The sequence below is a fragment of the Apolloniradiicaulis salifontis genome, assembly GCF_053756655.1.
The window spans coordinates 1,971,914-2,872,064 of sequence record NZ_CM132387.1 but is presented as its reverse complement, the minus strand read 5'-3'; the positions used below and the strand labels follow the sequence as shown (position 1 = coordinate 2,872,064).

Sequence of the window (900,151 nt, the reverse complement as noted above, 5' to 3'; positions counted from 1 at the left end):
TGCGGCTGGTCTCGGGGCTGATCCTGGACGCCGCCGAGGCGCGGGCCTCCGACATCCATATCGAGCCGGGAGCAAGAGAAGCGATCGTGCGCCAGCGCGTGGACGGGGTCTTGCGCGAAACCGGGCGGATCGCCGCCAGCCAGGCGCTGGCGGCTGTGTCGCGCATCAAGGTGCTGTGCGATCTCGACATCGCCGAGCATCGCCGCCCCCAGGACGGGGCGCTGCGCTTTCCGGTGGCCGGACGCACCATTGATCTGAGGGTGTCGGTGATCCCCACCGAGCATGGCGAAAGCCTGGCGGTGCGCCTGCTGGACCCGACAGCCGGCCTGCGCGATCTTGAGGCGCTGGGCTTTGCGCCGGCGGTGACGGCGGCGCTGCGCAACGCGCTGGCCCGGCCCAACGGGCTGGTGCTGGTGACCGGCCCCACCGGCAGCGGCAAGACAACCACGCTTTATGCGGCCCTGCGCCATCTTTCGGGCGGCGAGCGCAAGATCCTCACCATTGAAGACCCTATCGAATACCGGCTCTCCGGCGTCTCCCAGTCTCAGGTCAATCCGGCCATCGGGATGGATTTCGCCCGCGCCCTGCGCAGCTTCCTGCGCCACGATCCCGACGTCATCATGGTGGGCGAGATCCGGGACGCCGAGACCGCGCGCGTCGCGGTTCAGGCCGCCATGACCGGCCATCTGGTGCTCTCCACCCTTCACACAAACGACGCGCCGGGCGCGGTGGTGCGCCTGGCCGATATGGGCGTGGAGCCCTACCTGCTCGCCGCGACGCTGGCCGGCGCCTTCGCCCAGCGCCTGGTGCGCACGGTCTGCGCCGACTGTGGCGGCGCCGGCTGCGGGCGCTGCGCCGGTTCAGGATATGCCGGGCGCGTCGCGATCGCGGAAGGCTTCGTGGTGGACGACGCAGTGCGCGCCCTGGTGCGCGATGGCGGCGGCGGCGAGACCCTGCGCACGCATCTCACCGCCCGCGGCTTTGTCTCCATGGGAGAGGACGCGCGCGCCAAGGCGGAGGCGGGCCTGACCACACGCGAGGAGGCGGCGCGCTTCGCCGGCGCCTTTGATGAGTGAGGCCGCCGCCCGCTGGCGCTATGTCGCCCAGCACGCCGACGGGCGCACGCTTCGCGGCGAGGTGGAGGCGGAGAGCGAAGCCGCTGCCGCCGCGCGCCTGGCCGGGGAAGGTCTGACCCCGGTGCGCCTCACCGCAAGGCGGGGTCCGGCGCTGGAAAGCGGGTCGGAGCGCTTAAGCGAAGCGCGGTTCGCCGGGCTCATTCGAAGCCTTGCTGATCTCACCACCGCCGCCGTGCCCGTGCGCGACGCTCTGGCGGCGCTGAAAGCGCGCGCCCGCCATCGCGGCGAGGCGGCGCTGCTCTCGCGCGTGCTGGAGAAAGTCGAAAGCGGGACGAGCCTGTCTCAGGCGCTGAAAGACGATCCCGCCGGCGCGCCGCCCCTGGTCCCTGCGATGATCGCGGCGGGTGAGGCCTCGGGCCGCCTCGGCCCGGTGCTGGAGACGCTTTCAGCCGAGCTTGAAGCAAGGGTGGAGACCCGCAAGGAGCTCACAAGTGCGCTCCTCTACCCGTTCGCGATTCTCATCCTTTTTATCCTTACGGTGTTTTTCCTCAGCTACTGGGTCCTGCCCGAGTTCGAGACGCTGTTTCGCGGCGCCGGCGCGCCGCCGCCGGAAACCGCCTTCGTTCTGGCCGCCGGCGCTCTGGTGCGCACGGCGGGGCCGTGGCTGCTTCTGGCCGGTCTCGCGCTTGTGCTCGCCGCCGGGCGGGTGATGGCGCGCCGTCCCGAGATCGCGGCCCGCATCGCCGACCGCACGCCCTTATTGTCGGGGGTGCGCGCCAAGCTGGATGCGGCCCGCTTCGCCAGGACCCTCGCGCTTCTTCTGGATAATGGCCAGCCCTTCGCCCGCGCCGAGCAGGTGGCCCGCGCGCTTGTCGCGTCTCCGGCGCGCAAGGCCCGGCTGTCCGCGGCCGCCGCCCTCATGCGCGACGGGGCGGGCCCGGGCGACGCGTTTGAGAAAACCGGCGCCTTGCCGGACTCCATGCTCGACCTGATCAAGCTGGGCGAACGCACCGGCGGTCTCGCCTTGCTTCTCAACCGCGCCGCGCAATTGTATGAAACCGAGGCGCGGCGCACGGTGCGGCGCGGGGCCGATTTGCTGGGTCCCGCCCTGATCGCGGTGCTGGGCGTGGTGATGGCCGGGCTGATCGGCTCGGTCATGAGCGGTGTCCTGAGCCTGAACGAGGTGGTCTATTGATGGCGCGCAAGACTTCGGATCGATCCTGCGAGGCGGGCTTCACCTTGTTCGAGCTTCTGGTGGTGCTGGCGATCCTCACCCTTCTGGCGGCCATCGTGGCGCCGCGCGTGATCGGGTATCTGGGCCGGGCCAAGGCCGATGTGGCGCGCTCGCAAATGTCCAACATCGTCACCGCGCTGGAGCTCTACTATCTCGATATCGGCGGCTATCCCCGCGAGGACCAGGGCCTGCCCGCCCTTGTGGCCGCGCCTGAAATCGACGGCGAACCGCTGGCCGCCTGGCGCGGGCCGTATCTGGGCGACGAGACCGCGCTGACCGATCCGTGGGGCGCGGCCTACATGTATGTCTACGATCCCGAAACCGACCGGGCGCGAGTGGTGAGCTATGGCCGGGACGGCGAGCCGGGCGGAGAGGGCGAAGATGGCGATCTCCTCGCGCAGTGATGCAGGCTTCACCCTGCTGGAAATGCTCGTCGCGCTGGCCATCGGCGCTGTGGCCGCCGGCGCGCTGGCCGGGCTTACGCGCACGGTCTCGCCGCGCCTTGAGCTGACCCAGGCCGCTGAACAGATCGCCGGGGATTTCACTCGCGCCCGCGCCGAGGCGCGCCGCACAGGGCGGGCGGTGGAGGTTCGCCTGACCGAAGACGGCTATGGCATCGCGGGGCTGGACCTTGAAGAATCCTGGCCGGTCATTCTGGTCTCGCAGCCGGACCGGCTGGTGTTTCAGCCGGTGGCCGGCGCCAGCATGAGTCCGGCCTCGAGCCTTGTCCTTGAACATCGCGGCGCACGCGTCGCCATCGAGATCGCCGCAGTCAGCGGCCGTGTCCATGTCCAGATCCTCGACTGATCAGGACGGCTACGCCCTCACCGAGGTGCTGGTGGCCGCCGCCATCGCCGGCGCCGTACTGGCCGCCGGGATGAGCGCCTTCGCCAATAGCGCGCAGAGCCTGCGGGCCAGCGGCGAGGCGCGCGAATCAGGGCTCGTTGCGCGCAATATCGAGGCGCGCCTGCGCGCCGGCCTGCCGCCGCGCCTTGCGGTGGAGGGCTATGACGGCTGGAGGGTCGCGCTCATCCCGGCCAACCTGCCCGCCCACCCGGACACCGGCGCGGTGATGAGCCAGGTGCGCATCACCGGTCCGGGCCGCGCCGACCATGTCTTCCTGTTGGTCGAGGACGGGGTGGGGCGAAACCCATGACGCGCGAGGCCGGATTCACCCTGACCGAGACGCTGGTGGCGGTGGCGCTGCTCGCCATGATCGCCGTGGCCGCGACACCGGCGGTGCGCGGCGCGGTGTCGGCGAACGCCCGGCTCACGCAGGCGGCGGGCGAGGCCGAAGCGCATTTGCGCGCCGAACAGGTCTTGCGCGATCTCCTGGGCGTGGCGGTGCGCGCCGACTTCGCCGACGAGGCCGCGTTCACGGGCGATTCGCGCGGCTTCAGCTTTCTCGCGCGCCCCGGTGGCGGCGCGCCGCTGAGCGTACGGGTGGCGGCGAGCCGATCAGGTCTGGCGCTGACGGCGGCGCCCTGGCCGGGCGGAGCGACGTCCAGCGAGACCCTGACGGGTCCGGACGCGGCTCTGGCGATGCTGTATTTCGGAGATCCGCATGGGCTTGGAGCGCCGCGCTGGTTCGACGCCTGGCCGGGACCGGCGCCGCCGCGCCTGGTGGTGGTGGACATGGCGACGGGGCCCGATGGCGCGGTGCGGCGCATGGAGATCGCGGTGGGCGCGGGCGCGGACCTCGCCTGTGATTATGATTCCGGGCTGCAGGCCTGCCGGGAGGGCGCATGACGGCGATGACATCGGCCAACAAAGCCGCCCGCAGCGCCGGGGCGGTCTGGGGCTGGGCCCTGCGCGAGACCGGCGCGAGCCTGCCGGGTGCGTTCGCGCATCTGGGCGCCACCGGTCGCGCAAAGCTTGTCCCGCTGGACCGGCAGGGCGAGCCCGGCCCGGCCCAGGGCGCGCGCCGGTCGCTGTTTGCACATTGGCGCCATGGCGGGGCGCCGGGCGGGCGTCTGGTGGTGCTGCTCAGCCCGGAAGCGGTGCTGCGCCGCACGCTCACCTTGCCGGCTGAGGCGGCGGGAGATCTGGAGCAGGCGGTGCGCCTGCGCTTTGCCGCGATCTGCCCGATCCCGCCGGAAGACGCGTCCTTTGCGGTGACCTCACGGGGCTGGTCGCCTGATGGCGCGCTGACCGCCGAGATCGCCATAGCCCGTCGAAGCGACCTTGAAAAAGCGGTGGCGGCGGCGTCTTCGCGGGCCGGCGACTGGACCGTGGCCGCCGATTTCGACGGGCAGGGCCCCGCGCTTGTCTTTGCTGAAGGCGCGCCGAAAGGCCGGCCCAGCCGCTGGCTCATGGCGGCCCTGGCGCTGGCGGGTCTGGCGGCGGCCTGGACCGTAGCCGACGCAAGCCTCAGTGCTGGAATTTCCGGTTTCGAAGCGGCGCGCGCCGATCTTCTAACCCAGTCGCGGGCGCTGCAGGAGTCGGCGCCGGACGCCGAGGCTGCGGCGCGCCTTGCGGCCTATCCAAGCCTTGCCGCGGTGCTCTCCGGCGTCGCAAGCGCTGAAGCGCGGCTGCCCGAGGGCGCAGCGGTGGAGCAGGTGCGCGTCAATCAGCGCTCCGGCCTGATCATTCTGAGCGATGGTGAAGCCCTGGCGCTGGACATTGCGGAGCTGCAGCCATGATCGCCCGCCTCTCCCTTTTGCCCCTGGCCGCCCGGCGCGCCATCGCCGTGTCACTGGTGATCCTCGGCGTCGCCGCGCCGCTGCTTGTTGCCTTGGTTCTGGTCCTCTCTCTCGTTGAACGCAGCGCCGCGCGCGGCGAGGTGATGGCCGAGACCACCCGCCTCCACGCTGCGCTGCAGGATCGCCTCGACGCGCTTGGTCCGTCCGGTCCGGCGCCCGCCCGGACCGCCGACATGGCCCAGACCGCGTTGATCGAGACCGCTGCGGGAATCGCTGGTGAGTTCAGTGACGCGCCGGTGAGCTTCGCCATCGGCGCGCCCCAGGAGGCGCGTCTTCGCGGCGTATCGGAAATCCGTCTGGAGATCGCGCTCACCGGCGCGCCGGACGCGGTGGCCGACGCGCTGGCCCGGCTTGAAACGCGCGAGGCGCGGGTCTTCCTGTTCACACTTTCCGCAGTGGACGAAGATCTGGTGCAGGCGCGAATTGTCCTGGTCCGGACGGTTCAGGAAGCGGGTCAGGATTCAGCCCGGGAGTCCGGGTCATGACCCTTGATCGGTTTTCACTGGCCTGCATCGCCGTCGGCGCGATTGGCGCCGCTGCTGCGCTTGGTCTTCTGGTCACGCCAACACCTGAGCCGCCGCGTGTGAGCGCGCCGAACCCCGCCACTGCGCCGCAGGTGGACGCGTCGGCGCTGGCCGCGCTCACCGCCCGCCTCGCGCCGCCGCAGGACGCGCCCGAACCCGGCGCCCCGGCGGACAGGATCGCCCTTCGCCTGATCGGTCTGGTGCAAAGCGATGAGGGCCGGCTCGCCGTGCTCAGCGACGGCGCGCGCACCTACACGGTGCGCCCCGGCGACAGCGTGTCCGGCTATGAGGTCCTGGAGCTCGACGCCGACGGGGTGCGGCTTCAAACGCCGGACGGGGCGGTCAGGCTGCGCCTGGGCGGCGATCGGGGATGAGCGGGCGGCGATGCAGTCGTTCCTCCCTTGCGATGCGGCGCGCCGTGGTGGCGGCGGCGGGCGGCTTGGGTTAGGGTGCGCCATGAGGTGCCGGGTCGGGACATGTCCATGAATTTTCGTGCAGATACGCTTGGCTGGGCGCTCGCCGCCTTGCTGCTGTCCGCATGCGCGGCCGGCCCGCTTGCGCCGGCGCCCGGCGCCGCGCAGCCGTATTCCGACCCTGCGCCCGCACCTCGCGCTTCCATGGAGCCCGCGCCCGCATCGCCCGCGCTCGTCACCCCCGCGGGCGAGGCGATCCCCGATGATCCAGCCCGCCTTGTGTATTTCGATGATCGCCGCGGCGGACGCCTGCCGGGGGGCTTGAGCGAGCGCGACTTTCAAACCCGCACCCTCGGGCTCGATTTCGTCGATGCGCCGGCCGCCGATGTCGTGCGCGCCGTGATCGGCGAGGCGCTGGGCGAGCCGGTGTCGGTGGCGTCCAATATTTCCGGGCGCATCACCCTCACCGCCCCTGAGCCCGCACCCGTGCGCGCGGCGCTGCAGGCGCTTGAGGCGGTGCTGGCAGAATCCGGCCTGGCGCTGGTGGAACGCACCGACGGGTTTCTTCTGACCAGCGCCGATCAGGCCGCCCAGGGCGCGGCCCGTCCCGGCGCGCGGCTGGGTTTCGGCGCGCGCATCACGCCGGTGCGCCACACCACCCCCAATGCGCTTTTGGCGCTGATCGAGCCCTTCATCACGCCGTCAGTCTCGGTGAATGCTGACGATGAAAGCGGGCTTTTGATCCTCACAGGTCCCGGTCCGGACGTGGCGGCGGCCGCCGAAGCGGCGGCGCTGTTTGATACGCCGGCCCTGTCTGACCGGGTGTTCGGCCTGTTCGAGCTGCGCTTCGCCGATGCGCGCACGGCCGCCAGCGAGCTGGACGCGGTGCTGACCGCCAGCGGGATGACGCCGGGCACGGCGCGCATCCTGCCTCTGCCGCGCCTGAACCTGCTGTTTGTGGCGACCCGCACGCGCTCCCAGTTTGATGATGCGCAGGCCTGGCTGACCCGGTTCGACCAGCCCTCGGGCGGCGATGAGCGGCGGCTGCGCTATTATGTGGCGCGCAACACGCCCTCCACCGCGCTGGCGCGCCAGATCACCGCGGCCTTCGCCGGCGGCGAGACCGCAGCCGGCGCGGCGGGACTGCCCAGATTCGCCGGCGCGGCGGAGGGCCAGGCCGGGCAGGCGCCTGGGCAGGACGGGGGCCAGGATTCAGAGCAGGGTTCTCGCCTCACCGTCATCGCCGACGAGCTCAACAACGGGCTGATCATCCGCGCCACCGATCAGGAATATCGCGAGATCGTCGATCTTGTGGACCGCATGGACGTGATGCCGCCCCAGGTGCTCATCGAGGCGACCATCGCCGAGGTGCGCCTCACCGATGCGCTAAGCTTCGGGGTGCGCTGGTTTTTTGAAACCCGCGGCGGCGAGGGCGACGGCACGATCGGGTTCACAAACGATTCAGAAGGCGGCGCCGGTCCGGTCTTCCCCGGCTTCAACTACGCGTTTGTGGGCGCCGATATCAATGCGGCCCTGAGCGCGCTCAACGCCGTCACTGATGTTTCCGTGCTCTCGGCGCCGTCGATCATGGTGCAGAACAACCAGACCGCAAATCTGCAGGTGGGCGACGAGGTGCCCATCGTCACCCAGACCGCCCAGTCGGTCACCGATCCAGGCGCGCCCATCGTCTCCACCGTGGAGCTGCGCGAGACCGGCGTGATCCTGCAGGTCAGCCCGCGCATCAACGCCAGCGGCATGGTGGTGCTCGACGTGATGCAGGAAGTGTCCAGCGTGCGGCCGAACAACACGTCCGGCATTGATTCGCCCACCATCCAGCAGCTGCGCTTCACCTCCACCGTGGCGGTGCGCAGCCGCGCCACCATCGCGCTGGGCGGGCTGATTCGCGAAAGCGAGACCACCAGCGGATCCGGCGTGCCGGGATTGAGCCGCATTCCGGGGCTCGGCGCCGCCTTCCGGTCGCGCTCCACCACCACCGAGCGCTCCGAGCTGGTGATCTTCCTGACCCCGCGCATCATCAATTCCGATGACGACCAGAGAAGCGCCCTCAATGATCTGCGCCGCGACATGCGCGCGCTCGAGGCCCGTCAGCCCGGCCTCTTCGATCAATGAAGCCGGCGGCGCGAGAGCAGGGCTCCGCGCTGGTCTTCGTGCTGTGGATCGCGCTTCTGGTCTCGATCCTGGCCGCCGGCGCCGCGCTGGCCGTGCGCGCCCGCATCATCGAGACACGGATCGAGGACACCGTGATGCGCGAGCAGGCGGCGCTGCGCTCCGCCCTGGATCTCGCCGCCTTCCAGATCGCGCTGGAGGGCCGCGCCAGCGTCAGCGTGTTTCCGCGCACCGTCTCGATGAACGGTTTCACGATTGAAACCGCGCTTTCCACGACCCACGGCCGGATCGACGTCAACCTGGCCGACGACACCGCCTGGATGCGCCTGTTCGCCGCCGTCGGCGCCGGAGAGGGCGTTTCTCGGCGGCTCACCGACCAGATTCTCGACTGGCGCGACAGCGACGCCGCTCCCCGCCCTTTCGGCGCCGAGCGTGACGCCTATGACGCCCGGCCCGGCGCCCGCATCGGCGACCGGCCGTTTCTGGATATCCGCGAGCTGACCCTGGTGCTCGACATGACGCCGGCGCGGCTGGCCTGCATCGCGCCGTATCTCACCGTGCAAGGCGGGACCGGCCCGATCCAGGGCGCCCCGTTGTACGGGCTGGAGCCGCCGGCGGGGGCGGACGGCATCCGGGTCTCTCTCACCGCGCGCCTTGTTAAGCCGGACGGTCCGGGGCGGGCGATGACGGGGCTCGCCCAGTTCGGCGCGGCGCGGGCGCGGCCCTTTGAATGGGTGAGCTTCACCGGGGATGACGGGCTGGACGCGGTCTGCCCCGAGGGCGCTTTCGGTGCTTGAATCAGGGGCGAATTCAGCGGTGCGGCGTGGTTCCTTGGCGCGCTGATTGAGGTATGGTCGCGGGTGAATATCCGGGGCGGAACAGGACTTGTCCGATATGGGAGATCTCATTCTCACCTCGCGCAAGGCGCGCATGGTCTGGGCTGTTCTGCTTGTGGCCCTTCTGGCCTATCTGTTCTGGACCCAGTCGCGCTATCCCAGCCTTGATGAGAAGGCGATGATGAGCGGTGCGATCCAGCTGGAGGATCCGCTCAGCTTTGAAGCGCTGATCCCGCTCCTGCCCGAGCACGGCACGCTGGAACGTATCGGCATCTCCACCATCAACTGGATCAAGACCAATCAGAAGGGCATGACCTTCGGCGTCCTGTTCGCCGCGGCGTTCCTAACGCTGCTGGGCTATCTGCGCCGGCGCAGTTTTTCGGGGCCGTTCGCCAATTCGCTTTACGGCATGTTTCTGGGCGCGCCGCTGGGCGTATGCGTGAACTGCGCGGCGCCCATCGCCAAGGGCCTCTACTCCGGCGGATCCAGGGCCGAGACGACGCTCTCGGCAATGGTCGCCTCGCCGACGTTGAACATCGTGGTGGTGACCATGGCGTTCTCGCTTCTGCCCTTCTACATCGCGGTGACCAAGATTGCGCTTTCGATCGGGGTGATCCTTCTGGCGGTGCCGATCCTGTGCCGCTTCATCCCGGAGGAACGCCTGCAGAAGGCCGAGTTCAGGGAGCCGGCGGCGCCCACGGCGCCGGCGGCGCGCATGGACATCGAGGCGCAGCCGGGCGAAAGCGTGTTCGACGCCACCTGGCGCTTCGGCCTCGATTACGCGAAGAATCTCTGGTTCATCCTCTACACCACCGTGCCGCTCATGCTGCTGGCCGGTTTTCTCGGCGCGGTGGTGGCGACGCTGTTTCCGCTGGAAACGCTGGCCGGGCGCGAATTCGGCCCGCTGGGTCTGGCGTTCGCGGCCGTGGTGGGCGTCATCATGCCGGTTCCCATCGGGTTTGACGTGGTGGTGTCCGGCGCGCTTCTGAACGGCGGGCTGGGGCATGGCTACATCATGACGCTGGTGTTCACGCTGGGCTCGTTCTCCATCTACTCCTTCTTCATCGTGGGCGGCTCGGTGGGCTGGCGCGCGGCGGCGATGCTGGGCGCGGTGATCATGGCGCTGGGATTCCTGGCGGGTTTGGGCGCGCAGGCCTGGTATTCCCATCAGACCAGCCGGGCGCTGGACATGCTCACCGTGTCCGAGCTTCTGGTCCCGTCCGCTCACGCGGCGTCCTACGAGTTTCAGCCGGTGTCCGGCGTGCAGGCCGGCGCCGCCGGACCTGCAGGGCCAGGCGCTGTGAGCGTTGAGGCCTTCCCGTTCAATCCGCGTTCGCCGGCCGGCGATACGCCGTTTGTGCGCCAGGAAGCCTGGCGTGTGGGCATCGATCACGGCATCGAGTTCACCATGGCCGACATGTGGCCGCCCTTCTGGGAGGGGCGCTCGGTCTCCAGCGGCGATATCGACCGGGACGGCGATCTGGATCTGGTGTTCGCCAGCGATTCCGCGGGGTTGCATGTCTACGCCAATGACGGGGCGGGCCGGTTTGAGCGGGTGGCGCTCGATCTAGGGCCCATCGCCGATATGGCGGTGTTCAACGCCGCCCTGGTGGATCTGGACAATGACGGATTTCTCGATCTGTTCGTGACCACGTTTCGCGAGGGAATGTTCATCATCCCCAACGTCAACGGCGCGCTGGATCTGTCCGCCCGGCGCATGGTTGCCAATCGCGAGGACGCGGTGATGGCGCTGTCGCTGGCGTTCGCCGATATCGAGGGCGACGGCGATCTGGACGTGGCGCTGGGCAACTGGGCGGCGGGCTGGTATCGGCGCGTTCCCGGCGAGGAAAGCCGCAACCGCATCCTGTTGAATGAGAACGGCGTGCTGGACGGATCGTCCTATCGCGACCTGCCGGGCCTGCCGGGCGAGACGCTGTCCATGCTGGTCTCCGACCTTGATCAGGACGGGGCCGCGGACCTGGTCGTGGGCAATGATTTTGAAATCCCGGACTATTTTTACTTTGGCGACGGCGAGGGCGGACTGACCGCCGTGACGGCCCAGGATGGGGTCATCCCCCACACCACCACCACCACCATGGCGGTTAAAAGCGCCGATCTGGACAATGACGGTCGTTTTGAAATCTACACCGCCCAGATCGCCGGGCGCTCGTCCGGGGTCTCCGACCGCCTCACCATGCAGCCCTTGTCGCGCTATTGCGACGGCGTGGAGCGCGAGAACGATCTTGAGACCTGCACCACCAATATGGCGATCAAGCGCTGGTACCGGTCCGGGCACAGCTTCAATCCCGGCTACGCCTCGCGCTGCGCGCAGATGGAGGGCGTCTATCGCGACGAATGCCGGGCCATGCTGGTCAAGGACATAGCCATTCAGCGCCGCGACGCCTCCCTGTGCGCCCTGACGCCGGAGACCCAGCCACGAATCCGCCAGCTCTGCGAAGTGCATTTCCAGCCTTCACGCCCGATATCGGCGGAAGAAGCCAATGCCGGAATTGCGCAGATCCTGGGGCGCAACGTGCTCCTGGTGCGCGGTGAGGACGGGATCTATTCCGATGAGGCCGAGGCGCGCGGCGTCGAGGTGGGCGGCTGGAGCTGGGACGTGAAGATCGCCGATTTCGATTCGGACGGCTGGCAGGACATCTATATCGTCAACGGCACCTGGGTGCCCAACGAGGTGAGCCCGTCCAACATCTTTCTGCGCAATGACGGGACCGGACACTTCACCGAGGAGACCGAAGCCTTCGGTCTGCAGGACTTCATGATCACGGCGGCCTCCATCTCGGCGGATTTCGATCACGACGGTGATCTGGATATTCTAACCGCGCCGGTGAACGGGCCGCCGGCCCTGTTCACCAACACTAGCCAGACAGGGCGAACCATCGCGTTCCGCCTGGAGGACGCGGTGGGCGTGCGTGACGGGATCGGCGCGCGCGTGGCCATCGAGACCGCAGCGGGGCTTCAGGTGCGCGAGCTCCAGTCCGGCGGCGGATTCATGGCCTATGAGGCGCCCATCGCCCATTTCGGTCTCGGCGAGATCGACCGGGTCGATCAAGTGACGATACTCTGGCCGGATGGAACTTCAAGCGTGTTGGACAACGGCTTCGACGCGGGCGCCCTTTACGTGGTGCGCCGCGGCGCGGGCGACGGGGAGGGCGCGTAGTGGATGTGCGAATTCAATCGGGCCTGATCGCCGCTGGTGCGGTCGCCGCCGGGCTGGCTTTGGGGTGGTTCCTGTTCGGCCAGGAAGGCGAGCCCGCGCCCGGGCCGGAGCTGGACGGCATGGCGGCGGCCGAGGCCGCCTATGAGGCCGGCGACATGGCCGAGGCCTATGAGCGTCTGCTGCCGCTGGCCGAAGCCGGCGACGCGGTGGCCATGCAGCGCGTCGGCTTCATGTTCGCGGAAGGCCTTCACGTGGAGCAGGACGTGGAGGTCGCTCTGGACTGGCTGGAGCGCGCCGCGAGCGCCGGCGCCGGCGAGGCGGCGCGTCTGGCGGGCCGGCTGCTGCGCGAGCAGGGCGAAGCGTCAAGCGATGTGCGCCAGCAGGCCGATCTGTTCGACCGCGCCGCGCAGTTCGGCGATGTGCAGGCCCAGGCGGTGGCCGGCTCCTATTACCTGCAGGGCGCGCTGGGGCGGACCGCCGATCTTGATCGCGCGCGCCAATGGCTCACCGCCGGCGCCGAGGCCGGCGATCCGCGCGCGCAAAGTAATCTTGGCTATATGTACGCCACTGGAACCGGGTTTGAGACCGACCTTGAAGCGGCCCGCCTCTGGTATGGCCGCGCCGCCGAGCAGGGTCTGGTGCGCGCGCAGGCCGCCTATGCGCTGATGCTGGAGACCGGGAGGGGCGGCCCGGCGGATCTTCCCGAAGCGCTCGGGTTTTACGTCAACGCCGCCGAGGCCGGGCACGCGCCCGCCATGGCGAAGCTCGGCGAGTTCATCGCGAACGGCCAGATGCAAGCCTCTGAGGGCGGAAACGGGGCGGCGTACCTCGCCGAAGCCGCTGCGCTGGGTTCAGGGGCTGCGCTGGCCCGGCTTTCAGAGCAGGCCGCATCCGGTGACGCCTCCGCCGCCACCGCTCTGGCCGCGCTTTACGGGGCGGGCCGCGGGGTTCCCGAGAACACCGTTCGGGCGCTGGAGCTTTACACGATCGCCGCCGAGCGCGGCGAACCGGCGGCTCAACTCGCCCTGAGCGGGGCGCTCGCCGCCGGGCGCGGGGTGGAGCTTGATTATGTGGAGGCGCATAAATGGGCCAATCTGGCGGCGGCGCAGGGCTATGCCCCGGCGCTGGAGGCGCGCTCGGCGCTGGCCGATCTCATGACGCCGGACCAGCTCGCAGAGGCCCAGGCGCGCGCCAGCGCCTGGACCGCATCCGGCGAACAATAGCATGCGCGCCCGCCTCGCCTTTCTGGCCGTCGTGATCGCAGGCTTCGCGCTGGCCTCCACCGGCGCGCAGGCGCAAGGCGACGGCTGGGCGTCCGCGGTGGACGCGGCGCTGGAGGCGGGAGATCCGGTCCGGGCGACCTCGATCCTGGAGGCGGCGGCGCAATCGGGCGACGTGCATGCCCAGACGCGGCTTGGCGATCTCTTGCGCCGCGGCGACGTGGTCAGTCAGGATCTTCGCGCCGCCGCGCAATGGTATCAGCGCGCCGCCGACCAGGGTCACGCCCCGGCTCAGAACGCGCTGGGCCGGCTGTATTTTGAGGGCGTAGGCCGGGCCGCAGACCGGGAACGGGCGCTTGAGCTTCTCGCCGCCGCCGCCCTTCAGGGATCGCCCGGCCATGGTCAGGACTATGCGCTGGCGCTGGAGGCTGCGGACCGTCTCGAGGCGGCGGCGCAGTGGTATGCGCGCACCGCCGATCTTGGCCATGCGCCAGCCATGACCAGCCTGGGGGTTCTGGCGCTGGACGGGCGCGGGATCGAGCAGGACGAGGCCCGCGCGCTCGCCCTCTTCACGACGGCGGCCGACGAGGGCGATGCGCGCGCGCAAAACAATCTTGGCTTGATGTATGTGCGCGGCGCCGGCGTGGCGCAGGATTATGAGCGCGCGGCGGGATTGTTTCAGGCCGCCGCCGATCAGGGCCTGTCCCAGGCGCTTGTGAATCTGGCGGTGCTTTACGAAAACGGGTTCGGCGTGGCGCTCGATGAAGCTGAAGCGGTGCGGCTTTATCGCGACGCCGCGCGCTTTGACGTGACGGGGCTGGACGGCTTGCTCGCCGATCTCGCCGTTCCGTGGCCGGACCGGTTGGCGGCGTTCGATCCTTCGCCGGATGCGGCGGGGCGCGATGCGGCCGCCGCGGCCGCCGGCGATCCGGTGGCGCGTTTTGCGCTGGGATACCGCTTCTCGATCGGGGCCGGGCGACCGGTGAATTTTCCCGAAGCGGCGCGCCTGTATCGCGCCTCGGCCGAGCAGGGCTTCGCCGCGGCGTCGCTGAATCTGGGCCTGCTTTATATCCGGGGCCTTGGCGTGCCGCAGGACTATGTCGCCGCCTATGGCTGGCTGGTGCGCGCGGCCGCGGCGGGAGAGCCGGGCGCAGCGGCGCTCCGCGATGCGCTGTTCGCACGCATGAGCGAGGCGCAGCGGGCGCTGGCCTCCGAGCAGGCGTCCACGGCGCCACGAGATTAAACGTGCAATCATCTGTTTGCTGAGCTACCCTCCGGCACGGATAATAAGGTTTTCCATGTTGAATCGTTTGGGTATTCGCCTCTCAGGGGCTATCACGACCGGGTCTGCGAGCTTGCTTGCAGCGATGGTCGCCTGCGCCGCGCCGGCTTTTGGCCAGGAGCAACTGGACGCCGAGCCGCGCTTCGCCGGGGAACGTCTCGTCTTCACCGTATCGGGCTCCTACACCAATTATGTGCTCAGCGTGTCCGGGCCGGAAAGCTATTATGCCCAAATTCAGGGCGCGCGATCGGCGCCAACCTTGCGGCTGCGCGATCACGGCGCGGTTCCCGACGGGCTGTACCAATGGCAATTGAGCGCCGCCACGACCCGGACGGTTCCCGGCGCGGCGCGCATGGACCAGACTTCAAACGGACGCGAGCCCGGCGCAGGAACGCCGCGCATCGGCGCCCAGACCTCCGGCGCCTTCCGCGTGGAAGACGGCCGGATCATGATTTTTGATGACCTGCCCGAGCCCGCGCCTGGCGCCGGCGAGGGCGGTTAAAACGGGGGACACACCATGTCGAAATTCTTCAATGCGCGCACTGCGCTCGCCGGATTCGCGGCCGCCGCGGCTCTGAACGCCGGCGCCCAGGCCGACCAGGTGTTCGCTGATGATCTGATTGTCCAGGGCAGTTTTTGCGTTGGAACGGACTGCGTGAATAACGAGAATTTCGGCTTCGACACGATCCGGCTGAAAGAAAACAATACGCGCATCGCATTTGATGACACCTCCAATTCCGGGTCCTTCCCCAATGTCGATTGGGAGCTGCAGGCCAACGAATCGGCCAATGGCGGGCAGAACCGGTTCGCCTTTATCGATCGCACGAACGGCCGTACGATCTTCGTGATGGAAGCGGCCTCGCCGAACAATTCGCTGTACATCGACAGCACCGGCAATATCGGCATGGGCACCTCCACCCCGGCGCTCCCGCTTCATGTGGTCGACGGAAACAGCCCGGCCCTGCGCCTCGAGCAGGACGGCTCGTCCGGTTTCACCGCTCAGACCTGGGATATCGCCGGCAATGAGGCGAACTTCTTCGTCCGCGACGTGACCAATGGCAGCCGCCTGCCGTTCAAGATCGTTCCTAACGCGCCGACCAACTCACTCTATGTCGCTGCGAGCGGGGATGTCGGAATGGGCACCCAGTCGCCGGCGGCGGGCATGCACATCCAGCGCAGCACCGGCGGGTTCGCGTCCATGCTCAGGATGCAAAACGATGGTCCCATGGCCATGATCATGGATAATAACGGCTCTAACGCTGTCGAGTGGCGCATGGGTATGGGCCTGACCGGCACCGAACTTCTCCTCGTAAGCCCGGACGGCCCTGGAGAGGAGTTCGCGTTGACCACCAGCGGCGATCTGAGAATTCTTGGCAACTTCATTTCCGGCGGCCAGACCCTGACTGTTCCCGACTATGTCTTCGAGGCTGACTACGACCTGCGCACCCTCGCCGAGGTCCAGGCTTTCATCGAAGAGAACGGCCACCTGCCCAACGTGCCCTCCGCCGCCGACATTGCCGAGAACGGCGTGAATTTGAGCGAGATGCAGATGCTTCTCCTGGAGAAGGTCGAAGAGCTGACGCTCTACACTCTGGCCCAGCAGGAGCAGATCGACGCAATGTCGGTGGAGCTCGCCTCGGTCCGCCAATAGCCGGTAAACTCTCTAGCGTCGCGCCCCAGTACATTCGAACCAGCGTGCCGAAACGGACGTTTGCGGCCCCTAATCGAGGCGTCTGAAAGTTTGGCTCCTAATCCGTACTCCTTGATGCCTGCGCGTCAGTTCTGGCGCACCGGCGTCGCCGATCCGGGGCCGTTCGGCCTGGACGACCTGCACCGGCCGCGCTTCGGCCTGAGCCCGCGCGACCGGATCATGACGGTGGGATCGTGCTTTGCACAGAACATCAGCAAGGCGCTGCGCCGTGAAGGGTTCCACTGGCTCGTAACCGAGCCGGCGCCGCCCGGCTTGTCGGCGGAATCGGCGAGGCGCTTCGGCTATGACATTTTCACGGCCCGCACGGGCAATGTCTACACCAGCGCGTCTATGAAGCAGTGGGTCGAACGCGCCCTTTCCGATACTGATTTCGACGACGAGATCTGGCGCGAGGCGAGCGGGCGCTTCCGCGATCCGCTCCGCCCGACGGTGGAACCGGACGGATTCGCCAGCGAAGCCGAGCTGCGCACGGCGCGAACGCGGACCTTCGGCGCGCTGCGCGCCGCGTTCGCCGAGGCCGACGTTTTGATCCTGACCCTGGGGCTGACTGAAGCCTGGCGCCATCGCGACACCGGGCTGCTCTATCAGATGTGCCCGGGGGTCCAGGGCGGCGAATTCGACCCGGAAATCCACCGGCACGTGAATTTTCGTTTTGACAAAGTAATGGCCGACCTGGAGGCGGTTATCATCCGCCTTCAAACCTTCAACCCGACGCTCAGGATCATCCTCACCATCTCGCCGCAGCCATTGACGGCGACTGCGGAGGACATGCACGCCCTTGTGGCGAACGCCTACACCAAATCGGTTCTGCGCGCGGTCGCCGGCGAAGCTGCGGTGCGCCACGAGCGTGTGGACTATTTTCCCAGCTACGAAATGCTCGCCTCACCCTCCATGCGGGGGATGTTTTACGGTCCGAACATGCGCACGGTCGAACCGCCGGGCGTCGACTTCGTCATGTCGCATTTCTTCAAAGCTTATTGCGGCGGCGAGACGTCTTGGCGGGGCGCGCCGCGGGCCGGGGCGCAGCGCGACGAGGCCGAGTGCAACGAGATGATTCTCGACTTCTACAATGCAAACTGAGCTGTTTTTTGTCGGAGATTCCCATGTCTGCGCGCTCGCAGAGGCGGCGACGGCGCGCGGTGTCGCCTGGCGCGGCGGGCCACTGGGCGCCGGCAAGCAGCTTCTAGAGCCGTTCTGGCGTGTGGAGGGCGGCGAGTTTGTCTTCACCGGACCGGGCGCGGCGCAGTTGACAGACCGGTTCCGGCCGCTTCTGAGCTTTGACGGCCCGATCGTATCGACGATCGGGGTCAACACCCGACGGTTCGTGAGAGATTTCGCACACTGGGCGGAGCGGCTGGGCGCTCCGGCCTCGCCGGATGCGGTCTCCTCCGCCACGCTCGAGGCTCTGGTCGCCGACTCCCGCCGCACAGCGCTTGAGTTCTATGCCGTTTTGGCCGCGCACGGGCGCACAGTCTACTCGGTCGCAACGCCGCCGCGGATCAGCCGGGACTATCTGGCGCTTTGCAAGGCGTTTGAAACGCGGTTGACCGAGGACCTCAAAGCGGCTGGCGCCAACCCGCTGGATGTGGGGGAGGCGGCGGATGAGGACGGTCTTCTGCGCGCGCAGTTCGCCTCGCCTGCCGATGAAGCGCACGCCGGTCGCGCCTTTGGCGAGCTTGTGCTTGACGCCCTGGCGCGCCGGCTCTGACCCCGTTCGAGCGCTACGGCCGGCTTGAGGGGGGGGCGATGATCTCGAGCAGGGCGGATCGCCGGTGACCAGTTCAGGGTCGAGCCCGGCGCGCGCAAACGCGTCGAGAGTGACATGTGCCTCGTCCGGGAACTGATCGACGGCGCCTATGAGCGTCGTTTCGAGCCGGCGGCGGGCTCCTCTTGGAGCGGCGACCTGAAGCGCGGCGGTTGCGATGAGGGCGACAAGCCTGACAGGCCCCTCTCACCCGTGCTGGACTCTTCAAGACCGGCTCGGCCTGACTGCGATCTGGATCGGGCGAGCGATCAGGTCGCGAAAGGTTTGCGTCACTTGGTTCAGGCGACAGGTCCGGGATAAAGACCGGTCAGTTCCCGCGTCGACTTGAAGGCTGCGTAGATCACCGCGCGCTGTTCGGCCGTTACCTCGGAGACCGTCATGTGCACCTTGCGCCGGTAATCCGATTTCGCACGCGATTGCAGCTTGAAGTCCGGGATCCCGAGATCCGCTGCAAGCGCCCCGAGGTCTTCACTCAACCGTTCATACGAGAGCACACGGTCGACAAGCAGCCGTCCGGGGACGTCTGGATCCTCGTACTTCACCGCATCAAGAGGGAAGGAGCCCGCGCGGACATATGAGTCCCAAGTCAGCGCACTGCGCGCGTCGGCGTTCAGGCCCGATTCGTCATCACGATTCTTGAGCATGTGAAAGTGCGACAGGCACTTTTCGACCGGTTCGCGCTCGACACAGAACTTGAAAAACCCGTCAAAGATCTCAAGCCCGAGCGCGGCGCGCACCTCGCTCGCTCGCATGTGGTTGCGGAAACGCGGCGCGTCGTCCCGGTTCTGGAAATTCCGCGGCGTGTGCCCAGGCACGGGCGGAAGCACGGGTGTGACAATCGCTTCGGCTTCAATCCGCCGCGACAGATCGACCTCGATGGAAGTGCCGGCCGTCTTGCGGGTTTTTATAAAAATAAACCGATGACGAAAACTAACGATGGTCAATCTGCGTCTCCAGCTTTCGAGTTCAGAAGACGAATAACCATGGAAAAATCAATCTGCAAGACAGAAGGGTGTGCGCCGAGATGGAGAAAGAACGATAAGCGGCCACCGCATTCTCGAACGCGCTGGAAGTCCTGATTTATTCCGAACTCAAGCCTGGAGCGACCCGCCTGAGCGCGAGAGGCCGGCTCCGGGTAGCCTCATCTGACATCGCCACCCTATGGTGAGAACAGGTCTGTCCGTCCCGACACCTGAGCGCCGGGCTTCAGCGCGGCTCTAACGCCATGCTCGGCCGTCATTCTCGATTTACATCACGGCGGCGCATCAACTGGTCAGGCCGCTGACACAGATTCCTGTGTCCCGCCTGTCAGGCGCGCGCCGACAGCCAGACCAGCGAGACCCCTCAAGGATTATCGAAGAGGTACGCCATGTGCTCGGCCCGGAAGTGAGCGAGCTGGAAGCCAAGCGCTCCGCCTTAGGACGAGCCCCGGCGCTCACCTGCGGCGACGGCGCCGATGCGCTGGCCCTGCCGCTCGGAGCGCTCGTGCTCGACGTGCTGGCGCGCGAGATCGAAGACTCCTCGCACCGCTAAGCCGACCGGCGCTATTGCGCCGCGGGGCTGTCGGGGCCGCGTCGGGCCGTGGGCGCACTTCCGTCAAAATAGCTTTCAAACACGGGCCAGAGATGGGCCGAAACGCGCCGCCCCATGACCAGCCCCTCCACATTGTCAGCTGCGATGTGATAGCCGCCATAGAGCCGGGAGACCCCCGCCCTCTCGGCGGTCTCGGTGAAGGTCTCAAAGCGCAGGGTGACCGGGACTTCATGGCCAGGCTCGGTCAGCGAGCCGGCCATGAGATCCACCTGGTAGCCGAAATCATCCGAACCGGTGAAGCGGCGCAGCGTCTCGGCTGCAGCCGCGCTCACGGTTGAATGGCCCGACGGATAGCCGGCGAAGGGCGGTGTGGGAAAGTCGGCCGGAGAATAGGGATGCCAGCGCGAGGCGGGCAGATCCACCGTGCCCGCACCCGGTCCGCCCCAGCCGGCGATGGCCTCCTCGCCAAAATAATGGCGGACCAGCGTCCAGGGGCGCGAGGTGTCGTAGTAGATTTTCGACTCCCAGCTGGCGATGAAGGCGTCCATGGCCGTGTTGGCGACAGCGAAATACATCTTCACGTCCGTATCCAGATCATTGCCGTCGCGGCACGACACGATCTGGGACATCTGCAGCCAATGGCCTGACTGACCGGTTGAGCCGGGCCCGTCGCGCATGAACTCCACCAGCGCCTTTTGTTCGGTGGTCAGTTCCGCGTTCATGCGGGCGACCTCTTCGGTCTCGGCCATGAGCTGTTCGCCGTCCACAAGCGGTGGGGGCGGGGCGCGGAACTGGTCCGCGCGCTCGAGGCCGAAGGGCGCGACCCGGTACCAGTGCGGGGTCAGCCATTGCTGGACCGCCACGCCGCCCCTGCCGTCGCTGGCCGGGATCGGTTGCCAGCGGTCGGGATCCACGACGCGCTCGGGCCCGTTCACCGGTCGATACATGGTGTAGTCTGAATAGGGCTCGCCGCTGGAGCCGCGCTCGCTCCCGCTCTGGTTTGCGCCGTCGCCGCGGCGCGCCTCCAGCACCGCCTCGGCGGCGAGGCGGCCAACGCCCTCGGGCCGCAAGGCGTCGCGGGTGACAAGCTCGGGATCCAGTCCGGCGCGGGCGAAGGCGTCGAGAATCACGCCCGCATCATCGGGAAACTGATCAAGCCCGGCGACCAGCGTGGCGTACGCGATGGCGATGCGCTTGTTCTCATCGGTGCGCTCGGCCTCCGGCTGGCGCAGTTCGCCGCCATATTGCGTGCCCACGGCCACCGGGTCGTAGGCGGCCCAGGCGTCGAACACGGCCGTCTGAACGATCGCCATCTGGCGCGACAGGATGGTCGGGCGCGCGCCGACACGACTCACCTCGCCGGCGGCCGCCCCCAAGGTCGTGTCCAGCCATGCATGGGCTGCGCTCGGGGTGTAGCCCTCGGGCGCAATGGCGGCGCAGGATGTCTCGGTGCTTGCGCCGCCGGCCGGGGCGCTGACCTGAAGGGCGGCGAATGCTGCGCCGGCCGCGAGTGTGACGATATCCATGATCTGACCGTGCCGCGTTTCCTGAAGGAGAGTGTTCTATCGCCGCCCGCAAATCCTGACCACCTTGAAGCCGGCTCCGGTCACGCTTCGTCACCATTCGTGATTTACGTCGCGGCGGCGCATCAAGTAATCGGACCGCTAACGCAGAGTCCGGCGACGCGCCCGTCAGGCGCGCGCCGAAAGCCAGACCAGGGAGAGCCCGCCATGATCCCCTTCATCGACCTCGCCGCCCAGCGGGCGCGCATCAAGGACCGGCTGGAGCCGATGATCGCCAGGATCATCGAAGAGGGACGCTATGTGCTCGGCCCGCAAGTGAGCGAGCTGGAAGACAAGCTCTCCGACTTCGGACACGCCCCGGCGCTCACCTGCGGCAACGGCACCGACGCGCTGGCCCTGCCGCTCATGGCCTGGCGGCTGCGCACCGGCGACGCGGTCTTCGTGCCGAGCTTCACCTTCGCGTCCACCGCCGAGGTCGTGCCCTGGCTCGGCGCCACGCCGATCTTCGTGGATATCGATCCCGACACCTACAATATGGATCCCGAAAGCCTGAAGCGGGCGATCGAGTGGGTGAAGACCCAGCCCCAGCTGAAGCCGCGCGCGGTGATCGCGGTGGATCTGTTCGGCCAGCCTGCGGACTATCCCGCGATCTCCGAGATCTGCAAGGCCGAGGGCATGATGCTCATCGCCGATAGCGCCCAGGGCTTTGGCTGCACGCTGAACGGCAAGCATCCGGTGGAATGGGCCGACATCGCCACGGTGAGCTTCTACCCGGCCAAGCCGCTGGGCTGCTATGGCGATGGCGGCGCCATGCTGACCCGCGATGAAGACCTCATGGCGATGCTGAAATCCCTGCGAAATCACGGCGAGGGCGAGGAGCGCTACGCCTATGCCCGCATCGGCATGAATTCGCGCCTGGATACGCTGCAGGCGGGCGTTCTGCTGGCCAAGCTGGAGATCTTCGCTGATGAGATCGAGGGCCGTAATCGCGTGGCGCGCGCTTACGCCGAAGGTTTCGGCGATGTGGTGAAAACCCCGGCCGTGATCGATGGCGGGGTGTCGGTCTGGGCGCAGTACACGATCGAGGTGGATGACCGCGACGCGTTCCGCAAATCGCTGGCTGATTCAGGCGTTCCTACGGCGGTGTATTATCCCGTGCCGATCCACCACCAGGCGCCCTATGCCCGCTTCCCCACCGTGCCCGGCGGACTGCCGGTCACCGACGCGGCGGCCGGGCGCGTCGTATCGCTTCCCATGGACGCCTATGTGGAGGGCGAGCGGCTTGAAACCGTGATCAATGCGGTGCGCAAGGCGGTCTAAGACCGCGGCGCGCCGCTAGCTCGCTTTCGCGCTGGCGTCGCGCCAGCGGGTGAACCAGTCTGTGAACACTGCGATCCCGGCGTCCAGCGAGGTCTGCGGGGTGGGGCCATAGAGGGCGTCGAACGCGCTGGTGTCGGCCCATGTGGCGCTGACGTCTCCCGGCTGGGAGGGCGCGTGACGGACCCGCGCCGTCAGCCCCAGACCCTTTTCCAGCGCCGACACGAGAGATAGCGTGTCCACCGGCGACGAGCCGCCGATATTGAAGATCCGCGCCCCGGGGCCGGGATTATCATCCAGCAGCTTGATCAGCGGTGCGATGATGTCGTCGATGAAGGTGAAGTCGCGCGTATTGCGGCCGGCGTTAAACAGCTCGATCGTCTCGCCGGCGATCATCTTCTCTGAAAAGCTGAAATAGGCCATGTCCGGGCGACCCCACGGTCCGTAGACGGTGAAAAACCGCAGGCCTGTGGCCGGCAGGGCGTAGAGATGGGCGTAGGTGCTGGTCATCAGCTCGTCGGCGCGCTTGGTGGCGGCGTAGAGCGAGACCGGGGCGTCCACGGGATCATCCTCGCGAAAACCCCGCCGCGCCGGGCGCTCGCCATAGACCGAGCTGGAGCTGGCGTAGACCAGATGCTCAAGTTCTGGCCCAAGGGCGCGCGCGGCCTCGAGGACGGACAGGTGTCCGCTCACATTCGAGTGGGCGTAGGCGAACGGGTTTTGCAGCGAATAGCGAACGCCGGCCTGGGCGGCCAGGTGCAGGATCCGCGTAAAGCCGTGATCGAGCACAAGGGCGCGCACCTTTTCATGGTCGGCCAGGTCAAGGTGCTCAAAGGAGAATCGCTCGAACCGGGCGAGCTCGGCCAGACGCGCGTGTTTCAGCGACACATCGTAAAACTCGGTGAGACAATCCACGCCGACAATCGTCTCGCCGCGCTGCAACAGCGCGCGTGCGGCGTGGAACCCGATAAAACCGGCCGTGCCGGTAACCAGAATCGCCATGAAGCTCGCGACTTTCGCTGTTGCAATCGTGCGCACAATGCCCCGGACCGGCCGCGTTTGTCACGCCGTGCGCTGCGCGCGCCCGCGCTGTCTTGCATTACCAAGGCGATGCGCCATGGTGAGCGCGCCTGAACGCACCCGACCGCGCCTGAACGCGCTCGGCCACGACGACGCCGGAGGAGACTGTCAGCCATGAGCGCGCCCGCCTCCATCGCTGTGCTGATCGTCGCGTATCGCAGCCGAAACACGATTCCCCAGGTGATCGCGGCGCTGAAGCGTCAGAGCGTGCAGGCGGCGCGCGTGCGCGTGCTGGAGAACGGCTCGCCGGAGCCGGAGCGCGTGGACGCCGCCGGCCTGCCGGACTTTGTCGAGCTTGTGCTGAGTGAGACCAATCTGGGCTTCGCCGCCGGCAATAACCGGCTGGCCAAGGGCGTGGAGGAGGACTGGCTGCTCCTGCTCAATCCCGACGCCTTTCCTGAAGCCGACATGATCGAGCAGCTCCTGGCCGCCGCGGCGCGCCATCCGGGCGCGGCTCTCTTCGGCGCCACTCAGCTGGCCCATGGTGCGCCGGGCGTTCTGGACGGGGCGGGCGATGTCTATCACTTCACCGGCCTGCCCTATCGCGGCGGCTACGGGCTGGCGATCGACCCGCCGGAGGAGGGCGAGGTTTTCGGGCCTTGCGGGGCGCTCACCCTTGTTCGCCGCGAGGTGTTCGAGGCGCTGGGCGGCTTCGACGAAGACTATTTTTGCTATGTGGAGGACGTGGATCTGGCGTATCGCGCGCGGCTCGCCGGCCATCACGCGATCCAGGTGAGAGACGCGCGCGTCAGCCATATGGGTTATGCCAGCTCCGGGCGCCGGTCTGAATTCGCCACCTATCACGGCGCGCGTAACCGCTTCTGGACCTTCTTCAAGAACACACCGGCGCCGCTTCTGCCGCTTCTGGCGCCGGTGCACCTGGGCGTGACGCTCCTGCTCTGGCTGTCAGCGGCGCGCTTTGGCCAGTTCACCTTGTTCGGAAAGGCCATGGCCGACGCGCTGAAGGGCTGGCCGCGGCTGATGGAGAAGCGCCGCGCGGTGCAAGCTGGGCGCACCCTCTCGGCGCTGGAAACCGCGCGCCTGTTCACTTGGACTCCGCAGACGCTTGTGACACGGGCGCCCGATGTGAGGCCGGTCCAGGACACGCGGCCCTGAACCCAGCAGTCTTCGAGACGACGAGGGTTGGATGCACGCCGGCACAGTTCTATACCTCGCCTTATCGGGATCGAAGGCGAGGAGAGTCCATGGCGGCGGTGAGCGAGCAGACGGTGACATCGGTCAAGCATTACACGGACCGGCTTTTCGCCTTCCGCGTGACGCGTCCGCCAAGCTTCCGCTTCCGCTCCGGCGAGTTTGTCATGCTGGGCCTCACCGTGGAGGGCAAGCCGCTCTTGCGCGCCTATTCGGTGGCGAGCCCCAGCTGGGACGAGGAGCTGGAGTTCTTTTCCATCAAGGTGCCTGACGGCCCGCTCACCTCGCGCCTTGAAAAGATCGAGCCGGGTGATTCGGTCCTTTTGGGGACCAAGGCGGTGGGCACGCTGGTGCTGGACGCGCTCACCCCGGGCAAACGGCTCTACCTGCTTTCCACCGGCACCGGAGTCGCGCCCTTCGCCTCGATCATTCGCGATCCCGAGACCTATGAGCGCTATGAGCAGGTGATCCTCACCCATACCTGCCGGGAAGTGGCCGAGCTTGAGTATGGCCGCGAGCTGGTGGACGCCGTGCGTGCCGATCCGCTGGTGGGCGAGTTCGCAGGCGGCAAGCTGGTCTACTACCCGTCGGTTACGCGCGCGCCGTTCGAACGCACCGGCCGGATCACCCAGCTCATCGACGAGGGTGTGATCTTTGAAGAGCTCGGCGTGCCGCCGCTAAACCCCGATGAAGACCGGGTGATGATCTGCGGCTCGCTGGAGATGATCGAGGATTGCAAGATCCGCTGCGAGCGCGCCGGCCTCACCGAAGGCTCCAACGCCCGCCCCGCCGAATACGTGGTGGAGAAGGCGTTCGTGGGGTAGTTCAGTTTAGCGGCGGGGCGGGTGCGGCGACATGTTGACCTTTGCCTACGGGCCGATGAATTCGGGCAAGTCCGCGCAGCTATTAAAAGACGCGTTCCAGTATAAGCGCATCGGCAAGCCGGCCCTGCTCTTCACCTTCGACGCTGACGGCGAAGCGGCCACAGGCGCCGTCATCGCCTCGCGCATGGGCCTCAAGGAGCCGGCGGTGGGTTTCAACTCCGCCACCGGGTTCTCAGCCCTGGTGCGCGCCCGCCTCGACGCCGGCCCGGTGGGCCATGTCTTCATCGATGAGGCGCAGTTTCTCAGCGCCGGCCAGGTCTGGGAGCTGGCCCGGATCGGCGACGAGCTGGACGTTCCAGTGAGCTGTTTCGGCCTGCGCACGAATTTTCGGGGCGAGCCCTTCGCCGGTGCGGTGGCGCTCATGGCGATCAGCGACGCACTGCGCGAGCTCACCGCCTTTTGCCATTGCGGCCGGAAGGCGATCCTGAACGCCCGCCACGGCCCGGCGGGCGGAGTGTTGCTGGACGGTCCCGAACTGGACACCGACAAGTCGAAATACGAGCCGGTCTGCCGCGTCCATTTCCGCCAGATGGCGAAGGATCCGGCCCGCCGCTGATCCCACGCCGCTGATCCCCCGCCCGGCCTTGGTCAGGCGCCGCCATGGTCAGGGCCGCGCCTGCGCGCTATATGCGGCGGCCTGAAGGGAGCCCCTATGCGCATTGCATTTTTTGGAGACGTGGTCGGCAAGTCGGGCCGCGAAGCCGTGGTGGATCATCTGCCCGGCCTGCGCGATCGGCTGAGGCTCGATTTTGTCGTCGTCAACGCCGAGAACGCCGCCGGCGGGTTCGGCATCACCGAGCGCACCGCCATGGAGCTTTATGACGCCGGCGCCGATGTGCTGACGCTCGGCAATCACGCCTGGGACCAGAGCGAGGCGCTCTCCTACATCTCCCGCGAGCCGCGCCTCTTGCGCCCGGTCAATTACCGCGAGGGAGCGGCGCCGGGCCGGGGCGCCTCGCTTTACGACCTGCCCGACGGACGGCGCATCCTGGTGATGAACGTGCTGCTGCGCCTGTTCATGCAGGCGCTGGAGGACCCGTTCGCGGCGGTGGAGAAGGAGCTGGTCTCCTGTCCGCTGGGCCAGGTGGCCGATGCGATCCTGGTGGACATGCACGGCGAGGCCACCAGCGAGAAATGCGCCATGGGCGTGTTCTGCGACGGGCGCGCCAGCATCGTGGTGGGCACCCACACCCATGTTCCCACCGCCGATCATCGCATCCTGCCCGGCGGCACCGCCTATCAGACGGACGCCGGCATGTGCGGCGATTATGACAGCGTCATTGGCATGGAGAAGGACGAGCCGGTGAACCGCTTCGTCACCGGCATGCGCGGCGGGCGCTTTGTCACCGCCAGCGGTGAAGCCTCGGCATGCGGCCTGTTTGTGGAGACCGACGACTCCACAGGGCTCGCCGTGCGCTGCGAACCGATCCGCGTGGGCGGCCAGCTCTCCGAGCTGATACCGGCGGCCTGAGCGGCCCCTAAAGCCGTTCGCTCAGCCAGCGCAGATGATCCTCGATGAAGCTGGCGATGAAGAAATAGCTGTGATCATAGCCCTCCTGGCGATGGAGGGTGAGCTTCTGACCGGCCGCCTTGCAGGCGGCCTCCAGAAGCTCCGGCTTCAGCTGCTCTTCCAGAAACCCGTCGGCGAGGCCCTGATCCACCAGGATGCCGGCCTCGCAGCGCTTGCCGTCCTCGATCAGGGCGCAGGCGTCATAGGCGCGCCAGGCGCCGCGGTCGGGACCAATATAGGCGGTGAGCGCCTTTTCGCCCCAGGGGCAGTTCAGGGGCGAGGCGATGGGCGCGAACGCACTGATCGCCTTGAACAGATCCGGACGCTTCAGGCCCAGCGTCAGGGCGCCGTGCCCGCCCATGGAGTGGCCGGTGATGGCGACGGCGTCCAGATCCAGCGGCGCGGCGCTGGCGGCGGCCTTCAAGAGCTCGTCTGTGACATAGCTTTCCATGCGGTAGTGCCGGCTCCAGGGCGCTTGCACTGCGTCCACATAGAAGCCCGCGCCGGAGCCGAAATCATAGCTGTCATGCTCGCCGGGAAGATCGGTTCCGCGCGGCGAGGTGTCCGGCGCCAGAAGCGCCAGGCCCAGCTCGGCGCACACGCGCTGGGCGCCCGCCTTGTCCATGACATTGGCGTGGGTGCAGGTCAGCCCGGAGAGATACAGCACCACCGGAACCGGCCCGTCTTCAGCCGCGGGCGGCAAATAGAGCCCGAATGTCATGTCCGTGCCGGTCGCCTTCGAGGCGTGGGTCCAGACCTGCTGGCGGCCGCCGAAACAGCGGCTTTCAGATTTCATCTCCATACGGATCGTCTCCTCATTTGCCGCGCTTGATGTCCTGGAAGACGCGCTCCAGAGCGTTCAGAAAATCGGACCGGTCGCGGGGCGAGAACGGCTTGCCTCCGCCCCCCTCCATGGTTCCGGCGCTGCGCAGATCGCTCATCAGATCGCGCATGGCGAGCTTTGAGCCGATGGATTGCGGATCGAAGATCACGCCCTTGTGGTCCAGCGCTTTGCCGCCCGCCTTAAGGCAACGATCTGCCAGCGGAATGTCCCCGGTGACGCAGATATCGCCCGGTCCGATATGCTGCGCGATCCAGTCATCGGCGGCGTCGGCGCCCTCGGGCACGATGACCAGCTCCGCCCACGGGCTTTGCGGTCGGCGCAGGCCGCCGTCGCAGACGAGCTTCACCTGCGTTTCGTGGCGCTCGGCCACGCGAATCGCCTCGTCCTTCACCGGGCAGGCGTCGGCGTCGATGAACAGGGTCAGGGCTTAAAACTCCACCACGGACCGGATGCTCGTCCCGGCGTGCATCAGGTCGAACGCTTCGTTGATGCGCTCCAGCGGCATCTTATGGGTGATCAGGGAATCGATATCGATCTTCCCGTCCATATACCAGTCCACGATCTTGGGCACGTCGGTGCGCCCGCGCGCGCCGCCGAAGGCCGAGCCCTTCCAGACCCGCCCGGTGACCAGCTGGAAGGGGCGGGTGGAGATTTCCTGACCGGCCTCGGCCACCCCGATGACGATGCTCTCACCCCAGCCGCGATGGCAGCATTCCAGGGCCTGGCGCATTACGTTCACATTGCCGGTGCAGTCAAAGCTGTAATCGGCGCCGCCGCCGGAGATGTCGACAATCGCCTCGACCACCTTGTCGGCGCCGATTTCGGACGGGTTGATGAAGTCGGTCATGCCGAATTTCTCGGCCATGGCGCGCTTATTCGGATTGATGTCGATGCCGATGATTTTGTCGGCGCCCACCATGCGGGCGGCCTGGATCACGTTCAGCCCGATCCCGCCGAGCCCGAACACCGCGACGTTCGCGCCCGGCTCAACCCCGGCGGTGAAGATCACCGCGCCGACCCCCGTGGTCACGCCGCAGCCGATATAGCAGACCTTGTCGAAGGGCGCGTCCTCACGGATTTTCGCAAGCGCGATCTTCGGCATCACCGTGAAATTGGAGAACGTCGAGCAGCCCATATAATGGTGCAGCTTTTCTCCGTTGAGCGAGAAGCGGCTGGTGCCGTCGGGCATCAGGCCCTTGCCTTGCGTGGCTCGGATCGAGGTGCACAGATTGGTCTTCTGCGACAGGCAGCTTTTGCACTGGCGGCATTCCGGCGTGTAGAGCGGGATCACGTGATCGCCGGGCTTCAGCCCCGTCACGCCCGCGCCCACCTCGCGGACGATCCCGGCGCCCTCATGGCCCAGGATGGAGGGAAACAGCCCCTCGCTGTCCTTGCCGTCCAGGGTGTAGGAATCGGTATGGCATACGCCCGTGGCCATGATCTCCACCAGCACTTCGCCGGCTTTGGGTCCGTCCAGATCCACCTCGTGAATCTCAAGCGGCTTGTTGGGGGCGAAGGCGATGGCGGCGCGGGTTTTCATAGGGCGTGGCTCCGTAGGTGTGACGCGCCAGACCATAGGCCGCGCATCGATGAGCACAACCCGGGCCGCGACAGCAAGGCGCAGCGGCGCGCACCGTCTTGCTTTCACGTGCCGATGCGCCAATGGTGCGGTCGCTGCGGCAATCTTGATGGTGAGGACCCTGAAACCATGACCGAGCTGACCCCGTTCGACGCCCTGCTTCTGGAAAACGTGCATCCGGACGCTGACTCCGCCTTGCAGGGTCTCGGCCCTGTTTCGGTGCGGCGCACGGTGGGATCGCCGGCCCCTGAGACGCTCCTCAAGGAGGTCGCTTCGGCCCAGGTCATCGGCATCCGCTCGCGCACCCAGATCACCGATGAGGTGCTCGAGGCGGCCAAGCGTCTGGAAGCGGTGGGGTGTTTTTGCATCGGCACCAATCAGGTAGATCTGGAGGCTGCGGCGCGCCGGGGCGTGCCGGTGTTCAACGCGCCCTTCGCCAACACTCGCTCGGTGGCCGAGCTGACCATCGCCAGCGTGATCATGCTGATGCGCCGCATCCCGGAGAAGATGTTCGCGATCGAGCGCGGCGAATGGCTGAAGACCGCCGACGGCGCAAACGAGGTGCGCAAGAAGAAGCTCGGCATTGTCGGCTACGGCAATATCGGCGCCCAGCTGTCGGTGATCGCCTCGGCCATGGGCATGCACGTGTATTATTTCGACATCGAGCCCAAGCTCGCTCACGGCAATGCGCGGCCCATGGAGAGCCTTGATGCGCTATTGTCAGCATGTGATGTGGTGACGCTTCACGTGCCCTCCACCGCGCGCACCAAGAACCTCATCGGCAAGGCGGAGATCGCCCGGATGAAGCAGGGCGCCTATTTGATCAATCAGGCGCGCGGCGATCTTGTGGACGTGGACGCACTGGCGAGCGCGCTGAAAGCAGGCCACCTGGCCGGCGCCGCTGTGGACGTCTTTCCCGTGGAGCCCAAAGGCAAGGAGGATCGCTTCGACAGCCCACTGGTCTCCTGCCCCAACGTCATCCTGACGCCTCATATTGGCGGGTCCACCGCCGAGGCCCAGCAGGCGATCGGCACGGATGCGGCCACCAAGCTCGCCAAATTCCTCTACCAGGGCGCCACCAGCCACGCGGTGAATTTTCCCCAGGTGGAGCCGGGACCCATCGGCGAGGGCCGGGTGCGCGTGATCGTGCCCCACATCAACAAGCCCGGCTTTCTGCGCCGCCTCAACGAGGCCGCCGAACAAGCCGGCGCAAACGTGGCCGCCCAGTATCTTCAAACCGACGGCGAGTACGGCTACGCCATCGCCGATCTGGAAGGCGCACCCCGGGACGTGCTCGACCGGGTGCGGGCGCTGGACGGCGCCATCCGGGCGCGCATCATCTACCCGGTCGTGCGCTGATCAGGGGTTCGCTGAGCGCTAGACCAGGCCGCCCCGGCCCGTGGCCTTCCAGTCGGCCAGGAAGGCGGCCAGCCCGATATCGGTGAGCGGATGCTTGTAGAGCGCGTCGAACACCTTGGCCGGGATCGTGGCCGCATCGCAGCCGGCGAGGGCGGCCGCCTCCACATGGGCCGGAGAGCGTAAGGACGCGGCGAGGATCTCGGTTTCAAAGCCGTACTGGTCGTAAATCGTCCGGATCGCGTGGAGCAGCCCGATTCCGTCTGCGCCGGCGTCTTCGATCCGGCCCACGAAAGGCGAGATATAGCTCGCTCCGGCTTTCGCCGCGAGCAGCGCCTGATTGGCCGAGAAGCACAGCGTCACATTGGTCTGGACGCCTTCGCGGGCGAAGGTGTTGCAGGCGCGAAGGCCCTCCACGGTGAGCGGAAGCTTGACCACCACGTTCGGGGCGATGGCCGCAAGCTTGCGGCCTTCAGCGATCATCCCATCATAATCGGTCGCCACCACTTCGGCGCTGATCGGACCGTCCACGGCGTCGCAGATCGCCTTCACGCGCTCGAATACATCGGCGCCGGACTTGGCGATGAGTGACGGGTTGGTGGTGATCCCGTCGATCAGGCCGGACCCCAGACGCGCTTCGATTTCGCTGATGTCTGCGGTGTCGAGGAAGATCTGCATGGCGCGCTCCGGCCTTGTTCGAATGATGTCGTGGCCGATATAGACATGAAGCATAACAATTTGGCAAAGCCGCACATTTTTAATGCGGGCGACGGCGACGGCGGCGCGGGATCATGATCGACGCAGTAAAACGGGCGATCCACCGGATCGCGCCGCGGCCTCTGGTGAATTTCCTCTGGAATGCGGCCAGCGACACGAAGGACCTGCCGGTGCGCCTGCGCGATCCCCGCCCGCGGCCGTGGCGGATCGTGCACAATATCGGCGGTGGCGATTTCTACGGCGCCGGGGAGCGCCTGTTTCAGCAGGTTCGCGGTGCGGCCGGGCTGACGCCCAGCGATCATGTGCTCGATATCGGATGCGGTGCGGGCCGCCTGGCCGTCCCGGTCTGCGCCTATCTTGACGAGACAGGCGCCTATACCGGGTTCGACATCGTGCGTTCGGGCCTCATCTTTGCGCGGCGCGTGGCCCTGGGGCGCTGCGCGATCCGCTTCGTCCACGCCGACCTGACTAATCGCGAATACGGCCAGACCGGGTCGGACGCCGCCGGTTATCGCTTCCCTGCTGATGACGCCTGCATCGATCTGGCGGTGGCGACCTCGCTCTTCACCCATGTGGAGCCGGAGGTCGCCGCAGCGTATCTCAAGGAGGCGGGCCGCACCTTAAAGCCGGGCGGGCGGATTTTTCTGACGGCGTTCCTCGTGGACGAGGCGGCCAAGGCGGCCCTGGCCAAGGGAGTCCCGCGCCTTTCGCTTCAGCCCTATGGCGAGGCGGCCTGGGCTGCCGATCCGCGTCATCCGGAACGGGCGATCGGCTTTGACGCCGCAAGTTTTGACGACTGGTGCGCGCAGGCCGATCTGGCGCCGGTGCGCGCGCTGGAGCCCGGCGACTGGCGCGAGCCCGGCCCGCGCGGGAAATTTCAGGACGTCGTGGTTCTGAAGAAGCTCTAGCGTCCGGCGGCGAACACCAGCTCGCGCACGGTGCGCAGAAGGATCACCCCGTCGCGCCAGAGCGACCAGTTGCGCGCATACCAGTCGTCCAGCCGGGCGCGCTCCTCAAACGTGGTCTTGTTGCGTCCATTGACCTGCCACAGCCCGGTCAGTCCGGGGCGCATGCGCTCATAGGCGTCCAGCGACGCGCCATAGAGCGCGCGCTGGGACAACAGCATGGGGCGCGGCCCGATGAGGCTCATCTCACCTTTGAGGACATTGATCAGCTGGGGCAGCTCATCAAGGCTGGAGCGCCGCAGGAACCTGCCAACCGGCGTGATGCGCGGATCGGGATCGAGCTTTTGATAGGCGTCCCACTGGGCGCGCTTGTCCGGGTCGGCGGCGAGCAGGGCGCACAGGCGCTCCTCGGCGTCCACGCTCATGGTGCGAAACTTGTAGCACTGGAACACCGCGCCGCCGCGCCCGGCGCGCGCCTGCACGAAGACGGCCGGTCCGCCATCGCGCCGGATCAGCCAGGCTATGACGGCCAGCGCCGGGCTGAGCACGGCCAGGGCGAGCGCCGACGCGACGACGTCAAAGGCGCGCTTGGCGGCCTGGGCCAGCGGGCGGTGCAGGCTGTCGGAGACCCGTATCACCAGCCCGTCGGCCGGCGGAGCGTCCAGAAGGTCGATCTGCTGGGTCGGGATGCGCCCCAGCGCCGGGCGATAATAGAAATGTGCGCCGCGCGCGCTCAGCCGACCGGCGATCCGGCTGGCGGCGCCCTGGTGCTGCGCATCGGGGGCGAGAAATACGGTCTGGCCCGCCAGCGCGTCCAGGCGCGCGCCAAGCTCGGCGTCGCCCAGCAGCGCGAAACTGGCCAGATCAAGCGTCTGCGACACTGTCAGCCCGTGCCCGTCATTGCAGTCCAGAAGGGCGCTTGTATCGGCGGCGCCGGAGCGCGGCGCGATGAGGATCACCGGCTCGAACCAGTCCGAACAGGCCTTTAGTCCTTCGCGCGTGGCGAACCGGCCGGCCAGGATCAGCACCGGCGCCAGCAGCCATTTGGTGATGGAGCCGGTGTCGAGCCCGGCTTCGCCCAGAGCCAGCTGCGCGGTGGACACGATGAGGATCGCCATCACGCAGGCAAGAACCACCGGACGAATCTGGTCGGCGAGGGCCTGGCGGTTGCGGTAATGGCCCTTGGCGCGCAGGAAGGCGGTGAGCCCGAGAGCGCCGGCCAGGGTGAGCACGAGCCATCCGCGCGACGGCGCATCGCCGAGGACGAGATTGACCGCCATCCCGGCATAGCTGGCCAGAGCCAGCGCGGTCAGATCGCTCCAGAGAAAGGCGCGGGCGCCGGTGCGCACACCCGAGCGCGTTTCGGTCTGATAATGAATTGCTTCACTTCGGGACGTCATGGCGGCCTCACCCGGTGTCCGGACGCGTTCTGCGCCGGCTGAGGGTGGGGTCATGCAGGATTTGTTCCGTCAGGCCGGCCCCGCCTTTGAGCCGGCCTTGGCGTGCAGGGTCTTGCCGCTGGAGCGTAAGAAGAGGCAGGCGGCGATCGCCAGGCTGAGGGCGCCATGGTGCCATTCCTGCCAGACGCCGTAGCCCAGCATTGTCATCACGAACCAGGCCGAGGTGCTGAACGCGATCCCCGCCGCCACAGCCGGGTCAAGCGGCCGCCGGGCGAGGCTGCGCCCGGTCAGCAATAGCGCGGCGGCGGCAAGCCCTGCCCCCAGCGCTCCGGTCTCCAGCCAGATATGCAGCGCGCCGTTATGGGGGTGAAGCGGCATCAGGTTGAGCGTGTATCCGCGCAGCATCATCTCGGCGTCTATGACGCGAGAGGCGTCCAGCCCATGCCCGAACAGGGGCGCTTCGGGGAGCCGGGACAGGGCGTAGTCCCAGATTTCCAGGCGTTGATGCCAGGACAGAGGTAAGGCGTTCGCCACCGAGTCCGGGGTCGAGGCGACGACCGCGCCCAGAATCAACGGCGTGAGCGCCACCAGGCCGGCGGCGGCGTAGAACAGGACGGGCAAGGCCTGGTGCGGGCGCAGGAACGCCGCGGCGCCAAGCGTGCAGCCCGCCGCCATGGCGACGATATTGGCCTCCACGCCAAAGCTCACAGTGCTCAAGGCTGCGCTCAGGGCTACAAGACCGGCGGGCGCGCGCCACCCGGCGCGCCAGAGCCAGATCGTCATGGGCCCCGCCAGAAGAATGAAAGCGCTGGCGCCGCGCGACAGCACGCGGTGAGCCAAGGCGAGCGCCTCGGACGGCGTCTCGCCGCTCACGGACACCTGGACAAACTGGCTGACAGGCGCGCCGAGGACGCTTTCGGCCAGAAAAAACACCGCCACCAACAGCGTGATGATGGCGGTGTACGCTGCAAAGCGCACACGGCGGGTATCGTCCAGACGCGCAATCCCGAACGGGACCAAAAGAAAGAGCGGCGTCAGCAAAAGCAGTTTGACCGCCTGGTCGGGCCGCCCATAGGGCGACCATAAAAGGCTCATCGCCGCCAATGCCATGAAGGCGAAAAACGCGATCAGAGCCGGCGGCCGCGCCCTCACGACCAATAGCGCGGGCAGGAGCAGCAAGGGCGACCACATAAGCCCGATAAACCCGATCGAGCTCGACAAGCCAAGCCCGCCGGCGCCCATGAATATCCCGCTGAAAAAAATCCAGAAAAAGAACACGGCGACGGTATAGAACCGGATCATCCGCCCGCCGCTCATGAGCGATGGGCCTTAAGCTCGGCTGCCGCTGCGTCCGGGGCGGCGTTCCAGCAGATCAGTTTGGGGCCGGATGTGGTGACGCGCGCCGCGCCCATATGGCCGGTCTTCACCTTGGCCTGTGCGGTCGGCGCGCCGGCGCCGGCCAGCAGGGCGTGAAAATAACGCAGGATCCCGTTGGAACTCACCAGTAGGACCGTGTGATCCTCGCCGCGATTGCGGGTCGCCGCGGTGTAGATCGCCTTCGCATTGGCTTCGATCTGCGCCGGGCCCGGCGACCAGCCCGCGTTCACGGGCGCGATGGAGCGCTCGCGCCACGCCTCGATGGCGCTCGCGCCCCAGTCTCCTTCGATCTCGGCGTCGGATTTTCCGCCCCAGACCCCGTAATCGATTTCCTTGAGGCGCTCATCAATCTCGATGTCGCTGGAAAACCCGCACGCTTCGGCGGCCAGGGCCGCGCCGGTGCGCGTGCGCTTCAGCGGGCCGGCGAGGATCCGGTCGGGGACGATCCCCGCCTCGCTCAAGGCCCGCCCGATGGCGCGCGACTGGTCCAGACCCTTGTCCACCAGGGCCAGGTCTTCCCTGGCGCCGACCCAGACGGGCGTGTCTTCAGGACCGAACGTGTTGCCGTGTCGGGCGAGGATCAACAGCATGGCTCAGACGATCTCCCCTTCGCGGGCGATGATGTCGGCGGCGATCTCCGCGTCGCGCGGGGAATCCACGCTCCAGGGCGTGCGCCCATGGTACTCGGTGAGCACGATGCGGATGGGAATCCCGTTCTCCAGCGCACGCAGCTGCTCCAGGCTTTCCGTGCGCTCCAGCGGCCCGGGCTCCAGCGCCACGAGACGCTCCAGCGCGCTGAAGCGATAGGCGTAAAGCCCGATATGCTTATAGATCGGCGTTCCCGCGTCTTCGCGGCGGAAGGGAATAATCGTCTTGGAAAAATACAGCGCGTTCATGGCCTTGTCGAAGACCACCGTGGTGCCGCCCACCTCGCCGACGGCCTTGGCGCTGGCGAGCTTGGCGTAGGCGTCCTCGGTGAGCGCCACCGCCGGCGTGGCCAGATCCAGCGTCTGATCCTCGGCCATGGCCCGCGCCGCCGCGTCGATCACCCAGGGCGGGGTGAGCGGGGCGTCGCCCTGCAGATTGACGATGACGTCGCCGGGCCGGGCGAAGGCCTTCACCGCCTCATAAGCGCGCTCGGTGCCGTTGCGGCAGCTCTCCGGCGTCATCACCGCCTCGCCGTGGAAACCCTCTACAATGTCGCGAACGCGTTCATCATCGGTGGCCACCAGAACCCGATCAACGGAGGGCGCCGCGGCGGCCAGGCGGCGCACCCGCTCCACCATGGGAACGCCTGCGATCTCATGCAGCGGCTTGCCCGGAAACCGGGTCGAGCCATAACGGGCGGGGATCACGGCGATGACGGTCATGGGCTCGATTCCGATGAGGCGGGTCAGGCGTGTCTGATTGCCACGCTTCATCGCAAAGCGCAAAGCCGCGCGAGACCTTTGCCCGGCGCGCGATCCTGAGGTAGAACGCCCGCCTTCGCGCGCAGGACGGGCCTGCAGCGCGACATGCGCCGTCGCTTAGGGAGTTTCACGCATGGCCGGCCACTCGAAATGGGCGAACATCCAGCACCGCAAGGGCCGTCAGGACAAGGCGCGCGCCAAGCTGTTCTCGCGCCTGTCCAAGGAAGTCATGGTGGCGGTGAAGATGGGCGGGCCTGACCCGGACATGAATCCGCGCCTGCGTCTGGCGATTCAGAACGCCAAGGGCCAGTCCATGCCCAAGGACAATATCGAGCGCGCCATCTCCAAGGCGGCCGGCGGCGATGTGGAGGAATATTTCGACATCCGCTATGAGGGCTTCGGCCCGGCCGGGATCGGCGTCATCGTGGAGGCCTCCACCGACAACAAGAACCGCGCCGCCGCCGAGGTGCGCACCTCGTTCGCCAAGAATGGCGGCAATCTGGGCGAGACCGGCTCGGTGAGCTTCATGTTCGACCAGGTCGGCGAGATCCGCTTCCCGCTCTCGGTCGCCGGCGAAGAGGCCATGCTGGAGGCCGCCATCGAGGCCGGCGCCGAGGACGTCCAGCGAGAAGACAATGTGGACGATGACGGCGAGCCCGCGTCCGAGCATGTGGTGTTCTGCGCCCGTGAAGATCTCGCCGAGGTCGCCGCCTCGCTGCAGGAAACCTTCGGCGAGGCCACCAGCGCCAACATCATCTGGCGGCCCCAGACTCTCATCGAAGTCGAAGGCGACAAGGCCGCCACGCTGATGAAGCTCATGGAGGCGCTGGAGGATCTGGACGACGTTTCGCGCGTCTTCGCCAATTTCGACATTTCCGAGTCCGAGATGGAGAAACTGAACGGATGATTATTGCGGTCGACGGCCCGCTGGCGTCCGGTAAAGGCACGATCGCGCGCGCGCTGGCGGCGCGGTTCTCTCTGCCGCATCTGGACACCGGAACGCTCTACCGCGCCGTTGCGGTGGCGCTCCTGGACGCTGGTCAGCCGCCTGAAAATGCGCAGGCCGCCGAGGCCGCCGCGCGCGCGCTGGATCTCAACGCCATCGACGAGCAGAAAATCCGCACCGCCGGCGCCGGGCAGGCGGCCAGCGTGGTGTCGGCGCATCCCGCCGTGCGCGGGGCGCTTCTGGATATCCAGCGCGATTTCGCCATGCAGGGCGGCGGCGCAGTGCTGGACGGGCGCGATATCGGCACGGTGATCGCGCCGGGCGCCGAGGTGAAGCTGTATGTCACCGCCAGCGAGGAGACCCGCGCCTGGCGCCGTCAGGCGGAGCTCGTCAATCGCGGCGAGGAGATCACCTTTGAGCAGGTGCTCGGTCAGCTGCGCCAGCGCGACGCCCGCGATTCCAGCCGCGCCGACGCGCCGCTGCTCAAGGCCGATGACGCCATCGAGCTGGACACCACCACCATGACCATCGACGAGGCCGTGAAGGCCGCGATTCAAATTGTCGAAGCGCGCCGGGGCTAGCCTTGCCGCGTGGCCCCGCCTAGCGTCGGGGCATGTTTAAACCGCCCTCCAAAGCGGGTTTCGGGGTTTCCGGCGCCCATGGATCTCCGCTGGTGGCGGCCCGTGACACGCTGCGCCTGCTCATGGAAGCGTTTGAGGGTGGCGTTCGGGTGTTTGACACCGCGCCCGCCTATGGCGCCGGCGAGGCGGAACGCCGCCTCGGCGCCGCGGTCGCCGCCCTGGGGCGTGACCGCGTTTTCATCACCACGAAAGCCGGACTGTTCAGCTCCGGCCTTTCCGGCCGGCGGCGCGATTTCAGCCCCGACGCCGTTGAGGCCAGCGTTCTGGCGAGCCTCGATCGGCTGGGCGTTGCGGGCGTGGATATGCTTTTTCTGCACGGGGCGGGCGCCCATGAGCTGACGCCGGCGCTTCTGGACCGGCTGGACGCGTTGCGCCGGGCGGGCGCGTTCGCTCATCTGGGCGCGGCGGGGCGCGGGGCGGAACTGGACCCGGTCCTCGCCGATCCGCGATTCCAAGCGATCATGGCCCCGGTCCATCCGTTTCTGGACGACGCAGAAACCGCAAGGATCGATCGGGCGCACCTGGCGGGCAAGGCCGTATTCGCCATCGAAACCGCCGGCGATGCGCCGCCGGTTCTGCGCGCTCCACGGCGGCTCAGTGATGTCTATGCGGCTGCAAGAGGGCTCAAGGGGCGCCTGATCGGCGCGCCAGGCCGGGGACGGGTCGCTCCGACGGCGGGGCTCGCCCGGGCGTTGCGGCGTGACGGCGTGTCCTGTGCGCTGTTCACCACCACGCGCCGCAGCCACCTGGCCGAGAGCCTGAAGGTGTGCGGCCTTGCTACACAGGATTGAAAAAAATTAGCGACGGGCGGCAATTGGCTTGACGGGTCTTGAAGATTACAGCCAACATATTGTCGGCATTCGCTTATTGCGCGCAGAAAAATCCAACGCGGACGAGCTGCCGTCCGCCACGAATTCCAGGGGAAATGACATGACCAATCTTCGCAAACACTGGCTTTCCGGTGCGGCTGGCTGCGCCCTCGTGCTGGCCCTGGCGCCGATGGCGGCGGCCGATGAAGCTGGCCTCGCGGGACCCGAATCCGGGTCGCAGGCGGAGACCGGGCCCTATGTGGGCTCGCCGGTGGGCGCAATGACGCCGCGCATTATCGTGCGCGACGATCTGGGCGCGAATTTCGCCGAGGCGCTGAACAATTCGGTGGATGCGGACGACACCTGGGGCGCGGTGACGCAAATCTTCCTTCAGAACAACGCCACCGGCGGTGTGTTCCTGAACTGCACCGGGACTCTGATCAATCCGCGCACCGTGCTTACCGCGGCGCACTGTTTGAACAACAGTTCGTCGGAAGCCTACGGCCTGCCCGGCCAGGCTCCGCTGACCATGCTCATCGGCTTCGGACCTGACACCCAGGCCTCCCTGTTCAACTATCTGGGCACCGGCGCGTCCTTCAGCCAGGGCGGCGTCGCCAGCTCCACCGACGTGATCATTCATCCCAGCGCCAATCTGGATAATGGCGCGCTGCCCTTCCCCTGGGCGGATGTGGCGATGATCGCGCTGAACGAGCCGATCACCGGCGTGCCCACCATGGGCATGCTGTTCTCGCCGCTGACCGAGCTGACTCACGTTATTCAGGTGGGCTATGGCAGCAAGGGCACAGGCCAGCTCGGCGTCATTCCCAGCGGCGCGATCAGCGGATCGGGCGGCCCGTCCGTCTTCCGGCGTCTGGAAGGCGAAAACGAGCTTGGCATGATCGGCTCCCCGGGTGATCTGATCGACGGGGTCTTCCCCGCCTTCGCGCCCTCGACGCAGACCCTGGGTCAGGTCAGCCAGACCATGTACTGGACCGATTTCGACCGGCCGAACCGGGGGGCTGACGAAGGCCTGTGCACCTTCACCGGCGTCAACATCAACTGCCCGACGCTTGCGGCGGTGCAGTCCATCGACTGGTTCACCGGCGACGCCCTGCCCAACGAGGTGGCCACCGCGCCGGGGGATTCCGGCTCTCCGCTCATCGGCGACCAGCTCACCGATTTCCCGATCATTCTCGGCGTTCTGTCGGGCGGGTACGACTTCTTCGGCATCAACAGCGCTTACGGCGATATCAGCTTCTACAACCCGCTCTTCCCGTTCTTCGAGTTCATCAGCGCCAACACGCCCTACAAGTATGTCTCCACAGTGGGCGGCGACGGGGACTGGTTCGACCCCACCCACTGGACCCAGGATCTTGATCCGAATTTCTATGTCATCAACGGTGACGGCGAGATCGTGAACGGCCTTCCCGAGGGCTCTGAAGACGGCGTCTACGCCTCGAGCCCGAAGATCGGCGACGTGCTGGGCAATGACGTGTCCGGCAATGACGATAGGCCTACGCCGTTCCTGCCGCCGCGCACCGATGGCGCTCCGGTTCCCGTGGCGGCGTCCGGCGAAAGCTTGTCCGCCGGCGTTGCTTCGCCAGACGCGCGCCCCGGCGGCGCGCAGGTGGGCGTGGTGAACTACACGGCGTCCGACGACATGGGCCAGGGCGTCGCGAGCAAGGCCGATGTCGCGTCGGCCGGCCCTGCCGCCGCCGGCGACATGACCACCCAGGACGCGCCGGGCTTCGGCAATAATCTGCCGCGATCCTCGGTCCTGCAGGGTCCGGGCTCCACCGGCTTCGTGCCGAACAACACCGACGGAACCCCCGGCACGGCGTTTGAAAACCCGGCCATGTATTTCGACGTCAGCTTCACACAGGCCGGCACGACCACCCTGTCCGGCGGCGGCGCCTTTACGGGTGTCGAGGTGGATCAGGTGACGCTCATGAACGGCGGCGCGACCCTGTCCATCGAGAACGGCGCGGAGCTGACCTCGCTGATCGGCGTCAATGTGCTTCTGGGCACGCTGAACGTCCGCGCGGACTCCGCGATCATTACGCCGCTCCTGATCAACGATCTGGGGATCGTCACCGGCAGCGGCGTTTTCGCCACCGACCTCTTCCTGAACCGCGGCGGCCTGGTGGATCCGCTCTCCTCGCCGGACGCCTTTGGCGGCAATAACGCGATCACGCCCGGCGGCGAGATCTTCATCCTCGGCAATTATATTCAGGGCGCCCAGGGTGTGACCAAGCTTGACGTCCTGGCGCCCAGCGGCACGCCGTTCGCCATGGACAGACTGACGATTTCCGGCGCGGCCCTGCTCGACGGCACTCTCATGGTCACCGCCGATCCCACCATCGCCACGCGGGGCGCGACCTATACCGGCATCACCGCCGGCGCGGGAATAATCGGCGCGTTCGCCAATGAAATGACCCGGTACTCGGCTACCTTGTCGTTCGACGTGACCTATGGCGCGAACGCGGTGACCTTCGAAGCCGTCGCGGCTGATTACGCCGATGTGATCGCGGGCGGGGATGCAAACGCCGTGGCGCTGGCGGGCGCGCTTGACCGCACGACCAGCCCGGACACCGTTCCGTCTGGTGAGTTTGGAACTGTCGTGTCTTCGCTCGACGCATTGTCCAGCGCGTCCGGTCTCGAGATGGCGCTGGCTTCCATGTCGCCGCGCCAGACCTTCGTGCTCGACCAGCTGGGCCTGAACGCGTCGCGCAGCCTGACCGCGACACTGTTCGAGCGAACCCGCGCCGCGCGCAATCTCGGCGGCGCCTCTCCGGGCGGCCTCGCCATGCGTACGGACGACGCGCCGATCCTTCTGGCCAGCGCGGGTCAGTCCATGAGCCTGCCGGAGGGCGAGAACCGGATCCTTCCTTCGAACATGAACGCCTGGATTTCCGGCGATGTCGTGTTCGCCGATGATGTGGACCCGGCTGTTTCGGGCGACGTGCAGACCGCGCTCGTCAGCGGCGGCGTCGAGGCCCGCCTGAGCGACGCCCTTGTCGCCGGCGCGGCGGTGACCGGCGGCTGGTTCAACGGCGATGACGACCTGCACCGGTTCGACGGCGACAGCCTCGGCGTGTCCGGCTATGTCGGCTACGCCAAGGGCGTGTTCTACGCCAGCGCCCAGGCCGGTCACTTCCGGCACGGGTTCGAGATGGAGCGCCCGGTGTTCACCGGCGCGGGTCTTGGAACCGCGTCGGGCGATACCGACGGCAGCCAGACCTTCGCCGGACTGGAGGCCGGTCTGGGCTTCGCCATGGGTGAGCGCGGCTCGATCGGCCCGGTGGCGCGCCTGCGTTACGCCGATATCGAGATCGACGGCTACACCGAGACCGGCGCCGGGGGGTTCGGGGCGGTGATCGCTGATCGCACCTTTGACCAGACCACGTCCAGCCTGGGTCTGTCGGCGTGGTTTGAACTGGGTGAGAAGGCGTTTCTCACCACAGAAGCTCTCAGAATGGCGCTCATCGACGGAGACGCCGCCCAGACCGTCACGGCGAGCCTTGTGGCCCAGCCCGGCGCCATCTTCTCCGTGACAGGCGTGGCGCCGTCGGAGGAGTGGGTGTCGCTCAGCCTTGGCGGGGGGTACGAGCTGGCGCCGAACCTGATCCTGCAGGGCCGGTACACGATCGACACCGGTCAGGTCGAAGCCAATTACGAGCAGGCCAGCGTGTCGCTGAGCTTCCGTTTCTAGCGCTCACCAGCCAAAGGCTTCACGTGTTCGTGCTGCGTTCGCCATCCGGCGGCGCAGTACGGCGCGGGGCCGATGGACGCATGGTGAGCGAGGGGTTAAACCGGACTCAACCGGGGGCGCGACACCGGGGGGCGCGAACCAGCGGAGGGTCGGCGTGAGAGCATTGATTGCGGGCGGAGCCCGCTGCGCGGTTCTGGCGGCGGCGCTGATGGCGGCGGCAAGCCCTCTCGCGCTTGCTCAGGCTTCGTTCTCCGGCGCGAATTCCACAGCGACAGGGCAGGCCGACCAGGTCTATCTGGAGGCCGACGTGCTCGAGCAGCGCAATGGCGAGGGCGTTTATATCGCCCGCGGCTCGGTGCGCATGGTCTCGGGCGTGCGGATCATCCAGGCCGATGAGATCATCTACAACACTGCGACCGGACGCGTGACCGCGCGCGGTGATGTGCGGATCTACGAGGGCGATCAGCCGGCCCAGTTCGCTGACGAGGTGGTGCTCGACGACGCCATGAGCGAGGGGGTCGCCTACGGCTTCGCCACGCTGCTGGAAAACAATGGACGCGCTGCAGCGGCGTCGGCCCTGCGCCGCCCGGACGGATCGGTGGAGATGGCCGACGCCTATTACACCGCTTGCGAGCTTTGCGAGGACGGCGGCGCACCGACCTGGCGGCTGCGCGCCGACCGGGTGGTCCGCGATCTGGACGACGACATGATCTATTACCGCGACGTCCGGCTGGAAGTGGCCGGCGTTCCGGTGATCTATTCGCCGGTCTTCGCCCACGCCGACCCCAGCGCCGAGCGCAAGTCGGGCTTTCTCCTGCCCAGCGTGGACATCTCCAATCGGCTCGGCCTGAGCTATCAGCAGCCCTATCTGTTCGCGATCAGCCCGTCCCAGGACCTGGTGGTGGCGCCGCGGGTTATGAGCGAGGTGGCGCCGCTTCTGGAGCTGGACTACCGCAAGCGTTTCTACTCCGGCATGGTCGATATAGAGACCAGCCTCACCTACGAGCAGGAATTTGATCAGGACGGATTTTTCGGACCGGAACAGTTGCGCGGCCACATCTTCGCGGAGGGATTGTTCGCCATGTCCCCCGAATGGCGCTGGGGCTTCGGCCTGCAGGCGGCCAGCGAGGATCTCTATCTGCGCCGGTACGATTACAGTGAAGAACCCGATGAGAGTTCAGGGTTGTTCGAGTTTGAGGGCACGCGCCAGCTGATCAGCCAGCTATTCGTGGCTGGCAAGGGCGATTTTTATTACACAGACGTCTCTGTGGCCGCTTTCGACTCGCTCTTCGACGGCTTCAACGATGACCGACTGCCCTACATGGCGCCGTACTGGCGCTTCGCGGCGGACGGTGAATTACCATTCCAGCTTGGCGATTTCGACGTCTTCGCCAATTCTGTGAATTTGCGCCGGGATCTTGGCGACGATTATACAAGGGTGAGCGTCGGCGCGGACTGGTCGCGGCCGATCATTGCGCCGGGCGGCGTGCGGATCGAGCCTTTTGCGACCGGGCGCGCCGACGCGTTCCGCGAGAACCGCGCCGTCCCGGGTGCGCCGGATGAAACGCGCAATTTCACGCGCGTGCGCGGCGCCGCGGGGGTGGACGTGTCCTATCCCTTCGTACGTCCGGGCGAACGTTTTGACGTCATCGTCTCGCCGCGCAGCGCGCTCATCGCCAGCAATGGCGGCGACCCTGAGGAGCTGCCGCTGTTGCAGGACGCAGTAAGCTTCGATTTTTCTCGAGGCTTCTTGTTCAATCCGGTGCGCGCACCGGGGTTTGATGTGTTCGAGGACGGCGTCCGGGTGGACGCCGGCTTTGAGGTCGAGTTTGACGACCGGCGAGACGTTTACGGCCTGGATGTGTTTGTCGGCCGCAGCTATAGACTCGCAGGCGGTGACGAGCGGTTCGGTCCGGCTAGCGGAGTCTTTGAAGACGAGTCCGATTGGGTTGCTGACGTGGAGTTTAATATCGGCTGGTTCGAAGCCGGCGTGGGCACGCGTCTGGACTCCGTCGATTTCGACATCAACCGGATCGAGGGGGAGGTCGGCTTCGAGGTGTGGCGGGTCGAGGCCGAAGTAAACTATCTGCAGCTTTCAGATGAAGCGTCTCCCATTCAGACCCAAGAGCTTGAATGGCAAACGCGATTGGACCTGACGCGAGAAATCACGGCTTTTTATGACGGCACCTATGACCTCACTCTGGACGAGGACCGGGCTCAGTCCGCCGGCTTCATGTACCGCGATGACTGCACGCAGCTAAGGGTGTACTGGGAGCGTGAGAACATCAATGTGGGCGTCGGCAATCTGGGTCCGTCCAATTCGGTGAAGTTCGAGATCATCCTGTTTACACTGGGCGGGGTGGCCGAGACTTAAAGCCGGCCTATTCTTCCCAGGCATGGATCAGAGCGATTTGTTTGCAGACCCGGCGCAGCGCGCCCTGCCCGAGCCAAGCCGCCAGGCCGGCCTTGAACGGCTCAAGGCCTTCACCTCGGCCATGGCGCGCCATTACGCCGCCAAGCGCAATTTCGATTTCGGGCCGGATGACCGCTCCAATGTCTCCGGCTTGAGCCCCCATGTGCGCCATCGGCTGGTGTCCGAACGCGAGCTGGTGGCCGCCGCGCTGGACCGTCACGGGCTCGACGCGGCGGAGAAATTCATCCAGGAGGCGTGCTGGCGGACCTACTGGAAGGGCTGGCTGGAGCTGCGCCCGTCGGTTTGGGACGCCTATCGCAACCAGGTGACGCACGATCTCGCCGCCCTGGAAAAGGACGGCGCGCTGCGCAGCCGCTATGAGGACGCGGTCTCCGGGCGCACCGGTATCTCATGCTTTGACGCCTGGGCGGTTGAGCTCATAGAGCACGGCTATCTGCATAATCACGCCCGCATGTGGTTCGCCTCGATCTGGGTCTACACGCTGAACCTGCCCTGGGCGCTGGGCGCGGATGTCTTCTATCGCCATCTGATGGACGGGGACGCAGCCTCCAACACGCTGGGCTGGCGCTGGGTGTGCGGGCTGCAGACGCCGGGCAAGACCTATCTGGCGCGCGCCTCCAATATCAATAAATACACCGACGGCCGCTTCTCGATGCAGGGCTATGACCTGGCCTCGAACGCGCCGCCCCTGGCTGACGATCCCGGCCATCCAGACCCGGTTTCGCTGAAACCCGGCGACCGGCCGGACCCGGACGCGCCGGCGCTGATCCTGGTCCATGACGAGGACGGGTGTGCTGAGAGCTGGGGTATCGACGGGCTGGATGTGCGCGCAATTGCGAGCCTTGACGCAATCGAGCAGCGCAGCCCGCTGGACTCCGGCGAGTGCGCCCGCGATTTCACCAAAGCCGCTCTGCAGGATGCCGGGACGCGCGCGGCGGAGCATTTCCAGGCGGATTTCACCGCCTTCACCGAGCTTGACGATCTCATCGAGCAGGCCCGCGCCGCCGGGGCGCGCCAGATCGTTACCCAGCGCCCCCATACGGGTCCGCAGGCCGAACGCCTGGCCGCGCTTCAGCCGCGTCTTGAATCGCAAGGGATCACGCTGGTGGGTCTGCGCCGCGACTGGGACCGGGCGTTTCACCCCCACGCCGACCGCGGCTTCTTCAAGGTTAAGAAGAAAATTCCCGCCGTGCTGGGCGAGCTGGGCCTGATCACCAAAGGATAACACCGGCCCGAGAGTGACTTTTAGCGCGCACACGGCTAACCCATAGATGATGGGTTCGGAGTTCGCACATGCAGGATGAATTGCTCGGCAAGCTGAAGGCGCTGGCCGAGCCGACTCGCTTGCGCATCGTATCGCTCCTGGCGAACGGCGAGATGACGGTGAGCGAAATCATGCAGGTGCTGGGGCAGAGCCAGCCGCGCGTGTCGCGCCATCTGAAACTGCTGGCCGATGCAGGCCTGTGCGAGCGCTTTCCCGAGGGCGGCTGGGTATTTTACCGCCTGGTGCGCACCGGCGCGGTCTCTCGCCTGGCCGCGGTGATCGAGCAATTCACCGACACCAGCCATCCCCAGGTCCAGCGTGATCGCCAGCGTCTGGCCGAGATCAAGCGCCTGCGCTCCAAAAGCGCGGAGCGCTTCTTTGAGGCCGCCGCCCAGCAATGGGCTCATATCCGCTCGCTGCACTTCTCTGAAGCGGCGGTGGAGGCGGCGTTGATCGCCATCGCCGGCGAGCGGCGATTCGCTCAGCATGTGGACGTGGGCACCGGAACGGGGCGGATGCTGGAGCTGTTCAGCACCATCGCCGCGGACGGGATGGGCGTCGATCTGTCGGTGGAGATGCTCCATGTGGCCCGCGCAAAGCTGTCCGAAGCCGGGCTCGCCAGTCGTTTCGTGCGCCAGGCCGACGCCACCGCCATTCCAGTGGAGGACGGCTCGGCCGATCTGATCACCCTGCACCAGGTGTTGCATTACCTTGAAGACCCGTCCGCCAGCTTGAGCGAATGCGCCCGCGTTCTGGCGCCGGGCGGGCTGCTTCTGGTGGTGGATTTCGCTGAGCATCGCCATCACGCCCTGCACGCCGAACATCATCACCGCCATCTGGGATTTTCGCCCGCCCAGGTGACAAGCTGGGTGGAGCGGGCGGGTCTGGAGCTTGAGGTCCTGCAGGCGCTGGAGCCGGAGGGTATCGAGGGCGGCCTGACCGTGCTCATCTGGGCGGCGGTGAAACCTCAAGAAAGCGAGTCCGGCGATGACGCCTGAAGCCCTGAAGTCCGACGCCGAGCGCTTGCGCGCCGCCGACATGAACGCTCTTTTCGCCGAGCCCGGACGCGGCGCCGCGCTGCAGTTCGCCGCCGGGGGGCTCACCCTCGATCTACGCCGCCAACGCCTGGACCTGAAGGCCTGGGCCGCGCTGCAGGAGCTGGCCGCGAGTCATCATGTCATCGACCGCCTGCGCGCGCTCTACGCCGGCGACATCGCCAACCCAACCGAAGGCCGCGCGGTGCTGCACCCGGCCTGCCGCAATCCGGGGCTTCTGGCCGACACCGCGCTCACCGATCGTCTGACGGCCGCCCGGGCCCGCACCCGCGCTTTCTCGCAAACCCTGGACCGCGACGACGTGTTGGACGGTCACCCGGTCCGGCGCATCGTCAATATCGGAATCGGCGGCTCCGATCTCGGCCCGCGCATGGTCTATGACGCGCTCAAGGCGTTCCGCCGTCCCGGCATGGAGGCGCGCTTTGTCTCCAATCTGGATCCGGCCGATCTTGACGACGCGCTGGAGGGCGCGGATCCCCGGACAACGCTGATTCTTGTGGTGTCGAAGAGCTTCACCACCCAGGAGACCCTGATGAATGCGCGCGCCGCCCGCGCCTGGCTCGCGGCGGCCCTGGGCGAGGCCGGCGCGGACGCGCGCTTCGCCGCCGCCACTGCCGCGCCGGACAAGGCCAAGCAATTTGGTCTGGACGAGGCGCGCATCTTCCCGTTCGAGGACGGGGTGGGCGGACGCTATTCGCTGTGGTCGCCGGCGGGGCTCAGCCTGGAGCTGGCGTACGGGCCGGACGGATTTGACCAGCTGCTCGCCGGCGCCAAGGCCATGGACGACCATGCCGTAAGCGCCGCGCCCGACATCAATATGGTGCTGGCCAAGGGGCTGGCCGATGTGTGGAACCGGGCCGGGCGCGGCCTGCCTTCGCGCTGCGTTGCGGCCTATTCGTCACGGCTTGAGCGTCTGCCCGCCTATCTTCAGCAGCTGGAGATGGAATCGCTGGGCAAATCGGTGCGCGCCGACGGGACCGTACAGCCTTACGGCCATAGCGGTGCGCTGGTCTGGGGCGGGCGCGGCTCGGATCTGCAGCACTCGGTCTTTCAATGGCTGCACCAGGGCCAGGACGAGTCGCCGGTGGATTTCATCGCCGTCGCCGATCCTGAATTCACCCGCGACGAGCGCGCCCGCGCGCTCAACGCCAATCTCGCCGCCCAGGGCGCTGCGCTGACGCAAGGGCGCACGGGCGATGGCGACATGGCCGCCCACAAGGCGATTCCCGGCGGTCGCGCCAGCCAGACGCTGATCCTGCCAAGGCTCGATCCGTACAGCCTGGGCGGTCTGATCGCGCTTTACGAGCACAAGGTGTTCGTGGAGTCGGTGCTCTACGGCGTGAACGCCTATGACCAGTACGGGGTGGAGCTGGGCAAGGATCTTGCGCGCGCCTTGCTCGCCGGCGACTCTGGTTCACTGGACGCGCCGGCCAGGGACATCGCCGGACGCATCGGGGTGACACCTTGAGCGTCCGCCCGCCTGGCTCTGTGGCGACCGTCAGCCTCTGGTGATCGAGCCGTCTTCGGCGATGTGAATCCCGCATTCGGTCTTGTCTTCATCGGCCCAGCGCCCGGCGCGCGGATCGGCGTCCGGGTCGACGACCTTGGCGGTGCACGGCACGCAGCCGATGGAGGGATAGCCCTGCGCCACCAGCGGATGGGCAGGCAGGTCGTGACGCTTGAAATACGCCTCGATGTCTTCGCGCGGCCAGTCATAAAGCGGGTTGAGCTTCATCTTGCCGTCCTGAACCTCCACCCGTGGCAGGGCGGCGCGTGTCCCGCCATGGTGGCGCTTGCGCCCCGAAATCCAGACCTTGTAAGGCCGAAGCGCCTTGATCAGCGGCAGGGTCTTGCGGATATGGCAGCACATATCGGTATTGCGCTGGTGGAGCGTCCCGTCCGGATCGTCGGCGGCCAGATGGTGGGGGTCAGGCGTGAGCGTGACGATGTTCGTCAGCCCCAGCCGGCCCGCCAGCGTGTCGCGATAGGCCAGGGTTTCGTCAAACAGCTTGCCGGTCTCAAGAAACAGGACCGGCGTGTCCGGCGCCGTTTTCGAGATGAGATGCAGAATCACAGCGCTTTCCGCGCCGAAACTGCTGACCGCGCAAATCTCGCCGGGATAGATGCCGGTGAGCGCCCGCTTCAGCGCACCTTCGGCGTCGAGGCCGTATAGCGCTGCTTCGAGCGCCTGGGCGCCGGCCTCCAGAGCGAGGCGGTATTCCGACTTCAGCGGTGTCATCAACGGATCCGGGCTGTGGGCGAGGTCAGGCTTAACCTCACCGTTCAGCGCATTGTGATCAAGACCGGCACGCCGCACGTGCGAAAAGCAGCGCAGCGCCGCCTTGATCGCGGCGCGCTTTAAGGCCAGTTAGGCGCTATGGCGCTCGGGCCGGTCCTGGCGGGTCCCGTTCGATTCGCGCCGAGGCAAGCGAATCCCTGTACGCCTGACCGCACGCCTGACTGCGCCGATCCACTCCCACGAGGCCGCTTCCCATGTCCCAGACGCTCGATCCCAAAGCGATCAAACCCCTCGCCGGCGCCGTGCGCGCCCTGTCCATGGACGCGGTGGAGAAAGCCGGGTCCGGACATCCCGGAATGCCCATGGGCATGGCCGACGCGGCGACGGTGCTCTGGACGCGGCACATGAAATTCGATCCGGCTGATCCCGAATGGCCCGACCGGGACCGCTTCGTGCTTTCGGCCGGTCACGGCTCCATGCTGGTCTATTCCATCCTGCACCTGATCGGGGTGGAGGGCGTGACGATGGACGAGCTGAAGAATTTCCGTCAGCTCGGCTCCAGGACCGCCGGCCACCCCGAGTTCGGCCTCTGCCCCGGCGTGGAGACCACCACCGGCCCGCTGGGCCAGGGCATTTCCACCGCCGTAGGCATGGCGCTGGCCGAGCGGATGATGAATGCGCGCTTCGGCGATGATCTTGTGGATCACCACACCTTCGTCATCGCTTCCGACGGGGATTTGCAGGAGGGGATCAGCGAGGAGGCGATCTCCATCGCCGGTCACCTGAACCTTAACCGGCTGGTGGTGCTTTGGGACGATAACGAGATCTCCATCGACGGCGCGACGAATCTCTCCGACACGGTGGACCATTGCGCCCGCTTTGAGGCCTGCGGCTGGAGCACGATCAAGGTGGACGGTCACGACCCGGTGGCCGTCGACGAAGCGCTGACCAAGGCGCGCAAGAGCGACAGGCCGGTGCTCATCGCCTGCCGCACCCAGATCGGGTTCGGCGCGCCCACAAAGGCGGGCACCGCCGGCTCCCACGGCGCAGCGCTGGGAGCCGCCGAGGTCGAGGGCGCGCGAAAAGCGCTGGGCTGGACTTACGGCCCGTTCGAGATTCCTGACGCAGTCTATGAGGGCTGGCGCGCGGTCACGGTCTGTGGCGCCGAAGCGCGCGATCTCTGGGAGCAGCGCCTGAAGGACAGCCCCCATCTGGAAGACTTCATCGCCCAGATTTCCGGCGAGCCGCCCCACGCCGCCATCGAGGCTCTGAAGGGCCATGCCAAGCGGATGCTCGCCGACGCGCCGGCCATGGCGACGCGCGCCGCGTCCGGCGCCGCGATCGAGAGCTTCTGGCAAGCCTATCCGGGCCTGATCGGCGGTTCGGCGGATCTGACCGGCTCGGTCAACACCCGCGCCAAGGGCCACAAAAGCGTCAGCCGCGACGCCTATGACGGGCAGTATGTGCACTGGGGCGTGCGCGAGCACGGTATGGCCGCGGCCATGAACGGCATGGCGCTCCATGGCGGGCTGCGGCCCTATTCGGGCACCTTCCTGGTGTTCTCCGACTATTGCCGCCCGGCGGTGCGCCTGTCGGCGCTGATGAACCAGCCGGTGATCTATGTCTTCACGCACGACTCCATCGGGCTTGGCGAGGACGGACCCACCCACCAGCCGGTGGAGCATCTCAGCGCCCTGCGCTCGATCCCCAATCTCGCCGTCTATCGTCCCGGTGATGCAGTGGAGACGGCCGAAGCCTGGATCGCCGCGCTGGAGCGCACGGACGGTCCCACGGCGCTGGTTCTGTCGCGCCAGAAAGTCCCGCACCTGCGCACCGATGACGGCGCCGCGAACCTGTCAAAGCGCGGCGCCTATGTGCTGCGCGAGGCCGAGGGCGCGAAAGTCACCCTGATCGGCACCGGGACAGAGCTTCACCTTGCTGTTGAGGCGGCCGAGGCGCTGGCCGCCAGGGGCGTGCCCGCCCGCGTGGTCTCGGCCCCCAGCGTGGAGACCTTCCTGGCCCAGGATCCGGCCTATATCGAGCAAGTGGTCCCGGGCGGCCTGCCGTGCGTGGTCGTGGAAGCGGCGCTGCGCTGGGGCTGGGACGCGGTGATCGGGCGCGAGGGCGGCTTTGTCGGCATGACCGGCTTCGGCGCCAGCGCCCCGGCCGAAGCGCTTTACGAGCATTTCGGCATCACTGCGGCGCGCGTGGTGGAAGAAGCGCTGAAGCGGGTCTAGCGGGCGCTGCGGCCCACCTTCTACCGGCCCGGCGCGCCGTCGCCGCCTTCTTCCTCGTCCACTTGCGGAGGGTCGGCGATGAGCTTGCCGGCTTTCAGGTCCACATGGGGGACGGCTTCGCGTGTAAACGGGATCAGCAAAGTCCCTTCAAGGCTGGCCACCTCCAATATGTCGCCGGCGCCGTAATCCTGCACGGACTTCACCTTGCCCAGCGGCTCGCCCTGGAGGGTCTCCACCGGCAGGCCGATCAGATCGGCGTAGTAGAACTCGTCCTCCTCCAGCGCCGGCAGCGCGTCGCGCGGCACGTAGAGCTTGGTGCTCTTCAGCGCGATGAGCTGTTCCCGGGTGAGGCGCTCCTTGAAGCGGGCGACGGTGAACCCTTTGGCGCCGGGACGCGCGCTCACCGGCGTGAACAAGACCGCGCCGGTCTCGTCGAGAAACGGGCCATAGCTGCACACGGCGTCCGGATCGCCGAAGACTTTGAGGCGGGCCTCGCCCTTCACCCCCTGGGCGCCGGCGATGGCGGCGATGACCACAAGGTCGCGCTTGGTCATGATTGCTCTTGTCCGTCCTGCTTGACTGTTCGCCGTGATCAAACCGAAGCGCGCGCCAAGGTCAATCTTTGCCGCTCTAATCGCGCAGCGCCGCGCGGACCTTCTGCGCGAGCGCTTTTGCCTCGTCGCCGCGGGCGCCGCCCTTGCGCCAGGCCATGCCGATGGCGCGCCCGGCCACGGGCGGCGTGAACGGTCGGATCGTCAGATCCAGCCGGTCGGCGAGCCCTGCGTCCACGGCGAGGCGTGGCAGGAGCGTCGCGCCAAGGCCGGATTTCACCATCTGCACCAGGGTGTGAAGGCTGGTGGCGGCGAAGTCGGAGCGCGCGGCGTTTTCATCGGCCCGGCTCGCCGAGCAAACCGCGATGGCGTGATCGCGCAGGCAATGGCCGTCTTCCAGTAGCAGCAACGACTCGCCGGCCAGCGCTTCGGGGGTCATCGGGTCCACACTGGCGAGGCGATGCTCGGGCGCGCAGGCGAACAGAAACTCGTCCTCGATAATGCTTTCGGTCTCGATCCCGGCCACGTCATAGGGCAGGGCGATCAGTGCGGCGTCGAGGCGGCGCTCTTTCAACGCCTCCACCAGGCGGTGGGTGAGGTCCTCGCGCAGGAACAGCTCGAGCCGGGGCAGGTCGGTGCGCAGGGCCGGCAGAATTCTTGGCAGCAGGAAGGGCGCGATGGTGGGAATCACCCCCAGCCGGAACGGCCCGGCCAGCGGCTCGCCGGCGGCGCGCGCTGCGTGGACCAGATCTTCGGCCTCGGTCAGAACGATGCGGGCGCGCTCCACCGCCGCCTCGCCGGCGGGGGTGAGCGTGGCGCCGCGGGCGCCGCGCTCCACAAGGGTCGCGCCCAGTATCCCCTCCAACTCCTTGATTCCCGCCGACAAGGTCGGCTGGGTCACGAACGCCGCCTCGGCGGCGCGGGAGAAGGAGCCGTGATCGGCCAGGGTCTGGAGGAATTTCAATTGCCGGAGCGTCGGGAGGATATTGGACATAGGTATAGAGATATCCGATACGTCACCAAGAAACAATCCATTAGCTTTATGGTTCGAAGACCGGCATATACGGCGTCGATGGTGAACGGGACGCCGGAGTCAGGCGTTGTCGAACCACCACAAAGCGCCGCCCTAAGGCGCATCACACGGTTCAGAAGACAGGAGATGAAACATGCTGGGTATTGGCGACAAGCTTCCCGAATTTGAAGTCGTCGGCGTGAAGCCGGGCTTTAACAATCACGAAGAAAACGGCGAATCCGCGTTCGAGCCGATCACCGACAAGTCGTTTGAAGGCAAGTGGAAGGTCATCGTCTTCTACCCGAAGGATTTCACCTTCGTGTGCCCGACCGAAATCACCGCCTTCGCCAAGCTGAACGACGAGTTCGCCGACCGCGACGCGGTCGTGATGACCGGCTCCACCGACAACGAGTTCTGCAAGCTGGCCTGGCGCCGCGAGCACCCGGACCTCAACAAGCTGAACCAGTGGCAGTTCGCCGATCCCACCGGTTCGCTGGTGGACGCGCTGGGCGTGCGCTCGCCTGAAGGCGTGGCCTATCGCTACACCTTCGTTGTGGATCCCCACGGCGAGATCCAGCACCTCTATGCGAACAATCTCAATGTCGGCCGGAATCCGGAAGACACGCTGCGCGTTCTCGACGCGCTGCAGACCGACGAGCTGTGCCCGTGCAACCGCGCGGTGGGCGGCGACACGCTCGCGGCCTAAGCCTGATCCGCGACGGGCGGCCCGGCGTTTCGCGCCGGGCCGCCTGACGCGGCCCGTCCCGCCTTCGCCTCGCGCCGTCAGGTATGCGAGGCGAGCGCTGGACCGGCCGTTCAGCCTCCCCCTCCGACCGCCGCCGTCTGTCCCAACTGTCCGGCGGCACGTGGATGGCTGGTCCAAACACTCTTCCGACATGCCAAGGAGACGTCTGATGAGCCTCGAAGCGCTGAAGAATCGCATTCCCGACCACGCCAAGGACATCAAGCTGAACCTGTCCTCGCTGGCGCGCGAAACCGTGCTGGACGACCAAAAAAAATACGGCTGCTTTCTGGCGTCGGCCTATGCGATCGGCGATCGCGAAGTGCTCGCCGACCTGATGGCCGAGGTCGAGGACAAATTGTCCGCCGAAGCGATCGCCGGCGCCAAGGCGGCCGCCTCGATCATGGGCATGAACAATGTGTACTACCGCTTCGTGCACCTGGCCAAAGCCAGCGATTACAAGACCCTTCCGGCCAAGCTGCGGATGAACATCATCGCCAATCCGGGCGTCGACAAGGTTGATTTCGAGCTCTGGTCGCTCGCCGTTTCCGCCATCAATGGCTGCGGCATGTGCATCGACGCCCACGAGGCCGAGCTGCGCAAGGGCGGGCTGTCCTCCGAGCAGGTCCAGGCCGCGGTGCGCATCGCTTCGGTGGTCAACGCCGCCGCCGCCATCGTGCGCGCGGAAACCGCCCTGAACGGCTGAATGTTTCCTGACTGAACCGACCTAAAGCCCCGCCGGCGCGTCCGGCGGGGTTTTTCTTTGCCTGATGAGAGGGAAAGCGGGGGGCCGGGCGAGCGGCCCCGCCGCTTACTCCTGCTCGTCGTCAGCGGCGTCCCAGACCTCGCCGAGATATTCGCCGGAACCCGCCACCGCGCCCACGGGACGATAGCCTTCCGTGCTTTGCGGCGCCGCGCGCTTTGGAATGCGATAGGCCGCATAGGCGGCCAGACAAGCTGCGATGGCGGCCAGGTAGAGGGCGAAGCCATCGGGTCCGATCCAGCCCATGAACGCCCCTGCCCCGATGGGCCCCAGCACCGCGCCGGCGCCGTAGACCATGACCAGCGTGCTGGCCGACGCCGTCATCTGCTCGGGCTTCAGCCAGTCATTGGTATGCGCCAGCGACAGCGGATAGATCGTTAGCGCGAGGCCGCCAGCCACAAACCCGGCGGTGAAAAGCGCCACGCCGCCGAGCGCTGCGGCCGGGACGAGGGCCAGGGCGGCGATGGCGGTGAGACCGGCGACCCCGGCGATGACCCGGCGCCGGTCCATGCGGTCAGACAGCTTGCCGACCGGCCACTGGAACGCCGCCCCGCCGACCATGATGGCGGCGACGAACACCGAGATCGCCGCGATATCAAGGCCGAGCCGGCGGGCATACACCGCGCTCATGCCCAGAATGATCCCGTTGGCGAGCCCTGCGCCGAAGCAGCCGGCCACGCCCAGCGGGGAAACTCCAAAGAGTTTTGTGAGGCTGAGCCGTTCCACATCGATGACCACGTGCGGCTGCGGCGCGGAGCTTAAGAGAATTGGGATCAGCGCTGCGGAGATGATGATGGAAGTGATCACATAGAGCGCCAGACCAGTGGTCGGCGCCGTGTTCATCAGGAGCTGCCCGCCGGCGAGGCCTGCATGCTGGACGATCATGTACACCGCCAAAAGCCCGCCGCGATAGTCATTGTCGCTCTGGCGGGCCAGCCAGCTTTCGGCCACCACGTAGAGCCCGGCGAAGCTGAAGCCGGTGATGAAGCGCATGAGCGCCCACAGACCCGGCTCGATCGCCAGGCCATGAATCAGGATGGCGATGGAGCCCGCCGAGGCGAGGGCGGCGAAGGTGCGGACATGACCGACGCGGGCGATGAGGCGTTCCGCCCCCAGCGAGCCGAGCATGAACCCGGCATAGAAGCACGTCATGACAAAGCCGGTCACGGCGCTGGAAAAGCCTGAATCCTCCGCCACCACGCCCAGAAGCGTGCCCTGCAGCCCATTGCCCGCCAGTAGAAGCGCAATGCCCAGAAGCAACGCCCACAGCTGAAGTGTCGCGCCGATAAGGCCGAGCCGGGGTCCCTCGCTGTCAGACGCCATGGCGGACCTTCCCTACATCTCGCCCGGGTCCGAGCGTCGATGCCGCGGGCGGGGGGTGTCAAACACTTTCAGGCCGCGCGCTGTAATCAGGACACGCGCTGTAACGGTGAAAAGCCCGCCGCAAGAGCGACCGCGGACACCACCGCTTCAGGCTAGTCATGGCGGGTCGTTCGGGCTGTTTCGCGGCTTGCTTTGACTTGTGCAAAAAATTCCGTATTCTGAGAAATATGAGCGATGCTTATCATAACTCTGAAGCGGATCGGCGCGATCAGGACGGCGGGCGGGCCAAGCGCGCTTGGCGCTGGTTCTCCGCGCGTACGATCCGTTCGGCGGAGCGGTATCGCGACATGGGCTGGGCCATGGTGGTCCGGCGAGCGGCCATGGCCGTGGCCCTGATCGCGATTTCGCGCATCGACCGCGGCTTCGCGCTGTCGCCCTGGCTTCTGATCGGGGGCGGGATATGGCTTCTGGTCCTGATGCGCATCATCGCGCTGAAGGCCTTTGACGCCGGCGCCGCGCCAAGGCGTTGATTTATACCCGGCGAGGCTTACGCTGCCGCTCCAAAGCGGGATAACGCCGGGGAGAGTTCAGATGAAATGGTGGTTCGGCGTCGCGCTGTGGCAGCGCGTGCTCGGGGCTCTGGTCCTGGGCGTGATCGTGGGGCTGGCGGCCTCGAACCTGTTCGGCATGGAGGCGGCCGCCGCCTGGCTCGAGACCTATTTCAAGCCGGTGGGCGATCTGTTCATCCGCCTGATCCGCATGCTCATCGTGCCGCTGATCCTGACCACGCTGGTGGCCGGAGTGGTGGCGCTGGGCGACCCGGCCAAGCTCGGCTCGATCGGGATCAAGACGATCCTTCTGTATTTCGCCACCACCTTCTTCGCCAACATTATCGGGATCATTTTCGGCCTGGTGTTCAAGCCCGGCGAGGGCGTCGATCTGGGTGGAGCAGACGCTGTTCCGGTGTCCACCGAAAGCGCCAGCCTTGTGGACCGCCTGCTCACCATCGTGCCGGAAAACCCCGTGGCGGCGCTGGCCGACGGCGACGTGCTGGCGGTGATCTTCTTCGCGGTTCTTCTGGGCGTCGGCATCCTTATGGCCGGCAAGGCGGGCAAGATGGTGGGCGATCTGTTCACCCAGGCCGCCGACGTGGTTCTGAAGATCACCCATATGGTGATGGAGGTGGCCCCCTTCGGCGTCTTCGCGCTGGTGAGCTTCACCATCGCCGAGCAGGGGCTGGAGGCGCTGCGCGCCATCGCGATCCTCATCGCCGCAGTCTATCTCGGGCTCTTCACCCATGCGGTGCTGGTCTATGGCGGCATCATCCGCTTTGTCCTGAACCTGCCGGTGCTCAATTTCGTGCGCGGCATGCTGGACGCCATCGCGGTGGCCTATTCCACCGCCAGCTCCAGCGCCACCCTGCCCGTGACCATCGCCAACGCCAGCGAGAATCTCGGCGTGAAGCGCTCCATCGCCGGCTCGGTCCTGCCGCTGGGCGCCACGATCAACATGGACGGCACGGCGCTCTATCTGGGCATTCTGGCGCTCTTCACCGCCCAGGCTTTCGGCTATGACCTCACCCTGGCCAATTACGTGCTCATCGCCTTCACCGCCGCCATCGCCTCCATCGGCGCGGCTGGCATTCCGTCTGCGGGCCTGTTCCTGCTGGCGATCGTGCTGCAGACTTTCGACGTGCCGCCAGAGCAGATCGCCATCGTGGTGGGCTTCATCCTGCCGGTGGACCGCATCATGGACATGGCCCGCACGGCGCTGAACGTCACCGGCGACGCCACCGTGGCCGTCACCGTGGCCAAGTGGGAAGGCGAGCTCGACGAAGACCTGTTCCGCCACCCCGCCGACACGCCCTACACGCCCAAGGCCCCGCCGCCGGAAATGGCCGACGCAGACCGGGATTAGCGTGGAGCGCGCGACGCGCCGACCCCTCTGCGGAACCGTCGCCGGTTCAGGCGCGCATGCGAGGTTCTTCGGGGTATTTGCTCAAACCTCCCCATCGTTCCATGCTGGAGGAAACCGCAAGGCGCTCAGGGCGTGTCAAGGACGGGCCTTCGGCCCGCCGCTCCGCGGCGACCGGGCTTTACCCCGGTCATCCTTGACACGCCCTGACGCTTGCGAAAATGGCCGGCATGGAACGATGGGGCGGCGGGGTCGGTCGCTCAAATTCTTCGGCGGACCGCGCGGAGACCGTCCATGGGCGCGCCGTGAACCGCTGGCCCCCACGCAGCGTATGAAAACACAAGCAACGGAGCCCCGCCATGACCCTCGTCCGCATCCTCTCCGCCCTCGGCGGCCTCGCCCTGCTCGCCCTCATCGTCTGGGCCATGGCCACCGCCGGTCAGTCCCTCACCGAAGCCATCGCCTGGCTCGTCAGCGAGCCCTGGGGCGTGGTGAGCCTGTTCGATCTCTATCTGGGCTTCTTCCTCATCGCCGTGCTGATCTGGATCCTGGAACCCAACAAAGCCATCGCCCTCGCATTCATCCTCCCCCTGCCGGTGCTGGGCAATGTCTGGGCGGCGGTGTGGGTGGCGTGGCGACTGGCGCAGGTTGTGCGGGGGCGGGTGAGCGCGGAATGAGACGCAAATATACTTGCAGATTCAAAATGTGATTTTGAATTTGCAGGGATGTTTGGCTAGCGCTTGCCTCACTATTGTCTGGACGCTCCGGCAATTTTTTGCCTGGATGCAGAATGATTTGGGGTTGGAATGGTAAACAGTGCCGAAGGTCGTCCTAACACAGCGCGCTGATAGCGGTTACGACGATGTGCCCGGCGAGCGGTATCACTTTCCGCGCCAGTACCTCCGCGCCGCAGAGGAAGCGTCCGGCGACGGCTGCCTCTTCTATGAGCCCCGGCGTAACAGCGGGCGTTTGGTGTACTGGGCGTCGGGACGGATCACTTCAGTTTATCCGGACCCAGCCAAGCCTGACCATTTTTTCGCGGATATTGCGGAGTTCCTTCCGTTTCCTGAGCCAGTCCATTTCGAAAGGGCTGACGGTGGCTACTGGGAGTCGAAGCTTGATCGCGGTGATGGTCAGCCAAGCCGCGGTGCGATGGGCTGGTCGATCCGCCGCATCCCAGAACATGAATTCGATCTGATCTTGAAAGCTGGCTATGCACCCGCTCTGGGTGTCGCAAACGATGTTCAAGCCGATCAATCAGCTTGGGGTGTTCAGGAAACCCAACTCGATTTCGAGCGCCCGGTATTTGAGCAAATTTCGCAACGGCCCTTTCGAGATCGCGTGTTCGCTACACAGGTTCGCAACGCTTATGATTCACGCTGCGCCGTAACAGGTCTGAAGATTATCAACGGTGGCGGCCGTGCTGAGATGGAAGCGGCTCATATTAAACCTGTCGCCGCGCTGGGACCGGACTCGGTTCGCAATGGCCTTGCGCTCTCCCGCACTGTCCACTGGATGTTCGATCGCGGCCTGCTGAGCATCGGCGACGATTTCAAGCTGTTGAAGGCGAAACCGCACCTACCCGACGGAACCGAACGCCTGTTTGATCCGAGCGGATATGTTCATGTGCCGGAAGCGACGCGCGACCAGCCTAGCCGTGCGTTTCTGCGATGGCATCGCGAAAACTGCTTTAAGGGGTAAGGCATGACTGATTTCAATGCATGGCGCACCGAAGCGGACGCGTTGCTCAAGCAATACTACGCACTCGACTTTAATGATGCAGGATTTGACGACGTCTACGTGCGTGATGCTTGGAAGAGCGGCGAAGCCCCGGATGAATTTATCGAGCGTGTCGCGTCAAAGTACGATCTCGATCCAGTCAGCGGCGGCTACTTCCTCACCCCCTAATCCTGATCCATCTTCAGCGCCGCGATGAACGCTTCCTGCGGGATTTCCACATTGCCGTACTGGCGCATCTTCTTCTTGCCCGCTTTTTGCTTGTCCAGGAGTTTGCGTTTGCGGGTCACGTCGCCGCCATAGCATTTGGCGGTGACGTCCTTGCGCATGGCGGCCAGGGTTTCGCGGGCGATGACGCGGCCGCCGATGGCGGCCTGGATCGGGATCTTGAACATGTGCCGGGGGATCAGCTCTTTGAGCCGTTCGCACATGCCGCGGCCGCGCATTTCGGCGCGGGTGCGGTGGACAATCATCGAGAGGGCGTCCACCGGCTCCTCGTTCACCAGCACGGTCATGCGCACCAGATCGCCTTCGCGGTACTCGATGAACTGGTAGTCGAAGCTGGCGTAGCCGCGGGTGACGCTTTTCAGCCGGTCATAGAAGTCGAACACCACCTCGTTGAGGGGCAGCTCATAGACCAGCATGGCCCGGGCGCCGGCATAGGTGAGCTCTTTCTGGATGCCCCGCCGGTCTTCGCACAGCTTCAGAACGCCGCCCAGATACTCGTCGGGCACCAGGATGGTCGCCTTGATCCAGGGCTCTGAAATGCTTTCAATCTTCACCGGGTCCGGCATGTCGGCGGGGTTGTGCAGATCCAGCGACGAGCCGTCGATGAGCTGCATGGTGTAGACCACGGACGGCGCGGTGGTGATCAGGTCCACATTGTATTCACGCTCAAGACGCTCGCGGATGACCTCCAGGTGAAGGAGCCCCAGAAAGCCGCAGCGGAAGCCGAACCCCAGCGCCGCGCTGGTCTCCATCTCGAAGCTGAAGGAGGCGTCGTTGAGCGCCAGGCGCTCCACCGCGTCGCGCAAATCCTCAAAGTCGGCCGCGTCCACCGGGAACAGGCCGCAGAACACCACCGGCACGGCCGGCTTGAAGCCCGGCAGCATGGTGGTGGTGGGGCGCTTCTCCTCGGTGATCGTGTCGCCGACGCGCGTATCGCGCACCTGCTTGATGGAGGCGTTGAGAAAGCCGATTTCGCCGGGACCCAGATCCGGGCGGTCGGTCTTTTGCGGCGTGAACACGCCGACGCCGTCCACGTTATAGTTGGCGTTCGTGCCCATCATGCGCACGCGCATGCCCTTTTTCAGGGTGCCCTCGATGACGCGCACCAGGCAGATCACGCCCAGATAGGTGTCGTACCAGCTGTCCACCAAGAGCGCTTTGAGCGGCGCCGCCGGATCGCCGGCGGCCGGCGGGGGCAGGCGCTTCACGATGGCCTCCAGCACGTCCTCGACGCCCAGGCCCGTCTTGGCGCTGATCAGAACCGCCTCGGAGGCGTCGATGCCGATCACATCCTCGATCTGCTGCTTGATCCGGTCGGGCTCTGCGGCGGGCAAGTCGATCTTGTTGAGCACCGGAACGATTTCCAGGTCCACATCGATGGCCGCATAGACGTTCGCCAGCGTCTGGGCCTCGACGCCCTGGGCCGCGTCCACCACCAGAAGCGCGCCTTCGCAGGCGTAGAGCGAACGGGAGACCTCATAGGCGAAGTCCACGTGGCCGGGCGTGTCGATGAGGTTCAGGACATAATCCAGCCCGTCCTTGGCCGTGTAGTTCAGGCGCACAGTCTGGGCCTTGATGGTGATCCCCCGCTCGCGCTCGAGCTCCATATTGTCGAGCACCTGCTCCTTCATCTCACGGTTGGTCAGCCCGCCGGTGACCTGGATCAGCCGGTCGGCGAGCGTGGATTTGCCGTGGTCGATATGGGCCACGATGGAGAAGTTTCGGATGCGGGAAGGATCAGTGCTCATGGAGGCGGAGTTAGCACTGCAGGCCCCGTGCGCCAAGCAGGATCGGCGGTTTGCGGGCGGCGCCCCGGCGCGGCTCAGGCGCCGCCCTTGCGGATCGTGTCCATTTCAGCGCGCAGCTCGTCCTCCCAGGGGCCCAGGATCTCCTTCACCCGCGCCACATAGGCCTCGTTTTCATGGGCGGGAACGCCGGTGGTGTAGACCTGCGCGGTGTGCAGCATGGCCCGCCGGTCGGTCCGGTCGAAGGCCTTTGCCATCTCAAGGGCGGTTTCGTGCTCGACCCCCAGCGCCTCGAAGGCGGCGCGCCCCATGCGGATCGAGCTGTCATAGACCTCACGGATGATGTCCCGGCAGCCGGCCTCGTACAGCTCGTAAACATGGTCGCGATCCACCGCCCGCGCCATGACGTGCAGGTGGGGGTAGGTCTTCACCGCATAGGCGGCCAGCTTGGTGATCTGCTCCTTGCCGTCGATGGCGATGATCAGAAGCTTCGCGCGCTCCACCCCGGCGGCGGTGAGCAGATCAGGGCGCGTGGCGTCGCCGAAATAGGCGTGCAGGCCGAAGCGGGCGAGAATGTCGATCTGGCGCGAGGAGTAGTCCACCACCGTGGTCTGATGGCCGGCGGCTTTCAGCATGCGGTTTATGATGCCGCCCATGCGCCCGTGCCCGGCGATGAGGATTTCGCCCGGCTCCTCGATCGTGTCCGCCTCGCGCCCCGCGCCGGAAAAGCGCGGCGCGATGAGCCGGTCGTGCAGAATGAATAGAAGCGGGGTCAGCATCATGGACATCGCCACGATCAGCGACAGCCGGTCGGCCAGAGCGTCGGGCATGACATTGCTGGCCACGGTGAAGGATAGCAGCACGAAACCGAACTCGCCCGCCTGCGCCAGACCCAGCGCCAGAAGCCAGCGATCAGACCCATTGACGCCGAACAAACGCCCCAGCCCTAGAAGGATCACCGCCTTGAGGGCGATCAGGCCGACCACGCCGCCGATCAGCACCATCGCCTCGTCGGCCAGCAGCATGAAGTCGATGCCCGCGCCCACCGTCATGAAGAACACGCCCAGCAAGAGCCCGCGGAAAGGCATGATGTCGGACTCAAGTTCGTGGCGGTATTCGCTGTTGGCCAGCACCACGCCGGCCACGAAGGCGCCCAGCGCCGGCGACAGGCCCACCAGCGCCATCAAAAGCGCGATCCCCACTACGATCATCAGCGCCGCGGCGGTGAACAATTCGCGCAGCTGGGCGCGGGCGATGAAGCGAAACAGCGGCCGGGTCAGCCAGCGCCCGCTCAGAACGACCGCAGCCACGGCGGCGATGGTGACAAGGGCGGCCTGCCAGCCATTGAGATGGGCGACGAGGCTGAGCCCCGCGCCGTGATCGCCCACTCCTGCGTGGGAGGCCGCGTCGGCGCCGATCCCGGTCAGTTCAGGGATCGCCAGCAGGGGGATGAAGGCGAGCATGGGGATGACGGCGATGTCCTGAAACAAGAGCACCGAAAAGCTCGACTGGCCGCCATCGCTGCGCATCAGCCCGCGCTCGTTCAGCGTCTGCAGGACGATCGCGGTGGAGGACAGAGACAGGATGAACCCGCTCGCCAGGGCCAGAGGCCAGCTTAAGCCGAACCCCATGAGGATGCCGGTCACGGCCAGAATCGTCAGACTGACCTGCAGCCCGCCAAGGCCCAGAAGCCGGGTGCGCAGCGCCCACAGGCGTTCGGGCTCCAGCTCCAGGCCCACAAGGAACAGCATCATCACCACGCCGAACTCGGCGAAGTGCTGGATGGAGACGATGTCCACCCCAAGCTGGCCCAGAACCGGGGCGATGGCGACGCCGGCGATGAGATAGCCGAGCACCGATCCCAGCCCGAATCTGGTGGCGATGGGTACGGCGATCACGCCCGCGATCAGGAAGATGAACGCCAGCATCAGAAAATCGGTCATGCCCAGCCCCGGTGCGCCATGTTTGAGATTAAACCCAGCCTAGCCGAGCCGCCGGGCTTCGTCGCGTCGCAATTGTGGCGAACGGATCTGCGTATTCGCGCCTGAAGATAGCCTCGACCCATCCCGAGGTGAGCATGCGTTCACTTAACACATACAAAAATCCAACCGCAGCGAAGGGTCTTTACGCGCGCCCCTGAATACGCTCAATTCAAGGCGCGGGCGAGGGTCGATTTATGAGAATCGGGACGACGATTAATGATGACCTTAAGTCGACTGGTGTATGTGAGCACCGCCAGTCCCGCCCTCGACCTGACGGCGATCGAGAGCATTTGCGCCATCGCGAACACGCGCAATTCAGCCAGCGGCGTCACCGGGCTGCTGGTCTATAACGGCGCCAACTTCATGCAGCTGCTTGAAGGTCCGCAAGACAATGTGGACGCCGTGTTCGAGTCCATCCGCCGCGATCCGCGTCACCATGGCGTGGTGCGGCTACTGGCCGAGCCCGCCGAGGGGCGTGTCTGCAGCCGCTGGGCCATGGCGGCCCAGGCGATTTCGCTGCCGGGCCGGCGCAGCGAGGGCATGTCGGCGTTTGCAATCGACACCCCGGCGCTGGATGAGCGCTATCTCTGCGACATGCCGCAGACGCTGCGCGGATTATTCCAGAGCTTCAATACGATGAGTGTCGGGCGCGTCGCCTCCTGATCGCGCCGGTAATCTCTGCTTAACCCTTCCGCCCAAACCCTGCCGCAAAGCGCGCGCAGGGTCTGGCCGTCTTTCAGATTCCCCGGAGATATTCCCATGCGTTTCGCGCCCGTTTTCGCCGGCCTCGCCGCGCTTGGTCTGACCGCCTGCGCCTCCAGCAGCGCGCCTGCGCCCGAGTACGGCCAGCCCAGCGCCTATCAGGAGCCCATCGACACCTATTCGCGTGACGAGATGGTGGAGGCGACCGCCGACTTCTTCGGCGTCACCGCCGAAGCCGCCGCGAGCGCACTGGAGCGAGTCTTCGCCGATCTGGGCCGTCCGGTGGGCTATATCGCCGGTGAAGAGCTGTCGGCCGCCGCCGGGGTCGGGCTGCGCTATGGCGAGGGCTATCTGACGATGAAGGGCTCAAGCGAGCAGCAGAAAGTCTATTGGCAGGGCCCGTCGGTGGGCTTTGACGCTGGCGGCAACGCCAGCCGGGTGTTCACCCTGGTCTACCGGCTGAACGATGTGGACCGCTTGTATCAGCGCTTTCCCGGCGTTGAAGGCACGGCCTATCTGGTGGCGGGAATGGGCGTGAACTATCAGCGCGCCGACGATATCACCCTGGCGCCGATCCGCTCCGGCGTCGGCCTGCGGGCGGGCGCGAACATGGGCTATCTGGCCTATTCACGCCAACGTAACTGGGTACCCTTCTAGGCGCGCAAGCCCCGCTTTTCCTCGCCATCCAAGCATCCGCCCGTTAAGCTGGCGGCACGCGGCGGGGGGCGCGAAGGAGGCGAGCTGACATGACGAGTGCGACCCAGATCGAGCTGTTCGCCGCCGGGCTCGTATTCGGGCTGGCGGCGGCGCTGCTGGCTTATATTCTGCGCCGCTGGATCTGGCAGCTCGTCGCCGGGGCGTTGCGCGCATTCGCCTTGCCCTTCCGCCCGGTCCTGCGTGTGTTCGGCCGCAGCAAGCGCGCCGCGCCCGTCGCCACGCCGGCCACCGGCGCGGCCGCCGCGGCGGTGTCGGGCCACACGACCCTGACAGAAGCTGCGCTGGGCGATGATTTCGACCACGAAGAAAGCTTCATCCAGCGCCAGGGCGTTTTCTTCAAATGGCTGATGGTGCGCGTGGGCTTCATGCGCATGCCCGAGGAGCTGACTCGTGAAACCGCGCAGGAGTACAGACGGCTCGCCAGCGGGTTTCTGGGCGGGCGCGTGCCCATCGACGCCGATCCGCGTGCGCTCTTCGAGGACATCGAGGGCGCGGTGATCGCCCGCCAGTTCCAGGAGAGCGATTCCGGCGTGCTTTACCTGCTCGATCAGAGCCGCAAGCTGATGAACGCCAATGTGCGCAAGCTCGCGGTCTGGTTCTCCTGCATTCTCGGCGCGGTGCTGCTGGTCAATATTCTCGCCAATGACGCGGGGCTCGTGCAGCGCCTGGGCCTCTTCGCCGGCGTCAGCGACGATGCGCTGGTGAGCTCGGCCCAGCTCACCTCGCTGGTGGTGGGCGCGGGCAGCTGTCTTCTGGCGGCCATGGTGATGTGGGCGCTCTACTACGCCGAATATTCGCCCTATCAGCGCAACACCGCCCGCGAGATGGCCAATTTCCTGACCCGCTATCTGGCGCGGGTGAATGATCACTACCGCACCGCCGTGGGCAAGGCGAAATCGCTGACCGTGGGTCAGGAGCGCGATTCCAAACAGCTCGCCGAGGAGGCGCAGCTCTGGATGCTCAATATCAGCTGGATCGCGTTTCGGGTCTTCTTCGTGGAGACCTATGTGCGCAACGTGGTGTTCCAGATCCGGCGTAATTCGCACTATTATCTGGTCTTCGTGCCCACCGGGTTCCTGGTGGCGCTGGCGGTCGTTCTGTCGGGGCTGGCCGTTTTCACCGACCGCGCGCCCTTTGACACCATTCTGGCGCTGGGCTGGGTGTTTGCGGTGTTGTTCGTGCTGGTGGTGGCGCTCTACGCCTTCTTCCTCATCAACGCGATGAAGGCGCTTCAGGAAATAGATCAGGGTGAGTGGATCAGCTTCCACACGCTGCGCCTGGACGCGGTGATGGCCGAGATCGTCGGCAAATACGCCGAGGATGTCGGCTACTGGAAGAATCGCGTCGGGGGCGGGCTCTAAAGCGCAATCTGAAAAGTGGGAACCGGTTTTCAGACAGATTGCGCGTTGGAAAATCGGGCGCGCAATCTGAAAAGTGGGAACCGGTTTTCAGACAGATTGCGCGTTGGCTAGTTTTCCTCGGCGCTCCGCTTGCGCCGCGCCTGACCGCCCTTGCGGCCGGCTTCGCGGGCGCGGTCTGATCCGGCGGTGAATTTGCCCGGCGATTTCAGGCCGCCCTTGCGTCCGGCGGCGCTGGCGGCGTCGCCGCCCGGCTTGAAGCGTCCCGACGATTTCAGCCCGCCCTTGCGTCCCGCCTCCCTGGCGCGGCTCGCACCGGCGGTGAACCGGCCGGAATTCTGGGTTTCTGTGGACTTTTCCATGGGGATCGCCTCACTGCTTGACGCAATAACCCCCAAAGGCCCGCCTCGGTTCGATCGATCCGGGCGCCTGATTGCAGCAGGCGCGGCGCGGGCGGGCCCTCAGGACCGCCGGCCGACCACCCTCAGCTCCGGCCACACCGCCCGCATGCGCTGACTTTTCTTTGCAAAATCAGCCGTGTCGGCCTGCGCGCTCGCCGGTGCGATCTCCATGGCGAACACGGCGTCGAGCCCGCGCGGCGCCAGCAGTGTGTGCGCTCCGTCCGCCCCACGGCGCAAGCCCACCATATGGGCGGCCGCGGCGTAATTGGCGATTCCGTCTTTTGTGGATTGGTAGGGCGGCTTGGCGTAGCCGAACCGGCTCTCAAACCACAGATGCACGCGCGCCTGGTTACGCACCTCCACCGGCTTTGGAATATCGGCGAAGGCTGACGCGCAGCGCTGGATAACCGCGTCCTCGGCCTCAAAGGAGAGATCGGTGGCGTCGTGATAGGCCAGATCATAATCCTTCACGCCATGGCCGGGCGGACGGTCTGTGAGGGCGTTCCAGACATTCTGATAGACCGCCCCGGCCGCCAGAGCCCAGTCGGGCAGGTTCAAGCCGCCTGATCGCGCGAGGATCGCCTCGGCGATCGGATCGGCGCGCACGGCCTCAATGAGGAAATCGCGCTGGTCACAGGGAGCGATCTTGCGCATGGGCGTCACGCTCTCCGATACCGGTCCCGCTCAACGGAGCCGCGCCCCGCTCTAGCTTCTAAGGCTCGCCCCGACCTTCTCGCCCGCCTTGACGATCTTCGCGGCGACCGCCTCGATATCCTTGTCGGTGAGCGTCTTGTCGGCGGGCTGAAGGGTCACTTCCACCGCCAGCGATACCTGGCCCTCCGGCACGCCCTTGCCGGTATAGACGTCGAACAGCGCAGCGTCGGTGATCAGCGCCTTGTCGGCGCCCTTGATCGCTTTCAGCAAGTCCGCCGTCGGCATATCGGCGGGGGCGAGAAAGGCGAAGTCGCGGCGCACCGGGTTGAGCTCGGGGATCGTCACCGCCGGGCGGGCCTTCAGCGCCTTCTTCTTGGCCGACGGCACAGCCTCCAGGAACACTTCAAAGGCGAGAACCCGCCCGTCGATATCAAGGGCCTTGAGGACTTTGGGGTGAATCTCGCCGAACTCGGCCAGGACATTGGGGCCAAGGCGCAAAACGCCCGAGCGCCCCGGATGCCACCAGGCGCGGGCATCGGCGCTGATCTGCACAGTGTCGGCGGGGCCGCCCGCCGCGGCCAGCGCCGCCAGGGCGTCGGCCTTGGCGTCGAACACGTCCGGCGCGGCCGCCCCGCGCCAGTCGCGCCCGGCGACCACGCGGCGCACGCCGGCGATGACGGTCTTCTGACCCGTGGGGCTGTCATCAAGATAGATCGGGCCAGCCTCGAAATAGCGCGCGTCCTCGATGGCGCGGTCGGCGCTTTTCTGCAGCGCCTTGAGCAGATGGATCAGCGCGCTGGGGCGCATCACGTCCAGCTCTGAACTGATCGGGTTGGCGAGCGTCAGGCCCTTGCCCGCGCCGCCGAACAGATCGGCTTCGTCATGGCGGCAGAACGACCAGGTGATCGCCTCCTGATAGCCGCGCAGCGCCATGGCCCGGCGCGTGGCCCGCACCCGGTTCTGCAGCTCCGTGGCGGGCGCCTCGAAACGCTCGCCGTCCATGCGCTTGAAGCTCACCACCGGCAGGCTGTCATAGCCTTCGATGCGGGCGATGTCCTCGATCAGGTCGGCGCTCTGCGAGCAATCGCGCCGCCAGCTGGGAACCGACACCGTCCAGGGCGATCCGCGCTCTACGCCGAATCCCAGCGAGGTGAGGATCGCCTCGATCCGGTCTTGGCTCAGCTGAAGCCCCAGAAGCTTGCCCACACGCGCCGGGTCCAGCGCGATGGGCGCCGGACGCGCCGGGGCCTCGCCCGCTACCGTCACCTCGCTGGCGGTTCCTCCGCCGTATTTCACGATCAGCGCGGTCGCAAGATGCAGGCCGTCCAGCACGCTTTCCGGGTCGACGCCGCGTTCAAAGCGATACTTCGCGTCGCTGTCGATCCCGGTCTCGCGGCCCGTGACGCGAGTGATCGCCGGATCAAACCAGGCGCTCTCGATGAAGACCTCGGTGGTCTCGCCCGTGCAGCCGGAATGCTCACCGCCCATGATTCCGCCCAGGCCAAGCGCGCGCGCATCGTCGGCGATGACGCAGTGGTGCGCGGCCGGAACGTAGTCCTTGCCGTCCAGAGCCTGGAAGCTGTCGGACTCGCCTTGGCCGTGGCGCGCTCGGATCACATCGCCAATCTTGGCGCGGTCATAGACGTGGAGCGGGCGGGCGCGATCAAAGGAGACGTAATTCGTTACGTCGGCCAGAAGGTTGATCGGCCGAAGGCCAATGGCGATCAGGCGCTGCTGCAGCCAGTCCGGCGAGGGTCCGTTCTTCACGCCGCGGATCACCCGGCCGGCGAAGATCGGGCAGGCCTCTGGCCAGTCGAGTTCTAGGCTCACCGGGCACGGACCTTCGCCCGCGATTGGCTCCACCGGGCCGGTCTTCAGCGTCCCCGCGCCGGCGGCGGCGAGGTCGCGCGCAATGCCATACACGCCGAGCCAGTCAGGACGGTTGGGGGTGACCTCAAAATCAATGACCGGGTCATCAAGGCCCAGCGCTTTCGCCGCCGGGGTGCCCACTGCCCAGTCGCCGTCAAGATCGGCGATTCCGTCATGGTCCTCGCCCGCCTCGATCTCCTTGGTGGAGCACAGCATGCCATGGGACTCGATCCCGCGAATCTTGCGGGGCTTTTTATCCAGCGCGAAGTCGAGGCCGGGGATGTATGTGCCCAGCGGCGCATAGATCGCCGTCATCCCCGCGCGCGCATTGGGCGCGCCGCACACGATCTGCTTCTCGCCGTCCACCGTGTCCACGGTGCAGATCCGCAGACGGTCGGCGTCCGGATGGGGCTGCGCGGCTTTCACATGGGCGACCGTGAAGGCGGAGAGCTTTTCGGCCGGATTGTCGATCTCCTCGATCTCCAGGCCCGCCATGGTCATGGCCTCGGCCAGATCATCGATGGCGAGATCGGTGTCGAGATGCTCGTGGAGCCAGGAGAGGGTGAATTTCATGACGGTTCGATCCGATGGACATTCAAAGAGTTAAAGACGGCTGGCGGGGTGGGCATCGCAGGACGAACCTTGAAGAGTTCGCGCGCGCTCACCGCTAGCTCAGCCCCGTCGCCAGATTGGCCTGCAGCAGCGGGCTGAAGCCATAGTGCGACAGCCAGCGCGGGTCGGGCTCGAAGAAGGGTCTGAGATCGCTCATGCCGTATTTCAGCATGGCGAGGCGATCCACGCCCATGCCGAAGGCGAAGCCCTGATATTCTTCCGGATCAAGCCCGCAGGCGCGAATCACATTGGGGTGCACCATGCCGCAGCCGAGGATCTCCATCCATTTATCGCCACTGCCCACCTTCACCGCTTCGCCGACGCGCTCATAGCGCACGTCCATTTCCGCGCTGGGCTCGGTGAAGGGGAAGTGGTGGGGGCGAAAGCGCGCCACCACCTCGTCGGTCTCGAAGAAGGCCGCCACGAAATCCATCAGGCAGCCTTTGAGGTGGCCCATATGGGTCCCCTTGTCGATCACCAGGCCTTCCACCTGATGGAACATGGGCGTGTGGGTCTGGTCCCAGTCGCAGCGATACACCCGGCCCGGCGCGATGATCCGGATCGGCGGCTTTTCGCTCATCATGGTGCGGATCTGCACCGGCGAGGTGTGGGTGCGCAGAACCTTCGGCGTCTCGCCTTCGGGCGCCGTCATGAAGAAGGTGTCATGGGTGTCGCGGGCCGGGTGGTCGGGCGGAAAATTCAGCGCCGTGAAGTTATGAAAGTCGTCTTCCACATCGGGACCCTCGGCGACCTTGAAGCCCATGTCGGCGAAGATCACGGCCAGCTCTTCCATCACCTGGTTCACCGGGTGAAGCGAACCGGCTGGCTCGCGGCGCACCGGCCGGGTGACGTCGACGGTTTCACTTTGCAGGGCTTCGTTCAGCGCGGCGTCTTCCAGCGCGGTCTTTTTGGCGTCTATGGTCTGGGCCAGCCGGTCCCTCAGACCGTTCAGCGCCGGGCCCATGATTTGGCGCTCCTCCGGGCTCATCTTGCCCAGCTCGCGCATTTTCAAGCTGACCTCGCCCTTCTTGCCCAGGGCCGCGACACGCACCGCATCCAGCGCGGCGAGGTCTCCAGCCGCCTCGATCGCGTGGGAGAGGCGGGCTTCGAGCTGATCAAGATCGGCGGTGGCGGTCATGGCGTGCATCCGTAACAGAATCGAGGCGTGGGGCGTGTCTTAGACGAGGGGGCGAGGGGAGGAAAGTGCGCGGCGCGCGGCCGCCGGGTGGCTGCGCCGGGGATTCAGGTCAAAACGAAAAACGCCCGCCCGGGAGTCCCAGGCGGGCGTTGTCGCAGAGCGTCTGCGCGAAGGTCGCGCTTAAGCTTCCAGTGCCGCTTTCGCCTGGCTGACCAGCGACGCGAACGCCTCCGGCTCGTGCGTGGCGATGTCGGACAGGACCTTGCGGTCCAGCTCGATGCCGGCCTTGTGCAGGCCGTTGATGAAGGTGGCGTAGGTCAGGCCGTTCAAGCGGGCGCCGGCGTTGATGCGCTGGATCCAGAGCGCACGGAAGGTGCGCTTTTTGACGCGGCGGTCGCGATAGGCGTACTGACCGGCCTTCTCAACCGCCTGGTTGGCGACGCGGAACGTATTCTTCCGGCGGCCATAATAACCTTTGGCCTGGTCGATGATCTTTTTCTTGCGGGCGTGACGGGCGGGACCTGAGGACACACGGGCCATGGGTCGCTCTCCTTATATCTTGAGAACCAACCGCTTAGCGGCTGTAGGGCAAATAGCTGCGCTTGACGATTTTCGCGTCCGGCGCGGCGAGCACGTCGGTGCCCCGCTTTTGGCGGATCTGCTTCGGCGTGCGCTTGATCATGCCGTGGCGCTTGCCGGCCTGGGCGGCCATGACCTTGCCCGTGCCCGTGACCTTGAAGCGCTTTTTGGCGCCCGACTTGGTCTTCAGTTTCGACATTTCGCTCTCCTTGTTCAGGCGGCCGGCGAACCGGTCGTCTTCAGCGTTCAGGGCCGCCCGGCATGTCGTGGGCCGGGTAGGCCGTCAAAAGTGGAGCGGGGGTTATACGCGGGTGCGCGCAAAACGCAAGCGCTCCCCCCCGCTGCAAGGCTCCGGCGCTACTGCGCCTCTTCGATGATCAGCACCGCGTCTTCGGAGACGCCGCTGGAGAAGGACCCGACCCAGATATCATAGACGCCCGAATCCCCGGAGAGATCGAGCCGCGACAGAAGGCCCTCGCCGCCGTCATCGTCGCAGATCCAGTCGCCGTTCGGCAGATTCACCGCTAGCGTTGTGTCGGCGTCGGCCTGCGTCGAGACGCTGAACGGACCGCCGGCCCAGCTCAGCTCCACGCTGGGCGCATTGGTGTAATTGCCCGCGCACCAGGCCTCGCCGGTGTTGACCGGCTCGGCCGGCCCGCCCGCTATGACGTCGATGCGGCCCATGTCCGGGGCGAAGCCCGGCTCCAGCGACAGGGTCGCGCCCAGAGCAGGCAGACTAAAGTCCATCATGCGCGTGCTCGGGTCGGCGCCGCCAGCGATTTCGGAGACATAAATCGTCGCCGGTGCGGTCTCACCGCCGGAGAACGTGCCCGCATAGATGTCGTAGATCCCGGCGCGGGGCGCGTCATAGCTCAGCGAGGGATTGAGATCGCCCAGCGAATCGTCGTCGCAGGTCCAGGCGCCGTCCGGGCCGTTCACCGCCAGCGTTGTGTCGGTGTTGCTTTCCATGGAGATGAAAAGCGGACCCTGGCCGTCATAGGTGATGCGCAAGGTGGGCGTGCGCGTGGCGTAGCCGGGGCACCAGCCGCCGCCCATGCCGCTCTCGCCGATGGCCATGGCGATGTCCATCGCGCCGCCGGCCTCCACCGCGTAGCTTGCGGGATCGGGCATGAAGCCGGCGGCCAGCTGATGGGCCCCGAACACCGGTTCGCCGGCCACGTCCAGGCGGCGATCCACGCCGCCAAAGCCGATTTCCGAGATCGAAAGGGTGGCCGGAACGCCGTCCGATTCCCGGTCGTCATAAAGACCGGCGAAAATCGTGTAGCGGCCCGCCTCGGGCGCTTCGATCATCACGCCCGCGTCGGCGCCCACCGCGTCGTCATCGCACAAAACCTCGCCGCCGGGCGTAATCACGCCGATAGTGGTGTCGGCGTCGCTGCTCAGGCCGATGAAGAGCGGCAGGGCGCCGCCGCGATAGTCCAGCGTCGCCGCCGGCGCTTCGCTTGTACGCCCGTAGCACGACAGGTCCAGGCCGGACATCCGGGCGGGGCCGCCCGCCGTGACGTCCAGGGTCTGTGGGTCATTGCGGAAGCCGCCGGCCAGGCGCACGGTGTGCGCGGCGGGCAGGCTCGGGTTGGCCGAGACGATATAGGGGTTTTCGGTGTTGAACGCGTCGGCGGATGCGTTCAGCCACACCGGGGGATAGCCCTCGCCGGCGCCGTACGTGCCGATCCAGACCTGGTAAAGGCCAGGCGTGGCGGCGTCGAAGACCACGCCGGGATTGAACTGCCCGGCGTCGTCGTCCGAACAGCTGATCTCGCCGTCAGGACCGCGCACCGCCAGGGTGAGGTCGATGTCCGACCCGGCGGCGATGTAAAGCGGTCCGGACCCGCTCACATCGATCGCAGCGCTGGGCTCGATTGTGGAATAGCCGAAGCAGCCAAGCCCCTCCAGGCTCAGCGCACCGCCGGCGCGCGCCGGCAGGCTCGCCGCCGCCCCGTCAAAGCCCAGAACGCCGAATCCCGGCTCTCCGCCATGGGTCTGGGCATGGGTCTGGGCCGAAGCGCCGGCCGATATGGCGATCGCCAACGCCGATGCGCCGGCCAGTTTGAGAAATGTCATGATCTATCCCCCTGTTAATAATGCGCGCCTTTGGCGACACCCTGGATGTAACAGGCCGGACCCTTGAGGCGAAATTGCGCCAAAGGCCCGGCCCGTTTCCGGCGATTGCAAGAAAAGCGGTCCGCGCAAGGCGAAACGCACTTTCGCGGCCTACCAGTCGACGCCGAGCTCGGAGATGTTCAGCGTCGTATTGGCCTGGCTCGAGCCGTAGGTGCCCACATAGATGTCGTAGGTTCCGCTGGCGCCGCCGCTGAACGACAGCGCAGCGTTCGCCCCGGACGCGCTGTCGTCATCGCAGATCCAGTCGCCGCGCGGCGTGTTGATCGCCAGCGTCGTGTCGCTGGAGCCGGTGGTGTAGATGTACAGGCTGCTCGACCCGTCATAGCGCAGCTCCAGCGTCGGCTCGCGGGTGATATAGCCGCGGCACGAGCTGTTGATCGCGCTGGAGGCCTGGATCGGCCCGCCCGCCAGAACAAAGCGGCTTTCGGGGTCCGGCAGGAAACCGCCGTTGAGCGAGACCGTCCCGGCGCGGGCGGGGGCGAAGATGTCGACGCTGGACCCGCCGGTGTAAGCGCCGCCGGAGCCGCCGAGATCCGGCTCGCCGAGTTCGGAGATATAGAGAGTCGCCGGAGCGGTGCTGTCGCCGAACGTGCCGACCCAGATGTCGTACTCGCCCGAGCGCGGCGCATCCCACCACACAAGCGGGTTAAAGGCGGCCTCTGCGCTGTCGTCATCGCAATACCAAAGGCCGTCCGGTGCGCGCACCACCAGGGTGGTGTCCGCCTGGGAGTCGGCCGTCAGGTAAAGGGGCAGGGACCCGGCCGAATAGCTAAGCGATACGTCGGGCGCACCGGCGATATTGCCGTAGCATGATCCGCCGGGATAGTCCGACGCGCTGTTTGCGCCGCCGGCTGTCAGGCTGACCGAGCGCGGATCATTGGCGAAGCCGGCGGTGAGCGAGAGTGTCCGATAAGTGGGAGGCAGGCGCCAATCCGGTCCCGAGCCCTGGCCCGCGCCCATGGATCCGGTATTGGCCTGGATCAGCCCGCCGGCATTGGTGTTTCGGGGCGGGGTGTAGGTGCTGCTGCGCGTGTATTCGTCCAGCTCTGAGATGAACAGCGTCGCGGGAACGCCGCTGCCGCGCGAATATGTGCCGACCCAGACATCATAACGGCCTGAAACCGGCTGGTCGAAGCGCAGCATCGGGTTGAGCGCGGTGCGGGCGCCGTCATCATCACACCACCAGCTACCATTTGGATCGTTGATGATCAGCGTGGTGTCGCGGTCGGAATCGACGCTGAAGATCAGCGGCAGCGAGCCGGCCTGGTAGCTCACCGAATAATCGGGCGCGTTCGCGATGAAGCCGTTGCAGTTGGAAAAGCGCGAAGACGCGGCGATGGAGCCGCCGGCGGTCAGATTGCGCTGATGCGGATCAGGCGAGAAGCCGGCGCGCAGCTCGGTGCCGCCGAAGGCGGCCGGGCGCGTCCAGTCCTGGGCCTGCGCGCCGCTCAACGCGGCGGCGGCGAGACCCGCGGCGAGAAGAAGGGTTTTGAAGCTCATATGATCCCCCAGTAATCAAAAATAGCCGCCGGAGCATCGGCGGCGATGGACGCGCGCGGCCCCGTGGGGCCGCGCGCACCCGGCCGGTGTTACTGGCTGGACAGCTCGGACACGTAGAGCGTGGCGTTCTGAAGGGTGGCGCTGGCGTAGGTGCCGACCCAGACGTCATACTGGCCAGACGACGGCGAGCCGAAGCGGATCGAAGGATTGACGCCGTTGCCGCTGTCGTCGTCGCAATACCAGCGGCCGTCCGGCGCGTTGATCACCAGCGTGGTGTCGACGCCCGAGGCCACCGAGAAGATCAGCGGGAGCGAACCGGAGGCATAGTTCACGCGCACGTCCGGCGCATCCGCGATATAGCCGCGGCAGGAGTTGGATACGTTGCTGGCGGGGATCGAGCCGCCCGACTGCAGGTTCACGGCGCGAGGATCATTGTTGAAGCCGGCGCTCAGATTGAGCGTGCCGTAAGCCGGGTTGAGGCTGAAATTCTGGGCCGAGGCGATCGAAGTCAGCCCGGCGGTGAGCGCAGCAGCGGTGATGATGGTACGAAGCATGGAAAATGTCCCCTAGTTTTGATGAATGCCCGGACGTAGAGCCGGCGTCTCACCATGGCCCAGGAAAATAAGGGCGGGAATGGGACAAACGCCTGTTTTGGGAATTTTTTTGGAGGTTATCACCTTCGACGCGCGCGGTTCTCGCGCCGAGGCGGTTTTCTGAACAGGACCTGAACGGAGTAGGTTGTAATTTCGCCTCGCGCCATCCCCGGTCACCCGGTCACCTGGTCACGTCATGCTGTCACGGCGGGCCGGCCCGGGTCTAGTACATCCCCGGGCGGGCGGGCCGCAGACGCGGCGATGCGCGCGCATGGCGCTAACACTCCGACGCAGCGGCGTAAGCGGCCTCGACCAGACGCCGCGCGGCTTCGCGCCGGTCTATCTCTCCAGCGTCGGCGAACCCGTCCGGCGCGGCCTGGAACGCCAGACGCAGCTGATCAAGCGCCGGGCGCGCCGCTCCGGTCTCCAGGAGATGCAGACCATACGCCGAGCGCGCCCGCGCCCCGGCGGTCCCGCCTTCGGCCGGCGACCCAGCATAGATCGCAACCGCCTGTGCGTGGGCGTCTCCGGCCCTTGCGGCCTGCCCGGCCTGGCTCCGCGATTCCGCCGCGTTCTCAAAGGCCAGGGCCGTAAGCGGATGATCCTCCCCCAGCGCCGCGATCGTGTTCTGAAGCAGGGCCTCCCGGCGTTCCAGGGCCTCGTCGAAGCGTGCGCCCTCGAACAGGGCGGACGCTGCGTTGAATGCGGCGAACAGCGTTGCGGGATGGCCGCCGCCCTGAAGCCCGGCGCGCGTGCGGGCGATGGCGTCGAAGACCTGCGCAGCCTCAAGCGGCCGTCCAAGGCGATCCAGCGCCACGGCGCGGACCTCGGCGGCGAACAGGCGCTGCAGGGGCTCGCCGTCAGGAGACCGCTCCAGCGCCGCCTCGCTCAGGCGCAGAGCCGTCTGCGGATCACCGCCAGCCAGCTGCGCCGAAGCCATGGACGCGAGAAGCCCCGGCGCCTCGCTGCGCCCCTCCGCCTCGGCCAGCTCATAGGCGTCCACGAAGCGCCGCGCCCCGCCCTCGATTTCGCCGGCGCGCAGCGACGCTTCACCCATAAGGGTGAGGACAGCGATCGGATCATGGCCCTGCGCGCGGGCGGCCGCCTGAAGCGCACCCGGAGCATCGCCCAGCCGCAGACGAGCCGTAGCCAGCAGGAACGCGGCCTCTGAACGCAGCGCGGCGTTTGGCGCGGCGGCTTCTGCGGCCTCGGCCTGGCGCGCCGCCTCGGCGAACGCGCCTGTGTCGATCAGCTCGTAAATTCCGGAAAGGCGGGCCTGCATCCGCACGACTTCAAACGGTGACGGCGCGCTCTGAACACCCTGGCCGCCAGACAGGGCCAGCGCCAACGCCAGACCGCAGGCGATCACCGGACCGGTTCGACGTCGCGTGCCGCGCTGGACATCGGACCCGATCCGCTCAGCTGGATTTCGAGCTTTGCGGTGCGGACTTCCGACGACTGCGAGGCTGCCCATACGACGCCGCCGCCACGGCCCAGCGCGGCTTCGATCTGCTCGCCGGCTCGTGTGCATCGCACGTCGCCGGCGCCGTCATCAATGACGAGCTGGACCTCAAACTCTACGCTCAGGGCGAGCTCTATCGCACGGACGCCGTCTCCGGAAATCCGGTAGCCGGCTTCAGGGCCGGGGATGAAGCCCGCGCAGCCTTGACCGGCTCCGTCGATCGGGACGCCGCCACCTGCGTAGATCATACGCTCCACCAGCGAGGCCGTGGCGATGACAGGCGCGGGTCCCGGCGGGGGAGGAGGCGGCGGAGGCGAGGGCGCCATGGGCGGAGGCGGTGGAGGCGGCTGCACGGTTTCACACGCCGAAAGCGTCACAGCCGCCGCGACCGTCCAGAGCGCCAGGGCGCGTAAGGTGAGCCGGCGCGCCATCAGCGCGGCGCCATCACCATGATCATCTGGCGGCCTTCGAGCTTGGGCTCGAGCTCCACCTTGGCGATGGTTCCAAAGTCATCCCTGACCCGGTTCATCACCACCATGCCGCGGTCCTGGTGGGCCATTTCGCGTCCGCGGAAGCGCAGCGTGACCTTGACCTTGTCGCCTTCCTCGAAGAACCGGGTCATCGCCTTGGTTTTGACCTGGTAATCGTGGATGTCGATGTTCGGACGCATCTTGATTTCTTTGACGTCCTGGGTCTTCTGCTTCTTCTTGGCCTCGGCCTTTTTCTTCTGCTCCTGATATTTCAGCTTGCCGTAATCGACGATCTTGCAGACCGGCGGATTGGCGTTGGGACTGACCTCCACAAGGTCCAGCCCCGCCTCCTGGGCGGCTTCGAGAGCGGCGTCCAGGGGCATTTCCCCCTGCTTTTCGCCATCTGCATCGATCAGAAGCACTTTGAGAGTGCGGATTTCGCGGTTGATGCGCGGGCCTTCCTTTTTCGGCGGCGGCGCGGCGTGCGGACGTCGGGCTATGCGTCTTCTCCTTCGGCGACTGACAGAAAATTTCGAACGCGCATCATAACTGAAATGTTGCGCGCGGCCTAGCAGATATCCTGATCAGGCCTAGCAAATCAAGGTGCTCAGGCGGCGGACTGCGCAGCCGGCCACAGAGGTGCTGAGGGCTGGCGATCAGGCAAACGCTGAAAGGGCCGTCATGCGGCGCGGGCGTCGCCGTCGAATCCGCCGGCGCAGCGCATGGCCTGTACGGCCTCCGGCGCGCTGATCTGGGCCAGTGTCGGGGCGTGCATCAGGATCGTCGGCAGGGGGCCGCGCGGCGCGGTTTCTATGGGCGGCGTGTCGCCGGGATGGAACAGCACCGCCGGAGAGCCGGCGGCCACCAGCAGGTGCAGCAGCGGCACGTCTTCACCAAAGGCGCACTGGGCCTGGCGGCCAAGCCCGGCCAGCTGCACCAGGTTCGCCCGGCCGGTGAGATCGCGCGCGCCCGGCGTGATGTGGGCGACATAGCGTCCAAGCTCGCGCGTGGACGGTCCGCCCACGATCACTGGCTCGACGCCCTTTTCGATGAGCTGGTGCGCCAGCGAGGCCCAGCGTTCCTTGGGCCAGCGTGTGGGCGGCGGGCTGTCGTCGCCGGCGGGCGCGAACAAGGCGTAGCGCCCCTGCAGCCCGAAATAGGCCGGGTCCAGCGTACGCGAGCGCTTGGCCACGAAATCGACCCAGTCCAGCTCCGGCGGCGGCGCCTCACCCAGGCGATAGACCGTGTTTGCATAAAGACCCGCCGCGGCCAGGCGCGTCGCCGCCAGGTCCAGCGGATGGCCGGCGGCCTTGGGGTCCGGCGCCAGATCAATCCATTTGGCCTTGGAGAACCGGGCGGCGCGCCGGATCTTCTTGCCCGCATCGCCTGATCCCAGATCATAGATCAGGTCAAAGTTCGAATTGCGGGCCGCTTTCATGCGCTCGAAAAAGCCCTGGCCCGCCGCCTGGTGCAGGGTGGGCTCCATGGCGTTAAAATACGGGCAGTGTTTGAGAAGGCTCTCGAAATCCTCGCCGGTGAGCAGGGTGATGCGCGCCTTGCGGTGATAGTCGCGAATTCGTTTGGCGGGCGCGAGCATGCGCACCATGGCGGCCAGGTCGCCGTCATGGATCACGAGGATTTGCTCTTTGCCGTCCTGACTGAACATGGCGCTACTCTAAAAGCTCCCGATAGACCCGCAAGGTGGACTCTTGCAGCTGCGCTGTCGAAAAGCGCGTGGTGATGCGTTCGCGCCCCGCCGACGCAAGTTTCGTGCGAGCCTCGCCGTCCAGCGACAGCGCCGCCAGCACGGCCTTGCGCCAGGCCTCTGTGTCGGCCGGCGCGGCGCGCCAGCCGGTTTCTCCGTCGGACACCGCCTCGCGCGCGCCGCCATGGTCGGCCGCGATCACCGGCGCGCCCATGGCCTGGGCTTCCGCCGCCGTGCGCCCGAAGGCTTCAGGCTCCATGGACGGACACACAACCAGGTCAGCGGCGAGGTAAACCGCCGGCATGTCCGTTTCATGGCCGGGCAGGACAAGGCTCACGCCGGCCTCATGCGCCGCGCGCTCCAGCCCGGCGCGGTAGTCGTCGCGCCCTTGCGCGTCGCCGGGGCAGACCAGGCGCACCGGGTGCAGCGTCTCAAGCCGGGTCAGCACGTCGATGAAAAACGCCTGGCCCTTCCACCGTGTGAGGCGGCCGGGAAGCACGATCAGCGCCTCGCCCGGCTGCACGCCCCAGCGCGTTCTGAGCGCTTCGGTGCGGGCCGGATCCACGGCGGCTGGATCAAAGCGGGAAAGATCGACACCGCGCGCGATCACCCGCAGCCGGTCCTCGCCCACGCCATGCTCTGTGCGCACATGGTCTGCGATGAAGATTGAGTTGGCGATCACCCGGTCGCCCGACGCCATCACGGCGTTATACCGGCGCTTCAGGGCGGAGCGGGCGTTATAGGCGCCGTGATAGGTGGTGACGAACGGCTTTCGGGTGCGCCGCGCCGCCCATCTGGCGCTCCAGGCCGGTGCGCGCGAGCGGGCGTGGACCAGATCAACGCCCTCAGCCCGGATAAGCGCCGCCAGACGCGCGGCGTTGCGCCAGAGGGCGAGCGGGTTTTTGGTCTTCATGTCCAGGCGCACAAGCTCGCCGCCGGCGGCGTGCAGCTCATCCTCCAGGCGCCCGCCGCAGCTGGCTACGATGCAGCGCCCGCCGGCGCGCGTTATCGCTTCGGCGACCTCGATCGTGGTGCGTTCGGCGCCGCCGGCGTCGAGCTCCGGGATGACCTGCAGTATGTTCACATCAGTCCTTCACGGCCCGCTTGCCTGAAGGGGCGGGCGGGTCACATAACCGCCATGCCCCCAAATCGCCAACCGGAAAGGTGTCCGCCATGCCAGATCCCGCCCGTCTTGACCGCGGCGACGGCCATCATCTCAGCTATGTGCGCCGCCCCGGCGGGGCGGCGAATGGGGCTCCCGGCGTCATGTTTCTGGGCGGTTTCGCCTCGGACATGGGCGGGACCAAGGCGATGCATCTGGACGCCTGGGCGCAAAAGGCCGGACGGGCCTTCCTGCGGTTTGATTATTTCGGCCATGGCGCATCTTCGGGCGCGTTCGATGACGCCACGATCAGCCGCTGGCGCGAGGACGCGCTGGCGGCGCTGGACCAGCTCAGCGACGGGCCGCAAATCCTGGTGGGATCGTCCATGGGCGGATGGATGGCGCTGCTGGCGGCGCTGGCGCGGCCGGAACGGGTGAAGGCGCTGGTGCTGATCGCCCCGGCGCCGGACTTCACCGAAAAGCTCATGTGGGCGGGCCTGCCCTTCCATGTGAAGCAGGCGATCGAGACCGAGGGGCGCTGGGAGCAGCCCTCGCCCTATGGCGGCAAGACCGTGATCACCAGGAGGCTCATTGAAGACGGCCGGCGCTGGTCGATCCTGGATGCGCCCATCGGGATCGACGCCCCGGTGCGCATTCTTCAGGGCTGGCGCGATCCGGACGTGCCGTGGAACCACGCCGTGCGCCTGATGGAAGCGATCAGCGGCGAGGATGTGGAGCTTCACCTGTCAAAGGCTGGCGATCACCGCCTGTCGGGCGAGGCCGACCTGAAGCGCCTGGTGGAGGTGATCGAGGCGCTAAGCTAGCCGCCCTGCTGAAGGATCGCCGCGAGGCCTTCGCGCCAGCTGGGATAGGCGGGTCGCCAGCCCAGCACCGCCTTGGCTCTGGCGTTGGAGACGCGCCGGCATTCGGAGAAGAAGCTCGCCTGCATTTCGCTCGCCTTATCGGGGTCGAAGGCGATCACCTCCGGCGCCGGCGCGCCGAGCATTTCGGCGGCGCCGCACATCACCTCGGCCTGGCTTGACGGATGGTCGTCGGCGAGATTGAACGCGCCGGCCGCTTCGGGCCGCTCCAGCGCCCGGATCAGCACCGAGGCGATATCGTCCACATGGACGCGTGAAAAGACCTGGCCGGCCTTGTCGAACACGGGTCCGTCGCCGCTGCGCACGCGGTCCAGCGCGCTGCGTCCGGGGCCATAAATTCCCGATAGCCGGAACAGGCGCGCGCCGCGCGCGCTCCAGGCGGCCTCGGCCTCGGCCCGGCGCACGCTGCGCGGCTGGCCGGGGGTGACAGGATCGCGCTCGAACGCCCACCCCCCCTTGCGGTCGCCATAGACGCCGGTGGTGGACAGGTAACCCAGCCAGGTCTCGCCAAGGTCCGTGTCCTGCAGGGCCGGGAGGAAAGGATCTCCGGCCTCGCCCGGGGCGGCGCTGAAGAGGATCGCGCCGGCCTCGCGGGCCGCCTCGCGCAACGCCTCGGCTCCATTACGCTCGCCTGGATCGGCATGAACCGCAGTGTATCCAAGCTGCTGAAGTCTTGCAGCGGTGTCAGGGCTTCGCGTGCTCGCCAGCACCCGCCAGCCCGAGGCGGCCAGCCGGGCGGCTGTGGCCTCGGCGACATAGCCGAAGCCTGCAAACAGGATGGAAGGGGTCTCGGCCATGGCAATATGCTCCGTTCGTCCCTAGGCTTAACCGAGCTTGCCGATTTGAGGAACCGCGCCCATGACCCTCACCGCCCGCCATCTCTTCGCCGCAGCGGCGCCTGCAGCCGCTATCGCCGCGCTTTGCACCGCCGCTCCGGCGAGCGCTCAAGCGCCGCTGGAGCCCGATCAGCGCCACCGCGCCTGCATCCAGGCGATCGCCGTGGACGCCGAGGCGGCCTATGAAGAGGCGCTCGCCTGGCGCCATCAGGCCGGCGGCTGGCCGTCCGAGCATTGCGTTTCGCTGGCGCTGATCGCGCTGGGTCAGGCCGAGGACGGCGCAGATCGCCTGCGCGCCGCCGCAGAGGGCGCGATCTCGGCCACGAATCGCAGCCGGGCCATCATGTTCGGCCAGGCCGGCGACGCGTATCTGGAGGCCGGGCTCAGCGAAAAGGCCCTCTCGGCGTTTTCGCGCGGGATCGATTTTGACGAGACCGATTCCGGTCTGCGCCGGGGGCGGGCCGAAGCCGCCCTGGCGCGCGAAAATTATGAAGCGGCCGAAGACTATGCCGGCGAAGCCATCGCGGTGGACGCCTCCGACGCCGAAGCGCACCGCCTGCGCGGCGAGGCGCGCCTGGCTGCAGGCGATCTCAACGGCGCGGAAGCCGACATGCGCAACGCCCGCACCCTGGCGCCGGAGAATATTGATGTGCTGTTGCTGCGCGGCCGGATCAATGAGGCGCGCCGACTCGGCACGATTGTGACGCTGGATTAGCGCTTTGGCAGCACTGCTCAAAGCCAGCTGCTAACGTACAGAAATCATTCATAAATAAGCGCACATGCTCTTGTCTGCGGGCGCGCTTGAGGTCAAGCTTTTTTCAGTCCCGCGCGACTTGAAGGAGCAGGCTGATGCGCAGCGATAGAGATTTTCTGATCGCCTTGAGCGGGGCCAGGCTGACCACGGCGGAGGTGTTCTATCATCTGCCCGATCATCCCGGCCTGATACAGACCTTCCTGTGGCAGACCTATGATCAGGCGCCGGATTTTCCCCGCCTCATGAAGTTTCTCGATTTCTGGCGGCGCGAGATCGAGGCGGTGATCCACTCTGTGCGCGTGGCCCATTGCGACATGATCAAGCCGGCTGAATGGCGCGGCGCCGATGTGGAGCTGCGCCTGCATTAGGTCACGGGCTGAGGCTTATAGGGGTCAAAGCTTAAGGGGCCAGCGAGGCGCCGCAGCGCCGGCGCGCCTCCACATCGATCCGCACCAGCTGTCCGGCAAGCGCGCCAAGATCGCGAGCCTCCAGCCCGGCGGCCTGCAGCCGGTCGCCGCGTGGCTGCGGCTCGTTGGCCAGGGACAGAAAATCGAACCCCGCCTCGCTGAGATCGCGCCGGGCCAGGCGTACAAGGCAGCGGCAGCCATAGCTGGAGCCGCCGCGAATTCGGCAATCAGCCTCAACCCGGTCCGCCGGCGTCTCACGGGAGAGGGCGTAGACGTCGGCGCCGGGGGAGGACCCTGGAGACGAGCCGCTCCAGTCAAAGCGTGGACCGCTTTCAGTACCGGGCCGCCGCGTGTCGAACGACCCGCCGGTGCTCCCCGACCGGATCACCACGCGGCCCGGCTGGCCGGCGGAGGGCGCGCGATCAAGGACATCGCCTTCGCCGAACTCGTCATAGAGCGAACCCGGAGTGGTCTCGATGCGGCCGGTGGAACCGCTTCCTGTCTCGGCGTCAGATCCGCCTCCCGCCCAGGGCGCGGTGAAGCCGCCGCCGAGCAGGTTCCAGCCGATCACGCCGGCCGCGGCGAACAACGCCAGGGCGGCGGCCAGCACGAAGGAGCGCATCGCCATGTCCATGTCCCGCCTCCCCTCCAGATGCCCGGCAGCACGCCGCCTTCCAATCGCGGTGAATATTAACCATACTCATGATCGGGGACCTTGTCACAACGGAGACAGATCCATGTTTCGAGTTTTCGCCGCCATGGGCGCCGCGGCCACACTGGCCGCCTGCGCCGCGCCGACGCCGTATCAGAGTGCGCAAACAGGCGCTTACGGCTATACCGAGCAAGCCATCGAGTCCGATCGCTACCTGGTGAGCTTCAACGGCAACTCGCTGACCGACCGGGAGACGGTGGAGACCTTCCTGCTCTACCGCGCTGCGGAGCTGACGCTGGAGCGCGGTTTTGACCATTTCACCACCGTGCGCCGGGACACCGAGGCCGACCGCCGTTTTGTGGGATCAAGCGATCCATTCGGTTCGCGCTATTCCAGATTCGGCTTTCATTACCAGTACTTCCATCCGCGCTACGGCTGGTATGGCTGGCATGATCCGGTCTGGAATGATGTGAATGTGCGCGAGGTTTCGCGCTATGAGGCCCAGGCCGAGATCGTGCTGGGCCGCGGTCCGGCGCCGGACGATCCGTCCGCGTTCGAGGCCCGCGAAGTGGTCGCCAATCTCGGCCCCCGCGTCACCCGGCCCGAGGTGAACTGAGCCGCCCAGTCTCGTGGAGGCGGGCGTTTTGGTCCTGAAGCCGTTCATCAACCCGCCGGCGTTTCGCCGGCGGGTTTTTCATGGGCGCCGCCTTGGTCCTGCGCCAGGCGCCGGACGCAAAAGCGGGCCGCTTGCGAGTGAAACGGCCCGCTTTCAGGGTCAGACTTTTGTTAAACGCGTTTGGCGGCGATCAGAACTCCGCCACCAGTCCCACGGTCACCGCGCGCGGGGCGCCGGGGCGCAGTCCGGCGGGCCGGCGGCCGGCCAGATAGGTTTCGTCGAACAGGTTGCGGACATTCAGCCGGCCCTCGATGCGGTCGGTGATCGACGCCCACAGCGCCAGGTCGGCGAGCCAGCGGCTGTCCAGTCCGGTCCCGGCGGGGATCGCTCCGGAGCCGGCCTCAGTGCGCACCTCGTCCACCCAGTTGGCGGCGATCTCCGCCCCGAAGCGGTCGAACGCGACGCCGATGGCGGCGTAGACCTGATGCTCTGGGATGTCAGGGAAGGAATCGCCTGCCTCCACCACGCCCCAGGGGCCGTATCCGGAGGAGAAGCTGTTCTCGAACTCGGCGTCGGTGAAGGTGTAGGCCAGGCGCACCGGGATCGCGAAGCCGGCGCCTATCTGTGCGCCGATATCGGTCCGGGCGGTGAGCTCCAGGCCCCGAACCATCGCCTGGCCGCCGTCGAACTGATCGCCGATGACGCAGCCGCCGCCGGTGGAGTTGGTGCAGGTCCCAATGATATTTTCATAATCATTGAAGAAGCCGACCGCCTCCAGCGATCCGAGGCCGGCGGCCCAGCGCGCGCCCAGCTCGTAATTGACTGAGTCTTCCGGCTCCGCCGTGGCCGAGCCCGGGGCTGGCGGAGAATAGCCGCGGTGGACGCCGCCGAAGATCGACAGGGTTTCGGTGACGGCGTAGCGCGCGCCGAGGCCCGGCGCTACCCAGTCGACGGAGTTCTCGGTCACGGTCGGCGCGCCGGCGCGGGCGGTATCGCCGCCGCCCCAGTTTTCGCGCTTCAGGTCCACGGTTTCAAACCGGACGCCGGGAACCAGGGTGAGCGCGCCCCAAGTCATGTCGGCCTGGGCGAAGGCGGCGAAGGCGTCGGCGCTGTCGATGCGGTTGCTGTCTGTGCCGGGCGTGTCTTCGCTGGTCAGAAGGATCTCGCCGTCCACGGCCTGGAAGCGCTCATTCCACTGGAAGCGGTCCATCTGGTCGTAATGGGCGCGTCCGCCGATGCGCCAGCGGGTTTGCGACCCGAACACCGCCGCGTCGCCGGCCAGTTCCGCCTGGGCCCCTTGCGCGTAGTATACGCGGTTATTGTGCTTCACCAGGAGCGCGCCGGGAGCGCTGGTGAATCCGGCCGGGGCCTGCAATACGCGGAACTCGGCGGCGTTGGCGGCCGGATCGTCCAGGATCGCCGAGATCGACACCGCGCCGCCCGGTCCGGCGCCGTCGGCGTCCACCCGGTCGGCCTTGAACCAGTCGCGGGAAAAATCGGTGCGGTAGACCACGGCGGTGAGGTCCATGCCGTTCTCGAACGCGCCGGCGTAGCGCAGGCTCAGCTCGCTATGGTTCGTGTCCATCTCGTCATGGACGCTGCCGGCGTAGCGGGCGAAGGGGCTGCGCGCGTAGTCGGCCTCGGTGAGGCCCAGATAGGTTTCGTTGGACAGCTCTTCGGAGACCTGGCCCTTCAGCTCGAAGGCGTGGTCGGCGCCGAAGGCGCGCGTCTCCAGGCGCAGGCGGCCGGTAAAGTCGAGAATGTCGAAGCCGGTGTCCCGGTCCTCATAGTTCTCGATGGTCTTGAACCCGTCGGCGTGGTCATAGAAAGCTTCAAAAAGCCCGCCCACGCTGGTGTTCGGGGCGATCTCGCCCATGCCGCCGATCCAGCCATGGATGGTGCGCTGGTCTTCCTCGCCGTATTCCAGCTCCAGACGGCCGGCCAGATCCTCAGGCACCGGCGTCGCCAGCAGATTGACCGAGCCGCCCTGGGTCTGCGGGCCGTAGCGCACGCCCGCCGCGCCCTTGACGATCTCCACTCCGGCCAGGCGCCCGGCATGGGGGAAGTAATAGGCCGCCGGCGCCGAATAGGGGGCCGGCGCGATGAGGACGCCGTCCTCCATCAAGGTGATCTTGCCGGAGCGATCAAGCCCCGCGCCGCGCAAGCCGATATTGGGGCGCAGCCCGTAGCCGTCCTCCTCCTGCACATAGACGCCGGGCACGGCGCGCACGATGCGGGTGATGTCGGAATAGGCCTGCAGTTCCAGATCCGCCTGGGTCAGCACGTCCGCTGATCCCGGCAGATCATCGGGATCGCCCTGCAACCCGATCACGGTGATCACCTCGGGAAAGGCCGGATTGGCGGCGGCCGTCTCGCCGGCGCTCTCGCCGTTATCGGCGAAGGCGGCGGACGACAGGACGGCCGCGGAAACCGCGGCGCTCAGGACAGTGCGAAAACGCATTGGAAAAACCCCTCAAGGCTCGGACATGGCGCCGACTCGAAACCCGAACCGACTGTAAATGAGAATAGGTTGCATTTACCGAAGGCCTGGCGCGTCCGCAAGAGCGAATGCGAACAGGTCGCAGTCGCGAGATCGGGACGTGCAGGATCACCGCGGGCGAATGCGACGGTCTTGGCGCTGGCTAAAGCCGGCGGCGGCGTCGTAACGTGACGCGGGGAGGCCACAGATGCTGTTACGCCGTGTGTCCGCGCACATCCGCAAGCAGGAATGGACCGCGCTCGGGCTTGATTTCCTGATCGTCGTCCTTGGCGTGTTTCTCGGCCTGCAGGTCAACGCCTGGAACGCCGAGCGGCAGGACCGCGCGGACGAGCAGATCTTCCTGGAGCGCCTGCACGATGATCTGATGCAGAGCGACGCGCTCACCAGCCGCCTGCGGGACGTCCGGCTTCGCCGCGCGTCCATCCTGGTCTCGGCGACGGATATCGTGTTCGAGCTGACGCCGGGAGACGCGCTGAGCCAGGGTCAATGCATCGTGATCGCGTCGTCACACTATTACAATTTCGCGGCGCCCGAGCTTCCCACGGTCACCGAGCTGGTCAGCGCCGGACGCATCAAGATCCTGCGCGACGAGCCGTTGAGAACGGCGCTGGTCGCGCTTCAGCAGACCCGCGACTCGCTCATGCACATGATTTCAATCCAGGCTCTGGGCGCCGTCGACCTGGCCTCGCGCTATCCGGCGCTGATACAGGCCGAGCCGTATTTCGACGAGGCGTCCGGCGAGGTCGTGCAGCGCTTCCAGTGCGACGTGCCGGCCATGCGCGCCGACCAGGGCTTCCTCAATGATTTGAGCGCCGCCACCGATCGCAACGACGCCTTCCGCCGGGACGCGCTGGCCCCGTGGAGCGAGCAGTTTGACGAGGTCCACGCCCTGGTGGATGCGGCGCTGAGCGTCACGCACCTGAACGCGGACGAAACCTGACCTGCGCTCGCGTCAGCGACGGTCAGCGCCACGGCGAACCAGTTCTGGGTGCGTACGGCGTGGGTGATGCGCGACAGGATCATGGCGCTCTCTCCAATTTCAGCGTCGAGGCCCGGCGCACAGGGATTTCAACGTACGGCTCCAATGGACGGCTCAGCGGCCCTGCTCGGCTTCGATGGCGGCGACAAGCTCACGCGCGTTGCGGCCCCGATTCTCCAGGACGATGACCGCCACCTCCTGGGTCGACATCCAGAATGTCAGGTCCTCTCGCAGACGGGGGTCGCCGGTAAGACGCTCCAGCGTCGCCGCGACATCCGGCGCCTGCGCCGGGGGGTCACAATCGACAAAGGTCTGGATGGCGTCGCCATCGGCCGCGAAGCAGGAGGCCCAGAGATAACGCTGCAGGGACAGCGGGATCATCCCACGCACGCGGGTGCGGTAGCTCGAGGTGTCGGAGAGCGCCGGGTTTGTGGTGTTGGTGTAGTACTGGGTCACCGCGCTGCGCAGCGCCTCGTTCGCGATCAATCCAAGCTCGCCGGCGCTGGTCAGCTCCAGATAGGTGCTGTTGATGATCGGCCGTCCGCTCATCTGGCTGGCGTTCCAGAACGCCCGGACCAGCCGCCAGTCGGCCTCGACCGCCCCGGTGGCGCCTGTGGCGGCCAGGGCCTGCTCGCCGTTTTCGAGCACCAGCAACCGAAACCTGCGATCACCCTCATAGAGCCCGGTGTCGATGGCCAGATCGAGCTGGAAACGGTCAAGATAGGCCTCGGCGCGCGCCTGGCTGGCCTGGTCAGCGTTCCAGGCGGTGACCTGAAAACCGATCACCACACCGGCGATGACGATGAAGAACTCGATCACTACCGCGAACCAGTTCTGGGTGCGCACGGCATGGGTGATGCGCGACAGGATCATGGCGCGGGCTCCCGGGTCACGCCGACCGTTTCAATGCGATTGCGCCAGTACTCATTGTTGCCCTCTTCGATAAGGGCTTCATTGGCGCGCTGACGCAACAGGCCGACAAGCTCCGGAGAGGCCCGCAAACGCGTCGCCAGCGCGGAAACGGCGGCTTCGTGCCCGCTCAGGTCACACGGCCCGGACAAAAGCGCAGGGATGCGGTCATACTGGCCAAACTCCAGATCACGCGGCTCGGCGCAGTCGGCGCGCAGCACCTCGTACAGCGGCCTGTCAATCAGACGAAAGAAGGCAAAGCGATAAGGGCGGGTCGGGTCCTGAAACCTTACGACGTCGAGATCAGTCTCATAATATTCGACCGCCAGGTTTCGCAGCACATTGTCCGCCACCAGATTGATATCGCCGGTCGATACAAGCTCTTCATAGGTCGCCCTGATGACAGGATATCCGAAGGTCTGCGTTGCGCGGAACGCCGCGATCACCAGCGCTTCGTCATCGCTTTCGCCCCTGCCTTCAAGCATCCCGGCGGCGCGCATCGCATTGTCGGAAACCTGCCCGTAATACACAGTCGCCCCCGTAACGCGCCAATGCTCGTCACGAAAATCATCGAGCAGCCGCGCGGTCATGACCTCCGCCTCCGCCCGCTGCGCTCTGTCTACGGTCCAGGCCTGAATCTGAAAGCCGATCACCACACCGGCGATGACGATGATGAATTCCAGCACCACCGCGAACCAGTTCTGGGTGCGTACGGCGCGTGAGATGCGCGAGAGGATCATGGGGCGTATCCGAGGTCATCAAGACGATCACGAACGCGCCGGTCTATCGCCTGCAGGTCGCCAATCAGAGACTCCACACGGTCTTTGATCTGTCTGCTGAAATAGGCGCGGTAAAGCACCGCGTTTCCAAACCGGCGATCGGTCAGAAGGGACGCATCCATCGTCAGCGGCTCGCCCGGCTGCAGCCAGGGTATCGAGTCGCGGTTGTGTTGCGGCAGGAAGGTCGGCCCCATATCCACGAACTCGATCAGTAACGGATCGGAAAACCGGTAGGTGACCTGATACTCGTTATCGATGGTGACCCGCGCCGCGTCATAGGCGCTGTCGAGCGCCTGGAGGGCGGCCACAAGGTCTGGATCGCCAATCAGATTGAGCCGGCCCGAGCCGACGAGCGTGTCGAAGGTCGTCTCGTTGACGCGCAAGGCGGACAGAAAGAACAGACCGTCCGCAATCAGGCCAGCCATCTGGTCGGGATCCGGGTCGGATTGACCGCGATGAACGTCATACAGCGCCTCAAGCGCCGATTGCTGATCGGCCAAAAGCCCATTCATGCCTTCCAGACTGGCCAGCGAAAGCCTCACATCGTCCGTGAGCGCCAGCAGATAGCGGGCCTCCTCAGACCGCGCCGCTCGCCCCTCGTTCCAAGCATTGATCTGAAAGCCGATCACCACGCCCGCGATGACGATGACGAACTCCAGCGCCACGGCGTAGTAGTTCTGTTCGCGGATCGCCTTGGAGATGCTTTGCAGGATCATCGCCCAGCCCCTGTTGTCAGACCCAGTTCTTCTTCAAGCGCCGTTTTCATTGAGCTTGACCCCGTTTTCGGGCCACGGGGAGTTGGAAGATCCCCGTGTCTGAGCTTGACCCCGTTTTCGGGCCACGGGGAGTTGGAAGATCCCCGTGTCATGGCGCCAGGGCGGGCTGCGTGAGCCCTGACGCTTTTCGTGCCTCCGCAGGCGTTCGGTAGCCGATGGCGCTGTGCGGACGCTCGGTGTTGTAGTCTCTACGCCATCGCTCGCATTTTCCGCGGGCGTCGGCAAGATTCATGAACCAGTGGGCATTAAGGCATTCCGCGCGAAACTTGCCGTTCAGGCTCTCGATGAACGCGTTATCCGTAGGCTTGCCGGGCCGGGAGAAGTCGAGCTCCACCCCATTCGCATAAGCCCATAGATCCAGATCGCGCGAGATGAACTCGGGACCCTGATCGACGCGGATGGACTTGGGATGCCCGTGGCTGGCGCAGATGCGCTCGAGCACGCCGACGACGTCCGCGCCGGTGAACCGCTCGCGAGGTTCGATCGCCGGGACATACCGGGTATACGCATCGATCACGGTGAGGATCCGCAGCCGGCGGCCGTCGTAGAGTTGGTCATGAACGAAGTCCATCGCCCAGACCTCGTTGGCCGTCACCGGATCCGATCGCCCCTCTCGGAGCTTCGCCTTCACCTTCCGCTTCGGCGTCTTATTCCTCAGCTGCAGTCCCATCTCGCGATAAAGGCGATAGACCCGCTTGGCGTTCACCGCCCAGCCTTCCCGCTGAAGCAGGACGTGGATACGCCGGTAGCCGTAGCGAACCCGGGTCTCAGCGATCTCCCGGATGCGCTGGCGAAGCTCTTCCTGGGAGCCGCGCTGGGACTTGTACTGGTAGGTCGAACGATCGGCCCTGAGAACCTGGCAGGCGCGTCGAACGCTGACCCGCCAGGCCGCACGCAGATGATCCACCAGCTCTCGCCGGCGCGCGGGCCTCAGAGCTTTCGGCGCAGAACATCCTGAAGCATCTCCTTGTCCAGCGAGAGATCCGCCACGATCCGCTTCAGGCGACCGTTCTCTTCCTCAAGCTGCTTCAAGCGCTTCATCTCCGACGGCATCAGACCGCCATACTTCTTTTTCCAGTTGTAGAAAGTGGCTTGGCTGATCCCCGCTTTGCGGCAGACCTCTTCCACACGCGTGCCTTCTTCGGCTTGGCGCAGAATGAACGCGATCTGCGCCTCAGTGAATTTTGACCGTTTCATCGGCCTTCTCCTCGTACCAGCAGCCCAAGCCGCTAAACGAGAATTTTCCACTTTTCCGTGGCCGAGAAAACGGGAAGCAGGTCACGAACGATAACCACATAGTCAGTAGCGATAAGGTCCGCGGCGTTCACAATGGTCCTGGACGTGTCGGCGTACTCGCGCAGCTGTACTCTGAGTTCCGCATCACGCAAAAGCTCCAACCGTCCGGCGGAGAGCATTTCCTGAAAGCTGATCGGTGTCGCCTGAGGCAAGCGAAAGAACATTGCATCATTCAACAACAAACCTGCTTCCGCATCAGACATAGCGTCTTGTTCGTCCTCTATGCGATTCAATAATTCATCCAGCTTGACCGTATTGCTGTAGTATCCACGGTTCTGCTCGAGCGCGAGCGCGCGTGTTTCCAGGAAATCGATTTCAAGACGTTCCAGCAAGGCGGCGGCCTGATTGCGATCCTGACGCGCCTCATTCCAGTTCGAAACCTGCAGACCGGCGAACACACCGAGCACTACGATCAGGAAATCCAGCGCCACAGCGACCCAGTTCTGGTCCTTCACATGCCGACCAAGACGACGCAGGCTCATGGAGCCTCTCTTTCCAATTGGCCCTGGATCGCTTCGATGCGAGCCGATATGCGCAGGCGCCACATACTGTAAAGGGTTTGCACGAAGACCAGTTGTTCGGCCGCGTTGATAAAGGCTTCGTCGCCAGCCATCTCTTCGAAATCAAACGCGCCAATGGGCGGAACAACCTCGCCGAATTCCAGCGAGTTTGGAAAAAAGGGTGCGCCTAGATCATACTCGAACGCGGCCGAGAAAGGCTGCTGAAATCCCAGAGCCTGAGCAACGTAGTAGTCGTGCGCCTCACCGAAGCGATCAAGGAAATCCTCGTAGGCGACGAGCGCATTCAGCAAATCCTTGTCGCTCAAAATATTGGCGCGCCCTGAAGACAATAGCTCGGTGAAGGTGCCTGAGCGATCACCGCTCGTCTGGAATGTTGGCCCAAGGAACAACGCACGCCTGACTACAGGAACTTCATCGTCAGAGAGTTCGCCCGCCCTCAGGGCGCGCACTAAAGTCGTGAGGTCAGAGGCGAGCGTTTGATGAAAGACCAAACTCCGATTGGCGTCCATTCGGATTCTTTCGAAATCAGTACGGATGCGTTCGATAACTCTGGCTTCCTCCGCACGCTCCTGCCGCCCCTCGTTCCACGCATTGATCTGAAAGCCGATCACGACACCTGCGATGACGATGACGAACTCGGTCGCCACGGCGAGCCAGTTCTGCGTTTTGAACGCGCGGGTGAGATTGTCGAGGATCATGGCGGCGGCCTACTCAGCGCCGGCGTCGGGGGGCGCAGCGTCCGGCATCATCGCCCGCAGCCGCTCGCGCGCTTCGTCAAAGCGGGCGTGCATGCGCGGGGTCCGCACTTCGCCATAGGCGGCGCGGGCGCGGGCCTCGGCCACGTCGATGGCGGCGATCAGGTCGGCTGCGGCGGCTGCGCTGGCGGCGGGATCGGTGGAGCCCACTTCGCCGATCCAGATGGGGGAGGAGTGGGCGAAGGGGCGGGCGTGCATTGTGGGCCAGCTGTCGGCGCCGGGATCGCTGGCGAAGGCGCGCACGGCGATCCAGCCGCCTTGGGGCAGATCCACATCGCCGGTGAGGGTGCGGCTCTCGCCGGCCGCGACGCCGGCAAGGCGCGCCACGATCTCGCCATTGACGAGGACCTCCACGGTATCGACGGCCACGGTGCTGGCGAGCTCTGCGCTCCAGCTGGCCGGGCCGGCTTGCGTCACATCGCCGGGCCGGGCGCCGTCGGCGAGCGAGAATACGAGCGCCGGGCCGGTGGTGACGAAGCCGCGCCCGGCGATTGCGGCGGCGTTTATGGCGGCGGCCGTCTGCTCCGCGCCGTCCAGGCGCACATAATTGCGCCCCGTCCCCATGGCCGGCGTGCGGTGAAAATCCACCCAGCCGTCCGTGCCCGACATGGCGGCCACCGGGCGTCCGATATTGAGCAAGCGATACCAGAGCTCTGAATTGCCCAGCGGGCTCGTCCAGGCGCACACCAGCTCCAGCCCCATGCGGCTCGCCAGAACGCCGTCGGACGCCAGCTCCAGCGGGATTCCGGCGGACGCGAGATCATCAAACGGATCCGCGTCCGAGCCCAGCGGGTGCACATAGGTGGCGAAGGCGCCGATCTCGTCGGCATAGGCGAACACGTCGCCATTGGTCAGGTTCGGATCGCCCAGCGTGGGGTTATTGGGCCCCCAGAACCAGGGCGCAAAAGGCGTCTCCACCCCCAGAAGGCCCACATGGCCATGAAAGTGCGAGCGGATTTCCTGGCCCTGCTCGATGATGGCGCCGTCGCCCATGGTGATGTCGCCGACGATGCCGCGGTCGATGCGCCGCTCCCAGCGATTCCAGGACATGGGCGTCAGAAGATCGAGATCCTCGCCTGCGCTCACCAGAAGCGCATCGGCGTGGGTCGCCCGGTGATGGCCGTCGCCATTGAGATGGACGTGGTGGTCGGCAGAGGCGTAGCCGGCCGCGTCGGCGTCCCAGACAGGCTCAAGGATGAGCGAGGCTTCAGCCTCGCCGCCGCCGCGGACCCGGACTTCAGCGCGCGCCACGGCGTTCATGGGGCCGCGCGCAGCCAGAACCGTGTAGCGCCCGGCCGGCAGGGTGAGGCGGGCTTCGCCGTCGATGTAAAAATAGCTCCGCCCGGTCTGGGGGTCGAAATAGGTGGCGCCGTCAGGGTTCGCGGCCGGATGACCGTCCGCGCCCACGATTGACACGCGCGCCGGGGTGGGCGCGCCGTCCGCGCCCGTGACGGAGACGCTCAGCGTTCCCACGCCGGCGCCGTAATCCCAGCGCGCGATCTCCAGGGGTTCCGGCTCGCCGCCATGGGTGGCGATGCGCCGAAGCTGGAAGCGGCGCTGATCATCGGCCTCGGTGTAGAAGATATGGTCGCCGTCGGCGCTGAAGGCCGGGGTGAGGGCGTAGGGGTCGCCCTCGGTCAGTCGGTGGCGCACGCCGGGCTGGTCCAGATCCAGCGTCCAAAGATGATAGGCGTTATCGATGGGCGCGCTGTAGACGATGAGGTTTCCGGCTGGATGGGCGTCGGCGGTGAGGTGATAGGTCAGAGTCTCGCCGTGGACGATTTCATCGCCGCCGGCCAGGAAGTCGCGCACCCGCAAGGTCCGCGACGCGCCGTTGGCGGCCAGATACATCACGCCGCCGCCGGGCAAAGCCCGGGCGTTACGCTCCACCTGGCGCAGATCGGTGATGCGCTCCTGCGCCCCGGTCTCCAGATGGCGGCGCATGAGGCTGAGGCTGCCGCTCTCTCCGGAGGTAAAGAACAGATAGGCGCCGTCGGCGGAAAACTCCGGATCGATATCGATGGCCGGGGTGTTGATGACGGTCTCCGCGCCGCTGGCCACATCGCGCACCACCACCGCCGTCTCGGCGCCGAAATCGCGCACGAAGGCGAGATGCGTCCCGTCCGGCGACCAGCGCGGGCGGGCGTCGACGCCGGCGCCGGACGTGACGCGCTCGGCGGTCAGATCTTCAAGGTCCAGAATCCAGATCCAGCCGTGCGCCGCGAAGGCGAGGCGCGTCCCGTCGGGCGCCGGCGCCGGATCGATGGGGCCGCCGGACAGGATCGGCAATTCATGCTGTTCCAGATAGGTATGGTGGCCAAAATCCTCCAGCTTGGGATAGCGATGGTCCCACTGGGCCGGCGCCGGCGCGGCGATCATGGCGATCAATCCGGCGCTGGCGGCTGCGCCCGCGATCAGCTTGGTGACGGTCATGGCGTGTCTCCCCCTTGAACGCGGAGCCCGTGGCCCGGTTCGCTTATGCCGGAGCCTAGCGGCGCGCGGCGCAAAAGACCAAGCCTATGAGGGCGTCCCGTCCCAAACCCGGCCACCGGCTGCGGGAGCCTTTCCGGCCGGCGCCAGCATTTGAATCTTCGGGCCGTGGCGCCCATGTGTTAAAAACATAGAGCGGCGGCGCCCTGGCCGACGCCAAGATTTGTCTGGAATCATGTGCTGTAGAGTCTGAAAAATACTCGAAATGGAGAATTTCGAAATCTTTTGCGTTCCGGCTGACTCTTTTCACGATCGCCATTTCGTTACACAACGCTGGACCAGGCGATCGCTCAGGCAAAACGCGACGCCGCCACCGCCGTCCGAGCCCCTTAATCGCGCTTCGCCCTGAAGCGCCGCCGCCGCCAGAACCGGTATTGCTTGAATGAAACTGTTCGAATGCCCCATCTGCAGCCAGCGGCTGTATTTTGAAAACACGCGCTGTGAGCAATGCGGCTGCGTGCTCGGCTATGTGGCTGAGCGCGAGGAGCTCACGGCGCTGGGCGCCATGGGGGGGCCGCTCTGGCGTGCGCTGGACGACAAGGGCGGCAAGTTCCGCTTCTGCAACAACGCCGCCTGGGACGCGTGCAACTGGCTCATCGAGGCCGACGAGCCGGGCGATTACTGCCGCGCCTGCCGGCTGAACCGCACGGTGCCCGATTTGAGCGATACCGATAATCTCATGCGCTGGCGCGTGCTGGAGCGGGCCAAGCACCGCCTTGTCTACTCGCTCCTGGCGCTGGGTCTGCCCCTGACCGACCGGTTCCGCGATCCGGTCAGCGGGCTGGCCTTTGATTTTCTCGCCGGCTCGCGTGAGGACGGCGCCGACACGGCGGTGATCGGCCACGCCAACGGCGTCATCACCATCGCGGTGGAGGAAGCCGACGACGTTCAGCGCGAGGCCAATCGCAACGAGCTCTCCGAGCCCTATCGCACTGTGCTGGGCCATTTTCGCCATGAGGTCGGCCATTATTACTGGGACCGGCTGGTGACGCCGGGTGTGCTGCTGGACACGTTCCGCAATCTGTTCGGCGATGAACGCCGGTCCTATTCAGACGCTCTGGCCGCCCATTATACGAACGGTCCGCCGGACAACTGGCGCGCCAGCCATGTCAGCGCCTACGCCAGCGCCCACCCGTGGGAGGATTTCGCCGAGACCTGGGCCCACTATCTGCACATTGTCGATACGGTGGAGACCGCGTCATATTTCGGCATGCGGCTGGATCCCGACGCCGGGCGTGATCTGGACGGGGAGGCCGCGACCCGGTTCGCAAACGTCGATCCGAAGGATTTCGACGCCCTCATCGCCGCCTGGGCGCCGCTCACCTACGCGCTGAACTGCCTCAGCCTCAGCATGGGCCAGCGCGAGCTGTATCCCTTCGTCCTGGCGCCGGCGGCGCTGGGCAAGATGCGCTTCGTGCACGGGCTGATCCACGCGCCGGCTCAGGCCGGTGGCGGTTTCACCGCTCAATAAAAAAGCCCCGCAAGCCTTGGGCTCGCGGGGCTCTTTTCAGCTTCTGCGCCGTCCTTATTTCGGGGGCATGCGCGCGCCGGCGTCCAGGCGGACGCATTCGGCGTTGATATAGTCATTGCTCACCATGAAGGCGACGAGATCGGCGTATTCAGCCGGGGTGCCGAAGCGCTGCGGGAACTGCAGGTTGGCGGCCAGATTGGTTTTCACCTCCGGCGGCATCTGCTCGTAGATAGGGGTTTCAAAGAAGCCCGGCAGGATGGTGTTCACGCGCACGCCTTCGCGGGCGAGATCGCGGGCCATGGGCAGGGTCATGCCGTAAATCCCGCCCTTGGAGGCGGAATAGGCGACCTGGCCGATCTGGCCGTCCTGGGCGGCGACCGAGGCGGTGTTGACGATGACGCCGCGCCCGCTGTCGGTGGGATCCAGCTCCAGCATGCCGGCCGCGGAAATGGCGGCGCAATTGAAGCTGCCGATAAGGTTGACGTTCACCACCAGCGCGAACTTGTCCAGCTGGTGCATGACAATGTCGCCCTTGGAAGAGCGGCGCGCGGTCTTCTCGGCCCAGCCGATGCCGGCGCAATTGATCAGGATGCGCTCCTGGCCGTGGGCCTTGCGGGCGATTTCAAACCCGGCCTTGACGCTTTCGGGATCGGCCACATTGACCTTGGCGAAGGCGCCGCCGATTTCCTTGGCGACTTGTTGGCCGCGCTCTTCATTGAGGTCGAAAAGCGTGACCTTGGCGCCGTCGGCGGCCAGGCGGCGGGCCGTGCCCTCGCCCAGTCCCGAAGCCCCGCCGGTGACCACCGCTGCGATACCCTTGACGTCCATATGCTCCTCCAGAGGCTTTATGCGGCGCGTCCGCGCGCCGGTTGAAGGCAGACATAGCCGGTGGGGCGCGGCGTGAAAACCCGCCGCGCCGTCACGCCGCTCGCCCTTATGTCCGGTTCTAGATTCAGGCCTTGAAGATGCGGGCGATGTAGAACCCGTCCAGCCCGCCCTGATCGCCCCACATGTCGGGCCTTGTGCGCACCGCGCCGTTGATGATGGCGCGCTCCAGGCCGGGCATTTCCTCGGGGCGGACCAGATCAAGCCTCGCCTCGGGCGTGCGCTTCAGGAAGGCGGCGATCTGATCTTCGCCCTCCTCGCGCTCCAGCGAGCAGGTGCAATAGACCATCCGCCCGCCGGATTTCAGCATGGCGAAGCCGGCGTCCAGCATTTGTGACTGGATCGGCCCCAGCGACTCCACATCGCCGGGCTGCTTGGCGAAGGCGGCGTCCGGGCGCCGGCGCAGCGTGCCGGTGGCCGTGCACGGCGCGTCCAGCAGCACCGCGTCCACCGGGGCTTGCGGGCGCCATTTCAGGACGTCGGCGTCGATCACCGTCGCGCGAAGGCCCGTGCGCGCCAGGTTCTCGGTGACGCGTGTGAGCCGCTTGGCCGAGGCGTCCACGGCGAGGGTCGTGGCGCCGGATGCGGCGATCTGCAGCGTCTTGCCGCCGGGCGCGGCGCACAGATCGGCGACGGTTTCGCCCAGCTGCGGCGCCAGAAGCCGCACCGGCAGCGCAGCCGCCGCGTCCTGCACCCACCAGTCGCCGGACTCATAGCCGGGAAGGCCCTCCACCGCGCCGATCTGGTCGCGGCGCACGGTTCCGGTGGACAGCACCCGCCCGCCGATGGCTTCAGCCACCGCGGCGGTGTCGACGCCCGGCTTACAGGTGAGATCCAGCGGCGGCGGGCCGGAGCGGGCCTTGGCCATCTCGCGCGCGATCTTGGCGCCATAGACCTGCGTCCAGCGCTCGGCCCACCAGTCGGGAAGATCGTTCAACGGATCGGCGGTGCGAAGGGCGTGACGGCCGACCTCTCCGCCCACTTTTCGAAGCACCGCGTTGGAGAGATTTTTATACCGCTCCGTCTCCTCGTCCTGGGCCATGAGCGAGACCCAGGCGTCCACAGCCGCGTGGGCGGGGGTGTCCAGGATCAGCTGCTCGGCCGCGCCCAGGCGCAGGATCATGCGCGCTTTGAGCGCATATTTGGGCAAGGGCGTCGTGAGAAATTGCGCCAGCGCGGCGTCCAGCGCATGGGGCCGGCGCACGCCGGCGGCGGCGATGGCGCGCGCAAAGGCGCGGTCGCGCGCCTCAAGGCGCTTCCATTCGGGGCGCCCGGCAAGGCCGGCGTCCAGCGGCGTGCCCTTGGACACGACCCCCATCACCGCGGCGAGCGCCGCAGCCCGGGGGCCGAGATTCTTGGTGGATTTCGATTTGCGGCGCTCAGCGCCCTGAGGTGTCTCGGTCATGGCGCGGCGCTTAGCACGGGCCGCGCCTTCGCGCGAGAGCGCTCACCTTGACCGAAGGCAGACGCGGGCACCCGGCCCGGTTCCTCAAACGGCGGCGAAACGTCAGGTTAGAGCGGCGGCTCGGCGTCGCGGCGGAACCAGCCGGTGATCGCCAGACGCGGCCGCGGGGCGTAGGGCGCGACCACGCTGACGGCATGGGCCCGAGGGACCTTGAAGATGGCGAGCCTGTTGAATCTCGGGGTTATTCCGGCGCTGATATCCCCGGATGAATCGAGCAGCTGCAGCACGCCGCCAAAATCCGCGCACCAGTCTTCGGTGAGGTTCAGCACGAAGGCGGCGCTGCGATCCTTGCCTTCGGCGGCGTCGTCATGGGCGGTCAGGAAATGTCCGGGCCGGTATCTGGTGAGCTGGCAATCGGCGAAGCGGATCGCCGCATCGCCGGTCACCGCCCGGCCCAGATCGACAAAGGCGTCAGACGCCACCAGCGCAGCCGCCGCCTTGAGCACCGGATCAGTGAGCACGCCGCGCCGCCCGCCTTCGTAAAGGTTCAGCTGATCAAAGAGATAGCAAAACCCCGCCTGGGCCTCGCGGGCCACCAGTTCATCAAGCGCGGTGCGCCGGGCCGGATCCAGCCGGTCGATTTCGGAGGCGATGAATTCGCGGTGGCGACCCTCGATCACCGTGACCAGATTCCAGCCGTCATAGCGCAGCGCCGCGTCGCGCAGGCGCCGGGCGCTGGGGCGGGTGAGGACCGGGCTGAGCGTCGCATAGCCGAGCTCGCCATAGCGCGCCGCGGCCGCAGCGGCGTCGACATCCGGATTGAGCTGCAGCGCCTGTGTCATGGTGCTGCGTTACCCAACGGCGCGCGCACTTGCAAGCATCGCCCGGACCCGCAAAGCGGCGGTCAGCCTGCAGCGCCAGCCGTCGCAGGGGTGCTACCCCTCGCGCTCAAGCTTGCGCTTTTCGCTGGCGCGGATTTTCACGCTTTCGCTTTTCAGCTGGCCGCAGGCGGCGAAGATGTCGCGGCCGCGCGGGGTGCGGATGGGCGAAGCGTAACCGGCGCGGTTCACGATCTCGGAGAAGGTCTCGATCGTGTCCCAGTCCGAGCACTCATAGGGGCTGCCGGGCCAGGGATTAAACGGGATGAGATTGATCTTTGACGGGATGCCCTTGAGCAGATTGACCAGGGCGCGCGCCTCCGCCGGGCTGTCATTGACGCCCTTGAGCATGACGTATTCGAAGGTCACCCGCTTGGCGTTGGAGATGTCGGGATACTGGCGGATCGCCTCCAGCAGGATCTGGATCGGGTATTTCCTGTTCAGCGGCACCAGCTCGTCGCGAAGCGCGTCATTGGTGGCGTGCAAGGATATGGCCAGCATGGCGCGGGTGCGCTCCCCCAGCTCGACGATCTTCGGGACCACGCCGGAGGTGGACACGGTGATGCGCCGGCGCCCGATGGCCATGCCTTCATTGTCGGCGATCACGTCGATGGCGTCGGCGACGGAGTCCAGCGTGTAGAGCGGCTCGCCCATGCCCATGAAGACGATGTTTGTGATCCGCCGGTCCTCGTTGGAGGTCGGCCATTCCTCCAGGTCGTCGCGGGCGATCATCACCTGCTGGACGATCTCGGCGGCGGTGAGATTGCGCACCAGCTTTTGCGTGCCGGTATGGCAGAAGGTGCAGGTGAGCGTGCAGCCCACCTGGCTGGAGACGCACAAGGCGCCGGACCGGCCGACGCCGGGGATGAACACCGCTTCGGCCTCCACGCCGGGCGCAAAACGGATCAGGTATTTGCGCGTGCCGTCGACACTCACCAGACGTTCCACGATCTCAGCCCTCGCCAGCGTGAATTTGCGCTGCAGAACCGCGCGCAAATCCAGCGACACGTTGGTCATCTGATCAAACGAGGTGGCGCCGAAATTATAGATCCAGCGCCAGAGCTGGTCGGCGCGCATCTTGGCCTTCTTCTCATCGACGCCGGCATGGTCGATGAGCGCCTGGCGCAGCTCGGCGCGCGTGAGGCCGGCGAGCCCGATGAGCTCGGGCTCGGCGGGCCGGGAGGAGAGGTCGAGTTTGATGGCTTGCGAGGTCATGGCGCACACATACGCCAAATACGCCGGTTTCGCGAGAGGGGTGAGCGCCGGTCCGCGCAGCGGATCAATCGATCCGGGGGATCTATTGAAGGCGGCGAACGGGCCGGCAGGCCCAGGGAAGGCCGCGGTCGGCGTAGCCGATCAATCGACCCGGTGGGTCGATTGAAGCGTGCGAACGGGCCGGCAGGCCCAGGAGGGCGCATTCAGCCCGGTTCACCCTCCCGCAGCCAGCCGGTCATCGCAAGGCGCGGGCGCGGCGCGAAGGGCGCCACCGCGCTCACCGCGTGGGGCCGCGGGACGGAGAACAGAATCAGCCGGTTAAAGCCGGGCACGAGGCCGCGGCGGACCTCGCCGTCGGGGGTGAGAAGGTTCAGCACGCCGCCGAAATCGGCGCGCCAGTCGCTGCACAGCTGCAGGACATAGGCGGCCACGCGCCGTTTTTCGGGAATGTCGTCATCATGCTGCGAAAGAAAATGACCCGCCTGGAACCGCGTCAGCTGGGCGTCTGCGAATCTGATCTGCTCATTCCAGCAAACCTTGCGCGCGAACCCCAGAAACTCACGGCTCCGCACCAGGTCCAGCGCGCCTTTGAAGGCGGGCGGCGGCGCACGCCCCTCCCGCCCGGCGTCGTAGAGCGCATAGGTCTCGTAAAGATACTGAAACCCGGCGCGGGCCTCGTCTGCGACCAGCTGCTCGAAGCGTGCGCGCTGGTCAGGCGCCAGTGCGGCCATGGCCGCCGCGTCGAAATCGCGGTGCTGGTTCTCGATGCGTGTGACCAGATTGAAGCCGGGCGCGGCGATCATGGCGGAGGCGAGCGCTGCGGCGCCTTCAAAATCCAGGGCGTTCTCGATCACCGCGACGCCGGTGCGCGCGAAGGCCTTGGCCGCTTTGGCCAGGCTGATGTCCGCATTGAGCGATAAGGCGGGGCGGCGTGTTGCGGCGTCAGCAGGCATGGCGCGACCGCAGCAGCGCGCGCCCGGCCCCGCAAGCCGCTTGCGGTGAACCGCCGTCGGCGCGCGGCGAGCGGCGGGAAGGGCTCGCCTGCGTATAACGCGGTGCGCGGCCTTGCCATTCCGCCTTGCGGCGCGTTTCCTTGCCGCCATGAAACTCACCCTGCACCCCCTCTCCGACAAACCCGTTCCCGTGCGCCCCGCCGACAGCCGGCGCCGGTGGATGGACGCCACGCCGGAAAGCTTCGCCTATCGCTGCCTGCCGCTGGCCGCCGCCAACCAGCATGGCTGGGAGGTGTTCACGCCCACCGGCGTCACAGCGCGCTGGACCGGCGGCGACCGGGTTGAGGATGTCCAGGTCGTGCTTGACGATCCCATGGCCATGCACAAGCCGGGCTCGGCCATGGCTAATTTCGGCTCCGGCATCCTCACCTTCGAGATGGGGTTTTTGATGCGCACCCCGCCGGGCTGGAATCTGTGGGTTTCAGGGCCGGTGAACGGCGTGAAGGACGGAATCGTCGGCCTTGGCGGCGTCATCGAGACCGACTGGAGCCCCTACTCTTTCACCATGAACTGGCGCTTCACGCGGCCGGGCGAGGTGCGGTTTGAGGCCGGTGAGGCGATCGCCCATTTCTTCCCCGTGCGCCGGGATCTGTTTGAGCGGATCACGCCGGAGATCAAGTCGCTGCACACCGATCCCAAGGCGCTGAAACAGATGGAGATCTGGCGCGAAAGCCGGTCTGATTTCGCCGGCCGGCTGAAATCGGGCGACCAGGCCGCCGCCGAGGAGAAATGGCAGAAGGGCTATTATCGCGGCCTCTATCCCGACGGCGCGAAGGGCCCTGGCGATCACAAGATCAAGATCCGCGTGCCGGACTTCGCGCCGGCTGCGGACACGCCGAAAAAGCGCCGGCGCTGATCCAGGTGAAGGAGCAGTCATGATCAAGGCTGGTTTTAGCCGGGTGCTGACGCTGGCCGCCGCCGCAGCGCTGTCGGGATGCATGGCGGGCGATTGCGAGACGGTCGTGCTGGACACGCTGGCCTCTCCCGACGGCGCCCATGACGTGCGCGTCTGGAGCCGGACCTGCGGAGCGCAGTCGCCGCCCACATTCCAGTTTGAGCTGGTGGAAGCCGGTGCGCCGCAGCGCGATATCGCCCGGCGCGAGCAGGTCTTCCTGGTGGGGCGGGGCGTGCGCGAGGATTATGGCTTAAGCTGGCGCGCGCCGGGCGCGCTCACCGTCGAGCTGCGCGTCGGCGCGGATCAGGTGCTCAAGCAGGAGCCGGATCTGGCGGTCGGCGACCGCACAGTCGTGATCAGCTATGGGGTGATCAGCTATCCCTAGCGCCTATTTGCGCGCCAGCGGCCAGGCGAGCTCGCGCGCCGTGCTGGCGGGGGCCATGTTCTCGATGCCGAATTCTTGCGGATAGGTGCGGGTGATCTTCGCGGTGCCGAACAGCACGTCCCAGAAGAACAACAGATTTCCGTAATTGCCCTTGTAGTGGGTTGCGCCGTCGCCCGCGTGCAGGCCGTGATGGGCCGCATGGGTGGCGGGCGTGGAGATCGTGCGCTCCACGACCCACATGACCGGGGCGAGGGCGGGAATCCTGTACAGCGGCGCGTCCCACCGCCAGCTGGAATGAGCGGCGAAGATCACCGCCATTTTCACGATCAGATAGACCGCATAGACCGGGTAGAAGCCCAGATGCACCAGCACCGCCGACGCCCAGATGCCCGGCATGAGCATGTAGTAGAAAAGATTGTTCCGGTAGGCGATCCGCACGCTCATATAGCCGCCCGAGTGGTGGGCGCGGTGCAGATTATAGAGCAGCGGGACGCTATGGCTGGTGCGGTGCCACCAGTACTGGGTCATGTCGTCGGCCACCAGAAGGATCGCCACCATCGCCCACCAGGGCAGGAAGGCGAGCGCGCCCGCGCTGCCCGGGCGGATCAGCTCCACCAGCAGGGGCGCCAGGAAGAAGATCGCCGGCACGGTGATGAGCACGATGGTGAGGCTGGAGACCGTTTCGATCACCACGTCGCGGCGCGACGCCCTGGGCGCGCCGGAAAAGCGGCCCAGCACGATCTCCAGCAGAGCAAAGCCCGTAAAGATCGCCGGTACGACTAGTTTTTCACTCACCACGGTGCGGCTCCTTAATTGACAGCCGGTCGAGACTGGACCCGCGCGGTCATAACGTCCAATCGTAATTTGGCCATTTAATATTCGTTTTTGTGATAGCATGGCTCCCATGTTGAGCCTGAAAAGCGCCCGCTTGTTCGTCGCCGCCGCAGAGCGGGGCACCGTTTCCGCCGGAGCGCAGGCGATTGCGGTGTCCCAGCCGGCCGCCACCAAGATCCTCGCCCAGCTTGAAGCGTCCCTGGGCGGCGCGCTGTTCGAGCGCACCGGGCGCCGGCTGGCGCTCACCGCGCTGGGCGCGGCGATGCTGCCGCGGGCCCGCACCCTGGTGCAGACGGCCGCCGACATGGAGGGTGAGGCGGGGCGCTGGCGCACCGGCGGGGCCGGGGCGCTGACCATCGGAGTGGGGCCCAGCGTTGAGTACAGCTTCCTGCCGGGCGCGGTGGCGCGGCTTTATCAGACCGGGCGCGACATCGCGCTGACCGTGCGGGCGGGCCCGGCCGCGCGCCTGATCGAGCAGCTGCGCGGCGGAGAGCTCGATCTGGTGGCGGCTGATATCGGCGCGGTGGAGGGACCGGATGATCTGACCCTCACTGCTTTGCCTGAAGAGGGCGTCGCGGCGTGCGTTCGCGAGGGTCACGCCTTGCTGGACGCCGGCCGGGACGTCGATCCCGGCCGCTATCCGGTGGCGAGCGCCACGCCGCCGGGCCGCCTGGCGCTCGGACCCATGCCCTTTGGTCTCGCGGCGGCGAGCCTTGTCTGCGACGACTACATCACCCTGGCGCGGGCGTGCGCGGCGTCGGACCATGTGCTGGTGGGTCCGCAGACCGTGATCGCGCGGCTGTGCGCCGATCATGCGCTGGTGCGCCTTGAGTTCGGGGGGTCGCCCGTGGTGCTGCGTCCGGGGCTGATGCGCCGGGCGAGCGCACCGGCGGATCCGGCGCTGGACGCGCTGTGCGCGGCGTTTCTTGCAGCCGGGCGTGATCAGGCGGGCGCGCGCTAGTCCGAGCCGTCCTCTTCCTCGCCCTCTTCATCGAACATCAGGAGGTCGGCCGGCTGGCAATCCAGCTCGCGGCACAGCGCTTCCAGGGTGGAGAATCGCACCGCCTTGGCCTTGCCGGTCTTCAGAATGGAGAGGTTGGCCATGGTGATGCCCACCCGGTCGCACAGCTCGGTGAGAGACATGCGGCGCTCGAGCAGCATCCGGTCCAGGGTGACGCGAATCGGCATTGCGTCCTCCTAGATCGTATATTTTTGTTCGTCACGAAGGCGGGCGCCCTCGCGGAAGATTTCGGCCAGCACGAAGAACGCCAGCACCGCGAACCAGGCGCCCAGATTGAGGGAGAATTCCGGCACCACGCGCCCGCCGCCCTGCACCGGCTGACCCGACAGGGTGAACACCAGCGAGATGACGCCGTGGCTGGCGTATTGCAGGACCTGATACACGCCGATGCCGATGGCTATGGCGCGCAGATTATTGGCGTTTTCGGGAACGAAGGGGTCGCCGCCGATGAGGGTTTTGAAAATCCGGCGCAGCCGGTCAATGATGAAGATCAAGGCTGCGATCGCCACCACCGCCATGGGCAGGGCGAGCACCACGTCCATGGCGAGGAATTGCGACAGGCTGTCTGGAAGACCGTCGCCGAATCCGGCGAGGCGGTAGAGCCCGGTGAAGACGATGAGAACGATGATGAGGCTTGCAAGGCCCAGAAACGCCCACAGAATATAGAAGGCGGCGTCCAGGAGGAGCTTTAGTATCGAAGCCAGAGATCCCGGTCCGAGCGTTCTCATGCGCCCCCCAATAGTCGTTTCTACGCGTCGGGGCCTTGAAGGCCGGCCGCTTCGGCGCCGCGGGGGAGGAGCGGTGCGTCTCGAAGCAGACCGGCCTTTTCGGCCTTCATGTCGGTTACGCCATCAGCGGGCTGAGGGCGGCGACCATGCCGGCGAACACGCCGGCGACCAGAACCAGATTGATCACCGTCGCAAACGTCGCGTGACCGTTGGAATTGTTAGACCTGACCATCTCTTACTCTCCTAAGCTGTTTTGTCGACCAACCATTACGGCGCATCCGATCTTTCTTGCCGGTCTGTCGCCGGAGCCGTTCGGGGTGTTCCCGTCCGCCTCGAGACTGTATGTAGGGGATCTCGTATCGGGACGCAACAAAAATATATCGAAAAACGATATTAATTTTTCGAAAGGCGATATGTTCAATCAGCAGGGACGATATGCATGAATGTCTTCACACGCGCGCAGGCCTGGGCGATCGCAAGCCATAATGCGGGCAAGATCAAAGAGATAGCCGAGCTTATCGAGCCCTTCGGGCTGGACGCGAAAGGCGCCGATTCGCTGGGCTTGCCCGAGCCGGAAGAGACCGAAGACAGCTTTATCGGCAATGCGCTTTTAAAGGCGCGGGCCGGCGCGGCGCATTCCGGGCTGGTGGCGCTGGCCGATGACAGCGGGCTTGAAGTGCACGCGCTGGGCGGTGCGCCGGGCATCTATTCGGCGCGCTGGGCCGGTGAACCGCGCGATTTCTACGCCGCCATGGACAAGGTGCGCGCCGAGCTGGAGGCGAAGGGGGCCACGGATTACTCCGCCCGCTTCGTCTGCGCCCTGGCGCTGGCCCACCCGGACGGCGAGACCCGCGTCTATGAGGGCGAGGTGCGCGGCGCGCTCACCTTCCCGCCGCGGGGCGAGCAGGGTTTCGGCTACGATCCGATCTTTATTCCGGACGGGTTCGACATCACCTTCGGCGAGATGGAGCCTTCGAGAAAACACGCCATGAGCCATCGCGCCCATGCCTTCCGCCTTCTGAAAGCGGACCTGTTCTCCGCGTGAGCGCATCTCACGAAGACCGGCTGGGCCTTTATATCCACTGGCCCTACTGCGTGCGGATCTGCCCGTACTGCGATTTCAACGTCTACAAGGCGGCGAACGCGGACGGGGACGCCCTGTTCACCGCGATGCTGGACGATCTGGCGCGCTGGCGGGAGATCACCGGGCCGCGGCGGCTTGCAAGCGTTCATTTCGGCGGCGGCACGCCGTCTCTCATGACCCCGGCTCAAGTGGGCCGCCTTCTTGAGGCTGCAGAGCATCTCTTCGGCCTGGAGCCCTGCGCCGAGATCGGGCTGGAGGCCAATCCCCGTGAGGCGGCTGCGTTCAAGGGCCTCGCCGGCGCGGGGATCGAGCGGCTGTCGCTGGGCGTGCAGGCGTTCAGCGACGCCGATCTCAAACGCCTGGGCCGCGATCACGGCCCCGACGAGGCGCGCCGGGCGATCACCCTCGCGCAAGGCGCCTTCGCCCGTGTCTCCATCGACATGATCTATGCGCGCGAAGGCCAGACGGTGGACGGATGGCGCGGCGAGCTCGAAGAAGCCATCGCCCTGGGGCTCGACCATCTCTCGCTTTACCAGCTCACCATCGAGCCGGGCACCGCCTTTGAGCGGCAGGTGCGGCGGGGAACGCTGAAAGCGCCCGGCGAGGACCTCGCCGCGGATCTGTTCACCCTGACGCAGGAGATGACCGAAGCGGCCGGCCTTGGCGCCTATGAAGTGTCCAACCACGCCAGAGGCCGCGCCGCGCAGTCGGTCCATAACCGGCTCTACTGGGAAGGCGCCGACTGGATCGGGATCGGTCCCGGCGCCCATTCGCGCCTGGGCCGCGCCGACCGGGGCGGACGCGTCGGCTATGCGGCGGCGCTGAAACCCGCCGCCTATATCGCGGCGGCGACGGCGGTGAGCGGCCACGACGAAGAAGAGCTGAGCGCGCGGGACGAGGCGGTGGAGCGCATCCTCATGGGGATCAGGCTGGTGGAGGACGGGCTCGACGCGCAGCGCGTCGCGGCGATCACGGGTTACGCACCGGACGCCGGCGCCGTTGAGCGCCTCTCAGCTCAGGGCCTGATCGAGGCCGGGCCGGATCGCCTGCGCCTGACGGGCAAGGGCCGGATCTACGCCGATGCGGTCGCAGAAGCGCTGATCCCCGATTGAGCAGAGGTCGCGGCGGCGCCGGTCCCGGCCGGCGCGGCTAGGACCGCTCGTCCGGCTCCACGTCCACCGGCCGCGAGAACGGGTCGAGGTCGAAGGCGCGGGGCGCGGGGTCGAGCACTTCAAACCCGTCGCGGCGCACGGTGTAGACCGCCAGACCGCGCTCGATCGTGCCGTCGGGCCGCAGGCGGAATAGCCCGTCCACGCCCACAAAGCCGTCAGGATCGGTGAGGCGTTCGTCCGTGAAATCGCCTTCGGCGGCGAACAGGGCGGCCAGCGACGCCGCATCATAACCGAGTCCGGCCAGGCGCGACGGCGTTTCTCCGAACGCGTTCTCATAGACCTGTTCAAAGCGGGCGCGCGCGCTGGGATCGGGGCCGGCGAACCAGCCATTGGCCAGGGCCGGTTCACGGGTCAGGGCCGGATCGCGCCACAGCCCGGTGCCGATGAATTTCACCAGGAAGGGGTCGATGTCCTCATACACCAGGACGGGCGCAAGAATGCGCAGCTGATCGCCGCCCTCGGGCAGCAGCACCACCTGGAAGGGCGAGGCCTCAGACGGGGTCCAGTTGCGCCCGGTCATGGTGGCGGCGCGGGCGGGGTCCAGCCGCTCCACTCCGGTCGAGGCGAGTCGGGCGGCGGCCTCGGTCATGGCGCTGACCCCGCCGTCATAGAAGGCGGTGGCCACCAGGCCCCGGTCAAACACCCGTGTCCGGGTGCGCGGCTCTGCATCCTCCGGCGCGTCTTCGGGCAGGGGCAGACGGACTTGCGCTTGAACCGGCTCCGGGTTTTCGCCCAGCAGCTCATCGATGGTGCGGCGATAGGCGTCGTTCGCCACCTGGCCGTAGGCGGTGTTCGGCCCGATGAAGGCGAAACGGTCCGCGCCCAGACCCGCCACATATTCGGTGATGCGCCTGACTTCTTCGTCGGGCGGGAAGCTGAGCAGGTAAACGCCGTCGCCGGCGATGGTGGCGTCGGTGGTGAAGGTGATGACCGGGACGCCGGCGCTGCGCGCTTCTTCGCCGGCGGCCGCCGCCGCGGCGCTGAAGAGCGGGCCGATGATCAGATCGGCGCCGTCGGAGATCGCCGACCGGGCCGCTTCGCGCGCGCCTTCGCCGGTGCCGCCGGTGTCCTTTGGCAGCAGCACGAGGGCGTCGCCGGCGCGTTCAAACAGCGCCAGCTCGGCGGCGCGCAGGATGCGCGAGGCTTCACGCCGCGCCGCCTCTGAACTCGCTGAAAACGGCAGCAGCAGGCCGACGCGGGTGAGGGGCATGCCGCGAAGATGGGCCGGGGTGTAGGCGCGGTCGGCCAGATCCACCGGCACGGTGATCGGCTCGGGCGGGGCGCCGACCACGGGGCGTTCGGGAATCGTCTGCACCGGGGTGGCGGGTCCGGGCGCGCTTTCGCAGGCCGCCAGCGCAAGCACGGCGAGCCCCAAAACGCCGGCCGAGAGCCGGGACGCGAGGCGCCTTGGCGCAAGCGCGTGCTTGAGCGATGCTGCAACGGTCATGTTGGTCCCCTCGACAGTCCGGATGCGCCGCGCCCCAGCGCTGCGCGAAGTTACCCGCGCCGGCGCGCGCGGGCAACCGTTCGGGGCCGCGCCATGAGGCCTGTTTTATGAGCCGCCCGCCCTCAGCTGCGAACCGCGCCCGCAAGCGCCGCCGTGCGGAATGGCGTGGACGCGCTGCAGAGCGCCTGTGCGCGCTGCGCCTGACCTTGAGCGGCTGGCGGGTGATCGACCGCCGCGCCCGCACGGCGGCGGGTGAAATTGACCTGGTGGCCGTGCGCGCCGATGTCTTGTGCTTCATCGAGGTGAAGGCGCGCGCCGACGCTGAAACCGCGCTGGCCGCCGTGTCGCCGCGCCAGCGAGAGCGCATGCTGCGCGCCGGGTCGCTGTGGCGGGCGCGCCATCGCCGCTTCGCCCATCTTCAGCCGCGTTTCGACCTGATGGTGGTGACGCCCTGGCGTTGGCCCAGACGGATCGAGAGTGCGTTCGAAGCCGAAACGCGCGGCGCCCTCGACCTGATCTAGGCGGGCGTCGTCAGGGCCGAAGTCTGAACGCCGCATTTACCTTTTTTCAGCCTCGCGGGGCGATGCTGGGCGCGATCTCCCGTTCAGGTCTCGCCTCGCCCCCGACCGCCATCTTCTGGAGCGCCCCGCCATGGTTCGCACGCCCCTCTTCGCCGTCCCTCTCGCCTCGGTCTTGCTGACCGCTTGCGCCGCGCTGGAGCCCGGCCGGTCGATGGGCCGCCAGCTGGACGATTTCAACGCCTCGCTCGGCGTGAAGTCGGCGATGCTGCGTTCTGAAGGCTACGCCCTTGATCAGGTGGACGTGGAGATCACCGAGGGCGTGATGCTGCTGTCGGGCTCCGCGCCGCGCGACGCCGACCGCATTTTCGCCGAATGCCTCGCCTGGTCGGCGCCGGGCGTGCGCTCGGTGGTCAACGAAATCGAGGTGGGCGCCTGGCGCGGAACCCGCGAGCTGGCGCAGGATTCGGTGATCACTCAGCAGGTGCGCGCCCGCCTGGTGCAGGACCCCGATGTGCGCGCGCTCAACTTCAACATCGAAACGCGCCAGAGCGTCGTCTATCTGCTGGGCTATGCACGCGACCGCGCCGAGGCCGACCACGCCGCCCAGCACGCCGCGCGCGTCCCGGGCGTGGAGCGCGTGGTGGATCTGGTGCGGGTCACCGGCGAAACCCCCGAACTGCCCGCTCGCGGCGCCTTGCAGGCCGAGGCCTGCGACGCGGTGGGCGGCGCGCCCCTGCAGCCTGGCGCTCCCGTCCTGGACCAGCCGATCCCGGCGCCGTCTTCATCGCCCCAGCTTCTCGGCGAGCCGGATGCGTCCGCCGCCCGGAGCGATCCCGCCCCGGCGGCCAGTCCGGCGCAGCGGGTCTTCGAGCCGCGACTCGACCGTACCCAGCCGTCCGAGCCGGCGCGGCGACCCTCTTCTGACGCGATGCCCTTCTAGAAAGGTCGCCTGTGGGTTGACCGCGGGCCTTTCGCATGTTTCCTTAATGTTCCACTCCCTGTGGATAACTCCGGGGGCGTGGAAGATTTTGTTGAGCATGAATATTGAACGGAGACAGGGATGGGCAATCGCACTGCGTCCGCTGCGTTTGAAGGCGCCGAGGCCCGTCCTGTGGATGTTCAGGTTCAGCTGACCGGCGGCAATGTGGCCTTCACAGTTGTGGGTCTGGCCGACAAGGCGGTGGCCGAAAGCCGCGAACGCGTGCGTGCGGCTTTTGCGGCGATCGGGCTTTCGCTTCCCAGCAAGCGACTCATCGTCAATCTCGCCCCGGCTGATCGGCCCAAGGAGGGCACCCATTACGATCTGCCCATCGCGCTGGGCCTTCTGGCGGCGCTTGAGGTGCTGCCCTCGCGTGAGATCGCCGATTATCTCGTCATGGGCGAGCTGGGCCTGGACGGCTCCATCGCACCGACGCCGGGGGCGCTTCCCGCGGCCATGCTGGCCGCCAGCCAGGGCAAGAGCTTCATCTGCCCTGAAGCCAGCGGGCCCGAAGCCGCCTGGGCCGGCGGCGATCTGGCGATCCTGGCCCCGGGCTCGCTGATACAGCTGATCAATCATTTCAAGGGGTCCCAGTCTTTGTCCCGGCCCGCGCCCGGCGATCTCATCGACGGCGGGCCGGTGAAGGATCTAAAGGACGTGCGCGGGCAGGAGACCGCCAAGCGCGCCCTGGAAGTGGCGGCGGCGGGCGGTCACAACATGCTCATGGTCGGGCCGCCGGGGTCTGGAAAGTCCATGCTGGCCGAGCGCGCGCCCGGCCTGTTGCCTCCGCTGGACGCCAAGGAATTGCTGGAATTGTCCATGATCCAGTCGGTGGCCGGGCTGGTGGAGCGCGGCCGGCTGTCGCGCACGCGCCCGTTTCGCGCGCCGCACCATTCCGCCTCCATGGCGGCCATGGTGGGCGGGGGAAGCCGCATCAAGCCGGGCGAGGCGTCCCTGGCCCATCACGGCGTGTTGTTTCTCGACGAGCTGCCGGAGTTTCATCCCCAGGTGCTCGACAGCCTGCGCCAGCCGCTGGAGACCGGCGACATCGCCGTGGCGCGCGCCAATCAGCGCATTACGTTTCCGGCGCGCTTCCAGCTCATCGCCGCGATGAATCCCTGCCGCTGCGGCTGGGCGGGTGAGAACGGCGAGGCCTGCGCGCGCGGACCCAAATGCGCGCAAGGCTATCAGGCGCGCGTCTCCGGCCCGATGATGGACCGGATCGATCTGCAGATCGACGTGCCTCCGGTGACGCCGGCCGATCTCGCCTTGCCGCCGGCGCCGGAAGGCACCGCGGAAGCCGCTGCCCGCGTGGCCGCGGCGCGCGAGGTTCAGGCGGCCCGCGGCGGGCTCAACGCCCGCCTCGGCGGGGATCGTCTTGACACCATCACCGCCCCGGACGCGCCCGGCGCCGCGCTCCTGTCCAAGGCCGCCGAAGCCATGGGGCTCACCGCAAGGGCCTATCACCGCATTCTGCGCGTGGCGCGCACCATCGCCGATCTGGACGGCGCGGACGGCGTGCGCCGCATCCATATCGCCGAGGCGTTGAGCGCACGGCGGGCGCGCACCACTGGTCAGGCGGTGTCTCGCCCCGGTGCTTTTACGGGCTCTTCGGCGCGACCCCGCCTGGACGGCGCGCTTTAATCGCCGAAATCGCCAGCCGGGCCGGGGAAGACCACCGGGGTCGCCGCGCCGTCAGGGGCCACTGCGGAGACGCCGAAGAAGTAATTGTCGATGACGAGGTTCTCCAGCACGTAGGTGTCGGTGAGCCCCACCCACCGGCTATGTGTCCATTGCGGCGCGTCCGTCAGGCGCCAGTGGACCCGGTACCCGGCGAGATTCGACGCAGCTTCACCTTCGGGCAGAGTCCAGCTGAGGCTGGTGTCCGCGCTCACCGCGCCTTCAATGGAGACGTCCGCCGGGATCGGCGGCGCGCCGGCCAGAAGGGCGAGCGTCGCGGCGTTCAGGCTGGTGGCCTTGGCGGCGTAATCAAAGTCCACATAGTCGACCGTGTCGCCGAAATGGCGCCCGTCCTCCATGCGGATATCCTGATGCTGGCGATCATAATGCTCGTGCGTCTCCATCAGGCGCACGCCGGGCATGCCCGCATCGTTGAACGGGCGGTGGTGGCCGCCGCGCCCGAACCGGTCGAGGCGATAGACCATCATCACGTCCAGATTGGTGAGATACTGATCGGCGACGCTGTCAATATAGCGAGCGAGATTGCGCGACGGCGAGTCGACCTCCCCGCCAGTGAAGCGCCGGATGCGCGCCTCGCGTTCGGTTTCGGTCGCCCGCGTGCCTTCGGAGAACACCCGGATCGAGCTGTTGTCGATGACGCCGTCAATACCGGCGATATTGCCGATCATGTCGTTATTGAGCACCGCCTTGATGCGCCAGCCTTCTTCAAGGGCGTAGCGGGCGAGAATCTCGCCGCCGAACAGGCCCTGCTCCTCGCCGGCGAGGGCGGCGTAGACGATCGTTCCGGCGAAGGACCGCCCGGAGAGGACGCGCGCGGCCTCGATCGCTCCGGCGACGCCGGACGCGTTGTCATTGGCGCCGGGGGAGTCGATCTCGGCGTCCATGACGTCGCTGGCCCGGCTGTCGATATCTCCGCTCATCATCACCACCCGGCCGGGATCCAGGGTCCCGCGCTGGATGGCGATGACCGACACCACCTCCACCGGGTCAGGGATACGGCTTTCGCCCTCCACCGTTTCGGACACGTAGCGCACTTCAAGACACCCGCCGCACTCGGCGGAAATCCGCTCGAACTCGTCGAATATCCAGCGCCGCGCCGCGCCGATCCCGCGCGTGTCGGAGTCTGTTTCCGACGCGGTGTGACGCGTGCCGAAGGCGGCCAGCGTGCGAATGTCTGATTCGATGCGCTGGGCGGAGACCGCGTCGACAATGTCGTAGACAGCCGGAACTTCGCCCGGCGGCGGCGCGTCCTGGGCGTGCGCGAGCGAAGCGCCCGCACTGGCGAAGATGGCGGCGGACAGGACGTGTCTGAGCATGATGAAAGGCTCCCTCGGTCTGATTTCAAGCGCCATAGGGACGCCGGGCCGCAGTGAGGTCAAGTGCGGGGGTGGGGATGCGCCGGCGGCGCGGCCCACCCCTCTGATCGGCCTTCTGCGTCCAGTCTTCCTTAACGCTGATGAGGCTAAGTCTCCTTCACCATGAATGAGATCAGCGATCCTGAAGACACGCGCCGAAGCGCGCCGCCGGACGCGGACGCCGTGCTGGACGCCATGTCCGAGCTCGTGCTCGTGCGCGACTCGGCCGGGCGGGTGGTCGGCGTCAATCGGGCGTTTCTGGAGGCTTTCGGCGGCGAGAAGGCCGACTGGATCGGGCGCTGGTTCGCCGTCGCTCCGGCGTTCGGCGACGACGGGGCCGCAAGGCGCTATGACGCGGCCATGCGCACGCGTTCAGGTCCCGCCTGGATCGAGTGGTCGGAAACGCCCACGAGCGGGGGTGGCGCGGTGGCGGTGGGCCGCGATGTCAGCCAGGAACGCAATGCGCGCGCGGAGGAAAGCGAAGCGGCGCGCGGCAAGTCGATCTTCTTCGCCTCGGTGACCCATGAGCTGCGCACGCCGCTTTCCGGGGCCCTGGGCGCGGCGGCGCTGCTGGAGGAGACCGGGCTGAAGCCCGATCAGGCGGCCTATCTGGATGCGGTGCGCTCCAGCGCCGCCCACGCGCTTAATCTCATCGATGATATTCTCGACATCACACGGCTGGAGGCGGGGCGTCTGGATCTGCGCACCGAGCCGGTGAGCCCGCGCGCCCTGATCGAGGATGTGGCCGAAATCCTGGCGCCGCGCGCCGCCGAGAAGGGCTTGAGCCTGGCTCACGCCATCGACGCGGCGACGCCCGAACGGGTCGAGGCGGATCCCGCGCGCCTGCGCCAGGTGCTGTTTAATCTGGCCGGCAACGCCGTGAAATTCACCCAGACCGGCGGCGTGCTGATCGGCGCGGAGATGGCGGACGGGCGTCTGCGTCTCACCGTGCGCGACACCGGGCCTGGCATTTCCAAGACCGATCAGGCGAAGCTGTTTGAATATTTTGAGCGTGGCTCGGCCGAGCGCACCGCCGCGCCCGGCGCCGGAATCGGGCTGGCCATGGTGCGCCGCCTTGCCGAAGCCATGGGTGGCAGCGTCGGGGTGCGCTCCGAGCCGGGCAGAGGCGCTCTGTTCTGGTTCGAGGCGCCGCTGCCGGCCGCCGCGCCGCCGCCCGCGGCGCGCCCGCTGGCGGGCCGGATCACGCTGGCGGCCAGCGGCGACATGATCCTGCGCGACTCCCTGCGCCGTCAGTGCGCAGCGCTTGGCGCCACCAGTCTGGACGCCGCCGACCGCGAGTCTGCGCTGCGTCTTGCCGCCGGGGCGCCCGGCCCGGTCACCGTGCTGCTGGACGAGGCCTGGGCCGATATGGCCCGCGCGATCAAGGCTTCCGCGCCCGGCGCGCGCGTGCTCGCCGTGGCCCAGCCGCGCACCAAGGATCAGTTCGCGCCCGATCAGCGCCCGCCGGAATTTGACGGCTGGCTGGTGGCGCCGGTGCGCCTGGCCTCGCTGGCGCTCTACGCCGCCGGCGCCGGTATCGCCGAGCCGCCGCCCGCCGCCGGGTCGCCGCGCCTCGCCGCTCAGGGCGAGGGCGGCGCGTTCAAACCGCTTACGGGCCTGCGCGTGCTGCTGGCCGAAGACGATCCGGTCAACTCCATGATCGCCAAAACCGTTCTGGCGCGCCTGGGGGCCGAAGCGGTCCATGTGGTGGACGGTCGCGCCGCGGTGGAGGCGGCGTCCGGCGGCGGGTTTGACGCCGCGCTCCTGGATTTGCGCATGCCTGAACTCGACGGCCAGGGCGCCGCGCGCGCGATCCGGTCGCTGCCCGGAGCCCGCGCCGCCCTGCCCATCGTCGCGCTCACCGCCAACGCCACCGAGACCGACCGCGCCGAATGCCTGGCCGCGGGCATGGATGATTTCCTCACCAAGCCGCTGGATCCCGACGCGCTGGTGCGCGTCCTCATCGGCTTGTGCGGGGATCAGAACCGGGCGAACGTGGGCTGACGCGACGCAGAGAGCATTTCATGACCGAAGAGACGACAGCAGGCGGCGCCCCGCCGAGGCCTGGATGGCGAGCCGTCCTGAAAGGGCTGACAAATCCCCGTGTCGCGATCATGCTTGCGCTGGGTTTTTCGTCGGGACTGCCGTTTCTGCTGACGGGCAACACTCTTGGCGCCTGGTTGCGTGAAGAAGGTACGACGCTCACGGCGATCGGGTTTATCGGCTGGGTCGGCTTCGCCTATTCGTTCAAATTTCTCTGGGCTCCGATTCTCGACCGTGCACGCCTTCCCGGGATCGGCCGCCTGGGCAAGCGCCGAAGCTGGATCCTGATCGCCCAGATTTTTGTCGCCGCCGGGCTTATCGGGATGGTGTTCGCCGGACCGCAGGCCGGGCTTGTCACGTTCGGCGCGCTGGCGCTGGTGGTGGCCTTTGCGTCCGCCACCCAGGATATCGCTGTCGACGCCTGGCGGATCGAGGCTGCGCATAGCGACGAAGAGCTGGCGCTGCTATCGGCCGGCTACCAGCTCGGCTATCGCGCGTCTCTGCTGATAACCAACGCGCTTATCTTCATTGTGGCCGCAAATGTCGGCTGGGAACTTAGCTACACCGCCATGGCTGCGCTCATGCTGGTCGGCATGGCCGCTGCGCTTATGGCCTCTGAACCAGATCCTCAGACCAGCGCCGTTGCGCAGGCGGCCGGCGTCCCGATGGTTGAAGCCCCTCTGTGGACGCCTCGCGGCCTTTATGAGGCGATCATCGGTCCGTTCGCAGCGTTTCTTCAAACCCACGGGGGCAAGGCGGTTCTGCTCCTCGCTGCAGTCAGCCTTTACCGAATGCCCGACTTTGTCATGGGTCCCATGATCAACCCGTTCTATCTGGATCTGGGCATCACCCGTGAAGAGATCGGCGGCGTGCGTGCGACCGTGGGTCTGATAGCCACCTCTATCGGCGTGGCGGCCGGTGGTCTGGCGGCGTTTCGTCTCGGGTTCACACGGACTCTCATCATCGGTGCGTTTCTCGCTCCCGCTTCAAACCTTGGATATACCGTCATGGCGGCGACAGGCGGCGGGCTGACCAATTTCGCGGTCGCGTTGTTTGTGGAAAACCTGTCCGAGGGATTTGCGGGCACCGCGCTGATCGCGTGGATGTCGAGCCTTACCAGTTTCGGCTACGCCGCCACGCAGTATGCGCTGTTGTCTTCGTTTTACACGCTTCTGGGCAAATTCCTGAAAGGGTTCTCCGGCGTCGCCGTTGAGACCATGGGACAGGCCATCGGGCTCATACCCGCCTATGGAGCCTTTTTCGCTTTGACTGCAGCGATCGGGATTCCGTCTGTCCTGGTCTCAATCTGGGCGGCGCGGGCGCACGGCGACGCGCGCGAAGCCAAAGGTTTGAGTCGATAGGTCCCGCAGTAACCTTCGTCATCATCGCCATGCGCTGGCGCAGAGCGCGGGTCATGGCGAAACACGAACCGCAGAACCGCTAGTCCTCGTCCGCCTCCCCGTTCGCCCCCGACAGATCGTGGGCGGCCAGGGCGGCGAGGGTCAGAATGTCGGCGACGCCGGCGCCCAGGCGCGCAATCTGCACCGGCTTTTCAAGGCCCAGCAGCATCGGTCCGAGAACGGTGGCTCCGCCCGCCGCGCCCATGAGCTTGGTGGCGATGGAGGCGGAGTGGATCGCCGGCATGATCAGCACGTTCGCCGGGCCGGACAGGCGCGAGAACGGGTAGAGCCGGCGGTGATCGGGATCCAGCGCCACATCGGCGTTCATCTCGCCTTCGTATTCAAAATCGGTCTCGCGCGCGTCCAGCGCCGCCACCGCTTCCTGGATCGCGTCGGCCCGGTCGCCGGACGGATTGCCGAAGGTGGAGTAGGACAGGAAGGCCACGCGCGGATCGACGCCGAAGCGCCGGGCCGCCGCCGCCGTCTCGCAGGCCATGTCGGCCAGCGCGATGGGCGAGGGAAATTCTGTGACGTTGGTGTCGGCGATGAACAGGGTGTGGCCCTGGGAGAGCACCAGGCTCATGCCCATCACTCGCTCATTGGGCTTGGGGTCCAGCGCCAGCTGCACGTCGCCCAGCGCCTGGGCGTAGTTGCGCGTGGTGCCGGTGACCATGCCGTGGGCGTTGCCTGTGGCCACCATGCACGCGGCGAAGACGTTGCGGTCATTATTGACCAGGCGCTGCACGTCGCGGCGCAGATAGCCCTGCCGCTGCAGGCGTTCATAGAGGAAATCGCCATAGTCGGCGTTGTTGTCGGACAGCCGTGCATTGACGATTTCGATGGCGTCCTGGGGAACGCCCAGAAGGCGCATGTTCGCCTGCACGGTTTCTTCGCGGCCAATGAGGATGGCGCGTCCCAGATCCTGATTCTGGAAGGCGTGGGCGGCGCGGATGACGGCCGGCTCCTCGCCCTCGGCGAAGACGATGGTCTTGCGCGGGGCCGAGCGGACCTCGTCCTGAATCGCCTGCAGGATCGCCGCGGTGGGATCAAGCCGGCGGGCCAGCGCCGCCTTGTAGCTCTCCATGTCGGCGATGGGCCGGCGCGCCACGCCGCTCTCCATGGCGGCCTGCGCCACATAGGGCGGCACATGGCTGATCAGGCGCGGATCGAACGGCGCCGGGATGATGTAGTCTCGCCCGAAGCTCGGCCGGGCTCCATGATAGGCGGCGGCCACCTCGTCGGGCACGTCCTCGCGCGCCAGCTCGGCCAGGGCGCGGGCGGCGGCGATCTTCATCTCTTCATTGATGGTGCGCGCACGCACGTCCAGCGCGCCGCGGAAGATATAGGGAAAGCCCAGGACATTGTTGACCTGGTTTGGATAGTCGGACCGGCCCGTGGCCATGATGGCGTCCGAGCGCGCCTCGGCGACTTCTTCCGGGGTGATCTCCGGATCGGGATTGGCCATGGCGAAGATGATTGGGTCGGCGGCCATGGATTTCACCATGGATTTGGTGACTGCGCCCTTCACCGACAGGCCGATGAAACAGTCGGCGCCGTCCAGCGCCTCGTCCAGCGTGCGCGCCGGCGTGTCGGCGGCGTGGGCGGACTTCCACTGGTTCATGCCTTCGGCGCGGTCCTTGTAGATGACGCCCTTGGTGTCGCACAGGATCGCATTGTCATGGGCGACGCCCATGGCTTTCAGAAGCTCCAGCACCGCGATGCCCGCCGCGCCGGCGCCGTTCACCACGACTTTCAGATTCTTGATGTCGCGCCCGGTGAGCTCGCAGGCGTTGATGATTCCCGCCGCCGAGATGATCGCCGTGCCGTGCTGGTCGTCATGGAAGACCGGCACGTCCAGGGCTTCGCGCAGGCGCTCTTCGATGATGAAGCAATCGGGACCCTTGATGTCCTCCAGATTGATTCCGCCGAAGCTGGCGCCGAAACGGCGCACGCACTCATAGAAGGCGTCGGGGTCTCTCTCGTCGACCTCGATGTCGATGGCGTCCACGTCAGCAAAGCGCTTGAACAATACCGCCTTGCCTTCCATCACCGGCTTGGACGCCATGGCCCCGAGATCGCCCAGGCCCAGGATCGCGGTGCCGTTGGAGATCACCGCCACCATGTTTCCCTTGGACGTGTAATCGTAGGCGAGGTCTGGATCGGCTGCGATCGCCTTCACCGGGGCGGCGACGCCCGGGCTGTAGGCGAGCGAGAGATCGCGCTGCGTCGCCATGGGCTTGGTGGCCCGCATGGCGAGTTTTCCGGGCTCGGGATAGCGGTGGAAGTTCAGCGCCTCTTCATCATCGACACGGGGCGGGCGGCGATCGGTCATGCGTGAGGCGTCCTGTGAGCAAGGCGTTTGGCGGGACGTCCAACCTAACGCTCTGGACGCCTTTGACAATGCGGTGCTTGCGCCGGGATCGGCGGGATCAGGAGCGATGCAGGCCGGTCCTGCGCCCGGGGTTCGGTCGGGGCGGGGAGGCGTCACCTGCGCCCAGCTGTTGAAAACCGGCTCTCCGGGCCGTTCTCGCGACACTGACGGCGCAAGAGCCCGCTTGCGGATCGGCCTTGCCCGGCTAGGCTCTCGCCATGACTCGTCCCGCCGATCCCGACACGCTTCATCAGCGCGCCTTTCCGACACCGGACGGGGCGACGCCGATGATGGTGCAGTTTCTCGAGCTTCGCGCCGAGGCGCCGCTGGACGCGCTGCTGTTCTACCGCATGGGCGATTTTTACGAGCTGTTCTTTGACGACGCGGTGCGCGCCGCCGAAGCGCTGGACATCGCGCTGACCAGGCGCGGCGAGCATCAGGGCGAACCGATTCCCATGTGCGGCGTGCCGGTCCACCACGCCCAGACCTATCTGTCGCGCCTGATCAAGGCCGGCTTCAAGGTGGCGGTGGGCGAGCAGATGGAGGACCCGGCCGAGGCGAAGAAGCGCGGCGCCAAATCGGTGGTGCGCCGGGCCATCACCCGCATCGTCACGCCGGGCACGCTCACCGAGGACGATCTGCTGGAAGCGCGATCAGCCAACCGGATCGCCGCTCTCGCCCGTCTCGCCACCGGAGAGACCGCGCTCGCCTGGGCGGATGTCTCCGACGGGACCTTCCAGTCCACGCCCGCCTCGCCCGAGGCGCTGGAGGCCGAGCTTGCGGCGCTGGGCCCCAGCGAATTGCTGTGCCTGGACGACGAGGCCAAGACCGCCGAGGCGCTGGCGCCCATGGCGGTTGTGACGCCGCGCGCGCGCGCCAAGTTCGACGCCAATTCCGCCGAGCGGCGGCTGAAAGCGCGCTTCAACGTGCAGAGCCTTGAAGCGTTCGGCGAGTTCTCCCGCGCCGAGATCTCGGCGCTGGGGTGCTTGCTGGATTATCTCGAGCTGTCCCAGGCCGGCGCTCCGGCGCGCCTGACCCCGCCCAGGAGCCAGCCGGCGGGCGCGGCCATGGCCATTGATCCCTCGGCGCGCGCCAGCCTTGAAATCGAGCGCACCTTGCAGGGTCAGCGCAAGGGCTCGCTTATCGATGCGGTGGACCGCACGCTCACCGCGCCGGGCGCGCGCCTGCTCGCTGAACGCCTGGCACGCCCGAGCATGGATCTCAAGGAAATCAACGCCCGCCTCGACGCGGCGCAGTATTTTCTCGACGACCGGGCGGTGCGCACCGGCGTGTGCGAGCGGCTGAAAGCCGCCGGTGATCCGGCGCGCTGCCTCACACGGCTGCTTCTGGGCCGCGGCGGACCGCGCGATCTGGCTCAGCTTGCGCGCGCCCTGAAAGAAGGCGAGCGCCTGATCGCGGGGTTTTCCAGGGAGCGCCTGAACCCGCCGCCGCCGGCGGTGGATGCGTGCCTTGATGCTTTGTCGCTGTCGGCGCGGCCTGATCTTGCGGGCCTGGTGGAGGACGTGGCGCGAGCGCTGGGCGACGAGCCGCCGCTGCTGGCGCGCGATGGCGGGTTCGTCGCGCCGGGCTGGTCGGCGCCGCTGGATGAGGCGCGCAAGCTGCGCGATGAAAGCCGGCGCGTGGTGGCTGGCCTTCAAAACACCTACGCCGATCAAAGCGGAATCGCCTCGCTGAAAGTCAAACACAACAATGTGTTGGGCTATTTCATCGAGGTCAGCGCCAAGAACGCCGACGCGCTCATGGGCGCCGAGCCTTTCATCCACCGCCAGACCATGGCCAACGCGGTGCGCTTCTCAACGCCGGAGTTGGGGGAGCTGGAGGCGAAGATCGCCCAGGCCGGCGAGCGCGCGCTCGCCATGGAGCTGGAGATCTTTGAAGGTTTCCGCACACGGATCGAAGGCCTCGACGCCGCGATCCGGGCGGCGGCGCAGGCGCTGGCCCATCTCGACGTCGCGGCGGCCACGGCTGAATGGGCGGCTGAGCACGGCGCCTGCCGGCCGGTGGTGGACGACACGCTGGGCTTTGAGGTCGAGCAGGCCCGCCACCCGGTGGTGGAGCGGGCGCTGAAGCGCTCCGGCAAAGGGCGTTTCACCCCCAATTCCTGCACGCTGGACGGGGCGGGGACGTCCGGCGACCGGCTGATGCTTGTGACGGGTCCGAACATGGCGGGCAAATCGACCTTCCTGCGCCAGAACGCCCTCATGGCGCTGATGGCCCAGGCGGGGCTCTACTGCCCGGCGAAATCGGTGCGGATCGGGCTTGTGGACCACCTGTTCAGCCGCGTCGGGGCGGCGGACGATCTGGCGCGCGGGCGCTCCACCTTCATGGCGGAAATGATCGAGACCGCCGCCATCCTCAATCAGGCGGGTCCGCGCGCCCTGGTGATCCTCGATGAAATCGGGCGCGGCACGGCCACGTTCGACGGGCTCTCCATCGCCTGGGCGGCGGTGGAGCATCTTCATGCGGTCAACAAGTCCCGCGCGCTCTTCGCCACCCATTATCACGAGCTGACCCGGCTGGTGGATGAGCTGGACGGGGCTGGAAACCTGTCGCTGAAGGCCAAGGAGTGGAAGGGCGATCTGGTCTTCCTGCACGAGGTGCAGAAAGGCCCCGCCGATCGCTCCTACGGCGTTGAGGTCGCCAAGCGCGCCGGTCTCCCGGCGGCCGCCGTGGCGCGCGCGACCGAAATTCTGGGCCGGCTGGAAGCCGATGGAGCGCCCGCCGCGGCGCTGGCCGATCTGCCGCTCTTCTCGGCCAGACCGCCCGAGCCCGTCGCCAAGCCCAGCGCCGTCGAGACGCGCCTTAAAACCATCGACGTGGATAATCTCTCCCCCCGCGAAGCGCTGGACCTGATCTATGCGCTCAAAGGGATGGTGTAGCGGCGCTCTTGTCCTCCCCCATCAAGGGGAGGGACAGCGGCTATTGCTCCCAACCTCCCTCATCCTGAGGAGTCTTTTTCGTAGAAGAAGCCTTTAAAGGACGCTAAGCGCTCAATCCTGCGGGATCCTTCGAGGCTCGCCCTTGCGGGCTCGCACCTCAGGATGAGGGGCGATAGAACGCCGTCCATCCGTCCGCCCGCTTACGGACAACCCGCCGCTACCGCCGATGCTTATCCCGGATCGCCTGCATGTGGGTCATGGCGCGGGGTTTGCCCTTGCCGCCGCAGAATTTGTATTCCTGCGTGCCTTCGCTCACCACCACGTCGGTGTCCAGAAGCGCGGTGGTGGCGTAGGTGAAGCCGGCGGGCAGTTTCTTGTAGATCTGGGTGAAGTCCCTGGCCGCCGTGGCGTCGTGCAGGGCCTTGATGGAGTCGATGACGAAATAGGTGTCCTGAAAATCGCTGATGACATAGTCGGTGCGCATCACCCGCTCGGGCACCATCTTGATGCGGTGGGGGCTGTCGGAGTAGAGCGAGAAAAGGGTCTCGTCCGGGCTTGAGAGGATGCCGGCGCCGTAGACGCGCAGCTCGCCCTCTTCCTCGATCAGGCCGAATTCCACCGTGTACCAGTAGATCGCGCCGAAATTTTTCAGCCGGTTGAACTCGATGGCGCGCCGTCCGCCGGCGCCGTAGGCCTGAATGTAGTCGGCGAAGAACGGATCCATGAGCATGGGCACATGGCCGAACACGTCGTGGAAGATGTCCGGCTCCTGCAGGTAGAAGAGATCGTCTTCAACGGCCGTGTATTCGATCTCTTCGGGCGCGCGGCCCGTGTTGGCCTCGCGCACCTTTGCGGTCTTCGGCTTGCCGCCGCGGATAAAGGCGCCGGCGGGAAAGCGGCGGTTTTCCAGATGCCAGAAGAACACATTGTCGGGGATCAGCTCGGGCACGGGGATCACCGTCCAGCCGGTGGCCGGCTCCAGGATCGCGTTGATATCCGCAAAATCCGGAACGCCGTCCTTGAACAGGTGCTCGAGCTTTTCAAACCCTTTCATGAAGTCCGTGCAGGCGCGGCCGGGCAGCATCTTGCGCTGGTTTTCAAACAGGATGCGCCAGCGGCCGTGCTCTGCGCTTGTGTACTCAGGCTGCCGCTTCAGCCGCCAGCCTTTGGGCTCGAAGTCTTCATCGGCCAGGCGATACCCTTCCGGGCGGATCGCATAGCGATGCAGCGCGCCGCCCGGCCCGGTGAGGCCTTCGCCGGCCTCTTGGCTGAGCGGATCGAAATAGGCCTTCCCCATGTCGGGGATGGCGGTTTCAATGGGGCTGGCGTCGTCGGGCATGGCGGCCTCCTGCGCGTGAGGGCGGCGGATTGTCGGCTGCGAGATGTATCGCCTAGTGTGCCCAAAGACCAACGCGACATAAAGCGATTGGCTGCGCGACAGCCCGGGAGCATGCCATGACGAGCGCCTTCACCTTCACCACCGTGCCGAAAATCCTGTTCGAGCCCGGCGCCGCCGCCGATCTGGCCAAGACCGCCGCGCCGGCGCTGAACGGCGCCAAGCGGGTGCTGTTCGTGACGGATGCCGGCGTGAAGAGCGCAGGCCTGGCCGACGGCGCATTGGCGGGGCTTAAAGACGCCGGGCTCGCCGTCCATGTCTATGACAAGGTGGTCGCCGATCCGCCCGAAAGCGTCATTCATGAGGCGGTGAAGGAGGCGCGTGAGTTCGGCGCGCAGGCCGTGATCGGGTTTGGCGGCGGCAGCCCCATGGACACCGCCAAGGTGGTCGCAGTGCTTCTGTCCGGCGAGCAGGATCTGGCGTCCATGTACGGCGTGCAGCAGGTGCGCGCCAGCCGTCCGCCGCTGATCCTTCTGCCCACTACATCGGGCACGGGCAGCGAGGTGACGAATGTCGCGGTGCTCACCACCGGCGCCACCAGCAAACGTGGGATCGCGGCTGATCCTTTGTATGCGGACATGGCGATTCTCGATCCGGACCTGACCCTTGGCCTGCCGCGCCACCCAACCGCCTATACCGGCATCGACGCCATGGTTCACGCCATCGAGGCCTTCACCAATCGCCGCGCCAAGAACCCGGTCTCCGACGCGCTGGCCCTGGCGGCGCTAAAAAAGCTCCACGGATCGATCCTGAGGGCCTGCGAGGATGGATCGGACGCCGAGGCGAGGGGCGACATGCTGCTGGGGGCGATGCTGGCCGGTCAGGCCTTCTCCAACAGTCCCTGCGCGGGCGTGCACGCCATGGCCTATCCGCTGGGCGGGATGTTCCATGTGCCCCACGGGCTTTCCAACGCCGTCGTCCTGCCGCCGGTGCTGCGGTTCAACGCGCCGGAGGCTGAAACTCTGTATGCGGAGATTTCCGCCCATCTGGGTCTGAAGCCCGGCTCTTCCGGCCTGATCGCCGAGATGGACCGCATCGCCGAAGCCGTCGGCATCGAGCGCCGCTTGAGCGAGCTGGGGATCAGCCACAATGACGTGCCGGCCATGGCCGAGGACGTGGCCGCAAACGACCGTCTCCTGCCCAACAATCCGCGCGAGATGACCTATGACGCCATCGTGGCGATGTATGAGGAAATATTGTGATGCACCCGCTTGCCTTCGCACGGCAGGACGCCGCCAGCGCGATAACGTTACGCACCGAGCCCGGGGGGCGCGACGATCGCATCGTGCAGTTGGCGCTGGAGCGCATGTGCGTGAGGGTCGGACTGGCGCTGGCCGACGCGCAGAAGCTCCAACCGGACCTGAAGGACCGTGTCCTGTCCCTGCCGCTCTTCCTCGATATGAAGGCATGGCTGTCGCGGCGGACACGCGCGTCCCGCACGGAAGACATCGCGCCCGCGCTCGACGAATTTCCCGCCCTGGTCGCCACGCTGGACGCGGTCCTCCAGGACACCCCATGACCGACCGCCCGCGCGCCACCCGCGCCGACTTCTCCACGTTTGAATCCATCGAGACGCGCTGGGCGGATAACGACGCCTACGGCCACGTGAACAACGTGGTCTATTACGGATTCTTCGACACGGCGGTGAACCGGCGTCTGGCCAAGGCGGGGCTTCTGGACATCGAGCACGGCGAGACCATCGGCCTCGTGGTGGAGACCGGCTGCCGCTATCACGCGCCGGCGGCGTTTCCTGAAGCCCTGGAGGCCGGGGTGAGGGTGGCGCGCCTTGGGACCAGCTCAGTGCGCTACGAGCTCGCGATCTTCAGGGCGGGCGAGGATCAGGCGGTGGCCGAAGGCTTCTTCGTCCATGTCTATGTGGACCGGCGGACCCGCCGCCCGAAACCGCTGGATGCGCGCTGGCGCGAGACGCTTGAGGGCTGGGTTAGCTGAAACGCAGCACCGCCATCATCGCCAGCGCCGACACCGCGATCGCCAGAGCGACGAGGCTGAGCACGTTGGCGTTTGTCCGGGTGAGGGCCAAAGCGTCGGTGTCGCGCCCCGGCGCGCGCGCCGGCTTCGGTTTCGGCCGATCGAGCGCATGGGCGATCTCGCGCAGGGCGGCGCGGGGATGGTCGAAGCCTGCGCCGGCCCGGGTGAGGCGTTGCAATTCCCGCCAGGGTCTGTCGCCCTGGTCGCCGTGACCTGGATGGGCCTGCACCGCCAGGACGGCGAGCCGGCGGGCGGCCCGGCGCACCGGCTCGCGTCGGACGGCGCGTATCTCCAGCGTCGGCAGGATGAGCAGCAGACCGATGATCATGGGCAGAACGGCGGACGCGGCCGTGTTGCGCCAGCCCTCCAGATCAAGGGCTGCGCTGACCCAGATGGACGCCGCCGCGCCGATCACGGCGGTCACCACATAGCCCTCGCCCCGCAGCAGAAACAGCCAGCGCAGGGTCTGCGCCTCGGCGGCGATCGCGTCGACCAGGGCGGGGTCCGCCCCGGCGCTTTCAAGCCGGTTCAGCTCCTTCGGCTTCAGGCCTCGCTCGAACATCGCCGCCTCCCTTGAGGGCGTATATGCCGCAACCGGGCGCGTCCCGCAACGCCGCGCCCTTGGCCCGCGGCCCGGCGCGCGGTATCGAGAAGCCATGCGCCAGATCGAACGCCCCGCCCTGCTGATCCTCGCCGCCGTGCTCGCCTTTGGTCTGCTGGGCGCCGCAATCGTGCTGTGGGGCCTCCGGTGAACGAGGCGCCCGCTCCGCAGCCCGGCCCGGAGCCGACCCCGGAGCCGACCCCGGCGCAGGCCCTGCGCGAGGCGGTGGAGGCCGGCCGGCTGCAGCCCGATGAAGGCCAGGCCGAAGCGGCGGAACGCCTGACGCGTCTGAGCCAGGAGATCCAGCGCTGGAAGGGCGGCAAGTCCGGCCTGTTCGGCCGCAAACGCGAAACGCCGCGCGGGCTTTATCTTTACGGCGGGGTGGGAACGGGCAAGTCGCTGATGATGGACATGTTCTTCGACGCCGCGCCCATTGAGGCCAAGCGCCGGGTTCACTTCCACCAGTTTCTCCATGAGCTGCAGGCCCGCCTCACCAAAGAGCGACAGCGCAAGGACCGCGATCCTGCGCCCAAAGTCGCCAAGGCCATTGCGAAGGAGACCCGGCTTCTCTGCTTTGACGAGCTGCAGGTCACCGATGTGGGCGACGCCATGATCCTGGGCCGCTTGTTTGAAAACCTCTTTGCTGAAGGCGTTGTCATGGTGGCGACCTCCAACCGTCATCCCACCGAGCTCTACAAGAACGGGCTCAACCGTCAGCTTTTCGAGCCCTTCATCGATCTGATGGTCGACACGCTGGATGTGATGAAGCTGGATTCCGGGCGCGATTACCGGCTGGAGCGGCTGGAAAGCGCGCCGGTGTATCACGCGCCGCTGGGGCCGGACGCCAGGCGCTCCATGGACGAGACGTTCGCGCGGCTGACCCTGGGCGCGAAGGCGCATTCCTGCGACCTCGCCGTTCAGGGCCGCACGCTGCACATCCCGCGCGAGGCCGCCGGCGTGGCGCGCCTCACCTTTGAAGCGCTGTGCGCCCGGCCGCTGGGGGCTGCGGATTACTTCGCGCTGGCGCAGACCTTTCACACGGTGATGATCGACGAGACGCCGCTGCTCACCACCGACAAGCGCGACCAGGCCAAGCGCTTCGCCACCCTGATCGATCAGCTCTACGAGATGAAGACCAAGCTGGTGATGAGCGCGGCGGCCGAACCGGACGCCCTCTATCCGGAGGGCGATTACGCCTTCGAGTTCCAGCGCACGGTGTCGCGCCTCATGGAAATGCGCAGCCACGAGTATCTGGCGGCGGAGCGAAAGAGCGACGCGGCGGGCGAGGACTGAGCGCGCCTGTCCGCCTGTTCGCCAGCGGGGGAATTGCGCTCCGCCTCGCACGGCGCTAGACCACGCGCAGGATATTGCGCACGCGAAGGCGCGCGCCCCCACCTGACTTGGAAGAGGTTTCCCATGGCTCGCAAGAAGATCGCCCTCATCGGCGCCGGCATGATCGGCGGAACGCTGGCTCACATCTGCGCCCGCGAGGAGCTGGGCGACGTGGTCCTGATGGATCTCGCCGAGGGCACCGCCAAGGGCAAGGCGCTGGATATGTGCGAAGCCAGCCCGGTGTTCGGCAAGGACAGCCACCTCACCGGCGGCTCGGTGAACGATTATGCGCCCATCGCCGGGGCCGATGTGTGCATCGTCACCGCCGGCGTGCCCCGCAAGCCGGGCATGAGCCGCGATGACCTCCTGGAGATCAATCTGAAGGTCATGAAGGCCGTGGGCGAGGGCATCGCCAAGCACGCGCCGGACGCCTTCGTGATCTGCATCACCAATCCGCTGGACGCCATGGTCTGGGCGCTGCGCGAGTTTTCCGGCCTGCCGCCCCAGAAGGTCGTCGGCATGGCCGGCGTTCTGGACTCCGCGCGCTTCCGCTGGTTCCTGGCCGAAGAGTTCGGCGTCTCGGTGGAAGACGTCACGGCCTTTGTGATGGGCGGCCACGGCGACACCATGGTGCCGCTGACGCGCTATTCCACCGTGGCCGGGATTCCGGTGCCCGACATGGTCAAGATGGGCTGGACCACCGACGCCAAGATCGACGCCATCGTGGACCGCACCCGCAAGGGCGGCGGCGAGATCGTCCAGCTTCTGGGCAATGGCTCGGCCTTCTACGCGCCGGCGGAAAGCGCCGTGGCCATGGCGAAATCCTACCTGCTGGACAAGAAACGCGTCCTGCCGGCCGCCGCCAACCTCACCGGCCAGTACGGGCTCGACGGGATTTATGTGGGCGTGCCCATCGTGATCGGCGCCGGCGGCTGCGAGAAGATCGTCGAAATCGATCTCAACGCCGACGAGCAGGCCATGTTCACCCATTCGGTGGACGCGGTGAAAGAGCTCGTCGCCACCTGCAAGACGCTTGATCCCAGCCTCGCCTAGGGTCCGACCGCCGCGGTGAAAACCAGAGCCCCCGGACCGAGCCCGGTCCGGGGGTTTTTCTTTATGCGCGCCTCGTCCAGCATGACGCGGCTCAACCTTCAAAAGGAGCCTTTTCATGGCCCTCAACATCGCTGTTCTTGGCGCCACCGGAGCGGTCGGCGCTGAAATGCTCACCATCCTGGCCGAGCGCCTGTTCCCGGCTGACACCGTTCACGCGCTCGCCACCCGCAAATCCATGGGGCGCGAGCTGTCCTATGGCGACCGGACGCTCAAAGTTAAGGACGTCGACACGTTCGATTTTTCCTCCGTCGATCTGGTCCTCATGAGCGCGGGCGGGGACGTATCGAAGGAGTGGGCGCCGAAAATCGCCAAGGCCGGCGCGCTGGTGATCGACAATTCCAGCGCCTGGCGCATGGACCCGGACGTGCCCCTGGTGGTGCCGGAGGTGAATGTCGACCAGGTGAGCAAGCGCCCGAAGAAGAACATCATCGCCAACCCCAATTGCTCCACCATCCAGACCGTCGTGGCGCTCAGCCCCATTCATGAGCGCGCCGGCATCGTGCGGGCGAGCTGCGCCACCTATCAATCGGTCTCCGGCGCCGGCAAGGAGGCCATGGACGAGCTTTGGACCCAGACCCGCGGCATCTTCGTCAATGACGAGGTCACCCCAGAACACTTCCCCAAGCAGATCGCCTTCAACGTCATCCCGAAAATCGACGTCTTCCTGGAGGACGGCTCCACCAAGGAAGAGTGGAAGATGATGATGGAGACCAAGAAGATCCTGGATCCCAGGATCAAGCTCTTCGCCACGTGCGCGCGGGTGCCGGTCTTCGTGGGCCACTGCGTCGCCGCCCATCTCGAGCTGGAGCGCGAATTGAGCGCCGAGGACGCCCGCAATCTCTTGCGCGAAAGCCCCGGTCTCATGGTCATAGACCGCGCCGACGAGGACGAGCCCCAGTTCATCACCCCGGTGGAGAGCGTGGGCGAATTCGCCACCTTCGTCAGCCGCATTCGCAACGACCCCACCGTGGAGAACGGGCTGGCCATGTGGATCGTCTCCGACAATCTGCGCAAGGGCGCGGCCCTTAACGCGGTGCAGATCGCGGAAGCCTGCGTCAATGCGGGGTGGCTTAAAGGCCGCTAGACGAGCGCTAACCAAGGCGCGGCGGCGCGCCTAGCGCGCGCCGCCGCGCTCGGTCAGCCAGACCCAGAAGCTTAACACCACGGCGGTGGCCGAGATGATCGTCATGATCGTACCGGGCACGAAATTGGCGTAGCCGGCCAGATCCACGAAAACGAGATAGCCCACGTCCAGCAAGCCCCCGATCATGCCGGTGACCCAGATTGCGGTGAAATTTTTTCGCCAGATGAACACCGCACCAAGAATCGTCGCAGCGCCGCCCCAGGCCAGATTCCAGGCGTGCTGGTTGAGCACCCCGCCCACCGCGGCGGGATAGTCCAGCGCCAGCGTTTCAGGATCGACCCCGTCGGCGATCGCCTGGAAGCCGGATGTGGTGTCGCCGCCGAGGATCAGGATCCCGGCCAGCATGTGCACCAGCCCCCAGATGATCCAGAGGATCGTGGCGGCTTTCAATGCGAGGGCTTTGGTGGGAGACATGGGCTGATCCTTGCGTTTTTAGCGAAGCGTCGCGCAACCGTCCGCAATGAGGTTGATAGAGTCAACTAAAATGAGGCCCGATGCCTGACCGACACGAGCTCGCCTATCTGGTGGACCGCTTCATGCGCCGCATGGAGGCGGGGGTGCACACGCGCGCCCTCAAGTTTGACGAGGAGCGCGTGGGGCCGTTCGGGGGCATGGTGCTCATGGCGGTCGCCGACGCGCAGCCCGTGTCGATCCACGCCCTGACGCACCAGCTCGCCCGCGACAAGGCCCAGATGACGCGCACCATCCAGCGCCTGGAGGTGAAGGGCTTTGTAAACCGCGAAGCCAGCCCCGAGGACGGACGCGTGAGCATTTTGCGCCTGTCGGAGAAGGGCGAGGCGCTGGTCACGACCATCAAGGCCAATGTGGCCGAGGTGCTGGATGATCTCCTGGCGCCGCTCTCGGCCAGCGAACGCGCCGCTTTCCAGGCCATGCTCAAGCGCGTCTGAACGCCGGGCGGTCGCGCACGCCAAAACCGCCCGCCGCACATCGTGCGCGAGGTGATGAGTGTGGCGAGGGCGGCGCGGGAGGATCCAGGCCGTTTCTCTTTRTGTWTTTGGAGGCCGGATACGACCCCCGCGCCGCTGAGGTGATTTTTCGGTCAGCGGGACTCAACGGAACCTCCCCGTCTACCCGTAACCCGCCGCTTTGCGGACCGGTGCGTTAGCCGGAACTCACTCGGGACACCCCGTCATTCCCGCCCGAACAGGACGCTCCGGAGCGGCCTCGCCTGCGAGATGACGGGGGTGATTATGGGGGAGGCGAGAGTGGGGNCGGATAAGTTCTACGCTGTCATCCCGGCCAAGCCCGCCCCGCGGGCGCAGAGCCGGGACCTCAAGCCGTTGAAACCCGGAAGCTTCATCTGCAATGTGTGAGGTCCCGGCTCTGCGCGCTGACGCGCTCCGGCCGGGATGACAGCGGCGGATAAAGCACCGGCGAGGCCGCACTGGGTCCCCGCTTTCGCGGGGATGACGAAAGGGGGGCGGTCTGGNAGAGCCGTTGAAGCTGGATGCMGCCCGAACCGACATCGCCGGTTCCCGGTTTCATCCCCGGCGCAAAGCCGGGGGGAAGACCGGGATCTGCGGCGCATGGAAGCGAAACGCAAAGCCAGCCTGGCCGCCTGCACAGCGCCAGACCCAAAAAGCGCGGTAGATCCCGGTTCCGCCCCCGGCGTAAAGCCGGGGATCGGACCGGGAACCGGCTCGCTCATGCGCTTGAAGGCGTGCGAGCGGTGAGGCCGCTCCAGGTCCCCGCTTTCGCGTGGATGACGACGGATGAGGGTCGCGAGACCGGCGCTTAATCGAGCGCCTTCACCACTTGCTCTGTCATCTTCTTGGCGTCGCCCAACAGCATCATCGTGTTGTCGCGGAAGAAGAGCGGGTTTTCGATTCCCGCATAGCCCGACGCCAGCGAGCGCTTGATGAAGAAGACGGTTTTCGCCTTCCACACCTGCAGCACCGGCATGCCGTAGATCGGGCTTGAAGGATCGTCCTCGGCGGCCGGATTGGTGACGTCGTTGGCGCCGATGACGAAGGCCACGTCGGCGGTGGAGAACTCGCTATTGATGTCCTCCAGCTCGAACACCTCGTCATAGGGCACCTGGGCTTCGGCCAGCAGGACGTTCATGTGGCCCGGCATGCGGCCGGCGACCGGGTGGATGGCGTAGGACACGTCGACGCCCTCTTCCTTGAGCATCGCCGCCATTTCCTTCAGGGCGTGCTGGGCCTGGGCCACCGCCATGCCGTAGCCGGGCACGATGATGACCTTGCCGGCGTTCTTCATGATGAAGGCGGCGTCTTCCGCCGAGCCCTGCTTCACGGTGCGGTCGATATCGGCGGCCGCCGAAGCGCCGCCGCTTTCGCCGCCGAAGCCGCCCAGCAGCACCGAGATGAAGGAGCGGTTCATCCCCTTGCACATGATGTAGGAGAGGATCGCGCCGGAAGAGCCCACCAGCGCGCCGGTGATCAGAAGCGCGGTGTTCTCCAGCGTGAAGCCCAGCGCCGCCGCCGCCCAGCCGGAATAGGAGTTCAGCATGGACACCACGACGGGCATGTCGGCGCCGCCGATGGGGATGATCAGCAGCACGCCGAGCACTAGGGCGATGACGGTGATGATCCAGAAGGCGGTCTTGTTGTCGCCGCCGCTGGCGGTGAGGAAGGCGATGAAGACGAAGACCGCGATCCCGAGCGCCAGGTTCAGCCAGTGCTGGCCTTTGAACACGATGGGCGCGCCGCTCATCATGCCCTGCAGCTTCATGAAGGCGATGACCGAGCCGGAAAACGTGATCGCGCCAATGGCCACGCCCAGCGCCAGCTCCACCAGGGAGAGCGCCTTGAGCCCGCCTGACGGCGCGGAGATGTTGAAGGCGCCTGGCTCGTACAGCGCCGCCGCGGCCACCAGGACCGCGCACAGGCCCACCAGCGAGTGGAAGGCCGCCACGAGCTGGGGCATCGCCGTCATGGGGATGCGCTTGGCGATCACCGCGCCGCCGCCGCCGCCGATGGCCACCGCGCCGGCGATGAGCAGCCAGCCCAGCCCGTCCAACTCAATCATCAAAAGCGTGGTGATGACCGCCACGGCCATGCCGGCCATGCCGAGATAATTGCCCTGGCGCGCGGTTTCAGGATTGGACAGCCCGCGCAGGGCCATGATGAACAGGATCCCGGACACGAGATATAGCAGGGCGGCGATATCGACGGACATGAGACTCCAGCTCCAGGCGAGGGATCAAGCGGCGAGGGGTGACGAAAGGGTCAGGACTTCAGGACTCAGACGAGGCCGGCTTGGCCGGCCTTTCCTTCTTCTTGTACATGGCGAGCATGCGCTGGGTGACCATGAAGCCCCCGAATATGTTCACGCTGGCCAGGAGGACCGCCATGGCGCCGGCGCCCTTGCTGAACAGGCCCGCATCGGTGGTGGCCGCAGCGCCCGCGCCGATCAGCGCGCCGACGATGATCACCGAAGAGATCGCGTTGGTGACGCTCATCAGCGGCGTGTGCAGCGCCGGGGTCACCGACCACACCACGTAATAGCCCACGAAGATCGCGAGCACGAAGATCGCGACGCGGAAAATGAAAGGGTCGACGGTGGCGGCGACTTCCATGGCGGGGCCTCTCTGGCGGCTTATTCGGCGGCCTGCGCGCTCTGGGGCGCGAAGGCGTCGGTGTCGGGTTCGGACGTGGAATTGATCACGATGCACGCCGACAACATGGCGATGGCGGCGACGGCGATGGCGAATTGCGCGATACGCTTTTTCATGGGCGTCAGGCTTTCTCGAAGCTGGCGTGGACGACCTCGCCGTCGCGGGTCAGCGCCATGCCCTTGATGATGTCGTCATCCCAGTGCGGGGCGAGCTTGCCGTCCTCGCCCATGAGAAGCGGGGCGAGATTGACCAGGTTCTTGGACAAAAGCTGGCTGGCGTCAGCCGGCAGGCGGCCGGGCAGATTGGTGTAGCCGGCGATGGTCACGCCCTTGTGGACGATCACCTTGTCGGCTTCAGTCAGTTCGCAATTGCCGCCATTGGCCGCGGCGATGTCGATGATCACGCTGCCCGGCTTCATCGCCTCCACCATGGCCTTGTCGATGAGGCGCGGGGCGGGGCGGCCGGGGATCAGGGCGGTGGTGATCACCACGTCCTGCTTTGCGATATGGGTGGTGATCAGCTCGGCCTGCTTGGCCTTGTAGGCGTCGCTCATTTCCTTGGCGTAGCCGCCCGCTGTTTCGGCGGCCTTGAACTCTTCATCCTCCACCGCGACGAATTTCGCGCCGAGGCTGGCGACCTGCTCCTTGGAGGCGGGGCGCACGTCGGTGGCGCTGACCACCGCGCCCAGGCGCCGGGCCGTGGCGATGGCCTGCAGGCCCGCCACGCCGGCGCCCATCACGAAGGCCTTGGCCGCGGCGATGGTGCCGGCGGCCGTCATCATCATGGGAAAGGCGCGCCCGTAAAGCTCGGCCGCCTCGATCACGGAGCGGTAGCCGGCCAGGTTCGACTGGCTGGAGAGCGCGTCCATGGACTGGGCGCGGGTGATGCGCGGCGTGAATTCCATGGCGAAGGCGTTGACCTTGGCCGCGGCGCACGCCTTGGCGAATTCAAGATCGCCGTGGGGCTCCAGGAGCCCGATGACAGCCGCGCCGTCTTTCAGCTTTTCAAGGGTGGCCTGGTCGGGCCGGCGCACGCAGAACAATGTGTCCGCGCTTTTCAGCGCTGCGGCGCGCGTGGCCAGCGTGGCGCCGGCGTCTTCATAGGCGGCGTCGGAAAAGTTGGCGCCTGCTCCGGCCTTTTTCTCAACCGTCACCTCAGCGCCGGCCTTGATCAGCGCTTTTACGGTGTCAGGTGTGGCCGCGACCCGGTTTTCTCCGGCGCGGGTTTCGGCGAGGACGGCGATAAGCATCAGTCGATCAGCCCCAAACGTGCGATGTCATACGATCCGAACATGGCCGAAACGACGGCGAAGGCAAAGGGGTAATCGGGATGAAGCGCTGGGAAACAGTCAAAAGACTGATAAAAAACGCGCCTCAGCCCATGAGGGAGGTGAGGAATCCAGCGATAACGGTGATCACCACCAGCACGCCCAGGCTTGTCCAGTAGAGCACGCCCTGCTTGGTGAAGACGCCGCCGATCCCGCCGATCACTCCGGTGAGGATCAGGGAGCCGAACCAGCCGCTTCCGGCGGCGAAAACCAGAGTGAGATAAATCACCACCAGGGCGAGCAGCAGCGAGGCGTAAACCGATACGCGCATGACCGAATCAAAGGTCTTCTTGTGCTCGGAAATATCCATCTGACCGCGGGTGTATTCGTCAGCCATGTCGCCCTCGACTGTCTTCAAATGTGAACGTGAAGCGGCCCTTATCACGCAGGCCCCGCCCCGCCAAGACGCCAGCGCTGCGGCGAATCGCGCTTTCAGCGCGCCCTCAGCGCGCCCAGGCCTCGATCAAGGCGTCGATCGCCGCCACCGTGGCCAGCGGCTCGTCCAGCACCAGATGGTGGCGGGCGTTGGACACCGTGACGAAGGGCGAATCGACAAACACCGACTTCATATAGTCCCAGGTCTCCGCCTGCATCAGCGAGGAGTGCTCGCCGCGCACGAAGGCCAGCGGGCATTTGAGATCGGCGAAAGCCTGCTCGGGATCGCGGCGCTCATAGGTGAGCTTGGCCCAGATCCCCGGATCAAACCACCAGGTCCAGCCGCCGGCTTCAGCTTTCAGCGAGCCGCGCGCGATATGATCGACCAGCCAGACAGTGTCGCAGGGTTGTTCGGGCAGCAGGCGGAACCGCGCGAGCGCCGAAGCCAGATCGTCATAGATCCTGCCGCCGCGCTTGGGCGGGGCGCCTTCGCGCTGCTTCTCCGGTTTGCGGATCGGGCTGTCGAGAATGATCGCCGCTTTCAGCCGGTCGCCGAAGCTTGTGGCGGCTTTCAGCGTGACGAAGCCGCCAAAGCTGTGCCCGGCGAAAATCGGCGCGCCCGCCTGGCAGGCGCCGGCGTCCTCGGCGGCGGCCATGGCCGCTTCGCCATGGCTTTCCAGCGTGTAGGTCTCGCGCCAGCTTGATTCGCCCATGCCTGGAAGGTCGGGCGCCACCACGCGGCGGCCCTGGCGGGCCAGGAAGGGACCCAAGCCGTCCCACCAGCCCTTGTGGGCGGTGCCGCCATGGATCAGCACCAGACCTGGCGCCCCGCGCTCCCCCCACGCCTTCCAGACGATCTCGCCGCCCTCGAACGGCGTGCGGCCGAACTCGACGGAATCGTTCTGGGCGTCTGCAAACCAGGCGGGCGCAGCGAGCGGTTCGCCGTTCAATTCGGCGAGCGGCGGGGGAAGACGGTCGGGTTTGGGCTCTGGGCGGGCGGGCTTGGTCATGGGGCTCAAATCTCTTGAGTAACAACCCGCCCTTAGTGCCCGCTCATGGTGCGGCGCGTCAAATGGCCGGCGCGGCGCATCCGGCGCGAAGCCCGCCTTCAGCGCGAATTATCAAGGTTGTGCATTGTATTTACTTCGTGTCAGAGTGCGCTTCTTCTTTTTCTGGAGACAAGCCATGGGTCCCAAACAGGTCAACAACCGCATGCGCATCTACTTCCGGAACGCGTTCAAGAATGGAGCGCCGTGGGCGGACATTGAAGATCAGGTCGTCGCCGAGCGTGTTCAGGGCGACATCAATACCCTCAAGGACGTTCTCGAGGCGATCCTTTTCAAGGCGAGCAATACGCCGCCGAAACTCGATTTCAGCGGGTTCGACCTTCAAAAGGTGTTGACCGCGCTCAAGGACCAGAAGCTCAAGGACGCGCAGTACACGTTCGCGAGCTATTGCGTCGTTCACTTTTCTAGGCGGAGCGGATCATGAGCCTTCCTGCGGTCGCTCTTGTCGTCGCGCTCGCCGTTTTGGATGACGAGCCGCCGCTCGCGGTGTTGAGCAATTCACAGTGCCATGAGAGCCAGCCCGCCTCGTTCGAGACGCTTGTTCAGGCCTGGATGAAAGCGAGCAGGATCGAGTCGTCCTATCTGCTGCTCGGCGGTTCGCCGCAGATGGTCCCCGGCGCCTTGGAGCGATGCGTCAGACCAGACATTCTGGAAGCCGCCACCGGCGAAAGCTGGAATGTTTGCAGTCGTTTCCTCGCCGTGGAGTCGCTCGCTGACGCTCTGGTTTCAAATCCTGTCCAGATCGGCCCGGATGGTGAACGGCGTCGCCTGGTCTCCATCACCGGGCGTCGGTTCGAAGACGCCATGACCCTGTTCAGCCATCCTGAGGATTTCGAGATCCGGTGCGAGGCTCCCGACGAAACATCCGATGAGCCCGATGATGACGATGCTCCTGCCTGGACAGGCCAATGGCGCGTCGGGCTGGACGCCGACGCGCTGGCCCAGGCCAGCCGCGCCACGCGTAAATTCGCCACCCTCGCCTTCACCGACAATCGCGAGACCAATATCGAAGTCATGCAGATCGACGCGGCGCTGGGCCGGGCATGGACCCATTCCAGCCGGGCTCTCGGCGTTCTGGCGTATGGCGCGGTGAACCGCACCGAGTCCGACGATGCTGCTGCGGATGAAGACAATCTGGTCACCTTTGGCGGGCGTGTGACCTATTTGCGTGACCGGTCCAGGATCGGCGTGGCGGACGGCCGGGTGCGCCACGACACGCGGTTTGCGCTGGACCTGTCCTATCTCACCGATGACGAGCTCCGGGCTGAGGGCTTTCGGACGCGGGCGATCCTGTCGCCGGGTCTGGATCTGCCCGGGTATCGCTTCTACACCCCGCTCCAGAACGGCTCGCCGGCGGAGTTCGCCTGGACCCTGGACTTGAGCGTCCTCGATTATCTCGAAATCGACGAGCTGGGCGAGGCGTTCGCGGCCTCGGCGGTCGACACCTCGCGCTACGGGGCCGATTTCAACATCTTCTTGCGTCCAGCAATGACGCTGGCGATCGGCGTGCCGACATTCTCGCTGGGTTACGGCGTCCGCGAACCGTACCGGGGCGATGAACCGCATCTGTCCATGTTCACCGCCTCCCTCGACCTGTCGCCGTCCAAGACCAGTCCGTTCAGCGTCGGGATCTCCTATTATGACGGCGAAGAGTACGACACTCTAAAGACGCGCGAGGAGTGGATCATCAAGCTGGGTTACCGCTACTAGGCCCGCTAACCTCGCGTTTACCCTAACCATTTCTCACCGCGCCCTACACGTGATCTTTACAGAGCCTGTCCCATAACGGGTCGCATCAAAGGCGAGGGCGGTTTCGCCGGGCACGGAGAAAACTCCGGTCCGGCGAAGAACCAGGCCGCCCCGTAGCGACCGAAAAGGCGTGGGTGAGATGGCGAAGACCGTATTGATCGTGGATGACGATCCGACCCAGCGCCGCCTGTTGCAGGCGGTGCTGGAAAAGCAGGGGCATTTTGCGCAAGTCGCCGAGGACGGCGAGGCGGGTCTGGCGGCTGTGAAGCGCGGCGGGATCGACGTGGTCATGCTGGACATGATCATGCCGGGCATGGACGGGATTGAGACGCTGGAGGCGATCAAGGCTCGCGAGCCGGATCTTCCCGTCATCGTGCTCACCGCCCATGGCGGCATCGAGACGGTGGTGAAGGCCATGCGCGCCGGCGCGGGGGATTTCTTCGTGAAGCCCGCCAGCCCTGAACGCATCGCGGTCTCCATCCGCAATGCGCTTAAAGTCAAGGATCTCTCCGGCGAGGTCACGCGCCTGAAGAAGACCAAGTCGGGCCAGCTGGGCTTTTCCGACATGATCGCGGGCGCCCCGGCCATGCGCCAGGTGGTGCGCCTGGGCGAGCGGGCGGCGAAATCCAATATTCCGATCCTGATCCAGGGTGAAAGCGGCGTCGGCAAGGAGCTGGTCGCCCGCTCCATCGCGGCCGCTTCAGACCGCGCCGGCCGGCCTTTCGTGGCGGTGAACTGCGGCGCGATCCCGGAAAATCTGGTGGAAAGCACGCTGTTCGGCCACGAGAAAGGCGCCTTCACCGGCGCCGTGGCCAAGCATCTGGGCAAGTTCCAGGAAGCCGACGGCGGGACCCTGTTCCTGGACGAGATCGGCGAATTGCCCCTGGAGATGCAGGTGAAGCTGCTGCGCGCCCTGCAGGAGGGCGAGGTTGATCCCGTCGGCGGCAAGAAGCCGGTGAAGGTGGATGTGCGCATCGTCTCGGCCACCAACCGCGATCTCACCGAACAGGTGAAGACCGGCCGGTTCCGTGAGGACCTGTTCTACCGCCTCAATGTCTTTCCCATCGACGTGCCGAGCCTGGCCGAGCGCCGCGACGACATTCCCGCCCTGGTGCGCCATTTCATCGCCCGCTTCAACGCCCAGGAAGGCAAGAGCGTGCTGGACGCCACGTCCGAGACGATGAATCTGCTGAGCAGTCATGAATGGAAGGGCAATGTGCGCCAGCTTGAGAACGCGGTGTTTCGCGCCGTGGTCCTCTCAGACAGCGATTATCTGACCCTGGAGGACTTCCCGCAGATTTCCGGCCTCAACCCGACCCTGCGCGAGGACGCTCCCGTCGCCGCCGCGCCGGACGCCGCGCCTGCGGCGGAACCGGACGGCTATGATCGGCCGGCTGCGGCGCCCCAGGGAAGCGATACGAGCGAAGAGGACGACTTCCCGGTCGAGATTCTCGACGCCGGCGGCCATCTGCGTAGCCTTGAAAGCATCGAGCGCGATCTCATCGCCTTCGCCATCGAGACTTATTCAGGCCGCATGGCCGAGGTCGCCCGGCGCCTGGGCGTCGGCCGCTCCACGCTCTATCGCAAGGTGCGCGAATACGAGCTGGACGTGGACAATTTCCGCGAGGCCGGGTGAGGGACGCGCTGGCGGCGTCCCTAGCCGTCCGCGAGGGTCGCGAGCTGTCGGCGTAGCGCTGTGTCACGGTTCAGGCGGGTCACCTGGGCCGTGATTTCGCGGTCTATTCGCTCCAGAACCGGCTCCAGCGCGCCGCTTGCGGCGAGTTCGGATAGAAATGGTGACTGGCGCAGGGCGCCTGCGTCCCGAAAGCCCAGATTGATCGCGGTCGTGAGGGCGGCCAGCGCCTCCTCGGTCCGCCCTGAGGCGGCCAAGGCTTCGGCCAGGTGAACGGAGTCGTCAGGCCAGCTCGACGGCTCTCCAGATGTCAGCGGCTGCGACTCCGTGAGTTCTTGTGCCTGACCGGACAGGGCCGCAAAGGCGTAGCGCTCGAAAAAGGCCGCATCGCCTGCGTATTCAAGCGCGTCCAGCGCCGCTTGCACTCGCCCGCGCATCAGGAAGGCGCGCGCAGACAGGCGGGCCAGCTCCCCGGTCGCCTCGGCGCCGCCCGCGCTTTCGATCAGCCCAAGAGCCGCGTCGGCGTCTCCGCGCGACAGCGCGGCTTCGGCCAGGCCCGCAGCGACAACCGGATGACCGGGATTCAGGCGCCGGGCGCGCGCCTCGAACTGACGCGCCAGCGGGTCCTCCCCCAGGAGTCTGAGGGTCCGCGCAATTTGCAGATCGACATAGAGATTGCCGGCGTTCGCCTGTGCGGCCGCGACATCCATGACCAGCCCGTCATAGAGCTGACCCCTGACCGTTAGAAGATAGGCGGCGCTGGACCGCGCTGCGCTGTCGCCGGGATCAAGGGCCAACGCTTCGCCATAGGCGGCGAGCGCCTCATCAATGCGGCTTTGAGCATCCAGAGCGTAGCCCAGCGCATGCCAGGCCGCAGACCGGTCCGGGTCAAGCTCAAGGGCTGACCGGGCCAACGCTTCGGCCTCGCCGGCCCGCTCGCCACCAAACTTGGTGGCCTCGGTTGTCAGCGCAAACGCCAGGGCGGTGAGTACGCGGCTATCGTCCGGAGCTTGCGCCCTTGCCTGTTCAAGAAGGGCGATCGCCTGGGCGGCGCTGGCGGGATCCTGCAACGACAGGCGCGGGCGGGCCCTGGCCAGCAAGTCATCAACGGCGCCGGGCTCGGCTGCCGTGACATTCGCGCCTGGCTCCTCACCGCCACGGCCTAACACTGCAACCGCGCCGGCCATCATGAGTGCGCCGATGATCGCCGCGCCAGCCCAGAGCGATGCTCGCCTGGGACCCGACGCCGGGGCCGGCTTGGCGGGCTGAGCGGGGGCTGCGACGGGGGTGATGTCCGCGATCAGCGCATAGCCGCGCCCCCGCACCGTGCGGATATAGCGGGGGGCCTTGGGATCATCCTCGAAGGTGCGCCGCAACATGGCGATGCGCTGGGCGATCGTGTCATCGCTGACATGGGCCAGATCCCAGGCGGCTTGCGCGAGGCGGGCCTGATTGACCGGCTCGGGCGCGTCAGCGGCCAGGACGCCCAGCACCTGCGCGCTGAGCGCGGGCAGGCTGACGACATCGCCGTCGCGCGATAGCCGTCCGGAGGCGGGGTCAAACAGCCAGTCGCCGATCTGCAGGTGTGTGTGAGCGTTCGCCACGCTTTCAGCCAGCCTTCAGGTTTCTTCAAACACTTTCGAGTGACCGGTCACGCAATCGGCTCCAGCACGGTCGCCCTTAATAGCTATCGTGAACCTGGAGCCCCGTCATGCCTGGAATGCCATCTCTTATCGCCACAGCCGCAGCGTCCGCGCTGCTGTCCGCCAGCCCGGCCCTCGCCGATATCCAGTGGACCCCGGAGCGCGAAGCGCAGGTGCGCGCCGACATCGAAGCGGGGACCTATGGAACGGTGACAAGCGTCCTGATCCTGCACAACGCCGAGCCCGTGTTTGAAGCCTATTTCAACGGCGCGGACGCCCAGACGCTTCATGATACCCGCTCGGTCACCAAGACGATCACAGGCCAGATCGTTGGCCTGGCGGTAGCCGATGGGGTGCTGAGCCTCGATCAGCCGGTCGCGCCGCTGTTTGAAGACATTCAACCCTTCCAGAACCCCGATCCGCGCAAGGAGGCGATTACGCCGCTGGACCTTCTCACCATGTCCGGCCCGCTGGAGTGCAATGACTGGTCTGAATTCTCCCGCGGCAATGAAGAGCGCATGTATCTGGTTGAAGACTGGAGCCGCTTTTTCTGGGACCTGCCCGTACGCGGCTATCCCTCCTGGGCCACGCCGCCGAGCGAGGCCGAATATGGGCGCAGCTTCTCCTATTGCACCGCCGGCGTTCAGGTTTTGGGCGAAGCGGTCGAACGGGCCACGGGGCGGTCGGTGATGGAGTACGCTGAGCAGCGCCTGTTCGCGCCGCTGGGCGTCGACGCGTTCGAGTGGGCCGTAACTGCGAGCGGACGGCCCCATCTGGGCGGCGGTCTGCTGCTCAATTCGCACGGTCTGGCCGCTTTCGCCGAGCTTCAGCGCACGGGTGGAATGGCCCATGGTCGGCGCATCCTGCCTGAAAGCTGGACGGCCCAGTCCGTCACGCCGCAGGGCGCTCTAAGTGAAGGCGGCGGCTTTGAGTACGGATATCTGTGGTGGCTGGACGAGCGTGAAAGCGCCGCGGGTCCGGTTCGGCTGGCCATGATGAACGGCAATGGCGGCAATCGGGTGTGGATCATACCCGAGCACGGCCTGACGATCGTCCTGACCAAGACCGATTTCAACACGCCGACAATGCACCGGGAGGCGTTTCAGTTCTTCCAGCAGGTTATCGCTCCGGCGCTGACGCAGTAATGAGGCGGGACGGGGGAGGGGCAGGGCGGTGTGCGCCCGCTCAACCCTCGTCCTTGCCGCCGTCGATCACCCTGAATTTGGGTTTGCCGCCCTCTTTGGGGCCGTCCTTGGCGCGGTCGCCGTCGACGATGGAGAGGCCGCGGCGGATGCGGCCGTCTTCTTCCAGGGCGCCGAGCGGATCGATTTCGGGTTCTGGCGCTTCGGGCTCGTCGATATCGGCGTTGATGTCGCGGCTGCTGGCGCGCCTGGGAGCGGACTTGCCGCCGAACCCTGAGCCCTTGGACTTGAAGCTGGAGCCGCGCTTGAAGCCGGAACCGCCCTTGCCCTTGGCCTTCTTCTCGATCTCCTTGAGCTTCATGATCTGCAGGCGCGACAACGCCTCGCCGTCCTCGCCCAGCGTGGGATCGGCGAAGGCCGAGCCATAGGTGGACAGGCGCTGCTCCACCGAGGTCATGAACTCGGTCTCCCAGTCTGAAAGCTCCACGCGGGCGGCCTTGGCGGCGTCCGGATCATCGGTCTCCGCCTTGGCGATGGCGCGCTCCACCGCGGCCTGGGCCCGGCGGATGCGGGTCATGGCCTTGCGGGTGGCTTTTTCATCGATCTCGCGCGCCATGGCCGCAGGCCCTATTCGCCGATCGCGCCGAGATAGAGCTCCAGCAGCGCTTCCATTTCCTCGCGCTCGTGGCGGTCCTGCTTGCGGATGGAGACCACCTTGCGCAGCACCTTGGTGTCATAGCCGAAGGATTTGGCCTCGGCGTAGACTTCCTTGATGTCGGCGGCGAGGCTGGCCTTTTCCTCCTCAAGGCGCTCGATGCGCGCCACGAACTGGCGAAGCTGTTCGCGGGCTGCCGCGCCGATGGCGTCGGATTCGTCTTTCTGGGGCGTATTGGCGGCGGCGGCGAAATCGGCCATTGAAGGCTCCTCTTTAAAGCGCGCGTATTCCTGAAAGTGTCCCCACCGATTATGCGAGCAAGGGCCTGAGGGGCAAGCGCCGGCGCCGGAGGGATCGCGCTATCTTGCACATCTAGCCGGCGCGCGCGATCACGTCGTCCACCGCCTGGCGCACCGCCTCGCCATGCCAGTGGTGCAGGTTATGGCCCGCGCCCTCGATGAGGCGCAGCTCGCCGTCGGGCAGGGTCTCGGATACAGGCTGTGCATGGCGGCTGGTCAGCACCACGGTGTCGTCCGGCCCGGCCAGCAGGATGACGGGCTGCGTGATCTCGCCATAGCGCTCTTCCTGGGCTTCCAGGCTTTCATTGACCCGAGCCATGTCGGCGGCGTTGGCCCGCCAGGGGCCGGGGCGCAGAATGAGCGGGATTTGCGCCTGCTCGATATAATTGTCCGGGACAGGCTCGGGCGAAAACGCGCTCGCAACCCCGGATTCAAGGCTGCCCGGCCCCACCGCCGGAACGATGGCGCGGGTCATGATTGTTCCAAGCACCGGCCAGGTGGTGAGCTCGTTGTAAAACGCGGCGTCGCCCACATTGGCGCGGATCGCCGGAGCGATCAGCACTGCGCCCTGTGTGCGCTGCGGATGGTCCATCATCAGGCGCAGCGTGATCGCCGAGCCCCAGCTATGGCCGATGATCGTCGCCTTTTCGATCCCGATCTCGGTCATGAAGGCTGCGATCAGCTCGGCCTCGCGCTGCGGGGTCCAGTCGCCGCCGCCTCCGGGCCGCTCGCTCCAGCCCAGGCCCGGGCGATCCAGCCAGACCACGCGGTAGGTGGATAGATCCTCGCCCAGCGCCAGCCGCGGCTCTTCCAGATTGCTCGACGCGCCGTGGAGGACCAGCACCGGAGATGCCCCTTCACGGCCGGTGATCCGGTGATGCAGCCGCACGCCGTCCACGGTCACAAACGCGCCGCCTGGCGGGAAGCGGCCGGCGATATCGCCGGACTTGCCCGATCCGCTGGCGCAGGCGGCCAGCAGCAAGAGGCACGGCGCGGCGATCACCGCGATCAGCACATAGGTCATTTTCATGGCTCTAAAGGGTTCCTAAAGCGCCCGCCCTGCGATCTCGCGCTGAAGGCGTGCGGCGGCCGCGCGCGCGGCAGGGTGGAAGGGATGGCGGGCCAGCGCCTCTTCATAGGCCTCCAGCGCCGCTTCGCGCGCCTCGGCGGTCTCCAGCGCCCGGCCCAGAAGGGCCCAGGCGTCGAACCGGTCCGCATCAAGGCTCACCGCGATGTTCAGGGCCTCCAGCGCGAAATCCCAGTCGGAGCGCCGGGCCGCGAGCTCGGCGGACGCGACCCAGGCTTCGGCGTAGTCGGGCTCCAGCCGGCGAAGGTGGAAATAGGCGCGCTCTGCGGTGGCGTCGTCGCCGGCCTCCAGCGCGGTTTCGGCCCGTTGCAGCAGGAGATCGGCGGCCGGGCCGGCCTGTTGGCGCCAGAGAGAGCGCACCTCGCCGGCGAGCTCCTGCGCGCTTTGCTCGTCATCGGCGGCGGCCAGACGCTCAAGCCGGCTTTCAAGGCGCGCCCGGGGATCCTGATACTGCGCCCGCGCGCGATCGCTCTGCGGCGCCGGGCTGCGGGGCAGATCAATCACCGGCGGCTGCGCGGCGGCCAGGAGAAGGGCGGCGAGAACGCTCATTCAGGCAAGGATAAAGCGGATATGGCGACGGGCAAGCGCGGCGTCAGCCTGCGCTCAGGCCGGGCGCTGGACCGTCAGGCCGCGCGCGCCGAGCTCGCGACGCACCTGGGCGGCGTTTTCAAACACCACGCCTTGAAAACCGGCCGCTTTCGCCGCCTCGATATTGTCGGCGCGGTCATCGATGAAGATCACGTCGCGCGGCGCATGGGCGATGCGGGTCTTGGTCAGCTCAAAGATCGCCGGATCGGGCTTGACCAGCTTTTCCTCGCCGGAGACCACATGGGCGTCAAAACGCGCAATGGCCGGATAGGTGGAGAGGATGTGCGGCCATTTTTCCGCCGGCAGGTTGGTGAGCGCGTATTGGGGGACGCCCGCGCTCTCCAGCGCCTCGACGATGGCTTCCATGCCCTCGATCCAGCCGTCGAACATGTCCGGCCAGCGTGTTTCCCACGCGCAGATCAGCTCGGCCTTGTCCGGATGGGCCTCGATCAGAGCCTTGCGGTTTTCGGACATGGGTACGCCGGCGTCGTGGCGCTGGTGCCACGCCATCGTGCAAACGCCGCCGAGGAAAGCCTCGACGGCGTCTTCATCCTGCAAAAGCTCTCGGTAGACGCGGGCGGGATCCCAGTCGACCAGCGTATGGCCGAGATCCCAGAGAACCGCGCGAACCTCGCGCACGCTAGCCGGCGCGGGCTTTGAAGCGGGGATTGGTCTTGTTGATCACATAGACCCGGCCGCGACGGCGCACGACCTGGCAGTCACGGTGGCGGTTCTTGAGAGAACGGATGGAGCTGCGCACTTTCATCGTCGTCGCCCTGAATTTAAAAAGCCCCGGCGGCCGGGGCGGAAAACGGTCAAGAGCAGGCGATCTACCGGCGTGGCGGGCCGAAGTCAACGCGGCGCAGCTGAATTCAGCACGAAAAACTGACTCTTCACCCACTCCCTCTCATGGGCGGAGCGCGCTAGAGTGTGCACCGGGGCGCAGATGAAACGAGGCGGTTGATGATTTCCACCCTGATGCGGAATGCGGGTCTGGCGGCGCTGGCGATCGCCTGCGCCAGCTGTGCGGGCGTGCCTGCGGCTACGGCGAGCGAGGGCGCTGCGCGCAGCGGCGCAGCCACAGCCGCGGCCACAGCGACGGTGCAGGCCGAGGGCTTTGACGCCTGGCTTTCAAGGTTTCGCACAGAGCTTGCCGATGACGGCGTCAGCGCGGAGATCATCGCCTCCATGCTGGACGGGCTTCAACCCAATCCGGTGGTGCTGGAGCGCGACGCCTATCAGCCTGAATTCGTCCGCCCGGTCTGGCAGTATCTGCAGGGCGCGGTGAGCGAGCAGCGCATCTCGCAGGGCCTTGCGGCTCAAGGGCGGGTGCTGTCCACGCTGGAGGCGATCGAGGCCGAGTACGGCGTCGACAAGGACATCCTCACCGCCATCTGGGGGCTGGAAAGCGCCTACGGCGCCATCCAGGGTAATTTCGACATCGTGCAATCGCTGGCCACCCTGGCCTGGGACGGCCGACGCCGCGATTTCGCGGAGAGCCAGCTGAAAGCCATCGCCCAGATGATCGCGCGCGGCTACGCCACCCGCGAGCAGCTGGAAGGCAGCTGGGCCGGCGCCATGGGCCAGACCCAGTTCATCCCCACCACCTATATGGAACGCGCGGTGGATTTCGACGGCGACGGCCGGCGTAATATCTGGGACAGCGAAGGCGACGCGCTGGCGTCTGCGGCCAATCTTTTGGCGCGCGCGGGCTGGGATCGCGGCGCGCCGGTGGTGGAAGAGGTCATCCTGCCACAGGGTTTTGATTTCGAGGCGTGGTCTGAACGCGCGCGCCTCAGCGTCTCGCAATGGGCCGCCCAGGGCGTCGCCCCGGCCAGCGGATCGTTTGACGGGGTCGAGGCGCTGCAGGCGCGCATCCTGTTGCCGGCGGGCGGAGGCGGGCCGGCCTTCATCGCGTTTTCAAACTTCGACACGCTTCTTCGCTACAACAATTCCACCAGCTATGCGCTGGGGGTGGGCTATCTGGCCAAGGCGCTGGAAGGCTCCGGCGCGCTGCCGGGCGGCTGGCCGGAAGGCGATCCGCCGCTGGGCCGCAACCACGCCCGCGATCTGCAGGCCGCCCTCACGGCGCTGGGCTTTGATACTCAAGGCATTGACGGCGTGGTGGGCCCTAACACCCGCAACGCCCTGCGCGCCTTCCAGCAGTCCAAGGGCCTTGAGCCGGACGGCTACGCCGGCGCCGCCGCTTACGAACAGGTGATCGGATCGCCGCCGGTGGCCGAGGAGGACTAGGGGCGGAGATCGCGCTTCAGCCTTAGACCACCGGCCCCTCATCCTCGTCGCGCTGCAGGGTCGCAACCGCGGCCCGCACGCGGGGGTGAAGCAGGGCGAGGAGCAGGGCGACAAGCGCAAGCACGGCGTTGAGCAGGAACGGCGCGGACGGGGTGACGGCCTGATACAGCCACAGCCCGGTCACCGGCGCGATGAGGAAGCCGAGCCCGGCGGTGGCGGTGGTGAGGCCGGCGGCGCGGCCCTGCTCGTCGGTGTTCACCGCCAGCGAGGCGCCGGCCGTAAAGCCGGAGCGGGCCAGGCCGAACCCGAAGCTGTTGAAGATATAGCCCAGCACGATGGCCGCGTAATTGCCGGCGAAAACCATCTCCACATTGCCGATGATCACCAGCCCGGCCCCCAGCGCCATGAGCACGCGAGGGCTGGTCTTCAGCGCCGGGATCACCACAAGCTGGGCGAAGACGAGCGCGGCCGCGCCGGCGGTGAGGGCGACCCCGGCCAGCTGCAGGCCCTCCGACGGGGTCTTGTCCAGGCGATCCATGACATAGAAGGACAGCGCCTGAAGGCTCGCCGCCTGGGACATCCAGAGCGCGCAGCCGAACAGCATGAAGGCGGTCAGGCGCGGATCGGCGGCGAATTTGAACTGCACCAGCGGATTGATCGGCCGACCCTGGCGTTTCGGCGGCGTCTTTTCCGGCAGATAGCGGTTCACGCTCACCGCCGCGAGACCCACAAGCACCGCCACCAGCCCCATGAAGGCGGCGATGCCGATACGCTCTGAAAACGCGGCCGCCAGCGCCGGCCCGATGACGCTGCCGAGGCCAAAGGCGGCGGTGAGACCGGCCAGCGCCTCGGTGCGCTCCTGGGGCGAGGTGCGGTCGGCCACATAAGCCTGGGCGCATGGGTTGGTCGCCGAACCCAGCCCGCCGAACAGGCAACGCGAAAGCGCCATGGCGAAAATCGCGGCCATGGGCGGCAGGATCGCCTGCTGTCCCGCCCAGGCGCCCGCGGCGAACACCAGGCAGGAGAAGGAGAACGCCGACAGGCCCAGCGTGATCAGCGGCTTGCGGCCCCAGCGGTCCGACAGCGCCCCCCAGACCGGGCTCATGAGCAGAAACAGAAGCGCGGAGACGGTGTAGATCGCGCCGACCCAGACCTCGGCCACGTCAAGCTCGCGCGCCAGGGGCGGCAGAATCGCGAACAGCATGGAATTGCCCACCGCCGTGGCCATGAGACACACGAAGAGCAGCCGGAAAGCGCGCCGGCGCACGTCAGGCGATGAGGGCGAGTCGGGGTCGTAGGGAGCGTTCACGAATTCCGGGATACGCCCATCGCCGCGCCGCGTCCACTTGCAGCGTGACCGGGCTCAAGTCGCCAATTGCCAATCGCGCGACACCGGAGTTAACTCTGTTCCGGGAGGACGCGACATGGCGGGCTGGGCGCTTGCTGCTGTTGTTCTGGCGATGCAGGCGGGCGCTGATCCGGCGACGGGCGAGGCTCCAATCCCTGATCCGTGCCTGGCCGGCGTCCACGGTTCCCCGGCGGAGCTGATCGACCTGCGCCCGGTCGAGCTGCCCTATGCGGGCGTCGACGATGTCGAGGGCGCCATCCCCACCGTAGACGTGATCGATCCGTGCGGTTTACGCTTCGCTGATTTGAGCGGGGTGTGGACCTTTAACGGATACCAGGCCGTGGCCTATCACGATTTGCGCACGGGCCGGTTCCGCCTGCGCCTGACCCATGTGCCCTACGACCAGCCCTATTTCGAGACCTGGGCCATGCGGTTCGGCTTTCCGGTTCTTGACGGGGTGGTCGGGCCGCAGGCGGAGGCGATTCATCTATCCCTCAACCAGCTCTACCCGCCGTCGGTGCGCACGTCCTGCCCGGACCAGTACCAGACCTATATGGGCTATCTCTCCGTCCGCCTCGGCTATGACGAGCGGGGCCGCACCCTGCTGTCGGTCACAAGGCCCTATACACAGATCGATGGCGCCTGCGTGGAGACGCTCCAACGCTTTGTCACCGACACCATCGTGCGCACCGGCTTCGAGGGCGAGCCATGAATCGGGACTTCAGAAATCGGGCGCTGATCATCGCTGCGCTTGTCGCCGCGATCGCGCTGCTCTGGCTGGTGATGCGCCCCGGTGAGGACCCGTCCGTTGATCCTGAGCAGCTGGACTTGCTCGATCTGCTGCGCGCCGCAGAGGCCGAGGCCGCCTGGCCGGGCCTCGACGTGGAGAGCGCTGCCGCCGAGCTGGGCTCGCCGGAAGCTGCGGCGGCTTTCCTGCAGTCCCACGTGGTGCTGCAGGATTACGCCGGGCGCTTTGCTGCGCCGGGCGATGTGCTCCTGACGCGTGGCGCCAACGCCGAGGATCAGGCGGTCTTGCTGAGCGCGCTGGTCGAGGCCATGGGCTTTGAAACTCGTTTGAGCCAGGCGCCCTGGCCGGCCGGACCCGTTCCCCGGCTGATCCCGGCCGCCCGCGAGCGCCCTGCTCACCAGGCGGTCCTGAGCCATCTCGGGATTGACGCGGCCGATAGTCTTGAGCGCCGGCTGAGCGAGGGACGCGCGCTCGCCGATGCATTGCGCGGCGAGGTCGAGACCGCCCATGCGATCCTTTCAGAAACGCTCCAACTCGCCGGGCCAGCGACGTCCAGCGCGCGACCGGACCGCCGGCTTGTGGTGGAGTATCGCAGCGCCGCAGGGCCGTGGATCGCGCTTGATCCGGTGCTTGGCGAGGCCGCCCGGCCCGGCGCACCGGTCAGCCCTGAGGCGCTGGAGCCGGTCATCGCCCATCTGGACCTGATTACGGCGGAGGGCGCGCGCCGCCGGCTTCTCGATTTCGAGTTGTCGTCGTCTCAGGAAGCGCGCCTGAGCTTCCTGCCGGCCGCCGGCGCCGCGCTATTCCTGGAAGGCGCCCCGGATCCATCACGGGTTCCGCTCTGGCGGCCGGTCATCCAGCAGGGCGAGCGCGCGGAGGCCGGCTTGCCGTTCACGCCGGCGGGGCGGCCCGCGCCGGAGCCCGACAGCGCTGTCGGCGCTGTCCCCGCGCCGGTCCTGAGTAGTGCTGAAATTGTCGATATCGACCTCACGGCCTGGCCGGAGGTGGCGCTAACGGTGGTGACAGACGCGCTCCCGCAAACGATCTGGCGCGCCAGCCATATCGCCCTGACCGAGAACGGCGCACCGGTGCGGGCCCGCGTTGAAGCGCCGCCGCAGCCGCCACGGGATGTCTCCCTCGTCACGGACGTGTCTCCCTCCATGGTGGAGGCAGGACGCATTTTCGTGGCCGGCGAGGTCGGACGCGCCCTGATCGCCCGCACGGTGCGGCCCCAGGCCGTCGCTGCGGCGACCGCGGCCGGCTCTGCGGCGACCCAGCGAAACCGCAGCATCTTCTTTACTCCGCAGCACGCCATCAATGACTTCGAGACCGGGCTGACCATCCGGCCAGGCGATGATTTGACCGGGCCGATAGGCGCTCCTGGCGATCCGCGCTACGGCCCGATTGATGTGGTGGTGCTCACCGACGGGCAGGTGGATGACGCGCAGATCGAGGCGCTCAACGCCCTGCGCGATGGCGACCGGCGCCGCATCTTCGCGGTCGTGCCCGCACTCGAGGCGCCGCGATTCACGCCGGCTGTGGACCGGGTGTTCATCCTGCCCGAAGACGAGGCGGGCGCAGCCGACCTGGGGCGCGCCATCGCCGCCGCCATCGGTTCGCGCCTGACCCTCAGCTTCGTCGCCGAGCCGGGGCCGGTGGACGAGCCGCGCGCCCTGTCGTTGCGGTTCGTCGCGGCGGATGTGGTCGCCGAAGGCGCCTACGCTGCGCCGGCTGCGCCCGAAGGACGCGCCCGTCTGGCTCTTTCCCTGACGCGGGCCGGGGCGCCGCTTGGTGAAACGCGTACGCTGGCCGAGCTGGGCGGCGATGAGGCGGGCTGGAGGCTCATGGGCGAACACGCGCTGTTCGTCAGCGGCGGCCGGTTCGACAGCGCCGCCGTCATGCGCGCCTTTTATGGCCATGAGCGCTTCGTCTTCGAGACAGGGCTTGAAGACGCCGCCGCAGCGCCGCCCGCCGGCCCGGACGCCGACATGCTGGCCGCCGCCGGCCAGATGACCGGCCTGACCCAGGCCGGCGCATCCGCCGCGCTGGCCGGAGACCGCCTTCAAGCGCTGCTGATCAGCACAAGCCCGACACGGCGCGCAGGCGACCTGGTCATCGCCACCCGCATCGATCTGCTCTCCGATGGCGGGCTCGGCGCAGCGGGCGGAGCACGGGCCGGCCTCGCGGCGGCGGCGGCCGAGGCCGCGCTGCTTGGAACCCGGAGCGTGAACGCCAGCCTGGCGGGTCAGTCCCGCGTGACGATCGATCCGCGCACGCCCCTGCCGCAGGGGTGGCCGGAGGCGGTGCTGGAAATGCTGCGCGGCACGCAGCGAACGCTGGTGGCGTCTGAGGATGGCCGCGAGGGCTGGCTGGTGGAGGCGGACGGTCATGTGACGGCGCGTCTGTTCGAGCCGGCCGCCAAGGGCGCTTCGGTGGAGCGCATCGCCGCTGAGTTCAGCGAGATTCGCACCGCTCTCGGGCTCTCGGGCGCGGTCTCCAGCGGACTTTTGTCGCCCTATGGCGTGTCCGGCGCAAAGGTGGGGGCGTTGTTCGCGATTCTGGATTTCGACGTGCGCCTGTTCTGCGCGTCGTCGGTGATGATGGGCTTTGTGAACGAGGAGATCGAGGGGGTCGGCGACGAGGACGAAGACTGGCTGGCCTACGCCCAGGAGGAGTGCGAGATCAAGCTCGACGCCCCAGTCTATGATCTGGTGAGCAGCGTGGCCGGCAGCGCGGTCCGGGGCGAGCTGGGCGACCGGGTCACCAATTTCGTCAAGCTGAGGAGCGCGTGGGGCGCGACTCATGGCGGGGAAGTGGTGGTGAACACCACGGCGGGCCTGACGATCGACTATCTTTCATCGCTGTCGGAAACGGCCGAGGCGCTGGAGGCGCGAAGGCCTCAGCCGCTACCGGGTCGGGTCGAAGCCCTGGCGCGGGCGGCCGCCAGCCCTGAATGAACCGCTAACGCCGCGCAAACCGGGCCTTAAGCATCCCGTGTCTATAACCGTCCCGTAATCGGACGCGCCCGGTTCAAGGAGAGCGGAAAAATCCGCCGGCCGGGCGCGCCATCCAGAACGGGTGTGGTGGGACATGTTTCAGATAATCGGCCTTGTGGTGGTCTTCGGCATGGTGTTCGGCGGGTTCACCCTCGCCGGCGGGCATTTTGACATCATCGTGAAGGCGCTGCCCTTCGAACTGATGATGATCGGCGGCGCGGCGGTGGGCGCCTTTCTGCTCGGCAACGCCTTTGGAACAGTGATGCAGACGCTGAAGGATTTCGGCAAGCTGATCTCAGGCTCCAAGTGGAAGCAGCAGGATTATGTGGACCTTTTGACCTTGCTGTTCCAGCTGACCAAAACGATGAAGACCAAGGGCGTCATCGCGCTGGAAAGCCATATCGAGAAGCCTCACGAAAGCTCGATCTTCACCGCCTATCCGCGCATCATGAAGGACCATTTCGCGGTCCACTTCATCTGCGACACGCTGCGCATGATGACCATGAACCTGGAGGATCCCCACCAGGTCGAGGACGCCATGGAAAAGCAGATCGAGAAGCACCACCACGAAGCCGCCGGCCCCGCCCATGCGCTGCAGACCATGGCCGACGGCCTTCCGGCGCTGGGCATCGTGGCCGCCGTGCTGGGCATCATCAAGACCATGGGCGCCATCGATTCTCCGCCGGCGGTTCTGGGCGCCAAGATCGGCTCGGCCCTGGTGGGCACCTTCCTGGGCGTGTTCCTCGCCTATGGCATGGTGGGCCCCATGTCGGCGCGCCTTGGCCAGATCTATGAAGAGGAATCGATCTTCTACAAGATCATCCAGGCGGTGCTGGTCGCTCACCTGCACGGCAACGCCGCCCAGATCAGCGTCGAGATCGGCCGCGGCAACGTGCCCAGCGTCTTCCAGCCGAGCTTCGCCGAGCTTGAAGAAGCGGTCTCCAACGTTCAGGCCGCCTAAAGCGCTCCGGGACGTTCGGGCGCTCCGGCGCCAGCGCCACCCGCAACATTGACGGCTCCTTGGGCGTTGTTCTCTTCAGCAACGTGCAAGGAGCCGTCATGCGTTCAACGCTTCAGATTTTAGGGCTTTCCGCCGGGGGCGGCCTCTGCGCTCTCATCCTTTCCGCGTGCGGCGACGCCGGTGACGACGACGCCCGGCGCGCCGCGCAGGAGGCGGGCGACGCCGCCCAGAGCGCGGGCGAGGCGGTGGAGCAAAGCTGGGAGAGCGGTGAGGACGAGCGCGCCGCGCTCGCCGAAGACGGCGCCGCGCTCGCCGAAGAGAGCGGCGAACGGTTGAAGGCGGTCACGGCACGCGTGCGCAGCGAATGGGACGAGACGCGCTCCGAGCGCGAGGCCGTCCTTGAAACCGCCGGCGATCACGCCGCCGCCGCCGGCTCGGCGGTGACTGAAGGCTTTGATGCGGCGGTGGCCGCCTATACCGAAGGCCTGCAGGCCCGCCGCCAGGCGTCAGACGCGGCCCCTGATCCGTGCGTCGCCCACGATAGGGAAACCTGTAACCACACCGAGGAAGAGCACGCCCGCTGCAGGCTGGAACAGCAATAGCGGGCGGGCGTCCGACTCAGGGGACCGAGCCCCACTCCGGCGCATCGGGTATGGCTGGCGGGGACTGTTCGAACGGTTCACTGACCGCGTACCAGAAATCATACTCCGGCCAGCGCCACTCGGCGGGAGGATTGGCGACGATGCGATATCGGGGCTCAGCCTGGAACGCGCCGCACGCTGACCTTTGACGGCACAATTCCCATGGCACATAGCTGACCGTGAGGGTCTGTCCGGCGGGCAAATAGCTTGCCATCGGCGCGAGCGCGCCAGGCGAGACGCGCTCGGCGTGAATTCGCCCGATCAGGGCCGCGACACGCGCGTCTGGGCGCTCGTTGCGCGCCTCCATCAACGCCATGGCCATATTGCGTTCGCGCTCCGCCGTCGTTTCGCCCGGCGCCATGAAGGCGAGAAGGTCGATATCCTGGCCGGCCGCCTTCAGATCCCGCATCCGGATGAGCAGGTCGAGCATGGCCTGGCTCGCCCGCCCGTCGCGCAGGCTCCAGTGGTGGATGGAAGTCAGGGCTTCAAGCGCCGTTTGCGAGCCGTCAGACGCCATGAACGCGTCGAGCGCGGGCTGGGATTCGGCCTCCATTTCAAGACCTGCGATCACTGGCGCGGCGCCGCTCAGAGCGCACACCAACTCTGCGAAAAAGCGCGGGGCCTGGCGCGTGCCGTGCCGCTCTCCGACGATGACGAAGGGCTTGGCGTGGCGATCAAGCAGATGCCCGCTGAGGATCGGCTCGCAGGGCTGAGCCGCGCCCGCCGCTCCGACCAGCGTGGCGAACGCAAGCAACGAGACTAATCCCGTCATGATCGGCTTATGACGCGCACATTGCAGCGCTGTGCTGTGCGACCCTTGATGCAATCGGATCATCAGTCTCCGTATCCCGTGCGTCCATTACTAAGCGGGGTTGCATTCAGAAAAAAGGGTTCGACCGACCGTGTCCACTGCGAAATCAAACACGCCGCAATCGAGGAAGGAGCGTTCAATGCGACGACGCTGCACGCTGGAAGACGATTAGCGAAATCGAGCTGAGCCGTCAGGGCGCCGCCTTGATACCGCGTGGCCTTCGCGACACACTTTGCTGTCTCACGGCGGCTTGCGGTCGGTGCGCTCTTTCCCGCAGTGACCCTATGGGTTAACCACACCCTCCCTCGGCGGCGCCGTCCGCCGTGCAAAGGAGAGTTCGACCCGTGCGATCAAAGCTGAGCTGAAAGCGGCGGCCTTCGTTTGAAGGCGGCGAGCGCCGCGCCCACCGACCCTGCCGCCGATGACGGCGCACGGGCGACCTGTGCAAAACCCTCGCCTTGACGCTCTCAGATCATACCGCCGGTGATGCAAACCGCGCGTTTTACGGGTTACTTCCATGTCTGATTTCGACGACGACGCGCAGCCCCGCGCCCGCGTGCTTTCCAATCTTCAGGTCATCGCCTTTCTGATGCGCCAGTGGCGCCGGCGCCCGGTGGCGTTCGGCTTCGTGATCGGCTTCACCTCCATTGCAACCCTCGCCGACATTTTCGTGCCCGTGGCCGCCGGCGCGCTCATCGATGCGATCGCGGGGCCGGGCGCCGACCGGCAGGGCGATGCGCACTGGATGGCGCTGGCGGCCTTTCTGGGCCTGGCGCTGACGGTGAACGTGGCGCGTCAGTTCATGGTGCGCACCGAGATTCCGTTCTCCAGCGCCAACATGGCCGACATGACCACCGAGGCCTTCGCCACGGTGCAACGTTTTTCGGTGGACTGGCACGCCAACACCTTCGCCGGCTCGGTGGTCCGCAAGGTCACCCGCGGCATGTGGGCCTATGACACGATCACCGCGACGCTCTGGTTCGGGCTGGTCCCGTCGGTGGCGGTGATGCTGGGCCTGTCTTTGTACATGGCGTTCAACTGGCCGCTGGTGGGAATTTATGCGCTGAGCGTGATGGCGATCTTCATCACCGCCTCGGTGCTGCTGGCGACCTATTACATCCGGCCCCAGAACATCATCTCCAACGCCCGCGATTCAGAGCTTGGCGGCGCCATTTCCGACGCGGTCTCCGGCATCGCGACCGTGAAGAGCTTCGGCGCGGAAACGCGCGAGGATCAGCGCTTCCATGACCTCGCCTGGGTGTGGCGGCGCGAGACCAAGAAGACCTGGACGCGCTTTGTGAACACCTGGCTGGTGCAGATGGCGGCGGTGCTGGCGCTGCAGGCGGGTCTCGCCGGCATGCTGGTGCAGCAATGGACCCAAGGGACGGCCACGGCGGGCGACGTCACCTTCGCCATCACCGCTTTCCTGATGATGGCGGGCTATATGCGCCGCTTCGGCGAAGAGGTGCAGAACGTCCAGCGGGGCCTTGATGAAATTCAGGACATCGCCCTGTTCTCGCAGATGGCTGAGCAGATCGCCGACGCGCCCGGTGCGCCGGCCTTCAAGCCCGGGCTCGGCGGGCTTGGGCGTGGCGAGATCGTGTTTGACCGGGTGCGATTCACTTACGGCGGGCAGGACCGGCCGCTCTATGAGGACTTCACCCTGACCATTCCCGCCGGCGAGAAGGTGGCGCTGGTGGGTCCCACGGGGTCTGGCAAGTCCACCTTCGTCAAGCTGGTTCAGCGGCTCTATGACGTGGATTCCGGCGCCATCCGGATCGACGGTCAGGACGTGCGCGCCGTGACCCAGGAGAGCCTTCGCGCCCATATCGCCCTGGTGCCCCAGGACCCGGCCCTGTTTCACCGCACGATCGCGGAGAACATCGCCTACGCCCGTCCCGGCGCCAGCCTTGACGAGGTCATGGAGGCGGCCAGACGCGCGCGCGCCCACGCCTTCATCGAGCGTCTGCCCCTGGGCTATGAGACGCTGGTGGGCGAGCGCGGGGTGAAGCTGTCCGGCGGCGAGCGTCAGCGTGTCGCGATCGCGCGGGCGATCCTGGCCGATGCGCCGATCCTGATCTTCGACGAGGCGACGAGCTCTCTGGACAACGAGACCGAGCGCGATGTCCAGGCGGCCATGGAGGACGTGACGCGCGGCAAGACCGCCATCGTCATCGCCCATCGCCTGTCCACGATCCGCGATGCGGACCGGATCCTGGTGTTCGAGAACGGGCGCATCGTGGAGCAGGGCGGCCATGACGAGCTGGCCGAAGCGAACGGTGTTTACGCAAGGCTCGCGGCGCTGGCGACGACTTGAGCCGGACCGGCTAGACCATGGCGGCGGCGGCGATCAGATCGACGATCAGGACGATCCCCGCCGCCGCGGCGGCCAGCCCCGGCGACAGGCCGAGCGCGCCATGGGCCACGCGCCAGTGCACGAAGAGCCGCACGATCTGATAGAAGGCCAGAAGCGCGCCGACGAGTTGCGCGTTGGCGATCCCGGCCATGTAAAGCGCCCAGATCAGCGCCTGGACGTGGAGCAGCACGAAGACCGTCCAGTTGTGCACCACCAGCCAGGCGAAGAAGCGCTCGCGAACGCCCATCAGCTGGCAGACCGCAAAGGCGACCAGCGGAAACAGCAGCCAGAACCGGGCCCAGATCACCGCCATCTCCACCGGCGTGACGAAAGCCGCCGCCCCGCCGCTGGCGGGGTTTTCGGCCATGAAGAAATTCGCCGACGCGATGAGGAACCAGAAGGCGGGAAACGCCAGCGCGACTCCGGCGAAGGAGGCCACGACGCCGGGCTGGGTGGGGTTGAAATAGCGAGTCCAGTCAGGCTTGAACGCCATGAGCTGGAACACGCCGCGCACGCTCCGGCGCGCCTCGATCAGCAAGGACGGGCCGGGCGGCGTGGGCGGCGTGGGCCTGGCGGGGTCGCTCACGCGCCGAAGACTTCAAAATAGCGCGTGAGCACCCGCTCATAGATTTCGGCCAGGTTGGCGATGTCGGCGGCGGGCACGCGCTCGTCGATCTGGTGCATGGTGGCGCCCACCAGGCCGAACTCGGCCACCGGGCAGTAATCCTTGATGAAGCGCGCGTCCGAGGTTCCCCCGCCGGTGGTCAGCGCCGGCTCATGGCCGGTGACTTCGGCGACGGCGGCTCTCAAGAGATCGGTGAACGGGCCGGTGCGGGTGAGGAAGGACTCGCCGGTGACCTTGAGATCCAGCGCCACCGTGCCCGCGAAGCCGAACCCGGCGGCCTTCGCCTCGTCCTCGATCCAGCGCTTGAGATCCTCGCCCTTGTGGGCGGTGTTGAAGCGGATGTTGAACTTCGCGCTCGCGGCGCCGGGAATGACGTTATGGGCGGTGTTGCCCACATCGATCGTGGTGACCTCCAGATTGGAGGCCTGAAAATGGGGCGCGCCGGTGTCCAGCTCGCGTGCGGTGAGGCGGGCCAGGAGGTCCATGAGCACGGGGATCGGGTTTTCCGCCTTGTCGGGATAGGCCACATGGCCCTGGCGGCCGGTCACCGTGACGACGCCGTTCAGAGAGCCGCGCCGGCCCACCTTGATCGTTTCGCCGAGCACTTGGGGGTTGGTGGGCTCGCCCACCAGGCAGTGATCGAGCTTTTCGCCCTGTTGCGTGATCGCCTCCAGAAGGCGCTTGGTGCCGTTGATCCCGGGGCCTTCCTCATCGCCGGTGATGAGAAAGGCGATGGAGCCCTTCGGCGCGCCGTGCGCCTCCAGATAGGACGCGGCGCCGGCCACCATGGCGGCGATCGCGCCCTTCATGTCCGACGCGCCGCGCCCCCACAGCATTCCGTCTTTCACCGCGCCGGCGAACGGCGCCTCCGTCCACTGATCCACCGGGCCGGTGGGCACCACGTCGGTATGGCCGGCGAAACAGAACACCGGCGCAGCGGTCCCGAGCCTGGCGTAGAGATTGTCCACCTCGTCAAACTTGAAGCGCCTGCAGGTAAAGCCCAGCGCCTCGAGCGCGCCCTGAAGCGTCTCCAGCGCGCCGTCGTCAGCCGGCGTCACGGACTCCGCCTGAATGAGCTTGCAGGCCAAGGGGAGTGGATCTGTAAGGGGGGTGCGTGTCTCGGTCATGGGGGTGATTTAGGCGGTTTGACGCTCCGGCGCCATGGGGTGGCGCCCAAGAACCGCGCCTTGTGGAAGCCGGCGTGCGGAATCGCCCGCCGGCATCTGATCAATGATCACCGCCCTCAACGCCGCCAAAGGCGCCAAGGGATACTCAAATCCGCTTCCGCACAGCGCCTATCCTTATGAGGTGAGGGACGCGCGCAGAATTGGAATGGCGGGGATCAAGCTGGGTCCTGAGGCCCACAAGCGGCTCGAGGCGGCGGGCCAGGATGGGGCTGAGAGACCTGGCTCAGAACCATGAAACGGGACGGGAGTGCGGCTGCAAAGCGGCGCCAGGCCGGTGTTCACTCGCGAGCTCCCGCGCCCGCCGGGCCGCCAAGGCGGCCCGGTACCACTCGGACCCGTTTGTTTGTAGGGCTCAATCCTTATAAGGATCAGATAATCGGGAGCCTTGGAGTGGCGGGACGCATGCTGGGTTCTGAGCCGCACAAGTGGATCGAGGCGGCGCGCCTTGAGCTGGCCGAAAACCGGCCGACAATGATGAATTGGGCCTTGAGCGCGGCTGCAAAGCCGGATCCGGCAGGTGTTTATCAGCGGGCGCCAGCTTCTACACCGACTCTGGCTCCAATACCGGCTCCGGCGGTGAGCCCGACAATACACACGTCAGTTTCCTTATAAGGCGAGATTCTTATGAGATGAACATGAGGAGATTTTGAATGGTCTGGATCACCTTTGACCTTGCAGCGCGCACGCGGATCGTGGCCGCGCGCCTCGACCGGGCTGAGAAACGGCCCGCAATGATGAACTGGGTCGCAATAGCGACTGTAAAGCCTGGCCTGGCAAGTGTTCATCACCGGGCTCCGGCGAAAGCCGCCAGGCCGGTCCGATCAGGCTCAGAGTTGCTCCCTTATAAGGTTTGATCCTTGCAGCTGGTCCTTATAAGGTGGTGGCAATTGGGAGATGTGGAATGGCTGGGATTACGCTGGATCTTGAGGCGCACAAACTGATTGAGGCGGCCCGCCTTGATCTGGGTGAAACCCAGCTCAGTATCATAAAGCGGGCTTTGAGAGTCGCTATAAGGCCGGGGCCGGGATCCGCGCCTCAGCGGGCTTCAACCCCACGCGAGACCGGAAAATACCTTATAAGGCTTGGGGAGCGCCAGTCATTTGCAGGAAGCCAGAAGCAGGCATACCTCACGCTCCTGACCTGGTTGAGCGAGCGCTCACCGGGCTTGCTTGACGCGCTTGCCCACTAGGAGACCCGGCGCGGGCGCCGCATTGTCGCGCGTTCACCGCAAGCGCTTTACCCCCGTAAAGGTCTCGACCGCTACGCCGAGGCGCTCTGCGACGGCTGGTGGGCGGACCTCAATCTTTCAAAAGCCCAGAAACAGCAACGCCTTAGGATCGCGTGCCGGCTGGCGGGCGTGTCCTACGGCCCCCATGGCGAGGCCGACGCCGAGATCTGACGCCTCAGGCCTGCGCGAGGCCTTCTGGATCATCAAGCAAGCGCGCCGGCGCGCCGCCGGCCATAATCGCCTCGCCGGCTTCCAGAGCCTTCAGCGCGCGGTCGGTGCGGATCAGCGCCAGGGCGACGCCCCCGGCGCTGGAGGTGACCACGCCCAGCGGGGTTTCGCCCGCCGTCACCGCATCGCCGGGCGCCGGGGTCTCGCTGTCAAAGCCTAGGCGCAGGGTGCGCTTTCTCACCCCGCCCTTGCGGTGCATGCGGCTGGCGACTTCCTGGCCGACAAAGCAGCCCTTCTTGTAATCCACCCCGCCGAGCCGGTCGTGATTGACGTCGGTGGAGAACACCTCCCCGGCGCCATAGTCGGCGCCGAATTCGGGCACGCCCGCCTTGATGCGGGCTGCGTGGTAGGCGTCGGCCTCGTCGCCGGGGCCGCCGGCTGGCACGATGGCGCGAAGGCCGAGCGCAGGATTTCGCGGATCCGGCGCGGCGGCCAGCGCCACGGTCTTCAGTTCGGCTTCGCCCTCGCCCCGTGCAGCGGCGACAGCGAGATCGCCGCGCAGGGTGATCTCGGCTTTCGCGCGCAGGCGATAGAGGCTGAAGCGCTTCACAAGGCCGGGCGCTTCGCTCAAGGGCGCGTCGATGAGGAGCCCGCCGTCGCCGTCATCGAACACTATGAAGTCGGCCAGCACCTTGCCCTGCGGGGTGAGCAGGGCCGAAAACAGCGCCCCGCCATCGCCGAGGCCTTCAGGGCCCCTGGTGATGACGCGCTGCAGAAAGCTGCGGGACTCCTCGCCTGTGATCGCGATGACGGCCCGGGCGGGGTGGGTGGTGAGAAAATCGTGCAAACTGTGTCTTTCAGACGTCAAATGCTGCGGTTAGGGTTTCGTTAGGGAGCAACTGGGGGGGAAGACCATGTTTCTCAAGCGCCGAAAGGCCGAACCGGCGGCGAATGCGATCATTTCACAGATTTCGCTGACGCGCGCCGGATTCTCCAGTGAGACCATGCGCCCTGAATTTCGCACGTTGCTGACCGAGCAGCGCCTGGATATGGGCGTCGCCGCCGCGGCCGCCGGGCTGGGCTCCGTGCTTGAAGTGCTGCAGCGCGCGCGCCATTGGGCCGCCGTGCGCATTGAAGGCAAGCTTTTGAAGAAAATCGAAGCGGTGTCACCCAGCGTGCTGTTCGACGTGGAGAAGAAGCTGGTCTTCACCTCCGCGCTCACCAAGGAAGCGGTGGCCTATTACAGCTTCCTGTCCGAGGCCCGCGAGGCGCTGAACCAGGCCGCCATAGCCGGGGACGAAGACGCTCAGGCGGAGATTCGGGTGCTTATCGTCAGCGGCATGCTCGCCTTTCTCTCCGCCATTCAGGCTGTCTATATCGAGTATGAAAGCTTTTTCGGTCGCGGCATCTATGATCGCAACGCAGAGAAGCTCACATCCCTGACGGTTGACGACCGGCGCGCCATAGAAGGCTTCTATTCCCGCTTCGACCTTGCGGTGGCCCGGATGGCGCGACTTTTCGAGCGGGAGATCCCAGCGGCGCTGTCGCGCGACACCGTCGCGCTGTCCGACGTCATCGGCTGGGTCAACGGATTGTCCGAATGCATCGTCGCGCTGATAGAAAGCGCCCAGCTGGTCATTGACGGATAGACGAGCCTGCGTCCTCTGGCGCGATCGGGGCGAAGCGGCTAAAGCCGGACGCCCATGACCCGTATTCTGTTCATCACCGCCACGCGCATCGGCGATGCGATCCTGTTCTCCGGCCCTCTGGCGCACCTGCTGGAGGCGCACCCCGACGCGCGCGTCACCGTGGCGTGCGGCCCGCTGGCCGCGCCCCTGTTCGAGGCCGCGCCCGGTGTGGACAAGGTCATCGCGATGGCCAAGAAGAAGGGCGGCGGGCACTGGTTCGATCTGTGGCGCGCGGCTTTGCCCACGCGCTGGGATCTGGTGGTGGACATGCGTGGCTCGATTACCAGCTGGGGCCTGCGGGCGGGCGCGCGCAAGGTGAACCGGCGCCGGCCCGGCCGTGAGCACGATCACCGGGTGCGCGAGGCGGCCGCCGTTTTGGGCCTTGATCCGCCGCCTTCACCGAAGCTCTGGATCTCGGACGACGCGCAGCGCGCCGCCGTCACCCATCTGCCCGAAGGCCGGTCCGTGCTGGCGGTCTCTCCCGCGGCGTCGGCGCGCTATAAGGAATGGGCTCCGGAGCGCTTCGCCGCGCTGATCGACGCGCTTGCAGGACCGGACGGCGCGATGCCCGGCGCGGTGGCGGCGCTGTTCGGCGGGCCTGGCGACGAGGCGACGGCGAAAGCCGTGAGCGCCGCGTGCCGGCACGCCGACATCATCGACCTCACCGGCAGGCTCTCCCTGCCTGAAACCGCCGCCTGCCTGTCGCGGGCGCGCCTGTTTGTGGGAAATGATAGCGGGCTGATGCACATGGCGGCGGCGGCCGGAACCCCGACGCTGGGCCTGTTTGGTCCCACTGATGAGCGCATTTACGGGCCGTGGGGGAACCGGGCGCGATCCATCCACGCCGGCGAGACGGCCGATGAGAACGCCCGCGGGACGCTGCGTCATTCAGAGCAAAGCCTGATGGGCGCGCTGGAGACGGGTGCGGTGATCGACGCGGCGCGGGCCCTTCTCGCCGACACCGCCTGAGCGTCCGCGAGAGGTCTCGAGCGACAAACGCCGGAGCGAGGTCAGGCCTCACCCCGGCGCATCAGCGTCTACTCGCCCTCGGTCATCGTTTCGCCCATCATGGCGTCGCGGACCGAGCGGAACTCGTTGTCTGCGTACCAGTTGGGCCAGTCTTCTGAGTCCGTCACCTGGCGGGCGACGTCGTACATGAGCTGTGTGGACTGCACGAAGCCGCGCATGTCCCATTCGCCTTCATACTCGTCGGCCGGCTTGTGATAGCGCTCGGCGCGATAGCCGGCTTCGACCTGGGCGCCGTACTCGGCGCCGCGTTCGGCGTGGATGGAGCCTGAATCCGCATACAGCATCGGCACGCCGCGGCGCGCCAGCGTCACGTGGTCTGAGCGGTAGTAATACCCGGCTTCCGGGTTGGGATCGGCGGTGAGGCTCATGCCGATCTCGCTCGCCTTAGCCTCCAGGATATCTTCAAGCTCTGAGGAGCCGCGGCCGATCACCACGATGTCTTCAGTCGGGCCGATGGGCAGCATGCCGTCGAAATTGAAGCCCGAGACCGTCTGGTTCAGCGGCACGAGCGGCTCCTGGGCGTAGTATTCGCTGCCCAGAAGGCCCTGCTCCTCGGCGGTGACGGCCACGAAGATCACCGAGCGTTCCGGCGGCGTTTCAGCCGACGCGAAGGCCTGGGCCAGTTCCAGAACGGCGGCCGTGCCCGACGCATTATCCACCGCGCCGTTATAGATCTGGTCGTCGCCGGCGAAGTTCAGCCGCTCGCCGATATGGTCCCAGTGAGCCATGAACAGCACGTATTCATCGGGGCGCTCAGACCCCTCCACCATGCCGGCCACATTGCGCGAGGTGAGTTCGCGAAGCTCATTGATCAGGGTCGCGGACAGCTGCGCGCCCTCTATGGCCACCGGTTCGAAGTCCGGCGAGGCGGCGGCGGCGGCCAGCTCGGCGAAGTTCAGCCCGACGCTGTCGAACAGGGTCTCGGCGACGCTCTCCTGGATCCAGGACTGCACGTCCACGAAATCATTGGTGGCGCCGGTGGCCAGGATGAATTGCGGGCCGGACCAGCTGGAGCGCACCGTGCCCCAGCCATAGCTGGCCGGGTCTGTCTGGTGGACGATGATGGCGCCCTCCGCGCCCTGGCGGGCGGCCTCTTCAAACTTGTAGGTCCAGCGGCCGTAATAGGTCATCGCCTCGCCGTTGAAGATGTCGCCGTCCGGATTGGCGTAGCCGGGATCGTTGATGAGCATGACCACGGTCTTGCCCTCCACGTCGACGTCCTCATAGTCGTTCCAGCCATATTCCGGCGCCACGATCCCGTAGCCCACGAACACCAGGTCGCTGGGGTTCAGGATCACGCCGGCTTGCGGGTTCTGGCTCCAATAGGTCACGTCACCGCCCACCTGCAGGCCCATGGGCGCGCCGTTGACGATGATCTCGTAGGTGGACTGGTCTTCCTGCAGCGTGGATTCGATCAGCGGGACCGGCTGGAACCAGCCGCCGTCCTCGCCCGCGGGCTGCAGACCGGCGCGCTCCATCTCCGTGGCGATCCAGTCGGCGGCGGGCTCGCCCTTGTCGCTGGCCGGGGCGCGTCCGCCGAAGCGGTCATCGGCCATGACTGCGATGCGGTAGGCGAAGTCCTCGGCGGTGATGTCGTCGCTGGTCTCGGAATGGTAGGGCCAGCCGGCGTTCTGGGGCACGGTGTAGGCGATGCGCGCGCCGTCCTCGCTGACCTGCGCACCGGCGCCCGGCTCGGCGTCGGGGGCCATGGCGGATTCGACCGCGCCGGAGTCCGGCTCGGCGGTCTCATCCTGGGTCACAGACTGGGTCTCCGGGGCGGTCTCCGCCACGTTGGTTTGCGCGTCGCCGGCGTCCGGTCCGCACGCCGTCAGCGCCAGGCCGGCGGCGGCGCTCATCAAGGCAAAGCGTAACATTATAACTCTCCTCGTAAAATTCGATTGCGAGAGAGCACCAAAAACCGGACGCGAGGGCAAGGGGGCCGGGTTATAAGGACCGCCCCGTCAAGACCGGGCGCGCCGCCGCTTCACCGTCCGAAGGCGCCTATTCTGCGGCGTCGCCACGCGCCTCGCTCTCATCGTCATCCGCCTCATCCTCGCGCCCATCATCATCGGCCTCCATCGGGCCCAGCAACGCGACGGTCTGATCGGTGGGAAGCTCATCGACGGTGCGCAGCTTGCGCGACATGACCCGCGTGCGCTGGTCGACACTGTCAAGGTGGTTGCCGGCCTCCTGAAGCTTCTTTTTCACCTTGCCGATAAAATCGCCGAACTTGTTGAATTCAGTCTTCACGGCGCCGAGCACCTGCCAGACTTCGCTCGACCGCTTCTCGATCGCGAGGGTCCGGAAGCCCATTTGAAGGCTGTTGAGGAGCGCGGAGAAGGTGGTCGGGCCAGCGACAATGATGCGAAAATCGTTCTGGAGCCGGGCGGCGAGTCCGGGCCGCCGCAGGACTTCGGCGTAAAGCCCTTCGGTGGGCAGATACATGATTGCAAAGTCGACCGTGTCCGGCGGCGATATGTATTTTGAGGAAATTTCCTTGGCCGAGGCGACGATGCCGCGCTCAAGCGCCACGGCGGCGACCTCGACCTCCGCCGGATCACCGCGCTCGGAGGCGGTGACAAGACGGTCATAGTCCTCGGTGGGAAACTTGGAATCGACGGCGACCAGGGTCGGCTTCCCGTCGTCATCCTTGCCGGGCAGGCAGATCGCGAACTCGACACGCTCGGCCGAATTCGTCTTGATCTGCGCGTTCTCCTGGAACTGGTCGGCGGTGAGCATGTCGGAAATGAGATTTCCAAGCTGCACCTCGGCCCAGGTTCCCCGGGTCTTCACATTGGTCAGCGTCCGCTTCAGGTCGCCGACGCTGCCTGCGAGCGACTGCATTTCGCCAAGGCCTTTGTGGACGCTTTCAAGGCGCTCGCTGACCTGCTTGAACGACTCCCCCAGACGCTTCTCGAGTGTCGACTGAAGTTTCTCGTCGACGGTCTGGCGCATCTGGTCGAGCCGCTTGCCGTTGTCTTCGCGCAGCTCTTTGAGCTTCTCATCCAGCTGGGACTGGATCGCTGACTGTTTGATCTCCAGGCGCTCAACCAGCTTGTCCCCCTGGTCTGAAAGCGACTTCTTCAGATCCGCTTGGGCTCTGGACGCCTCAGTCAGCCGTTCGGACATGAGCTTCCCGAAAGTCTCCAGCTGCTCTTTTTGGAGCTCGCGCAGCTCTTTGAACTGGCGGGCATTTGAATCGGTCAGACTGTCCATCTTGCGCTCTAGTGATTCGCGCTGAGCCGCCGCCGCTTCGCCCAGCTCCTTGCGCAGCGCTCCGGCGTCCTCGCGCGCCCCGCGCCCAATCGGATCCAGAGAGGTCGCAAGCAGTGCACGGAAGTCTTCCAGCGGAAGTTTGGGCGCGGGGGGCTTGCGCAACAGAACAACAACCAACAGCACGACGGTGACGGCGTTTGCCGCCCCCAGCACGATCAATCCAAGATACAGCTCGTTCATCGCCTCGCCTTCGCACCTTCAAAAAAGAACGAAACATGACCCTAGCGGATTCGCGAGCGGCGCGCGCCTTGCATTTCACCCTGTAAGCAGCCCCAGAGGATGAGCGCGATGCGTCTGTTTGAGACAGCTCTTGGCGAACTCGGCGTCCGTGATCGGGACGCGTGGCGTGATCTGGCCCATCAGGACGGCGCCCTGACGAGTCCCTACCTCCTGCCTGACTTTGCTGATCTGGTGAACGCCGAACGCGGCGATGTGCGCGTGGTGATCGCCGAAGAGAACGCTCGCCCCGTGGGGTATTTCGCCTTTCATGGGCCGGTGGGCGGCATTGCGCGGCCCGCCGGCGCGCCGTTGTCGGACTATCAGGGGTTCGCCGCCGCGCCGGGGTTTGCAGTCGAGCCGGGCGCTCTTCTCAAGGCCATGGGGGCGCAGGCGCTGGTCTATGACAACTGGGCCGGCGCCGCGCCGGGGCGCGCGCGGTCTCGTGGCGGCTCGGCCGTGATCGATCTGTCGGGCGGGGCCGACGCCTGGCGAGATCGCCGGCGCGCCCTGTTCAAGGATCACTTCAAGAAAACCGCCCGCCGGCGGGCCAAGGCCGAGCGGGAGTTCGGCCCCGCGCGCATCGTCTTCGGCGATCCCGACGGCAAGCGCTTTGACGCCTTGCGGGTGATGAAGGGCGGCCAGTATCGCGCGTCCGGACTTTATGACGTGTTCGGGCGTGGCTGGACGGGCCGGGTGTTTGAACGCGCCGCCCAGCGCAGCTTCGGTCCCCTGCGCGGCCTCATGGCTTCGCTCTATTTCGGCGAGCGTCTGGCGGCGGTGGAGATGGGGGTGCAGGCCGGGGGTGTCTATCACTCCTGGATTCCCGCCTATGACAGCCGCTTCGCCAGCGTGTCGCCGGGCCTGCTCCTTCTGGAAGGGATCATCGCCAGGGCCGAGGGCGCCGGGATCACCCGCATCGATCTGGGCAAGGGCGAGCATGACTACAAAAAATACTACGCCGATTATGAAATTCCGCTAAGCGCGGGCAGGGCGCTGAGCCCGGGGCTCGCAGGGGCGCGCGTGGCGGTCTGGGAGATCGCCGAGGCCGCCGGCGCGATGCTGCCGGGCCGTCTGGGCCAGGCGCCGGCCAAGCTGCGCCGGCGCTGGGCGCAAAGCGCGGCGGTGGCCCCCGCCTACGCCCAACGTTTCGCGCTTATGGCCGAAGCCGTCGCCGCGGCGCCGAAGCGCATGGGCGCTTAACGCCAATCAGCCCCCACCGGTCGCATCAGGGTCCTGGCGGAAAAGTTCGGGCCGCAAGGGCGGCGCTTGCCGGGGAAACCAAATATTAGCCCTGCCGGGCTATGCTCCCTCTACGGTTCCAATGAGTCACGAAGGTGGGGCGATGTCCCGGATGCGTCTTCTGATCCTGGCCGCGGCGGCGCTTTGCGCGGCGTGCGGCGTCGCCGCCGGGGCGCTCTCGCTCCTGGGCGGGGCGGTGGATCAGGCCGTGGCCTTCACCTGGCCGGGGCTCGCCGGCGCGATCGGTCTCGCGCTCATGGCGCCGGGCAAGGCGGCTGACTTGCCGGTCGATTAAACCAGCCGGCTAAAGCACCCGCTTCACCGCCGCGTCCCAGCCGGCCAGGAGGCGTGTGCGAAACGCGTCGTCGATCTCCGGGCTGAACCGCCGGTCGGCCCGCCAGCACCCTCTCACATCCTCGATGCCTGAATAGACACCCGCGCCCAGGCCCGCGAGGAACGCCGCGCCCCAGGCTGTGCTTTCCGCGTTCACCGGGCGCACGGCGTCAAGCGCGCACAGATCTGAAAGCCGTTGCATGAAGCCGTCATTGACCGCCATGCCGCCGTCCACGCGCAGCTCGGCGATGTCCACCCCGTCGGCGGCCATGGCGGTGAGCAGGTCGCGGGTCTGATAAGCGGTGGAATCAAGCGCCGCGCGCGCGATTTCGGCCCGGCCCGAGCCGCGGTTCAGCCCCACGATCGCCGCCCTGGCGTCCGGGTTCCAGTGCGGCGCGCCAAGGCCTGAAAAGGCCGGCACCAGATAGACGCCGCTGTTGGGCTGGGCGTCCCTGGCCAGCGCCTCGATCTCGCCGGCGCGCGCAATGATCCCCAGCCCGTCGCGCAGCCATTGCACCGTGGCGCCGGCCGACAGCACCGAACCCTCCAGCGCGTAAAGGCTTTTCCCGTTCAGCCGCCAGGCGGTGGTGGAGAGCAGGCGGTTTTTCGACCTCACAAGGGTCTCGCCGGTGTGCACGATCATGAAGGCGCCGGTGCCGTAGGTGGATTTCATCTCGCCGGGACGAAGGCAGGCCTGACCGATGGCTGCGGCCTGCTGATCGCCGGCGGCGCCGCAAATGGGAATTGCGCGCCCGAAGATGGATTTGTCCGTCTCGCCATAGCGCCCCGCGCTGTCGACGATTTCCGGCAGAACGCTCCTTGGGATATTGAACAGGCGTAACAGATCCTCGTCCCAGTCGGCGGCGTCCAGAGCGTAAAGCGCGGTTCGGCTGGCGTTGGTGGCCTCGATCACATGGAGCTTGCCCCCGGTGAGGCGGTGGATGAGAAAGCTGTCCACAGTGCCGAAGGCGAGCTTGCCGGCTTCGGCTTTGGCGCGGGCGCCCGGCACGGCGTCCAGAATCCAGGCGAGCTTGGTGGCGGAGAAATACGGATCCAGCACCAGCCCGGCCCGCTCGGTCACCAAGCTTTCAGCGCCGTCGGCTTTGAGCCGCGCGCAAATGTCCGCCGTGCGCCGGTCCTGCCAGACGATGGCGTTATGGATCGGCCGGCCGGTCTCGCGGTCCCACACAAGGGTGGTTTCGCGCTGATTGGTGATGCCGATGGCGGCGGTCTCGTGGCCGGCGCCGTCGGCGCGCTCCAGCGTGCGGCGGGCGGTGGACAGCACCGTGGCCCATATGACTTCCGGGTCATGCTCCACCCAGCCGGAGCTTGGATAGATCTGCGCAAACTCCTCCTGGGCGCTGGATATCACCTCGCCTGTGGTGGAGAAGGCCAGCGCCCGCGACGAAGTGGTGCCCTGATCGATGGCGAGAAGCGCTGTGCGGGCCATGGTCTAATCTCCCCGGTTCGTTATGTTTGGCCTGAAGCTAGGCTATTGCGCGCTTTAGGAGAACGCCGAGATGAGCTTTACGACCGCGACGCTGACCTCGCCTACCGGCGCCGCCCTGTGCGTGCGCACCTGTGCGCCCGCCGGAGATATAAAGGGCGTGGTGCAGATCCATCACGGCCTGTCTGAACACGGCGCGCGCTATGAGCGATTCGCCGAGTGTCTCGCCGGGCGCGGGATCGCGGTGATCAATCACGACCATCGCGGCCATGGCTGGACCACCGCAGACGACGCCCCGGACGGCGTGTTCGCGGCGAAAGACGGTGCGGCGGCGGTGATGGCGGACGCGCTTGCGGTGGAGGATCACGCCCGCCAGACCTGGCCGGGCCGCCCGCTCATCGTGTTCGGTCATTCCATGGGCGGGGTGATCGCCATGAATCACGCCATGGCGCGAAAGGGCGAGCTGGCGGGCCTTGCGGTCTGGAACGCCAATCTGGCGCTCGCCTCGCGCGCCGGTCTGATGCGCGCCGTGCTGGGGCTGGAGGGCCTGTTCAAGAAAAAGACCGATCCCGCCCTGTGGCTGGATGCGCTCACTTTCAAGACCTGGGGCAAGCAGGTGAAGGGCGGCAAGACCCGCTATGACTGGCTGTCGCGGATTCCGGAAGAAGTTCAGGCCTATGTGGACGATCCCAAATGCGGGGCGCCGGCCTCGTTCTCGCTGTGGGCAGATCTGATCAAGCTGACCGAGCAGGGCGAGGACGAGCATCGCCTGCGCACGGTGCGCACCGATCTGCCGGTCCATCTGGCCGCGGGCGGCGATGATCCGGCCACCGACAAGGGCAAGGCGGTGAAGACGCTCGCTTCGCGGCTCTACAACGCCCGTTTCACCGACGTGACCATGCGCTTTGATCCGGCGGGCCGCCACGAAACGATCAATGATCTGGGCCGTGAAGCCGCCATGGACGACTTCGCCGACTGGGCCGAGCGGGTCTTCGCGCAGGCCGGGTAGGGGGCCGCCCCCTACTCCGCCGCCATCGCGGCGGGTTCCCGCGCGGGGCTCCAGCTGGTGTGGCGCAGGGCGCGGCCGAGGGTGCGGCGGCCGGCGTCCCTGGCGAAGCCCTTAGGTGAAAAGACCTGCTCGCCGCCCACAAAGACCGCCGCCACCACGCCTTCGGAGCGGTTGACCATCTGCTCGTGCTGATACTCCTCACGCCAGATGAAGCGGGAATTGGCCTCGCTGTCATAGGCGGCAAGAGCCAGCGGATCGATGATGGCGAGATCCGCCCGGTCGCCGATCTCCATGGTCCCGGCGTCCACGCCGATAAACTCGGCGGGCTCTGACGTCATGCGTTTCACCTGGCTGGCGACGCGGGCAAGGCCTTCGCTCTGGGCGATCTGCAAGCCGCGCAGATTGCCGTCATAGAAGGCCATATTGGTGATGTGGGCCCCGCTGTCGTTGAAGCCGGGCAGGATTTGCGGGTGGTGTAAAAGATCGCGCAGGATCTTCGGATCGCGATTGGCCGAGATCGTCCACCAGCGCAGCCCGAGATCGTATTCGCGGAACAGGTGCAGCATGAAGCCGGGTTCGGTGAGCGCGTCCTCGCCCATGGCCTCGAACGCGGCGCGCTCGTCGGCGGTGCGGGCCTTGCCGGGATCGGTGCGGAAGGCTTTCGCCCGGTCAAACACCGCCTGGAAGGTTTCGCCGGTCCAGATGTCCGGCCCGCCGGAATGGAAGACCATCTCCTCAAGATCGCGATCAAAGGCGAGCGTCTCGGCCTTCATCAGGCGTTTCAGGCGGTTCAGGCCGAACCCCGTCTTGCCGGTCATCCACATGTCCGCGAAGCGGCGGCGGAAGGCCGGATCGTCGATGCAGGCAAGGCGCCCGGTGCGGTCCTCAAGATCCAGCGCGTTCAACTCGCGCAGGGCCGGAAGCTCCTCGGCCAGCGGGTTGATGGGGCCGTCCCAATACACCTTGAACGGTGCGGCCAGCGCCTGGAAGCGGAAACGCCCGTTCAGCAGTTTCGAGTTGAGCACGGCGGTGAGCAACAGGGCGAGCTTGCGCAGCGAGCGGTTGGCGGCCACGTCCAGGGCGGCCACCGCGGTGATCTTCAAAGGCTTGCCATGGAGCAGGCCGGAGGTGAGCAGGAAGTTGCGGATCACCGCCGGCGGCGAGTTCTTCGGCGGGGTCGCTTGCCACAGCCGGTCATGGCGGCGCAGAATGCTGGTGAGCCGTTTCAGCTCCCTGTATCCGCCGAACTGGCTGGGGATCTTAACTTTGCGGTTCGGATCCTCGGAGAGAAAGTGGAAGGGCAGGGCGTCGGTGGAGAAGCCGGGATAACCCTCCTCCATGGCCATCTCCAGAAGGCCCTCCATGCGTTTGAGATCGTCCTCGGTCGCCTTGCGGCTTACAGAGCCGCTCAGGCCCATGGCCTCGCAGCGCAGCATGGAATGGGGAATCATGGGGATGACGTTGCAGCCCAGCGGCAATTCATCGAGATGGGCGTAATATCCAGCTGAGCTGGACCAGGTCGCCTTGTCGGCCAGCGCCCGCAGCACGGGCTTCGGCATGTTCTCCACCCGCGCAAAACAGTCCACCAGCGGGTCTTCGCCATTGCGCCGCTGGGCGCCGTAGGCGAGCCCCAGCGAGCAGTTGGACATCAGAACCGTGGTGGTGCCGTGGCGCACGGCTTCTTTCAGGGCCGGGTCGAACTCCACCTCCAGATCAAGATGGGTGTGGATGTCGAGAAGCCCCGGCGTCAGCCACAGGCCGTCGGCCTCCACCACGTTTGCGGCGTGCTCGGGCTCGAGCCCGGCTCCGCGTGCGGCGATGCGGCCCTTGGCGATGGCCACGTCCTCGACGCGGCCCGGCGCGCCCGTGCCGTCAAACACAAGAGCGCCGCGTATGAGCGTGTCCCAGCGCTGCGCCATGACCCGTCTCCTCCCATGTAAACCTGCGGCGGTGGTCCGCCGTCGCGCCTGATCTGTCGTCAAGTCGTCGCAATAGCGGACTGGAAATCGAGGAAGGCGTCAAGAACCTCTGCGGGGGCCTCCAGCTGGGGGTAATGGCCCACATGGGCCAGCAGGACGGTGTCCGGATTGGGCACAAGCTTTTGATAATGCGCCACCATATGGGCCCCGGACACCGGATCCAGCGCGCCGTCGATCACCCGTAGCGGGACGGGACTTTGTTGAAGCGCGCCCACCCAGCGCTCGCGATGCTCTCGCCGCTCGGCGATATAGCCGATGAGCTTGTGGCCGATGCGTTTGAGCGAGCCGTTGGTGTTCATCATCGTCCAGAAGGCGTCGAGCTCGCTCGCCTCGGGGCGCGTATCCGGCCCGAACACCTCGCAGAACCCGGCCTCGAAACGCGCCCGGGTCATGGCGCGCGACAGCAACGGCCCCAGCGGGGAATGCAAAAGGCGCTGGGTGAAGGTGGCGCGGTGCTGCTCGGGAAACAAGCCGCCATTGAGAAAACAGATCGACAGGATCTCGGCGCCGGCGGCCGCGCCGCGCTCGATATGGCGGGCCAGCAATTCCTGGGCGACCGTATCGCCATAGTCGTGGGCCAGGATATGGCAGGCCTCCACTCCCAGCCTGTCGAGAAAGGTCTCGTGGAGATCGGCCTGATCCATGATCGAATACTCATAGGCGGGCGGCTTTTCGGAAAACCCGAACCCGATCATGTCCAGCGCCGCCACCCGGTAGCGCTGGCACAGCGCCTCCCATTGACAGGCCCAGTCCCAGCTGGCGGTGGGAAAGCCGTGGATCAGCAAAAGCGCCGGCTTTCCCGCGTCGGTCCAGTCGCCGCCGGTGCGGTGGAAAATCTCGTGGCCGCGATAGCCGAAGGTCTCGCCGCCGGCGCGCCAGTCCTCAAGCGATATGGGGATCGCCATGTCATCCTCCCTGAGGCCGTCTGATGCGGCCTTGCGTGGTAAGGGCAGGATAGGCTGTGGAGGCCGCCCTGTCGCGGGCTCGCGCGATGAATTCAGGCTTCGGGAGCCGGGCTCACGCGCAGGCGCGGCAGCGCGGTGCGGCCGGATCGATTTCCAGGCGCTTCTCGCCGATGGCTTCGCCGCACTCCACGCACCAGCCGTACTCGCCCTCCTTGATGCGATGGAGCGCCGCGTCGATGCGGCGCAGCTCACCGGCGCGCCGTGCGTCGGCGGCCTTGGCCATGGCCTGGACCTGAAGGCTGTCCTGACGCGATAACCGGCCCACCGATTGCTGGTCGAGGCTCACCGGTTTGCGGTCTTCAGCCGCAGTCTGCGACAGCGCCAGAAGCTCGTCCTTAAGCGCAATTAATCTTGCGTGCGCCGTCTTTTCCTGTTCCGTCATGGGGTAAGGTCTATCATCAGGGCCGGTCACTATCAGGAATGTCCGCGCTGTGCATGAGCATTTCAAACGCCTCGCCGCCTATAACGCCTGGGCCAACGCCCGGCTCTATGACGCGGCCACCGCGCTTAACGATTTTGAGCGCAAGCGCGATGTGCGCGGCTACTTCCAGAGCCTGCACGGCACGCTGAACCACATGCTGGGCGCAGACCGGATCTGGCTGCGCCGCCTCACCGGCGAGGGCGAGGCGCCGAGCGGGCTGGATGAGATCCTGTTTGCTGACTTCAACACGCTGCGCGAAGCGCGCGAAGCGGAGGACAAGCGGCTCTCCGCCTATATCGCCGGCCTGGACCCGGCCGGGTTCGAGACTGTGGTGGCGTATCAAAACACTCGCGGCGAACCCAAGACGCTGCCGCTGAAACTCATCCTGACCCACCTGTTCAATCACCAGACCCATCATCGCGGTCAGGCGACCCACATGCTGCGCCAGCTTGGCGTGGCCGAGCCGCCGGCGCTGGACCTTTTGTATTTCGCGCTGCCCAGCGCCTAGCGGGTCGTGCGAGCTCAGGTGGAAAGCCGGCGCCCTGTCTCCTGCAGCCAGGCCGCGACGCGCTTTTTGTTCACGTTGAAATCATATTGGCCCATGACCGCGCGCGAGTAGAGGCACAGTCCGGTCCCCTCAGGCGTATCCACCGCCTGCGCTGTGACGAAATCTGGAAAGCCGAACACGGCGCTTTTCTGCACGATCTCGATCTGGCCGCCGCTCTCGCGGGTCAGCGTCGTGCGCGGCGCGGCGAGGGCGATCTCGCGAAACGCCTGCATCACCGCGTCCTGGCCGGCTGGAAAAAGCGGGCTTTCCTGATCCGGGGCGGCTTGGGCCCTGAAGCCGGCGGGCAGGACCAGCCAGCGGCGCGGGCGTGTGTCGGGGGTCAGCGTGGCGAAATCGATGGGAAAGGGCTGGTCGGCCATGCAGGCGTCTCCGTTTTTGATGCGCTTCAGGTCACATAACCCGCGCGCACGGCTTTATCAGCGCAGCGCAACACCCTAAAGAGGAAGTCAGGCTGCCGGAAGGGATGACGGGCGATGAGCGAATACGCGCTTGAGCTGGAGGGGCTGTCGAAGAGTTTCGGCGGCAAACCGGCTGTGAAAAACGTGACCTGGAGTGCGCGCCGCGGCGACATCACCGGCTTTCTCGGCCCCAACGGGGCGGGCAAGACCACCACGCTGCGCATGGCGCTGGGCGTGATCACGCCGGATGCAGGCACGGCGCGCCTGTTCGGCAAGGCGCCCGACGCCGCCAGCATGGACAATGTGGGTTTCCTGCCCGAAGAGCGCGGCGTCTATCGAAAGATGCGCGCCGAGGACGTCATCGTGTTCTTCGCCCGCCTCAAGGGCGTACCCGCTGACGAGGCGCGCCGCCGGGCCCGCATGCTGCTGGAGCGCTTTGGCCTGGCCGAGGCGGCCAAAAAGAAGGTCAAGGAGCTGTCCAAGGGGATGGCCCAGAAGGTCCAGATCATCGCGGCCATCGTCCACGAGCCCGATTTCATCATTCTGGACGAACCGTTTTCCGGGCTTGATCCGGTCAATCAGCAGCTTCTCGAAGACATTATCCGCGAGCAGGCCGAGGCGGGGCGCACGCTGTTGTTCTCCACCCACGTAATGGAGCACGCCGAGCGCCTGTGTAACCGCATCGTGCTTATGGCGCGCGGCGAGAAGGTGTTCGACGGCTCGGTGGAGGAGGCGCTGGCGCGGGTGCCGCGTCAGGTCGTTCTGGCCGCTCCGCCGGGAGAGCCCATGGCCGAAACCGTGGCGGCGTTCGGCGATCTGGAAGTGCTGGAAGAAAGCGCCGCCGAGACCGTCTGGCGCCTCACCCTGAAATCGGGCGCCGACGCCCAGGCGGTGCTGCGCGCCCTGGTGGAGGCCGGGGTGAAACTGACCCGGTTCGAGCCGCGCCGTCCGCATCTGCACGACGCCTTCGTGGCCCTGGTGGGCGATGAGCGCGCCGGCGACGTCACCGACCGCCAACCTGCCCTGAGCGAGGTCTGATCCCATGCGCGCAAGTTATCTCATCGCCCGGCGCGAATATCTGTCCTACGTGGCCACCTGGGGCTTCTGGCTGTCGATCCTGGCCGTGCCGGTCTTCGCCGCCATCGGCGGCGCTCTCCCGGGCCTCATACAGAATTCCCAGCCCACGCGCTATTTCACGGTGGTTGACGAGACCGGGCAGGGCCTTGATCAGGTGATCAGCGACAGCCTGGAGGCGCAAAGGCGCGAACAGGTCCGTGACCGGCTTGAAGCCATGGTGGCGACCATGCGCGGCGAGGCGGCGGCGCAAGAGGCGCTCGCGGTGTTCGATCAGGATCCGGACGGGTTGAGCTATCTTGACGAGGCGGCTGCGCAGGCGGGCCTGGGCGAAGCCGGCGCCGCGCTGGGCGGCGAGCGGCGCGATCGCATCATGGTCGATCCGCCAGCCCGCGATATCCAGGCGCTGCGGCCCTACCTCACCGGCGCGCGCACCATCGACACGCCCGAAGGCGACCGCGCGCTCTTCGCCGCCCTCATCCTTCGTCCTTCGGCCACGACGCCGGTGGAGATCGAATACCACTCCACCAATGTCACCAGCGACGGGGTCAGCGACGCCGTGCGCGGGGTTCTGCGCACCCATTTTCGTGAGGCGGCCTTCATGGAGCGCGGCCTTACGCCGGATGAGCTGGACGCCGTCATGGCGCTGAACCCGGTGGTGATCGAGATCGACGCGCGTCCCGGCGCCCAGGCCGGGGCCGAGGTGACGCGGGCCGACCGAGCGCCTTTCTATGTGGCCATCGCCATCGCCTTCGTGCTGTGGCTGGCCGTGTTTTCGGTGGCCAACATGCTCCTGACGAGCCTTGTTGAGGAGAAGGGCGGCAAGATCATCGAGCTTCTGCTCTCCACTGCGCGCTTCCATGAAATCCTGATCGGCAAGCTGGCGGGCGTGGCCGGGGTCTCCATCACCCTGTTCGCCATATGGGGCGCGGTGGGCGGCGGTCTGGCGCTTCTGGGCGGGGCGGTCCTGGCGACCATGAATCCGGCGATCGCCGAGCTCATCGCCAGTCTCTTTGATCCCGGCCTGCTGCTCGCCGCATTGTTCTTCTTTGCGGCCGGCTATCTGATGTACGGGGCGATTTTCCTGGCCATGGGCTCCTTGTGCGACACGCTGCAGGACGCCCAGACCCTCATGGGTCCGGTGATCTGGATGCTTCTGCTGCCCATGTTTTTCCTGTTCTTCTCCATCGAGGCCACCGATTCGGTGCTGCTGCGGGCGGCCAGCTGGTTCCCGCTCTGGACGCCTTTCCTGATGATGGCGCGCCTGCCGTCCGATCCGCCGCTCTGGGAGCTGGCGGGCGCCAGCACCCTGATGGTCTTCACGACCGTGCTGGTGGTCTGGGGCGCGGCGGCGGTGTTCCGCCAGGGGGCGCTGCGCCAGGCGGACGCCGATTCGGTGCGCCGCTTCTTCCGCCTGAAAAAGAAAACCGCCTAGGCGGTCGCGCCCGCCTCGCCGCATCCGCCGGTCGCGCCTTGTGCGCGATCGGCGCAAGGCGGCGGCCGTCAGATACGAAAAAACGCCGCGCTGAAGCCTCAGCGCGGCGTTTTTCATCTGGATTGCGACCGGCGCAAGGCGCTTTCGCGCCTTTTAGGTCAGCTGCTGGCGCGGCGCCTAGCGGCGCGGGCTGCCGGTGGCCTTCTTCGGCAGCAGGCCCTCGCGCTGGGCGCGCTTGCGGGCCAGCTTGCGAGCGCGGCGGATGGCCTCGGCCTTCTGGCGCGCACGCTTCTCGGACGGCTTTTCGTAGTGGTTGCGGCGCTTCATCTCACGGAAGGTGCCCTCCCGCTGCATTTTCTTTTTCAACGCCTTGAGCGCTTGCTCAACGTTGTTATCGCGCACGACGATCTGAACGATGGTCTTCTCTCCCTCGGTTCTTCGGGCTCAGGCGTTTAATCCTGACAATGTAACACACGCGAAGGACCGATGGGGTGCCCCGTCGGATTTCGCGCCGGGTCGCTTCAACAGAGGCGGGCGATCTACCAGAGCATGGCGAGGCTGGCAAGCCGTCATCACCGTTTCGGCCTTCTGTCGCGCGCCGTCTTGAGACATATGTTAGCACCAAGCGGGCGCTCGCGCGCCGTCAATCGTCACCGATCCTGGAGAGCCTCATGCTTCGACCCGCCAAAACCTTGCTTGCACTGTTCTTCGCCGTGGCGCTCACCGCGCCGGGCGTCGCTCAGGACGTGACCGAAAGCGAGCAGGAAAACTTCACCGTCGAAACGCTGGCCCAGGGCCTGGCCTATCCCTGGTCACTGGCCTTCCTGCCGTCGGGCGAGATGCTGGTGTCGGAACGCGAGGGCGCCCTGCGGGTGATCACCGCAGAGGGCCTGCGCGAAGCCGCCGTCACCGGCCTTCCGGGCGATTTGCTGGCGGAGCGCCAGGGCGGCCTGCTCGATATCGTCCCGGCGCCGGATTTTGCAGAAAGCCGGTTTTTGTACTTCACGTATTCAGAAGGCACGGTGGAGGCCAACCGCACCGTGCTCGCCCGCGGGCGGCTGAACGAGGACCTCACCGCGCTCAGCGATGTGGAGGATTTGTTCAAGGTCAATTTTGAAAAGGCGCGCGGCTTCCATTTCGGCGGCCGCATCCTGTTCAATTCTGACGGCACGTTGTTCGTCACGCTGGGCGATGGCGGCAGTTACCAGGACGAGGCCCAGAACCCGCAAAACCATCTGGGCACGGTGGTGCGCCTTAATCTCGACGGCTCGATCCCGCAGGATAATCCCGTGATCGAAGGCGCCGCGCCGGGTGTGTATTCCTACGGCCACCGCAATGTGCAGGGGATCGGGCGCCATCCAGAAACCGGCTCTGTGATCGCCCATGAGCATGGCGCGCGCGGCGGCGACGAGGTGAACGTGCTGCGGCCCGGCGCCAATTACGGCTGGCCGGAAATCACGTACGGAATCAACTATAACGGCTCCGTCATCACCGAGGATCGCGAGGCCGAGGGGATGGAGCAGCCGATCTGGTACTGGAATCCCTCCATCGCGCCGGCGGGGCTCGCCTTTTATGACGGCGACGCCTTTGCAAACTGGCGCGGCGATCTCTTCGTCTCGGCGCTGGCCGGCATGACGCTGCAGCGCCTGGAGATGGACGGCGACCGGGTGATCTCCACCGAAGACCTGCTTACGAGCCGCGACCAGCGCTTCCGTGACGTGCGGGTGGGCCCCGACGGCGCCGTCTACGTGCTGGTGGACGATCTGGAAGGCGACGTGCTGCGGCTCTCCCCGGCGGAGTAGGCCCAGCCCTTCGCCCCTAACCCTTGGCCACCGCGCCGAAAATCATGGTGAGGCGGGCGCGCATGAGCGCGCTCGCCGAAAACAGGTCAAGATCGTTCGTCACGCACCGGCGCAGCACCGCCAGATAGGCGTCCTGCAGGAACGCCACGAGATCGTCCAGCGAAACGCTCTCGTCGATCAGGCCCTGGGAGGCGGCGCGCTCCAGCGCGTCGCGCACCGGGCGCCAGGCGATATCGAGATTGGCGTAGAAACTCTGAAAATCATCGCCCTGTCCCAGCCAGCAATGACCCAGCATCGCCGCCATCAGATCAAGATCGGCGCAATGGCGCGCCAGATGCTGCTCCAGAAGGGCGCCGACGATGTCGCGCGCGCCGCCGGACAGGCTGGCGGCCAGGGTCTCGCAATCGGCGCCCAGGCGCTCGAAGTCCTCGCGCATCACCGCGTTGAGCAGCCCGATCTTGGTGGAGGCCGCGTTCAGCACCGTGCCCGGAGACACTTTGGCTGAACCGGCTATCGCTGCGATCGTCGCGCCTTCATAGCCGCGCCGGTGGAAGACTTCGCGGGCCGAGGCGAGCACGGCGCGGCGTGTCGCTTCCTTGCGCTGGGAGCGCTTGGTGATTTGCATGTCCATAAATCGCCTCGGGCTTTTCAAAATCCGCACTGGCGGCGCGGGCGTCGCGTACGGTACTCTGCGCCACACGACGAACCAAGTGTGCAAAGCTGCGCGCCTACGTCGCAGGCGTGTTCGGGGCTGGAGTATGGTGGCCGCCATGACGCTTGAGGCTGACATCATCATCGCGGGGGCCGGCGCGGCGGGGCTCAGCCTGGCCGGCGCCCTGGCCCATCCCGCCTTGCGGTCGCGGGTGCTGGTGCTGGAGCCGCGAACGATCGTGACGAACGGACGCCATTGGGTTTTTCCCGCCGAGCCCGGCCACGCCCTGTCCGGCCATGTCACCGCCAGTTTCGATGCGGTGAGCCTGGGCGGCCGCGCCGCGGCGCCTTTGTCGCGGGTGCGTCTGTTCCATGTGCCGGCCGAGGCGGTGCAGGCCGCCGCGCTGGAGCGCATGGCCGGATCACCGGCCTTACGCCTTGAGGAGAAGGTCCGCATTGACGGCGTGGTCAATGAGGGACGCTCGGTGCGCGTTGAAACCAGTCTTGGCGCGGCGCGTGCGCGGCTTTTCGTCGACACCCGCCCGGTCCATGGCGGGGTCGTGTCGGCGCGCGCCTGGACCCAGATCGCCTGGAGCGCCGCTGTGCGCGATGTGGACGCCGCACCGGGCTTCACCCTGTCCGCTGCGTTTTGCGACCATGGCGGCGTCGGGTTTGACCAGACGCTGGTGCTGCCGGACGGCGAGGTCCTGATCGAAGTGGTGCGCCTGGCCCGCCCCGGTGATCAGGGTGACGGGGTGGAGGCGCGCCTCGACGCCCGCCTCAGGGCGCTGGGCGTCAATCACACCGCTGTCTTCAAGCGCCGCCTGGTGGCGCCGCTGGATCCCGGCGAAGCCGACACGCTTCGCGGCGCGGTGCTGCAAGCGCGCGCCGGCGCCGGGGGCCTGCGCTTTGGTCCGGGCGTCGAGGCGCTGCGCCTGACGCGCTGGGCCGAGGCGGCGGCCACGCGCTTTTACAGCGGCGGCAGGATGACGGCTCCGCCCGGACCGCGCCGGTTCGCCCGCGCAGTAACGCGCAAGCTGTTGCGGCAGCTTGAAAGCGGGCCGGAGCCCGCCGCTCTGTGGCTGAACGCCATGCTGGCGCGGCTCTCTCCGGACGCGGGTTTGCGCTTCCTCGCCGGAGCGCCGCGCTGGCGGCGCCGCGCAGATCCGTTTGAACAGCGCCGGAAAAGCGCATGAGCGCGGCCGGCCCCAGCCGCGAGATCGCCGATTTCCTCACCGATCCAGCGACCCATGACGGCGCCGCCGTGGACACGATAGAGACCCATGGCGCGGTGGTCGTGCTTGCCGCAGACACCGCCTACAAGCTGAAAAAGCCCGTGGATCTGGGGTTCTTCGACTTCACGACAGTGGAAAAGCGCCGCGCCGCGCTTCAGGCCGAGCTGGATCTCAACGCCCCGGCGGCGCCGCAGATCTATCGCCGGCTGAGCTGGATCACACGCGGGCCGGCCGGCCTCGCCCTTGACGGGCCGGGGCAGCGGATTGAGCCGGTGCTGGTCATGGCCCGCTTTGATCAGGACGCGCTCTACAGCCATATCGCCAGAGCGGGCGGGCTCGACCTTGTGGAGGCGCGCAAGCTTGCGGCCATGGCGCGCAAGATCCATGGGCGCGCCAGCGTCAGTGAGGATCGTGACGGTCATGGCCGCATCCGCCGCGTGCTCGATCCGCTCATTGATCGGCTGACCGCTGCGGCGCCGGACGCCGGCTGTGTCGCCGCGGTCGCCCGCAATCTTGAAGCCGCCTTCGGCGATAGCCGCAAGGTGCTGAACACGCGGGCGGAACGGGGCTTTGTGCGGCGCTGCCATGGCGATCTGCACCTCAACAATATCGTCCGCCTGAACGGTGAGCCGGTTCCGTTCGACGCGCTGGAGTTCGACGAAGAGCTGGCCACCGTGGACGTGCTCTACGATCTCGCCTTTCTGATCGCCGATCTGGCGCGGCTGGGCTTGCGGGCCGAAGCCGCCGCGCTGGCCGGTCAATATCTGGCGGGCGAAGAGGCGGGGATCGGCGCTGCGGGCGCCGTGCTGCTGGACCCGTTCTGCGCCGTGCGCGCTCTGGTGCGGGCGCTGGCCAGCTTCACCCGCGACGGCGAGGACAGCGAGGAAGGGCGCCAATGGCTTGATCTCGCTGCTGATTTCGCCCGCCCTCGCCCGGCGCGCCTGGTGGCTGTGGGGGGGCTTTCAGGGTCTGGGAAGTCAACGCTGGCGGACGCTCTGGCGCTGGAGCTGGGCGGGCCGGCGGGGCTTTGGGTGATCAAGTCGGACGTGGAGCGCAAGGCGGCGCTGGGGCTCGACTGGAACGACCGGATCCCGCCTGATTCCTATACCAGACAGGCGGCGAGCGCGGTCTATGAGCGCCAGAGGGCGAAGGCGCGCGCGGCGCTGGAGGCGGGCGCGCCGGTGATCCTCGACGCGGTGCATCTCAACCCCGAGGACCGTGACGCCGTCGTGGAACTGGCCCGTTTGACCGCGAACCCGTTCATCGGGATCTGGCTCGACGCCGACCGCAAGATCCTGCGCGACCGGGTGGCCGCGCGCACCAATGATCCCAGCGACGCCGACATCGCCGTGGTGGACAAGCAGACCGCCTGGGACCCCGGCGAGATCACCTGGCCGCGCCTTGACGCAAGCCGGGGCCGCGAGGCGGTGCTGGACGCGGCGCTGCGCCTGGTGAGCGATCACTCACCGGGGCGATAGACGCTCACGGCTGCGGCGCGCACATCGGCCTCGCTCATGGGAACCCGGCGCATGTCCTGGGCGGCGAACATCTCCATCTGATCATCATAATGGGGCGAGGCCGGGTCCTGGCTGGCGCCGAACTGGTGCACCGCAAAGACCTCGGGAAGCTCCGCGCCCGGCGCCCATTCGGCCAGCATGTACAGCCCGTCGCCGGACGCCATGCGCAGGGTTCCGGTGTCTTCATCGATGATGGAGTTCACCGCACGCAGCGTGTCCGGTCCGCCCGCCAGCGCGATGCGCGCCTGACCGCGATGGAGGAAATTCACCTCCCGCCAGGGCGGATCGATGCGGCCGTGATGCTCGCGCAAAAGCGTTGCAGACCGCTCCAGCGCCTCGCGGATCGCGGCCTCGCTCACCTGCGCGAAATCCTGCGCCTGCCCATAGAGCTGCAGGGCCGTCATGATGGCGAGCCCGGCGTTCGTGTTGGCAAGATCGGTGTCCCGGTCCCAGGCCCCGATCGTGTCGGCGGCGGGCTGAAGCTCATCGCTCCAGTCCATGGCCGCGATGCGCGCCTGCATCCGCCCGGCATAGCTTTGAGGATCGTAGGCGGTGTCGTGTTTCACCGCGAGCAGGTCTTCGCGCGACACGGTCTCCAGCCCCGCCATGAGCGAAACGGCGCGGCGTCCCCGATTGGTCATGCGGGTCTCGATCCCGTAGCGCGCCGGATAGTCGGCGGCGTCCGGGTCGTCATCGGTGGTGGTGACGGTGAAGGGCGAGTGATTGGCGTCCAGCACATAGCCGGCGGCCGGGTCGATCATGTGCGGCATGGCCTCGAACGGCTCGAACCCCCGCCAGATCAGCTCGGAGCGGTCCCCCGGCAGGGTGTCTTCCCAGTCCACGCCGTCAATATCGGGCCGCGCGGGCATGCGGGCGAGATAGTAGCGCGCGATGCGGCCGTCGCTTGTGGCGACGATGCGGTTGGTGTTGCCCATGGCGCCCTGGCGCACGGCGGCCTCGAATTCGGCCAGCGTGCGCGCCCGCATCATGTTGTAGGCCTGCTCGATGAAGGCGATATCGCCCATGGTGGCGTAGCGGATCGCAAAGGCGCCGCTGTCGGTCTCCAGCACCGGGCCGTGGTCCGACCAGTGCGCGGGCCGGGTGACCCGCCAGGCGAAGGGGCCGAACAGCCGCACGGTCATGGAGGCGGTGCGCGTTTCAAACGCGCGGGTCTCACCGTCCAGCACATAGCCGTCGCCGTCGCGCACCAGTTCATAGACGTCGATGAGGTCTGGATGGTTGATGGTGGCGGCCTGGGCCAGGCCCGGATTGACGCCCAGATGCACCGCCGGCGCGCCGGGGAACATGCCGCCGGCGACGTTGAGGCCCTCTCCCGAGATCAGATGGCCTTCATACCAGGCCAGCGCCCCGTCCACCGGCTGGTGTGAGTTGATCATGATGCGCGCCGCGCCGTCGGAGGATTTTGACGGCGCCACCGCAAATGCGTTGGAGCCAAGCTCGGTGGCCGGGCCTTGCTGCAACATCACCTGCAGCGCCTGACCGCGCGTGGGATCAACCTCCACGTCGGGGGCGGCGAGCGCCGCCAGCACGTCGCCGAGCCCGTAGAAGAGCGGCGAGAAGAAGCCCGACAGCGCCGCAATGTCCTCGCCCGTCACCGGAAACAGGTCGGTCTCCGCTTCGCTGATATGATGGGCGGCGTAGAGATTGAGCCCGGCGGCATAGCCCTCCAGCACCGCGCGGGCGCCGGGGCTGAGCGCGCCGTACTGGGCCGCCACATCGTCGCGGATGCGCAGGAGCTGGACGATATAGGCGGTGCGCGCCTCGCTCTCGTTTTTCGCCAGCATTTCCGCGCCCAGGCCCGCCCGCAGGGACTCCTGAATGGTCGCGAAATCATCCTCGGCATGGGCCCAGGCGATGGCGAAGGCGGCGTCGGCGTCGGTCTCGCCGATGACGCGCGGCACGCCCCATTCATCGCGCGTCACCTCGGCCGAATAGGCGCCCGCGGCCGCGATCGCGGCGTCCGGGTCAAAGTCCCGTGTGTGCAGCGGCGACAGCCGAAGGCCGGCGGCGAACAGTCCGGCGATGACAAGGGCGGCGACGACCCCTGCGCCCAGCGCGATGCGTTTCATGATTGAACCCTCCCCGGTTTGACCGCGAGCGTACAGGGCTGAAGAATTTGAGCAATGGGTGTGGGGGCTGTGCGCGACTTATCCGCCCCCCGGATTCCTTGGTGTAGGATCTGAGCGAACTACAGCCTTGGCGCGCGGCGATAAATCGGATTCACTCTGGCCCATGGCTGACGATCACGCACCTTCGGTATCTCCGGAATATTTCATCAAGAAGTGGGGCCCTTCGAAGCTGAAGGAGCGCTCCGCCGCGCAGGAGCATTTCCTGGACCTGTGCCATCTGCTGGGCGAGCCGACCCCGGCGGAGATCGACCCGAAAGGGGAGTTCTATTGCTTTGAGCGCGGCGCGGCTGACCTGCTTCCCGTTTTCTCGGCCACGGAAAAGTGGAAAATTCTCGTTTAGCGGCTTGGGCTGCTGGTACGAGGAGAAGGCCGATGAAACGGTCAAAATTCACTGAGGCGCAGATCGCGTTCATTCTGCGCCAAGCCGAAGAAGGCACGCGTGTGGAAGAGGTCTGCCGCAAAGCGGGGATCAGCCAAGCCACTTTCTACAACTGGAAAAAGAAGTATGGCGGTCTGATGCCGTCGGAGATGAAGCGCTTGAAGCAGCTTGAGGAAGAGAACGGTCGCCTGAAGCGGATCGTGGCGGATCTCTCGCTGGACAAGGAGATGCTTCAGGATGTTCTGCGCCGAAAGCTCTGAGGCCCGCGCGCCGGCGAGAGCTGGTGGATCATCTGCGTGCGGCCTGGCGGGTCAGCGTTCGACGCGCCTGCCAGGTTCTCAGGGCCGATCGTTCGACCTACCAGTACAAGTCCCAGCGCGGCTCCCAGGAAGAGCTTCGCCAGCGCATCCGGGAGATCGCTGAGACCCGGGTTCGCTACGGCTACCGGCGTATCCACGTCCTGCTTCAGCGGGAAGGCTGGGCGGTGAACGCCAAGCGGGTCTATCGCCTTTATCGCGAGATGGGACTGCAGCTGAGGAATAAGACGCCGAAGCGGAAGGTGAAGGCGAAGCTCCGAGAGGGGCGATCGGATCCGGTGACGGCCAACGAGGTCTGGGCGATGGACTTCGTTCATGACCAACTCTACGACGGCCGCCGGCTGCGGATCCTCACCGTGATCGATGCGTATACCCGGTATGTCCCGGCGATCGAACCTCGCGAGCGGTTCACCGGCGCGGACGTCGTCGGCGTGCTCGAGCGCATCTGCGCCAGCCACGGGCATCCCAAGTCCATCCGCGTCGATCAGGGTCCCGAGTTCATCTCGCGCGATCTGGATCTATGGGCTTATGCGAATGGGGTGGAGCTCGACTTCTCCCGGCCCGGCAAGCCTACGGATAACGCGTTCATCGAGAGCCTGAACGGCAAGTTTCGCGCGGAATGCCTTAATGCCCACTGGTTCATGAATCTTGCCGACGCCCGCGGAAAATGCGAGCGATGGCGTAGAGACTACAACACCGAGCGTCCGCACAGCGCCATCGGCTACCGAACGCCTGCGGAGGCACGAAAAGCGTCAGGGCTCACGCAGCCCGCCCTGGCGCCATGACACGGGGATCTTCCAACTCCCCGTGGCCCGAAAACGGGGTCAAGCTCACGGCCAAGGAAGGCGGCGGCGACGGCTGGGCGGATGTCTGGAAGCGCCACCATTTCGGCTGGGAGTACAAAGGCAAGAAGAAAGACCTCGACAAGGCCCAGGACCAGCTGCGCCAGTACGCCGTGGCGCTGGAGAACCCGCCCCTGCTGGTGGTGTGCGACACCGACCGCTTCATCATCACCACAAATTTCACCAACACGGTGCAGGAACGCCATGAGCTTTCGCTGGAGGATCTGCGCGACGCTTCGAAGCGCGACCTGCTGAAGGCGGTCTTCTCAGACCCGAACAAGCTGAAACCCGGCAAGACCCGCCAGGCGCTCACCGAAGAGGCCGCCGGCGCCTTCGCGGCGCTGGCCACCCGCCTGCGCGAGCGGGGTAATGATCCCGAGCGCGTCGCCCATTTCGTCAACCGGCTCGTCTTCTGCATGTTCGCCGAGGACGTGGACCTGCTGCCGAAAAAGATGTTCCAGCGCATGCTGGAGCAGTGCGAACACGCGCCGGAGGATTTCGAGGACAACGCCCGCACCCTGTTCGCAGCCATGCATGCAAAAGAGGCGAAGAACCGCCGCGTCGGGTTTGAAAGCGTGCACTGGTTCAATGGCGGCCTGTTTGATTCCGACGCCGTGCTGCCGCTTGAGAAAGCCGATATCCAGACGCTCCTCACCGCCGCCAAGCTCGACTGGTCGGAGATCGACCCCTCCATCCTCGGCACGCTGTTCGAACGCGGGCTGGACCCGGACAAGCGCTCCCAGCTGGGCGCTCACTATACCGACCGCGACAAGATCATGATGATCATCGACCCGGTCATCAAGGAACCGCTGGAGGCGGAATGGGCGAGCGCGAAAGCCGAGATCGAGGCCGAGCTGGCCAAGGCGCAGACCGCAAAATCGAAGACCGCCCGCTCCGCCGCCCGCAATCGCGCGGAGAAGGTCCATTCGGCCTTCATGGAAAAGCTGGCGAAATTCCGGGTGCTCGATCCGGCCTGCGGCTCGGGCAATTTCCTCTATCTGGCGCTGCTCACCCTGAAGGATATCGAACACCGCGCCAATCTGGAGGCGGAATCCCTCGGCCTGCCGCGCGGCTTTCCCCGCGTCGGGCCGGAATGCGTGCGCGGGATCGAGATCAACCCCTACGCCGCCGAGCTCGCCCGCGTCTCGGTCTGGATCGGCGAGATCCAGTGGATGAGGAAGAACGGCTTTTCCGCCAATACGAACCCTGTCCTGCGCCCGCTGGACACCATCGAGAACGCCGACGCCCTGGTGGTGGAGCATCTGGACCGCGAGGACTGGACGGAGAAGCAATGGCCCGAAGCCGACGTAATCGTGGGGAATCCGCCGTTCTTGGGCGGGAAGCGGATGCGGAGCTATCTCGGCGACAACTATGTTGACCGGCTTCGCCAAATCTTCTCGGGGCGCCTGCCCAAATTTTCCGATCTTGTTTGTTACTGGTTTGAGAAGGGTTTTGCCGCTCTGAGTTTAAAGCGTGCCGGGCGGGTCGGCTTTGTTTCGACCAATTCGATAAGAGGGGGTGCGAACCGGAAAATATTGGAGCGGATCGTTGATGGCGCAAAAATATATAATGCTTGGGCCGACGAGCCATGGGTAGTCGATGGTGCGGCGGTGAGAGTTTCCTTGATCTGCTACTCTCTCCACGCAGAAAATTCGACATTAAATGGTTCTGCCGTCGAGGCGGTATGGGCGGACCTAACCGGTCAATCGGGCACGTCGCAGACGGATATTACCAAGGCAGTCGTGCTGCGTGAGAACGCTGCTCGTTCATTCATTGGTTTCCAGCCTTCTGGAGAATTCGATGTAGATGGCGATACCGCGCGGCGGTTTCTAACCGCGCCGACAAATCCGAACGGTAGGACCAACTCTGAAATACTCACGCCTTACTGGAATAGCTATGAGATTATCAGACGCCATCGTGATCGATGGATCATTAATCTAAATGTTCACGACGAGGCTGATGCGTCAGCATACGAGCTGCCCTTCGAGCACCTTTCGCGGGTGGTCAAACCAGCGCGCACAGAAAACAATGTTAGAAATCCGCGGGACTCAGAATGGCTTCAGGATAATTGGTGGCGCCACTGGAGAAGCAGGCCTGAACTCTTCGAGGCGGTCAGGCCACTTAGCCGGATGATCGTTACACCACTTGTCTCAAAGCATAGAATTTTCCGCTTTTCTGAAACTAACATCACGCCGTCTAACCTTGTGGTAACGATCGCCCGAGACGACGACACCACCTTCGGAATCCTCCACTCCCGCTTCCACGAACTCTGGTCGCTGCGCATGGGAACGTGGCTCGGTAAGGGCAACGACCCGCGCTACACGCCGACCACCACGTTCGAGACCTTCCCCTTCCCAGAAGGCCTGACCCCGGACCTTCCCGCCGCTGACTACGCCGAGGATCCGCGCGCCCAGAAAATCGCGGCGGCGGCGGCGCGGCTCAATGAGCTGCGGGAAAACTGGCTGAACCCGCCCGATCTGGTGCGCCGCGAGCCGGAGGTGGTGGCCGGCTATCCCGACCGCATTCTGCCGGTGGACGAGGCAGCGGCGGCGGTGCTGAAGAAGCGCACGCTCACCAATCTCTACAATCAGCGCCCCGCCTGGCTCGACCACGCCCACCGGGCGCTGGATGAGGCGGTGGCGGGCGCCTATGGCTGGCCCGCCGACCTGTCGGACGATGATGTGCTGGCGAAGCTGTTTGCGCTGAATCAGGCGCGGGCGGGGAAGGCATGATCATCACGGAGAGTTTTCCTGGCGATCACGCCGAGGATGTGAAAGACGTCCAAAACGATGCGTATGGCGATGCCGTTGGCCTGATCGCCAGCCGGGCTAGCAACGCGTATCTCTTCGCCTGCCGAGTGCTTGATGTGAGCGACGATTTTTCCGACGCCCTTTTTGAGAAACGCGGCCATTTCGATCACCGCGACGTCCAGGACCTGCACGATATCCTCGCGGCGATATGGCGATACTCAACATCCAGGACTGATCCAGCACTGCCGTTCCCGGAGCTGGCGCCGGAGAGGGTTTTAGAGGAATGGATGTCCTGGCTTTCTGAACAACTCGATTTTCTGGAAACGGAAGTCATTTGGGTTCGCAGCGTCGCTCAAGCAGGCGCAGGACTAAGAAGTGATCCCATTGGTGAACGCCTGAGGCCAGCGCTCGAGATTATTTGGGAGCGTTACCGACACCTCGCGCCATTTCTAGACGAATGGCACGCAAAGCGATTTCCTGAACACTATGAATGATCGAGACGCCATGACCGACATCGACACCATGCCGGTGGACGAGGCAGCTGCGGCGGTGCTGAAAGAGCGCACGCTCACTAATCTTCACAATCAGCGCCCGGCCTGGCTCGACCACGCCCACCGGGCGCTGTATGAGCCGCTGGCGGGCGCCCATTGCTGGCCCGCCGACCTGTCGGACGATGATGTGCTGGCGAAATTGTTCGCGCCCAATCAGGCGCGGGCGGGTAAGGGGTAAGGCGGACCGCCTGACGGAACCCCGCCCCCGCCTCGTTCGCTAGATAAGGCCAAGCAAAAAGCCGAGGTCCGCCATGGTGTCCGCCATCCTCTCCAACCGGTATGTGGCCGCGGTGCGCCGCGCGGCGACGGATGCGGGGCAGGAGAATTTGTCCTTCATCGCCGGGGGTGTGGCGTTTTTCGGCTTTCTGGCGATCTTTCCCGCCCTTGGCGCGTCGATCATGATCTGGGGCCTGATCGCAGAGCCGGGCGAGATCGAAACGCGCCTGGCGCGCTTTGGCGAGATGATGCCGCCGGCCGCATGGGAGGTGATCTCCGGCCAGCTGGAACGCATCGCCGGCGGGTCCGGCGCGGGGCTGGGCCTGGGCGCCGGGATCGCGCTGCTCGTGGCGTTCTGGAGCGCGGCGAAGGGGGCGCGCGCCCTGATCGCGGCGATGCATTTCTCCTATGGCGAGCGCGACACGCGCGGGTTTATCAAGAGCAATCTGGTGGCGCTTCTGTTCACCGTCGCCGGCATTCTTTACGCCGTGACGACGCTGATCCTGGTGGGGGCGATCCCGGCCGTCCTGGCGGCGGTGAGCCTTGGGACGCTGGCTGAAGCGGGCGTGGAGGCGGCGCGCTGGGTGATCGCGGTGGCGCTGTTCGCGCTGGCTTTAAGCGCGCTGTATCGCTGGGCGCCGGACCGAAAGCGCAAGCCCGGCTGGAAATTGCTGGCGCCGGGCGCGGTGGCGGCCACCCTTTTGTGGATCGTCGCCAGCTTCGGGTTCTCGCTCTACACCGCCAATTTCGCCGACTATAATGCGACCTTCGGGGCGCTGGGCTCGGTGGCGGTGCTGATGCTGTGGATGTGGATCAGCGCCTTCATCGTGTGCTTCGGCGCAGTGCTGAACGCTGAGCTGGAGCCGGGCGGGCGCCCTTGACCCCATGGACCGCCGCGCCGATGCTCGCCGCGCTTTGAACCAAGGAGGGGCGGCGTGGACGACTATATCAGGCAGGCGATCCGGACGATTCCAGACTACCCCAAGCCGGGAATCATGTTCCGCGACGTCACCACGCTGCTGGGTGATGCGCGCGCGTTTCGCGGCGCCGTGGACGCCATGGTCTTTCCCCATGCCGGCGCCAAGATCGACAAGGTCGCCGGGATCGAGGCGCGCGGCTTCATTCTGGGCGGCGCCGTGGCCCACCAGCTCTCTGTGGGCTTCATCCCCGTGCGCAAGAAGGGCAAGCTGCCCCACACCACCCTGTCCCAGACCTATGAGCTGGAATACGGCGTCGACGAGGTGGAGATCCACACCGACGCCGTGGCGCCCGGCGAACGCATCCTGGTGGTGGACGACCTGATCGCCACCGGCGGCACGGCCGAGGCCGCGATCCTGCTGCTGCGCAAGGCCGGCGCCGAAGTGGTCGGCGCCAGCTTCGTCATCGATCTTCCCGATCTTGGCGGTACGAAGCGCCTTGACGCCATGGGCGTGAAGTCGGCCTGCCTCACGGCGTTCGAGGGCGATTAGGACCGGCGTTGGACTCTGCGGAGAAACGGCGGATATTGAAGCCATGCAGACCCGCGCCTCCCACATTCTGGTGGTCGATGACGACGACCGCATCCGCGAGCTTCTGACGAAGTTCCTGCGCGAGCGGGGCCTGCGCGTCTCTGCGGCGCCGGACGGCGAAACCGCGCTGGCGCTGCTGTCCCAGATGCGCTTCGATCTGGTGATCCTGGACGTGATGATGCCGGGCGTGGACGGCTTTAAGGTTACTGAAACCGTGCGCGAAAGCTCTGATACGCCGATCCTTCTGCTCACCGCGCGCGGCGAGCCGGAGGACCGCATCAAGGGGCTGAGTCTTGGCGCCGACGATTACCTGGCCAAACCCTTCGAGCCCGAAGAGCTGGTCTTGCGCGTGGAGGCGATCCTGCGCCGGGCGCGGCCGCGGCGCAAAGGCCCCAGAGAAGTGCGCTTCGGGCCGTGGGGGTTCACGCTGTCCACCGGCCAGCTGGTGCGCGAGGGCGCGTCGGTGCGCCTCACCGGGGGCGAAGCGGCGCTGCTCACCGCGCTCGCCAGCGAGCCGGGCGAGCCGGTGTCGCGCCTCACCCTGTCGGAGCGCGCCGCCAACGGCGCCGGCGAGCGGGCGGTGGATGTGCAGATCACGCGCCTGCGCCGCAAGCTGGAGACCGATCCCAAGGCGCCTGTCTGGGTGCAGACGGTGCGCGGCGAAGGCTACAAGCTGGTGGCCGAGCCGGTGACCGCCGGCGATCGGCGGGCCTAGGCCATGCGGCTGTCCATCAAGCGCTATCTGCCCACCGGCCTGTTTCAGCGTTCGCTTTTGATCATCGTGCTGCCGGTGGCGCTGATGCAGGTGGCGGTGACGTGGGCGTTCTTTGAACAGCACTGGCAGACCACCACCGCGCGGCTGTCGGAGAGCGTCGCCGGCGACGTGGCCATGGTGGTGGCGCTTTATGAGCGCGCCGGCCCGTCCGGGTTTGACGAGATCGCGCGCACGGCCTTCGACACGACGGGCCTCAGCGTGGACCTGCGCGAGGACGAGGCCCTGCCGGCGAGCCGGCGCACGGCGTTCTTCCGGGTGCTGGACCGCACGCTGCGCAGCGCCCTCTCGGCCCGGCTCAACGATGCGTTCTGGTTCGACACCACGCGCTATCCTGAATATGTCGACATCCGCGTGTCGGTGGATGGCGACGTGCTGCGCTTCATCGCCGTGCGCGACCGGGTGTTCGCCACCACCGGGCATATCTTCGTAATCTGGCTGTTCGGCGCCAGCCTGCTGCTGACGGCGGTGGCGATCATCTTCATCCGCAATCAGGTCAAGCCGATCCGCCAGCTCGCCGAGGCCGCCGAGGCGTTCGGGCGCGGCCAGGATCTGGAGCGTTTCAAGCCCGCCGGCGCGCGCGAGGTGCGCCAGGCCGCGCTCGCCTTTATGGACATGCGCGGGCGGCTGAAACGCCATATGGAGCAGCGCACCCAGCTGCTCGCCGGCGTCAGCCATGATCTGCGCACGCCGCTGACGCGCCTGCGCCTGCAGCTGGCCATGATGCCCGCCAGCGACGAGCGCGAGGCGGCGAGGCGCGACATCGCGGAGATGGAGGCGGCGCTGGAGGAATATCTCGCCTTCGCCCGCGGTCAGGCCGGCGAGGAGCCGGGCCGGGTGGACCTGGTGGTGCTGTGCGAGACCCTGGGCGACGACGCGGCGCGCGAGGGCGTGGATCTGCAGCTGGATCTGGAGGAGGGGCTCAGCGTGCACGGGCGCGAAAACGCCCTGAAGCGCGCCCTCGCCAACCTGGTCCAGAACGCCGCCGCCCACGCCGGGACGGTCACCTTGAGCGCCCGCCGCAACGGCCTGCGCGCGGATATCTGCATCGATGACGACGGTCCGGGCATCGCGCCGGAAGCGCGCGAAGAGGCGTTCCGCCCGTTCAGCCGGCTTGATGAAAGCCGCAACGCCAACCGCACCGGCGTCGGCCTGGGGCTCGCCATCGCCCGCGACACGGTGCGCGCCCATGGCGGCGAGCTGCGCCTGGAGCATTCACCTCTGGGCGGCCTTCGGGCCCGGGTCAGCCTGCCGATCTGAGGCTGGCCCGCCGCTTGCGTCGCGCTTCAAGATCGTGACTATGGCTGGCCGGGGAGCGCCAACATGAAACATTTTCTGGGCTTTGCACTGGCGGCGATGTTGACGCTGGCCGCATTCGCCGCGAGCACGGCGGCGCCGGCGAGCGCGCAGGCGCTGGGCCCTGAGGGCCGCGTCTACGCCGTGGAGACGCAAGACGGGCGCTATAACGCCCAGTTCCGGCGCGGCGGACGCTATGAGGACAGCCGCGGCGCCACCGGCTTCTGGCAATTTGACGGGCGGACGCTGTGCGTCATCGTGCGGCCTCCGCGCGGCATGGAGTACGAAACCTGCATGCCCTGGCGCGATGTGGGTGTGGGCGAGCGCTTTGAAAGCCGCGCCTGGACGCCCGACGGCTCGCCGGCGCGGATCACCCGCGTCGAGTAGGCGTTACAGAGCGGGGCTGCAGTGTTAAGCTTTGGGTAACGCATCGGTCGGGGGGGCCGGAGCGAGCCATTCGAGGGATTTCACCATGGGCCGTATTCTCGGGCGCACCGCCAACGCCACTTTCACGATCTTCTTGTCGTTCGTTCTGTCCTACGTGATGCTCATCGCGCTGGCCCTGCTCTATCCCGAAGGCCTGAACTGGATGGTTCAGCGCGCCAAGGAATTCGAGGCCGTGATCGTCCAGCCCGACATTCCGGTCCAGTACCGGGTCTGGCTCGATCTGCTGATCGAGGAGGGCGCGATCCTCCTGCTGTTCTTCACGGTGTTCGCCCGGATCATCCTGGCCATCGTGCTGTCTATGCTCACCGCGGCCGTGCCGTCCTCCATGAAGGGCGGGCGCTAGGGATCACGGCGTCCGGCGCGGCTCGCGCGGCAGGGGCGTCGGCGCGAGACCCGCATAGAGGCGGTAAAGCGCGCACTAGAGCTATTTCGGTCGATTCTGATCGACCAATATCGCTCTAACTCTTTGGCTTGTCGCCTTTTCGAACCGCGAAACCGGTACCCACTTTCGCTGAAAATGCTCTAGCGGAAGGGCGGCTCGTCAAAGCTTCGAAGCTTGCGCGAGTGCAGGCCCGCCGAGCCTTCACGCTTGAGACTCTCCACCGCCTCGATCCCCGCCGCCAGGTGCTCGCTGACGCTTTTCTGATAAAAGCGATTGGCCGCGCCGGGCAGTTTCAATTCGCCATGGAGCGGCTTGTCCGATACGCATAAAAGCGTGCCGTAGGGCACCCTTAAGCGAAATCCGTTGGCGGCGATGGTGGCGCTTTCCATGTCCACGGCGATGGAGCGCGACTGGTTGATGCGCCGCGCCTCCTGCAGATAGCGCAGCTCCCAGTTCCGGTCGGCGTAGGTGACCACCGTGCCGGTGCGAAGGCGGCGCTTCAGCGCCTCGCCGGAATCGCCGGACACCGTCTCCACCGCCTTTTGCAGGGCCACCTGGATCTCCGCGATGGGCGGGATCGGGATCTCCACCGGCAGATCCTTGTCCAGCACGCTGTCATATCGAAGATAGGCGTGAGCCAGGACATAGTCGCCCAGCCGCTGGGAATGGCGAAGCCCGCCGCAATGGCCCACCATCAGCCAGCATTCAGGCCGCAGCACGGCGAGATGGTCGGTGATCGTCTTGGCGTTGGACGGTCCCACCCCGATATTCACCAGCGTGATGCCGCGCCCGTTGGGGGCGACCAGGTGATAGGCCGGCATCTGGAAGCGCCGCCACGGCGCGGCCGCGATCTCTCCGACGGGATCTTCGGAGTCCGCGGTGACGCGCACGAAGCCGGCGGCGGACAGGGCCTCGTAGTCGTTATCGCCCTTCAGTTGCTCGGCGGCCCACTCCACGAAGGCGTCCACATAGCGGTGATAGTTTGTGAACAGGATGAAATCCTGCACATCCTCGCTGGGCGTGCCGGTATAATGCTTGATGCGCTGGAGCGAATAATCGGTGCGCGCCGCATCGAACAGCGACAGGGGACGCGGGACCCCCGGCAGGCTAGGCCGGTCGCCATTGGGCAGGGCGTCGTCCACCATGGCCAGATCGGCGTAGGGGAAGTGGCGCACCAGCTCGGCCGGGCTCGCCGCATCCATGTCGAGGCCCTCAGCGCCGTCCAGCACGTAGGAGAAGGGGATCTCCTGGGTGGACAGGCCGGTCTCGATCTTGATGGGGTATTCACCGGCCAGAAGCTCGATCTGCTCCACAAGATAGCGCCGGAAGCGCGCCGGATTGGTCACGGTGCGCGCATAGACCCCGGCTTCGGAGAACTTGCCGAAGGCCCGGCTCACCGGCGGCACGGCGCCTTCGGGCAGATAGGTGATGCGCAATTCCGGATAGGAGAACGCGCCGGCGTAGCGCTCGGCCTCGCTGGGCGGCGGTCCGCCGTCCAGATAGATTTTCAGCTCGTCGCGCAGGGCCGTCACCGAGCCCTCATAGAGCTCGGCCATGCGCTCCACGGCTTCCTGGGCTGTTGCGGCCTTCTTGAAGGTCTTGGCGACCGCTTCTGCGGAAACGAGGCTGGCCGAGCTCACCTAGTCCTCGCGCTTCACGAACGTCACGGTGAACAAAGGATCGCCGTTGAAGGCCGGCTTGGTGTCGCCGTTCTCTTCGATGGAGTGGAACACGGTGGGCTCGATTCGCCCTTCCATGCGGTATCCGCGCTCGGACATGCGTCCGCGGTGAAATTCCAGCGCTGCGGCGGAAAAGGTCTTCGCCAGGAAGGTGATGCGGTGCGGTTCGTCGGCCATGGTGAGCCTCCTTTCAAATCAGTCATCCCTCGCTGGATAGCCGTTTCCAGGCCCGGTTTAAAGCGCGGCGCGCGCGAGAAGTTCACTCCAGGGTCAATCCGCGCCGCAGCGTCCGCCGGTGAGCCGCGCCACGACGGCGGGATCGGCGTCGGTTTGCGCCGGCTCCAGCTCCAGTGCGCACGCCATTACGGCGTACAGATTGACGTTCTCGAACGGCGCGGCGCTTATCCCTTGGTCAAAGCGCGGACCGGCGCCGATGAAGGTCGCGGCCATCTCGGGTGCTGCGTTGTCATAGCCATGGACGCCGGGATAGGGCGCGCGGGGGGAGGTGACGAGGCTCGGCGCACTCAGCGCCCAGCCCACATCGGCCAGAACGAACAGGTCCGGGCCGCGCGTGGGGTGATCGAAGCGGAAGCGGTCCGGGGTTTCGCCGCGCCGCCAGACCTGCATCCGGGGATGGGCGCCGTTCAACGCGTCATGGGCCGCATCGATGGCGGCGGGCTCCCCGAACATCGTCACGAAAGGACGAAGGCCGGCGCCGTGGCGGCCCTCCATCTCAGGGGCGTGGAGGCTGTCGAAGTCGATCAGCTCATCGAGTGCGATGGTCTGGTCAAAATCCAGCTGCGCCATGCCGTGATCGGAGACGACCATGATGTTCGTGGTTTCAAGCAGGCCCCGCGCGCGCAGGCCCTCCACCAGCTGGCCCACATAGCCGTCCACCTCGGCCACGGCCTGCGCGGTGCGGGCGTCCTCGGGGCCGAAGGCGTGACCGGCGGTGTCCACCCGGTCGAAATACACCGCGGCGAAGCGCGGACGTTCATCGGCCGGACGATCAAACCAGGACAGCACCGTATCGACGCGCTCCTGATAGGGCTTTTCATGCTCATAGGGCGACCAGTCAGTGGGCCGCACGCCGTCGATGGCGGTCTCAGATCCCAGCCAGAACATCACACCGGTGGCCAGGCCCTGGCGCTCCGCGGTGATCCAGATCGGTTCGCCGCCCCACCATTTGGGATCGCTGGTGGAGATCCCGTTCACAAACGTCTCGCCGGTCCCGGAGTCGTAAGGCGCGTTGGTCACCATGCCGTGGGTCTCCGGATAGAGGCCCGTGGCGATGGAATAAAAGTTCACGAACGTCACCGACGGCATGACCGGGATCATCGCCTCGGCGGTCGTTCCGCGCGCCGCCAGCGCCTGCAGATTGGCCGCGCCGTAGCGCTCCACCATGTCGGGTCGCAGGCCGTCGAGCCCGATCAGGAGCACGCGTTCCGGTTCGGACGCAGCCCGGGACGGCGTGGCGTGCGGCGCTTGCGTAACGCAGGCGGTGAGCGCGAGGGCGGCGCAGAGCCCCGCAACGGTGCGTAAAGCGGTCATCATCGAATCCCCATTCTGACCAGGGCCGTGATAGGCGGTCGAGGTGACCTCTCTGTGACAATTGCGATCTGGCCGCAGTGCAGCAAAACCGCTATGCGGGTCGTCACTTTCCCCAACAGGACCAACGCCCATGACCGCCCCCCGCCTCTATGACTGGACCGTGATGAAATTTGGCGGCGTGTCCGTCGCCGATCCCGCGCGCTGGACCACCATCGCCGCGCTGGCGAAGGTGCGCCTTCAAGACGGCGGCAAGGTCCTCATCGTCCATTCCGCGCTGGCCGGCGTCTCCAACGCCCTCGAAGCGCTGCCCGGTGAAGCGCTGGCGGGGCGCGGCGAGGCGGCGGCCGACGCGGTCAAGCAAATCCATCGCGACTTCGCCGCCAAGGCCGGGCTCGACGCCGACGCGCTCCTGTCTGCGGCGTTTGAAACCCTGGACCGGCTCAGCGCCGGGGTGGCGCTGATCGGCGAGGCGAGCCCGCGCGTGCGCGCTGAAGTTCTGGCGCTGGGCGAATTGATGGCGAGCCGGCTGGGCCTTGCATGCCTTGAAGCCGAAGGCCTCACCGCGTCCGGCCTTGACGCCCGCGAGGCGCTGGCCGCGCAAAATGACGGCGAGGACGCCCGCGCCTATCTCGATAACGCCGTGTCCGACGCTGCGGACAGTGAGCTTGCAGAGCGCCTGTCCGGCGAGACTCTGGTGCTCACCCAGGGCTTCATCTGCCGCAATGGGCGCGGCGAGACCTGCCTTCTGGGCCGGGGCGGATCGGACACCTCGGCGGCCTATTTCGCCGCCAAGCTGCAAGCGCAAAAGCTGGAGATCTGGACCGACGTGCCGGGCCTGTTCAGCGCCGATCCGCGCCTCACCGCCGGGGCGCGCCATTTGCGGGCGCTGTCCTATGAGGAGGCCCAGGAGATCGCCACCATGGGCGGCAAGGTGCTGCATCCGCGCTGCATCGGCCCGGCCCGGCGCGCCGGCGTGCCCATGGAGGTGCGCTCCACCCTGCGCCCTGATCTTGCGGGCACGGCCATCACGTCCGAGCCCGGCGACGACGCGCCGCGCCTGAAAGCGGTGTCGGTGAAATCCGGCGTGCGCCTGGTGGTGATGGAAGGCTCCGGCATGTGGCGCCAGGCGGGTTTCCTGGCCGAGGTGTTCGCCGCGTTCAAGGCGGTGGGCGTGTCGGTGGATCTGGTCTCCACGTCGGAAACCAACATCACCGTGAGCCTTGATCCCGATCCCGGCCTTGATCAGGCGCGCCTGTCGCGCCTGAGGGCGGCGCTGGAGCCTTTGTGCCGGGTGAAGATCATCGAAAATGCGGCCGCCGTGAGCCTTCTGGGCTATGGCATAAGGCGCATCCTGCACCAGCTCGCCCCGGCGCTGGAGATGTTCCAGGACAAGCCGATCCTTCTGGTGAGCCAGGCGGCCAACGACCTGAACTTCACCGTGGTGGTCAATGAGAGCGAGGGCCGCACCCTGGCCGCGCGCCTGCATGAAGAGCTCATCGGCCCGGCGCCGGAAGGCCCGGTCTTTGGCCCCAGCTGGTCGGAGATTCAAGGCCCGGCCCGCAATCGCGAGCCCCGCCCGGATCCGTGGTGGATGGGCAAGCGCGACGCGCTTTTGAAAGCCGCGCCGCAAACCGGCGGGCTTTATGTCTATGACCTCGACACCGTGCGCAATCGCGCCGGCGCCGTGGCGGGGCTGAAGAGTCTCGACCGCGCCTTCTACGCCATGAAGGCCAACAACCATCCAGACGTGCTGCGCACGATCCGCGAGGCCGGTTTGGGGTTTGAATGCGTGTCGCCGGGCGAGATCGCGCGCCTGCGCGAAACCTTCCCCGATCTTCTCATGGACGAGGTGTTGTTCACCCCCAATTTCGCCCATCGCTCCGAATATGAGGCGGCGCGGGCGCTGGGCGTCAATCTCACCATTGACGGGCTTCATCCGCTCACTGAATGGCCCGACGTGTTCAAGGGCGCGCGGGTGATCCTCAGGATCAATCCCGACCGCGCCCGCGGCCACCATGAGCATGTGAAGACCGCCGGCCCGAAGGCGAAGTTCGGCATTCCGCTCGCCGCCCTTTCCGACGCGCGCGAGGCCGCGGCGAAGGCCGGCGCCACGGTGGTGGGTCTGCACGCCCACGCCGGATCCGGCGTCACCGAGCCGGGACACTGGCGCGAGATCGGCGCGATCCTCGCCAAGGCCGCCGAAGGGTTCTCAGATGTGGAGATCCTCAATGTGGGCGGCGGGCTCGGCGTTCCCGAAAACGCCGACGCGCCGGCGCTGGATCTGTCAAAAGTGGACGAGGATGTGGCGACGCTGAAACGCGCCCATCCCGGCTACCAGATCTGGATGGAGCCGGGCCGCTATCCGGTGGCCGAGTCCGGCGTGCTCCTGTCGCGCGTCACCCAGGTCAAGCACGCCTTCGGGGCGCGCTTCATCGGGCTGGGCACCGGCATGAACTCGCTCATCCGCCCGGCGCTCTATGGCGCGCGCCACGAAATGGCGAACCTCACGCGGCTGGGCGAAGCGGCCTCGGGCCTCGCCTCCATCGTGGGTCCGATCTGCGAAAGCGCGGACCTCCTGGGCGCCGAACGCCTGATGCCGGAAACCTTCGAAGGCGACGTCATGCTGATCGCCGAAGCCGGCGCCTACGGCGCGGTGATGGCCTCGCGGTATAATCTGCGGGAGCCGGCAGGGGAGACGGTGATTTTGGGCGGCGGCTGCCCCCTCCCCTTGATGGGTGCGGTGTGATGACGAGCGCCTGTTCTGCAAAGGCAGGCGCCGCCACCCCTCCGCCCCGCGCTGACGCGCGGCGCACCTCCCCCATCAAGGGGGAGGACAGAGGCGTAGAGTCCAGCCAGAACGCACCAAGGCTCAAGACAGACGCTGCGCTCCTGTCCCTCCCCTGGATGGGGAGGGTGGGCGCGCCGGTAGGCGCGGTCGGGTGGGGTGAGATCACGGGCGCGAACACTCATGAGGTTGGCGCAACCACCCCCTCCTCCGTGCGCTTCGCCGGGCGTTCGCCTGTTCGATCGATCCCCCGGATCAATCTTGGCAGGCTCACCCCCTCCCCCCATCAAGGGGGAGGAAAAGGCTCGCCGCTATTCCACGCCGGGCCGGGTCTTCGGATCGAGCTGATCGAGCGCCTGCAGAAGCGCAGCGGTGTGGACGGGAAGCCCGGTCTCGTTCATGCGGGCCAGCACCGCGTCGCAGGCGCGGTCCAGTGCGCTTTCCCACTCTGCGCGCACGGCGTCGGCGTCGGTCTTGTCCGGGGCGGCGTATTCGCGCCATTCAAAATAGCTCGCCAGCACCCCGCCGGCATTGGCGAGAATGTCCGGCGCGCTCCAGCGGCCGCGTTTTTCCAGCACGGCGTAGCCGCGGCGCGTCACCGGGGCGTTGGCGATCTCCACGATGGCTGACGCTGCGACGTCCTTCGCGCAGCGCGCCGTGATCACGTCGGAGCGCGCGGCCAGCACCAGCACATCGGCGTTGATCTTCAGAATGTCGATGGGATCGGCCGGATCGCCCACGCGGCCCGTCTTCGACTTACGCGCGTCAAGCTCCTGCGCATCGATCCCGTCAGGATCATGGGCGAGACTTCTGGAATCGGCGGCGGCCACCAGTGTCGCGCCGTCTTTCAGCGCCGCCTCCACAAAGCCGCGTGCGCCCTTGCCATAGCCGTGGATGGCGATGCGCGGCTTTTGCGCCCCGCCGCATTCGCGCGCAAGGCGGCGATAGACCCGCCAGGCGCCTTCGCCCGTGGCGCCGGCGCGAAGCGCCAGCCCGCCCTTGTCCGCCGGCAATCCGGTCACGGGGGCCCTTGAGTCGCCCGGCCTGATTCCCAGCGCCTGCGCCATGGCGGCCATCTCGTCCGGCCCTGTCGCCACGTCCGGCGCCGGCACGTCGCTGTCCGGGTCGATCACGTCCTTGAAGGCGAGGGCGTAACTGGCGGCGATCTCGGCTTTCTGCTCGTCGGAGAGATCGCCCGCGTCGACCCGCACCGCGCCCTTGGCGCCGCCGAAGGGCAGGCCCAGAAGCGCGCATTTCAGGCTCATGAGGAGCGCCAGGCGTTCAGCCTCGTCCATGTCGGCGTCGGCGGAAAACCGCACGCCGCCCTTGGTGGGCTCACCGGCCTGGGCGAAGCGCACGCGGAACGCGTCCAGCTTGCCGTCCGGGCCGTCTATCTCTGCCTCCAGCCGGTCGCTGGGCGCGTCCAGCATCTTCACCGCGGCGCGGATCTTGTCGTCGCCATGGCTCCTGGCGATGTGGTCGATGCGCTTGCGGGCGTCTTTCAAGGGATCGTAGGCGATCATGGCGCTCTGTCTTTTGTTGCGACATCCTATAACTGGCGCTGTCGTGGGGAGTTTCAAATCGGAAGCGGCGCACCGGCGCCCGTTTGCGTTTTCCCGCCCACCTCGCTTAGGGTCGCGGCCTCAAACATTTCGGGGAGCGAACATGCTGAAATCCTTCATCACCGCGCTGGGCGCGGCGCTGGTTCTCACCGCGCCGAGCCTGGCGCAGGACGCCGAGACACGCGCGGCCGATATTCCTGAGCCGCGCAGCTGGGAAAGCCGGGGCGAGATCACCGCCAACGGCGAGCGCGTGCGCTACCGGGTCGTCGCCGGCGAGACCTATCTGCGCAATGATGACGGAGAGCCCACCGGCTCAATCTTCTCCACCGCCTATATCAAGGACGGCGAGAACGATCCGCGCACGCGGCCCGTCGCTTTTGTGTTCAATGGCGGGCCGGGTTCGGCCTCGCTGTGGCTTCACATGGGCGTGATCGGTCCGAAACGCGTCGTGCTGCCCAGCGAACCGCCGGGCGATGACGGCGCGGCGCCGTTCGACGTGCGCGACAATCCTGAAACTTTGCTTGGCGAGGCTGATCTGGTGTTCATCGATCCGGTGGGCACCGGCTGGAGCCGGGCGCTGGGCGACACCGACGCCGCGGAGGAATTCTGGGGCGTGGACGAGGACGCCGCCTCCATCGCCGAATTCATCCGCCGCTGGCTGGCGGAAAACCGCCGCTGGGCCTCGCCGAAATATCTTGTGGGTGAAAGCTATGGCACCACGCGCATCGGCGCGCTGATGCGCCAGCTGGAATCGGGGTGGAACGACGTGTCCATCAACGGGGTGGCGCTGATCTCCACCGTGCTGGATTTCAAGCTCGACCACACCGCGCCGGGCAATGATATCGGCTATATCGGGCTGATGCCCGGCTACGCCGCGGCGGCCTGGTATCACGAGCAGATCGACCGCAGCGCTTGGAATGGCGACTACGACGCCTTCCTCGATGACGCCCGCGCCTTCGCCACCGACGAGTACCTGCCCGCTCTGGTGCGCGGCGCCACACTGCCGGCGCAAGACGAGCAGCGCGTCATCGCGCGCCTGTCCGACTTCATCGGCCTGTCGGAGGACTATCTGCGCCGGGCCAATATGCGGGTCTCGCTGTCGAATTTCCGCACCGAGCTGTTGCGCGATCAAGGCCTCAGCGTCGGGCGTTTTGATGCACGCTTCACCGGGATCGAGCCGGACGCCATCTCCGACAGCCCCGAAGGCGACCCGTCGGGTTATGGCATCGACGGCGCGTACACTGCGGCGATGCTGGACTATTTCACCCGCGATCTCGGCGTCGACATCACCGAGCCATACACCACGCTGGGCGGCGTGCGCGAATGGAACTGGGACGCCGGTCCGGCGGGCGGCGACAATTCCTATGTCAATGTCTCGCCCTGGCTGGAGCGGGCCATGCGCCAGAACAGTGATCTGCGCGTACTGGCGGCGAACGGGATCTATGATCTCGCCACGCCCTTCTTCGCCACCGAGATGACGTTCAACCGGCCCGGCTATGACCAGGACCGGGTAACGTTCACCTATTATCCGGCCGGCCACATGATGTATCTGCACCAGCCGAGCATCGAGCAGCTGGGCCAGGACCTGCGCGACTTCGTCGAGTAGGCTCATAAGCCACAGGAAAAGGGCGCTGGCGGACATCCGCTCAGCGCCTTTTTTGTGTCTGCGGGCGGGCGTCAGTCCTCGCCCAGGCGGAACAGGGCGTCGTCATAGGGGACGCCGGTTTCAAACCGGGTCCAGTAGATCTCGTTGGCCTTCACGCCGTCATAATACAGCCGCACCCGGCCCGGCTGCAGCCAGCCGCCGTCCTCATTGCGGTAGAACTGGGAATAAATCCGCTCATGCCAGCCGCGCGGCGTGTCAAAGCCGACCCGCACCACGGAAAAATCGCCTTGGCGGATATTGAACAGCGTCTCGCCGCCGGCCGGATCGTTCACCTGCACGGTATAGGCCGGCGCGCCGTCCACATAATCGTCGGGCAGGCGATCAACGCCATAGCCCGCGTCCAGCGCGTGGCGGATTACTCCAAAGCCGAAATTTGACGCCCAGCGCTCTGAATCCGCGTCCTCTTCGACGCGGCCGTTCTGATCATAGGTGTGACGGCCGTCAAAGGCGATCTGGAAGACCGGCTCGCCGTTCGCCAGGCCCTCGATGCGCACCCGGCCGTCGGCGGCGTGGGCGGCGTCTTTGGAGACCGGATAGACCCGCCACATGCAATAGGGCTCATAGCGCACGAAATCTTGCGACCCGCGCCAGAACAGGCCGTAGCCCTCCATGAAGAGGCTGTCCGGATTGACCCACGCCTCCCCGCCGGCGGCCTCATAGGCGGCGGCCACGATCTGAGGCCCTGTGAGCGCATCAGGCTCGGTCACGGGCGGCGCTTCGGCGAGGGCGCCTGCGCCAGGGTAAACGACCCCGCTGGCGAGAAGGACGAGACAGGCGGCGATGCGGATCATGGCGGCTCCCCGGATTATTTTCGTGCAAGGCCCTTGCCTCGCATGGGTCTTAAAATGGTATACCATTTCAAGACGGGGTCGGCGAGACGGCCCGCGCCATATTCTGGGGAGATTTCATGAAGCTGTTGCGCTCCGCCACGCTCACCGTGGCCGATCTGGACGCCGCCATCGCCCGCTACCGCGATTATCTTGATTACACCGTGGTCCATGAAGGCGAGATGTCCGCCGACCTCGCCGCCTTTCTGCATGCCCCGAAATCTGAAGGCGCGCGCTATTGCGTCATGCAGCCGGCGTCGGGCGTGGAGATCTATCTGCGCCTGGTGGAGCAGCCGAGCGTGGCGGGCTATACGCCGCTCACCAGCTATGGCTGGGCCGCTATCGAGGTCTGCGTCCAGGACGTGCTGGCCGCCCATGAGCGCATCAAGCTCTCGCCCTTTGAGGTGATCGGCCCGCCGCGCGAGATCGAGGGCCTGCCCGCCATTTATCCCATGCAGATCAAGGGTCCGGACGGGGAGATCGTCTATCTCACCCAGATTCGCGATAATCTGCCGGCCTATGATCTGCCGCGCGCCGCTGCGCCCATCGACCGGCTCTTCATCCTGGTGGTGGGCTGCTCGGACATGCACGCCAGCCTGAAATGGTTCGATGAGACGCTGAATTTCGAGACCGGGCGGGTGATGGAGATCGAATATCACATGCTCGCCGACGCCTACGGCACGCCGCGTAGCGAGATGCACACCATCGCCACCGGCATTCACGGCCGCGACGTGTTCCTGGAGCTGGACCAGTATCCAAAAGCGGCCACCGCGCGGCCCAAGCATGCCGGCATGCTGGATCCCGGCGCGGCTCTGGGCGGCTTCCTGCATCCTGATTTCGACAGCCTGAAGGGCTGGATCAGCGAACCCGCGGCGCGCGCCGAGGCGCCCTATAACGGCAAGCGCGCCGGGATTCTTCAGGGTCCGGACGGATTGCTTGTGGAGGTGGTGGAGCTTTAGCGGCGCGCTGCGCTCTCAAAATCATCGTGAATTCCAGGACAAGCGCGCAGATCCGGGACCTCGTCCATCCTCCGGCAAGAGGTCCAGGCTCGGCGCCCTTGCAGGGCTTGGCCGGGAATTCACAATTGCAGGATGGGCTATCGGATGCACCAGATCGTTCTCAAACACGCCATCGACCACAAGCCCCGCGCGGATGATTTCGAAATCATCGATGCGCCGCGTCCCGCCTGCCCGGACGGCGGCGTGGTGGTGAAGCTCTCCCATGTCTCCATGGACCCCTATGTGGGCGCGCGCCTGCGCGGGCGGCACATGGGCGAGCCTGCGCCGAAACCGGGCGAAGAGGCGATCCCCGGCCATGGCGTCGGCGTGGTGGTGGAGAGCCGCAGCGATACGGTCGGCGAGGGCGACGCCGTGCATCTGATGGCGGCGGGCTGGCGCGAATACGCCGCCGCCGACGCGGGCGCCGTGAGACAGATCAACACCGAGACAATTGCGCCCCAGGCCTATCTCTCCGTTCTGGGCATGCCGGGCCTCACCGCATGGGCGGGGATGACGCAGCTGGCCCGCGTGAAGGCAGGCGAGACGGTGCTTATCGACGCCGCCGCCGGCGCGGTGGGCGGAACCGCAGGTCAGATCGCCCGGGCTCGCGGCGCGGCGCGCGTGGTCGGGATCGCCGGCGGGGAGCAGAAATGCGCGCTGGTCACGGACACCTACCGCTTTGACGCCTGCATCGACTACCAGGCGCCGGGCTGGGAGGATGCGCTGAAAGACGCGCTGGGCGGGAGGATCGACGTGCATTTCGAGAATGTCTCTTCGGATATTCTCAATCTCGCCCTGACCCGGATGAAGCCCTATGGCCGGGCGATCCTGTGCGGTCTGGCGGCCCATTATCAGACCGGCCAGCCGGGGCCGGGCATCAATTTCGGGCCGATCATCGGCGCGCGCGCAAGCCTTCACGGGCTGGTGGTCTATGATTTTTATGACCGGTGGGACGTCTTCACCGAGGAGATCGCCCCCTTTGTGCGCACCGGAGAGATCACCATCGCCGAGGATGTCGCGGCGGGTCTCGCCGCCGCGCCCGAAGCGTTTGAACGGCTCATGGACGGGCGTAATCGCGGCAAGGCGCTGATCGCCCTTTGACGGCCCGCCGGCATAGCTGGGGCGTGCGCGGCGCGGTGCGCGTCAAGGGCCGGGCCGTGCATTACCGGCGTGCGGGCAAGCCCGGCGCCCCGGTGGTGATCCTCCTTCACGGGTCCCCGGAAAGCGCTTCGGCGCTGTTCGCGGTGGCGGCCGCGCTTGAAGGCCGGTTCGACGTCATCGGGTTTGACACCCCCGGAAACGGACTTTCGGACCCCTTGGACGTGTCTGATCCATATGCGGACGATTATGCGCGCGCGCTGTTCGCCTTCATGGATGTGATGGGGGTTGAGCGCGCCGGGCTTTACGGATTTCACACCGGCGCCGGCACGGCCATGAGCGCGGCGCTTCTGGCGCCTGAGCGCGTCGCGGCGCTGGCGCTTGACGGCTATGCGGTCTGGACCCCGCAGGAGCGAGACGACCTGCTGGCGCGCTACTGCGTGGTTCACACACCGGTGTGGGACGGGTCGCATCTGGCCCGAATCTGGGCGCGGCTCGAAGAGCAGCTGATCTTCTTTCCGTGGAACACGCCGCGCCTTGATGCGCGTATGGACCTGGCGCCCACCCCAATTGAAGTCCGCCTGCGCCGTTTGCGGGACTGGCTGACGGCGTGGGAGAGTTATCCAGCGCCCTACCGCGCCGCCTTCAATCGCGACGGCCATGTGGGGCCGGATCGCACAGGCGTGCCGACGCTTCTGGGCGCTCAGGCCCGTGATCCTCTGTCCACGCATCTTGTCCGGCTGAGCGACTTAAGCGGGGCCGTTCGGGTCGCCAGCTGGGGCGAGGACCGCGAGCGCGCGCTGAGCGAGATCACGGCCCATCTGTCGGCATATCCCGGCGCGGCGGCCAAGACGCCAGAGCTTGAAACCAAAGCCGGCGATGCAGAGCTTCTCGCCAGCCTCGCCCGGCCCGCCGTCCGCCCTGGCTGGAGTCCGGACGACCATGGCGGATTTCTGCTCAAGCTCTGGCGTGATCTGCGGCTGGAGGCGATCGCCGCCGCGCCCGGTCAGGCGGCGTTGGACGCGGCTCTGGACCCGCTCACGCTGCACCGGCGCGTCACCGCGGCGATCCAGGCCGAAACCGGGCTCTGAGAGCGTTAGCCTGCGATGCCGTCGAGCTCGTTCAGGCTTAAGGCGAGGGCGAGGTTTTGCACCGCCTGCACCGCGGCGCCTTTCAAGAGGTTGTCGAGCGCACACACCATCACCGCATTCAGCCCGTCCGGCGACAGGGCGAACCCGCCGATCACCGCGCCCGGCCCGTTGGCGCCGTCGATGATCTCCGGGATGGACTGGGAGATGCGTAGAAGCGGCTCGCCGTCATAGGCCTTGTGGAACGCAGCGCGCAGGCCGGTCTCGTCCATGGGCTTTTTCAGCGTCAATTGGGCGGTGACGCTCAGTCCGCGGAAAAAAGCGGCCACATGGGGGGAGAAGCGCACGTCCGCGCCCAGATGGCGGGCCATCTCCTGCTCGTGCAGATGGCCGCTCAAGCCATAGGGCATGAGATTGTCCTTGAGCGCCGAGGTGTCGTTCTTGCGGCTGGGGCTGGTGCCGGCGCCGGAATAGCCCGAGACGCCGAACAGATGGGCGGCGCCTTTCAGTTTTTTGCGGACCGGATGGACGCAGAGCTGGCCGGCGGTGGCGTAGCAGCCCGGATTGGAGATGCGGGTGGCGCCCGCCAGCGCCTTGCGGCCGTAAAGCTCCGGCAGGCCGTAGGTCCAGCCATCGTCAAATCGATAGTCCGCCGAAAGATCGACGATCACGGTCTCCGGCGTCGCGGCGTCCAGAGCCGCCACATAGGCCGCCGCCTCGCCGTTGGGCATGGCGAGAATCACCGCGTCGGCGCCGCGCGACGCGATCTCTTCCGGGGTCAGGGCTTCGAACAGCAGGCCCGAGGGGCCGTCCGGCGCCAGGCTGGTGACCGGCTCGCCGGCCATGCCCCGCGACACCGCGAAGTCCAGCGCCATATCGGTGCGCCGGCCCAGAATGGCGATCAGCTCGCGCCCGGTATGGCCGCGCGCGCCCACAAGACCGATGCGTTTCATCACGACTCCTTAAGGGTCGGTGCCAGGCCTGCAATCTGCTCCATCATGGCCGGCATGCGCGACAGATCGGTTTCGCCGCGCTGGAACACCGTCCAGCGGCCAATCTTCACCGCGCCGTCACAGGCGTTGAAATAAAACTCATTGACCGGGTTGTCGCTGCGCGAGCGCCAGTAAAGGCGCGGCGCGTAGGCGATCAGGCGCTTCCACACCGCCCCGCCCAGGCCCTCTCCGCGGGCCTCGTCCAGCACCGCGAACTTGTCCAGATACACCGCGCCGTCCAACCGCGCGGTGATCGCGGCGGCCCGGTAATTCTCGGTGACGAAGGCGTGGTCGAAGTCCAGCTGGTCGAAATAGCCCGGCACCGGCTCGCGCCCGAAGCTCTCCTTGATCAGCGCGGCGGCGCGCGCCTGGTCGAGATCGGCCTTGCGGTCAATGTCCAGCATGCGCTCGCCCCGGCGCACCAGCGTGCCGGCGCCGGCGTGGGTGAAAAGCTCCTTGGCCAGCTGGTCGGGCCGCGTGATGGACACCGAACTCGACAGCGGCAGATCATCCAGCAGGCGCTTGATCTCCTGAAGCTTCAGCCGCATCCCGCCCGACACCCAGTCGGCGGCGAAGAGCTCGTCCTGATCGGTGGCCAGATTGATGGAGGAGATCGCCTGGCCCTTCACGTCCAGAAGCGCGCCGGTCCCGGTGAGAAACACGATCTTGTAGGGCTGCAGCGCATGGACCAGCGCGCGCACCGCGCTGTCGGCGTTGACGTTCACCAGCTTGCCGTCGGCGGTGTCGCCCAGGCATCCAAGGATCGGCGCCTGGCCGGCGCGCGCGGCGGCGGCGACCTGTCCCAAGCGCACCCGTGTGGGCTCGCCCACGCGGCCCAGCTGGGCCTCGTCGATAAGCTCGGCTTCAAATACGCCCGACGGCACGGCGGCGGCGCGGCCGCCGGCGTCGCGCACGGCCTGCACCAGCTTCAGATTGGTGGCGGTGAGGGTGTCGCGCACCACGCCCATGGCGGCGTCCGGGGTTATGCGAAGCCCGTCGCGGCGTTGTTCAGGAAAGCCGGCGGCCTCCAATGCGGTGTTCAGCTGTGGTCCGCCGCCATGGACCACGACCGGCGCCAGACCCACCGATTGCAGGAAGGCGAGGGCGGCCGCCAGCGCGTCCAGCTGCTCCTCGATGATCGCGCCGCCGACTTTCACGACCGCGAAGCGTTCCTGATCCAGCTGCGCGAACCGGTTGAGGTATTCGCGGATCTCCTTGCCGTCGCGCATGTTGGAGAGCAGCTGCACGATGGCCGCGCGCACGGGGGCGCGCTCAGGCGCCTTTTCGGGCGTAGGCCTGCCGGTCAAGGGCCTGTCTGGCACGGTCATGCCGGTCATGGGGCGGCGTCCTGGACCAGGCGCTCCATGATCGCTTTCTGGACATGGAGCCGGTTCTCCGCCTCCTCAATCCCCATGAAGGCGGGGGAATCCACCACTGCGTCGGACATCTTCACATTCCGGCGCATGGGCAGGCAGTGGCTCGCGACGGCGTTGTCGGTGAGCGCCATCTTGGCCTCGTCCACCATAAATCCGGCGCCCTTGGCCCGGTAGGCGGTCTCGCCGCCCCAATTACCGTAGAACGGCAGCGCGCCCCAGCTTTTGGCGTACACGGCGTGGGCGCCGCCATAGGCTTCCTCCACATCGGTGGTGACGGTGAAGTGGGATCCCGCCTCTGCACAGAAGCGCGTGGCCGCGCTCATATAGCGCTCGTCCAGGCGGTAGACTTCGTCGGGGATGAGCAGCCGCACATTCATGCCGAATTTCGACGCGATCAGCAGCGCTGAATTGGCCACCGCCGTGTTCAGCGGCTTGGGGTGGGGCACCCAGGTGAGGAGAAAATCCTTGCCCTGAACATCACCCATCCGATCCTGAAGCGCCATCATGTGGGCGAGTTCCTGACAAGGGTGAACGATGGTCTCCATATTGATCACCGGCACGGTCGCGTATTTGGCGTAGGCGGTGATCAGCGGATCCTCGCGCTCGGCCTTCCAGTCCTGGAATTTGGGGAAGCAGCGAATGGCGATCAGGTCGGCGTAGCGCGACAGAACGCGGGCGGCCTCCTTCACGTGCTCTTCGGGCTCGCCGTCCATCACCACGCCGTCGTCAAACTCCACCGGCCAGGTCTGGCCGCGCGCGTCCAGGATCACCGCATGGCCGCCCAGCTGGTGCACGCCGATATCAAAGCTGGATCGCGTGCGCAGGCTGGGATTGAAAAACATCAGCGCCACCGACTTGCCCTTCAGCGCATCGCCCTGCGGGCTTTCGCGAAACTCGCGCGCGCGATCGATCATCCCTTGCAGATCACTGCGGGACCAGTCTTCGGTGGAGAGGAAATGTCGCATGGCGGCGATCCTGTCTGTGCGGCCTGCAGCGTCAATACTTGCGAACCGCGCCAGGCGCAAACTCGCCGGCAGCTCGCCCATTTGCTGATTGCGGAGGTTGCATATTAGGTTATATTTACCTCAGGATGTATTTAATCCGGGGGAGAGACCCATGGCCGAAACACCGATCTATTCCGTAGACTCAAGTTCGATCAACACCTGGCTCAACAAGAAGAACCCGCCGTCGCTGGGCGTGTCCGCCACCGGGCTCACCCGCACAGGCGGCTGGACCAACGCCCGGCTGGCCCCGCGCGTCTACGTCACCCCGCCCGAAGACGGGGTGCAGGAGTTCGATTTTCACGCCGATGCACCGTCGGGGATGGTGATCCAGGCCCTGATGCCGATCGCCGGCATGGGCGGCCTGGATCCGGCGCCGGACTGGCTGCGCGGCGTGCGGGTCATCGCCGAGACCAACGAGGCGGAGCTCTTGTTCGGCCCGGCGCTCGCCGGCGAGGCGCTGCACGCCTTCGCCATGGAGCCCGAACAGGGCGAGCCGGGGCCCGAACGGCGCGCCGCCGAAGCGGATGCGAGCTTTCTGGGGTCCATTGAGCCGGCCGCAGCGCTCTTCTCAGCCGCCGGCGCGCAATGCACCGACATCACGCTGCTGTCCATAGACGGCATCCCGGAATACAAGCAGGAGATGAGGACTGTCTGTGTGGCGTGGCTCTTTGGCAAATGCGTCGCCAAAACCGACCTGCCGCAGTATTTCAGGCGCAACTCAAAAATCATCGCCTACGCGCAGGTCTGCCACCCTTCGCTGAATGACCTGCTTGGTGATGTGAGGGACTGCCTGAAGCAGGCCGTTGGAGCCGGCGTTCTGGCTGGTGTGTTCACCGGCAACCCGGGCGCCGTGGCGCCTGCGCTGAAGGCTTATCTTATCGCTTGTCTGAAAGTGAAGACCGGCAAGGCGCTCGACGATCTCGAGCTGTCGGTGGGCACGCGGAAGGAGGCCGGCGGCTGGACCCCTTACTGATGCCGTACTGATGAACGCCTTAAAGCGCACCGGCGCCGGCCTCGTCGCGAGCCGGCGCCGAGGGTGTGATCCCGTCCGGCGCCCCACCCATAAACCCGTCCAGCGCGTCGATCAGGCGCGAATCGCGCTCATACACGTCGTGAATGAAGCGCACTTCGCCCATCCGGCCCGTAACGGCTGTAAAATACAGAATGTGCACGGGGATTTCGTTTTCCAGGCGAACCCGCCGCGTCCGCCCTTCTTCAAATGCGGCGCGCACCTCAGCCGGGCTCCAGCCCTCGCCCTGCAGTACCCAGATCGCAAGCTCCCGGGGATCGCCAACGCGCACGCAGCCCGCAGAATCGTCGCGGCGCGACAGGGCGAAGCCGTCGCGGTGGGGCGTGTCGTGGATGTAGACATTGTGCCGGTTGGGAAACAGGAATTTCACCTCTCCCATGGCGTTGTTGGGCCCCGGCTGCTGGATCACGCGAAAGCGCCGTCCGGCCCAGTCCACGGTATAGGCGTTGACCCGCTCGCCGGTGTCCAGATCCACCAGGTGATAGCCCTGCGAATAGGCGTAGGCCGGATTGCTGCGGAAGGTGCGCACCCAGCGCGAGCCAAGCCCGCCCGGGGTGTACCACCAGGGATGAATCTCCACGATGCTCATGGAGTCTGAGAACACCGGAGTGGAGGCGTAGGTCGTGCCGATCTGGGTGTCGTGGACGCGTTCCACCCGGCCGCCGGACCACGCCTCCAGCCGGTAATCGGCGATGTTCACCCTTATATGGCGCTCTCCCAGCTCCGCCGGCAGCCAGCGCCAGCGCTCCAGATTGGCGCGCAGCTGTCCCGCGCGCCGGTCCGCCCCGGCGTTGAGCTCGGCGATGGTGGTGGATCCCGCGCGCCCGTCGGCGGCCAGATTGCGCCGCGCCTGAAAGCGCATGAGCGCGCTTTCCAGCGCCGCGTCGAAGGCTGCGCCCGGCCGGCCCGGATCGGCCAGCAGACCCAGCTCGTGCAGGCGCGCACGCACCGCGTCCACGCGCGGACCCTGATCATCGCGGCCAAGGGCGGGGCCCGGCGCGATGGGGCCGGGGGCGTCCGGCGCGGCGCCAAGGGCGATCAGCGCCGCGCGCAGCGCCTGATAATCAGGGTGCTGCGGGCTCAGGGCCTCAAGGCTTTCAAAGATCCCGAGCCCGTCGCGGGCGCGCGCATACCAGGCCATCAGGTCCTGATCGCGCACCGGAGTGGTCCAGTCGGGATCGAGCTGGCGCGGATCCACCCGGCCGAACGCGAGATCCTCGGCGTACTCAAACCAGGCCGCCCGCGCGGCCTCGTCGCGCTGACGCCCGCGCGCCATGGCGGCGAGAGCCCGCGGATCGGCGTAGTCGGCCGCATCAAGCCCGTGGGTCCACGCCTCCGACAGAGCATCGCCGAGATCTGCGATTTCGCTATCGCTCCACGGGGCCGACCAGACACGGATCTGCGCTGCGCCCGCGCCTGCGCCCGCCAGCCCGATGACAATCGCGAAAATGAACGCCGCAAGCGGCGCGGCTGTTCGCATGGACCTCTCCCCCATCCCGTCCCAGGAGCCGCGGTTCAGGAAAGTTAACAAAGCCCCCGCCGCTTGTGGAGCCGAAACCGACCGCCATGGCGTCGCTTCGGAGGGCGCTCGCAGTCTTGTGACTTGGCTGATGGGCACCGCGCGCCAATGTTAAGACCAAGCATTGAGAGGAAACCGCCATGCGTCTCGCCCTCACCGCAGCCCTGTCGGCCTGCGCGTTCACCACCGCCGCGTGCGCCCAGGACGCCGGCGATTACGTCCAGCCCGCCGGAGCCGAGGCGTCCCTTCCGGACGGGCTTGAGCAGGCCGTGTTCGCATCGGGCTGCTTCTGGTGCACCGAGGCTGATTTTGAAAAACTCGACGGTGTGGTCGAAGTGGTGTCCGGCTTTTCCGGCGGGCCGGAAGAAAATCCCGGCTATTATGAAGTGGTGCGCGGCGAGACCGGTCACACCGAGGCCGCTCGCGTGATCTATGATCCGGCGCAGGTGAGTTATGAGGCGCTGCTGGATCATTACTGGGTAAATGTCGATCCGTTCGACGGCCAGGGCCAGTTCTGCGATCGCGGGTCCAGCTATGCGCCCTTCATCTTCCCGGCCGGCGAGGCCCAGGCGCAAGCCGCGCGCGCCAGCCTCGCCGCGGTGGAGGCCCGGTTCGAGCGCTCGGTGGCCGTGGAGATCGAGCCGCTGGACATGTTCTGGCCGGCCGAGGCAAATCACCAGGATTACGCCGAAACGAACCCGATCCGCTATCAGCGTTATCGCTTCGGCTGCCGGCGCGATCAGCGCCTGCGTGACGTCTGGGGTGATGACGCGCTGTCGGGAGCGCCATAAGCCTCCCGGATCGCTTCCACCTGCGCCTCGTAGGCCGCGTCGCGGTCCAGCGGGTCATAGCCCTCGCCCACAAAGAAGCGGTAGACGCGCTCGCGTCCGCCGCCCAGCGCGATGCGGCTCTCGCCCGCCGGTTCAAAGCGCGCGAAATCGCGGGCCATGAGCGCGATCTCGTCGGGGCGTTCGGAGACGATCAGCACGGGGCCTTCAATCGTCTCCGGCAGCGGCCATTGGGCCTCGGCGAAATTATGGGCGCCGGCGTAGCGCATCCACATATAGAGCGGCGCGTCGAACGTCCCGTAGCGCTGCATCTGATGGAAATCATTGCGGTTATCAAAGGCGAGCGCCGCCGCGCCGGTCTCTTCGGCGACGCGCTCCACGGCTGCGGCGGTGGCGGGCCATTGGCGCACGCGCTTGTAAGCGTTGGCCAGGCCGGCCGAATCCGACAGCGGGGTGGAGGCGGCGAACGCCAGCAAGGCCAGCCCGGCGGTGACATGGAGCACCAGCGACGCGACAAGCGCGCCTCGGCGCCATTTGGGTCCGGCCAGCACGAACCAGGCCAGCAGGATCGTCCCCGCCCCGTAGGCGGACGCCGCCCAGTTGGCGTGGGCGCGGCTGATGAAGGCCTGCAGCGAGACGATCAGGATCGGCGGCACGGTGAACATCACCAGCATCAGGGCCGGGCGCGCGTCGTTCCAGCCGCGTGAACTGGTTTTGAGGGTATGCACAACAGCCATCACCAGAAAGACCAGCGAGATCGGTCCGAAGACGCCGAGCTGTCCCACAAGGAAGTCGATCAGCTCATCAAAGTTGAACAGATCGCCGGCCCAGTTGGCGTTGGCGGCGGTGTGGCTGACCGTGGCGAAATCATTGGCGGCGTTCCAGGCGAGATTGCCCGACAGGAGCGCCACCACCACCGCGCCGGCGGCTGCGCCCTGCACCGAAAGGAGGGCGCGGCGCGAAGGCGCGTCCACCAGCACCGACAGGGCGGCGCCCACCAGAAGATAGATCGCGGCGTATTTGGCGAGGAACGCCCAGCCCACCGCCAGGCCCAGGCCAAGCGCGTGGGGCCAGCTTGTCCCCTCGCGCAGGCGCGCCAGGCAGTAAAGGCTCGCCGCCCAGCCGGTCATCAGCACCGCGTCGGTGGAGATGATCTGGCTGGAGAGCCACACCCCCGGCATCACCGCCCACAGAATCGCCGCCAGCACGCCGGTGCGCGTATCAAAAAGACGCGCCGCCGCGAGGCCCAGGAATCCGGCGGTGGCGGCATGAAGAAACGGCGCGGCCAGGCGCACGCCCCAGTCGGCGTTTCCGAACACGGCCGTGGTGGCCGCGATCACCCAGGCGATCAGAGGCGGCTTGGAGAAATAACCCCAGTCCAGCTCGCGCGACCACAGCCAGTACTGGGTCTCGTCGGCGTGAAGGCTGTTGGGGTCGAAGACCATGGCCACGACGCGCAAAACGACGAGCGCGCCGATCACAAGGATGGCTGCACGCGGCGTCAGCAGGCGACCCGCAAGATCGCGATGGACAAGTGGCTCGGACATCGCCCGCCTTGTGGCGCCCGCTCCGGCGGTTTGTCAAAGCAAAGCCGCCGACGTGAACGCCGGATCGAAACGCAGATGATCGCCGAATTGAAGGATTCCCATGGCGCAGCTGAGAGGCGCGCCCGAAGGAACGGGCGCTGCGCCGCCGGCTGTTGCGAAAAAGCCACGCGGCTTGGTGGAGTGTCGCTGAACCCGGCTGCGCGGGAACCCGATTATCAACGCGGCGCGCCTCTATCGAGCGCCTCGCAGATCGAATCAGAAGACGAGTCTTCATGCCCCGGCTGAAACTTAACCCGCCAGGGACTCTCCGCTCCCGGACGGAGCGAGCGCAGGGCTGCAATTAATCTGTCACATACCCGTCACCGAACCGTCAGCCCCGGCGGGTAATCGCCCGGTGTAACGCGGCGGCGTGGGGCTTCCGCGACCATTCCGGTCGATTATGGGGAACACTCCTAAGATGGCGATCTTCAAGAAACTCAGCTACGGCGCTTCGGCGGCTGCGCTCCTGGCGCTGGCTCCGATTGCGGCGGTTCACGCTCAGGTCACTTCGGCGGCGCTTCGCGGCGAAGTGGTCGACGCTTCCGGTCAGCCGATCTCCGGCGCCACCGTCACCGTGATCCACGTGGATTCCGGCACTGCTTCGCGGGCCGTGACCAACGAAACCGGTTCGTTCTTCCAGGGCGGTCTCCGCGTCGGCGGTCCGTTCTCGGTGCTTGTCACTGCGCCCGGCTTCGACGGTGAAGCCATTGACGGCGTCAGCCTGCGGCCGGGCTCCAATGCTCCGCTGAGCATCCGCCTCGACGCGCAAGCGACCGACATCATCGTCGTCACCGGTCAGGCGATCAACACCACCGACCTGAACAACGGCGTCGGCTCCAACTTCTCCGCCCGCGACATCGCCAACCAGCCGTCGGCCAATCGCGACGTCATCGCGACCCTGGTCCGCGACCCGCTGGCGTTCTCCTCCGGCGAAGGCCAGCTCTTTGTCGCCGGTACGAACCCGCGCTTCAACGGCCTCGCCATCGACGGCTCGCTGCAGCAGGACGATTTCGGCCTCGGCTCGAACACCTACGCCACCGAGCGTTCGCCGATCTCCCTCGACGCGGTCGAATCCGCCTCGCTGAGCGTGTCCGACTACTCCGTCACCGCTTCGGGCTTCACCGGCGGCCTGGTGAACATCACCACCCGCTCGGGCACGAACGAGTTTGATGGCAGCGCGTACTACTACTACCAGGACGAGAACTTCTTCGGCGACGAGACCGACGGGACTGCGGTCACCGTGGCTCCCTTCGACGAGAAAGAATACGGCTTCACGCTCGGCGGCCCGATCATCGAAGACCGTCTGTTCTTCTTCGTGTCCTATGACGAGTATGAGTCCGGGTCCGGCTTCAACTTCGTTCCCGACGACCAAAACGACGATATCGATCCGGGCTTCTACGGCGCCTTCAACGATTTCGTGCAGGCCGAGCTCGGCTTCGACATGGGCGGACGTCCCGCCGTCGGCGCGCTACCGGTGACCTCCGAGCGCCTTCTCGCCAAGGTCGACTGGAACATCAACGACCAGCACCGCGCCTCGTTCACCTACCAGTCCACCGAAGAGGGCGGCACCAGCACCAGCCGTCAGAACTTCCAGACCGCCTGGTACGACATTCCGGTGGAGCTGACCGCCTATACCGGCCAGCTCTTCTCCGACTGGACCGATAATTTCTCCACCACGCTGCGCTTCAACTCCAAGGAATTCTCCCGCGGCCAGAACTGCCGCGCCGGTTCCGACCAGCCGCACCTGGAATTCCGCCTGTCGCCGAACGATCTGGCGGGCTCCCAGTTCGCCGGCCTGATCGGCGGGTCGTCGGGCAGCGACGAGTTCTTCGTGGGCGGCTGCGACCGTTTCCGTCACGCCAACGTGTTTGAAGACGAACGCCTTCAGCTGTTCGCCTCGGGCGACTACACCCTGGGAGACCACCTGATCACCGCCGGCCTGGAGTATGAAGACTACTCGCTCTTCAACCTCTTCGTCTCCTCGGCGAACGGTCGTTTCATCTTCAATAATCTGGACGATATCCGCAACGGCACGGCGCGGGTCGAGTACCAGAACGCCCCGTCCAACAACGTCAATGACGGCGCTGCGGCCTGGGGCCTGGAGAAGTTCACCCTCTTCGCCCAGGACACCTGGCAGATCCGCAACGATCTCGAGCTCGGCTTCGGCTTCCGCTGGGAGTTCTTCCGCCAGGACGACACGCCGCCGTTCGACCCGGTCGTTGACGGCCTCTACGGCGCCGACACGTCGGGCCAGAACCTGAACGGCAAAGACCTGTTCATGCCGCGCTTGAGCTTCCGCTACGAGCCGAGCGACCGGACCACGGTCACCGGCGGCCTCGGCATCTTCGCCGGCGGCGAGCCGAAAGTGTGGATCTCCAACGCCTTCACGCCGGCCCTCGGTTTCGCCTCGGGCAACAATCTGAATGTCGCTGGCGGCTTCAACGTGCCCCAGACGCTGCTTACCAATGTCGGCGGTCAGTCAGGCCAGATCATCGACTCCATCGCCGAAGGCTTCGAGATCCCGTCCGATCTCAAAGCCTCGCTGCGGGTCGATCACGAGCTGAACCTCGACCGCTTCGGTCTTGGTGACGGCTACCTTCTGTCGGCCCAGTACCTCTACACGCAGGCGCAGGACGCCTTCCTGTGGCGCAACCTGGCCCAGACCAACCTCGCCGCGGCGCTGCCCACGGGCGTCGCTCCGGACGGCCGTCCGATCTACGCCGACCTTCAGGCGCTCGGCATCCGCAACCTGACCCAGCTGACCAATGAAGACGGCTCGGAAGGCCATGTCTTCTCGCTCAGCGCTCAGAAAGACTACGACAACGGCTTCGGCTTCTACGCCGCCTACGCCTATCAGGACGTGGAGTGGGTGTCGGAAGGCAGCTCGTCGCGCGGCATCTCCAGCTGGCGTGGAACGTCGGCCATCGATCGCAACTTCCCTGAAGTGCGCACCTCGTTCTGGGAAATCGAGCACGCCTTCAAGCTCGGCCTGTCCTACGAGCGTGATTTCATCAGCGACCTGACCTCGCGCGTCGACGTCTTCGCCGAAATCCGGTCGGGCGTTCCGTACTTCCTGTCGTACGACATCAACAACAACAACTCGCTGTTCGGCCGCGCCGGTCAGGGCGAGGGTCCGTTCGACAACAACCCGATCTACGTTCCGACCCGCGGCGGCGACGCCAATGTCGTGTTCGCGACGGGCTTCGACGTGAACCGCTTCTACGATCAGGTTGCTCGCGCGGGCGCCTCGGAAGGCCAGATCATGCCGGCTTACAGCGCCAACTCGGCCTGGAACCAGCAGTGGGACATGCGCTTCAGCCAGGAACTTCCGGGCATCCCGGGGGTCTCCCGCTTCGTGGGTGACAACAACTTCCAGCTTGTCCTGGACGTGATCAACTTCCCGAACCTGCTCAACTCTGACTGGGGTGTTCAGACCAACGGTCCCAGCAACGGCCAGGCCGCCATCGTGGACGCCGACCTGGTTCGCGCCGCGGACGTCGCCGCTCTTGGCGTCGACAACGCTCCGGCTCTGGAAGGCGACTCCATGCGCACCGCTTGCCAAACGGCCGGCGCTTGCGTGTACCGCTATAACGAGTTCGATCAGAACGACATCGACAGCGTCAGCAACTTCAGCTCGCTGTATCAGATCCGCATCGGCCTGCGTTACGAGTTCTAGACGACCCGTAACCGTCCGATTGGACAGCATTGGGGGCGGCTCTTCGGAGCCGCCCCTTTTTTTGCGCGAGCCCCGGCCTGAGCGCTTGCGGTCCGCGATGAGAGGCAGTCGCGACTTTGGCCCCAATACGACTCACGCGCGGCGCAGGCCTTCGGGGGGGAGGCGGTTTTTCAGGACCGGCGTACCCCCCAACTTCTGTTGCCATTCGGCAACGCCCCTGGCTGACCTGCGCCTCCGCGCTGCTGCAGCGGGAAGCGATTATCAACCGGGCGACTCCCGATTCTTACGTACACGATAGATTTTTCGACCGCCGCTCGGCCGCATACATAAAGAAAATAAAGAATATTCAGATCATCTGCCCCCGGATTTCCTTCGTGTTGGAGCGTTATTTTTTCGTCATTTACCCGTCACCGAACCGTCAGTCCGGACCACTAAGCGCCGCTTAACGCGGAGGCATGGGGCCGCCGCATGACCTGCGATCGATTGAGGGGGACTTCCCACCATGACCATCTTCACCAAGCTCAGCTACGGCGCCTCCATCGCCGCGTTGATGGCGCTGGCGCCCGTCGCCGCCGTCGAAGCCCAACAGACCTCGGCGTCTGTGCGCGGCTCCATCACCGACGGCTCCGGCGCTGCGCTGGATGGGGCGAGCGTCACGCTCATCCACACGCCCACCGCATCGGTGAGCACGGCGACGACCAATCAGGGCGGTACGTTCTCGCAATCCAATCTGCGCGTCGGCGGCCCGTACCGGATCACGGTTGAGCGGGCCGGCTTCGAGCCTGAGATTCTCGAGGACATTTACCTCCAGCCCGGCTCCCAGAACCCGCTGCGCATCACCCTGCGCACGGAAACCCAGACCGACACCATCATGGTGCGCGGTCAGCGCCTGGACAGCCTATCGATCGACAACGGCGTCGGTTCGGTGTTTTCCGCCCGCGAACTGGCGAGCCAGCCTTCGCTCAACCGCGACTTCACCGACGTGCTCGCCCGCGACCCGTTGGTGAGCTCCAATGGCGGCGGCGAGCTCAATATCGGCGGCCTCTCCTCCAAGCTGAACAGCCTGACCGTGGACGGGATCGCGGTGCAGGAAGAATTCGGCATCAACTCAAGCGGCGTCTTCCCGTCCCAGCGCCCTCCGATCGACATTGACGCCATCGAGGCGGTTTCGGTGTCCGTGGCCGACTTCTCGGTGCTGAACTCCGGCTTCCAGGGCGGCCTGGTGAACGTCGTCACCAAGTCGGGCACGAACGAGTTCGACGGCGTGCTGGGCTTTTACACCACCGACGATTCCATGGTCGGCGAGAACGCTTTCGGCCGTGAAATCGACTCCGGCGACTTCTCTGAAGAGGAAGTGTCCATCAATATCGGCGGCCCGATCATCCGTGACCGTCTGTTCTTCTTCGTCAATTATTCCGAGTTCCAGCGCGAAACCCCGCTGAACTTCAATTTCGGCGACACCGATCCGGAAATCTTCAACATCGTCCGCGACTTGTCCCAGGACGTGTTCGGCTATGATCCCGGTGAAAAGGGCTCGGTCAACGCCGCCAACCAGACCGATCGCCTGCTGACCAAGTTCGACTGGGTGATCACCGACAACCACCGCGCCACCTTCACCTATCTGAACCTGGAAGAGACCCAGGTCGGCAGCTTCGGCACGTTCGACCTGCCCAGCGCCGCGCGCACTGAAGACCTGTCCACCAACCAGTATTCCGGCGAGCTGTTTTCCGACTGGACGGACAATTTCTCCACCATCGTCCGCGTCGGCCTGAAGAAGACCGACTTCACCCGCACCCCGATCGGCCAGGCCGGCGGCGCTGCGGGCTCGAACTTCTCGGCCATCCAGATCCGTGACATCGCGGCGGACGATCCGTACTTCGCGGCCAACGGCCTCGACGGCGCCGCCCTCGTCGGATCCTCGCCGATTTCGATCAATCTGGGTCCGGACCGGTTCGACCAGGCCAATGCGATCAATGACGAGCTGTTCACCCTCTACGCCCAGGGCGACTACGTGCTCGGCGACCACACGATCTCGGTCGGCGGTCAGTGGGAAGACTACTCGGTCCAGAACGTGTTCGTGCCCGGCTCCGCCGGCGTGGCGACCGTGGAGGGTCTGCAGACCTTCGCCGACGGCTTCGTGAACGAATACTTCGTCGACCTGCCGGAAAGCGGCGATGTGGCTGACGCCATCACGAGCCTGGAATACAAGCTGCTCTCGCTTTTCGTGCAGGACAGCTGGACGGTCACGCCGTCCCTGGAGCTCACCGGCGGCGTCCGCTACGAGCGCTTCATCCAGGACGGCCAGGCGCCCGAGCGTCTGCCCGTGACCATCAACGGCGTGACCACCTCGTTCCAGGACGCGTACGGCATCTCCGGCCGCGACACCCTGGACGGCGCCGACATCTTCCTCCCGCGCTTCGGGTTCAACTATTCGGTCAATGACGACCTCACGATCCGCGGCGGCTTCGGCCTCTACGCCGGCGGCAACCCGCAGGTTCTGCTGGCCAACCAGTTCGTGCCGAACACCTTCCGCGGCTCGCTGGACGATATCGCCAACTTCAACGGCAGTCAGATTCCGCAGTCGGCTCTCGACCAGATCGCCGACGCTGCGGCCAACGCCAATGGCGACGCGGTGCCGGCGTTCGGCGTGTTCGATCCGGACTTTGAGATCCCCTCCCAGCTGCGCTTCGCGCTGGCGGCGGATTACAGCCTGGACCTGACCCGTTACGGCCTCGGCGACGACTACCGCATCACCCTGCAGGCGCTGCGAAGCGAGGCGAACAACGCCGCGCTTCAGCAGAACCTCCTGTGGTCGGGGCTTCGTGACGACATCCCGCAGACCGGCGTCGCGCCCGACGGGCGTCCGATCTACGCCAATATCGACGCTCTCGGCATCGCCGGTGCGCCGATTCTTTTGACCAACACGGATGAAGGCTTCGCCACCCAGTTCTCGGCGCGTGTGGCCAAGAGCTACGATTTCGGCGTCACCTTCGACGTGGCCTACACCTGGCAGGAAGTCGAAGCGGTCAACGATCTCGGCTCCAGCCGGGCGGTCTCCAACTTCCGCGGCCAGTCAGGCCCGGATCGCCAGAACGGATCGGCCATCCCGGTGGCCAGCGCGTCGGAGCACGCCTTCAATGTGTTCCTGCGCTATGAGAACGACTTCGTCCGCGACCTGACCTCAAGCTTCACGCTCTTCGGCCGGATCGATTCGGGCCGTCCGATCAGCTACGGCATGCGGTCGTTCAACCACCTCTTCGGCAACCCGGCCGATGGTGAATTCGCGTACGGAAACAACGATCCGCTCTACGTGCCGACGATCAACGCGGCCGGCGACGGGTTCGACGATCCCAACGCGACCTTCGCCGACGCCGATGTGGAAGCCGATCTGCTGGAGTTCATCGAGGCCCGCGGTCTTGAGGGCTATCAGGGCGACTTCGTCCAGCCGGGCGAAGACCGCAGCGCCTGGACCCAGCGTTGGGACTTCGGCTTCGAGCAGGAGCTTCCAGGCATTCCGGGAGCCGCGCGCTACGTGGGCGACAACAATCTGAAGCTCACCGTCGACATCCAGAATGTCCTGAACCTGATCAGCGACGACTGGGGTCAGCGTCTGAACGGTCCGAGCAACGCCGGCGTAACCGCGGCGCGGGTGAACCTCGTCGACACCGCCACCGGCAACACGCTGCGCGGGAACGCCGGCGAGCCGGTCTGCGGCGTCGATACGAGCTGCGTGTATGACTACCAGTTCCTGGAGACCGACGCCTCGGGTGAGGACATCATCTCCGAGAACTTCTCCGCCAGCGTCTGGCGCGCCCGCATCGGCATCCGCTACGAATTCTAGAACCGTATGCGGATCACCGATCAGGTGACGTGAAAAGAGGGGCGGTCCGGCGAACGCCGGGCCGCCCTTTCTTTACATGAAATCAAAGAGAAGCACCCGGGCCCGGTGTCGCGAAACCGTCAAGCCGGCGCGATAGACTCCGGGCTCTGCGACACGAAGGGGCGAGCGGCATGACACATTTTTCACCGGTCTCACGGCGATTCATTCTCGGTTCTGCGGCCGCCGGCGCTGCGGCCTCGCTCGCGTCGGGCTGCCGGGTCGCAGGCCTTGAAGGCGCCAGCCCGGTCTTCCGCCCAATCCGCTGGATCCCGACGGCGGCATGGCGCAAGAGCCGGTGGATGTCGCCTGGGAGCTCGCCGAGGACGAGGCGTTCACCACCGGGCTGCGCTCGGGCGTGGAGCGCGCCTTGCCGGGCCACGGCCACAGTGTCCACGTCGAGATCCACGGCCTGCCGGCGGGCCGGACCTGGTTTTACCGCTTCCACGCCGGCGGGGTCACAAGCCCGGTGGGCCGCGCCAGGACCGCGCCGGCCTATGGCGCGGGTCTGGACGCCATGAAGATCGCCTGGGCCACCTGCGCCCATTACGAGCAGGGCTTCTTCCACGCCTATCGCGACATGGCCGCCGAAGAGGTCGACCTGATCATCCACACCGGCGACTATATCTACGAATCAAGCTGGGGCCCGCAGGTGCGCCGCCACGTGGTTCCCGAGCCCTACACGCTTGAAGACTACCGGATGGTCCATGCGCTCTACCGCCTCGACCCCGATCTTCAGGCGGCCGCGGCCATCGCGCCCTGGCTGGTGACCTGGGACGATCACGAGGTGGATAATGACTATGCCGGTGACGTTTCCGAAGAGCCGGGCGTCAGCCTTGAGGCCTTCCGCGCCCGGCGGCTGGCGTCCTATCAGTCGTATTGGGAGAACATGCCGCTGCGCCGCCGCTCCATGCTTGAGCGCGCCTCGGGCCGCATGCGCATCTGGGGTCAGAGCGTGTTCGGCGAGCTCGCCGAGATCAACATGACCGACGGGCGCCAGTTCAAGACGCCCATGGCCTGCCCGACGCCGGAAGATCGCGGCGGCAATCTGATCGCGCGCGACTGCGCCGAGCGTCTGGACCCCGCGCGCACCTATCTGGGCGAGGCGCAGGAGCGCTGGCTGCGGTCCTCCTTCGCCCGCTCCGGCGCGGCGTGGAGCATCCTGGTCCAGCCCACGCTGTTCTCGCAGTTTCACGGAACGAACCCGGAGACCGGCGCGCCCAACGCCTGGTCGGACGGCTGGGACGGCTATCCGGCGGCGCGCCAGCGCTTGATCGACATGTTCGCCTCGCGCGAGGACGCTGATCCGATCGTTCTGGGCGGGGACACGCATTGCTACTGGGTAGCTGAGGTGAAGACCGATTACGACGATCCGGCCAGCCCCAGCGTCGCCTCGGAATTCGTCACCACAGCCGTCACCAGCCACCACACCAATCACGACGCCTTTGCGCAGACCGCCGCGAATTTCCCGCACATCAAGCATTTTGATGCGCGCGAGCGCGGCTACGGCCTCATGGACCTCACAAAGGAGCGCGCCCTCATCTCCCTGCGCACTGTGGGCGAGGTGAAGCGCCGCGACGGCTATACGCCTGCAAACCAGAAGCAATTCGTAGTCGAGCGTGGCGCCCGCCGCCCGGTGGAGGTTTAGGAAAAAAGGAAAGCCCCGCCAGGACGAGAGCCGGGCGGGGCGTCAGGCGGCGTCGCGAGGGGTGCGAGCCGAAGGGGTTTATTCCGCGTGTCCGGCGGCGTGAGCCGCAGCGCCTTCGGCGGCGACGGCGGAGATGTAATCGTTGCGCGCCTTGTTGGCGTCGATTTCGCGGGCCACCCGCTCATCATCATCCTGCAAGCTCTGCGGGTCGACGTCGGCGTAGTGCAGCACGCCCATGTCTTCATAGCATTTGCGGATTTTCGGGCCCCACAGGCCGATATCCTTGACGATGGGCACGATGCGCTGGAACAGCATGGTGCGGTACATCTTCACGATCTCGGAGTTCTGGGCGTAGTCGTCGCAGGCCTTCGCCGGCAGGCCCAGCATTTCGTAGACGACGGTGCCGCGCGTCATGCGGTCGCGCATGAGATAGCAGGCCTCTACAAGGAACTCCTCGCGCTCGTCGCGCTCTTTCTGGGTGAGCTGGGGGTAGTAGTCGCGCAGGCTGATCCGGCCGAAGGCCACGTGGCGGCTTTCATCCTCCATGACATAGGCGTTCACCTGGCGCGCCAGCGGGTTCTGGGCGATGTCGCGGATCGTGCCGAAGGCGGCCAGCGCCAGACCTTCGATCACCACCTGCATGGCCAGATAGGTCACGTCCCAGCGGCTGTCGCTCAAGGCCTGATTGATCAGCACCTGCAGCGGATCGGTCATGGGATAGGCGACGCCGAACTTGGTGAGGAGGTTTCGATAGGCCTCCACATGGCGGGCCTCGTCCATCACCTGGGTGGCGGCGTAGAATTTGGAATCAAGATCCGGCACCGCCTGGACGATTTTCGAGGCGGCCAGAAGCGCGCCCTGCTCGCCCTGGAGAAACTGGGAGATGTTCCAGGCCTGGGTGTGGCGGCGCAGATCGGCCTTTTCCTTCGGCGTCATCTTCGCCCAGATGTCGGAGCCCCAGATGGGAACCGCCTCGTCGGGCATCTCCATGGGGTTTTCCGGGTCCAGCTCCAGCTCCCAGTCGATGCGCTTGAGCGCATCCCACTGCATGTCCTTACCCTTCTGGTAGAGGTGCATCAGCGTGGTGCGGCCCTCGTCGAAGCGCCAGTCGAACACCGTGTCGAACGCGTTGGGCACATGCCAGTGTTTGTCGATGTCGGGCATGGGGTAAAGATCGCGCAGCGCGGTCATGGCTGTCCTCCACAAAGGTGTGCGGAAGGCCCAATGCGCGCCCCTGGGAGTGCGGGCGCGCCGGCCCGCCGCGCCGGCCCGCTTCTTTTGATGAAGTCGTGAACGGCGTTCACAAAATAGGATGAGCGATAAAGGGGGGCTTTGGCAACCCCTTCGCGGCCCTGTGCGCGGGTGTGGTCGAAGGGTCGGACGCGCCGCGCGCCGTCAGGCGTTCTGGAAATCCTGGCCGGCCTGTTCAGAGCTGATCTCGTCGCCGCGCTGAACCGCCTCGTTCTCCTGCTGCACGATGCGCAGGATCCGGGCGATGAATTCCTGGTTCCAGGCGCCGCGCTCGGCGGCTTCATCCTTGGACGGCGCAAAGGCTTCGATATCGGCGCGGGTGATGACGTCCTTGGTCTCCAGAAGCCGCTCCACCGTGTCCAGTCGCTGGCGCATGACGCTCACCTCCTGGGCCAGCGCCATGACGATGGTGAGGACGCGCTCGGAGTCCTTGTCTTCCAGAAACCAGGGGCGCTTGCCGCGGGCCTTTTCGCCGGCCTGGGCCAGGGGGTCGAACGCCATTACGCGGCCTCCGCTTGCTTTTTCGCGCCGATGACGTGCCAGGCGGCCTTGCGCCCGTAATCCTCGACGGTGTCGTCGGCGGTTCTGGGGAAAAGCGTGGCGTCCACCACCGCCGCGACGCCGCCATGGATCACGCCGTCCTTCTTGAAGCCGGCCTTGATCATGAGATCATCCAGATCGATCTCGTGCATGGTCGTCCAGAAAGGCTCGTTATTGTAGAAGGCGTCCCAGTCGCGGATGCACTGCTCATAGAGCGGCATATCATCTGTGTACTGAGGCTGCTCCACATGGAGGACGATTCCGCCGGGCTTCAGCACGCGCCGGGTCTCGGCGAAGATGCGCTCCATGGCGGTTTTGCTGGTCTCGTGCAGGAACATGGTGGTCTGCACCCAGTCGAAGCTCTCATCCTCAAAACGCGAGAGGTCCTCGGCGTCGGCCTGGATGAAGCGGACATTGCCGATCCCGAGAGCCTTGGCGCGCGCCAGGCCGTAGCGCAGCATGGGTCCGCCTGCGTCCACGCCCACCACGTCGGCGTCGGGGAAGGCCTGCGCCAGCGGCAGGACGTTGTGGCCCAGTCCACAGCCCAGATCGAGGATCGCCCTGGGCGCAAACCCCGGTAAATTCTCCTTCACCCATTGGGCCACAGCCTGGCCGCCGCCGTCATTGAACCGGCCCAGCGCCCCGCCGGTGGTGGCGAACAGGCCGCAATCGTAATTGGCCGGGCCGGTCACGTCGCCGGGCGCAAGCTCGGTGTGATAGCTGCCGGGCATGCAGTGATGGTCCACAGCCGTGAGATAGCGCGGCACGTCAAAGCCGGGCGTCAGCTCCAGCCGGTCATCACCCTCGGTGAGTGCGAGAGCCTTGGCGTTCAGGGCCTCAGCCTGGCGCAGCGTCACCCAGCGGCCCGCCTGCTGGCGCTGCTCCATGGTGGCGCGGCGAAGCGCGGACCAGATCTGGAAGGCGGGGTCTTTGAGGAGCGCCTTGCGCACCTCGTTGCGGTGCGTGAACGCGCCGTTGTCTTTGTTAAAGGCCGGCTCCACGCGCTGTTCAAACGCGGTCTTCACGCCGGGCAACACCTTGCTCGCCAGATGGCGGTTCATGTGCGCCAGGAAATTGAAGCGCTCGGCCTCGTCATGGCTGACTTGTGGAAACAGGCCATGCCGGCCCACCAGGCGATAGTCCGGCGGCCCGTCATAGGCGCGGGACGCGGCCGTTATGGCGGCGGCTTTATCGTCGGGCATGGCGCACATCTCCTCAACACTCGGGGTCGCGCGATCGGCGGCCTTATGGCTTTTTAACGCCTGCGGGCTTGGCAAGGCGTCTATTTTCAAATGATATACCATTTGTAGCGCGCCAACGCCAAGCCGCGTTCAGCGCCGTGCGCCGCAATGACGCGGCGCGACGCACAAGATGGGAGGAGCCGACCGCCATGACCACCCGTATCGTCGCCCTGTTCAATTTAAAGCCTGGCGTCAGCGCCGCCGACTATGAGGCCTGGGCCAGGGCCACCGACATCCCCACCGTCAACGGGCTGGCTTCGGTGGATAAATTCGAAGTGTTCAAGTCCGTCGGCGTGCTCGGCTCCGACGCCGAGCCGCCCTACGCCTATGTGGAGATCATCGACGTGAACGATATGGGCGGGTTCGGAGGCGAGGTCGCAACCGAAACCATGCAGAAAATCGCCGGCGAATTTCAGGCCATGGCCGACGATCTGGTGTTCATCCTGACCGACAAGCTGGGCTAGCGAGACACCCGCCAGACACTCGAAGGAGGCGCGAATGGCGCGATTTTCCGGCAAGGCAGCCGTCATCACAGGCTCGGGCCGCAAGGGCGGCCTCGGCGAAGCCATCGCGAAAACGCTCGCCGGTGAAGGCGCTGCGGTGGTGATCTCCGATATCGGCGCGGCGGCTGATCCGTCAACGCCGGACGAACATATCGGCGCCACCGATGAGATGGAGAGAATCGCCGAAGAGATCCGCAGCGCCGGCGGAAGAGCCAGCACCAAGGTTTGCGATGTGCGCGATCTCTCGCAGATGCGCGCGCTGGCCGCGCACGCGGTGTCAGAGCACGGCTCTCTGGACATCTGGGTGAACAATGCCGGCATCGGCTATATCATGAAGCCGCTGCTGGACGTCACCGAAGAGGACTGGCGCGCGGTGATCGACGTCAATCTCACCGGCTGCTTCTTCGGCATCAAGGCCGCGGCAGAAGTGATGGTGAAGGCGGGGACTGGCGGGCGGATCATCAATATCGCCAGCCAGGCCGCCAAATCCGGCTTTCCCCACGCCCAGGCCTATACGTCTTCAAAGCACGGGCTTGTGGGCCTTGTGCGCTCGGCGGCGGTGGAGCTGGGCGAGCACAAGATCACCGTCAACAATGTTTGCCCCAACCATGTCACCACCGGGCTCGGCGCCTGGCAGAACGAGTATTTCGCCAAGGTCGTCGGCGCCGAAAGCGTCGAGGCGTATCTTAAAGCCATGGCGAACCGCATCCCCATGAAGCGCCCCGGCAAGGCGAGCGACACCGCCAACGCGGTGGCGTTCCTGGCCAGCGACGAGGCCGAATACATCACCGCGGAAAGCATGAACGTCTCCGGCGGCGAGGAGCCGCATTAGACAGTGACGCCACAAAAAAATTGAATTCCCGGCCAAGCGCGAAGCGCGCCGAGCCGGGACCTTTCTCAAGCAAGGCGTCAATCGGGACGAGGTCCCGGATCTTCGCCTCCGGCTCGTCCGGGAATTCATGATCGGAAGACTGGAGTTTCCATGCCCGCCACACCCCCTCCCGGCTTCACCTGGCCCAACGGCGCGAAGCTCGCCTTCTCCCTCGTCGTCAATGTGGAGGAGGGGGCGGAGAAGAATATTCGCGACGGCGACAAGGGGCCGGAACCGGTGGACGAGCTCGGCGCGGTTCCGGCCAAGGCGGCGATCCGCGTGCACGGCAACGAGACCAATTATCAGTACGGGATCAATCGCGGCGCGCCGCGGGTTCTCATACTTCTGGACAAGCACCAGATGCCCGCCACCTGGACCGCGGCGAGCCTCGCGCTGGAGCGGGCGCCCTGGCTGGCCAAAGCGTTAATGGCGCGCGGCGACGAGCCGTGCTGCCATGGCTGGCGCTGGAAATTCACCGCTTTCATGGACGAGGCCGCCGAGCGCGACTTCGTGCGCAAGGGCGCCGACAGCCTTGAAGCGACCTGTGGGCGCCGGCCGGCGGGGTATCTGTCGCGCTATCTGCATTCCGACAAGCTTCGCGCGATCCTCGCCGAAGAAGGCTATCGCTATCACATGGACGATTACTCCGACGATTTTCCCTTCTGGGACGTCGTCGAGACGCCCGGCGGCGGGCGCAAGCCGATCATCGTTCTGCCCTATGCGATCGATTCCAACGATATGAAATTCTGGCTGGCCCCAAGCTTCACGGCGAAAGACTGGGTGCAATACGCCAAGGACACGTTCGACTGGCTTCTTGCCGAGGCCGAGGAGGACGGCGCGCGCATGATGAGCCTGGGCCTGCATCTTCGCATTATCGGCCGGCCGGGCCGCATCGGCGCGCTGGACGAGGTGCTCGCCTACATCAAGAGCAAGCCGAATGTCTGGTGCGCGACGCGCGAGCAGATCGCCGACGCGTTCGCCGCGGCGGTTCCGGCGCCGGTGGCGTGATGATGGAGCCGAGCGCACAGCGATGTCTCCCCCCACTCACGGGGGAGGACATCAGATTTTTGAAGGAAGGCCCATGCCCATGAAGGCCCTTATCACCCTGGCCGCGTTAAGCGCCTCGCTCACCGGCGCGGCCATCGCCGAGGATTCGGCCTCGACTGCTGCTGAAGAGCTGGCGGCGATCTATGCCGGCTCCTTCACCTCCATGGAGCAATGCGCCATTGAAGGCTGGGGCTGTGTGGAGAGCGAGATCGTGCGGGTCTGGCCCGAGCGCGAGGACGGGGTCTGGCTCTATCAGGAGAACGCCTGGCTGGGCGATGATCCCGGCAGCGCCGATCCGGCCGCCAAAGAGCGCCCCTATTTCCAGCGTTTCGTGCGTCTGGTTTCGGCCGGTGAGGGCCGTGTGGTGCGCACGGTTTACTCGATGACCGATCCGGCAAGCTCCGCAGGCGCATACGCCGATGTGTCAGTGCTGAGTCATGAGCAGGTCGCCGACGCCAATTGCTCCGGCGTGGTGGAGCGCATCGCCGCAGGCTACTGGTATGCAGACTTTCCCACCTGCCCCGGCGGGCTGCGGGGCGCGGTGCGCACCCATTCGCGCTCTATCCACACCCCTGACAGCTTCGCCAACTGGGATCGCGGCTTCGACGCCGAGGGTGGCGTCGTGTGGGGGCCGAGCGAGAGCGGCTATGTGTTCAAGCGGGTGGAGTGAAAGTGTGCGTCCTTTCGAGGCTTTTCGGTTTGCGAAAAGACTCCTCAGGATGAGGGATAAATGTGTTTGATATCAGCCTCATCCTGAGCTGTGAGGCCCCGGACACGGTCCGGGGGCGAGCCTCGAAGGACCATCAGGACGAGGCGCAACGGGAGAGAGTCAATGAAAGCCGTCTTCATCGCCTTGCTGGCCGCGCCGCTTCTGGCCGGCTGCCTGATCGTCAACGAGACCGCCGCAACGCCGCGCGCCACCGCCCCGGCTTCGGCCCCGGCCGAGGCTGAGACGGCCCGGCGCGGCCCCATCGATCTTCGCCGCACCACCTTGCTGGTGCGCGACATGGATCGCTCGCTCGCCTTCTATGAGGGCGCGCTGGGTCTGGAGAAGTATTACGACCAGATCATCACCAGCCGGGACGGGACCAGCCAGAGCCATCTGGTGCTTTTACGCGCCAATGATCCCAATATCGGCGTTCTGGGTCTGTGGGAGCTGGAGGACGCTGATCAGGCGCCCGCGCCGGTGACCGGAAGCGACCTCACCGCCGGCGAGATCGTGCTGCTCTTCAACACCTCAGAGCTCGACACGGTGTTCCCGGCCGCCGCCGCCAGCGAAGGGGCGACAGTAATCAGCCCGCCCACCTATCGCGAATATCCAGGCGACGGGGTCACCTATGAGGTCATGGTGTCGATGCTGCGCGATCCCGACGGCCATATCGTCGAGCTGAACAACCGCCTCAGCCCGCCGCTGGAGTGGGATTAGCGGCCGGAGCCTAGAAAGGGTTCAGCGTATAGCCGTCCTGCTGCAGGAGAGCATGGGCGGTCATGGCCGAGAGCATCAGCTCAACCCCCTCGGGAAGGTCCTCGGCGGCGACGTCGTAATACATCGCCGACTGTCCGCACACGATGATGCTATGACCAGCGCCGATAAGCTGGGCGATCAGCGCGGCGTCGGCGCTTTCCGGATCGCTACGCGCTGCGGCGAGCGCCGAAACGGCGCCGCCATGGATGACGATGGCGAGATCCATATGGTCGGCGGCTACGCCGGCGCGCGCATGCATGTTCAGGAAGCGCGCTGCGGTGACGAGGCCCGGGATCGGCGCGCCGTCCTCGCCGGCGTCGCGAAAATCAAAGCTCACCTTGAACTGAATGTCTGGATTGATGGCGCTCATGCCGGGCACTTCGGCGACGGGGCCGTAGCCGGTGATCACCGGGCCCGGCGCGAAATCACCTGGTCCGGCGGCGGCGAGTGCGAGGGCGAGAAGAAGCGGGGTCATGGCGGGCTCCGATCGGGTTTCAAGGCGGCCAGCATAGGCGCCGGATCGCGCGCGCGTCGAGTTGACCCGCTCCCATACGCAGGCTATTTGTCCGGACAATACGATTTGTCCTGGATTTTCCCATGCGCAGCCTGCTCTTCGTTCCTGGATCGCGGCCCGACCGCATAGCCAAGGCGCTCTCCGCCGGGGCCGACGCCGTGTGCGTTGATCTGGAAGACGCGGTGGCGCCCGCCGCCAAGGACGAGGCGCGCAAATCCGTGCTGGCCGAGCTGAACGAAGACGACCGCTTCGCCGTGCGCGTCAATCCGCTGGAGACTGAATGGGGGCGCGAGGACGCAGACGCGCTGGGGGGGCATTCAAGCCGTGCCGCCTTCGTGATGTTGCCCAAGGCGGAAAGCGCGGGGCAGATCGAGATTCTGGCGGCTGCGCTCGGCGATGCGGGCGAAGGGGGGATCGTGCCGATCATCGAAAGCGCGGCGGGCCTGCGCGAGGCGTGGGCGATCTGCGCCGCGCCTGGGGTGAGGGCGGTGCTGTTCGGCGGCGGCGACATGGCCGCCGATCTGGGCGTCGCCATGGACTGGGAGCCGCTTCTGTTTGCGCGAAGCCAGGTGGTCGCCGCCTGCGCCGCGGCGAACGTGCCGGCCATCGACGTGCCGTATCTGGATGTGAAGGACGAGGCGGGGCTGCGCGCCGAAACCGGGCGCGCGAAAGCGCTGGGCTTCACCGCCAAGGCCTGCATCCATCCCGCTCAAGTTTTAGCGGTCAATCACGTCTTCACCCCCAGCGAGGCGGATTTGAGCCACGCCGAACGCGTGATCGCGGCGCTGGACGAGGCTGGCGGCGGCGCGGCGCTTCTGGACGGCAAGCTTATTGAAGCGCCCATCATAAGGCGCGCGCGGCGGGTCCTCGAGACCGCGCGGGCGTCGCGAAAACACTAGGAAAAACAGATGGTTCAGAACGTCAAGCAAGTGGGCCCCCAGCGCTATCGGGAGACCTTCGGGCGGTATTTCGATGATTTCCACGAGGGCGATATCTATGAGCACCGGCCCGGCAAGACGGTGACCGAGTACGACAATCACCTGTTCACGCTTCTGACCATGAACACCCATCCCATGCATTTCGACGCCGAGTTCGCCAAGGCGTCCGAGTTTGGAAAGAATCTGGTGGTCAGCCCCTACACCCTGGCGCTGGTGATCGGCATGAGCGTCACCGACGTCTCCCAGAAGGCCGTCGCCAATCTGGGGATGGACGAGGTGAAGTTCACCGCCCCGGTCTTCGCCGGCGACACGATCTACGCCGAGAGCGAGGTGCTGGGAAAACGCGAGAGCAAGAGCCGGCCCACCCAGGGCATCGTCACCGTGCTGACCCGCGCGTTCAACCAGAAGGGGGAGCAGGTGATCACCTTCAAGCGCAACATGCTGATCCCCAAACAAGGCCACGCGGTGGAAGACACGGTGGGCAACTACTAGGCGGGCCGCGCCGTTCAAGGCCTGAATTCCCGGTCGAAGAGCCGGGACCTCACTCGGAATGGCGTGAACGCTTTGAACAGGTCCCGGATCTTCGCCCTCTCGGGCTCGTCCGGGAATTCATGAACGCACCAAGGTGGAGACCCGGACATGGCTGTCGCCGAAACCTACCAGATGACCGAGGCTGACGAGCGCCAGATGCTCGACGCGATTCAAAAGTGGATCGAGAAGAAGGTCGCGCCCGTGGCCATGGAGCTTGAGCACGCCGACGAGTGGCCGGCGGAGCTTGTGGAGGACATGAAGGAGCTGGGCCTGTTCGGCGCGCTGATCGAGCCGGAGTATGGCGGTCTGGGCCTGTCGGCGGCCACGTATTCGAAGATCGTCATGATGATCGCGGAAGAGTGGATGAGCCTGACCGGCATCTTCAACTCCCATCTGATGATGGCCCAGATCGTCCAGAAATTCGGCACGCAGAAGCAGAAGGAATACTGGCTGCCCAAATTCGCCAGCGGTGAAATCCGCGGCGGGCTGGGCCTCACCGAACCGGACGCGGGCACCGATCTGCAGGCGATCCGGACCACGGCCAAACGCGTCGGCGACACGTATGTTGTCAACGGCGCCAAGACCTGGATCTCCAACGCCATTCAGGGCCATGCCTGCGCCCTTCTGGTGAAGACCGATGCGTCCGCCGAGCCGCGCTATACCGGCATGTCCATGCTCATCGTATGCAAGATCGATCCGGAGACGGGCGAGGCGAAGGACGGCATCCGCAACGGCAAGAAGCTGGAGAAGCTGGGCTATAAGGGCATCGATTCGGGCGAGTTCGTGTTCACCGATTATGAATGCGACGCCGAGCTGAGCCTTGTGGGCGGCGAGGAGGGCAAGGGCTTCTTCATGGCCACCGGGGGGCTGGAGATCGGGCGCATCAATATCGCCGCGCGCTCTGTGGGCATCGCCAAGCGGGCCCTGCGCGAGAGCGTCGCCTATTCCCAGACACGGCGGACCATGGGCAAGCCGATCTGCGAGCATCAGGCGATCCAGCTGAAGCTGGGCGACATGGCCGCGCGCACCCGCGCCGCGGAGCTTCTGGTGGAGGACGCGGCGCGTGCCTACGACACCGGCGCGCGCATCGACATGGAGGCCGGCATGGCGAAGTATTTCGCCAGCGAGACCGCGGTGGAGGTCGCCACCGAAGCCATGCGCATCCATGGCGGCTACGGCTATTCCAAGGAGTACGTGATCGAGCGCCTCTATCGCGACGCCCCGCTCATGTGCATCGGCGAAGGCACCAATGAGATGCAGCGCATCATCATCGCCAAGCAGCTTGTGAAGCGGAACCCGGTCTAGGGGGCGCGGGCCTGTGCGTCCTTCGAGGCTTTTTCTGCGAAAAAGACTCCTCAGGATGAGGACTGTTTGAGCTTTTTACACCCTCATCCTGAGGTGCGAGCCCCGGACCTGATCCGGGGCGAGCCTCGAAGCACCATCAGAATAAAACGCGTTGAGGCGACCCATGCATAAACCGCTTTCCGGCCTGCGCATTCTCGCCATTGAGCAATACGGCGCGGGCCCTTACGGCACCCAGCTTCTGGCGTCCCTGGGCGCGGAGGTGATCAAGATCGAGAACCCGGCGGTGGGCGGCGACAGCGCGCGTGCCGCGGGGCCGCATTTTCTTGGCGAGGATGACAGCCAGTTCTTCCAGACCTTCAATCGCGGCAAGAAATCGGTGGCGCTGGATCTCAAGGAGGCCGGCGACCGGCGCATTTTCGAGCGCCTGGTAAAGACCGCCGACGCCGTCGCCAACAATCTGCGCGGCGATCTGCCGGCCAAGCTGAAGGTGGACTACGCCGCCCTCGGCGCCATCAAGCCGCAGATTGTCTGCGCGCATCTGTCGGCCTATGGGCGCGGCCATGAACGCGAGGCCTGGCCGGGCTATGATTATCTGATGCAGGCCGAAGCCGGCTTTCTCTCCCTCACCGGGGAGCCGGACGGCCCGCCGGCGCGCTTCGGGCTTTCCATGGTCGATTTCATGACCGGCACGATCATGGCCACCGGCCTCGTCAGCGCGATCCTGGGCGCCCAGCGCACCGGCAAGGGCTGCGACGTGGACACTGCGCTTCTGGACACCGCCCTGCACCAGCTCTCCTACCCGGCCACCTGGTTTCTCAATGAGGGCGAAGAGACAACGCGAATCGAGCGCTCAGCGCACCCCACAGTGGCGCCAAGCCAGCTCTTCAAGACGCAGGACGGCTGGATTTTCCTGATGTGCCAGATGCCCAAATTCTGGACCGTGTTCTGCGAGACCGTCGGGCGCGGCGACCTGCTCTCCCACCCCGATTACGCCGACACCGTCGCGCGCCGGCAAAACCGCGCCGCGCTGCAGGTCGATCTCGACGCTTTCTTCTCCACGCGGCCCACGGCCGACTGGGTGGCGATGCTGGGCGGCAAGGTTCCCGTGGCGCCGGTCTATACGGTGGCGGAAGCGCTCACCGCGCCCACCGCGCAGCACATGATCGAAACCGTGGATCATCCCGACGCGCCGGACGGGCTCAAGCTCCTGCGCGAACCCATCGCGCTGAACGGCGAACGTCCCGCCGGCGCCCGCGCCCCCAAGCTCGGCGAGCATACGCGCGAAGTGCTCGATGCGCTGATCGACGGCGACGAGGCGTCATGAAACTCACCGGCCTCAAAGTCATTGATCTCTCCGCCTTTCTGCCCGGTCCCCATCTGACCATGATGATGGCCGATCAGGGCGCCGACGTGGTGATGGTGGAGCCCGCCAACGGGGTGGGCGAGCCCACGCGCGAGATCGGCTGGAGGCACGCCGACGGCGTTTCGGTCTGGTTTCGAAATATTGCGCGCGGCAAGCGCTCCTTGAAGCTGAACCTGAAGGACGAGGACGGCCGCAAGCTCCTGCACAAGCTGGTGGAGACCGCCGACGTGGTGGTGGAGGCGTTCCGACCCGGCGTCGCGGCGCGCCTGGGCGCCGACTACGCGACCCTGTCGGGAATAAATCCACGCCTTGTGTATTGCTCCATCTCCGCCTTCGGCCAGGACGGCGATTACGCACAGAAACCCGCCCACGACCTCACGGTTCAGGCGCTCGCCGGGCTGGTGGATCTTAATCGCGGGCTGGAGGACCAAAAGCCGGCGAGCCCCAACATGCCGGTGGCCGACATGGCGGCTTCGCTCATGGCGCTCTCGGCGATCCTCATGGCGCTCTATCGCCGCTGTGAGACCGGCGAAGGCGATTTCATCGACATGGCCATGTATGACGCTGCGCTCGCCTGGACGCCCAATGTCACCGGGCCGGTGTTCGCCGAAGACGCCCACCCGCCGGTCAAGGACATGCGCAGCTTCGGCGGAGCGGCGATGTACCATGTCTATGAGACGCGCGATCAAAAGCACCTGGTGCTGGGCGGGTCGGAGGTGAAGTTCGCTACAAACCTTCTCACCGCCCTTGGCCGCGAGGATCTGATCGATGAGGCGAAAGCCGAGCCCGGCCCGGCCCAAGCTGGCTTGCGCGCCTTTCTCAAAGACACCTTCGCCAGCGAAAGCCTCTCTCACTGGGAAACGTTTCTGGGCGCGCTTGATGTCTGCTGGGCGCCGGTGCGCACTTTGAAGGACGCGTTCGACGATCCCCACACCCGCGCAAGGGGGCTTGTGTTCGAGGACAAGCAGGGCGCGCGCCATATCGGCTCTCCGTTTCATTTCGCCCGCGAGCCCGGCGTGCCCAACTTCGCGGCGCCGGCGTTCGGCGAGCATTCCGAAGCCCTGGCGCTGGAGGCCGGTTTCGACCTGCAGACCGTGCGCGCCATGAAGGCGCGCGGCGTGATCTAGAGAGATATTTTGGCGCTTTGAAACGGCGCCGCGAAATAGTCTTGCCGTCGCCGCGCCGCAGCCAGGTTCCAAGTCTATCTTTGATCTTATGGACGAACCCACGCTCGCCGCCCGCGCCCGTTTTCTGCGCTGGACCGCCAGGTTCGCCGTGACGCTTGTGGTGAGCGTCGTGGTGCTGGCGGGCATGCGCGCTCTGGACGCCTTTCCCGATCGCTACAAGGCGTGGACTGACCTTCATCTGGATGAACCGGAAGGACCCTTCGACGCCGTGAAGCGGGTCCAGCTCGGCGGGTTTGCCGCCTGCATGGAGGCGCTGGAGGAAAGCAGCGCCCTCACCCGCCTCGCCGATCCGCGCGAGGGGCCTAACGGATGCGGCTATGACGAGGCGGTGGTGCTGGAGCGCTCAGGCCATGCCTGGTCGGCGCCGCAGCCCATGGTGATGCGCTGCCCGCTGGCGGCGGCCGTTTATCTCTGGGAGCGCCGTGTCGTGGCGCCGGCCGCCGAGGCCCATTTCGGTCAGGGCGTGGCGGAGATTCGCCAGTACGGAATCTATAGCTGCCGTCCGGTGAACAATCGCGACGGCGCGCGCCTGAGCGAGCACGCAAAAGCCAACGCCATCGACGTTTCCGGCTTCGTGCTGGAGGACGGACGTGTGATCAGCGTGCGGTCTGGCTGGGGCGGCGGCGAAGCAGACGAAACCGTTGATGAGGCCGCGCGGGCTGAAGCGGCCTTCCTGCGAGAGGTTCATGGTGGGGCGTGCGGGCTGTTCCGGGGCGTCATCGGCCCGGACGGCGATGCGGCCCACGCCGATCATTTCCATCTCGACATGGGCCGCTGGAGGTTCTGCCGCTAGAGCGGCTGCGCCCAGTATCAGCTTTCAGGACCGGAAAGCCCCAGATGCGATTTCGCCGGGGTCTTGGCGGCGTGATCGCTGAGCAGGGTCTGGACGCGCTTCTCGATATCGCCGGAGGGCTCATTCACCACGTCCTTGGGCTCTTCGATGATGATGCGCTTTTCCAGCCGGTGGGTGAGATGCTCGCGCGCCTCGCCCAGCGTCTTGCCGGGGGCGATGAGCACCAGGCGGTCGAAGCGCTTGTGTTCGGCGTCCCTGGCCAGGCGGTCCATCAGCCGGTCGGTGAAGCGGATTTTCTCCAGCGCATGGCGGTCGGTCTGCTGCACGCCGGAGCGGCCATGGCCGGCCTGGGCGTCCACGCCTTTCCCCTTGGCGCCGGAGCCGGCGTCCTGAAAGCGGCCGGCGCGGTCTGTGGTCTGCTCGCGGTCGGGCGGATTGTCGTTGTCGAAGCGGTTGAGCAGGTCGAGATTCACCGCGTCGTCAAATCCCTTGTTTTCAAACACCAGCGCCTTGCCGCCGTCAAAGACGGCCACCCAGGTGATCTGATCAGCTTCGGGGCGCATGGGCGATCCTCCATAAATACTGTGCCTTGGAGGACATAAACGCGCCCCGGCCGCCCAGTGTTGCGCGGCCGGTGTCTGCATCGCTGCGCTTTGGGCGGCGAGCCCTAGCTGGCGGGCGTCAGCTTGAGGGCGTGAGGGGCGCGAACGTGCCGGTGCAGGCGTCTTCAAGCACCCACTGGCCGTTTTCCTGCACGAAGGTGCAACGCGCATGATCCACCGCCGGCGTTCCAAGCTCGGCGCCGAGGAGGGTTTCGTTCTGAAGGCTTTCGAAGCGGCCCTGAGGGAACACGTAGGTATAGCGCTGGGTGTCCGAGACCGCCTCGTCCCACAGGCAGAGCGGGGGCTGCATCAGGACGGTGCGCACACTGCGATCACCCATGCGGAAGCCGAAGACCTGGGCTTCGATGGCGGGATCCAGATTGCGCACGCGCGCGGCCTGCGGTCCTTCGGCCATGAGGTCGGCGACGCGCGCCTCGTCATGGGCGACCATGGCGCCGAACAAATCGCGTTCGGCCGGGGTCGCGTCGCGGCAGGCGATGGGGGCGGGCGTTGTGGCGCAGGCGGAAAGACCGGCGGCGGCGAGCAGCGCGCCGAGCGTCAGGCGGGAGGTGCGGGCGTTCATGGAAGTCCTCTCTGAAAGTCCGCTTTGCGGGGGTTTTGGGACAATGCCCCCGCCCGCGCCGGGCGCCAATACGCCAATGCGATTTTGCTTAACCGCATCCTCCCGCCATGGCGTCGATCCAGGCCGCGACGAGCGCCACGCCGTCGTCATGGGCCACCGCGCGGCCCAGCTCCGGCATCATGATGTCGGGCCGGCCGCTTTCCATGCGATGAGTCAGGATCGAGGCGCCTGAATCGCCAGGAACAATGCCGTAGAGCCGCCCGCCCGTGCCGCGCCCGGCGGCGATGGGCGGTTTGCAGATACCGAAATTGGCGGCCACCGGCTCCCACGGCTCCAGATACAGGCCCGACGTGTCGGCCTGTCCGGTGCGCGAATGGCAATGGGCGCAGTTGATGTCGATATAGCCGCGCGCCGCGTCGGTGAGCGCGGCGTCCGCCAGGGGAATACCCGACCGCCAGGCGGCGGTGATCGGCGCGTCTTCAGGCTCCGGCGCACCGGTGAGCAGACCCAGATCGCTCCAGCGCTCAAGCTGGTTCACCGGGTCTCCGCCAGAAGCTCCGGCATGGTCGCCGCCATAATCGAACGGGCCGTTGAGATGGCGCGCCTTCGGCCCGATGGGGCGCACGCCGCGCCCGTCCGTGGTGTCGGTGACATGGCAGTTGGCGCACTGATTGACGTTGGGCACGAGATAGTCGAGGCGCTGTTCACCCCCTGCCTGGCTGATGAGCGTGAGATCCACGAAAGCCCCGGCGCGCGCCAGCCGGGCCTCGCTCTGGTCGGCGTCCCAGACATAGGGCAAGGCTTCCCATCCGGCTTCGCGGTGGACCAGAACCCGCGTTTCGATCAGGCGCACCTCGCTCATGTCCAGGCTGGCGCCGTTGAAATGGTCTTCCAGAGCGCCGTTCCGGCTCACCCGTTCAAACCCGCCCGAGGCGGCGGGATAAAAGAAGGTCTTGGTGATCACCGTGCCGACGGGAAAGTCGAACGTGTCGCGGGCGTCATAGGCGGCCGGTCCCGCCTCGCCGGGGATCCAGACCGTGCGCAGTTTCAGCGCGTAGTCGGAGAACAAAGCGGTGTTCAGATCATAGGGCGTCACGCCCGCGCCCAGCACCAGCGATCCGCCGCCGGCGATGAGCTGGCCCCAGTCCGACAACAGATCGGGGCGGCCCGCATCGATGTATCGCGGCGCCGGGGCGTCGGGCACGGCGCCGGACGCCTGCGTCGCCGAGGCGTCTTGCGCACCGTCACAGGCCGACAGCGCCAGCCCCGCCGCGAGCATCAGGGGGGCGATCAGACGGGCGGGGCGCATCTAGAGCTCCAGCGCCACCGGGGCGAGCGGGGCGAGCGTACAATCGAAGGGCTCGCTCCCGTGGCGCGGCGTTTCGGCGCCGCGCGGCTCGTCCACCCACATCACCTCGGCGTCCGTGACGCAGATGCGCTTGTCGTCGGGGAGGCCGTCGGCGTAGGCCGCGTCCATATAGCCGTCCCAGATCACCGGGGGCAGGGCGCCCATGGGCCCGAACAGCGCCACGCGCGCCGCCTGCAGGATCAGGGCGTCGGGATTGCCGCCGCCGCCCTCATAGGTGTTCTCGTACACCCAGATCGCTTCGGGATAGGGGTTGAAATCGTCGGCCAGCTCGAGGTTTTCAAACCCGGAGGAATAGAAGCTGGAGATGATCACATGACCGGTGCGGTTGTCTCTGAGCCGGTTGTTGAAGATCTCCACCGCGTCGTTGGAATTGATCAGGATGCCCGTGCCGGCGGGCACGCCGGCCACCGGCGTGCCGGCATGGCCGAAATTGCGGGTGTTGTTCTCGAACACGTCATTGTCATAGACCCGGGTGCCGGCGCCGGGCCGGGGCAGGTTGGGCATGTTGAACACCAGGATGCCGCCGGTATTGTTGGTGGCGACATTGCCGTACACGTCGGCGTGGTTGGAGTTTTCGATCTCGATGCCGGCGACGTTGAACTCGGCGCGATTATTGCGCACCACGATGCGGTCGGACTGGCCCACATAGATGCCGGCGTCAGACGCGCCGATGGCGACGGAGTCCTCGATCAGCACGTCGGTGGACTGGACCGGATAGAGCCCGTAGGCCCCGTTCTCGGTGGAATATCCGCCTGTCCACTCCACGCGCACGCCGCGGATCACGACATTGTCGCCGTCGGTGATCTTCACCGCGTCGCCCACCGTGTCCTCGATGGCGAGATTCTCCAGCGTGAAATTGTCCGCGCCGGAGACCAGCAGGCCCTCCGCGCCCTGGCGCTGCTCGGCGAAGGAGAGCACCGTGGCGTCCATGCCCTGACCGCGGATCGTGACATTGTCCACGGTGAGCGAAAGGCCGCGCTCGATGATGAAACGCCCTGCCGGGATTTCGATCACATCTCCGGGCTCGGCGTCCAGAAGGGCGGTCATCAGCGTGGTCTGATACTCGCGATCAAAGGCCGAGGTGTCGCGCGCGGCCTCCTCGCCCGAGCAGGCGCACGCCAAAAAGCCGGCGAGCAGCGGCGCGAGTGTTCTGACGGCTCCCATGGAAAGCCTCCTCCCTGTGGCGGACCTGGCGCCCGCCTTGTTTGAGGGTAAGGATAAACGAACAGCGTTCATGGTGTCGAGGGCGGGCGCGTTTCATGGGAGCGCCGCCCTTGACCGCACGCGCTGTACTAAATTTATAACGGATTGAACCATGGGCCGAGACCGGCGTTCTCCCCGTGACCTCGGCCAGGCTCCCCTTGGTCCGGCTGTGATCGGCCGTCTTTAACCCCGCTCCGCCCGGCGCATCAGAACAACCGCCGCCCCGCTTTTGAAAATTCGAAGCGGGAGTGACCCATGTTAGCGCCCGCCGGCGCCAAGGCGCGCATCCTTCCCGGAGCTAAGCAAGGAAGGTGGGCCGATGACTCGTTATCAATTGAGAGATCTGATTGCGCCCCTGCGTCGCTACGGGCGTCTCATGACTGGCGATACGACGATCGCCGACAAGGTTCTGCTCCGCATGCTCGCCGAGGTGAGACCGGCGCCAAGCGGGGGACCTGTGTTCCGCTTGAAACTCTACCGCGCCCACACCGGCGCGCTGGCGCTTCATGCGCAAACCGTGTCTTCGGCCCTGGCCTCGAACTCGCGCGGCGCGCTGCGTTCCGATGGCGCGCTGGCGGCGGCGGCCTGCGCCCTGCCTTTTGTAGAGCGGGCCGTTCTGGGTCTGGTCACGGTGGAGGGCTTCACGCCCGCCGAAGCCGGCGCGATCCTGAAAATGCCGGTGGTGCTGGTGGAGCGCAGCCTGAAAAGCGCCCTCGACCGTCTCAGCCCGATACCGGTCCTGCGGACGGCTCAGCCGGTCTTTCTCGCCGCGCCCGGTCTCGCCTGATCTGAAAATCGCTGACGGGCGCGCCGGCGTGTGTTAACTTTTAAGCGTCTTGTGTGGCGTGAGGAGGGGACATGCCGGTGCGACCCGATCTGACGACCGTATCTTTCAGCGCCGTCATGACCGCCGCTTTCACCGGTCTTGCCGCCGCTCTGGCGCTTGCGTTTGGCCTTTCCGTGGCAGGCGCCGCGCCGGGCTTCGCGCAGCAGTCGGCGCCGCCGCCCGACGAACCGCCCCAGCGCCTCCAGATCGACCCCCGCCGGTTTCAACCGGTTGATCGAAGCCAGTTCCAGATTCAGGACTTCTCGCAGCTGCGCCCTGTGCAGCCGGAAACGCGCGAGCGGGACCCGCGCCTGGCGGTGATCGACTGGACCGCCGCGTTTTCCGATCGCGAGCGTCAGATCGCCGCCCTGCGCGAGTCCCCTAATCAGTCTCCCAATCAGGACTCAACGAACGCCGCGCCGAACCAGGGTTTCCTGCCTCAGATCTCAAGGGGCTCGCGCGAGCGCATCCAGCCGGTCCACATGCCTGTCCTGCTGCCCGCTGCGGCGGTCGCCGAGGCGATCACCACGCGCGCCGGCGGTGAGCCGGGGATGATGCTTCTCACCCGGGCGTATTTCTACGACGCCGCCTGGAATATCGACGGGATGAGCGTGCAGGTGAACGGCACGCGCCTGATCAATCACCGCGGAAACGCGGTTGCGCGCGCGGCCGATCTCAACCGCGGACGCGACGGCGACGGCTACCGGGTCGTCACCAATGAGAGCGGGCTGACGGCCGATTTCTCGCGCTACGGCGGCGCCTACACCGTAACGATCGAATGCGGTTCGGGGACGGACCCGCGCTGCGCCGACGAGACCTATCTCAGAGGGCTTCTGGACAGGCTGATCGTCGCGGGCGGCAATCCGGACGAGGAGGGCTGAGTCATGAGCTATCAGCGCGACGCAGTCCTGGCCGCCATTATCGCCGTCCTGGGCGGCGCGGCGCTGATCTTCTACCCCGCAGGCGATGCCGGCGACCCGCCAGGGCCGCCGATGGAGCAGCCGGGCGACACTCCGGAGGAGGGTCCCGAAGAGCCGGGAGGTCTGCCTGAAGAGACCCCTGAAGACCCGCCGGAGGAGGAACCCGCAGATCCGCCGGTTGAAGACCCGCCCACTGAAGACCCGCCGGTCGAGGATCCCGAACCGCCGGCGGCGGTGGACGAAACCGGATCGCCGTTCAGCTATGACCCGCCCGGTGAATTGACCGAATACGATTTTCGTGACGGCGCCGAGGAGGAAGGTTTCTCAGGAACCGGTTTCCAGGGCACGGCGAATTTTGATCGCAATTACGTCTTCGCGCCGGACATGGACTGGCCCCTGGACGAGCGCGGCTTTCCCAATTCCCAGGTCTATCGCCCGGGCGGCTATCAGTCCGCGGGCGGCCAGTGCGACGCGTCCAATTACGATTATCCGTGGCAGGATAATTTTTGCGAGACCCGCGGACACGGCAACGCCTTCTGCCAGGGCGGGCAGGGCCATCAGGGTCAGGATATCCGGCCCGCCAGCTGCCCGCCTGTGACCGGCGGCGCTCACATGGCGGTGGCCGCCGCCGACGGATACATCTCCAATATCGGCTCGATCTCCGTCTGGCTGCGCGATGAGGAGAGCGGGCGGACCTATTGGTACATGCACCTCAATCACTGGGACAGTTGCGGCGATCCGGCGACGTTGAGCCAGGCCCAGTGCAATTCCAGCGGCATCGCCTCGATCTGTTCGGGTAATGCGCTGGAGGTGGAGGTGGGCGACGCGGTGTCCGCCGGCGATCCCATCGGAGAGGTCTCCAACTGGTTCGGGATCGGCTGGGACGCCGACCGCAATCGCTGCGTCTGGCGCGCCACCACCGAGCATCTTCATTTTGAGATCCACGACACGGTAAGCCCTGACGGCGACACCGCCGCTTCCATGCGCGTGCCGCCCTATTCGTCTCTGGTGACGGCCTATCTCGACCGACTCAGCGCCGATCCGGCGCTCTATCCCGAATGGGAAGAGGCGGAATATTAGGCTTTCAGACCGTTGAAGATAATGTCCGCGATGTCTTCGGCGTAGGCGGTCGGGTCGCGCTCTTGGTCGCCGACGTCTGCAAAGACTGTCGTCATGAAAAGTTCTGTCACCGCCGGACCAATCAGAACCCTGTTGGCCGCGTCGGCATCGACCTGGCGGAACACGCCGCGGCGCGCGCCCGCCTCGAGCAGGTCGGTCAATGCGGCATGGGCGATGTCGATGACGCGCCGTCTGTAATGACTGGCGAGCGCAGGAAAGCGCGCGCCTTCGGCCATCACGACCCGTGTGGCGGCTGAAAGATCCTTGTCTGCGATGGTTTTGAAAAGGAGCGTGAAGATCGCCCTGAGACCCGCTTCCGGGTCGCGGTCCGCTGCGGCGTGGGTCAGGCGGGCGACGGCGTCCGCTATTCGCGCGGAGGTCAGTTCCACGAGCCCCTCGATCATCTTTTCCTTGGTTGGAAACAATAGCCGCACATAGCTTTCAGGCGCGTCAGCCCGGGCTGCGATGTCGGCGAATGACGGGCGCTCAAACCCCTGCTCCACAAACAGCGCCACGGCGCAGTCCAAAATATCTTCCGGTCCGCGGTCACAGTCGAAATCGGATGGATGGTGGGTCATTGATCGCCCCTATCTGCCGCGGCTGAAATAGGCCGCTCGGCCAAGCAGGCAATATGCCCGAGGCCCGCAGCCGGAGGATCTCGGACAGGGCCGGTTCGGCGACACGACATGGGTTTGCGAGCGCCGAAAAAAGATGGGTGGTAAAGGGTGCTTGACGTAAAGCGTCCTTTGCTTCAGAAGGTCAAGGTCCCTTTACAAAAGGGCCCTGATCATGACATAGGAGATCACCATGACCCGTTCCGTTTTCATCCGCCGCACCGCCGCGCTGGTCCTGTTTCTCGCGGCGCTCACCGCCTGGGCGCTTTTAGGCGCAGCCTTTCTTTTTGACGTTGACCGTCCCTTGCTCATCGCCGCCGCCATCGCCGCGGCTCTTTCCACCGAAGCCCTGATGTGGGTGGGCGCCGGTCTTCTGGGGTGGAAAGTGTTTGAAAGCCGGGCGGCGATCTGGCGGCGCCTCACGGGGGGCGGAGCCGCGTGAGCTTCAACATTCTGCCGGAATCTGCGACGGCGCCGCCCGCCGCGCGCCGTCGCTATTTCTGGCGCAGCCTGATCTGCAGCGGGGTCGTGGCGATCAGCCTGATCGCGCTGCTGGAGGCCTGGGTCCCGCCCGCCTTGCACGGTCCCGCCTTCGCCTTGCTCGCGGCCGGATTGCTGGCCGGCGCTTACGAATTCGCCCGCCTGATTCTGGCGCTGGATGAGATGCAGCAGCGCATTCACACCAGCGCTCTGGCTCTGGCGGGCGGTCTCGTCACCAGTTTCGCGACCCTCTGGGGGCTCGCAGCCCAGATGTTCGAGATCTCGACGCCGAACGCCGTGTTCGCCGGGCCGGCCTTCGTCGCCGCTTATTATGCTGCGCTGATCTTTGTGGCGCGCCGCTTCACATGAAGAACAAGATCAAGGATCTGCGCGCCGAGCACGGCTGGAGCCAGGCGGCGCTGGCCGAGCGGCTGGAGGTCTCGCGCCAGACCATCATCTCCATCGAGACCGGCAAGTATGATCCGTCCCTGCCGCTGGCGTTCAAAATTGCGCGGGTGTTCGCCCTTCCCATCGAGGCGATTTTCGATGACGCGGTCTGAACGCTTGCACGGGCCTTCCGCCCGGAGTTCGCTTAAGCCATGAACCGGGATCCCTTCGCCGGCGCGCTGGCCCGCGCCCACGCCCATGTCGCCGCGCTTGAGGGCTTTGAGGCCTATGCGGTCTATCTCGCCGCCAAGGACAAGGGGCTCAAGCGCGACGCGAACCGGTTCGCCGAAGCCTTCGCCGCCGCCTTGCGCGCTGCGCCGCTGGAGGTGGCGATCGAGCGGGTGCGGGCGCTCAGCCATGTCCGCGCCGCGTTCGGTGATGCACCGGGCCTGATACCCTATGCGGCGGCCAGGGCGGCGGCTGACATTTGCCGGCGCTGGGAGATGGCCGAGCCGGAGCGCGCCGAGCCGCTTCTGATCCGCGCCGGGTTTCAGGGCGACACGTCCCTAATCCCCGAAGCGCTGCGCCGCGAGCCGTCCAGTCCACGCGCGCTGAAAGCCCAGATCGTACGGCTTCTAAGCCTTGTCGGCGACGCCCTGCACCAGATTGAAGACGCACGACTGAGCGGCGATCCCGGCGCGATACGTGCGGCGCTGGCCGAGTTGCGCATGCTGGCCGCCCGGCTGGAAGATCCGGCGTGGAGCGCGCCGCATCTGGCCGACGCAGATCTTTTTGCGGCGCTGCTGGACGGGCTGGAGGCGTGGCGCGCCGCCGGCGAGCCCGGCGCGTTCGCGGCCTTCATGAAGGCGCGCGGCGTCAGCGTCAGCGATACGCCGTCTTTCCTGTTCCTGGGTTAGGTCAGACGGCGAGTTCAGGGCTGGTTCAGAGGTCGGCGCGTCCCCTGCGGCTTTCTTTCGTCTGCGCAAAGGCCTACCTAAGGGCCTCTGAACGCCCGCGAAAGGACCTCCATGCTCAAAATCGCTTTCCAGATGGACCCGATCACCGCGGTCAATGTGAACGGGGATTCCACGTTCGACATCGCCCTGGAATGTCACGCGAGGGGGCACGAGATCTGGGTCTACGAGCCGAAACATCTGGTCTTCGAAGCCGGCAAGGTCCGCGCCAAAGCGCGGCGGGTGACGCAGATGCAGCGGGTGCAGGGCGAGCATGTGACGCTGACCGACCCCGAAACGCTGGATCTGCACGGGGTGGACGTGGTCTTCCTGCGCCAGGATCCGCCGTTCGACATGAGCTACATCACCTCCACCCACATTCTTGAACATCTGCAGCCCGGCGTGCTGGTGGTGAACGACCCGCGCCATGTGCGCGACGCACCGGAAAAGCTCTTCGTCACCCATTTTGAGGGCGTCATGCCGCCGACGCTGATCACGTCCGACGAAAAGGAAATCCGCGCCTTCTTCGAACGCCACAAGCGCGACATCGTGGTCAAACCCCTGTTCGGCAACGGCGGCGCCGGCGTGTTCCGCATCCGCGACAGCGCCGAGAACATCGCTTCGCTCATTGAGCTGTTCCAGCAGGTCAGCCGCGATCCGCTCATGGCGCAGGCCTTTGTTCCCGATGTGCGCAATGGCGACAAGCGCGTGATTCTGGTGGACGGCGAGCCGGTGGGCGCCATCAACCGCGTTCCGGCCGAGGGCGAGGTGCGCGCCAACATGCATGTGGGCGGCGTGGCCACGGAGTCCTCGCTCACCAAGCGCGATCTGGAGCTCTGCGCGATCATCGGACCGGAGCTGAAACGCCGCGGCCTGGTCTTCGTCGGCATCGACGTGATCGGCGACTATCTCACCGAAATCAACGTCACCTCGCCCACGGGAATCCAGGAGCTGCGCCGATTCTCCGGTATCGACGTTTCGGCGCTTCTGGCCGACTGGGTCGAGGCGAAGGTGGCGGGCAAAGCCGACTGAGGTACTCGATGCTTCACACCCCTGTCCCTCCCCTCGATGGGGAGGGTGGGCGCGCCGCGAGGCGCGGCCGGGTGGGGTGCGATGGCGGGCGCTTTCCTATCAAAGCTTTGCGCCGTCACCCCCTCCGTCCGGCTGTGCCGGACACCTCCCCCATCAAGGGGGAGGACAGGATAGGCCGGAGGCGCTGACAGAAGGGGAGCCGTCACCATGATCGACACCGACACGCTGCACCTGCAATGGGCGCTGAGCTATCCGTTTCCGCGGCCGCAGACGCCGTTCGTGTTTCTGGACGGCGCCACATGGCCGCTTTTGCGGACGCAAGGCGCGTTTTCTGACTGGACCATCGCCAAGCCCGGCGGCGAGACGAGGCTGAAGGACGCCGCCGGCGCCCGGCGCCTGGCTCCGCTGGAAGAGGGTCGCTATCACGCGGTGGCGGCGGTGGGTTCCAACGCCGCGCCCGCGCAGCTGCGGCGCAAGTTCCGAGATTATCTGGGCGATGTGCTGATCCCGGTCATCCAGATCGAGATCCCCGGCCACGTGGTGGCCTACGCCAACCGGATCGCGGTCTATGGCTCGGTGCCCGCCACGCTGACCCCCCATGAGGGCGGGTCGGTGACGGTGTGGGCGACGCTTCTCTCCGATCGCGACTATGAGGTCATGAACGCCACCGAGGATCGCGGTGACATTTATGACGGCGTGCCCATCGCGCCGGCGCACGTGCCCGAGGCGGTGACGCGCCCGTTCGAGGCCTATGCCTGCCTCACCGGGCATTTGCCGCTTCTGGTCTCGGCGTTTCGCTCCACCGGGTCCGCCTGGCCGGTGGGCGGTCAGTGGGAGGCCCAGTCAGCCGCGATCCACGCACTGGGACTGTCGGTGAGCGTCGATCAGTTCGTCCTGGAGAACACGTCCGACCCAGAACTGCGTGAACAGCGCGACCTCGCCCTGTCGAACGTGCGGCGGTAGGTCCCGCCGGGTCCCGCTTGCCTCCGCCTGAATTTTAAATGATATATCATTTAGGCGAAGTCGGGAGATGTCCGGCGCGTTGGCGGCCGGGCAGGGGAGGGTTTCATGGCGGATTTCATCACCCAGTACGAGCTGGAGATCCTGCGCTGGCTGCATATTCTGGCCATGGTGTACTGGCTGGGCGGCGAGTGGGGCGTGTTTCAGACCAGCTACAAGGTGGTCAACCCAAAGCTCTCCTTTGACGAGCGCATGCGCCACATGGACACCGCTTACCGCATCGACATACTGGCGCGCACCGGCATCATCACGCTTCTGCCGCTGGGCCTTCACATGGGCCATATCTGGGGGCTGCAGCCGCTGGGCGGCGCCTGGCTTGCCGCGATGTGGCTGGTCTGGGCGGGCTGGATGGGCGTGACCTGGGGCGCGTTCGTGACGCGTGGAAAGCCGATCTGGGCCGTGCTCTCCGGCATCGAGGACTGGTCGCGCTATCTTCTGATCCCGACGCTGATCCTCACCGCCGTCACTTCGCTGGCCGGGTATGGACCGTTTGAGTCCGGTCCCGGCCAGAACTGGTATTCGGCCAAGGTGCTCACCTACGGCCTCGCGCTGATCATCGGCGTGATCCTGCGCCTGATCATGCATGAGTGGCAGGGCAAGTTCAAAATTCTCGCCGAGGGGCCGAACGCGCCGGTGGAGGCCGCCCTGAAGCGCTCCATCGGGATCGGGCGCAGTGTCGCCTATGTCTACTGGGTGCTCATCTCCGCCACCTGCTTCTTCGCCAGTGTGAAGCCTTTTTAGTCTGTGCTCAGGCCCGTTCGGGCCTTTCTCTCCGAGCGGAGGCGAGGGAGGCCCAGACCAACCGCGCCGCAGGCGGGCAAGGCCGACTGGCCGTCCGCACCCCGGACTGGATCCGGGGGAGGATCGACCGAGCGGACGCGAGGGAGCACAGGAAAAAGAGGTGCGCCCGGCTCGCCCCTTCCGAGCCGGGCGCGGGTGGGACCCGCCCTACGGTCGCGCCGGCTCTCCATCGCCCCCCTCTGACGATTTGTGTGCCGCGCTGACACAGACAGGGCGAGCCCCGGACCGAAGACCGCAAGGCGCGTGCTAATGCCGCGCAAGGCGGCGCTCCGGTCTTCCGGCCCCGCGCCGGAAGCGAGCCTGGAATGACAGGGCGTCTGCAGACCCGGACCGGAAGCGCACGGGGGGAGGAAGACTGGCGTTCCGGCCCGGGCCGGCGCCGCCTCAGCCGGCTTGGGAGGCGTAAGGCTGAAGCGACGCCGGTGTTGCAGACCGTAGCGGGAGCGGGAGGTCTCGCCGCCACGGCCTTTGTTATGGCCGGGCAACAGGGCGGCATTGGTTCGTAAACATGAAAAAGCCGCCCCGTGTGGGGCGGCTTTGCGTTCGACCCATTCACCTTGGGTTCAGGCCTCGGGCCAAGATCACGGCGCGTAGGGGCGGATCCCGTCCAGCTCCAGCGTATAGGCGGTGTCGCCCAGATCATTGTCCTGGCGGGTGGTTCGCATGACGCCTTCGACGTAGACCGGGTCCCACAGCCCATCGATTTCGATCGGTTCAGAGGTGGTGACATAGACCAGCTGGTTGGGCGGGGGCGGCGGCACGTGGATGCACGCGCCCACATAGGGCACCAGCAGGAAGCGGGAAATCTCGCCGCCGTTGAAATCAAACGGCAGCACGTATCCACCGATGCGCACGCGCTGTCCGTCGAGGGCCTCCACCGTGTTGAAGGTCTGAATCTGCGGCATGCTCTCGACGCCGAAATGATCCATGCCGGACGCCACCGCCTGCATCTGCTGCAGCTCGGCGATGCGCTGCGCTTCGCCTTCGGGCAGCAGGTCCGACCAGGACAGATCCAGAAAATCCGGGCTCGACGGGCCGTCTTGGGCCAGCGCCGGGGCGCAGAACCCAATCGCAAAAGCCGGCGCGGCGGCGAGAAGGAGGGCGGAAAGAAGATATTTCATCATGGCCGGCAAGATGCGCCCGCAAAGCGGCGCATTCAAGTCAGCGATGCGGTGAGGCTGCGGCGCAGCCCCGCCCTCCGGCTCACCGGGCCGGCCTAGTTCAGGCGCAGCGCTGCGGCGTCAGGCGTCAGCGTCCGGGCCTCGGCGCGGCTGGCGTCGAGATACTGCACCTCCACCCGCTCCAGGCGTTCGAACGCGGCGAACAGGCCGGACAGGTCGAGAGAGCCGAGCCGCTCAGGTCGGTCGCACTGGAAGGTCCAGCTCACCACCAGATCGCCATGGCCCGGCGCGTCGCCGTCATGGTCATGATCGTGTTCATCCCCGTGAGCGTGATCGTGCTCATCGCGATGGCCGCCCTCGTGATCGGCGGGCGCGGGGCTGTCCGCGTCCATGCCCGGGCCGCCCGACATATCGGTGTCGGCAAGGGTGCACCGTGCAGTGTCGGCGAAGGTGACAAGGCCGGGCGCTATAAGGCGCGCGTCGGCGTCCGCGATGACGGCCCGCTGCGCGTCGGTCTCCGGGGCGCTTTCAAATCCATAGATATTCCAGGCCGCGCTCATGAGCTCGGCCACCACCAGACCGTCCGCATCGGCGGCGGCGATCAACTGCGCGGCGCCGTGAACATGGGCGCCAAGTTGGCGCGGGCCGTCACCGGACTGGGGCGGGTGAGCCCACGCGGCTCCTGAGCCTAAGGCGCCCAGGGCGCACGATGCTGCCGCGGAAAGCAAGTGACGATAGATCATGAAAACCTCCCTGGAGACCTTGGCGGGACTGGACGCAACGCACCCGTTAGTGGGTGTGATCGTGTTGATAGCCGCCAGGTATGGCGAAGTCTGGACGGTGGAGCGGGTCGGGCGTGTGGATATGGGGCGCGTGGAAGAAGGTGAGCGCCGCCGCCACCCCGGCGCCGGCGAACACCGCCGCGCCGCCCTTCACCGCGCCGGCTGATTCCGCTTCGTGGAGCAGGTGGGCCGCGCCGGTGTGCAGCAGCAGGCCCGCCACGATGGCGAACAGCGCGCCCAGCGTCGCCGGATCCAGCCCGCTGGCGTAGGGCGCGGCGATGGCGGCGGAGACCAGCGTCGTGACGCCCGAGGCCAGGAAGGCGGCGATGGCCGCACCGCGATCGCTGAGCCCGGCGCGCTGCAACAGCACGAAACAGATCAGCGCCTCGGGAAATTCATGGAGGACGAGTCCGCTGGCCGCGCTGAGCCCGATAACGGGATCGACCTCGAAACTCACCGCATAGACAAGCCCGTCCAGCGCCGAATGCAGCGCGATCGCAAAGACCGGCGCAAGGCTCGCCCGCCGCGCCAGAGCGGCGCGGTGATCATGACCATGATCCGTGTGGAGATCCGCATGGGGCGCCGGACTGTGCGAATGCCCCGCCACGCTGGCCAGGCCGTGCAGCACGAACCCGCCGGCAAACCCGGCGAGCACCAGCCAAGGTGCGCTGTCGCTTAAAACCAGCGCTTCGGGCAGCAGCATGACCAGCGCCATGGTGATGACGATGCCGCCGGCGAACGCAGCCAGTATGGGCGCATTGGCGCGGGTGAACCCCGATGCGGTGCGCACCAGCGTCAGCGCCGCCCCGGCCACCAGGGCGGCGAGCACTCCAAAGAGAATCGTGGCGGCGATGGGAGACACGGGGACCTCGGCTTGGTCGAGCGTTATAATGTTACATTCGGGTCTTTACCCCCTGCTCGCCGAGCGCGCAAGCGCGGCCTCTCCCAGCGGTGCTCCGCCCGCACTCCGCTTTTTCTTCGGACCGGAGATGTTGGGTTCACACCGGCGTCAGGCCGGGCGCCGGCTCCGGAAGGCGGCGGTCAGCGTGCCGTCGTCTAGATAATCCAGCTCCCCGCCCACCGGCACGCCGCGCGCCAGGCTGGTCACCTCCACGCCGGCGCCGGCCAGCTTGTCGGCCAGGAAGTGGGCGGTGGTCTGCCCGTCCACCGTGGCGTTCAGCGCCAGGATGATTTCCTTGGCGTCCTCGGCGTGGGCGCGCTCGATCAGGCCGGCGACGTTCAGCTCTTCCGGTCCGATCCCGTCCAGCGCGGACAGCACGCCGCCCAGCACGTGATAGCGGCCCCGGAAGGCGGACGCGCGCTCCAGCGCCCAGAGATCGCCCACGGTCTCCACCACACAGATAATGCTGTCGTCACGGCGCGGATCGCGGCAGAGGGCGCACGGATCAGTGACGTCCAGATTATGACAGCGCGAGCATGCGGAGATCTTCTGAGCCGCCTCGCTCAGCGCTTCGGCCAGCGGGATCATCACCGCCTCGCGCTTTTGAAACAGCTGCAACGCCGCACGCCGCGCCGAACGCGGACCGAGGCCAGGAAGCTTCGCCAGCAGCTGGATGAGACGTTCGATTTCCGGGCCGGAAGCGGTCATGGGCGAGGCTCCTTCGCGCCGCGATTCGAACGGTGGACCTAGCACTCATACTTAGCGCGCCCTGTGTGCGGATGAAAATCACCGCGGCGCCGCACCTGGTTCGCCCCGCGCAATAGCGCGGCGCGCAGGCCTGTTCGATCGATCCCCCGGATCAATCCTGGCAGGCTCACCCCAATTTAGAGAGCGGAGAGGAGCGCTCCTACTCCTCCAGCTCAATCCGGCTTACCGCCTCGGCGCGCACTTCGGCTTCGTAATAGGGCATGCCGATCCACGTCTTCGCGGAATAGGCGCGGGTCTGGTCAGCGAAGTGGGGGGAGTTCGGGTTGGTGGACTGGGAATAGCTCAAGATGCCTTGGGCGAAGGGGCCGTCCTCGGTGAACTCCACCGCCATGATCCAGCTGGAGCCGTGGACGATCTTGGCGATCCCCAGTTCGGGCTGGGGCTGCGTCCCGTAGATCATGTTGAACACGCCCAGATGGCCCGGCCCGCCATGGATCGGGATGCGCGCGTCGCCGCGCGGCTCGGTCTGAAACTCGCCCAGCGGGGCGTCCAGGGGGATGGAGAGCGCGGCCAGCTGGCCGGCGCCGGTGCGCAGCGCCGTCAGCACCGCTGGATTGGAAACGTCCAGCGTATGGGGCGTGGTGAGCGGCTGGGCTGGATCATAGGGGACCGCCCATTGCAGGCCGCCGGCGCCGGCGAAGGCGTTGAACAGCAGGGCGCCGCGGCTGTCTGTATCGACTTTGAGATCCCAGCTCGCCAGAGCCTCGCAGGCCGGCTGAAGCTCAGGCCCGCCGTCCTCGCGGCACAGGGTGACGAGGTCGTCGCGCACCAGCTCGCCTCCGTGGTGGCGGTTGGAGAACATCACCTGGGTGATGGTCTCCAGATCAAAGCCGGGCTCGCCCAGCCCGTCGGTTCCCGCCAGGCGCTGCTCGATCTGGTCGACGCCCAGGCGCGTACGCAGGGAACGCTGCGTGCCCTGATCGCCATAGATCGCGCTGTAAGCGGTCAGCGGCGCCTCCGGATTGGAGAGCCAGGGGCTGTCATTGGAGTTGGCGGTGAAATCATCGCGGAAGATTGACGGGGCGTCGGCCGGCCCGAACACGCCTCCGGCCGCGCTGACGCGCGTGGCGCCGGGGCGGTCGGAATACCAGCGGCATTCAGACCGCGACGCGTCCAGCACCGGCGTGCGCGCCTGGATCCAGAAGCCGCGGGCCAGGTCGGACGCGGCGCATGCGGCGATCAGGGCGTCGTCCACCGCCGGCGTCAGGCCCATATCGCCCAAGTACGCCTCGCCCCCGGAGTCCGCGGCGATGGTGTTGAAGGCGGTCGCCTGATAGCGGCTGAGCGCGTCGTGCAGCTCGCGCACATTGCCGGCCCGGTACATGGCCAGATACTGGTCGATGAAGCGCAGTCCCTGGCTGGGCGCGGCGACGGCGAAGGCTCGCTCGGCCGTCCAGGCCATGCGATCGGTCTCCACCAGGGGTCCAAACTCGGTCTCGTAAAGCGTGCGGGTGAGCTGCGCTGTCGCGCCGTCCTCGCCGGCCACCTCGATCGTGATGTCGCGGGCTCGCATGGGCCGGCTTTCGCCGTCCACCAGGTAGCGTGTGGCGTCTTCAGGATCGAGGGTCAGTTCAAAAAACCCGTAGCGCCGGGCGGTGGAGACGGTGTGGCTCCAGGCCAGATGCTCGGTATGGCCGATGCCCACGAAGGGCGTGGTGACGAGCCCGGCGCCCACCACGTTCAGCTCGCCGGGGATGATCAGATGGGAGCGGTAAAACCGCAACATGCCGTCCCAGGGATAGTGCGGATTGCCCAGCAATACGCCGCGACGGTTGCGGCTGGCCTCAGCCCCGATGGCGTAGGCGTTGGAGCCCATCACCGGCGCCTCGTCGGTAAGATCAAGGCGCGCTTCCACGACCGGACCGCCGGCTTCGGGCGGGGCGGCCGAGATCACCGGCTCGATGAGCTGACCAAAAGGCAGGATCAGCACGCCGGACCAGACGCTGTTCGCCGTCAGCGGCTGGATATGCGCCGCGCCGGCGCAGCGCGGGTCTGGAATATTCGCCGCGCCGGTGTCGGCCAGCCAGCGATTGACCCCGGCGGCGTAGCCCTCGATGAAGGCGCGCGCCTCGCCGCCGGGCGTATCGACATCGCCCTCCGGCCCGTTCAGGAGCGCCTGTACGATCCCGTCATCCAGAAGGGCGCGGTGGTAGAGATCGGATGCGATATTGGCGTCGTTCTCGCCGGCGCCGAGATATTTCGCGCGTTCGCCGCGCAGGGTCAGATCACGGTCAAAGATCATGCAGGCGTTGTCTTCAGCCGCCGCGTAGCCGAGCCCGTAGCCGACGCCGCCATAGTCGGACGCGATCACATGGGGCACGCCGTAGGCGCTGCGGATCAGTTCGGCCGAATAGCGACCCCCGCTGGTCTCAGCGGAGGGGGCGGCGGCGGGACTCGCCCCGGGGGCTCCGTCGGCGCCGCCAAGCTGGATGGCGCAGGCGCTGGCGAAAAGGCCTATCGCTAGAGCTGCTGCGAGACGTGCTTTCATGGTGATCCTCCCCAGGATGGTCGTGTTTGGACAGGACTCTAGCGCGCCACGCCGTACAGGTCATCACACCGCGCGCGAAAGAAACCGACGGTCCGATCACAGCCGCCGCCCCATTCTCGTCAAGGCTCTCCGGCAAAAGGCCAATTCGCGTCGCCAGGCGTTATGATCAGGCCCGCCGCCGCCATGAGAGTCCGTCCACCGTGTTGCTTGCCGCCTTCGCCAGCATTGTCGCCGCCGCTTCGGGAGCCGCTGATACAAGGCGGGCCGATGCTTCAGTGTCCCAGCCCGCGCCAGTGGTGGCGGAGCTGTACCTGGGCGAGGACGGGCTCATCGCGCGCTACCGCTTTACCGAGCCGGCGGAGCGGCTGTATCTGGGCGCGCCCCTGAGCGAGGCGGTGGACCGGCTAAGGCTCGATGGCGAGCCGGCGCGCTTTGAGGCCGGGATCGCCCATTGCGGCGCCGAGTGCCGCTTTACTGAAGCCGAGCTGACGCGCATGGCGCCGGTTGTGCGCGGCTATCCTGATTACATCGACGCAGGCGCCTGCGGCGTCTGGGCGGATGTCCCCGCCTTTGTGCCGCTGGACCCGCAGACCGGCGAGGCGCTTGCGGGCGCGATCACCGTGAGCGGACGTGAGATCGCGGTCACCGACGAGCACCCAAGCTATGTGGCGGTTCGCGCGCCGGAGCGGACGCCGGTGTGTGACGAGGCGGGCGTCATGGCCGAGGACCGACTGGGCGCCAGCGCGGCGCGCATGGCGGCCGACTACGGCGTGATCTTCGGCCCCTTGGCGCCCGGCGCGCCGCAAATCGTCATGGCGCCGGCCGGCGCGCTGGATGAGGGCGTGCGCGGGGTGCGCGGCGCGGCGGCCGGTGATGATCTGATCTTCTTGTTCACCGAACCGGGCGAGGCGCCGCCGCTTGATACGGCGCTGGCTGTCCTGTCCCATGAAATGGCGCATTTATGGATCGGGAGGCGCGCCCGCCTGCATCCCCAGTTTGAACAGGCCTGGATCACCGAAGGCGCGGCGGAATACCTGTCGCTCAAACAGCTTCTGCGCACCGACATGGCCTCGCAGCGCTTCGTGCTGGATCAGCTTTCGCGCCATATCAGCGCCTGCCTGTTGGTGATCGGCGAAGCGCGGCTTTTGCTCAACGGCTCCACGCAAGAGGGCGCCTTTCCCTATAATTGCGGAACGCTCATCGCTGTCTTCGCCGACCGCGCGGCGCAGGCGGCCGGCTCCAGCTTTGAGGCCGCCCTGGCCGACATGATCGCCGATCCGGTGTTCACGCGCGCTCAGGCGAGCGGGCTGGACTACGCCGCAGGCCTTGGCGCGCACATGGGCCGCGCCGAGGCGCGCGCACTGCATCAGGTTTTCCTCGCCCCGGTCCTGGATAAGCGCGCCCGCATGCTGACGGCGCTGAGAGATGCGGATCTCGGTGAAGAGAGCCGCCGCGGCGGCGCCGGCGACCCCGGCTATCTCGCCTCGGTCGCCGCGCGCCATGTGCTGACGCAGCTTTGCCCCGACGGCGGTGGACGCTTCCGGATCGATTCAGGGGTGGTGCTGGAGCTTGCTCCGGCCTGTCACGGCCCGGCGGGCACCAGCGAGCTCACCGCCATCGACGGCGTGGACCCGATGGCGGAGCCGCAGAGGGCGCTGGACGCTCTGGCGGCGTCGTGCGGACCGGGCGGGCCGCTCACACTGAGCCTTGGTGACGAGCCCCATGAGCTGAACTGCGGCGCGGCCCTGCCGCATTATTTCCGCGGGTTTGCGCTCAACGAGGCGCGGGCGCTGGAGGTTCTGTCCGCCGGGCCCTAGGCGAAACCGGTGATAATTGCGTCATCGGCGCCGCCGCGGAAGATCGCCGCGACGGCGCCTGAGACGTGGGTTGGCTAGGCCGCTGAACGCAGCGTGGAAATGAACTGATCAAATTCCGCCTTCCAGGCCGCCTGGCGTTCGGACATTTCCGACGCCGCCTGGAAGATCGATTTGCTGGCGTCACGTGTCTGGCGATTCAGCGAGGCCACTTCCTCGATGCCTTCAGCGGCGTTGCGGCTGGAGTCCTGGGCGCGGGCGGCCGAGCCGGCGATTTCCTGTGTGGCCGCACGCTGCTGCTCCACCGCCGAAGCGGCCGCGATGGCCAGTTCGCGCAGTTCGGTCACGGCCTTAAGCGCGCCGTCGGTGGATTCGCGAGACTCGTTGGAGGCGTTCTGGATGGCGTTGATCTGTTCGGAGATTTGCTGGGTCGCCCGGCTGGTCGGCTCGGCCAGCTGCTTGACCTCGCTGGCCACGACCGCAAACCCCTTGCCGGCTTCACCGGCGCGGGCGGCTTCGATGGTCGCGTTGAGCGAGAGCAAATTGGTCTGCTCGGCGATCTGCTCGATCAGGTCGATGATGGCGCCGATGGATTCGGCCACTCTGCCCAGTTCCTCGTTGACCGCGGCGCTCTTGCGCGCTTGCGCGCCGGCGTCTTCGGAGAGCTGGCTGGTGCGGCTGACCTGTCCGGCCACTTCGGCGATGGAGGAGGCGAGTTCCTCGGACGCTGCGGCAACTGATTCCACGCTGGCTGCGGACCCTTCGGCGGCGCCGCGCACGGCTTCAGCCTGCTCGGCGCCGGTGGCGGAGCTGGTCTGAAGCTGGCTGGCGGAGGCGTTCAGCTGCTCGGCGGCGCTCATGACGCTGGAGACCAGCGTTTCCGAAGCGTCCTGGAAGCGGTTCACCGCCGCGTCCATGATGGACTTGCGCTCCACGGCCGCCTTCGCCTCGGCCGCTTCACGCGCCTGCAAGGTGTCGGCTTCGGCCAGGGCGGTCTGGAGCGAGGCGAGGCTGCGCGCCAGATCGCCCAGCGCGTCGCTGCGCTCGGTGCCGTCGATCGCAAGATCGCGGCGACCCTCTGACAGATGCACAAGCTGGTCGCGGACCGAAACCACCGCTTCCGAGATCGTGCGTCCGATAAAGTGCGAGGCGGCGATCATGCCGATCGCCGTGATCACGATGGCGACAAGGCCGACCCAGTTTGAGATGGCCTTCAACTGGTCGCGCTCTGCGCGGGCCGAGGCAAGTTCTTCGGCGGCGCCGTCGCGGACAACCTCGATGGCCGTGTCCATGGTGTTGTCATAGACCGACAGGGTCGCAAAAAGACCGTCGAGGCGCGCCGAGTCCCAGGAACCGGCCTGGGCGGCGGCTTCTTCGATCACGTCGATTAGGGTCTGGTATTCCTCAGCGATCAAAGCGAGCTGGCGCTCATGATGATCGGCGTCGATCAGAACGTCCGCGTCAGCCAGAGCCGTCCCGAAATCGGCGAGATTTTCCATGGCGGCGTCGATCCGCTCCGGGTTCGGTGCGCCGACCATGAGATAGGTGTCGCGCAGCAGCGAGGTCAGGTCTTTTTCCAGGCCGGAGGCGGTGATCAGCGCGGTGCTCGCGTCGCGGCTCTTGGTTTCCGCCTGATCGGTCGCGTAGCCGAAGGCGAACTGAACCCCCATATAGCTCAGCATCAGACCGAGCGACACGGCGACCAGAAGCGTTAGCCGACCGCCAATGGAAAGGGACTTCACAGACAGCAGTTTCATGGATCTGAACCTTTGGGAGCTTGGTGATCTGAATTGTTCCTCTCACCAGTTTACTTAACGCCGCGTTGCCCAAATGTGCTTGACGCGCTCGGTTCACCCCAGGCCTCGGGTTCATTGCCGGCGGCCGCCGGCGCGCTATGCATGGTTATATGGGCGCGAACCCGCTTTTCGCGGCGTTGCTGACGGCTCTCCGGCGCGTGCGGGCAGCACCATCGGGGGCGTTTGCTTGATGTCAGACGTGAAAAAACGCCGGCCTGTGAGGGCCGGCGTTTTTTTATTCGGTGGTGAAACCCGTCCTCCCCCGGCGGACCGGGAGAGGACGGGTTGACCGCGGTGAAAGCCGGAGTGTCTAGCCCTGCTTCACCATCTCTTTTTCCATCGTCTCGAACGTCTCCTTCACCTTGCCTTCAGGCGCGGCGGTGACGGCGTCCACCACGAGGATCGCGATGCACGAGGCGATGAAGCCCGGGATCAGCTCGTAGACCATGCCGGAGAGATTGGTCTGCGACCCGTCCCACATCACGGTGATGGGCGCATAGAGCCAGAACAGGACCACCACGGCGCCGGTGACCATGCCCGCGATCGCCGCGGCCCGGCTCATGGACTTGCGGTAGAGGCTGAACAGGATCAGCGGACCGAAGGCCGAGCCGAACCCGGCCCAGGCGTTGGAGACCAGGGTGAGGATATTGCTGGACCGGTCGAAGGCCAGCGCGATCGCCACCAGAGACACGCCCAGCACCGACAGCCGGCCGATGAGCACCAGCTCCTTCTGGCTGGCTGAGCGGCGCACGAAGGTCTTGTAGAAATCCTCCGTCAGCGAGCTGGAGGAGACCAGAAGCTGGGACGAGATCGTCGACATGATCGCCGCCAGGATCGCCGCCAGAAGGAAGCCGCCCACCAGCGGGTGGAACAGGATCTGGCTCATCACGATGAAGATCGTTTCAGGATCGCTGAACTCCACGCCCGCCTCGGCGATCGCGCCTTCATTGACGGTGAGGAAGGCCAGGCCAAGAATGCCGGTGAGCACAGCGCCGATGACGGTGATGACCATCCAGGTCATGCCGATATAGCGCGCCGCGGCGATGTCTTTCAGCGACCGGATTGCCATGAAGCGCACGATGATGTGCGGCTGACCGAAATAGCCAAGGCCCCAGCTCATGGCGGAGATGACGCCCAGAATGCTCACGGCGGTGAGGGTCTCGGGCAGCATGGACAGATAGTTGGGCGCGTCGGTGGCGCCGCGGGTGATGTCGGCGATTTCACCGAGATTTCCAAGCTGCATGTAGGCCACGATGGGCACCATGATCAGCGCCACGAACATGATCACGCCCTGCACGAAGTCTGTCAGGCTCACCGCCAGGAATCCGCCCACCAGGGTGTAGGCGATCACCACGCCGGCCGTGACGAACAGGCCGATGCGGTAGTCCAGCCCGAAGCTGGCTTCAAACAGCTTGCCGCCGGCCACAACGCCGGACGAGGTGTAGAGCGTGAAGAAGATCACGATCACCACCGCCGAGATGACGCGCAATATGCGGGTCTTGTCGTCGAAGCGCTTTTCAAAATAGTCGGGGATGGTGATCGCGTCGTCGGCCACTTCGGTGAAGACCCGAAGGCGCGGCGCCACCAGCAGATAGTTGAAATAGGCCCCGATCACGAGGCCCACCGCGATCCACGCCGCGCCCAGACCCGAGACGTAAATCGCGCCGGGAAGGCCCATGAGCATCCAGCCGGACATGTCCGAGGCGCCGGCCGACAGCGCGCCCACGGCCGGGTGGAGCTTGCGTCCGCCGAGCATGTAGCCCGACACGTCGTCGGTGGATGTCTTATAGGCGTAAAACCCGATGCCGAGCATCAAGGCGAAATAGCCCATAAGCGAGATGATCGCTTCAATCTGCATGGATTTTGACCCCTCCGTTCAGACGTAAAAAAGCGCGTCGGCGGGGACCGCCCGCCGGCGCGCCTGCGATGTGGCTGCGCGTCTACGGCCGCGTCTGGCCGGCGCCGCGCACGCGGTATTTAAAGCTGGTGAGCTGTTCCAGGCCCACCGGCCCGCGCGCATGCATCTTGCCGGTGGCGATGCCGATCTCCGCGCCCATGCCGAATTCCCCGCCGTCGGAGAACTGGGTGGAGGCGTTGTGCATCACCACCGCGCTGTCGACCTCGGTGAGGAAGCGCTCGGCCGCCGCAGCGTCCTCGGCCAGGATCGCGTCTGTGTGATTGGAGCTGTGCTCGGAGACGAAGGCGATGCCTTCATCAAGGCCGTCGACGATCTTCACTGAAAGGACGGCGTCGAGGAACTCGGTGCCGAAATCATTGGCCGCCAGCGGCTTGATCCGCGAATCCAGCGCGATGGCGTCGGCTTCGCCGCGCATCTCGAAGGCGCCCTTGGCCTCCAGCGCATCAAGCGCCTTGGGCAGGAAGTCGCCCGCGACAGCGCGGTCCACCACCAGGCTCTCGGTGGCGCCGCACACGCCGGTGCGGCGCAGTTTGGCGTTGGCGAGCACCGCGGCGGCTTTGTCCAGGTCGGCGCTGGCGTGAACATAGGTGTGGCAATTGCCGTCCAGGTGCAGAAGCGTCGGCACCCGGGCCTGATCGCGCACGCGCTCCACAAGCGACTTGCCGCCGCGCGGGATCACCAGGTCCACGGACTCGACGCATTCCAGCAGCGCGCCCACGGCTTCGCGGTCGGTGGTGTCGATCATGGTCACGCAGGCTGCGGGAAGGCCGGCGGCTTTCAGACCCTCGGCCAGGCATTCCACGATCACGCGGCTGGAGTTCAGGCTTTCCGAACCGCCGCGCAGGATGACGGCGTTGCCCGATTTCAGGCACAGCGCGCCGGCGTCCGCACCCACGTTCGGGCGGCTCTCATAGATCATGCCGATGACGCCGATGGGCGTCGCGGTGCGCTCGATCACCAGGCCGTTGGGGCGCTCGGTGCGGTGCAGGACGCGGCCCACCGGATCGGGCAGGGCGACGATCTGGTCCAGCGCGTCGGCCATGGCGTTGATGCGGTCTTCGTTCAGCTCCAGACGATCCACGAAAGAGGCGGGCTTGCCCTTGTCCTTCACGCTGGCGACGTCCTTGGCGTTGGCCTCGACTAGGCGGGCCATATTGGCGCGCAGGGCCTCGGCGGCCTTGGTCAGCGCGGTGTTCTTCTGCTCGGTCGTGGCCGAGGCGAGGGCGCGCGAGGCTTTCTTCGCTTCGGCGGCGAGGCCGTTCACGTACGCTTTGGCGTCGAACTGGGTGGTGGTCTCGGCGGTCATGATGTCGTCCTCTTCAAATCTGTGGGGAAGCTCCGTGCGGTGCGGCGCCTATCCGGCGCGCAGCTCGCAGGCGCGGTCGTAGGCGGCTTGAAGCGCGCCCTTTACATGGTGGGTGAGCACATCGTTCTCATTGAGTTTCGAAACCCCGGCGGCCGTCGTGCCGCCCTTGCTCATGATGGAGTCCCGTAACGCCTCGAACGTCTCGCCGGTTTCTTCAGCCAGCGCCATGCAGCCCGCGATGGTCTGCAGGACCAGCGCCCGGCTCTGCGCTTCGTCGAAGCCGAGATCTTGGGCGGCCTGCTGATAGGTGCGTGCGAATTCATAGACATAGCCCGGACCGGAGCCGGCCGCGGCGGTGATGCGGTCAATCTGGTCCTCGTCGGCGAGCCAGATCGCGGTTCCCACGGCTTCGCCCATGCGGTCGGCGAGCTTTTTCTGCTCCGGGGTGATGCCATCCTGGGCGAAAAGGCCCGACACGCCCTGCGCGATGCGCGCCGGCATGTTCGGCATCAGGCGCACCGCCGGGCGGCCGCCCACGGCCTTGGAAATCGTGGCCGCACTGGTGCCGGCGGCGATGGAAAGCCCGAAGCCGTCATTTTTCAGAAGGCCGGCGGCCTGGGGGATCGCCTTGTCGATGAGCTGGGGCTTCACCGCTACGATCAGCGCGTCGAAAGTCTGGCCGGACAGAGCATCGGCGGAGGCGACGACTTTTACGCCGTCGGGAACGTCCGGGCCGGCCGGGTCAATGACGGTGACCGTCACGCCGTCCAGCTTCGCCCACTGCGCCAGCAAGGCGCCGCCCATGTTTCCACATCCGACCATCAGGACCGAGTTCGACACGCGTGCTCCTTTTTATCGCGGACCGCCAGAATGCGTCTGGCCGGTCATAAAAAACAGCGCCGACGAGGCTTTCGTCAGCGCGATCCGAGTAGACACTTAGTGCACGAAGGATTCTGATTCAACAGGTTTGGCGCGTCGAGTCGCAGGCGTGACCTAAATGGGACGTAAACAAGTTGATTGCACTTTTCTTACGGTGTGAGCAGCTCGCCCCTTGTAAAAGTTCGCCTTGAAAGTACTTTGAGCGCCGAAAAACAGACCGGGTGTGGCCGGTCGCCCACTTTTGGAGGCATAGTTTGTCCGAGCGTAAACGCGTCGTTCTCAAAATCGGTTCTTCACTTCTCGCCAATTCCGAGCACCTGACTCTGCGTTACGCCTTCATGCATGGCGTGATGGAGGATATCGCCCGGCTGCGCGAAGAGGGGATCGATGTGATCCTGACCAGCTCGGGCGCCGTGGCGATCGGCCTGTCGACCATGGGCGTTTCGCCCGAGGAGGCCGGCATTCTGGACAAGCAGGCCGCCGCCGCCTGCGGTCAGCCGCTCCTGATGAACGCCTACAAGCAGATCGCTCTGGAATACGGCTTCGACATCGCCCAGGTGTTGGTGACGTTGGAGGATCTTGAAGATCGCCGGCGTTTCCTGAACACCAAGAACACGATCACGCGCCTGATCGAGCACGGCGTGCTGCCCATCGTGAACGAGAACGACTCGGTGACCACCCAGGAGATCAAGGTGGGCGATAATGACCGCCTCGCCGCCAAGGTCGCCCAGATGATCCAGGCCAAGGAGCTGGTGATCCTCACCAGCGTGGACGGTCTTTACGACCGCGATCCCGAAGATCCCGAGGCCCAGCACGTGCCCGTCGTCGAGGACGTGTCGGGCTATCTGGAGGTCACCACATCGGTTTCCGAGCTTGGAACGGGGGGCATGCTCACCAAGATGCGCGCCGCCAACATGGCCCAGAACGCCGGCTGCCACACGCTGATCGGCAAGGGCGAGGTGGACCGGCCGCTGTCGGCGATCCTGTCAGGTGAGCGCAAGCACACCCGGTGCGTGGCCATCGGCGATCCGGATTCCAGCTGGCGCATCTGGCTCACCGACCGGCTGCAACACGCCGGCGGCCTGGTGGTCAGCGCCGAAGCCGCCGAGCGCCTGGGGACTGAAAAGTCTGAAATCTGCCGTGCGGACATCATTTCGGTTCAGGGTGATTTCAATAAGGGCGACGTGCTCCACGTCTATGACGAGAACGGCGAGGAACTGGCGCGCGGCATGTCCAATTTCTCCAGCGCAGAGACGCTTCTGCTGGCGCGCAATCTGGACCGCAAGGTGAGAGAATTGCTGGGCTTTGAAGCGACGCCGCGGATCATCTCGGCGGAGAACATGGCGATCCTCAAGGAGCACCATCTGCCCTGGGACGCGCCCACCGAGGAACTCACCGAAGTGGGCTGAGGGCCGTCGCGCCTGCTGCGGCGAGCGGGCGCTTGCGCGCCCGGCGTCGCGGGCGCATGATTGCATCCGTTAAAAGCGCTGGTGGAGGAGAGTGATCGACATGGCCATTGTGTTCGCCCTTCGGGCCGGCGTCGCCGGTCTTCGCCTTCGCGCCTGACGCGCGGCGAAGCCCCCTTTCGTCAGCCCTGATCGCCTGAAACGCACCGGTTCGCGCCGATGCGGCGTGAAACCGAGCTTGCGGCGTACGCAGGCCTGACGGATAGACCCTTGATGACTTTTGATCTTACCGAGCTGGGATTGCGCCCGGCCATGCTCGCTGATATCGACCCCGAGACCGAGAGCGCCCACGATATCGCCCGTGTCTCCACCGTCCACCGTGACGCCCTTGAGGTGATCACCGTCGACGGTCCGGCGCGCCTGCATCCTGCTTCGATCACCGAACCTGAAGACCGTCCCACCGTGGGCGATTTCGTGCTGATCGACTGGTCGCTGCAGCGCCCGGCCCGCGTCCTGCCGCGCACCAGCCTGTTCAAGCGCAAGGCCGCCGGCCACGAGGTGAAGACCCAGCTCATCGCCGCCAATGTGGACACCGGCTTCATCGTCAGCTCCTGCAACGCCGATTTTTCGCCGGCGAGGCTGGAGCGCTATCTGGCCATGGTGCGCGAGGCCGGCGCCGAGCCGGTGATTCTTCTCACCCGGGCCGATCTCGCCCGGTCGGCGCCGTATCTCGCCGATGCGCGCGCCATCGCCGGATCGGCTCATGTGGAGGCGGTGAACGCCCTCAACGCCGCAAGCCTCGAGGTGCTGGCGCCCTGGACGGCGGCGGGCCAGACCGCGGTGCTCATCGGCTCGTCCGGCGTGGGCAAGACCACTCTGGTCAATACGCTCACCGGCGAGCACGGCGATACCGGCGGCGTCCGCGAGGATGACGGCAAGGGCCGCCACACCACCCGCGCCCGCACGCTCCACCGGCTGAAGACCGGCGGCTGGATCATCGACACGCCGGGCGTGCGCGAGCTGGCGCTGGCGGATGTGGATGAAGGCCTGGCGGCGACCTTTGACGATCTCGCCGCGCTGGAGGCCCGGTGCCGGTTTTCCGACTGCGCCCATGGCGGCGAGCCGGGCTGCGCGGTGGCCGAGGCCATGCAAGCCGGCGTGCTGGACGAGGAGCGCTGGCGCCGGTTTGAAAAGCTCAAGCGCGAGGCGGCCCGCAATGACGCGACGCTGGCGCAACGCCGGGCGTCGGGCAAGGCCACCGGCAAGCTGCACAAGCGGGTCCAGGGCGAAAACCGGCGGTCCAAGCGGCGCGACTAGGCCGCCGCCGCCGTTGCGCAGCGACCGAAAAGCCACAGCTTGAAGGGCGACTATACCGTCTGGACGGTTTGGACTTGTAAAACCGTCCAGACGGTATAGATGCAGTGCAGCATTATAGCTGCTCCCGGAGCCTCCATGGCCCTCCAGTCCGAAGACGCCAAGCCGACCACGCCCGACCTCATCCTGGATGCGGCCGAGCGGGTGGTGGCGCGCGACGGTGCGCGCAAGCTCACCATAGATGCGGTGGTGCGCGAGAGCGGCTTCTCCAAGGGCGGCGTGCTTTATAATTTTCCGTCCAAGCTGGATCTGATCAAGGGCATGGTCACGCGCATGGTGGAGAGCTTCACCGCGCGCCATCACGCCGCCGTGCGCCAGGCTGAAGCCGACGGAACCGCGCCCTTGCGCGCCATGGTCGAGGCGCTGGTCTGCAAGGAGCCGGAGCTGGACCGCTCGGTTTCCATGGGCCTTCTGGCCGCCATTGCCGAAAATCCCGAACTGATCGACCCGGTCCGCGACGCCATCGCCCTCATGCGCGCCGACATCCTCGCCCATGCGCGCGATCCGGAACTCGCCAATATCGTGCTGCTCGCCGCCGACGGGCTGCACTTCTCCCATATTCTCGGCCTCGACATCCTCTCCGAAACGGAGCGCGGCGCCGTAGAAGCCCGCCTCCTCGCGTTGGTCACGGAGCCTTCCTGATGACATCGATCTTACGTCTCCTCCCCCTTGCGGCGCTGCTCGCCGCCGCCTGCTCGCCGCCGCCGCCGGAAGCCGAGCCCGAGGTGCGCGCCGCGCGTATCGAGATGGTTAGCCCGGCGCAAAATGCTGCGGTGCGCGAATTTGTCGGCCGGGTGGAGGCCCGGCTCACCGTGGATCTGGCGCCCCAGGTGGGCGGTCGGCTCGCCGACTTTCCCGTGAGCGAGGGTGAAATCCTGGACGAGGGCGCCCTTGTGGCCCGTCTGGAGACCCAGGATTTCGAGCGCGCCTTGCGTGAGGCGCGCGTGCAGCTCCAGCAGGCCCGCCAGAACCTTGAGCGCCAGCAGACCCTGCATGAGCGCGGCATCGCATCGGACGCGGCGCTGGAAGACGCCCAGACCGCCTATGACTTGCGCGCCGTGGGCCTTGATAATATGCGCCAGAGCCTTGAATACGCGACCGTGTCCGCGCCCTTTCAGGGCCTGGTGAGCCGGCGCCTGGTGGACAATTTCTCCACCGTGGCGGCCGGCCAGCCCATCGCAAGGCTGCAGGATGTCAGCGAGCTGCGCGTGGCCATTCAGGTGCCGGAAGCCGTGCTGGCCATGGTGAATGAGAGCGACCCGCGCGAGATGACCGCCCGCTTTCCCTTCCTGCCCGACCAGTCCTTCTCGCTGGAATTTCGCGAGCTGGTGGCCGAGCCGAGCCAGGCGAGCCAGACCTACACCGCCCTGTTCGCCCTGCCGGGTGACATCCCGGCCAATATCCTGCCGGGCATGACGGCCAATGTCCGCATCATCACCGAGCCGGACCAGGACGCGAATCTGGATGCGGTCAACGCGCCGGTGAGCGCGCTCACGGCGGCGCCGGACGGGGGCTTTCTGGTCTTTGTCTATAATCCGTCCAGCGGCGAAGTGACCTCGCGCCGGGTGGGCGTGGGACCTGTCACCGGAGAGACCGTGCTCATCGAGACCGGACTAGCCGCCGGCGAGCAGATCGTCACCGCCGGAGTCACCGCCCTTCATGACGGCATGCGCGTGCGCCCGCTGGAGCGCTCGCGCACCGCGTCCGGACTGCGTTAGGACCAGAGCTCATGAGCACCGACACTCAAAGCGCGCCGTCCGACGGTGCGGGGTTCAATCTCGCCCGCCTGTCCATCCAGCGCCCGGTTCTGGCCTGGCTGGTGGTGGTCGCCTGCCTTCTGGGCGGGCTTTGGGGCTTCGACACGGTGGGCCGGCTGGAGGATCCCTCCTTCACCATCAAGGAGGCCATCGTCTTCACCCCCTATCCCGGCGCCAGCGCCGAGGAGGTTGAGGCCGAGGTCACAGAGCGCCTGGAGACCGCCATCCAGCAGATGGGCGAGCTGGACGAGCTGTTTTCTGAATCCGCGCCGGGGGTCAGCGAGATCCGCGTGCGCGTGCGCGATGAATTCGACGGCTCCGAACTGCCCCAGGTGTGGGACGCGCTGAGAAAACGCGTCCGCGACGCCCAGGCGAGCCTGCCGCCCGGTGTCGGTTCTTCAACGGTGTTTGACGATTTCGGCGACGTTTACGGCATTCTCTACGCCGTCGTGGCGCCGGGCTATTCCGACGCTGAAGTGCGCGACATCGCCGAATATCTGCGCCGCGAGCTTCTGGTGGTGGAGGGGGTCTCCAAGGTGGAGACCGGCGGCGTGCCCGAAGAGCGCATCTATGTCGAGATCCCCCAGGAGAACCTCGCCCGCCTCGGCCTGCCGGTGACCTCCGTTCTGGAAACCCTGTCCACCGAGAACGCCGTGGTGCAGGCCGGCGAAACCCCCGCCGGCGGGCGGCTTTTGCGCATCGATATACCCCAGCGCCTGGGCGGGGTGGACGCGATCGAGAACCTTTTGATCAATCCCGGCGATGCGGGCGGAACGCTGCGCCTGTCCGACATCGCCGAGGTGCGCCGCGCCCCGGTGGAGCGCGCCGACCAGTACATCTATCACAGCAATCAGCGCGCCTTCACGATCGGCGTGTCGGGTCTGGCCGACGCCAATATCGTGGACGTGGGCGTCGCCGTGGAGGCGCGCCTGGCGCTGCTGGACGCCGAGCTGCCCGTGGGCGTGGAGCTGAGGCCGATCTATGAGCAGCACGTGGTGGTGGACGAATCCATCAACGGCTTCCTGATCAATTTGCTCATGTCGCTGGCCATCGTGATCGGCGTCTTGTGCGTCTTCATGGGCTGGCGCGCCGGTATCGTGGTGGGCGCGGTCCTGCTTTTGACCATTTCGGGCACGCTGGGCTTCATGGCGATCTTCGATATCACCATGCAGCGCATCTCGCTGGGCGCGCTGATCATCGCCATGGGCATGCTGGTGGACAACGCCATCGTCGTGACCGAGGGCATGCAGATCGCCGTGCAGAAGGGCGAGCGCCGCCTGAAGGCCGCCGAAGACGCCGTGAGCGCCACCCAGTGGCCGCTCCTGGGCGCGACGATCATCGGGATCATGGCGTTTTCCGGCATCGGCCTGTCGCCCGATTCCACCGGCGAGTTTCTGTTCTCACTGTTCGCGGTGATCGGGATTTCGCTCATGCTGAGCTGGCTTCTGGCCATCACCGTGGCTCCGATGATCGCCTATCATTTGTTCAAGTCGGAAAAAGGGACGGGCGCCAACCCCTATGGCGGGCCGATCTACACCGCCTATCGCGGCGTCCTGACCGGAGCGCTGAAGGCGCGCTGGATCACCGTGGCGGCGTTGATCGTTATCACCATCGCCAGCTTCTGGGGCTTCGGGTTTGTGAAGAACAGCTTCTTTCCAAACTCCAACACGCCGATGTTCTATGTGAACATCTCCGAGCCCCAGGGCTCCGACATTCTGGAGACCGACGCCACGGTGCGCGACATTTCGCGCTTCGCCGCCGCCCAGCCTGAAGCCGTGACGGTGGACGCGTTTGTGGGCCGGGGCGCGACGCGCTTCATGCTCACCTATTCCAGCGAACAGCCCAACACCGCCTACGGCCAGCTGGTGGTGCGCACCGACAATCTGGAAGACATCCCGGATCTCGCCCGGCGTATCGTCGACTATGCCCGCGAAACCCATCCAGACATCGAGGTGCGCTCTGAACGCATCGTCTTCGGTCCGCCCGGCGGCGCCCAGCTGGAAGCCCGCTTCCAGGGTCCCGACGCCGACGTGCTGCGCCGGCTGGGTGAAAGCGCCATGGCCGAGCTGCGCGCCAGCGGCGACGTGCGCGATCTGAGGGTCGACTGGCGCAATCGCGAGCTGGCGCTGGAGCCGCGCCTTGTGGAGGACCGGGCCCGCTCCATCGGCCTGACCCGCGCCGATATCGGCGACTCCCTGCGTTTCGCCACGCAGGGCCAGCAGGTGGGCGTTTACCGCGAGGGTGATGATCTCATCCCCATCATCGCCCGCGCGCCGGACGCCGAGCGGATACAGCCGGAAAACCTCTCCGACCGCCTGATCTGGAGCCCGGCGCAGAACGCTTACATCCCCATGAGCCAGGTGGTGGACGGGTTTGAACTGACCGCTCAGGACACGCTGATCCAGCGTCGAAACCGGGTGCGCACCCTCACCGTCCAGGCCAATCCGGCGCCGGGTGAAACCGCGGCGGAGGCGTTCGAGCGCTTCTCGGCGATCGTGGAGGATATCGAGCGTCCGCGCGGCTACACGCTGGAATGGGGCGGCGAGCACGAAGCCAATATCCAGGCCAATGAGAGCCTGGGCGGCGTTCTGCCCTTCTCCTTCCTGGTGATGGTCGTGACCTCGATCCTGTTGTTCCAGACCGTACGTCAGCCGCTGATCATCTGGCTGATCGTGCCCATGAGCCTCATCGGCGTGACGGCGGGGCTCCTGATCACCAATGTCGCCTTCTCGTTCACCGCGCTTCTGGGCCTTTTGTCGTTGTCGGGCATGTTGATCAAGAACGCCATCGTTCTGGTGGACGAGCTTGATCAGCGCATACGGCGGGGCGACGATCGCTTCGACGCCGTGCGCGACGGCTCGGTGAGCCGCCTGCGGCCGGTGATGCTGGCGGCCGGCACGACGATCCTGGGCATGACGCCCCTGATCTTCGACGCCTTCTTCCAGGGCATGGCCGTGACCATCATCTCCGGCCTCGCCTTCGCCACGGTCCTGACCCTCATCGCAACCCCGGTGATCTACGCCCTGTTCTTCAAGATCCGGGCTGGACGGCGCGAGGCGAAGGACGAAGCGCCCGCCACGGCCTAGGCGCAAAGACAAACCCCGGCGCGTCGGCGCCGGGGTTTGTTCATTTCAGCAAGGCCAAGGCGTGTCAGATCGCGCTCTGGATCCACTGCTCGATCTTGGACTTGGCCATGGCGCCGACCTGGCGGCTGACTTCCTCGCCGTCCTTGAAGATCAAGAGCGTCGGGATCCCGCGCACGCCATACTTCGACGGGGCCATGGGGTTCTGGTCGATATTGACCTTGGCCACCGTGATCTTGCCGGATTGCTCCTTGGCGATCTCTTCAAGCGCCGGCCCGATCTGCTTGCAGGGGCCGCACCACTCCGCCCAGAAATCCACCAGGACGGGGCCGGTCGCCTTAAGGACGTCGGCCTCGAAGCTGTCGTCGGAAACCGCTTTGGTCGCCATGGGCCATGCTCCTTGATTAAAACCGTTCAAAGCGACTCGCGCGTCTTTCGTGCGGGTCGCGGTATAGCTGAAGACCTAAGAACGCGGCGCGCCCCGGTCAAGCGATGATGCGCCGCTTGACCGCGCCCGGGCGCGCTTCAAGACATCGTCAAGGCGCGCTTCAGGCAAAGCCATGAGCCGCGGCGCGTCGGTCCACAGCAGCGCGCAGCGCACCGGTTTTCCCGGATGCAGCGCCTGCAACAGCGCGCGATAGGCCGCCATCTGCGCGAAATAAGCGTCGGGCACGTCTTCAACCGCTTCCGGCGGCGGGCGGTTGGTCTTGTAGTCCACGATCAGAACCTCGTGATCGGTGACCACCAGCCGGTCGATCTGGCCGTTCACCACCATATTGTCCGGCAGACCCGGCGCACGGCCCGACACGGCGGCTTCAGCGCGCGAGCCGGGCGCGAACAGAGCCGCGAACTCCGGATCGTTCAGCACACGCAGGGTTTCCGCTGCAATCTCGCCGCGCTGGGCCTCGCTCAGGTCTTTCTGGGCGGCGAGATACTTCATCGCTGAGTCCGCCCGGCGCTCCGGCGCCAGATCGGGCAGGGTCTGCAGCAGCTTGTGGATCAGTCCGCCGCGCCGGAAGCGCTGCTCGCCCCCCTTGGCCAGCGGCGACAGCGACGCCGGCTCAAACCCACTCTCTTCCTCGCCCAGAAGGCGCGACGGCGCGGCGGCGCGCGGCGCAGCCGGCTCCGGTCCTGGGGCGCGGGTCGCCCAGTCGGGAAGGTCCGGCGCCGGGCGGGTCAGCCCGCCCGCGCGGCCCAGCGGGGCGGGATCAGGACCAAAGCGCCGGCCCGGCGGGGCCTCCCAGCCGTTTTCTTCGGCGACCGCGTCCAGCGTCGTGCGGACCTCGCGCCAGCCCTCGCCCTGAAACGCCCGTTCGCAGCGGTCGAGCCAGCTGCCCTCATCGATTTTGCCGCCGTTTCCGTGGGTGTGGCCGCACACGACAAGGCGGTCGCGCGCCCGCGTCATCGCCACATACAAAAGGCGCTGATACTCGCCGTCGGCGGCGAGCTGGGCTGTGTCCTTCAGGCTTTGTACAAGTCTTGGAAGATTGGAGGAATCCGGCGCCCAGACCAGGCCCGAAGCGGCGTGGAAATGCAGCCCGCCAGAGCGGTCTTTCGGGATCTGCGTGGTGTCCGGCAGGAAGACGATGGGCGCTTCAAGACCCTTGGCGCCGTGCACCGTCATCACCCGCACTTCGCCGCGCCCGGCCTCCATCTCGCGCTTCACCTCGGCGGCGTCCACGCTCATCTCGGCGACGAAGCGCGAAAGCGACGGCGCGCCGTCGCGCTCATGGGCGAGGGCTCGGGAGAGGAATTCTTCCGCCGGATCGCGGGCCTCTTCGCCCAGGCGCGCGTAGAGCCGGGCGAGGCGGCTTTCGCCGCTGCTGGACGCCTGGTTTAAAAAGCGGGCGAAAAATGCGTAGGGCGCATCGGCGTCGACGCGCGCACGGGCCGCCTCCAGCGCGGCGCGCGCCTCGGTGAAGCGGGGGTCTTCAAACCCGCGCAGCTTTTCCCACAGGCGCCGGCCAGGGCGCCTGGACAGATCAAACAGCGCGTCGTCGCCGATGATCGGCGCAGGCGTGCCCATGGGCTGAAAGAACGGGCTTTTCAGCACTTCGGCCAGGGACAAATCGTCTTCGGGCAGCAGCGCGAATTTGGCCAGCGACAGGAGATCCTCCACCACCAGCTGGTCGGGCAGGGTCATCCGGTCGGCGCCCGCCACCGGCACGCGCTTCAGCTTTAGCCGCCGTATGATCTCTTCGAAAAGCCCGCCGCGCCGGCGCACCAGCACCAGGATGTCGCCGGGGGTTGCGGGCCTTTGAACCCAGCTCGGCTCTTCCTCCCAAACCGCGTCGCCGCGCTCCAGGACCGCCGCGATCTCGCTCGCTACGGCCTCGGCGAGTTGATTGCGGGCGCTGTCCTTGCGTTCCGCGTCCACCGGGCGCAGCTCCAGCTCTTCATCGTCGGGCATGTCGGGCTTGGGCACGGCCGGCCAGACCTCTACGCAGCCGGGCATGTTCGCGCGCGCCGCGCGGTGGCCCTCATAGCGGTGGAAGGCCAGGGAATCGCGCGCCGTCTCCGTTTCCGGATCGGCCATGAGAAGCTTGGTCTCCAGCGCCAGCGCGGCGTCCTTGGTTTCCGGCGCCGATAGCGCGGTTGCTTCCGCAGTGAAGGCGCGGTCCACCGCTTCGAGCACTTCGCGGGTGGAGCGAAAGGACACGTCCAGCGGCGGCGAGCGGAAGATGAGCCCGGCGCCGGCGGCCTCGGCCTGCAGCCGCTTGCGTTGGGCGAGGAATTCTTTTGGGTCGGCGTTCTGGAACGAGTAGATCGACTGCTTCTCATCGCCGACGCAGAACACCGAGCGGGCCAGTGCTCCCTGCACAGCTTCGCGCGCGCCCTCGCCGGCGAAGAACTCTTCGGTGACGGCGTTGATCACCGACCATTGCTCCGGCGCGGTGTCCTGGGCCTCATCCACCAGCACGTGCTCCAGCCCCTGATCGAGCTTGTAGAGCGCCCACACCCGCGCCTCGCTGTCGGTGAGGAGCGCGCGGGCGCGGTCCACCAGATCGGAGAAGTCCAGCACCCGGCGCCGTCTCAGGCGCGCGCCGTATTCCTCAAGGAATCGCGAGGCCAGATGCAGGGCCGCGCGGCTCACCTCATTGGCCTTGCCCGCGGCCACGAAGGGAATCGCCTCGTCAGCGATGCGATGGCGCTCCGAGCCGTCCTCGCCATAGAGCGTCACCAGGATGCGATAGGTCTCGCCGAGCTTCTTGGTGAAGATCGAGCCGGGCTTTTTCAGCTCGCCCTTGGCGGTGGTGATCCAGTCGATATAGAGCCGGGCGGCCATGGCTGGATCGTCGACGCCGACGCCAAGCACCTCGTGCAACTCCGCCGCGCTGTTCTCGCAGGTGGCGCCTGATCCAGACTGCAGCGCGCTCAAGGCCGCTTCCAGATCGTCGGTCTCGGTTTCCGCCCAGACCACCTCAAGGGCATGGGCTTCGTCGGTTTCCGGCTCCACGCCCAGCGCCAGGCTCGCCCGGTCCATGAGCGCCTCGGCCGAGCCCGCCTCGTCCAGCAGCGCCTCCAGCCGGTGGCGCTTGTTGGCGGCGAAGGCGGTCAGCGTGTTCAGCGCGTCCGGCCCGCAGCCGGCCAGCAGGCTCGCGATCGCTCGCGCGCTCTCACCGGCGGGGTCCTGCAGCGCCGCCCTGGTGACCGCATCCAGCGCCTCGGATTTCAGCGCCGCGCCGGCGGCGTCGTCCTGAACCTCAAAGCCCGGCGGCAGGCCGGCCTCCAGCGGGAAGCGGCGCAAAAGGCTTTCACAGAACGCGTGCAGGGTCTGGATCTTCAGCCCGCCAGGCGTCTCCAAAGCGCGCGCGAACAGGCGCCGCGCCTGCGCCAGATCGGGCCGCACGCCGCCGCCGGAGAGCTCGTCGAGCTTTTTCGACAGCACGTCGTCGGACAGGGTCGACCAGCCTCCCAGCTTCTTGAACAGGCGGGTCTGCATCTCGCCCGCGGCGGCCTTGGTGAAGGTGACGCAGAGGATCCGCTCCGGCTCCGCCCCGGCCAAGAGCAGGCGCGCCACCCGGTCCACCAGGACGCGGGTCTTGCCCGAGCCGGCGTTGGCCTCGACAAACACGGTGCTGGCCGGATCGGCGGCGTCGCGCTGGGCGGCGCTGGCGCTCTCCACGATGGCGGGATCAAAGCCGGGTTTCGTCATGATCCGCCTGCGGGCTCGCCGCCGTCTTCAGCCGCGCTCGCCCATTCCTTGCGCCGGGCGAGATGGTCGTAATCGCCCCATTGATTGGTGTATTTGGCCCGCGGCTGGCTGAGATAGGTGCGCTGCGGGTCGTCGAAGATTTCGATCCAGCGGGCGAGCTCGTCGCGAGCGTCTTCTGCGAGATCAGAGGGTTCTTCAGTGCCCGGCTTCTTCACCACCGAGACTTCCTCGCCGGGCGATTTGCCGCCGGAGACGCGCACATAGATGAGATCGCCCGGCTCATGGCTGGGGCAATCGTCAAACCCGCCGCGCGCCGCCATGGCCGCGGTGAGGGGAAGCTGGGGCGCGAAGCCCGCGGCGACCTCCTTCTTGGTGGCCGCGCGTCCGGTCTTGTAGTCGATGATGTCCAGCGCCCCGTCCGGGCGCAGATCGATGCGGTCGGCCCGGCCGGTGAGGGTGAACGGGCCGGCGGGCATGTCCAGCACCATCTCTCCATCGCTCTCGATGGCCACCGGGCGAAAGCCCAGACGGCGGCGATTGGACTCCCAGTCCAGAAGGAAGGCCGCCATGCGCGCAAAGCGGGGCATCTCCACGCCCAGGCGCGCTTCTGGAAAGCCTGCGGCCTCCAGCTGCTCACGGCCGAGGCGCTTAAGGCGCTCCAGCGCGTCGCGCGGCAGGGTGTCGGTGTCGGGCAGCGAGCGCGTCCACCGCTCGATCGCCGCGTGATAGGCCTTGCCGCGCTCAGCCGGGCCGGGCTCGCGATCGAGATCATCAAGCTTTTTCAGGTGCAGTATGTTGCGGGCGAAGATCGCATAGGGATCGCGGATCCAGGTCTCGATCTTCGTCACTGAAAGCTGGCGCGGACGCGCCTCCACCGGCGGTGCGGGTTCGGGCGCCTGGATCGAAGAGCGCTGCTCGCCGGGATCGTCCAGGGCGCGGGCCAGGGCGAGATAGTCCAGCGGCGGCGACAGCCGGGCGTCGGCCTCAGCCTCGCCCAGCGCGCCGCGCGCCAGGGTCTGCAGCCGCCACAGCCAGCGCGAGGCGACGGTGGGCGCGCCGTCCTGCTTGCTGGCGCGCGTCAGGATCACGTCGCGTGTGGCGGCCAGTTGCGCAAAGTCATGGGCGGCGAGCCCGAAGCGCTGTTCCGGCGCGGCGAGCCCTGCGGCCTTGCGCATGCCGCGTGACAGAAATGGATCGGCTTTGGGTGAGGCCGGCCAGACGCCCTCGTTCAGCCCGCCCAGGATCACCCGCTCGGCGTTGACCAGCCGGGCCTCCAGCGGCCCAAGAATCTGCAAGCGCGGATGGGCGCCATAGGTGGGGCGCACCAGCCGCGCGCGCGCCGTCTCCAGCAACGCGCGGGCGAAATCGCGCAAGGACAGCGGCGGCAGGGCTTCGGCCTCGGTAAGAAATTCGCGCACCAGGCCGGCGGCGGCCTCGCCATAATCGCCCGCCCAGACCCGGTCGGCGCCGGGCTGCGCGTCGGTGGCCGCCAGCGCCTCGGCCGAGATCGCCAGCGCCCGCGCCCAGTCCTTGGCGCGGTGCTCGCCGGTGAGCGCGTAGAGCGGCGCAAGCGCATCGGCGAAGGCGTCCGCGATCGCGGCCCAGCGCTCTTTCTCCTCGTCCTTCAGGCGCTCATGGCCGCGAATGAGATCGGCGATGGACTGAGGCGTGAGGCCGGGCCGGCGCCCGCGCAGGGCCGCGCGCTCCAGGGCGCCGATTTCCGGCTTCAAACGCGCCCGATCCCGGCCCAGCGCCAGCAGCGGTGAATTGGCCAGCGCCGTAAACGCCAGCGCCGAACCCGGGGCCAGCGCGCAGTCGAGCACCCGCATCAGAAAGGCGCCCGGCGCGGTGTCGGAGAGCGGCGTGCCGGCGCTGTCGTCCAGCGTGATTTCAAACCGGTTCATCTCAACGCTCACCCGGCGGGCCAGCGCCCGGTCGGGCGTCACCAGCACGGCGCGCGCGCCCGGCGTCTCCAGGGTTTCACGCAAGGCCAAGGCGATGGCGCGCGCCTCTTCGCCGGGCGTGGGCGCCTCAATCACCGAAAGCCCGTTCAGCGCGCGCTCGAACACGTCTGGGCCCCAGCCCTCTTTCAGGTCCTCCACCCGCGCCAGCCAGTCGGAGGTGGCTTCAGCCGGGCGAAGGGCTTCTGCGATGACGCGAACGCGCCGCGCCTCATCCTCGCCTTCGCCGGCGCCGGGCCAGACCGCCACGTCTTCTCGCGCGATCTCCATGGTCTCGATCAGGGTCTTCATGGCGCGTTGCGGATGGGAATCGTCGACAGCCTCCCAGGCGCGGGCATCCATGTCCGACTGGAAGCCGGGCAGCACCACCGCACCCCGCGGCAGGCGGGCGACCACGTTCAGAAGATCGGCCGCCGCCGGGATCGATCCGGTGGAGCCGGCGGCGATGACCGGCGCGTCCGGCGGCTGCTCGGTCCACCGCCGGGCCAGTGCGCGCAGAAGCCGCGAGCGCCGCTCGGCGGGGTCCACGTGGCCAAGCTCGGCCAGCCTTGCCGGCCAGGCCTCCATCACGATGTCCAGAAACATCGCCGCCTCGCCCATATGGGCCGGCAGATTGGCGCGCACGTCGGCGGTGAGGGCGGAGAGATCGTCCACTTCTTCAGTGGCGAGGTCATCAAGGAGCCGCGCCAGATCATCTGCCAGCGCCAGCGCCCCGCCGGCGCCCATGGAGCGGCCCGACGCGCTCTCGCGCGCCAGGATCAGGTGCGCCAGCTCAAACCGGCGCCGCCCGATGGAGATCGCCTCAGGCGCGGCGCCGGCGAGCTCGCCGGGTTCAAACGGCGGATCGTCCGCGTCCACATCGCCGATGGGCCGGATCATGGGCAGGAGCGCCGCGCCGGGCGCGTCCTCAAGGCGGGTGAAGGCGTCTGCGAGCGCCCGCCCGGCCCGGCGTGTGGGCAGAAGCACGGTGACCGCGCTCAAGCTTTCAGGATCGGGAAACGCCGCGTGAAGCCCGCGCGCCAGAGCGTCCACGAACCCGGAAGAGGGCGGGATGGTGAAAAGGCGCGGAGCCGGGCCGTCAAACAGCGTCATGACCTGCAGCCTAGCCGATTCTCCGCCTCGTCGCGGGCGTCCGGATCGCCCACATGCATCCAGTAGCTGTCCATGGGAAGGCCGAAGACGCGCGATGACGCCAGCGCCTTGTCCCAGAGCCGGTTGGTGGAGAAGATTTCTTCGGGTTCGCCCTGCAGCACGCGCGGATGCATCACCTGCACGCCGGCATAGGCGAAGGGCGCGCTGTCATGGTCGCCGCGCCGCTCGATCCGGCCGTCTTCGTGGAGCAGGAAATCACCGTCGCCGGAATAACCCAGCTGGCGTTCGAGCGGGGCCAGCAGCAGCAGAAAATCCATGGTCTCCGGATCGAACGCGGCGGCCAGGCGCGACAGCTCGGCCATCTCGCCTTCATCGACCCAGACCGAGTCTGAATTGGCCACGAACACCGGATCGGCTCCCAGCAGCGGCGCGGCTTTCACCAGCCCGCCGCCAGTCTCCAGCAGCATGTCGCGTTCATCGGAAATGGCGATCTTCGGACTTTTGCGGTCCTTGATATGGGCTTCCAGCGCGTCGGCGTAATGATGGACATTGACCACCGCGCGCGTCACCCCGGCGTCTTCGAACTTGTCCAGCATCCAGTCGATGAGGGATTTGCCGCACACCTCCACCATGGCCTTGCAGCAGGAGTCCGTAAGCGGGCGCATACGCGTGCCTCGCCCGGCGGCCATGGCCATGGCTGTGGTGATTTTCAAAGTCCGGCCTCCTTGAACACGCCGGGGGCGATCTCGCGCACAATCCTCTGAACCGGGGCGAGCGCGGGGTTGGCGATGTCCCTGACGAAATGGCGCGCCACGCGCGGCATGAAGTCAGCGTAGCGGGGCTTGCCGTCGCGCTCCACCAGGCGCACGAAAATCCCTAAAATCTTGGCGTTGCGCTGGGCGGCGAGCACGGCGTAGGCGGCGTCGAAGGCGGCGCGGTTCGAAAGCATCGCCTTGTAGAAGAACCGGTCGGCCAGCGGCCGGTGCAGATCGGCCGGCACGTCGCGGCGGGCGTCTTCCAGAAGCGAGACCAGATCATAGGCGGGATGGCCGAACAGTGCGTCCTGAAAGTCCAGCAAGCCGACCCGCGCCTCGGCCTCTCGCTCAGGCAGCCAGATCAGGTTTTCGGCGTGATAATCGCGAAGGTTCAGGCCCGGCGCATGGGCGGTGAGCGCCGGCAGGACCTCGCCCCAGGCGCCATGCCAGTCGGCGCGCAGCTCGGGCGTCACCGCCACGCCGCAGCGACGCACCACGTACCAGTCCAGGAACAGATCAGCCTCGGTGAGCAGCGCGGTCGCGTCATAGTCCTGGATCGTCCACGAATGACCGAAAGCCTGCGGCGTGCGCTCGATGGAGGATCGCTGGATGGCCGCGAGCGTCTCCACCGCGTGGGCGTAGAGCGTGCCTTCATGGGCGCGGGCGGGGATCGCGCGGGCGAACAGGTCATCGCCGAGATCTTCCAGCAGCAAAAAGCCCGCCGGCACGTCGGCCTCGAAAATCTTCGGCGCTGAAAAGCCCCGCGCGGTGAGCGCCTGGGCGATGGCGGCGAAGGCGGCGGTGTTGTTGCCGGCCAGGCGCGCCAGAGCATTGTAGCCAAGCTTTGCGCGGTCCTGCGGCGAGGCGTCGGCGGGGCAGGCGGGCGCTTCAGAGCCGCCGGGCGCGTCCATCACCAGAGCGGTCGTCCCGTCGCCGCGGTGCAGGCGCGCATAGCGCCGCGTCGAGGCGTCGCCGGGAAACGGCTCCAGGCGCGCCCCGGCAAGGCCGCAGGCGGCGATGAAATCGGCGCGCGCTCTGTCACGCTCAGTCGGCGAGTTGGCCAAGCCGGTCCTCCCAGGCCCCGAAGGCGGTCAGGCGCGCGCGCCGTCCGCCGTCTTCTGTTTCATCGAGCTGGATCTCCAGCCTGTCCGGCGGCCGCCAGCCCGGCGCCCGGTCGGGCCATTCGATGAGCGCCGCGCCATGGTCCAGCGCCTCATCCAGGCCCAGCTCGTCAAGCTCGCCCTCATCGGTCAGCCGGTAAAGATCGGCGTGCAGCAATAAAAAGCCGGCGCCGGTCTCATAGCTCTGCACCAGGGTGAAGGTGGGGCTGGGCGCGTCGGTCTCGCCGGTGAGCGCCTCGATGACGGCGCGCGCCAGCGTGGTCTTGCCCGCGCCCAGCTCACCGAACAGCAAGACCGCGTCGCCCACCTTCAACGCCGCCGCCAGACGGGCGCCGAAGCGCGCCGCCGCAGCCGTGCCTGGAAGCGTTAAAGCCAGCCTGCCCATGGCGTCTGGTCTAGGACGGGGCCGCGCCGCTTACAAGCGCGCCGCGTGGCTCATCCACAGCCCTGTTCGCAGCCTCGCATGCTTGACTAAACCGGGCGGGCGCGGCGCCATGGACGCCACACAGGAATGACGAAGGAGCAGCGGCGCTTGGCCAAGGGTATTGTGATCATCGGGGGCGGCCAGGCGGGGCTCTCCGCCGCGGCCGAGCTGAGAAAGCGCAAATACGCTGGGCCGGTGACCCTGCTGGCCGGTGAGGATGCGCTTCCCTATCAGCGTCCGCCTCTGTCGAAGACCTATCTCTCCGGCGAGATGCCGCTGGACCGGCTCTGGCTGAAGCCGGAGGCGTTCTACGCCAAGGCCGGGATCGATCTACGCACCGGCGTGCGCGCGCACGCCATCGACCGCGCAAGCGGCGAGGTGATCTGCGAGGACGGTGCGCGCCTCGGCTATGACGATCTGATTCTCGCCACCGGCGGTGAGGCGCGCCGCCCGCCCATCCCCGGCGCCGGGCTTGAGGGCGTCCATGTCCTGCGCACGCTGGCGGAGGCCGACGCGCTGTCGGCGGCGCTGGAGCAGGCGAAAACGCTGGTGATCATCGGGGCGGGCTATATCGGACTTGAGGTGGCGGCCTCGTCTCGCAAGCGCGGCAAGGAGGTCGTGGTGCTGGAGGCGGCCGACCGGCCCATGTCGCGCACGGCGAGCCCGCTCCTGTCGGGCTGGTTCGGCGCCATCCATCGCGGCTATGGCGTGGATCTGCGCGTGGGCGCGGCGGTCGATCGCATCCTGGGCGAAACCCGCGTCACCGGCGTCGCGGTCGGCGAGGAGGCGATCGAGGCTGATCTGGTGCTTATCGCCGCCGGGCTCACCCCCAATGTGGCGCTGGCTGAAGCGGCGGGCCTGGCCGTGAGCGACGGGATCGAGGTGGACGCGCACGCACGCACATCCGATCCGCACATCTATGCGGTGGGCGATGTCGCCCGCTTCACCCTGCCGCGCTATGGCGCCAGCGTGCGCCTTGAGAGCGTCCACAACGCCATCGAACAGGCCAAGGCCGCCGCGCGGTCGATCCTGGGCGAGGGCGAGCCCTATGATCCGGTGCCCTGGTTCTGGTCGGACCAGTATGAGCTGAAACTGCAGATCGCCGGGCTGATCGAGGGCGCCGACACAATGGTGCGCCGCGGCGATCCCGAAGAGGGACGGTTTGCACTGTTTCACCTGAGGGATGGCGCGCTCATCGCCTGCGAGGCGGTGAACTGCGCGCCCGAATTCATGGCCGCCCAGCGCATGATCGCCGCCGGCGCGCGGCCCGATCCGGAGAGGCTTCGTGATCAGAGTGTGGCGATGAAGGACTTCCTGTCCTAAATACGCCTGCGAACCGGCGCGCCAAAGCGCCCGGATAGTCCCGCGTTGAGCAGAGCAAGCGAGCCCATGGCGAAGATCACCTATATCGAACATGACGGAACCGAACACCGCGTCGACGTGGAGGACGGCATGACCGTCATGGAGGGCGCCGTCCGCAACATGGTGCCGGGCATCGATGCCGATTGCGGCGGCGCGTGCGCCTGCGCCACCTGCCATGTCTTTGTGGATGAGGCCTGGACGGCGAAAACCGGCGAGCGCTCCTCCATGGAGGAGAGCATGCTCGATTTCGCCTCGGACGTGCGGGACAATTCGCGTCTTTCATGCCAGATTAAGGTTTCCGGCGCGCTGGACGGCCTGATCGTGCGCATGCCGGAGGAGCAGGGCTAGTCCGCACACATCGCGGCGCCCGGTTTCAAGGGGGGCAGGCGGCGAGGGGATGGCGGAGATGGCGTTGCGGGCGCGGCTCAGATCAGCGATTGCGGCGGGGGCGGTCTTTGCGCTCACCGCTTGCGCGCCTGAAGGCCGCGCGCCGGACAGGATCGAGATCGGCGAAGAGCGCCATCCGGTCTACCGTCTCACCAGCCTGTCTGATCCTTACGGCGATCTTTTCGTGGCGCCGGACCAGGGCGTGTTCATCGATTTTGGACGCACCGAAGCCATCGTGTCGTGTGAGCGGCGCGGCTATGCCTGCATGCAGTGGCCGTTCGTGTTTTCTTTCCCGGACGAGGGCGATCCGCCGTCCGGCGGCTGGCAGGCGGCGGGATATGATTTCAGGATCGTGGCCGAAACCGAGCGTAATTTCTGCGGCCGCACGCGCCGGGCCTATCTGGTTGAAGGCGCGAACGAAACCGGCTGGGCGACGCGGGTCTGGTACCATCCGGACTTTGGCGTCTACGCTGTGATGAGCGGCCAGGCGTCCGAGGGTCAGCTGATGAATGTGGAGCGCGCCTACACCACTTGCGAGCGCGGCCTGTTCAAGCGCCAGGGCCGCATCGCGGCGCTCAGCGAGGCGTCCAGCGGCTAAAGCGCCTTCGTCGTCCACAGCCGGATTTTCAGCCCGCCATGATCCACCACCGGGCCGGGCGCCTCGAAGGGCAGGCGGGTGGCTTTGGCGAGGGTCGCGTCCGACGTGACGAGTCCCACGCGCCAGCCCTCAAACGAGGCTTTCAGTCGCCGGCCCAGCGTGGAATAGAGCGAGCGCAGCGCCGCCGGATCGCCGATCCGCGCGCCATAGGGCGGGTTGACGATCACCAGCCCGGGCGGCCCTGAGGGACGCTCCAGCTCGGCGACCGGGCGCGCTTCAAAATGCATGAAGCCGGAGACGCCGGCGCGCTCGGCGTTGTCCCCGGCGGCCTTGATCGCGGCCGTGTCCCGGTCAAACCCGAAGCCGCGCCAGGCGGGCGCCGCGCCGCCTTCTTTTTTCAGCGCCGCGAAGCGCTCCGCATCGAAGGTTTCCAGCGCTTCAAACGCAAAGCCGCGGGCGCGCCCGGCCTGCAGGCCGGCTGCGATCTCGGCGGCTTCGATGATGAAGGTTCCCGATCCGCACATGGGATCGAGCACAGGCTCCACGCCGTCATAGGCGCAGGCGCGCAGGAACAGTGCGGCGAGAGTTTCGCGGAGGGGCGCCTTCATCACCGCCTGCTTGTGGCCGCGCTTGAACAAGGGCTCGCCGGCCGCGTCGAGGCTGATCGTGCAGACATTGTCATCAATCCGCACACGGATGGTGAGCCCTGCCTCCCGGTCCAGCACCATGCCGGCGGCTGCAAGGGCGGTCTCCACGCGCTGGGCCGCGGCGCCGTCATGGTAGATTTTCGAGCGGCGGCAGCTCGCCTCCACGCGCACCGGCGTACCGGGCTTCAGCGCGCCGGCCCAGTTCACCTGGCGCGATTTCTTGTCCAGCTGAGAGAGATGCACGACGCGAAACTCGGCCAGCTGCACCAGCACGCGCACCGCGCCACGCAGCTCAAGGCAGGCCCGCCACACGTCCGGCCAGCCGCCGCTGAACGCCGCGCCGCCCGCCTGCGGAGTCACGCCGGCAAAGCCGCGCTCGGTCAGTTCGGCGGCGAGGAGGGTTTCAAGGCCGGGCGGACAGACGGCGAAGAGGGTGAGGGTCATGGGCCGAGCTGATACCGGGCCCGCCGGCGAAAGTATATGGCGGGTGGTTGGCTTCTCTGCTCAGAGCGCCCCTTCGCTACTCCTCCCCCTTCACGGGGGAGGTGCGCCGCGCGGCACGCGCGGGGCGGTGGGGGTGTGGGAGCCTCGTCGGTCCGTCTTTCGTGCGGAACCTCCCCCCACCCGACCGCGCCTGCGGCGCGGCCACCCTCCCCGCGAGGGGGAGGGAGTTGCGCTCCGGCGCACACCGATTCCTCCCCCTTAATAGGGGCGCCGGCTCTGCCTCACACGCCGTCGCCGGCGAAGGCCTTCTCCACGACGAAATCGCCGGGCTTGGCGTTGGATCCCTCTTCAAAGCCGCGCGCTTCCAGCATGGTTTTGAGCTCGGCCAGCATCGCCATGGAGCCGCAGATCATCACCCGGTCCTCTGCCGGGTTCAGGAGCGGGCGCCCGATCGCTTCGGCCAGGGCGCCGGTCTCGATGAGCGTGGTGATGCGGCCCGTGCGCGGTCCCTCTTCGCGGGTCACCGATTTGAAATAGATGAGATTTTCAGCGGCGAACTCGCCCACCAGCGGATCGGATCTGACCTGCTCCACCAGCTCCCGCGTATAGGCGAGTTCGGCGGCGGTGCGGCAGGTATGGGTGAAGATCACCTCGTCGAACTGTTCGTAGACGGATGGCTCACGGATGAGGCTGGCGAACGGCGCGGCGCCGGTGCCGGTGGAGAGCATGTAGAGCCGCTTGCCGGGTTTCAGCGCATCGGTCACCAGCGTGCCCACCGGCTTTCGGCCCACCAGGACCCGGTCGCCGGGCTTGATATGACGCAGGCGCGAGGTGAGCGCGCCGCCCTCCACCTTGATGGAGTAAAACTCCAGCGTCTCGTCCCAGCTCGGACTCGCCACCGAATAGGCGCGCAGCACCGGCTTTTTCTCGCCCGGCAGGGCTATCATCAAAAACTCGCCGGGCCGGAATCTCAGCGTGCCGGGGCGCGCGGTGCGAAACCGGAACAGCGTCTCGGTATAGTGCTGAACCTCGCTGACACGGCAGGAGAAGAATGCGCCTTCGTCGATGACATCCGGCATAGAGGTGTCGGGACTATCAAGCATGGCCTGACCTTCTTATTCAGCGTGGGAGGCGAGGGCGGGCGCGTCCTCGCTCCAGGGCGGGACGGGCAGGCCGCGGGCTTTCAGGTAGTCGGGATTGAACAATCGTCCGGCATAGCGCGCGCCGGTGTCGCACAGGAGCGTGACGATCGTCTTGCCCGGCCCCAGATCTTTCGCCAGCCGCAGGGCCCCGGCGATGTTCACCCCCGCCGATCCGCCCAGAGACAGGCCTTCCTGTTCGATGAGATCAAACAGGATGGGTAGAAACTCTGAGTCCTCGATCCGGTAGGCGTAATCGACACTGAGCCCTTCAAGCTGGCCGGTGATACGGCCCACCCCGATGCCTTCGGTGATCGAGCCGGCGCCGGATTCCAGAACCCCGGCGGTGAACCAGGAATAGAGCGCGCCGCCGGAGGGATCGGCCAGGCCGATCTTTATATCGGGCCTGGCCGCGCGCAGCGCCTGAGAGACGCCGGCCAGCGAGCCGCCGGTGCCCGCGGCGCAGATGAAGCCGTCGATCCGGCCGCCGGTCTGCTGCAGGATTTCCGCGCCGGTGGTCGCGGCGTGAAACGCCTTATTGGCCGGGTTGTCGAACTGGTTCGCCCATACCGCGCCGGGGATGGACTGGCTGAGCCGTCGCGAGACATGGACGAAATGATGCTCGCTCGAATAGGGGGCGGGATCCACCTCCACCACCCGCGCGCCGGCGGCGTTCAGCGCCTCGCGCTTGGCCGGGCTCTGCCCGCGCGGCATGACGATGAGCGTCTTGAAGCCCAAAGCCCCGGCCACCAGCGCCAGGCCGACGCCGGTGTTTCCCGCCGTGCCCTCCACGATGGTCCCGCCGGGTTTCAGCGAGCCGTCGGCGATCGCCGCGCGCACCAGGCCCAGCGCCGTACGGTCCTTCACCGAGCCGCCCGGATTGAGGAATTCCGCCTTGCCGTAGATCTCGCATCCGGTGGCGCGCGAGGCGACCTCCAGCTTGATCAGGGGCGTGTTTCCGATGAGGTCGATGACGGACATGCGTGCTGTCTATCAGATCAGGCGGACCGATCCAGCGCGCTCGGCGCGGGCGCTCTTCGCCGGATCGAAAATGCCGCATTCCTCGCGGTCCTCGCCGGCCCAGCGCCCGTCGCGGGATCCGGGCTGCGACGCCGGCACGGTGCAGGGCCAGCACCCGATGGAGGCGTAGCCGGCCTCGGTCAAGGGATGGCTCGGCAGATCCAGCGCCTTGAAGCGCGCGGTGACGTCCTCCGGCGACAGGAAGGCCAGCGGATTGATCTTCACCCGCTCGCCGTCGAACTCGACGGCCCGAAGGGCGCCGCGCGCGCCGCCGTGATAGCGCTTGCGGCCGGTGATCACCGCGTCGAAATCCTCAAGGCCGCGCGCCAGCGGGCGCACCTTTCGAAGCGCGCAGCAGGCCTGACCGTCGCGCTCATAGAGCTTGCCGTCGCTATCCTCTTGCGCGGCCTCGCCGGCGTCAGGCTCCAGCACCCGCACATCCTTCAGGCCCAGCGCCGCAACAAGCTTGTCCTTGTAGGTCAGGGTCTGGGCGAAATGGCGCTGGGTCTCCAGAAACAGGACCGGCGTTTCAGGATCGGCGCCGGCGATGAGGTGCAGGCCCAGGGCCGCCTCGGCGCCAAAGCTCGACAGAAGCGCGATGCGCCCGGCATAGACTTCCAGAGCGCGCGTCAGAATGGTTTCAGGATCCGCGCCTTCCAGCTCCTGCGCGAGCGCCTCGGCGCGGGCCTTGCGCGCGGAGAGGGCGCGCCGGTGCAGGGCGGTGTGGCGGCCCTGCGGCGCACCGGGATCGGGCTGATAGGTATGGGCTGCGCCGTCTCGGGCCCAGCGTGCGGGCGCGCTCTGATCATCGGCCTGAACCGTATCAAAGCCGGAGCGCAGCAGCGCGTCCTTCTGGTCGGGCAAAAGATGTCCCACCGCGCGAAGCCCGCCCTCATATCCATTCTGGCGGAGCATCGCGGCGAGCGAGAAGCCGCGCCCGTCCTTGAAGGTGGCGAACCGCACATCGATGCGGTCGGCGTGGGCGGCCGCTGCGAACGCTTCGGCGGGCGCGATGTCGGCGGGCAGCTCCAGAGCGGTGCGCGCGATCTGACGGGCGGAATCAAGCGCCATAGACGGCCTCCTTGAACGGGTCGGTCCCGATACGGGCGAGGGTTTGGGAAAAGCGCTCGCCGTCTGCGCCGTGGTCGGCGAAGACGCGCACGCAGGCGATCACGGCGCTCACCGCGTCGTCGGCGGACAGGCCGGGGCCGAGGATCTTGCCGATGGCGGCCTCGCCGTCGGCGACCCCGCCAAGGGTGAGCTGGTAGACCTCCTCACCCTTCTTATCGACGCCCAGAAGCCCGATCTCGGCCACATGGTGATGGCCGCAGGCATTGATGCAGCCGGAGATTTTCACCGTGACCTCGCCGGCGGCCTCATCGAGACCGGCGTCTTCAAGACCCATGGAGATGGCTTGCGCGATGGGGATGGAGCGGGCGTTGGCGAGATTGCAGTAATCAAGCCCCGGGCAGGCGACGATGTCGCTGGCGCGGCCCGCATTGGCGGTGGCGAGCCCGGCGTCTTTCAGCGCCTCGAAGAGGACCGGCAGCGCCGCTTCCTCCACATGGGGCAGGACCAGATTCTGCTCCTTGGTGACCCGGATCTCGGTCTCGCCATGGCGCTCGGCGAGATCGGCGATCAGCTCCATCTGCGCCGCGCTCGCATCGCCCGGGGCCTGGCCATAGGCTTTGAGCGCGATCACCACGACGGCGCGGCCGTGGACCTTGTGCGGCTTCACGTTCACCCGCCGCCAGCGGGCGAAGGCGGGATCGGCAGGGGCGTCGATAAGGGCACGGCCCGGCGCGGGCGGGGTGAAGAAGCTTGAGACCCGCTCGATCTCTTCAGCCGGCACGGCGAGATCACGGCCGCGGATCGCCTCATAGGTTTTTTCGACCTCGGCGGCGAAGGTCTCCGGGCCCATATCCTCCACCAGGATCTTGATGCGCGCCTTGTAAAGATTGTCCCGCCGTCCGGCGAGATTATAGACGCGCAAAATCGCGGTGAGATAGGCCAACAGCTCGCGCGCCGGCAGATAGTCGCGGATCTTTGCGGCGATGCGCGGCGTGCGGCCCTGCCCGCCGCCCACATGCACTTCAAAGCCTGTGGCGCCGGCCTCGTCCTGCACCAGCTTCAGCCCGATATCGTGGACGCCGATGGCGGCCCGGTCGGCGGGCGAGCCGGTGACGGCGATCTTGAACTTGCGCGGCAGCCAGGTGAATTCGGGATGGAAGGTCGACCATTGCCGGATCAGCTCGCACCAGGGGCGCGGATCGGCGATCTCGTCCTGTGCGGCGCCGGCGAACGGGTCTGTCGTGGTGTTTCGGATCGTATTGCCCGAGGTCTGGATCGCGTGCATCTCCACGCCCGCCAGAAGGTCCAGGATCTCAGGGATGTCCACCAGCGCCGGCCAGTTATACTGGATGTTCTGGCGCGTGGTGAAATGGCCGTAGCCCTTGTCATATTCGCGCGCGACCCGCGCCAGCATGCGCAGCTGATCTGACGACAGCACGCCATAGGGGATCGCCACGCGCAGCATGTAGGCGTGCAGCTGCAGATACACCCCGTTCATCAGGCGCAGCGGCTTGAACTCGTCTTCGGTGAGGGCGCCGGAAAGCCGCGCGCTCACCTGCTCGCGAAACTCGGCCGTGCGCGCGTTCACCAGCTCGCGGTCGATGACGTCATACTGATACATGGCGCGTTCCCGGCAGGAGTTTCGTGGAGCCGGTGGTGGGCCCGGAAAGCCGGATCGTCTCGCGCACATGCTTGCGCCCGCCGGGGGTGAACCCCTCGCCAGCCTCGATCTCCATCAGATAGGGACCCACCACGGTGAGGCTGTCGCGGGAGGCGGCGCTCAGGGCCGCCTCCTCGGCGTCGCCGGTCAAGCGTTCGGCCCTGCCGGGATCGACGCTCCAGAGCCCGTCGGCGGTGCGATAGACGACCTTGCCGTCGGTGAGGCGGTTGGCGGTGAGGGCCTTCATGCCGCGGCCTCCAGCTCGGCGCGCGCGGAGAGGGCGGCCAGGGCGCCGGGCGCGTGGGTGACCACCTCGCCGATGACGATGGCCGCCGGTCCGGCGATCTGCTCCCGGGCGAGGGCGCCGGCGAGATCGTCCAGCGTCGTGAACACCGTGCGCTCCACCGCAAGGCTGGCGTTTTCCACGATGGCCACCGGGGTCGCTGCCGGCCGGCCCGCCTCGATCAGCCGGCGCGACAGGGTCGCCGCCGTGGCGACGCCCATATAGACCACCAGCGTGTGGGTGACGGCGGCCAGCGCGTCATAGTCCAGCGCCGGACCGCCGGTTTTCGGCCGGCCCGTCACGAACGTCACCGCCTGGGCGGCGTCGCGATGGGTGAGCGGGATCTGGGCGTTGGCGCCGGCGGCCAGCGCAGCGGAGACGCCGGGCGTGACCTGAACCTCGATACCGGCGGCGCGCACCGCTTCGGCTTCTTCGCCGCCGCGGCCGAAGATGAAGCTGTCGCCGCCTTTAAGACGCACGACGCGGCGGCCAAGCCTGGCCTGCTCGATCAGGATTTCGCAGATGCGGGCCTGGGACACCGGATGATGGCCGGCCGTCTTGCCCACATCGATGCGGATCGCGTCGCGGCGGGCGCGGTCGATGATCTCCGGCGACACCAGCCGGTCATGGACGATCACCTCGGCGTCGCGGATCAGGCGCGCGGCTTTCACCGTCAGAAGCTCGGGATCGCCGGGCCCGGCGCCCACAAGATGAACGATCCCAGGACTGTCCGGCTGGTTTCCACGAAGCGCGGCGGCGATGGCGTCGCGCGCGCCCTGACCGTCGCCGGCGTCCGCCCGGCGGGCCGCTTGCCCCCGCAAGGCCCGCTCCCAGAACCGCCGGCGCGTATCCACCGTCGGGAAACGCTCCTTCACCGCATCGCGCAGGGACGCCGCCGCATCGGCCAGACGCCCGATCCCCGGCGGCACCACGCTTTCCAGCGCACTCCTCAGATCCCTTGCCAGCACAGGCGCCGAGCCCCCGGTGGAGAAGGCCACTGTCACCGATCCGCGATCGATGAGGGCGGGGGTGTAGAAGTCGCACAGGGGCAGATCATCAACCACATTGACCAGCGCGCCGGCCCGCTTGGCCTTGCGCACATAGCGCCGGGCGAGGCGCTTGTCCTCCACCCCGATGAACACAAGGCGCGCCCCTTTGAGCTGCGCATCGGCTTTCGCGCCGGTGTGGATCAACGTGCCGGGCTTTAGATCATTCGGCGTTTCAATAGCTTCGCCCAGCGTGCACCAGACCAGCTCGCACGGCGCGGTGCGAAACAGACGCAGCTTGTTAAGCGCGGCCTCGCCTGCGCCGATGACGACGATGCGCGCCCCGGCGAGGGGAATGGCGGGCATGAACTGATCCATGGAGACGACCTTCACGACTGAGAAGCCGAGACAATCGTCGTCAGTAAAGCTTTTTACAAATCAGAATATTTGCGCTTATAAGAAAGAAAATCTTTGTCAAAGGCCCGCCCATGTCCGCTCTGCCGCCTCTGAACGCCCTGCGCGCCTTTGAAGCCGCCGCCCGCACTGGCGGATTCGCCGCCGCAGCCGAAGAGCTAAACGTCACGCCGGCGGCCGTAGGCCAGCAGGTTCGCCAGCTGGAAGCGCTTGTGGGATCGTCGCTTTTTGACCGCGAAGGGCGCCGCCTCGTCCTCTCCGCCCGCGGCGCGGCGGCGGTGGAGCCCCTGCGCCGCGCCTTCCAGCTCATGGGCGAGGCGAGCGCGGCCCTGCGCGAGGCGGACAGCGTGGATGCGGTGACGCTTGCCGCCAGCCCTGATCTGGCCGCCACCTGGCTCGCCGAAGACCTCGCAGGCTGGGACCGCGCAGTGCGGCTCACCGTCATCGAAGCCGGGACCGGCGAGGCGGATCTGGCGCTGGTTTACGCCCATGGCCGGTTCGAGGCGGCGGGCGCGGAGCCGCTCATGGGCGAAACCCTGGCGCCGCTGGCTGCGCCGGGCGCGCTTGGCGAGGGGGCGGGTCTCGATCGCCTGGAGGGCGCCGCGCTCATCGAGGACGCCTCGGCGCCGGGCAGCTGGGCGGGCTGGCTGGCGGCGCGCGGCGGCTATGGCCTTGATAATCGCCCGGCGGTGCGCGCCTCCGGTCCCGCCATGGCGCTGGCTCTGGCCGAGGCGGGGCGCGGCGTCGTGCTGGCGCGAAAAGCCCTGGCCTTCGAGCAGATCCGCACCGGCCGCCTGGTTCCGGTCTTCCCGGACGGGGACTGGAGCGTGGCGGCGGGCTATCACCTGATCATCGCGCCGGGCCTGCGCCTCACCGCGCCGTCGGCGGCGCTGGCGGAGCTGCTTCGCGCCCGGGCGGCGGCGCGTGGCGAATTTGCTGGAGAGCTTTAGTCTGAGATCACCGGCGCAAGCGCATTCGGTGCTGAGCGTCGCCCTGGCGCTGCACGGAACACCTCCATCGTCGACATCGTTGAGCTTTTGCAAGCAATCAAAGAGATTCGACCATGAAACGTATCGGCCACGCCGTCTGGAACGGCGATCTGAAGACCGGCAAGGGCGCGCTCACCACCGGCTCGGGCGTCCTGAAGGACACCAGATACGGCTTCAAGACCCGCTTTGAGGACGAGCCCGGCACCAACCCGGAAGAGCTGATCGGCGCAGCCCACGCCGGCTGCTATTCCATGGCTCTGTCGATGATCCTTGGCGAGCAGGGTGTCGTCGCCGATGAAATCCGCACCCAGGCCGACGTGCATCTGGACGAGGTCGTGGGCGGGTTTGAAATCACCGCCGTGGACCTGAAGGTTCGCGCCCGCATCAGTGACATGAACGATCACGACTTTCAGAAGGCCGCGGACGCCGCAAAGACCGGCTGTCCCGTCTCCAAGCTGCTGAAGGCCCAGATCAGCCTCGACGCCGCCCTGGACTGAACACCTAGGGCCGGGGCCTACGCCGCGTCGGCGGTGCGGTGGATCTCCTCCACCAGCCCCGGCTCCAGCTCCAGACGTGCGGCGAGCATCTGAAGATAGGCCCGCTCGGCCGGCGTGTCGGCTTCGATGGCCACAAGGCTCGCCGCGTAGATTTCGGCGGCGATCTCAGGCGTTGTCGCCGGAGCGATCACCGCGTTGATGTCCAGTGGCGCCGACAGCTCGTCAAACACGAAGGCCTTGGAGTCGCTGTCGAGATCCATGGTGTTCAGACGCGCGAAGATCGCGTCCTTCTCCTCGGAATCAATCTTGCCGTCGGATTTCGCCGCCGCGATCATGGCGCGCACCAGCGCCTTGCCCAGCGCGTCCTGGGCCGCTTCATCGCTCGGGGCGGGCAGGAAGGCGCTGGAGGCCGGCGCCGCGGCGTAGCCGCCGGACTGATCCTCTAAAGCGGGAACCGATCCAGACGCCGCCTGCGCGCCGGAAGCCGGCGCCCCGTCGGCCTTGCTGCGGTTCTGCCAGGCGTGATAGGCGAGCCCGCCCAGCGCCGCGACGGCGCCATATTTGGCGGCCTTGCCCATCATCTTGCGACCTTTGCCGCCCATCAGCATGGAGGTGGCGAGCCCAGCCGCGAACCCGCCGCCGCCGGCCATGGCCGTGCGCTGGGCGCCAGGATCGTTTTGAAGGGCGTGGAGAATTTTGTTCACGTCGAACATGGCAGGTCCTCGTCTCAGGGCCGGACGGCGCTTTGGTTCGCTCCTAGGTGGGCGCTCCGAGCAGCCCGAACAAGACGCGCCGCACCGATTTTCTCCGGGCCCGGCGGCCCCGTCCGCCATCGGTGGACGCCGCGCTGCGCAGGGAACCCGGCGGGCCGCCGCCCATGCTTGACCAGACCCCGGTTTTCGCTAGTTTGCGCCGCCTTGAGGTGAGGTGGCCGAGTGGTCGAAGGCGCACGCCTGGAAAGTGTGTAGGCGGGAGACCGTCTCGTGGGTTCGAATCCCACCCTCACCGCCAGGATTTTCCCGATAGACAGTCTCTGTCCCGGAACGGGCGGAATACCTGCGTACTTTCAGCCGGTTGGAAAACCGTAGACGGAACCGAGACCTCTCCAGAACGAGCATTCCGGGCCCAAATCCGGCGAAGTCTCAGTCGCGGTATTGGCGCGGTCCCTTTACCCTGCTTTGGGCCAATAAACAGGGTTTTCCAACGAAAACGACCCTATCCTGGTTGATCGGCAGGCTTATAGAGAATTATGTATCAATGACTTAATCTAAAATTCCCTACGCATTCACGCAGGGAATTTTCACCAGCTATCAGGGAATCTGGGAGTGCCGAACAGGAAGTCTGCGTGCCGGGTGCTGACAAGTTAAATAGAGGCGGCTGCGAAGCGCCCCTCCCACCTACCGGATCACGCGGCCTTCGTCGCCTCTGCCCACGCCCCGAACGCACGGGTGCGGAGCGCCCGCAAGGCCCGGCGGGAGACGAGGTGGGCGTCGACGTTGAAGCAGTTGTAGACCGCGGCGTGGGAGGCGAGGAAGCGCTGGGCTGAACCTTGCGACTTGAACTTCTGCTGCTTTCGCTCTCGTCGCCGCATCGGGAGATGGGAGTTCTCGGCGCGGTTGTTGGCCTGCAGTCCGCCTGGGGCGTGGCGATCTGTGAGGCCGGTCTCCCGCATCGCCTTCCGATACGAGGAGAGCTTGTCCGTGACGATCCGCTCAGGCGCGACGCCGGAATTCTTCAGCAGCTTGCGGAGAAGTTTCTTCGCAGCGTCAGCGTTCCGTCGCTTCTGAACGAGTATGTCGAGCACGACGCCTTCGTCATCGACCGCCCGCCATAGCCACATGCGCTTCCCGCCGATCTTCACGACCATCTCGTCGAGATGCCAGCGGCCGGTCGGCGCGTGCTCGCGGCGATCTTCGGCCCAAACTTGGCGACCCAATAGCGCACCGCCTCCCGGCTCGCTTCGATGCCGCGCTCGGCGAGGATCTCCTCCACGTCACGAAGGCTCAGCGTGAAGCGCAGATAGAGCCACACCGCATGGCGGATAACCTCCGGCGGAAACCGATGTCGCTTGAATGAGATCCCGTCCGCCACGATCCGCCTCCGAGCCCGCCTCGCAATCGGAGACCTTTTATAGTTCGTCTGCCAGCAGCCTCTCGACGGTGTTGCAGTGAAGAGTGAGGCGGTCGAGTAGCGCGATCATCTTGGCGTCGCCGAACACGTTGGGCCGGCCTGTGCCGGATAGTTTGAGGTTCAGCAGGGTCATCAAGATCAGGGAGTTATTTTTCACCCCGATCGCCCCGATCAAGGGGTCAAATTCCGTGCCGGTTCACACAGGGTGTCCCGCGGCCGCTAATCGCGCCGCTGCTGCTCATCGGCAAGCTCGTTCAAGCACGCGCGTTGCGCTTCAGCGTTCATGATCTCGTAGCATTCCTGCTCAGCCTGCTCGTCATAGACGTTTTGAGCGAAGCTCTGGCACCCGACGATTAGCGGGCACGCCAGTAAAGCCGCCAGGGTTTTGTAGCGCATTATGTTCTCCATGCCTCAGATGCGGGTCTTTCCGCTGGTGGGCTTATAAGTCCGGCCCGATGGCGCCAGAATAGAGGTTCTAGAGAGTTTGTCAGGGGGCTTTCCGAATGGCCGCGACCTCCACCGCACTAAAATTCAAAGTGAGTTGCGATCGGTGCGGAGGGCCGCCGTCGGAATGGCTCTCTGCACCAGGCACGCAGCGAGAAGACATCCTAGAAGCGCTCTTCTCACTTTGCTGCGAAGGATGCGGTTCGCCATACTCCATTGAAGAGCTGGCCGCGGCGAACGACACATCTGACGGCCATAGGCTCATTGCGAGGCGCCAAAGTGAGCTCGGGGAGGCTGTCGCCGCCTCTGACCGCGAGTAATGGCGGACGGCGCTGAAGCCCTTCACGCCTACTCTCGTTTTCCCAGGGAGCGTGTCGAGAGTCCGGCTGTTTGCCGGCGACTTGCCTGCCGAAATAATCCGTACTGGAACCTGATCGCCCTTAACCGGCATCTCGGTTACGAGAAGAAGAGGCCCGGCGCCGCATACTGGGTCGCCCGGCTGAAGAACCGCCAGGGTCAATTCCGGCAGTGTCGTCTAGGCTAAGCCGACGACAGCCAAAAATCTGATGGTGTAGAGACGCTCTCCCATGCCGAGGCGCTGAAACATGCGGAGCGGTGGTTCGCCCGCCTGGACATCTCGGCCGCAAGCGCCGATCGGCGCGAACTCGGGCCGTCACGGACACTCCTCTACACGCCGGTCGGCGACGTCCACACAATCGGTCATGCGGTTGAAGAGTTCATCGAATGGAAGCGGCTGGCGAATGCCACGAGCCACGTGCAGGTCATGCTCAGCTGAGCTTGACCCCGTTTTCGGGCCACGGGGAGTTGGAAGATCCCCGTGTCATGGCGCCAGGGCGGGCTGCGTGAGCCCTGACGCTTTTCGTGCCTCCGCAGGCGTTCGGTAGCCGATGGCGCTGTGCGGACGCTCGGTGTTGTAGTCTCTACGCCATCGCTCGCATTTTCCGCGGGCGTCGGCAAGATTCATGAACCAGTGGGCATTAAGGCATTCCGCGCGAAACTTGCCGTTCAGGCTCTCGATGAACGCGTTATCCGTAGGCTTGCCGGGCCGGGAGAAGTCGAGCTCCACCCCATTCGCATAAGCCCATAGATCCAGATCGCGCGAGATGAACTCGGGACCCTGATCGACGCGGATGGACTTGGGATGCCCGTGGCTGGCGCAGATGCGCTCGAGCACGCCGACGACGTCCGCGCCGGTGAACCGCTCGCGAGGTTCGATCGCCGGGACATACCGGGTATACGCATCGATCACGGTGAGGATCCGCAGCCGGCGGCCGTCGTAGAGTTGGTCATGAACGAAGTCCATCGCCCAGACCTCGTTGGCCGTCACCGGATCCGATCGCCCCTCTCGGAGCTTCGCCTTCACCTTCCGCTTCGGCGTCTTATTCCTCAGCTGCAGTCCCATCTCGCGATAAAGGCGATAGACCCGCTTGGCGTTCACCGCCCAGCCTTCCCGCTGAAGCAGGACGTGGATACGCCGGTAGCCGTAGCGAACCCGGGTCTCAGCGATCTCCCGGATGCGCTGGCGAAGCTCTTCCTGGGAGCCGCGCTGGGACTTGTACTGGTAGGTCGAACGATCGGCCCTGAGAACCTGGCAGGCGCGTCGAACGCTGACCCGCCAGGCCGCACGCAGATGATCCACCAGCTCTCGCCGGCGCGCGGGCCTCAGAGCTTTCGGCGCAGAACATCCTGAAGCATCTCCTTGTCCAGCGAGAGATCCGCCACGATCCGCTTCAGGCGACCGTTCTCTTCCTCAAGCTGCTTCAAGCGCTTCATCTCCGACGGCATCAGACCGCCATACTTCTTTTTCCAGTTGTAGAAAGTGGCTTGGCTGATCCCCGCTTTGCGGCAGACCTCTTCCACACGCGTGCCTTCTTCGGCTTGGCGCAGAATGAACGCGATCTGCGCCTCAGTGAATTTTGACCGTTTCATCGGCCTTCTCCTCGTACCAGCAGCCCAAGCCGCTAAACGAGAATTTTCCACTTTTCCGTGGCCGAGAAAACGGGAAGCAGGTCAGTTCGTCGACGCATCCATCGTTTGCGCAAGGACGGCCACATCATCGCTGATGTCAGCCTCATTGATCCGGGCCGCCTGGGCATCACTGTGGTCGTTCTGGTGCGCTTTGAAAAAGAGAGCCAGGCTACGTATGACACCTTCAAAAAAGAAATGCGCGGCACCCCACAGATCGCCCAGTGCTACACGGTTACCGGCGATGAGGACTTCATCCTCGTCGGTCACTTCCCTGACATGGCCTCCTACGATCAATGGGTGAACGAACGGCTGCTCACCAATCCGGCGATTTCACGCTCCACCACCCATGTGGTCTACCGGCGCACCAAGTTTGAAACGGCGATCCCCACCGCGCTGGATCGGTAGCTCAAAAGGCGCCCGCCCTTGATGCGGCTCTCAGCGGTCTCCTGCGCCGCGTTGCAACACGCTGGGCATTATGGTGGATCGCCGGTTTGCGCTCGAAGACGTCAGCCCGTCTGGTCTCACGGTGGCCGTAAGCCCGGCGCCGCTGGGCCTGAGCCCGCCCCATCAGCCCGCCGCGTGCGCCGAGCCGCTAAAAAATTGACATTGGCTGCGTCAAAAGTTCTCCTATCCCCGTGGAGGATGAGGCGGCGATGATCCGGATTTCAATTATGGCGGCGGGGCTTGCAACGGCTTGCCTTGCCGTGACTGGTTCGGGCGCGCCGGCGATCGCGCAGGATGCGCATGAGCAGTCCGGTCCTGAGCAGTCAGGTCCTAGGCGTCCCAATATCGTTTTGATCATTCTGGATGATGTGGGCCTGACCGATCTGGGTGTCACAGGCGGCGAGGCGGCGACGCCGGCCATGGACGCGCTGGCGGGCGAAGGCGTCTTGTTCGCCAATTTCAACACCGCGCCCATGTGCGCGCCTTCACGCGCCATGATGCTGACAGGCGTGGTGAGCCATGATGCGGGGGTGGCGAACCTTCCTGAAACCACGCCGGACGCTCTGACGGGCTTGCGCGGCTATGAAGGCCGCCTGACGCGCCGCGCCGCGACGCTTGCCGAGCATCTGCGCCCGGCGGGTTATCAGACCTACATCACGGGCAAGTGGCATCTGGGCCATGACGCCGACAGCCTGCCGACCGCGCGCGGCTTTGACCGCAGCTTCGTGCTGGACGCCTCGGGCGCGGACAACTGGCGGGACCGGCCGTATCTGGCCTATTACGACCGGGCCGAATGGTGGGCGGACGGCGCTCCGGCGCGGCGCCCGGACGGTGAATTCTCTTCCACCTTCCTGGTTGATCAGATGCTGGACTATCTGGGGACCCGCGATGCAAGTCGGCCCTTCTTCGCCGTTATCGGGTTCCAGGCGGTGCACATTCCCCTCCAGGCGCCGCGTGAAATCGTGGAGGCCTATGACGGCGTTTATGATTCAGGCTGGGATGTGCTGGCGGCCCGCCGCCACGCCGGCGCGGCTGCGCGCGGCCTGATCCCGGCGAGCGCCGCCACGCCGGCCACGCCGGAAGGCCTGCGCGACTGGGAAGGGCTCGACGATGAGACACGCGCCTTCGTCACCGCGTCCATGGAGGTTAACGCCGCCATGCTGGACGCCACCGACCGCGAGATCGAACGCCTTGTAGCGAACCTGCGCGAGGAGGGCGCTTTCGACAACACGCTGTTCCTGATCGTTTCCGATAACGGGCCGGAGCATAACCGGCCCGAGCTGCACCGGGGCACGGAGTTCTGGCTGGACATGGTGGGCTATTCGCGCGACCCGCAGACGCTGGGCGGCCCGGACACTTACGCCTGGATCGGGACCGAGTGGGCGAAGGCCGCCGCCGGTCACGGAGCTTTTTTCAAGATGCACGCAGGTTCGGGCGGCATGAATGTGCCGCTCATCGTCTCGGGGCCGGGCGTGTCGCGCCGCGGCGTGTCGCGCGATTTCGCCTTCGCCACCGACCTTGTGCCTACCGTGCTTGAGATCGCCGGCGCTGCGCCGGTTCCGGCCGACATCGCTCCGGCGGGGCGCAGTCTGGCGCCGATCCTCGCCGGGCCGGGCGCGGCGCCGCGGCTACCCGAAACGCCAGTGGGCATGGAGGCGGGCGGCCACGCCGCGCTCTTCCTTGGGCCGTTGAAACTGGCGAGAAGCATTGCGCCCTATGGCGACGGCGCCTGGCGGCTGTACGACTGGACGGTCGATCCCGGCGAGACGAACGATCTCGCCCAGGCACGGCCTGAAGAGTTTCAGCGAATGAGCGAGGCCTGGCGCACCTTCGCCGCGCTCCATGCGATACAGCCCGTGGCGGCGGATTACACCCCGGCCGGTCTGTTGGCGCAGCGCACTTATGCAAGGCAGGCGCGCAAATATGCGCCATGGGGGCTCGGCGGTCTGCTGGTTCTGGCGGCGCTGGCCCGGCTTGTGTTCAGGCGCAGGGCTTAATAGGCCCAGACCTCCAGATTGTCCTTGCGGGCCACGCGATGGTCCGGACGCGCATCCAGCAGCGGCGCCAGGCCGGCGGCGTCGAACCAGGCTTGCGTCCGGGTTTTCGCCTCGCCGTCCAGCGTGTCGAAGGCGGCCTGAACTTTCTGCAGCAGATAGATGCGATAGGGCGAGACCCCGGTGCGGACCGGCTCGCCGCGATAGTGAGTCTCCACCGTCCCAACGGCGCGCTTGTGCGGCTTGTCCAGAAGGGGAGCGCCGGCCTTGCGGTTCTGACCGGCGGCCCAGGCGTTGAACGCGGCGACCTGATCGGGGAGCTCTGGGACCATCTCGCCCGCTGCGACCCGCCCGACAGCCAGCAGCGTCTCCGGCACGGCGTCGTCTGGAAGGAACTCACTGTGCGGATAACTGGGATATTCCGGGATATCCAGATTGGGGGCCGAGACCCGTTCGGTCCATCGGAACACCTTGTCGGCGCGCTGCTTCATATGAAACGCCGGCACGGGATCGCGGCCCAGATGGGCGAAGAGCGGCCCGTAGAGCCCGTAATCGCCAAGGCTCGGCCAGGCGCCGAACAGGCAGGGATGCCCGGTGAAATGGGCCTGCAGCGCATCCAGCAGCGCATCATAGGCCGCCTCCACCTTGGGGATCGTCGCTTGCGTGACGCCCAGGGCGACGAGATAGCTGGCGAGCTTGTTCATCATCGGCCGGGCCAGCGCATCGGCCTCGTCCGGCGGGCTTTCCGGCGCCAGGCCGTGGATGAAGCCGGCGGCGATGAAGCTGTCCTGCTGATCCAGCATGCTCCAGCGATAATGCATCGCCATGCGCGTCAGTCCCTCAGAGCCGAAGAGGTTGAAAAGGTGGGACAGCACGGCCTGGACCGGGCCCGGCGGCGTAGCGCTCAGGCGGATCGGCGCGGCGGCTTCGAGATAAGCGAGGATATCGTCAGAGTCCTGAATAATGGTCCCGTCCGGCGCCTGCAGGCAGGGCAGGAACATGCGCGACGTGGCCGGGAAGACAACGGCCCCGAATTGCGCGTGGGCGCTGGAGCGCTCCTCGAAGGCGAGGCCCTGCTTGCGCATGAAGGCGCGGGCTTTCGCGGTATAGTAGGACGCCGGAACGCCATAGAGATAATAGGTCTCGCTCATCGCACGCCGCCCTCGTCGTGTACGGGTCCTGGATCCGGCGCCGCAGCGTAGATCGCCCGCGCCGCCGCCGTCATCACCCGGGCCGCCCGGGGCTTGCTCAGACCCTGCTCGATGCGCAGGCGGCGCCAGAAATCAAAGCTGGTCACCGCGTTCAAAGCCTCAAAGAAATCCGCCTCCATGGCGTCGTCTGGGTTCAGCACGATCGCCAGCCGCTTGCGCTCCATCGTCACAAGAAAGGCGCTGTCCTCCTCGAGCGAGGCGAAGCGATGGCGGAGGCGCTCGGTAGCCAGCCGGAAGGGCTCCATGTCGGAAAACATCGCCGCGCGGTTTTTCAGCAGGCGGTCCAGCCGCTCGGCCCGGTCCGACGTGTTAAGGTCCAGCTTGGCGCGCGGAAGGAACTCCGCATGCACAATTGAGGTGAGCTCGCGATAGAGCGCTTCGAGATCCTCAAAGCACCGGAACACCGTGCGCGGACTGACGCCGGCCTTCTCGGCCACCGCGCGCGCGCCCGGGTCCAGCGCGCCCTCGCGCACCAGCGCCAGAAACGCGGTGACGATCTTGTCCCGGCTGGCGCTGCGCCGGGCGCGCCGGCCGTCTGTGATTTCAGCTTCGGGCATGACTCTCCTTGCAGACGCCCAACAATTGACGTTCAAACTGCCATAATCTAGCGTCTCGTCAAACAGACGGGCTGTCTTAAAGGCTCGCAAGGCCGTTTCGCAGGGCCGTTCGCAGGGGAGGATAAGGCATGATCGATCTTTATACAGCGCCCACGCCCAACGGCTGGAAAGCCTCGGTGATGCTGGAGGAGTGCGGCCTGCCCTACAAGGTCCACACCATCGACCTGATGAAGGGTGAGCAAAAGGCCGAGAGCTTTCTCAAGCTCAATCCCAATGGCCGCATCCCGGTCATCGTGGACCGCGACGCGCACGATTTCACCGTCTTTGAGTCTGGCGCGATCCTTATCTATCTCGCCGAGAAGACTGGAAAATTCCTGCCCGCCGACGCCAAGTCCCGCTCTGTGGTCATGCAGTGGTTGATGTTCCAGATGGGCGGGCTCGGGCCGATGATGGGTCAGGCGAACGTCTTCTTCCGCTATATGCCGGAAAAAATCGATGTGGCGATCAATCGCTATCAGGGCGAGGTGAGCCGGCTGTTCGGCGTGCTCGACCGGCGCCTCGCTGATCACGAATACCTTGCGGGCGATTATTCGATCGCCGATATGGCCAACTGGTGCTGGGCGCGCACGGCGTTCTGGTCGGGCGTGGACACCGCGCCTTTCCCCCACATGAACCGCTGGATCGCCAATATCGACGCCCGGCCGGCGGCCCTCAAAGGCGTGAAGATCCCTTTCGACATCACCGAGCTGCTGACTGGTTCGGGCGAGAAGAAAAGCGCGGCGGAAACTTTCGCCGAGAAAGCGCGCACCCTGGTCAACACCGGCAAGGAGACCTGACATGCGCATCCTGATTATCGCGGGTCTGATCTTCGCCGTCCTCGCTGGCGCACTGGCGTTCGCCTGGCCCCATCGCATCGCCATTCCCGGCGTGATCGACCGGTTGCGCGATCCCATCGGAGCGCCGCGCGAGATCGTTTGGACCGGCGGCGCCGATCCGCGCGCGCGATCCGCAGACGAGCGCCCGCCCAATATCGTCGTCATTCTGGTCGACGATCTGGGGATCAACGACATTTCCGCCTTTGGCGGCGGCATCGCCGGCGGCCTCTTGCAGACCCCCAATATCGACGCCATCGCCGCCAATGGCGCGGTGTTCGAAAACGGGTATTCGGGCAACGCCACCTGTGCGCCCTCGCGCGCCGCCATCATGACCGGCCGGTTCGCCACACGCTTCGGGTTTGAATTCACGCCCGCCCCGGTGGCGTTTCACAGGCTTCTGGGCTCGTTTGATTATTCCCCCCGCGAGGCGATCTTCCATGATGATCGCCTGGATCAGGTGATCCCGTTGGAGGACCAGGGCCTGCCGCCCAGCGAAATCACCATGGCCGAGATGTTGCAGGAGCAGGACTACCAGACCCTGTTCATCGGCAAGTGGCATCTGGGCGCGGCTGAGCCCTTCCAGCCGCAAAACCAGGGCTTTGATGAATGGGTGGGCTTCTATCCCGGCGCCGCTCTGTTCCTGCCGGTGGATGATCCGGACGCGGTCAATCTGCGTCAGGATTTTGATCCCATCGATCCCTTCCTGTGGGCGAATCTGAACTACGCCGTGCGCTGGAACGGCTCGGAACGCTTCCCGCCGCAGGGCTATATGACCGATTATTTCGCCGATCAGGCGGTGGCGGCCATCGAGGCCAACGCCGAGCGGCCCTTCTTCATGTACTTGGCGCTGAATGCGCCCCATACGCCGATTCAGGCCCACCGCTCCGATATGGAGGCGCTGAGCTTCATTGAGGATGAGCGTCTTCGCGTGTACGCGGCCATGGTGCTGGCGGTGGACCGGGCCGTCGGCCGGGTGCGCGAGGCGCTAGAGGCGCAAGGAATCGCCGATAACACCATCGTGGTCTTCTCCAGCGATAACGGCGCGCCGGGCTATATCGGCTTTCCTGATCTCAATGCACCCTATCGTGGCTGGAAGGCGAACTTTTTCGAAGGCGGCATCCGCGTGCCGATGCTGGTGGAATGGCCGGACCGCATCGCGGCGGGCACGCGGGTGAGCGCGCCGGCGGCCCATGTGGACCTCTTCGCCACGGCGGCTGCGGCCAGCGGCGCGGCCCTGCCGGGCGACCGCGTCATCGACGGGGTGGATCTGGTGGCGCTGTCGCAGGCGGAGAGCCCGGCGCCGCGGGCGCTGTTCTGGCGGTCCGGGCATTACCGGGTTCTACTGGACGATGGCTGGAAGCTTCAGGTGAGCGAGCATCCGCCGCAGACCTGGCTGTTTGATCTCAACACCGATCCCACCGAGCAAACCGATCTCCTCACCGCAGAGCCGGCCCGCGCCGCCGCCATGCGCGCGCAGCTGGACGCGATCAACGCCGAACAGGCCGACCCGATCTGGCCCAGCCTGGTGGAGCCGCCGATCTATGTGGACAAGCATCTCCTGCAGGAGCGGCTGCCCGAGGACATATACGTCCACTGGCCCAACTAGGCGCGCGACATGAAGCTCTGGATCAAGCGCCAGATCATGGGCCGGGCCACCGATCTGGACCGCCGTAACCGGGCCCGCGCCCGCGCCCGGGCCCGTCGTATGAGCGCCGGTGCGCCGCGGGTGCTCAATTACTTCCACCGCTTCGGCGATCCGGCCAGCGCGCTCATGGCGCCGTTGCTGCTGGAACTCTCGCGGCGCGTCGACGTCACGGTCAACACCCGCCTCACCGGGCGTCCCGAGGCGGCGGTGGCGCCCGAACCTGAACAGCTGGAGGCGTACGCGCGCGCCGACACCGCGCGCCTGGCGAAGGTGTACGGCCTCTCCTTTGTCGACCCTGGCGCGTCGCCGGCCCAGGCGCGGATCATCGAGGCCGAACGCCTGGCCGCCGCCGCCCTGAGCGATGATGACGCACTGGCGCAAATCAAAGAGATCGACGCCGCCTTGTGGTCTGGCGCTGCCTTTCCCGTCGCCGACGGTTCCGGCGACCGCGACAAGGCGCTGAAAACCGGAACGGCCGCTCGCGACACACTGGGCCATTTCCAGTCGGGCGCAGTGGAGTTCGAGGGCGAATGGTATTGGGGCGCCGACCGGCTTCATTATCTGGAGGCCCGCCTTAAAGATGACGGCGCGCGACAATCCGGCGACGGTTTCCTCGCGCCGCCGATTCTGGAGAGCGAAGCGCGCGGCGATTGCGGCGGCGCGGTGATCGAGGTTTATCCCTCCCTGCGCAGCCCCTACACCTATCTCGCCATGGACCGGATCTACGCCCTCGCGCGGCGCTGGAATGCGCGCGTCGAGCTGCGCCCGGTTCTGCCCATGGTCATGCGCAAGCTGCCCGTGCCTCAGCGCAAGGCGATGTATTTCCTCAAAGACTGCGCCCGCGAGGCGGAGCGGCTTGGCATGCCGTTTGGAACCATCTCCGATCCGGTGGGCGCGCCGACCGAGCGCGGTTTGGCGGTTTTGCTCGCCGCCATGGATTCAGGGCGGGGTGAGGCGTTCCTGACGGCGTTTCTTAAAGCCGCCTGGTCGGAAGCGATCAACGCGGGAAGCGATCGCGGCCTCAAAGAGATTTGCGCGCGCGCCGGCGTGCCCTGGGCGCAGGCGCAGGCCGCGCTCAAGGACGACAGCTGGCGCGCCCGGGTTGAGGCGAACCGCGCCCGGCTCACAGGGCTGGGCCTGTGGGGCGTGCCCAGCTTCAGGGTCGGCGATCTCGCAGTCTGGGGTCAGGATCGGCTCTTTCTGGTGGAAGCCGAACTTCAACGCATCGCGGGAGTCCGCTTATGAACCGTATACTGATTATTGTCCTCGCCGCTGCTCTGACGATCGTGGCGCTGGCCGGTCTCGGCTCATGGGTTCTGGGCTCTGAACCGGTGGCCATGCGGCTTTTCGCGCGCCAGGCCGAAGCCCGGCTCGGGGCGGATCGCCTCGCCAGCCTGCCGGAGGGGCTCACGGTCGCGTTTTGCGGCACCGGGTCTCCGCTGCCTGACACGACGCGGGTGCAAAGCTGCACCGCCGTGATCTCCGGGAGCCGTGTGTTCGTGGTGGACGCCGGCTCTGGCTCCGCGCGCAACCTGGCCTTCATGGGTGTGCCCGGCCGCGCCGTTGAAGGCGTTCTCCTGACGCATTTTCACTCCGACCATATCGCGGACGTGCCCGGCGTGGCGCTGCTGCGCTGGGTCGATAACGCGCAGACCGAGCCCTTGCCGGTCTACGGCCCGCAGGGCGTTGAGCAAATCGTCGCCGGGTTCAACACGGCCTACACGCTCGATCATGGCTATCGCACCGGCCACCACGGGGTGGACATCGCGCCGCCCTCCGGCGCCGGGCTGGCCGCGATCAGCTTTGATGCAGAACCGGGCGCGGTGATCACCGTGCTGGATGAAGCGGGGCTCACCATAACAGCGGTTCTGGTGGATCACGCACCGGCCGCGCCGGCGGTGGCCTACCGGTTCGACTATGGCGGCCGCTCTACGGTGATCAGCGGCGATCTGATTGTCGAGCGCTCCGACGCTTTCGCGGCGTTCGCACAAGGCGCCGACCTTCTGGTGGTGGAGGCGCTGCAGCCGCGCCTGGTCGATCTGATCACGCAGCAGGCCCGCGCTTCCGGGCGCGATGATCTGGCCCAGATCACCGTGGATATTCTGGACTACCACACGACGCCGGAAGCCGCCGCCGACGCGGCTGAGGCGGCCGGCGCGGACGCTGTGGTGCTGACCCATATCGTGCCGGCGCTGCCGTCAAAACTCCTGCACTCGGCGTTCTTGGGCGATGCGCGCTCGCGGTTTTCCGGACGCCTTGAGATCGCCGAGGACGGGACTGCGGTCACTCTGCCGTCTGGCTCAGACACGGTTCGCTTCGAAGACTGGCTCTAAGTAAGCGAGGCCGGCGTGTAGCGCGTGCGGCGAAAGCCCGCACGGCTGGTTTGAACACGCGGCGCCCGGCCCGTCACTGCGGCCTCAAGGCTGTCTTTGGCGCCACCCTACGCGCGCGCACGATGTTGCGATCGGCGTCTGCCCATTGCGTCGCGCGCTGGCTTGGTTACACCCCACCCCATGCTCACGATTTCAAATCTCGACTACCGCATCGGCGCCCGCTCTCTGTTCGAGAAAGCCTCCGCGCAGATCTCGTCCGGCTGGAAGGTCGGCCTGATCGGCCGCAACGGGACCGGCAAGTCCACCCTGCTGAAACTGATCCGTGAAGAGATCGAGCATCCTTCCCCGGACGGCTCGATCCGCATGAACAAGGGCGCGCGCATGGGCTGGGTCGCCCAGGAGGTCGAGGCCTCCGACGAGACGATCCTGGAAGTGGTTCTGGCCACCGACGCCGAGCGCCACGCCTTGATGCAGGAATCGGAAACCGCCACCGATCCCGACCGGATCGGCGAGATCCACATGCGCCTTGCTGATATCGACGCCTGGTCGGCTGAGGCGCGCGCCGCCGAAGTGCTCATGGGTCTGGGTTTCACCGACGCCGATCTGTACCGCCCCACGCGGGAGTTTTCCGGCGGCTGGCGCATGCGCGCGGCCATCGCCGGGGTATTGTTCTCCCAGCCCGACCTTCTGCTTCTGGACGAGCCGACCAACTATCTCGACCTTGAGGGCGCGGCCTGGCTTGAAAGCTATCTGAAGAAGTACCCCCACACCGTACTGATCGTCTCTCACGACCGCGAGATGCTGAACCGTTGCGTCACCCACACGCTGGCGCTGGAGCACAAGCAGCTGTCCATCTCGCCGGGTGGCTATGACGCATGGCTGCGGCTGCGCGCGGCCAAGACGGCGCTTCTGGAGAGCGAGCGCGCCAAGCAGGAGGCGAGCAAGGCCCACCTGCAGGCCTTCGTCGATCGCTTCCGCGCCAAGGCGTCCAAGGCCCGCCAGGCCCAATCGCGGGTCAAGATGCTGGAGAAGATGCAGGAGATCACTGTTCCGATCGCCGAGCGCACCACCCCGTTCTCCTTTCCCACCTCCACCGACAAGCTCGCTCCGCCGCTTCTTCAGCTGCGCGATGCGTCGGTGGGCTATGGCGATGACGCGGTGATCCTGTCAGGCATTGATCTGCGCCTGGATCCTGAAGACCGCATCGCCATCGTCGGCGCCAACGGCCAGGGCAAGACCACGCTGGTCAAATCCATCGCCGAGCGCCTGACGCTCATCTCGGGCGAGCGCGTCGCGCCGCGCGCCCTGCGCATCGGGTATTTTTCCCAGGACCAGATGGATGAATTGAGGCCGGGCGAAACGGTGCTCGATCACGTTCGCGACGCTCTGCCGGAAGGCACGCCCCAGTCGAAACATCGCGCTGCGGCAGCGGCCATGGGCTTCCCCCACGAGAAGGTTGAGACCGCCATCGAAAAGCTGTCAGGGGGCGAGAAAGTCCGGCTTCTCCTGGGTCTGATGTCGATTGAAAAGCCCCATATCCTGATCCTGGACGAACCCACCTCTCACCTGGATATCGATAGCCGTGAAGCGCTGATCTACGCGCTCAACGAGTATGAGGGCGCCGTCGTTCTGATTACTCACGACGTCTATCTGGCCGAAGGCACCGCGGACCAGCTCTGGCTGGTGAAGGACGGCAAGGCCACGCGCTATGACGGCGATCTGAACGATTACAGAAAGCTCGTCCTTCAGGCCGACCGCAGCCCCATCAGGGCCTGACCGTTCGCTCTCGACCAATGCATACCCGCATACGGATAAAAATGACATGCGGCGAAGGCAAGGGCGTGCATTAGCCGACGCGCAGCACTGGTCGAGCGGCGCCGGCGCGTCGTCTGTGCTCTGCTATACCCGAGACATAGAATTCCGCAGCCGCGCGTTGAAGGCTGTCAAAGTGATGGGCGCTGATGCAGGTGGCGGAGAGGCCTGTTTTGCTGTCAGTAATTTTCATACTGACGGAGTGGCGCTCATCTGATGAAATAAAGCTACAAATCAAAAGGAATAATTCGCTATGGATTACACGATCAACCGCCTGATTGCCGACGCTGATTTCGACGCGGTGGACGCCCGCACGCGCGCTGCTTTGACCGGGCAGGGGTTCGGCGTTCTCACCGAAATCGACGTGGCGGCGACGATAAAAAGGAAGCTTGATGTGGATCTGGCGCCCTACCGCATCCTCGGGGCCTGCAATCCCATGATGGCGTATCAGGCGATCCAGATTGAGCCGCGCGTCGGGGCGATGCTGCCTTGCAATGTTATCCTGCGCGAGGTCGAGGGCGGGATTGAAGTCAGCGCCGTTGATCCGACCGCATCCATGCAGGCGATCGACAATGCTGAGCTCGCCGTTGTTGCGGCGCAGGTGCGTGATCTTCTGGCCAAAGCCGTTCATGCGATCTGATCCGGGGCGTCCCGCCTCCGGCGGCTGGCCGCCAGCGCGATCCTGGCCTTTAGCCTTGTTCTTACGGTCCGAGGCCGGCTGGAAACGGTCGACGGGACGCTGCACCGCGTGCGACCAGGTCATCGGCATAAAGCTTCGCCACGCCAACATGGATCAGGGCCGGCGACGGCGCGCGGTGCGATCCTGCGATATGTTCCGGCGACGGTTCGCCGGACATGCCCCCGAACGGCGTCAGGCCGCTGGAGCCCCATCGCTCCGCTAAGACGATGTGTCTTCAGTGTCTTCCTCGTCTCGGGGCGTTCTTGAAAGGACAGCCCCATGACTCCCCAGACCAATGCAGCCGAAAAGATGAAGACCGTCAAAGCCGCCTGGGACAAAGCGCCCGCCGGCCCGAAAAAAGACTCCGCCCTTAAGCATTATCAGGCGGCCGAAAAGGCTCACAAGGAAAAGCATGACGACGAGGCTATTCGCGAGCTTGATCAAGCAACCAAAGCCCTCGCCTAGCCTGGCTTGAGACACCGCTTGCACCGGCGCTAGGGCAAGGGCGGGCGCGGAGTTTCAACGGACACTCTGGCGTGCGCGGGATCTGTCTCGCCTCTCAAACAGCGCCCCACTGGGCGAGAGGCTTAAACACGGGTTCCGCCGCACTGCTTTCTTTCAACGCGCCGTTTCAAAAGCGCGCCGCAGGGCGGGTCTTGAGGAGCGCCTCAAGCACAGAAAGTCATCAGAAGTCATGATAGGACTCATATTGATCGTGCTCCTGGTCCTCTTCCTTCTGGGCGGAGTCAGCGGGCGCTTCAGAGGCTATGGATACGGTTTCGGACACGGAGGCATGGGCCTGCTCGGCACACTTCTGGTCATTGTCATCGTGCTGCTGGTCCTGGGCTATATTTGATCCAGACGGACGCCGCGCCGGCGGGTCAGGCCAGGAGCGAGCTGTGCTGATCAAGATAGGCCGGATCGAACTCCGCAAGCGCGATAAGGCGGGGTCGGTCGCCGAGATTCATCTTTCCCTCCTGGAGGGTGACGGTCTCGTTTTCGTGAAGGGTCTGCAGGACGCGGTTCACATGAACCGCGCTCAAACCAAGAGAGTCGACCCGATGATACTGGGTCACAAGACAGGCATAGCCGGTATCGTCCCTGGTCCCGCAACTGTAAGCCTTGACCCGGACTCCAGCAGAAAATGTCCGACCCGGTCCACTGCGGTGCGCCTGCCGATATCAACCAGGTGCTAGACCTTCATCGCTTCATCGCGTGACGCGGCCCACAAGACCGTGGTGGCGAGCCTTGGTGTCTGAGAAAAAGCGTCCAACCGCTCCTAACCCAGTATTCTGGAGGCCTTCAAATCGGTGACCGGCTCGCTGCAGTGATCGGAGGCTCAGAGGAGGACGCTGCGAAGGCCGATAAAATCGCCCGAAAGCTGAATATTGGCGATCTGGAGCAGCCCGTTGGGCAGAATCTTGTAGGAACACGCCCAACGCGACGCGACGATACAGGCTGCTTTGCTGCGCTGTTTCTGCAGCACCATATCACGCCCGGCGCGGAAGGTTCGGCGGCGCTGATTCAGCCGGTCCAGAACCGCCAGTTCGGCTGGAGACAAGGCGACGAAGGCTGTGAGTTATCGGGCTAGAGAAGGATTATGAAGTGTCTTCACGGCGCCCTCCCGAATTGCCTGAACACGATCGAGAAATTCCCAGCCCTAACTGCTATCGATCAGTTCATCGAACCGTGCTCCGTGAAACTCTTGCAGGAATTCATAAGAGGCCTGAACTTTAGTGAAGGCTATAGCTTTCAAAAGAAAGTATGCAGCCATGACAGATCAAAACAATTACTCGGGAATGGCCGCGCTCACAATTTGCGAGTCGCTTCTTCTCGCCCTCAACGATAAGAATATACTGCCCGAGGCGGACATCGTGGGAGTCCTTTCCGACGCTGCGTCAACCCATGAAAACGCAGCCGGTACCGAAGCCGAGATTGAAGTGCATCTTCAGGTCGCAGCACTTATCCGCAAGATCATCGCAGGCGGAAATTCGGTCCGGCGGTCATAGGTGGCGGCGCGCCAACGGCTTTTGCGCGCCAGCGCCCTATATCACTTGGTCGAATGGGCCTTGGAAAATCGATCATGACACCGTTTTTGAGCCTCGGGCGCCTGCTTGAAACGTTATGGATCGGCGTTGTGTGCGCTGCAATACTGACAGGAGGGTCCGCCATGGCCAGCGAGGAGCCTGACTTCACCGTCGTGATGGCGAAGGACGGTTTTGAGGTGCGCGACTACCCTGCGCTGATCGCCGCCGAGGTCGCCGTTTCGGGAAGCCGCGACGAGGCGTCCAGCGAGGGGTTCCGGATGCTGGCCGGCTATATCTTCGGCGGCAATACCCGCAAAGAGAGCATCGCGATGACTACGCCCGTGGTGCAGGGGCGGCCGCGGGGTGAGACCATCGCCATGACGGCGCCGGTGACCCAGTCGGGCGAGGGTGACGCCTGGACTGTGCGCTTCATCATGCCGGCCGAATATACGATGGAGACCTTGCCCACCCCGGATAATTCGAGGGTGCGCCTTGTGGAGGTTCCGGTCCGGCGCTACGCCGTGGCGCGCTTTTCCGGATTGGCGAGACCGGCCGAAGTGGAGCGTCAAACCGCTGCGTTGACGGCGTTCATGGAGCACCACGAGCTTCAGGCGACCGGCGCCCCTTCGCTGGCGCGCTACGATCCGCCATGGACGCCCTGGTTCATGCGGCGCAATGAAGTTTGGGTCGAGTTGGAGCGCCCTGAATAGATTTAGCCATGTCTCGGTTTCGGCTCGCCTGCGCCCGGCTTAGACGATGGTTCCAAACAGCGCGCCGATGCCGGCGGTGACTCCCAGCGCCACGGCCCCCCAGAACACAACGCGAATGACAGGCTTCACCATTCCGGCCCCGCCCACACGCGCGCTGCCCGCGCCCAGCAGCGCGAGAAATCCCAGCGTGGAGACGCCGACAGCCGGGACCAGAGCCGGGACCGGCGCGAGAAGGACGATTAGGACGGGAAGCAGGGCGCCGATCGAAAACATGGCCGCGGACGCCAGAGCCGCCTGGACCGGGCGCGCCTTGGTGGTGTCCGAAATTCCCAGCTCGTCGCGCGCGTGCGCGCCCAGAGCGTCCTTCACCGTGAGCTGGGCGGCCACCTGCCGGGCCAGATCGGAGTCCAGGCCCCTGGCTGCATAGATGTCCGCCAGTTCGCGCTGTTCCGCCTCCGGATCGTCGCGCAGTTCGGCGCGCTCGCGTTCGAGATCGGCCTGCTCGGTATCCGACTGCGAGCTTACCGACACGAACTCGCCCGCCGCCATGGACATGGCTCCGGCCACGAGGCCGGCTACGGCAGCGATCAGGATATCGCCCTTGGTCGCGCCGGCCGCGGCGACACCGACTATGAGGCTTGCGGTGGAGATGATGCCGTCATTGGCGCCCAGAACCGCGGCGCGCATCCAGCCGATGCGGGCGACCAGATGACCTTCAGTCTGCCAGAATGATCGTCTCATCTCACCCGTCTCCGATTCAAGGCCGCCTTGATGGCGGACGCTTTACTGGTGGAAAAACGCCTGTAAGTCGCTTTGGTCGCCGCGCCGCACGCCACCGGCCTCGCCCTGTTTGCGAGTCGATGCATGTCACGGCACGGTTGCGGTTTCGTCGTATGCTTGCCTGAATCGCAGATATAATCGCCAAACGTGGGCACACGCCCTCGTTTCACGCGTTTTGCGTTTGAAGGTGACATTATTTTTAAGTCCGACCTAAATTTCGAACAGCCGGCGCCGCCTCCGGTCCCGACGCCGCGAGTCGCGCGCCAATGACCGTGCTTTCGCGCCGCGGCGTCCTGTCCAGCGGGCTGGCGACGCTTGCCGCGGCGGCGTTCGCGCCTGCGTCCGGCGCCAGGTTTCAGGGCCAGGCGCAGCGCTTTTCCCACGACGACGTCATCGCGCAGGCGCGGGCCCTGAGCCAGGTTGCGTTCACGCCGCCGCCGGCCTTGCCCGAAGGCCTCAGTGCGCTGGATTACGACACCTATCGCGCCATCCAGTTCCAGCGCTCGCGTGCGGTCTGGGCGAATACAGCGTCACAGTTTTCGGTCCAGATGTTCGCCCCAGGCTCGGTGTATCGCGAGCCGGTGGACGTGCTGCTTGTGGAAAGCGGCGTAGCGCGCCCCGTAGCGCTGGCGGCAGATGCGTTTCAGACACCGAGCGCCGAGATCGCCGAACTGATCGCCCAGGTCGGCCGGTATGCCGGGTTTCGCCTGCACCACCCCATCAACAGGGCCGGCGAAGCCGAAGAGTTCGTGGTGTTTCAGGGAGCGAGCTATTTTCGCGCCGTCAGCCGGGGCCAGGTCTACGGCCTGTCGGCGCGCGGGCTCTCCATCGATACCGGCGAGCCGGGCGGGGAGGAATTTCCGACCTTCCGCCGCTTCTGGATCGAGCGCCCGTCCCCGGACATGGACGCCATCGTCGTCCATGCGCTGCTGGAAAGCCGGCGCGTGTCCGGCGCCTATCGCTTCGCCATCTGGCCGGGCTCTCCGACGGCCATGGACGTGCAGGTCACGCTTTTTCCGCGCGCCGCCATCTCCCATGTGGGCCTTGGCTGCCTGACCTCCATGTTCATGCACGGGTCCATGGATGCGCCGGACGCGCCGGATTATCGCCCGGCGGTTCACGACTCCCTTGGCCTTGCGATGCACACCGGCGGCGGCGAGCGGCTGTGGCGGCCTTTGTTCAATCCGCGAGCCTTGCAGATGTCGGCTTTCATGGACCGTAATCCGCGCGGCTTCGGCCTTGGCCAGCGCGATCGCAGCTTCTCCGACTACGAGGACCTCGAGGCCCGCTATGACCGGCGCCCGTCGGCCTGGGTCACCCCGCAGGGCGATTGGGGCGAGGGCCATGTCCAGCTGGTGGAGATCCCGTCCGACTTTGAAGGCAACGACAATATCGTCGCTTATTGGCGCCCGGCCGGCGGGCTGGCCGCCGGCCAGACTCACAGTTTCGGCTACCGGCTCACCTGGCCGGACGATGTAACCCCGGATGGGGGCCTGGGCGCGGTGACTCGCAGCGCGTTCGGACGCCGGCTTGTGGATGGGCGTCCGCAGATCGTGATCGACTGGTCAAACCCGCGAGGCGCACGCGTGCAGGACATACGCCTGGACGCCGCGCTGTCGGGAGACGCCGAGTACGAAACCCATGTGGTCGAGAATCCGGCAGGTGGCGGCTACCGGGCCTATCTCACGCTTGTTTCTGTCAACGCCGCCGCCACCGAAGTGCGCGTGCGCCCCTTTGCAGGCGACACCGCAATCGGGGAGACCTGGCTCTACAGGTATATCCAGCGTGGCTGAGCCGGCCAGCGCGTTGCCGCCGGAAAGCCCGCTGGACATGCCGCGCCAGAGCGTCGGCGGCGTGCGGCGACGCGTGCAGTCGCTGGGGGCGATGGCCCGGATTGATTTGTTCATCAGCCGCTTGGTGCTCACCGTGCTGACCGCCGCGATCACCGGCTATGGCGTGTATGAAGCCTATGAAGTGATGAATGGCGATGCGGGTCTGACGATCCTGCAATGGGTGTTTCTGGTCCTCTTCGCCATAAGCTTTGGATGGGTCGCGTTTTCCGCCGCCCAGGTGGTGCTCGGCTTTCCCGCCGCGGTTCTGCGCACGCGCCGCCAGCGCCGTAGCGCAGAGCCCCCGGCCCGGACCGCCATTCTCATCCCGGTCTATAACGAGGAACCCACGCGCATCGCCGCGGCGGTGGAGGCCATGGCGGCCGAACTCGCCGCCGCCGAGCCGGGGCGGTTTGCGGTTTTCCTGCTCGCCGACACCAATCGCGCCGAGGCGTGGATCAGCGAAGAGGGCGTGTTTTCAAAGCTGGTGGAGCAGGCCGGCGACGGCTGCCCGGTCTATTACCGGCGCCGCCGCGCCAACACCGAGAAGAAGGCCGGAAACATCGCCAACTGGGTCGAGCGCTGGGGCGGCGCCTATGACGCCATGCTGGTGCTGGACGCGGATTCGGTGATGGGAACCGGCGTCATTCGAGAGCTTGCGCGGCGCATGGCCGGCGATCCGGGGCTGGGACTGCTCCAGACCATTCCGCGTATCGTCAGGGCGCGCACCCTGTTTGGCCGCCTGCAGCAATTCGCCAACCGGTGCTACGGCCCGGTCTTCGCCGCTGGGCTCGGCTTCTGGCACGGGCCTGAAGCCAATTACTGGGGCCATAACGCGATTATCCGCACACAGGCCTTCGCCCAGAGCGCCAAGCTGCCGCTGCTTTCCGGCAAGCCGCCCTTCGGCGGACCGGTGATGAGCCATGACTTCATCGAGGCCGCCCTGATCCGGCGGGCTGGCTGGCGGGTGGAGCTGGCGACCGATCTGGTGGAAACTTATGAAGAGGCTCCGCCTGCTCTGTCCGACGTAATTATCCGTGACCGGCGCTGGTGCCAGGGCAATCTTCAGCATATCCGGTTCGCGTTCGCCGACGGCCTGACGCTTGTCAGCCGAATGCACCTTCTCATGGGGATCATGAGCTATGTCAGCGCGCTGGTCTGGCTTGCGCTGATCGCCACCGGCCTCGTCATTGCGGTCCAGGCGGGGCTGACCGAGCCGGATTATTTCGCTGCGCCCGGCCTGTTTCCCACTTGGCCGGTTTTTGATTCCGAGCGCGCTATTCAGCTGTTCATCGTGGCCATGGCGGTGGTCCTCACACCCAAAGTCCTGGGCTGGTTGTCGGTGATGCTGCGGCCGCGCCGGCTGATGCAGTATGGCGGCCCGGTCGCATTCACGCTCTCAGTGTTGCTGGAGACCGTCTTGAGCGCGCTTTACGCGCCGGTGATGATGCTGGCTCAGGCCAATATCATCCTTGACATCATTCTCGGCCGCGACGCCGGGTGGAAGCCCCAGCGGCGCGATGACGGGCCGATCAGCTTTGCAGCGGCCTGGCGCGCCCACGCCTGGCATTTCGTCACCGGGCTGGCGCTGGCCGCCCTGACCGCCGCCATCGAGCCGGGCCTGTTCTTCTGGACGCTGCCGGTGACTGCGGGGCTTCTGCTCTCGCCATTCTTGTCCTGGATCAGCGGCATGCGCAGCATCGGGCTGGCCTTGAAGCGGGTGGCCGTCCTCCGCACCCCCGAGGAGCAGGCGGGCGCGGCGCCGGCGATAAAAGCAATGGCCGCGCGCCTCACCTCGTGGCGCGCACGGGCTGTCGCCGGCACGATCGAGGATCTGGTCGCTGATCCAGACCTTCTGGCCTTCCATATCGCCCAGCTGGACAAAGCGGAGTCGGCCTTCGACGAGGCTGAGATCATCGCCCGCGAAAAGCTTGGCCGCAGCCATACGCTGGCCGAAGCCTGCGCCTGGCTCAGCCCGGCGGAACGCATAGCGGTGCTCCTGTCGCCGGCCTTGCTGGCCCACGCCGCGGCGAAGGCGGCGGCGCCGGCGCGGATCGCTGCAAGCTAAGCGCTCACGCGTCGCCTGGCCGAGCGCCTGCGGATGGAGCTTTCACCCGCAGACCACCCGCAGGCGATTGACCGGCATTTCATAGCGCCCGGCGCCGGTGGTGGCGAAGAAGCTGGCGAGATCCTCCAGCATGGCGCAGCGCTGGACTTCGTTCAGCACGAAGCTTGAGTAGAAAAACCCGGCTGTTTCCGCCGCAAGGCGCTTCGGTGGATCTTCCATGGCGAAGACGTCGGTTTCCACCGTTACGCTTGCACCTGGAAAGATGCTGCGGACCAGATCCGCCAGCGCGGCGCCGTCGCGCGCCCGCGGGTCGCCCAGCTCGGCGTAATCCGGCCGGGCGGCGCTCACATGGGAATCAATGAGGGCGCAGATCTCGCCATATCCGCGCGCCGCCTCGCTCGGCCCGTCCACGATGGCGGCGAACACGCCGCCGGATTTCAGCACCCGCGCGATCTCGGCGAGCGCCGGCTCCAGAGGATCCATCAAAGTGAGCGCCCAGTGACACAGGACGGCGTCGAACGCCGCGTCGCCGGCGAAGCCAAGCGACTGCGCGAGCCCTTCATGCAGCGTCACGTCCGCATCGATGAGCCGGCTCCGCGCCAGGACCAGCTCATCTGGGCTCATATCGACGCCGGACAGGGCGATGTCGGCGCCGTACCGGTCCCTGCACTCCTCCAGCAGTACGCCGCTGCCACAGGCGAGATCCAGCACATGCCCGCCTTGGGGCGGATTTATCGCCTGGCTCAGCCATTCATAGCTGTTGACGCCTGAGGCGTTGCGGCAGTTTGTGGCGCAGGCCTCGGTGAAGCCTGCCGCCCGTTCATGTACGGCGTTAAGGTGGGCGCGAAGGCGCGCGCCGCGATCGCCTGGGAGGCCCGGAGCTATGGGCGTAGAGCCGGACGGGAGGGGCGCGTCTGATTTCATTGTCTTGCGGCTCCGTTGGCTGGAATTGGGGGCGGTTTGGCGATGAGGCGCGGTTGCAGCCAGAAAAGCGCTGCAATGCAGGCCGCTACGTAGCCCGCCAGACCCTGAAACTGCGCGTCCAGGCCGACGCCCAGATCGATCAGGAGGCCCATGGCGCCGGGGCCGAGCGCGGTTGCGAACACCATGAGAGACACCGCAAGGGCACGGATGGAGCCCAGATGGGCCAGGCCGTAAAGCTCAGCCCAGACCGTGCCGAACAGCACTGTGGCGCCGCCGGCCGTCACGCCGACGAGCGCCATGCAAAAAGCAGCGACCACCAGGCTGTCTGTAACGCTGAACAGCAAGAGCGCCACGCCCAGCGGCGCCAGATAGGCGGGCAGGACACGGCGCGAGCCGTAGCGGTCCGCGAGCGCGCCGGTCAGGAGCCCGGACGCGACCGCGGCGCCGGCGAAGAGTGGGAAGAGCGCGGCAAAGCCGGACAGGGTCCAGGCGTTGATCTCCACCAGCCGGCTTTGATGAAAGAGCAGGCCGGTGACGATGAACGGCGCGGCCAGAAGGCCTGGGCAGATGGCATAGAATCGCGGGTCTTTAAGCACTTGGGCGCGGGTCCAGGATTGCGTCTCATCGCCGGGTCCGCTCGGGTCCGCCGCAGCCGCGGCGCGGATTTGTGCGCGGCCGGCGAGGGTCGCGAGAATGAACAGGGCCGGCGCGACCAGAGCGATCATCAGCCCCGCGGCGATGAGCCAGACTGACATCGCGCCCAGCTTGACAAGGGCGATGGCCACCAGCGGCGGCAGCAGGGCTTCGGCGGTGGGAAATCCCAGCGTCGCCAGCGCCACCGCCCGGCCGCGTTCACGCTGGAACCAGCGGCCCAGCGTGGTGAGCGCGATATGGCTCATCATGCCCTGACCACCCAGGCGCAGGGCGAACAGCGCCGCGCCGAGCATCAGGGCGTTGACGGCGAACGCCATGAGGGTCGCCGCGCCGGCCAGCCAGATCGTGGTCACCAGGGCGGCGGCGCGGGCCGACAGATGGTCAGTCAGCTTGCCCACGAACAGAAGCGACCCGGCGCTGGCGAGCGTCGCGGCGGAATAGATTCCACCGAATGCGCCATGGGTGAGGCCGAGATCGGCGCGGATATTCGCGCCGAACAGGCCGATGAAATAGCTCTGTCCGACGCTGGAACCGAAGGCCAGCAGGAAGCCGAACGCCAGCGCCGCCCAGAACCGGCTGACAAACGCGAGGGTCGCCCGCGTCGCCGCCGGCGCGGAGGGGACAGTGCGCATCATGGCCGGCTCACTGGATCGTTATGAGCGTCACGGTCTGGGCGAACCGCCAATCATCGCCCTGCAGGCATTTCTCCAGATACGGCCCCGTCACGCGATTGGCCAAAAGGGCATCCAGGGTCACCGAATCGTCAAAGACGCAGCGCTGCAGATAGCCTTCTACTGCAGCGCGTTCTGAATCCGGCGCGCCGTTTTCATAGGTGATCTCGTGCGCCGTGAACCTCACGCCGAGCTTTGTGAGCACCGTCACCAGATCCTCGCCGGAGGTGTAGGGCTCGCTGTCGGTGACTCCAAAGCCGTCTAGATAAGCCCGGTAGAAGGTGAGATAGTGGGATGCTTCCGAGGCATGGGCGATGAAGCCGCATCCATCCGCGCCCATGGCCTCCACAAAGCGCGTCAATCCGGCTTCCAGCTCGTCGCGGGGCAGGGCGTAGAGGGCGTGTGTGGCCCACACGATGTCGTAGGACCCGTCTGCGCCGCCAAAGTCCTGCAGGGTGCAGACATGCTCGCCAGCCGGAAAGAAGGGCGGCTTCAGGGCGGCCTTGGCTTCGGCCACCGAAAACGCCGCCGGGTCCAGCAGATCATATTCGATGCGCCCAAGGCCGGCCTCGGCGATCCCGGCGTGCTCGATGAGGGCGCCCGGAAACTTGCCCGAGCCGCAGGCCACGTCCAGCAGCCGAAGCGCCCGGTCTCCGGCCTTGTCCGCGCGGTCTGAGAGCCAGGCTTTCCAGTCGGCGGATTCGGCCAGATGCCGGTAATCCTTGGTGGCCAGGCGGTAGAACGCCTCCATGCCGGACCGGCGGGCCTCGCTCCAGTGGGCCAGGCTTCGAGTGACGGTGTCGGACATCAGCGCTCCGTGGGGTTGGGCCAGCAAATCGGGTTCAGCGCGCTCGCGGCGATCTCGCCCGGTTCGGTGTCAGGAATGAATTTGCGCCAGTCGCCGGAGACCAGCGTTGGTGCGTCGACGACGCGCGCCCCGTCGGCAAAATAGGTGTTGGCCAGAACCAGCCGGCTTAGAGTCGTGAAATTGCCGCCGGCGGTGTGAAAGCTGAGATTATGGTGGAAGCTGACCGTGCCCTCGTCAAATCCGCTATCGTCCACTTGCGTCCCGTGTTCGCGGAAGGTCTCCGCCACACGCCGGTCATAGCTGTCATCGGTTTTGTCGAAGCGGATATTCTCCACCAGGCGCCAGGCATCGATGGGGCTGGCGAAGGCGAGGGGTCCCATTTCGCGCCGGATCGCCTGGGCGGGGATCCAGGCGGTGACTACGTCGTTTGTGGCCAGTGGAAAATGGTGGGCGTCAAAATGCCAGGGCGTGCGCCCGCAGCCCGGCTCTTTGGACAGGACATTGTCGTGGTAGAGCCGCACCGCCGGTACACCCAGAAGCGCGGCGCAAACGCCTGCGATGCGCGGGCTCAGGGTGAAGGCGCGCAGCACCGTGTCAGTGAGCCAGACCATTTCAAGGCTTAGAAAGCGCCCGTCCGCGCCACCGTCCAGCGTGGTGGAGAAAGCCTCGCCGAGTCGCTGCGCCATGACAAGGCGCAGGCGTGCCGCAGCGTTGGGCGAGATCATTTCCGGCAGCTTGACCGAGCCGTCCCGGCGAAACGCCTTAATCTGTTCGGGTTGAATCGGGTAGGGCTCGGCGAGTTCGGTCGCCAGCGCTTCGTCACTCGCCGGCGCCGCACCAGAGAGCGTCGCGGGGATGCGCTCGCGCGCCTCGTCGGGATTATGGGCGAGCGAGACATACCAGTCCCACCAGGCCTGATTATCCTCGCCCCATTCGCCGGACACGTCATAGCGGGCGGAGTCTTCGCGTTTGGACGTCTGGCTCATGGTTATCCCGGAGAACTGCCAGCGATTCCAAATAGAGCGCATCTCCCGCTTGGCGACATTCAGGCTGAAAACTCCTGTCGCGCGCCCGTAGCCACTGGCGCTCCGTCGTCCATGTACGGTGGGCGTCGCCCTGGCCCGGGAAGGAGCCTGACGAGTGTCCCGCGCCCGTCAGGCAGGCATCGGGTATCCTGGCGTTCACGCCGTGCTGGGCGTTTCGTGCTTGTCGCGAAGCTGCTTGAAAAAGTGCTCCACCTCATCGGCGGTGGCTCGCTCCACGGCGCCGGCGGCGACCGCCGCCTGGGGCCAGATCCACGTCACAGCCGGATCATGGAGCATCGTCCACTCACCGAACATGCGCTCGCAGCCGCCCTTCTCCACATGCATGGTCACTTCCAGATGGCGGTCGTCGCGCCGGATTCTGTCAACGGCGGCTCTGACGGCCGGCTCCGGGCCTTCAAGCCATTGAATGTAGATGTCTTCGCGGCAGATCAGCGCACCGGTGATGTCGTCGCGGGCGTTGGCGCGCCGGGCGTCCATCAAGATGCCGTTCAACATGCCGGAGTCGAAGCCGTAGGGACGTGACGTGTAGATCACTCGGTAGACGCTCATGGGATGCTCCAGGAAAGGCGCAGCGATGGTGACATACTCTTGGCGCTTGCGCACGAGCGCCGATGGTCGGCCTCAGGCGCAAAGCCGGTCCTTGAGCCTGGCCAGAAAGGTGTCGCATTTGGCCAGCTGCTCGATGGCGACGAATTCGTCGGCCTGGTGGGCCTGTTCGATGGAGCCGGGGCCGCACACGATGGTGGAGAAACCCGCCTCCTGAAACTGTCCGCCTTCGGTGCCATAGGCCACCACACGCGGGGAATTGTCGCCGGTAAGCTGGCGGGCGAGTTGTTCCGCCTCGCCGTCGATTTCAGGCTTTAGCGGCGGGACATTGCTGAGGATCGACACCTCCACCCGCGCCTCGGGCGCGCGCACTCGCAGCTCGGCCTGCAGCGCGGCTGCGCTTTCCATCAGGCGGCGGCCCAGGCCCGGCCCGTCATCCCAGGGCGCAGGGCGCATCAACGCTTCGAACCAGGCGTGGCGCGCGAGGATATTGATCGCGGTGCCGCCGCCCATCTGTCCGATTGTGAGCGTGCCGTAGGGCGGATCAAACGGGCTGTCGGCGGGCGCAGCGGCTTTCAGGGCTTGGGATTCCTCAACCAGCTGGTTCATGAGGCGAACCGCCGCCGTGGTGGCGCAGGCGCCGCTTTCCACAAGGCTTGAATGGGCCTCTTTGCCGTGAACCTCCACGCGCACCGAGTAAAGCCCTTTATGGCCGGTCACCACTTGCATAAGGGTAGGCTCGCCCACGATGACGCAGGAGGGGCGCGGGGTCTTGGCCGCCATCATCTCGATCATGCGCGGCGCGCCGATACAGCCGATCTCCTCGTCATAGGAGAAGGCGAAATGGACCGGGCGCTTCAGCGGCGCTTTGGCGAAATCGGGCGCCGCGGCGAGGGCGCAGGCGATGAAGCCCTTCATGTCGCACGAGCCGCGTCCGTAAAGCTTGCCTTCGCGCTCGACCAGGATGAAGGGATCACTGGTCCAGGCCTGACCGTCCACCGGCACCACGTCGCTATGGCCGGACAGCACCACGCCGCCATCGGCGTCCGGTCCGAGCACGGCGTGGAGATTGGATTTCGAGCCGTCATCGCTGTAGCTGCGCTCGCACCGCGCGCCAAGGCTTTCCAGGAACGCCTCAACATGGGCGATGAACGCCAGATTGGACGTGCGGGACGTGGTGTCGAACGCGACCAGCTCACTGAGCCAGTCGCGCGACGTGCGTTCAATCATAGCAGACCTATCCGCCTTGCCCGGCGAGACCGCTCTGCTCGCGGCCCGGCAGGCCGAGCAGTTCGATCTTGAACACCAGCGCCTGGTTGGGGCCGATGGGGCCGCCGGGCGTGCCGCGCTGGCCGTAGCCGAGCTCGGGCGGAATGAACAACGTCCACTCCTCGCCTACATGCATCAGCGCCAGCGCCTCAACCCAGCCGGAGATCAGCCGGTTGGACGGGAACACCGCCGGCTGGCCGCGCTCATAGGAGCTGTCAAAGACATCGCCGGACACCAGCCGGCCTTCGTAATCCACGCGCACCAACTCGCCGGGATTGGGCGAGGGTGCGTCTTCCACGGCGGTGACGATGGTGAACTGCAGCCCGCTGGGCAGTTCGAACACGCAGTCGCGTCCGGCGTTCTGTTCCAGATAGCTGCGCGAAACCTCGGCGTTATAGCTCGCCTGATTGACGCCTTCGCCCTGATCGGGAGCGGTGAAGTTCATCGCGTTCTGGTCAGTGGCGCAGGCGCGCGCCTGGGCGACGATCTGCATGATCTCTGTGCTGGGCTGGGGGCCGGTCGCCATGGGCTCGCTCGCGGTCTGGGTGGTTTCAGCGTCGGTCTGGTCGGCGTCGCCTGCGTTGGCGGCGTCGCTGCTCTGGCCGCTTTCCGCCGCTTCGCCGTCCATACCGGTTTGAGCGTCCTCGCTCTGTGAACCGCAAGCGGCCAGTCCAAGGGCCAGAACCGCGGCGGAGGCTGTCAGGCGGAGGCGTAACATGGCGTATCCTTACAATGGCGCGCGCCGGGTCGGCGCGCAGAGCTGGTCTACCTGCGTGAGGCGCGCGCGTGAACCGAAACCGTTCGCTCCCCCCGGGAACGCCGGTATCGGGCGCTCGGTTGCTTCTGGGCGAAGGGTTCGGACCTTACGGCTTCAGTGTCAATCGAGTTCGAGCACGTCGTTAAGGAACATGGTCTCGGCCTGGCGTTGGAAATCGCGATTGGATTTCTTCGCAAAGCCGTGACCCTCGTCCAGCGCCAGGAGATACCAGGGATCGCCGCCGGCCGTGCGCACGGCCGCCAGGATCTGCTCGGCCTCGGAGGCGGGAACCCGCGGGTCGTTGGCGCCCTGGATGATGAAGAGCGGCGCGGTGATCTGATCGGCCTGATTGGCCGGACTGATCGCTTCCAGATGGGCGCGCATTTCCGGATCGCGCTCGTCGCCGTATTCAGCCCGGCGCAGGTCGCGGCGATAGCCGTTGGTGTTTTCCAGGAAGGTGACGAAATTGGATATGCCGACAATGTCGATCCCGCCGGCGAGCCGGTCTGAATAATGGACCATGGAGGCAAGCACCATGTAACCGCCGTAGGAGCCGCCATAGACCACGACCCGGTCTGCATCGAGCTCAGGCTGTGCGGCGACCCAGTCCAGCAGCGCGCCGATATCGCGCACGCTGTCCTCACGATTGAAGCCGTTGTCCATCATCACGTATTCGCGGCCATACCCGGCCGAACCGCGCACGTTGGGTGTGATCACCGAGACGCCCAGCTCATTGACCCAGTACTGGATGGAGGTGTTGAAGCCGGGGCGCTCCTGGCTTTCCGGGCCGCCGTGGATGTCGATGATGACCGGGCGCGGGCCTTCACCCTGCGAGCGGTAATAGAACGCCGGGACCTCAAGCCCGTCAAAGCTTTCATAGCGGATCAGCTCGGGCTCGGCGAAGCGCTCGGTGTCCAGCCCGCCGACCTCGCTCCGGGTCCATCGCACAAGCTCCTGCGACGCCAGATTATAGGTCCAGGCGTCACCCGGTGAGCGCGCGCTCACATGGGTGAAGCCCAGCCGCTCCCCGGCGGAATCGAACTGCAGCGAGCCGATGAGGCCCAGCGGCAGGTCGGGGACGGTGAGGCTTTCGCCGGTTTCAGGATCGATCATCAATAGCTCGCCATTGCCGCCATTATTGATCGAGTAGACCAGCTTGGAGCCGTCCGGCGCCAGGTCCATGGCCTCCACGTCCCAGCCGTGCTCGGGCGTTACGACGCGGCTGGACATGTCAGCGAGATCGACCTCGAGGATCCGGCGAAATTCGCTGTCCAGATCCGTCACCACGTAAACACTCCGGCCGTCGGCGGCGAACTCGGCGCCGCCATAGGCGATGTCCTCGCCAGGCAGGATCTCGCTCATCTCGCCGGTCTCGGTGTTCAGTACGAACAGGTCGGCGTGGGTGATGGAGTAATAGCGCCCCACCAGCAGATCGCGCCCGTTGGGTGACCAGTCTCTGGGAGATATTGCGCCTTCGCCTTCCAGCACTACGCGCAGGCTTGAAGGATCGGACGGGTCGGCCGTCAGAATGTCGGCGTCAGGGTCGCCGTCCTGCGTGCGCGCCCAGGCTGCGAGCGCGCCGTCATCGGTCCAGGTGACCCCGCCGTTGCGGGTCCTAGGCTCGGTGAAGCGGGTGGTTTGCGCGGTTGCAGGATCGTGGATAAAGCCCTGATAGAACTCGTCGCCGCCGATATCCTTGGTGAACACGAACTGGCCCGAGCCGTCGGGCCGTACGTTGGCGCCGCTGGTTCGCTCGTCAAAGAAGGTCACTTGCCGGCGCATGCCCATTGGCGCGTCCACGGCGTGGATCTGTGTGGTCTCGCCAAAGCGGGTGGTGATGTAGATCCCCCCGTCCGGGTTGAAGTCGGAAAAGCTCGCCGAGCGGATATTGGAGTATTGCTGCAGGCGCTCGCCCACGCTTGCGGGGATCTCGGCGATGTTCTCCATCACCAGATTGCCCCGCGTCACGCGCTCCGGCGCGGCGTGCTGGGCGAAGGCGGATGATGCGGTGATCGTCGAAGCGGCGGCGGCCAGAAGGCTCGCGCCGGCGAGGGCGGCGGTTCTCAGCATGGTCTCTCCCCGTGTCGCCGTCGCCCGCCCCCTTGAAGGGGCGGGCGCGGCTGTGTTTACGCGGATGAGAGTTTAGGGCGCCTCGACGCCTTCGGCGAGAATAACCGCACGCCAGGCCCGATCGGGCTGGAGATATTGTGCGGCGCTCGCCGAGATGTCGGCCGGGGTGAGGGCTTCATAGTCCTGCATCGCACTGCGATGCTCGTCGAGCTGAGCCGGATAGGTCTGCGACAGGCCCAGAAGGCCGAGCCAGTAATTATTGCGTTCAAGATTCTCCCGGATGGATTCAAGGATGGGCTGGCGCGCGCGCTGGATCTCGTCCTCGCTGACCCCGCCTTCGGCGATTTCGGCGGCGATGCCGTCAACCGCCTCGAACACCACGGGGATATTGGCCGGCTCCACGTCGACGCCCGACCAGTGATAGCCCCAGCCCTCAAAGACTTCCGAGTTATTGCTTGAAACGCTTGGGCTGTAGGTGGCGCCCAACTCCTCGCGCAGGACATCGGTGGCTTTCAGGCGGAACACCGCGCGCAAAAGGCTGAGCTTGCGTTCCTCGGCCTGGTCCATGCCGTCGGTGGTGGGCCAGACGGTCAAGGCGTAGGCCTGGTTGGGTTCCCCGTTGAAGCGCACGATTTCCGGCGTCTCTGTGGCCGCCGGGAAGGTGAGCGCATCGCTTGTGGCGGGCAGGGAGAAGCCGGGGTCGCGCGCAGGCAGGGCCCCGAAGGTCGAGGCGGCGAGCGCCACCGCGTCTTCCGGCGTGATGTCGCCCACGATCGTCAGCTCGATGGGCGAGCGCTGCAGGGCCGGCTCCAGGATATTCCGGGCGATTTGCATGGAGAAAGCCTCGATCACCTCGTTGTCCGGAAGGGTCCAGCGCTGATCGCCGCCGCGCAGCATTGGATTGATTTCCGCGCTCAAGACGCCGCCGGTGGAGGCGTAGAGATTGCGCCGCGCCTCAGGCTCGGCTGAGCGTAGGCGCAAGAGGCCGTCTTCGCGCCAGCCCGGCGCTGTCATGAAGGCGGTCATGACCTGGGCGGTGAGCTGGGCGTCCTGCGGCGTCGTCGAGCCGAACACGGTGAAGGTGCGGTCGTAAACTCCGAACGCCGTGGAGACAGCCTTGCCCGCGAGGATGCGGTTCAGCTCGTCCTCGCTATGGGCCTCAAGCCCGCCCTGGGTGAACACCGACGTAAGAAGTGCGGTGTCGCCGTTCGTCGGTGCGGGCGTCAGATGGCCGGCGCCGAAATCGGCGCGCATGCGGATCACATTGTCCTCAAAATCGGTCTGCTTGACGTTCAGCCGAACGCCGTTTTCAAACACATAGGTGAAGACGTCCAGATCCTCGATCCGGCCCTGCGAGGCGACGACGCCCGGCGCGCCGAAATCGGTGTAGGCGAACTCCAGCGGGCCGGTGTCCTCCACAGGTTCCACCGCGGTCTCGCGGGACGCGTTCCAGACGCTCCGGATCGCGTCGGCGCCGTTCTCCACCTCCACATTGGTGGCCAGGAAAAGCTGCACCGGGTTGGCGGTCCAGCGCTGGGCGAAGGCGGCCTCGACGGCCTCCACAGTGATTTCGTCGCGGCGCGCGTTGAAGGCGGCGAGGCTGACCTCGGGATGGTTGAACACCTGGTCGCCCAGCCACGAGCCCCAGAGGCCGCGAGCGAGTCCGCCGCTCTCGCGGGTGCCGGCGGCCTGCACGGCGTTGCGCAGATTGGTCTCAACATTGGCTAGTTGCTCGTCGAGCTCAGCCTGGGTGAAGCCTTCCTCCACACCGCGCCGGATCGCCTGCTCCATGCGGGCTGCGCCTTCCTCCCAGCGCCCTTCCGACATCACGGCGAGCACGCTGGAGGTGTCGAACAGATCAAAGCTTTCGCCATTGGCCAGTGTGAACTGAAGGAAAGGAGAGGTTCCCGCCGAGATCTCCGACTGGATGCGCCGCTCGACGATGCTGGAGCCTAGCTGCAGCAGGAGGGCTTCACCGCGCGTCTGGAGGGTGTCCGGCTTGTTCTCGGCCTCGGTGTAAACATGGGCGCTCACGACCGTGAACAGGTTGGGATCGTGGAAATAGCCTTCGCGGGCCTGTGAGAAGTCAGGAAACTCGCCAAGATCGATGGTGTCCGGCGCGTCGTCCGGCTGGTCCCAGCTGGCGAAGGACTCCGCGCGTTCGACCTCCAGACCGGGGATGGTGAGTTCGAACCCGTCGCGGATCTTCGCTTCGATCTCGTCGGCGTCGATATCGCCGACCACCACGAGCAGGGCCCGCTCGGGCACGTAAAAATCGGTGTAGAAACGCACGAACTCATCGCGCGGCACCGACTGGATATAGTCGTCCGACGGGCTTAGCGGGCGTGCGGGACGCGTCCCCTCATAGAGGAAGGCGCTCCGGGCCTCGAAATAGCGCCGTTGCGGCGTGTTGCGGGCGCGGCTCTCGCCGATGATGACGCCGCGTTCGCGATCAAGCGCGTCTGCGTCGAAGGTCATCTCGCTGGCGGTCTCGCGCATCAGGAACAGGCCGGCGTTGACGATCTCTTCGGTCGTGCTGGGAAGATTCAGAAGATAGCCGGTGGCTTCGGCGCCGGTGAAGGCGTTGGTGTCAGGCCCAAAGGCCAGCCCGTAGCGCTCAAGCAGGCGCACCATCTCGCCTTCGGGCACATTGGTGGTGCCGTTGAAATTCATGTGCTCGAGGAAGTGCGCCACTTCCATCTGATCTTCGTCCTGGGCCAGCTCTCCCACATTGAAGACCATGTTGATCACCGCCTGATCGGACGGGGTGTCGTTCTCCATGATCGCATAGCGCAATCCATTCTCCAGAACGCCGTAGCGTACGCCGGGATCAGGCGGGATGTCGCTGATCTCGTGGGCGAAGGCGGGCTCCGCCGCCTGCTCCTGAAAGACGGCTGCTGCGGCGCTCTGGCCCGGATGGACGGCTGTCGCCAGGATCAGCGCCAGCGCGGCGCTCGCGCGCAAACAAATCATCGAGATCATTACCTCTCCCCTTAAGGCTTGCGGATTTTTGGTCCGGCGGACCTGCCGGTAGATTGTATTTTATTCTTGCACAGGGCGCGGCAGGATGGAAACCCTGTATGCGGCCTCGGGCCGCAAGACCTCGCCGGCCAGCGCGGTGAGCGCCTCCACAGTGATGCTGCGATAATCATCTTCGGCGGTGCGGATCTGGGCCAGGCGTTCGGGCTCCTGCTGGGAGCGCGACAGGGCGTTCACCCAGAAGGCGTTGCGCTCACGCTGCTCTTCCAGCTGCTCTAGCAGCGGCTGGCGGGCGCGCTGCAGCTCGTCTTCGGAGATCTCGCCGGCGGCCATGGCCGACGCGATCTCGTCGGCCACCGCGTACATCCGCTCCACATCGCTGACGTCCACATCAAGGCCGACCCAGATGAAGCCGAAGTCCTCAAAGGTTTCGGAGAACTGGCCGGAGACGATGGCCGAATAGGTCGCGCCTTCGCGCTCGCGGAAGCGGTCATTGGCCTTGAGATTGTAGATTTCGCTCAGCAAAGTGAGCGCGCGCCGGCGCAGCGGATCAATCCCGTCGCCGGCAGGATAGTAGATATTGGCCATGCCCTGATCGGGCTGGCCGTTAAAGCGCACCACCACCGGATCGGGTGTCGGCTCGGGAAACGCGACCTCTGCATTGCCGGCGTAATCGGGCCAGCTTTCATCGCGTGGGGGCAGAGCGGCGAAGGTGCTCGCGACCGTGTTGACCGCGGTGTCCACCGTGATGTCGCCCACCACGGTGATTTCGACCGGGGCGCGCGTCAGCGCCGGTTCCAGCATGGCGCGGGCGTCCTCCATGGTGAAAGCGTTCAGCTCCTCCTGGGTGGGAAAGCCCCAGCGCGGATCGCCCGATCGCAACATGCGCGACACCTGGTTGATCGCCACTTGAACGGCTTGCGCGTTCTGGCCGCGGCGAACCTCTTCGGCGATGGCGCGGAACTGGTTCAGCCCGTCCTCGCGCCAGCCCGGCGCCGTCATGAACGCGGCGAGCACCTGCATCTGCAGCTCGAAATCTGTGGGGGTGGTGGCGTTGGAGAAGAAGAAGGTGTCGTCGCCCACGCCGACACCGTAGCCCACCGAGCGTCCCGCCAGCAGGCGCTGCAGGGCGTTGCGGTCATGGGCTTCCAGTCCGCCGCCGCCGAACACCGCGCCCAGGATCGACCCGGCGGCCGCCGCAGGCTGGGGCGTCAGATCGCCGGCGCCGAAGTCCACGCGCAAGCGGATGACATTGTCTTCAAAATTGGTGGGTTTGACGTTCAGGCGCACGCCGTTATCGAAAACCACGCGGGTGACGCCGAACTCGTCAAGCGTGTCGCGGCTGACCACCGCGCCCTGATCGCCGAAATCGGTGTAGGCGAAGGCCTGCGCGACCTCGTCCACGGGGGCGTCCACCGGCTCGGCGCTGGCCGCGCGCCAGGCTTCACGCACGGCGGCCGGGCCATCCTGAAGTTCTTGATTATGGCCGAGGAAAACCTGCGGCGGTCCCGCGGTCCACATCCCGGTGAAGGCCTCGTCGACGGCGGCGAGGGTCAGCTCTTCCTCTATCCGCGAGAACCAGTCCAGGGCGTATCTGGGATCGGCGAACACGTCGCCATTGATCCAGGCGCGCCAGATCGCATCGGCCAGATCGCCGGTCTGGCGGGTGTCGGCCTGGTCGGCGGCGTTGCGCAGGGAGGTGCGTACATTGGCCAGCTGTTCGTCCAGCTCCCCCTGGGTGAAGCCGTACTCCAGCGCCCGGCGCAGCTCGTTCTCCAGAACCGCCACGCCCTCGCGCCAGCGCTCGGGCGAGGAGACGCCCAGCACGCCGGCCCGGTCCACCAGGCCGAAATCATTGGAATAGCTGAGATTGGCCTGCACCAGCGGGCTGTCGCCGCGATTGATCTGGTTCTGGATGCGTCGCTGCACAATGGCGTTGGCCAGGTTGCGCTTCAGATCTTCAAGGCGGGTTTCGCGTGTGTCCACATCGCCCGGCCCCGGCTCGATCACATCGACGGTGATGAGGGTGAAGACGTCCGGATCATAGTGAAAGCCGAACGCCGGCTCGCTAAAGGCCGAGACCAGGCCCAGATCAGGGTCCGGGGCGGCCGGCTCGGGCTGGACCCAGGTGGAGAAGCCCTCCACACGCTCAACATCAAGGCCGGGCACCTGGATGGCGAATCCGTCGCGTATCCGGCTCTCGATGGCGTCCGCGTCGAAATCGCCGGTGACCACGAGAAGGGCGCGTTCGGGCGTGTAGAATTTTTCGTAATAGGCGACGAAGGCTTCGCGCGGCGCGTTCTGGATCACGTCCGACAGCCCGATCGGATCGCGATCCGGGATCAGAGTGTCGGGATAGAGAAATTCGTAATAGGCGTTAAAAAACCGGCTGACCGGCGTGTTCCGGAAGCGCTCTTCGCCGGCGATGATCCCGCGCTCGCGATCAATGGCGCCGGCGTCGAACAGCATTTCCGAGACCGTCTCTCGCAACAAAAACAGGCCCACATCGATGACCTGCGCGTCGGTGGACGGCAGATCCAGCGTGTAGCCCACCACTTCGCGCCCGGTGAAGGCGTTGGAATCGGCGCCGAAGGCGAGGCCGTAGCGCTCCAGCAGCGGCACCATCTCGTCTTCAGGCACGTTGGTGGTGCCGTTGAACGCCATATGCTCGATGAAGTGGGCCAGGCCGCGCTGATCCTCAGCCTCGGCCAGCGAGCCCACATTCAGAACCAGGCGCATGGAGGCGGTCCCGGTGGGGGTGCCGTTCTCCATGATCGCGAAGCGCATACCGTTATCGAGGACGCCGTAGCGCACCCCCTCATCGGCGGGAATGTCGCTGGCCTCATGGGGAAAGTCCGCGCGGTCAAAGGCTGCGCGCCGCTCTGCGCCGGATGCGGCCCGGTCGTCGCCGCCAGGCCCGCACGCCGAGGCGAGCCCGGCGATCAAGGCGATGGTTAGGACGCGAAAACAGCGATGGCTGAACATGCAAGCCCCTTCAATTCCCGGCGTAAGATGCGCAGAACGCCTGTATCGGCGTGAACGATAACGCCGGCGCGAATCCGTTCAAATGAAAGAAGCGTCACATGCCCGCAAAAGGCTCCTCCGAAGGCCGGATATGCGCCACAGGAAGTGGAGGCGCCGTCTAGACCAACTCGCCGGCATCCACCTCCAGAACGGTTTCGATGGGATCGTGCTCGGCTACAAAGTGGCCGGGGGCCACCTCGATAAGCTTCGGGCGGTACTGCTCGGCTTCGGGGTCGTCGATCAGTTTTGACTTCATGAAGCGCAGCTGGGCGCGGCTGTCGAGCGGGCTGGGAAGATCGCCGTCGAGTTTCAGGCGCGCGCGCTTTTTCTCCACCTCGGGATCGGGGATCGGCACGGCGCTGATCAGCGCCTTGGTGTAGGGATGGCGCGCATCGTCATAGATTGAGACCCGGTCGGCGAGTTCCACGATACGTCCGAGATAAAGCACCATGACACGGTGGCTGACCTCGCGCACGACTGACAGGTCGTGGGAGATGAACAGCATGGACAGGCCGAAATCCTTCTGCAGTCCGATCAGAAGATCGATGATCTGGGCCTGGATCGACACGTCGAGCGCGCTCACCGCCTCGTCGCAGATCACCAGCTTGGGCTTCAGGATCATCGCGCGGGCGATGCCCACGCGCTGGTTCTGGCCGCCGGACAGCTCGTGGGGATAGCGGTTGATCATGTTGGGATCGAGCCCGACCCGCTCCATCATCGCCTTCACCTCAGCCTCACGCTCCCTGGCGGTCATGGACTTGCGGAAGGTGAGCATGGGCTCCGAGATCGAGGCTCCGATCGTCATGCGCGGATTGAGCGAAGCGAGCGGGTCCTGGAAAACGATCTGCAGGTCTTCGCGCTGCGCCCGCAGCTTGTTCGGGCTCAGGGAAAGAAGATCCTTGCCGATCCAGCTCACCGCGCCGCCGGTGGACTCCACAAGGCGCAGCACGGCGCGCGCCAGCGTGGACTTGCCGCAGCCGGACTCGCCGACAATGCCGAGCGTCTCACCCTTGTGAAGCTCGAAGCTCACCCCGTCGACGGCCTTCAGCGGCTTGGTCCTTGGGAACAGACCGCCGGACACGTTCACCGGGAAGTGCACCTGAACATTGTCGGCCACCAGCAGCGGCTCGTCCGGGCCGTCCGCCTGGCGCGTCGGCAGGCCTTCATGGCCGGGCTTGTCGGGCTGGTCGATGCGCGGCATCGCGTCCAGCAGCATCTGGGTGTAGGCGTGGGTTGGGTTCTTAAAGACCGACCAGACATCGCCGGTTTCGACATATTCGCCGTGCTTCATGACCTGAACGCGATCGGCCATGCGCGCCACCACGCCCATATCGTGAGTGATCAGCGCGATCGCCGCGCCCGTCTCGTCCTTCAGATCGTCCATGATATCCAGCACCTGGGCCTGGACTGTGACGTCCAGCGCGGTGGTGGGCTCGTCGGCGATCAGAAGATCAGGCTCGCACAGCATCGCCATGGCGATCATGACGCGCTGGCGCATGCCGCCGGAAAGCTCGTGGGGAAACTGATCCAGCCGGCGCCGGGCCTCGGGAATGCGCACGCGCTCTAGCCAGTCGACGCAGCGCTGCTCGGCGGCCGCGCCGTGAAGCTTCATATGGACGCCCAGAACTTCCTTCAGCTGGTCGCCCACCTTCATGTGGGGCGTCAGCGAGGTGAGCGGATCCTGGAAGATCATGGTCATGGACTTGCCGCGCACCCGGTTCAGCTTGCGCGGCGACAGGCCGAGGATTTCCTCGCCGGCGTACTTGATAGAGCCCTCAGCCTTGCCGTTGGAGGCCAGAAGTCCCATCGCCGCCAGGAAGGTCTGGCTCTTGCCCGATCCGGATTCACCGACCACCGCCAGGCATTCGCCGGCGCGTATCTCCAGATTGATCCCGCGAACGGCGTGAACTTCGCCGTCCGGCGTGCTGAAGCGAACATTAAGATCTGAGACCTGGAAAATCGGCGTGGTGGCGTCGGTCAAGGCGGCGGCCCTCGAAAAAAGCTTTTGATCGTCTGTTTGAGAAACGATCCCTTCAAGTAAGGCGCAGCATACCGGCTAAGCGTGTCAAGGCCAGAGCACGGGGCGCCCTGCGCTGATATGGTGTCGCTTCACCCTGTGATTCGCCCTCCGGCCCCGGTGTCCCGCTTGCCCCATTCCGCCCCCGCTTCGCGCCCACATGGCCCGGAGACGGACGCGCTTCTGGACGCGTTCGCCGAAGCCGCCGCCCTGGTGGGCCCGGGCGGCCGGATCCAGCGGGTGAACCGCGCCTTCACCGCGCGCTTCGGTCCCGGCCCGTGGGCGGAACGCAGCCTGGACACCCTGCTCATCGATCCGCTGGACCTGCACGCGGCGCCGTGGCGGCTCGCCGCGTCGTCTGCGTCTTCCGGTCCCGCCTTGATGCGTGTGCGCCTGCCTGACGGTGAGGCGATGGACGCGCGCATTACTGTGCGGCGCGCCTCGCAGGACGCCTTCCTGGCGACGCTGGTCGCCGCACCCGTAAGCGAGCCGGGGGGTGAGCCGGGGATTTCGCTCGCCCAGACCCGCCTTGATCTGGCGCTGCGCTATGGCGGCCTGAGCCCGTGGCGTCATGACTTCGACATCGGCGAAGGCTGGGTGGAGGGGGCGCTTGGCGAGGAGTATCCCGCGCCGGCGGGGTTCGGCCCCGGCGGTTGGCGCGGTCGGGTCCATCCTGACGACCTTCCTTCGCTGAATGCGGCGTTCCTGGCCATGGAGTTCGGCGGCCGGCTGGATCAGCGCTTCCGGGTGCGTGCGCCGGGCGGGCTCTGGCGGATTCACCACGCCAGCGGCGTGCGGGAGCCCGGCTTCGGCCGCGGCGCGCGGCGCGCGTCCGGCTTTCTGCGCGAGCTGGGAGTCGCAGGAGGGGACGCGGAGACCGATACCGCAGAGGCGGCCGCGTCCGCTCAGATGAGCGCCTGGACCTATGAGCTTAACGCCGCGCGCCTGCGCCTGACCGGGGCGGTGCTTGAACGGCTGGGCCTGCCGGCGCCTGCATTCGAGATGAGCATGGCCGATTGGCGCGCCCGCGTGCCCGAGGCGGATCAGTCCCAGATCGACCGGGCGACGCGCGAGCTGGCCCGCGACGGCGTCACCGAGGTGGAGTACCGGGTGCGCGCGGAGGACGGCGAGCTTGTTTGGCTGTCGCTTCGCGGCGGGGTGAGCGAGCAGGATGAGTCTGGCGCGGTGCTGCGCTATTCGGGATTTCTCGCCGAGATCGGCCCGCGCAAGCAACTCGAGCAAAAACTCGCCGAGCGCGAACGCCAGCTTTCTGAAGCGGTGGAGGCCGGACTGATCGGGATCTGGTCGATCGACCTTCTGACCGGCCGCCAGACGGTTCAGGGCCGTCTGGCGAGCTGGATGAACGCCGGTCCGGACGGCGAGGTCCTCGCCGAGACCTGGCGCAGAGTGATTCACGAGGATGATTTTCAAAACGCCTATCAGGCGTTCGAGAATGTCGCCGCCGGTCATCATTTTGGTGCGTTCGAATACCGGCTTCGCGCACCGCAGGGCTGGCGCTGGGCGCGCACCACCGGGCGCATTGTCGAGCACGATCCGGCGGGCCGAGCCTTGCGGGCCGCCGGGGTGGTCATCGACATCTCGGCCGAGCGGGCCTTCGCGCGGGCTCTGAAAGCCGAAAAGCGCCGCTTCGAGACCGTGTATCAAAACACGCCTGCCCTCATGCATTCGATTGATGTGCAGGGCCGCACCATCATGGTCTCAGATTACTGGGTGGCCCGCATGGGCTATAGCCGCGAGGAGGCCCTCGGCGCGCCGGGTTGGTCCTTCTTCGCCCCCGCCGACCAGGCCCGCCTGCGCGGCGACATCATCCCGCGCTCCATGCGTGAGGGTGTGATCCGGACGGTCCCGCTTACTCAGGTCACCAAGTCCGGCGAGCGCATCGAGGTGCGGCTGTCGGCGTTCTGGGAGCGCGACGAGGCCGGGCGGCCGGTCCGCGCGCACGGCGTGCTGGACGAGGTCGGTGATCTCAATCAGGTCCGCCGCGATATGGAGAGCCGCAATCAGGAGCTTGAGCGGGTCAATCGCGAGCTCAACCGCTTCACCACCATCGCCTCCCACGACCTGCAGGAACCCCTGCGCAAGATTTCCGCCTTCGCCAGCCTCTTGCGCCGCCGCTATGCGGGCACGATCGACGCGGACGCCGACCGCAGCCTTGAATTCCTGGTGGACGCCGCCGGGCGGATGCGCACGCTGATCGATGATCTGTTGGCCTACACCCGCGCCTCCAGCCGAACGATCGAGCCTGAACTCGTGAATCTCGGCGCGCTCTGGGATAAGGTCGCCAAAGACCACGACCTGCAGATCGCGGAGGCCGAAGCAGTGCTGGAGACCGGCGATCTGCCGTCCCTGCGCGCCGACCCGGTGCTGATGAAGCTTCTGCTCGCCAATCTTCTTTCCAACGCCCTGAAATACCGCAAGGGACCCGGCGTGCGCATCGCGGTGAAAGGATTCACGCAGCGTGGCGAGGTCTGCCTGAGCTTTGCCGATGACGGCATCGGCTTTGATCCGCGCTTCGCCGCGAAAGTGTTCGAGCCGTTCGCGCGGCTGCACGGGCGCGACGAGTTCGCCGGGACCGGCATCGGCCTGGCGATCTGTCAGCAGGCGGTGGAGCGCCAGGGCGGGCGGATCTGGGTGGAGAGCGCCCCCGATGAAGGCGCGCGTTTCCTCATCACCTTGCCGGCCGGAGAGGCGGAGCCGGTGTTAGACGCTGAAACTGGAATCCGAGCCGAGCACGGCGAGAGCACGAACGGAGAAAGGGAAGACGGCGCCGCCTAATCCCTCGGGGTGAAGAGCGGCCGCCGGCGGCGGCGAAGCTCCACAAGCACGATCCGGCGCATCCGAACCACTAGAAGGCCCAGCCCCGCCAGCACGGTGAACAGGGCGAGGCCCGCCATGATGATCAGAAGCGGGTGATTGAAATTCTCGCGCTCGCGATAATCCATGATGTGCAGCATCCAGAAGACGTCGAAGACCCGCCACATGTCGTTGCGCCGGGCGTCGATGACGCCGGTGGCGGCGTCGACATAAAGCCGCGTGCCTTCGCCGTCGTTAAAGCTCACCCGCCAGGCGGCGTGGTTGCGGCGATACTCGAAGGTGGGCTCGGCGAAATACTCCACATTGGTGATTTCCGCCTCGCCGGCGTATCCAGCGGCGGCGATGTCGCGGGCTGACTGGGCGTCCAGGGGTGTTCTGCGAAAGCCGGAGAGGGCGTCCACGACGATCCTCTGACCACCGGCGTCAAAGCGCCAGACCGGCCCGTCATGCCAGCGCGTCAGCGTCGCGGTTTCCACATCCACAAGGCCCGCGATCGCCGCGGCGCGCTCGGGCGTCAGCACCTGATCCAGCGGCAGCGGATAGTCCGGCGCCGGCGCGATCGTATGCTCTGCGCGCACCTGCTCGATGGGCATGAGGCTCATGGCCAGGCCCCCGAGCACCCAGAGGAAAATCTGGATGCCGACCACCAAAGCGAGCCATTTGTGGGCCCGAATGATCCAGCGCGTGACGCTCAACCGCTCATTTCTCCTGGGGCTGAAGCTGCAGCGCCACGGTGAAGCGCTCATCCGGCGAGGCCGCCGATTTCGCATCGTCCGGCGCGTCGCCGGCGCGGGCGGCCTCAGAATTGGTGACGGCCAGGAGGTCGTCCAGCGTGTCGCCGATCAGCGCGGCGAGATCGCTCTCGCCCACCACGGTGAGGGTGGAGGCCGGCGTCTTCATGGAGACCTGAGCTTCCGACTTCACCTTGCGCGCGGCCGAGAGGATCGCAGTGAACGCCTCTCCCTGGGCGCTGTTCAGGCCCGGCTCGGCCTGATCCTCGCCCTTCGGCCACTGGCCGCGCGCGTGGACCGTCGCCGGCGCGCCGTCGCGGTCGCCATGCAGGATGTCGTAGAGCGCGTCGGTGACATAGGGCGTGAACGGGGCGTAGAGCCGGATGATCGTGTCGGTGGCGTGCCAGAGCGTCAGGCAGGCCGAGATCTCCGCCGGGCTCGGGGCGCCTTCAAAGCGGGTGCGCCGCTTCACGATCTCCAGATAGTTGTCACAATAGGTCCGCCAGAAGAAGTCCTCGATCCCCCGCTGGGCGGCGGCGTACTCGTAGTTTTCAAAGTTCTCGGTCGCAGTCTTCACCGTCTCGGCCAGACGGCCCAGAAGCCACTGGTCCAGCGGATGGGAGACGGCGCCGGACGCGATGTCTTCCCGCACGGTTTTCGGATCAAGGGCGCCGGCGTCCTCGGCGGCTTTGAGCGCCATGTGGGCGAGCTTTGCGGCGTTCCACAGCTTGTTCACCACGCGCTTGCCCTGCTTGAGGGTGTTTTCGCTCAGCGCGGTGTCCTGGCCCAGGCGCGAGGTGCCTGTCCAGAAGCGCACGGCGTCGACGCCGTACTGGTCCAACAGCTTGATGGGGTCGACCACATTGCCCTTGGACTTGCTCATCTTCGAGCCGTCACCCGCCAGGCACCAGCCGGAGATGGCGATATTGGTCCACGGCACGGTGTTCTGGTGATGGAGCGCCTTCACGATGGTGTAGAAAGCCCAGGTGCGGATTATCTCATGGGCCTGCGGGCGTAGCGCCATAGGAAACTGGCGCCGGTGGCTTTCGATATCGAGGGCGTAGTCCTCGTTGATGGCGCGGGTGTTCAGCTGCGGGCTCACCGAGCTTGTGGCCCACGTGTCCATCACGTCGCGTTCCGGCTCCACCTCGTGGGCCTCATAGCCCTTGGGCGTGTGAGTGGTGGGATCAATGGGCAACTCGTCGGCGGTCGGCACGATGAGCTTGCCCTCCTCGCCCGCGCGCTTGGAATACCAGACCGGAAGCGGCACGCCGAAATGGCGCTGGCGGCTGATCAGCCAGTCCCATTTCAGCCCCTCCACCCAGCTTTCCAGGCGCTGCTTCATATAGGCGGGGCGCCAGGTGATCTCGTTGGCCTTTTCAAGGATCTGGTCCTTGAACTCCAGCGTCTTGATGAACCATTGCGGGGTGACGATGATCTCCAGCGGCGCGCCGGAGCGCTCCGCCACGGGCACCACCTGATGGGTGGTCTTCTGGGCCAGCAGCAAGCCCTTCTCGCGCAGGATATCAAGGATCGCCGCCTTGGCCTTTTCGGCCTTCAGCCCCGCCAGCGCGGCGATGGTCTCGCGGGCGCTTTCGAGCTCGAGGCTCGGCCAGTCGTCAGTCCCGATGGGCAGGTCCTCGATCATCTTGCCGGCGCGGTCGATGACGATGCGCAGGGGCAGTTTGTGGGTGCGCCACCAATTGATGTCCTGGATATCGCCGAAAGTGCAGCACATCACCATGCCGGTGCCCTTTTCAGGGTCCACGGCCTCGTCGGCGATGATCGGCACCGGCACATGATAGAGCGGGCTGATCGCGCGCTTGCCGATCAGCTCCTTGGCGCGCGGGTGCTCTGGATGGATCATCAGCGCGCCGCAGCCGCCGATCAGCTCGGGGCGCGTGGTGGCGATCACCGCCGGCTCGCCGCCGCCTTCGATCTGGAACGGGATCTCGTTCAGCTTGCCTTCGCGCTCGATCTCTTCGACTTCGGCCTGGGCAAGCGCGGTGCGGTCGGCCGGATCCCACAGGGACGGCTCCAGCCGGCGCTCCAGCAGGCCTTTATGATAGAGGTCCAGAAAGCTCATCTGCGAGATCGTCCGGCTTTCATCGGAGATCGTCTGGTATTCCCGGCTCCAGTCCACCGACAGGGCGAGCCGCGTGAAAAGATCGCGGAATTGCTGCTCGTACTCGGGGATCACCTCGCGGCACAGGGCGACGAACTCGTCGCGCGGCATGGTCCCGCCGCGCACCTTCTTCACCTTCTCCACCAGGCGCTCGGTGGGCAGGCCGTTATCGTCCCAGCCGATGGGATAGAGCACGTTGCGCCCGCTCATGCGCATGTAGCGGGCCGTGATGTCGGCCTGGGTGTAGGAATACACGTGCCCGATATGCAGTGCGCCGGACACCGTCGGCGGCGGGGTGTCGATGACATAGTCGCTGTCCGCCGACGCGCTCGGGTCCCACTGAAACGCCTTCTCCTCCGCCCAGCGGGTTTTCAGCGCCTCTTCGGAGGCCTTGGCGTCGTAACTGTCGGGGAAGGCTTTCATCGTCGCGCGTCCGGTCGTGTCTGGCGGGAAGGAGCGCGCGGTTTAGACGATTTTGAGCTTGCGTGGAAGGCGCAGAGGGACATGGTGCTGGCGAACTCGACGCTGTGCGTGAGCCCGGATAGGGTTTCGCCCATGACCGACGAATCTCGCAGAAACGACGTCCGCGCCCGCATTCCGCGTCGCCCCGACGATGACCATTCGCGCGAGGCGGCGCAGGAGCGGCTGGATTTTCTGAAAGACCGCACCGGCGCCGAGCTCACGCACGTGGCGTCAACCTCCATCGATCCGGCGGTTACTAAGGGCAATATCGAGAATTATATCGGCGCCGCGCAGATCCCCATCGGCGTGGCGGGACCCCTGCGCGTGCGCGGCGAGCATATCGACGACGAAGACGTCTATGTCCCGCTGGCCACCACCGAGGGCACGCTTGTGGCCAGCTATAACCGCGGGATGCGCATCCTGTCCGAAGCCGGCGGGGTGAAGACCACGATCCATGAGCGCTTCATGCAGCGCGCGCCGGTGTTTCACTTCGATGACGCCCGCGGCGCGCGGGCCTTCAAGGACTGGCTTGAGGCCAATATGGACGGCGTGCGCGCGGCCGCCGAAAGCTCGTCCTCGGTGGCCAGGCTCTCCCATGTGGAGACCTACGCCATCGGGCCCATGCTCCATGCGCGCTTCAATTTCACCACCGGCGACGCGGCCGGCCAGAACATGTCGGGCAAGGCCGCCGACGCCGCCTGCCGCTGGATCGCCTCGGCCCATCCCGGCGGCGTCCGCTACACGCTGTCAGGCGCCATGGACACCGACAAAAAGCACTCCCAGCTCAATATGCTCAATTCGCGCGGCGCGCGGGTGATCGCCGAGGCGCGCATTCCCGACGCCGTCTTGCGCGAGCGGGTGGGCGTAAGCGCCGCCGAGTTGTTCCGGGCGCGGCTCAACTCGTTCGCCGGGTCAGTGCTGGCGGGCTCGGCCAATAACGGCATGCACGCCGCCAACGCGCTGGCGGCCCTGTTCATCGCCTGCGGCCAGGACGCGGCCAATGTCGCCGAAAGCCACGCGGCGATGACCTATGTGCGTATCGAGGACGATCCTGAAACCGGCGAGCCGGTCTATTACTGGTCCATCACCCTGCCGGCGCTGATCGTAGCGACCTTCGGCGGCGGGACCGGCCTGCCCACGCAAAGCGAATGCCTGCAGCTGCTGGGCTGTCAGGGCAAGGGCAAGGTGGGCCGCTTCATCGAGATCTGCGCCGCCACCGTGCTTGCGGGCGAGGTGAGCCTTGCCGGCGCCGTCGTCGCCGGCGACTGGGTTGAAAGCCACGAAACGCTTGGGCGTAATCGGTAGGGGTTGGGGCCCCGCGCCATAGTCTCAGCTACAAAAAACCCCGCCGCGGCGTGCGCCGGGCGGGGCTTTGAGCTTGAAGGGGAGGAAAGCGCCTAAAGCACCTCCAGCGTCACCAGCTTGCAGTTGTTCAGATGGTAGGGCGCTTCCTCGATGGAGACGATCTTCGCCTTGCCGTCCTCTTCCAGCTTGGCGAAGTGGGCCTCATAGCCGTCGCTCCAGACCTCCTCGTGAACCGTGGCCACGATCGGCCCGCCCTTGCGAGTGATGCGCACCAGCTCGTTGAAGCCTTTCGGTCCCACATGGGCGTGCGTGAAGGTGCCCACGCACACTATGGCGTCATAGCTGTCGGTCTCGTAGGAGAGCGGCTTGGTCATGTCTTCGGGTTGAAGAGTGCGGTAGGCGCCCTTGTCGCGCGCCACGTCCAGCATCTCCGGCGACAGATCCATGCCGTCAATGGTCTTGAACCCGCGCTCGGCCAGTTCGACGCCCGCCAGGCCGGTGCCGCAGCCGGCGTCGAGAATCACCGCGTCGGGCTTCACAAGGCTCTTCACCTTGTCCGCCGCCACGGACGGCGCGACATAGCCCATGCCCTCGACCGTATCCTCATCATAGGACTTGGCCCAGTCCTTATAAGCGTCACGCGTTTCCTCAGGCCCGCCATCAAGGTTATAGATGCGTTCTAGGATTGGATTTTTGGACGTCGCTGCCACGGTCGGCGCTCCCTTGTCTAAAAAACTTTAGTTTTCATCATAACGGCTTTTCGTGGGAGTGCAAAATTGGTGCGAATATTTCAATTTACTGTCATATAATTAATTGAATATTCGAACGCACGCACATGAAAAGAAAACGTCGATCCAGCCTGCCGGTTCCAGGCTTTATTGCGGATCGGCCATGACAGGCGGGCGGCCTTGCGCTAACGCAGGGGTCCCGCCGCCCTGCCGAGGACGTTCATGGCCCCGCCGCTTCTCACCCTCGCCGACACCGCGCTCACCTTCGGCGCCACGCCGCTTCTCACCAATGCCGAGATTATTGTCGGTCAGGGCGACCGCATCGGGCTGGTGGGCCGTAACGGCTCGGGCAAGAGTTCGTTTCTCAAGATCGCGGCCGGGATCATCGAGGCGGATTCCGGTGATCGTTTCGTGCATCCCGGCTCGACGCTGCGCTATCTGCCCCAGGAGCCGGATCTGGCCGGCTATGACAGCGTGATCGACTATGTCCGCGCGGGGCTGGCGCCGGGCGATGAGGATTACCGAGCCGATTATCTGGTGGAGCATCTGGGCGTTGATCCGGCCGCCTCGCCGGACACGCTGTCCGGCGGTGAGGCGCGCCGCGCGGCGCTGGCGCGCACGCTGGCGCCGCAGCCCGACATCCTGTTGCTGGACGAGCCGACAAACCATCTCGACCTGCCCGCTATCGAATGGCTGGAAGGCGAGCTGAAGGCCTATAGAGGCGCGCTGGTTCTGATCAGCCACGACCGGCGCTTTCTGGAAAACCTCACCCGTCAGGTGGTCTGGATTGATCGCGGCGTGACGCGTCGACTGGACAAGGGGTTCGCCCATTTTGAAGCCTGGCGCGACGAGGTGTTCGAGGCCGAGGAAACCGAGCGCCACAAGCTGGCGCGCCAGATCGCCCGCGAGGAAGACTGGATGCGCTACGGCGTCACCGCGAGGCGCAAGCGCAATGTGCGCCGCGTGGGCGAGCTGGTGGACATGAAGTCGAAGCTGAAGACCTGGCGCGGCCCGCAAGGCGCCGCGAACTTGTCCCTTTCGGAAGCCGAGCGCTCGGGCAAGCTGGTGATCGAGGCCGAACATGTGGCCAAGTCCTATGACGGCCGGCCCATCGTGGAGGACCTCTCCATCAAGATTGCGCGCGGCGACCGCGTCGCCCTGGTGGGTCCCAACGGAGCGGGCAAGACGACGCTGATCAAGCTTCTGACCAAAGAGATCGAGGCCGACGCGGGAACCGTGCGCCTGGGCGCCAATCTGGAGATCGCGAGCCTTGATCAGAAGCGCGCCGCGCTGAAACCCGAGTGGACGGTGAGCGAAGCCATCGCGCCGGGCGGCGGCGAGCGCGTGGTCGTGGGCGGCCAGGTCAAGCACGTGGCCGCATACATGAAGGATTTCCTGTTCTCTTCCGAACAGGTGCGCACTCCGGTCAAAGCGCTCTCCGGCGGTGAGCGGGCGCGCCTGATGCTTGCGCGCGCCCTGGCGCTGCCCTCCAACCTTCTGGTGCTGGACGAACCCACCAACGATCTTGATCTGGAGACGCTGGATCTGCTCGAAGAGCTGATCAGCGAGTATGACGGCACCTGTATCCTGGTCAGCCACGACCGCGATTTCATCGATCGCACCGCCACCGCCACCATCGCCTGGGAAACCGACGGCGTTTGGCGCGTCTACGCCGGCGGCTATTCTGACATGGTCGATCAGCGCGGCGAGGGGGTGCGGGCGCGCGAGAAGGCCGGGGCGCAGTCCGGCTCGAAGGCGGGGGCCGGCGGCGGGGCTGGCGCGTCCAAGCCGCGCGCCGCGAAAATGAGCTTCAAGGACAAGCATGCGCTGGAGACCCTGCCCGGCGAGATCGAGAAGATCGGGGCGCGCATGGCTGCAATCGAAAAACAGCTCGCCGACGCCGGCCTGTTCTCCCGCGATCCTGAGCGTTTCAACGCCCTGTCGCTGGAGCATGCGGCCCTGGGCGCCGACAAGGCGCGCAAGGAAGAGCGCTGGCTGGAACTGGAAATGCTCCGCGAGGAGATGGAGGGTTAGGGGCTGTTCTCTGCAGTCCAGCTTTGAAGCGCGCACATCAGCATCCGCGCAACTCCCTCCCCTTTACGGGGAGGGTGGGCCGAGGCGAAGCCTCGGGTCGGGTGAGGTCCCAGGCGCCAAGCTATGAAGATCTGGAGCCGCGCCCCCTCCGCCCCGCGCTTCGCGCGGCGCACCTCCCCCGTAAAGGGGGAGGAGTAAGGCGCTCCAGTGTCGCTCAGACCCGCCTCAGCCCTCAAGCCCCGCCAAAGCGCGCGCAAACGCCCTTGCATCAAAGGCGGTGAGGTCGGCTTCGCCTTCGCCGACTCCGATGAAGTGGATGGGCAGTTTGAATTTCTCCGCGACCTGAACCAGCGCGCCGCCTTTGGCGGTGCCGTCCAGCTTGGTCATGATGACGCCGGTGACGTTGGCGGCCTCCATGAAGGCTTCGGCCTGGGAGATGGCGTTGGAGCCCACCGTGCCGTCAAGCACCAGGATCACGTGGTGCGGCGCGCTTGAATCCTGCTTCTTCAAAACACGGACGATCTTCCTGAGCTCGTCCATGAGCTCGGCCTTGTTCTGCAGCCGGCCGGCGGTGTCGATGAGCACGGCGTCGGCGCCGCGGCGCTTGCCTGCTTCGAGAGCGTCGAAGGCGAGCCCGGCCGCATCCGCGCCCAGAGGTCGCGACATGAAGGTGGCGCCCGCGCGCTGTGACCAGACTTCCAGCTGTTCCACGGCGGCGGCGCGGAAGGTGTCTCCGGCGGCGGCGATCACGTCGGCGCCCTCGCGCGTCATCTTCACCGCAATCTTGCCCAGCGTGGTTGTCTTTCCCGAGCCGTTCACCCCCACGAAAAGCACGACGCGCGGGCTGTCTCCCGACATGTCCAGCGGCTGGGCGTAGGGCGCCAGGATTTCAGTGACCACTTCGGCCAGGGCTTCCTTGATCTCTTGAGGGGTCACATCCTTGTCGAACTTGTCGCGCGCCAGCCGCGCCGTGACGCGCCCGGCCGCCTTGGCGCCCAGATCGGCCGCGATGAGCAGATCCTCTAACTCCTCCAGCGCCTCGTCATCGAGCTTCCTCTGGGTGAACACCGCCGAGACCGACTCGGAAAACCGCGAGGAGGATTTCTTCAGGCCCGAGGCGAGGCGGGCGAAGAAGCCGGTGCGGTCGCCCGCGTCAGACACGCCGTCGGCGGGTGCGGGCTCTGGTTGAGCAGCTTCCCCGGGCGGGACGTCGGCAACCGGCGGGGCAGGCTCTGGCTCTGGGGCGGCGGCGGGATCGGGCGCAATGTCTTCCGGCTCAACCGGCGCGTCGGGGTCGCTCGCAGGCGGATCGGCCGGGGCGACCGGGTCGGGAAGGTCAGGCTCGGGCGTCGCAGGCTCCTGGACGTCTGGCGGCGCGGCCTCGTTCACCGGCGCGGCTTCGCCGCCCGTGGTCTTGACACCCGCCTCTTCGCCGCCCGTGGTCTCGACAACCGTCTCTTCAACGCCCTCCTCGGCGGGCTCCGCATCTCGGGCCGCGTCCTGTTTCTTCTTGCCGAAGCCGAACTTGAACCAGCTCAAGACACCGCCTCCACCGCCTGGCCTATCAGGCGCTCGCCGTCATGGCCGGTGATCCGCGCCTGCAACAGCGCGCCGGGCCGGGCCGGGGCGTCCAGAAGAACAGGCGAGAAATCATCAGCGCGCGCAAAGCCGGGCTTTTCCATGATCACCGTCAGGGTGGCGCCGACGCGGCGCTGGAGATGGCGGCGCAGCGCCTCGTCGCCCTTCTCGCGCAGGCGCGCGGCGCGCTCCTTGATGACGGTCCCGTTCACCTGGGGCATGCGCGCGGCCGGCGTGCCGGGGCGCGGCGAATAGGGGAAGACATGCAGGAAGGCGAGATCGCACTCGTCCACAAGCGCCATGGAGTTTTCAAACATCGCCTCGGTCTCGGTGGGAAAGCCAGCGATCAGATCCGCGCCGAACGCGATGTCCGGGCGCACGCTGCGCAGCCGCCGGGTCAGCGCGATGGCGTCATCGCGCGAATGGCGGCGCTTCATGCGCTTTAAAATCATGTCGTCGCCGGCCTGAAGCGAGAGGTGCATGTAGGGGCACAGCCGCTCTTCCTCGGCGACGGCGCGGAACAGATCCTCGTCGATCTCGATGGGGTCAATGGACGACAGGCGCAAGCGCTGCAGGTCGGGGACCTGTTTCAGGATCGCGCGCACCAGGCGTCCGAGCTGCGGCGCGCCGGGCAGGTCCTGGCCCCAGCTTGTGAGATCGACGCCGGTGAGCACGACCTCGCTATGGCCGGTCTCAACAAGGCGGCGCACATGATCGACCACCTCGCCGGCGGGCGCCGAGCGGGCGTTTCCACGGCCATAGGGGATGATGCAGAACGTGCAGCGATGGTCGCACCCGGTCTGCACCTGAACAAAGGCGCGCGCCTTTCCGTCCAGCCCGTCCACCATGTGCGAAGCGAGATCGCGCACCGCCATGATGTCGCCCACCTCGACCCGGCCGGCGCCCGAGACGGTTTTCGCGCTGAAGGTTTCCGCGCGCATCTTCTCGGCGTTGCCGATGACGCGCGATACCTGGGGCATTTTCGCGAACATGTCCGGGTCGATCTGGGCGGCGCAGCCGGTGACGATCACTTCTGCATCGGGGCGCTCGCGCTTGAGGCGGCGAATGGTCTGACGCGCCTGGCGCACGGCCTCGCTGGTCACCGCGCAGGTGTTTACAAGAATGGTGTTCTTAACCCCGCCCGCGCGCGCATGGTCGCGCATCACTTCCGACTCCCAGGCGTTCAGCCGGCAGCCGAAAGTGACGATCTCTACGTCGTCGCGCCCGGCCGCTTCGGCCGACGCTTCAGGGTTATCCACAGGGGCGGTCATGGGCGCGCAAAGTGGGCATGGCGAGGGGTCCGGTCAAGGCGGCGCATGCGCATAGGGCCGCGCCCGCCCGCGCTCCCCTCAGGCGCCGGTATCGCCGTTCTCTCCGCCGCGGGTGCGGGCGGCGGGATCTTCTTTCCCGCCATCGTGCCGGGCGTCGCGCTCCACCGCGCCTTCATCGAAGCCGCCGGCGTCCTGCGTGCCCATGTGCACCAGAGCCCGGGCCATGGCGTGGGCGGGATCGACGCGTTCATCAAGGCCGATCTTGTCGCAGATCGGCTGGTAGGCGCGGTCCTCGACCTTCAGGATCACCCGCTTGACGCCCGCCGCCTTGCCCACGAGGGCGGCGATGATGTTGTCCTTGTCGTCGTTGTTCAGGCAGTACATCACATCCACCTTTTCAGGATTGGCTTGCGACAAGACGTCGGGCCGCGCGCCGTCACCCTTGATGAACGCCACGTCCAGATCGTCGGCGGCGTCCTCGAACGTCTCCTGATCGGGGTCGATGAGGATGACGTCGTCGCCGCGCTTGGCGAAGGCGCGGGCGGCTTCAAGGCTCATGGCGGTCAGGCCGGTGATGACGATACGCATGGCTCAGCTCTCTTTAGCGGCGCCGCCGACCCAGGTCGGCGGCCAGATCATGATAAGCAGGGCGATGAACTCCACCCGGCCCAGGATCATGGCCACGGTGAGCACGGCTTTCAGGCCCGGTTCCAGCTCATGCCCCACAATCCCGATGGACAATCCGGTTGTGGTCACTGCGCTGGCCACTTCAAACAGGGAGTCCGCCCCGTAACCGGCCACCAGGAACGGGATCCAGGCGATGAAGATGGTCGCCACCGACAGAATGGCGATGGTAAGGACGCTTTCCAGCTGATCCCGGCGCACCAGCCGCCCGGCGACGGACAGGCGGGTCACCGCGTCCGGCGGCAGGCTGGTGCGCTGCAGGGTCAGGCGCACCATGGCGATGAGGGTGCGCACGCGGAAGGTCTTGATCCCGCCGGCGGTGGACCCCGAATTGCCGCCGATCCACATGGCGATCATCAGCACGGCGAGCCCCGCCGGCGGCAGACTGCTCACCTCCATGGTGGTGAAGCCCGCATTGGTCTGGGCCGCCAGCGCCATGAACGGCGCCTGGGCCAGCACGTCGCGCAGCGCGACGCCGTCCAGCACCATGAAAACGGCGAGCCCCAGGATCGCCAGGGTGGCGAAGCTGAACAGGGAGAGGACGTCCGACCACAGCGCTTCGCTCGGCGGCCTCTTGCGCAGGATTTGCACGTAGAATGAAAAGCTGATCGCGCCGACGATGGAGAACCCGATCAGGACCAGCTTCGGCGCCCATCCCTCCAGGATCGCTGCGCTCGCTGAATGGGGCGCGAACCCGCCCGTGGCCAGCGCGGTCATGGCGAATTGAAGACTGGTCCAGGCGTCCGGCCCCGTCGCCCAGAGCGCCAGGAAACACGCAGCGGTGAGCAGGACATAGACCTGCAGCGTGCGCCGGGCGCGGGTGCGCAGGGGCGCCATGGGGTCCTCGCCCATGGGCTGGGCCTCGTTCAGCCGATGGGCGGCGCTGGCCCCGGCGCCGCCCATCAGGCCCAGCACCAGCACCGCAAAGCCGAGCCCGCCAATCCACTGCATCCAGGCGCGGGTGAACACCAGCGTGGAGTCAAGCTCCTCCGGCGCGGGCAGGACCGACATTCCGGTGGTGGTGAGCGCGGAGACCGACTCAAACAGGGCGGCGTTCAACGGAACGCCGTAGGCGGTCATGGCCCATCCCATGGCGATGGGCGGCCCGATGAACACCGCCGCCATCACCACCAGAGCCTCGTTCAGCCGCGGCGCCCGAGGCCGCTTCATGCGTCCGAACGCGCCGATGGCGGCGAACACCAAAAGCACCACGCCGCAGCGCACCGCGAAAGGCCAGTCTCCGTCGATCAGCGCCAGCGCGCCGGGGACCAGCGGCAGCGGGATCAACGCCAGCAAGGCCAGCGCGCCGATATGCGCCACCACGCGCGGGCGCACGGCGTAGCTGAGGATCGTCGCACTTTTGTCCATGGGGGCCTTAACACAGCGAAGAGGAGGGGAGGTCAGGGGAGAAAAGTCCGCGCAAACGCGGTGGCGCCTACAAACTCACAGCGCGCTCTTTTCCTCGGGCCGCGAGGCGCCTCGGTGCGGCTTATGCAACAGGCAATGTCCCGCCGTCGATCACATGCTCGCTGCCGGTGATCGACGCCGCGCGCGCCGAGGACAGGAAGCCGACCAACTCAGCGACTTCCTGGGGCCGGGCCGGACGACCCAATGGAATGCCGCCAAGCGATTGCATAATGATCGCCTTACCGCCCTCGCGGTCAATCCCGGCGTCGGCGGCCAGCCGATCAGCAAGGGCGATCGCCGCATCGGTCTCGATCCACCCGGGCGAAACGCGCACGACACGAACACCCTTCGGGCCGACCTCCTTTGAGAGACTCTTTGAGTAGGTCGACAGCGCGGCTTTGGCCGCGGCGTAGGCCGTAGTCGCGTCCGGCAGAGGCATTCGGTTCTGGATGGACGTGACATGGACCACGACGCCGCCGCCCTGGGAGATCATCCTCGGTAGAATTCGCCGGTCGAGCCTGACGGCCGCCATGAGGTTGAGAGACAGTTCATATTCCCAGTCCGTGTCGTCAAGTGCTGCAAAGCCGCCACCCTGCGCCTTGGAACCGCCCAGCATGTTTACGAGCACGTCGAGGCCGTCGAACTGTTTAAAGACCGCTGCTGCGACGGTGTCGGCTCCCGCCGGGCTGGTGACGTCCGCCATGACGAATTTCGTACCGTCCGGGCGTCCCGGCGCGTCGCTGCGCGCCGTCACCATGACCCGCGCGCCCTGCTCGACGAAAAATTTTGCGGTCGCCGCGCCGGCTCCGCGGGTTCCGCCGGTTACAAGAACACGCTTCTCCGCAAGGTCGAGATCGAGCGCCATCACACAATCTCCAGCTTCGCGACCAGATCGCCGGAAAGATCGAAACGAAACTCCAGCCGAGCCGTACTGCCCTTGAAGTCGCCGGTGATGCGGCAATGCACTGTCGTTCGACCATTTTCGGATTCGACGGACAGGATGTCGAGCCGATAGCTGATGCGGTCCGCCTCGGCGCGCCAGTTGCGGATCTGCGCGCGGCCGCGATGGGTGCGGCCTTCGTCCACGGCGATTCCGTCTTCGGTGAAGCAGTCTGCAATAGCCTCGGGCGACCGCGCGGCGAAGTAGCGCGCGACGGCGAACGGAACGGTATTCGTCATAGCCTTGTCTCCATAAAAGTTAAGTCTGCGGCTACTTGCGCTTCACCTGTGATTTCGGCAAGAACGCACGAAAAGGTTTGGTACTTACCTCGAGGTTAGCGATTGGATAGTTCTACAAAATCGCAGGCGACATATACGCGCGAAACGGCGACGGCCGGCGTCGAGGCGGCCCTGAAAATGATCGAGGGCCGTTGGAAGCTGGTGATCCTGTTTCATCTGTTCGGCGGCCGAGTGCTGCGGTTTTCGGAGCTCGAGCGGGCGATCCCGGAGGTCTCGCAGAAAATGCTGATCCAGCAGCTTCGTCAGATGGAGCGCGACGGCATTGTAAAGCGGGTCGTCTATCCCGAGGTCCCGCCGAGGGTGGAATACGGACTGACGCAATGGGGGCAGGCGCTTTGCCCGGCCGTTGACGCGCTGCTGACCTGGGCCGGCGGCCGGCCGGTCTGACCATGGCGCCATCAAGGCCGTCCCCGAACGCCGGCGCAACGAAAAAAGGGCGGCTCCGAAGGACCGCCCTTTTTCACCAGGTCAGACAACCCCTAATCTTCAAACATGTCCGCGAAGCGGTGGCGCGGGCGCTGTTTCCAGGCGCCACGGTGGAACACGTCTGACACGATGACCGGAGCCACGGTGGTGGCTTCGGCGAACACCATCTGCTCCAGGGCCACGTCCACCTTGCCCCAGCTGCAGGCTTCTTTGAGCGTCGAGGACGAGCAGGCGCCGTCGCGCACGTCGGCCACGGTGATCTGCACAGCATAGGCGTGCATGGACACGTTTTCATGGCCGAGAATCTCGGCGCACACGACGGTGTCCTGGGCGAAGTTCTTCGGCACGCCGCCGCCGACCATGAACAGGCCGGTCTTGCCCGCTTTGATCTTCACATCGGTGCATTCGCGAAAATCGGCGACGGAATCGATGGAGAGATAGGCCTCGCTCTTCTTCATGCGCTCCACCTGGTGCTTCACCAGGCCGAACCCGGCCGAGCAGTCGGAGAAGGCCGGCACAAAGATCGGAACGCCGTGCTTGTAGCACTCCTCGATGAGGGAGCCTTCTTTCTTGGCGTTGCCGTCGGCCAGCCATTTGCCCATGGCCTTGATGAAGGCGCGGCTGGACATGGGGCCGGCGGGCAGGGAGTCCGCGATGTCGCCGATGACATGGTCGCAGGTCTGCAGCTCTTCTTCGTCAATATAAGTGTCGTAGATCCGGTCGATATACAGATCGCGTAAGTCACGGTCATCGACGGTGTCGCTGGCCTGATAGTGCTTGAAGCCGAGCGCCTCGAAGAAGTCCATGTCCACGATGGACGCGCCAGTGGCCACGATGCAATCGACCATGTTGTTGCGCACCATGTCGCGCCAGACATGCATGCAGCCACCCGCGCTGGTGGACCCGGCGAGGGTGAGGATCACGGCGCAATCGGGATCGGCCACCGCCTGCTGCAGGATGCGGGCGGCGCGCGCGGCGTCACGGCTGGAGAAGCTCATCTTCTCCCAGGCATCAATGATCACGCGACCATCGAAGCTGGCGATGTCGATATGCTCCACCGGGTTGGCGAGCAGCTCGGCCTTGCGATTTGAGGTGTCGGTCATCCGCGTCTCTTCATCAATCGGGTTCGGCGCCGGCGAAGCCCGCGCGCAAAGGGCACCACGCGCCCGCCCGTATCGGGCAGGCTCTGCGCGGCGTCGGTGTAAAGGCTGGTCCAGGGAAAGTCCTGGACGGTCTCGGTCTGCACGTCGCCAAAGCCGTTGAAGCGGGTCGCCATGGCCGTGCCGTAGGCGCCCAGCATTCCAAACTCCAGCACGTCGCCTTCAGCCAGGTCCGCTGGCAGATGATACGGGCCAGGCATGGAATCGATGGAGTCGCAGGTCGGCCCGTAAAGCTTGAACGGCGCGGTCTCCTCGCTCACCAAGCCGTCAGCACGGTGAACCCGGATCGGGAACGGCCACTTGGCGTGCACGATGTCGAACAGACAGCCATAGGAACCGTCATTCATGTAAACCGAGTCGCCCTTGACCAGTTCCACACGGGTGAGGATCGAGACCGATTCCGCGATCAGCGCGCGTCCGGGCTCGCACCACAGATCGGCGTTCTCCAGCACCATCATTTCTTCAAAGGCGGCGCGCACAGCGTTCATGTACTCGTCCATGGGCGGCGGGGTCATGCCGGGATAGACCGACGGAAATCCGCCGCCCACATCCACGATGTCCACGGTGACTCCGGCCTTCACGATCAGCCGGCTCGCCTCCATCATCGCCGAGCGATAGGCGCTCGGCGCCATGCACTGGCTGCCCACATGGAAGCTCACGCCGAGCTCCTGGGCGTAGTTTCGCGCCTTGCGGATCAGCTCCGGCGCCTCGGCCTCGCCTGCGCCGAACTTGCCGGCCAGCGGCAGAGTGGCGCCGTCATTGGAGACGGCCAGGCGCACCACCAGGGTGAGATCTGCCGCGTAGCCGGTCTCGGCGAGAATCTTCTCCAGCTCGGCTTCGCAGTCGAGCACGAAGATGCGCACGCCATGATCGAAATAGGCGCGGCGGATCGCATGCCGGCTTTTGACCGGATGCATGAACGCCATCCTCGCCTCGGGGCAGCGCGCCGCGACGAGTTCGACTTCAGGAAGCGAGGCGACGTCGAAAAAGCGTATGCCGGCCGCGTACAGGGTGTCGATCACCCACGGCGACGGGTTGGCTTTGACGGCGTAAAGAACCTCGCCGGGAAAGTTTTTCTGGAACCAGTTCGCTGCGATCGTCAGTCGATCGGGCCGCGCGCAGGCGACCGGGCCTTCAACAGGCCGAGAGCGGACCAGGTCCAGGGGCGTATCGTACTGAGACAACTCACGTGACCCCCTGCTTTTTGTTAACCCAATCCGGCATCGTCACCTCCGCCGGGACGCGCGGGATAGGATTTCGCGGCCCCTGTGTAAAGCGAAAATTCTTTTCGACGAGGCCGTGGAGTGCTGGTTCGTCCGCTCCGGTTTTGCTTCGAAGGTTCGCGGGGCGCGATCAGGCTTCCGCCGCGGTGATCCCCGAGGTTTCGTGCAGTCACATATTTTCCCACAACGGTCTTGTCATACGCATGACGCGAAGGTCTGGTTTGCTCCAGACTCGTTGTCCGTTCATCTGCAGGAGCCCTCATGTCCCGTCGTTTCAGCCTCTTCGCCGCCTCCGCGGCCGTCGCCCTTCTCGCCGCGTGTGGAGAGCCGCGCGACGAAATTGCTCTGGACGACGCCGACACCAGCCAGGACGCAGGCGGCGACACCGCGCAAGACAGTGTGGAGACGTCTGCGGGGGCAACCGCGGCGACCGGTTCGGGCGGGCGCCAGGGCCTTCGCATCGTGGGCTCCTCGACGGTGTTTCCTTTCACTACGGCGGTAGCGGAGAGTTTCGGCGCCAAGACCAGCTTCCCCACCCCCGTGGTGGAGGGAACAGGGACTGGCGGCGGCATGAATCTGTTCTGCGCCGGCGTTGGGCTCAGCTATCCCGACCTCACCGGCGCCTCGCGGCCCATGAAGGCGAGCGAGTATCAGCTCTGCCAGGATAACGGCGTCACCGCCATCACGGAGATACCCATCGGGTTCGACGGGATCGTCCTGGGCAATTCGGTGGATGCCGAGGCCATGTCCATCGACATGAAGGACCTGTTTCTTGCTCTGGCCGCCGTCACGCCCATGCCGCTCAACGCCGATGGCGAACCGATCCTCAACGAGGACGGCGCCCTGCTCGAGGGGCGCAGCTTTTCCGACGTTCGGGGCTATTCGTGCGAGACCTTTATCGACAATCCTTTCCGGCGCTGGGCGGATTTGGATTCCAACCTGCCGACGTCCCGCATCGAACTGTTCGGTCCGCCGCCGACGTCGGGAACCCGCGACGCCTTCGTCGAGCTCGGCATGCATGCCGGCGCGCGGGCGATCCCTTGCCTGGACGATATTTACGCGAGCGATGAAAATCGGTTCGAACAGCTGGCCAGCCGCATCCGGGAGGACGGCGCCTGGGTGGATTCCGGCGAAAACGACAACGCCATCGTCCAGACCCTGGCCAGCTCGCCCAGCGCCTTCGGCGCGTTCGGGTATTCCTTCCTGGAACAGAATGGCGACCGCATCCACGCCTCCACCGTGAACGGCGTGACGCCTACTTACGAGAGCATTTCCAGCGGCGAATACCCGATCTCACGGTCCATGTTCGTCTACGCCAAGAACCAGCATCAGGGCGTGGCGCCGGGCCTGGTCCCGTTCATTGAGGAACTCACCAGCGACGAAGCCTTCGGACCGTTCGGCTATCTCGCCGGGCGCGGCCTGATCGCGCTGCCTGATGCGCGGCGCGAGGCGACGCGGAACAGCGCACGCAATCTGGAACCCATGGGCGCGCCGGAGTAAAGGCGGCACGTCGCGCTCCGGCCGGTCTTTCGGCGGCGACCAGGCGCCAGGTCCCGCCTAGGCCGAGATATGGATCGGATGGCCCAGGGCCGCCAGCGCGCTTTCGGCGAAGGCTTCGGTGAGCGTCGGGTGGACGTGGATGGTGCCGGCGATGTCCTCAAGCCTCGCGCCCATCTCCACGGCCAGGGCGAACTCGCCCGACAGCTCGGAGACGTGCAGCCCCACCGCGTGGATGCCCAGGACCACATGGTCTTGTTTGCGCGCGGTGACGCGTACGAAGCCCGCGTCCTTGCCGCCGTCCATGGTGAGCGCGCGGCCTGAAGCGGCCAGCGGGAACTTGCCCACGATCGTCTCGATGCCGCGGGCCTTGGCGTCGTCGGGGCTCATGCCTACGCCCACCAGCTCAGGCTCGGTGAAGCAGACGGCCGCAATGGACATGGGATCAAAGCGGCGCTTGTGGCCGGCGATGATTTCGGCGACCAGCTCGCCCTGGGCGGTGGCCTTGTGGGCCAGCAGCGGCTCGCCCACCAGATCGCCGATGGCGTACACGCCGCGCATGCCGGTGCGGCACTGGTCGTCGATCTTCACGAAGGCGCCGTCCATATCAAGGCCCATGGCTTCAAGGCCCCAGCCCTGCGTGACCGGCTTGCGGCCGACAGCCACCAGAATCCGGTCGGCCTTCAGGCGCTGGTTTTCGCCGTCCTTGTCCTCGTATTCCAGGAAAGTCTGGCCGCCCTCCTCAACCACGCCCTTGGCTTTTGATTGCAGGTGCAGGGCGACCTTGTTCTTCTTCAGCCACATCTCGACGGGGCGGATCAGGTCCTTGTCATAGGAGGGCAGGATCCGGTCCATGGCTTCAACCACGGCGACCTGTGAGCCCATCTTGCGAAAAGCGATTCCCAGCTCCAGGCCGATATAGCCGCCGCCGACCACCACCAGGCTTTCAGGCCGCTCGGTGAGGTCCAATGCGCCGGTGGAGCCGATGACGGGCCCGCCGAACGGCATGAACGGAAGCTCGGCCTCCTTGGCGCCGGTGGCGAGGATCACGTTTTGCGCCTCGATGGTGAGGGTTTCTCCGTCTTCCAGCTCCACCGTGCAGGTCTTGGCGTTGGAGAATGTCGCCCAGCCTGACACGGCCTCGACCTTGGCGGCTTTCAGAAGCTGCGCCACGCCCCGTGTGAGCTTGCCCACGACGCCGTCCTTCCAGGCGGTGAGGCCGGCCATATCCAGTTCGGGCGGCTTGGCCAGCGAGATGCCCATCTCGCCCTTCTCTGCGGTGTGGACCATTTCTTCATAGCGCGAGGCGGCGTGGATGAAGGCCTTCGAGGGGATGCAGCCGCGATTGAGGCAGGCGCCGCCCAAGCCGTGCTTGTCCACGATCACCGTGTCGAGGCCCAGCTGGCCCGCACGGATTGCGGCGGGATAACCGCCGGGACCGCCGCCGACGACGAGCACCTGACATTTACGGGTCTTGGCCATGTAGAACTCCAGCGTCTCTTAAGCGCATCTGACTGGCGCGCGGTTTAGACGCTGGCGTTTGAAAGGGGAAGAGCGCGGCTGGAATGCGGCGGGTCTACTCGTTGTTTGCAGAGTCGGTCCGGGCGGAGCCGCCGTCTTGTCCCGTCCTCGTGTCCTTGAGGGCGAGTTTGGCGCCCGAGGCGATGGCGACCCCGACGATGACGGCGACCAGAACGCCAATCCAGACTGTGGGCACGCCCATGCGGATCATGCCGTAGCTGACGCCGGCGACCGCAATGGCCGTGCCGACCAGAAAGATGATGAAGGCCCGCATTGGGGCGCCCCCTTACGCTGACGTGTTGATAACAGAGCCCGAACGAGCCAGCAGACCGCTTGTTCCCGTGCGGGCGCAGCGCGCGGCTCCGTCTAGAGTGTCTCGAGGAACCCGATCAGGCGCTGCATGTCCTGCGGCGGCATGGTTTCAAAGCGCAAGGTCTCCCCGGTCACCGGATGGTCGAATCCCAGCACTGCCGCGTGCAGCGCCTGGCGCCGGAAGTCCTGGAAAATCCGGTCCTTATCAAGGCGCAAAAGAACGGACGCGCGGCCGTGACCGTATACCGGGTCTCCCAGCAGCGGGCAGCCCAGATGGGCCATGTGGATGCGGATCTGATGGGTGCGCCCGGTCTCGAGCCTGCATTCCACAAGGCTGGCGATGGGCGTGCCGACGCCGCGGCCGGGCTCCTGGCCGTAACCGGCCAGCGTTTCAAAATTGGTGACGGCGTGGCGGCCCGCTTTGCTGGCCGGGTCGTCCACCACGGCGAACTTCTTGCGGTCATGGCTGGATCGGATCAGCCGGGTCTCCAGCCGGCCTGCGCGCGGCTTGGGCGCGGTGCGCACCACGGCGAGATAGGCGCGCTCCACGTCATGGGCGGCGAAGCGCTCCGACAAGGCCTGGTGGGCGCGATCTGATTTCGCCACCACCATGACGCCGGACGTGTCCTTGTCCAGGCGATGCACGATGCCCGGCCGCTGCACGCCGCCAATGCCTGAAAGACTGTCGGCGCAATGGTGCAGAAGCGCGTTCACCAGTGTGCCGGTCCAGTTGCCCGCCGCCGGGTGCACGGTCATGCCGGCCGCCTTGTTCACCACGATCAGATCGGCGTCTTCGAACAGGATGTCGAGTGGAATGTCCTCGGCTTGCGGCGTCGCAGGATCCGGCGCCGGGGGAGCCAGGCGATAGCGTGCGCCCTCGCGCACCTTGGTTTTGGGATCTGTGATCGCCGCGCCGTCCAGGCTCAGATGGCCGCCCTCGATCAGCGCCTTGCAGCGCGAGCGCGACAGCGACTCGAGGGACTCCGCCAGATAGCGGTCCATGCGTTCGCCGGCGGCTTCAGGACCGGCGACAAGCTCGAAGATTTCAGCCGGTTCGCTCACGGGGCGGGTCATCCTGTGTCTGCACGGCCACGGGCCGGGCTTTGCTGCACCTGCGTCAAATACCTGTCATCGCTTCGAAAAGGAAGCGTCACTACCCGCGGGTATGGCCAGTGTGATGGCTTTCCCGGCGCGCGGGGGAATCGTCTTTTCAAAGACTCAAGGGGAAATCCGCTCATGACCTTCAAGGCCCGCCTGTCCGCTTGCGCCGCGCTTGTGGCGCTCGCCGCCGTCCCCGCCCACGCCCAGGACGCTGTGTCCGATACGGCGCGCGTGGCGACCGACGTGATCGTCGTCACCGCCCAGAAGCGTGAACAATCGCTCGCTGACGTGCCCATCAACCTGACCGCCTATGGTCAGGATCGCCTGAACCTTCTGGGCGTGGAGCAGTTCGACGAGCTGTCCGACTTCGTGCCGGGCCTGGAAGTACAGGAGCAAAGCCCGAACAATCCCGGCTTCGTTATCCGCGGGATCACTTCCGACGACGGCGCGGCCACCGGTGAAGCGCGCGTCGCGGTGTTTCAGGACGGCGTGTCGATCTCGCGCGCCCGCAGCGCCTATATCGAGCTGTTCGACATCGAGCGCGTGGAAGTCGCCAAGGGCCCGCAAGCCACATTGTTCGGCCGCGGCGCGCTCATCGGCGGCATCAATGTGATCCAGAACAAGGCCGACACCGAAGCTTATACGGCCTCCATTGAAGGCGTGGTCGGCGACTACAATCGTTACGAAGCACGCGGCCATGTGAACCTGCCGATCACCGACACTTTCGCGCTGCGCTTCGCCGGCGCCCACAAGCAGCGTGACGGCTATGTGGAAAACCTTCTGGGCGGCGAGGCCATGAACGGGGTTGAGCTGTCCGCCGTCCGCGGCGCCGCGCGCTGGGAGCCGACCTCCAGCTTCACCCTGGACGTCATCGCCAACTACCAGACCGACACTCCTGAAGGCGGAACCAGCTTCAAGTCCGGCGTCATCCCGCCCGCCCCGGGCGCGTCGATCGCGCCTTGGGACCCGGCCGCGCTGAATACGTTCGGCGGTTTTGAAGGCGGCGCGCCGCTGGGCATCGACCGCCAAGTCTACGGGGTCACGGCGCTGGCCGACTACGTCATCAACGACGCCTGGTCGCTGAGCTCGATCTCAGGCTGGCGTGCATTCGAGTCGGTCGAGATCTTCGATCCGGACGGCTTCGCAGCACCGCTTCTGGTGGTCGGAGAGGACGCTTCGGGCCGCCAGTGGAGCCAGGAGGTTCGCTTCAATTTTGACAATGGCGGCCCCCTGACCGGTTTCGTCGGCGGGTCCTATTTCTACGAAAGCGGCTCCCAGCGCATTCCGCTGGCCAGCAATGAAGCTGTCGCCCAGGCCTTCCTGGCGCCGCAGATCGCGGGCGCCTTCGGCGTCGCCACGGTCGAAGGCCTGCTGGCGTTGAACGGCGTGCCCAATGCGGCTGGCTTTGACAATCCGTTCAACCCGTTGACGATCTCGGTCCCGGCCTTCCTGCAATTTGGCCAGATCGTGCCCCTGCGCAGCTTCTATCTGGAAGAGACCGCCAATCGGGGCGAAACCACCGCGTTCGATATCTTCGGCGACATCACTTACGCACTGACCGATCGGCTGGACCTCACCGCGGGCCTGCGCTGGACGCGCGAAGAGAAAGAGGCGTCGCTCTATGGCTGGAACGCCTTTGGCCCCAACAACGTGACCTTCTCCAATACGCTCTTCCTGCCGTCCACGCCGAACGGCCAGGTGGTGTCGTCCGGCACGCGCGAGTTTGACGACTTCACCTGGCGCTTCGCCGCTCAGTACGACGTCTCCGACGTGCTGAACGTTTGGGCGAGCTATGCCCGCGGCCGCCGCCCGGACGTGATCTCATTCGACTCCACCGTGCCGAGCCTCTTTGTCGAAGTTCCCGCCGAGCTGGTGGACAGCTACGAAGTGGGGGGGTTCTGGACCTATGAGGCCACCACGCTGCAGGCCTCGGTCTTCTATTCCGAGTACCAGAACTTCCAGACCGGCCGCTTCGAACCGCAGACCGCCAACTTCGTCACCGACAACGCCGGCGCCGCGACGCAGTACGGGTTCGAGGCCCAGCTTGATCACACGATCAACGAGTTCGCGACGCTGTTTGCGACCTACGCCTATAACTTCTCCGAGTTCGACGACACCGACGACCAGGGCAACACCCAGGAGTTCGCCGGCAACACCTTCCGCCTGTCGCCTGACCACGCGGTGTCGCTGGGCCTGCTGAGCGAGTTCGAGCTGCCCGTGGGCCGTCTCTCGATCATTCCCACCTGGACCTGGCAGTCGGAAGTCTTCTTCGATAACGACAACGACCTCACCGACGCGGTTCAGGACGAGCGCCAGGGCGATTACGGGATCATCGATCTGAAAGTGCGTTACGACGCGCCGGGCGACGCGTATTACGCGGTGGCCTTCGTCGATAACCTGCTGGACGAAGAGTACATCATCGATGCGGGCAATACCGGCGACGCGTTCGGAATCCCGACCTTCATCGCGGGCTCTCCGCGCATGATCGGCCTGCGCGTCGGGGCCCAGTTCTAGACTGGAAGCAACGCAGGTTCCGCCTGAGGGGAGACGGGGCCGGCCGCCGGCGCGCAGGGGAGAGGGGCCCTTGCGCGCCGGCCCTTTTGTTTTCAAGACTGGCGCGGCGCGGCTGCTACGGTCGCATCGGGGAGGATGTGTCCATGAAAAACGAGATGAAGCTGACGCGCCGCGGCGCGCTGCTCGGCGGGGCCGGCCTGAGCCTGGCGGCCTGCTCTGAACAGCGCTTCGAGCCGCTCCCTGCGCGAGAAGGCCCGTTCAAGCACGGCGTCGCCAGCGGCGATCCCGATCAGACTTCGCTCATGCTTTGGACCGCCGTGACCAGTAATGACGGCGCGCCTATGAGCGTTGAAGTCTCCGACACCCCAGACTTCGCCCGCCTGGTCTTCACCGAAGCGGTTCAGCCCGCAGGCCCCGCTACCGCCGGAGCGACGCCCTACAAGATCCTCGCCACCGGGCTCGAGCCCGGCCGTCCGGTCTGGTACCGCTTCCGCTTCCGCGAGCATCTCTCGCCGGCCGGGACGGCGAAGCCGCTGCCTGCCGGACCGGTGGAGGCGTTCCGCATTGCCGCGTTCTCCTGCTCCAACTACCCGGCCGGCTTCTTCAACGCCTACGCCCACGCCGCCCAGCGCGGCGATGTGGATCTGGCGGTGCATCTGGGCGACTATTTCTACGAATACGGCCCGGGCGAATACGCGACCGAGGACGCCGAGCGCCTGTCGCGCATGCCCGATCCGGCCCACGAAATCCTCAGCTATGACGATTACGCGCGGCGCCACGCCCAGTACTCGGCTGATCCTGACCTGCAGGCGCTGAAAGCCGCGGCGCCGCTGGTGATGGTCTGGGACGATCACGAGACCGCCAACAACGCCTGGATGGACGGCGCGGAGAACCATCAACCGGGCGAGGGCGACTGGATCGAGCGCCGCGACGCGGCCCTGCGCGCCTGGCGCGCCTGGACGCCGTCGCGCGATCACGAGCCCATGCATGAGCGCTGGGGCGCCCTTCAGATCGGCGATCTGGCGACGTTGATCTTCCTGGAGACCCGCCTCACCGCGCGCTCTGAAGAGATCATCATGGAGCCCTTCCCGGTGGATCCCGACACCGCCGATCCCGACGATCCCGAGGCGCGCGCCGAAGTCGCCGCCTGGCTGGAGCGCACGGCCGGTGATGACCGCCGCACCCTTCTGGGCGAGCGCCAGCTCGCCGACGTGACTGCGGCGCTGGCAAGCTCAGTGGAGGCGGGGCGGCCGTGGCGGATCTTCGCCAATCAGGTGATCATGGGCCGCGTCCCGGCGCCCAACTATCCCAAGGTGATGCCGTTCTGGCTGCGCTGGGCGATCCAGGCCAACGACCCGCTCGCCTGGGGCTTCATCAAGCGGTTCGCTTTCGGCACCCCGTTCAACCTGGACGCATGGGACGGCTTCCCGGCCGAGCGCGAGCGCCTCTATGCCGCGGCGCGGGCGGTGAACGCCGATTTCATTACGCTGACCGGCGACACCCATAACGCCTGGGTGCTGGACCTGCACGACCAGGCCGGCGCGCGGGTGGGGACCGAGTTTGGCGTCACCAGCGTTTCCTCGCCCTCGCGCTTTGAGCGGCTCAACCTGCCCGGTGTGGATTTCGGGGTCTATACCGAAGCGGCCGCGCCGGAGGTTCTGCGTCATAACGCCTATGATCGCGGCTATCTTCACCTGACGCTGACGCCGGGCGAGGCGCGCGCCGAGCTGATGGTCGTGGACACCTGCAAGAGCCGGGAGTTCAACGCCTATTCCGACAGCGTGTGGCGGCTCACGCCGGCGATCGACGGCGAGGTTCAAGGCGTCGAGCGGATCGCGTAACGGCGACCCGGCCTTAAGCATGGCGAAGAATTAACGCATCCCGTGCTGGACACGGAGAAAACGTGCGTCCACCTTCGGGCGGGGATAATTTCTGTCTTGGAGGGGGCTTCATGTCCGACGTTCGCAACGAATCCGTGCCGGCCGCAATCTGGCGCTGGATCGGCCTGGTCCAGCACGGCATTCTTCGTGTCTTCGGGCTGATCTTGATTTTCATCGTGCTCCTGTCTCTCTCCGGCGCCTTCAGCGGCGACGGCGACGAGTTCAAGCTCGCCGATAACGGTGTCCTGAAATTCGAGCCCGAGGGCGCCATCGTTGAAGAGACCGTGCAGGTCTCGCCCGGTGACGCCTTCACTGCGGCGCTTCTGGGCGGAGGGCAGGCCAATCAGATCCTTCTTCGTGACGTGATCGAGGGCCTGCGCATCGCCGCCGCCGACGAGGACGTTACGGCGCTTCTCGTGCGCTTTGACGGGCTCACTGGCGCCACCCCTGCGGCGCTGCACGCCATCGCCGCGGAAATGGCCGCGTTCCGCGCCAGCGGCAAGCAAATCGTCTCCTACGCCGACGCCTATTTCAACGGCTCCTGGTTCCTCTCCGCCCAGGCCGACGAGGTCTACTTGCATGAAATGGGCGCCGCCGACGTCAGCGGGTTTGCGAGCTTCCGCACCTATTTCGCCGGCCTTCTGGAGCGGCTGAACGTGACCGTGAACGTCTACCGGGTCGGCACGTTCAAGTCCGCGCTGGAGCCTTTCCTCGGCAACGAGATGAGCGAAGCCGCCGAAGAAGCCAACCGTCTGGTCTTCGGCGAGATCTGGGAAAGCTATAAGGCCGTCGCCGGCGAGGCGCGCGGGATCGCGCCGGGCGCCATCCAGGCCTATGGCGACGAACTGCCCCGGCTGATGGCCGACGCCGGCGGAGACGCCGCCGCTGTCGCGCTAGACACCGGACTGGTGGATCATCTTGTGGGCCGGGGCGAGTACATGACCCTTCTGGGTGATCGCTTCGGCCTTGATGAAGACAACGCCGCGGTCCAGGCGTCCGACTTTCTGGAGTATGTGGAGGCCAACCGGCCCGACGCGCCCCGCGGGAACGGCGACCGCATCGCGGTGATCTATGCGGTGGGGACCATCATCGACGGCGAGGCCGATGGCGGCGCCATCGGTGGCGACATCCACGCCCGCCTGATCCGCCAGGCCCGTCTTGACGAGAACGTCCGCGCCATCGTGCTGCGCATCGACTCTGGAGGCGGTTCAGCCTTCGCTTCGGAGCTGATCCGCGAGGAGCTTGAGATGGCCCGCCTTGAAGGCAAACCGGTCATCGCCTCCATGGGCGGCGTCGCCGCGTCGGGCGGCTACTGGATCGCCGCGCCGGCCAACCGCATTATCGCCGAGCCCACCACGATCACCGGCTCGATCGGCATTTTCGGTTTCATTCCCACCTTCGAGAACGCGCTGGCCGAAATCGGAGTCACCGAAGACGGTTTTGGCACCACGGCCATGGCGCGCCAGCCCTCGTTCACCGGCGGCGTCACCAGTGAGTGGGATTCCGTGCTGCAATCGGGCATCGAGCACGGCTATCAGCAATTCATCGGCCTGGTGGCCGAGGCCCGCGGCATGACGCTGGAACAGGTCGACGCCGTGGCGCAAGGCCGAATCTGGACCGGCGCCCAGGCGCTGGAGCGCGGCCTGGTGGACGAGCTCGGCGATTATGACGACGCCATCCGCATCGCCGCCGAGATGGCCGGCATTGAGGACTATCAGGTGGTCGTGGTGAAAGAGGAGACCGACCCGCTGAAGGAGCTGCTTGAGGCCCTCGGCGCGGATGCGGCCGCCCATGTCGCCGGACCCAACGGCCTGTTCGGCACGGGCCTGTTCGCCCAGGCCGCGCGTTCGGCCGCCGGCGAGTTGCAGGCGATCAACATGATGAACGATCCGCGCGGTCTCTACGCCGCCTGCCTGACCTGCGACGCCTATCGCCAGGTCCAGTAGGCTCGTCTCTCACGCCTGAAACGAGGAAGCCCGGACGGTTCGCCCGTCCGGGCTTTTTCTTTGCGCGGCTTTGGGCTTTAGTCGCGCTCATGATCCAGCCACGCACCGCCCTCGTCACCGGCGCCAATCGCGGCATCGGCTTTGAAATCGCGCGCCGCCTGGCCGCTGAGCCGGGGATGCGCGTTCTTGTGGGTGGTCGCAGCGCCCGCACGGCGTCCGAGGCCGCGCACGCCCTGTCCGGCGTAGAGGGCGCCGCCGTGATCGGCGTGGCGCTGGACCTCTCCGATCCCCAGGCCGCCGAGGCCCGGGCGGTGGAGATCGAGGTGCGCCATGGACCGGTTGACATCCTTGTGAACAATGCCGGCGTCATGGCGCCGGGCGATGCTCTCGAAGCGGATTTGCGCGAGTTCAACACCGCCATGCGCGTCAATGCGGCCGCGCCCTACGCCCTGACGCGGATTTTCGGCGCGGCCATGAAGCGGCGCGGCTGGGGCCGGGTGGTCAATATCTCGTCGGGGATCGGAAGCTTTGCTCAAGGTCTGGACGGACCGGCGGCCTATGCGATCTCAAAGGCGGCGCTGAACGCCGTGACGGTCCAGTTCGCCCGCGCGCTGGGCCCGCAGGTGAAGGTCAATTGCTGCTGTCCGGGATGGGTGCGCACGCGCATGGGTGGAGAGGATGCGCCGCGCACGCCCCAAGAGGCGGCCGACACGCCGGTCTGGCTGGCGATGCTCGCCGATGACGGCCCTACGGGCGGCTTCTTCCGCGACCGCAAACCTATCGCCTGGTGATAAAAAAGGCCGGCTCGTGGGAGCCGGCCTTTTTCAGGTGCGGTGATCGCCCGGCCTTACGTGCCGAGGTCGCGGCGCGCGGCGATCGCTGTGATGGAGAAGCCGGCGACCACGTCGACCAGCGTCATCAGCGTCAGCAGGAAGAACACCGAGGTCGCAAACACGCCCACCAGAAGGAAAAGCAGCAGGCAGATCAGGAAGGTCGCCACCGAAAGCCCGTGATTGAGCAGGGTGGAGGTGCCCGAACCGGCTGACTTGATCATCTCCACGAAGAGAAAGAGCAGGCTGACGATCAGGATGATGTCGCCGGTGGAGATCGCCCAGTTCCCGCTAGGCAGCGGGATGGAGACCAGCGTGCCGTGCAGCGCGCCGACCCGGCAGGCCGCCGCGTCGGGCCCTGCGTTGGCCATGCCCTGGCAAAGCCCGGACTGGAATTCGGTCATGGAGCCGATGAAGGCCGACGCATCCCCGCCGGCGATCGCCGTGGTGAAGGCGACGACCACATAGATCAGCACCGGAATGAGCATTAATGGGAAAATATTGAACACGTTAAGCCCCCCGCCTTGTTTGTTGCCTTGATCAGCGCTCGCAAGCCCCACTGCGACGCCGCTCCCCATTGGACCAGCCATGGATGTCTCCTTCCCCCGTTGAGACCATATCAACGCCGCAACGAGGCGGCGGGTTTCACGTCTCGTCCCAACCGCCAGGCCGTCTGGACCGGCTGTTGAGCCACATAATACCTAGCATATCGCTGAGTGAGGCGAAAAGGCGGCCCAGATTGGTATATTTTGACCGACCTGCGACTCGGGCGCGGTGACCGACGCTTTCAAACTCCACCAGAAAGCCTTCGCGCTTCATCAGGGCGGGCAGGAATCGGTGCTGGTGGTCGAAGAAGGGGAGCAGCAGATAGGCTTCGCGCTTGAACGCCTTGAGCCCGCAGCCGGTGTCGTCGGCGTCATCGTTCAGGAGTTGCTTGCGCACGCCGTTGCCCAGGCGTGAGGCGAATTTCTTGGTTGCGCTGTCCTGGCGCCCGACCCTGCTGCCGGCGACCATGCCCAGCGCGGCCGGGGCGTTCTCGCGCAGAAGCTTGTCAACCAGGGCCGGAATGAATTCAGGCGGGTTCTGACCGTCGCCGTCCAGGGTGCACACCACCTGGCCGCGCGCGCAGATCACCCCGGTGCGCACCGCGCGCGACTGGCCGGCGTTGGCGCGGTGGCTGACCACACGCAGGGTGGGCACGCGGATCTTGGCGTCCATCAATTCGGTCAGCGTGGTGTCGGTGCTGGCGTCATTGACCAGAATGATCTCGTGATCGCGGTCTTTGAGGACCGCGTAGATCTCCTCGGCCAGGCGCGCTGCGTTGCCGGCCTCATTGTGCATGGGGGCGACCACCGAAAGGATCGGAGAGCGGGCAAGGTGAAGGTCGGCGGTTGCAGTGTTGGTCATGGCGTCTCATTCTGCGCGCCAACGGCTTACCTGGTGCGCTTGCGCAATGGCTTGGGCCGTTTCATACCCATATCGCAAGAGCAAGCACGCATTTTTTTCCGCTGGCGCGAAAGGCTTCTCCCACACATGTCGCCGCTCGACAGCTGGTTCACGCCCTTCAGAGCCGCCCTTGCTGCGGCTTTTCTGGCGCTGGCCGCCGGGCTTGCGGGCGTTTTCACTTTGCCGGTGATCGACCGCGACGAGGCCCGCTACGCGCAGGCCACCGCTCAGATGCTGGAGAGCGGAAATTATGTGGAGATCCGCTTTCTGGACACCGCCCGCAACAAGAAGCCGGCAGGTATCCACTGGCTTCAGGCGGCGTCGGTGGCTGCGGTCTCCAGCGAGGCGGCGCGCGAGATCTGGGCCTATCGCCTGCCATCGGTGCTGGGCGCCATGCTGGCGGCGGCTTTCACCGCGCTCGCCGGTGCGCGGCTGTATTCAAGCGGGGCGGGTCTGGCCGCCGGCGGATTGCTCGGCGTTAGCGTGCTTCTGGGCGTCGAGGCGGGGATCGCCAAGACCGACGCCATGCTCACCGCCACAGTGGGGCTCGCCTTTCTCGCCTTCATTGCACTGCGCCAAAGTGCTGAGATCGCGGATCCGGCCAGGCGGCGCAATTCAGCACGGTTATGGGCGGTGATCTGGTGGGCGGCGCTGGGCGCCGGCGCGCTGGTGAAAGGGCCGGTGGCGCCGCTGTGCGCGGGCCTCGCCGTTGTCGTCTTGTGCGCGCTGGAGCGACGGATCAAATGGGCGCTTCCGCTCGCCTTCTGGCCGGGACCGCTTCTGGCCGTGCTCTTGGCGCTGCCCTGGCTGATCGCGGTGCAGATCGCCACCGGCGGCGGCTTCCTGGCTGAGGCGCTGGGTGGCGATCTGGGACCGAAACTGGTTTCCGGCGATGAAGGGCACGGGGGGGCTCCGGGGCTCCATCTTGTTCTTTTACCGTTGCTTTTCTTTCCAGGGATCGCGCTTCTACCGGCTGGACTCCGTGCGGCGGTGAAGGACTGGCGCGCGTCGTCGCTGCCCATCGCCCGTTCCGCGGGCCTGGCGGCGAAGCTGATCGCCTGTTTCGCCTTGCCCACCTGGATTCTGTTCGAGATTTTGCCCACCAAGCTGCCCCATTACGTGCTTCCGGCGTACCCGGCGCTGGCGGTTCTGGCGGGTCTGGGATTCGAGCGGCTGCGGGAGACGGCGCGGGTCTGGATTGTCGTGGGAACGGGGCTTCTGGTCCTGAGCGCGTTCATCTACGCGGCGGCCATGCGCTATGTGGCGGTGAACTTCGGCGGTCCGGAAGCCTTGGCCTACATATTCGGCGCGGTTCTGATTGTCGCCGCCGCCGCCGGGGCGGTGATGGTATGGCGACGCCGCGCCCTGGCTGCGCTCGCCGGCCTGCTGATGACCGGGCTGATCTGGCACGTCGCAGCGCGCGGCGTCGTGGCGCCGGGGGCGCAGGATCTGTTCCTCTCTGCGCCGGCCGCCGGCGCCGTGGCGGCCCTTCAGCGCGGGGGCGCGCCTGCGCCGTTGATCTCCAGCTACAGCGAGCCGAGCTTCGCCTTCCTCACCGGCGGCGATCTCACCCTCTCCAGTCCGGAGGAGATCGTGGCGCTCGCCCCCGACCCGTCCGCAGCGGCGATCTATGTGCTGGACGTCGCGCGCTGGTATGAAGGCTCCGAAAGTCTCGGAGACGAAGAGGTCCGCGCGGCGCAGTTCCAGACCCTGGTGAATGCGGCCTGCGCGTTCGAAACGGTGGACGGGATAAATTATTCGCGCGGCGCCGAGACCACGCTGATCGTGATCCTCACCGGCTGTCCGCGTGAGACTCAGACCGAAGGAGACGCCCCATGACGCGGCGCATCGAGATCGTCGAAGTCGGCCCGCGTGACGGGCTTCAGAACGACCCGGTCCTTCTGGACACCGGCGTGAAGCTGGACTTTATCGACCGCCTGATCGGCGCCGGGGTCTCGAGGATGGAGGCGGCGAGCTTCGTGAACCCCAAGCTCGTCCCCGCCATGGCCGATAGCGCTGAGATCATGGCGCGCGTGCCGCGTGGCGAGTGCGCCTATATCGGTCTGGCGCTCAATGAGCGTGGCATGCGCGCCGCCATTGAGGCCAAATGCGATGAGATCAATTTCGTGATGGTGGCGAGCGAAGGCTTCGGCAAGCGCAATCAGAACGCCACGCCGGAGGACACCGCCGACCTTCTGGACCGTATCGCCGTGCTCGCCCATGACGCAGGTATCCCGCTGTCGGCGACAATCTCGGTGGCGTTCGGCGATCCCTTCGACGGCGAGGTGGATATTGCGCGCGTCGCAGAGTTGGCCCGCCGGGCCGAGGCCGCCGGGGCGCGGGAGATCGCCCTTGGCGACACGATCGGGGTGGCGACGCCCTGGCATGTGACAAAGGCCGTGGAAGCGGTACGCGCCGCCGCGCCGAAATCGCGCCTTCGCCTGCATTTTCACAATACGCGCAACACCGCCATCGCCAATGTCTACGCGGCGGTGGAGGCGGGCGTCGACGTCATCGACGCCTCCACCGGCGGAATTGGCGGCTGCCCGTTCGCGCCAAAAGCCACCGGCAATGTCGCCACCGAGGACGTGGTGTATCTGCTGGAACGCGGCGGCTACGACACGGGCCTTGATCTGGACAGGCTCATCGAAACGGCGATCTGGCTGGAGGAGGTCGCGTTAAAGCACAAGACCTACTCGGCGCTCGCCAAGGCGGGCGGGTTCCCACCAGCGGCTTAGGCGACCTCCTGAGCTTTCGCCTGGGACGAAGCAAAGCGGCGCACCGCGCGCGCATACACCGCCGCATAGATCACCGGCGCCGTGAGCGCCGCCTTCAGCGGCCCCAGCGGTCCGCCGTGCCGGGAGAAGTAGCGCACCAGCCCGGCGGCCTTGTGGCGCTCGATCTTCAGCCGGCTCGCCGCACTGGTGGAGCCGATATGGCGCACTGCGGCGCGCGGCTCGAACATGACCTGTCCGCCGGCGCTGCGGGCGCGCTTGCATAGATCGATATCCTCCACATGGAGGAAATAGCCTTCGTCAAATCCGCCGAGCGCTTCAAATCCGCTGCGTGACATCAGCAGCGCCGCGCCCGAGATCGTCTCCATGGGCGTTGCGGTGCAAGGCATGGGTTCATGGTCGCGGCGAAAGCCGGGCCCGCCCAGAAAGCTCTGGATCGCCGCGCGCACGCTCAGCTCGCCGCGGCGCGAGCCGGGCTGCTCGGAGCCGTCGGCCTCCATGATCAAGGCGCCGACGATCGCCGGCTCCACCAGCCCGCCATGGGTTTTAACCAGCCGGGCCGCGACGCCGGGGCTAAGCATGGCGTCAGGATTGAGAAACAGGAGATAATCGCCGCTGCCCGCCTTCGCGCCGATATTGCAGCCCTTTGAAAAGCCAAGATTGGCGCGGGTGTTGACCAGCTTGACCGAGTCTTCGGCCGCAGCCAGGGCGGTGAGGCGCGCTTCGTCGGCGGGCGGGTTGTCGTGATTGACCACCACCAGCTCGTCCACGTCCGGCGCGTCCAGCACCGCGTCGATCGCATCAAACAGGACCGGCCCGGTGCGATAGCTGACCATGATCACCGACACGCTCATGCATCCGCCTCCTGCTGCTCGACGGGGCGGGCGGGCCGCTCCCGGAAGGCCCAGATCTTCCAGCTCGGAGCATCGGTCCTCGGGCGTGCAGGGTCATAGCCATGGGTGCCGCCGGGCCGGCAGCGCAGGATCCGCCCCAGAGCTAGCCAGCTTCCGCGCCAAAGCCCCTGATCGCGCACGCAGTCGGCGGCGTAAACAGAACAGGTCGGCGCATGGCGGCAGCGCACGCCGAGCGCATAGAACACCGGCGAGATCGCGTATTTATAACCAGTGAGCAGGGCGAGCCCGAAGCGGGCCGGCAGGCGGGCGAGCATGGGCGCGATCCTGAAGCGTGATCCGTTTATCGCCCGTCACGCGAAGCTCTGTCCAGCGCGAGGCTGCTCAGGCTCAGAGTCCCGCCGTTTGTCCCCAGCGGGCGCGTCGTCAAGAAGAGGCCGTCATGCGTGACCACGTGATCCGCCTGCTACTTCAGGGTAGAAACGCATCCTCGCAGGCCTGAGCGATGCGCGCGGCGCTGATGCCGTACGCGTCGTAGAGATCAGGCAGATCTCCGGTCTGACCGAACGTCTCCACGCCCAGGGCCGTGGTCTGGTGCCCTTTCACGCCGCCGAGCCAGGACAGCGCCTGCGGCGCGCCGTCGATGACGGTGACGAGCTTTGCGTCCGGGGCGAGCGGGGACAGGAGATGATCGATGGCGCTGGGGCGGGTCCATTCATCGCGCACACGCGATTTGCGTCCGGCCGTCCAGCCGCGATGGGCGCGGTCGGGCGAGGTGACGGCCAGAAGCCCGGCGCCGGGATCGATCGCCTTCGCCTCCTCCCAGGCCTCCAGCGCCTCCGGCGCCATGACGCCGGTGAAGCAGATGGCGAGCCTTGAACCCTGCGCAGGTTCGCGCAGCCAATAGGCGCCGTCGCGGATGGCGCCGTCTGGAACCGTGTCGCGCTTTTCCTGGGAAATCGCCCGGGTGGACAGGCGCAGATACACCGCGCCGCCGTCTAGCGCCTGCATATGCTCAAAGCCCCATTTCATGGCGGCGGCGAGTTCGTCGGCGTAGATGGGCTCAAAGTAGGTGAGCCCCGGCTGGGCCATGGCGATGACGGGCGGGTGGATGGACTGGTGCGCACCGCCTTCGGGGCCCAGCGTGACGCCTGACGGGGTCGCCACCACCATGAAGCGCGCATCCTGATAGCAGGCGTAATTCAGCGCATCGAGGCCGCGATTGATGAAGGGATCGTAGAGCGTGCCGATGGGCAGAAGCCGCTCTCCGAAGAAGTCATGGGCGAGGCCCAGCTGACCCAGTAAGAGGAACAGATTGTGCTCGGCGATGCCCAGCTCGATATGCTGGCCGTCCGGGCCCCGCCGCCAGATCTGGGCGGAGGGGATTTTCTCCGCCTTGAAGATGTCCTCGGCGATATTGCGGTGAAACAGCCGGCGCTTGTTCACCCAGCCGCCCAGATTGGTGGACACGGTGACGTCCGGCGAGGTGGTGACGATGGCGTCGGCGAAGGCGCCGCCCTGGCGCGCCACGTTGAGAAGGATCTTGCCGAACGCTTCCTGGGTGGACATGTGCGCGCCCGGCGGAACCGGCAGAGGCGGGACCGACACGGTGGGCGGGGCGGGCCGGTCTTCGGGCCGGCCCATGAAGGGCGCCGACTTGATGAAGTGGCGTGCGGCCTCCGCGCTGGTGGTGTCGCCGGCGGAGCGACCCGGCGCTTTCGCCGTATCATAGAACGTGGAGAAGGGCTCCCATTCAGACCCCTCGGCGACGCCCACGCCGGTCTTGAAGGTCTCCATCTGGGCAGGCGTAAGGAGACCTGCGTGATTGTCCTTGTGGCCCGCCAGCGGCAGGCCGAACCCTTTTACGGTGTAGGCGATGACGCATTGCGGATCGGGGTCGTCGCCGATGGCGGCGAACGCGTCCACCAGCGTTTCCATGTCGTGACCGGCGAGATTTGTCATGAGCGCGTGCAGCGACGCATCGTCATGGTCGTCCAGAAGCGCCTTGACGCCCGACGCCTCGCCGATCTCGGCTTTCAGGCGCTCGCGCCAGGCCGGGCCGCCCTTGAAGGTGAGGGCGGAGTAGAGCTGGTTTTCGCATTTATCGATCCAGTCCAGCACCGCCTCGCCGCCGGGCGCGCCGCGGATCGCCTCCAGCCGCTTGCCGTATTTCAGCGTGGTGACGTTCCAGCCCAGCGTGTCGAACATGCCGGAGATCTTCTTGAACAGGGCGTCGTTCACGACGCCGTCGAGGCTCTGGCGGTTATAGTCGATGATCCACCAGGTGTTCTGGATGTCGTGCTTCCAGCCGTCCAGCAGCGCCTCGTAGACATTGCCTTCATCAAGCTCCGCGTCGCCCACCAGCGCGATCATGCGGCCCTTGCGCGCGCCGGGATCACCGCGCCCGTGGGCGTGGACGTAATCCTGCACCAGCGAGGCGAAGAGCGTCGCCGCGACGCCGAGCCCCACCGAGCCGGTGGAGAAATCAACTTCCGGATAGTCCTTGGTGCGCGAGGGATAGGACTGCGCGCCGCCGAAGCCGCGAAACCGCTCCAGATTTTCCTGCGTCTGGCGGCCCATGAGATACTGGATGGCGTGGAACACCGGGCTGGCGTGCGGCTTCACCGCCACGCGGTCCTCCGGGCGCAGGACATGGAAGTAGAGCGCGGTGAGAATCGTCGCCAGCGAGGCCGAGCTCGCCTGATGGCCGCCGACCTTGAGCCCGTCGCGGCTGGGGCGGACATGGTTGGCGTTGTGGATCGTCCAGCTGGCCAGCCACAACACCTGACGCTCCAGCGCCTCCAGCGTCGCAAGGGTTTCAGCGCCCGCGCGGGCGCGAATGATGTCGCCGGTCGGGCTTGTCGTCTCGCCCATGGTCTCAGGCCTCGTCCCGGTCAAACGGGAAGCTCGTCACCGCACCTTCGCTGGCCGAGCCCACAAGGGCTGCGTATTTCGCAAACGCGCCCGAGCGATACCGCGGCTCCGGCGGGGTGAAGCCCTTCGCCATGCGCGCTTTCAGGTCGGCCGCCACGTCGATGCGGCGCCCGTCCACGTCGATGGTGATCACGTCTCCGGTCTGGATAAAGGCGATGGGGCCGCCGCGCGCGGCCTCCGGGGCCACATGGCCGACCATGAAGCCATAGGTCGCGCCGGAAAAGCGGCCGTCGGTGATAAGCGCCGTGTCGTCGCCCAGCCCGGCGCCCTGAATGGCGGCGGTGACGGCGAGCATTTCGCGCATGCCGGGCCCGCCCGCCGGGCCTTCGCCGCGGATCACCACCACGTCGCCCTTCTCGATCTCGCCGGCGTTGATGGCGGCGAAGCACGCCTCCTCGCCATCATAGACCTTGGCCGGGCCTTCAAATTTCAACCGGTCATGGCCGGCGAGCTTCGCCACGCAGCCCAGAGGCGCCAGATCGCCGTAGAGCACGCCGAACCCGCCGCGGCTTTTGAGCGGCTTGTCGGCGGAAAGGATGACGTCCTGACCGGCGGTTTCGGTTGCGCTGGCGGCTTCTTCAAACAGGGATTTGCCGGTAACCGTGGGCGCATCCTCAATCAGGCCGCCCGCCTGCAGGCGCTGGATCAGAAGCCGCGTGCCGCCGGCCGCGCTCATGTCCGGCGCCATGTAGCGGCCGCCGGGTTTGAGATCCGCGATCACCGGCGTCGCGCGCGAGATGGCGTCGAACTGGTCAAGATCAAACTCGGCCCTGGAGAGCCCCGCCTCGCGCGCAATGGCCAGAAGGTGAAGCACCGCATTGGTCGAGCCAGCGGTGGCCGTCACCGCCGCGGCGGCGTTTTTCAGCGACTTTGCTGTGACCAGATCGCGCGGGCGGATATCCGCCTGAAGCGCAGCCATCAGGATCTGTCCGGCCTCATAAGCGGTGGCGGGTTTATCGGGATGGACGGCGGGCACGTCGTTGAGGCCCATTGGCGAGAGCCCCAGCGTGGACAGCGCCAGCGCCATGGTGTTGGCGGTGAACTGGCCGCCGCACGCGCCGGCGCCGGGGCAGGCGGCTTTTTCCACCTTGTGAAGTTCGTCTTCGCTGATCTTGCCGGCCGCGCACGCGCCCACAGCCTCGAACACGTCCTGCACGGTGAGCGCCTTGTCGCCGAGCTTGCCCGGCATGATGGAGCCGCCATAAAGCACGACGCTGGGCAGGTTCATGCGCGCCGCCGCCATGGCCGCGCCGGGCAGCGTCTTGTCGCAGCCCACCAGAAACAGGACCGCATCGAGGCAATGGCCGCGCACGGCCAGTTCGGCGGAATCGGCCACGCAGTCGCGGCTCATCAGGCTGGCGCGCATGCCTTCAGTGCCCATGGCGATGCCGTCGGTCACCACGATGGTGTTGAACTCCACCGCCGTGCCGCCGGCCGCCTCGATGCCTCGGGCGGCCTCGACGGCCAGGTCCTTCAAATGCATGTTGCAGGGGGTGACGTTGGTCCAGGTGTTGACGATCGCCACCATGGGTCTGGCCATCCTATCATCGTCATAGCCCGCCGCGCGCAGCATGGCGCGGGCCGGGGCGCGCGAGGGACCTTCGATCAGGGTGCGGGAGGGGCGGCGGGTCATGCGTCGGCTTTCATGAACTGATCCAGTGCGGCGGCCAGCGCCGCCAGGTCCGGATTGCAGGGGTGCGAGCGGGTGGCGCGCGACAGCACGCTTTCAAGGGCGGGGCTCGGCGCGATTGTCCCGCCGATGATCGGCTCGACGATGTCGGCGAACTTATAGGCATGGGCGGTGGCCGCCACAATCCAGGGCGCGCGCCGGTCGGCCTCGCTCAGACGGGCGTGGGCCTCAAGCGCGCAAGCGGTGTGGGGGCAGGCCACATACCCGCTTTGGGCGTGCTCGGCGGCGATGCGCGCGCGGATCGCCTCGTCATCCACGCGCATCACCCGCGGCGGCGCGTCCACCATCTCGTCCAGGCGTTCAAAATTGCTGGGCGCGCCCACATCCATGGCGTTGGCGATGGTCTGCACCGAGGCGCGCGGATCATAGCGGCCGGTGGCGGCCCAGTCGGCGAGGGTCGCGTTGGCGTTGGTGGCCAGAACGATCTCGCCGATGGGCGCGCCGCAGGTGCGCGCCAGCGTCGCCGCGACGCCGTGGCCGAGATTTCCGGTGGGAAGGATCAGGCCGGGCCGCCGCCCGGTCCTGCCGAACACCCGCCGCGCCGCCCAGGTCAGATAGGCGGCCTGGGGCAGCAGGCGGGCGATATTGATGGAGTTGGCGCTGGTGAGGCGATGGCGCCGGTTCAGGGCCGTGTTGCTGAACGCCTCCTTCACCAGGCGCTGGCACGCGTCGAAATCGGCGCTGATCGTCAACGCCTCCACCGGCGCGCCCCAGCAGGTGAGCTGGCGCTCCTGAAACGCCGAAACCCGGCCCTGAGGATAGAGGATGACCGCGCGCACCCCGTCGCGGCCCTCCGCCGCGCATCCCACCGCGCCGCCGGTGTCGCCGGAGGTGGCGGCGAGCACGGTGAAGGGCTGGTCGCGATTCCCCAGACGGTCCAGGCAGCCCATGAGGAAGCGGGCGCCAAAATCCTTGAACGCGCCGGTGGGGCCGTGAAACAGCTCCAGCACGTGAAGGCCGGGCTTTCCTGAATCCGGCTGGATCAGCGGCACATCGATGCTGAATGCATCCGCGCACAGATCCGGCAGGGCGCCGGCCAGCGCGTCGTCGTCAAAGAAGGGGGCCAGGAACGCCGCCGCCGTCTCCGCCAGTCCGGCGCGGTCGGGCAGGGTGTCCAGTGAAGTCCGGGGCAGGCGCTCGGGCATGAAAAGCCCGCCATCGCCGGCTTGGCCGCGCATGATCGCCTCTGACAGGGAGACGGGGTTTCCGCCCCGCGTGGACTGGAGTTTCATGACGGGGCTGCCTCGACGACCGGCTCTTCAAGGCGCACGCCCGCGCTGTCGGGCGGCGCGCGGTAGGCCTTGGCGCTGCGCCCGGCGGCCTTGAAGGCGGCGAGCATGGCGGCCTCCACCGCGTCCGCGTCCGCGTCCTCGCTCCAGGCGAACACTGACGGGCCGGAGCCGGAGAAGGAGCAGCCAAGGGCGCCGGCGCTGAGCGCGGCGCGCTTCACCGCAGGAAGCTCCGGCAGCAGGAAACGGCGCTGGGGCTCGATCAATATGTCTTCCAGGCCCGCCCGTAGCAGGTCGCGGTCGCCGGTGGCGCAGCCCAGGGTGAAGGCGGCGATCCGGCGCGAGTGCTCCACGGCGGTCGACAAAGGAATCTGCGGCTTGAGCACGCCGCGCGCGGCGCGGGTCTCGATCTCGGCCTCGGGGTGGATGAGCACGGCCTGCAGCCCGGCGGGCACGGGAAGCTTGCGAATAAGGGCGGTCTCCAGCCGCGCGGCGATCACCAGGCCGCCGTGCAGGCTCGCCATGACATTGTCCCAGGGCGGCGGGTCGGCGCTCACGGTTTCTCCGGCAAGCGCGAAGGGCAGAAGCGCCGCAGTATCGAAGGGCGTGTCCAGAAGCGCATTGGCCGCCGCCGCACCGGCGACCGCCGAGGCCGCCGAGCCGCCCATGCCCGCCGAGAGCGGGATCTGCTTGTCGATGTCCAGACGCGCGCCGAAGCCGGCGCCCGCGGCCTCCAGCACGGCGTGGGCGGCGGCCAGCGCGGTGTTGCGGCTCACCTCACCGGGGAGCGACGAGACAATGCCGGTCACCGCGCCCAGGCGCACGCCGGGGGCGTCTTCGCGGGTGGCGGTGACGGTGTCGCGCAGGGCGTCGAAGGCTTGTCCAAGCACATCAAAACCCACCGCGACATTGCCGATGGAAGCGGGGGCGCTGGCGCGCGCACGGGCGATCATCGCGAACTCCTTCATGGCCCTACGCCCGGTTCAGCGCGGCCGCCGCGAGGCGAGGGGACACGCTCGCGGCGGCCGGCCTGCCGGACATCGCGCCATCTGACGCCCGGTGTCTTGCGATGTCCATGATGTCGGCGAAGACCGCTGCAGCCGTCGGCCAGCGCCCGGCGCCCTTGCCGTAAAGCGCGTGGACGCGGCCGGAGCTGGCGGTGATGAGGCAGCGGTTTTCCTCGTTCACCGCCCCGGCGAAGGCGTGGTTGCGGCTCACCGGCTCGATCACGATCTCGGCGTCGACGCCGCCGCCGGCGGTGCGCCGGGCGCGGGCGATCTGCTTGTACACCTTGCCGTCTTTCAGCGCCGCCGCGCTCATCTCGGCGGTGATCCGGGACAGGCTGGCCTTGGGGATGCGGCCGGGGGGCAGATCGGCGCCGAAGGCTTCGCGGATCAGGATGGACAGCTTGTCGGCGGCGTCGTGGCCGTCCACGTCGGCGCTGGGATCAGCTTCGGCGAAGCCCTTGGCCTGGGCTTCGATCAGGGCGGACTCAAAATCAGCGCCGGATTCAAGGCGCGACAGGATGAAATTCGCCGTGCCGTTCATCACGCCCTCCACCGCGGCGATGCCGCCGTGTTTAAGTCGTCTCACCGTCTCCACCATGACGACGCCGCCACCTACGGCTGCCGCGTACTCAAGGCGTGAGGAGCCCTTCGAGGCGCTGGCGTGAAGGGCCGCGTAATGCTTGGCCACCGCGGCCTTGTTGGCGGTGACCACGTCGGCGCCGGCTTCCAGGGCGCCCTGCATGATGGCGGCGGGATCATCGGCGCCGCCCATGACCTCCACCACAAGATCGGGGCCGCCCGAAAGCGCGCGGCCGATATCGGCGGTGAACAGAGCCCGCTCGTCGCCCTCGCGTTTTTCAGGGCGGCGCACCAGAACCGGGTTGAGTTCAAACAGATCGGGGCGCGCCTTCATATGGTCGAGCACCCCCGACCCCACCGAGCCGCAGCCCAGAAGCGCGACGCGCAAAGGCGGCTGCACCCGCGCCCGGCCCAGGACGGCCGGCCCGGCGCTGACGCAGCTGGCTTCGCCGGCGCCCATGGCGGCGACCTCCAGCTGCACGCCGGCGGCGCGGGCCGCTTCGATGGCCTTGGGCTGGATCAGCCCGTGGGAGCAGGCGAGCGCCGTGTCGTAATCCAGCCGGTCATAGCGTTTCGCCGACGGGTCTTTGGCCGGGTCGTCGGTATAGACCCCGTCCACGTCCTTGATCAGCCGGGCGCGCTGGGCGCCCGCCCTCGCGGCGAAGAACACGGCGGTAAGATCGGTGCCGCCGCGGCCCAGCGTCGCTGCGCCGTACTGTGCGTGGCCTGCGGTGAAGCCCGGCACCACCACCACCTCGTTTTGCTCAAGCGCTTCGGCCAGGGCGTCCTCGTCAAGGCGCGCAAGGTCGGCGTCCAGAGGGTCGCCTTCGGCCTCCAGCCCGATCTCATGGGGGTCGAGCACCCGGGCGCGAACGCCCATGCGCGCCAGAACCAGACCCATCATCGCCGCGGAGCGGTACTCGCCCAGGCGCGCCAGCTTGGCGGTCATCGCGGCGCTTGCGTCCGAACCCAGCTTTTCGGCCTGGGCCAGCAATTGATCGGTCTCGCCGAACAGGGCGGAGACGATCACGATCGCCTTCTCGCCCGCCCGCACATGACGATAAATCTCCGCACCTGCCTCGGCGTAGGAGGTCTCGGTCGTCAGCACCGATCCGCCGAATTTGAGGACGCACAGGCGCCGGTTCTGGGCGAGATCATTCGGGGCGGAATTCATGGCGGGAGATCCTTCGGTCGCCTTGGGGTCAGTCTTGAATTTGCGTGATCAGGGTCTGGATTTTGCACAAGAAAAAACCCGCTTCCGGAGCCGGGAGCGGGTTGGATCGGGTTGGTGTGGAGGTGGTCTACCTCAGCCCGCGCCGTCCCGCTCCCCCGGTAAGGAGAGTGGTGATGATGTCGGTGGTGATAATGGTCGTGACGGTGACGCGCGCGATCACGGTCGCGGCCGGAGCTGCGGCGGTCATCACATCAAGCTGGGTCGCCGAAGCGGCCATGTCACTCTCCACATGCGAGGCGCGCTGTTCCTGCGCTGATGGGGCAGAGTGACGTTGGCCCGGACGCCGCGTCAACACCATACCTGTTGCGCAAATGCATCATTTTTGCGCTGCAGCTGCGAAAACACAGAGTCAAAACATTGAAATATATAGCCGAAAATTTTTTTCATACGTCCGGACAAATAGCGGGTTTACGGCGAACCGCTTTCCCCCGTAACGTTCTCGGGTCGTCGTCGAGCCGCCGCAAGGGCGTCCCGGCGTAAAAGTTCGGCCCGCCGAAGGGACAAGAGCATGCGTAACGCGAACACCATTGCGAAGACCAAGCAGCGTGACGACCGGGTGGTCGTCGCTGTGAGCTCGCTCGTCCTTCTTACCGTCCTCGTCCTTATTCTCTCCATACCCGGAGCGGCGGCCCCTGTCTGACGGATAACAAAATCCTCCAAGACGCCAAGGACCCCCGCTCCAGCCCGGAGCGGGGGTTTTTCTTTGCGTCCCCGGAGGATCCTCACATCGCCACGGAGACCAGAACAATGCCCACCACGATCTACACCGACGACGACGCCAGCGCCGAGCACCTGACCGGTCCCGTCGCAATCATCGGCTATGGCAGCCAGGGCCGGGCCCACGCCCGAAACCTGCGCGATTCCGGCCATACGGTGATCGTCGGGGCCCGTCCGGGCGGCAAGGCGGAAAAGCGCGCCGCCGCCGACGGGTTTGACACCTTCACCCCGGCCGAGGCTGCAAGAAAGGCGGGCACAATTGCGCTTCTGACCCCGGACATGAGCCACAAGGCGGTCTACGAGCAGGACATTGCGCCGAATATGGCGGCCGGCGCCACGCTGATGGTGGCTCACGGCTTCTCGATCCATTACGGCCAGATCCGCCCGCGCGAGGATATCGACGTGATCCTGGTGGCGCCCAAGGGTCCCGGCGATCTGGTGCGGCGCGAATTTGAAATCGGGCGCGGCGTGCCCAGCCTCTTCGCGGTGCATCAAGACCAAAGCGGCAAGGCGCGCGAGACCGCGCTGGCCTATTGCAAGGGCAATGGCGGCACCGCCGGCGGCGCCATCGAAACCACCATCGCCGAGGAGACCGAGACCGATCTGTTCGGCGAGCAGGCCGTGCTGTGCGGGGGCGCGACCGAGCTGGTGACCGCCGGCTATGAAACCCTGGTGGAGGCCGGTTATCAGCCTGAAATCGCTTACTTCGAATGCCTGCACGAGCTGAAGCTGATCGTCGACCTGATGTATGAGGGTGGCATCACGCGCATGCATGACTTCATCTCCGAGACCGCCAAGTACGGCGATCTGGTCTCCGGTCCGCGCGTCATCAACGCCGAGACCCGCGCGCGCATGAAGGAGGTGCTCACCGACATCCAGTCGGGCGCCTTCGCCCGCGACTGGATCCTGGAGAACCAGGCCGGCAAGCCGCAATACGAAGCCCTGCTGCGCGCCGACATGGAGCAGGAGATCGAGAAAACCGGAGCGCGGCTGCGCGCCCGCATGGCCTGGCTGAACCCCGGCGCAAATAGCGGCAAGGCCGCGGCGGAGTAAATGATGACCGCCTTCGCCCCAAGGTCCGCCGCCTCCGCATCGACGCCCATGACGGGCGCCGCCGCGGTGGTGCGCGCGCTGGAAGACGCCGGGACCGACACGATCTTCGGCTATCCCGGCGGCGCCATCATGCCGGTCTACGACGCCCTGCCGGGCTCGAAGATCCGCCATGTCCTGGTGCGCCATGAACAGGCGGCGGCGCTTGCCGCCGACGCCTATGCGCGCGTCACCGGCAAGGCGGGGGTGTGCCTGGCGACCTCGGGGCCGGGGGCGACCAATCTGGTGACCGGCATCGCCAACGCCTTCATGGATTCAGTGCCCCTGATCGCCATCACCGGCCAGACCCCGACGCCGCTCATGGGCACCGACGCGTTTCAGGAGATCGACACGTTCGGCATCACCATGCCGATCACCAAGCACTCCTTCGTGGTGCGCGATCCGGCCGACATTCCGCGTATCTTCGCCGAGGCTTTCGATCTGGCCACAAGCGGGCGTCCGGGCCCGGTGCTGATCGACCTGCCCAAGGACGTCACGCAAGGCGCCTTCCCGGCGCACCGGTCCATGCAAGCCGTGGCCGGATCCCCCGTCCCGCTGCCGGCGCAGGCCATGATCGAGCACGCCATGGCGTTGATCGAGCGGGCCGAACGCCCGGTGCTCTATATCGGCGGCGGGGTGGGCATCGCCCGGGCCGAAGCGGCGCTGCGCAGCTTCCAGAAGCGGACCGCGATCCCGGCTGTGGCGACGCTGAAGGGTCTGGGCGCGATCCCCACCGATCATCCTGATTTTCTGGGCATGCTGGGGATGCACGGCACGCGCGCGGCCAACCATGCGGTGCATGACAGCGATCTCTTGATCTGCGCCGGCGCGCGCTTTGACGACCGGGCGACCGGCAAGCTGGACACCTTCGCGCCGGGCGCAAAGATCATCCACATAGACGCCGACGCCAGCGAGATCTCCAAGCTGCGCAACGCTGACGCGCCGCTGGCCGGCGACATGGCCGCGATCCTGGACGCGCTGCAGCCGGCCGCGCCCGCCATCAAGGCCTGGCGCGAGACCTGCCGCGCCAACGCTGTGAAATGGGCGATGGACTATGACGCGCCAGGCAAGGGCGTGTTCGCGCCCGCGTTGCTGAAGGAAATCTCAGAGCGGGCGGGCGACAAGTTCATCGCGGCCTGCGATGTGGGGCAGCACCAGATGTGGGTGGCTCAGCATTGCCGGTTCTCGCGGCCCCAGGCCCACCTGACCAGCGCCGGTCTCGGCACCATGGGATACGGCGTTCCCGCCGGTATCGGCGCCCTGTTCGCCGAGCCGGACTCCACCGTGGTCACGGTCACCGGCGACGGCTCGATCATGATGAATATCCACGAGCTGGCGACCCTGATCCGCTACCGCGTGCCGCTGAAGATCGTGCTGCTGGACAACGCCCAGCTGGGCATGGTGCGCCAGTGGCAGGAGCTGTTCTTTGAAGAGAATTTCTCCGAGATCGATCTGTACGACAATCCCGATTTCGCCGAGCTCGCCCGGTCCTTTGGGCTGGAAGCGTTCACCATCGACCGCCGCGACGAGGTCGACGGCGCGATCGACCGCCTGCTCGCCGCCAAGGGTCCGATCCTGATGCATGTGCGCATCGACCCCAAAGAGAACGTCTGGCCGCTGGTGCCGCCGGGCGCGTCCAACGCCGACATGATGGAGGCCTGACCATGACCCACCGCCTGGACATTGATTTCGCGCGCGCCGAAGGCGCGGTCCTGCGCCTCATCGGGCTTGTCGAGCGCAAGGGCTTTGAGGTCTGCGCCATCGACATGGCCGAGACCGGCGACGGCCCGGCGCGGCTGTCGCTGTCGGTGAACGCGCGCGATTCAGGGCGGCGCATCGAGGTGCTCTCCCGCCATGTGGAGAAAGTCTACGGCGTCACCGCAGTGCAGCGCCATGAAATCCATTCGCCGCATCTGGCCCAGAGTCTGGAGGCCGCATCATGACCCGCAACGTCACCATATTCGACACCACGCTGCGCGACGGTGAACAGGCGCCCGGCTTTTCCATGACCGAATTGGGCAAGCTGAAAATGGCGAGGGCGCTGGCCGCCCTGAAGGTCGACGTGATCGAAGCCGGCTTCGCCGCGGCGAGCCCGGGCGACAGCGCCGCCATCCACCGCATCGCGTCCGAGATCGAGGGCCCCGCCATCTGTTCGCTGGCGCGCGCCACGCCTGGCGATATCGAGGCGGCGGCCAAGGCGCTGGCGCCGGCGAAAAACAAGCGCATCCACGTGTTTCTGGGCACCAGCCCGCTGCACCGCGAGCACAAGCTGAACATGACCCCGGCTGAGATCCTGACCCGGATCAAGGACATGGTCACTCTGGCGCGCACCTTCTCCGACGATGTGGAATTCTCCACCGAAGATGCGATCCGCACCGAGAAGGGCTTCCTTGTCGAGGCGCTGTCGGTGGCGGCCGAGGCCGGCGCGCAGACCCTGAACGTCCCCGACACGGTGGGTTACGCGACGCCGGAGGAGATCTTCTCCCTGTTCCAGATGCTGACCAAGAAGGTCAGCAAGGCCGGCGAAGTGATCTTCTCGGCCCATTGCCACGATGATCTGGGCATGGCGGTGGCCAACTCGCTGGCCGCCGTGCGCGGCGGCGCGCGCCAGATCGAGTGCGCGGTCAACGGCATCGGCGAGCGGGCGGGCAACTGCGCCCTGGAGGACGCGGTAATGGCCCTGCGCACCCGCCGCGACGCCTTCGGCCTGACCACCAATATCGACACGACACGAATCATGGCCGCCAGCCGAACCCTGTCCCAGGTCACCAACACCCACACGCCGCGCAACAAGGCCATCGTCGGGGCCAACGCCTTCGCCCATGAAAGCGGCATTCACCAGCACGGAGTGCTGCAGAACCGGGAGACTTACGAGATCATGCGCGCCGAAGATGTGGGGCTGGCCTCCAATCAGCTCATTCTGGGCAAGCATTCGGGCAAGCACGCCCTGAAGGCGCGCGCTGCGGAGCTGGGCTATGAGCTGGACGCCGAAACGTTGAACGCCGCCTTCATCCGCTTCAAGACCGTCGCCGACGAGGTAGGACTGGTGGACGCCGCGCGCCTGACCTCGATCCTGTCGGACGAAACCGGCGGAGAGCCCGACTGGCGCCTTAACCGGATGGAGATCCGCTCGCTGGCCGCCGCCAACGCCCACCCGGTCGCCCGGGTGGAGCTGGAGCACCGCACCCGTGGGCGCATGAGCGACCTGGCCAGCGCGCCGGGCGCCATGGACGCCGCCTACACCGCGATCAGCCAGATCATGGAGGCGCCGGGCCGGGTCGAGGACATCGACATGCAATATGTCGCCGCCGAGCCCGACGCGAGCGGCGCCGCCGAACAGGCCGCCGACGTCCTGGTGGAGCTGAAAGCCGAGGTGTTCGGCGAGATCTTCACCGGCCGCGCCCGCGCCCGCGACATCATCCCCGCCTGCGCCTCGGCCTATGTCGACGCGCTCAACAACGCTCTCGCCGTGCGCCGCCGCCGCGCCCGCGAACACACCGCTGCGGCCTGAAGGAGACGCGCATGGCCATCAATGAAGCAAAATACATCTGGCGAAACGGCGAGATCATTCCCTGGGCCGACGCCCAGGTGCACGTGCTCAGCCACGCCTTGCACTACGGCACCTCCATGTTCGAGGGCATCCGTGTCTATGAGACGCCGGACGGCCCGGCGGTGTTTCGCCTGGCCGAACATGTGCGCCGGATGATCGACAGCGCGCGCATCTATTCGCTGGAGCTGCCGTTCGACGAAGAGACGCTGATCGCGGCGTGCAAGGAGATCACCACGGCCAATGATCTGGCCTCGGCCTATATCCGGCCCATCGCCTTCATCGGCTATGGATCGATCGGCGTGGTGCCCGCCGCCGATACGCCCATCGAGGTGATGATCGCGGCCTTTCCCTGGGGCGCCTATCTGGGCGAGAGCGCGCGGGCCGAAGGCGTGGACGTGTGCGTGTCCAGCTGGAACCGGCTGGCGCCCAACACCGCGCCCACCGGCGCCAAGGCGGGCGGCAATTACCTCTCCAGCTATCTGATCAGCCGTGAAGCCAAGTCGCGCGGCTACGCTGAAGGGATCGGGCTGGACGTGGACGGGCGCCTGTCCGAAGGCGCGGGCGAGAATCTGTTCCTGGTCCATAACGGCCGGCTGATGACCCCGCCGGCGGCGAGTTCGATCCTGCAGGGCATCACCCGCGACAGCGTCATCAAGCTGGCGAAAGCAGAAGGCATCGAAGTGGTCGAGCAGGCTCTGCCGCGCGAGATGCTGTATTTATGCGACGAGGCCTTCTTCACCGGCACCGCGGCGGAAGTCACGCCGATCCGGTCGGTGGACGACAAGCCCACCCGCGCCAGGGGCGCCGGGCCGGTCACCAAGCTGATCATGGACAAGTTCTTCGGCCTGTTTGACGGGACCACTGAAGATCGCTGGGGCTGGCTGGATCATATCAAGCCCGCCTCGGCGCCGGCGATTCCCGGCGCCGCCCCGACACCCCCCTCCACGCCGCGCCGCAAAGCGAGCTGATCTTATGGCCAAGACCCTGTTTGAAAAGATCTGGGACGCCCACCAGGCGGTCGCCGAAACCCAGGCGGCGCCGGGCGTTCTGTATATCGACCTGCACCTGATCCACGAGGTGACGAGCCCCCAGGCCTTCAAGGCGATCGAGGATCGCGGCCTCACCGTGCGCCGTCCAGAGCTGACCTTTGCGACGCTGGATCACGCCACGCCCACCACGCCGCGCGCGCCGGGCGCCAAGCCGATCTACGCCACCAAGGCCGCTGAAAGCCAGGTGCGCCGGCTGGAGGATAATTGCCGCCGGCACGGCGTGCGGCTGGCCGGATGGGACAGCGAGGACCGCGGCATCGTCCACGTCATCGGGCCGGAGTTGGGCCTGACCCAGCCGGGCCAGACCATCGTCTGCGGCGACAGCCATACCGCCACCCACGGCGCGTTCGGCGCGCTCGCCTTCGGCATCGGCACTACCGAGGTGGGCCATGTGCTGGCCACCCAGTGCCTGTTGCAGCGCCGCCCCAAGACCATGCGCGTCACCGTGGACGGCGAGCTGCGCGCCGGCGTCTCGGCCAAGGACTTGATCCTGGCCATCATCGCCGAGCTGGGCGCGGGCGGCGCCTCCGGCCATGTCATCGAATACGCCGGTTCGGGCATCGAGGCGCTCTCCATGGAGGAGCGCATGACGGTGTGCAACATGTCCATCGAAGCCGGCGCCCGCGCCGGGCTGATCGCGCCGGACGAGACCACCATTGATTATCTGCGCGGCCGCAAATACGCCCCCAAGGGCGCCGCCTTTGAAGCCGCGCGGACGCGCTGGGCGCGGCTGAAATCCGATCCGGGCGCCCTGTTCAACGCCGAGGTCCGCATGGACGGAACGAAGATCTCTCCCATGGTCACCTGGGGCGACAGCCCGGACATGGCCGCGCCGGTGGACGCCACCGTTCCCAAGCCGAGCGGGCCGGAGACCGAGCGTGCTCTTGAGTATATCGGCTTCAAGCCGGGCGAAGCGCTGCTGGGCGAAGCCATCGACGCGGTCTTCATCGGCTCATGCACCAACGCCCGCCTGTCCGATCTGCGCGAGGCGGCCGCCGTCATGGCCGGCCGGCACGTGAAGGCGGGCGTGCGCATGCTGGTGGTGCCGGGATCAGAAGCGGTCAAGCGGGCCGCCGAGGCGGAGGGGCTCGACGCCATCTTCACCACCGCTGGCGCGCAATGGCGCGAGCCGGGCTGTTCCATGTGCATCGCCATGAACGGCGATTCCGGCCGGCCGGGCGAGCGCATCGTCTCCACCTCCAACCGCAATTTCGCCGGCCGCCAGGGCAAGGGTGTCCGCACCGTCCTGGCGAGCCCCGCCACTGCGGCGGCGTCCGCCGTCGCCGGCGCCATCGCCGATCCGCGCCGCATCCTGGAGGCGAGCCATGCTCAGTGAACCGATCAAGACCATAAAGAGCCGGACCTTCGTCCTGCGCGAGGCCAATATCGACACCGACCAGATTATTCCTGCGCGGTTTCTGACCACCACCGGGCGGGAGTCGCTGGCCGACGCCTGCTTCGCCGACTGGCGGCGCACCGAGTCCGGAAATCCCGCGAACCATCCGCTGGCGACGCTGGACACCGCCCACAGCGCCATCCTCGTGGCCGGCGATAATTTCGGCTGCGGCTCCTCGCGTGAGCATGCGCCCTGGGCGCTGAAGGATTTCGGCTTTAAGGCCGTGATCACCAGCCGTGCCGCCGACATCTTCAAGTCCAACGCCTGGCGCAACGGTCTTCTGGTTTGCGAGATCGACGAGGCCGCCCACGCCGCCCTGCTGGACCGGCCGGGCGCGCAGGTGGAGATCGACGTGGAGGCGCAGACCGTCACCGCCGGCGACATCTCCGCCCGCTTCACGCTGGAGCCGTTCGCGCGCACCTGCCTTCTGGAGGGCGTCGATCCGCTGGGCTTCATACTGGGCCAATCAGACGCCATCGCCGCCTTCGAGGCGCGCGCCCAATGAGCCATAAGATACTGATGCTGCCCGGCGACGGGATCGGTCCGGAAGTCGCTAAGGCCGCAAAGCTCTGCCTTGAAGCCGCAGCGTCTGCCGAAGGCCTCGATCTCGCCTTTGACGACGCGCCGTTCGGCGGCGCCGCCATCGATCAGGCCGGAACGCCTCTGCCCGATGAGACCCTGTCCAAGGCCAAGGCCGCCGATGCGATCTTTCTGGGCGCTGTGGGCGGACCGGCCTGGGACGATGCGCCCGAGCGGCCCGAGAAAGGCTTGCTGGGCATTCGCAAGGCGCTGGGGTTGTTTGCAAACTTGCGTCCGGTGAAGGTGTTTGAAGGGCTGGAGGATCTTTCACCGCTGAAAGCCGACCTTGTGCGCGGCGCCGACGTTCTGATCGTACGCGAGCTCACCGGCGGGCTGTATTTCGGCGAAAAGCGCGAGGGCGAGGACGAAGCCTTCGACGGCTGCGCCTATTCACGAGACGAGGTGGCGCGCATCGCCCGCATCGCGTTTCGCGCCGCCGCAGGGCGCAAGGGGCGCTTGACCAGTGTGGACAAGGCCAACGTGCTGGCGACCTCAAGGCTCTGGCGGCGCACGGTGACTGCACTCGCGGGCGACTTTCCCGGCGTGGCGCTGGACCATCTCTATGTGGACGCGGCCGCCATGGCGCTGGTGACGGGGCCGGCGCGGTTCGACGTCATCGTCACCGAAAACCTGTTCGGCGACATCCTCTCCGACGAGGCCGCGGTGATCGCCGGCTCCATAGGCCTTCTCGGCAGCGCGAGCCTCGGGCTCGAAGGCCCTGGCCTGTTCGAACCGATCCACGGGTCCGCCCCGGACATCGCCGGCAAGGGAATCGCCAATCCGTCAGGCGCCATAGCCAGCGCCGCCATGCTCCTGCGCCACGGCCTGGGCGAAGACGCCGCCGCCGACCGCCTCGACGCGGCGCTGGAAGCCGAGCTGAAATCCGGCGAACGCACGGCGGATCTTGGCGGAAGCGCCGGGACCATGGCGTTCGCCGAGCGCGTGGCGGAGCGGGTGGCGCGGGTGAAGGCGGCGGCCTAGCTGTCGTCGCCCACCGGCACATCGGCTCTGGCGTCGGCGCGTCCGCGTCCGTAGCGCGAGATGAAAAAGAAGGCCAGGGCGCCCAGATAGCCGCCGACCACCAGAACGCCGGCGACCACGCCCAGGTTGGCGGCCTGCTCGCCCGGGCCGCGCATGGGCCCGAGCCAGGCGAGGTCGCCGCCGGGTGCGCTGGTCTGGGCGATGTGACGGCCAAGATGGCCGAAATCGGCGAAAGCGAACACGACGCCGGATCCCACGCCCATTGCGCCCAGCGTGAACAGGATCAGAAACATCGCGGCGACCGCGCGGCTCATGCGCGCTGCGAGAAACCAGCTGGCCGTAATCGTGGCGAACAGCAGGGTCATGTAATTGGCGAAGATAAAGTTCGCGGCTCCGAGAAACTCAACGAACAAAATCCCCTTTTCAAAATCGGTCATGGCGCTCCCCCTTAGACCCGGAGTGTCGCCGCATCTGCGCAGAGCGCAAGAAAAACCCCGCCGCCGGATCGCTCCGTCCGGGGCCTCCATGGCGGGTGCGCATGCCGCGCGGTTCTCAGCCCGGCCCGGCATAGAGCGTTTGCGTGACGCCTTGATCAGGCGTATCGCACTGACCTCAACTGAAACCCCGCCGCTGCGGACCTTCATTCATGACCTATTGCGTCGGCCTTCGCCTGGACCAGGGCCTGGTCTTCATGTCCGACACCCGCACCAATGCCGGCGTCGATAATATTTTCACATTCCGCAAGATGTTCACCTGGACCAATCCGGGCGAGCGCATCATCACCTTGATGACGGCGGGCAATCTGGCCACCACCCAGGCCGTGGTCAGCATCCTCAACGAGCGCATGAAAGCGCCGGAGGACCGCCAACCCACCGTACTGCACGCCGGGACCATGTTTCAGGTCGCCAAGCTGATCGGCGAGGTGCTGCGCGAAGTGGTGCAGAGCCAGAGCGAAAAAGGCCCCGAAAGCGATTCCACCTTCAGCGCCACGGTGATCGTGGGCGGCCAGATCGCCGGCTCCGCGCCGCGCCTTTTCCTGGTCTATCCCGAAGGTAATTTCATCGAGGCCAGCGATGAAAACCCGTTCTTCCAGATCGGCGAGACCAAGTATGGCCGGCCGATTCTTCTGCGGGGGTATCGAAAGGACATGAGTTTCGAGGCGGCGGTGAAGCTGCTGCTTCTGTCCTTCGACTCCACGCTCAAAGCCAATCTCTCCGTCGGCATGCCGCTCGACCTTCAGACCTATCGCGAGGGCGCATTTGATGGCTGGCGCGAAAAGCGGTTCGAGCCGGATGACCCCTATTTCAGCTATCTGTCGCGCGGCTGGGGCGACGCGCTGAACACCGCGATCAACTCGCTGGATGATTTCAGCTTTGAGGCAGGTGACGGGAATTCCTGACCGGCATGGCTACGGGATCTCAGGCGTCACACAATTAAGCCCGATCCTGAATCTCTGGAGATCCCGGATAGCGCACAGCGCTTCCGGGATGACAGGGTTGGGCATGCTTGTATGTGCTGATCTGAGGCTACGCTCCTGAGTTGACCAAACAAAAACCCCGCCGGCTTTCACCGGCGGGGCTCTTCATGGGTCTATGTCAGCGCAGTCTAGAAGCGTTCGATGGCCACCGCTGTGGCTTCGCCGCCGCCGATGCACAGTGAGGCGACGCCTTTTTTCACGTCCTTCTGCTCCATGGCGGAGATCAGCGTGGTCATGATCCGCGCGCCGGAGGCCCCGATCGGGTGACCCAGGGCGCAGGCGCCGCCATGGATGTTGATGATGTCATGGGCGATTCCCAGCTCCTTCATCGCGATCATCGGCACCACGGCGAAGGCTTCGTTGATCTCCCACAGATCCACGTCGTTCACCTGCCAGCCGGCTTTCTCCAGCACCTTGCGCATGGCGGGCACCGGGGCGGTGGTGAAATAGGCCGGCTCGTGGGCGTGGGCGGCGGTGGCGGTGATCTTGGCCAGCGGTTTCAGGCCGCGGCGCTCGGCCTCGGACAGACGCATCATCACAAGGGCCGCCGCGCCGTCGGAGATCGCCGAGGCGTTGGCCGCCGTCACCGTGCCGTCGGGGCTGAAGGCGGGCTTCAGGCTCGGGATTTTGTCCGGGCGCGCGCGGCGGGGCAGCTCGTCGGTGTCGACGACCGTTTCGCCCTTGCGGTCCTTGATGGTGATCGGCGTGATCTCGCGCTTGAAGGCGCCGCTCTCGGTGGCCTTGATGGCCCGCGCCAGGGTCTCCAGAGCGTAAGCGTCCTGGTCCTCGCGGGTGAACTGGTTCTCCCGAGCGATCATGTCGGCGTAGACGCCCATGGCCTTCTTTTCATAGGCGTCTTCAAGCCCGTCCTGGGCCATGTGGTCCTTGATCACGTCATGGCCGTACTTAAAGCCGGTGCGGTGATTGGGCAGCAGATGCGGGGCGTTGGTCATGGACTCCATGCCGCCGGCCACGATGACGCTGGCGTCGCCCGCCGCGATGGCCGAACGGCCGAGAATCGCCGCCTGCATCCCTGAACCGCACATCTTGTTCAGGGTGGTGGCCTCCACCGATTTGGGCAGGCCCGCCTTGATGGCCGACTGGCGGGCCGGGGCCTGGCCCTGGCCGGCGCCGAGCACGTTGCCCATCAAGATCATGTCCACGTCCTCGCCCGCCACGCCGGCTTCGGCCAGGGCGGCCTTCACCGCCTCGGCGCCCAGCTCGTTGGCCGACAGCGCGGAAAGCTCGCCCAGCAGGCCGCCCATGGGGGTGCGCGCCATGCCGACGATGACGATCGGATCTTCAGATGCCATGGTCCGTCTCCTCAAGACTTCTTGTTCAAGGCCGTCAGGCCCCCTTGGAATTTGGCGCCAAATGAGACCTTTACCCCGCAGCGCGTCAAGTCCGCTCGCATCCGCAATATCAAGGCTGAGGCCTCGGCCGCACCTGCGCGACGGGGCGGAGGCCCTTGCCGGGTTGGGGGTTCTGGGGGTTTGCGCCGTGGTCCTCGCTCATGGGTCGCCGGTGCTTCACATTGACGTTTCCTTCCCCGCGGCTCGCGCCGAGCCAGGACGAACAGCCCTCATCGCGCTGATCGCCCTGATCGTTCCGGCCTTGGGCGAGGAGCTGGTGTTTCGCGGGGTGCTGCAGCCCTCGCGCATGGACGGGGCGCGGACGGTCGTGCGATCGGGCCTGAGCCTCGCCGCTTTCGTCGCGTGGCATCCGGTGCAGGCCCAGCTCGGCCTGCCAAGCGCGCAGGCGGTGTTCCTGGACCCGGCCTTCCTGGCCATGGCGGGGGTGCTGGGTCTGGTTTGCACCGCACTGGTGCATCGCTCGGGGAGTGTGTGGACGGCGGTGTTCGTGCACTGGGCCGTGGTGGTGGTCTGGAAGGCGGGCGAGCCCTTTCCCGGACCGCCAGGCGCAGGCTAAAAACGAAATCATGGCGCACGACCACGATCACTCCCACGGGCACGGCGAGGCTCACCACCACCACGCCGCGGTGAGCGAAACCAATGAGCGGCGCGTGCTGATCGCGGCGGTCCTGACCGGCGGGTTCATGCTGGTGGAGCTCATGGGCGGGCTGATCACCGGATCGCTGGCGCTGCTGGCCGACGCGGCTCACATGCTCACTGATTTCGCGGCGCTGTTCCTGGCCTGGCTGGCCTTCCGCCTGTCGCGCCGGCCCGCCGACGCGTCGCGCACCTATGGCTTTGACCGGCTGCAGATCCTGGCCGCTTTCGCCAACGCCGTAACGCTCATCGTGTTGGTGATCTGGATCGGCGCGGAGGCGGTCATGCGGCTGCTGGACCCCGAGCCCGTGCTCGCCTCGGGCATGCTGGTGGTGGCGGCGCTGGGTCTGGCGGTTAATATCGCCGCCTTTGCCGTCCTGCACGGCGCCGACCGGGAGAATCTCAATATCCGCGGCGCGCTGGCCCATGTGATGGGCGATCTTCTGGGTTCGGTGGCGGCGCTGATCGCCGCCGGAGTGATCCTCGCCACCGGCTGGACGCCCATCGATCCGCTCCTGTCCCTGCTCATCGCCTGCCTGATCGCGGTGAGCGCGGTGCGGCTCCTGCGCGACTCAGGCCGGGTGCTGCTGGAGGCCGCGCCGCGCGGCGTCGACCCCGAGGCGATCCGCGCCGATCTCATGGCGCAGGTGGCCGGGGTGGAAGACGTGCATCATCTCCACGTCTGGTGCCTCACTCCGGAGCGGCCCATGGCGACCCTGCACGTGCGCGTCCATGAGACCGCAGACGTGAGCGAAACGCTCAGCGCCGTGAAGCGTCGCCTCACGCAGGAATTCGGGCTCAACCATGTAACCGTGGAAATTGAAACCGGCGTGTGCGCGGACCAGATTGAATGCTGATCTTGAACGAATTTTCCTGAATTAAAACAGGCGAATATCGACTTTCTTCAACGGTTCGCCGCTTCGTTAAGCTGACGGCAAGCAATCTCGCCCATAACGATACCCACTGCGCAGGCGAGGGCGGACTACGCCCCGTACGGTGCAGGTGATTGGGTGTTGGAGTCCTGTTCTCGAAAGAGCGGGCGTTAGAATAGGGTTGGGTGTGAGCCATGAAAAAGTTTGCTGGTGTCTTCGCCGCCGTGTCCATGCTGGCGGGTCTGCAGGCGGCGCCTGCCTTCGCGCAGGAGCGTGAACTGGTCGAAGCGGAAGCGCCTGAGTTTCCCCGCGCCGCAGAGCGTCGGTCGATCGAGGGCCATGTGGTCGTTCGTTACAATGTGAGCCCGGAGGGTGTCGTTTCCGACGTGGAAGTCGTTGAAGCGACCCCGGCCGGCATCTTCGAGCGCGCGGTGATGCGCGCCCTTGAAAGCTGGCGCTATGTCGCCGCAGCGGAGCCCACCGAAGGGGTCGAACGCCGCTTCGACTTCGCCTTCGCAGAGTAAGATTTCGGTCTGACGAGGCGGCGCGGGACACAAAGAAGCCCGCGCCGCTTTTTCAGGCCTTGAGTTATTAACCATACCGGGGGATTCAGGCCATGGCCGTCCAGCTACAATCCGTACGTACAAGATTGATCGCGGCCTTCGCCGGGATCATCGCCCTGTCCCTCGCCGGCGTCGCCGCCGGCGTTTTCGCGTTCATGGGCGCCAAGGGTGCTCTGGACGTGGTGGTGGAAGAGACCGCGCCGCGCACCGCCGCGGCCCAGGCGCTCAACGCCGCCTCGAGCGCCATCGCCGGTGAACTCGCCGCGTTTTCCCGCTCGCGCGACGCAGTGGACATGCAGGTCTCCGCCTCGCGCCTGGATACGCTGATGGAGGACGCTTCCACGGCGGTCGCCGGTCTTCGCGAAAGCGGCATGGCGCCGGCGCGGGTGGCCGAGCTGGAAGCAGCCGTGGGCGAAGTCGCCGACGCGGTTGAGGCCGCCGCTGGCCCTGTGGAGGCGAAGTTGTCGGCCACCGACGTGCGCGAGGCTGGTATGCGCGGCGCGCTGCGCGACCGGGCCGAAGCGTCCCTGGCGCTGGAGGCCACGCTGGATGAAACCACCGACCCGGCCGATATCGAAACATTGCTGCGCGCCAACATGGCGCTGAATCTGGCGGTCGCCCGTTATGCCGAGCTGTCCGGCGCGGCCAGTCAGGACGAGGTGGACGCCGCGCGCGAGGCGTTCGATTTCGCCGCCGACGAGCTGTCCATCAATCTGGCCATTCTGGGCGGTGTGGTGACCGACGCGATCCGCACGCCGTCCGAACGGCTGTTGGCGCGCGCCCAGGGCGATCAGGGCCTGTTCGCCCTGCGCCGCGCCGAGTTGGCGCGCATCGCAGAAGTGGATCTGCTGGTGGAGGAGGCGCGCATCATGGACGCGGCCCTGGCTCAGCTAGTGGACGCCACGCGCGTGTCCGCGCTCGAGGATCAGGCCGGCGCCAGCGCGTCGGGCCAGGCGGCGATCGCCGCGGGCCAGATCACGATGATCGTCTTTGCTCTGCTTTCCGTCGCCGCCGGCGTGGCGATTATCTGGCTCTATGTGAGCCGCAACCTCTTGGCGCGCCTTATCGGTCTCACCGACGCCATGAAATCGCTCGCCGGCGGGACGATCGGTGAAGAACTTGCGTCGGACGGCAGCGATGAGCTCTCCGACATGGCGCGCGCCGTCAACGTGTTCCGCCAAAACGCCATCGAACGCCGGCGTCTCGAGGCCGAACGCGGCGAGGACGAAGCCGCCCGCGCCGAGCGCACCCGAGCCATTGAGGCGTTGATCGCCAGCTTCGAGGAGGTCTCCAGCCGGGCGCTCTCCAAGGTTGGCGACGCCGCCAAAGAGATGGACTCGGCCGCCTTGGCGCTGGACCAGTCTTCGCGCGGCGCCAGCGAGACCACGGCTCAGGTGAACGCTTCCAGCACGCGCGCCGCCGAGAATGTGGACACCGTGGCCGCCGCCGCCGAGGAGATGACCAGCTGCATCGCCGAGATCGCCCAGCAGATCGCGCGCTCCACCGAGATCGCCCAGGACGCCTCCGATCAGGTGCAGCAGACCAATGGCGACGTTGCGGCGCTGAACGACGCGGCCGCCAGGATCGGCGACATCGTCAACCTGATCAACGCCATCGCCGAGCAGACCAATTTGCTGGCCCTGAACGCCACCATCGAAGCGGCGCGGGCCGGCGAAGCGGGCAAGGGATTTGCGGTGGTGGCCAGCGAAGTGAAAGCGCTCGCCGAACAGACCAGCAAGGCGACCAGCTCGATCTCTGACCAGATCGGCGGGATTCNGCCACCGGCAAGGCGGTGGAGGCCATGAGCTCCATCTCCCAAGTGATCGGGGAGATGAACACCATCGCCTCGGCCATCGCCGCAGCCATGGAAGAGCAGCGCGCCGCCGCCAGCGAGATCACAAGGGCGGCTCAGGAGGCCGCCACCGGAACGCGCGACGTGTCCGGCTCGATCGCAAAGGTGGACGCCGCAGCCAGCGAAACAGGCCAATGCGCCGCCCAGGTCTCCAGCGCTTCGGGAGCGCTGAACACCGAAGCGGAGGGGCTGGAAAAGGCGGTGAAGCAATTCCTCGCCGGCGTGCGAGCGGCATAGCGCGCGGCCAGGAGGGCCGGCCAGATCGGAGCGGGAGCGGGCGCGGCGTCAGCTGCGCCCGTTTTCGCATCAGGGCGCTTTACCCCGCCACTGAAACTCGCGCAGGCAAGGCCGCCGCAAGCGCTTGCGCCGCCGCGCGCGCGACGCTATACGCCTCCCTCCGCCGCGCCGACCGCTGGTCGCCGCGCAGGGCATGGCTGGGTAGCTCAGCTGGTTAGAGCGCACGACTCATAATCGTGAGGTCGGGAGTTCAAGTCTCCCCCCAGCTACCATGCTTCCTGATTTGAAAAGCCGGCGTCTCGAAGCGGGGCTGGTTTGCGCGTTTTAGCCGGGTCCGGCGCCCTTTGCGCGCCCGCAGGCGGACTGAAGCCCAAAGCCGATCAGGCGCTGCGCGGATGGCGCAATGGCCTGACTCTCAAGGGTCGGGCAGGCATGGCGTTGCCGTTCAGGGCTTTTCCCTTATACTGTGCGGCATGTGCGAAGCGCGCCTTGCAAGTGCGGCGCGCCCCGGTCGATTTTCCAGCCGGGGGTTTGACCGACCGATGACACAGGGGTCGTCGGCCGGTGTTCTGGACTGCGGCGGACAAGGCTTTGAGCGCCGTGCGTCGCCGCTTCTACGTCGTGAAATACGCGCAAGCAGGGCGGAGCCGCGCGCCGCCGGCCTTTGATGTTCGAGCTTACTTACCAAGGAGCCTGTCATGGCGACCACCGACACCCCGATGAGCGCACCGGTGCGCAAAGACAAGATCAGCCAGACCAATGAGGTGGCGCGAGCCATCATCGGCGCTGAAGACGATGCGCGTCAGGCCAAGACTGACCGCCTGCGTGCGGCGCGTCTGAAAAAAGAAGCCAAGGAAGCCAAGGAAGCCGCTGCTGAACCGGCCAAGCCTGCAAAGCCCGTTGCCAAGAAAGTGCGCCGCATCAAGGTCTAGGATAGACCTCTGCAACCGCCCGCGCGCCGCTCAGACTGGCGCGGGCCGGTTGCATCGGCGGTTTAATCCGCGCCCAGAGACAGAAGCAGATACGCCATCACCGGGACTGCAAGCATCGCCGGGATGACCAGGACTGCAAATCCGAACAGCGCCACCATCAACGCCATGAACAGGGCGATGTTGAGCATGAAAAGCGGCCCTGCAGCATGCGGGTCGTTCGCCACTTCACGCAGCATGTGACCAAAGACCGGCGTGGCCAGAGCCGCCCGGCCGACAAGGCCGGCTGCGCGCCGCGCCAGGCCCGCCGGATGCACCAGCAGGGCGTCGATGGAGCGCGCGCGCCGCGCTCCGGCCATGATCAACGCCATCGCGATCCCGGCTCCAGCCACCGCCGCCGCCGCCGCGAGGCCCTCTCCCACGCTGTAGACCCAGACAAAGCCCGCCGCCGCCAGAATCGCGGTCACCGGCGCCATGGCGCGCTGCACTGCGCGCGCCGGACGCCACACAGGAAGCGCCTCGCCGGCCTGACCGGCCATGGAGTTGGCCACGAAGGCCAGCCCCGCAATGTAGTGAAACACCACTAGCGGGATCGATACGGCCACAAGCGCGAACGCCGTGGGGCTGTCGAAAAACCCCGGCTTGGGGCCTGGAAACACCGTGAACAGACCCGCCCAGAGGGCGAAAGGCAGCAGCATGAAGCCGCCAAGAGCGTAGGGGATGAAGCGCATGAAACCCTCTCAAGCCAGTGACCAGGCCTGATTTAAGGGCTCTGCTGCGCCGCACAATAAAGATCGATGCGACCCAAAAGCGCTTACTGTAAGTGGGGTTTTTAGCGTCCCCATGCAAACAATCGCAGATATGCGGCCGTCCAGCGCCTCACCCCAGAGCCGCTTTTCGTCCCTCCATCAGGTCATCGACGACGCCGGGATCTGCGAGGGTGGAGGTGTCGCCCAGCTTGTCGAACTCGCCCTCGGCGATCTTTCGCAGGATGCGGCGCATGATCTTGCCCGAGCGGGTTTTCGGCAAAGCCGGGGTGAACTGGATCACGTCCGGGCTCGCCACCGGGCCGATCTCCTTTCTCACATGGTCCTTGAGGGCCTTTTCAGTGTCCTTGGTGGGCTCCACCCCGTCGATGAGGGTGACATAGCAATAGATGCCCTGGCCCTTCAGATCATGGGGATAGCCCACTACCGCGGCTTCGGCGACGAGCGCGTGGAGCACAAGGGCGCTTTCGATTTCGGCCGTGCCCAGGCGATGGCCGGAGACGTTGAGCACGTCGTCCACCCGGCCGGTGATCCACCAGTATCCGTCGGCGTCGCGCCGCGCCCCGTCGCCGGTGAAATAGACGCCGGGATAGGCGGAGAAATAGGTCTCGAAGAAGCGCTGATGGTCGCCATACACCGTGCGCATCTGTCCCGGCCATGACCCTTCCAGCACCAGATTGCCTTCCTGGGCGCCGGTGTCTGAGAGGCGGTTTCCTTCCGCGTCCATGAGGGCGGGCTTCACCCCGAACATGGGAAAACTCGCCGCACCGGGCTTCAGCGCATGGGCGCCGGGCAGGGCGGTGATGAGGTGGCCGCCGGTTTCGGTCTGCCACCAGGTGTCCACGATGGGGCAGCGCCCGTCGCCGACAACCTCGTGATACCAGCGCCAGGCCTCGGGATTGATCGGCTCGCCGACACTGCCCAGCAGGCGCAGGGACGAGCGGTCATGCTGCTTCACCGGCTCGTCGCCCATGCGCATGATCGCGCGGATGGCCGTGGGGGCGGTGTAGATCACCGACACCTTGTGCTTGGCCACCACGCGCCAGGCCCGGTCCGGTCCCGGCCAGGTGGGCACGCCCTCGAACATCACCGATGTGGCGCCGTTGGCCAGGGGTCCGTAGACGATATAGCTGTGCCCGGTCACCCAGCCCACATCGGCGGTGCACCAGAACACGTCCTCCTCGCGATGATCGAACGTGTAGGCGTGGGTCATGGCGGTCCACAGAAGATAGCCGCCGGTGGTGTGCAGAACGCCCTTGGGCTTCCCCGTGGAGCCTGAGGTGTAGAGGATGAACAGCGGATCCTCCGCTTTCATGGGTTCCGGCTCGCACTTGGAGTCCACCTCCAGGCCCAGCTCGTGGTGCCAGTGGTCGCGGCCCTCCACCCAGGCCACGGCTGCGCCGGTATGGCGCACGCACAGCACCGCCTTCACCCCGCCGCAGATCTCGATCGCCTTATCGACATTGTCCTTGAGCGGCACGCCGCGCCCGCCGCGCACGCCCTGGTCGGCGGTGACGACGAATTCGCTGCCGCAATCCTCGATCCGGCCCGCGAGCGCCTCGGGACTGAACCCGCCGAACACCACCGAGTGGACCGCACCGATGCGCGCGCACGCCAGCATGGCGTAGGCGGCCTCCAGGATCATCGGCATATAGAGCGTGACGCGGTCGCCCTTCTTCACGCCGATCTTCTTCAGCTCGTTGGCGAAGCGGCACACATGGTTGTGCAGCTGGGCGTAGGTGACGGCGTGGTGATAGGCCGGGTTATCGCCCTCCCAGATCAGCGCCACCTTGTTGGCGCGGGTCTTCAAGTGCCGGTCGATGCATTCATAACTGGCGTTAATGACCCCGTCCTCGAACCAGCGGACATGGAGATCATCCTGGTCAAAGCTCACATCGGAGATCTGCTCGGGCCGCGTGAACCAGTCCAGCCGCTTCAGCTCCTCGCGCCAGAACGCGTCGGGCTCCTCGATGGATTGCTTGTATTTCTGCGCGTAGATTTCAGGGGTTATGCGCGCATTGGCGAAGCTTTCAGGAACCGGATAAACGTCCTGGGCCATGGCGGTCTCCTCGCATGAGTGTCTGGGCGTATGCCGTCTCCGGGACCTTCGCGCGCCCGGCGGCCTGCGCGCAAGGGCGACCTTTGGCGGAGGCCCCGGTGTTGACCGCCTCGCGCGGCGGGCATACTTCAGCCGCTCTGCATTCCCGTCATCAAGAAGCGACCCGCCCCCATGACCGATCTCGTCCCGATCGCCCAATCCGCCAAGGCCTGGCCGTTCGAACAGGCGCGCGCCGTCCTGAAACGGGTGGAGAAGGCGGGCAAGACGGGCGAGGCGGTGATCTTCGAGACCGGCTACGGGCCGTCGGGGCTTCCTCATATCGGCACGTTCGGCGAAGTGGCGCGCACCTCCATGGTGCGCCACGCCTTTCGCGTGCTCACCGATGACCAGATCCCGACCCGGCTGATCTGCTTCTCCGACGACATGGACGGCATGCGCAAGATCCCGGGCAATCTGCCCAATCAGGAAATGCTGCACGCCAACATGGGCAAGCCGCTCACCGACGTGCCCGATCCGTTTGAAACCCATGAGGGCTTTGCGCAGCACAACAACGCCCGCCTGCGCGGTTTCCTGGACAGTTTCGGGTTCGATTACGAGTTCTTCTCCGCCACGCAGCAGTATCGCTCGGGCGCCTTTGACGACGCGCTTTTACGCGCGCTGGAGAAGTTCGACGCCATCATGGAGGTGATGCTCCCGACGCTGGGCGCGGAGCGTCAGGCGACCTACTCGCCCTTCCTGCCGATCTCGCCCACAACAGGCCGGGTGCTGTACGTGCCCATGAAGAAGGTGGACGCCAAGTCCGGCGAGATCACATTTGAGGACGAGGACGGGACCGACGTCACCCTGCCGGTCACCGGCGGGAACACCAAGCTGCAGTGGAAGCCCGATTTCGGCATGCGCTGGGCGGCGCTGGGCGTTGATTTTGAAATGTTCGGCAAGGACCACCAGGCCAACGCCCCGATCTACTCGAAAATCTGCAAGATCCTGGGCGTCGAGCCGCCGGTGCAGTTCGTCTACGAGCTCTTTCTGGATGACCAGGGCGAGAAAATCTCCAAGTCCAAGGGCAACGGCCTGTCGGTGGAGGAGTGGCTGCGCTACGCGCCCCAGGAGAGCCTGTCGCTCTACATGTTCACGAAGCCCAGAACCGCCAAGCGGCTGCATTTCGACGTCATCCCCAAGGCCGTGGACGAGTATCGCCAGCACCTGGCCGCCTATCCGGGGCAGGAGCCGGACAAGCAGATCGAAAACCCGGTCTGGCACATCCATGACGGGCATCCGCCGGACTCAGGCTCGTCGATCGGTTTTTCGCTGATTCTGAACCTGGTCTCGGCCGCCAATGTTCAGACAAGCGAGCAGCTATGGGGCTTCATCGAGCGCTATTCGCCCGGCGCCACGCCGGAGACCGAGCCCTTTGTGGACCGGCTGGCGGGCTATGCGATCGCCTATTACGAGGACTTCGTGAAGCCGTTCAAATCCTACCGCGCGCCCAGCGAGACAGAGCGCGCGGCCATGGAGAATCTGGTGGCGCGGTTCAAAGCTCTGGATCCGGCCGAGACTGATCCTGAAGTGATCCAGACCGAAGTCTTCGCCGCCGGAAAGGATCACGGGTTTGAACCGTTGCGCGACTGGTTCACGGCGCTCTACGAGGTGCTTCTGGGCCAGAGCCAGGGGCCGCGCTTCGGCGGGCTCGCCGCGCTCTACGGCGTGCCGGAAACCATTACGCTGATCGAGCGGGCGCTGGCCGGAGAGGATCTCCACGCCTGACCGGAAATTCCCTACTCGGGCCTATGGTTACCCAAGGCTGACCCTGCCGGGCACTTAGCTTTAAGACTCTTCGCGCTACATCCGATGACAGCATCAGCGGGTGGTTCATGCGTGTTATTTCCTGTCTCGTTCTCGAGCATAATCTGTGGCTTGTCCTTCTCGCCGGCCTCGTATGCGTGCTGGGATCAGCGGTTACGATCCGGCTCTATCGCGGCGTCTTGCGAAGCGAGGGCGCCAGCCGCCATGGCTGGCTTTTCCTCACATCGGTGAGCGCCGGCGCAGCGATCTGGACGACGCATTTCGTGGCGATGCTGGGCTATCAGCCGCCGGCGCCGGTGAGCTTTGACCCGGTTCTGACGCTTGTCTCCGGCCTTATCGCCATCGGCGGTGCGGCCATCGCCCTGCAGGCGGCGTCCAGCCTGCCCGGGCGCATGGGCCCGTATGTGGGCGGCGCTCTGCTGGGTCTGGCGATCGCGGCGATGCACTTTGTCGGAATGTTCGCCTATCGCGTCGACGGGCTGGTGAGCTGGAGCGCGCCCTATATCGCCGCTTCACTTGTGCTGTCGTGCGTATTCGCCGCGCTGGCGCTGGGCGCGGTGAAAGCGCGCGCCGCAACGCTGCTTCAGGCTGTCAGTCCCGCCGCGCTGCTGGTCACGGGAATCGTGGCGCTTCACTTCACGGGAATGGCCGCGTTTGAGGTCATCCCCATGGACGGCGTCAGCGCCGGGGCGGACGCGGCGGCGTTCCGGGCCATGGCGCTGGCGGTGGCGGTGGCCGGCCTCATCATCATCGGCACCGGGGTGTCGAGCTATCTCATCGACTCGCGCCGCATCGAGCAGAGCGACGAGCAGCTGCGCCACATGGCTCTGCATGATTCCCTCACCGGCCTGCCGAACCGGACGGCGTTCAACGACGAGCTCAGCGCGCGTATCGCGCGCGGGCGGTCGCTGGCGGTGATCGGCATCGACTTGAACCGGTTCAAAGAGATCAACGACGCCTGGGGCCATGAAGCCGGCGACCAGGTCTTGTGCGAGCTGTCCCGGCGCCTGCGCGCGGTTTGCGGCGAGCGCCACTTCCCCGCCCGGTTCGGCGGCGACGAGTTCGCCCTGATCGCCGCATTCGACGGCGAGGAGGCGCTGCAGGACCTGACCGCGCGCATCGAGCGGGCGTTCAACGACACCATCCGGTTTGATCATGTGGAGGTGTGCACGGGGGCGAGCCTGGGCGTGGCGGTGCATCCGCGTGACGGGGCCGATCCGCAAACGCTGGTGCGCAACGCGGATCTGGCCATGTACAAGGCCAAGCTCGATCCGCTGGAGACGGTGTGCTTCTACGATCCCGCCCTGGGCGAGAAGGTGCGCGAGCGCCGGGTGCTCGCCAGCGATCTCAGAAACGCCATCGCCCGTAACGAGCTGGCGCTCCATTACCAGATCCAGACCTCGATCCGCACCGGTGAGGTGATCGGGTATGAAGCGCTGCTGCGCTGGACCCATCCCGAACGCGGCTCGGTGCCGCCGGCCACGTTCATTCCACTCGCCGAAGCCAACGGGCTGATCCTGCCCCTGGGCGAATGGGTGCTGCGCCGGGCCTGCGCCGAGGCGATGGAATGGCGCGATCCGCTCAAAGTGGCGGTGAATCTTTCCGCGATCCAGCTCACCCACGCCGGGCTGCCCCATCAGATCCATCAGATCCTCATCGACACGGGCCTGCCCCCGGAGCGGCTGGAGATTGAGCTCACCGAAACCGCGCTCATCAAGGACAAGGCCCAGTCGCTTCACGTCATGCGTCAGATCAAGGCGCTGGGCGTGGCCGTGGCGCTGGATGATTTCGGCACCGGCTATTCCTCTCTGGACACTCTGCGGGCGTTCCCGTTCGACAAGATCAAGCTGGACAAGACCTTCACCGACGCGCTCACCGATGACGAGCGCACCCGTGCGGTGATCCGTGCGGTCCTGTCCATGGCGCGCACGCTGTCGATCCCGGTTCTGGCCGAAGGTATCGAGACCGAGCGCCAGCTTGACGCCTTGCGCGAGGAATCCTGCGACGAGGCCCAGGGCTTCCTTCTGGGTCGCCCAGCGTTGCTGGACGCGGCCACCATGAAGGCGCGGTCGGCGGCGCCGGTGGTGCGCTTGCGTTCAGCTTAAGGCCTCAGGCGGCGTCCGGGCCGGCCGGTTTCAGCCGCACTTCAAATACGCTGCCTTCGGGCCCGGTTGCAGCCAGCGTCACGTCGCCGCCCATAGTGCGGGCGAGTTCGCGCGCGATGGAGAGGCCAAGCCCGGTTCCGCCCGCAGAGCCGGAGCGCCCGAAAGGCTCAAACAGGGTTTCCGCGATCCGGTCGGGCACGCCGGGTCCGGTGTCGGCAAGGCTGAGGATGAGGGCCTCGCCCTCGCGCCGGCAATCGGCGTGGATCGCGCCGCCGTCGGGCATGGCCTGTACGGCGTTGCGCACCAGATTCAGCGCGATGCGGTGCAGGTGGTCGCGATCGGCGAGAACGCTGGCGGTCTCATCAATGGCGTTCGACCAGTCGGCCGCCCCCGTGGCGGCGAAGGCGTCGCCGGCGGCGTCGTCCACCGCGTCTTTCAAGCTCACGCGGCGCAGCTCGGGTTCGCGCTCCTTGGCGCGGCCGTATTCCAGCGTCTCCTCGCAAAGGCGCACCCCGCGATCAACGGCGCGCAGAAGGCGCGCGCCCATGCCCGCCACCCGCTCGTCGGCGTTCATGGCGAGCCGGTCAGAAACAAGCTGGGCGCTGGCCAGCACGTTTCGAAGATCGTGATTGATGCGCGCCACCGCGCCGCCCAGCGCGGCCAGGCGCTCCCTCTGGGCGAAGGCGGCGCGCACCTCGTCCTGCATGGAGGCGAGGGCGGCCTGAGCCTCCCCCAGCTCATCGGAGCGCTGCGGCCCGGGGGCGCGCCGGGCGGGATCGAGCGGATCTTCTGCAAAAGCGGTCATCGCCCGCGCCAGGCTGCGCATGGGCCGCACCAGCATGTAGAGGAGCACCACATAAAGAAGGCCGCCGGTCACCGCCGCGATGAACAGCGAGAGCAGCGCGATATTGCGCGAAAACACAAGTAAATCGGCTTTCAGCCCGGCTTCGGGCACGATGACGCTGATGCGCTCGTCGCTTCGGGTGCGCGGCTCGGCGATGATTCTGAGAAACCGGCCCTCCGGCGCGAACAGGGTGTGGCACACCGCCACCAGAGCGTCGAAAAAGCCCTCCTGGGTCAGATCGGCGGTGACGAGTTCTGCCTCCCCGATGGCGCCGCCCAGCACCAGCTCGTTGACGCCTTGCGTCACGCGGGACACCGCGACCACTTCGGCGCCGGCGAGAAGCTCGCGCACCATGTCCTCGCCCAGCTGCATGCCGCCGGCGCTTTCAGCGGCGAGGGCGGCGAGATGCGCGGAATCGGCCCGGTCCATCAGCCAGCCGGTGCGAAAGCTCGCGGCGCTGGGAAAGAAGATCAAAATCTCGGCCAGCAGGACGAAGGCCACCGACAGCGCCAGAAGCTTGCCGGGCAGGGACAACGCCCAGGCCCGCACGCCCGCCGTGACGCGCCGCACGCGCCCAGTGGTGCCAGGCGGCGTGCCGGCGTGGCTGTCCTGCGGCCCGTTCGTCATGCCCCCGCCGTTCGCTCCCCCGCCGTCTTGCGGCTAGTGGAATTGCGTCAAAAGCCCGGCCCAGGTTTTCGCCAGCGGGCCGAACACTGTGGGCTCGTAATACTTGCTAGCGGCGCGTTTGAACACTTCACCGCGTGTGGGATAGGGCGCGACAGGGCTGGTGAGGTCGCGCACCGAGCCCCCGGTGGCCATCACCGCCTGCGCGATCTGGATGAGGTCATCGGCGCGCGCTCCGGCGGCGTGGGCGCCCAGGATTTTGCCGCCCTTGCCGATCACCAGACGCCCGTCGCCCACCGTGTCCAGCTCGGCGATCGCGCGGTCATTCTCGGCGAAGGGGAAGCTCTTGACCGTCACCTTGTCGCCATGCTGCTCGCGCGCCTCGGCCTCGGTGAGCCCGATGCCGGCCAGCGGCGGATCGGTGTAGACCGCCTGAGGGATGAGCTGGCTTGATTGCTTTGTGGGCACGCCGAAATAAAGATTTCGCACGATCACCGAGCCATGCCAGCCGGCCAGATGGGTGAGGGCGCCCTTGCCCGCGATGTCGCCGGCGGCGAAGACGCGCTTGTTGGCGGTTCGAAGCTTGTCGTCGCAGACCACGCCGTTGGCGTCGGTCTCGATTCCGGCGGCCTCCAGATTGAGCCCGTCGAACACCGGCTCGCGCCCGATGGCCACCAGCAAGTGGGAGCCGCGAATGATCTCGCGCAGAGAGGTGGCGACCTCCACCCCGCCATCGTCGCTGCGGCGCACGCCGGTGGCGCGCACGCCCACCTTCACGTCCACACCGTCGGCGGCCAGTGATTGTGCGGCTATCGCGGCGTGGTCCGGCTCAAAGCGTGACAGGATGCGCCCGGCCTCCAGCAGCGTCACCCTGGAGCCCAGCCGCGCGAACGCCTGGCCCAGCTCGGTCCCGATCGGACCGCCGCCCATGATGATCAGATGCTCAGGCAGCGTCTCCACCGACCAGATCGTCTCATTGGTCAGATAGGGCGTATCCTCGATGCCGGAGATGCCGGGAATGCGTGCGCGGGTGCCGGACGCCAGCACGATGCGCCTGGCCTGCACCTCCACGCTGGCGGAGGCGACGGTCTTCTCGTCGATGAAGCGGGCGCGCTCGCGCACCACCTTAACGCCCATGCCTTCAAAGCGCTCCTGGCTGTCATTGGGCTCGATGGCGCGGATGGACTTGGCGATATTCTCGCGCACCTTGGCGAAGTCGACGCTGACCTCGCCGGTGGAGATTCCGTACCGGCCGGCGTGACGCACCGCATGGGCCTTGTGGGCGGCGGTGAGGATCGCCTTGGACGGCACGCAGCCATAGTTCAGGCAGTCGCCGCCCATCTTGTTCGCTTCAAACAGGACGACCTTGCGGCCCAGCATGGCGGCCCCGGCGCTGGTCACCAGCCCGCCTGAGCCTGCGCCGATCACGGCGAGATCGGCCTTGATGCGTTCGCGGCTCATTTATGCGTCTCCTTCAGCCGGCTTGGCCGGCGATGTCTTGCCGGTCACCCGCTTGTAGACCGCCGGCAGCACGGCGAGCAGGGCGAACACGATAAGGGCCAGGATAAGCTCCAGATCCAAAAGCTCTGTGAAGGAGGGGATGCCCTCGTCCACCACGCTGGAGAGCTTGCCGCCCACGGTGGCGTAGACATAGGCGCCCGGCGCCATGCCGATGAGCGAGGCGAGCACGAAGGCGCGCAGCGGCACATTCAAGAGCGCAGTCGCCAGATTGATCACGAAGAAAGGAAAGACCGGGATCAGGCGCAGGATCATCACATAGGTGAACGCGTCCTGGGAAAACCCGTCCTGAAGCTTCTTCACATAGCCTGGAAACTTGTTTCGCACCCAGTCTGCAAACGCGTAGCGGGCGGCCAGGAACAGGATCGTCGCGCCGATCGTGGCCCCGAGAAGCGCCACCCCGGCGCCCAGCCAGGGCCCGAAAAGGAAGCCCGCGCCCAGCGTGAACCAGATCGCACCCGGCACCGAGACCGAGACGGCGAGGGCGTAAAAGGCGAGATACGCCAGCGCCGCCAGCCAGAGATTGGCCTCCACATAGCCGGTGAGATCGCGCAGAAGGGCCGACGCGGCCTCCGGGTTCAGATATTGCTGACCGCCCAGCGCGAAGAACAGCGCCAGGCCGGCGCCGAGTGCGGCCAGCGGAAGCAGGCGTTTCCAGAGCGGTGTCGATTTCCCTTCGCCGCCGTCCGGCGCGTCGTTTTTGGCGCTCATGTCTGTCGTCCTTCTCGGTCTCGATCCTGTCAGGCTGGCATATAGCCTTACGCGGCGATAGCGATAGTCACGACCCGCGCACGCGGTGTCACCAACGCGTGAACGGGCGTAACGCATTAACGCCCGGCGCGTGGTGTGGGCGCGCAATATGAACGGGTTCAGGACCGCGAGCCGGGTTTCCACGGGTCTCGCGCGGCGCCGCCGGTCCCAAGCGGCGGGACATCTCCGGGATAACCGGCCCGGAGGCGGCCTCCGGACTCACTCGCCGTGCTTGACTGGACGGAGCCCGTCCCGTACAAACCGCGCCTCTAATTTGAGCCGCCGGGGGACCGGCCGCTGATCCCGATGGGAGAACCACCGTGAAACGTACATTCCAGCCTTCGAAACTGGTTCGCGCCCGCCGCCACGGTTTCCGTTCGCGCATGGCCACCAAAGCCGGCCGTCAGATCGTCGCGCGTCGCCGTTCCAAAGGCCGCAGCCGTCTTTCGGCCTAAGGGCTGACCGGCATCCTGACCGCCTACCCGAATCGCGCCGCGCGGATCACGCTGCGGCGCGATTTTTTACGTGCGCGCGAAGCCCCGCGCCAGGCCCGCCCCGGCGTGGTCATCCAGATGCGCGCGCGGGCCGACGATAGCGACGGTCCGGCGCGCGCGGGTTTCACCGCCACCAAGAAGATCGGAAATGCGGTTGTCCGAAACCGCGCCAAGCGCCGCCTGCGTGAGGCGGCCCGCCTGCTTTTACCCCTCCACGGGCGGGCTGGAACCGATTATGTGTTCATCGCACGGGCTGCGACGCCGGAGCGCGCCTGGGCGGCCTTGCTTGACGATGTGGAAAGCGCATTGGTAAGCCTCGCGCGCCGCGCACACGCCAGCGCGCACCCGACACAATAAAGGCTGCGCCTGGCGCGCCCGGCAGGTAAGGACCGCTTTCGTGGGTGAATATCGCAATCTGATCATCGCAGTCGTCGTACTGATGGTGTTCATGCTGGGCTATCAGGCCTTCGTTCTGGATCCCATGGCCGAGCGCCGCCAGTCCGAACGGGCCGCCGCCGGCGAAGTCACGGCCCAAGGAGATGACGCGCCCACCGCCGCGCCTGACAGTTTTGGCGCCGCCGACGCCGCCGTCCCGGTCTCGCGCGAGCAGGCGCTCGCCAGTTCCCAGCGCATTCCGGTGCGCACCGATGCGGTCTCCGGCTCCATCAATCTCACCGGCGCGCGCTTTGATGATCTCGACCTTCTACGCTACGACACCGAGCCGGACAGCGGCATCCCCGTCACTCTGCTGACCCCTGAAGGCTCGCCTGGCGGCCATTACGCCGCCGCAGGCTGGCTTGGCCAGGTGGACGGCCTGCCGGGCCTCTCGGCGCAATGGAGCCTGGTGCAGGGCGAGGTGCTCACCCCCACAAGCCCTGTCGTACTGCAGTACGCCGCCGGTGATCTGGTGTTCCGCCGCACCATCGAGGTGGACGAGGATTATCTGTTCACCGTCACAGACCAGGTGTCCAACCAGTCCATGTCGGCGGTGGCGCTGCGCCCCTACGCCCTGGTGCGCCAGGAGGGGGTTCCGGCTGACCTGCAGAACTTCTTCATACTGCACGAAGGCGCTGTCGGCGTCGTCGGTGAGGAGATGTTCGATCGCAAGTTCGGCAAGATGGAGAACGAGGGCCGCGGCGACCTGACCGAACGCACCGGGCAGGGCGGCTGGATGGGTCTGACTTCGAAATACTGGCTCGCCGCCGTGGCGCCGGAGGGCGCGCCCCAGGTGCGCGGCCAGTTCCGCGTTCTCGACCGGCCCGGCAACCCGGTGTTTGAATCCAACTATCTCGCTGAGGCGGTGACCATTCCTCCCGGCGAGGCGATCACCAACGTCTCCCATGTGTTCGCCGGCGCCAAATCCCAGCCGCTTCTGGCGCGCTATGAAGAAGAAATCGGCATCGAGCGCCTGACCATGGCTATCGACTGGGGCATGTTCTGGTTCTTCACCCGGCCCTTCTTCTCCATTCTGCATTTCTTCTACGGGATCATGGGCAATTACGGCCTGGCCATCATGGCGCTGGTGCTGGTGCTGAAGGCCCTGCTTTTCCCGCTCAACAACAAGGCCTTCGCCTCCATGGCGAAGATGCGTTCAGCCGGTCCGAAAATGACCGAGATTCGCGAGCGTCATAAGAACGATCCCCAGGCCCAGCAGAAGGCCATGATGGATCTCTACAAAAAGGAGAAGATCAATCCGGTGGCCGGCTGTCTGCCGATCCTGCCGCAGATCCCGATCTTCTTTGCGCTCTACAAGACCGTGTTCATCTCGCTGGATGCGCGCCACGCGCCGTTTTTCGGGTGGATCCAGGACATGTCGGTGGCCGACCCCACCACCATGTGGAATCTGTTCGGGCTGCTGCCCTATGACCCGTCCGGAGTGCCGATCATCGGCTCGACGCTGGCGCTGGGCGTCTGGCCGCTCATCATGGGTCTGACCATGTGGGCCCAGCAATCGCTGAACCCGCCCCCGCCCGACAAGATCCAGCGTCAGATCTTCGCCTTCCTGCCCATCGTCTTCACCATCGTGATGGCGCCGTTCCCGGCCGCCCTGATCATCTACTGGTCGTGGAACAACACCCTGACGGTGGGCCAGCAATACCTGATCATGCGCCGTCAGGGCGTGGAGACGGAGTTGGACAAGAACATCATCCGGATCAAGGCGCGCCTGCAAGGCAAGCCCAAGCCAGTGTTCGAGAGCGACGCGGCCAGCGACACGGCGGGCGCCACGCTCACCGAAAAAGTCTCCAGCGTCGAAGCCGGCGTGCTCACCGATGGGGCCCGTGACGACGCCCAGGCGACCCCCGATCCCGCCACGGGCGACGGCGCGGCCGCCCAGACCGCCGGCGACGGCATTGACGCCGATACGGCCGCCAACGCCGCCGATCCTGGTGATGAGACCGATGGCGCTGAAGCGGATGAGGGCGACGCCAAGCCCGCCTCCGCCGCAAAGCGCGCCCCGGCAAAGCGGGCCGCATCCAAGCCCGCCGCTTCCGCGCCTGAGGCCGGACGCACCCGCTCCAATCCGGCGGCGAAGAGGAAGCGTCCCGCGCCCAAGAAGAAGCCGAGGTCATAAGCGCCATGACCGGGCCGTCCGACGGCGACGATCCTGAGCGTCAGGCCTGGCTTGAGGACGGCCGCAAGCTGTTCGCAGGCGATTGCGACTTCATGCTGGGGGTGGTGAGCCTATCCACCCTGCCTGAACCCACCGCGCCGGAAGTGGCGTTTGCGGGCCGCTCCAATGTGGGAAAGTCCTCGCTGATCAACGCCCTGACCGGGCGGCGCAATATCGCGCGCGCCTCCAACGAGCCGGGGCGCACGCGCGAGCTGAACTTCTTTGATCTCGGCGGGCGCCTCAGAATTGTCGACCTGCCAGGCTATGGTTTTGCAAAGGCGCCCAAGAAAGTGGTCGACCGCTGGACGGCGCTGACCAAGGATTATCTTAGAGGGCGGGTGAATTTGAAGCGGGTCATCCTGCTCATCGACTCCCGCCACGGCATCAAGCCCACCGACGAGGCGATCATGAAGGCGCTGGATGAAGCGGCCGTGGTCTATCAGATCGCGCTGACCAAGATCGACAAGCTGAAACCCGCCGAGGCCGAGGCCCGGCGCGTGGAGACTGAAGAGAAGATCCGCCGGCGCCCCGCAGCCTTTCCTGTCGTGGCGCTGACTAGTTCTTCCAAAGGCGAGGGCCTGGCCGAATTGCGCGCCGAGATCGCGGCGTTCGGACACAGCTGATGCGCGCGCTCGCGCTCCTGGCCGTCCTTGTCACCGGGCTGGCCTTCACCGCCCCGGCGCGCGGGGCCGAGGTGTGCAACGAAACCAGCTTCATGGTGGATGTGGCCAAGGCCTGGCGCACGCCCTCCGGGCTCGCCGCCGAGGGCTGGGTGCGTCTCGCGCCGGGCGGATGCGGCGAGATCGGGCCGGGCCCGGAGACCGACCAATATCTCTATGCGCGCTCCACTCCGGCCTATCTGGGCGGGGTGCGCGAATGGCGCGGCGGGCTGGATGTCTGCGTCGACGTCACGGACTTCCAGATCGAGGGTGTCGCCGATTGCGACGCGCTGGGCCTTGAAACCCGACAGTTCCGCCAACTCTCAGAGACCGAGCGCAGCCGCGCCGTTCTGATAGAGCTTGCTGATTATCGCGACCGCGCCGAGGAGGCCGGCCTGCAACGCCTGCTGCAGTCGGCGGGCTATGATATCCGCGTCATCGACGGCTATGCCGGCCGGCGCACCCGCCGCCAGGTGGAGGTTTTCGAAACCGATACCGGCCGGTCTTTCGGCTCCGACCGGGCCGCGCTGATCACCGCCCTGCATGAACGCGCCCTCGCCCGCAATGAAATTGCGGGCCTGCAAATCTGTAACAACGCGGATCTGCCGATCGCTGCGGCGGTGTCGCGGGCTGAAGGCGACGCCTATATCACGCGCGGCTGGTGGCGCGTCGAGCCGGGCGCCTGCGCCAAGCCGCTCGCCGAACGCCTGACCGCTGGAGAGACGTTCGTGCACGCCCGGCTGATCACCGGCGCTGCCATGCGGCCTTTGTCCATGGCGCGGGAAGAATTCTGTGTGGCGCCGGCCCGATTCTCCACCGAGCTGCGCGAGGCGTGCGGCGACACCGGGTTCGAGACGGCCGGCTTCCGCCCTGCGCCGGACCCTCAAGACGGCGGCGCGACCCTGCGCCTGACCGAGCGCGATTTTGAAGAGGCGGCGCCGCGATGAAACCGGTCAAGCTCGACCATGTGGACACCTGGGTGTTCGATCTGGACAACACGCTCTACCCGGCCGACGCCGACATCATGGTCCAGGTGGACAAGCGCATGACGCAGTTTGTCATGAAGCTTCTGGATCTCGACCACGACGCCGCGCGCGCGGTCCAGAAAAAATACTGGCACAGCTACGGCGCTACGCTCACCGGGTTGATGGCCAACCACGATGTGGACATGGCTGAATTTCTCGACTTCGTGCATGATGTCGACCATGACGCCATCACGCCAGATCCGGTGCTCGCCGATCATGTGGCCGCGATCCAGGGCAAGCGCCTGGTTTTTACAAACGGCAGCCAAAAGCACGCCGAGAAGGTGATCGACCGGCTGGGTCTCAATGGCCTGTTTGACGACCTCTACGACATCAAGGCCGGCGGCTATACGCCCAAGCCCGAACGCGAGAGCTTTGAACGGTTCACCAGTAAGTTCGGCTTTGATCCCAAGGGCGCGGTGATGTTTGAAGACAGTGCGCGCAATCTCGAAACCGCAGCAGCCATGGGCTACACCACCGTGCTCGTGCGCGCCGCGCGCGAGATCCCGGGCGGGGAGAGCGCCGGCCCGAACGCGGCGCCGCCCCATGTGCATTACACCGCCGACTGCCTGCGCACCTTCCTGGGTGACTGGCGGACTTCAGCGATTAAGAAGAACGGATAACACCCATGTCTTTCGACACCACGCTTCGCCCCATCATCGACGCCGCCTTTGAAATCCGCGACCAGATCGGCGCCGACACCGGCGGCGAGGTTCGCGACGCAGTGGAGGCGGTGCTGTCCGCGCTGGACAGCGGCGAGGCGCGCATCGCCTCGCGCGAGGGTAATGGCGACTGGGTGGTCCATGAATGGCTCAAGAAGGCGGTGCTGCTGTCCTTTCGCCTCAACCCCAACCGGCTGATGTCCGGCGGCGTGGACGGCGGGCCATGGTGGGACAAGGTCCCGTCTAAGTTTGACGGCTGGGGCGAGACCGAGTTCAAGGCGGCCGGCTTCCGCGCCGTGCCGCCCGCCGCCGTGCGCCGGGGCGCCTTTATCGCAAAGGGCGCGGTGCTGATGCCGTCCTTCGTCAATATCGGCGCCTATGTGGACGAGGGCACGATGGTGGACACCTGGGCCACGGTGGGCTCCTGCGCCCAGATCGGGAAGAACGTGCACATCTCCGGCGGCGCCGGGATCGGCGGCGTTCTGGAGCCGCTGCAGGCCAATCCGGTGATCATCGAGGACGGGTGCTTCATCGGCGCCCGCGCCGAGGTGGCCGAAGGCGTGATCGTGCGCGAGGGCGCGGTGCTGTCCATGGGCGTGTATCTGGGCGCTTCCACCAAGATCGTGAACCGGGAGACGGGCGAAGTGCTACGCGGCGAAGTGCCCAGCTATTCGGTGGTCGTGCCCGGCGCGCTGCCCGGCAAGGACGGCGGTCCCAGCCTCTACTGCGCCGTCATCGTCAAGCGTGTGGACGCCCAGACCCGGTCGAAAACCAGCATCAACGCGCTTTTGCGCGACTAAGGCGCGATCCGACCTGACTGTGTCAGGTCACGTGCTCTGTCTTTTTGATCTTGAGCGCAATTTGTCCGAACGCCGGGTCCCGGTTTCGGGTTGCGCTTCAGCGGGAAGGCTCCGCTGCAAGGGTGCTCCCTGCAGATGGGCGGGGGCCGGCGCGCAGGGCGGGTCACGCTCAATGGGCGAGTGTGCGGAGGCGGGGGCCGGGTCAGCTGGTCGCCGATGTCGTCGCCACCGTCGCCGCCGTGGTGGCGGCCACGATGGCGGCGGTCTGGGCGGCGATGATGGCGGCCAGCGCAGTCACGGCGCCAGCGGTCAGGTTCTGCCGGTCGCTGGTGTGCACAAGATAGGCGAGGCGCGCGCGGCCTTCGCCCGTGGCGGCGCAACGCCGGGGCAAGGTGTCGAGGATTTGCGAAATCACGCCGAGATCGGATTCCTCCAGCCCCTCGGCGGCCCAATCCATCAGCATCCCGCGGCTTACCCGGTGGCGCAGGGTGCGCTCATGCCTTCGCATTGCGTCCAGCGCCAGGAAGCGCTTCAGGACCGTGCGCGGCTCGGCCTCGTGAAGGGCGCAGGCCCGGGCGCCGGTGCGCTTGTGCCCCCTTGCGTTGCGGTCTTCCTTGAACACTGCTTCGGCCCGGTTTCGCACCTGAAAGACGCTGCGCGGATCGTCGCCGCGCACCGCATGGGCGGCGCAAAATGTGTCGGTCACCGAGGCGTCGCGCCGCCACCAGGGCGGGTTCAGCGCCTGCTTCAGCGCGAAGAAGCGGCGGACGGCTTCGGCGGGGTCGAGATCGCCGGCGGTGAGGACCAGGGCGGCGCGGGATCCGCCGGCGTGCAGGGCGCCTGTGCGGGAGGACTTGCGCACATCGCGAAGGCCGTCACGCAGCGCCGCGAACCGGTCCGCGGCGACGCCGTTGCGGATCTGGATCGCGGCATAGGCCCAGCGCAGGGAGCCTGTGGGCGCGGCGCTCCGGCCAAGCCGGTCCTTCAGGGCGTCATGGTGCGCGCGAGTGTCGGCCGCGAGCGTTTCGGGCGTCCCGTCAGCGGGCAAAAGGGCGCTTGCCGAGAACCAGCCGGCGGTGGAGTCCGGGCGCGGCCGGCCTTCCCGCAGGGCTTCATGCAGCGCCTGAAGACGCTCAAGCTTGCCGTTAAACGTCATGGGCGAGATCCGTCCGTTCAGACAGCTTTGGCGATATGTTTACCGCGAGTTCTCGTCTGCTTCCACAGAAAGCCCGGTGTGGTGGGCGATGAAGGCCCAGCGATCGGCGGCCTCGTTGATGAGTTTGGAGACCGGGGTGCCCGAGCCATGGCCGGCGCTGGTCTCGACGCGGATGAGGGTGGGTGCGTCGCCGGTCTCGGCCGCCTGAAGCGCAGCGGCGTATTTGAACGAATGGCCCGGCACCACCCGGTCATCGGTGTCGCCGGTGGTTATCAGTGTCGCCGGATAATCTTCGCCCTCGGGGATATTGTGATAAGGCGAGTAGGCGTGGAGCACGTCGAACAGCTCGGGATCCTGAGGGCTGCCGTAATCATCCACCCAGAAGCGCCCGGCGGTGAACTGATTAAAGCGCAGCATGTCCATCACGCCCACCGCCGGCAGGGCCGCTGCGAACAGGCCCGGCGCCTGATTGGCCACCGCACCGACCAGCAGACCGCCGTTTGAGCGGCCATGGATCGCCAGGTTGGCGGGGCTGGTCCAGCCCAGGTCAATCATGGCGCGCCCGGCGTTGATGAAGTCGTCGAACACGTTCTGCTTGTTGGCCAGCCGCCCTGCGTCGTGCCAGTCGCGGCCATAGGCCGAGCCGCCGCGAATATTTGCGATGGCGTAGACCCCGCCCATCTCCATCCACTGCAGGCGGCGCACGTCGAAATCGGGCCTCCGCGTGATGGCGAACCCGCCATAGCCGTAGATGAGGGTCGGCTGCTCGCCGTTCGGCTCCACACCGCGGTGGTGGGCGATAAACATCGGGATGCGCGCCCCTCCGGTGCTCTCATAAAACACCTGCTCAACCACATAGTCCGCCGGATCATAGGTCAGCTCCGGCGCGCGGAAGATCTCGCTCTCGCCGCTCTGGACGTCATAACGGTAGAGGGTCGGCGCCTGGGTGAGGCTTTCATAGGCGTAGAACGTCTCCGCGCGGTCCGGCGAGCCGGAAAAGCCCGACGCCACGCCAAGGCCGGGCAGCGCCACCGAGCGTACCAGATCACCGGCCTCGGTGTAGACATCCACCCTGCTGGCCACGTCCTTCATGCGCTCCACGATGATATGGCCGCCTACATGGTCGGCGCCGGTGATCACGTCGCCGGTCTCGGCAACCATATCGGTGAGGGTGGCGGGATCTGACAGGTTCACCGCGACGATGCGCCCGTTCGGCGCGCCCAGATCGGTGTGGAACAGAAAGGTCTCGCCCAAATTGCCCACATAGAGATGATTGTTCGCAAAGCCCTCAAAGATTGACACCGGCTCGGCGTCTGGCGTTTCCAGGTCAAGGATGGCGATTCCATTGCCGTCGGTCCCTGTGGAGGAGCGCACGATCAGATAGCGGCCGTCATCGCTGACGCTGCCGCGCCAGCCGGTTTCGGGGTTTTGTGGATCGGCGATGATCTCGCGGTCTGTGCTCTGCCCGGTTCCGATCTCATGAAAATAGATCGCCTGGTTGAGATTGAGCGCGGTGAACGCCTCGCCGTCCCCGGGCGCGGGATAACGCGAGTAGTAAAAGCCCGAGCCGTCCTTGGCCCAGGACAGGGGCGAAAACTTCACCCAGTCGATCTGCTCGGAGGAAACCTCGCCGGTGGCCACGTCCAGCACACGGATCGTGCGCCAGTCCGAGCCGCCTTCCTGAACGAAATAGGCCAGCTTTGATCCGTCCGGGCTCGCCTGATAGCCGGCGAGCGCCGTGGTTCCGTCGTCTGACCAGGTGTTGGGATCGATGAGGACGCGCGAATCGCCGTTCACCCCGTCCTGGACCAAAAGCACGCTTTGATCCTGCAGGCCGTCATTGCGGGTGAAGAAATAGCGGCCGCCCTGCACGCTTGGAAGGCCGAAGCGCTCGTAATTCCAGAGCTCGGCCAGGCGATTGGCGATGATCTCGCGGCCGGGCAGCTCTGCCAGATAGGCGTTGGTGACGGCGTTCTGCGCCATCACCCAGTCGGCGACCTCATCCGACACGCGCACATCGGTTTCTAGCCAGCGATAGGGGTCCGCCACCGCCACCTGGCCCTGCGCCGCGCTTTGATAGACGTCCACCTGATCCACCGTCCGGGTCGCAGGATAGTCCGGCGCGGCGATCTGGCCGGTCTCCCCGGTTTCCGGTGCGGCGGGCGATTCATCATCCACGGGCTGCGAGCATGCAGCGAGAATGGCGGCCGACATGATTGACGCGGCGAACGCTGCTGTGGAGCGGGCAAGGCGCATGGGCGGGTCTCCCAGGGGTTCATACTGCGCGTGCAACCTAGGCCGGGCAGGGTGAAAGGTGAACCCGCCTGCGCACGCGCGCGCGTCGGCCTGACGCATGGCGGCGCCGCGCCCTTGCCCGTTCACGCTTCGTGCGCCTAAGTGGGTGTCATGCTCCAGACCCTGCCGCACTGTCCCGACGCCGTGATGACTGTGAACGGCGCGCGCCTGGCCGCCGACATTTCCGGCGCAGCGCTGGCGCTTGAAACGGGCGCGCTGCTAGTGGCGGATCTGCATTTTGAAAAGGGCAGCGCCTTCGCGGCGAAGGGCCGCTTCCTGCCGCCCTATGACACGCGCGCGACCTTGAAGACCCTCGCCGATGCCATCACGCGCCTGAAACCGGCGCGCGTGGTGGCGCTGGGCGACAGCTTTCATGATCTGGGCGCGGACGGGCGCATACACGGAGATGACGCACGCATGCTGGCGGGGCTCGTGGCTTCTGTAGAGGACTGGCTGTGGATCGAGGGCAATCACGATCCGGAGCCGCCCGCCCGCTTTGGCGGCCGCACCGCCCATGAGGCGCGGCTTGGCCCGCTCACCCTGCGCCATGAACCCCAGGCCGGCGCGCAGGTTGGCGAGGTGGCCGGACACCTTCACCCGTGCGCGCGCGTCACGGTGCGTGGGCGGGCCATGCGCCGGCGCTGCTTCGCCACCGACGGGACGCGGCTGGTGATGCCGGCCTTCGGCGCGTTCACCGGCGGGCTCAATGTGTGCGACACCGCCTGGGCGCAAATTTTCGCCGATCGCCCCACCGCCTGGATGATCGGGCGCGAGCGGGTTTATCCGGTGGCCGGCGCCAAGCTGCGCGGCGACTGACGGCGCAGCTGAGGGAAAACCGGCCCGCCCCCCTTGCCATGGCGAGGCGAAGCGACGACCTTCCGCGTAGATTTGACCCAAGGGCAGAAAAAAGGACCACCACTATGAGCCGTCGCGAGTTCGAGATCGTCGTTTACGGAGCCACCGGTTTCACCGGGCGCCTGGTCGCAGAGTATCTCGCCTCCGCCCATCCTGGCGTGCGCTTTGCGATGGCCGGCCGGTCCGAAGACAAGCTGAAGGCCGTGCGCGACGAGATCAAGGCGCCGGCCGACACGCCGCTCATCGTGGCCGACAGCGATGATCCCGCCTCGCTTCTGGCGATGAGCGGACGGACTGAGGCGGTGATCAGCACGGTGGGGCCGTACCAGCTTTATGGCGAACCGCTTCTGAGCGCCTGCGTGCAGAACGCCACCAATTATGTGGATCTGTGCGGCGAGCCCGCCTGGATGAAGGACATGATCGAAAAGTACGATGCGAAGGCGCGCGAGACCGGCGCGCGCATCGTTTTGTCTTGCGGTTTTGACTCAATCCCCTTCGATCTTGGCGTTTTGTTCCTGCAGGAAGAGGCGATCCGGCGCTCGGGCGCGCCGATCCAGCGCGTCAAGGGCCGGGTACGCTCCATGAAGGGCACCTTCTCCGGCGGCACCGCGGCGAGCTTTGCAGAAACCATGAAGCGCGCCGGGCGAGAGCCTGACATCATCAACTGGCTCAAGGATCCGTTTTCCCTGACGCCGGGCTTTGACGGGCCGAAACAGCCTTCGGGGTCCAAGCCGATCTATGAGGAGGACCTGAAATCCTGGTCCGCCCCCTTCATGATGGCCACCATCAACAGCAAGAACATACACCGCTCCAACTTCCTCATGGGTCATCGCTATGGCGAGGACTTCCAGTATGACGAGATGATGCTCACCGGTGACGGCGAGAAGGGCGAGAAGATCGCCAATCACGTGGCGGCCGACAAATCCATGTCGGAAAACCCGCCCAAGCCCGGTGAAGGCCCCTCCAAGGAGGAGCGCGAGACCGGCTATTACGAGATCATGTTCACTGGCGAGATGGTCAACGGCGAGCACCTCACCGCCAGCGTCGCCGGCGACCGGGATCCCGGCTATGGCTCCACCTCGAAAATGATCGCCGAAAGCGCCATCGCTCTGGCCCGCGACATCGCGATGGAGACCACGCCCGGCGGCGTGTGGACGCCGGCGCCGGCGCTGGGCAACGCCCTCATCGACCGCTTGAGCGCTCATGCGGGCCTTACGTTCAAGTACGAGTAACTCTGGCAAGTACGGGTAAATCTGGAAAAGTAAGGCGGTTCGCGGTAAGGTAAGGCGTTTCCAAGGAGCGCCTTACCTATGACCGCGCAGAAACCTGTCGACTCGACGATCTCGGAGAAGGGCCAGACCACGCTGCCCAAGGCGGTGCGGGAGGCCTTGAGCCTGCATGGCGGGGACCAGGTCAGGTATTTCATCCACGGCGGCGAAGTGCGCATGGCGCGCGTCTGCTCGGTCATGGACCTGGGCGGAATGCTCCACGACCCTGACCGCAAGCCCGTATCGATCGACGCGATGAACGAGGCGATCGCCGACGGCTGGGCGCGCGGCGAGTCCGACGATTGATCGCGCTGGACACCAACATCCTGGCTCGATTCATCGCGCGCGATGACGAGGCGCAATACGTGCTGGCCCATGATCTGATCGCGGGCTGTTCAAAGGCCCGAAAGGCTTTCATCTCGCGAGAGGTGATGATCGAGCTGACTTGGGTTCTGCGGCGCTCCTTGAAGCTTCCCCGAGAAGTGGTCGCGCAGGCCCTCAAGCGGGTGGCGCTCGCCGACATGTTCGAGATTGAGGACCGTCTCGACGTTCAGAGCGCCATCCTCGCCTACGAAACCGGAAAGCTCGATTTCGCCGACGCCATGATCGCCGCCGCCGCCGAGCGGTCCGGCGCCAGCGAACTTGTCACCTTCGACCGGCGCCTGGCGACGCTTTCGAATGTCCGCCTGCTTGAGGTCTAGAGACTGAAGGTGGGCGACCAGCGGATGAAGGCGGCCAGCGACAGGCTGATCACCGCGCCCAGCGTGCAATAGAGCCGCAGCGGCAGATACCAGCCGGGAAACAGCGCGTCTCGGATCGCAGAGCGATCCCAGAGAAACTGGATCACGAAGCCGGCGATCAGGACGCCCCAGCCGATCAGTTCGAAATTCACCGCTGAGCCGGGCCGGCTCCACACCTGGAGCGGCACTGCGATCCAGCCGGCCAGCGCGATGAGGATCGCCAGCACCAGGACCCCGGTGCGCGGCTGGTCGCCATGGATGACCAGTTCGCTCGCCCATCGCCCGCCGGCCATGAAGGCGAGGATCACCGCGGCGTAGACCGGCAGCGCGTTGGCCGCCTGCAGCGCGGCCTGACCGCCCAGCGCCAGTCCCAGCGCTCCGGCGATGAAGGGGAGGATCCCGGCGAAGCCGAGCAGGACCGGAGCGAGGGGGGCGTCGCTGAGTGATTTCATCGGTATCGGGCCTTTTTACTTCCTGCGGCCGAATGCGGCGGCGATCCATCCGGCCAGCACCGCCATGATCACCGCTAGGACGCCGTAGACAAGGGGGTGCTGGTGCGCAAGGTCATAGATGGCCCGCTCGGCGCCGGCCTTGACCACTTCCAGCGTATCCGACCAGCGCGCGATGGGCGCGCCGTCCCGGAAAAGATAGACCTCGGTGTCGTAAACGCCCGTGGGCGTCACCGGCGGCAGGAAGAGCCGGGCGGAGAACAGCCCGTTATCGATGATCTCCACCCCGCCCGGCGCCTCTGCGTAGAGATCCTGACGCGCCTTGTTGCGCACCACGGCTGCGCGGTAGTCGATGATGTCCGCGCCCAGATCGGAGACCCGCATGTCGGTGACCCCGAAACGGGTCTCGGTGCGCTCGGTCTCCGGCGCGGACAGGCGCAGATGCTCCATACCCATGGAGTTGCGGCGCAGAGCGGAGAAGGTGGCGAACTCGTCCAGCGGGCGGGTGGAGGCGATGGCGTAAAAGCTCGGGACCGCCTCAAACCTCACCGGTGCGGCGTTGACCCAGATACCAAGGACGCGCCGCTTGCGCATCACGCGCATGTCGCGCTGGGGACCGCGCACGATCATCACGATGTCGTCGCCGTCCTCAAGGCCGGCCGCGGCGCCGAAAAGTGTCAGCTCGGCGCCGGCGAAATTGGAGCGGATCTCCACCACGTCCTGAGTCAGGGCCGCGGAGATGCGCGCCACGCTCTGGCCGCCCTCCTGCGCCGGAACCGGCGCCTCGGCCTGAGCTCCGGCCATGGACGGCGCAGCGAGCGTAAGGCAGGCCGCCATAACGGCTGCAAACACTGAACGCCCGGCGAAGATGCGCGCGATCATGAGCCCTCCCGCGTATCCATGAGGACAAAGAGGTCCTGCGGCGTCGCACCGAGATCCCAGGCGAGCTTGCCGCACACCAGAAGCACGATCAGCGCCAGCGCGGCGCGCAATTCCTCGGCGCGCACCTTCGCGCCGACGCGGGCGCCGATCTGGGCGCCGATCACCCCGCCGACGATCAGAAGACCGGCCAGCATCACGTCCACGGTCTGGTTCTGCGCCGCCTGCAGAATGGTGGTGAGGGCCGTGACGAACAGGATCTGGAACAGGCTGGTGCCGATGACGACATTGGTGGGCATGCGCAGGATATAGATCATCGCCGGCACCATGACGAAGCCGCCGCCGACGCCCATGAGCGCAGCAAGCGCCCCCACCAGAAACCCGATGGCCAGCGGCGGGATCACGCTCATGTAAAGCCCGGACACCGGAAAGCGGGTTTTCAACGGCAGGGCATCGATGATCCCGCGCTTGCGGCGTTTCTTCTTCGGACGCGGGGTCTTGGAATAGCGCCGCCGGATCGCGCCGGCGCTCTCCACGAACATCAGGGCGCCGATGACGCCCAGAAAGCCCACATAGCAAAGCGAAATCACCAGATCGATCTGGCCCATGGCCTGCAGGATCGAGAACAGTTGAACGCCCGAAACCGAGCCGAATACCCCGCCGGCGATGAGCACCAGGCCCATCTTCACGTCGAGACTTCGCCGGCGCCAGTGGGCGAGCGCGCCGGAGACTGAGCTGGCGACGATCTGGTTGGCCTGGGTGGACACCGCCACCGCCGGCGGCACGCCCAGAAAGATCAGGATCGGCGTCATCAAAAATCCGCCGCCGACGCCGAACATGCCCGACAGAAATCCCACCCCAAGGCCGAGGCCCAGCAGGAGGTAGAGGTTCAGGCTGACTTCTGCGATCGGTAGGTAGATTTGCACGTCGATCGCCCTGGCTTGCGCTAGCTGGCGGCGGCGCGTTCCAACCGGGCGATCAGATCCGCAGTCAACGGCGCGCCGGGTTCGATCCCTGCGTCCCGCTGAAAGCGGACCAGCGCCCGGCGGGTCTGGTCACCCAGAACGCCGTCGGCCGGGCCGGGATCATAACCAAGTTCGCCCAACAAGGCTTGTGCGCGTGCAGCAAGATCGCTCGCACCAAGATCCCAGGGCTGGGCCGGATAGACGCCCTGGGCCGACGGATCGCTCTCGCGCGCGGTGAATCCGGCGGCGGCGGCCTGGGCCTGACGGCGCGCTTCGGGGGTGAGTTCGGGGCGCAGGGCCTGGGCGCGCGCGGCTGCGTCGGCGTCGCCGGCGTCAGCGGCGATGGTGAACCAGGCGTAGGCGTCGGCGGGGCTGACGGGGACACCGAAACCTTCCTGATAGAGCAGCGCCATGTTGAACTGGCTGTCGCGCACGCCGTGCAGCGCGCCCTGTTCGAACCAGCGCGCGGCGGTGGCCTGATTGTCGGGCGTGTCGCCTGCGTTGATGAACATGCCGCCTGCGTCATGCATCGCCTGAACGTTTCCGGCCTCGGCGGCCTGAACCATCCAGGCGCGCGAGGCCTCCCGGTCGACCGTCACGCCGTCGCCTGCCTGGAGCATCAGGGCATAGCGGCGCATGGCGGCGGGCACGCCTTGCTCGGCGGCGCGTGCCATCAGGCGGGCGGCGTCCTGAACGGCGCCGGCTTCAAGCTGCTGCACCGCCAGCTGATAGCGCGCCACCGGATCGCCGGCGCGCGCCGCTGCCTCCAGCGTCGCCGGCTCGACACGGATCAAGCCGGCTTCAGAAAAAGGGGCGTCCTGCTCCGCCGGCGCCGGTGGGCTGGTTCCGGCCTCCGGTTCGATGCCGGCGCTCAGCGCGCTTTCACCCGCCGCGGCTGCGCTCGCCGGTGACGCGGCGCGCAGGCTGTCCTGCGGCGCGGTTTCAGAGCCGTCTTCAGGAGCGGGCTCAGAGCCCGACGCTTCGCGCACAGCCGGCGATGCGCCCGTCTCTTCGGCGAACAGGCTGGAGAGCGCGTCGGCCGGATCGGCGGCGCGCCGGGTCTCGGGGCCAGGGCCGCTGAACGCCTCGAGGGCCAGCATGCCGGCCGCCGCCGCCACAGCCGCGAAGCCCAGCACGCCCGCGCCTATCAGCAGCATGCGGCCGCGCCCGACGCCGGGCTCGGCGTGCGGCTCGTCCCACTGCACCGCGCCGCGATTGGCGCGCACGGTTTTGCGGGCGTTTTCCAGAAAGTCCGCGTCCGCCGATGCGCCAAGGCGCGCGGGGCGGCGCTGCGGCTTGGGGTCTTCAACAGGCTCGGCCTTGGTTTCGAACGCCCAGTCCTCAGCTGCGGCGGCAGCGGCCTTGCGCCGGGGCGCCTGCGAGCGCGGCGCCTCCGCGTCCACCACAAAGGCGTCGCGCGCCGTGCCGGGGTCGGCGGCGGCCTCTTCAAAGGCGTCCATGGCCAGGCCGGGCGGCTGGGGCAGGGGCTGTGAATAGTCGGGCGCTTGTGACCGGCTGTGGCCATCGCCGTCCCCATCAACGCCGTCATCACCACCGCCGCCGCTTCGGCGTCTTTTCGGCGCATCAGGCGCGGCCTGGTCGTCGCCCGCCGGCGCGTGGCGGGACGTCTCGATCGCTTCAAGCCGTTCAGCGAGGGCGGTCATGGCGCGCTGCACCGGCGACAGGGCGTCGGCGGTTTCCCCGCGCGCCTGATCCAGGCGGGTGTGCACGCCCTTCATGGCGTCTTCTATGCGCTGGGCTGTGCGTTCTTCACTGGCCCGGATGCGCCCCTCCAGATCGGCCTCAGACGCGCCGCGCCGGGTTTCCAGCTTCTCCACCACTTCGGCCATGCGCTCGCCGGCGGCCTCGACGGCCTGGGCGCTGCGCTGTTCAGCCTGGTGCACGCGATCGGAAAGGCTTTCGCCGAGCTTTGCGACCTGCTCGCCGATCTTGCGAACCGCAGAGGCGTTTTCCTGGCGCACCCGGTCCAGGCGCGCCTCGATCTCGGAGCGGGTCTCGCGGGTGTCGCGCCGGGCTTCGGTCTCGGAGAACTTGCTTTCCAGCCGGCGCTCGGCCTCGGCGATGCGCCCGTCCACCGCGCGCGAGAGGCGCCCGACCTCTTCTGCGATGCGGGTGAGCGCGGCGCTCTGGCGGGTTTCAGCCTGGGACAGGCGCGATTCAGCCGCCGTGAGCGCGTGCTCAAGGCGTCCCGCATCGCCGCTCTTGCCCGAAATCGCCGCCACCTGGCGGGCGCAGTCGGCGCGGGTCTCGCGGATCAGGTCCGCCAGCTCGCGGCCCAGGCTGTCAAAGCGGCGCTGGATTTCATCGGAGTCCACCGCGTCGCCGGTCCGGGCCTCCAGCTCGCGCAGGCGTGCATCCAGGCGCTCCTGGCTGCCGGTGAGGGCTTCCGCGGCGCGATGGGTGGCGTTTTCCGCGGCGATGATGCGGCTCTGCAGATTGCGCGCGGCGTCCTGCAGCCCCGACAGCACCTCGCCGACGCGCGTGTCCTGATTGTCGGCTCTCGCGCGCAGATCCTCCCCGTCCTGGCGGGCGCGTCGTTCAGCCTCTTCCACGCGCTCGGTGAGGGTCTTCATGGCGCGGTCTGCCTGGCCCTGGCGGCGTTCGTCCTTGCGGGCGAGATTGTCGAGCTCGGTGCGAACGTCGCGCTCGGTCTCGTAGAGGCGCCCGGCCAGCTTGCCGATCGTGCCCTCCAGCGCCTTCACCGCCTGTGGATCGACGCCGCCCAGCGCAGGACCCTGGCGCTCCAGCTTGCGGATCCGTTCGATCAGCTCGTCATGCTGGGCGCGCAGCCGGGTGAGGGCGGTGGTGGCGGCGTCCTCGTCCGCCTCGGCGGCGTCCTCGATCGAATCAAGACGTCGCGACAGGGCGAGCACCGACTGGTCCACCCCGGTCAGGGCTAGCGTGGAGCGATGTTCAGCCGCTTCAAGGCGGTCGGTGAGCCGCCGCACGACATCGCGCAGGGCATCGTCATCGTCGCCGCCGCCCGACCCGAAGCCCGGATAGCTGTCGAGCTGGCCCTCCCAGTCGCCGGACGGAGCCATTTCGCCATCATCAAGGATCACGCGGTTGAGCCATTCGCCCAGAGTCATGCCTTGCCGGCGCGCGGCCGTCTTTGCGGTCGCGCGGGCGCGTGGATCGATCCCTTTTACACTCCAAGGCGCCCCGGACGGCATGCCGACTCACTCTCCAACGGTTTGGCCGAGGGTAGCGGAGTCGTTAATCTTGTGTAAACCAGACGATGTGGCCCTACATCTAGTATATCCACAAGGAATCAGACTCCGAGCGCTCCCATCATGCCTTTGCTCAATGATCAAGAGCCGGTGATGCGGTTAACGCCTCGTAAAACTGTCTAAACAGAAAGCTTTATTGCTGGTCCGATTCGAGCCCGATGTCGGCTTGCCCTGTCCAGTCAGGCGCAAGGGCGGCCAGGCGCTGCTCCAGAGCGTCGGCCTGGGTTAGCAGCGGCGTCGGATCGCGGCCCGGAAGCGCACGGCCAAGATCAAAGAAAACCCAGGCGGCGTGGGGCGCGCCGGCTTCCAGATAGCGTCGGGCCAGATGCCAGTAGGCGTCCGGCGCATAGGGGTCCAGCACGATGGCTTCCGACAAGAGCGCCGCCGGATCCAGATCGGGCCGGCTTTCAAGGCCTTCCCGGCCCCAGGCGACCAACTCGTTGGCCACAAGGATGCGCGCCGCGGCGCCGGCGGCGTCGTCGCGATCAATGAAGGCGGAGAGGCGCCCCACCGCGGTGGCGTGGTCGCCCTCGCGCACAGCGGCGGTTCCTTCCAGGACTCGTTCAAAGTCCGCATCGCCGATGCCGGCGGCGGTGAGCGCCCGCACTTCCTGGCAGGCGAGACGCCCGCTTCCAACCGCTTCGGCCGGGCAGGGGCCGAAATGGTGGTTTTCCTGTGTGGTGGTCAAAAACGCGCCGGCGAAATCGCCCTGACGGCGCAAATCGGCGGCGACCTCAAAGAACGAGACCGAATCGGGCGCGGCGTCCTCGGAGCCGGCGCGCACCGCGGCCATAGCCGCCTCGCCCGCCGCGCCGATCAGCGCCGCCTGCGGCGGGACGGCGTCCAGATCGCCGGGTAGCACCGGACCGCCGGACTCAAACTCTTCAAGCACCCACGCCTCGCGCCGTCCGTTCGGGCTTTCGGGGCTATAGACCAGAAAATCAAAGGCGCAGGGAAAGCGCTCTTCCTGGGCCAGGCGCGCCATGATGTCTGGATGCAGCGGCGCAACGTGGCGCACCAGGGTGCGCGCCGACGCCGCGGCGTCTCCAGTCAGGGGCGCGGTGTCGCAGGCGCTTGCGCCGCTTTCTCCCTCAGCGCCTTCGACCTCATCGACCGGGCCATAATCCGCCGAGAACACCTTCTCGCCCTTCAGGCTGGCTTCAAAGCCCGTCTCGGTTTCGGTAATGTCGAGCACGTCCGCATTGGCGGCCAGGCCCATGGCGGCCTCCAGCCAGGTCCGATCAAATTCGCCGGCGTCGCCAAATCGGATCATCTCCGCCTGCCCGCCCCGCGACAGGCCGGCATAGATATCCAGGCGCCGCCGCGCCTCGGCGTAGAGACTGGTGCTCTCCACCGCGTCGGTTCCGAAGGGAAAGGTGAGGCGGCGCCTGGCGGCCATATCCACCAGAATGTAGTCGCCTTCGGCGCCGCTGCGCCACGCCGCCCAGTCTTCGCCCAGGCGCGCCTCGATCCGCATCGCCAGCCCACCGCCCACGGCGTCCAGGGGCGTCTGCAAGATCTCGAACGCCACCGATTCGTAGGCGCCGAAAGGCGCCCCGCGCGCGTCCTCATACTCAGACGGCGCGGTGGCCGGGCTCTGGGCGAGAGCGGGAGCGGCGAGGACGCAAAGGGCGAAACTTGCGGCGAGGCGAGCGGAAAAGCGCATGAACGGCTCCGATTTGCTGGGCCGGCCAAGGGCGCCTTGCGAATGCGGCGCCGTCAAGGCGGGCGGCTTTGGGAGCGACCTCGCCTGCCAGGCATCAGCCGCCCGTGAACACCCGCGCGAAGATCGTGTCCACATGCTTGAGGTGATAGGCCTCGTCAAAGCAGGCTTCGATCTGTTCGTTGGAGAGCAGGGCCGTGACGCCGTCATCCGCTTTTAGATGCTCCACAAGCTGGCCGCCCTCGTCCCAGGTTTTCATGCCGTTGCGCTGCACCAGCGTATAGCTCTGCTCGCGGCTGGCGCCGGCCTGGGTCAGGGCCAGCAGGACGCGTTGGGAATTGTGAATACCGCCATAGGCCTGCAGATTCTCGCGGCAGCGATCGGCATGCACGATCAGGCCTTCAATCATGCCCGCGGCGCGGTGCAGGGCGAAATCGAGATGGATGTTGGCGTCCGGGCCGATGCCGCGCTCCACGCTGGAATGGGAGATGTCGCGCTCATGCCAGAGGGCGACATTCTCCAGCGCCGGCGCCGCGGCCGAGCGCACGAGGCGCGCAAGGCCGGTGAGGTTCTCGGTCAGGATCGGGTTGCGCTTGTGGGGCATGGCCGAGGAGCCCTTCTGCCCCTTGGAGAAATATTCCTGCGCCTCACGCACTTCGGAGCGCTGCAGATGGCGCACCTCCACGGCCAGATTCTCGATCGAGGAGGCGATGATCGCCAGCGCCGAGAAATACTCGGCATGGCGGTCGCGCGGGATCACCTGGGTGGAGACCGGCTCCGGGGTGAGGCCGAGCATTTTGGCCACATGCGCCTCAATGCTGGGGTCGACGTTGGCGAACGTGCCCACCGCGCCGGAGATGGCGCAGGTGGCGACCGCTTCGCGGGCCCGCACCAGTCGCTCGCGGCCGCGGGCGAACTCGGCGTAAAAGCGCGCGAATTTCAGGCCCATCGTGGTCGGCTCGGCGTGGATGCCGTGGGAGCGGCCGATGCAGACCGTCATTTTGTGCTCGAGGGCGCGAGTCTTCAGCGCCGCCAGAAGCCGGTCGAGCCCCTCCAGCAGTAGATCCGCGCTGCGGGTCAGCTGAACGGCCAGGCAGGTGTCCAGGACATCAGAGCTGGTGAGCCCCTGGTGCACAAAGCGCGCGTCCTCGCCGACCAGCTCGGACAGGTGTGTGAGAAAGGCGATGACGTCGTGCTTCACCTCGCGCTCGATCTCGTCGATTCGCGCGACGTCGAAGTCCATATCTTTGGCTTTCCACACCGATTTGGCGGCGGCCTTGGGCACGACGCCCAACTCGGCGAGCTGGTCGGTGGCGTGGGCCTCGATCTCGAACCAGATGCGGTACTTGGTCTCCTGCGACCAGACTTCAGTCATTTGAGGGCGGGCGTAGCGGGGGATCATGGCGTCTCGGTCTCGAAGGCGGCGGAAACGGGAACCGGCCTGGCGGCCAGCGCGGAAAGCGAGACCCGCGCGCCGGGCGCGGGCAGGGCGGCGACGCCCACAACGGTGCGGGCCGGGGCGGCGGGCTGCATGCGATTGCCGAAGCTGCGCCGCCAGGCGCGCGACACGCCATCGGCGTCAAGCGAGCCGTCCGGGGCCACAGCCACATGAACGGTGAGCTGGACAATATCGGCCAGGGTCAGCCCGTCCGCTTCCAGCCGGTCGGAGAGGACGCGCAGCGCGGCGCCGGTCTGGCTCTCCACATCACCACTGATCACGCCGTCGTCTCCAGCGGGCGCCAGCACCTGGCTGATCGCCACGGTCTCGCCGTCAAAGGCGCGGCTTGGGGCGTGAGGGCCGAGCGCGTCGGTGGCCAAAGTCAAAGCGGGGCGCGCGGGCGCAGAGGGTTCGGCGTGCGGCGCATCTGCGCCACAAGCGGCCAGCACCAGCGTAATGAGCGCGGCGGGAAAGACTCGGGCGAATGCGGTCATGGTCGGCCTCCTCGCGACGAAGGCGGGTCGGGAAAGACGCGCAACAAGCGCTGCGGGGCCCCGCCTGTCAAGGTTCGCGCGGCGCTGGCGGGCCTGGCTCCGGGCTCTCCCGGCTTGCGGCGCCGCCGGGCGGATTGCGGCGGGCCAGGTCACGCGGGATAGTGAACCCGGCGGCTACAAACAAGGTGATGGCGGCCACATATCCGCCCGCGCCGACGATCAGCGCAGTGCGAAGGGCCTCACCAGGCGCGGCGCCTGCACCCTGCAGCGTATCGGAGAGCACGCCCACCAGAAGCGGGCCGAGGCCAAAGCCGATGAGATTATTGAAAAAGCCCATGATCGCCGCCACCAAAGCGCGGACCGCCGGGCTGGACAGGGTCTGGCTGGCAGCCAGGGTGGGCCCGATCCAGGCGTAGCTGAGCAGGGTGGGCAAGGTGAGCAGCAGCAAGGAGAGACGGCCGTCGGTCGTGATCAGGGCGGCGAAGAAGAACGGCGCCGAGACGGTCAGCGTGGCGGCCGGCACGAGGGCGTAGGCGGCCGGGCGCGTCTTGCCGAGCCGGTCGGCGATCCAGCCGCCGGCCAGCGCGCCGAACACGCCCAGCGCAAAGATCGGCGACAGGAACCGGCCCACCGCTTCCAGCTCCAGGCCCTGCGCGCGTTGGAGAAAGCTCGGGATCCACTGATACAGCCCATAGCCGGCGAAGCTGGTGGCTGCAGCGGCCAGCGTCAGCAACATCAGGCTGGGCGTAGTGAGAACCGCGCGGATGGCGTCCAGCGGACGTGCCGGCTCGCGGGGCGCCTCGACGCCCGGATCAAAGCGCCCGCGTACCGGCTCGCGTACGGCCAGAAACAGCCCCAACGCCAGCAGCAGGCCCGGCGCGCCCAGCAGAATAAAGGCCCAGCGCCAGCCCAGCGCGCCCGCGATTGCGGCTCCCAGATAGGAGCCGGCCATGAGCCCGAGCGGCGCGCCGATGGAGAACAGGCCGATGGCGAAGCCGCGCCGTTCGGGCGGGAAATAATCCGACAGCACCGAATAGGAGGGTGACACCCCGCCCGCCTCGCCCGACGCCACGCCGATGCGCGCCAGCGCCATGGTCACAAAGTTGGTCGCCATCCCTGACAGGACGGTGAAAATGCTCCACACCGCGCACGCCAGCGCCACCAGACGCACCCGGTTGGTGCGGTCAGCCAGCCAGGCCAGCGGCAGGCCCAGCGTGGCGTAGAACACCGCGAACATGGTTCCGCCCAGAAGCGCCAGCTGGCTGTCGCTGAGGGCGAGATCGACCTTGATCTGCTCCTGCAGCACCGCAAAGAGCTGGCGGTCCATGAAGTTGACCAGATAGACCACCATGAGGACCGGCAGCGCGACCCACGCCCCCGACGCCGCACGCGCTAAGCTGGCTTTGGCGGGGCCGCCGGGTCGCGGGGTGTCGGGCATTTACAAAGAGCCTCCGGCGGGGGCGGCTGGGGTGTCGGGACTGGCGCGGACGCATGAAGCCATATCCGCCGTACGGGCCGCGACAAGCCACAGCCGCATACGGACGGCTAGGACAATGACGCCGCGCTAACCGCTTGGCTACGGTCGATGAAGCGCGAGCGGTCCGGCAGCGGGTATTTCAGCCCCGAGCCGCAATTGAACAACATTACCCGGGCGTCTCGCTCGATCATGCGCTCTTCAATGGCGCGCTTCGCCGCCGCCAGGGTCGCCGCGCCTTCAGGGCATAAAAGCAGGCCGTCGCCGCGCCCGCACAGATCGCGGGCCGCTTCGATCTGGGTGTCGCTGACGGCAAGCGCCGCGCCGCCGCTCTCGCGAACCGCCCGCAGGATCAGGAAATCGCCGATCGCTTTGGGCACGCGGATGCCGGCGGCGAATGTGTGGGCGTCCAGCCATTCCGGCGCGTGCTCCTCGCCGGCCTCAAACGCCTTGACGATGGGCGCGCAGCCCTCGGCCTGGACCGCGAACATCTTGGGACGCTCCGAGCCGATCCATCCCAGTTTTTCCATCTCGTCGAAGGCCTTCCACATGCCGATCAAGCCGGTGCCGCCGCCCGTGGGGTAGAAGATTGCGTCGGGCAGGGTCCAGCCAAGCTGGAAGGCGAGTTCGATCCCCATCGTTTTCTTGCCCTCGATCCGGTAGGGCTCCTTCAAGGTTGAAACGTCGAACCAGCCCATCTCCTCCTTCAAGGAGGCGGCGAGCGCGCCGCACTGATGGATCAACCCGTTGACGCGGTAGACATGGCCGCCCTGAGCGGCGATCTCGCGCACATTCACATCCGGCGTGTCTTCGGGACAGAAGGAATAGGTCTCCATGCCTGCGCGCGCCCCATAGGCCGACAGCGCTGCGCCTGCGTTGCCGTTGGTGGGCATCGCCATGCGCGTAATGGCGTAGGATTTGGCCATGGACACCGCCAGCGCGAGGCCGCGCGCCTTGAAGCTGCCGGTGGGAAGCCGGCCTTCATCCTTCACAAGAAGCGGGCCGGTGAGACCGATTTCGCGCGCGCTGACAGGTGTTTCCACCAGCGGCGTATCGACCTCGCCAAGGCTCACCACATCCTCGTCGCGCGCCACGGGCAGAAGCTCGCGCCATTTCCAGAAGCCTGGAAAGCAGACCGCGTTGCGCGCCGCAATGGCGTCGCGGTCAGCCGAGACCTTCAGGGTGTCCAGATCATAGCGCGCCAGCAGCGGCCAGCCCTTCGGGGACAGGTTCTGCGGCTGATCTTTCTCCACCCGTTCGCCGGTCATGGCGCATTCAAGATGGGTGAAGTGATTGGACGGCGTGGCGCTCATGGCGGACCCTTCAGGTTCCAGACAGGGAGGCGGATATGGCGGTTCTGGCCCTTGGGGGGCTGTTCATCAAGAGTGAACACCCAGAAAAAACAAGGAACCGGTATCGCGATGTGTTGGGCGTAGCGGTCAAGACCCTTAGCGAATTGAGCGCGATAAGGCGCGTTCGCCGCCGCGCGCGGTACGGCTGCTCAGCCAGCCCAGCGCCTCTGCCCGCGCGCGCCGGGCGCCAAGGTCCATCTCGGCGTAGAGGAGCTGCTCGCCGCCACCGGCTTTCGCCAGCACCGCGCCGTCCGGCCCGGTGATCAGCGAGGCGCCGGCGTAGCGCCGTGTCTCTTCTGGTCCGCACCGATTGGCCAGCGCGGCGTAGACGCAGTTTTGATAGGCGAGCGTGCGCATCTCCGCTTCGAACAAATCCAGCGGTTCGTCCGCCTCAATACAGGTTGGCGTGACGATCAGCTCGGCGCCGGCCTTGGCGCAGGCCCGATAGCTCTCGGGGAAGTGCCGGTCATAGCAGATCACGACCCCGATCCGCCCGGCGGCAGTGTCATAGACCGGCCAGCCGTCGCCCGGGGCGTAATAGTCCTGCTCCCAGAACCCGTCGAACTGGGAGATCTCGTTCATGCGCGACAGTCCCAGCACTGTGCCATCGGCGTCGATCACCGGGCTGGAGTCATGGCGCTCGCCGGCGCTGTTTTCGATATAGAGGTTTGAAACCACAACGATATCGGCCGCCTTCGCCGCTGCGGCCAGGCGGGCGATTTCCGCGCCGTCTTCGCGCATGGCCCAGGCGCTGGCGTCGCGGCCTTTATGCTTGGGGAAGAACGGGGTGAGGTGGATCTCGGGAAACACGAGCAGGCGCGCGCCGCCTGCGCCGGCCTGCGCTATCAGCGTTTCGGCGCGCGCAATATTGGTCTCGATATCGTTCGTGGCGATGGTCTGCGCGATGGCGAACCGGGTCATCTGCACCCCCCTTTCATTCAGGCCTGACGACGTCCATATGTCGGATCAGCACGCAAGCCTCTTAAAACCTGCGTAAAGATAGGCTATACCGCGCCGCAACATGACCGCTGACGCCGCTCTCGCGCGGTTCGGGAAGGACGCCATGCAGCTGACCATGATGAAGGCCAAGCTCCACCGCGCCGTGGTGACGCAGGCCGACCTGCACTATGAAGGCTCGATCTCCATCGACGCCGATCTGCTGGAGGCCGCGGGCATCCTGCCGAACGAGCAGGTGGATGTGCTCAACATCAATAACGGCGAGCGCTTCACCACCTACGCCATCACCGCGCCGCGCGGCTCGAAAGTGTTCGGGATCAATGGCGCGGCTGCGCGCCTGGCCCAGCCCGGCGATCGTATCATCGTGGTGTCGTACGCCATGATGGACGCTGAGACGGCCCGCAACTGGAAGCCGGAAGTGGTGCTTCTGGACGAGGCCAACGAAGTGGTGAGCCCGGCCAAGATCAGCGCGGCTTAGGCGCCCGCCGCCGGCAGCAGGACGTCTTAAGCCTTGTGCCGGCGATCGCCGACGCACAGAGCTGCTGTTTCAGCCGTGCGCGACTCACTCCCCCGACAAAAACAGCGTCCTCGAACCATCAGGCGCCGTTTGCGGGTCCCAGTCATCTCGGATTTCAAAATACTCTCCGGCCGCCCAGCGTTCGGTCAGGTCGCCGTGGTGGGGCGAGAGCGGATGCCCGCTCTGTCCTGGAGCGAACATGAAGCGCGAGCGGTTCAAATCGGCGAGGTCATAGATCGCGCGCAGGCTGGCCGCATGGACGGCGTCGTAATTACCGGATTCATATCGGAAATGTGAGACGTTCACCGTGGAGCCGTCGCCGGGGACCGGGACGTGATTTTCAAACATGGAGCCGAGCACCGGAATCGCGCCCAGCGGATGGCTGAAGACTGCGTGGTGGGCGTCGCCCCAGCGCCAGGCGGATAGATTATCTCCGTAGCGGCGCGCGGTTTCGCTCATGGCGGCGTCCAGCGCGAGACCGGCGGTGACGGCGCAGCTCTCCACGCCGCCGGTGCGTACATCATCGCACCAGCCGACCTTATCGCCCATGAGCACGGATTCAAGAAAGGCCCGCCGGGGCTGGTTGTAAAAACGCGCTGCGGCGCCCAGCTCGTCGTTCCAGATCGTGCTGGAAAGCACGCGTAGCCAGGCCGAGACGATGAGGCCCTCCGGCGCATCCACGTCCAGAGCTCCGTCCCAGCTTTCCAGCATGGCCAGGGCCTGTGCGCCAAGCTGACTTTCCGGTTCCGAACCCAGAAGCGCCGGCATGATCCGGCGGACATGCTCGCTGGTGACGTCCATCTGCATGGCGGCGAAGCTGTCCAGATCATGGCGCTCGGTTTGCTCGAGCATCGCTTCGATGCGCGGCGCGCGATAGACGCTGTAACTGCCGGGCAGGGGGCGGGGATAGGCGTCTCCGGCCACCAGATTGTTGCCGGAGGCGATGTATCCGACGGACGGATTGGCGACGCGGGGCAATTGCTCGAAGGGTGTGAAGCCGGTCCAGTCGCCGGTCTCGGGATCGCGGATCGGCAATAGGCCGGCGGTCGTGTAGCCGATCGTCCCGTCAACGCCGGCATAGTGCATGTTCTGCATGGGCGCGGTGAAGCCGCGACCTGCCTCTACAAAGCTCTCCCAGTCCCGGCTCAGCATAATGCCGAGCGCCGCATCGGCGCCGCGATTGCCCGGATCGTCCAGGGTTGAGCGGCGCACCACAAGCGCGTCGGGGTCAAAGGCGGAGAGGTCGAACCAGGCTGAAGACAGGACCGGCCCCTCGCCGGTTTGTGTCAGGGTGATCTGCTCGGGCTCGCGCCGGCCGCGCACGGCGATCTCCACGGTGCGCTGCGTGGTCTCGGTCCGGGCGGGATCGCGCTCCACATGGTCGATGACGTCGAACCCGGTGTTTGTGAAGCCCCACGCGCCCGAGGCGTTCCGCCCCAGAAGCACGAAGGGCGCGCCAGGCGCCGTGGCGCCGATCACCGGGCCGGATTCAAGATTGAGGCGAGCGAAATACCAGATCGCCGGGCTGGAGAGGCCCAGATGGGGATCGTTGGCCAGGATCGGGCGGCCGGTGGCGGAGCGCCGGCCGGCGATGATCCAGGCGTTTGATCCGGGAAGATTGTCGGGTTGGGCCGCAGATTGAGTATTGGGCCGGGCTTCGGGCGGGGGACCGAGCTCTCGAACGGTCACCCCGTCCAGGGCTGCGCGCACATCGGACTCCTTCAGCGTCGTCGGCGCCCAGTCGGGAAACCTGGCGAGAAAAGCGTCCAGCTGGTCGCGCGAAAGAATGTCGGACAGCCGCGCCCGATCAATATCCTCGCCCTCGCCCGCAGCGAGATTGTCGGCGAATGAGAGCAGCACCGCAGCGGTGTCCTCCACGCTCCAGGGCTGAGGTGTCGCGCGGACGATGACGTATTCCGGCGCCACCGAGCCCCGGGCGAGGCGGGCGTTGACCCCGGCCACATAGGCCTCAACCACGCTACGCGTCTGATCGCCCATTTCGTTGACAAGGCTCAGGGCCAGTTCCGGATAGCCCAGCGTGTGGGTGCGCGCATCGACGCGCACATAGTCGGCGCCGAACAGCTCTGCGAGGCGTCCGCGCATATAGCGGCGGGTCAGATCCATCTGGAAGAAGCGCTCTGAGGCGTGGGTGAAGCCCAGCGCAAAGAAGACCTCGGCGTCGCTTCCGGCGAAGATATGCGCGACGCCGTTGTCGTCGCGCACAACCTGCGCCTCGCCGTCAAAGCCCGGCAGTGCGATCTCGCCGCTCTCCACCGGCTTGGAGGCGTTGAAGCGCTCCACAAGGAAGGCGGCGGCCGCAAGCGTCAGAATCAGAACCAGAGCCGCCAGGGCGAACCCGGCGCGTATCAACCATTTGACCATGAGAGCCTCCCCAAACCTTGGCGCAGCGCGAGCTTATCAGGGCGCGGCTCGCGGGGAAGCGTTCGCGGCGCCCGTCGCGACGCTTTTGGAGCGTACTCACAAGCATCGTGCTTAACTCAGTATCAATCGTTCTTTGTCAGTGTGTTGGGCAAGAAACGAGGATGCGAAATGACCCCCAAATCCAAACCCTGTGCGCCCGCGCTTGAAGGGACTGAAAATTGTGCCTGCGCACAACCGGTGCCAGTGGATCTCAAATTCGCCTTCCAGCCCATCGTGGACATTCGGGACCGCTCGGTGTTCGCGCAGGAGGCTCTGGTGCGCGGTCCGGAAGGACAAAGCGCAGGCGAGATTCTCGCCGCTGTGGACAGTCTCAATGTTCATGCGTTTGACCGCAAATGCCGCATCGCGGCTGTGAAGGCGGCCGCGCACCATCTGGGCGCCCGGCGCGAGATGCTGTCGCTGAACACCATGCCCAACTCGGTCTATGATCCGGAGACCTGCCTGCGCACCACCATCGCGGCGGCCCAGGCGGCGAATTTTCCCATCGAGCGCGTCATGTTCGAAATGACCGAGCATGAAGCCATCGCGGACATTGATCACTTCACCACCATCGTGGAATCCTACAAGGAGATGGGGTTCATCACCGCCATTGACGATTTCGGGGCGGGAAGCTCGGGCCTGACCCTGTTCGCCTCGGTCATGCCGGACATCGTCAAGCTGGACGCCAAACTGATCGCGGGCATCCACAAGAGCCGCATTCAGAAGGTGATTGTGGGCAATATGGTGGATATGTGCTCGAAATTCGGGATCGGGGTGATCGCCGAGGGCGTCGAAGAGGCCGCCGAGCTGAAAGCGCTCACTGATGTCGGCGTCTATCTCTACCAGGGCTATTTCTTCGCCCGCCCCTCGTTTGACGCGGTGACGCCGGACGCGGACATCCGCTGGCAATAGGTCCCGGCCAGGTCCAGGCTGGGCCCCGGCTAGGTAACAGCGCCGCGCCGGCTGAATTGGTCGGCCTTGAACGCGCCGCTCTCCACCACGTCCACCAGCGCCTCGGCGGCGTCGAACACGTCGGCATAGGACAGGATCAGCGGCGAGAATCCGAAGCGCATCAGGTCGGGCGCGCGAAAGTCACCGATGATCCCGCGCGCGATGAGCGCCTGAACGATGGCGTAGCCGTCTTCATGGCGCACGCTCACATGGCCGCCGCGCCTGGCGCCGATCCCTGGCGACACGCAGTCCAACTCCAGCGGCGCGATGCGCGACAGGAACAGATCGCCAAGCGCGCGGGCCTTGGCCTCCAGCGCCGACAGATTGAGCCCTTCATAGAGCCCAAGCGAGGCGTGAAGCGCGGTCATGGACAATATGGGCGGCGTTCCGGCCGCAAAGCGCTTGATCCCGTCTGCGGGGCGGTAACCGTCGGTGAATTCGAACGGGCTGACATGACCCATCCAGCCTGACAGCGGCTGGGCGAGATCGCCGGCGACGCTGGGGTGGGCGTAGACGAAGCCGGGCGCGCCCGGTCCGCCATTGAGATATTTATACCCGCAGCCCACCGCATAGCGCGCGCCGCAGTCTTCAAGCCGGGTGTCCACCAGACCCACCGCGTGGGAGAGATCCCAGATGATTGTGGCGCCCAGACGGGCCGCCTCGGCTTCCTCGGCTTCGATGTCGACGATTTCGGCGGTCTTGTAGTGCACCGCGCTTCGCACCAGAACGCCGCTCGCCTCAGGAAGGCCGGCGACGCCTGCGCCCGGATCGATGAGCGAAAACCCGGCGCCGGACAGCCGCGCGAGGCCTTCAAGGATATAGCCGTCGGTGGGAAAATCGCCGCGCTCCACCGCCACCAGGCCTGCCCCTCTGGTGACGAGGCTCGCAGCGAGCTTGAAAAGATTGACCGAGACGCTGTCCGCACAGATCACGCTGCCGGCCGGCGCGCCGATAAGCGCCGCGATGCGGTCGCCGGTGCGCGTGGGCAGATCAATCCAGCCCGCGGTGTTCCAGCTCTTGATGAGATCGGTGCGCCATTCGGTTTCGATGGCGTGGTGCAGCGCCTCGCGCGCCGCCTTGGGAAGGGGGCCCAGCGAATTGCCGTCGAGATAGACGACCCCGTCCGGAATATCGAAGGCGTCGCGCTTGGCGCCCAGCGGATCGTCGCGGTCGAGCGCCTTCGCGTCTGCGCGGTTGGTGACGGCGATATCGGGCATTCAGAGCTCCCTTAGAATCGCGCGCACCGGCGCGGCGTCGAGCCCTGAAAGTTTAAGCGGCGGGGCGATCAGCTCATAGCGTCCGGGCGCGGCGTGATCGAGCACCAGGCCTTCCAGAATGCGTAAGTCGCGGGCGGCGACGCGGATGTGGGCGTCCATGGTCTTGCTGTCCTGGGGATCGAGCGACGGCGTATCGATCCCGATAAGTAACCCGCCCTGGTCTGCAAACCAGTCGATCAGCGTCGGCTCCACCGCGCAGAAGGCGTCGTCCCAGACTGCTTGCGGCGCGCTGAGATAGGTGCGGATCAAAAGCCGCGGGTCGGGCTTGGTCACGCCGGCGTCTGCGAGCCCGGCGAGGGCTTGCGCGAGGCTCACCCGCCCGCGAGCGCCGATGGCGTGGATGACGGTGGCCGCCCCGATATAGGGTTCAAGGCTCACCGAGGCGATGTCCGCGCCGTCTTCGGCATAGTGCAGGGGCGCGTCTGCGTGGGCTCCGGTATGAGTGCTCATCACCGTTCTGGAGACATTGACCGGCGAGCCGCCGGCCATGTCCCAGGTTCGGTCAAATGAGACGGGCGTGTCGCCCGGCCAGACCGGCGTCGCCGGCGAGACCGCCGGAGAGATGTCGATCAGGCCGGGCACGCTCTTAAAGCGGTCCGCGCGCGGTGATGCCGCCGTCCACGATGTGGCACTGGCCGGTCATGTAGCTGGACGCGTCGCTGGCGAGATAGTGAATCGCCGCCGCCATGTCCTCGGGCTGTCCGACACGCTGGATGGAGAAGTTACGCTTCATCATGTCGGCGAGCTCGGGGTTGGAGGTGAGGGCGCTGGCGAGCTTTGTCTCCGTCAGGCCCGGGCACAGCGCGTTCACGCGCACGCCAAAGGCGCCGCATTCCTGGGCGAGCACCTGGGTCACGGAGATCACCGAAGCCTTGGTGATGGAGTACACGCCCTGAAAGAAGCCCGGGCGCATGCCGTTGATGGAGGCCACGTTGACGATGGAGCCCGACATTTGCGGCTTCATGAATTCCTGGATCGCCAGCGCCGACAGGTAGAACACGCCTTTCACATTGACGTCGAAGGTCTTGTCCCAGGCCGATTCCGGACACTCGATCGCCTCACCGAAATGGGGCGAGGTCGCGCCGTTATTCACAAGGATGTCCAGCCGGCCTTCCTTGGCCTTGATGTCAGCCATGGCCGCTTCGCGGTGTTCGGATTCGCCCAGGTGCAGCACCATGGCGCGCGCCTTGCCGCCTTCGGCCTCGATCTCCTTGGCGACGCGGTCGCAGTCGGCGATCTTGCGGCTGGAGCAGATGACGTTGGCGCCGTTGCGCGCCAGACGCTTGGCGGTCGCTTCCCCGATGCCGCGGCTTGCGCCTGCGACCAGGGCCACTTTGCCCTCCAGCGACAGATCCTTCTCGGCCATGGATATCCTCCCGTATGGCTTATTTACATTGCGCCAGAACCTAGCGGCGATGGTCCGCGATGGCGAGAGGGCGGGGTGCAGCGCGGCGGCTGATCGGGCGCATTCTTCGCCGCCGCGCTGAAGGCGCGCTCATCCACCGTTCAGACGACGCCGTACATTCTTGGCCCATGATCGCTCTCATGCTCCTCGCCGCTGATCCCGAGATCAAAGCTGACTGCACGCTGGACGGCGTCCCGCTTTATGGAGAGGTGCAAGTGGTGGACAGCTTTCCCGACTTCACCGTTGAAATCGTGGAGAGTTTTGCCGACCTGAAGGTGAAATCGGTGGAGTCCTTCGCGGATTCCTGCGGTGAATGGAAATTCGTGGACAGTTTTCCAGATTTCACCGTCCGGTTCGTGGAGAGCTTTGCCGACTTCAAGATCGAGTACGTGGAAAGTTTTCCGGGGCGGCCCTGACCAACATCCGGCCGCACTATCCCGGAGCGCGAGCCTGGGTCCTATGCGCCGCACCTCACCTCTAATCAGCCGCGCCCCCATGGACTTCAGCGCCCCTTGGGTCTTCCATGGCCGGCTTGAAACGCCAGAGGGGACCAGGCGTTGGGGCTGGATGATTTTCTGAACCGAGCGCGCGTGCTTGGGCTAGGCGCGTGGGAGGCGACTCCGGACTGGCTGCTCTATGGGCTCGCCGGGCTGGGAGGCTTGTATCTCATCTGGGCCATCCTGTTCGTCCTCCAGGGCCGCATTCTATATCTCACCGACCCCACGAGGATGGATCCGGCTGATCTGGGCCTGGAGCGCGCCCACGAAGACGAGACGAAGACCCCCGATGGGCAGACGCTGGTGCTGTGGCGCGCCGATCCGGTGTGGGAGGGCGCGCCCCATATTCTCTATCTGCACGGCAACCGGCGGGCCCTGTGGCGCCGGGCGCGCTTTTTTCGCATGTTTCTGGCGGCCGGCTGGGGCTTCACAGCGCTCGCCCATCGCGGTTTCAACGGGTCCACCGGGAGGCCCAGCGAAAAGCATAATGTGGCCGACGCGCAGCACGTGTTTGATGGGCTGGTGAAGGCGGGCGTTCCCGCCCACTCCATCGTGGTCTACGGCGAGAGCCTGGGCTCGGGCACGGCGGTGCAGCTGGGCGCGGGCCGGAGCGTGGGCGGCGTTGTCCTCCATGCGCCATACGATTCCTTGCGCGACATCGTGCGCTCGCGCACCGCCTGGCTTCTGCCTCGCATGATCTTTCGCGAGCGCTACGACTCCATCCGCCAGATCCAGCGTGTGACCGCGCCGATCCTGTGGATTCATGGCGACCATGACCGGGTGATCCCGATGGGCCGCGGGCGCAGGCTCTATGACGCCGCCACGGGACCGAAATATGCGGCGCTGGTAAGGGGCGCGAACCATTTCGGAATCTACACCCAGCAGGTCTTCAACCAGCATATCCGCTTCTTCGCGGAAGCCGCAGCGCGCGCCGGCGGCGATCCCAGAGCCCAGGGCGAGATGAGCGTGGTGGACCCGATAGTGCCCGAAGAGAACGGCCGCCCCGAACTGGCTGCGGCGCGGCGCAAAAGCTGAGCGCGCACCGGCTCCGGCTCTGCTAGACTCCGCGCATGTCATTTTACGAAAACCAAATCCTGCCCCATCTGATCGGGCTCGCCTGCGGCGCCCCGCAGATCATGAAAAAGCGCTCCCAGATCGTGCCGGCCGCTGAAGGCCGCGTGCTGGAGGTGGGCTTCGGCGCCGGGCCGAATCTGGACTTTTATGATCCTTCGAAGGTCTCGCGCCTGTTCGCGCTGGAGCCCAGCGAGGGCATGCGCCGCAAGGCCGCCGGCGCGATCGCCGCCGCGCCGGTGCCCGTGGAGGTGATCGATCTTTCCGCCGAGGCGATCCCGCTGGAGGACGCCAGCATGGACACGGTGGTGCTCACCTACACCGCCTGCACCATCCCCGATGTGAACGCCGCGCTCGCCGAAATGCGCCGAGTGCTCAAACCCGGCGGGCGGCTTTTGTTCTCCGAGCATGGCCGGTCGCCGGACGCCGGCGTCTATAAATGGCAAAGGCGTATCGAGCCGGTGTGGAAGCCCATCGCCGGCGGCTGTCACCTGACGCGCAGAATCGACGATCTGATCACCGGAGCTGGGCTCGCAATGGAGCGGCTGGAGATGGACTATCTGCCTAAATCTCCGAAATTCGCCAGCTTTAATTATGCCGGCTCGGCCCGCATCGCCTGAGCTCCACACCGCCGCCGATCATCTTGAGCCAACCCGGCGCGCGGGCTAAGCCTTGTCGCCCTTAGGAGCGGAGCTTTCCATGCGCCTGTTCGTGATCGCCGCGCCGATTATCGCCCTGCTCGCCGCGTGCACGCCTCCGGCTGAACCCGTCTCGGGCCCCGTCCTCATCACCGTGTTTCATGGAGACGGCGAAATGACGCCGGAGCCGCTGGGGCTTTACAACACCTGGAGCCTGGCCGGGCCGGCCACCGCGCTTACCGCCGCAGACCTCGCCGCCCTGCCGCAGAGCGTGATCGAAACCGGCTATCCTCTTGGCGCTGACGCGTCGCGCTGGTCCGGCCCGCGGCTTTCGCTTCTGCTGCACGAGATCGGCGCGCCGGGCGCCGGCGCGCGTCTCACCGCCGTGGACGGCTATCAGGTCGAGGTGACAGCTGAAGACCTCGCCGCCCACGAGCCCATCCTCGCGCTGCGCCGCGACGGCGAGCCATTGGCCATCGGCGGGCTGGGGCCGGCCATCCTCATCTGGCCGCGCGACACAGACGCGGCGCTCGCCGACCTGAGCGATAATCAATGGCCCTGGGCGGTGTTCGCGGTGGAGGGGCTGGAGCGCTCCGATGGCTGAGGCGCAGAAGCCAGCGAAGAAGAGGGCCGCAAAACGCCGCCCGCCCGGCCTCACCCGCGAACAGGCCGAGGAGATTTTCGCGCGCCTGTCGGAGATTTTGCCCGATCCGAAAACCGAGCTGGACTACCACTCGCCGTTCACGCTGGTGGTGGCCGTGGCGCTCTCGGCTCAGGCCACTGATGTGGGGGTGAACAAGGCGTCTCGCCGCCTTTTCGCCGATGCCGACACGCCGGCGAAGATGGTCGCGCTGGGCGAGGACGCCGTGCGCGAGCACATCAAGACGATCGGCCTGTTCCGCAACAAGGCCAAGAACGTCATCGCGCTCTCACAGATGATCCTGGACGAATTTGACGGCGAGGTGCCGCAGACCCGCGACGAGCTGGTCAAACTCCCCGGTGTCGGGCGCAAGACCGCCAACGTCGTGCTCAACGAAGCCTTCGGCCAGCCCACCATCGCGGTGGACACCCATATTTTCCGGGTCGGCAACCGTACGCGCCTCGCGCCCGGCAAGACGCCCGACGAGGTGGAGGACCGCCTGACGCGCATCGTGCCGCAGGCCTATCTCAAGGGCGCCCATCACTGGCTGATCCTGCACGGGCGCTATGTCTGCAAGGCGCGAAAGCCCGAATGCTGGCGCTGCGCCATCGCCGATCTGTGCAAGTTCAAGGACAAGACGCCCGCCCCGAAATGAGCGGGCTGAGCCTGCCGAGATCGATACGGGGGATCGATCGAACAGGCGAACGTCCGGCGGAGCCGGACGGAGGGGGTGGTTGCGCAAACGTCCCGGAAGATAGCGGGCGCCATTGCGCCCGACCCGGTCCGCTCCAGCTCAGCGCGCGCCCTCTACTCCGCCTGAACGCCGACGCCGATGGGGCAGGCGACGCCGGTGCCGCCGATGCCACAATAGCCGCCGGGGTTTTTCGCCAGGTATTGCTGGTGATAACCCTCGGCGAAGTAGAACGGGCCGGCTTCGCGGATTTCGGTGGTGACCGATCCCTTGCCTGCGGCGTCCAGCGCGGCGTCATAGGCCTTGGCGCTGGCTTCGGCGGCCTGCGCCTGAGCCGGCGTGTTCCAGTAGATCGCCGAGCGGTACTGAGTGCCGATATCATTGCCCTGGCGCATGCCCTGAGTGGGGTCATGGCCCTCCCAGAAGGCTTTAAGCAGCGCGTCGAAGCTGACTTTGGCCGGGTCGAACACCACGCGCACCACCTCGGTGTGGCCGGTGCGTCCCGAGCACACTTCCTCATAGGTGGGGTTCGGGGTGATGCCGCCGGCGTATCCAACGGCGGTGTTCAGCACGCCCTCGATCCGCCAGAAGATCCGCTCCACGCCCCAGAAGCACCCCATGGCGAACACGATGCTTTCCGCGCCGGCGGGGACGTCCTCCTTCAGCGCCCGGCCGAAGACCGAATGAGTCGCGGCGGTGGGGAGAGCCTGGATGCGCCCTGGCAGGGCCTTGTCGGCGGGGATGAGGCTGGTCTTGTACTCGGTGTCGGAACGAAAGCGCATAGCGTCCATTCTCCAGTGTCTGGCGGGCGTATGCGGCCCGGCGTGGTGTTTGTTGACCCTAACATAGGGCGGCGCCGCGTCCGCGTCATCGTCCAGCCGCCGCGACGGCGCTGCGAAGCGTCAAGACTCGGCCCGGCGACGGCCTTGCGTGGTGATCCGGGCGGGGCCATTTGCAAGCGGTTCAGCTGGTGGGAAGTTTCATGAGTTTCGCCTTTATTCTCGCCGGTCTGGTCCTGCTGGTCGCCGGCGGCGACGCGCTTGTGCGCGGCGCGACCGGGCTCGCCAAGGCGCTGGGCGTGTCGCCGCTCCTGATCGGGCTGGTGGTCGTGGGCTTCGGCACATCCATGCCTGAGATGACCACTTCGGTGACCGCCAGCCTGTCCGGATCGCCGGCTGTGGCGGTGGGCAATGTCATCGGCTCGAACATCGCCAATATCCTGCTGATCCTGGCCGTCACTGCGGTGATCGCGCCCATGAGCGTTCAGGCCAGCGCGTTTCGCCGCGACGGACCGGCGTTGATTCTGGCGACGATGGCCGCAGCCGCGGTGACACTCTTCCTGCCGTTTTCACGGCTCACAGGCGCGATTCTGTTCGCCCTGCTCATTGTCTATGTGGTGGCGAGCTATCTCATCGACCAGCGCACCAAGGACGCCGGCGCGGCGCTCCATGCCGGTGAGGCGGAGACCGTGACGGCGCCCGGCGGGCCGCTTGTCTCCACCCTGTTTTTGCTGGCCGGGCTGGTGGGCGTCGTGGGCGGCGCGGGGCTATTGGTGAACGGCGCCACGGTGCTGGCCGCCGCGGCCGGGATTTCAGAGGCGGTGATCGGCCTGACCATCGTAGCGGTGGGCACCTCGCTGCCGGAGCTGGCCGCGTCGCTTTCGGCCGCGCGCAAGGGGGAGTCCGATCTCGCCTTCGGTAATATCATCGGCTCCAATATTTTTAATGCGCTGGGCATTCTGGGCGCGGCGGCGCTCGCCCGGCCGTTTGATCTGGCGCCGGGCGCCTTTGGGGTCGACGTGCTGGTGATGCTCGCCTCGGCCGGCGCGCTCATCGCCTTTTCCATCACCGGCTGGCGGGTGGATCGGCGCGAGGGCGTCCTGCTTCTCCTGGCCTATGCGGGCTACATGACGTGGCTGGCGATGACGCAGGCCTGAGCCGGACACAGCAGCGCCGCCGATGACGTGAGTCGCCGGCGGCGCAGATCGTGTTGAAACAGGCGTTCAAGCAGGCGGGGCAGGCCTAGCTCTTGTCGTAATCGCCCATCTGCGAATGCATGTAGCGCTCCTCACCGATCTTCTCGATGAGGGAGAGCTGGGTCTCCAGGAAGTCGATATGCTCTTCCTCGCTCTTGAGGATCGCATCGAAGATCTGGCGGGTGACGTAGTCGCCGACACTTTCGCAATAGGCGACCGCGTCCTTATAGACCGGATGGGCGCGCCGCTCGGCTTCAAGATCGCATTCAAGGCATTCCTTGATCGTCTCGCCGATGAGCACCTTGCCCAGATCCTGCACATTGGGCAGACCTTCCAGGAACAGGATCCGCTCGATGAGCACATCGGCGTGCTTCATCTCGTCGATGGATTCCTCATACTCCATCTTCGCCAGGCGCTGGAAGCCCCAGTCGCGGAACATTCGTGCGTGCAGGAAGTACTGGTTGACGGTGGTCAGCTCCAGCTTCAGCGCCTTGTTCAGGTGCTCGATGACCTTGGGGTCGCCCTTCATGGTGCGCGTCCTTTCGATTCTGATTTCACCCTTGCTTTACCCGCCCCGGCGCCCCGCGCCAAGCAAGCATGGAAAGGAATCTTTGCATGTCAGACGCAAGTGCGAGCGAGGTTTCAAAGGCCGTGATGCGGACCGCCGGTCAGGGCGTTGTGCCGGCGGGAGCGCCGGCGGGAACGCCCGTCGGGCCGGCGCGTTCGACACCCATGCCCCGTGACAACGCCAGTTCTGACAGCGCCCTGCCTCGCCCCCTGGCGCGAGCGCGCGGCTGGGCGCGCCTTCTTGACGAGCGGTTCAGCATTTTCGGCTTCCGGTTCGGCCTTGACGGTGTGCTGGGCCTTATACCTGGCGTGGGCGGCTTGGTGACGCTGGCTGGCGGCGCGGTGATGGTCACCAGCGCCCACAATCTCCGCCTGTCCAACGCTGTGAAGGCGCGCATCGTCGCCTACACGGTGTTGGACGCCCTGATCGGCTCGGTCCCGGTGGTGGGCGACATCGCCGACTTCCTGTTCAAGGCGCACAAGAAAAGCCTGAACACGATCGAGAAGGCCTTGGCGCGCCAGGCTGAGAGCCAGCGTCGTGACCAAGGACCGGGGCCGGAGGCGAAAGGCGGGCGCTAGGCCCGCTTCTCGCCTCCAGCCTCCAGCCGGGCCGCTTCAAATGGAACCACATGGCGAATGTGTGCCTTGCGCAGCTCCCAGTCATTGAGGATCGCTGCGGCGTGCAGGCTGCCGGTGCTGGCGTAATGGGCCTCGATCAGCGCGCGGCAGCGCTTCTCGGATTCGCCTTTGAGATCGCTGATGAAGACGCTGTCGGGATTGAGCCGCGGCTCCAGACGTTCGTCCTCATCCAGCACAAAAGCTTCGCCCCCGGTCATGCCGGCGGCGAAATTGTCGCCCACCTTGCCCAGGATCACCGCGACGCCGCCGGTCATGTACTCGCACCCGTTGGCGCCGCAGCCTTCCACGACCACTTCCACGCCGGAATTGCGCACCGCGAAGCGCTGGCCGGCGCCGCCGGCGGCGAACAGCCGGCCGGATGTCGCGCCGTACAGCACCGTGTTGCCGATGATGGCGTCGCCGGGCTTGTGGGCTTTGGCGCCGCCGAACGGCCGGATCGCGATGGTGGCCCCGGAGAGCCCCTTGCCCACATAGTCGTTGGCGTCGCCCTCAAGCTCGATTCGCAGGCCCTTGGCGGCGAACGCGCCGAGGCTCTGCCCGGCTGAACCACGCAGACGCAGGGTCAGCTGGCCGTCTTCCAGCCCGTCCTTGCCGAAGGTGCGCACGATTTTCGAGCTGGTGCGCGTGCCGACAGCCCGGTCGGTGTTCTTCACGTCATAGACCAGCTGCATCTTCTCGCGGCGGCTGAACACCGGCGCGGCGTCCTTGAGGATCTGCTCGTCCAGGCTGGGCGCCACGGCGTTGCGCTGCTGGCGGGTGGAGCGGGGCGGCCGCGCCTGCGGGTCCACGCGCACCAGAAGCGGGTTGAGATCCAGATCATCAAGATGGGTGGAGCCGCGGCTCACCTGATCAAGAAGATCGGCCCGGCCGATGACGTCCTCCAGGCTGGAGGCGCCGAGCTTTGCAAGGATCTCGCGGGTGTCGCGGGCGATGAAGGTCATCAGATTGACCACATGGTCGGCAAGCCCGGTGAAGCGCTTGCGCAACGCGTCGTCCTGGGTGCACACGCCCACGGGGCAGGTGTTGGAATGGCACTGGCGCACCATCAGGCAGCCGAGCGCGATGAGGCTCGTCGTACCGATGCCGAACTCTTCCGCGCCCAGCATCGCCGCGATCACCACGTCGCGCCCGGTGCGGATTCCGCCGTCGGCGCGCAGCGTCACCCGCTCGCGCAGACCGTTGAGCGAAAGCACCTGATGGGCTTCAGACAAGCCCAGCTCCAGCGGCGCGCCGGCGAACTTGATGGAGGTTTGCGGGCTGGCGCCTGTGCCGCCCACATTGCCGGAGATCAGGATGATGTCGGCATGGGCCTTGGCGACTCCCGCCGCCACCGCGCCGACGCCGTCGGCGCTCACCAGCTTCACGCAGACGCGCGCCTCCGGATTGATCTGTTTGAGGTCATAGATCAGCTGGGCCAGATCCTCGATTGAGTAGATATCGTGGTGCGGCGGCGGGCTGATCAGCGTCGTGCCGGGCGTGGCGTGACGCAGCTTGGCGATGAACTCGGTGACCTTGAAGCCGGGCAGCTGACCGCCTTCGCCGGGCTTGGCGCCCTGGGCCACCTTGATCTCGATCTCGCGGCACTGGTTGAGGTATTCGGCCGTGACTCCGAAGCGCCCCGAGGCCACCTGCTTGACCGCCGAGTTCATGTTGTCTCCGCTGGGCAGCGGGGTGTAGCGCGAGGGGTCTTCGCCGCCTTCGCCCGACACGGACTTTGCGCCGATCCGGTTCATGGCGACATTGAGGGCGCCATGGGCTTCAGGCGACAGCGCGCCCAGGCTCATGCCCGGCGTCACGAAGCGCTGACGGATCTCATTGACGCTTTCGCATTTTGAGACGTCGATCGAGGGGCCCAGCGGGCGCGGCTCCAGAAGATCGCGCAGCTGGATCGGCTGCTCGTCACGTGCCTGCAGGCGAACGTATTCGCGGAAGGACTCATAATCCTCCTCGCGCACGGCCTTTTGCAGGGCGGAGACGGATTTCGCCTCCACTGCATGAACCTCGCCCGAGGAGCGCTGGCGGTAGAACCCGCCGATGGGCAGGCGCACCGCGTCCTCGTTCGACCACGCCCAGCGGTGCAGCTCGGCCAGCTTGCTTTCAAGACCGGCAAGCCCGATGCCGGAAATCCGGCTGGTGACGCCGCCCAGATACTCGCTCGCTACGGCGCGCGAGAGGCCCAGGACTTCAAAATTGCACCCGCCGCGATAGGAGCTGACCACTGAGATGCCCATCTTGGACATGATCTTGAGGAGACCCGCGTCGAAGGCCTTCTGCATGTTGTCGGCCTTTGTCTCCGCGCTCATGGATTTGAGGCCCCGCTGGGTGCGCGTGGAGACGGTTTCAAAGGCGATGTAGGGATTGACCGTGGTCGCACCCAGACCGATCAGCACGGCCAGGCCGTGGGGATCGGTGACGTCGGACGCGCGCGCATTAAGCGATGTGTAAGTGCGCAGGCCCTTGCGGGTGAGGTGGGTGTGCACCGCGCCCACCGCCAGCGCCATGGGCGCCGCGCAGCGATCGACTCCCTGCGCCTCGTCGGTGAGGACCAGGTGCTCGGCGCCGTTCTTCACCGCCTCGGCGGCTTCCTCGCGCATGCGGTCCAGCGCGGCCATCAGGCCGGCGCCGGTCCCGGTCGCGGCTTCAGCGGGGAAGGTGGCGTCGATAACGGTCACGCGCTCGCCCAGCATGGCGATCAGGCGGGCGTACATGCCATTGGTCAGGCAGGGGCTTTCAAGCACGTAGACATTGGTCTGGGTCTCATCCTCGGCCAGGATGTTGCCGAGGTTCTTGAACCTCGTCTTCAGGCTCATCACCCGGCCTTCGCGCAGCGGATCGATGGGCGGATTGGTGACCTGGGAGAAGTTCTGGCGGAAATAGTGCGAGATCGGCCGGTAGCGGTTGGACAGGACCGCCAGCGGGCTGTCATCTCCCATGGACCCGATGGCCTCCTTGCCGCCTTCGGCCATGGGAGACAGGATCAGCTCGATCTCTTCCAGGGTGAGGCCGGCGGCCGCCTGACGGCGCGCGCGTTCGGCCTCGCCGAACAGGGGCTCTTCTGGGCCGGGGCCGATATCGGATTCGATTTCGCGCACATTCTTCAGCCAACCTTCATAGGGGTGCTTCTGGCTGAGGAAATCGAGCATCTCGGTTTCGCGCTTGAAGCCCCCGTCCTGCAGGTCCACCGCGATCATGCGCCCGGGCGTCACCGCGCCGCGTTCGATCACGCGCTCCACGGGGATCTCGGCCATGCCGGTTTCCGAACCCACGGCCAGAAGCCCGTCGTCTGACAGGCTCCAGCGCAGCGGACGCAGCCCGTTGCGGTCCAGCCCGGCGATCGCCCAGCGGCCGTCGCAGGCCACCACGGCCGCCGGCCCGTCCCAGGGCTCCATCACCGAGTTGCAGTACTCGTAAAGGCCGCGCCAGGCGCCGGGCATCAGCTCGGAGCGCTTCGACCAGGCCTCGGGGATAAGCAGCGTCTTGGCCATGGGCGCAGACCGGCCCGCGCGCACCAGAATCTCGAACACTTCGTCCAGCGCGGCAGAGTCCGACGCGCCGGGACTGATCACCGGCTTGACCTCGTTCTCGGCGTCCTTGAACGCCTTGCTGGCCATGAGGATCTCATGGCTCTTCATCCAGTTGCGATTGCCCTTCAGCGTGTTGATCTCGCCGTTATGGGCGAGCATGCGGAAGGGCTGGGCCAGCTTCCATTCGGGGAAGGTGTTGGTGGAATAGCGCTGGTGGAACATGGCGAAGGGCGAGATGAAGCGCTCGTCCTTCAGGTCGGGATAGAACTGGTCGATGGCCTCGGCCAGGAACATGCCCTTATAGACCACGTCGCGCGCCGACAGAGAGCACACGTAAAAGCCGGGCAGGGCGTCTGCGCGGGCGCGCGCCTCGATGCGCCGGCGGGTGAGGTAAAGCGTGCGCTCCAGAACGCTCGCCGAGCGCTTCTTGGGATCACAGAACAGGATCTGCTCGATGGCGGGGCGCGTCGCGGCGGCCTTCTCGCCCAGGCAGGAGGGGTCGATGGGCACCTGACGCCAGCCGTAGAGGCGCAGGCCTGCGCGCAGGACTTCGGTCTCGACGATGGTGCGGCCGCGCTCCTGCGCGGCGAAGTCGGTACGCGGCAGGAACACCATGCCCACGCCGATGGGCGCCTCGCCGGGCTTGTGCCCGGTGCGCTCCACCTGCGCCTTGAAGAAGTCCTGGGGGATCCCGACGCGCAGCCCGGCGCCGTCGCCGGTGCGCCCGTCCGCGTCCACCGCGCCGCGGTGCCAGACGGCTTTCAGCGCGTCGATGGCCAGCTGCACGGTTTCCCGGCGCGCCTTGCCCGAGGTGTCGGCCACAAGCCCGACGCCGCACGATGAGCGCTCGGATTCAGGATTATAGGCGTGCGCTTCGATCAGGCGGTTGCGCTCGGTTTCATACTTGGTGACGTAATCGCTCATTCGGCGGGCTCCGCGAGCGCGACATGGCGCTCAGTTTCGGCTTTCGCCATAAGGTCTTCGTGGATGGCTTTCGCCGCGTCCTGGCCGTCCTTAATCGCCCAGACCACAAGCGAGGCGCCGCGCACCGCGTCGCCGCCGGCGTAAACACCGTCGATATTGGTGCGGCAGCCCTTGGTGACGCGCACCGCGCCGCGCGCATTGAGCTCCAGCTCGGCGGCGGCCCAGGCGGTGGGGAAGTCTTCCGGTTCAAAGCCCAGCGCGGCGATCACCATGTCGGCGGGAAAATCGCTTTCCTCGCCAGGCTGAGGCACGGGGCGCCGGCGCCCGGAGGCGTCGGGCGCGCCCAGCGCCATCTTCTGCACTTTCACGCCCGAGGCGGTTTCGGCGTCGCCGAGAATCGCAGCCGGAGCGCTGAGCCAGTTGAACACCACGCCTTCCTCCTCGGCGTGGACCACTTCGCGCGCCGAGCCGGGCATGTTGGTGCGGTCGCGGCGATACAGGCACGCCACGTCCCTGGCGCCCTGACGGATCGCGGTGCGCACGCAGTCCATGGCGGTGTCGCCGCCGCCGATCACGACGACGCGCTTGCCGGCGGCGTTCAGGCGGTTGTTGTCTTCGATGGTCTCGCCGAAGCCGCGCCGGTTGGAGGCGGTCAGGTAATCCAGCGCCGCCACCAGCCCGCGTCCGCCGCCGCCGGGGCAGGTCAGCGCGCGCGCCGCATAGGCGCCGGCGCCGATATAGACCGCGTCATGGCGGGTGCGCAGATCGTCCAGCGTGGCGTCGCGGCCGACCTCAAAATTGAGCTTGAAGTCGACGCCGCTCTCCTGGAGGCGCTCCACGCGGCGCGTGACCACATGCTTGTCCAGCTTGAAGTTCGGGATGCCGTAGATCAGCAAGCCGCCGGCGCGGTCATGGCGGTCATAGACCGTCACCGCATGGCCGCGCTCGCGCAGGCGCTCGGCCGCCGACAGGCCCGCAGGCCCGGCGCCGATAATCCCCACCGAAAACCCGGTGTCGGGCTTGGTGCGGACCGGTTTCACCCAGCCTTCCTTCCACGCGGTCTCGGTGATGAAGCTCTCCACCGTACCGATGGTCACCGAGCCATGCCCCGACTGTTCGATCACGCATGCGCCTTCACACAGACGGTCTTGCGGGCAGATGCGGCCGCACACTTCGGGCATGGTGGAGGTGGCGCTGGAGCGCTCATAGGCCTCCTCCATGCGCCCCTCTGCGGCCAGCATCAGCCAGTCGGGGATGTCATTATGCAACGGGCAGCCGGACTGGCAGAACGGCACGCCGCACTGGGAGCAGCGCTCAGCCTGCTCCTCCCCGCGCGCCATGTCGAAGGGCGCGTAGATCTCGTCGAAATCGGCCTTGCGCTCTTCCGGCGACCGTTTGTCGGGATAGCGCTGGTCGACATTGATGAACTTGAGCACAGGCGGTCTCCTCACCGTCGGCTCGCCGGCCCGGTCGGCTGATATATCTTTTGTCCGGACTTTATTGCATTGCACCATATAGCACGGTCCTCGCGCAAGACACGCGCTCTGCGGCGACGGGGGGCACATGTGGGCCGCGCTCCGGGCCTGTCTGGCAAGCAACTCGGCCGCTGCAAACGCGCTTCGTCCGGCGCGCGACTTATCTGCGCGAACCTGTCGCAGCCCGCTCAGGACCGCAGGCACGTTTCACAATTGACAATCATTCGCATTCTCCTTCATATGGTGCTGCGAATGAGTTGCGGGTGCGCCCGCCCCGATCCAGGTCCAAGGCCCGCCGCCCATGATCGTCTGTGTTTGCAATGTTATCCGCTGCCGCGACGTGAAGGCCGCCGCCGCCAATGGTGCGGTGGATGTGCCCGGCGTGTTCAAGGCCTGCGGAGCCAAGCCCAAATGCGGTCGCTGTTTCGAAGAAGCCGCCCGCATGATCGGCGCTCCGGTTCCCGGGCGGTCGCTCGCGGCGGGCTAAGGCGTGCGCCGGCCCTGAGCGCCTGGGGCGAAGTCGTTCGCGTCACCTGACATGGCAAGCGCTGCGTGGCACGACTCCCCATATGGCTGAGCGGACAGAGGCGTTACGTATGCTCTTTGGTCAAGCTTCCGGCCTGGGCTCGGCTTTCAGGCGCATCTGCGTGATCTGGTTGCGCTTGCGGTCGAGGATCTCGAACTGGACGCCGTGAAACCGGAAGACCTGGCCGGCTTCGGGAATTGTCTGGGCTTCGTGGATCACCAGACCGGCGATTGTCACCGCCTCGTCGTCAGGCAGGTCCCAATCCAGCGCGCGATTGACGTCGCGGATGGGCGTGGCGCCTTCGACCATGACGAAGCCGTCGGGAAGAGGCGCGACGCCGGCCACGGCCACGTCGTGCTCGTCTTCGATATCACCGACGATCTCTTCCAGAATATCTTCCAGCGTTATGACGCCCATCAGCCCGCCATATTCGTCCACGACCAGGGCGAAGTGCTCGCGTTTGACCCGGAAATTGGTCAGCTGCTCCTGCAGCGGCGTGGTTTCGGGCACAAACCAGGGCTCGCGCCGGATCGCGTCTATATCCACCTTCTCGGCGTCGCCGCCGGCCTGGTGCAGGGCGCGGGCGAGATCGCGCACATGGAGCACCCCGACGATGTTCTCCGCATCGTCCTTGTACAGCGGCAGGCGCGTGTGCGGGCTCGTCAGCGCGGTCTCCACCAGCTCGCCGGCGGGCTGTTCGATGTCGAGCATCACCAGATTCTTGCGGTGAACCATGACGTCGTCGACGGTGAGCTCGCGCAGATCCAGCACGCCGCCCAGCATGTCGCGGTCGCTTTTGACCACGCCGCCTTCCTGGTGGTGCAGGTCGATCTGGCCCCGGATCTCCTCATGGGCGGATAAGACCGGCCCTTCCACATTGGCCCCCAGCACGCGCAGGGCCAGGCGCACAACCGCCTGCACCGCAGCCACCACCGGCGCGAAGATCGTCACGAAAAAGCGTATCGGCAGAGACACCGCCAGAGCGAGCCGGTCCGGATTGGACAGGGCGTAGGTCTTGGGCATCACCTCGGCGAAGATCAGCACCAGCAGCGTCATCACCAGGGTGGCGATGGGCACGCCGGCCTCGCCGAACATGGCCAGGAACACCGCCGCAGCGATGGAGGAGGCCAGGATGTTGACCAGATTATTGCCCAGAAGGATTGCGCCGATCAGGCTTTCGCGGTCTGAAATCAAATGATTGACCCGCTTGGCGCGCTCGTCTTTGTCTTTCTCCAGCGAGAGCATGCGCGCTTTCGATGTCGCGGTCAGCGCCGTCTCCGAACCGGAAAAGAAGGCGGAAAAGGCCAGAAGCCCCAGGACCGTCAGGGCCGCCCATCCCATCCAGGGTTCGAGGTTCATTTCGATGTCAGGTCCTCACTTAAAAAATCTTCAAGATCGCGCGTATCGGCACCTCGAGCGATGTAAGCGTTACCAATGCCTTTCGCTAGTATCAGTGTAATCGCGCCGCCACTGTTCTTCTTGTCCGATCCCATGCGCGCCACCAGGCGGGACGCGTCATAGGGGCCGCCTGCAAGCTCGCGTCCGCTGGCCGGCAGACCCACGGCGCGAAGGTGATCACGCACACGCTGCGCAGCGCCAGACGGGCAGACGCCGAGACGTTGCGAATATGCAAAGGCGAGGGCGAGCCCCGCCGCCACCGCTTCACCGTGCACCAGCGCGCCTTTTTGTGCTTCGGCTTCAAAGGCGTGCCCAAAGGTGTGGCCCAGGTTCAAAAGCGCGCGCACACCGCCCTCGCGCTCATCCTCGGCGACGATGCGCGCCTTGAACGCCACGGCTGACGCGATGGCCTGGTCCAGCGCCTGGCCGGTCAGCGCGTCCGCGCCCAGTGCTTCCAGCCGGTCGAACAGGTTCCCGTCTGCGATAAGCCCGGCCTTGACGATCTCGGCGTAGCCGGCGCGCACCTCGCGCTGGGGCAAGGTGGCCAGAAAGCCTGTGTCAGCGATGACCAGGCCCGGCTGATGGAAGGCGCCGGCGAGATTCTTGCCGGCGCGCGTATTGATTCCGGTCTTGCCGCCGACCGAGCTGTCCACCTGGGCCAGCAAGGTGGTGGGGATCTGCACGAACCCGGCGCCGCGCTTGGTGACCGCGCTGGCGAAGCCCGCCAGATCGCCCACCGTGCCGCCGCCGAACGCGATCAGGCTCTCGCCGCGCTCCATATTGGCGTCCAGCAGCTGGTCGCACAGCGCTTCCAGCCCGGCCCAGCTTTTGGCCGCCTCGCCGCCCTCGATCTCGAAGATCACCGGCTCCAGCTTCGCCTGGCCCAAAGCGGCCCGCAGGCGCTCACCGTGGTGGGCGAGGGCGGTGCGGTCTGCGGCGACAAGCGCGCGTCCGCGCCGGCACAATACGGGCAGGCGCTCAGCGCCCGCCTCCAGCGCGCCGGCGCCGATCAGCACGTCATAGCTGCGCGCGCCAAGCTCGACGGGAACGGTGATCATCGCGTCTCGGCCTCCAGATCGGCCAAAGCGGAGAGGACTTTCTCCACCGTGGCGTCATGGCTGCCAGTCTCGCTGTCCACCGCGATGTCGGCCTCTGCATAGGCGGGCTCGCGGCTCGCCATCAGCCGGGCCATCACCGCGCGCGGGTCTGGATCGTCCAGGAGGGGGCGCTGGCCGGGCTTGCGGCTTACGCGCTCCATCAGCGTATCCAGATCGGCCTTCAGCCATACGGTGACCGCTTTTTTCTTCAGCAGCGCGCGGGTTTCGGGATCGACGAACGCGCCTCCGCCGAGCGCCAGCACCATGGGGCGCTTCTCCTCGACAAGGCGCGAGATCACCCGGCGCTCGCCGTCGCGAAAGGCCGCCTCGCCAAAATCTGAAAAGATGTCGGGCACCGACCGCCCCGCCGCTTCAGCCACGGCCTCGTCGGCGTCCACAAAGGGACGTTTGAGCCGGCTTGCGATGCGCCGGCCGATCGTGGTCTTGCCCACACCCATCAAACCGACGAGGGCGATGGGGCGTTCTGGCGCGCGGAAGGGAATGTTCGTGGTCATGGCCTGGATCAAGCTATACGCATCATGGCTCAAACGGGCAATCGAACGCGTTACAACGGCTTCAACGTCTGGAAAACGCCGCATTCGCCTGCTTAATTCGGGTGATCGGCGGGCTGCGCTTGGGAGCGACGCAATATGCGAGGATTTTTTATCGGGCTTGTGGTCCTGTTGCTGATTGTCGGCGGCGGGTTCACGGCTCTTCTGATGATGGCCGAATCCGGCGCGCCGGACCCTCAGGAAATCCGGATCGAGGTGGGCGATGAGCTTCGCGGGCAAACTTAGCGCGCTCGCCGCCGCGGCGGGCGCCTGTCTGGCGCTCGGGGCGCAATCGGCGATGGCGCAGCAGGGTATCGAGGTGCGCCAGCTGGGCGCGGTGGATCCGTTCGAGGTGGACGGTGGGGGCGCGTTGCCCTCGACGGTTTGGTCGTCGGGAGAGGCTGCGGCGCTGCGCGCCGCGCTCACCAGCCTTCCCGAAAGTAACGGGGCCGGCTGGTCCAATGGACCTGCCGCGCGGCTGGCTTTGCGCGCGCTTTTGTCCGCCGGCGAGCCGCCGGAGGGGGCTGAAGGCGCCTACGATATGGCCGCCATGCGCGCCGGTCGCGCCCTCTCGGCAGGACGCGCCCAGCAAGTGCAGCGCCTTTTGGTGCGCACGCCTGCAACCAATCAAAGCACGGCTTTGTCGCGCCTTCTGGCCGAAACCAGCTTTGCGCTGGGTGAAATTAGCGAGGCGTGCCGCGCCGCCGACGCTTTGCTTGAAGGCCGAGACACGCCCTACTGGCTGCGCGCGCGGGCGGCGTGTCTGGCGTTCGACGGCAATATGCCCGCAGCTGAGCTCACCGCCGAGCTCGCCCGCGCCCAGGCCCCGAACCCGGAGTTTGACGCCCTTTTCGAGGCGTTGGTCTTCGGCGACTCGCTTCCAAACCTGAAACCTGTATCCGGCCTTCAGCTGGCCATCGCAGCCCGCATCGCGCCGGAGACCCGCATCGAGGCGGGCGCCGCGGCGCCGTCCTGGCTGGCGCGTGTCGCATCGCGCACCGGCCCGCGCATTTCGCTGCCTGACACCCTGCCCGAAGCGCTGGAAGCGGCGGTGAGTCTGGAAGGCGCGGACCGCGCCGCAGCGCTGGGCGCGCTGATCGGTCAGGATCTTGATCGCGAGATCGCCGCCGAAGCGCTGGCCATCCGCCTCGCCGACGCCCGCGAGGCCGGCGAGTTTCTCGATGTCGCCTCGGCTTATGGGTCCGAGGTCGCGCGCCTTCCGATCACAGGGGACACGCTGGCCCACGGGGTGATCTTCACCTTTGCGGCGCTGGCCGCCGACGACGTCGTGGCCGCGGGAGCCTGGCGCGAGGCGCTCATCGACGGCCCGCCCCGGCTGGTGCGCGAGATGGGAGTGCAGCCTGGCGCGCCCCTGTCGGAGCCTACGTCGGACGGCCCCTCCGACATGACCCAGCCGCCCGCCTACTCCGACCTCGTGGTCGACGAGCCTCCTTGGACGCCGCCAGCGGCGGGGCGGATGGTGGCGATCGATTTCGCCCGCGCCGTGGCTGAGGGCCAGATCGAGGGCGACGGCTTCGCCGCGCTCATGGGCGCGCGCATTGAAGGCGCCACGCCCGCCCGTCTGTGTCAGGCGGCGGGTCTGGCAGCGCTGGGCGCCGAAGATGACGGCGCGATCCGGGCCGCCATGACGGGCCTTGCGCGTGAAAACGGCGCCCCGGCGCCGGTGCTCGGGCCGATGCTGCTGGCTGCTTCAGCGCAGGCGCTGGGCGAGACCCAGCTTCTGGCCGCCAACGCCCTGGAGCAGGCGCCCGACAGCGCCGAAGTGTGCGCCGCGGCGGCTCTGTCTCTGGACCGGGCGGGTCTGCGCGGCGAGGCGCTTAGACTGATCCTGGAGCAGATCCTGGCGGAGGCGGCGTGAGCGGACGCAGCGTCTCGCTGTTTCTTGACATGATGGCGGCCGAGCGCGGCGCAGCGCCTAACACGCTCGCCGCCTATGCCCGCGATCTGGAGGACGCGTCGCAGCGTCTGGCCTCGCTGGGCGCGGAACTCGACGCCGCCGCAACGCGCGATCTTGAAGCGATGATGGCGGGGATCGCCCGCGACGGCCTGTCGCCGGCCACCTCGGCGCGCCGGCTTTCAGCGCTGAAGCGCTTCTACCGGTTCCTTCTCAAAGAGGGTCTGCGCGCCGATGATCCCGCCGCGCCGCTCTCGGGTCCGGCCAAGCCGCGCCCCCTTCCCAAAGTCCTCAGCGAAGCCGATGTGGACGCGCTGTTTTCGGCTGCAGACCTGATGGAGGCGGAAGCCGGGCTTCGCGCCCGCGCGCTTCTTGAGGTGCTCTACGCCGGCGGCCTCAGGGTGAGCGAGCTCGTCACCCTGCCGCTCGCCGCGTTTGCGCGCGCCGAACGCTGCCTCATCGTAAAGGGCAAGGGCGGCAAGGAACGCTTGGTCCCGCTCACCGATGCGGCGATGGAGGCGGTGGCGCGATACAAGACTGTGCGTGATGCGCATCTGCCGCCCAAGGACGCAGCTTCCCGCAAGGCGGCCGAGCGCGCCCTGTTTCCCTCGCGCACGGCCAGGGCGGGCCATCTCACCCGCGAGCGCTTTGCACAGATTTTAAAGGACCTCGCCATCGCCGGGGGACTTGATCCCAACCGGGTAAGCCCGCACGTGGTGCGCCATGCATTCGCCACGCATCTTCTGGCCCATGGCGCGGATTTGCGCAGCGTGCAGATGCTTCTAGGTCATGCCGACGTGTCGACGACCCAGATCTACACCCATGTGCTGGAGGAGCGCCTCACCGCCCTGGTGAATGACGCCCATCCACTGGCAAGAAAAGACTAGGCGCGCCACGGCTGCGCCGTGCGCCCCCGGCTCAGGCTGGGTCGATCCGCGGCTGCTGCTGGGTGAGACAGTGCATGCCGCCGCCGTCCCAGTTGGCGGCAAGCGGATGAATTCCAGCGATCTCACGGTCGGGAAAACGAGTTTTCAAGATCGTTTCGAATGCCTCGTCGCTTTCTCGCAAATGCTCCGGACGACCCGCCCCGCCGTAGCGCGCGGACAGGATGACGCCGTTCGTCACGAAGAAATTTAGATAGCTGACAGCGGGAACCTCGATGATTTCATCGCCGATGCTGAAATCGCGATAGACCGAGCGCATGTCCTGGCCGCTCTCGGAGGCGGTGAAATCCGCTTCGGTGAGCGTGCGGGGGCGCAGGAACGGCCCGACATCGGGGACCGGAACGGGAATGACGTTGAAGCGCCGGCCGTCTGGATCGCGCGCAGCCTCCAGCTGGCGGCGGTTCTCAGTGAGGATCTCGTGATCCAGGCGCATCAAGGCGTCGCGATCGCGTTCGCGTTCCCCGACCTGGGCGACGAGAATGGTCTCTTCGTCGACGAAACGGACATATTCGTCGACGTGTCCGTTCGCGCCCCACCCGAAGAAATTGGCGACCTTGGGGCCGGCGAAAATGCGGTCGGTGATTGGCGCGCGGTCCAGCCAGATCACCTGCTCCTTGCCGTAGAGGCGTTTCAGTTCGTCCTCGATTTCGCCCAGCGTCCGACCGGGGTTTCGGTGCATGGCCGCGTCGCGATATGTTACGAGAGAACGCGAATTGACGTCGATGCCGCCGCCTTCGGCCACGATGTCCGAGGCTCGTTGAGTAAAATCGAGCCGCGCACCGATCTGCTGGTCAAGCGCGCCGCGCTCGATTGAGGACGGTCCGGTGAACGGCCAGGGAAAGCCGTAATTATTCCAGGCGAAGGCGGCCAGCTCAAGCGTCGAACCGTCCGATATGAATAGCGGGCCGTTATCGCGCAGCCAGGTGTCAACGACAGGCTGAACGTGAAAGGAGACCGCGTCCGGCGAAACGCCGGCCTGTGTCATCAGTCCGTGGATCGTGGACGCCCTTTGCTCATCCTCGACCACCATGCGCACCGGCACGTGCGGGGTCAGGGCGGCCAGCATCTCAAGGCGCAGCCGCGTATGCTCCGGCGATGCGGAGACGTGGTCAGGCCAGCCCATCCACACCGCGTCGTGCGGCGCCCACTCGGGCGGGAAGCTGTGGCGGCCCTGCGGGGCCTGAGCCGTCGCAGCTTTTGCGGCGCCGCCGCCGAGCGCGTAGGGAGCGACAGACGTCGCCGCCATACTGGCGAAGAAATCGCGACGATTCATACCAAGGCCCCTCCACGACACAGGAGATCAGTCTCGAACAGTCGAGGCCGGGTGACAAGTCTGGCTGAATCGGGGCGCGCGGCGCGCTTTAGGCGTTTTCTTCTTCCTCAGCGGGCGACATCCCGCGCTCGCCGGCAAGGCGCTTCATCGCCTTTTGCAGCTTGTCGAAGGCGCGCACCTCGATCTGGCGGATACGCTCTCGGCTGACGCCATAGACCTGCGCCAGATCCTCCAGGGTCTTGGGTTCCTCAGTGAGGCGGCGTTCCTGGATGATGTGCTTCTCACGCTCGTTGAGATCGCCCATTGCCTGCTGCAGCAGGGACATGCGGATGTCGAACTCATCAGACGTGGCCAGCTCGTCCTCGGCGCTTTCGGCGCCGTCATCGGTCAGCCAGTCCTGCCACTCGCTTTCACTCTCGCTGCGCAGCGGGGCGTTCAGAGAGGCGTCCGGGCCGGACAGGCGCCGGTTCATGGAGATCACCTCGTCATCGGTGACGCCCAGCTTGGTGGCGATCTGCTCCACCTGCTCGGGGCGCAGATCGCCCTCCTCCAGGGCGCGCATCTGGCTCTTCATGCGGCGCAGATTGAAGAACAGCTTCTTCTGGGCGGCGGTGGTGCCCATCTTCACCAGCGACCACGAGCGCAGGATGTATTCCTGGATCGAGGCGCGGATCCACCACATGGCGTAAGTGGCCAGCCGGAAGCCCTTGTCGGGATCGAATTTCTTCACCGCCTGCATCAGGCCCACATTGCCTTCGCTGATCACCTCGGCGACCGGCAGGCCGTAGCCGCGATACCCCATGGCGATCTTGGCCACCAGGCGCAGATGGGAGGTGACCATCTTGTGGGCGGCTTCTGTGTCTTCGTGCTCCTGCCAGCGCCGGGCGAGCATGAATTCCTCTTCCTTTTCAAGCATGGGAAACTTGCGGATCTCCGCGAGATAGCGCGACAGACCGCCTTCCGGCGTGATTGCTGGCATCGGTGCATTGGCCATGGCGTCCATCTCCCCTGTTCGGCGCCGCCGCATAGCCAAACGTAGCGATGCGGCAGACCCATGTAGGTACTCTATTCCGGCTGTTAAAGCCCGTCACATCCCGGTGAAGCGGCGGTGAAGCGATGTGAGCCGCTTTCACGCAGCTCCAGGGGCATGCTCCTATAAAACACATACGGGTCGGGTATGTTTCCGTGGGACCTCTGCAAATAAAGACAACGCGCCGCCGGTCAGGCGAGCGTCAGCCAGGCGATCATGGCTGCACCGCCCACAACGGCGCCGATCAGGGCCGCCCTGAGCAATATGGTTTCGCCAACCTTGGGGTCACCTTTGACGACGAACTTGATCATGGCGTCCTCTCCGCAGTATCGCTCCGCTCCGCCTCATTCGCTGCAGGGCCGTCCATTTCGGCGACGCGCGCCTGGCCTTGCATGTGAGCGCTGAAGTACAGGGCGGCCACATCTCAACGCCGCCTTTCCGGCTGAAACTGCTTTGGGCATCGCGGAAAATCAACAAAAAGAGAAACTCCTGAAATCTGGCTTCCTGCGCGCCGAGGGCGGAGCGCGACCTGTGGCCTAGGCAGGGTGGATTGCGATGGGCGGGCTTGCCTGGCGCAGGGGAGAGGGGGTAAGGGCGCGCCATGACAATGATCACCGTCCAACCCGCCAGCACCGAGGATGCCGCCGCGATCGCGCTGGTGGGTGCGGCGACGTTTCTGGAAAGCTATGCCGGGGTGATCGACGGCGCTGCTCTGGTGCGCCATTGCGCCGAAAAGCAGACCGAGGCGGTTTACGCGGCGGCCATCGCCGATCCCGCCCAGCGGCTCTGGCTCGCCTTGATGGACGGCGCGCCGGTGGGGTATCTCCACCTCACCGTGCCGGACCTGCCTGTGCCGACGCAAGACGGCGATCTGGAGATCAAGCGCATCTACGTGCTCAGCCGCCTGCACGGTACCGGGCTCGGGCGCAAACTGCTCGGGATGGCCGAGGATTACGCCCGGCGGCGCGGCGCCCGCACCCTGCTGCTGGGCGTATATAAGCAGAACCATCGCGCGCTCGGCTTTTATGGCCGCATGGGGTTTGAGAGCGTCGGCGAGCGCGCATTCGACGTGGGCGGCGTCACCTATCAAGACTGGGTGCTGGGCAAGGCGGTTTAGCACGGCCCACATACACGGGGGAAAGAGGGCCTGCACGTCTTTCCTTCCGCCGCGCGCCGCGCCACTCTGCGCCCATGACAGTGCTCTTCATCCACGGCGTTCCTGACACGCATCGGCTCTGGGGGCCGGTTCTTGAACACCTGCCTGCGGGCGATTACGCCTGCCCGGACCTGCCGGGATTCGGGCGCGAGATTCCGGCTGGTTTTGACGCCTCCATGGACGCCTACGCGCGCTGGCTGGCGGGCGAACTCGAGGCGGCCTGCGATGCGGCCGGCGGGCCGGTCCATCTGGTGGGCCATGACTGGGGCGGGCTGCTAGTCCAACGGGTCGCGGGCCTTCATCCAGGCTTGGTGAAATCCTGGTGCGCCGGGGGCGTGGCCATCGACGAGGCTTATGTCTGGCACCCCGTCGCGCAAATCTGGCAGACGCCGGGCGAGGGCGAGGCGCTGATGGAGGCCATGGACGAGGCCGCCTTCGCACAGGCGCTGGCCGCCGAGCGCGTCCCCGCCGCTCACGCTGAAGAGACGGCCCGTCACGGCGACGCGCTCATGCGCGACTGCATTTTAAAACTTTATCGCTCCGCCGTGACCATTGGCGCACACTGGGGTGATGCGCTCATCGGGCTGAAGCAGGCCGGGCCTGGCCTTGTGCTGTGGGGCGAGCATGACCCTTACGCCGATCCGGCGGTGGGTGAGCGCCTGGCGTCGCGCACCAGCGCGCGCTTTCACCTGTTTGAGGACTGCGGTCACTGGTGGCCCTATGAACGCGCCGAGCTTACCGCCGATCTGTTGAAGGCGCACTGGGAGGCCGCGCCCATGGATATCGCACCGGACGTGCTGGACGCGCGCCGTCCGCCGCGCTAGCCCGGCGTTAAAGCCGCCCGGAGCCCGCCATGACCGACGCCTCGCCCTATGATGAAGACCTTGACGTTCCGGCCGCCCTGGACGCGGCCTTCGCCCGCGCCGCTAAACAGGAGACGCGCGTCCTTGTGGTGATGGGCGGCGCCTGGTGTCCGGATTGCCGAGTGCTCGACGCCATGATGGGCGCGGACGCCGTGGCCCCCGTGCTCGCTGAGCGGTTCGAGACGGTGAAATTCTCAATCGGCCGCTATGACAGGAATCTTGACAGCGTGAAGCGTCTGGGCGCCATGCCGCTCACCGGCGCTCCGGCGGTGCTGGTGTTCACAGCTAAGGGCGAAGCGGTGGACCGCGCCGACATGTACGCTTGGCGCACTGCGCGCACCAGACGGCCCAGCGAGCTGGCGCTGGCCCTGGACGCGCTGTCCCGCGCCGCGCCCGATCCCGCCGACACCGTGCCCACAAGTGGAGCCCCGCAATGACGACGCTCGCCTACAGCGAACTGCACGCCTTTCCTGACGGGGATCGCCCCCATAGCGGCAATCCGGCGGGGGTGTGCCCCATGGATGTGTTTCTGGACGACGCTGATCTTCTGGGGATCGCCCAGTCCAATAATCTGTCGGAGACCGCTTTTGTGACGGCCGGGGCGGAGAAAGACGTCTGGACCCTGCGCTGGTTCACCCCCGGCTGCGAAGTGGATCTCTGCGGCCATGCGACACTGGCCGCCGGCGCCTATCTGTTCGAGGACGACCGGGTCGCCGGCGATGTCGCGCGCTTTGATACGCGCTCGGGCCGCCTTGAGGTGCGCCGCGAGATGGCGGGGCGCTACGCGGTGAACTTTCCCGCCGTGCCCGCCCGTCCCGGCGAGGCTGCGCCGGGGGTGGTGGAGGCCGTAGGCGCCGCGCCCGCCGAAGTCTTCGAAATCGACCCCATTCATGGCGCGCGCTATCAGATGTTCGTCTACAGCGGAGAGGCGGGGATCGCCGGGCTCAACCCGGATTTCTCGGCGCTGAAGCGCACCGGCGTGAATGTGCTCGCCACCGCAAGAGGTAAAAGCGCGGATGTGGTCTCGCGCTTTTTCTGTCCGGACGCCGGGATCGACGAGGATCCGGTCACCGGCTCGGCCCATTGTACGCTCGCGCCGTTCTGGGCCGAACGCCTGGGCCGCGCCGAGCTGTCCGCCCGCCAGATCGGCCCGCGCCCCGGCGCCCTGGTCATGCGCGCCGAGGCGGAGAACCGCGTCACGCTTCTGGGCGCGGCCAAGCGCTATCTCGACGGCGTGATCCGGCTGTAGCTGTGCGGCTCGACGCTCGCCGTTCCGGCCTTGCAGGCCAGCATCTGAGAGTGCGCGCCTTGATCGCCTTGACCACCACCCTCCGGCTGACCGGGCTTGCGGCCATGGCGCTGTCGTGCCTGAGCGGCTTTGCGTCTGCTGCTGCGGCCCAGCCTATCGGACCGGGCTGGACGCCGGCGATTTTCGGCGCCGACGACCGCAAGGTCAGGGACACCAGCGTGTTTCCCTGGAGCGTCATCGGCGAGCTGCGCTTTGACGGCGGGGCGGGATGTTCGGGCGCGCTCATCGCCGAGGACGTGGTGCTCACCGCCGCCCATTGCGTCATCGTGGGCGGCGATTTGAACGTCTCCGGTCGCTTTCTCACCGGGCGCGATCTTCCCGGCGGCCCGTTGGAGGCGCGGCTTGTGGAGGCCCGCGTCCTCGATGGGGTCGAGCGCGGCGGCGATGTGGCCGCGACGCTCGTGCGAAACGGCGACTGGGCGCTGGTGCGGCTGGACCGGCCGTTGGGCGCGGAGCTTGGATATCTGGCGGTGGAGGCGGCGGTGGACAATCGACCGCGCCGGCCAGATTTCATCGGCGCGCTGGCCATGGTGCTGGTGGCCGCCATCGCCGCGGCCGCCAGCAGCGGTCGCTCCCGCCTTGTGCTGGCGGGGCTTGCGGGGCTGGGCGTGGTGATCCTGATCGCCTTCGGCGTGCGCATGGCGGTCGCCACCAACTGGCGGGCTGTCCCGGTGACGCAGGCCGGCTATTCGGTGGACACCGGCTCGGCGCTCACCGGGGTGGAGACCTGCAATATCCTGCGGTTTCGGCCCTCTGGGCTGATCGAGCATGATTGCGACATCGCCAATGGAGATTCCGGCTCGCCGCTGCTGGTGCGGCGGGGACCGGGCTGGGCGATCATCGCGGTGGTGTCCTACACCTCATACCGGCCCGGCGGCGCCCCGCGCGCTTTCGCCACTGCGGCCATCGCCGTCCCCGACCCCGCCCGCGCCCTCGGCGCGGATGAAGTCGGAGACGACTAAAACCCTAGAACCGGAACTCGAAGCGGACGCCGGAGTGGCCCTGATAGCTGCGGCGGTCATGGCCGTATCCGCGTCCGCCATACTCCACGTGGACCGGAACAGCGCCCCAGCGGGTCTGGGCGTAGTAGCGGTTTGAGCGGTGATCCCAGTAGGCGACGTCCGGGCGCAGCCGGTCGCCGGTGCGGCCCGCGACCGCTTCACGGCGGCTGGGGACGTACTCCCAGGCGCGGGGCGGGCAGTCGAGCACCTGGCGGTCGCGGCGATCCTCAAACCGGTCACGGCGCCCCTGGTGGCCGCGCGCCCCTCGCCGGTCTTCGCGCAGATCCGGGCAAGCGGCGGCGTAAACCACGAAATACCCTTCCGGTCCGGTCCAGCGGTTTCCGCGTCCATACTGATACCAGTCATGGGACTGGGCGCGATGCTGGCCATGGTGCTGAGCTTCGGCGCCGGTGGGCAGCATGGTGAGCGTGAGAGCGGCGAGGCCGGCGGCCGCCGCCAGTTTTGCAAGCAGGGACATGGCGTCCTCCAGATGGCGGCGCAGACGTTCTGCGCCTTTATGCCCGCCACCTTGCAGGACCGCGCCTGAACGCGTGCTGGGCGGCGGCTTCATCCGGGGTTCAGCTTGGTGAATGCACAAAAGAAAACGCCGCCGGCGAGGGGGCCGGCGGCGTTCGTATGCGCCTCTTGAGGTGAGGATGCATGCCGTATCCGGCGAGGCGCAACCCGCAATCGTCGAATGAGGGGAAACTCCGACTGCGGAATATTAATATGCGGCGAGTCGCGGCCTTTCACAAGCAGCGGCTCGTCGCCTTGGTGAAGGCGCCGGGGTCTGGCGCGGCCGCGCGCACCGCGCTAGCGTTCGGGAACTCGGGGGAGAACCATAATGCACCGTTTCTTCAATTCCATTCTCGCTGCGCTCCTGCTGGCCTGCGCCGCCGGCGCCGTCCATGCCCAGGACGCCCGGTTTGCTTTGCCGGCCGGCTTTGACGCCGAGCCCGGCGCGCGCGATTACGCCCGCCTTCTTCAGGCGATCAAGAAGCCTGACGGCCCCGTCGGAATCGGCGGCGACGACAGCTGCCAGTACGCCAATGACGGTGAATGCGACGAGCCGGGTTCGGGCACCGGCGCCTGCCGGGCCGGGACCGACTATTCCGATTGCTGGCGTATTCTCTCCGGCCAGGAGGACGATAGCTGTCAATGGGCGCGCGACAATGAGTGCGACGAGCCCGGTTTCGGCACCGGCGCCTGCACGCAAGGAACCGACCTCACCGATTGCGGCGACGTCAGCCATATGCGCTTCCAGAACGACAGCTGCACGCTGGCCTTCAACGGTGTTTGCGACCAGCCCGGCGAGGGTACGGGCCGCTGTGAGGCGCGCACCGACCGGTCCGATTGCGGCGGCCGCGATCGGCCTCTGACCATCAACGACCATTTCTTCGGCCGCGACGACCGGGTGCTCATGGACACCGCGGCCTTTCCCTGGCGCGTGATCGGGCGGGTGAATTTTGAGACCGGCGGCAGCTGCACCGCCAGCCTGGTGGCGCGTGACGTGCTGATCACGGCGGCCCACTGCATCTCCGAAGACGGGGTCATTAACGCCGCCGGCGAGTTTCTCACCGGAGACGCGCTGCCGGGCGGAACCCGCCGCGCCCAGGTGATCGATTTTTACATGGACCGCGACTGGAACGAGGCGGGCTTCAGCGATGGCGACGATCTGGACGGGACCGACTGGGCGCTTCTGCGCATCGACCGGCCGCTGGGCGAAGAACTGGGTCATCTGGGTGTGTTCGCGCTGGGCGCCGATCAGCGCGCGGCGGGCCGGGCGCGCCTGCTTCAGGCGGGCTATTCCTGGGACACCGGGGATAATCTTTCCGGCAATCTGGACTGCGGCGTGGTGGAGTTGGCGCGCGACAACACGCTGGCCCATGACTGCGACACGACGCGCGGGGATTCCGGCTCGCCCTTCATGATCGAGACCGAGGGCGGCTATGCGGTGGTGGCCACCGATTCCAATTTCCGCTCCAATCCGGACGGCCCGTTCATCTATATTGCGGCGCGTTCTGATCGCTGGATCGACGATCTGCCCGCGTTCGCGCGCGGCGATCTCGGCGCCGGCGGCGTGCGCCCGCCCGGACCGGGCAAGCCCGGCCCGCTGACCCCGGTGAAGACGCAAGAGTAGCTGCACGCGCTACAGAGGCTTGCGCTCCGGCCCTGGGGGCTGGAGCGTGATCTGTCCCTGAGCCTTCGCACCGCGTTCCGGATCACGCTCTAGAACAGCCGGACGATGGAGATGTCGGTGCGGCTGTCCTCGTTCTCAAAGCCGGGCTCGGGCTCGAATTCGTAGCTATAGCGATAGCTCAGGGCCAGCGACCACAGCTCGCCTAGCGCGGTCTCCAGCTTGAACATCTGTTCGGCGCGCGAGTTTTCCGAGAACAGCGCGCTGGTGTCAGAGGTGAAGCGGATCGGCTCTGAAAGCTGCCACTCGAAATCGGAGGACAGCTCAAGGGCGGGATCGGTCATCGTCTCGCCGGCGGTGTCCTGCACGATGCGCGCGCCGGGGCCGGCGCGCAGCACCCAGGCGCGTTCGGGCCGGTCCAGAATGCGGTAGCCCGCGCCCGCTCCCACAAAGGCCGTGAAGTCATAACCGGACAGGGCGTCCTTGGTGTAATCGCCGTTGACATAGAAGGTCCAGCGCTCGCCCGCCTCGCGTTCGCCGCGCGCCTCCAGATCAAGCTCGTCGCGGCCCACAGCTCCGTCGACTTCGGAATAGGCGTAGGACACCGCGCCCTCAAAGCCCCAGCGGGCCAGCGCGCGCTCCACCGAGAGCCCCACCGTGTAGTCCTGGCGATCTGAATTGCCGCTGTCGAAGCGAACGCCCAGCTCTGCGCGGCCCTCCCACAGCTCGCTCTCTCCCGATGCGATATTGCGCGCCACGGCCAGCGGCGCGGCGGCCGCACGCTCGGCCAGGCTCGCCGCTTCGGCCTCGGCGCGCGCCGCGTCTGCGGCGCCGGCGTCAGCGACGGGACCAGTTACTGGATTAGTCATGGCGTCACCGGCGGGCAGTCCCAGAACCGCGCGCGCCTGGGCGCCGCGCTCGGCGCTGATCGCCGCCGCTGCGGCGGCCACGTCCGCAGGATCGCGGGTCAGTGCGATGACGCGCACCGCATCGGAAAAGTCGTCCTCGCTCTGGCTGTCATGGGCGGCCGACAAAAGGGCGGACAGCGGCTCGGGCAGAACGCCTTGCGCGAACGCAGACGGGCTGAAGAGCGTTAGGGTGATGATGATGAAGATCAGGCGCATTTGATTTTTCCCGCGTCGCGTCGCATGCAAGGGCTGAAAAGCGGAGCAGATCGCTCCACGCTGAGGGCGTATAACCCGGAGTAGACAATGAGCGAACCCGCCTATGACCGTTACGCCGACACCGATCCGCTAATCCCCGATTGGGCCGCGCCGGTCTACCTGGCCGTGTCCGCCATTGCAGCCCTGATTTATCTGGGACTTGATATGGTGTTCGCCGCCTTGCCCGGTCTTGCGCTCACAAAGGCGTTGGGCATCGGGCTGCTGGCCGCCTACGCCGCGTTTTCGCGGGCGCCGGCGCTGGCTCTGGCGCTGATTTTATCCACCTGCGGCGATTATGCTCTGGCCATGGAGCCTGCGCGCACTGAGGCCGGGATCGGCTTCTTTGCGGGCGCTCACCTTGTCTACATGGCCATTTTCGCCGTGGCGCTGGCCCGGCACGGGGTTCGCAAGGACGGGCTGATCCTGACCCTGGCGCTCGCCGCCTACGGTGTCGCCATGTGGCTGTGGCTCAGCCCCGGCATGGGCGATCTCACCGCGCTGGCCAGCGGCTATCTGGGCGTGATCCTTATCATGGCCGCTTTGGCCGCGCTGGTGAACGGGCCGCGCCTGATCACGCTGGGCGCGCTTCTGTTCGTGGTGTCGGATTCCATCCTGGCGGCGGGCTGGTTTCGCGGGCTGGACGTAAGCTGGGTGGTGGATATCGACGGCGCGCTGGTTTGGATCACCTATTACGGCGCCCAAGTTGCGCTTGCGGTGGGGATTGTCGGCCTGAAGTCCCAACACACCGGCGCCCCGCCTGAGGAGGAGCAGGGTCTCTAGGCGCCTTGCGCTAGAGCCCGTCACTGAACCAGTCGGCCAGATGGTCGACGAACAAACGCACCCGGTGGGCGAGATAGCGGTTGGAGGGAAACACCGCCCACAGATCACGATGGTCGGGGGCCCATCCGGCGAGGATTTCCCGGCATCGCCCGTCCGCCAACGCTTCCTTGGCCGCCCAGGCCGGCGAGCAGGCGATCCCGGCCCCCGCGCAGGCCGCTGCGACCGAGGCGCGTGCTCCGTTCAGGCTCAGCCGACCGGCGATCTTGGCCTCGACGCTCTCCTCGCCGCGGGTGAATTTCCACAGATTGGGCGCCGGCTTGTTGCGGTCGATGATGCAGGCGTGGCGAGCCAGCTCGCTGGGATGCTGCGGCTCGCCATGGCGCTCCAGATAGGCCGGGCTCGCCACAACGCTCATGGGCGCATCGGCCAGGCGTTTCGCGATCAGGCTGGAATCGGTGAGATGGCCCAGGCGCACGGCCAGGTCATACCCCTCATCCACCAGATCCACCATGCGGTCGGCCAGCTCCAGGCGCACTTCCACATGGGGCCAGCGCTCCATGAAGGCGGTCACCGGCTCCACCAGGCGATTGGCGCCGAAATCCACCGGCGCGGAAATGCGCAGCACGCCCGCCGCGGCGGCCTGATCGGCCGCCAGCCCGTTTTCGATCGCCTCGTATTCGGCGATCCAGGGACGCACCCGGTCCAGCAAAGCGCGCCCGGCGTCGGTCAGGCGGACGGATCGTGTGGTGCGTTCCAGAAGCCGGGCCTGCACGCGGTCTTCAAGGGCGGCGATCTGCTTGGACGCCGCGCCGGGGGTGAGGCCCAGCCGGTCCGCGGCGCGCGTAAAGCTTTCCAGCTCGGCGACGGCCGTAAAGAGGCGAAACGCGTCGATGCGGTCCATAAAGCACAACCCTGCAGATAGTCCTGAATGTTCTGATTAACCGCGATCGGATGAAACGTCACGGTGTTTGCACGCCTGGCGTCGCCCGTGTGCGGCGTGCGGACAGGTGACACCGCGCCACGAGGCGTCTTGCAAGGCCGAAATCACGGGGTTATAGAGTAACACTCAATACGCTATATTATAACATAACAGGACCTGTCCCCCATGACCCGTTGCGCTGCTTCGCCGTCCGCCCGCCGCCTTCGCCTTCTGGGCGCCGCCAGCCTTCTGGCGCTGGTGTCCGCCCCGGCCTTCGCTGAAGCGCATCCCGATGTCATTACGGTGACGTCCAGCCCGATCCAGGTGGATAATCGTTCCAGCGCCGGGGCGGTCACGGTGATCGGCGAAGACCAGCTGGTGCGCGATCTCAACGGCAATCTCGCCGACACGCTGGAGCGTACGCCGGGAGTAACGACGACCTATTTCGGTCCCGCCTCAGGTCGCCCCATCGTGCGTGGCCTGGGAGCGGAGCGGGTGCGCGTGCTGATCAACGGGCTGGGCGGTCTCGACGCCTCGGCGTCCAGCCCCGACCATGCGGTGTCCAGCGAAGTGCTGGGGGCGCAAGCGATCGAGGTGCTGCGTGGACCGGCTGCGATCGCGTTCGGCGGCGGCGCCGTCGGCGGCGTGGTCAATATCCTGGACGGCCGGGTTCCCACCGCACCGGTGGACGGCTTGTTCGATGGTTTCGTGTACCTGGGCGGAACAAGCGTCGATGACGGCTCGCAGGTCGCCGGCCGCCTGACCGGATCGGTCGGCGCCGTCGTGCTGCAGGGCGATTATGTGCGCCGCCACGGTGGCGGGTTCGAGATCCCCGGCTTTGCAGAGTCTGAAGCCGAGCGCGCCGAACACCACGGCGACGACGATCACGACGAAGACCATCACGACGACCATGAGGGGCACGAGGACGAGGAGCCGGAGTTCGGCTCGGTGGAGGGCGGCTTTTATACCTTCGAGAGCGCCTCGGCCGGCGCCTCGCTGGTTCAGGATTGGGGCTATGTCGGGCTGTCGGTGAAAAATCTCGACGCTGAATATGGACTTCCGGGCCATTCCCACGCCCATGAGGAAGAACACGGCGAGGATCATGGCGGCGATCATGATCACGACGAGGATCACGGCCATGATGAAGAGGAGGGCGTGCCGATCCTCCTCATGGAACAGACCCGGATTGATCTGCGTGGCGAGATCGCGCGGGACGGCTTCCTCAATCGTGTCCGCTTCGGCTTCGCCCATTCCGACTATGGACACGCCGAGCTGGAAGGCGATGAAATCGGCACGCTGTTCGATGTGGAGGGCGTGGAGGGCCGGGTGGAACTGGCCCATGACCATGGCGGCGTTCGCCAGGGCGCCTGGGGGGTCAACGCCTTCGCCCGCGACTTTGAGGCCATCGGCGAGGAAGCCTATATCGAACCGGTGACGACCCAGGACTGGGGCGCCTTCGCCACCGAGCGCTGGGATTACGACTCCTGGGGCTTTGAAGCCGGTGCGCGCCTTGAGACCCGCAAACTCAACGGCCTTCGCGCCGAGCGCCGCTATGACACGGTGTCGGCGTCCGGCTCGCTGTTCGCGCGTCCGGCCGAGCCCTGGTTTGTGGCCGCCAGCCTTTCGCGCACCGAGCGCGCGCCCAGCGATGTGGAGGTGTTCGCCTTCGGCCCCCACGCCGCCACGCAGAGCTTCGAGATCGGGAATCTTGACCTCGACACGGAGACCGCCTGGTCGGTCGAGGGCCGCGCCCGCTATGAGATCGCCCGCTTTTTTGCTGAGCTGGACGTGTTCTACGCCGATTATGACGGCTTTATCGGCCTCTTCCCCACCGGCGCCGAAGAAGACGGGTTTGATGTGTTCGAATACCGCCAGGAAGACGCAAGGCTTTACGGTTTCGAGCTTTACGGCGAATCCGAGATCGCCGAGATCGCCGGGGTCCAGCTCATCGCCGAGGCCGGGATCGACTATGTCCGCGCCGAAACGGATGCGGCCGGAAACCTGCCGCGCATCCCGCCGCTTTCGGCCAATCTGGCCTTGATCGCCGAGCGCGGGATCTGGTCGGCGCGCGCCGAGACCCGGCTTGTGGCCGAGCAGGACGACACCGCCGATTTTGAAACCGCAACGGGCGGCTACGCCCTGCTCAACGCCGATCTGGTGGTGACGCCGTTCGACGCGCGCGACGTGTCGCTGATCCTGGGCGTGCGCAACATCACCGACGAAGAGGCGCGGGTGCATTCCAGCTTCCTGAAAGACCAGATCCCGCTGCCCGGCCGCAATATCCGCGTGGCTATCCGGGCCGCCTTCTAGCCTGATCTGACGGCGCTCTCTCAGCGGTTTTGAGAGAGCGCCGACGCGCGCGCCCAAAATTGACGTTGACGTGAACGTCAACTTCGCTAGTTTCGCGCCCATGACGAACATCACCAGGCAGGCGCCGGCGGAGCATACGATCCGCGAACTCGCAGACCGGTTCGACGTAACCGCGCGAACCCTGCGCTTTTATGAGCAAAAAGGCCTGCTGAACCCGAAGCGGCGCGGCGCTACGCGCATCTACAGCGCCGCCGACGTCGCCCGCCTGGACCTGATTCTGCGTGGCCGCCGGGTCGGCTTCACGCTGGAAGAAATCAAGGAGATGCAGGAGCTTGAGCGCCTTGATGAGGGCTCGCGCCTGCACATGGAGGCCACGCTCCACCGCTTCAATGACCGCATCGCGACGCTGGAGCGCCAGCGCGCGGACATCGAACACGCCCTGGCTGAGCTCAAGGCGGGGTGCTCCTGGCTTGAAGAACGCATCGCCGACCGAGATCCGCCCGAAGACATTAAGCGCCGCGCCCGCGCCTTCGAGGCGCTGGCCGCGGCGCGCCTCAATGACTGGACTGAAGGGGCGAGCGAGTAATGCGTGACGCTTTTGCAAACCCCCGCCTGTTTTCCTCGACGCAGACCGATTTGCACGGTTTGCTTCTTTCCTGATCCCGGCCTGATCCCGGACCCTCCACGGAGCTTGATCCATGCCCTCCTATACCGCCCCGGTCAAAGACCAGCTTTTCGTCCTGAATGACGTTCTGAACGTTCAGCAATACAACAATGTGCCCGGCTTCGCCGACGCCACGTCCGACATCGTGAGCGCCGTGCTCGAGGAAGGGGGCAAGTTCTGTGAGAACGTGCTCTATCCGCTCAACAAGACCGGCGACCGGGAAGGCTGCTCGCTGAAGGACGGCGAGGTCACGACCCCGGCCGGCTTCAAGAACGCCTACAAGCAGATGACCGAGGGCGGCTGGACCGCGCTGTCCGGTGATCCCAAATACGGCGGGCAGGGTCTGCCGGCCTATCTGAACCTGGCGTTCAACGAGATGGTCACCAGCTCCAACATGGCGTTCGGCATGTATCCGGGCCTCACCGGCGGGGCCGCCCACGCGATCCATATCGGCGGGTCCGACGAGCAGAAAGAGATGTATCTGCCCAAGATGATTTCGGGCGAGTGGTCGGGCACCATGAACCTGACCGAGCCCCATTGCGGCACCGATCTTGGCATGCTGCGCACCAAGGCGGTCCCCAATGGCGACGGCTCCTACGCCGTCACCGGCCAGAAGATCTGGATCTCGGCGGGCGAGCACGACATGTCCGGCAACATCATCCACCTGGTGCTCGCGCGTATCGAAGGCGCGCCGGCCGGTGTGAAGGGCATCTCGCTCTTCGTGGTGCCGAAATTCCTTCCCGACGAGAACGGCGAGCCGGGGACGCGCAACACGCTCCAGTGCGGCGGCCTGGAAGAGAAGATGGGCATCCACGGCAACGCCACCTGCGTCATGAACTATGACGGCGCCAAGGGCTGGCTTGTGGGCGAAGAGAACAAGGGCCTGCGCACCATGTTCATCATGATGAACGAGGCGCGCTTAGGCGTCGGCCTGCAGGGGCTGGGCCTGGCCGAAATCGCCTACCAGTACTCGCTGGCCTTCGCCAAGGACCGCATCCAGGGCCGCTCCCTGACGGGTCCGAAGAACCCCGAAGACCAGGCCGATCCGATCATCGTGCACCCCGATGTTCGCCGGATGCTGATGAACCAGAAAGTCTTCGTGGAAGGCGCTCGCGCTCTGGCGCTCTGGACCGCGCTGCACGGCGATCTGGAGCACAAGTCCGAAGACGACGCCACGCGCGAAAAGTCCGGCGATTACATGGCGCTGCTCACTCCGGTGATCAAAGGCTATCTCACCGATAAGGGCTATGACTGCGTGTCCGAAGGCCTGCAGGTCCATGGCGGCTCGGGCTTCACCGCTGAGTGGGGCATCGAACAGACCCTGCGCGATGCGCGCATCACCCTCATCTATGAAGGCACGAACGGCATTCAGGCGCTGGACCTGGTGGGCCGCAAGCTCGCCATGGCCGGCATGCGGCCGATCAACACCTTCTTCGGCGAGCTGGATGAGTTCATCGCCGAGAACGAGGGCGACGCCGATCTGAAGGTCTCCATCGAAGGCTTGAAGAGCGTGAAGGCCAAGCTTCAAAAAGCCACCAGCTGGCTGGTGGAGAAGGGCCTGGAGAATTTCGACAACGCCGGTGCGGCCTCGACCGACTACATGCACCTCTTCGGTCTGACCTGCATGTCCTACATGTGGGCGAAGATGCACAAGACCGCCAACGCCAAGATCAAGGAAGGCGCGTCCGATCCGATCTACGCGTCCAAGCAGGTCTGCGCGAAATACTTCGTCGAGCGCTGGCTTCCGCTGGCTGACGCCCATCTGGCGCGCGTCCAGAGCGGCGCAGAGACGATGATGGCGCTGCCCGCTGAAGCGTTCTGAGACTGACCGAAAACCCCGTCCGCGCCCTGCGCGGGCGGGGTTTTCGCAAGACTATACCGGAGGAGACCCATATGACCGCTCAAGTGCTCAACGTCCCGCGGCCCGAATGGCTGGACCAGGAAGACGTCAACATATTCGAAGACGCCGTGCGCGGCTTCGTGGCCAAGGAATGCCTGCCCCACACCGAACGCTGGGAGAAGGAAGGCGTCGTCGACCGCGATGTCTGGACCAAGGCGGGTGAAGCCGGCCTTCTGTGCCCGGCCTGCCCCGAGGAGTACGGCGGAGCGGGCGGCGACTGGCGCCATGACTACGTGTTCCACATGGCCACCACCGAGGCCGGCGTGGAAGGCTGGGGCGCAAGCCTGCACAACTCCATCGTGGGTCCCTATGTCTGGCATTACGGCTCGGAGGAGCAGAAGAAGAAAATTCTGCCCAAGCTGGTGTCCGGTGAATATGTCGGCGCCATCGCCATGTCCGAACCGGGCGCCGGATCCGACCTGCAGGGGGTGAAGACCACCGCGGTGAAGGACGGCAACGGCTACCGCATCAACGGTTCGAAGACCTTCATCACCAATGGCGGCACGGCGAACTTCATTATCGTCGTGGCCAAGACCGACCCCAAGGCCGGCGCCAAGGGCACCACGTTGTTCATGGTGGAGACCGACGGGGCGGAAGGCTTCCGCCGTGGGCGCAATCTCGACAAGGTCGGCATGAAGTCCCAGGACACCGCCGAGCTGTTCTTTGAAGATATGTGGGTGCCCGCCGAGGCGCGCCTGGGCCAGGAAGAAGGCCAGGGCTTCATCCAGCTCATGGAGCAGCTGCCCCAGGAGCGCCTGCAGATCGCGGTTCAGGGCGTCGGCATGATGAAGCGCGCGCTCCACGAGACCATCGCCTATGTCAAGGAACGCAAGGCGTTCGGAAAATCGATCATCGAATTCCAGAACACCCAGTTCAAGCTGGCCGAGCTGAAGACCAAGGCGACCATCGCCGAGGTGTTCGTCCAGCACTGCTCGGATCTTCTGATCAAGGGCCAGCTGGACGCGGCCACCGCGTCCATGGCGAAATACTGGGTCACCGACATCCAGTGCGAGCTGATCGACGAATGCGTCCAGCTCCATGGCGGCTACGGCTACATGAACGAGTACCCAATTGCGCGCATGTTCCGCGACGCCCGCGTCCAGCGGATCTATGGCGGAACCAACGAAATCATGAAGCTCCTGATTGCTCGGACGCTTTAATAGTTTGACCCCTTTGAGGGAGGAACCCCCAATGACCGACGCTTACATCTACGATTCCGTGCGCACCCCGCGCGGCAAGGGCAAGAAGAACGGCACGCTGCACGAGATCACCGCGCTGCAGCTGGCCACCCAGCAGCTTGAAGCGATCCGGGATCGTAACAATCTCGACACGTCCTTCATCGACGACGTGGTCCTGGGCTGCGTCTCGCCGGTGGGCGAGCAGGGCGCCGACATCGCCCGCGCCGCCGCGCTGAACGCCGGTTACGCAGAGACCGTGTCCGGGTTTCAGGTGAACCGCTTCTGCGCCTCCGGCCTGGAAGCCACCAATCTGGCGGCTGCGAAGGTCATGTCCGGTGAAGCCGACATGGCCATTGGCGGCGGCGTGGAGGCCATGAGCCGCGTGCCCATGGGCTCTGACGGCGGCGCCATGGTGGTCGATCCTGAAATGGCGTTCGACCATTACTTCGTGCCCCAGGGCGTCTCGGCTGATCTCATCGCGTCGAAATACGGCTATAGCCGCGACGATGTGGACGCCTACGCCGTGGAGTCCCAGAACCGCGCCGCCAAGGCCTGGGAGGAGCGCCGCTTCGACAAGTCAATCGTGCCGGTGAAGAACCAGCTGGGCCTGATGCAGCTGGATCACGACGAGTACATGCGCCCGGGCACCGACATGCAGTCGCTGGCCAGCCTCAAGCCGGCCTTCGAGGCGCTGTCGGCGATGATCGGCCTGGATAAGGTCGCCATCCAGAGATATCCGGACCTGGAGCGCATCAACTTCGTGCACCACGCCGGCAACTCCTCGGGCATCGTGGACGGCGCGGCCGCCATCCTGGTCGGCACCAAGGAGATGGGCGAGAAGCTGGGCCTGAAGCCCCGTGCGCGCATCCGCGCCATGGCCTCCATCGGCTCTGAACCCACCATCATGCTCACCGGCCCGGCCCCGTCGGCGCGCAAGGCGCTCAAAAAAGCCGGCATGAGCCCCGACGACATTGATCTTTACGAGATGAACGAGGCGTTCGCCGCCGTGGTGCTGCGCTTCATGGAGGATCTGGGCGTCGATCATTCGAAGACCAACGTCAATGGCGGCGCCATCGCCATGGGCCACCCGCTGGGGGCCACCGGCGCGATGATCCTGGGCACCATCCTCGACGAGTTGGAGCGCACCGGCAAAGGCACCGGCCTCGCCACGCTCTGCGTTGGCGGCGGCATGGGCACGGCGACGATCATCGAGCGGATCTAGACACTTGGCATCGCCCTTCGAGGCCCGCTTCGCGGGCTCCTCAGGGTGAGGAAAAACAATCACCTCATCCTGAGGAGTCTTTCGCGAAGCGAAAGCCTCGAAGGATCGGCGAAAGGGACACTGACATGACCTACACCCACTTCAAATTCGACGTCGACGGCGACGGGATCGCCCTGATCACCTTCGACTCCCCTAATGTCTCCATGAACGTGCTCTCGGGCGCCGTCATGGGCGAGATCGACGAGATCGTCGGCAAAATCTCCGGTGACGACTCCATCAAGGGCGCGGTGATCACGTCGGGCAAGAAAGCCTTCTGCGCCGGCGCCGACCTGTCCGAGCTGGGCGGCGGCATGGCCGAGCTGGACGGCCTCTCCGAGGACGAAGCCAAGACCAAGCTGTTTGAGACCGCCTACCGGCTGAACCAGTCGCTTCGCGCGCTGGAGACCTGCGGCAAGCCGATCGCCGCGGCGATCAGCGGCCTGGCGCTGGGCGGCGGCTTCGAGGTGACGCTGGCCTGCCATTACCGCGTCATGGCCAGCGATGTCGGCGCCAAGCTGGGCCTGCCGGAAAGCCTCGTGGGCGTTCTGCCCGGCGGCGGCGGCACCCAGCGTCTTCCGCGCCTCGTCGGCGTGATGAACGCCGCGCCGATCATGCTGCAGGGCAAGCAATTCGACGCCGAGAGCGCCAAGGCGCAAGGCGTCGTCCACGAGATCGCGCCGCTGGCCGAGATCATCGACAAGGCCAAGGCGCTGGTGAAAGCCGATCCCATGGGCGCCAAGCAGCCCTGGGACCAGGACAAGTTCAAGCTCCCCGGCGGTGGTCCCTATCATCCCGCCGGCATGCAGGTGTTCGCCGCCGCCTCGCCGATGCTGCTCAAGGAGACCTACGGCAACTATCCGGCCCAGCGCTACATCCTGTCCTGCGTCTATGAGGGCCTGCAGGTGCCCATGGACGCCGCGCTTCGCATCGAAAGCCGCTACTTCACCAGGCTCCTGATGCGGCCGGAGTCGCGGAACATGATCCGCTCGCTCTTCCTGTCCAAGCAGGCGCTGGAGAAGGGCGCGCGCCGCCCCGCCGGCCAGACCAAGGGCGAGGTCAAGAAGATCGCCGTCATCGGCGCCGGCTTCATGGGCGCAGGCGTCGCCACGGTGTCGGCCCAGGCCGGCATCGAGGTGATCCTCATCGACGCCGACCAGGAAGGCGCCGATCGCGGCAAGAAGCATGTCGCCGATCACTTCGCCAAAGGCGTCAAGCGCGGCAAGCTCACCCAGGACTCCGCCGACGAGAAGACCAATCTCGTCACCGCCACGACCGACTATTCGCTCCTGAAGGATGTCGATCTGGTCGTGGAAGCGGTGTTCGAGAACTCCGAGCTGAAGCACAAGATCACCAAGATGGCCGAGGAGCATATGCCCAAGGACGCCATCTTCGGCTCCAACACCTCAACCATCCCGATCTCCTCGCTGGCGGAAGCCTCCTCGCGGCCGGAGAACTTCATTGGCGTGCACTTCTTCTCGCCGGTCGAGAAGATGATGCTGGTGGAGCTCATCGTCGGCGACAAGACCGGTGACAAGGCGATCTCGCTTGCGCTGGACTTCGTGGCCAAGATCAAGAAGACCCCGATCGTGGTGTCCGACACCCGCGGCTTCTACGCCAATCGCTGCGTCATGCGCTATATCGAGCAGGGCATGTACATGCTCACCGAAGGCGTGAAGCCGGCCCTGATCGAGAACGCCGCCAAGATGGCCGGCATGCCGGTCGGTCCGCTCAGCCTGCAGGACGAGGTCGCCATCGATCTCGGCTACAAGGTGCTGCAGCAGACCAAGAAGGATCTCGGCGACGCCTTCGAGGACACGCCGAACGCCGAAGTCATCGAGAAGATGTATGAGCTTGGCCGCTATGGGCGGAAAAACAAGAAGGGCTTCTACGTTTACTCCGACGACGGCAAGCGCCTCTGGGACGAGCTCGGTCAGTTCGCGCCGGGCGGCAAGCTGCTGGACGAGCAGCCCAGCGTCGCGGAGATCAAGGACCGCATCCTCTACGCCCAGGCCATCGAGGCCGCGCGCACCATGGAGGAGAACATCGTCGCCGATCCGCGTGAAGCCGATGTCGGCTCGATCCTGGCGTGGGGCTTTGCGCCCTATACCGGCGGGGTCCTGTCCTACATCGACACGATCGGCGCGGACGCTTTTGTCAAGCGCGCCGACGATCTGAAGGCCAAGTACGGCAAGCCGTTCGAGGTCCCCCAATTGCTCCGTGACATGGCGGGCAAGAACGAGACCTTCTACGGCCGCTTCAAGCCGGCCAAAGCGGCGTAAGCCCCGCTTTCTCCGCTCGATAAAGAACCCCGGCGCGAGGGATTGCGCCGGGGTTTTTTGTTGGCGGATCGTCAAGGCGCCGCCTAAAGGGTCCCCTGCACCGTCCCTTTCACGACGGAACTCCGCCCCGGTTGAGCTTGTTGTTCATGCAGCAGTTACCAGGAGGAGCACACGATGGCGTCTCATCGCAGCACCGACGCCGCACCCGCCGATGATCAGGCGTTTGCGGAAGCCTTTGACGAGGACAAGACCGCCACCGAGGCCGAGATCGGGCGGCCGGACCGCGACAAGGAAGACAGCCGCGTCCAGCCGGTGGATCAGGGTATGACCGGCGCTCGCGGCGAACGCTTCGGCGAGACCGTGCGCGCCGAAGGCGATGCGCCCGGTCGCAGCGAGGAAATCGACGAAGATGAAGATCGCCGGCGGAGCGGCGCCGAAGAGGCGGGCGAGGACGATCTGATCCAGCCCAATGGACCGGCGCAGAAACGTCCGCGCAAGCCTACCGACACTGATGTGAAGCATACCCCTGGCCAGACCGCGCCCAGGAAAAAGGACGGCGGGATGGACGAGGATGATCGCCTTGACGAGGCGATGAAAGAGAGCTTCCCAGCCTCCGACCCGCCGCCGATCCGGCCCGGCGAATAGCGCAAGGCAGGTGGTATGCAAATCGCGTAAGCAATTGAAACGGAAGCTGGCATGGCCCGGCTTCCGTTTCTATTTGGCCAGACCCAATTATCATGTTATTCTTTAGTTAACAGATTGCGATCCGCCGCTATCTCCTTTTGGAGAGGCGGCGCCCGGTCGCTTTGGGACCGGGCGCGCGTGAAGTATTCACCGCAACGCGCCCGTATGACGCCCCTGCCAAGCAGGGGAGCCGCCCCGGATTGAAACCCGGGGCCGGGACGCCGCAGTAGAGACGCCATCAGTGCGCGCGCGGTTCTCCCACATGGGCTCGCCCGCCCGCCATCCGGCCCCCGCAGCCGGAGACGGGCGGACGGCCTGGTGGTTCCGATCAAGCCCGCCTTTCTCGTTTACCCCGCTCTTCCGTCCGCACCGCCCTGTATCCCCGGCTCAGCAGCAGCCGGGGCTTGGCGAGGGCGCGGCGATTTCGCAGCACGCGTGCGATTTCAGATCGGCCGTGGATTGCAGGGTGTCGCCGGAATAGGCGTTGACGCTGTCGCGCATGGACATGGGTCGCTCCGGCTGGTGTCTGGACGCGGACCGGTCCAGAGTGCGCAGACTGCGTCCAATGACAGAGCCGTGAGGAGGCGCCATGGCGCAGAGCCGCATCATCGTGGAAACCACCGGTCCGGGCCTCTACGCGTTCACATTCGAGGCCGAGCGATTCGTGCGCGGCGTCGTCGAAACTGGCGGGGCGGAGGGGGGCGCAGACGAGGGCCTGCTCACCTGCTTCGTGCGCCACACCTCCTGCTCTCTGGTGATTCAGGAAAACGCCGATCCCGACGTGCGACGCGATCTGCAGGACTTCTTCAGACGGCTGGTTCCGCCCGGCGATGATGCATCCATGGGCTGGCTGCGCCACACCACCGAAGGGCCGGACGACATGCCCGCCCATATCCGGGCGGCGCTCACCGCCGTGTCCATCGGTGTGCCGGTTTCGGGCGGCGCCATGGCGCTGGGGACCTGGCAGGGTCTGTATCTGTTTGAGCACCGAGATGCGCCGCACCGGCGCGAGATCGTGCTTCACCTGTCGCGGTGAGGCCTAATCGATATAGGCGCTGTCGGCGATGAAGAGCGGGCTCTGGCCGCGCGCATTATCGCCATGGAACAGGGCGGCGGCGGCGGCAAAGCAAACCAGCGCCATGACAAGGCTGGCCAGGCCGGCTGCTGACGTTGAACGCTTCATATCCGGCCTCCCGTTCGCCGTTTTAAAAAGGGGTGGGTTTCTGAACCCGCCATGAACAGGAAACGCCCGTCGCGTGGCGGGTCCGCGTCGCAAAAACGGCGCCGGGAAGGTGAATTAAGGCCATTTGCGGGCGGAGGGGCCGGAGCGGGGCCTGAACCGCGCTATGGCTCTCGCCTTTCCCAGATCCGGCGCGTCCCGCTAAGCTGAAGCCATGACGACAGCGCGACTGGCATATCTCGGCCCGCAAGGAACCTTCACCCACCAGGCGGCGCTGGCGCTGGCCGGCGACTGCGCCTTTGCGCCCATGGCCGATCTGGACGCCGTGCTCGCGGCGCTGAAAGGCGGCGAGGCGGACCTCGCCTGCGCCGCGCTGGACAGCGGCGCCGGCGAGATCGCCGCCACGCGCGCGGCCCTCAACGACGGCTGGGCGGTGGAGCGGGCGCGCACCGCGATCCCTGTGAGCTTTGACCTTTATCGGCGGCCCGGCGATGACGGCCCGCTCGTCGGCGTCTATGGCCATGAAAAGGCGCTGGCCCAGATCGCTCCCTGGATGACGGCCCGGGCGGTGACGGGGGAAGCGCTCGCCTCCAATACCGCCGGCCTCGCCAGAGTGCGCGATGAAGACCGGCCGGGATGGGGCGCGGCGGGGCCGCCGGGTCTTGCTGCGCAGTTCGCTCTTGAAGTCGTGGCCCGGGCGCTGGAAAGTCCGGCGCGCAACGAGACCGTCTTCGTTCTGCTCGCCCGCGCCGACGCGCATGAAAGGAAACCGCCCATGTCCCAGTCCGCCAGCGATCCGATCCGCACCTCCGACGCGCTGTCGCGCGTGCAGCCCTCGGCCACCATTGCGGTGAGCCAGAAGGCGCGCGAGTTGAAAGCCCAGGGCGTCGATGTGATCGGGCTGGGCGCCGGAGAGCCGGATTTCGATACGCCCGACCATATCAAGGAGGCGGCCATCGATGCGATCCGGCGCGGCGAGACCAAATACACCAATATTGACGGCCTGCCGGAGCTGAAGGAGGCTATCTGCGCCAAGTTCAAGCGCGACAACGCGCTCTCCTACACGCCGTCCCAGGTGAACGTGTCGCCGGGCGGCAAGCCGGTGATCTACAACGCCTTCGCCGCCACGCTGAATCCGGGCGACGAGGTGGTGATCCCGACGCCCTACTGGGTGAGCTATCCGGAAATGGCGCGCCTTGTGGGCGCCGAGCCGGTGTTTGCGCCGGCGGGTGTCGAGGACGGGTTCAAGCTGAAGCCGGAAACGCTGGAGAGGGCGATCAGTGCAAAGACGCGCTGGGTGATCCTCAATTCGCCGTCCAATCCGACGGGGGCGGCCTACACCGCCGACGAGATCAGGGCGCTGGCCGAGGTGCTGATCCGCCATCCCCAGGTGCTCATCCTCACCGACGACATGTATGAGCACATTGTCTATGACGACTTCAAATTCGCGACGATCGCCGAGGTCGCGCCGGAGCTTTACGACCGCACGCTCACCATGAACGGGGTGTCGAAGGCCTACGCCATGACCGGCTGGCGCATCGGTTATGCAGCGGGCCCGGAAAAGCTCATCAAGGCGATGGCCAAGGTGATGAGCCAGACCACTTCCAATCCCTGCTCCATCAGCCAGTGGGCCTCGGTCGCGGCGCTCAACGGCGAGCACGATTTCCTGAAGCCGCGCAACGCCGCCTTCAAGACGCGGCGCGACGCCATGCTGGAGAAGATCGCCGCCGCGCCGGGTCTGACGGCGCCGACGCCGGAGGGCGCGTTTTACATCTTCGCCGATTGCTCCGGCCTGATCGGCAAGACCAGCGCCGGCGGGGCCGCGCTGAAGACAGATCTCGACGTCAGTGCGGCCCTTCTCACCGAGGAAGCCGTGGCGGTGGTGCCCGGTGAGGCCTTCGGCGCGGCGCCGGGCTTTCGCCTGTCCTACGCCACCGACGACGCTGCGCTGGAGGAGGCGGGCAAGCGGATCGTGCGCTTCTGCGATGGTGTGCAGTAGATATAGGCCCGATCTATAAAATCGAGCGTTATTACCAATTGGTTTTATGTCGCGGCTTCCCATATGATTGGAAAGCGATGTCAAAGGAGACGATCATGGATATCAATATGGGCCTGACCAAAGAGCAGCGCGAAGCGATGGCGAAGGCCGTCGGCGCGCTGCTGGCCGACACTTACGCGCTGTATTTCAAGACTCACGCCTATCACTGGAATGTGACGGGGCCGCGCTTTCACGATCTACACGCCATGTTCGAAGAGCAGTATCAGGAGCTCTGGGCGGCGACAGACGACATCGCCGAGCGTATCCGCGCGCTTGGATTCCCCGCGCCGATCTCATACGCCCAGATGGCCGAGCAGGCGTCGGTGAAGAGCGATACGTCGACGCCGGACGCCAACACCATGCTCACCAATCTCATCGAGGGTCATGAGCAGGTGGTGCGCACCGCCCGCAAGGCGCTCACCCTCGCCGGCGAGCACGGAGACGAGGCGACCTCGGATCTGGTGGCGCCGCGCGTCACCGCCCACGAAAAATTCGCCTGGATGCTGCGCGCCACCGCCGGTTAAGGCGAGAGCCAACGCGCTGAAAAGACAAAACCCGCCGGCGCTCGCCGGCGGGTTTCTAGTCGCAGCAGAGGGCTCTTTTCAAACGCCCTGTCCGGCGCCAAGTATATCGCCGCCCCGCAGAACACGCCGCAGGGTGCGGCGCGGGAGGGGTGGATTCGTCGGGCCATGGCCTTTCGTAGACGCGCTTCGGCGCTGGATATTGCGTCGGCCCTTGCGGGCGGCGCGTTCTTATCCGTAACCCTCTTTCTCCTGATCGGCGCCGCGGTGTGGGGCGTCCTCAGTCTCGCCCACGCGCCGCTTTCCGCCATCACTGCAGCCGAGGCGCTGGCCGGCGCCGCCGCGCTGGTGATCGGCGTGGTGACCGTGCGCAACGGCGTCAAGGTGGCGACCCAAGACGCGCCGCAAGACACCGCCTAAGCGCAACCAGGACGTGGCTTTGGACGATTTGGCGGTCCGCTCTGGCAAGACGGGCGCGGCGCGCTATCCTTCTTCCCATAGAAGAGGAGCGCGCCATGACCCGTCTGACCGCCAAGGACTTCCCGCCAGAGTTGCTGGAGCTTTATGATTTCTACGCCCATGACCGGATTTCAAAACGCGATTTCCTGGTCCGGGCGTCGGGATACACGGTGGCGGGCCTCACCGGCGCGGCGCTGATCGCGGCCATGAGCCCGGATTATGCGCTGGCCCAGCAGGTTCAGTTCACCGATCCGGACATCCTGCCTGAATACGTCACCTATCCCTCGCCGGACGGCCATGGCGAGGTGCGCGCCTACCGGGTGGCGCCGGCCGGGCTTGAAGCGCCGGTGGGCGGCGTCGTGGTGGTGCACGAAAATCGCGGGCTCAATCCCTATATCGAGGACGTGGCGCGCCGCGTCGCCAAAGCCGGCTTCATCGCGCTGGCGCCGGACGGGCTTACAAGCGTCGGCGGGTATCCCGGCAATGACGATGAGGGCCGCACGCTTCAGCGCTCGGTGGATCAGGAAAAGCTCTTGAACGATTTCTTCGCCGCCAAGGACCATTTGCAGGCTGACCCGGCCGTCAATGGTAAGGTGGGCTGCGTCGGGTTCTGCTATGGCGGCGGGGTGTGCAACGCCATGGCTGTGGCGTTCCCGGATCTAGCCGCCTCGGTCCCCTTCTATGGCCGTCAGGCGAGTGTGGAGCAGGTTCCCGCGATCCAGGCGCCGCTCCTTTTGCACTATGCCGAGCTTGATGAGCGGATCAATGAAGGCTGGCCGGCCTATCGCGACGCGCTGGACGCGAACAACAAGGCCTACACCGCCCATTTTTATGAGGGCGCCAGCCACGGCTTCCACAATGATTCAACGCCGCGCTTTGACGAGGCCGCCGCAGCGCTCTCCTGGCGGCGCACGCTCGCTTTCTTTCAGGAGCACCTGGTCTGAGGCTGACGCCTGAGGTTCCGCGCAGACGGCTTGCGCTTTAACGCTACTTGCCGTGGGCGTTGCGCCATTTCTCCATGGACTGGGAGATGGCGAAGGTTTCCCGGTATTTCGGGCTGCCGCCGGGGCGCGGCGCGCGCTCGCGCGTCAGCTCCATGATCTCGGCCAGCTTGTTGTGGGCCGAGCCCGCCTGGCCGGCGCCGATATAGGCGTGCAGCTCGACCAGCGCGCTGGACAGCGGATCATCGGCGCGGATCACGAAATAGGGCTCGTCATCGCCGAGATCGGGCAGACAGTCATACTGGCTGGGATTGGCTTTGGAACCCAGAGGAGGGGCGGCGTCGGACATGGGAAGGCTCCCGAAAAACTAGCGCGCGACCGAAGCGAATCGCAGCGATTAATCTAACAGAGTGCGCGCAGAATGCAGGCCCCCCGAAGCCCGGCGCGGACAGGCCGGGCGCGGGAACGCGTGCAACACGCCCGCCCGCCCCTATTCGGCCGCGTCCGGCTTGGGCAGATCGGCGCGGCTCTTTTGTTCCTTGGCGATGCGCTTGATGAGCTGGTCCACCGGCATGGTTCCCAGATCGCCGAGATCGCGATGGCGTACGGCGACGGCGCCGGCCTCAGCCTCGGCGTCGCCCACCACCAGCATGTAGGGGATCTGGCGGTTCTGGGCGTTGCGGATCTTCTTCTGCATCCGCTCTGCGGCCATGTCGGCCTCCACCCGCACGCCGCCATGGACGGTGTCCACCTCGGCGTCGAACAGGCGTTTCTTCACCTCGCCCGCGTAGTCCTCATGGCGGTCGGCGATGGGGATCACGATGGCCTGCACCGGCGAGATCCAGGTGGGAAACTTGCCCGCATAGTGCTCGATCAGGAACGCTGTGAAGCGCTCATGACTGCCCAGCGGGGCGCGGTGGATGACATAGACCGGCTTTTTCTCGCCGTCGGCGGCCGTGTAGCCAAGATCGAATCGCTTGGTGGCCATGAAGTCGAGCTGGTTGGTGGAGATGGCGTATTCGGTGCCCACAACCGATTTCACCATGAAGTCGACCTTCGGGCCGTAGAACGCCGCCTCGCCCTCGACTTCCTTGTAGGGATAGCCGGACTCATCCATGGCTGATTTCAGGATGCCCAGCGCCTTCTTCCAGCCCTCCACGTCGTCGACGTATTTCTCCAGATTCTCGAAATCGGGAAGCGACAGGCGCATCCAGAAATCCTGAATGCCGAACAGGCGGTAATAGTCGGCGTGCATGTGCATCACGGCCAGGAACTCGTCCTTGGCCTGGTCCTCGCGGCAATAGATGTGCGCGTCGTTCTGACAGAAGCCGCGCACCCGCATCAGGCCGCTAAGCCCTCCGGACGCCTCGTGGCGATAGACCTGGCCGTATTCGGACAGGCGCACCGGCATGTCGCGATAGCTCCACTGGTCGTGGGCGTAGATCATGTGATGGTGCGGGCAGTTCATGGGCCGCAGATAGTATTCCTGCTCATCGATGATGATCGGCGCGTACATGTCGTCGGCGTAGTAGGGCAGATGGCCCGACTTCACATAGAGATCGCCCTTGGTGATGTGGGGCGTGGAGACGCGGCTGTAGCCCGCCTTGTGTTCGGTGTTGCGCGCCAGGCGCTCCAGCTCGTCGCGGATCACATTGCCGGCGGGAAGCCAGAGCGGCAGGCCTGAGCCGACTTCTTCGACCAGCGTGAAGAGCCCGAGCTCCCGGCCGATCTTGCGGTGGTCGCGCTTGGCCTGCTCTTCAAGACGGACAAGCTCGGCCTCTAACTCTTCCTTGGTGGGAAAGGCGATGGCGTGAATGCGCTGGAGCTGGGCGTTGCTCTGGTCGCCGCGCCAATAGGCGCCGGCGATGGAGCGCAGCTTGAAGTGTCCCACCTCGCCGGAATTGTCCACGTGGGGCCCGCGGCACAGATCAACAAAATCGCCGGTGCGGTAGAAGCTGATCGTATCGACGCCTTCGCCCACGACGCTCTCATCGCCGGTCTCCTTGGCGATGGCCGTGGAGCCCTTGTCGCGCAGCAGCTTGAGGAGCTCGACTTTGAACGGCTGGTTTTCGCGCTCCATGTAGGCGATCGCGTCGTCCACATTCAGATCCTCGCGCTCGAAGCGATGCTTTTTCTTGCGCATCTCCTTCATCCGCTTTTCGATCTTCTGCAGGTCCTCGACCGTCAGGGCCTCGTCCAGCTTGATGTCGTAGAAGAACCCGGTCTCTGTCGCCGGCCCCACGCCGAACTGGGCGTTCGGATAGAGGTCCTTCACGGCGGCGGCCATGAGGTGGGCCGCAGAGTGGCGGCGCGTGTCGGCGTTGAATTCAGATTGAGACATGGGTCTTCTTCAAAGGCTGTGGGCTTCGAACGTGCACCCGTTGCACACGCGAACGCCCGATTTAGGACCTTTGTCCGCGCCTGTCCACGCAAGGCCGCTCGCCGGTGACAGGCCCCGCGCAGGCCCGGCGCTGTCAGCCCCCTCCACGCCCGCCCGTCATGCGTGGGCCGCATAACCGTCCTGCGTCAGGGGGTTGACGCAAGTATTACCTGTGAGTCATCGTCCCGTCATGACGAGGCCTGACCGTCTTGTCTCTTAAGCGGTGTCTCTGGGGAGGAGATGTCTCTTAATCGACCAACCAATCTAATTCGCCCGGCGCTTACGCGCCGGGCTTTTTTTTGGCTTTCCAAAAAAAACCTGTCATCCCGGCCGGAGCCCGGACCTGATCCGGGCGTAGAGCCGGGACCCCAAGGCGGCGCTGCAGCTTCTGGGGTCCCGGATAGCGCTGTCGCGCTTCCGGGATGACAACACCATAGAGGTCAGCGGACCCGGTCTTGCCGGGCCGTACTCACATGAATAGCGTCGCGGGGCATTCCAGCAGGGCCTTCATCTTTTTGTACCAGCTGGGCGGCTAATGGACGGAAATTGCTTTATTTTATATCTTCATTTTGGGGTATATGAAACTCCCCAATCAGGCCGTTTATCTCTCGATCTATCCTAAATAGCGCGGCTGAATTTTCGTTTATTTCCTGCAGTGATGTCACGATTTCACTTTTTAATTCGCGATTTGGCCTGAAGTCCACCTTGCGGAATACAAGGTTTTTCTCCGTCATGTGCCGTGTGTTCAGAATGCCTTTTAGAAGATGCGCGCGGTAATCAGCAAGTGTATTTAGAGCAATAAATATTTGTTTGGCTTCAATGCGACCGAGGGTCTCATAATATTCCATACAAAAACGGTTTGCCGCATCAAAACCCGTTGGAAGCCTATGCGGAGCACGCTCGCTGTCGAGCGCCCAAATCACGTTTACCAGAGCGGCCAGGTGCCATTCCGCTGGACCCCAAGCGAGTACGAACGCACCCAAGGCTTTCTGAGCAGAATGCAGGACTGCGACCTGTTCACTTTCCATGCTCCGCCTACATGAACAGCGTCGCCGGGTTTTCCAGCAGCGCCTTCATCTCCTGGATGAGCCTTGCGGCTTCATAACCGTCCACGATGCGGTGATCGAAGCTGGAGGAGAGGTTCATGATCTTGCGCGGCACCACGCGGCCTTCGGTGTCGTAGCGCGGCAGGGTCTGCAGCTTGTTGACGCCGATGATGGCGGTCTCGGGATGGTTGATCACCGGGGTGGTGACGATCCCGCCAATGGCGCCCAGCGAGGTGATAGTGATGGTGGAGCCCGACAGCTCCTCGCGGCTCGCCTTGCCGTCGCGGGCGGCGTCGGCGAGGCGTTTCACCTCGGCGGCGATCTCCCAGATATCCAGGCTTTCCGCGTGCCTGACCACAGGAACCATGAGGCCCTTGGGCGTCGCCGCGGCGATGCCGCAATGGATCCCGTCATAGCGGGTCAGAAGGCTCGCCTCGGTGTCGAAATGGGCGTTGGCTTGCGGAAATTTCGGCAGCGCCTTCGTCAGCGCCAGCACCAGGAAGGGGATCAGGGTGAGCTTGGGCTGATCCTCGCCGCGCGTGGCGTTCATGTGGGCGCGCAGGTCTTCCAGCGCGGTGAGATCGATCTCGTCCACATAGGTGATGTGCGGAATGGTGCGCTTGGACAGCGCCATGTTCTCGGCGATTCTGCGGCGCAGGCCGACGACCTTTTCCTCATGAACGCCGGTGCGCGGCTGCCTGCCGGCGCCCGCACCGCCGCCGGCCTTGGAGGCCAGGCGGCCTCCGCACGCGATGAAGTCGTCAAGATCTTCGTGGCTGATGCGTCCCGCCGGGCCGGTGCCGGGCACGGCGGAGAGCTCTATGTCGGCCTCCAGCGCGCGCTTGCGCACCGCGGGGCTCGCCAGGGCGCGCTCGCCGGCGGGACGGGCCGCAGCGGGTGCGGGCGCCGGCTTGGCCTTGGGCTTTTCGGGCGCGGGCTTGTCTTCTTTCGGCTCAGGCTTGGGCTCAGGCTCGGATTTCGCCTCGTCCTTCGCCGGCTCTTCAGCCTCAGCCTTGTCGGCGACAGCCGTGTCTTCGGTCTCCACCGGCTTGGCGTCCTCCACATCGTCGGGAATCTCGCCGTCCACCTCGATGAACAGGATCTCGGTGCCCACCGCCAGCACGTCGCCGGGCTCGCCCACGATCTTCTTCACCACGCCGTTCACGGCGCAGGGGATTTCCACGGTCGCCTTGTCGGTCATCACATCCAGGATGTGCTGGTCTTCCTCGACCCGGTCGCCCTCCTTGACGTGCCATTCGACGATTTCCGCCTCGACCACGCCTTCGCCCACATCGGGGAGCTTGTACTTGTATTCGCTCATGGTCAGGCCTCCGTCACGGTCTGCAGGGCGCGCACGAAGCGGTCGCGGGTGGGGAAGTAGGCCCATTCATGGGCGTGGGGATAGGGGGTGTCCCATCCCGTCAGGCGGAAGATCGGGGCCTCCAGCGCGTAGAAGCACTCTTCCTGGATCTGCGCGGCGAGCTCAGCGCCGAAGCCGGATGTACGCGGCGCTTCGTGGGCGACCACCACGCGGCCGGTCTTGTTCACGGACTTGGCGATCGTCTCGATATCGTAGGGGACCAGCGTGCGCAGATCGATGATCTCCGCGTCGATGCCGGAGGCCTGCGCGGCGGCTTCGGCCACATGGACCAGCGTGCCGTAGGTCACAACGGTGCAGGCCTCGCCCTCGCGCACGATGTCGGCCTTGCCCAGCGGCACGGTGTAATGGCCGTCCGGCACCTCGCCCTTGGCGTGCTTGGCCCAGGACAGGAGCGGACGGTCAGGCACGCCGTCATAGGGGCCGTTATAGATCCGCTTGGGTTCGAAGAAGATCACCGGATCGCCGCTTTCCAGCGAGGCGATCAAAAGGCCCTTGGCGTCGTGGGGGTTGGAGGGGACCACCACCTGCACGCCCGGCACATGGGTGAAGAAGGCTTCGGGACTCATGGAGTGGGTCTGGCCGCCGCGAATGCCGCCGCCCCAGGGGGTGCGCACGACGCAGCCCGAGGTGAACTGACCCGCCGAGCGATAGCGGATACGGCTCATCTCCGAGACGATCTGGTCAAAGGCCGGGAAGATGTAGTCGGCGAACTGGATCTCCGCGATGGGTTTCAGGCCCCGCGCGGCCATGCCGATGGCCATGGCCGCAATGGCGGCTTCGTTGATCGGCGTGTCGAACACCCGGTCCGCGCCGTATTTTTCCTGCAGCGTGTCGGTGGTCTTGAACACGCCGCCGAAATAGCCCGCATCCTCGCCGAAAATCACCACGTCGGGATCGCTGCCCAAAAGGACGTCCATGGCGTCATTGAGCGCCTGGATCATGTTTTTCGCAGCCATGTCGTTTAGACCCCCAGATCCTGGCGCTGGCGTTTCAGGCGCCAGTCTTGCTCCTTGTAGACGTCCTCGAAGATCGACTCCGTGGGCGAAAGCGGGCCGTCATGGAGCGTGCCGTAGCTTTCGGCCTCCTTGTAGGATTTGACCACGAGCTTGGTCATCTCCTCCTCCAGCTTGGTCTGGCGTTTTTCGTCCCACTCGCCGCGCCCGATCAGGTGCTGTTTCAGGCGCTCGATGGGATCGCCCAGGGGCCAGGCGGCCGATTCGCTCTTCGGCCGGTACTTGCTGGGATCATCCGAGGTGGAGTGCGCGTCGCTGCGATAGGTGAACAGCTCGATGAGCGTGGCGCCGGCGCCCGAACGCGCCCGTTCGCGCGCCCACTGCGTCGCCGCGTAAACCGCGAGGAAGTCATTGCCGTCCACGCGCAGGGACGCGATCCCGTAGCCCAGCCCCTTGGAGGCGAAGGTCGGCCCGTCGCCCAGCGCGATGCTCTGGTGGCTGGAGATGGCCCACTGATTGTTCACCACGTTCAGGATCACCGGCGCGCGATAGGTCGAGGCCAGCGTCAGCGCGCCGTGGAAATCGCCCTCGGCGGTGGTGCCGTCGCCGATCCAGCTCGCCGCCACGCGCTCGTCGCCCTTGTAGGCGCAGGCCATGGCGTAGCCCACCGACTGGGGAAACTGCGTGCCCAGATTGCCCGAGATCGTGAAAAAATTGCCCTCCGCCCAGGTGTAGTGAACCGGCAGCTGGCGGCCTTTGAGATTGTCGCGGCTGTTGGAGATGCAGTGGCACATCATGTCCACGATGTTGCGTCCGCGCGCAAAGAGCATCCCCTGCTGGCGATAGCTGGGAAAGATCATGTCTGCCTTGTCCAGCGCCATGGCGGCGGCGACGGCGACAGCCTCTTCGCCGGTGCACTTCATGTAGAAGCTCATCTTGCCCTGGCGCTGGAGCTTCAACATGCGCTCATCATAGATGCGCGTGAGCACCATGTGCGAGAGCCCCTCGCGCAGCACCTCGGGACTCAGGCGCGGATCCCATTCGCCCACCGCCTGGTGATTATGGTCCAGCACGCCGACAAGCCCGGTGGCCAGAGCCAGGGTGTCGATCCCGGCCACGTCCACCGCCGGCTTCCTGGCGTCGCCAGCCTTTTGCAGCTTCAAATGTGCAAAGTCAGGCTCGTCTCCCGGCCGGAAGGGCGGGGTGGGCACGTGGAAGCGCGGATCAGCGTCAGCCATGATTTGTCCGTACGTTATTGCCAAGCCAGCAAGGCGGGGTGCGCGCCGCGACCTAGCCCCACGGGGCCGCTTTTGCAAGCGCCGGGCCGCCGCGTGAACATGCTGCAAGCGCGAATGAAACTTCGCCGTTCGTTGAATTTGCGAGCGAGAGTTCGCGTCTCTCCCGCAAGTTCTGCAGACCCTTCCGCTGGCGCTTGTCCGGACATATGGTGGATCTCCAAGCCAAGGGGGAACGCCATGACCACACGCCGTGAGCTGATCACTGGAGCCGGGGCGCTGGCGGCCGCCGGAACGCTGGCCGGAACACTGGGGCAGGCGAGCGCTCAGGCGCCCGATCCGCGCTATTCGGCGTGCGCGCTGCAGGTGGTGTGCGACGCGGTCAATCAGGACACCGGAGTCGAGGCCGCCCGCGCGCGCATGATGGCGAGCATCGCCCGGTCCGGTCGCCAGGTGGCCACCACCAAGGCGTTCCTGCGCACTTTCAATGGCACCGAGCTGAAGCTTGTGGTGCTGCCCGAATACTTCCTCACCGGTTTCCCCTTGCGCGAAAGCCGCGAGGAGTGGAAGGCGAAAGCCAGCGTCGACATTGACGGGCCGGAATACGAGGCGCTGGCGGAGATCGCCCAGCGCTTCGGGGTGTATCTGGGCGGCAATCTCTACGAAAACGACCCGAATTTTCCGGCGCTGTATTTCCAGGCGAATGTCCTCATCGCGCCCAATGGCGAGACGGTGCTGCGCTATCGCCGGATGATCTCGCTCTACACCCCGACGCCTTACGACGTCTGGGACGAGTATCTGGATATCTACGGCTATGACGCGGTGTTTCCCGTCGCCGACACCGAGATCGGCCTGATCGGCTCGGTGGCCAGCGAGGAGATCCTCTATCCCGAGATCGCGCGGGCCCATGCGCTCAAAGGCGCGGAGATCCTGATCCACCCCACCAGCGAGGTGGGCAGTCCGCGCCTCACCGTGAAGGACATCGCCAAGCGCGCCCGGGCGATCGAGTCCATGGCCTATGTGGTCTCGGCCAATTCGGCTGAAATCATCGGCACGCCGGTGCCGGCCGCCTCCACCGACGCCATGAGCAAGATCGTGGACTGGAACGGATCAGTGCTGGCAGAAGCCGAAAGCGGCGAAAGCCTGAACGCCAACGCGACGATCGACCTGCCCGAGCTGCGCGCCGTGCGCCAGCGCAGCGGCATGGCCAATCTGACAAGCCGCCTGCCGCTGGCCGCCTTCGCCCCGGCGTATTCTGAAACCGAGCGCGCACTGCCCAATTCCATGGCCGACCGCGGCATGCTCAGCCAGGACGAAGCGCTCGCCCGCCAGCGCGCGGTGATCGACCGAATGCGGGCGGACGGCGTGCTGCGCGACTAGATCACGCCGCGCTTGGCCAGCGCGTCGATCACGGAAGTCTGCCGGTCGCGGTAGAAGCTTTTGTCCGGCGTCTTCACCGCGCCGGCTTCATCCAGCAGCGAGCCTTCGGGGTGGATGTTCGCCCTGGCGTATTCGCGCGCATAGAGCGTCATGGGCTGGCGTGCGAGAAGATTGCCCATGGCGGTCTTGCGGCGCAGGCGGCGGACCTGGCCCACATCCACCTCGCCGAACGCGCACATGGAGGGGCCGGTGGCGGCTTCGGCGATGATCAGGCCTCTGGGATCGACGATCTTGGAGCCTCGGTCGGCGCTGGCCACAGGGATCGGCGTGCCGGTCATGCCGCCGGTATTGGCCGAGACCACATAGGCGAGATTCTCGATGGCGCGGGCCTGCTTGGCGATATTCTTCGGCGTTCCTTGAGGGCTGGAGACTTCCGAGCTGGAATGCACGAAGACCTCCGCGCCCTTCACGGCGTGAAGCCGGGCGATCTCGGGATAGAGGATCTCTTCCGAGGCGATGGCGGCCAGGCGCCCGATGGCGGTGTCGGCGACGGGAAACAGCGCGTCCTCGCCATAGGCGTCCAGATACGGATCCAGCACATCATAGGGGCTCGGCGCATACATGGAGATCAGCCGGCGATAGCGCAGCACCTGGTCGCCCGCCGGGTCGATCACCACGCAGGCCTGGAAGTACAGCTCTGGAAAGTGTGGATCGGTCTCATAGCCGTTCCAGGCCAGGAAGATCCCGAAATCCGACGCGATCTTCGCCAGCGCCTCAAACTCCGGGCCGGCCGGGTCCACCGCCGCCTTGGCGCGCCATTCCTGCGCCGTCTCGCGCATGGGAAAGCCGGTGAGCGCGTATTCGGGCAGCACCACCAGCTTCACCTCCGGGCCGATGAAGGCGATGGAGCCCGCGATTTCGGCGCGCATACGCTGGATCGAGCGCAGCATCGCGGCGCGCGCATGCTCGGGCGCGGCGTAGGAATTGACGGTTTCGCACAGGCTTTGCAGGGCGAGGGCGGTGTAGACGGGCGCCTCCAGGTCAGGTGTCACGAGAACGGCGTCCTTTCACGATGCTGGTTTGTGCAGGCAAATCGGCTACACATGGCCGGCTTGAAGATAATATATGAGTGCTGATGACGTCTCGCCCCGCTCCTGGCCCGGTTCTCTCGCCCGACATGATCGACGAGAGCCTGCCGACGCCGCTGTATCACCAGATCTTCCTGGTGCTGCGCGACCGGATTCGTGACGGCGGGTTCGCCGCCGGCGTGATCCTGCCCGGCGAGCAGGAACTGACCCGGCTGTTCGATGTGTCGCGCATCACGGTGAAGCGGGCCATGAACGAGCTGGCCGCCCACGGCTTCGTCACCCGCCATCGCGGGCGCGGCACGGTGGTCACCCACAACGCCGGCGCGCCGGTGGTGGAGGGGCGGTTCGACACCTTGTTCGACGCGCTGAAACGCATGGGTCTGGAGACCCAGGTCCAGCTTCTTGAAGCTGACTTCGTGAAGGCGGACGACGACCTCGCCGCGGAAATGGCGCTTGAGCCCGGCGCGCCGCTGCAGCGCGCGGTCCGTCTGAGAAGCCTGGAGAACGACACCTTCTCCTATCTCATCACCCATGTGCCCGGCGAGATCGCCGAGCGCTACACCCAGGACGAGCTGAAGACCGAGCCCATGCTCGAACTGCTCAAGCGCGCCGGCGCCGAGGCTGTGGAGGCCGACCAGACGCTCACCGCCGTGGCCGCCGAACCCCAGATCGCAGCCGCCCTGAAAGTCAGCCCCGGCGCGCCGCTGTTGAAGATCAAGCGAATCATGCGCGGGCGCGACGGGCGCGCGGTCCAGCATATCATCGCCTATTACCGGCCCGAGCGCTTCCGCTATCATATGCGCCTTGTGCGCAAGGAGCCCGGCGACACCAGCTGGGGCGACGCAGAACTCGCCTGATCTCTCCCCCGCATCGCCTCTCACGCCCTTGGCCTCCCGTCAAAAGATATATAACTATATCATTTGTAGGCGGCGCTGAGCCGCAGGCAAGCCCGGCGCGGTGGAAACACCTCAGTTTTCAGGACCCCGGCGGGCGAGGGACGCGTTGCTGGGAGCGGTTATGGGCGATCCAGTCTGGATCCTTTTGCACATTCTGGTGCTGGTCTACTGGCTGGGCGGCGATCTCGGCGCCTTCTACGCCAGCCGCCTGGTGGTGGACGAGGCGCGCCCCGCCGCCGGGCGCCTGGCGGCCGCAAGCATCCTGATGAATGTGGACATGGCGCCGCGCATGGCGCTGATCTTCGCCTTTCCCACGGGGCTTGCGCTGTCCGTCTCGCGCGGCTGGCTGGAGCTGGATTTTGAATGGGTGTGGCTCGCCTTCGCCGTGGCGGCGGTCTGGGCGATGCTCGCCTGGCTGGTGCATCTCAAAGCCGGTCCGCTGGCCGTGGTGCGCGGTCTGGACATGGCGATCCGCCTCATCGCCCTGGGCGGCCTTCTCGGCGCCGGGGCGGGCATGCTCGCCGGGTGGATCGACGCGCCGCTGTTTCTGGCCGCAAAGCTCTTCCTGCTGGCGCTGGCGATCGCCTGCGGCCTGTTGATCCGCCGCGCGCTCGGCCCGTTCGGGCCGGCCTTCGCACAGCTCGCCAAGGGCGACGCCGGACCGGCTGAGAACGCCGCCATCCGGGCAAGCCTCGCCCATGCCAAAATCTATGTTCTCACCATCTGGGCCGCGCTTCTCGCCGCGGCCGCGCTGGGCGTTTACACGCCCGCCTGACCTGGAGGTCCGCCATGGCCCAGTCCCGCCTCGCCGACCCTGCGCTTTATGAAAGCCTCGCCCGGATCGTGGGCCGCGACCATGTGGCCGCCGCCGCCGATGCGCGTGCGCTCTACTCCCAGGATGTCTGGAGCAAGGGCGCCGAGATCGATCTGGTGGTCAGCCCCGCCGACGCCGCCCAGTGCGCCGCAGTGGTGGCCGCCTGCGGCGCGGCGGGCGAGCGCATTTATCCACGCGGCGGAGGTATGAGCTACACCGCCGGCTATCTTGCATCCGAGCCCGGCGGGGTGAGCCTGGACACCGCGCGCATGGACCGGGTGCTGGAGATCAACACGGCCGACATGTACGTGCAGGTGGAGGCGGGCTGTACATGGAAGGCCCTGCACGAGGCGCTGGCGCCCACGGGGCTGCGCCCGCCCTTCTGGGGGCCGCTTTCGGGGATTTCGTCCACCATCGGCGGCGGGGTGAGCCAGAACAACGCCTTCTTCGGCGCTGGGACCCACGGCCCCACCGCAGAGAGCGTGCTGTCGGTGAGCGTGGCGTTGCCTGACGGGTCGATCCTGCGCACCGGCACAGCGTCTGGCGAGACCCGAGCGGGCCCCGCCAAGCCCTTCTTTCGCCATTACGGCCCCGACCTGACCGGATTGTTCTGCGGCGATGCCGGGGCGCTCGGGGTGAAGACCGAAATCACTTTAAAGCTTATTCCCGCGCCCGCCCATGAGCGCTGGGGCAGTTTTTCGTTTTCAGACCGCGAAGCCTGCGCGCGCGCCATGGCCGCGCTGGGGCGCGCAAATCTCGCCTGCGAAGTGTTCGGATTTGATCCGGGCCTCACCGCCGTGCGGATGAAGCGGGCCAGTCTGATGAGCGATGCAAAGACGCTGGGCAAGGTCGTCACAGGTCAGAAAAACCTGTTCAAGGGCGTGGCCGAGGGCGCGAAGATGGCGCTGGCCGGCCGGTCCTTCATCGGCCAGGCGGATTTCAATCTCCACTTCGTCACCGAGGGCGCCTCGAAGGCGGGCGTGGACGACGCCCACCGCCAGCTTACGGCCCTGTGCGAGGCCGAGGGCGGAAGAAGCGTCGAGCCCACCATTCCCAAGGTGATCCGCGCGAACCCCTTCACCCCGCTCAACAACATGATCGGCCCCAACGCCGAGCGCTGGGTGCCGGTTCACGGCGTTGTGGCCATGGGCGACGGCGCGGCCTGCTGGAGCGAGATCGACGCATATTTCCAGACGCTGAAAGAGCGCTTTAGCGCCCACGACGTCACCACCGGTACGCTGATCACGACGCTTGGAACCACCGGCTTTCTCATCGAACCGGTCTTTTTATGGCCCGATGATCTGTTTGCACTGCACGAGAAAAGCGTCGAGGCGGGCTATCTCAAGAGTCTCAAGCGCAAGCCCGCAGACCCCGCCGCAACCGAGCTGGTGGCGCAGGCGCGCAGCGGCGTGGTGGAGATCTTTGCGCGCCATGGCGCGGCGCATTTTCAGGTGGGCCGCACCTATCCGCTCTCGCAAACCCGATCGGGGCCGGCGCTGGCGCTTTTAAAGGCGCTGAAAACCCATCTCGATCCGCACTCCCTGATCAATCCCGGCGCGCTGGGGCTTTAAGAAGGCGATCCATGACGATCCAGGTCCGAAATCCCCGCACCGGCCGGCACGATTATCAGATTACGCCGCCGTCCCCTGCGGAGCTTGACGCCATGGCCGCCCGCCTGCGCGGCGCACAAGCCGCCTGGGCCGCGCTCACTATCGAAGACCGCATGGCGAGGCTGTCGGTCTGGGCCGACGTCATCGAGGCGCATCTGGACGCGGTCGCCGCGGCGCTGGAGATCGACACGGGACGCCGCCGTGTGGCGCGCCTGGAAGTACAGGGCGCCATCGCCTCGATCCGCGGCTGGGCGGTCTCCGCGCCCCTGCTGGCCCCCAAGGCCGGCTGGCTTGAGGGCCGCTCCAATCCCAGTCTGAAGCATAGCGGTCAGTATGTGCCCTATGCTCTTGTCGGTGTTATCAGCCCATGGAATTTCCCGCTGACGCTGTCGCTCATCGACGCCATTCCGGCCCTCGCGGCCGGGTGCGCGGTGATCGTAAAGCCCAGCGAGGTGACGCCCCGCTTCGTGGCGCCGCTACGCGCCACCATCGCTGCGGCGGGCCTTGAAGATCTGCTGGCGTTCACGCCGGGCGCCGGAGAGACCGGTCAGGGCCTGATCGAGCGCTGCGACCTCATCTGCTTTACCGGCAGCGTGCCCACCGGCCGCAAGGTCGCCGCCGGCGCCGCGGCGCGCCTGATCCCGGCTTTTCTGGAGCTCGGGGGCAAAGACCCGCTCATCATCACGAAAACCGCTGATCTTGACCTCGCCGTCACCGCGGCGCTTCGCGGTTCGGTGCTCTCCACCGGCCAGGCCTGCCAGTCCATCGAGCGGATCTATGTGGACGCCGCCATCCATGACGCCTTCCTGGAAAAGCTTGCGGCGGCGGCGAGCGCGGTGCGCCTGAACCAGCCTGACATCACGTCCGGCGAGCTGGGTCCGCTGATCTTTGACCGACAGGCCGAGACCATCGCCGGCCAGATCAAGGACGCCAAGGCCAAAGGCGCGCGCGTTCATACCGGCGGCGAGATCGAGACCCATGGCGGCGGCGTCTGGATCCGCCCCACCGTGCTTTCCAACGTGGATCATTCCATGACCGTGATGGTGGAGGAGACCTTCGGCCCGGTCCTGCCGGTCATGGCGTTTCACGATATCGACGAGGCGGTGCGCCTGGCCAACGATACGCAGTTCGGGCTCTCGGCCGCCGTCTTCGCCGGCACGCTGGAGGAGGCCGAAGCGATCGGCCGGCGGCTGGAAGCCGGGGCGGTCAGCCTCAATGACGCAGCCCTCACCGCCCTGTTTTATGAAGCGGAAAAGCAGAGCTTCAAGGAGTCCGGTCTCGGCCCGTCTCGCATGGGCGCCGCCGGCCTCACCCGCTTCTTCCGCCGCAAGGCCCTGATCGCCAACACCGGCGCGCCGCTCCCGCTCAGCGCCTACCGCGAAGAGGGGTAGGCGCGCGCGCCGGCGGACCGGGCAAGCGCGCAAAGAAAAGCCCCGCCCCCCGAAAAAGGGGAAGGGGCGGGGCTGTCTCCGGTGCGCCGCTCTTGGGGGCGGGGTGCGCGGCGCCCCGGAGGTTCGAAACGGCGGTGCGGCCTATTCCTCTTCCATCTCCTCGGCCTTTTCGGTGATGCGCTGGGTCAGCTCCGGGTCGGTGCGCGCCGCAGCCATGATTTCGCTATACCGCTGCGGCTGGATCCCAGCCCGGATAACCGCCTCGGTCATCGCCTCATTGGCCTCCTCCTGCACCGCGGCGGCCTGCTGTTCGTCCGTGGCGCCCTGCAATTGCGGGCGATATTCCTCGAACACTTCAGTGGCGCTGTTCATCGCCACCACAAAGGACTCCACCTCGGCTTCGCTCACAGGCTCGATCTGCGGCGCCTGCTGCTGACCATAGGGTTGCTGCTGCTGCTGCTGTTGAGCCTGAAGCGCGTGGGCGCCAGCGCCGGCGCTGCCGGCGATGAGGAGAGCGACAGAGGCGCTGCGAAGAAGCGTGGAAATCATGATGTCAACCTTTTCGTAACGTCATGCCGATGCGATGACTTAAGTGAGACGCCGCCTGATTGAAAACTGTTGCGAAGTTTTAAATTTTCTGCAGCGAAACCGGTATTTGCCGCGTCTTACATTAAAAGCTTCCGCCGGCCGGGCTCGAAAAGCAGGGTGATTATTGATGAAATCTGGTGAGATCGAACACGCCATCATGCAAAACGCCCGCAAGTTGCGCCGGTTTTCGGTCAGCCTTGCCGGTCCGAACGACGCCGACGATCTGTTTCAATCGACCTGCGAGACGGCGTTCCGAAAACGGCGCGGCCTGAGGCGTCCGGAAAAGGCCGACTCTTGGCTGATGACCATCATGTATCGCCGCTTCCTGTCCGATCGCCGGGCGAGGGCGCGCCGCCGTGAAGCTGCGTCCGAAGCGCTGCCCGAACCGGGCGCCGGCTCCTCCACGGCGTTGAAGCTGACCGCGGTGCGGGTGGTCGACGCCCTGGAGACGCTGCCCGCCGATCAGCGCGCCGCTCTGGTCCTCGTCGGCGTCGAAGGCTGGTCGAGCCAGGAGGCGGCGGACCTGCTGAACATCAATGCCGGCAGCGTCCGCGCGCGGGTGTCGCGCACCCGCGAGCAGCTCCGCACGGTGCTTGGTGAGGATGGTCTAGACGAGGTCGGCCTTGCGCAGATCGATACGGACGCCGCCGGCAGAAAGGCGCTTTGAGATGACTGTTCATCACACTCATGCTGAATCGGGCGACGACGAGACGCGCGCGCTGGACCGCCGCGTCGCCGAGGCCCTTGACCTATACGCCGACGAGTCCGGCCCGCCGGGACTTTCCACGATGGCGGCCCGGGCACGGCGTCGCGACAACGTCCTCAAAACCTTTTCCGGCGTCGCGGCGGCTGTGCTTGTCTTCGCCGCCGGCTGGTCCTCCAGCAGCCTCTTGTCGCGTGGGACAAATTCAGCGCCGCAAAGCGTGGCCGAACTGATGGAGACCGAGCGCGACTGGGATCTGGATCGCGACCTTGTGACCTTCGCCGATCTGTCGGACGGCGCGGTCTCTCCGGTCCCGCTCACCGAGATGGGCCTGGTGCTGTCCAGCACCGAGACCCGCCGCGCCCGCTCCGGCGCGATCCAGCGCATGCAGTACGTCACGCGCGACGGTCAACCGGTGAGCATTGTCCTGCGCCGGAAAACCCGCCGCGCCGACAGCGCCATTGACATCGCCGCCTATCGCGGGCGCGATGTGGTGCACTGGACCGACGGTCCGCTCTCCATCGGCGTGACGGGCGCGGTCCCGCGCGAAGCGCTGGTCGAAATCGCCGAGGCGGTGCGTGCACACCTGACCGCCGAGCCCGCACGCCCGATCGCGCCTGTGGCCGGCGGCTTTCCGGATGTCGTCGCCCCTTCGGCGCCCGGCGACGCCGCGCCGGCCGCGCAGGCGGTGACCACCGATACGCTTCCCGTCGCGCAGAGCACGACGCAGGGTGGCTAGCCCCGGGTCTTGCGTGTCGCGGCGGACCGAGGCCTGCCGGCGCCCCCAATGACGTGCAGTGTCCCGCTTGAGCGCTGGTCACAAGAGTGGGGTGCAGGCACGTTCGCCCTCCCCAGAAGCAACCCATGCGCAGCATTAAACTTTCCGAACCCGGATTAAAAAATCTGGCAACGCAGCTGCAATAAAATATCCGGACGCGGAACAAAAACTTGCGTTCCGGCGCTTTCCATGACAGAAATATAACATCCCTCGCAAACCTGAGAAGAAAGGGGTTTGTCATGACTCGTTTGTTTGTACCCGCCGCCCTCATCGTCGCCTGGCTCGCTTTCGCCTATGTGGCGCCGCGCGCCCTGACCGGTGACATGACCGTGCTGCTTACGCTCGCCGGCATCGCCGCCACGCTTGTGGTTCTGGCGCTCACCGGTCATGTGTCGCGGCCCGATCCGCTGTCGCTGAGCCTCACTGGCCGCCGGCCGTGGTGGGAAATGCGCTAGGGCGCATCCTGGCTTCGGCGCTTGCCGCCGGCCACCACAGGACGCAGCGCATCAGCGCTGTCCCAGATCTTCCCGCCCAGATACTCGCCGATGGCGAGTGTCTGGGCGTAGACCTCGATCCGGCCATACAGACCGCATGCGAAATACGGATCGCCGTCCATTAGCGCGCGCGTCCGCCTCGGTTTCGGCCAGCACCAGAAAACTTGATCCAATGATCCGCGCCGCGCCCGGGGCCCGGATCGGCCCGGCTGTGACATAGCGCCGCCAGCAGGCCTCCACGTGCGCCAGATGCCCCTCCAGATGTTCGGCGCGCAGTCACGCCGCCCGATCCTCATCCTCCCCGTCATGTGCGAGGACCAGAAAACAGGGCGTCTCGGGATGCCTGACGGTGGGGCAGGGCGTTTCCGCCATTTGGGTCTAGCTGAACGCCTGAATGCCCGTCTGCGCACGGCCCAGGATCAGGGCGTGCACGTCGTGGGTGCCTTCATAGGTGTTCACCGTCTCCAGATTAATGGCGTGGCGCAGGATGTGATATTCCTCCGCGATGCCGTTGCCGCCATGGATGTCGCGGGCCTGGCGCGCGATATCCAGGGCCTTGCCGCAATTATTGCGCTTCATCATGGAGATGGCTTCGGGCACCCAGGCGCCGTCATCCATCAGCCGGCCCAGGCGCAGTGCGCCCTGATAGCCCAGCGCGATCTCAGTCTGCATGTCGGCGAGTTTTTTCTGCACCAGCTGGGTGCCGGCGATGGGTTTGTTGAAGACCATCCGCTCCATGGCGTAGTCGCGGCTTGCGCGCCAGCAGAACTCCGCCGCGCCCATGGCGCCCCAGGCGATGCCGTAGCGCGCCTTGTTCAGGCAGGAGAACGGACCGCGCAGGCCCGACACGTTGGGCAGCAGGTTTTCTTCCGGCACGAAGGCGTCATTGAGCGAGATCGACCCGGTCACCGAGGCGCGCAGGCTGAGCTTGCCCTCGATCTTCGGGCAGTCAAAGCCGTCGGTTCCCTTGTCCACGATGAAGCCGCGGATCTTGCCGTCGAGCTTGGCCCACACCACCGCCAGATCTGAAATCGGCGAGTTGGTGATCCACATCTTCGCGCCGTTGAGGACATAGCCGCCATCGACCTTCTTGGCGTTGGTGCGCATGGCGCCCGGATCGGAGCCGCCATCCGGCTCGGTCAGGCCGAAACACCCCACCCATTCGCCGCTGGCGAGCTTGGGCAGGTATTTCTGCTTCTGGGCTTCGGAGCCGAACGCCTCGATGGGGTACATGACCAGCGAGGACTGCACGCTCATGGCCGAGCGATAGCCTGAATCCACCGCCTCCACTTCGCGCGCGATCAGCCCGTAGGAGACGTTCGAGAGCCCTGCACCACCATATTGCTCGGACACCGTGGCGCCCAGTAGGCCCAGCTCGCCCATCTCCGTCATGATCGCGCGGTCGAAGTTTTCCTCGCGATAGGCCGCCACCACGCGCGGCAGCAGCTTTTCGCGGCAATACTGACGCGCCGTGTCGGAGATCATCCGCTCGTCTTCGCTGAGCTGATGGTCCAGGTGAAGCGGATCCTCCCAGGAAAAGCTGAGCCCTTGTTCGTCTGCAGCGTCCAGCGCGGCCATGGCGGTCGTCCTTCTTGTCAGGCCCGGGCGCACCGATTTCCTATCGGGCGCCACAGGCCGGGTTCACAGTGAATGATATAAAGATATATCTTTTGCACGTAACCTGTCGAACCGGTAATTTGTTATAGAGCCGGTCTGTTCCATCGGTGTTAGCGGAGGCGGAGATATGCCCGCAACCCTTACTGAAAAGATCCTGGCCCGCGCCAGCGGGCGTGACGCAGTGTCGCCGGGCGAAATGATCACCGTAAAGGTGGATCTGGCCATGGCCCATGACAGTTCCGGTCCGCGCCGCTGGAAAGCCCGCCTGGAAGCTTTGGGAACAGGACTTTGGGACCCTTCAAGGGTGGTGCTGGTGTCCGACCATTATGTGCCGGCCGTGGACGCCGACAGCGCCGCCATCCTGAAGCTCACCCGCGAGTTCGCGCGCGATTACGGCGTGAAGAATTTTTACGACATGCGCGGCATTTGCCACGTCATGCTGGCCGAGAATGGTCACGCACGGCCGGGCCTGTTCATCGCCGGCGGCGACAGCCATTCCACCAACGCCGGCGCCTATGGCTGTTATGCGGCCGGGTTCGGCGCCACCGACATGACCGCCATCGTGGCCACCGGAGAGACCTGGACGGTGGTTCCAGAGACCGTGCGCGTTCAGATGTCCGGCGCCCTGTCCCACGGCGTCACCGCCAAGGACGTCATGCTCGCTTTGTGCCGGGATCTGGGCATGGGCAATCATTTCAGGGCCATCGAGTATGGCGGCGAGGCGGTGCGCGCCCTGGACATGGAGCAGCGCACAGTGCTGTCCAACATGGCCGCCGAGCTGGGCGGTGAAACCGGGATCATCGAACCCGACGCGGTGACGCTCGCCCATATCCGCGGCCATGGCGGCGTGGTGGACGAGGCGGCGTTGACCCTGTGGCGCTCTGATCCGGGCTGCACCTACGCCCACACCCATCATCTGGACGCCGGCGCGCTGGAGCCCCAGATCGCCGCGCCCCACAGCCCGGCCAACGCCGCGCCGGTGTCGGTTCATGCCGGGATCGCCATCGACCAGGCCTATATCGGCGCCTGCGTCGGCGCGAAGCTCTCCGATCTGCACATGGCCGCCACGGTGCTGAAGGGCCGCACCGTGTCGCCTCGCACAAGGCTTCTGGTCGCCCCGGCGTCGGCGAAGGTGACCGAGGCCGCCGCCAAGGACGGAACGCTGGCGATCCTCGCCGAAGCCGGCGCGGTGATGCTTCCGTCGGGCTGCGGCGCCTGCGCGGGGCTGGGCGCGGGGCTTCTGGCCGAGGGGGAGGTGTGCCTCTCCTCCACCAACCGAAATTTTCAAGGCCGCATGGGCCACAAGGACGCGCAGGTTTATCTGGGCTCGCCCTATGCTGTGGCCGCCGGCGCGGTGGCGGGCGAGATCACCGATCCGCGCCCCTTCCTGACGACGAGCAGGAAAGCGGCATGAGTGCTCGCGAGGGACACGCCTTTCTCTATGGCGACCGGATCGACACCGATCTGCTGGCGCCCGGCTACGCCATGAAGAAGGGCCCTGAAGCGCTCGCCCGGCATACGCTGGAGGCGGTGGACCCTGGCTTCGCCGCGTCCGTGCGGCCCGGCGACATGGTGGTGGCGGGCGCCGATTTCGGTATCGGCTCCAGCCGCGAGCAGGCGGCGATCTCATTGAAGACGCTGGGCGTCTCGGCGGTGATCGCGAAAAGCTTTGCGCGCATCTTCTATCGCAACGCCATCAATATCGGCCTGCCGGCGATCTCCTTTGATCCGGCGGGGCGCATCTCGGCCGGCGACCGGCTCCGGCTCGATCTCGCCGCGGGGCGGCTGGACAATCTCACCACCAGCGCCAGCTACGCCGTCACGGCCATCCCGCCCCATCTCATGGCGATGATCGAGGCGGGCGGGCTCATGGCCCATCTTAAAGAGCGGTTCGCGAACACCGCCGCAACGCCGCCAGGGAGCGCGTCATGACGTCATCCAACGCCAGCGGTAAGAGCGCGCTGAAAGCCCGCCTGAACAGCCAGGCGAGCGGCGCCGACAGAAGCGACCTCGGCCCGGTTCTGGCGCCCGGCGTCTATGACGCTTTCTCCGCCCTGATGGTGGAGCGCGCCGGGTTCGAGGCCGCCTATCTCTCCGGCGCCTCCATCGCCTACACCCAGCTCGGCCGTCCTGATCTCGGGCTCATGAGCGCCAAGGAGGTGGCCGACACCATTGCGCGCATCACCGAGCGGGTGGACCTGCCCCTCATCGTCGACGCCGACACCGGCTTCGGCAATGCGCTCAACGTCATCCGCACGGTGAAGACGTTCGAGCGCGCCGGCGCCGCCGCGATCCAGCTGGAAGACCAGCAATTGCCAAAAAGATGCGGCCATCTCTCCGGCAAGTCGCTGGTGAGCGCCGGGGAAATGGCCGGCAAGGTGCGCGCCGCCGTGGATGCGCGCATGTCTGAAGACACCCTCATCATCGCGCGCACGGACGCCATCGCCGTAGAGGGCTTCGACCGGGCGCTGGAGCGCGCCGAGGCCTATCTCGCCGCGGGCGCCGACATATTGTTCGTGGAGGCGCCGGCCGATCTTGATCAGATGACGGCCATCGCCGCCCGGTTCAAAGGCCGCGCGCCGCTACTGGCCAATATGGTGGAGGGCGGCCGCACGCCGCTGCGTGGCGCCGGCGATCTGGGCCGCGCCGGCTTCCAGCTCGTCATCACCCCCGGCGCCCTGGTGCGCGCGCTCGCCTTCATGGCCGACGAATTCCTCACCGAGCTGAAAACCCACGGCGCCACCGCCGGCTACCGCAACCGCATGCTCGACTTCGGCCAGCTCAACACCCTTCTGGGCATCGAAGAGATGAAGGCCGATGGGGACAGGTATGACGCCGAGGGGCGTGAGGCGGCGGAGTGATGGCAGGTGTCGCCCTCGAGGCGGGTTTCATTTTTCCATCTAATGGCGCCATTGGCGCTTAGGCGAAGTCGCCGGCGGCGCCTTCGAGAGACGACATTCGATGCATTCAGCGCCCTTTCGATTTGGTGCACGCACCGCAGGGGGGTAAGCCGATTAGAGCAGGGATGGGCATGGCTTACTCCGGAAATTGCGGCGCGCGTTTCTCCAGAAAGGCGCGGTAGCCCTCCTGAAAATCAGGGCCCTGAAAGGCTTCAAGGAAGAGCTTTTTGGTGGCCGCGTCGTCTGTGGCCTGGCCGGCGAGGATGCGGGCGATGATCTGCTTCGTCACGGCGGCTGAGCGCCCGCTGGCTTTCGCCGCCAGCGCCACCCAGCCCTCCACCGCGCTTGTCAGGGCGGCGGGCTCCACCAGCCGGTCGATAAGGCGCAGGGCGCGCGCCTCAGGCGCGTCCAGGATGCGGCCGGTGAACAGGATGTCGCGCGCCGCAGACACGCCCACCGCGTCAATCAGGCGCTTTGTGTCGTTGAGGGTGTAGACCAGCCCGAGCTTGCCCGGCGTGATGCCGAATTTGGACCCATCGGCGGCGAATCGCAGATCGCACGCCAGCGCCAGGCCGCAGCCTCCGCCCACGCAGGCGCCCTCGATGGCCGCCAGCGTCGGCTTTCGAAACGCCGCCAGCCCGTCCAGCGCCGCGGCGATGGCGGCTGAATAGGCCTCTGCCCGCTGCGGCGTGGCGTACACCTCTTCAAACTCGGAGATATCGGCGCCGGCGGCGAACGCGCCGCCGGCCCCGCGCACCACGAGCACGCGCACGCGTGTGTCGGCCTCGGCCTCGCTCAGGAGGCGCGGAATCGCGCTCCACATGGCGTGGGACAGGGCGTTCTTCTTCTCCGGCTTGTTCAGCACCAGATGCGCCGCCGCGCCGGAGCGCTCCAGATACACAGCCTCTTTGCTCATGAAAGTCTCCACCCCTCTGGCCACGCGATCCAAATGATATATCTTTTGCCGCGACGCGCCCGTCAACCTGCCGCAGGCGCAGTGATTTTCCAAGCGTGATGAAGGGGAACGCCATGAAACTGATCCGCTGGCGCATGCCGGTTCTGGCCCGCCATGAAGGCGAGTGGGAAGGCGAATACATCCATGTGGACGCCGACAATAAGGAGATCGACCGCCACAAGAGCTATCTGATCTGCGGCTTTCCCGAGGACGGCGAGTGGGACTATCACCAGACCAATCGCTACACCTGGGCGGACGGGCGCGAGGAGAGCTTCGACTTTCCCGGCAAGTACGCTGAAGCGCGCATCTGGTGGGACACCGAGCGGATCGAGGGCTGCGCCTGGGAGATCGATGCGCGCACGGTGTGCCTGACCTGGGTGCGCAAGGATCTGCCGGGCGAGTATCTCTACGAGATGATCCAGATCAGCCAGAACGGCGATGATCGCGGGCGCACCTGGCACTGGTTCCAGGACGACGCGCTCTATAAGCGCACCCTGATCAAGGAGCGCCGGGTGAAGTAGGCGCGGGCAGGACCGGGATCGCGTCCAGATTCAGGGTGATCGCCTCGCCGCCGCGCAAAACCGTGAGCGAGTCGCCGCCATTGGGTCCCGGGCTCAGCGGCTCGCAGCCGCGCACCGGCGCGGGCCTGCCGCCGAAATGGGTGATCCGGTCACCCGCGCGAAGGCCCGCGCGCGCCGCCGGCGTGGCGTCGAAGACTTCCAGAACGTCGAACCCTTCGGCGTCGGGCAGCAGCGCGGCGCCAAGCTCATGCTGGTCCGAGGCGCCGACCGGACCGGCCACGGCCGGGTCCAGACGCACGCGGCGGTTCGCCTGATCAAGGGTCACGACAAAGCGCGACAACACCTCGCCGCCCAGCAACTCGGCGCGTTCCACCTGTTCGATGACCGGGGTCTCGAAGGCCAGGCCGGCTACATGGACGGCACCGTCCAGCCGGGCGGCGGGCCGGTATTCGATCCGATCAAAGCGCGTCGCGGCGCTGAAGGTCTGCGGCGGCTCCATCAGCGCCAGCCGGTCCAGCCCGTTCACCGCAAAGCTGAGCCCGCCCGCGCCGCTATCGATCAGCAGGCGTTCGGTCCGCCCCGCCATATCCACCTCCAGCCAGGGCCGCCGGTCCGGACCACGCGTGGAGAAGATCCGGGTCCGGTCCGGACGCGGCAGGGCGCCTTGCCGGATGCGCATCTCCTCGCGCGGGTAATCCAGGATCAAGAGGAAGGCGCTTAGGGCCTCTACGGACATGACGCCGTCGATCTCCCGCCCGAGCGTCGTGGACAAGTGATCGAGATCTCGGATGCGCACGCCGAGCGCATTGATGCGCAACGGGCCGGAGGTCGCGTTCGTAAGGTTCACGCGCTGGCCGCTTGAAAACCGCCGCCCGGTCAGCCGTTCCAGCGACTCCGGATCGACGAAGGTCTGCGAGGCGCCGGTGTCGTGCAGAAACCAGAGTCGGCGCACCGCACCGTCCTCGCCCGGCGCCAGGTCCACCGGCAGCATCCAGAATCCGCGGCACATCTCGGCCGGCAACACATGCTCTTCAGCTGCCGCCGTGTCCTGCGCGGTCAGCATGGCCAAGGCGGTGAAGATAACGGCGGACAGGGTCATGGCGCCTCCATACGCCAGTGTCCCCAACGCGGCGGGCCACGGCAAGGCCCCTCGCGTTTGCGCCCATCTTCGCTTATATGCGCCTTCTGATATTCATTCGCCGCCGGCCTTGAACCGGCGGGGGAGAGGTAAGATGGCGAGCTTGATCTCGAACGTTCCGGCGCGGGCGCCCGCCCCGCCGGGGGTGTCCGCCTTCGATGCGGATAAAGTCGATGCGCTGATGGCGCGGTTCGGCCTTGTGGGTGATTTTCTCAATCTTGGCGGCGAGCCGTCCAGCCATCGCGTTGTGGCGGCCATGTCCGGCGGTGTGGATTCCAGCGTGGTGGCGGCGGTGCTGCACCGGGCCGGCTATGACGTGGTGGGCATGACGCTGCAGCTCTACGACCACGGCGAAGCGATCCATCGCAAGGGCGCGTGCTGCGCGGGCCAGGACATCCACGATGCGCGCCGCGTGGCCGAGGCCATGGGCTTTCCCCACTATGTGCTCGACTACGAGACCCGGTTCCGCGAGGCCGTGATCGAGGATTTCGCCGACACCTATCTGGCCGGCGCGACGCCGATCCCCTGCGTTCGCTGCAATCAGTCGGTGAAGTTCGCCGACTTGCTGGCGACGTCGAAGCAGTTGGGCGCCGACGCGCTGGCGACCGGCCACTACATCCGCCGGGCCATGACCGGAAATCGCGCCGAGCTGCGCCGCGCCGCCGATGCGGGAAAAGACCAGTCCTATTTCCTGTTCGCCACCACGCCTGAGCAGCTGGACTATCTGCGCTTCCCGCTGGGCCATCTTGAAAAGGACCAGACCCGCGAACTCGCCGCCGCCATGGGCCTTGTGGTGGCGGCCAAGCCCGACAGCCAGGATATCTGCTTTGTGCCCGACGGCGATTACGCCGCCGTGGTCGAAAAAGTGCGCCCGGGCGCCAGCCGCCCCGGCGAGATCGTCCATGTTGACGGCCGCGTGCTCGGGACCCATGAGGGCGTGATCCGCTACACGGTGGGTCAGCGCCGGGGCCTCGGCGTCTCGGTGGGCGAGCCGCTGTTTGTGGTGCGCCTGGACGCGGCGGCGGCCCAGGTCGTCGTCGGCCCGCGCGAGGCGCTGGACGTGCGCCGCATCGCCCTGAAGGACGTGAACTGGCTCGGCGACGGCGACCTTGCGGACGCTGACGGTCTGGCGGTGGGCGTGAAGGTGCGCTCCACACGGCCCCCGAGCCCGGCGGTGCTGGAGATCACGTCCGACGGCGCGGTTCACGTGCTGCTGGATCAGGGCGAGGAGGGCGTCGCGCCGGGTCAGGCCTGCGTCTTCTACGACGCGCCCGGCCATGACCGGGTGCTGGGCGGCGGCTGGATCAGCGCCACCGCCGGCTAGGCTGGATTATCAGGGTGAGGCTGCGCCGAGGCCGCGGCGAGACCGGGGGTCAGACAGGGCGTGAAACGGCGGCGGGGCGGCTCAATCCTGCTGGTTTCCACTTGCCTTTTCAGCCGCTCCGGGGTCGGGTGCGCGACAGCATCAAAAGGACGATCCGATGACTCTCACAGACCTGCTGCTTCCCAGCTATATCCAGACTCTCAAGGCGCTTTCCGCCTGGCTCTCGAAAGCGGCCGGCGAGCGGGCCGCGGACGCTGACGCGCTTATGGCCGCGCGATTGGCCGATGACATGTTTCCGCTGGCGACTCAGGTCCGATTCGCCTGCATCCAGGCCTATGAAGGCGTTCACCGCCTGCGCCACGAGCCGCTCCCGCAAATCGTGGATGTGCTTCGCCGCGAAGCCACGGGCGAAGATGAGGAGCCCGGCACGATCGCGGACGCGGTGGCCCATATCGACGCGACGCTAGCCTTTCTTGAAAGCCAGCCCGGCGACGCCATGGACGCTGGCGCTGGACAGCCGCTCGCGCTCGAGCTTCCGGTGGGTATCGCGTTTGATTTGCAAGGCGAGCAGTACGCGCGCGACTGGGCGCTGCCGCAGTTCTATTTTCACATCATGGTGGCCTACACGATTCTGCGAAATCAGGGCGTGGCGCTCGGCAAGGTGGATTTTGTGCCCCACATGTTCACGTTCCTGCGCCCTGGAACCGGCCCGGCCGGCTGACGGCGGAGGCCGCACACGCCAGGGCGCAACGCCGCAAGGCGAATCGCCGGGCCTTGTGTCTATACTGATCCGATGACCCGTCGTTCCATCCAGCTTGGCGATCACGAAATCGCCTACACGGTCGCCCGCTCCAGGCGCCGGCGTACGATCGGGCTGCGCATTGGTGATGAGGGTCTGGTGATCACCCTGCCGTCGAGCCTTGGGCTGCACCATGCAGAGCGCGCGGCGCGCGAGAAGGAAGGCTGGATCCTGGACCGCCTTGAACGTGCGGCCCTGCGCGCCCGCGCCAAGCTGCGCGGTGTGGACGGTGAGGCGGTGGGCTGGCTGGGGGGTGAGCTGGTGCTTACCGTGACCTCCCACGCCAAGGCGCGCACCGTGGTGGAGCGCGGACCGTCGAGGCTTGAAGTGTGTATCGACGAGCGCCTGGAGCCTGACATGGCCGCCTCCACCGTGCGCCGGGCCTTGCATCGATGGCGCAAGGACGAGGCGCTGGCGCTGATGACGCCAAAGCTGGAGCACTACGCCGCAAAGCTGGGCGCGAAGCGCCCGAAAGTCTTTGTGCGCGAACAAGCGGCGCGCTGGGGCAGCTGCTCCAGCGACGGCTCGATCCGCATGAATGCGCGGCTGATCCATTTTGATGAGGCGTTGATCGATTATGTCTGCGCCCACGAGGCCTGCCACCTTCTGGTGATGGACCACTCGCCGCGCTTTCACGCGCTCATGGCCACGGTGTCGCCGGACCATAAACGCCTGCGCCGCCTCATGCGCGAGACCGTCCCGCCGGGGGTGGAGTTCTAGCGCGAAAAGCCCTCGCCCGCTGCAACGGGCGCGGCGGTACGGCGTTTTCAACATGAAGCCAATTGAAAGCTGAGCCGAAGGCGCATCGCGCTGTGGCCAAGCGGGCGCGGCGCGGCTATACCCGCCAGCCCTCGCTTAGAGTGAACCGATCCATGAGCCGCCTCATCATCTTCGACGTGGACTCCACGCTTCTGGCGGTGGAGAGCCTTGATTTCGCCGTGGAGCGCGCCCTTGAGGCCGCGCCTGACGGACCGAAACGCACGCGTGACTTGAAGGACATAACCGATCGCGGCATGGCCGGCGCGCTGGATTTTCGCGCCTCGCTGGAGCAGCGCCTGGCGATCGCCTCGCTGGCGCGCAGCCAGGTGGAGGAGGCCAGCCAAGCGCTGCGCTCCCACCAGACCGCCGGCATGGCCGACCTGATTGCGCGCCTGCGCCAGAAAAACTGCGACGTCGCGGCGGTGTCGGGCGGGTTTATCGATCTCGTCGAACCCACGCTGAAGGATATGGGCCTGTCTCCTGGCGAAATGCGCGCCAACCGCTTTGTTTATGACGAGGAAGACCGGGTGGCCGGGTTTGACCGCGCCAATCCGCTGTCGCGCTCGGGCGGCAAGGCCGGCGTGGTCAAGGGCCTCAAAACCCTCACCGGCAAGGCGTTGGCGGTGATGATCGGCGACGGCATGACTGATTACGAAGCCTTCGCCAAAGGCGCCGCCGACAGTTTCATCGGCTTTGGCGTCATCGCCGACCGCGCGCCGGTCCGCGCCAAGGCCCCGGCCTATGCGGACAGCGTCGACGCGCTGGAAAAGATGCTGCTGGGCTAGAGGCGGCGGGCTTGGTCGGCCAGCAAGCGATAGGCTGAAAGCGCCATCGCGGAGTAGGCGTAATTGTCCGGCGCGCCGCGATAGCCGGAATACTCCGCCGCCGCAGCCAGAACTCGCGCCTCTTCGGGAAGGCCTTCGCTGTCCTGCAACGCCTTGACCAAAAGGCTCGCGGCGACGGCGAGGCTGAAGCACGGGTCTTCAAGCCGGCGCAACACTTGGTCGCGTGACGCATTGGCCGAGCCCGGGTCGTGCTGGGGCACGCGGCTGGCGCGGATCTGGAGCGGGCCGTACGTCATGTCGGGCGTCTGTCCGCTGATCGCGCCGAGCCCCTCGGCGATGACGAACTCCCCAATCTGGCGCCAGCCCGGCCGGCTGACGGCCTCGGCGGCCATCACCGCGATGGAAAGGCGGGCGACATCCACCTCGTCGACATCGCGCCACCGTTTCATCCCGTAAGACGCGCACACGCGCGCCTGGTCGATTGCATCGCGGTTCAGAACCGGCGCCGCTCCGGCGCGGTCCGGCGCGCCCGCCATGCCAATGCGCCACAATCCCGCGAAGGCGAGCCTATGCTGTGTCTCTGGCGCAGGCTCTACGCGCTTTAACGGCGCGAAGTCGGGGATCGCCAGCAAGATCGCCAGCGTTGCGGCGAGGCCTGCACCGAAGACCAGCCGCGCGATCACGGCGGCCCCCATACGCTTGTTGCTGTGCAGGCGGCGAAGATCAGGCCCGCGCCGACAGCGAGATCGACAACCGCCACCCCGGCGCGGCGCGCGGCGGAACGTGCGAACGGGCTCTGGGTGGCGGGATAGAGCGCGAAACTCGCCACACCTGCGCCAAAACGGGCAAGGCAGGCGACGGCCATCATCTGAGCAATGTAGACCGCCATGAACACAGGACGGTGCGGCGCGTAGGCCGGCGGGCTCAGCGCAGCCCATTCGCTGATCGACGGCCAGGCAAGCATGAGCGCGGCGGCGAATGCGCCGGTGAACGCGCCGGCGGTCAAGCTGGCGTGCGGATCGCCGTCATGGGGTGCGCGATAGACAATCCGGCTGGCCACGTAGCTGACCAAGCCCGCACCGGAAGGCAAGGCGAGTTTCCAGGCAAGCGTGTCGCGGGCGATGCGCGCGAGGCGCGCATCTTCAACCAGAAACGGCAGGCTTGACGGGCGCACCAGCCAGTTGGCGATCGCGAAGTCGTATTCCGAAGGCATGATGCTCGCCGCGCGCGCGCCGAGAAACACCAGCAGCAAGCTGATCACCAGGCAGGCGGCGCTTATCGTGGTGTGCATGCCCTCCCCCCCATCGCCCCCCGACTAGGTCAGCATGGGGCAGGGGGCCGCGTCCGGCAATCAAAAATTAACCCTAACCTGGAAACGCCACGCCGCTGAGCGCGCTGGACACCAGGGCGATGATCGGCGCGGCGACGAGGTTTATCCGGAAGCCCGCCTTGATCATTTGCTTCATGCTGGCGGCGCCGGACGCATAGACGATGGCGTTGGGCGCTGTGGCCACCGGCAGCATGAAGGCGCAGCTCGCCGCAATGGCCACAGGAACAATGAGGTGTTCGGGCGGTACGCCGGCCTGCACCGCCAGCGCGCCAAGCACGGGCAGAAAGCCGGAAACGGTGGCCACATTGCTGGTGAGCTCGGTGAGAAACACCACGATCAAAGCGAGGATCAAGACGGTGAGCGGGGTGGGCAGGGCCGCGACCCATAAAAGATGCGAGCCGATCCATTCGGCGAGCCCCGTCGCCTGGATCGCCGCGGCCAGCGACAGTCCGCCGCCGAACAGGAGAATCACCTCCCAGGGCAGGCGTTTGGCGGTCTCCCAGTTCATTAGCGCTTCGTTTCCGGCCGCGCCGCCGGCCGGGATCAGGAACACGGCCAGCGCGCCGGCCATGGCGATCTGGGCGTTGCCCAGCTGCGGCGTCACAGGCAGGCCGATCTGCGCCGACGCCCAGGCCAGCAGGGGATTCCATCCAAATGTTATTCCGTCCAGACCTATGAGAAAACCCGGCAGCTCGCGCCCCATCCACAACAGCGCCACGGCGCCAAAGGCGAGCGCCACGCGGATCTCCGGCGTGGTCATGGATCCAAGGGCGCGCCTTTGCTCCATGATCACCGCTCGTCCGGCCTCGCTGGGCGCCTTGCCGGCGACCTTGAAGGCGAAGCGGGTCAGGATCAGCCACATGGCGGGGATGATCAGCAGGGCGCAGGGAACGCCGACGATCATCCACTGGGGAAAGCTGATCACGCCGCCGAACTCGCGGTCGAGAAATCCCATGGCGATCAGGTTCGTCGGCGTGCCCACCGGCGTCATGATCCCGCCCACCGACGCGGCGTAGGCGACAGCCAGCGCCAGCGCCGGCGCGAACATTTTCGGGTCCACGCCTTCATCCTTGACCGCATCGGCGACCTTCAGGGCGATGGGGATCATCATCAGCGTGGTGGCGGTGTTGGAGATCCACATGGACAGAATCGCGCTGGCGGCCATGAAGCCAAGCACCATCCCGGCCGGGCGTGAGCCGAAGGCGGCCACCACGTTCAGCGCAATGCGAGCATGCAAATTCCACCGCTCGATGGCCAGCGCAACCACAAATCCACCCAGCAAAAGCATGACGATGGGATCAGCGTAAGGCGCGCTGGCGGCGCGCATGGAGATGATGCCGAACACTGGAAACAGGGCCAGCGGCACAAGGGCGGTGGCGGCGATGGGAATTGCTTCGGTGGCCCACCAACTGGCCATCAGCAAGGCCAGCGAGGCCAGAAGCCAGGCTTCGCGCGTCAGGCCTTCGGGCAGCGGAATGAGTTGGAGTCCCACCGCCAGCACCACGCCGGTCCAGAAGCCGATCGTCTTCGTCCGGTCCGGCTGCGTAGGCGCCGCGCCCGTCTCGCTCATCGTGTTCGCCCTCCCCGTGACGAGGGAAGTGAAGCCGGGTTCGAAGGCGGGGGCAAGATGAACCGGGGCCGGCTCCTTATCGCGAATAGCGGCGCTTCACCATGAAGAGCAGGGCGACGGCGGCGAAATAGATGAAGGGGCGCGCCGTGGCCGCCAGGGCGTGCATGTCCATGCGGGCGAACGCCAGATCGACGGCGAAATTGGCGGGCATGTCGCCGGCGCTTAAGAACTCCATGGCGAAGCGCAGGACCACGTCGATGCTGTAGGCGATCAGCGTGGCGGCCAGAAGCTGCGACCAGCTTCGCATGGCCAGCGCCGTGATCAGGCTGGCGCAGGTCATGAACAGGATGTCGAACGCGGTGAATCCCGCCAGCACCATGCCCAGCGCGCTCTGGCCCATGTAACGCCCCCCTTTTTTACGCAGATCAGTCGGAAAGATTATCCCGGTTCGACGCCGCGCTCCAGCGCCGCAGCGAGGGCGGCGACGTCCTTGGCGGCGTCGCATCCGGGAAAGCGCGCCGCGAGGGCGGTCTGGGCGCGAATCGCCTCGCCCACATGGGGATCGCGGCGGATGATGCCGGCCAGCGGCGGCGTGAACCCGAGAAAACTGCGGCAGGTCCGCGAGAAAATCGCATAGGCCTTTTTCGCGGCCTCTGTGTTGGGCGCGTTGTTGACCACCACGAAGGGCGCGGCGCCTTCATCGCGCAGGCGCAGCGTCTTCACAAAGGCGTAGGCGTCGGTGAGCGCGGTGGGCTCGTCATTGATGACGATGATGACGTCGTCCGCCGCAGCCGCCAGGCGCACCGTGGAGCGCTCCGCGCCGGCGGCCAGATCGATGAGCATGCGGTCATAATCAAGGCTCGCCGCGGCCATGCCGGCGGCGAGCCGTCCCACCGAGTTGATGTCCAGGCCCGCCAGCGCGGCCGATCCGGACGGTCCGGCGATGACGTCGAACCCGCCGCGCTTGTCCGCACCGCCGCAGGCCGGGCTGACAGCTTCCTCGATGGATAGACGGCCGGCGACGACTCCGCCGATATCACCCCTCGTGTTGAGGCCCAGCTGCACGTCCACATTGGCCATGCCCAGATCGGCGTCCACCAGCAGCGTGCGCTGCTTGCGGCGCGAGAACGCCTGGGCGAGCGCGGCGGCGAGCGCAGTCTTTCCCACGCCGCCCTTACCGGACGCCACGGCGATGACCGGCCCGGCGCGCCGGGGCGCGCGGCTGGCGGTCTCGGCCTCGAAGGCGAGCACACTCATATCTCGTCCTCCCAGCCGGTGTCTTCCAGAAGCGCGCGCGCCAGGCGCAGGGCGGTGGCCGGCGCCAGCCCGGCGCCGATATAGGGCGAGGCGGAGATATGCGCGTAGGCGAGACCGGCCTCGCCAAAGCTGAGCAGGGCGCCCAGCCGGCGCGCCGCGTCGATCTTGGTGGCGATGATCCGCCCGGCGCCGATGCTGGCGAAGAGGCTCGCCGCGTCCTCGCCGTCGCCGGGCGCGATGCCGGCCTCCATCACCGCAAGAATCTCCGCATCGCTGGCTTCAGCCAGGTCTGAGAGCTCTTCAAGATCATCCAGCTCGAACGGGTTCACGCCGGGAGAATCGATGAGCACCGGCCCGTCCGGCAGGCGGGTGAGCAGGGTCTGCAGCTCTCGCGGTCCGGCGACGCTTTCAAACTGGCAGCCCAGCGCGTGGGCGTAGGCGGCCATCTGCTCGCGCGCGCCGGCGCGCGCATCGGCGGAAATGATATAGGGCGCCCCGCCCGAGGTGACGGCGCGAGCGGCGAGCTTGGCCAGCGCAGAGGACTTGCCCGCCCCCGGCGGCCCGGCGATGAGCAGGGGGCGGTCATGGTCGATTTCGGCCGGGTGCACGCCGTAGCGATGGTCCAGGGCGCGCGCCAGCGTGGCGGTGGCCTCGCCGTCCTCCATCTGCACCGCCGCGTCCATGATCGCTTCGGCGGCGCGCTCGCTCACCTGGTGCCAGACCAGCGCGCGGGCGATGCGGTTCAGGCCCTCTGCGGCGTCGCCGCGGCCTTTGAGCCGCTCGGCGTCGCGGCGTTTCAGATTGGCGTCTGCGGTTTCACCCGACACCGTGACCGCGCCGCGCTCGGCGGCGGCGCGCACTTCAACCCCGCCGCCGGGCGCGTCGGCGGTGGTGACGATCACCGCATCTGGCCCCAGCTCGCGGCGCACCTGTGACATGACCTGGCTCAGCGAGGCTCCGGAGAAGGTGCGAAGGCGCATCGGGCTCTACTTTCGCTAGACCTGGCCCACGGTTTTCAGCCGCGCACCGGGATGGATCTCGTTCTGGCTCATCACCACCGTCTGCGGCCGGAACCGTTCGGCGAGCGAGCGCACATAGGGCCGGATCTGCGGACTGGTGAGCAGGACCGGCACGTCGCCCGTGGCGCCGGCGCGGTCGAACGCGTCGCGCACCTGGGCCACAAAATCCCTCAGGCGGGAGGGGGCCAGAGCAAGCTGACGGCGTTCGCCGTCTCCCACAAGAGCCTCGGCGAAGGCCTGCTCCCATTGAGGGGTCAGCGAGACGACCGGAAGGGCGCCGTCCGGTCCGCGATTGGCGTAGCAGAGCTGGCGCGACAGGCGTGTGCGCACATGCTCGGTGATGGCGTCGAGATTCTGCGACGCGCCGGACGCTTCCGCGATCCCTTCCACGATGGCCGCCAGATCGCGGATCGAGACGCGCTCTTTTAGGAGGTTCTGCAGCACGCGCTGGATGCCCGCGCGGGTGACCTGGCCGGGGGTGATGTCCTCCAGCAGCTTCTTGTGCTCCTTCGACAGGGCGTCCAGCAGCTTCTCGGTCTCGGCGTAGGACAGGAGATCGGCCATGTTGTCGCGCAGGATCTCGGTAAGGTGGGTGACCAGAACCGCGGCCGGATCCACCAGCGTGTAGCCGCGGAAGGTGGCCTCCTCGCGCAGGGTCTCCTCGATCCAGGTGGCGGGCAGGCCGAAGGCCGGCTCCTTCACATGGGTCCCGGGCAAATCCACCTGGCGCCCAGTGGGGTCCATGGACAGAAGGTGATGCATTTTCAGCTGGCCGTGGCCGGCGTCCATCTCCTTGACCTTGATGGCGTAGTCCTCGCCCGACATCTGCATGTTGTCGACGATCCGCACGCTGGGCAGGATGAAGCCGGTTTCCTGGGCCAGATTGCGCCGCAGCGCCTTGATCTGGTCGGTGAGGCGGCGGCCCTCCACATCATTGATCAGCGGCAGAAGCGCATAGCCGAGCTCGATCTTCAGCTCGTCAATATGTAGCGTGTCCTCGATGGGCGGTTCCGTGCTCGCAGCTTCCTGGGCCTCGTTGTCGGCGAGATCAGCGGCTTCGCGCGCCACGTGTTCAGCGGCGCGTGTCCGGTCGCGCCCGCCGAAGAAGGCGATCGCGCCGGCCCCCGCGGCCAGGGCGGCGAAGGGCAGGAACGGCATGCCCGGCAGAAGGCCCACGGCGATCGCCGTGCCCGACACCATGGCCATGGCGGCGGGGTTGGCGGAGAGTTGACCGAACACCGCCTTGTCCGCCTGGCCTTCGACGCCGGCCTTGGAGACCAGCAGGCCCGCGGCCAGCGACACGATGAGGGCGGGGATTTGCGACACCAGCCCGTCGCCGATGGTCAGGGTGGAATAGGTGTTGGCCGCGTCGCCGAATTCCATGCCCGACTGCGCGACCCCGATGATCATGCCGCCGATCAGGTTGATCGAGGTGATCAGGATGCCGGCGATGGCGTCGCCGCGCACGAATTTGCTGGCGCCGTCCATTGCCCCGAAGAAGTTGGATTGGTCCTCCAGATCCTTGCGGCGGGTCTTGGCCTCCTGCTCGGTGATCAGACCGGACGACAGATCGGCGTCGATGGCCATCTGCTTGCCCGGCATGGCGTCCAGGGTGAAGCGCGCCGCGACTTCCGCGATCCGGCCCGAACCCTTGGTGATCACCACGAAGTTCACGATCACCAGGATGATGAAGACGATGATGCCGATGACGAAATTGCCCTGCATCACGAAATTGCCGAAGGCTTCGATGATCTCCCCGGCCGCCTCGGTGCCGCTGGAGCCTTCCGACAGGATCAGGCGCGTGGAGGCGACGTTGAGGCCCAGCCGCAGCATGGTCGCGATCAGCAGGATCGCCGGAAACGCCGTGAATTCCAGCGGGCTCTTGATGAACAGCGCCGTCATCAGGATCAGCACCGAAAAACAGATCGAGATCGCCAACGCCCCGTCCAGCAGGAATTTCGGCAGCGGCAGAAGCAGCATCACCAGAAGCGCGAGCACGCCGACGCCCATGGCCACGTCGCCGCGGAGGGCGCGCCGGCCAATGCCGATCAGGCTGAATCCAATACCGGAGGAGGCGGGTGCGTCAGCCATCAGGTGCTTTCAGAGATCTCAAAGCTGCTGGGAGGAACAAGGAGCGGGCCGCGAGCATCACCCGGCCGCCCGGCTTTCGCCGGGGGCGGGGATGGCCGCGCCGTGTTCGGAGTAGAGCTTCAGCTTGTTGCGCAGAGTGCGGATCGAGATGCCGAGAATGTTCGCCGCATGGGTGCGGTTGCCCAGGCAGTGATCCAGCGTGTCCAGGATCAGATCCTGCTCCACTTCGGCCACCGTCTTGCCCACCAGATGAACCGCTTCGTCGGCGGCTTCGCGCGCCTTCTGGGCCACCGAGCCGCCGCCGGAGAAGGGGCGGCCGTCGGGCATGCGGATGGCTTCGGGCGTGATCTCGGCGCCGGCGCCCAGAAGCACGGCGCGGTGCATGGCGTTTTCCAGTTCGCGCACATTGCCGGGCCAGTCACGGCTGGTGATCTGCACCTTGGCGGCTTCGGAGAGGGGGCGGAACTCCACCCCGTTGGCTTTGGCGTATTTCTTCAGGAAGTGATCGGCCAGCGCCAGCCCGTCCTCGGGCCGCTCGCGCAGGGCCGGCACCGCCAGGTTCACGACGTTGAGGCGGAACAGAAGGTCTTCGCGGAAACTGCCGTCGCGCACCGCCTTGTTCAGATCGCGGTTGGAGGTCGCCAGCACGCGGATATTGACCTTTACCGGCTTTGAGCCGCCCACACGGTCGATCTCGCGCTCCTGCAGCGCGCGCAGCAGCTTCGCCTGCAGGCGCACGTCCATTTCCGAAATTTCGTCCAGGAGAAGCGTGCCGCCGTCGGCTTCTTCAAACTTGCCGACCCGGCGGGCCACGGCGCCGGTGAAGGCGCCCTTCTCGTGGCCGAAGAGTTCGGACTCTAGAAGGTTTTCGGGGATTGCGGCGCAGTTGACCGAGACGAAGGGCTTGTCGGCGCGTTTCGAATTCTTGTGGACGAAGCGCGCCATGACTTCCTTACCGACGCCGCTTTCGCCGGTGATCAGGACGCTGGCGTCCGACGGGGCGATGCGCTCGGCCAGGCGAACCACTTCCAGCATGGAGGGATCGCGCGCCACCAGCGGGCGCTCGTCGTCGGCGACGGCGGCCAGCACGGCGGCGATCAGGTCGGGATCGGGCGGCAGATGGATGAATTCCTTGGCGCCGGCGCGGATCGCGCCTGCGGCGGCCTCGGGCTTCACGCTCACCCCGCACGCCACCACCGGCACCGAGATGCGCTCGGCCTCGTTGGCGTCGATCAGGGCGCGAACGTCCAGATTGACGTCCACCAGAAGGATGTCCGCGCCCCGTCCGGCGCGCAGATAGGCCGTGGCCTGGTCGATCGTGTCCACATGGGCGACCTTCGCCCCGCGGTCCATGGCGATCTTGGTGGCGGTGGACAATTGCCCGCCGAGGCTTCCTACGATCAGAACGCGCATGTTTCTGCTCCTCCAGCGGCCGGGCGGGTCATCCCGTATCCCCGTCTTTGATGATTTCGGTCATGGTGACGCCCAAGCGGTCGTCGACGACGACGACTTCGCCGCGCGCCACCAGGCGGTTGTTCACATAGATGTCGATGGCCTCGCCAACCTTGCGGTCCAGCTCCAGCACCGAGCCGGAGGTCAGCCGCAATAGCGAATTCACGTCCACATGGGCCTTGCCCAGCACCGCGGAGATGTTCACCGGCACGTCGAAGACCGGGGCGAGATCCACCGCGGTGCGCACCTCCTGATCGATGAGGGACTGACGCGTGGCGCCGTTGTCGGCGACCGGTTCGGACTCCTCGGCTTCCGGGGCGCCGCCTGCAAGGTCTGGCAGGTTCATTTCGTCGCTCATCAGTTTCTCCTTCGGCCGGTTCAGGCTGCTGCGTCGCCGCCGGCGGCCCCGGACTCAGCCCCGGGCCGGGCCGCGTCGCGGTCTTCGTCGGGCCGTGCAAGCCAGGTCTTCACCGCATCGGCGATGCGCTGTTCGATCTCGGCTGCGGTGCGCTCCACCGCGCCGGCGCGCCATTCGATGACGCAGTCTCCGGCCGCCGCTTCTTCATCGGCGCGCACCACCACCGCGCCCTCGAATCCTTCGCGCCGGGCGTACTCGTAGATCCGCTCGCCCAGCGCGTCGGCCAGATGGGGCGCGACGCGGATGGCGATGCGCGGCTCGGCGCGCAGATCAGTCAGCGCTTCGCGCACGCACTGCTCGATGGTGTCGGCGCCGTATTGATCAAGCGCCGCGCCGGCCACGGCGCGCGCTGCGGCGATGGCGAGGCGCGCCGCGTCATGGCGCAGGGCTTCGCTCTCCGCGTCCAGGCGCGCGATCATGGTCTGCAGCTTTCCCGCCACTTGCTTGAGCGCGTCGGCGGCCTCCTGGGCGGCGCGGGCCTCTTCGCCGTTGCGCGCCTCGCTGGCGGCGTGGTCGGCCATGGCCTGCGCCTCGGCTTCGGTGAGCACGCGTCTGATCTTGTCGCCATCGCGCAGAACCGTGCCGTCCGAGGCGTATTCCCGGTCGAAGGCGAAGCGTTTGAAACTGTCGGTCATGCCCGCATCCTCCCTAGTAAATCAGCTCGTCTTCGCCGCCGCCGTCGGCGATGAGGATTTCGCCCTTGGCGGCGAGATCTTTGGCCAGGTTGACCATGGCCTGCTGGGCCTGATCGACGTCTTTCAGGCGCACCGGACCCAGGGCGGCCATGTCTTCGCGCATGATCTTGGCGGCGCGTTCGGACATGTTGGAGAAGAACAGATCGCGCAGCGTGTCCGAGGCGCCTTTCAGCGCCAGACCCAGCTGATCCTTGGCCACCTGCCGCAGCAGCGTCTGAACCCCTTGCGGATCCAGCTTGCCGAGATCTTCGAAGACGAACATCAGCGAGCGGATCTTCTCGGCGCTGTCGCGATTGCGCTCTTCCAGGGTGGCCAGGAAACGATTCTCCGTCTGGCGGTCGAAATTGTTGAAGATGTCGGCCATGAGCTCATGGCTGTCCTGCTTGGAGGTGCGCGCCAGATTGCTCATGAACTCGATGCGCAGCGTCTCCTCGATCTTCTCGATGATCTCACGCTGCACCGGCTCCATGCGCAGCATGCGCATCACCACTTCCAGCGCGAAATCCTCCGGCAGCGAGGCGAGCACACGGGCGGCGTGGTCAGGCTTCACCTTCGACAGCACCACGGCGACGGTCTGGGGGTATTCGTTCTTGAGATAGTTGGCGAGGACGGCTTCGTTCACATTGGCCAGCTTGTCCCACATGGTCCGCCCGGCCGGTCCGCGCAGCTCCTCCATGATCTGCTCGACCTTGTCGCTTGGCAGAAACGAGGCGAGCAGGCGATGGGTCTGCTCCACCGAGCCGACGATGGAGCCGGTGGAGCTCATGGAGCCGACGAATTCCAGGATCAGCTTCTCCACCGCGGCGGCGGTGACATTGCCAAGGCGGACCATGGCCTGGGAGACGACGCGGATCTCCTCGTCGTCCATCTGCTCCCACAGCTTGCGCTGCTCGTCGCCAAGCGCCAGCAGGATCACGGCGGCCTTTTCAGGGCCTCCCAGATCGCTGGGGTCTTCGATGCGGCGGGTTTTGCTCGCAACCATCAAGCGTTCTCATGCATCCAGCTGCGCAGGATCGCCATGGTCTCGTCGGGGTGCTGCTCCACCAGTGCAGCCACCTTGCGCACCGACGACTTTTTCACCTGGCCGTCGATCTGGGCGACATTGATGCGCTCCTCGTCTGTTGCATCCTCCGGCAACAGCATCTGTCCCTCGTCGCCGCCCGCGCTCGCGCCGGTCAGACGCGCCTGGCCGGAATTGCCCGGCAGGGCGGCGCCGCTGCGCTGATCTTCAAGCGCGGCCGGACCGGAGATCGCGCCCTTCACCAGCGGGCGGGCCACAAGGATGATGATCAGCAGGGCGGTGATGAACAGCACGGCGATCTCGGCGATCCGCATGATATCCAGATCGGCGATCGAAAATCCGGCGGGCGCCGGCGTTCCTGCGTTCAGGTCAGGGCGCGAGAAGCGCATCTGTTGAACTTCCAGGATACGCGTGCCGTCCATGTTCTCGGCGCTCGCAGAGATTCCGGCCGCTGCGGCCACCAGGGCGCGGATCTGGTCCATCTCCGCCTGGCTGCGCGGCTCGAACACCAGCGTGCCGTCTTCGGCCCGGCTGGTGAGTTCGTCGACCACCACCGAGACGGCCAGGCGCTCAACGCCGCCCGCTTCGCGCACACGGGTGGTCTGGGTGGAGGAGTTTTCAAAATTGCGCTCGGTGACCTCGCGCTGGGTGCGCGCCAGGCGGGCTTCCGCCGGCCCCGCCTCGGCGTCGGGCTGGTTTTCCGACACCGACACCGCGCCGTCATTAAGCGGCTCTTCGCTGGATTCCTCCTCGGACCGCCGGCTCACCTCAACCTGGCGTTCGGGATTGTACAGCAGCTCGGTCTCGGTGACGCTTTCCCGGTCAAGCTCGGCGGTGACCACCACGCGCGCCGCGCCGGAGCCCACCACGCCTTCCACCACGTCCAGGATCTTGCGGCGCAGGCTCTCTTCGACGCCCGCGCGCCGGTCCTCCAGCGCCGCGCCGCCCAGGGAGTCGGCGTCATTGGGGCTGGCCAGAAGCCGGCCTGAATCGTCGGCGATGGTGATGCGCGTGGGCGCGAGGCCTGCAACGGCCGTCGCCACCAGATTGCGGATCGTCTCCACCTGGCCGTTGCGCAGCTCGCCGGTGACGTTGATCACCACCGAGGCGGACGGCTCCTGCTGATCGCGCGAGAACAGGCGGCGCTCGGGCAGAACCAGATGCACGCGGGTGCCGGAGACGCCGGCCAGCGTGTTGATGGAGCGCGCCAGCTCGCCTTCCAGGGCGCGCCGTGCATTGACGTTCTGAACAAAGCTCGTGGTGCCCAGCGCGTCGGTCTCGTCGAAGATCTCATAGCCCACCGAGCCGAAGCCCAGCGCGCCGCCGGACGCAACGCGCATGCGCGCCTCGTCCACCGCGCTTGAATCCACATAGACGGCGGTGCCGCCCTCGCGCAGCTCATAGTTCAGGCCCGCCGCATCCAGGCGCTCGGTCACCGCCGCGGCGTCATTGGGCTGCAGGCCCGAATAGAGCAGGGCCTCGCCGTTGGAATTCATGCTCATGGTGAAGATCACAAGCGCGGCGGCCGCCCCGGCGGTGAGACCGAGAATCGCCGTGAGGCGGCCGATTCCGAATCGGGCGAGCTGTTGCTGCAAGGCTTCCACGGCGAAACGGCCCCTCGTGATTCGCCGCACGGAGCGTGTTTTGCGCGGCGGCTAGGCAAGTTTTTCCCACCGTCCGCGTAAACGAGGCCTTAACAGATTGATTCAGAATGCACGAAAGGCGCACGCCGAGCGGCGCGCGCCTGTCGAAAACTCACGATTTACAGCTCTTGTGCGGCGCTTATTGCCGGTAGTGCTGGATCCGCGTGGTGCGCAGTCCGGCCAGGCCGTGGCGCTCGATCGCGCGCTGCCAGGAGAGGAACTCCTCCACCGTCAACCGATATCGGTCGCACGCCTCGTCAAGGCTGAGCAGCCCGCCGCGCACGGCGGCGACCACTTCGGCCTTGCGCCGGATCACCCATCGCTGGGTGCCGGGGCTGGGAAGATCGGCGACGGTCAGCGGGCTGCCGTCCGGTCCGATCACATAGTTTTCCTTCTTCGCTCGACGTTCCATCCGACCCATCCGTAGTAACGAGCCTGTCTGACGCAAGCCCTTGATGGGGGCTTTTATATCTGACGGGCCTTTCAGAACCTCTAAGGCGCACGGTGAATCCCTCCTGAATCAGGAGTTTACCGCGCCTTAAGAAAAAAGAGCCCCGGCGCGCGTTGCGCCGGGGCCTTCAGGATCACCGGTGGGACGGTGGCAAGGGGTCAGCGTTTACCGCTTCATCTGGATCGCCTCGGCGAGCATCTCGTCCGCCGTGGTGATGATCCGCGAGCTGGCTGAATAGGCGCGCTGGGTGATGATCAGGTTGGAGAATTCGGTGGCGATATCGACATTGGAGTTCTCCAGCGTCGAGGACGAGATCGTGCCCGACGAGCCAACGCCCGGCGCGTTCAGGGTGAAGGCGCCGGAATCTTTGGTGATCTGGAAGCTCGCGCCGCCCACCGAGGCCAGGCCGTTCGGGTTGAACACCGTGGCTACCGGAATCTGATAGATCTGACGGACCACGCCGTTGGTGAACCGGGCCGAGACGAAGCCGGAGGCGCTCACTTCCACGCCGGCGAAATCACCGAAGATCGCGCCGTCCACCACGGTGGAGTCCAGCGTCGAGGGGCTGTCGAACTGGGTGATGCCGCCAGGGCTGCCGGCATTGCCCAGATCAAGGTCGATCTCCTGGGCGCCGATCCCCGTGGCGGCGGACCATTGAACGTCGGTGGCGCCCAGAGCCGCGGCGTTATCCGATCCCAGGAAGCTGAGATTGGTGTCCAGCGTGGTGTTGGCGCCGTCGATCTCGCCATTGGTGTCGAAGGCGATGATCCCGGTGGCGATCTGGCCGTTATTGAGGCCCGCGCCCGTCGTCACGTCGGAGGCCGGCTCCACATGCAGTTCGGCGTGCCACTGATTGGCTGCGGTGGCCGATTTGAGCACCGACAGGGTCACTGAGCGCACGCCGCCCTGGGTGTCGTAGATCTGGATGGTGCGCTGGAAGTCCGGAGTGACCGTGCCCGAAGCCATGTTGTTCGCCGGAACCGCGGCGTCATAGGTCGCCGCGTCCGGGGAGACGGCCTGGCTGGCGCGCAGATTGGCGTTGACGCGCACCGAGCCCGTGGCGCTGGCGGTGCCGCCGATATTGGACAGGTTGATGGCCTCAAGCTCATTCAGATTGGAGGGGTTCTGGGCCACCGTCCCGTCGGCCCGCACGGGCCAGGCGAACAGATACTGGTCGGCGTCATTGCGCAGGAAGCCCGCATCGTCGGTCTGGAAACCGCCCGAGCGAGTGAACAGGACCGGGTCCGATCCGGTGGCGTTGGCCGGGCTCGGCCGGACCACGAAGAAGCCCTGACCATCGACCGCAAGATCGGTGGGCGAGGAGCCGGGGTTCAGAAGTCCGGGCGAAGAGACGTCCAGGCGCGAATTGGACGTCACGCCGGAGGAGGCGTAGCGCGCCTCGCCGCCGCCGCTGACCTTGTAGTTGGGGGTGAACAGGGTCTCGACGCGCTTGTAGCCCACCGTGTTCACGTTCGCGATATTGTCCGAAATCGCCGCCAGAGCGGACGAGTTGGCCAGAAGTCCGGACGCGCCGGCGGCCAGGGCCGAATTGATGCTCATGGGTCTGCTCCCAGTGTCCAAAAGGTGAGCCCGCACCGCCGTTTTGGCGAAGGAGCTGTTTTGTTGTGTCGCGACGCGGCTTTATGCGCGCGCCGCCGGACCGTCTTGTGCGGTCCTTGTCTGGCCGGGCGCCTAGACGCCCGCGTCTCTCACGCCGATGACGCGGCCCGCCGGCACGCGCAGCGCGCCGATCTCCACCACGACGTCTTCGCCGCTCATGTCCACGCCGGTGGCCCGGCCGGTGACGCGCACCGGCGCATCCAGGCGCCGGCCGTCACTGTCCTTGGCCACGACCTCCATCGTGTAGATTCCGGCCGGAAGCTGATTGCCCGCCGGGTCCTTGCCGTTCCAGGTGAAGGTGTGGGCGCCCTGGCCGGTCTCCTGGTTCTGGAAGGTGGCGACCACCCGCCCGGCTGAATCGCTGATCATGAGTTCGTTGGTGGCGGCCTGACGGGGCAGCGCATAGGTCCATTCCGCCGCGCCGTCCTGCAGCGGGGCTTCGCTGGACGAGACCGTCACGTCGCGCCCGATATAATCGGTGGCGCTCATGCGCGCGTCGGCGGTTTGCAACGCCAGCAGCGTCTCCAGGCTCTGATTGGAGTTGATCAGCTGCTCGACGCTGGAGAACTGGGTCAGCTGCTGAACGAATTGCTGGGAGTCCATGGGATCGAGCGGATCCTGGTTCTGCAGCTGCTCGGTCAGGAGCGTCAGGAAGGTGTCGAAATTCTCCGTCAGCGCCGCTGCGGCGTCGGTCGTCTGGCCAGACTGCCGGGCCAGGCTTGCGGTGCTGGGCAGCGCCAGGCCGATCGGGTTCAGTTCACTCATTTCAGATCCTCACATCCAGGCGCGCGCGCGCGTGCAGCGCGAAGCCGTAAAGGGTTGCCGGGCCCGGCGAGGTGCTGCTCGCGGCGGCCTCGCCGGTTAGGGTTTCAGTGTCGACGAATACGGGCGTGAAGGGGCTGGAGCCGCGCTCCTGATCCTCGCCGCCCTGGGAGAGAGAGAATTCAAGTCCGTTCTCGGCCAGGTCCAGGCCGGCGTCCTCCAGCGCCCGGACCAGATCGCGGGAGGTGCGCTGCAGCTCGGCCAGCGTGTCGGCGCGTTCGGCGCTGAGCACCGCACGCACCGAATTGTCCGCGCCCATCTCAAGGCGCACGCGCACGCGGCCCAGTTCGGCCGGATCAAGGCGAATATCAAACCTGCGCCCGCCATCAGCCGCCGTGTGGGCGACGCGCGCCGCCAGATGCTGGATGGTGTGCGGGGTGAAACGCGCCGCCTGACCAGCCTGGCCGGGCGTGCGCAGGGCGTCGGCGCGACTTTCCGCGCGCATCTGGCCGGGGTCCATCACGGCGTCGGCCTCGCCGGACAAAAGCGGATCAAGGCTCGCTGTCTGACTGTCGGACGCAAGTGGCGCGCCCTGGGCCAGGGGTTGAAGCTGCATGGCGATCAGCTCGGCCAGCGGACGGCTGGCCGCCGGGACCGGTCCCGCTGACGCCGGAGCGGACGCCGGAGCCGAGGCCGACGCGCCGGGCCGGACTTCGGCCGCAGAGCCGCTCGACGGCTGGCCGCCTTCTCGGCGCGCGCCGTCACCGCGCGATTGACCCAAGGCCGCGCGCTGGGCCGTCGGCGCATCGGGGCGCACATCCAGGCGGGCCTCGCCAGCGCCGGCCTTCGCGTCGGATTTCAGACCTGACAGCCCCTGAGAAGATGGTTCGGCGAGCGTCCTGGCGTTCTGCTTGCGCATGTCCGGGGTGGGCGTCGCGGCGGTGTCGGCCTCGCCGGACGGCTGAGCTGTCTTGCCGGCCGCAGTTTCCGTAGCCGCCTTGGCGTCAGGCTGACTTGCGGCCTGCGCCGACGGCTGATCTTCGGCCTGACCTGCGGGCTGTGCTGCAGCCTGAGGTCCTGCCTGGCTCGCGGGCTTGGATGCGGACCGGCTTGGATCCATCAGGTCGGCTGACGGTCTGGCGGACGCCGCGCCGGCCTGCGCCTGCGCTGCGATCGCGGGCGTCACGTCATCGGATTTTGCTTCGGCGCCCGGCTTGGCGCCGGCGCCGGTGTTCGGTCCCGTATCCGCCCACGCCGCCTGGATCAGCGTGTCATCCGGCCTTGACTGCGCGCTCTGCAGTCCGGCGGTCAGCGGCGTGTCCTGGCCCGCCGGTTTCGCCGGGGCGCCTGACCTTGCTTCCGGCTTTGTCTGTGTCGCTGCGCGCGGCGCGGCGCCATCATCGGAAGAGCGCGCAGCAGCGGCCGCCCCAGGCGCAGAAGACCCGGCTGCGTCCGCTTCTGCAGGCGCGGAAGCGATCGGCCCGCCGCCCTGACGTTCGGGGGTCTGCGGGTCCGCCTGAGCGCCGCCGGCGCCTGCGGCGAGCGCGTCCGGGCCCAACTCGCGATCGGCTGCCTTGGATGTGGGCGGCGGCGCAGACGGCGCGTTCGTCAGCTGGCCCGTGTCTTCCGGCTGGAATGCGGATTGGGTCGTGGGCTTGGCGTTATCGCTGCGCCGCGACAGCGCCTCGCGGACCTGGGCGGGCTGGCCGGCGGCCCTGAGCTCGGCGTCAAACGCGCTGGGTGCAGCGCCTTCCGCTGGCGTCGCCGCACCCGCCGCGCCGCCCATGCGCGGCGCGCTCGGCTGGGCCTCGGCGGGAACGCCGGCCATGGAGGGCGGAAACGAGAGCATGCGCGCGGGCTTGTCCTTGTGAGGTTGGGTGCGCGCATTTTGCTGCGTCTTCGAGAAGCGCCGCCCATTTTGGACGCCGGTGCGAGAGAGCGGTCTGCAAGGGACGCGCCACAGTCTCGATCTCGAAAAAGATATATAAATCAGTGATTAATAAGCATTTAACGAAGTAATTCAGCGCCGTGCGGCAGACTCTGCCGGGCTGGGCGCGGCAGAGTCTGCCGCCGGGGCGTTCAAACACCTCACGTGTGCTCGCCCGCGCCCTGGCCCACGCCTTGGGAGCCCGGGTTTCAGGCCGCAAGCGGGCGCGCCAAGCTTTGGCCCGGCCCTTGCGCATGAGGAGTCACAATCAACCAGCCGGCGACACGCCGCCGAGGATCTGATGTGGCAAAAAGCGAATATAAAATAAAAGCTTGTATGAATTTAGCCGGTTCAGGCGCAGCGCATTCGGCGCCGCCCCGCCCGGCAAGTCTTGCCCGGACTGCGGCGATAACTGCCGCTCCGGCTGCGCGCGGGAGGGTGTAATGTCGCTCAACGGAGTCATCGGCAACGCCCTGTCGGGGCTGCAGGCCGCCCAGCTGGGCATGCGCACCGCCTCCAACAATGTCGCCAACGTCAATACCGAGGGCTATGCCCGCACCGAGGTCAAGCAGACCGCGCGCAACGCCGGCGGTCAGGGTATGGGCGTGGAGATCACCGGGATCCAGCGCGTCTCCGACCGCTATCTCCAGGCCGCCTCCATGCGCGCAAGCTCTGATTCGGCTGCGGCCACCGTCATGGCCGAGGCGCTGGACCGGCTGCAGGCCCAGTTTGGCTCCACTGATGATGAAGGCTCGCTCTTCGGCCGTCTGAACCAGGCCTTCGCCTCCATCGGCGCAGCCGCCGCCGACAGCGCCGAGCGCGTCTCGCGCCTGTCCGCCGCCAGTGATCTTCAGAGCTTTTTCGATGAAGCCCAGCGGCTGTCGGTGGAAGTGCGCGCCCTGCGCGACGAGGCCGACAAGCGGATCGGCGCCGGGGTCGGGCGCGCCAATGAAATCCTGGTGGAGCTGCAAAGCCTCAACTCCGAAGTGCAGTCGCTGAACGCCAACGCCTCCGACACCACCGGCGCCCAGAACCGCCAGGCCGAATTGCTGGATGAATTGTCCTCGCTCATGGATGTGAAGACCGAGATCCAGGGCGACGGCCGCCTGTTCATCCGCACTGAAAACGGTGTGGGGCTTCTGGACAACGCCCGCCTCAAGCTGAGCTACACGCCGGCGGGCACCGGCGCCTATGGCGTCGATTACGGCCAGATCACCGCCACCGTCTCCTCCTCCGGCGCCCTGGTGGACGTCACCCCGTCCATTCGGTCGGGCGAGATCCGCGGCTTCATGAATCTGCGCGACACCGAGCTGCCGGCCCTCGCCGGCGGGCTGGCTGAGTTCGCCGCCGGCGCCGCCGACGCCCTGAACGCCGCCCACAACGACGCTTCGGCCTATCCCGCGCCCAATGCGCTGGAGGGGCGCAATACCGGGCTTCTGGCCGGCGACACGCTGTCCGGATCGGGTTTGGCGCGCGTGGCGATCACGGGCGCCGACGGCGCACTGGTGCAAAGCGTGGACGTGGGCGTCACCGCCGCCGGCTTCACCGTGAACGGCGGGGCGGCCAACACGATCGGCGATCTGGTGACCCAGCTGAACGCCGCGTTCGGCGGCGCCGCGACGGCGAGCTTCACCAACGGCCAGCTCTCCATCTCGGCGACCGACCCCTCTCAGGGGATCGCCACGGCGCAGGATCCCGCCAGCCCGTCGTCCATTGGCGGGCGCGGCTTTGCGCACTTCTTCGGGCTGAACGACGTCATCGACAGCGCCCGGCCCGGCTTTTTCGAGACCGGGCTCACCGCCGCCAGCGCCCACGGGCTGAACGCGACCGGCGCCATCGGCTTCAAGGTGGAGACCCCCCAGGGTGTGCGCGCCATGGACGTGACGGTTCCGGTCACCGGAACCAGCATGGCCGACCAGCTCACCGCCCTGAACAACGCCGCCACCGGCCTCGGGCGCTACGGCAGCTTCTCACTGAACGCTGAAGGCGCGCTCACCTTCACTGCGGCGCCCGGCTATGGCGAGTACGAAGTCTCGGTGACCTCGGATTCCACCACGCGCGGCGCTACCGGGCTCTCGTTCACCCAGCTGTTCGGCTTTGGCGAGGCGGCGCGCCTGAACCGGGCGGAAAGCTTTGAGGTGAACTCCACGCTTCGCGCTGATTCTTCGCGCCTGGCCTTCGCCAAGGTCGATCTTGACGGGGCGGCGCCCGGCGATTTCGTTCTCGCCCAGGGCGATAATCGCGGCGGTCAGGAGCTGTTCTCGGCGCTCAGCGCCAAGCGTGGCTTCAGCGCCGCCGGCGGGCTGGCGGGGGGGCAGGCGACGCTGGGCGAGTACGCCGCGCGCCTGGCCGGCGATGTCGGTGGACGCGCCGCGCGCGCTGAACGCGCGGGGACCGCCGCCAACTCGGTGAGAGCCGCCGCCGATCAGAAACGTGCGGACGTGGAGGGCGTCAATCTGGATGAAGAGCTGGCGCGTATGACCCTTTACCAGCAGGCCTACAACGCCTCGGCCCGCCTTCTCCAGGCGGCCAAGGAAATGACCGATACGCTGCTCAACATCTAAGGACCGCGACCCATGCGCATCTCCACACAGGCCGCCTCCCAGTCCGCGCTCATGGACCTGATGAAGGCCCAGCGCGACAGCTTTGACGCCCGCGAGCAGCTCGCCACCGGTAAAAAAGCGCCTGATCTCAAGGGCTATGGCAACACCTCGGAGACCATCCTCACCGCCCGCGCCGCTCAGGTGCGCGGGGAAAGCTTCGTGAAGGCCAATGAGCGCCTGGCCAACCGGCTGGAGGTGCAGGATCTCGCCTATCGCGAGATGTCCGATGCTGTCGATCAGCTGCGCACCGCGCTGACCACCGCCGACGGCACCGCCATGATGACCCAGGTGCGCGAGTCCTTTGACCGGGTGACCGGCGCCCTGAACACCAAATTCTCCGGCAGCTTCGTGTTTTCCGGCGCGCGTACCGACGTGGCGCCGATCACCGCGGACAGCCTGGCCGATCTGCAGGCGGCGGTTCCCGACACCTCGGCGGTGTTCACCGATCCAAGCCGGCGCCAGACCGCGCGCATCGACGAGGACACTACGATCGACGTCAATCGCACCGCCGAGGAAGTGGTCGGCGGGCTCATGGGCGTGTTCGAGCGCATCGCCGATTTCAACGCCGGCGTGGACGGGCCGCTGGACGGGCCGATCACCGCCAACCAGCAAACCTTCCTGCGTACCGAGCTGGCCAACATCATCACCGCGTTCGAGACGATCAACGACGCCATGGGCGAAAACGGATCAAGGCAGTCGCGCATCGACTCCTCGATCCAGTCGCACAAGGACCGCAATGACTATCTCGCCCAGATGATCGCCGGTCTTGAAGACGCCGACATGGCCGAAGCCGCCACCCGCTTCCAGCAATCCCAGACCGCGGTGGAGGTCTCGGCCCGCACCTTCGCCAGCCTCAGCCAGGTGAGCCTGCTGCCGTTCCTGAGATAGGTCTGGCTTGCGGCAGGCAGGGCCTGAGAGAGGCAAGGCCTGAGACAAGCGGGGCCTGAGCCGGGCGGATCGGCGGCCGGGTTTCTGGAGACGGGTCATGACCGACGAAATTCTCGCCTTCAATCAGGCCGCCTGGGACCGGGAGTCGGCGGCTGGCGGGGCGTGGTCGCGGGCGGTGGACTCCGCCAGAATCGAGCGCGCGCGGCGCGGCGACTGGTCGATCATCCTCACCCCTGAAAAGGCCGTGCCGCGAAGCTGGTTTCCAGAAGATCTGAGCGGCGTGAAACTGCTGGCGCTCGCGGGATCGGGCGGACAGCAGGCGCCGGTGCTGGCGGCCGCCGGCGCCTCGGTCACGGTGTTTGATCTGTCTGCCGAACAGCTGGCGCGCGACCGCGAGGTCGCGGCGCGAGACGGTCTGCGCCTGGTGCTGGAGCAGGGCGACATGGCTGATCTGTCGCGCTTTGAAGACGCCAGCTTTGATCTGATCGTCAATCCCTGCTCGGTGGGCTTCGCGCCGGATCTTGAACCCGTCTGGCGCGAGGCGGCGCGGGTGTTGCGCCCCGGCGGGCGGCTGATGACCGGCGTGATCAACCCGGCCTTCTTCCTGTTCGACCATGACGCCCCGGGCGAGGCCGCTCGTCTGGCGCGCTTTGCTCTGCCCTATCGCGGCGATGCGCCCGAGCACCGCGCCCGCGCCGAGGCGGCCGGCGAGCCGATGCAGTTCAGCCATTCGCTGGAGACCTTGCTGGGCGGTCAGCTGCAAGCCGGCCTGCATCTGATCGATCTTTACGAAGACCGCTGGCCGGGCGCCGATGTGGCGGTGGACGTTCTTACCCCGCTCTACATCGCGACGCTGGCCCAGAAGCGCGCCTGACGCCCGCTTCACGCATGCCGGCCATTGCGCCGCCGCCGCAGCTTTGAGATAGGGGCGGGGAAAGCCCTTGTATTTCTAGCGGGCTTTGGCGGAGACCCCATGGCGCAATCACCAGCCGCCGCGATCGACAGCGCAACCGACGCACGCGCCGCCCTGACCGGCGTTCTGGTGCTTCTGGCGGCGGCCTGCGTGCTGGGATTTGCGCCGATCCTTGTGAAGGCGTCCGAGCTTGGGCCCCAGGCGATCGCGTTCTGGCGCCTGGCCTTCGCCCTGCCTGTGCTGGGCGTCTGGCTGCTTGTGGAGCGCCGCCGCGAGCGCCGCAGGAGCGAGAGGGCGGTCGGGAGTGAAATTCCGGCGCCGGCCCGGCCGGCCGCGGCCCGGATGCTGCTGCTGGCGGGGCTGTTCTTCGCCGGCGATCTCGCTTTCTGGCACGCCGGGATCAAGCTCACCACGGCGGCCAATGCGACGCTGCTGGCCAATCTCACGCCGATCCCCGTCACCATCGCGGCGCTGTTCCTGTTCGGCGAGCGCATCACGCCGCGCTTCATCATCGCCGGGGCTCTGGCGCTGGGCGGCGCAGGGCTCTTGTCGGTGGCCAGCTTCCAGTTCGCGCCCGAGCGCATTCCCGGCGACGTGCTCAGCGCGCTGACCTCGTGCTGGTATGCGGCCTATCTTCTGGCGGTGCGTGCGGCGCGCCGGGCCGGGGCGGCCACGGTGCAGGTGATGTTCTGGTCCACCCTCATCGCGACCCCGCTGACGCTGGGCGTGGCGCTGGTCTCCGGCGAGGCGCTGGCGCCTTCAAGTCTTTCAGGGTGGGCGCCGCTCATCGCGCTGGGACTGATCGTGCACTGCGCCGGGCAGGGCGGGGTGGCGTTCGGGCTGGGGCGCACGCCGGCCGCGCTCGCCTCGCTGATCATCCTGGTCCAGCCCGTGGTCGCGGCGGCGGCGGGCTGGTGGCTGTTCGCCGAAGCGCTGGTTCCGGTTCAGTGGGCGGGCGCGGCCCTTGTGCTTCTGGGCGTCTACGCCGCACAGCGCGCGCGGCCTGCACTCTCGACGCCTGCGCCGGGCGCGGCTAAACGAGGTTCATGACCGATGAACGCGCCACACCGCCCGCCGGCAAGACGCCCCTGATCAAAACGCCGGTGAGTAAGACCGGCGACGATCCGTTCCGCGCCGAGGGCGGGCCGTTCCTGCGCGACATCTGGTATGTCGCCATGACCGCGCGAGAGCTCAAACCGGGCAAGTTGCACAAGAAGATGTATCTGGGAGAGCCGGTGGTGATGGGCCGGCGCGGCGACGGAGCGCCGTTCGCCCTGCGCGATATCTGCCCCCACCGCGCGGTGCCGCTTTCAGCCGGTCAGCTGACCCGCGAGAGCGACGGGACCGACACGGTGGAGTGCGCCTATCACGGCTGGCGCTTTGGTGCGGCTGACGGCGTTTGCAAGCATATCCCCTCGCTTGTGGAAGGGCAGGGCTTTGACATCTCCAACATCGCCGCGCGCGCCTACACCCTGGCCGAGCAGGACGGTCTGATCTGGATCTACATGCCGTCGCAGCCGGGTGGAACGCCGGCCGGCCCACCTCCGCGCTTTGATCGCATGGTGCTGAAAAGCGGCGCGAGCGAGGGCCGGGTCTCCTATGTGGAGACCGCCGAGCTCGCCTGCCACATGGACCACGCGGTGATTGGGCTGATCGATCCGGCCCATACCCCGTTTGTTCACAAAAGCCCGCTCTGGCGCAGCTCCAAGACGCTGAAGGAAAAAGAGAAGCATTACGCGCCCAGCGAAATGGGCTTCACCATGCTGTCTCACGAACCGGTCAATTCGCCGCTCTACACCTGGCTTCTCGGGCCCGGTGTGAAGGTGGAGATCCAGTTCCTGCTGCCGGGTCTTCGCGCCGAGAGCATCTCCACCGGGCGCCATTCCTTTCTGGGACTCGCCGTGATCACGCCGATCCGCGACGATCTGTGCGAGATTCGCGAGATCATGTACTGGAACGCGCCGACGCTGGATCTCATCAAGCCGTTCGCGCGGCCCTTCACCAAGACCTTTCTGGAGCAGGACGCCCGGATCATGCGACTGCAGGGCGAGGGGCTGGCCCACAACCCGCCGCTCATGCAGATCCCCGACGCGGACACGCTGATGGTCTGGTATCGCCGCTTGAAGCGCGAATGGGCGAAATCGCGCGAAGAGGGCCGCGCCTTCGACAATCCGGTGAGCGAGAAGGTTCTGCGCTACCGCACCTAGAGCATTTTCGGTCGAGTCTGATCGACCAATATCGCTCTAGGTTTTTGACTTGCGGCCTTTTCGACCGGTGAAACCGGCTCCCGCTTTCGCTGAAAAGGCGTTAGCGCGCGCGAAAACCATTAAGAACGACTTCGAGCCGCGACGAGAGCGCCTCGCGCGGATCGGCGCCGGGTTCTTTGCGGGTTTCGCGAAGGGCGCCGAGCAAAAGATCGCTCAGCACGCTGTGAGCGGCGTCTTCTTCGAGATCGGCGCGCAACTCCCCCGCCTTTACGCCAGAGCGCAGCGTGCGCCGCACCGAGGCCCAGGCGAACTCCATGCTTTCGAACGCGGCCTGATAGGTGGGGTCGGACACCAGCCAGGAATGGCCGATGGCCGCCGCGAACAGCTCGCCATGGCGCGCATGGGCGTCCAGCAGCATGTGCAGCAGCGTGCTCAGACGCTCGGGCGCAGGGCCGGAAAGGGCCCCTTCCATCTGCTCGCAGGCCTCGGCCATGGCCTCGTACTCATTGCGCAGGATCGAGACCAGCAACGCCGCCTTCGACGGCTCGGCGTTCAGCACCGTGCCGGGCGAGACGCCCGCCTTGTCTGCGATCGCCTTGATGGTGGCGCCGTCAAAGCCCTGGGTGAGGAAAACCTCGCGCGCGGCGTCGAGCACCGCCGCTTTCGTGGCCTCACGGCGCATGTCGCGCCGCGTCACCCGTCCATATCCCGAATCACGCATCTTCCCTGTTCTCGCCAAACGAGCCCGCGCCCTGTCTAACAATCTAGACGAATGGAGACAATATGGCTTTAAAAATCTTGAGCTTCCAGACCGGGCTCTACTTTTCCCGGCAGGTCCGGATGTCGCGGCTGCGCCATGATCGGCGCGTGGCGCGGCCGGCCGCCGCAGGGCGATTGCCAGACGCGCGCCGCGCGCTTATCTCGGCGCCATGATCCAGTTTCTCGACATCATTCTTTACCTACTGCTAGCCGTGGTCTTCGCCGTCCTCGCTGCTGGCATCTTTGCGCTGTTTCGCGGCGGTGAGTTCGGCCGGACCTGGTCGAACAAGCTGATGCGCGCGCGGGTGCTGTTCCAGTTCATCGCGGTGCTCGTGGTGGTCGCCGGCTTCTGGCTGAAACAGCACCTGGGCGCCTGACCTACGGGTGAAGCATCGCCAGCAGCGCGGTGTTGGTGGGGCCGGCCACGGCCTCGGCGACGCCGGAATTAACCGCTGAGACGGCCGTGCAGCCGGACTGCGGCGACACCACCATGCGCATGAACCACATCGTGTTCGAACCGGCGTGGAGCAGCGTCCCGTCCGGTTGCACGCCCCATCCCAGCGCATAATCGCCGCCGTCCGGCGCCGTATGCAAGCGCGTCCAGCTTTGCACGGAGAGATACTCTTGCGGCTGGTCCAGATGGGCGTCCAGAAAGTCCAGAAGATCGTCCAGCGGCATGTGGGCCCGCCCGGCCGAGTTATAGGCGGGCGGATTGTCGGCGCGCGCGCCCGGTTCGCGGGCCGAAAGGCCGAACAGGCCCGCCGTGTGGCCGCGCGGCTGATCCTCGGCGCCGGCTTCGCCTGGCGCGCCCCAGCCGACATCCTCCATCCCCAGCGGGGTGAAGACCTCGCGTTCCATCAGCGTCTCATAGGACTGGCCCGCCGCCGTCTCCAGCATCAGACCCGCGGCGGCGTAGCCGGCGTTGGAATAGAGAAAGGCGCCGCGCGGACCCGCCGGCGGCTCGCCGAACAGCGCGCGCGCCAGGGTGAGACGATCCGCAGAATAGTCGCGGTCGTCATCGGCGCCGGCCAGACGGAGCATGGTCACGACGCCTGCATTCGCCATGATCCCGGATCGGTGGGAGAGCAGCTCCAGCAGGGTGACCTCGGCCAGGTCTGGGTGGATCTCCACATCAAGCCCGGCCAGCGTCTCTCCCAGCGTGGCGTCCCATGCGATCACGCCCTGCTCCACCAGCCGGGCGGCCAGCGTCGCGGTCATCGCCTTGGTGTTTGATCCCACATGCCACAGGTCGCCGCGCTGAACCGCCGCCGCGCCGCCCTGGATGCGCAGTCCGGCCGCCGCCTCGCTGCGCATTTCGTCGCAGCTCAGCGCCACCGCGCCGCCGGGTGCGCCCGAGGCCTCCACCAGGGTTTCGGCCACCGCCTGCAGCCTATCGCCGCCCGCCGATTGCAAAGCGCCGGCCGCCAGAAGGGGCGCCAGAAGCGGGGCGAGGGTTGCGGCGGTGAGGGTTGAAAGATTGATCATGGCTCACTCCTTAAGTAACCTTTGAGTTACATTGAAATGGCAGACCCGAAATGATCCGTCAAGAGTAACCTTCACGTTACATCGGCGTGCGCCGCGCGTCCAACCGCCTGCGGCTTTCGCGGCGGCGGCGTTGCGCCGGCGCGCGCGCGTCGATAGCGTCTGGCGCATCAGGGAGTTCTCATGGTTCGACTGACGACGATCTACACCAAGGCTGGCGATTCCGGGCGCACGCGGCTCGGCGATATGAGCGAGACGGACAAGCATGATCCGCGTGTGGAATCCTACGGCACGGTGGACGAGGCCAACGCCGCGATCGGCCTGGCCATGGCCGCGCTGGGACAAGATCACGAGCTCACCAGGCTTTTGACGCGGGTGCAGAATGATCTGTTCGATCTGGGCGCCGATCTATGCGTGCCCGATCGGGGCGAGAAGCTGGAGTTCGAGCCTCTGCGCATGACGGCCGAGCAGACCCTGCGGCTGGAAAACGAGCTCGACGTGCTCAACGCCCGGCTTGAACCGCTGGACAGCTTCATCCTTCCCGGCGGCGGCGAGGCGTCGGCCCGTCTGCATCTGGCGCGCACCATCACACGCAGGGCCGAGCGCCGGGTGGTGGCGCTCGCCTCCACGGGCGAATCTGTGAGCCCCACGGTGATCACTTATCTCAACCGGCTGTCGGATCTTTTGTTCGTGGCGGCGCGCATCGCCAACCCGGACGGCGACGTGAAATGGAAACCGGGCGCAAGCCGGTGAGCGCGGCCCGGACAGCGCTCGTTCTTTCCATGACGGAAATCTGATTTTTCGCGCAGGAGGGTGGCGCAACGCCGCTGCGGCGCCCAAATAGGGGGTGCGGCGCTGAGCCGCATCGAATCCAAAGCTGGAGGGACTCCCCCATGAAGACCGCCTATGCCGCCGCCTCGCTGGCGGCCTTCCTCGCCGCCCCCGCCATGACCAGCGCTGCGTTCGCCGAACCGGCCGCCTATGAGTTCGACAAGTCGCACACCACGATCCGCGCAAGCTGGATGCATCTGGGTCTGTCTGAGCAGGCGATTCATTTCACCGACTATGACGGCGTTCTGCTGCTCGACTTTGAAGAGCCGGAAAACTCCACCGTCGACATCACCTTCAACCTGCCCGGCGGGTTCTGGGTCGGCGCCAATCAGGAGCGCTTTGAAGGTCACCTCAACAGCGGCGATCTGTTCAACACCGCCGAATATCCCAGCGCCCGCTTCGTCTCCACCGGCTTTGAAACTGAAGACGGAGAAACCGGCGTGATGACCGGCGATCTCACCCTGCTGGGCCAGACCCATCCGGTGAGCCTTGATGTGACGCTGAACCAGAAAGGCCCCCACCCCATGAGCGGCGACATGGTCGCCGGCTTCTCGGCCACGGGCACGCTGATGCGCTCCCAGTGGGGTCTCGACTATGCGGTTCCGGCGGTTTCCGACGAGATCACGCTGGACATCGACACCGAGCTTGCGCTGATCACCGACGAAGACATGGCTGAAGACGGCGCCGAGTAAGTCCTCTTCCACCATCCAGCACACAAGACCGGCGCGGGGCGAATACCCTGCGCCGGCTTTTTTATGCGACTTTGCGTGCCCTCGCGCCGTCAGCAGGGCGGGTGCAAGCCGCGCTGTGGCGACGTTGCAGCGAGCCGCGGCCTGCTATGAAGCGGGCCGGGCGCGTGCGACGCGTTGACTTACCGGGGTGTCGGGGGCACGTTCCGCGCCTAGTTTAAGAGGCTGCTATTCGTCCGGCGCGCCTTGGGCTCCGTCCAGGCACGCTTGTTCAACACAAACACCAATCCGGAGCCGTTGATGAAGATCCTCGTCCCCGTCAAACGGGTGGTCGATTATAACGTCAAGGTCCGGGTCAAGCCCGATCAGACCGGCGTTGACCTGGCCAACGTTAAGATGAGCATGAATCCCTTCTGCGAAATCGCCGTGGAAGAGGCCATTCGCCTGAAGGAAAAGGGCGTGGCGGAGGAGATCATCGTGGTCTCCATCGGCCCGGCCCAGGCTCAGGAAACGATCCGCACCGCCCTCGCCATGGGCGCCGATCGCGGCGTTCACGTCACCACTGACGCGGCCGTCGAACCGCTCGCGGTCGCCAAAATCCTCAAGGGCGTGATCGAGGCTGAAAGCCCTGAGCTCGTCATCCTGGGCAAGCAGGCGATCGACGACGATTCCAACGCCACCGGCCAGATGCTGGCCGCGCTTCTGGGCTGGCCGCAGGCGACCTTCGCCTCGCAAGTCGAGAAAGACGGCGACGGCCTCAAGGTCACACGCGAGGTTGATGGCGGCCTGCAGACGATCAGGATTTCGCTGCCGGGCATCGTCACCACCGATCTGCGCCTCAATGAGCCGCGTTACGCCTCGCTGCCCAACATCATGAAGGCCAAGCGCAAGCCCATCGACGCCAAGACGCCCGACGATTACGGCGTCGACATCGCGCCGCGTCTTGAGGTGATCAAGGTCTCCGAGCCGCCCAAGCGTGAAGCGGGCGTGAAGGTGGAGAGCGTTCAGGAGCTGGTCTCCAAGCTGAAAAACGAAGCGGGGGTGATCTGATGTCCGTTCTCGTCATTGCAGAACACGACAACAAGACGCTGAACGAAGCCACGCGGGCCGCCGTTACGGCGGCCAAGGCCATCGGCGGCGATATTCATGTGCTGGTGGGCGGTGAAGACTGCGCCGCCGTGGCCGAAGCCGCCTCCAAGCTGGACGGCGTCTCCAAGGTGTTCCACGCCGAATCGCCGGCGCTGAAGAACAAGCTGGCCGAAGCGCTGGAAGCCCTCGTGGTCTCCATCGCCGACGGCTATGACGCGATCCTGTCGCCGGCCACCACCGTGGGCAAGAACTTCATGCCCCGCGTGGCCGCCCGTCTGGACGTGGCGCAGATTTCCGACATCACCTCGGTGGAGAGCGCGGACACCTTCGTGCGCCCGATCTATGCCGGTAACGCCATGATGACCGTCAAATCGTCTGATGCGACGAAGGTCATCACCGTGCGTCCGACCACGTTCGAGAAAGCCGGCGACGGCGGCTCGGCCAGTGTCGAGACCATCGACGCGCCGGCCCCGACCGCGTCGTCTGAATTTGTCTCCGAAGAGCTGTCGAAATCCGATCGTCCAGACCTGGCCAGCGCCAAGATCGTCATCTCCGGCGGCCGCGGCATGGGCAATGGCGAAAACTTCGCCATTCTGGAAAAGGTCGCCGACAAGCTGAACGCCGCCGTGGGCGCCAGCCGCGCCGCGGTGGACGCGGGCTTCGTGCCCAACGACTACCAGGTCGGCCAGACCGGCAAGGTCGTGGCGCCCCAGCTCTACATCGCCGTGGGCATTTCAGGCGCCATCCAGCACCTGGCCGGCATGAAGGACTCCAAGGTGATCGTCGCGATCAACAAGGACGAAGAGGCGCCGATCTTCTCGGTCGCCGATTACGGCCTCGTCGCCGACCTGTTCAAGGCGGTGCCGGAACTGGAAGAAGAACTGGGCAAGGTCGGCTACTAGGCCGCCCCACAGCCTGAAACGACAAAGCCCCGGAGCGCGATGCTCCGGGGCTTTTTCTTGGGCCTGCTCGGGGATGGGACCCCTACATCCCCGCCACCGCCTCCTTGATCGGCGTATCCCCCTTGATGATCTCGAAGGTCTTGCCCACCGTGCCGGGGTGCTCCAGCACCTCGGCCAGGGTTTCGGCCACGTCGGCGCGGCTGATCACGGCGTTGTCGCCTTTAAATTGCGTTCCCGTCCGGATGCGCCCCGTGGCGCCGTCATCGGTCAGCCCGCCGGGGCGCACGATGGTCCAGTCCAGATCGCTGGCCGCCAGATGCTCGTCGGCCGCCTTCTTGGCGCGCAAGTAAGGCTGCAGCTTTTCCGGGCCTTTCTCGGGCCGGTCGACGCCGATGGAGCTGAGCATGACAAAGCGGCGAGGTCCGCTTTTCTGCGCATGGTCGGTCAGGTGAATGGCGCCGTCGCGGTCCACATCCTCCACCGCCTCGCCCGCAGACCCGGCGGCGAACACCACCGCGTCGGCGCCCGACAGCGCGGCGTCGAAGTGTTCGGGGCGCGAGAGGTCCAGCATGACCGAATGGGCGCCCAGCGCCGTCATTTCCGCGAACTGGTTTTCCTTTCGGACCCCGGCGGTGACGTCATGGCCGCGGGCCTGAAGCGCGCTGACCAGCTTTGATCCAACAGCGCCGTGGGCGCCGGCGACGAGCACGTTCATGGCGGGTCTCCTTGAAGTGAGTGACCCGCCGCCAACCGTTCTGCCCGGGGCTTCGTTCCGTGTGGTGAGCGGTGGGTCTTCACCGGCTTGAGCCCGCCGCATACCGGCCAATGCGCCCGCAGGCGGTCTTTCGGCTTCGCCCGAAGGGCGCGCCCGACGTCCTCAGTAGCGCTCCAGCACCGCCTCGATCAGCGCGAACGCCTCGTCGCTGGCCCAATCGGCGTCGCCGTCCAGGCGTCCGATCTCGCCGCCGTTCCGGTCGTAAAGCACGGTGAGGGGCAGGCCGCGCGCGCCGGCCACCATGGCCGCGCCGAAGGACTGGTCGTGATAGAGCGCCAGATTGTTGAGCTCCCGCTCGCGGTAGAAGTCCTCGGCCTCCTCGATCGTGCGGTCCATGGAGATGGCGATGACTTCAAAATCGCTCGAGCCGTAGCGCGCCTGCAGCGTGTCCAGATAGGGCATCTCCACCACGCACGGCGCGCACCAGGTGGCCCAGAAATTCACCAGCACCACCTTGCCGCGCTTGTCCGCCAGCGAAATCTCGCGCCCGTCTCCGGTAAGCAGGGTGGTCAGAGGCTGGTCGGGCGCGTCGGACACCGTGCGGAACTTGCTCATGGCGCCGACGGCGAAGGTGTCCAAAGGTCCGCTTTCGGAACTGACGAGGGCCGCCCCGATGACGTATACAATGGTCGCAAACCCGATAAGGAGCGCTGCGATGATGCCGTTCTTGACTGTCAGCAGTGATGTCATCGCCCGCTCAAGTCTCCATGATGATGGCGCGCCGCGCGCGCCCGCCGTCAAGTATAAGGACCGCCCATGACCGAGGACACCGCCGATCAACCCGCCCCGAGCGGCGTCTGGGGCGGGCGTTTCGACGCCGGCCCCTCCGCCGTGATGCAGGCGATCAACGCCTCGGTGGACGTAGACCAGCGCCTGTTTGAACAGGATATCGCCGGCTCCCTCGCTCATGCTGCGATGTTGGCTGCTACGGGCGTGATTTCAAGCGAAGATGAACAGGCGATCCGCGACGGATTGACCGCCATAGCCCAAGACATCCGCGCCGGGCGCTTCACCTGGGACCCGGCGCTTGAAGACGTGCACATGAATATCGAGGCGGCGTTGAAGGCCAGGATCGGCGCGCCGGCGGGCCGTCTGCATACCGCGCGCTCGCGCAATGACCAGGTGGCCACCGATTTCCGGCTCTGGCTTCGCGAGGCGCTGGACGCCGCCGCCGAAAGTCTCGCCGCCTATCAGGCCGCTCTGGTGAGACAGGCTGACATCCACGCCGACTGGGTGATGCCCGGATTCACCCACCTGCAGACCGCCCAGCCGGTGAGCCTGGGTCATCATCTTCTGTGCTGGGTGGAGGCCGCCGAGCGCGACAAGGCCCGCTTTGAAGACTGCCGCAAGCGCCTCAATGAAAGTCCGCTCGGCGCTGCGGCGCTGGCGGGCACGGCCTTTCCCATCGACCGCGACCAGACCGCCAGGGCGCTGGGCTTTGACCGCCCCATGGCCAATTCTCTGGACGCGGTGAGTTCGCGCGATTTTGCGCTGGAGGCCCTGTCCGCCGCCACGATCTGCGCGGTGAATCTCTCGCGCTTTGCTGAAGAGATCGTGCTGTGGAGCTCGCGCCGTTTCGGGTTCGCCAGCCTCTCGGACGCCTACTCCACCGGTTCGTCGATCATGCCGCAAAAGCGCAATCCCGACGCCGCCGAGCTCGTGCGCGCCAAGCCGGGCCGCATCGCCGGCGCGCTGCAGGGGTTGATCATCGTCTGCAAGGGCCTGCCGCTGGCCTATTCAAAGGATCTGCAGGAGGACAAGGCGCTGGTCTTCACCGCCTTTGACGATCTGGCGCTGGCGCTGGCCGCCATGACCGGCATGGCCGGCGATCTCACCTTTCACCAGGCCGCCATGGAAGAGGCGGCGGGGGAGGCCTATTCGGACGCCACGGATCTCGCTGACTGGTGCGTGCGCGAGCTGGACATGCCGTTCCGCGACGCCCACCACGTGGCCGGCTCGGCGGTGAAGCTCGCTGAAAAGGAAGCCTGCGCCTTGAAGGATCTGTCGCTGGAGCGCTACCAATCCATCGACGCGCGCATTCATGGGGGCGTCTACGCGGTCCTGTCTGCGCGCGCCTCCATGGAAAGCCGCACCAGTTTCGGCGGAACCGCGCCGGTGCGCGTGAAAGAGCAAGTCGCCGCCTGGAAAACCCGCCTCGGCCTGTAATCCAAGGCCCTCGTGATCTTTAAAGGACGCCGCCATGACCCGCCTCGCCATCGCCTTCCTCGCCGCCGCCGCCGCCCTTGTCCTGTCCGGGTGCGGGATCCGTGGCGATCTTGAACGCCCGCCGCCGCTCTGGGGCGAGGATAATCGCCCTGAAGCCGCCGCCGACGCGCCCGCCAGCGAAGAAGACGAGGACGACGACGCGGAGCCGGGCGAACGCGACTGAGGGAGGTCCCGCGAACACTCCTTGACTTTAAGTCTTATATAAAGTTTTTATCTCCAAGGTTAAATCTTTGAGGCTCTCTGTCATGTCCGTCACCAAATTTTCCGTCGGCGATATCGCCCTGTTGGCCGTTCCCGCAGGGGTCGGCGCCATCTTTGTGCTGGACCGGGTTCTCGCCGCCGGGCCGGGCGCTTCGCGCTTCGCCATCGCGGTGGATCTGATTGCTCCGGCGTTCTTTCTCTGGGCGTTGTTTGAAGGCGCGCGGCTGATCGTTCAGGCGCGCAAAGGCGATCGCTATGGTCCGGCCATGGTGGGCGGGGTGAGGCGGGCCGGCGCGGCCCTGATGTTAGGGGCGTTCGCCGGGGTGATCGTCGCTCCTGCGCTTCACCATCTTGGCGCAAACAGCTTCACCGCCATGACCGGCGTGCGCTTCGCCTATTCCATGGAGGCGCTCACCCTGGCGGCGATCGGCCTGCTTCTGCTGGTCCTGGCGCGGGCGGGCGCCGCGCTCAAATCCGATCTTGAAGCCTTCGTCTGATGCCGGTCGTGATGACGCTCGACATCATGCTGGCGCGCCGGAAGATGCGGGCGCGCGATCTCGCCGAGAGGGTCGGCCTCTCGGAGACCCAGATGAGCCTTTTGCGCACCGGCAAGGTGAAGGGGATGCGGTTCGACACTCTGGCCAAGCTTTGCTTCGTGCTTGACTGCGATCCGGGCGAGCTGATCGACTATGAGCGCGACCCCGCAGATATGCCCGAAACCACACCGTAGGCCGGGCTGCGCCGGCCCCCGTGCCAATCTCGGTATTCGCGACTATCTTCATCCCTGATGACACGTCCTGATCCGATCCGCCGCACGCCGGTGCGCCTGGCTTTCGCCGCGCTCCTGTGGGAGCGCGCCGCGCCCGTGCTCGCCGGGCCTTTGCTGGCGCTGGGCGTATTTCTCGTCCTGGCGCTGTTCGGCGTGTTTGAACGCACCGGCGATCCGGTCCGGGCGCTGGCGCTGGCGGCCATGCTGATCGCGGCGTTTATCTCGCTGCGGGTTTCCCTGCCACACTTCAACGCTCCCACGCTTCGCGAGGCCGAGCGCCGGGTGGAAGCCGACAGCGCCATATCAGGGCGGCCCTATGAAGCCCTGCGTGATGCGCCCGCCAGTGGTGACGCCGGGCTCTGGGCCGCGCACCGCGCCCGCATGGCGGCGCGTCTGGGCACGGCCCGTGCGCGCCGCCCCAAGGCCGCCTGGGCGCGCCTTGACGCCTATGGCGCTCGCGTCTCCCTGGTGGTGGTGCTGGGCGCGGGCGTGTTCCTCGCCGGCGATCTGGCGCCGCTGCGCCTGGCCGACGCCTTCGCCCCGCGTGCCCTGTCCGGCGGCGGCGTGCAGGCGAGCGTGGAGTTCTGGGTGGAGCCGCCCGAATATACCGGCCGGCCGGTGATCTATCTGCGCGACCGGCGCAGCGTCGAGGCGCCGGCGGGTTCCGTCATCTCCGCGCGCGTCACCGGCATTGAGCGCGATCCCGCGGTGGCCGGCGCCCCGGCCGAGATCGAAACCCTGTCGCGCGATGTGCGCCAGATCACGTTCTCCCCCACTGAAAACAGCGAGATCGTCGTCCGGTCCGGCGCCCTGCGAGAGCGTCTGGCGGTGACGCTGCTGGCCGATACGCCGCCGCGCGTGCGCCTTGCGTCAGAACCTGAGGGCGACGCGCAAGGCCGGCTGATCCTGGAATTCACCGCCGAGGACGATTACGCGCTGGAGACGTTCGTCTTCGAATACGCCGCCGCGCCTGGCGACCCTCTGGCTGCTTTCCCGGACGATTTCACCGCAAGGGCTTTGAGCCCCGGCGAGGTGAGCGCGCCGGACAGCGATGATCTGCGCACCGCCACCATCGACGTGGCGCGCTCGCCGCTGGCGGGCGAGCGGGTGTTGATCCGCATGGCGGCTCTGGACGGCGCCGGCCAGCGCGGCGCGTCGGGACCCATGGCGATCACTTTGCCCCAGCGTGTTTTTCTGGATCCGCTGGCCAAGGGCGTCGCGGACGAGCGCCGCCGCTTCGTCCTGGCGGGCGGCGAAGGGTATGCGCCCATGCCCGAAGGTCCGTCTTCGGCGGTCAGCGGAGGCTTCATGGGCGACGAGCCGGAACGCCGCATCGAGCGGGCGCCGGCGCGGGTGCAGCGCCTGGCGCTGGCGCTGGACGCCTTCTCCGACGCCCCGCCGGTGTATTTTGACGATCCGCTGGTCTGGATGGGCCTTCGCGCCGCGCTCAACGAGACCCGGCGCGCGCGCGAGATCGAGGCTTTGGCCCATCTCGACGAGGATCTCTGGCAAATCGCCCTGCGCGCCGAGCTGGGCAGCCTGGCCGACGCCGAGGCGGCCTTGCGCGCGGCCGAACGCGCCATGCAGGACGCGCTGGCGCGCGGCGCCGACGCCATGGAGCTGTCCGCCCTCATGGACGCCTATGAGCAGGCGGTGTCGCGCTACATGCAGCTTCTTATGCGCGAGGCCGCCGAGGCCGGGCGGATGGCCGAGGGCGGCGGCGGGGGCGGCGGCATGAACGCCGACAGCCTGCAGGCGCTCATCGACGCCCTGCGCGAGGCGGCGGAGCTCGGCGATGCGGAAGGCTCGCGCCGGGCGCTGGCCCAGCTGCAGGAGCTATTGGAGAACATGCAGATCACCCTGTCCCAGGGCGGGCAGGGCGGCGAGGGCGAGGAAGGTGAAATCGCCGAAGCCCTGCGCGAGGCGCTGGAAGAACTGGGCGAAACCATCGGCGAGCAGCGCTCGGTGATGGAGGATACGTTTAATCAGCAGGGCGAAGGTCAGCCGGGCGAGGGTGAGCAGGGCCAGCCTGGTCAGGGCCAGCCAGGCCAGCCAGGTCAGTCCGGACAGGGTTCCGGCGGACAAGATCAGCCGGAAGGTCCGCTCCAGGGTCGGGCCCAGGGTGAGGGCGGCGGCGAGCCGGGGGGCGAAACCGGAGACATCGGCGGCGGGCTCGGCGAGCGCCAGCGGGCTCTGGCAGAAGGCCTGGACGGGCTCGCCGGACAGATGGAGAGCGGCGAGGCCGGCGATGCGGGCCGCGCCGCCCTTGATGCGGCCCGCGAAGCCATGGAATCGGCTCAGCGTGCACTGGAAGCTGGCGACGGCGAGGCTGCGCTGAGCGCTCAGGACCAGGCGCTGGAGGCCCTTCGCGAGGCGGCCCGTGAGGCGTCAGAGCGGTACCAAGAGGTGCGCTCGGGCGGTCAGCGTGGCCAGACCGATCCGCTGGGCCGCGAGGGCGGCGGGTCCGGCGCCGGCGGTCCGGGGACCGAAACCGGCGTGCCCGACGCGCTGGAGCGTCAGCGCGCCCGTGAAATCCTTGAAGAATTGCGACGCCGCGCCGCCGAGCGCGGACGCTCCCAGGACGAGCTGGACTATATCGACCGGCTTCTGGAGCGGTTTTAAAGCGCGGCCGGGTCCGCGTGGGCCTGGCCGGTCCGGGCGCTGTGACCGGGTAAGACCGGCGTGCGGTGGCCGATCACCACGTCCACCCGGGCGCCGCCTTCGGGCGGGGCCGGGAAGGTGGTGCGGAAGCGCTCGGCCGTGTCCGGATCCAGCTGCGGGCTCTCCAGCGCCAGCGACCATTCCGCCAGCACCGCGCCCGAGGCGTCGCGCACCACGGCGGTGAGCGGCGCGGTGTCGCGGACCGAGCGCGCCACATTGCGTACAAAGCCCTCCACCACGAGCACCGGCGCGCCGTTCTCCTCGATCAATTCGGCCTGAAGGTCTTCCACGGCGAGGCCCACCGGATCGACGTTCACGCCGACCGCAGCGTAGGCGCCGGCGGCGCGCGGAAAGGCGTCCACCACATCGACGCGGAACACGAAGGCGGCGCCCAGTACCGCGACCAGGCAGGCGGCGACGCCGGCCCACCCGGCGCCTTCCACGGCCAGGCGATTGCGTTTGGCGCGCGTGGCGGCGCGGGCGCGAATCGCGGCGTGGGGCTTCTCATGAATGGCCGGCGCAGGCTCGGGTTCGCTCTGCGCGCGGGGGGCGGGGGCGGCTTGCGGTGCGGGGGCGGGTTTGGGCGCGGCCTCGGCCACGGTCCAGACATGGGCGCAGGAGGCGCACTTCACCCGGCCGCGGCGCACTTCAAGGGCGCTTTGCTCGACGCGATATTTCGCCTCGCAGCTGGGACAGGTGACGATCATTTACGCGCGCCTCGTTCTTCCTGCATAGTTGGGCTCGAGCCGCTTTCGCTCAAGCAGGATTTGCTTTGCACCCCATGGCCGACGCCTCAAGTGAGACACGCGACGCCCGAGCCGTACGGTTTGACGCGGTGGGCATGCGCTACGGGCGCGGGCCTGAAGTGCTCAGTGACCTAAGCTTTCAGTTACCAAGCGGAAGTTTCCATTTCCTCACCGGACCGAGCGGTGCTGGAAAATCCTCGCTGCTGCGGCTTATTTATCTCGCTGAACGCCAGTCACGCGGCCTCATAACCCTCTTCGGGCGCGATACGGCCACGCTTGAGCGCACTGCGCTGCCCGAGATTCGCCGGCGAATCGGCGTGGTGTTTCAGGATTTCCGCCTGCTCAATCATCTCACCGTGTTTGAAAACGTCGCCCTGCCGCTGCGCGTGGCCGGTCAGGCGCGCGCCAGCTACGCCGACGATGTGAACGAGCTTCTCACCTGGGTGGGGCTCGGCGACCGGATCGAGGCCTATCCGCCCACCCTGTCCGGCGGCGAGCAGCAGCGCGCGGCCATTGCGCGCGCGGTGATCTCCAAGCCCGATCTTCTGATCGCCGACGAACCCACGGGCAATGTGGACCCGGCCATGGCGCGGCGGATATTGCGTCTGCTGGCGGAGCTGAACAAGCTGGGGACCACGGTTCTGGTGGCCAGTCACGACATCGCCCTGGTGCGCTCGCTGGACGCGCCGGTGCTGGAGCTCGCCGACGGGCGGCTGGTCTCCGGCGGCCGGCGGGCGGCATGAGCAAGGCGCCGCGATCCGCCCCGCTTCTGCCCCCGGACGCAGGCCGGGACAGGCCGCTGTTTGCGGTGGCCGCGATCCTGGTGTTTCTCGCCTGCCTGTCGGCGCTGGGCGCCGCCGGCGCGTGGCGGGCCGCGGAAGGCTGGACCGCCCAGCTCACCGATCAGATCACCGTCCAGATCCTGCCCGGCGAGGACCGCGACGCCGACGAAGACGCGCGCTCGGCCGCACGCCTGATCGCCAATCTGCCCGGCGTCACGAACGCGCAGGCGCGCACCCGCGCCCAGTCGGAAGCCCTGCTGGAGCCGTGGCTGGGCTCTGCCGGTCTGCCCGAGGATCTCCCTGTTCCACGCCTGATCGCTGTGACGGTGAGCGCCCTCGAGCCGCCGGCGCCGGGCGCCATCGAGGCGTTGCTCTCCGATCAACCCTATGAGCTGGCCGTGGATGATCATGGCCGCTGGGAGGGCGCGGTGCGCCGCGCTGCGGCGGCGGTGCGCTATTTCGCGCTGGGGCTTGTGGCCCTTCTCACCGTGGCGGCCTCGGCGGTTGTCGCGTTCGCGGCGCGCGCCTCGCTGGCCGCGCGCTGGGATGTGGCCGAGGCGCTGCATCTGGTGGGCGCGCCCGATCACTACGTCACCGCCCTGTTTCAGGGCCGCTTCTTCTGGCTCGGGCTCAAAGCCGGGCTCGCCGGCGCGATCCTGGCGGCGCTGGCTGCGGCGGGGCTGTCGCTCGCCGGCGGGGCTGCGGGGACGGTGTTCTTCCTGCCCAGCCTGGACCTTGGATGGAGCTCGGCGGCGATCCCCGCCGTCGCGGCGCTGATGTCGGCGGCGGTCGCCGCGCTGTCGGCGCGTCTGGCGGTCTCCGCCGAGCTGAAGGCGCGCTGGTCATGAGCCGTTTCACCCTGCTTCTGCGCGCGCTCGCCTTCATCGTCGTGGTGGCCTTCGTGACCGGGTTCGCGCTGTTCATTCGCGAGGCGCGCGCGCTGACCACGGACGGCGATGGGCGCGCCGATGCGATCGTCGTGCTCACCGGCGGCGAGGGGCGGGTGGTCACCGGGGTGGATCTCCTGAAAGCCGGACGCGGGCGCAGGCTTTTGATTTCAGGGGTTAATCCGGGTAGCCCGCCGCAGGACATCGCCCGCGCAGCCGGGGCGCCGTCGGCCCTTTTTGAGTGCTGCATCGACACTGGCGCCCAGGCGGTGGACACCCGAAGCAACGCCACCGAGACCGCCGCGTGGGCGGCGCGCAACGGCTACGCCTCGCTGATCATCGTCACCAGTGACTACCATCTGCCCCGCGCGCTGCTTGAACTACAGGCCGCCATGCCCGATACCCGGCTCATCGCCTATCCGGTGCGCGCGCCGAGCCCCTGGTCAAGTCCGGGCGAAGCGCGACGCTGGATGCAGGAATACGCCAAGTACGCCGCCGTCTACGCCCGTCAGCGCACCGCCCTTTAAGGCGCGCACACCGGGTGAGCGCAAGGGAAGGGCCGGGGTTTGAACACGCTGCGATCGATCGTCTTCATGATCTGGATGTACGGCCTGATGGTCGTGATGGGCGTGATCTGCGCGCCGAGCCTTCTGGGGCCGCGCAACTGGGTCCGGGCGGTGTTCAAGGTCTGGCTGGGGCTGGTGCTGGGCGGGCTTAAGCTCATTTGCGGCGTGGATTACGAGGTGCGCGGGCGCGAGCACGTGCCGTCCGGCGGGGCGCTGGTCGCCTCAAAGCACCAGTCCATGTTCGAAACGCTGGCTTTCTGGGCGATCCTCGAAGACCCCGCCATCATCCTCAAGAAAGAGCTGAGCTATCTGCCCTTTTTCGGCTGGTACGCCATGAAGCTGAGGAATATCAAGGTGGACCGCGCCGCCGGCTCGAAAGCCCTGCGCGACATGCTCAAACAGGCCCGCGACCGGGCGCAGGAGGGCCGCCAGGTGGTGATCTTTCCGCAAGGCACGCGCCTGAAACCGGGCGCGGCCGACACCTACAAGCCCGGCGTGGTGGGGCTGTATTCGGCCATGAAGGCGCCGTGCGTGCCCGTGGCGCTCAATTCAGGCCTGCACTGGCCCGCCACCGGGATGACGCGCACGCCGGGCCGCATCGTCATCGAGTTCCTGGCGCCCATCGAGCCCGGCCTTGATAAGAAGGCGTTTCTTGCCGAGCTGGAGCGCCGCATCGAGACCGCCTCCAACGCCCTTTTGCCGGCTGATTTTCACGCGCCCGAGTCGGAGGCGGCATGATGGGCGGTCAGTTCAAACGGTTTCGCCTGGGTCTGTTCCTGCCCTTCGCCTTGCTGCTTCTCGCAGTGGGAATTCACGCCGTCTACTGGGTGACGGTCGCCGGCGGGGTGGATCAGCGCGCTAAAGCCTGGATCTCCGCTCAGGAGCGGGCCGGCTATGAGATCGAGCATCAGGGCCTGAACGTGGGCGGCTATCCGTTCCGGTTTTCGGTGCGCGTCGCCGCGCCGGTGATCAACGCGCCCGCCAGCGACGGAGGCTGGCGCGCCGAGTTTGAGCGGCTGGACGCCACGGCGCAGTTCTACAATCTCGACCACTGGATCGTGACGCTGGGCGCTCCGGCGCGCCTGGCCACCCAGGTGGACGGCGAGGCGGCGGTGTATCTGTTGAACGCCGACGCGGCGCGCATCTCGCTGGCGGCGTCGTCTGGAGCCACCAGGCGCGTGGGCGCGGATCTGGACGGTTTCACCCTGCGCGCGGAGTCCGGCCCAGCGGCGCTGGTGGAGCATGTGGGACAAGTGCGCCTTTCCGGCTTTCTGGATGAACAGGACCGGCTGAGCTTCGCGGTGGAGGCGCTGGACGTGCGCCTGGCGCAGTCGCAGCTGGAGCCAGAGGTGATCAGCGCCTTTGGATCAACCGCCCGGCGGGTGCGCCTGAGCGGGGCGTTGACCCACTGGAGCACGCTGATCGCGGCGGTGGATCCCTATGTCTGGACCGGCGATGGCGGGCGGCTGGAGATCGCCGCGGCGCAGCTGGTCTGGGGGCCGGCGGATATCAACGGCTCCGGCGAGATCACGCTGGATCCCCTGATGCGGCCCACCGGGCGATTGTCTCTGGTGGTGACCGATCCCGACACGCTGATCGGGGCGCTGGAGGCGGCCGGCCTGGTCTATGACGAGCAAGGTCAGGCGCTGCGCCTGTTCGCGCTCATGGCGCCGCGGCGCGACACTGGGATCGCCCTGCCGTTCCGCCTGCAGGACGGCGGGCTGTTTCTCGGCCCCGCGCGCATCGGCAGCGTCGGCGCCTTGGATTAGGGCGCGGCCCCATAAGCTCTGGTCCCGAGGCGAGTTCCGCAAGGTAGTTTCCGGCGCGTTTGCCGAAGCTGGTAGCGCACCACCGGATGGGCTTCATCGATCCATGAACGCTGATCACCACGCTGGTGAAGGCTGGGCGGCCCCATGTAGACCAGCACGAGGCGCTGCGCCTGTCCGCCTTCATCACCCAGCGGCGCAACGCCCACGCCGTGGCATCGGCGTGGGCGTCGTTCCGACGGGTAAGATTCGCCAGCAAGCATCCACCTGCTATTCAGTATCGTCGGGGATGCCGTCTAGAATGATTTCGTACTCACCATGCTGTTGAGGCTCCGTCGAGGACAGCGTCACGGTGATGTTGCCACCGGCGATCAAATTCACTTCATCAACGGTGAGGTCGCGCAGTCCATCCTGCGCGATTGACTTTTCGAGGTGCATTTCATACTCCATTAAAGCGCATTCAAAGAATGTCGAGTGGATTTTAAATTGTGCATCCTATGATTTTAAGTCAACGAAAAAATTATCTTAGGGTGCGGCTTGGCGTCGCCGTAGCGCTTGCGGTCGTGTGGGATTCCTCCGCCGCCGCAGCATCAGCCGCCGCGCCCGAGCGCCCGGCCGGCTGCGCCACGCCGGGCGCCTTGGAGCTGGCGCCCGATGGCTCAGAAAATCTTGTGGTGATCCTGGGCGAGCTGCACGGGTCAAGTGAGGCGCCAGCATTCATATATGATCTGGCCTGCACCTATGCGGAGGCGGGCCTGAGCACCGCGGTGCTGCTTGAAATACCCGCGGATGTGAACCGTGATCTTTCAGCCCTGTCCGGCGATCGCACAACGGATCGCGAAAAGCTTTGCCAGGGCCGTATCGGCCATTTCTGGAGCTGGACGCGCGATGGCAGAGGGACGGTCGCCACAGCCGAGCTTATGCTCGGCCTTGCCAACCTTCGTGCGCAGGGACGTCCTGTAACCGTGGCGGGATCGGACGCCTCGGACATTCCGCGCGGGCTGGATGGGAGCGAAATCCTCGAGGTGCGGTACGGGACAACACTCGAAATCGTGCGCCAGGCGGTGGCCGCTCACGACGTGACGCTCATCCTGATTGGTAATCTGCATCCTCCCGGCCTTGCGCGGCGCATTGAGGCCTTACCGGAAATGCCGAACGCCCGGATCGTCACGCTGCGCCAGCGCTATGGGGCTGGTGAAGCCTGGAATTGCGCTCCGTCTTGCGGCGCCAACCCGTTTGACGGGTATCCGCGCGACGCAGATGAGGCTGTCTTTGCGATTGAGCTGAACGATCGGCGCCCAAGGTTTCACGGCAGTGTCCACACCGGCCCGTTGACACCGTCGCCACCCGTCTCGCAAGCCGGGTTCTGCAGCGCGTCCGGCGGTTAGCCGCGCATCAGGCGCGCGTGCTGAACTTCAGGCCGGTTGACGCCTTCTACGCCGAACGCGGGGCGTCCACATGGGTCTGGGCGCGTAGCCGCCAGACGATGAGCGGCGCGGCGATCACCAGGGCGACAAGCCCGAACACGGCGCCAAGAAGCGCGCCGGCCAGCAGCACGGCGCTCGCCAGCCCTGTGACGATCAGGGCCGTGAACCAGTGCTCGCGAATGTCCTCGACGATCACCACGAAGGCCGGCAGCAGCATCAGGATCGAGATCGAGGCGAAGACCAGCCCGGCGCCCAGCGACACCGCCATGGGGATCAGGAACTGGGCCTGCGGGCTTTGCTCGGAGATGATCGGCAACAGTCCCAGCGCCGTGGTGAGCGTGGTGATCAGCACCGGGCGAAAGCGCCGCCCCGTCGCTTCGGCCACCGCGTCCACCGGGGACAGGCCGCGCTGGTTTATATTGATGTTGTAGCGGTCGATCAGCACGATCGAGGCGTTCACCACCACGCCTGACAGCGCCACCGTCCCGAAGATGGACGGGAAGGACAGATCGTAGCCCAGAATGAAATGGCCCAGCACCACGCCGCCGATCCCGAAAGGAATGGCGATGAGGATGATGAGCGGCTGCAGATAGCTGCGAAGCTGGGTGGCCAGGAGCGTGTACATGACCAGCAGCGCCACCAGCAGGCCCTGACCCAGGGAGGCGAGATCCTGGGACTGCTCGCGCCCGGCGCCGGAGAGGCGGTAATCCAGCCCGTCATACTCGGCCACCAGATCCTGCAGGATGGCTTCAGCCTGGGTGCGCGCGTCGCCGGGCGTTATGACGCTGTCGTTCACGTCCGCCGTGGTTTCGATGATGCGTCGTCCGTCGATGCGCTCGATCTGGGTGTAGCTGCGCGTCTCGGTGATGCTGGCGGCCACCGAAAGGGGCAGCGCTTCGCCATCGGGCGTGCGGATGCGCAGCTGGGAGAGGTTGGCGATGTCGTCGCGCAGGCGTTCCGGATAGCGCACGAAGACGCGCACTTCCTCGCGCCCGCGCTGGATGCGCTGGACTTCTTCGCCGAAGAAGGCCTGGCGCACCTGGCGGGCGATGTCGCTGGGGGTGAGCCCGGCGGCCTCGCCGGCGGGGGTGAGCTCAAAGTTCAGCTGGCGCTTGCCGAGATCAAAGCCGTCATTGATTTCCGTCGTGCCCTCGATGCGGTCCAGCGCGTCGGCGAAGCGGCGCACGGCCTGCTCCAGCACGTCATTATCTGGATGGGTCAGCTCGTAGGCGATGTCGGCGCTCTGGGGGCCGGCGGAGGACACGATGTTCAGCCGCTCCACGCCGGGAATGCGCCCGATGCGCTCGCGCCATTCGCTCTCCAGCTGGGACGAGCCCACCGAGCGCTGGGAGGCGCTGGTGAGTTGCAGCTGGATCTGGGCGAGATTGGAGCTGATCGTGGTGGTCTGGGTGGAGCCGGGGCCGCCGAACAGGCTGGTGCGCCCGCCAATGGTGGCGACGACGGACTCGATGACCGGCTGGCCCTGCGCCGCGTAGTCCTCCTGCAGCGCCTCGGCCGCCTCGATCATGCGTTCGGCCGCCGCGCGGGTTTCTTCAAACGGGGCGCCCTCGGGCAGGGTCAGGCTGGCGGTGATCTGTTCGGCTTCGATGGCGGGGAAGAAGACAAAGCGCACCACGCCGGTGGCGGCCAGCGACATGACCATGACCAGCACGGCGATCCCGCCAAGCGCTGTGAGCCAGCGCGTGCGCGCGGCGAAGCGGGCCCAGCTCTGCACCGGCCCGTCGGCGAAGCGCGCCAGCGCCCTGGCGACCGCCTTCTGGATGCGTTTCAGCGGCCCGCGCGACCAGTCCGAACCGTGCGACAGGTGGGAGGGCAGGATCAGGAACGCCTCCACCAGCGAGATCGCGAGAATGCAGATCACCACGATGGGAATCGGCCGCACGATCTCGCCGAAATCCCCGCCGGAGAAGATCAGCGGACCGAAGGCGGCCATGGTGGTCAGCACGCCCACCAGAACCGGCGCGGCGACGCCGGTGACGCCTGCGATGGCGGCCTCTCTGGGCGATCGCCCCTTGGTGCGTTCACGGTCGGTGTTCTCGCCCACCACGATGGCGTCGTCCACCACGATGCCGAGCACCACGATGAGCCCGAACGTGGTGATGAAGTTCAGCGTCACCCCCACCATGCCGAACAGCGCGAACCCGCCTAGAAACGCGATCGGCACGCCCATGGAGACCCAGAAGGCCAGGCGCAGATCCAGCATGAGCACCAGGAGCAGGAAGACCAGCGTGAAGCCGATGATCGCGTTGCGCGCCAGAAGTGCGATCCGCTCAGAAAACACGGTGGATTGGTCGGACACGATGGTGGCGGTGATCCCGTCCGGCAGGGACGCCTCTGTCTGAAGCCAGGCCACGCTGCTGTTGCGCACGTCCAGAAGATCTTCCGAGCCCTGGATCTGCACGTCCACGAACACCGCCGGCTCGCCGTTATAGGTGGAGATCAGCGGCTCCTCCTGAAAGCCGTCACGGATCTCGGCCACGTCGCCCAGGCGGACCCTGGCGCCGGTGGACGAGGAGCGCAGGATGATGTCTTCAAACGCATCCCCGGTTTCTCGCCTGGCGTTGGTTCGCAGAAGAATGTCGCCGCCGGCGGTGCGGATTTCGCCGCCTGACAGGTCCAGCGAGGCCGCGCGCACCGCCTGGCTCACTTCGTTGAAGCTCAGGCCGTAGCTGCGCAGGGCGTCCTCGGAGACGGCGATGGCGATTTCGTACTGACGCACGCCGCGAAGCTGAACGGTGGAGATGGCGTCGCGCGACAGAAGATCACGCTCCACCCGCTCGCCGGCTTCGCGCAGGGTGCGCTCGGATACGGGTCCCGTGAGGGCCAGGGTCAGCACCGTGCTCACCGGCTGGGGCACGCGCACCTGAACCTGCTCGGCCTCGGCTGGCGGGAAATTGGCGATGGAATCCACCGCCGTCTCCACATCGTCCTTGACCACTTGCGCGTCCGCAAAACGGCGCAGCTCCACCGTCACCGTTCCACGTCCTTCAGACGCGATCGAGCGTACCCGGTCCACCCCGTCAATGCCCAGCACCGCCTCCTCGATGCGCCGTGTGACGCTTTCCTCCACGTCGCCGGGCGTGGCGCCGGGATAGATCACGCTCACCTGCACCTGGCTGGGCGACTGGGTGGGGAAGACTTCGGTGGGGATGGTGACAAACGCGGTGACCAGCCCGCCGATCAGGAACAGCACCATCAAGAGATTGGCGGCCACCGGATTGTTCACAAACCAGCCGACCAGGCCGGCCCCCGGCCAGTTGGCGGCGCCGTTCAGATCTCCGGTCCGGCCGTCCTCGGTCCTGTCGCCGCCGCTTTGCGGAGCGCCGTCTTTGTCGTCGCTGCTCATCCGCCCGCTCCCGGGCGGGCGCCCGAGACGCCGGCGTCGTTTCCAGAACCGGACCGAGCTTGATCCGAGGCGGCCGCCGGCGGCGCCACGCGGTCTGCGATGTCGGCCTCGCGGCCCACCGCGCCCTCGGGCAGGGGCGAGACGATCAGGCCCTCATGAACATCAAAAGCCCGGGCGATGATGCGGCCGCGCGGGCGATCAAGGACCTCGATGCGCTCTGAGACGATGACGCCGTCTTCCACCAGGCGCACCTCGTTGAGGCCCGCCACCGCCGCGCCTGGCAGGATCATCACGTTTTCAAGACGCGGGCCTTCGATCCGCACTTCGGCGAACAGGCCCGGCTGCATGGCCTCGCCCTCGCGCTCGGGATTGATGAACAGATCGATGAAGCGCGTGCGCTCATCAAGGCGCGCGCCGATGCGCTCGATCCGGCCGGCAAAGTCAGGACCGCCAGCCTCCAGCGACAGGCGCACCGACGCGCCCTCGGCCTGACCCACGCGCGCCAGATCTGACGGCGAAATCGGCGCGACGATCTCCACCGCTTCGTAATCATACGCCTGGCCATAGGGCTGACCGGCGCTCACAAGGGTTCCCGCCTCCAGCCGGCTCTGGGTGACGCGGCCGGCGAAGGGCAGCGACACCGTGGTGCGCTCCAGATTGAGCTGGGCCTGCTGCAGATCGGCCTGCGCCGACAAAAGCTGGCTTCGCGCCGCCTCCTGCTGGGGTTCGCGCGCGGCCAGCGGCGTGATGGGCTGGCCTGGATAAAGCCGCTCCCATTCCTCGCGCGACACGTCGGCCTCGGCCTGGACCTGCGCGAAATTGGAGCGGGCCTGGGCCAGCGCCGAGCGGGCGCGGGTGACGGCGACTTCGTAGTCGCGCGGATCAATCTGGAACAGCGTTTCGCCCGCCTGGAACGAAGCGCCGGCGCGCACCGAATCCGACACCGACACGACCCGGCCGCTCACCTGGGGGGTGAGGTCCACATAGGCGGTGACGTTCACCGTGCCGGTCAGCGCTACGATGACCTGATGATCGGCGGTGACCGGCTCGGTGACACGCACCGGAACATCGGGGCTTTCCGGCGGGGCGCCGCCGGGCTCCTCGCCGCCGGCGGACAGCCAGATGGTCACGCCGGCGGCGGCCAGAATGACCAGAACGACGCCTGCGATCTGCAGCCACCCCACCCAGGCGCCGCGATCCTCGTCCTGGTCGCCTTGCTCAGCCGAGCCGGCCCCGCCGTCATTATCTTGGCGCAATCTCGAAGTGTCCTTGGTCATTGAATGATCCAGGCCCGGCCACACGGTCGCGGAAACCAACCCGGATGCAAACTAGGCCCGGTGAACGCTGTTTGCCATGGCGGCGATCCAGCCGGCTGAAATTTTTCCGGGCTCGTCTGACTTCCATGTCACGATTTGCCGCTCCGGGTGTTAGACCACCGGGCCTTGAGGCTCGAAGCATAACGAGGAAGACGATCGCCGTCCGCTTTATCATCAACGGTTTCACGCTGCGCTGCGTCGCGGCGGCGCTGCTTCTCACGCTCGCCGCCTCTGCGCTGTCGGCCGCCGCCGCCGCGCCGCTGGCGCCCATCGAGGGGCTGGAGGATCCGCGCCTGCGCGAGGAGCTGCGCGCTGCGCTGGGTGAAGCCGAGACCCCGCCGGAGGATCGCTGGCGCGCGCGGGAACAGGCCCGCGACGCCGCCGACCGGGCCCGGCGCTGGCTGGAGAGCCAGGGCTATTACGGCGCGGTCGTTGATCCGCGCCTCACCGATGACGGCGCGCCGGTCATCCGGGTGCGCCCCGGCGCCCGATTCACCTTCCAGACCGCCCGGGTGATCTTCGACCAGGCGCCCGGCATGCCAGAGCCTGACCCGGCCGCGCGCGACGCGCTGGGCCTGGACGTGGGCGATCCGATCACGGCGCGCGGGGTCATCGATGCACGCGCGCGGGTGCTGGCGGAGCTGCGCCGGTCGGGTTTTCCCGAAGCGGTGGAAGGCGAGCATGAGATCATCGTCGATCACGCCGTGGACGCGGCCCGGGCTGATTTCGTTTATCGCACCGGCGATTACATCACCTTCGGCGATCCTGAATTCGCCGGCGGCCTGGCCGAGCTGGACGCCAATTATATCGACCGCCTGGCGCCCTATGGGATCGGCGATCCGGCGAGCTGGCCCGCCTTGTCTGAATTCGCCAGCCGCCTGCAGGGGCTGGAGGCGATTTCGGTGGCCGATGCGCGTCTGGCGCCGCCCGGCGTCACCGACGAGGCCGGCAACCGGCTGGTGGACGTGCGCGCCGATCCGGCGCCGAAGCACCGGCTGGAAGGCCTTGTATCCTTCTCCACCGATGAAGGCGTCGGGACCGAGATAGCCTGGACGCGCCGCAACCTGTTCGGCAAGGCCGAGCTGCTCACCCTGTCGGGCACGGTCGCGGAGCTGGAACGCTCGGTCTCGGCCGAGTTCGTTGCGCCTCACTGGCGCCGGTACGGCCAGGACCTCACCCTGTTCACCGAGGCCGCCCAGGAGCGCACCGACGCCTTTGATCAGGACGTGATCCGCGCCAGCGCCATTGTGGCGCGCCGGGTCACCGAGCGGATCAACGCGTCCGCCGGCGTGGAGGTCTCCACCGCACAGGTCCGCGACGCGCGCGGGGAGCGCCGGGTCAACACCGTTTCCGCGCCGCTGGGCGTCGCCTATGACGGCCGCGACGACGTGCTGGATCCCAGCCGCGGGATCGCCGCCGATATCGCGGTGCAGCCCGGCTGGTCGTTCGGCGATAATGATGTGCGCTTCGTGCGCCTGGAGGCGGGCCTTCGCGGCTATCAGGCGGTGGGCGAAAAGCTGGTGATGGCCGGGCGCGTGCGTGTGGGCTCGCTGCAGGGCGCGTCGGCCCTTCGGGTGGGCGTCGACGAGCGCTTTTACGCCGGCGGCGGCGGGTCGGTGCGCGGCTACGCCTATCAAAGCTTGTCGCCGCTGCTTGAGGGCTTCAACACCACCGCGCTGGAGCCCTTCGGCGGCGCCTCGCTGGCCGAAGTGAGCGCGGAGGCGCGCTGGCGTTATTCGGACAGTCTGGGCTTTGTCGGCTTTGTGGACGGCGGGGCGGCCACCACCGGCTCCCAGCCTGATTTCGGCGCCATGCGCTACGGCGCCGGGGTGGGCGTGCGCTATTATCCGGGCTTCGGGCCGCTGCGCATCGACATCGCCACGCCGCTGGATCCGCGTGAGCGCGACGACATCATCCAGGTCTACATCTCCATCGGGCAGGCGTTTTGAGCGAAGACACGCAATCCCGGCCGCGCCCCTGGCGCTGGGTCCGCACGCTCGCCGCCTGGCTGGCCGGGGTGGTCGCGCTCATCGCTCTGATCGTGGTCAGCGCGGCGCTCACGCTCACCGGTCCGTTGGGGCGCGAATGGGCGCGCGAGCTCATGAACGACCGCGAGATCGCCGGCTATGGCGCGCTTAAGGTGGGCGATATCGACGGCAATCTGCTGGGCGAGTTCAAGCTCTCCTCTCTGGCGCTGGAGACTGAAGACGGCGCCTGGCTGCGCGCCGGGGACGTCACTGTCTCCTGGGATGTCGCCGCGCTTTTGACCCGGCGCATCGAGGTCAACGCCGTCAGGATTGACCGGCTGGAGCTGTTGCGCCGGCCTCAGCGTGCGCCGACGCAAGGCGGCGCTGGCGGCGGATCGTTTGACTGGGACATCGATCTATCCACCTTCGACATCGCGACGCTGTCTCTGGCCGAGGGCGTCGCCGGGCCGCAGGCGGAGTATTCGGTCACGGCCGGGTTCGGCCGGGTGGCGGGCGACTGGGACGGCCGGCTGCAGGCGAACCGTCTGGACGCGCCGGGCGACATGGTCGACGCGCGCTTTGAATATGGCGACGCGATTTCGGTGGATGCGCGCATCGAGGCCGCCCCCGGCGGTCCGCTGGCGCAGCTGTTGCGCGCCGGCGAGCTGGGCGCCAGCGCCCGGGTGGACGCGCGCGGCGGGGTCGATGAGGGGTCCGGCGAGGCGGTGCTGGATGTGGGCGGCGAGGGCGCTCTGCGCTTCACCGCCAGCTGGACGCCCCAGGCGCTCAGCGTCGAGGGCCGCGCCCAGCCCGCGCGCTGGCCCGATTTTGAACGCTTGCAGACCCTGCTGGGCGGACCGGCGGACTTTTCCTTGAACCTGCCTCTGGACGGCGGCCTCTCTGATCCGCGTCTGGAGGAGGCGTCGATCCAGCTTGACGCCCCCGAGGCGGCGCTCACCGTGCGCCCGCAGCCGGGCCGGGTCTTCGCCATCGAGGGACGGGCGGGGCCGGGCCTTGTGGCCGAGGCCACCGGCGGCCAGGTCGCCGCCGACGTGTTGAGCATCGAAAACGGCCGGGTGGATCTGTCTGGCGAGGACTGGGTCTTCTCCGGCGACGTGACGGCGCAGAGCCTGGGCCTGCCCGGCGATTTCGCATTCGCGCGCCTTTCGGGTCCCGTCACCGTGTCAGGGCCCGTGCAGCAGGTGCGCGTGGAGGCGGATCTCATGACGCAGGGCGCGCGCTACGGCGTGGAGGCGCTCACCGATCTCCTGGGCGCATCACCGGGTGTTAACGCGGCGGTTCTCTATGACGGCGAGGCGCAACGCCTCTCCATCGAGCGCGCATTCTTGCAGGCCCCGCTGGGCCGGGTGTCGGCCTCAGGAGTGGTGGATCTGGGGGCGGAGCGCTTTGATCTGGACATCGCCAGCGCGGATTTCGACATCGCCCGGCTTACCGATTCGATGTCGGGGCGCGGCGCGGTGGAGGCGTCGGTTCAAGGCGGCTTTGACGGCGCGGTGGCTTTTGACGCGTCGGCGTCGGGTTTTCAGCCCGCCGGCGGTCTGGCCGACCAGCTCTCCGGTCCTGTCAGCGCCGAGGCGGAAGGCCGCCGCACAGCGGAAGGCGCGCTGACCTTCGACCGGCTGCAGGTGCAGAGCCCCGATCTGGTGGTGGACGCCGCCGGTCGCCAGGACGGCGAGGTTTTCAATTTTTCCGGCGAGGCGGTGTATTCCGGCCAGTCGCCGGTGGCGGGCGTCGGGGTGGCCGGCACGGTGCAGGCCGCGTTCGAGGCGCGCTATGGCCCGGGCGGCCTGGAGGCGCGCATCGACGCCAGCGCCGGCCAGGTCTCCGGCGGTCCGCTGGAGATCAACGAGGCGCGCGTGCGCCTTGCCGTCTCCGGCGCTCTGGACGCGCTGTCCGGCGAGGCGCGCCTCACCGGTGAGAGCCCACGCGGGCCGGTGGATCTGGCCGCGAACTTCGCGCGCGACGGCGACAGGGTCAGCGTCACCGGGCTGTCCGGGCGCGCCGGCGGCCTCAATGTAGAGGGCTCGGCTGAGGCCGGGCCGGGCGCCCTGCAGGCCGATCTCGACATTGCGCCGGAGGAAGGCTTCGGCGCGCTCTCGCTGCAAGCGCGCCTTCAGGACGGCGCGCTGGACGTCAGGGCTTCGGCTGAAGACCTCGTGGCCGGGGATTTGAATTATTTCGACGTCTTTGAGTTCACCCTCACCGGGCCGCCCGAAGACGCCGCTTTCACGCTGGTGGCCGACGGCGCCTATGGCGCGCCGTTCAACGTCACCTCGCAAGGCCGGCTCCAGCTCGCCGGCGGGCCGTTTCAGGCGACCGCCTCGCTGAACGGCGAATACGGCGGGATTCCGATTCGCTCGCGCGCGCCACTGAGCGTGACCGCCGGCGACCCCCTGACCGCCAGCGCCGATCTGTCGGTGGGCGATGGCTTTGTGACGCTGGCGTATCAGGGCGGCGAGGCCGAGCGCGTCACCGCCAGCCTGCGCGATGTCCCGGCCGCCATTCTGGCGCTGCGCCGGGCGCGCGAACCGTTACAGGGCGCACTGTCGGGCGATTTGAACCTGTCGCGCAGCAATGGTGTGTGGACCGGCCAGGCCATGGTTCAGGGCGACGGCCTGCGCCCTGCCGACGTGGATCAGGATCGTGCGCTGGACGGCGCGGTGACGCTGGATCTCAATTCCGAGCGGCTGGAAGTGGGCGTGCGTGCCGACGGGCCGGAGTTCATGGCGCTGGCCGATGCGTCGGTGGTCACCGGCCCGGTGTCCGGCCCCGGCGATGTCACAGATCCCGCCAACGCCGTCAGCGCCGATATTCAGGTCAGCGGCCGCATCGGGGCGTTCGCCGCCTTCCACGTGGCGTCCGGCCAGCGCCTGTCCGGCGATCTTCAGCTGGACGCCCAGGTGTCTGGAAGCGTGGGCGCGCCCGATCTGGTGGGCGACGCGGCGCTCACCGGCGCGCGGTTCTCCGACAGCCGCGCCGGTCTGTCGCTGGAGGAGCTTGTGGTGCGCGCAAGCTTCACCCAGAGCCGCGCCGAGATCACAGAGTTGTCCGCGGTGGACGGTCAGGGAGGTGAACTCTCGGGCGAAGGCGCGGTGGAGTTTGCAGGCGGCCTGAGCGCCCGGGCGAACGCGGTGTTTGAGAGCTTCCAGATCATCGACCGCAGGGATGTGTCGGCGGTGGCCAGCGGCGATGTGGCGTTCAATCTGTCAGGCGGGGAGGGCTCGATCACCGGCGCGGCGACCATCGAAAGCGCAGAAGTGAGCCCGCCGGATTCCGGGCGTCCGTCGATCCCCGACATCCAGGAAACCCAGATCAATCTGCCCGGCGGCGTGCGCACCCCCGACGCGGCGCCCGGCGACGGGGGGCCTGTCATTTCGCTCGATTACACCATCGACGCGCCGCGCCGCATCTTCGTGCGCGGCTCCAATTTCGACACCGAGTGGGGGATGAATCTCCAGGTCACCGGCACGACGAATAATCCTGAAGTCTACGGCGTGGCGCGCGTGGCGCGCGGCCGCGCCGACCTTCTGGGCCGGGTGTTCGATATTGAAAGCGGCGAGGTGCGCCTCACCGGTGATCCACGAGAGGCCCGCCTTCGGCTCACCGCCGTGCGCGAGGAGCGCGACATCACCGCGCGCATCATCGTGGAGGGCCCGGTCACCAGCCCCACCATCGATCTGCGTTCCTCGCCCAGCCTGCCGCCGGACGAGGTGGCCAGCCGCATTCTGTTCGGCGAGGGTGCGGCCAATCTCTCCGGTCTGCAGGCGGCCCAGCTCGCCGCGTCGCTGGCGTCGCTTTCCGGCGGGGGCGGGTTTGATCCGCTGGGCGCGCTGCGTCAGGCGTCAGGCCTTGATCAGCTGGGCGTGCGCCAGGATGCGGGCGGCGGCACGGTGGTGTCCGGCGGGCGCTATCTCACCGACACCGTCTATCTGGAGCTGGAAAGCGCGGGATCGTCCGCGGCGCCCTCCACCAATATCGAATGGGAGCTGACGCGGCGCTTCACCCTGCTCTCGCGCCTGTCGTCGGACGGCCAGGCCGGCGTCGCGCTGAGCTGGCGCACCGAGTATGACGATGACCCGTTCGGCGAGGGCGGCCTGTTCGATTTCGACCGGCTGAACATCTTCGGCTTCCGGCGCGGCGAACAGGTGGAGGCCGAGCCCGGCGACGCGGTGCTGGAAGACGCGGCCGAGGGCGAGATCATCCCTCAGGCGCCCCGCGATGAGGACGGCGCCGTCACCACGCTGCAACGCAGCGGCGGCGATTGAGAAATTTGTCCGAACAATTGACGGGCGGCGATTTGGGCGGCTAAGCTTTCTGTGCCGTTATTTGATTGCGGTGATTGCTTGCAGCTCTCCGGCGTTCGCGCCGGTTCCTCCTTTTGGGGCGGACGCTTTTGCGGTGTCCGCCCTTTTTCTTGGAAAGGCGCCATGGACAGCCAGACGCTTTATACCGGGCTTCTCTTTCTTCATATCCTGTTGTTCGTGGCGTGGCTCGGCGGTGATATCGGCGTGTTCATCCTGGGCCAGCATTTTCGCAAGCGCGACGTCTATCCGCTGGAAACGCGCCTGCAGTTTCTGAGGCTTCTCGTGCTCAACGACATGGCGCCGCGCACCGCCTGGGCGCTCATGGTGCCGGTCTCGCTCTCCATGGTGGCCGCGGGCGGCTGGGCGATGATGCCAGGCTGGGTCGTGGGGCTGAGCTGGGCGCTGGGGCTGATCTGGCTCACGCTGGTGTGGTGGACCTGGGCCGAGGGCCAGGGCCCGCGCGCGCCCATCCTAAAGATGATCCAGTTCCAGCTCACCGTCGCCCTGTGCCTGTTCTACACGGGGCTGGCGATCGCCGGAGCGCTGGATGTGTGGGCCGCGCCTTTCTGGCTCTGGCTGAAGGCGGGCCTGTTCGCGCTGATCTTCGCCGCGGCGATCATGATCGACGTGGCCTATAAGCCGGTGGGCCCGCTGTTGGCCCGGCTCATCGCCGAGGGCTCCAGCGACGCCACTGAACTGCCGCTTCTCAAAGCCATGAACTTCACCCGGATCTGGGTGCTGGGGCTTTACGTCCTGCTTCTGGTGATCGGCATGGTGGGCACGTTCAAGCCGGAACTTTAACGCCCGCCATCTAGAGGCGCCGGCGCGTCTTCGGCGGGCGCCGCTTCCGCCGCCGGCTCGTCGCCGCCGAACAGGGCCTGGCCGATATCGGGCCATTCGCCGGTGGCCAGGAAGGGCAGCGACAGCGCCATGGCCACCGAGATCACAAGTCCGATGCCGGCGCGCACGACGTCGGTGGCGACGTCGAACGCCGCTTCACCCTTGCCGCGCAGATTGGCGACGATGGAGATCGCCAGCTCCCGCCCGGCCAGAAGGCCGAGGAACACATAGGTCGTGCTCATGGGAATGTCGTTGATCTCCTTGAAATACATCAGGATCAGGCCGTAGATGAAATCGACGATCGTGGCCGAGCGCACATCCACCGTATTGGTCTTGGACAGCACGATCTTCTGGATCTCACCGCCGCGGATGGCGAAGATGACCGCATGCAGGCCCACCATCAAAAGGGTGGCGAAGATCAAAAGTCCGATTGAGAAGGTCGTCTGGATGTCGCCGTCGGCCGTCACCACGGTCTCGCGCGGCAGGTAAACGAAAATATTCGCCAGATCCTGGATCAGCCATTGCGACCATAAAAAGCCGGTGGACAGCCATTGCAGCACGAACCATGTGTTCAGCCGCCGGGTGAGAACCCCCACGGCCGTGGCGCAGAGCAGCGTGATTACGATGGCGGGCCAGCCGATGGCGTCAAGGTCCGGCAGGCTCGGCCCTTGCGTCAGCAGGTAGACCAGCACGCAGATCGCAACCGCGATTGCGGGAATGCTCCACCATGCGCCGCCATGGTCCTCGACCTCGGTCTTGAACACCCATTTCTCGAAACTGCGCGAGATGACCGCGAACACCACGGCGCCGGAGACGAAGGCCACAAGATAGCCCAGCAGGGACTTCACCATCATGGAGCCCAGAACGCCGGCCGTGGCCGCGCCGCCGGTGAGGGTGAAGATGGTGAGCACCAAAAAGGTGGTGGAGACCGGCACGCCGAACCGGGTCAGGACCAGCAGCACCAGCGGCGGCAGCACGTGCCACCACTGAATTCCGCCTTCGGGATAGGGAATGGAGTTCAGGCGGCCGAAGGCGATGTCCTCGTCATAGCCGAACCAGCCATAGAGCATCACCGCAACGATGATGGTGCTGGCGAAGGCCCAGAGCACGACCCATGGCCGTTTCGCGTTCGACGCCAGAAATGTCCCAAGGGTCTGGATCACGTCGTTGGCGACGATGGCGTAGGCGGCGATGCAAAACCCCACCAGCGCCAGCAGCGGTACGCCGAAAACCGCGATATCGGTCATGGAAAGCTCCGAGCCCCCGCGCGCCAAGTGCGCGCACAGGCAGCCCGGATAGCAAGCGAGCGCGGCCGGGTGAAGTGAAACCGGCCGCGCCCCTATGCAATTTCATCAATCCGTCATCGCGGGACTGCGCCGGCCCCCGGGTTCAGGCCGCCTTGTGGTCGGTGAAGTCCGTGGTCAGGCGGACGCCCACATCGGGCGTGTCGGTCTGGCCGGCGGCGCGATCGATCTCCCAGGAAAAGCAGGACTGGTCGTCACTGGAGGCCCACACGGCGGCCTGCGCGGGGCGAAACTCCAGAAGCCGGAGCTTTGGGTCGTCCTTGCCCTTTTCAAACCAGGCGGCGGCGACGGTGTCCCAGTGCTTCTCGATCAGGGCGCCGGAGGTGACGTCCGCCAGCTCGCCCTCGATGGAGGCGAACAGGTCGAAATCCTTCGCGGTGACGATGCAGGTCACGTCGGCGACGCTGCTCGCGCCGCCGAGACCCTTGCAAAGATCGCTGTCGGACGCCGCGAAGAAGCGCAGCACCTGCGCCTGACGGTCCACTTTCGGGCTCATGGGCTGAAAGGTGCGGCCCTGCTTGGGATTACCCAGCATGACGGCCACCGCGTCCTCGGCGGCCTTGAATATGGCGTCCTGGGGATGGGTTTTGAACGCTGCGATATCGGTCATGGAGCGCTATGCCTCCGTGTCGGCTGCGTTAAGCATTGGTGTGTGGGGATGAGCCGCTCTAGCGGCGTGTGGCGATGATCCAGACTGCGTGGATGATGCCGGGGATATAGCCCAGCAGCGTCAGCAGGATGTTCAGCCAGAAATGCAGGCCGAAGCCCACCTGCGTGAAAACGCCCAGCGGCGGCAGCAGAACCGCCAGGATCAGGCGAAGAATATCGCCGCCGGTGAACCCGCCGCCGGTCACATTATCGGAATGAGCCATGAAAAGTCTCCTTGTTCGGTGTCCGGGATCTTGCATCCCGCTCGTCCGGACAATGCGCCAACCGGGCTCCGCGTTCCCGAAAAAAGCCGGTGCGAACCGCTTATTCAGGCCGGCATGTCAGCGCACATGGCTGGCGCCGTTCACATCGATCACCGATCCGGTGGCGCTGCGGCAAGCGCCTGACAGCAGGAATGCGCAGAGCGCGCCCAGCTCGGCGGGGCTGGCCATTTCGCCCAGCGGCACCTCGGCCAGGGCCGCCTTGCGCGCCGCCGGCTCCTGGGGCGCCATTTCGGTGTCGATCCAGCCCGGCGCCAGGGCGTAGGCCAGCAGCCCGCGCCCGGAATAGGCGCGCGCCAGCGTCTTCATGGCGGCGATCAGCCCGGCCTTTGACGCGGCGTAGGCGGGATGGTCGGCGTCGTCGCCGCGATTGGCCGCTCTGCTGGCGATGGCCACGACGGCGCCCTCGGTCCCTGAATCCACCCGGTCGCGGGCGAACAGGCGGGCGAGATCCGTCGCGCTTTGCAAGTTGATCTGCAGCGTGCGCGTCCAGTTGTCGGCCCAGGCGTCGTCGTCGTCATGGACGCTGGCCGCTTCAAAGACGCCGTGATTGAGGACCAGGCCGTGAATCGGCCCGCCGGCGATGCGGCTCGCCTCGGCGTAGGCGGACCCCGCCGATCCGGGCTTTGCGAAATCAGCCCGCACGAGCCCGGCGGTGCGGTCGCCCAGCTCGGCGGCGACGGCCTCGGCCGCGTCGATATTGCGGGCATAGCCCAGGATCACCCGCGCGCCGGCGCGGGCGACTTCCTTTGCGATCCCCGCCCCGGCGCCCCTGGAGGCGCCGGTGACGAAGACGGTCTTGCCTTCAAGCGACATTTATTCCGCCGCGTTGAGCCAGCGCTTGGCTTCCAGCCGCGCGATGGTGCGTTCGTGCACCTCGTCGGGACCGTCGGCCAGGCGAAGCGTGCGGATGCCGGCGTACATGGCCGCCAGCGGGAAGTCGTCGGACACCCCGCCGCCGCCATGGACCTGGATCGCATCGTCGATGACGGCCAGCGCGGCGCGCGGACCGGCCACCTTGATCATGGCGATCTCGCCGCGGGCGACCTTGTTGCCCACGGTGTCCATCATCCACGCCGCCTTCAGGCACAAAAGCCGCGTCTGCTCGATGTCGATGCGGGCGCGCGCGATGCGGTGGTCCCAGATGGAATGCTTGATCACCGGCTTGCCGAAGGCTTCCCGGCTCATGGCCCGCTTCACCAGCAGCTCCAGGGCGCGTTCGGCGGCCCCGATCGTGCGCATGCAGTGGTGGATGCGGCCCGGGCCGAGGCGGCCTTGAGCGATCTCGAAGCCCCGGCCCTCGCCCAGAAGGATGTTGGAGGCGGGCACGCGCACATTCTCCAGCTTCACTTCCATATGGCCGTGGGGCGCGTCGTCATAGCCGAACACCGGCAAGTGGCGCTCGATGGTCACGCCCTTGGCGTCGGACGGGACCAGGATCATGGATTGCTGGCTATGGGTGTCGGCGTCGGGATTGGTCTTGCCCATGAGGATGAAGATCTTGCAGCGCGGATCGCCGGCGCCCGAGCTCCACCATTTGCGGCCGTTGATCACATACTCTTCGCCGTCGCGCTGAATCGAGCATTCGATATTGGTGGCGTCGGAGCTGGCCACCGCCGGCTCGGTCATCAGGAAGGCGGAGCGGATCTCGCCGGCCAGCAGGGGTTTGAGCCACTTTTCCTGATGCTCCGGCGTGCCGTAGCGGGTGAGCACTTCCATATTGCCGGTGTCGGGCGCGGAGCAATTGAACACTTCCGAGGCCCAGAGCACGCGGCCCATCTCTTCGGCCAGCGGGGCGTAATCCTGATTTGAAAGCCCGGCGCCTTCTTCTGAGTCCGGCAGGAAGAGGTTCCACAGGCCGGCGTCCTTGGCCTTGGCTTTCAGCTCTTCGACGATGGGCAGGACCTGCCAGCGATTCTCCCCAAAGCCCTTCAGCTGCGCGTGATAGGTCTTCTCATTGGGATAGACATGGGCGTCCATGAAGGCGCGGACCCTGGCGAGGTAGTCCTTGCACAGGTCGGAATATTCGAAGTTCATGAGCGGAAGGCTCCTCCCCTTGGGGCGCAGCTTGATCGCCGCGCTCGGTCTGACTTGCGCCCCACCATAACGAACACAGTGAAAATTCCACCCGTGACATGACGCCATTCCTGTTTTTCGCTGCGGTTTTTTTCACCGCCCTGATCTCGGCGGTGTTCGGGATGGCCGGCGGGCTCATCCTCATGGGCGTGCTCGCCGCGCTCTATCCGGTGGCCGGCGCCATGGTCGCCCATGGCCTGATCCAGAGCGTCTCCAACGGCTGGCGGGCGGTGCTGCTTCGCCGTTTCATCCTATGGCGGACCGTCGCGCTGTTCGCCGCCGGGTCGGCTGTTGCGGCGGCGGCGCTGGCGTTTGTTTCGGTCACGCTGGAAAAGCCGGTGCTGTTTGTTGTGCTGGGCCTGGTCCCGCTTCTGGTCTGGATTCCCAAGGACCGGTTCGCGCTGGACGCCCGGCGGGTGGTGGACGGGATCGCCGGCGGCGTACTGGTCACCGGCCTTAATGTGGTGGCCGGCGTGTCGGGTCCATTGCTGGACGTGTTTTTCCAGCAGGTGGACGCCGACCGGCGCTCTGTCGTGGCCACCAAGGCCGCCACACAGGTTCTCTCCCACGCGGTGAAGATCGCCTATTATGCCGGCGCAGCGTTTTCCCTTGCTGACGCGCCGCCGCTCTGGATGCTGGCGCTCGCCGTCCCGCTCTCCATCGCCGGCACGACGATCGGCGCGCGCGTGCTGGAGCGGATGAGCGACGGGCGTTTCCGCGCCTGGACGAAATGGATCGTGACCGGCGTGGGCGCGGTCTATGTCCTCAGAGGCCTGCTTCTGCTGGCAAGCGGATAACGTATGACGGCGATTGTCAGACGGGGATCAAGGCAGGCCTTGCTAGAACAGGACGATCATCGCCCGGGCCCGGGCGGCGCAGGACGATGCTCTGGACGGTGAGGGGATACGCAATGAAAGCTTTCCAACTCGTGGCGGCGCTGGCCGTTCTGACGGCCCCGCTCGCCGCGCCGGCCTGCGCCCAGATCGGCGCCTCGGAGATGGCCCAGGCCGAGCCCATGTCGTCAGAGCTGGCGGCGTCCGATTCCATGCCCACCGAAATCGTCACGCCGGACGCCTTCGTCACCGCGCTTCAAGGCGCGCGCATCCGCATGTTCTATGACGGCATCGGCCAGGACTTCCTGTTCGAGCTGCAGGACCGCGATGTCGCCGATCTGTTCAGCTACGGCTTCCCGCCGCCGGACCGCTCCATCGGCCAGTCCGACATCGTGGTGGTGGTGCGCGAGGACTGGCCCGCCCTGGTGACCGCCTGGGACAGCGTGGGAATTCCCGCGATCACCGGCTCCATCCGCCCCTACGCCATGGTGGCGGCCGGCGCGCCCCATGTTTCTGTGACCAGTGTGACCGCGCCGGGCGGCCATACGATCCGCGTCTATAACTTTGTCCGCACCGCCGAGGGCGAGGTGCAAAGCGAGCGCTGCATGGCCCGCCAGGTGATCAACGACACTTATGCGGGCCTTGATGAAAGCCGCTTCAACTCCTTTGAATGCTCACGCGCCCTGCGCTGAGGTCACGGCCGGGCGCCCGACGGCGAAAGCCGTCGAAACGCCTCGAAACAGATCGTGACGGGCGAGCGCGCGGTGCGTGGCTTAAGAGGGCTTTGCGCCTGACCGGGAGCTGACATGGACCTGACCTCCGCCACTCTCTCCAACGCGTTCGTGCGGCTTGAACCGCTGGAGCAGCGCCACCGCGAGCCGCTGCGCCTGCTGGCGGCTGATACCTCGCTCTGGGTGCAGACCAGCCTGAACGCCAGCATGCATTTTGATCCCTGGTTCGAAGCCATGCTGGCCGCCAGCGCCAGCGGTGCGCAGATCAGCTTTGCGGTCTTCGACAGGCGCCGGGTCGCCTATGCCGGCCATACCGGATTTCTGGCGATCGCGCCGGACCATGACCGGGTGGAGATCGGCTGGACCTGGTACGGGGCGGCGTTTCATCAAAGCCATGTGAACCCGGCGGCCAAACGCCTGCTTCTGGCCCACGCCTTTGCCGCCGGCGCCGCGCGGGTGGAGCTGAAGACGGGCGACCAGAATTTGCGCTCCCAAGGCGCCATGGAAAAGCTTGGCGCCGTGCGCGACGGCGTGTTGCGCAGCCACACCCGCACCTGGACCGGCGCGCGCCGCGACAGCGTCTTCTATTCTATCCTGGCCGATGAATGGCCCGGCGTGCGCGACCGGCTGGACGCTCGGCTTCTGGCGCTGACCAGCTTTGACATCGCCGAAGATGACCCGGCGGCGCCCGACGTGACCGCGCTTCTAAGGCGCCATCTCGCCTTCACCGCGCAAGCCTCGCCAGAGGGGACCTGTTTTGCGCTGGACGTGGAGGGCCTGAAAGCGGGCGGCGTCACCTTCTGGACGGCGCGCCAGGACGGCGCCGTGCTCGGCTGCATCGCCGTGAAGGCGGGCCATCTGGAGCCAGATCACGGCGAGATCAAGAGCCTGCACTGCGCCGCCGAAGCGCGCGGGTGCGGCGTCGGGACGGCGCTGATCACCACCCTTGTGGAGCACGCCAGACAGGACGGCCTCACCCGTCTCAGCCTTGAAACCGGACGCTCGGACGGCTTCGCGCCGTCGCGCCGGCTCTATGAAGCCATGGGCTTTGAAGCCTGCCCGGCGTTCGGTCAGTATAAGGAAGATACCTTCAGCTATTGCATGACGCGGACGGTGTAGGACGGCTCAAAGCCGGACCTCACGCGGTCATCGCCGATGGCTTTTAGCGCGCGGGGCACGGAGACATTCATGGTGGCCATGGCGCATTTCCTTCAATAGTTGGCAAATATTGCCATCAATCGCGCCAGCAGGAAAGGCTGGGGCGTCATCCCCTCTGATCACCGCGCTGAGCCTGATATGGAGCTTCGCCCCGCCGCGAGCCGTTGCCCGGATGACGCGGCGCCATGAGGTGCGTCATGAACGCATTCGGATCAATCACCAGCGCCGGCTTCGCCGCGACGGCGATGACCTATGGTCCGGCGCGCATGGGCTTTGGGCTGTTTCTCAATTCTCTGCGCGCGCATTTCCAGATGGACGCCGGGACCGCCGGCCTGATCTCCGCTCTGGGGTTTTCCGGCTTCCTGCTGGCTTTGCCCGCCGGCTATGTCCTGGCGGCGCGGGCGGGACCGCGGACGCCGGTCGTCATCGGGCTCGCTTTCGCGGCGGCCGGGATGGGCGTGATCGCCGCGGCGCAGGGCGTTGTGATGCTCACCGCAGGCGCGGTGCTGGCCATGTCCAGCGCCGGATTTTCCTGGACGCCGTTCAACGCCGCCGCCCACCGCCATCTGGGCGACACCGAGCGCCCCGACGCCCTCTCCATTATCAGCACCGGGACCAGCGCCGGGATCGTGACCGCGGCGCTGGCCGCGCTGGGGCTCGCCGCCGCAGGCCTGTCCTGGCGCATCGCATGGGCGGGATTCGCGCTGGCTGCGGCGCTGGCCATGGCGGCGGCTGTCGTGTTGCTGAGCGGCGCCGAGTGCGGGCCGCGCGCGCAGGCCGGCGCGCCGCGCCGCCTGGTTTCGCGGCGGGCCGGGCCGCTTTACCTTGTGGCGCTCGCCTTCGGCGCGGCGAGCACGGTCTACATGTCCTTCGCCGCAGACCGGATCGCGCGTGCGGGCGGCGTTCCAGGCGCGCCGGACGCCGCCGCCTCCGGCGTGCTGTTCGCCATTTTCGGAATTGCGGGACTGGCCGGTCTGATCACCGGGCGCTTGGGCAAGCAGCTTGGGGTCAGCTGGCTGTTGCGGGTCCTGTTCGCCGGCTGCGCGGCGTCGTTCGCGCTGATCGCACTCGCCCCGGGCTCGCTGGCTGCGGTGCTCGCCTCAGCCGCCCTGCAGGGCGCGTTCGTGATGATGATCAGCGCCACGCTCGCCTTCTGGTCGGAGCGCCTGTTTTACGATCTGCCGTCCATGAGCTTCACCGCCGCGCTTCTGGCCGCCGCCTGCGGCGCGGTGCTGGGTCCGCTTCTGGCGGGCTACGGCGCGGACGCGTTCGGGTTCACCGCGTTGTTCACCACCCTGGCGGCGGGGTGCGGGGCGTTCGCCCTGCTCATCCCGCCGCGCATGCCCGGCGCGCCGAGTGTTTAAGCGCGGCGACGCAGGAGGGGCCGGGCCACCCGGCGATACAAGCATTCAGCGCTCATCAAAACCCGGTGGAAGCTGGCGCGCATGAAGAATGCGCACCACGGTCAACGTGACGTCGTCGGCGCGATAGAAGATGCGGTGGCTTTTGAGGTGATCACCCGAACCGATCCACCCTCGGCGAGCGTGCCCGCCAGCGGAAACTCGGCGGCGAGCCTCACCGCGGACTGGATTGTCTGAGCGTAACGCCGTGCCCCGGCGACACCGAATTCCTGCGCGCCGTACCGGGTGAGCTGGTTGAGGTCCGCCAGGGCGGCGGCGGCGTATTCAATCCGGAGCGCCAAGGCGCTTCGCCTCATCGAGGGCCCCTTCCATGACCTCCTCGAACGTCTTTTCGCTGATCGGGCTGTCCAGGCCTTCCTGGATCAGCCGGTCGAACTCGGCCCATTTGCGCTTGGCGTCGGCGTCCTTGCGGATCAAGTCGCGGACATAGTCGCTGGCGCTGGCGTACTCGCCCGACGCCACGCGGTCGTCGACCACGGACTTCAGGGCTTGGGGCAGGGAGCCGTTCATCGTGGCCATGGCGGCGTTCCTTCGATCTATGGCAGATATTGCCATAGATCGGGCGCCGCTGAAAGCGCCGCCCGTCGGCGCCGAACACGCATCGCGGCGCAAGCGGCGAGACAGCGCAGCTGTTCCCTTAAGCGCTCAGCTCGATGTCGTAGGTTTCGATCACCGGGTTGGCCAAGAGCTTGTCGCACATCTGGGCGACGCGCTTGTGGGCCTCTTCGGCGTCGGCGGTGTTGAGATCGATCTCGATCAGCTTGCCCTGGCGAACCGCGGCGACTTCGTCAAAGCCCAGATGGGTTAAAGAGCCGGCGACGGCCTGGCCCTGGGGATCAAGGACGCCGGGTTTGAGATAGACGTGGACGCGCGCTTTCATGACACCTGCTCGTCGTTTGCGTTCTGGCCGGCCTCGCGCATGATGCCGAGGCGCCGCGCCACTTCGGCGTAGGCCTCGGTGACATTGCCAAGGTCGCGGCGGAACCGGTCCTTATCCATTTTTTCGTTCGTGTCCATGTCCCAGAGGCGGCAGCTGTCCGGGCTGATCTCGTCGGCCAGGATGATGCGCGGCTCGTCGTTCTGGTCGTAGACCCGGCCGAACTCCAGCTTGAAGTCCACCAGACGGATGCCCACCGCCGAGAACAGGCCGGAGACGAAATCATTCACCCGCAACGACATGGCCAGCATGTCGTCAATGTCCTGGGTGGTGGCCCAGTTGAACGCCGTGATGTGCTCTTCGGACACCATGGGGTCCTCCAGCGCGTCGTCTTTGTAATAGAACTCCACGATGGAGCGGGGCAGCGGATCGCCCTCGGTCAGGCCGAATCGCTTCGCGATGGAGCCGGCCGCCACGTTGCGCACCACCACTTCGAGGGGGATGATCTCCACCTCGCGCACAAGCTGCTCGCGCATGTTCAGCCGCTTGATGAAATGGGTGGGCACCCCGATGCGGTTCAGGTGCTCCATGATGAATTCGCTGATGCGGTTGTTCAGGACGCCCTTGCCCTCCAGCACCGCTTTCTTCTGATTGTTGAAGGCGGTGGCGTCGTCCTTGAAATACTGGACGATGGTGCCCGGTTCCGGGCCCTCATAAAGGATCTTGGCCTTGCCTTCGTAGAGCTTTTTGCGGCGGGACATGCTTGCTCCGGTCTCGGGGCCGCGCCGGTCAATCGTTGCGGGCGCCCCGTCGAGAAATGCGAAACGGCCCGCATCACGGGCCGCTACAAGCACACATGATACTCCCTCGCCCCAAGTCGCGGCAACCGCGCATGTGAGCGGGCGGGAGTCTTCTGCGGCGCGCCTTGCAGTTTCATTTGAACGCCCGCATCTGGAGCAGTACGTCTGGACGAAGAAACCGCAGATTCAGGAGGGTCCGCCATGCCGAGTTTTGACGATCGCGAGAAGGCTTACGAGAATAAATACGCCCACGAGCAGGAGCTGGAGTTCAAGGCGGCCGCGCGCCGCAACAAGCTTCTGGGGCTATGGGCCGCCCAGCTGATGGGTCTTGATGACGCCGAGGCCGCCGAATACGCCAAGGCGGTGGTGAAGGCCGATTTTGAAGAAGCCGGCCACGAAGACGTGTTCCGCAAGATCCGCGGCGATTTCGACGCCCGCGGGATCGAGCAGACCGACCACCAGATCCGCCACAAGATGGACCAGCTCCTGGAAGAAGCCCGCAAACAGGTGCGCGAGCAGAGCTAGGCGCACGGTTCGAAAATACGACAAGCCAGCGAGCCGGAGGATTTTCGTCGGCGCAGACCTCAACGAAACCCCTCCGGCCGCGCGACGTGTCAGCCGCACGCTCTTGATAGCGGCGGCGCGACGCCTTAAGCCTCGCCTCCGGTTTTCACCGTCGTACGGAGCATCCGCACATGTCGAACGTGGTGGTCGTCGGCGCCCAGTGGGGCGACGAGGGCAAGGGCAAGATCGTGGACTGGCTGTCCCACCGCGCCGACCTGGTCGTGCGCTTCCAGGGCGGCCACAACGCCGGCCATACGCTGGTGGTGGACGGGGTGACCTACAAGCTCTCCCTGATGCCCTCGGGCGTGGTGCAGAAAAAGCTCTCCCTCATCGGCAACGGCGTGGTGGTGGACCCCTGGGCGTTCATCTCCGAGATCGAGACCGTGCGCGCCCAGGGCGTGGACGTGACCCCCAAGCTGGTGCGCCTGGCTGAAACCGCTGCGCTGATCCTGCCGGTGCACCGCGAGCTCGACGCCCTGCGCGAGAACCGCGACGACGGCATGAAGATCGGCACCACGCGGCGCGGCATCGGCCCGGCCTATGAAGACAAGGTGGGACGGCGCGCCATCCGGGTCATCGACCTGGCCGACGAGACCCGCCTGAAAAGCCGCGTCACCGAGCTTCTCCATCACCATAACGCCCTGCGCCGCGGCTTCGGCGTGGAGGAGGCGAGCGCCGACGAGCTCATGGCCCAGCTCATCGAGATCGCGCCGAAAATCCTGCCCTATGCCGATCCGGTCTGGAAGACGCTGGATACGGCCATCAATGACGGCAAGAAAGTCCTGTTCGAGGGCGCCCAGGGCGCCTTCCTGGACGTGGACCACGGCACCTATCCCTTCGTCACCAGCTCCAACACCGTGGCCGGTCAGGCCTCGGCCGGCTCCGGCGTGGGTCCGGGCCGCGTCGGCTATGTGCTGGGCATCGTGAAAGCCTACACCACCCGCGTGGGCGAGGGACCGTTTCCCACCGAGCTCACCGACGAGGTGGGCAAGAGAATCGGCGAGCGCGGGCGCGAGTTCGGCACCGTCACCAGCCGCCAGCGCCGCTGCGGCTGGTTTGACGCCGTGCTGGTGCGCCAGAGCGCCAAGATCAACGGAATCAACGGCGTCGCCCTCACCAAGCTCGATGTGCTGGACGGGTTTGACGAGCTGAAGGTCTGCGTCGGCTACAAGCTCAATGGCGAGATGTATGACCGCCTGCCCGCCGGCGTCACCGCCCAGGCGAGCGTCCAGCCGGTCTATGAGACGTTTGAAGGCTGGCAGGGCTCCACCGCCGGCGCCCGCAGCTGGGCCGACCTGCCCGCCCAGGCGGTGAAATACGTGCGCCGCATCGAAGAGCTCATCGAATGCCCCGTCGCCCTCGTCTCCACCAGCCCCGAACGCGACGACGTCATCCTGATGCAGGACCCGTTCAAAACCTAGGGCGGGCCCTGGCGCTCAGATCACGCCGCGCCGTCGCATAATTTCATACCGGCGCGCGCGCCGCTCGTGCTAGGCTTCGTCCGACAGGACGGGGGACTTCCATGAGCGACAATCCGGCCTCACCGGCGGCGGCGGCTTCACCGACAGGGCGGGCCGAGCGCATCGATACGCTAGATATCGTACGCGGGTTTGCGCTGTTCGGCATCTTGCTCATGAATATCGTGGCCATGGGCTTGCCCGGCCAGGCCTATTTCAACCCGGCCGCGCTTGGCGAGCCGACGGCGGCGGAAACCACCACCTGGTTCATCACGCACAGCTTTTTCGAAGGCACGATGCGCACCCTGTTCTCCATGCTGTTCGGGGCGGGCTTCGTGCTTTTGCTCGACCGGCTCGACGCCAAGGGCCTCGGGATGGCCGGCGCCAAGATCTACATGCGCCGCATGCTGCTCCTGATGGTTTTCGGCCTCATCAATATCGGCCTTCTGGCCTGGTATGGCGACATCGTCTTCGCCTACGGGCTGTGCGGCGTTTTCCTGCTGGTGTTCTGGCGCGCCAGGTTGCGCGGTCTCATCGTCTGGGCGGCGATCTTCTTTGCAGCGACGACGCTCATGAATGCGGGCGGGGGCTACAAGCTGGGCCAGCTCACCGCGCCCTATGAAGCCGCCGTCGCAGCCCGCGAGGCCGGGGAAACCCTGAGCGAGGACCAGGAATCGGCCATTGAGGCCTATGAAGACATGACCGCCTACTTCAGCGCCGATCCGGAAGTGATCGCGGAGACTTACGAGACCTATGCGGACGGCTGGCTCGCAGTGGGCGCCAGCAATATGGGCGAGTATTTTGGCGAGTCGCTGGCTTTCTATGCGCCGTTTCACCTGTTTGATCCGCTGGCGGCGATGCTGCTTGGCATGATCGCCTTCCGCATCGGGCTTCTGCAGGGCGCCTGGGGGTGGAAGCCGGTGCTGGCCCTCACCGTGGGGGCGCTGGTGATCGCGGTCCCGGTGAATCTGCGCGAGACGCTGATGATCCAGGACGGCGGCTACAGCCCGGAGGCGATTTTCAACTCGCTTGCCACCTATGATCTGGGCCGCGTCTCCATGGCTCTGGCCTGGCTCGGAGCCTTCCTGCTTTTGTGCAAGAGCCCGCTCTTCGCGCTTCTCAAAGCCAGCGTCGGCGCCGTGGGCCGCATGGCGCTGACCAATTATCTGGGGCACTCGCTCATGGCCGCGATCCTGTTCATCGCCATGGGCTGGTATGGCGAGCTGGCGCGCAACGAGCTGTATATGGTGGTGGCCGCCATGTGGGTGGTGAACATCGTTTTCTCCATGGCCTGGCTCTCCGTCTTCGCCATGGGACCGGTGGAGTATCTGTGGCGCGCCGGAACCTATGGAAGCTGGCCGCGCCTTCTGAAAGGCAAGCCGGCCGCGCCGCAAACGCCGGCGCCGGCGCTGTAGCGCCTCACGCCCAGGCTTGCAGCGCCTCAGCCGCCGCCTCGTGCAGGAAGGCGTGGCGGCGGGCCAGGGCGTCCAGATCGCGTGAATAGCCGCCGCCCAGAACGCCCACCACTGGAATTCCGCGCTTCATCACCGCGTCGAACACCATGGCTTCGCGGGCGCGCAGGCCCTCATCGGTGAGGTCAAGAAGGCCCAGCCGGTCGTCCTGGTGCGGGTCCACCCCGGCGTTGAAGAAAACAAGATCGGGGCGGCTCGCCTCCAGCGCATCGTCCACCGCCTCGCGGGCGATCTTCAGATAGGCCGCGTCGCCGGTCCCGCGCTCCACGCCCACATCCAGGTCGGACATCGCCTTTCGGCGTGGCCAGTTCTGCTCGCAATGGACCGAGAGGGTGAAGACGCTTGCATCGTCTTCAAAGATCCGCGCGGTGCCGTCGCCCTGGTGAACGTCGAGATCAATCACCGCGATGCGCCGGGCGAGCCCTTCGGCCTGGATCAGCCGTGCGGCCACGGCCACATCGTTGAAGACGCAAAATCCCGCCCCGCCGTCGCGGCCTGCATGGTGGCTGCCGCCGGCGGTGTTGCAGGCCGCGCCATGCTCCAGCGCCAGGCGCGCCGCAAGCGCAGTTCCGGCCACCGCGCAGCGCGAGCGCATGGCCACCGGCGCGGTCATTTTAAACCCGATCACCCGCTCCAGCGCCGCCGGCACGCTATTGGTGAGCACCTGGCTCACATACTCAGGCGAATGGGCCAGCTGCAGCCAGGTCTCCGGCGCCGGGGCGGGCTGATGAAATCCGTCAAAATCGGCCACCAGCCCCAGCGCCACGCACCGCTCGGCCACCGCGCGAAATTTTCCCATGGGAAAGCGGTGCGTGGCCGGAACGTCGCGCGCCACATAGGCGGGATGGTGGATGATGGGGAGCATGGAGGCGAACTTAGATGGCCGAAGCCAGAGTTAAAGCCTCAAGTTAAACCCCTCAAAGAAAAGCCCTCGCACGCCTGCGCGCACGAGGGCTTTCCATGTCGAAGGCGGCGGGCCCTAGAAGTTCACCCGCCGGGCGGTCTGCAGACCGTCAAGCACGGCGCGCGCATCGTCGGCGGGCTTGCGCTTGCGCTTGTTCTGCGGCTGGTAGGCGAGCTGGGCGTGGGCTTCGCAATAGGCGGTCCCCAGGCCCGAACGCCGGCCACAGAAGCGGAACTCATTGTCGGACGGGTCGCCGATGGGCCATTTGCACATGCCCTCGCGCAGGGTCAGCACGGTGGCGTATTCGCCGTTGGCCATGCGCTTGGCTTCGGCCGGCGCCGTCAAGGGCGCGGCGGCCTGAACCTCGCGCGACGGGGCTTGCGCAGCGGCGGCGGCGGGTTTCGCCTCGCCCTGAGCCGCTTTTGCCATGGCGGGCTTGGCCGCACGCGGCGTCGCCGGACGGGCCGCCGGGCGGCGGGCCGGGCGCGAGGGCGCGGCGCGGCCCGAAAGCCCCAGCCGGTGCACCTTGCCGATCACCGCATTGCGGGTGACTCCGCCCAGGTGCTTGGCGATCTGGCTCGCGCTCAGACCGTCAGCCCACAATTTCTTCAGTGTTTCCACACGCTCGTCGGTCCAAGCCATGGCGGTGCGCTCCTCGCCTGCTACGCTGTCCATCCACAAAAAAGCGGTCGAATCTGCGAAATCTGACCGCCAGCCCTAGTGTCGGGTTCTTCCTGGAACCCAACATCTTGGGGCGCGACACAAGATAGAGTATCCAACTGGCTTCCGCGCACAAGGTGTTCCCAGCGCGCACCTGTGGATAGATGATTCGATTTCTGCACCCGGCGTGTGGATTTATCAAAAAAGCGCAGCTCCCATGGCGGACTCCGAGTAAGATCGGGGTCTCTGGAGGGGGCGGCTGGCGGGAAGCCTCAAGGGCGCGCTTGGGTCGGAGCGTGCTCGCCTCACGGCGGGATCAGCACGAACTTTCCCATATGGTGTTTTTCCTGAAACGCTGTCTGGGCCTCGGCGATCTGGTCAAGGCGATAGGCGGCCGCCAGCAAAGGCCGGATCTCGCCAGCTTCGATATAGGCGATCAGGTTTGGAAAGACCGGCTCGTCCCAGGCGGTGCAGCCGATCAGCGTGATGTCTTTGAGATAGAGATCGCGCATGTCCAGATCGACGATGGGTCCGGCGATGGCCCCGGACGAGGCGTAGCGCCCGCCGCGCCGCAGCAGTTTCAGCATCGTGGGAAAGCCGGGGCCCGCCACATTGTCGATGACGACATCCACACTGTCCGGGCCGAGCGCGCGCAGCAGATCATCGTCGCGGGTGAGCACCGTGTCTGCGCCAAGGTTCGACAAATCCTCGCGCTTTGACGCGCTGGTGACGGCGATCACTTGAGCGCCGCGCCGCTTGGCCAGCTGAACGGTGGCTGATCCCACGCCCCCGGATGCGCCCTGCACCAGAACACGCCTGCCGGCCTCGACGCCGGCGCGGTGAAGCATGTTCTCCGCGGTGCCATAGGCGCATGGGATCGTCGCCAGCTCGGCGTCGCTCCAGTCACAGTCCACGGCGAAGACTTCGTCCGCAGGGACTTTGACGAATTGCGCAAACGCGCCGTCAAAATCCGAGCCCATCCACACCGTGTCCATCCGCGCAAAGCCGTGTTCGCGCATGCAGGCGCGCACCAGAACGCGCCGGCCGATCAGGCTTTGGCCGCCCCCATCGACACTTTCGCCGACGCTCACCACTTCGCCGCAGCAATCGGTCCCTTGAATGAAAGGAAAGGGCGTCGCCGCGTTCCAGCCGCCATCGGGCCGCTCGCCGTCATCGCTTGTGGCCTGCGTGCCTTGTGTGACCGATGAGGAATACCAGCCGAGCCGTGTGTTGATCTCGGTGTTGTTCACGCCGGCGGCGAGCACTTTCAAGAGCACCTCGCCCGGGCCGGGGACCGGCCGGGGCGCCAGCCTGTATTCAAGCTTGTCATAGCCGCCGGTTCCAGTGGTCACCACCGCCCACATCTGCTCGGCTGCGTCAGCCTGGCGTCCCTGCATCCGCCGTCCTCTTTTGAATGCTTGCGGTTTTTCCAAGTGCAACCGGCCAGGCCGCGCCCGTCCGCCTCACCGTCTGTGGGCGCGGTATAAGAAAAAGCCCCGGCCGTTTCCAGCCGGGGCTCGTCTTGTCCGCGCCGCGCCGCCTATTGGCAGGCGAGGCATTCGTCGTAATCGGTGGGCGCGGCCTGCTCCATGCTGGTCACGATGTCGGACTTGTCGCTGGAGCCGGCGTAGGCGGCGCGCTGGATTGATTTGGAGCGGCAGTAATACAGCGACTTCACGCCGCGCTCCCACGCCGTCCAGTGCAGCATGTGCAGATCCCACTTATTCACGTCGCCGGGCAGGAAGATGTTCAGCGACTGGGACTGGCAGACATAGGGCGTGCGGTCGGCGGCGTGCTCGATCACCCAGCGCTGGTCCAGTTCAAACGCGGTCTTGAACAGCGCCTTCTCGTGCTCGTCCAGGCACTCCAGATGCTGCACCGAGCCCTCATGCTCCAGGATGGAGGACCACAGCTCCGCGGTGTTCTCGCCCTTCTCGTCCAGCACTTTTTCCAGATACGGGTTCTTCACGGTGAAGGAGCCCGACAGGGTCTTGTGCGTGTAGACATTGGCCGGGATCGGCTCGATGCCCGCGCTGGTGCCGCCGCAAATGATCGAGATCGAGGCGGTGGGCGCAATGGCCAGCTTGTGGGAGAAGCGCGCCTTCACCCCGTTCTCGGCCGCGTCCGGGCAGGCGCCGCGCTCTTCGGCCAGCTTCACCGAGGCTTTGTCGGCTTCCTGGCGGATATGCTGGAACAGGCGCTTGTTCCAGGCCTGGGCCATGGCGCTTTCAAACGGCACGTTCATCTGCTGCAGGAAGGAGTGGAAGCCCATCAGGCCCAGACCCACCGAGCGCTCGCGGAAGGCGGAGTATTTGGCGCGCTCCATCTCGTCGGGCGCGCGGTCGATGAAGTCCTGCAGCACGTTGTCGAGGAAACGGAAAATGTCCTCGATGAAGCGCTCGTCATCCTTCCACTCGAGATATTTCTCGGCGTTGAGCGAGGACAGGCAGCACACCGCGGTGCGGTCGATGCCCATATGGTCGACGCCGGTGGGCAGCATGATTTCCGAGCACAGATTGGACTGGCGCACCTTCAGGCCCAGCTTGCGCTGGTGGGCGGGCAGATTGTTGTTCACCGTGTCGGAGAAGATGATGTAGGGCTCGCCGGTCTGCAGGCGCAGCTCCAGGATTTTCTGCCACAGCTTGCGCGCGCTGATGGCCTTGACCACTTCGCCCGATTTCGGCGAACGCAGATCGAAGTCCTCGTCGGCGCGCACCGCCTCCATGAAGGCGTCGGTGATGTTCACGCCGTGGTGCAGGTTCAGGCTCTTGCGGTTGAAATCGCCCGACGGCTTGCGGATTTCCAGAAACTCTTCGATTTCCGGGTGGTGCACGTCCAGATACGCCGCAGCCGAACCGCGGCGCAGCGAGCCTTGCGAGATCGCCAGGGTGAGGGAGTCCATCACCCGGATGAAGGGGATGATGCCCGAGGTCTGACCGTTCTGGCCGACTTTCTCGCCGATGGAGCGCACGCCGCCCCAATATGTGCCGATGCCGCCGCCATTGGAGGCCAGCCAGACGTTTTCCGTCCAGGTGCCCACGATGTCGTCCAGGGAATCGGCCACCGAGTTCAAAAAGCACGAGATCGGCAGGCCGCGCTCGGCGCCGCCATTGGACAGCACCGGGGTGGCCGGCATGAACCACAGGCGCGACATGTAATCGTACAGGCGCTGGGCGTGCTCGATATCGTCGGCGTAGGCCGTGGCGGCGCGGGCGAACATGTCCTGATAGGACTCGCCGGGCAGAAGATAGCGATCGACCAGGGTCTTCTTGCCGAAATCGGTCAGAAGATCGTCGCGCGAAGGATCCGTGACCACCTTTTCGACAAGGCGCAGATTGACCGCTTTCGGCTTGCCGCGCGGCCCCTCTGCAGGGCGGGCGCCGGCCGGGCTCGTCGAATGGGCGTTATCAAAAGGCGTCATGTCTTCGTCCTTCCAGCTGCGCACAGCTTGGGTGTCTGCGGTGGCGCTAACCCCCGCGCGCGGCGTGAGAAAACCTATTTGTGGTGCACGGCCCCCGAGGAACCGCAACATATAGTGCTCGCGGTGGTCCGGGCCGTCAACGCCCCAAACCCGCTCAAACGCGCTTTTTTGGTAAAGAAAGTCTTACCTCAAAACCGTCCGCGCCCGGAGTCGTTAAGGACTCTGGACGATGGGTAAACCTGCTTTTCCTGTGGATAGATGACGGCCGGACTGCAGCGTCTTTTACGAACCGTTTTACGCGCGATCGGGCGCGTTGCTCACCTCAAGCGCGGCGTAGCGGGCGAGACCCGCATGGCGGCTGGCAATGACGGCCCGCACCGGCTCGAAGGCCCGCGCCTCGGCCAGCGATTTCGCCGCGATGAGCGAGTCGGCCATGAGCCTCGCGCCGCCGCTATCGCTCACCAGCCGCGTGTCGCAGCCGGGGCGGGTCCAGGCGCCGGTGCGTGGTTCGAATCGGTAGAGCGAGGCCAGCCGATCGCCGAACCGCGCCAGCTGCGCCACCGCCTCGATGAGATACTCGCGCTCGGCCGCGCTCATGGACCAGTGCAGGCTGACCCGCACCCAGCCGGGGCGCAGCCCCGCATATCCGTCCAGCACGGCGGCCCGGTGCGCCTGCGTCTCGTCGCCGGTAAGCCCCAATATATGGTGTCCATAGGGCCCGGCGCAGGAACAGCCCGCCCTTGCCTGAATCCCGTAGAGATCATTGAGCAGGCGCGCGGCGAGCTTGGGGTGGAGCGGATCACCGCCGCCAGGCCGCAGGATCAGGCTCACCAGCCCGATTCGCCGCAGCGGATCGGGCGAGCCCAGAATCTCCACGCCCTCAAGGCTCGACCAGGCGCTTAAGGCCGCCTCCAGATGGGCGTGCTCGCGCGCTTCAATCTCGTCCCAGCCGACACGGCGCAGGAGATCCAGCGCTTCGGCGGTTCGCAGCGCCTGGGGCAGGCCCGGCGTCCCGGCCCGCTCGCGCGCCTCCATGTCGGCGATGAAATCATGGCTGTCCGGCGTAACATAGCGCACCGTGCCGCCGCCGCTCACCGACGGGGCGAGATCGCCGCGATAGAGCGCCTTGGCGATCACCAGCACGCCGCCCGCGCCCGGCCCGCCGATCATCTTGTGGGGTGAGAACGACACCGCATCCGGCGCCGCGTCCGGGTCCTCAGGGCTCATGTCGACGGGCAGATAGGGCGCGCTCGCCGCCGCATCGAGGCATAATATGGCGCCGTTCGCGTGGAGCAGGCGCGCAAGCGCCGCCACATCGGTCTTCACCCCCGTGACGTTGGAGGCCGCCGAGAACGCGCCGATCTTGCGCCGCCCCTCAAAGCGGGGCTCGGCGAGCTTTCCCGCCAGGTCCTCAAGATCAATCCCGCCGTCCTCGCCAAGACCGATGGAGACGGTCTCCGCCAAGCTTTCACGCCAGCCCAGTTCGTTGGAATGGTGCTCATAAGGCCCGACAAACACCACCGGCCGCGCCGCCATGAGGCTTTCCCGCACGGCGTCTCTAAGGGCCGGGTCCAGCGTCTCTTCCAGAAACGCCCGCGTCGCCGGGGGCAGGGCCACGCCCAGAATCGCCTGCAGGCGCGCAATCGCCCCGGTGGCGCCGGCGCCGTCCAGGATCAGCGCGTGCTCCGCGCCGGCGTTCACCGCCCGCTTGATCCGCGCACACGCGCCGTGCAGCGCCGCCGTCGCCGCGCACCCGGTGGCGCTGTCTTCGTTATGGGGGTTGGCGTAAAGCGCCAGCTGCGCGTCCACCGCATCGTCCACCAGCGCGCAGGGCCGGCCCGACGCGCCGTAATCGGCATAGATCAGCGGGCGCGCGCCAAACCCCGTCTCGATGACCGCATCCTGCCCGCGAATCGCCGTGCGCACCGCCTCCACGGTCAGGCGCGCAGTATCCGATGCGATGGGCGAGATGGCGGCGGGCGAGGTCATGGCGGTCTCTCTCTGGCGTGATCGCCATCCTGCCATGGCCGATGGGGAGAGTGTCGCCAATTTTCATGGACTTCTGGTCAGTTTCTGGTGATTTTCACCACGATTAATGCTGGAGGAAAATATGGATGACTATGACCGCGCCCTATTGAGGGCGATTCAAACCGACGCTGACCGCACGGTCCAGGAGCTCGCCGACGCCATCGGCCTGTCGGCGACGCCCACCGCCCGGCGTCTGAAACTGCTGGCCGAGCGCGGGCTGATCGAAAAGACGGTGAGCCTGTTAAGCGCGCAGGCTTTGGGCCTTCGCACCACACTGTTCATCTTCGTGCGCACCAGCCGCCATGACGAAGCCTGGCTGAAGCAATTCTCGCAAGGCGTCGCGCGCATGCCCGAAGTGGTGGAATTCTACCGCATGGGCGGCGAGATCGATTACCTGTTGAAAATCGTCCTGCCGGAAATCAGCGCCTATGACGCGGTCTATAAACGCCTGATCGCCGTGGCCCCCCTGGCCGACGTCTCCGCAGCCTTCGCCATGGAGGCCATCAAGAACACCACTGAATTGCCGATTCCGTCTAGCTAGTCGGGTCCCGGTTTCATCCCCGGACAAAGGTCCGGGGGGAAGACCGGGATCTACAGCGCTCAAAGAATTAAACGCTKGACCAGCCCCGCCGCCGGCTCRGCGTTTCACGGGTCGAGCGCCGCAGATCCCGGTCTCGCCCCCGGCAGACGCCGGGGATCGAACCGGGACCCGATGTCTCTGATGTTTTTCACCNTCACCGGKTCCCGGTTTCATCCCCGGACGAAGGTCCGGGGGGAAGACCGGGATCTACAGCGCTCAAAGAATTAAACGCTKGACCAGCCCCGCCGCCGGCTCAGCGTTTCACSSGTCRAGCGCCGYAGATCCCGGTCTCGCCCCCGGCAGACGCCGGGGATCGAACCGGGACCCGATGTCTCTGATGTTTTTCACCTCACCGGKTCCCGGTTTCATCCCCGGACGAAGGTCCGGGGGGAAGACCGGGATCTACAGCGCTCAAAGAATTAAACGCTKGACCAGCCCCGCCGCCGGCTCAGCGTTTCACGGGTCGAGCGCCGCAGATCCCGGTCTCGCCCCCGGCAGACGCCGGGGATCGAACCGGGACCCGATGTCTCTGATGTTTTTCACCNTCACCGGKTCCCGGTTTCATCCCCGGACGAAGGTCCGGGGGGAAGACCGGGATCTACAGCGCTCAAAGAATTAAACGCTKGACCAGCCCCGCCGCCGGCTCAGCGTTTCACGGGTCGAGCGCCGCAGATCCCGGTCTCGCCCCCGGCAGACGCCGGGGATCGAACCGGGACCCGATGTCTCTGATGTTTTTCACCNTCACCGGKTCCCGGTTTCATCCCCGGACGAAGGTCCGGGGGGAAGACCGGGATCTACAGCGCTCAAAGAATTAAACGCTGGACCAGCCCCGCCGCCGGCTCAGCGTTTCACCCGTCAAGCGCCGTAGATCCCGGTCTCGCCCCCGGCAGACGCCGGGGATCGAACCGGGACCCGCCTTAATCCAGATACTGGCGGCGGAGCTGCTCGCTCAGGGCGGCGCCGCGGGTGGCGAGGCGGCGTTCGGCCAGCTCGGCTTCGGCGCCGCAGCGGGTGCGGCTTCTCTGCTGGGACTGGAAGCCTTCATTGAAGCTGGCGATCAGCCGGTCGCGGTGGCCGCCGCGGGTGGGCGCTTCGTGTTGCAGCAGCTCCAGCATGGTGTCGCGCCAGACCTGGGCGTCGCGGCCCGAGCACGTGTAGTCGATATAGTGCAGCTCGCCGATCACGCCGGCCAGCGCCTCCACCGGATAGGGATCGGCGCTCTGGGCGAGCGCGGGCGCCGCGCAGACGGACAGGGCGAGGGCGGCGAGGGCGGATTTTGCGGATCGGATCAGGGCCATGGCTGACGATCTAGCTCTGCTTCGCGGCGGGATTTTGACCAAGCACCGCGCGCGACGCGTCCAGCGCCTGGCGGGTCTTGTCCCAGTTCAGCGCTTTCAGCGCGTCGTCATACCCCATGAAGCGGGCGTCGCGTGCGTCATCGCCGGCGCGCGGCTCGCCGGCGAGCCAGCGCGCGGCGTAGTCGACCATGACGAAATGACCGTGCTCGCTGATGTTTTCGAACACGTCGATGAGGCCGACGATCCCGGCGGTGGTTCCGGTCTCCTCCAGCAATTCGCGATGGGCCGCCGCCTGCAACGCCTCGCCGGGCTCCACGCGGCCGCCGGGCACCGACCACTGGCCTTCAAAGGGCGGTTTGCCGCGCCGGATCAGCAGCACCTCCTCGCCGCGCCACACGACGAGGCCGACGCCCAGCGTGATTTTGGGCGCGGGGGCGGCGTTTGAACCGGTCACCGGCTTGACGCGCGGACGGGGCGGGGGAGAGTCGGTGTCATGTGCGGACGCTACGTCATTTCCCTCACCCTCGACCAGCTCTCCGGCCTGTTCGAGATCCCGGAGTCCATCAATGGCCGGATCAATCTGGCCGCCAACTGGAACGCCGCGCCGACGCAGGCGCTTCCCATCGTGCGCCGGGGGCGAGAGGGAGACATGCGCCTGTCCCAGGTGCGCTGGGGGCTGGTCCCCCACTGGTCGAAGACCGGGCCGGACAGCTCAAAACCCCTGATCAACGCCCGCGCCGAAACCGCCGCCGAGAAGCCCACCTTCCGTCAGGCCCTGAAGCGGCGGCGCGCGCTGGTCCCGGCGGACGGGTTTTATGAATGGGCGAAAACCGATGACGGCAAGCAGCCTTACTTCATCACCCGCACCGACGGCGCGCCTTTGGTGTTCGCGGGGCTGTGGGAGCGCTGGGGGGAGGGCGATGAGACGGTGGACAGCTTTGCGATTCTCACCGCCGCGGCCAACGCCGACATTTCTCACCTGCACCATCGCTGCCCGGTGATGATCGCGCGCGAGGGATTTGCAGACTGGCTGGACCCGGACACCGACCCGCAGCCCTTTCTGGTCCCGCCCGCCGATGGGACGCTCACCGCGCGCAAGGTCTCCACCCGCGTCAACAAGGTCGCGGAGAACGACGAGTCGCTGCTCAATCCGCTTTGATCATGTCCCGCTTCAGGCCCGGCAAGCCCACCGCAAGCGTGAGCGCGCGCGCCGCATAGTAGAGCAGGAAAGCGAGCCAGAGCCCGCTGACGCCCAGCAGGGGCCGCAGGGTGAAATCCAGCGCCAGATAGATCGCAAGCGCAGCCACCATGGCGTTGCGCATCAGGGCCCCTTGCGTCGTGCCGATCATCAGCCCGTCCAGCTGCCAGCTGGGCCAGCCCACGATGGGCACCAGCGCGCACCAGATAATCGCCGCTTCGGCGGCGGCGCGCGCCGCCGGATCGTCGGTCATGGCGGCGATGAAGCTCTGCCCGGCCAGGAGAAAGCCCAGCCCCAGCAGCAGCGCGCACGCGGCGGCGAGCTCGCTGGTGAGCCGGAAGGCGCGTTTCAGGCGCGGCCAGTCTTTCGCGCCGGCGGCCCGGCCGGTTTCGGCCTCGGCCACATGGGCGAAGGCGTCCAGAAAGAAGGCCGAGACCGAGATGAACTGCAGAAGGATCGCATTGCCCGCCAGCACGTCCGCGCCTTCGCGCAGGCTGGCCTCGTTAAACCAGTAGAAGCCTGCAAGGAGTGCGAGCGTGCGCAGGAAGATGTCGCGATTGACCGCGAACAGGCGGATCAGGCGTCCGCGGTCCAGAAGCTGGGCGCGCCCCGGCCTTGAGCGCGCTTTGAGAACGCCGAACGCGATGACGGCGCCGGCGGCGAGCTGGATCCACTGGGCCAGCGCGCTGGCCGCGCCGACGCCCGCGACGCCGAGATCCAGGCCCAGAACAAACCAGAGCGAGAAGCCGGCGTTGGCTGCATTGAGCACGATCTGCAGCACCAGCGCGCGGCCGGTGAGGCCCAGCCCGATGAGCCAGCCATAGAGGGCGAATCCGGCAAGCGCCGCCGGCGCGCCCCAGATGCGGGCGTCGAAATAGGCGCGCGCCCCGGCCTCCACCTCCGGCCCGCCGGAGAAGGCCATAAGGATCACCGGCGCCAGCACGCCTTGCAGCATCAGCAGGATCAGGCCCAGCGCCGCGCCCACGCCTGCGCCGCGCCACAGCACAGCGGCGGTCTCGCCCGGCTCGCCCGACCCGTCGGCCTGGGCGGCGAGCGCCGTGGTGCCCATGCGCAGAAAGCCCAGCGACCAGTAAAGCGCGTTGAAGATCAGCGTGCCCAGCGCCACCGCCGCGATGGCCTGCGCCGAGCCGGTATTGCCGATGACCGCAAGATCCACCAGCCCCACCACCGGCGTGGCGATATTGGCGCCCATGATCGGCGCCGCGCGCTTTAGAAGCGCCATGCGGGTGAGGCCGGGCATGGGCGCACGCGGGGGGCCGGGGGAGGGGCTGGGAGGGGAGGCGGGGTCGGTCATGGCGCGGACTTAGCGCGCCCGGCGCGGTTTGTCTGCGGGGGCTGGCGATAGCTCAGTCCCCCGCGAGCGCCTCACCCAGAGCTTCGCCGGACGTCCAGGCGTGCTCGGCGCGGCCGCCAAGGCGCCAGTCGCCGCCGGCGCCCACCGTGCCGGTTTCATCCAGGATCATTGCCGAGCCGGCCGCTGTCTTCACCTGGGCGTAGCGCCAGCGATGGGCGGCGCTGTAAACCGGCGCCGGCATGGCGAAGCGCACGAACGCCTCCTCGCACAGCAGGCGCGCCACCGTGTCCGGATCGTCCTCCAGGAGCCCCGCCGACCAGTCGGGCGAGGCCTGGATCACGATGGCTTCTTGCTCGTCGCGCCCCGGACGGCTGGCCATGCGCGTCATCCATCGGATCCCGCCGCCATAGATCTGCGCGCCGTCGAACCCCGGCTCGAACGGTGCGTCCAGCAGCGCCATCACCGTCCAGCACGGCGTGATCTCCACGGCGTGGGCGGCGGTGATGATCTCTGGAAAATCACCGTCGGAAAGGGCGAGAAACTCAATCAGCTGCTCCGGCGGCAGGGTAAGGGCGACCCGCTCGAACGGGCCTTCGGTGCGGCCGTCCTCGAACACCACCGTCCAGGCGCCGGGCCGGCCCTTCAGCTTGCGCGCCCGGCGGCCGAACTGCGGCTCCAGACCTTCAAGCGCCGCGCGAACCAGCGTGTTCATGGCCGGCGCGCCGACCCAGCGCGGCTTGTCGCGCAGAAGCTCCAGATTGGCGTAGCGATCAATGGAGACCAGGCGCCCGGTCCACAGCGCCGCGTGGCCCTGTTGCTCGGCGTTCTCCAGGAAGGTCTCAAAGCTTTGCGTCTGGGCGGTGACGAACTGCGCGCCGTGATCAAAGCGCACCTCGCCCAGCGGGGTCTGCACGCGCTTGGTGGACATGCGCCCGCCCGGCCCGCGCCCCTTGTCGAACAAGACCGGCTCGGCCCCGCCCGCCTTGAGGCGGCGCGCCGCCGCCGCGCCCGCCAGTCCCGCTCCGATCACCGCTGCGCGCATGTGCTCTTTCGCCCCTGTGCGATGGCCCCCGCCCGCTCTAAGTCTCTCCATATGGAGTCGAAAATGCAAAAAACGACTGAACAAGAACAGCTAACGCGCGATGAACCGGGCGGGCAAGACGGCCCCACCGTGTTTTACGACGGGTCCTGCCCGCTGTGCCGGGCCGAGATCGGGCTTTATCAACGCCTCAACGCGCAAGCCGCGTTCGTCGACATCTCCAATGGCGAGGGCGCGCCGGAGGAAATCGGCTGCGCCGCAGCCATGAAGCGCTTCCATGTGCGCCGCGCTGACGGGGCGCTGCTCTCCGGCGCGGCTGCGTTCGCCGAGCTGTGGAAGGCGACGCCGGGGTTCTGGCGTCCGCTGGGCCATGTGGCCGCGCTGCCGCCCTTTGTCTGGATCGGCGAGGGGCTCTACCGCGTCTTTCTGCTGATCCGGCCCTCCATCCAGCATCTGGTGCGCGCCAGGGCGAATTGATGTCCGCCGAAATCGTCTGGTTCAAGCGCGATCTGCGCGTCCATGATCACCGCCCCCTGGCCGAGGCGGCGGCGACCGGGCGCCCGGTCATCTGTCTTTACGTGATCGAGCCGCAGCTCTGGGCGCTGCCCGAATATTCCGCGCGCCAGTACGCCTTCCTTTGTGAGACGCTGGAGAGCCTCGACACGGCCCTGAAAAAGCGCGGCGCCCGCCTCACCGTGCGCGTGGGCGAGGTGGTGGACGTGCTGGACGCGCTCCACCGCACAGGGCCCGTCAGCGCGTTACGCGCCCATGAGGAGACCGGGCTCGCCTTCACGTTTGAGCGCGACAAGGCGGTGGCGCGCTGGGCGAAAGCCAACGACGTCGCCTTTATCGAGCATCCCCAACACGGCGTGATCCGGGGACTAAAGAGCCGCAATGGCTGGGCGAAGCGCTGGGACGCCTTCATGGCCGAACCCGCCGCGCCCGCGCCCTCGCGCATCGCCTGCGCAAGTCTCACCGGCGAGGCGATCCCCGAGCCGGGGGCGCTGGGCCTTGCGAGCGACCCCTGTCCGGGCCGCCAGCAAGGCGGACGCACGGCCGCGGTGGAGGATCTGCGCAGCTTTCTCACCACGCGCGGCGCCGGCTATCGCCGGGCCATGTCCTCACCGCTCACCGCCTTTGACGCCTGCTCGCGCCTCAGCGCCCCTCTGGCGCTGGGCGCGCTCTCCATGCGTGAGGCCTATCAGGCGGCGGGCCGGGCGCTGATCGACAAGCGGGCGGCGGGTGAGACCGCCTACGCCCAGTCCATCGACAGCTTCATCTCGCGCCTGCACTGGCACTGCCATTTCATCCAGAAATTTGAGGACGCGCCCTTCATGGAGACGGCCGATCTGCATCCCGCCTATCGCGGCGCGCGGCCCGATCCGGACCCGGCGAGCCTTGAGGCCTGGATCGAGGGGCGCACCGGCCTGCCGTTTCTGGACGCCTGCATGCGTGCGCTGGCCCACACGGGATGGCTCAATTTCCGCATGCGCGCCATGGCGGCTTCGGTGTCGAGCTATCATTTCTGGACCCACTGGAAACAGCCGGCGCAGAGGCTGGCCGCCCGCTTCACCGATTTCGAGCCGGGCATTCATTACCCCCAGATGCAGATGCAGTCGGGCGTCACCGGCGTGAACACGCCGCGCATCTATAATCCGGTGAAGCAGGGCCATGATCAGGACCCGTCCGGCGTCTTCATCCGCCGCTGGATCCCGGAGCTCAAAGCGCTTCCCGACAGCTTCATCCATGAGCCCTGGCGCGCGCCGGAGGGTGTGCTGGAGCGCGCCGGCGTGACGCTGGGGAACACCTATCCCCATCGCCTGGCGGACCATGAGATGGCCGCCCGCCAGGCCCGCGCCCGCATCGGCGCGATCCGAAAAGGCGAGGATCACAAGGCCGCCGCCGACGCCATCCAGCAAAAGCACGGCAGCCGCAAATCGGGACTGAAGGCCACCGGCTCCGCCGCCAGCCGGCGCAAGGCGAAGGCCGCCGATCCGGCCCAGACGCGGTTTGATTTTTAGATGGCCAAGAACGTCAATCGCGGGCGCAAGATCGCCAAGGCCGACCTGCCGGAGAAAATCTGCGCCGCCTGCGGTCGGCCGTTCTCCTGGCGCAAGAAATGGGCGCGCGACTGGGACCAGGTGAAGTACTGCTCAAAGCGCTGCGGCGGCGCCTAGCGCCTGGCGGGCTCCGCCAACTCGCCGCACATTTACCGTAAGATTGCCGTTTCGACACGGGCGGGACAGCGTACGGCAATGTGGCGCGCGCCACTCTCTCATCCATGGGTTCGCAGCAAGAGGCGCGGCGCTGAATCGCTCCCGGGCGGACCCTTTGGTCGAACTAAAGAGAGGTCACCGCCATGAAACGCATCAACGCCCTGATTCTGCCGATCGCCGCCGCTGCGGCGCTGGGCGCCTCGGTCTCCGCCGTCGCGCAAGACGCACCGCAGAGCGCCGTGCATTACAAGATGAGCGAACTCACCACCGAAGCCGGCCGCACTGCGGTCCTCCAGCGCCTTGAAGCCGCCTCGCGGCGGGTCTGCCAGGTCCCGTCCCGGACGTCCCTCGAGATGCGTCGCTTGCAGCGGATCTGCATCGCCGACGCCATGGCGGACGCCGAGCGCACCTTCGCGCAGAACGTCGCCGCCGCCGAGCGCGACGGCCGCATCCAGCTCGCCGACTCGCGCCGCTAGCGCACGGATCAGTCCGTCCTTCGATCGTTCCCCGAATGACGGCCCGGCGGCGCCCCAAAGCCGCCGGACTTGAAGGCCCCGCCGCCCGCCCCCTCGCGGGCCGCGGGGCCTTTTTTTCCACGCGGGCTTCTCCCATTCAGAGGCCGGTTTCATCCTTCCCCCTCGCGTCGCGCCGCCATCCGTTCTATATCCAGACACAAGCGCTTGAGACGAGGCCGTTATGGGTATCGAAGACCACACCCGGGTACGCCCCTGGCGGATGATCGACCGGCGGACCAGCCGCAAGATCCGTGTCGGGTCGGTGGAGGTCGGCGGCGACGCGCCGATCAGCGTCCAGTCCATGACCAACACCCTCACCAGCGACGCGCGCGCGACGCTGAACCAGATCCGCGAGCTGGAAGAGGCGGGCGCCGACATCGTGCGCGTCTCCTGTCCGGACACCGACAGCACCGCAGCCTTCAAGACCATCGCGCGCGAAGCGAACGTCCCGCTCGTGGCCGACATTCATTTCCACTACAAGCGCGGCATCGAGGCCGCCGAGGCCGGCGCGGCGTGCCTGCGCATCAATCCGGGCAATATCGGCTCAATGGACCGGGTGCGGGACGTGGTGCAGGCGGCCAAGGATCATGGCTGCTCCATCCGCATCGGCGTCAACGCCGGCTCGCTGGAGCGCCATCTTCTGGAAAAATACGGCGAGCCGTGCCCCGAAGCCATGGTGGAGAGCGCGCTGGAGCATGTGCGCATCCTGGAAGATCTCGATTTTCACGACTACAAGATCTCGGTGAAGGCCTCTGACGTGTTTCTCACCGTCGCCGCCTATCAGGCGCTGGCCGAAGCCACCGACGCGCCGCTGCATCTGGGCGTCACCGAAGCCGGGGGCCTGCGCACCGGCGGCATCAAGAGCGCCATCGGTCTGGGCTCATTGTTGTGGGCCGGCATCGGCGACACGATCCGCGTCAGCCTCTCCGCCGATCCGGTGCAGGAGATCAAGGTCGGCTACGACATCCTCAAGTCTCTTGGCCTGCGCACCCGCGGCGTCAACATCATCTCTTGCCCCTCCTGCGCGCGTCAGGGCTTTGACGTCATCAAGACGGTGGAGGCCCTGGAAGAGCGCCTGGAGCACATCTCCGAGCCGATCTCGCTGTCGATCATCGGCTGCGTCGTGAACGGCCCCGGCGAGGCGGCCTACACCGATATGGGCTTCACCGGCGGCGGCGCCGGCTCCGGCATGATGTATTTCGCCGGCAAGGCCGAAGAAAAAATCTCCAACGAAACCATGGTCGAACGCATCGTCGAAGCGGTGGAAGACAAAGCCGCCCGCATGAAGGCGGAGCGCGAAGCGGCTGAAGCGAGCGCGGCGGCTGAAGCGAGCGCGGCGGAGTAGGGGCGCTTTTCGTTCGGCCTCCTCAAGGTCGAGGTTTCAAGCGCCGCCGTCGCCATCCAATCCATTTATTCCCCCTCATCCTGAGGTGTGAGCCCCGGACTTGATCCGGGGCGAGCCTCGAAGGACCCCGCAGGATCAAGCGCGGTGCGTCCTTCGAGGCTTTTTGCTGACGCAAAAAGACTCCTCAGGATGAGGGATGTTGGTTGTTTAGGCGGAGGCGTGGCGCCGCCACACCCTTCCGCCTCGCGCTTCGCGCGGCGCGTTCGCCTGTTCGATCGATCCCCCGGATCGATCTCGGCAGGCTCACCCCCCATCAAGGGGGAGGACAGGCGCCGCGCCCTCATTTCGTTTCCGACACCCTCATCCTGAGGTGCGACCCCGGACTTGATCCGGGGGAGCCTTTAAAGGACCCGGCAGGATCAAGCGCGGTGCGTCCTTCGAGGCTTTTTTGCTGACGCAAAAAGACTCCTCAGGATGAGGGAGAGTGAGAGTTTCGGCTGGGGCTGGGCGCCGCCCCCCTAAATTCCCCCCACCGCCGCGCCGATGAGCCCCGAATTGCGCAGGCCGGTGATCACGAACTCCACCGCCAGGGCGGCCAGGATGATGCCCATGATGCGGATGGAGACCGTGCGCGCGCTCTGGCTGATCACCCGGTCGATGAGGGGCGCGATCATCAACGCCATGAACAACAGCCCGACCACGATCAAGAGCACGGCCCCGAAAAACCCGGCGCGCACCGGCGTTGTGACCTGTTCGGAGAAGATGATCAGCGTGGCGATGGTGCCGGGGCCCACCGTCATGGGGATGGTGAAGGGGTAGATTCCCGGATTGTCCACGCGCTCCATCTGGCCGCGCTCGCGCTCGGTGCCGGCGCTGGAGGTGTGGCGCGCGCCGCCGATCATGGTCAGGGCGATGCTGAACAGCAGGATGCCGCCGGCGATGCGGAAGCTGTCGATGGAGATGCCGAACAGGCCCAGCACATGGCGGCCCACCAGCGCCACCGCGACGCAGGCCACCAGGGTGGCGATCACCGCGGTGATCGCGGTGCGCCGGCGCGAGGCTTCGCTCTCGCCTTCAGTGAGGGAGAGGAACACCGGCATGGCCGCGATCGGGTTCAGCATCGCAAAGAAGGCGGCCAGAAACCGGTAGAAGAATTCGACGTCCATGGCGCTTAAGTCCGGAAATTAGGCCGCCCATGCGGCCTTGCGGCCCGTTTAGGCGCGTGCGCCGGGCCGGGCAAGCGTTGCGGCGAGCCCGTGCGCGCAGGGCGGGGATGCAAAATCGCCGGGCGGTGCGGGGTGGTTTGCGTGCGCCTGCATCAGCGCCGGATCCGGCGGGTCTGGACGGGGCGGGGCGCGGGCCTAACTCAATGGCCCATGAGCCTTGATCATCTGTTTCGCCAGATCACCCATCCGGTGGTCTGCACAAAGTGCGAGGCCGAGCATATGGCCGGACGCTCCGATGCGGCGAGCCTTCGCGACTACACCGCGCTGGAGGCGGGATTCACATCGCGCGGCCTGCAGATCTGGTGCCGGCGCCACGATTTGAATGTCTGCCATGTGGATTTTGAGGGCCGCCGGCTGGAGGCCGATTTTCGCTGCCTGGAAAAGAAGAGCTGAGGCGTAATTTTTCTGTTCGTCCTCGCGTCCGCTCTGCCGATCCGCCCCCTTACCCGTGTCCCGGGCGCCGGCGGGCGGGCAGGTGAGGCGGGCGTCCTTGCGGCCTTCTTCGGGTTCGATCCCGGCTCGCTGACCCGAACCCCGCCCCCAGACGACCATAATCGTCCTAGTAGCGTGTGGGACGCAGGCGCGCCTCGATGAAGGCCAGCGAGTCCATGACGCCGTAGAGCGAGAAGGTCGCCAGGCGATCCACGCCGCTCGTGTCCACATACTGCACGGTCAGGCGGCCGCCGCGGCGCATGTCGCGGATCAGCGCCTGTGTGGCGGTGGCGTCCGACAGCACGAACACGCCTTCGCCGTCGGCGCTGTAGCCCGAATAGGGGCGGAACACGACCGGGTTGCGGCCGTCCACCCGCACCGCAATGGCGCGCGCGGCGTTCACCGGCCACTGATTGGAGGTGAAGAGGACGTTGTAGCCCCCGCCGGCCGGCCGCGTGACCACGTCCAGACGATGGCTGGCGCTGCCCTGAGAGCCGGCGGTGGTGTAGGCGCCGCAAAGGCCCGCGCGCCGGCACTGGGCGGTCCAGTCGCGGAAGGTTTCCGTCTCCACCGCGCAGAAGCGGCCGACGCAGGGCTCGCCCGGTCCGGTGGGGCCGGCGTTGGGATCGATCTGGGTGGCCAGCTCGGTCAGGCGCGCGGTCTGCTGGCGCAGGAGCGAGACCCGGCAGCTGGTGGCCTGAAGCGCGCTGGAGGAATAGCTGCGGCCCAGCATGGCGCCTTCAAAATCGCACTGGAAATCGATGTAGGAGCGCCAGGTCTCGCGCGCAAAGCGCAGCGCCTCGGCCTCTTCGGCCTGCACGAAGGCGTCGGCCCGGTTGCGCACCAGATCGTCAAGCACGTCGATGGAGACCTCGTAGGCGCTTTCCGCCTCAAGCAGCAGGCGCGACAGACAGGCGCGCAATTCCAGATCGCCCTGGGTGCCGGTCTGGCACTCCTCCAGCGGCGTCTCCGCGTAATAGCCCGACCAGCGCGAATTGAACGGGTCCCACTGGGAGTCCCATTGCGAATTGTCCGCGATGGCCGGCGCGGCGGCGAACACGGCGGCGATGGCGGTGATGCGCACGGCTGCTGTCCAAGACATGATGAGTCCCTCTTAAAACCCCTTCAAACAGGCCTGACCGCCTTCGCCGGTTGAAGCGCCCCTGTCCCCGGCGCTCCGGCGCAGGCCCGTGGAATCGGCCCGTCACCTGTTAACCATAGCGCAGGAAAAGCGGCGAAAGTAGGCCTTGGTTAACGAATTGCGAATTTTCCCGGGGTCGCCGCGCCCGCGCCTGCATCCGGCGCTGCAAAGCCGAGCGGGGCGGGGAACCTGGAGCGGGGGCGCCTCGTTGTTGTGGGGAAAGCCGGGCCTGAGCGGCCTGGCGAGCAACAGGGAGGATTTGCATGACCGTCAAGGTCCGCAAGAACAAGGCCCGCGGGGGCGAACGTCGTTTCGATCAGGAGAAAGTCTTCGCCTGGTCCATCATTATAGGTGTGATCTCGCTGGGCGGCGTCACCGCCGCGGTGATGATCCTGCGCCCCTTCTAACGGCCGTCCGCCGACCGGCGCGGCCCAGGCCGTCGGCCGGGCGCGCATCCTGCGGCGCCTGACCTTCGGCCCTCCATCGTCCATTTACGAGCGCTTACCCAAGGAGGCTCACCATGAGTGACGCACTCAATTCCGATCTTCGATCCGAAGAAAACCCCCACATCTCCGTGGCGAATGCTGATTCGCGCAAGAAGCTTGCGGCCCGAATGGCTGCGGCCACCGCCGACACCTACATCCTGCTGGCCAAGACCCAAGGCTATCACTGGAATGTCACCGGCCCGCTCTTCGTCTCGATCCACGAGCTCACCGAAACGCAGTACCAGGATCTGTTCGAGGCGGCCGACGACCTCGCCGAGCGCATCCGCGCCCTGGGCGAAGCGTCGCCGGGCTCCTACAAGCGCTTTGCCGAGCTCTCCGCCGTCGACGAAGATGACGGCGAGCCCAAGAGCGCCAAGGCCATGGTCGAGGCGCTCGCCCATGATAACGAGCTGGTCGCCCGGCGCCTGAAGGCCGCCAGCGACGTGGCCGAGGAACTGGGCGACAAGGTGAGCGAGGACATGCTCATCGAGCGCATGCAGGTGCACGAGCAGAACGCCTGGATGCTGCGCGCCATCGTCGCCGACACCGACGGTCACGACAGCCGCCACTAGGGCGCGCGCAGACCACCATAAAAAAGAATCCGGGCTCCATCGCGGGGCCCGGATTTTTTGTGCGCGTCAGCCGCGCTTGAAATGCTTGGCGAGTTTCAGGCCCTGGGCCTGATAATTGGATCCGGCCGCGCCATAGGGCGTCTCCACCGGGCCGGCCATGGGTTCGTAGACCAGGCGCGCCACCGCCTGTCCGTGCTCCAGGATAAACGGCACGTCGCGCCCGCGCACCTCCAGCACGGCGCGCGATCCGGCGCCGCCGGCGGCCTCGACGCCGAATCCCGGATCGAAAAACCCGGCGTAATGGGCGCGAAACTCGCCGATTTCCGGCGCGATGGGCGCCATTTCTGCGGCCTCGGTCATCGGCACGCTCACCGCCTCGCGGCTGGCCAGGATGTAGAATTCGCCCGGATCCAGAACCATGCGGCCCAGCGCCGGCAGAGGCTCCCAGAACTGCGCCGGATCATGGGCGCCGGTCCCGGCCAGATCCACCAGCGGCGAATGGCGCTTGGCGCGGTAGCCGGCGATCCCGCCTTCGGTCTGAAGATCCACCGACAGCGTGATCGCCCGCAGCGCCTGGTGAGCGCCGGCGCGCAGGCGCACCTGCACCAGCCGGTCGCCGGGGCGCGCCAGCACCGAAAACGTGCGCGGCGCGATCTCCACATAAAGCGGCCCGCGATAGCCCTCGGGCAGCTGGTCAAAGGCGGTGGATCCGTCGCCGATGACGCGGGTGAAGACATCAAGGCGCCCGGTGGAGCTTTTGGGATTGGCCAGCGCCGAAATCCCGCCCGGCAGATCCAGATGCTCCTCCATCTCCGCGAGATACACGCAGCCGGTCTCCAGCACAGCCCCGCCGTCGAGATCGAGCTCGTGCATCACAAGATCGCTGGTCAGCCGCTCGGCCACGGTGCGGCCCGGCCCGGGAAGGAAGCTGGCGCGCATCCGCCAGACCCGCCGGCCCAGCCGCAGATCCAGGCTCGCCGGCTGGATCTGGCCCGGCGCCAGCCCCCGCCTTGTCCCGATCCATCCGGAAGCGGCCGCCTCCTGCAATGCGCGGTCGGGAAGAATGCCGGTGGAGCCAGTCATGAAAGCCTTTGAGGGAATCGCGGTCAGATGCGGCTGTGACTTTTCCAGCGCGGCGCCCGCGGAGTCCAGCGCGGGGCGCCTGTTTTCCTTGAGCGCCGACCCGGCTCAGTGTGAAGGTGGGGCGCTGACACCAAGACTCGGCAAGGCTCGGCGGAGAGCGATCATGTATGTGGAAGAGACCCAAGGCGTGGTGATCCGCGTCCAGCCCTCGTTTCTGGCTGAGGATTCCGACCCCGATGAGGGCCGCTATGTGTGGGCCTACACCGTGGAGATCGAGAACACCGGCGAGCAGGCTGTGCGGCTCCTGTCGCGCGAATGGCGCATCACCGACGCCATGAACCGCACCGAGATCGTGCGCGGCGACGGCGTCGTGGGCGAGCAGCCTCACCTGGAGCCGGGCGAGCGTTTCAGCTATACCTCCGGCGCGCCGCTGACGACGCCGTCGGGCTTCATGACCGGCGCCTATCTCATGGAGCGCGCCGACGGGGTGCGCTTTGATGCGGCGGTGCCCGCCTTCGCCCTGGACACCCCCGGCGGCGGCCCCCGGGCCTCCGGCGCGGTCCACTGACCCGGCCGGGCCGAACGGTTTGAGCGAATCTGCGCGCACCGTCCTGTTCGTGCTGGGCGTTCTGGTCGCCTCGCTGGGGGCGGCCATGCTCGTCCCGGCGATCGCCGACCTGCAGGACGACAGCCGCGCCGCCCATGCCTTTTTCGGCTCGGCGCTGGCGGCGCTGGCGGTGGGCGGTGTGATGGCCCTGTCCGGGCGGGGCTCGGGCAACCGGCTCACCGCGCGCGGCGCCATCATCCTCACCGGCGGCAGCTGGGCGGTGCTGGCGCTGGTGGCCGCGGTGCCGCTGAAACTCGCTTTGCCCTGGCTCAGCTGGACCGACGCCCTGTTCGAGGCGACCTCCGGCATCACCACCACCGGCGCCACCGTGCTCACCGGCCTCTCCGAGCTGCCGGCGGGGGTGCTGTTGTGGCGCTCCATCCTGCAATGGATCGGCGGGGTGGGGATCATCGTCACGGCCATGGCGATCTGGCCGCTTCTGGGCATTGGCGGCATGCAGCTTTTCCGCCTGGAAAGCTCCGACACCAGTGAGAAGGCGCTGCCGCGCGCGGGCCAGATCGCGGGCGCGGTGGGGCTGATCTATCTGGCGCTCACCTTCGCCTGCTTCATGGCGTATCTCGCGGCCGACATGACGGCCTTCGACGCCGTCAACCACGCCATGACCACGGTGGCCACCGGCGGCTTCTCCACCCGCGACGCCTCGCTGGGCGCCTTCACGGCGGGGGGCGCGGATCTGGTGGCGCTGGTCTTCATGGTGCTCGCGGGCCTTCCCTTCATGCTCTATGTGCGCGCTGCGCAGGGGCGCCCCGATCTCCTGCTTCTGGACAGCCAGGCGCGCACCTTCCTGCTGGTGGCGCTGGCCGCGGCGACCCTGCTGACGCTCTATCTGGTGACCAGCGATCCCCACGCCGCCGGCGGATTGCCGGCCTGGCGCCTGGCCGCGGTGAACGCGGTGTCGGTGCTCACCGGCACGGGATACGCCTCCACCGATTTTTACGCCTGGGGCGGCGGCGCGGCGGCGATCTTCTTCGTGCTGATGTTCATCGGCGGGTGCGCGGGCTCCACCACCTGCTCGGTGAAGATCTTCCGCTACCAGATCGCGGCCTCGGCGATGAAAGCCTATATCGCCCAGTACGCCCGGCCCCATGCTGTCAAACCTGTGCGCTACCGCAATCAGGTCGTGCCCGACGAGACGGTGCGCTCGGTGCTGGGCTTTTTCTTTCTGTTCTTCGCCACCTTCGCGGTGTCCGCTTCACTCTTGTCTTTTCTGGGCCTGGACACGGTCACGGCCGTGTCCGGCGCGGCCACGACGCTGGCCAATGTGGGCCCGGGCCTGGGCCCCGTCATCGGCCCGGCGGGCACCTTCCAGCCCCTGCCCGAAGCCGCCAAATGGGTGATGACCGCCAACATGCTCATCGGCCGGCTGGAGATCATGGTCATGCTTGTGATGCTCGCCCCGGGCTTCTGGCGGCGGTGAGGGGGCTGATACGCCCCTTGGTGGCGAGAGCCTGCCGAGATCGATCACGCCCTCAACCCCCCTCATCCTGAGGAGTCTTTTTGCGATGCAAAAAGCCTCGAAGGACGCACCGCGCTTGATCCTGCGGGTCCTTCGAGGCTCGCCCCGGATCAAGTCCGGGGCTCGCACCTCAGGATGAGGGTGTGGGATAGCTGAATGGCGCTGGATCGAACCAGCGAACACCCACCCCCGCCTACTTCGCCGCCGCCATGAGATAGTTCACGCCGGCGTCTCCGGAGATGAAGAAGCGGTCTTTCAAAGGGTTGTAGCTGACGCCCACGGGGGCGCGCACGCTGAGGCCTTCGGCTTCCAGGGCGGCGCGGGCCTCTTCGGGTTTCACCAGTTTTTCAAACTGGTGGGTGCCGCGCGGCAGCCAGCCCAGCACGTATTCGGCGCCGAAAATCGCCGTGGCGAAGGCGCGGGCCGTGCGGTTGATCGTGCCCACGATCATCATGCCGCCGGGCTTGGCGAGCTTGGCGCAGTCGCGCAGGAAGGCCTGCGGGTCGGCCACATGCTCCACCACTTCCAGATTGAGCACCACGTCGAACTGGCCCGGCCCGCCGGCTTCCAGAAGCTGCTCGGCGGTGCCGTGGCGGTAATCGATGGTGAGGCCGCATTCCTCGGCGTGCACCAAAGCGGTCTTGATGTTGGGCTCGGCGGCGTCGACGCCGGTGACCGAGGCGCCAAGGCGCGCCATGGGCTCGGAGACGAGCCCGCCGCCGCAACCGATATCGAGAAGTTTCAGGCCCTTGAGCGGCTCTGGACCGTCGGTGCGGAAGTGCGCGGCCAGCGTCTCGCGGATATAGGTCAGGCGCGACGGATTGAATTTGTGCAGCGGCGCGAACTTGCTGTCCGGATCCCACCAGTCGGCGGCCATTTTGGAGAATTTCTCCACCTCGGCCGGGTCGATGGACGGGGTGGAGAGGCGTTGCGGTGCGGCGGCCTGGGCCATGGGGCGCTCCTTGAGGGTGCGGCGCGTTTGCGTGGCGCGCGCCAGTTCTCTAACTAACGCAGCGCAATATGGTCTCAAGGTCGGCTTGAGGCGAGCCTTGAAAGCGCAAGCGGTGAGAGTTTGAGCGAGACGTCGGGCGATATGGCGGGCGACAAGGCGCGCGGCGGCGTGCCGCTGGTGCTGAAATTCGGCGGCACCTCCATGGGCGACCCTGCGCGCATCGCCCACAGCGCGGCCATCGTGGCGCGTGAGGCGCGCGCGGGCCGCAAGGTCGCGGTCGTCGTCAGCGCCATGGCCGGCGAGACCGACCGGCTTTTAAAGCTGGCCGAGGCGCTGGGCGGCGGGCTTGGCGAGATGGAGACCGACACGGTTCTGGCCGCCGGCGAGCAGGCGAGCGCCGCCCTGATGGCGCTGGCGCTGAAGAAAGAGGGCCTGGACGCCCAGGCCGTCATGGGCTGGGCGCTGCCCATCCATGTGGAGGGGCCGCCGGGATCAGCGCGCATCTGCGCCATCAACGCCGAGCCGCTGGAAGCCATGCTGGCCGGGTCGATCATCCCTGTGGTCGCCGGCTATCAGGGCGTCAATTCCGACGGGCGCCTCGCCACGCTGGGCCGGGGCGGCACCGACCTCACGGCGGTGGCGGTGGCCGCGGCGATACGCGGCGAATGCGACATATACACCGATGTGGACGGGGTCTTCACCACCGATCCGCGCCTGGCGCCGGAGGCTGTGCGCGTGGAGCGCATCAGTCATGACGTGATGCTGGAGCTCGCCGCCATGGGAGCGAAAGTCCTGCAGACGCGCTCGGTGGAGTACGCCAAGGCCAAGCGGGTGCGCCTGCGGGTGCGCTCCAGCTTTGAGGCGCCGGGAATGAGCGCCGGCACCGAAGTGGTCGAAGACGCCGCCATCGCCGAGCGCCGCGTGGTCTCCGGCGTGGCCTATGTGCGCGATCAGGCGCGCCTGTCGCTCAATGGCGGCGAGGGCGCGGCGCCGGCGGAAGCCCTGTTCGGGGCGCTGGCCGGCGCCGGCGTGGCGGTGGACATGATCGTTCAGGCGCGCACGGCGGCCGGGGGCGACGTGGTGGAGTGCTCGGTGGCCGGCAAGGATCTGCCGCGCGCGCTTCATGTGGCCGAGGATCTGGGCGCGCCGGGGGTGATGATCCGCTCTGAGACCGGGCTGGCGAAAGTCTCGGTGGTGGGCACCGGCCTTCGCGGCCGGGCCGACGTGGCGCGCACGCTTTACGGCGTGCTGGCGCGCGAGGGCGTGGCGGTGCGCATGGTGGCCACCAGCGAGATCAAGATCTCGGTTCTGGTGGACGGCGACCTTCTGGAACGCGCGGTGAGGGCGCTCCACGGCGCCTACCGGCTGACTGCGGTCAATTCCAGGGCTTGACGCCGGCGCGCTCGCGCGCGCTCTCTGCGCCGGTTACAATGCAGGTTCGACGACTTGTTCACCGGCCCTGATCAGCCCCCCTTGTAAGGATCTCGAGCCGCTCCATGACGCCGCCTGACACCCTGTCTCCCGCCGTGCGCGGTCCGCGCCGCCTGCTTTCGCGCATCCGCGATCTCATGGCGATGCAGGAGGACGCGCAGGCGCGCCTGGACAAGCTCACCGACATCATCGCCGAGGAGACCGGCTCGGACGTGTGTTCGATCTATCTGGTGCGCCCGTCCGGCGCGCTGGAGCTGTCGGCGACCCACGGTCTGAAGGCCGAAGCGGTGCACACCGTGCGCCTGCGCGCCGGCGAGGGTCTGGTGGGTCTGGTGGCGCGGCGCGCGCGGCCGTTCGCCGCCGAGGACGCGCCGTCCCATCCCAATTTCTCCTACCGGCCTGAAACCGGCGAGGAGCCGTTCAAGAGCTTTGTCGGCGTGCCGATTCTGCGCGGCGGGCGGCTTGTGGGCGTGCTCACCGCCCAGACCATGGCCATGCGCCCCTCCACCGAGGAGGAGCTGGAGACGCTGCAGACCGTGGCCATGCTGCTGGCCGAGATCGTGGTGTCGGGCGATCTTGTGGGCGCGGCGGCGTTTTCCGGGCTCGAGCTGCGCCTGTCGAAACCGGAGCGCTTCCAGGGTCTGGCGCTGTCGGGGGGCCTGGCCAAGGGGGTCGCGGTCAAGCACGAGCCCCATGTGCGCGCCACGCGCATGGTCGCTGAAGACGCCGAGGTCGAGGAGACGCGCCTGTCCGACGCGGTGGCGCGCCTTCGCCGGTCGGTGGACATGCTGCTGGATTCAGGGCGCGTGCCCGCCGGCACGCCCTCGCGGGAGGTTCTGGAAGCCTATCGCATGTTCGCCCATGATCGCGGCTGGATCGACAGCCTGCGCGAAGCGGTGCGAGCCGGCCTCACCGCCGAGGCCGCCGTGGAGCGGGTGCGCAACGAGCACCGCGCCCGCCTGATGAAGGCCCGCGACGTGCATTTCCGCGAGCGCCTGCACGATCTGGAGGATCTCGCCAACCGTCTCTTGCGCCATCTGGCGCGCTCTGAAGACGCCGGCGCCAATCCCCTGCCGGAGAACGCGATCCTCATCGCGCGCAGCGTCGGTCCGGCCGAGCTTCTTGATTTCGACCGCTCCAAGCTGAAGGGCGTGGCGCTGGAGGAGGGCAGCTCCACAAGCCACGCCGCCATCGTCGCCAAGGCGCTGGGCATCCCCATGGTGGGCCGGGTGGAGGGTGCGCTGGACCGAATCGAGGATGGCGATCCGGTGATCCTGGACGCAGAGTTCGGCCTTCTGCACGCCCGCCCCACCGCCGACGTCGCCGACACCTATGACGAGCGCATCGAGAGCCTGGCCGCGCGCCGGCGCGCCTACGCCGATCTCAGCGCCGCGCCGGCGACCACCAGGGACGGCGTGCGCATGCACCTGTCCATGAACGCCGGCCTCTTGGTGGAGCTCTCCCACCTGCAGGACAGCGGCGCGGAAGGCGTGGGGCTGTTTCGCACCGAGTTCCAGTTCATGGTCGCCGACACCCTGCCGCGCCTGCAGGCCCAGTGCGATCTCTACAACGCGGTGTTCGAGGCGGCCGGCGACCGGCCGGTGGTGTTTCGAACCCTGGATCTGGGCGGCGACAAGGTGACGCCCTACACCCCCTCCATGCGCGAGGCGAACCCGGCGCTGGGCTGGCGGGCCTTGCGCATGGGGCTCGATCGCCCCGGCCTCACCCGCTATCAGCTGCGCGCCCTGGTGCGCGCGGGCCGCGACCGTTATCTCAACGTGCTGTTCCCGCTTGTGACCTGCCCCTCAGAGCTCGCCCGCGCCAAGGACATGCTCGAGCACGAGGTGGAGTATGCGCAGGCTCACGGCCATGGCCGGCCCGCAAGCGTGCGGCTGGGCTTCATGCTGGAGACGCCGGCGATCGCGTTTTCGCCGGACGCCTGTCTTGAGATGGCCGACTTCGTGTCGCTCGGCGCCAATGACCTGATGCAGTACTTCTTCGCCGCCGACCGGCAGAACCCCAAGGTCTCCGACCGCTATGATCCCATCAGCACGCCGTCGCTGAAAATGTTCAAGCAGGTGCGCGAAGCCTGCGACCGTCACGGCAAGCCGATCAATGTCTGCGGCGAGCTGGCCGGGCGGCCCATGGAGGCCTGCGTCCTGGCGGCGCTGGGCTATCGCACCCTGTCCATGGCGGCCGGCTCCATCGGTCCGGTCAAGCGCGCCCTTTCGGGGTGCGATCTGTCGAAACTCGGCCCCTTCCTCGAAGACGCCATGGCAAAGGGCGACGATCCGCGCGGCCCCGGATTGCGGGCGCGCCTCATTGAGGCTGGCGAAAAAACCGGGTTACCGCCGGAATGTGTTGATAAAATCAAAAGCATTTGATTGAATGATGTTGCAGTGCGGCAGGGCGGCCACACTCACTGAGGAAGCGCCCGTGAGGCGCTTGAAGCTTGACCCATATGACGACGAGCAAGCCGGAACACGACCGGACGGACGAGGATTATGTGCCTGTAGACGCAGTGCTTTCTGACGCTGCGTCCCGGTCCGCCGACGACGCCGACCTGTCGCTGGGCGAGCGCCTGCGCAAGGCGCGCACCCGCGCCGGCCTGACCCTTGATTCGGCGTCGGCGCGCACAAGGATCAAGCGCGATTATCTTGAGGGTCTGGAATTCATGGACCCGCGTGCGCTGCCTTCGCGCACCTATGCGGTGGGATATCTGCGCACCTATGCCCGGTTTCTCGAGCTCGACGCGGATTCCTGCGTCGCCAGGTTCAAGGCGGAAATGGAAGTGGACGCGGGCCGCGCCACCCCCACCGCGCCCCAGGAACGCAGCGAGCTTCGCCTGCCGCGCGGCGCGTTCGGCGCGGTGTTGATCCTGGGCGGGGTGATCGCCGCGGCCGGCTGGTACGGCAATTACATCTCGCGCAGCGACGTGAGCAGCACGGTCAGCGCGCCCCTGGATACGCTCATGGCCGCCGAAGCGCCGCTGGTCGCCATGAACCAGCGCCCGGCGCCGCGTCTTGAGCGCATCTGGTCGGGCCTGCCCAGCACCAACAGCGCGGGCGGCCTGGTTCTGGAAGCGGCCACCCCGGCCTATCTGGAGGTGCGCGACGCTTCGGGCCGCATCCTCATCGCCCGCGATCTGGACGCCGGCGAGGTGTATCGCGCCCCTGACGAGCCCGGCCTGACGGTGTCCACCTCCGACGCCGGCGCAGTTCTGGTGCGCGCGGGCGGCCGGGCGCTGGGCGCCCTTGGCGAGCCCGGCGTGGCGGTGGACAATATTTCTGCGGCTGAATTCGTAATCGCCTCCCTGCGCGCCGAAAGCGCCGACGCGGGCGGCTGAACGGCGCCTCCAGCTCAACAGGCCTTCCAGGCCGCTTCACGCGTCTCCCGGTCCGCCATCGCCTCACGCAGCCGTCCATGGGCGCGAGGCGGGCGGCGCGTTTGCCCCTCGTCAGGCGAGGGCGCGCGCGAGCACCGCTTCGAGGGCTTCGGGCGTCAGCAGGTCGCTCTTGCTCACCGGTCCGAACAATACGACGCCCGGCGGCGAAGGCGGCGGCGCCTCCTCGGTGTAGGCGCTGATCAGCACCACCGGCCCACGCCAGCCCGTGGCGGCCAGCGCCGGCACGCCTTCGGCGAAGCTGTCATGGGGCGGGAGGCGGCGATCCAGCATCACCAGATCGGCGTCCGGCATGGCGGCGCCGAAGACGGCGAGGCTGCGTGAATGCACCAGCGTGTGACCGTCCCGGCCGAGCTCCAGCATGTCGCCCAGGATCATCGCCTCGGTGGCGTCGTCGTCAATCAGGGCGATTCGAGCCATCAGGAAGCCTCTCTTGATCGCCGGGCGAGGCTGGCGAGGGTTCGCCGCAGGTTTTCCGCGTCGATGGGCTTTACGAAGAACCCGTTCGCACCCAGCGCCCGTGTCTCTTCAAAAGCGTCCGGCGTGGCGTCGGCGGACACAATGTAGATGGGAAGATCGTGCGCGCCAGCCTCGCCGCCGCGAATGCGCGCCAGCGTCTCCTTGCCGTCCATGCCGGGCATGTGAAGGTCCATCAGCACCACGTCCACCGGCCGGGCGCGCAGCGCGGCCAGCGCGGCCTCGCCGGTCTCTGCGGTCTCGCACCCGTGGCCCGCCTGGGTCACCAACTCGGCGGTCACCGCGCGATTGACCGGGTGGTCCTCCACCACCAGCACGCGCAGGGGAGGCGCGTTCGGGTCCGGCGTCCAATCCGTTGTCTCCCCAGCGGATGAGCCGGCGTCACGCGCCACCGTGGGGGCGGGCAGTTCGATCCAGAAGCACGCGCCCTGGCCGGGCCGCGAGCGCACGCCGGCGACGCCTCCGGCCAGCTTGGCCAGATCGCGCACGATCGCCAGCCCCAGCCCCGTGCCCTGATGGGTGCGGCTCGCCGACATGTCCGCCTGGGTGAAGCGTTCAAACACCGCCTCATGCATGTCTTCGGGAACGCCGGGACCGTCATCATCCACTTCAATGCGCAGGACGCCGTGGGACGGGCGCGTGGCGGTGACCCGCACGCCGCCGCTCTCGGTGAATTTCACCGCATTGCCGATGAGATTGGCCGCCATCTGCGCCACCCGGCGCGGATCGAGGCGCACCGGCTTCGCCAGATCGCCGCTTATGGTCAGGCTCAGGTCCACCTGCTTTTCCGCCGCAAGAGCGCGCGAGGGCGCGGCGGCCTGTTCAAGAATATCCGCCACAAGCGCCGGCTCGGCCTTCAGCGCAAGCTTGCCCGCTTCGATGCGCGAAATGTCCAGCACGTCCTCGATCACATCGCTGAGCGAGCGGCCCGAGGCCTTGATGGTCTTCACATAGCGCTGCTGGCGCGGGTCCAGCTCGGTGCGCTCCAGCAATTGAACCACGCCCAGAACCCCGTTCAGCGGCGTGCGGATTTCATGGCTCATGGTGGCCAGAAACTGCGATTTGGCTTCATTGGCCTTGCCGGCCGCTTCGGCGGACTTGCGCAGCAGCGCTTCTGTGGCTTTCACGCCGCTCAGATCCTGAACGATCCCGATCATCCTCAGAACGGATCCGTCGGGGGCGCGCTCGGCCACCCCCACATCGGCGCGCACCCACACGCTGGCGCCGTCCGGACGCACGATGCGGTGCTCATTGCGCACCGTGGTGCGCTCGCCCTTGTGCAGCTTTGCAAGATCCGCATTCACGCGGGCCGCGTCCTCGCGATGGGCGAAGCCCTTTATGTCCTCGAACGGCCGCGGCCGCCCGGCGAGATCGGGCGCGCCGAGCAGATCAGCCAGGGTGGGATCAATACTGACAGTGCCCGAGGCCGCGTCATACTCCCAGACGCCCAGATGGGCCGCCTCCAGTGCAAGCTGGGCGCGCTGGCCGGCGAGGCGCGCCTTGGCCTCGGTCGCGAACTCCTCTGTGACGTCGATAACCGAACCGCACAGGCGGACGGGCCGGCCTGCCGGGTCGCGCAACACGCCGGCGCGCGAGCGCAGATGACGATAGCCCCCATCGGCGTGGCGCACCCGCATCACCATGTCCAGCGGCGCACCGGTTTCAATGGCGGTGTGGGTCTGGGCCAGTGAGGCGTCGCGATCCTCTGGGTGAATGCGCGCCAGAAAGTCGTTCAGATGTTCTGTCCGCTCGGCGGCGCCGAGGCCGAGCATGTCGCCCAGCGGAGCCGACCAGTAGAGGTCGCCGGTATCCAGATTCTGGTCCCAGATCGCGGTCAGGGCGCCGGAGACGGCCAGGTCATAGCGTTGCTTGGCTTCGAACAACTCCATTTCAGCGGTCTTGCGTTCAGTACGGTCTTCAAACACGCCTATGATACGGCGCGGTTTGCCGTCCGCCCCGCTCTCGACGACGCTGATGCAGCCGCCCACCCAGATGATTGAGCCGTCGGGACGCACTGCGCGGTGTTCGAACTCCGTCCTTTCGATCCGGCCGGTCTCCAGGTCGCAGACCTTGGCTTCGGACATGGCCCGATCCTCTTCGTGGACGTAGCGAACCCGATTGGAAGAGGGCCCTGGCGCTTTGGCCAGCCACGGCCGCCCTAGGATTTCGGCGTACCGCGCATCCGCCGTCATCACGCCGGACGCCAGATCCCAGTCCCAGATCCCCAGGCGGGCTGCTTCCAGGGCGGTGTCCGCACGGGCGCCGGCCATGACTTCGCCGCTGATATCGCTGAGCGATCCGCATACGCGCACCGGCGCGCCGCTGTCGTCGCGCAGCACGCCGCCGCGTGAGCGTACGGTGGCGTAGCCGCCGTCAGCGCGGCGCAGGCGCGTAATCTGATCATACGGGGCGTCGTCATTCACCAGCGCCCAGAACGCCTGTGCGATCGTCTCGCGATCGTCGGGGTGAATGCGGGCGACGAAGGTCTCTGCGTCCTCATGACCCTCTTTCAGGCCGAGCCCCAGGATTTCCCCCATGCGAGCCGACCAGTATACTGCGCCGTTGGTCAGATTTTGCTCCCAGATCGCCGTGTGCGACGCGCCCACGGCCAGATCATAGCGCTCATTGGCGCGGGCGAGATCGCGCTCCACCTGCTTGCGCGCCGTGTGGTCGATCATCACGCCGGACATAAGGGTGGGAACGCCGTATTCATCGCGCCGCGTCACGACCGCCACCATTTCCGCCCATACCGTCGAACCGTCCTGGCGCACCATGCGGAATTCCGCCTCAAAGCGGTCTGCGCCGCTTTCGATCAGGGTGCGCTGGCGGGCTTCCAGGGCGATCCGGTCCTCATGATGAACCAGTCCCATGGCGTGATCAAAACTGATCTCGTGCCGGTCCGGCTCGCCGATCAAACGGGCGAAGTTTTCATCGCCGCGCATGCTTCGCGCCACAAGATCGAGCTCCACCGGACCGATTCCGGCATGGCGGGCGGCCAGGCTTATCTTCGCCACCGCCTCGGCGGCGGTGCGTTCGGCGGTCTGCTCTGCAGTCAGATCCAGAATCGATCCGGCCATGCGGACCGCGCGGCCCGACGCGTCGCGCACGCTGGCGCCGCGCGAATGGACAGGGACCCATCGCCCCGAGCTGTGGCGCAACCGGAATTTGAGATCATAGGTCGCGCCGGTCTTCATATGCTTCCCCAGCCCCGCCTGGACCCGCGCCTTGTCTTCCGGGTGGAGCCGCTCTGTGAAGAATGTGCGCCGCTCGAAAAAATTCACCTTCTCAAGGCCGAGCATGCAGAACAACGCGTCCGACCAGACCAGCTCGTCGGTCTCGATATTCCAGTCCCAGATCGCGATCCCCGACCCGTTCACCGCCAGCTCATAGCGCTCCTTGGCTTCGGCGAGCGCCAGTTCGGTCTGCTTGGCTTCGGTGCGGTCCACGACCACGCCGACAATGACCGGCGCGCCGCTGCTTTTGTGCTCGCGCACGCCGGCGTGAGCGCGCACCCAGACTGTGCGCCCTGATGGAACCCGCAGGCGGTGATCGGACCGGAAAATATGCGTGCGGTTTTCCAGCACCGCGTCCATCTCCCGCTCCACCAGGGCGCGGTCCTCGGGGTGGACTGCGCCAAGCACCCTCTTGCGGGAGAGCGGGACGCCCTCCAGCTCGGGCTGCTCTAAAAGCGCGGCGAAGCGGGCGTCCAGGGTGATGATTTCGGTCTCGCTGTCCCAGCGCCAGGCCGCCAGCCCGGCCGCGGCCAGAGCCACGCCGGAAAATTCGCCGGCCTCGCGGACCTGGGCTTCGCGCTCGATTTCGCGGCTGATGTCGATCTGCACGCCCACCATGCGCTGCGGGGCGCCGTCGGCGTCCCGGATCACCTGTCCGGTGGAGCGGATCGTGGCGTAGCCGCCGTCTTCGCGCTGCAGGCGGAACACGCAGTGATAGGGCTCGCGGCCCGCAAGCGCCGCTTCCACGGCGGGGAGCACGGCGTCGCGATCATCGTTGTGGATGCGGCTGCGAAACAGCTCGAAATCGGGCACGGTGGACAAGGGAAGGCCCAGCATCGTCTTCAGCGAGTCGCTCCACCACAGCGCGCCGGTGGCGATGTCCCAGTCCCAGACCGCTGCGTCGCTGCCGGTGAGCGCAAGTTCGGCGCGTTCGGCCAGGCGGTCGCGCTCGACCTTGGCGCGTTCGGCGACCACCATGGCGGCCAGCGTTGCGGCCAGCGGCTCCAGCTCGTCCACCAGCGACGGCGTGTATCCGTCGTCCCGCCCGGACAGGCCTGCAAGCCCGATCGTCTCGCCGCCATAGCGCAGCGTCAGCTCCAGCGCCGCCTGCCCGTGCGCGGCGGCGTCGTCGCTCATACCAATCACCGCCAGTGTGTTGAGAGCGGCGGCGCCGTCCTTGCCGGTGCGGGTTTCGGCGATGAAGCCGGACGTGGAGGCGGTGGCGTCCAGCAGCACGTCCAGCGCCCGGGCGAAGCCGGAGCGCAGATCAGACTCGCCGGCGATGACCGCCGACTGCAGCCGCGTGATCGCCTCCAGGATGCGGCCACGCCGGGCCCCGGCGCTTTCACGGGCGCTGTCATCGGCCTTGTGGTCAGCCTCGTCGCGCCTGCTCATCGTGCTCTTGCGTCCCGCGGTTAAAGTCAGTGCTCACAGTGTGACGAGTCGGCGCTTAAGGTCACGTAAAGGGGAGTGCGCCGTCACCCCGCTTTCGCATCGGCAAAAGGCGCGCTATATGCGGATCGACATCGCTGCGCCGCGTGCGCGTTTACACTGAAGGAGACATCCCATGGCCGCCATCATCGCCCTCGGCCTCTGCTTTGGCGCCTTTGCGCTGCTCAACCTCATCGACACCAAGCGCCTCGACTAAGCAAAGCCGGCCCCGCGCCGCTTCAAAGATCCCAACCCTTGAGCCCTTAGCGAACGGACAGGCCCCGCCATGCCCGAACTAGTGATATTGTTGCTCTTGGTGCTGGGCGGCGTCGTGGTCCTTCTCACCGGTGGGGAGTTTCTGGTGCGCGGCGCCACGGCGCTGGCGCGGGCGCTGGGCATTCCCGCGCTCATCGTCGGCCTGACCATCGTCGCCTTCGGCACCAGCGCGCCGGAGATGGTGGTGAGCGCCGCCGCGGCGATCCGCGACGCGCCGGGCCTCGCCATCGGCAATATCGTCGGCTCCAACATCGCCAACATCCTGCTGGTCCTCGGCCTGCCGGCGATCCTGGCGCCCATGGCCACCCACACGACGGGGGTGAAGCGCAACGCCGCCATCGCGCTGGTGCTCACCGGCGTGTTCATCGCCATGGGCCTGGACGGCGCGCTCACCCTCATCGAGGGCTATATCCTGGCCGCCCTCATCGCGGTCTACATCGCCTATCTCGGGATCAGCGCCCGCAACGCGCCGGACGATCCGGTGATCGCCGAGCTCACCGACGTGGACCACATGGAGGGCCTGCCCAAGGGGCGCCTCGCCATCGCCGGCTACACGCTTCTGGGCCTCGTCCTTCTGCCCGTGGGCGCCGAGCTCATCGTGCGCGGAGCTACAGGGATCGCCGCGACGCTGGGCGTGCCCGAATCGATCATCGGCCTGACCATTCTGGCCCTGGGCACCAGCCTGCCGGAGCTCGCCACCGCCATGGTCGCCGCCCTGAAGAAACAGGCCGAGATGGCCATCGGCAATGTCATCGGGTCCAACATCTTCAATATCTGCGCGGTGGGCGGCATCACCGGCATCGCCGCCACGGCGGCCACCGGCCAGCCCGCCCCCATCGACGCGGAATTCATCCGTTTTGACTTCTGGGTCATGGCCGGCGCCATGCTGGCGGCCAGCATCCTGGTGTTCGCGAAGAAGCCGGTGGGCCGCCTGGTGGGCGCGATCTTCTTCGCCAGCTATCTCGCCTATATCGGCTTTCTGGCCTGGGGCGCGCTGGGCTAGGACGGCCCGGCCTCGTCCACCGCGTCCCCGTCCTCCTCCTCCTCCGCCTCCGCCTCATCCTCCTCAGACAGGCGATCGGCCGGCCCCGGCCCGAAATGCCCCGCGATCCCGGTTCCCACGCCGCCGCAGCGGTAATACTGGTCGGCATAGGGCGTGCCTTGGAGAAACGCCCTGGTGGTGGCCCAGCCGGGCAGCGCGGTGATCTTGCCCTCCAGCGCCAGGCGCACCCAGCTCTGGCAGCGCTCGAACAGGCCGTCGCGCTCGGCCAGGATGCGCGCCTCCAGCTCCAGGCTCACCCGCGCCTCCCATAAGCCGTCACCGCTTCCGTCACTACTCCCCGCGCCGCCCCCTGCACAAGTCCCGGCGTTGGCGGTTTCGCGATAGCGCTCGGCCAGCTTCAGCGCGGCCTCCGCCTCCTTCAGCCGCCCGCCGCGCGACAGCGCCATGGCCGCGCGCGCACAGCGGTCGGCCTCCGCCCGCAGCTGTTCAGCGGTCAGCGGCCCGGCCTCCACAGGAGAGGATGCGTCAGAAGGGGCCTCCCCCGGAAGCGGCGCAGCAGGGGCGCCGCCCGCCGCGCCCTCCGCCCTCGCGTCCGGATCACCCGCCGCATGACCGCCCGCATCACGCCCTGCATCACCGCCAGCCTCCGCCTCGGCCATGGCCGCCTGCGCCGCCTGCTCGGCCAGGTCGCAGGCGCGCCAGCGCCCGGCGGCCGCCCATTGATGCAGCGTCGGCGCCGGCACCCCGACGCGCAGCGCCACCTCGGGCATGGGGACCCCCTCCACCCGCAAGGCGCGAGCCTCACCCCCCAGCCGGGCGCGCATCGCCGCAGTTCGTATCGTGTTTCCCATACCCGCCACCCTACCCCCGCCGCCGGGGGAGGGGGATAAGTTGGCGCTTTGGCGCAGCTTGAGCGAGCGTTAACCGATCGCTAACATGGGCGCAGGGGAAGAGGGGAAATACGATGCCTGACAGGATCGAGACGAGCGGCGCCCGCTTTGCGCCTGGCGCGCAAGGCGCGCAGTTTGCGGAGGGCGATTACGGCCTCTTCGCCAGCGCTCTTATTCAGCTGGAACCGGAGGATGTCGGACAGAGCACCTCCAGCCTCAAGATCGAGGATAACTCGGTGATCGCCGAGATCTTTCTCGGGGCGGTTTCAGTGACGAGCTGGGCCGGCGTAACCGGCGCCCTCCTGGCGCTGGGATCGGAGCTTCTGTCCGTATTCAACATCCAGATTGATCCCACCTTCGCCGAAGGCAGTCTCATCTGTCCGGGGGATGCGTGCGTGATCACTGCGGGCCTGACGGTGCTGACCGCCATGGAATGGGTCGTCGCCACAGCGGGCTTCGCGCTCGGTCTTGCCGGACATCTCGGCGTTCATGCCTACCGGATGGGCCGGATACGAACGACCGCCAAGCGTTTTACCGAGCGCACGCGCGAAATGAATGTGGACCGCTATCTGGTGACGAGCCTTGGGCAGACCCGGTTCCGGCCTGGAAAGAGCGGCTTGCGGATTGAAGCCGAGCAGCGCGATTTCGTGATTGAGTGGGATGCTGTGGACGAGATGCGGCTTTATTGGGCCGATGATCATCTACCGCGGTTCAAGGCTTTGCCGCGTGTAGAAGTGGCCGAGCGTCCGACTGATCTCAGGAGCTTTGTTAAAGACGACATCCGGTTGGGGCCCTACGCCGAGCTTTACGAGGCGTTAAAAAAGTGGAGTGAGCAAAACGCTCATCTTGATCTACCCATAAAGAACGAGCGCACGGGCGACACCAAGATCCGCGAATGGATCCGGCTGCCCAGAGGCGCTTTCAATACGCGCTCCAGCAATCTGACCTGGTTCCAATTCATCGCGCTGGTCTGGTTCTGCGTTAAGTACGAGCCCCCCAACCATAACGGCGTCCGCTAATCCGCCTTTACCCCACAGCCGCCCATTCTCGCAGCGCGACGGCCGGGTTAAGGCCGACCGGGCTCCGCCCGGTCGCCGCGGAGCGGCGCGCCCTTCAGGGCGCGGCCTTGACGCGTCCGGCTTAAGCTGCGGAAGACTCTGCGTGGGGGTTAAGGGGAGGGGGAACCGAAAACAGGTGTATGCCCCGATATGCGCAACGGACCCTGCTTCGCTTTAATCCGAGTCAGACCCTGTCTGACCTTCCGGTGCCTTGCCGTCGATCTTACGGCTGAATTCAGCAACACGATCCAGCAAAGAATCTCTTGCCTGCTTTGCCTCACGACGCGCCTGAATGATGTCGGCAATTAACTCGTTCTGTGCCTCGAGTGTTTCGGGAAAGCTTATTTCAAGCGCTTCGAAATCTTCTTGCTGCGTACGGCGCCGGTTGCTGTGCCCTGTTGTGATCGCGCGGAAAGCTCTTTGATAATAGTGGCTTCGCAGGAGATAGGATAGAAATTGCGGGCTCAGCCGGTTGTCAGTGACTGCATATATCGGAAACTCTTTCGTAACCAACGCCCCGTTGAACTCCTCCGGTGTCACAGATATGCAGCCTTTCCACAAATCTATAGAAGAAAAAACCACATCATTTTCTTTGGCCCTATACCACTGCGACGGGGAATCTTCGAAATACATACCGATCCACTCTGGCGGACTTTTCCCTTTTCCGGCCTCACGAGCGCGAATCTCACCGTCCTGGCCTAGGGTCATCACTACAACCGCTTCAGTCGGGTTTTGAGATGGGTCTACAAGTTCTTCTCTACGCCTCATTACACTTGAAATTGGTAATGTAATCCAACCCTCCGGCGCTTCAGTCATCTCCTCTCTTTTGAAAAGAAAGTACTTCGGATCAAGTCGGTTGCTTTTGTGGGATGCCCATAGCTCGCTAAATTTCACCGACATTGTATCGGGATCGTTCGATCCAGAATAATTCTCGCGGTTAGTCTTAAATTTTTTGTAGGCACCCAAGATTGTGCCTGATTGATCTTCAGAAAGGTTTCCTCCTTCGGAGCCGATATATAAGTCATTCTCTTTCGCTGAAGCACCCGTCGAATTATAACCAATATGGTTGGCTTCAGCTAAAAATGTATAATGATCAAACTTTTGCCACGCCTTTGCGATTGCTCCAACCTCGTCGCCGTCAGCAATAATTTCCTTCCTAAAAGTTTGGTCAAATTTTCTCTTTGATGCACTATCAAACTTTCTAAAAAATAGGATGGATGTTTTATTCTGAGCGCCAGATTTTCGAAATGCGTGATCGGGCAAAGAAACAATTGCGTCAATAAATCCGTTTCTCGCAAGAAACCTTCTGGCGCGCGGACAGTTGGACATTTCTCCCTGATTATTAAAGAATCCATCTGGAAGAATAAATGCAAGCTCGCCACCTGGCTCAAGGAATGCAATCGATCGCTCTACGATCGCGTGTTCAGAAGCAATTGCGTCACGGTTCTCTGCAAGTTCAAAGTTTCTCAGGGTATTTGTGCCTAAATGGTCTTCATCGCCCTCAGGCACCTCGTCACCGAAAGGTGGATTTCCTACTATTTTCTGGAATCGGCCAACGTTTGGATTAAGTCTAGGCTTAGCGAACGTAGAGTCGAGGCAGCTTCGATCTCCTTCAATGTTCGTGTGCCCATCGTGGTGGAGTAGCAAGTTTATCTTACATATGCGTGCGAGTATCTCGTGGATTTCAATTCCAAACACCTTCTGTAGGGCAAAGTCATTCTTAATTCGAGATATGTGCTCACTGGATTGTCCGGAGTAATCGCGGTCAATTTGATGCCAAACTTGTAGGAGAACTTCCAGCAAGAAGCCCCCAGAGCCAGCTGTCGGGTCTAGCACATAATCGTTCGAACTGATTTCTAGCATCGCGACAGAAAAACGGGCGAGTTGGCGCATCGTAAAATATTGTCCAAGCTCGCCCCGAAAAACAGAACCAAAGAAGCTTTCGAATGCGACTCCAATGTGATCAACATCTGTGCCGGTAAAGCTAATAAGCTGAAGTGAATGCACGATATCGAATATTTTTTTGTCAGGTAGATTTATCTTGATTCCGTCGGGAAATATTGTTGGATCGGCTCTGCATGCATCAGAAAAGAGGGCGTGGACGCGGGTTGCGACAGCGGCAGTTGTCTCCTTTGTCCCAATCTGAAATTTCCGAGGGCTCCCGGTCGGTGTGCCGCGCTCATCGGCAACCTTCGCAAATAGAAGCTTACTCCACTCGTCAAACGCGGTAAGCGGATCCCGCTTCCCGCCTGACCAAATGATCGAGTGTGCTCGACGAATTTTGGTTTCTATAAATGTGGCTTTCGCAGGCGAAATGTCACGGTCGCCCCCAGCCAATATCGCAAACTCTGGTGCCTCGCCGTAAAGCGGAGGGACGCTTTCAATTGCGCCAATTCTATTGCTCTCCCGTTCCATCGCGGGGAAATTCGCTACGTCAAATAGGATTGACTCGTCAAAATCGTCGTAAAGTGCAAATGGTGCTCGTAGAGAGTTGGCGTTGCCGAATGTCTGCTCGATAGCCTGAGTGCGCTCTTTTGATGAGAGGCCGGAAGCTTTGTTTTCACAGACGAGATAGGGGTCGCGCTTTAGATCATCGCGGTAAACCACAATGTCTGCGATGTCACTTGGCGTTCGCCTTGGGACCTGAACTTCTGTCCTTATGCGATTTGGGGGGTAGCCACATTCAATTATGAGATAGGAGATCGTGCGCGCTCGAACCCATTCTTCCGGGTCCGTCCATAGGTAGGATTGCTTTCTTGCAAGCTTGTAAGTGATGCGGTTTTTAGAGAGCTCAATTATTCCGCGCTCAATTGCTTTCGCGACGTAACTTAGCTCGATAATTTCATCTCTTATTTCAAGGTTGTCGTTCGTCATGTTCGCTAAGCTCGCACGCTCTCGTCATTGTGAGGACATTCGTCAGCATGGGGCGATTCCCTGCATCACCGTGAGCGCGTGGTGCGGTCGCTTTGTTCAGGATGCACTTTTTAAGTCCAGGCGTCGCTCAGGCGTCCGTTTAGCCTCACCCTGCCTCATACTCCAGCGGCTCCCCCATGCCCTGGATCTAGCCCGGCGCAGCCTTTCCCACGCGGCCAAAACCTCCCGCGGCCGAATGCCCCCCATCACCACCCCTCAGCCTCGCGCTCCAACCGCTTGATCTCGTCGCGCAGCCGCCCCGCCTCCTCGAACTCCAGATTCGCCGCGGCTTCGCGCATGCGCTTTTCCAGGTCCACGATGGCGGCTTTGAGATTATTGGGTTCGAAGGGGGTTTGGCCTTCCTCGACGGCGGCGCGTTTCTGGCTGCGTTGGCGGCCTCTGCCCTTGGCGGTTTTTTCCATGACGCCTTCGAGGACGTCGGAGACGCCGCGCACGATGGTCGTGGGGGTGATGCCGTGGGCTTCGTTGTGGGCGATCTGGCGGTTGCGGCGGCGTTCGGTCTCGTCCATGGCGCGCTGCATGGAGCCGGTGATGCGGTCGGCGTAGAGGATGACCCGGGCGTCGGCGTTGCGCGCGGCGCGGCCGATGGTTTGCACCAGGCTGGTTTCGCTTCGCAGGAAGCCTTCCTTGTCGGCGTCGAGAATGCCTACGAGGCCGCATTCGGGGATATCGAGGCCTTCGCGCAGGAGGTTGATGCCCACCAGCACGTCGTACTGCCCCAGGCGCAGATCGCGGATCAGCTCGATGCGCTCCACCGTATCCACATCGGAGTGCATGTAGCGCACGCGCAGGCCCTGCTCGTGCATGTATTCGGTGAGGTCTTCGGCCATGCGCTTGGTCAGCGTGGTCACCAGGGTGCGATAGCCCCTGGCGGCGGTGGTGCGGGCCTCCTCGATGATGTCGTCCACCTGGCTGAACTGGTCGGACTGGACCGGGCGCACCTCCACCGGCGGGTCGATGAGGCCGGTGGGGCGGATCACCTGTTCGGTGAAGACGCCGCCGGTCTGGTTCAGCTCCCACTTTCCCGGCGTGGCGGAGACGTGGATCGTGTTGGGGCGCATGGCCTCCCATTCCTCGAATTTGAGGGGGCGGTTATCCATGCAGGAGGGCAGGCGGAAGCCGTGCTCGGCGAGGGTCCGCTTGCGGCTGAAATCGCCTTTGAACATGGCGCCCAGCTGCGGGATGGTGACGTGGCTCTCGTCCACGAACACCAGGGCGTTGTCGGGCAGGTATTCGAACATGGTGGGCGCCGGCTCGCCGGGCTTTCGGCCCGTGAGATAGCGCGAATAGTTCTCGATGCCGTTGCAGGAGCCGGTGGCCTCCAGCATCTCCAGATCAAACTCGGTGCGCTGTTGCAGGCGCTGGGCCTCCAGAAGCTTGCCGTTGGCCTCCATCCAGGTGAGGCGCTCGTTCAGCTCTTGTTTGATGGACTTGATGGCCTGGTTCAGCGTCGGGCGCGGGGTGACATAGTGGGAGTTGGCGTAGACGCGCACCTTGGTGAGGTCGCTGCTGGGCTTGCCGGTGAGGACCTCGAACTCGGTGATGGACTCGATCTCGTCGCCGAAGAAGCTGACGCGCCAGGCGAATTCGTCATGGTGGGCGGGGAAGATCTCGATGGTGTCGCCGCGCACCCGGAACGTGCCGCGCTGGAACGCCGCGTCGTTGCGCTGGTACTGCAGGGCCACGAGATTGCGCATCACCTCGCGCGGATCTTTCTCCTCCCCCACCGCAAGATCGAATACCATGGCGGTGTAGGTCTCAACCGAGCCGATGCCGTAAATGCAGCTCACCGAGGCCACGATGATGACGTCGTCACGCTCCAGGATCGCGCGCGTGGCGGCGTGGCGCATCCGGTCGATGGCCTCGTTGATGGAGGACTCTTTCTCAATATACGTGTCGGTGCGCGGGACATAGGCCTCAGGCTGGTAATAATCGTAATAAGAAACGAAATATTCCACCGAATTATATGGAAAAAAACTCTTGAATTCGCCGTATAACTGCGCCGCCAAAGTCTTGTTCGGCGCCAGAACCAGGGCGGGTCTCTGAAGCTTTTCAATCACCTTCGCCATCGTGAAGGTTTTACCCGAGCCGGTCACTCCGAGGAGAACCTGGTCCCTTTCCGACCCGGCCGACTCCACCAGCTCCTTGATCGCAGCGGGCTGATCTCCGGTGGGTTCGTATTCGGACACCACCTGGAACTTCTTCCCGCCTTCGCTTTTCTCCGGGCGCTCGGGGCGGTGGGGCGTCCAGTTGGCCGGCAGGGACAGCGGATCCTTGATGTCGGCGCCGGGCACGCGCTCGTCCAGCGTAAAGTCGGCCTGGCCCATGTCGGAGACGCCGGGCGGGGTGAGGGCGGAATCGTCTGTGGTGATCTTGACCATGGGCCCAATATGGACCTCGGCGACGGTCTGGAACAGGGGTGGAACTGACGCCGGGCCGCTGCGGTTTCCCTTGTTGCTTAGTCAGCAGCCAAGGGAGATCCGCCATGACGGAGCGACCAGACAACATCGATCAGACCGCCGGCGCCAAGACCGATACGGTCGTAGATGGAACCAGCGGAGCCGCCTACGGCTCGGGCCAGACCGGCGCACGCGCCATGCTGGGCGCCGTGGTGGCGGTTTGCGCGGTCGGCCTTGTCTGGGCGTTCTGGCCGGCGGATCGCTCCAGCTCCATGCTCGCTGACGCCGGCATGGAGCAGTCCCGGAGCGCAAGCGGCGAAACGCCGGGCGCCGACCAGATGTCCGTGGCGCCGGGGACCGACCGGGTCGAGGGCAACCAGCTTGATCCCGAGCCGGCGGGCGTGGATCCCGCCGATGCGGGCGAGGGGCTGGGCATGGACCCCGATCTCGACGCCACCGACGAGGAGGAACCCCGCGACGATCCGGAAATCGATCCGACCGACCGCGTGGCGCCTGTGGATCCGCCCGGCTCCGGCGACGGACGCTGATCGGCGGGACCTGCGCCCCCTGACGCGGGATTGGTCAGCCGGTGCGCTCCGGTCTAGGGTCGCTCTGACCTGAGCCGCACCGGAGCCCACCATGAGCCTCACCCTTCACCATCTTAACCTGTCGCGCTCCGAGCGCATCGTCTGGCTCCTGGAGGAGCTGGACGTTGAGTACCAGCTGCAGCGTCATTCGCGCGACGTGCAGACCCGGCTGGCGCCCGAGGCGCTGACCCGGCTGCACCCGCTGGGCAAGGCGCCGCTGCTGGAAGATGACGGCCAGGTGATCGCCGAAAGCGGCGCGATCGCCCAATACTTGCTGGAAAAGTTCGACCCCGATCACAAGCTCCATCCGGCGCCCGGCGCGGCCAATCGCGCGGTGTTTCTGGAATGGCTTCACGCCGCCGAGGGCGCGGTCTTCCTGCCTTTCCTGATGAACACCTATCTGGAGGCCACCGGCCTTACGGATTCGCTGCTGGCCGGATACATGGGCGCCGAGCGCGCCAAGGCGCTGGCCGCTGTGGAGGCGCATCTCACCGAGAACGCCTTCTTCGCCGGCGACACCTTCACCGCCGCCGACATCATGATGGGCTTCCAGCTGGAGAGCGCGGACAAGCGCGGCGGTATCGATCAGGACAGCCCGGTGAAGACCTGGCTCAAGCGCATTCAGGACAGGCCCGGCTGGCATGCCATGCGCCGGGTCACGACGGCCGACTAGGCGCGGCCTGTTTGAGTTTTCGATTCTGCGCGGTTGGATCCGATCTCAGAATGGAATGTCATCCTGAGTTTTCTCGGGCGCGCTCAATAACTTGCGCTTTTCATACTCGAGGCTGCTTTGTTTGGTGGCGGCTTTGTCCATTGTTGCGCCCACGCGTTCAATTAGCCGCACTGCTGGCTCAAGTTCCTCGGCCCCATCCCCGACCGCGCGAGTCGTCGACCTTAATAAAGACAGCCAGCTTTCCCATCTTGTGCGGTTTCGGTTTAGGTCTTTTTCAAAAGCGTTGAGCTTAGAAAACAGAACTTCCCTTAAATTCTCTGGAATCGCAACTTGATTGACAATTTTTCTAATCTTATCAGTTAGTTTTCGGATTTCATCCTTATAATTTTCTAGGTCGACTGCAGAAAACCGAAGGCTTGGATCGCCTTCTAGCTCAGTCGACCGCGCGGCGGAAAGGCGGACGCTGGTAGAAATACGATTAATGTCGCTAAGTAGCCGATGAACCCAAAATGTAAATGCCTCATCATCGTAAGGCGCTGTAGTGTCTAGATCATAATTTAGCCCCAATGCATCAATTAGGCCATCTACAGTCGAAGCAAATTCGCTCCAGCGCGCGTACCCGTCTACCACGCCGTTAAATAACTTTTTTTCTTCATTTATTTTATCGTCGGTTCTTTGTCGGGCAATTTGAACCAATTGTACGAAAGCGAGTTCTGGACTAGATGGCATCGAGCTGAAATCATCATCATCAATTAGCATTCGACACTCCGCCTATTTGAAGTAGTGCATGCTAACCGATTCCCATGGCTTCAGCGATGAGATCGCCGCTGGCTTCTTCCAGAAGCGCGTCGCCGGCTTCGCCGTGGACGGCTTCGCGGCCGATCTCCAGCATCACCGGCACGGCCAGCGGCGAGACGCGGGCGAGCGCCACGTGATCAACTCGGCCCGCCACCCGCGACAGCGCGTCGGCCAGGCGGCGCACGTCCAGCAGGCCCTTGGCGGCGTCCTGCCAGGCCGCCTGTAAAAGGATATGGTCCGGCTCGTGATCGCGCAGCACGTTGTAGATCAGGTCGGCGGAGAACGTGACCTGACGCCCGGTCTTCTCCTGTCCGGGCAGCCGGCGCTCGATCAGGCCGGCGATCACCGCGCAGTTTCGAAACGTGCGCTTCATCAGGTCGCTCTCGGCGAGCCACGCGTCCAGATCGTCGCCCATCATGTCCTCTGAAAACAGCGCCGCCATGTCCGCCGCGCCCAGATCCTTCAGCCCCCAGACCGACAGCGCATACTCGTTGGCCACAAAGCCCAGCGGCCGCAGCCCCGCCCGCTCCAGCCGGCGGGTCAACAGCATGCCGAGCGTCTGGTGGGCGAGCCGGCCTTCAAAGGGATAGCAGACCAGATAGTGTTTCCCGCCGCGCGGAAACGTCTCCACCAGAAGCCGGTTGGGGGCGGGCAGCTGTGATTTTTGCTGTTGCACTTTGAGCCAGTCCTGCACCTGACCGGGCAGAGCGGCCCAGCTTTCGGGGTCATGGACCATCTTGCGCACCCGCTCGGCGAGATAGGTGCTCAAGGGAAATTTGCCGCCGTTATAGCTCGGGATTTTGGGGTTTTCCGCTGTGGAGCGGCTGACCAGACAATCGGCTTCCTGCGCGCCTTCAAAGCGCAGCATCTGGCCGGCGAACAGGAAGGTGTCGCCGGGGCTCAGCTGATCGGCGAACCATTCCTCCACCTGACCCAGCTTCGGCCCGCCGGCGCGGATCTGTTTCTTCTTCGCGCTACGCCCCCCTGTGGCGCCGACGGACGCCCCAGCGCTCGCAAGGGTTGAGGTTGCGCCTGCGTCCGCGGTCGCCTTGGCGCCGCCGCGCACCAGGCGCACGTCCAGCATGGGGCTTTCCACGATGACGCCGACATTCATGCGGTGGCGCTGGGCGGCGTCGCTTGTGCGCGCCCGCCACAGCCCGTCGCGGCCCTTCGCGATGCGCTTGAACCGGTCATAGGAGCCCAGCGAATATCCGCCGTCAGAGACAAAGGCGAGCACCCGGTCAAAGGTCTCGCGCGTCAGCTCGGCATAGGGCGCGGCGCTGGTGATTTCTGCGTAGAGATCGTCCTCGGCGAAGGGCTCGCCGCACGCCCGGCCCATGACATGCTGGGCCAGGGCGTCCAGCGCGCCGGCGCGCAGCGGCTCGCCGTCCAGCGCCTTTTCCGCCACCGCCTCGCGCGCCGCCTGGCACTCCAGATGCTCGAACCGGTTGGTGGGCGCAAGCACCGCCCGGCTCACCGCATCAAGCTGGTGATTGGCGCGCCCCAGGCGCTGGATCAGCCGGGCCGAGCCCTTGGGCGCGCCCATCTGGATCACCAGATCTACATCGCCCCAGTCGATCCCCAGATCCAGGGTGGAGGTGCACACCACCGCCTTCAACGATCCCGCCGCCATGGCCGCCTCCACCTTGCGGCGCTGCTCGGCGGCCAGCGAGCCATGGTGGAGGGCGATGGGCAGCGCGTCTTCATTGACGCCCCACAGCATCTGAAACGTCGCTTCGGCCTGGCTTCGCGTGTTGACGAAGACCAGCGCCATTTTCGCCGTCTTGATCAGCTCATAAACTGACGCAATCGCATGGCGCCCGCTATGGCCCGACCAGGGGATGCGGTCTTCAGGGGTGAGGATGGACACGTCCGGCTCGGCCCCGCCCTCGCCGCGCACGACCCGTGCGAACCGGCCCGCGTCGCCCGCCTGCGCCGACAGCCAGCGCGCATGGCCGTCCACATCCTTCACCGTGGCCGACAGCCCGATGCGGCGGGCCTGCGGCGCATAGCGGCCGATGGTGGCCAGGCCCAGAGACAGCAAATCGCCGCGCTTGCCCGGCGCCAGGGCGTGCACCTCGTCCACGATCACCGCCTGCACATGCTCAAAAAACGCCGCGCCATTGGCCTGGGCGCAGAACAGGGCCAGCTGTTCGGGCGTGGTGAGCAATATGTCCGGCGGGCTCTGGCGCTGGCGCGCGCGCTTGGACTGGGGCGTGTCGCCGGTGCGCGTCTCGATGCGCAGATCAAGCCCCATCTCGGTGACGGGGGTGAGAAGATTGCGCGCCACGTCCTGGGAGAGCGCCTTCAGCGGCGAGATATAAAGCGTGTGCAGCCGGTGAGGCCGCGCCTTGCCGCCCTCGCGCGCGATGCGTTCGAGATCCACAAGGCTCGGCAGAAACCCGCCCAGCGTCTTGCCCCCGCCCGTGGGCGCGATCAGCAGCGCATCCTCACTGGCGCTGGCCGCCGCCACCATCTCGCGCTGATGCGCGCGCGGCGCCCAGCCCCGGCTGTGAAACCAGGCCTCGAAGATGTCGGGCAGGGCGGGGAGGTGAGGGGGGTGCATGGGGACGAAATAGGGTGTTTACGGCCCGCTCACCATCCCGGTCCGAACGCGGAATGCTGAAGCCCGGAGAGTTTGTCATCCCGGCCGGAGCGCGTGAGCGCGCAGCGCCGGGACCCCAGACTTCAGGGTTTGGCGGCTCCTGAGGTCCCGGCTCGGCGCCCGCAGGAGCGGGCTTGGCCGGGATGACAAAATTGGGGAGAGGCCGGCGCTAGCTATCCTCGTCCTCATAACCCACCAGCGACAGCGGGCGGGCCTTGTAGCCGTTGAGCTCGGCCCAGCGGGCGAGCGCGTCTTCGCGGCCGTGGGTGATCCACAGCTCGTCCGGGTTCACGTCGGCTATGGTCTGGGTCAGCTCGTCCCAGTCTGAGTGGTCGGAGAGGATGAGCGGCAGTTCCACGCCGCGCTGGCGCGCCCTTGCACGAACCCGCATCCAGCCGGAGGCGAAACAGATCACCGGATCGGGAAAGCGCCGCGCCCAAGCCGTCTGGAAGCTGGAGGGCGGGCCCAGAATGATCTTGCCGGCGAAGTCTGTCTTCGCGCCGTCCTCGTCTTTCAGCGTCGCGTTTCGAAGCTCGCCCAGGGGAACGCCGTGCTCGCGATAGAGATCGCACAGTTGTTTCAGGGCGCCGTGGATATAGATCGGGTCGTGATAGCCGGCCTCGCGCAGCAGCATGATGACGCGCTGGGCTTTTCCCAGCGCATAGGCGCCCACAAGATGGGCGCGGTCGGGAAAGCGCTTCACGCTGGCCAGAAGGTTGGCGATTTCGCCGGAATCGTCGGGGTGACGAAACACCGGCAGGGCGAAGGTGGCCTCGCTCACATAGATATGGGCGGGCACCACCTCGAACGGCGTGCAGGTGGGGTCGCGGCGGCGCTTGTAATCGCCGGAGACCACGATGGTGAGCCCCTTCCATTCAAGGCGCGCCTGGGCCGAGCCCAGCACATGGCCCGCCGGATGAAGCGAGACGTCCACCTCGCCGATGCGTACTTTTTCGCCATAGGCCAGGGGCTGGCGGCTGGCGGTGAAGTCCTCGCCATAGCGCGCGTGCATGATCGCCAGGGTCGGCGGCGTGGCGGCCACCTTCGCGTGTCCGGCGCGGGCGTGGTCGGCGTGGCCGTGGGTGACCACCGCCCGGTCGCTTGCGCGCATGGGATCGATGAAGAAGCCGCCCGGCTCGCACCACAGGCCCTGATCGGTTTCTCGCAGCAGCTGTTCGGGTTTGATCATGACCCTGATTTAGGCGCTCGGGCGCATGATTGCGAGCGTGGGCGCGGCTAGATCAGCTGGTCCGGCATGGGGCGGTTTTCCACGATCGCCGCGACGAAACCGGCGATGGCCAGATCCATCTCTTCCACGCCAGGCCGCTCCACAGGAAAATGCCCCGCGCCCTGCAGGATCACCCGGCGCTTCACCACCGGCAACAGCTCGAAGAAGCCGTCGCTCACCTCCACGTCGGTCCAGTGATCGGCTTCGGGATGGACCATGAGGACCGGGCATTGATCAAAGCTCTCCGGCGGCGCTATCGGCGGGCTTTCCAGCCAGGAGCGCAGGAAGCCCAGCGGCATTTTCGCGCCGCCGGCGCGCCGGTCCGCGGTGATGGCGCTTGCAAGGGCTGGATCATTGGCCACTGCAGCCATGTTTCCCAGCCGCGACATGGGGATCATGGCGCCGTTGAGCGCGCGCGGCAGCCGGGTCAGGGCCGGCTCGATCAGGCCCGCCATCCAGGGCTTTCGCACCAAAGCGCGTCGCACCGCCCTGCGGGTGGGATCGAGAAAGCAGGTGGCGATCAGCCCGTCCACGGCGCCGGTGAGCGCGCACGCATCATAGGCCAGCATGCCGCCCATGGAGAGGCCGAACACGAATAGCGCGCCGCCGCGCCGGCGCTCGGACTCCACCAGTCCCGCGGCGACCTCGCGCCAGTGATCGTAGACGAGCTGTGTCTTTTTCGGCGTGCGGGTCAGGCCGTAGCCGGGCAGGTCCGGGCAGATGCATTCAAACCCGTGCAGCGCCAGCGCCCAGGCGTAGGGGCCCAGCAGCCGGCCATGGCCGCCGCCGTGCAACAGGATGATGCGGGCGCGCGCCGAGGGCGCGATCCAGCGGTCGATATGCACGTCGAACCCGGCGATCCGGCGCCATTCCTCCTGCACCGCATAGGGGCGTGGCGGCGCCAGACCTTTTGGCAAGGCGGCGTAGATCGCACGCCAGGCGGTCTCGTCCTCCCAGCTGGGCAGGGTGGACGCGTGCGCCATGGCTACCCGTCGACCGCGTCTTCGATCACCTCGCCGGTGCGCGTGATGTCGCGGCCGACGCCCTGGATCGTATTGCAGGCGGTCAGAGCCAGAAGGCTGAGCCCGGCGAGGAGAACGGTGAGGATGGATTTCATGGCGGGGGTCCTGATGCAAAAAGGGCCGACGTCGAGGATATCCCGGCGCCGGCCCTTAAAGTATTAATCTCCGCGGACAAAGTCAGCGAAATTCGTTTGCGGCGATGCGCTTACTCGGCGGACGCGGCGTCCTCCGGCGCGGTGTTGCCCGGCCAACCGTACGCAAAGGTGATGATGCGGTTCAGCGTATGCTGCTCCATCACGCCGTCCACCAGATGCGCCCAGGGCCCGCGGGCATAGGCGATGATGTCCTCGCCCGAATGAGTCTCGCTGCCCATGGGCACCGCGGCCTCCTGGCGGAAGTCCGGGTCGAGGACCTGGGCCTGGGTCAGCGGCCCGGCGTCCGGATCGCGCAGGGACGGGCCGTTATAATAGCCCAGCGTCGTGTAGGGGCGGCCGTCGCGCGCAGGCGAAGGCGGGGTGGGATCGTCGGACAGGTCCGGCGCCGGCGGGTGCACAAGGCCCAGGATCGGATTGCCGCGGCGCGGATAGCCGGCGATGTTGAACACGTGGCCATGGTCGGCGGTGACCAGGATCAGCGTGTCGTCCGGATCGGTCATCTCGGCCGCCGCCGCCACCGCGCGCGCCGCCGCGAGGGCGTCGGTGAGGGCGCGGTGAGCGTTGGTCCCGTGGTGGGCGTGGTCGACCCGGCCGCCTTCCACCAACAGGAAATAGCCGTTTTCGTTGGTGGAGAGGCGTTCAATTGCGAAGCGCGTCATTTCCTCGATGGAGGGCTGCTCGGCGTCGACGCGGTCATGGTCATAGTCCATGTGGCTGCGCGAAAAGAGCCCCAGTGCGCGCGGTCCGTTCACGGGCAGCGCGCGCAATCCCGCCGCGTCGTTCACGTAAGCGCCGCCGGCTTGAACCCATTCGGCGGTGAGGTCGCGCCCGTCCTGGCGCTGGCCGCCCTGATCGGCGGTGAGAAACGCGCCGTATCCGCCGCCGAGCACGACTTCGGGCCCGTCGCCATGGCGGCCGTCCAGCGTGGCGAGGAGCTGGGAGGCGATGTCGGTGCAGCCGGCCGCAGCGGCTTCGGCGGGCACCACCGCATCCACTTCCCAGTCGCGGCTGGGCGCGTGGGCGTAGGCGGCCGCCGGCGTGGCGTGGGTGATGCGCGCGGTGGAGACGAGGCCGGTGGACAGGCCGCGCGCCTCGGCGGCTTCCAGCGTCGTCATCGGCACGTCGGCGTCCGGGCCGCAGCTTTCGACCGTCTGGCGGGCATAGACGCTGATGGCGCCGATATGGGTCTTCACCCCGGCCAGCATCGCCGTCGCCGTGCCGGCGCTGTCGGGCACCTGGGCGTTTTCGTTATAGGTCTTGATCAGCGCCGAATGGCCCCAGGTCTCGAACGGCAGGTAGTTCTCCTCACCCGTCTCGCCGCGCAGCTGACCTTCCAGGATCCGCGCCGCGGTGATCGTCGGAAGGTTCAGCCCGTCCACGATGAACAGGATGACGTTCTTCGCCCGGCCTTCGCGCTGCGGACGGTTGAGGCGCTGGGTCAGCTCGGCGTCGGCGAGGATGCGCCAGTCCGCGCCCTGGCCCTCATGGTTGACCGGCTCAAGTGCGGCGCTGCGCATCGGCGCTTGGCGGTCCGGGGCGGGCGTCGTGGCCAGGGTGGAGCAGGCGGCGAGGCTCAGCCCCGAGGCGGCGGCGAGAAGGGCGCGAAAGGTCATCATCAGACTCCGGCGTGAGGCGGCGGGTTTAAGAAAGGTTCTAGCGCGTTCACGTGACGGTTCAATCACATCGCGCCACGCCGTCGCGCCGTGCAAAGCGGGGCTCGCGCAGCCGCCCCCGGCGCATTATCTTGCTGTCCATGACTTCAGCGACTCACACGCCCGACGCCCTGGCCACCGCAGAGCGCTTCTGCGCCCGGCGCAAGCTGTCTCTGACGCCTGTGCGCCGGCGCGTGCTCGAGCTTCTGATCGAGGCGGGCGGGCCGGTGAAGGCCTATGACCTTCTCGCCGCGCTGAAACCCAATGGCGGCGCGCAGCCGCCCACCATCTACCGGGCGCTGGAGTTTCTCACCACCGCCGGTCTCGCCCACAAGGTGGAGGCGCTCAACGCCTACACCGCCTGCCTGCACGGGGCGGATGACGGCGCGGCGCAGTTCTTCATCTGCGAATCGTGCGGCGCGGTGGAAGAGCGCCACACCCACGCCGAACCGCGCAACACGCCCCAGGGCTTCGCCGTCGCGCGCTCGGTGGTGGAGCATTACGGCCTCTGCGCCGCATGTGTGACCTAAGCTCCAGGCAAGCGCCGTCAGCCCCCTGACATATCGGCGCGAAGCGGCCTAGGCTCGCGCGACTGAAAAAAAAGGGGGGCTGTCATGGAATTGCTCTGGCGCGGCAATGCGAACGCCTGGGAGTGCGACGAGCTCGGGCACATGAATGTGCGCTTCTACCTGGCCAAGGCGGCCGAGGCGATGGGCGTGCTCTCCCAGATCATCGGCATGCGCGGCGCGGTCCGCGCCGGCGCCGCCGCGACGCTCATCGCGCGCGAGATGAGCGTGCGTTTCCTCGCCGAAGCCCGCCCCGGCGTCCCGCTGGAGGTGCGCGGCGGCGTCATCGACCATGACGAGACCGGCTTCACCGCCGCCCTGATCCTCCACCAATGCGCGCTGGACGGGCCGGCAGCGGCCTTCACCGTGCGCCTGGACCATGTGGACCCGCTCACCGGCGCGGTGTTCGCCTTTGCAAAGCGCACGCGCGCAGCGCTGGAGGCGCTGCGCATGGAAAAACCCGCCGCGTGCGAGACACGGTCCCTCTCGTCCGGCCCGCCTGAGACGCTGTCACTGGAGCGGGCGGACGCGCTGGGTCTGGAGCTTCTGAGCCGGGGCATGATCAATCCGGACGAAACTGATGTGTTCGGCCGCATGCGTCTTGAGTTCGCCTTCGGCAAGATCTCCAGCTCGGTGATTCATCTGCAGAGCGGCTTCGCCGAGCAATGGGCGGCCTACCGCACCGGCGCGCCGCTCACCGCCGCCAGCGCGGTGCTGGAGGCGCGCCTCATCTTCCGCCGCTTCCCGCCCGCGGGCGCAGGCTATGTGATCCGCTCGGGTATCTCACAGGTGAATGACAAAGTGCGCACGCTCACCCACTGGGTCTGCGACCCCGAAACCGGCAAGGGCCTCTGGTCCATGGAGGCGGTGGGCTGCCTGATGGATCTGGACACCCGAAGGCTCAAACGCGTCGATGAGGAGACTCTGGCGCTGATGCAGCGCCATGTGGTGGCGGGGTTGAGGCCTTAGGGTTTTACGGGTTTGCGCCGCCCCCTCCGCCCCGCGTTACCCTCATCCCGTGCATCCCTGTCACCCTTATCTGCGAGGTGCGAGCCCGGACTTGATCCGGGGGAGCCGTGATGGACAAGCAGGATCGAGCGCGGTGCGTCCTTCGAGGCTTTTTGCGTCCGCAAAAAGACTCCTCAGGATGAGGGATGATGACGCCTTGATTGACCTGGCTTGCGAGCCTGCGCGCCTAATTCGCTTTCTTCGCAGGCGTCGGCGCGAAGGGGGCGGGCAGCGGCGCGCAGGGGACGCCGTCTTCCATGAGCTTTTCGCTCTCGGCCGGGGTGGTCTCGCCATAGATCAGGCGCTCGGGCTTTTCGCCCTCATGGATGGCGCGGGCCTCTTTCGCGAAGTTCTCGCCCACATAGTCGTAATTGGACCGGATATGGGCCTGCACCTTGCGCGCGAGGGCGGCGAGGTCCTGGGCGCCGTCCTTGCCGGCGCCGCCTAGCGTCGTCTGGCGCGCCTCCTTGCGCCTTGCGGTGGAGACCGCCGGCGCCATGATCTGTTTTTTCACCGCGGTGGAGCCGCACTGGGGGCATTCCACCAAGCCGCGCTCGACCTGATTGTCATAATCGCCCGAGGTGGAGAACCAGGCCTCAAAGCCGTGCTCCTCTTCGCAGACGAGGGCGTAGCGGATCATGGACCGGTGATCTCGCGGTCGCCGGAGAGCGCCGGGATGCGCGCGCGGGCCTCCCTGGCGTCGTCCGGGTCGACTTCAGCGTAGAGCAGGCCCGGCTCGTCATTGTCGAGCTCGGCGATCACTTCGCCCCAGGGGCCGATGACCAGCGAATGACCCCAGGTCTTGCGCCCGTCCTCGTGCTTGCCGCCCTGGGCGGGGGCGATGACGAAGCTGCCCGTCTCGATGGCGCGGGCGCGAAGCAGCACCTCCCAGTGGGCGCGGCCGGTGGGTTTGGTGAAGGCGCTGGGCACGGTCAGGATCGTCGCGCCGGCTTTCGCCAGCTTGCGGTAGAGATAGGCGAAGCGCACGTCATAACAGACCGAAAGGCCCAGAATCGTACCCGCCGCCTTCACCGTCACGGCCTTGTCGCCGGGGGCGTAGTTGGCGCTTTCGCGGTAATGCTCGCCGGGGCCGATCTGCACATCGAACATGTGCGCCTTGTCGTAGACCGCCAGAAGCGACCCGTCCGGCCCGAACACATGCTGGCGGTTCACCGCCCGGCCGTCGTCGCCTTTCAGCGCCAACGAGCCGATCACCAGCGTCACGTTCAGCGCGTCGGCCAGATCGGAAAAACGCACCAGGGCGGGCTCTTCCGCCGGCGTGCAGAGCGTGGCGAAGAGCTGCTCGGTGTCGCGCTGCATCAAATGGGTGGTTTCCGGCGTGGCGATCAGGCGCGCGCCGTTGGCCGCCGCCTCGCGGATCATCGCTTCGGCGTCGTCGATATTGCGCGCCGGGTCGGTCCCGGAGCGCATCTGCACCAGGGCGAGCTTCAGCTTGCTCATGCGGCGTCCGACAGCATGGGATCCAGCTTGCCGGCCCGGTCCAGCGACAGCATCTCGTCGCAGCCGCCGATATGCTCATCGCCGATGAAGATTTGCGGGAAAGTGCGTGCGCCGTTGGCGCGCTCCATCATTTCTTTCTTCTTGCCCATGTCGAACCCGGCGTCGATTTCTTCAAAATCCACGCCCTTCTTTTTGAGAAGCGACACCGCGCGTACGCAGTAGGGGCACATGGGGCGGGTATAGATGGTGACGGCGGCCATGAATGGGGCTCCTTGTCGATTCGGGTCATTGGCGGCAGGGTGGCGGCGCGAGTCTGGCGCTGCAATCATCACAGATTATTTAAGCGTTGAAACCGGTTTAACAACGCGCGCCAGGGTCAGGGCGTTCACGTTTGCGGCGCCCGATCGCTTCAGCGCCCGCACACAGGCCGACAGCGTGGCTCCGGTGGTGTGCACGTCATCGATCACCACCAGGCTGCGTCCGCTCACCCGCGCCCTGGCCCTGGCGCGCACCGAAAACGCGCCGGCGACATTGCGCTTGCGGCTTTTGGCGCTGAGCCCGCCTTGGGTCCCGGTGCGCCGTGTGCGCGCCAGGGCGTGGGCGTCCACCGGCACGCCGCTGACCCTGGAGACGGCGAGCGCCAGCAATAGCGACTGGTTGAAGCGCCGGGCGCGCAGCCGCGAGGCGTGCAGCGGAACCGGGATCAGCGCATCGGCGCCGTTCAGCAGGTCCGCGCCCGCCCTCGCCATCCAGCGGCCATAGGCGGCCAGCATGTCGGTGCGCCCGGCGTGCTTGAGAGTCAGCGCCAGGCTCCGGCTGGCGTCGTCATAGACCAGCACCGAGCGCGCCTTGCCCCAGATCGGCGCCTTGGCCGAGCAGGGCGCGCAGGCCATGCCTTCATAGGCGGGATAGTCGAAGGGCGCGCCGCACAGCTCGCACAGGGGCCGGGCGATGAAATGCAGCTTTGCGAAATCCGCCCCGGTAAGGGCGCCCGCCCGGTCCACCGGCTCGCCAGACAGGGGCGAAACCGGCGGCCAGATCAGATCGGCCATGACCTTGAACGCCCGACGGGCTTTGCTTTCCAGCCCGAACCGGCCATATCGGCCCCATGGCGAAGAACTTGATCTCGGCAAAGCCCGCCCCGCCCCCTGAAGATGGTCCGCCGCGCCTGTTCGACCGGGCGCTGCTCCGCGCGCGCAAGGATCGCGCCGCAGGAGAGTTTCTAGCATTTGACTTCCTCCATGCGCGAGTCGCCGATGAGCTTCTTGACCGGGTGGAGTCGGTGAGCCGCGATTTTGAAACCTGCCTGGTGATCGGCGGGGGCGGCGCGCTGGGCCGCGCCCTGAAAAACCGGCCGGCGGCGGCGAAGAAGATCGGCACGCTGATCGAGGCCGATACGTCCCCGGGAATGGTCAAATTGTCGGGCCATGCAGGGCTTGTGCTGGACGAGGAATATAGTCCTATCGCCGAGCGCAGCGTGGATCTGGTGCTGTGTTGCCTGTCGCTTCACTGGACCAATGATGTTGTGGGCGCGCTGATCCAGCTCAATTACGCGCTGAAGCCGGACGGGTTTCTGGCCGGCGCGATCTTCGGCGGCGCCACGCTCACCGAGCTGCGCCAGTCCATGAAGGAGGCCGAGACCGCCCTTGGCCGCGAGGCGGCGGCGCGGGTGTCGCCATTTGCTGACGCCATCGACATGGCCGGGCTGTTGTCGCGCGCCGGGTTCGCCATGCCGGTCTCTGATGTGGACCGGGTGACGGCGCGTTATGGAAACGCCTTCGTGCTCATGCGCGATCTGCGCAAGATGGGCGAGACCAGCGTGCTCACCGATCGCCCGCGAACGCCTGGAACCAGGGCGCTGTTCGTCAAGACCGCGCAGGCCTATTCTGAAGCCTTCGCCCAGGAAGACGGGAAAATCCCCGCCACCTTCGAGATCATCCATTTCGCCGGCTGGGCGCCCCATCCAGATCAGCCGAAACCCAAACGCCCCGGCTCGGCGCAGGCGCGCCTGGCCGACGCGCTGGGCGTTGCAGAGCGGTCCGCCGGCGACAAGGCGGGATAAGCGCGCTTTGCGCGTCGCCGTGAATACAAAAAGCCCGGCGCGAGGTCTCGCGCCGGGCTCTTCGCCAGATGCGGCCGAAGCCTACCAGATGCGCACGCGCTGTTCCGGCGGCAGGTAGAGCTCATGCTCTTCGGTGACGCCGAACGCGTCGTACCAGGCGTCCAGGTTCCGCACGACGCCGTTGATGCGATATTGCGGCGGCGAGTGCGGTCCGTTCACCAGCTGCGAGCGCAGGGCGTCGTCGGTGTATTTGTTGCGCCAGACCTGGGCCCAGGCCAGGAAGAAGCGCTGGTCGCCGGTGAAGCCGTCGATCACCGGCGCCTCGCCGTCATAATTGGCGTCCACGTACTGGCGCCAGGCGGTGTAGGCCATCTGCAAACCGCCCAGATCGCCGATATTCTCGCCCATGGCCAGGCGGCCGTTCACGCACATGTCGTCGATGGGGCAGAAGGTGTCATACTGCTCGCCAAGCCGCGTGGAGCGCTCCACGAAGCGGGTGTTCGTCTCTTCGGTCCACCAATCGTTGAGCGTGCCGTCATAATCGTAGCGCCGGCCCTGATCGTCGAAGCCGTGGCCGATCTCGTGGCCGATGACGCCGCCAATGGCGCCGTAATTGACCGCTGGATCGGCGTTCGGATCAAAGAAGGGCGCCTGCAGGATGCCCGCAGGGAAGGTGATCTGGTTCTGCAGCGGCGAATAGCTGGCGTTGACGATCTGCGGCGGCCAGCCCCATTCACGCGGGTCCACCGGAGAGGCGAGATCCTCCAGCGTCTCCGCCCAGCTGAATTCACTCATGGCGATGCGGTTGGCGAAGTATGCGTCGGCGCTGATTTCCAGCCCGTCATACTCGTCCCAGATTTCCGGATAGCCGATGCGCGGCTCGAAGGTGGAGAGCTTGCGCAGGGCCCGCTCGCGGGTTTCCGCATCCATCCAGTCCAGTTGCTCCAGCCGGCCTTGGAAGGCGGTGGTGAGGCTCTGCACCAGGCCGTCCATCTGCTCTTTCGAGCTCGGCGGGAAGTGACGCTCCACGTAGATCTGACCCACGGCGTGTCCCAGCGCGCCACCCACCAGCTGCACGCCGCGCTTGTCGCGGCTGCGCTGCTCGGCCTGGCCGCTCAGGGTGCGGTTGAAGAAGTCGAATCTCGCCTCGTCAAAGGCCGCCGGCAGCCAGCTCGCCCGGTCGGACAAGAAGTGAAACGCCATCCACGCCTTGACGGTTTCGATGTCGGTGTCGGCGAAGGCCGCCGCCGCGCCTTCCACGGCGCTGGGCTGCACCACGATCAGCTCGTCCACGTCGAGGCCCAGCGCAGCCATGCCTTCGGGCAGATTGAACGCCGGGGCCAGCGCGTCGATCTCCGCCACGGTCATCACGTTGTAGGTTTCGGTGACCTGGCGCGAACGCTCGCGGGTCCAGTGGGCCTCAGCAATGGCGGTTTCGAACGCCAGGATCGCCTCGGCCGCATCCTCGCCGTACTCCAGCCCGGCCAGATCGAAGATCTGGTTGATATAGGCGAGATAGGCGGTGCGGTAGGCCGCAAAGCGTTCGGAGTCGTCGAGGTAATAGCTGCGCTCCGGCATGCCGAGCCCGCCCTGGAACAGGCGAAGGGCGTTGACGTCCGGATTGGCCGGATCGGCCCACACGGCGAAGCCGTAGGGGCTGTTCTGGTGGATCGTGGCGAACAGGGCCGCCGCGTCGTCATGGCTGTCGATGGCGTCGATTTCAGCCAGATAGGGCCGGGCCGGCTCGAGACCGGCGGCCTCGATGGCGTCGGCGTTCATCCAGCTGGCGTAGAGATCGCCCACGAGTTGAGCGTTCGACCCAGGCGCTCCGGCTTCGGCGGCGGCGTCGTCGATGATCGCCTGGACCTGCTCTTCGGCTTCTTCGGAGAGCAGCGTGAACATGCCGTAGCGCGAGCGGTCGGACGGGATTTCGGTGGCGTCAAGCCACGCGCCGTTGGCGAAGCGATCAAAATCGTCCCCTGCGGTGGCGTCCGGGTCCATACCGGCGACGTCGAAGCCGAAACTGCCGAATCGCGGCGCGGCGGCTTGGGCGGTCTCGGTTTGCGCGGTGTCGGGCGAGGTGCTGGTGCTGGATGACCCGGTGGACCCGGCGTCCGGACCGCTCGGCGAGCAGGCGCCGAGCACAAGGGCCGAAGCCGCGAGCAGAAGGATGCGTTTCATTAAATTCCCCGTCTTGATTGATCCGGGGCGGACCGTCCTCGGTCCGCCCCGCTGGCGCAAATTACATTTTTTTCAGTGTGGACATAAGACTCATTCAGCCGGAGCCGGAGCGGGACCGCCTCGGCTGTCTCCGCGCTGATCCTCACGAGCCTTGCGGGCCGCCTCGTCCTCTTCGGCGGTATGGCCCACATCGACGCCGCCCTGATGGTCGGAGCCGACATAGTCGGTTCCGATCCCGCCCAGCTTGCGGCCGGTGAACAGGTTTATGGCCGTCCGCTTCATGTCCACCCCGATGGCGTAGAGCGAGGGCACCAGGAACAGCGTCAGGAACAGCGCGAAGATCACCGCAAACCCCAGCGCGATCACCATGGGCTTGAGGAATTGCGCCGCGGTGGAGCGTTCCGCGATCATCGGCATCACGCCCAGGAAGGTGGTCACCGTGGTCAGGAGAATCGGGCGGAAGCGCTGCACGCCGGCGTCCACCAGCGCCTGCATCGCCCCCACGCCGCGCTCGCGCAGGCGATTGACGAAGTCCACAAGGACCAGGTTGTCGTTGATCACGATCCCCGCCGCGGCCCCGATCCCGAAGAAGGAGAACAGCGCCATGGGCGTGCCCATGATCATGTGCCCGAACACCGCGCCTGCGAAGGCGAAGGGGATGGCGGTCATGATCAGCAAGGGCTGGGCGTAGGACCGGAAGGCGACCGCGAGCAGGGCGTACATCAGCCCGATCATGATCAGCTGCAGGCCCATGATTTCACTCATGAACTCCTGCTCGTCCTGCGCCCCGCCAATGGCCCCGGTGGTCAGGCCCGGATAGCGCTCCTTCCATTGCGGGAAGAAATCGGCCTCCAGTTCGCGGCGAATCTCGCCGGCCACGTCCGGATCGCTGAGCTCGGCGCTGACCGACACGGTGCGCTGGCGCTCGCGCCGCCGGATCCTGTCGATGCCGGGCGCGAAGCTCACCTCGGCCACTGCGGCCAGAGGCACTTCGCGGCCGTCTGCTGTGCGGATCCGCAGATTATTGATGGCGTCCAGATCCTCACGCGCCTCGCGGGGATAGCGCACCATGACGCGCACGTCCTCGCCGTTGCGCGGCAGGCGCTGGACCTCCAGGCCGTAAAAGGCCTGCCGCACCTGGCTGGTGACGTCGGCCAGGTTAAGGCCCAGAGCCTGGGCGTCGGGCCGCAGGGCCAGGCGCACCTCGTCGGCGGAGGCCTGCAGATTGTCCACCACGTCATAGGTGGTCTCATAGCTGCGCAATTGCTCTTTCAGCTCGGCGGCGGCGGCGCGCAGGATTTCCAGATCCGGATGATTGAGCGCGAACTGAATCTCCGGCCCGGTCTGGTTCAACGTCGCGTCAAAACGGATCTCCTCCGCGTCCGGCACCGGGCCAAGCGCATCGCGCAGGCGCTGGGCCACGTCCGCCGTCGGGGTCAGGCCCGGCCGGCTTTCCGGCGGGGCGATGGTGATCCAGGCCCGCACCGAGCCGTCGAACGCCATGGTGGCGCGCGACAGGATCATCTCCTCGCCGTCGAATTCCTCGCGATAGTGGGCCTGCACCTGGGCTTCGACGCTGTCGAGCCGGTCGCGGATTGCGCTCGTGCGGCTCCAGGGCGTGCCTTCGGCCAGCTGGATGCTCACCCGGATCATGTCGGATTCGATCTCCGGCATGAAGCGCATGGGTACCCGGCCGCTGGCCATCAGCACGATGGCCAGAACAAACAGGCCGACGAAGAGCGTCAGCGTGGCGTATCGCAGGCGGATCGCCATCTCCAGGCTCGGTCCGTAAACCTTGCGCGAGAACGTGGTCAGGCTGTCGGCGATCCGGCCCTGCAGGCGCAGCAGCGGCGCGAAAAAGCCGGTCTCGCGCGGCGGCTTCAGGTGCGCCAGGTGCGCCGGAAGAATCAGGAGCGCCTCGACCAGCGAGAAGAACAGCGCCGCGCAGACCACCAGCGAGATCTGGCTGGTGAACTGACGCTCCGGCCCGGACAGGAGCATCCAGGGGCCGAACGCCATCATCGTGGTGATCACCGCAAAAACGACCGGCTTGGCCACCATCTGCACGCCCACCACGGCGGCCGTGAGTCCGGTCTCGCCGCGCTCGGTCCTGTTGTGGATGTTTTCGCCGACAATGATCGCATCGTCCACGATCACCCCGATTACGATGAGGAAGGCGAACAGGGACAGGAAGTTCAGCGTCACGCCCAGGAAGGGCAGGATCAGGAAGGCGCCGGCGAAGGCGGTGGCGATGCCCACCGTCACCCAGAACGCCACGATGGGACGCAGGAACAGGATCAGCACCGCCAGCACCAGCACCAGACCGATCAGGGCCGAACTGCCGATCACGGTGAGCTGGGAGTTGTACTGGTCGGCGCCGTCCCACCATTCGGACAATCGCACCGTTTCGGGCAGTTCCTGGTTCTTGCGCTCGGCGTAGGCCTGCAGGCCCTGCGACAAGGTCACGATGTCCGAATTGCCGGTGGAGCGGATCGAAATCAGCACCATGGGCTCGCCGTTGAAGGTGGCGTTCAGATTGGCGTCGGAGAGACCGTCGATGACGCGCGCCACGTCGCCCACCCGCACCACGCCGCCCTCGGAAGTCTGGCGCAGGACGATGTTTTCAAACTCTTCGGCGGTGTCGGCCAGCTGGCGCGAGGTGATGCGCACATCGCCCAGATCGGTGCGCACCGAGCCGGCTGACGCATTGATGGAGGCGTTGGAGATGGCACGCGAGATCTCCGAGAACGTCACGCCATAGCGGCGCATGCTTTCTTCGCTGACCTCGATTGAGACCTCCTCGCCCAGCACCGCGTCCACTTCCACCAGCGTGGCCTCAGGGACGGTGGAGGAGATCTCGTCGCGGATCTCCCGGCCAAGGCGCTGCAACTCGCGCCGGTCGACCTGGCCGTGGAGGGCGAAGCCGGCCACCTGCTCGGAATTCTGCCAGCGATTGACCATGGGCCGGTAGCTGTCGCGCGGCAGATTGTTGACGGAGTCCACGCGCAGCTTGATCTCGTCAATGAACTCGGCGGCGTCCTGGTTCGGTTGACCGGAGACGAAGACCGAGCCGGAGCCTTCGCGGGCGATGGCGGTCAGTTCATCCACCCCGTCAAGATCGGACAGGGCCTCCTCGATGCGCACGATGATCTGCTCCTCCACGTCGCGGGGGCTGGCGCCGGGCCAGCTCACGGAGATCGAGGCGCCGGGGAAGACCGCGGCCGGGTTGTTCTCGCGCTGCATCGAGGTGAAGCCGATGATTCCGCCGATGACGGCGATGATCATCAGAAGGTTCGCGGCGACCGAATTGCGCGCCCACCAGGCCAGAAAGCCGGTGTGGGTCTGTTCGTCGTGACGTTCCACCATGGGACGCTCTCCTTGAATTTCAGGGCCTAGCGCGAAGCGCCGGCGTCTGCGGCCACGACGGAGTCAGACTGGGTCGCGTCCGACGGTTCGCCTTCGGGTTCGATGGGCTCGCCGTCGGGATTGAGCGGCGTGACCGACATGCCGGTGGCGGCGGCGCGCAAGGGCGAGGTGATCACTCTGTCCCCGCCCTCCAGGCCTGCGGTGATCACGACGCGCTCCGAGCTGGTGTCGGCGACGGTGACGCGGCGGATGTCCAGCGTGTTGTCGTCGCGGATCACATAGGCCTCGTCGGCGCCGCGAAGGGCGCTGCGCGGAAGCGAAAACGCGGTCTCCACGTTGCGGCCCTCGATAAGCGCCTCCACGAACAGGCCCATGACCAGCGGCGCGCCGGCCGCGAGCGCTGCGGCGCCGTAGGGATCTTCGACCTGGACGATGGCTTGCAGGGTGCGGGTCTGGGGATCGATGGCGCTGGCGGTGCGCACGATATAGGCGTCCCAGATGCGCCGCTCGCCGGACACCACCGCCGAAAGCCGCACCGGCGGGCCCTCACCGGGGCCTGCGGCCTCGAACGCCAGCGGCATGCCCAACAGGGACAGCTCGCGATCGCTCAAGGGCAGGCTGATTTCGGCGGTGTCGGTGGAGAACACCCGGCCCAGACGCGCGCCCGGGCCCACGAACTGGCCCAGATCGGCGGCCTTGCTGCGCACACGGCCCGAGAACGGCGCCGAGATGCGGGTGCGCGACAGGTTCAGGCGCGCTTCGGCGAGGCTCGCCTGCGCGCCCGCGAGGCGGGCCTGGGCTTCAGCCATTTGCGGCTGGCGCAGGGTCAGCGGGCTGGCTTCGCCTTCGCCCAGAGCGTCCCATTCCTCTCTCGCCAGCTCGGCTTCGGCCTCCTCGCGCACCAGCATCTGGCGCATCTGGGCCACCTGGGCTTCGGCCCGGGTCACCGCCAGGCGATAATCGGCGTCTTCAAGCTGGACCAGCACTTCATTCGCTTCAAAGAACCCGCCCTCCACGAAGGCCGGATTGACGTAGGCGATGCGCCCGGAGACCTGGGCGGTGAGGTCGATCTCGATGGTGGGGCGCACTTCGCCCTGGGTGTTGACGCTGAGCCGCACCGGCTCGGCCTCAGCCGTGGCGAAGAAGACCGCCGCCGGACGGCTGACCGTTTCGGTCTCCTCCGGCGTCGGCCGGGTGGCGAAGAGCGTGATGTAGGCGAGCGTGAACAGGAGGACCAGACCTATCGGCGCTCCTATCGCGAGTATGATTCCGACCGGCTTGTTCATGACCAACCTCTTGTATATCCGTTAAAAAAACCCGGGTCTTCGCGCCCGGCGTTTGGTGTCTAGTCGTCGAGCGCCGGGGCGTAGCCGCCGCCGGCCTGAAAATCGCCCGCCACGGCAAGGTGAAGGCCGATGCGGTTGTCCACCCGCGCCGCGCGCGCCGCGATGAGCTGGCTGTCGGCGTTGATCAGGCGGGTCTGGGCGTCGATGAGTTCAAAAATCGTGGCCACGCCGGAGGCGTACTGGCGCTCCACCAGCTCGAGGGCGGCTTCGCCCTCGGTGACGGCTTCGGCCAGCGCGACCACGCGCTGATCAAGGCGCATGTCCGCGTCGATGGCGTCTTCGGCTTCGCGCAGGGCGGTGAGCACGGTGTCCACATAGCGCGCGGCCTGCTGGCGCGCTTGGGCCTGGGCCTGGTCGCGCTGGGCGCGCAGCTGACCGCCGCGGAAGACCGGCGCCAGGATGGAGGCGGCGACCTGGCTCACCAGATCATCAAAATCCAGCACGTCTTCCAGATTGCGCCCGCTGTCGCTGAGCGAGGCGGAGAGCGAGAGCCCGGGATACAGCGCCTTGCGCGCCGCGTCGGCGGAGAAGCCGGCGGCTTCAAGGCGCGCTTCGGCGGCGACGATGTCGGGACGGCGTGTGAGCAGACTTTCCGGCGTCCCCGGATCGGGCAGGGCGCTGAGCTGCGGCAGGGCGCCGGCGGCGGCCAGGGCGTTGGCGGGATACTCCGCAATCAGGATTTCCAGACGCCGGGCCGCGGCCGCCTCTGTGCGTTCGCGCGAGGCCAGGGCCGCGCGACTGGACGCCAGGGCCGAGCGCGCGGTGCGCACGTCGGAGGAGCGCGAGACGCCGCGCTGGAAACGCCGCTCGACGATGTTCAACTGGCGCTCGCGGGTGTCGACATCGCGCTGGGACAGCGCAGTCTGCAGCGCGCTTTCGGCCAGCGAATACCAGGCGCGGGCGGTGGCCGCGGCGATGGACAGGCGGGCGCCGTTCCAGTCGGCTTCAGCGGCTTCAGCGTTGAGATAGCCGGCGCGGGCCTGATCGGAGAGCCGGCCCCAGACATCGGCCTGCCAGCCCGCTTCAGCACCCAGCGAAAAATTCGAGCCGGACTGGACCCCGCCGTCGCTTTCGCTGGCGCGCAGGCTGGCGTCCAGGGTGGGCAGCCGGCCGGAGCCGGCGATGCGGGCCTGGGCGCGCGCCGCGTCGAGCCCGGCGCGGGCGATTTCGACACTGGGATTGCGCTGAAGCGCCAGATCCACGAGCTCGGTCAGCCGGGCGTCGTCGAACGCGGCGATCCAGTCGTCACTGGCCGGGGCGAACGCCTGGGGCGAAGCCGCGTAGGAGTCGCGCGCGGCGACCGGAGCCGAAAGATCATAGTCCGGCCCGCCCGCGCAGGCGGCGAGAGCAAGAGCGGCGAGGGCGGGCGGAAAGGCGCGAAGCAAATCAGCCTCCTAAGGGCTTGGTGGGGTCTGCGTGACAATCGGCACCCTAAGCAGGGCTTCGCGAAAGTCAATCAAAGTTTATCGAAAAACGACAAATATTTCTCGAATTACGAAAAATTCATCCAACGTTTGGCTAGCCGTAATGTTGCGGGCGGCGTGGCGGGGCGGCGCGGGTTTCATGACCAGATGCACCCCGGCCGGTGACTGGATGCAGCACGGCGCCTGGCGAATAGCCCTTTTTTGCTTCGGGGTGTTGCGCGTCCTGCATAGGTGTGCGCGGCCGGGTCGGGGTCCGGCCTGGCCTGGCCAGGCGGCGGTGCACATTGTGGTCTGCGCAGTGTCACAATCGTGTGGTATCAAAGGTGAATGGCCGATTTGAGACGTGCATCGAAATCCGCTGCCGCTGACCGTCCGCGCCGGCGCGACATTGCTCTGACCGCCGGGCTTGGCGTGGCGGTGCTGGCCGTGCTCGGCCTGTCGGGAGAGCTGTCCGCGACGGCGTTCTTCGCCAGCGCCCTGGCCGTCTCGGCCCTTGCCGCAGTGTATTATTTCACCGCCCTGAGCGCCACCGAACCCGCGCCGCGGCCCAGCGCGGCGCTCGCCACGCGCGATGTGGAGGGTGAGGCCAGCGAAGCGATGCTGGAGCGCCTGTCCATACCGGTGCTGCTGATCGGTCCGGGTGGGCGAATCGAGCGCGCCAATCCGGCCGCGCGGGCCTTTCTGGGGCTGGGCGCGGAGCGGGGCCTGCTGTCCACCGTGCTGCGCCAGCCGCGGGTTCTGGAAGCGGTGAGCGCGGCGCTGCGCGGAGAGAAAGGCGCCACGGTGGAGTATTCCACCCTGGCGCCGCTGGAGAGCCATGTGCGCGCCTTCGTGGAGCCGATCCGCCTGCCGGTGACGGGTCCCATGCCTTTTCGCGCCATGCTGGTTCTGTCCGACGACACCAGCTCCAAGCGCGCCGAGCGCATGCGCGCCGACTTCCTCGCCAACGCCAGCCACGAGCTGCGCACCCCGCTGGCTTCGCTGTCGGGCTTCATCGAGACGCTCACCGGCCCGGCCCGCGATGATGAAGAGGCGCGCGACCGCTTCCTCACCATCATGCGCGTCCAGACCGAGCGCATGCGCCGGCTGATCGACGATCTGTTGTCGCTGTCGCGCGTGGAGATGAACGAGCACATGGCGCCCACAGGCGCAGTGGACCTCAACCAGCTTGTGGGCGAGGTGGCCGAGGCGCTGCATCCGGTCATCGAGGCGCGCGGCCTGACCCTGACCCTCGATCTCCATGACGGCGACGCCTCGGTGAAGGGCGATCGCGACCAGATCTACGAGGTGGTGGAAAATCTCGTGGAGAACGCCGTGAAGTATTCCGGCGACGACGCGACGATCAGCCTGTGCGTCCATTACGCCCGCACCCGCGACGGCTCCGAGCATCTGCCGGAGCGCCTGGATCCTGAATCGGGGCGTCTGACCATCGCGGCGCCGGCCCTTGATCCCGATGCGCGATACGGCGTGGTGCGGGTCATCGACAAGGGCGCCGGCATCCAGCGTCGCTATCTGCCGCGTCTGTCGGAGCGCTTCTTCCGCGTCGACGGTCAGAAAAGCGGCCCCACCTCGGGCACCGGTCTGGGGCTGGCGATCGTCAAGCACATCGTCAGCCGTCACCGCGGCGGCTTCACTGTAGAAAGCGCGCCGGGCAAGGGCTCGGTTTTCACGGTCTTCTTCCCGGTCATCGCGCCGCGCAGCGAAATCCGCCCGCCCGACAGGCTGCCGGCCGTCCCCGGCGACGCCGCCGAATAGCGCGCTCCACAAGCACCGTTGACGTTGTCATAAAACCGTTGTGCGACTGTCATATTCAATTGACTGATCGCACCCATGTTCGCCCACCAATTCAGCCGAGAGCGCCCGCCCGCATCCGACCGCCGGGCGAGGGCGCCGATAGAGTGCTTTGATGCAGCTTTCCGTCCTTGTGACGCTGACGCTTCTGGTCCTGACCGCATTCGGCTTTCTGGTCGGACGGCGCCGGGCTGTGTCAGCGGCGGGCGGGGCGCCGGCGTCGCTGCATTCGCTGCCGAATTACTATGGATACTATATCGCCCTGTGGACCGGCGCGCCGGCGCTCTTGCTGGTGTGTGTATTCGGTGCTGGGCGCGGGCCTTGTAAACGGCGTCACCATGTCGGCGCTGGAGCGCGAGGCGGCGCCGCTGGTGCGCGCCTATGAAGCGGCGCTGGCGGACGATCCCCAGCTGCAGGTGCGCCTTGATGAAGCGAACCAGGCCGCCGCCGAGATGCGCGCCGCCCGAGACGAACTGGCGCGCGCCCGGTCTGAAGGCGGCGACACCGGGCGCTGGGCGCGCGAGCTGGCTGCAGCCACCGATGCGCGAAACCGGCTGAACGCCGCCATCACAGAACGCCGCGACGCCGTGGCCGCCTCCACCGCCGCGCGCGCGCCGCGCACCGAGGCGGGCTATCGCGCCCGGGCGGGCTTTGAATACTGGCGTGCGCCGGCGGAGGAGCGCGAGCTGTTCCTGGCCGATGCGCGCGCCATCGCCTTCAACGAAGGCCTCGCCAGCCGGGACACGCTTCCCCTGCGCGCCGCGGCCCGCGCCCTGCGCCCGTGGGAGGATATCTTCCGCTGGTCCATCGCGGCGGCGGCCGCCGCCATCGCGGTGGCGGGCCTGACCTGGGGCCGCTCGCGCGTCCATGCCGGCTTTCGCGCCCGCAACCGGGTGGAGGGCGCGCTGGGCGCGGTTCTGGCGCTGGCGTCGGGGATCGCGATCCTCACCACGCTGGGGATCATCTTCTCGCTTCTGTTTGAATCGATCCGCTTCTTCGCCTCCATCGACTGGCTGGTCCACGAGTTCCTGTTCGGCACCCAGTGGAGCCCGCAGACCGCGATCCGCGCCGATCAGGTGGGCCAGTCGGGAGCGTTCGGGGCGGTGCCCCTGTTCGCCGGTACGGCGCTAATCACCCTGATCGCCATGTCGGTCGCGGTGCCGGTGGGCCTGTTCGCCGCGATATACCTGTCTGAATACGCCGGTCCGCGCTTTCGCGCCTGGGCCAAGCCCATGCTGGAGATTCTCGCCGGCGTGCCCACCGTGGTCTACGGCTTTTTCGCCCTTTTGACGGTGGGGCCGTTCCTGCGCGATGTGGCGCTGTTTCTGGGCTATGAAGACGCGGTGACCCAGAGCGCGCTGTCGGCGGGCCTGGTGATGGGGGTGATGATCATCCCCTTTGTCTCCTCTTTGTCGGACGACGTCATCAACGCCGTGCCCCAATCGCTGCGCGACGGCTCCTACGCCATGGGCGCCACCAAGTCGGAGACCGTGCGCCGGGTGCTTTTGCCGGCGGCGCTGCCGGGCATTGTCGGCGCGGTGCTGCTGGCCGTCAGCCGGGCGGTGGGCGAGACCATGATCGTGGTCATGGCCGCCGGCCAGGGCGCGAACCTCACCGCCAATCCGCTGGAGAGCGTCACCACCATCACCGTGCAGATCGTCATGCTGCTCACCGGCGACCAGGAGTTCGACAGCTCCAAGACCCTGTCCGCCTTCGCGCTGGGCCTGGTCCTGTTCGGCCTGACGCTGATCCTGAACATCATCGCGCTCAGCGTGGTGCAACGCTTCCGTGAACGCTATGAGTAGAGACGCCCGCTCCATCCGCGACGCCGTGGAGGCGCGGCTGGCCAAGCGCCATCGCGCCGAAAAGCGGTTCCAGTTCTACGGCCTCGCTGCGATCGCGGTGGCCGTGGGTTTCCTCGCGCTTCTTTTGATCTCCATCATCGGCCAGTCGGTCACGGCGTTTTCCGCGCACCGCCTCACCCTGCCGGTGACGCTGGAGGCGGGACTGGTTGATCCGGCCGGCGATTCCAGCGAAGCGAGCCTGCGCGCGGGTCAGTACAACACGGCCATACAGAACGCCCTGCGCCAGCAATTTCCCGGCGCGGAGGATCGTCCGGCCCTGCGTGAGCTGTTCGGTCTTTACAGCGCAGTCAATGCGGCGCGTCTGCTCAACACCGTGGTCGATGATCCGGGCCTTGTGGGCGCAACGGTGGACTTCACCCTGCCGCTGGGCGACGACGCAGATCTCTATCTCAAGGGCGCCACGGTGGAAGAGACGCTGCGGCGCGGTCCAGCCCCACTCTCCATCGTGCTTGAAGACGGCGGCGCCCGCCTGTCCGCGGACGCGGCGGTGTTTGGCGATTTCGCCGACAACGTGCGCCAAGTCGCCGGGGCGCGCATCGACACCGCGCTGGCCCGCGCCGCCGCCGCAGAGGCCGAGGCGGCGACGCTCATCGACGCCGACGAGCGCGAGATCCTGCTGGCCGAAGCAGAGCGATCCCGCGTCTTCGCCGCCACGCTGGAATCTCGCGCCTACGGGACGACCGGCCTGATGCTGAGCCCCCAGACGCCGAGCCTTCTGGTGCGCGCGGCCGGCGGCGTCTTTGCGGTGGAGCAGATCGCGCCCGGCGCAGCCTCCGCGCGCGCCTCGGTGATCGTGGCGCCGGACGCCGCGCTCACCGGACCGGTGAGCGACTGGACGCTATGGGAGCTGGAAACTCCGCCTGCGGCGCGCCTGATCACCGATCGCCAGATCGCCTGGACCCGCACGCTGGAGGCGCGCGGCCTGATCGAGAACGGCTTCAATCACTGGCTCTTCACCAGCGCCGACAGCCGCGAGCCGGAGCTCGCAGGCATCCTGGGCGCGCTCATCGGTTCGATCCTGACTATGATCGTGACCATGTTCCTGGCGGTTCCCATCGGGGTGGGCGCGGCGATCTATCTGGAAGAATTCGCGCCGAAGAACAGGTTCACGGACTTCATCGAGGTGAACATCAACAATCTGGCCGCCGTACCCTCGATTGTGTTCGGCCTGCTGGGCCTTGCCGTGTTCATCAATCTGTTCGGCCTGCCGCGCTCAGCGCCGCTGGTGGGCGGCATGGTGCTCGCCCTGATGACGCTGCCCACGGTGATCATCGCCTCGCGCGCGGCGCTGAAAGCCGTGCCGCCTTCCATCCGCGAGGCGGCGCTGGGGGTGGGCGCGTCCAAGACCCAGGCGGTGTTCCACCACGTTCTACCCCTGGCCGCGCCCGGGATTCTCACTGGCTCCATCATCGGCCTGGCCCAGGCGCTGGGCGAGACGGCGCCGCTTCTGATGATCGGCATGGTGGCCTTCATCGCCGATCCTCCGAGCCTTAGCCTGTCCGGCTTCACCGAGCCGGCGACCGTGATGCCGGTACAGATCTTCCTGTGGTCCAGCGGCGCCGAGCGCGCGTTCGAGGCGCGCACGGCGGCGGCGATCCTGATCCTTCTATTCGTGATGATCCTTTTCAATGCGGTCGCGATCTATCTGCGCCGCCGCTTCGAACGGAGATGGTAGTGAGATACGACGCCAATCTGGACAGCGACGCCCTCGAGACGCCGGCCGCCACCGTCTATCACCCCGCGCCGGCGGGACAGACGGTGAAGGTCTCGGTGAAGGACGTCGCCGTGACCTATGGCGGCAAGGCGGCGCTTTACAAGGTGGGGATGGAGATTCCCGACCGGTCGGTGACCGCCTGCATCGGGCCTTCGGGGTGCGGCAAGTCCACCTTCCTGCGCTGCATCAACCGCATGAACGACACCATCGACAATGCGCGCGTGACCGGCTCGATCCGCATCGACGGCCAGGAGGTCAATGACCGCGCCGTCGATCCGGTGGTGTTGCGGGCGCGCGTGGGCATGGTGTTCCAGAAACCCAACCCGTTTCCCAAGACGATCTATGAGAACATCGCCTACGGCCCGCGCATTCACGGCCTGGCCGCCAACCGCGACGAGCTCGACCAGATCGTGGAGACCAGCCTGAAGAAGGCCGGCCTGTGGGCCGAGGTGGCCGACCGGCTGAACGCGCCGGGCACCTCGCTCTCCGGCGGCCAGCAGCAGCGCCTGGTCATCGCGCGCGCCATTGCGGTCAATCCCGAAGTGATCCTCATGGACGAGCCGTGCTCGGCGCTGGACCCCATCGCCACGGCGCGGGTGGAGGAATTGATCGACGAGCTGCGCGAGAACTACGCGCTGATCATCGTCACCCACTCCATGGCCCAGGCCGCGCGCGTGAGCCAGATGACCGCCTTCTTCCACCTGGGATCGCTGGTGGAATACGGGCCCACCGAAGAGATCTTCACAAATCCCCGCGACCAGCGGACTCAGGATTATATTACCGGACGCTTCGGGTGAGCCCCCTCGAAGCGCGTATCCCTTTCGGGGCGTGAAAGGCGAAGCAGATGACCGGACCGGTCAAGGCGCCGCACATCGTCAAGGCCTTCTCCGAAGAGCTGGAACAGCTCTCCGCGGACGTGTCCGCCATGGGCGGCATGGCCGAAGCCATGGTGGCCGACGCCATCGAAGCGGCCACGACCCGTGACGGCGATCTCGCCGGCGAGGTGGTGGCGCGTGACGTCCAGGTGGACGACATGCAGCGCGATATCGAGAAGAAGATCATCCGCCTGCTCGCCCTGCGCCAGCCCATCGCCCAGGATTTGCGCGTGTGCATCGCGGCGCTGAAGATCGTCGCCGATCTTGAACGCGTCGGGGATCTGGCCAAATCCATCGCCCGGCGCGTGCCGACCCTGAACGAAAGCGAGCCCACCGCGTTCGCCGGATCGGTGGACCGGATGGGCAAGCTGGTGCTCAGCCATCTCCATCAGGTGCTCGACGCCTACGCCACCGGCGAAACCAGCCGGGCGGTGGGCGTGTGGGAGCGCGACGACGATGTGGACGAACACTACAACGCCCTGTTTCGTGAGCTGGTTCAGGCCATGGCCGACGATAGCCAGATGATCGGGCCCGGGGCGCACCTTCTTTTCGTGGCGAAGAATCTGGAACGCATCGGCGACCACGCCACGAATATCGCCGAGGTCATCCATTATCTGGTGACCGGACGGGAGATCGCGTCGGAACGTCCGCGCGGCCCCCGCCCGGAGACGTCTTAGGGGGCTTTGAGAGCACATGCAGCCGCACGTCTTGGTCGTTGAGGATGAGGACGCCCTGTCCGAACTTCTCCAGTACAACCTGAAAAAGGAAGGCTTCCGGGTCTCCGTCGCCGCCGACGGAGAGGAGGCCATGATGCTCGTGGAGGAGCGCCAGCCCGACGTGGTGGTGCTCGACTGGATGCTGCCGAAAATCTCCGGCATCGAGGTGTGCCGGCGCCTGCGCTCGAAGCAGGAGACCCGCAACCTGCCCATCATCATGCTGACAGCGCGCGGCGAGGAGGCCGACCGGATTCGCGGGCTCGACACCGGGGCCGACGACTACATCGTCAAACCCTTCCTGATGAAGGAGCTGTTCGCGCGCCTGCGCGCGGTGCTGCGCCGCATCCGTCCGGGTCTCGCCGAAGACCGGGTGGTGGTGGGCGATCTCTCCATCGACCGCGTCGCCCACCGGGTCTCGCGCTCGGGCGAGGAGGTGCATCTGGGCCCCACCGAGTTTCGCCTGCTGGACTATCTCATGCAGCATCCCGGCCGCGTGTTCTCGCGCGAGCAGCTTCTGGACGCAGTATGGGGCTCGGACGTCTATGTGGAGGCGCGCACCGTGGACGTGCATATCGGCCGTCTGCGCAAAGCGCTCAGCAAAGCCGGCGACGGCGACCCCATCCGCACCGTGCGCTCAGCGGGATATGCGCTGAACGCGGCTGGGTGAGCGCCGGTTCGCAGAGCGAATGAATCGCCCCGGTGGGGCGATTCAAGGCAGCGAACGGGCCGGCAGGCCCCGGAGGAGCCGCGGTCGGCTCATCCCTTCCACCCTCATCTGCCAGGTGCGACCCCGGACTTGATCCGGGGGAGCCTCGAAGGACCCGCAGGATCAAGCGCGGTGCGTCCTTTAAAGGCTTTTGTTACGAAAAAGACTCCTCAGGATGAAGTATTTTGGGTGCTTACTCCCTCCCCGGATGGGGAGGATGGGCCGAGGCGAAGCCTCGGGTCGGGTGGGGTGAGGCCGGAGGCGCAACCCTCGAGAGGTTGGCGCAACCACCCCCTCCGCCCTGCGCTTCTCGCGGCGCACCTCCCCCGTAAAGGGGGAGGAGTAAGACACGGGGGCCGCTACTTTCCGCCCCATCAAGGGCGAGTCGCCCCCTAAAGCTCCAGCACCTGCGCGCCGCCGTCTTCGCCGACGATCACCATGCGGGCGAGATTGATGAAGAGGCCGTTTTCGATGACGCCGGGCACGGTGTTCAGCGCCAAGGCGGCTTCTTCGGGGTCGGGAATCTCGCCGCAGGCGCAGTCCAGGATGTAGTGGCCGCCGTCGGTGAGCAGGGGATCGCCGCCGTCGGCGAGCCGGCGCAGCGACACTTCCGGCCGGGGGACGCCGCAGGCGCGCAGCACGTCGAACACCTTCTTGGCGGTGATGGTGAAGGCGAACGGGTCCACCTCCACCGGCAGGGGAAAGGCGCCCAGCGTCTCCACCAGCTTGCTCTCGTCCACCACCACGGCCATGAGGTCTGAGGCGTGGGCGATGATCTTTTCACGCAGGAGGCAGGCGCCCCCGCCCTTGATCAGGCGGAAGCGGCCGTCCACCTCGTCGGCGCCGTCCACGGTGAGATCGATGCGCACCACATGGTCCACATCAATGAGCGGCACGCCGGCCAGGCGCGCGGCCTCGGCGCTGGCCTGGCTGGTGGGGACCGCGACGATGCGGTCCAGCTCGCCGGCCGTGATCCGGGCGCCGAGCTGCTTGATGAAGATCTCCGCCGTGGAGCCGGACCCCAGGCCCAGCGTCATGCCGGACTCCACAAGCTCCAGCGCGGCGGCGGCGGCGAAGGCTTTCTGCTCGGTGGCGCCGCTCACTGGTCCACCCCGCCCAGCAGGACGAATTTCAGCTCGGTGAACTCCTCAACGCCCCACTTGCCGCCTTCGCGGCCGATGCCGGACTCCTTGACCCCGCCGAACGGGGTGGCCGGCGAGCCGACCATGGGCGCGTTGATCCCGATCATGCCGAAATCAAGCCCTTCGGACAGGCGGTGCACCCGGTTCACGTCGCGCGTGTAGACATAGGCGGCCAGGCCGTAGGGCGTGTCGTTGGCGAGGCGGATCATCTCCGCCTCGTCATGCGCGCGATAGACCGAGGCCACGGGGCCGAAGATCTCGTTTCTGAACAGGGCCAGCTCGAAATCCTCGCCGCCTTCGATGAGGGTCGGCGCGTAAAACGACCCGCCCAGCTCTTCCACAAGCGGGGTTCCGCCCAGATGGATTTTCGCGCCTTTGGACCGCGCGTCCTGCACCAGCGCGTCCACGCGCGCCACCGCGTCGTCATGGATGAGGGGGCCGAAATTCACCCCGTCCTCAAAGCCGGAGCCGACTTTGAGCTTTTCCATGCGGGTCTTGATGGCTTCGATGAGCTTATCGGCGATGGGGGCGTGGGCGATGATGCGGTTGGCCGAAACACAGGTCTGGCCGGCCGCGCGGAACTTGCTGGCGATGACGCCGTCGGCGGCGGCCTCGATGTCGGCGTCGTCCATGACCAGGAAGGGCGCGTTGCCGCCCAGCTCCAGCGCCACGCGCTTCACCCCGTCGGCGGCCTGGCGCATCAACAGCTTGCCCACCGCCGTGGAGCCGGTGAAGCCCACCATGCGTACGGCGTCCGAGTCGGTGAGGACCGGGCCGATCTTGTCGGCTGCGCCGCACACCACGTTGAACACGCCGTCCGGTATGCCCGCGCGCCGCGCCAGCTCGGCCAGCGCCAGGGCGGAGAGGGGCGTTTCCGGCGCGGGCTTGACCACCACCGTGCAGCCCGCGGCGATGGCCGGGGCGCATTTGCGGGTGATCATGGCGGAGGGGAAATTCCAGGGCGTGATGCAGGCGACAACCCCGATGGGCTGGTGGATCGTCCAGCCGCGCGATCCGGGAAACGGCGTGGCCAGCGTTTCGCCGTGGATGCGCTTTGCCTCTTCGGCCGACCAGCTCACAAAGCCGGCGCCATAGGCCACCTCACCGCGCGCTTCGGTGAGCGGCTTGCCCATCTCGGCGGTGATGATGGCTCCTAAATCCGCGACGTTCTCCAGGATCAGATCGTGCCAGCGCTGCACCAGGCGCGCGCGCTCATAGACGCTGGTCTTTTTCCATTTTTCAAAGGCGCGCTCGGCGGCGTCCACGGCCTGTCTCGCGCCGGCCTCGCCCACATCGGCGACCCGGGCCACCAGGGAGCGGTCGCCTGGAGACGTCACCTCGAAGGTCGTGTCACCACCGGTCCATTGGCCGTCGATGAAGCTCTCGGTTTTCAGAAGGCTCTTGTCCTTCAGGCGGTTTTCCAGCGTCATCAGCCCGTCTTTCATATCCGCCTAATCCTTCTTCAGCTTGTCTTTGCGGGCCTGCATCGCCTTGCGGAAACGCGCGGCCCATCCGTCCTTGACGACCTGCTTGGCGCGGCCCAGCGCCAGGGCGCCGTCGGGCACGTCATCGGTGACGACCGTGCCGGACGCCGTCATGGCGCCCTTGCCGATGGTGACCGGCGCCACCAGCGACGAGTTGGAGCCGATGAAGGCGCCCTCGCCGACGATCGTCTTGTTCTTGAAGAAGCCGTCATAATTACAAAAGATCGCGCCTGCGCCGATATTGGCGTGCGCGCCGACATCACCGTCGCCGATATAAGACAGATGGTTCGCCTTGGCCCCTTCGCCAAGACGGGCCTTCTTCACTTCAACAAAATTCCCCACCTTGGCGCCCGTCTCCAGCACTGCGCCGGGGCGCAGGCGGGCGTAGGGACCCACTTCGCAGCCGCCGGCCACATCAGCCCCTGCCAGATGCGAAAACGCGCGGATCAAAGCGCCGGACCGAACCGTCACGCCGGGGCCGAACACCACATTGGGCTCGATGGTGACATCGGCCTCGATGACCGTGTCATGGCTGAACACCACCGATTGCGGCGCGATCAGGGTCACGCCCGCCTCCATGGCCTCGCGCCGGCGCCGGTCCTGCCACGCGGCTTCGGCCTGGCTCAGATCCAGGCGGGAATTGACGCCCAGCACTTCGGCTTCGGGCGCGCGCACGGCCCTGGCGGTGAGCCCGCGGGCGCGGGCCAGGCCAACGAGATCGGTGAGATAATATTCGCCCTTGGCGTTGTCGTTGGTGATCTGCGACAAAAGCTCGAACAGGATCTTGCTGTCGCACGCCAGTACGCCGGAATTGCACAGGCGCACCTGAAGCTGTTCGGGGCTGGCCTCTGCAGCCTCGACGATGGCGTCCAGATCGCCTTGCCCGGTTTCGATGAGGCGGCCGTACTGGCCCGGCTCGTCCGGCTCAAAGCCCAGCACCGCCACGCTCGCCCCGCCGGCCAATGCGTCGAAGACCCGCTCCACGGTTTCAGGCCGGATCAGGGGCGTGTCGGCGTAAAGCACGATCACGTCGCCGTCGAAACCCTTCAAGGCGTCGGCGGCCTGCTTCACCGCGTCGCCAGTTCCGCGGGGCGGATCCTGCAGAGCGGGGATGGCGCCGGCGGCCTCGGCGGCGCCGCGAATCGCGGGCGAGTGGGCGCCCCAGACGACGATCTTGCGCGCCGCGCCGCTTCTGTCCGCCAGATCAAGCGACCAGTCCAGCATGGAGCGCCCGGCGACCGGGTGAAGCGGCTTGGCGCGGCTCGATTTCATCCGCGTGCCGTGTCCGGCGGCGAGGATGACGGCGGCGCGGGGCTTATGCGGCATGACGGGGCTCCACAAGCTGGGGCAAGGTGCGTTGAGCCGGTTGAACGCGACTGCAGCGGCTATAGCCTATCACCCATCGGCGCGCGACCATGCGCCATGAGAATTTTAAGCAAGGACTGGCCATGGCGTCTGATTTCTCCCGCCTGAACGGGGCGCGCCTCGCCTTTGATCTGGACGGCACGCTGGTGGACACCGCGCCCGATCTTGTGCGCGCGCTCAACGCCGCCGTGGTTTCCGAGGGGCTGGATCCCGTGCCCGTCGCGGCGGTGCGGGCGATGGTGGGCCGCGGCGCGCGGGCGCTTATCCAGCGCGCCTATGAGCGCGCCGGCGCAGCCGCCCTCTCGGAGGCGGCCCTTGAGCGCCGGCTGGATGTTTTCATGGACAGCTACCGCGCCGGCATCGCCGATCAGTCGCGCCCGTTTGACGGCGTGCTGGACGCGCTGGATCTGTTCGCCGCCGGCGGGGCTGAGCTCTCAGTGTGCACCAACAAGCCCACAAGCCTGGCGCGCGCGCTTCTGGAGGCGCTGGGCATGGCGGATCGATTCGTGCGAATCATCGGGCCCGAGGACGCGCCGGCGAAAAAGCCCGACCCGCGCCATCTGGAATCGGCCATCGGCGGCAAGGCGGATCGGCGCACCGTGCTGGTGGGCGATTCCGCACCGGACGCAGATGCGGCCCGCGCAGCCGGAGCGTGGTGCGTGATTTTCGAGGACGGCTATAGTGAAAAGCCGGCCCGCGCCCTCGGCGCCGACCGGCTTTTCAAACACTGGAACGAGCTGCCCGCGCTGATCGCGGATCTGCTCGAACCCAAGTAAGCAAAGGTGTTTGCGCTTACGCGCTGCGGCGCTCGGCGCCGCGATCATTGGCGTGACCAGGCATGCCGTTGATCATGTTGGAGCGCACATCGGTGCGCGCCGAACGCATGGCGGGCATGAAGCCGGCCTCGTGCAGCTCGATGGATACATCGAAACCGCGTTCTTTCCAGTAGGCTTCGATCCGTTCTTTCAAACGAAGCGCGCCTTCACGAGTACAAAAGTCATTACTGGCCATGGGGAGGACCTCCTTCGTCACGCGCGCTGCCAGGGCGACCGTGCGGGGCTTGTTATGGTTTGGAAACGGACGCTCACACGACTAAGTTCCAAGCGTTCGATAGGGGTATAGGTGATATTTTTGTTTGACGAAAGTGTGACGAAGCCTATCAGCCGAAAAAAATTATTACCCCGCGTCTGAGATTATATATTTGCGCGTTCGCCGCGAGTTCTGCGTACGCCAACAGTAGGCTCGCAGTGAACTCGCAGAAATTAGCCCTGACCGGCAGAGTCGCGGCGCTCCGCCGGCGCTGTTCGCGGACGAGTCCCGGCGCCGTAACGGCTTGACCCTGCAGGTCCCGTGGCGTAAACGACCCCTCCTCTTTCGGGCGGCTAGCTCAGCGGTAGAGCACTTCGTTCACACCGAAGGGGTCACAAGTTCGATCCTTGTGCCGCCCACCATTTTTCCGGCTTTCACGCCGTTCAGACCCCCGCCGGTTCCTCCGAGCGGGGGTTTTGCTGTGGCGATGCGCCGCAATATTGATGTCATCCCAGGACCGTCGCGGCGGCGCCGCGCCACGCCGGGCGTTGCCAAGCGGGCTTTTGATCCGCAGGCTCCATACTTGAAAGTCACCGATGATCAGGAGGGCGGCGCGTGCGCATTCTTACAGGCGTGACACTGGGCGCGGCGGCGCTCGCAATCCTTGGCGGCGCGGCGCTTTGGGCCGTCCTGCCGCACATCAATGACCGCCAGACCAGCGGAACGCTCAGCCTGCCGGGTCTCAGCGCTGAGGTCCGGGTGGTGCGCGATGCAAGCGGGACGCCCTATATCTACGCCGATACCTTTCAGGACGCGGTGCGCGCCCAGGGCTTCGTGGCCGGGCAGGACCGCCTCTTCCAGCTGGAGACCGCCAAGCGCGCGGCGACCGGGCGGCTGGCCGAGGTGTTCGGCGCGGGGCCGGACGATGTGGTGCTGAACCTTGACCGGGAAGCGCGCGTCATCGGCTTTCACCGGCTGGGACGGCGCCAGGCCGATCTGCTTGCGCGGCGCCCGCGAGAAAACCTTCAAGCCTATGTGGACGGGCTGAACGCCTATATCGAGACCCGCGCCGAGACCCACCCGCTGGAATTTCAGCTGGCCGGGTTCGAGCCGGAGGTGTGGAGCCAGGCCGACATGCTTGCGATCCTGTTTTTCGCAGGATGGTCGAGCTCGGCCAATTTCGACGCCGAGCTGGTGGCCCAGCGCCTGATTGACGGCGTCGGCGCGGATGTCTTTGAAGAGATTGCGCCGCTCACCGTGAACCCCGATGACGCTGACGCCCCCAGGGGCGGCGGAGCCGGAGGCGCCACCGAGGCTGCGGCGGGTCCGGCTGCGCGCTGGGGCGGCGCGTCCGCCCCTGCGCCGGCGTGGGCGCAGGGCGGCTGGAGCGCCAGCGGGGCCGGCGGCAGCAATAACTGGGCGATGAGCGGCGACAAGGCCGGCGCGCCGGCGGCGGTCGTCACCAATGATCCCCATCTTGATAGCCGCATCCTGCCGGGGCTCTGGCATCCGGTGGGGCTGATCACGCCGGACCTGCGCGTCGTCGGGGTCAGCGCGGGAATGCTCGGCGTGGTGATCGGGCGCACTGAGCACATCGCCCTTGGCGTCACCAACGCCTACGCCGATGCGGTGGATCTGTATGTGGAGACGATCGATCCGGCCGATCCGGACCGCTATCTGGAGGGCGGGCGCTCGCTCCGCTTCGAAACGGTCGTGGAGACCATTCGCATCGCGGACGAGACCGCACCGAACGGCATGCGTGAAGAGGCCCTGACGATTCGTTTCACCCGCCGGGGTCCGGTGATTACCGATCATGACCCGGGCCGCGCTGCGGGCCATGTGCTGAGCCTTCGCTGGGCGACGGCGGAATACATGTCGCCGCAACTGGGCATCGAGTCGTTGATAAGCGCGCGAAGCGTGGAGGAGGCCGTCGCGGGGATTCAGGACGTGCGCATCGTCTCGCTGAACTTTGTGGTCGGCGACACTGAAGGCCGCATCGCCCGCCACGCCAGCGGGGTCGCGCCGATTCGCCTTCGCGGCGACGGCATGGCGCCGTTTCCCGTCACTGACGATGTCGACAACTGGGCCGGCCCGATCCCGCCGGAAGAGATGCCGGGCGAAATCGATCCGGCGCGCGGCTGGACCGGCACCGCCAACCATATGACGGCGCCCGCCGACTACCCTTATGTCTACACAAGCTACGCCTCGCCCGACTATCGCTACCGGCGCATGCAGGCGCTGTTCGATGCGCCGCGCGTCACGGCCGAAGACTCCTGGGCGGCGCAGTACGACACGCTGAACCTGTTCGCGCGCGATCTTGCGCCGATCCTGTCGCGCGCGCTTCAGGGCGCCGATGATCCGGATCTGCGTGAGATGGGCGAGACGCTGGGCGCCTGGGATCACCATGACGATCAGGACGGGGTTGAAACCACCCTGTTTCAGGAGACGATCCGGCAATTGGCGCGCCTGACGTTCGAGGACGAGCTGGGGCCTGAGCTCACGGCCGATTACCTTGATAGCTGGTATGTCTGGCAGCAGCGCTTTGACGCCATGGTGCAGGCCGGCGAGTCGCGCTGGTTTGACGACACCGCCACGCCGCAGACGGAGACCCTGCCCGTGCTGATCCGGCGCGCCGGGGCGGCGGCGCTGGACAGGCTGACCGAGACCTACGGGACCAACCGCGCTGCCTGGCGCTGGGGCGAGGTGCATCGCATGCGCTTTCAGGGGCCGTTGCGGCGCGAGGGACTGGTGGGCCGGCTCACCGGAAATCGGGACGTGGCGATGTCCGGCTCCGGCGAGACGCTTTTACGCGCGCTCTATCCCTTTGATCGGCCGTTCGACCCCCAATGGTCGGCCTCGCTGCGCATGACCGCCGACCTCAACGACCCGGACAAGGTGCGCGCCGTTCTGCCCGGCGGCGCGGTGGGGCGGACCTTCCATCCAAACCTTGCTGATCAAACCGCGCACTGGGCCCTGGAAGAGCCGGAGACCTATTGGTGGTTCAGCGACGAGGCGATCGCCGCCGCAGCCCGGTCCGAGCTGGTGCTGGCGCCGCCGGCGCCGTGAATGCGAACGCCTAACAGCGCCGCCCGCCACGAAAAAAGCCGCGGTCCTGTGATGACCGCGGCCTTCCCCTTTCAGTCACGGCCTGGCGCTAGATCTTTGATTTGTCGCCTTTTCGAACCGCAAAACCGGTACCCACTTTCGCTGAAAAGGCGCTAGCTCAGCGCTTCGGCCACACCCTCGATGACGGCGCGAAGCGCTGCGCCGTGGGAGCCGGCGTCGCCGGCGAGATCGCCAGCCAGACTGCGCAGGCTCGACGCCAGGTCGGCGTCCTGCGCGCCGGCCTCCACGGGGGCGACAGCCTGCTGCAGCGCGCCCGACAACGCTTCGGCCGCATCGGCGCTCAGGGCGTCGCTGCGCACCATCTGGTCCACATAGGCCAGAGCCACGACCGGATGGTCCGGCCAGGTCACCGGGGTTTGCTGCTGGGGATTGAACGCCTCGCCCTGGTCGGCGAGCCGGGCGGCGGCGATCTCGTTGGCTGTCAGGAACTCGCTCTCCACCAGTTCAAACACGTCCAGCCCGCGCGCGATCTCGGTGGCGTAGATGCGCCCGTCATACCAGTAGCTCGACCAGTATCCGGCCGACGTCAGAATGTCGGGATGCACCGGGCCGCGGTCGAAGAAGCCGATCTCGTAAGGATTGCTCGCATCGGTGAAGTCCATCACCGTGATCCCGCCCTGGTACCAGGACTGCACGAAGATGTCGCGGCCCGGCACCGGTATGATGGAGCCGTTGTGGGCGACGCAGTTCTCCACTTCGGACTGGGCGGTGGGGATTTTGAAATAGCTGGCGAATTCCAGCCTTCCGTTCTGGATTTCATAGATCGCGTCGGCGCCCCAGGTGTCGGGGTCCTGCGCCCGGCAGCGCGGCCGGCCGCCGCCGCCCCACTCATCGGTGAACAGGACTTTCGTCCCGTCATTGTTGAACGTCGCCGAGTGCCAGTAGGCGAACCCGGTATCGGTGACCGCATCAATGCGCGTGGGCGCGCGGGGATCGGAGATGTCGAAGATGATCCCGTTGCCCGAACAGGCGCCTGCGGCGAGATTGAGCGATGGGAACACCGTGATGTCGTGGCATTCGTCGGTGCGCGAGGTGCTCTGCGTGCCTTGCCCGTGATCGCCGCCGCCCCAAAGCCCCGCGATGCGCCCGGTCTCGTCGTCGGCGAACACGCGCGGGCGCGCCACGATGGCTGCGCCGGCGGGATTGCTGACGGGTATCTCGATCACGTCGATGCTGAACAGCGCCGTGTCTTCATCCCCCGGCAGGCCTTCCACGCACCCTTCAAGCTCTTCGGCCGGGCGTACCGAGCTGGTGCCGGAATTATAGACGATGATGGTGTCGTCATCGCTGGTGACCACCGAGTGGGTGTGCGATCCACGGCAGGTCTGCACAAGGCCCACCTGCTGCGGCGCGACCGGATCGGAGATGTCGAAGATGCGCAGGCCCCGGAAGCGCTCCCGGCTGACCTCTTCGCTGACGCCCTGGCGCCCGCAATCGATGCGCGCCCGGGTGTCCTGGACCGAGACCAGCAGAAGATCGCCCACAATGGACACGTCGCCCTGACCGCCGGGGCACACCACCGAGCTGATCAGCTGCGGCGCGTCACCGCCCAGGCGATACAGGTTGAAGCCGTGATAATTGCCCGCCGCCAGCAAATCGCCGGCGAAGGCCATGTCGGTGTTGGAAAAGCTCAGGAAGGGCGAGCGCTCGCCGAAGCGGCGTGCAGACCGCTCACCGTCCTCACCGCCGTCTTCACCGGCGTCCTCACCGTCGTCTTCTCCGCCCAGCTCGGGCGGGAAGCCGGCCGGGTTTTCCGGATCGAAAAAGCCGGTGGGCTTGCCAAGGCTCGCGATCAGTTCAAGGTTCAAAATCGCCTCTCCGGCGTCGCGGAACCCCGCCGCCAGGCCGGCGCGCGGATCGTCGGACAGCTCGGTCAGGATCGCGGCCATGCGCCGGATCTCGGCGCGCTGTTCGCTGCGCACGTCATTGGCGAAATCAAACAGGATCGGATCGTAAGCCGTGCCGCGCTGGCCCAGCAGCGTGTCCACCATTGTGACGGCGCCTTCATGGTGCGCGATCATCAGGTTGAGAAACTGCATGTCGAACTCGGACCCGGATGCGGCGGCCAGCGCCTCCATCTGCTGCGAGCTGGCCATGCCGGCCATGGTGGTGTGATCGGATGCGCCGTGGCCGGCGCCGGCCATGGCGTGCATGTCATGCATGGCGTGGGGGTCTGAGGCCGGGTCGGGCGCGGTTTCGCCGCGCTGGCGCAGCCAGGTCTGCATGAAGCTGATCTCGTCGGCCTGGGAGGCGTCGATGCGCCCGGCGATGTCCACCAGGGCCTGCGTACCGGTGCGCTCGCCCACCAGGGCGGCCATCTCCACAGCCTGGTGATGGTGCACGATCATGTCCTGCATGAAGCGCACATCGTCTTCGGAATAGCGGTTGGAGGCGATTCGCGAGGCTTCTTCCGCGCTGAGCTGGCGCGCCGCCTGACCGGGGGCGCCGGGCTGCACGATCGGCGCCTCCTGGGCGTGCACGACGCCTTGCGCGCTAAAGCCTGTCACAAGCGCGGCAAGGGCCGCGCTCACCAAAAACCGTGTCCGTCCAGACATGTCACTTCTCCCAAGAACTGTTGCGACACAGGCTAGCCGCAGCAGCGCCGGCTGCAAGCCCCGGCCGGCGCCGCCCGCCGCTACCGGCTCTGGGCGCGCGCGCGGCGCACCGCCGCACTTGCGAAACATTCTCAAAGGTGACAAGACGGATCAGGAAATCGCGCAGCCGGGCCTCGGCGCGCAAATCAAGCGGAGACGGCATGACTTCTTTTCGCACCCCGATCCATCGCCTGGCGCTTCTGGCCGGCGCTGCGCTTTTCGCTCTGTCGGCCTGCGGCGCGCCCGAGGACGGCGCCGGCGGCGCAGACGATGCGGGCTCGCCCGGCGAGGTGAACGTCTTCTCCGCGCGTCACTATTCCTCTGATCAGGCGGTCTACGCCGCGTTTACAGAAGAGACCGGCATTGCGGTCAATGTGGTTGAGGCCGGCGGCGATCTTCTGATCGAGCGGGTGCGCACGGACGGCGACCGCAGCCCCGCCGACGTGGTGATCACCGTGGACGCCGGCCGCCTCTGGCGCGCCGAGCAGGCCGGCTTGTTCCAGCCCGTGCCCGAGCTTGAAGATGCGTTGGCGGCCGTGCCGGACAATCTGGTGCATCCGCAAAACGACTGGTTCGGCTTCGCCACCAGGGTGCGCGGCATCGCCTACGCCCCGGACCGTGTGACCCTGGACGAGATCGCCGATTTCGCCGATCTGGCCGGTGAGCAATGGCGCGGGCGGATCTGCGTGCGCTCGTCGAACAATGTGTACAACCAGTCGCTCCTGGCCGCGCTGATCGCAGCCGAGGGCGCCGAGGCGGCTGAAGCCTGGGCCCGGGGCGTGGTGCGCAATCTCGCCCGCCCGCCCCAGGGCGGCGACACCGATCAGGTGCGCGCCGTGGCCGACGGCCAGTGCGATGTCGCCATCGTGAACCATTATTATGTGGCGCGTCTTGAGCGCTCCGAAGACGCGGCGGATCGCCAGGTCGCGCAGGCGGTGGACTTCATCATGCCGGATCTGGCGGGCCGGGGCGCCCATGTGAACATTTCCGGCGCCGGGCTCGCCGCGGGCGCGCCCAATCGCGACAATGCGGTGGTGTTCCTGCATTATCTCCTCTCCGAAACGTCCCAGCGCGCCTTCGCCGAGCTGACAAACGAGTATCCGGCTGTGGATGGCGTCGCCTACGACAATCCGGTTCTGGACGGCTATGGCACGCCCCGGGCCGATCCGGTGAACGTCAACGCGCTGGGTGAAAACGCCGCCGAGGCCCAACGCATTTTTGACCGCGTCGGATGGCCGTAAGCGCGCCGCGACGCCGGTTCGATCCGGTCTGGCCCGCCGCCTTTGCGGCTCTGGTCTGCGCCGCACCGCTTCTGGCGGTTGCGGCGCTCGCCGTTTTCGGACCCTGGACCGACTATATGGTCCATCTGGTACAGACCCGGCTGCCGGCCTATCTGGGAAACACCGCGCTGGTGACGATCATCGCCGCCGGGCTCGCCGGCGTGATCGGCGCGCCGCTGGCCTGGCTGGTGGCGCGCTACGCCTTTCCAGGGCGCGGCGTGTTTGAATGGCTGGTGGCCCTGCCGCTGGCCATGCCGGCCTATGCGGCGGCCTACGCCTGGTATGATCTCACCCAGGGCTTCGGCCCGCTGGGCGGCTATGTGCCCACCGTGCGTGGACCGGTGGGCGCCGGGATCATCTTTGCGATGACGCTCTATCCTTATGTCTATCTTCTGGCGCGCGAGGCCTTTGCGGGCCAGTCCGCCGACGCCTATGACGCGGCGCGGACCCTCGGCGAATCGCCGCGCGGGGCTTTCCTTCGCGCCGCCCTGCCGCTGGCGCGGCCGGCCATCGCGGCGGGTCTGGCGCTGGTGGTGATGGAGAGCCTGGCCGATTACGGCGCGGTGGTGCATCTGGGCGCGCCGACATTGTCTGTGGGTCTGATCCGCGCCTGGGCCGGCGAGGGCGCCACCGCAGACGCCGCGCGCCTCGCCATGATCCTTGTTGCAATCGCCTTCGTGCTGTTCGCCGTGGAGCGCAGCCAGCGCCGCCGCGCGCGCCAGAGCGCGCCCAGCGGCAAGCGCCGGCCCTCGCGCCGGGTGAAGCTGGCGGCGCCGGCTGCAGCGCTGGCGATCCTCGCCTGCGCCGCCCCGGTCCTCCTGGGTCTTGTGATTCCCATGGGCCGGCTGGGCGCGCGCGCCCTCAGCGCGCCGCTGGCCGGCGACCTTCTGGAGTCTGCCGGCAATTCCCTGTTTCTGGCCAGCATTTCCGGCGCGGTCGCTGCGGTGCTGGGGCTCGCGGCGGCCTATGCGCTTCGAAGCGGGCGCAAGCGGGCGGTGTTCGCCGCGCGGCTGGCGGGCCTTGGCTATGCGGTGCCCGGCTCGGTGGCGGCGCTGGGGGTTCTGGCGCTGTTCGGGCTGGCGCAAGGCTGGCTGGACGCCGGCTGGACTGTCTTGTTCGGCGGCGTGTTCCCGGCGCTTCTGACCGGCTCGATCTTCGCGCTGGTCTTCGCCTACCAGTCGCGCTTCGCCGCCGCCGCCATCAGCCCGGCCGAAAGCGCGCTCGCGCGGGTCACGCCCACGCTTGACGCCGCAAGCCGGACGCTGGGCGCCGGGCCGGGCGAAACCGCCTGGCGGGTGCACCGTCCGCTGATCAGCTCGGGCGCGTTGCTGGCGGCCCTGCTTGTTTTTGTGGAGGTTCTGAAAGAACTTCCCGCCACCATGATCCTGCGCCCGTTCAATTTTGAAACCCTGGCGGTGGCCGCCCACAATTACGCCAGCGACGAGCGCCTGGGCGAGGCGGCCGCGCCGGCCTTGCTCATCGTGCTCATCGCCCTGCCGCCCATGATCTGGATCGCAAGGCGCATCACCGGCGGCGCGAGCGGTCGGGAGACCACCAAGTGAAGCCCGGCGCGCTCAATGATCGCCGCCTTGCGGTGGACGCCGCCCTGGTGCGCTTCGCGCCCGGCCGCCCGGCCGTGGACGGCGCGGATCTGACGCTCACCTGCGGCCGCGTCACCGCGCTTCTGGGCCCGTCGGGCTCGGGCAAGTCGACGCTTTTGCGCGCCATCGCCGGGCTTGAAAAGCTTGATGAGGGCGCGGTCCGCTTTGAAGGCCGGCTCTGGTCGGGCGAGGGCGTGCACCTGCCGCCGGAAAACCGGCGCTGCGGCGTGGTGTTTCAGGATTACGCCCTGTTTCCCCACCTCACGGCGCTGGGCAATGTCGCCTTCGGCCTGCGCGGCGTCACACGCTTGCAAAAGCGCGAGATGGCGCTCGCCCGGCTTGAAACGGTGGAGCTGGCCCACCGCGCCGGCGCCTATCCCCATGAGCTGTCGGGCGGCGAGCAGCAGCGCATCGCCCTGGCGCGTGCGCTGGCGCCGGGACCGGATGTGATGCTGCTGGACGAGCCGTTCTCCGGCCTGGATCGGCGCCTGCGCGCAAGCCTTCGCGAGACCACCGCCGACGCACTTCGAAACAGCGAGGCCGCGACCCTCATCGTCACCCATGACGCCGAGGAGGCGCTGGCGCTGGCCGATTCCATCGCGCTCATGAGTGAGGGGCGGATCATCCAGCACGGCGCGCCGGACCAGCTCTACCTCAAACCCGCCTCGGTGGCGGCCGCGCGGCTTCTGGGCGCGGTGGAGGTGTTCGACGCGCGCATTGCGGCGGGCCGGGCGGACACGCCCATCGGCGCGGTGGAGGCTCCCGGCTTTGACACCGGCGCCCTGGTTAAGGTTCTGGTGCGGCCAGAAGGTGTGACCGTGGCGCGAGCCGACGCTGACGGCGCCCTGGCCGATGTCGTGACACGCCGCGCCGCGGCCGGGTACGCCCGGCTGATCTGCCGGCTGGAGAGCGGCCGCCAGGTGGAGGCTCGAGCCTCGCTCGCCGATCCGCTGCGCGCCGGTGACGCGGTGCGCCTGACCCTCGATCCCCACTTTGCGAACGTCGTGGCGGGGTAGGGACGCCCGGCGACGTCTCGCGGCGTCCTTTGGGGCCGCCGTGCTTCGCGCGCAAAAAAGCCCGCGCTTTTCAGCGCGGGCTTGTCGTGTCTGCCAGAGCGCTGAAGCTTACGCAGCCGCTTTCTTCTGGGCGGCCGCTTCGGCGATGCGCTCGCGGGCGATCTGGTCGGAGACGATATTGGCCGGACGGCCTTCATTCTCCGCCTTGTCCAGGATCTCCCCGAGGGTCGATTTAAGCGCGACGAGCTTGCCCTCGACCCATTGGCCGTTGAAGCGCGAATCGATCTCGCCCATGACGTTGATGATGCCGCCGGCGTTGATGACATAGTCGGGGGCGTAAAGGATGCCGCGCTTTTGCAGCTCGGCGCCCATGTCGCGGGTGAGCAGCTGATTGTTCGCCGCGCCGGCGACGATCTTCACCTTCAGCCGGTCGATCGTGTCGGGATTGATCACCGCGCCCAGCGCGCAGGGCGTGAAGATGTCCGCCTCCACGTCATAGATCGCTTTTGGATCCTCAACGATCGTGGCGCCGGTCTCTTCGGCCAGGGCTTTCAGCTCGGGCAGGCGGATATCCGCCAGGAACAGCTCCGCGCCGGCCTTGGCCAGATGGCGCACCAGATAGGCCCCCACATGGCCGGTGGCGCCCTGAACGGCGATTTTCCGGCCGGCCAGATCTTCCGAACCGAAGCCGCGCTTTGCGCAGGCCTGAATGCCCAGGAACACGCCCTTGGCGGTGACCGGCGAGGGATCGCCGGTGCCGTCGGGCAGGCCCACCACGTGGCGGGTGCTGCGCCGCGCCGCGACCATGTCGTCGGGCGAGACGCCCACGTCCTCGGCCGAGATATAGGCGCCGCCCAGACCTTCCAGCGCGCGGCCGAAGGCTTCAAACAGCGCCTGGCGGTCAAAATCGCCCTCGGGGCGCATGATCACCGATTTGCCGCCGCCGATGGGCAGGTCGGCCATGATGTTCTTGTAGCTCATGCCCTGGGACAGACGCAGCACGTCGGTCAGCGCCTCGGCGGAGCTTTCATAGCTCCACATGCGGCACCCGCCCACGGCGGGGCCGCGAACGGTGGAGTGAACGGCGATGATCGCCTTGAGGCCCGTCGCCGGGTCTGTGGCGAACAAAACCTTCTCGTGGTCGTCGAACGCCTGATGTTCGAACACGCTCATGGGCGGGAAGTCCTCTGATGCGGATGACCTAAATGTCGCCGTCCGCAAAGAGTGCGGCGCGCCGCCCGGTCACGATAGCCGGGGTGTGCTCGCCAAGCGCTCAGCGGAACGCGGGCGCGGTCTACCGCTCCGGGCTCAGCGGCGCAAGTCCCGGTTTTTTCTAAGGCTTTGTCCGGTCAATCTGCAGTCTCAAGGATGCTGCGGATGCGTTTGCGCAAGGCTGGAAAAACATCGTTCTCAAACCACGGGTTACGCGGGCGCCGATCCGGTCCGCATCCCTTCAGGTGCGGCGGCGCAGCAAGACGCCGGCGGCGCCTTCGCCACTGCAAAAGGTCTCCACGCCGGGGTTTGAGGTGTCACCCATCAAGCAGCGCGCGCACCTGGGCGCGCAGCACGGGCAAAAGCTCGGCCTCGAACCAGGGGTGTTTTTTCAGCCAGGCGTTATTGCGCCAGCTGGGATGGGGGGTGGGGAAGATGTCCGGCGCAAAGCGGCGCCAGTCGGCGACGGTCCCTGTGAGCGTCTTCGCGGCGGTCCCGCCCAGACGCCAGCGCTGGGCGTGAGCGCCGATGAGCACGGTGAGTTTCACATGGGGCAGGGCGGCGTCGGCGCGGGGCTGCCAGAGCGGAGCGCATTCCTTGCGCGGCGGCAGATCGCCGCCCTTGGCGTCGAGGCCGGGAAAGCAGAAGCCCATGGGCGTGATCGCGACGCGGCGCTCGTCATAGAACTCCGACTCATTCATCTGCAGCCAGTCGCGCAGGCGCTCGCCGCTGGGATCGGTGAAGGGCTTTCCGGACGCCTGCACCCGCGTGCCCGGCGCCTGGCCGATGATGCGGATCACGGCGCTCGCCGATCCGCGCACCACCGGGCGCACCGGGTGGGACAGGTGAGGCTGGCACACCCGGCAGGCGCGGGCGTCCCTCGCAAACGCTTCGAAAGTCTGGGGAATGGCTCTCTCGCCGCCGGACGGCGCCTCAGGCGATGTAGAAGAATTCTTCGCGGACGATTTTTGCGTCCTTCACCGTGTAGAGCGCGATTTCGGAGCTCTGGGTGCGTTCGCCGGTGTTTTTATCGGTGACGTCCATGGTGAAGCGCACGCCGAAACGGTCGGGATCAAACAGGAACGGGCCGTCCACCTCGCCGCCATGAAACTCCATGTTCGCCTCCCACCAGGCGTGCTTGCCGCGAATGGCCTCCAGCCCCTCGGCGGCGCGCGGCATGTCGCCCATCTGGGCGGCCTCCACCGACACGCAGTCCGGTGAATAGCGCGTGGCGAGCAGGGTCGCCGTATCGCCGCTGCGATTGGCGTCCACGAGCTCTTGGGCGATCTCTTTCAGGGTTGCGTCAAACATGGGGCTGTCTCCATCCGGCGTGAGGGGGCGCGGACGCAATGATCGCTTCAGCAAGACGCGGCGTCGAGCCTGAATGCGATGAACGGATCAGCTTTCGCCGTCAGCGCCGGCCTGCGGCAACGCCAGGCGATACACGCCCTTGAAGTTTTCCGGGTCGGCCGGCTTGCCCTTGCGCAGGATCGCGATGCGCCCCTGGCGCGCCAGATGCACCGCCGTGGAGCGCACATGGCGCATGTGGGCGTTCCAGTCATCGCCGAACGCTTCGCGCGCGGCTTCTGACGGACAAATGGATTTTCCCATCCCGCGCTGTTCGACAAGGGTGAGAATCGCGGTCTCGATACGATCTTCGCTCATAGCTTCGAGATAATCGCTTCCATGCGCCGTGACCACCGCCCTTACTGGATGCACGCAGCGTGGGAGCGCTTTGAAAACGCCTGGGCCGCGCGCTTCCTGGCGCCCCATTTCGAGGCGCTGGGCGATCACGCCAAGATCGTGCGGCCCTGGAATGTGGAGGTGTTCGGCCCCAATGTGCGCGCCGGCCGGGCGATCCACATCGTCAGCCGGGCCGACCAGCCGGTGAGCTTCACGGTCTGGTCGCCAAAGGACGCGCCCGGCGAGATCGAGATCGGCGATTGCTGCTTCTTCGCGGGTGGGATCCGTATCCTGGCGGCGAAATCCATCCGCATCGGCCACGGCGCGCTCATGGCCAAGAGCGTGACCATCACCGATTCAGACTGGCACGGGCTTTATAACCGTATTGATCCGGCGCCCCAGGCCGAGCCGGTGGTGATCGGCGACAATGTCTGGATCGGCGACGGCGCCTTCATCTCCAAGGGCGTGCGCATCGGCGACAACGCCGTCATCGGCGCGCGCAGCGTCGTCACCAAGGACGTCCCCGCCAACACCGTCGCCGCAGGCAGTCCGGCGCGCCCGGTGAAGACGCTGGATCCCGGCGGCCCCTTCAAGACCCGAATGGAATTGATGGGCGACCCTGAAGGCCTTGATGCCTTCATGAGCGCGGCCTACCGCGAGGTTCTGCAGGGTAATTCCACGCTTGGCTGGCTCCGGTCGAAATTTTTTCCGCGCCGGGGAGACTGACGCGCAGTCACCGCGGCGGCGGCTGAAGCCGCGCCTTCAGGCTCAACAGATCGGACCAGGCTTTCGCCTTTTCCTGGGGGCGCCGGAGCAGGAAGGCCGGGTGGAAGGTGGCAAGCGCCGGGATCACCGCGTCGCCGGCTTTCAGCTCCGCCCATTTGCCGCGCAGCTGGGTGATGCCGGCGCGCTGGCGAAGCAGTGTCTGGGCGCTCATCCCGCCGGCCAGCAGGATGAAGTCGGGTTTGACCAGTTCGATATGGCGCTCGGTGAAGGGGCGGCAGGCTTCGATCTCGGCGTCGGTGGGCTTGCGGTTTCCCGGCGGGCGCCAGAACACGATATTGGTGATGTAGGCGCTGGTCTCGTCCAGCCCGATGGCGGCGAGCATGCGATTCAGAAGCTGGCCGGCCTCGCCCACGAAGGGCTCGCCCTCGCGGTCCTCCTCGCGGCCCGGCGCTTCGCCGATCACCATGACGCGCGCCTGCGGGTTTCCCCGGGCGAACGCGGCCCTGGTGGCGGTGGCTTTCAACGGGCAGCCGTCAAAGGCGTCAATTGCGGCCTTGAGATCGTCCAGCGTCGCGCAAGCGGCGGCGATCGCTTTTGCGTTTTCGCCTGCCGCGCCGCCATAGCCGGCCGCGCGCGCCGCCGCAGCGGTGGCGCGCGGCGGAGGCGCGGCGTCGTCTGAATTTGAACCTGAACCTTCGCCTGCACCGGGGCGTGAGCGTGAGGCCGGGCCGCCGGCTCGCTCCGACAGGGGACGCGTGGGGTCCGCCTGCGGCGCCGGCGCCCGGGCGCGCACCTCGCTCAAGGGGATCGGCGCAGTCTCCACGCCCGCCTGGTCCCACCAGTCGATAAGACTTTGCAGCGCGCGCAAATCGGCCTGGTTTAACTCAGCGCTCATTGTCGGGCGTGCACCTGTCTGTCGCGGCCGGGCGCGCTGGCCTTCGCCCGCGCGGCGCCCTAGCTCATGGGGAAAGCCTAGGCTAAGACAGGCGAAACGGCTGCGCCAGCGCCAGCGGCGCTATTGGCTGAAAGAGACAGGAGACGACATGGCTGAAGAGGCGATCGAGCGCGAATCCATGGACTATGACGTCGTGATCGCAGGCGCCGGCCCGGCGGGCCTGGCCGCGGCGATCCGGCTGAAGCAGAAATGCGAGGAGACTGGTACGGATCTCTCTGTCGCGGTTCTGGAGAAAGGCTCCGAAGTCGGCGCGCATATTCTCTCCGGCGTGGTGTTCGACCCCAAGGCGCTCGACGAGCTCTTCCCCGACTGGCGCAATGACGAGACCCAGCCCTTTGATACTCAAGTGAGCGAGGACAAGTTCGTCGCCCTGGGCGAAGCGGGCTCGGCGACGCTTCCCGGCTTCGGCATGCCGGCCTTCATGCACAACAAGGGCTGCTATGTGGGCTCGCTGGCCAATCTGTGCCGCTGGCTCGGCGCAAAGGCCGAGGCCATGGGCGTGGAGATCTATCCCGGCTTTCCGGCCGCCGACTACATCGTCGAGGACGGGGTGGTGAAGGGCGTCGTCACCGGCGATCTGGGCGTCGCAAAGGACGGCTCTCACAAGGACATGTACCAGCCCGGCATGGAGCTGCGCGGCAAGTACACCCTGATCGCCGAGGGTGCGCGCGGCTCGCTGTCGAAAAAGCTGATTTCCGAATTCGACCTCTCCAAAGACCGCGAGCCCCAGAAATACGGGCTTGGCATGAAGGAGCTGTGGCGCGTCAAGCCGGAGAAGTTCAAGAAGGGCCTGGTGCAGCACACCATGGGCTGGCCGCTGGACAACGAGACCGGCGGCGGCAGCTGGATGTACCATTTCGGCGACAATCTGGTGTCTGTCGGCTTCGTGGTGCACCTCAATTACAAGAACCCGAACCTGTTCCCGTTCGGCGAGTTCCAGAAGTTCAAGACCCATCCCGACATCGCCGAGATCTTCGAGGGCGCCGAGCGACTGTCCTATGGCGCGCGCGCCATCACCGAGGGCGGCTATCAGTCGGTTCCAGAGCTGGTCTTCCCCGGCGGCGCGCTGATCGGCTGCTCGGCCGGCTTTGTGAACGTGCCGCGCATCAAGGGCAGCCACAACGCCATGAAGACCGGCATGATGGCCGCCGAAGCCGCGTTCGACGCCCTGGCGTCCGAGCGCCAGCATGACCGCCTGGACGCCTATGCGGCGGCCTATGACCAATCCTGGGTGAAGGCGGAGCTGAAAAAGGTCCGCAACGTCAAGCCGCTCTGGACCAAGTACGGCACCCTTGTAGGGGTCGCCCTCGGCGGTCTGGACATGTGGACCAACCAGCTGTTCGGCTTCTCCATCTTCGGCACGCTGGGCCATGGCGGCGCCGACTACGAGGCCACCAAGCCGGCCGACAAGTGCAAGCCGAAAGATTATCCCAAGCCCGACAACGTGCTCACTTTCGACCGCCTGTCCTCGGTGTTCATCTCCAACACCAATCACGAGGAGGACCAGCCGGTTCACCTCAGGCTCTCCGACGCCCAGCTGCAGAAGGAGAGCGAGCTGAAGGTCTTTGGCGGCCCGTCGGCGCGCTATTGCCCGGCGGCCGTGTATGAATGGACCGAGGCCGACGGCTCGGGCGAGCAGAAATTCGTGATCAACGCGCAGAACTGCGTCCACTGCAAAACCTGCGACATCAAGGACCCGAACCAGAACATCAACTGGACCACGCCCGAAGGCGGGGGCGGTCCCAATTATCCGAACATGTAGGGGGCGCGGGGTGGCGATCACCATCCCTGCGATCGCCATGGCGCGCGCCGGCGCGATTCTGTGTCTGGGCTTGAGTTTGAGCGCTTGCACCGCAGGGCCGGCCGGCTTCATGGAGCCGGACGCCCGGTCCCAGTCGGCCTATGGCGCGTTCCTCGCGGCGCGCTACGCCGGCGCCACGCGCGATGTGGATGCGTCGGCGCGCCTTTACGCCGAGGCGCTGGCCTTCGAGCCGGGTTCTGAACTGATTTCCGAACGAGCCTTTCTGGCCGCCCTGCTGGCGGGTGATTTTGACCATGCCGACGCCGTCGCCGTGGCGGCCGCCGGCGATCAGGGCGCTTCTCGCCTGGCGCGGCTGTACGTATCGGCGGCCGTCCTCGCCGGCGCGAGGCTGGATGCGCCCGCGCGCGATCCCGCACCCGATCCGTTCTCGGCGATGATCGAGGAGATGCTGCGCGCCTGGGCGCTGGTGGACGAGGGCCGGCGCGATGAAGCGCGCGCGCTCGCCGCCGGCTCCGATACGCCGTTTTCGGCGACGGGCCATCTTCTGGTTCATCGCGCGCTGATCCTTGAGGCCGTCGGCGATTTCGGCGCGGCCGAGCGCGCCTACCGGGCCGCGGACACCACGCTGGGCCTTGATGATTTCACCACGGTTCTGCTGGGCGAATTTCTGGAGCGGCGCGGGCGCCGTGATGAAGCGGCGGCGGTTTATGAGCGCCGTCTGGCTCAGTCGCCGCGCCGCGAGGACCCTGAGGTCTCGCAAAGCCTTCAGCGGGTGATCGCGCAGCGCCGCGCCCCGCGCTTCCCGCGCCCCGCCGAGGCGGCGGCGCGCGCGCTTTATGCGCCGTCCGCGCTTTTGACCTCCCAGGCGCCGGTGGACTACTCGGCGCTCTATCTGCGCGTCGTTCAGCGCCTGGACGACACGTTTCAGCGCAACACCATGGCTCTGGCGCAGATGCTGGAGGAGCTGAGCCTCAATGACGGGGCGGCGCGCGCCTACCGCACCATCTCAGGAGGCCCGTTCAGCCCCGAGGCGTCGGTGAACGCGGCCTGGCTGGAGTTTCGCTCCGGCGCCAGGGACGAGGCGCTGGACGAGGCGCGCGCGCTGGTGGGCGAAACCCGGCGCGAGGCGCCCAGGCTCCTGCTGGCCGACATGCTGCGCGCCTCCGGCCGGTGCGACGAGGCGGCGGTGCTCTATGACGAGGTGACCGCCGCGCGCCGCGAGGCCGGCGAGCCGCTGGACTGGCGCCCGATCTACTACGCCGGGGTCTGCCGCCAGACCCGCGACGGCTGGGCGGTGGCCGAGCGCTATTATCTCGACGCGCTGGAGATCGCGCCCGACGAGCCGCGCGTGCTCAACCATGTGGGCTATAACTGGATCGTGCTGGGCGAGCGGGTCGATGAAGGCTTCGAGCTGGTCTCGCGGGCCGCCCGGCTGGCCCCGGACAACGGCGCGATCCTGGACTCGCTGGGCTGGGGCCATTTCAAGCAGGGTCGGCCAGAGGAGGCGGTGACCTGGCTGGAGCGCGCGGTGGAGCGCAGCCCGTCGGACCCCACCATCAACTGGCATCTGGGCGACGCCTACGCCGCCGTGGGCCGTGAGCTGGAGGCGCGCTTCCAGTGGCGCCGGGCGCTGGAGCTTGATCCCGATCCGCGTGAACAGGCCTTGCTGGATCGCCGCCTCGAGCTGGGCGTCGCCGCGGGACCGGACGATCTGGAATGAGTCATGGCGCCACGGAGGCTGCGCCCGCCAAGGTGAACCTCACCTTGCATGTGGGCCGCGCGCAGGCGGACGGGTATCACCCGCTCGCCTCGCTTGTGGTGTTCGCCGACTGGGCCGACACTGTGACCGCCGAGCCGGCGCAGGCTCTCTCCCTCACCCTCTCCGGACCGGGAGGCGAGGCGCTCCTGGCTGAGCCGCAGAACCTGGTTCTGAAAGCCGCCTACGCCCTGCGCGCTGCGGCCGGCAAGCCGGAGCTGGGGGCGGCGCTGACCCTGGACAAGCATTTACCGGTGGCCGCCGGTCTCGGCGGCGGCTCGGCCGACGCGGCGGCGGCGCTGAGAGTGCTGAATCGGATCTGGGATCTTGGATTTTCCACAAAGGCGCTGGCTGAAATCGGCTCGGCCGTGGGCGCGGACATTCCGGCCTGCGTCCATGCGCGCCCGCTCCTGATGACGGGAATCGGCGAGCGCATCGCGCCGCTGGTGGCCTGGCCCGCCCTTCACGCGGTGATCGCCAATCCCGGCGCAGCCTTGGGCACCGGCGCCGTGTTCAAGGCGTTCGACGCCGGCGACCCCGCGCCGCTTGCGCCGGCGCGCGTTCCGGCCGCCGGAAATTTCGAAGGCGCGCTTTCGGTCGTCCAGGCCGGGACGAACGATCTTGAGGTGCCCGCCCGCATTCTGGAGCCGCAGGCCGGCGAGACGATTGATGCGCTGGCCGCGCTGCCCGGCGCGCGCCTGGCGCGCATGTCGGGATCGGGCGCCAGCGCCTTCGCGCTGTTTGAGACCGAAGACGCCGCCAGGGCCGGCGCCGGCATGCTCGCCGCCGAGCACGCCGGATGGACGGTGCGCGCCGTGAGTCTGGGCGGTGCGGCGTGAGCGCTGTGTTTCTCACCGCCGGGCTTTGCAGCCTTCTCGTGAGCCTTCTGGTCACGATGCTCGCCATGAAGGCCGGGGTGATCGATCAGCCCAATGAGCGCTCCAGCCACAAGACGCCGACGCCGCGCGCCGGCGGGCTTGGGATCGCCGCCGGGCTGGGCGCCGGGCTCGCCGCTGCAAGCGCCTTCCCGGTGGGAAGCGCGGCGCTGGCCCCCGTTCTGGCCGTCATCGCCCTGTTCTGCGCCCTGGGGCTCGCCGACGATCTTCTCACCCTGAACGAGCGCGCCAAGTTCGCCGTCTTCGTCACACTCTCTTTGGCGCTGGCCTGGGTCGCCGGCCCGGTGGACTGGATCGGTCTCACCCCTGATATCGCCGTCTCTTTGCCCCTGTGGGCGGGGCTGGCGGGGTCGGGCCTGTTCGTCTTCGTGGTGGTCAATGCCGCCAATTTCATGGACGGCTCGGATGGCATGCTCGCCGCAGTGCTGATTCCGGCGGGCCTGGCGCTGGCGGTCGCCGGGCTGGTGGCGGGCGCGCTCAACGCCAGCCTCATCGGCGCGGCGCTGGCGGCGGGACTGGCCGGGTTCATCGTCTTCAACCGCCCGCCCGCCCGCGTCTTCGCCGGCGATTGCGGCGCGCTGGCCGCCGGCGCGGCCTACGCCGCCGGCGCGCTGACCATGGCCGGGCAGGGGTTTTCCGGCTCGCTGTGGCTGGCGCCGCTCTTTGTCCTGGTGTTTCTGGCGGACGTGCTTTTGACGCTCTTACGCCGGGCGCGTCATGGCCGCTTTTCACTCAGCGCGCACCGCGAGCACGCCTATCAGCGCCTCATCGCAGCTGGCTGGAGTCACCGGCGCGTGGCCGTGGTCTATGGCGGGCTCACCGCGCTGATTTGCGGCGCGGGGCTCGCGGCGGCGCAAGGGCCCAGCGCAGCCGTCCCGGTCCTGTTCGCCGGGTGCGTGGCCGGGCTGTGCGCGCTCTACGCCGCGGTTGACCGGGTTCAGCGAGCCTGATGGGTTCTTGCGCTTTCTTTCGTCACAGGGCGGACTACCTTCCAAGCGACTCGAAGACATACCTTTCCAACGCACTTGAATAATGGAGCACGCCATGGGCGAGGGCTTGCCGATCACGTGGATCATCGCCGGACTCGCCGCCCTTGCGGGATCGGTCATGGGTCTCTTGAGCCTGATCAATCCGCGCTGGGGCCAGAGCGTGGTGCGCCTTGCGCCGGATCCGCGCTGGAAGGGCGGCTGGGCGGAGTTTCGCGCCAGCTATGGCGGCGCGCTGATGTTTCTGCATGCGGCGGTTCTGCTCACCCTGGCCATGAGTTTTCAGGCCGGCGCCGGAGCGGTGATGGGGTCAAGCTTCGCCGCCGCCTGCTACTGGCTGGGCATGGCGATCGGCCGGGTCGTGTCGATTGTGGCCGACCGGGAAAAAGAGACCGCCACCAGCTACAATGTCGCCGGGGTGGGCTTCGAGCTGGTCATGGCGCTGGCGCTGGGCCTGCCTTTCCTGTCGCATATCGGTGGCTAGGCGCGGCTTCTTCTGGATTTCCTCAAGGAGGGCTGGTATCGGCTCAGACGTCTTGAGGGAGTCCCGATGAAACGCATGTTTTCACGACGCCGGCCGGCCGCCTCCATCGTGCTGTTCGGATTCGCCGTGGCGTTGATCGTTTTCGCCGCCGATCAGGCCACCAAGTTGTGGATTCTCAACGGCCTTGATCTGGATGCGCGCGCGCCCGGCGATTCGATCATCCTCATCGATCCGATCTTCAAGCTCACCATGGTGTGGAATCGCGGCGTCAGCTTCGGCCTGTTTCCCGCCGACAGCTGGTGGCAGCGCGGGCTTCTGATCGCGGTGTCGCTCGTGATCTCCGGGCTTCTGGCGGTGTGGATGTTCTCCGCCAGGCGCCGGCTTCAGGCGCTGGCTTTCGGGATGATCATCGGCGGCGCGCTGGGCAATGTGCTCGACCGCATCTTCTATGGCGCCGTGGCCGATTTTCTGGACTTTTCCGGGCTGTATTTTCCGTGGGTGTTCAACATCGCCGACGCGGGCATCAGCGTGGGCGTGGCGGTGCTGATCCTTGATCTGGTGCTTCACGGCGACAGGGACGGTTAAGCGGGCCGCGTGCAGGGCGCCGAGAAGGCTGGCCTTTTACCGCCCGCCTCTGTTAGATGGTCACCAAGTATTTTGAAGCGGAAGGCTCCGACCCATGGAAATCCGGTCCCTGCTCATTGTCGCCGCGGCAGCCTTGGTCGGCGCCAGCGCGTGCAGTTCCGGCGTGCGCCAGGCCCTGGGGTCCGAGCGCAGCACGCCCGACGAGTTTCGCGTCGTGACCATCGCCCCGCTCACCGTGCCGCCCGAGTATAATCTGCGTCCGCCCCAGCCCGGCGAGCTGCGCGCTGAAGACATCTTCCAGGATCGCCAGGCGCGCCGCGCGCTGTTCGGGGATCTGGACTCCTCACGCGCCACCGACGGCGAGATCCTGTTCGCCGCCCGGGCCGGCGCAGCGGACGCCAATCCTGACGTGCGCGCCCTGATCGACGGGGAGACCGCCGGCATCGTGCGCAAGCGCGAGAGCCTGTCTGACCGCGTGATGTTCTGGCGCGACAACGAGCGCCTTGTGAACGATCAGGGAGAGCCGCTGGATCCGGCCGAAGAGCGGGCCCGCATGGAGCGCATAACCGGCGGCGGCGATGTGGAGATCACGCGGCGCCGCAGCGCTCAATCCAAGCTGCCCGGCCTTTAAGCACCTGCAGTCATTTTGAGATTTTCAGACAGCCCGGGCGCCCGCCCGGGCTGTTTTCGTGTCGGCCCGCGATTTGACAGCGCCGGGCGGCGTGCGGATGAATGGTTTTAAGAAAAAAAATCGGGAGGATTCATGGTCCGCACTGCTCTGGCCGGCGCCTGCGCCGCCGCCCTGTTCGCCGCGCTGTCAGCTGCGTCGACGTTCGCTCAGGACGAGGCGGCCGAGCCGCTCACCGTGACCCACGCCGGCGTGCTGATGGCGGCGCCGGGCGAAGACCGACCGCAAACCGAGATGTCGATTCTGGTGCGCGGCGATACCATTGAGGCGATTCAAAGCGGTTATCTGACGCCGGAGGGCGCCGTGATCATCGATCTTTCCGATGATTATGTGATGCCGGGCTTCATCGACGCCCATGTGCACATCACCAATGAGCAGGGGCCGGGCCGGCGCATCGCCGCGTTCTCCGAAGGCGTGGCCGACCGCACCATTGACGGCGTGCTCTACGCCGGACGCACCCTGCAGGCCGGCTTCACCACCGTGCAGGACGTGGGCGGAAACATCGAAGCGGTGAGGGCGCTGCGCGACGGGGTCGAGGCGGGCGATTTCATGGGACCGCGCCTGCGCATCGCCGGCGGCTCGGTGACGCCCACGGGCGGCCATGGCGACATAAACGGATGGGCGGTGCAGGTGCTGCGCGAAAACGGCAGCCCCTATGCCTGCAACGGCGCGGCTGATTGTTCGCGCGCGGTGCGTCAGCTGGTTCAGGAAGGCGCCGACGTCATCAAGATCACCGCCACCGGCGGCGTGCTCTCCTCCACCGGCGCCGGGGTGGAACAGCAATTCTTTCAGGAAGAGCTGAACGCCATCGTGGAGACCGCCCACATGATGGGCCGGCGCGTCACCGCCCACGCCCACGGCGTCACCGGCATCAACAGCTTCCTGCGCGCCGGCGGCGATTCCATCGAGCACGGCACCTATTTCGACCGGGAGTCCATGCGCCTATTCCGCGAGAATGACGCGGTTCTGGTCCCCACCGCCATGGCGGGCGAATGGGTGGCCAATCAGGCGGATTCCGGCTGGATGACGCCCTTCCAGGCGGCCAAGGCCCGCATGGTGGGGCCTCAGATGCTGGACATGGTCCGCCGCGCCCATGAGGGCGGGGTGACCATCGCCTTCGGCACCGATTCCGGCGTCTCGGCCCACGGCGACAACGCCCGCGAGTTCGAGCTCTATGTGGAGGCCGGCATGACCCCCATGGAGGCGATCGCCACCGCCACCACGATCGGCGCCCGCCATGTGCGCCTGGAGAATGAGATCGGCCGCATCGCGCCGGGCTTCTCCGCCGACATCGTCGCCGTGGACGGCGATCCGCTTCAGAGCATCTCCGAGCTCACCGACGTGGACTTCGTCATGGCCCGCGGCGCGGTGGTGAAGCACGAGGGGTAGGGGCTCACGAGCGGTCCAATAGAGATTGAATTCCCGGGCGCCCTACGGGCGACCCGGGACCTTGTGCCGGATGAAGCACATGCGTCAGTATCGGGACAAGGTCCCGGATCGGCGCTTCGCTTGTCCGGGAATTCATAGGTTTTGATAAAGAGACCCCATGTCCCAACTCGACGACGCCTTCTCCGGCACCAAGCCGGTCGCCGACGCCCTGAAATTCGATGAGGCGGCGCTGGAGCGCTGGCTCGCCGATCACGTGGACGGGTTTGAAGGCCCGCTCGCCATCACCCAGTTCAAGGGCGGGCAGTCGAACCCGACCTACAAGCTGGATGCAAAGAGCGGGCGCTATGTGCTGCGCCGCAAGCCGCCGGGCAAGCTTCTGCCGAGCGCCCATGCGGTGGACCGCGAGTTCAAGGTGATGGCCGCGCTTGGCGCGCGCGGCTTTCCCGCCCCGAAAATGCACGGGCTGTGCGAGGACGAAAGCGTGCTCGGCACGGCGTTCTACGTGATGGATTTCGTCGAGGGGCGGATCTTCTGGGACCCCTACCTGCCCGATCTGGCGCCCGAGGAGCGCGCGGCGATCTATGACGCCTCCAACGCTGCGCTCGCCTTGCTGCACAGCGTGAACTACCAGGCGGCGGGGCTTGGCGAATATGGCAAGCCGGGCAATTATTTCGACCGCCAGATCGGCCGCTGGACCAAGCAGTACAAGGCGGCTGAAACCCATGAGATCAAGGCCATGGACGCCCTGATCGACTGGCTGCCCGCCCACGCGCCCGAGCAGGAGCGCACCAGCGTCGTCCACGGCGATTTCCGCCTCGACAACATGATCTTCCACCCCACCGAGCCGCGCGTCATCGCGGTGCTGGACTGGGAGCTCTCGACGCTGGGCGATCCGCTGGCCGACTTCACCTATCAGCTGATGCAGTGGCGCACGCCCAAGGATATCCGCTCCGGCTTTCTGGGCGTTGATCTTAAAGCGCTCGGCATCCCCACCGAGGAGGACTACGTCGCCGCCTATTGCAAGCGCACCGGCCGGGACGGCATTCCCAAGCTCGATTTCTATATCGCCTACAACATCTTCCGCCTCGCCGGCATCGCCCAGGGCGTTTACGCCCGCTCGGTGCAGGGCAATGCGTCCAACGAGCGGGCCAAGGAGCTGGGCGCCCTGGTGGAGCCCATGGCCGAATACGCCTGGGAGATCGCGAAGGGGGCGTAAGCCGCCCGGGCCCGCAATTTTTGTCATCCCGGAATCGCGAAGCGATATCCGAGACCCGGCGCCGGGCAGGGCGCGCGCGGAACCTCGCACCGTCTCAGGTCCCGGCTCTGCGCGCTGACGCGCTCCGGTCAAAATGACAGATTTTGGCGCGAAGCCGTTCCGATAAAGGAAGACTGGGAGCGCCGGCTTACTCGGAGTCCGACAGATCTTCCGCGCTGGGCAGATCGCCGCTGTCCAGCTTGGAGCGCAACAGCTCTGTGGCCGCAGACACGTCACCGCGATTATTGCCGATCACCGAAATGATCTGGTCGCGCTGGGTCTGGGCGAGCCAGATGCCCATGACCTGCACGTCCACGACCTGCAGATCTCCAGACTCGTTTCTCAGCACGCGCCAGTTCACTTCATAGGTGCGACCGTCGGGACCGCCGGTCACGTCGCTCTCCACGATGTAATCGCCGTCGCGGCGGGTGATCGTCCGGGTCACCTCAAGCGTCTGGCCGGCGTAATTGTTGAGCTCGTTCTCGTAGACCGAGAAGGCGTATTCGCGAAACGTGTCGCGAAACTCGGTCAGCTGCTCCTCGCTGGCGGTGCGCCGATAGCGGCCGAGGACGAAATTGGTGATCCGCTCCAGATCTGCAAGCCGCTGAATTCGCTCGCGGAAGTCTTCGCGCACGGTGTCCAGCTGAACCTCGCCGGACTCCAGCTCCTGCAGCGAGGAGATCACCTCCTGAGCGTTCTCGGAGACAAAGGATTCCGCATCCTGGGCGGCGGCGCTCTGGGCCAGGACCGGAGCGCTCCACAGGCCCAGAACGGCGAAAGCGGTCAATGCGGCGGTTTTCACAAAATCAAACATAAGCATCTTCTTTCCTGGCCGCGCCGCGCGTGGGCGGCGGGCCCTCGGGTCTCTACTCACACATCTGGGAGGCCCAGTGCGGCGTTTCGAGGGCGGCTCACCTGGATGTGAAACGATCAATCAAAATCGGGCAGGTCCTCGTAAGCGTCCCCACCGCCCGCGCCGTTTCGAATCTCGCGTTCGCGGTTCTGCCGCCAGGCCGAGCGCAGCTGCGCATAAGGGTCGATGGCGGTGCGATCCAGCGTGTCCATGGCGTTCTGCGCCCGGGCGCGCTGGTCAAGACCGTTCAGGGCGCGCAGGGCCCACGCTTCATCGGAGCCTGAAAACTCCTCGTTCCAGTTGAACGGGTGGGGATAACGGTCGATGAAACGCCCGGCGCCGTCGCGCACATTGCTGGGACCCAGCAGAGGCAGCATCAGATAGGGGCCGTCGGGCACGCCCCACACCGCCAGCGTCTGGCCGAAATCTTCACTGGCCTGCGGCACGCCGTTGGCCTCGGCCACGGCGAAGAGCCCGCCCAGCCCGAACACGGTGTCAAAGGCGAAGCTTGTCAGCACATGGCCGGCGGACTGCATCTCGCCCTGGAGCACGGTGTTGGCGAACACCACCGGCCGGTTGAGATTGTGGAAGACATTGCGCACCCCGGTGCGCGCAAAGCCTGGCGTGACGGCGGTGTAGGCGTTGGCGGCCGGTTCGATCACGGCGCCGTCCACCGCGGTGTTGATACTAAAGATCGTGCGGTTGACCGGCTCGAACGGGTCGTTGGCCTCGCGCGCCTCCGGTGTCGAGGCGCAGGCCGCCAGCGGAGCGAGCAGGAGGGCGCAGATCAGCGATCTGAAGGAGGCGGTTGAAGATCGGGTGATTGAAAATTCTCCTGAGCATCGTCGTCGGTGCGCTTATCTAAATCAGGTCGAGACGCCCAAACGTCAACGGCGCCGAACCTGTTCCCGCTTCGTTGCACTTGTGTGTGCCGTAAATGCCGCATTGAACAGGAGCGGATAATCGCATAAAGATATCTTTATATCGTGCGGCGGACCCACCCGCCGCGTAGCCGGTCAAAGGTGTTTCATGACGATCGCCGCTCGCAGCGCGCCCGGTCAAAGCCGGGACATGAAAGTCTCCTTCGAGTTCTTCCCGCCGAAGAACGAGGATATGGAGGAGCGCCTCTGGGAGTCCATCGGACGCCTGGAGCCGCTGAGCCCTCACTTTGTGTCCGTGACCTATGGCGCGGGCGGGTCCACCCGCGACCGCACCCATCGCACGGTGCACCGCATCGTGACCGAGACCGGGATGAAGCCGGCCGCGCACCTGACCTGCGTGTCGGCCAGCAAGGACGAGATCGACAGCGTCATAAAGGACTATTGGGACGCCGGCGTGCGCCATATCGTGGCGCTGCGCGGCGATCCGCCCGAGGGGATCGGCGAGGCCTACGTGCCCCATGAAAGCGGGTACGTGAACGCCTCCGATCTGGCCGCCGGCATCAAGAGAATCGGCGATTTCGAGATCTCGGTGGGCTGCTATCCTGAAAAGCACCCTGAAAGCCGTGATTTCGAGTACGATATCGACCTGCTTAAGCGCAAGATCGACAATGGCGCCACGCGCGCGATCACCCAGTTCTTCTTCGAGGCGGAGACCTATTTCCGCTATCTGGAGCGGGTGCGCAAAGCGGGAATCGACATCCCCATCGTGCCCGGCATCATGTTGCAGCCCAACTTCAAGGGGCTCAAGCGCATGGCCGGCATGTGCGGCTCCTCCATGCCGCAATGGATGGACGACCTTTATGACGGGCTCGACAACGACCCCAAGACCCGCGAGCTGGTGACCGCCCATGTGGCGGCCGAGCTGGCGTCGAAACTCGCCGAAGGCGGAGCCGACCAGTTCCACCTCTATACGCTGAACCGGGCTGATCTGGCGCTGTCCACCTGCGCGCTGCTCGGTGTGAAACCTGAATCGGAACAAGCCGCAGCTTAGGCGCGGCGAAGCGAGACATGATGACTCGACGTGAACGGATTGAAGCGCTCGAGGCCCTGGGCCGCGAGCGAATTCTGGTGTTGGACGGGGCCATGGGCACCCAGATCCAGACCTATAAGCTGAAGGAAGAGGACTATCGCGGGACGCGTTTCGCCGACTGGTCGTGCTCGATTCAGGGCAATAACGAGACGCTGAACCTGTCCCGGCCCGAGCTGATCGACGAGATCCACACCGCCTTCTTCAAGGCGGGCGCGGACATGATCGAGACCAACACCTTCTCGGCCACCCAGATCGCTCAGGCCGACTACAAGATGGAGAGCCTGGCCGCCGAGATCGCCGCCGAGGGCGCGCGGATCGCGCGCGCCGCCGCCGACAGGTGCGAGACGGAGACCGGCGAGCCCAAGGCCGTTCTGGGCGCCATCGGGCCCACCAACAAGACCCTGTCCCTGTCGCCTGACGTGGAGGATCCCGGCTTTCGCGCCGTGACCTTCGATCAGGTGCGCGACACCTACGCCGAGCAGGCCCGCGCCATGGCCGAGCATGTGGACTTCTTCCTGATCGAGACGATCTTCGACACGCTTAACGCCAAGGCCGCGATCAAGGCGATCCTGGAGTGCCGCCGCGACGGCCTGATCCCGGGCGACATTCCCATCATCCTGTCTGGCACCATCACCGATGCGTCCGGCCGCACCCTGTCGGGCCAGACCACCGAGGCGTTCTACAATTCGATCCGGCACGCCCAGCCCTGGGCGGTGGGGCTCAATTGCGCCCTTGGGGCCAAGGAGCTGCGCCCCTATGTGAAAGAACTCAACCGCATCGCCGAGTGCAAGGTGCTCGCCTATCCCAACGCAGGGCTTCCCAACGCGTTCGGCGAATATGACGAGACGCCCGAAGAAACCGCCGCCTTCGTGGCCGAATGGGCCGAGGACGGGCTGGTGAACATTCTCGGCGGCTGCTGCGGCACCACGCCTGCGCACATCGCCGCGATCGCCAAGGCCGCCCACGCCGGCACGCCACGCCAACCCATCGACCGCCCCAAGGCCATGCGCCTGTCCGGGCTTGAACCGTTCGAGCTGGCTTAAGGATCGTTATGACCGACGAGACAGAGACCGAAGAGACCCCCAAGTCGCGCGCGATCTTCGTCAATGTGGGCGAGCGCACCAACGTGACCGGATCGGCGCGCTTCAGGACGCTCATCAAGGACGGCGATTACGTCACCGCCCTGGAGGTCGCCCGCCAGCAGGTGGAGAACGGCGCGCAGATCATCGACGTGAACATGGATGAGGGACTTTTGGACTCAAAAGAGGCCATGGTCACCTTCCTCAACCTGATCGCGGCCGAGCCGGACATTTCGCGCGTGCCGATCATGATCGACTCCTCCAAATGGGAGGTCATCGAGGCCGGCCTGAAATGCGTGCAGGGCAAGGCGATCGTGAACTCGATCTCCATGAAGGAAGGCGAGGAGGAATTTCTCGCGCACGCCCGCGCCTGCCGCGATTACGGCGCTGCGGTCGTCGTAATGGCGTTTGATGAAGAGGGCCAGGCCGACACCGCCAAGCGCAAGACCGAGATCAGCGAGCGCGCCTATCGCCTGCTGGTGGACAAGGTCGGCTTTGATCCCAGCGACATCATCTTTGATCCCAACATCTTCGCCGTGGCGACCGGGATCGAGGAGCACAATAATTACGCCGTGGACTTCATCGAGGCGACGGGCTGGATCCGCAAGAATCTGCCGGGCGCCCATATCTCCGGCGGCGTGTCGAACATTTCGTTCTCTTTCCGCGGCAATGAGCCGGTGCGCCGGGCCATGCACTCGGTCTTCCTCTATCACGCCATCAAGCAGGGCATGAATATGGGGATCGTCAACGCCGGCCAGCTCGACATCTATGACGAGATCGATCCCGAGCTGCGCGAGCTGTGTGAAGACGTGATCCTCAACCGCCGCGACGACAGCACCGAGCGCCTTCTGCAGGCCGCCGACCGCTTCAAGGGCGACGGCGTGGTGGCGAAGAAGGAAGACGCCGAATGGCGTTCGCGCCCGGTGGCCGAGCGCCTGAAGCACGCTCTCATCAAGGGCATCGATGACTATGTGGTGAACGACACCGAGGAGGCCCGCCAGGCCGCCGAGCGTCCGCTGCACGTCATCGAAGGTCCGCTCATGGACGGGATGAACGTGGTCGGCGACCTGTTCGGCGAGGGCAAGATGTTCCTGCCCCAGGTCGTCAAATCCGCGCGCGTCATGAAGAAGGCCGTCGCCCACCTCTTCCCCTACATGGAGGCGGAGCGCGAGGAGATGGGCCTGGACAAGCAGGCCGCCGGCAAGATCGTCATGGCCACCGTGAAGGGTGATGTCCACGATATCGGCAAGAACATCGTCGGCGTCGTGCTGCAGTGCAACGGCTATGACGTGGTGGATCTGGGCGTCATGGTCCCGCCGGAGAAGATCCTGCAGGTGGCCAGGGACGAGAAGGCCGACGTCATCGGTCTGTCCGGCCTGATCACGCCGTCGCTGGATGAAATGGTCACCGTGGCGCTGGAGATGCAACGCGAGGGCTTCAAGATTCCGCTGCTGATCGGCGGCGCCACGACCAGCCCCGCCCACACCGCGGTGAAGATCGAGCCGGCCTATTCCAACGCGCCGGTGGTCCATGTCCATGACGCCAGCCGGGCGGTGGGCGTGGTCTCCAAGCTTCTGGCCGAGGATCAGCGCCAGCCCTACTGGGACGAGTTGCAGGAGAAATACGCCAAGATCCGCGAGACCCGCGCCCGCACGCAAGGCAATCGCGACCGGCTGTCGCTGGAGGCCGCCCGCCAGAAGGCGTTCGACGCCGATGTGGACGGCTATCGCCCGGTGACGCCGAAAAAGCTCGGCCTCACCACGATCGACGATGTGACCCTTCGCGATCTGGAGCCGTATATCGACTGGACGCCGTTCTTCTTCGCCTGGGACATGAAGGGGACATATCCCAAGATCTTCTCCGATCCCAATCGCGGCGAGGCGGCCAAATCCCTGTTCGACGACGCCCAGGCGATGCTGAAACAGATGGTCGAGGAAAACTGGCTCCAGCCCAGGGGCGTGGTCGGTCTCTGGCCGGCCCAGCGCAAGGGCGATGATGTGGAGATCTACAGCGACGAGAGCCGCAAGACGGCGGTCGGACGCTTCCACGGCATCCGCCAGCAGACCAAGAAAGACTCCGACAAGCCGCATTTCACGATCTGCGACTATGTCTCGCCGACGCAGAACGATTATATTGGCGGCTTTGCAGTCACCGCCGGCGAGGCGGAAGAGGCGTTCATCCAGAAGTTCAAGGACGCCAACGACGACTATTCGGAGATCATGTTCAAGGCGCTCGCCGACCGCTTTGCGGAGGCCTTCGCCGAATATCTCCACGCCCGCGTCCGCCGCGAGCTGTGGGGCTACGCCCCCGACGAGAAGCTGTCGGCCGAAGAGCTGATCAAGGAAGAATATCAGGGCGTGCGCCCGGCGCCGGGCTATCCCGCCCAGCCCGACCACACCGAAAAAGACCTGCTCTTCAAGCTTCTGGAAGCCACGAAGCGCACCGGCATCGCGCTCACCGAAAGCTGGGCCATGAACCCGCCGGCCAGCGTGTCCGGCATGTATTTCGCTCACCCCAAGAGCGCCTATTTCGCGGTCGGCCGGATCGCCAGGGACCAGGTCGAGGACTACGCGAACCGCAAGGGCTGGACCCTGCGGCGCGCGGAAAAGGAACTCGGCCCGATCCTCGGCTATGAGCCCGAGGTGGAAGAAAAAGCCGCGGTGGAGGCGGCGGAGTAGCCCCCGCCTGGCGAAGCGCGATTATCGGTTTGCGGCCGCCCTGTTCGAACCGGGGCGGCCGCATTAGACTTCCGGTCTCTGCGAGATGGGAAGGATACGGCGATGAAGCGCATCTTGATGACGGCGAGCCTGCTGGCGGGCTTCGGGCTTTGCGTGTTTGGCGGTTCGGTGCTCGCGCAGGACAGCGACACCACCAGCAGTTTCGGCGGCCAGGGCGGCGCCAATCTGGACATCGAGGCCATCGAGCCGACAAGCGAAGCGGTGCGGGTGGGCACGGCCGGCGAAGATCCGGCCGACATCGCGCGCTATCTTCTTGCGTCCGGCGCCCGCGGCGCGTCGCTGTCGCCGGACGGCCAGACGATCGCGTTCTCCTGGTCGATCACCGGCGAGCCCCAGCTCTGGGTCATGCCGGCGCTGGGCGGTCAGCCAAAGCGCCTCACCTTCGGCTCGGGCGTCACCTTCTATCGCTGGCTTCCGGGCAGGTCGGGCCTGCTTTACGGCGCCGATAATGACGGCGATGAACAGCCTGCCTTCTTCCGCATCAGCCTGGACGGCACAGAAGAGTCCGTCGTCCTGCCCGCCGCCGAGGGCGGCTTCAGGGTGTTCGGCGACTTTGCCGACGGCGGCGACTTCGTCTTCTCCTCCACCGAGCGCAACGGGCTCGATTTCGATATCTGGCGCGCCGATCTCTCCGGCGAGACCTCCCTCGTCTATGAAGGGACGTTCGGGTATTTCGCCCGCTCGGTGAGCCCGGACGCGCGCTATGCGCTGGTGGCTGAAACCGTGGGCGAGGACAGCGACAATCTCTACCTGCTCGATCTCGAAACGGCGGCGCTGTCCACCGTGTCGAGCCCGGACCCGCGGGCCAATCATTCCGGCGCCGGGTTTGAGTGGGCGCATGACGGGTCCGGCTTTTATTACGCCACCAATCGCGGACGCGAGTTTGCGGCGCTGGAATTTTATGACCTTGAAAGCGGTGAAAGCCGGGTCGTGGTGGAGGCGGAGGCCGACATCGCGTCGCTGGAGCTTTGCGGGGCCGATGGCGGCTACCTCGCCTGGACGGTCAACCGGGACGGCTTCTACAAGCTGAATATCCGCGATCTTTCCACCGGCGAAGCGGTGGCTGCGCCGGACCTGCCAGAAGGGGTGTACGGCCTCTCCTGCGGCGCCGACACCGACCGCATGGCCATCGGCGTGAACGGCTGGGCGACGCCGGGCGAGGTGTACACGCTCGATCTCGCCACCGGCACGACGACGAAGGTGTTCGACGCCAATCTCGCCGGGCTTGACCCGGACCGCCTCATCCGCCCGGAAAGCATCCGCATCACCGCCCGCGACGGGGTGGAGCTGCAGGGCCTTTTGTACATCCCCGATGAGAGCTCGCGCGCTGGCGACGGCCCCGCTCCGGTGGTGTTCGACGTCCATGGCGGCCCTACGGCCCAGTCCATGGCGACCTGGAACCCGTCCATGCAGTATCTGCTGGATCGCGGGATCGCGGTGTTCCAGCCCAATGTGCGCGGTTCCACCGGATTCGGGCGCGCCTATGTTACCCTGGACGACCAGGAACGGCGCCTGGATTCGGTGCGCGATCTCGTCGACATGCTGGAGTACTTTGAAGACGACCCGCGCATCGACGCCTCGCGCGCGGCGGTGCGTGGCGGCTCCTATGGCGGCTACATGGTCAACGCGGTGCTGGCGGCCTATCCCGGCGCCTTCGACGCCGGCGTATCCCTGTTCGGCGTCGCCGACTGGGTCACCGCCCTGGAGGTGGCCTCGCCGGGCCTGAAGGCCTCCGACCGCATTGAATACGGCGACATCACGCAGCAGCGCTGGCGCGACTTCTATACCGAGAATTCGCCGATCCGGCAGGCTGACAGAATCGCAGTTCCGGTGCTGTATTCCCACGGGGTGATGGATCCGCGCATCGACATCTACGAGACCGAGGTGATGGTTGAGACCCTGCGCGAAAACGGCGTACGCGCCGATTTCATCCGCATCCCCGACGAGGGCCATGGCTGGCGCAAGCTGGAAAACCAGCTCTTCTACTACCGCCGCGAAGCTGAGTTCCTCGAGGAAATGCTGGTGGAGGGCGGCGAGGGGTGATGGAGGAGCTTGGCACGCTCATTGGCGCGGCGGCGGCGCTCCTGCTCCTTGCCGCGCCGGCCCGCGCCGATGACCGGCCGGGGGCGGTTTATGACCCCGCCGCCGACGCAGGCGCCGGGATCGACGCCGCGCTTGCGGCGGCGCGGATGCGCGGCGCGCCGGCGCTTGTGGTCTTTGGCGCCGACTGGTGCCATGACAGCCGCGGCCTCGCCGCCCATTTAAGCGAGGACCCGGCGCTCGCCGCCTTCATGGACGAGACCTATGAGATCGTCTTCGTCGATATCGGCGAGCGCGATCGCAATCTGGATCAGCTGGCGCGCTTCGGCGTGGACGCCGTCTACGGCACGCCGACCCCGGTGATTGTGGATGGCGACGGGAGGCCAGTGGCGGCCCAGAGCGTCCACGCCTGGCGTACGGCATACGACGCGGGGACCGCCGATCTGGCGGCGTATTTCGCTCGTCATTCCCGCGCCGGCGCCGCGCCCGTCACCGCCGAGGCGTCGGCCGATCTCACCGCCATCGCTGAAAGCTGGCCGAGCTATCTGAGCGCGTTGGAGCAGCTGGACGACCTGCCCGAAGGCAGGCGCGCCGACGCGCGCGCCTATGCCGACGGCATGGCGATCTCCATGGCGCGCCTGTCGATGGGCCGGGTGGCGCGCGACATGGACTACGCCGCCGCCGACCGCGCCGATCTTGACGCGCTGGGCGCCGATCCGGGCGTTGATATAAGCGAGGCGGTCGCCGGCCGGCTCGCCGGCTACGAGATCGACCTCATCGCGAGATGGCGCGAGCAGCAGGACTAGGCGCCCCCTCGCGTCCTCACCGCATGCCTCTGACCGCCGCCGCGCTTGCAGGCGTCACAGGGCGGGCGTACACGCTCGGCCATGACCGACGCTCCGCCCTCCCTGCCTGTGAAAGCCGCGCGCCCGGCGGCGACGATCTTCGTCACCGCCACGGTTCTGATCGACGCGCTGGCGTTCGCGCTGATCATGCCGGTGCTGCCTGCGCTCCTCATGGCGCTCACCGGCGAGGGCGTCGCCGAAGCCGCGCGCTGGGGCGGGATCGCGACCTTCGTTTTCGCCCTGGCGCAGTTCTTCTGCTCGCCGGTGATCGGGGGGCTGTCGGACAGGTTCGGGCGCCGGCCGGTCCTGCTGCTTTCGCTCACCGCGCTGGCGCTCGATTTTCTGATCATGGGCCTGGCGCACGCGCTCTATGTCTTCTTCGCCGCGCGGCTTCTGTCGGGTATTTTTGCGGCGACCCACTCCACCGCCAACGCCTATATCGCCGACGTGCATCCGCCGGAAAAACGGTCAAACCAGTACGCCATGCTTGGCGCGGCCATGGGGGCGGGCTTCGTGTTCGGCCCGGCGCTGGGCGGGCTTCTGGGTGAGCTGAGCCCGCGCGCGCCCTTCTTTGCGGCCGCGGCGCTCGCCGGCGCCAACGCGCTCTATGGCTGGTTCGTGGTGCCTGAAAGCCTGAAACTCGAACGCCGCCGCGCGTTTTCGTGGAAGCGCGCCAACCCGTTCGGCACGCTGGCCCGCCTGCGCAAGGCTGAAGGCGTCGGCGTGCTGGCGCTGGTCTATCTGTTCTCCCAGCTCTCCGGCTTTGTCTATCCGGCGGTTTGGGCCTATGTGGCGATCGCCAAATTTTCCTGGAGCGAAGCCCAGATCGGGATTTCCCTGGCGGTGTTCGGCGTCATCTTCGTCCTGTCCCAGGCGGTGGTGACGCCCTTCCTGCTCAAGCGCATCGGCGAGCGGCGCGCGATCTGGATCGCGCTGTCCATCGAGGCGTTCGCGCTTCTGGGCATGGCCTTCGCCCCCACCGGCTTCTGGGTCTATGTGTTTTTAAGCTTCGCGCTGATCACCGGCATGGAGGGCCCGGCCCTTCAAAAGGTGATGACCGAGCGGGTCTCAGAGGACGCGCAAGGCGAGTTGCAGGGCGGGCTGGCGGCGCTGGGCGGCGTGGTGCTCATCGTCAGTCCGCTTCTATACACGCAGCTCTTCTTCGCCTTTGCGGGCGGGGGCTCGCAGCTGAACTTTCCCGGCGCGCCCTTCATCATGGCGTCGCTGTTCTGCGCGGCCGCCGCGGCGCTGTTCCTGATGCGCACGAAGCGCACGGGGTGACGACAGAGGGGAAGGGCGAGGGCGCCCCTTGCGCCTCAGCCCGCCGCCTTGCGCAGGTCGGGCGAGATTGACGCCTCCAGCCAGGTGTCGCGCTCCTCGTCCAGCGCCTGAAAAAGCGGCGCCAGGCTCTCGGGGCGCCAGTCCTGCATGGCGAAATAGCGCGCCTTGACGCTCTGGTGCAGGCGCACTTTCGCCACCGGCTTGGGCAGGGTGCGGCTTCGATTTCCGGGCCTCTGCAGGCCTTTGGGCCTGGGCATCGCGGCCAGCGGATTGGGCCGGGCGATGTCGGCGAGGTCGGGGTTGAAGGTCAGGCCTGCCGCTTCAGCCTCGCGCACCATCCACAACAGCGCCGCATCGGCGAAGGGGCGGGCCTCGCGCTCGCCGCCGCCGACCCCTCCATGGTGGCCGGGAAACCACATCTCCACCACCTGATCGTCCGGCGCCTTGCCCGAGGGCCGCATGGCGGTCAGCGGAAACAGCTTGCGGTCCTCGTCCAGGGCGCAGGCGTGGCGGGCGCGCTTGACGGTGTGGTTGATCTTGCAGTCGTGAAACCCGTGCGAGCGATTGAAGAAGCGGTCAAACGGCAGATTATCAAACAGGTTCGGCATGCCGTTCATGCCCACCGTGTCAAAGCAGCCCAGCATCTCCACCGGCACGCGCGCGCCATGGGAGGCGCGAAAATCGCGCGCTTCCTTGTCGTCCGGCTTCACCGCTTCAGAGCGGTACATCTCATAGGCTTCATCAATCCAGTCCAGCCGGTTGCGGCTGACAAGGCCCGAGGCGTAGATCAGCCCGCACAGCGAGCGCGCCGTGAAAGCGCCGCGGGAAAACCCGAAGACATAGATCTTGTCGCCGGGCTCGTAATTGCACGCCAGAAAGCGATAGGCGTCGAAGATCTTCTCCTCCAGCCCGTCGCCGATGGCGCCGCCGAGCATGCGGGTGAGCTTGTCCTTCACCCCGTCCATGAAATTATCGTCGTCGGCGTCGAACGCCGCCCCGACCCCGCTGTCGTAATAGACGATCTGGTGGGCGCCGCGTGCAGAGTCGGCGGCCGTGTTGGCGCCGCTGAGATACATGGCCAGCAGGGCGATATTGGTGGGCGTCTTCTGGCGCAGGGTCTGCCAGGTGCCGTCACAGCATACGATCAGATGTTTCATCGCCGGCTCCGCTATTTTTGGGACTGAGGCCCGGCGATCGATGTCGCGCAGGCTCAGCCGCTAAAATAGCAGGCGCTTTGCGGGGGGCGGATAACTCAGCCGAGGCGGTGCTCCAGAACGGGCAGCATGCGGCCGGGCACCAGCTTGCTCGCCCGCTCCTCCACCAGCACCGCGCCCATGGCGATGTAGAAGGCGGCGGCGTTGGGATCAGACAGGATCACCAGGCGCTCGCAGTCGGCCGCCCGCGCCTGGTGAACCGCCCACTCATAAAGGATGCGCCCCAGCCCGGTCCCGATGGCCTCGGGCCCGATGAAGAGCAGGTCCAGATCCATCACCCGGCCCTTTGCATCGTTCAGGGGTTCAGAAATCTGCGCCACGCCCAGCGGCTCCTCGCGGCGCCATCCGGCCATGGCGCGCCCCGCAATCATGGCGTCGGGATCCAGCTGAAGCACCCGCGCCATGATGTTCAGCATCTCCGCGTCATAACCCCAATGGGCCTTCGACCGCAGGATCAGCTGATTCAACGCGTCGGCATGTTCGGGCCGCGCAGCGCGGAGGACGAGGTCGGTCATGGCCCTTGTTGTGAGCGCTTTACCGCAAAAGCGCAACGCAGCGCTCACCCCTCACCCCTCACCCTTACCCTCTCCCCTCGGGGAGGAGAGAGGGGGACGGCGGCGTTGCGGGAAAGGTCTGGAACGTCGCGCCTGGCGTCAGCACGATCCTGGCGGATCAAACCGCAGCCTTTCCGCCCCCTCTCCCCCATGGACATGGGGGGAGAGGTAAGGTGAGGGGGTGCGCCCGCAGAAAACCGCAAGCATGGCCGGAGAAAGCGCTTCGTACTGCGCAACGCCGCGCCCACCCCTCACCCTTACCCTCTCCCCTCGGGGCGGGGAGAGGGGGACGGCGGCGTTGGGGAAAGATTGGAACGCCATTCCACGTATCAGCGCCGCGCCGCCCTGGCGGATCAGACCACAGCGTCTGCGCCTCCTCTCCCCCATGGACATGGGGGGTGAGGCCGCCGAGATCGATCCGGGGGATCGATTGAACGGCCGAACGTCAAGGTGAGAGGGTGCGCTCGTCGAAAGACTCGCCCATTACGGGAATGAACGCTATGAAGACCTCATGGCTCAGCGCAAACCCATCGCCAAAGCGCGCCGGCTCCGGCGGGACGCGACGCGGTCAGAGCGCATCGTCTGGGCGGCTCTGCGCCAGCGGCCGGGTGGGCTGAAGTTTCGGCGTCAGCATCCGGTGGGCCGGTTCATCGCCGATTTCGCGTGCCCGGAGGTCTGGTTGATCATTGAGCTGGACGGATCGGGACACGCCGACCCGGTCACACAGGCCTATGACGAGCGCAGAACCCGGTGGCTGCAGGCGCAGGGCTGGTCGGTGATCCGGTTCTGGAATCCGAACGATTGCGGTGAAACCGACGGCCTTGTGGACGCGGTCCTCGCCCACGCCGGCCGGAGCTGACACCCCGGCGGATCCCCCGCCCGGCCCCTGTCTCGCTTTAAGCCGCGTCCACCGCGCCGTGGCAATGCTTGTATTTCTTGCCGGAGCCGCAGGGGCAGGGGGCGTTGCGCTGGACGCGGCCCCAGGTGGTGGGATCGTCGGGGCTGACGTCGGCGGTGGCCTGGCGGGTTGCCATGGCCGAGGCGGTGCGCCCGGAGACCGGGGCGTTCGGATCGCCGGCCATTTCGTTGCGTCCGGTCACCGGATCGATATGGCGCGCCTGCATGTCCCTGGGCGGTTCGGGCATGGCCGGGGCGGCGCGGCTGGGCGCCAGGCGCATGTTGAACAGGGTGCGCGTGGTTTCAAACCTGAGCTCGTCCAGCAGGTGTTCAAACAGCGCGAAGGCCTCGGTCTTGAACTCGTTCAAGGGGTCACGCTGGGCGTAGCCGCGCAGGCCCACCACAGAGCGCAGCGCGTCCAGCTGTTGCAGATGGTCGCGCCAGTTGGTGTCGATGGTCTGCAAGAGGAGCTGCTTCTCGATGCGGCGCATCAGCTCCGGACCGATATCGGCGGCCTTCTCCGCGTAGGCCTCGTCGACCGTCTTTTGCAGGCGCTCCTTGATCTCCTCGTCGGCGATGCCTTCCTCTGCGGCCCAGTCCTTCACCGGAAGCTCGAGGGCGAAATACTTCTTCACCGCCTCGTCCAGGCCCTCCACATCCCACTGGTCGGCATAGGCCTTGGGCGGGATATGGCGCTCCACCAGGCTTTCCACCGCGTCGGCGCGCATGTCCTTGATCACGTCGGAGACGTCTTCGGACGTCATGAAATCGATACGCTGCTCGAAGATCGCCTTGCGCTGATCGTTCATCACGTCGTCGTATTTCAGGATATTCTTGCGGATGTCGAAATTGCGCTGTTCGACCTTCTTCTGGCTGGTCTCCACCGCTTTCGTCATCCAGGAGTGCTGGATCGCCTCGCCGGGCTTCATGCCCAGCGTGCGCATGATGGTGTCCAGACGCTCCGGCGCGAAGATGCGCAACAGATCGTCCTCCACCGACAGGAAGAAGGCTGAACGGCCCGGATCGCCCTGACGGCCTGAACGGCCGCGCAGCTGGTTGTCGATCCGGCGGCTTTCATGGCGCTCGGTGCCGATGACGAAGAGGCCGCCGGCGTCGAGCGCCTTCTGCTTCTTGTCGGCCACGTCGGCGGCGATTGTTTCGCGCTCGGCGGCGATTTCCGCCTCGGTGGGCTCCTTGCCGGCCTCCCTCTGCGCGTCCAGCCAGGCGTTGACGCGGAAATCCACGTTGCCGCCCAGCTGAATGTCGGTGCCGCGCCCGGCCATGTTGGTGGCGATGGTCACCGAGCCCGGCACGCCGGCCTGGGCGATGATCCCGGCCTCCTGCTCGTGATAGCGGGCGTTGAGCACCTGGTGGGGGATCTTCTTCTTCTTGAGCACCTCGGAGAGGGTTTCAGAGCGCTCGATGGAGACCGTGCCCACGAGGATCGGCTGGTTCTTGGCGTTGGCGGCCTCGATCGCGGCGACGATGGCGTCGTTTTTCTCGTCCATCGTGCGGTAGAGCTCGTCTTCTTCGTCGATGCGCGCCACCGGCCTGTTGGTGGGGATCTCCATGACGCCGAGGCCGTAAATGCCGGCGAATTCCTCGGCCTCGGTGGCCGCGGTGCCGGTCATGCCCGCCAGCTTGTCATAAAGGCGGAAGTAATTCTGGAAGGTGATGGAGGCCAGCGTCTGGTTTTCCGGCTGGACTTCGACGCCTTCCTTGGCCTCGATGGCCTGGTGCAGGCCGTCCGACAGGCGCCGGCCCGGCATCATGCGCCCGGTGAATTCATCAATCAGGACGACCTTGTCCTCGCGGACGATATAGTCCTTGTCCCTGTTGAAGACCTTGTGGGCTTTCAGGCCCTGATTGAGGTGGTGGACGACGGAGATGTTCTCCACATCGTACAGATCGCCGTTCTCGATCAGCTCGCGCTCTTTGAGCAGCGCCTCGATATGCTCGTTGCCGTCTTCGGTGAAGGTGACCGAGCGCGACTTCTCGTCGACGACGTAATCGTCCTCGTTCAAAAGCGGAATGATCGCGTCGATGGTCTTGTAGAAATCGGTGCGGTCTTCGGTGCGCCCGGAAATGATCAGCGGCGTGCGCGCCTCATCCACCAGGATGGAGTCCACCTCGTCGACGATGGCGTAGTGGTGGGTCGCCTTTTCCTGGGGCCGGCCGCCGAACTGGGTCATCTCGCCCAGCGAGTACTTCATGTTGTCGCGCAGATAGTCGAAGCCGAGCTCGTTATTGGTGCCGTACGTGATGTCGCAGGCGTAGGCGGCGCGGCGCTGGTCGTCGAACAGGCCGTGCATGATCACGCCGGTGGTCATGCCAAGCTTGGCGAACACCCGGCCCATCCAGTCAGAGTCGCGCTTGGCCAGGTAGTCGTTCACCGTGACGATATGCACGCCCTTGCCCGGAAGCGCGTTGAGATAGGCCGCCAGCGTGGAGACCAGCGTCTTGCCTTCGCCGGTCTTCATTTCGGCGATATTGCCTTCGTGCAGCACGATGCCGCCCATGAGCTGGACATCGTAATGGCGCTGGCCCAGCGCGCGCTTGGCCGCTTCGCGCACCGCCGCGAAGGCTTCGGGCAGAAGCTTGTCCAGGGTCTCGCCGCCCTCCAGGCGCTGGCGGAACTCGGCGGTCTTGGCCGTGAGCTGCGCGTCGTCGAGGGCTTCAAACTCCGGCTCCAGCGCATTGATGCGCTCCACGGTGGGGCGCATTCGCTTGACGATGCGGTCGTTGGAGGATCCGAAGAGCTTGCGGGCGATGTTCAGCATGACGTATCAGCCTTGGCGGGCGCACAATGAAGAAACCGGCGCGCCGCCCTGGCGCCTGGCCTGGCGGCGCGAGCGCGAAGGGGGCCTTAACCCCCACGCGCGACAATGATGCTCGTGACTTAAGGAGGCCCTGTTTGACTGTCAATCAAGCCCGCCTGTCGACCGTGGCGTTCGCCCTTGCAAGCCTGATGGTTCTCGGCGCCTGCGGCGAGCGCGATCCCGGCGCCGGGAGCGGCGCTCAGGCCGATGCGCCCGCGCCGTCCGGGCTGCGCTTTCTGGAGGCCGACGCCCCGCCCGGCGCCCGCGTCGCGGCGCGTGTGGGCGGCACCTCGATCACCTTCGCCGACGTGCGGCGCGAAGCCGCGGTGCGCGAGCTGGTGGACGACGCCGACGCGTTGACGCCTGCCGATCCTGTTTTCCGCGAGGCGCTGGACGAGCTCATCGATCAGCGGCTTCTGGCGCTGGAGGCCGCGCGCCGCGATCTGCAGGACGAGCCCGAGGCGCGCCGGCGCCTGGCCGCCGCCGAAGAGCGCATTCTGGGCAATGTGCTGGTGGAGCAGGCGGTCTCCGACGCCGTGTCGGAAGAGGCGATTGCGCGCGTCTATGAGGAGCAATCGCGCCTGGCTCCGCCGGCCGAGGAGATACGAGCGCGCCATATTCTGGTGAGCGACCGCGAGGAGGCCGAAGAGGTCGCGCGGCTGCTGGCTGAAGGGACCGATTTCGCCCAGCTGGCCGCAAGCGTCAGCCAGGATCCGGCCACGCGCTTTGAAGGCGGGGATCTGGGCTATTTCACTCGCGAGGGCATCCTGCCGGCTTTCGCCCGAATCGCCTTCGCCACGCCGGTGGGCGGGGTCAGCGCGCCGTTCGAGACCGAATATGGCTGGCACGTGGTCACCGTCACCGACCGGCGCAGCCAGCCGCGCCCCGGCCTTGAAACCATGCGGCCCAGCATCGTGCGGTTTCTGACCCTGCAGGGGATCGATACGCTGCTGGCGGACATTCGCGAGACCTATCCGGTGACCATCACCGCGGGCGCCGCCCCCGCCGGCCTTCGCGCCCCGGCTGCGGAGCTGGTCGCGGAAAGTGACGCGGAGGCGGGATCTGAACCCGGCGAGCCCGACGCCCCGGTTGACGCCCAGGCGGGCGGCGGTGAGGCCGGAGAGGAAGATGGGGGCGATGACGGCGATGACGGGGACGAGACGCCCTAGGCGTTAGCGTTTCCTTCACCCTGACCGGCGGCTTCGCTTCAAACAGGACCCTGTTTCATGGCACACTCTACTGATCGCCTGCTCCTCGTTGCGGCGTGCGCCCTGCTTGACGCGGACGGTCGCGTGCTGATCGCGCGGCGTCCCGAGGGCAAGGCCCATGCCGGCTTCTGGGAGTTTCCAGGCGGCAAGATTGAAGCGGGAGAGAGCCCTGAACAGGCCCTGATCCGCGAACTGCGCGAAGAGTTGGGAATCGAACCATGCGAACAGTGCCTTCAGCCTTTCGCCTTCGCCTCGCAGCCTATCGAGGACGGGCGCGCGCTGCTCATGCCGCTTTTCGTCTGCCGGCGCTGGGACGGGTTTGTGGACCCGAAGGAAGGACAGGAGATCGAATGGGTGAGACCGGACAAGCTCTCCAGCTACACGCTTCTTCCCGCCGACCGGCCGCTGGCGGCGGAGCTTCGCGACCGGCTGACCGGAGCGCGGGTCTGAAGCGCTTCCTGGCCGATGAGAGCGGCGCCACCGCCATTGAGTACGGCCTTATCGCCGGAATGATCGCCCTGGTGATCGTCAGTGCGATAAGCGTGCTGGGCGGCGGCAATGGCGGCATGTGGACCAACAATTCCGATCAGCTCACTGCAGCCATGAGCGGCGGCTGATAAGGGATTTTCCCGCGCGGTGTCGGCCAGCCGCTCTTGCGGCTTCTTCCAGCACGGATCGAGGGGGCGGTGTGATCGTGAGGGGAGCGGTCGCAAATCGCTGTCGTCCTTCGAAGCTCGCCTGCGGCTCGCACCTCAGGATGAGGAGAGGGGTGTGTGCGATTTTATATAATTGGAACACATATATAGACCCTCATCCTGAGGAGTCTTTTGCGCAGCAAAAGCCTCGAAGGACGCGGCTGCGGTCTCACCCTCGCCGTTCTTCGCAATGCGCAAGGCCCCGCCGCGCACCATTTGCCCTTTCGTCCTCCGCCGCCTAGCCTCCCGCCAACGGATCGGGAGACAATTCATGCGCATGATGGTTATGGCCGCGTCGGCCGCAATTCTGGTTTCGGGCTGCGAGAGCGTCTCGATGAACGGAGGACTCGAGCTGGACAGGCCCGGGCGCGACGGACGCGTGACCGAGGCCGCCGTCCAGGTCCCGCGCGGCGACGACGCTCTGCCGGTGGACGCGACCGCGCTCCATGACCGGGTGCTCACCATGGACACCCATATCGACATTGATGCGGGCTACGCCAGCTACCGGCTTGATCCCGGCGTGTTCAACCGCGCCCAGGTGGATCTGCCCTCCATGCGCGCGGGCGGGCTCGATGCGGGGTTCTTCATCGTCTATGTGGGTCAGGGCCTGATCAGCCCCATGGGCTATGAAGAGGCCGCCGCCATCGCCGACGACAAGTATGAGGCGATCCTGCGCATGATCCGCGCCTATCCAGATCAGATCGCCCTGGCCGTCACCGCCGATCAGGTGGAGGCGATCCACGCGTCCGGAAAGCTCGTCGCGCTCATCGGCATGGAGAATTCCTGGCCGCTGGGCACCGACATTTCCAATGTGGCCCTGTGGGCCGACAGGGGCGTGCGCTATGTCTCCATCACGCACTTTGGCAATAACCAGTTTGGCGGCAGCTCCAATCCCAATCTCGCCCAGGGCGATCCGGCCGAAGATCCGGGCCTCACCGATCTGGGGCGTGAGCTGGTGGCCGCGCTAAACGATGAAGGCGTGATGGTGGACGTCTCCCATGTGGGCAAGACCACCATGCTGGAGGCGATCGCGCTCTCTCGCGCGCCGGTGATCGCCAGCCATTCGGGCGCCCGCGCCGTCTATGACCATCCGCGCAATCTGGATGACGAGCAGCTGCGCGCGATCCGCGATAATGGCGGCGTCGCCCAGATGGTGGCCTTCCGCCGCTACATCGCCGAAATCGATCCCGAGCTCGCCGCCGCCGAACAGGCGCTGGCTGAGGAGATGGGGCTGGGGACCCGTGAGGCGCGCGCCGGCGCGGACCAGGCGGTGCGCGACGCCTTTAACGACCGCCTGCGCGCGCTGCGCGCCTCCATGTACGATGTCACGCTCGAGCATCTCGCCGACCATATCGACCACGCCGTCCAGGTGGCCGGCATCGACCATGTGGGCATCGCGTCCGACTTTGACGGCGGCGGCGGCGTCGGCGGCTGGGACGACGCAAGCCAGACCCCGGCGGTCACCGCTGAATTGATCGAGCGCGGCTATAGCGAAGACGACATCGCGAAAATCTGGGGCGGCAATCTCCTGCGCGTGATGCGCGCGGTGGAGGCCGCGGCGGCGCCCGCAGAGTGAAATCGTCCGACGCTTAAGGAATGAAGCGGAAGAGACCGGCCCGATGCGTCATCGGGGAGGGGGAGGGATATCGGCTCCAGGCCGGCCTCTTCACGCAGACAAAACGTCCCCCACACCGCCCGGTTCCAAGGGGCGCTGCGGCCGTCCGGCGCACGATAGCCCCCTTGCATCGCGCCGCCGCCCGCGTCATGGTCGTGACACACGTTCCAAGGGGTGTCCCGCGCGTCATTGCGGGGCTGAGAGCTTACCCTTAAGGACCGGATCCGGATCATGCCGGCGTCGGGATGGAGCAGCAAAGAGGGCCGCCGCGCCCGCCTTCTGTGTCCCCGTCTGCAGATCCGTCTGGAATGACCGCCGTCATTCCGCGTATGGCCCGTCCCCAAAGGGGGCGGCCGGGAGCTGATGGAGACTGACCGATGACCCCCATGCGTATTCTGGCCCTTACGGCGCTCTCCGCCGTCCTCGCCGCCTGCGGCTCGGAACCGTCCGCCGAGGAGACAGAGGTCGCCGCCGCGTCCGGCGCGCAGGCCCCGTCCACGGACACGGCGCCGGCGCCCGCCTCTGACGACCTCTCCGGCGGGGTTCCCGCGGACGACGCCGCCCTCCACGCGCTGCTGCTCGCCAATAGCGATGATATCGTCCCGTCGGTCTGGCGCACCGGCGAGCCGGCGCCGGACACGGCGCTCGCCTACTGGATGCTGCCCGAGATCGATGTGAACGCCGAGCGCTCCGCCGCGTGCGCGCCGATGGCCGAACTGGAACGCGCCCAAGAGTGCACGCTGACCTTCGTGTCGATTCCCGAAGAGGGCGCCGAGGAGAGGCCGGTCACCGCCCGCTATCGCTTCACCGTGCAGGAGACCGCCGAGGGCGAGTTCACCCTGCTGAGCCCGAATGTCCGCTGGGCGGTCCAGGGCTAGATCTTTCCCGCACCCGCACCCGGCCCCCTTGCCCGTCCCTTCGCCCGCCACACAGAAAGACCCGCCATGAACAAGCCCGCCAACCAGGCCGAGTTTCCGACGCCCGAAGTCACCACCGGCCCGCTGGCGGGGTCGCGGCGGGTGTATTCGCACCCGGCCGCGGCGCCGCACCTGGCCGTGCCCCACCGCGAGGTGGAGCTGCACCCCACGGCGCTGGAGCCGGCGGTGCGCGTCTATGACTGTTCTGGGCCCTACACCGACACGGCCGTGACCATCGATGTGGAGGCGGGGCTCTCCCGCGCCCGCGACGCCTGGGTGCGCGCCCGGGGCGGCGTCGAGGCCTATGAGGGCCGCGAGCCGACCCCGCTGGATAACGGCAACGCCACCGGCAAGTATCTCGCCCGCGAGTTTCCCGTGCGCCGCCAGCCTTTGCGCGGCGTCGGCTCGGCCCCGGTCACGCAGATGGAGTTCGCCCGGAAGGGGATCATCACCGACGAGATGATCTACGCCGCCGAGCGCGAAAATCTCGGCCGCCGCCAGGCGCTCCACGATGCGCACATCCGCCACGCCGACGGAGAGCGCTTCGGCGCGGAGCTGCCCGAGTTCGTGACGCCGGAATTTGTCCGCGACGAGATTGCGCGAGGCCGCGCCGTGCTGCCCGCCAACATCAATCATGGCGAGCTGGAACCCATGGTGATCGGGCGCAATTTCCTGGTGAAGATCAACGCCAATATCGGCAATTCCGCCGTCGCCTCCTCGGTGGAGGAGGAGGTGGACAAGATGGTCTGGGCGATCCGCTGGGGCGCCGACACGGTGATGGATCTCTCTACGGGCAAGAACATCCACAACACCCGCGAATGGATCTTGCGAAACTCCCCCGTCCCCATCGGCACCGTGCCCATCTATCAGGCGCTGGAGAAGGTGGGGGGCGTCGCTGAAGACCTCACCTGGGAGATTTTCGCCGACACCCTCATCGAGCAGGCCGAGCAGGGCGTGGACTATTTCACCATCCACGCCGGCGTGCGCCTGCCTTACGTGCCGCTCACCGCAGACCGGGTCACCGGGATCGTTTCGCGCGGCGGCTCGATCATGGCGAAATGGTGCCTGGCCCACCACAAGGAAAGCTTCCTCTACGAGCGCTTTGACGAGATCTGCGAGATCATGCGCGCCTATGACGTGACGTTCAGCCTCGGCGACGGCCTGCGCCCCGGCTCGGTGGCCGACGCCAATGACCGCGCGCAATTTGCAGAGCTGGAGACGCTTGGCGAGCTCACCCAGGTGGCGTGGAAGCACGGCTGCCAGGTCATGATCGAAGGCCCGGGCCACGTGCCCATGCACAAGATCAAGGCCAATATGGACAAACAGCTGGAGACCTGCGGCGAGGCGCCCTTCTACACGCTCGGGCCCCTCACCACCGACATCGCGCCGGGATACGACCACATCACCTCAGGCATCGGCGCGGCGATGATCGGCTGGTTCGGGTGCGCCATGCTCTGCTATGTCACCCCCAAGGAGCATCTGGGCCTGCCCGACCGCGACGACGTGAAGACCGGCGTCATCACCTACAAGATCGCCGCCCACGCCGCCGATCTGGCCAAGGGCCACCCGGCCGCGAAACTGCGCGACGACGCGCTCTCCCGCGCCCGCTTCGAGTTCCGCTGGGAAGACCAGTTCAACCTCTCCCTCGACCCCGACACGGCCCGCGACTTCCATGACCAGACCCTGCCCAAGGACGCCCACAAGACCGCCCATTTCTGCTCCATGTGCGGCCCCAAATTCTGCTCCATGCAGATCACCCGCGAAATCCGCGACGAGTTCGGGACCGCAAGAGCGCCGAATTTCAGCGCGGAGGCCGAAGAGGGGATGGAGCAGAAGGCGGAGGAGTTCAAAGCGCTGGGGAGCGAGATTTATTTGAAGGAGTGAGGGGCGCTTCGTCGTGCCGGGTCCTTTAAAGGCTCGCCCTTCGGTTTCGCACCTCACAGATGAGGGGGTAGGGCATTGGCGCTTGCCTTTAGCCCGCACATCCAACCTCCCTCATCCTGAGGAGTCTTTTTGCGTCAGCAAAAAGCCTCGAAGGACGCACCGCGTTCGATCCTGCCGGGTCCTTTAAAGGCTCGCCCTGCGGGCTCGCACCTCAGGATGAGGGTTTCGGGTGCGGTGGTTTGGTGGCGAGCTTCCAGTCTCCATCCAAGCACCCACCCTACCTGATCCTGAGGAGTCATTTTGCGTCAGCAAAAAACCTTTAACGGATGCACAGCCTTCTCCACAGGAGAATATACGGATATCCTGCAACCATGTATTCGGGGTTCATCTACATCCTGCGCTGCCGGGACGGGTCGTATTATGTCGGCTCCCATCGCGGTGAGGATGTGGGAATGCGGGTGGCTGATCATCAGGCCGGGCGGGGCGGTGACTACACGCGCCGCCGCCTGCCGGTGGAGTGTGTCTACAGCGAATGGTTCACCCTGATCACCGACGCCGTCGCCGCCGAGCGCCGGATCAAGGGCTGGTCGCGCGCCAAGAAAAAGGCGCTGATCAAGGGAGACTGGACCTCGGTGCAGGCGCTGGCAAAGCGCCGGGGCGGCAAGCCGCGCTGAAGGCGCTTGGTACTGCCGGGTCCTTTAAAGGCTCCCCCGGATCAAGTCCGGGGTCGCACCTCAGGATGAGGGTGTGGGGGAGGGGATTTTTTGCGGCCAGTTCCCAGCTTCCAGCCCCAGTAAAACACCCCCAACCTCCCTCATCCTGAGGAGTCTTTTTGCGATGCAAAAAGCCTCGAAGGACGCACCGCGCTTGATCCTGCGGGTCCTTCGAGGCTCGCCATAGGCTCGCACCTCAGGATGAGGGTGTGGGGAAAGTGTTATGCGGCAAGGCCTCAACTCCCGGCACCTGCCTGCACCCGCCCACCCTCCCTCATCCTGAGGAGTCTTTTTGCAAAGCAAAAAGCCTAGAAGGACGCACCGCGCTTGATCCTGCGGGTCCTTCGAGGCTCCGCCGGATCAGGTCCGGGGTCGCACCTCAGGATGAGGGTGTGGGGAGTGGATATTGGGCTTGAGCCCAGCTTTCCAGCCCCACCAAACAGCCCCAGACCGCACATCCAACCTACCTCATCCTGAGGAGTCTTTTTGCGATGCAAAAAGCCTCGAAGGACGCACCGCGCTTGATCCTGAGGGTCCTTCGAGGCTCGCCCTGCGGGCTCGCACCTCAGGATGAGGGTGTAGGGAAAGTGTTATGCGGCCACTTCCCAGCTTCCAGTCTCCATCCAAGCACCCACCCTACCTCATCCTGAGGAGTCTTTTTGCAAAGCAAAAAGCCTCGAAGGACGCACCGCGCTTGATCCTGCGGGTCCTTCGAGGCTCGCCCCGGATCAAGTCCGGGGCTCGCACCTCAGGATGAGGGTGTAGGAGAGGGGCTTGGCGTTTGCTCCGAGCCTGTAAGCCGCACCCCACCCCCAAAACAAAAAGCCTTTAAAGGACGTGCCGCGCATATTTCGCGGGTCCTTTAAAGGCTTGATGGGTGCGCGTCTCTAAAGGGCGCGCTAAGCGCCGCCCAGACGGGCGCGCGCCGCTGTCTATCCGGCGCTTATTTGGTTTTGGCCTTGGTGTTGCGCATGTGCTCGAGGCCGCCGACCTGGCCGGTCTTCTGGGAGGGCTCGGAGGCGTTGTGTTTTTTCTTCATGTTCTTTTCGGCTTTGGGCTTTTTCGCCTCGCGGCCTTGTTTTTGTTGGCCTTTGGCCATGGGGATCGTCCTTTGAAGAGGGTGGGACGCCCTCCGCGTCTTGCGGGCTGGTCGCCTGCAACGGTGTTATTATACCACACCCGATAAACCGCGTATCCGGGATTTTGCGCCTGCAGGACACGGGTCTGCGGCGCGCTGAAGCAAAACTTATCCCCGCCCCTCACGCTTGCCCGCATACTCCTCCACCTCGCCCCGCAGGCGGGGGCGCTGTCCGGAGGCGTCCGGGTTTTGAGCGGGGGGAGGGCGGCGCCTCGAGCGTCCCGGGTCGCGCCGGGCGCAAAAGAGCGGGCGGGGACGCTAGGCCGCGTTCCCACGGTCCGGTCAGAAGGGGCGGGCGCCGGCTGCGTTCGTACGGATGGCCCTCGACCTCGATCCATCCCGCCAAGCGACTGCGCCGCGGGAAGGGAGGTGTTAAGACCAAACGTCGCCGGCGGACCCGAGCGTGGACAAACGGGGCTCGATCGACCCCGTCCACGCCCTTCGGTCCGGCTCACGCCTGGCGGGGATAATCCGCCGGGGCCGAGCCTGGATAACGCCGTCGCGCGCGGGCTGTCCATGATGGACATGCCGGCCTTCGCCTGGCCTCGCCAGGAGCCTTAGCCGCGTCTGGTCCTTTGGGCCGCCCGCGCGCACCCCGCCATTTATTCCCCGCCGGCGGCTTCGCCGGGCGGCGCGTTTAGCATGCGTGGTCCCATGCGATGGGCTTAGCCGCCGCGTGCAAGCTCGATCCGGTGGACCTCGCCTTCAAGAACAAGGGAGTCGTCGCCCTCCAGGCTCAGCCGGGTCACGCCGTCCAGCGCGGCGAGGAACTGCGCCTCGCCCGCCATCAGCGCGTCGGCGCAGGCCATGCGCGTGCTGCGTCCGGGGCGGATATCGATGGTCTCACCGGTGAGGGTGTAGGCGGCGGCGTAGGTGTTGCACCCGGTGGAGCCGCCGACCTCGCCTTGCGTAAAGCTTAGCGTGGGCGGGGCCTCGGCGCCGGTTATCGGCGCGCCGTTGATTGCGGTGACGGTCCAGACCTCTCCGGTGAGCAGGTCTCGCGTATCCCCGCCGCACCCGGTGAAGCTGCGCACGCCCAGGCGCACCTCCACGGCGTAGGGATAGGGCATGCCCGACGCGGCGAGGCAGCGCTCATCGCTCACCCGTACGCGCAGGTCCGCGTCCGGTGAGGCGGAGCCGGGCGTAGTGAAGCGGGCGCCGCCCTCCATCTCGCGCACGGCGTAGCTGTCGGCGGTGAGGCTCTGCTCGCCGTAATCATACTGAAAAGACAGGGTTTCTTCGCCGATCTCCAGCACCCAGCCCGGCTCGTTTCCGCGGGCGGTGAGGGGGATGATCGCGCGCGCAAACGCAGGCGCGCCGCCCGCCTCGACGGTCTGCGGGCCGCCCAGCAGGCCGTCGCTGAGCGTCGGCGCAGGGGCGGCGCTGCTGCCTTCAGGCGCGGCGCGCTCTGTCCCATCACCGTCTGCAGTGTCTTCCGCGCTCCCTCCCGCACCGCCGCAGGCGGCCAGGAGCGGCAGGGCGAAGGCGCAGGCGAGCAAAATACGATTGGTCATGGTCCCCTCAATGATTGGCCGCGCGCGGCGTAGCGCGTTGAATTCACAACACGTCAGCCGGATCGTTGTGCCACATAATCAGGCGATAGAGGCCTAAAAACGGCCCTGCTGATAATCCAGCATCGTCTGGCGCAGCAGCGCGCCGCCGGTCGCCACCGGGCGGCGCTTTTTGCGTGCGCCGCTTGCGCTTGCTCTACTCGCCGTGCCCGTCCGCGACGTGATCCACCGGACCCAGCGGGACGACGCCGCTGGGATTGATCATGTCATGGCTCTCATAGTAGTGGCGCCGGGCGTGGTCCAGATCGAACAGATCGCCCACACCGTGCCCGGTCTGCAGCCGGCGGGCGTAGGCCGACAAGGCCGGATACTCGGTCAGCCGGCGCAGATTGCATTTGAAATGGCCGTGATAGACGGGATCGAAGCGCACCAGCGTGGTGTAGAGCCTCCAGTCGGCTTCCGTGACCGTGTCGCCGGTCAGATAGCGCCGCCCGTCGCTCAGGCGCTGCTCCAGCCGGTCCAGCGCGTCGAACAGCTGTGTGACCTCCTGCGCGTACACGTCCTGCGACGTCGCGAAGCCGGATTTGTACACGCCGTTGTTCACATGGGCGTAGACGTCGGCGTTGACCGCGTCGATCTCGCTTCGAAGGGCTTCTGGATAATAGTCGCCGGGCGCCGCGCCGACATCGTCGAAAGCGCTGTTGAACATGCGGATGAGGTCCGCGCTCTCGTTTGAGACGATCGTCCCTTTGTCCTTGTCCCACAGAACCGGCACCGTCACGCGGCCGGTGTAGTCGGGTTTGGCGGCGGTGTAGACCTGATGCATGAAGTGCGCGCCGTGCAGCGGATCGGGGATCACGCCGGGGCCGTCGCGGAATTCCCAGCCGTTCTCTTTCATGCGCCAGTGCACCACCGACAGGGAGATCATCTCCTCCAGGCCTTTCAGGCGGCGAAAGACCAGGGTGCGGTGCGCCCACGGGCAGGCGAGCGAGACATAGAGATGATAACGGCCCGGCTCGGCCTTGAAGCCGCCCTCGCCTGAAGGGCCGGGCGATCCATCGGCGGTCACCCAGTTGCGGAACGCGCTGTCCTGACGTTTGAACCGGCCTCCGGTGGATTTGGTGTCATACCATTTGTCATGCCAGACGCCGTCGATGAGCAAGCCCATGGGTCGCTCCTTTGTTTTGATCTGAAGAAAAGGCGGGCGGAGCGCGGCCTAAAAGCGGCCCTGCTGATAATCCAGCATGGCCTGGCGCACTTCGCCCTCGGTGGTCATCACGAAGGGACCGCCCCAAACGATGGGCTCGCCGATGGGCTTGGCGGCGGCCAGGATCGCGCGGGCGCCTGTTGGGCCGGCGGTGACGCGGATCACGTCGCCGGCGCCGAACACGCCCAGCATCGCCTCGCCCAAGCGTGCGCCGCCGGTTTCCACCGCGCCTGAATGCACGGCGGCGAAGGCGGTCTTCGCGTCGCTCACCGGCTCTTCAAACACGGCGCCCGGCTCCATCACCAGCTCGGCGTAGAGCGGCTCCACGGTCACCCCGGTCACCGGCCCTTCAACGCCGGTGGAGGTGCGCCCCGCAACGATTTTCGCAGCGACGCCGGGGCGGTTGTCCTGCGCCACGCTGGCGGCGTCGTACTCCTGATACGCCGCCGGCTTCATCTTCTCGGCGCGGGGCAGATTCACCCAGAGCTGAAAGCCGCTCATCAGCCCGTTGTCCTGCTCTGGCATTTCAGAATGGATGATGCCGCCGGCGGCCGTCATCCACTGCACGCCGCCGGGCTCGATGACGCCTTCATGGCCCTTATTGTCCTTGTGGCGCATGCGGCCCTCGACCATGTAGGTCACGGTTTCAAAGCCCCTGTGCGGGTGCGGCGGAAAGCCGGCGAGATAGTCTTCCGGACGGTCTGAATGAAACTTGTCCAGCATCAGGAACGGGTCCAGCACGCGCAGGTCCGGCGTCCCCAGAAGCCGGGTGAGCTTCACCCCTGCGCCGTCGCTGGCGGGATGGCCGCGTGTGATCTTCACGATGGGACGTTCGGTGGTGCTCATGGCGGTCTCCTTGGCTCACGCGTTAAAGATCGGGCCTGAGCGCCGTTTTGAACAGGGGCGGCGGTGGAGGCTTTGTGTTTCCCGAGTGGAAACGGCCCGCCCATGGGCGTGTCCCCCGTGGACCTTTCGCGCCGCGCAGGCTAGGCCTTCGCGGCGCCGCATGAGGATAGAGACGTAATGACCGACGAACCTTTCGTCCTGGGCTGGGAAGAGTGGGCGAGCTTTCAAGGCCTCGGCCTGCCGGCCATCAAGGCCAAGGTGGACACCGGCGCGCGCACCAGCGCGCTGCATGCGGTGGCCGTGGAGCCCTTCGGCCCGGAGAGCAAACCCCAGGTCCGTTTCGTCATGCACCCGATCCCCGAGCGGCCCGAGGTGGAGGTGGTGTGCGCCGCCCCGGCCGTGGACCGGCGCGAGGTCACCAGCTCCAACGGCGAGACCGAGCTGCGCTGGGTGATCGAGGCGAGGGTGCGAATAGGCGAGCGCGACTGGCCCATCGAGGTGTCGCTGACCAATCGCGAGACCATGCAGTACCGCATGCTGCTGGGCCGCACCGCCATCCGCGAGGACATGGTGGTCAATCCCACCCAGTCCTGCGTCCAGGGTCAGCTGAGCTATGATCTCTACGCCAACGTGCCGGCCAAGAAGCCGGTGAAGCGCCCGCTGCGCATCGCGATCCTGACCCGCGAGCCGAAGAATTATTCCTCGCTGCGCCTGAAGGAAGCCGCCGAGGCGCGCGGCCATGTGGCCGAGATGGTTAATACGGCGCGCTGCACCATGGCGATCAACGCCATGAATCCGGCGGTGTATTATGACGGCCGCAAGCTGGCGCGCTATGACGCGGTGATCCCGCGCGTCGGCGCCTCCATGACCAATTACGGCATGGCGGTGATCCGCCAGTTCCAGCTCACCGGCGCCTATATCCTCAACTCCGCCGAAGCCATCGGCGCCAGCCGCGACAAGCTTTACGCCCACCAGGTGCTGGCGCGCGCCGGCATCGGCATGCCCACCACCGCCTTCGCCCACTCGCCCAAGGATACCGGAAACCTCATCGAACACGTGGGCGGCGCGCCTCTGGTGGTGAAGCTTCTGGAGAGCACGCAGGGGCGCGGCGTGGTGCTGGCCGAGACCAAGAAGGCGGCTGAAAGCGTCATCGACGCCTTCCGCGGCCTGGACGCGAACTTCATCGTCCAGGAATTCGTCAAGGAGGCCGGCGGCGCCGACATTCGCTGCTTTGTGGTGGGCGGCAAGGTGGTCGCCGCCATGAAGCGCCAGGCCCAGGCCGGCGAGTTTCGCTCCAACCTTCACCGCGGCGGCGAAGCCGTGAAGGTCCGCATCACCAAGGAGGAGCGCCAGGCCGCCGTACGCGCCGCCCGCGCCATGGGGCTGGGGGTCGCCGGGGTGGATCTGCTGCGCTCTGAAAGCGGCCCCAAGGTGCTGGAGGTGAATTCCTCACCGGGCCTTGAAGGCATCGAAGCCACCAGCGGCAAGGACGTGGCCGGGCTGATCCTGGAGCACATCGAAGCCCACGTGCGCACCGTACACCGCCCGCCGGCGCGGCGCAGCGGCGTAAAGCGCGTCGGCGGCGAGGGGGCGGGTTAGCCGCGATCGTCGCCAAAATGCCAATAGGGTTCGATCGGGCCGCAAATCTCGGTTTCTCGTACGGGCGGAGAGGCGCTCGCCTGACCCAGGAACATATACGCTTCAAAATTGGTGATCGTGTCGGTGAACATGATTGCTCCCCGCTCGCCCTCCTCCATGACATAGCTTGTGAGGACAGGACGCACCGCGCATCGTGAAAGGTAGCAATACCAGGCCTCGCCGCCGGAAAACCGCTGCACGATCCGCGTGACGGGGCGGTCGTCATAAAGGGGATGATCCAGCATGCGATTTCGTATGCGGGTCGGATGGGCCTTGCCGACATTGACGATCACCACGTCATGCCGCGACAAGGCCTCAAGCGTGCGGGCCGCCATGGCGTCGGCCCTGCGTGCGACGATTCCGCTCGATCGCTCGTTTTCGTTCCAATTCGTATCGTGGGCTCCGAGCGTGAGCTGCGGCCCTGTCAGGGACGCCTGGCTTAAATCAATCCAGGTCTCTAGCATGGCAATTGTGCCGCGCCCGTCCCGCGACCAGGCCCAGAAGTCCTCCATGGTCTCGCACAAATGCGCACGGGCCGCCTTGCGGTCCGTCGGCGCCGCGTTCAAAACCGCATCGAACTGACCTGGCGTTTCAAAAAGAACGGCGGTGTCGAGGCCGCGCTGACGGGCGGCGCAGGCGAGGCGCTCGATCGCCGCAGGACCCTCCTGCGTGCCGTGCAATTCCCCCACCAAAATGACGCCGCGCCCGCGCTCGTCTATGAGATTCTCAAAGCCCGGTACGGCGCATGTCACGTCGCCCGTAGGTTCGCCCGCACGCATTCCAAACAGCATCACGAGGAGTAGGATCGCCCGCATCGGGCCGCACCTCAGACAATTTCCAGATACAGCGATTATCAGAAAAAGGGATATATCTGCAATCTATGGACTTAGGCTCTGGAGCAACAGAGTGCTTAGGATCAGGAGCGAGAGCAGACGATCAAGGAGATTCAAGCCGTCGCGAGATCTGATACCCCCAGCGTTCAGGCGTTGAGATGCTCCCTCCGCCTCTTTGGAGACGTTAGGGAGCGTCTGGAATATGTGCCAAAAGAATTTTATGCACCCGTAAAACAAAAACCCCCGCCGCCCAGGGGGACGGGCGACGGGGGTCGATAAGACCGGAGCGCGCCGGGACAGGTGAGCCTGGCGCGCTTTTGATCGGTCTTACATGCCGGGCATGATCACGGCGTCGATGGCGTGGATGACGCCGTTGGAGGCGTCCACGTCGGCGATGACCACGGTGGCGCCGTCAACGGTGACGGTTCCGTCTTCACCGACGACGACGGTGACGGTCTCGCCCTGAAGTGTTTCCAGCTCGTACTCGCCGGCCGGGGTTTCGGCGGCGAGATACTCGCCGGCCACCACGTGATAGGTGAGGATCGAGGTCAGCTGATCCTTGTTCTCTTCCATCAGCAGCGAGTCGACGGTGCCGGCGGGCAGCGCGGCGAAGGCGTCGTTGACCGGCGCGAACACGGTGAAGGGGCCTTCACCCGAAAGGGCCTCGGCCAGGCCGGCGGCCTGAACGGCGGCGACGAGGGTGGAGAAGTTCTCGTTGCCCGCGGCGATCTCGACGATCGTCTGGGGCTCGCTGTACTGCTCCGAACCACCATGGTGGTCGGCGAGGGCGGGTGCGGCGGCGCCGGCGAAGGCGAGCGCGGAGGAAGCGAGAAGGGTTGTGAAACGCATGAAGTCAGCTCCAATTCAGCTGGCACGGTTTGAAGGACGGCGCGAACGTCGCCCGTGTTCTATCGTCTATAGAACATGCCAGTTTACGGGGCGCCGCGAAGGTTGGATCACCGGCCCTGTGAACATTAACAAAACTTAAGCTTTGGTGTCGGACTGCGACTGCGCTGACGCGTCGAAGAAGAACGCGTCGGCGCCGCCTGCGAAATCGCACAGCCAGCGGACGCCTGGATGCTCCAGAAGGGACGGATCGTCCGCAACGTTTCGAGTACGGATCAGCTGGAAGGGCGCGTTGAACAGGGCGACCTCACTGGCGCCCATGTCCAGCAGGGTGAAGGCGTCGTGGCGCGGATCGTCCCAGATTTTTTCCACCACTTCGCGAACCTCGCGCGGATCCCCCTCGATGGCGGACAGGATGCGCCGGCCGGCGAGCAGCCACACGCCGGCGATGCCGGCCTGCGCGTTCTTTTGCGCGGCCCGGGCGACGATACTTTCAATTTCTGCTTCTCCGACGCCGCTATCAAGCGTGGAGCGATATGCAACACGAAACATGTTTCCATCCCGACCGAGCCTGTTCAGCTTTGGTTCAAACTCGGCGAGTAATAAAACGAATAAGTCTATGCTGAATGCATTTACTCAATAAACACGTTCAGGATCAAGTCTCGGGAGGGCGCGGCGTGAGCGTCAAGTCGTCCGGCCTGTCCCGAAGCCGCCGCCGCCGGGGGTTTCAATCTCGATGCGGTCGCCCGGTTGCAGATCGAGTCTGAAACGCGCCTCCAGCGGTTCGGCCTTTCCGTTCGCGCGCACCACGCGCTGACGGCCAGGCGCACCGTCCGCGCCGCCGTTGAGGCCCGGCGGTGCGATCCGGCGGCGCCCGGACAAAAGCGCGGCCTCCATGGGTTCCAGAAACTCGATGCGGCGCACCGAGCCGTCGCCGCCGCAAAACGCGCCGGCCCCGCCTGACCCGTGGCGCACCTTATGCTCCAGGATACGCACCGGATAGCGCAGCTCCAGCACTTCAGGATCGGTGAGGCGCGAGTTCGTCATGTGGGTGTGCACCGCGCTGGCGCCGTCAAAGCCGCGCCCGTCCAGGCGCTCGCCCGCCCCGGCGCCGCCGCATATCGTCTCGTAATACTGGCGGGTCGCATCGCCGAAGGTGAAATTGTTCATCGTCCCTTGGGCGGCAGCCATGCGGCCCGTGGCGGCGAACAGGGCGTCCACCACAAGCTGGCTGGTCTCCACATTGCCCGCCACCACCGCGCCGGGTGGGCGGGGATCCAGCATGGAGCCGGGCGGGATGATCAGATCGATGGGCTTCAGGCAGCCTTCATTGAGGGGAATGGCGTCATCCACCAGGCAGCGCAGCACATACAGCACGGCGGCCCGCGCCACGGCGCTGGGGGCGTTGAAATTATCGCCGAGCTGGGCGCTGGTGCCGGTGAAGTCGATGCAGGCGGTGCGCGCCGCCTGGTCCACGCTGATCTTCACGCGGATCACCGCTCGATCGTCCAGCTTCATCTCCGCCTCGCCGTCGTGCAGCGCGCCGATCACTCGGCGGACCGCCGCTTCGGCGTTGGCTTGCACATGGCCCATATAGGCGCGCACCACGTCCAGCCCCTCGCTCTCCAGCATGGCGTGGAGATCGCGGGCGCCGCGCGCGCAGGCGGCGAGCTGAGCCTTGAGGTCGGCGATGTTCTGGTCGGGCCGCCGCGCCGGATGGGCGCCGCTGGCGAGCACTCGCCGGACCGCGTCGGTCTGGAAGCGTCCGCCAGTGAGAATCCTCACCGCGTCGAACACCACTCCTTCTTCGTCGATGGTCTTTGAAAACGGCGGCATGGAGCCCGGCGCGATCCCGCCGATATCGGCGTGGTGACCCCGCGCAGCAACGAAGAAAAGCCGCTCGCCGTCGTCTGCGCACACCGGCTGGATCACCGTGACGTCGGGCAGGTGCGTGCCGCCGTTATAGGGTGCGTTAAGCGCCACCGCGTCGCCGGGTCCAAGATCCGGGTGGGCCTCCAGCGCCGCTTTCACGCTGGCCGACATGGACCCCAGATGCACCGGCATATGCGGCGCATTGGCGACAAGATCGCCGGCGGTGTCGAAGACGGCGCAGGAAAAATCCAGCCGCTCCTTGATGTTGACCGAGTGGGCGGTGCGTTCCAGCACCACGCCCATCTGCTCTGCTACGCTCATGAAGCGCCGGTTGAACAGCTCCAGCGTGATCGGGTCCAGCGCCGCGCTGGAGGCACCGGCGCTCGTGGCGGCTTCGCTGCGGATGAGGACCAGCATGCCGGTGGCGCCGCGCTCCGCGCGCCAGCCGGAGTCCACCACGATGGTCTGGTTGGCGTCCATGATCAGGGCCGGACCGTCGATCCGCGCGCCGGCGCCCAGCTCCGGCAGGGTGAAGACTGGCGCAGGCTCAAACCCGCGCCCGGTCCACAGCTGCGCCTCGCCGGCTGGTTTCACGTCTCCGTCGTGGGCCGCCAGCGTGTCTTCAGCACCGCCGGCGCCGGCCGGCTCGCCCTCGGCTTCGGCGGCGACGCTGTCGATGATCAGCCCGCCGCTCTCCGGCGCGAATCCGAACAGGCGGGCATGGGCGTCGGCGAAGCGCGCGCGGATCTCCGCCTCCTCGCCCCACGCGACCGGGATCGCGGTGTCAGAGCCGTCTGCGCGCAGGCGGATCTCGCGCGCCGTGCGCAGGCGGGCGCCGCCCTGGCGCTCGACGCTACCCGAGGCCTCGGCCTCCAGCGTCTCAAGCGCGCGCGCCGCGCGGGCGAGCCCTGCGTCGTCAAAGGCGATCTCAAGGCCGAGCTCTCGCGCGTCGCGGATCGGCGCCAGGCCGATGCCGTAGGCCGACAGAAGGCCCGCCTGGGGGTGGATCAGGGCGGTGGTCATACCCAGCGCCTCGGCCACCTTGCAGGCGTGCTGCCCGCCCGCGCCGCCAAAGGCGTTGAGCGCATAGGCGCGCGGATCCACCCCTTGCGCGGTGGAGATCTGCTTGATGGCGTCGGCCATGGCCTCGACGGCCACCGCCAGAAAGCCCTCGGCGGCGGCCTCGGCGCTGTCCAGACCCATGTCGGTCGCCAGCGAAGACAGGGCTTTGCGCGACGCTTCGGCGTCCAGCGGCCCGTCATGATCCGGCCCGAAAACGCTTGGAAACCATTCGGCCTGAATGCGGCCCAGCACGACATTGGCGTCGGTCACCGCGGGCGGTCCGCCGCGCCCGTAACAGGCGGGGCCGGGATCGGCGCCGGCGCTTTTCGGGCCGACGCGCGCGCGTTCGCCGTCAAAGGCCAGGACAGAGCCGCCGCCGGCCGCCACCGTATGCACGCTGAGCATGGGCGCGCGCAGAATGCGGCCGTCCAGGCGCGCCATGTCGGTGCGCGCATAGCTTTCGCCGTCAAAGCGCGACACGTCGGTGGAGGTGCCGCCCATGTCAAAGCCGATCACCGCGTCAAAGCCGGCCTTTCCCGCAGTGATGGCCATGCCCACCACGCCGCCGGCCGGGCCGGACAGGACCGCGTTGCGCGCATTGAAGCGGCTGGCGTGGGCAAGGCCGCCGCCCGACTGCATGAAATACAGCGGCGCGCCGGCCAGCCCCCGGTCCACCCGGCCCACATAATCGCGCAGTACCGGCTGCAGATAGGCGTCGATCACCGCGGTGGAGGCGCGCGGGACCAGCTTGATCAGCGGGCTGGCCTCGCTGGACAGGGTCACATGCTCAAACCCCGCCTCGTGCGCCAGTTCGCCCAGGCGGCGCTCATGGGCGTCGTTCACGTGAGAATTGAGAAGCGCGATCGCGACGCTCTCAAACCCTTCGGCCCGGGCTTTCTCAAGCGCGGCGCGCGCGCGCGTCTCGTTCAGCGGCTCGATTTCAGCGCCGTCAAAGGCCATGCGTCCGTCGATCTCGACGCTGCGGGCCAGGGGCGCGGCGCGTTCGATGGCCAGCGCAAAGATGTCCGGGCGCGTTTGATCGCCGATCTGCAGAATGTCGCCAAAGCCGGTTGTGGTGAGAAACAGCGTCCTGGCGCCGTCGAGCTCCAAAAGCGCATTGGTGGCCACGGTGGTGCCCATCTTCACCGCCGTCAGGGCGCCGTCGGGAATCGGCGCGCCGGCTTCAAGGCCCAGCACGCGGCGCACGCCTTCGGTGGCGGCGTCTTTATAGGCGTCGGAATTGGACAGGAGTTTCAGCGCGTTGAGGGCGCCGTCCGGTGCGCGCCCGATGATGTCGGTGAACGTGCCGCCGCGATCAATCCAGAACTCGAAATCGGTCTTGGCGGTCGCGGTGTCGGTCACGGGCGGCTCCTTATCCGGGCGGTACGCGCTATGCAGCACAGATGGCGGCGCCGCTTCAAGCGCCGGGCCGTGTTCGCGAATGCTCGTGCGGCGACTCATCGCCTTGACGCGGCAGTGAGGCGGCGGGAGTCTGAGCACAGGACCAAGACGGGTCCGGTTTGGCGCGTGAGACTCGACCATGAGCTTCTGGCGAAGACTCGCAGACCTCATCATGGGGCCGCGCGATCCGTTCGACAGCGAAGACGAGGACTGCCCGCCAGGCCGGCGGGTGGACGACGCCGATTACGCCATGGCGCTGATCGGGCTCGGCGCGAAAATGGCCAAGGCCGACGGCGAAGTCACCACCGACGAGGTCGCCGCCTTCGCCCAGGTCTTCCGCGCGCCGCCCGGCTTTGAGAAGCCGCTGCAGCGCGCATTTGATCTGGCCAAACAGACCACGCTGGGCTTTGACGGCTACGCCAGACGCCTGGCGAAGAAATTCCGCCATCACCCGGCTGTGCTAGAGGACGTGCTCGACGGGTTGTTCCACATCGCCAAGGCCGATGGACGCGTCACGTCCGACGAGGAGGACTATTTGTCGCGCGTGGCCGGCATTTTCGGCTTCGCGGCGCTGGAATACGAGCGCATCAAGGTGGCTCATCTCGGCGCGGAGGAGGGCGATCCCTTTGTGCTGCTTGGCGTTTCACCCACCGCCAGCGAGGACGAGATCAAGCGCGCTTACCGCAGGGCCGCCGCGCAGAACCATCCAGACCGCTTGATCGCGCGCGGCGCCCCGGCCGAGATGCAGAAAATCGCCGACGAAAAGATGGCCGCCATCAACGGCGCCTATCGCGAAATCATGACGCGGCGAAGGGCTGTGGAGGCGGTTTGAAGCGTCGCCGGGCCGGGGCCTTGCGCAGCTTTGCTTCTACGACGGGCGAAGGGGCTGCGCGCGGGCTGGAACAGGGCTTGCTTGGTGAAGGTTGAACAATGGTAACGTTGTTTGAGGCGCGCGCCCATTGACCCGAAGCGCGCCGCACCCAACTATGAGTATGGCCGGGGCTAAGAAGCCGGAATTTTTCAGGAGAGCGCCATGACGCAACACCAGGCCTTTTCAAATGTCGCAGTTATGAACGGCGTGCGCGCCGTCCTCGCCGGTGTGATCGCTGTTGCTCTGGTGGGTCTTGTCTTCGTGCTCGCCGCCTTCCTCACCATGGCCGCCCTCGTGGCCGCCGGGGTCGCGGCGTTGGGCGCTTCGGCTTACTGGCTCTATCGCAAGGTTCGCGGCCGCAAGGATCAGGACGGACCGACCATTCTGGTCGCGCGCCGGGGGCCGCAGGGGTGGACCGTGGACGGCGATCAGGCTCGCGGCGCATAAGCGCCGCTTCGGCCTCCAGCGCTTGTAAGCTGGGCCCTTTGCGGGTTAGAGCCGTCTGATGAGTCTTAGACATTTCGCCCTTCTTTTCGTCATCTGCCTGATCTGGGGCGTCAATTTCGTCATTGCGAAATGGTCGTTGTCTGGAACGCCGGAGATTGTCCCCGGCTTCACAGGCGCGCCGCCTCTCTTTTTCGCCTTCCTGCGCTTTCTCCTGCTCTACGCGATCCTGGCGCCCTTCCTGCGCCCGATCCCAAAGCAGATGGGCCCGGTGATCGGGGCCGCGCTCACCATGGGCGCGGTGCAGTTTGCGCTCCTTTTCATCGGCTTGCGCTACGCCACCCCGTCCGCCATCGCCATCGTGGTTCAGCTCTCTGTGCCGTTCACCACCGTGCTCTCCATCCTGTTCCTGTCCGAGCGGGTGGGGTGGGTGAGGGGGATCGGCATGGGCATCGCCTTCGCCGGCGCCGCGCTGGTGGTTCTAAAGCCGGCCGAATTCTCCTTCACCATCGGCCTGTTCGCCGGCGTCGGCGCGGCTCTGGCAGCGGCGGCCGGCGCGATCTTCGTCAAGCGCACCGCCGTGCCGGCCCTGTCGCTGCAGGCCTGGATCGGGCTGATCAGCTGGCCGCCTCTGCTCCTTTGCTCGCTCTTGCTGGAGCAGGATCAGATCGCCCAGTCGTTTGCGGGGGGCTGGACGTTCTTCTGGACGTTGATCTTCACCGTGGTGCTGGTGAACGTGTTCGGCCATGGCAGCTTCTATTTCCTCCTGCGCCGCTACGACGCCTCGCTGATCGCGCCCATGACGCTCATGGCGCCCCTGATCGGGGTGATCTGCGGCGTCGTGCTGCTGGGGGATCCGGTGACCTGGCAGCTGGTGCTCGGCGGGCTTCTGGCGCTGGCGGGCGTGGGCGTTGTGGCGGCCCGCCGCTCGCGCACCGCGTCTCCGGCGGATGTCCTCGGAAAGCCGCGCTGATGCAGATCACCGAGCGGCCCTCTCCCAATTTCAATGAGCGCAAGCGCGCGGTTTCCCTGCTGGTGCTGCACTATACCGGCATGGACGACGCTGAGTCCGCGATTGTGCGCCTGTGCGATCCGGACGCGGGGGTCAGCGCCCATTACGTGGTGGCCGAAGACGGCGCGGTGAGCCGGCTGGTGGCCGAAGACCGGCGGGCCTGGCACGCCGGGGCCGGGGACTGGCGCGGCGAGGGCGATGTTAACTCGGCTTCCATCGGGATTGAGATCGTCAATGGCGGCCATTGCTACGGCCTCCCGGCCTTTCCCGATGCGCAGATTTCGGCGGTCGTCGCGCTGTCGAAGGCGATCCTGGCGCGCCACGCCATCGCGCCGTCCGGCGTCATCGGCCACAGCGATCTGGCGCCGGAGCGCAAGCTGGATCCCGGCGAGCGATTTCCCTGGCGCGTTCTGGCGGGCGAGGGCGTCGGCGTCTGGCCAACAGGCGTCACCGGCGACCGCACCGTGCGCCACGGGCCGGGCCGCGGCTCCGGCGACACGCTTGCGCACCTGCAGGCGGCGCTTCGCGCCATCGGCTATGGCGAGCCGGGCCGGGGCGAGTACACGCCGCGCACCCGCGCGGTCGTCGCCGCCTTCCAGCGCCGCTTCCGCCCCGCCCAGGTGGACGGGCTGATCGACGGCGAAACCGCCACCCTCATCGACGCGGTCGCCAGGCTGACGCGCTGAAGGCTTGACCGGGGCCGGGTTCGGAGCGAGTGAAGGCGCGTCAGGCGGCTGGGCGGCCGCTCCTGCAAGCGCCGAAAGGCCGCAGGAGAGGAAAGTCCGGGCTCCATGAAGGCAGGGCGCCGGGGAAAGCCCGGCGGGCCGGTTTACCGGTTCAGGGATAGCGCCGCAGAAAACAAACCGCCGGGATTGCTCGCTTGCGGGCCCCGGCAAGGATGAAACGGTGGGGTAAGAGCCCACCGCCCCGACCGCAAGGAAGGGGGCACGGCAAGCCCCGCCCGGAGCAAGACCGAATAGGGATGCAAAGGCGGTTCGTCCGTCAGGCGCGCCTTCGCGTTCGCATCCGGGTAGGTCGCACGAGGCGGCGCGCAAGCGCCGTCCCAGATGAATGGTCGCCGCGGGGTCCGCCCCGTACAGAACCCGGCTTACAGGCCGCCTGACGCTTCTTTTCTGGTCCTCCCTCGCTCTGCTCGGTCGGTCCTCGCTGCGCGGGGGCGAGCCCCGCTCGCTGCGGGCGGGCGGTCGCCCTTGCGGCAGCGTTGCCGCCGAGGCGGCGGGGCGCCCAACTCAATGGGATTTCTTGGGACGCCCGTCTCGAGTTCTTTCTCTGTTCTATTCGTTAACGCGAAAATCCGATCATCTGGACTTTATTCACACAGAAAAACCCGGCAATGTGGAGGGTGAAGGCATTGTTTCCCACGCTGGCCCATGTTATCCCATAGTTAACTGGTTTGCGGGGTGCGAGCCGGATTTGGGGAAAAGCTGGCCGCCATGTTCGTCTCCACCACCACCAACGGCATCGATGCGAAAGGGCGGGTTTCGGTCCCGGCCGAATTTCGCGCGACGGTGACCGCTGAGGGGTTCTCGGGGATCTATGTCTGGCCCTCCTTCAACGGCGATTTCCTGGAGGGCGGCGGATCGCGGCTTCTGGAAACCTACGCCGACGCCATCGAGGAGATGGACCCCTATGATGATGCGCGCACGTCTTTCGAGCGGGTGATCTTCGGCGGCGCCAAGGCGCTGATGTTTGATTCCACGGGCCGGGTCTCGCTGCCCCGCCCCTTCCTCGATCACGCCGGCCTGTCCAAGACCGCCCTTTTCATCGGCATGGGCAAACGCTTCGAGATCTGGGATCCGCAGGCCCATGAGGACCGCGCCTCCCACGCGCTGAAATTCGCCCGCGACAACAAGGGCGCCCTGCGCACGACGCGCCGCAAGCGGGAGCTGGACTCATGAGCCATGTCCCCGTCATGCTGGATCCGGTGCTGCGCGCGCTCGAGCCGCGCGACGGCGGGCTCTATATCGACTGCACCTTCGGAGCGGGCGGCTATACGCGCGCGATACTGGAGGCGGCGCGGTGCCGGGTCCTGGGAGTCGACCGCGATCCTGAATCGCGAGCCATCGCCGAAGCGATGAAGCCCGCCTATGACGGCCGGCTCGCCTTCGCCTTCGGGCCGTTCTCCATCTTCGACACGGTGATGGAGGAGGCGGAAAGCTCCGGCGCCGACGGGATCGTGTTCGATCTGGGCGTCTCCTCCATGCAGATCGACCAGGCCGAGCGCGGCTTTTCGTTCCAGAAGGCCGGACCTCTGGACATGCGCATGAGCCGGTCGGGTCCCAGCGCCGCGGATGCGGTGAACGGGCTGGACTTACGCGATCTGACCGCGATCTTCCGGGTCTATGGCGAGGAGCGCCAGGCGCGCCGCGTCGCTCAAGCCATCGTGCGCGAGCGTGAGGTGGAGCCGATCACCGACACGCTGCGCCTGGCCGAAATCATCGCCAGGGCCGTGGGCGGCAAGCCGGGCCGCATCCATCCGGCCACGCGCGCCTTTCAGGGCCTGCGCATCTACGTCAACGACGAGCTGGGCGAGCTCATGAGGGCCCTGGCCGCCGCCGAGCGCCGCCTGAAGCCGGCGGGCCGGCTGGTGGTGGTCACCTTCCATTCGCTGGAAGACCGGATCGTGAAGAATTTCCTGCGCGAGCGCGCTGGGCTCGTTCCCGGCGGATCACGCCACCAGCCCGAAGTCCTGGCCGAGCACGCGCCGAGCTTTTCGCTGCTCTCAAAGAAAGCTGAAGCCGCCTCCGACGCCGAAGCGCGCGAAAATCCGCGCTCGCGCTCGGCCAAGCTGCGCGCCGCAGTGCGTACGAACGAGCCCGCCTTCCCCGAACCGGAAAGCGCCTATCCCGGCGCGCCCTCCTATCAGCGCCTTGTGGAGATCGCCCCATGATCCGCATCGTTGAATTCATCGCCGCCTGCGTCGCCGCCGCGCTGCTGGCCGCGCTCTATCTGGCCAAATCCGGCGCCGCCAGCGATCAGCAGCGCCTGGCCGAGCTACAGGCCGAGATCGGCCGCGAGCGCGCCCGCATCGGCCATCTTCAGGCCGAAGTGGCGCTGCAGGAAGACCCGGAGAATCTGCGCCGCCTTGCAAGGCTTTATTTGGGCTTCGAGCCGCTGCGCCCGGAGCAGGAATGGTCGCTGGCCGATTTGCCGCGCGCGCCCCGCGACGGCGCCCCGCAGACCGAAGACCCGGTGAGGGCGGTGCGGGCGGGCTATCCCGGCCAGGAGCGCTGAGCCGATGAAGCTTTTGCGCCGCCTCCTTCGCAAGGTCACGATTTCGCGCCGGGCCGAGCCCGCCGCGCCGGCTTCGCCGGCTGCGGGCGAGGGCGCTCCTGCGCAGATGACGCGCAGCCTGAAGCTCTCCACCCCCGTGACGCCGCCGGGCCGGACCCAGCGCCGCTTGCGCGTGGTGGGTCTGGTGCTCGCCGCCGGGTTCGTCATTACCTCGGTGCGGGCGGTGGACGTGGCGGCCTTCAGCGAGACGCGCGAGGGCGCGGGTCCTTTCGTCGCCGCCGAACCGGTGACGCGTGGCCGCATCTATGACCGCAACGGCGAAATTCTGGCGGCCACCATCGAGACCTACACCGTCTACGCCGATCCCTACATGATCTGGGACGCCGATGAAGTGGTCGCGCAGATGGGCGCGATCCTGCCCGATCTTGATACCGAGCGCCTCGAGCGCCGGCTGCAGGCGAACACCCATTATGTGGAGATCGCCCGCAACATCTCCCCCGCCACGCGGCGCGCCATTCTGCTGGCCGGTCAGGCGGGCGTGTACACGCGCGCCACGCCGACGCGGATCTATCCCAAGCAGCGCGCAGCCGCCCATGTCATCGGGTATGCCGGGCGTGATCTGCAGGGACTGGCCGGCGCGGAGCTCGCCTTCGACGCTGAGCTCACCGAACCCAACGGGCGGGTGTCGCTTTCCATCGACGTGATCGCCCAGCACCGGGTGGAGAGCGTTCTGCGCGAGCGCATGGCCTATTACCGCGCCGAGGGCGCCTCGGCGGTCCTGATGCGCGTGGGCACCGGTGAAATTCTGGCCATGGCCTCGCTGCCTGACTTCGATCCCAATCTCTATCAGGAGGCCGCCGGGTCGCGGCAGGGCGAAATCGATCCCCTGTTCAATCAGGCCAGCAGGGGCGTTTACGAGCTGGGCTCGGTGTTCAAGCCGCTGGCGCTGGCCGCCGGGCTCAACGCCGGGACGGTGACCCTTGACGACACGTTCGACGCCGGCGAGCCGGTGCGCATCGGACGCTTCACCATCCGCGATTATCGCGGCGAGAACCGCGTGCTGACTGCGCGCGAGATGATCCTGTTCTCATCCAATATCGCGGCGGCGCGCATGGCCGACCAGATCACCGGCCCGGTCCTGTCGGACTTCTACCGCGATCTGCGCCTGTTCGAGGCTGCGCCCATCGAGCTTTCCGAGACCGCGGCTCCAAGATTGCCCGAGCGCTGGGGCCGGGTGCAGACCATGACGGCGGCCTATGGCCACGGCCTGCAGGTCAGCCCGCTGGCGCTCACCGCCGCCTACGCGGCGCTGGCCAATGGCGGCGTCTACACCCCGCCCACCCTGCGCCCTGTGGCGCCGGGAGAGACTGTCGCGGGCGAGGCGGTGACCACGCCGGCCATCGCCGCACAGGTGCTGGGGGTGATGCGCGAGAACATCGTGCGCTCCCAGACCGGCTCTGCGGATATTCCAGGCCTCGCCGTGGCGGGCAAGACCGGCACCGCCGAGCGCGTCGTGAACGGCAGCTATGTGGAGGGCAACCGCTTCAACACCTTCGTGGCGGTGTTTCCCTTTGACGATCCCCAATATGTGCTGACCGTGACGCTGGACCGGCCCCAGCCCACCGAGGCGACCCACGGCTTCGCCACGGCAGGATGGACGGCGATGCCCACCGCCGGCGCGATCCTGACCGACCTTGCAGGCGTTCTTGACATTCACCGCCGTGACGCCGACCCCTTGGCGCGCGCCGATCTGGTTCGCGACATGTTTCTGCCAAGGGCGCCCGCAGTGGTGCCGGCTGAAGAGCCGGTTCCTGTTCCGCTCCAAAGCGCCTCGCTGGACGCCACGCAATGACCACGCCGCTGAAAGATCTGCTCACGCCTTACATGCGCGCGCCGGACGGCGCCGGTGATCTTGCGATCACCGGGCTGGCGCTGGACAGCCGCAAGGTGGCGCCCGGCGAGCTGTTCGCCGCGCTGCCCGGGGTGAAGACCGACGGGCGAAAATTCATCGACGCCGCCGTGGAGCGCGGCGCGGTGGCCGTGCTGGCGCCGCCGGGCGCCAGCGCGGGCGTTCCGGTGATCGAAGCCGAGGACGTCCCCGGGGCCCTGTCGGCCATGGCGGCGAAGTTTTATCCAGGCCAGCCGGCTGTCATCGCGGCGGTCACCGGCACCAACGGCAAGAGCTCCACGGTGGAGTTCCTGCGCCAGATCTGGGCCATGGCCGGGATCAAGGCCGCCGCGCTAGGAACGCTCGGCGTCACCCGAGCGTCGGGCCGCACCGATGTGGGCTACACCACGCCCGACGCCATCGCGCTGCACCGCTCCATTGACGCGCTGAGCGCTGAAGGCGTGACCCATCTTGCCATGGAGGCCTCCAGCCACGGCCTGAAGCAAAAGCGCATGGACGGGGCGAAGGTGACGGCCTCCGCCTTCACCAATCTCACCCAGGATCACCTCGATTATCACCCTGACTTCGAGGATTATTTCAGGGCCAAGCTGGGCCTGTTCACCCGCGTGACCGCCGAAGGGGCGCCGGCGGTGATCAATATGGATTCCGACTGGTCGGCCAAAATGCTTGAGGGCGCGAAGGGCGCCGGGCTCGATGTCGTCACCATCGGCTGGCGCGGGCGCGATCTGGCGATCACCGAGATCGTGCCTCACCCGGCAAGCCAGACGCTGCGCTTCACCTGGCGCGGCGACGAGTTCGAGGTGGAGCTGCCGCTGATCGGCGAATTCCAAACCGCCAACGCGCTCACCGCCGCCGCGCTGGCGATCGTCACCGGAGTGGAGCCGGCGAACGCCTTTGAGGCGCTGGCCCGCCTCACCGGCGTCGCCGGGCGCCTTGAAGAAGTGGGCAAGTCCAAAGCCGGCGCGCCGATCCTCATCGACTACGCCCATACGCCCGACGGGCTGGACAAGCTGCTGCGCGCCGCGCGGCCCCATACGCAGGGGCGCATCGTCCTGGTGGTGGGCGCAGGCGGCGACCGCGATCCGTCCAAGCGCGCCAGGATGGGGGCCGTCGCGGCAAGGCTCGCCGACATCGTCTTCGTCACCGACGACAATCCGCGCTCTGAAGACCCGGCGGCGATCCGCAGCCAGGTCATGGAGGGCTGCCCGGACGCCGAGGAGATCGCCGACCGGTCGCAGGCCATCAAGACCGCGATTCAGACCCTGAAGGCCGGCGACACCCTGCTGATTTCCGGCAAGGGCCATGAGACCGGCCAGATCGTCGGCGACAAGGTCTTGCCGTTCAACGAAGCAGAGATCGTCCGCAGCCATCTTGCAGAGGTGGGTCCATGACCGCGAAGCCCCCTCTCTGGACCGCTAAAGCGGCCGCGTCCGCCGTCAGCGGCCGCCTTGAGGGCGGCGAGGGCTGGACGGCGACCGGAGTCTCCATCGATACGCGCAGCTTGACGCCGGGCGATCTGTTCGTGGCGCTGACCGATTCGCGCGACGGGCATGATTTTGCTCAAGCCGCGCTTAACAAGGGCGCGGCGGCGATCCTGGTGTCAAAGCCTGATTGCGCCGACGGGCCGAAGCTCGTCGTGGACGACGTGCTGGCGAGCCTTCGAACGCTGGGCGAGGCGTCGCGCGAGCGCAGCGACGCCTGCCGCGTCGGCGTCACCGGCTCGGTGGGCAAGACCAGCGTGAAGGAAGCGCTCGCCGCAGTGTTTCGCGCGGCCGGGAAGGCCCACTGGAGCGAGAAGAGCTACAACAATCACTGGGGCGTGCCGCTGACCCTGGCGCGCATGCCGGAAGACACCGAGCGCGCGGTGTTCGAGATGGGCATGAACCATGCCGGCGAGATCCGCGATCTGGTCTCCATGGTGCGGCCCCATATCGCGATGATCACCAAGATCGCCCCGGCCCACCTTGAAAATCTGGGCTCCATGGAGGCCATCTCCGACGCCAAGGCGGAGATCTTCGAAAGCCTTGTACCCGACGGCGTTGCGGTGATCCCGGCCGATGACGAGTTCGCGCCGCGTCTGATCAAGGCGGTGGAGCAATCGGGCGCCGGCTTCCTGCTGGAGTTCGGCCGCGCGAAGAACGCCGCGGTGCGCGTCCTCTCCTATGAAGAAGGCCCCGACGGCGGGGTGGGAGAGATGGACGTCATCGGACGCAAATTCTCCTTTCGCTTGAAGCTTCCCGGCGCCCATCAGCCGGTGAACGCCGCCGGGATCGTCGCCGCCGCCTTCGCCGCCGGAGTGGACCCGGAGATGGCGCTGGACGTGCTGGCGTCGCTGGAGCCGGCGGACGGGCGCGGCGCGGTGTTCAACACCCGCCTGGACGCGCGCATGCTCACGGTGATCGACGACAGCTACAACGCCAATCCCGCCTCCATGATCGCCGCTTTCGGGGCGCTGAGAGCGCGGCCCCCGCGCGGGACCGGACGCCGCGTGGCGGTGATCGGGGAGATGCTGGAGCTGGGGCCGAAATCCGCCCGGATGCACGCCGATCTCGCCGGTCCTCTGAAAGACGCCGGCGCCGAGCTTGTGGTCACGGTAGGGGCCGGCGCAGCGCCGCTGGCCGAGGCGCTTGGCGATGATCTGGAAGTGGCCGCCTGCAAGGATGCAGAGACCGGTCTGGCGCTGCTGAACGCGCGCAGCCGGGACGGCGACGTGGTGTTAATCAAGGGATCGAATGCTTCGGGCGTTCACAGAATCGCCGCCTCATTGAAACAGGGTCGCGAGACCGTTTGAACCCGGAGCCGGACCTTTCATGCTTTATCTTTTCCTGTCACCCTATGCCGACCAGTTTCAGCTCCTCAACGTGCTGAACTATCTGACATTTCGCACCGGCGCTGCGCTGATGACGGCCTTCGTCATCGCGCTGATCATCGGCAAGCCCTTCATCGGCTGGCTTCGAAAACAGGGGTCCCAGCCGATCCGCGATGACGGTCCTGAGGGTCATATCCTCACCAAGGCCGGCACGCCGACCATGGGCGGATTCATCATCCTGGTTTCGATTCTGGCGTCCGTTCTGCTGTGGGGCGATCTGGCCAATCCCTATCTGTGGGTCGTGCTCTTCGTCACCGCCGGCTTTGGCGGGATCGGCTTCATCGACGACTGGCGCAAGGTCCGCGAGAAGTCCCACAAGGGGCTGTCGGGCAAGGGCAAGCTGATCCTGCAGTTCGCGCTTTCCTTCGTGGCTGTGATCTGGATGGTGCAGCTCTTGGACGGCGCGCCGGGCACGCCGGACAATTTCGCGACTTCGGTGGCGGTGCCCTTCTTCAAGGATGTCTTGATCCCGCTCTCCTTCGGCTTCTACCTGTTCGGCATGGTGGTGATCGTGGGCGCGTCGAACGCGGTCAACCTCACCGACGGGCTGGACGGTCTGGCCATCGTGCCGGTGATGATTGCGGCGGGCTCGTTCGGCTTCATCGCCTATTTCGTCGGCTCCTCGGTTTACGCCGACTATCTGTTTTTGAACTTCACCCCCGGCACCGGCGAGCTCGCGGTCATCTGCGGCGCCATCATCGGCTCGGGGCTGGGCTTTCTCTGGTTCAACGCGCCGCCCGCCATGGTCTTCATGGGCGACACCGGCTCGCTCTCTCTGGGCGGTGCGATCGGGACGATGGCGGTCGCCGTCAAGCACGAGATCGTGCTTGTGATCATCGGCGGCCTGTTCGTGCTGGAGGCGGTGTCGGTCTTCGTCCAGGTCTTCTCGTTCAAGGTGTTCGGCAAGCGCGTCTTCAAGATGGCGCCGATCCACCACCACTTTGAAAAGCAGGGCTGGGCCGAGCCCACCATCGTGATCCGCTTCTGGATCATCGCCTTCGTGCTCGCCCTGATCGGGCTGTCGACGTTGAAGCTGCGCTAAAAGGAGATGCGCCATGGTCCCGGTCCGGGGTTTCGCGGACCGACGCGTCGCGGTGCTGGGCCTGAAAGGTCCCGGCCTGGCTGCGGCGCGCGCGCTTGCCGCCGGCGGCGCGGATGTCCGCGTCTGGGACGCGGACGGGCCGGCGCGCCTGGGCGCCCATGCCGGCGGGCTGACGGTGGAGGACCCCACCGAACGCGACTGGGGGGATCTGGCCGCCTTCATCATCGAGGACGCGGGCCATCTCACCACGGACGAGCCGCCGCGCCTGATTGATCTTGCGCGCGCCGTGGGCGCTCCGGTGCTGGCCGCCCGCGGCCTGCTGGCCGACGCTGCGGCGCGCGAGCCGGACGTCAAACTCGCCCTCATCACCGGCCGCCACGCCCAGGCCGCGGCTGATCTTGCGCTCCATCTCATGGATGCGGCGGGCCTTGGCGCCCATGACCTTCTCGCCCCCGGCCAGGCGCCCGCCGGCGGCTGGGTGATCGGCGCCCTGACCAGCGACGAACTGTCCACCCTGCCGGGCGTCGTGCAGGCGGACGCCTTCGTCGCCCTCTCGCCCGGAGCCGGAGCCGGAGCCGGGGCTGGAGCCAGCCCCGAAACAGGTCGGGGCTCGCTGTCCGACACCCTTGAACGCCTGGCCGACGGGGCCGGGCATGCGCTGATCGCGTCTGCGGAGGCGCGCCCCTGCGCGCGCCTGATCGCCAATCGGCGCGGCGCCCACACCGCCGCGATTTCCGGCCGGCACGTGCTGGGCGGCGGCGTCTATATATCGGGCGGGGCGGTGTTCGACGCGCTTGGGTCCAAAGCGGTCCGGGCCGGCGCCGTGGCGGCGTTCGCACCAAGGGAGGCTGTCGCCGCCGGCTACGCCCTGGCGCGCCGTCTGGGCGTCGGCGCCGAAGCCGCCGCGCGCGCGCTCAAGGACTGGCCAGGCGCGCCGGGCTTTGGCCGCCGCGTGCTGGATTTCGGCCCCGTAAGCCTTGTGGACTGGAGCGCGGCGCGCACCCCGGCCGGCGCCGTGGACGTGCTGTCCTCATCCGCGCCCTCGGTCTGGGTCGCGGGCCCGGCGCTGGACGCCCACGCCGGCGATCTTCTGGCCGAGGCGGGCGGCGTAGTGCGCGCGGTCCACCTGGTCACCGACCGGGGACGCGCCGCCCGCGCGCTGAAAAAATCGGTCCCGTGCACGGTCCACCGCACCCTGGCCGCCGCCATCGCCCACGCCGCCCATGACGCCTTGAAGCCTGACGCACTCAAACAGCGGGCGGGCGGCTGCACGCTCGTTTACGCTCCGGGAAGCGTTTCAGGCGAAAGCTCGCAAAGCTTCGAAGCGGCGGCGAACGCGCTGTTGTCTCGAGCGCTCAAAGGAGACGCCGCATGAGCCGTCCCGCCCGCCGCGCCAGCCTCTGGAGCGGGATCGACCGTCCGATCCTGGTGATCCTGATCCTTTTGATGGTGATCGGAATCGTCCTGTCTTTCGCGGCGAGCCCTGCGGTGTCCAGCGCCGTGGACCCCTGGCATTATCTGAAGAAGCAGCTCGTGTTTTCCGTGTTGTCGCTCCTGGTGATCGCAGTCACTGCGGCGCTCTCGCCAACGGGGGTGCGGCGCATGGCAGGCCTGGCGCTCGCGGCGAGCCTGGTCTTGCTGATGGCGGTGGTGGTCGTCGGCCATGAAGTGAACGGCGCGACGCGCTGGATCCGGGTCGCAGGCTTCTCCATCCAGCCCAGCGAGATCTTCAAGCCGGCCTTCGTGGTGTTCATCGCCTGGCTGTTCGCCGAGGAGGGTCGCGGCGCGCCGGCGCCCGGACGCCTTATCGCCCTCGGCCTCTATGTGATCGCCGCGGGCCTCATGATGAAGCAGCCCGATTTTGGACAGACCGTGCTCACCTCGCTGGTGTTCGGAGCGATGCTGTGGGCGAGCGGGCTGTCGTGGCGGCACACCACGGCGCTGGCCGGGATCGGCGCCGCCGGCGCCGGCGCCGCCATTGCGGTCTTTCCCCACATCCGCCACCGCCTGATCGATTTTGTGACGCCCACCAACGAAGCCGCCCGCACCCAGACAGACATCGCCATCGACGCCATTGCGCGCGGCGGCGTGTGGGGCGCCGGGCCGGGCGAGGGCGAGATCAAGCACATCCTGCCCGAGGCCAACACCGACTTCGTGTTCTCGGTGGCCGCCGAGGAATTCGGCCTCATCGCCTCGCTGGCGATTATCGGGCTATATGCGCTTCTGTTCGCGCGCGCCTGGATGCTGGCCATGCGCCTCTCCGATCCCTTCCAGCAGATGGCCACGGCGGGCCTCGCCCTCTTGTTCGGGCTTCAGGCGCTGGTGAACATCGCGGTGAATCTTGATATCGCCCCGCCGACGGGCATGACGCTGCCCTTCATCTCCTATGGCGGATCATCCATGATGGCTCTTGCGTTCTCAGCAGGATTGCTGCTGGCGCTGACCCGGCGCCGCCCGGGCGCCTACACCGCTCTGGCCCGCCCCGCCGCCGCCTGAAGGATCCACCATGGCCAAGCGCTTGCTGATCGCCGCCGGAGGCACCGGCGGGCATATGTTTCCCGCGCGCGCCGCCGCTGACGCCCTGATCGCCCGCGGATGGCAGGTGCAGCTGGTGACAGATGCGCGCGGCGCGCGCCACGCCGCCGGCTTTCCCGGCGCGCCGGTGAAGGTGATCGAGGCCTCCAGCCCATTCGGGAAGAACCCGGTGAAACTGCCGGGCGCGTTGATCAAGCTGGGAACAGGCCTGGGCCAGTCTCGCAAGCTCATGGACGAGTTCAAGCCCGACGTGGTGGCCGGGTTCGGCGGCTATCCCGCGTTTCCGGCCCTGGCTGCGGCGCGCCTTGCCGGCATTCCCTTCGTCATTCACGAGCAGAACGCGGTGCTGGGCCGGGTGAACCGGGTGTTCGCGCGCGGCGCGGCGGCGGTGGCGTCGGGTTTCGAGCGCCTGGACCGGGTGAGCCCGCGCGCCCTGCATATCGTCACCGGCAATCCGGTGCGCGCCTCGATCCTCAGCGCCTGCGCGGCGCCATACCTGGCGCCGGCGCCCAGCGGTGAGATCCGGCTTCTGGTGCTGGGCGGCAGTCTGGGCGCGCGCATCCTGTCCACCGTCGTGCCGGCTGCGATCGCAAAGCTGCCTGAGGATCTGCGCGCCCGCCTCAAAATCACCCAGCAGGCCCGCGAAGAGGATATCGATCAGGTACGCGCCACCTATGAGGCGGCGGGCGTCGAGGCGACGCTTTCGCCCTTCTTTGAAGACATGGGCGCGCTTTACGCCGACGCCCATCTCGTGATCTCGCGCGCCGGCGCCAGCTCGGTGAGCGAGATCGCCGCCACGGGGCGTCCGGCCATCTTCGTGCCGCTGGCCATCGCCATGGATGATCACCAGACCGCCAACGCCCACGCGCTGATGCGAGAGGGCGCCGCGGAGAGCGTGGCCGAGCGCGACCTGACGCCGGAGCGCCTGTGTGAGCATCTTGCAAGACTGCTGAGCGACGGCGAAGCTTTGCAGAAGCGCGCCGAAGCCACGCGGGCGCTGGGAAAACCCGACGCCCATGACCGCCTCGCCGATTTGATCGAAACTGTTTCGGAGACCTGACTTTCATGCCGCCCATCGACCTCGCTGCGTCCGTCGCCCCTGTTCATTTTGTCGGTATCGGCGGCATCGGCATGAGCGGCATCGCCGAAGTGATGCTCAATCTGGGCTATTCGGTCACCGGCTCCGACATCAAGGACAGCCCCAATGTCCAGCGCCTGCGCGACAAGGGCGCGGTCATTCATATCGGTCACACGGCGCAGAACGTGACCGGGGTCGGCGCGCTGGTGGTCTCCAGCGCGGTGAAGCGCGACAATCCCGAGCTGGTGGCGGCGCGCGAGCGCCGCATCCCCGTGGTGCGCCGCGCCGAAATGCTCGCCGAGCTCATGCGTCTGAAACACGCCGTCGCCGTGGCCGGCACCCACGGCAAGACCACCACCACAAGCCTTGTGGCCGCCCTGATGGATGCGGCCGGATTCGACCCCACGGTGATCAATGGCGGCATCATCTCCGCCTATGGCTCCAACGCCAAGATGGGCGAGGGCGAGTGGATGGTGGTGGAGGCCGACGAAAGCGACGGCTCCTTCCTCAAATTGCGCGGCAGCGTCGGGATCATCACCAATATCGATCCCGAGCACATGGAGCATTACGGCAGCTTTGACGCCCTGAAGGACGCCTTCGACCAGTTCGTGCACAACCTGCCTTTCTACGGCTTTGCGGTTTTGTGCATCGACCATCCCGAAGTGCAGGCGCTGGCCGCGCGCATAGAGGACCGGCGCGTCATCACCTATGGCGTCTCGCCCCAGGCTGATGTGCGCATCGTGCGCCTCACCATGGACCCCGGCGGCGCCGGCTTTGATCTGATGTTCCAGAACCGCGAGGGAGAGCCGGAGGTCTGGCGCGGCCTTGGCCTGCCCATGATGGGCGAGCACAACGTGCTGAACGCCGCCGGCGCGATCGCCGTGGTGGAGGCGCTGGGCGGGCAGGAGGCGGAGATCCGCCGGGGCCTGGCCGGCTTCTCCGGGGTGAAGCGGCGCTTCACCATCACCGGCGTCACCAACGGCGTGACGGTGGTGGACGATTACGGCCACCATCCCGTCGAGATCGCCGCAGTGCTGAAAGCCGCGCGCCAGCGCGCCGGCGCCGGCAAGGTGATCGCCGTGGTTCAGCCTCACCGCTACACGCGCCTGCACGCTCTGTTTGAAGAGTTCTGCACCTGTTTCAACGACGCCGACAGCGTGCTGGTGGCGCCGGTCTATGAGGCCGGGGAAGACCCGATCGAGGGCGCCGATCAGGCGAGCCTCGTCCATGGCCTTATCCGCCACGGCCACCGCGATGCGATTCCCACCACCCGCGAGACCGCGCCGGAGGATCTGGTGGGCCGGGTGGCCCCCGGCGACGTGGTGCTGTGCCTTGGCGCCGGCGACATCACCGCCTGGGCCGCCGACCTGCCCGGGCGCCTGGAGGGGAAAATCTGAGGGCTTAAGGCCCCGGAGAGTCCCTGAAGTTCGAGAAAGACCTCGCCGTCCATGTCCTTCCCCTCACTCACCCACCGCCTGCCCGATGTTCGCGGCAAGTATCTGGAGAACGCGCTTCTGAGCGAGATCTCCTGGCTGCGCGTGGGCGGCCCGGCGCAGGTGTTGTACATGCCCGCCGACGAGGCGGATCTGGCGCGCTTTCTCGCCGAGACGCCGCGCGACATCGAGGTGCGCGTCATCGGCGCGGTGTCCAACACGCTGGTGCGCGACGGCGGGCTGCCCGGCGTCACGATCAAGCTGACGCCCGCGTTCGGGCAGGTGGAGATCGAGGACGGCGCGAAAGTGCGCGCCGGCGCCGCCGCGCTGGACAGGATGGTCGCCCGCAAGGCGGCCAAAGCCGGGGTCGGCGGGCTGGAGTTCTTCGTGGGCGTGCCCGGCACGATCGGCGGGGCGCTGGTGATGAACGCCGGGTGCTACGGGACGGAGACCTGCGACCGGCTCATCGAAGCGGTGGCGCTGGACCGTCAGGGGCGCCGCCAGATCGTGCCGCTTGCGCGCTTTGGGTATGCCTACCGCCACAGCGACATCGAAGAAGACTGGATTTTTACGCAGGCTCTGTTTCAGGGCGAGGCGGATGATCCCGCCGCCGTCACCGCCCGCATGGACGAGATCACGCAGCGCCGCGAAGCGTCCCAGCCGATCCGCGAGAAGACGTCAGGGTCCACCTTCAAGAACCCTGATCCTGCCGTAAGCGGCGGCCGCTCGGCCTGGCAGCTGGTGGATGCGGCGGGCTGGCGCGGCAAGCCGGTGGGCGGCGCGCGGTTTTCCGAGCAGCATTCCAATTTCCTGATCAATGACGGCAGCGCCACCGCCGCCGATCTGGAGACGCTTGGCGAGGCCGTGCGCGCGGACGTGAAAGAAAAATTCGGCGTTGACCTTCACTGGGAAGTGCGCCGCGTGGGAGAGCCCGTCCATGGCTAAAAAGATCGCCGTTCTTTTAGGCGGACTGTCTTCCGAGCGGGAAGTGTCTCTGGTCTCCGGTCGCAAATGTGCTGAGGCGCTGCGGTCCAAAGGTCACGAGGTGGTGGAGATCGATCCCGCCCATGAGCATTGGCCCGAGCAGATCAAGAAGGCGGCGCCGGATCTGGCGTTCAACGCGCTCCACGGCGAGTGGGGCGAGGACGGGCGCATTCAGGGCGTGCTGGAATATCTGCGCCTGCCCTACACCCATTCCGGGGTGCTGGCCTCGGCGCTGGCCATGGACAAGCAGCGCGCCAAGGGCGTGCTGGAGTCCGCCGGAGTGCGCTGCCCAAAGGGCCTTATCGTCAACCGGTTCGAGGCGGCGAAGACCCATCTCATGGACCCGCCTTATGTGGCCAAACCCAATGCTGAAGGCAGCTCGGTGGGGGTGCTGATCGTGAAGGCCGGCGCCAACCGGCCGCCGGAGGTGCTGGGGTCGAACGACTGGCCCTATGGCGATGAGATCCTGATCGAGACCTTCATCCCCGGCCGCGAGCTCACCACCGCGGTGCTGGGCGATCGGGCGCTGGGCGTGACGGAGATCACGCCGAAAACTGCGTTCTACGACTATGAATCCAAATATTCCGACGGCGGCTCGGTGCACCAGATTCCCGCCGATATTCCCCGCGATATCGAGCAATACTGTCTGGATGCGGCGCTGAAAGCCCATCAGGTCATCGGCTGCCGCGGTCTGACGCGGTCTGATTTCCGCTATGATCCTGAAACCGGCAAGGTTTGGTTACTCGAAATTAATACCCAACCGGGCATGACTCCGACATCGCTCGCGCCTGAACAGGCGGCTTATTGCGGGATCTCGTTTGCGGATCTCGTCGAGTGGATGGCGGAGGACGCGTCTTGTCTAAGGTAGGGCGCGCCGGCGTTCGCGACTCTACCAAAGGCGCAGGCTCCCGGCGCAAGGCAAAGCCGAAAAATCAACCCGGCGCCAACAAGGCGGCGAACTGGGCGGCTGCGCAGGTGCGCGCGGCGCGCAATCGCGCCAGCTACGCCCTGCGTCTGGGTGCGCTGACCGCCTGTCTTCTGTTCGTGCTCGCGCTGGGCGTGCTGGCGGTGCTGGGCCGGCTCGATGATGCCGGAGGATCGGTCATGGCCGCCGGCGAGCGCCAGCTCACGCGGGCGGGCTACACCGTCACCTGGCTGGATGTTTCCGGCGCGAACCGCCTGGACGCCGCCACGATCGCCAGCCTCATCGGCGCCGAAGACGGAGCCGGGCTGGCCGAGATCAATCTCACTGAAGCCCAGGCCGTTCTGGAATCGCAAAGCTGGATCAAATCGGCTGAGGTGCTGCGCCTGTGGCCGGACCGGATCGCGGTGCTGATCACCGAGCGTGCGCCCGCGGCGCTATGGCAGCTGGACGGCGAGCACCGGGTCATCGACGCCGACGGGGTGGTGATCGAGGCGGCTGATCCGGCCGAGTTCACCACGCTCCCGCGCGTTGTGGGCGTCGGCGCCAACACCGGCGCCGCGCGCATCACCGCGCTGATCGCCCGCCACCCCGAAATCGCCTCGCGGACCACCCATGTCATCAAGGTGGGTGAGCGGCGCTGGTCGCTGCGTCTTGAGCAGGGCGGCGAAGTGCTGCTGCCCGAAGACGATCCGGCCGGCGCGCTGGCCATGCTCGCCGCGCTCCACGATGAGCGCGCGGTGCTCGACTATGACGTGCAGTTTCTCGATTTACGCAATGACGGCGAGATAGTGATCCGGCCCTGGCCGGACCGCGCGCAAAACGCCGAACGCACCGCCGGGCGAGGGGCCTGATCCCATGGGCATGATGAGCGTTTTCAAGTCCAAGGCCGAGGCGCCGGCCGCATCGCGCAAGCCCGGCGTGTTCGCGGCGCTGGATATCGGCGCGGCCAAGACGATCTGCTTCATCGCCAAGACCGAACAGACGCTCGCCGGGCTTCGCCCGCGCGTCATCGGCGTCGGCCATCAGTCCACTCGCGGCATGCGCGCCGGCGCAGTGGTGGACATGGAGGCCGCGGCTGAAAGCATCCGCGTGGCGGTGGAGAACGCCGAGCGCATGGCCGGGCACACCGTAACCGAGGTGATGCTCGCCGCGTCGGCCGGCGCGCCGGCGTCCTCGCGCATCGCGGTGGACATGGACATCGCCGACAGCGAGGTCACAGACCGCGATCTGCGCAAGATCTTGAGCTCGGCCCTGCGTGAACATTACGAGCCAGGACGGGTGATCCTGCACGCCCTGCCCCTGTCCTGGCGGGTGGACGGCCATCGCGGCGTGAAAGATCCGCGCGGCATGTTCGGCACGGCTTTGGGCGTCGATCTGCACGTGGTCAGCGCGGCGTCCGAGCCGCTGCAGAACCTCATCGCCTGCGTGGAGCGCTGCCAGCTTTCGGTGGCCGGTGTCGCCGCCACGCCCTACGCCTCGGGTCTCGCCGCACTGTCGCCCGACGAGATGGAGCTGGGCGCGCTGCTCATCGATATGGGCGCGCACACCACGACGCTGTCGGTGTTCGCCGAGGGCGCGTTGCAGCATGTGGACGCGCTGCCTGTGGGCGGCGCCCATGTGACCAGCGACATCGCCCGCGGGCTGCAGACGCCGATCACCGCCGCCGAGCGCATCAAGGCGCTCTATGGCTGCGCGCTGGACAGTCCCGACGACGATCAGGTGATGATCGAGACCCCGCCCGTGGCCGGCGGCCAGCAGATGATCCAGCAGCCGCGCGCGCTCCTGAACGCCATCATCCGCCCGCGCCTTGAAGAGATTTTCGAGCTTCTGCGCGACCGCCTGGAAGCAGCCGGTGCGGACCGGGCCGCCGGCCGGCGCCTGGTGCTCACCGGCGGCGCCTCGCAGCTGCCCGGCACGGCGGAGCTGGCTGCGCGGGTTCTGGGCAAATCAGCGCGCATCGGCCGGCCCGAGCATCTGTCAGGTCTCGGCGACGCGGTGGCCGGTCCCGGCTTCTCGGCGTGCGCCGGGATGATCCATCGCTGCGTCAGCGGCCCCGTGGAGGCGATTTCCGGTCCGCCGCGCTTCATCCAGACCGGCCCGCGCCGTCGCACCACCCTGCCGGGTGAGCGCGGCCCCAGGGCCGTCCTGCGCTGGTTCGCAGAGAGCTTTTAGACCCTCACGCCTCCCAGCGCTTGACTTCGTCGCTCAAAAACTCGCTGAAGGCCGCGATGCGGCGCGAGCCGCGCAGCTCCTGGGGGTATAGCATGTAGACCTCGAACGGGGGCCCGGCCTCATCGGGCAGGACCCGCTGGAGCCGGTCATTCTCGCGGGCCACATAGTCGGGCAGGCCGGCCATCCCAAGACCGGCCTCGCACGCCTTCATCATGCCGTTGATCGTGTTCGCCTCGATCACCGGCTCGCGCGGCTTGTCGCCGGGTTTCAGGCCCAGGACGAGCGGCCAGTTCAGATTGGGGATCGGCGCCAGGTGCCTTGGGCCGTAGGCGACGAAGTCATGGCGACCCAGATCGGTCACGCCCGCCGGTTCGCCCATGCGCGCCAGATAGGGCTGGCTGGCGTAGAGGTGCTGGTCCACCTGCATCAGCTTTTTCTGGATCACGTCATTTTGGGTCGCCGCCCATGGCCGGATCGCCAGGTCCGCCTCCAGATTGGCGATGTCCAACTCGTGGTCCACCAGCAAAAGCCGGATGCGGATCTGGGGAAATTGCTCGCGAAAACGGGTCAGGCGCGGAGCCAGCCAGATGGCGCCCAGCGCCGTCGGCGCGGTGACGCGCAGGAGGCCCGTGGGCTCGTCGCGAATGTCCTGCAGATGGGCTTCAGCCAGGGCGATCTTGGCGGCGACTTCGGCGGAAGCGGTGAACAGTACCCGGCCCGGCTCGGTGAGCAACAGCCCGCGGGTATGGCGGTGAAACAGCTTGGCGCCCAGCTCACCTTCCAGCGCCGAGATCTGCCGGCTCACCGCAGACTGGGACAGGTTCAGCAATTCCGCCGCGCCGGTGAGCGATCCCGCCTCGGCGGCGGCGTGGAAGGTTTTCAGCTTGTCCCAGTCCATGAAGAATTCGAATCCGTTCCAAGCCCACCAATGGGTTTCAGTATGGGGGCGGCGGATGCAAATTGCGAGGTTGAAGCGAACGCGCGTTTCAGAGCCGAGGGCTATAGCCGCACGGTCATCCCGTCCGCCAGCGAGTTGCGATAGGCGCGCCAGGCCGGGATCAGGCCCAGCACGGCTGCGGCGAGGGTGACCAGCGCGATGATCGCCAGATCGTAGAGACCGGGCGCAAGGCCCGGCAGCAACAGCCCGAAGCGCGCCTCGATCAGGGGCGCTCCGACGGCGAGCCCGCCATAGGTCAGCCCGGTTCCGATCACGGCGCCCGCCAGGGCCAGAAGCGCGCTTTCGGCCACCAGAAGCACGAAGATCTGGTGCGGGCGAGCGCCAAGGGCGCGCAGGATCGCCATTTCGCGCCGGCGCTCATTCAGGCTGGTGAGGATCGCGGTGAGGATCGACACCAGCCCCACCAGCACCACAAAGGCCGCCACGGCCGACAGCGTGCGCTCCGCCGCGCCCACCACGCTCCACAGCTGAGCCAGCGCCACGCCCGGCAAAACCGCCTGCAGCGGTTCGTCCGGATAGGTGTTCACCTGACGCTGCAGGCGCAGCGCGGCCACCGGGCTCGTCAGCCCCACATAAAAGGCCGTGATGGACTCCGGCGACAGGTCGCGGGACCGCAGCTCTTCCGGGCTGAGGCTGGTTCCCGCGCCCGTGGCGCCTTCAAGATGGATCGCCTCGATGGCTTCCAGGCCCACAAAGACCGAGCGGTCCAGGGGCGTGCCGGTGGGCTCAAGCACGCCGGTGAGGGTGAAGGGGTTGTTGTCGTGCTCGATAAAGCTCACCGAGCCCATGCCATGGGCGACGATGATCTCGTCTCCCGCCTCATAGCCCAGCTCGCGCGCCACTTCCGCGCCCGCCACCGCGCCGAACAGATCATCGAACGGGCCGCCCTGGGCAAAGCGCACCGGGCGCCCGTCGCCATACTGATAATGCTCGAAATACGCCGGGGTCGTGCCCACCACGCGGTACCCGCGATGGGAATCGCCAAGGCTCACCGGCACGGTCCACGCCACGCCGGGCGCGCCGGCCACGCTCTGATAGCTGTCCCAGGTGATGTTGTTGGTGGCGTCGCCGATATGAAACACCGAGTAGAGCAGGAGATTGACCGGGCTGGAGCGCGCCCCGACGATCAGGTCCACCCCGGAGATGGTGTTTTCAAAGCTGGCGCGCGCGCCATGGCGGACTTTTTCCACGCCCAGAAACAGCGTCACCGAGATCGCCACGGTGAGGATGGTCAAAAGCGCCGTACCCGCCCGGTTGGAGATCGAGCGCACCGCCAGGGAGAGGATTGGGAAACGCGAACTCACGCCGGCGCTCCTGCGGCGCCGGCGCGCGCCGTGTTCAGCTCCGACAGGTCCAGCGCCCGGTCAAAATGGCCCGCCAGCCCGCCGTCATGACTGACAAAGAGGAGCGCGGCGCCGCTGGCTTCGCATTCTTCCTTCAAAAGGGCGATGAAGCTGTCCCGGCTGTCGGCGTCCAGGGCGCTGGTGGGCTCGTCGGCCAGGATCAGCCCGGGCCCGCCGATAAGCGCGCGCGCTGCGGCGACGCGCTGTTGCTGGCCCACTGAAAGTTCGGCGGCGCGCCGGCTCCAGACGTCCGCGGTGTCCAGGCCCAGCCGGGACAGAAGGCGGCGCGCTTCGGTGTCAGCGCCGCCGGCCGCCTGCGCCGCCGTGGCGCGGGCGGCGGAGAACCGGCAGGGCAGGGTGACGTTGGCGCCCACCGGCAGATAGGGCAGGAGGTTGAACATCTGGAAGATCACGCCGAGATGGGCGGCGCGGAACCGGTCGCGGTCCGGCGCCGACAGATCGGTGAGGGATGTACCCAGAACGTGAAGCGAGCCGGAGTCCGGCTGTAGCACGCCGGCGATAAGGCCTAGTAGCGTCGACTTGCCCGATCCGCTCGCGCCCTTGAGAAACACCCGCTCGCCGCGTTTCAGCTCGAAACGCCTGATGTCTATGACCGGCGCCGCACCCTTGCCGTAAGCGAAGTGCACACCGTCAAGCTCAAGAGCGGTCGAAGCGTCTGTCATGGAAGCGATGTACTCCGGCCCGGTGTCGCGGCCAAGCCCGCCCTACGCCGCGTCGGTGGCCTTCTCGGCGTCTTCTTCCCCCTTCACGCCTTCGGTCTTGCTCTCGTCGGGGCCGTTCATCGTCGCGCTCTGCTCGGCGAGCCAGCGCTCGGCCTCAAGCGCCGCCATGCAGCCCATTCCGGCCGCCGTGACGGCCTGGCGGTACTTGTCGTCGGTGACGTCGCCGGCGGCGAACACGCCGGGGATGGAGGTGGCGGTGGAGTCAGGCCGGGTAACGAGATAATCGCCCGTCTTGGTCTCCAGCTGGTCCTTGAACAATTCGGTGGCCGGGGCATGGCCGATGGCGATGAACACGCCGTCGGCGGGGCGCTGCGAAATCTCGCCGGTCTTCAAATTCTTCAGGCGCACGCCGGTGACGCCCTTCACCGGCTTGTCCTCGCCGGTGACCTCTTCCAGCGCGCTGTCCCAGACCACTTCGATCTTGGGATGGTTGAACAGGCGGTCCTGCATGATCTTCTCGGCGCGAAGCGCGTCGCGGCGGTGGACCAGCGTCACCTTGCTGGCGAAATTGGTGAGGAAGAGCGCCTCCTCCACGGCGGTGTTGCCGCCGCCGACCACCACGACCTCTTTCTCGCGGTAGAAAAACCCGTCGCAGGTGGCGCACGCCGACACGCCAAAGCCCTGATAGGCCTGCTCGCTTTCAAGGCCGAGCCATTTGGCGCTGGCGCCGGTGGCGATGACCACCGCGTCGGCGGTGTAGATCGTCCCGCTATCACCCTTCATCGTGAAGGGGCGCTTGGAGAAATCGGTCTCCACCACCAGATCGTCGGCGAAATCGGTGCCCACATGTCCGGCCTGAGCGCGCATCTGCTCCATCAGCCAGGGGCCCTGGATGACGTCGGCAAAGCCGGGATAATTCTCCACATCGGTGGTGATGGTCAGCTGACCGCCGGGCTGCATGCCCGAGATCAGAAGCGGCTTCAGCATGGCGCGCGCGGCGTAAATGGCGGCGGTGTAGCCGGCCGCGCCCGATCCGATGATGACAAGCTTGGCGTGGCGGGTCTCGGCCATGGTGTGTCCTTTATGGGTCGAAGCGCAGCGTGCAGGTGCGCGCATCAAAACGTGAGTCGGGCGCGCGTGCAGCCGCGCCGGGTCCGACGCTAAACCTCGGTCTTCGAGGCGAGGATTTCAAGCACGCGTGACGCGGCTCTCGCGGTTTCGTCAAGCCGGGGATAATCCCAGCTCCGCAGCGTTCCAAGCCAGGGGCGCAGTGCGCCATGACCCTCCAGCCCGGCGTAAAGCTCTCGGAACTTGCCAGGGCTGCCGTCGACGCCAAGCTTGAACACCGGCGCACCGGTGGCCGCGGCCTCGGTGAGCATGTTGGTGGAATCTTCGGTGACGAAGATGAAATCGGCGCCCGCGAGGAAGGCGAAATACGGGTTCGCGCCGTCGCCCTGGTGCAGCCAGACATCGGTTTGGCCCGCATAGCGCTCTGCAAGCGCGCGGGAGAGGCGTGGCGGCGTGCGCCGGCTTGTGGTGATCATGAGCGACAGGCCCATCTGGCGCACCTGCTCGATCCGGCCCAGCAGGTAATCGCAGGCGGGTGTTGAAAACCGGTGGTGCTTGCTGTCGCCGCCGATGAGAAATGCGGCGCGCGGGCCGGGCAGGCGGGCGAGCTCGGCGCTGAAGCTGTCCTTCGCCTCACCCAGGCGGTCGGCGTGGATGCGGTTCGGCGAGCCCAGAATGGGCAGCACATTGCGTCCGGAAAGCCTGTCGTGACGCGGCGGCACGATCAGGTCGAACACCTCGTGATGGGTGCGCGGATCCTGAACATAGACCATCACGGCTTTGGGATGGGCGCGCCGGAAGCCCGGCGCCGCCTTCACTGCGGCGCGGCCGCAGCCGATCCACAGATCCGGCGCGATGGGTCCGGGGTCCGGCGGATCGCCGCCCTTGTCCAGATGGATCGCAAGGACGCGCACCGGGCGCACGCGCGCCACGGCCTCGGCCAGACCCAGGGCCTGGTTTTCGATGCCGCGCCGCCCGTCGGACACCACGAAACAGGAGAGGTCTCTCATGCCCGCCATGGTGAGCGAGGGGGCGCCGGGGTCAAGAGCGCGCGGCGTTCCGCCAGCAAAAACGCCGGAGCAAGGCTCCGGCGCCGAACCATGTCGTGAGGCGGACGCACGGTGCGCCTATATCCAGACGACCTTGAGGATCTCGTAGCTCTTGGTGCCGCCGGGGGCGGTCACCTCGACCACGTCGCCGGGCTCCTTGTTGATCATCGCGCGGGCGATGGGCGAGGAGAGGGAGATCTTGCCCGAACGCACGTCCGCCTCATCGTCGCCGACGATCTTGTAGGTGCTCTCGGTCTCGGTGTCCTCGTCGATAATGGTCACCGTGGCGCCGAACTTGACCTGGTCGCCGGACATCTTGGAGGTGTCGATCACCTGGGCTCTTGCGAGCTTGTCCTCGATCTCCGACAGGCGGCCTTCAATCCAGCCCTGACGGTCCTTGGCCGCATGATATTCGGCGTTCTCGCTCAAATCGCCGTGCTCACGCGCCTCCGAGATCGCCTGGATCACGGCGGGACGCTCCACGGATTTCAAGTGCCTGAATTCTTCGTCGAGCGCTCGATGGCCCTCGGCGGTCATGGGAATCTTCTGCATGGGTGTACTGTTCTCGCGTCCTAAACACGCATTTACGACCGACCGTTTGAATCATTTCAGCCGGGCGCGGAGTCCTTACGATATGACTGGAGCGAGCGCGGTTCAAGTTGGCCGGCGTCGATTGCAGCAATAGACTTCACCGCGGCGCGTGCGGCGCTGGCCGTCGTATAGCACGGAACCCGCATTTCCAGGGCCGTTCTGCGGATCGTATAGCTGTCGGAAAGCGAGCGTGCGCCCTCGGTCGTATTGAACACCAGCTGGACCTCTCCGTTCTTGATCGCGTCCACGATATGGGGCCGGCCTTCAAACACCTTGTTGACGCGGCGGACGGTCACGCCGGCGTCTTCCAGCGTCTTTGCGGTGCCGCCGGTGGCCAGGATTTCAAGGCCCATGCCGGTGAGCGTGCGGCAGGAGTCGATCATCGCGGCCTTGTCGGAATCTTTCAGGGACACGAACACCGCGCCGGTGCGCGGCAAATTCACCCCGGCGCCCAGCTGGGCCTTGGCGAAGGCGGCTTCAAACCGGGTGTCGATGCCCATCACCTCGCCGGTGGAGCGCATTTCCGGGCCGAGCACGGGATCGACGCCCGGGAATTTGGCGAAAGGCATGACCGCCTCTTTCACCGCGATATGGCCGGGCACGTCGGACGGGGTCTCGATATCGGCCAGCTTTGCGCCGGCCATGACCTGAGCGGCGATTCTCGCCACCGGCGCGCCGATGGCCTTGGCCACGAACGGCACGGTGCGGCTGGCGCGCGGGTTCACCTCAAGAAGGTAGATGTCCTCGCCCTTCACCGCGAACTGCACGTTCATCAGGCCCTTCACGCCGATGGCCTTGGCCAGCGCTTCGGTCTGGCTGCGCAGCTCGTTCACGATGGCCGGAGATAGCGAGTGGGGCGGCAGCGAGCACGCGCTGTCGCCCGAATGCACGCCGGCTTCCTCGATATGCTCCATCACGCCTGCGATCCAGACGTCGTCGCCGTCGCACACCGCGTCCACGTCCACTTCCGCGGCGTCGGAGAGATAGCGATCAAGCAGAAGCGGCGCCTTGCCGGAGACATGGACCGCCTCACGGATATAGCGCTCGAAGCTTTCCTGCTCGCGCACGATCTCCATGCCGCGCCCGCCCAGAACGTGGCTGGGGCGCAGCACCAGCGGGAAGCCCAGCTGTTTTGCGGCCACCGCGGCCTCGGCCTCGGAGCGGGCGATGGCGTTGGGCGGTTGCTTCAGGCCCAGATCGTCCAGCAGCGCCTTGAAGCGCTCGCGGTCTTCGGCCAGATCGATGGCGTCCGGCGCGGTGCCCAGGATCGGAACGCCCGCAGCCTCAAGACCGGCGGCGAGTTTCAGCGGCGTCTGTCCGCCATATTGCACCACCACGCCAAGAAGCTCGCCGGACCGGCGCTCGACCTCGATGAGCTCCAGCACGTCCTCCAGGGTCAGCGGCTCGAAATACAGCCGGTCGGCGGTGTCATAGTCGGTGGAGACGGTTTCGGGATTGCAGTTCACCATGATGGACTCGATGTCCATGTCGGCGAACGCGAAAGCGGCGTGGCAGCAGCAATAGTCAAACTCGATGCCCTGGCCGATCCGGTTGGGACCGCCGCCCAGAATGATCGCCTTTTTGCGGCCCGTGGGCATGGATTCGTCGTGTCCGCCCGGCTCGTAGGTGGAGTACATGTAGGGCGTCGCCGCCTCGAACTCCGCCGCGCAGGTGTCCACGCGCTTGAACACCGGACGCACGCCGAGGCGCCAGCGCAGGGCGCGCACCCCGTCCTCGTCGGTGTTGGAGAGCATGGCCAGGCGCGCGTCGGAGAAGCCCATGGACTTCAGCGTGAACAGGCCGTTCGCATCGGTGGGCAGCCCAAGCATGCGCACCTGCTCTTCTGCGATCACGATCTCTTCGATCTGGCGCAGGAACCAGGGCTCGTAAGAGCACGCCTGGTGCACGTCCTCCACTGTGAGGCCCTCGCGGAAGGCCTGGGCGATGACGCGCAGACGGTCCGGCGTCGGCTGGGAGAGCGAGGCCATCACCGCGGTGCGCCGCCCGGCCTGATCCTCGGCGGCGTCAAGGCCTTCAATGGCGATTTCGTCAAAGCCGGAAAGCCCGGTCTCCAGGCTGCGCAGGGCCTTCTGGACCGATTCCTGGAAGGTGCGGCCCATGGCCATCGCCTCGCCCACCGACTTCATGGAGGTGGTGAGGCTCGCCTTGGCGCCGGGATATTTTTCAAACGCAAAGCGCGGAATCTTGGTGACCACGTAATCAATGGTCGGTTCAAAGCTGGCCGGCGTGGCGCCGCCGGTGATGTCGTTGTCGATTTCGTCCAGCGTGTAGCCCACGGCGAGCTTGGCCGCGACCTTGGCGATGGGGAAACCGGTGGCCTTGGACGCCAGCGCCGAGGAGCGCGACACGCGCGGGTTCATCTCGATGACCACCATGCGCCCGTCCGTGGGGTCCACGGCGAACTGCACGTTGGAGCCGCCGGTCTCCACCCCGATCTCGCGCAGGACCGCGATCGAGGCTGACCGCATGCGCTGATATTCCTTGTCGGTGAGGGTGAGCGCGGGCGCCACGGTGATGGAGTCGCCGGTGTGCACGCCCATGGGGTCGATATTCTCGATGGAGCAGACGATGATGCAGTTGTCGTTTTTGTCGCGCACCACCTCCATCTCGTATTCTTTCCAGCCGAGCACGCTCTCCTCGATGAGCACCTCGTTGACCGGCGAGTTGTAGAGGCCCGAGGCGACGATCTCGCGGAATTCCTCGATATTATAGGCGATGCCGCCGCCGGTGCCGCCCATGGTGAAGGAGGGCCGGATCACGGCCGGCAGGCCCAGCTCGGTGAGCACGGCCTCGGCCTCGGCCATGGTGTTCACCGAACGCGAGATCGGGCTCTCCAGCCCGATGGAGTCCATGGCGACGCGGAAGCGCTCGCGGTTTTCCGCCTTGTCGATGACGTCTGCGCGCGCGCCGATCATCTCCACGCCGAACAGGTCCAGCACGCCGCGGCGATCCAGCTCCAGCGCGCAATTGAGCGCGGTCTGGCCGCCCATGGTGGGAAGCAGCGCGTCGGGGCGCTCCTTCTCGATCACCTTGGCGACCATTTCCGGCGTGATCGGCTCCACATAGGTGGCGTCGGCGAGATCCGGATCGGTCATGATCGTGGCCGGGTTGGAGTTCACCAGGATCACCCGGTAGCCCTCTTCCTTGAGGGCCTTCACCGCTTGCACCCCGGAGTAATCGAACTCGCAGGCCTGCCCGATGACGATGGGCCCCGCCCCGATGATCAGAATCGATTTGATGTCGGTGCGCTTGGGCATGGGGGCGGACTCTCTTGTCTTTGCGCGCGCAAACGCCCGGCCGGAGGAAGAAGCTCCGGACAGGGACTGCACGACGATGAACGCTGAAACCCGTCTCTAACGCGTGGGAGCGGGTTTGGCGAGAGGAGAGTCAGGGGCGGGGCGGCTGGCGTAAGGGGCTCGTCGCGGCTCGCTTTACTGGGCTCGTCCTCGGACATCGAAGCGGCGGTCGACTCCCGCTCACCCCATCTCCAGATCGCGCCAGAGCTGGGGCTGGAGGTCGTCGGGGACGAGCAGGCGCGCGCCGACCATCCAGTATGCCTTTTCAAACAGCAGGGGGATCGAGCTCGCCTCCCCCAGGAAGATGGCTTCAGCCTCCTCCAGAAGGCCTGCCCGGACTGCCGCGTCCGGCTCGGCGTTGGCTGCGGCGATGAGGGCGTCGAAGGCGTCGCGGCGCTCGCCGGTCCAGTTGGTGTTGTCGGCGAACCCGCCGCGGGTGAAGGGCTGGATCATGAAGTCGGGATTGGATTTCAGGCCGCGGTCGAAGCGGGCCAGGGCGAGATCGTACTCGCCGGTGTCCACCGCCTGGTAAAGATCGAGCGGATAGCTCGCCAGGAGCTCGGCTTGCACGCCGGCGGCGGCGAGATCGTCCATCATCGCCACCGCCAGCCGGTCGCGGTCGCCGGCGGTGGCGCGCAAGGTGAGGGTCAGCGGATTGGCCGCGTCAAACCCGGCCTCGGCCAGCAGCATCCGCGCCGCGTCCGGCTGCGGGCCGGTCGCGGGCGGCGCCTCGGGATCGGGGATCACGCGCGCGGTGGGGGTGGCCTCGCCGTTGAAGAATTGCCGGTTCAGCCTGTCCCGGTCGATGGCCAGGGAGAGCGCCTGGCGCACCCGCGCATCGGCCAGCTGCGGCCTCGCGCAATTGACCTTCACATAGCTCAGGATCGGCGCGTCATAGGCGCGAAGCTGATCGCCCAGCCGCTCGCGCAGAAAGCCGATCTGATCGCCCGGCGGACGGTCGGCGAGATCAAGATCTCCGGCGCGAAACGCCCGGGCACGGGCCGCGCCGTCCTCGATGACGGTCACTTCAATGGCCTCGACCGCGACGCTGTCCACCGCGGCGAAGCGAGGGTTTCTTGTCAGCCGGTAGCGCAGAGCGCCCTGATCGGCCAGCAGGTAGGGCCCGGCGCTCACCCAATTCTGCGGTGCGATCCAGTCATCGGGATTGGCCTCCACGGCATGGCGTGGCAGGGGATAAAACTCGCGCATGAGCACCGGGAACAGGCCCACCGGCCGGTCCAGCTCGAAGATCACCGTGCGGTCATCCGGGGCGGAGACGCCGATATCCTCCGGCGACGCCTCGCCGCGCAGCGCTGCGGCGGCGCCCCGCACTGCGAAGAAGTCGCCCAGATCAGCAAATCCCGTGCGCGGATCCACGGCCCGGCGCGCCGTCCACACCACGTCCTCGGCGGTGAGGGGGACGCCGTCTGACCAGACCAGGTTTTCGCGCAGGGTGAAGCGCCAGGTCAGCGCATCGCGGCTGCGCCAGGTCTGCGCCAGCCCGGGGGCGAGGCCGCCAGACGGGGCATATTCGGTGAGCGGGGCGTGGAGCTGCTTGTATAAAAGCGCGCTGGACGCGAACTGGCCTTTCAGCGGATCCAGGCTGTCAGGTTCGCCGTCGATGGCTGCGCGCAAAAGCGCGTCCGGCGCGGCGGACCGGCCCGAACAGGCCGCCGCCCACAGGGCGGCTCCGCCCGCAATCAGGCTGCGGCGCGACAGGTCGAGCGCGGGAAGAGAGGAGGTGCGGGCCATCGCCTAAACCGCCAGGAAGACGAAATTATTGACATAGCCCGGCTTGCCGGCGAGCGCACGGTGGTCGCGGTCCACATCCAGGCGCGTGCGGTCGATCAGGCGACCGTCCTTGATCGCCAGGGTGCGGTAGCCGAGGCTCTCCACAAAATCCAGCTCACCATCGAGATCGCGTCCGGTATGGCGTTCCTCGATCTCGACGATCATGGCGGGCTTGTCGCGGGTGATCAGGCCGCGCGCGCCTTCAAGCACGGCGCGCTCATGGCCCTCCACGTCGATCTTGAGAAAGCCGGTGGCCGGCGGATCAAGATCATCCAGGCGTGCGGTGGCGACCGTCACGCGCATGTGGGCGCGGCTCCCCACCTTGTCGGGATTGAGGCTGGCGCCCTGATTGGAATAGCGCCCCGCCTCGCCGGGAATCAGCAGCTCTGCTTCGCCGCCGGCGTCCGACAGCGCCTCGGCGCGGCAGATCACCGACTTGGCCGCGGCGGCCGCGAGGACGGCGTAGAGCTTGGGATTGGGTTCAAACGCCCACACGGTCTGGCATGCGCGCGCCATCTCATGGGCCCAGATGCCGCGATTGGCGCCGATATCCAGCGCCGCCCGAGCGGGGTCCAGCAGGAAGGGGAGGAGCCGAAGGCCCGCCTCGCCCTTGCGCTTTTCGCGCGCCACGATGCGCTTGAGTTCCAGGCGCGGGGGTATCAGGGCGCGCTTGATCCGCTCTTCCAGCGATGAGGGCGGCGCGCCCGCCTTGCCTACCACGTGGTCCGAAGTCCCGCCCACAAAAGTCCCTCATCCTCTGCGCCGGCGATATGGCCCGGGTCCCGGGTAAGGCGCGCGGCGAAATTGGCGGCGGTTCGCTCGTTCAAATCCACACGCCAGCCCGCTTCCAGCGACATCTCCCGGCCCGAGGGCGCAAGCGAGGCTGTCCGAAGCTCGTAACCGAGCCTGTTGTCCGCGTCCACCGAGACCGGGATGCGCGTCGAGATCGAACCGGTCTCCACACGCAGCGGCTGGGCCAGGGTCAGGCCGAACACGCCGCCGGCGAAGCCGCGCTCTGCGCCGAGGCTCCATGCGCTGGCGGTGACGCTTTGGCTCAGCGCCACAAACTCAGGCAGGGAGATCTGGGCGTCGGCGGCTTCAAACCGCGCCGCGCCGCGCCAGCCCGCGCCCAGCGGACCCGACCACAGCGCTGCAGTGAAGCTGGAGCGTGTCTGATCCTGCGCGCCGAAACGCGCCGCGAACAGCCCGCCCAGGGCGCGGTCTGATTCCCGCCCGGCGCCGGCCTCCACACCAAAGGCGTGATCCCCGGCATGGTAAAGCGCGCTGGCCGCCGAGAAGGCGTCTCCGTCCGTGCCCGACGCGCGGACGCCCACCGAGACATCGCCGATCCGGTAACCCAGAGAGGCCCATTCGCGCTGGCTGGTGAGCCCGGCGACGGCGCCGGAGAACAGGCCGGGAGACAGGGCGCTTGCGCCCGCCGCTTCGCCGGGCGCCTCGGCTGCAAAGCCGCGGCCCGCCGAAAGCGTGAAGCCGCCGGAGCGGAAGGCGAAACGCACGTCCGGCGCGTCGTTATAGGTCTCCGCCGGCAGATTTCTCAGCGCATGGGGGCGCGGCTCGGAAAAGCGCAGATTGATTTCGGCCGGCCCGGCGAGCGTGCGCGAGGTGCGCGCCAGAGCGCCCTCGGCTGCGGCCTCCATGGCGGTGAGGCCGGAGGACTGCGCCGGCGCGCGCGGCGTCTGCGGGTCAATGGCGAAGGCGCGGCGATAGCCGTCCTTCATCATGGCGCCGTCCAGAAGCCCCGAATGCCAGACCCAGTCGCCCGCCGCGCCGGACGGCGCGGTGGTCAGGGCGGTGATCAGCACCGCGTCGCCGCGCGATCCGCCCACCTGCACGGTGGAGGTCCCCAGCGGCCGGAAGGCGGCTTCAAGATCAAGAAGGCCGACGCCGTAGATCGCATCAGGGCCCGGATCGCCAAGATCTTCCGCCGAATCAAACAGGATGGACAGGGCCTCATTACCGGTCAGATCCGGGAAGGCCTGCAGCAGAAGGGCAAGGGCGCCGGCCACATGGGGCGCCGCGAAGCTGGTGCCCGACCATCGGAAATATTGCGGCTCACCGTCATCGCTGTCCTCCCCCGGAGAGACGATCCGGACGCCGGGCGCGGAGAGGAAGAAATTCTCCGCCCCTCCGGCGCGATTGGAGAAGCCGGCGATCAGCTTGTTGTCGTCCACCGCGCCCACGGCGACGGCGAAGCCGCCCGCCCCGGGGTCATTGACGAAATTGGCCGGGAAACCGGGCGTCGGGTCCGGCGCGTCCTCATCCTCGTCCTGATTTCCCGAGGCGACCACCAGGAAGACGCCCGCCTGGGCGGCGCGGCGCATCGCCTCAAAAGTGAGGGTCGAGCCGTCGCGAAGATCGGAGCCGCGGCCCAAAGAGAGGTTGATCACCCGGGCGCCGCGCGCCACGGCGGTGTCGATGGCCTGCGCCACATTGCTGTCGGAGAAACTGCAGCCTTCGCCCCCGTCGGACTCGCATGAGCCGACCGTGTCCGCGCGGATCGGCAGGATCAGGCTTTCAAACGCCACGCCGTGCATGGCGCGGCCGTCCTTATTGGCTGCGATCACGCCTGCCACGCCGCTGCCGTGCCCGTCGCCGGTGTCGCCCGCGCCGCGGGACCCCACCACGTCTACACCCTCCACGAGGCGGCCCGCGAATTCTGGATGATCGAGCACGATGCCGGTGTCGACCACCGCCACGGTGATCCCGGCGCCGGTGGCGCCCCGGGAATATGCGAAGGAGGCGTTGATCAGCCCCAGCCCGTACTGCTCACGATACTCGCCCGTTTCAAACGTGGCCGGCGGAGGCGGCGGAGGCGGCGGCGGCGGAGGGGGAGGAGGCGGAGGCGGTGGAGGCGGAGGGGGCGCCGTGACCGGCCCGCCGGTGGAGCCTCCACCGCCGCCGCCACAGCCTGACATCGCGACGGCTGCGCCCACGAAGACCGCCGTCATCAAAGCTTTCTTGAACGTCATCTCGTTCCCCTCGCGCGCCGTCTTATCCCATGTGCGCCGGGTGTTCACTCGGCGTCACACGATGATTCAAACCTAGCGCGAGGAATGTTAACCGCCCACCTTTTTTCAGACGCCGGAGATCAGGCCAGTTCCGCAACGAAGCTGGCGAAGACGTTGAAACTGTCTTGCGGGCCCGGGCTGGCTTCGGGGTGGTGCTGTACGGCGAACACTTTCTTGTCGGTCAGCCGAAAACCGCAATTGGTGCCGTCGAAGAGCGAGACATGAGTTTCGATCGCGGTGGCGGGCAGGCTGCTGCGATCCACGGCGAAGCCGTGATTCATGGACACGATCTCCACCTGGCCGGTCTCGATGTTCTTCACCGGATGGTTCGCGCCGTGATGGCCCTGGGTCATCTTCAGCGTCTTGGCGCCGATCGCCAGGGCGAGCATCTGATGGCCCAGGCAAATGCCCAGCACCGGAACGCCGGCGTCGATAACGCCGCGAATCGTTTCCAGCGCATAGGCGCCCGTCGCCGCCGGATCGCCCGGCCCGTTGGAGACCAGCACGCCGGCCGGTTTCAGCGCCAGGACGTCCGCCGAGGTCGCGGTCGCGGGCGCCACCGTGACGCGTGCGCCCGCCGATATGAGGCGGCGAAGAATGTTCGACTTCACGCCGTAATCGAGCACCACCACGAGCGGTCCGTCTTCCGGCCCGGTGGCGAACCCGGCCGGCCAGTCCCAGCCGCCTTCGTCCCAGCTTCCAGCCGTGGTGCGCGACACCGCGCCGGCGAGCTCGGCGCCTTCCATGGAGGCTGCGTCGCGGGCCGCCTTGCGCACCGCGTCAAGATCCAGCTTGCCGTCGCGGGCGTGCTGGACGGCGGCCATGGGCATGCCGTGCGTGCGGATGGAGCGGGTGATGGCGCGGGTGTCGACGCCGGTGATCGCCACGATGCCGCGCGCGCCCAGCCATTCTTCAAAACTCTGCTCGGCGCGCCAGCTGGCCGGCGCGGTCAGGCGCGCCCGGCTCACCATGGCGGTGGCGGCGGTGCGCGCCAGCTCGCTGGAGGCTTCCTCGTCCTGGCGGTTGGCGCCGGTATTGCCCACATGGGGAAAGGTGAAGCAGACGATCTGACCGGCGTAGGAGGGATCGGCCAGGATTTCCTGATGACCGGTCATGGCGGTGTTGAAACACAGCTCCCCGATGGCGATGCCCGAGGCCCCGGCGCCGTAGCCGTAGATCAGTGTTCCATCGGCCAGCGCCAGGACCGCGGTGGCCCAGTCGGGCGCCGCGTCATTTTGGCCGGCTGACGACGTTGACCGCGCCCGCTCTTGATTCTCGATCGCTTCCGGCATACGTGCTCGCCTCCAACAGGGGCCGGCCGCGAGCGAAGGCTCAGAAGCGGCGGGCGGGTAAACGCGCGGAACCTAGGCTCGAACACAGTCAGGGTCAAGCAAGCCGCGCGCAATAAAAAATGAGTTCTTACAATAACTTGGCTCCACGCGGAAGCCAGGTGCTGATGAAAGGCGCCCCATGTCGCTGCGCGACAGAATACAGGCTGATCTCAAAGACGCGATGCGCAACAAGGACCAGCTGCGCCTGGCCACGCTGCGCCTGATCCAGGCCGCGGTGAAGGATCGCGACATCGCCGCGCGCGCCGAGGATCGCTGCGACGGCTGCGACCAGGGTGAGATCATGGCGCTGCTTCAGAAGCTGGTGAAGCAGCGCGAGGAAAGCGCCGACACCTATGAGCAGGCCGGCCGGCTTGACCTCGCCGAGCGTGAGCGGGCCGAAGCGGGTATCGTGCGCGAATACCTGCCTGAGCCCATGGATGATAAAGCCATCGCCGACGCCGCCCGCGACGTGGTCGACGAGCTGGATGCGGCCGGCTTGAAGGATATGGGCAAGTGCATGGGCGCGCTCAAAGAGCGCTATACCGGCCGCATGGACTTCTCCCAGGCCGGCAAGGAAGTGAAATCGCTTCTCCAGACCCGCGCGTGAGCCCTGCGCTAGCCGCCGCGCGGCGTCGCGGGTAAGCTTTTCCGCTTCAATGGCGAGCGGGCGTTCATGGCGATCCCAGACGGCTTCATCGACGAGATCAAGGCGCGAATCCGCCCGTCCGACCTGATCGGGCGGACGGTGGCGCTGAAGCGTCAGGGCCGGGAGTTCGCCGGGCTGTCTCCGTTCAAGAAAGAGCGCACGCCCAGCTTTTTCGTCAATGACGAAAAGGGTTTCTACCATTGCTTCGCCAGCCAGGAGCATGGCGACATCTTCACCTGGCTGCAAAAGACCCAAGGCCTGAGCTTCATGGAGGCCGTGGAGGCGCTGGCCGCTGAAGCCGGGCTGGACGTGCCCAAGGACGAGCAGCGCTCGCCCCAGGCTGAGGCCCAGCGCAAATCCCTGCTGGAATGGATCGAGGCGGCCCAGACTTACTTCGTGCGCCAGCTGCAGAGCCCCGCCGGCGAAGGCGCGCGCGGCTATCTGGAGCGCCGCGGCCTCACCGCCAAGGACATGGAGCGTTTCGGCCTGGGGTTCGCGCCGGACAGCCGGCGCGGCCTTACAAACGTGCTGCGCCAGAAGGGCGCCAGCGCAGGCGAGCTCGCCGAGGCCGGGCTGGTGATCCAGCCCGATGACGGCGGCGAGCCCTATGACCGGTTTCGCGGCCGGGTGATGTTTCCCATCACCGACACGCGCGGCCGTCTGGTGGCGTTCGGCGGGCGGGCGGTCTCCAGGGAGGCGCGGGCGAAATATCTCAACAGCCCGGAGACGCCGCTCTTCCACAAGGGCTCGATCCTGTATCGCTATCACGAGGCCCGCGCCTTCGCCTCCGATCCCAAGGTCAAGGCCAGGGGCCTGATCGTGGCCGAAGGCTATATGGACGTGATCGCGTTCGCGCGCGCAGGCCTGGGACACGCCGTGGCGCCGCTGGGCACCGCGCTCACCGAAAACCAGATCAAGCTGTTGTGGCGCGCCGGGCCGGAGCCTGTGGTGTGCCTGGACGGCGACGCGGCGGGCGTGCGCGCCGCGGCGCTGGCGGCTGAACGGGCTCTGCCGCTTCTAGAACCGGGCAGGACGCTGCGCTTTGTGTTCCTGGAAGACGGCGCGGACCCGGACGATCTGTTGCGCGACAAGGGACCTGAAGCGCTCAAAGACGCGATCTCCGGCGCCCGGCCGCTCATTGACGTGATCTGGGAGCGCGAGGTCGCCGCCGAGCCGCTGGACGACCCTGACCGGCGCGCCGGCTTTCGTAAGCGCTTGCGCGCTCTGGCCGCGAAGATCGAGGATCCGGACGTGAAGACCGAATACCGCGCCGAGCTGGAGGCGCGCATGGAGACGCTGTTCGCCCGCGCCCAGCCCATGCGCGCTAAGTCCGGCGGATTTCAGCGCGGCGGCTCGGGCGGCGGGTTTGGCCGCGGCGGATACGGGCGCGGCAAGTTCGCGCCGCCCTCGCGGCCCACCGGCGAACTGCTCAAGGCGCGCCGCACCGCCCATGCCGATCCCATGGCCCGCCAGCTGCTGTTGGCGGCGGTGGAATTTCCCGAAATAGCAGAGGCCGAAACCGAATCACTGGCCGAAACACCGTGCGGGCCGCTTGACAGCCTGCGTGACGCGATACTAGACGCGTGCTCCGCTGGGGAATCCGTACTTGACGGCGGGCTGCGTGAGGCCTTGATTCGCCGGGGTTATGGATCTGATCTTGCGCGGCTTTCGGTGGACATGGCTCCGATGCGCGCGAGCCTTGGGGGTGAGGAAGCTGATGCCGACAGCCGTAGCGAGGCTTGGCGCAGGCTTTCGACCTCCTATATGGAACGAGTCGCTCGAGACGCCCGCATCGCCGAGGAACGCGCCCGCCAAGCCGACGTATTCGAAAAGGGCGATTCCGACGCACTCAATTCCTTCCTCGCCGCCGTGAGGCGGGGCCGACACCGCCGCTGAAGCGCGCGCCGCCGCATTCGCGCGCTGGGACCGCCACATCCTCCGGGAGCACGTAACACCGTATGAGCAAAGCCGCTGAAACCGCCGAAGTGCCCGCCGAGACCCAGGACGGGCCGCTGCTGGACCTGACCGACAAGTCCGTCAAGGCGATGATCAAGACCGCGCAAAAACGCGGCTATGTCACCCATGACGAGCTCAACAAGGTTCTGCCGAGCGAGGAGTTCAACTCCGAACAGATCGAGGACATCCTCGCCCAGCTGTCCGAAAAGGGCATCACGGTTGTGGACAACGAGGACGACGTGGACGCCGAGGATCAGGCGGCCGCAGACGCCACCGATGACGAGGACGACGAAGACAAGCCGCGCGCGGTGGCGGCCAAGAAGAAAAACGAAGTCGCCGGCCAGAACACCACGTCGGCCCAGGATCGCACCGACGACCCCGTGCGCATGTATCTGCGCGAGATGGGTTCGGTGGAGCTTCTGTCGCGCGAAGGCGAAATCGCCATCGCCAAACGCATCGAGGCCGGCCGCAACGCGATGATCCGCGGCCTGTGCGAAAGCCCGCTGACCTTCGAAGCCATCATGGTGTGGCGCGAGGAGCTGCAGGAAGGCCAGGTCCTCTTGCGCGACATCATCGATCTGGACGCCACCTATGGCGGCGTGCGCGAGGACGCCACGGCGCCCGCCAGCGATGACGGCGCCGACAGCGAGGACGGCGAGAGCAAGACCGGCGACGGCAAGGATGGCGGCGCCCAGGCGAAGTCCGGGACCAGATCCGGCTCTGACGAGGACTCCGATGGTGAGGAGTCCGAAGGCGAGAACGCCTCCTCCGACGATGACGATGACGACGAGGCCGGCAACATGTCGCTGGCGGCCATGGAAGGCGAGCTGCGCGAAGGCGTCATGGAGACGCTGGACGCCATTGCGGTGGATTTCGACGCTTTCCGCCGTCTGCAGGACAAGCTGGTGGGCCTGCGCCTGTCGGGCAAGGACTTCTCCAAAAAGGACCGCGACACCTATGAGGGCGTGTTCGAGCGCATCGTGGCGAACCTCAATTCGCTGCACCTGAACAACGCCCGCATCGAGGCGTTGGTCGAGCAGCTGGACGCCATCAACAAGAAGCTTGTGGGCCTTGAAGGCAAGCTATTGCGCATGGCCGAAGCACACGGCGTGCCGCGTCTCGACTTCCTGAAAAACTATCAGGGCCATGAGCTGGATCCCGACTGGATCGCCAACATGGCCGGCACGTCGAAGGCCTGGGATCGCTTCATTGATCGCGAGATGGGCGACGCCACCGCGCTGCGTGACGAAATTTCCCAGATTTCGCAGGACGCCGGCGTGCCGGTGGATGATTTCCGCCGCATCGTCGCCACCGTCCAGAAAGGCGCGCGCGAAGCCAGCGTCGCCAAGAAGGAGATGGTGGAGGCTAATCTGCGCCTGGTGATCTCCATCGCCAAGAAATACACCAATCGCGGCCTGCAATTCCTGGATCTGATCCAGGAGGGCAATATCGGCCTGATGAAAGCGGTGGATAAGTTCGAATACCGCCGCGGCTACAAATTCTCCACTTACGCCACCTGGTGGATCCGCCAGGCGATCACCCGCTCCATCGCCGACCAGGCGCGCACCATCCGCATCCCGGTGCACATGATCGAGACGATCAACAAGATCGTGCGTACCAGCCGCCAGATGCTCCACGAGATCGGCCGCGAGCCGACACCGGAGGAGCTGGCGGAAAAGCTCTCCATGCCGCTGGAAAAAGTGCGCAAGGTGATGAAAATCGCCAAGGAGCCGATCTCCCTTGAAACGCCCATCGGCGACGAGGAAGACAGCCATCTGGGCGATTTCATCGAGGACAAGAACGCGGTCCTGCCCATCGATGCGGCGATCCATTCAAATCTGCGCGAAACCACCACGCTGGTGCTCGCCAGCCTCACCCCGCGTGAAGAGCGCGTGCTGCGCATGCGCTTCGGGATCGGCATGAACACCGACCACACGCTGGAAGAGGTGGGCCAGCAGTTCTCGGTCACCCGCGAGCGCATCCGCCAGATCGAAGCCAAGGCCCTGCGCAAGCTGAAACACCCCAGCCGCAGCCGCAAACTTCGCAGCTTCCTGGACAGCTAGGATCACACCTCATTCGATGCAAAAACCCCGGCCGGAAACGGCCGGGGTTTTTTGTTGTCCAGCCGGGTCCCGGTTTCATCCCCGGACGAAGGTCCGGGGGGAAGACCGGGATCCATTGGGTTCGAAGACTTGAGCGCCATACCAGCCCCGCCACGGCCTCAGCGTTTCACGCTTCAACCGCCGCAGATCCCGGTCTCGCCCCCGGCTTTCGCCGGGAATCGAACCGGGACCCGATTTTGTTCTGGTTTCATGCTCGCCGGGTCCTGGCGGCGTCGATGCGACCGGCGCCACCGTTGCGCGCCGGCGCCTTACCCTTCCAGAAACTCGCGCTTCAGATCCACCGTGCCGGCCTCGCCCACCTTGGAGGCGTTCGCCTCCAGCCACGCAAAGCCGGTCTCGCGGCCTGCATCGCGCAGGCCGGTGAGAAAGCGCCAGCTGGTGTCGTACTTGCTGCTGGCGGGAAAGGCTCTCAGCGCGTCGTCGGCGCGGACGGCGTGGACGCGGATATTGCGCAGCCTGGCTTTGCCCGCGTCTTTCAGCAGATCGTCCGCATGGAGCCTCTGGACGAAGGCCACCGCGCGCAGCTCGGCTAGAAGGCTGGCGTTGAAGGTGATCTCGTTTGCCCGGTCGATGATGTCGGCGGCGGTTTTCGGGGTGCCTTCGCGAAGCATCGGGTTGATGTGAACGATCAGAAGGTCGTCCGGCGTGTCGTCGTAGAAGATCGGCCAGAGCGCCGGATTGCCGGTGAAGCCGCCGTCCCAGAACGCCCTGCCGTCGATCTCCACCGCCTGGTGGAGGAAGGGAAGCGTGGCGCTGGCGCGCACGGAGTCCAGCGTGACCTCCTCGCCGGAAAAGATCCGCGCCCGCCCGGTCTCCACGCAGGTCGCCGAGATGAAGAGCCGCGTGTCCTTGCACGCATGCACCGCGTCGAAATCGATCTGCTCGGCCAGGATCTCGCGCAAGGGATCATAGCCGAACGGATTGATGTTATAGGGACTGGTGATCCGTGTGAACGCGTCGAGCAGCGGGAAGAGTTTGCCGAGCCCCGCAGGCCGGAACGGGCCGCCGGCCCGGTTCACCGCGCGCCAGAAGCGCTCCAGCGCAGCGCGCGCGCCCTCGGCGCCGCCCTCCACCCGTCCCATGGCCAGCGCGCAGGCGTTCATGGCGCCGGCGCTGGTGGCGGTGATGGCGCGAATATCCAGCCGGCCGTCTTCCAGCAGCGCGTCCAGCACGCCCCAGGTGAATGCGCCATGGGCGCCGCCGCCCTGCAGGGCGAGAGAGACCGGCCGGGGCGCCGGGGCCGTCACTTCGCTGTCCAGCCGCCGTCGATGGTGATCGCGGACCCGTTCAGGTTCGCGCCGTCATCGCTGACCATGTAGAGGAGCGCGCCGATGAGCTGGTCATAGGTGACGAACTGCTTGGTGGGCTGGGCCGCCAGCATGACGTCGCGCACCACGTCTTCCTTGCTGATGCCGCGCGCCCTGGCGGTGTCGGCGATCTGGTTCTCCACCAGCGGGGTCTGGACATAGCCGGGGTTGAGCGCATTCACCGTTACGCCGGTTTCGGCCAGCTCCAGGGCTGCGGTCTTGGTCAGGCCGATCACCCCGTGCTTGGCGGCCACATAGGCCGCCTTGAAAGGGCTCGCCACCACGCCGTGAACCGAAGCGAGATTGACGATTCGCCCGCGCCCGGCCTTCGTCATGACGGGGATCGCGGCCTTCATGGCGTGAAACACGCTGGACAGGTTGATGGCGATGATCGCGTCCCATTTGCCGTCCGGAAACTCGGCGATCGGCGCCACGTGCTGGATGCCGGCATTGTTCACCAGGATGTCGAGGCGCCCGAACTCGTCGCTTGCGAAGGCGATCAGCTCGGCGATCTCGGCCGGCCTGGTCATGTCGGCGCCGTGATAGCGCGCCTTAACGCCGTGCTCGGACTCAAGGCGCGCGCGCAGAGCCTCGATCTCGCCCGCGTCGCCGAACCCGTTGAGCACGACGTTCGCGCCGCTCCTCGCCAGCCCTTCGGCCAGCGCCGCCCCGATGCCGGAGGTGGAGCCGGTGATGACGGCCGACTGGCCGGTAAGATCCACGCGCACCGCGCCCATTTCCTGCTCCGATTGACTGCTTTTGTTGCAGTGCAGAAACACCCAAGCCGGGGCGCCGGTCAAGGGGCGTGGACCGCCCGCTCCAGCGGTCCGCCTAGCGCTTCTTGGCCGGTTGCGGCCGGGTGAAGAGCAGGGTGTCGCCGGTGGAGCCGGCCGCGTCGAAGGAATAGCCGTCCAGATCGAAGTCCTTCAGCCTGGCCGGGTCCTCGATGCGGTGCTCGATGATCCAGCGGGCCATCATGCCGCGCGCCTTCTTGGCGTAGACCATGAGCGCGCGCAGCTGGCCGTCTTTTTCTTCCTTGAAGTCGGCGCTGATCACGCGAACGCCCAGCGATTTCAGCTTCGCGGCCTTCGAATATTCCTGGGAGGCCAGATTGACGATGGTCTTCGAGGCGTGGCCCTCAAGGTCTGAGGTGAGCTGGTCTGCGATGTCGTCGCCCCAGAACTCATAGAGATTGGCGCCTTTGCGGGTCTTCAACCGCGTGCCCATCTCCAGACGGTAGGGCTGGATCGCGTCCAGCGGGCGCAGCACGCCATAGAGGCCCGACAGGATGCGCAGGCGACTTTGCGCGTATTGCAGGTCCTCCGCGCTCATGCCCGGCGCATCCAGGCCGCGATAGACCTCGCCGTCGAACGCCAGAGCGGCCGGGCGCCCTTGCGTGCTGTCAGGATCGAACGCCTTGAACCGCTCCCGGTTCAATTTCGCCAGGTCGTCCGACAGCCCCATGAGATCGGCCAGTTGCGGGCTGGTGAGCCGGGCGGTGGTCTTTGACAGCGCCTTCGTCCGCTCCATCAGGGCCGGGCGGGTCATGGTCGGAGCCTGGCCGCGCTCTGAAAAATCGAGCTGCTTGGCCGGCGAAAGAAGAATCAGCATGAGTGGTCTCCGGTAGGCTTGCCTCCGAAATAGGCGCCCCGGCTGCGAAGAGCAAATGCGTCACTCGCCGGGTGCGTCGTCGGACAGCAGATCGGGGTCTCCGGCGTCGGCCCGTTCGCGCTCCACCCGGCGCTTGATCGCCTCGTCAGGCTTAGTGTCGGCGGCGATGGCGGGCCTGGCGCCGGACTGAGGTGCAGATCCCGTTCCAGACCTCGCCTCGGGCGCCTGGCGCCGCGGGGCGTCCGCCGCTCCGCCGGTCGCCGAAGCGGGCCTGGGCGAGGGCGGGGCGGCCGGCCGATCGAATCTCAGCCGGTAGATGGGCTCGGGCAGGGTGAAGCCGCCGTGCTCCAGCGCCATCTTCACCGCAGCGAGCCCGGCCGAGCGCGATTTCACAAAGTCGGACTGCGTCTGGTTGATCCAGGCGCTGAACCGCAGATCAAGGGTGGAATCGCCCGCCTGCTCGATGAAGCCGAGGGGTTCGGGGTCAGCCAGCACGAAGGGCAGCGCTTTAAGCGTCTCGACCCCGGCGCGCGCGGCGGCTTCGCCGTCATCGGCCGCGTCCACGCCCAGCTTGAAGTCGAAGCGCCGGTCGGCGTTGCGGGTGTAGTTGAGGATCACCGCCTTGAAGACCGCCGCATTGGGGATGCGCAGATGATTGCCGTCCAGCGTCATCAGAACCGTGGCGCGCGAGGTCAGCCGGATCACCCGGCCTTCCTTGCCGTCGATCACCACGTGGTCGTTGGGGCGAAACGGCTGGCGCACCGAGAGCATCACCGAGGCGACGTAGTTCTCGATCGTGTCCTTCACCGCAAAGCCCAGCGCCAGCCCCACCACGCCGGCCAGGCCGAGCAGCGCGCCCAGAAGCGCCGTGGCGTCCAGAAGGCTCAGCGCCGCCACGACGCCCAGCACCACCGACAGCGCCCGGGCGCTGGCCGCCACCAGCTCGGCGACGAAGAGATTGGGCGTGACCCGGCGCCACAGCGCCTTGCGCCCGGTGATCACCCAGCCGAGCCCGGCGATGGCCAGAAAGACAAGTACCGCCAGACCCAGCAGGGGCAGGGCGCGCACGCCGGCGCCCAGCTGATCGGCGGCCTGGCCCAGCGCCGGGTCCACCCGGCCGCCCAGGGAGACATCGCGCTGGATCTGGTTCTCCACCGTGGCCACGCCCTCCACCCGGGCGGCGAGCGTCTCGGCCCGGCGGGCGGCCTCGGTGCTGGCGGTTTCACCGGAGAGCGTCGCCACGCCCGCCTCCACCGTCACCGCGACACCGGACAGAGCGTCGATTTCAGAAAAGAGCTGCTCGATGCGCCGCGTTATGCGCGCATCGTCCTCCGGCGCGCTTTCGGCGGCGATGGTGGCGGGCGCGGCCTCGCCGGGGCTGTCGCCGGCCTGGGCGAAAGCCGGGCCGGCGGGAAGCGTCAGAAGCAGAAAGAGCGCAGGTATGAAGCGAAGCATGAGCCGATAACGGCTCAGCGCGAAAATGGATCAACCGCCGTAGAAATTAGTCTCGGATCCCTCGGCCCGGTCCGCCTCGATATGCACGGTCACGGTCACCGAAGGCCCCACATCGCCCCAGTCGCCGCCGCCCACGCCGAAGGCGGAACGGTTGAGGCTGAAGGCGCCGTCGGCCACGGCGCGGTCGCCGTCGATCGTAAGCGTGAAGGGCAGGGTGAGCGGGTTGGTCTCGCCCTTGATCGTCAGCGCGCCCACCGCCTCATAGCCGTCGTCCACCGCGCGGATATCGTCTGAGACGAAGCGCGCCTCTGGGTGGGCCTCAACGGCGAGCCCGGAGCCGCCCGAAAGGCTCGAGCGGTACTCGCTGTTGGACAGAACAAAGCTGGAAGTGTCCACCACCGCTTCGATGCGCGCATCGGAGAGATCCGCCGGGTCCAGGCGGATCTGCGCCGAGAAGGTTTCGAACTCGCCGGAGAGGGGTGTGTTGAAAGCGGTGGCTTCAAAGCCGACGGCGCTGGCCTCGCGGTCCATGACCCAGTCGTGTGCCTGACCCTGGTCCTGTGCGAAGGCGGAGGCGGCGAGCAAGGCGGCGGTGCAAGCGGCGAGCACGGTGGTGCGCATGGATATCTCCTGTCGGCGGCGTCATGACCTTAGGTACGCCTGCGCGCGCCGCGAACAAGACCGCTCACGCAAACGCGATGTTTCCGGCAAGGAAATGACTGTGCGGCTGATGACGTGCTGCGGCGCGCCTACGCCTTGTCCTGCTTTGGAATGTTCAGACCCGGGATCATGCGCAGCAACACGCCGTCCCGGTCCACCAGATGGTGCTTGAGCGCGGCGCCGGCGTGGAGCGCCAGCAGCACCAGGATCACCCAGCCGCCTGCGCCATGGGCGGAGCCTGCAAACTCGCGAAAGCCTTCGGTCTGGGGCACCGGGAGCTTGGGCAGCGTGACCTCGTTGAGAAACAGGATGGGAAACATGTCGCCGAAGCTGGAGGCCACAACATAGCCGCCCAGCGGCACGCCGATCATCACCGCATAAAAGCCCACATGGGTGAAGCGGGCGAGGATCTTCTCGTAGGATTTCATGTGAGACGGCAGAGCGGGCGGTTTGTGCGACAGCCGCCAGGCGAGCCGCGCCAGCGACAGGACGAGGATCGTGATGCCCACGGTCTTGTGCCAGTTATAGGCGCCGCTCAAAAACCCGATCGAGATCTCGCCGGCGCCCAGCGCGTCGCGCAAATCCTCCATCCACCAGCCATAGAACACCATCCCCACAAGCAGGATGGCGATGATCCAGTGCAAGGCGATGGCGACCGCGGTGTAGCGGCCCGAAGGCGTGGCGGGGGAGGGGGCGACGGCGTCAGACATGGGCTTCTAATCCTCGCGTTGAAGGAACTCGGCTTCTATTCGTACCCGAACCTCGTCGCCGATAAAGTTTCCCGGCAGGTTTCCGATCCCGAATTCGGTGCGGTCAATCGTCATATCCGCGCCAAAGCCCAGCGCGCGCCGGCCCTCCAGCGGATTGAACAGCCCGCCATAAAACTCGGTCTCCAGGACCACCGGCCTCGTGACGCCCTTCACGGTGAGGTCGCCGTGGATGCGCCCCGTGGTCTCGCTTGTGGGCTCGATGCGTGTGGAGCGAAAGACGATCTCGGGGTGGCGCTCGGCGGCGAACCAGGATGAACCGCGCAAGGTCTCGTCGAAATCCGGATCGCCGGTGGAGATGGACTGCGCGTCCACGATGGCGGTGATCTGCGCGCCCTGGGGGTTTTGCGGATCGAACTCCAGGCTGGCTTCAGCCGTGTCGAAGCGCGCCGTGTACCAGGACAGGCCCAGATGCCGGATACGCCAGGTGACGCTGGCGTGGCCCGGATCCAGCGTCCAGGCCCCGGCGGGAAGCTCGGCCGGATCGGTCCGGGGCGCGGAGACGCAAGCCGTCAGGCACAGTGCGGCGATGAACACGGCGGATCGGATCAAGATCATCGCGCTATCATGCGCCGGTGTGAAGAGAAGGTCCAAAAGAAACGGCCCGCCCGGATGCGCCGGGCGGGCCGTTTCGTCTCACTTCGGGTCGTTTCGAGTCCGGGAGGCCTCTAGCGTCCGCCGACCGATGCGACCATGCGGTCATCGCCGGTCTGATCGGTGTGATAGGCGTCAAGGCGCTCATCGCCGACGGCGTCCACCACGTTGGCGATCACGTCCAGGCGGCAGCGGGCGGTTGCGCGCCGGTCGGTGAGATCCAGCGCCTGGCAGTAACGGCCGGCCTCGGTCTCAAGGCGCTGATAGACGCGGCGCACATCGGTTTCGCTGGTGAGGCTGGCGCGCTCGACGGTGAATTCGAAGGTCGGCGCCTGCTGGGCGAGCGCCGGAGCGCTCAGAGCCGCGGCTGCGAGCGTGGCGGCCAGGGCGGCGTAGGAGAAAAGAGCTTTCATGTCGGGTCTCCTTTCAGGAGGGGTGGCGGGTTGATGTGGTCAGGAGGGGCGGCGAATCGGCGCCGCGTAACCCGTCCGGACGGTTTCTTGTTACGGGTTTGTCACCCTACAGTCATAAAACTGTAATACCTCCGGACCCGGATGAAAAGCGCTATTTTACAAAACTGTCGCAATAGGAATGCGACAGACTCTAAAGCCCTGATTCAAAATATGTAAAATCCCCAACATCGGGCGAATTCAGCCCTAGATTTGAGGCTTTGCGCCGGTCATAAAGTGTCAATTATGGGCGGTATTGCCGTGGAAACGCGGCTTCAGGAGCAGCTGGCTCCGCCCAGAACGCAGAACTGGGCGCAGAATTTGTGGTTCAGAGCCACCGGCCGCAGGGCGTCTGCGAGCGTCGCGCCCATTTCAAACGCCTCGTCATAGGAGATCAGCGTGCAGGCCAGCACAACCGGGCGGTCCGCGCCGCGCCGCTTCACCACCATGCGGCTGGACGCGCACATGATCGAGGCGGGGTCCTTGCCCAGGATATCCCAGCACGCGGTGGTGATTTCGGGCGGATCGCCGTCCGGGTCCATCTCCGGGAATATCACGAGGCGCGAGGGGTCTTCAGCCGGGATGTCCGCGCCGAGGCTTTCAAACAAACGGGCGAAGCCGGCGCGGGCGCCCGCCTCATCTTCTTCGAACACCGACCGCCCGGCTGCGGAGAGCCTGAAGCCGTGACGCGCCAGCCATTGCACGCCTTCGAGCGTCGCCTCAAAACTGCCCGCCCCGCGCTCGGCGTCGTGGGCGGCGCGGCTGTGGTGGTCGATGGAGATGCGCAAGGTGAGGCGGCTCCCGAAAGCCGCCTGCAGGGCCAGCAGCGCCTGCTGCACCCTCGGGCGCATCATCGGCTTCATGGCGTTGGTGAGAATCAGCACCTCGTGGCCACGCTCCAGCGCCATTTCGGCCAGGCGCGCCATGTCGGGATTCATGAAGGGCTCGCCGCCGGTGAAGCCGATTTCGCACGGGCCCAGGCCCAGCGCGTCGATCTCGTCGAGATACGGCGCCACGTCTTGCGGCGTCAGATACACCAGCCGGTCATTGGTGGGCGAGCTTTCGATATAGCAATTGGCGCACGCGATATTGCACAGCGTGCCGGTGTTGAACCACAGCGTCTCCAGCGCCCGGAAATCCACCCTGGCGCGGGTCTCGCCGCGGGCGGTGACCTGGGGGTCGGAAAATTTCAGGAGGGTGCGTTGGGGGGAGAGGTCGTCAGGGGTCAAGCCGGGGCCTTCATTGCGTTCGCGTTATTTTTTAAAGCTATAACGCGAAGCGACGCGGCGCCAAGCCGAAGGCCCATCACAAGGCCGAGAGCGGGGCGATCGCCGCGTACGGCGCTTGGCAACCGCTCGGCCGGTCTGATACATACCGGCGCTGGCTTTTGCGGGTATGATGTAATGGTAGCCTGTCAGCTTCCCAAGCTGAACGCGCGAGTTCGATTCTCGCTACCCGCTCCAGGTTCACCGCTGCTGAGGCCTGAACCTGCTCCTGTCGCCGCCGCCATGTCATGGTGAATACGGCGTTCACCGATCTGCTGCGGCGTGCAACCGCCCTGAAGTCCAGCGGCAGGATGGGCGAGGCGCTGGAGCTGTACCGCCAGGCGGTGACTGAGCATCCGGAAAGTCCGATCGCGCAGCACAATCTCGCCGCCGCGCTTGGCGATGCGGGGTCGTTCGGAGAGGCGGCGAAGGTCGCCGAAGCTGTGCTCTCCACCGGGTTCGACGCCGCGGAGACCTGGCTCGTGCTGGCGCGTGCGCAGATGAATCTCGACCTTTACGAGCCGGCTCGCAAATCGTTCGAGGCGGTGATTGCGCGCCGGCCCGACATGGTGGCGGCCTATTACGAGCTGTGTCAGCTGATCTGGATGTACACCGGCGACGCTGCGCAGGCCCTGGCGCCCATCGAGGCCGCTCTGACATCGTCCGCCGACGCGCCGGGGCTTCTCTATGTGCGCGCCAAGGTGCTGGAATCCATCGGCGAAACCGGCGCCGCCTGCGAGACCATGGCGCGCCTTTGCGCCGCGCGTCCCGGTGATTTACAGCCGCACCTGACCGCCAGCTATCTCAGCGCCGAGGCCGGCAGGCCCGAAGAGGCGATTCATTACGCCGAGCGCGCGCTGCGCCTGGCGCCGGGATCGTCCGAGGCGCTGCTGGCGCTCGCCTGCGCGCAACTGGCCAATGGCCGGCCCGACGAGGCGGCCAGCCTCGCCGGGCAGGCCCTGGCGCGGTCCCTCGACGATCAGTTCGCACTGGCGGTTCTCGCCGCCGCGTGGCGCGGGGCGGGCGACCCGCGCGCGGCGGAGCTTTATGACTATGAGAGCTTCGTCCATGCCGGCGTCATATCGCCGCCGGCCGGCTGGGCGACGCTTGAGGCGTATCTGGGCGATCTGTCCGGTGAACTGAAGGCGGCCAATCCCTACACGGCCTCACCCTTTGGCCAGTCGGTGCGCAATGGCAGTCAGCGCCCGGACATCCTGCAGGCGGGCACGCCGGCGATCAGCGCCTTTGCAGAGGCGGCCGATCCTGTGATCCAAACCTTCATGGCCAAACTTGGCGAGGGCGCAGATCCGGTGCGCCGCCGTAACACCTTGCGCTGGCGCCGTCACGGCGTCTGGTCTGTCTGGTTGCGGCCGGGCGGGTTTCACACAGACCACGTCCATCCCAGCGGCTGGCTCTCATCGGCCTTCTACGTGGAGGTCCCGCCCTGCGTGAACGAGGCCGGCCGGCAAGGCTGGATCGAGTTCGGACGCCCCGGCGTGCCTGTGTCGCCTCGCCTGGCCGCAGAGCACGCGGTGCGTCCGGAGCCGGGGCTTCTGGTGCTCTTTCCCTCTTATATGTGGCACGGGACCGCGCCGTTCTCCGGCGAAGCCGCCCGTCTGACCATGGCGATGGACATCGTCCCGGCCTGAACCCCTGCGAGGGCGGCGCGCGATCTCGGCTAATGGGCCTTGCCATGGGACGGATCGGGCGTTATGCCCCGCGCTCAGTTTTTGAGGCGGCCGCGCGCGCCGCCCGTGTGCAGTCCGAAGCGTGAGGATCACGACGATGGGTAAGGAAAAGTTTCAACGGTCTAAGCCGCATGCCAACATTGGCACGATCGGTCACGTGGACCATGGCAAGACGACGCTGACGGCTGCGATCACGAAGTATTTCGGCGATTTCCGTGCGTATGACCAGATTGACGGCGCGCCTGAAGAGAAGGCGCGCGGGATCACGATCTCGACGGCTCACGTGGAGTATGAGACGGAAAACCGTCACTACGCCCACGTGGACTGCCCGGGCCACGCCGACTATGTGAAGAACATGATCACGGGCGCGGCGCAGATGGACGGCGCGATTCTTGTGGTGAACGCGGCTGACGGCCCCATGCCGCAGACGCGCGAGCACATTCTTCTGGCCCGCCAGGTGGGCGTGCCGGCGCTTGTTGTGTTCCTCAACAAGGTCGACCAGGTGGACGACGCCGAGCTTCTGGAGCTTGTGGAGATGGAGGTTCGCGAACTTCTGTCTTCGTACGATTTTCCGGGCGACGACATTCCGATCATCGCCGGCTCTGCGCTGCATGCGATGAACGGCACCCAGCCTGAAATCGGCGAGGAGAAGATCCGCGAGCTGATGGCGGCTGTGGACGAGTTCATCCCGACGCCGGAGCGTCCCATCGACCGTGACTTCCTTTTGCCGATCGAGGACGTGTTCTCGATCTCGGGCCGGGGCACGGTTGTGACGGGCCGGATCGAGCGCGGCATTGTGAAGGTGGGCGAAGAGATCGAGATCGTGGGCATCCGCGACACCGTGAAGACGACGTGCACGGGCGTTGAGATGTTCCGCAAGCTGCTCGACCAGGGCCAGGCTGGCGACAATGTGGGCGTGCTGCTTCGCGGCGTGGACCGCGAGGGCGTGGAGCGCGGCCAGGTTCTCTGCAAGCCGGGCACGATCAAGCCGCACAAGAAGTTCGAGGCCGAGGCCTACATCCTGACGAAGGAAGAGGGTGGCCGTCACACGCCGTTCTTCTCCAACTATCGTCCGCAGTTCTACTTCCGCACGACGGACGTGACCGGCGTTGTGACCTTGAAAGAGGGCACCGAGATGGTGATGCCGGGCGACAATGTTGAAGTGGTGGTGGAGCTGATCAACCCGATCGCGATGGAAGAGAAGCTGCGCTTCGCCATCCGTGAAGGCGGCCGCACCGTGGGCGCCGGCGTGGTCTCGAAAATCCTCGAGTAGACGCCAGCCGCCTCACCGCAGGCGACTTTAGACAGGACGGCCCGGAGCTCACGCTCCGGGCCGTTTTCGTTTAAGGGGAGGGTGAGGGGCTCAGCGTTGACACGTGCGGCCCGCGCACCGGTGTCCGGGCGCCCCAAAAGCCATTCAACATCACGCTGTTTTCTTCGTCCGTGGGCGAACTGCTTGCAGCAAATTTGTCACAGACGCGCGCTTGTTATCCATTAGCCGCGTGTGGGGTTTGCTGTGTTCATTAAAAAGCATTTAGGCTCGTCACATACGGATCATAAATTTGTTGTGGTCCGTAATTGCTGCAATCGGGGAGACTATGATGCAAAGCAAGCAACTTAAGGCGTGGGCCCTTGCCACCACGCTGCTGTCCGGAGCCGGCTTGTCGGCGCCGGCGTTCGCACAGGACGCGGATGCAGAAGAAGCTGGTTCACCGACGGACGTGATTCAGGTCACCGGTTCGCGTGTTCGTAACGCGAACCTGATCGCCACCAGCCCGGTGACCCAGGTGGACGCTGCGGAATTCACCCTGTCTGGCACGACGCGGGTTGAAGACCTGCTGCGCACCCTGCCGCAGGTGACCCCGTCGCTGGACTCCTTCTCGGTGAACCCGTCCACGGGCACCGCTTCGGTCGACCTTCGCGGTCTTGGCACGAACCGGACCCTGGTTCTGGTGAACGGCCGTCGCCTTCAGTCGGGCGGCATCCGCACCCAGGCGCCTGACCTCAACCAGATTCCGTCTGCGCTCGTCGAGCGTGTTGAGATCCTGACCGGTGGCGCGTCGTCGGTGTACGGCGCCGACGCCGTGGCCGGCGTTGTGAACTTCATCGTGAACCGGGATTTCGAAGGCATTGAGATCAACGCCGGCATTTCCGGCTATCAGCACAACAACCGCAACGCCTACATGCAGGGCCTGCAGCAAGCCGCCGGCTTTGAATTCCCGGACGGCGCCAGCGACATTGACGGCCGCGCTTACGACATCGACATGACGATGGGGTCGAGCTTCGCGGACGGCCGCGGCAGCGCCAGCGGCTACATCACCTATCGCAAGAACGAAGAACTGTTCCAGGGCGACCGCGACTACTCCAACTGCGCCCTGAACGCAGCCGGTACGGCGTGCGGCGGATCCTCCACTGCGCCCATCGCCAACTTCCTCGCCAGCGGTAACACCACTAACGGCGCTTTGAGCAGCGACTTCATCAGCTTCGACGAGACAGGCACGTGGCGCGCCGCGCTGGGCCAGATCTACAACTTTGCGCCGGTTAACTTCTACCAGCGTCCGGACGAGCGTTGGACCTTCGGCGCGTTCTTCAACTACGAAGTCAACCCGATGTTCCGGCCGTATCTGGACTTCTCGTTCGCGAACACGAACACCGATGTTCAGATCGCTGAGTCAGGCACGTTCTTCACCGATACGCTTGGTTTTGAGTGCAACGATCCTCTGATCAACTCGCTTTGCACGGACATCGGCGTCATTCCCAACCCCAACGGCGCGGACATTTCGCTGTCTGTCGGCAAGCGTAACGTCGAAGGCGGCGGCCGCGTGTCGAGCATCGATTCGTCGGCCTGGCGCTGGACTGCTGGCACCGAGGGCGACCTTGGCGGCAGCTGGTCCTATGACGCGTCGTTCAGCTTCGCTTCGACCTCGTCCAGCGAAATCACCCAGAACGACTTCCTTCGCACGCGGACCCGAGACGCCCTGCTGGGTTGCCCGACCGGCGCGTTCGCCGGCTGCATTCCCTACAACCCGTTTGTCCCGAACGGCGTAACGCCTGAGGCGGCGGCCGGACTCGCCGGCACCGGTGTTCTGACCGGCCGGACCGAGCTGATCACGGCCAACAGCTATGTCACCGGCGATATCCCGGTGTCGCTGCCCACCGCCACCAGCCCGGTTTCGGTCGTGGCCGGCGCCGAGTATCGGCGTGAAAGCTACCGCACCATTGCTGACACCAACATCCAGACCGGCAACTTCACCGGTCGTGGCGGTCAGACGCCGCCTATCGGTGGCGAGTACAATGTGTGGGAGCTGTTCGGCGAGGCGTTTGTCCCGCTGCTGCAGGACGCCCCGTTCGCTGATGAGCTGGTTCTCGAGCTTGGCTACCGGTACTCCAACTACAACACGTCCGGCGGCGCCTCGACCTACAAGACGCTGCTGTCGTGGACTCCCAACGACATCGTTCGTGTTCGTGGCGGGTATAACCGCGCGATCCGTGCGGCGAACGTCTCAGAGCTGTTCCAGCCGACCGCTGGCGGCCTGTGGGGTGGTGAAGATCCCTGCGCCACCACGACTCCGCTGTTCACGGCCGCCCAGTGCGCCCTGACCGGCGTGTCTGCGGCTCAGTACGGCAACATCAACGCCAGCCCCGCGTCTCAGTACAACCAGATCACGGGCGGCAACCCCGGCCTTGATCCGGAATCGGCTGACACCTGGACGTTCGGCGTGGTGCTCACCCCGCTGAGCAATGTCAGCCTCACCGTCGACTATTACGACATCACCATCGCAGATCGTATCGGGGCGGTCGGCGCTTCGAACATCGTGCGCGGTTGCGGTCTGACCGGAGATCCGGGCCTGTGCTCGCTGATCTCGCGTAACGCGGGGTCAGGTGACCTTTGGTCCGGCACGGCCGGTGAGCCTGGTAATGGTGTCGTCCGTAACCTGACCTCCAACTTCGGCAACCTGGTCTGGCGCGGCGTTGACTTCAACCTCGCATGGGCCGGTGAACTGCCCCGCGTTGGTGGCAATCTCAGCGCCGTGTTCAACGGCTCGATCGCGCTCGAGCAGACCGTTGATCCGCTTCCCGGCGTCAACGATGCTGCGAAGTACGATTGCGCCGGCGTCATCAACCCGGCCTGCTCCACGTCTGATTGGCGTCACACGGCTCGTGTGAGCTACGATGTCGGCAGCTGGTGGTCCGCCTCGCTTCGCTGGAGGTACTTCAGCGAAATGGACTACACGCTCCAGAACGGCACGGCTGGCGCCACCGACCGTATCCTCGTCAACAACGGGAATACGCTCGACGCGATCAGCTACTTTGACGTCACTGGTCAGTTCGACGTTCGTGAGAATGCGAGCCTGACCCTGGGTGTGAACAACATCCTCGACGAAGAGCCGCCGCTTGTGGGCGCCGGGCTGGCTGACAACGCCAACTCGCTCACCGGCTACGACCAGGCGGGTCGTTACCTCTTCGGACGCATCAGCCTGCAGTACTAAGTGCTGGCTGTCTGAAGACTTGGTTGAAGACTGCGGCGGCGGGCCATGCCCGCCGCCGTTTCTTTTTTTGAGAGGCCGTGGTGCGGAGCCGCGCGGAGCGATGACGCACTTTTCTCACATCAGGGCTTTCCATGGCCTCTGTATCTGGTTAAAAGACCGGCTTCTGAATGAACGGCCCGTTCGATCCGGCGCGACGCAAAAGCGAGCCGGGTGGTGCGGGCCGCCGGTTCTAGGGGTGTAGCTCAGCTGGTAGAGCGACGGTCTCCAAAACCGTAGGTCGGGGGTTCGAGCCCCTCCGCCCCTGCCAGTCGCCGGCGACCAGCCACCGGCGCGATACGAGCGGCCGAGCCGAAGGGACGAAACGTTTTAAGCATGGCGAGAAACACGAAAAACCGCCAGCCCGCATCGACGGGATCCAGCGGCAAGGCCGGCGCGTCTTCAAACGCCGCCGCCTCCGCGCCTGCGCGCAAGAAAACGACGAACCCGCTCAAGTTTTTCTCCGAGGTACGTCAGGAGGGCCGCAAGGTCACCTGGACGAGCCGGCGCGAGACAATCATCTCCACCATCATGGTGCTGGTCATGGCGACCATCGCGGCGATTTTCTTCTTCGCCGTCGATTCGCTGATCGGTGTCATTATCGATTTCCTTCTCGGTCTTGGAGCGTCTTAGAACCATGTCGGCGAAGTGGTATATCGTTCACGCCTACTCCAACTTCGAAAAGAAGGTGGCCGAGGCGATCCGCGCCGATGCGGCGATGAAGGGTCTTCAGGACAAGTTTGAAGAAATCCTCGTGCCGACCGAAGAGGTCGTAGAGGTGCGCCGCGGCCGCAAGATCAACGCGGAGCGCAAGTATTTTCCCGGCTATGTCCTGGTGAAGATGGACATGACCGACGACGCCTATCACCTGGTGAAGAACACCCCCAAGGTCACCGGCTTTCTGGGCTCGGGCAAGCGCCCGCTCGCGGTGCCCGAGGGCGAGGTCAAGCGCATCATGGGGCAGATGGAGGACGACGCTGAAAAGCCCCGTCCCACCGTCACCTACGATATCGGCGAGACCGTGCGCGTCACCGACGGCCACTTCCAGAGCTTCAACGGCATTGTCGAGGAAGTCGACGATTCCAAGGGCCTTTTGAAGGTGGCGATCAATATTTTCGGCCGGGCGACCCCGGTCGAGCTGGAATACGGCCAGGTGGAAAAGACCACCTGACGTAAATCGGTGCGGGAGGGTCCGGGAAGTCCATTCCGGGTCCGTGACCGCGCCGCCCAACAAGGATCGGGCCATGGGGTCCGGTTCGTCATCAACTGACGCGCCGCCGATGCGGTGCGAACAGAAGGTAGGGACATGGCGAAGAAGATCACAGGTTATATCAACCTGCAGGTTCCCGCCGGCGCGGCGAACCCGAGCCCGCCCATCGGGCCGGCCCTGGGTCAGCGCGGCGTGAACATCATGGAATTCTGCAAGGCGTTCAACGCCAAGACCCAGGAGATGGAAAAGGGGATGCCGATCCCCACGACCATCACGGTCTATCAGGACAAGTCGTTCACCTTCATCACCAAGACCGCGCCCGCCGCGTTCTTTTTGAAGAAGGCCGCCAAGGTCCAGAAGGGCTCGGTCGAGCCCGGCAAAGCGGCTCCGATCGCCCAGGTGACCAGGGCGCAATGCCGCGAGATCGCCGAAGCCAAGATGAAAGATCTGTCCGCGAACGATCTGGACGCGGCGCAGAAAATCATCGAGGGCTCCGCGCGCTCCATGGGCTTTGAGGTGGTGGGTTAATCATGGCCAAAATTGCAAAACGCATCGCCGCCGCCCGTGAAGGCATCGACCGCGACAAGATGTACGCGCTCGACGCTGCGGTGAAGATGGTCAAGGACCGCGCCAAAGCGAAGTTCGACGAAACCATCGAAGTCGCCGTCAATCTGGGCGTTGATCCGCGTCACGCCGACCAGATGGTTCGCGGCGTCGCAACGCTTCCCAACGGCACCGGCCGTTCGGTGCGCGTGGCCGTGTTCGCCAAGGGCGCCAAGGCTGAAGAAGCCCTGAAAGCCGGCGCGGACGTGGTGGGCGCCGAAGACCTGGTTGAAAAGGTCCAGGGCGGCGAGATCAATTTCGACAAGGTGATCGCCACCCCCGACATGATGCCGCTGGTCGGCCGTCTGGGCAAAGTGCTCGGCCCGCGCGGCATGATGCCGAACCCCAAGGTCGGCACCGTGACCATGGACGTGGCCAAGGCCGTGGAGAACTCCAAGGGCGGCGCCGTCGAGTTCCGCGTGGAGAAAAACGGCATTGTCCACGCCGGCGTGGGCAAGGCGAGCTTCTCTGAAGCCGCCCTGGTGGAAAACATCCGCGCGCTGCTGCAAGGCCTGATGAAGGCCAAGCCGGCCGGCGCCAAGGGCGTGTACATGAAACGCATCGCGCTGAGCTCCACCATGGGCCCGGGCGTGAAGATCGACACCGCCGAAGCAAGCGTGACCACCGAGGCCGCGTAAGCACGGCGTATGAGTTACCCCGCACCGGCCTGGCCGGAGCGGGGGTGTAGGACCGGGGGAAGGCTCGCCTTGTTCCGGTCCGACCTGTCCGAGATCCCGGGGGAGGGGGCGTTCAGCGCCGCCTCTTAATTCATCCGGCCCTGGGTGAGACAGAGCGACAATCGATTTATCCGGCGGATCCGCCGGGTTGTCGGTTCGAGCCCTGGGGCAGGCGCATCGCCGGTTGGCGGTTTCGCTCCTTGGGGCGGAGACGTCGTCCGGCGGCTTGAGCGAGCCGTCCACGGGGGACGGCTCAACTAGGGAGACCGCAATGGATCGTATGACCAAAGAGACGGCGGTCCAGGAGCTGACGGATATCTTCGCCAGCACCGGATCCGTCGTTCTGGCCAACTACTCCGGCCTTACCGTTGCGGAAATGACGAAGCTGCGCAGCCAGCTTCGCGAGCAGGGCGGCGCGCTCAAAGTGGTGCGTAACCGTCTCGCGAAGATCGCGTTGAAGGGTCAGAAGGGTGAAGCGGCGGCCTCGATGTTCGAGGGTCCGATCGCCATCGCCTATTCCGACGATTTCACCGCGGCGCCTAAAGTGGCCGTCGAGTTTGCGAAATCGAACGACAAGTTCGAGATCGTGGGCGGGTTCATGGAAGAGGAAGTCATGGACGCCAAAGGCGTCGACGCCCTCTCCAAGATGCCGTCGCGCGAAGAACTCATCGCCACCGTCGTCGCCCGTCTGCTGGGTCAAGCCAGCGAAGTCGTCTCGCGCCTCACCGCGCCGGGCGCCACGCTGTCCGCCCAGATCCAGACGATCAGCGAGCAGGCCGAAAGCTAAGTCGTCTCCGCACATCTTCGAACCGACACCTGACACACGCAAGGAAACAAACACATGGCCGACGTCGCCAAACTCGCCGAAGACCTCCTGGCTCTCACCATCCTGGAAGCCAAGGAACTCAACGACATCCTGGAAGAAAAAGGCATCAAGCCGGCCGCCGCCGCCGTGGCCGTTGCTGGTCCCGCCGCCGCCGCTGAAGCGGTCGAAGAGAAAGACGAATTCGACGTCATTCTCGTCTCCGCAGGCGACAAGAAGATCAACGTGATCAAGGAAGTCCGCGCCATCACCGGCCTGGGCCTCAAAGAAGCCAAGGACCTGGTGGAAGCCGGCGGCAAAGCCGTCAAAGAAGGCGCCAACAAGGCCGAGGCCGAAACGATCAAGAAGAAGCTCGAAGACGCTGGTGCGAAAGTCGAGCTTAAGTAGGCCGCTTCAGGTGAGGGCGCTTCGCGCCTGATCCTGACGGTTTTCGAACATCCGGCGGGTGCGCGGGGACAGGATCTCTGCGCGCCCGTCGGGGCGTTCGAATAAAGAATTCGCCGACTGGTCCGTCCGTCCCGGGGCCGATCGGCGCTTCAGGCAGTTCGCCGCCCCTTGTCAGGCGGACGCCTGGACTTCTCCGGGACGGCCGACGGGGCCGGAGCACCCCGATGCAAGCGCGAGGCTATTGAGCCTTCGAAGGGAGCGGAAATGGGTCTGTCGTTCACCGGCAAGAAGCGCATTCGCAAATCATTCGGTCGAATTCCCGAAGCGGTTGAGATGCCGAACCTCATCGAGGTTCAAAAGCACTCCTATGAGCAGTTCCTGTTGAAGGACACAGCCACCGCGGACCGGCCCGACGAGGGTTTGCAGGCGGTTTTCAAGTCCGTGTTTCCGGTCAAGGACTTCTCCGAGCGCTCCGTGCTCGAGTTTGTGTCCTATGAGTTCGAACCACCGAAATTCGACGTCGAGGAATGCATTCAGCGCGATATGACCTATGCGGCTCCGCTGAAGGTCAAGATGCGTCTGATCGTTTTCGATGTGGATGAAGAAACGGCGGCGCGTTCGGTCAAGGACATCAAGGAGCAGGACGTCTACATGGGCGATATCCCGCTCATGACCGACAAGGGCACCTTCGTCATCAACGGCACCGAGCGGGTGATCGTCTCCCAAATGCACCGGTCGCCCGGCGTGTTCTTCGATCACGACAAGGGCAAGACCCACGCATCGGGCAAGTATCTGTTCGCCGCGCGCATCATTCCCTATCGCGGCTCGTGGCTGGATCTTGAATTCGACGCCAAGGACATCCTGCACGTCCGCATCGACCGGCGCCGCAAGCTGCCGGCGACGACGCTTCTCTACGCGCTCGGCCTCGACAAGGAAGAGATCCTCGCCACGTTCTACGACCGGATCGTGTTCGAGCAGGTCAAGAACGGCTGGACCATGCCGTTCCTCAAGGATCGCTGGCGCGGTGTGAAGCCGCAGCGCGATCTGATCGACGCCAAGACCGGGGAGATGGTCGCGCCGGCCGGCAAGAAGCTGTCGGCGCGCGCCGCCAACAAGCTCGCCGATGACGGCCTTGAAAAGCTGCTGGTGAGCGCCGAAGAGCTCCAGGGCCGTTTCGCGGCGGTGGACCTCGTCAACATGGAGACCGGCGAAGTTTACGCCGAGGCCGGCGACGAGCTCACCGAAGAAGTGATGGCCGTCCTCGCCGAAGCGGGTGTGGACACGCTGGACGTGCTCGACATCGATAACGTCTCGGTCGGCGGCTACATGCGCCAGACCCTGGCGGCCGACAAGAACGACACGCGCGACCAGGCGCTGGTGGACATCTACCGCGTCATGCGTCCGGGTGAGCCGCCGACGCCGGAAACGGCCGAAGCGCTGTTCAACGGCCTGTTCTTTGATTCCGAGCGCTACGACCTGTCGCCGGTCGGCCGTGTGAAGATGAACATGCGCCTGGATCTGGAATGCCCGGACAATGTGCGCGTGCTTCGCAAGGAAGACATCATCGCCGTCCTGAAGGTCATTCTCGGCCTGCGCGACGGCAAGGGCGAGATCGACGATATCGACAATCTCGGCAATCGCCGGGTGCGTTCGGTCGGCGAGCTCATGGAGAACCAGTACCGCGTCGGTCTTCTGCGCATGGAGCGCGCCATCAAGGAGCGCATGAGCTCGGTGGATATCGAGACCGTCATGCCCCACGACCTGGTCAACGCCAAACCGGCGGCGGCGGCGGTGCGCGAATTCTTCGGCTCCTCGCAACTGTCCCAGTTCATGGACCAGACCAACCCGCTGTCGGAAGTCACCCACAAGCGCCGCCTCTCGGCGCTTGGCCCGGGCGGCCTGACGCGCGAGCGAGCCGGCTTTGAAGTGCGCGACGTGCACCCGACCCACTATGGCCGGATCTGCCCGATCGAAACGCCGGAAGGCCCGAATATCGGCCTGATCAACTCGCTTTCGACCTATGCGCGGGTGAACAAGTACGGCTTCATCGAGAGCCCCTACCGCAAGGTGGAGAACAGCAAGCTCACCGACCAGGTGGACTATCTCTCCGCCATGCAGGAAGCGCGCTTCACCATAGCCCAGGCCAACGCCACCGTGGACGAGAACGGCATGCTGGCGAACGAGTTCGTCAACTGCCGCGTCGGTCCGGGCCGTGACGCGACCCTGATCCCCAAAGAGGACGTGGACTATATCGACGTGTCGCCGAAACAGGTCGTTTCGGTCGCCGCCTCGCTGATCCCGTTCCTGGAAAACGACGACGCCAACCGCGCCCTCATGGGTTCGAACATGCAGCGTCAGGCCGTTCCGCTGGTCAAAGCCGAAGCGCCCCTCGTGGGCACCGGCATGGAAGCGGTCGTGGCCCGCGATTCCGGCGCCGCCATCGCGGCGCGCCGTGAAGGCGTGGTCGAGCAGGTGGACGCCCAGCGGATCGTGATCCGGGCGACCGGAGATATCGGCGCGGCCGAAAGCGGCGTCGACATCTATCGCCTGGCCAAATTCCAGCGCTCCAACCAGTCCACCGCGATCAACCAGCGTCCCATCGTGAAGGTGGGCGACGTGGTCCATCAGGGCGACATCATCGCCGACGGCCCGTCGACCGATCTCGGCGATCTGGCGCTCGGGCGCAACGTGCTCGTCGCGTTCATGCCCTGGAACGGCTATAACTTCGAGGACTCCATCCTCATCTCCGAGCGCATCGTGCGCGATGACGTGTTCACCTCCATCCACCTCGAGGAATTCGAAGTGATGGCGCGCGACACCAAGCTCGGCCCGGAAGAGATCACCCGCGACATCCCCAATGTCGGCGAGGAGGCCCTGCGCAATCTCGACGAGGCGGGCATCGTGGCGATCGGCGCCGAAGTGGAAGCCGGCGACATCCTGGTGGGCAAGGTCACGCCCAAGGGCGAAAGCCCGATGACGCCGGAGGAGAAACTCCTGCGCGCCATCTTCGGTGAAAAGGCGTCCGACGTTCGTGACACCTCGCTGCGCTTGCCGCCGGGCACCACCGGCACGATCGTGGAAGTGCGCGTCTTCAACCGCCACGGTGTGGACAAGGACGAGCGCGCCATCTCCATCGAGCGCGACGAGATCGAGCGCCTTGGCGAAGACCGCGACGACGAGCTCGCGATTCTCGAGCGCGACATTTTCGGCCGCTTCAAGGAGATCCTTCTGGGCAAGAAGGCCGTCGCCGGCCCGAAAGGCTTCAAGAAGGGCGAGGTGACCGAGGAGTCGCTGGCCGAGACGCCGCGCTCGCAGTGGTGGAAGATCGGTCTCGACGACGAGAAGGCCATGGCCGAGGTCGAGGCGCTGAAAGCCCAGCACGACGAGGGCAAGGCGCGCCTGGACCGCCGCTTCGAGGACAAGGTCGAGAAGCTGCAGCGCGGTGACGAGATGCCGCCCGGCGTGATGAAGATGGTCAAGGTCTTCGTCGCGGTGAAGCGCAAGCTTCAGCCGGGCGACAAGATGGCCGGCCGTCACGGCAACAAGGGCGTGATCTCCAAGATCAACCCCATCGAGGACATGCCCTTCCTGGAAGACGGCACGTCGGTGGATATCGTTCTCAACCCGCTGGGCGTGCCTTCGCGGATGAATGTGGGCCAGATTCTCGAGACCCATCTGGGCTTCGCCTGCAAGGGCCTGGGCCGTCAGATCGGCGAGGCCTACGAGGCCTATATGCGCACCGGCAAGTCCGACGAGCTCAAGCTGTCGCTCAAGAAGGCGTACGGCGAGGACCAGGAGCTGCCGGAGACCGACGCGGAGCTCGCCGAGCTGGGCAAGAACCTGGCCAACGGCGTTCCCATCGGCACGCCCGTCTTCGACGGCGCGCGCGAGCCGGACATCGTCGAGCACCTCAAGCTCGCCGGGTTTGACGAGAGCGGCCAGTCGATCCTGTATGACGGCCTGACCGGCGAGCAGTTCCGCCGTCCGGTCACCGTGGGCATCAAGTATCTCTTGAAGCTTCACCACCTGGTGGACGACAAGATCCACGCCCGTTCCATCGGCCCGTACTCGCTCGTCACCCAGCAACCGCTGGGCGGCAAGGCGCAGTTCGGCGGCCAGCGCTTCGGCGAGATGGAAGTGTGGGCGCTGCAGGCCTACGGCGCCGCCTATACGCTGCAGGAGATGCTCACCGTGAAGTCGGACGACGTGGCCGGACGCACCAAGGTCTATGAGGCCATCGTGCGCGGCGACAATGCGTTCGAAGCCGGCATTCCCGAGAGCTTCAACGTGCTGGTCAAGGAGATGCGTTCGCTGGGTCTCAATGTCGAGCTGACCAATCAATAGCTCGCGATCCGAATAAGCCGACGCGTTTGGATATCTAAAGGCGGCGGGCCGTCCCCTCGGACCCGCCGCCGCCACCGTCAAGGAGACGGACCATGAACCAAGAGGTCATGAACATCTTCAATCCCTCCGTCGAAGGCCCGTCCTTCGACCGGATCCGGATTTCGCTCGCCAGCCCGGAGAAAATTCTCTCCTGGTCCTTCGGCGAGGTGAAGAAGCCCGAAACGATCAACTACCGCACGTTCAAACCGGAACGCGACGGTCTGTTCTGCGCGCGGATCTTTGGTCCGACGAAGGACTATGAGTGCCTGTGCGGCAAGTACAAGCGCATCAAGTACAAGGGCATCATCTGCGAGAAGTGCGGCGTTGAAGTGACGCTCGCCCGGGTCCGGCGCGAACGCATGGGCCATATCGAGCTGGCCGCCCCGGTGGCGCATATCTGGTTCCTGAAGTCTCTGCCGTCGCGCATCGCCCTGATGATGGACATGGCCCTGAAAGACGTGGAGCGCGTGCTCTATTTCGAGGCCTATATCGTCATGGAGCCGGGCCTGACCCCGCTGCAGCAGACCCAGCTTCTCACCGAAGAAGAGTACTACGAAGCGGTCGACGAGTACGGCGAGGACGCCTTCACCGCCGGCATCGGCGCCGAAGCGATCCGCGACATCATGATCAGCATGGACCTCGAAAAAGAGGTCGAGCGCATGCGCGAGGACATGAAGGAGACCGGCTCGGAGCTGAAGCTGAAGAAGCTGGCCAAGCGCGTGAAGCTCATGGAAAGCTTCATGTTCTCCAAGAACAAGCCGGAATGGATGATCCTCACCGTGGTGCCGGTGATCCCGCCCGAGCTGCGCCCGCTGGTGCCGCTGGACGGCGGCCGCTTCGCCACGTCCGATCTGAACGATCTCTACCGCCGGGTCATCAACCGCAATAACCGCCTGAAGCGCCTGATCGAGCTGCGCGCGCCGGACATCATCATCCGCAACGAAAAGCGGATGCTGCAGGAATCCGTCGATGCGCTGTTTGATAACGGCCGCCGCGGCCGCGTGATCACGGGCGCCAACAAGCGCCCGCTGAAATCGCTCGCCGACATGCTCAAGGGCAAGCAGGGCCGCTTCCGTCAGAACCTGCTCGGCAAGCGCGTGGACTATTCGGGTCGCTCGGTCATCGTGGTGGGTCCGGATCTGAAACTGCACGAGTGCGGCCTGCCCAAGAAAATGGCGCTGGAGCTGTTCAAGCCGTTCATCTATGCGCGCCTTGACGCCAAGGGCCTTTCGGGCACCGTCAAGCAGTCCAAGAAGATGGTCGAGAAAGAACGCCCCGAAGTCTGGGACGTGCTGGACGAGGTGATCCGCGAGCACCCGGTTCTTCTGAACCGTGCGCCGACGCTGCACCGTCTGGGTATCCAGGCGTTCGAGCCCAAGCTCATCGAGGGCAAGGCGATCCAGCTTCACCCGCTGGTTTGCGCCGCGTTCAACGCCGACTTCGACGGCGACCAGATGGCCGTTCACGTCCCCCTGAGCCTTGAGGCCCAGCTGGAGGCGCGCGTCCTGATGATGTCGACCAACAACATTCTCAGCCCCGCCAACGGCAAGCCGATCATCGTGCCGTCGCAGGATATCGTGCTGGGTCTCTACTACCTCTCCATCGCCAAGGACGGCGAGCCGGGCGAGGGCATGGCGTTCGGCTCCATGAGCGAGCTTGAGGCCGCGCTGGACGCCGGGGTCGTGGGTCTGCATGCCAAGATCAAGGCGCGCTACGAGACCGTGGACGAGAACAACAAGCCCATCGTCAAGGTGATCGACACCACGCCGGGCCGGATGAAAATCCTCGAGCACATGCCGCACCACCCGCTGCTGGGCTCGAAAATGCTCGACACCCTTCTGACCAAGAAGGCGATCGGCGGCATGATCGACGAGGTCTACCGCCATACCGGTCAGAAGGCGACGGTGATCTTCTGCGACAAGATCATGGCGCTCGGTTTCCGCGAAGCGGCCCGCGCCGGCATTTCGTTCGGCAAGGACGACATGCTGATCCCGGACGCCAAGGCGGTGCTGGTGGGCGAGACCCGCTCGCTGGTGGCCGATTACGAGCAGCAATATGTGGACGGCCTGATCACCAAGGGTGAGAAGTACAACAAGGTCGTCGACGCTTGGGCGAAGTGCACCGACAAGGTCGCCGACGCCATGATGGACGAGATCTCCAAGCCCATCGCCATGGAAGACGGCCGTGAAGGCGAAGTGAATTCGGTCTTCATGATGGCCCACTCCGGCGCCCGCGGTTCGAAGAACCAGATGAAGCAGCTCGCCGGCATGCGCGGCCTGATGGCGCGTCCGGACGGCTCCATCATCGAGACGCCGATCATCTCCAACTTCAAAGAGGGCCTGACGGTTCTCGAATACTTCAACTCCACCCACGGCGCCCGCAAGGGCCTGGCCGACACGGCTCTGAAGACGGCGAACTCGGGCTATCTGACCCGTCGTCTGGTGGACGTGGCCCAGGACTGCATCATCACCGAAACCGATTGCGGCACCTCCGACGGCATCACCATCGGCGCGGTCGTGGACGGTGGCGATGTGGTGGTGAGCCTGGATCAGCGCATCCTGGGCCGCTACACGGCCGAGGAGGTCAAGGATCCCTCCTCCGGCGACGTGCTGGCTCCGGTGGACACCTATCTGGACGAAGATCTCGCGCTGGCCCTCGACCATGCCGGCGTGACCACCGTCAAGGTGCGCTCGCCGCTGACGTGCGAAACGCGCGTGGGCGTGTGCGCCACCTGCTACGGGCGTGATCTGGCGCGCGGCACGAAGGTGAACATGGGCGAGGCGATCGGCGTGATCGCGGCCCAGTCCATCGGCGAGCCGGGCACCCAGCTGACGATGCGGACCTTCCACATCGGCGGCACAGCCCAGGTCTCCGAGCAGTCCTTCTATGAATCCACCTATGAAGGCCAGGTCGCCTTCACCGACCGCTCCACCGTGAAGACGGCCGACGGCTCCTTCATCGTGATGAGCCGGAACATGCAGGTCGCGATCACCGACAAGGACGGCAAGGAGCTGGAAAGCTACAAGCTGCCCTACGGTGCCCGGGTGCGTCTGGACGCCGGCGACAAGATCAAGCGCGGCACGCGTCTGGCCGAGTGGGACCCGTACACCATGCCGATCGTCACCGAGGTGGGCGGCAAGGTGAAGCTGGTCGACCTGGTTGAAGGCGTGTCGGTGCGCGAAGAAACCGACGAAGCCACCGGCATCGCCTCAAAGGTGGTGATCGACTGGCGCGGCACGGGGGCGAAATCCAACGCGCTCCAGCCTGCTGTGATCATCTCCGACGATCAGGGCGAGCCGGTGCGCCTGCCCAACGGCTCCACGGCCAACTACATGCTGTCGGTGGGGGCGATTCTCTCCATCGCCGACGGCGACAAGGTCCTGCCGGGCGAGATTCTCGCCCGCGTGCCGACCGAAGGCGCCAAGACCCGCGACATCACCGGGGGTCTGCCGCGCGTGGCCGAACTGTTCGAAGCGCGCCGTCCCAAGGACCACGCCGTCATCGCCGAGATGACGGGCCGCGTGGAATTCGGCCGCGACTACAAGAACAAGCGCCGCATCGCCATCGTGCCCGAGGGCGAGGACGCCGAAGCGGTCGAATACCTGGTGCCCAAGGGCAAGCACCTGACCGTGCAGGAAGGCGACATCATCCAGCGCGGCGAGTATCTGCTCGACGGCAACCCGGCGCCGCACGACATCCTGCGCATTCTCGGCGTCGAGGCGCTGGCCGACTACCTGATCAACGAGATTCAGGAGGTCTACCGGCTCCAGGGCGTGCCGATCAACGACAAGCATATCGAAGTGATCGTGCGTCAGATGCTGCAGAAGATGGAAGTGCTGGACTCCGGCGATTCCGGCTATCTGGTCGGCGAACATATCGACAAGCTGGAATTCCTCGAAACCAATGAGGGGCTTGAGAAGCGCAAGAAGAAGCCGGCGCGCGGCGAACCGGTTCTGCTGGGCATCACCAAGGCGAGCCTGCAGACCCGCTCCTTCATCTCCGCAGCCTCCTTCCAGGAGACCACCCGCGTGCTCACCGAAGCCGCCATCCAGGGCAAGGTGGACATGCTGGAGGGCCTCAAGGAGAACGTCATCGTCGGCCGCCTCATTCCGGCCGGCACCGGGGGCCTGATGCGCGAGTACCAGGCCGTCGCCGACGAGCGCGATCGCAAGCGCGTCGCCGAACAGGAAGCCGCCACCGCAGCGTCCGGCGCAGAGGCCCTCCCGGCCGAGATCGCCGAAGCCGCCGAAGCGGAAAGCGCTGAAAGCGGAGAGGGCTAAGCCCTCCACCCGTTCTTCGGGGCCCGCAACCTGAGAACGCCCGCTGGAGCGATCCGGCGGGTGTTTCTCATGAGGCGGCGTTACCGAAAAATGATGGGCCAGATCAGCGGGCCGGCGCTCGCAAGGGCGGCGATGGAGCCAAAGAATACGGCGATCAGCGTCAGGTGTCCGATCCGGTTCTGAATCCCGTAGTCCAGCTCGGCGCGCATGAGATCGTTGGCTTCCGCGATCCGGCGGCGGACCTGCTCATACCGTTCCGCAAAACGCCTGGCGTTCAGCGTCGACGAGAGAAAGCGGGAGATCACGTCCGCGACGGATTGAAAACCCCGCAGGCGGGTCTCGTCGAGGCTTAACAGCCTGTCCTGCGCGAGCCTGGCGAAATTCGCGGCCTGGCTGGCCGCGCCGTTGACCCCGTCCGTCACGAAGAAGTTCATCGCCGCCACGCGTTCTGAAATGCTGGCGATTTCGCGGAGCCGGTCCTTCAGATCGCTGCCTGTGAGCTGGAACGTGCGCTCGCTCAGTTCCTCGGCGGCGTCGTTAAAGACTTCGGTCGCAGGGAAGAAGTTGGCGTAGCTTCGCACCCCCATCATGCGATATGTCGCAAGGTCGGTGCACGTCTTCAAAAGGCGGCCGCGCTGCTCGTTCGTGAGCGCGATGTCGAAGATCAAGGTGCGCGCAGCGCGCTCCAGATGGTACTCGGTCCGGCTGTGCGGGCGCAGATCGGAGATCAAGACCGCAGCGCCGCCATGGACCAGGGTCATGATGAAGTCGCTCCGTTCGCCGGTGGCGCGCGTCTTGTCCGGAAAACGCAAATAGCGCCTGGCCTCCCGCTCCAAAAGCGCGATGAAGTCGGGGTCGCCGGCCACGGTCTCCGGGCGGCCCGTCAGGCACGCCTCCTGCAGCCGCCGGCTGGCCTGCGCCGCCGCCTCATCCGGCAGGCGGGCCTGCAGCACGGCGTCGATGGGCAGGACGAAGAAGTGTGACAGCGCAAACAGTTCTCCGCGCCAGACAAACTGATCTTTGCCCATGAGGGCTGTGAACGCCGAGTTCGCCGAGCGCAGCGCCGTGTTGGAGGTATCCACCACTCGCGGATCGTCATGAGGGGCGAAAAAGCCGCAGCTTTCAGCCTCTGCTGAGTCGTGAAAGTCTTCAAAGAACGTGAAGTTATGGTTCGCGTCGTAAAGTTCCCATTGCAAGCGCAGCCGGTCGCTCTCGGTCTCCCCGTCTGGCTTCCAGAGGTTGAGCAACAGACGCCTTGTGGAGAGGCGCGCGGCAGGATCGATCGGCCCTGCTCCCGGCGTAAAGGGAGACAGCCTGTTGAACGGCTCTCGTCCGTCGGCCTGCGGCTCGGCCGGGGCGGCGTGAACAGAGCTTTTCGGGTCGAGGATTTTGTTGTCCCCGTACAATGCGACAAGTTTCGCCATCTCTTCCACGGCGGTGCGGGTTTGCCCGGCGAGCGAGTCGCCATACCGGTCCGGGCCGCCGATGACGCTCATGCATTCCTTGAACTTTAAAAGGACTTTGGCCTGCGCGGCCTCCAGGGTCTTTCCAGGGGCGAAGGCCTCAAGCAGTGGATTGTCGCTGGAGGGCAGGCTGCGCAGGGCTCGCATCGCGTTCTTAGCTAGATCCTGCCGCGATTGCGCGGCGCGCCGGCGGCGGCGGATCGCTGTGTTGATCTTCTCAAGGTCATGGTCCCCCAGATCAACAGGCGGTGTAAGCCAGTCCGCCGGGCAATAGTCCTCAGCCTTCTCGCGCCGCTTTTTCCTGCGTCCTTGTTTGGCGCTCCAGTAGCGCTCGTAGAGTTCCTCGCGAAACAGATCAGAGGGTGAGCGCAGAACCCGGATCATGTGTGATACGCGTGCATAGGGGCGGATCGGATGGCTGGCGCGCAGATGGATTTCGTCGACCGCGCGCTCGCGGTCGACGAAGGCGCTATCGCGCCAATCGCCGGAACGTGACATGGTCTCTGACCCCCCGGTCGCCCGGCGCGTCCCTGAACGGACCCGCCCCCTCTAAAGACTGGATGGGCGCTCGCTGCTCGTCAAGCGTGCAGACGGGCCTTTGAGTCAAACGCCTCTGCAAGCCCGCTTGACGGAACCGAGTCACATGAGTAGGTTCCGCGCTCGTTTTCGGGGGTGAGCCGTAGCCTCGCCGGTATCGGCATGGCTAGACGTCGCCCGGAACAGTGACATAACGCCTTGAACACCGTCCGCGGACGAACGGCTTGTGCCGTCGCGCCCGGTCGGTCTTTCGCGTTCCGACACCTGCGTCGGTCGCGCAACGGGAAACAGGAACGGACAGAGGCCTGATGCCTACGATCAACCAGCTCATCCGCAAGCCGCGGCAAGACAAGCCCAAGCGCAACAAAGTGCCGGCCCTTCAGGCTTGCCCGCAGCGCCGCGGCGTCTGCACCCGCGTCTACACCACCACGCCGAAGAAGCCGAACTCGGCGCTTCGCAAGGTGGCCAAGGTGCGTCTGACCAACGGGTATGAAGTCGTGAGCTACATCCCGGGTGAAGGCCATAACCTGCAGGAGCACTCCGTCGTGCTCATCCGCGGGGGCCGCGTGAAGGACCTTCCTGGCGTCCGTTACCACATTCTGCGCGGCGTTCTGGACACCCAGGGCGTCAAGGACCGCCGTCAGCGCCGGTCGAAATACGGCGCCAAGCGTCCGAAATAAGGAGCAGCCTTCATGTCCCGTCGTCACCGCGCAGAGAAGCGCGAGATTCTTCCCGACGCGAAATACCACGATCGCGATCTCACCAAGTTCATGAACTACATCATGATCGACGGTAAGAAGTCCGCGGCCGAGCGCATCATTTACGGCGCGCTTGAGATCGTCGAGGGCAAGCTCAAGCGCGAGCCTGTCCGCGTCTTCCATGACGCGCTTGAAAACGTCGCGCCCGAGATCGAAGTGCGTTCGCGCCGCGTCGGTGGCGCGACCTATCAGGTCCCGGTCGAGGTTCGCCCCGACCGCCGCAAGGCGCTGGCCATCCGCTGGCTCGCCGCCGCGGCCCGCAAGCGCAACGAAAACACCATGCGTGAACGCCTGGCGGCTGAACTGATGGACGCCTCGGCCAATCGCGGCTCATCCGTCAAGAAGCGTGAAGACACGCACAAGATGGCCGAAGCCAACCGCGCCTTCGCGCACTATCGCTGGTAAGACACCGCTAGAATTCCGCTCCTGACGAGGACTCTCCCCATGGCCCGCGATTACGCAATCGAGGACTACCGCAACTTCGGCATCATGGCGCATATCGACGCCGGAAAAACCACGACGACCGAGCGGATTCTCTACTACACCGGCAAATCCCACAAGATCGGCGAAGTCCACGACGGCGCCGCGACCATGGACTGGATGGAGCAGGAGCAGGAGCGGGGGATCACGATCACCTCCGCGGCCACGACCTGTTTCTGGAAGGGCAAGCGCCTCAACATCATCGACACGCCCGGCCACGTGGACTTCACCATTGAAGTCGAACGTTCGCTCCGCGTGCTCGACGGCGCCATCGCCCTGCTCGACGCCAACGCCGGCGTGGAGCCCCAGACCGAGACCGTGTGGCGCCAGGCGGACAAGTACAAAGTCCCGCGCATGATCTTCATCAACAAGATGGATAAGCTCGGCGCGGACTTTTACCGCTGCGTGGAGATGATCAAGGACCGCCTGAACGCCAAGCCCCTCTGCATGCAGCTGCCCATCGGCTCGGAGACCGAGTATGAGGGCTGCATCGATCTGATCACGATGAAAGAGCTGATCTGGGAAGCCGAGAATCTCGGCGCGGAATGGCGCATTCAGGACATTCGCCCGGAGCTGGCCGACAAGGCCGCCGAGTATCGCGAGTACATGATCGAAGCCGCGGTGGAGCAGGACGAGGCGGCTCTGGAAGCCTATCTCGACGGGACCGAGCCCACCGAAGCCAAGATCAAGGAACTTGTGCGTAAGGGGACGATCGCCCTGGCGTTCAATCCGATCCTGTGCGGAACCGCATTCAAGAACAAGGGCGTGCAGCCGCTCCTCGACGCCGTCGTGGACTTCCTGCCGGCGCCGACTGACGTGCTGAACATCAAGGGCATCGATGCGAAGTCCGAGAAGGAAGTCGAGCGCCAGTCGTCCGACGCTTCGCCGCTGTCCATGCTGGCCTTCAAGATCATGAACGATCCGTTCGTGGGCTCGTTGACCTTCTGCCGCGTCTATTCGGGCATGCTCAACACCGGCAGCTCGGTTCTGAACACGGTGAAGGACAAGAAGGAGCGCGTGGGTCGTATGCTGCTCATGCACTCCAATTCGCGCGAAGACATCAAGGAAGCGTTCGCCGGCGACATCGTCGCCATTGCAGGCCTCAAGGACACCACCACCGGCGACACGCTGTGTGATCCGGCCCATCCGGTGATCCTGGAGCGCATGGAGTTCCCCGAGCCTGTGATCGAGATCGCCATCGAGCCGAAATCCAAGGGCGACCAGGAAAAGCTCGGCGTTGCGCTGCAGCGCCTGGCGGCCGAAGACCCGTCGTTCCGCGTCTTCACCGACGAGGAATCCGGCCAGACCATCATCGCCGGCATGGGCGAGCTGCACCTGGACATCCTGGTGGATCGCATGCGCCGCGAATTCAAGGTCGAGGCCAATGTGGGTCAGCCGCAGGTCGCGTATCGCGAGACGATCGGCGCCACCTACGAGATCGACTACACGCACAAGAAACAAACCGGCGGCACCGGTCAGTTCGCGCGGGTCAAGATCCGTTTCGAACCGAGCGAGCCCGGCGAAGGCTATGTGTTTGAGTCCAAGATCGTCGGCGGCAGCGTTCCCAAGGAATACGTGCCGGGCGTCGAGAAGGGCATCAATTCGGTCCGCGAGAACGGCCTTTTGGCCAACTTCCCGGTGATCGACTTCAAGGCCACTCTGATCGACGGCGCCTTCCACGACGTGGACTCCAGCGTGCTGGCGTTTGAGATCGCGTCGCGCGCCGCCATGAAAGAGGCCAAGAGCCAGCTCAAGATGAAGCTGCTCGAGCCGATCATGAAGGTGGAAGTGGTCACCCCGGACGAATACACCGGCTCGGTGATCGGCGACCTCAACTCCCGCCGCGGTCAGATCCGCGACCAGGAGATGCGCGGCAACGCCACGGTCGTGAACGCCTTCGTGCCGCTGGCCAACATGTTCGGCTACGTGAACAATCTGCGGTCCGGCACTCAGGGCCGCGCCCAGTTCACCATGCAATTCGATCACTACTCGCCGGTGCCGCAAGCGGTCGCCGACGAGGTGATCGCCAAGATCGCGTAAGCATCATCCACATCCCGGCGTGCGCCGGCGCATAGACAGGATAAGACGATGGGTAAGGAAAAGTTTCAACGGTCTAAGCCGCATGCCAACATTGGCACGATCGGTCACGTGGACCATGGCAAGACGACGCTGACGGCTGCGATCACGAAGTATTTCGGCGATTTCCGTGCGTATGACCAGATTGACGGCGCGCCTGAAGAGAAGGCGCGCGGGATCACGATCTCGACGGCTCACGTGGAGTATGAGACGGAAAACCGTCACTACGCCCACGTGGACTGCCCGGGCCACGCCGACTATGTGAAGAACATGATCACGGGCGCGGCGCAGATGGACGGCGCGATTCTTGTGGTGAACGCGGCTGACGGCCCCATGCCGCAGACGCGCGAGCACATTCTTCTGGCCCGCCAGGTGGGCGTGCCGGCGCTTGTTGTGTTCCTCAACAAGGTCGACCAGGTGGACGACGCCGAGCTTCTGGAGCTTGTGGAGATGGAGGTTCGCGAACTTCTGTCTTCGTACGATTTTCCGGGCGACGACATTCCGATCATCGCCGGCTCTGCGCTGCATGCGATGAACGGCACCCAGCCTGAAATCGGCGAGGAGAAGATCCGCGAGCTGATGGCGGCTGTGGACGAGTTCATCCCGACGCCGGAGCGTCCCATCGACCGTGACTTCCTTTTGCCGATCGAGGACGTGTTCTCGATCTCGGGCCGGGGCACGGTTGTGACGGGCCGGATCGAGCGCGGCATTGTGAAGGTGGGCGAAGAGATCGAGATCGTGGGCATCCGCGACACCGTGAAGACGACGTGCACGGGCGTTGAGATGTTCCGCAAGCTGCTCGACCAGGGCCAGGCTGGCGACAATGTGGGCGTGCTGCTTCGCGGCGTGGACCGCGAGGGCGTGGAGCGCGGCCAGGTTCTCTGCAAGCCGGGCACGATCAAGCCGCACAAGAAGTTCGAGGCCGAGGCCTACATCCTGACGAAGGAAGAGGGTGGCCGTCACACGCCGTTCTTCTCCAACTATCGTCCGCAGTTCTACTTCCGCACGACGGACGTGACCGGCGTTGTGACCTTGAAAGAGGGCACCGAGATGGTGATGCCGGGCGACAATGTTGAAGTGGTGGTGGAGCTGATCAACCCGATCGCGATGGAAGAGAAGCTGCGCTTCGCCATCCGTGAAGGCGGCCGCACCGTGGGCGCCGGCGTGGTCTCGAAAATCCTCGAGTAGACGCCAGCCGCCTCACCGCAGGCGACTTTAGACAGGACGGCCCGGAGCTCACGCTCCGGGCCGTTTTCGTTTAAGGGGAGGGTGAGGGCGAATCGCCTGCGCGGGCCCGCTCAGCGCCGCCAGGCGCGCGGCGTCCCGGCGCCCGGGGCGTGCGCCAGCCGGTGCAGCCGGGCCGACAGCGCCGAATTCGCCGCCCCGTCGAAAGGATTGGGTAGGGTGCAGCCGGTTTCCGCCGGTCTCAGCCCCGCGCCCGCCGGTTCGCGGCGCGCGTGCCGGTCTGATCCGTCGGATCGCGGGCCCATGACGGTCGCACGCTGCGGAAAGGCTGCCTGTTCTCTATCATTTGCGTGACAAGGTGTTGACGCCCGGCGCCCAAGCGCGTATCAACCGCGACCTCAGAAGGGCTGGCAGCGCCGTGTGCGAACGCAGTCCATTGAAGCGAACATATTTTGAAAACGCATGAGCTCGCGAGGGGCGGTCCCCGTCCTGTCGCGTCTCTTGTGCATGTTGGGACCGGACCGATGGCGCAACAAAACATCCGAATTCGCCTAAAGGCGTTCGATCACCGCGTGCTTGACAGCTCCGCGACCGAGATCGTTTCCACCGCAAAGCGGACGGGCGCGAATGTACGCGGGCCGATTCCGCTGCCGACCCGCATCGAGCGCTTCACGGTGCTGCGCGGTCCGCACATTGACAAGAAATCCCGCGAGCAATTCGAGATCCGCACGCACAAGCGTGTCCTCGACATCGTGGATCCGACGCCGCAGACGGTGGACGCGCTCATGAAGCTCGACCTGTCGGCCGGCGTCGACGTCGAGATCAAGCTGGGAGCGTAAGGCCATGCAACAGGCTGAAAAACTGCGCACCGGTCTTCTGGCCAAAAAGCTGGGCATGACGCGCGTCTTCTCTGAAGACGGCAACCATGTCCCGGTGACCGTGCTACATCTGGACGGCCTTCAGGTCGTCGCGCAGCGCACGATGGACAAAGACGGTTACACCGCGCTCCAGCTGGGCGCGGGCAAGGCGAAGGCCAAGCGCACCACGAAGGCGCTTCGCGGCCATTTCGCGAAAGCTTCTGTGGAGCCCAAGCGCAAGCTTGTGGAGTTCCGCGTCAGCGAAGACGCCCTGGTGGAGGCCGGCGCGTCGTTGTCGGCGGAACACTTCGCCGTCGGCCAGCGCGTCGATGTGGCGGGAACGTCCATCGGTAAAGGTTTCGCCGGCGCCATGAAGCGCTGGAATTTCGGCGGCATGCGCGCCTCGCACGGCGTGTCCATCTCGCACCGCGCCCATGGTTCGACCGGCCAGTGCCAGGACCCGGGCAAGGTGTTCAAGGGCAAGAAGATGGCCGGCCATCTCGGCTCCGAGCGCGTCACCACCCAGAGCCTGGAAGTGGTGCGCGTGGACGCCGAGCGCGGTCTGATCTGGATCAAGGGCGCCGTACCGGGTTCGGCCGGCGGCTGGGTCGAGATCCGCGACGCGGTGAAGATCAAGCGCGCCGACGATCTGCCGTATCCGGCCAAGTTGCTTGAAGCCGAAACGCCGGCTGACGCGGCGCCCGTCGCGGACGCCCCGGCTGGCGATGCGGCTGAAGCCCAGAACGAAGGGGCTAGCGAATAATGAAACTCGACGTCATCAAGCTGGACGCCGGCAAGGCCGGATCGGTTGATCTCGACGACGCCATTTTCGGCATCGAAGAGATCCGCGCCGACATCCTGCAGCGCGCGGTGAAGTGGCAGCTGGCTCGCCGCCAGACCGGCACGCACAAGGTCAAGGGGCGCTCGGAAATCAAGCGCACCAAGAAGAAAATGTACCGCCAGAAGGGAACGGGCGGCGCGCGCCATGGTGCGCGTTCGGCCCCGATCTTCGTCGGCGGCGGCGTGGCCCATGGCCCGCGCGTTCGCAGCCACGCCACCGAGCTTCCCAAGAAGGTCCGGGCGCTGGCGCTTATGCACGCGCTGTCTTCGAAGGTGGCCGCCAAGCAGCTCATCGTGCTCGACGAGGCCCGCCTCGACGCGCCGAAGACCAAGGATCTCATCGCCAGGCTTGAAAAGCTCGGCCTGAAGAACGCCCTGGTCATCGACGGCGAGACGCTGGATGAAAACTTCGCCCGCGCTGCGCGCAATATCCCGCTTATCGACGTGCTGCCGGCGCAAGGCCTGAACGTCTATGACGTTCTGCGCCGCGACACCCTGGTCCTGACCAGGGCGGCGATCGAAAAGATCAACGAGCGGCTCGCGCCGCAGGAGGCCGCGTGATGCCCTCGCCCAAGCACTATGACACCCTGATCGCGCCGGTCATCACCGAGAAGTCGACCCTGCTCTCCGAGGAGAACAAGGTGGTCTTCCGTGTGCCGCTGAGCGCGAACAAGAAAGACATCGCCGAGGCGGTCGAGGAATTGTTCAAGGTCAAAGTCAAGGCTGTGAACACTCTGCGCCTCAAGGGTAAAACCAAGCGGTTCCGCGGCATCGCGGGCAAGCGTGACGACGTCAAGAAGGCGGTCGTGACCCTCGAAGAGGGCCACTCCATCGACGTCACCACCGGCCTTTAGCGCGGCCAGGAGGAGTAGCAATAATGGCTCTGAAGACTTTCAAGCCGACCTCGCCGGGCCGCCGCAGCCTGGTCCTTGTGGACCGCTCGGACCTGCATGTCGGCCGTCCCGAGAAGACCCTCGTCGAGGGTCTTCGCAAGAAGGGCGGACGCAACAATACCGGCCGCATCACCGCGCGTCGCCGCGGCGGCGGGGCCAAGCGCCTCTATCGCCAGATCGATTTCAAGCGTCGCAAGTTCGACGTGCCGGCGACGGTCGAGCGTCTCGAGTACGACCCGAACCGGACCGCGTTCATCGCGCTGGTGAAGTACGAAGACGGCGAGATCGCCTACATCCTCGCGCCGCAGCGCCTGTCGGTGGGTGACACCATCCTGGCCGGCGAGCGCGTCGAGGTTCGTCCGGGCAACGCGATGCCGCTCAAGGCGATGCCGGTCGGAACGATCGTGCATAATGTCGAGCTGAAGCCTCTCAAAGGCGGCCAGGTGGCGCGGTCCGCCGGCTCCTACGCTCAGCTGGTCGGCCGCGACGCCGGCTACGCTCAGGTGCGCCTGATGAGCGGGGAGCTTCGCATGGTTCACCAGGATTGCATGGCCACTGTGGGCGCGGTTTCCAACCCCGACCACATGAACATCAATCTGGGCAAGGCCGGCCGCACCCGTCACCTGGGCAAGCGCCCGGCGGTTCGCGGCGTCGCCATGAACCCGGTCGATCACCCGCATGGCGGCGGCGAAGGCCGCACCTCGGGCGGCCGTCACCCGGTCACGCCGTGGGGCAAGCCCACCAAGGGCCGCAAGACCCGCCGTAACAAGTCGACCGATAAGTTCATCATCCGCTCGCGCCACGAGCGCAAGAAACGTTAAGGGACCGGCTCATGCCTCGTTCTGTCTGGAAAGGTCCGTTTGTGGACGGATACCTCCTGAAGAAAGCCGACGCCGCGCATGACGCGGGCCGCAAGCAGGCGATCAAAACCTGGTCGCGCCGGTCCACCGTCATGCCGCAGTTCGTGGGCCTCACTTTTCAGGTTCACAACGGCAACAAATTCATTCCCGTGCTCGTGTCCGAAGAAATGGTCGGTCACAAGCTGGGTGAATTCGCCCCGACGCGGACCTATTACGGTCACGCTGCGGACAAGAAAGCCAAGAGGAAGTAGCGATGGGCCAGGTCAAGAACCCCCGCCGCGTCGCTGAGAACGAGGCTCGCGCAAAGCTGCGCATGCTTCGCATCAGCCCGCAAAAGCTGAACCTCGTTGCGGCGATGATCCGTGGCAAGAAGGTCGAGCGCGCTCTGAACGATCTCGAGTTCTCGCGCAAGCGCTCGGCCAAGGACGTCAAGAAGGTGCTCGAGAGCGCCATCGCGAACGCCGAGAACAATCACGGCCTCGACATCGACTCGCTGGTCGTGTCCGAAGCCTATGTCGGCAAGAACCTTGTGATGAAGCGCTTCCGCGCCCGCGCTCGCGGCCGTGGCGCCAAGATCCTCAAGCCGTTCTCCGAGCTGACGATCGTGGTGCGTGAAGTCGAGGAGGCCGCATAATGGGTCAGAAGATTAATCCGATCGGCTTTCGTGTCGGGATCAACCGCACCTGGGAGAGCCGCTGGTTCGCCAAGGGCGAGGAATACGCCGAGCTTTTGCACGCGGACATCAAAATCCGCGAGTTTCTCAAAGCGCGCCTCAAGAACGCCTCGGTTTCGCGTATTGTGATCGAGCGTCCGCACAAGAAGTGCCGCATCACCATCCACACCGCCCGTCCGGGCGTGGTGATCGGCAAGAAGGGCGCCGATATCGAGAAGCTGCGCCGTGAAGTCTCCAAGATGGTCGACGGCGAAGTGTTCCTGAACCTCGTCGAAGTCCGCAAGCCGGAGATGGACGCGACCCTGGTGGCCGAGTCGATCGCACAGCAGCTGGAGCGCCGCGTGGCGTTCCGCCGCGCCATGAAGCGGTCGCTCCAGACCACCATGCGCATGGGCGCTCTGGGCTGCAAGATCATGTGCGGCGGCCGCCTCGGCGGCGCCGAAATCGCGCGTACTGAGAAGTACGCTGACGGATCCGTGCCGCTTCACACGCTGCGCGCCGACATCGATTACGGGTTCGCCGAAGCCAAGACCGCGATGGGCATCATCGGGATCAAGGTCTGGATCTACAAGGGCGAGATCCTGGAGCACGATCCGATGGCGCAGGAGAAGCGCATGATGGACTCCGGCGAGCAGCGCGCTCGTTCGGGACGTCAAGCGGCTTAAGCGGGGCGAGGGAGAAGAACAATGCTTCAACCGAAGCGCACCAAATTCCGCAAGGCGCACAAGGGCCGGATCCACGGCAACGCCAAGGGCGGCTTCACGCTGAACTTCGGGTCCTATGGCCTGAAGGCGGTCGAGCCGGAGCGCGTCACCGCGCGCCAGATCGAAGCTACGCGCCGCGCGATCACCCGTCACATGAAGCGTGCGGGCCGCGTCTGGATTCGGATTTTCCCCGATCTGCCGGTTTCCAAGAAACCGACCGAAGTGCGGATGGGTAAAGGTAAGGGGTCGCCCGAATTCTGGGTGGCCAAAGTCAAGCCGGGCCGGATCATGTTCGAGATCGACGGGGTGTCTGACGAGGTCGCGCGCGAAGCGCTGCGCCTCGGCGCCGCCAAGCTGCCGATCAAGACCAAGGTCGTGACCCGGCCGGGCGAGTAGGAGAGAGTTCGATGAAGGGTGAAGACGTTCGCGCCATGAGCGACGATCAGCTTGCAGACGAGCTCCTCAAGCTGAAAAAAGAGCAATTCAATCTGCGTTTCCAGGCGGCCACCGGCCAGCTGGAAAACACAGCGCGCTTCAAGCAGATCCGCCGGGATATCGCCCGGATCAAAACGGATTCGCGCCGCCGCGCGCTGCAAACCCAGGGGAGCTGAGGCCATGCCGAAGCGCATCCTTCAAGGCGTCGTCGTCAGCGACAAGCAGGAAAAGACTGTGATCGTGCGCGTCGAGCGCACCTTCCTTCACCCCCTGCTTCGCAAGACGGTGCGCCGGTCGAAGAAATATCACGCCCATACGGAAGTTGGCGGGATCAAGGTTGGCGAGCGCGTCCAGATTCAGGAATGCGCGCCGAAGTCGAAGCTCAAGCGGTGGGAGGTCGTTCCGGCCGGAGCATGATGCTCTGTTCGGGATGATCCGCTGATAACGGAGGATCCGCGATGATCCAGATGCAATCCAATCTGGACGTGGCCGACAATTCCGGGGCCCGCCGCGTGCAGTGCATCAAGGTGCTCGGCGGCGCGAAGCGCCGGTACGCCGGCATTGGCGACATCATTGTCGTCTCGGTCAAGGAAGCCACGCCCAAGGGCCGTGTGAAGAAGGGTGACGTCCGCCGCGCGGTCGTCGTGCGCACTGCGCGCGACATCAAGCGCCGCGACGGCAGCGTGATCCGCTTCGACACCAACGCGGCCGTTCTGCTTAACAACAACAACGAGCCGATCGGCACGCGGATCTTCGGTCCGGTGCCGCGTGAACTGCGCGCCAAGCAGCACATGAAAATCGTCTCGCTCGCGCCGGAGGTTCTGTAAGCCATGGCTGCGAAGATCAAAAAGGGCGACAAAGTCGTCATTCTGGCGGGCAAGGACAAGGGAAAGACCGGTCAGGTCATCCGCGTCATGCCCAAGGAAGACAAGGTCGTCGTCTCCGGCGTGAACACTGTGAAGCGCCACCAGCGCGCGACGCAGACGAACGCCGGCGGCATTGAAGAGAAGGATGCGCCGCTCCACGTCTCCAACGTGGCGCTGGCCGATCCCAAGTCTGGCGAACCGACCCGTGTCGGCTTCGAGGTCCGGGACGGCAAGAAGGTTCGCATCTCCAGGAAATCCGGCGAGGTGATCGATGGCTGACGTCGCTGCATACGAACCGCGCCTCAAGACGCTGTACCGTGAAGAAATCCGCGCGAAGCTGAAAGAGAAGTTCGGCTACAAGAACGACATGGAGATCCCGCGCCTGGACAAGGTCGTGATCAATATGGGCGTCGGCGAGGCCGCTCAGGATTCCAAGAAGATCCAGGGCGCTCTGGCGGACCTGATGGCGATTTCCGGCCAGAAGCCGGTCGCCACCAAGGCCACCAAGTCGATCGCCGGCTTCAAGCTGCGCGAAGAACAACTGATCGGCGCGAAGGTCACCCTTCGCAAGGATCGCATGTACGAATTCATCGATCGCCTGGTCACGATCGCTCTGCCGCGAGTGCGCGACTTCCGCGGGCTCAACGGCAAGAGCTTTGACGGCCGGGGCAATTTCGCGATGGGCATGAAAGAACAGATCGTGTTCCCCGAAATTGACTACGACAAGGTGGATACCATCCGCGGCATGGACATCATCGTGACCACGACCGCAAAAACCAACGAAGAAGCGAAGGCCCTGCTGGCCGAGTTCGATTTTCCGTTCACGAGCTAACGCGGCAGGAACGCGCAGCCAGGGTGGCTGCGCACGCGAGGAGAAAGATTGAATGGCCAAGAAGAGCGCTGTCGAGCGGAACCTGAAGCGTCAACGCCTGTCGGAGAAATACTCCGCCAAGCGCGCCGCGCTGAAGGCGATCGCCCGCGATACGTCCAAGCCCGTGGAAGAGCGTTTCGGCGCCCAGCTTAAGCTGGCCGACCTGCCGCGCAATTCCGCGCCGACCCGTGTGCGCAACCGGTGCCTGATCACCGGCCGCCCGCGCGCATATTACCGCAAGCTCAAGATGTCGCGCATCGCGTTGCGTCAACTGGCCAGCCACGGGCTTATCCCGGGCATGGTCAAGTCGAGCTGGTAGGGAGGAGGACCCATGTCCGTGAACGATCCGCTCGGCGATATGCTGACCCGCATCCGCAACGCCCTGATGCGCAAGCGCACCACCGTGTCCACGCCGGCTTCCAAGCTGCGCGGCCGCGTGCTCGAGGTGCTGCTCGACGAAGGGTATATCCGTGGTTATTCGGAAAGCGCCGACACCAAAGGCTTCAAGCAGTTCGACATCGAGCTGAAGTATTATGAGGGTGCGCCGGTGATCTCCGAGATCAAGCGCGTCTCCAAGCCCGGCCGCCGCGAATACCGTAAAGTCCGTGACCTGCCGCTCGTTCAGAACGGGCTCGGCATCGCCATCATCTCCACCCCCCAGGGTGTGATGAGCGACGCCGCCGCCCGTGCAAAGAATGTCGGCGGGGAAATCCTCTGCCACGTCAGTTAGGGAAGGAAGGCGCATGTCCCGTCTAGGCAAGTTGCCTGTCGAAATTCCCTCCGGCGTCACCGCGACGGTGAACGGCGGTCTTGTTTCCGTGAAAGGTCCGAAGGGGGAACTCTCCTTCGCCGCGCCCGCCAGCGTGCGCATCCTTCACGAAGACAACGCCATCCGCGTCGAGCCGGTAGAGAATTCCAAAACCGCCAAGATGATGTTCGGAACCGCGCGTGCGCGCATCAAGAACATGGTCCACGGCGTCACGAACGGTTTCGAGAAATCCCTGGAGCTGGTGGGCGTGGGTTACCGCGCTCAGATGCAGGGAACCGATCTCAAGCTGTCGCTCGGCTTCTCCCACGATGTGGTGTACACACCGCGCTCCGGGGTGACGCTGGCGACGCCCAAGCCGACCGAGATCAAGATCGAGGGGCCTGACGCCCAGGCCGTCGGTCAGACCGCAGCGGAGATCCGCGGCTATCGTCCGCCCGAGCCTTACAAGGGCAAGGGTGTGAAGTACGCCGGCGAGCATGTCCGCCGCAAGGAAGGCAAGAAGAAGTAGGGTCGGTTATGAAAACGCCTCGAGAACATATGCGCCGCCGCGCGCTTCGCAACCGCGCCCGGCTTCGCAAACTGGGAGCCGGTCGGCCGCGTCTGTCGGTCCACCGCTCCTCCAAGCACATCTACGCCCAGATCATCGACGACGCCAACGGCGTCACGGTGGCGGCGGCCTCCACGATCGAACCGGGGCTCGACGCCTCCGGCGCCACGGTCGCGGCCGCTCAGGAAGTCGGCCGCAAGGTCGCCGAACGGGCCAAGGCGAAGGGTCTCACCGAGGTCGTGTTTGACCGCGGGGGCTACATCTATCACGGGCGCATCAAAGCGCTCGCCGACGCCGCCCGCGACGGCGGCCTGAGTTTCTAAGGGAGCGAACGCATGGCTCGAGAAGACAATCGCGGTCGCGACCGGCGTCGCAAGGACGACAATGACGAACCGGAACTGATCGACAAGCTCGTTCAGATCAACCGGGTCGCCAAGACCGTGAAGGGCGGCCGGAACTTCCAGTTCGCCGCGCTTGCGGTGGTCGGTGACGGCAAAGGCCGCGTCGGTTTCGGACAGGGCAAGGCGCGTGAAGTGCCCGAAGCCATCCGCAAGTCGACCGAAGAGGCCAAGAAGATGATGGTCCGCGTGCCGCTGCGCGAGGGCCGCACCCTGCACCACGACGTCAAGGGACGTTGGGGCGCGGGCAAGGTGGTTCTTCGCGCTGCGCCTCCGGGCACCGGCGTGATCGCCGGCGGTCCGATGCGCGCTGTTCTGGAAAGCCTCGGCGTCCAGGACGTGGTGGCCAAGTCCACCGGTTCGTCGAACCCCTACAACATGGTGCGTGCGACGTTCGAGGCCCTCAAGGCCCAGAACTCGCCGCGTTCGGTCGCCGCCAAGCGCGGCATGAAAGTGGCCGACTTGGTCGACCGCCGCCAGGACGGCGCCAGCGCCCCTGAAGCGATTGAATCGTAAGGAGAGCGCGTGATGGCTAGCAAGAAAACCGTACGCGTGCGCCAGACCGGCAGCAGCACACGCCGTCCGCCCGATCAGTCCGCGACGCTTCGCGGTCTGGGCCTCGGCCGGATCGGCAAAGAGCGCGAGCTTGAAGACACGCCGTCGGTTCGCGGCATGATCGCCAAGGTCGCCCACCTGATCCAGATCGTCGAGTAGCGCCGGGGCTTGAAACCCTGCGCTCCTGACAAGGAGAGACAAATATGCGCTTGAACGAATTGCGCGATAACGACGGCTCGACCAAGCCGCGCATGCGCGTCGGGCGCGGCATCGGTTCCGGTAAAGGCAAGACCGGCGGCCGTGGCGTCAAAGGTCAGAAGTCGCGCTCCGGCGTGGCGATCAAGGGCTTTGAGGGCGGCCAGATGCCGCTTCACCAGCGCCTGCCGAAGCGGGGCTTCAACCAGCCCAACCGCTCGAAATTCGCCGAGGTCACCCTTGGCCGTCTGCAAGCCGCGATCGACGCGGGCAAGCTGGACGCCCAGTCGGAGATCACCGCGGAGGCTCTCGTCAAGGCCGGCGTCATCCGCCGCGTCAAGGACGGCGTGCGCGTCATCGGCGGCGGCGAGCTCAAAGCCAAGCTCACCCTCACCGTGGCCGGCGCCTCCAAGCCGGCGGCCGCCTCTGTTGAGAAAGCCGGCGGCACGGTCACCCTGACCAAGCCTGCGGTCGACCCGGCGGAGCAGACGGATAAAGCCAAAAAGGCCAAAAAGGCCAAGTAGTCTCGCATTCGCGGGACCGGCTCCCTAAGTGTTGCCGGTCCCCGTTTTGCTTGTCCGTCCCGAGTTCAGGAGCACACGACAACATGGCGTCAGCCGCCGAACAGCTCGCTTCGAACATGAATTTCGGGGCGTTCGCCCGCGCCAAGGAGCTGCAGCAGCGCATTCTTTTCACGCTGCTCGTGCTCGTGATTTACCGTGTCGGCACCTATGTGCCGATCCCCGGGATCGATTTTGAGCAATTCCGCCTGGCCTTCGAAGGCCAGCAGGGCGGAATTCTCGGCGTGTTCAACATGTTCTCGGGCGGCGCCGTGGAGCGCATGGCGATCTTCGCCCTGAACGTGATGCCCTACATCTCCGCCTCGATCATCATGCAGCTCATGGCCGCCACCGTGCCGAGCCTGGAGCGCATGAAGAAGGAAGGCGGCGAGCAGGGCCGCAAGCAGATCAATCAGTATTCGCGCTATCTCACCGTGGTGCTGGCGACGGTTCAGGCCTTCGCCATCGCGCTCGGCATGCAGGCCGTCGATCCCAATAGCGGCGCCTCGATCGCGATGAACCCGGGGCCCTTCTTCCTGGCGTCCACGGTCGTGACGCTGGTGGGCGGCACGATGTTCCTTTTGTGGCTCGGCGAGCAGATCACCGCGCGCGGCGTGGGCAACGGCGTCTCCCTGATCATCTTCGCCGGCATCATCGCGGAAATGCCCCGTGCGCTGTTCCAGGCGCTCGAGCAGGGCGCTTCGGGCACGCTGCCGGGCGGCGTCATCGTAGCGATGCTGGTGGGCATCATCGCAGTGCTCACCTTCGTGGTGTTCATCGAGCGCAGCCAGCGCCGGCTTCTGATTCAGTATCCCAAGCGCCAGGTGGGCAACAAGATGACGGGTGGGGAATCCAGCTTCCTGCCGCTGAAGCTGAACACCGCAGGCGTGATCCCGGCGATCTTCGCCAGCTCGCTTCTGCTGCTGCCGGCCACCGTGGCGGGCTTCTCGGCCCAGTCCGGCCCCGACTGGCTGCGCCAGGTCGTGGCGCTGCTCGGCCCGGGCCAGCCGCTGTTCATCGCCTTCTACGGCTCGATGATCATCTTCTTCACCTTCTTCTACACCTCCATCGTCTTCAATCCGGAGGACACGGCGGAGAACCTGAAGAAGTATGGCGGCTTCCTGCCGGGCATCCGTCCGGGCAAGCGCACAGCGGAATATCTCGACTACGTGCTGTCGCGCCTCACCGTGATCGGCGCCGGGTATCTGACCATCGTGTGTCTGCTGCCCGAGATCCTGAAGGCGCAGTACAGCCAGATCCCCTTCTATATCGGGGGCACGGCCATCCTCATCGTGGTTTCGGTGACCCTTGATACGGTCGGCCAGATCCAGTCACACCTGCTGGCTCACCAGTATGAGGGGCTGATCAAGAAGACGAAACTGCGGGGGCGGAAGAAATGAATCTGGTTCTGTTCGGACCGCCGGGCGCCGGCAAGGGCACCCAGGCCAAGCGCCTCGTCGCAAACCGCGGCTGGGTTCAGCTCTCCACCGGCGACATGCTGCGCGCTGCGCGCAGCGCCGGGACCGAGCTGGGACGGCGCGTCGCCGACATCATGGACCGCGGCGATCTGGTGTCCGACGAGATCGTGATCGCATTGATCGAAGAGCGTCTGCCCGAGGCCGAAGCGGCCGGCGGCGCGATCTTCGACGGATTTCCGCGCACCGTTGCCCAGGCCGAGGCGTTAGACCGCCTGCTTGAGGGCCGGGGTGCGCAGATCGACAAGGTGCTCCGCCTTGTTGTTGACCAGAACGAACTGGTGGCGCGCATGGAGAAACGCGCCAAAGAGGAGGGCCGCCCCGATGACACGGTGGAAGCCTTCAAGAACCGTCTGGAGACGTATAACAGCCAGACCGCGCCGCTGATCCCGTACTATGAGGCCCGTGGTAAACTGGCCGATCTGGACGGCATGGGCGACGTTGACGAGGTCGCCCGGCGGATCGATTCCGCCGTGGACGGCTAGAGACACGCGCGACCGGATACAGCTGTCCGGCGCAAAAACCGTTTCCCCGGCGCGCAACGCGGTTGACGCGGCGGGGGCTGTGACTATAAGAACCGCCCTTCGCTCGCATGGGGCAGACATCGTTCCGGCGCCGCCTCAATCGGCCGCGCTTTCGGTCTGTTTCGCGTGCTGGGGCTGATGAGGACAAGGAGAGCGTCGTGGCACGGATCGCCGGCGTCAACATTCCGACCAACAAACGCGTCACCGTGGCGCTTCGCTATATCCATGGCATTGGCGAGACCAAGGCTGCGGAAATCTGCGAAAAGGTGGGCATCGCTGCTGAAAAGCGGGTCAACGAGCTCACCGATGCGGAAATCCTGTCGATCCGTGAAACGATCGACGCGGGCTACACCGTGGAGGGCGACCTTCGCCGTGAAGTCGCGGTGAACGTGAAGCGCCTGATGGATCTGGGCTGCTATCGCGGCCTGCGCCATCGCCGGGGCCTTCCCGTTCGCGGCCAGCGCACGCACACCAATGCGCGCACCCGCAAGGGTCCCGCCAAGCCGATCGCCGGCAAGAAGAAATAAGGAGCGAGGGCCATGGCCAAAGAGACAAGCCGCGTCCGCCGTCGCGAACGCAAGAATATTACGGCCGGCGTCGCGCATGTGAACGCCAGCTTCAACAACACCATGATCACCATCACCGACGCCCAGGGCAACGCGATCTCCTGGTCTTCGGCCGGCACCATGGGCTTTAAAGGGTCGCGCAAATCGACCCCGTACGCCGCCCAGGTCGCTGCTGAAGATGCGGGCCGCAAGGCCCAGGAGCACGGCGTGAAGACGCTTGAGGTGAAGGTGTCGGGTCCCGGTTCCGGCCGTGAGAGCGCCCTGCGCGCCCTGCAGTCGGTCGGTCTGACGATCACCACGATCCACGACGTGACGACGATCCCGCACAATGGTTGCCGTCCGCCGAAACGCCGCCGGGTCTAGCACGCGCGGCGGAGTTTTCCGCCGGCCGCGTATTTTGAATTTCCAGCCGGCGTGAACGTCCCCCTCGACGTTCGCGCCGCTCGCCTGAAGGGGTGATGTCCGTGATTGAGAAGAACTGGCAGGAACTGATCCGCCCGATGAAGCCGGAAATCCAGCCCGGCCATGATGCGTCTCGCCACGCCAAGATCATCGCCGAGCCGCTTGAGCGCGGCTTCGGCATGACGCTGGGCAATGCGCTGCGCCGGATCCTTCTGTCTTCGCTCCAGGGCGCCGCGATCACCGCGGTGCAGATCGACTCCGTCCTGCACGAGTTTTCCTCGATCAAGGGCGTGCGCGAAGACGTCACCGACATCATCTTGAACCTCAAGCAGGTCGCTCTTCGCATGCACGGCGAGGGGCCCAAGCGCCTGACGCTGAAGAAGAGCGGCCCGGGCGAAGTGACCGCCGGCGATATCGAAGAGACCGCCGACATCGAGGTCATCAATAAGAACCACGTGATCTGCACCCTCGACGAGGACGCCGAGGTGCGCATGGTCCTGACGGTGAACACCGGCAAGGGCTATGTCCCCGCCGAGCGCAACCGTCCCGAAGACGCGCCCATCGGCCTGGTGGGCGTCGACGCCCTCTACAGCCCGGTCAAGCGTGTCGCCTACCGGGTGGAGAACACCCGTGAGGGCCAGGTGCTGGACTATGACAAGCTGATCCTGGAGATCGAGACCAACGGCGCCGTGACCCCTGAGGATTCGGTGGCATACGCCGCGCGCATCCTGCAGGACCAGTTCCAGATCTTCGTGAATTTCGACGAGCCCAACCAGGCGCGTGTCGGCGACGACGAGAAGCCGGAGCTCGACTTCAACCCGGCGCTTCTGAAAAAGGTCGACGAGCTCGAGCTGTCGGTCCGCTCAGCCAACTGCCTGAAGAACGACAATATCGTCTATATCGGCGACCTCATTCAGAAGAGCGAAGCGGAAATGCTGCGCACGCCGAATTTCGGTCGTAAATCGCTTAACGAGATCAAGGAAGTTCTCGCCCAGATGGGCCTGCATCTGGGCATGGACGCGCCGAACTGGCCGCCCGAGAACATCGAGGACCTGGCCAAGAAATACGAGGACCAGATCTAGAACGGAGCGTCGCGAGACGGCCCGCTTCATAGACTGAAGGAGACATCCCATGCGCCACGGCGTCGCCCACCGCAAACTGAACCGTACGGCCAGCCACCGCAAAGCCATGTTCGCCAACATGGCCGCCTCGCTGATCGAGCACGAACAGATCGTCACCACCCTGCCCAAGGCCAAAGAGCTTAAACCCATCATGGACAAGCTCGTGACCCTGGCCAAGCGCGGCGATCTGCATGCGCGCCGTCAGGCGATCAGCCAGATCCGCAACAAGGATCAGGTCGTCAAGTTGTTTGACACGATCGGCCCGCGCTACACCGAGCGCAATGGCGGCTATACCCGCGTGCTGAAAGCCGGTTTCCGCCATGGCGACAACGCGCCCATGGCCGTGATCGAGCTGGTGGACCGCGATCCGGAAGCCAAAGGCGCCGTTGATCGCGCCCGCGAAGCCGCGCTGGACACCGCCGGCGAGGACTAGGCTCGCAAAAGTCGCGACTAAGAAACAGACGAGGAAGAGGCCGCGCACCGACAGGAGCGCGGCCTTTTTTCATGGCCTCGGCCTCAGTTTCCCCAGATCTGTGCGGGAGGCTTCGACTCTATCGCCCGGCGCGCGGTATCCTGACGGTGATTCGATTTCCCTTCCGTGCGGAGCCTCGCCATGGTCGATCGCCGTTTGACCCGTCCCGACGCCGATATCGCAGACGGGATCGCGTTTGAAAGCCGCGCGGTGCTGCCCGCCGACCCGGATGCGCTTGATGCGGGCGACGCCCGCGCGCGCGTTCCCGCCCACTGGCCGGCGCGCGCCACAGCCGCCTTTGCGGCGCTGTCAGGGGCCGATTTCGACACCGAGATCGACTCCGCCGAAACGCTGGCGGCTCTGGCCCAGGCGCTGTCTGCGCCGTTTCAGGACGCCGCCGCGGCCAGGGCCGAGTTCACAGCCTCCCTGGTTCATCGTGAGGCCGTTCCCGCGCCCGCCCTGTGGCGCGGCGAGGGGCTGGCCCCTCCGGCGCCGGTGTTCGCGGCTGGGGCGGACGATTTGTCCGCGGTGCTTGATGAGCTGAACGCCGCCGCCATGGGCGAGGCGGCCGCTGCGGTGGGCGCGCGCGTTCTCGCCGAGCGGCTGGAGGCGGTGGCGCTTGCGTGTGTGAACTGCGACGGTTCGGCGGAGGAATGCTTTGATCCGCGTCGCAATCGCGCCCTGGCCCGCGCGGTGCGCGCCGCCCGCCGCGACGGCGCGCCCGACGCCATGATCGAGCGGGCCATAGCCCGCGCCCGCCAGGGGGTCACGGCGCCGGAACCCGGTCTCAACGCCGCGCCGGCGCCGGTGGAGACGCCTCTGGTGCATCTTGACGCCTCCTTCTTTGATCTGGCCGAAGCCGACGGCGCGCTGGAGGACGGCGCCCCCGCCCGCACGCTCCTGACCCGCCTGGGCGAGGCGCTGTGGACCCATGGCGCCCCGGCGCTCGTGTTCGAAGCGCCCGCGCCGGCCCTGCCGCTCGGGGCGGCCCTTGATCTCTCCCGCTTCATCGTGGATCAGCGCCTGGACGGTACCGCGCTGGCTCAGGCCTGCGCCCTGTGGGGCGGCGCCTGCGAAGCCGAAGGCGGCGCGCTGGCCCTCACCGGGCTTGGCGCCGCGCTCACCGCCTGTGCGCTCGCCTATGATAGCGACCGCGCGCGCGATCTCGCCGCGCGGATGCTGACGCTGGCTGCCGAGGCGAGCCCGGCGCCGGTGACGCTGGAGCGGCCCACAGAGCTGATGCTCGCCTTCCTCGACGCCCAGTCGGTGGGTGTTCACCCGCCCGCCGCTCTCGATGCGCCCGGCGGGGCGACTCTCTCCGCGCCGATCCGCGCCGCGCTCGCCGATCTGGACGCGGATGCGCAAGAGGCCGCGCGCCGCCACGCTCTGGGCGCGCGCTCGCTGTCAGGGTTTAGCGCCGAATGGCTGTCCCAGCTTTCAGAGCAGGGCGTGGACGACGGGGCGTTTGCGCGCATCGACGCCGCCCTTGGCGACGGCGTGCCGCTGCGCTTTGCGATCAATCGCTGGAGCCTCGGGCCGGAAATCGCCCGGCGCTGCGGGCTTTCACCGGATCAGTTCGACAAGGCGGGGCCGCGGCTTCTAGAAGGCCTCGGCGTCGATCCGCTGGATGTGGCCGCCGCGGAGCGTCACGTGCACGGGGCGGGGCGTCTGGATGATTGTCAGAGCCTCGACCCTGCCCGCCGGGCCGTCTTCGCCGACCCCGGCCCCGAAGCGCGCCTGGCCATGGCCGAGGCGGTGGAGGGGGCGCTCGGCGCGCCGTGCGGACTGGAGATCGCTCTGCCGGGATCGGCCGGGATTGAAGAGGCCGGCGCATTGGCGGTGTCCGCCGCGCGGCGCGGCCTCAAATCCATCGTCATCCGCCGCGAGGGCGAGGCGCTCTACGACCTTCTCAACACGATCGAGTTTGAGGGCGGCGATTACGGCCGGCGCGACTTCATCACTGAGGAGCGCGTGGTGGAACGGGTGGTGGAGCGCATCGTCGAGCGCAGCGCCCAGCGCCGCAAGCTGCCCGACCGGCGCAAGGGCTATATCCAGAAATCCACCGTGGGCGGCCACAAGGTCTATCTGCACACCGGCGAGTTTGAAGACGGCGAGCTGGGCGAGATCTTCATCGACATGCACAAGGAAGGCGCCGCCTTCCGCTCGCTGATGAATAATTTCGCCATCGCCATCTCCATCGGCCTGCAATACGGCGTGCCGCTGGAGGAGTATGTGGACGCCTATCTCTTCACCCGGTTTGAGCCGGCCGGGGATGTGGAGGGCAATGAGGCGATCAAGCACGCCAGCTCGATCCTCGACTATGTCTTCCGCGAGCTGGGCGTGAGCTATCTCGACCGCGCCGATCTCGCCCATTCAGAGGCGTCTCGCCACGATCCTTCGGGCATCGGGGACGGTGTCGCCAAAGAGAAATTCATCACCGAAGCCGATGCGTCCAGCCTGATCTCCAAGGGCTTTTCGCGCGGCCAGCTGCCCGACAATGTGGTGATGCTGGGCTCACGCCCGGCGAAGTCCTCTGGCGGCGAGGGCCGCTCCGGCGGCGCCCGCGCCGTGGCCGAGCCCAGCCCCAAGCGCGATTATCACGGCGAGCCATGCCCCGATTGCGGCCACTTCACCCTCATCGAAACCGGCGCCGAGCTTGATTGCGACGCCTGCGGCTGGTCCGGCCCTCCGCCAGGCGGGTAGGGGGCGCCGCCGCCGCATTCTTTCGCGCGACTGACCCAGCCCGGTTCCCGGTCCGATCCCCGGCTTCAGGCCGGGGGCGGAACCGGGATCTACGGCGCGTTGAGGGTCTGGCGCTGTGCAGGCGGCGCCGCTGGCTTTGCGTTTCGCTCTTGTGCGCCGCAGATCCCGGTCTTCCCCCCGGCTTTGCGCCGGGGATGAAACCGGGAACCGGCGATGTCGGTTTGCGGCTGCATCCAGCTTCAACGGCTCTCCAGACCGCCCCCCTTTCGTCATCCCCGCGAAAGCGGGGACCCAGTGCGGCCTCGCCGGTGCTTTATCCGCCGCTGTCATCCCGGCCGGAGCGCGTCAGCGCGCAGAGCCGGGACCTCACACATTGCAGATGAAGCTTCCGGGTTTCAACGGCTTGAGGTCCCGGCTCTGCGCCCGCGGGGCGGGCTTGGCCGGGATGACAGCGTAGAACTTATCCGCCCCNACTCTCGCCTCCCCCATAATCACCCCCGTCATCTCGCAGGCGAGGCCGCTCCGGAGCGTCCTGTTCGGGCGGGAATGACGGGGTGTCCCGAGTGAGTTCCGGCTAACGCACCGGTCCGCAAAGCGGCGGGTTACGGGTAGACGGGGAGGTTCCGTTGAGTCCCGCTGACCGAAAAATCACCTCAGCGGCGCGGGGGTCGTATCCGGCCTCCAAAYACAYAAAGAGANNCGGCCTGGATCCTCCCGCGCCGCCCTCGCCATCCCCATAGCCTCGCGCACGATGTGCGGCGGGCGGTTTTGGCGCGCCGGTTTTATGGCCGGGCCCACTGCGGGCGCCTCACAGCTTTGATTGAAACCGGCGGGCCGCAGGCGTAACTTCTCCCCATGACCCAGCAAATTCAGACTTTCCACGTGAAGGGCGGGCCCGGGTTCGGGCGCGAAAACCTTCCCAAGCTTCGCAAAGTCCTCAAGGCTTCCGGCCTCGACGGGTTCATCATCCCGCATGAGGACGAGTATAATAACGAATATCTGCCCGCGAACGCCGAGCGCCTCACATGGGCGACCGGCTTCACCGGGTCGGCCGGCGCGGCGATCGCCATGCTTGACCGCGCCGCGGTGTTCGTGGACGGGCGCTATACCGAGCAGGTCAAGAACCAGGTCGACAATGAGCTCTTTGAATACGCCGACCTGACCGGCGAGGGGCTCGCCGGCTGGATCCGGTTGAACGCCAGGCGCGGCGAAAAGCTCGGTTATGACCCCAGGGTCCATTCTCCCGACGCGCTGGCGAGGCTTGAGGCCGCCGCCGAGCGCGCGGGCGCTGAGCTTGTGTGCCTGGACCAGAACCCCATCGACGCGGCGTGGGAGGATCGCCCGGCGGCGCCGGCCGCCGCCGTCCATCCCCATCCCATGGCGTTTTCGGGCGAAGAGCATGGCGACAAGCGCCGGCGCATCGCCGGCGATCTTGAGGAGTCCGGCGCGGACGCGGCGGTGATCACTGATCCGGCCTCCATCGCCTGGCTGTTCAATCTGCGCGGCGGGGACGTCGCGTGCACGCCGCTGCCGCTTTCGGCCGCCGTGCTGGAGCGCGACGGCCGGGCGACGCTGTTCATCAATGAGGCCAAGCTCACCGACGCCGCCCGCGCCCATCTGGGCAATGAAGTTTCGGTGCGTCCCGAGACCGCGTTCGGCGACGGGCTCAAGGCGCTGTCGGGAAAGACCGTGCGGGTGGACCCGGCGGTGAGCTCGGTCTGGGTGTTCCAGCAGTTGGAAAGCGGCGGCGCGATCGTAAAGCGCGGCTCCGATCCTGTGTCCCTGCCCAAGGCCTGCAAGAACGCGGTGGAGATCGAGGGCTCGAAAGCGGCGCATATCCGTGACGGCGCCGCCATCGTGCGCTTCCTGCACTGGATCGATACCCAGGCGCAGACCGGCGATGTGGATGAAATCGCCGCCGCCGTGAAGCTTGAAGCGTTCCGGCGCGGCTCGGCGGAGCTGAAGGATATCAGCTTTGAGACGATCAGCGCGGCCGGGCCCAACGGCGCGTTTCCGCATTACCGGGTGAACACCGCCTCCACGCGCAAGCTGGAGCCGGGCTCGCTCTATCTGGTGGATTCCGGCGGGCAGTATCCCGACGGCACCACCGACATCACCCGCACCGTGCCCATCGGCCAGCCCAGCGAAGCCCAGCGCCGCCATTTCACGCTGGTGCTCAAGGGCCATATCGCCCTGTCCATGATCCGCTTTCCCGAAGGCACCACGGGAGGGGCGCTGGATGTGCTGGCGCGCGCGCCGCTCTGGATGGCCGGTCACGACTATGATCACGGCACCGGCCACGGCGTGGGCAGCTATCTGGGCGTCCATGAGGGCCCGCAGAACATCTCCAAGCGGCCGAACACCGTGGCGCTGAAACCGGGCATGATCGTCTCTAACGAGCCCGGCTATTACCAGGTGGGGGCCTACGGCATCCGGATTGAAAACCTTCAGTTCGTCACGCCGGCGGAGGAAGTTCCGCCCCATGGAAACCGCAAGATGATGGGCTTTGAGACGCTGACCATGGCGCCGATCCATCGCGGCCTGGTGGATGTCACCCTGCTGACAACCGAGGAGACCGCCTGGCTCGACGCCTATCATGCGCAGGTGCGTGAAAAGGTGTCGCCGCTGGTGGACGGCGAGGCGGCGGAATGGCTGGCGAAGGCCTGCGAGCCCTTCTACGGGCGGACTCCGTGAGGCTGACGGCGGCGCTGCGCCTTGCAGCGGTCAGCGCCGTCGCGCTTGCGCTTTCGGCCTGCTTCACCAGCCAGCGTGAGCTGATCGGATATTGGGGGGCGGACACGCCGCTTCAGGAAGGCGTGTACGCGCACTGGCCCACCCATCCGGACGGGACCGAGTGGGATTTTGAAACCTGGCGCGGCAGGGTCGAGGCGGATCGCCGGCGCTATGTCTCCCAGACGCCGAACTTTCCCCATGAGGGGGCGCGTTTGCGCGAGATCAGCGCAAATATCTATCTCGCCCAGCTGCCGAGCGAGGACGGGTTCCGCTATGGCGTCGCCTGGGTCTATGAAGACGGCGCGGTCATCAGCTATCACCAGCCCGACTGCTCGGCGCTCGCTGATGCGATCCGGGAGGAGGCGGGCGTCGTCCTTGATCCGGAGGGCTATTGCCGGGTGGAGGACCTGGATCAGATCGAGCGCCTGATGGGCCATTATCTTGACGTGATGGGCCAGGACATAGTCGTCCATGGCGTCTATCGCCGGGTGGAATAGCAAACGCCCCGCCGATGAGGGCGAGGCGCTTTACTGTCCCCCGGACTTTGAAGACGGCTTAGTCGAACAGCGAATCGATGGCGTCCTGATCCATGGCCATCAGGCTGTCCACATCGTCCTGCTTGGTTTCCGGACCGCCCTTGGCCGGGCCGTTGAGGTGGAGCCTGGTCTGGCGCTCGGATTCGGCGCGCTCTTCTTCGGTGGCCTCGGCGTCGTGCACGCCCATGGTGGAGGCGAAACGCGCCACCCGGTTCTCGATATGCTTGAGGGAGGCGACGACCTTGGACACTCGCTGACCGGAGAGGTCCTGGAACGAGCAGTTCTCGATGATCCGGCACATGGCCGCGTCGACCTCGTCCTTGTAGGCGGCGAGATCGTCGGGCTCGGCGGACATCAGCGCCTCGGCCTCGCTCATGATCGCCTCGGTGGCCTTTTCGGTGTCGGTGACGACAGCCTCCAGCTCGGCGCCGGCGATGGGGATGCGCTGCTCGCGGATATCATTGGGACGCAGCTGCGCGATCTCGTCGCGGGTGCGGGCGATATAATTGGCGATGGAGATGAACTCGTCGTGGATCGAGCGGTCCAGCGAGCCGAAAAACATCTGCATCGTGTCGGTGAGTTGCTGGGCGAGGCGGAGCACCTCGATCAGCTGGGGGTCCTTGAGATCGGCGGCTTTGACCGATTTAAGGCTCTCGCGAATCTGCGCGGCGACTTCTGCGGCGGGCATTATGTATCCTTCCCTCAGGTTGTGGGGCCGGGCTGGTTTGCGCTTGAATGCGCTGAACCGCCGGGGCGCCAGTCCTTGGGCGAAATGAAAACCGGACTAAAAATCGCCGATGACGGCTGTCATCTTCGCTTTAAGGGTTCCCGCATTGAAGGGCTTCACGATATAATTGTTCACCCCGGCCTTCTTCGCCGCGATGACGTTCTCGGTCTTGGATTCGGCGGTCACCATGATGAACGGCGTCGCCTTGACCCCTTCGTCGGCGCGAACCTTTTGCAGCAACTCGTAGCCGGTCATCGGCTCCATGTTCCAGTCGGAGATGACAAGCCCATACTTGCGCTTCTTCATCATCTCGAAGGCTTCGGTGCCGTCCGACGCCTCGTCCACGTTTTCGAATCCGATCTGCTTGAGCAGATTTTTGATGATGCGGACCATCGTCTTGTAATCGTCCACCACCAGTATAGGCATCGACATTTCGACAGCCATCGCCCCAACTCCGTACTGTTTTTCCACCACCTGAGACCGCGATTTCTTGCGTCCGCCGTCCCTGCTGAGACGAGACGCTAGACAATTGCGGTCAAAAATCGGTTAAACACGCGGCGAGACTCGCAGGAGCGCAAAAAACATGAGCGATTTCGAAGGCTACGCCATCACCGAGCTGGAAATCGGGCAGTCCGCCGAGATCACGAGGCTGGTGGATGAGGCGGCGGTGCAGAAATTCGCCGAGGTGTCGGGGGACTTCAATCCGCTGCACATGGACGAGGCCTATGCGTCACGCTCGGCGTTCAGGGGCCGGATCGCCCACGGCGCGCTGGTGGCCAGCTACATTTCGTGCGTGCTGGGCAATCATCTGCCCGGCCCCGGCGCCGTGTTCGCCGGCATGAGCATGCGGTTCGAGCGCCCGGTGCGCATCGGCGACACCGTGATCTGCCGCGCGACGGTGACCGATGTTGACGTCAAGGCGCGCCGGGTCAAATTGGCCTGCGTGTGCGAGGTGGACGGCGAGACCTGTATGGCGGCCGAGGCCGAAGTGATCGTCAGGAAACGCCGCAAGTCGGCGGCCTAGGGGCATATGAGCGTCTATTACGGCCATGCCGGCTTGCCTGAAACCGCCCGCGGCGCGGTTGCGGCGCTGGGAAATTTCGACGGGGTCCATCGCGGCCACGCCGCCGTCATCGATGCTGCGGCGGCGCTGGCGGCCGAGCTGCGCGCCCCGGCTGCGGCTGCGGTGTTCACGCCCCACCCAAGGCTCATCTTCCAGCCCGACGCCGAGCCCTTCGCCCTGATGAGCGAGGCCCAGCGCGTGCGCGCCCTGCAGGCGCAGGGCGTGGAGATCATCCTTCATATCGCCTTTGACCGGACGTTGGCGGCCATGACGCCGGACGCGTTCGTAGAGGAGGTGCTCGCTCGCGGCCTCGGACTGAAGGGCGTCGTCACGGGCGCTGATTTCTGCTTCGGCAAGGACCGCGCCGGGAACGCCGCGGCGCTCAAAGAGATCGGGGCCCGCTTCGGGATCGAAGCGCGGGTGGCGGAGGCTGTGAGCGATCCGGGCGTGGATCACAAGATTTCCAGCTCCGATGTGCGCCGGGCCCTGCGCGAGGGCGCGCCGCAGACCGCAGCCACGCTCCTGGGCCGGCCCTTCGCCATCGAGGGCGCGGTGGCTGAGGGCGACAAGCGCGGACGCACGATCGGATTTCCCACCGCAAACATCGGCTTGAGCGCCTATGTGCGCCCGGCCTTCGGCGTCTATGCAGTGAAGAACCGCCTGGCCGACGGCCGCATGGTGGCCGGCGTCGCCAATCTTGGCCGTCGCCCCACCGTGGACGGGACCGAGGCGCGCCTTGAAACCCATCTGTTCGATTTCGCTGAGGATCTTTACGGCCAGACGCTGGAGGTCGAACTGCTGGAGTTTATCCGCGGTGAGACAAAGTTCGACGGGTTGCAGGCGCTCACCGCCCAGATCGCGCGCGATTGCGACACGGCGCGGTCGATTCTGGCGGCGCGCTAGGGTTTTTTGCGGCGGTCCTTGAAGAACGCCTTTAGCAGGGCCGACGCTTCCCCGGCGCGCACGCCGGCGGTCACTTGAGGTCGCCAGTGGCAGGTGGGCTGCTCAAAGAAGCGCGGGCCGTGCTCCACCGCGCCGCCCTTGGGATCGGACGCTGCGTAGATCACCCGGCCGATGCGGGCATGGCTGATGGCGCCCGCGCACATGGCGCAGGGCTCCAGCGTGACGAAAAGCTCAAGGCCGGTGAGGCGGTAATTGCCGAGCTTCGCCCCGGCGGCGCGAAGGGCGGCGATCTCGGCGTGGCAGGTGGGATCATGGCCGGCTATGGGCGCGTTGGACCCTTGCGCGATGACCAGATCGGCGCCCGGATCGACGATCACGGCGCCCACAGGCGTCTCGCCCGCCGCAGCGGCGGCTTGCGCTCGGGCCAGCGCCAGCCCCATAAAGCGGTGTTCGCGGGTTTCCATGCCCGTTCCTCTAGTCCTGACCGGAGCGATCCGTAAAGCCTTGGCTGACGAAGACACCCCTACAGAGGGCGCGGCGGACGGCGCAGCGCCGGGCGAGCGCATCGCCAAGGCGCTTGCGCACTCCGGCGTCGCTTCGCGGCGTGAAGCCGAGCGCCTGATCGAGGCCGGCCGGATCAGCGTCAACGGCAAGACGCTCAAAAGTCCCGCCTTCAACGTCATGCCGGGCGACGATATCCGCCTGGACGGCCAGTCGATCGGACCGCGCCCGCCCACCAAGGTCTGGCGCTATCACAAGCCTGCCGGGCTTTTGACCACCCATAACGATCCGCAAGGGCGCGAGACCGTCTTTGGCCAGATGCCCGAGGATATGGGCCGGGTGATCAGCGTCGGACGGCTGGATCTCAATTCCGAAGGCTTGCTTCTGCTCACCAATGACGGCGAGCTGGCGCGGGTGCTGGAGCTTCCCGCCACCGGCTGGACCCGTCGCTACCGTGTGCGGGCCTATGGCCGCGCCGACGATTCGGCGCTGAAAAAGCTCGCCGACGGGGCGGTGGTGGACGGCGTCGTCTACGGCCCGGTGGAGGTCACGGTGGACCGGCGCACCGGCGCCAATGTCTGGCTCACCATCGGGCTGAAAGAGGGCAAGAACCGCGAAGTGAGAAAGGTGCTTTCCAGCGTCGGCCTCACGGTGAACCGCCTCATGCGCACCGCTTACGGCCCGTTTCAGCTGGGATCCTTGAAGCGCGGCGACACCGAGGAGGTCAAGCTCTCGGTCCTGCGCGACCAGCTGGGTCGGCTTTATCCGCTGGACCGCGACGGCAATCTCATGGCTGAAGGCGTGCAGGCAGGGCCGGAAAAGACCGGCACCGCTACGGCCAGGCCGCGCCCCACGGCCGGGGAATCCGGCTTCAAGCCGAAGAAGACGGGCTCCAGGGCGGGATGGGCGAAGGCCAGCCCGAAAACCGAACCGGGGCACAAGGCGCGCAAGGCTGCAAAGGCGGCCAAGGCCGCGGCCGGCGAGACCCGGCCTTCGCGCAAGACCAGCGCCCAGACACCCGGCGCCCTGAGGGCCGGCTCCCAGACTGCTGACTCCCAGAAGTCAGGACCCCGGAAACCGACCTCTCAGAAGCCAGGGTCCCAGAAGCCAGGGCCCCAGAAAGCTGGCGCCCCGAAGACCGGCTCCCAAAAAGACCGGCGCGACGCCTCCAAGCGCGGCGAGCTGACGAGTATGAAAGACAATGCGAATCGTCGCCGGCGCCCATAAGGGCCGCGCCATTTCAGCCCCCAAAGGGCTCGCCACGCGTCCCACCACGGACCGGGTGCGCGAAAGCGTGTTCAACAAGCTCGCTCACGCCTCCTGGGCGCGAAAGCTTGAGGGCGCTCGGGTGATCGATCTGTTCGCCGGGTCCGGCGCGCTGGGGCTTGAGGCGATCAGCCGGGGAGCCGAGTTCTGCCTGTTTGTGGAGACCGAGGCGAACGCCCGCGGCGCCATCCGCACCAATATCGAAGCGCTTCAGCTTTATGGCTGCACCAAGCTGCACCGGCGCGACGCCACCGATCTGGGCCGGAAGCCGGAAAAGGTCGGCCCGCCCTTCGATCTGGCCTTCATGGACCCGCCCTATGGCCAGGGTCTGGGCGAGCGCGCCCTTGAGGCGCTCACTCGCGGCGAGTGGCTCTGCGATGACGCGCTTGTGGTTCTGGAGGACAGCGCGCGGGCGACGCTGCAGCCGACGCCGGGCTGGATCGAGCTTGACCAGCTGGCGGCCGGCGACACGATCGTGCGGTTCTTCCGGCGCACGCCCTGAGGGCGCGCGCCTCGCGTCCAGCCGTCTTGCAATACCAATTGTCTTTTTCAGGATATTGTTTCAGCGTTTCCCGAAAAGGGGAGGGCGGTATGAATGCGATCGACCAGGCTGGCGAGACCCAGCTTTGCAATATCGAGGCGAAGACCGGCAAGTCGCGCGACGCGCTTGGCCGCGAAATCCTGGCCCAGGGGCTGCCCAAGCATGGCCAGATGGTCCAGTGGGTGAAGGATAATCTCGGCCTTGGTCATGGCGACGCGAACGCCCTGGTCCATGTGACGCGCCGGGCTGCGGAGGCGTCGCAAGCCTCCCCCGCCGCCGATCCGCGCGATGAGATTTATGTCGGGCCGAAGGCCCATCAGCGCGCGATCCACGACGCTCTCATGACGCAGATCGAGGACTTTGGTCCGTTCGAGATCGCCCCGAAGAAAGGTTATGTCGCCCTGCGACGGGCGCGCCAGTTCGCCATGCTGGGTCCCAAGACCAAGGAGCGGTTCGAGCTTGGCGTGAACCTGAAGGAGGCGGCCGAGCATCCCTTCATGAAGGCGGTGAAGCCCGGCGGCATGTGCCAGTACGTGATCGCGCTTCACAGCGTGGACGAGATCGACGCCGGAGTGATCAATATTGTTCGCCGGGCCTATGAGGCGGCCGGCTGATCGGTGTGGCGAGCCGGACAGGCCCGCCTTGCAGGATCAGCGGCGCCCGAAAAGCCGTTCGATATCAGCCAGCTTAAGCTCCACATAGGTGGGGCGGCCGTGATTGCACTGGCCTGAATGGGGCGTCGCCTCCATCTCGCGCAGCAGGGCGTTCATCTCCTCAGCCGTCAGGCGCCGGCCGGCGCGCACCGAGCCGTGACAGGCCATGGTGCCCACCACCTCTTCGAGCTTTTCTTTCAGCGAGAGCGCCTCGTCATATTCGGCCAGCTCATCGGCGAGGTCGCGTATGAGGCCTTGCACATCGAGTTTTCGAAGCAAGGCGGGCGTCTCGCGCACGCAGATCGCACCGTGGCCGAAGGGCTCGATGACGAGGCCCAGCTCGGCCAGCTCCTCGGCGCGGTCGAGCACGCGGCGCGCCTCGGCTTCGTCGAGATCGACGATTTCCGGGGTCAGCAACGACTGGCGCGCCACGCCGGCGGCGGCCATCTGCTTTTTCATGCGCTCATAGACCAGGCGCTCATGGGCGGCGTGCTGGTCCACGATCACAAGGCCGTCTTCGGTCTGGGCGATCACATAGGTGGCGTGCACCTGGGCGCGCGCCACGCCCAGCGGCAGGCGGGGCGCAGCGTCGCCCGATGCGCCGTTATGGGCGCCGTTCTGGGCGCCGTCTTGATCGTCTTCGTTCGGCTCCACCCGCGCGCTCATGCCGGGGGCGAAATCGCCGCCATAGGGGTCGCCGTGCTGGTAGCCGCCCGATCCGGCCTCGGCCAGGCTGCGCTCATAATCCAGGTGGCGTTCATAGGCGGGCGAGGGACGGCTTGACCAGCCGCCCGCGCGCGCCAGCGGCGGCGCGCCGGCGCCGGGCTGGACCCGGCCCAGCGCGTAGCCGGCGACCGTCGTAGAGGCGCGATGGCCGGCGCCGGCCAGCGCATGGCGCAGGGCGCCCACGATCAGGCCGCGTACAAGACCGGCGTCGCGAAACCGCACCTCGGCCTTGGCCGGGTGGACGTTGACGTCCACCTGTCCGCCGGACAGCTCCACGAACAGGGCCACCACCGGATGGCGGTCGCGCGCCAGAAAATCCTGATACGCCCCGCGCACCGCGCCGATGATCAGCCGGTCCTTCACCGGGCGCCCGTTGACGAACAGGAACTGGTGCTGAGCCGAACCGCGATTATAGGTGGGCAGAGACGCAAAGCCGGTCAGGCGCACGCCTTCGCGCTCCTGATCGATGGCGAGCGCGTTCTCGCCGAAATCCGACCCCAGAACGCTGGACAGGCGAGCGCGGCGCGCCTCCACCGGGTCGTCCCCGGTTTCCGCCGGGATCGACAGGCGCGAGCGCCCGTCGCTGGTGAGGAAGAAGCCCACATCGGCCCGCGCCAGCGCCAGGCGCTTGAGCGCATCGGCCACCGCGCTGGTCTCGGCGCGTTCGGACTTTAGGAATTTCAGCCGCGCGGGCGTGGCGTAGAACAGATCGGCCACCTCCACACGCGTGCCGCGCCGTCCGAGCGCCGGGGCGGGGCGGGGGCCGTCGGTGCGGCCGCCGTCCACGCTCAGCTCAAAGCAGGACCCCAGCTCCTGCGCCTGGCTGGTCAGCGTCAGGCGCGCGATGGAGCCGATGGAGGGCAGCGCCTCGCCGCGAAAGCCCATGGAGTCGATGTTGAGAAGATCGTCCTCCCCGTCGGCGCCCACCGGCAGTTTCGAGGTGGCATGTCGCAAAATCGCGGTCTCGAGGCTCTCCGCGTCCATGCCGCAGCCGTCATCTTCCACCGTGATGCGCGTCAGGCCGCCGTTTTCTATGCCCACATCAATGCGATGGGCGCCGGCGTCCAGGGCGTTCTCCACCAGCTCCTTGACGGCGCTGGCGGGGCGCTCGACCACCTCGCCGGCGGCGATGCGGTTGACGGTTTCCGGTGACAGGCGGCGAATGACGGGCATGGGCGCAGGGTCAGGCGCGCAGGCGAGTCGGTCAAGCGCGCGCGGCCGCAGGCGGGGGCGCGCGACTGCTGAAAAATCGCGCCTGAACGCCGGTGTTCGGCTTCCGCGCCCGCCGGCGGGCGTGGTAAGCTAGCGCCCATGACTGGAGACGCCATGAACGCCTTTGACCGTGACTTCACCGGGGAAGCCCATCTCGAATACGGGGATGCGGATTATCTCATCTTGAAGCCGGGCGCCTATGTGACCTGCGCCGTTACGGGAGAGAAGATCCAGATCCCGGCCCTGAAATACTGGAGCGCGGAGCTGCAGGAGCCCTATGTGGACGCCTATGCGGCCACCAAGCGCTGGCTGTCGCTCAATGGCGGACCCGCCGGCGCGCCCGAGCCGGGAGCTTCGCGATGATCCTCGATCTGGTGTTCGCCGCCGTGCTCGCCGCGATCCTCACCGCCGGGGCTCAAGGCATGTCCGCGTCTCAGGCCGATCCGGTGGCCGAGCTCATCACCGACATCAACGCCGACGGTGAAGCCGCTGTCGACACCAGCGCAGACGCCATGGCTGAAACCGCGCCGATCCGGTGCGCCGGCGTTCATCGTCAGGGCGCCGCCCTGATCTGCCGCGCCGCGCCGGGCGCTCAGGTGGCGCTGGGCGACGTGTCCGTCACCGCCGGGCCGGAGGGCTGGGTCGTCATCGGACATGACCGTGACGCCGCCGCCGAGACGACGCTGTCGGTGCGCGAAGGTGGTTCGGTCTGGGAGCAGGTGGTCGCGGTCGAACAGCGCGAATACGACATCCAGCGCATCGAAGGCATTCCGCAGCAATATGTGTCCCCGCCGCCGGAAACGCTGGAGCGCATCCGCGCCGAGGGACGCCGCAAGGCGGCCGCCTACACCTCGCTGTGGGAGACGCCGGGCTTTGCGGAAGGCTTTACCGTGCCGGTGGAGAACGCCCGGATCACCGGGGTCTACGGCTCCCAGCGCTATTTCAACAGCGAGCCCCGCCGTCCCCATTACGGGTTGGATTACGCCGCGCCTGCCGGCACGCCGGTGACGGCTCCGGCGCCGGGCGTCGTGACGCTGGCGGACGCGGATATGTATTACGAGGGCGGCCTGATCTTCATCGATCACGGCCAGGGCTTCATCAGCGGCTTTTTGCACCTGTCCGAGGTCGACGTGGCGGTGGGCGATGTGGTGGCCCGCGGCGATCGCATCGGCGCCATCGGCGCGGGCGGACGCTCCACCGGCGCCCATCTGGACTGGCGCATCAAATGGCGCGGCCGCTATATCGACCCGGCCGAAGTGCTGCAGGTTCAGGCTTCGTATTTGCGGTAAAGGCTTTTTTCAAAGCGGCGATGCACCCAGAACCATTGCTCGGGCGCGCGCATGATCCAGGATTCGATGAGGGCGTTGATGCGCGTCACGGTCTCCAGGATCGCCGCCGCGTCCGAGCCTTCGGGTTTCTCCAGGGGCTCGTGCACGGTCACCTTGAAGCGCACGCCGTCCTTCCTGACGATGCTCATGGGCACCAGCGGGCAGTCATAGCGCAGCGCCATGCGCGCGGGGCCTGAGGCGGTCATCGCGTCGCGGCCCAGAAACGGCGCGGCGATTCCGTCATTCATCTTCTGATCGTTCATCAGCGCCACCGAGGCGCCGCCCTTGAGCGCGGCCATCAGCTCCTTGGCGCCCGACCCGCCCTTGGGCGCCAGGATGTTGACGCCATAAGCCTTGCGCTGGTCGATGATAGCCCGGTCGATGGCTGCGTTGTTGGCGTGGCGATAGGTGATGCGGCAATCCTTCATGCGCCGCACGATGACCGCCGCCATGAGCTCCCAGTTGGCGAAATGCCCGCCGATCAGAACGGCGGGCTGCCCCGCCCGGTCGAGCGCTTCAAGAATCTCTGCGCCTTCCACCTCGATCTGGTCGCTTTCGCCGGAGAAATCGAAGCGGTGCGTGTTGGGAAACTCGCCCAGCAGCCGCCCGAAATTGTCCCACATGGCGTCCAGCAGCTGATCCAGCTCGCGCTCATGGGCGTCTGGAAAGGCGATGCGCATGTTCACGCGCGCCACGTGCTGGACCGAGGCGAGGGGGCCGATTCTGCGCAAGAGGCCGGCGCCGAAATCGCTGGCGCGCTGCAGACCCATGGAGCGGAACAGCCCCTGATAGGCGTTCCAGCCAAGGGTCTCCGCACCAAAACTGATCTTTCGGGTGAGCGAGGTCATGCTGTCTAGCTACCCCCGCCCGTTGAACGCGTCCACCGCGTCTTGAACCAGGGCGTCCAGCCTTGCCGGGTGCTCAAAGCGCGCGGACACCGGCCAGGCCGTCACCGAGTGCTGGACGTCGCCGGGCAGGCGCACCCAGTCCTTCTCGGTGGTGATGAGGCGTGCGCCATGGGCGCTGGCGAGATCGGCCAGCTGTGCGATCTCGCTGCGCGTATAGGCGTGGTGGTCGGGAAAGCTTGCGGTGTCGGCCAGCTCGGCGCCGGCGGCGGTCAACGCATCGAAGAATTTCTGGGGCCGGCCGATCCCGGCGAACGCCAGAAGTTTCTCCGGCGGCGGGCTGGCTTGCGGCTCCAGCCAGGCTTTCAGCACGGGGATCGCCAGCTCGGTAAGGCCGAGCCTTGAATAGTCAGGCTCATACGCGGCGTCCGGCGTCATCACCACCACCGCATCGGCGCGCGCCAGCCCCGCGGCCACAGGCTCGCGCAAGGGGCCTGCGGGAAACACCTGGCCCGCGCCCCAGCCCGCCACCGCATCCACCACCACGATGGAGCGCGTCTTTTCAAGCCTGGGGTTCTGGTGGCCGTCATCCATGACGATGAGATCGGCGCCGTCGCTGACCGCCAGGCGCGCGCCCGCCACGCGGCCCGCATCGATATAGGCGGGTCCCGCCCGGGCGATGAGGAGCGGTTCGTCGCCCACATCGCGTGCGCCATGAAGGCCCGGATCGACCCGCAGCGGTCCCTTCAGAGCGCCGCCCCAACCCCGGCTCAGTCCGGCCGGTTTAAGCCCCAGCGCGCGGGCGGCCTCCATCAGGGCGATGGTCACGGGCGTCTTGCCGGTCCCGCCAAGGGTGAGGTTTCCTACGCAGATCACCGGCGCCGGGGCCGGGGCGGGTATCGTGCGGGCGATGCGCCGCGCGGTCGCGGCGGCGTAGAGCGCCCCCAGCGGCGAGAGGAGGGCGCGCGTCAGACGTCCGGAGGACCGCTCCCCATCCGCATCCCAGAACGCCGGTGGTCTCATGATCGCGTCTCCAGAAGCGTGGTGAGCGCGTCCAGCGTCACCGTCAGGGCGCCGCCGGTCAGGCTGGCGAGGGCGCGCTCGGCCGAGGCCGGTGCGGGGCCGGCGCCGGCCCAGATCTCCTGCACGGCGCGCGCGGTCTCGGCGGCGTCGGAGCAGACCGTGCGCGCCTTTTCGCGGTCATAGGCGGCGAAGACATCGTCGAAGCTGGCGGTGAAAGGCCCGCTGATCACGGCGGCGCCGGCGCGGGTGGCCTCGATGGGATTATGCCCGCCAACGCCGTCGATATAGCTGCCGCAGATCACGGCCGCCGGGGCGAGGGCGAACCATATCCCCATCTCGCCCAGCGTATCGGCGAGCCACACCTGGGTGTCCGGTCCGGGCGCCCCGGCTTTTGAGCGCCGCACATGGGAGAGCCCGGCGCCGGTGAGGGCCGCTTCGGCTTCGCCGGCGCGCTCAGGATGGCGGGGCGCCAGGATCATCAGCGCGGCCGGGTGGTCCTGCAGGATCTGGCGGTGGGCCTCGGCCAGGATCGCCTCCTCGCCCGCGTGAGTGCTGGCCGCCACAAACACCGGACGCCCGGCGATCGCCGCGCGCGCCGCCGCCAGGCGCTCCGGGTCCGGATCGGGCGTGCCGGTCTCCAGCTTCAGACTGCCCAGCATGGCGATCTCGCGCCCCGCCAGATCCGAGAGGCCTTCAGCCGTGCGCTGGTCCGAGGCGCCGATCCAGTCAAAGCGCGACAGCAATGTTCGCGCCGTGTCCGGCCAGCGCCGCCAGCTGCGCAGCGATTTTTCATTGAGGCGCGCATTGACCAGAGCCAGCCTGGCGCCGGAGGCGTGCGTGGCTTCAATCAGGTTGGGCCAGAGCTCGCTCTCGGTGAAAACCGCCAGATCGGGTCGCCAGTGGGCGATGAAGCGCTTCGCCCAGTCCGGCCGGTCCACGGGTGGAAATTGATGGATCACCCTTGGCAGGGCTCGTCGGGCCACCAGAGAGGCGGAGGTAAGCGTGCCCGACGTGATCAGGCAATGGGCGCGCGGCCGGCGCTCGACCAGCGCTTCGGCCAGGGACAGCGCGATCATGCTCTCTCCGACGCTGGCCGCGTGCAGCCAGATCAGCTCGCCCTGAGGCCGGGCGGCGCCGGCGAGGCCGCGGCGCTCGCCAAGGCGGCTCGCATCTTCCTTGCCGGCCCGGACGCGTCGCGCCAGAAGCGGCCCGGCCAGCGGCCCGGCCAGACGCGTCAACACGCGGTAGAGCGCAAGGCCGGGCGCGCTCACCGTGTCTCCGTCGCCGCTGCCGGGCGGACCGGCTCAGGCCGGCACATCCGGTCGGCCTGCTCGGTCACCCCGATCAGGCGCCGCTCAAGCTCGGCGGTCAAGGCGGTGACGGTGTCGGCGTCGGCGTCGCCGGGGACATGGATCGGTTCGCCATAAACGATGGCGCCTTTTCCGAACGGCAGCGGGATCATGGCCCGGTCCCAGGAGTTCATCACGCGGGCGTTGGACATGGACCAGGCCACCGGCAGGCAGGGCGCGCGAGAGACCCGGGCCAGCTTGATCGCGCCGGAGCCGGCACGCATGCACGGCCCGCGCGGGCCGTCTGGCGTGATGCACATCATCCGGCCGTCCTGCACCTGGCGCAGCATTTCGCGGAACGCCGAGACGCCGCCCTTCTGCTTGGCCTTTTTCTCGTTGCGCGACGAGCCGCGCACGGCCGCCACGCCGAACCAGGCGGCGAAGCGCGCGATCAGGTCGCCTTCGCGCGAGCGTGAGATGAGCACGGTGGGCGCCTGGGCCGATTTGGGCCACAGCGCCACCGACATGGTCAGGCGCCCGTGCCAGATGCAGCCCACCACGCCCGATCCTGACGCCCAGACCGGCTCCACATGCTCCAGACCCACGCGTGACCAGCGCGTGGTGGCGCGGCAGAACGCGACATAGCCCGCAAGCATCGCTGCGATCACGGCCTGAACCGGGGCGGATTGGAGGATGGTTTTCAGCATGGTCGGTTCTGTGCTTCGCCGCCGCAGGCCGGTTCGTCAAGCGCCTGAGCCCGACAAGGCGCAGGGTGATGCATTGCGCGTTCGCGCGCAGCGCCTTACTTCACCGCCCCATGACTATCGATCTGAACGATCCGGCCGAATACAAGCGGGCCATGCGCGGACTGATGTGGAGCGACCATGGCGTGCTGCGCCTGCGCTTTTCCAACATGCACCGCGTGGGCGGCGAGATGTGGCGCGGCAATCAGCCCAGCCCTGCGCGGCTGAAACAGCTGCGCGACATGGGATTCAAGACGATCCTCAATCTGCGCGGAACCCAGCCGGGCCGGCATTATTACGATCTGGAGCACCATGCCTGCAAAGCCCTGGGGCTGGACATAGTCGATCTGCCCTGGGGCTCTCGCGAGGCGCCGTTCGTGGAGCGGATCGAGCATCTGATCGAGGTCTTCGAAAGCATCGAATATCCCGCCTTCATGCACTGCAAGTCCGGCGCGGACCGGGCCGGCATCGTCGCGGTGATGTACAAGCTGCTGCACGAAAAAGCGCCGTTCGAGGAGGCCGTCCAGCAGCTGTCCTTGAAGTATGGCCATATCAAGCACGGCAAGACCGGCATGCTCGATCATTTTTTCGAGCTCTACCGCAAGCGCAACCAAGAGAGCCCCATCGATTTTCTCGACTGGGTGCGCACCGAGTACGACCGCCAGGCCTGCCATGACGGATTCATGGCCAGCTGGTGGGGTTCGGCGCTGACCGAAGGCCTCCTTAAGCGCGAATGACTGCATTCGCTGATCGCGTGTAAAGATTCTGGTAAACTCGCGACGCTAGACCTGTCACGGGTCCAGGGAGCGCGAGCGATGAGCGCGAAAGAAGCATTCAGCATCATTGGCGGCGTTCTGATCATGGTGGTGAGCGGAGCGCGCGATCAGAAGGCCGGCCAGTGCGGGTATGACGCGTTCAAGGCGCACCTGGAAAGGGCCGGAACGCGCCGCATCCTGATGGACACAAGGCTCGCCACCAACGCCGACCAACCCCAATGGCTTATGGATCGCGCACGCACGTTCGGCGCGGCGACGCCGCCCTGCCGGGTCGCGATCCTGGCGCGCGCTCTGGACGGCGAGTTTGCGCGGATATACCGGCGCGCTCTTGCCGACACCGGCCACGACGCTCAGGTCTTCACCAGCTCGTCGGAGGCGGAGGCGTGGCTCTCCAGCGAATTCGAGGGCGAGCGGCTGTATCTGGCCTGACTGGAATGCGGCTTGCAGAGCAGGGTCTTCCTGAAGGAGGACCGCCATGCACGTTTCTGCTCATATCCGCGCCCTGCAAAGCCGGTTTCCCGCTCTTGTGGACGCCAAGGCGGGCGCGCAGCGGTTTGTCAGGCGTACGCTTCGTACGCCTTTCGAGGCTGATTTCCGCTTTCTGGCGCGCTGGGCGCCGGAGCCCGGCGAGGTCTTTCTGGACGTGGGCGCCAACCGGGGCCAGAGCATAGACGCGATCCGGCTGTACCATCCTGACGCACTCATTCACGCGTTCGAGCCGAACCCCAATCTCGCGGTCCAGCTCGCCCGCCTGTTCGAAGATGATCCGGCGCTGGCGGTTTACCGCTGCGGGCTCGCCGCGTGCGAAGAGACGCGCCGCCTGTTCGTGCCGGTCTATCGTGGCTTTGTGTATGACGGGCTGGCCAGCTTTGACGAGGCCGAGTGCCGCGGCTGGCTCAATGAAGAGACCATCGCCGGCTTCGACCGCTCTCATCTGGAAGTGATGACGTGCGAGGCGAAGGCGTTCCCGCTGGATCAGCTGGCTCTGCCGGTGGGCTTTCTCAAGCTTGACGTCCAGGGCTTTGAATCTGCGGTGCTCAAAGGCGGCGAGCAGACCCTTCGCGCCTCCGCCCCCATCGTCATGATGGAAAACAATGACAGCGCCGACGCCTACCTCACTGGCGAACTTGCCTGGATGCGCGCGGCGTTCAACGGGCGGGGCTTGCGCGCCGACGCCTGGGGCGAGCTGAACACGTTCTATATCGCGCCGAGCCGGGAAGCCTCGCTTCGCGATCAGGGGCTCTGGGCCTAGGTGCAGACGATATGCCAGGGCCGGATAGCTTGGCTGCAACTCAAATACAAAATAATTGAAAAAAACGAATTTGGTACAGTCAATACAGATGCCTCAGACAGAAAGGTAAAATCATGTCCGCTGATTAATCCGATCAACTGCTTTTCGCCGTCCGCGTTCTTGACGCATCCGAAGTGTTGCAAGGCGCAGGTGGTGAGGTTTGCCTTTATGATGTCCCCACTGTATCGGGCCCATCCGATAACATTCAGGTCGACGATTCGAGGGATTTCGGGCCTGGCTGCCCCTCTCCCACACCGGTAGCTTCCCTCATCGCGTGACACGCGATTGGGTTCTTCTAATCGGGACTGAAGCCGACCCTCATTTAAAATGTGTCGCAAACTGGTTGAGTTCCAGCGGAGAGAGAATCCTGGTGTGGGATCCGCTGGAACGCCAACCTTTCCATATCGACGACCAAGGTGATGTTGTGGTCTCGGGCATTTCCTTGCGAAATGATGTAGCGCGACTGTATTGGCGGGATAAGCGCTTCTTGTACGAGCAGCGAACCGGATTGTCCGACTCAGACCAGCTTGCATATTGGCATGATCAATGGGACGCGGTTTATCGGTATGTAGACATCGCAGCGCCCACCGATCGGCAAGTTGACTTCCGCGGATATGCGATGCAGGCCAACTGCCGTGTCCAAGGGCGGCTTGCAGCTAAAGCGGTCGGATTTTCGGTTCCTGACCAGATTCTGACCAACAATATCCGAAAAATTGGCGAGCTTGCAAACCCCATTATTTACAAGCGCCTTAGCTCAATATTACCCTCTAGGACAAAGATGCTGTATTCTTCAAAGATAGATAAAAATTTTATTTACGAAAATGCCGATGCTTTCGAATTTTCGCCCAATTTAGTGCAATCTTACCTAAATAAAGTATTTGAATTGAGGGTGGCAGTTGTCGAAGATGAAATTTACGCTGTGAAAATTGATTCCCAAGCCTCAGAATGCACTCGAACAGATTGGCGGGTCGACCAGACTCGAACTGAGATGTTTTCAGATTTTAAATTAAGTTCTGACATAAAAGATCGCTTAATGAGGTTCATGTACCTGACCAAGATAAATGTTGGCATGTTTGACTTTATAGTAACGCCCGAAGGCGATTTTATGTTTCTTGAGTGCAATCCAGCGGGACAGTGGTTGTTTATTCCAAGCTTTGCAACCATTGTGACGGATGCCATAGGTCGTCTCCTGAAGCGCCGATAGTCCGGCTATTCGCTGCAATATCCGGCTTCAGCCAGCGATGTCGCCGGCCTTGCGGGGCCCACTGCAAGGCTAAGATCATAAGCGTCGCCGGCCCGCTCCAGATTGGCTTGATTTGAAGCAAGTTCGCTGATCCCGCATCCGTCGAGGTCACACCCAAGGCGCGCGCCCTCTTCGTAAAGATAAGCCACCGACACCACGTCCTGCGCAAGTAAATGCCCGGCGGTGATCATCTGCCCGCCGCCCATGGCGTCCGGCATGGTCAGCGGGGTTCTGCGCGCATGTGCGTTGCCGATAAGGGCCAGGATACGGGCCTCTGGATTTTCGGCCGCAGTGCGGGCGAGGGCGATCGCCAATTCGGCGGACCCGCGTGAGGATGTGTCCCGCAAGGATCTCAGCGGCGGTCGTGTGAAGCGGGTGTCGATAAAGCGGACCGAAAGTCCGCCCTGATCCGCCAATTCACGTAGGCTGGCCATCGTGTTGACCAGGTCGGCGGAAGTACGACCGTCCGACAGGTCGCACCAGCCCATGGCGTATACTTCTGACGGGCTCAAGCTCTCGGCGGAGCCGGTCCACCATTGATCGAAAATCGGCTGCCCATTTGCGGGAAGCTCGAAGGCGGCTACTACGGTGCCTGAATCGGCCATAGCCTCGGTCACCGCGCCGATAAAAGCATCAAGACTGTTCGCCACCCCGTGTATCTCTCCGTGAAGTTCGATGCTCGGCGGGTTGATCGGATGCACGGAAGCAAGGCCAGACGTTGAAAGGCCTAACTTCGAAAGGGAGGCCAAAGCCAGCCCGGCGGTGTAGATTAAAGTCTTCATCGCGCACCTCTATGATCATAGAAGGCGGAAATGATGACCTCTGGGCGTACTAAAATCCACCGTTATTCGCGCAGCTGTAACTTGCTCAGCTCGGCGTAGAGCCCGCCCTGTGCCATCAGCGCGTCGTGGGTTCCTGATTCAACAACGCGACCGTCTTTCATCACATAGATCCGGTCGGCCTTGCGCACGGTGGACAGGCGATGGGCGATCACCATCGTGGTGCGGCCTTCGCTGAGGCGCTCCAGCGCGCTCTGCACACGCGCTTCCGAGGCTGCGTCCAGCGCGCTGGTGGCCTCATCCAGCAGCAGGATCGGCGCGTCTTTGAGGATCGCGCGCGCAATGGCGACCCGCTGGCGCTGTCCGCCGGAGAGGTTGGAGCCCTTGGGCCCCGCCGGAGCGTCATAGCCGCCGGGCAGCGCCATGATGAACTCATGGGCGTCGGCGGCCTTCGCGGCGGCTTCGATCTCGCCCCGTGACGCGTCAAGGCGTCCAAGGGCGATATTGGCGGCGATCGTGTCGTCAAACAGGGTGACGTCCTGGCTCACCAGCGCCATGGAGCCGCGCACCGAGGCCAGAGTGGCCTGCGCGATGTCCTGGCCGTCGATGGTGACGCGGCCCGATCTTGGATCGTAGAGCCGGGCGAAGAGGTTCAGCAGCGTCGACTTGCCGGACCCCGACGGGCCGACCAGAGCGATGGTCTCGCCGGGCGCGGCCTCGATCGTGACGTCTTCAAGGGTGCTCTGCTCGGTCGAATATCCAAAGGTCACGGCCTCGGCGGTGATCGCGCCTTTCTTCAGCTTCAGAGGCTTGGCGTTTTCCACTTCGGTGAGGCCGGGCTGTTCGTCGAGCAGGTTGAACACCCGGTCGAGCACCGCAAACCCTTCCTGCAAGACGCCTGACAGCGAGGCCAGCGCGCGCGCCGCCGGGCTGAGCACCAGCAGCGTGACGATGAAGCCCAGAAGATCGGAGAGATCAGTGGCGCCCTGCACCGCGCGCCAGCCGGCGAAACCGAACACCACCGCCAGGGCGAGGCCGCCGGCGATCTCCATCACCGGCTCGATCCTTGCGCGCTGGGCGACCATGGAGAGGACCAGCTTGTAGCGCTCCAGGAAGCGGGTTCTGGCCCGGCCCCTGGCCCAGGGCTCCAGCGAGAACGTCTTCACCATGCGCGCGCCGGAAAAGCTTTCTTCCAGAAAGCTGGAGACGTCGCCCATCTGGGTCTGGACCGCGTCGGCGCGTTTGCGGATCACCTTGCCGATCTTCAACACCGGCTGGGCGGCGAGCGGCAGGACCACCAGCACCACCAGCGTCAGCGCCCAGTCCAGATACAACATCACTGCGATGCAACCGGCCACGGTGAGCGTGTCGCGCATGAGATTGTTGGCTGCACGGATGAGCCCTTCGCGCAGCATGGTGATGTCGTTGGTGAAGCGCGAAATGATCGATCCCACCGGCTCGCGCGACAGGCGGGCGAAATCAGCCGTGATCAGCCGGTCGAACATTGCGGTCTGAAGATCGCGCATCACAGAGAGCGCCAGCCGGTTGGTTGCAAGGGTCTGGAAATACAGGCTGATCGAGCGGGTCAGGACGATCGCCAGGATCAGCGCCGGCGCAAGCCACAGAACGGACATGTCGCGGCTTTCCAGAAGCTGTGAGGCTTGCTGGACAACAAGACCGTAGCCCGACGCCGCCCCGGCGGTGATCGCCGAGAGCAGCAGCGCCCAGCCGATCAGGCGAGGCCGGTCGGCCAGCCAGCCCTTCCACAGCCGTCTCGCCAGGGCGCGCGACTTGGCTCGCCCGGGCTTTGGCGGCGGCGCGGGCGGCGGGCTGGCGGGCGTGTCGGCGGGCGACGGCCCGGACGGGGCGGTTTCGCTCAAGGGGTCAGCCCTGCGACTCGCCGCTTGAAGGGTCCAGCAGCTTGTGGGCGTGGATGATGAAAAAGCGCATGTGCGCATTGTCCACGCTCTGTTGGGCCGCCGAGCGCCAGGCCAGTTTCGCCGACCCGTAGTCGGGATAGGCGCCCACGAACTCGACCTTGGAAAGGTCTTTGAATTCAACGGACTTCGGTCCGACATCCTTGAGTTCACCGCCGATGACGATGTGCAGGAGCTGGCGTTCGTCGCTCATATGTCCTCTCCCTTGTTGAGACGCTCTATTAGCAAGGCGTGCAGCGCCGGACCAGCCGCCAGGGGCGCCGGCTGACGCGGCGGCTCTGCGTTGAAGCGTAAAGGTGCGCCCGACCGGTCGGTGATTTTGCCGCCGGCCTCGGTGATGATGAGGGCGCCGGCGGCCAGATCCCAATCCCATTTTCCACGCACAGCCACCACCGCGTCGTGGACGCCTTGCGCACAAAGCGCCAGCCGCAGGGCCGCCGAGTTCACGGTTTCTGCTTTCGCGCCCAGCGCTCGAAGATCGCTGAGCCGGCCCGGATCGCCCAGAAGGCGCGCGCCCTTGATCTCGCGCTGCTGTGAAATCGAGATGGGCAGCCCGTTCATGCGCGCGCCCTGGCCGAGCGCCGCGTCCCATAGCCGTTCGGTGGACGGGTCGTAGAGCGCTGCGGCCACCGGGACGCCGTCCTCGATCACGGCGATGGAGACGACGAATTCGGGGCGGTTCTTCAAGAACGCGCGCGTGCCGTCGATGGGATCGACAACGAAGCTTCGCCTTGCCGACAGTCGTGAGCGGTCGTCGGCGGTTTCTTCCGACAGCCAGCCATAATCGGGGCGGGCGGGCTTCAGGCGCTCCTGCAGCAAGGTGTCGGCGGCCAGATCGGCCTCGCTCACCGGATCGCCCTTGGACTTCTCCCAACTTCGCAGCCCGCGCGCCCGGAAGGCGAGGGCGAGCTTGCCGGCGTCCCGCGCGGCGGCCGCAATCAGATCCCTGTCGGCTCTATCGTCCGCCAACCGAGAGCCCCTCCACCAGGACGCTCGGCGCGTTGACCGCGTGCTCGAACTCCAGGTCGGATCCGGGGATCAACCGGGCGAACATCTCTTTCAGGTTGCCCGCCACGGTGACTTCGCTCACCGGTCCGGCGCGCTTTCCGCCGGTGATCTTGAAGCCGGCCACGCCCACCGACCAGTCGCCGGTGTTTGCGTTCAGGCTGGGGCCGAACATCTCGGTGACCAGAAGACCTTCGCCGGCCTCGGCCAGCAGATCCTCAGGGCTCAATTCGCCCGGCTGCAGATGCACATTGGCGGCCGACACGCCCGGCGGGCCGCCAAGACGGCGCGCGGCGTGGCCGGTGAGCTCCATGTTCAGCTGGCGGGCGCTGGCGGCGTTCATCAGGAAGGTGGTCAGCACCCCGTCCTCGACCAAAGCGCGCGGCCGTGCGGCCACGCCCTCCCCGTCGGCGGCGCGCGCGCCGAAGCTCCAGTCGCGCAGCGGATCTTCGATGATGTCGATCCCGTCGGCGAAAATCTTCTTGCCCAGGTCTTCGCGCAGGAAGCTGGTGCCGCGCGCGATGGCGGGCCCGGAAATCGCGCTTAGCAGCGAGGAGATGAAGGTGGTGGAGACGCGCTTGTCGAACACGACCGGCATCTTGCCCGAGCTCAGCTTTTCACCGCCCAGGCGCGCCACGGCGCGCTCGCCGGCGCTGGTCCCGAGCGCGTGGGCGCTTTTGAGCGAGGAGAGCCGGCGCGAGGAGTGGGAATCGTAGTCACGCTCCATTCCGTCGGCGTTCTTTGCGATGGCCGCGACGCCGAGCCCGCAGCGCGATCCGCGCCGCGCGCGTTCAAAGCCGTGGGAGGTCACGAAGGCCGAGCCGCCTGCGCCGATGCTGGCTCCGGCCGAGCTGGTGGTGGAGACGCCGGGGACTTTCAGCGCGGCCTCTTCAAGAGCCAGGGCGTAGGCTTCAAGCTCCGCTTCGCCGATGGTGGCGGCTTCATAAAGCGAAATATCAGGCAGGGTTCGGGCCAAGTGTGCGGGATCGACCAGACCGCAATAGGGATCTTCGGGCGCGGCTTTCGCCATGGCGATCGCGCGCTCCACCGCCATGGCCTGACCGGCCTCGGACAGATCGGAGAAGGCGACGCCGGCCTGGCGCTTGCCGATGATGACGCGCAGGCCCGCATCGCGGGTTTCAGAGCGCTCCACGGTCTCCAGCGCGCCCTCGCGGACGCCGGCCTCTATCGAACGGCTTTCGCTGATGGCGGCTTCGCACTGATCGGCGCCGGCCTTTCGCGCGCGCTCCATGAGCGTGCGGGCGAGATCAAGCAGCGCGCCGGTGTCGGGCGCGCCGAGCGCAGGGGAGGAGGAGGCGGGGGAGGGGCGGGTGTCTGTCATGCCCTCGCTCTTAACGCCTCGCCCGCCGGTCGGGCAATCACCGTGCGCCGATTAAATCACGGCGTGGGCGATCAGCCCCAGCCCGAGGGCGATATAAACCAGATAGGTCAGGACCATGCCGGAGATGCGTCCGAAGCTCGGGCCAGGACTGCTGAGCAGTCCGAACACCAGAAGGACCCGGCCCAGCGTCAGCATCACGCCCAGCACGTGGATCGCCAGCGCCGGCGCGCCCAGATGGGCGGCGACCACAAGACCGAGCAGGGCGCCCGGCAGCCATTCGGTGGAGTTGCCGAACGCGCGGCAGGCCTGCTGCAGCTTGCCTTCGCCTTCGCCAAGGCTGGTCTGGGACGCTCTGCGTTGCAGGCTCACATTGATGCCCACCACAAGCAGGAGCAAGAGGTTGAGGCCGATATAGAGACCGGCGGCGGCGATGTCGGGCGATGTGAAATCGTTCATCTGGATCTTTCCCTTGAGGACGCTTACTGGTCCTCGGCCGGCGGCAGGCTCGCCGCTTTCTTTATGGCGTCGGCGAGCACGGTCGGGACTTCGGCCCCGGACACCGCGAACCGGCCGTTGAAGATGAAGCAGGGCACGCCCTGGACGCCGAGCGAGCGATAGAAGCGCTCCTCGGTGAGCACAGCGCCCGCATCCTTGTCGCTGGCCAGGAGGTCGGCGACGATGTCTTCCTCCATGCCGTTGGCGACCGCGATTTCGGTGAGCACCTGAGGGTCGCCGATATCGCGGAGCTCGTCAAAAAACGCCTTGTGGACCGCGTCCAGCACCGGCTCGCCAAGGCCCTGCCCCTGTGCCCAGCGCACCAGGCGGTGGGCGTCCAGCGTGTTGGGGCGCATGGGGATTTCATCAAAATTGAAGACGATGCCGGCCTCGGGACCGGCGGCCTCCAGATGGGCGCGCATGGCCTTGAACCGGTCGCTCGGCCCGCCGCCGAATTTCTGCTTCATATAATCGGCGTACGCCACGCCCGCTTTCGGCACGGCGGCGTCCAGCTGGAAGGGGCGAAGGACGGTTTCAACCTCGATTTTGGGCGTGAGGGCGCGCGCCTGCGTCCAGTAACGCAGGCCCAGCCAGCACCAGGGACAGACGGGATCGGTGACGAGATCAACGGAAACAACGCTCATGGCCTAAAAGGTAGCCCGCAAGCGAAGCCGGAGAAAGGGGGGTCAGGTGTGGCGCGCCTCTTCGGCGCTCAATTCAGGCCCGTGCTCTCGCGTCAGGATGCGCGTGGCGGCGAGATCTCCTGTGACGTTCACGCTGGTGCGCGCCATGTCGAGAAACCGGTCCACCCCGAGCACGAAGACCAGACCCCGGGGCGGTATGCCAAACGTCGCGATCAGCCCTGACAGGATGGCGATGGAGACCCCCGGCGCGCCCGGCGCCCCGATGGAGGCGGCCACCAGGGTCAGCTGCATCGTCTTGCGAGCACTTGAGCCCATAGCCGGGAGCGCATCCAGGCGTCCGCCCGGGTGGCCAGTTCGCGGTAATGGATGCGTCGCGGCGTTCGATCAGCCATGAACGATGATAGGGCAGAGCGGACGCGCAGCGAAGCTCGGCTAGGCGCCCATGTCGAGGACTTCGCCGATCATGTCGTCGGCGGCGCGGATCGAGGTGGCGGCGAGCGCGGCTTCCTGATTGGCGCGGATCATGTCGACGCGGGCGGAGATGATCGACGCATCAAAAGAGGCCGCGCGGCCGCCGGGTCCGGCGGGTGGTGGGGGGGCGACGGATTGTCCGGCGACCGCGCGAGGGAATGTAGCGTCTGGGGGTGACGCTGCAGGGATGGTCGGCACGCGAGCGCGGGCGATCTGGGCTGCGGCGGTCTCGAGACGCGCCGCAGCGGTCTGGAAGGCCTGGAGCCCGGATGCGTTGACCGCGTTCATGAGTACGATAGTGCGCGTGACCCGGGCCGTTTGCACGCCGTTTTGATAACCAAGGTGAAAGAAGGCTTAAGCCTCGTGCGCCCGTTTCAGTCGGCCTCGGCGGCAAGGCGGGTGAGCGCGTCATAGACGATGTCCGCGTCGTCCTCGCCCAGGCGTGCGGCGAGGTCGGCGTTCAGGGTTCGCAGCACATGATCGGCGCGCTCAGCCGCCTGGCGTCCGGCCTCGGTGAGATCCACGAGCGCCCCGCGCCGATCACCGGAATCGATGCGCTTGGTCACCAGTCCCGCCTTCTCCATGCGGCCCACCAGTCCGGTGACCGCGGGAGCGCCCAGCGCCAGCGTTTCACCGATGGCGCCCATGCGGCGCTCGCCTCGGCGCAGCAGCAAAAACAGGACCGCAGCCTGACTGGCGCTCACGCCGGCCGCTGCGGCCAGACGCGCGTCCGCCTCCCGGTGAAGGCGCCGGGCGGCGATTTCGACGAGAAGATAAAGCCGCCGGTCGACGGCGCGAACACGTGCCATGAATAAAGTGTGTTCCGATTCGTTCGCAGGTGAAAGAATCGCGCCTTGCGGGCCCGCTTGCCGTGGGCCTTACTCGGATGTAGCCAAGCCTCGATTTGTCCGTTCAAAAGGAAACCGGCCGCCGTCATGACCGATACGCCCGCCGCCCTGTCGCATATCAAGGTGCTCGACCTCTCCCGGGTGCTCGCCGGGCCCTGGTGCACCCAGATCCTGGCCGATCTCGGGGCGGACGTGATCAAGGTGGAGAATCCCGACGGCGGCGACGATACGCGCACCTGGGGCCCGCCCTTTCTTAAAAACGAGGACGGCGGCGACGCCGACGCGGCCTATTACACCTGCGCCAACCGCAACAAGCGCTCCATCGCTGTAAATTTGCGCGCCCAGGAGGGCCGGACGCTCGTGCGCGACCTCGCCGCCCAGAGCGATGTGGTGATCGAGAACTACAAAACCGGCGGGCTGGAGAAATACGGCCTGGACTATGAGAGCCTCAAGACCGTGCGAGAGGACATCGTCTATTGCTCGATCACCGGGTTCGGCCAGACTGGCCCCCTGAGCGCGCAACCAGGCTATGACTTCCTCATCCAGGCCATGGGTGGGCTCATGAGCGTCACCGGTGAGGACAAGCCCATGAAGGTGGGCGTGCCGGCGGTGGATCTGTTCACCGGCGTTTACGCTGCCGGCGCGGTGATGGCGGCGCTGATCGCGCGGGATAAGGGCCTTGGCGGCCAGCATATCGACATGGCGCTGTTCGACGTGCAGGCGGCGATGCTGGCCAACCAGGCCGCGAACTACTTCGTTTCCGGCAAGACGCCGGGACGCGGCGGCAACGCCCATCCCAACATCGTCCCCTATCAGGATTTCCCCACCTCGGACGGGCGCATTGCGGTGGCGGTGGGCAATGACCGCCAGTTCGCCAGCTTCGCCAGCGCGCTGGGCCGGCCCGACTGGGCGGCTGACCCGCGCTTCACCCGCAACGCCGCCCGGGTGGCCAATCGTGAGGTGCTGGTGGCCGAAATCATTCTGGAGATGTCGCGCCAGTCCAGCGCCCACTGGGCCGGCGTGCTCGAGCAGGCCGGGATTCCCAGCGGCCCGATTCGTTCAGTCGGCGAGGTGTTCGCCGACCCTCAGGCGCAGGCGCGCGGGCTTTCTTTCAGCCTGCCTATGACCGGCGCCGGTCCTGCGGCCATGGTGGCCAACCCCATGCGTCTGTCGGCGACGCCGCCGCGCTATGAGCGCGCACCGCCGCGGTTCGCCGAGCACACCTCACAAGTGTTGCAAGAACGCCTCGGTCTGACCGAAAACCAGATCGCGACCCTCGTCGAACGTGGTGTTTTAACGACTTGAGCCTCGTTACCGGTCCGCTTCCAGTAGCGCCAATGGATCAAATCGGATAATGAAGCGTTTGGAACGTCGTGTCTGGTTAAGACACTGCCTTAAGCAAGGCGTCCATCAAAGCTCACACGAAGGGCGTACGCCCGGAGGGGGATTAAGAATGAAGAAACGGCTTCTCACAGCCGCGGCCGTTGGCGCCGTTCTCGCCGCACCGTCCATGGCGGTTGCGGATGAGGGCTGGTATGTCAGCGGCGCGCTCGGCTATGGCGCTCCCGGCGATACAGATTTCACCGGAAGCTTGAACGGCATCGTCCAGGGTGAAGGCGATCTGCGCGAAAAGCTGGCTCTCGGTTACGAGTGGCCGAGCAACTGGCGCATGGAAGGTGAGCTCGCTCACCGCTTCAACGACACCGGCGCGGTCGGCAATTTCGAGAACAGCTCCTCGGACTTCCAGATGTGGTCCGGCATGCTGAACCTGATCTACGACTTTGATCGTGGTTCCTGGTTCGAGCCTTATGTGGGCGCTGGTATCGGCTGGGTTCAGTCCGATGTCTCGGCCGCTGGCTGGATGACCGGAACGATTCCGAATCAGCCCACCGGTCCGAACGACCCGCGGTACACCATCGTTCAGGATAGCGATAATGCGCTCGCCTATCAGCTCTTCGCCGGTATCGGCTGGGCTCTGACGAGCAACCTGACGCTTGACACCGAATATCGCTATTTCGGCTTCGGCGAAACGGACTACACCCCGGGTCTCGAGGTTGATCGCGTCGGCGGCCATGAGGCTTGGGTAGGCCTGCGGTATCTGTTCGCCGCGCCTCCGCCCCCGCCGCCTCCGCCCCCGCCGCCCCCGCCGCCTCCGCCTCCGCCCCCGCCGCCTCCGCCCCCGCCGCCGCCTCCGGCTGACTGCGAGGACATTGGCTTCGTGGTGTATTTCGAGTGGGATCGCTCGAACCTTACCGCCCAGGCTCAGTCTGCTGTGAACGCGGCTGTGAACCAGGCGCGGAACTGCGGCGTGGCTTCGGTGGAAATCGAAGGTCACACCGACCGCTCCGGCGCCGCCGCCTACAACGTGGGTCTCTCCCAGCGCCGCGCTCGCGCGGTTCGTGACGAGATGGTCCGCCTGGGCGTCCCCGGTTCGGCGATCTCGACGGAAGGGTTCGGCGAAGGCCAGACCGCCGTTGCAACGCCGGACGGCGTGCGTGAGCCGCTGAACCGTCGTTCGGAAGTGATGATCGACCTCAACTAGGTCTTTCTGATCCGAGCATTCGGACCAAATGGGACGGTCCGGCGTGGAGACACGCCGGGCCGTTTCCTTTTATCCGCGTTGTGAAAATCGTGAGGATCACCGGACTTCCAAACAGCGTTGTCCGGACGTGGCCGCCGCGGCGCCCGCGGATCGGCCCGCCGGGTTGACCCGGATCGCCCGGCGTCGCAAGAAGCGCCTATTCCCGTTCTTCCGGTGCGGATGTTCGCGCAATGCGCGCCCGCACTTCATTCCAAGTAAGGATCGCGCCATGAGCAAGCCGGACACGCCGTATCGCAAGCGCGCCCTCGGCGAGCGGGCCCTGAGCCCGGAAACCCTGATGATGAGCTACGGCTTCGACGCCAAGCTTTCTGAAGGCTCGATCAAGCCGCCGATCTTCCAGACCTCGACCTTCGCCTTCGCCACCGCCGAAGAGGGCGCAGCGTTCTTCCGGGTGATGGGCGGGCGCTCCCAGGCCGGCGATCCCGCCCAGGCCGGCCTTCTGTATTCGCGCTTCAACAACCCGAATATGGAAGTGCTTGAAGACCGCCTCACCTTGTTTGACGGCGCCGAAGACGCCCTCGTCTTCTCCTCGGGCATGGGCGCGATCTCCACGGTGATCATGGGTCACTGCCATTCCGGCGACGTGGTGCTGCAGTCCACGCCGCTCTATGGCGGCACCGAGACGCTGATCCGCTCCATCCTGCCGCAATACGGCATCGCCAGCGCCGACTTCTTCGCCGGCGCCCGCGAGGGCGAGATCCGCGACGCCATCACCGAGGCCCGCAAGAAGGGGCCGATTGCGATGATCTACACTGAGACGCCCACCAACCCGACCAATGAGGTGGTCGATCTTCAGCTCATGAAAAAGCTCGCCGACGAGCTTGAGCAGGAGCAGGGGCGGCGCCCCGTCGTGGTGGTGGACAATACGATACTCGGCCCGATCGGCCAGACTCCGCTGGCCCACGGCGCCGATATCTCGCTTTATTCACTGACGAAATATATCGGCGGCCACTCCGATCTCATCGGCGGCGCGGCCATGGGCTCCCAGGCCATGATGGCGCCGGTGCGCAAGCTGCGCTCGGGCATGGGGACCAATCTGGACCCCAATACGTGCTGGATGCTGGCGCGTTCGCTTGAGACGGTAAAGCTGCGCATGGAGGCGGCCTTCGCCGGCGCGCGCAAGGTTGCTGAATTCCTCAAAGACCACCCCAAAGTGGAGAAGGTGCGCTATCTCGGTTTCCTGGAAGAGGGCAGCCGCGACTACGAGGTTCACCATCGCCAGGCCGGCAAGGACGCGTACGGCTCCACCTTCGCTTTTGACGTGGCCGGCGGCCGCGACGCCGCCTTCCGGATGCTCAACGAGCTTAAAGTGCTGAAGCTGGCGGTGAGCCTGGGCGGCACTGAGACGCTGATCTGCCATCCCGGCTCCACCACCCACGCGGCGGTGTCGCCGGAGCTGCAGGAGCGCTGCGGCTTCCAGCCCGGCCTGGTGCGGATCTCGGTGGGAATTGAAAACCCCGAGGACTTGATCGCCGATCTCGACCAGGCGCTGGGCCACGCATAGGCCGCTGCAAGGCAGGACACTTCATGAGCGAGCTGAGCCTCGACGCCGAAGAGCGCAAGATCCTCGACTTTGTGGAGTCGCGCGCCGATCACATGATCGCGACGGTGAAGGACTGGTCTCGCATCAATTCCGGCAGCCGCAATGCGGACGGGCTGGAAGCGATGCGCAAGGTTCTGTCCGACGCTTTCGCCGAGCTTGAAGGCGAGGTGAGCGCGGTGGAGCTTGAACCCTCCACCACGGTCGAGCTCGACGGGGAGGTGCGCGACGTGCCTTACACCCCGTCCATGAAGGTCTCCAAGCGCCCCGATGCGCCGGTGCGGATCGTGCTCACGGGTCACCACGACACGGTGTTTCCCAAAGGCTGCGGCTTTGAAGACTGGCGCCTCACCGACGCGGATACGATAAACGGCCCGGGCGTCGCCGACATGAAGGGCGGGCTGCTGGTCATGCTGCACGCACTTCTGGCCCTGGAACGCAGCCCGTGGCGCGACCAGATCGGCTATGACGTGCTGGTCAGCCCGGATGAAGAGATCGGCTCGCTGGGCTCCGGCCCGGTGCTCGCCGCGCTTGGGGCGAGAGCCCATGTGGGCATGACCTATGAGCCGGCGCTCGCCGACGGCTCGCTGGCCGGGGCGCGCAAGGGTTCTGGCAATTTCTCGCTGCGCTGCCTGGGCAAGGCCGCCCATGCCGGCCGCGAACATCATCTGGGCCGGAACGCCATCGTCGCCGCGGCCGAGTTCGCCAACCGGCTGGACGCGCTTAACGCCAAGCGCGAGCAGGTCACCTTCAATGTCTCGCGAATAGATGGCGGCGGCGCACCCAACGTGGTGCCTGATCTCGGGATTTGCCGCTTCAATGTGCGGGTGAAGACCGAAGAGGACGCGGCCTGGGCCAAGGCCGAGATCGACGCGCTTGTCCAGGCGGCCAACACCCGCGACGGGATCACGGCGGATCTGCATGGCGGCTTCACCCGGCCGCCCAAACCCATGAGCCCGGCCAATCAGCGTATGTTTGAATGGACGCGCACCGCCGGCTCGGCGATCGGCCTGGACATTCGCTGGAACGACACCGGCGGAGTGTGCGAAGGTAATAATCTGTGGGCGTCGGGCTGTCCCAATGTGGATACGTTGGGCGTGTGCGGCGCCGACATTCATTCCGACCGCGAGATTGCGAAGCTGTCCAGCTTCGCCGAGCGCGCCCGGCTTTCCGCGGTAATGTTGATGGCGTTCGCTCGCGGACGCTTCGACGCCGGGGAAGCCCGCGCCCTCGCCCGGTCCTGAGGAGTAGAGCATGCTGGTGGTACGAGCGGCCCGTTCGGCCGACCATGACGCGTTTGTGGAACTCGCCGGCGCGGCGGGTCCCGGCTTCACCTCGCTCGCGCTTGAGGACGAGGCGCTGAACGAGAAGCTTCTGCGCTCGGAAAAGGCCTTTGAGGGCCGGTTCGACGACCCGTCCGACTGTGTCTACCAGCTCATGCTTGAGGATTCTGAAACCGGCCAGGTGCTCGGCACCAGCGCGGTGAAGGCCATGGTGGGCGTGAAGAAGCCGTATTTCGACTTCAAGATCTTCACCTTCGCCCAGTCGTCCAAGGAAGGCGCAAGGCGTTTCGACATGGACGCCATGATGCTGGTGAATGATTTCGCCGGCTCCACCGAGGTGGGCTCGCTCTTTGTGCGCGATGGACTGCGCGGCACCGGGGCGGGGCGCCTGACTGCGCAGTCGCGCTACATGCTGGTGGGCGCGGACCGGCCGCGCTTCGGCAAACGCATCCTGTCGGAACTTCGCGGGGTGGTGGACGAGCACGGCGATTCGATCTTCTTCGAACACGTAACCCGGCCGTTTTTCCGCATGACGTTCGAGGAGGCCGACCGGCTGTCGGCGTCCACGGACAATCAGTTCATCCTCGATCTGATGCCCAACCACCTTATTTATCTCGACCTTTTGCCCAAGGGCGTGCGCGAGGTCATCGGCCAGACCCATCCCCATGGCGCCGGCGCGCTCAAGCTTTTGATGAGCGAGGGCTTTCGCTATGAGCGCTATGTGGACATATTTGACGGCGGCCCTCTCGTCTCCTGCGGGATGGACGAGGTCGCCACCCTGCGTGACAGCCGGCTGATGACGGTCGCCGGCGAAAGCGCAGGCGAGCGCGTGCGCGCGCTGGTCTCCAACGACCGGCTCGCCGATTTCCGCTGCGTCCAGGCCGGAATCGGCCTCGGCGAGCGTGATGTCGCGCTTGATGAGGAAGCCCGGCGTGCGCTCGACGTCACGTCTGGTGAGACCGTCCGGATTTGGACCAGGGACTAACACCATGACCAATTCGGCCTTTATCGCCGGCGCCTGGCGCGCCGGTGCGGGAGAGAGGTTCGCCTCCACCGATCCAGCCTCCGGCGAAACGATCTGGCAGGGCGCCGCGTCCGGCGCCGGCGATGTGCGCGAGGCCTTCGCGGCGGCCCGCGGCGCGTTTTCGCACTGGGCGCTGGCGGGGTTTGAGGCCCGCAGGAAAATCGTTGAAGCTTATGGCGAGCGTCTCAAAAGCCGCGCTGACGAGATCGGCGAGCTGATCGCGCGCGAAACCGGCAAGCCGCTCTGGGAGGCCAGGGGCGAGGCCGGCGCCATGGCCGGCAAGGCGGGCGTCTCCATCAAATCCTATGAGGACCGCACCGGGCGCACCCGCACCGAAACCGAGTTCGGCGAGCAGGTGCTTGATCACAAGCCGCTGGGCGTCATGGCGGTTTTGGGCCCCTATAACTTTCCCGGCCATCTGCCCAACGGACACATCATCCCGGCGCTTCTGGCGGGCAATACGCTTGTGTTCAAACCCTCCGAGCTCACCCCGGCCGTGGGCGAGCTCATGGTGAAGTTGTGGGAGGAGGCGGGTCTGCCCGCCGGCGTGCTGAACCTGGTGCAGGGCGCGCGCGAAACCGGCGCTGCCGCCTTGAGCGACGCGGAGCTGGACGGGGTGCTGTTCACCGGCAGCTGGACCACCGGCGCCATGATCCACAAGATGTTCGCCGGGCGCACCGGGGTGCAGCTGGCGCTGGAGATGGGGGGAAATAATCCGCTTGTGGTGTGGGGCGCTGAAGACGCTGAAGCGGCGGCGCGCGTGGCGGTTCTGTCCGCCTATATCACCGCCGGGCAGCGCTGCTCGTGCGCGCGCCGTCTGATCGTGCCGGCGGGCGAGGCGGGCGACGCCGTGATCGCGGCGATCGCCGCGGCGATCCCGAAACTTCCCGTGGGAAAGTACGATTCAAGCCCGGAGCCGTTCATGGGCCCGCTGATCAATGCGCGCGCCGCGCGCGGCGTTCTGGCCGCCCAGGAGAACCTTTTAAAACTCGGCGCGAGGCCCATCGTCGCCGCTGCGCAGCATGAGGCGGGCGAAGCGTTCGTCAGCCCGGGCCTTCTGGACGTGGACGGCGTGAATGCGCCCGATGAAGAGGTGTTCGGCCCGCTCCTGCAGGTGCGCCGCGCAAAGACGTTCGAGGACGCCCTGAAAGAAGCCAACAACACCGCCTACGGCCTCGCGGCCGGGCTCGTCAGCGACGATGACGCGCTGTGGAAGGCGTTCTGGGCGGGATCGCGCGCGGGCATCGTGAACCGCAACCGGCCCACCACCGGGGCTGCGTCCACCATGCCGTTCGGCGGCCCGGGCCAGTCGGGCAATCTGCGGCCCAGCGCCTACTACGCGGCGGATTACTGCGCCTATCCGGTCGCCACGCAGGCCTCTCCAAAAGCCGAGCGCATGGCCGTCAAAGGGCTCGACTGATGGGCGCGGTGGAAGCCAATTTCGACGGGCTGGTCGGGCCGACCCATAATTATGGCGGTCTCGCTCCGGGCAATCTGGCCAGCGCCAACAATCAGGGCTCGATCTCCAGCCCCCGCGAAGGAGTGCTGGAGGGCCTGGCCAAGGCCAAATCCCTGGCCGATGCCGGTCTTGTGCAAGGCTTGCTGCCGCCCCAGGAGCGGCCCTTCATTCCTGGCCTGAAGGCGCTGGGCTTTTCCGGTCGCACAGACGGCGAGGTCTGGGAAAAGGCCTACAAGGCCGAGCCCGCCCTGGCGCTGAACATGCTCTCGGCCAGCTCCATGTGGGCGGCCAACGCCGCCACTGTGAGCCCGGGCGCGGACACGTCAGACGGGCGCGTGCACTTTACGCCGGCCAATCTGATCACCGCGCTCCACCGCTCCATCGAGGGTTTCCAGACCAGGCGCGCCCTTGAGCGCGTGTTTCCCGACAAGGCGCTCTTCGCCGTCCATGACGAGCTGCCCCACCATGCCAATTTCGCTGACGAGGGCGCGGCCAACCATGTGCGGCTGTGCGCCGAGCATGGGGCGCCGGGCGTGGAGCTTTTCGTCCATGGCCGGGACGCCTACGAGCCCTGGCAGGGGAAGTTTCCCGCCCGCCAGACGCTCCAGGCCTGCGAGGCCATCGCGCGCCGGCACGGGCTGGATGGGGCGCGCACGGTGCATGTCCGTCAGTCGCGCGCGGCCATCGAGGCGGGGGCGTTTCACAATGACGTGGTGTGCGTGGGGACCGGGCCTGTCCTGTTCTTCCACGAGCATGCGTTTGAGGACAAGGCCGCGGCGCTCAGCGCGATTCGCAGGGCGGCCGAGGGCCTGTTCGAGCCGGTCTTCGTGGAGGTCCCGGAGGCCGATGTGCCGCTGGGCGACGCCATCACCGCCTATATCTTCAATTCCCAGCTTCTGATCTGGCCGGGCGCCGACCGGCAGGTGCTGCTGGCGCCCCAGGAAACCGAAGAGACCGCCTCCACCAGCGCCTTTTGCGACCGGATGGTCAAAGGCAACGGCCCCATCGGGAGTGTGAAGTTCGCCGGCGTGCGCCAGTCCATGCGCAATGGCGGCGGGCCGGCCTGTCTGCGCCTGCGCGTGGTGCTGGACGATGCGCAGCGCGCCGCAGTCAATCCGCGCGTCTGGATGGACGCCGATCTCCATGGCGCGCTCACAGCCTGGGCCAACACCCACTATCGCGAGGAGCTGGGCGTTGCGGATCTGGGCGATCCGGCGCTGGTGGAGGAAAGCCGCGCCGCGCTGGACGCGCTGACCGGGATCATGGGGCTGGGCTCGGACTTCTACCCGTTCCAGCGCGAGGGCTGACGGCGCGCCCCGGATCAGGTCACGCAGACCAGATCCACGAGCACGGCGCGCGCATTGACCGCCGAGCGGTCGCCGATGGCCCAGGCCTGGCCGTAGGGCGCGCGGGCCTCGCCGCTCCACACCGCGCGGGAAAGCCCGGCGGCGCGGCAAGCCAGATCGGCGGCTTCGCGGCCGCATTGGCGCTGGAACCGGTCGGCGCAGGCCGCCAGCGGATAGCCGTTCAGTTCAGGACGGGCGAAAAACACCGTGTCCACGCCGCGCACGCCGCCGGTGAGCCGGTCGCCGGATCCGCCGCCATAGCCTGAGCCGTAGCCCCCGTCATACCCGCCGCCATATCCATCGCCGGGAAAGCCCGGAGTAGCGCCGGTCGACGGATCAGGCCGCTGCACGCCGTCCGGTCCCAAGGAGGAGAGGCGCGCCTCCATGCGGTAAAGCGTGAGATCAGCGGAATCGCGCGACAGCTCCACACAGCGGCCGCCGAAATTGGTGTCCTCGCACAGGGTCCAGGTCCCCGAATGGACGCGGATCGACCGGGCGTCGTCATTGAACCCGTCACGGCGCAGATCATTGGTGCCGCGCACTATGGTCACCTGCCGGCCAGTATAGTTTTCGCCGGCGTAGAGCGTCACGCCTTCGAGCCGGTCGCGGCGGGGGCGGTGGATGGCGCGCACCGAGCTGATGCGGTCATTGAAGGACCACTGTGTCATGTCGGGAAGCTCGGTGGAGAGCACCTGGCAGCTCCCGCGAAAATCAGGCTCCACACAGACTTCCCACTGGCCGCCGTCAAACCGGATCGAGCTGGCCATATCGTTCGCCTGCACCCAGCGCAGATCCGGCGCGTCACCGTCCAGCGTGATGGACCGGCCCTGATATCCGGGCAGGTCAAACAGGGTGATCGTCGGATTTCCCCCGCCTGCGCCGCCGCGCTGGGCGTCGGCTGCAGCGGTGAAACAGGCTGCGGCGAGGGCGGCGAGGGCCGGGACGGCGAAAGTGAGCAGCGTGCGCATGGACAAACTCAGATCAAAAAAAGGAACAGGCGCACCCAGCATAAACCCGGCGCGCCTGAACCGCAGCTGAAAGATGAGCTTCAATAGCCCTGCGCCGCGCCGTCCTTGCGCATTTCGCTGGCGCCGAACAGGACGCCGGTTTGCGGATCGCGCCGGATCGCCTGATAGCCGCCAAAAGCGCCGTCGCCGTCCTCCACCACATGGCCAAGGGCCTCCAGCGCCTCGCGCACGGCCTGCGGCACGCCGCTCTCCACGCGCACAACGCCCCTGCCGCCCTGCTCAGTTACGCGATCTGTGGGCTCGGTGGAGCCCTCATGGCGCCAGCGCGCCGCGTCGCCGGCTTCCTGCACGTTCAGCCCGTAATCGATCATGTTGACGATGATCTGGACATGGCCCTGGGGCTGCATGCCGCCGCCCATCAGGCCAAAGCTCATGAAGGCCTCGCCGTCTTTCGTCACCATGGCGGGGATGATGGTGTGGAAGGGTCGCTTGCCGGGGGCGTAGACATTGGCGTGGCCGGGATCGAGGCTGAACATCTCGCCGCGATCCTGCAGCATGAAGCCGAGCCCGTCCGGCACCAGGCCCGAGCCCATGCCGCGATAGTTTGATTGAATGAGGCTCACCATCATGCCGTCTCCGTCTGCAACGGTGAGATAGGTGGTGTCGCCGTCCTCCAGGACCGCCGGATCCCCCACAGGGACGCTTTCCATGGCCGCATCCATGGAGATCAGGGCGCGGCGCCGGTCGGCGTAGGCCTCACTGAGAAGCTCTTCCAGCGGGATGTCGGCGAAATCCGGGTCGGCGTAGTATCTGGCGCGATCCTCGAAGGCCAGGCGCTTGGCTTCGATCTGCACGTGCAGGGATTCAGGGCTCATGAAGCCCATGGCGGCGAGATCGAAGCCTTCAAGGATCTGCAGCATCTGGAGGGCGGCGATGCCCTGGCCCTGGGGCGGTATCTCCCAGACGTCATAGCCGCGATAATTCACGCCGGCCGGTTCGACCCATTCGGAGCGGTGGCTGGCGAAATCCTCATAGGTGAGATAGCCGCCGATGCGCTCCATATAGGCGCCGATGGTGCGCGCGATATCGCCCTCATAGAACGCGTCGCGGCCGCCCTCGGCGATCTGGCGCAGCGTGTTAGCGAGGTCCGGGTTGCGGAAGATCTCGCCTTCGCGCGGCGCGTCCCCGTCCTCGGTGAGATAGGTGGCGCGGGCGTTATCGAACTCTTCAAATTCGCCGTTTGCGAAGCGCTCGGCGAAGATCGACATGTTGCGATTCCAGTAATAGGCGATGGTCTCGGGCACCGGAAACCCGTTTTCGGCGTAGGAAATCGTCGGGGCCAGCACCTGGTCCATGGGCATGGAACCGAAGCGCTCGTGCAGGGTGAACCAGCCGTCCACCGTGCCGGGCACCGAGACGGGCAGGGTTCCCAGCGCCGGGATGGAGCCGTCCTCGCCGACGATCTCTATGAGCTGCTCATAGGACAGGTTTTGCGGCGAGCGCCCGGCGGCGTTCAGGCCGTAGACCTCGCGGGTTTCGGGGTCCCAGATCAGCACGAACAGATCGCCGCCGATTCCGTTGCCTGTGGGCTCCATAAGGCCCAGGGCGGCGTTGGCCGCGATGGCGGCGTCCACGGCGTTGCCGCCGGCTTTCATCACGTCCAGCGCGATCTGGCTGGCCAGCGGATGGGCGGTGGCGGCCATGCCGCCGGTGGCGACCACCGGTGAGCGGGTGGCGTAATGGTCTCCGCTCACCCGGTCTCCGGGATAGCGGGTCTGCGCCTCCGCCGGCGCGCCGAATTCGGAAAACGCCATCAGGCCGGCGGCTCCTGCGATAAGGGTTTTGGCGATTGGTGACATGAGACCTCCCCGTTGGGCGCCCCCAAAGGCGGGCGCTGAACACCCGGGGAGTAGATAGGCCTGGGCGTCACGGATCAAGGCGTTGGACGGCGGGGAGGAAGCGGGCCGGGGGCGGGATACCGGCGGCGCGAGGCGTCACGGGGCGCCGGCGCGCGGTCGCCCCCGCCTGCGTCAGCCGTCTCTCAACCGTCCTGAGGCTCTTCCTCCGCCGGCTCCTCCTCGGCGGGCTCTTCAGCGGGCTGCGGACGCCGGCGGTTCAAAAGGTCGCGCAGCAGGCCCGCCGGCGAATCGTCCGGTTGCGCCTCGCCTTCCGCGCCGCCTTCAGCCGGCCTTGCACCGCCCAGAGCGTTGCGCAGGGCGTCGCCGGCGGCGCGCCGTGCGGCGTCCTCCACCGACTGGCCTTGCCCCAGCGCCCGGCCCACATCGCCGCCGATCAACGTGCCGGCGCGGGCGCGAACGAGGTCGCGGGCCACCGCTTCAAAGTCGACGCCCACCGAGACGTTGTTGAAGCCGCCGCGAATGCGGATCGGCACGGCCAGACCCTGCAGGTCCAGATCGCCGCCCTGGCCGGTGAGCTGCTGCACGGCGCGCGGCGTGATGCGGTATTCGATTTCCTGGGCGCCCAGATCCACCTGCCCGGCGCCTTCCACCCGCAGAAGCGGGCTGAGCATCGCCAGATCAAGATTGCGGGCGACGCCGTTCTGGATGTTCAAAGAGCCGGTGAGGGCGGTGAAGTCGGTCTGCTGGCTCTCTGCAAAGCCGGAGGGCAGCGAGCCGGTCTGGACCGCCTGCTGAACGGTGCGGATCACCTGGGCGAGATTGACGCCGACAATGGCGCCGTCGGCGAAATTGAACCCCCCCTGCCCTGAAAGCGAGTTCATGATCGCCGCCGGGCTGTTTCCGGTCGCTTCAAGGTCCAGGTTCAGCGCGCCGACACCGGCGAGCCGGTCGAACCCGGCCGCGGCGGTGAGGAAGGGCAGGGCCTCCAGCGAGGTGATGTCGGCGGTGAGCGCGTAGCGCGGCGTCGCCGCATTGGCGTCCACCCGCGCGATCACCTGGCCGCGCCCGCCATAGAGCTGGAAGTTCGACAAGGTTGCAACGACCCGCCCGTTGGTGACGTCCAGATCCACGGTGACGTTGTCGGCCCGGATATCGCGGGCGATGAAGGTGTCGGCGCGCACGGTGAGGTCGGCGTCGATCGTGGTGAGCGGCGCCAGATCGATTGGCGCCTCGCTCCAGGGGCCGACGCCGCCGCCGCCGGAGGGCGCGCCGCCGCTTGCCGATTCGGCGGGGATGTAGGGCGTCAGGTCCAGGCGCGGCGTTGTCAGCGTACCCGACACCAGCGGGCGCACCCGGTCATAGTCGAGCCGTAGATCGCCCGCAGCGCTGATATAGTCAAAGCCGATCTCGGCGCCGGTCAGGCTGATGCGGCCCGGCGCGCCGGAGAGCATCGTGCTGGCCCGGAAAGTCTGGAAGATGTCGCCCTCGGGCAGGTCGGCTCCCAGATAGCGCGCCAGCGCCCGCAGGGGCAGGCGGATCTCGGCCTCGCCGTCAAACGCGACCGTCTCGCCTTCCAGAATGTTTCCGTCGAACGAAATGTCGGCCAGGGCGCCGGTCATCTCCAGATTGACCGGCGTGCGTCCGCCCTCGAAGAAGGCCCGCAGCGAGCCGAGACCGGCGTCAAAGCTCATGGGCCGCCCGTCGGCGCTGAAACCGCCCGACAGCTGCAGGGGCTGGTCCACGCCGGGCAGGGCGACCTGGAGATTGAAGTCCTCGATGCGCCGGGTCTGGTTTTCATCGGAATAGATCACCAGCCCGTCGATGACGCGCACATCGCCGAAGCTCGCCTCAAACGGCAGGGCGCCGGGCTGGCGCACGAACCCGGTGTTCGACGCGGGCGCCGCGGCGGCGCTCGGCGAGGGCGCGCCCAGCGACCAGTTATTGGCGCCGCCGCGCGCCTCCAGCCGGATCGTCGGCTCCACCAGGACGAACTCCTGAACCTCGATATTGCGCGAGAGGAGCGGCGCCAACGCCAGGGCGAAACGCATCTCGCTCATCTGCGCGAAGGGGTCGCTGGAAAAGCCCTCGGCGTTGGCGATGCTCGCCTGTGTGGCGCGCACCTGAACGCGGGGCAGAAGCCGCAGGCCGATATCGCCCTCCAGCGTCACTTGCCGGCCCAGCGCTTCGCTGGCCGCCTGCTCCACCCGCCCGCGCAGCGCGTCGCCGGGGATCAGGCTGGGCAAAAAGAACGCGGCGCCGATGACGGCGAAGGCGAGGACCAGAAGAATGACGAGGAGGCGGCGCATGGACGAGTCCTTTGAGAGGCGGGCGTGGATCGGGCCGAGCGCAGCGGTGACGGCGCGCTCGACTTGTGAGACTATCTTCTCGCAAAGGGCGTGGCGATTCCATGGCGGAACCGGCCTGTATCGCGCACCTGACCGCGATTTTTTGGAACCTCGCCGGGTTCATCGCGCTTACACTCGCGCCAACACGGGCGCGACGAACCCGGATTGAGGGCTGGAGGGGATGAGGACATGACCGAGATCAAGATCGACAACCTGCCGCGCGTGACCATGGGCCGGCGCGAAATCCTGCGCGGACTGGCCGCCGGCACGGTGTTTCCGCTCACGGCCGCCGGCTGCGCCAGCGGCGGGCTCGCCGAGGCGCTGGTCTCCGATCAGCAGATCCTGCAGGCCTCCCAGATGGCCTGGCAGGAGGCGATCGCGCAGCAGCCCGTCAGCCGCGATCCAGCCCTGCGCCGCCGCGTGGAGCGCGTCGGCCAGCGCATCGTGCCGGCTTCCGGCATGACCCAGTATGAGTGGGAGTTCGTGGTCTTTGATTCCGACACCCAGAACGCCTGGGTCCTGCCGGGCGGCAAGGTCGCCTTCTATCGCGGCATTCTGGAGACCATGGCCAATGATGATCAGGTGGCCGCGGTGATGGGCCACGAGGTCGGGCACCTGGCGCGAAATCACGCCGCCGACCGGGCGCGCCGTCAGGCCACCGCCGGGGTGGGCCTGGGGATCGCCAATATCGCGCTGGGCGGCGCCGGGGTGGAGAACCCGGACGCCTGGTCGCGCATTCTGGGCACGGGCCTCACCTATGGCGTGATCCTGCCCTATTCGCGCGAGCACGAGCTGGAGGCCGACCGGCTGGGCGTCGATTACATGGAGCGCGCCGGATACGATCCCCTGGAGGCGCTGCGCTTCTGGCAGTCCAAAGCCAGCGCCGGCGCGGCGCGTGGCGGCCCGCCTGAATTCGCCTCCACCCACCCGTCGGATTCCACCCGCATCAGCCAGTTGACGCAGATCCTGCGCACCAAGGGTTACGCGGTCTAGCACGCGCCTTTGCGCAGCCGGTCAGGGGCGCCGGCGAGGGCGGATTCTCCGCCGCCGGCGCCCCGCCGGCAAACCCGCCGGACAATGCCGCGCCCCGTCCTCCGCCCCGTCCTCCGCGCTGTCCTGCGCGCCATCTGCGAACGCCGCATGGCGCCTCTTGCAAGGCGGCGAGAGCAAAGCTAGTTTCCGCGCCCTGTCGAGTGGCCTCGCCCCTCGTTCAGATTGCCTGATGGCGAGCCGCCTTAGCTCAGTTGGTTAGAGCGCTAGATTGTGGATCTAGAGGTCCCCTGTTCAAACCAGGGAGGCGGTACCATCACAGCCAAAGACTTGAGGCCGGTCATTCGCTTTCATCCCCTTCACTGTGGGGGGATTTGTGGGGACCCGCCGCCATTTTCTGAAGCGCGTCATAGACCGCATCCTCGGCTGGCCGGGCATAGATCCTGGTTGTGCTGACGTGGGTGTGTCCCGATAGACACTGGAGCGCGCGCCGGGATGCTACCGCCTTGGCGACGCCTCCCGCCCTACGCCGGTTCGCGATCGCCGGCGGATTTGAACACCGGGGTCTTCACCGCGCACAGCTGCGCGCTGAGATCCCAGAGGCGTTCGGCGCGGGCCTGGTTTTCGGCCTTCGCGGAGAGTTTCTGGTGAAACGCCTCGCGGCCGGTTTTCTGGCGATTGCCCCAACTCCAGTGCACGCCGGAGTTTTCAAACCCGCGATCGGCGACCACCTGGGCGACGCGCTCTCCGGCGAGGTCCTGGCTGACATAGCCGCCGGTGATATTCTTCTGAAACCAGGGAAACACTTTCTGGAACACGGGCGGCGTGGCGCGAAACAGGGCGGTGTCGGCGACGCAGCCGGGATAGAGCGTGCTGAACACGATCCCGGTGGTGTCGTGATAGCGCCGGTGCAGCTCACGGCTGATGATCATGTTGCAAAGCTTGCTGTCCTTATACGCCTTGCCGGCCTTGAACGGCCCGCCGTTTATCATCGCCACCGGCTCCTTGAAGCCCGCCTCCAGGCCTTCAAGCTCGCCCAGATCGGCGGGTGCGGGGATCGGGATGCGGCCGCCGAACTCCTCAGAATTGGCCGTCACCGTGCCCAGCGTGATCAGCCGCGGCGCGCGCTTTGATCGGGCCAGGTCGCCCAGCAGGGTGAGCGCCAGCAGGAAATGGCCCAGATGATTGGTGGCCACTGAAATCTCGTAGCCTTCGGGCGAGCGTCTGGGTTCTTTAAGCAGCGGCAGATAGACTGCGGCGTTGCACACCAGAGCATCCAGAGGGTGACCGGTGGCGCGGAAGTCGTGGACGAAGCTATGCACGCTCTCCAGCGAGCCCAGATCCAGATGCATGGGCAGGGTGCGGTCGCGGGCGATGCCGGTTTCGCGGATCGCCTTGTCGGTCTTGGCGATGTCGCGGCAGGCCATGACGACCCGCCAGCCGCGCTTCGTGAGCGCTCTTGTGGTGTAAAGGCCGACGCCCGAGGACGCGCCGGTGACGATGGCTGTCGGCATATTGGTCGAAACCACTGCGAGCCCCTTGTAAACAATCTGGTTTGGACTGGACGTAAACGTATCTTTACGAAAGGCTCAAGACTGAAAGGGCGCAAGCCGGGCTTTTCCTGAACAAGGGCGGAGATGCAAAAAGTGCTTATCATCACGGTCGCGGTCATCGTCCTGATTGTGGCCGCCGGGGCCTGGCTCTGGACTCCGGACCTGTCCCGCCAGCGGCTTGAAAACGCCTATCTGCGCGCCCCGTCAGACATGATCGAGATCGCGGGCGCGCCGCTTCACGTGCGCGCCGACGGCCCGGCGGGTGCGCCGGCGGTGGTTATGATTCACGGCTTCGGATCAAGCCTTCACACCTGGGAGGGCTGGGCGCAGGGGCTGCAGTCGCAGTTTCAGGTCATCCGGTTTGATCTGCCGGGGTCCGGCCTGTCGCCGCCCGATCCCACCGGCCGCTATGACGATGCGCGCGCGTTTGAACTTCTTGACGGCCTGATGGCCCATTACGGGCTTGAGCAGGCCTCTCTGGTGGGCAATTCGGTGGGCGGGCGCATCGCCTGGTCCTACGCCGCCGAGCATCCGGCGCGCGTCGACCGGCTGGTGCTGGTGGCGCCGGACGGCTTCGCCAGCACCGGGTTTGAGTATGATCAGGCGCCCGAAGTCGGCGCCGTCACCAACATCATGCGCTTCATTCTGCCGCGCTTTCTGGTGCGCATGAATCTGGTGCAGAGCTTTGGCGATCCCGAGCGCCTCGAGGATCAGACCGTGCAGCGCTATTACGATCTTCTGCGTGCGCCAGGTGCGCGTTCGGCGCTGATCGCGCGCATGGAGCAGACGATCCTGCGCGATCCGCGCCCGCGCCTGCCCGCCATCACCGCGCCGACCCTGCTGGTTTGGGGCGAAAAGGACGGGCTGATCCCGGTGGCCAACGCCCAGGATTATCTCGGCCTTCTGCCTGATGCGCGCCTTGAGACCTTTGATGATCTGGGTCACCTGCCCCAGGAAGAAGCGCCCGAGCGCAGCCTTGCCCCGGTGCAGGCTTTCCTGTCTGAGCAGACTGACGCCGCCTGAGAGCGCCGCGCCTAGACCCAGGCTTTCAGGATCTCGCGCACATCCATGCGGATGTTCAGCGCCGCGCCGAGCAGGTAGAGCCCTGCAAACTTGCGCTGAATGAACAGCAATTGCGGCGCCGGCTCGGGCGCGAAACCATCGCGCTGAAGCGCGACCCCGCCTTCGCGCAAGGCTGTGAGCCGGCCCGTGTCGGTGAAATCAAACCCGCCTCTCTCGCCGCTCGCCCGCACCGCCGCGAACAGCTGGTCGGCCAGCGCCACCAGCCCGTCGCGGTGGGCTGGCGCGGTGTCCGGCTTCAGCGCGCCCAGCGCGCCCAGGGCCGCCGCCATGGCGCCGTCATCACCGGAAAGCCCGGCGGCCAGCACCGCGCGGCAGGCCGTCGTCATCGCCGGATCGATATCGATAACCGCGCCGAAATCGATAAGGCCCACGCGTCGCCCGTCGCCGGCGTACAGAAAATTCGCGTAATTGGGATCGCTCTGCATCAGGCCCATGGCGAACAACTCGCGCAGGGTCAGGTCCAGAAGCGCGGTGAACACCCGCATGCGCTCGGCCTCGCTTGCCTGAGCCGCCTGCTCGATCCCGCGCCCCTCCAGCCAGTCCATCGCCAGGATGTCCGGGCCGGACAGGTCGCGATCCACCTCAGGGATTATAAAATTCGGGTCGGCGCCAAGCGCGGCCTTGTACCGGGCCAGATTGTCCGCCTCGCGCTCATAATCGGCTTCGTGGTGAAGGGCGGTCTTGGCGGCGTCCAGATAGGGGGCGAGGTCGAAGTCGGCGCGAACGGCGCCGGTCAGGCGCGCCAGGCGGCCCACCGAATCAAGATCGGAATCGATGCTGGCGCGCACGCCGGGATACTGGATTTTCACCGCCAGAACGCGGCCCTCTTTCGTCACCGCCTTGTGGACCTGGCCGATGGAGGCGGCGGCGGCCGGGCGGGGTTCAAAGCGCTGGAAGCGCGCCATCCAGCCCTTGCCCCAGCGGCGATCCAGCACGCGGCGTAGCTGGCCCGGCGCCATGGGGTCCGCGTCGGCGCGCAGGCGCTCGGCCGCGGCGGCGAATTCGGGCGGCGCCACCGCGCCGATATCCATGGAGACAAGCTGGCCGAGCTTCAGCGCCGCGCCGCGCAAACGCGACAATTCCTCAGCAAAGCGCCTGGCGTTGGCCGGGCTGAAGGCGTGGGTCGCCAGATCCGCCCGCTCGCCCCTCGTCCAGGCGCTGAACGCGCTCGCCGCAGTCCCGCCGGCCATGCCGGCCCCGAGCGCGGTGAGGCGCGCCATGCGCTCCAGCCGGCCTTTGGGAACGGCGCGTCCGCGCCTTGAATCAGATCCGCTCAACTCGGCACATTGGTTTTGAGGCGGGCGGAGCGCCTGTGGCCGGTGTTCGGTGTGGACGCCATGGGGTGACCCGTGAATTGCCTGGTCCTACCTACGAGAACCCGGCCCCGCCGGATCAGCAAAGATCAGCAGGTCTTGCCGGGGCGGGGCGGGGGCGCTTAACGTCAGCGCGTCTGAGAGACGCTGATCAGGGATGACCCGCCATGGACGACCAGACGAGCGAACGCGCCCGCTTTCGCGCCATGACCGAAGGCACGCCGGAGGACTGGAGCCGGATCGCAAGCCATTTTGGTCCGTTCGCACGCGCCCTACCGGACCGGGTTCTGACCCATCTCGAACTTCTGGACGGCGATTATGGCGGCTTTCCCATCGACCGGCTGGAGCATTCGCGCCAGACCGCCACGCGCGCCCATCGCGACGGGCGCGACGAGGAATATGTGGTGATGGCGCTGCTGCACGATATCGGCGACACGCTGGGCAGCTATAACCATCCCGATATCGCCGCCGCGATCCTGAAGCCCTTCATCAGCGAGCAGAACCACTGGATCGTCGCCCATCACGGGATATTCCAGGGCTATTACTTCTTCGAGCATCTGGGCATGGACAAGAATATGCGCGAGCAATTCCGCGGCCATCCCCATTTCGCGGCCTGCGCCGAATTCTGCGAAAAATACGACCAGGCCGCTTTTGATCCAGATTATGACAGCGAGCCGCTGGACGTGTTCGAGCCCATGGTGAGGCGCGTTTTCGCGGCGCCGAAAAACGCCCTCTACGCCGCCGCCGCCCGGCGGTGAGCCGGCCTTCGGGCGCGCCGGGACAGCCAGGGCGCAAACGCCCGGCAAACGCTTGTTTCAGAACAATGAAACACCCCGGTTGGCGCGGCGCCCGCGGGGGGCTAAGTTGGCCGCGATCAACGAATCCAGATTCGCCCGGAGCGTAACCGCATGACCGCCGCCGTCATCCGCTCGACCGGCCTTTTCACGCCGGAAGATTCCATCTCCAACGCAGAGCTGGTCGAAAGCTTCAACGCTTACGTGACCAGGTACAACGCCGACCACGCGCCTGAGATCGACGCCGGCGAGCGCCAGCCTTTATCGCCCAGCTCGGTGGAGTTCATTGAAAAGGCGTCCGGTATCAAAAGCCGCTATGTAGTTGATAAAAAGGGCGTCCTGGACATCAACCGGATGGCGCCCTTCATCCCCGAGCGCCCCAATGACGAGATCTCGATCCTGGCCGAGATCGGGGTGAAGGCCTGCCATGACGCCCTCGCGCGCGCCGGGCGCACCGCGGCGGATGTGGACGGGGTGATCGTGGCCGCCTCCAACATGCAGCGCGGCTATCCCGCCATCGCGGTGGAGATTCAGGACGCGCTGGGCATTGAGGACGGGTTCGGCTTCGACATGAATGTGGCGTGCTCCTCGGCCACGTTCGGCCTGCAGGCCGCCGCTGACCAGATCGCCTGCGGTCACGCCCGCGCCATTCTGGTGGTCAATCCGGAGATCTGTTCGGGCCATCTCAACTGGCGCGACCGCGACAGCCATTTCATCTTCGGCGATGTGGCCACGGCGATCTTGCTGGAGCGCGACGATCTGGGGACAAGCGGCTGGAAGATCCTCGGCACCAAGTTGAAGACCAAATTCTCCAACAATATCCGCAATAATTTCGGCTTCCTGAACCGGACCGAAAAGCCCACCGGCGACAATAAGCCGATTCAGAACGGCGGGCCCAAGGACGACAAGCTGTTCGTTCAGGAAGGCCGCAAGGTCTTCAAGGAAGTCGTTCCCATGGTCTCGGAGATGATCCGCGGCCATATGGACGAGCTTGGGCTGGCGGCGGACGACATGCGCCGGGTCTGGCTGCACCAGGCCAACATCAACATGAATTTGATGATCGCCAAGAAGGTGTTCGGCCGCGACGCCGGCGGCGAAGACGCGCCCACCATCCTGGACGATTACGCCAACACCAGCTCGGCGGGGTCCATCATCGCCTTCCACAAGCACTCAGACGATTTATCGTCCGGTGACAAAGGTGTGATCTGTTCGTTCGGCGCCGGATATTCGGCCGGAACGGTATTTGTGGAGAAGCTGTGAGTCTGCCTCCAGACGCGGCCCTGTTCGCCCGCATCCTTGCGAAGACGAACGAGTATCTCGATTTTCCAAGCGTGGTCGGGCATGAAACGCCCTATCTCGATCACTTGGCGCGTGATTTCGAGGCGCTGGGCGCCGCTGTGGAGCGGCCGCGCAATCTGTGCGCTGTGCGCCTGGGCGCGCAAGCGGGGGGTGAAGGCCCGGTCTACCTCGCCCATGTGGATCGCCATGGCGCGGTGACGGCCGACGACGGCGCGGCGGTTTACGCCGCCCACGCGGTGAAAAACACCAAGTATGGCGACGCCTCCAGCCCGAGCGCGGACTTCGCCGAGGCCGTCTCCAGGCGGTATGCCGGCGAGGAGATGTTCGCCTATGACCGCAAGACGGGCGGGCGCATCGCCTATGGCGACGTCACCGGCGCAAAGCTGGACGCGGACAACCGGCTGGTGTTCACGCTGAAGGACATGCCGGCCCTGGCGCCGGGCACGCCGCTCGCCTTTGCGCGCAAGCTTGATCGCAGCCAGGCGGGTTATGTCACCGGGCAGCTGGATAATCCGGTCTCCGCCGCTGCGCTGCGCGTGGCCGCCGAGTTCGGCCTGAAAGGCACGATTGTCTTCACCGCGGAAGAAGAGATCGGCCGCTCCGCTGAACACTTCCTCGGCTGGGCGAATGCGGGCGGGGTGAAGCCGGGGCGTGATCTCGTCGTGCTGGACACCACCCCCTTCGACGACGGCGCCGCGGCGCTTGCGGGCGCGGTGATCCTGCGCCGGCGCGACGCCACGGCGCGCTTTGATCCAGAAGCGGTGCGCCGGCTGGAGACGGCGGCGTCGGGCGGGGGCGCGCCGATCATCTTCAAGGACAGCTTCATCGAGCGCGAGAACGACTCCCGCGCCCGCCGCGGCCAGACACCCAAATCCATGGGCCTGACAGAGCTGGGCCGCATCGCGCGCGATTCAGACGGGCGCTATACCGGCGCCACGCTGCAGGTGCCGACGTTTAATTACCACTCAAACAATGAAAGCACGACGCCAAGGGCGCTGACGGCGTTCGTGCGGACACTGGCGGCTGTGGGGGCGTAGCGCCGGCGCGGCGCAGCCGATAGCCCATAGCCGCCCGGAAAGCGGTAGCGTTTCGCCTTGGGGTTGACCTTATACCTCTTAGTGTGCTTTTCTTGATGTCGCAAACCGTGATGTTCAACTTCTCGAAGGAGTGCAACAATGCAAAGTTTGACGGAGCAAGAAATAGACGCCGTTACCGGCGGCGGAATTTTCGAGGCGATCGGCAGGGTGATCGATTCGTGGATGGATAATCCTTTCACTGAAGCCGGGAAAACTCTCGACGCGGCCTCCGAAAAACAGTCTGAAACGATGGTTCCAGCTTGGCTTGAAGGCAATGCTATGGCTGGCTCGATACCCGGACCGTAAGTTTGTTGGAACGCGGAGTGGCATCAGAGCCACTCTGCGTTCCGTCAAATTAAATGAATTTTCTGTTCGCCCCGCGGCGCCTAAAGGGGCGGTGATGAACGAGCTTGGCCTGAAGCGCTTCGTAATGGTGATGGTTGCGTGCGCGGCTTTCGGGGTCGCGGTGAGGATTGCAAGCGTCCTTCTAGGAGCGATTGTTGCGGTGCTACTCGGGGTTCAGCCTTGAGCCCGCTATTGGACAACCCGGTATTCCAGGCCGTCGATCGCCTTTTACTTGGACCGGTCGTCGAAAGTGCAATCCTGATCGGCGTTTATGCGTTGGTGAAAGCCGTCAGCCGGCGCGTTCGCGGAGCGGATGTTAGTGAGCCCTGGATCGCAGTTCCGCTGATCGCGGCGATACTGGCGTTTCTCACCCATGGCGGGGCGGCCGGGCAGTACGGCCCGGCGGGTGTCGCGGCACTGGCGTTCGCCTGCTTTGGACTGCAACTGGTGTGGATGCGGCCTCGCTTCGGGCTTGGCGTAACGTTCTACGGGCTCTGGGTCAGCCATTCTTCGGCGAACGTCGTGACACTCTTCTGGTGACCAGCGGTCTTTGGTCCGCACGTCCCGTGCTGCCTCCCAAAAAAATGGCCCCGCCGGCGTGTGCCGGCAGGGCCAGTCAGGGAGGTAAGGTGTGGCGGGCGCGCCCCCTCGCGCGCCCGTCGAAACGGCCCGTCAGGCGCTTTCCCCGTGCAGCGCCACGTCCAGGCCGGTGACTTCGTCTTCGGGATCGACCCTGAGGCTCATCACCCGCTCCAGCAGCCAGAGGATGATGAAGGTAGCGATGGCGCACCACACGGCTGCGGCGAGCGCGCCCCAGGTCTGGGTCCAGACCAGCATCCAGTTTCCTTCCACCGCGCCGCCGGTCCCGCCCACCGCGGTGCTTGCGAAAACACCGGTGAGGATGGCGCCGGCGAAGCCGCCAATGCCGTGCAGGCCGAAGGCGTCCAGGCTGTCGTCATACTTGCCCAGCGTCTTCACCAGGGTGACGCCGTAATAGGCCGCCAGCGCGGCCAGCGCGCCGATGATGAAGGCGGCGTACGGCTCCACGAAGCCGGCGGCGGGCGTGATGCCCACAAGACCCGCCACAGCCCCGGAAGCGGCGCCCAGCACGCTGGGCTTGCCGCGGGTGATCCATTCCATCAGCGCCCAGACGAGGGCCGCGGTCGCCGCCGCGATCTGGGTGACAAGGGCGGCGTGGGCCGCCATGGCGTTGGCGCCCAGCGCCGAGCCGCCGTTAAAGCCGAACCAGCCCACCCATAGAAGGCCGGCGCCGATCACGGTGAGCACCAGATTGTGCGGCGGCTGGCCGTCCTTGGGATAGCCGCGACGCGGGCCCAGCTTCAGCGCCAGGACCAGTCCGGCGACGCCGGAATTGATATGCACCACAGCGCCGCCGGCGAAATCCAGCACGCCCGCCTCGTACAGGAAGCCGCCTCCCCAGACCCAGTGGGCGATGGGGGCGTAGACGATCAAGAGCCAGATCGGCGTGAACACCATCCAGGCCTTGAAGCTCATGCGCTCGGCGCCGGCGCCGGCGATGATCGCCACGGTGATGATCGCAAAGGTGAGCTGGAACAGGATGAAGGCGCTCTCGGGAAGATCGCCCGAAGCGCTGTTGACGGTGAGCCCGTTGAGGAAAATGCGGTCAAACCCGCCGAACAGCGCGCCCTCGCCGCCGAACGCGAACGAATACCCCGCGATGGCCCAGGCCAGGGTGACGACCGCCGCGGCGCCCAGCGCCTGCATAAGGGTGGAGAGCACGTTGGTGCGCCGGACCATGCCGCCATAGAACAGGGCGAGCCCCGGCAGGGTCATCATGAGCACCAGGGCGCACGCGGTGAGGATCCAGGCGATATCGCCGCCGGCGAATTGTGTTTCGTCCATGATGCGCTCTCCTCGGGCGGAACTGGACGGGAGCTTAGGCAGGCGCGCCGCGGAGTCAGGCGTGCGCAGAAATTTTGCGGTGCAGCACGGCGGCGGCGCCCACAAATGAAGCGCTCGTGCACACCAAGCGTGCACAGACGCGCATCCGGCCCACCGTCTCTTTAAGGGAAAATCATCCCGGTTTTCGGCTGACAGGAGAGAAAAGGCGGCTTATGCCTTGTAGCGCTAGCATGCCTTCAGGCGATGAGAGGCCATGGCGGACAGTAAGACCGACACGCCGCATTATCATGGACACCGGGACCGGCTGCGCGCGCGATTCGCCGAGGCGGGGGGTGACGCGCTGGCCGATTACGAGCTTTTGGAGCTGACTCTATTCCGCTCCATTCCCCGGCGCGACGTGAAGCCGCTGGCCAAGGATCTGATCAAGCGGTTCGGCGATTTTGGCCGGGTCTGCGCGGCGGATCTGGATCAACTCACCAGCGTGAAGGGGGTGTCGGAGAAGACAGCGCTGGACCTGAAACTCATGCACGCGGCCGCCGTGCGCATGGCGCGCGAGCAGGTGACGGGGCGCACGGTGATCTCGTCCTGGTCGGCGCTGCTGGATTATTTACGCGCCTCACTGCAGCACGCCACCACCGAGGAGTTTCGCGTGCTCTTTCTGGACAAGAAGAACCGGCTGGTTTCTGACGAGTTTCAGGCGCGCGGCACGGTGGACCACGCCCCTGTCTATCCGCGTGAAATCGTCAAGAAGGCGATCGCGCTGGATTCAAGCGCGCTCATTTTGGTGCACAATCATCCCAGCGGCGATCCCACGCCCAGCCAGGCTGATATCGAGATGACCCGGCGCATCAAGGACGCCGCGAAACCCTTCGATATCGTGGTTCACGACCATATCATCGTGGGCCGCGAGCGCACGGCGAGCTTCAAGGCGCTGGGCCTTTTGTGACAGGCGCCCCCGTTTTCCACAGACGGGGCGAGCAAGAGCGGGCTTATCCACAAGGATCGCGCCGGTGAGAGGGTCGCGCCGGTTCGCAAAGGTTAACGACTCGGTCATTCTCGTTCATCTTGTAGCTCGCGCGCACACTGCGCGGTGAAAGGACGATGGCGATGTCGCGCTTGTGTGAAGACGGCCGGGCGAATTTCGTGATCCTCGACGAGGACCCGATTTACGGCTCCGCGGATATCGACCGGATCTGTGAGCGCCACGGCGTGGAGGAGCGTCATCGCAGCGCCCTGTGGCGCCGGCTTGAATCTTCGGGCCGGGCCTTTCTCGATCAGCGCCGGCTGCAGTCCCAACCGGCCAAACTCGCCCGCATTCGCCAGGATCTGCGTCTGGGTCGGCAGCTCGCCGCCCAGCTCGCCGAACTGGCCCCCGAAGCCGGGCAGATCAGCGCCGACACGGGCAGCGTGTCGTTAAGCCGATGCCATCTCTCGGCCCTTCGCGAGGGCGAACGGCGCACCGGCGCGGGCGCCGCGCCGGGGGCGCGCCTGGATGAAATCCGCGCCACCCTGTTCTGGTTGTCAGAGGTGTATGAAACGGCGCTGGACGCCTGCACGCGCAGCGGTGAGGACGCTAGCGAAGTGTGGCGCGCCAGCCTGACCGAGTTTTACACGCGCGTTCTTATCCGGCCGTGGACCGGAGCCGGCGAGGCGGGCGGCGAGCGCTTCCTGGCCGATTGCCGTTCAGTGCTGGAGCGCGGCGAGGCGGTGGACGCCCCGCCGATCCCGGCGCTGAACCTGGCGGTGCGCGCCTAGAGCGTGATCAGGTGCGGCGGATTTCGGTTCACCGCTTCGATCTGAAGCGATCCCGGTCTAGCCTTCGTTTTCAGCTGCGGCCCGTTGCTCGGCCTCTTCCAGGCTTTCCACCTCCTCCACCGTATCAATCGCGCAGCGCCAGCCGTCATCGGGAATGACATATTCCACGATGGGGGGGCACAGGCGGGCGTTATCGCCGAAGCTGGTGCCGATCTGGGCGCCGAAGCGCAGGCCGGAGCAGCGCGAGGTGGTGGTCACAAGGTAATAGCGGCTGGCGCCGCCGGTGAGCACCAGGTGCTGATCATCGATCACCTGATAGCCGTTCACGCCGCGCAGATCGACACATTCGCTCCGGGCTTCGTTTCCAGTCTCGTTTCCGGACTCCTGCGCAAACGCGCCGGCGCCGGCGAAAAGGGCCGCGGCCGCCGCTGCGGCTGCAGTCGTCAGGGCGGTAAGGCGTGCAGTCTTGACCATGGGATTGGCCTCTCAATGGCTCTATCTGTGGGTCAACGCTCGTCAGACCCGAAGGTTCGCTCGAACGCATGGCTTATAATATAGTGCGAAATGATGGCATGCGCATCGCCGTGGTCGGCGCGGGCGCCGCCGGGCTTGCGATCGCCTGGCAACTGGCGCGCGCCGGACACGCTGTCACCGTGTGCGATCGCGGCGACCCGGCCCGAAGCGCGCTGTGGGCGTCCGGGGGCATGCTGGCGGGCGGATTTGAAGCCGGCGCCGAACTTGATCCAGGCCATCCGCTCGCCGGAGCGTTCGCCGATCTGGCCCGGCGCGCCGCCGGCTTGTGGCCGGACTGGGTCAAGCGCCTGCAGGCCGAGACCGGCCTGGCGCTGGGCTATGAGCAGCGCGGCTCGCTTCTGCCCGCCTTCACCGCCGAGGAGAGCGAGCGCGCCAGCGCTGTGATGGAGCGCGCCCGGGCGCTGGGCTATGAGGCGAACCGCCTTGACGCCGAGATGATCGCCCGAAGCGAGCCCGGTCTTGCGCCCTGTCTTGGCGGTGTGGAGTTTCCCGGCGATGGACAGCTGGACAATCGCGCCCTGCGCGAGGCGCTGGTGGATGCGGTGCGCCGCGCCGGCGGCGTCTTTGAAACCGGTGAGGCGCGCATCGAGACCGGGGCGGGCGGCGCGCGCGAAGTGGTGATGGACGAAACCCGCCGCGTGCCGGCCGATCTGATCGTGCTGGCCGCGGGCGCATTTGCGGTGAGGGGCGGGCCGGCGGCGGCCGTGAGCGAGCCCGTGAAAGGTCAGATGGTCGCGTTCGCCGCGTCGCGTCCGCTGGCGCCCAACCGGATCGTGCGCGGCTTCTCCATTTATCTCGCCGCCAAGCCCGGCCAGCGCCTTGTGGCCGGCGCCACGTCCGAGCCGGGCGAGGCGGGGCTTGAGACCGATGACGAGGCGATCGAGCGCCTGGTCGCGGCGGCGCGCCGCGCCGCGCCCGGGCTCGCAGCCGTTCCAGTGATCGAGCGCTGGGCGGGCCTGCGTCCGCGCTCGGCCGATCTGATGCCGGTGATCGGCGAGGCCGGGCCGGGCCTTCTGGTGGCCGCCGGCGGGTATCGAAACGGGGTGCTTCTGGCGCCGGCGATCGCCGAAGCGGCGGCAGCCTACGCAGAGACCGGAGCGATCCGCGGCGCCGCCGAACCTTTCGGCCCGGATCGCGCCGGTCTCAGTGCGGACCTGACCTCGAAAGCCTGACAACGCTGCGCTGAGGGGCCGGCGGTGATGTTAACGAAAGCTTATGGCGCGGCCTGCGAAGGTAAGGGTCCCCGTGATTCGTCGTCAGCGAGGCGTGTGCCGTGTCCGAGATCGAAGCCGCCGCCCAGACCAGTTTCTCGCCGCGCCGGGTAATCGCTGATGCGGCAAGGCGCACCGGCGCGGATTTTGATTATCTGATGCGTACCGCCCAGCGCGAGAGCAGCTTTGACGCCGGCGCCAGGGCGCGCACCTCCAGCGCGTCGGGCCTGTTCCAGTTTATTGACCAGACCTGGATGGCGATGGTGTCGCGCCATGGGGAAAAGCACGGCTATGGCGAGATGGCGGCGGCGATCAGCCAGGACGCCAGCGGGCGGTTCTCCATCGCCGATCCCCAGATGCGCGCCCGCGTGCTTGATCTGCGCTTCGAGCCGGAGGCGGCCAGCGTCATGGCCGGCGAGCTTGCAGAGGAGAACGCCGGGCGTCTGCGCGACGCAATAGGCCGCGAGCCCAGCTCCGGCGAGCTTTACGCCGCGCACTTTCTGGGCGCCGGCGGCGCCGCGCGCCTGATCAACGCGGTGCAGTCTGAACCCGGCGTCAACGCAGAGACGCTGTTTCCCGAAGCCGCCGCGGCCAACCGTGCGGTGTTCCGCCCCGAAGGCCGTCCCATTCAGGCCGCCGAGCTTCTGGCGCGCCTGAGCGGTGAAGGCGGCGCGGTCAGCGCGCCTGACCGGGTTGCGCTGGCGGGCTCCGACAGCTTGCCGGGCCAGACCGCGCCGTCCTCCCGGCCCGGCCTGACGCGGCCGGGCGTTGGTGGTTACGCCGCCTTTGGCGCGGCCGGCGTGCTCAGCCCGGCGCTGGTTGAATTGCTCGCATCTCTGGACGCCCCTGCGCCGGCGCGCCGGCGAGGGTGAACACCGCTTTAAGCCAATGGCGAAATGAGCCGTTAAGACTTGGCGCGCAGTCTGAACATAGCGCCGCAATTTATAAGGGTGAGCCATGTCCGTGCAGACTCTTCGCGCCCGTTTGAACCACGCCGATATTGGTCGCCTGGTCAACCAGGGCGACCCGGAATCCCGCGCTCTGGCGGCCCGCAAATTCTGCGCGCGCTACGCCGAGGATGATCTCAGCGACGCAGACCGCACGCTGGGCGCCGAAGTGGTGCGCATCCTCGCCGGCGACGCCGCCGAGCTGGTGCGCCGCGCGCTGGCCGTCACCTTGCAACGCTCCGTCCATCTGCCGTCCGATGTGGCCAAGCGCCTGATCGAAGACGTGGAGTCCATCGCCGTTCCCATCATCGCCGGCTCCCCGGTGCTGGAGGACGAGGATCTGATCCGGCTCGCCAGCTCGGCCCCGGCTGCGCGCCAGATCGCCGTGGCCTCGCGCCAAACCGTCTCCGAGACGGTGGTGGAGGCCCTCGTCGAGCACGCCGCGCCGGACGCCGTGCGCACCGCGGCCTCCAATGACGGCGCCGCTTTCAGCCCGCGCGCCTATGCTGGATGTTTTACGCGCTTTGAAGATAATCCGAGCGTGCTTGAGGGCTTCGTGGACCGCCGCTCGCTGCCCCTTGAAGTGACCGAAAAGCTGATCGCCCACATCTCCGACACCGCGATCCAGCGCCTGGTGCACCGCCACGCTCTGCCCGCCCAGCTGGCGGTGGAGCTCGCCGAAGGCGCGCGTGAGCGCGCCACGGTGGATCTGGTTGATCAGGCCGGCCTGTCTGAAGATCCACGCCGCTTCGCCCAGCAGTTGCAGATGAACGGTCGGCTGACGCCATCGCTCATCCTGCGCGCCTTGTTCCGCGGCCACATGACGTTCTTTGAATATTGCATCGCCGAGCTGGCGGAGATCGACCACACAAAGGCCTGGCTTTTGATCCACGACGCCGGCCCGCTGGGGTTGGAGGCTGTGTTCAAGCGCGCCGGCCTGCCCGAACGGGTCCTGCCGGCGGTGCGCGCCGGGCTTCAGGCCTGGCACTCGCTGGAGGTCGGTCCCGGCGGCGCCGGCGATATCGTGCGCTTCCGCCGGCGCCTGGCCGAGCGGATCTTCACCCAGTTCCAGGGCGCGCCGGAAAGCGAGCTCAACTATGTGCTTGAGCGTCTGGATATGGATGATCGCATCCTGGCCGAACCGGAAGCCGGAGCGGCCTGACCGGCGCTTGCCACAGACCGGTACGCAAAAAGGGCGGCTCTGGTGGAGTCGCCCTTTTCATCTCGTCCTGACGCCGATCCTGGCCCTGTCGCTTACTTGCGTTCACCGACGAGGGCGATGACCCGCGTCTCCAGCTCTTCGGCGAGCTGGGCGCCGATGGGATCGTTCGCGTCGCGGATATTCTGGAGGATCGCCGCCTTGATCGCGCCCACATGGGCTTCGACCAGGCCCATGGGTACGGTTTCGCGTTGCGCCGGCGTTTCGATCAGCTTGGACAGCGACGCCGCGATCCGCGTGATGATGGGATATTCATAGGTCGTGCCCAGCCCGCGCAGATCGTGGGCGCAGGTGAACAGCATCTCGCCCATGTCTCCGCCCATGCCTTGGCTCTTGGCGGCCTTGAGATATTCGTCAAGCTTGGTGACTTCTTCAGCGAGCCATTCGCCGAATTCGGTCTTGAGATTGTTCAGCGCGTTCTCCGCCCGCGCGATCATGGCCTGATCGGCGTTTGGCAGTTTTCCGCCAACCTTCACCTTCAACATGTTGGGCGGATTGATGATCTCGATGGGCTTTTCGCGCTGGGTCATAGGTGCGGCTCCAGGTCAGGGCGTCAGGAAATCGGCGCTTCGTCGCGCCGCTCGGGGCCGTTGAAGTCGGCCTCAAGGCGGCGGCGATCCGGCCCGAAGAAGGCTTTCGTCCGAACGAAAGGTCGCGGGCGGTTCACAATGACGGCGAGGCGGCGATACAGCGCCTCGGCGTTAAAGGGTTTCACCATGAACTCGGTCACGCCGGCGTCACGCGCCTCGCGCACTTTCGAGGGTTCGCCATAGGCGGTGAGCATGATCACCGGCAGGAAGGGGTTGGGGCTGCGCTCTGGATCACGGATCAGCTTCACCAGCTCAAGCCCGTCCATGGGCTGCATCTTCCAGTCCAGGACCAGGATGTCGATCTGCTGGGATTGCAAGAGCGAGAGGGCGGCGTTCGCGTCGGCGGCCTCGTACACCTTGTCGCAGCCCAGAGACGCCAGAACCGCGCGCACGATCCCGCGCATTGCGGCATTGTCGTCAGCGACGGCGATGCGCAGTTTTGACAGGGCCTCGGTCGGGTCAGCGTGTTCGGCCAGCATGGACTCATCCGCTTAAATCAGATGAGCCGACGCTAGAGCTATTTGCTTAATGGCGCGCTAAGCCAGGTGCGGCGGGCCTCTCGTGCACGCTCAGGCGGGCGCCCTCAATCCGGCGCGAACTGCTCCACGAGGATGCGTTCCTCAAGCGCACGACCCTCGTCAAAGAGCATGGTGAGCATGCGGTCGCGCGCCTCGCACACGGTCACGGTCTCCGCGTCGCGAAATTCCTTGTTGTCGGCGACCACCGAGACCGGGCGCTTTTTCGGCTCCAGAACATCAAAGCGCACCGTGCTGGAATGGCGCAGCAGCGCGCCGCGCCAGCGCCGCGGCCGGAAGGCGCTGATCGGCGTCAGCGCCAGAAGCTGGGCGTCCAGCGGCAGGATCGGGCCGTGGGCGGAGAAATTATAGGCGGTCGAGCCGGCGGGCGTGGCCACCAGCACCCCGTCTGCGACAAGCTCCTCAAGCCGGGTCCGGCCGTCCACCGAGATGCGGATCTTGGCGGTCTGGCGGGTTTCGCGCAGCAGCGAGACCTCGTTGATGGCCAGGCTTTCAAAGGTCTGGCCGTCGGCGCGCCGCCCGACCGCGCGCAAGGGGTGGATGCGCGCGCGCTCGGCCTTGTGCAGGCGCTCGGGCAGGTCGCCGTCGTCGGGCTCGTTCATCAGGAAGCCCACCGAGCCGAAATTCATTCCGTAGACGGGAATATTCTTGCCCATCACGGCATGGAGCGCATCCAGCATCAGCCCGTCGCCGCCCAGCGCGACCACCACGTCGGCCTCGGCCATCTCAACCGCGCCGTAACGGGCTTTCAGCCGTTCCATGGCGGCGCGCGCGTCGTCGCGATCAGCGCAGTGATAGGCGAGGCGCATAAAGCGGTCCTTGATACTGGCGAGACCGGGCGGACCGGGAAACCCGCTACAAACCGGAAAACCGAAGAAACCAGGCTGAACAGGGCTAGTGGATTGAAGCCCCGGCGCCAAGCCGGTGCAAGGCGCGCCGTGCGTCATCGCGGGCGTAGGCGGTGTAAATCTCGTCGCAGGCGGCGGCCAGCCGGTCCGGTGGCAACACATGGACCCGGCCATATTCAGCCAGCGCCTGATGGAAGCCGGCGGCCTCGGCGCCCGGCAGGGCTGCGGCGCGGGCGCACAGAAGGCAGGCGCGCAACGGCGAGCGGGCCAGAGCCCGGCGCCAGTCGGCGGTTTCCAGCCCGGTCAGGCGCGCGGCGATATGATCGGTGAACGCGTCGCGCCCGCCGGCGGCGGCGCGCACCAGATCTGCGGCGCTGAGATGGCCCTGGCGCGCAAGCCGGTCCACCAGCGCCTCAGCCTTCGCGTCCTCATCCTGATCTGTTGGCGGGGCCGTGTCGTCCTGCCCGGCGCCGGACAGGCGCTCCAGCTCAAGATCCGGCCAGCGCCTGGCCAGATCCGCCCTGACGGCGTCGGCGGCGACCGCCATGAGCGCGCGAGCGAGGCCCGGGCGCAGATCGTCGCGGGCGGCCAGGCTGCGCTGCAGGTCCGGCGCGCCGCGCGCCACGCTGGCGAAGTCGGCGGCCGAGGCGTCGCTGAGCCGGGCGCCGGGATTTCCCGCCAGCACCATCAGACAGTCAGGCTCGCGCCGGGCGGCGATCAGGGTCGAGAGCCGCTCGCTCACCTGCGCGCGGCCTGCCAGCGCACAGCGGTGCTGGGCGTCGACGGCCGCCAGCGTCTCCAGATCTTCGTCCGCCAGCCGGCGCGAGCGCTCGAGGATGGGCCGGGCGATTTCGATTTCATCAAAGGCGAGCATGCGCACCGCCTCCAGCGGCGCCCAGTCACAGACGCTCAGGCGCAGCGCCACATCCGCGCGCACCGCCGCAATCGCCTCGCCGAGCAGGCGCACCAGCATCGCGTCCACCTCCCTGAGCACGGGCTCGGGAAGCGGCCGCAGCGCGCAGAGGCGCGCCAGCATGCTCGCTTTGGCCTCGCCGGGCGCGGGCGTCGGTGGGTCTTGCGCCGTCACTGACCGTCCCCTCCATCCTCGCCAAATACGTTCAACAAGGGCGCTCAGGTTGGCGCGGGCACGGTTAGCAATGTCTTAGCGCGCCCAAATCGCCTCGATCGACGGGCGTGCGGCGGGTTTGACGGCGCCGGCGCGAAGCGCGATCATCGCCGTAAAACAAGGCCACCGCATCGCTGTCTGGGAGGACGCCATGGACGACGCCGCAAACATCTCGGTGAAAGATCAGGTCAGCCCGGACGAATGGACGGCGCGCTGCGATCTCGCCGCGCTTTACCGCCTGGTGCGCATGCATGGCTGGGATGATCTGTTTTTCACCCACATCTCCATGCGCGTTCCGGGACCGGACGAGCACTTCCTGATCAACCCGTTCGGCCTTCTTTACGAGGATGTCACCGCGTCCAACCTCGTGAAGGTGGATCTTGAAGGCAATGTCCTGCCGCCCAGCCGCTACGGCATCAATCCGGCCGGCTTCACCATCCACTCGGCGATCCACCACGCCCGGCCCGACGTGAAGGTCGCGATGCACCTTCACACCGATAACGGCGTGGCGGTGGCGGCCCAGAAGCGCGGCCTGTTGCCGATCAGCCAGCTGGCCATGAACATCCTCGATGACGTGACCTATCACGACTATGAGGGCCTGGCGCTGGACGAAAGCGAGAAATCGCGCCTGGTGGGGGATCTGGGTGAGAAGAACCTGATGATCCTGCGCAATCACGGCACGCTCAGCGTCGGCGACCATCCGTTCAACTGCTATCTGCGCATGTACCTTCTGGAGCGCGCCTGCGCGATCCAGACCAAGGCGCAGGGCGCCGGCGCCGAGTTGATCGAGTGGGGGCCTGAGATGCAGACCCGCGTGTTCAAGCAGGGCTCTGAAGGCGTCACCAACGAGCTCTTTCTGGGGATCGCCTGGGCGGCCCTGCAGGACCGGGTCCGGCGCGAAAGCCCCGGCTTCGATAAGTGAACGCCATTCAAAGGACGCCTTGGGCGCGAGTTTTTCTGGACATTTCCCCTGTCTGGCGTGCGTAATATCCGCATGACGGGCGGGGGGAGGCGGAATTGGCGCGCACGCGCGGTGCGATATTGCTTGCTGGGTTGAGTGTCGCGTTCGCGGTCTTGGCCTTTGCGCCGAACGCCCACGCCCAGTGGACACGCTCCGCAGGCGACCGGGTAAGCATCACGACGGTGAGTGTTCACCGCCTGGACAGCCAGGCCGGGCGCCCCGACCTCATCAAGGAGGAAGTGGCGCTATACGGCGAGTATGGCCTGACCCCCTCCGTCACTCTGATCGCGCGAAGCGCGGTGCAGTCGCTGCGTGAGGACGTGCCGGTGCAACGCCGTATCGTAATGATCGACAAGAAGAAGACGGAAATCCTGATCCCGCCCGAGCGCGAGTTCGGCGTCGGCGGGATTGAGCTGGGCGCCAGGGTTCGATTGCGCAGGCAAGGACCCTGGGTGGTCTCGGCCCAGGGCGTCTTCGGCGTACCGGGATCGGGAGAGAACCAGATCAACGCCCGCTTCGGCGAAGGCGGCGGAGACACCGATCTGCGCCTGCAAGCGGGGCGTAGCCTGGGCGAGCGCGGCTTCGTGGCTGCATCGGGCGGCTGGCGCAATCGGCGTGGCGCCGATCAGGACGAAATTCGCGTCGATCTGACGGCGGGACGAGCGCTGGGGCGCGGTGTTCACGTTTTTGTGCACTCTTATTCAGTCTGGTCGATTCAAGAGGACTCCGGAGCGCCTCGCGACTATTCCGGCCACCGGCTGCAGGCGTCTCTTGTCGTGCCGGTAAGCCGCAGAATGCGCCTTCAGGTCGGCATGCTGGGGACGGTGCGCAGCCGCGACATGGCGCGCGAGCAGGCCGCCCTGGTGTCTCTCTGGCGCCGGTTTTGACCGGCCGGGCGTCTCTCGCCCTTTGATTTTTCGGTAAAACGGCGCATATCCGCCTCACATTCACCAATCTGCGAGTCCTTGATGCGCCGCTATATCTTCATTGCTTTCGTCGCCGTGGCGTTCGCCGTCATGGCCCTTGCCGTGACTTTCCGCGCGCTCACGTCCGGGGGCGCGGAAAGCGAAGGCTGGGGCGGCGGCGCGACCCCGGTGGCGGTCTATACCGTGGAGACGCAGGAATTCGCCGATGTGGTGGAGGCGCTGGGAACCGCGCGCGCCAATGAAAGCGTGACGATCACGGCCAAGGTTTCCGACGTGATTTCCCGCCTGGAGTTTGATTCCGGTCAGCGTGTGGAGGCCGGCGCCATTATGGTGGAGCTCGCCGACGCCGAAGAAGCCGCCGGCCTGTCTGAAGCGCGCGCCACCCTGCGAGAGACAACGCGCGACGTGGACCGGATCCGCGATCTCACCGAGCGCGGCGTCGCGCCGCGTTCGCGCCTGGACGAGGCCATCGGCGCGGTGGAGCGCGCCCGTGCGCGCGTCACCGCGATCGAGGCGCGCGTCGCCGACCGGATCATCCGCGCGCCGTTCACCGGCGTGGTGGGCCTCAGAAACGTATCCCAGGGCGAGCTTGTGGGCCCTGGCGACATCATCGCCCGGCTGGACGACACCAGCACCATCAAGCTCGACTTCACGGTGCCCGAACGATTCCTCTCCGTGATCGAGCCGGGCCAGAGCGTTCGCGCCCGGTCCGACGCCTGGACCGACCAAGTGTTTGAGGGCGACGTGGCGATGGTTGACAGCCGGGTGAATGAAGCCACCCGCGCTGTCACCGTGCGCGCGCTTATCGACAACGACGAAGGGCGGCTTCGCCCTGGCATGCTGATGACGGTGGAGCTGCGCCGCGATGAACGCGAACGCCCCGCCATTCCCGGCGCCGCCATCGTGCGCCTGGATCGCAGCTCCTACGTGTTCCTGGTCGAGGATGGTGAGCAGGGCTCGCGTGTCGTGCGCCGCGACGTGGAGCTGGGTCTTCGCACGGCTGGCATGGTCGAGGTGACAGGCGGACTTCAGCCCGGCGACCGGATTATCGCCGAAGGGGTTCACAGGCTCTCCGACGGAGCGCCGGTTCAGGTGGCCCGAGAGCTGAATTCGCCCGTGGACGGGAGCGCCGGCGACACCGCCGCCGTCCCTGCAGCCGCTCCCGCGGCCGGTTAGGAGAGCCCCGCCATGACGCTGTCTGACGTCGCCGTCCGCCGCCCTGTGCTCGCCTTCGTGGTGAGTGCGCTGATCATCGTTTTCGGCGTTCTGGGCCTTCGCGATCTGCCGTTGCGCGAATTGCCGGACGTGGACCGGCCCGTGGTTTCGGTGGAGGCGACCTATCCCGGCGCCAACGCCGAAGTGGTGGAGAACCGTGTTACGCAGGTCATCGAGGATTCCCTGTCCGGAATTGACGGTGTGGAGACGATCACCTCCCAGTCCGAAGACGGCGAGAGCAACGTCACCATCACCTTCACGCTGAGCCGTGAGATCGAGGCGGCGGCCAATGACGTGCGCGACGCCATCAGCCGCGTGCGTCCGCGCCTGCCCCAGGACGTGGAGGACATCCAGGTCTCCAAGCAGGACAGCGATGCACGGCCCTTCATCTGGTACAATCTTCTGTCTGACCGCATGACGAGCGAGGAGCTCACTGATTACGCCGAGCGCAATATCGTCGACCGGTTCTCGGTGATCGACGGCGTCGCATCGGTGCGCGTCGGCGGCTCCCGGCGCTACGCGATGCGGATCTGGCTGGACCCGGCCGCCATGGCGGCGCGGGGCGTCACCGTCACCGACATCGAAAATGCGCTGCGCAGCGAGAATGTCGAGGCGCCGGGCGGCGCGGTGGAAACCCGCGACAGCCAGCTCTTTGTGCGCGTGGAGCGCCTGTACACCGATCCTGAAGCTTTCGCCCGGCTGGCGGTGCGTGAAGGCGCGGACGGCCATGTCATCCGCATCGGCGAAATCGCCGAAGTGGAGCTGGCGGCCGAAGAGGAGCGCTCGGTTTTCCGCGGCAACGGTCAGAACATGATCGGCATCGGATTCGTGCGCCAGTCGAAGGCCAACTCGGTGGCGGTGGCCGACGGCATTCGCGCCGAGGCCGAGCGCCTCATGCCGCAAATCCCCGAAGGCATGGAGCTGGTCGCGGCCAGCGACGACACGGTCTTCATCAAGGAATCCATTCGGGAGGTGTGGCGCACGCTGCTTGTGGCGGCCGTTTTCGTGGTTCTGACGATTTATCTGTTTCTGGGCAGCTTTCGCGCCGCGCTGGTGCCGGCCGCCGTGGTGCCGGTCTGTCTCATCGGCACGTTCGCGGTGCTGGCGGCCTTCGGCTTCTCCATCAATATCCTCACCCTTCTGGCGCTGGTCCTGACCATCGGGCTTGTGGTGGACGATTCCATCGTGGTGCTGGAGAACATCCAGCGCCGGGTCGATCTGGGTGAACCGCCGGCGCTGGCGAGCCTTCGCGGCGCCCGCCAGGTATTCTTCGCCGTGGTGGCCACCACCGCCACGCTGGTGGCCGTGTTCGTGCCGCTGATCTTCCTGCCCGGCCTGATCGGGCGCATCTTCACAGAGCTCGCCGTTACGATCACCGGCGCTGTGGTCCTGTCCAGCTTCGTGGCGCTGACCCTGTCGCCGATGATGACCTCCAAGCTGCTCAAGCCGTCGCAGGAGGCCAAAGGCCCCGCGCGCTGGGTGCAGACGGGCGTTCAGTGGCTGCGCGAGCGGTACAAGGAGAGCCTGGATATCGTCCTGAAGATGCCGCTCAGCGTCGTCCCGCTGGTGATGGTGTCGGTCTTCGGCGCCTGGTTCATGTTCAACAACCTGCCCGGCGAGCTCACCCCGCCGGAAGATCGCGGCAGCTTTTTCGGCCGCTATGCTGCGCCGGAAGGCGCCAGCTTCGAGTATCTGGCCCAGCAGGCTGACGCCGTCGAAGACATCATGCTCGACTATCTCGACGAGGGTGAGCTGCAGCGCGTTCTCGTCGTGGCGCCCGGCTTCGGCGGCGGGTCCAGCTACTCCTCCGGCCTGGTGATCGGCACCATGGTTCCCTGGGACCAGCGCCGTCCCGGCGGCGAGATCATGGCCGACATCAATCGCGATCTGGGCCAGCTCACCGGGGTTCGCGCCTTCGCCTCCATGCGCAGCTCCTTCGGCGGCGGCGGCGGCGGAGACGATATCCAGTTCGTCCTGCAGGGTCCCGATTACGACCTGCTCTACGCCTACGCCCAGCAGCTGATCACCACGATCCGCGAGGACAATCCCGGCCTGCAGAGGCCGCGCGCGGATTACGAACCCACTACGCCTCGCCTGATCGTGGATATCGATCGCGAGCGTGCCGCCTCGCTGGGCGTCTCGGTGGCCGATATCGGGCGCACTTTGCAGACCCATCTGGGCTCGCGCCGCGTCGGCCAGTTCATCGATCGCGGCGAAGCCTATAACGTCGTGCTGGAGAACCGTCAGGCCGACCGCTCGGCGCCGACCGATCTTGAGAGCCTCTATGTCCGCTCCAATAACGGCCAGCTGATCGCGCTGTCCAATCTGGTGACCATGCGCGAGATGGGCGAGGCGGCTGAGCGCAACCGCGTGAACCGCCAGCGCGCCATTTCGGTGAGCGCGACACTGACCGACGATTATACGCTGGGGCAGGCGGTGGCCTGGCTCGACAGCTGGGCCCAGAGCGAGCTTCCGCCACAGCTGAGCTCCACCTATCTGGGCGGCGCCAAGGAGTTTCTCGACTCCAACCAGGCGGTGCTGTTCGCCTTCGGCATGGCGCTGCTCATCGTGTTCCTGGTGCTGGCGGCGCAGTTTGAAAGCTTCCTGCAGCCGGCCATGATCATGCTCACCGTGCCGCTGGCGGTGGCGGGCGGATTGTTCGGGCTCTACATGGCCGGATCCAGCCTCAACATCTATTCGCAGATCGGATTGATCATCCTGATCGGCCTGGCGGCCAAGAACGGCATTCTCATCGTGGAGTTCGCCAACCAGCTGCGCGAAGAGGGCATGAGCGTGCGCGAAGCGACGCTGGAGGCCAGCGCCGTGCGTTTTCGTCCGATCCTGATGACCGGCGTCTCCACCGCCATCGGCGCGTTGCCGCTGGTGCTGGCCAGCGGCCCCGGCGCGGAGAGCCGCATCACCATCGGGGTGGTGATCTTCACCGGCGTGATGGTGGCGACGCTGTTCACCCTGTTCGTGGTGCCGGCCGCCTATGCGGCCGCCGGAAAATACACCAAGACCCCCAACTGGATGACGCGGCGCCTGGAAAAGGAATCTGACGCGACGCCGGACGCCGGCGCCGGCACGAGCGAAGGCCCGGGCGCCCGACCGGGCGCAGCCCCGGCCGAGTAGGCGGGGCGGCCCTCAGTCCGGCTTCATCGCCGTAAATCCTCAGCGGGCCGCGCCGCGTGTCAGCGGAACCGAACCAGGAAGCGCTTGGCTTTGCCCACCGACAGGATCACCGCGTCCGCGCCGGCCTTGTGTGAGCGTAAGTCGGCCTGCTCGTCGGCGAGTTTTTCGCCATTGGCCGAGACGGCGTTCTGCTTGATCAGCCGGCGCGCCTCGCCCCTGGAGGCGGCGGCCTCCACCGACACCATGGCGTCAATGAGCGCGCAGGGCTCGCCGGCGGGCGCGTCCTGCGTCGGCACGGCGCGCGCGATCATGGCGACCAGCGCCGGCGACAGCGTGTCCGCCTTGCCGTTGAAGATCACCTGGCTGGCTTCTTCGCACAGCGCGGTTTCATCCGCGCCATGGACGCGCGTGGTCAGAAGCTGCGCCAGCGCCTTTTGCGGCCGGCGTTCATGGGCCGGCGCGGCTTTGAGATCCTCAAGCGAGGCGAGCTCGATATCAGTGAGCCAGGCGAGGAATTTCGGCGCGTCCACGTCCGCTGTGTTCAGCCAGAACTGGTAGAACTCGTAGGGGCTCGTCAGCTCGGGATCCAGCCAGATCGCGCCTTTTTCCGACTTGCCGTATTTCTTGCCTTCCGAATTGGTCAGCAGCGGATAGGTGAGGGCGTGGCCCTGCACGCTCTCCATGCGGCGCAAGAGATCCACGCCGCCGACAATATTGCCCCACTGGTCCGATCCACCCATCTGGATGCGGCAGCCGTGCTCGCGGTACAGGTGCACGAAGTCGTAGCCCTGCAGGAGCGCGTAGCTGAATTCGGTGAAGCTGATGCCCTGATCCCGGTTCTCGATCCGATTCCTCACCGAGTCCTTCTGCAGCATCGCGTTGACCGAAAAATGCTTGCCCACGTCGCGCAGGAACCGGATCACGTCCATGTCCCGGTACCAGTCGGCGTTGTTCACGAAGATCGGCGCCGGGCCGTCGGTGGCGGCGAACAGGGCTTCGAACTGCCTGCGCTGGCTTTCGATATTGCTCAGGACCGCCTCGGCCTGCTGAAGGCTGCGCTCGGTATCCTTTCCCGACGGATCGCCGATCATACCGGTGGCCCCGCCCAGCAGCACGATGACCTGCCCGCCGCGGCGGCGATACCGGTCCATGCCCAGAAGCGGGACGAGATTGCCCGCGTGCAGGCTCGGGGCGCTCGGGTCAAAACCCCCATAGAGCGGCGGCCGCTCCGCCTCGATCACCGCATCGGTGAGCTCCGGCGTTTGCTGGTTCAACAGGCCGCGGCGCTCCAGATCCTCCAGGAACGGCGTGGCGGTCGGATCGGCGAGTTTGAAGCTCATGGAAAGGTCTCGCATCAGGACGGGACAGAGTAGGTCGGCTTAGCCGCGCCCCATCCGCTTTGCAACGACTTGGGCGCTTACGCGCTGGAGCCCGGCTCGCGCGGATCGATGGCGTCGCCGCCCGGCCCTGCGATGAACAGGGTGCGGGTGGGATAGGCGAAGTCCACGCCTTCCTTTTCGAAGCGGCGCATGATCGTCAGAGCCGCCGCCTGGGTCTTGTCCATGAGGATGACGTATTCGGCCGCCTCCACCCAGAACACGATCTCGAAATTCAGCGAGCTGTCGCCGAAGCCGGTGAAGTGCACGCGGTCCACCGTGACGTCTTCGATGGGTTCGAGATCGTTGCGGATCCACCCGGGGATCGCCTCGATCACGTCCGCAGGCGTCTGGTAGAGCACGCCGATCCGCATCACCTGGCGCCGGCGCATGAGGCGCTGGAAGTTATGCACGCGTTCGGAGATCAGATCGGTGTTGGAGACGCTGATCTGCTCGCCCGACAGCGAGCGGATGCGCGTGGTGCGAAGGCCGATCTCCTCCACCGTGCCGTTGATCGTGCCGAAGGTGACGAAATCGCCCTTCTTGAACGGCTTGTCGAAGAGAATGGAGAGCGAGGCGAAGAGGTCGGAGAAAATGCCCTGGGCGGCCAGGCCGATGGCGATGCCGCCGACGCCGAGACCGGCGATCAGGGCGGTCACCTGCACCCCGGCGGTGTCCAGCAGGACGATGATCGTGATGATCCAGATCGTCCCGATGATCAGCCATTTGAGAACGCTGACCGCGCTTGAGATGTCCGATCCGCCGTCTCCGGCCCGCGCCGCCTTGCGCTGCAGCAGCGAGACCGCGATCTCCTGGGCCAACGCCGAGACCTGCAGGACCGCCGCGACCAGCACCAGCCAGGACAGAACCGCGGTGAACATGCCCGGCACGTCATAGAGGCGCACCGTGATCGCCAGCGCCGCCAGCAATAGAAAGATCGAATTGATCTTGCCCACCGCCCGCCCGACGATCGCCGGGAACGCCGTCTCGTCCTTGCGCCCGATGCGTTTCAGCGCGGCGTGGACCCCCATGCGCAGCACCAGCATCGCCACATAGAGACCGGCGGCGACCCCGACCGCGGCCAGCGCCTCGGCCTCGTTGGCGCGCACCCAGTCGGCGAGATCTGAAAATCCCTCGCCAACGCGGGCGAAACCGCGGCTCACGGTTTCGGTGATCTCCTCGTCGCTCACCGCCGGGGCGTTGGATTGGGCGTCCTGCTGCATGGTCGAATCCGTTGTTGCGCCTGTGGTGGTCATCATGGGCCGACTCGAAGCCCGCGCGAAGGTTCGCGTCAGAATCCGGTTTTGCAGAGTGGCTTTCCCGTATCAGCCGCGATGGGATCGCCGCGCCTTCGCTGAGCGGCCTGCCATAGGCCGCCTCCCGGACGCAGCGGGTTTTCGCGCTCATTATCGCAGAAAGCGTGGCTCAGGCGGCTGGCGCGGGCAAGAAGGCCTGCTAGTTTTGACCGGACAAAAGCCATGCGAGAGGGCTCATCATGCGCGAACCGGTCACCATCACCGCCGTCCAGGCGCTTGCTGAAGCCGATCCGGCCTTTATCGACGCGACCTGGTTCATGCCCGCCAGCGGCAAGACCGGCGCGGAGGCGTTCAAGGCGGGCCGCATCGCCCATGCGGTCCATTTTGATATCGACGCGATTCGCGATCCCACCTCCGGCCTGCCGCACATGGCGCCGGGTGCGGCGCGGTTTGCGCGCTGGCTGTGCGAGGCGGGGCTGAAAGGTGAGGAGCGTTTCGTGGTGTATGACCAGAATGGCGGCCTCGCCGCCTTCCGGGTCTGGTGGACGCTGCGCCGGTTCGGCTGCGACGCGCGCGTCCTCGACGGCGGGCTGGCGGCCTGGCGCAAGGCCGGCGGCGAGATCGAGAGCGGGTTCATTCACCCCGCCGGCCGCGCCTTCGAACGCGGCATCCGTCTGATCCGCGACGACGCGGTGAGCTGGGCCGACGTGCTCCACCATGTGAACACGCGCGACGCCCTGATCGTGGATGCACGCTCGGCGGGCCGGTTTGCAGGGACCGAGCCCGAACCGCGGGAAGGCCTCGCCTCGGGCCATATCCCGGGTTCGGTCTCATTGCCGTTTCAAAGCGTGCTGGACGCCGACGGCAAGCTTCTCAAAGAGGACAAGCTCGCCGCGGTGTTGCCCGATGCGCCGAAAGACCGGCGGGTGATCTCCACCTGCGGCTCCGGCGTCACCGCCGCCATCCTCCACGCCGCCTTCATCTGTGGCGGATTTCGCGATGTGCGCCTGTATGACGGCAGCTGGAGCGAATGGGGCGCAAGGGAGGATCTGCCGGTGGAGCGGTGAGCGCGATGGACGCGCAGCGAACGGGGCTTCCATGGCGCTCAAACCGCGCTAGCTTGGCGGCGAACGCTGTTTACCTGAAAACACCACGCGGGGAGAGACATGGCTGGACTGGAAATTCTCAAAGGGCGCATGAGCGTGCCGGTGATCGCGGCGCCGCTTTTCATCATCTCCAACCCCAAGCTGGTCATCGCCCAGTGCAAGGCCGGGGTGGTGGGCAGCTTCCCGGCGCTGAACGCGCGCCCGCAAAGCCAGCTGGACGAATGGCTCGACGAGATCACGTCTGAACTCGACAGCTATAACGCCGCCAACCCGGACAAACCCGCCGCGCCGTTCGCTGTGAACCAGATCGTGCACCGCTCCAACGACCGGCTGGAGGATGATCTGGCCACCTGCGAGAAATACAAGGTTCCCCTGGTGATCACCTCGCTGGGCGCCCGCGAGGAGCTCAATCAGGCCGTCCACAGCTGGGGCGGCAAGACGCTGCATGACATCATCAACATCAAGTTCGCCCACAAGGCGCTGGAGAAAGGCGCCGACGGCCTGATCCCCGTGTGCGCCGGGGCGGGCGGCCATGCCGGCGAGCTGTCGCCGTTTGCGCTGATGGCTGAGATCCGTGAATTCTTCGACGGTCCGGTGGCGCTGTCGGGGTCCATCTCCACCGGCGGCGGCGTGCTGGCGGCTCAGGCCATGGGCGCCGACTACGCCTATATCGGCTCGGCCTTCATCGCCACCGACGAGGCGCGCGCCAGCGAGGAGTACAAGCAGGGCATCGTGGACGGGCGGGCCGAAGACATCGTCTATTCCAGCCTCTTCACCGGCGTGTCCGGCAACTACCTGAAACGCTCCATCCAGAACGCCGGGCTTGATCCCGACAATCTGCCCGAGAGCGACCCCAGCGCGATGAATTTTGGCTCCGGCGGCGCCGCCAAGGCCTGGAAAGACATCTGGGGTTCCGGCCAGGGCATCGGCTCGATCAAGAAGATCCAGGGCGCCGGCGCCTATGTGCACCAGCTTCAGGCGGAGTACGAGGCGGCGAAGGCGCGGGTGATGGGGTAGGAGAGGGCGGCCGCCATACCAGCCGCGCCGCCTGCACAGCGTTTCATACAATCAGCGCCGTAGATCCCGGTCTCGCCCCCGGCCGTCGCCGGGGATCGAACCGGGACCCGGTTTTCCTCAACTGCTTACGTCCTTACCGGTTCCCGGTTTCATCCCCGGGCGCAGGTCCGGGGGGAAGACCGGGATCCACGAGGTTTGAAGATTTAAACGCCCCGCCACCCCCGCCGCCTGCACAGCGTTTCACACATTCAGCGCCGTAGATCCCGGTCTCGCCCCCGGCCGTCGCCGGGGATCGAACCGGGACTCGATTTTCCTGAACACTTTCACCTTCTCCCCCATGGCGATGGGGAGACGGGGCCTGAACGGCGTTGTAATCCCTGAGAGATCGCCGAAAGCGCCATGGATATCGCCGCCCCGTATCCGCCCCCGCTCAAGTCCGCCCCATACTGGCCCCACTTCGCCGTGACGGAGGGGGCGGTCTGCAGCGTCTTCAGGTCGGGCGGCGGAGGGTGGTGTCCCGAGCAGGCCGGAGGTGACGAGCCGGTCTGTAAAAAGGCGGACGATGCAATTTCCGGAGGACCCGGCAGGGGTAGCGTTGCGAACGGGCCTGGCGCCCAATCGCCCGCGGGAGCAATCCTGACGAGCCTCGGCCGGCGGCGTAGAAATGGTGTAAGTAAGCCGGGCTCATGCCGAAAAATCACCACGAGGCGCGGGGGCTTTATCGGGCTCCCAAAAACCAGTTTTCCATAACGGCCCGGACTTCCCCCGCGCCTCTCCCCCTTTCCATACCCCCGCGGCGATGCGCCGGCGGGGATAAGGGTGCGTAAGGGGGGCTGGGAGGATATACGCCGCCATTTGAAACGCGCCGTCTGTCCCCCTCGCCCGCATTCATGGGGAGGGGGGCGGACACGCGGCGTGTCAGGGGATGGAAGAGGGCCGCCTCTAACCCACCGTCAGCCAGTCCGGCGTCTTGAACGGGACGCCCAGATCGTCGGCGACTTCCTTGTAGGTGATTTCGCCCTCGGCGACGTTCAGGCCGTGGGCCAGGTGAATGTCGTCATTGAGCGCCTTGCGCACGCCCTTGTCGGCCAGGGCGAGGGTGAAGGGCAGGGTGGCGTTGGTGAGCGCCTGGGTGGAGGTGCGCGCCACGGCGCCCGGCATGTTCGCCACGCAATAGTGCACGATCCCGTCCACGATATAGGTGGGGTCCTGGTGGGTGGTGGCTTTCGAGGTTTCAAAGCAGCCGCCCTGGTCGATGGCGATGTCCACCAGAACCGCGCCCTCGTTGAGGATGGAGAGCATCTCGCGGGTCACAAGCTTGGGCGCTGCGGCGCCGGGAATGAGCACCGCGCCGATGACGAGATCGGCGTCGGCCAGCTCGTCGGCGATGGCGCCGGTGGTGGAATAGCGCGTCGTCACCTGACCGCGGAACAGCTGATCGATTTCGGCCAGCTTGGGCAAAGAGCGGTCCATGACGGTGACGTTGGCGCGAAGGCCCACCGCCATCTCGGCGGCGTGGCTGCCGGACACCCCGGCGCCCAGGATCACGACCTTGGCCGGGCGCACGCCCGGAACGCCGCCCATGAGCACGCCGCGGCCGCCGGCCGCCTTGTGCAAAGCGTTGGCGCCCACATGGACGCTGAGGCGCCCGGCGACTTCGGACATGGGACGTAAGAGCGGCAGCCGGCCCGAGGCGTCAGTGACGGTCTCATAGGCGATCGCCGTGCATCCCGATTTGCGCAGGCCCTCCGCCTGCACCGGATCGGGCGCCAGGTGCAGGAAGGTGAACAGCGTCTGGTCCGCGCGCAGCATGGCGGTTTCGCTGGGCTGGGGCTCCTTCACCTTCACGATCAGCTCGGCCTCGCCGAACACCGCCTCCGCGCCGTCCAGAAGCGACGCGCCGGCGTCGGTGTATTCCTCATTGGTGAACCCGGCGCCGAGGCCGGCGTCCTTCTGCACCACCACCTGGTGGCCATGGGCGATCAGCTCACGCGCGCCGTTCGGGGTAAGGCCGACACGGTATTCGTGGTTCTTGATCTCTGTGGGAACGCCGATGCGCATGGAGGATCTCCCGGGGCGGCGCCTGGGCCGCGATCTGGTGCGAATTTGCGCGGAAATTACCTGACGCGGCCCGTATCCAGCAAGCAGGTTTTGAATGGTGGAATATTCTTGCGGTTTAGGGCGAATTTACGCAAAGAATGATCAAATCAATTTGAAAATCATCATCTGCGCGCACGAGTTTCACCATGTCCCGCCTCGATCCCGTCGACGCCGCCATCCTCGCACTGCTCCAGCAGGAGGGGCGGCTGTCCAATTCCGACCTCGCCGACCGGGTCGGGCTGTCGGCCTCGGCCTGCCATCGCCGCGTGAAGGCGCTGGAGGCGGAGGGGGTGATCAGTGGCTACACGGCCCTGTTGAAGGCCGAGCAGGTGGGGCTCGGCCTGACGGTGATCGTTCTGGTGACGCTCGAGAACCAGAAACGCGAAACCATGGAGGCGTTTGAAGCCGCAGTAACCGAAATCGAGCACGTCACGGATTGCTTTCTGACGACGGGGGCGGAGGATTACTTGCTGCGGCTTCAGGTGCGCGACGCCCGCGACTATGAGCGCGTCCACCGCGAGCGACTCTCCGGCCTTCCCGGCGTCGCCCGGCTGGTCTCCAACATCGCCATGCGCACGGTGTTTTCCCGCCGCGCCCTGAGCGTGAGGGGCGCATGATCGTGCTTCTCGCCGGCCTGGGCGCCATGTGCGCTCTGCTGTGCCTGCTTCTGGCGGCGTTCCTGCTGGCTTCGAAGGGGCGGCTGGCGCATGCGAACCGTTATCTGGCCGGATTTCTGGCGCTGACCGCTGTTGATCTGGTCGGGCTGGTTGGATTGCTGGCGCCGGGCGATATGCAGGTCTGGATCGCGTACCGCGCGCCGCTCAGCTTCCTGCAGATGCCGCTGTTCTTCGGCTATATCGTCATGCTCTGTCGGCCTGCAGGCAAAATGAGCTGGCATGTGATCGGGGCGGGCGCTCTGACCGTTATGACGCTCCTCGATATGGTGTTTCGGACAGGTCAGCTTCCGGCCTGGGCGATCCTGGTCCTGCATGTCCAGTTCTATGTCTATCTGGGTCTGTCCGCCTGGACCGTCTTGCGATTTGGCGAACAGCTCAAGACACGCCGGTCGGAGCCTCAGACCGCTCAGTTGCGCTGGATGTGGGCTGTCATAGGGACATCCTTCTTCGCCCATAGCCTGGTGGTCTTGCGCACGCTCTCTGTCTTTGGTGGCTGGCCCGTATCCTTTGGCGGATTACAGCTGACGACCGCCCTCATCGCGCTCGCGATTCTATGCGCGATGACCCTGACGGCGCTGTTGTGGCCCGCCCTCTTCAGACCGCTGGCGCGCGAAGAGGCTACGAGGTCCGAGCCGTCTCTTCGCGAAGCTGACATGGCGGCGCTGGCGCTGAGGCTGGAGTCGTTCATGGCGGAGGGCCGCCCCCATCTTGAACCGGCGCTGACCCTGAAAGCGCTGGCGCGTCGATTGAGCGTGGGAGAGCGAGACCTCTCCGCCGTCCTGAACCATCATGTGGGCCTGCACTTCTTTGACTTCGTCAATCGCTGGCGGATCCGCCACGCGCAGACCCTGATCGTGCAGGATCGCGGGCGCACCCGGACCTTGCTCGATATCGCCTATGCGTCCGGTTTCAACAGCAAGTCCTCGTTCAACACCGCTTTCACGAAGCATGCGGGGCTGACGCCGAGCGCGTTCAGGGCCTCACAGGATTCCGGCTGAAGAATGCGCGTCCGACTTCGCGAAGTCGGACGACGCCCGCCCGGACACGACCGTAGCCCCTCACTGGTCTGAAGCCTGGAGGAGCCCATGAACCTGAAACCCGCAATCCTGTCCGTTGTGATCGGCGCGCTCTGCGCTGCCCCGGCGATCGCTGCTTCTCCCTTGGATGAGGAGGCGGCGCGCGACGCCATGAGGCGGGCCCTGGCGCCCTGGGCGGACGAGGCCGTGGGCCCCGGCGCGATCATCCAGGTCTCTCACGAGGGTGAGCCGATCCTCGTTGAAATGACCGGCTACGCCGATCTGGAGCACGCCGCGCCGATCACCGAGGAAACCCGCTTTCACGTCGCCTCGGTCTCAAAGCAGTTCACCGCCTACGCCGTTGTCCGCCTGGCCAGCGAGGGCCTCATCGATCTCGATGCGTCGATCGCCGCCTATATCCCCGAAGCCGACGTGTATCGCGCCGTGACCGTGCGGGATCTGCTGGCGCATACCCATGGGATCAGAGACGCCATGAGCCTGGTCGGAGCCAGCGGGTTTCGGGCCGAAGATAGGGTCACCAACGCCCATGCGCTGGATCTGATCCTGCGCCAGCAAGCCATGAACGCACCGCCGGGCGAAGCCTTCGCCTACAACAACTCGGGCTTCATCCTGCTGGCTGAAGTGGTCGAACGCGTCTCTGGGCGAACCCTGCCTGCCTATTGCCGGGAGTTGATTTTCGAACCGCTGGGCATGGACGACACGGTTTATGTCGACAGCCTGGCGACGATTATTCCCAACAGGGCTCAGTCCTATGCCTGGACCGGTGAGCAATATGGGCGCGCACCATTCAATTATGCGCTGACCGGATCGACCGGCCTGACCACGACGGGGCGCGATCTGGCGCTCTGGGCGGCCCATCTTGACCGCCTGGCCGAGGTTCAGCCGGCCTTCTACGCCGCACTTCATACCCTCGGCGTTCTCAATGACGGCGCTCGTACGACATACGCCTATGGACAGGAGCGCCGGGTCCACCGGGGCCTCGAGATTTGGAGCCATGGGGGCCGGGACGCGGGCTATCGGGCGTTCCTGCTGCGTGTTCCCGGTGAACGTCTCAGCATTTCGGTGCTCAGCAATGCGGCTGATTTTGATATCGCCAAAACCACCTATGCCGTGCTCGACGCCCTGCTGGAGTCGCGTCTGGCCGCTGACAGCGCCGTCACCACCACGCCGTCGCCGGAACAGCTCGCCGCCTATGAAGGCGATTATGCGCTGTTTCCCGGCCTGATCTTCTCATTGCGGGCCCAGGAGGGAACGCTGGGTTTCGCCGTGCTGGGGCAGGAGGGGTTCACGACGTTGCCGGCCTTGTCCGACCATGAGTTTGAACTCAACCCGGTGACCGATCTGGCGATTGTGTTCGATCCCGAGGTTGACGGGGCGGCCGAGGGATTCGGGTATCGGATCGGCCTGCTGGGCGTGCTGCCGGCGTCGCGGGTCGAACTGGAGCCCTTTGATCCCGCCTCGGTCGAGATAAAGGACTTTGAAGGAACGTTTTACAGCGCCGAGCTGAACGCTGCGTATGATTTCGTTGTCGAGGACGGGCGGCTGTTCGCGCTCCACCCTGCGGTGGGGAGTATCGCGCTGTCGCCTTACCAGAGCGACGTGTTCAACAGCGCGAACAACTATTTCCAGAACGTCGCCTTCATTCGCGACGAGGCTGGACGAGTGACGGGATTTCATCTGTCGGGCGTGCTGATGGTCGACGTGGTGTTTGAACGCCTGCCGTAGGCGGTGGCGGTGTCCGGCGGCGATGGCGCAGATGCGCCATTGCCGCCTGCTCGCTCTAGCGCTACATGCCCGCCCATGACTGAAGAGCGCTATTCCAAGCTGGACATGCTGGGCTCGGACGCGAGAGCGGCCGAGCGCCCTGAAGACGCGCGCCTGGAGCGGGTGGAGAACCCGGCACAGGACGCCGATTACATGATCCGCTTCGCCTGTCCTGAATTCACCTCGATCTGCCCGGTGACCGGCCAGCCCGATTTCGCCCATATCGTGATCGACTATGCGCCGGCGCGCTGGATCGTGGAGAGCAAGTCGCTGAAGCTGTTTTTGCAGAGCTTCAGAAATCACGGCGCCTTCCACGAAGCCTGCACGATGATGATCGGCAAGCGTCTGGTGGACGAGATGCAGCCCAAATGGCTACGTATCGGCGGCTACTGGTATCCGCGCGGCGGCATTCCCATCGACGTGTTCGGCCAGTGGGGTGAAGCGCCCAAAGGCCTGTGGATCCCAGATCAGGGCGTCCAGCCCTATCGCGGCCGGGGTTAGGACTTTCTGACGGAATGAACGGCAAGCCTGTCATTTAGTCAGGTTAACTTGACGGGCGCAGGAGTGTAAGGTAAGCATTACTTATAGTCATGCAAACCTGAAAGGATGCGCCATGACCACAGATGAGAACCTGTCCCGCCGCGAACCTGGAGGCGGATCCATGACCCCCGCCGCCAGACGTTACACCTTCGCCTTCCTGGGATTCATGGGCGCCTATACCGGCATGGTGATCGGCGCGCCGTTCTTGGACCGGGCGTTCGACCTGCCTGATCCGGCGCGCCTGGCCCTGGCTCTGGCGCCGGTGATTCCCGCGCTCTTCGGCCTGCGCGAATTCGTGATCTTTCTGCGCAGCCTGGACGAGGTGCAGACGCGCATCCAGTCGGAGGCGATCCTCATCGCGGCGGGGATCATCGCGTTTTCCGCCTTCGCCTGGGGCTTCGTGGAAAGCTGGATGAACGTGCCGCGGATTTCCCTGATCTGGGTCCTGCCCGCGATGGTGGCGGTGTGGGGGCTCGCTTTGCCCCTGGTTTCAAGGCGCTACCGGTGAAGAACCGCATCCACGTCCTGCGCGCCGAGCGGCGCTGGAGCCAGGCGGCGCTCGGCGAGCGGGTCGGCGTGTCGCGCCAGGCGATCAATGCGGTGGAGACGGGCAAGCACGACCCGTCCCTCTCGCTCGCGTTCAAGATCGCCGAGGTGTTCGAGATGCGGATCGAGGACGTCTTCGATCCGAAGGGCTGACCGCCGGTGATGAACGGCGCGCTCATCTACCCCAACGCCGGGTGAACGCACTGCTCCGCTTGCGTTCACCCGTCCCCTGCAAGTCTCCCTCTCGACAGGCGCGGACCGCCTGCATCAGCAAGAGGAGACTTCACCATGAAACTCAAAATGCTTCTGGCCGCCGGCCTCAGCCTCGCCGCCATCGCCGGGACCGCCTCGGCCGCCGAGGCGCAGCAGCGCAACCGCGTCGACATCAACCAGTCGGGCTATTCCAACGAGATCGGCGGCCGTCAGGTCGGTCACCGCAACCGGCTCTCGCTGGAGCAGCGCGGTTCGCGCCAGTACATCTCCACCTATCAGGACGGCCTGCGCAACGGCGCCACGGTGGCCCAGTACGGCCATGGCAACAGCGCCGCGCTGGACCAGTACGGCCAGCGCAACTCCACCGTGATCGGCCAGGACGGCCGTTACAACAGCGCTTACGCCTACCAGCAGGGCTATCGCAACGAGGCGGGGATCGCCCAGTTCGGGACCGGCCACAGCGCCGTCACCGATCAGTACGGCTCCAATAACGCCGTCGGCGTGATCCAGGCCGGGTCAGGCCAGCGCGCCAATGTGCGCCAGACCGGGTCGGGCAACGTCACTCTGGTGATCCAGGGCAATCACTAGGCCTCGCCGCGCCCCATTCGCCGGGCTCAGGCCCGGCGGATGGGTCAAGGCCGGCGCCCGCCGCCTGATCTTTCATCTGTTCCTCCCGAGAAAGGAGACTGTCATGAAAACCCTGTTCATCACCGCCGCTCTCGCCATCACCGGCCTTGGCGCCGTGGGCGCTGCGGCGTCCGCCGATCCGCCGGGGCGTATTGCGCCGCCGACCCTGGTTTCGCCAACCTTGAGCGGCCATTGCGCCCTGCGCATCGAAGGCGGCGCGCTTGTGGCGCTCGCAGCGCCCTGGAATGCACGCGACTGGAGCCTGTCGGTGCGCGCGCCCGGTCTCACCGCCGATCAGGGCGGTGATTTCTACGGCGATGATCGGCGCATGGAGCGCCTCAGCCGGATTTATCTGGTGGACAGCACGCCGGCGAATTTCCGGCCGGGCGCACGGGTCAATCCCAACGACGTGCTCAGGCGTCCGCTTCGCGCCGAGCTGACGGTCACCGGCCATGACGGACGGACCGTCTGCACAGACAGCCTGCACCTCACTCCTGACCGGGGTCGCGCCGCCATCGGCCGCTCGTTCTAGGCGCCGGCGGTGCGGATCATCGCCGCGTCGAGGGCGTTCAACGCGTCCTCGACGTCGCCGTGAAAACTCATCGCCTCGAGGATTTTCGGATCCGCGAAGCCCGTCTCGACCACATGGCGCAATAATGTCTCAAGCGGCCCCCAGAAGGCGGTGTCGAGGAAAGCCGCCGGCTTGGCGTGGCGGCCCAGCTGGGCGAGCATGACCATGTCGAACACCTCCTCCAGCGTGCCCGCGCCGCCGGGCAGGATGAGGAAGGCGTCGGCCTCCTCCACCATCATCGCCTTGCGCGCGGCCATGGTTGCTGTGATGCGAATCTCCACGCCGTCCTGGCGGCCCTCCACGGGGATGAGGAATTCGGGAATCACGCCGAACACGTCGCCGCCTTCAGCAAGCGCGGCGCGGGCGGTGACCCCCATGAGCCCCGCGGTGGCGCCGCCATAGACCAGGCGCATCCCGGCGCGCGCGATCGCCGCCCCGGCCGCCTGCGCCAGCGCCCCATAGCGCGGCTCGCCGCCTGTCTTTGTACCGCAGAAGACGCAGATACTCCGCATTTTCGCCTCATCGTCAGGTGAGATTGACCGCACAGACACGTTGAAACGCGCCCGACTTCACGCCAGTCTAGGCCCTTCCCGCTTTACGGCGCGAGCCTTGCACGGCGGCGCGCGGTGACGAAACGCAGCCAGGAGACGCCCATGGCCGCCACGCGGTCCTTTCTCATTGCAACGGTTCTGCTCATCGCAGCCGTCGCAGCCGCCGCCGCATTCATCGTGACCCGCCAGGGCGCGCAGGATGCGGATCCCGTTCCAGCGGCTCGCTCTGAGGCCGGTCAGTCCGTCGTGGAGCGCGAAGCCGGAGAGCGCAGCGCGCTCGCTCCGCCCACCTTCGACATTGTCCGCGTCGATCCGCGCGGCACCGCCGTAGTGGCCGGGCGCGGCGCGCCCGGCTCGCGCGTGGTGCTGATGGCCGGCGATCGCGAGCTTTCCTCCGTGGAGGTGGACGGGTCCGGCGAGTGGGTGATGATCATCAACGATCCTCTGCCCACCGGTTCCGCCGAGCTGTCCCTTCTGATGACCACCGCCGAGGGCCAGGAGATTCGGTCCGAACAGGTCGTGGTGGTGGCGGTGCCTGAAAGCCGCGATTCGACGCCCCTGGTGGTCCTGGGCCGTCCGGGCGAGGCCAGCCGCGTCTTGCAGAGCCCGTTCGACGGCGTCTCCACCGGACCGCTGGCGCTTGAGACCGTGGACTATGACGAGAGCGGTTCGGTGATCTTCTCCGGCCGCGCCACGCCGGATATGCGCGTGCGCGTGCTGGCCGACGGCGAACAGATCGGCACGACGGTCGCGGACGCCGACGGCCGATGGTCGCTGGAAGCGGGCGCCGCGTTTGCTCCGGGCGTCTATGACCTTCAGATCGACATGCTGGACGAGGAGGGCCGGGTCACCGCCGTGATCGCCCTGCCGTTTGAACGCGCTAGCGCCGAGCAGGCGCTCACCGCGCGCCAGCAGGGCCGGGTGGTGGTTCAGCCGGGCAACTCGCTCTGGCGTATCGCGCGGCGTCTCTACGGCGACGGGTTTCAATACACGGTGATCTATCAGGCCAATCGCGATCAGATCCGCGATCCAGATCTGATCTATCCCGGCCAGGTCTTCCAGGCGCCCGACGAGAGCGACGCAGGCTGATCGCCTCATGAAGGTGGCGCCGAGGGGCGGCTCGGCTTAAGTAGATTGCAATGAGCCCACCTTCCTACAAAGACGTCCTGGACGGCCCGGCCCCCGAAGGCCGGCTCGACGAAGCCGTATCCCGGCTTTTCGCCATCCTGAAATCACAGGACATGCGCCGCTGGCGCCCGCGCATGGCGATCGCCTTCGCCATCACCCTGATCTCCAAAGGCTTCTCGGTGGCGGCTCCAGTGGCGTTCGGCGAGGGCGTCAACGTCATCTCCAGCGCCGCTAGCGCCGCGAGCGAGGCAGGCGGCGGCGTCGCCGTTGGCACATTCGCCGCCGCGGGCGGGCTCTTGCTCGTCTACGGGCTGTTGCGCTTCGCCTCCACCGGCGCGCCGCAGCTGCGAGACGCCATCTTTGCGCCCGTGACCAATGACGCTCAGCGCCTGACCGCAGTGCAGGGCTTCGCCCATGTCCAGTCGCTGTCGCTGGGCTATCATCAGACAAAGCGCACCGGCGCGGTCAACCGGATCATCGAGCGCGGCGCCACTGCGGTGGATTTCCTGCTGCGCTTTCTGGTGTTCAACATTCTGCCCGCCCTTGTGGAGCTTTTGCTCGCCGCCGGCGTGGCGTTCGTTCTCTATGGCTGGGAGTTCGCCGTCATCATAACGGTGGCCGTGCTCGGCTACGCCGTGATGACCTGGATCATGACCGAATGGCGCGTAAAGCTTCGCCGGCGCATGAACGAGGCGGACACCGATGTGAATGCGCGCGCGGTGGACGCCCTGTCCAATTTTGAAACCGTGAAGGCCTTCGCCGCAGAGGCCCGCGAGGCGGAAAACTACAATGAGGCCAAGTCGCGCTACGCCGACGCCGCCTCTGCGTCCCAGCAGAGCCTCGCGGCGCTGAACGCCGCCCAGGCCGCGATCATGAATGGCGGCCTGCTGGCGGTTGCGCTGGTGGGCGCCTGGAAGGCCGTGAACGGCGAGATGCAGGTGGGCGACATCGCCGCGCTCACCCTTATGCTGATGCAGGTCTATCAGCCGCTTAATATTCTCGGCTGGGCCTACCGCGAAATCAAACAGGCCAGCGTCGATCTCGAACGCCTGTTCCAGACCTTACGCCTGGAGCCGGAAATCGCCGATGCGCCCATGGCCAAGCCCCTCATGGTCAAGGGCGGCGCGGTGCGCTTTGAAGGCGTCAGCTTCGCCCATGACGGGCGGTCGCGCAGCGTCGATCAGGTCAGCTTCGACATACCCCAGGGCGCCTATGTGGGGCTCGCCGGGCCCTCGGGGGCGGGAAAATCCACCCTCCTGCGGCTGCTGTTCCGGTTTTATGACCCCGATCAGGGCCGGGTCCTGATCGACGGTCAGGACATCTCCCAGGTCACTCAGGAAAGCCTGCGCCGCAATCTCGGGCTCGTGCCCCAGGAAGTGGTCCTGTTCAACACCACGCTGCGCCAGAACATTCTCTATGGCCGGCCTGAAGCCGACGACACCGCCCTGTGGGATGCGGTGGAGCGCGCGCGCCTGAAAGACTTTATCGAACAGCTTCCCGACGGGCTTGATACCCGCGTCGGCGAGCGCGGGCTGAAGCTCTCCGGCGGCGAAAAGCAGCGCGTGGGCGTGGCCCGGGCGATCCTGAAGGATCCGCCGATTCTGATTCTCGACGAGGCCACCTCGGCGCTGGATTCCCAGACCGAAGCCGAGGTGCAGGACGCGCTGGCCGAGGCTGCGCGCGGGCGCACCACCATTGCGGTCGCCCACCGCCTGTCCACCATCGCCAAGGCCGACATCATTCTCGTGATGGAGGACGGCAAGCTGACTGAAGCCGGCCCTCATACCCAGCTTCTGGACGCAGACGGGCGCTACGCCGCCATGTGGAAAAAGCAGGGCGAGGCGGCCTAGGTGAGGGCGCGGCCGCCGGACGGCGAGGCGATGCTCCGCGCCATCCTGCGCCATGGACCCGGCCTTCGCCATGGGCCCGGCGCCATGCTAACCCGCCGCCCATGAAAATCAGCTTTGACGAATTTCTCGCCGACCCGGCCGGATTCGACACGGTCATCGACGTGCGCTCGCCCGGCGAGTTCGCCGAGGATCATGTGCCGGGCGCGGTGAACATGCCGGTCCTCTCCGATGAGGAGCGGGCGCGCGTGGGGACGATCTACAAGCAGGTCGATCCCTTCAAGGCGAGGAAGATCGGCGCGGCGCTGGTGGCCAGGAACACCGCCGCTTGGCTGGAGTCCGCGCTTGTCGACAGGGAGGGAGGCTGGCGCCCGCTTGTGTATTGCTGGCGCGGGGGTCAGCGGTCCGGCTCGTTCGCCACGATCCTGAAGGCCATCGGCTGGCGGGTGTCGGTTCTGGACGGCGGGTACAAGAGCTATCGCCGCCGGGTCGTGGCCGATCTCTATGACGGGCGGGTCGATACGCCGGTGATCTTGCTGGACGGCGACACGGGCACGGCGAAGACGGCGCTGCTCGATCTGGTCGCGGCGCGCGGCGTGCAGACGCTGGACCTGGAGGGCGCCGCCAACCATCGTGGCTCGCTGTTCGGCTGGCGCGCGGGCGGACAGCCGGGCCAGAAACTCTTTGAAAGCCGGATATGGCAGGGTTTGCAGCACCTGGACCCGGCCCGCCCGGTTCTGGTGGAGGCGGAAAGCGCCAAGATCGGCCAGCTGCAGGTCCCGCCTGCGCTCTGGGCGGCCATGGAAGCCGCGCCGCGCATGGTCGTGAGCGCGTCCCTTGAGACGCGCGCCGCGTTTCTCGCTGAGGCCTATCGCGACATCACGGACGACCGCGCCCGTCTATTGGACCGTATCGAGGCGCTGAAACCCTTTCAGGGCGGCGTCCGGATCGCGCAGTGGCGGGCCCTGGCCGAGGCGGGTGAAATGGAGACCCTCGCCGCCGGGCTGATGGCCCACCATTACGACCCGGCCTATGCCCGCGAACGCAGCCGCCATGAGCGGCCGGTCCTGGCGCGTCTTGAAGCCTCCCGCCTTGATCAGGACGGGCTGGCGGCGCTGGCGGGCGAGATCCTGGCGGCGCTGGCCTAGCGCGCCCGGATCCGCGCCTGCCCATCGGTGCAGGCCATGACCTCCCCGATCACCCAGACCGGCTCGCCGGCGTCTTTCATCAGGTCCAGGCGCCGTTGCGCGCGCTCCGGCGGCAAAGCGGCCAGAAGCCCGCCCGCCGTCTGAGGATCCAGCAACAGGTCGGTGCGCGGGCCGGTGGGCGCGTCTAGCTCGCCCCTGGTGAGCTGGTTCGCCTCAAACAGGCTGGAGCGCACACCGGCGGCGGCCATCGCTTCGGCGCCGTCGAGCACGGGCAGGGCGTCAAGATCCAGGCTTGCACAGGCGGTTTCGTTGAGGAGGCTGAGCAGATGACCGGCGAGCCCGAACCCGGTGACGTCGGTCATGGTGCGCGCGTCTTCGGCGAGCTGGCGCGCGGCCTCTCCCTGGGATCTCGCCATACTCGCCCAGCAGGCGGCAAGGTCGCGCCCGCCCGCCTGCAGCGCCATTTCCGCCGCCATCAGGACGCCGGTCCCGATGGGCTTTGTGAGGACGAGCACGTCTCCGGCCCGCGCCAGGCCCTGGCGCAGGGCCTGATCGGCGATGCCGGTGACGGAAAAACCAAGCGTGAATTCGGCGCCCGTGGCGGTGTGCCCGCCGACAATATCCGCGCCCTCGGGGCCGAACACCGACTGGGCGCCGGCGAGCACCTCTTTCAGCGTGGCGCTCTGCATCGCCTCGCCCATGGGCGGCAGGGTGAGTTGGACCAGCCCGGACTGAGCCGCGGCGCCGCACGCCCATACATCGCCCAGCGCATGGACTGCGGCGATGCGGGCGAACAGGTAAGGGTCTTCCATGAAGGCGCGCAGATGGTCGGTGGACAACACCTGCACCCGGTCGCCGAAGGTCAGCACAGCCGCATCATCGCCGCGCCCCGCAACCACGTCGGCGCGCTGGGGCGCCGGCAGTCCGGAGAGGCCTTGCAACAGCGGGCCGCGCGCGGTTTTCGCGCCGCATCCGCCGCACAGCGGCCGGCCGCCATGGAGCGCGTCGACGCCGGCGGCGCGCTCACCCTTCAGCGCCGGCTCCTCCATGGGCTTGAACTCCGACAGCGTGTTCATGAAGGCGAGGTCGATACGGTTCTTCAGCGACCACACCGGGGCGCCCGTCAGGCTGACTCCCCACTTGGTCCCCACCGCGGTTTTCGAGCCTGTGGAGATCAGCTTGAGATAATCGCCCTGGGGGTTGAAGGGTTTCGACGGTTCATCGCCCTGCAGCGCCGTGCGGAGATTTTCGTAGAGGACCGGCGCGGCGCGCACTGCATAGACCCCGGCTTTCGGCCGCGGCGCATGGGTGAGGTGGGCGCAATCACCCACTGCGTAGACAGCGGGGCTGGAAATCGATTGAAGCGTGCGGCCCACCTTCACATAGCCGTCTTCCAACGCCAGAGAGGTCCGGCCCGGCCAGTCCCAGGGCGCCGCGCCGGCGGCGGCGATGGTGAACTCGCTTTCGATGGACGTGCCGTCGGCCAGCGAAACAGCGTGCGCGTCGATCTTTTCCAGGCGCGCGCCCGTATGAACCCGCACCCCGGCGTCCTTTAGCGCGCGTTTCACCGCCCGGCGCGCTGAGGGGCTGAGGTCGGTGAGGATGTCGTCGCGCGCTTCGATGAGGCTCACTTCAAAGCCGTTGGGGTGGGACTGCGACAGGCGGTGCGCGCACGCCAGAGCCAGCTCGGTTCCGCCCGCCCCGGCGCCGATGACGGCGACCCGGGGCCTGGCGTTGCGGGTCTCCAGCCGGGCAAGGAAGGCGTCCCAGCGATCGGCGAAACGATCCAGCGGCTTGGCCGACGTGGCGAATTCGGCCGCGCCCTCCACATCGGGCACGGCGCCCCTCACACCGATATCCAGGCTGGCGACGTCAAAGCGCACCGGCTCACGCCCTTCAAGGCGGATCAGGCCTGCTTCAGGGTCGATCCCGCAGGCGCGGTCCAGAATCAGGCGCGCGCCGGCGTGGCGGGCCAGGCGCACCAGATCAATCTCCAGCGCGCCGCGGGCGTAGTGGCCCGCCACATAGCCGGGCAGCATGCCGGTATAGGCGGTCACCGGCGATGGATCGATCAGGGTCAGGCGCGCGCCTGCGAGCGGCTTCATGCCCCAGCGCTTGAGCACAAGAGCGTGGGCGTGGCCGCCGCCGATCAGGACAAGGTCGCGGGTGAGCGGCGTGGGAAGGCGCATGTGGGCTCGGGCTTTCGTCGCAAGAGTGCGGGCGCAGATGGCGCTGTCAGGGTCCGGCCAGGCACGAACGAAGGGCCGGGCTCCTGCAGTGCATCAACAAGCCAAGCGCTGAAAGCTTTCCATATCGAGTCCGGATGCGCCAGTGACGCTTGGAGCGTCTGATGGCCGGAAATGAAGGAGAGGCCGTCGTGGAAAGGTGAATGGCTCCCCGGGCCGGACTCGAACCAGCGACAAGCGGATTAACAGTCCGCTGCTCTACCAACTGAGCTACCGGGGAACACCCCATCCACGATGGAGGCACGGTCTTTAGCAACGCTTTTTGGCGGGCGCAAGCGCCGTGCTGCGCGCCTCGTCAGCCGAGTGCAGCACGGCTTTACGGCGGTCAAAAAAAATCGGGAGCGCGAACGCTCCCGAAAAGGCATTGGGTGGATGGTGGGGTGTCTTCGAGGGAAGACATGTAAACAAATACTGAGTCGGCGGTTAACAATCGCCTAACGTTAACGCGGGTTTTCGAAAAAGTTTTCCAAACCTGAATCCCCGCGCACGGACGCCCGTTCGCCCGGGTGTCGCGCTATCGTCCCGGATATGCTATGCTTTTTGAAACAAAGCTAGAGGAGACCGCCATGGCTGAGCGCAGCGCATCTTATGATGAATTCTGGCCCTTTTATCTGCGCGAACATGCCGAGCCCTTCACGCGCTACCTGCATTACGCCGGCACCGTGATCGGAACGTCGATCCTGCTGGGCGCCGTCGCCACGCAGACCTGGTGGGCGATGCTGCTCTGGCCGCTCTGCGGATACGGCTTCGCGTGGGTGAGTCACGCCTTTGTGGAGAAGAACAAGCCGGCCACTTTCACCCACCCGCTCTGGTCGCTGATCAGTGATTACCGGATGACGTTCCTGGCGTTCACCGGTCAGCTCAAGGGCGAGCTTGAAAAGGCCGGCGTGCTCGGCCATCCGAACGCCCGGGCGGCTGAATAAGCTGGTGGCTTCAAATCTCGAACGCGAAACGCCCGGACCAGGCGGTCCGGGCGTTTTCATGTCAGATGCGCGAAAGAGCTCTGGAGGCGCCACCCGGAATCGAACCGGGGTGCAAGGATTTGCAGTCCTCTGCGTCACCACTCCGCCATGGCGCCGTTCAGAGCGAGGGGGGATGCTTACCCAAACCGACCGCTCGCCGCAACGGGCTTTGCGCTGCGAATCTCAGCGGATGAGCCGATTATTCACGCCCGCGCGGCGCCGCACGCCTTGCCGCACCGCGACCGGCGGGGATATAAGCCGGGCGTCAAACAGATAAGAGGTCAGCGTCCGCGCCATGTACGATTACGCCAAGGCCCGCCTGGCGATGGTGAACAGCCAGATCCGCCCCTCCGACGTCACCGATCACCGCATCCAGGACGCCATGGGGTCGATACCGCGTGAGCTTTTCCTGCCCAAATCCCAGCTCTCCAAGGCCTACGCCGACGCCGAAGTGGCGTTGAGCGAGACCCGCGCCATGCTGCGCCCTCGCGAGTTCGCCAAGCTGGTGCACGCCGCCAGGGTGAAGCCGACCGACGTGGTGCTCGATATCGCGTGCGGGCGCGGGTATTCCAGCGCGGTGCTGTCGCGCCTTGCCGAGACGGTCATCGGACTTGAGGACGCGCAGAGCAAGCTGGCCGGCAAGACCGGCGACCGCCTGTCGAAAGTTGGCGCGGACAATGCGGTGGTCATCGAGGGCGATCTGGCCGCCGGCGTGCCGGGCCAGGGGCCTTTTGACGTGATCTTCGTGAACGGCGCCGTGTCCGCTCCGGCGCCGGCCTGGCTTGACCAGCTGGCCGAGAACGGACGCCTCGCCGTGATCGAGCGCGAGGGCGTGATCGGCCGGGCGATGATCTACACCAAGACCGGAGGCCATGTGGGCGAGCGCGCCGTGTTCGACGCCGCGCCGCCCTTCCTTCCGGGGTTCGAGCCGGAGACCGGTTTCGTCTTCTAAACCGGGCCTCGAACACCGATCAGGCCCAACGGGAGAAGTGAAAAGTGAACACCGTTCACTTTCCTTTTGTTGCGTGCGCGTGCATATGTGGGGGCGGGTTAGCGCCCAGGGGTCGTATCGGCCAAGGCGGAAGGGACGTTTTTATGAAATATCGGCTCGTTATCGGCGCCGCGCTGGCGTTCACCGCGCTTGGTTCCGCATCGGCCCAGACGCTGGAAGAAACCTTGAGCGCGGCCTACGCGTCAAACCCCACGCTGGCGGCGCAGCGCGCCCGGCTGGAGCAGACCGAGGAAGGGTATTTTCAGGCTCGCGCCGGTCGGCTGCCGACCCTGTCGGCGAGCGCTTCGGCGTCAGAGCAGGAAACCTGGGGCGGAGCGGCGCAGTTCCAGCAGGATCCCGAAGGCTCCGCCACCTATGGGCTCACCGCAAGTCAGGCGATCTATCGCGGCGGACGCATTTCGGGGTCGATAGACGCGGCCCTCGCCCGCATCCTTGCGGGCCGCGAGCAGCTGCGCGCCACCGAGCAGACGATCTTCATCTCCGCCATCTCCGCCCATTCCGACGTGGTGCGTGACGTCTCTGTCGTGTCGATCCGCTCCAATAACGTGGAGGTGCTCGCCGAGCAGCTTCGCGCGGCCCGCGACCGGTTCGAGGTGGGGGAGATCACCCGCACCGACGTGGCTCAGGCCGAGGCCCGCCTGTCCGGCGCCCGCGCCCAGCTGTCCGCTGCTCAGGCCGCACTTGCGGCGTCGCGCGCCGCCTATCTGCGCGTCACCGGCATCGAGTCGGTGGAGCCGGCCGATCCCGAGGCCGCGCCGATCGTTCCGGAGGATTACGCCGAGGCGGTCGATGTGGCGATCTCCAACAATCCCGACCTCCTGGCCGCCCAATACGCTGAACGCGCCGCCGAACAGGGCGTGCGCGTGGCGCGCGGCGCACTGTTGCCGGAGGTGAGCCTCAGCGCCTCGGCGAGCGAAAGCCGCATGTCGGACTTCACAGGCCAGGCGCGCGGCTCGGCCAGTGTCCGCGCCCAGGTTTCGGTGCCGATCTTCACCGGCGGGCTCAACCGCTCGCGGGTGCGCGAAGCGCGCTCGGCCGCCGATGAGTCCCGGCTTCAGGGCCTCGCTGTGCGCCGCCAGGTGGTGGAAGGCGTCTCCAACGCCTGGAATAATTATCTAGCCGCGCTCGCCGTGATCACCTCCAGCCGGGAGGCCGTGCGCGCCAACGAGATCGCCTTTGAAGGTGTGGAGCAGGAGGCGTTCGTGGGCCTTCGAACGACGCTGGACGTTCTCAACGCCGAGCAGGAATTGTTGAACTCCCGCCTGGAGTTGGTCAGGGCCGAGCGCGATCTCACCGTGGCGAGCTATGGTTTGATGCAGGCCATGGGCCTTTTGCACACCGGCCGGCTCGCCTTGCCGGTGGAGACCTATGATCCCCAGGCCGAGTTTGAGGCCGCGCGCGGTCTCAACTTCGACTTAACGCCCTGGGATTAAGACCGGTCCTTACGACAGGTGAACGCTGGACTTTGGTTCCCGTGCGCGCCTAACCTTGGTTAACCCGTTAGCCCCTCGACGGATGAAGGATCACCATGGCTCAGGAAAACGCCGAACAGGAACCGACGATGGAGGAGATCCTCGCCTCCATCCGGCGGATCATCAACGAAGACGAAGACGAAAAGCCGGCTGAAGCGGCCGCGCCCGAACCTCAACCCGAGCCGGAAGCCGCAGCGCCGGAGCCCGAGCCGGAGCCCGAGCCCGAAGCCGAGCCGGAGCCAGCGTTCGAAGCCGAGCCGATGGACGAGCCTGATGAGGACGACGTTCTGGAATTGACCGACCGGGTCGAGGAAGAACCCCAGCCTGTGAGCGAGCCGGTGTCCCCAGCCGACGATCTGATGATCCTCGACCGCGAGGACGAGGCGCCCGAACCCGAGCCGGCGCCGGTTCCCCAGCCTGCGGTCGAGGAAGAGGACAACCTTGTTGACGACGCGCCCGCCAGCGCCGCGTCCGGCATGTTCGCCGCCCTTTCGGAAAACCTGCGTGTTTCTTCCGATCAGGGCCAGACGCTTGAAGGCATCGTGCGCGAGCTGCTTCGCCCCATGCTCAAGCAGTGGCTGGACGACAACCTTCCCACGATTGTGGAAGAGAAGGTCCAGGCCGAGATCGAGCGTATCGCACGCCGCCGCCGCTAGGCGCGCCTTGTGATGTAAAGGCCCATGAAGCGGGCGCCGGAGCGGATCCGGCGCTCGTTTTCATGTCAGGGTCTGGTTCTTTGCTCAGGAGGGATGAATGCGCGATCTCGAAACGGCCTGGAGCGAGGTGAAGCCCTGGCTTGAAGGGCTGGAAGAGCGGCGCAAGCACGCCGTGCGCCGCTTCATCTGGGCGATCCCGCTCGCCATCGGTGCGGCGGTCGCCGGGGCCGTTGCGGTTTCGGTTTTCGGATTCCCGACGATGCTGGCCGCCTTCGGAGCGGTGGCGCTGGCTGGCGCGATCATGACGTTCGGCGCCAAGGAGATGCGCGCGCTTTCAGCCGAGGTGAAGGGCGGACTCAACACCCGGATCGCAGAGGCGTTCGGGCTGCGCTACGAGCCTGACCCGTTCAGTGCGCCGCGTTTTGAGGCGTTTCGCCAGCACGGCCTGATCCCCAATTCGGACCGCAGAAACTTTGAAGACCATTTCGCGGGCGAAGCCCATGGCGCCGAGTTCGAGCTCTACGAGGCGCACCTGAAACAGCGCCGCCGTTCCAAGAACCGCACCTATTACGTGACGGTGTTTCGCGGCGTGCTGATTCGCATCGCCTTTCCGCGCACGGTGGAGGGGGTGACGCTCATCACCCGCGACAAGGG

809 protein-coding genes, 8 tRNA genes, 1 other RNA gene, 7 pseudogenes and 1 riboswitch (2 of these 826 cut by a window edge) are annotated in these 900,151 nt (G+C 66.5%); of the genes and pseudogenes, 462 read left to right on the top strand and 363 right to left on the bottom strand.

The window, feature by feature from the left end; translation table 11 throughout:
* The 18 genes from ACWCOP_RS13655 to ACWCOP_RS13570 all read left to right on the top strand — a co-directional run.
* Positions 1-1,076, top strand: partial view of a GspE/PulE family protein gene (locus tag ACWCOP_RS13655; RefSeq protein ID WP_478248842.1) — the 3' portion only. It extends 514 nt beyond the left edge of the window; 1,076 of the gene's 1,590 nt are visible here — the last part of the coding sequence; the start codon falls outside the window, past its left edge; the stop codon is at positions 1,074-1,076.
* Positions 1,069-2,271, top strand: coding sequence for a type II secretion system F family protein (locus ACWCOP_RS13650; RefSeq protein ID WP_478248841.1), 1,203 nt, complete (start codon positions 1,069-1,071; stop codon positions 2,269-2,271). Before ACWCOP_RS13655 ends, ACWCOP_RS13650 begins: the two co-directional genes overlap by 8 nt.
* Entirely contained in the window at positions 2,271-2,714 is a 444-nt protein-coding gene (gene gspG / locus ACWCOP_RS13645) for a type II secretion system major pseudopilin GspG (RefSeq protein ID WP_478248840.1), read from the top strand. Before ACWCOP_RS13650 ends, gspG begins: the two co-directional genes overlap by 1 nt.
* Positions 2,692-3,117 (top strand): pilus assembly FimT family protein, encoded by a 426-nt coding sequence (locus ACWCOP_RS13640; protein ID WP_478248839.1) that lies wholly within the window; start codon positions 2,692-2,694, stop codon positions 3,115-3,117. The genes gspG and ACWCOP_RS13640 overlap by 23 nt, the downstream gene beginning before the upstream one ends.
* Entirely contained in the window at positions 3,098-3,466 is a 369-nt protein-coding gene (locus tag ACWCOP_RS13635; RefSeq protein ID WP_478248838.1) for a hypothetical protein, read from the top strand. Before ACWCOP_RS13640 ends, ACWCOP_RS13635 begins: the two co-directional genes overlap by 20 nt.
* Positions 3,463-4,059 carry a PulJ/GspJ family protein gene (locus tag ACWCOP_RS13630; protein WP_478248837.1) on the top strand — a complete coding sequence of 199 codons (597 nt, stop codon included), beginning with the start codon at positions 3,463-3,465 and terminating at the stop codon, positions 4,057-4,059. Before ACWCOP_RS13635 ends, ACWCOP_RS13630 begins: the two co-directional genes overlap by 4 nt.
* A complete protein-coding gene (locus tag ACWCOP_RS13625) occupies positions 4,056-4,952 on the top strand; it encodes a hypothetical protein (protein ID WP_478248836.1) in 897 nt (298 codons plus the stop codon). The genes ACWCOP_RS13630 and ACWCOP_RS13625 overlap by 4 nt, the downstream gene beginning before the upstream one ends.
* Positions 4,949-5,497: a hypothetical protein gene (locus ACWCOP_RS13620; RefSeq protein ID WP_478248835.1), complete on the top strand. Its 549-nt coding sequence runs from the start codon at positions 4,949-4,951 to the stop codon at positions 5,495-5,497. The genes ACWCOP_RS13625 and ACWCOP_RS13620 overlap by 4 nt, the downstream gene beginning before the upstream one ends.
* Complete coding sequence (locus ACWCOP_RS13615; RefSeq protein WP_478248834.1) at positions 5,494-5,910, top strand: hypothetical protein; 417 nt, start codon at positions 5,494-5,496, stop codon at positions 5,908-5,910. The genes ACWCOP_RS13620 and ACWCOP_RS13615 overlap by 4 nt, the downstream gene beginning before the upstream one ends.
* 108 nt (positions 5,911-6,018) lie before the next feature.
* Positions 6,019-8,079 (top strand): type II secretion system secretin GspD, encoded by a 2,061-nt coding sequence (gene gspD / locus ACWCOP_RS13610; RefSeq protein ID WP_478248833.1) that lies wholly within the window; start codon positions 6,019-6,021, stop codon positions 8,077-8,079.
* Positions 8,076-8,873 carry a type II secretion system minor pseudopilin gene (locus tag ACWCOP_RS13605; RefSeq protein ID WP_478248832.1) on the top strand — a complete coding sequence of 266 codons (798 nt, stop codon included), beginning with the start codon at positions 8,076-8,078 and terminating at the stop codon, positions 8,871-8,873. Before gspD ends, ACWCOP_RS13605 begins: the two co-directional genes overlap by 4 nt.
* 97 nt (positions 8,874-8,970) lie before the next feature.
* Positions 8,971-12,090, top strand: a complete 3,120-nt coding sequence (locus ACWCOP_RS13600) for an FG-GAP-like repeat-containing protein (protein WP_478248831.1) — start codon at positions 8,971-8,973, stop codon at positions 12,088-12,090.
* Complete coding sequence (locus ACWCOP_RS13595) at positions 12,090-13,313, top strand: tetratricopeptide repeat protein (protein ID WP_478248830.1); 1,224 nt, start codon at positions 12,090-12,092, stop codon at positions 13,311-13,313. Before ACWCOP_RS13600 ends, ACWCOP_RS13595 begins: the two co-directional genes overlap by 1 nt.
* A 1-nt stretch (position 13,314) precedes the next feature.
* Entirely contained in the window at positions 13,315-14,553 is a 1,239-nt protein-coding gene (locus tag ACWCOP_RS13590) for a tetratricopeptide repeat protein (protein WP_478248829.1), read from the top strand.
* 112 nt (positions 14,554-14,665) lie between these two features.
* Positions 14,666-15,094, top strand: coding sequence for a hypothetical protein (locus ACWCOP_RS13585; protein ID WP_478248828.1), 429 nt, complete (start codon positions 14,666-14,668; stop codon positions 15,092-15,094).
* A gap of 15 nt (positions 15,095-15,109) precedes the next feature.
* Positions 15,110-16,243 carry a hypothetical protein gene (locus tag ACWCOP_RS13580; RefSeq protein ID WP_478248827.1) on the top strand — a complete coding sequence of 378 codons (1,134 nt, stop codon included), beginning with the start codon at positions 15,110-15,112 and terminating at the stop codon, positions 16,241-16,243.
* Between the two features lie 114 nt (positions 16,244-16,357).
* Positions 16,358-17,383 carry a GSCFA domain-containing protein gene (locus ACWCOP_RS13575; protein WP_478248826.1) on the top strand — a complete coding sequence of 342 codons (1,026 nt, stop codon included), beginning with the start codon at positions 16,358-16,360 and terminating at the stop codon, positions 17,381-17,383.
* Positions 17,373-18,011, top strand: a complete 639-nt coding sequence (locus tag ACWCOP_RS13570) for a hypothetical protein (RefSeq protein WP_478248825.1) — start codon at positions 17,373-17,375, stop codon at positions 18,009-18,011. Before ACWCOP_RS13575 ends, ACWCOP_RS13570 begins: the two co-directional genes overlap by 11 nt.
* Before the next feature lie 335 nt (positions 18,012-18,346).
* On the opposite strand, the gene ACWCOP_RS13565 is transcribed toward ACWCOP_RS13570, so the two are convergent.
* The gene (locus tag ACWCOP_RS13565; protein WP_478248824.1) at positions 18,347-19,012 is read right to left on the bottom strand and encodes a hypothetical protein; all 666 of its coding nucleotides are present in this window, start codon (positions 19,010-19,012) and stop codon (positions 18,347-18,349) included.
* A gap of 352 nt (positions 19,013-19,364) precedes the next feature.
* Here ACWCOP_RS13565 and ACWCOP_RS13560 point away from each other — a divergent pair, with 352 nt between their 5' ends.
* Positions 19,365-19,601: a hypothetical protein gene (locus ACWCOP_RS13560; RefSeq protein ID WP_478248823.1), complete on the top strand. Its 237-nt coding sequence runs from the start codon at positions 19,365-19,367 to the stop codon at positions 19,599-19,601.
* An 11-nt stretch (positions 19,602-19,612) separates the two neighbouring features.
* Here the strand turns inward: ACWCOP_RS13560 and ACWCOP_RS13555 are convergent, their stop codons facing one another.
* Entirely contained in the window at positions 19,613-21,127 is a 1,515-nt protein-coding gene (locus ACWCOP_RS13555) for a vanadium-dependent haloperoxidase (RefSeq protein WP_478248822.1), read from the bottom strand.
* 204 nt (positions 21,128-21,331) lie between these two features.
* On the opposite strand from ACWCOP_RS13555, the gene ACWCOP_RS13550 reads away from it, so the two are divergent.
* Positions 21,332-22,444 carry a DegT/DnrJ/EryC1/StrS family aminotransferase gene (locus tag ACWCOP_RS13550; protein ID WP_478248821.1) on the top strand — a complete coding sequence of 371 codons (1,113 nt, stop codon included), beginning with the start codon at positions 21,332-21,334 and terminating at the stop codon, positions 22,442-22,444.
* Between the two features lie 15 nt (positions 22,445-22,459).
* Here ACWCOP_RS13550 and ACWCOP_RS13545 read toward each other — a convergent pair whose 3' ends face one another.
* On the bottom strand, positions 22,460-23,443 hold the full coding sequence (locus tag ACWCOP_RS13545; protein ID WP_478248820.1) for an NAD-dependent epimerase/dehydratase family protein: 984 nt from the start codon (positions 23,441-23,443) through the stop codon (positions 22,460-22,462).
* 192 nt (positions 23,444-23,635) lie between these two features.
* Between ACWCOP_RS13545 and ACWCOP_RS13540 the strand changes: the two genes are divergently transcribed.
* From ACWCOP_RS13540 to ACWCOP_RS13525, 4 genes are all read left to right on the top strand, one after another.
* Complete coding sequence (locus tag ACWCOP_RS13540; RefSeq protein ID WP_478248819.1) at positions 23,636-24,637, top strand: glycosyltransferase family 2 protein; 1,002 nt, start codon at positions 23,636-23,638, stop codon at positions 24,635-24,637.
* Positions 24,638-24,726: 89 nt separating this feature from the next.
* Positions 24,727-25,497 (top strand): ferredoxin--NADP reductase, encoded by a 771-nt coding sequence (locus ACWCOP_RS13535; protein ID WP_478248818.1) that lies wholly within the window; start codon positions 24,727-24,729, stop codon positions 25,495-25,497.
* 31 nt (positions 25,498-25,528) lie between these two features.
* Positions 25,529-26,113, top strand: a complete 585-nt coding sequence (locus ACWCOP_RS13530; protein WP_478248817.1) for a thymidine kinase — start codon at positions 25,529-25,531, stop codon at positions 26,111-26,113.
* Positions 26,114-26,209: 96 nt separating this feature from the next.
* Entirely contained in the window at positions 26,210-27,028 is an 819-nt protein-coding gene (locus tag ACWCOP_RS13525; RefSeq protein WP_478248816.1) for a TIGR00282 family metallophosphoesterase, read from the top strand.
* A 7-nt stretch (positions 27,029-27,035) separates the two neighbouring features.
* Here ACWCOP_RS13525 and fghA read toward each other — a convergent pair whose 3' ends face one another.
* The 3 genes from fghA to ACWCOP_RS13510 are packed head-to-tail and all read right to left on the bottom strand — an operon-like array spanning position 27,036 to position 29,451.
* Positions 27,036-27,869: an S-formylglutathione hydrolase gene (fghA, locus tag ACWCOP_RS13520; protein ID WP_478248815.1), complete on the bottom strand. Its 834-nt coding sequence runs from the start codon at positions 27,867-27,869 to the stop codon at positions 27,036-27,038.
* A 13-nt stretch (positions 27,870-27,882) separates the two neighbouring features.
* Entirely contained in the window at positions 27,883-28,281 is a 399-nt protein-coding gene (locus tag ACWCOP_RS13515) for a YaiI/YqxD family protein (protein ID WP_478248814.1), read from the bottom strand.
* A gap of 57 nt (positions 28,282-28,338) precedes the next feature.
* Entirely contained in the window at positions 28,339-29,451 is a 1,113-nt protein-coding gene (locus ACWCOP_RS13510; protein ID WP_478248813.1) for an S-(hydroxymethyl)glutathione dehydrogenase/class III alcohol dehydrogenase, read from the bottom strand.
* A 168-nt stretch (positions 29,452-29,619) separates the two neighbouring features.
* Here ACWCOP_RS13510 and serA point away from each other — a divergent pair, with 168 nt between their 5' ends.
* Positions 29,620-30,849, top strand: coding sequence for a phosphoglycerate dehydrogenase (gene serA / locus ACWCOP_RS13505; RefSeq protein WP_478248812.1), 1,230 nt, complete (start codon positions 29,620-29,622; stop codon positions 30,847-30,849).
* A gap of 18 nt (positions 30,850-30,867) precedes the next feature.
* On the opposite strand, the gene fsa is transcribed toward serA, so the two are convergent.
* The gene (gene fsa, locus ACWCOP_RS13500; RefSeq protein WP_478248811.1) at positions 30,868-31,524 is read right to left on the bottom strand and encodes a fructose-6-phosphate aldolase; all 657 of its coding nucleotides are present in this window, start codon (positions 31,522-31,524) and stop codon (positions 30,868-30,870) included.
* A gap of 113 nt (positions 31,525-31,637) precedes the next feature.
* Between fsa and ACWCOP_RS13495 the strand changes: the two genes are divergently transcribed.
* Positions 31,638-32,471 (top strand): class I SAM-dependent methyltransferase, encoded by an 834-nt coding sequence (locus ACWCOP_RS13495; protein ID WP_478248810.1) that lies wholly within the window; start codon positions 31,638-31,640, stop codon positions 32,469-32,471.
* Here the strand turns inward: ACWCOP_RS13495 and ACWCOP_RS13490 are convergent.
* From ACWCOP_RS13490 to kdsB, 4 genes are all read right to left on the bottom strand, one after another.
* Positions 32,468-33,868, bottom strand: a complete 1,401-nt coding sequence (locus tag ACWCOP_RS13490; protein ID WP_478248809.1) for an exopolysaccharide biosynthesis polyprenyl glycosylphosphotransferase — start codon at positions 33,866-33,868, stop codon at positions 32,468-32,470. The genes ACWCOP_RS13495 and ACWCOP_RS13490 overlap by 4 nt on opposite strands.
* Before the next feature lie 69 nt (positions 33,869-33,937).
* Positions 33,938-35,170: an O-antigen ligase family protein gene (locus tag ACWCOP_RS13485; RefSeq protein ID WP_478248808.1), complete on the bottom strand. Its 1,233-nt coding sequence runs from the start codon at positions 35,168-35,170 to the stop codon at positions 33,938-33,940.
* Positions 35,171-35,181: 11 nt separating this feature from the next.
* The gene (locus ACWCOP_RS13480; protein WP_478248807.1) at positions 35,182-35,835 is read right to left on the bottom strand and encodes a histidine phosphatase family protein; all 654 of its coding nucleotides are present in this window, start codon (positions 35,833-35,835) and stop codon (positions 35,182-35,184) included.
* Positions 35,836-35,838: 3 nt separating this feature from the next.
* Positions 35,839-36,615, bottom strand: coding sequence for a 3-deoxy-manno-octulosonate cytidylyltransferase (gene kdsB / locus ACWCOP_RS13475; RefSeq protein WP_478248806.1), 777 nt, complete (start codon positions 36,613-36,615; stop codon positions 35,839-35,841).
* Between the two features lie 172 nt (positions 36,616-36,787).
* On the opposite strand from kdsB, the gene ACWCOP_RS13470 reads away from it, so the two are divergent.
* The 8 genes from ACWCOP_RS13470 to pgi all read left to right on the top strand — a co-directional run bounded on the left by ACWCOP_RS13470 (position 36,788) and on the right by pgi (position 48,983).
* Positions 36,788-37,561, top strand: a complete 774-nt coding sequence (locus ACWCOP_RS13470; protein WP_478248805.1) for a YebC/PmpR family DNA-binding transcriptional regulator — start codon at positions 36,788-36,790, stop codon at positions 37,559-37,561.
* A complete protein-coding gene (gene cmk, locus ACWCOP_RS13465) occupies positions 37,558-38,181 on the top strand; it encodes a (d)CMP kinase (RefSeq protein ID WP_478248804.1) in 624 nt (207 codons plus the stop codon). The genes ACWCOP_RS13470 and cmk overlap by 4 nt, the downstream gene beginning before the upstream one ends.
* Positions 38,182-38,213: 32 nt before the next feature.
* Complete coding sequence (locus ACWCOP_RS13460; RefSeq protein ID WP_478248803.1) at positions 38,214-39,032, top strand: aldo/keto reductase; 819 nt, start codon at positions 38,214-38,216, stop codon at positions 39,030-39,032.
* A 139-nt stretch (positions 39,033-39,171) separates the two neighbouring features.
* Positions 39,172-42,762 carry an autotransporter domain-containing protein gene (locus tag ACWCOP_RS13455; protein ID WP_478248802.1) on the top strand — a complete coding sequence of 1,197 codons (3,591 nt, stop codon included), beginning with the start codon at positions 39,172-39,174 and terminating at the stop codon, positions 42,760-42,762.
* A gap of 154 nt (positions 42,763-42,916) precedes the next feature.
* Positions 42,917-45,136: an LPS-assembly protein LptD gene (locus ACWCOP_RS13450; RefSeq protein WP_478248801.1), complete on the top strand. Its 2,220-nt coding sequence runs from the start codon at positions 42,917-42,919 to the stop codon at positions 45,134-45,136.
* 22 nt (positions 45,137-45,158) lie between these two features.
* Positions 45,159-46,421: an FAD-binding domain-containing protein gene (locus ACWCOP_RS13445; protein ID WP_478248800.1), complete on the top strand. Its 1,263-nt coding sequence runs from the start codon at positions 45,159-45,161 to the stop codon at positions 46,419-46,421.
* Between the two features lie 68 nt (positions 46,422-46,489).
* A complete protein-coding gene (locus ACWCOP_RS13440; protein WP_478248799.1) occupies positions 46,490-47,458 on the top strand; it encodes an ArsR/SmtB family transcription factor in 969 nt (322 codons plus the stop codon).
* The gene (gene pgi / locus ACWCOP_RS13435; RefSeq protein WP_478248798.1) at positions 47,448-48,983 is read left to right on the top strand and encodes a glucose-6-phosphate isomerase; all 1,536 of its coding nucleotides are present in this window, start codon (positions 47,448-47,450) and stop codon (positions 48,981-48,983) included. The genes ACWCOP_RS13440 and pgi overlap by 11 nt, the downstream gene beginning before the upstream one ends.
* A gap of 30 nt (positions 48,984-49,013) precedes the next feature.
* On the opposite strand, the gene ACWCOP_RS13430 is transcribed toward pgi, so the two are convergent.
* Positions 49,014-49,754 carry a phosphoadenylyl-sulfate reductase gene (locus ACWCOP_RS13430; protein ID WP_478248797.1) on the bottom strand — a complete coding sequence of 247 codons (741 nt, stop codon included), beginning with the start codon at positions 49,752-49,754 and terminating at the stop codon, positions 49,014-49,016.
* Positions 49,755-50,008: 254 nt separating this feature from the next.
* Here ACWCOP_RS13430 and tkt point away from each other — a divergent pair, with 254 nt between their 5' ends.
* On the top strand, positions 50,009-51,991 hold the full coding sequence (gene tkt / locus ACWCOP_RS13425) for a transketolase (RefSeq protein WP_478248796.1): 1,983 nt from the start codon (positions 50,009-50,011) through the stop codon (positions 51,989-51,991).
* Positions 51,992-52,011: 20 nt separating this feature from the next.
* On the opposite strand, the gene rimM is transcribed toward tkt, so the two are convergent.
* Both rimM and ACWCOP_RS13415 read right to left on the bottom strand, forming a co-directional pair.
* Entirely contained in the window at positions 52,012-52,545 is a 534-nt protein-coding gene (gene rimM / locus ACWCOP_RS13420) for a ribosome maturation factor RimM (protein WP_478248795.1), read from the bottom strand.
* A gap of 76 nt (positions 52,546-52,621) precedes the next feature.
* Positions 52,622-53,536 (bottom strand): hydrogen peroxide-inducible genes activator, encoded by a 915-nt coding sequence (locus ACWCOP_RS13415; RefSeq protein WP_478248794.1) that lies wholly within the window; start codon positions 53,534-53,536, stop codon positions 52,622-52,624.
* A gap of 172 nt (positions 53,537-53,708) precedes the next feature.
* Between ACWCOP_RS13415 and ACWCOP_RS13410 the strand changes: the two genes are divergently transcribed.
* Positions 53,709-54,260, top strand: coding sequence for a peroxiredoxin (locus ACWCOP_RS13410; RefSeq protein ID WP_478248793.1), 552 nt, complete (start codon positions 53,709-53,711; stop codon positions 54,258-54,260).
* A 208-nt stretch (positions 54,261-54,468) separates the two neighbouring features.
* Positions 54,469-55,002, top strand: coding sequence for an alkylhydroperoxidase, AhpD family (gene ahpD / locus ACWCOP_RS13405; RefSeq protein ID WP_478248792.1), 534 nt, complete (start codon positions 54,469-54,471; stop codon positions 55,000-55,002).
* Between the two features lie 105 nt (positions 55,003-55,107).
* Here the strand turns inward: ahpD and ACWCOP_RS13400 are convergent, their stop codons facing one another.
* The gene (locus tag ACWCOP_RS13400) at positions 55,108-56,382 is read right to left on the bottom strand and encodes an MFS transporter (protein WP_478248791.1); all 1,275 of its coding nucleotides are present in this window, start codon (positions 56,380-56,382) and stop codon (positions 55,108-55,110) included.
* A 227-nt stretch (positions 56,383-56,609) separates the two neighbouring features.
* On the opposite strand from ACWCOP_RS13400, the gene ACWCOP_RS13395 reads away from it, so the two are divergent.
* The 5 genes from ACWCOP_RS13395 (at position 56,610) to ACWCOP_RS13375 (ending at position 60,204) form a co-directional block, all read left to right on the top strand.
* Positions 56,610-56,912, top strand: coding sequence for a hypothetical protein (locus tag ACWCOP_RS13395; protein WP_478248790.1), 303 nt, complete (start codon positions 56,610-56,612; stop codon positions 56,910-56,912).
* A 61-nt stretch (positions 56,913-56,973) separates the two neighbouring features.
* Positions 56,974-58,299, top strand: a complete 1,326-nt coding sequence (locus tag ACWCOP_RS13390) for a dicarboxylate/amino acid:cation symporter (RefSeq protein ID WP_478248789.1) — start codon at positions 56,974-56,976, stop codon at positions 58,297-58,299.
* A gap of 356 nt (positions 58,300-58,655) precedes the next feature.
* Complete coding sequence (locus tag ACWCOP_RS13385; RefSeq protein WP_478248788.1) at positions 58,656-58,973, top strand: hypothetical protein; 318 nt, start codon at positions 58,656-58,658, stop codon at positions 58,971-58,973.
* A 139-nt stretch (positions 58,974-59,112) separates the two neighbouring features.
* Positions 59,113-59,997 carry an HNH endonuclease gene (locus tag ACWCOP_RS13380; RefSeq protein ID WP_478248787.1) on the top strand — a complete coding sequence of 295 codons (885 nt, stop codon included), beginning with the start codon at positions 59,113-59,115 and terminating at the stop codon, positions 59,995-59,997.
* A 3-nt stretch (positions 59,998-60,000) separates the two neighbouring features.
* Positions 60,001-60,204 carry a hypothetical protein gene (locus ACWCOP_RS13375; RefSeq protein WP_478248786.1) on the top strand — a complete coding sequence of 68 codons (204 nt, stop codon included), beginning with the start codon at positions 60,001-60,003 and terminating at the stop codon, positions 60,202-60,204.
* Here the strand turns inward: ACWCOP_RS13375 and lepA are convergent.
* Together lepA and ACWCOP_RS13365 are read right to left on the bottom strand one after the other, a co-directional pair.
* Positions 60,201-62,009 carry a translation elongation factor 4 gene (gene lepA / locus ACWCOP_RS13370; protein ID WP_478248785.1) on the bottom strand — a complete coding sequence of 603 codons (1,809 nt, stop codon included), beginning with the start codon at positions 62,007-62,009 and terminating at the stop codon, positions 60,201-60,203. The genes ACWCOP_RS13375 and lepA overlap by 4 nt on opposite strands.
* 74 nt (positions 62,010-62,083) lie before the next feature.
* On the bottom strand, positions 62,084-63,949 hold the full coding sequence (locus ACWCOP_RS13365) for a monovalent cation:proton antiporter-2 (CPA2) family protein (RefSeq protein WP_478248784.1): 1,866 nt from the start codon (positions 63,947-63,949) through the stop codon (positions 62,084-62,086).
* A 255-nt stretch (positions 63,950-64,204) separates the two neighbouring features.
* Between ACWCOP_RS13365 and ACWCOP_RS13360 the strand changes: the two genes are divergently transcribed.
* The 3 genes from ACWCOP_RS13360 to ACWCOP_RS13350 all read left to right on the top strand — a co-directional run bounded on the left by ACWCOP_RS13360 (position 64,205) and on the right by ACWCOP_RS13350 (position 66,768).
* Positions 64,205-64,651 carry a BLUF domain-containing protein gene (locus ACWCOP_RS13360; protein ID WP_478248783.1) on the top strand — a complete coding sequence of 149 codons (447 nt, stop codon included), beginning with the start codon at positions 64,205-64,207 and terminating at the stop codon, positions 64,649-64,651.
* A gap of 96 nt (positions 64,652-64,747) precedes the next feature.
* Positions 64,748-65,347 carry a DUF1134 domain-containing protein gene (locus tag ACWCOP_RS13355; protein ID WP_478248782.1) on the top strand — a complete coding sequence of 200 codons (600 nt, stop codon included), beginning with the start codon at positions 64,748-64,750 and terminating at the stop codon, positions 65,345-65,347.
* A gap of 89 nt (positions 65,348-65,436) precedes the next feature.
* Positions 65,437-66,768 (top strand): hypothetical protein, encoded by a 1,332-nt coding sequence (locus ACWCOP_RS13350; protein WP_478248781.1) that lies wholly within the window; start codon positions 65,437-65,439, stop codon positions 66,766-66,768.
* A gap of 107 nt (positions 66,769-66,875) precedes the next feature.
* Here ACWCOP_RS13350 and ACWCOP_RS13345 read toward each other — a convergent pair whose 3' ends face one another.
* From ACWCOP_RS13345 to ACWCOP_RS13280, 14 genes are all read right to left on the bottom strand, one after another.
* Positions 66,876-67,127, bottom strand: a complete 252-nt coding sequence (locus ACWCOP_RS13345; RefSeq protein ID WP_478248780.1) for a KGG domain-containing protein — start codon at positions 67,125-67,127, stop codon at positions 66,876-66,878.
* 99 nt (positions 67,128-67,226) lie between these two features.
* A complete protein-coding gene (locus ACWCOP_RS13340) occupies positions 67,227-67,820 on the bottom strand; it encodes a nucleotidyltransferase family protein (RefSeq protein WP_478248779.1) in 594 nt (197 codons plus the stop codon).
* A 51-nt stretch (positions 67,821-67,871) separates the two neighbouring features.
* Positions 67,872-70,262 (bottom strand): phenylalanine--tRNA ligase subunit beta, encoded by a 2,391-nt coding sequence (gene pheT / locus ACWCOP_RS13335; protein ID WP_478248778.1) that lies wholly within the window; start codon positions 70,260-70,262, stop codon positions 67,872-67,874.
* Between the two features lie 94 nt (positions 70,263-70,356).
* On the bottom strand, positions 70,357-71,439 hold the full coding sequence (pheS, locus tag ACWCOP_RS13330; protein ID WP_478248777.1) for a phenylalanine--tRNA ligase subunit alpha: 1,083 nt from the start codon (positions 71,437-71,439) through the stop codon (positions 70,357-70,359).
* 180 nt (positions 71,440-71,619) lie between these two features.
* Positions 71,620-71,979 (bottom strand): 50S ribosomal protein L20, encoded by a 360-nt coding sequence (gene rplT, locus ACWCOP_RS13325; protein WP_478248776.1) that lies wholly within the window; start codon positions 71,977-71,979, stop codon positions 71,620-71,622.
* A 34-nt stretch (positions 71,980-72,013) separates the two neighbouring features.
* Complete coding sequence (gene rpmI / locus ACWCOP_RS13320; protein WP_478248775.1) at positions 72,014-72,217, bottom strand: 50S ribosomal protein L35; 204 nt, start codon at positions 72,215-72,217, stop codon at positions 72,014-72,016.
* 158 nt (positions 72,218-72,375) lie between these two features.
* A complete protein-coding gene (locus tag ACWCOP_RS13315; protein WP_478248774.1) occupies positions 72,376-74,100 on the bottom strand; it encodes a hypothetical protein in 1,725 nt (574 codons plus the stop codon).
* 150 nt (positions 74,101-74,250) lie between these two features.
* Entirely contained in the window at positions 74,251-75,660 is a 1,410-nt protein-coding gene (locus ACWCOP_RS13310) for a hypothetical protein (RefSeq protein ID WP_478248773.1), read from the bottom strand.
* An 89-nt stretch (positions 75,661-75,749) separates the two neighbouring features.
* Positions 75,750-76,214 carry a peptidase S1 gene (locus ACWCOP_RS13305; RefSeq protein WP_478248772.1) on the bottom strand — a complete coding sequence of 155 codons (465 nt, stop codon included), beginning with the start codon at positions 76,212-76,214 and terminating at the stop codon, positions 75,750-75,752.
* A 316-nt stretch (positions 76,215-76,530) separates the two neighbouring features.
* Positions 76,531-77,622, bottom strand: a complete 1,092-nt coding sequence (locus ACWCOP_RS13300) for a hypothetical protein (protein ID WP_478248771.1) — start codon at positions 77,620-77,622, stop codon at positions 76,531-76,533.
* Positions 77,619-77,963: a hypothetical protein gene (locus tag ACWCOP_RS13295; protein ID WP_478248770.1), complete on the bottom strand. Its 345-nt coding sequence runs from the start codon at positions 77,961-77,963 to the stop codon at positions 77,619-77,621. Before ACWCOP_RS13295 ends, ACWCOP_RS13300 begins: the two co-directional genes overlap by 4 nt.
* Before the next feature lie 182 nt (positions 77,964-78,145).
* Positions 78,146-78,685, bottom strand: a complete 540-nt coding sequence (gene infC / locus ACWCOP_RS13290; protein WP_478250693.1) for a translation initiation factor IF-3 — start codon at positions 78,683-78,685, stop codon at positions 78,146-78,148.
* A 179-nt stretch (positions 78,686-78,864) separates the two neighbouring features.
* Positions 78,865-79,851 carry a glycosyltransferase family 9 protein gene (locus ACWCOP_RS13285; protein ID WP_478248769.1) on the bottom strand — a complete coding sequence of 329 codons (987 nt, stop codon included), beginning with the start codon at positions 79,849-79,851 and terminating at the stop codon, positions 78,865-78,867.
* Between the two features lie 4 nt (positions 79,852-79,855).
* The gene (locus tag ACWCOP_RS13280; RefSeq protein WP_478248768.1) at positions 79,856-80,974 is read right to left on the bottom strand and encodes a glycosyltransferase family 4 protein; all 1,119 of its coding nucleotides are present in this window, start codon (positions 80,972-80,974) and stop codon (positions 79,856-79,858) included.
* An 89-nt stretch (positions 80,975-81,063) separates the two neighbouring features.
* On the opposite strand from ACWCOP_RS13280, the gene ACWCOP_RS13275 reads away from it, so the two are divergent.
* Positions 81,064-81,816 (top strand): alpha/beta hydrolase, encoded by a 753-nt coding sequence (locus ACWCOP_RS13275; RefSeq protein WP_478248767.1) that lies wholly within the window; start codon positions 81,064-81,066, stop codon positions 81,814-81,816.
* On the opposite strand, the gene ACWCOP_RS13270 is transcribed toward ACWCOP_RS13275, so the two are convergent.
* Positions 81,813-82,670: a Rossmann-fold NAD(P)-binding domain-containing protein gene (locus tag ACWCOP_RS13270; protein ID WP_478248766.1), complete on the bottom strand. Its 858-nt coding sequence runs from the start codon at positions 82,668-82,670 to the stop codon at positions 81,813-81,815. The genes ACWCOP_RS13275 and ACWCOP_RS13270 overlap by 4 nt on opposite strands.
* Before the next feature lie 61 nt (positions 82,671-82,731).
* Here ACWCOP_RS13270 and ACWCOP_RS13265 point away from each other — a divergent pair, with 61 nt between their 5' ends.
* Together ACWCOP_RS13265 and ACWCOP_RS13260 are read left to right on the top strand one after the other, a co-directional pair.
* On the top strand, positions 82,732-83,424 hold the full coding sequence (locus ACWCOP_RS13265; protein ID WP_478248765.1) for a tetratricopeptide repeat protein: 693 nt from the start codon (positions 82,732-82,734) through the stop codon (positions 83,422-83,424).
* A gap of 134 nt (positions 83,425-83,558) precedes the next feature.
* Positions 83,559-83,831 carry an usg protein gene (locus tag ACWCOP_RS13260; protein WP_478248764.1) on the top strand — a complete coding sequence of 91 codons (273 nt, stop codon included), beginning with the start codon at positions 83,559-83,561 and terminating at the stop codon, positions 83,829-83,831.
* A gap of 31 nt (positions 83,832-83,862) precedes the next feature.
* Here ACWCOP_RS13260 and ACWCOP_RS13255 read toward each other — a convergent pair whose 3' ends face one another.
* Positions 83,863-84,504: a hypothetical protein gene (locus tag ACWCOP_RS13255; RefSeq protein ID WP_478248763.1), complete on the bottom strand. Its 642-nt coding sequence runs from the start codon at positions 84,502-84,504 to the stop codon at positions 83,863-83,865.
* Between the two features lie 103 nt (positions 84,505-84,607).
* On the opposite strand from ACWCOP_RS13255, the gene ACWCOP_RS13250 reads away from it, so the two are divergent.
* The gene (locus ACWCOP_RS13250; protein ID WP_478248762.1) at positions 84,608-85,138 is read left to right on the top strand and encodes a CC0125/CC1285 family lipoprotein; all 531 of its coding nucleotides are present in this window, start codon (positions 84,608-84,610) and stop codon (positions 85,136-85,138) included.
* A 190-nt stretch (positions 85,139-85,328) separates the two neighbouring features.
* Here the strand turns inward: ACWCOP_RS13250 and ACWCOP_RS13245 are convergent, their stop codons facing one another.
* The gene (locus ACWCOP_RS13245) at positions 85,329-87,599 is read right to left on the bottom strand and encodes a TonB-dependent receptor family protein (protein WP_478248761.1); all 2,271 of its coding nucleotides are present in this window, start codon (positions 87,597-87,599) and stop codon (positions 85,329-85,331) included.
* 226 nt (positions 87,600-87,825) lie between these two features.
* Between ACWCOP_RS13245 and ACWCOP_RS13240 the strand changes: the two genes are divergently transcribed.
* On the top strand, positions 87,826-88,578 hold the full coding sequence (locus ACWCOP_RS13240; RefSeq protein WP_478248760.1) for a DUF6090 family protein: 753 nt from the start codon (positions 87,826-87,828) through the stop codon (positions 88,576-88,578).
* A 153-nt stretch (positions 88,579-88,731) separates the two neighbouring features.
* On the opposite strand, the gene ACWCOP_RS13235 is transcribed toward ACWCOP_RS13240, so the two are convergent.
* The 7 genes from ACWCOP_RS13235 to ACWCOP_RS13205 form a co-directional block, all read right to left on the bottom strand.
* On the bottom strand, positions 88,732-89,490 hold the full coding sequence (locus ACWCOP_RS13235; protein WP_478248759.1) for a hypothetical protein: 759 nt from the start codon (positions 89,488-89,490) through the stop codon (positions 88,732-88,734).
* Positions 89,487-90,212 carry a hypothetical protein gene (locus ACWCOP_RS13230; RefSeq protein ID WP_478248758.1) on the bottom strand — a complete coding sequence of 242 codons (726 nt, stop codon included), beginning with the start codon at positions 90,210-90,212 and terminating at the stop codon, positions 89,487-89,489. The genes ACWCOP_RS13235 and ACWCOP_RS13230 overlap by 4 nt, the downstream gene beginning before the upstream one ends.
* 50 nt (positions 90,213-90,262) lie before the next feature.
* Positions 90,263-91,021, bottom strand: a complete 759-nt coding sequence (locus ACWCOP_RS13225) for a hypothetical protein (RefSeq protein WP_478248757.1) — start codon at positions 91,019-91,021, stop codon at positions 90,263-90,265.
* A 148-nt stretch (positions 91,022-91,169) separates the two neighbouring features.
* A protein-coding gene (locus ACWCOP_RS13220; protein ID WP_478247734.1) for an IS3 family transposase occupies positions 91,170-92,278 on the bottom strand; the annotation gives its coding sequence in 2 pieces (ribosomal slippage) (positions 91,170-92,014 and positions 92,014-92,278; 1,110 coding nt in all).
* Positions 92,279-92,310: 32 nt separating this feature from the next.
* Positions 92,311-92,859, bottom strand: a complete 549-nt coding sequence (locus ACWCOP_RS13215; RefSeq protein WP_478248756.1) for a hypothetical protein — start codon at positions 92,857-92,859, stop codon at positions 92,311-92,313.
* Entirely contained in the window at positions 92,856-93,596 is a 741-nt protein-coding gene (locus ACWCOP_RS13210) for a hypothetical protein (RefSeq protein WP_478248755.1), read from the bottom strand. The genes ACWCOP_RS13215 and ACWCOP_RS13210 overlap by 4 nt, the downstream gene beginning before the upstream one ends.
* Before the next feature lie 9 nt (positions 93,597-93,605).
* Positions 93,606-96,086, bottom strand: coding sequence for a CehA/McbA family metallohydrolase (locus ACWCOP_RS13205; protein ID WP_478248754.1), 2,481 nt, complete (start codon positions 96,084-96,086; stop codon positions 93,606-93,608).
* A 439-nt stretch (positions 96,087-96,525) separates the two neighbouring features.
* Here ACWCOP_RS13205 and ACWCOP_RS13200 point away from each other — a divergent pair, with 439 nt between their 5' ends.
* On the top strand, positions 96,526-97,614 hold the full coding sequence (locus tag ACWCOP_RS13200) for a zinc-binding metallopeptidase family protein (protein WP_478248753.1): 1,089 nt from the start codon (positions 96,526-96,528) through the stop codon (positions 97,612-97,614).
* 54 nt (positions 97,615-97,668) lie between these two features.
* Here the strand turns inward: ACWCOP_RS13200 and ACWCOP_RS13195 are convergent, their stop codons facing one another.
* The 5 genes from ACWCOP_RS13195 to ACWCOP_RS13175 all read right to left on the bottom strand — a co-directional run bounded on the left by ACWCOP_RS13195 (position 97,669) and on the right by ACWCOP_RS13175 (position 102,950).
* Complete coding sequence (locus tag ACWCOP_RS13195; protein ID WP_478248752.1) at positions 97,669-98,442, bottom strand: SDR family NAD(P)-dependent oxidoreductase; 774 nt, start codon at positions 98,440-98,442, stop codon at positions 97,669-97,671.
* 124 nt (positions 98,443-98,566) lie between these two features.
* Entirely contained in the window at positions 98,567-99,904 is a 1,338-nt protein-coding gene (locus ACWCOP_RS13190) for an RsmB/NOP family class I SAM-dependent RNA methyltransferase (protein ID WP_478248751.1), read from the bottom strand.
* 107 nt (positions 99,905-100,011) lie between these two features.
* A complete protein-coding gene (locus tag ACWCOP_RS13185) occupies positions 100,012-100,746 on the bottom strand; it encodes a 2OG-Fe(II) oxygenase (protein ID WP_478248750.1) in 735 nt (244 codons plus the stop codon).
* Positions 100,747-100,839: 93 nt separating this feature from the next.
* Positions 100,840-101,997, bottom strand: coding sequence for a dual-specificity RNA methyltransferase RlmN (rlmN, locus tag ACWCOP_RS13180; RefSeq protein WP_478248749.1), 1,158 nt, complete (start codon positions 101,995-101,997; stop codon positions 100,840-100,842).
* Positions 101,998-102,200: 203 nt separating this feature from the next.
* Positions 102,201-102,950, bottom strand: coding sequence for a 2OG-Fe(II) oxygenase (locus ACWCOP_RS13175; protein WP_478248748.1), 750 nt, complete (start codon positions 102,948-102,950; stop codon positions 102,201-102,203).
* A gap of 148 nt (positions 102,951-103,098) precedes the next feature.
* Between ACWCOP_RS13175 and ACWCOP_RS13170 the strand changes: the two genes are divergently transcribed.
* Positions 103,099-103,866, top strand: a complete 768-nt coding sequence (locus ACWCOP_RS13170; RefSeq protein WP_478248747.1) for a DUF6065 family protein — start codon at positions 103,099-103,101, stop codon at positions 103,864-103,866.
* A gap of 19 nt (positions 103,867-103,885) precedes the next feature.
* A complete protein-coding gene (locus ACWCOP_RS13165; RefSeq protein WP_478248746.1) occupies positions 103,886-104,290 on the top strand; it encodes a hypothetical protein in 405 nt (134 codons plus the stop codon).
* A 3-nt stretch (positions 104,291-104,293) separates the two neighbouring features.
* Here ACWCOP_RS13165 and ACWCOP_RS13160 read toward each other — a convergent pair whose 3' ends face one another.
* Entirely contained in the window at positions 104,294-105,085 is a 792-nt protein-coding gene (locus tag ACWCOP_RS13160; RefSeq protein WP_478248745.1) for a sterol desaturase family protein, read from the bottom strand.
* Between the two features lie 100 nt (positions 105,086-105,185).
* Between ACWCOP_RS13160 and ACWCOP_RS13155 the strand changes: the two genes are divergently transcribed.
* Positions 105,186-106,085, top strand: coding sequence for a LysR family transcriptional regulator (locus ACWCOP_RS13155; RefSeq protein WP_478248744.1), 900 nt, complete (start codon positions 105,186-105,188; stop codon positions 106,083-106,085).
* On the opposite strand, the gene ACWCOP_RS13150 is transcribed toward ACWCOP_RS13155, so the two are convergent.
* Positions 106,082-106,312, bottom strand: a complete 231-nt coding sequence (locus ACWCOP_RS13150) for a helix-turn-helix domain-containing protein (RefSeq protein WP_478248743.1) — start codon at positions 106,310-106,312, stop codon at positions 106,082-106,084. The genes ACWCOP_RS13155 and ACWCOP_RS13150 overlap by 4 nt on opposite strands.
* A 9-nt stretch (positions 106,313-106,321) precedes the next feature.
* The gene (locus ACWCOP_RS13145; RefSeq protein ID WP_478248742.1) at positions 106,322-106,873 is read right to left on the bottom strand and encodes a DUF2975 domain-containing protein; all 552 of its coding nucleotides are present in this window, start codon (positions 106,871-106,873) and stop codon (positions 106,322-106,324) included.
* 439 nt (positions 106,874-107,312) lie between these two features.
* Here ACWCOP_RS13145 and rdgB point away from each other — a divergent pair, with 439 nt between their 5' ends.
* Both rdgB and hemW read left to right on the top strand, forming a co-directional pair.
* Positions 107,313-107,918 (top strand): RdgB/HAM1 family non-canonical purine NTP pyrophosphatase, encoded by a 606-nt coding sequence (rdgB, locus tag ACWCOP_RS13140; RefSeq protein ID WP_478248741.1) that lies wholly within the window; start codon positions 107,313-107,315, stop codon positions 107,916-107,918.
* Complete coding sequence (gene hemW, locus ACWCOP_RS13135) at positions 107,915-109,069, top strand: radical SAM family heme chaperone HemW (protein ID WP_478248740.1); 1,155 nt, start codon at positions 107,915-107,917, stop codon at positions 109,067-109,069. The genes rdgB and hemW overlap by 4 nt, the downstream gene beginning before the upstream one ends.
* Positions 109,070-109,106: 37 nt before the next feature.
* Here hemW and ACWCOP_RS13130 read toward each other — a convergent pair whose 3' ends face one another.
* A complete protein-coding gene (locus ACWCOP_RS13130) occupies positions 109,107-110,576 on the bottom strand; it encodes a penicillin-binding protein activator (RefSeq protein ID WP_478248739.1) in 1,470 nt (489 codons plus the stop codon).
* A 107-nt stretch (positions 110,577-110,683) separates the two neighbouring features.
* Between ACWCOP_RS13130 and ACWCOP_RS13125 the strand changes: the two genes are divergently transcribed.
* The 3 genes from ACWCOP_RS13125 to ACWCOP_RS13115 all read left to right on the top strand — a co-directional run bounded on the left by ACWCOP_RS13125 (position 110,684) and on the right by ACWCOP_RS13115 (position 113,720).
* The gene (locus ACWCOP_RS13125) at positions 110,684-111,097 is read left to right on the top strand and encodes a YraN family protein (protein WP_478248738.1); all 414 of its coding nucleotides are present in this window, start codon (positions 110,684-110,686) and stop codon (positions 111,095-111,097) included.
* 130 nt (positions 111,098-111,227) lie between these two features.
* Positions 111,228-112,037 carry a BON domain-containing protein gene (locus tag ACWCOP_RS13120; protein ID WP_478248737.1) on the top strand — a complete coding sequence of 270 codons (810 nt, stop codon included), beginning with the start codon at positions 111,228-111,230 and terminating at the stop codon, positions 112,035-112,037.
* Between the two features lie 120 nt (positions 112,038-112,157).
* Positions 112,158-113,720, top strand: a complete 1,563-nt coding sequence (locus tag ACWCOP_RS13115; protein WP_478248736.1) for a YifB family Mg chelatase-like AAA ATPase — start codon at positions 112,158-112,160, stop codon at positions 113,718-113,720.
* Here the strand turns inward: ACWCOP_RS13115 and ACWCOP_RS13110 are convergent.
* A complete protein-coding gene (locus ACWCOP_RS13110) occupies positions 113,717-115,093 on the bottom strand; it encodes a M28 family metallopeptidase (RefSeq protein WP_478248735.1) in 1,377 nt (458 codons plus the stop codon). The genes ACWCOP_RS13115 and ACWCOP_RS13110 overlap by 4 nt on opposite strands.
* Positions 115,094-115,255: 162 nt before the next feature.
* On the opposite strand from ACWCOP_RS13110, the gene ACWCOP_RS13105 reads away from it, so the two are divergent.
* Together ACWCOP_RS13105 and ACWCOP_RS13100 are read left to right on the top strand one after the other, a co-directional pair.
* Entirely contained in the window at positions 115,256-117,136 is a 1,881-nt protein-coding gene (locus ACWCOP_RS13105) for an ATP-binding protein (RefSeq protein WP_478248734.1), read from the top strand.
* Positions 117,137-117,156: 20 nt separating this feature from the next.
* Positions 117,157-118,536 carry an AmpG family muropeptide MFS transporter gene (locus ACWCOP_RS13100; RefSeq protein WP_478248733.1) on the top strand — a complete coding sequence of 460 codons (1,380 nt, stop codon included), beginning with the start codon at positions 117,157-117,159 and terminating at the stop codon, positions 118,534-118,536.
* Between the two features lie 79 nt (positions 118,537-118,615).
* Here the strand turns inward: ACWCOP_RS13100 and ACWCOP_RS13095 are convergent, their stop codons facing one another.
* Positions 118,616-120,907, bottom strand: a complete 2,292-nt coding sequence (locus ACWCOP_RS13095; protein WP_478248732.1) for an NADP-dependent malic enzyme — start codon at positions 120,905-120,907, stop codon at positions 118,616-118,618.
* 257 nt (positions 120,908-121,164) lie between these two features.
* Between ACWCOP_RS13095 and mutS the strand changes: the two genes are divergently transcribed.
* The gene (mutS, locus tag ACWCOP_RS13090) at positions 121,165-123,846 is read left to right on the top strand and encodes a DNA mismatch repair protein MutS (protein WP_478248731.1); all 2,682 of its coding nucleotides are present in this window, start codon (positions 121,165-121,167) and stop codon (positions 123,844-123,846) included.
* Between the two features lie 217 nt (positions 123,847-124,063).
* Here the strand turns inward: mutS and ACWCOP_RS13085 are convergent, their stop codons facing one another.
* On the bottom strand, positions 124,064-125,185 hold the full coding sequence (locus ACWCOP_RS13085; protein ID WP_478248730.1) for a phenylalanine 4-monooxygenase: 1,122 nt from the start codon (positions 125,183-125,185) through the stop codon (positions 124,064-124,066).
* A gap of 116 nt (positions 125,186-125,301) precedes the next feature.
* Here ACWCOP_RS13085 and ACWCOP_RS13080 point away from each other — a divergent pair, with 116 nt between their 5' ends.
* From ACWCOP_RS13080 to ACWCOP_RS13070, 3 genes are read left to right on the top strand one after another with little or no spacing between them, the layout of a single operon-like run.
* Positions 125,302-126,444 (top strand): iron-containing alcohol dehydrogenase, encoded by a 1,143-nt coding sequence (locus ACWCOP_RS13080; protein WP_478248729.1) that lies wholly within the window; start codon positions 125,302-125,304, stop codon positions 126,442-126,444.
* Positions 126,444-126,761, top strand: a complete 318-nt coding sequence (locus ACWCOP_RS13075; protein ID WP_478248728.1) for a hypothetical protein — start codon at positions 126,444-126,446, stop codon at positions 126,759-126,761. Before ACWCOP_RS13080 ends, ACWCOP_RS13075 begins: the two co-directional genes overlap by 1 nt.
* The gene (locus tag ACWCOP_RS13070; RefSeq protein ID WP_478248727.1) at positions 126,758-127,192 is read left to right on the top strand and encodes an acyl-CoA thioesterase; all 435 of its coding nucleotides are present in this window, start codon (positions 126,758-126,760) and stop codon (positions 127,190-127,192) included. The genes ACWCOP_RS13075 and ACWCOP_RS13070 overlap by 4 nt, the downstream gene beginning before the upstream one ends.
* Here ACWCOP_RS13070 and ACWCOP_RS13065 read toward each other — a convergent pair.
* Positions 127,185-127,793 (bottom strand): hypothetical protein, encoded by a 609-nt coding sequence (locus ACWCOP_RS13065; RefSeq protein WP_478248726.1) that lies wholly within the window; start codon positions 127,791-127,793, stop codon positions 127,185-127,187. The genes ACWCOP_RS13070 and ACWCOP_RS13065 overlap by 8 nt on opposite strands.
* Positions 127,794-127,979: 186 nt before the next feature.
* On the opposite strand from ACWCOP_RS13065, the gene zapE reads away from it, so the two are divergent.
* From zapE to ACWCOP_RS13050, 3 genes are all read left to right on the top strand, one after another.
* Complete coding sequence (zapE, locus tag ACWCOP_RS13060) at positions 127,980-129,125, top strand: cell division protein ZapE (RefSeq protein WP_478248725.1); 1,146 nt, start codon at positions 127,980-127,982, stop codon at positions 129,123-129,125.
* A gap of 123 nt (positions 129,126-129,248) precedes the next feature.
* Entirely contained in the window at positions 129,249-130,217 is a 969-nt protein-coding gene (gene mdh, locus ACWCOP_RS13055) for a malate dehydrogenase (protein WP_478248724.1), read from the top strand.
* A gap of 115 nt (positions 130,218-130,332) precedes the next feature.
* A complete protein-coding gene (locus ACWCOP_RS13050) occupies positions 130,333-131,361 on the top strand; it encodes an aspartate-semialdehyde dehydrogenase (RefSeq protein ID WP_478248723.1) in 1,029 nt (342 codons plus the stop codon).
* 30 nt (positions 131,362-131,391) lie between these two features.
* Here the strand turns inward: ACWCOP_RS13050 and ACWCOP_RS13045 are convergent, their stop codons facing one another.
* Entirely contained in the window at positions 131,392-131,835 is a 444-nt protein-coding gene (locus tag ACWCOP_RS13045) for a hypothetical protein (protein ID WP_478248722.1), read from the bottom strand.
* Positions 131,836-131,915: 80 nt separating this feature from the next.
* Here ACWCOP_RS13045 and ACWCOP_RS13040 point away from each other — a divergent pair, with 80 nt between their 5' ends.
* Complete coding sequence (locus ACWCOP_RS13040) at positions 131,916-132,329, top strand: MarR family winged helix-turn-helix transcriptional regulator (RefSeq protein ID WP_478248721.1); 414 nt, start codon at positions 131,916-131,918, stop codon at positions 132,327-132,329.
* Between the two features lie 847 nt (positions 132,330-133,176).
* On the opposite strand, the gene ACWCOP_RS13035 is transcribed toward ACWCOP_RS13040, so the two are convergent.
* The 6 genes from ACWCOP_RS13035 to ACWCOP_RS13010 all read right to left on the bottom strand — a co-directional run bounded on the left by ACWCOP_RS13035 (position 133,177) and on the right by ACWCOP_RS13010 (position 137,734).
* Positions 133,177-134,583, bottom strand: a complete 1,407-nt coding sequence (locus tag ACWCOP_RS13035) for an NAD(P)(+) transhydrogenase (Re/Si-specific) subunit beta (RefSeq protein ID WP_478248720.1) — start codon at positions 134,581-134,583, stop codon at positions 133,177-133,179.
* Between the two features lie 58 nt (positions 134,584-134,641).
* A complete protein-coding gene (locus tag ACWCOP_RS13030) occupies positions 134,642-134,983 on the bottom strand; it encodes a proton-translocating transhydrogenase family protein (RefSeq protein ID WP_478248719.1) in 342 nt (113 codons plus the stop codon).
* Positions 134,984-135,003: 20 nt separating this feature from the next.
* Complete coding sequence (locus ACWCOP_RS13025) at positions 135,004-135,138, bottom strand: hypothetical protein (RefSeq protein ID WP_478248718.1); 135 nt, start codon at positions 135,136-135,138, stop codon at positions 135,004-135,006.
* Positions 135,139-135,143: 5 nt separating this feature from the next.
* Positions 135,144-136,271, bottom strand: a complete 1,128-nt coding sequence (locus ACWCOP_RS13020) for a Re/Si-specific NAD(P)(+) transhydrogenase subunit alpha (protein ID WP_478248717.1) — start codon at positions 136,269-136,271, stop codon at positions 135,144-135,146.
* Between the two features lie 124 nt (positions 136,272-136,395).
* Complete coding sequence (locus ACWCOP_RS13015) at positions 136,396-136,686, bottom strand: aa3-type cytochrome c oxidase subunit IV (RefSeq protein ID WP_478248716.1); 291 nt, start codon at positions 136,684-136,686, stop codon at positions 136,396-136,398.
* 106 nt (positions 136,687-136,792) lie between these two features.
* Complete coding sequence (locus ACWCOP_RS13010; RefSeq protein WP_478248715.1) at positions 136,793-137,734, bottom strand: alpha/beta fold hydrolase; 942 nt, start codon at positions 137,732-137,734, stop codon at positions 136,793-136,795.
* Between the two features lie 175 nt (positions 137,735-137,909).
* Here ACWCOP_RS13010 and ACWCOP_RS13005 point away from each other — a divergent pair, with 175 nt between their 5' ends.
* The 3 genes from ACWCOP_RS13005 to ACWCOP_RS12995 all read left to right on the top strand — a co-directional run bounded on the left by ACWCOP_RS13005 (position 137,910) and on the right by ACWCOP_RS12995 (position 141,176).
* Positions 137,910-138,215 carry a hypothetical protein gene (locus ACWCOP_RS13005; protein WP_478248714.1) on the top strand — a complete coding sequence of 102 codons (306 nt, stop codon included), beginning with the start codon at positions 137,910-137,912 and terminating at the stop codon, positions 138,213-138,215.
* Positions 138,212-139,501, top strand: coding sequence for a hypothetical protein (locus tag ACWCOP_RS13000; protein ID WP_478248713.1), 1,290 nt, complete (start codon positions 138,212-138,214; stop codon positions 139,499-139,501). The genes ACWCOP_RS13005 and ACWCOP_RS13000 overlap by 4 nt, the downstream gene beginning before the upstream one ends.
* A 178-nt stretch (positions 139,502-139,679) precedes the next feature.
* The gene (locus ACWCOP_RS12995; RefSeq protein ID WP_478248712.1) at positions 139,680-141,176 is read left to right on the top strand and encodes a sigma-54-dependent transcriptional regulator; all 1,497 of its coding nucleotides are present in this window, start codon (positions 139,680-139,682) and stop codon (positions 141,174-141,176) included.
* Between the two features lie 20 nt (positions 141,177-141,196).
* Here ACWCOP_RS12995 and ACWCOP_RS12990 read toward each other — a convergent pair whose 3' ends face one another.
* Entirely contained in the window at positions 141,197-142,777 is a 1,581-nt protein-coding gene (locus ACWCOP_RS12990) for a winged helix-turn-helix domain-containing protein (protein WP_478248711.1), read from the bottom strand.
* Positions 142,778-142,884: 107 nt separating this feature from the next.
* Here ACWCOP_RS12990 and ACWCOP_RS12985 point away from each other — a divergent pair, with 107 nt between their 5' ends.
* Entirely contained in the window at positions 142,885-143,961 is a 1,077-nt protein-coding gene (locus tag ACWCOP_RS12985; protein ID WP_478248710.1) for a serine hydrolase domain-containing protein, read from the top strand.
* A gap of 40 nt (positions 143,962-144,001) precedes the next feature.
* Here the strand turns inward: ACWCOP_RS12985 and ACWCOP_RS12980 are convergent, their stop codons facing one another.
* From ACWCOP_RS12980 to ykgO, 6 genes are all read right to left on the bottom strand, one after another.
* Positions 144,002-144,574, bottom strand: coding sequence for a hypothetical protein (locus ACWCOP_RS12980; protein WP_478248709.1), 573 nt, complete (start codon positions 144,572-144,574; stop codon positions 144,002-144,004).
* An 11-nt stretch (positions 144,575-144,585) separates the two neighbouring features.
* Positions 144,586-144,873, bottom strand: a complete 288-nt coding sequence (locus ACWCOP_RS12975) for a DUF2312 domain-containing protein (RefSeq protein ID WP_478248708.1) — start codon at positions 144,871-144,873, stop codon at positions 144,586-144,588.
* A 112-nt stretch (positions 144,874-144,985) separates the two neighbouring features.
* A complete protein-coding gene (locus ACWCOP_RS12970) occupies positions 144,986-145,942 on the bottom strand; it encodes an alpha/beta fold hydrolase (RefSeq protein ID WP_478248707.1) in 957 nt (318 codons plus the stop codon).
* A 15-nt stretch (positions 145,943-145,957) separates the two neighbouring features.
* Entirely contained in the window at positions 145,958-146,548 is a 591-nt protein-coding gene (locus tag ACWCOP_RS12965; protein WP_478248706.1) for a hypothetical protein, read from the bottom strand.
* Between the two features lie 54 nt (positions 146,549-146,602).
* On the bottom strand, positions 146,603-147,226 hold the full coding sequence (locus ACWCOP_RS12960) for an HAD family hydrolase (RefSeq protein ID WP_478248705.1): 624 nt from the start codon (positions 147,224-147,226) through the stop codon (positions 146,603-146,605).
* A gap of 1 nt (position 147,227) precedes the next feature.
* Positions 147,228-147,353, bottom strand: coding sequence for a type B 50S ribosomal protein L36 (gene ykgO, locus ACWCOP_RS12955; protein WP_478248704.1), 126 nt, complete (start codon positions 147,351-147,353; stop codon positions 147,228-147,230).
* Positions 147,354-147,550: 197 nt separating this feature from the next.
* On the opposite strand from ykgO, the gene ACWCOP_RS12950 reads away from it, so the two are divergent.
* A complete protein-coding gene (locus ACWCOP_RS12950; protein WP_478248703.1) occupies positions 147,551-148,840 on the top strand; it encodes a lytic murein transglycosylase in 1,290 nt (429 codons plus the stop codon).
* Between the two features lie 22 nt (positions 148,841-148,862).
* On the opposite strand, the gene ACWCOP_RS12945 is transcribed toward ACWCOP_RS12950, so the two are convergent.
* Positions 148,863-150,149, bottom strand: coding sequence for an MFS transporter (locus tag ACWCOP_RS12945; RefSeq protein WP_478248702.1), 1,287 nt, complete (start codon positions 150,147-150,149; stop codon positions 148,863-148,865).
* 115 nt (positions 150,150-150,264) lie between these two features.
* Here ACWCOP_RS12945 and ACWCOP_RS12940 point away from each other — a divergent pair, with 115 nt between their 5' ends.
* From ACWCOP_RS12940 to ACWCOP_RS12925, 4 genes are all read left to right on the top strand, one after another.
* Positions 150,265-150,900, top strand: a complete 636-nt coding sequence (locus ACWCOP_RS12940; RefSeq protein WP_478248701.1) for a hypothetical protein — start codon at positions 150,265-150,267, stop codon at positions 150,898-150,900.
* Complete coding sequence (locus tag ACWCOP_RS12935) at positions 150,897-153,893, top strand: hypothetical protein (RefSeq protein ID WP_478248700.1); 2,997 nt, start codon at positions 150,897-150,899, stop codon at positions 153,891-153,893. The genes ACWCOP_RS12940 and ACWCOP_RS12935 overlap by 4 nt, the downstream gene beginning before the upstream one ends.
* Positions 153,894-154,026: 133 nt before the next feature.
* Complete coding sequence (gene motA / locus ACWCOP_RS12930) at positions 154,027-154,893, top strand: flagellar motor stator protein MotA (protein WP_478248699.1); 867 nt, start codon at positions 154,027-154,029, stop codon at positions 154,891-154,893.
* Between the two features lie 98 nt (positions 154,894-154,991).
* The gene (locus ACWCOP_RS12925) at positions 154,992-155,495 is read left to right on the top strand and encodes a hypothetical protein (protein WP_478248698.1); all 504 of its coding nucleotides are present in this window, start codon (positions 154,992-154,994) and stop codon (positions 155,493-155,495) included.
* Between the two features lie 16 nt (positions 155,496-155,511).
* On the opposite strand, the gene ACWCOP_RS12920 is transcribed toward ACWCOP_RS12925, so the two are convergent.
* Positions 155,512-156,306 carry a TraB/GumN family protein gene (locus ACWCOP_RS12920; protein WP_478248697.1) on the bottom strand — a complete coding sequence of 265 codons (795 nt, stop codon included), beginning with the start codon at positions 156,304-156,306 and terminating at the stop codon, positions 155,512-155,514.
* Positions 156,307-156,862: 556 nt separating this feature from the next.
* On the opposite strand from ACWCOP_RS12920, the gene ACWCOP_RS12915 reads away from it, so the two are divergent.
* Positions 156,863-158,662, top strand: coding sequence for an ABC transporter ATP-binding protein (locus tag ACWCOP_RS12915; protein ID WP_478248696.1), 1,800 nt, complete (start codon positions 156,863-156,865; stop codon positions 158,660-158,662).
* Between the two features lie 10 nt (positions 158,663-158,672).
* On the opposite strand, the gene ACWCOP_RS12910 is transcribed toward ACWCOP_RS12915, so the two are convergent.
* The 3 genes from ACWCOP_RS12910 to ygfZ form a co-directional block, all read right to left on the bottom strand.
* Positions 158,673-159,287 carry a hypothetical protein gene (locus tag ACWCOP_RS12910; RefSeq protein ID WP_478248695.1) on the bottom strand — a complete coding sequence of 205 codons (615 nt, stop codon included), beginning with the start codon at positions 159,285-159,287 and terminating at the stop codon, positions 158,673-158,675.
* Complete coding sequence (dapE, locus tag ACWCOP_RS12905; RefSeq protein WP_478248694.1) at positions 159,284-160,453, bottom strand: succinyl-diaminopimelate desuccinylase; 1,170 nt, start codon at positions 160,451-160,453, stop codon at positions 159,284-159,286. Before dapE ends, ACWCOP_RS12910 begins: the two co-directional genes overlap by 4 nt.
* Positions 160,454-161,916: 1,463 nt before the next feature.
* Complete coding sequence (ygfZ, locus tag ACWCOP_RS12900; protein WP_478248693.1) at positions 161,917-162,756, bottom strand: CAF17-like 4Fe-4S cluster assembly/insertion protein YgfZ; 840 nt, start codon at positions 162,754-162,756, stop codon at positions 161,917-161,919.
* 67 nt (positions 162,757-162,823) lie between these two features.
* Between ygfZ and ACWCOP_RS12895 the strand changes: the two genes are divergently transcribed.
* Positions 162,824-163,558, top strand: coding sequence for a hypothetical protein (locus ACWCOP_RS12895; RefSeq protein ID WP_478248692.1), 735 nt, complete (start codon positions 162,824-162,826; stop codon positions 163,556-163,558).
* Positions 163,559-163,612: 54 nt separating this feature from the next.
* Positions 163,613-164,566, top strand: a complete 954-nt coding sequence (locus tag ACWCOP_RS12890) for a glycosyltransferase family 9 protein (RefSeq protein WP_478248691.1) — start codon at positions 163,613-163,615, stop codon at positions 164,564-164,566.
* A 68-nt stretch (positions 164,567-164,634) separates the two neighbouring features.
* On the opposite strand, the gene ACWCOP_RS12885 is transcribed toward ACWCOP_RS12890, so the two are convergent.
* Together ACWCOP_RS12885 and ACWCOP_RS12880 are read right to left on the bottom strand one after the other, a co-directional pair.
* Positions 164,635-166,500 carry a M28 family metallopeptidase gene (locus ACWCOP_RS12885; protein WP_478248690.1) on the bottom strand — a complete coding sequence of 622 codons (1,866 nt, stop codon included), beginning with the start codon at positions 166,498-166,500 and terminating at the stop codon, positions 164,635-164,637.
* A gap of 127 nt (positions 166,501-166,627) precedes the next feature.
* Positions 166,628-168,055, bottom strand: coding sequence for a DNA recombination protein RmuC (locus tag ACWCOP_RS12880; RefSeq protein WP_478250692.1), 1,428 nt, complete (start codon positions 168,053-168,055; stop codon positions 166,628-166,630).
* Between the two features lie 135 nt (positions 168,056-168,190).
* Between ACWCOP_RS12880 and ACWCOP_RS12875 the strand changes: the two genes are divergently transcribed.
* Positions 168,191-169,321, top strand: coding sequence for a GNAT family N-acetyltransferase (locus ACWCOP_RS12875; protein ID WP_478248689.1), 1,131 nt, complete (start codon positions 168,191-168,193; stop codon positions 169,319-169,321).
* A 142-nt stretch (positions 169,322-169,463) separates the two neighbouring features.
* Positions 169,464-169,655, top strand: a complete 192-nt coding sequence (locus ACWCOP_RS12870) for a hypothetical protein (protein WP_478248688.1) — start codon at positions 169,464-169,466, stop codon at positions 169,653-169,655.
* Positions 169,656-169,664: 9 nt separating this feature from the next.
* Here the strand turns inward: ACWCOP_RS12870 and glpK are convergent, their stop codons facing one another.
* On the bottom strand, positions 169,665-171,143 hold the full coding sequence (gene glpK, locus ACWCOP_RS12865; RefSeq protein WP_478248687.1) for a glycerol kinase GlpK: 1,479 nt from the start codon (positions 171,141-171,143) through the stop codon (positions 169,665-169,667).
* 70 nt (positions 171,144-171,213) lie between these two features.
* On the opposite strand from glpK, the gene ACWCOP_RS12860 reads away from it, so the two are divergent.
* Entirely contained in the window at positions 171,214-172,149 is a 936-nt protein-coding gene (locus ACWCOP_RS12860) for an alpha/beta fold hydrolase (protein WP_478248686.1), read from the top strand.
* Between the two features lie 11 nt (positions 172,150-172,160).
* Here ACWCOP_RS12860 and ACWCOP_RS12855 read toward each other — a convergent pair whose 3' ends face one another.
* From ACWCOP_RS12855 to ACWCOP_RS12845, 3 genes are all read right to left on the bottom strand, one after another.
* Positions 172,161-174,068, bottom strand: a complete 1,908-nt coding sequence (locus ACWCOP_RS12855) for an N-acyl-D-amino-acid deacylase family protein (RefSeq protein WP_478248685.1) — start codon at positions 174,066-174,068, stop codon at positions 172,161-172,163.
* A gap of 59 nt (positions 174,069-174,127) precedes the next feature.
* The gene (locus ACWCOP_RS12850; RefSeq protein WP_478248684.1) at positions 174,128-175,033 is read right to left on the bottom strand and encodes an alpha/beta fold hydrolase; all 906 of its coding nucleotides are present in this window, start codon (positions 175,031-175,033) and stop codon (positions 174,128-174,130) included.
* A 112-nt stretch (positions 175,034-175,145) separates the two neighbouring features.
* The gene (locus ACWCOP_RS12845; protein WP_478248683.1) at positions 175,146-175,475 is read right to left on the bottom strand and encodes a TraR/DksA family transcriptional regulator; all 330 of its coding nucleotides are present in this window, start codon (positions 175,473-175,475) and stop codon (positions 175,146-175,148) included.
* Between the two features lie 49 nt (positions 175,476-175,524).
* On the opposite strand from ACWCOP_RS12845, the gene ACWCOP_RS12840 reads away from it, so the two are divergent.
* Complete coding sequence (locus ACWCOP_RS12840) at positions 175,525-176,022, top strand: DinB family protein (RefSeq protein WP_478248682.1); 498 nt, start codon at positions 175,525-175,527, stop codon at positions 176,020-176,022.
* A gap of 14 nt (positions 176,023-176,036) precedes the next feature.
* Here the strand turns inward: ACWCOP_RS12840 and ACWCOP_RS12835 are convergent, their stop codons facing one another.
* Positions 176,037-176,441, bottom strand: coding sequence for a DUF1499 domain-containing protein (locus ACWCOP_RS12835; RefSeq protein ID WP_478248681.1), 405 nt, complete (start codon positions 176,439-176,441; stop codon positions 176,037-176,039).
* Between the two features lie 114 nt (positions 176,442-176,555).
* Here ACWCOP_RS12835 and ACWCOP_RS12830 point away from each other — a divergent pair, with 114 nt between their 5' ends.
* Together ACWCOP_RS12830 and ACWCOP_RS12825 are read left to right on the top strand one after the other, a co-directional pair.
* Entirely contained in the window at positions 176,556-177,518 is a 963-nt protein-coding gene (locus ACWCOP_RS12830) for an ABC transporter ATP-binding protein (protein ID WP_478248680.1), read from the top strand.
* A 4-nt stretch (positions 177,519-177,522) separates the two neighbouring features.
* Complete coding sequence (locus tag ACWCOP_RS12825) at positions 177,523-178,989, top strand: ABC transporter permease (protein ID WP_478248679.1); 1,467 nt, start codon at positions 177,523-177,525, stop codon at positions 178,987-178,989.
* Positions 178,990-179,166: 177 nt separating this feature from the next.
* Here ACWCOP_RS12825 and rpsU read toward each other — a convergent pair whose 3' ends face one another.
* The gene (gene rpsU, locus ACWCOP_RS12820) at positions 179,167-179,406 is read right to left on the bottom strand and encodes a 30S ribosomal protein S21 (protein ID WP_478250691.1); all 240 of its coding nucleotides are present in this window, start codon (positions 179,404-179,406) and stop codon (positions 179,167-179,169) included.
* Positions 179,407-179,660: 254 nt separating this feature from the next.
* On the opposite strand from rpsU, the gene ACWCOP_RS12815 reads away from it, so the two are divergent.
* Positions 179,661-180,791, top strand: coding sequence for a PQQ-dependent sugar dehydrogenase (locus tag ACWCOP_RS12815; RefSeq protein WP_478248678.1), 1,131 nt, complete (start codon positions 179,661-179,663; stop codon positions 180,789-180,791).
* Between the two features lie 16 nt (positions 180,792-180,807).
* Here the strand turns inward: ACWCOP_RS12815 and ACWCOP_RS12810 are convergent, their stop codons facing one another.
* Positions 180,808-181,416 (bottom strand): TetR/AcrR family transcriptional regulator, encoded by a 609-nt coding sequence (locus ACWCOP_RS12810; protein WP_478248677.1) that lies wholly within the window; start codon positions 181,414-181,416, stop codon positions 180,808-180,810.
* A 145-nt stretch (positions 181,417-181,561) separates the two neighbouring features.
* Between ACWCOP_RS12810 and ACWCOP_RS12805 the strand changes: the two genes are divergently transcribed.
* Both ACWCOP_RS12805 and ACWCOP_RS12800 read left to right on the top strand, forming a co-directional pair.
* On the top strand, positions 181,562-182,638 hold the full coding sequence (locus tag ACWCOP_RS12805) for a lycopene cyclase family protein (protein WP_478248676.1): 1,077 nt from the start codon (positions 181,562-181,564) through the stop codon (positions 182,636-182,638).
* Positions 182,635-184,155 carry a bifunctional aminoglycoside phosphotransferase/ATP-binding protein gene (locus ACWCOP_RS12800; RefSeq protein ID WP_478248675.1) on the top strand — a complete coding sequence of 507 codons (1,521 nt, stop codon included), beginning with the start codon at positions 182,635-182,637 and terminating at the stop codon, positions 184,153-184,155. The genes ACWCOP_RS12805 and ACWCOP_RS12800 overlap by 4 nt, the downstream gene beginning before the upstream one ends.
* On the opposite strand, the gene ACWCOP_RS12795 is transcribed toward ACWCOP_RS12800, so the two are convergent.
* Positions 184,137-186,284, bottom strand: coding sequence for a penicillin acylase family protein (locus ACWCOP_RS12795; RefSeq protein WP_478248674.1), 2,148 nt, complete (start codon positions 186,282-186,284; stop codon positions 184,137-184,139). The two genes, ACWCOP_RS12800 and ACWCOP_RS12795, sit on opposite strands and share 19 nt — an antisense overlap.
* Before the next feature lie 163 nt (positions 186,285-186,447).
* Here ACWCOP_RS12795 and ACWCOP_RS12790 point away from each other — a divergent pair, with 163 nt between their 5' ends.
* From ACWCOP_RS12790 to ACWCOP_RS12740, 11 genes are all read left to right on the top strand, one after another.
* Entirely contained in the window at positions 186,448-186,684 is a 237-nt protein-coding gene (locus ACWCOP_RS12790; RefSeq protein WP_478248673.1) for a hypothetical protein, read from the top strand.
* Positions 186,685-186,716: 32 nt separating this feature from the next.
* Positions 186,717-187,825, top strand: a protein-coding gene (locus ACWCOP_RS12785) for an IS3 family transposase (protein ID WP_478247734.1) whose coding sequence is annotated in 2 segments (ribosomal slippage) — positions 186,717-186,981 and positions 186,981-187,825 — 1,110 coding nt in all. Because the reading frame shifts where the segments join, the coding sequence is not laid out codon by codon here.
* Positions 187,822-190,614: a class I SAM-dependent DNA methyltransferase gene (locus ACWCOP_RS12780; protein ID WP_478248672.1), complete on the top strand. Its 2,793-nt coding sequence runs from the start codon at positions 187,822-187,824 to the stop codon at positions 190,612-190,614. The genes ACWCOP_RS12785 and ACWCOP_RS12780 overlap by 4 nt, the downstream gene beginning before the upstream one ends.
* Positions 190,611-191,126: a hypothetical protein gene (locus ACWCOP_RS12775; RefSeq protein ID WP_478248671.1), complete on the top strand. Its 516-nt coding sequence runs from the start codon at positions 190,611-190,613 to the stop codon at positions 191,124-191,126. Before ACWCOP_RS12780 ends, ACWCOP_RS12775 begins: the two co-directional genes overlap by 4 nt.
* A gap of 10 nt (positions 191,127-191,136) precedes the next feature.
* The gene (locus ACWCOP_RS12770) at positions 191,137-191,361 is read left to right on the top strand and encodes a hypothetical protein (RefSeq protein WP_478248670.1); all 225 of its coding nucleotides are present in this window, start codon (positions 191,137-191,139) and stop codon (positions 191,359-191,361) included.
* Positions 191,362-191,434: 73 nt separating this feature from the next.
* On the top strand, positions 191,435-192,280 hold the full coding sequence (locus ACWCOP_RS12765; RefSeq protein ID WP_478248669.1) for a YihY/virulence factor BrkB family protein: 846 nt from the start codon (positions 191,435-191,437) through the stop codon (positions 192,278-192,280).
* Positions 192,281-192,394: 114 nt separating this feature from the next.
* A complete protein-coding gene (locus tag ACWCOP_RS12760; RefSeq protein WP_478250690.1) occupies positions 192,395-192,868 on the top strand; it encodes an adenine phosphoribosyltransferase in 474 nt (157 codons plus the stop codon).
* Positions 192,869-192,911: 43 nt separating this feature from the next.
* Positions 192,912-193,622 (top strand): response regulator, encoded by a 711-nt coding sequence (locus ACWCOP_RS12755; RefSeq protein ID WP_478248668.1) that lies wholly within the window; start codon positions 192,912-192,914, stop codon positions 193,620-193,622.
* 3 nt (positions 193,623-193,625) lie between these two features.
* Entirely contained in the window at positions 193,626-194,939 is a 1,314-nt protein-coding gene (locus tag ACWCOP_RS12750; protein ID WP_478248667.1) for an ATP-binding protein, read from the top strand.
* A 63-nt stretch (positions 194,940-195,002) separates the two neighbouring features.
* Positions 195,003-195,362: a hypothetical protein gene (locus ACWCOP_RS12745; RefSeq protein WP_478248666.1), complete on the top strand. Its 360-nt coding sequence runs from the start codon at positions 195,003-195,005 to the stop codon at positions 195,360-195,362.
* 85 nt (positions 195,363-195,447) lie between these two features.
* On the top strand, positions 195,448-195,765 hold the full coding sequence (locus tag ACWCOP_RS12740) for a hypothetical protein (protein WP_478248665.1): 318 nt from the start codon (positions 195,448-195,450) through the stop codon (positions 195,763-195,765).
* A gap of 179 nt (positions 195,766-195,944) precedes the next feature.
* On the opposite strand, the gene ACWCOP_RS12735 is transcribed toward ACWCOP_RS12740, so the two are convergent.
* The 3 genes from ACWCOP_RS12735 to ACWCOP_RS12725 all read right to left on the bottom strand — a co-directional run bounded on the left by ACWCOP_RS12735 (position 195,945) and on the right by ACWCOP_RS12725 (position 199,034).
* Positions 195,945-197,360, bottom strand: coding sequence for an AMP nucleosidase (locus tag ACWCOP_RS12735; RefSeq protein WP_478250689.1), 1,416 nt, complete (start codon positions 197,358-197,360; stop codon positions 195,945-195,947).
* An 84-nt stretch (positions 197,361-197,444) separates the two neighbouring features.
* On the bottom strand, positions 197,445-197,660 hold the full coding sequence (locus tag ACWCOP_RS12730; RefSeq protein ID WP_478248664.1) for an AMP nucleosidase: 216 nt from the start codon (positions 197,658-197,660) through the stop codon (positions 197,445-197,447).
* A 93-nt stretch (positions 197,661-197,753) separates the two neighbouring features.
* Positions 197,754-199,034 carry an alkaline phosphatase family protein gene (locus ACWCOP_RS12725; protein ID WP_478248663.1) on the bottom strand — a complete coding sequence of 427 codons (1,281 nt, stop codon included), beginning with the start codon at positions 199,032-199,034 and terminating at the stop codon, positions 197,754-197,756.
* Positions 199,035-199,164: 130 nt separating this feature from the next.
* Between ACWCOP_RS12725 and ACWCOP_RS12720 the strand changes: the two genes are divergently transcribed.
* Positions 199,165-201,780 carry a bifunctional aspartate kinase/diaminopimelate decarboxylase gene (locus ACWCOP_RS12720; protein ID WP_478248662.1) on the top strand — a complete coding sequence of 872 codons (2,616 nt, stop codon included), beginning with the start codon at positions 199,165-199,167 and terminating at the stop codon, positions 201,778-201,780.
* Positions 201,781-202,130: 350 nt separating this feature from the next.
* On the opposite strand, the gene ACWCOP_RS12715 is transcribed toward ACWCOP_RS12720, so the two are convergent.
* Positions 202,131-203,342, bottom strand: coding sequence for a Glu/Leu/Phe/Val family dehydrogenase (locus ACWCOP_RS12715; protein WP_478248661.1), 1,212 nt, complete (start codon positions 203,340-203,342; stop codon positions 202,131-202,133).
* Positions 203,343-203,484: 142 nt separating this feature from the next.
* Here ACWCOP_RS12715 and ACWCOP_RS12710 point away from each other — a divergent pair, with 142 nt between their 5' ends.
* The gene (locus tag ACWCOP_RS12710) at positions 203,485-204,987 is read left to right on the top strand and encodes a S10 family peptidase (protein WP_478248660.1); all 1,503 of its coding nucleotides are present in this window, start codon (positions 203,485-203,487) and stop codon (positions 204,985-204,987) included.
* A 71-nt stretch (positions 204,988-205,058) separates the two neighbouring features.
* Here the strand turns inward: ACWCOP_RS12710 and ACWCOP_RS12705 are convergent, their stop codons facing one another.
* Complete coding sequence (locus tag ACWCOP_RS12705; protein ID WP_478248659.1) at positions 205,059-205,838, bottom strand: hypothetical protein; 780 nt, start codon at positions 205,836-205,838, stop codon at positions 205,059-205,061.
* A gap of 116 nt (positions 205,839-205,954) precedes the next feature.
* On the opposite strand from ACWCOP_RS12705, the gene ACWCOP_RS12700 reads away from it, so the two are divergent.
* From ACWCOP_RS12700 to ACWCOP_RS12690, 3 genes are all read left to right on the top strand, one after another.
* The gene (locus ACWCOP_RS12700; protein WP_478248658.1) at positions 205,955-206,833 is read left to right on the top strand and encodes a VOC family protein; all 879 of its coding nucleotides are present in this window, start codon (positions 205,955-205,957) and stop codon (positions 206,831-206,833) included.
* A 144-nt stretch (positions 206,834-206,977) separates the two neighbouring features.
* Positions 206,978-207,973, top strand: coding sequence for a zinc-binding dehydrogenase (locus ACWCOP_RS12695; protein ID WP_478248657.1), 996 nt, complete (start codon positions 206,978-206,980; stop codon positions 207,971-207,973).
* Complete coding sequence (locus ACWCOP_RS12690) at positions 207,970-209,061, top strand: alpha/beta fold hydrolase (protein ID WP_478248656.1); 1,092 nt, start codon at positions 207,970-207,972, stop codon at positions 209,059-209,061. Before ACWCOP_RS12695 ends, ACWCOP_RS12690 begins: the two co-directional genes overlap by 4 nt.
* Positions 209,062-209,066: 5 nt before the next feature.
* Here ACWCOP_RS12690 and argC read toward each other — a convergent pair whose 3' ends face one another.
* From argC to ACWCOP_RS12675, 3 genes are read right to left on the bottom strand one after another with little or no spacing between them, the layout of a single operon-like run.
* Positions 209,067-210,011 (bottom strand): N-acetyl-gamma-glutamyl-phosphate reductase, encoded by a 945-nt coding sequence (gene argC / locus ACWCOP_RS12685; protein WP_478248655.1) that lies wholly within the window; start codon positions 210,009-210,011, stop codon positions 209,067-209,069.
* A complete protein-coding gene (locus tag ACWCOP_RS12680) occupies positions 210,011-211,378 on the bottom strand; it encodes an acetylglutamate kinase (RefSeq protein WP_478250688.1) in 1,368 nt (455 codons plus the stop codon). Before ACWCOP_RS12680 ends, argC begins: the two co-directional genes overlap by 1 nt.
* A gap of 5 nt (positions 211,379-211,383) precedes the next feature.
* Positions 211,384-212,391 (bottom strand): N-acetylornithine carbamoyltransferase, encoded by a 1,008-nt coding sequence (locus ACWCOP_RS12675; RefSeq protein WP_478248654.1) that lies wholly within the window; start codon positions 212,389-212,391, stop codon positions 211,384-211,386.
* 151 nt (positions 212,392-212,542) lie between these two features.
* On the opposite strand from ACWCOP_RS12675, the gene ACWCOP_RS12670 reads away from it, so the two are divergent.
* Positions 212,543-213,403 carry a hypothetical protein gene (locus ACWCOP_RS12670; RefSeq protein WP_478248653.1) on the top strand — a complete coding sequence of 287 codons (861 nt, stop codon included), beginning with the start codon at positions 212,543-212,545 and terminating at the stop codon, positions 213,401-213,403.
* On the opposite strand, the pseudogene ACWCOP_RS12665 reads toward ACWCOP_RS12670, so the two are convergent.
* Positions 213,397-213,477: pseudogene (locus ACWCOP_RS12665) on the bottom strand (hypothetical protein); the annotation flags it as partial. The gene ACWCOP_RS12670 and the pseudogene ACWCOP_RS12665 overlap by 7 nt on opposite strands.
* A gap of 266 nt (positions 213,478-213,743) precedes the next feature.
* Positions 213,744-214,940: pseudogene (locus ACWCOP_RS12660) on the bottom strand (L,D-transpeptidase scaffold domain-containing protein); the annotation flags it as partial.
* A gap of 179 nt (positions 214,941-215,119) precedes the next feature.
* Between ACWCOP_RS12660 and msrA (ACWCOP_RS12655) the strand changes: the two are divergent.
* Positions 215,120-215,770, top strand: a complete 651-nt coding sequence (gene msrA, locus ACWCOP_RS12655; protein ID WP_478248652.1) for a peptide-methionine (S)-S-oxide reductase MsrA — start codon at positions 215,120-215,122, stop codon at positions 215,768-215,770.
* On the opposite strand, the gene ACWCOP_RS12650 is transcribed toward msrA (ACWCOP_RS12655), so the two are convergent.
* The gene (locus tag ACWCOP_RS12650; RefSeq protein WP_478248651.1) at positions 215,719-217,314 is read right to left on the bottom strand and encodes an ArnT family glycosyltransferase; all 1,596 of its coding nucleotides are present in this window, start codon (positions 217,312-217,314) and stop codon (positions 215,719-215,721) included. The two genes, msrA (ACWCOP_RS12655) and ACWCOP_RS12650, sit on opposite strands and share 52 nt — an antisense overlap.
* Before the next feature lie 457 nt (positions 217,315-217,771).
* Here ACWCOP_RS12650 and ACWCOP_RS12645 point away from each other — a divergent pair, with 457 nt between their 5' ends.
* From ACWCOP_RS12645 to ACWCOP_RS12635, 3 genes are all read left to right on the top strand, one after another.
* The gene (locus ACWCOP_RS12645; protein WP_478248650.1) at positions 217,772-221,029 is read left to right on the top strand and encodes a TonB-dependent receptor; all 3,258 of its coding nucleotides are present in this window, start codon (positions 217,772-217,774) and stop codon (positions 221,027-221,029) included.
* Between the two features lie 502 nt (positions 221,030-221,531).
* Entirely contained in the window at positions 221,532-224,870 is a 3,339-nt protein-coding gene (locus ACWCOP_RS12640; protein ID WP_478248649.1) for a TonB-dependent receptor, read from the top strand.
* Positions 224,871-225,189: 319 nt separating this feature from the next.
* Positions 225,190-226,554 carry an alkaline phosphatase D family protein gene (locus tag ACWCOP_RS12635; protein ID WP_478248648.1) on the top strand — a complete coding sequence of 455 codons (1,365 nt, stop codon included), beginning with the start codon at positions 225,190-225,192 and terminating at the stop codon, positions 226,552-226,554.
* A gap of 78 nt (positions 226,555-226,632) precedes the next feature.
* On the opposite strand, the gene ACWCOP_RS12630 is transcribed toward ACWCOP_RS12635, so the two are convergent.
* The 3 genes from ACWCOP_RS12630 to ACWCOP_RS12620 form a co-directional block, all read right to left on the bottom strand.
* Entirely contained in the window at positions 226,633-227,745 is a 1,113-nt protein-coding gene (locus ACWCOP_RS12630; RefSeq protein ID WP_478248647.1) for a ferritin-like domain-containing protein, read from the bottom strand.
* Between the two features lie 204 nt (positions 227,746-227,949).
* On the bottom strand, positions 227,950-228,306 hold the full coding sequence (locus ACWCOP_RS12625) for a hypothetical protein (protein ID WP_478248646.1): 357 nt from the start codon (positions 228,304-228,306) through the stop codon (positions 227,950-227,952).
* Positions 228,306-229,547, bottom strand: a complete 1,242-nt coding sequence (locus ACWCOP_RS12620; RefSeq protein WP_478248645.1) for a class I SAM-dependent methyltransferase — start codon at positions 229,545-229,547, stop codon at positions 228,306-228,308. The genes ACWCOP_RS12625 and ACWCOP_RS12620 overlap by 1 nt, the downstream gene beginning before the upstream one ends.
* A 188-nt stretch (positions 229,548-229,735) precedes the next feature.
* On the opposite strand from ACWCOP_RS12620, the gene ACWCOP_RS12615 reads away from it, so the two are divergent.
* From ACWCOP_RS12615 to ACWCOP_RS12595, 5 genes are all read left to right on the top strand, one after another.
* Positions 229,736-230,050, top strand: coding sequence for an REDY-like protein HapK (locus ACWCOP_RS12615; protein ID WP_478248644.1), 315 nt, complete (start codon positions 229,736-229,738; stop codon positions 230,048-230,050).
* A 34-nt stretch (positions 230,051-230,084) separates the two neighbouring features.
* Positions 230,085-230,921, top strand: coding sequence for an SDR family NAD(P)-dependent oxidoreductase (locus ACWCOP_RS12610; protein WP_478248643.1), 837 nt, complete (start codon positions 230,085-230,087; stop codon positions 230,919-230,921).
* Positions 230,922-231,071: 150 nt separating this feature from the next.
* Positions 231,072-231,968 carry a polysaccharide deacetylase family protein gene (locus ACWCOP_RS12605; protein WP_478248642.1) on the top strand — a complete coding sequence of 299 codons (897 nt, stop codon included), beginning with the start codon at positions 231,072-231,074 and terminating at the stop codon, positions 231,966-231,968.
* A 73-nt stretch (positions 231,969-232,041) separates the two neighbouring features.
* Complete coding sequence (locus tag ACWCOP_RS12600) at positions 232,042-232,677, top strand: chromophore lyase CpcT/CpeT (RefSeq protein ID WP_478248641.1); 636 nt, start codon at positions 232,042-232,044, stop codon at positions 232,675-232,677.
* 162 nt (positions 232,678-232,839) lie between these two features.
* On the top strand, positions 232,840-233,433 hold the full coding sequence (locus ACWCOP_RS12595) for a VOC family protein (RefSeq protein ID WP_478248640.1): 594 nt from the start codon (positions 232,840-232,842) through the stop codon (positions 233,431-233,433).
* 10 nt (positions 233,434-233,443) lie between these two features.
* Here ACWCOP_RS12595 and ACWCOP_RS12590 read toward each other — a convergent pair whose 3' ends face one another.
* On the bottom strand, positions 233,444-233,947 hold the full coding sequence (locus ACWCOP_RS12590; protein WP_478248639.1) for a DsrE family protein: 504 nt from the start codon (positions 233,945-233,947) through the stop codon (positions 233,444-233,446).
* Positions 233,948-234,069: 122 nt separating this feature from the next.
* On the opposite strand from ACWCOP_RS12590, the gene ACWCOP_RS12585 reads away from it, so the two are divergent.
* The 6 genes from ACWCOP_RS12585 to ACWCOP_RS12560 all read left to right on the top strand — a co-directional run bounded on the left by ACWCOP_RS12585 (position 234,070) and on the right by ACWCOP_RS12560 (position 240,103).
* Positions 234,070-234,885, top strand: coding sequence for an HpcH/HpaI aldolase/citrate lyase family protein (locus tag ACWCOP_RS12585; protein WP_478248638.1), 816 nt, complete (start codon positions 234,070-234,072; stop codon positions 234,883-234,885).
* A gap of 9 nt (positions 234,886-234,894) precedes the next feature.
* On the top strand, positions 234,895-235,416 hold the full coding sequence (locus ACWCOP_RS12580) for a MaoC family dehydratase (RefSeq protein WP_478248637.1): 522 nt from the start codon (positions 234,895-234,897) through the stop codon (positions 235,414-235,416).
* A gap of 147 nt (positions 235,417-235,563) precedes the next feature.
* On the top strand, positions 235,564-236,760 hold the full coding sequence (locus tag ACWCOP_RS12575; protein WP_478248636.1) for an acyl-CoA dehydrogenase family protein: 1,197 nt from the start codon (positions 235,564-235,566) through the stop codon (positions 236,758-236,760).
* A 163-nt stretch (positions 236,761-236,923) separates the two neighbouring features.
* Positions 236,924-238,084: a CaiB/BaiF CoA transferase family protein gene (locus ACWCOP_RS12570; RefSeq protein WP_478248635.1), complete on the top strand. Its 1,161-nt coding sequence runs from the start codon at positions 236,924-236,926 to the stop codon at positions 238,082-238,084.
* Positions 238,081-239,250 (top strand): CaiB/BaiF CoA transferase family protein, encoded by a 1,170-nt coding sequence (locus ACWCOP_RS12565; protein WP_478248634.1) that lies wholly within the window; start codon positions 238,081-238,083, stop codon positions 239,248-239,250. The genes ACWCOP_RS12570 and ACWCOP_RS12565 overlap by 4 nt, the downstream gene beginning before the upstream one ends.
* Positions 239,251-239,338: 88 nt before the next feature.
* Entirely contained in the window at positions 239,339-240,103 is a 765-nt protein-coding gene (locus ACWCOP_RS12560; protein WP_478248633.1) for an extensin-like domain-containing protein, read from the top strand.
* Between the two features lie 17 nt (positions 240,104-240,120).
* Here the strand turns inward: ACWCOP_RS12560 and ACWCOP_RS12555 are convergent, their stop codons facing one another.
* The 4 genes from ACWCOP_RS12555 to ACWCOP_RS12540 form a co-directional block, all read right to left on the bottom strand.
* Positions 240,121-240,666: a baeRF12 domain-containing protein gene (locus ACWCOP_RS12555; protein ID WP_478248632.1), complete on the bottom strand. Its 546-nt coding sequence runs from the start codon at positions 240,664-240,666 to the stop codon at positions 240,121-240,123.
* Positions 240,667-240,784: 118 nt separating this feature from the next.
* Complete coding sequence (locus ACWCOP_RS12550; protein ID WP_478248631.1) at positions 240,785-241,288, bottom strand: hypothetical protein; 504 nt, start codon at positions 241,286-241,288, stop codon at positions 240,785-240,787.
* Positions 241,289-241,376: 88 nt separating this feature from the next.
* A complete protein-coding gene (locus ACWCOP_RS12545) occupies positions 241,377-242,597 on the bottom strand; it encodes an SO2930 family diheme c-type cytochrome (protein ID WP_478248630.1) in 1,221 nt (406 codons plus the stop codon).
* Positions 242,598-243,821 carry a parallel beta-helix domain-containing protein gene (locus ACWCOP_RS12540; protein ID WP_478248629.1) on the bottom strand — a complete coding sequence of 408 codons (1,224 nt, stop codon included), beginning with the start codon at positions 243,819-243,821 and terminating at the stop codon, positions 242,598-242,600.
* A 358-nt stretch (positions 243,822-244,179) separates the two neighbouring features.
* On the opposite strand from ACWCOP_RS12540, the gene ACWCOP_RS12535 reads away from it, so the two are divergent.
* From ACWCOP_RS12535 to ACWCOP_RS12525, 3 genes are all read left to right on the top strand, one after another.
* The gene (locus ACWCOP_RS12535; RefSeq protein ID WP_478248628.1) at positions 244,180-244,647 is read left to right on the top strand and encodes a hypothetical protein; all 468 of its coding nucleotides are present in this window, start codon (positions 244,180-244,182) and stop codon (positions 244,645-244,647) included.
* A 71-nt stretch (positions 244,648-244,718) separates the two neighbouring features.
* Positions 244,719-245,567, top strand: a complete 849-nt coding sequence (locus ACWCOP_RS12530; protein WP_478248627.1) for a hypothetical protein — start codon at positions 244,719-244,721, stop codon at positions 245,565-245,567.
* 3 nt (positions 245,568-245,570) lie between these two features.
* On the top strand, positions 245,571-246,686 hold the full coding sequence (locus ACWCOP_RS12525; protein ID WP_478248626.1) for a M23 family metallopeptidase: 1,116 nt from the start codon (positions 245,571-245,573) through the stop codon (positions 246,684-246,686).
* On the opposite strand, the gene ACWCOP_RS12520 is transcribed toward ACWCOP_RS12525, so the two are convergent.
* The gene (locus tag ACWCOP_RS12520; RefSeq protein WP_478248625.1) at positions 246,683-247,303 is read right to left on the bottom strand and encodes a TetR/AcrR family transcriptional regulator; all 621 of its coding nucleotides are present in this window, start codon (positions 247,301-247,303) and stop codon (positions 246,683-246,685) included. The genes ACWCOP_RS12525 and ACWCOP_RS12520 overlap by 4 nt on opposite strands.
* Before the next feature lie 229 nt (positions 247,304-247,532).
* On the opposite strand from ACWCOP_RS12520, the gene ACWCOP_RS12515 reads away from it, so the two are divergent.
* From ACWCOP_RS12515 to ACWCOP_RS12485, 7 genes are all read left to right on the top strand, one after another.
* Positions 247,533-247,781, top strand: coding sequence for a hypothetical protein (locus ACWCOP_RS12515; protein WP_478248624.1), 249 nt, complete (start codon positions 247,533-247,535; stop codon positions 247,779-247,781).
* Entirely contained in the window at positions 247,778-248,188 is a 411-nt protein-coding gene (locus ACWCOP_RS12510; protein WP_478248623.1) for a hypothetical protein, read from the top strand. Before ACWCOP_RS12515 ends, ACWCOP_RS12510 begins: the two co-directional genes overlap by 4 nt.
* Entirely contained in the window at positions 248,185-248,379 is a 195-nt protein-coding gene (locus ACWCOP_RS12505) for a helix-turn-helix transcriptional regulator (RefSeq protein ID WP_478248622.1), read from the top strand. The genes ACWCOP_RS12510 and ACWCOP_RS12505 overlap by 4 nt, the downstream gene beginning before the upstream one ends.
* A gap of 39 nt (positions 248,380-248,418) precedes the next feature.
* Entirely contained in the window at positions 248,419-249,123 is a 705-nt protein-coding gene (locus ACWCOP_RS12500; protein ID WP_478248621.1) for a hypothetical protein, read from the top strand.
* Positions 249,124-249,234: 111 nt separating this feature from the next.
* Entirely contained in the window at positions 249,235-250,191 is a 957-nt protein-coding gene (gene gshB, locus ACWCOP_RS12495) for a glutathione synthase (protein WP_478248620.1), read from the top strand.
* A gap of 207 nt (positions 250,192-250,398) precedes the next feature.
* The gene (locus ACWCOP_RS12490) at positions 250,399-251,154 is read left to right on the top strand and encodes a hypothetical protein (RefSeq protein WP_478248619.1); all 756 of its coding nucleotides are present in this window, start codon (positions 250,399-250,401) and stop codon (positions 251,152-251,154) included.
* A gap of 105 nt (positions 251,155-251,259) precedes the next feature.
* A complete protein-coding gene (locus ACWCOP_RS12485; protein ID WP_478248618.1) occupies positions 251,260-251,952 on the top strand; it encodes a hypothetical protein in 693 nt (230 codons plus the stop codon).
* 641 nt (positions 251,953-252,593) lie between these two features.
* On the opposite strand, the gene ACWCOP_RS12480 is transcribed toward ACWCOP_RS12485, so the two are convergent.
* The 5 genes from ACWCOP_RS12480 to ACWCOP_RS12460 form a co-directional block, all read right to left on the bottom strand.
* Positions 252,594-253,136 (bottom strand): DUF3299 domain-containing protein, encoded by a 543-nt coding sequence (locus ACWCOP_RS12480; protein ID WP_478248617.1) that lies wholly within the window; start codon positions 253,134-253,136, stop codon positions 252,594-252,596.
* 92 nt (positions 253,137-253,228) lie between these two features.
* Positions 253,229-253,738, bottom strand: a complete 510-nt coding sequence (locus ACWCOP_RS12475) for a ZrgA family zinc uptake protein (protein WP_478248616.1) — start codon at positions 253,736-253,738, stop codon at positions 253,229-253,231.
* Between the two features lie 184 nt (positions 253,739-253,922).
* Positions 253,923-254,777 (bottom strand): ZIP family metal transporter, encoded by an 855-nt coding sequence (locus ACWCOP_RS12470; RefSeq protein WP_478248615.1) that lies wholly within the window; start codon positions 254,775-254,777, stop codon positions 253,923-253,925.
* 147 nt (positions 254,778-254,924) lie between these two features.
* Positions 254,925-255,524 (bottom strand): recombination mediator RecR, encoded by a 600-nt coding sequence (gene recR, locus ACWCOP_RS12465; RefSeq protein ID WP_478248614.1) that lies wholly within the window; start codon positions 255,522-255,524, stop codon positions 254,925-254,927.
* A gap of 199 nt (positions 255,525-255,723) precedes the next feature.
* Entirely contained in the window at positions 255,724-258,072 is a 2,349-nt protein-coding gene (locus ACWCOP_RS12460) for a penicillin acylase family protein (RefSeq protein WP_478248613.1), read from the bottom strand.
* A gap of 200 nt (positions 258,073-258,272) precedes the next feature.
* Between ACWCOP_RS12460 and ACWCOP_RS12455 the strand changes: the two genes are divergently transcribed.
* Complete coding sequence (locus ACWCOP_RS12455; protein ID WP_478248612.1) at positions 258,273-259,889, top strand: M61 family metallopeptidase; 1,617 nt, start codon at positions 258,273-258,275, stop codon at positions 259,887-259,889.
* Between the two features lie 74 nt (positions 259,890-259,963).
* On the opposite strand, the gene ACWCOP_RS12450 is transcribed toward ACWCOP_RS12455, so the two are convergent.
* The 4 genes from ACWCOP_RS12450 to ACWCOP_RS12435 form a co-directional block, all read right to left on the bottom strand.
* Positions 259,964-261,643: a methyl-accepting chemotaxis protein gene (locus tag ACWCOP_RS12450; protein WP_478248611.1), complete on the bottom strand. Its 1,680-nt coding sequence runs from the start codon at positions 261,641-261,643 to the stop codon at positions 259,964-259,966.
* Positions 261,644-261,992: 349 nt separating this feature from the next.
* The gene (gene putP, locus ACWCOP_RS12445) at positions 261,993-263,540 is read right to left on the bottom strand and encodes a sodium/proline symporter PutP (RefSeq protein ID WP_478248610.1); all 1,548 of its coding nucleotides are present in this window, start codon (positions 263,538-263,540) and stop codon (positions 261,993-261,995) included.
* Positions 263,541-263,622: 82 nt separating this feature from the next.
* A complete protein-coding gene (locus tag ACWCOP_RS12440) occupies positions 263,623-264,906 on the bottom strand; it encodes a glutamate-5-semialdehyde dehydrogenase (protein ID WP_478248609.1) in 1,284 nt (427 codons plus the stop codon).
* A 48-nt stretch (positions 264,907-264,954) separates the two neighbouring features.
* Positions 264,955-265,746 (bottom strand): pyrroline-5-carboxylate reductase family protein, encoded by a 792-nt coding sequence (locus tag ACWCOP_RS12435; protein ID WP_478248608.1) that lies wholly within the window; start codon positions 265,744-265,746, stop codon positions 264,955-264,957.
* A 293-nt stretch (positions 265,747-266,039) separates the two neighbouring features.
* Between ACWCOP_RS12435 and proB the strand changes: the two genes are divergently transcribed.
* The 5 genes from proB (at position 266,040) to ACWCOP_RS12410 (ending at position 273,408) form a co-directional block, all read left to right on the top strand.
* Positions 266,040-267,194: a glutamate 5-kinase gene (gene proB / locus ACWCOP_RS12430; RefSeq protein ID WP_478248607.1), complete on the top strand. Its 1,155-nt coding sequence runs from the start codon at positions 266,040-266,042 to the stop codon at positions 267,192-267,194.
* 270 nt (positions 267,195-267,464) lie between these two features.
* Positions 267,465-268,508: a ribosome small subunit-dependent GTPase A gene (rsgA, locus tag ACWCOP_RS12425; protein WP_478248606.1), complete on the top strand. Its 1,044-nt coding sequence runs from the start codon at positions 267,465-267,467 to the stop codon at positions 268,506-268,508.
* 135 nt (positions 268,509-268,643) lie between these two features.
* Positions 268,644-269,207 (top strand): TetR/AcrR family transcriptional regulator, encoded by a 564-nt coding sequence (locus tag ACWCOP_RS12420; RefSeq protein WP_478248605.1) that lies wholly within the window; start codon positions 268,644-268,646, stop codon positions 269,205-269,207.
* On the top strand, positions 269,207-270,283 hold the full coding sequence (locus ACWCOP_RS12415; protein ID WP_478248604.1) for an efflux RND transporter periplasmic adaptor subunit: 1,077 nt from the start codon (positions 269,207-269,209) through the stop codon (positions 270,281-270,283). Before ACWCOP_RS12420 ends, ACWCOP_RS12415 begins: the two co-directional genes overlap by 1 nt.
* An 11-nt stretch (positions 270,284-270,294) precedes the next feature.
* A complete protein-coding gene (locus ACWCOP_RS12410; RefSeq protein WP_478248603.1) occupies positions 270,295-273,408 on the top strand; it encodes an efflux RND transporter permease subunit in 3,114 nt (1,037 codons plus the stop codon).
* Positions 273,409-273,472: 64 nt separating this feature from the next.
* Here ACWCOP_RS12410 and trxA read toward each other — a convergent pair whose 3' ends face one another.
* The 6 genes from trxA to tsaE all read right to left on the bottom strand — a co-directional run bounded on the left by trxA (position 273,473) and on the right by tsaE (position 282,875).
* Positions 273,473-273,793: a thioredoxin TrxA gene (gene trxA / locus ACWCOP_RS12405; RefSeq protein WP_478248602.1), complete on the bottom strand. Its 321-nt coding sequence runs from the start codon at positions 273,791-273,793 to the stop codon at positions 273,473-273,475.
* 75 nt (positions 273,794-273,868) lie between these two features.
* A complete protein-coding gene (locus tag ACWCOP_RS12400; RefSeq protein WP_478248601.1) occupies positions 273,869-277,561 on the bottom strand; it encodes a UvrD-helicase domain-containing protein in 3,693 nt (1,230 codons plus the stop codon).
* Entirely contained in the window at positions 277,558-280,614 is a 3,057-nt protein-coding gene (gene addB, locus ACWCOP_RS12395; RefSeq protein ID WP_478248600.1) for a double-strand break repair protein AddB, read from the bottom strand. Before addB ends, ACWCOP_RS12400 begins: the two co-directional genes overlap by 4 nt.
* Positions 280,611-281,327, bottom strand: coding sequence for a nucleotidyltransferase family protein (locus ACWCOP_RS12390; protein ID WP_478248599.1), 717 nt, complete (start codon positions 281,325-281,327; stop codon positions 280,611-280,613). The genes addB and ACWCOP_RS12390 overlap by 4 nt, the downstream gene beginning before the upstream one ends.
* Positions 281,324-282,433: an aminoglycoside phosphotransferase family protein gene (locus ACWCOP_RS12385; protein ID WP_478248598.1), complete on the bottom strand. Its 1,110-nt coding sequence runs from the start codon at positions 282,431-282,433 to the stop codon at positions 281,324-281,326. The genes ACWCOP_RS12390 and ACWCOP_RS12385 overlap by 4 nt, the downstream gene beginning before the upstream one ends.
* Positions 282,414-282,875 carry a tRNA (adenosine(37)-N6)-threonylcarbamoyltransferase complex ATPase subunit type 1 TsaE gene (gene tsaE, locus ACWCOP_RS12380; protein WP_478248597.1) on the bottom strand — a complete coding sequence of 154 codons (462 nt, stop codon included), beginning with the start codon at positions 282,873-282,875 and terminating at the stop codon, positions 282,414-282,416. The genes ACWCOP_RS12385 and tsaE overlap by 20 nt, the downstream gene beginning before the upstream one ends.
* 147 nt (positions 282,876-283,022) lie before the next feature.
* On the opposite strand from tsaE, the gene ACWCOP_RS12375 reads away from it, so the two are divergent.
* The 3 genes from ACWCOP_RS12375 to ACWCOP_RS12365 all read left to right on the top strand — a co-directional run bounded on the left by ACWCOP_RS12375 (position 283,023) and on the right by ACWCOP_RS12365 (position 285,261).
* Positions 283,023-284,237: an NAD(P)/FAD-dependent oxidoreductase gene (locus ACWCOP_RS12375; protein WP_478248596.1), complete on the top strand. Its 1,215-nt coding sequence runs from the start codon at positions 283,023-283,025 to the stop codon at positions 284,235-284,237.
* A 66-nt stretch (positions 284,238-284,303) separates the two neighbouring features.
* Complete coding sequence (locus ACWCOP_RS12370; protein WP_478248595.1) at positions 284,304-284,624, top strand: 2Fe-2S iron-sulfur cluster-binding protein; 321 nt, start codon at positions 284,304-284,306, stop codon at positions 284,622-284,624.
* 49 nt (positions 284,625-284,673) lie between these two features.
* Positions 284,674-285,261 carry a hypothetical protein gene (locus ACWCOP_RS12365; protein WP_478248594.1) on the top strand — a complete coding sequence of 196 codons (588 nt, stop codon included), beginning with the start codon at positions 284,674-284,676 and terminating at the stop codon, positions 285,259-285,261.
* Here ACWCOP_RS12365 and ACWCOP_RS12360 read toward each other — a convergent pair.
* The 7 genes from ACWCOP_RS12360 to cysG form a co-directional block, all read right to left on the bottom strand.
* Entirely contained in the window at positions 285,258-286,352 is a 1,095-nt protein-coding gene (locus ACWCOP_RS12360; RefSeq protein WP_478248593.1) for a THUMP domain-containing class I SAM-dependent RNA methyltransferase, read from the bottom strand. The genes ACWCOP_RS12365 and ACWCOP_RS12360 overlap by 4 nt on opposite strands.
* Positions 286,353-286,633: 281 nt before the next feature.
* Positions 286,634-287,455, bottom strand: a complete 822-nt coding sequence (locus ACWCOP_RS12355) for a ferredoxin--NADP reductase (protein WP_478248592.1) — start codon at positions 287,453-287,455, stop codon at positions 286,634-286,636.
* Between the two features lie 12 nt (positions 287,456-287,467).
* Complete coding sequence (locus ACWCOP_RS12350) at positions 287,468-288,472, bottom strand: cysteine synthase A (protein WP_478248591.1); 1,005 nt, start codon at positions 288,470-288,472, stop codon at positions 287,468-287,470.
* Positions 288,473-288,484: 12 nt separating this feature from the next.
* Positions 288,485-289,582: a phosphoadenylyl-sulfate reductase gene (locus ACWCOP_RS12345; protein ID WP_478248590.1), complete on the bottom strand. Its 1,098-nt coding sequence runs from the start codon at positions 289,580-289,582 to the stop codon at positions 288,485-288,487.
* A complete protein-coding gene (locus ACWCOP_RS12340) occupies positions 289,572-291,203 on the bottom strand; it encodes a nitrite/sulfite reductase (RefSeq protein WP_478248589.1) in 1,632 nt (543 codons plus the stop codon). The genes ACWCOP_RS12345 and ACWCOP_RS12340 overlap by 11 nt, the downstream gene beginning before the upstream one ends.
* On the bottom strand, positions 291,190-291,489 hold the full coding sequence (locus tag ACWCOP_RS12335) for a DUF2849 domain-containing protein (protein ID WP_478248588.1): 300 nt from the start codon (positions 291,487-291,489) through the stop codon (positions 291,190-291,192). Before ACWCOP_RS12335 ends, ACWCOP_RS12340 begins: the two co-directional genes overlap by 14 nt.
* Positions 291,486-292,877 (bottom strand): siroheme synthase CysG, encoded by a 1,392-nt coding sequence (gene cysG / locus ACWCOP_RS12330; protein ID WP_478248587.1) that lies wholly within the window; start codon positions 292,875-292,877, stop codon positions 291,486-291,488. Before cysG ends, ACWCOP_RS12335 begins: the two co-directional genes overlap by 4 nt.
* Positions 292,878-292,999: 122 nt before the next feature.
* Between cysG and ACWCOP_RS12325 the strand changes: the two genes are divergently transcribed.
* Both ACWCOP_RS12325 and ACWCOP_RS12320 read left to right on the top strand, forming a co-directional pair.
* A complete protein-coding gene (locus tag ACWCOP_RS12325; protein WP_478248586.1) occupies positions 293,000-293,875 on the top strand; it encodes a LysR family transcriptional regulator in 876 nt (291 codons plus the stop codon).
* A 113-nt stretch (positions 293,876-293,988) separates the two neighbouring features.
* A complete protein-coding gene (locus ACWCOP_RS12320) occupies positions 293,989-294,411 on the top strand; it encodes an OsmC family protein (RefSeq protein WP_478248585.1) in 423 nt (140 codons plus the stop codon).
* Between the two features lie 17 nt (positions 294,412-294,428).
* Here the strand turns inward: ACWCOP_RS12320 and ACWCOP_RS12315 are convergent, their stop codons facing one another.
* Positions 294,429-295,124, bottom strand: coding sequence for a tellurite resistance TerB family protein (locus tag ACWCOP_RS12315; protein WP_478248584.1), 696 nt, complete (start codon positions 295,122-295,124; stop codon positions 294,429-294,431).
* A gap of 208 nt (positions 295,125-295,332) precedes the next feature.
* On the opposite strand from ACWCOP_RS12315, the gene ACWCOP_RS12310 reads away from it, so the two are divergent.
* Positions 295,333-295,422, top strand: a tRNA-Ser gene (locus ACWCOP_RS12310).
* Between the two features lie 394 nt (positions 295,423-295,816).
* Here ACWCOP_RS12310 and ACWCOP_RS12305 read toward each other — a convergent pair.
* The 4 genes and pseudogenes from ACWCOP_RS12305 to ACWCOP_RS12290 all read right to left on the bottom strand — a co-directional run bounded on the left by ACWCOP_RS12305 (position 295,817) and on the right by ACWCOP_RS12290 (position 298,935).
* A pseudogene (locus tag ACWCOP_RS12305) lies at positions 295,817-296,505 on the bottom strand (IS6 family transposase).
* Between the two features lie 34 nt (positions 296,506-296,539).
* Positions 296,540-296,716 carry a hypothetical protein gene (locus ACWCOP_RS12300; protein ID WP_478248583.1) on the bottom strand — a complete coding sequence of 59 codons (177 nt, stop codon included), beginning with the start codon at positions 296,714-296,716 and terminating at the stop codon, positions 296,540-296,542.
* Between the two features lie 44 nt (positions 296,717-296,760).
* The gene (locus ACWCOP_RS12295; protein WP_478248582.1) at positions 296,761-296,937 is read right to left on the bottom strand and encodes a hypothetical protein; all 177 of its coding nucleotides are present in this window, start codon (positions 296,935-296,937) and stop codon (positions 296,761-296,763) included.
* Positions 296,938-297,826: 889 nt separating this feature from the next.
* Positions 297,827-298,935 (bottom strand): IS3 family transposase gene (locus ACWCOP_RS12290; RefSeq protein WP_478247734.1). Its coding sequence is split into 2 segments (ribosomal slippage): positions 297,827-298,671 and positions 298,671-298,935, totalling 1,110 coding nucleotides; the frame shifts between segments, so codons are not numbered across the junction.
* Positions 298,936-299,040: 105 nt separating this feature from the next.
* On the opposite strand from ACWCOP_RS12290, the gene ACWCOP_RS12285 reads away from it, so the two are divergent.
* On the top strand, positions 299,041-299,379 hold the full coding sequence (locus tag ACWCOP_RS12285; RefSeq protein WP_478248581.1) for an Lrp/AsnC family transcriptional regulator: 339 nt from the start codon (positions 299,041-299,043) through the stop codon (positions 299,377-299,379).
* A gap of 248 nt (positions 299,380-299,627) precedes the next feature.
* The gene (locus ACWCOP_RS12280; RefSeq protein ID WP_478248580.1) at positions 299,628-301,415 is read left to right on the top strand and encodes a sulfatase-like hydrolase/transferase; all 1,788 of its coding nucleotides are present in this window, start codon (positions 299,628-299,630) and stop codon (positions 301,413-301,415) included.
* On the opposite strand, the gene ACWCOP_RS12275 is transcribed toward ACWCOP_RS12280, so the two are convergent.
* The gene (locus ACWCOP_RS12275) at positions 301,412-302,563 is read right to left on the bottom strand and encodes a glutathione S-transferase N-terminal domain-containing protein (RefSeq protein WP_478248579.1); all 1,152 of its coding nucleotides are present in this window, start codon (positions 302,561-302,563) and stop codon (positions 301,412-301,414) included. The genes ACWCOP_RS12280 and ACWCOP_RS12275 overlap by 4 nt on opposite strands.
* Entirely contained in the window at positions 302,560-303,180 is a 621-nt protein-coding gene (locus tag ACWCOP_RS12270) for a TetR/AcrR family transcriptional regulator (RefSeq protein ID WP_478248578.1), read from the bottom strand. The genes ACWCOP_RS12275 and ACWCOP_RS12270 overlap by 4 nt, the downstream gene beginning before the upstream one ends.
* A 128-nt stretch (positions 303,181-303,308) precedes the next feature.
* Between ACWCOP_RS12270 and ACWCOP_RS12265 the strand changes: the two genes are divergently transcribed.
* The 8 genes from ACWCOP_RS12265 to ACWCOP_RS12230 all read left to right on the top strand — a co-directional run bounded on the left by ACWCOP_RS12265 (position 303,309) and on the right by ACWCOP_RS12230 (position 311,380).
* On the top strand, positions 303,309-304,016 hold the full coding sequence (locus tag ACWCOP_RS12265) for a glutathione S-transferase family protein (protein WP_478248577.1): 708 nt from the start codon (positions 303,309-303,311) through the stop codon (positions 304,014-304,016).
* A 1-nt stretch (position 304,017) separates the two neighbouring features.
* Positions 304,018-305,661, top strand: coding sequence for a sulfatase-like hydrolase/transferase (locus ACWCOP_RS12260; protein WP_478248576.1), 1,644 nt, complete (start codon positions 304,018-304,020; stop codon positions 305,659-305,661).
* A 9-nt stretch (positions 305,662-305,670) separates the two neighbouring features.
* Positions 305,671-306,945 (top strand): DsbA family protein, encoded by a 1,275-nt coding sequence (locus ACWCOP_RS12255; protein ID WP_478248575.1) that lies wholly within the window; start codon positions 305,671-305,673, stop codon positions 306,943-306,945.
* Positions 306,942-308,033 carry an MBL fold metallo-hydrolase gene (locus ACWCOP_RS12250; protein ID WP_478248574.1) on the top strand — a complete coding sequence of 364 codons (1,092 nt, stop codon included), beginning with the start codon at positions 306,942-306,944 and terminating at the stop codon, positions 308,031-308,033. The genes ACWCOP_RS12255 and ACWCOP_RS12250 overlap by 4 nt, the downstream gene beginning before the upstream one ends.
* Positions 308,034-308,213: 180 nt before the next feature.
* Positions 308,214-309,809 (top strand): ABC-F family ATP-binding cassette domain-containing protein, encoded by a 1,596-nt coding sequence (locus tag ACWCOP_RS12245; RefSeq protein WP_478248573.1) that lies wholly within the window; start codon positions 308,214-308,216, stop codon positions 309,807-309,809.
* Between the two features lie 289 nt (positions 309,810-310,098).
* Entirely contained in the window at positions 310,099-310,485 is a 387-nt protein-coding gene (locus ACWCOP_RS12240) for a DUF302 domain-containing protein (RefSeq protein WP_478248572.1), read from the top strand.
* 318 nt (positions 310,486-310,803) lie between these two features.
* Entirely contained in the window at positions 310,804-310,989 is a 186-nt protein-coding gene (locus ACWCOP_RS12235; protein ID WP_478248571.1) for a hypothetical protein, read from the top strand.
* A gap of 229 nt (positions 310,990-311,218) precedes the next feature.
* Positions 311,219-311,380, top strand: a complete 162-nt coding sequence (locus ACWCOP_RS12230; protein ID WP_478248570.1) for a DUF3309 family protein — start codon at positions 311,219-311,221, stop codon at positions 311,378-311,380.
* Between the two features lie 25 nt (positions 311,381-311,405).
* On the opposite strand, the gene ACWCOP_RS12225 is transcribed toward ACWCOP_RS12230, so the two are convergent.
* On the bottom strand, positions 311,406-311,600 hold the full coding sequence (locus ACWCOP_RS12225) for a hypothetical protein (protein WP_478248569.1): 195 nt from the start codon (positions 311,598-311,600) through the stop codon (positions 311,406-311,408).
* A 263-nt stretch (positions 311,601-311,863) separates the two neighbouring features.
* Positions 311,864-312,085 carry a hypothetical protein gene (locus tag ACWCOP_RS12220; protein WP_478248568.1) on the bottom strand — a complete coding sequence of 74 codons (222 nt, stop codon included), beginning with the start codon at positions 312,083-312,085 and terminating at the stop codon, positions 311,864-311,866.
* A gap of 211 nt (positions 312,086-312,296) precedes the next feature.
* Between ACWCOP_RS12220 and ACWCOP_RS12215 the strand changes: the two genes are divergently transcribed.
* Positions 312,297-312,533 (top strand): hypothetical protein, encoded by a 237-nt coding sequence (locus tag ACWCOP_RS12215; RefSeq protein WP_478248567.1) that lies wholly within the window; start codon positions 312,297-312,299, stop codon positions 312,531-312,533.
* 161 nt (positions 312,534-312,694) lie between these two features.
* Complete coding sequence (locus ACWCOP_RS12210; protein ID WP_478248566.1) at positions 312,695-313,261, top strand: SOUL family heme-binding protein; 567 nt, start codon at positions 312,695-312,697, stop codon at positions 313,259-313,261.
* Between the two features lie 39 nt (positions 313,262-313,300).
* Here the strand turns inward: ACWCOP_RS12210 and ACWCOP_RS12205 are convergent, their stop codons facing one another.
* A complete protein-coding gene (locus tag ACWCOP_RS12205; RefSeq protein WP_478248565.1) occupies positions 313,301-314,002 on the bottom strand; it encodes a VIT1/CCC1 transporter family protein in 702 nt (233 codons plus the stop codon).
* 305 nt (positions 314,003-314,307) lie between these two features.
* Between ACWCOP_RS12205 and ACWCOP_RS12200 the strand changes: the two genes are divergently transcribed.
* Together ACWCOP_RS12200 and mdoH are read left to right on the top strand one after the other, a co-directional pair.
* A complete protein-coding gene (locus ACWCOP_RS12200) occupies positions 314,308-315,834 on the top strand; it encodes a glucan biosynthesis protein G (protein ID WP_478248564.1) in 1,527 nt (508 codons plus the stop codon).
* Complete coding sequence (mdoH, locus tag ACWCOP_RS12195) at positions 315,827-317,938, top strand: glucans biosynthesis glucosyltransferase MdoH (protein ID WP_478248563.1); 2,112 nt, start codon at positions 315,827-315,829, stop codon at positions 317,936-317,938. Before ACWCOP_RS12200 ends, mdoH begins: the two co-directional genes overlap by 8 nt.
* A gap of 42 nt (positions 317,939-317,980) precedes the next feature.
* On the opposite strand, the gene ACWCOP_RS12190 is transcribed toward mdoH, so the two are convergent.
* The 11 genes from ACWCOP_RS12190 to ACWCOP_RS12140 form a co-directional block, all read right to left on the bottom strand.
* A complete protein-coding gene (locus ACWCOP_RS12190; protein ID WP_478248562.1) occupies positions 317,981-318,862 on the bottom strand; it encodes a class I SAM-dependent methyltransferase in 882 nt (293 codons plus the stop codon).
* Positions 318,859-320,151, bottom strand: coding sequence for an MFS transporter (locus ACWCOP_RS12185; RefSeq protein ID WP_478248561.1), 1,293 nt, complete (start codon positions 320,149-320,151; stop codon positions 318,859-318,861). Before ACWCOP_RS12185 ends, ACWCOP_RS12190 begins: the two co-directional genes overlap by 4 nt.
* 7 nt (positions 320,152-320,158) lie before the next feature.
* Complete coding sequence (locus ACWCOP_RS12180; RefSeq protein WP_478248560.1) at positions 320,159-320,995, bottom strand: class I SAM-dependent methyltransferase; 837 nt, start codon at positions 320,993-320,995, stop codon at positions 320,159-320,161.
* Positions 320,995-321,981, bottom strand: a complete 987-nt coding sequence (locus ACWCOP_RS12175) for a phytanoyl-CoA dioxygenase family protein (protein WP_478248559.1) — start codon at positions 321,979-321,981, stop codon at positions 320,995-320,997. Before ACWCOP_RS12175 ends, ACWCOP_RS12180 begins: the two co-directional genes overlap by 1 nt.
* A 195-nt stretch (positions 321,982-322,176) precedes the next feature.
* Positions 322,177-322,590, bottom strand: a complete 414-nt coding sequence (locus tag ACWCOP_RS12170) for a BLUF domain-containing protein (protein WP_478248558.1) — start codon at positions 322,588-322,590, stop codon at positions 322,177-322,179.
* A 72-nt stretch (positions 322,591-322,662) separates the two neighbouring features.
* Positions 322,663-323,817 (bottom strand): acetylornithine deacetylase, encoded by a 1,155-nt coding sequence (gene argE, locus ACWCOP_RS12165; protein ID WP_478248557.1) that lies wholly within the window; start codon positions 323,815-323,817, stop codon positions 322,663-322,665.
* A 7-nt stretch (positions 323,818-323,824) separates the two neighbouring features.
* Complete coding sequence (locus ACWCOP_RS12160; protein WP_478248556.1) at positions 323,825-324,574, bottom strand: FKBP-type peptidyl-prolyl cis-trans isomerase; 750 nt, start codon at positions 324,572-324,574, stop codon at positions 323,825-323,827.
* A gap of 159 nt (positions 324,575-324,733) precedes the next feature.
* Positions 324,734-326,683 (bottom strand): S9 family peptidase, encoded by a 1,950-nt coding sequence (locus ACWCOP_RS12155; RefSeq protein WP_478248555.1) that lies wholly within the window; start codon positions 326,681-326,683, stop codon positions 324,734-324,736.
* A gap of 72 nt (positions 326,684-326,755) precedes the next feature.
* A complete protein-coding gene (locus ACWCOP_RS12150; RefSeq protein WP_478248554.1) occupies positions 326,756-329,665 on the bottom strand; it encodes a M16 family metallopeptidase in 2,910 nt (969 codons plus the stop codon).
* Between the two features lie 60 nt (positions 329,666-329,725).
* Positions 329,726-332,647, bottom strand: a complete 2,922-nt coding sequence (locus tag ACWCOP_RS12145) for a M16 family metallopeptidase (RefSeq protein WP_478248553.1) — start codon at positions 332,645-332,647, stop codon at positions 329,726-329,728.
* Positions 332,648-332,804: 157 nt separating this feature from the next.
* Positions 332,805-334,667, bottom strand: a complete 1,863-nt coding sequence (locus ACWCOP_RS12140) for an ABC transporter ATP-binding protein (RefSeq protein WP_478248552.1) — start codon at positions 334,665-334,667, stop codon at positions 332,805-332,807.
* Between the two features lie 165 nt (positions 334,668-334,832).
* On the opposite strand from ACWCOP_RS12140, the gene ACWCOP_RS12135 reads away from it, so the two are divergent.
* On the top strand, positions 334,833-337,499 hold the full coding sequence (locus ACWCOP_RS12135) for a PAS domain-containing protein (protein ID WP_478248551.1): 2,667 nt from the start codon (positions 334,833-334,835) through the stop codon (positions 337,497-337,499).
* Here ACWCOP_RS12135 and ACWCOP_RS12130 read toward each other — a convergent pair.
* Complete coding sequence (locus ACWCOP_RS12130; RefSeq protein ID WP_478248550.1) at positions 337,496-338,233, bottom strand: PepSY domain-containing protein; 738 nt, start codon at positions 338,231-338,233, stop codon at positions 337,496-337,498. The genes ACWCOP_RS12135 and ACWCOP_RS12130 overlap by 4 nt on opposite strands.
* Positions 338,234-338,237: 4 nt before the next feature.
* Complete coding sequence (locus ACWCOP_RS12125) at positions 338,238-340,817, bottom strand: valine--tRNA ligase (protein ID WP_478248549.1); 2,580 nt, start codon at positions 340,815-340,817, stop codon at positions 338,238-338,240.
* A gap of 132 nt (positions 340,818-340,949) precedes the next feature.
* On the opposite strand from ACWCOP_RS12125, the gene ACWCOP_RS12120 reads away from it, so the two are divergent.
* Positions 340,950-342,161: a hydroxymethylglutaryl-CoA reductase gene (locus ACWCOP_RS12120; protein WP_478248548.1), complete on the top strand. Its 1,212-nt coding sequence runs from the start codon at positions 340,950-340,952 to the stop codon at positions 342,159-342,161.
* Positions 342,162-342,253: 92 nt separating this feature from the next.
* Here the strand turns inward: ACWCOP_RS12120 and ACWCOP_RS12115 are convergent, their stop codons facing one another.
* Complete coding sequence (locus ACWCOP_RS12115) at positions 342,254-342,871, bottom strand: class I SAM-dependent DNA methyltransferase (RefSeq protein ID WP_478248547.1); 618 nt, start codon at positions 342,869-342,871, stop codon at positions 342,254-342,256.
* A 240-nt stretch (positions 342,872-343,111) separates the two neighbouring features.
* Here ACWCOP_RS12115 and ACWCOP_RS12110 point away from each other — a divergent pair, with 240 nt between their 5' ends.
* Positions 343,112-344,923, top strand: coding sequence for an ABC-F family ATP-binding cassette domain-containing protein (locus ACWCOP_RS12110; protein WP_478248546.1), 1,812 nt, complete (start codon positions 343,112-343,114; stop codon positions 344,921-344,923).
* Positions 344,924-345,148: 225 nt separating this feature from the next.
* Here ACWCOP_RS12110 and ftsY read toward each other — a convergent pair whose 3' ends face one another.
* From ftsY to ACWCOP_RS12080, 6 genes are all read right to left on the bottom strand, one after another.
* Complete coding sequence (gene ftsY / locus ACWCOP_RS12105; protein ID WP_478248545.1) at positions 345,149-346,462, bottom strand: signal recognition particle-docking protein FtsY; 1,314 nt, start codon at positions 346,460-346,462, stop codon at positions 345,149-345,151.
* Positions 346,459-347,772 (bottom strand): tRNA (N(6)-L-threonylcarbamoyladenosine(37)-C(2))-methylthiotransferase MtaB, encoded by a 1,314-nt coding sequence (gene mtaB, locus ACWCOP_RS12100; protein WP_478248544.1) that lies wholly within the window; start codon positions 347,770-347,772, stop codon positions 346,459-346,461. Before mtaB ends, ftsY begins: the two co-directional genes overlap by 4 nt.
* A gap of 78 nt (positions 347,773-347,850) precedes the next feature.
* A complete protein-coding gene (locus ACWCOP_RS12095; protein WP_478248543.1) occupies positions 347,851-348,360 on the bottom strand; it encodes a potassium channel family protein in 510 nt (169 codons plus the stop codon).
* Positions 348,361-348,363: 3 nt separating this feature from the next.
* Entirely contained in the window at positions 348,364-349,824 is a 1,461-nt protein-coding gene (locus ACWCOP_RS12090; protein ID WP_478248542.1) for a TrkH family potassium uptake protein, read from the bottom strand.
* Positions 349,825-349,945: 121 nt separating this feature from the next.
* Positions 349,946-350,728, bottom strand: a complete 783-nt coding sequence (locus ACWCOP_RS12085; protein ID WP_478248541.1) for an SDR family oxidoreductase — start codon at positions 350,726-350,728, stop codon at positions 349,946-349,948.
* Positions 350,728-351,042: a nuclear transport factor 2 family protein gene (locus ACWCOP_RS12080; protein ID WP_478248540.1), complete on the bottom strand. Its 315-nt coding sequence runs from the start codon at positions 351,040-351,042 to the stop codon at positions 350,728-350,730. The genes ACWCOP_RS12085 and ACWCOP_RS12080 overlap by 1 nt, the downstream gene beginning before the upstream one ends.
* A gap of 177 nt (positions 351,043-351,219) precedes the next feature.
* On the opposite strand from ACWCOP_RS12080, the gene ACWCOP_RS12075 reads away from it, so the two are divergent.
* Positions 351,220-351,489 (top strand): winged helix-turn-helix transcriptional regulator, encoded by a 270-nt coding sequence (locus ACWCOP_RS12075; protein ID WP_478248539.1) that lies wholly within the window; start codon positions 351,220-351,222, stop codon positions 351,487-351,489.
* 92 nt (positions 351,490-351,581) lie between these two features.
* Here the strand turns inward: ACWCOP_RS12075 and ACWCOP_RS12070 are convergent, their stop codons facing one another.
* Both ACWCOP_RS12070 and ACWCOP_RS12065 read right to left on the bottom strand, forming a co-directional pair.
* Complete coding sequence (locus tag ACWCOP_RS12070; RefSeq protein ID WP_478248538.1) at positions 351,582-352,631, bottom strand: 1,9-bis(guanidino)-5-aza-nonane synthase; 1,050 nt, start codon at positions 352,629-352,631, stop codon at positions 351,582-351,584.
* Complete coding sequence (locus ACWCOP_RS12065; protein ID WP_478248537.1) at positions 352,628-353,872, bottom strand: type III PLP-dependent enzyme; 1,245 nt, start codon at positions 353,870-353,872, stop codon at positions 352,628-352,630. Before ACWCOP_RS12065 ends, ACWCOP_RS12070 begins: the two co-directional genes overlap by 4 nt.
* Positions 353,873-354,172: 300 nt before the next feature.
* Here ACWCOP_RS12065 and ACWCOP_RS12060 point away from each other — a divergent pair, with 300 nt between their 5' ends.
* On the top strand, positions 354,173-355,411 hold the full coding sequence (locus ACWCOP_RS12060; protein ID WP_478248536.1) for a substrate-binding domain-containing protein: 1,239 nt from the start codon (positions 354,173-354,175) through the stop codon (positions 355,409-355,411).
* Between the two features lie 57 nt (positions 355,412-355,468).
* Here the strand turns inward: ACWCOP_RS12060 and lpdA are convergent, their stop codons facing one another.
* The 3 genes from lpdA to ACWCOP_RS12045 form a co-directional block, all read right to left on the bottom strand.
* The gene (gene lpdA, locus ACWCOP_RS12055; RefSeq protein WP_478248535.1) at positions 355,469-356,890 is read right to left on the bottom strand and encodes a dihydrolipoyl dehydrogenase; all 1,422 of its coding nucleotides are present in this window, start codon (positions 356,888-356,890) and stop codon (positions 355,469-355,471) included.
* Between the two features lie 94 nt (positions 356,891-356,984).
* Positions 356,985-357,203 carry a hypothetical protein gene (locus ACWCOP_RS12050; RefSeq protein WP_478248534.1) on the bottom strand — a complete coding sequence of 73 codons (219 nt, stop codon included), beginning with the start codon at positions 357,201-357,203 and terminating at the stop codon, positions 356,985-356,987.
* Between the two features lie 92 nt (positions 357,204-357,295).
* Positions 357,296-358,315, bottom strand: coding sequence for an RluA family pseudouridine synthase (locus tag ACWCOP_RS12045; protein WP_478248533.1), 1,020 nt, complete (start codon positions 358,313-358,315; stop codon positions 357,296-357,298).
* Between the two features lie 162 nt (positions 358,316-358,477).
* On the opposite strand from ACWCOP_RS12045, the gene ACWCOP_RS12040 reads away from it, so the two are divergent.
* The 4 genes from ACWCOP_RS12040 (at position 358,478) to ACWCOP_RS12025 (ending at position 365,473) form a co-directional block, all read left to right on the top strand.
* On the top strand, positions 358,478-360,856 hold the full coding sequence (locus tag ACWCOP_RS12040; protein ID WP_478248532.1) for a TonB-dependent receptor: 2,379 nt from the start codon (positions 358,478-358,480) through the stop codon (positions 360,854-360,856).
* Between the two features lie 143 nt (positions 360,857-360,999).
* Positions 361,000-362,697: an alkaline phosphatase D family protein gene (locus tag ACWCOP_RS12035; RefSeq protein ID WP_478248530.1), complete on the top strand. Its 1,698-nt coding sequence runs from the start codon at positions 361,000-361,002 to the stop codon at positions 362,695-362,697.
* A 110-nt stretch (positions 362,698-362,807) separates the two neighbouring features.
* Positions 362,808-364,682, top strand: a complete 1,875-nt coding sequence (gene sppA, locus ACWCOP_RS12030; RefSeq protein WP_478248529.1) for a signal peptide peptidase SppA — start codon at positions 362,808-362,810, stop codon at positions 364,680-364,682.
* Positions 364,683-364,771: 89 nt separating this feature from the next.
* Positions 364,772-365,473, top strand: coding sequence for an SDR family NAD(P)-dependent oxidoreductase (locus tag ACWCOP_RS12025; protein ID WP_478248528.1), 702 nt, complete (start codon positions 364,772-364,774; stop codon positions 365,471-365,473).
* Positions 365,474-365,529: 56 nt separating this feature from the next.
* Here the strand turns inward: ACWCOP_RS12025 and ACWCOP_RS12020 are convergent, their stop codons facing one another.
* Together ACWCOP_RS12020 and ACWCOP_RS12015 are read right to left on the bottom strand one after the other, a co-directional pair.
* Complete coding sequence (locus ACWCOP_RS12020) at positions 365,530-366,102, bottom strand: hypothetical protein (RefSeq protein WP_478248527.1); 573 nt, start codon at positions 366,100-366,102, stop codon at positions 365,530-365,532.
* 55 nt (positions 366,103-366,157) lie between these two features.
* Complete coding sequence (locus ACWCOP_RS12015; protein ID WP_478248526.1) at positions 366,158-366,919, bottom strand: glycosyltransferase family 2 protein; 762 nt, start codon at positions 366,917-366,919, stop codon at positions 366,158-366,160.
* A 126-nt stretch (positions 366,920-367,045) separates the two neighbouring features.
* Here ACWCOP_RS12015 and ACWCOP_RS12010 point away from each other — a divergent pair, with 126 nt between their 5' ends.
* Together ACWCOP_RS12010 and ACWCOP_RS12005 are read left to right on the top strand one after the other, a co-directional pair.
* On the top strand, positions 367,046-368,797 hold the full coding sequence (locus ACWCOP_RS12010; RefSeq protein WP_478248525.1) for an ArnT family glycosyltransferase: 1,752 nt from the start codon (positions 367,046-367,048) through the stop codon (positions 368,795-368,797).
* Positions 368,794-369,696: a hydroxymethylglutaryl-CoA lyase gene (locus ACWCOP_RS12005; RefSeq protein WP_478248524.1), complete on the top strand. Its 903-nt coding sequence runs from the start codon at positions 368,794-368,796 to the stop codon at positions 369,694-369,696. Before ACWCOP_RS12010 ends, ACWCOP_RS12005 begins: the two co-directional genes overlap by 4 nt.
* On the opposite strand, the gene ACWCOP_RS12000 is transcribed toward ACWCOP_RS12005, so the two are convergent.
* The 8 genes from ACWCOP_RS12000 to ACWCOP_RS11965 all read right to left on the bottom strand — a co-directional run bounded on the left by ACWCOP_RS12000 (position 369,693) and on the right by ACWCOP_RS11965 (position 379,434).
* Complete coding sequence (locus tag ACWCOP_RS12000; RefSeq protein ID WP_478248523.1) at positions 369,693-370,547, bottom strand: glycosyltransferase family 2 protein; 855 nt, start codon at positions 370,545-370,547, stop codon at positions 369,693-369,695. The two genes, ACWCOP_RS12005 and ACWCOP_RS12000, sit on opposite strands and share 4 nt — an antisense overlap.
* Positions 370,544-370,861 (bottom strand): membrane protein insertion efficiency factor YidD, encoded by a 318-nt coding sequence (gene yidD / locus ACWCOP_RS11995; protein ID WP_478248522.1) that lies wholly within the window; start codon positions 370,859-370,861, stop codon positions 370,544-370,546. Before yidD ends, ACWCOP_RS12000 begins: the two co-directional genes overlap by 4 nt.
* 154 nt (positions 370,862-371,015) lie before the next feature.
* On the bottom strand, positions 371,016-373,418 hold the full coding sequence (locus ACWCOP_RS11990) for a transketolase family protein (RefSeq protein ID WP_478248521.1): 2,403 nt from the start codon (positions 373,416-373,418) through the stop codon (positions 371,016-371,018).
* A gap of 4 nt (positions 373,419-373,422) precedes the next feature.
* Positions 373,423-375,111: a dihydroxy-acid dehydratase gene (gene ilvD / locus ACWCOP_RS11985; protein ID WP_478248520.1), complete on the bottom strand. Its 1,689-nt coding sequence runs from the start codon at positions 375,109-375,111 to the stop codon at positions 373,423-373,425.
* Complete coding sequence (thrC, locus tag ACWCOP_RS11980) at positions 375,108-376,400, bottom strand: threonine synthase (protein WP_478248519.1); 1,293 nt, start codon at positions 376,398-376,400, stop codon at positions 375,108-375,110. Before thrC ends, ilvD begins: the two co-directional genes overlap by 4 nt.
* Positions 376,397-377,365: a homoserine kinase gene (locus tag ACWCOP_RS11975; protein WP_478248518.1), complete on the bottom strand. Its 969-nt coding sequence runs from the start codon at positions 377,363-377,365 to the stop codon at positions 376,397-376,399. Before ACWCOP_RS11975 ends, thrC begins: the two co-directional genes overlap by 4 nt.
* A gap of 4 nt (positions 377,366-377,369) precedes the next feature.
* Positions 377,370-379,157: a homoserine dehydrogenase gene (locus ACWCOP_RS11970; RefSeq protein WP_478248517.1), complete on the bottom strand. Its 1,788-nt coding sequence runs from the start codon at positions 379,155-379,157 to the stop codon at positions 377,370-377,372.
* A gap of 127 nt (positions 379,158-379,284) precedes the next feature.
* The gene (locus ACWCOP_RS11965) at positions 379,285-379,434 is read right to left on the bottom strand and encodes a hypothetical protein (RefSeq protein ID WP_478248516.1); all 150 of its coding nucleotides are present in this window, start codon (positions 379,432-379,434) and stop codon (positions 379,285-379,287) included.
* Positions 379,435-379,725: 291 nt separating this feature from the next.
* Between ACWCOP_RS11965 and ACWCOP_RS11960 the strand changes: the two genes are divergently transcribed.
* From ACWCOP_RS11960 to leuB, 9 genes are all read left to right on the top strand, one after another.
* Entirely contained in the window at positions 379,726-379,857 is a 132-nt protein-coding gene (locus tag ACWCOP_RS11960) for a hypothetical protein (protein WP_478248515.1), read from the top strand.
* A gap of 107 nt (positions 379,858-379,964) precedes the next feature.
* Complete coding sequence (gene ilvC / locus ACWCOP_RS11955) at positions 379,965-380,987, top strand: ketol-acid reductoisomerase (RefSeq protein WP_478248514.1); 1,023 nt, start codon at positions 379,965-379,967, stop codon at positions 380,985-380,987.
* 3 nt (positions 380,988-380,990) lie between these two features.
* Positions 380,991-382,685, top strand: a complete 1,695-nt coding sequence (ilvG, locus tag ACWCOP_RS11950; protein WP_478250687.1) for an acetolactate synthase 2 catalytic subunit — start codon at positions 380,991-380,993, stop codon at positions 382,683-382,685.
* A gap of 2 nt (positions 382,686-382,687) precedes the next feature.
* Positions 382,688-382,966 carry an ACT domain-containing protein gene (locus ACWCOP_RS11945; protein WP_478248513.1) on the top strand — a complete coding sequence of 93 codons (279 nt, stop codon included), beginning with the start codon at positions 382,688-382,690 and terminating at the stop codon, positions 382,964-382,966.
* Complete coding sequence (locus tag ACWCOP_RS11940; RefSeq protein ID WP_478248512.1) at positions 382,963-384,534, top strand: 2-isopropylmalate synthase; 1,572 nt, start codon at positions 382,963-382,965, stop codon at positions 384,532-384,534. The genes ACWCOP_RS11945 and ACWCOP_RS11940 overlap by 4 nt, the downstream gene beginning before the upstream one ends.
* A gap of 11 nt (positions 384,535-384,545) precedes the next feature.
* The gene (locus ACWCOP_RS11935) at positions 384,546-385,541 is read left to right on the top strand and encodes a branched-chain amino acid transaminase (protein ID WP_478248511.1); all 996 of its coding nucleotides are present in this window, start codon (positions 384,546-384,548) and stop codon (positions 385,539-385,541) included.
* 4 nt (positions 385,542-385,545) lie between these two features.
* Positions 385,546-386,958: a 3-isopropylmalate dehydratase large subunit gene (leuC, locus tag ACWCOP_RS11930; protein ID WP_478248510.1), complete on the top strand. Its 1,413-nt coding sequence runs from the start codon at positions 385,546-385,548 to the stop codon at positions 386,956-386,958.
* Positions 386,948-387,523 carry a 3-isopropylmalate dehydratase small subunit gene (gene leuD / locus ACWCOP_RS11925; RefSeq protein ID WP_478248509.1) on the top strand — a complete coding sequence of 192 codons (576 nt, stop codon included), beginning with the start codon at positions 386,948-386,950 and terminating at the stop codon, positions 387,521-387,523. The genes leuC and leuD overlap by 11 nt, the downstream gene beginning before the upstream one ends.
* Entirely contained in the window at positions 387,520-388,578 is a 1,059-nt protein-coding gene (leuB, locus tag ACWCOP_RS11920) for a 3-isopropylmalate dehydrogenase (RefSeq protein ID WP_478248508.1), read from the top strand. The genes leuD and leuB overlap by 4 nt, the downstream gene beginning before the upstream one ends.
* Here leuB and ACWCOP_RS11915 read toward each other — a convergent pair.
* The gene (locus ACWCOP_RS11915; protein ID WP_478248507.1) at positions 388,575-389,015 is read right to left on the bottom strand and encodes a hypothetical protein; all 441 of its coding nucleotides are present in this window, start codon (positions 389,013-389,015) and stop codon (positions 388,575-388,577) included. The two genes, leuB and ACWCOP_RS11915, sit on opposite strands and share 4 nt — an antisense overlap.
* A 209-nt stretch (positions 389,016-389,224) precedes the next feature.
* Here ACWCOP_RS11915 and ACWCOP_RS11910 point away from each other — a divergent pair, with 209 nt between their 5' ends.
* Positions 389,225-389,977 (top strand): proteasome-type protease, encoded by a 753-nt coding sequence (locus ACWCOP_RS11910; protein WP_478248506.1) that lies wholly within the window; start codon positions 389,225-389,227, stop codon positions 389,975-389,977.
* A gap of 206 nt (positions 389,978-390,183) precedes the next feature.
* On the opposite strand, the gene ACWCOP_RS11905 is transcribed toward ACWCOP_RS11910, so the two are convergent.
* Complete coding sequence (locus ACWCOP_RS11905) at positions 390,184-391,368, bottom strand: thiolase family protein (protein WP_478248505.1); 1,185 nt, start codon at positions 391,366-391,368, stop codon at positions 390,184-390,186.
* 211 nt (positions 391,369-391,579) lie between these two features.
* Here ACWCOP_RS11905 and ACWCOP_RS11900 point away from each other — a divergent pair, with 211 nt between their 5' ends.
* The 7 genes from ACWCOP_RS11900 to ACWCOP_RS11870 all read left to right on the top strand — a co-directional run bounded on the left by ACWCOP_RS11900 (position 391,580) and on the right by ACWCOP_RS11870 (position 396,520).
* Positions 391,580-391,984, top strand: coding sequence for a CPBP family glutamic-type intramembrane protease (locus ACWCOP_RS11900; RefSeq protein WP_478248504.1), 405 nt, complete (start codon positions 391,580-391,582; stop codon positions 391,982-391,984).
* A gap of 10 nt (positions 391,985-391,994) precedes the next feature.
* Complete coding sequence (locus tag ACWCOP_RS11895; RefSeq protein ID WP_478248503.1) at positions 391,995-392,921, top strand: cation diffusion facilitator family transporter; 927 nt, start codon at positions 391,995-391,997, stop codon at positions 392,919-392,921.
* A gap of 209 nt (positions 392,922-393,130) precedes the next feature.
* Positions 393,131-393,460, top strand: a complete 330-nt coding sequence (locus tag ACWCOP_RS11890; RefSeq protein ID WP_478248502.1) for an energy transducer TonB — start codon at positions 393,131-393,133, stop codon at positions 393,458-393,460.
* Positions 393,461-393,552: 92 nt separating this feature from the next.
* Complete coding sequence (locus tag ACWCOP_RS11885; protein WP_478248501.1) at positions 393,553-395,304, top strand: methyl-accepting chemotaxis protein; 1,752 nt, start codon at positions 393,553-393,555, stop codon at positions 395,302-395,304.
* Complete coding sequence (locus tag ACWCOP_RS11880; RefSeq protein WP_478248500.1) at positions 395,301-395,588, top strand: hypothetical protein; 288 nt, start codon at positions 395,301-395,303, stop codon at positions 395,586-395,588. Before ACWCOP_RS11885 ends, ACWCOP_RS11880 begins: the two co-directional genes overlap by 4 nt.
* 195 nt (positions 395,589-395,783) lie before the next feature.
* Positions 395,784-395,860: transfer RNA gene (locus ACWCOP_RS11875), tRNA-Met, on the top strand.
* A 426-nt stretch (positions 395,861-396,286) separates the two neighbouring features.
* Positions 396,287-396,520: a hypothetical protein gene (locus ACWCOP_RS11870; protein ID WP_478248499.1), complete on the top strand. Its 234-nt coding sequence runs from the start codon at positions 396,287-396,289 to the stop codon at positions 396,518-396,520.
* A 62-nt stretch (positions 396,521-396,582) separates the two neighbouring features.
* On the opposite strand, the gene ACWCOP_RS11865 is transcribed toward ACWCOP_RS11870, so the two are convergent.
* Positions 396,583-397,248, bottom strand: a complete 666-nt coding sequence (locus ACWCOP_RS11865) for a hypothetical protein (protein WP_478248498.1) — start codon at positions 397,246-397,248, stop codon at positions 396,583-396,585.
* 148 nt (positions 397,249-397,396) lie between these two features.
* Positions 397,397-399,343 (bottom strand): acetate--CoA ligase, encoded by a 1,947-nt coding sequence (gene acs, locus ACWCOP_RS11860; protein ID WP_478248497.1) that lies wholly within the window; start codon positions 399,341-399,343, stop codon positions 397,397-397,399.
* A gap of 171 nt (positions 399,344-399,514) precedes the next feature.
* Between acs and ACWCOP_RS11855 the strand changes: the two genes are divergently transcribed.
* Both ACWCOP_RS11855 and ACWCOP_RS11850 read left to right on the top strand, forming a co-directional pair.
* Positions 399,515-401,107, top strand: coding sequence for a lysine--tRNA ligase (locus tag ACWCOP_RS11855; RefSeq protein WP_478248496.1), 1,593 nt, complete (start codon positions 399,515-399,517; stop codon positions 401,105-401,107).
* A 107-nt stretch (positions 401,108-401,214) separates the two neighbouring features.
* Entirely contained in the window at positions 401,215-403,251 is a 2,037-nt protein-coding gene (locus tag ACWCOP_RS11850) for a putative bifunctional diguanylate cyclase/phosphodiesterase (RefSeq protein WP_478248495.1), read from the top strand.
* A gap of 4 nt (positions 403,252-403,255) precedes the next feature.
* On the opposite strand, the gene ACWCOP_RS11845 is transcribed toward ACWCOP_RS11850, so the two are convergent.
* The 3 genes from ACWCOP_RS11845 to ACWCOP_RS11835 are packed head-to-tail and all read right to left on the bottom strand — an operon-like array spanning position 403,256 to position 406,948.
* Positions 403,256-404,722, bottom strand: coding sequence for a sensor histidine kinase (locus ACWCOP_RS11845; protein WP_478248494.1), 1,467 nt, complete (start codon positions 404,720-404,722; stop codon positions 403,256-403,258).
* 33 nt (positions 404,723-404,755) lie between these two features.
* Positions 404,756-406,180, bottom strand: a complete 1,425-nt coding sequence (locus ACWCOP_RS11840) for a dihydrolipoyl dehydrogenase family protein (RefSeq protein WP_478248493.1) — start codon at positions 406,178-406,180, stop codon at positions 404,756-404,758.
* Positions 406,181-406,948: a TVP38/TMEM64 family protein gene (locus ACWCOP_RS11835; protein WP_478248492.1), complete on the bottom strand. Its 768-nt coding sequence runs from the start codon at positions 406,946-406,948 to the stop codon at positions 406,181-406,183.
* Between the two features lie 359 nt (positions 406,949-407,307).
* Here ACWCOP_RS11835 and rpmH point away from each other — a divergent pair, with 359 nt between their 5' ends.
* From rpmH to dapD, 7 genes are read left to right on the top strand one after another with little or no spacing between them, the layout of a single operon-like run.
* A complete protein-coding gene (rpmH, locus tag ACWCOP_RS11830) occupies positions 407,308-407,442 on the top strand; it encodes a 50S ribosomal protein L34 (RefSeq protein ID WP_478248491.1) in 135 nt (44 codons plus the stop codon).
* A gap of 12 nt (positions 407,443-407,454) precedes the next feature.
* Positions 407,455-407,838 carry a ribonuclease P protein component gene (rnpA, locus tag ACWCOP_RS11825; RefSeq protein ID WP_478250686.1) on the top strand — a complete coding sequence of 128 codons (384 nt, stop codon included), beginning with the start codon at positions 407,455-407,457 and terminating at the stop codon, positions 407,836-407,838.
* Positions 407,839-407,878: 40 nt separating this feature from the next.
* Positions 407,879-410,053 (top strand): membrane protein insertase YidC, encoded by a 2,175-nt coding sequence (gene yidC, locus ACWCOP_RS11820; RefSeq protein ID WP_478248490.1) that lies wholly within the window; start codon positions 407,879-407,881, stop codon positions 410,051-410,053.
* Positions 410,054-410,058: 5 nt separating this feature from the next.
* Complete coding sequence (gene yihA / locus ACWCOP_RS11815) at positions 410,059-410,715, top strand: ribosome biogenesis GTP-binding protein YihA/YsxC (protein ID WP_478248489.1); 657 nt, start codon at positions 410,059-410,061, stop codon at positions 410,713-410,715.
* On the top strand, positions 410,715-411,698 hold the full coding sequence (locus tag ACWCOP_RS11810) for a DUF1036 domain-containing protein (RefSeq protein WP_478248487.1): 984 nt from the start codon (positions 410,715-410,717) through the stop codon (positions 411,696-411,698). Before yihA ends, ACWCOP_RS11810 begins: the two co-directional genes overlap by 1 nt.
* Positions 411,695-412,396, top strand: coding sequence for a pyrimidine 5'-nucleotidase (locus ACWCOP_RS11805; protein WP_478248486.1), 702 nt, complete (start codon positions 411,695-411,697; stop codon positions 412,394-412,396). Before ACWCOP_RS11810 ends, ACWCOP_RS11805 begins: the two co-directional genes overlap by 4 nt.
* 5 nt (positions 412,397-412,401) lie before the next feature.
* Positions 412,402-413,235, top strand: coding sequence for a 2,3,4,5-tetrahydropyridine-2,6-dicarboxylate N-succinyltransferase (gene dapD / locus ACWCOP_RS11800; protein WP_478248485.1), 834 nt, complete (start codon positions 412,402-412,404; stop codon positions 413,233-413,235).
* A 202-nt stretch (positions 413,236-413,437) separates the two neighbouring features.
* On the opposite strand, the gene ACWCOP_RS11795 is transcribed toward dapD, so the two are convergent.
* Positions 413,438-414,391: a hypothetical protein gene (locus tag ACWCOP_RS11795; protein ID WP_478248484.1), complete on the bottom strand. Its 954-nt coding sequence runs from the start codon at positions 414,389-414,391 to the stop codon at positions 413,438-413,440.
* Between the two features lie 39 nt (positions 414,392-414,430).
* Positions 414,431-416,647, bottom strand: a complete 2,217-nt coding sequence (locus tag ACWCOP_RS11790; RefSeq protein ID WP_478248483.1) for a prolyl oligopeptidase family serine peptidase — start codon at positions 416,645-416,647, stop codon at positions 414,431-414,433.
* A 150-nt stretch (positions 416,648-416,797) separates the two neighbouring features.
* On the opposite strand from ACWCOP_RS11790, the gene pdeM reads away from it, so the two are divergent.
* The 4 genes from pdeM (at position 416,798) to ACWCOP_RS11770 (ending at position 419,510) form a co-directional block, all read left to right on the top strand.
* Positions 416,798-417,502, top strand: coding sequence for a ligase-associated DNA damage response endonuclease PdeM (gene pdeM, locus ACWCOP_RS11785; RefSeq protein ID WP_478248482.1), 705 nt, complete (start codon positions 416,798-416,800; stop codon positions 417,500-417,502).
* A 104-nt stretch (positions 417,503-417,606) separates the two neighbouring features.
* Complete coding sequence (locus ACWCOP_RS11780; RefSeq protein WP_478248481.1) at positions 417,607-418,773, top strand: saccharopine dehydrogenase family protein; 1,167 nt, start codon at positions 417,607-417,609, stop codon at positions 418,771-418,773.
* 78 nt (positions 418,774-418,851) lie between these two features.
* Positions 418,852-419,115, top strand: a complete 264-nt coding sequence (locus ACWCOP_RS11775) for an AbrB/MazE/SpoVT family DNA-binding domain-containing protein (RefSeq protein WP_478248480.1) — start codon at positions 418,852-418,854, stop codon at positions 419,113-419,115.
* Positions 419,112-419,510 carry a PIN domain-containing protein gene (locus ACWCOP_RS11770; protein WP_478248479.1) on the top strand — a complete coding sequence of 133 codons (399 nt, stop codon included), beginning with the start codon at positions 419,112-419,114 and terminating at the stop codon, positions 419,508-419,510. Before ACWCOP_RS11775 ends, ACWCOP_RS11770 begins: the two co-directional genes overlap by 4 nt.
* Here ACWCOP_RS11770 and ACWCOP_RS11765 read toward each other — a convergent pair.
* From ACWCOP_RS11765 to ACWCOP_RS11720, 10 genes are all read right to left on the bottom strand, one after another.
* On the bottom strand, positions 419,507-420,001 hold the full coding sequence (locus ACWCOP_RS11765) for a DUF3429 domain-containing protein (protein ID WP_478248478.1): 495 nt from the start codon (positions 419,999-420,001) through the stop codon (positions 419,507-419,509). The two genes, ACWCOP_RS11770 and ACWCOP_RS11765, sit on opposite strands and share 4 nt — an antisense overlap.
* A 15-nt stretch (positions 420,002-420,016) precedes the next feature.
* The gene (locus ACWCOP_RS11760) at positions 420,017-420,880 is read right to left on the bottom strand and encodes a TIGR02186 family protein (RefSeq protein WP_478248477.1); all 864 of its coding nucleotides are present in this window, start codon (positions 420,878-420,880) and stop codon (positions 420,017-420,019) included.
* A complete protein-coding gene (locus ACWCOP_RS11755) occupies positions 420,877-421,803 on the bottom strand; it encodes a sulfite exporter TauE/SafE family protein (protein WP_478248476.1) in 927 nt (308 codons plus the stop codon). Before ACWCOP_RS11755 ends, ACWCOP_RS11760 begins: the two co-directional genes overlap by 4 nt.
* Positions 421,804-421,823: 20 nt before the next feature.
* Entirely contained in the window at positions 421,824-424,925 is a 3,102-nt protein-coding gene (locus tag ACWCOP_RS11750; protein WP_478248475.1) for a peptidoglycan-binding protein, read from the bottom strand.
* 301 nt (positions 424,926-425,226) lie between these two features.
* Positions 425,227-426,759, bottom strand: a complete 1,533-nt coding sequence (locus tag ACWCOP_RS11745; protein ID WP_478248474.1) for a hypothetical protein — start codon at positions 426,757-426,759, stop codon at positions 425,227-425,229.
* A 94-nt stretch (positions 426,760-426,853) separates the two neighbouring features.
* Complete coding sequence (gene purB, locus ACWCOP_RS11740) at positions 426,854-428,158, bottom strand: adenylosuccinate lyase (RefSeq protein WP_478248473.1); 1,305 nt, start codon at positions 428,156-428,158, stop codon at positions 426,854-426,856.
* Positions 428,155-428,688, bottom strand: coding sequence for a Rid family hydrolase (locus ACWCOP_RS11735; protein WP_478248472.1), 534 nt, complete (start codon positions 428,686-428,688; stop codon positions 428,155-428,157). The genes purB and ACWCOP_RS11735 overlap by 4 nt, the downstream gene beginning before the upstream one ends.
* 67 nt (positions 428,689-428,755) lie before the next feature.
* Positions 428,756-430,126, bottom strand: a complete 1,371-nt coding sequence (locus ACWCOP_RS11730) for a spinster family MFS transporter (RefSeq protein ID WP_478248471.1) — start codon at positions 430,124-430,126, stop codon at positions 428,756-428,758.
* A gap of 107 nt (positions 430,127-430,233) precedes the next feature.
* Positions 430,234-431,475 (bottom strand): threonine synthase, encoded by a 1,242-nt coding sequence (locus ACWCOP_RS11725; RefSeq protein WP_478248470.1) that lies wholly within the window; start codon positions 431,473-431,475, stop codon positions 430,234-430,236.
* A 135-nt stretch (positions 431,476-431,610) separates the two neighbouring features.
* Entirely contained in the window at positions 431,611-432,435 is an 825-nt protein-coding gene (locus ACWCOP_RS11720; RefSeq protein ID WP_478248469.1) for a carbon-nitrogen hydrolase family protein, read from the bottom strand.
* 142 nt (positions 432,436-432,577) lie between these two features.
* Here ACWCOP_RS11720 and panD point away from each other — a divergent pair, with 142 nt between their 5' ends.
* Positions 432,578-432,949 (top strand): aspartate 1-decarboxylase, encoded by a 372-nt coding sequence (gene panD, locus ACWCOP_RS11715; RefSeq protein ID WP_478250685.1) that lies wholly within the window; start codon positions 432,578-432,580, stop codon positions 432,947-432,949.
* An 84-nt stretch (positions 432,950-433,033) separates the two neighbouring features.
* Here the strand turns inward: panD and ACWCOP_RS11710 are convergent, their stop codons facing one another.
* Entirely contained in the window at positions 433,034-435,370 is a 2,337-nt protein-coding gene (locus tag ACWCOP_RS11710) for a penicillin acylase family protein (protein ID WP_478248468.1), read from the bottom strand.
* A gap of 243 nt (positions 435,371-435,613) precedes the next feature.
* Here ACWCOP_RS11710 and ACWCOP_RS11705 point away from each other — a divergent pair, with 243 nt between their 5' ends.
* Entirely contained in the window at positions 435,614-436,321 is a 708-nt protein-coding gene (locus ACWCOP_RS11705; protein ID WP_478248467.1) for an EAL domain-containing protein, read from the top strand.
* A gap of 29 nt (positions 436,322-436,350) precedes the next feature.
* Here the strand turns inward: ACWCOP_RS11705 and ACWCOP_RS11700 are convergent, their stop codons facing one another.
* The 3 genes from ACWCOP_RS11700 to ACWCOP_RS11690 are packed head-to-tail and all read right to left on the bottom strand — an operon-like array spanning position 436,351 to position 439,003.
* Positions 436,351-437,577, bottom strand: a complete 1,227-nt coding sequence (locus tag ACWCOP_RS11700) for a kynureninase (protein WP_478248466.1) — start codon at positions 437,575-437,577, stop codon at positions 436,351-436,353.
* Positions 437,578-438,219, bottom strand: coding sequence for an arylformamidase (gene kynB, locus ACWCOP_RS11695; RefSeq protein ID WP_478248465.1), 642 nt, complete (start codon positions 438,217-438,219; stop codon positions 437,578-437,580).
* Positions 438,220-438,223: 4 nt separating this feature from the next.
* Positions 438,224-439,003: a glucose 1-dehydrogenase gene (locus ACWCOP_RS11690; RefSeq protein ID WP_478248464.1), complete on the bottom strand. Its 780-nt coding sequence runs from the start codon at positions 439,001-439,003 to the stop codon at positions 438,224-438,226.
* Positions 439,004-439,182: 179 nt separating this feature from the next.
* Here ACWCOP_RS11690 and ACWCOP_RS11685 point away from each other — a divergent pair, with 179 nt between their 5' ends.
* From ACWCOP_RS11685 to nth, 5 genes are all read left to right on the top strand, one after another.
* Positions 439,183-439,458, top strand: a complete 276-nt coding sequence (locus ACWCOP_RS11685; RefSeq protein WP_478248463.1) for a 7(1) septoil knot domain-containing protein — start codon at positions 439,183-439,185, stop codon at positions 439,456-439,458.
* A gap of 174 nt (positions 439,459-439,632) precedes the next feature.
* Entirely contained in the window at positions 439,633-440,574 is a 942-nt protein-coding gene (locus tag ACWCOP_RS11680) for an alpha/beta hydrolase (protein ID WP_478248462.1), read from the top strand.
* 35 nt (positions 440,575-440,609) lie between these two features.
* Positions 440,610-441,230 carry a class I SAM-dependent methyltransferase gene (locus ACWCOP_RS11675; RefSeq protein ID WP_478248460.1) on the top strand — a complete coding sequence of 207 codons (621 nt, stop codon included), beginning with the start codon at positions 440,610-440,612 and terminating at the stop codon, positions 441,228-441,230.
* A 79-nt stretch (positions 441,231-441,309) separates the two neighbouring features.
* On the top strand, positions 441,310-441,852 hold the full coding sequence (locus ACWCOP_RS11670; protein ID WP_478248459.1) for a hypothetical protein: 543 nt from the start codon (positions 441,310-441,312) through the stop codon (positions 441,850-441,852).
* The gene (gene nth / locus ACWCOP_RS11665; RefSeq protein WP_478248458.1) at positions 441,845-442,543 is read left to right on the top strand and encodes an endonuclease III; all 699 of its coding nucleotides are present in this window, start codon (positions 441,845-441,847) and stop codon (positions 442,541-442,543) included. The genes ACWCOP_RS11670 and nth overlap by 8 nt, the downstream gene beginning before the upstream one ends.
* Positions 442,544-442,695: 152 nt before the next feature.
* On the opposite strand, the gene msrA (ACWCOP_RS11660) is transcribed toward nth, so the two are convergent.
* Positions 442,696-443,361 (bottom strand): peptide-methionine (S)-S-oxide reductase MsrA, encoded by a 666-nt coding sequence (gene msrA / locus ACWCOP_RS11660; RefSeq protein WP_478248457.1) that lies wholly within the window; start codon positions 443,359-443,361, stop codon positions 442,696-442,698.
* Positions 443,362-443,561: 200 nt separating this feature from the next.
* Here msrA (ACWCOP_RS11660) and ACWCOP_RS11655 point away from each other — a divergent pair, with 200 nt between their 5' ends.
* Positions 443,562-444,515, top strand: a complete 954-nt coding sequence (locus ACWCOP_RS11655; protein ID WP_478248456.1) for a calcium/sodium antiporter — start codon at positions 443,562-443,564, stop codon at positions 444,513-444,515.
* Positions 444,516-444,600: 85 nt separating this feature from the next.
* Here the strand turns inward: ACWCOP_RS11655 and bfr are convergent, their stop codons facing one another.
* Positions 444,601-445,083 carry a bacterioferritin gene (bfr, locus tag ACWCOP_RS11650; protein WP_478248455.1) on the bottom strand — a complete coding sequence of 161 codons (483 nt, stop codon included), beginning with the start codon at positions 445,081-445,083 and terminating at the stop codon, positions 444,601-444,603.
* A gap of 86 nt (positions 445,084-445,169) precedes the next feature.
* On the opposite strand from bfr, the gene ACWCOP_RS11645 reads away from it, so the two are divergent.
* Entirely contained in the window at positions 445,170-445,700 is a 531-nt protein-coding gene (locus tag ACWCOP_RS11645; protein WP_478248454.1) for a DUF4112 domain-containing protein, read from the top strand.
* Here ACWCOP_RS11645 and gltB read toward each other — a convergent pair.
* A complete protein-coding gene (gltB, locus tag ACWCOP_RS11640) occupies positions 445,697-450,208 on the bottom strand; it encodes a glutamate synthase large subunit (protein WP_478248453.1) in 4,512 nt (1,503 codons plus the stop codon). The genes ACWCOP_RS11645 and gltB overlap by 4 nt on opposite strands.
* Entirely contained in the window at positions 450,205-451,644 is a 1,440-nt protein-coding gene (locus ACWCOP_RS11635) for an NAD(P)-dependent oxidoreductase (RefSeq protein WP_478248452.1), read from the bottom strand. Before ACWCOP_RS11635 ends, gltB begins: the two co-directional genes overlap by 4 nt.
* 340 nt (positions 451,645-451,984) lie before the next feature.
* On the opposite strand from ACWCOP_RS11635, the gene ACWCOP_RS11630 reads away from it, so the two are divergent.
* Positions 451,985-452,170 carry a (2Fe-2S)-binding protein gene (locus ACWCOP_RS11630; protein ID WP_478248451.1) on the top strand — a complete coding sequence of 62 codons (186 nt, stop codon included), beginning with the start codon at positions 451,985-451,987 and terminating at the stop codon, positions 452,168-452,170.
* Positions 452,171-452,290: 120 nt separating this feature from the next.
* On the opposite strand, the gene ACWCOP_RS11625 is transcribed toward ACWCOP_RS11630, so the two are convergent.
* The 3 genes from ACWCOP_RS11625 to ACWCOP_RS11615 are packed head-to-tail and all read right to left on the bottom strand — an operon-like array spanning position 452,291 to position 455,219.
* Positions 452,291-453,568: an HlyC/CorC family transporter gene (locus tag ACWCOP_RS11625; protein ID WP_478248450.1), complete on the bottom strand. Its 1,278-nt coding sequence runs from the start codon at positions 453,566-453,568 to the stop codon at positions 452,291-452,293.
* Positions 453,565-454,665, bottom strand: coding sequence for a 3-dehydroquinate synthase (gene aroB, locus ACWCOP_RS11620; protein ID WP_478248449.1), 1,101 nt, complete (start codon positions 454,663-454,665; stop codon positions 453,565-453,567). The genes ACWCOP_RS11625 and aroB overlap by 4 nt, the downstream gene beginning before the upstream one ends.
* Positions 454,662-455,219 (bottom strand): shikimate kinase, encoded by a 558-nt coding sequence (locus ACWCOP_RS11615; RefSeq protein WP_478248448.1) that lies wholly within the window; start codon positions 455,217-455,219, stop codon positions 454,662-454,664. The genes aroB and ACWCOP_RS11615 overlap by 4 nt, the downstream gene beginning before the upstream one ends.
* 135 nt (positions 455,220-455,354) lie before the next feature.
* On the opposite strand from ACWCOP_RS11615, the gene ACWCOP_RS11610 reads away from it, so the two are divergent.
* From ACWCOP_RS11610 to ACWCOP_RS11600, 3 genes are read left to right on the top strand one after another with little or no spacing between them, the layout of a single operon-like run.
* A complete protein-coding gene (locus ACWCOP_RS11610; protein WP_478248447.1) occupies positions 455,355-455,501 on the top strand; it encodes a hypothetical protein in 147 nt (48 codons plus the stop codon).
* On the top strand, positions 455,479-457,134 hold the full coding sequence (locus ACWCOP_RS11605; protein WP_478248446.1) for a hypothetical protein: 1,656 nt from the start codon (positions 455,479-455,481) through the stop codon (positions 457,132-457,134). The genes ACWCOP_RS11610 and ACWCOP_RS11605 overlap by 23 nt, the downstream gene beginning before the upstream one ends.
* The gene (locus tag ACWCOP_RS11600) at positions 457,131-458,057 is read left to right on the top strand and encodes a site-specific tyrosine recombinase XerD (protein WP_478248445.1); all 927 of its coding nucleotides are present in this window, start codon (positions 457,131-457,133) and stop codon (positions 458,055-458,057) included. The genes ACWCOP_RS11605 and ACWCOP_RS11600 overlap by 4 nt, the downstream gene beginning before the upstream one ends.
* 31 nt (positions 458,058-458,088) lie before the next feature.
* Here the strand turns inward: ACWCOP_RS11600 and ACWCOP_RS11595 are convergent, their stop codons facing one another.
* Complete coding sequence (locus ACWCOP_RS11595; protein WP_478248444.1) at positions 458,089-459,387, bottom strand: agmatine deiminase family protein; 1,299 nt, start codon at positions 459,385-459,387, stop codon at positions 458,089-458,091.
* Between the two features lie 88 nt (positions 459,388-459,475).
* Positions 459,476-460,381, bottom strand: coding sequence for an RNA polymerase sigma factor RpoH (gene rpoH, locus ACWCOP_RS11590; protein WP_478248443.1), 906 nt, complete (start codon positions 460,379-460,381; stop codon positions 459,476-459,478).
* A gap of 637 nt (positions 460,382-461,018) precedes the next feature.
* Between rpoH and ACWCOP_RS11585 the strand changes: the two genes are divergently transcribed.
* From ACWCOP_RS11585 to ACWCOP_RS11565, 5 genes are all read left to right on the top strand, one after another.
* Complete coding sequence (locus tag ACWCOP_RS11585) at positions 461,019-461,534, top strand: GNAT family N-acetyltransferase (protein WP_478248442.1); 516 nt, start codon at positions 461,019-461,021, stop codon at positions 461,532-461,534.
* A 74-nt stretch (positions 461,535-461,608) separates the two neighbouring features.
* Positions 461,609-462,397, top strand: a complete 789-nt coding sequence (locus tag ACWCOP_RS11580; protein ID WP_478248441.1) for an alpha/beta fold hydrolase — start codon at positions 461,609-461,611, stop codon at positions 462,395-462,397.
* A 29-nt stretch (positions 462,398-462,426) separates the two neighbouring features.
* The gene (locus ACWCOP_RS11575) at positions 462,427-462,873 is read left to right on the top strand and encodes a thioredoxin family protein (protein WP_478248440.1); all 447 of its coding nucleotides are present in this window, start codon (positions 462,427-462,429) and stop codon (positions 462,871-462,873) included.
* Entirely contained in the window at positions 462,870-463,685 is an 816-nt protein-coding gene (locus ACWCOP_RS11570; RefSeq protein ID WP_478248439.1) for a PhzF family phenazine biosynthesis protein, read from the top strand. Before ACWCOP_RS11575 ends, ACWCOP_RS11570 begins: the two co-directional genes overlap by 4 nt.
* A 68-nt stretch (positions 463,686-463,753) precedes the next feature.
* Positions 463,754-464,707 carry a trypsin-like serine peptidase gene (locus ACWCOP_RS11565; protein ID WP_478248438.1) on the top strand — a complete coding sequence of 318 codons (954 nt, stop codon included), beginning with the start codon at positions 463,754-463,756 and terminating at the stop codon, positions 464,705-464,707.
* A 4-nt stretch (positions 464,708-464,711) separates the two neighbouring features.
* Here the strand turns inward: ACWCOP_RS11565 and ACWCOP_RS11560 are convergent, their stop codons facing one another.
* The gene (locus ACWCOP_RS11560; protein ID WP_478248437.1) at positions 464,712-465,224 is read right to left on the bottom strand and encodes a hypothetical protein; all 513 of its coding nucleotides are present in this window, start codon (positions 465,222-465,224) and stop codon (positions 464,712-464,714) included.
* 366 nt (positions 465,225-465,590) lie between these two features.
* On the opposite strand from ACWCOP_RS11560, the gene ACWCOP_RS11555 reads away from it, so the two are divergent.
* Positions 465,591-466,886: a trypsin-like serine peptidase gene (locus tag ACWCOP_RS11555; RefSeq protein ID WP_478248436.1), complete on the top strand. Its 1,296-nt coding sequence runs from the start codon at positions 465,591-465,593 to the stop codon at positions 466,884-466,886.
* An 89-nt stretch (positions 466,887-466,975) separates the two neighbouring features.
* Here the strand turns inward: ACWCOP_RS11555 and ACWCOP_RS11550 are convergent, their stop codons facing one another.
* Positions 466,976-468,007, bottom strand: a complete 1,032-nt coding sequence (locus tag ACWCOP_RS11550) for a DUF481 domain-containing protein (RefSeq protein ID WP_478248435.1) — start codon at positions 468,005-468,007, stop codon at positions 466,976-466,978.
* Between the two features lie 87 nt (positions 468,008-468,094).
* Between ACWCOP_RS11550 and ACWCOP_RS11545 the strand changes: the two genes are divergently transcribed.
* A complete protein-coding gene (locus ACWCOP_RS11545; protein WP_478248434.1) occupies positions 468,095-468,826 on the top strand; it encodes a lysoplasmalogenase family protein in 732 nt (243 codons plus the stop codon).
* A 10-nt stretch (positions 468,827-468,836) separates the two neighbouring features.
* Here the strand turns inward: ACWCOP_RS11545 and ACWCOP_RS11540 are convergent, their stop codons facing one another.
* Positions 468,837-469,727 carry a LysR family transcriptional regulator gene (locus ACWCOP_RS11540; RefSeq protein WP_478248433.1) on the bottom strand — a complete coding sequence of 297 codons (891 nt, stop codon included), beginning with the start codon at positions 469,725-469,727 and terminating at the stop codon, positions 468,837-468,839.
* Positions 469,728-469,931: 204 nt separating this feature from the next.
* Between ACWCOP_RS11540 and ACWCOP_RS11535 the strand changes: the two genes are divergently transcribed.
* The 8 genes from ACWCOP_RS11535 (at position 469,932) to ACWCOP_RS11500 (ending at position 481,057) form a co-directional block, all read left to right on the top strand.
* Entirely contained in the window at positions 469,932-472,055 is a 2,124-nt protein-coding gene (locus ACWCOP_RS11535; RefSeq protein WP_478248432.1) for a TonB-dependent receptor, read from the top strand.
* A 100-nt stretch (positions 472,056-472,155) separates the two neighbouring features.
* Positions 472,156-472,641 (top strand): MerR family transcriptional regulator, encoded by a 486-nt coding sequence (locus ACWCOP_RS11530; RefSeq protein WP_478248431.1) that lies wholly within the window; start codon positions 472,156-472,158, stop codon positions 472,639-472,641.
* Positions 472,642-472,753: 112 nt separating this feature from the next.
* Positions 472,754-474,541, top strand: a complete 1,788-nt coding sequence (locus tag ACWCOP_RS11525) for an acyl-CoA dehydrogenase C-terminal domain-containing protein (protein ID WP_478248430.1) — start codon at positions 472,754-472,756, stop codon at positions 474,539-474,541.
* A 71-nt stretch (positions 474,542-474,612) separates the two neighbouring features.
* Complete coding sequence (locus ACWCOP_RS11520) at positions 474,613-475,779, top strand: acyl-CoA dehydrogenase family protein (protein WP_478248429.1); 1,167 nt, start codon at positions 474,613-474,615, stop codon at positions 475,777-475,779.
* Between the two features lie 31 nt (positions 475,780-475,810).
* Entirely contained in the window at positions 475,811-477,019 is a 1,209-nt protein-coding gene (locus ACWCOP_RS11515; protein ID WP_478248428.1) for an acetyl-CoA C-acetyltransferase, read from the top strand.
* A gap of 125 nt (positions 477,020-477,144) precedes the next feature.
* On the top strand, positions 477,145-479,337 hold the full coding sequence (locus ACWCOP_RS11510; protein ID WP_478248427.1) for a 3-hydroxyacyl-CoA dehydrogenase NAD-binding domain-containing protein: 2,193 nt from the start codon (positions 477,145-477,147) through the stop codon (positions 479,335-479,337).
* A gap of 174 nt (positions 479,338-479,511) precedes the next feature.
* Positions 479,512-479,982 carry a hypothetical protein gene (locus ACWCOP_RS11505; protein ID WP_478248426.1) on the top strand — a complete coding sequence of 157 codons (471 nt, stop codon included), beginning with the start codon at positions 479,512-479,514 and terminating at the stop codon, positions 479,980-479,982.
* 628 nt (positions 479,983-480,610) lie between these two features.
* The gene (locus ACWCOP_RS11500; RefSeq protein ID WP_478248425.1) at positions 480,611-481,057 is read left to right on the top strand and encodes a secondary thiamine-phosphate synthase enzyme YjbQ; all 447 of its coding nucleotides are present in this window, start codon (positions 480,611-480,613) and stop codon (positions 481,055-481,057) included.
* A gap of 3 nt (positions 481,058-481,060) precedes the next feature.
* On the opposite strand, the gene ACWCOP_RS11495 is transcribed toward ACWCOP_RS11500, so the two are convergent.
* Positions 481,061-481,204 carry a hypothetical protein gene (locus ACWCOP_RS11495; RefSeq protein WP_478248424.1) on the bottom strand — a complete coding sequence of 48 codons (144 nt, stop codon included), beginning with the start codon at positions 481,202-481,204 and terminating at the stop codon, positions 481,061-481,063.
* A gap of 211 nt (positions 481,205-481,415) precedes the next feature.
* On the opposite strand from ACWCOP_RS11495, the pseudogene ACWCOP_RS11490 reads away from it, so the two are divergent.
* From ACWCOP_RS11490 to yghX, 5 genes and pseudogenes are all read left to right on the top strand, one after another.
* Positions 481,416-481,940 (top strand): annotated as a pseudogene (locus ACWCOP_RS11490) (prephenate dehydratase domain-containing protein); the annotation flags it as partial.
* A gap of 36 nt (positions 481,941-481,976) precedes the next feature.
* On the top strand, positions 481,977-483,200 hold the full coding sequence (locus ACWCOP_RS11485; RefSeq protein WP_478250684.1) for a pyridoxal phosphate-dependent aminotransferase: 1,224 nt from the start codon (positions 481,977-481,979) through the stop codon (positions 483,198-483,200).
* Between the two features lie 95 nt (positions 483,201-483,295).
* Positions 483,296-483,763, top strand: a complete 468-nt coding sequence (locus ACWCOP_RS11480) for a Dps family protein (RefSeq protein WP_478248423.1) — start codon at positions 483,296-483,298, stop codon at positions 483,761-483,763.
* Between the two features lie 165 nt (positions 483,764-483,928).
* The gene (locus tag ACWCOP_RS11475; protein ID WP_478248422.1) at positions 483,929-484,180 is read left to right on the top strand and encodes a hypothetical protein; all 252 of its coding nucleotides are present in this window, start codon (positions 483,929-483,931) and stop codon (positions 484,178-484,180) included.
* Positions 484,181-484,275: 95 nt separating this feature from the next.
* Positions 484,276-485,163 carry a YghX family hydrolase gene (yghX, locus tag ACWCOP_RS11470; protein ID WP_478248421.1) on the top strand — a complete coding sequence of 296 codons (888 nt, stop codon included), beginning with the start codon at positions 484,276-484,278 and terminating at the stop codon, positions 485,161-485,163.
* 43 nt (positions 485,164-485,206) lie between these two features.
* Here yghX and ACWCOP_RS11465 read toward each other — a convergent pair whose 3' ends face one another.
* From ACWCOP_RS11465 to ACWCOP_RS11440, 6 genes are all read right to left on the bottom strand, one after another.
* Complete coding sequence (locus tag ACWCOP_RS11465; RefSeq protein ID WP_478248420.1) at positions 485,207-485,509, bottom strand: aspartate decarboxylase; 303 nt, start codon at positions 485,507-485,509, stop codon at positions 485,207-485,209.
* 141 nt (positions 485,510-485,650) lie between these two features.
* Complete coding sequence (gene thrS / locus ACWCOP_RS11460; protein ID WP_478248419.1) at positions 485,651-487,501, bottom strand: threonine--tRNA ligase; 1,851 nt, start codon at positions 487,499-487,501, stop codon at positions 485,651-485,653.
* 590 nt (positions 487,502-488,091) lie between these two features.
* Positions 488,092-488,568: a hypothetical protein gene (locus ACWCOP_RS11455; RefSeq protein ID WP_478248418.1), complete on the bottom strand. Its 477-nt coding sequence runs from the start codon at positions 488,566-488,568 to the stop codon at positions 488,092-488,094.
* A gap of 7 nt (positions 488,569-488,575) precedes the next feature.
* Complete coding sequence (locus tag ACWCOP_RS11450; protein ID WP_478248417.1) at positions 488,576-489,907, bottom strand: dihydrolipoamide acetyltransferase family protein; 1,332 nt, start codon at positions 489,905-489,907, stop codon at positions 488,576-488,578.
* Positions 489,908-489,909: 2 nt separating this feature from the next.
* On the bottom strand, positions 489,910-490,923 hold the full coding sequence (locus ACWCOP_RS11445) for an alpha-ketoacid dehydrogenase subunit beta (RefSeq protein WP_478248416.1): 1,014 nt from the start codon (positions 490,921-490,923) through the stop codon (positions 489,910-489,912).
* 5 nt (positions 490,924-490,928) lie between these two features.
* Positions 490,929-492,158 carry a thiamine pyrophosphate-dependent enzyme gene (locus ACWCOP_RS11440; protein ID WP_478248415.1) on the bottom strand — a complete coding sequence of 410 codons (1,230 nt, stop codon included), beginning with the start codon at positions 492,156-492,158 and terminating at the stop codon, positions 490,929-490,931.
* Positions 492,159-492,395: 237 nt separating this feature from the next.
* On the opposite strand from ACWCOP_RS11440, the gene ACWCOP_RS11435 reads away from it, so the two are divergent.
* Positions 492,396-493,535, top strand: coding sequence for a nitrilase-related carbon-nitrogen hydrolase (locus ACWCOP_RS11435; protein WP_478248414.1), 1,140 nt, complete (start codon positions 492,396-492,398; stop codon positions 493,533-493,535).
* Here the strand turns inward: ACWCOP_RS11435 and ACWCOP_RS11430 are convergent.
* Complete coding sequence (locus tag ACWCOP_RS11430; RefSeq protein WP_478248413.1) at positions 493,532-494,587, bottom strand: nitrilase-related carbon-nitrogen hydrolase; 1,056 nt, start codon at positions 494,585-494,587, stop codon at positions 493,532-493,534. The genes ACWCOP_RS11435 and ACWCOP_RS11430 overlap by 4 nt on opposite strands.
* Positions 494,588-494,670: 83 nt before the next feature.
* Here ACWCOP_RS11430 and ACWCOP_RS11425 point away from each other — a divergent pair, with 83 nt between their 5' ends.
* From ACWCOP_RS11425 to ACWCOP_RS11410, 4 genes are all read left to right on the top strand, one after another.
* Positions 494,671-495,480: a GntR family transcriptional regulator gene (locus ACWCOP_RS11425; protein WP_478248412.1), complete on the top strand. Its 810-nt coding sequence runs from the start codon at positions 494,671-494,673 to the stop codon at positions 495,478-495,480.
* 160 nt (positions 495,481-495,640) lie between these two features.
* Positions 495,641-496,294, top strand: coding sequence for a hypothetical protein (locus ACWCOP_RS11420; RefSeq protein ID WP_478248411.1), 654 nt, complete (start codon positions 495,641-495,643; stop codon positions 496,292-496,294).
* A 14-nt stretch (positions 496,295-496,308) separates the two neighbouring features.
* On the top strand, positions 496,309-497,904 hold the full coding sequence (locus ACWCOP_RS11415) for an FAD-binding oxidoreductase (RefSeq protein ID WP_478248410.1): 1,596 nt from the start codon (positions 496,309-496,311) through the stop codon (positions 497,902-497,904).
* 11 nt (positions 497,905-497,915) lie between these two features.
* A complete protein-coding gene (locus tag ACWCOP_RS11410) occupies positions 497,916-499,334 on the top strand; it encodes an aldehyde dehydrogenase family protein (RefSeq protein WP_478248409.1) in 1,419 nt (472 codons plus the stop codon).
* A 141-nt stretch (positions 499,335-499,475) separates the two neighbouring features.
* Here ACWCOP_RS11410 and ACWCOP_RS11405 read toward each other — a convergent pair whose 3' ends face one another.
* Positions 499,476-499,883 (bottom strand): DUF4168 domain-containing protein, encoded by a 408-nt coding sequence (locus tag ACWCOP_RS11405; RefSeq protein WP_478248408.1) that lies wholly within the window; start codon positions 499,881-499,883, stop codon positions 499,476-499,478.
* Positions 499,884-500,049: 166 nt separating this feature from the next.
* Here ACWCOP_RS11405 and ACWCOP_RS11400 point away from each other — a divergent pair, with 166 nt between their 5' ends.
* From ACWCOP_RS11400 to ACWCOP_RS11390, 3 genes are all read left to right on the top strand, one after another.
* Positions 500,050-500,589: an RNA polymerase sigma factor gene (locus ACWCOP_RS11400; RefSeq protein ID WP_478248407.1), complete on the top strand. Its 540-nt coding sequence runs from the start codon at positions 500,050-500,052 to the stop codon at positions 500,587-500,589.
* A gap of 1 nt (position 500,590) precedes the next feature.
* Positions 500,591-501,364: a hypothetical protein gene (locus ACWCOP_RS11395; RefSeq protein ID WP_478248406.1), complete on the top strand. Its 774-nt coding sequence runs from the start codon at positions 500,591-500,593 to the stop codon at positions 501,362-501,364.
* A 278-nt stretch (positions 501,365-501,642) separates the two neighbouring features.
* Positions 501,643-501,858 (top strand): hypothetical protein, encoded by a 216-nt coding sequence (locus ACWCOP_RS11390; protein ID WP_478248405.1) that lies wholly within the window; start codon positions 501,643-501,645, stop codon positions 501,856-501,858.
* Here the strand turns inward: ACWCOP_RS11390 and ACWCOP_RS11385 are convergent.
* Both ACWCOP_RS11385 and ACWCOP_RS11380 read right to left on the bottom strand, forming a co-directional pair.
* Positions 501,855-502,019 (bottom strand): hypothetical protein, encoded by a 165-nt coding sequence (locus ACWCOP_RS11385; RefSeq protein WP_478248404.1) that lies wholly within the window; start codon positions 502,017-502,019, stop codon positions 501,855-501,857. The genes ACWCOP_RS11390 and ACWCOP_RS11385 overlap by 4 nt on opposite strands.
* A gap of 256 nt (positions 502,020-502,275) precedes the next feature.
* Complete coding sequence (locus ACWCOP_RS11380) at positions 502,276-503,475, bottom strand: acyl-CoA dehydrogenase (RefSeq protein WP_478248403.1); 1,200 nt, start codon at positions 503,473-503,475, stop codon at positions 502,276-502,278.
* Between the two features lie 166 nt (positions 503,476-503,641).
* Here ACWCOP_RS11380 and ACWCOP_RS11375 point away from each other — a divergent pair, with 166 nt between their 5' ends.
* From ACWCOP_RS11375 to ACWCOP_RS11365, 3 genes are read left to right on the top strand one after another with little or no spacing between them, the layout of a single operon-like run.
* Positions 503,642-504,928: a 3-isopropylmalate dehydratase large subunit gene (locus tag ACWCOP_RS11375; RefSeq protein ID WP_478248402.1), complete on the top strand. Its 1,287-nt coding sequence runs from the start codon at positions 503,642-503,644 to the stop codon at positions 504,926-504,928.
* The gene (locus ACWCOP_RS11370; RefSeq protein WP_478248401.1) at positions 504,925-505,446 is read left to right on the top strand and encodes a LeuD/DmdB family oxidoreductase small subunit; all 522 of its coding nucleotides are present in this window, start codon (positions 504,925-504,927) and stop codon (positions 505,444-505,446) included. Before ACWCOP_RS11375 ends, ACWCOP_RS11370 begins: the two co-directional genes overlap by 4 nt.
* A complete protein-coding gene (locus tag ACWCOP_RS11365; RefSeq protein WP_478248400.1) occupies positions 505,443-506,375 on the top strand; it encodes an isocitrate lyase/PEP mutase family protein in 933 nt (310 codons plus the stop codon). The genes ACWCOP_RS11370 and ACWCOP_RS11365 overlap by 4 nt, the downstream gene beginning before the upstream one ends.
* Positions 506,376-506,550: 175 nt before the next feature.
* On the opposite strand, the gene ACWCOP_RS11360 is transcribed toward ACWCOP_RS11365, so the two are convergent.
* Positions 506,551-507,330, bottom strand: coding sequence for an enoyl-CoA hydratase/isomerase family protein (locus ACWCOP_RS11360; RefSeq protein WP_478248399.1), 780 nt, complete (start codon positions 507,328-507,330; stop codon positions 506,551-506,553).
* 113 nt (positions 507,331-507,443) lie between these two features.
* Between ACWCOP_RS11360 and ACWCOP_RS11355 the strand changes: the two genes are divergently transcribed.
* Positions 507,444-507,890 carry a DUF3598 domain-containing protein gene (locus ACWCOP_RS11355; RefSeq protein WP_478248398.1) on the top strand — a complete coding sequence of 149 codons (447 nt, stop codon included), beginning with the start codon at positions 507,444-507,446 and terminating at the stop codon, positions 507,888-507,890.
* On the opposite strand, the gene ACWCOP_RS11350 is transcribed toward ACWCOP_RS11355, so the two are convergent.
* Positions 507,868-508,989 carry a hypothetical protein gene (locus ACWCOP_RS11350; protein ID WP_478248397.1) on the bottom strand — a complete coding sequence of 374 codons (1,122 nt, stop codon included), beginning with the start codon at positions 508,987-508,989 and terminating at the stop codon, positions 507,868-507,870. The genes ACWCOP_RS11355 and ACWCOP_RS11350 overlap by 23 nt on opposite strands.
* Positions 508,990-509,209: 220 nt before the next feature.
* Between ACWCOP_RS11350 and mnmA the strand changes: the two genes are divergently transcribed.
* The 4 genes from mnmA (at position 509,210) to ACWCOP_RS11330 (ending at position 512,695) form a co-directional block, all read left to right on the top strand.
* Positions 509,210-510,352 (top strand): tRNA 2-thiouridine(34) synthase MnmA, encoded by a 1,143-nt coding sequence (gene mnmA, locus ACWCOP_RS11345; RefSeq protein WP_478250683.1) that lies wholly within the window; start codon positions 509,210-509,212, stop codon positions 510,350-510,352.
* Positions 510,353-510,509: 157 nt separating this feature from the next.
* A complete protein-coding gene (locus ACWCOP_RS11340) occupies positions 510,510-511,073 on the top strand; it encodes a DUF1993 domain-containing protein (RefSeq protein ID WP_478248396.1) in 564 nt (187 codons plus the stop codon).
* 72 nt (positions 511,074-511,145) lie between these two features.
* On the top strand, positions 511,146-511,871 hold the full coding sequence (locus ACWCOP_RS11335; protein ID WP_478248395.1) for a M48 family metallopeptidase: 726 nt from the start codon (positions 511,146-511,148) through the stop codon (positions 511,869-511,871).
* Positions 511,872-512,023: 152 nt separating this feature from the next.
* Positions 512,024-512,695 carry an HAD-IB family phosphatase gene (locus ACWCOP_RS11330; protein ID WP_478248394.1) on the top strand — a complete coding sequence of 224 codons (672 nt, stop codon included), beginning with the start codon at positions 512,024-512,026 and terminating at the stop codon, positions 512,693-512,695.
* Here the strand turns inward: ACWCOP_RS11330 and ACWCOP_RS11325 are convergent.
* From ACWCOP_RS11325 to ACWCOP_RS11250, 16 genes are all read right to left on the bottom strand, one after another.
* Positions 512,692-513,378, bottom strand: a complete 687-nt coding sequence (locus ACWCOP_RS11325) for a hypothetical protein (RefSeq protein WP_478248393.1) — start codon at positions 513,376-513,378, stop codon at positions 512,692-512,694. The two genes, ACWCOP_RS11330 and ACWCOP_RS11325, sit on opposite strands and share 4 nt — an antisense overlap.
* A complete protein-coding gene (locus ACWCOP_RS11320) occupies positions 513,375-513,986 on the bottom strand; it encodes a hypothetical protein (RefSeq protein ID WP_478248392.1) in 612 nt (203 codons plus the stop codon). The genes ACWCOP_RS11325 and ACWCOP_RS11320 overlap by 4 nt, the downstream gene beginning before the upstream one ends.
* 73 nt (positions 513,987-514,059) lie before the next feature.
* The gene (locus ACWCOP_RS11315) at positions 514,060-515,595 is read right to left on the bottom strand and encodes an SLC13 family permease (RefSeq protein WP_478248391.1); all 1,536 of its coding nucleotides are present in this window, start codon (positions 515,593-515,595) and stop codon (positions 514,060-514,062) included.
* 76 nt (positions 515,596-515,671) lie between these two features.
* Positions 515,672-515,995, bottom strand: coding sequence for a hypothetical protein (locus ACWCOP_RS11310; RefSeq protein ID WP_478248390.1), 324 nt, complete (start codon positions 515,993-515,995; stop codon positions 515,672-515,674).
* A gap of 38 nt (positions 515,996-516,033) precedes the next feature.
* Positions 516,034-516,852, bottom strand: a complete 819-nt coding sequence (locus ACWCOP_RS11305) for a nucleotide-binding protein (protein WP_478248389.1) — start codon at positions 516,850-516,852, stop codon at positions 516,034-516,036.
* Positions 516,849-517,832 carry a flagellar biosynthesis protein FlhF gene (locus ACWCOP_RS11300; RefSeq protein ID WP_478248388.1) on the bottom strand — a complete coding sequence of 328 codons (984 nt, stop codon included), beginning with the start codon at positions 517,830-517,832 and terminating at the stop codon, positions 516,849-516,851. The genes ACWCOP_RS11305 and ACWCOP_RS11300 overlap by 4 nt, the downstream gene beginning before the upstream one ends.
* Positions 517,833-517,847: 15 nt before the next feature.
* Complete coding sequence (flhA, locus tag ACWCOP_RS11295) at positions 517,848-519,962, bottom strand: flagellar biosynthesis protein FlhA (protein WP_478248387.1); 2,115 nt, start codon at positions 519,960-519,962, stop codon at positions 517,848-517,850.
* Positions 519,963-520,019: 57 nt separating this feature from the next.
* Positions 520,020-521,375: a sigma-54-dependent transcriptional regulator FlbD gene (flbD, locus tag ACWCOP_RS11290; RefSeq protein ID WP_478248386.1), complete on the bottom strand. Its 1,356-nt coding sequence runs from the start codon at positions 521,373-521,375 to the stop codon at positions 520,020-520,022.
* A gap of 28 nt (positions 521,376-521,403) precedes the next feature.
* Positions 521,404-521,772, bottom strand: coding sequence for a flagellar motor switch protein FliN (gene fliN, locus ACWCOP_RS11285; RefSeq protein ID WP_478248385.1), 369 nt, complete (start codon positions 521,770-521,772; stop codon positions 521,404-521,406).
* A 20-nt stretch (positions 521,773-521,792) separates the two neighbouring features.
* A complete protein-coding gene (locus tag ACWCOP_RS11280; RefSeq protein WP_478248384.1) occupies positions 521,793-522,467 on the bottom strand; it encodes a FliH/SctL family protein in 675 nt (224 codons plus the stop codon).
* A 13-nt stretch (positions 522,468-522,480) separates the two neighbouring features.
* The gene (gene fliG, locus ACWCOP_RS11275; RefSeq protein WP_478248383.1) at positions 522,481-523,509 is read right to left on the bottom strand and encodes a flagellar motor switch protein FliG; all 1,029 of its coding nucleotides are present in this window, start codon (positions 523,507-523,509) and stop codon (positions 522,481-522,483) included.
* Positions 523,509-525,182 (bottom strand): flagellar basal-body MS-ring/collar protein FliF, encoded by a 1,674-nt coding sequence (gene fliF / locus ACWCOP_RS11270; protein ID WP_478248382.1) that lies wholly within the window; start codon positions 525,180-525,182, stop codon positions 523,509-523,511. Before fliF ends, fliG begins: the two co-directional genes overlap by 1 nt.
* Positions 525,183-525,330: 148 nt before the next feature.
* Entirely contained in the window at positions 525,331-525,603 is a 273-nt protein-coding gene (gene sciP, locus ACWCOP_RS11265; RefSeq protein ID WP_478248381.1) for a CtrA inhibitor SciP, read from the bottom strand.
* A 204-nt stretch (positions 525,604-525,807) separates the two neighbouring features.
* A complete protein-coding gene (locus tag ACWCOP_RS11260) occupies positions 525,808-527,202 on the bottom strand; it encodes a flagellar hook protein FlgE (RefSeq protein ID WP_478248380.1) in 1,395 nt (464 codons plus the stop codon).
* 132 nt (positions 527,203-527,334) lie between these two features.
* Positions 527,335-528,027 carry a flagellar hook assembly protein FlgD gene (locus tag ACWCOP_RS11255; protein ID WP_478248379.1) on the bottom strand — a complete coding sequence of 231 codons (693 nt, stop codon included), beginning with the start codon at positions 528,025-528,027 and terminating at the stop codon, positions 527,335-527,337.
* A gap of 1 nt (position 528,028) precedes the next feature.
* Positions 528,029-529,873 carry a flagellar hook-length control protein FliK gene (locus tag ACWCOP_RS11250; protein ID WP_478248378.1) on the bottom strand — a complete coding sequence of 615 codons (1,845 nt, stop codon included), beginning with the start codon at positions 529,871-529,873 and terminating at the stop codon, positions 528,029-528,031.
* 521 nt (positions 529,874-530,394) lie between these two features.
* Here ACWCOP_RS11250 and flgK point away from each other — a divergent pair.
* The 5 genes from flgK to ACWCOP_RS11225 all read left to right on the top strand — a co-directional run bounded on the left by flgK (position 530,395) and on the right by ACWCOP_RS11225 (position 536,562).
* On the top strand, positions 530,395-532,515 hold the full coding sequence (gene flgK / locus ACWCOP_RS11245; RefSeq protein ID WP_478248377.1) for a flagellar hook-associated protein FlgK: 2,121 nt from the start codon (positions 530,395-530,397) through the stop codon (positions 532,513-532,515).
* Between the two features lie 12 nt (positions 532,516-532,527).
* Positions 532,528-533,442, top strand: coding sequence for a flagellin (locus tag ACWCOP_RS11240; RefSeq protein WP_478248376.1), 915 nt, complete (start codon positions 532,528-532,530; stop codon positions 533,440-533,442).
* A gap of 97 nt (positions 533,443-533,539) precedes the next feature.
* Positions 533,540-534,316 carry a class I SAM-dependent methyltransferase gene (locus tag ACWCOP_RS11235; protein ID WP_478248375.1) on the top strand — a complete coding sequence of 259 codons (777 nt, stop codon included), beginning with the start codon at positions 533,540-533,542 and terminating at the stop codon, positions 534,314-534,316.
* Between the two features lie 99 nt (positions 534,317-534,415).
* On the top strand, positions 534,416-535,405 hold the full coding sequence (locus tag ACWCOP_RS11230; protein WP_478248374.1) for a DMT family transporter: 990 nt from the start codon (positions 534,416-534,418) through the stop codon (positions 535,403-535,405).
* A complete protein-coding gene (locus ACWCOP_RS11225) occupies positions 535,402-536,562 on the top strand; it encodes a Rieske 2Fe-2S domain-containing protein (RefSeq protein WP_478248373.1) in 1,161 nt (386 codons plus the stop codon). The genes ACWCOP_RS11230 and ACWCOP_RS11225 overlap by 4 nt, the downstream gene beginning before the upstream one ends.
* A 100-nt stretch (positions 536,563-536,662) precedes the next feature.
* Here the strand turns inward: ACWCOP_RS11225 and ACWCOP_RS11220 are convergent, their stop codons facing one another.
* Positions 536,663-537,283 (bottom strand): TetR/AcrR family transcriptional regulator, encoded by a 621-nt coding sequence (locus ACWCOP_RS11220; RefSeq protein ID WP_478248372.1) that lies wholly within the window; start codon positions 537,281-537,283, stop codon positions 536,663-536,665.
* A gap of 208 nt (positions 537,284-537,491) precedes the next feature.
* On the opposite strand from ACWCOP_RS11220, the gene ACWCOP_RS11215 reads away from it, so the two are divergent.
* Positions 537,492-537,698: a twin transmembrane helix small protein gene (locus ACWCOP_RS11215; protein WP_478248371.1), complete on the top strand. Its 207-nt coding sequence runs from the start codon at positions 537,492-537,494 to the stop codon at positions 537,696-537,698.
* Between the two features lies 1 nt (position 537,699).
* Here the strand turns inward: ACWCOP_RS11215 and ACWCOP_RS11210 are convergent, their stop codons facing one another.
* Positions 537,700-538,806: a serine hydrolase domain-containing protein gene (locus tag ACWCOP_RS11210; protein WP_478248370.1), complete on the bottom strand. Its 1,107-nt coding sequence runs from the start codon at positions 538,804-538,806 to the stop codon at positions 537,700-537,702.
* A 180-nt stretch (positions 538,807-538,986) separates the two neighbouring features.
* Here ACWCOP_RS11210 and ACWCOP_RS11205 point away from each other — a divergent pair, with 180 nt between their 5' ends.
* From ACWCOP_RS11205 to ACWCOP_RS11190, 4 genes are all read left to right on the top strand, one after another.
* Positions 538,987-539,556: a cob(I)yrinic acid a,c-diamide adenosyltransferase gene (locus ACWCOP_RS11205; protein WP_478248369.1), complete on the top strand. Its 570-nt coding sequence runs from the start codon at positions 538,987-538,989 to the stop codon at positions 539,554-539,556.
* A gap of 140 nt (positions 539,557-539,696) precedes the next feature.
* On the top strand, positions 539,697-540,326 hold the full coding sequence (locus tag ACWCOP_RS11200; RefSeq protein ID WP_478248368.1) for a YceI family protein: 630 nt from the start codon (positions 539,697-539,699) through the stop codon (positions 540,324-540,326).
* 297 nt (positions 540,327-540,623) lie between these two features.
* Complete coding sequence (locus ACWCOP_RS11195) at positions 540,624-541,373, top strand: electron transfer flavoprotein subunit beta/FixA family protein (protein WP_478248367.1); 750 nt, start codon at positions 540,624-540,626, stop codon at positions 541,371-541,373.
* The gene (locus ACWCOP_RS11190) at positions 541,373-542,314 is read left to right on the top strand and encodes an electron transfer flavoprotein subunit alpha/FixB family protein (RefSeq protein WP_478248366.1); all 942 of its coding nucleotides are present in this window, start codon (positions 541,373-541,375) and stop codon (positions 542,312-542,314) included. The genes ACWCOP_RS11195 and ACWCOP_RS11190 overlap by 1 nt, the downstream gene beginning before the upstream one ends.
* A gap of 82 nt (positions 542,315-542,396) precedes the next feature.
* On the opposite strand, the gene ACWCOP_RS11185 is transcribed toward ACWCOP_RS11190, so the two are convergent.
* Positions 542,397-543,029, bottom strand: a complete 633-nt coding sequence (locus ACWCOP_RS11185) for an SDR family oxidoreductase (protein ID WP_478248365.1) — start codon at positions 543,027-543,029, stop codon at positions 542,397-542,399.
* Between the two features lie 162 nt (positions 543,030-543,191).
* Positions 543,192-543,779, bottom strand: a complete 588-nt coding sequence (locus ACWCOP_RS11180) for a TlpA family protein disulfide reductase (RefSeq protein WP_478248364.1) — start codon at positions 543,777-543,779, stop codon at positions 543,192-543,194.
* 66 nt (positions 543,780-543,845) lie between these two features.
* On the opposite strand from ACWCOP_RS11180, the gene argH reads away from it, so the two are divergent.
* The 5 genes from argH (at position 543,846) to ACWCOP_RS11155 (ending at position 548,907) form a co-directional block, all read left to right on the top strand.
* Positions 543,846-545,255 carry an argininosuccinate lyase gene (argH, locus tag ACWCOP_RS11175; RefSeq protein WP_478248363.1) on the top strand — a complete coding sequence of 470 codons (1,410 nt, stop codon included), beginning with the start codon at positions 543,846-543,848 and terminating at the stop codon, positions 545,253-545,255.
* Positions 545,256-545,289: 34 nt separating this feature from the next.
* Positions 545,290-545,478, top strand: coding sequence for an LPS translocon maturation chaperone LptM (gene lptM / locus ACWCOP_RS11170; RefSeq protein ID WP_478248362.1), 189 nt, complete (start codon positions 545,290-545,292; stop codon positions 545,476-545,478).
* Between the two features lie 82 nt (positions 545,479-545,560).
* A complete protein-coding gene (locus ACWCOP_RS11165) occupies positions 545,561-546,013 on the top strand; it encodes a hypothetical protein (protein ID WP_478248361.1) in 453 nt (150 codons plus the stop codon).
* Positions 546,013-546,246 (top strand): helix-turn-helix domain-containing protein, encoded by a 234-nt coding sequence (locus ACWCOP_RS11160; protein ID WP_478248360.1) that lies wholly within the window; start codon positions 546,013-546,015, stop codon positions 546,244-546,246. Before ACWCOP_RS11165 ends, ACWCOP_RS11160 begins: the two co-directional genes overlap by 1 nt.
* Before the next feature lie 57 nt (positions 546,247-546,303).
* Complete coding sequence (locus ACWCOP_RS11155; protein WP_478248359.1) at positions 546,304-548,907, top strand: DUF4175 domain-containing protein; 2,604 nt, start codon at positions 546,304-546,306, stop codon at positions 548,905-548,907.
* Here the strand turns inward: ACWCOP_RS11155 and ACWCOP_RS11150 are convergent.
* The gene (locus ACWCOP_RS11150; protein ID WP_478248358.1) at positions 548,904-549,653 is read right to left on the bottom strand and encodes an MJ0042-type zinc finger domain-containing protein; all 750 of its coding nucleotides are present in this window, start codon (positions 549,651-549,653) and stop codon (positions 548,904-548,906) included. The two genes, ACWCOP_RS11155 and ACWCOP_RS11150, sit on opposite strands and share 4 nt — an antisense overlap.
* 74 nt (positions 549,654-549,727) lie before the next feature.
* Here ACWCOP_RS11150 and ftsE point away from each other — a divergent pair, with 74 nt between their 5' ends.
* From ftsE to ACWCOP_RS11125, 5 genes are read left to right on the top strand one after another with little or no spacing between them, the layout of a single operon-like run.
* Positions 549,728-550,435 carry a cell division ATP-binding protein FtsE gene (gene ftsE / locus ACWCOP_RS11145; RefSeq protein ID WP_478248357.1) on the top strand — a complete coding sequence of 236 codons (708 nt, stop codon included), beginning with the start codon at positions 549,728-549,730 and terminating at the stop codon, positions 550,433-550,435.
* Entirely contained in the window at positions 550,432-551,322 is an 891-nt protein-coding gene (locus ACWCOP_RS11140) for a cell division protein FtsX (protein WP_478248356.1), read from the top strand. The genes ftsE and ACWCOP_RS11140 overlap by 4 nt, the downstream gene beginning before the upstream one ends.
* Positions 551,319-551,888: a YdcF family protein gene (locus ACWCOP_RS11135; protein ID WP_478248355.1), complete on the top strand. Its 570-nt coding sequence runs from the start codon at positions 551,319-551,321 to the stop codon at positions 551,886-551,888. The genes ACWCOP_RS11140 and ACWCOP_RS11135 overlap by 4 nt, the downstream gene beginning before the upstream one ends.
* 39 nt (positions 551,889-551,927) lie before the next feature.
* A complete protein-coding gene (locus ACWCOP_RS11130; protein WP_478248354.1) occupies positions 551,928-552,665 on the top strand; it encodes a lysophospholipid acyltransferase family protein in 738 nt (245 codons plus the stop codon).
* Complete coding sequence (locus ACWCOP_RS11125) at positions 552,662-553,696, top strand: DUF2125 domain-containing protein (protein WP_478248353.1); 1,035 nt, start codon at positions 552,662-552,664, stop codon at positions 553,694-553,696. Before ACWCOP_RS11130 ends, ACWCOP_RS11125 begins: the two co-directional genes overlap by 4 nt.
* 267 nt (positions 553,697-553,963) lie before the next feature.
* Here ACWCOP_RS11125 and ACWCOP_RS11120 read toward each other — a convergent pair whose 3' ends face one another.
* Positions 553,964-554,131: a hypothetical protein gene (locus ACWCOP_RS11120; RefSeq protein WP_478248352.1), complete on the bottom strand. Its 168-nt coding sequence runs from the start codon at positions 554,129-554,131 to the stop codon at positions 553,964-553,966.
* 200 nt (positions 554,132-554,331) lie between these two features.
* Here ACWCOP_RS11120 and ACWCOP_RS11115 point away from each other — a divergent pair, with 200 nt between their 5' ends.
* Complete coding sequence (locus ACWCOP_RS11115) at positions 554,332-555,081, top strand: hypothetical protein (RefSeq protein ID WP_478248351.1); 750 nt, start codon at positions 554,332-554,334, stop codon at positions 555,079-555,081.
* A gap of 46 nt (positions 555,082-555,127) precedes the next feature.
* Here the strand turns inward: ACWCOP_RS11115 and ACWCOP_RS11110 are convergent, their stop codons facing one another.
* Both ACWCOP_RS11110 and ACWCOP_RS11105 read right to left on the bottom strand, forming a co-directional pair.
* Positions 555,128-558,487, bottom strand: a complete 3,360-nt coding sequence (locus ACWCOP_RS11110) for an efflux RND transporter permease subunit (protein ID WP_478248350.1) — start codon at positions 558,485-558,487, stop codon at positions 555,128-555,130.
* On the bottom strand, positions 558,484-559,764 hold the full coding sequence (locus tag ACWCOP_RS11105) for an efflux RND transporter periplasmic adaptor subunit (protein WP_478248349.1): 1,281 nt from the start codon (positions 559,762-559,764) through the stop codon (positions 558,484-558,486). The genes ACWCOP_RS11110 and ACWCOP_RS11105 overlap by 4 nt, the downstream gene beginning before the upstream one ends.
* 125 nt (positions 559,765-559,889) lie before the next feature.
* Here ACWCOP_RS11105 and ACWCOP_RS11100 point away from each other — a divergent pair, with 125 nt between their 5' ends.
* The 3 genes from ACWCOP_RS11100 to ACWCOP_RS11090 all read left to right on the top strand — a co-directional run bounded on the left by ACWCOP_RS11100 (position 559,890) and on the right by ACWCOP_RS11090 (position 566,896).
* A complete protein-coding gene (locus ACWCOP_RS11100) occupies positions 559,890-561,752 on the top strand; it encodes an autotransporter assembly complex protein TamA (protein ID WP_478248348.1) in 1,863 nt (620 codons plus the stop codon).
* Positions 561,749-566,056, top strand: coding sequence for a translocation/assembly module TamB domain-containing protein (locus tag ACWCOP_RS11095; protein WP_478248347.1), 4,308 nt, complete (start codon positions 561,749-561,751; stop codon positions 566,054-566,056). Before ACWCOP_RS11100 ends, ACWCOP_RS11095 begins: the two co-directional genes overlap by 4 nt.
* A 162-nt stretch (positions 566,057-566,218) precedes the next feature.
* Positions 566,219-566,896: a hypothetical protein gene (locus ACWCOP_RS11090; RefSeq protein ID WP_478248346.1), complete on the top strand. Its 678-nt coding sequence runs from the start codon at positions 566,219-566,221 to the stop codon at positions 566,894-566,896.
* On the opposite strand, the gene ACWCOP_RS11085 is transcribed toward ACWCOP_RS11090, so the two are convergent.
* The 5 genes from ACWCOP_RS11085 to ACWCOP_RS11065 form a co-directional block, all read right to left on the bottom strand.
* On the bottom strand, positions 566,893-568,182 hold the full coding sequence (locus tag ACWCOP_RS11085) for a hypothetical protein (RefSeq protein ID WP_478248345.1): 1,290 nt from the start codon (positions 568,180-568,182) through the stop codon (positions 566,893-566,895). The genes ACWCOP_RS11090 and ACWCOP_RS11085 overlap by 4 nt on opposite strands.
* A 142-nt stretch (positions 568,183-568,324) precedes the next feature.
* Positions 568,325-568,849, bottom strand: coding sequence for a pyridoxamine 5'-phosphate oxidase family protein (locus ACWCOP_RS11080; RefSeq protein ID WP_478248344.1), 525 nt, complete (start codon positions 568,847-568,849; stop codon positions 568,325-568,327).
* Positions 568,850-568,907: 58 nt separating this feature from the next.
* Positions 568,908-569,111: a YqaE/Pmp3 family membrane protein gene (locus tag ACWCOP_RS11075; protein WP_478248343.1), complete on the bottom strand. Its 204-nt coding sequence runs from the start codon at positions 569,109-569,111 to the stop codon at positions 568,908-568,910.
* A 117-nt stretch (positions 569,112-569,228) separates the two neighbouring features.
* Positions 569,229-569,984: an SDR family NAD(P)-dependent oxidoreductase gene (locus ACWCOP_RS11070; RefSeq protein WP_478248342.1), complete on the bottom strand. Its 756-nt coding sequence runs from the start codon at positions 569,982-569,984 to the stop codon at positions 569,229-569,231.
* Positions 569,985-571,205, bottom strand: a complete 1,221-nt coding sequence (locus ACWCOP_RS11065) for an acyl-CoA dehydrogenase family protein (RefSeq protein ID WP_478248341.1) — start codon at positions 571,203-571,205, stop codon at positions 569,985-569,987. It lies immediately after the preceding gene.
* A 98-nt stretch (positions 571,206-571,303) separates the two neighbouring features.
* Between ACWCOP_RS11065 and ACWCOP_RS11060 the strand changes: the two genes are divergently transcribed.
* From ACWCOP_RS11060 to ACWCOP_RS11045, 4 genes are all read left to right on the top strand, one after another.
* Positions 571,304-572,041: a TSUP family transporter gene (locus tag ACWCOP_RS11060; RefSeq protein WP_478248340.1), complete on the top strand. Its 738-nt coding sequence runs from the start codon at positions 571,304-571,306 to the stop codon at positions 572,039-572,041.
* 113 nt (positions 572,042-572,154) lie between these two features.
* Positions 572,155-572,769 (top strand): hypothetical protein, encoded by a 615-nt coding sequence (locus ACWCOP_RS11055; protein WP_478248339.1) that lies wholly within the window; start codon positions 572,155-572,157, stop codon positions 572,767-572,769.
* A gap of 114 nt (positions 572,770-572,883) precedes the next feature.
* Complete coding sequence (locus tag ACWCOP_RS11050) at positions 572,884-573,927, top strand: GNAT family N-acetyltransferase (RefSeq protein WP_478248338.1); 1,044 nt, start codon at positions 572,884-572,886, stop codon at positions 573,925-573,927.
* A gap of 236 nt (positions 573,928-574,163) precedes the next feature.
* Complete coding sequence (locus ACWCOP_RS11045; RefSeq protein WP_478248337.1) at positions 574,164-575,330, top strand: MFS transporter; 1,167 nt, start codon at positions 574,164-574,166, stop codon at positions 575,328-575,330.
* Between the two features lie 45 nt (positions 575,331-575,375).
* Here ACWCOP_RS11045 and ACWCOP_RS11040 read toward each other — a convergent pair.
* The 4 genes and pseudogenes from ACWCOP_RS11040 to purC all read right to left on the bottom strand — a co-directional run bounded on the left by ACWCOP_RS11040 (position 575,376) and on the right by purC (position 577,025).
* Positions 575,376-575,683: pseudogene (locus tag ACWCOP_RS11040) on the bottom strand (type II toxin-antitoxin system RelE/ParE family toxin).
* Positions 575,652-575,906, bottom strand: a complete 255-nt coding sequence (locus tag ACWCOP_RS11035) for a type II toxin-antitoxin system ParD family antitoxin (protein WP_478248336.1) — start codon at positions 575,904-575,906, stop codon at positions 575,652-575,654. The pseudogene ACWCOP_RS11040 and the gene ACWCOP_RS11035 overlap by 32 nt, the downstream one beginning before the upstream one ends.
* A gap of 118 nt (positions 575,907-576,024) precedes the next feature.
* Entirely contained in the window at positions 576,025-576,267 is a 243-nt protein-coding gene (purS, locus tag ACWCOP_RS11030) for a phosphoribosylformylglycinamidine synthase subunit PurS (RefSeq protein ID WP_478248335.1), read from the bottom strand.
* On the bottom strand, positions 576,264-577,025 hold the full coding sequence (gene purC / locus ACWCOP_RS11025) for a phosphoribosylaminoimidazolesuccinocarboxamide synthase (RefSeq protein ID WP_478248334.1): 762 nt from the start codon (positions 577,023-577,025) through the stop codon (positions 576,264-576,266). Before purC ends, purS begins: the two co-directional genes overlap by 4 nt.
* A 240-nt stretch (positions 577,026-577,265) precedes the next feature.
* On the opposite strand from purC, the gene ACWCOP_RS11020 reads away from it, so the two are divergent.
* From ACWCOP_RS11020 to ACWCOP_RS11010, 3 genes are all read left to right on the top strand, one after another.
* Positions 577,266-577,589 (top strand): DUF1476 domain-containing protein, encoded by a 324-nt coding sequence (locus tag ACWCOP_RS11020; protein WP_478248333.1) that lies wholly within the window; start codon positions 577,266-577,268, stop codon positions 577,587-577,589.
* Positions 577,590-577,759: 170 nt separating this feature from the next.
* Positions 577,760-579,049 (top strand): adenylosuccinate synthase, encoded by a 1,290-nt coding sequence (locus ACWCOP_RS11015; protein ID WP_478248332.1) that lies wholly within the window; start codon positions 577,760-577,762, stop codon positions 579,047-579,049.
* A gap of 101 nt (positions 579,050-579,150) precedes the next feature.
* Positions 579,151-580,500 (top strand): DUF418 domain-containing protein, encoded by a 1,350-nt coding sequence (locus ACWCOP_RS11010; protein ID WP_478248331.1) that lies wholly within the window; start codon positions 579,151-579,153, stop codon positions 580,498-580,500.
* A gap of 4 nt (positions 580,501-580,504) precedes the next feature.
* On the opposite strand, the gene ACWCOP_RS11005 is transcribed toward ACWCOP_RS11010, so the two are convergent.
* The 5 genes from ACWCOP_RS11005 to ACWCOP_RS10985 all read right to left on the bottom strand — a co-directional run bounded on the left by ACWCOP_RS11005 (position 580,505) and on the right by ACWCOP_RS10985 (position 587,531).
* A complete protein-coding gene (locus ACWCOP_RS11005) occupies positions 580,505-581,422 on the bottom strand; it encodes a histone deacetylase family protein (RefSeq protein WP_478248330.1) in 918 nt (305 codons plus the stop codon).
* A 114-nt stretch (positions 581,423-581,536) separates the two neighbouring features.
* Positions 581,537-582,103: a GcrA family cell cycle regulator gene (locus tag ACWCOP_RS11000; RefSeq protein ID WP_478248329.1), complete on the bottom strand. Its 567-nt coding sequence runs from the start codon at positions 582,101-582,103 to the stop codon at positions 581,537-581,539.
* A 323-nt stretch (positions 582,104-582,426) separates the two neighbouring features.
* On the bottom strand, positions 582,427-583,518 hold the full coding sequence (locus ACWCOP_RS10995) for an alcohol dehydrogenase family protein (RefSeq protein ID WP_478248328.1): 1,092 nt from the start codon (positions 583,516-583,518) through the stop codon (positions 582,427-582,429).
* A 143-nt stretch (positions 583,519-583,661) separates the two neighbouring features.
* Positions 583,662-585,542 (bottom strand): ribonucleoside-diphosphate reductase subunit alpha, encoded by a 1,881-nt coding sequence (locus ACWCOP_RS10990; protein WP_478248327.1) that lies wholly within the window; start codon positions 585,540-585,542, stop codon positions 583,662-583,664.
* Between the two features lie 294 nt (positions 585,543-585,836).
* Entirely contained in the window at positions 585,837-587,531 is a 1,695-nt protein-coding gene (locus ACWCOP_RS10985) for an aminotransferase class V-fold PLP-dependent enzyme (protein ID WP_478248326.1), read from the bottom strand.
* A gap of 121 nt (positions 587,532-587,652) precedes the next feature.
* On the opposite strand from ACWCOP_RS10985, the gene ACWCOP_RS10980 reads away from it, so the two are divergent.
* Complete coding sequence (locus ACWCOP_RS10980; RefSeq protein WP_478248325.1) at positions 587,653-588,111, top strand: Lrp/AsnC family transcriptional regulator; 459 nt, start codon at positions 587,653-587,655, stop codon at positions 588,109-588,111.
* A gap of 956 nt (positions 588,112-589,067) precedes the next feature.
* Here the strand turns inward: ACWCOP_RS10980 and ACWCOP_RS10975 are convergent.
* Together ACWCOP_RS10975 and ACWCOP_RS10970 are read right to left on the bottom strand one after the other, a co-directional pair.
* The gene (locus ACWCOP_RS10975; RefSeq protein WP_478248324.1) at positions 589,068-589,448 is read right to left on the bottom strand and encodes a TIGR02301 family protein; all 381 of its coding nucleotides are present in this window, start codon (positions 589,446-589,448) and stop codon (positions 589,068-589,070) included.
* A gap of 10 nt (positions 589,449-589,458) precedes the next feature.
* Positions 589,459-589,902, bottom strand: coding sequence for an NUDIX hydrolase (locus tag ACWCOP_RS10970; protein ID WP_478248323.1), 444 nt, complete (start codon positions 589,900-589,902; stop codon positions 589,459-589,461).
* A 39-nt stretch (positions 589,903-589,941) separates the two neighbouring features.
* On the opposite strand from ACWCOP_RS10970, the gene ACWCOP_RS10965 reads away from it, so the two are divergent.
* Positions 589,942-590,607, top strand: a complete 666-nt coding sequence (locus tag ACWCOP_RS10965; protein WP_478248322.1) for an SOS response-associated peptidase — start codon at positions 589,942-589,944, stop codon at positions 590,605-590,607.
* On the opposite strand, the gene ACWCOP_RS10960 is transcribed toward ACWCOP_RS10965, so the two are convergent.
* The gene (locus ACWCOP_RS10960; RefSeq protein WP_478248321.1) at positions 590,594-591,907 is read right to left on the bottom strand and encodes an MATE family efflux transporter; all 1,314 of its coding nucleotides are present in this window, start codon (positions 591,905-591,907) and stop codon (positions 590,594-590,596) included. The genes ACWCOP_RS10965 and ACWCOP_RS10960 overlap by 14 nt on opposite strands.
* 106 nt (positions 591,908-592,013) lie before the next feature.
* Positions 592,014-593,003, bottom strand: coding sequence for an NAD(P)/FAD-dependent oxidoreductase (locus ACWCOP_RS10955; protein ID WP_478248320.1), 990 nt, complete (start codon positions 593,001-593,003; stop codon positions 592,014-592,016).
* A gap of 63 nt (positions 593,004-593,066) precedes the next feature.
* Here ACWCOP_RS10955 and ACWCOP_RS10950 point away from each other — a divergent pair, with 63 nt between their 5' ends.
* The 5 genes from ACWCOP_RS10950 (at position 593,067) to ispG (ending at position 597,076) form a co-directional block, all read left to right on the top strand.
* Positions 593,067-593,477, top strand: a complete 411-nt coding sequence (locus ACWCOP_RS10950) for a thiol-disulfide oxidoreductase DCC family protein (protein WP_478248319.1) — start codon at positions 593,067-593,069, stop codon at positions 593,475-593,477.
* Entirely contained in the window at positions 593,477-595,021 is a 1,545-nt protein-coding gene (locus ACWCOP_RS10945; protein ID WP_478248318.1) for an FAD-binding domain-containing protein, read from the top strand. The genes ACWCOP_RS10950 and ACWCOP_RS10945 overlap by 1 nt, the downstream gene beginning before the upstream one ends.
* Positions 595,022-595,177 (top strand): DUF2256 domain-containing protein, encoded by a 156-nt coding sequence (locus ACWCOP_RS10940; RefSeq protein WP_478248317.1) that lies wholly within the window; start codon positions 595,022-595,024, stop codon positions 595,175-595,177.
* A 182-nt stretch (positions 595,178-595,359) separates the two neighbouring features.
* Positions 595,360-595,692 carry a UrcA family protein gene (locus tag ACWCOP_RS10935; protein ID WP_478248316.1) on the top strand — a complete coding sequence of 111 codons (333 nt, stop codon included), beginning with the start codon at positions 595,360-595,362 and terminating at the stop codon, positions 595,690-595,692.
* Between the two features lie 220 nt (positions 595,693-595,912).
* Positions 595,913-597,076 carry a flavodoxin-dependent (E)-4-hydroxy-3-methylbut-2-enyl-diphosphate synthase gene (gene ispG, locus ACWCOP_RS10930; protein WP_478248315.1) on the top strand — a complete coding sequence of 388 codons (1,164 nt, stop codon included), beginning with the start codon at positions 595,913-595,915 and terminating at the stop codon, positions 597,074-597,076.
* A 518-nt stretch (positions 597,077-597,594) separates the two neighbouring features.
* On the opposite strand, the gene ACWCOP_RS10925 is transcribed toward ispG, so the two are convergent.
* A complete protein-coding gene (locus ACWCOP_RS10925) occupies positions 597,595-598,242 on the bottom strand; it encodes a MarC family protein (RefSeq protein WP_478248314.1) in 648 nt (215 codons plus the stop codon).
* A 210-nt stretch (positions 598,243-598,452) separates the two neighbouring features.
* Here ACWCOP_RS10925 and ACWCOP_RS10920 point away from each other — a divergent pair, with 210 nt between their 5' ends.
* Complete coding sequence (locus tag ACWCOP_RS10920; protein WP_478248313.1) at positions 598,453-598,695, top strand: hypothetical protein; 243 nt, start codon at positions 598,453-598,455, stop codon at positions 598,693-598,695.
* Positions 598,696-598,861: 166 nt separating this feature from the next.
* Here ACWCOP_RS10920 and ACWCOP_RS10915 read toward each other — a convergent pair whose 3' ends face one another.
* Positions 598,862-599,836 (bottom strand): lysozyme inhibitor LprI family protein, encoded by a 975-nt coding sequence (locus ACWCOP_RS10915; protein ID WP_478248312.1) that lies wholly within the window; start codon positions 599,834-599,836, stop codon positions 598,862-598,864.
* 302 nt (positions 599,837-600,138) lie between these two features.
* Between ACWCOP_RS10915 and ACWCOP_RS10910 the strand changes: the two genes are divergently transcribed.
* Positions 600,139-600,282, top strand: a complete 144-nt coding sequence (locus tag ACWCOP_RS10910) for a hypothetical protein (RefSeq protein ID WP_478248311.1) — start codon at positions 600,139-600,141, stop codon at positions 600,280-600,282.
* A gap of 113 nt (positions 600,283-600,395) precedes the next feature.
* Complete coding sequence (locus tag ACWCOP_RS10905) at positions 600,396-600,932, top strand: Dps family protein (protein WP_478248310.1); 537 nt, start codon at positions 600,396-600,398, stop codon at positions 600,930-600,932.
* A gap of 66 nt (positions 600,933-600,998) precedes the next feature.
* Here the strand turns inward: ACWCOP_RS10905 and ACWCOP_RS10900 are convergent, their stop codons facing one another.
* Positions 600,999-602,015 carry a 2'-deoxycytidine 5'-triphosphate deaminase gene (locus tag ACWCOP_RS10900; RefSeq protein ID WP_478248309.1) on the bottom strand — a complete coding sequence of 339 codons (1,017 nt, stop codon included), beginning with the start codon at positions 602,013-602,015 and terminating at the stop codon, positions 600,999-601,001.
* A 163-nt stretch (positions 602,016-602,178) separates the two neighbouring features.
* Here ACWCOP_RS10900 and apaG point away from each other — a divergent pair, with 163 nt between their 5' ends.
* Both apaG and ACWCOP_RS10890 read left to right on the top strand, forming a co-directional pair.
* Positions 602,179-602,583 carry a Co2+/Mg2+ efflux protein ApaG gene (gene apaG / locus ACWCOP_RS10895; protein ID WP_478248308.1) on the top strand — a complete coding sequence of 135 codons (405 nt, stop codon included), beginning with the start codon at positions 602,179-602,181 and terminating at the stop codon, positions 602,581-602,583.
* Positions 602,584-602,602: 19 nt separating this feature from the next.
* Positions 602,603-604,060: a TrkH family potassium uptake protein gene (locus ACWCOP_RS10890; protein ID WP_478248307.1), complete on the top strand. Its 1,458-nt coding sequence runs from the start codon at positions 602,603-602,605 to the stop codon at positions 604,058-604,060.
* A gap of 232 nt (positions 604,061-604,292) precedes the next feature.
* Here the strand turns inward: ACWCOP_RS10890 and ubiG are convergent, their stop codons facing one another.
* Entirely contained in the window at positions 604,293-605,051 is a 759-nt protein-coding gene (ubiG, locus tag ACWCOP_RS10885) for a bifunctional 2-polyprenyl-6-hydroxyphenol methylase/3-demethylubiquinol 3-O-methyltransferase UbiG (RefSeq protein WP_478248306.1), read from the bottom strand.
* A gap of 120 nt (positions 605,052-605,171) precedes the next feature.
* Between ubiG and ACWCOP_RS10880 the strand changes: the two genes are divergently transcribed.
* From ACWCOP_RS10880 to ACWCOP_RS10870, 3 genes are all read left to right on the top strand, one after another.
* Complete coding sequence (locus ACWCOP_RS10880; protein WP_478248305.1) at positions 605,172-606,443, top strand: aspartate kinase; 1,272 nt, start codon at positions 605,172-605,174, stop codon at positions 606,441-606,443.
* Between the two features lie 104 nt (positions 606,444-606,547).
* Positions 606,548-608,866 carry a phosphoenolpyruvate--protein phosphotransferase gene (ptsP, locus tag ACWCOP_RS10875; protein WP_478248304.1) on the top strand — a complete coding sequence of 773 codons (2,319 nt, stop codon included), beginning with the start codon at positions 606,548-606,550 and terminating at the stop codon, positions 608,864-608,866.
* Between the two features lie 77 nt (positions 608,867-608,943).
* On the top strand, positions 608,944-609,828 hold the full coding sequence (locus ACWCOP_RS10870) for a helix-turn-helix domain-containing protein (RefSeq protein ID WP_478250682.1): 885 nt from the start codon (positions 608,944-608,946) through the stop codon (positions 609,826-609,828).
* Between the two features lie 111 nt (positions 609,829-609,939).
* On the opposite strand, the gene ACWCOP_RS10865 is transcribed toward ACWCOP_RS10870, so the two are convergent.
* Complete coding sequence (locus ACWCOP_RS10865) at positions 609,940-610,305, bottom strand: response regulator transcription factor (RefSeq protein ID WP_478248303.1); 366 nt, start codon at positions 610,303-610,305, stop codon at positions 609,940-609,942.
* Positions 610,305-614,990 (bottom strand): PAS domain-containing hybrid sensor histidine kinase/response regulator, encoded by a 4,686-nt coding sequence (locus ACWCOP_RS10860; RefSeq protein WP_478248302.1) that lies wholly within the window; start codon positions 614,988-614,990, stop codon positions 610,305-610,307. The genes ACWCOP_RS10865 and ACWCOP_RS10860 overlap by 1 nt, the downstream gene beginning before the upstream one ends.
* A 322-nt stretch (positions 614,991-615,312) precedes the next feature.
* Between ACWCOP_RS10860 and ACWCOP_RS10855 the strand changes: the two genes are divergently transcribed.
* The gene (locus ACWCOP_RS10855; protein WP_478248301.1) at positions 615,313-616,305 is read left to right on the top strand and encodes a calcium/sodium antiporter; all 993 of its coding nucleotides are present in this window, start codon (positions 615,313-615,315) and stop codon (positions 616,303-616,305) included.
* Here the strand turns inward: ACWCOP_RS10855 and ACWCOP_RS10850 are convergent.
* On the bottom strand, positions 616,302-617,156 hold the full coding sequence (locus ACWCOP_RS10850; protein ID WP_478248300.1) for a hypothetical protein: 855 nt from the start codon (positions 617,154-617,156) through the stop codon (positions 616,302-616,304). The two genes, ACWCOP_RS10855 and ACWCOP_RS10850, sit on opposite strands and share 4 nt — an antisense overlap.
* Before the next feature lie 113 nt (positions 617,157-617,269).
* On the opposite strand from ACWCOP_RS10850, the gene ACWCOP_RS10845 reads away from it, so the two are divergent.
* Positions 617,270-618,214, top strand: a complete 945-nt coding sequence (locus ACWCOP_RS10845; RefSeq protein ID WP_478248299.1) for a hypothetical protein — start codon at positions 617,270-617,272, stop codon at positions 618,212-618,214.
* Positions 618,215-618,427: 213 nt separating this feature from the next.
* Here the strand turns inward: ACWCOP_RS10845 and ACWCOP_RS10840 are convergent, their stop codons facing one another.
* Entirely contained in the window at positions 618,428-621,127 is a 2,700-nt protein-coding gene (locus ACWCOP_RS10840) for an N-6 DNA methylase (RefSeq protein WP_478248298.1), read from the bottom strand.
* A gap of 245 nt (positions 621,128-621,372) precedes the next feature.
* Positions 621,373-623,568, bottom strand: a complete 2,196-nt coding sequence (gene uvrB, locus ACWCOP_RS10835) for an excinuclease ABC subunit UvrB (RefSeq protein WP_478248297.1) — start codon at positions 623,566-623,568, stop codon at positions 621,373-621,375.
* Positions 623,569-623,672: 104 nt separating this feature from the next.
* Here uvrB and ACWCOP_RS10830 point away from each other — a divergent pair, with 104 nt between their 5' ends.
* Positions 623,673-624,134 carry a hypothetical protein gene (locus tag ACWCOP_RS10830; RefSeq protein ID WP_478248296.1) on the top strand — a complete coding sequence of 154 codons (462 nt, stop codon included), beginning with the start codon at positions 623,673-623,675 and terminating at the stop codon, positions 624,132-624,134.
* A 91-nt stretch (positions 624,135-624,225) separates the two neighbouring features.
* Complete coding sequence (locus ACWCOP_RS10825; RefSeq protein ID WP_478248295.1) at positions 624,226-624,846, top strand: glutathione S-transferase family protein; 621 nt, start codon at positions 624,226-624,228, stop codon at positions 624,844-624,846.
* A gap of 45 nt (positions 624,847-624,891) precedes the next feature.
* Here ACWCOP_RS10825 and ACWCOP_RS10820 read toward each other — a convergent pair whose 3' ends face one another.
* The 6 genes from ACWCOP_RS10820 to ACWCOP_RS10795 form a co-directional block, all read right to left on the bottom strand.
* The gene (locus ACWCOP_RS10820) at positions 624,892-625,605 is read right to left on the bottom strand and encodes a hypothetical protein (protein ID WP_478248294.1); all 714 of its coding nucleotides are present in this window, start codon (positions 625,603-625,605) and stop codon (positions 624,892-624,894) included.
* A 31-nt stretch (positions 625,606-625,636) separates the two neighbouring features.
* Positions 625,637-628,210, bottom strand: coding sequence for a ligase-associated DNA damage response DEXH box helicase (locus ACWCOP_RS10815; protein WP_478248293.1), 2,574 nt, complete (start codon positions 628,208-628,210; stop codon positions 625,637-625,639).
* A 208-nt stretch (positions 628,211-628,418) separates the two neighbouring features.
* Entirely contained in the window at positions 628,419-629,438 is a 1,020-nt protein-coding gene (locus ACWCOP_RS10810) for a ligase-associated DNA damage response exonuclease (RefSeq protein WP_478248292.1), read from the bottom strand.
* Between the two features lie 47 nt (positions 629,439-629,485).
* Complete coding sequence (locus ACWCOP_RS10805; protein ID WP_478248291.1) at positions 629,486-630,460, bottom strand: alpha/beta hydrolase; 975 nt, start codon at positions 630,458-630,460, stop codon at positions 629,486-629,488.
* 2 nt (positions 630,461-630,462) lie between these two features.
* Positions 630,463-630,594: an entericidin A/B family lipoprotein gene (locus ACWCOP_RS10800; protein WP_478248290.1), complete on the bottom strand. Its 132-nt coding sequence runs from the start codon at positions 630,592-630,594 to the stop codon at positions 630,463-630,465.
* A gap of 110 nt (positions 630,595-630,704) precedes the next feature.
* A complete protein-coding gene (locus ACWCOP_RS10795) occupies positions 630,705-632,270 on the bottom strand; it encodes an alkaline phosphatase (RefSeq protein ID WP_478248289.1) in 1,566 nt (521 codons plus the stop codon).
* Positions 632,271-632,407: 137 nt separating this feature from the next.
* On the opposite strand from ACWCOP_RS10795, the gene ACWCOP_RS10790 reads away from it, so the two are divergent.
* Positions 632,408-632,836 (top strand): transcriptional repressor, encoded by a 429-nt coding sequence (locus ACWCOP_RS10790; RefSeq protein WP_478248288.1) that lies wholly within the window; start codon positions 632,408-632,410, stop codon positions 632,834-632,836.
* A gap of 84 nt (positions 632,837-632,920) precedes the next feature.
* Positions 632,921-633,841 (top strand): thioesterase family protein, encoded by a 921-nt coding sequence (locus ACWCOP_RS10785; RefSeq protein WP_478248287.1) that lies wholly within the window; start codon positions 632,921-632,923, stop codon positions 633,839-633,841.
* A 226-nt stretch (positions 633,842-634,067) separates the two neighbouring features.
* On the opposite strand, the gene ACWCOP_RS10780 is transcribed toward ACWCOP_RS10785, so the two are convergent.
* The 4 genes from ACWCOP_RS10780 to ACWCOP_RS10765 form a co-directional block, all read right to left on the bottom strand.
* Entirely contained in the window at positions 634,068-634,520 is a 453-nt protein-coding gene (locus ACWCOP_RS10780; RefSeq protein ID WP_478248286.1) for a DUF1178 family protein, read from the bottom strand.
* Complete coding sequence (locus ACWCOP_RS10775) at positions 634,517-635,341, bottom strand: carbon-nitrogen hydrolase family protein (protein WP_478248285.1); 825 nt, start codon at positions 635,339-635,341, stop codon at positions 634,517-634,519. The genes ACWCOP_RS10780 and ACWCOP_RS10775 overlap by 4 nt, the downstream gene beginning before the upstream one ends.
* Positions 635,338-635,601 carry a glutaredoxin 3 gene (grxC, locus tag ACWCOP_RS10770; RefSeq protein ID WP_478248284.1) on the bottom strand — a complete coding sequence of 88 codons (264 nt, stop codon included), beginning with the start codon at positions 635,599-635,601 and terminating at the stop codon, positions 635,338-635,340. The genes ACWCOP_RS10775 and grxC overlap by 4 nt, the downstream gene beginning before the upstream one ends.
* Positions 635,602-635,676: 75 nt before the next feature.
* Positions 635,677-636,393 (bottom strand): ComF family protein, encoded by a 717-nt coding sequence (locus ACWCOP_RS10765; protein ID WP_478248283.1) that lies wholly within the window; start codon positions 636,391-636,393, stop codon positions 635,677-635,679.
* 56 nt (positions 636,394-636,449) lie between these two features.
* Here ACWCOP_RS10765 and ACWCOP_RS10760 point away from each other — a divergent pair, with 56 nt between their 5' ends.
* Positions 636,450-637,403 carry a methyltransferase domain-containing protein gene (locus tag ACWCOP_RS10760; RefSeq protein WP_478248282.1) on the top strand — a complete coding sequence of 318 codons (954 nt, stop codon included), beginning with the start codon at positions 636,450-636,452 and terminating at the stop codon, positions 637,401-637,403.
* A gap of 81 nt (positions 637,404-637,484) precedes the next feature.
* Here the strand turns inward: ACWCOP_RS10760 and ACWCOP_RS10755 are convergent, their stop codons facing one another.
* The 4 genes from ACWCOP_RS10755 to ACWCOP_RS10740 form a co-directional block, all read right to left on the bottom strand.
* The gene (locus ACWCOP_RS10755; RefSeq protein WP_478248281.1) at positions 637,485-639,584 is read right to left on the bottom strand and encodes a M13 family metallopeptidase; all 2,100 of its coding nucleotides are present in this window, start codon (positions 639,582-639,584) and stop codon (positions 637,485-637,487) included.
* 90 nt (positions 639,585-639,674) lie between these two features.
* Positions 639,675-642,950 (bottom strand): efflux RND transporter permease subunit, encoded by a 3,276-nt coding sequence (locus ACWCOP_RS10750; RefSeq protein WP_478248280.1) that lies wholly within the window; start codon positions 642,948-642,950, stop codon positions 639,675-639,677.
* 26 nt (positions 642,951-642,976) lie between these two features.
* A complete protein-coding gene (locus tag ACWCOP_RS10745) occupies positions 642,977-644,236 on the bottom strand; it encodes an efflux RND transporter periplasmic adaptor subunit (protein WP_478248279.1) in 1,260 nt (419 codons plus the stop codon).
* A 59-nt stretch (positions 644,237-644,295) separates the two neighbouring features.
* Positions 644,296-645,681, bottom strand: coding sequence for an efflux transporter outer membrane subunit (locus ACWCOP_RS10740; RefSeq protein WP_478248278.1), 1,386 nt, complete (start codon positions 645,679-645,681; stop codon positions 644,296-644,298).
* Positions 645,682-646,047: 366 nt separating this feature from the next.
* Between ACWCOP_RS10740 and ACWCOP_RS10735 the strand changes: the two genes are divergently transcribed.
* From ACWCOP_RS10735 to phoB, 7 genes are all read left to right on the top strand, one after another.
* Entirely contained in the window at positions 646,048-647,475 is a 1,428-nt protein-coding gene (locus ACWCOP_RS10735) for a sensor histidine kinase (protein ID WP_478248277.1), read from the top strand.
* Positions 647,476-647,626: 151 nt separating this feature from the next.
* The gene (locus tag ACWCOP_RS10730; RefSeq protein WP_478248276.1) at positions 647,627-647,896 is read left to right on the top strand and encodes a phosphate ABC transporter permease family protein; all 270 of its coding nucleotides are present in this window, start codon (positions 647,627-647,629) and stop codon (positions 647,894-647,896) included.
* On the top strand, positions 647,808-649,316 hold the full coding sequence (gene pstC, locus ACWCOP_RS10725) for a phosphate ABC transporter permease subunit PstC (protein WP_478248275.1): 1,509 nt from the start codon (positions 647,808-647,810) through the stop codon (positions 649,314-649,316). The genes ACWCOP_RS10730 and pstC overlap by 89 nt, the downstream gene beginning before the upstream one ends.
* A complete protein-coding gene (gene pstA, locus ACWCOP_RS10720) occupies positions 649,309-651,051 on the top strand; it encodes a phosphate ABC transporter permease PstA (protein WP_478248274.1) in 1,743 nt (580 codons plus the stop codon). Before pstC ends, pstA begins: the two co-directional genes overlap by 8 nt.
* Complete coding sequence (gene pstB / locus ACWCOP_RS10715) at positions 651,045-651,887, top strand: phosphate ABC transporter ATP-binding protein PstB (RefSeq protein WP_478248273.1); 843 nt, start codon at positions 651,045-651,047, stop codon at positions 651,885-651,887. The genes pstA and pstB overlap by 7 nt, the downstream gene beginning before the upstream one ends.
* Before the next feature lie 47 nt (positions 651,888-651,934).
* Positions 651,935-652,642, top strand: a complete 708-nt coding sequence (gene phoU, locus ACWCOP_RS10710; protein WP_478248272.1) for a phosphate signaling complex protein PhoU — start codon at positions 651,935-651,937, stop codon at positions 652,640-652,642.
* Positions 652,643-652,658: 16 nt separating this feature from the next.
* Complete coding sequence (phoB, locus tag ACWCOP_RS10705) at positions 652,659-653,348, top strand: phosphate regulon transcriptional regulator PhoB (protein ID WP_478248271.1); 690 nt, start codon at positions 652,659-652,661, stop codon at positions 653,346-653,348.
* Between the two features lie 431 nt (positions 653,349-653,779).
* On the opposite strand, the gene rpiA is transcribed toward phoB, so the two are convergent.
* Genes rpiA through glmU form a run of 3 tightly spaced genes read right to left on the bottom strand, consistent with a single transcriptional unit; the run spans position 653,780 to position 657,339 of the window.
* Positions 653,780-654,490 carry a ribose-5-phosphate isomerase RpiA gene (rpiA, locus tag ACWCOP_RS10700; protein WP_478248270.1) on the bottom strand — a complete coding sequence of 237 codons (711 nt, stop codon included), beginning with the start codon at positions 654,488-654,490 and terminating at the stop codon, positions 653,780-653,782.
* Positions 654,487-655,974, bottom strand: a complete 1,488-nt coding sequence (locus ACWCOP_RS10695; protein WP_478248269.1) for an NAD-dependent succinate-semialdehyde dehydrogenase — start codon at positions 655,972-655,974, stop codon at positions 654,487-654,489. The genes rpiA and ACWCOP_RS10695 overlap by 4 nt, the downstream gene beginning before the upstream one ends.
* 6 nt (positions 655,975-655,980) lie before the next feature.
* On the bottom strand, positions 655,981-657,339 hold the full coding sequence (gene glmU / locus ACWCOP_RS10690) for a bifunctional UDP-N-acetylglucosamine diphosphorylase/glucosamine-1-phosphate N-acetyltransferase GlmU (protein WP_478248268.1): 1,359 nt from the start codon (positions 657,337-657,339) through the stop codon (positions 655,981-655,983).
* 122 nt (positions 657,340-657,461) lie between these two features.
* Between glmU and ACWCOP_RS10685 the strand changes: the two genes are divergently transcribed.
* A complete protein-coding gene (locus ACWCOP_RS10685) occupies positions 657,462-658,154 on the top strand; it encodes an HAD family hydrolase (protein ID WP_478248267.1) in 693 nt (230 codons plus the stop codon).
* Between the two features lie 16 nt (positions 658,155-658,170).
* Here ACWCOP_RS10685 and ACWCOP_RS10680 read toward each other — a convergent pair whose 3' ends face one another.
* On the bottom strand, positions 658,171-658,389 hold the full coding sequence (locus ACWCOP_RS10680) for a phosphoglycolate phosphatase (RefSeq protein WP_478248266.1): 219 nt from the start codon (positions 658,387-658,389) through the stop codon (positions 658,171-658,173).
* Between the two features lie 365 nt (positions 658,390-658,754).
* Here ACWCOP_RS10680 and ACWCOP_RS10675 point away from each other — a divergent pair.
* Together ACWCOP_RS10675 and ACWCOP_RS10670 are read left to right on the top strand one after the other, a co-directional pair.
* Positions 658,755-658,829: transfer RNA gene (locus ACWCOP_RS10675), tRNA-Val, on the top strand.
* 193 nt (positions 658,830-659,022) lie between these two features.
* The gene (locus ACWCOP_RS10670) at positions 659,023-661,473 is read left to right on the top strand and encodes a penicillin acylase family protein (RefSeq protein WP_478248265.1); all 2,451 of its coding nucleotides are present in this window, start codon (positions 659,023-659,025) and stop codon (positions 661,471-661,473) included.
* Between the two features lie 152 nt (positions 661,474-661,625).
* Here ACWCOP_RS10670 and ACWCOP_RS10665 read toward each other — a convergent pair whose 3' ends face one another.
* A complete protein-coding gene (locus tag ACWCOP_RS10665) occupies positions 661,626-664,088 on the bottom strand; it encodes a DUF305 domain-containing protein (RefSeq protein WP_478248264.1) in 2,463 nt (820 codons plus the stop codon).
* A gap of 200 nt (positions 664,089-664,288) precedes the next feature.
* Between ACWCOP_RS10665 and ACWCOP_RS10660 the strand changes: the two genes are divergently transcribed.
* Genes ACWCOP_RS10660 through ACWCOP_RS10650 form a run of 3 tightly spaced genes read left to right on the top strand, consistent with a single transcriptional unit; the run spans position 664,289 to position 668,024 of the window.
* Positions 664,289-665,368, top strand: coding sequence for an extracellular solute-binding protein (locus tag ACWCOP_RS10660; protein ID WP_478248263.1), 1,080 nt, complete (start codon positions 664,289-664,291; stop codon positions 665,366-665,368).
* On the top strand, positions 665,359-666,969 hold the full coding sequence (locus ACWCOP_RS10655) for an ABC transporter permease (RefSeq protein WP_478248262.1): 1,611 nt from the start codon (positions 665,359-665,361) through the stop codon (positions 666,967-666,969). The genes ACWCOP_RS10660 and ACWCOP_RS10655 overlap by 10 nt, the downstream gene beginning before the upstream one ends.
* On the top strand, positions 666,966-668,024 hold the full coding sequence (locus ACWCOP_RS10650; RefSeq protein WP_478248261.1) for an ABC transporter ATP-binding protein: 1,059 nt from the start codon (positions 666,966-666,968) through the stop codon (positions 668,022-668,024). The genes ACWCOP_RS10655 and ACWCOP_RS10650 overlap by 4 nt, the downstream gene beginning before the upstream one ends.
* Before the next feature lie 108 nt (positions 668,025-668,132).
* Here ACWCOP_RS10650 and ACWCOP_RS10645 read toward each other — a convergent pair whose 3' ends face one another.
* The 4 genes from ACWCOP_RS10645 to ACWCOP_RS10630 all read right to left on the bottom strand — a co-directional run bounded on the left by ACWCOP_RS10645 (position 668,133) and on the right by ACWCOP_RS10630 (position 670,901).
* A complete protein-coding gene (locus ACWCOP_RS10645) occupies positions 668,133-669,197 on the bottom strand; it encodes a Leu/Phe/Val dehydrogenase (protein WP_478248260.1) in 1,065 nt (354 codons plus the stop codon).
* A 356-nt stretch (positions 669,198-669,553) separates the two neighbouring features.
* Entirely contained in the window at positions 669,554-670,096 is a 543-nt protein-coding gene (locus ACWCOP_RS10640; RefSeq protein ID WP_478248259.1) for a uracil-DNA glycosylase family protein, read from the bottom strand.
* A 73-nt stretch (positions 670,097-670,169) separates the two neighbouring features.
* A complete protein-coding gene (locus tag ACWCOP_RS10635) occupies positions 670,170-670,547 on the bottom strand; it encodes a SnoaL-like domain-containing protein (protein WP_478248258.1) in 378 nt (125 codons plus the stop codon).
* A gap of 87 nt (positions 670,548-670,634) precedes the next feature.
* Complete coding sequence (locus tag ACWCOP_RS10630; RefSeq protein WP_478248257.1) at positions 670,635-670,901, bottom strand: DUF3253 domain-containing protein; 267 nt, start codon at positions 670,899-670,901, stop codon at positions 670,635-670,637.
* Between the two features lie 21 nt (positions 670,902-670,922).
* On the opposite strand from ACWCOP_RS10630, the gene ACWCOP_RS10625 reads away from it, so the two are divergent.
* Positions 670,923-671,645 carry an acyltransferase gene (locus tag ACWCOP_RS10625; protein ID WP_478248256.1) on the top strand — a complete coding sequence of 241 codons (723 nt, stop codon included), beginning with the start codon at positions 670,923-670,925 and terminating at the stop codon, positions 671,643-671,645.
* A gap of 7 nt (positions 671,646-671,652) precedes the next feature.
* On the opposite strand, the gene ACWCOP_RS10620 is transcribed toward ACWCOP_RS10625, so the two are convergent.
* Positions 671,653-672,540: a uracil-DNA glycosylase gene (locus ACWCOP_RS10620; RefSeq protein ID WP_478248255.1), complete on the bottom strand. Its 888-nt coding sequence runs from the start codon at positions 672,538-672,540 to the stop codon at positions 671,653-671,655.
* 148 nt (positions 672,541-672,688) lie between these two features.
* On the opposite strand from ACWCOP_RS10620, the gene ACWCOP_RS10615 reads away from it, so the two are divergent.
* From ACWCOP_RS10615 to ACWCOP_RS10575, 9 genes are all read left to right on the top strand, one after another.
* Entirely contained in the window at positions 672,689-674,362 is a 1,674-nt protein-coding gene (locus ACWCOP_RS10615; RefSeq protein ID WP_478248254.1) for an electron transfer flavoprotein-ubiquinone oxidoreductase, read from the top strand.
* Between the two features lie 10 nt (positions 674,363-674,372).
* Positions 674,373-676,082, top strand: a complete 1,710-nt coding sequence (locus ACWCOP_RS10610) for a tetratricopeptide repeat protein (protein ID WP_478248253.1) — start codon at positions 674,373-674,375, stop codon at positions 676,080-676,082.
* Complete coding sequence (locus ACWCOP_RS10605) at positions 676,079-676,957, top strand: 4-(cytidine 5'-diphospho)-2-C-methyl-D-erythritol kinase (RefSeq protein ID WP_478248252.1); 879 nt, start codon at positions 676,079-676,081, stop codon at positions 676,955-676,957. The genes ACWCOP_RS10610 and ACWCOP_RS10605 overlap by 4 nt, the downstream gene beginning before the upstream one ends.
* The gene (locus ACWCOP_RS10600) at positions 676,954-677,964 is read left to right on the top strand and encodes an MraY family glycosyltransferase (RefSeq protein WP_478248251.1); all 1,011 of its coding nucleotides are present in this window, start codon (positions 676,954-676,956) and stop codon (positions 677,962-677,964) included. Before ACWCOP_RS10605 ends, ACWCOP_RS10600 begins: the two co-directional genes overlap by 4 nt.
* A gap of 94 nt (positions 677,965-678,058) precedes the next feature.
* A complete protein-coding gene (locus ACWCOP_RS10595) occupies positions 678,059-678,484 on the top strand; it encodes a hypothetical protein (protein WP_478248250.1) in 426 nt (141 codons plus the stop codon).
* A gap of 66 nt (positions 678,485-678,550) precedes the next feature.
* Entirely contained in the window at positions 678,551-679,069 is a 519-nt protein-coding gene (lspA, locus tag ACWCOP_RS10590) for a signal peptidase II (protein WP_478248249.1), read from the top strand.
* A 94-nt stretch (positions 679,070-679,163) separates the two neighbouring features.
* A complete protein-coding gene (locus ACWCOP_RS10585) occupies positions 679,164-679,700 on the top strand; it encodes a DUF3035 domain-containing protein (protein WP_478248248.1) in 537 nt (178 codons plus the stop codon).
* A 132-nt stretch (positions 679,701-679,832) separates the two neighbouring features.
* Positions 679,833-681,146 (top strand): metal-dependent hydrolase family protein, encoded by a 1,314-nt coding sequence (locus ACWCOP_RS10580; RefSeq protein WP_478248247.1) that lies wholly within the window; start codon positions 679,833-679,835, stop codon positions 681,144-681,146.
* 157 nt (positions 681,147-681,303) lie between these two features.
* On the top strand, positions 681,304-682,362 hold the full coding sequence (locus tag ACWCOP_RS10575) for a phosphotransferase (protein ID WP_478248246.1): 1,059 nt from the start codon (positions 681,304-681,306) through the stop codon (positions 682,360-682,362).
* Positions 682,363-682,549: 187 nt separating this feature from the next.
* Here the strand turns inward: ACWCOP_RS10575 and ACWCOP_RS10570 are convergent, their stop codons facing one another.
* Positions 682,550-683,215: an MlaC/ttg2D family ABC transporter substrate-binding protein gene (locus ACWCOP_RS10570; RefSeq protein ID WP_478248245.1), complete on the bottom strand. Its 666-nt coding sequence runs from the start codon at positions 683,213-683,215 to the stop codon at positions 682,550-682,552.
* A 116-nt stretch (positions 683,216-683,331) separates the two neighbouring features.
* The gene (locus ACWCOP_RS10565; RefSeq protein WP_478250681.1) at positions 683,332-684,018 is read right to left on the bottom strand and encodes an MlaA family lipoprotein; all 687 of its coding nucleotides are present in this window, start codon (positions 684,016-684,018) and stop codon (positions 683,332-683,334) included.
* Between the two features lie 265 nt (positions 684,019-684,283).
* Between ACWCOP_RS10565 and metF the strand changes: the two genes are divergently transcribed.
* The 6 genes from metF (at position 684,284) to ACWCOP_RS10535 (ending at position 693,208) form a co-directional block, all read left to right on the top strand.
* Positions 684,284-685,186: a methylenetetrahydrofolate reductase [NAD(P)H] gene (gene metF, locus ACWCOP_RS10560; protein ID WP_478248244.1), complete on the top strand. Its 903-nt coding sequence runs from the start codon at positions 684,284-684,286 to the stop codon at positions 685,184-685,186.
* Positions 685,187-685,206: 20 nt separating this feature from the next.
* Positions 685,207-686,268, top strand: a complete 1,062-nt coding sequence (locus tag ACWCOP_RS10555; RefSeq protein ID WP_478250680.1) for a homocysteine S-methyltransferase family protein — start codon at positions 685,207-685,209, stop codon at positions 686,266-686,268.
* A gap of 8 nt (positions 686,269-686,276) precedes the next feature.
* Positions 686,277-688,982, top strand: coding sequence for a methionine synthase (gene metH, locus ACWCOP_RS10550; protein WP_478248243.1), 2,706 nt, complete (start codon positions 686,277-686,279; stop codon positions 688,980-688,982).
* Between the two features lie 102 nt (positions 688,983-689,084).
* Entirely contained in the window at positions 689,085-691,085 is a 2,001-nt protein-coding gene (locus ACWCOP_RS10545; RefSeq protein WP_478248242.1) for a S9 family peptidase, read from the top strand.
* The gene (locus ACWCOP_RS10540; protein ID WP_478250679.1) at positions 691,085-691,888 is read left to right on the top strand and encodes a thioredoxin family protein; all 804 of its coding nucleotides are present in this window, start codon (positions 691,085-691,087) and stop codon (positions 691,886-691,888) included. The genes ACWCOP_RS10545 and ACWCOP_RS10540 overlap by 1 nt, the downstream gene beginning before the upstream one ends.
* Before the next feature lie 81 nt (positions 691,889-691,969).
* The gene (locus ACWCOP_RS10535; protein ID WP_478248241.1) at positions 691,970-693,208 is read left to right on the top strand and encodes an MFS transporter; all 1,239 of its coding nucleotides are present in this window, start codon (positions 691,970-691,972) and stop codon (positions 693,206-693,208) included.
* Positions 693,209-693,243: 35 nt separating this feature from the next.
* On the opposite strand, the gene ACWCOP_RS10530 is transcribed toward ACWCOP_RS10535, so the two are convergent.
* The gene (locus ACWCOP_RS10530; RefSeq protein ID WP_478248240.1) at positions 693,244-694,365 is read right to left on the bottom strand and encodes a DUF2235 domain-containing protein; all 1,122 of its coding nucleotides are present in this window, start codon (positions 694,363-694,365) and stop codon (positions 693,244-693,246) included.
* Positions 694,366-694,460: 95 nt separating this feature from the next.
* Positions 694,461-694,937 carry a GNAT family N-acetyltransferase gene (locus ACWCOP_RS10525; RefSeq protein WP_478248239.1) on the bottom strand — a complete coding sequence of 159 codons (477 nt, stop codon included), beginning with the start codon at positions 694,935-694,937 and terminating at the stop codon, positions 694,461-694,463.
* Positions 694,938-695,487: 550 nt separating this feature from the next.
* Between ACWCOP_RS10525 and ACWCOP_RS10520 the strand changes: the two genes are divergently transcribed.
* Positions 695,488-695,835, top strand: a complete 348-nt coding sequence (locus ACWCOP_RS10520) for an endonuclease domain-containing protein (RefSeq protein WP_478248238.1) — start codon at positions 695,488-695,490, stop codon at positions 695,833-695,835.
* 37 nt (positions 695,836-695,872) lie between these two features.
* Here the strand turns inward: ACWCOP_RS10520 and secA are convergent, their stop codons facing one another.
* Positions 695,873-698,653 carry a preprotein translocase subunit SecA gene (gene secA, locus ACWCOP_RS10515; protein ID WP_478248237.1) on the bottom strand — a complete coding sequence of 927 codons (2,781 nt, stop codon included), beginning with the start codon at positions 698,651-698,653 and terminating at the stop codon, positions 695,873-695,875.
* A 134-nt stretch (positions 698,654-698,787) separates the two neighbouring features.
* Here secA and ACWCOP_RS10510 point away from each other — a divergent pair, with 134 nt between their 5' ends.
* The 7 genes and pseudogenes from ACWCOP_RS10510 (at position 698,788) to ACWCOP_RS10480 (ending at position 705,685) form a co-directional block, all read left to right on the top strand.
* Positions 698,788-699,861: a peptidylprolyl isomerase gene (locus ACWCOP_RS10510; RefSeq protein WP_478248236.1), complete on the top strand. Its 1,074-nt coding sequence runs from the start codon at positions 698,788-698,790 to the stop codon at positions 699,859-699,861.
* Between the two features lie 57 nt (positions 699,862-699,918).
* Entirely contained in the window at positions 699,919-700,350 is a 432-nt protein-coding gene (locus ACWCOP_RS10505; RefSeq protein ID WP_478248235.1) for a (deoxy)nucleoside triphosphate pyrophosphohydrolase, read from the top strand.
* A pseudogene (locus ACWCOP_RS10500) lies at positions 700,347-700,409 on the top strand (Flp family type IVb pilin); the annotation flags it as partial. The gene ACWCOP_RS10505 and the pseudogene ACWCOP_RS10500, both read left to right, overlap by 4 nt.
* Before the next feature lie 457 nt (positions 700,410-700,866).
* A complete protein-coding gene (locus ACWCOP_RS10495; RefSeq protein WP_478248234.1) occupies positions 700,867-702,171 on the top strand; it encodes a dipeptidase in 1,305 nt (434 codons plus the stop codon).
* A 199-nt stretch (positions 702,172-702,370) separates the two neighbouring features.
* A riboswitch (TPP riboswitch) is annotated at positions 702,371-702,473 on the top strand.
* A gap of 114 nt (positions 702,474-702,587) precedes the next feature.
* A complete protein-coding gene (locus tag ACWCOP_RS10490) occupies positions 702,588-703,088 on the top strand; it encodes a hypothetical protein (RefSeq protein WP_478248233.1) in 501 nt (166 codons plus the stop codon).
* A gap of 66 nt (positions 703,089-703,154) precedes the next feature.
* Entirely contained in the window at positions 703,155-705,011 is a 1,857-nt protein-coding gene (gene thiC, locus ACWCOP_RS10485; protein ID WP_478248232.1) for a phosphomethylpyrimidine synthase ThiC, read from the top strand.
* 371 nt (positions 705,012-705,382) lie between these two features.
* Positions 705,383-705,685 (top strand): GIY-YIG nuclease family protein, encoded by a 303-nt coding sequence (locus tag ACWCOP_RS10480; protein WP_478248231.1) that lies wholly within the window; start codon positions 705,383-705,385, stop codon positions 705,683-705,685.
* A 982-nt stretch (positions 705,686-706,667) separates the two neighbouring features.
* Here ACWCOP_RS10480 and ACWCOP_RS10475 read toward each other — a convergent pair.
* The 4 genes from ACWCOP_RS10475 to ACWCOP_RS10460 form a co-directional block, all read right to left on the bottom strand.
* Complete coding sequence (locus ACWCOP_RS10475; protein ID WP_478248230.1) at positions 706,668-706,823, bottom strand: hypothetical protein; 156 nt, start codon at positions 706,821-706,823, stop codon at positions 706,668-706,670.
* Positions 706,824-707,527: 704 nt separating this feature from the next.
* Complete coding sequence (locus tag ACWCOP_RS10470; RefSeq protein ID WP_478248229.1) at positions 707,528-708,376, bottom strand: META domain-containing protein; 849 nt, start codon at positions 708,374-708,376, stop codon at positions 707,528-707,530.
* Positions 708,377-708,569: 193 nt separating this feature from the next.
* Complete coding sequence (locus tag ACWCOP_RS10465) at positions 708,570-709,541, bottom strand: glutathione S-transferase family protein (RefSeq protein WP_478248228.1); 972 nt, start codon at positions 709,539-709,541, stop codon at positions 708,570-708,572.
* A gap of 48 nt (positions 709,542-709,589) precedes the next feature.
* Positions 709,590-710,426 carry a pirin family protein gene (locus ACWCOP_RS10460; RefSeq protein ID WP_478248227.1) on the bottom strand — a complete coding sequence of 279 codons (837 nt, stop codon included), beginning with the start codon at positions 710,424-710,426 and terminating at the stop codon, positions 709,590-709,592.
* 177 nt (positions 710,427-710,603) lie between these two features.
* Between ACWCOP_RS10460 and rimK the strand changes: the two genes are divergently transcribed.
* On the top strand, positions 710,604-712,025 hold the full coding sequence (gene rimK, locus ACWCOP_RS10455; protein ID WP_478248226.1) for a 30S ribosomal protein S6--L-glutamate ligase: 1,422 nt from the start codon (positions 710,604-710,606) through the stop codon (positions 712,023-712,025).
* Here rimK and ACWCOP_RS10450 read toward each other — a convergent pair.
* From ACWCOP_RS10450 to ACWCOP_RS10435, 4 genes are all read right to left on the bottom strand, one after another.
* Positions 712,022-712,879, bottom strand: a complete 858-nt coding sequence (locus ACWCOP_RS10450; protein WP_478248225.1) for a hypothetical protein — start codon at positions 712,877-712,879, stop codon at positions 712,022-712,024. The two genes, rimK and ACWCOP_RS10450, sit on opposite strands and share 4 nt — an antisense overlap.
* 345 nt (positions 712,880-713,224) lie before the next feature.
* Positions 713,225-713,746: a fasciclin domain-containing protein gene (locus ACWCOP_RS10445; protein ID WP_478248224.1), complete on the bottom strand. Its 522-nt coding sequence runs from the start codon at positions 713,744-713,746 to the stop codon at positions 713,225-713,227.
* Between the two features lie 135 nt (positions 713,747-713,881).
* The gene (locus ACWCOP_RS10440; RefSeq protein ID WP_478248223.1) at positions 713,882-714,295 is read right to left on the bottom strand and encodes a BLUF domain-containing protein; all 414 of its coding nucleotides are present in this window, start codon (positions 714,293-714,295) and stop codon (positions 713,882-713,884) included.
* Between the two features lie 132 nt (positions 714,296-714,427).
* Positions 714,428-718,039: a hydantoinase B/oxoprolinase family protein gene (locus ACWCOP_RS10435; RefSeq protein ID WP_478248222.1), complete on the bottom strand. Its 3,612-nt coding sequence runs from the start codon at positions 718,037-718,039 to the stop codon at positions 714,428-714,430.
* Positions 718,040-718,217: 178 nt separating this feature from the next.
* On the opposite strand from ACWCOP_RS10435, the gene ACWCOP_RS10430 reads away from it, so the two are divergent.
* The 20 genes from ACWCOP_RS10430 (at position 718,218) to ftsA (ending at position 738,607) form a co-directional block, all read left to right on the top strand.
* Positions 718,218-718,910, top strand: coding sequence for a TerB family tellurite resistance protein (locus ACWCOP_RS10430; protein ID WP_478248221.1), 693 nt, complete (start codon positions 718,218-718,220; stop codon positions 718,908-718,910).
* 201 nt (positions 718,911-719,111) lie between these two features.
* On the top strand, positions 719,112-719,396 hold the full coding sequence (locus ACWCOP_RS10425; RefSeq protein WP_478248220.1) for a hypothetical protein: 285 nt from the start codon (positions 719,112-719,114) through the stop codon (positions 719,394-719,396).
* Between the two features lie 58 nt (positions 719,397-719,454).
* Complete coding sequence (locus ACWCOP_RS10420) at positions 719,455-720,366, top strand: DMT family transporter (protein ID WP_478248219.1); 912 nt, start codon at positions 719,455-719,457, stop codon at positions 720,364-720,366.
* Positions 720,366-721,091, top strand: a complete 726-nt coding sequence (locus ACWCOP_RS10415; RefSeq protein ID WP_478248218.1) for an N-acetylmuramoyl-L-alanine amidase — start codon at positions 720,366-720,368, stop codon at positions 721,089-721,091. The genes ACWCOP_RS10420 and ACWCOP_RS10415 overlap by 1 nt, the downstream gene beginning before the upstream one ends.
* 40 nt (positions 721,092-721,131) lie before the next feature.
* Positions 721,132-721,532: RNase P RNA component class A (gene rnpB, locus ACWCOP_RS10410), an RNA gene on the top strand.
* A gap of 294 nt (positions 721,533-721,826) precedes the next feature.
* Complete coding sequence (locus ACWCOP_RS10405; RefSeq protein WP_478248217.1) at positions 721,827-722,324, top strand: division/cell wall cluster transcriptional repressor MraZ; 498 nt, start codon at positions 721,827-721,829, stop codon at positions 722,322-722,324.
* Positions 722,321-723,316: a 16S rRNA (cytosine(1402)-N(4))-methyltransferase RsmH gene (gene rsmH / locus ACWCOP_RS10400; protein ID WP_478248216.1), complete on the top strand. Its 996-nt coding sequence runs from the start codon at positions 722,321-722,323 to the stop codon at positions 723,314-723,316. The genes ACWCOP_RS10405 and rsmH overlap by 4 nt, the downstream gene beginning before the upstream one ends.
* Entirely contained in the window at positions 723,313-723,660 is a 348-nt protein-coding gene (gene ftsL / locus ACWCOP_RS10395; protein ID WP_478248215.1) for a cell division protein FtsL, read from the top strand. Before rsmH ends, ftsL begins: the two co-directional genes overlap by 4 nt.
* A 4-nt stretch (positions 723,661-723,664) precedes the next feature.
* Positions 723,665-725,512, top strand: a complete 1,848-nt coding sequence (locus ACWCOP_RS10390) for a peptidoglycan D,D-transpeptidase FtsI family protein (protein ID WP_478248214.1) — start codon at positions 723,665-723,667, stop codon at positions 725,510-725,512.
* Entirely contained in the window at positions 725,509-726,960 is a 1,452-nt protein-coding gene (locus tag ACWCOP_RS10385; RefSeq protein ID WP_478248213.1) for a UDP-N-acetylmuramoyl-L-alanyl-D-glutamate--2,6-diaminopimelate ligase, read from the top strand. Before ACWCOP_RS10390 ends, ACWCOP_RS10385 begins: the two co-directional genes overlap by 4 nt.
* On the top strand, positions 726,957-728,360 hold the full coding sequence (locus ACWCOP_RS10380) for a UDP-N-acetylmuramoyl-tripeptide--D-alanyl-D-alanine ligase (RefSeq protein WP_478248212.1): 1,404 nt from the start codon (positions 726,957-726,959) through the stop codon (positions 728,358-728,360). The genes ACWCOP_RS10385 and ACWCOP_RS10380 overlap by 4 nt, the downstream gene beginning before the upstream one ends.
* A gap of 19 nt (positions 728,361-728,379) precedes the next feature.
* Positions 728,380-729,480 carry a phospho-N-acetylmuramoyl-pentapeptide-transferase gene (gene mraY / locus ACWCOP_RS10375; protein ID WP_478248211.1) on the top strand — a complete coding sequence of 367 codons (1,101 nt, stop codon included), beginning with the start codon at positions 728,380-728,382 and terminating at the stop codon, positions 729,478-729,480.
* A 13-nt stretch (positions 729,481-729,493) separates the two neighbouring features.
* Positions 729,494-730,855, top strand: coding sequence for a hypothetical protein (locus ACWCOP_RS10370; RefSeq protein ID WP_478248210.1), 1,362 nt, complete (start codon positions 729,494-729,496; stop codon positions 730,853-730,855).
* Positions 730,852-731,976, top strand: coding sequence for an FtsW/RodA/SpoVE family cell cycle protein (locus tag ACWCOP_RS10365; RefSeq protein ID WP_478248209.1), 1,125 nt, complete (start codon positions 730,852-730,854; stop codon positions 731,974-731,976). The genes ACWCOP_RS10370 and ACWCOP_RS10365 overlap by 4 nt, the downstream gene beginning before the upstream one ends.
* Before the next feature lie 10 nt (positions 731,977-731,986).
* Positions 731,987-733,075: an undecaprenyldiphospho-muramoylpentapeptide beta-N-acetylglucosaminyltransferase gene (gene murG / locus ACWCOP_RS10360; RefSeq protein ID WP_478248208.1), complete on the top strand. Its 1,089-nt coding sequence runs from the start codon at positions 731,987-731,989 to the stop codon at positions 733,073-733,075.
* 5 nt (positions 733,076-733,080) lie between these two features.
* A complete protein-coding gene (gene murC, locus ACWCOP_RS10355) occupies positions 733,081-734,490 on the top strand; it encodes a UDP-N-acetylmuramate--L-alanine ligase (protein WP_478248207.1) in 1,410 nt (469 codons plus the stop codon).
* Between the two features lie 51 nt (positions 734,491-734,541).
* Complete coding sequence (gene murB / locus ACWCOP_RS10350; RefSeq protein ID WP_478248206.1) at positions 734,542-735,471, top strand: UDP-N-acetylmuramate dehydrogenase; 930 nt, start codon at positions 734,542-734,544, stop codon at positions 735,469-735,471.
* Entirely contained in the window at positions 735,464-736,378 is a 915-nt protein-coding gene (locus tag ACWCOP_RS10345; RefSeq protein WP_478248205.1) for a D-alanine--D-alanine ligase, read from the top strand. The genes murB and ACWCOP_RS10345 overlap by 8 nt, the downstream gene beginning before the upstream one ends.
* Complete coding sequence (locus ACWCOP_RS10340) at positions 736,366-737,286, top strand: cell division protein FtsQ/DivIB (protein WP_478248204.1); 921 nt, start codon at positions 736,366-736,368, stop codon at positions 737,284-737,286. The genes ACWCOP_RS10345 and ACWCOP_RS10340 overlap by 13 nt, the downstream gene beginning before the upstream one ends.
* A 4-nt stretch (positions 737,287-737,290) precedes the next feature.
* Complete coding sequence (gene ftsA, locus ACWCOP_RS10335) at positions 737,291-738,607, top strand: cell division protein FtsA (protein WP_478248203.1); 1,317 nt, start codon at positions 737,291-737,293, stop codon at positions 738,605-738,607.
* A gap of 4 nt (positions 738,608-738,611) precedes the next feature.
* On the opposite strand, the gene ACWCOP_RS10330 is transcribed toward ftsA, so the two are convergent.
* The 11 genes from ACWCOP_RS10330 to carA all read right to left on the bottom strand — a co-directional run bounded on the left by ACWCOP_RS10330 (position 738,612) and on the right by carA (position 753,728).
* Positions 738,612-739,505 (bottom strand): LysR family transcriptional regulator, encoded by an 894-nt coding sequence (locus ACWCOP_RS10330; protein ID WP_478248202.1) that lies wholly within the window; start codon positions 739,503-739,505, stop codon positions 738,612-738,614.
* A gap of 101 nt (positions 739,506-739,606) precedes the next feature.
* Positions 739,607-740,869, bottom strand: a complete 1,263-nt coding sequence (locus ACWCOP_RS10325) for an ABC transporter permease (RefSeq protein WP_478248201.1) — start codon at positions 740,867-740,869, stop codon at positions 739,607-739,609.
* Positions 740,866-741,591 carry an ABC transporter ATP-binding protein gene (locus ACWCOP_RS10320; RefSeq protein ID WP_478248200.1) on the bottom strand — a complete coding sequence of 242 codons (726 nt, stop codon included), beginning with the start codon at positions 741,589-741,591 and terminating at the stop codon, positions 740,866-740,868. Before ACWCOP_RS10320 ends, ACWCOP_RS10325 begins: the two co-directional genes overlap by 4 nt.
* A gap of 42 nt (positions 741,592-741,633) precedes the next feature.
* On the bottom strand, positions 741,634-742,662 hold the full coding sequence (gene trxB / locus ACWCOP_RS10315) for a thioredoxin-disulfide reductase (protein ID WP_478248199.1): 1,029 nt from the start codon (positions 742,660-742,662) through the stop codon (positions 741,634-741,636).
* 89 nt (positions 742,663-742,751) lie between these two features.
* Positions 742,752-743,669 (bottom strand): mitochondrial fission ELM1 family protein, encoded by a 918-nt coding sequence (locus ACWCOP_RS10310; RefSeq protein ID WP_478248198.1) that lies wholly within the window; start codon positions 743,667-743,669, stop codon positions 742,752-742,754.
* Between the two features lie 117 nt (positions 743,670-743,786).
* On the bottom strand, positions 743,787-744,260 hold the full coding sequence (gene greA / locus ACWCOP_RS10305) for a transcription elongation factor GreA (protein WP_478248197.1): 474 nt from the start codon (positions 744,258-744,260) through the stop codon (positions 743,787-743,789).
* A 56-nt stretch (positions 744,261-744,316) separates the two neighbouring features.
* Positions 744,317-747,577: a carbamoyl-phosphate synthase large subunit gene (gene carB / locus ACWCOP_RS10300; RefSeq protein WP_478248196.1), complete on the bottom strand. Its 3,261-nt coding sequence runs from the start codon at positions 747,575-747,577 to the stop codon at positions 744,317-744,319.
* Positions 747,578-747,796: 219 nt separating this feature from the next.
* Positions 747,797-749,368: a peptide ABC transporter substrate-binding protein gene (locus ACWCOP_RS10295; RefSeq protein ID WP_478248195.1), complete on the bottom strand. Its 1,572-nt coding sequence runs from the start codon at positions 749,366-749,368 to the stop codon at positions 747,797-747,799.
* Positions 749,369-749,371: 3 nt separating this feature from the next.
* Positions 749,372-750,127, bottom strand: coding sequence for an FkbM family methyltransferase (locus tag ACWCOP_RS10290; protein ID WP_478248194.1), 756 nt, complete (start codon positions 750,125-750,127; stop codon positions 749,372-749,374).
* Positions 750,121-752,124: a S8 family serine peptidase gene (locus ACWCOP_RS10285; protein WP_478248193.1), complete on the bottom strand. Its 2,004-nt coding sequence runs from the start codon at positions 752,122-752,124 to the stop codon at positions 750,121-750,123. Before ACWCOP_RS10285 ends, ACWCOP_RS10290 begins: the two co-directional genes overlap by 7 nt.
* 392 nt (positions 752,125-752,516) lie before the next feature.
* On the bottom strand, positions 752,517-753,728 hold the full coding sequence (gene carA / locus ACWCOP_RS10280; RefSeq protein ID WP_478248192.1) for a glutamine-hydrolyzing carbamoyl-phosphate synthase small subunit: 1,212 nt from the start codon (positions 753,726-753,728) through the stop codon (positions 752,517-752,519).
* Positions 753,729-753,906: 178 nt separating this feature from the next.
* On the opposite strand from carA, the gene ACWCOP_RS10275 reads away from it, so the two are divergent.
* From ACWCOP_RS10275 to rpoD, 3 genes are all read left to right on the top strand, one after another.
* The gene (locus ACWCOP_RS10275; protein WP_478248191.1) at positions 753,907-754,374 is read left to right on the top strand and encodes a GatB/YqeY domain-containing protein; all 468 of its coding nucleotides are present in this window, start codon (positions 753,907-753,909) and stop codon (positions 754,372-754,374) included.
* A 66-nt stretch (positions 754,375-754,440) separates the two neighbouring features.
* Positions 754,441-756,309, top strand: coding sequence for a DNA primase (gene dnaG, locus ACWCOP_RS10270; RefSeq protein WP_478248190.1), 1,869 nt, complete (start codon positions 754,441-754,443; stop codon positions 756,307-756,309).
* Between the two features lie 62 nt (positions 756,310-756,371).
* Positions 756,372-758,432: an RNA polymerase sigma factor RpoD gene (rpoD, locus tag ACWCOP_RS10265; RefSeq protein ID WP_478248189.1), complete on the top strand. Its 2,061-nt coding sequence runs from the start codon at positions 756,372-756,374 to the stop codon at positions 758,430-758,432.
* A 308-nt stretch (positions 758,433-758,740) separates the two neighbouring features.
* On the opposite strand, the gene ACWCOP_RS10260 is transcribed toward rpoD, so the two are convergent.
* From ACWCOP_RS10260 to ACWCOP_RS10220, 9 genes are all read right to left on the bottom strand, one after another.
* Complete coding sequence (locus ACWCOP_RS10260; RefSeq protein WP_478248188.1) at positions 758,741-759,739, bottom strand: patatin-like phospholipase family protein; 999 nt, start codon at positions 759,737-759,739, stop codon at positions 758,741-758,743.
* A complete protein-coding gene (locus tag ACWCOP_RS10255) occupies positions 759,736-760,536 on the bottom strand; it encodes a 3-hydroxybutyrate dehydrogenase (protein WP_478248187.1) in 801 nt (266 codons plus the stop codon). Before ACWCOP_RS10255 ends, ACWCOP_RS10260 begins: the two co-directional genes overlap by 4 nt.
* A 94-nt stretch (positions 760,537-760,630) precedes the next feature.
* On the bottom strand, positions 760,631-761,410 hold the full coding sequence (yaaA, locus tag ACWCOP_RS10250; RefSeq protein WP_478248186.1) for a peroxide stress protein YaaA: 780 nt from the start codon (positions 761,408-761,410) through the stop codon (positions 760,631-760,633).
* 60 nt (positions 761,411-761,470) lie between these two features.
* Positions 761,471-762,865, bottom strand: a complete 1,395-nt coding sequence (locus ACWCOP_RS10245) for a mechanosensitive ion channel domain-containing protein (protein ID WP_478248185.1) — start codon at positions 762,863-762,865, stop codon at positions 761,471-761,473.
* Positions 762,866-762,895: 30 nt separating this feature from the next.
* Positions 762,896-763,486, bottom strand: a complete 591-nt coding sequence (locus ACWCOP_RS10240) for a YceI family protein (RefSeq protein WP_478248184.1) — start codon at positions 763,484-763,486, stop codon at positions 762,896-762,898.
* Between the two features lie 128 nt (positions 763,487-763,614).
* Positions 763,615-764,235, bottom strand: a complete 621-nt coding sequence (locus tag ACWCOP_RS10235) for a cytochrome b (RefSeq protein ID WP_478248183.1) — start codon at positions 764,233-764,235, stop codon at positions 763,615-763,617.
* A 6-nt stretch (positions 764,236-764,241) separates the two neighbouring features.
* A complete protein-coding gene (locus tag ACWCOP_RS10230; protein WP_478248182.1) occupies positions 764,242-764,850 on the bottom strand; it encodes a YceI family protein in 609 nt (202 codons plus the stop codon).
* Between the two features lie 110 nt (positions 764,851-764,960).
* Positions 764,961-765,299: a UrcA family protein gene (locus ACWCOP_RS10225; RefSeq protein ID WP_478248181.1), complete on the bottom strand. Its 339-nt coding sequence runs from the start codon at positions 765,297-765,299 to the stop codon at positions 764,961-764,963.
* 311 nt (positions 765,300-765,610) lie between these two features.
* Positions 765,611-766,564 carry a radical SAM protein gene (locus ACWCOP_RS10220; RefSeq protein ID WP_478248180.1) on the bottom strand — a complete coding sequence of 318 codons (954 nt, stop codon included), beginning with the start codon at positions 766,562-766,564 and terminating at the stop codon, positions 765,611-765,613.
* A gap of 160 nt (positions 766,565-766,724) precedes the next feature.
* Between ACWCOP_RS10220 and ACWCOP_RS10215 the strand changes: the two genes are divergently transcribed.
* From ACWCOP_RS10215 to rpoC, 13 genes are all read left to right on the top strand, one after another.
* Positions 766,725-766,798 (top strand) — tRNA-Gly (locus ACWCOP_RS10215).
* A gap of 50 nt (positions 766,799-766,848) precedes the next feature.
* Positions 766,849-768,249: a 2OG-Fe(II) oxygenase family protein gene (locus ACWCOP_RS10210; protein WP_478248179.1), complete on the top strand. Its 1,401-nt coding sequence runs from the start codon at positions 766,849-766,851 to the stop codon at positions 768,247-768,249.
* Between the two features lie 136 nt (positions 768,250-768,385).
* Positions 768,386-769,561: an elongation factor Tu gene (tuf, locus tag ACWCOP_RS10205; RefSeq protein WP_478248164.1), complete on the top strand. Its 1,176-nt coding sequence runs from the start codon at positions 768,386-768,388 to the stop codon at positions 769,559-769,561.
* A 328-nt stretch (positions 769,562-769,889) separates the two neighbouring features.
* A complete protein-coding gene (locus tag ACWCOP_RS10200; RefSeq protein ID WP_478248178.1) occupies positions 769,890-772,778 on the top strand; it encodes a TonB-dependent receptor domain-containing protein in 2,889 nt (962 codons plus the stop codon).
* A 231-nt stretch (positions 772,779-773,009) separates the two neighbouring features.
* Positions 773,010-773,085, top strand: a tRNA-Trp gene (locus tag ACWCOP_RS10195).
* A 65-nt stretch (positions 773,086-773,150) separates the two neighbouring features.
* Positions 773,151-773,447, top strand: a complete 297-nt coding sequence (gene secE / locus ACWCOP_RS10190) for a preprotein translocase subunit SecE (protein WP_478248177.1) — start codon at positions 773,151-773,153, stop codon at positions 773,445-773,447.
* A 4-nt stretch (positions 773,448-773,451) separates the two neighbouring features.
* Positions 773,452-773,985, top strand: coding sequence for a transcription termination/antitermination protein NusG (nusG, locus tag ACWCOP_RS10185; protein ID WP_478248176.1), 534 nt, complete (start codon positions 773,452-773,454; stop codon positions 773,983-773,985).
* Positions 773,986-774,120: 135 nt separating this feature from the next.
* On the top strand, positions 774,121-774,552 hold the full coding sequence (gene rplK / locus ACWCOP_RS10180) for a 50S ribosomal protein L11 (protein WP_478248175.1): 432 nt from the start codon (positions 774,121-774,123) through the stop codon (positions 774,550-774,552).
* A 2-nt stretch (positions 774,553-774,554) separates the two neighbouring features.
* Positions 774,555-775,265, top strand: coding sequence for a 50S ribosomal protein L1 (gene rplA / locus ACWCOP_RS10175; protein WP_478248173.1), 711 nt, complete (start codon positions 774,555-774,557; stop codon positions 775,263-775,265).
* Between the two features lie 310 nt (positions 775,266-775,575).
* A complete protein-coding gene (gene rplJ, locus ACWCOP_RS10170) occupies positions 775,576-776,091 on the top strand; it encodes a 50S ribosomal protein L10 (protein ID WP_478248172.1) in 516 nt (171 codons plus the stop codon).
* Between the two features lie 54 nt (positions 776,092-776,145).
* A complete protein-coding gene (gene rplL, locus ACWCOP_RS10165; RefSeq protein WP_478248171.1) occupies positions 776,146-776,514 on the top strand; it encodes a 50S ribosomal protein L7/L12 in 369 nt (122 codons plus the stop codon).
* A 264-nt stretch (positions 776,515-776,778) separates the two neighbouring features.
* Entirely contained in the window at positions 776,779-780,858 is a 4,080-nt protein-coding gene (gene rpoB / locus ACWCOP_RS10160; protein ID WP_478248170.1) for a DNA-directed RNA polymerase subunit beta, read from the top strand.
* 92 nt (positions 780,859-780,950) lie between these two features.
* Positions 780,951-785,177, top strand: a complete 4,227-nt coding sequence (gene rpoC, locus ACWCOP_RS10155; RefSeq protein ID WP_478248169.1) for a DNA-directed RNA polymerase subunit beta' — start codon at positions 780,951-780,953, stop codon at positions 785,175-785,177.
* A gap of 80 nt (positions 785,178-785,257) precedes the next feature.
* Here the strand turns inward: rpoC and ACWCOP_RS10150 are convergent, their stop codons facing one another.
* A complete protein-coding gene (locus tag ACWCOP_RS10150; protein WP_478248168.1) occupies positions 785,258-787,138 on the bottom strand; it encodes a DUF3422 family protein in 1,881 nt (626 codons plus the stop codon).
* A 347-nt stretch (positions 787,139-787,485) separates the two neighbouring features.
* On the opposite strand from ACWCOP_RS10150, the gene rpsL reads away from it, so the two are divergent.
* The 34 genes and pseudogenes from rpsL to ACWCOP_RS09980 all read left to right on the top strand — a co-directional run bounded on the left by rpsL (position 787,486) and on the right by ACWCOP_RS09980 (position 812,192).
* Entirely contained in the window at positions 787,486-787,857 is a 372-nt protein-coding gene (rpsL, locus tag ACWCOP_RS10145; RefSeq protein WP_478248167.1) for a 30S ribosomal protein S12, read from the top strand.
* A 12-nt stretch (positions 787,858-787,869) separates the two neighbouring features.
* Positions 787,870-788,340 (top strand): 30S ribosomal protein S7, encoded by a 471-nt coding sequence (gene rpsG / locus ACWCOP_RS10140; protein WP_478248166.1) that lies wholly within the window; start codon positions 787,870-787,872, stop codon positions 788,338-788,340.
* Between the two features lie 39 nt (positions 788,341-788,379).
* Positions 788,380-790,455 carry an elongation factor G gene (fusA, locus tag ACWCOP_RS10135; RefSeq protein ID WP_478248165.1) on the top strand — a complete coding sequence of 692 codons (2,076 nt, stop codon included), beginning with the start codon at positions 788,380-788,382 and terminating at the stop codon, positions 790,453-790,455.
* 48 nt (positions 790,456-790,503) lie between these two features.
* Positions 790,504-791,679 carry an elongation factor Tu gene (gene tuf, locus ACWCOP_RS10130; RefSeq protein ID WP_478248164.1) on the top strand — a complete coding sequence of 392 codons (1,176 nt, stop codon included), beginning with the start codon at positions 790,504-790,506 and terminating at the stop codon, positions 791,677-791,679.
* 521 nt (positions 791,680-792,200) lie between these two features.
* Entirely contained in the window at positions 792,201-792,515 is a 315-nt protein-coding gene (gene rpsJ / locus ACWCOP_RS10125) for a 30S ribosomal protein S10 (protein ID WP_478248163.1), read from the top strand.
* A gap of 22 nt (positions 792,516-792,537) precedes the next feature.
* Positions 792,538-793,296, top strand: a complete 759-nt coding sequence (gene rplC, locus ACWCOP_RS10120) for a 50S ribosomal protein L3 (protein WP_478250678.1) — start codon at positions 792,538-792,540, stop codon at positions 793,294-793,296.
* Positions 793,296-793,934: a 50S ribosomal protein L4 gene (gene rplD / locus ACWCOP_RS10115; protein ID WP_478248162.1), complete on the top strand. Its 639-nt coding sequence runs from the start codon at positions 793,296-793,298 to the stop codon at positions 793,932-793,934. The genes rplC and rplD overlap by 1 nt, the downstream gene beginning before the upstream one ends.
* Positions 793,934-794,227 carry a 50S ribosomal protein L23 gene (locus ACWCOP_RS10110; protein WP_478248161.1) on the top strand — a complete coding sequence of 98 codons (294 nt, stop codon included), beginning with the start codon at positions 793,934-793,936 and terminating at the stop codon, positions 794,225-794,227. Before rplD ends, ACWCOP_RS10110 begins: the two co-directional genes overlap by 1 nt.
* A gap of 23 nt (positions 794,228-794,250) precedes the next feature.
* Positions 794,251-795,087, top strand: a complete 837-nt coding sequence (gene rplB, locus ACWCOP_RS10105; RefSeq protein ID WP_478248160.1) for a 50S ribosomal protein L2 — start codon at positions 794,251-794,253, stop codon at positions 795,085-795,087.
* An 11-nt stretch (positions 795,088-795,098) separates the two neighbouring features.
* Entirely contained in the window at positions 795,099-795,377 is a 279-nt protein-coding gene (rpsS, locus tag ACWCOP_RS10100) for a 30S ribosomal protein S19 (protein WP_478248159.1), read from the top strand.
* 2 nt (positions 795,378-795,379) lie between these two features.
* Positions 795,380-795,760, top strand: coding sequence for a 50S ribosomal protein L22 (rplV, locus tag ACWCOP_RS10095; protein WP_478248158.1), 381 nt, complete (start codon positions 795,380-795,382; stop codon positions 795,758-795,760).
* A complete protein-coding gene (gene rpsC, locus ACWCOP_RS10090) occupies positions 795,760-796,464 on the top strand; it encodes a 30S ribosomal protein S3 (protein ID WP_478248157.1) in 705 nt (234 codons plus the stop codon). Before rplV ends, rpsC begins: the two co-directional genes overlap by 1 nt.
* A gap of 21 nt (positions 796,465-796,485) precedes the next feature.
* Positions 796,486-796,899 carry a 50S ribosomal protein L16 gene (gene rplP / locus ACWCOP_RS10085; protein ID WP_478248156.1) on the top strand — a complete coding sequence of 138 codons (414 nt, stop codon included), beginning with the start codon at positions 796,486-796,488 and terminating at the stop codon, positions 796,897-796,899.
* A gap of 11 nt (positions 796,900-796,910) precedes the next feature.
* Positions 796,911-797,114, top strand: a complete 204-nt coding sequence (rpmC, locus tag ACWCOP_RS10080; RefSeq protein ID WP_478248155.1) for a 50S ribosomal protein L29 — start codon at positions 796,911-796,913, stop codon at positions 797,112-797,114.
* Between the two features lie 4 nt (positions 797,115-797,118).
* Positions 797,119-797,355: a 30S ribosomal protein S17 gene (gene rpsQ / locus ACWCOP_RS10075; protein WP_478248154.1), complete on the top strand. Its 237-nt coding sequence runs from the start codon at positions 797,119-797,121 to the stop codon at positions 797,353-797,355.
* A 41-nt stretch (positions 797,356-797,396) separates the two neighbouring features.
* Positions 797,397-797,765 (top strand): 50S ribosomal protein L14, encoded by a 369-nt coding sequence (gene rplN, locus ACWCOP_RS10070; RefSeq protein ID WP_478248153.1) that lies wholly within the window; start codon positions 797,397-797,399, stop codon positions 797,763-797,765.
* Positions 797,766-797,768: 3 nt separating this feature from the next.
* Complete coding sequence (rplX, locus tag ACWCOP_RS10065; RefSeq protein ID WP_478248152.1) at positions 797,769-798,083, top strand: 50S ribosomal protein L24; 315 nt, start codon at positions 797,769-797,771, stop codon at positions 798,081-798,083.
* Positions 798,076-798,636, top strand: a complete 561-nt coding sequence (gene rplE, locus ACWCOP_RS10060) for a 50S ribosomal protein L5 (RefSeq protein ID WP_478248151.1) — start codon at positions 798,076-798,078, stop codon at positions 798,634-798,636. Before rplX ends, rplE begins: the two co-directional genes overlap by 8 nt.
* Positions 798,637-798,688: 52 nt before the next feature.
* The gene (rpsN, locus tag ACWCOP_RS10055; protein WP_478248150.1) at positions 798,689-798,994 is read left to right on the top strand and encodes a 30S ribosomal protein S14; all 306 of its coding nucleotides are present in this window, start codon (positions 798,689-798,691) and stop codon (positions 798,992-798,994) included.
* A gap of 12 nt (positions 798,995-799,006) precedes the next feature.
* Positions 799,007-799,405 carry a 30S ribosomal protein S8 gene (gene rpsH / locus ACWCOP_RS10050; RefSeq protein WP_478248149.1) on the top strand — a complete coding sequence of 133 codons (399 nt, stop codon included), beginning with the start codon at positions 799,007-799,009 and terminating at the stop codon, positions 799,403-799,405.
* Between the two features lie 13 nt (positions 799,406-799,418).
* Entirely contained in the window at positions 799,419-799,952 is a 534-nt protein-coding gene (rplF, locus tag ACWCOP_RS10045) for a 50S ribosomal protein L6 (RefSeq protein ID WP_478248148.1), read from the top strand.
* 8 nt (positions 799,953-799,960) lie between these two features.
* Positions 799,961-800,314: a 50S ribosomal protein L18 gene (gene rplR / locus ACWCOP_RS10040; RefSeq protein WP_478248147.1), complete on the top strand. Its 354-nt coding sequence runs from the start codon at positions 799,961-799,963 to the stop codon at positions 800,312-800,314.
* A gap of 23 nt (positions 800,315-800,337) precedes the next feature.
* Positions 800,338-800,905, top strand: a pseudogene (rpsE, locus tag ACWCOP_RS10035) (30S ribosomal protein S5); the annotation flags it as partial.
* Positions 800,906-800,917: 12 nt separating this feature from the next.
* Entirely contained in the window at positions 800,918-801,103 is a 186-nt protein-coding gene (gene rpmD / locus ACWCOP_RS10030; RefSeq protein WP_478248146.1) for a 50S ribosomal protein L30, read from the top strand.
* Between the two features lie 44 nt (positions 801,104-801,147).
* Positions 801,148-801,663: a 50S ribosomal protein L15 gene (rplO, locus tag ACWCOP_RS10025; RefSeq protein WP_478248145.1), complete on the top strand. Its 516-nt coding sequence runs from the start codon at positions 801,148-801,150 to the stop codon at positions 801,661-801,663.
* A gap of 83 nt (positions 801,664-801,746) precedes the next feature.
* A complete protein-coding gene (gene secY / locus ACWCOP_RS10020) occupies positions 801,747-803,099 on the top strand; it encodes a preprotein translocase subunit SecY (protein WP_478248144.1) in 1,353 nt (450 codons plus the stop codon).
* Positions 803,096-803,659 carry an adenylate kinase gene (locus ACWCOP_RS10015; protein ID WP_478248143.1) on the top strand — a complete coding sequence of 188 codons (564 nt, stop codon included), beginning with the start codon at positions 803,096-803,098 and terminating at the stop codon, positions 803,657-803,659. Before secY ends, ACWCOP_RS10015 begins: the two co-directional genes overlap by 4 nt.
* 197 nt (positions 803,660-803,856) lie before the next feature.
* Positions 803,857-804,225 (top strand): 30S ribosomal protein S13, encoded by a 369-nt coding sequence (gene rpsM, locus ACWCOP_RS10010; protein WP_478248142.1) that lies wholly within the window; start codon positions 803,857-803,859, stop codon positions 804,223-804,225.
* Between the two features lie 12 nt (positions 804,226-804,237).
* Complete coding sequence (gene rpsK, locus ACWCOP_RS10005) at positions 804,238-804,627, top strand: 30S ribosomal protein S11 (RefSeq protein ID WP_478248141.1); 390 nt, start codon at positions 804,238-804,240, stop codon at positions 804,625-804,627.
* A 101-nt stretch (positions 804,628-804,728) separates the two neighbouring features.
* Complete coding sequence (locus tag ACWCOP_RS10000) at positions 804,729-805,748, top strand: DNA-directed RNA polymerase subunit alpha (protein ID WP_478250677.1); 1,020 nt, start codon at positions 804,729-804,731, stop codon at positions 805,746-805,748.
* Positions 805,749-805,797: 49 nt separating this feature from the next.
* Complete coding sequence (gene rplQ, locus ACWCOP_RS09995; RefSeq protein ID WP_478248140.1) at positions 805,798-806,220, top strand: 50S ribosomal protein L17; 423 nt, start codon at positions 805,798-805,800, stop codon at positions 806,218-806,220.
* A 180-nt stretch (positions 806,221-806,400) separates the two neighbouring features.
* A complete protein-coding gene (locus ACWCOP_RS09990) occupies positions 806,401-808,962 on the top strand; it encodes a TSCPD domain-containing protein (RefSeq protein ID WP_478248139.1) in 2,562 nt (853 codons plus the stop codon).
* 855 nt (positions 808,963-809,817) lie between these two features.
* On the top strand, positions 809,818-811,656 hold the full coding sequence (locus ACWCOP_RS09985; RefSeq protein WP_478248138.1) for an aminopeptidase P family protein: 1,839 nt from the start codon (positions 809,818-809,820) through the stop codon (positions 811,654-811,656).
* A complete protein-coding gene (locus ACWCOP_RS09980) occupies positions 811,653-812,192 on the top strand; it encodes a hypothetical protein (protein ID WP_478248137.1) in 540 nt (179 codons plus the stop codon). The genes ACWCOP_RS09985 and ACWCOP_RS09980 overlap by 4 nt, the downstream gene beginning before the upstream one ends.
* Before the next feature lie 58 nt (positions 812,193-812,250).
* On the opposite strand, the gene ACWCOP_RS09975 is transcribed toward ACWCOP_RS09980, so the two are convergent.
* Together ACWCOP_RS09975 and ACWCOP_RS09970 are read right to left on the bottom strand one after the other, a co-directional pair.
* Positions 812,251-812,919 (bottom strand): protein phosphatase CheZ, encoded by a 669-nt coding sequence (locus ACWCOP_RS09975; RefSeq protein WP_478248136.1) that lies wholly within the window; start codon positions 812,917-812,919, stop codon positions 812,251-812,253.
* A gap of 96 nt (positions 812,920-813,015) precedes the next feature.
* The gene (locus ACWCOP_RS09970; RefSeq protein ID WP_478248135.1) at positions 813,016-813,402 is read right to left on the bottom strand and encodes a response regulator; all 387 of its coding nucleotides are present in this window, start codon (positions 813,400-813,402) and stop codon (positions 813,016-813,018) included.
* Positions 813,403-813,541: 139 nt separating this feature from the next.
* Between ACWCOP_RS09970 and ACWCOP_RS09965 the strand changes: the two genes are divergently transcribed.
* Positions 813,542-813,982: a MaoC family dehydratase gene (locus tag ACWCOP_RS09965; protein ID WP_478248134.1), complete on the top strand. Its 441-nt coding sequence runs from the start codon at positions 813,542-813,544 to the stop codon at positions 813,980-813,982.
* A gap of 6 nt (positions 813,983-813,988) precedes the next feature.
* Positions 813,989-814,924, top strand: a complete 936-nt coding sequence (locus ACWCOP_RS09960; protein WP_478248133.1) for a bifunctional riboflavin kinase/FAD synthetase — start codon at positions 813,989-813,991, stop codon at positions 814,922-814,924.
* Here ACWCOP_RS09960 and ACWCOP_RS09955 read toward each other — a convergent pair.
* The gene (locus ACWCOP_RS09955; protein WP_478248132.1) at positions 814,921-815,388 is read right to left on the bottom strand and encodes a nucleoside deaminase; all 468 of its coding nucleotides are present in this window, start codon (positions 815,386-815,388) and stop codon (positions 814,921-814,923) included. The two genes, ACWCOP_RS09960 and ACWCOP_RS09955, sit on opposite strands and share 4 nt — an antisense overlap.
* 40 nt (positions 815,389-815,428) lie before the next feature.
* On the opposite strand from ACWCOP_RS09955, the gene ACWCOP_RS09950 reads away from it, so the two are divergent.
* The 3 genes from ACWCOP_RS09950 (at position 815,429) to ACWCOP_RS09940 (ending at position 817,846) form a co-directional block, all read left to right on the top strand.
* A complete protein-coding gene (locus tag ACWCOP_RS09950; RefSeq protein WP_478248131.1) occupies positions 815,429-816,652 on the top strand; it encodes a pseudouridine synthase in 1,224 nt (407 codons plus the stop codon).
* Entirely contained in the window at positions 816,627-817,193 is a 567-nt protein-coding gene (gene rsmD / locus ACWCOP_RS09945; RefSeq protein WP_478248130.1) for a 16S rRNA (guanine(966)-N(2))-methyltransferase RsmD, read from the top strand. The genes ACWCOP_RS09950 and rsmD overlap by 26 nt, the downstream gene beginning before the upstream one ends.
* Positions 817,194-817,282: 89 nt before the next feature.
* The gene (locus ACWCOP_RS09940) at positions 817,283-817,846 is read left to right on the top strand and encodes a DUF5655 domain-containing protein (protein WP_478248129.1); all 564 of its coding nucleotides are present in this window, start codon (positions 817,283-817,285) and stop codon (positions 817,844-817,846) included.
* A 36-nt stretch (positions 817,847-817,882) separates the two neighbouring features.
* Here ACWCOP_RS09940 and mutL read toward each other — a convergent pair whose 3' ends face one another.
* Positions 817,883-819,784 (bottom strand): DNA mismatch repair endonuclease MutL, encoded by a 1,902-nt coding sequence (gene mutL, locus ACWCOP_RS09935; protein ID WP_478248128.1) that lies wholly within the window; start codon positions 819,782-819,784, stop codon positions 817,883-817,885.
* 138 nt (positions 819,785-819,922) lie between these two features.
* On the opposite strand from mutL, the gene ACWCOP_RS09930 reads away from it, so the two are divergent.
* On the top strand, positions 819,923-820,186 hold the full coding sequence (locus ACWCOP_RS09930) for a DUF2093 domain-containing protein (protein WP_478248127.1): 264 nt from the start codon (positions 819,923-819,925) through the stop codon (positions 820,184-820,186).
* Positions 820,183-821,112, top strand: coding sequence for a M23 family metallopeptidase (locus ACWCOP_RS09925; RefSeq protein ID WP_478248126.1), 930 nt, complete (start codon positions 820,183-820,185; stop codon positions 821,110-821,112). Before ACWCOP_RS09930 ends, ACWCOP_RS09925 begins: the two co-directional genes overlap by 4 nt.
* Here ACWCOP_RS09925 and ACWCOP_RS09920 read toward each other — a convergent pair.
* Genes ACWCOP_RS09920 through ACWCOP_RS09905 form a run of 4 tightly spaced genes read right to left on the bottom strand, consistent with a single transcriptional unit; the run spans position 821,091 to position 825,015 of the window.
* Positions 821,091-821,999: a lysophospholipid acyltransferase family protein gene (locus tag ACWCOP_RS09920; protein ID WP_478248125.1), complete on the bottom strand. Its 909-nt coding sequence runs from the start codon at positions 821,997-821,999 to the stop codon at positions 821,091-821,093. The two genes, ACWCOP_RS09925 and ACWCOP_RS09920, sit on opposite strands and share 22 nt — an antisense overlap.
* Before the next feature lie 9 nt (positions 822,000-822,008).
* Positions 822,009-823,019: a tetraacyldisaccharide 4'-kinase gene (gene lpxK / locus ACWCOP_RS09915; RefSeq protein ID WP_478248124.1), complete on the bottom strand. Its 1,011-nt coding sequence runs from the start codon at positions 823,017-823,019 to the stop codon at positions 822,009-822,011.
* Positions 823,016-824,290: a 3-deoxy-D-manno-octulosonic acid transferase gene (locus ACWCOP_RS09910; protein ID WP_478248123.1), complete on the bottom strand. Its 1,275-nt coding sequence runs from the start codon at positions 824,288-824,290 to the stop codon at positions 823,016-823,018. Before ACWCOP_RS09910 ends, lpxK begins: the two co-directional genes overlap by 4 nt.
* The gene (locus ACWCOP_RS09905; RefSeq protein WP_478248122.1) at positions 824,287-825,015 is read right to left on the bottom strand and encodes a lysophospholipid acyltransferase family protein; all 729 of its coding nucleotides are present in this window, start codon (positions 825,013-825,015) and stop codon (positions 824,287-824,289) included. Before ACWCOP_RS09905 ends, ACWCOP_RS09910 begins: the two co-directional genes overlap by 4 nt.
* A 68-nt stretch (positions 825,016-825,083) precedes the next feature.
* On the opposite strand from ACWCOP_RS09905, the gene ACWCOP_RS09900 reads away from it, so the two are divergent.
* The 4 genes from ACWCOP_RS09900 to ACWCOP_RS09885 all read left to right on the top strand — a co-directional run bounded on the left by ACWCOP_RS09900 (position 825,084) and on the right by ACWCOP_RS09885 (position 828,322).
* Complete coding sequence (locus ACWCOP_RS09900) at positions 825,084-825,788, top strand: protein tyrosine phosphatase family protein (RefSeq protein ID WP_478248121.1); 705 nt, start codon at positions 825,084-825,086, stop codon at positions 825,786-825,788.
* Between the two features lie 78 nt (positions 825,789-825,866).
* On the top strand, positions 825,867-826,256 hold the full coding sequence (locus ACWCOP_RS09895; protein WP_478248120.1) for a hypothetical protein: 390 nt from the start codon (positions 825,867-825,869) through the stop codon (positions 826,254-826,256).
* 46 nt (positions 826,257-826,302) lie between these two features.
* Positions 826,303-827,079 carry an FkbM family methyltransferase gene (locus ACWCOP_RS09890; RefSeq protein ID WP_478248119.1) on the top strand — a complete coding sequence of 259 codons (777 nt, stop codon included), beginning with the start codon at positions 826,303-826,305 and terminating at the stop codon, positions 827,077-827,079.
* Positions 827,080-827,488: 409 nt separating this feature from the next.
* Positions 827,489-828,322 (top strand): MvdC/MvdD family ATP grasp protein, encoded by an 834-nt coding sequence (locus ACWCOP_RS09885; protein WP_478248118.1) that lies wholly within the window; start codon positions 827,489-827,491, stop codon positions 828,320-828,322.
* A 5-nt stretch (positions 828,323-828,327) separates the two neighbouring features.
* Here the strand turns inward: ACWCOP_RS09885 and ACWCOP_RS09880 are convergent, their stop codons facing one another.
* The 10 genes from ACWCOP_RS09880 to ACWCOP_RS09835 form a co-directional block, all read right to left on the bottom strand.
* The gene (locus ACWCOP_RS09880; protein WP_478248117.1) at positions 828,328-829,143 is read right to left on the bottom strand and encodes a hypothetical protein; all 816 of its coding nucleotides are present in this window, start codon (positions 829,141-829,143) and stop codon (positions 828,328-828,330) included.
* Between the two features lie 62 nt (positions 829,144-829,205).
* The gene (locus ACWCOP_RS09875; protein WP_478248116.1) at positions 829,206-831,020 is read right to left on the bottom strand and encodes an ABC transporter ATP-binding protein; all 1,815 of its coding nucleotides are present in this window, start codon (positions 831,018-831,020) and stop codon (positions 829,206-829,208) included.
* A gap of 4 nt (positions 831,021-831,024) precedes the next feature.
* Complete coding sequence (locus tag ACWCOP_RS09870; RefSeq protein WP_478248115.1) at positions 831,025-831,270, bottom strand: DUF4170 domain-containing protein; 246 nt, start codon at positions 831,268-831,270, stop codon at positions 831,025-831,027.
* Positions 831,267-832,046 (bottom strand): 3'(2'),5'-bisphosphate nucleotidase CysQ, encoded by a 780-nt coding sequence (locus ACWCOP_RS09865; protein ID WP_478248114.1) that lies wholly within the window; start codon positions 832,044-832,046, stop codon positions 831,267-831,269. The genes ACWCOP_RS09870 and ACWCOP_RS09865 overlap by 4 nt, the downstream gene beginning before the upstream one ends.
* Positions 832,033-833,424: a TldD/PmbA family protein gene (locus tag ACWCOP_RS09860; protein ID WP_478248113.1), complete on the bottom strand. Its 1,392-nt coding sequence runs from the start codon at positions 833,422-833,424 to the stop codon at positions 832,033-832,035. Before ACWCOP_RS09860 ends, ACWCOP_RS09865 begins: the two co-directional genes overlap by 14 nt.
* A gap of 51 nt (positions 833,425-833,475) precedes the next feature.
* A complete protein-coding gene (locus ACWCOP_RS09855; protein ID WP_478248112.1) occupies positions 833,476-833,880 on the bottom strand; it encodes an MAPEG family protein in 405 nt (134 codons plus the stop codon).
* 23 nt (positions 833,881-833,903) lie between these two features.
* The gene (locus ACWCOP_RS09850; RefSeq protein WP_478248111.1) at positions 833,904-834,563 is read right to left on the bottom strand and encodes a DsbA family oxidoreductase; all 660 of its coding nucleotides are present in this window, start codon (positions 834,561-834,563) and stop codon (positions 833,904-833,906) included.
* Positions 834,564-834,605: 42 nt separating this feature from the next.
* Positions 834,606-834,878, bottom strand: coding sequence for a cation:dicarboxylate symporter family transporter (locus tag ACWCOP_RS09845; protein ID WP_478248110.1), 273 nt, complete (start codon positions 834,876-834,878; stop codon positions 834,606-834,608).
* A 117-nt stretch (positions 834,879-834,995) separates the two neighbouring features.
* Positions 834,996-835,322, bottom strand: coding sequence for a hypothetical protein (locus ACWCOP_RS09840; RefSeq protein ID WP_478248109.1), 327 nt, complete (start codon positions 835,320-835,322; stop codon positions 834,996-834,998).
* A gap of 86 nt (positions 835,323-835,408) precedes the next feature.
* On the bottom strand, positions 835,409-835,843 hold the full coding sequence (locus ACWCOP_RS09835; RefSeq protein WP_478248108.1) for a MarR family winged helix-turn-helix transcriptional regulator: 435 nt from the start codon (positions 835,841-835,843) through the stop codon (positions 835,409-835,411).
* Between the two features lie 126 nt (positions 835,844-835,969).
* Between ACWCOP_RS09835 and ACWCOP_RS09830 the strand changes: the two genes are divergently transcribed.
* The 7 genes from ACWCOP_RS09830 to astB all read left to right on the top strand — a co-directional run bounded on the left by ACWCOP_RS09830 (position 835,970) and on the right by astB (position 845,097).
* Positions 835,970-837,187: a CaiB/BaiF CoA transferase family protein gene (locus ACWCOP_RS09830; protein WP_478248107.1), complete on the top strand. Its 1,218-nt coding sequence runs from the start codon at positions 835,970-835,972 to the stop codon at positions 837,185-837,187.
* 205 nt (positions 837,188-837,392) lie between these two features.
* Positions 837,393-838,424 (top strand): OmpA family protein, encoded by a 1,032-nt coding sequence (locus tag ACWCOP_RS09825; protein ID WP_478248106.1) that lies wholly within the window; start codon positions 837,393-837,395, stop codon positions 838,422-838,424.
* Between the two features lie 268 nt (positions 838,425-838,692).
* Positions 838,693-839,988, top strand: a complete 1,296-nt coding sequence (locus tag ACWCOP_RS09820) for a cystathionine gamma-synthase family protein (protein ID WP_478248105.1) — start codon at positions 838,693-838,695, stop codon at positions 839,986-839,988.
* Between the two features lie 23 nt (positions 839,989-840,011).
* The gene (locus tag ACWCOP_RS09815; protein WP_478248104.1) at positions 840,012-841,268 is read left to right on the top strand and encodes a hydrolase; all 1,257 of its coding nucleotides are present in this window, start codon (positions 840,012-840,014) and stop codon (positions 841,266-841,268) included.
* Between the two features lie 10 nt (positions 841,269-841,278).
* Positions 841,279-842,292 (top strand): arginine N-succinyltransferase, encoded by a 1,014-nt coding sequence (locus ACWCOP_RS09810; RefSeq protein ID WP_478248103.1) that lies wholly within the window; start codon positions 841,279-841,281, stop codon positions 842,290-842,292.
* Positions 842,293-842,296: 4 nt separating this feature from the next.
* Positions 842,297-843,751, top strand: coding sequence for a succinylglutamate-semialdehyde dehydrogenase (astD, locus tag ACWCOP_RS09805; RefSeq protein ID WP_478248102.1), 1,455 nt, complete (start codon positions 842,297-842,299; stop codon positions 843,749-843,751).
* Complete coding sequence (gene astB / locus ACWCOP_RS09800) at positions 843,748-845,097, top strand: N-succinylarginine dihydrolase (protein ID WP_478250676.1); 1,350 nt, start codon at positions 843,748-843,750, stop codon at positions 845,095-845,097. The genes astD and astB overlap by 4 nt, the downstream gene beginning before the upstream one ends.
* Positions 845,098-845,111: 14 nt before the next feature.
* On the opposite strand, the gene ACWCOP_RS09795 is transcribed toward astB, so the two are convergent.
* The 3 genes from ACWCOP_RS09795 to ACWCOP_RS09785 form a co-directional block, all read right to left on the bottom strand.
* Complete coding sequence (locus tag ACWCOP_RS09795) at positions 845,112-846,104, bottom strand: beta/gamma crystallin-related protein (protein WP_478248101.1); 993 nt, start codon at positions 846,102-846,104, stop codon at positions 845,112-845,114.
* An 80-nt stretch (positions 846,105-846,184) separates the two neighbouring features.
* Positions 846,185-847,918 carry a gamma-glutamyltransferase gene (ggt, locus tag ACWCOP_RS09790; RefSeq protein ID WP_478250675.1) on the bottom strand — a complete coding sequence of 578 codons (1,734 nt, stop codon included), beginning with the start codon at positions 847,916-847,918 and terminating at the stop codon, positions 846,185-846,187.
* Positions 847,919-848,145: 227 nt separating this feature from the next.
* Positions 848,146-850,269 (bottom strand): AsmA family protein, encoded by a 2,124-nt coding sequence (locus ACWCOP_RS09785; protein ID WP_478248100.1) that lies wholly within the window; start codon positions 850,267-850,269, stop codon positions 848,146-848,148.
* A gap of 228 nt (positions 850,270-850,497) precedes the next feature.
* Between ACWCOP_RS09785 and ACWCOP_RS09780 the strand changes: the two genes are divergently transcribed.
* Both ACWCOP_RS09780 and ACWCOP_RS09775 read left to right on the top strand, forming a co-directional pair.
* Positions 850,498-851,301 carry a M48 family metallopeptidase gene (locus tag ACWCOP_RS09780; RefSeq protein WP_478248099.1) on the top strand — a complete coding sequence of 268 codons (804 nt, stop codon included), beginning with the start codon at positions 850,498-850,500 and terminating at the stop codon, positions 851,299-851,301.
* A gap of 236 nt (positions 851,302-851,537) precedes the next feature.
* A tRNA-His gene (locus tag ACWCOP_RS09775) sits at positions 851,538-851,614 on the top strand.
* A gap of 208 nt (positions 851,615-851,822) precedes the next feature.
* On the opposite strand, the gene ACWCOP_RS09770 is transcribed toward ACWCOP_RS09775, so the two are convergent.
* Entirely contained in the window at positions 851,823-852,827 is a 1,005-nt protein-coding gene (locus ACWCOP_RS09770; protein ID WP_478248098.1) for a protochlorophyllide reductase, read from the bottom strand.
* 108 nt (positions 852,828-852,935) lie between these two features.
* Here ACWCOP_RS09770 and ACWCOP_RS09765 point away from each other — a divergent pair, with 108 nt between their 5' ends.
* On the top strand, positions 852,936-853,874 hold the full coding sequence (locus tag ACWCOP_RS09765; protein WP_478248097.1) for an alpha/beta fold hydrolase: 939 nt from the start codon (positions 852,936-852,938) through the stop codon (positions 853,872-853,874).
* 11 nt (positions 853,875-853,885) lie between these two features.
* Here ACWCOP_RS09765 and ACWCOP_RS09760 read toward each other — a convergent pair whose 3' ends face one another.
* Positions 853,886-855,211 carry an ABC1 kinase family protein gene (locus ACWCOP_RS09760; RefSeq protein ID WP_478248096.1) on the bottom strand — a complete coding sequence of 442 codons (1,326 nt, stop codon included), beginning with the start codon at positions 855,209-855,211 and terminating at the stop codon, positions 853,886-853,888.
* A gap of 203 nt (positions 855,212-855,414) precedes the next feature.
* Between ACWCOP_RS09760 and ACWCOP_RS09755 the strand changes: the two genes are divergently transcribed.
* The 5 genes from ACWCOP_RS09755 (at position 855,415) to ACWCOP_RS09735 (ending at position 859,301) form a co-directional block, all read left to right on the top strand.
* Positions 855,415-856,005 (top strand): HD domain-containing protein, encoded by a 591-nt coding sequence (locus ACWCOP_RS09755; RefSeq protein WP_478248095.1) that lies wholly within the window; start codon positions 855,415-855,417, stop codon positions 856,003-856,005.
* 150 nt (positions 856,006-856,155) lie between these two features.
* The gene (locus tag ACWCOP_RS09750) at positions 856,156-857,301 is read left to right on the top strand and encodes a beta-ketoacyl-ACP synthase III (RefSeq protein WP_478248094.1); all 1,146 of its coding nucleotides are present in this window, start codon (positions 856,156-856,158) and stop codon (positions 857,299-857,301) included.
* The gene (locus ACWCOP_RS09745) at positions 857,298-858,377 is read left to right on the top strand and encodes a hypothetical protein (protein WP_478248093.1); all 1,080 of its coding nucleotides are present in this window, start codon (positions 857,298-857,300) and stop codon (positions 858,375-858,377) included. Before ACWCOP_RS09750 ends, ACWCOP_RS09745 begins: the two co-directional genes overlap by 4 nt.
* 138 nt (positions 858,378-858,515) lie before the next feature.
* On the top strand, positions 858,516-858,722 hold the full coding sequence (locus tag ACWCOP_RS09740; protein ID WP_478248092.1) for a hypothetical protein: 207 nt from the start codon (positions 858,516-858,518) through the stop codon (positions 858,720-858,722).
* A gap of 219 nt (positions 858,723-858,941) precedes the next feature.
* On the top strand, positions 858,942-859,301 hold the full coding sequence (locus tag ACWCOP_RS09735) for a hypothetical protein (protein ID WP_478248091.1): 360 nt from the start codon (positions 858,942-858,944) through the stop codon (positions 859,299-859,301).
* Between the two features lie 132 nt (positions 859,302-859,433).
* Here the strand turns inward: ACWCOP_RS09735 and ACWCOP_RS09730 are convergent, their stop codons facing one another.
* A complete protein-coding gene (locus ACWCOP_RS09730; RefSeq protein ID WP_478248090.1) occupies positions 859,434-860,645 on the bottom strand; it encodes an ammonium transporter in 1,212 nt (403 codons plus the stop codon).
* A 253-nt stretch (positions 860,646-860,898) separates the two neighbouring features.
* Here ACWCOP_RS09730 and radC point away from each other — a divergent pair, with 253 nt between their 5' ends.
* Together radC and ACWCOP_RS09720 are read left to right on the top strand one after the other, a co-directional pair.
* On the top strand, positions 860,899-861,591 hold the full coding sequence (radC, locus tag ACWCOP_RS09725) for a RadC family protein (RefSeq protein WP_478248089.1): 693 nt from the start codon (positions 860,899-860,901) through the stop codon (positions 861,589-861,591).
* A gap of 161 nt (positions 861,592-861,752) precedes the next feature.
* Complete coding sequence (locus ACWCOP_RS09720) at positions 861,753-862,400, top strand: hypothetical protein (protein WP_478248088.1); 648 nt, start codon at positions 861,753-861,755, stop codon at positions 862,398-862,400.
* 57 nt (positions 862,401-862,457) lie between these two features.
* On the opposite strand, the gene ACWCOP_RS09715 is transcribed toward ACWCOP_RS09720, so the two are convergent.
* Positions 862,458-862,874, bottom strand: a complete 417-nt coding sequence (locus tag ACWCOP_RS09715) for a DUF6491 family protein (protein ID WP_478248087.1) — start codon at positions 862,872-862,874, stop codon at positions 862,458-862,460.
* A 68-nt stretch (positions 862,875-862,942) separates the two neighbouring features.
* On the opposite strand from ACWCOP_RS09715, the gene ACWCOP_RS09710 reads away from it, so the two are divergent.
* The 3 genes from ACWCOP_RS09710 (at position 862,943) to spbR (ending at position 866,254) form a co-directional block, all read left to right on the top strand.
* Positions 862,943-864,106, top strand: a complete 1,164-nt coding sequence (locus ACWCOP_RS09710; protein WP_478248086.1) for an FAD-dependent oxidoreductase — start codon at positions 862,943-862,945, stop codon at positions 864,104-864,106.
* Between the two features lie 101 nt (positions 864,107-864,207).
* On the top strand, positions 864,208-865,017 hold the full coding sequence (locus tag ACWCOP_RS09705) for a lytic transglycosylase domain-containing protein (protein ID WP_478248085.1): 810 nt from the start codon (positions 864,208-864,210) through the stop codon (positions 865,015-865,017).
* A gap of 85 nt (positions 865,018-865,102) precedes the next feature.
* The gene (gene spbR, locus ACWCOP_RS09700; RefSeq protein ID WP_478248084.1) at positions 865,103-866,254 is read left to right on the top strand and encodes a SpbR family protein; all 1,152 of its coding nucleotides are present in this window, start codon (positions 865,103-865,105) and stop codon (positions 866,252-866,254) included.
* 92 nt (positions 866,255-866,346) lie between these two features.
* Here spbR and ACWCOP_RS09695 read toward each other — a convergent pair whose 3' ends face one another.
* The 4 genes from ACWCOP_RS09695 to ACWCOP_RS09680 all read right to left on the bottom strand — a co-directional run bounded on the left by ACWCOP_RS09695 (position 866,347) and on the right by ACWCOP_RS09680 (position 869,321).
* Positions 866,347-866,841: an Hpt domain-containing protein gene (locus ACWCOP_RS09695; protein ID WP_478248083.1), complete on the bottom strand. Its 495-nt coding sequence runs from the start codon at positions 866,839-866,841 to the stop codon at positions 866,347-866,349.
* Between the two features lie 23 nt (positions 866,842-866,864).
* Positions 866,865-867,380: a response regulator gene (locus tag ACWCOP_RS09690; protein ID WP_478248082.1), complete on the bottom strand. Its 516-nt coding sequence runs from the start codon at positions 867,378-867,380 to the stop codon at positions 866,865-866,867.
* A 104-nt stretch (positions 867,381-867,484) separates the two neighbouring features.
* The gene (locus ACWCOP_RS09685) at positions 867,485-868,246 is read right to left on the bottom strand and encodes an NAD kinase (protein WP_478248081.1); all 762 of its coding nucleotides are present in this window, start codon (positions 868,244-868,246) and stop codon (positions 867,485-867,487) included.
* 85 nt (positions 868,247-868,331) lie between these two features.
* Positions 868,332-869,321: a DUF2336 domain-containing protein gene (locus tag ACWCOP_RS09680; RefSeq protein ID WP_478248080.1), complete on the bottom strand. Its 990-nt coding sequence runs from the start codon at positions 869,319-869,321 to the stop codon at positions 868,332-868,334.
* A gap of 241 nt (positions 869,322-869,562) precedes the next feature.
* Between ACWCOP_RS09680 and ACWCOP_RS09675 the strand changes: the two genes are divergently transcribed.
* The 4 genes from ACWCOP_RS09675 (at position 869,563) to ACWCOP_RS09660 (ending at position 875,645) form a co-directional block, all read left to right on the top strand.
* The gene (locus ACWCOP_RS09675) at positions 869,563-870,333 is read left to right on the top strand and encodes a class II aldolase/adducin family protein (RefSeq protein WP_478248079.1); all 771 of its coding nucleotides are present in this window, start codon (positions 869,563-869,565) and stop codon (positions 870,331-870,333) included.
* A 131-nt stretch (positions 870,334-870,464) separates the two neighbouring features.
* Positions 870,465-871,259, top strand: coding sequence for a hypothetical protein (locus ACWCOP_RS09670; protein ID WP_478248078.1), 795 nt, complete (start codon positions 870,465-870,467; stop codon positions 871,257-871,259).
* An 81-nt stretch (positions 871,260-871,340) separates the two neighbouring features.
* Entirely contained in the window at positions 871,341-872,474 is a 1,134-nt protein-coding gene (locus tag ACWCOP_RS09665; RefSeq protein ID WP_478248077.1) for an efflux RND transporter periplasmic adaptor subunit, read from the top strand.
* A 12-nt stretch (positions 872,475-872,486) separates the two neighbouring features.
* The gene (locus tag ACWCOP_RS09660; protein WP_478248076.1) at positions 872,487-875,645 is read left to right on the top strand and encodes an efflux RND transporter permease subunit; all 3,159 of its coding nucleotides are present in this window, start codon (positions 872,487-872,489) and stop codon (positions 875,643-875,645) included.
* A 59-nt stretch (positions 875,646-875,704) separates the two neighbouring features.
* Here the strand turns inward: ACWCOP_RS09660 and tyrS are convergent, their stop codons facing one another.
* Together tyrS and ACWCOP_RS09650 are read right to left on the bottom strand one after the other, a co-directional pair.
* Entirely contained in the window at positions 875,705-876,985 is a 1,281-nt protein-coding gene (gene tyrS, locus ACWCOP_RS09655) for a tyrosine--tRNA ligase (protein ID WP_478248075.1), read from the bottom strand.
* Between the two features lie 77 nt (positions 876,986-877,062).
* The gene (locus tag ACWCOP_RS09650) at positions 877,063-878,280 is read right to left on the bottom strand and encodes a mechanosensitive ion channel family protein (RefSeq protein ID WP_478248074.1); all 1,218 of its coding nucleotides are present in this window, start codon (positions 878,278-878,280) and stop codon (positions 877,063-877,065) included.
* 236 nt (positions 878,281-878,516) lie between these two features.
* On the opposite strand from ACWCOP_RS09650, the gene ACWCOP_RS09645 reads away from it, so the two are divergent.
* A complete protein-coding gene (locus ACWCOP_RS09645; protein ID WP_478248073.1) occupies positions 878,517-879,344 on the top strand; it encodes a sulfurtransferase in 828 nt (275 codons plus the stop codon).
* Positions 879,345-879,443: 99 nt separating this feature from the next.
* On the top strand, positions 879,444-880,400 hold the full coding sequence (locus ACWCOP_RS09640; RefSeq protein ID WP_478248072.1) for an NAD(P)H-dependent flavin oxidoreductase: 957 nt from the start codon (positions 879,444-879,446) through the stop codon (positions 880,398-880,400).
* Positions 880,401-881,342: 942 nt separating this feature from the next.
* Here the strand turns inward: ACWCOP_RS09640 and ald are convergent.
* Positions 881,343-882,461 (bottom strand): alanine dehydrogenase, encoded by a 1,119-nt coding sequence (ald, locus tag ACWCOP_RS09635; protein WP_478248071.1) that lies wholly within the window; start codon positions 882,459-882,461, stop codon positions 881,343-881,345.
* A gap of 185 nt (positions 882,462-882,646) precedes the next feature.
* Here ald and ACWCOP_RS09630 point away from each other — a divergent pair, with 185 nt between their 5' ends.
* From ACWCOP_RS09630 to ACWCOP_RS09595, 8 genes are all read left to right on the top strand, one after another.
* On the top strand, positions 882,647-883,117 hold the full coding sequence (locus ACWCOP_RS09630) for an Lrp/AsnC family transcriptional regulator (RefSeq protein WP_478248070.1): 471 nt from the start codon (positions 882,647-882,649) through the stop codon (positions 883,115-883,117).
* Positions 883,114-884,175 (top strand): helix-turn-helix domain-containing protein, encoded by a 1,062-nt coding sequence (locus ACWCOP_RS09625; protein WP_478248069.1) that lies wholly within the window; start codon positions 883,114-883,116, stop codon positions 884,173-884,175. The genes ACWCOP_RS09630 and ACWCOP_RS09625 overlap by 4 nt, the downstream gene beginning before the upstream one ends.
* Before the next feature lie 87 nt (positions 884,176-884,262).
* A complete protein-coding gene (locus tag ACWCOP_RS09620) occupies positions 884,263-885,939 on the top strand; it encodes a serine hydrolase domain-containing protein (RefSeq protein ID WP_478248068.1) in 1,677 nt (558 codons plus the stop codon).
* A 75-nt stretch (positions 885,940-886,014) separates the two neighbouring features.
* Entirely contained in the window at positions 886,015-886,479 is a 465-nt protein-coding gene (gene queF / locus ACWCOP_RS09615; RefSeq protein WP_478248067.1) for a preQ(1) synthase, read from the top strand.
* A gap of 112 nt (positions 886,480-886,591) precedes the next feature.
* A complete protein-coding gene (locus ACWCOP_RS09610) occupies positions 886,592-887,026 on the top strand; it encodes a hypothetical protein (RefSeq protein ID WP_478248066.1) in 435 nt (144 codons plus the stop codon).
* Complete coding sequence (locus ACWCOP_RS09605; RefSeq protein WP_478248065.1) at positions 887,023-887,217, top strand: helix-turn-helix transcriptional regulator; 195 nt, start codon at positions 887,023-887,025, stop codon at positions 887,215-887,217. Before ACWCOP_RS09610 ends, ACWCOP_RS09605 begins: the two co-directional genes overlap by 4 nt.
* Before the next feature lie 135 nt (positions 887,218-887,352).
* Complete coding sequence (locus ACWCOP_RS09600; RefSeq protein ID WP_478248064.1) at positions 887,353-887,865, top strand: curlin-associated protein; 513 nt, start codon at positions 887,353-887,355, stop codon at positions 887,863-887,865.
* 103 nt (positions 887,866-887,968) lie between these two features.
* Complete coding sequence (locus ACWCOP_RS09595) at positions 887,969-888,436, top strand: hypothetical protein (RefSeq protein ID WP_478248063.1); 468 nt, start codon at positions 887,969-887,971, stop codon at positions 888,434-888,436.
* Here ACWCOP_RS09595 and ACWCOP_RS09590 read toward each other — a convergent pair.
* Entirely contained in the window at positions 888,433-888,987 is a 555-nt protein-coding gene (locus ACWCOP_RS09590; RefSeq protein ID WP_478248062.1) for an LOG family protein, read from the bottom strand. The genes ACWCOP_RS09595 and ACWCOP_RS09590 overlap by 4 nt on opposite strands.
* A gap of 141 nt (positions 888,988-889,128) precedes the next feature.
* Here ACWCOP_RS09590 and ACWCOP_RS09585 point away from each other — a divergent pair, with 141 nt between their 5' ends.
* From ACWCOP_RS09585 to mnmH, 3 genes are all read left to right on the top strand, one after another.
* The gene (locus tag ACWCOP_RS09585; RefSeq protein ID WP_478248061.1) at positions 889,129-890,115 is read left to right on the top strand and encodes a LysM peptidoglycan-binding domain-containing protein; all 987 of its coding nucleotides are present in this window, start codon (positions 889,129-889,131) and stop codon (positions 890,113-890,115) included.
* 50 nt (positions 890,116-890,165) lie between these two features.
* The gene (locus tag ACWCOP_RS09580) at positions 890,166-892,004 is read left to right on the top strand and encodes an ABCB family ABC transporter ATP-binding protein/permease (protein WP_478248060.1); all 1,839 of its coding nucleotides are present in this window, start codon (positions 890,166-890,168) and stop codon (positions 892,002-892,004) included.
* Between the two features lie 101 nt (positions 892,005-892,105).
* Positions 892,106-893,149, top strand: a complete 1,044-nt coding sequence (gene mnmH / locus ACWCOP_RS09575) for a tRNA 2-selenouridine(34) synthase MnmH (protein ID WP_478248059.1) — start codon at positions 892,106-892,108, stop codon at positions 893,147-893,149.
* Here the strand turns inward: mnmH and selD are convergent.
* Positions 893,146-895,338 carry a selenide, water dikinase SelD gene (gene selD, locus ACWCOP_RS09570; RefSeq protein WP_478248058.1) on the bottom strand — a complete coding sequence of 731 codons (2,193 nt, stop codon included), beginning with the start codon at positions 895,336-895,338 and terminating at the stop codon, positions 893,146-893,148. The genes mnmH and selD overlap by 4 nt on opposite strands.
* Positions 895,339-895,539: 201 nt before the next feature.
* A tRNA-Asn gene (locus ACWCOP_RS09565) sits at positions 895,540-895,615 on the bottom strand.
* Between the two features lie 346 nt (positions 895,616-895,961).
* Here ACWCOP_RS09565 and ACWCOP_RS09560 point away from each other — a divergent pair.
* The gene (locus ACWCOP_RS09560; protein WP_478248057.1) at positions 895,962-896,318 is read left to right on the top strand and encodes an Mpo1-like protein; all 357 of its coding nucleotides are present in this window, start codon (positions 895,962-895,964) and stop codon (positions 896,316-896,318) included.
* Between the two features lie 81 nt (positions 896,319-896,399).
* Here the strand turns inward: ACWCOP_RS09560 and ACWCOP_RS09555 are convergent.
* Positions 896,400-896,473: transfer RNA gene (locus tag ACWCOP_RS09555), tRNA-Cys, on the bottom strand.
* A gap of 179 nt (positions 896,474-896,652) precedes the next feature.
* On the opposite strand from ACWCOP_RS09555, the gene ACWCOP_RS09550 reads away from it, so the two are divergent.
* From ACWCOP_RS09550 to ACWCOP_RS09535, 4 genes are all read left to right on the top strand, one after another.
* On the top strand, positions 896,653-897,309 hold the full coding sequence (locus ACWCOP_RS09550; RefSeq protein ID WP_478248056.1) for a protein-L-isoaspartate O-methyltransferase family protein: 657 nt from the start codon (positions 896,653-896,655) through the stop codon (positions 897,307-897,309).
* A 143-nt stretch (positions 897,310-897,452) separates the two neighbouring features.
* Positions 897,453-898,802: a TolC family outer membrane protein gene (locus tag ACWCOP_RS09545; RefSeq protein ID WP_478248055.1), complete on the top strand. Its 1,350-nt coding sequence runs from the start codon at positions 897,453-897,455 to the stop codon at positions 898,800-898,802.
* A gap of 95 nt (positions 898,803-898,897) precedes the next feature.
* The gene (locus ACWCOP_RS09540) at positions 898,898-899,497 is read left to right on the top strand and encodes a DUF2497 domain-containing protein (RefSeq protein ID WP_478248054.1); all 600 of its coding nucleotides are present in this window, start codon (positions 898,898-898,900) and stop codon (positions 899,495-899,497) included.
* Between the two features lie 97 nt (positions 899,498-899,594).
* Positions 899,595-900,151, top strand: the 5' portion of a protein-coding gene (locus tag ACWCOP_RS09535; protein ID WP_478248053.1) for a DUF3137 domain-containing protein. Its footprint extends 430 nt past the window's final position; the window shows 557 of its 987 coding nt (coding positions 1-557); its start codon is at positions 899,595-899,597; its stop codon lies beyond the right edge, outside the window.

What these genes read in the sequence shown, in the direction of transcription:
- ACWCOP_RS11155 (WP_478248359.1), top strand. Translation starts at nt 546,304, where the DNA reads ATGACACGTCCTGATCCGATCCGCCGCACGCCGGTGCGCCTGGCTTTC.
- ACWCOP_RS12805 (WP_478248676.1), top strand. Translation starts at nt 181,562, where the DNA reads ATGACGCTTGAGGCTGACATCATCATCGCGGGGGCCGGCGCGGCGGGG.
- rpsH (WP_478248149.1), top strand. Translation starts at nt 799,007, where the DNA reads ATGTCCGTGAACGATCCGCTCGGCGATATGCTGACCCGCATCCGCAAC.
- ACWCOP_RS09990 (WP_478248139.1), top strand. Translation starts at nt 806,401, where the DNA reads ATGGTCGATCGCCGTTTGACCCGTCCCGACGCCGATATCGCAGACGGG.
- ACWCOP_RS10490 (WP_478248233.1), top strand. Translation starts at nt 702,588, where the DNA reads ATGACCCCCATGCGTATTCTGGCCCTTACGGCGCTCTCCGCCGTCCTC.
- ACWCOP_RS13555 (WP_478248822.1), bottom strand. Translation starts at nt 21,127, where the DNA reads ATGGATATCGTCACACTCGCGGCCGGCGCAGCATTCGCCGCCCTTCAG.
- ACWCOP_RS09870 (WP_478248115.1), bottom strand. Translation starts at nt 831,270, where the DNA reads ATGAGCGACGAACGCCAGCTCCTGCACATCGTCATCGGCGGTGAACTC.
- ACWCOP_RS10450 (WP_478248225.1), bottom strand. Translation starts at nt 712,879, where the DNA reads ATGCGGGCGATCCTACTCCTCGTGATGCTGTTTGGAATGCGTGCGGGC.
- ACWCOP_RS12050 (WP_478248534.1), bottom strand. Translation starts at nt 357,203, where the DNA reads ATGCGGGCCTTCATCATCTTTCTGGTCGGCACGGCCATTGCGGTCGCC.
- ggt (WP_478250675.1), bottom strand. Translation starts at nt 847,918, where the DNA reads ATGGCGTTTTCCGAATTCGGCGCGCCGGCGGAGGCGCAGACCCGCTAT.
- ACWCOP_RS11165 (WP_478248361.1), top strand. Translation starts at nt 545,561, where the DNA reads ATGTCCGTCACCAAATTTTCCGTCGGCGATATCGCCCTGTTGGCCGTT.
- ilvD (WP_478248520.1), bottom strand. Translation starts at nt 375,111, where the DNA reads ATGACCCGCCGCCCCTCCCGCACCCTGATCGAAGGTCCCTCGCGCGCC.
- tuf (WP_478248164.1), top strand. Translation starts at nt 790,504, where the DNA reads ATGGGTAAGGAAAAGTTTCAACGGTCTAAGCCGCATGCCAACATTGGC.
- ACWCOP_RS13265 (WP_478248765.1), top strand. Translation starts at nt 82,732, where the DNA reads ATGACCCTCACCGCCCGCCATCTCTTCGCCGCAGCGGCGCCTGCAGCC.
- ACWCOP_RS11260 (WP_478248380.1), bottom strand. Translation starts at nt 527,202, where the DNA reads ATGAGCATCAATTCGGCCCTGGCCGCCGGCGCGTCCGGACTTCTGGCC.
- ACWCOP_RS10430 (WP_478248221.1), top strand. Translation starts at nt 718,218, where the DNA reads ATGAGCTTCTGGCGAAGACTCGCAGACCTCATCATGGGGCCGCGCGAT.
- rpsS (WP_478248159.1), top strand. Translation starts at nt 795,099, where the DNA reads ATGCCTCGTTCTGTCTGGAAAGGTCCGTTTGTGGACGGATACCTCCTG.
- yghX (WP_478248421.1), top strand. Translation starts at nt 484,276, where the DNA reads ATGACCCGTCTGACCGCCAAGGACTTCCCGCCAGAGTTGCTGGAGCTT.
- rplQ (WP_478248140.1), top strand. Translation starts at nt 805,798, where the DNA reads ATGCGCCACGGCGTCGCCCACCGCAAACTGAACCGTACGGCCAGCCAC.
- ACWCOP_RS09710 (WP_478248086.1), top strand. Translation starts at nt 862,943, where the DNA reads ATGGCTTATAATATAGTGCGAAATGATGGCATGCGCATCGCCGTGGTC.
- ACWCOP_RS12090 (WP_478248542.1), bottom strand. Translation starts at nt 349,824, where the DNA reads ATGGACAAAAGTGCGACGATCCTCAGCTACGCCGTGCGCCCGCGCGTG.
- ACWCOP_RS10685 (WP_478248267.1), top strand. Translation starts at nt 657,462, where the DNA reads ATGGCGTCTGATTTCTCCCGCCTGAACGGGGCGCGCCTCGCCTTTGAT.
- rplF (WP_478248148.1), top strand. Translation starts at nt 799,419, where the DNA reads ATGTCCCGTCTAGGCAAGTTGCCTGTCGAAATTCCCTCCGGCGTCACC.
- murC (WP_478248207.1), top strand. Translation starts at nt 733,081, where the DNA reads ATGCCGCCCATCGACCTCGCTGCGTCCGTCGCCCCTGTTCATTTTGTC.
- ACWCOP_RS12850 (WP_478248684.1), bottom strand. Translation starts at nt 175,033, where the DNA reads ATGGCGATCCCCATATCGCTTGAGGACTGGCGCGCCGGCGGCGAGACC.
- ACWCOP_RS11330 (WP_478248394.1), top strand. Translation starts at nt 512,024, where the DNA reads ATGAGCCGCCTCATCATCTTCGACGTGGACTCCACGCTTCTGGCGGTG.
- ACWCOP_RS12835 (WP_478248681.1), bottom strand. Translation starts at nt 176,441, where the DNA reads ATGGCCGACCAGCCCTTTCCCATCGATTTCGCCACGCTGACCCCCGAC.
- ACWCOP_RS10225 (WP_478248181.1), bottom strand. Translation starts at nt 765,299, where the DNA reads ATGAAAGCTCTTTTCTCCTACGCCGCCCTGGCCGCCACGCTCGCAGCC.
- leuC (WP_478248510.1), top strand. Translation starts at nt 385,546, where the DNA reads ATGGCCAAGACCCTGTTTGAAAAGATCTGGGACGCCCACCAGGCGGTC.
- ACWCOP_RS09955 (WP_478248132.1), bottom strand. Translation starts at nt 815,388, where the DNA reads ATGGAAACCCGCGAACACCGCTTTATGGGGCTGGCGCTGGCCCGAGCG.
- ACWCOP_RS11090 (WP_478248346.1), top strand. Translation starts at nt 566,219, where the DNA reads ATGGACAGCCAGACGCTTTATACCGGGCTTCTCTTTCTTCATATCCTG.
- ACWCOP_RS10555 (WP_478250680.1), top strand. Translation starts at nt 685,207, where the DNA reads ATGACTCGACGTGAACGGATTGAAGCGCTCGAGGCCCTGGGCCGCGAG.
- ACWCOP_RS11380 (WP_478248403.1), bottom strand. Translation starts at nt 503,475, where the DNA reads ATGGCCGCGCTGGACGCTGCAGACGAACAAGGGCTCAGCTTTTCCTGG.
- rplK (WP_478248175.1), top strand. Translation starts at nt 774,121, where the DNA reads ATGGCGAAGAAGATCACAGGTTATATCAACCTGCAGGTTCCCGCCGGC.
- rplR (WP_478248147.1), top strand. Translation starts at nt 799,961, where the DNA reads ATGAAAACGCCTCGAGAACATATGCGCCGCCGCGCGCTTCGCAACCGC.
- ACWCOP_RS10915 (WP_478248312.1), bottom strand. Translation starts at nt 599,836, where the DNA reads ATGTCTTGGACAGCAGCCGTGCGCATCACCGCCATCGCCGCCGTGTTC.
- dapE (WP_478248694.1), bottom strand. Translation starts at nt 160,453, where the DNA reads ATGACCGAGACACGCACCCCCCTTACAGATCCACTCCCCTTGGCCTGC.
- ACWCOP_RS12915 (WP_478248696.1), top strand. Translation starts at nt 156,863, where the DNA reads ATGTCTGATTTCGACGACGACGCGCAGCCCCGCGCCCGCGTGCTTTCC.
- rpoC (WP_478248169.1), top strand. Translation starts at nt 780,951, where the DNA reads ATGAACCAAGAGGTCATGAACATCTTCAATCCCTCCGTCGAAGGCCCG.
- ftsL (WP_478248215.1), top strand. Translation starts at nt 723,313, where the DNA reads ATGATCCGCATCGTTGAATTCATCGCCGCCTGCGTCGCCGCCGCGCTG.
- ACWCOP_RS11505 (WP_478248426.1), top strand. Translation starts at nt 479,512, where the DNA reads ATGGCGTCTCATCGCAGCACCGACGCCGCACCCGCCGATGATCAGGCG.
- ald (WP_478248071.1), bottom strand. Translation starts at nt 882,461, where the DNA reads ATGCGCATCGGCGTTCCCACAGAGATCAAGAACCACGAATACCGTGTC.
- ACWCOP_RS11585 (WP_478248442.1), top strand. Translation starts at nt 461,019, where the DNA reads ATGACAATGATCACCGTCCAACCCGCCAGCACCGAGGATGCCGCCGCG.
- ACWCOP_RS11280 (WP_478248384.1), bottom strand. Translation starts at nt 522,467, where the DNA reads ATGACCGACAGTTTCAAACGCTTCGCCTTCGACCGGGAATACGCCTCG.
- ACWCOP_RS11700 (WP_478248466.1), bottom strand. Translation starts at nt 437,577, where the DNA reads ATGCCCGATATCGCCGTCACCAACCGCGCAGACGCGAAGGCGCTCGAC.
- ACWCOP_RS12610 (WP_478248643.1), top strand. Translation starts at nt 230,085, where the DNA reads ATGGCGCGATTTTCCGGCAAGGCAGCCGTCATCACAGGCTCGGGCCGC.
- ACWCOP_RS10755 (WP_478248281.1), bottom strand. Translation starts at nt 639,584, where the DNA reads ATGAAACGCATCCTTCTGCTCGCGGCTTCGGCCCTTGTGCTCGGCGCC.
- ACWCOP_RS09595 (WP_478248063.1), top strand. Translation starts at nt 887,969, where the DNA reads ATGAAAACCCTGTTCATCACCGCCGCTCTCGCCATCACCGGCCTTGGC.
- fsa (WP_478248811.1), bottom strand. Translation starts at nt 31,524, where the DNA reads ATGCAGATCTTCCTCGACACCGCAGACATCAGCGAAATCGAAGCGCGT.
- ACWCOP_RS11675 (WP_478248460.1), top strand. Translation starts at nt 440,610, where the DNA reads ATGTCATTTTACGAAAACCAAATCCTGCCCCATCTGATCGGGCTCGCC.
- ACWCOP_RS09795 (WP_478248101.1), bottom strand. Translation starts at nt 846,104, where the DNA reads ATGCGCACGCTGCTCACTTTCGCCGTCCCGGCCCTCGCCGCCCTCGCC.
- ACWCOP_RS12545 (WP_478248630.1), bottom strand. Translation starts at nt 242,597, where the DNA reads ATGCGCCCCGCCCGTCTGATCGCCCCCCTGATGCTCGCGGCGGGGCTG.
- ACWCOP_RS11150 (WP_478248358.1), bottom strand. Translation starts at nt 549,653, where the DNA reads ATGATCGTCACCTGTCCCAGCTGCGAGGCGAAATATCGCGTCGAGCAA.
- rlmN (WP_478248749.1), bottom strand. Translation starts at nt 101,997, where the DNA reads ATGACCTCGCAAGCCATCAAACTCGACCTCTCCTCCCGGCCCGCCGAG.
- ACWCOP_RS11405 (WP_478248408.1), bottom strand. Translation starts at nt 499,883, where the DNA reads ATGATTTCCACGCTTCTTCGCAGCGCCTCTGTCGCTCTCCTCATCGCC.
- ACWCOP_RS12400 (WP_478248601.1), bottom strand. Translation starts at nt 277,561, where the DNA reads ATGACGAAACCCGGCTTTGATCCCGCCATCGTGGAGAGCGCCAGCGCC.
- ACWCOP_RS13480 (WP_478248807.1), bottom strand. Translation starts at nt 35,835, where the DNA reads ATGCTGTTGATCCTCGCCCGACACGGCAACACGTTCGGTCCTGAAGAC.
- ACWCOP_RS12235 (WP_478248571.1), top strand. Translation starts at nt 310,804, where the DNA reads ATGACTCCCCAGACCAATGCAGCCGAAAAGATGAAGACCGTCAAAGCC.
- ACWCOP_RS13195 (WP_478248752.1), bottom strand. Translation starts at nt 98,442, where the DNA reads ATGGACGTCAAGGGTATCGCAGCGGTGGTCACCGGCGGGGCTTCGGGA.
- ACWCOP_RS10925 (WP_478248314.1), bottom strand. Translation starts at nt 598,242, where the DNA reads ATGGACGTCGAATTCTTCTACCGGTTTCTGGCCGCCTTCTTTGCGATG.
- ACWCOP_RS10460 (WP_478248227.1), bottom strand. Translation starts at nt 710,426, where the DNA reads ATGAGCACCACCGAACGTCCCATCGTGAAGATCACACGCGGCCATCCC.
- ACWCOP_RS12160 (WP_478248556.1), bottom strand. Translation starts at nt 324,574, where the DNA reads ATGTTACGCCTCCGCCTGACAGCCTCCGCCGCGGTTCTGGCCCTTGGA.
- ACWCOP_RS13360 (WP_478248783.1), top strand. Translation starts at nt 64,205, where the DNA reads ATGATGACCTTAAGTCGACTGGTGTATGTGAGCACCGCCAGTCCCGCC.
- ACWCOP_RS13130 (WP_478248739.1), bottom strand. Translation starts at nt 110,576, where the DNA reads ATGACCGTTGCAGCATCGCTCAAGCACGCGCTTGCGCCAAGGCGCCTC.
- ACWCOP_RS11495 (WP_478248424.1), bottom strand. Translation starts at nt 481,204, where the DNA reads ATGAAGCGTTCAACGTCAGCAGCCGGCCTGGCCAGCCTTGTCATGGCG.
- ACWCOP_RS12830 (WP_478248680.1), top strand. Translation starts at nt 176,556, where the DNA reads ATGAGCGAATACGCGCTTGAGCTGGAGGGGCTGTCGAAGAGTTTCGGC.
- ACWCOP_RS13580 (WP_478248827.1), top strand. Translation starts at nt 15,110, where the DNA reads ATGTCGAAATTCTTCAATGCGCGCACTGCGCTCGCCGGATTCGCGGCC.
- ACWCOP_RS10905 (WP_478248310.1), top strand. Translation starts at nt 600,396, where the DNA reads ATGAGTGACGCACTCAATTCCGATCTTCGATCCGAAGAAAACCCCCAC.
- rplA (WP_478248173.1), top strand. Translation starts at nt 774,555, where the DNA reads ATGGCCAAAATTGCAAAACGCATCGCCGCCGCCCGTGAAGGCATCGAC.
- ACWCOP_RS09835 (WP_478248108.1), bottom strand. Translation starts at nt 835,843, where the DNA reads ATGGCACGTGTTCGCGCCGTCGACCGGCGGCTTTATCTTCTCGTCGAA.
- ACWCOP_RS12780 (WP_478248672.1), top strand. Translation starts at nt 187,822, where the DNA reads ATGACACGGGGATCTTCCAACTCCCCGTGGCCCGAAAACGGGGTCAAG.
- ACWCOP_RS11895 (WP_478248503.1), top strand. Translation starts at nt 391,995, where the DNA reads ATGGCGCACGACCACGATCACTCCCACGGGCACGGCGAGGCTCACCAC.
- ACWCOP_RS12280 (WP_478248580.1), top strand. Translation starts at nt 299,628, where the DNA reads ATGATCCGGATTTCAATTATGGCGGCGGGGCTTGCAACGGCTTGCCTT.
- ACWCOP_RS12825 (WP_478248679.1), top strand. Translation starts at nt 177,523, where the DNA reads ATGCGCGCAAGTTATCTCATCGCCCGGCGCGAATATCTGTCCTACGTG.
- ACWCOP_RS11075 (WP_478248343.1), bottom strand. Translation starts at nt 569,111, where the DNA reads ATGGCTCATTCCGATAATGTGACCGGCGGCGGGTTCACCGGCGGCGAT.
- msrA (WP_478248457.1), bottom strand. Translation starts at nt 443,361, where the DNA reads ATGCGCTTTCGTTCCGACACCGAGTACAAGACCAGCCTCATCCCCGCC.
- ACWCOP_RS12530 (WP_478248627.1), top strand. Translation starts at nt 244,719, where the DNA reads ATGCCGGTGCGACCCGATCTGACGACCGTATCTTTCAGCGCCGTCATG.
- mutL (WP_478248128.1), bottom strand. Translation starts at nt 819,784, where the DNA reads ATGCCCGTCATTCGCCGCCTGTCACCGGAAACCGTCAACCGCATCGCC.
- motA (WP_478248699.1), top strand. Translation starts at nt 154,027, where the DNA reads ATGTTTCAGATAATCGGCCTTGTGGTGGTCTTCGGCATGGTGTTCGGC.
- ACWCOP_RS13165 (WP_478248746.1), top strand. Translation starts at nt 103,886, where the DNA reads ATGATCAAGGCTGGTTTTAGCCGGGTGCTGACGCTGGCCGCCGCCGCA.
- ispG (WP_478248315.1), top strand. Translation starts at nt 595,913, where the DNA reads ATGGGTATCGAAGACCACACCCGGGTACGCCCCTGGCGGATGATCGAC.
- ACWCOP_RS11000 (WP_478248329.1), bottom strand. Translation starts at nt 582,103, where the DNA reads ATGGCTTGGACCGACGAGCGTGTGGAAACACTGAAGAAATTGTGGGCT.
- pstA (WP_478248274.1), top strand. Translation starts at nt 649,309, where the DNA reads ATGAGTAGAGACGCCCGCTCCATCCGCGACGCCGTGGAGGCGCGGCTG.
- ACWCOP_RS12190 (WP_478248562.1), bottom strand. Translation starts at nt 318,862, where the DNA reads ATGAAATCAGACGCGCCCCTCCCGTCCGGCTCTACGCCCATAGCTCCG.
- ACWCOP_RS13570 (WP_478248825.1), top strand. Translation starts at nt 17,373, where the DNA reads ATGCAAACTGAGCTGTTTTTTGTCGGAGATTCCCATGTCTGCGCGCTC.
- ACWCOP_RS10955 (WP_478248320.1), bottom strand. Translation starts at nt 593,003, where the DNA reads ATGCGCGCAGCGGTGATCGGAGCGGGACTGGCGGGCGCGGCGGCGGCG.
- rplN (WP_478248153.1), top strand. Translation starts at nt 797,397, where the DNA reads ATGATCCAGATGCAATCCAATCTGGACGTGGCCGACAATTCCGGGGCC.
- ACWCOP_RS11360 (WP_478248399.1), bottom strand. Translation starts at nt 507,330, where the DNA reads ATGAGCAAAGAGGCTGTGTATCTGGAGCGCTCCGGCGCGGCGGCGCAT.
- ACWCOP_RS12045 (WP_478248533.1), bottom strand. Translation starts at nt 358,315, where the DNA reads ATGACCCGCCCCGTGAGCGAACCGGCTGAAATCTTCGAGCTTGTCGCC.
- ACWCOP_RS12270 (WP_478248578.1), bottom strand. Translation starts at nt 303,180, where the DNA reads ATGCCCGAAGCTGAAATCACAGACGGCCGGCGCGCCCGGCGCAGCGCC.
- kdsB (WP_478248806.1), bottom strand. Translation starts at nt 36,615, where the DNA reads ATGACCGTCATCGCCGTGATCCCCGCCCGTTATGGCTCGACCCGGTTT.
- ACWCOP_RS10855 (WP_478248301.1), top strand. Translation starts at nt 615,313, where the DNA reads ATGCCCGAACTAGTGATATTGTTGCTCTTGGTGCTGGGCGGCGTCGTG.
- secY (WP_478248144.1), top strand. Translation starts at nt 801,747, where the DNA reads ATGGCGTCAGCCGCCGAACAGCTCGCTTCGAACATGAATTTCGGGGCG.
- queF (WP_478248067.1), top strand. Translation starts at nt 886,015, where the DNA reads ATGACTGAAGAGCGCTATTCCAAGCTGGACATGCTGGGCTCGGACGCG.
- ACWCOP_RS11100 (WP_478248348.1), top strand. Translation starts at nt 559,890, where the DNA reads ATGTCACGATTTGCCGCTCCGGGTGTTAGACCACCGGGCCTTGAGGCT.
- ACWCOP_RS10975 (WP_478248324.1), bottom strand. Translation starts at nt 589,448, where the DNA reads ATGGCCCTGATCCGATCCGCAAAATCCGCCCTCGCCGCCCTCGCCCTG.
- ACWCOP_RS13295 (WP_478248770.1), bottom strand. Translation starts at nt 77,963, where the DNA reads ATGATCTACGCAGGTGGCGGCGTCCCGATCGACGGAGCCGGTCAAGGC.
- ACWCOP_RS11760 (WP_478248477.1), bottom strand. Translation starts at nt 420,880, where the DNA reads ATGATCGCGCGCATCTTCGCCGGGCGTTCAGTGTTTGCAGCCGTTATG.
- ACWCOP_RS13440 (WP_478248799.1), top strand. Translation starts at nt 46,490, where the DNA reads ATGCAGGATGAATTGCTCGGCAAGCTGAAGGCGCTGGCCGAGCCGACT.
- purS (WP_478248335.1), bottom strand. Translation starts at nt 576,267, where the DNA reads ATGAAAGCGCGCGTCCACGTCTATCTCAAACCCGGCGTCCTTGATCCC.
- rpsJ (WP_478248163.1), top strand. Translation starts at nt 792,201, where the DNA reads ATGGCGCAACAAAACATCCGAATTCGCCTAAAGGCGTTCGATCACCGC.
- ACWCOP_RS10655 (WP_478248262.1), top strand. Translation starts at nt 665,359, where the DNA reads ATGGCCGTAAGCGCGCCGCGACGCCGGTTCGATCCGGTCTGGCCCGCC.
- ACWCOP_RS13415 (WP_478248794.1), bottom strand. Translation starts at nt 53,536, where the DNA reads ATGTCCAATATCCTCCCGACGCTCCGGCAATTGAAATTCCTCCAGACC.
- ACWCOP_RS09685 (WP_478248081.1), bottom strand. Translation starts at nt 868,246, where the DNA reads ATGCGCCTCGCCTATCACTGCGCTGATCGCGACGACGCGCGCGCCGCC.
- ACWCOP_RS09620 (WP_478248068.1), top strand. Translation starts at nt 884,263, where the DNA reads ATGAACCTGAAACCCGCAATCCTGTCCGTTGTGATCGGCGCGCTCTGC.
- ACWCOP_RS11105 (WP_478248349.1), bottom strand. Translation starts at nt 559,764, where the DNA reads ATGACCAAGGACACTTCGAGATTGCGCCAAGATAATGACGGCGGGGCC.
- ACWCOP_RS09715 (WP_478248087.1), bottom strand. Translation starts at nt 862,874, where the DNA reads ATGGTCAAGACTGCACGCCTTACCGCCCTGACGACTGCAGCCGCAGCG.
- ACWCOP_RS11410 (WP_478248409.1), top strand. Translation starts at nt 497,916, where the DNA reads ATGACGATCCAGGTCCGAAATCCCCGCACCGGCCGGCACGATTATCAG.
- ACWCOP_RS12215 (WP_478248567.1), top strand. Translation starts at nt 312,297, where the DNA reads ATGACAGATCAAAACAATTACTCGGGAATGGCCGCGCTCACAATTTGC.
- ACWCOP_RS12580 (WP_478248637.1), top strand. Translation starts at nt 234,895, where the DNA reads ATGGTTCAGAACGTCAAGCAAGTGGGCCCCCAGCGCTATCGGGAGACC.
- ACWCOP_RS09880 (WP_478248117.1), bottom strand. Translation starts at nt 829,143, where the DNA reads ATGAAGACTTTAATCTACACCGCCGGGCTGGCTTTGGCCTCCCTTTCG.
- ACWCOP_RS13605 (WP_478248832.1), top strand. Translation starts at nt 8,076, where the DNA reads ATGAAGCCGGCGGCGCGAGAGCAGGGCTCCGCGCTGGTCTTCGTGCTG.
- ACWCOP_RS10415 (WP_478248218.1), top strand. Translation starts at nt 720,366, where the DNA reads ATGCAGATCACCGAGCGGCCCTCTCCCAATTTCAATGAGCGCAAGCGC.
- ACWCOP_RS09850 (WP_478248111.1), bottom strand. Translation starts at nt 834,563, where the DNA reads ATGAGCGTTGTTTCCGTTGATCTCGTCACCGATCCCGTCTGTCCCTGG.
- rplB (WP_478248160.1), top strand. Translation starts at nt 794,251, where the DNA reads ATGGCTCTGAAGACTTTCAAGCCGACCTCGCCGGGCCGCCGCAGCCTG.
- ACWCOP_RS12035 (WP_478248530.1), top strand. Translation starts at nt 361,000, where the DNA reads ATGAAAAACGAGATGAAGCTGACGCGCCGCGGCGCGCTGCTCGGCGGG.
- ACWCOP_RS11035 (WP_478248336.1), bottom strand. Translation starts at nt 575,906, where the DNA reads ATGGCCACGATGAACGGCTCCCTGCCCCAAGCCCTGAAGTCCGTGGTC.
- ACWCOP_RS12260 (WP_478248576.1), top strand. Translation starts at nt 304,018, where the DNA reads ATGCGCATCCTGATTATCGCGGGTCTGATCTTCGCCGTCCTCGCTGGC.
- ACWCOP_RS12730 (WP_478248664.1), bottom strand. Translation starts at nt 197,660, where the DNA reads ATGGCCGACGAACCGCACCGCATCACCTTCCTGGCGAAGACCTTTTCC.
- ACWCOP_RS09550 (WP_478248056.1), top strand. Translation starts at nt 896,653, where the DNA reads ATGTACGATTACGCCAAGGCCCGCCTGGCGATGGTGAACAGCCAGATC.
- flbD (WP_478248386.1), bottom strand. Translation starts at nt 521,375, where the DNA reads ATGCGCGTTCTGATCGTAGGAAGCCTCGGCGGGCAATTGTCCACCGCC.
- ACWCOP_RS13600 (WP_478248831.1), top strand. Translation starts at nt 8,971, where the DNA reads ATGGGAGATCTCATTCTCACCTCGCGCAAGGCGCGCATGGTCTGGGCT.
- ACWCOP_RS11240 (WP_478248376.1), top strand. Translation starts at nt 532,528, where the DNA reads ATGCGCATCTCCACACAGGCCGCCTCCCAGTCCGCGCTCATGGACCTG.
- ACWCOP_RS13400 (WP_478248791.1), bottom strand. Translation starts at nt 56,382, where the DNA reads ATGGCGTCTGACAGCGAGGGACCCCGGCTCGGCCTTATCGGCGCGACA.
- ptsP (WP_478248304.1), top strand. Translation starts at nt 606,548, where the DNA reads ATGACGCCGCCTGACACCCTGTCTCCCGCCGTGCGCGGTCCGCGCCGC.
- ACWCOP_RS13025 (WP_478248718.1), bottom strand. Translation starts at nt 135,138, where the DNA reads ATGAAAAAGCGTATCGCGCAATTCGCCATCGCCGTCGCCGCCATCGCC.
- ACWCOP_RS09645 (WP_478248073.1), top strand. Translation starts at nt 878,517, where the DNA reads ATGCGCGAACCGGTCACCATCACCGCCGTCCAGGCGCTTGCTGAAGCC.
- argC (WP_478248655.1), bottom strand. Translation starts at nt 210,011, where the DNA reads ATGAAACGCATCGGTCTTGTGGGCGCGCGCGGCCATACCGGGCGCGAG.
- gshB (WP_478248620.1), top strand. Translation starts at nt 249,235, where the DNA reads ATGCTCAAAATCGCTTTCCAGATGGACCCGATCACCGCGGTCAATGTG.
- ACWCOP_RS12095 (WP_478248543.1), bottom strand. Translation starts at nt 348,360, where the DNA reads ATGCGTATCGTCATCACCGGCCTGACCGCCATGAGCCTTGAAGCCGCC.
- acs (WP_478248497.1), bottom strand. Translation starts at nt 399,343, where the DNA reads ATGGCCCAGGACGTTTATCCGGTTCCTGAAAGCTTCGCCAATGCGCGC.
- ACWCOP_RS11880 (WP_478248500.1), top strand. Translation starts at nt 395,301, where the DNA reads ATGAGCTCCATCTCCCAAGTGATCGGGGAGATGAACACCATCGCCTCG.
- ACWCOP_RS10980 (WP_478248325.1), top strand. Translation starts at nt 587,653, where the DNA reads ATGGATGACTATGACCGCGCCCTATTGAGGGCGATTCAAACCGACGCT.
- ACWCOP_RS12940 (WP_478248701.1), top strand. Translation starts at nt 150,265, where the DNA reads ATGGCGGGCTGGGCGCTTGCTGCTGTTGTTCTGGCGATGCAGGCGGGC.
- nusG (WP_478248176.1), top strand. Translation starts at nt 773,452, where the DNA reads ATGTCGGCGAAGTGGTATATCGTTCACGCCTACTCCAACTTCGAAAAG.
- ACWCOP_RS10425 (WP_478248220.1), top strand. Translation starts at nt 719,112, where the DNA reads ATGACGCAACACCAGGCCTTTTCAAATGTCGCAGTTATGAACGGCGTG.
- ACWCOP_RS10830 (WP_478248296.1), top strand. Translation starts at nt 623,673, where the DNA reads ATGACGGAGCGACCAGACAACATCGATCAGACCGCCGGCGCCAAGACC.
- ACWCOP_RS10760 (WP_478248282.1), top strand. Translation starts at nt 636,450, where the DNA reads ATGGCGAAGAACTTGATCTCGGCAAAGCCCGCCCCGCCCCCTGAAGAT.
- ACWCOP_RS13080 (WP_478248729.1), top strand. Translation starts at nt 125,302, where the DNA reads ATGACGAGCGCCTTCACCTTCACCACCGTGCCGAAAATCCTGTTCGAG.
- ACWCOP_RS09730 (WP_478248090.1), bottom strand. Translation starts at nt 860,645, where the DNA reads ATGGACGAAACACAATTCGCCGGCGGCGATATCGCCTGGATCCTCACC.
- ACWCOP_RS12670 (WP_478248653.1), top strand. Translation starts at nt 212,543, where the DNA reads ATGGCCGAAACACCGATCTATTCCGTAGACTCAAGTTCGATCAACACC.
- ACWCOP_RS11915 (WP_478248507.1), bottom strand. Translation starts at nt 389,015, where the DNA reads ATGACCGATTTTGAAAAGGGGATTTTGTTCGTTGAGTTTCTCGGAGCC.
- ACWCOP_RS13310 (WP_478248773.1), bottom strand. Translation starts at nt 75,660, where the DNA reads ATGAGCTTCAAAACCCTTCTTCTCGCCGCGGGTCTCGCCGCCGCCGCG.
- ACWCOP_RS11255 (WP_478248379.1), bottom strand. Translation starts at nt 528,027, where the DNA reads ATGAGTGAACTGAACCCGATCGGCCTGGCGCTGCCCAGCACCGCAAGC.
- ACWCOP_RS12590 (WP_478248639.1), bottom strand. Translation starts at nt 233,947, where the DNA reads ATGACCCCGCTTCTTCTCGCCCTCGCACTCGCCGCCGCCGGACCAGGT.
- purC (WP_478248334.1), bottom strand. Translation starts at nt 577,025, where the DNA reads ATGTCCCGCCGCAAAAAGCTCTACGAAGGCAAGGCCAAGATCCTTTAT.
- ACWCOP_RS11475 (WP_478248422.1), top strand. Translation starts at nt 483,929, where the DNA reads ATGGCCTTTCGTAGACGCGCTTCGGCGCTGGATATTGCGTCGGCCCTT.
- ACWCOP_RS10520 (WP_478248238.1), top strand. Translation starts at nt 695,488, where the DNA reads ATGGCTCAGCGCAAACCCATCGCCAAAGCGCGCCGGCTCCGGCGGGAC.
- ACWCOP_RS12250 (WP_478248574.1), top strand. Translation starts at nt 306,942, where the DNA reads ATGAACCGTATACTGATTATTGTCCTCGCCGCTGCTCTGACGATCGTG.
- ACWCOP_RS12410 (WP_478248603.1), top strand. Translation starts at nt 270,295, where the DNA reads ATGAGCACCGACACTCAAAGCGCGCCGTCCGACGGTGCGGGGTTCAAT.
- ACWCOP_RS09930 (WP_478248127.1), top strand. Translation starts at nt 819,923, where the DNA reads ATGACTGGAGACGCCATGAACGCCTTTGACCGTGACTTCACCGGGGAA.
- yidD (WP_478248522.1), bottom strand. Translation starts at nt 370,861, where the DNA reads ATGCTCGCCCGCCTGCCGGCCCGCTTCGGGCTCGCCCTGCTCACTGGT.
- ACWCOP_RS09860 (WP_478248113.1), bottom strand. Translation starts at nt 833,424, where the DNA reads ATGACAGACACCCGCCCCTCCCCCGCCTCCTCCTCCCCTGCGCTCGGC.
- ykgO (WP_478248704.1), bottom strand. Translation starts at nt 147,353, where the DNA reads ATGAAAGTGCGCAGCTCCATCCGTTCTCTCAAGAACCGCCACCGTGAC.
- ACWCOP_RS13115 (WP_478248736.1), top strand. Translation starts at nt 112,158, where the DNA reads ATGGGCAATCGCACTGCGTCCGCTGCGTTTGAAGGCGCCGAGGCCCGT.
- ACWCOP_RS13250 (WP_478248762.1), top strand. Translation starts at nt 84,608, where the DNA reads ATGTTTCGAGTTTTCGCCGCCATGGGCGCCGCGGCCACACTGGCCGCC.
- ACWCOP_RS10595 (WP_478248250.1), top strand. Translation starts at nt 678,059, where the DNA reads ATGGGCGAGGGCTTGCCGATCACGTGGATCATCGCCGGACTCGCCGCC.
- ACWCOP_RS12265 (WP_478248577.1), top strand. Translation starts at nt 303,309, where the DNA reads ATGATCGATCTTTATACAGCGCCCACGCCCAACGGCTGGAAAGCCTCG.
- rplP (WP_478248156.1), top strand. Translation starts at nt 796,486, where the DNA reads ATGCTTCAACCGAAGCGCACCAAATTCCGCAAGGCGCACAAGGGCCGG.
- ACWCOP_RS12335 (WP_478248588.1), bottom strand. Translation starts at nt 291,489, where the DNA reads ATGAAGGCCCTCACCGCCAACCGCCTCACCGACGGCAAGGTCGTCTAT.
- secE (WP_478248177.1), top strand. Translation starts at nt 773,151, where the DNA reads ATGGCGAGAAACACGAAAAACCGCCAGCCCGCATCGACGGGATCCAGC.
- ACWCOP_RS13030 (WP_478248719.1), bottom strand. Translation starts at nt 134,983, where the DNA reads ATGGAAGTCGCCGCCACCGTCGACCCTTTCATTTTCCGCGTCGCGATC.
- ACWCOP_RS13035 (WP_478248720.1), bottom strand. Translation starts at nt 134,583, where the DNA reads ATGTCCGTCGATATCGCCGCCCTGCTATATCTCGTGTCCGGGATCCTG.
- ACWCOP_RS12600 (WP_478248641.1), top strand. Translation starts at nt 232,042, where the DNA reads ATGCCCATGAAGGCCCTTATCACCCTGGCCGCGTTAAGCGCCTCGCTC.
- ACWCOP_RS12745 (WP_478248666.1), top strand. Translation starts at nt 195,003, where the DNA reads ATGAAACATTTTCTGGGCTTTGCACTGGCGGCGATGTTGACGCTGGCC.
- ACWCOP_RS13185 (WP_478248750.1), bottom strand. Translation starts at nt 100,746, where the DNA reads ATGACACAGGCGCTGCAGCTCAATCCGGATGTCGACGCCGCTGCGGCC.
- ACWCOP_RS11455 (WP_478248418.1), bottom strand. Translation starts at nt 488,568, where the DNA reads ATGGAAAGTGAACAGGTCGCAGTCCTGCATTCTGCTCAGAAAGCCTTG.
- ACWCOP_RS12720 (WP_478248662.1), top strand. Translation starts at nt 199,165, where the DNA reads ATGACCGCCCCCCGCCTCTATGACTGGACCGTGATGAAATTTGGCGGC.
- rsmD (WP_478248130.1), top strand. Translation starts at nt 816,627, where the DNA reads ATGCGAATCGTCGCCGGCGCCCATAAGGGCCGCGCCATTTCAGCCCCC.
- ACWCOP_RS13015 (WP_478248716.1), bottom strand. Translation starts at nt 136,686, where the DNA reads ATGGCTGACGAATACACCCGCGGTCAGATGGATATTTCCGAGCACAAG.
- ACWCOP_RS09830 (WP_478248107.1), top strand. Translation starts at nt 835,970, where the DNA reads ATGACCGATACGCCCGCCGCCCTGTCGCATATCAAGGTGCTCGACCTC.
- ACWCOP_RS09580 (WP_478248060.1), top strand. Translation starts at nt 890,166, where the DNA reads ATGAGCCCACCTTCCTACAAAGACGTCCTGGACGGCCCGGCCCCCGAA.
- ACWCOP_RS10865 (WP_478248303.1), bottom strand. Translation starts at nt 610,305, where the DNA reads ATGGCTCGAATCGCCCTGATTGACGACGACGCCACCGAGGCGATGATC.
- ACWCOP_RS13260 (WP_478248764.1), top strand. Translation starts at nt 83,559, where the DNA reads ATGCGCAGCGATAGAGATTTTCTGATCGCCTTGAGCGGGGCCAGGCTG.
- ACWCOP_RS12630 (WP_478248647.1), bottom strand. Translation starts at nt 227,745, where the DNA reads ATGACCGCGCTGCGCGATCTTTACCCCATGCCCGACATCGACAAACAC.
- ACWCOP_RS13395 (WP_478248790.1), top strand. Translation starts at nt 56,610, where the DNA reads ATGAGCGATGCTTATCATAACTCTGAAGCGGATCGGCGCGATCAGGAC.
- ACWCOP_RS11085 (WP_478248345.1), bottom strand. Translation starts at nt 568,182, where the DNA reads ATGACCGATATCGCGGTTTTCGGCGTACCGCTGCTGGCGCTGGTGGGG.
- ACWCOP_RS12560 (WP_478248633.1), top strand. Translation starts at nt 239,339, where the DNA reads ATGGACGAACCCACGCTCGCCGCCCGCGCCCGTTTTCTGCGCTGGACC.
- cmk (WP_478248804.1), top strand. Translation starts at nt 37,558, where the DNA reads ATGATTATTGCGGTCGACGGCCCGCTGGCGTCCGGTAAAGGCACGATC.
- ACWCOP_RS11315 (WP_478248391.1), bottom strand. Translation starts at nt 515,595, where the DNA reads ATGAGCGAGACGGGCGCGGCGCCTACGCAGCCGGACCGGACGAAGACG.
- ACWCOP_RS10470 (WP_478248229.1), bottom strand. Translation starts at nt 708,376, where the DNA reads ATGACCAATCGTATTTTGCTCGCCTGCGCCTTCGCCCTGCCGCTCCTG.
- ACWCOP_RS12370 (WP_478248595.1), top strand. Translation starts at nt 284,304, where the DNA reads ATGGCGAAGATCACCTATATCGAACATGACGGAACCGAACACCGCGTC.
- ACWCOP_RS11355 (WP_478248398.1), top strand. Translation starts at nt 507,444, where the DNA reads ATGAAACTGATCCGCTGGCGCATGCCGGTTCTGGCCCGCCATGAAGGC.
- ACWCOP_RS10945 (WP_478248318.1), top strand. Translation starts at nt 593,477, where the DNA reads ATGTCCGCCGAAATCGTCTGGTTCAAGCGCGATCTGCGCGTCCATGAT.
- ACWCOP_RS10815 (WP_478248293.1), bottom strand. Translation starts at nt 628,210, where the DNA reads ATGCACCCCCCTCACCTCCCCGCCCTGCCCGACATCTTCGAGGCCTGG.
- ACWCOP_RS11940 (WP_478248512.1), top strand. Translation starts at nt 382,963, where the DNA reads ATGACCCGCAACGTCACCATATTCGACACCACGCTGCGCGACGGTGAA.
- ACWCOP_RS10745 (WP_478248279.1), bottom strand. Translation starts at nt 644,236, where the DNA reads ATGAACAAGCCGGTCGGAATCATACTCGCGATAGGAGCGCCGATAGGT.
- ACWCOP_RS11400 (WP_478248407.1), top strand. Translation starts at nt 500,050, where the DNA reads ATGAAATCTGGTGAGATCGAACACGCCATCATGCAAAACGCCCGCAAG.
- ACWCOP_RS09840 (WP_478248109.1), bottom strand. Translation starts at nt 835,322, where the DNA reads ATGAACGCGGTCAACGCATCCGGGCTCCAGGCCTTCCAGACCGCTGCG.
- ACWCOP_RS12150 (WP_478248554.1), bottom strand. Translation starts at nt 329,665, where the DNA reads ATGATCTCGATGATTTGTTTGCGCGCGAGCGCCGCGCTGGCGCTGATC.
- rplE (WP_478248151.1), top strand. Translation starts at nt 798,076, where the DNA reads ATGGCTGACGTCGCTGCATACGAACCGCGCCTCAAGACGCTGTACCGT.
- ACWCOP_RS12765 (WP_478248669.1), top strand. Translation starts at nt 191,435, where the DNA reads ATGGTGTCCGCCATCCTCTCCAACCGGTATGTGGCCGCGGTGCGCCGC.
- ACWCOP_RS11425 (WP_478248412.1), top strand. Translation starts at nt 494,671, where the DNA reads ATGACGTCTCGCCCCGCTCCTGGCCCGGTTCTCTCGCCCGACATGATC.
- ACWCOP_RS13575 (WP_478248826.1), top strand. Translation starts at nt 16,358, where the DNA reads ATGCCTGCGCGTCAGTTCTGGCGCACCGGCGTCGCCGATCCGGGGCCG.
- ACWCOP_RS13215 (WP_478248756.1), bottom strand. Translation starts at nt 92,859, where the DNA reads ATGAGCCTGCGTCGTCTTGGTCGGCATGTGAAGGACCAGAACTGGGTC.
- ACWCOP_RS11420 (WP_478248411.1), top strand. Translation starts at nt 495,641, where the DNA reads ATGGGCGATCCAGTCTGGATCCTTTTGCACATTCTGGTGCTGGTCTAC.
- ACWCOP_RS13040 (WP_478248721.1), top strand. Translation starts at nt 131,916, where the DNA reads ATGCCTGACCGACACGAGCTCGCCTATCTGGTGGACCGCTTCATGCGC.
- ACWCOP_RS11580 (WP_478248441.1), top strand. Translation starts at nt 461,609, where the DNA reads ATGACAGTGCTCTTCATCCACGGCGTTCCTGACACGCATCGGCTCTGG.
- ACWCOP_RS09540 (WP_478248054.1), top strand. Translation starts at nt 898,898, where the DNA reads ATGGCTCAGGAAAACGCCGAACAGGAACCGACGATGGAGGAGATCCTC.
- ACWCOP_RS11570 (WP_478248439.1), top strand. Translation starts at nt 462,870, where the DNA reads ATGACGACGCTCGCCTACAGCGAACTGCACGCCTTTCCTGACGGGGAT.
- spbR (WP_478248084.1), top strand. Translation starts at nt 865,103, where the DNA reads ATGTCCGTGCAGACTCTTCGCGCCCGTTTGAACCACGCCGATATTGGT.
- ACWCOP_RS09740 (WP_478248092.1), top strand. Translation starts at nt 858,516, where the DNA reads ATGCAAAGTTTGACGGAGCAAGAAATAGACGCCGTTACCGGCGGCGGA.
- radC (WP_478248089.1), top strand. Translation starts at nt 860,899, where the DNA reads ATGGCGGACAGTAAGACCGACACGCCGCATTATCATGGACACCGGGAC.
- nth (WP_478248458.1), top strand. Translation starts at nt 441,845, where the DNA reads ATGGCTGAGGCGCAGAAGCCAGCGAAGAAGAGGGCCGCAAAACGCCGC.
- ACWCOP_RS10960 (WP_478248321.1), bottom strand. Translation starts at nt 591,907, where the DNA reads ATGCCCGGCCTCACCCGCATGGCGCTTCTAAAGCGCGCGGCGCCGATC.
- lepA (WP_478248785.1), bottom strand. Translation starts at nt 62,009, where the DNA reads ATGAGCACTGATCCTTCCCGCATCCGAAACTTCTCCATCGTGGCCCAT.
- ACWCOP_RS09665 (WP_478248077.1), top strand. Translation starts at nt 871,341, where the DNA reads ATGCGCCGCTATATCTTCATTGCTTTCGTCGCCGTGGCGTTCGCCGTC.
- ACWCOP_RS12120 (WP_478248548.1), top strand. Translation starts at nt 340,950, where the DNA reads ATGACCGACGAATCTCGCAGAAACGACGTCCGCGCCCGCATTCCGCGT.
- ACWCOP_RS11140 (WP_478248356.1), top strand. Translation starts at nt 550,432, where the DNA reads ATGAGCAAGGCGCCGCGATCCGCCCCGCTTCTGCCCCCGGACGCAGGC.
- ACWCOP_RS09660 (WP_478248076.1), top strand. Translation starts at nt 872,487, where the DNA reads ATGACGCTGTCTGACGTCGCCGTCCGCCGCCCTGTGCTCGCCTTCGTG.
- argE (WP_478248557.1), bottom strand. Translation starts at nt 323,817, where the DNA reads ATGATTGAACGCACGTCGCGCGACTGGCTCAGTGAGCTGGTCGCGTTC.
- pdeM (WP_478248482.1), top strand. Translation starts at nt 416,798, where the DNA reads ATGCTCCAGACCCTGCCGCACTGTCCCGACGCCGTGATGACTGTGAAC.
- ACWCOP_RS13075 (WP_478248728.1), top strand. Translation starts at nt 126,444, where the DNA reads ATGCACCCGCTTGCCTTCGCACGGCAGGACGCCGCCAGCGCGATAACG.
- ACWCOP_RS12700 (WP_478248658.1), top strand. Translation starts at nt 205,955, where the DNA reads ATGAAGCTGTTGCGCTCCGCCACGCTCACCGTGGCCGATCTGGACGCC.
- ACWCOP_RS12645 (WP_478248650.1), top strand. Translation starts at nt 217,772, where the DNA reads ATGGCGATCTTCAAGAAACTCAGCTACGGCGCTTCGGCGGCTGCGCTC.
- ACWCOP_RS12315 (WP_478248584.1), bottom strand. Translation starts at nt 295,124, where the DNA reads ATGTTCGACGTGAACAAAATTCTCCACGCCCTTCAAAACGATCCTGGC.
- ACWCOP_RS10475 (WP_478248230.1), bottom strand. Translation starts at nt 706,823, where the DNA reads ATGGCCAAAGGCCAACAAAAACAAGGCCGCGAGGCGAAAAAGCCCAAA.
- ACWCOP_RS13255 (WP_478248763.1), bottom strand. Translation starts at nt 84,504, where the DNA reads ATGGACATGGCGATGCGCTCCTTCGTGCTGGCCGCCGCCCTGGCGTTG.
- ACWCOP_RS10480 (WP_478248231.1), top strand. Translation starts at nt 705,383, where the DNA reads ATGTATTCGGGGTTCATCTACATCCTGCGCTGCCGGGACGGGTCGTAT.
- ACWCOP_RS09970 (WP_478248135.1), bottom strand. Translation starts at nt 813,402, where the DNA reads ATGGCTGTCGAAATGTCGATGCCTATACTGGTGGTGGACGATTACAAG.
- ACWCOP_RS13430 (WP_478248797.1), bottom strand. Translation starts at nt 49,754, where the DNA reads ATGACACCGCTGAAGTCGGAATACCGCCTCGCTCTGGAGGCCGGCGCC.
- ACWCOP_RS13345 (WP_478248780.1), bottom strand. Translation starts at nt 67,127, where the DNA reads ATGGAAAAGTCCACAGAAACCCAGAATTCCGGCCGGTTCACCGCCGGT.
- tuf (WP_478248164.1), top strand. Translation starts at nt 768,386, where the DNA reads ATGGGTAAGGAAAAGTTTCAACGGTCTAAGCCGCATGCCAACATTGGC.
- ACWCOP_RS12595 (WP_478248640.1), top strand. Translation starts at nt 232,840, where the DNA reads ATGAAAGCCGTCTTCATCGCCTTGCTGGCCGCGCCGCTTCTGGCCGGC.
- ACWCOP_RS11910 (WP_478248506.1), top strand. Translation starts at nt 389,225, where the DNA reads ATGACCTATTGCGTCGGCCTTCGCCTGGACCAGGGCCTGGTCTTCATG.
- ACWCOP_RS11935 (WP_478248511.1), top strand. Translation starts at nt 384,546, where the DNA reads ATGGCCATCAATGAAGCAAAATACATCTGGCGAAACGGCGAGATCATT.
- pheS (WP_478248777.1), bottom strand. Translation starts at nt 71,439, where the DNA reads ATGACCGCCACCGCCGATCTTGATCAGCTCGAAGCCCGCCTCTCCCAC.
- ACWCOP_RS11120 (WP_478248352.1), bottom strand. Translation starts at nt 554,131, where the DNA reads ATGCACCTCGAAAAGTCAATCGCGCAGGATGGACTGCGCGACCTCACC.
- ACWCOP_RS11625 (WP_478248450.1), bottom strand. Translation starts at nt 453,568, where the DNA reads ATGAACCTCGAACCCTGGATGGGATGGGCGGCCCTGACGGTCCTGGGG.
- mutS (WP_478248731.1), top strand. Translation starts at nt 121,165, where the DNA reads ATGACTCGTCCCGCCGATCCCGACACGCTTCATCAGCGCGCCTTTCCG.
- ACWCOP_RS10635 (WP_478248258.1), bottom strand. Translation starts at nt 670,547, where the DNA reads ATGTTTGACGCAACCCTGAAAGAGATCGCCCAAGAGCTCGTGGACGCC.
- ACWCOP_RS12570 (WP_478248635.1), top strand. Translation starts at nt 236,924, where the DNA reads ATGCATAAACCGCTTTCCGGCCTGCGCATTCTCGCCATTGAGCAATAC.
- ACWCOP_RS10385 (WP_478248213.1), top strand. Translation starts at nt 725,509, where the DNA reads ATGACCACGCCGCTGAAAGATCTGCTCACGCCTTACATGCGCGCGCCG.
- ACWCOP_RS11515 (WP_478248428.1), top strand. Translation starts at nt 475,811, where the DNA reads ATGACCGACGCTTACATCTACGATTCCGTGCGCACCCCGCGCGGCAAG.
- ACWCOP_RS10860 (WP_478248302.1), bottom strand. Translation starts at nt 614,990, where the DNA reads ATGAGCAGGCGCGACGAGGCTGACCACAAGGCCGATGACAGCGCCCGT.
- ACWCOP_RS13650 (WP_478248841.1), top strand. Translation starts at nt 1,069, where the DNA reads ATGAGTGAGGCCGCCGCCCGCTGGCGCTATGTCGCCCAGCACGCCGAC.
- flgK (WP_478248377.1), top strand. Translation starts at nt 530,395, where the DNA reads ATGTCGCTCAACGGAGTCATCGGCAACGCCCTGTCGGGGCTGCAGGCC.
- ACWCOP_RS11225 (WP_478248373.1), top strand. Translation starts at nt 535,402, where the DNA reads ATGACCGATGAACGCGCCACACCGCCCGCCGGCAAGACGCCCCTGATC.
- ACWCOP_RS10150 (WP_478248168.1), bottom strand. Translation starts at nt 787,138, where the DNA reads ATGTCACGTTCCGGCGATTGGCGCGATAGCGCCTTCGTCGACCGCGAG.
- mtaB (WP_478248544.1), bottom strand. Translation starts at nt 347,772, where the DNA reads ATGACCGCCCCTGTGGATAACCCTGAAGCGTCGGCCGAAGCGGCCGGG.
- ACWCOP_RS12585 (WP_478248638.1), top strand. Translation starts at nt 234,070, where the DNA reads ATGCGCAGCCTGCTCTTCGTTCCTGGATCGCGGCCCGACCGCATAGCC.
- ACWCOP_RS13085 (WP_478248730.1), bottom strand. Translation starts at nt 125,185, where the DNA reads ATGCCCGACGACGCCAGCCCCATTGAAACCGCCATCCCCGACATGGGG.
- ACWCOP_RS12145 (WP_478248553.1), bottom strand. Translation starts at nt 332,647, where the DNA reads ATGTTCAGCCATCGCTGTTTTCGCGTCCTAACCATCGCCTTGATCGCC.
- ACWCOP_RS12790 (WP_478248673.1), top strand. Translation starts at nt 186,448, where the DNA reads ATGGCTGACGATCACGCACCTTCGGTATCTCCGGAATATTTCATCAAG.
- ACWCOP_RS12440 (WP_478248609.1), bottom strand. Translation starts at nt 264,906, where the DNA reads ATGACCGCCGAGACCACCACCCAGTTCGACGCCAAAGCGTACGTGAAC.
- lptM (WP_478248362.1), top strand. Translation starts at nt 545,290, where the DNA reads ATGACCCGCCTCGCCATCGCCTTCCTCGCCGCCGCCGCCGCCCTTGTC.
- ACWCOP_RS12345 (WP_478248590.1), bottom strand. Translation starts at nt 289,582, where the DNA reads ATGGCGCTTGATTCCGCCCGTCAGATCGCGCGCACCGCTCTGGAGCTG.
- rpsG (WP_478248166.1), top strand. Translation starts at nt 787,870, where the DNA reads ATGTCCCGTCGTCACCGCGCAGAGAAGCGCGAGATTCTTCCCGACGCG.
- ACWCOP_RS11395 (WP_478248406.1), top strand. Translation starts at nt 500,591, where the DNA reads ATGACTGTTCATCACACTCATGCTGAATCGGGCGACGACGAGACGCGC.
- cysG (WP_478248587.1), bottom strand. Translation starts at nt 292,877, where the DNA reads ATGCCCGCCATTCCCCTCGCCGGGGCGCGCATCGTCGTCATCGGCGCA.
- ACWCOP_RS13315 (WP_478248774.1), bottom strand. Translation starts at nt 74,100, where the DNA reads ATGACATTTCTCAAACTGGCCGGCGCATCGGCGTTGGCGATCGCCATA.
- ACWCOP_RS11710 (WP_478248468.1), bottom strand. Translation starts at nt 435,370, where the DNA reads ATGGTCAAATGGTTGATACGCGCCGGGTTCGCCCTGGCGGCTCTGGTT.
- ACWCOP_RS09785 (WP_478248100.1), bottom strand. Translation starts at nt 850,269, where the DNA reads ATGCGCCGCCTCCTCGTCATTCTTCTGGTCCTCGCCTTCGCCGTCATC.
- ACWCOP_RS13210 (WP_478248755.1), bottom strand. Translation starts at nt 93,596, where the DNA reads ATGATCCTCGACAATCTCACCCGCGCGTTCAAAACGCAGAACTGGCTC.
- ACWCOP_RS09810 (WP_478248103.1), top strand. Translation starts at nt 841,279, where the DNA reads ATGCTGGTGGTACGAGCGGCCCGTTCGGCCGACCATGACGCGTTTGTG.
- ACWCOP_RS11250 (WP_478248378.1), bottom strand. Translation starts at nt 529,873, where the DNA reads ATGCTCTCGTTTCCGCCCTCCATGGCCGGCGTTCCCGCCGAGGCCCAG.
- metF (WP_478248244.1), top strand. Translation starts at nt 684,284, where the DNA reads ATGACGATCGCCGCTCGCAGCGCGCCCGGTCAAAGCCGGGACATGAAA.
- gltB (WP_478248453.1), bottom strand. Translation starts at nt 450,208, where the DNA reads ATGAGCGATTACGTCACCAAGTATGAAACCGAGCGCAACCGCCTGATC.
- ACWCOP_RS10750 (WP_478248280.1), bottom strand. Translation starts at nt 642,950, where the DNA reads ATGGTGGAACGTCACGACGAACAGACCCACACCGGCTTTCTGGCCTGG.
- ACWCOP_RS11845 (WP_478248494.1), bottom strand. Translation starts at nt 404,722, where the DNA reads ATGACGAACGGGCCGCAGGACAGCCACGCCGGCACGCCGCCTGGCACC.
- ACWCOP_RS11015 (WP_478248332.1), top strand. Translation starts at nt 577,760, where the DNA reads ATGTCGAACGTGGTGGTCGTCGGCGCCCAGTGGGGCGACGAGGGCAAG.
- rpsN (WP_478248150.1), top strand. Translation starts at nt 798,689, where the DNA reads ATGGCCAAGAAGAGCGCTGTCGAGCGGAACCTGAAGCGTCAACGCCTG.
- ACWCOP_RS11110 (WP_478248350.1), bottom strand. Translation starts at nt 558,487, where the DNA reads ATGAGCAGCGACGACAAAGACGGCGCTCCGCAAAGCGGCGGCGACAGG.
- ACWCOP_RS13635 (WP_478248838.1), top strand. Translation starts at nt 3,098, where the DNA reads ATGTCCAGATCCTCGACTGATCAGGACGGCTACGCCCTCACCGAGGTG.
- ACWCOP_RS13640 (WP_478248839.1), top strand. Translation starts at nt 2,692, where the DNA reads ATGGCGATCTCCTCGCGCAGTGATGCAGGCTTCACCCTGCTGGAAATG.
- ACWCOP_RS13005 (WP_478248714.1), top strand. Translation starts at nt 137,910, where the DNA reads ATGGGTCCCAAACAGGTCAACAACCGCATGCGCATCTACTTCCGGAAC.
- ACWCOP_RS12575 (WP_478248636.1), top strand. Translation starts at nt 235,564, where the DNA reads ATGGCTGTCGCCGAAACCTACCAGATGACCGAGGCTGACGAGCGCCAG.
- ACWCOP_RS09600 (WP_478248064.1), top strand. Translation starts at nt 887,353, where the DNA reads ATGAAACTCAAAATGCTTCTGGCCGCCGGCCTCAGCCTCGCCGCCATC.
- ACWCOP_RS11390 (WP_478248405.1), top strand. Translation starts at nt 501,643, where the DNA reads ATGACTCGTTTGTTTGTACCCGCCGCCCTCATCGTCGCCTGGCTCGCT.
- ACWCOP_RS13125 (WP_478248738.1), top strand. Translation starts at nt 110,684, where the DNA reads ATGAGCCGCCCGCCCTCAGCTGCGAACCGCGCCCGCAAGCGCCGCCGT.
- ACWCOP_RS11645 (WP_478248454.1), top strand. Translation starts at nt 445,170, where the DNA reads ATGTCAGACGCAAGTGCGAGCGAGGTTTCAAAGGCCGTGATGCGGACC.
- ACWCOP_RS11435 (WP_478248414.1), top strand. Translation starts at nt 492,396, where the DNA reads ATGACCACACGCCGTGAGCTGATCACTGGAGCCGGGGCGCTGGCGGCC.
- ACWCOP_RS09900 (WP_478248121.1), top strand. Translation starts at nt 825,084, where the DNA reads ATGCATTGCGCGTTCGCGCGCAGCGCCTTACTTCACCGCCCCATGACT.
- ACWCOP_RS12480 (WP_478248617.1), bottom strand. Translation starts at nt 253,136, where the DNA reads ATGATGAAATATCTTCTTTCCGCCCTCCTTCTCGCCGCCGCGCCGGCT.
- ACWCOP_RS12760 (WP_478250690.1), top strand. Translation starts at nt 192,395, where the DNA reads ATGTTCCGCGACGTCACCACGCTGCTGGGTGATGCGCGCGCGTTTCGC.
- glmU (WP_478248268.1), bottom strand. Translation starts at nt 657,339, where the DNA reads ATGCCGCATAAGCCCCGCGCCGCCGTCATCCTCGCCGCCGGACACGGC.
- ACWCOP_RS11850 (WP_478248495.1), top strand. Translation starts at nt 401,215, where the DNA reads ATGCGTGTTATTTCCTGTCTCGTTCTCGAGCATAATCTGTGGCTTGTC.
- rpsC (WP_478248157.1), top strand. Translation starts at nt 795,760, where the DNA reads ATGGGTCAGAAGATTAATCCGATCGGCTTTCGTGTCGGGATCAACCGC.
- ACWCOP_RS12015 (WP_478248526.1), bottom strand. Translation starts at nt 366,919, where the DNA reads ATGACCAACACTGCAACCGCCGACCTTCACCTTGCCCGCTCTCCGATC.
- ACWCOP_RS11070 (WP_478248342.1), bottom strand. Translation starts at nt 569,984, where the DNA reads ATGTCGCTTGAAGGCAAGACCGTCTTCGTCACCGGCGCCTCCAGGGGC.
- rpoD (WP_478248189.1), top strand. Translation starts at nt 756,372, where the DNA reads ATGAGCAAAGCCGCTGAAACCGCCGAAGTGCCCGCCGAGACCCAGGAC.
- rpsQ (WP_478248154.1), top strand. Translation starts at nt 797,119, where the DNA reads ATGCCGAAGCGCATCCTTCAAGGCGTCGTCGTCAGCGACAAGCAGGAA.
- ACWCOP_RS11160 (WP_478248360.1), top strand. Translation starts at nt 546,013, where the DNA reads ATGCCGGTCGTGATGACGCTCGACATCATGCTGGCGCGCCGGAAGATG.
- ACWCOP_RS12675 (WP_478248654.1), bottom strand. Translation starts at nt 212,391, where the DNA reads ATGCGACATTTCCTCTCCACCGAAGACTGGTCCCGCAGTGATCTGCAA.
- ACWCOP_RS10825 (WP_478248295.1), top strand. Translation starts at nt 624,226, where the DNA reads ATGAGCCTCACCCTTCACCATCTTAACCTGTCGCGCTCCGAGCGCATC.
- ACWCOP_RS10570 (WP_478248245.1), bottom strand. Translation starts at nt 683,215, where the DNA reads ATGTTTGATTTTGTGAAAACCGCCGCATTGACCGCTTTCGCCGTTCTG.
- ACWCOP_RS10630 (WP_478248257.1), bottom strand. Translation starts at nt 670,901, where the DNA reads ATGAGCGAAGATCGTATCGAGACCGCGATTCTCACCCTTGTCGAACAG.
- trxB (WP_478248199.1), bottom strand. Translation starts at nt 742,662, where the DNA reads ATGGCCGAGACCCGCCACGCCAAGCTTGTCATCATCGGATCGGGCGCG.
- ACWCOP_RS11220 (WP_478248372.1), bottom strand. Translation starts at nt 537,283, where the DNA reads ATGCGTGATTCGGGATATGGACGGGTGACGCGGCGCGACATGCGCCGT.
- ACWCOP_RS11125 (WP_478248353.1), top strand. Translation starts at nt 552,662, where the DNA reads ATGATGGGCGGTCAGTTCAAACGGTTTCGCCTGGGTCTGTTCCTGCCC.
- putP (WP_478248610.1), bottom strand. Translation starts at nt 263,540, where the DNA reads ATGCAGATTGAAGCGATCATCTCGCTTATGGGCTATTTCGCCTTGATG.
- ACWCOP_RS11595 (WP_478248444.1), bottom strand. Translation starts at nt 459,387, where the DNA reads ATGAATCGTCGCGATTTCTTCGCCAGTATGGCGGCGACGTCTGTCGCT.
- ACWCOP_RS09675 (WP_478248079.1), top strand. Translation starts at nt 869,563, where the DNA reads ATGGACGACGCCGCAAACATCTCGGTGAAAGATCAGGTCAGCCCGGAC.
- ACWCOP_RS10795 (WP_478248289.1), bottom strand. Translation starts at nt 632,270, where the DNA reads ATGATGACCTTTCGCGCCCTTCTCGCCGCCGCCTCGGGGCTGAGCCTC.
- ACWCOP_RS13045 (WP_478248722.1), bottom strand. Translation starts at nt 131,835, where the DNA reads ATGTCTCCCACCAAAGCCCTCGCATTGAAAGCCGCCACGATCCTCTGG.
- carB (WP_478248196.1), bottom strand. Translation starts at nt 747,577, where the DNA reads ATGCCCAAGCGCACCGACATCAAATCGATTCTGATCATCGGGGCGGGG.
- ACWCOP_RS11215 (WP_478248371.1), top strand. Translation starts at nt 537,492, where the DNA reads ATGATCCAGTTTCTCGACATCATTCTTTACCTACTGCTAGCCGTGGTC.
- ACWCOP_RS12920 (WP_478248697.1), bottom strand. Translation starts at nt 156,306, where the DNA reads ATGACGGGATTAGTCTCGTTGCTTGCGTTCGCCACGCTGGTCGGAGCG.
- ACWCOP_RS10660 (WP_478248263.1), top strand. Translation starts at nt 664,289, where the DNA reads ATGACTTCTTTTCGCACCCCGATCCATCGCCTGGCGCTTCTGGCCGGC.
- ACWCOP_RS12620 (WP_478248645.1), bottom strand. Translation starts at nt 229,547, where the DNA reads ATGCCCGACGATAAAGCCGCCGCCATAACGGCCGCGTCCCGCGCCTAT.
- ACWCOP_RS12085 (WP_478248541.1), bottom strand. Translation starts at nt 350,728, where the DNA reads ATGGCGCTCGATCTCGACCTTGCGGAGAAGCGTGTTCTTGTAACCGGC.
- ACWCOP_RS12795 (WP_478248674.1), bottom strand. Translation starts at nt 186,284, where the DNA reads ATGAAACGCATCGCGCTGGGCGCAGGGGTCGTCGCCGCCCTTGTCATC.
- yaaA (WP_478248186.1), bottom strand. Translation starts at nt 761,410, where the DNA reads ATGCTGATTCTTCTTTCGCCGGCCAAGCAGCTCGATTTTTCAGAGCGC.
- ACWCOP_RS11835 (WP_478248492.1), bottom strand. Translation starts at nt 406,948, where the DNA reads ATGAGCGCCAAAAACGACGCGCCGGACGGCGGCGAAGGGAAATCGACA.
- ACWCOP_RS12205 (WP_478248565.1), bottom strand. Translation starts at nt 314,002, where the DNA reads ATGAGACGATCATTCTGGCAGACTGAAGGTCATCTGGTCGCCCGCATC.
- ilvG (WP_478250687.1), top strand. Translation starts at nt 380,991, where the DNA reads ATGACCGCCTTCGCCCCAAGGTCCGCCGCCTCCGCATCGACGCCCATG.
- ACWCOP_RS10015 (WP_478248143.1), top strand. Translation starts at nt 803,096, where the DNA reads ATGAATCTGGTTCTGTTCGGACCGCCGGGCGCCGGCAAGGGCACCCAG.
- ACWCOP_RS12950 (WP_478248703.1), top strand. Translation starts at nt 147,551, where the DNA reads ATGATTTCCACCCTGATGCGGAATGCGGGTCTGGCGGCGCTGGCGATC.
- secA (WP_478248237.1), bottom strand. Translation starts at nt 698,653, where the DNA reads ATGCTGAACATCGCCCGCAAGCTCTTCGGATCCTCCAACGACCGCATC.
- ftsA (WP_478248203.1), top strand. Translation starts at nt 737,291, where the DNA reads ATGGGCATGATGAGCGTTTTCAAGTCCAAGGCCGAGGCGCCGGCCGCA.
- ACWCOP_RS12180 (WP_478248560.1), bottom strand. Translation starts at nt 320,995, where the DNA reads ATGTCCGACACCGTCACTCGAAGCCTGGCCCACTGGAGCGAGGCCCGC.
- mnmA (WP_478250683.1), top strand. Translation starts at nt 509,210, where the DNA reads ATGGCGCGGTTCGGCCTTGTGGGTGATTTTCTCAATCTTGGCGGCGAG.
- ACWCOP_RS11050 (WP_478248338.1), top strand. Translation starts at nt 572,884, where the DNA reads ATGGACCTGACCTCCGCCACTCTCTCCAACGCGTTCGTGCGGCTTGAA.
- ACWCOP_RS11385 (WP_478248404.1), bottom strand. Translation starts at nt 502,019, where the DNA reads ATGGACGGCGATCCGTATTTCGCATGCGGTCTGTATGGCCGGATCGAG.
- ACWCOP_RS13170 (WP_478248747.1), top strand. Translation starts at nt 103,099, where the DNA reads ATGAAACTCACCCTGCACCCCCTCTCCGACAAACCCGTTCCCGTGCGC.
- ACWCOP_RS12255 (WP_478248575.1), top strand. Translation starts at nt 305,671, where the DNA reads ATGAAGCTCTGGATCAAGCGCCAGATCATGGGCCGGGCCACCGATCTG.
- ACWCOP_RS09680 (WP_478248080.1), bottom strand. Translation starts at nt 869,321, where the DNA reads ATGCTGGCGCGCCTCTGCGCGCTGCGGCCGCTTCCCGAGCCCGTGCTC.
- ACWCOP_RS11610 (WP_478248447.1), top strand. Translation starts at nt 455,355, where the DNA reads ATGCGAGGATTTTTTATCGGGCTTGTGGTCCTGTTGCTGATTGTCGGC.
- ACWCOP_RS13535 (WP_478248818.1), top strand. Translation starts at nt 24,727, where the DNA reads ATGGCGGCGGTGAGCGAGCAGACGGTGACATCGGTCAAGCATTACACG.
- ACWCOP_RS13410 (WP_478248793.1), top strand. Translation starts at nt 53,709, where the DNA reads ATGCTGGGTATTGGCGACAAGCTTCCCGAATTTGAAGTCGTCGGCGTG.
- ACWCOP_RS11890 (WP_478248502.1), top strand. Translation starts at nt 393,131, where the DNA reads ATGAAAAAGTTTGCTGGTGTCTTCGCCGCCGTGTCCATGCTGGCGGGT.
- ACWCOP_RS13155 (WP_478248744.1), top strand. Translation starts at nt 105,186, where the DNA reads ATGGCTCCCATGTTGAGCCTGAAAAGCGCCCGCTTGTTCGTCGCCGCC.
- ACWCOP_RS12980 (WP_478248709.1), bottom strand. Translation starts at nt 144,574, where the DNA reads ATGGCGCGCGAGATCGATGAAAAAGCCACCCGCAAGGCCATGACCCGC.
- ACWCOP_RS10845 (WP_478248299.1), top strand. Translation starts at nt 617,270, where the DNA reads ATGCCTGACAGGATCGAGACGAGCGGCGCCCGCTTTGCGCCTGGCGCG.
- ACWCOP_RS11180 (WP_478248364.1), bottom strand. Translation starts at nt 543,779, where the DNA reads ATGACATCACTGCTGACAGTCAAGAACGGCATCATCGCAGCGCTCCTT.
- rpsL (WP_478248167.1), top strand. Translation starts at nt 787,486, where the DNA reads ATGCCTACGATCAACCAGCTCATCCGCAAGCCGCGGCAAGACAAGCCC.
- ACWCOP_RS12155 (WP_478248555.1), bottom strand. Translation starts at nt 326,683, where the DNA reads ATGCTGAGAACCGCCGCCCTCGCCGGCGCGAGCCTTCTGGCCGCCGCC.
- ACWCOP_RS13355 (WP_478248782.1), top strand. Translation starts at nt 64,748, where the DNA reads ATGCGTTTCGCGCCCGTTTTCGCCGGCCTCGCCGCGCTTGGTCTGACC.
- ACWCOP_RS13625 (WP_478248836.1), top strand. Translation starts at nt 4,056, where the DNA reads ATGACGGCGATGACATCGGCCAACAAAGCCGCCCGCAGCGCCGGGGCG.
- ACWCOP_RS11525 (WP_478248430.1), top strand. Translation starts at nt 472,754, where the DNA reads ATGCCCTCCTATACCGCCCCGGTCAAAGACCAGCTTTTCGTCCTGAAT.
- ACWCOP_RS10850 (WP_478248300.1), bottom strand. Translation starts at nt 617,156, where the DNA reads ATGGGAAACACGATACGAACTGCGGCGATGCGCGCCCGGCTGGGGGGT.
- ACWCOP_RS10540 (WP_478250679.1), top strand. Translation starts at nt 691,085, where the DNA reads ATGGAGGAGCTTGGCACGCTCATTGGCGCGGCGGCGGCGCTCCTGCTC.
- ACWCOP_RS12175 (WP_478248559.1), bottom strand. Translation starts at nt 321,981, where the DNA reads ATGAGCCAGACGTCCAAACGCGAAGACTCCGCCCGCTATGACGTGTCC.
- astD (WP_478248102.1), top strand. Translation starts at nt 842,297, where the DNA reads ATGACCAATTCGGCCTTTATCGCCGGCGCCTGGCGCGCCGGTGCGGGA.
- ACWCOP_RS13460 (WP_478248803.1), top strand. Translation starts at nt 38,214, where the DNA reads ATGTTTAAACCGCCCTCCAAAGCGGGTTTCGGGGTTTCCGGCGCCCAT.
- ACWCOP_RS13390 (WP_478248789.1), top strand. Translation starts at nt 56,974, where the DNA reads ATGAAATGGTGGTTCGGCGTCGCGCTGTGGCAGCGCGTGCTCGGGGCT.
- ACWCOP_RS11210 (WP_478248370.1), bottom strand. Translation starts at nt 538,806, where the DNA reads ATGATCAATCTTTCAACCCTCACCGCCGCAACCCTCGCCCCGCTTCTG.
- ACWCOP_RS12325 (WP_478248586.1), top strand. Translation starts at nt 293,000, where the DNA reads ATGTCCGCTCTGCCGCCTCTGAACGCCCTGCGCGCCTTTGAAGCCGCC.
- phoU (WP_478248272.1), top strand. Translation starts at nt 651,935, where the DNA reads ATGACCGGACCGGTCAAGGCGCCGCACATCGTCAAGGCCTTCTCCGAA.
- ACWCOP_RS13340 (WP_478248779.1), bottom strand. Translation starts at nt 67,820, where the DNA reads ATGCGCAAGATCGCTCCCTGTGACCAGCGCGATTTCCTCATTGAGGCC.
- ACWCOP_RS10620 (WP_478248255.1), bottom strand. Translation starts at nt 672,540, where the DNA reads ATGAGCGCTGAGTTAAACCAGGCCGATTTGCGCGCGCTGCAAAGTCTT.
- leuD (WP_478248509.1), top strand. Translation starts at nt 386,948, where the DNA reads ATGCTCAGTGAACCGATCAAGACCATAAAGAGCCGGACCTTCGTCCTG.
- ACWCOP_RS13305 (WP_478248772.1), bottom strand. Translation starts at nt 76,214, where the DNA reads ATGCTTCGTACCATCATCACCGCTGCTGCGCTCACCGCCGGGCTGACT.
- ACWCOP_RS11230 (WP_478248374.1), top strand. Translation starts at nt 534,416, where the DNA reads ATGGCGCAATCACCAGCCGCCGCGATCGACAGCGCAACCGACGCACGC.
- ACWCOP_RS12605 (WP_478248642.1), top strand. Translation starts at nt 231,072, where the DNA reads ATGCCCGCCACACCCCCTCCCGGCTTCACCTGGCCCAACGGCGCGAAG.
- ACWCOP_RS09925 (WP_478248126.1), top strand. Translation starts at nt 820,183, where the DNA reads ATGATCCTCGATCTGGTGTTCGCCGCCGTGCTCGCCGCGATCCTCACC.
- rplX (WP_478248152.1), top strand. Translation starts at nt 797,769, where the DNA reads ATGGCTGCGAAGATCAAAAAGGGCGACAAAGTCGTCATTCTGGCGGGC.
- ACWCOP_RS12070 (WP_478248538.1), bottom strand. Translation starts at nt 352,631, where the DNA reads ATGACCGACACCTCAAATCGCAAGGCCGAGCTGCTCGCCAACCCGGTG.
- ACWCOP_RS12080 (WP_478248540.1), bottom strand. Translation starts at nt 351,042, where the DNA reads ATGACGAATACCGTTCCGTTCGCCGTCGCGCGCTACTTCGCCGCGCGG.
- phoB (WP_478248271.1), top strand. Translation starts at nt 652,659, where the DNA reads ATGCAGCCGCACGTCTTGGTCGTTGAGGATGAGGACGCCCTGTCCGAA.
- ACWCOP_RS11185 (WP_478248365.1), bottom strand. Translation starts at nt 543,029, where the DNA reads ATGAACGTGCTCGTCGCCGGCGCCCACGGCGCTGTTGGATCAAAGCTG.
- ACWCOP_RS11540 (WP_478248433.1), bottom strand. Translation starts at nt 469,727, where the DNA reads ATGGACCGCATCGACGCGTTTCGCCTCTTTACGGCCGTCGCCGAGCTG.
- ACWCOP_RS11060 (WP_478248340.1), top strand. Translation starts at nt 571,304, where the DNA reads ATGACGCCATTCCTGTTTTTCGCTGCGGTTTTTTTCACCGCCCTGATC.
- lpdA (WP_478248535.1), bottom strand. Translation starts at nt 356,890, where the DNA reads ATGGCCAAGACCCGTAAATGTCAGGTGCTCGTCGTCGGCGGCGGTCCC.
- ACWCOP_RS09750 (WP_478248094.1), top strand. Translation starts at nt 856,156, where the DNA reads ATGACCGCCGCCGTCATCCGCTCGACCGGCCTTTTCACGCCGGAAGAT.
- ACWCOP_RS12875 (WP_478248689.1), top strand. Translation starts at nt 168,191, where the DNA reads ATGCGTCTGTTTGAGACAGCTCTTGGCGAACTCGGCGTCCGTGATCGG.
- ACWCOP_RS09545 (WP_478248055.1), top strand. Translation starts at nt 897,453, where the DNA reads ATGAAATATCGGCTCGTTATCGGCGCCGCGCTGGCGTTCACCGCGCTT.
- ACWCOP_RS11865 (WP_478248498.1), bottom strand. Translation starts at nt 397,248, where the DNA reads ATGCGCTTCATCCCCTACGCTCTTGGCGGCTTCATGCTGCTGCCTTTC.
- ACWCOP_RS10235 (WP_478248183.1), bottom strand. Translation starts at nt 764,235, where the DNA reads ATGTCTGACGCCGTCGCCCCCTCCCCCGCCACGCCTTCGGGCCGCTAC.
- ACWCOP_RS13275 (WP_478248767.1), top strand. Translation starts at nt 81,064, where the DNA reads ATGCCAGATCCCGCCCGTCTTGACCGCGGCGACGGCCATCATCTCAGC.
- ACWCOP_RS12420 (WP_478248605.1), top strand. Translation starts at nt 268,644, where the DNA reads ATGGCCCTCCAGTCCGAAGACGCCAAGCCGACCACGCCCGACCTCATC.
- ACWCOP_RS12895 (WP_478248692.1), top strand. Translation starts at nt 162,824, where the DNA reads ATGTTTCTCAAGCGCCGAAAGGCCGAACCGGCGGCGAATGCGATCATT.
- ACWCOP_RS12365 (WP_478248594.1), top strand. Translation starts at nt 284,674, where the DNA reads ATGGCGGAGATGGCGTTGCGGGCGCGGCTCAGATCAGCGATTGCGGCG.
- rpoB (WP_478248170.1), top strand. Translation starts at nt 776,779, where the DNA reads ATGGGTCTGTCGTTCACCGGCAAGAAGCGCATTCGCAAATCATTCGGT.
- ACWCOP_RS11005 (WP_478248330.1), bottom strand. Translation starts at nt 581,422, where the DNA reads ATGCTCCCCATCATCCACCATCCCGCCTATGTGGCGCGCGACGTTCCG.
- ACWCOP_RS11350 (WP_478248397.1), bottom strand. Translation starts at nt 508,989, where the DNA reads ATGACCCTGTCCGCCGTTATCTTCACCGCCTTGGCCATGCTGACCGCG.
- ACWCOP_RS13095 (WP_478248732.1), bottom strand. Translation starts at nt 120,907, where the DNA reads ATGACCGATCGCCGCCCGCCCCGTGTCGATGATGAAGAGGCGCTGAAC.
- ACWCOP_RS12705 (WP_478248659.1), bottom strand. Translation starts at nt 205,838, where the DNA reads ATGATCCGCATCGCCGCCTGTCTCGTCCTTCTCGCCAGCGGGGTCGTT.
- purB (WP_478248473.1), bottom strand. Translation starts at nt 428,158, where the DNA reads ATGATCCCCCGCTACGCCCGCCCTCAAATGACTGAAGTCTGGTCGCAG.
- rimM (WP_478248795.1), bottom strand. Translation starts at nt 52,545, where the DNA reads ATGACCAAGCGCGACCTTGTGGTCATCGCCGCCATCGCCGGCGCCCAG.
- ACWCOP_RS13630 (WP_478248837.1), top strand. Translation starts at nt 3,463, where the DNA reads ATGACGCGCGAGGCCGGATTCACCCTGACCGAGACGCTGGTGGCGGTG.
- ACWCOP_RS11310 (WP_478248390.1), bottom strand. Translation starts at nt 515,995, where the DNA reads ATGGGCCAGAGCGCGCTGGGCATGGTGCTGGCGGGATTCACCGCGTTC.
- tkt (WP_478248796.1), top strand. Translation starts at nt 50,009, where the DNA reads ATGTCCCAGACGCTCGATCCCAAAGCGATCAAACCCCTCGCCGGCGCC.
- ACWCOP_RS11300 (WP_478248388.1), bottom strand. Translation starts at nt 517,832, where the DNA reads ATGCGCCTTCGCACCTTCTCCGGAGCCTCGCTGAGCCAGGTCATGTCA.
- ACWCOP_RS10765 (WP_478248283.1), bottom strand. Translation starts at nt 636,393, where the DNA reads ATGGCCGATCTGATCTGGCCGCCGGTTTCGCCCCTGTCTGGCGAGCCG.
- tsaE (WP_478248597.1), bottom strand. Translation starts at nt 282,875, where the DNA reads ATGGGCAGGCTGGCTTTAACGCTTCCAGGCACGGCTGCGGCGGCGCGC.
- gspD (WP_478248833.1), top strand. Translation starts at nt 6,019, where the DNA reads ATGAATTTTCGTGCAGATACGCTTGGCTGGGCGCTCGCCGCCTTGCTG.
- ACWCOP_RS11375 (WP_478248402.1), top strand. Translation starts at nt 503,642, where the DNA reads ATGCCCGCAACCCTTACTGAAAAGATCCTGGCCCGCGCCAGCGGGCGT.
- ACWCOP_RS12715 (WP_478248661.1), bottom strand. Translation starts at nt 203,342, where the DNA reads ATGATCGCCTACGATCCCTTGAAAGACGCCCGCAAGCGCATCGACCAC.
- ACWCOP_RS11945 (WP_478248513.1), top strand. Translation starts at nt 382,688, where the DNA reads ATGACCCACCGCCTGGACATTGATTTCGCGCGCGCCGAAGGCGCGGTC.
- ACWCOP_RS10645 (WP_478248260.1), bottom strand. Translation starts at nt 669,197, where the DNA reads ATGAGCGTGTTCGAACATCAGGCGTTCGACGACCACGAGAAGGTTTTG.
- ACWCOP_RS10585 (WP_478248248.1), top strand. Translation starts at nt 679,164, where the DNA reads ATGGAAATCCGGTCCCTGCTCATTGTCGCCGCGGCAGCCTTGGTCGGC.
- ACWCOP_RS12360 (WP_478248593.1), bottom strand. Translation starts at nt 286,352, where the DNA reads ATGACCCTCACCCTCTTCGCCGTCTGTCCGCCCGGCCTTGAAACCCTC.
- ACWCOP_RS13175 (WP_478248748.1), bottom strand. Translation starts at nt 102,950, where the DNA reads ATGCCTGCTGACGCCGCAACACGCCGCCCCGCCTTATCGCTCAATGCG.
- ACWCOP_RS12750 (WP_478248667.1), top strand. Translation starts at nt 193,626, where the DNA reads ATGCGGCTGTCCATCAAGCGCTATCTGCCCACCGGCCTGTTTCAGCGT.
- ACWCOP_RS10505 (WP_478248235.1), top strand. Translation starts at nt 699,919, where the DNA reads ATGGCACACTCTACTGATCGCCTGCTCCTCGTTGCGGCGTGCGCCCTG.
- ACWCOP_RS12985 (WP_478248710.1), top strand. Translation starts at nt 142,885, where the DNA reads ATGCCTGGAATGCCATCTCTTATCGCCACAGCCGCAGCGTCCGCGCTG.
- murB (WP_478248206.1), top strand. Translation starts at nt 734,542, where the DNA reads ATGTCCTTCCCCTCACTCACCCACCGCCTGCCCGATGTTCGCGGCAAG.
- ACWCOP_RS12355 (WP_478248592.1), bottom strand. Translation starts at nt 287,455, where the DNA reads ATGCTTGATAGTCCCGACACCTCTATGCCGGATGTCATCGACGAAGGC.
- fusA (WP_478248165.1), top strand. Translation starts at nt 788,380, where the DNA reads ATGGCCCGCGATTACGCAATCGAGGACTACCGCAACTTCGGCATCATG.
- ACWCOP_RS12815 (WP_478248678.1), top strand. Translation starts at nt 179,661, where the DNA reads ATGCTTCGACCCGCCAAAACCTTGCTTGCACTGTTCTTCGCCGTGGCG.
- ACWCOP_RS12525 (WP_478248626.1), top strand. Translation starts at nt 245,571, where the DNA reads ATGAGCTATCAGCGCGACGCAGTCCTGGCCGCCATTATCGCCGTCCTG.
- ACWCOP_RS11535 (WP_478248432.1), top strand. Translation starts at nt 469,932, where the DNA reads ATGACCCGTTGCGCTGCTTCGCCGTCCGCCCGCCGCCTTCGCCTTCTG.
- ACWCOP_RS12295 (WP_478248582.1), bottom strand. Translation starts at nt 296,937, where the DNA reads ATGCGCTACAAAACCCTGGCGGCTTTACTGGCGTGCCCGCTAATCGTC.
- ACWCOP_RS10345 (WP_478248205.1), top strand. Translation starts at nt 735,464, where the DNA reads ATGGCTAAAAAGATCGCCGTTCTTTTAGGCGGACTGTCTTCCGAGCGG.
- ACWCOP_RS11415 (WP_478248410.1), top strand. Translation starts at nt 496,309, where the DNA reads ATGGCCCAGTCCCGCCTCGCCGACCCTGCGCTTTATGAAAGCCTCGCC.
- ACWCOP_RS09625 (WP_478248069.1), top strand. Translation starts at nt 883,114, where the DNA reads ATGATCGTGCTTCTCGCCGGCCTGGGCGCCATGTGCGCTCTGCTGTGC.
- ilvC (WP_478248514.1), top strand. Translation starts at nt 379,965, where the DNA reads ATGCCCACCACGATCTACACCGACGACGACGCCAGCGCCGAGCACCTG.
- ACWCOP_RS13190 (WP_478248751.1), bottom strand. Translation starts at nt 99,904, where the DNA reads ATGACCGAGACACCTCAGGGCGCTGAGCGCCGCAAATCGAAATCCACC.
- ACWCOP_RS11545 (WP_478248434.1), top strand. Translation starts at nt 468,095, where the DNA reads ATGAGCGAACCCGCCTATGACCGTTACGCCGACACCGATCCGCTAATC.
- ACWCOP_RS11190 (WP_478248366.1), top strand. Translation starts at nt 541,373, where the DNA reads ATGTCCGTTCTCGTCATTGCAGAACACGACAACAAGACGCTGAACGAA.
- fliG (WP_478248383.1), bottom strand. Translation starts at nt 523,509, where the DNA reads ATGGTTGCGAGCAAAACCCGCCGCATCGAAGACCCCAGCGATCTGGGA.
- ACWCOP_RS13445 (WP_478248800.1), top strand. Translation starts at nt 45,159, where the DNA reads ATGGATCAGAGCGATTTGTTTGCAGACCCGGCGCAGCGCGCCCTGCCC.
- ACWCOP_RS11560 (WP_478248437.1), bottom strand. Translation starts at nt 465,224, where the DNA reads ATGTCCCTGCTTGCAAAACTGGCGGCGGCCGCCGGCCTCGCCGCTCTC.
- ACWCOP_RS12640 (WP_478248649.1), top strand. Translation starts at nt 221,532, where the DNA reads ATGACCATCTTCACCAAGCTCAGCTACGGCGCCTCCATCGCCGCGTTG.
- rpoH (WP_478248443.1), bottom strand. Translation starts at nt 460,381, where the DNA reads ATGGCCAATGCACCGATGCCAGCAATCACGCCGGAAGGCGGTCTGTCG.
- ACWCOP_RS11550 (WP_478248435.1), bottom strand. Translation starts at nt 468,007, where the DNA reads ATGCGCCTGATCTTCATCATCATCACCCTAACGCTCTTCAGCCCGTCT.
- ACWCOP_RS13285 (WP_478248769.1), bottom strand. Translation starts at nt 79,851, where the DNA reads ATGTTCAGTCAGGACGGCAAAGAGCAAATCCTCGTGATCCATGACGGC.
- lpxK (WP_478248124.1), bottom strand. Translation starts at nt 823,019, where the DNA reads ATGAGACCACCGGCGTTCTGGGATGCGGATGGGGAGCGGTCCTCCGGA.
- ACWCOP_RS13490 (WP_478248809.1), bottom strand. Translation starts at nt 33,868, where the DNA reads ATGACGTCCCGAAGTGAAGCAATTCATTATCAGACCGAAACGCGCTCG.
- ACWCOP_RS10990 (WP_478248327.1), bottom strand. Translation starts at nt 585,542, where the DNA reads ATGACGCCTTTTGATAACGCCCATTCGACGAGCCCGGCCGGCGCCCGC.
- ACWCOP_RS11670 (WP_478248459.1), top strand. Translation starts at nt 441,310, where the DNA reads ATGCGCCTGTTCGTGATCGCCGCGCCGATTATCGCCCTGCTCGCCGCG.
- thiC (WP_478248232.1), top strand. Translation starts at nt 703,155, where the DNA reads ATGAACAAGCCCGCCAACCAGGCCGAGTTTCCGACGCCCGAAGTCACC.
- ACWCOP_RS12775 (WP_478248671.1), top strand. Translation starts at nt 190,611, where the DNA reads ATGATCATCACGGAGAGTTTTCCTGGCGATCACGCCGAGGATGTGAAA.
- ACWCOP_RS10910 (WP_478248311.1), top strand. Translation starts at nt 600,139, where the DNA reads ATGACCGTCAAGGTCCGCAAGAACAAGGCCCGCGGGGGCGAACGTCGT.
- ACWCOP_RS12770 (WP_478248670.1), top strand. Translation starts at nt 191,137, where the DNA reads ATGACCGACATCGACACCATGCCGGTGGACGAGGCAGCTGCGGCGGTG.
- ACWCOP_RS11065 (WP_478248341.1), bottom strand. Translation starts at nt 571,205, where the DNA reads ATGAACTTCGAATATTCCGACCTGTGCAAGGACTACCTCGCCAGGGTC.
- ACWCOP_RS10680 (WP_478248266.1), bottom strand. Translation starts at nt 658,389, where the DNA reads ATGGCCAGTAATGACTTTTGTACTCGTGAAGGCGCGCTTCGTTTGAAA.
- ACWCOP_RS12800 (WP_478248675.1), top strand. Translation starts at nt 182,635, where the DNA reads ATGAGCGCGGCCGGCCCCAGCCGCGAGATCGCCGATTTCCTCACCGAT.
- ACWCOP_RS13375 (WP_478248786.1), top strand. Translation starts at nt 60,001, where the DNA reads ATGACTGATTTCAATGCATGGCGCACCGAAGCGGACGCGTTGCTCAAG.
- ACWCOP_RS11855 (WP_478248496.1), top strand. Translation starts at nt 399,515, where the DNA reads ATGACCGATCTCGTCCCGATCGCCCAATCCGCCAAGGCCTGGCCGTTC.
- ACWCOP_RS10985 (WP_478248326.1), bottom strand. Translation starts at nt 587,531, where the DNA reads ATGACCTCGCCCGCCGCCATCTCGCCCATCGCATCGGATACTGCGCGC.
- ACWCOP_RS12965 (WP_478248706.1), bottom strand. Translation starts at nt 146,548, where the DNA reads ATGAGCGTTCTCGCCGCCCTTCTCCTGGCCGCCGCGCAGCCGCCGGTG.
- rdgB (WP_478248741.1), top strand. Translation starts at nt 107,313, where the DNA reads ATGAATGTCTTCACACGCGCGCAGGCCTGGGCGATCGCAAGCCATAAT.
- ACWCOP_RS09940 (WP_478248129.1), top strand. Translation starts at nt 817,283, where the DNA reads ATGAATGCGATCGACCAGGCTGGCGAGACCCAGCTTTGCAATATCGAG.
- ACWCOP_RS11780 (WP_478248481.1), top strand. Translation starts at nt 417,607, where the DNA reads ATGAGCCGTCGCGAGTTCGAGATCGTCGTTTACGGAGCCACCGGTTTC.
- ubiG (WP_478248306.1), bottom strand. Translation starts at nt 605,051, where the DNA reads ATGGCCCAGGCCGCCGCACCGCAACGCCTCTCCACCCCGTCCATCGAC.
- ACWCOP_RS12860 (WP_478248686.1), top strand. Translation starts at nt 171,214, where the DNA reads ATGAGCTTTACGACCGCGACGCTGACCTCGCCTACCGGCGCCGCCCTG.
- ACWCOP_RS09720 (WP_478248088.1), top strand. Translation starts at nt 861,753, where the DNA reads ATGTCGCGCTTGTGTGAAGACGGCCGGGCGAATTTCGTGATCCTCGAC.
- leuB (WP_478248508.1), top strand. Translation starts at nt 387,520, where the DNA reads ATGAGCCATAAGATACTGATGCTGCCCGGCGACGGGATCGGTCCGGAA.
- ACWCOP_RS10935 (WP_478248316.1), top strand. Translation starts at nt 595,360, where the DNA reads ATGAAACGCATCAACGCCCTGATTCTGCCGATCGCCGCCGCTGCGGCG.
- ACWCOP_RS10275 (WP_478248191.1), top strand. Translation starts at nt 753,907, where the DNA reads ATGTCGCTGCGCGACAGAATACAGGCTGATCTCAAAGACGCGATGCGC.
- ACWCOP_RS11485 (WP_478250684.1), top strand. Translation starts at nt 481,977, where the DNA reads ATGTCCCAGTCCGCCAGCGATCCGATCCGCACCTCCGACGCGCTGTCG.
- ACWCOP_RS10965 (WP_478248322.1), top strand. Translation starts at nt 589,942, where the DNA reads ATGTGCGGACGCTACGTCATTTCCCTCACCCTCGACCAGCTCTCCGGC.
- ACWCOP_RS11365 (WP_478248400.1), top strand. Translation starts at nt 505,443, where the DNA reads ATGACGTCATCCAACGCCAGCGGTAAGAGCGCGCTGAAAGCCCGCCTG.
- ACWCOP_RS10495 (WP_478248234.1), top strand. Translation starts at nt 700,867, where the DNA reads ATGCGCATGATGGTTATGGCCGCGTCGGCCGCAATTCTGGTTTCGGGC.
- ACWCOP_RS11720 (WP_478248469.1), bottom strand. Translation starts at nt 432,435, where the DNA reads ATGACCCGGTTCGCCATCGCGCAGACCATCGCCACGAACGATATCGAG.
- rplJ (WP_478248172.1), top strand. Translation starts at nt 775,576, where the DNA reads ATGGATCGTATGACCAAAGAGACGGCGGTCCAGGAGCTGACGGATATC.
- ACWCOP_RS09560 (WP_478248057.1), top strand. Translation starts at nt 895,962, where the DNA reads ATGGCTGAGCGCAGCGCATCTTATGATGAATTCTGGCCCTTTTATCTG.
- ACWCOP_RS12170 (WP_478248558.1), bottom strand. Translation starts at nt 322,590, where the DNA reads ATGAGCGTCTACCGAGTGATCTACACGTCACGTCCCTACGGCTTCGAC.
- pstB (WP_478248273.1), top strand. Translation starts at nt 651,045, where the DNA reads ATGGTAGTGAGATACGACGCCAATCTGGACAGCGACGCCCTCGAGACG.
- rpsK (WP_478248141.1), top strand. Translation starts at nt 804,238, where the DNA reads ATGGCCAAAGAGACAAGCCGCGTCCGCCGTCGCGAACGCAAGAATATT.
- ACWCOP_RS10330 (WP_478248202.1), bottom strand. Translation starts at nt 739,505, where the DNA reads ATGGACTGGGACAAGCTGAAAACCTTCCACGCCGCCGCCGAGGCGGGA.
- ACWCOP_RS12845 (WP_478248683.1), bottom strand. Translation starts at nt 175,475, where the DNA reads ATGACGGAACAGGAAAAGACGGCGCACGCAAGATTAATTGCGCTTAAG.
- ACWCOP_RS12735 (WP_478250689.1), bottom strand. Translation starts at nt 197,360, where the DNA reads ATGGCCGAGCTCTATGAGGGCTCGGTGACGGCCCTGCGCGACGAGCTG.
- ACWCOP_RS12000 (WP_478248523.1), bottom strand. Translation starts at nt 370,547, where the DNA reads ATGAGCGTGTCGGTGATCATGGTCAGCTATCGCACCGGGCCGGTCCTG.
- ACWCOP_RS13530 (WP_478248817.1), top strand. Translation starts at nt 25,529, where the DNA reads ATGTTGACCTTTGCCTACGGGCCGATGAATTCGGGCAAGTCCGCGCAG.
- ACWCOP_RS11045 (WP_478248337.1), top strand. Translation starts at nt 574,164, where the DNA reads ATGAACGCATTCGGATCAATCACCAGCGCCGGCTTCGCCGCGACGGCG.
- ACWCOP_RS10665 (WP_478248264.1), bottom strand. Translation starts at nt 664,088, where the DNA reads ATGTCTGGACGGACACGGTTTTTGGTGAGCGCGGCCCTTGCCGCGCTT.
- ACWCOP_RS12535 (WP_478248628.1), top strand. Translation starts at nt 244,180, where the DNA reads ATGACTCGTTATCAATTGAGAGATCTGATTGCGCCCCTGCGTCGCTAC.
- ACWCOP_RS10390 (WP_478248214.1), top strand. Translation starts at nt 723,665, where the DNA reads ATGAAGCTTTTGCGCCGCCTCCTTCGCAAGGTCACGATTTCGCGCCGG.
- ACWCOP_RS11605 (WP_478248446.1), top strand. Translation starts at nt 455,479, where the DNA reads ATGAGCTTCGCGGGCAAACTTAGCGCGCTCGCCGCCGCGGCGGGCGCC.
- pgi (WP_478248798.1), top strand. Translation starts at nt 47,448, where the DNA reads ATGACGCCTGAAGCCCTGAAGTCCGACGCCGAGCGCTTGCGCGCCGCC.
- ACWCOP_RS11370 (WP_478248401.1), top strand. Translation starts at nt 504,925, where the DNA reads ATGAGTGCTCGCGAGGGACACGCCTTTCTCTATGGCGACCGGATCGAC.
- rplL (WP_478248171.1), top strand. Translation starts at nt 776,146, where the DNA reads ATGGCCGACGTCGCCAAACTCGCCGAAGACCTCCTGGCTCTCACCATC.
- ACWCOP_RS12040 (WP_478248532.1), top strand. Translation starts at nt 358,478, where the DNA reads ATGACCTTCAAGGCCCGCCTGTCCGCTTGCGCCGCGCTTGTGGCGCTC.
- ACWCOP_RS11195 (WP_478248367.1), top strand. Translation starts at nt 540,624, where the DNA reads ATGAAGATCCTCGTCCCCGTCAAACGGGTGGTCGATTATAACGTCAAG.
- ACWCOP_RS09895 (WP_478248120.1), top strand. Translation starts at nt 825,867, where the DNA reads ATGAGCGCGAAAGAAGCATTCAGCATCATTGGCGGCGTTCTGATCATG.
- ACWCOP_RS10575 (WP_478248246.1), top strand. Translation starts at nt 681,304, where the DNA reads ATGTCCCAACTCGACGACGCCTTCTCCGGCACCAAGCCGGTCGCCGAC.
- ACWCOP_RS12680 (WP_478250688.1), bottom strand. Translation starts at nt 211,378, where the DNA reads ATGACCGTGCCAGACAGGCCCTTGACCGGCAGGCCTACGCCCGAAAAG.
- ACWCOP_RS11805 (WP_478248486.1), top strand. Translation starts at nt 411,695, where the DNA reads ATGAAACCGGTCAAGCTCGACCATGTGGACACCTGGGTGTTCGATCTG.
- ACWCOP_RS11205 (WP_478248369.1), top strand. Translation starts at nt 538,987, where the DNA reads ATGGTTCGACTGACGACGATCTACACCAAGGCTGGCGATTCCGGGCGC.
- greA (WP_478248197.1), bottom strand. Translation starts at nt 744,260, where the DNA reads ATGCAGAAGATTCCCATGACCGCCGAGGGCCATCGAGCGCTCGACGAA.
- murG (WP_478248208.1), top strand. Translation starts at nt 731,987, where the DNA reads ATGGCCAAGCGCTTGCTGATCGCCGCCGGAGGCACCGGCGGGCATATG.
- ACWCOP_RS10370 (WP_478248210.1), top strand. Translation starts at nt 729,494, where the DNA reads ATGGTCCCGGTCCGGGGTTTCGCGGACCGACGCGTCGCGGTGCTGGGC.
- ACWCOP_RS13270 (WP_478248766.1), bottom strand. Translation starts at nt 82,670, where the DNA reads ATGGCCGAGACCCCTTCCATCCTGTTTGCAGGCTTCGGCTATGTCGCC.
- ACWCOP_RS12460 (WP_478248613.1), bottom strand. Translation starts at nt 258,072, where the DNA reads ATGAAAGCACGTCTCGCAGCAGCTCTAGCGATAGGCCTTTTCGCCAGC.
- ACWCOP_RS12695 (WP_478248657.1), top strand. Translation starts at nt 206,978, where the DNA reads ATGCACCAGATCGTTCTCAAACACGCCATCGACCACAAGCCCCGCGCG.
- ACWCOP_RS12485 (WP_478248618.1), top strand. Translation starts at nt 251,260, where the DNA reads ATGGCGGATTTCATCACCCAGTACGAGCTGGAGATCCTGCGCTGGCTG.
- ACWCOP_RS10780 (WP_478248286.1), bottom strand. Translation starts at nt 634,520, where the DNA reads ATGATCCGCTACGCCCTCGTCTGCGAAGAGGAGCACGGCTTTGAGGCC.
- ACWCOP_RS12740 (WP_478248665.1), top strand. Translation starts at nt 195,448, where the DNA reads ATGGGCCGTATTCTCGGGCGCACCGCCAACGCCACTTTCACGATCTTC.
- ACWCOP_RS10790 (WP_478248288.1), top strand. Translation starts at nt 632,408, where the DNA reads ATGACTTCAGCGACTCACACGCCCGACGCCCTGGCCACCGCAGAGCGC.
- ACWCOP_RS12890 (WP_478248691.1), top strand. Translation starts at nt 163,613, where the DNA reads ATGACCCGTATTCTGTTCATCACCGCCACGCGCATCGGCGATGCGATC.
- ACWCOP_RS12200 (WP_478248564.1), top strand. Translation starts at nt 314,308, where the DNA reads ATGACCGTGCTTTCGCGCCGCGGCGTCCTGTCCAGCGGGCTGGCGACG.
- dnaG (WP_478248190.1), top strand. Translation starts at nt 754,441, where the DNA reads ATGGCGATCCCAGACGGCTTCATCGACGAGATCAAGGCGCGAATCCGC.
- metH (WP_478248243.1), top strand. Translation starts at nt 686,277, where the DNA reads ATGACCGACGAGACAGAGACCGAAGAGACCCCCAAGTCGCGCGCGATC.
- ACWCOP_RS10580 (WP_478248247.1), top strand. Translation starts at nt 679,833, where the DNA reads ATGGTCCGCACTGCTCTGGCCGGCGCCTGCGCCGCCGCCCTGTTCGCC.
- ACWCOP_RS12975 (WP_478248708.1), bottom strand. Translation starts at nt 144,873, where the DNA reads ATGGCCGATTTCGCCGCCGCCGCCAATACGCCCCAGAAAGACGAATCC.
- ACWCOP_RS12500 (WP_478248621.1), top strand. Translation starts at nt 248,419, where the DNA reads ATGAACCGGGATCCCTTCGCCGGCGCGCTGGCCCGCGCCCACGCCCAT.
- yihA (WP_478248489.1), top strand. Translation starts at nt 410,059, where the DNA reads ATGACCGGGCCGTCCGACGGCGACGATCCTGAGCGTCAGGCCTGGCTT.
- ACWCOP_RS12185 (WP_478248561.1), bottom strand. Translation starts at nt 320,151, where the DNA reads ATGATGCGCACTGTCCCCTCCGCGCCGGCGGCGACGCGGGCGACCCTC.
- ACWCOP_RS11575 (WP_478248440.1), top strand. Translation starts at nt 462,427, where the DNA reads ATGACCGACGCCTCGCCCTATGATGAAGACCTTGACGTTCCGGCCGCC.
- ACWCOP_RS13200 (WP_478248753.1), top strand. Translation starts at nt 96,526, where the DNA reads ATGAAACTGTTCGAATGCCCCATCTGCAGCCAGCGGCTGTATTTTGAA.
- ACWCOP_RS09855 (WP_478248112.1), bottom strand. Translation starts at nt 833,880, where the DNA reads ATGAACGATTTCACATCGCCCGACATCGCCGCCGCCGGTCTCTATATC.
- ACWCOP_RS12755 (WP_478248668.1), top strand. Translation starts at nt 192,912, where the DNA reads ATGCAGACCCGCGCCTCCCACATTCTGGTGGTCGATGACGACGACCGC.
- ACWCOP_RS11730 (WP_478248471.1), bottom strand. Translation starts at nt 430,126, where the DNA reads ATGCCCGACACCCCGCGACCCGGCGGCCCCGCCAAAGCCAGCTTAGCG.
- ACWCOP_RS11990 (WP_478248521.1), bottom strand. Translation starts at nt 373,418, where the DNA reads ATGGGCGAGACGACAAGCCCGACCGGCGACATCATTCGCGCCCGCGCG.
- ACWCOP_RS11055 (WP_478248339.1), top strand. Translation starts at nt 572,155, where the DNA reads ATGAAAGCTTTCCAACTCGTGGCGGCGCTGGCCGTTCTGACGGCCCCG.
- ACWCOP_RS11685 (WP_478248463.1), top strand. Translation starts at nt 439,183, where the DNA reads ATGCTCCTCGCCGCTGATCCCGAGATCAAAGCTGACTGCACGCTGGAC.
- ACWCOP_RS12650 (WP_478248651.1), bottom strand. Translation starts at nt 217,314, where the DNA reads ATGTCCGAGCCACTTGTCCATCGCGATCTTGCGGGTCGCCTGCTGACG.
- ACWCOP_RS11960 (WP_478248515.1), top strand. Translation starts at nt 379,726, where the DNA reads ATGCGTAACGCGAACACCATTGCGAAGACCAAGCAGCGTGACGACCGG.
- ACWCOP_RS11340 (WP_478248396.1), top strand. Translation starts at nt 510,510, where the DNA reads ATGACTCTCACAGACCTGCTGCTTCCCAGCTATATCCAGACTCTCAAG.
- ACWCOP_RS11630 (WP_478248451.1), top strand. Translation starts at nt 451,985, where the DNA reads ATGATCGTCTGTGTTTGCAATGTTATCCGCTGCCGCGACGTGAAGGCC.
- thrS (WP_478248419.1), bottom strand. Translation starts at nt 487,501, where the DNA reads ATGTCTCAATCTGAATTCAACGCCGACACGCGCCGCCACTCTGCGGCC.
- msrA (WP_478248652.1), top strand. Translation starts at nt 215,120, where the DNA reads ATGCGTCTCGCCCTCACCGCAGCCCTGTCGGCCTGCGCGTTCACCACC.
- ACWCOP_RS10920 (WP_478248313.1), top strand. Translation starts at nt 598,453, where the DNA reads ATGAGCCTTGATCATCTGTTTCGCCAGATCACCCATCCGGTGGTCTGC.
- ACWCOP_RS12275 (WP_478248579.1), bottom strand. Translation starts at nt 302,563, where the DNA reads ATGAGCGAGACCTATTATCTCTATGGCGTTCCGGCGTCCTACTATACC.
- ACWCOP_RS13000 (WP_478248713.1), top strand. Translation starts at nt 138,212, where the DNA reads ATGAGCCTTCCTGCGGTCGCTCTTGTCGTCGCGCTCGCCGTTTTGGAT.
- ACWCOP_RS12870 (WP_478248688.1), top strand. Translation starts at nt 169,464, where the DNA reads ATGTCCCGGATGCGTCTTCTGATCCTGGCCGCGGCGGCGCTTTGCGCG.
- ACWCOP_RS12635 (WP_478248648.1), top strand. Translation starts at nt 225,190, where the DNA reads ATGGCGCAAGAGCCGGTGGATGTCGCCTGGGAGCTCGCCGAGGACGAG.
- ACWCOP_RS10535 (WP_478248241.1), top strand. Translation starts at nt 691,970, where the DNA reads ATGACCGACGCTCCGCCCTCCCTGCCTGTGAAAGCCGCGCGCCCGGCG.
- ACWCOP_RS13350 (WP_478248781.1), top strand. Translation starts at nt 65,437, where the DNA reads ATGACGAGTGCGACCCAGATCGAGCTGTTCGCCGCCGGGCTCGTATTC.
- ACWCOP_RS09825 (WP_478248106.1), top strand. Translation starts at nt 837,393, where the DNA reads ATGGCGGTTGCGGATGAGGGCTGGTATGTCAGCGGCGCGCTCGGCTAT.
- ACWCOP_RS09695 (WP_478248083.1), bottom strand. Translation starts at nt 866,841, where the DNA reads ATGACCCAGCGCGAAAAGCCCATCGAGATCATCAATCCGCCCAACATG.
- ACWCOP_RS12125 (WP_478248549.1), bottom strand. Translation starts at nt 340,817, where the DNA reads ATGAAAGCCTTCCCCGACAGTTACGACGCCAAGGCCTCCGAAGAGGCG.
- ACWCOP_RS13455 (WP_478248802.1), top strand. Translation starts at nt 39,172, where the DNA reads ATGACCAATCTTCGCAAACACTGGCTTTCCGGTGCGGCTGGCTGCGCC.
- carA (WP_478248192.1), bottom strand. Translation starts at nt 753,728, where the DNA reads ATGCCGGAAGCGATCGAGAATCAAGAGCGGGCGCGGTCAACGTCGTCA.
- ACWCOP_RS10615 (WP_478248254.1), top strand. Translation starts at nt 672,689, where the DNA reads ATGGCTGAAGAGGCGATCGAGCGCGAATCCATGGACTATGACGTCGTG.
- ACWCOP_RS10230 (WP_478248182.1), bottom strand. Translation starts at nt 764,850, where the DNA reads ATGATCTTGATCCGATCCGCCGTGTTCATCGCCGCACTGTGCCTGACG.
- ACWCOP_RS11775 (WP_478248480.1), top strand. Translation starts at nt 418,852, where the DNA reads ATGACCGCGCAGAAACCTGTCGACTCGACGATCTCGGAGAAGGGCCAG.
- ACWCOP_RS12415 (WP_478248604.1), top strand. Translation starts at nt 269,207, where the DNA reads ATGACATCGATCTTACGTCTCCTCCCCCTTGCGGCGCTGCTCGCCGCC.
- rplV (WP_478248158.1), top strand. Translation starts at nt 795,380, where the DNA reads ATGGGCCAGGTCAAGAACCCCCGCCGCGTCGCTGAGAACGAGGCTCGC.
- ACWCOP_RS11555 (WP_478248436.1), top strand. Translation starts at nt 465,591, where the DNA reads ATGCACCGTTTCTTCAATTCCATTCTCGCTGCGCTCCTGCTGGCCTGC.
- ACWCOP_RS11795 (WP_478248484.1), bottom strand. Translation starts at nt 414,391, where the DNA reads ATGACGTTTAACGGCAAGCTTGAGCGTCTTCAGGCGCTGCATGAAGCC.
- ACWCOP_RS11905 (WP_478248505.1), bottom strand. Translation starts at nt 391,368, where the DNA reads ATGGCATCTGAAGATCCGATCGTCATCGTCGGCATGGCGCGCACCCCC.
- ACWCOP_RS13245 (WP_478248761.1), bottom strand. Translation starts at nt 87,599, where the DNA reads ATGCGTTTTCGCACTGTCCTGAGCGCCGCGGTTTCCGCGGCCGTCCTG.
- ACWCOP_RS11975 (WP_478248518.1), bottom strand. Translation starts at nt 377,365, where the DNA reads ATGAAGGAGTTCGCGATGATCGCCCGTGCGCGCGCCAGCGCCCCCGCT.
- ACWCOP_RS09920 (WP_478248125.1), bottom strand. Translation starts at nt 821,999, where the DNA reads ATGACCTCGCTCACCCGAAAGATCAGTTTTGGTGCGGAGACCCTTGGC.
- ACWCOP_RS09975 (WP_478248136.1), bottom strand. Translation starts at nt 812,919, where the DNA reads ATGCCCGCCGCAGAAGTCGCCGCGCAGATTCGCGAGAGCCTTAAATCG.
- ACWCOP_RS10840 (WP_478248298.1), bottom strand. Translation starts at nt 621,127, where the DNA reads ATGACGAACGACAACCTTGAAATAAGAGATGAAATTATCGAGCTAAGT.
- ACWCOP_RS10310 (WP_478248198.1), bottom strand. Translation starts at nt 743,669, where the DNA reads ATGAGAGACCTCTCCTGTTTCGTGGTGTCCGACGGGCGGCGCGGCATC.
- ACWCOP_RS13485 (WP_478248808.1), bottom strand. Translation starts at nt 35,170, where the DNA reads ATGATCCGGTTCTATACCGTCGCCGTGTTCTTTTTCTGGATTTTTTTC.
- ACWCOP_RS11010 (WP_478248331.1), top strand. Translation starts at nt 579,151, where the DNA reads ATGAGCGACAATCCGGCCTCACCGGCGGCGGCGGCTTCACCGACAGGG.
- apaG (WP_478248308.1), top strand. Translation starts at nt 602,179, where the DNA reads ATGTATGTGGAAGAGACCCAAGGCGTGGTGATCCGCGTCCAGCCCTCG.
- ACWCOP_RS13615 (WP_478248834.1), top strand. Translation starts at nt 5,494, where the DNA reads ATGACCCTTGATCGGTTTTCACTGGCCTGCATCGCCGTCGGCGCGATT.
- ACWCOP_RS13235 (WP_478248759.1), bottom strand. Translation starts at nt 89,490, where the DNA reads ATGATCCTGTCGCGCATCACCCATGCCGTGCGCACCCAGAACTGGTTC.
- ACWCOP_RS09690 (WP_478248082.1), bottom strand. Translation starts at nt 867,380, where the DNA reads ATGCTGGCCGAACACGCTGACCCGACCGAGGCCCTGTCAAAACTGCGC.
- lspA (WP_478248249.1), top strand. Translation starts at nt 678,551, where the DNA reads ATGAAACGCATGTTTTCACGACGCCGGCCGGCCGCCTCCATCGTGCTG.
- ACWCOP_RS10210 (WP_478248179.1), top strand. Translation starts at nt 766,849, where the DNA reads ATGGTGAATACGGCGTTCACCGATCTGCTGCGGCGTGCAACCGCCCTG.
- ACWCOP_RS13545 (WP_478248820.1), bottom strand. Translation starts at nt 23,443, where the DNA reads ATGGCGATTCTGGTTACCGGCACGGCCGGTTTTATCGGGTTCCACGCC.
- ACWCOP_RS09890 (WP_478248119.1), top strand. Translation starts at nt 826,303, where the DNA reads ATGCACGTTTCTGCTCATATCCGCGCCCTGCAAAGCCGGTTTCCCGCT.
- ACWCOP_RS13365 (WP_478248784.1), bottom strand. Translation starts at nt 63,949, where the DNA reads ATGACCGATTTTCTGATGCTGGCGTTCATCTTCCTGATCGCGGGCGTG.
- ACWCOP_RS10995 (WP_478248328.1), bottom strand. Translation starts at nt 583,518, where the DNA reads ATGCAGGGACGCCAGGCTGACGCAGCCGAGCAGATGTGGGCGGTGGTG.
- ACWCOP_RS12505 (WP_478248622.1), top strand. Translation starts at nt 248,185, where the DNA reads ATGAAGAACAAGATCAAGGATCTGCGCGCCGAGCACGGCTGGAGCCAG.
- ftsE (WP_478248357.1), top strand. Translation starts at nt 549,728, where the DNA reads ATGGCCGACGCCTCAAGTGAGACACGCGACGCCCGAGCCGTACGGTTT.
- ACWCOP_RS11020 (WP_478248333.1), top strand. Translation starts at nt 577,266, where the DNA reads ATGCCGAGTTTTGACGATCGCGAGAAGGCTTACGAGAATAAATACGCC.
- ACWCOP_RS12340 (WP_478248589.1), bottom strand. Translation starts at nt 291,203, where the DNA reads ATGTATCAGTATGACGTCATCGACCGCGAGCTGGTGAACGCGCGCACG.
- ACWCOP_RS13205 (WP_478248754.1), bottom strand. Translation starts at nt 96,086, where the DNA reads ATGACCGTCACCAAGCTGATCGCGGGCGCAGCCGCCAGCGCCGGATTG.
- ACWCOP_RS11235 (WP_478248375.1), top strand. Translation starts at nt 533,540, where the DNA reads ATGACCGACGAAATTCTCGCCTTCAATCAGGCCGCCTGGGACCGGGAG.
- ACWCOP_RS10525 (WP_478248239.1), bottom strand. Translation starts at nt 694,937, where the DNA reads ATGACCGACCTCGTCCTCCGCGCTGCGCGGCCCGAACATGCCGACGCG.
- ahpD (WP_478248792.1), top strand. Translation starts at nt 54,469, where the DNA reads ATGAGCCTCGAAGCGCTGAAGAATCGCATTCCCGACCACGCCAAGGAC.
- ACWCOP_RS12515 (WP_478248624.1), top strand. Translation starts at nt 247,533, where the DNA reads ATGACCCGTTCCGTTTTCATCCGCCGCACCGCCGCGCTGGTCCTGTTT.
- ACWCOP_RS12350 (WP_478248591.1), bottom strand. Translation starts at nt 288,472, where the DNA reads ATGTCCGTCATCGACCTCATCGGAAACACGCCCCTGATCAAGCTGGAG.
- ACWCOP_RS12110 (WP_478248546.1), top strand. Translation starts at nt 343,112, where the DNA reads ATGGCCCCGCCGCTTCTCACCCTCGCCGACACCGCGCTCACCTTCGGC.
- ACWCOP_RS10820 (WP_478248294.1), bottom strand. Translation starts at nt 625,605, where the DNA reads ATGCTAATTGATGATGATGATTTCAGCTCGATGCCATCTAGTCCAGAA.
- ACWCOP_RS09630 (WP_478248070.1), top strand. Translation starts at nt 882,647, where the DNA reads ATGTCCCGCCTCGATCCCGTCGACGCCGCCATCCTCGCACTGCTCCAG.
- ACWCOP_RS13100 (WP_478248733.1), top strand. Translation starts at nt 117,157, where the DNA reads ATGACCGAAGAGACGACAGCAGGCGGCGCCCCGCCGAGGCCTGGATGG.
- rimK (WP_478248226.1), top strand. Translation starts at nt 710,604, where the DNA reads ATGACCGACGAACCTTTCGTCCTGGGCTGGGAAGAGTGGGCGAGCTTT.
- ACWCOP_RS13470 (WP_478248805.1), top strand. Translation starts at nt 36,788, where the DNA reads ATGGCCGGCCACTCGAAATGGGCGAACATCCAGCACCGCAAGGGCCGT.
- ACWCOP_RS11765 (WP_478248478.1), bottom strand. Translation starts at nt 420,001, where the DNA reads ATGAAATCACTCAGCGACGCCCCCCTCGCTCCGGTCCTGCTCGGCTTC.
- ACWCOP_RS10365 (WP_478248209.1), top strand. Translation starts at nt 730,852, where the DNA reads ATGAGCCGTCCCGCCCGCCGCGCCAGCCTCTGGAGCGGGATCGACCGT.
- rpmD (WP_478248146.1), top strand. Translation starts at nt 800,918, where the DNA reads ATGGCTAGCAAGAAAACCGTACGCGTGCGCCAGACCGGCAGCAGCACA.
- sciP (WP_478248381.1), bottom strand. Translation starts at nt 525,603, where the DNA reads ATGGAACGTCGAGCGAAGAAGGAAAACTATGTGATCGGACCGGACGGC.
- ACWCOP_RS09585 (WP_478248061.1), top strand. Translation starts at nt 889,129, where the DNA reads ATGGCCGCCACGCGGTCCTTTCTCATTGCAACGGTTCTGCTCATCGCA.
- ACWCOP_RS12555 (WP_478248632.1), bottom strand. Translation starts at nt 240,666, where the DNA reads ATGCGCCCCGAAGCTGATCAGATCACCTGGGTGGCCGTCTTTGACGGC.
- ACWCOP_RS10440 (WP_478248223.1), bottom strand. Translation starts at nt 714,295, where the DNA reads ATGTTTCGTGTTGCATATCGCTCCACGCTTGATAGCGGCGTCGGAGAA.
- ACWCOP_RS12450 (WP_478248611.1), bottom strand. Translation starts at nt 261,643, where the DNA reads ATGAAACTGCTGTCTGTGAAGTCCCTTTCCATTGGCGGTCGGCTAACG.
- rplO (WP_478248145.1), top strand. Translation starts at nt 801,148, where the DNA reads ATGCGCTTGAACGAATTGCGCGATAACGACGGCTCGACCAAGCCGCGC.
- ACWCOP_RS12810 (WP_478248677.1), bottom strand. Translation starts at nt 181,416, where the DNA reads ATGCAAATCACCAAGCGCTCCCAGCGCAAGGAAGCGACACGCCGCGCC.
- ACWCOP_RS11135 (WP_478248355.1), top strand. Translation starts at nt 551,319, where the DNA reads ATGAGCCGTTTCACCCTGCTTCTGCGCGCGCTCGCCTTCATCGTCGTG.
- fliN (WP_478248385.1), bottom strand. Translation starts at nt 521,772, where the DNA reads ATGAGCGACGAAATGAACCTGCCAGACCTTGCAGGCGGCGCCCCGGAA.
- ACWCOP_RS10255 (WP_478248187.1), bottom strand. Translation starts at nt 760,536, where the DNA reads ATGGGCGCGGTGCGCGTGGATCTTACCGGCCAGTCGGCCGTCATCACC.
- rpmI (WP_478248775.1), bottom strand. Translation starts at nt 72,217, where the DNA reads ATGTCGAAACTGAAGACCAAGTCGGGCGCCAAAAAGCGCTTCAAGGTC.
- ACWCOP_RS13385 (WP_478248788.1), top strand. Translation starts at nt 58,656, where the DNA reads ATGACCCTCGTCCGCATCCTCTCCGCCCTCGGCGGCCTCGCCCTGCTC.
- ACWCOP_RS11840 (WP_478248493.1), bottom strand. Translation starts at nt 406,180, where the DNA reads ATGAGCCGCGAACGCATCAAGGCCGATCTCGCCGTGATCGGCGCAGGC.
- ACWCOP_RS10380 (WP_478248212.1), top strand. Translation starts at nt 726,957, where the DNA reads ATGACCGCGAAGCCCCCTCTCTGGACCGCTAAAGCGGCCGCGTCCGCC.
- ACWCOP_RS13150 (WP_478248743.1), bottom strand. Translation starts at nt 106,312, where the DNA reads ATGCCGATTCGCGTCACCCTGGACCGGATGCTGCTCGAGCGCCGCATG.
- ACWCOP_RS12210 (WP_478248566.1), top strand. Translation starts at nt 312,695, where the DNA reads ATGGCCAGCGAGGAGCCTGACTTCACCGTCGTGATGGCGAAGGACGGT.
- ACWCOP_RS12245 (WP_478248573.1), top strand. Translation starts at nt 308,214, where the DNA reads ATGCTCACGATTTCAAATCTCGACTACCGCATCGGCGCCCGCTCTCTG.
- rplT (WP_478248776.1), bottom strand. Translation starts at nt 71,979, where the DNA reads ATGGCCCGTGTGTCCTCAGGTCCCGCCCGTCACGCCCGCAAGAAAAAG.
- ACWCOP_RS11690 (WP_478248464.1), bottom strand. Translation starts at nt 439,003, where the DNA reads ATGGCCGAGAAGGATCTGTCGCTGGAGGGCAAAGTGGCCCTGGTCGCA.
- fghA (WP_478248815.1), bottom strand. Translation starts at nt 27,869, where the DNA reads ATGGAGATGAAATCTGAAAGCCGCTGTTTCGGCGGCCGCCAGCAGGTC.
- argH (WP_478248363.1), top strand. Translation starts at nt 543,846, where the DNA reads ATGACCGAGGACACCGCCGATCAACCCGCCCCGAGCGGCGTCTGGGGC.
- ACWCOP_RS12710 (WP_478248660.1), top strand. Translation starts at nt 203,485, where the DNA reads ATGCTGAAATCCTTCATCACCGCGCTGGGCGCGGCGCTGGTTCTCACC.
- ACWCOP_RS13510 (WP_478248813.1), bottom strand. Translation starts at nt 29,451, where the DNA reads ATGAAAACCCGCGCCGCCATCGCCTTCGCCCCCAACAAGCCGCTTGAG.
- ACWCOP_RS12615 (WP_478248644.1), top strand. Translation starts at nt 229,736, where the DNA reads ATGACCACCCGTATCGTCGCCCTGTTCAATTTAAAGCCTGGCGTCAGC.
- ACWCOP_RS10320 (WP_478248200.1), bottom strand. Translation starts at nt 741,591, where the DNA reads ATGACAGACGCTTCGACCGCTCTTGAGCTTGACGGTGTGCACTTCGCT.
- rsmH (WP_478248216.1), top strand. Translation starts at nt 722,321, where the DNA reads ATGAGCCATGTCCCCGTCATGCTGGATCCGGTGCTGCGCGCGCTCGAG.
- ACWCOP_RS10445 (WP_478248224.1), bottom strand. Translation starts at nt 713,746, where the DNA reads ATGCGTTTCACAACCCTTCTCGCTTCCTCCGCGCTCGCCTTCGCCGGC.
- ACWCOP_RS11510 (WP_478248427.1), top strand. Translation starts at nt 477,145, where the DNA reads ATGACCTACACCCACTTCAAATTCGACGTCGACGGCGACGGGATCGCC.
- ACWCOP_RS11615 (WP_478248448.1), bottom strand. Translation starts at nt 455,219, where the DNA reads ATGACCACGAACATTCCCTTCCGCGCGCCAGAACGCCCCATCGCCCTC.
- ACWCOP_RS10420 (WP_478248219.1), top strand. Translation starts at nt 719,455, where the DNA reads ATGAGTCTTAGACATTTCGCCCTTCTTTTCGTCATCTGCCTGATCTGG.
- ACWCOP_RS13120 (WP_478248737.1), top strand. Translation starts at nt 111,228, where the DNA reads ATGGTTCGCACGCCCCTCTTCGCCGTCCCTCTCGCCTCGGTCTTGCTG.
- ACWCOP_RS10950 (WP_478248319.1), top strand. Translation starts at nt 593,067, where the DNA reads ATGCAAAAAACGACTGAACAAGAACAGCTAACGCGCGATGAACCGGGC.
- ACWCOP_RS10735 (WP_478248277.1), top strand. Translation starts at nt 646,048, where the DNA reads ATGGCCGATTTGAGACGTGCATCGAAATCCGCTGCCGCTGACCGTCCG.
- bfr (WP_478248455.1), bottom strand. Translation starts at nt 445,083, where the DNA reads ATGAAGGGCGACCCCAAGGTCATCGAGCACCTGAACAAGGCGCTGAAG.
- recR (WP_478248614.1), bottom strand. Translation starts at nt 255,524, where the DNA reads ATGACCGCTTCCGGCCCGGAAATCGAACGTCTCATCCAGCTGCTGGCG.
- ACWCOP_RS11465 (WP_478248420.1), bottom strand. Translation starts at nt 485,509, where the DNA reads ATGTCCGACGCCGCCCCTCCTCTGGGTTCCAAAGCCAATCCCAGCCAG.
- ACWCOP_RS11970 (WP_478248517.1), bottom strand. Translation starts at nt 379,157, where the DNA reads ATGAATTCCGCCCCGAATGATCTCGCCCAGAACCGGCGCCTGTGCGTC.
- grxC (WP_478248284.1), bottom strand. Translation starts at nt 635,601, where the DNA reads ATGGCCGCCGTCACCATCTATACCCGCCCCATGTGCCCCTACTGCGTA.
- ACWCOP_RS13145 (WP_478248742.1), bottom strand. Translation starts at nt 106,873, where the DNA reads ATGAGAACGCTCGGACCGGGATCTCTGGCTTCGATACTAAAGCTCCTC.
- ACWCOP_RS10240 (WP_478248184.1), bottom strand. Translation starts at nt 763,486, where the DNA reads ATGCGCACCACCGTGCTCGCCGCTTGCACCGCCGCCTTGCTCGCCGCC.
- ACWCOP_RS11810 (WP_478248487.1), top strand. Translation starts at nt 410,715, where the DNA reads ATGCGCGCGCTCGCGCTCCTGGCCGTCCTTGTCACCGGGCTGGCCTTC.
- ACWCOP_RS10730 (WP_478248276.1), top strand. Translation starts at nt 647,627, where the DNA reads ATGCAGCTTTCCGTCCTTGTGACGCTGACGCTTCTGGTCCTGACCGCA.
- ACWCOP_RS13070 (WP_478248727.1), top strand. Translation starts at nt 126,758, where the DNA reads ATGACCGACCGCCCGCGCGCCACCCGCGCCGACTTCTCCACGTTTGAA.
- ACWCOP_RS13065 (WP_478248726.1), bottom strand. Translation starts at nt 127,793, where the DNA reads ATGTTCGAGCGAGGCCTGAAGCCGAAGGAGCTGAACCGGCTTGAAAGC.
- ACWCOP_RS11440 (WP_478248415.1), bottom strand. Translation starts at nt 492,158, where the DNA reads ATGGCTGACGCTGATCCGCGCTTCCACGTGCCCACCCCGCCCTTCCGG.
- ACWCOP_RS12925 (WP_478248698.1), top strand. Translation starts at nt 154,992, where the DNA reads ATGCGTTCAACGCTTCAGATTTTAGGGCTTTCCGCCGGGGGCGGCCTC.
- mdh (WP_478248724.1), top strand. Translation starts at nt 129,249, where the DNA reads ATGGCTCGCAAGAAGATCGCCCTCATCGGCGCCGGCATGATCGGCGGA.
- ACWCOP_RS09765 (WP_478248097.1), top strand. Translation starts at nt 852,936, where the DNA reads ATGCAAAAAGTGCTTATCATCACGGTCGCGGTCATCGTCCTGATTGTG.
- uvrB (WP_478248297.1), bottom strand. Translation starts at nt 623,568, where the DNA reads ATGGTCAAGATCACCACAGACGATTCCGCCCTCACCCCGCCCGGCGTC.
- ACWCOP_RS11725 (WP_478248470.1), bottom strand. Translation starts at nt 431,475, where the DNA reads ATGAGCGCCACGCCGTCCAATCACTTCACCCATCTTGAATGCGCCATG.
- aroB (WP_478248449.1), bottom strand. Translation starts at nt 454,665, where the DNA reads ATGATCACCGTTCCCGTCGAGCTTGGCGCGCGCAGCTATGACGTGCTG.
- ACWCOP_RS11790 (WP_478248483.1), bottom strand. Translation starts at nt 416,647, where the DNA reads ATGCGCCTTGCCCGCTCCACAGCAGCGTTCGCCGCGTCAATCATGTCG.
- ACWCOP_RS11500 (WP_478248425.1), top strand. Translation starts at nt 480,611, where the DNA reads ATGGCGCAGAGCCGCATCATCGTGGAAACCACCGGTCCGGGCCTCTAC.
- ACWCOP_RS11080 (WP_478248344.1), bottom strand. Translation starts at nt 568,849, where the DNA reads ATGACCGATATCGCAGCGTTCAAAACCCATCCCCAGGACGCCATATTC.
- ACWCOP_RS11335 (WP_478248395.1), top strand. Translation starts at nt 511,146, where the DNA reads ATGACCCGTCGTTCCATCCAGCTTGGCGATCACGAAATCGCCTACACG.
- ACWCOP_RS10800 (WP_478248290.1), bottom strand. Translation starts at nt 630,594, where the DNA reads ATGAAATCCATCCTCACCGTTCTCCTCGCCGGGCTCAGCCTTCTGGCT.
- ACWCOP_RS12565 (WP_478248634.1), top strand. Translation starts at nt 238,081, where the DNA reads ATGAAACTCACCGGCCTCAAAGTCATTGATCTCTCCGCCTTTCTGCCC.
- pheT (WP_478248778.1), bottom strand. Translation starts at nt 70,262, where the DNA reads ATGAAATTCACCCTCTCCTGGCTCCACGAGCATCTCGACACCGATCTC.
- ACWCOP_RS13225 (WP_478248757.1), bottom strand. Translation starts at nt 91,021, where the DNA reads ATGATCCTGCAAAGCATCTCCAAGGCGATCCGCGAACAGAACTACTAC.
- ACWCOP_RS11480 (WP_478248423.1), top strand. Translation starts at nt 483,296, where the DNA reads ATGGATATCAATATGGGCCTGACCAAAGAGCAGCGCGAAGCGATGGCG.
- ACWCOP_RS12020 (WP_478248527.1), bottom strand. Translation starts at nt 366,102, where the DNA reads ATGGCTGGTCCAATGGGGAGCGGCGTCGCAGTGGGGCTTGCGAGCGCT.
- mraY (WP_478248211.1), top strand. Translation starts at nt 728,380, where the DNA reads ATGCTTTATCTTTTCCTGTCACCCTATGCCGACCAGTTTCAGCTCCTC.
- ACWCOP_RS10245 (WP_478248185.1), bottom strand. Translation starts at nt 762,865, where the DNA reads ATGCTTCGCTTCATACCTGCGCTCTTTCTGCTTCTGACGCTTCCCGCC.
- ACWCOP_RS13240 (WP_478248760.1), top strand. Translation starts at nt 87,826, where the DNA reads ATGCTGTTACGCCGTGTGTCCGCGCACATCCGCAAGCAGGAATGGACC.
- ACWCOP_RS12625 (WP_478248646.1), bottom strand. Translation starts at nt 228,306, where the DNA reads ATGGCGTTCGACCCCCTGGCCCAGGCCGGCGAAAAGGCCCGCGGCAAG.
- ACWCOP_RS10695 (WP_478248269.1), bottom strand. Translation starts at nt 655,974, where the DNA reads ATGAAAGACGGGCTGATGACGCTGGAAAACCGCCTGAAGGACAAGAGC.
- ACWCOP_RS09960 (WP_478248133.1), top strand. Translation starts at nt 813,989, where the DNA reads ATGAGCGTCTATTACGGCCATGCCGGCTTGCCTGAAACCGCCCGCGGC.
- trxA (WP_478248602.1), bottom strand. Translation starts at nt 273,793, where the DNA reads ATGGCGACCAAAGCGGTTTCCGACGACAGCTTCGAGGCCGACGTCCTT.
- ACWCOP_RS09610 (WP_478248066.1), top strand. Translation starts at nt 886,592, where the DNA reads ATGACCACAGATGAGAACCTGTCCCGCCGCGAACCTGGAGGCGGATCC.
- tyrS (WP_478248075.1), bottom strand. Translation starts at nt 876,985, where the DNA reads ATGAGCTTCAAACTCGCCGATCCGACCGCCACGCCGTTCCTGGAGGAT.
- ACWCOP_RS09965 (WP_478248134.1), top strand. Translation starts at nt 813,542, where the DNA reads ATGAGCGATTTCGAAGGCTACGCCATCACCGAGCTGGAAATCGGGCAG.
- ACWCOP_RS10940 (WP_478248317.1), top strand. Translation starts at nt 595,022, where the DNA reads ATGGCCAAGAACGTCAATCGCGGGCGCAAGATCGCCAAGGCCGACCTG.
- ACWCOP_RS09590 (WP_478248062.1), bottom strand. Translation starts at nt 888,987, where the DNA reads ATGCGGAGTATCTGCGTCTTCTGCGGTACAAAGACAGGCGGCGAGCCG.
- ACWCOP_RS09820 (WP_478248105.1), top strand. Translation starts at nt 838,693, where the DNA reads ATGAGCAAGCCGGACACGCCGTATCGCAAGCGCGCCCTCGGCGAGCGG.
- ACWCOP_RS12230 (WP_478248570.1), top strand. Translation starts at nt 311,219, where the DNA reads ATGATAGGACTCATATTGATCGTGCTCCTGGTCCTCTTCCTTCTGGGC.
- ACWCOP_RS09905 (WP_478248122.1), bottom strand. Translation starts at nt 825,015, where the DNA reads ATGCTGAAAACCATCCTCCAATCCGCCCCGGTTCAGGCCGTGATCGCA.
- ACWCOP_RS12025 (WP_478248528.1), top strand. Translation starts at nt 364,772, where the DNA reads ATGATCCAGCCACGCACCGCCCTCGTCACCGGCGCCAATCGCGGCATC.
- ACWCOP_RS12010 (WP_478248525.1), top strand. Translation starts at nt 367,046, where the DNA reads ATGTCGCCGCTCGACAGCTGGTTCACGCCCTTCAGAGCCGCCCTTGCT.
- ACWCOP_RS13550 (WP_478248821.1), top strand. Translation starts at nt 21,332, where the DNA reads ATGATCCCCTTCATCGACCTCGCCGCCCAGCGGGCGCGCATCAAGGAC.
- ACWCOP_RS09985 (WP_478248138.1), top strand. Translation starts at nt 809,818, where the DNA reads ATGACCCAGCAAATTCAGACTTTCCACGTGAAGGGCGGGCCCGGGTTC.
- flhA (WP_478248387.1), bottom strand. Translation starts at nt 519,962, where the DNA reads ATGGCTGACGCACCCGCCTCCTCCGGTATTGGATTCAGCCTGATCGGC.
- ACWCOP_RS11965 (WP_478248516.1), bottom strand. Translation starts at nt 379,434, where the DNA reads ATGGCCGCTTCGGCGACCCAGCTTGATGTGATGACCGCCGCAGCTCCG.
- ACWCOP_RS10775 (WP_478248285.1), bottom strand. Translation starts at nt 635,341, where the DNA reads ATGAGCAAGCTGAAGCTCGCCCTGGTGCAGATGCGCTCCGGGACCGAC.
- ACWCOP_RS10110 (WP_478248161.1), top strand. Translation starts at nt 793,934, where the DNA reads ATGCCCTCGCCCAAGCACTATGACACCCTGATCGCGCCGGTCATCACC.
- ACWCOP_RS11445 (WP_478248416.1), bottom strand. Translation starts at nt 490,923, where the DNA reads ATGGCTGCGAAAAACATGATCCAGGCGCTCAATGACGCCATGGACGTC.
- selD (WP_478248058.1), bottom strand. Translation starts at nt 895,338, where the DNA reads ATGCGCCTTCCCACGCCGCTCACCCGCGACCTTGTCCTGATCGGCGGC.
- ACWCOP_RS12550 (WP_478248631.1), bottom strand. Translation starts at nt 241,288, where the DNA reads ATGAACGCCCGCACCTCCCGCCTGACGCTCGGCGCGCTGCTCGCCGCC.
- ACWCOP_RS13525 (WP_478248816.1), top strand. Translation starts at nt 26,210, where the DNA reads ATGCGCATTGCATTTTTTGGAGACGTGGTCGGCAAGTCGGGCCGCGAA.
- sppA (WP_478248529.1), top strand. Translation starts at nt 362,808, where the DNA reads ATGTCCGACGTTCGCAACGAATCCGTGCCGGCCGCAATCTGGCGCTGG.
- ACWCOP_RS11450 (WP_478248417.1), bottom strand. Translation starts at nt 489,907, where the DNA reads ATGAGCGAATACAAGTACAAGCTCCCCGATGTGGGCGAAGGCGTGGTC.
- ACWCOP_RS11200 (WP_478248368.1), top strand. Translation starts at nt 539,697, where the DNA reads ATGAAGACCGCCTATGCCGCCGCCTCGCTGGCGGCCTTCCTCGCCGCC.
- ACWCOP_RS11530 (WP_478248431.1), top strand. Translation starts at nt 472,156, where the DNA reads ATGACGAACATCACCAGGCAGGCGCCGGCGGAGCATACGATCCGCGAA.
- ACWCOP_RS11735 (WP_478248472.1), bottom strand. Translation starts at nt 428,688, where the DNA reads ATGACCGCATTCGCCCGAGTCTTTCCCGCCGCGCTCATTACGCTGGTG.
- glpK (WP_478248687.1), bottom strand. Translation starts at nt 171,143, where the DNA reads ATGGCCCGCACAGCGCTTCTCGCCATCGATCAGGGCACCACTTCGTCG.
- ACWCOP_RS13110 (WP_478248735.1), bottom strand. Translation starts at nt 115,093, where the DNA reads ATGCTCAGACACGTCCTGTCCGCCGCCATCTTCGCCAGTGCGGGCGCT.
- ACWCOP_RS13105 (WP_478248734.1), top strand. Translation starts at nt 115,256, where the DNA reads ATGAATGAGATCAGCGATCCTGAAGACACGCGCCGAAGCGCGCCGCCG.
- ACWCOP_RS10870 (WP_478250682.1), top strand. Translation starts at nt 608,944, where the DNA reads ATGACGACGAGCAAGCCGGAACACGACCGGACGGACGAGGATTATGTG.
- ACWCOP_RS09650 (WP_478248074.1), bottom strand. Translation starts at nt 878,280, where the DNA reads ATGATGACCACCACAGGCGCAACAACGGATTCGACCATGCAGCAGGAC.
- addB (WP_478248600.1), bottom strand. Translation starts at nt 280,614, where the DNA reads ATGACGCTGTTTGACGGCCCGGCTCCGCGCCTTTTCACCATCCCGCCC.
- ACWCOP_RS11745 (WP_478248474.1), bottom strand. Translation starts at nt 426,759, where the DNA reads ATGCGCTTTTCCGCTCGCCTCGCCGCAAGTTTCGCCCTTTGCGTCCTC.
- ACWCOP_RS12885 (WP_478248690.1), bottom strand. Translation starts at nt 166,500, where the DNA reads ATGTTACGCTTTGCCTTGATGAGCGCCGCCGCCGGCCTGGCGCTGACG.
- ACWCOP_RS10605 (WP_478248252.1), top strand. Translation starts at nt 676,079, where the DNA reads ATGAGTCATGGCGCCACGGAGGCTGCGCCCGCCAAGGTGAACCTCACC.
- ACWCOP_RS10545 (WP_478248242.1), top strand. Translation starts at nt 689,085, where the DNA reads ATGAAGCGCATCTTGATGACGGCGAGCCTGCTGGCGGGCTTCGGGCTT.
- rpmC (WP_478248155.1), top strand. Translation starts at nt 796,911, where the DNA reads ATGAAGGGTGAAGACGTTCGCGCCATGAGCGACGATCAGCTTGCAGAC.
- thrC (WP_478248519.1), bottom strand. Translation starts at nt 376,400, where the DNA reads ATGAAACTCCAGTCCACGCGGGGCGGAAACCCCGTCTCCCTGTCAGAG.
- ACWCOP_RS09780 (WP_478248099.1), top strand. Translation starts at nt 850,498, where the DNA reads ATGACCGAGATCAAGATCGACAACCTGCCGCGCGTGACCATGGGCCGG.
- ACWCOP_RS12520 (WP_478248625.1), bottom strand. Translation starts at nt 247,303, where the DNA reads ATGACCCACCATCCATCCGATTTCGACTGTGACCGCGGACCGGAAGAT.
- ACWCOP_RS09755 (WP_478248095.1), top strand. Translation starts at nt 855,415, where the DNA reads ATGGACGACCAGACGAGCGAACGCGCCCGCTTTCGCGCCATGACCGAA.
- rplD (WP_478248162.1), top strand. Translation starts at nt 793,296, where the DNA reads ATGAAACTCGACGTCATCAAGCTGGACGCCGGCAAGGCCGGATCGGTT.
- ACWCOP_RS12060 (WP_478248536.1), top strand. Translation starts at nt 354,173, where the DNA reads ATGTCCCGTCGTTTCAGCCTCTTCGCCGCCTCCGCGGCCGTCGCCCTT.
- panD (WP_478250685.1), top strand. Translation starts at nt 432,578, where the DNA reads ATGCAGCTGACCATGATGAAGGCCAAGCTCCACCGCGCCGTGGTGACG.
- ACWCOP_RS12970 (WP_478248707.1), bottom strand. Translation starts at nt 145,942, where the DNA reads ATGAAAATGACCTATGTGCTGATCGCGGTGATCGCCGCGCCGTGCCTC.
- dapD (WP_478248485.1), top strand. Translation starts at nt 412,402, where the DNA reads ATGTCTTTCGACACCACGCTTCGCCCCATCATCGACGCCGCCTTTGAA.
- gspG (WP_478248840.1), top strand. Translation starts at nt 2,271, where the DNA reads ATGGCGCGCAAGACTTCGGATCGATCCTGCGAGGCGGGCTTCACCTTG.
- ACWCOP_RS13590 (WP_478248829.1), top strand. Translation starts at nt 13,315, where the DNA reads ATGCGCGCCCGCCTCGCCTTTCTGGCCGTCGTGATCGCAGGCTTCGCG.
- ACWCOP_RS10810 (WP_478248292.1), bottom strand. Translation starts at nt 629,438, where the DNA reads ATGATCAAACCCGAACAGCTGCTGCGAGAAACCGATCAGGGCCTGTGG.
- ACWCOP_RS13620 (WP_478248835.1), top strand. Translation starts at nt 4,949, where the DNA reads ATGATCGCCCGCCTCTCCCTTTTGCCCCTGGCCGCCCGGCGCGCCATC.
- ACWCOP_RS11870 (WP_478248499.1), top strand. Translation starts at nt 396,287, where the DNA reads ATGGCGACCACCGACACCCCGATGAGCGCACCGGTGCGCAAAGACAAG.
- ACWCOP_RS12995 (WP_478248712.1), top strand. Translation starts at nt 139,680, where the DNA reads ATGGCGAAGACCGTATTGATCGTGGATGACGATCCGACCCAGCGCCGC.
- ACWCOP_RS10785 (WP_478248287.1), top strand. Translation starts at nt 632,921, where the DNA reads ATGGAATTGCTCTGGCGCGGCAATGCGAACGCCTGGGAGTGCGACGAG.
- ACWCOP_RS09640 (WP_478248072.1), top strand. Translation starts at nt 879,444, where the DNA reads ATGGCTGGACTGGAAATTCTCAAAGGGCGCATGAGCGTGCCGGTGATC.
- ACWCOP_RS09815 (WP_478248104.1), top strand. Translation starts at nt 840,012, where the DNA reads ATGAGCGAGCTGAGCCTCGACGCCGAAGAGCGCAAGATCCTCGACTTT.
- ACWCOP_RS13020 (WP_478248717.1), bottom strand. Translation starts at nt 136,271, where the DNA reads ATGCTTATCGCCGTCCTCGCCGAAACCCGCGCCGGAGAAAACCGGGTC.
- ACWCOP_RS10900 (WP_478248309.1), bottom strand. Translation starts at nt 602,015, where the DNA reads ATGACTGGCTCCACCGGCATTCTTCCCGACCGCGCATTGCAGGAGGCG.
- ACWCOP_RS10625 (WP_478248256.1), top strand. Translation starts at nt 670,923, where the DNA reads ATGCGCCGTGACCACCGCCCTTACTGGATGCACGCAGCGTGGGAGCGC.
- ACWCOP_RS12855 (WP_478248685.1), bottom strand. Translation starts at nt 174,068, where the DNA reads ATGGCGCAGCGCTGGGACACGCTCATACGCGGCGCTCTTGTGTTTGAC.
- ACWCOP_RS12935 (WP_478248700.1), top strand. Translation starts at nt 150,897, where the DNA reads ATGAATCGGGACTTCAGAAATCGGGCGCTGATCATCGCTGCGCTTGTC.
- ACWCOP_RS12540 (WP_478248629.1), bottom strand. Translation starts at nt 243,821, where the DNA reads ATGGGAGCCGTCAGAACACTCGCGCCGCTGCTCGCCGGCTTTTTGGCG.
- serA (WP_478248812.1), top strand. Translation starts at nt 29,620, where the DNA reads ATGACCGAGCTGACCCCGTTCGACGCCCTGCTTCTGGAAAACGTGCAT.
- ACWCOP_RS13495 (WP_478248810.1), top strand. Translation starts at nt 31,638, where the DNA reads ATGATCGACGCAGTAAAACGGGCGATCCACCGGATCGCGCCGCGGCCT.
- ACWCOP_RS10530 (WP_478248240.1), bottom strand. Translation starts at nt 694,365, where the DNA reads ATGAAACATCTGATCGTATGCTGTGACGGCACCTGGCAGACCCTGCGC.
- ACWCOP_RS12320 (WP_478248585.1), top strand. Translation starts at nt 293,989, where the DNA reads ATGAAACGTATCGGCCACGCCGTCTGGAACGGCGATCTGAAGACCGGC.
- rsgA (WP_478248606.1), top strand. Translation starts at nt 267,465, where the DNA reads ATGACTTTTGATCTTACCGAGCTGGGATTGCGCCCGGCCATGCTCGCT.
- ACWCOP_RS11320 (WP_478248392.1), bottom strand. Translation starts at nt 513,986, where the DNA reads ATGCACACCACGATAAGCGCCGCCTGCCTGGTGATCAGCTTGCTGCTG.
- ACWCOP_RS09845 (WP_478248110.1), bottom strand. Translation starts at nt 834,878, where the DNA reads ATGGGCTCAAGTGCTCGCAAGACGATGCAGCTGACCCTGGTGGCCGCC.
- ACWCOP_RS11305 (WP_478248389.1), bottom strand. Translation starts at nt 516,852, where the DNA reads ATGAGTGTGCTCGCCTTCGAGGCCGAGACCGCCAGCCGCGCGCCCCGG.
- mnmH (WP_478248059.1), top strand. Translation starts at nt 892,106, where the DNA reads ATGAAAATCAGCTTTGACGAATTTCTCGCCGACCCGGCCGGATTCGAC.
- ACWCOP_RS13540 (WP_478248819.1), top strand. Translation starts at nt 23,636, where the DNA reads ATGAGCGCGCCCGCCTCCATCGCTGTGCTGATCGTCGCGTATCGCAGC.
- ACWCOP_RS10805 (WP_478248291.1), bottom strand. Translation starts at nt 630,460, where the DNA reads ATGGCGCACGCGTCCACCCTGCCCAGCTGGGAGGACGAGACCGCCTGG.
- ACWCOP_RS12240 (WP_478248572.1), top strand. Translation starts at nt 310,099, where the DNA reads ATGGATTACACGATCAACCGCCTGATTGCCGACGCTGATTTCGACGCG.
- ACWCOP_RS12075 (WP_478248539.1), top strand. Translation starts at nt 351,220, where the DNA reads ATGATCGAGGGCCGTTGGAAGCTGGTGATCCTGTTTCATCTGTTCGGC.
- ACWCOP_RS12490 (WP_478248619.1), top strand. Translation starts at nt 250,399, where the DNA reads ATGATCGACACCGACACGCTGCACCTGCAATGGGCGCTGAGCTATCCG.
- ACWCOP_RS10200 (WP_478248178.1), top strand. Translation starts at nt 769,890, where the DNA reads ATGCAAAGCAAGCAACTTAAGGCGTGGGCCCTTGCCACCACGCTGCTG.
- ACWCOP_RS12005 (WP_478248524.1), top strand. Translation starts at nt 368,794, where the DNA reads ATGACGCGGCGCATCGAGATCGTCGAAGTCGGCCCGCGTGACGGGCTT.
- ACWCOP_RS11655 (WP_478248456.1), top strand. Translation starts at nt 443,562, where the DNA reads ATGAGTTTCGCCTTTATTCTCGCCGGTCTGGTCCTGCTGGTCGCCGGC.
- ACWCOP_RS13050 (WP_478248723.1), top strand. Translation starts at nt 130,333, where the DNA reads ATGGCCCTCAACATCGCTGTTCTTGGCGCCACCGGAGCGGTCGGCGCT.
- ACWCOP_RS13010 (WP_478248715.1), bottom strand. Translation starts at nt 137,734, where the DNA reads ATGACCAAGCCCGCCCGCCCAGAGCCCAAACCCGACCGTCTTCCCCCG.
- ACWCOP_RS11520 (WP_478248429.1), top strand. Translation starts at nt 474,613, where the DNA reads ATGACCGCTCAAGTGCTCAACGTCCCGCGGCCCGAATGGCTGGACCAG.
- ACWCOP_RS12725 (WP_478248663.1), bottom strand. Translation starts at nt 199,034, where the DNA reads ATGACCGCTTTACGCACCGTTGCGGGGCTCTGCGCCGCCCTCGCGCTC.
- ACWCOP_RS10465 (WP_478248228.1), bottom strand. Translation starts at nt 709,541, where the DNA reads ATGGGCTTGCTCATCGACGGCGTCTGGCATGACAAATGGTATGACACC.
- ACWCOP_RS10295 (WP_478248195.1), bottom strand. Translation starts at nt 749,368, where the DNA reads ATGGCCCGCACCTCCTCTCTTCCCGCGCTCGACCTGTCGCGCCGCAGC.